The organism is Pectobacterium atrosepticum (assembly GCF_000740965.1).
GTDB classification, from domain to species: domain Bacteria; phylum Pseudomonadota; class Gammaproteobacteria; order Enterobacterales; family Enterobacteriaceae; genus Pectobacterium; species Pectobacterium atrosepticum.
Window position 1 is genome coordinate 4,265,535 of sequence record NZ_CP009125.1, and the last position, 726,272, is coordinate 4,991,806.

656 protein-coding genes, 12 tRNA genes, 6 rRNA genes, 9 pseudogenes and 2 riboswitches (1 of these 685 only partly in view) are annotated in these 726,272 nt (G+C 52.0%); of the genes and pseudogenes, 244 read left to right on the forward strand and 439 right to left on the reverse strand.

The genetic code is table 11. The features are described 5' to 3' along the window. A protein-coding gene (gene mpl / locus GZ59_RS18825; protein ID WP_011095424.1) for a UDP-N-acetylmuramate:L-alanyl-gamma-D-glutamyl-meso-diaminopimelate ligase crosses the window boundary here: on the forward strand, window positions 1-818 show its 3' portion. 574 nt of this gene lie to the left of the window's left edge; 818 of the gene's 1,392 nt are visible here — the last part of the coding sequence; its start codon lies beyond the left edge, outside the window; the stop codon is at window positions 816-818. A gap of 99 nt (window positions 819-917) precedes the next feature. On the opposite strand, the gene GZ59_RS18830 is transcribed toward mpl, so the two are convergent. The 11 genes from GZ59_RS18830 to nnr form a co-directional block, all read right to left on the reverse strand. Next, complete coding sequence (locus GZ59_RS18830) at window positions 918-2,216, reverse strand: adenylosuccinate synthase (RefSeq protein WP_011095425.1); 1,299 nt, start codon at window positions 2,214-2,216, stop codon at window positions 918-920. Window positions 2,217-2,315: 99 nt separating this feature from the next. Next, window positions 2,316-2,516 (reverse strand): DUF2065 domain-containing protein, encoded by a 201-nt coding sequence (locus tag GZ59_RS18835; RefSeq protein WP_010285804.1) that lies wholly within the window; start codon window positions 2,514-2,516, stop codon window positions 2,316-2,318. Window positions 2,517-2,642: 126 nt separating this feature from the next. Then, window positions 2,643-3,638 carry a protease modulator HflC gene (hflC, locus tag GZ59_RS18840; RefSeq protein ID WP_011095426.1) on the reverse strand — a complete coding sequence of 332 codons (996 nt, stop codon included), beginning with the start codon at window positions 3,636-3,638 and terminating at the stop codon, window positions 2,643-2,645. Between the two features lie 3 nt (window positions 3,639-3,641). Then, window positions 3,642-4,895 (reverse strand): FtsH protease activity modulator HflK, encoded by a 1,254-nt coding sequence (gene hflK, locus GZ59_RS18845; protein ID WP_011095427.1) that lies wholly within the window; start codon window positions 4,893-4,895, stop codon window positions 3,642-3,644. A gap of 92 nt (window positions 4,896-4,987) precedes the next feature. Further along, window positions 4,988-6,268, reverse strand: coding sequence for a ribosome rescue GTPase HflX (gene hflX, locus GZ59_RS18850; protein WP_011095428.1), 1,281 nt, complete (start codon window positions 6,266-6,268; stop codon window positions 4,988-4,990). Between the two features lie 94 nt (window positions 6,269-6,362). After that, entirely contained in the window at window positions 6,363-6,662 is a 300-nt protein-coding gene (gene hfq, locus GZ59_RS18855) for an RNA chaperone Hfq (protein ID WP_005973057.1), read from the reverse strand. Window positions 6,663-6,774: 112 nt separating this feature from the next. Continuing rightward, window positions 6,775-7,716: a tRNA (adenosine(37)-N6)-dimethylallyltransferase MiaA gene (gene miaA, locus GZ59_RS18860; protein WP_011095429.1), complete on the reverse strand. Its 942-nt coding sequence runs from the start codon at window positions 7,714-7,716 to the stop codon at window positions 6,775-6,777. Next, complete coding sequence (gene mutL, locus GZ59_RS18865; RefSeq protein WP_011095430.1) at window positions 7,709-9,664, reverse strand: DNA mismatch repair endonuclease MutL; 1,956 nt, start codon at window positions 9,662-9,664, stop codon at window positions 7,709-7,711. The genes miaA and mutL overlap by 8 nt, the downstream gene beginning before the upstream one ends. 51 nt (window positions 9,665-9,715) lie before the next feature. Continuing rightward, window positions 9,716-11,401, reverse strand: a complete 1,686-nt coding sequence (gene amiB / locus GZ59_RS18870; protein ID WP_039293839.1) for an N-acetylmuramoyl-L-alanine amidase AmiB — start codon at window positions 11,399-11,401, stop codon at window positions 9,716-9,718. After that, window positions 11,398-11,880, reverse strand: a complete 483-nt coding sequence (tsaE, locus tag GZ59_RS18875; RefSeq protein ID WP_011095432.1) for a tRNA (adenosine(37)-N6)-threonylcarbamoyltransferase complex ATPase subunit type 1 TsaE — start codon at window positions 11,878-11,880, stop codon at window positions 11,398-11,400. The genes amiB and tsaE overlap by 4 nt, the downstream gene beginning before the upstream one ends. Window positions 11,881-11,899: 19 nt before the next feature. Then, window positions 11,900-13,456 (reverse strand): bifunctional ADP-dependent NAD(P)H-hydrate dehydratase/NAD(P)H-hydrate epimerase, encoded by a 1,557-nt coding sequence (gene nnr, locus GZ59_RS18880; protein ID WP_039293842.1) that lies wholly within the window; start codon window positions 13,454-13,456, stop codon window positions 11,900-11,902. A 142-nt stretch (window positions 13,457-13,598) separates the two neighbouring features. Between nnr and queG the strand changes: the two genes are divergently transcribed. Then, entirely contained in the window at window positions 13,599-14,738 is a 1,140-nt protein-coding gene (queG, locus tag GZ59_RS18885; protein ID WP_039293845.1) for a tRNA epoxyqueuosine(34) reductase QueG, read from the forward strand. Between the two features lie 524 nt (window positions 14,739-15,262). On the opposite strand, the gene ahpF is transcribed toward queG, so the two are convergent. From ahpF to GZ59_RS18900, 3 genes are all read right to left on the reverse strand, one after another. Beyond that, window positions 15,263-16,843, reverse strand: coding sequence for an alkyl hydroperoxide reductase subunit F (gene ahpF, locus GZ59_RS18890; protein ID WP_039293848.1), 1,581 nt, complete (start codon window positions 16,841-16,843; stop codon window positions 15,263-15,265). A gap of 130 nt (window positions 16,844-16,973) precedes the next feature. After that, on the reverse strand, window positions 16,974-17,537 hold the full coding sequence (gene ahpC, locus GZ59_RS18895) for an alkyl hydroperoxide reductase subunit C (protein WP_011095436.1): 564 nt from the start codon (window positions 17,535-17,537) through the stop codon (window positions 16,974-16,976). 110 nt (window positions 17,538-17,647) lie between these two features. Further along, window positions 17,648-19,297 carry a DUF4153 domain-containing protein gene (locus GZ59_RS18900; protein WP_039293852.1) on the reverse strand — a complete coding sequence of 550 codons (1,650 nt, stop codon included), beginning with the start codon at window positions 19,295-19,297 and terminating at the stop codon, window positions 17,648-17,650. A gap of 355 nt (window positions 19,298-19,652) precedes the next feature. Here GZ59_RS18900 and GZ59_RS23610 point away from each other — a divergent pair, with 355 nt between their 5' ends. Further along, a complete protein-coding gene (locus GZ59_RS23610) occupies window positions 19,653-20,162 on the forward strand; it encodes a hypothetical protein (RefSeq protein ID WP_144243129.1) in 510 nt (169 codons plus the stop codon). A 301-nt stretch (window positions 20,163-20,463) separates the two neighbouring features. Here GZ59_RS23610 and GZ59_RS18905 read toward each other — a convergent pair. From GZ59_RS18905 to GZ59_RS18930, 6 genes are all read right to left on the reverse strand, one after another. Then, a tRNA-Gly gene (locus GZ59_RS18905) sits at window positions 20,464-20,539 on the reverse strand. A gap of 301 nt (window positions 20,540-20,840) precedes the next feature. Next, entirely contained in the window at window positions 20,841-22,319 is a 1,479-nt protein-coding gene (locus GZ59_RS18910; RefSeq protein ID WP_039293855.1) for a hypothetical protein, read from the reverse strand. 222 nt (window positions 22,320-22,541) lie between these two features. After that, a complete protein-coding gene (locus GZ59_RS18915; protein WP_039293858.1) occupies window positions 22,542-23,468 on the reverse strand; it encodes a D-2-hydroxyacid dehydrogenase in 927 nt (308 codons plus the stop codon). A gap of 61 nt (window positions 23,469-23,529) precedes the next feature. Then, window positions 23,530-25,242 carry a DUF6138 family protein gene (locus tag GZ59_RS18920; protein WP_039293861.1) on the reverse strand — a complete coding sequence of 571 codons (1,713 nt, stop codon included), beginning with the start codon at window positions 25,240-25,242 and terminating at the stop codon, window positions 23,530-23,532. Window positions 25,243-25,627: 385 nt separating this feature from the next. Next, the gene (locus GZ59_RS18925; RefSeq protein ID WP_039293864.1) at window positions 25,628-26,677 is read right to left on the reverse strand and encodes an NAD(P)-dependent alcohol dehydrogenase; all 1,050 of its coding nucleotides are present in this window, start codon (window positions 26,675-26,677) and stop codon (window positions 25,628-25,630) included. 202 nt (window positions 26,678-26,879) lie between these two features. After that, window positions 26,880-27,497 (reverse strand): LysE family translocator, encoded by a 618-nt coding sequence (locus tag GZ59_RS18930; RefSeq protein WP_039293866.1) that lies wholly within the window; start codon window positions 27,495-27,497, stop codon window positions 26,880-26,882. 252 nt (window positions 27,498-27,749) lie between these two features. Here GZ59_RS18930 and GZ59_RS18935 point away from each other — a divergent pair, with 252 nt between their 5' ends. Both GZ59_RS18935 and GZ59_RS18940 read left to right on the forward strand, forming a co-directional pair. Next, a complete protein-coding gene (locus tag GZ59_RS18935; protein WP_039293869.1) occupies window positions 27,750-28,634 on the forward strand; it encodes a LysR substrate-binding domain-containing protein in 885 nt (294 codons plus the stop codon). Between the two features lie 19 nt (window positions 28,635-28,653). Beyond that, entirely contained in the window at window positions 28,654-29,820 is a 1,167-nt protein-coding gene (locus GZ59_RS18940) for an MFS transporter (protein ID WP_039293873.1), read from the forward strand. Between the two features lie 71 nt (window positions 29,821-29,891). On the opposite strand, the gene GZ59_RS18945 is transcribed toward GZ59_RS18940, so the two are convergent. The 6 genes from GZ59_RS18945 to GZ59_RS18970 form a co-directional block, all read right to left on the reverse strand. Beyond that, on the reverse strand, window positions 29,892-30,710 hold the full coding sequence (locus tag GZ59_RS18945; RefSeq protein ID WP_043878096.1) for an ABC transporter ATP-binding protein: 819 nt from the start codon (window positions 30,708-30,710) through the stop codon (window positions 29,892-29,894). Then, a complete protein-coding gene (locus GZ59_RS18950) occupies window positions 30,707-31,471 on the reverse strand; it encodes an ABC transporter permease (RefSeq protein WP_011095449.1) in 765 nt (254 codons plus the stop codon). The genes GZ59_RS18945 and GZ59_RS18950 overlap by 4 nt, the downstream gene beginning before the upstream one ends. Window positions 31,472-31,486: 15 nt before the next feature. Then, window positions 31,487-32,506 carry an ABC transporter substrate-binding protein gene (locus GZ59_RS18955; protein ID WP_011095450.1) on the reverse strand — a complete coding sequence of 340 codons (1,020 nt, stop codon included), beginning with the start codon at window positions 32,504-32,506 and terminating at the stop codon, window positions 31,487-31,489. A gap of 370 nt (window positions 32,507-32,876) precedes the next feature. Beyond that, entirely contained in the window at window positions 32,877-33,572 is a 696-nt protein-coding gene (locus tag GZ59_RS18960) for a YjjG family noncanonical pyrimidine nucleotidase (protein ID WP_039293878.1), read from the reverse strand. Continuing rightward, the gene (locus tag GZ59_RS18965; RefSeq protein ID WP_219818198.1) at window positions 33,569-34,765 is read right to left on the reverse strand and encodes an MFS transporter; all 1,197 of its coding nucleotides are present in this window, start codon (window positions 34,763-34,765) and stop codon (window positions 33,569-33,571) included. Before GZ59_RS18965 ends, GZ59_RS18960 begins: the two co-directional genes overlap by 4 nt. 223 nt (window positions 34,766-34,988) lie before the next feature. After that, entirely contained in the window at window positions 34,989-35,312 is a 324-nt protein-coding gene (locus GZ59_RS18970; protein WP_039293884.1) for an ArsR/SmtB family transcription factor, read from the reverse strand. 47 nt (window positions 35,313-35,359) lie between these two features. Between GZ59_RS18970 and GZ59_RS18975 the strand changes: the two genes are divergently transcribed. Further along, complete coding sequence (locus tag GZ59_RS18975) at window positions 35,360-36,199, forward strand: alpha/beta fold hydrolase (RefSeq protein ID WP_039293887.1); 840 nt, start codon at window positions 35,360-35,362, stop codon at window positions 36,197-36,199. A 10-nt stretch (window positions 36,200-36,209) separates the two neighbouring features. After that, window positions 36,210-36,845, forward strand: coding sequence for a dimethylsulfonioproprionate lyase family protein (locus tag GZ59_RS18980; protein WP_039293890.1), 636 nt, complete (start codon window positions 36,210-36,212; stop codon window positions 36,843-36,845). Window positions 36,846-36,896: 51 nt separating this feature from the next. Here the strand turns inward: GZ59_RS18980 and GZ59_RS18985 are convergent, their stop codons facing one another. The 4 genes from GZ59_RS18985 to orn form a co-directional block, all read right to left on the reverse strand. Beyond that, window positions 36,897-37,442 (reverse strand): hypothetical protein, encoded by a 546-nt coding sequence (locus GZ59_RS18985; RefSeq protein WP_039293893.1) that lies wholly within the window; start codon window positions 37,440-37,442, stop codon window positions 36,897-36,899. 544 nt (window positions 37,443-37,986) lie between these two features. Beyond that, window positions 37,987-38,062: transfer RNA gene (locus GZ59_RS18995), tRNA-Gly, on the reverse strand. A gap of 76 nt (window positions 38,063-38,138) precedes the next feature. Further along, window positions 38,139-38,214 (reverse strand) — tRNA-Gly (locus GZ59_RS19000). A 194-nt stretch (window positions 38,215-38,408) separates the two neighbouring features. Then, on the reverse strand, window positions 38,409-38,951 hold the full coding sequence (orn, locus tag GZ59_RS19005) for an oligoribonuclease (RefSeq protein ID WP_039293900.1): 543 nt from the start codon (window positions 38,949-38,951) through the stop codon (window positions 38,409-38,411). Window positions 38,952-39,258: 307 nt separating this feature from the next. On the opposite strand from orn, the gene rsgA reads away from it, so the two are divergent. From rsgA to mscM, 3 genes are all read left to right on the forward strand, one after another. Further along, window positions 39,259-40,308 carry a small ribosomal subunit biogenesis GTPase RsgA gene (rsgA, locus tag GZ59_RS19010; RefSeq protein WP_011095459.1) on the forward strand — a complete coding sequence of 350 codons (1,050 nt, stop codon included), beginning with the start codon at window positions 39,259-39,261 and terminating at the stop codon, window positions 40,306-40,308. A gap of 143 nt (window positions 40,309-40,451) precedes the next feature. After that, on the forward strand, window positions 40,452-41,477 hold the full coding sequence (asd, locus tag GZ59_RS19015) for an archaetidylserine decarboxylase (RefSeq protein ID WP_039293904.1): 1,026 nt from the start codon (window positions 40,452-40,454) through the stop codon (window positions 41,475-41,477). Window positions 41,478-41,531: 54 nt separating this feature from the next. Further along, on the forward strand, window positions 41,532-44,855 hold the full coding sequence (gene mscM, locus GZ59_RS19020) for a miniconductance mechanosensitive channel MscM (protein WP_039293907.1): 3,324 nt from the start codon (window positions 41,532-41,534) through the stop codon (window positions 44,853-44,855). Between the two features lie 83 nt (window positions 44,856-44,938). On the opposite strand, the gene epmA is transcribed toward mscM, so the two are convergent. Continuing rightward, a complete protein-coding gene (epmA, locus tag GZ59_RS19025) occupies window positions 44,939-45,916 on the reverse strand; it encodes an elongation factor P--(R)-beta-lysine ligase (RefSeq protein ID WP_011095462.1) in 978 nt (325 codons plus the stop codon). 472 nt (window positions 45,917-46,388) lie between these two features. Between epmA and frdA the strand changes: the two genes are divergently transcribed. The 5 genes from frdA (at window position 46,389) to GZ59_RS19050 (ending at window position 50,402) form a co-directional block, all read left to right on the forward strand. Next, window positions 46,389-48,185, forward strand: a complete 1,797-nt coding sequence (gene frdA / locus GZ59_RS19030) for a fumarate reductase (quinol) flavoprotein subunit (protein WP_011095463.1) — start codon at window positions 46,389-46,391, stop codon at window positions 48,183-48,185. Next, window positions 48,178-48,915, forward strand: coding sequence for a succinate dehydrogenase/fumarate reductase iron-sulfur subunit (locus GZ59_RS19035; protein ID WP_011095464.1), 738 nt, complete (start codon window positions 48,178-48,180; stop codon window positions 48,913-48,915). The genes frdA and GZ59_RS19035 overlap by 8 nt, the downstream gene beginning before the upstream one ends. A 13-nt stretch (window positions 48,916-48,928) precedes the next feature. Beyond that, the gene (gene frdC / locus GZ59_RS19040) at window positions 48,929-49,324 is read left to right on the forward strand and encodes a fumarate reductase subunit FrdC (protein WP_039295277.1); all 396 of its coding nucleotides are present in this window, start codon (window positions 48,929-48,931) and stop codon (window positions 49,322-49,324) included. 14 nt (window positions 49,325-49,338) lie between these two features. Continuing rightward, the gene (frdD, locus tag GZ59_RS19045) at window positions 49,339-49,695 is read left to right on the forward strand and encodes a fumarate reductase subunit FrdD (RefSeq protein WP_011095466.1); all 357 of its coding nucleotides are present in this window, start codon (window positions 49,339-49,341) and stop codon (window positions 49,693-49,695) included. A gap of 122 nt (window positions 49,696-49,817) precedes the next feature. Then, window positions 49,818-50,402 (forward strand): lipocalin family protein, encoded by a 585-nt coding sequence (locus tag GZ59_RS19050; RefSeq protein WP_039293911.1) that lies wholly within the window; start codon window positions 49,818-49,820, stop codon window positions 50,400-50,402. A gap of 118 nt (window positions 50,403-50,520) precedes the next feature. Here GZ59_RS19050 and GZ59_RS19055 read toward each other — a convergent pair whose 3' ends face one another. From GZ59_RS19055 to efp, 3 genes are all read right to left on the reverse strand, one after another. Next, window positions 50,521-50,874, reverse strand: a complete 354-nt coding sequence (locus GZ59_RS19055) for a DMT family protein (protein WP_011095468.1) — start codon at window positions 50,872-50,874, stop codon at window positions 50,521-50,523. A gap of 113 nt (window positions 50,875-50,987) precedes the next feature. Beyond that, entirely contained in the window at window positions 50,988-51,119 is a 132-nt protein-coding gene (locus tag GZ59_RS19060) for an entericidin A/B family lipoprotein (protein ID WP_011095469.1), read from the reverse strand. A gap of 183 nt (window positions 51,120-51,302) precedes the next feature. Next, window positions 51,303-51,869: an elongation factor P gene (gene efp, locus GZ59_RS19065; protein ID WP_011095470.1), complete on the reverse strand. Its 567-nt coding sequence runs from the start codon at window positions 51,867-51,869 to the stop codon at window positions 51,303-51,305. 41 nt (window positions 51,870-51,910) lie between these two features. Here efp and epmB point away from each other — a divergent pair, with 41 nt between their 5' ends. Next, window positions 51,911-52,954, forward strand: coding sequence for an EF-P beta-lysylation protein EpmB (gene epmB, locus GZ59_RS19070; RefSeq protein WP_011095471.1), 1,044 nt, complete (start codon window positions 51,911-51,913; stop codon window positions 52,952-52,954). A 64-nt stretch (window positions 52,955-53,018) separates the two neighbouring features. Here epmB and GZ59_RS19075 read toward each other — a convergent pair whose 3' ends face one another. Both GZ59_RS19075 and pgi read right to left on the reverse strand, forming a co-directional pair. After that, window positions 53,019-53,363 (reverse strand): DUF4156 domain-containing protein, encoded by a 345-nt coding sequence (locus tag GZ59_RS19075; RefSeq protein WP_011095472.1) that lies wholly within the window; start codon window positions 53,361-53,363, stop codon window positions 53,019-53,021. Window positions 53,364-53,406: 43 nt separating this feature from the next. Further along, the gene (gene pgi / locus GZ59_RS19080) at window positions 53,407-55,056 is read right to left on the reverse strand and encodes a glucose-6-phosphate isomerase (protein ID WP_039293916.1); all 1,650 of its coding nucleotides are present in this window, start codon (window positions 55,054-55,056) and stop codon (window positions 53,407-53,409) included. 183 nt (window positions 55,057-55,239) lie between these two features. Beyond that, window positions 55,240-55,432, forward strand: a riboswitch (Lysine riboswitch). Window positions 55,433-55,546: 114 nt separating this feature from the next. Between pgi and lysC (GZ59_RS19085) the strand changes: the two genes are divergently transcribed. Then, the gene (gene lysC / locus GZ59_RS19085) at window positions 55,547-56,923 is read left to right on the forward strand and encodes a lysine-sensitive aspartokinase 3 (RefSeq protein WP_039293920.1); all 1,377 of its coding nucleotides are present in this window, start codon (window positions 55,547-55,549) and stop codon (window positions 56,921-56,923) included. A 346-nt stretch (window positions 56,924-57,269) separates the two neighbouring features. On the opposite strand, the gene GZ59_RS19090 is transcribed toward lysC (GZ59_RS19085), so the two are convergent. Further along, window positions 57,270-58,916 (reverse strand): Na/Pi cotransporter family protein, encoded by a 1,647-nt coding sequence (locus GZ59_RS19090; RefSeq protein ID WP_011095477.1) that lies wholly within the window; start codon window positions 58,914-58,916, stop codon window positions 57,270-57,272. A gap of 307 nt (window positions 58,917-59,223) precedes the next feature. Between GZ59_RS19090 and GZ59_RS19095 the strand changes: the two genes are divergently transcribed. Beyond that, window positions 59,224-60,678, forward strand: coding sequence for a DASS family sodium-coupled anion symporter (locus tag GZ59_RS19095; RefSeq protein ID WP_011095478.1), 1,455 nt, complete (start codon window positions 59,224-59,226; stop codon window positions 60,676-60,678). Window positions 60,679-60,749: 71 nt separating this feature from the next. Here GZ59_RS19095 and foxA read toward each other — a convergent pair whose 3' ends face one another. The 16 genes from foxA to GZ59_RS19175 all read right to left on the reverse strand — a co-directional run bounded on the left by foxA (window position 60,750) and on the right by GZ59_RS19175 (window position 75,864). After that, a complete protein-coding gene (gene foxA / locus GZ59_RS19100) occupies window positions 60,750-62,855 on the reverse strand; it encodes a ferrioxamine B receptor FoxA (protein WP_011095479.1) in 2,106 nt (701 codons plus the stop codon). 192 nt (window positions 62,856-63,047) lie between these two features. After that, on the reverse strand, window positions 63,048-64,004 hold the full coding sequence (locus tag GZ59_RS19105; RefSeq protein WP_011095480.1) for a helix-turn-helix transcriptional regulator: 957 nt from the start codon (window positions 64,002-64,004) through the stop codon (window positions 63,048-63,050). Between the two features lie 517 nt (window positions 64,005-64,521). After that, a complete protein-coding gene (gene metH / locus GZ59_RS19110) occupies window positions 64,522-68,205 on the reverse strand; it encodes a methionine synthase (RefSeq protein ID WP_011095481.1) in 3,684 nt (1,227 codons plus the stop codon). A gap of 249 nt (window positions 68,206-68,454) precedes the next feature. After that, entirely contained in the window at window positions 68,455-68,847 is a 393-nt protein-coding gene (locus GZ59_RS19115; protein ID WP_011095195.1) for a Mor transcription activator family protein, read from the reverse strand. Continuing rightward, window positions 68,844-69,266: a gp16 family protein gene (locus tag GZ59_RS19120; protein WP_011095196.1), complete on the reverse strand. Its 423-nt coding sequence runs from the start codon at window positions 69,264-69,266 to the stop codon at window positions 68,844-68,846. Before GZ59_RS19120 ends, GZ59_RS19115 begins: the two co-directional genes overlap by 4 nt. After that, window positions 69,244-69,444: a hypothetical protein gene (locus tag GZ59_RS19125; RefSeq protein WP_011095197.1), complete on the reverse strand. Its 201-nt coding sequence runs from the start codon at window positions 69,442-69,444 to the stop codon at window positions 69,244-69,246. The genes GZ59_RS19120 and GZ59_RS19125 overlap by 23 nt, the downstream gene beginning before the upstream one ends. After that, entirely contained in the window at window positions 69,441-69,881 is a 441-nt protein-coding gene (locus GZ59_RS19130) for a hypothetical protein (protein WP_011095198.1), read from the reverse strand. Before GZ59_RS19130 ends, GZ59_RS19125 begins: the two co-directional genes overlap by 4 nt. A 10-nt stretch (window positions 69,882-69,891) precedes the next feature. Then, complete coding sequence (locus GZ59_RS19135) at window positions 69,892-70,191, reverse strand: nucleoside triphosphate pyrophosphohydrolase family protein (protein ID WP_011095199.1); 300 nt, start codon at window positions 70,189-70,191, stop codon at window positions 69,892-69,894. Window positions 70,192-70,281: 90 nt separating this feature from the next. Then, the gene (locus tag GZ59_RS19140) at window positions 70,282-70,866 is read right to left on the reverse strand and encodes a DUF3164 family protein (protein ID WP_039295283.1); all 585 of its coding nucleotides are present in this window, start codon (window positions 70,864-70,866) and stop codon (window positions 70,282-70,284) included. Between the two features lie 36 nt (window positions 70,867-70,902). Further along, the gene (locus tag GZ59_RS19145) at window positions 70,903-71,172 is read right to left on the reverse strand and encodes a hypothetical protein (protein ID WP_011095201.1); all 270 of its coding nucleotides are present in this window, start codon (window positions 71,170-71,172) and stop codon (window positions 70,903-70,905) included. Between the two features lie 27 nt (window positions 71,173-71,199). Beyond that, entirely contained in the window at window positions 71,200-71,457 is a 258-nt protein-coding gene (locus tag GZ59_RS19150; RefSeq protein WP_011095202.1) for a phage-like protein, read from the reverse strand. Between the two features lie 2 nt (window positions 71,458-71,459). Beyond that, window positions 71,460-72,611, reverse strand: a complete 1,152-nt coding sequence (locus GZ59_RS19155) for an ExeA family protein (RefSeq protein ID WP_011095203.1) — start codon at window positions 72,609-72,611, stop codon at window positions 71,460-71,462. Window positions 72,612-72,620: 9 nt separating this feature from the next. Next, window positions 72,621-74,390, reverse strand: coding sequence for a DDE-type integrase/transposase/recombinase (locus GZ59_RS19160; protein WP_011095204.1), 1,770 nt, complete (start codon window positions 74,388-74,390; stop codon window positions 72,621-72,623). 9 nt (window positions 74,391-74,399) lie between these two features. Further along, a complete protein-coding gene (locus GZ59_RS19165; RefSeq protein ID WP_011095205.1) occupies window positions 74,400-75,308 on the reverse strand; it encodes a DUF3102 domain-containing protein in 909 nt (302 codons plus the stop codon). A gap of 9 nt (window positions 75,309-75,317) precedes the next feature. Beyond that, window positions 75,318-75,623: a helix-turn-helix domain-containing protein gene (locus GZ59_RS19170; RefSeq protein ID WP_011095206.1), complete on the reverse strand. Its 306-nt coding sequence runs from the start codon at window positions 75,621-75,623 to the stop codon at window positions 75,318-75,320. Window positions 75,624-75,675: 52 nt separating this feature from the next. Next, window positions 75,676-75,864 (reverse strand): DNA-binding protein, encoded by a 189-nt coding sequence (locus GZ59_RS19175; RefSeq protein ID WP_011095207.1) that lies wholly within the window; start codon window positions 75,862-75,864, stop codon window positions 75,676-75,678. Window positions 75,865-75,955: 91 nt separating this feature from the next. Here GZ59_RS19175 and GZ59_RS23325 point away from each other — a divergent pair, with 91 nt between their 5' ends. The 25 genes from GZ59_RS23325 (at window position 75,956) to GZ59_RS19300 (ending at window position 93,824) form a co-directional block, all read left to right on the forward strand. After that, entirely contained in the window at window positions 75,956-76,372 is a 417-nt protein-coding gene (locus GZ59_RS23325) for a helix-turn-helix domain-containing protein (protein WP_011095208.1), read from the forward strand. Window positions 76,373-76,390: 18 nt separating this feature from the next. Beyond that, window positions 76,391-76,927: a hypothetical protein gene (locus GZ59_RS19185; protein ID WP_011095209.1), complete on the forward strand. Its 537-nt coding sequence runs from the start codon at window positions 76,391-76,393 to the stop codon at window positions 76,925-76,927. Window positions 76,928-76,961: 34 nt separating this feature from the next. Beyond that, the gene (locus tag GZ59_RS19190) at window positions 76,962-77,906 is read left to right on the forward strand and encodes a hypothetical protein (RefSeq protein WP_011095210.1); all 945 of its coding nucleotides are present in this window, start codon (window positions 76,962-76,964) and stop codon (window positions 77,904-77,906) included. Window positions 77,907-78,025: 119 nt separating this feature from the next. Further along, complete coding sequence (locus GZ59_RS19195) at window positions 78,026-79,033, forward strand: nucleoid-associated protein (protein ID WP_011095211.1); 1,008 nt, start codon at window positions 78,026-78,028, stop codon at window positions 79,031-79,033. A gap of 2 nt (window positions 79,034-79,035) precedes the next feature. After that, entirely contained in the window at window positions 79,036-80,217 is a 1,182-nt protein-coding gene (locus GZ59_RS19200) for a membrane protein (protein WP_011095212.1), read from the forward strand. Between the two features lie 147 nt (window positions 80,218-80,364). Beyond that, window positions 80,365-80,709: a putative holin gene (locus GZ59_RS19205; RefSeq protein WP_011095213.1), complete on the forward strand. Its 345-nt coding sequence runs from the start codon at window positions 80,365-80,367 to the stop codon at window positions 80,707-80,709. A gap of 2 nt (window positions 80,710-80,711) precedes the next feature. Beyond that, on the forward strand, window positions 80,712-81,359 hold the full coding sequence (locus tag GZ59_RS19210) for a transglycosylase SLT domain-containing protein (protein WP_011095214.1): 648 nt from the start codon (window positions 80,712-80,714) through the stop codon (window positions 81,357-81,359). Next, on the forward strand, window positions 81,343-82,014 hold the full coding sequence (locus GZ59_RS19215) for a hypothetical protein (RefSeq protein WP_011095215.1): 672 nt from the start codon (window positions 81,343-81,345) through the stop codon (window positions 82,012-82,014). The genes GZ59_RS19210 and GZ59_RS19215 overlap by 17 nt, the downstream gene beginning before the upstream one ends. After that, window positions 82,014-82,346, forward strand: coding sequence for a hypothetical protein (locus GZ59_RS19220; RefSeq protein WP_011095216.1), 333 nt, complete (start codon window positions 82,014-82,016; stop codon window positions 82,344-82,346). The genes GZ59_RS19215 and GZ59_RS19220 overlap by 1 nt, the downstream gene beginning before the upstream one ends. Then, complete coding sequence (locus GZ59_RS19225; protein WP_011095217.1) at window positions 82,339-82,650, forward strand: hypothetical protein; 312 nt, start codon at window positions 82,339-82,341, stop codon at window positions 82,648-82,650. Before GZ59_RS19220 ends, GZ59_RS19225 begins: the two co-directional genes overlap by 8 nt. Window position 82,651: 1 nt before the next feature. Beyond that, window positions 82,652-83,197, forward strand: a complete 546-nt coding sequence (locus GZ59_RS19230; RefSeq protein WP_011095218.1) for a DUF3486 family protein — start codon at window positions 82,652-82,654, stop codon at window positions 83,195-83,197. Further along, a complete protein-coding gene (locus GZ59_RS19235) occupies window positions 83,194-84,729 on the forward strand; it encodes a hypothetical protein (protein WP_011095219.1) in 1,536 nt (511 codons plus the stop codon). Before GZ59_RS19230 ends, GZ59_RS19235 begins: the two co-directional genes overlap by 4 nt. Further along, the gene (locus GZ59_RS19240) at window positions 84,729-86,222 is read left to right on the forward strand and encodes a DUF935 domain-containing protein (RefSeq protein ID WP_011095220.1); all 1,494 of its coding nucleotides are present in this window, start codon (window positions 84,729-84,731) and stop codon (window positions 86,220-86,222) included. The genes GZ59_RS19235 and GZ59_RS19240 overlap by 1 nt, the downstream gene beginning before the upstream one ends. Further along, entirely contained in the window at window positions 86,203-87,024 is an 822-nt protein-coding gene (locus GZ59_RS19245) for a phage head morphogenesis protein (protein WP_011095221.1), read from the forward strand. The genes GZ59_RS19240 and GZ59_RS19245 overlap by 20 nt, the downstream gene beginning before the upstream one ends. Further along, window positions 87,021-87,470 carry a phage virion morphogenesis protein gene (locus tag GZ59_RS19250; RefSeq protein WP_011095222.1) on the forward strand — a complete coding sequence of 150 codons (450 nt, stop codon included), beginning with the start codon at window positions 87,021-87,023 and terminating at the stop codon, window positions 87,468-87,470. The genes GZ59_RS19245 and GZ59_RS19250 overlap by 4 nt, the downstream gene beginning before the upstream one ends. A gap of 195 nt (window positions 87,471-87,665) precedes the next feature. Next, window positions 87,666-88,775: a peptidase gene (locus tag GZ59_RS19255; RefSeq protein ID WP_011095223.1), complete on the forward strand. Its 1,110-nt coding sequence runs from the start codon at window positions 87,666-87,668 to the stop codon at window positions 88,773-88,775. Window positions 88,776-88,811: 36 nt separating this feature from the next. Continuing rightward, window positions 88,812-89,747, forward strand: a complete 936-nt coding sequence (locus tag GZ59_RS19260; protein ID WP_011095224.1) for a hypothetical protein — start codon at window positions 88,812-88,814, stop codon at window positions 89,745-89,747. A gap of 10 nt (window positions 89,748-89,757) precedes the next feature. Continuing rightward, window positions 89,758-90,096 (forward strand): capsid cement protein, encoded by a 339-nt coding sequence (locus GZ59_RS19265; RefSeq protein WP_011095225.1) that lies wholly within the window; start codon window positions 89,758-89,760, stop codon window positions 90,094-90,096. 2 nt (window positions 90,097-90,098) lie between these two features. Then, entirely contained in the window at window positions 90,099-90,545 is a 447-nt protein-coding gene (locus tag GZ59_RS19270) for a gp436 family protein (protein WP_011095226.1), read from the forward strand. Then, window positions 90,545-91,012 carry a Gp37 family protein gene (locus tag GZ59_RS19275; protein ID WP_011095227.1) on the forward strand — a complete coding sequence of 156 codons (468 nt, stop codon included), beginning with the start codon at window positions 90,545-90,547 and terminating at the stop codon, window positions 91,010-91,012. The genes GZ59_RS19270 and GZ59_RS19275 overlap by 1 nt, the downstream gene beginning before the upstream one ends. After that, complete coding sequence (locus tag GZ59_RS19280; protein WP_173361635.1) at window positions 91,006-91,233, forward strand: hypothetical protein; 228 nt, start codon at window positions 91,006-91,008, stop codon at window positions 91,231-91,233. Before GZ59_RS19275 ends, GZ59_RS19280 begins: the two co-directional genes overlap by 7 nt. Then, window positions 91,223-92,650: a phage tail sheath subtilisin-like domain-containing protein gene (locus GZ59_RS19285; RefSeq protein ID WP_011095229.1), complete on the forward strand. Its 1,428-nt coding sequence runs from the start codon at window positions 91,223-91,225 to the stop codon at window positions 92,648-92,650. Before GZ59_RS19280 ends, GZ59_RS19285 begins: the two co-directional genes overlap by 11 nt. Further along, window positions 92,650-93,174 (forward strand): phage major tail tube protein, encoded by a 525-nt coding sequence (locus tag GZ59_RS19290; protein WP_011095230.1) that lies wholly within the window; start codon window positions 92,650-92,652, stop codon window positions 93,172-93,174. The genes GZ59_RS19285 and GZ59_RS19290 overlap by 1 nt, the downstream gene beginning before the upstream one ends. Window positions 93,175-93,180: 6 nt before the next feature. Beyond that, window positions 93,181-93,381: a hypothetical protein gene (locus tag GZ59_RS19295; protein WP_011095231.1), complete on the forward strand. Its 201-nt coding sequence runs from the start codon at window positions 93,181-93,183 to the stop codon at window positions 93,379-93,381. A gap of 140 nt (window positions 93,382-93,521) precedes the next feature. Continuing rightward, a complete protein-coding gene (locus GZ59_RS19300) occupies window positions 93,522-93,824 on the forward strand; it encodes a phage tail assembly protein (protein ID WP_011095232.1) in 303 nt (100 codons plus the stop codon). A gap of 74 nt (window positions 93,825-93,898) precedes the next feature. Here the strand turns inward: GZ59_RS19300 and GZ59_RS19305 are convergent, their stop codons facing one another. Further along, a complete protein-coding gene (locus GZ59_RS19305; RefSeq protein WP_039293937.1) occupies window positions 93,899-94,168 on the reverse strand; it encodes a hypothetical protein in 270 nt (89 codons plus the stop codon). A 42-nt stretch (window positions 94,169-94,210) separates the two neighbouring features. Here GZ59_RS19305 and GZ59_RS19310 point away from each other — a divergent pair, with 42 nt between their 5' ends. The 12 genes from GZ59_RS19310 to iclR all read left to right on the forward strand — a co-directional run bounded on the left by GZ59_RS19310 (window position 94,211) and on the right by iclR (window position 105,669). After that, the gene (locus GZ59_RS19310) at window positions 94,211-96,682 is read left to right on the forward strand and encodes a phage tail tape measure protein (RefSeq protein WP_011095233.1); all 2,472 of its coding nucleotides are present in this window, start codon (window positions 94,211-94,213) and stop codon (window positions 96,680-96,682) included. Further along, the gene (locus GZ59_RS19315) at window positions 96,682-97,566 is read left to right on the forward strand and encodes a phage tail protein (RefSeq protein ID WP_011095234.1); all 885 of its coding nucleotides are present in this window, start codon (window positions 96,682-96,684) and stop codon (window positions 97,564-97,566) included. The genes GZ59_RS19310 and GZ59_RS19315 overlap by 1 nt, the downstream gene beginning before the upstream one ends. Next, window positions 97,566-97,778: a tail protein X gene (locus GZ59_RS19320; protein ID WP_103791629.1), complete on the forward strand. Its 213-nt coding sequence runs from the start codon at window positions 97,566-97,568 to the stop codon at window positions 97,776-97,778. Before GZ59_RS19315 ends, GZ59_RS19320 begins: the two co-directional genes overlap by 1 nt. Next, window positions 97,766-98,911, forward strand: a complete 1,146-nt coding sequence (locus tag GZ59_RS19325; protein ID WP_011095236.1) for a phage late control D family protein — start codon at window positions 97,766-97,768, stop codon at window positions 98,909-98,911. Before GZ59_RS19320 ends, GZ59_RS19325 begins: the two co-directional genes overlap by 13 nt. Then, a complete protein-coding gene (locus GZ59_RS19330; RefSeq protein ID WP_011095237.1) occupies window positions 98,908-99,501 on the forward strand; it encodes a phage baseplate assembly protein V in 594 nt (197 codons plus the stop codon). Before GZ59_RS19325 ends, GZ59_RS19330 begins: the two co-directional genes overlap by 4 nt. Window positions 99,502-99,527: 26 nt before the next feature. Continuing rightward, complete coding sequence (locus tag GZ59_RS19335) at window positions 99,528-100,376, forward strand: AbiJ-NTD4 domain-containing protein (RefSeq protein WP_011095238.1); 849 nt, start codon at window positions 99,528-99,530, stop codon at window positions 100,374-100,376. Window positions 100,377-100,441: 65 nt separating this feature from the next. Then, the gene (locus GZ59_RS19340) at window positions 100,442-100,789 is read left to right on the forward strand and encodes a GPW/gp25 family protein (RefSeq protein WP_011095239.1); all 348 of its coding nucleotides are present in this window, start codon (window positions 100,442-100,444) and stop codon (window positions 100,787-100,789) included. Beyond that, the gene (locus GZ59_RS19345) at window positions 100,780-101,886 is read left to right on the forward strand and encodes a baseplate assembly protein (RefSeq protein ID WP_011095240.1); all 1,107 of its coding nucleotides are present in this window, start codon (window positions 100,780-100,782) and stop codon (window positions 101,884-101,886) included. Before GZ59_RS19340 ends, GZ59_RS19345 begins: the two co-directional genes overlap by 10 nt. Then, window positions 101,879-102,454: a phage tail protein gene (locus tag GZ59_RS19350; RefSeq protein ID WP_011095241.1), complete on the forward strand. Its 576-nt coding sequence runs from the start codon at window positions 101,879-101,881 to the stop codon at window positions 102,452-102,454. Before GZ59_RS19345 ends, GZ59_RS19350 begins: the two co-directional genes overlap by 8 nt. Continuing rightward, window positions 102,455-104,017, forward strand: a complete 1,563-nt coding sequence (locus GZ59_RS19355) for a phage tail protein (RefSeq protein WP_011095242.1) — start codon at window positions 102,455-102,457, stop codon at window positions 104,015-104,017. After that, window positions 104,017-104,634, forward strand: a complete 618-nt coding sequence (locus GZ59_RS19360; RefSeq protein WP_011095243.1) for a tail fiber assembly protein — start codon at window positions 104,017-104,019, stop codon at window positions 104,632-104,634. The genes GZ59_RS19355 and GZ59_RS19360 overlap by 1 nt, the downstream gene beginning before the upstream one ends. A 204-nt stretch (window positions 104,635-104,838) precedes the next feature. Further along, a complete protein-coding gene (gene iclR / locus GZ59_RS19365; protein WP_011095482.1) occupies window positions 104,839-105,669 on the forward strand; it encodes a glyoxylate bypass operon transcriptional repressor IclR in 831 nt (276 codons plus the stop codon). A 295-nt stretch (window positions 105,670-105,964) separates the two neighbouring features. On the opposite strand, the gene aceK is transcribed toward iclR, so the two are convergent. The 9 genes from aceK to GZ59_RS19410 all read right to left on the reverse strand — a co-directional run bounded on the left by aceK (window position 105,965) and on the right by GZ59_RS19410 (window position 117,601). Continuing rightward, window positions 105,965-107,740 (reverse strand): bifunctional isocitrate dehydrogenase kinase/phosphatase, encoded by a 1,776-nt coding sequence (gene aceK / locus GZ59_RS19370; protein WP_039293944.1) that lies wholly within the window; start codon window positions 107,738-107,740, stop codon window positions 105,965-105,967. A gap of 49 nt (window positions 107,741-107,789) precedes the next feature. Next, window positions 107,790-109,097, reverse strand: coding sequence for an isocitrate lyase (aceA, locus tag GZ59_RS19375; RefSeq protein ID WP_011095484.1), 1,308 nt, complete (start codon window positions 109,095-109,097; stop codon window positions 107,790-107,792). 31 nt (window positions 109,098-109,128) lie between these two features. Continuing rightward, entirely contained in the window at window positions 109,129-110,727 is a 1,599-nt protein-coding gene (aceB, locus tag GZ59_RS19380) for a malate synthase A (protein ID WP_011095485.1), read from the reverse strand. A gap of 284 nt (window positions 110,728-111,011) precedes the next feature. Continuing rightward, the gene (metA, locus tag GZ59_RS19385) at window positions 111,012-111,941 is read right to left on the reverse strand and encodes a homoserine O-acetyltransferase MetA (protein ID WP_039293947.1); all 930 of its coding nucleotides are present in this window, start codon (window positions 111,939-111,941) and stop codon (window positions 111,012-111,014) included. Between the two features lie 493 nt (window positions 111,942-112,434). Next, window positions 112,435-112,550, reverse strand: a 5S ribosomal RNA gene (rrf, locus tag GZ59_RS19390). Between the two features lie 125 nt (window positions 112,551-112,675). Continuing rightward, window positions 112,676-115,584, reverse strand: a 23S ribosomal RNA gene (locus GZ59_RS19395). Window positions 115,585-115,789: 205 nt separating this feature from the next. Beyond that, window positions 115,790-115,865, reverse strand: a tRNA-Ala gene (locus tag GZ59_RS19400). A gap of 42 nt (window positions 115,866-115,907) precedes the next feature. Then, a tRNA-Ile gene (locus GZ59_RS19405) sits at window positions 115,908-115,984 on the reverse strand. A 74-nt stretch (window positions 115,985-116,058) separates the two neighbouring features. After that, window positions 116,059-117,601, reverse strand: a 16S ribosomal RNA gene (locus tag GZ59_RS19410). Together the 16S, 23S and 5S rRNA genes with 2 tRNA genes alongside form the textbook arrangement of a ribosomal RNA operon. Window positions 117,602-118,092: 491 nt before the next feature. Between GZ59_RS19410 and GZ59_RS19415 the strand changes: the two genes are divergently transcribed. Beyond that, window positions 118,093-118,641, forward strand: a complete 549-nt coding sequence (locus GZ59_RS19415) for a gamma carbonic anhydrase family protein (RefSeq protein WP_011095487.1) — start codon at window positions 118,093-118,095, stop codon at window positions 118,639-118,641. Here GZ59_RS19415 and GZ59_RS19420 read toward each other — a convergent pair. From GZ59_RS19420 to dprA, 6 genes and pseudogenes are all read right to left on the reverse strand, one after another. Continuing rightward, window positions 118,626-118,883, reverse strand: a complete 258-nt coding sequence (locus GZ59_RS19420; RefSeq protein ID WP_011095488.1) for a DUF1488 family protein — start codon at window positions 118,881-118,883, stop codon at window positions 118,626-118,628. The genes GZ59_RS19415 and GZ59_RS19420 overlap by 16 nt on opposite strands. Beyond that, window positions 118,880-119,707, reverse strand: a complete 828-nt coding sequence (aroE, locus tag GZ59_RS19425; protein ID WP_011095489.1) for a shikimate dehydrogenase — start codon at window positions 119,705-119,707, stop codon at window positions 118,880-118,882. The genes GZ59_RS19420 and aroE overlap by 4 nt, the downstream gene beginning before the upstream one ends. Window positions 119,708-119,726: 19 nt before the next feature. Next, window positions 119,727-120,272 (reverse strand): L-threonylcarbamoyladenylate synthase type 1 TsaC, encoded by a 546-nt coding sequence (gene tsaC / locus GZ59_RS23760; RefSeq protein WP_039295288.1) that lies wholly within the window; start codon window positions 120,270-120,272, stop codon window positions 119,727-119,729. A gap of 39 nt (window positions 120,273-120,311) precedes the next feature. Beyond that, window positions 120,312-120,845: pseudogene (locus GZ59_RS23765) on the reverse strand (DNA topoisomerase family protein); the annotation flags it as partial. 20 nt (window positions 120,846-120,865) lie between these two features. After that, on the reverse strand, window positions 120,866-121,339 hold the full coding sequence (locus GZ59_RS19440) for a DUF494 family protein (protein WP_011095491.1): 474 nt from the start codon (window positions 121,337-121,339) through the stop codon (window positions 120,866-120,868). Beyond that, window positions 121,311-122,432, reverse strand: coding sequence for a DNA-protecting protein DprA (dprA, locus tag GZ59_RS19445; protein WP_011095492.1), 1,122 nt, complete (start codon window positions 122,430-122,432; stop codon window positions 121,311-121,313). Before dprA ends, GZ59_RS19440 begins: the two co-directional genes overlap by 29 nt. Before the next feature lie 128 nt (window positions 122,433-122,560). Here dprA and def point away from each other — a divergent pair, with 128 nt between their 5' ends. The 5 genes from def to mscL all read left to right on the forward strand — a co-directional run bounded on the left by def (window position 122,561) and on the right by mscL (window position 127,336). Further along, window positions 122,561-123,070, forward strand: a complete 510-nt coding sequence (def, locus tag GZ59_RS19450; protein ID WP_011095493.1) for a peptide deformylase — start codon at window positions 122,561-122,563, stop codon at window positions 123,068-123,070. A 26-nt stretch (window positions 123,071-123,096) separates the two neighbouring features. Next, window positions 123,097-124,044 (forward strand): methionyl-tRNA formyltransferase, encoded by a 948-nt coding sequence (fmt, locus tag GZ59_RS19455; protein ID WP_011095494.1) that lies wholly within the window; start codon window positions 123,097-123,099, stop codon window positions 124,042-124,044. Window positions 124,045-124,111: 67 nt separating this feature from the next. Then, window positions 124,112-125,401: a 16S rRNA (cytosine(967)-C(5))-methyltransferase RsmB gene (rsmB, locus tag GZ59_RS19460; RefSeq protein WP_011095495.1), complete on the forward strand. Its 1,290-nt coding sequence runs from the start codon at window positions 124,112-124,114 to the stop codon at window positions 125,399-125,401. Window positions 125,402-125,457: 56 nt separating this feature from the next. After that, window positions 125,458-126,834 carry a Trk system potassium transporter TrkA gene (trkA, locus tag GZ59_RS19465; RefSeq protein ID WP_011095496.1) on the forward strand — a complete coding sequence of 459 codons (1,377 nt, stop codon included), beginning with the start codon at window positions 125,458-125,460 and terminating at the stop codon, window positions 126,832-126,834. 91 nt (window positions 126,835-126,925) lie between these two features. Then, the gene (gene mscL / locus GZ59_RS19470) at window positions 126,926-127,336 is read left to right on the forward strand and encodes a large-conductance mechanosensitive channel protein MscL (protein ID WP_011095497.1); all 411 of its coding nucleotides are present in this window, start codon (window positions 126,926-126,928) and stop codon (window positions 127,334-127,336) included. A gap of 30 nt (window positions 127,337-127,366) precedes the next feature. Here mscL and GZ59_RS19475 read toward each other — a convergent pair whose 3' ends face one another. The 39 genes from GZ59_RS19475 to GZ59_RS19665 all read right to left on the reverse strand — a co-directional run bounded on the left by GZ59_RS19475 (window position 127,367) and on the right by GZ59_RS19665 (window position 149,023). Beyond that, on the reverse strand, window positions 127,367-127,579 hold the full coding sequence (locus GZ59_RS19475; protein WP_011095498.1) for an alternative ribosome-rescue factor A: 213 nt from the start codon (window positions 127,577-127,579) through the stop codon (window positions 127,367-127,369). A 207-nt stretch (window positions 127,580-127,786) separates the two neighbouring features. Then, entirely contained in the window at window positions 127,787-128,179 is a 393-nt protein-coding gene (gene rplQ, locus GZ59_RS19480) for a 50S ribosomal protein L17 (protein WP_005970246.1), read from the reverse strand. Between the two features lie 40 nt (window positions 128,180-128,219). Further along, window positions 128,220-129,209: a DNA-directed RNA polymerase subunit alpha gene (locus GZ59_RS19485; RefSeq protein WP_005970247.1), complete on the reverse strand. Its 990-nt coding sequence runs from the start codon at window positions 129,207-129,209 to the stop codon at window positions 128,220-128,222. A gap of 25 nt (window positions 129,210-129,234) precedes the next feature. Next, window positions 129,235-129,855 carry a 30S ribosomal protein S4 gene (rpsD, locus tag GZ59_RS19490; protein ID WP_010286047.1) on the reverse strand — a complete coding sequence of 207 codons (621 nt, stop codon included), beginning with the start codon at window positions 129,853-129,855 and terminating at the stop codon, window positions 129,235-129,237. A 30-nt stretch (window positions 129,856-129,885) separates the two neighbouring features. Then, window positions 129,886-130,275 (reverse strand): 30S ribosomal protein S11, encoded by a 390-nt coding sequence (rpsK, locus tag GZ59_RS19495; RefSeq protein WP_002919257.1) that lies wholly within the window; start codon window positions 130,273-130,275, stop codon window positions 129,886-129,888. 16 nt (window positions 130,276-130,291) lie between these two features. Next, window positions 130,292-130,648: a 30S ribosomal protein S13 gene (rpsM, locus tag GZ59_RS19500; RefSeq protein WP_011095499.1), complete on the reverse strand. Its 357-nt coding sequence runs from the start codon at window positions 130,646-130,648 to the stop codon at window positions 130,292-130,294. Between the two features lie 146 nt (window positions 130,649-130,794). Further along, entirely contained in the window at window positions 130,795-130,911 is a 117-nt protein-coding gene (gene rpmJ / locus GZ59_RS19505) for a 50S ribosomal protein L36 (protein ID WP_002227352.1), read from the reverse strand. 33 nt (window positions 130,912-130,944) lie between these two features. Beyond that, on the reverse strand, window positions 130,945-132,276 hold the full coding sequence (gene secY, locus GZ59_RS19510; protein WP_011095500.1) for a preprotein translocase subunit SecY: 1,332 nt from the start codon (window positions 132,274-132,276) through the stop codon (window positions 130,945-130,947). A gap of 7 nt (window positions 132,277-132,283) precedes the next feature. Then, window positions 132,284-132,718, reverse strand: a complete 435-nt coding sequence (gene rplO, locus GZ59_RS19515; protein ID WP_011095501.1) for a 50S ribosomal protein L15 — start codon at window positions 132,716-132,718, stop codon at window positions 132,284-132,286. A 3-nt stretch (window positions 132,719-132,721) separates the two neighbouring features. After that, window positions 132,722-132,901, reverse strand: coding sequence for a 50S ribosomal protein L30 (rpmD, locus tag GZ59_RS19520; RefSeq protein WP_004846568.1), 180 nt, complete (start codon window positions 132,899-132,901; stop codon window positions 132,722-132,724). 6 nt (window positions 132,902-132,907) lie between these two features. Then, window positions 132,908-133,408 carry a 30S ribosomal protein S5 gene (gene rpsE / locus GZ59_RS19525; RefSeq protein ID WP_005970257.1) on the reverse strand — a complete coding sequence of 167 codons (501 nt, stop codon included), beginning with the start codon at window positions 133,406-133,408 and terminating at the stop codon, window positions 132,908-132,910. Window positions 133,409-133,422: 14 nt separating this feature from the next. Beyond that, a complete protein-coding gene (rplR, locus tag GZ59_RS19530; RefSeq protein ID WP_005970258.1) occupies window positions 133,423-133,776 on the reverse strand; it encodes a 50S ribosomal protein L18 in 354 nt (117 codons plus the stop codon). Between the two features lie 9 nt (window positions 133,777-133,785). Beyond that, on the reverse strand, window positions 133,786-134,319 hold the full coding sequence (gene rplF / locus GZ59_RS19535; protein ID WP_011095502.1) for a 50S ribosomal protein L6: 534 nt from the start codon (window positions 134,317-134,319) through the stop codon (window positions 133,786-133,788). 13 nt (window positions 134,320-134,332) lie between these two features. Further along, a complete protein-coding gene (rpsH, locus tag GZ59_RS19540; protein ID WP_011095503.1) occupies window positions 134,333-134,725 on the reverse strand; it encodes a 30S ribosomal protein S8 in 393 nt (130 codons plus the stop codon). Window positions 134,726-134,758: 33 nt separating this feature from the next. After that, window positions 134,759-135,064, reverse strand: coding sequence for a 30S ribosomal protein S14 (rpsN, locus tag GZ59_RS19545; RefSeq protein ID WP_010286114.1), 306 nt, complete (start codon window positions 135,062-135,064; stop codon window positions 134,759-134,761). A 13-nt stretch (window positions 135,065-135,077) separates the two neighbouring features. Beyond that, window positions 135,078-135,617 carry a 50S ribosomal protein L5 gene (rplE, locus tag GZ59_RS19550; protein WP_011095504.1) on the reverse strand — a complete coding sequence of 180 codons (540 nt, stop codon included), beginning with the start codon at window positions 135,615-135,617 and terminating at the stop codon, window positions 135,078-135,080. 14 nt (window positions 135,618-135,631) lie between these two features. Continuing rightward, the gene (gene rplX, locus GZ59_RS19555; RefSeq protein ID WP_005970267.1) at window positions 135,632-135,946 is read right to left on the reverse strand and encodes a 50S ribosomal protein L24; all 315 of its coding nucleotides are present in this window, start codon (window positions 135,944-135,946) and stop codon (window positions 135,632-135,634) included. A 10-nt stretch (window positions 135,947-135,956) separates the two neighbouring features. Further along, window positions 135,957-136,328 carry a 50S ribosomal protein L14 gene (gene rplN, locus GZ59_RS19560; RefSeq protein WP_000613954.1) on the reverse strand — a complete coding sequence of 124 codons (372 nt, stop codon included), beginning with the start codon at window positions 136,326-136,328 and terminating at the stop codon, window positions 135,957-135,959. A 163-nt stretch (window positions 136,329-136,491) separates the two neighbouring features. Then, complete coding sequence (gene rpsQ / locus GZ59_RS19565) at window positions 136,492-136,746, reverse strand: 30S ribosomal protein S17 (RefSeq protein ID WP_039293955.1); 255 nt, start codon at window positions 136,744-136,746, stop codon at window positions 136,492-136,494. Then, a complete protein-coding gene (gene rpmC, locus GZ59_RS19570) occupies window positions 136,746-136,937 on the reverse strand; it encodes a 50S ribosomal protein L29 (protein WP_011095506.1) in 192 nt (63 codons plus the stop codon). The genes rpsQ and rpmC overlap by 1 nt, the downstream gene beginning before the upstream one ends. Beyond that, on the reverse strand, window positions 136,937-137,347 hold the full coding sequence (gene rplP, locus GZ59_RS19575) for a 50S ribosomal protein L16 (RefSeq protein WP_005970273.1): 411 nt from the start codon (window positions 137,345-137,347) through the stop codon (window positions 136,937-136,939). Before rplP ends, rpmC begins: the two co-directional genes overlap by 1 nt. Window positions 137,348-137,359: 12 nt before the next feature. Continuing rightward, complete coding sequence (rpsC, locus tag GZ59_RS19580; RefSeq protein ID WP_011095507.1) at window positions 137,360-138,061, reverse strand: 30S ribosomal protein S3; 702 nt, start codon at window positions 138,059-138,061, stop codon at window positions 137,360-137,362. A 17-nt stretch (window positions 138,062-138,078) separates the two neighbouring features. Further along, window positions 138,079-138,411: a 50S ribosomal protein L22 gene (gene rplV, locus GZ59_RS19585; RefSeq protein ID WP_005970275.1), complete on the reverse strand. Its 333-nt coding sequence runs from the start codon at window positions 138,409-138,411 to the stop codon at window positions 138,079-138,081. 14 nt (window positions 138,412-138,425) lie between these two features. Beyond that, complete coding sequence (gene rpsS / locus GZ59_RS19590) at window positions 138,426-138,704, reverse strand: 30S ribosomal protein S19 (RefSeq protein ID WP_004929772.1); 279 nt, start codon at window positions 138,702-138,704, stop codon at window positions 138,426-138,428. A 16-nt stretch (window positions 138,705-138,720) separates the two neighbouring features. Next, on the reverse strand, window positions 138,721-139,542 hold the full coding sequence (gene rplB, locus GZ59_RS19595; RefSeq protein WP_011095508.1) for a 50S ribosomal protein L2: 822 nt from the start codon (window positions 139,540-139,542) through the stop codon (window positions 138,721-138,723). A 17-nt stretch (window positions 139,543-139,559) separates the two neighbouring features. Further along, window positions 139,560-139,862, reverse strand: coding sequence for a 50S ribosomal protein L23 (gene rplW / locus GZ59_RS19600; RefSeq protein WP_011095509.1), 303 nt, complete (start codon window positions 139,860-139,862; stop codon window positions 139,560-139,562). Next, window positions 139,859-140,464 (reverse strand): 50S ribosomal protein L4, encoded by a 606-nt coding sequence (gene rplD, locus GZ59_RS19605; protein ID WP_011095510.1) that lies wholly within the window; start codon window positions 140,462-140,464, stop codon window positions 139,859-139,861. The genes rplW and rplD overlap by 4 nt, the downstream gene beginning before the upstream one ends. Before the next feature lie 10 nt (window positions 140,465-140,474). Further along, the gene (gene rplC / locus GZ59_RS19610) at window positions 140,475-141,104 is read right to left on the reverse strand and encodes a 50S ribosomal protein L3 (protein ID WP_011095511.1); all 630 of its coding nucleotides are present in this window, start codon (window positions 141,102-141,104) and stop codon (window positions 140,475-140,477) included. 32 nt (window positions 141,105-141,136) lie between these two features. Continuing rightward, window positions 141,137-141,448, reverse strand: a complete 312-nt coding sequence (gene rpsJ / locus GZ59_RS19615; protein WP_009639175.1) for a 30S ribosomal protein S10 — start codon at window positions 141,446-141,448, stop codon at window positions 141,137-141,139. A gap of 306 nt (window positions 141,449-141,754) precedes the next feature. Then, complete coding sequence (bfr, locus tag GZ59_RS19620) at window positions 141,755-142,228, reverse strand: bacterioferritin (RefSeq protein ID WP_011095512.1); 474 nt, start codon at window positions 142,226-142,228, stop codon at window positions 141,755-141,757. A 72-nt stretch (window positions 142,229-142,300) separates the two neighbouring features. Beyond that, on the reverse strand, window positions 142,301-142,495 hold the full coding sequence (gene bfd, locus GZ59_RS19625; protein ID WP_011095513.1) for a bacterioferritin-associated ferredoxin: 195 nt from the start codon (window positions 142,493-142,495) through the stop codon (window positions 142,301-142,303). A 203-nt stretch (window positions 142,496-142,698) separates the two neighbouring features. Continuing rightward, window positions 142,699-143,883, reverse strand: a complete 1,185-nt coding sequence (tuf, locus tag GZ59_RS19630) for an elongation factor Tu (protein ID WP_011091854.1) — start codon at window positions 143,881-143,883, stop codon at window positions 142,699-142,701. Between the two features lie 69 nt (window positions 143,884-143,952). Further along, window positions 143,953-146,067, reverse strand: a complete 2,115-nt coding sequence (gene fusA / locus GZ59_RS19635) for an elongation factor G (RefSeq protein WP_011095514.1) — start codon at window positions 146,065-146,067, stop codon at window positions 143,953-143,955. A 96-nt stretch (window positions 146,068-146,163) separates the two neighbouring features. After that, window positions 146,164-146,634 (reverse strand): 30S ribosomal protein S7, encoded by a 471-nt coding sequence (gene rpsG / locus GZ59_RS19640; RefSeq protein ID WP_005969574.1) that lies wholly within the window; start codon window positions 146,632-146,634, stop codon window positions 146,164-146,166. Window positions 146,635-146,730: 96 nt separating this feature from the next. Then, window positions 146,731-147,105 (reverse strand): 30S ribosomal protein S12, encoded by a 375-nt coding sequence (gene rpsL / locus GZ59_RS19645; RefSeq protein WP_005969567.1) that lies wholly within the window; start codon window positions 147,103-147,105, stop codon window positions 146,731-146,733. A gap of 131 nt (window positions 147,106-147,236) precedes the next feature. Then, window positions 147,237-147,524 (reverse strand): sulfurtransferase complex subunit TusB, encoded by a 288-nt coding sequence (gene tusB / locus GZ59_RS19650; RefSeq protein ID WP_011095515.1) that lies wholly within the window; start codon window positions 147,522-147,524, stop codon window positions 147,237-147,239. 18 nt (window positions 147,525-147,542) lie between these two features. After that, on the reverse strand, window positions 147,543-147,902 hold the full coding sequence (tusC, locus tag GZ59_RS19655; RefSeq protein WP_011095516.1) for a sulfurtransferase complex subunit TusC: 360 nt from the start codon (window positions 147,900-147,902) through the stop codon (window positions 147,543-147,545). A 9-nt stretch (window positions 147,903-147,911) separates the two neighbouring features. Beyond that, window positions 147,912-148,301, reverse strand: a complete 390-nt coding sequence (tusD, locus tag GZ59_RS19660; protein ID WP_039293967.1) for a sulfurtransferase complex subunit TusD — start codon at window positions 148,299-148,301, stop codon at window positions 147,912-147,914. Beyond that, a complete protein-coding gene (locus tag GZ59_RS19665; protein WP_011095518.1) occupies window positions 148,301-149,023 on the reverse strand; it encodes a helix-turn-helix transcriptional regulator in 723 nt (240 codons plus the stop codon). Before GZ59_RS19665 ends, tusD begins: the two co-directional genes overlap by 1 nt. 372 nt (window positions 149,024-149,395) lie before the next feature. Here GZ59_RS19665 and eptA point away from each other — a divergent pair, with 372 nt between their 5' ends. From eptA to pmrB, 3 genes are read left to right on the forward strand one after another with little or no spacing between them, the layout of a single operon-like run. Further along, window positions 149,396-151,042 (forward strand): phosphoethanolamine transferase EptA, encoded by a 1,647-nt coding sequence (eptA, locus tag GZ59_RS19670; RefSeq protein ID WP_039293970.1) that lies wholly within the window; start codon window positions 149,396-149,398, stop codon window positions 151,040-151,042. Then, window positions 151,039-151,707: a two-component system response regulator PmrA gene (gene pmrA / locus GZ59_RS19675; RefSeq protein ID WP_011095520.1), complete on the forward strand. Its 669-nt coding sequence runs from the start codon at window positions 151,039-151,041 to the stop codon at window positions 151,705-151,707. Before eptA ends, pmrA begins: the two co-directional genes overlap by 4 nt. Beyond that, entirely contained in the window at window positions 151,704-152,798 is a 1,095-nt protein-coding gene (gene pmrB, locus GZ59_RS19680; RefSeq protein WP_039293973.1) for a two-component system sensor histidine kinase PmrB, read from the forward strand. Before pmrA ends, pmrB begins: the two co-directional genes overlap by 4 nt. Before the next feature lie 63 nt (window positions 152,799-152,861). Here the strand turns inward: pmrB and glyA are convergent, their stop codons facing one another. Both glyA and GZ59_RS19690 read right to left on the reverse strand, forming a co-directional pair. Beyond that, on the reverse strand, window positions 152,862-154,133 hold the full coding sequence (glyA, locus tag GZ59_RS19685) for a serine hydroxymethyltransferase (RefSeq protein ID WP_039293976.1): 1,272 nt from the start codon (window positions 154,131-154,133) through the stop codon (window positions 152,862-152,864). A gap of 32 nt (window positions 154,134-154,165) precedes the next feature. Further along, on the reverse strand, window positions 154,166-154,978 hold the full coding sequence (locus GZ59_RS19690) for a YggS family pyridoxal phosphate-dependent enzyme (RefSeq protein WP_011095523.1): 813 nt from the start codon (window positions 154,976-154,978) through the stop codon (window positions 154,166-154,168). Between the two features lie 103 nt (window positions 154,979-155,081). Here GZ59_RS19690 and pdxR point away from each other — a divergent pair, with 103 nt between their 5' ends. After that, the gene (gene pdxR / locus GZ59_RS19695; RefSeq protein ID WP_011095524.1) at window positions 155,082-156,578 is read left to right on the forward strand and encodes a MocR-like pyridoxine biosynthesis transcription factor PdxR; all 1,497 of its coding nucleotides are present in this window, start codon (window positions 155,082-155,084) and stop codon (window positions 156,576-156,578) included. Window positions 156,579-156,771: 193 nt separating this feature from the next. Here pdxR and fkpA read toward each other — a convergent pair whose 3' ends face one another. Next, a complete protein-coding gene (gene fkpA, locus GZ59_RS19700) occupies window positions 156,772-157,590 on the reverse strand; it encodes an FKBP-type peptidyl-prolyl cis-trans isomerase (protein WP_011095525.1) in 819 nt (272 codons plus the stop codon). 282 nt (window positions 157,591-157,872) lie between these two features. Between fkpA and GZ59_RS19705 the strand changes: the two genes are divergently transcribed. Next, window positions 157,873-158,091 carry a protein SlyX gene (locus GZ59_RS19705; protein ID WP_005969553.1) on the forward strand — a complete coding sequence of 73 codons (219 nt, stop codon included), beginning with the start codon at window positions 157,873-157,875 and terminating at the stop codon, window positions 158,089-158,091. A gap of 104 nt (window positions 158,092-158,195) precedes the next feature. Here GZ59_RS19705 and GZ59_RS19710 read toward each other — a convergent pair whose 3' ends face one another. Next, a complete protein-coding gene (locus GZ59_RS19710; RefSeq protein WP_039293979.1) occupies window positions 158,196-158,561 on the reverse strand; it encodes a winged helix-turn-helix transcriptional regulator in 366 nt (121 codons plus the stop codon). A 91-nt stretch (window positions 158,562-158,652) separates the two neighbouring features. On the opposite strand from GZ59_RS19710, the gene GZ59_RS19715 reads away from it, so the two are divergent. Together GZ59_RS19715 and GZ59_RS19720 are read left to right on the forward strand one after the other, a co-directional pair. Beyond that, the gene (locus GZ59_RS19715) at window positions 158,653-158,979 is read left to right on the forward strand and encodes a nuclear transport factor 2 family protein (RefSeq protein WP_039293983.1); all 327 of its coding nucleotides are present in this window, start codon (window positions 158,653-158,655) and stop codon (window positions 158,977-158,979) included. Beyond that, window positions 158,979-159,758 carry an SDR family oxidoreductase gene (locus GZ59_RS19720; protein ID WP_039293986.1) on the forward strand — a complete coding sequence of 260 codons (780 nt, stop codon included), beginning with the start codon at window positions 158,979-158,981 and terminating at the stop codon, window positions 159,756-159,758. The genes GZ59_RS19715 and GZ59_RS19720 overlap by 1 nt, the downstream gene beginning before the upstream one ends. Before the next feature lie 200 nt (window positions 159,759-159,958). Here the strand turns inward: GZ59_RS19720 and slyD are convergent, their stop codons facing one another. The 4 genes from slyD to kefG all read right to left on the reverse strand — a co-directional run bounded on the left by slyD (window position 159,959) and on the right by kefG (window position 163,299). After that, window positions 159,959-160,543 carry a peptidylprolyl isomerase gene (slyD, locus tag GZ59_RS19725; RefSeq protein WP_011095529.1) on the reverse strand — a complete coding sequence of 195 codons (585 nt, stop codon included), beginning with the start codon at window positions 160,541-160,543 and terminating at the stop codon, window positions 159,959-159,961. A gap of 120 nt (window positions 160,544-160,663) precedes the next feature. After that, window positions 160,664-160,858 (reverse strand): YheV family putative zinc ribbon protein, encoded by a 195-nt coding sequence (locus GZ59_RS19730; protein WP_039293988.1) that lies wholly within the window; start codon window positions 160,856-160,858, stop codon window positions 160,664-160,666. Window positions 160,859-160,934: 76 nt separating this feature from the next. Next, on the reverse strand, window positions 160,935-162,746 hold the full coding sequence (gene kefB / locus GZ59_RS19735; RefSeq protein WP_011095531.1) for a glutathione-regulated potassium-efflux system protein KefB: 1,812 nt from the start codon (window positions 162,744-162,746) through the stop codon (window positions 160,935-160,937). 1 nt (window position 162,747) lies between these two features. Continuing rightward, on the reverse strand, window positions 162,748-163,299 hold the full coding sequence (kefG, locus tag GZ59_RS19740) for a glutathione-regulated potassium-efflux system ancillary protein KefG (protein WP_011095532.1): 552 nt from the start codon (window positions 163,297-163,299) through the stop codon (window positions 162,748-162,750). A gap of 125 nt (window positions 163,300-163,424) precedes the next feature. On the opposite strand from kefG, the gene GZ59_RS19745 reads away from it, so the two are divergent. Beyond that, window positions 163,425-165,332: an ABC transporter ATP-binding protein gene (locus GZ59_RS19745; RefSeq protein ID WP_011095533.1), complete on the forward strand. Its 1,908-nt coding sequence runs from the start codon at window positions 163,425-163,427 to the stop codon at window positions 165,330-165,332. Between the two features lie 78 nt (window positions 165,333-165,410). Here GZ59_RS19745 and GZ59_RS19750 read toward each other — a convergent pair whose 3' ends face one another. After that, a complete protein-coding gene (locus GZ59_RS19750; RefSeq protein ID WP_011095534.1) occupies window positions 165,411-166,013 on the reverse strand; it encodes a LysE family translocator in 603 nt (200 codons plus the stop codon). Window positions 166,014-166,119: 106 nt separating this feature from the next. Here GZ59_RS19750 and GZ59_RS19755 point away from each other — a divergent pair, with 106 nt between their 5' ends. The 3 genes from GZ59_RS19755 (at window position 166,120) to GZ59_RS19765 (ending at window position 168,371) form a co-directional block, all read left to right on the forward strand. Next, window positions 166,120-167,139, forward strand: coding sequence for a hydrolase (locus GZ59_RS19755; protein ID WP_011095535.1), 1,020 nt, complete (start codon window positions 166,120-166,122; stop codon window positions 167,137-167,139). A gap of 1 nt (window position 167,140) precedes the next feature. Next, window positions 167,141-167,377, forward strand: a complete 237-nt coding sequence (locus GZ59_RS19760) for a YheU family protein (protein WP_011095536.1) — start codon at window positions 167,141-167,143, stop codon at window positions 167,375-167,377. Between the two features lie 124 nt (window positions 167,378-167,501). Next, on the forward strand, window positions 167,502-168,371 hold the full coding sequence (locus GZ59_RS19765) for a phosphoribulokinase (protein WP_011095537.1): 870 nt from the start codon (window positions 167,502-167,504) through the stop codon (window positions 168,369-168,371). Between the two features lie 103 nt (window positions 168,372-168,474). On the opposite strand, the gene GZ59_RS19770 is transcribed toward GZ59_RS19765, so the two are convergent. Next, window positions 168,475-168,882 carry an OsmC family protein gene (locus tag GZ59_RS19770; protein ID WP_011095538.1) on the reverse strand — a complete coding sequence of 136 codons (408 nt, stop codon included), beginning with the start codon at window positions 168,880-168,882 and terminating at the stop codon, window positions 168,475-168,477. A 374-nt stretch (window positions 168,883-169,256) separates the two neighbouring features. Here GZ59_RS19770 and crp point away from each other — a divergent pair, with 374 nt between their 5' ends. Continuing rightward, window positions 169,257-169,889 (forward strand): cAMP-activated global transcriptional regulator CRP, encoded by a 633-nt coding sequence (crp, locus tag GZ59_RS19775; RefSeq protein ID WP_004718520.1) that lies wholly within the window; start codon window positions 169,257-169,259, stop codon window positions 169,887-169,889. Window positions 169,890-170,016: 127 nt separating this feature from the next. Here crp and argD read toward each other — a convergent pair whose 3' ends face one another. Both argD and GZ59_RS19785 read right to left on the reverse strand, forming a co-directional pair. Then, window positions 170,017-171,243: a bifunctional acetylornithine/succinyldiaminopimelate transaminase gene (gene argD / locus GZ59_RS19780; protein ID WP_011095539.1), complete on the reverse strand. Its 1,227-nt coding sequence runs from the start codon at window positions 171,241-171,243 to the stop codon at window positions 170,017-170,019. Window positions 171,244-171,363: 120 nt separating this feature from the next. Then, window positions 171,364-171,939, reverse strand: a complete 576-nt coding sequence (locus GZ59_RS19785; protein ID WP_011095540.1) for an aminodeoxychorismate synthase component II — start codon at window positions 171,937-171,939, stop codon at window positions 171,364-171,366. A 691-nt stretch (window positions 171,940-172,630) separates the two neighbouring features. Between GZ59_RS19785 and pelA the strand changes: the two genes are divergently transcribed. The 4 genes from pelA (at window position 172,631) to pelZ (ending at window position 178,703) form a co-directional block, all read left to right on the forward strand. Continuing rightward, window positions 172,631-173,755 (forward strand): pectate lyase PelA, encoded by a 1,125-nt coding sequence (gene pelA, locus GZ59_RS19790; protein WP_011095541.1) that lies wholly within the window; start codon window positions 172,631-172,633, stop codon window positions 173,753-173,755. 667 nt (window positions 173,756-174,422) lie between these two features. Further along, on the forward strand, window positions 174,423-175,547 hold the full coding sequence (pelB, locus tag GZ59_RS19795) for a pectate lyase PelB (protein ID WP_011095542.1): 1,125 nt from the start codon (window positions 174,423-174,425) through the stop codon (window positions 175,545-175,547). 585 nt (window positions 175,548-176,132) lie between these two features. Then, complete coding sequence (gene pelC, locus GZ59_RS19800; protein WP_011095543.1) at window positions 176,133-177,257, forward strand: pectate lyase PelC; 1,125 nt, start codon at window positions 176,133-176,135, stop codon at window positions 177,255-177,257. 168 nt (window positions 177,258-177,425) lie between these two features. Next, window positions 177,426-178,703: a pectate lyase PelZ gene (pelZ, locus tag GZ59_RS19805; protein ID WP_039294001.1), complete on the forward strand. Its 1,278-nt coding sequence runs from the start codon at window positions 177,426-177,428 to the stop codon at window positions 178,701-178,703. Between the two features lie 85 nt (window positions 178,704-178,788). Here pelZ and ppiA read toward each other — a convergent pair whose 3' ends face one another. From ppiA to GZ59_RS19840, 7 genes are all read right to left on the reverse strand, one after another. Beyond that, window positions 178,789-179,358, reverse strand: coding sequence for a peptidylprolyl isomerase A (ppiA, locus tag GZ59_RS19810; protein WP_011095545.1), 570 nt, complete (start codon window positions 179,356-179,358; stop codon window positions 178,789-178,791). 302 nt (window positions 179,359-179,660) lie between these two features. Next, the gene (locus tag GZ59_RS19815) at window positions 179,661-180,437 is read right to left on the reverse strand and encodes an ABC transporter ATP-binding protein (protein ID WP_181023449.1); all 777 of its coding nucleotides are present in this window, start codon (window positions 180,435-180,437) and stop codon (window positions 179,661-179,663) included. Between the two features lie 44 nt (window positions 180,438-180,481). Next, window positions 180,482-181,369, reverse strand: a complete 888-nt coding sequence (locus GZ59_RS19820; protein WP_080641331.1) for an ABC transporter ATP-binding protein — start codon at window positions 181,367-181,369, stop codon at window positions 180,482-180,484. Beyond that, window positions 181,341-182,222 (reverse strand): ABC transporter permease, encoded by an 882-nt coding sequence (locus tag GZ59_RS19825; protein ID WP_100675302.1) that lies wholly within the window; start codon window positions 182,220-182,222, stop codon window positions 181,341-181,343. The genes GZ59_RS19820 and GZ59_RS19825 overlap by 29 nt, the downstream gene beginning before the upstream one ends. A gap of 38 nt (window positions 182,223-182,260) precedes the next feature. After that, on the reverse strand, window positions 182,261-183,301 hold the full coding sequence (locus tag GZ59_RS19830) for an ABC transporter permease (protein ID WP_011095549.1): 1,041 nt from the start codon (window positions 183,299-183,301) through the stop codon (window positions 182,261-182,263). A 130-nt stretch (window positions 183,302-183,431) separates the two neighbouring features. Then, a complete protein-coding gene (locus GZ59_RS19835; protein WP_039294011.1) occupies window positions 183,432-185,042 on the reverse strand; it encodes an ABC transporter substrate-binding protein in 1,611 nt (536 codons plus the stop codon). An 82-nt stretch (window positions 185,043-185,124) separates the two neighbouring features. Then, entirely contained in the window at window positions 185,125-186,279 is a 1,155-nt protein-coding gene (locus GZ59_RS19840) for a mandelate racemase family protein (RefSeq protein WP_039295293.1), read from the reverse strand. Window positions 186,280-186,662: 383 nt separating this feature from the next. Between GZ59_RS19840 and GZ59_RS19845 the strand changes: the two genes are divergently transcribed. The 9 genes from GZ59_RS19845 to GZ59_RS19885 all read left to right on the forward strand — a co-directional run bounded on the left by GZ59_RS19845 (window position 186,663) and on the right by GZ59_RS19885 (window position 196,660). Then, the gene (locus GZ59_RS19845) at window positions 186,663-186,860 is read left to right on the forward strand and encodes a hypothetical protein (protein WP_011095552.1); all 198 of its coding nucleotides are present in this window, start codon (window positions 186,663-186,665) and stop codon (window positions 186,858-186,860) included. A gap of 54 nt (window positions 186,861-186,914) precedes the next feature. After that, window positions 186,915-189,485 carry a nitrite reductase large subunit NirB gene (gene nirB / locus GZ59_RS19850; protein WP_039294014.1) on the forward strand — a complete coding sequence of 857 codons (2,571 nt, stop codon included), beginning with the start codon at window positions 186,915-186,917 and terminating at the stop codon, window positions 189,483-189,485. Further along, entirely contained in the window at window positions 189,482-189,850 is a 369-nt protein-coding gene (gene nirD, locus GZ59_RS19855; RefSeq protein WP_039294017.1) for a nitrite reductase small subunit NirD, read from the forward strand. The genes nirB and nirD overlap by 4 nt, the downstream gene beginning before the upstream one ends. 67 nt (window positions 189,851-189,917) lie before the next feature. Beyond that, the gene (cysG, locus tag GZ59_RS19860; RefSeq protein ID WP_039294020.1) at window positions 189,918-191,297 is read left to right on the forward strand and encodes a siroheme synthase CysG; all 1,380 of its coding nucleotides are present in this window, start codon (window positions 189,918-189,920) and stop codon (window positions 191,295-191,297) included. Window positions 191,298-191,801: 504 nt separating this feature from the next. Next, window positions 191,802-192,518 (forward strand): ABC transporter permease, encoded by a 717-nt coding sequence (locus GZ59_RS19865; protein ID WP_039294022.1) that lies wholly within the window; start codon window positions 191,802-191,804, stop codon window positions 192,516-192,518. Beyond that, entirely contained in the window at window positions 192,518-193,252 is a 735-nt protein-coding gene (locus GZ59_RS19870) for an ABC transporter permease (protein ID WP_011095557.1), read from the forward strand. Before GZ59_RS19865 ends, GZ59_RS19870 begins: the two co-directional genes overlap by 1 nt. Beyond that, on the forward strand, window positions 193,249-194,013 hold the full coding sequence (locus GZ59_RS19875; RefSeq protein WP_011095558.1) for an ABC transporter ATP-binding protein: 765 nt from the start codon (window positions 193,249-193,251) through the stop codon (window positions 194,011-194,013). The genes GZ59_RS19870 and GZ59_RS19875 overlap by 4 nt, the downstream gene beginning before the upstream one ends. Before the next feature lie 226 nt (window positions 194,014-194,239). Further along, on the forward strand, window positions 194,240-195,109 hold the full coding sequence (locus tag GZ59_RS19880) for a transporter substrate-binding domain-containing protein (protein ID WP_011095559.1): 870 nt from the start codon (window positions 194,240-194,242) through the stop codon (window positions 195,107-195,109). Window positions 195,110-195,202: 93 nt separating this feature from the next. Continuing rightward, a complete protein-coding gene (locus GZ59_RS19885; protein WP_039294026.1) occupies window positions 195,203-196,660 on the forward strand; it encodes a M20 family metallopeptidase in 1,458 nt (485 codons plus the stop codon). Between the two features lie 73 nt (window positions 196,661-196,733). On the opposite strand, the gene trpS is transcribed toward GZ59_RS19885, so the two are convergent. From trpS to pilM, 12 genes are all read right to left on the reverse strand, one after another. Continuing rightward, a complete protein-coding gene (trpS, locus tag GZ59_RS19890) occupies window positions 196,734-197,738 on the reverse strand; it encodes a tryptophan--tRNA ligase (protein ID WP_039294029.1) in 1,005 nt (334 codons plus the stop codon). After that, on the reverse strand, window positions 197,735-198,439 hold the full coding sequence (locus tag GZ59_RS19895) for a phosphoglycolate phosphatase (RefSeq protein ID WP_039294033.1): 705 nt from the start codon (window positions 198,437-198,439) through the stop codon (window positions 197,735-197,737). The genes trpS and GZ59_RS19895 overlap by 4 nt, the downstream gene beginning before the upstream one ends. After that, window positions 198,432-199,109: a ribulose-phosphate 3-epimerase gene (gene rpe, locus GZ59_RS19900; RefSeq protein ID WP_039294036.1), complete on the reverse strand. Its 678-nt coding sequence runs from the start codon at window positions 199,107-199,109 to the stop codon at window positions 198,432-198,434. Before rpe ends, GZ59_RS19895 begins: the two co-directional genes overlap by 8 nt. 123 nt (window positions 199,110-199,232) lie before the next feature. Beyond that, on the reverse strand, window positions 199,233-200,045 hold the full coding sequence (gene dam, locus GZ59_RS19905; protein WP_011095564.1) for an adenine-specific DNA-methyltransferase: 813 nt from the start codon (window positions 200,043-200,045) through the stop codon (window positions 199,233-199,235). Window positions 200,046-200,124: 79 nt separating this feature from the next. Then, the gene (locus tag GZ59_RS19910) at window positions 200,125-201,141 is read right to left on the reverse strand and encodes an SPOR domain-containing protein (RefSeq protein WP_039294039.1); all 1,017 of its coding nucleotides are present in this window, start codon (window positions 201,139-201,141) and stop codon (window positions 200,125-200,127) included. 149 nt (window positions 201,142-201,290) lie between these two features. Beyond that, complete coding sequence (gene aroB, locus GZ59_RS19915) at window positions 201,291-202,376, reverse strand: 3-dehydroquinate synthase (protein ID WP_039294044.1); 1,086 nt, start codon at window positions 202,374-202,376, stop codon at window positions 201,291-201,293. A 51-nt stretch (window positions 202,377-202,427) separates the two neighbouring features. Beyond that, a complete protein-coding gene (aroK, locus tag GZ59_RS19920) occupies window positions 202,428-202,949 on the reverse strand; it encodes a shikimate kinase AroK (RefSeq protein ID WP_005969451.1) in 522 nt (173 codons plus the stop codon). 336 nt (window positions 202,950-203,285) lie between these two features. After that, complete coding sequence (gene hofQ, locus GZ59_RS19925) at window positions 203,286-204,560, reverse strand: DNA uptake porin HofQ (RefSeq protein WP_080641330.1); 1,275 nt, start codon at window positions 204,558-204,560, stop codon at window positions 203,286-203,288. Window positions 204,561-204,648: 88 nt separating this feature from the next. After that, window positions 204,649-205,035 (reverse strand): HofP DNA utilization family protein, encoded by a 387-nt coding sequence (locus GZ59_RS19930; protein ID WP_039294049.1) that lies wholly within the window; start codon window positions 205,033-205,035, stop codon window positions 204,649-204,651. After that, window positions 205,032-205,619 carry a hypothetical protein gene (locus GZ59_RS19935; protein ID WP_039294052.1) on the reverse strand — a complete coding sequence of 196 codons (588 nt, stop codon included), beginning with the start codon at window positions 205,617-205,619 and terminating at the stop codon, window positions 205,032-205,034. The genes GZ59_RS19930 and GZ59_RS19935 overlap by 4 nt, the downstream gene beginning before the upstream one ends. Further along, window positions 205,612-206,181: a PilN domain-containing protein gene (locus GZ59_RS19940; RefSeq protein ID WP_039294055.1), complete on the reverse strand. Its 570-nt coding sequence runs from the start codon at window positions 206,179-206,181 to the stop codon at window positions 205,612-205,614. The genes GZ59_RS19935 and GZ59_RS19940 overlap by 8 nt, the downstream gene beginning before the upstream one ends. Window positions 206,182-206,183: 2 nt before the next feature. Further along, window positions 206,184-207,035, reverse strand: coding sequence for a type IV pilus biogenesis protein PilM (gene pilM / locus GZ59_RS19945; RefSeq protein ID WP_039294059.1), 852 nt, complete (start codon window positions 207,033-207,035; stop codon window positions 206,184-206,186). Window positions 207,036-207,146: 111 nt separating this feature from the next. On the opposite strand from pilM, the gene mrcA reads away from it, so the two are divergent. Further along, window positions 207,147-209,702, forward strand: a complete 2,556-nt coding sequence (gene mrcA / locus GZ59_RS19950) for a peptidoglycan glycosyltransferase/peptidoglycan DD-transpeptidase MrcA (RefSeq protein WP_039294062.1) — start codon at window positions 207,147-207,149, stop codon at window positions 209,700-209,702. A gap of 82 nt (window positions 209,703-209,784) precedes the next feature. Here the strand turns inward: mrcA and nudE are convergent, their stop codons facing one another. Continuing rightward, a complete protein-coding gene (nudE, locus tag GZ59_RS19955; RefSeq protein ID WP_011095573.1) occupies window positions 209,785-210,342 on the reverse strand; it encodes an ADP compounds hydrolase NudE in 558 nt (185 codons plus the stop codon). Between the two features lie 436 nt (window positions 210,343-210,778). Here nudE and GZ59_RS19960 point away from each other — a divergent pair, with 436 nt between their 5' ends. From GZ59_RS19960 to pckA, 5 genes are all read left to right on the forward strand, one after another. After that, window positions 210,779-212,926 carry an intracellular growth attenuator family protein gene (locus GZ59_RS19960; RefSeq protein WP_011095575.1) on the forward strand — a complete coding sequence of 716 codons (2,148 nt, stop codon included), beginning with the start codon at window positions 210,779-210,781 and terminating at the stop codon, window positions 212,924-212,926. A 128-nt stretch (window positions 212,927-213,054) separates the two neighbouring features. Then, window positions 213,055-213,741 carry a GMP/IMP nucleotidase gene (gene yrfG, locus GZ59_RS19965; RefSeq protein ID WP_011095576.1) on the forward strand — a complete coding sequence of 229 codons (687 nt, stop codon included), beginning with the start codon at window positions 213,055-213,057 and terminating at the stop codon, window positions 213,739-213,741. 117 nt (window positions 213,742-213,858) lie between these two features. Continuing rightward, window positions 213,859-214,269 carry a ribosome-associated heat shock protein Hsp15 gene (hslR, locus tag GZ59_RS19970; RefSeq protein ID WP_011095577.1) on the forward strand — a complete coding sequence of 137 codons (411 nt, stop codon included), beginning with the start codon at window positions 213,859-213,861 and terminating at the stop codon, window positions 214,267-214,269. Window positions 214,270-214,353: 84 nt separating this feature from the next. Continuing rightward, complete coding sequence (gene hslO, locus GZ59_RS19975) at window positions 214,354-215,223, forward strand: Hsp33 family molecular chaperone HslO (RefSeq protein ID WP_011095578.1); 870 nt, start codon at window positions 214,354-214,356, stop codon at window positions 215,221-215,223. Between the two features lie 197 nt (window positions 215,224-215,420). Beyond that, the gene (gene pckA / locus GZ59_RS19980; RefSeq protein ID WP_039294067.1) at window positions 215,421-217,040 is read left to right on the forward strand and encodes a phosphoenolpyruvate carboxykinase (ATP); all 1,620 of its coding nucleotides are present in this window, start codon (window positions 215,421-215,423) and stop codon (window positions 217,038-217,040) included. 272 nt (window positions 217,041-217,312) lie between these two features. Here pckA and envZ read toward each other — a convergent pair whose 3' ends face one another. The 10 genes from envZ to GZ59_RS20030 all read right to left on the reverse strand — a co-directional run bounded on the left by envZ (window position 217,313) and on the right by GZ59_RS20030 (window position 230,485). After that, entirely contained in the window at window positions 217,313-218,674 is a 1,362-nt protein-coding gene (gene envZ, locus GZ59_RS19985) for a two-component system sensor histidine kinase EnvZ (protein WP_039294070.1), read from the reverse strand. Further along, complete coding sequence (gene ompR / locus GZ59_RS19990) at window positions 218,671-219,390, reverse strand: osmolarity response regulator transcription factor OmpR (protein WP_005969424.1); 720 nt, start codon at window positions 219,388-219,390, stop codon at window positions 218,671-218,673. The genes envZ and ompR overlap by 4 nt, the downstream gene beginning before the upstream one ends. A gap of 331 nt (window positions 219,391-219,721) precedes the next feature. After that, a complete protein-coding gene (locus GZ59_RS19995; protein WP_011095581.1) occupies window positions 219,722-220,132 on the reverse strand; it encodes a ParB N-terminal domain-containing protein in 411 nt (136 codons plus the stop codon). A 62-nt stretch (window positions 220,133-220,194) separates the two neighbouring features. Further along, the gene (locus GZ59_RS20000) at window positions 220,195-221,346 is read right to left on the reverse strand and encodes an ABC transporter substrate-binding protein (RefSeq protein ID WP_011095582.1); all 1,152 of its coding nucleotides are present in this window, start codon (window positions 221,344-221,346) and stop codon (window positions 220,195-220,197) included. Then, window positions 221,339-222,589, reverse strand: coding sequence for an MFS transporter (locus GZ59_RS20005; protein ID WP_011095583.1), 1,251 nt, complete (start codon window positions 222,587-222,589; stop codon window positions 221,339-221,341). Before GZ59_RS20005 ends, GZ59_RS20000 begins: the two co-directional genes overlap by 8 nt. A 73-nt stretch (window positions 222,590-222,662) precedes the next feature. Continuing rightward, window positions 222,663-223,820, reverse strand: a complete 1,158-nt coding sequence (locus tag GZ59_RS20010) for an NAD/NADP octopine/nopaline dehydrogenase family protein (protein WP_011095584.1) — start codon at window positions 223,818-223,820, stop codon at window positions 222,663-222,665. Between the two features lie 10 nt (window positions 223,821-223,830). Further along, window positions 223,831-224,847: a PLP-dependent cysteine synthase family protein gene (locus tag GZ59_RS20015; RefSeq protein WP_011095585.1), complete on the reverse strand. Its 1,017-nt coding sequence runs from the start codon at window positions 224,845-224,847 to the stop codon at window positions 223,831-223,833. 13 nt (window positions 224,848-224,860) lie between these two features. Next, entirely contained in the window at window positions 224,861-226,264 is a 1,404-nt protein-coding gene (locus GZ59_RS20020) for a Y4yA family PLP-dependent enzyme (protein ID WP_011095586.1), read from the reverse strand. A gap of 41 nt (window positions 226,265-226,305) precedes the next feature. Continuing rightward, complete coding sequence (locus GZ59_RS20025; protein ID WP_011095587.1) at window positions 226,306-228,501, reverse strand: TonB-dependent receptor; 2,196 nt, start codon at window positions 228,499-228,501, stop codon at window positions 226,306-226,308. Between the two features lie 82 nt (window positions 228,502-228,583). Then, a complete protein-coding gene (locus GZ59_RS20030; protein WP_080708298.1) occupies window positions 228,584-230,485 on the reverse strand; it encodes an IucA/IucC family protein in 1,902 nt (633 codons plus the stop codon). A gap of 250 nt (window positions 230,486-230,735) precedes the next feature. Between GZ59_RS20030 and GZ59_RS20035 the strand changes: the two genes are divergently transcribed. Next, window positions 230,736-231,617 (forward strand): HpcH/HpaI aldolase/citrate lyase family protein, encoded by an 882-nt coding sequence (locus GZ59_RS20035; protein WP_039294076.1) that lies wholly within the window; start codon window positions 230,736-230,738, stop codon window positions 231,615-231,617. Window positions 231,618-231,685: 68 nt separating this feature from the next. Here GZ59_RS20035 and greB read toward each other — a convergent pair whose 3' ends face one another. After that, window positions 231,686-232,165 (reverse strand): transcription elongation factor GreB, encoded by a 480-nt coding sequence (gene greB / locus GZ59_RS20040; RefSeq protein WP_011095590.1) that lies wholly within the window; start codon window positions 232,163-232,165, stop codon window positions 231,686-231,688. 174 nt (window positions 232,166-232,339) lie between these two features. On the opposite strand from greB, the gene olsF reads away from it, so the two are divergent. Together olsF and GZ59_RS20050 are read left to right on the forward strand one after the other, a co-directional pair. Beyond that, window positions 232,340-234,055 carry a bifunctional ornithine lipid synthase OlsF gene (gene olsF, locus GZ59_RS20045; RefSeq protein WP_039294079.1) on the forward strand — a complete coding sequence of 572 codons (1,716 nt, stop codon included), beginning with the start codon at window positions 232,340-232,342 and terminating at the stop codon, window positions 234,053-234,055. A gap of 389 nt (window positions 234,056-234,444) precedes the next feature. Further along, on the forward strand, window positions 234,445-236,112 hold the full coding sequence (locus GZ59_RS20050; protein WP_039294083.1) for a methyl-accepting chemotaxis protein: 1,668 nt from the start codon (window positions 234,445-234,447) through the stop codon (window positions 236,110-236,112). A 94-nt stretch (window positions 236,113-236,206) separates the two neighbouring features. Here the strand turns inward: GZ59_RS20050 and GZ59_RS20055 are convergent, their stop codons facing one another. Further along, on the reverse strand, window positions 236,207-237,490 hold the full coding sequence (locus GZ59_RS20055; RefSeq protein WP_039294085.1) for a citrate synthase: 1,284 nt from the start codon (window positions 237,488-237,490) through the stop codon (window positions 236,207-236,209). Between the two features lie 350 nt (window positions 237,491-237,840). Between GZ59_RS20055 and GZ59_RS20060 the strand changes: the two genes are divergently transcribed. From GZ59_RS20060 to GZ59_RS20080, 5 genes are all read left to right on the forward strand, one after another. Then, window positions 237,841-240,174 (forward strand): Tex family protein, encoded by a 2,334-nt coding sequence (locus tag GZ59_RS20060; protein ID WP_039294089.1) that lies wholly within the window; start codon window positions 237,841-237,843, stop codon window positions 240,172-240,174. Window positions 240,175-240,402: 228 nt separating this feature from the next. After that, the gene (locus GZ59_RS20065; protein WP_011095595.1) at window positions 240,403-241,191 is read left to right on the forward strand and encodes an IclR family transcriptional regulator; all 789 of its coding nucleotides are present in this window, start codon (window positions 240,403-240,405) and stop codon (window positions 241,189-241,191) included. Window positions 241,192-241,678: 487 nt separating this feature from the next. Then, a complete protein-coding gene (kdgT, locus tag GZ59_RS20070) occupies window positions 241,679-242,635 on the forward strand; it encodes a 2-keto-3-deoxygluconate transporter (protein ID WP_011095596.1) in 957 nt (318 codons plus the stop codon). A gap of 11 nt (window positions 242,636-242,646) precedes the next feature. Beyond that, window positions 242,647-243,483, forward strand: coding sequence for a 5-dehydro-4-deoxy-D-glucuronate isomerase (kduI, locus tag GZ59_RS20075; protein WP_011095597.1), 837 nt, complete (start codon window positions 242,647-242,649; stop codon window positions 243,481-243,483). 323 nt (window positions 243,484-243,806) lie between these two features. Beyond that, a complete protein-coding gene (locus GZ59_RS20080; RefSeq protein ID WP_011095598.1) occupies window positions 243,807-244,856 on the forward strand; it encodes an asparaginase in 1,050 nt (349 codons plus the stop codon). A gap of 142 nt (window positions 244,857-244,998) precedes the next feature. Here the strand turns inward: GZ59_RS20080 and GZ59_RS20085 are convergent, their stop codons facing one another. The 6 genes from GZ59_RS20085 to bioH form a co-directional block, all read right to left on the reverse strand. Next, entirely contained in the window at window positions 244,999-246,282 is a 1,284-nt protein-coding gene (locus tag GZ59_RS20085) for an FtsX-like permease family protein (protein ID WP_011095599.1), read from the reverse strand. Then, entirely contained in the window at window positions 246,279-246,971 is a 693-nt protein-coding gene (locus GZ59_RS20090) for an ABC transporter ATP-binding protein (protein WP_011095600.1), read from the reverse strand. Before GZ59_RS20090 ends, GZ59_RS20085 begins: the two co-directional genes overlap by 4 nt. Before the next feature lie 8 nt (window positions 246,972-246,979). Then, window positions 246,980-247,459 (reverse strand): hypothetical protein, encoded by a 480-nt coding sequence (locus tag GZ59_RS20095; protein ID WP_011095601.1) that lies wholly within the window; start codon window positions 247,457-247,459, stop codon window positions 246,980-246,982. A gap of 12 nt (window positions 247,460-247,471) precedes the next feature. After that, window positions 247,472-249,217 (reverse strand): alkaline phosphatase, encoded by a 1,746-nt coding sequence (locus tag GZ59_RS20100; RefSeq protein ID WP_011095602.1) that lies wholly within the window; start codon window positions 249,215-249,217, stop codon window positions 247,472-247,474. Window positions 249,218-249,311: 94 nt separating this feature from the next. Beyond that, on the reverse strand, window positions 249,312-252,434 hold the full coding sequence (gene acrD, locus GZ59_RS20105; protein ID WP_011095603.1) for a multidrug efflux RND transporter permease AcrD: 3,123 nt from the start codon (window positions 252,432-252,434) through the stop codon (window positions 249,312-249,314). Between the two features lie 183 nt (window positions 252,435-252,617). Continuing rightward, complete coding sequence (gene bioH, locus GZ59_RS20110; protein ID WP_039294096.1) at window positions 252,618-253,385, reverse strand: pimeloyl-ACP methyl ester esterase BioH; 768 nt, start codon at window positions 253,383-253,385, stop codon at window positions 252,618-252,620. A 46-nt stretch (window positions 253,386-253,431) separates the two neighbouring features. Here bioH and gntX point away from each other — a divergent pair, with 46 nt between their 5' ends. Together gntX and nfuA are read left to right on the forward strand one after the other, a co-directional pair. Beyond that, entirely contained in the window at window positions 253,432-254,133 is a 702-nt protein-coding gene (gntX, locus tag GZ59_RS20115) for a DNA utilization protein GntX (RefSeq protein WP_039294099.1), read from the forward strand. 60 nt (window positions 254,134-254,193) lie between these two features. Continuing rightward, a complete protein-coding gene (gene nfuA / locus GZ59_RS20120; protein ID WP_039294102.1) occupies window positions 254,194-254,769 on the forward strand; it encodes a Fe-S biogenesis protein NfuA in 576 nt (191 codons plus the stop codon). 70 nt (window positions 254,770-254,839) lie between these two features. On the opposite strand, the gene malQ is transcribed toward nfuA, so the two are convergent. From malQ to glpE, 5 genes are all read right to left on the reverse strand, one after another. Then, window positions 254,840-256,915 carry a 4-alpha-glucanotransferase gene (malQ, locus tag GZ59_RS20125; RefSeq protein ID WP_039294103.1) on the reverse strand — a complete coding sequence of 692 codons (2,076 nt, stop codon included), beginning with the start codon at window positions 256,913-256,915 and terminating at the stop codon, window positions 254,840-254,842. Window positions 256,916-256,936: 21 nt separating this feature from the next. Further along, on the reverse strand, window positions 256,937-259,459 hold the full coding sequence (gene malP / locus GZ59_RS20130; protein WP_100675267.1) for a maltodextrin phosphorylase: 2,523 nt from the start codon (window positions 259,457-259,459) through the stop codon (window positions 256,937-256,939). A 42-nt stretch (window positions 259,460-259,501) separates the two neighbouring features. After that, a complete protein-coding gene (locus GZ59_RS20135) occupies window positions 259,502-260,260 on the reverse strand; it encodes a DeoR/GlpR family transcriptional regulator (RefSeq protein WP_005969330.1) in 759 nt (252 codons plus the stop codon). A gap of 24 nt (window positions 260,261-260,284) precedes the next feature. After that, window positions 260,285-261,118 (reverse strand): rhomboid family intramembrane serine protease GlpG, encoded by an 834-nt coding sequence (gene glpG / locus GZ59_RS20140; protein ID WP_039294106.1) that lies wholly within the window; start codon window positions 261,116-261,118, stop codon window positions 260,285-260,287. Window positions 261,119-261,186: 68 nt separating this feature from the next. Further along, on the reverse strand, window positions 261,187-261,510 hold the full coding sequence (glpE, locus tag GZ59_RS20145) for a thiosulfate sulfurtransferase GlpE (RefSeq protein WP_039294108.1): 324 nt from the start codon (window positions 261,508-261,510) through the stop codon (window positions 261,187-261,189). A gap of 181 nt (window positions 261,511-261,691) precedes the next feature. Between glpE and GZ59_RS20150 the strand changes: the two genes are divergently transcribed. From GZ59_RS20150 to GZ59_RS23155, 9 genes and pseudogenes are all read left to right on the forward strand, one after another. Continuing rightward, window positions 261,692-262,105 (forward strand): bleomycin resistance protein, encoded by a 414-nt coding sequence (locus GZ59_RS20150; RefSeq protein WP_011095611.1) that lies wholly within the window; start codon window positions 261,692-261,694, stop codon window positions 262,103-262,105. A gap of 192 nt (window positions 262,106-262,297) precedes the next feature. Beyond that, a complete protein-coding gene (gene glpD / locus GZ59_RS20155) occupies window positions 262,298-263,800 on the forward strand; it encodes a glycerol-3-phosphate dehydrogenase (RefSeq protein ID WP_011095612.1) in 1,503 nt (500 codons plus the stop codon). A 564-nt stretch (window positions 263,801-264,364) separates the two neighbouring features. Beyond that, window positions 264,365-266,392: a type VI secretion system Vgr family protein gene (locus tag GZ59_RS20160; protein WP_039294110.1), complete on the forward strand. Its 2,028-nt coding sequence runs from the start codon at window positions 264,365-264,367 to the stop codon at window positions 266,390-266,392. A 1-nt stretch (window position 266,393) separates the two neighbouring features. Then, window positions 266,394-267,119 carry a DUF4123 domain-containing protein gene (locus GZ59_RS20165; protein ID WP_011095614.1) on the forward strand — a complete coding sequence of 242 codons (726 nt, stop codon included), beginning with the start codon at window positions 266,394-266,396 and terminating at the stop codon, window positions 267,117-267,119. Then, on the forward strand, window positions 267,116-267,634 hold the full coding sequence (locus GZ59_RS20170) for a membrane protein (protein ID WP_011095615.1): 519 nt from the start codon (window positions 267,116-267,118) through the stop codon (window positions 267,632-267,634). The genes GZ59_RS20165 and GZ59_RS20170 overlap by 4 nt, the downstream gene beginning before the upstream one ends. Further along, window positions 267,634-267,759: a hypothetical protein gene (locus tag GZ59_RS23970; RefSeq protein ID WP_258042068.1), complete on the forward strand. Its 126-nt coding sequence runs from the start codon at window positions 267,634-267,636 to the stop codon at window positions 267,757-267,759. The genes GZ59_RS20170 and GZ59_RS23970 overlap by 1 nt, the downstream gene beginning before the upstream one ends. Continuing rightward, window positions 267,756-268,274 carry a DUF3304 domain-containing protein gene (locus GZ59_RS20175; protein WP_011095616.1) on the forward strand — a complete coding sequence of 173 codons (519 nt, stop codon included), beginning with the start codon at window positions 267,756-267,758 and terminating at the stop codon, window positions 268,272-268,274. The genes GZ59_RS23970 and GZ59_RS20175 overlap by 4 nt, the downstream gene beginning before the upstream one ends. Next, window positions 268,274-269,989 (forward strand): DUF2235 domain-containing protein, encoded by a 1,716-nt coding sequence (locus GZ59_RS20180; RefSeq protein WP_011095617.1) that lies wholly within the window; start codon window positions 268,274-268,276, stop codon window positions 269,987-269,989. Before GZ59_RS20175 ends, GZ59_RS20180 begins: the two co-directional genes overlap by 1 nt. A gap of 16 nt (window positions 269,990-270,005) precedes the next feature. Beyond that, a pseudogene (locus GZ59_RS23155) lies at window positions 270,006-270,152 on the forward strand (PAAR domain-containing protein); the annotation flags it as partial. 91 nt (window positions 270,153-270,243) lie between these two features. Here GZ59_RS23155 and glgP read toward each other — a convergent pair. The 5 genes from glgP to glgB form a co-directional block, all read right to left on the reverse strand. Next, the gene (gene glgP, locus GZ59_RS20185) at window positions 270,244-272,691 is read right to left on the reverse strand and encodes a glycogen phosphorylase (protein ID WP_011095618.1); all 2,448 of its coding nucleotides are present in this window, start codon (window positions 272,689-272,691) and stop codon (window positions 270,244-270,246) included. A gap of 75 nt (window positions 272,692-272,766) precedes the next feature. Next, window positions 272,767-274,206 carry a glycogen synthase GlgA gene (glgA, locus tag GZ59_RS20190; protein ID WP_011095619.1) on the reverse strand — a complete coding sequence of 480 codons (1,440 nt, stop codon included), beginning with the start codon at window positions 274,204-274,206 and terminating at the stop codon, window positions 272,767-272,769. 28 nt (window positions 274,207-274,234) lie between these two features. Continuing rightward, window positions 274,235-275,512, reverse strand: a complete 1,278-nt coding sequence (gene glgC / locus GZ59_RS20195; protein WP_011095620.1) for a glucose-1-phosphate adenylyltransferase — start codon at window positions 275,510-275,512, stop codon at window positions 274,235-274,237. Between the two features lie 36 nt (window positions 275,513-275,548). Beyond that, a complete protein-coding gene (gene glgX / locus GZ59_RS20200; RefSeq protein WP_011095621.1) occupies window positions 275,549-277,525 on the reverse strand; it encodes a glycogen debranching protein GlgX in 1,977 nt (658 codons plus the stop codon). After that, a complete protein-coding gene (gene glgB / locus GZ59_RS20205; protein WP_011095622.1) occupies window positions 277,526-279,703 on the reverse strand; it encodes a 1,4-alpha-glucan branching enzyme in 2,178 nt (725 codons plus the stop codon). A gap of 371 nt (window positions 279,704-280,074) precedes the next feature. Here glgB and GZ59_RS20210 point away from each other — a divergent pair, with 371 nt between their 5' ends. Next, the gene (locus GZ59_RS20210; RefSeq protein WP_011095623.1) at window positions 280,075-281,793 is read left to right on the forward strand and encodes a sensor histidine kinase; all 1,719 of its coding nucleotides are present in this window, start codon (window positions 280,075-280,077) and stop codon (window positions 281,791-281,793) included. A 72-nt stretch (window positions 281,794-281,865) separates the two neighbouring features. Here the strand turns inward: GZ59_RS20210 and GZ59_RS20215 are convergent, their stop codons facing one another. The 3 genes from GZ59_RS20215 to asd (GZ59_RS20225) form a co-directional block, all read right to left on the reverse strand. After that, the gene (locus tag GZ59_RS20215) at window positions 281,866-283,134 is read right to left on the reverse strand and encodes a type II toxin-antitoxin system HipA family toxin (protein WP_011095624.1); all 1,269 of its coding nucleotides are present in this window, start codon (window positions 283,132-283,134) and stop codon (window positions 281,866-281,868) included. Beyond that, a complete protein-coding gene (locus tag GZ59_RS20220) occupies window positions 283,124-283,444 on the reverse strand; it encodes a helix-turn-helix domain-containing protein (protein WP_011095625.1) in 321 nt (106 codons plus the stop codon). Before GZ59_RS20220 ends, GZ59_RS20215 begins: the two co-directional genes overlap by 11 nt. 245 nt (window positions 283,445-283,689) lie before the next feature. Next, window positions 283,690-284,793 (reverse strand): aspartate-semialdehyde dehydrogenase, encoded by a 1,104-nt coding sequence (gene asd / locus GZ59_RS20225; RefSeq protein WP_011095626.1) that lies wholly within the window; start codon window positions 284,791-284,793, stop codon window positions 283,690-283,692. 297 nt (window positions 284,794-285,090) lie between these two features. Here asd (GZ59_RS20225) and GZ59_RS20230 point away from each other — a divergent pair, with 297 nt between their 5' ends. Further along, window positions 285,091-285,684 (forward strand): YhgN family NAAT transporter, encoded by a 594-nt coding sequence (locus GZ59_RS20230; RefSeq protein WP_011095628.1) that lies wholly within the window; start codon window positions 285,091-285,093, stop codon window positions 285,682-285,684. 343 nt (window positions 285,685-286,027) lie between these two features. On the opposite strand, the gene GZ59_RS20235 is transcribed toward GZ59_RS20230, so the two are convergent. Next, entirely contained in the window at window positions 286,028-287,404 is a 1,377-nt protein-coding gene (locus GZ59_RS20235; RefSeq protein ID WP_011095629.1) for a GntP family permease, read from the reverse strand. A 157-nt stretch (window positions 287,405-287,561) separates the two neighbouring features. Here GZ59_RS20235 and GZ59_RS20240 point away from each other — a divergent pair. After that, window positions 287,562-287,771: pseudogene (locus tag GZ59_RS20240) on the forward strand (adenylyl-sulfate kinase); the annotation flags it as partial. On the opposite strand, the pseudogene GZ59_RS20245 reads toward GZ59_RS20240, so the two are convergent. Further along, window positions 287,768-288,280, reverse strand: a pseudogene (locus tag GZ59_RS20245) (LacI family DNA-binding transcriptional regulator); the annotation flags it as partial. The pseudogenes GZ59_RS20240 and GZ59_RS20245 overlap by 4 nt on opposite strands. Window positions 288,281-288,640: 360 nt before the next feature. On the opposite strand from GZ59_RS20245, the gene GZ59_RS20250 reads away from it, so the two are divergent. Then, the gene (locus GZ59_RS20250; RefSeq protein WP_039294114.1) at window positions 288,641-290,437 is read left to right on the forward strand and encodes a glycoside hydrolase family 3 N-terminal domain-containing protein; all 1,797 of its coding nucleotides are present in this window, start codon (window positions 288,641-288,643) and stop codon (window positions 290,435-290,437) included. A gap of 62 nt (window positions 290,438-290,499) precedes the next feature. Here the strand turns inward: GZ59_RS20250 and GZ59_RS20255 are convergent, their stop codons facing one another. The 4 genes from GZ59_RS20255 to glpA form a co-directional block, all read right to left on the reverse strand. Then, window positions 290,500-291,195, reverse strand: a complete 696-nt coding sequence (locus GZ59_RS20255; RefSeq protein ID WP_039294117.1) for a pirin family protein — start codon at window positions 291,193-291,195, stop codon at window positions 290,500-290,502. Window positions 291,196-291,603: 408 nt separating this feature from the next. Further along, window positions 291,604-292,815, reverse strand: coding sequence for an anaerobic glycerol-3-phosphate dehydrogenase subunit GlpC (glpC, locus tag GZ59_RS20260; RefSeq protein WP_011095634.1), 1,212 nt, complete (start codon window positions 292,813-292,815; stop codon window positions 291,604-291,606). Then, window positions 292,812-294,074, reverse strand: a complete 1,263-nt coding sequence (glpB, locus tag GZ59_RS20265) for a glycerol-3-phosphate dehydrogenase subunit GlpB (protein WP_039294119.1) — start codon at window positions 294,072-294,074, stop codon at window positions 292,812-292,814. The genes glpC and glpB overlap by 4 nt, the downstream gene beginning before the upstream one ends. Then, window positions 294,064-295,734: an anaerobic glycerol-3-phosphate dehydrogenase subunit A gene (gene glpA / locus GZ59_RS20270; RefSeq protein ID WP_011095636.1), complete on the reverse strand. Its 1,671-nt coding sequence runs from the start codon at window positions 295,732-295,734 to the stop codon at window positions 294,064-294,066. The genes glpB and glpA overlap by 11 nt, the downstream gene beginning before the upstream one ends. Before the next feature lie 319 nt (window positions 295,735-296,053). Here glpA and glpT point away from each other — a divergent pair, with 319 nt between their 5' ends. Together glpT and glpQ are read left to right on the forward strand one after the other, a co-directional pair. Continuing rightward, complete coding sequence (gene glpT, locus GZ59_RS20275) at window positions 296,054-297,403, forward strand: glycerol-3-phosphate transporter (protein ID WP_039294122.1); 1,350 nt, start codon at window positions 296,054-296,056, stop codon at window positions 297,401-297,403. 75 nt (window positions 297,404-297,478) lie between these two features. Further along, window positions 297,479-298,564, forward strand: a complete 1,086-nt coding sequence (gene glpQ, locus GZ59_RS20280) for a glycerophosphodiester phosphodiesterase (protein ID WP_039294124.1) — start codon at window positions 297,479-297,481, stop codon at window positions 298,562-298,564. A 179-nt stretch (window positions 298,565-298,743) separates the two neighbouring features. Here glpQ and yigL read toward each other — a convergent pair whose 3' ends face one another. Together yigL and pldB are read right to left on the reverse strand one after the other, a co-directional pair. Continuing rightward, window positions 298,744-299,544: a sugar/pyridoxal phosphate phosphatase YigL gene (gene yigL / locus GZ59_RS20285; protein ID WP_039294126.1), complete on the reverse strand. Its 801-nt coding sequence runs from the start codon at window positions 299,542-299,544 to the stop codon at window positions 298,744-298,746. Between the two features lie 100 nt (window positions 299,545-299,644). Continuing rightward, on the reverse strand, window positions 299,645-300,682 hold the full coding sequence (gene pldB, locus GZ59_RS20290) for a lysophospholipase L2 (RefSeq protein WP_011095640.1): 1,038 nt from the start codon (window positions 300,680-300,682) through the stop codon (window positions 299,645-299,647). Between the two features lie 132 nt (window positions 300,683-300,814). Between pldB and rhtB the strand changes: the two genes are divergently transcribed. Then, a complete protein-coding gene (gene rhtB / locus GZ59_RS20295) occupies window positions 300,815-301,435 on the forward strand; it encodes a homoserine/homoserine lactone efflux protein (protein ID WP_011095641.1) in 621 nt (206 codons plus the stop codon). Between the two features lie 70 nt (window positions 301,436-301,505). Here the strand turns inward: rhtB and rhtC are convergent, their stop codons facing one another. The 3 genes from rhtC to pldA all read right to left on the reverse strand — a co-directional run bounded on the left by rhtC (window position 301,506) and on the right by pldA (window position 304,965). After that, the gene (gene rhtC / locus GZ59_RS20300; RefSeq protein ID WP_011095642.1) at window positions 301,506-302,129 is read right to left on the reverse strand and encodes a threonine export protein RhtC; all 624 of its coding nucleotides are present in this window, start codon (window positions 302,127-302,129) and stop codon (window positions 301,506-301,508) included. Window positions 302,130-302,173: 44 nt separating this feature from the next. Continuing rightward, a complete protein-coding gene (gene recQ / locus GZ59_RS20305) occupies window positions 302,174-304,000 on the reverse strand; it encodes an ATP-dependent DNA helicase RecQ (protein ID WP_011095643.1) in 1,827 nt (608 codons plus the stop codon). A 98-nt stretch (window positions 304,001-304,098) separates the two neighbouring features. Beyond that, entirely contained in the window at window positions 304,099-304,965 is an 867-nt protein-coding gene (pldA, locus tag GZ59_RS20310; RefSeq protein ID WP_011095644.1) for a phospholipase A, read from the reverse strand. Window positions 304,966-305,216: 251 nt separating this feature from the next. Here pldA and GZ59_RS20320 point away from each other — a divergent pair, with 251 nt between their 5' ends. Both GZ59_RS20320 and rarD read left to right on the forward strand, forming a co-directional pair. Then, on the forward strand, window positions 305,217-305,705 hold the full coding sequence (locus tag GZ59_RS20320) for a thioesterase family protein (protein ID WP_011095645.1): 489 nt from the start codon (window positions 305,217-305,219) through the stop codon (window positions 305,703-305,705). Between the two features lie 99 nt (window positions 305,706-305,804). Next, window positions 305,805-306,734 carry an EamA family transporter RarD gene (gene rarD, locus GZ59_RS20325; RefSeq protein WP_011095646.1) on the forward strand — a complete coding sequence of 310 codons (930 nt, stop codon included), beginning with the start codon at window positions 305,805-305,807 and terminating at the stop codon, window positions 306,732-306,734. Here rarD and GZ59_RS20330 read toward each other — a convergent pair. The 10 genes from GZ59_RS20330 to lptM all read right to left on the reverse strand — a co-directional run bounded on the left by GZ59_RS20330 (window position 306,700) and on the right by lptM (window position 315,885). Continuing rightward, entirely contained in the window at window positions 306,700-307,758 is a 1,059-nt protein-coding gene (locus GZ59_RS20330) for an AbrB family transcriptional regulator (protein WP_039294131.1), read from the reverse strand. The two genes, rarD and GZ59_RS20330, sit on opposite strands and share 35 nt — an antisense overlap. 227 nt (window positions 307,759-307,985) lie before the next feature. Beyond that, window positions 307,986-308,936 carry a magnesium/cobalt transporter CorA gene (gene corA, locus GZ59_RS20335; protein WP_011095648.1) on the reverse strand — a complete coding sequence of 317 codons (951 nt, stop codon included), beginning with the start codon at window positions 308,934-308,936 and terminating at the stop codon, window positions 307,986-307,988. A 166-nt stretch (window positions 308,937-309,102) separates the two neighbouring features. After that, complete coding sequence (gene ysgD, locus GZ59_RS24100) at window positions 309,103-309,159, reverse strand: YsgD/CorL family protein (RefSeq protein WP_349814568.1); 57 nt, start codon at window positions 309,157-309,159, stop codon at window positions 309,103-309,105. A gap of 187 nt (window positions 309,160-309,346) precedes the next feature. Continuing rightward, window positions 309,347-310,093, reverse strand: a complete 747-nt coding sequence (locus tag GZ59_RS20340; protein WP_039294133.1) for a cyclase family protein — start codon at window positions 310,091-310,093, stop codon at window positions 309,347-309,349. Between the two features lie 128 nt (window positions 310,094-310,221). Beyond that, a complete protein-coding gene (gene uvrD, locus GZ59_RS20345; protein WP_011095650.1) occupies window positions 310,222-312,384 on the reverse strand; it encodes a DNA helicase II in 2,163 nt (720 codons plus the stop codon). 82 nt (window positions 312,385-312,466) lie between these two features. Then, window positions 312,467-313,183, reverse strand: coding sequence for a 5-amino-6-(5-phospho-D-ribitylamino)uracil phosphatase YigB (gene yigB / locus GZ59_RS20350; protein WP_011095651.1), 717 nt, complete (start codon window positions 313,181-313,183; stop codon window positions 312,467-312,469). Continuing rightward, complete coding sequence (gene xerC, locus GZ59_RS20355; protein WP_039294135.1) at window positions 313,183-314,118, reverse strand: tyrosine recombinase XerC; 936 nt, start codon at window positions 314,116-314,118, stop codon at window positions 313,183-313,185. The genes yigB and xerC overlap by 1 nt, the downstream gene beginning before the upstream one ends. After that, window positions 314,115-314,819: a DUF484 domain-containing protein gene (locus GZ59_RS20360; protein ID WP_011095653.1), complete on the reverse strand. Its 705-nt coding sequence runs from the start codon at window positions 314,817-314,819 to the stop codon at window positions 314,115-314,117. Before GZ59_RS20360 ends, xerC begins: the two co-directional genes overlap by 4 nt. Beyond that, on the reverse strand, window positions 314,816-315,640 hold the full coding sequence (gene dapF / locus GZ59_RS20365) for a diaminopimelate epimerase (RefSeq protein ID WP_039294137.1): 825 nt from the start codon (window positions 315,638-315,640) through the stop codon (window positions 314,816-314,818). The genes GZ59_RS20360 and dapF overlap by 4 nt, the downstream gene beginning before the upstream one ends. Window positions 315,641-315,717: 77 nt before the next feature. Further along, on the reverse strand, window positions 315,718-315,885 hold the full coding sequence (gene lptM / locus GZ59_RS20370) for an LPS translocon maturation chaperone LptM (protein ID WP_308460534.1): 168 nt from the start codon (window positions 315,883-315,885) through the stop codon (window positions 315,718-315,720). Window positions 315,886-315,962: 77 nt separating this feature from the next. Here lptM and cyaY point away from each other — a divergent pair, with 77 nt between their 5' ends. Continuing rightward, complete coding sequence (gene cyaY, locus GZ59_RS20375; RefSeq protein WP_039294142.1) at window positions 315,963-316,283, forward strand: iron donor protein CyaY; 321 nt, start codon at window positions 315,963-315,965, stop codon at window positions 316,281-316,283. A 52-nt stretch (window positions 316,284-316,335) separates the two neighbouring features. Here the strand turns inward: cyaY and GZ59_RS20380 are convergent, their stop codons facing one another. Both GZ59_RS20380 and GZ59_RS20385 read right to left on the reverse strand, forming a co-directional pair. Continuing rightward, complete coding sequence (locus GZ59_RS20380; RefSeq protein WP_039294144.1) at window positions 316,336-317,508, reverse strand: MFS transporter; 1,173 nt, start codon at window positions 317,506-317,508, stop codon at window positions 316,336-316,338. Window positions 317,509-317,556: 48 nt separating this feature from the next. Continuing rightward, window positions 317,557-320,115 (reverse strand): class I adenylate cyclase, encoded by a 2,559-nt coding sequence (locus GZ59_RS20385; protein WP_039294146.1) that lies wholly within the window; start codon window positions 320,113-320,115, stop codon window positions 317,557-317,559. 457 nt (window positions 320,116-320,572) lie between these two features. Between GZ59_RS20385 and hemC the strand changes: the two genes are divergently transcribed. Genes hemC through hemY form a run of 4 tightly spaced genes read left to right on the forward strand, consistent with a single transcriptional unit; the run spans window position 320,573 to window position 324,595 of the window. Further along, window positions 320,573-321,514 carry a hydroxymethylbilane synthase gene (gene hemC, locus GZ59_RS20390; protein WP_011095659.1) on the forward strand — a complete coding sequence of 314 codons (942 nt, stop codon included), beginning with the start codon at window positions 320,573-320,575 and terminating at the stop codon, window positions 321,512-321,514. Beyond that, window positions 321,511-322,251 carry a uroporphyrinogen-III synthase gene (hemD, locus tag GZ59_RS20395; RefSeq protein WP_011095660.1) on the forward strand — a complete coding sequence of 247 codons (741 nt, stop codon included), beginning with the start codon at window positions 321,511-321,513 and terminating at the stop codon, window positions 322,249-322,251. Before hemC ends, hemD begins: the two co-directional genes overlap by 4 nt. Before the next feature lie 23 nt (window positions 322,252-322,274). Further along, the gene (hemX, locus tag GZ59_RS20400) at window positions 322,275-323,399 is read left to right on the forward strand and encodes a uroporphyrinogen-III C-methyltransferase (protein WP_011095661.1); all 1,125 of its coding nucleotides are present in this window, start codon (window positions 322,275-322,277) and stop codon (window positions 323,397-323,399) included. Window positions 323,400-323,401: 2 nt separating this feature from the next. Next, window positions 323,402-324,595, forward strand: coding sequence for a protoheme IX biogenesis protein HemY (gene hemY, locus GZ59_RS20405; protein WP_011095662.1), 1,194 nt, complete (start codon window positions 323,402-323,404; stop codon window positions 324,593-324,595). A gap of 672 nt (window positions 324,596-325,267) precedes the next feature. On the opposite strand, the gene GZ59_RS20410 is transcribed toward hemY, so the two are convergent. The 6 genes from GZ59_RS20410 to purB form a co-directional block, all read right to left on the reverse strand. Continuing rightward, entirely contained in the window at window positions 325,268-326,425 is a 1,158-nt protein-coding gene (locus GZ59_RS20410; RefSeq protein ID WP_011095663.1) for a M20 peptidase aminoacylase family protein, read from the reverse strand. 77 nt (window positions 326,426-326,502) lie between these two features. Further along, on the reverse strand, window positions 326,503-327,264 hold the full coding sequence (locus GZ59_RS20415; RefSeq protein ID WP_011095664.1) for an amino acid ABC transporter ATP-binding protein: 762 nt from the start codon (window positions 327,262-327,264) through the stop codon (window positions 326,503-326,505). A 9-nt stretch (window positions 327,265-327,273) separates the two neighbouring features. Continuing rightward, the gene (locus tag GZ59_RS20420; protein ID WP_011095665.1) at window positions 327,274-327,945 is read right to left on the reverse strand and encodes an amino acid ABC transporter permease; all 672 of its coding nucleotides are present in this window, start codon (window positions 327,943-327,945) and stop codon (window positions 327,274-327,276) included. Between the two features lie 139 nt (window positions 327,946-328,084). Continuing rightward, a complete protein-coding gene (locus GZ59_RS20425; protein ID WP_011095666.1) occupies window positions 328,085-328,876 on the reverse strand; it encodes an amino acid ABC transporter substrate-binding protein in 792 nt (263 codons plus the stop codon). Next, window positions 328,873-329,415 carry a GNAT family N-acetyltransferase gene (locus GZ59_RS20430; RefSeq protein WP_011095667.1) on the reverse strand — a complete coding sequence of 181 codons (543 nt, stop codon included), beginning with the start codon at window positions 329,413-329,415 and terminating at the stop codon, window positions 328,873-328,875. The genes GZ59_RS20425 and GZ59_RS20430 overlap by 4 nt, the downstream gene beginning before the upstream one ends. A gap of 9 nt (window positions 329,416-329,424) precedes the next feature. After that, window positions 329,425-330,789, reverse strand: a complete 1,365-nt coding sequence (gene purB, locus GZ59_RS20435; protein WP_011095668.1) for an adenylosuccinate lyase — start codon at window positions 330,787-330,789, stop codon at window positions 329,425-329,427. A gap of 248 nt (window positions 330,790-331,037) precedes the next feature. Between purB and GZ59_RS20440 the strand changes: the two genes are divergently transcribed. Next, complete coding sequence (locus GZ59_RS20440; RefSeq protein ID WP_011095669.1) at window positions 331,038-332,345, forward strand: histidine-type phosphatase; 1,308 nt, start codon at window positions 331,038-331,040, stop codon at window positions 332,343-332,345. 120 nt (window positions 332,346-332,465) lie between these two features. On the opposite strand, the gene GZ59_RS20445 is transcribed toward GZ59_RS20440, so the two are convergent. The 18 genes from GZ59_RS20445 to trxA all read right to left on the reverse strand — a co-directional run bounded on the left by GZ59_RS20445 (window position 332,466) and on the right by trxA (window position 349,432). After that, window positions 332,466-332,542: transfer RNA gene (locus GZ59_RS20445), tRNA-Pro, on the reverse strand. A gap of 43 nt (window positions 332,543-332,585) precedes the next feature. Continuing rightward, a tRNA-Leu gene (locus GZ59_RS20450) sits at window positions 332,586-332,672 on the reverse strand. A gap of 49 nt (window positions 332,673-332,721) precedes the next feature. Then, window positions 332,722-332,797 (reverse strand) — tRNA-His (locus GZ59_RS20455). A gap of 116 nt (window positions 332,798-332,913) precedes the next feature. Further along, window positions 332,914-332,990: transfer RNA gene (locus tag GZ59_RS20460), tRNA-Arg, on the reverse strand. A gap of 142 nt (window positions 332,991-333,132) precedes the next feature. Further along, window positions 333,133-334,521 (reverse strand): bifunctional threonine/serine APC transporter ThrP, encoded by a 1,389-nt coding sequence (thrP, locus tag GZ59_RS20465; RefSeq protein WP_011095670.1) that lies wholly within the window; start codon window positions 334,519-334,521, stop codon window positions 333,133-333,135. 328 nt (window positions 334,522-334,849) lie between these two features. Further along, window positions 334,850-335,599, reverse strand: coding sequence for a lipopolysaccharide N-acetylmannosaminouronosyltransferase (gene wecG / locus GZ59_RS20470; protein ID WP_011095671.1), 750 nt, complete (start codon window positions 335,597-335,599; stop codon window positions 334,850-334,852). Then, a complete protein-coding gene (gene wzyE / locus GZ59_RS20475; protein WP_011095672.1) occupies window positions 335,596-336,987 on the reverse strand; it encodes an ECA oligosaccharide polymerase in 1,392 nt (463 codons plus the stop codon). Before wzyE ends, wecG begins: the two co-directional genes overlap by 4 nt. Continuing rightward, entirely contained in the window at window positions 336,984-338,069 is a 1,086-nt protein-coding gene (locus GZ59_RS20480) for a TDP-N-acetylfucosamine:lipid II N-acetylfucosaminyltransferase (protein ID WP_011095673.1), read from the reverse strand. Before GZ59_RS20480 ends, wzyE begins: the two co-directional genes overlap by 4 nt. Further along, entirely contained in the window at window positions 338,066-339,316 is a 1,251-nt protein-coding gene (gene wzxE / locus GZ59_RS20485; protein ID WP_011095674.1) for a lipid III flippase WzxE, read from the reverse strand. The genes GZ59_RS20480 and wzxE overlap by 4 nt, the downstream gene beginning before the upstream one ends. Before the next feature lies 1 nt (window position 339,317). Further along, window positions 339,318-340,448, reverse strand: a complete 1,131-nt coding sequence (rffA, locus tag GZ59_RS20490) for a dTDP-4-amino-4,6-dideoxygalactose transaminase (protein WP_011095675.1) — start codon at window positions 340,446-340,448, stop codon at window positions 339,318-339,320. 4 nt (window positions 340,449-340,452) lie between these two features. Beyond that, window positions 340,453-341,184, reverse strand: coding sequence for a dTDP-4-amino-4,6-dideoxy-D-galactose acyltransferase (gene wecD / locus GZ59_RS20495; protein WP_011095676.1), 732 nt, complete (start codon window positions 341,182-341,184; stop codon window positions 340,453-340,455). Between the two features lie 54 nt (window positions 341,185-341,238). After that, window positions 341,239-342,312, reverse strand: coding sequence for a dTDP-glucose 4,6-dehydratase (gene rffG, locus GZ59_RS20500; protein WP_173361613.1), 1,074 nt, complete (start codon window positions 342,310-342,312; stop codon window positions 341,239-341,241). Next, window positions 342,303-343,565 (reverse strand): UDP-N-acetyl-D-mannosamine dehydrogenase, encoded by a 1,263-nt coding sequence (gene wecC, locus GZ59_RS20505; RefSeq protein ID WP_011095678.1) that lies wholly within the window; start codon window positions 343,563-343,565, stop codon window positions 342,303-342,305. The genes rffG and wecC overlap by 10 nt, the downstream gene beginning before the upstream one ends. 125 nt (window positions 343,566-343,690) lie before the next feature. Beyond that, window positions 343,691-344,815, reverse strand: a complete 1,125-nt coding sequence (gene wecB, locus GZ59_RS20510; RefSeq protein WP_011095679.1) for a non-hydrolyzing UDP-N-acetylglucosamine 2-epimerase — start codon at window positions 344,813-344,815, stop codon at window positions 343,691-343,693. A gap of 67 nt (window positions 344,816-344,882) precedes the next feature. After that, window positions 344,883-345,929 carry an ECA polysaccharide chain length modulation protein gene (gene wzzE, locus GZ59_RS20515; protein WP_011095680.1) on the reverse strand — a complete coding sequence of 349 codons (1,047 nt, stop codon included), beginning with the start codon at window positions 345,927-345,929 and terminating at the stop codon, window positions 344,883-344,885. Window positions 345,930-345,950: 21 nt separating this feature from the next. Then, window positions 345,951-347,048: a UDP-N-acetylglucosamine--undecaprenyl-phosphate N-acetylglucosaminephosphotransferase gene (wecA, locus tag GZ59_RS20520; RefSeq protein WP_011095681.1), complete on the reverse strand. Its 1,098-nt coding sequence runs from the start codon at window positions 347,046-347,048 to the stop codon at window positions 345,951-345,953. Between the two features lie 303 nt (window positions 347,049-347,351). Then, window positions 347,352-348,611, reverse strand: a complete 1,260-nt coding sequence (gene rho / locus GZ59_RS20525; RefSeq protein ID WP_011095682.1) for a transcription termination factor Rho — start codon at window positions 348,609-348,611, stop codon at window positions 347,352-347,354. Window positions 348,612-349,105: 494 nt separating this feature from the next. Beyond that, complete coding sequence (gene trxA / locus GZ59_RS20530; protein WP_011095683.1) at window positions 349,106-349,432, reverse strand: thioredoxin TrxA; 327 nt, start codon at window positions 349,430-349,432, stop codon at window positions 349,106-349,108. Between the two features lie 118 nt (window positions 349,433-349,550). Between trxA and rhlB the strand changes: the two genes are divergently transcribed. Together rhlB and ppx are read left to right on the forward strand one after the other, a co-directional pair. Then, window positions 349,551-350,843 carry an ATP-dependent RNA helicase RhlB gene (rhlB, locus tag GZ59_RS20535; RefSeq protein WP_011095684.1) on the forward strand — a complete coding sequence of 431 codons (1,293 nt, stop codon included), beginning with the start codon at window positions 349,551-349,553 and terminating at the stop codon, window positions 350,841-350,843. A 6-nt stretch (window positions 350,844-350,849) separates the two neighbouring features. After that, window positions 350,850-352,346, forward strand: a complete 1,497-nt coding sequence (gene ppx / locus GZ59_RS20540; protein WP_011095685.1) for an exopolyphosphatase — start codon at window positions 350,850-350,852, stop codon at window positions 352,344-352,346. Window positions 352,347-352,363: 17 nt separating this feature from the next. Here the strand turns inward: ppx and rep are convergent, their stop codons facing one another. Further along, complete coding sequence (gene rep / locus GZ59_RS20545) at window positions 352,364-354,385, reverse strand: DNA helicase Rep (RefSeq protein WP_011095686.1); 2,022 nt, start codon at window positions 354,383-354,385, stop codon at window positions 352,364-352,366. Between the two features lie 159 nt (window positions 354,386-354,544). Between rep and ppiC the strand changes: the two genes are divergently transcribed. After that, on the forward strand, window positions 354,545-354,826 hold the full coding sequence (ppiC, locus tag GZ59_RS20550) for a peptidylprolyl isomerase PpiC (RefSeq protein WP_011095687.1): 282 nt from the start codon (window positions 354,545-354,547) through the stop codon (window positions 354,824-354,826). A 79-nt stretch (window positions 354,827-354,905) separates the two neighbouring features. Here the strand turns inward: ppiC and putA are convergent, their stop codons facing one another. Then, a complete protein-coding gene (gene putA, locus GZ59_RS20555; protein ID WP_011095688.1) occupies window positions 354,906-358,874 on the reverse strand; it encodes a trifunctional transcriptional regulator/proline dehydrogenase/L-glutamate gamma-semialdehyde dehydrogenase in 3,969 nt (1,322 codons plus the stop codon). A gap of 195 nt (window positions 358,875-359,069) precedes the next feature. Between putA and putP the strand changes: the two genes are divergently transcribed. Further along, complete coding sequence (putP, locus tag GZ59_RS20560) at window positions 359,070-360,554, forward strand: sodium/proline symporter PutP (RefSeq protein WP_011095689.1); 1,485 nt, start codon at window positions 359,070-359,072, stop codon at window positions 360,552-360,554. A 42-nt stretch (window positions 360,555-360,596) separates the two neighbouring features. On the opposite strand, the gene GZ59_RS20565 is transcribed toward putP, so the two are convergent. After that, window positions 360,597-361,484, reverse strand: coding sequence for a LysR family transcriptional regulator (locus tag GZ59_RS20565; protein WP_011095690.1), 888 nt, complete (start codon window positions 361,482-361,484; stop codon window positions 360,597-360,599). Window positions 361,485-361,585: 101 nt separating this feature from the next. On the opposite strand from GZ59_RS20565, the gene GZ59_RS20570 reads away from it, so the two are divergent. Then, on the forward strand, window positions 361,586-362,212 hold the full coding sequence (locus GZ59_RS20570) for an NADPH-dependent F420 reductase (RefSeq protein WP_011095691.1): 627 nt from the start codon (window positions 361,586-361,588) through the stop codon (window positions 362,210-362,212). A gap of 120 nt (window positions 362,213-362,332) precedes the next feature. On the opposite strand, the gene ilvC is transcribed toward GZ59_RS20570, so the two are convergent. Continuing rightward, the gene (ilvC, locus tag GZ59_RS20575) at window positions 362,333-363,811 is read right to left on the reverse strand and encodes a ketol-acid reductoisomerase (protein WP_011095692.1); all 1,479 of its coding nucleotides are present in this window, start codon (window positions 363,809-363,811) and stop codon (window positions 362,333-362,335) included. Window positions 363,812-363,978: 167 nt separating this feature from the next. Here ilvC and ilvY point away from each other — a divergent pair, with 167 nt between their 5' ends. Both ilvY and GZ59_RS20585 read left to right on the forward strand, forming a co-directional pair. Continuing rightward, window positions 363,979-364,869, forward strand: coding sequence for an HTH-type transcriptional activator IlvY (ilvY, locus tag GZ59_RS20580; RefSeq protein WP_011095693.1), 891 nt, complete (start codon window positions 363,979-363,981; stop codon window positions 364,867-364,869). Further along, complete coding sequence (locus GZ59_RS20585; protein ID WP_011095694.1) at window positions 364,866-365,666, forward strand: lysozyme inhibitor LprI family protein; 801 nt, start codon at window positions 364,866-364,868, stop codon at window positions 365,664-365,666. The genes ilvY and GZ59_RS20585 overlap by 4 nt, the downstream gene beginning before the upstream one ends. Window positions 365,667-365,684: 18 nt before the next feature. Here the strand turns inward: GZ59_RS20585 and GZ59_RS20590 are convergent, their stop codons facing one another. The 7 genes from GZ59_RS20590 to ilvL form a co-directional block, all read right to left on the reverse strand. After that, on the reverse strand, window positions 365,685-366,428 hold the full coding sequence (locus GZ59_RS20590) for a DUF2461 domain-containing protein (protein ID WP_011095695.1): 744 nt from the start codon (window positions 366,426-366,428) through the stop codon (window positions 365,685-365,687). A 93-nt stretch (window positions 366,429-366,521) separates the two neighbouring features. Then, entirely contained in the window at window positions 366,522-368,066 is a 1,545-nt protein-coding gene (ilvA, locus tag GZ59_RS20595) for a threonine ammonia-lyase, biosynthetic (RefSeq protein ID WP_039295308.1), read from the reverse strand. Window positions 368,067-368,071: 5 nt separating this feature from the next. Then, window positions 368,072-369,922 carry a dihydroxy-acid dehydratase gene (ilvD, locus tag GZ59_RS20600; RefSeq protein ID WP_011095697.1) on the reverse strand — a complete coding sequence of 617 codons (1,851 nt, stop codon included), beginning with the start codon at window positions 369,920-369,922 and terminating at the stop codon, window positions 368,072-368,074. Window positions 369,923-369,995: 73 nt separating this feature from the next. Then, complete coding sequence (locus GZ59_RS20605; protein WP_011095698.1) at window positions 369,996-370,922, reverse strand: branched-chain amino acid transaminase; 927 nt, start codon at window positions 370,920-370,922, stop codon at window positions 369,996-369,998. A gap of 24 nt (window positions 370,923-370,946) precedes the next feature. Next, window positions 370,947-371,207, reverse strand: a complete 261-nt coding sequence (gene ilvM / locus GZ59_RS20610) for an acetolactate synthase 2 small subunit (RefSeq protein ID WP_011095699.1) — start codon at window positions 371,205-371,207, stop codon at window positions 370,947-370,949. A gap of 77 nt (window positions 371,208-371,284) precedes the next feature. After that, window positions 371,285-372,931 carry an acetolactate synthase 2 catalytic subunit gene (gene ilvG / locus GZ59_RS20615; protein ID WP_011095700.1) on the reverse strand — a complete coding sequence of 549 codons (1,647 nt, stop codon included), beginning with the start codon at window positions 372,929-372,931 and terminating at the stop codon, window positions 371,285-371,287. Between the two features lie 140 nt (window positions 372,932-373,071). Beyond that, window positions 373,072-373,170: an ilv operon leader peptide gene (ilvL, locus tag GZ59_RS23160; protein ID WP_071531109.1), complete on the reverse strand. Its 99-nt coding sequence runs from the start codon at window positions 373,168-373,170 to the stop codon at window positions 373,072-373,074. A 395-nt stretch (window positions 373,171-373,565) separates the two neighbouring features. On the opposite strand from ilvL, the gene GZ59_RS20620 reads away from it, so the two are divergent. Beyond that, on the forward strand, window positions 373,566-375,092 hold the full coding sequence (locus tag GZ59_RS20620; RefSeq protein WP_011095701.1) for a YifB family Mg chelatase-like AAA ATPase: 1,527 nt from the start codon (window positions 373,566-373,568) through the stop codon (window positions 375,090-375,092). A gap of 57 nt (window positions 375,093-375,149) precedes the next feature. On the opposite strand, the gene GZ59_RS20625 is transcribed toward GZ59_RS20620, so the two are convergent. Further along, window positions 375,150-375,488, reverse strand: a complete 339-nt coding sequence (locus GZ59_RS20625; protein WP_011095702.1) for a MaoP family protein — start codon at window positions 375,486-375,488, stop codon at window positions 375,150-375,152. Window positions 375,489-375,608: 120 nt separating this feature from the next. Between GZ59_RS20625 and hdfR the strand changes: the two genes are divergently transcribed. After that, on the forward strand, window positions 375,609-376,436 hold the full coding sequence (gene hdfR, locus GZ59_RS20630) for an HTH-type transcriptional regulator HdfR (protein ID WP_011095703.1): 828 nt from the start codon (window positions 375,609-375,611) through the stop codon (window positions 376,434-376,436). 21 nt (window positions 376,437-376,457) lie between these two features. Here hdfR and yjfF read toward each other — a convergent pair whose 3' ends face one another. From yjfF to btuB, 12 genes are all read right to left on the reverse strand, one after another. Continuing rightward, complete coding sequence (gene yjfF / locus GZ59_RS20635; protein WP_011095704.1) at window positions 376,458-377,420, reverse strand: galactofuranose ABC transporter, permease protein YjfF; 963 nt, start codon at window positions 377,418-377,420, stop codon at window positions 376,458-376,460. Further along, the gene (gene ytfT, locus GZ59_RS20640) at window positions 377,420-378,430 is read right to left on the reverse strand and encodes a galactofuranose ABC transporter, ATP-binding protein YtfT (protein ID WP_011095705.1); all 1,011 of its coding nucleotides are present in this window, start codon (window positions 378,428-378,430) and stop codon (window positions 377,420-377,422) included. Before ytfT ends, yjfF begins: the two co-directional genes overlap by 1 nt. Beyond that, window positions 378,417-379,937, reverse strand: a complete 1,521-nt coding sequence (gene ytfR / locus GZ59_RS20645; protein ID WP_039295311.1) for a galactofuranose ABC transporter, ATP-binding protein YtfR — start codon at window positions 379,935-379,937, stop codon at window positions 378,417-378,419. Before ytfR ends, ytfT begins: the two co-directional genes overlap by 14 nt. A gap of 190 nt (window positions 379,938-380,127) precedes the next feature. Continuing rightward, a complete protein-coding gene (gene ytfQ, locus GZ59_RS20650) occupies window positions 380,128-381,084 on the reverse strand; it encodes a galactofuranose ABC transporter, galactofuranose-binding protein YtfQ (protein ID WP_011095707.1) in 957 nt (318 codons plus the stop codon). Window positions 381,085-381,523: 439 nt separating this feature from the next. Continuing rightward, window positions 381,524-381,599: transfer RNA gene (locus tag GZ59_RS20655), tRNA-Trp, on the reverse strand. 54 nt (window positions 381,600-381,653) lie between these two features. Beyond that, window positions 381,654-381,730 (reverse strand) — tRNA-Asp (locus GZ59_RS20660). A 52-nt stretch (window positions 381,731-381,782) separates the two neighbouring features. Next, window positions 381,783-381,898, reverse strand: a 5S ribosomal RNA gene (gene rrf, locus GZ59_RS20665). Between the two features lie 125 nt (window positions 381,899-382,023). Beyond that, window positions 382,024-384,932: ribosomal RNA gene (locus tag GZ59_RS20670) — 23S ribosomal RNA — on the reverse strand. A 228-nt stretch (window positions 384,933-385,160) separates the two neighbouring features. Further along, a tRNA-Glu gene (locus tag GZ59_RS20675) sits at window positions 385,161-385,236 on the reverse strand. A 141-nt stretch (window positions 385,237-385,377) separates the two neighbouring features. Next, window positions 385,378-386,920, reverse strand: a 16S ribosomal RNA gene (locus GZ59_RS20680). A 380-nt stretch (window positions 386,921-387,300) separates the two neighbouring features. Then, a complete protein-coding gene (gene murI, locus GZ59_RS20685; RefSeq protein ID WP_011095708.1) occupies window positions 387,301-388,158 on the reverse strand; it encodes a glutamate racemase in 858 nt (285 codons plus the stop codon). Next, window positions 388,103-389,950 carry a TonB-dependent vitamin B12 receptor BtuB gene (gene btuB, locus GZ59_RS20690; protein WP_011095709.1) on the reverse strand — a complete coding sequence of 616 codons (1,848 nt, stop codon included), beginning with the start codon at window positions 389,948-389,950 and terminating at the stop codon, window positions 388,103-388,105. Before btuB ends, murI begins: the two co-directional genes overlap by 56 nt. Window positions 389,951-390,016: 66 nt before the next feature. Continuing rightward, window positions 390,017-390,315, reverse strand: a riboswitch (cobalamin riboswitch). Between the two features lie 133 nt (window positions 390,316-390,448). On the opposite strand from btuB, the gene trmA reads away from it, so the two are divergent. Beyond that, window positions 390,449-391,552: a tRNA (uridine(54)-C5)-methyltransferase TrmA gene (gene trmA / locus GZ59_RS20695; protein WP_011095710.1), complete on the forward strand. Its 1,104-nt coding sequence runs from the start codon at window positions 390,449-390,451 to the stop codon at window positions 391,550-391,552. Window positions 391,553-391,592: 40 nt separating this feature from the next. On the opposite strand, the gene GZ59_RS20700 is transcribed toward trmA, so the two are convergent. After that, a complete protein-coding gene (locus GZ59_RS20700; RefSeq protein WP_039294163.1) occupies window positions 391,593-391,979 on the reverse strand; it encodes a YijD family membrane protein in 387 nt (128 codons plus the stop codon). A gap of 32 nt (window positions 391,980-392,011) precedes the next feature. Further along, window positions 392,012-392,641 (reverse strand): HTH-type transcriptional repressor FabR, encoded by a 630-nt coding sequence (gene fabR, locus GZ59_RS20705; protein ID WP_010308157.1) that lies wholly within the window; start codon window positions 392,639-392,641, stop codon window positions 392,012-392,014. A gap of 211 nt (window positions 392,642-392,852) precedes the next feature. Between fabR and sthA the strand changes: the two genes are divergently transcribed. Beyond that, window positions 392,853-394,259 (forward strand): Si-specific NAD(P)(+) transhydrogenase, encoded by a 1,407-nt coding sequence (gene sthA / locus GZ59_RS20710; RefSeq protein ID WP_039294164.1) that lies wholly within the window; start codon window positions 392,853-392,855, stop codon window positions 394,257-394,259. On the opposite strand, the gene oxyR is transcribed toward sthA, so the two are convergent. From oxyR to metB, 10 genes are all read right to left on the reverse strand, one after another. After that, complete coding sequence (gene oxyR, locus GZ59_RS20715; protein WP_011095714.1) at window positions 394,251-395,159, reverse strand: DNA-binding transcriptional regulator OxyR; 909 nt, start codon at window positions 395,157-395,159, stop codon at window positions 394,251-394,253. The two genes, sthA and oxyR, sit on opposite strands and share 9 nt — an antisense overlap. Window positions 395,160-395,765: 606 nt before the next feature. Further along, on the reverse strand, window positions 395,766-396,662 hold the full coding sequence (metF, locus tag GZ59_RS20720) for a methylenetetrahydrofolate reductase (protein WP_011095715.1): 897 nt from the start codon (window positions 396,660-396,662) through the stop codon (window positions 395,766-395,768). 529 nt (window positions 396,663-397,191) lie between these two features. Beyond that, the gene (locus GZ59_RS20725; protein ID WP_011095716.1) at window positions 397,192-397,953 is read right to left on the reverse strand and encodes a phosphodiesterase; all 762 of its coding nucleotides are present in this window, start codon (window positions 397,951-397,953) and stop codon (window positions 397,192-397,194) included. Window positions 397,954-398,000: 47 nt separating this feature from the next. Further along, on the reverse strand, window positions 398,001-399,005 hold the full coding sequence (locus tag GZ59_RS20730) for a LacI family DNA-binding transcriptional regulator (RefSeq protein WP_011095717.1): 1,005 nt from the start codon (window positions 399,003-399,005) through the stop codon (window positions 398,001-398,003). After that, a complete protein-coding gene (locus GZ59_RS20735) occupies window positions 399,002-399,808 on the reverse strand; it encodes an ABC transporter permease (RefSeq protein ID WP_011095718.1) in 807 nt (268 codons plus the stop codon). Before GZ59_RS20735 ends, GZ59_RS20730 begins: the two co-directional genes overlap by 4 nt. Next, window positions 399,805-400,644, reverse strand: coding sequence for an ABC transporter permease (locus GZ59_RS20740; RefSeq protein WP_011095719.1), 840 nt, complete (start codon window positions 400,642-400,644; stop codon window positions 399,805-399,807). The genes GZ59_RS20735 and GZ59_RS20740 overlap by 4 nt, the downstream gene beginning before the upstream one ends. A gap of 69 nt (window positions 400,645-400,713) precedes the next feature. Continuing rightward, on the reverse strand, window positions 400,714-401,847 hold the full coding sequence (locus GZ59_RS20745; RefSeq protein WP_011095720.1) for an extracellular solute-binding protein: 1,134 nt from the start codon (window positions 401,845-401,847) through the stop codon (window positions 400,714-400,716). Between the two features lie 22 nt (window positions 401,848-401,869). Continuing rightward, entirely contained in the window at window positions 401,870-403,036 is a 1,167-nt protein-coding gene (locus GZ59_RS20750) for an ABC transporter ATP-binding protein (RefSeq protein ID WP_011095721.1), read from the reverse strand. Between the two features lie 206 nt (window positions 403,037-403,242). Then, entirely contained in the window at window positions 403,243-405,678 is a 2,436-nt protein-coding gene (locus tag GZ59_RS20755) for a bifunctional aspartate kinase/homoserine dehydrogenase II (protein WP_039294169.1), read from the reverse strand. 2 nt (window positions 405,679-405,680) lie between these two features. Then, window positions 405,681-406,841 carry a cystathionine gamma-synthase gene (gene metB, locus GZ59_RS20760; RefSeq protein WP_005973357.1) on the reverse strand — a complete coding sequence of 387 codons (1,161 nt, stop codon included), beginning with the start codon at window positions 406,839-406,841 and terminating at the stop codon, window positions 405,681-405,683. Between the two features lie 186 nt (window positions 406,842-407,027). On the opposite strand from metB, the gene metJ reads away from it, so the two are divergent. From metJ to GZ59_RS20780, 4 genes are all read left to right on the forward strand, one after another. Further along, window positions 407,028-407,345, forward strand: a complete 318-nt coding sequence (gene metJ, locus GZ59_RS20765; RefSeq protein WP_005973355.1) for a met regulon transcriptional regulator MetJ — start codon at window positions 407,028-407,030, stop codon at window positions 407,343-407,345. Window positions 407,346-407,552: 207 nt separating this feature from the next. After that, a complete protein-coding gene (locus tag GZ59_RS20770) occupies window positions 407,553-408,350 on the forward strand; it encodes an ABC transporter ATP-binding protein (RefSeq protein WP_011095723.1) in 798 nt (265 codons plus the stop codon). A gap of 9 nt (window positions 408,351-408,359) precedes the next feature. Next, the gene (locus tag GZ59_RS20775; RefSeq protein WP_011095724.1) at window positions 408,360-409,322 is read left to right on the forward strand and encodes an ABC transporter substrate-binding protein; all 963 of its coding nucleotides are present in this window, start codon (window positions 408,360-408,362) and stop codon (window positions 409,320-409,322) included. Further along, complete coding sequence (locus tag GZ59_RS20780) at window positions 409,319-410,332, forward strand: FecCD family ABC transporter permease (protein WP_080641327.1); 1,014 nt, start codon at window positions 409,319-409,321, stop codon at window positions 410,330-410,332. Before GZ59_RS20775 ends, GZ59_RS20780 begins: the two co-directional genes overlap by 4 nt. Window positions 410,333-410,418: 86 nt before the next feature. Here the strand turns inward: GZ59_RS20780 and rpmE are convergent, their stop codons facing one another. Next, window positions 410,419-410,634 (reverse strand): 50S ribosomal protein L31, encoded by a 216-nt coding sequence (gene rpmE, locus GZ59_RS20785; protein WP_011095726.1) that lies wholly within the window; start codon window positions 410,632-410,634, stop codon window positions 410,419-410,421. Between the two features lie 313 nt (window positions 410,635-410,947). On the opposite strand from rpmE, the gene priA reads away from it, so the two are divergent. From priA to rraA, 7 genes are all read left to right on the forward strand, one after another. After that, a complete protein-coding gene (priA, locus tag GZ59_RS20790; RefSeq protein ID WP_011095727.1) occupies window positions 410,948-413,146 on the forward strand; it encodes a primosomal protein N' in 2,199 nt (732 codons plus the stop codon). A gap of 271 nt (window positions 413,147-413,417) precedes the next feature. Then, window positions 413,418-414,461, forward strand: a complete 1,044-nt coding sequence (cytR, locus tag GZ59_RS20795) for a DNA-binding transcriptional regulator CytR (RefSeq protein WP_011095728.1) — start codon at window positions 413,418-413,420, stop codon at window positions 414,459-414,461. A gap of 290 nt (window positions 414,462-414,751) precedes the next feature. Next, complete coding sequence (ftsN, locus tag GZ59_RS20800; RefSeq protein WP_071598477.1) at window positions 414,752-415,627, forward strand: cell division protein FtsN; 876 nt, start codon at window positions 414,752-414,754, stop codon at window positions 415,625-415,627. Between the two features lie 206 nt (window positions 415,628-415,833). Next, window positions 415,834-416,364: an ATP-dependent protease subunit HslV gene (hslV, locus tag GZ59_RS20805; protein ID WP_011095730.1), complete on the forward strand. Its 531-nt coding sequence runs from the start codon at window positions 415,834-415,836 to the stop codon at window positions 416,362-416,364. A 9-nt stretch (window positions 416,365-416,373) separates the two neighbouring features. Continuing rightward, a complete protein-coding gene (hslU, locus tag GZ59_RS20810; protein WP_011095731.1) occupies window positions 416,374-417,705 on the forward strand; it encodes an HslU--HslV peptidase ATPase subunit in 1,332 nt (443 codons plus the stop codon). A gap of 144 nt (window positions 417,706-417,849) precedes the next feature. Beyond that, window positions 417,850-418,767: a 1,4-dihydroxy-2-naphthoate polyprenyltransferase gene (locus GZ59_RS20815; RefSeq protein ID WP_011095732.1), complete on the forward strand. Its 918-nt coding sequence runs from the start codon at window positions 417,850-417,852 to the stop codon at window positions 418,765-418,767. A 134-nt stretch (window positions 418,768-418,901) separates the two neighbouring features. Next, window positions 418,902-419,387: a ribonuclease E activity regulator RraA gene (gene rraA / locus GZ59_RS20820; protein ID WP_011095733.1), complete on the forward strand. Its 486-nt coding sequence runs from the start codon at window positions 418,902-418,904 to the stop codon at window positions 419,385-419,387. Between the two features lie 117 nt (window positions 419,388-419,504). On the opposite strand, the gene zapB is transcribed toward rraA, so the two are convergent. Next, window positions 419,505-419,744, reverse strand: coding sequence for a septal ring assembly protein ZapB (gene zapB, locus GZ59_RS20825; RefSeq protein ID WP_011095734.1), 240 nt, complete (start codon window positions 419,742-419,744; stop codon window positions 419,505-419,507). Window positions 419,745-420,294: 550 nt separating this feature from the next. Between zapB and GZ59_RS20830 the strand changes: the two genes are divergently transcribed. The 4 genes from GZ59_RS20830 to fpr all read left to right on the forward strand — a co-directional run bounded on the left by GZ59_RS20830 (window position 420,295) and on the right by fpr (window position 424,888). Continuing rightward, window positions 420,295-421,134, forward strand: coding sequence for an MIP/aquaporin family protein (locus GZ59_RS20830; protein ID WP_011095735.1), 840 nt, complete (start codon window positions 420,295-420,297; stop codon window positions 421,132-421,134). 53 nt (window positions 421,135-421,187) lie between these two features. Continuing rightward, window positions 421,188-422,699, forward strand: coding sequence for a glycerol kinase GlpK (glpK, locus tag GZ59_RS20835; protein WP_039294177.1), 1,512 nt, complete (start codon window positions 421,188-421,190; stop codon window positions 422,697-422,699). 125 nt (window positions 422,700-422,824) lie between these two features. Beyond that, entirely contained in the window at window positions 422,825-423,835 is a 1,011-nt protein-coding gene (glpX, locus tag GZ59_RS20840) for a class II fructose-bisphosphatase (RefSeq protein ID WP_011095737.1), read from the forward strand. Window positions 423,836-424,141: 306 nt separating this feature from the next. Further along, window positions 424,142-424,888, forward strand: a complete 747-nt coding sequence (gene fpr, locus GZ59_RS20845; protein WP_011095738.1) for a ferredoxin--NADP(+) reductase — start codon at window positions 424,142-424,144, stop codon at window positions 424,886-424,888. Window positions 424,889-424,906: 18 nt separating this feature from the next. Here the strand turns inward: fpr and GZ59_RS20850 are convergent, their stop codons facing one another. After that, window positions 424,907-425,329 (reverse strand): DUF805 domain-containing protein, encoded by a 423-nt coding sequence (locus tag GZ59_RS20850; RefSeq protein ID WP_011095739.1) that lies wholly within the window; start codon window positions 425,327-425,329, stop codon window positions 424,907-424,909. Between the two features lie 197 nt (window positions 425,330-425,526). Here GZ59_RS20850 and GZ59_RS20855 point away from each other — a divergent pair, with 197 nt between their 5' ends. Next, window positions 425,527-426,126: a YiiQ family protein gene (locus tag GZ59_RS20855; RefSeq protein ID WP_039294181.1), complete on the forward strand. Its 600-nt coding sequence runs from the start codon at window positions 425,527-425,529 to the stop codon at window positions 426,124-426,126. Between the two features lie 149 nt (window positions 426,127-426,275). After that, window positions 426,276-427,043, forward strand: a complete 768-nt coding sequence (gene tpiA / locus GZ59_RS20860; RefSeq protein WP_011095741.1) for a triose-phosphate isomerase — start codon at window positions 426,276-426,278, stop codon at window positions 427,041-427,043. A 210-nt stretch (window positions 427,044-427,253) separates the two neighbouring features. Here tpiA and aguA read toward each other — a convergent pair whose 3' ends face one another. Both aguA and aguB read right to left on the reverse strand, forming a co-directional pair. Next, window positions 427,254-428,357: an agmatine deiminase gene (aguA, locus tag GZ59_RS20865; protein ID WP_039294184.1), complete on the reverse strand. Its 1,104-nt coding sequence runs from the start codon at window positions 428,355-428,357 to the stop codon at window positions 427,254-427,256. 3 nt (window positions 428,358-428,360) lie between these two features. Continuing rightward, window positions 428,361-429,245: an N-carbamoylputrescine amidase gene (aguB, locus tag GZ59_RS20870; protein ID WP_011095743.1), complete on the reverse strand. Its 885-nt coding sequence runs from the start codon at window positions 429,243-429,245 to the stop codon at window positions 428,361-428,363. A gap of 757 nt (window positions 429,246-430,002) precedes the next feature. Between aguB and GZ59_RS20875 the strand changes: the two genes are divergently transcribed. The 7 genes and pseudogenes from GZ59_RS20875 (at window position 430,003) to GZ59_RS20905 (ending at window position 439,131) form a co-directional block, all read left to right on the forward strand. After that, a complete protein-coding gene (locus GZ59_RS20875) occupies window positions 430,003-430,521 on the forward strand; it encodes an Hcp family type VI secretion system effector (RefSeq protein ID WP_011095744.1) in 519 nt (172 codons plus the stop codon). 121 nt (window positions 430,522-430,642) lie between these two features. Next, entirely contained in the window at window positions 430,643-432,472 is a 1,830-nt protein-coding gene (locus GZ59_RS20880) for a type VI secretion system Vgr family protein (protein WP_011095745.1), read from the forward strand. Between the two features lie 28 nt (window positions 432,473-432,500). After that, window positions 432,501-432,947: a DUF1795 domain-containing protein gene (locus GZ59_RS20885; protein WP_011095746.1), complete on the forward strand. Its 447-nt coding sequence runs from the start codon at window positions 432,501-432,503 to the stop codon at window positions 432,945-432,947. Further along, window positions 432,940-437,229 (forward strand): RHS repeat-associated core domain-containing protein, encoded by a 4,290-nt coding sequence (locus tag GZ59_RS20890; protein WP_039294189.1) that lies wholly within the window; start codon window positions 432,940-432,942, stop codon window positions 437,227-437,229. The genes GZ59_RS20885 and GZ59_RS20890 overlap by 8 nt, the downstream gene beginning before the upstream one ends. Before the next feature lie 9 nt (window positions 437,230-437,238). After that, window positions 437,239-437,646: an NTF2 fold immunity protein gene (locus tag GZ59_RS20895; RefSeq protein ID WP_048018334.1), complete on the forward strand. Its 408-nt coding sequence runs from the start codon at window positions 437,239-437,241 to the stop codon at window positions 437,644-437,646. Window positions 437,647-438,079: 433 nt separating this feature from the next. Further along, a pseudogene (locus tag GZ59_RS20900) lies at window positions 438,080-438,610 on the forward strand (AHH domain-containing protein); the annotation flags it as partial. Next, complete coding sequence (locus GZ59_RS20905; RefSeq protein ID WP_011095758.1) at window positions 438,610-439,131, forward strand: hypothetical protein; 522 nt, start codon at window positions 438,610-438,612, stop codon at window positions 439,129-439,131. The pseudogene GZ59_RS20900 and the gene GZ59_RS20905, both read left to right, overlap by 1 nt. Window positions 439,132-439,215: 84 nt before the next feature. Here GZ59_RS20905 and GZ59_RS23165 read toward each other — a convergent pair whose 3' ends face one another. The 6 genes from GZ59_RS23165 to GZ59_RS20930 all read right to left on the reverse strand — a co-directional run bounded on the left by GZ59_RS23165 (window position 439,216) and on the right by GZ59_RS20930 (window position 444,081). Then, entirely contained in the window at window positions 439,216-439,428 is a 213-nt protein-coding gene (locus tag GZ59_RS23165) for a SymE family type I addiction module toxin (protein WP_011095759.1), read from the reverse strand. Between the two features lie 267 nt (window positions 439,429-439,695). Then, entirely contained in the window at window positions 439,696-440,439 is a 744-nt protein-coding gene (locus GZ59_RS20910) for an ABC transporter ATP-binding protein (RefSeq protein ID WP_039295318.1), read from the reverse strand. A gap of 17 nt (window positions 440,440-440,456) precedes the next feature. Beyond that, window positions 440,457-442,067, reverse strand: coding sequence for an ABC transporter permease (locus GZ59_RS20915; RefSeq protein ID WP_039295321.1), 1,611 nt, complete (start codon window positions 442,065-442,067; stop codon window positions 440,457-440,459). Window positions 442,068-442,087: 20 nt separating this feature from the next. Then, a complete protein-coding gene (locus tag GZ59_RS20920) occupies window positions 442,088-442,489 on the reverse strand; it encodes an ExbD/TolR family protein (protein WP_011095762.1) in 402 nt (133 codons plus the stop codon). A 1-nt stretch (window position 442,490) separates the two neighbouring features. Beyond that, complete coding sequence (locus tag GZ59_RS20925; protein ID WP_039294192.1) at window positions 442,491-443,207, reverse strand: MotA/TolQ/ExbB proton channel family protein; 717 nt, start codon at window positions 443,205-443,207, stop codon at window positions 442,491-442,493. Window positions 443,208-443,217: 10 nt separating this feature from the next. Then, the gene (locus tag GZ59_RS20930) at window positions 443,218-444,081 is read right to left on the reverse strand and encodes an energy transducer TonB (protein ID WP_011095764.1); all 864 of its coding nucleotides are present in this window, start codon (window positions 444,079-444,081) and stop codon (window positions 443,218-443,220) included. A 438-nt stretch (window positions 444,082-444,519) separates the two neighbouring features. Between GZ59_RS20930 and GZ59_RS20935 the strand changes: the two genes are divergently transcribed. The 4 genes from GZ59_RS20935 to GZ59_RS20950 all read left to right on the forward strand — a co-directional run bounded on the left by GZ59_RS20935 (window position 444,520) and on the right by GZ59_RS20950 (window position 451,406). Then, complete coding sequence (locus tag GZ59_RS20935; protein ID WP_011095765.1) at window positions 444,520-445,527, forward strand: ABC transporter substrate-binding protein; 1,008 nt, start codon at window positions 444,520-444,522, stop codon at window positions 445,525-445,527. Window positions 445,528-445,613: 86 nt separating this feature from the next. Beyond that, window positions 445,614-447,899: a TonB-dependent receptor gene (locus tag GZ59_RS20940; RefSeq protein ID WP_011095766.1), complete on the forward strand. Its 2,286-nt coding sequence runs from the start codon at window positions 445,614-445,616 to the stop codon at window positions 447,897-447,899. A gap of 4 nt (window positions 447,900-447,903) precedes the next feature. Further along, a complete protein-coding gene (locus GZ59_RS20945) occupies window positions 447,904-450,678 on the forward strand; it encodes an exo-rhamnogalacturonan lyase family protein (protein WP_039294196.1) in 2,775 nt (924 codons plus the stop codon). A 35-nt stretch (window positions 450,679-450,713) separates the two neighbouring features. Continuing rightward, window positions 450,714-451,406 carry a DUF6250 domain-containing protein gene (locus tag GZ59_RS20950; protein WP_011095768.1) on the forward strand — a complete coding sequence of 231 codons (693 nt, stop codon included), beginning with the start codon at window positions 450,714-450,716 and terminating at the stop codon, window positions 451,404-451,406. Here GZ59_RS20950 and GZ59_RS20955 read toward each other — a convergent pair. The 7 genes from GZ59_RS20955 to GZ59_RS20985 form a co-directional block, all read right to left on the reverse strand. After that, window positions 451,393-452,322, reverse strand: coding sequence for a LysR family transcriptional regulator (locus tag GZ59_RS20955; RefSeq protein WP_011095769.1), 930 nt, complete (start codon window positions 452,320-452,322; stop codon window positions 451,393-451,395). The genes GZ59_RS20950 and GZ59_RS20955 overlap by 14 nt on opposite strands. A 520-nt stretch (window positions 452,323-452,842) precedes the next feature. Beyond that, complete coding sequence (gene pfkA, locus GZ59_RS20960; protein WP_011095771.1) at window positions 452,843-453,805, reverse strand: 6-phosphofructokinase; 963 nt, start codon at window positions 453,803-453,805, stop codon at window positions 452,843-452,845. A gap of 207 nt (window positions 453,806-454,012) precedes the next feature. Further along, window positions 454,013-454,915 (reverse strand): CDF family cation-efflux transporter FieF, encoded by a 903-nt coding sequence (gene fieF / locus GZ59_RS20965; RefSeq protein ID WP_011095772.1) that lies wholly within the window; start codon window positions 454,913-454,915, stop codon window positions 454,013-454,015. 43 nt (window positions 454,916-454,958) lie between these two features. Continuing rightward, window positions 454,959-456,146 (reverse strand): sugar transporter, encoded by a 1,188-nt coding sequence (locus GZ59_RS20970; protein ID WP_011095773.1) that lies wholly within the window; start codon window positions 456,144-456,146, stop codon window positions 454,959-454,961. Between the two features lie 455 nt (window positions 456,147-456,601). Next, window positions 456,602-457,462: a DUF2971 domain-containing protein gene (locus GZ59_RS20975; protein WP_039294203.1), complete on the reverse strand. Its 861-nt coding sequence runs from the start codon at window positions 457,460-457,462 to the stop codon at window positions 456,602-456,604. Between the two features lie 72 nt (window positions 457,463-457,534). After that, entirely contained in the window at window positions 457,535-457,777 is a 243-nt protein-coding gene (locus tag GZ59_RS20980) for an Ogr/Delta-like zinc finger protein (protein WP_039294206.1), read from the reverse strand. 50 nt (window positions 457,778-457,827) lie between these two features. Further along, entirely contained in the window at window positions 457,828-458,961 is a 1,134-nt protein-coding gene (locus GZ59_RS20985; protein WP_080718616.1) for a phage late control D family protein, read from the reverse strand. 156 nt (window positions 458,962-459,117) lie between these two features. Between GZ59_RS20985 and GZ59_RS20990 the strand changes: the two genes are divergently transcribed. From GZ59_RS20990 to GZ59_RS21010, 6 genes are all read left to right on the forward strand, one after another. Further along, window positions 459,118-460,311 carry a phage tail sheath protein gene (locus tag GZ59_RS20990; RefSeq protein WP_039294208.1) on the forward strand — a complete coding sequence of 398 codons (1,194 nt, stop codon included), beginning with the start codon at window positions 459,118-459,120 and terminating at the stop codon, window positions 460,309-460,311. A gap of 10 nt (window positions 460,312-460,321) precedes the next feature. Further along, window positions 460,322-460,837, forward strand: a complete 516-nt coding sequence (locus tag GZ59_RS20995; protein ID WP_039294210.1) for a phage major tail tube protein — start codon at window positions 460,322-460,324, stop codon at window positions 460,835-460,837. Window positions 460,838-460,852: 15 nt separating this feature from the next. Next, window positions 460,853-461,164, forward strand: coding sequence for a phage tail assembly protein (locus GZ59_RS21000; RefSeq protein WP_039294213.1), 312 nt, complete (start codon window positions 460,853-460,855; stop codon window positions 461,162-461,164). Window positions 461,165-461,247: 83 nt separating this feature from the next. Beyond that, window positions 461,248-461,313: a GpE family phage tail protein gene (locus tag GZ59_RS24105; RefSeq protein ID WP_228925434.1), complete on the forward strand. Its 66-nt coding sequence runs from the start codon at window positions 461,248-461,250 to the stop codon at window positions 461,311-461,313. Continuing rightward, entirely contained in the window at window positions 461,310-464,411 is a 3,102-nt protein-coding gene (locus GZ59_RS21005; RefSeq protein ID WP_051918071.1) for a phage tail tape measure protein, read from the forward strand. Before GZ59_RS24105 ends, GZ59_RS21005 begins: the two co-directional genes overlap by 4 nt. Before the next feature lie 10 nt (window positions 464,412-464,421). Further along, a complete protein-coding gene (locus GZ59_RS21010) occupies window positions 464,422-464,844 on the forward strand; it encodes a phage tail protein (protein ID WP_039294216.1) in 423 nt (140 codons plus the stop codon). Between the two features lie 155 nt (window positions 464,845-464,999). Here the strand turns inward: GZ59_RS21010 and GZ59_RS21015 are convergent, their stop codons facing one another. From GZ59_RS21015 to GZ59_RS21090, 17 genes are all read right to left on the reverse strand, one after another. Beyond that, window positions 465,000-465,641 carry a tail fiber assembly protein gene (locus tag GZ59_RS21015; protein ID WP_039294219.1) on the reverse strand — a complete coding sequence of 214 codons (642 nt, stop codon included), beginning with the start codon at window positions 465,639-465,641 and terminating at the stop codon, window positions 465,000-465,002. After that, window positions 465,641-467,536 carry a phage tail-collar fiber domain-containing protein gene (locus GZ59_RS23355; RefSeq protein WP_039294222.1) on the reverse strand — a complete coding sequence of 632 codons (1,896 nt, stop codon included), beginning with the start codon at window positions 467,534-467,536 and terminating at the stop codon, window positions 465,641-465,643. The genes GZ59_RS21015 and GZ59_RS23355 overlap by 1 nt, the downstream gene beginning before the upstream one ends. Further along, a complete protein-coding gene (locus tag GZ59_RS21025; protein ID WP_039294224.1) occupies window positions 467,533-468,141 on the reverse strand; it encodes a phage tail protein I in 609 nt (202 codons plus the stop codon). The genes GZ59_RS23355 and GZ59_RS21025 overlap by 4 nt, the downstream gene beginning before the upstream one ends. Beyond that, the gene (locus GZ59_RS21030; protein ID WP_039294227.1) at window positions 468,134-469,045 is read right to left on the reverse strand and encodes a baseplate assembly protein; all 912 of its coding nucleotides are present in this window, start codon (window positions 469,043-469,045) and stop codon (window positions 468,134-468,136) included. Before GZ59_RS21030 ends, GZ59_RS21025 begins: the two co-directional genes overlap by 8 nt. After that, window positions 469,045-469,401 carry a GPW/gp25 family protein gene (locus tag GZ59_RS21035; protein WP_039294230.1) on the reverse strand — a complete coding sequence of 119 codons (357 nt, stop codon included), beginning with the start codon at window positions 469,399-469,401 and terminating at the stop codon, window positions 469,045-469,047. Before GZ59_RS21035 ends, GZ59_RS21030 begins: the two co-directional genes overlap by 1 nt. Then, entirely contained in the window at window positions 469,398-469,982 is a 585-nt protein-coding gene (locus GZ59_RS21040) for a phage baseplate assembly protein V (RefSeq protein ID WP_039294233.1), read from the reverse strand. Before GZ59_RS21040 ends, GZ59_RS21035 begins: the two co-directional genes overlap by 4 nt. Before the next feature lie 90 nt (window positions 469,983-470,072). Beyond that, window positions 470,073-470,711 carry a phage virion morphogenesis protein gene (locus GZ59_RS21045; RefSeq protein ID WP_051918072.1) on the reverse strand — a complete coding sequence of 213 codons (639 nt, stop codon included), beginning with the start codon at window positions 470,709-470,711 and terminating at the stop codon, window positions 470,073-470,075. Continuing rightward, a complete protein-coding gene (locus GZ59_RS21050) occupies window positions 470,711-471,202 on the reverse strand; it encodes a phage tail protein (RefSeq protein WP_039294236.1) in 492 nt (163 codons plus the stop codon). The genes GZ59_RS21045 and GZ59_RS21050 overlap by 1 nt, the downstream gene beginning before the upstream one ends. A gap of 1 nt (window position 471,203) precedes the next feature. Beyond that, window positions 471,204-471,401: an Rz1-like lysis system protein LysC gene (gene lysC / locus GZ59_RS24110; RefSeq protein ID WP_420806815.1), complete on the reverse strand. Its 198-nt coding sequence runs from the start codon at window positions 471,399-471,401 to the stop codon at window positions 471,204-471,206. Next, window positions 471,319-471,744 (reverse strand): hypothetical protein, encoded by a 426-nt coding sequence (locus tag GZ59_RS23695; RefSeq protein ID WP_039294238.1) that lies wholly within the window; start codon window positions 471,742-471,744, stop codon window positions 471,319-471,321. The genes lysC (GZ59_RS24110) and GZ59_RS23695 overlap by 83 nt, the downstream gene beginning before the upstream one ends. Then, window positions 471,726-472,202, reverse strand: a complete 477-nt coding sequence (locus GZ59_RS21060; RefSeq protein ID WP_039294241.1) for a lysozyme — start codon at window positions 472,200-472,202, stop codon at window positions 471,726-471,728. Before GZ59_RS21060 ends, GZ59_RS23695 begins: the two co-directional genes overlap by 19 nt. After that, on the reverse strand, window positions 472,192-472,494 hold the full coding sequence (locus GZ59_RS21065; RefSeq protein WP_039294245.1) for an HP1 family phage holin: 303 nt from the start codon (window positions 472,492-472,494) through the stop codon (window positions 472,192-472,194). The genes GZ59_RS21060 and GZ59_RS21065 overlap by 11 nt, the downstream gene beginning before the upstream one ends. After that, window positions 472,485-472,688, reverse strand: coding sequence for a tail protein X (locus GZ59_RS21070; protein ID WP_015840847.1), 204 nt, complete (start codon window positions 472,686-472,688; stop codon window positions 472,485-472,487). The genes GZ59_RS21065 and GZ59_RS21070 overlap by 10 nt, the downstream gene beginning before the upstream one ends. After that, complete coding sequence (locus tag GZ59_RS21075; RefSeq protein WP_039294249.1) at window positions 472,688-473,194, reverse strand: head completion/stabilization protein; 507 nt, start codon at window positions 473,192-473,194, stop codon at window positions 472,688-472,690. Before GZ59_RS21075 ends, GZ59_RS21070 begins: the two co-directional genes overlap by 1 nt. Window positions 473,195-473,290: 96 nt before the next feature. Next, window positions 473,291-474,106: a phage terminase small subunit gene (gpM, locus tag GZ59_RS21080; protein ID WP_039294252.1), complete on the reverse strand. Its 816-nt coding sequence runs from the start codon at window positions 474,104-474,106 to the stop codon at window positions 473,291-473,293. A 50-nt stretch (window positions 474,107-474,156) separates the two neighbouring features. Further along, window positions 474,157-475,215, reverse strand: a complete 1,059-nt coding sequence (locus GZ59_RS21085; protein ID WP_039294256.1) for a phage major capsid protein, P2 family — start codon at window positions 475,213-475,215, stop codon at window positions 474,157-474,159. 34 nt (window positions 475,216-475,249) lie between these two features. Continuing rightward, window positions 475,250-476,095 (reverse strand): GPO family capsid scaffolding protein, encoded by an 846-nt coding sequence (locus GZ59_RS21090; RefSeq protein WP_039294259.1) that lies wholly within the window; start codon window positions 476,093-476,095, stop codon window positions 475,250-475,252. A 146-nt stretch (window positions 476,096-476,241) separates the two neighbouring features. On the opposite strand from GZ59_RS21090, the gene GZ59_RS21095 reads away from it, so the two are divergent. Further along, complete coding sequence (locus GZ59_RS21095; RefSeq protein WP_039294262.1) at window positions 476,242-477,954, forward strand: terminase large subunit domain-containing protein; 1,713 nt, start codon at window positions 476,242-476,244, stop codon at window positions 477,952-477,954. Between the two features lie 2 nt (window positions 477,955-477,956). Beyond that, the gene (locus GZ59_RS21100; RefSeq protein WP_039294264.1) at window positions 477,957-479,024 is read left to right on the forward strand and encodes a phage portal protein; all 1,068 of its coding nucleotides are present in this window, start codon (window positions 477,957-477,959) and stop codon (window positions 479,022-479,024) included. Window positions 479,025-479,485: 461 nt separating this feature from the next. Here GZ59_RS21100 and GZ59_RS21105 read toward each other — a convergent pair whose 3' ends face one another. From GZ59_RS21105 to GZ59_RS21150, 10 genes are all read right to left on the reverse strand, one after another. After that, entirely contained in the window at window positions 479,486-480,280 is a 795-nt protein-coding gene (locus GZ59_RS21105; protein WP_039294267.1) for a hypothetical protein, read from the reverse strand. Further along, window positions 480,277-480,492, reverse strand: a complete 216-nt coding sequence (locus tag GZ59_RS21110) for a hypothetical protein (RefSeq protein ID WP_144243130.1) — start codon at window positions 480,490-480,492, stop codon at window positions 480,277-480,279. The genes GZ59_RS21105 and GZ59_RS21110 overlap by 4 nt, the downstream gene beginning before the upstream one ends. Window positions 480,493-480,779: 287 nt before the next feature. After that, window positions 480,780-483,284: a replication endonuclease gene (locus GZ59_RS21115; RefSeq protein WP_039294276.1), complete on the reverse strand. Its 2,505-nt coding sequence runs from the start codon at window positions 483,282-483,284 to the stop codon at window positions 480,780-480,782. Continuing rightward, window positions 483,284-484,288 (reverse strand): phosphoadenosine phosphosulfate reductase domain-containing protein, encoded by a 1,005-nt coding sequence (locus GZ59_RS21120; RefSeq protein WP_039294277.1) that lies wholly within the window; start codon window positions 484,286-484,288, stop codon window positions 483,284-483,286. The genes GZ59_RS21115 and GZ59_RS21120 overlap by 1 nt, the downstream gene beginning before the upstream one ends. Window positions 484,289-484,299: 11 nt before the next feature. Beyond that, the gene (locus GZ59_RS21125; RefSeq protein WP_080718617.1) at window positions 484,300-485,202 is read right to left on the reverse strand and encodes a Dam family site-specific DNA-(adenine-N6)-methyltransferase; all 903 of its coding nucleotides are present in this window, start codon (window positions 485,200-485,202) and stop codon (window positions 484,300-484,302) included. Next, complete coding sequence (locus GZ59_RS21130; RefSeq protein ID WP_039294278.1) at window positions 485,199-485,432, reverse strand: DUF2732 family protein; 234 nt, start codon at window positions 485,430-485,432, stop codon at window positions 485,199-485,201. The genes GZ59_RS21125 and GZ59_RS21130 overlap by 4 nt, the downstream gene beginning before the upstream one ends. Window positions 485,433-485,502: 70 nt before the next feature. Next, entirely contained in the window at window positions 485,503-485,838 is a 336-nt protein-coding gene (locus GZ59_RS21135) for a DUF5347 domain-containing protein (protein WP_039294284.1), read from the reverse strand. A 5-nt stretch (window positions 485,839-485,843) separates the two neighbouring features. Continuing rightward, window positions 485,844-486,044, reverse strand: coding sequence for a phage filamentation protein Fil family protein (locus GZ59_RS21140; RefSeq protein WP_039294285.1), 201 nt, complete (start codon window positions 486,042-486,044; stop codon window positions 485,844-485,846). A gap of 2 nt (window positions 486,045-486,046) precedes the next feature. Next, a complete protein-coding gene (locus GZ59_RS21145; RefSeq protein ID WP_051918073.1) occupies window positions 486,047-486,277 on the reverse strand; it encodes a hypothetical protein in 231 nt (76 codons plus the stop codon). Window position 486,278: 1 nt separating this feature from the next. Then, a complete protein-coding gene (locus tag GZ59_RS21150; RefSeq protein ID WP_039294286.1) occupies window positions 486,279-486,551 on the reverse strand; it encodes a Cox family DNA-binding protein in 273 nt (90 codons plus the stop codon). A 238-nt stretch (window positions 486,552-486,789) separates the two neighbouring features. Here GZ59_RS21150 and GZ59_RS21155 point away from each other — a divergent pair, with 238 nt between their 5' ends. From GZ59_RS21155 to GZ59_RS21165, 3 genes are all read left to right on the forward strand, one after another. Beyond that, window positions 486,790-487,257 (forward strand): hypothetical protein, encoded by a 468-nt coding sequence (locus GZ59_RS21155; protein ID WP_039294287.1) that lies wholly within the window; start codon window positions 486,790-486,792, stop codon window positions 487,255-487,257. 257 nt (window positions 487,258-487,514) lie between these two features. Next, entirely contained in the window at window positions 487,515-487,808 is a 294-nt protein-coding gene (locus tag GZ59_RS21160; RefSeq protein ID WP_039294288.1) for a helix-turn-helix domain-containing protein, read from the forward strand. Window positions 487,809-487,877: 69 nt separating this feature from the next. Continuing rightward, window positions 487,878-488,861 (forward strand): phage integrase, encoded by a 984-nt coding sequence (locus GZ59_RS21165; RefSeq protein WP_039294289.1) that lies wholly within the window; start codon window positions 487,878-487,880, stop codon window positions 488,859-488,861. Between the two features lie 254 nt (window positions 488,862-489,115). Here the strand turns inward: GZ59_RS21165 and cpxP are convergent, their stop codons facing one another. Next, window positions 489,116-489,640, reverse strand: a complete 525-nt coding sequence (cpxP, locus tag GZ59_RS21170) for a cell-envelope stress modulator CpxP (RefSeq protein WP_011095774.1) — start codon at window positions 489,638-489,640, stop codon at window positions 489,116-489,118. A 153-nt stretch (window positions 489,641-489,793) separates the two neighbouring features. On the opposite strand from cpxP, the gene cpxR reads away from it, so the two are divergent. The 4 genes from cpxR (at window position 489,794) to GZ59_RS21190 (ending at window position 494,971) form a co-directional block, all read left to right on the forward strand. Then, window positions 489,794-490,492 (forward strand): envelope stress response regulator transcription factor CpxR, encoded by a 699-nt coding sequence (gene cpxR, locus GZ59_RS21175; protein WP_011095775.1) that lies wholly within the window; start codon window positions 489,794-489,796, stop codon window positions 490,490-490,492. Beyond that, complete coding sequence (gene cpxA / locus GZ59_RS21180) at window positions 490,489-491,859, forward strand: envelope stress sensor histidine kinase CpxA (RefSeq protein WP_011095776.1); 1,371 nt, start codon at window positions 490,489-490,491, stop codon at window positions 491,857-491,859. Before cpxR ends, cpxA begins: the two co-directional genes overlap by 4 nt. Window positions 491,860-492,023: 164 nt before the next feature. Further along, window positions 492,024-494,192 (forward strand): PA5441 family protein, encoded by a 2,169-nt coding sequence (locus GZ59_RS21185; RefSeq protein ID WP_039294291.1) that lies wholly within the window; start codon window positions 492,024-492,026, stop codon window positions 494,190-494,192. After that, window positions 494,162-494,971, forward strand: coding sequence for a DUF3142 domain-containing protein (locus GZ59_RS21190; RefSeq protein WP_039294292.1), 810 nt, complete (start codon window positions 494,162-494,164; stop codon window positions 494,969-494,971). The genes GZ59_RS21185 and GZ59_RS21190 overlap by 31 nt, the downstream gene beginning before the upstream one ends. A gap of 24 nt (window positions 494,972-494,995) precedes the next feature. Here GZ59_RS21190 and GZ59_RS21195 read toward each other — a convergent pair whose 3' ends face one another. Further along, a complete protein-coding gene (locus GZ59_RS21195; protein WP_011095779.1) occupies window positions 494,996-495,460 on the reverse strand; it encodes a tRNA (cytidine(34)-2'-O)-methyltransferase in 465 nt (154 codons plus the stop codon). A 321-nt stretch (window positions 495,461-495,781) separates the two neighbouring features. Here GZ59_RS21195 and GZ59_RS21200 point away from each other — a divergent pair, with 321 nt between their 5' ends. Next, window positions 495,782-496,078 (forward strand): hypothetical protein, encoded by a 297-nt coding sequence (locus tag GZ59_RS21200; RefSeq protein WP_011095780.1) that lies wholly within the window; start codon window positions 495,782-495,784, stop codon window positions 496,076-496,078. A gap of 12 nt (window positions 496,079-496,090) precedes the next feature. Here GZ59_RS21200 and GZ59_RS21205 read toward each other — a convergent pair whose 3' ends face one another. The 9 genes from GZ59_RS21205 to ygbI all read right to left on the reverse strand — a co-directional run bounded on the left by GZ59_RS21205 (window position 496,091) and on the right by ygbI (window position 504,513). Continuing rightward, on the reverse strand, window positions 496,091-497,047 hold the full coding sequence (locus tag GZ59_RS21205; RefSeq protein ID WP_011095781.1) for an AEC family transporter: 957 nt from the start codon (window positions 497,045-497,047) through the stop codon (window positions 496,091-496,093). Between the two features lie 204 nt (window positions 497,048-497,251). Continuing rightward, entirely contained in the window at window positions 497,252-498,001 is a 750-nt protein-coding gene (gene ugpQ / locus GZ59_RS21210; RefSeq protein ID WP_011095782.1) for a glycerophosphodiester phosphodiesterase, read from the reverse strand. Further along, window positions 498,001-499,074 carry a sn-glycerol-3-phosphate import ATP-binding protein UgpC gene (locus GZ59_RS21215; protein WP_011095783.1) on the reverse strand — a complete coding sequence of 358 codons (1,074 nt, stop codon included), beginning with the start codon at window positions 499,072-499,074 and terminating at the stop codon, window positions 498,001-498,003. The genes ugpQ and GZ59_RS21215 overlap by 1 nt, the downstream gene beginning before the upstream one ends. A gap of 25 nt (window positions 499,075-499,099) precedes the next feature. Further along, window positions 499,100-499,945: a sn-glycerol-3-phosphate ABC transporter permease UgpE gene (gene ugpE / locus GZ59_RS21220; protein WP_039295339.1), complete on the reverse strand. Its 846-nt coding sequence runs from the start codon at window positions 499,943-499,945 to the stop codon at window positions 499,100-499,102. A 26-nt stretch (window positions 499,946-499,971) separates the two neighbouring features. Then, entirely contained in the window at window positions 499,972-500,859 is an 888-nt protein-coding gene (gene ugpA, locus GZ59_RS21225; protein ID WP_011095785.1) for a sn-glycerol-3-phosphate ABC transporter permease UgpA, read from the reverse strand. Between the two features lie 72 nt (window positions 500,860-500,931). Beyond that, on the reverse strand, window positions 500,932-502,266 hold the full coding sequence (ugpB, locus tag GZ59_RS21230) for a sn-glycerol-3-phosphate ABC transporter substrate-binding protein UgpB (protein WP_011095786.1): 1,335 nt from the start codon (window positions 502,264-502,266) through the stop codon (window positions 500,932-500,934). Between the two features lie 255 nt (window positions 502,267-502,521). After that, the gene (locus GZ59_RS21235) at window positions 502,522-502,938 is read right to left on the reverse strand and encodes a hypothetical protein (RefSeq protein WP_011095787.1); all 417 of its coding nucleotides are present in this window, start codon (window positions 502,936-502,938) and stop codon (window positions 502,522-502,524) included. A gap of 1 nt (window position 502,939) precedes the next feature. Next, window positions 502,940-503,635 (reverse strand): hypothetical protein, encoded by a 696-nt coding sequence (locus tag GZ59_RS21240; protein WP_011095788.1) that lies wholly within the window; start codon window positions 503,633-503,635, stop codon window positions 502,940-502,942. Between the two features lie 116 nt (window positions 503,636-503,751). After that, window positions 503,752-504,513, reverse strand: coding sequence for a DNA-binding transcriptional repressor YgbI (gene ygbI / locus GZ59_RS21245; protein WP_011095789.1), 762 nt, complete (start codon window positions 504,511-504,513; stop codon window positions 503,752-503,754). A gap of 336 nt (window positions 504,514-504,849) precedes the next feature. Here ygbI and ltnD point away from each other — a divergent pair, with 336 nt between their 5' ends. The 9 genes from ltnD to GZ59_RS21295 all read left to right on the forward strand — a co-directional run bounded on the left by ltnD (window position 504,850) and on the right by GZ59_RS21295 (window position 518,598). Further along, window positions 504,850-505,764 (forward strand): L-threonate dehydrogenase, encoded by a 915-nt coding sequence (gene ltnD, locus GZ59_RS21255; protein ID WP_011095791.1) that lies wholly within the window; start codon window positions 504,850-504,852, stop codon window positions 505,762-505,764. Next, window positions 505,761-507,035 (forward strand): 3-oxo-tetronate kinase, encoded by a 1,275-nt coding sequence (gene otnK, locus GZ59_RS21260; RefSeq protein ID WP_039294307.1) that lies wholly within the window; start codon window positions 505,761-505,763, stop codon window positions 507,033-507,035. The genes ltnD and otnK overlap by 4 nt, the downstream gene beginning before the upstream one ends. Continuing rightward, window positions 507,032-507,688, forward strand: a complete 657-nt coding sequence (gene otnC / locus GZ59_RS21265; RefSeq protein ID WP_011095793.1) for a 3-oxo-tetronate 4-phosphate decarboxylase — start codon at window positions 507,032-507,034, stop codon at window positions 507,686-507,688. The genes otnK and otnC overlap by 4 nt, the downstream gene beginning before the upstream one ends. Before the next feature lie 17 nt (window positions 507,689-507,705). Next, window positions 507,706-508,494 carry a 2-oxo-tetronate isomerase gene (otnI, locus tag GZ59_RS21270; protein ID WP_011095794.1) on the forward strand — a complete coding sequence of 263 codons (789 nt, stop codon included), beginning with the start codon at window positions 507,706-507,708 and terminating at the stop codon, window positions 508,492-508,494. A 191-nt stretch (window positions 508,495-508,685) separates the two neighbouring features. Beyond that, the gene (locus GZ59_RS21275) at window positions 508,686-510,044 is read left to right on the forward strand and encodes a GntP family transporter (RefSeq protein WP_039294309.1); all 1,359 of its coding nucleotides are present in this window, start codon (window positions 508,686-508,688) and stop codon (window positions 510,042-510,044) included. A 300-nt stretch (window positions 510,045-510,344) separates the two neighbouring features. Next, on the forward strand, window positions 510,345-512,024 hold the full coding sequence (locus GZ59_RS21280; RefSeq protein ID WP_039294312.1) for a methyl-accepting chemotaxis protein: 1,680 nt from the start codon (window positions 510,345-510,347) through the stop codon (window positions 512,022-512,024). A gap of 281 nt (window positions 512,025-512,305) precedes the next feature. Further along, complete coding sequence (locus GZ59_RS21285; protein ID WP_039294315.1) at window positions 512,306-513,976, forward strand: methyl-accepting chemotaxis protein; 1,671 nt, start codon at window positions 512,306-512,308, stop codon at window positions 513,974-513,976. Window positions 513,977-514,685: 709 nt separating this feature from the next. Next, on the forward strand, window positions 514,686-516,356 hold the full coding sequence (locus GZ59_RS21290) for a methyl-accepting chemotaxis protein (RefSeq protein ID WP_039294317.1): 1,671 nt from the start codon (window positions 514,686-514,688) through the stop codon (window positions 516,354-516,356). Window positions 516,357-516,951: 595 nt separating this feature from the next. Further along, complete coding sequence (locus tag GZ59_RS21295; RefSeq protein WP_039294320.1) at window positions 516,952-518,598, forward strand: methyl-accepting chemotaxis protein; 1,647 nt, start codon at window positions 516,952-516,954, stop codon at window positions 518,596-518,598. Window positions 518,599-519,020: 422 nt separating this feature from the next. On the opposite strand, the gene GZ59_RS21300 is transcribed toward GZ59_RS21295, so the two are convergent. The 6 genes from GZ59_RS21300 to GZ59_RS21325 form a co-directional block, all read right to left on the reverse strand. Next, complete coding sequence (locus tag GZ59_RS21300) at window positions 519,021-520,211, reverse strand: aminotransferase-like domain-containing protein (protein ID WP_039294322.1); 1,191 nt, start codon at window positions 520,209-520,211, stop codon at window positions 519,021-519,023. A gap of 29 nt (window positions 520,212-520,240) precedes the next feature. Further along, window positions 520,241-520,942, reverse strand: coding sequence for a high-affinity branched-chain amino acid ABC transporter ATP-binding protein LivF (gene livF / locus GZ59_RS21305; protein ID WP_011095801.1), 702 nt, complete (start codon window positions 520,940-520,942; stop codon window positions 520,241-520,243). 5 nt (window positions 520,943-520,947) lie between these two features. Next, window positions 520,948-521,718 (reverse strand): high-affinity branched-chain amino acid ABC transporter ATP-binding protein LivG, encoded by a 771-nt coding sequence (gene livG, locus GZ59_RS21310; RefSeq protein ID WP_011095802.1) that lies wholly within the window; start codon window positions 521,716-521,718, stop codon window positions 520,948-520,950. Then, window positions 521,715-522,989: a high-affinity branched-chain amino acid ABC transporter permease LivM gene (locus GZ59_RS21315; protein ID WP_011095803.1), complete on the reverse strand. Its 1,275-nt coding sequence runs from the start codon at window positions 522,987-522,989 to the stop codon at window positions 521,715-521,717. The genes livG and GZ59_RS21315 overlap by 4 nt, the downstream gene beginning before the upstream one ends. Beyond that, window positions 522,986-523,912 carry a high-affinity branched-chain amino acid ABC transporter permease LivH gene (livH, locus tag GZ59_RS21320; protein WP_011095804.1) on the reverse strand — a complete coding sequence of 309 codons (927 nt, stop codon included), beginning with the start codon at window positions 523,910-523,912 and terminating at the stop codon, window positions 522,986-522,988. Before livH ends, GZ59_RS21315 begins: the two co-directional genes overlap by 4 nt. A gap of 156 nt (window positions 523,913-524,068) precedes the next feature. Next, window positions 524,069-525,181: a branched-chain amino acid ABC transporter substrate-binding protein gene (locus tag GZ59_RS21325; RefSeq protein WP_039294324.1), complete on the reverse strand. Its 1,113-nt coding sequence runs from the start codon at window positions 525,179-525,181 to the stop codon at window positions 524,069-524,071. 404 nt (window positions 525,182-525,585) lie between these two features. Between GZ59_RS21325 and panM the strand changes: the two genes are divergently transcribed. After that, window positions 525,586-526,032, forward strand: coding sequence for an aspartate 1-decarboxylase autocleavage activator PanM (gene panM / locus GZ59_RS21330; protein ID WP_011095806.1), 447 nt, complete (start codon window positions 525,586-525,588; stop codon window positions 526,030-526,032). A gap of 89 nt (window positions 526,033-526,121) precedes the next feature. On the opposite strand, the gene rpoH is transcribed toward panM, so the two are convergent. The 4 genes from rpoH to ftsY form a co-directional block, all read right to left on the reverse strand. Next, window positions 526,122-526,979 (reverse strand): RNA polymerase sigma factor RpoH, encoded by an 858-nt coding sequence (gene rpoH, locus GZ59_RS21335; RefSeq protein ID WP_011095807.1) that lies wholly within the window; start codon window positions 526,977-526,979, stop codon window positions 526,122-526,124. 331 nt (window positions 526,980-527,310) lie between these two features. After that, window positions 527,311-528,279, reverse strand: coding sequence for a permease-like cell division protein FtsX (ftsX, locus tag GZ59_RS21340; RefSeq protein WP_011095808.1), 969 nt, complete (start codon window positions 528,277-528,279; stop codon window positions 527,311-527,313). After that, on the reverse strand, window positions 528,269-528,940 hold the full coding sequence (gene ftsE / locus GZ59_RS21345; protein WP_039294328.1) for a cell division ATP-binding protein FtsE: 672 nt from the start codon (window positions 528,938-528,940) through the stop codon (window positions 528,269-528,271). Before ftsE ends, ftsX begins: the two co-directional genes overlap by 11 nt. Window positions 528,941-528,945: 5 nt before the next feature. Continuing rightward, entirely contained in the window at window positions 528,946-530,343 is a 1,398-nt protein-coding gene (gene ftsY / locus GZ59_RS21350) for a signal recognition particle-docking protein FtsY (protein ID WP_039294331.1), read from the reverse strand. A gap of 349 nt (window positions 530,344-530,692) precedes the next feature. Here ftsY and rsmD point away from each other — a divergent pair, with 349 nt between their 5' ends. Further along, the gene (rsmD, locus tag GZ59_RS21355) at window positions 530,693-531,268 is read left to right on the forward strand and encodes a 16S rRNA (guanine(966)-N(2))-methyltransferase (RefSeq protein WP_010306568.1); all 576 of its coding nucleotides are present in this window, start codon (window positions 530,693-530,695) and stop codon (window positions 531,266-531,268) included. A 29-nt stretch (window positions 531,269-531,297) separates the two neighbouring features. Beyond that, window positions 531,298-531,573: a DUF1145 family protein gene (locus GZ59_RS21360; RefSeq protein WP_162014384.1), complete on the forward strand. Its 276-nt coding sequence runs from the start codon at window positions 531,298-531,300 to the stop codon at window positions 531,571-531,573. 3 nt (window positions 531,574-531,576) lie between these two features. Here GZ59_RS21360 and GZ59_RS21365 read toward each other — a convergent pair whose 3' ends face one another. Next, window positions 531,577-531,936: a DUF2500 domain-containing protein gene (locus GZ59_RS21365; RefSeq protein WP_039294334.1), complete on the reverse strand. Its 360-nt coding sequence runs from the start codon at window positions 531,934-531,936 to the stop codon at window positions 531,577-531,579. After that, window positions 531,936-532,256 (reverse strand): DUF1820 family protein, encoded by a 321-nt coding sequence (locus GZ59_RS21370; protein WP_011095813.1) that lies wholly within the window; start codon window positions 532,254-532,256, stop codon window positions 531,936-531,938. Before GZ59_RS21370 ends, GZ59_RS21365 begins: the two co-directional genes overlap by 1 nt. Window positions 532,257-532,437: 181 nt before the next feature. On the opposite strand from GZ59_RS21370, the gene GZ59_RS21375 reads away from it, so the two are divergent. Both GZ59_RS21375 and GZ59_RS21380 read left to right on the forward strand, forming a co-directional pair. Further along, on the forward strand, window positions 532,438-533,067 hold the full coding sequence (locus tag GZ59_RS21375; protein WP_011095814.1) for a lysoplasmalogenase: 630 nt from the start codon (window positions 532,438-532,440) through the stop codon (window positions 533,065-533,067). 94 nt (window positions 533,068-533,161) lie between these two features. Next, window positions 533,162-535,525: a zinc/cadmium/mercury/lead-transporting ATPase gene (locus GZ59_RS21380; RefSeq protein ID WP_039294336.1), complete on the forward strand. Its 2,364-nt coding sequence runs from the start codon at window positions 533,162-533,164 to the stop codon at window positions 535,523-535,525. A 105-nt stretch (window positions 535,526-535,630) separates the two neighbouring features. On the opposite strand, the gene tusA is transcribed toward GZ59_RS21380, so the two are convergent. Then, window positions 535,631-535,876 (reverse strand): sulfurtransferase TusA, encoded by a 246-nt coding sequence (tusA, locus tag GZ59_RS21385; RefSeq protein WP_039294339.1) that lies wholly within the window; start codon window positions 535,874-535,876, stop codon window positions 535,631-535,633. A 216-nt stretch (window positions 535,877-536,092) separates the two neighbouring features. Between tusA and GZ59_RS21390 the strand changes: the two genes are divergently transcribed. The 4 genes from GZ59_RS21390 (at window position 536,093) to GZ59_RS21405 (ending at window position 540,688) form a co-directional block, all read left to right on the forward strand. Continuing rightward, entirely contained in the window at window positions 536,093-536,770 is a 678-nt protein-coding gene (locus tag GZ59_RS21390) for a 7-cyano-7-deazaguanine/7-aminomethyl-7-deazaguanine transporter (RefSeq protein ID WP_011095817.1), read from the forward strand. Between the two features lie 151 nt (window positions 536,771-536,921). After that, a complete protein-coding gene (locus GZ59_RS21395; RefSeq protein ID WP_011095818.1) occupies window positions 536,922-537,488 on the forward strand; it encodes a DcrB family lipoprotein in 567 nt (188 codons plus the stop codon). Between the two features lie 498 nt (window positions 537,489-537,986). Continuing rightward, window positions 537,987-539,981 (forward strand): T6SS phospholipase effector Tle1-like catalytic domain-containing protein, encoded by a 1,995-nt coding sequence (locus GZ59_RS21400; RefSeq protein WP_039294343.1) that lies wholly within the window; start codon window positions 537,987-537,989, stop codon window positions 539,979-539,981. Next, window positions 539,981-540,688 carry a DUF2931 family protein gene (locus GZ59_RS21405; protein ID WP_011095820.1) on the forward strand — a complete coding sequence of 236 codons (708 nt, stop codon included), beginning with the start codon at window positions 539,981-539,983 and terminating at the stop codon, window positions 540,686-540,688. Before GZ59_RS21400 ends, GZ59_RS21405 begins: the two co-directional genes overlap by 1 nt. 119 nt (window positions 540,689-540,807) lie before the next feature. Here GZ59_RS21405 and GZ59_RS21410 read toward each other — a convergent pair whose 3' ends face one another. Then, the gene (locus GZ59_RS21410) at window positions 540,808-542,016 is read right to left on the reverse strand and encodes an MFS transporter (protein ID WP_011095821.1); all 1,209 of its coding nucleotides are present in this window, start codon (window positions 542,014-542,016) and stop codon (window positions 540,808-540,810) included. A gap of 117 nt (window positions 542,017-542,133) precedes the next feature. Between GZ59_RS21410 and yhjD the strand changes: the two genes are divergently transcribed. Together yhjD and kdgK are read left to right on the forward strand one after the other, a co-directional pair. Beyond that, window positions 542,134-543,150 (forward strand): inner membrane protein YhjD, encoded by a 1,017-nt coding sequence (gene yhjD, locus GZ59_RS21415; protein ID WP_011095822.1) that lies wholly within the window; start codon window positions 542,134-542,136, stop codon window positions 543,148-543,150. Between the two features lie 167 nt (window positions 543,151-543,317). After that, entirely contained in the window at window positions 543,318-544,250 is a 933-nt protein-coding gene (gene kdgK / locus GZ59_RS21420) for a 2-dehydro-3-deoxygluconokinase (protein WP_039294345.1), read from the forward strand. Between the two features lie 78 nt (window positions 544,251-544,328). On the opposite strand, the gene GZ59_RS21425 is transcribed toward kdgK, so the two are convergent. The 6 genes from GZ59_RS21425 to bcsE form a co-directional block, all read right to left on the reverse strand. Further along, a complete protein-coding gene (locus GZ59_RS21425; RefSeq protein ID WP_039294347.1) occupies window positions 544,329-545,825 on the reverse strand; it encodes a M16 family metallopeptidase in 1,497 nt (498 codons plus the stop codon). Window positions 545,826-546,185: 360 nt separating this feature from the next. After that, window positions 546,186-547,478 carry a dicarboxylate/amino acid:cation symporter gene (locus tag GZ59_RS21430; RefSeq protein ID WP_011095825.1) on the reverse strand — a complete coding sequence of 431 codons (1,293 nt, stop codon included), beginning with the start codon at window positions 547,476-547,478 and terminating at the stop codon, window positions 546,186-546,188. A gap of 318 nt (window positions 547,479-547,796) precedes the next feature. After that, on the reverse strand, window positions 547,797-548,945 hold the full coding sequence (locus GZ59_RS21435; RefSeq protein ID WP_039294349.1) for a diguanylate cyclase domain-containing protein: 1,149 nt from the start codon (window positions 548,943-548,945) through the stop codon (window positions 547,797-547,799). 501 nt (window positions 548,946-549,446) lie between these two features. Next, window positions 549,447-551,093 (reverse strand): cellulose biosynthesis protein BcsG, encoded by a 1,647-nt coding sequence (gene bcsG / locus GZ59_RS21440; RefSeq protein WP_039294352.1) that lies wholly within the window; start codon window positions 551,091-551,093, stop codon window positions 549,447-549,449. Between the two features lies 1 nt (window position 551,094). Next, entirely contained in the window at window positions 551,095-551,313 is a 219-nt protein-coding gene (gene bcsF, locus GZ59_RS21445) for a cellulose biosynthesis protein BcsF (RefSeq protein WP_080641353.1), read from the reverse strand. Next, a complete protein-coding gene (gene bcsE, locus GZ59_RS21450) occupies window positions 551,313-552,872 on the reverse strand; it encodes a cellulose biosynthesis protein BcsE (protein WP_039295343.1) in 1,560 nt (519 codons plus the stop codon). The genes bcsF and bcsE overlap by 1 nt, the downstream gene beginning before the upstream one ends. A gap of 325 nt (window positions 552,873-553,197) precedes the next feature. Between bcsE and bcsR the strand changes: the two genes are divergently transcribed. The 6 genes and pseudogenes from bcsR to bcsC all read left to right on the forward strand — a co-directional run bounded on the left by bcsR (window position 553,198) and on the right by bcsC (window position 564,885). Beyond that, window positions 553,198-553,407, forward strand: a complete 210-nt coding sequence (bcsR, locus tag GZ59_RS21455) for a cellulose biosynthesis protein BcsR (protein ID WP_011095831.1) — start codon at window positions 553,198-553,200, stop codon at window positions 553,405-553,407. A 2-nt stretch (window positions 553,408-553,409) separates the two neighbouring features. Further along, a complete protein-coding gene (bcsQ, locus tag GZ59_RS21460) occupies window positions 553,410-554,147 on the forward strand; it encodes a cellulose biosynthesis protein BcsQ (RefSeq protein ID WP_011095832.1) in 738 nt (245 codons plus the stop codon). Then, window positions 554,144-556,842 (forward strand): annotated as a pseudogene (gene bcsA / locus GZ59_RS21465) (UDP-forming cellulose synthase catalytic subunit). The gene bcsQ and the pseudogene bcsA overlap by 4 nt, the downstream one beginning before the upstream one ends. A 74-nt stretch (window positions 556,843-556,916) precedes the next feature. Then, window positions 556,917-559,211 (forward strand): cellulose biosynthesis cyclic di-GMP-binding regulatory protein BcsB, encoded by a 2,295-nt coding sequence (gene bcsB / locus GZ59_RS21470; protein WP_011095833.1) that lies wholly within the window; start codon window positions 556,917-556,919, stop codon window positions 559,209-559,211. Between the two features lie 6 nt (window positions 559,212-559,217). Continuing rightward, a pseudogene (gene bcsZ / locus GZ59_RS21475) lies at window positions 559,218-560,323 on the forward strand (cellulose synthase complex periplasmic endoglucanase BcsZ). A 992-nt stretch (window positions 560,324-561,315) separates the two neighbouring features. Beyond that, on the forward strand, window positions 561,316-564,885 hold the full coding sequence (gene bcsC, locus GZ59_RS21480; protein WP_230587095.1) for a cellulose synthase complex outer membrane protein BcsC: 3,570 nt from the start codon (window positions 561,316-561,318) through the stop codon (window positions 564,883-564,885). A gap of 6 nt (window positions 564,886-564,891) precedes the next feature. Here bcsC and qhpR read toward each other — a convergent pair whose 3' ends face one another. Together qhpR and GZ59_RS21490 are read right to left on the reverse strand one after the other, a co-directional pair. After that, window positions 564,892-565,950 (reverse strand): AraC-like transcriptional regulator QhpR, encoded by a 1,059-nt coding sequence (qhpR, locus tag GZ59_RS21485; protein ID WP_011095836.1) that lies wholly within the window; start codon window positions 565,948-565,950, stop codon window positions 564,892-564,894. 172 nt (window positions 565,951-566,122) lie between these two features. Further along, on the reverse strand, window positions 566,123-567,130 hold the full coding sequence (locus tag GZ59_RS21490) for a phosphotransferase enzyme family protein (RefSeq protein ID WP_011095837.1): 1,008 nt from the start codon (window positions 567,128-567,130) through the stop codon (window positions 566,123-566,125). Window positions 567,131-567,388: 258 nt separating this feature from the next. Between GZ59_RS21490 and eat the strand changes: the two genes are divergently transcribed. After that, on the forward strand, window positions 567,389-568,750 hold the full coding sequence (eat, locus tag GZ59_RS21495) for an ethanolamine permease (protein WP_039294356.1): 1,362 nt from the start codon (window positions 567,389-567,391) through the stop codon (window positions 568,748-568,750). A 33-nt stretch (window positions 568,751-568,783) separates the two neighbouring features. Then, the gene (locus GZ59_RS21500; RefSeq protein ID WP_039294360.1) at window positions 568,784-570,127 is read left to right on the forward strand and encodes an aspartate aminotransferase family protein; all 1,344 of its coding nucleotides are present in this window, start codon (window positions 568,784-568,786) and stop codon (window positions 570,125-570,127) included. A 92-nt stretch (window positions 570,128-570,219) separates the two neighbouring features. Here GZ59_RS21500 and ggt read toward each other — a convergent pair whose 3' ends face one another. From ggt to GZ59_RS21515, 3 genes are all read right to left on the reverse strand, one after another. Then, on the reverse strand, window positions 570,220-571,998 hold the full coding sequence (ggt, locus tag GZ59_RS21505; RefSeq protein WP_039294363.1) for a gamma-glutamyltransferase: 1,779 nt from the start codon (window positions 571,996-571,998) through the stop codon (window positions 570,220-570,222). Between the two features lie 262 nt (window positions 571,999-572,260). Next, window positions 572,261-573,610: an MFS transporter gene (locus GZ59_RS21510; protein WP_039294366.1), complete on the reverse strand. Its 1,350-nt coding sequence runs from the start codon at window positions 573,608-573,610 to the stop codon at window positions 572,261-572,263. 213 nt (window positions 573,611-573,823) lie between these two features. Continuing rightward, window positions 573,824-574,738: a GntR family transcriptional regulator gene (locus GZ59_RS21515; protein ID WP_039294369.1), complete on the reverse strand. Its 915-nt coding sequence runs from the start codon at window positions 574,736-574,738 to the stop codon at window positions 573,824-573,826. Window positions 574,739-574,878: 140 nt separating this feature from the next. On the opposite strand from GZ59_RS21515, the gene GZ59_RS21520 reads away from it, so the two are divergent. Beyond that, the gene (locus GZ59_RS21520; RefSeq protein ID WP_039294372.1) at window positions 574,879-575,901 is read left to right on the forward strand and encodes a zinc-binding alcohol dehydrogenase family protein; all 1,023 of its coding nucleotides are present in this window, start codon (window positions 574,879-574,881) and stop codon (window positions 575,899-575,901) included. A gap of 13 nt (window positions 575,902-575,914) precedes the next feature. Further along, complete coding sequence (locus GZ59_RS21525; RefSeq protein ID WP_039294375.1) at window positions 575,915-577,363, forward strand: tagaturonate reductase; 1,449 nt, start codon at window positions 575,915-575,917, stop codon at window positions 577,361-577,363. Window positions 577,364-577,435: 72 nt separating this feature from the next. Here GZ59_RS21525 and GZ59_RS21530 read toward each other — a convergent pair whose 3' ends face one another. Continuing rightward, the gene (locus GZ59_RS21530; protein ID WP_039294378.1) at window positions 577,436-578,347 is read right to left on the reverse strand and encodes an EamA family transporter; all 912 of its coding nucleotides are present in this window, start codon (window positions 578,345-578,347) and stop codon (window positions 577,436-577,438) included. Between the two features lie 162 nt (window positions 578,348-578,509). Next, entirely contained in the window at window positions 578,510-579,718 is a 1,209-nt protein-coding gene (locus tag GZ59_RS21535; RefSeq protein ID WP_039294381.1) for an aldose 1-epimerase family protein, read from the reverse strand. A gap of 392 nt (window positions 579,719-580,110) precedes the next feature. Here GZ59_RS21535 and GZ59_RS21540 point away from each other — a divergent pair, with 392 nt between their 5' ends. Continuing rightward, window positions 580,111-581,361 (forward strand): valine--pyruvate transaminase, encoded by a 1,251-nt coding sequence (locus GZ59_RS21540; protein ID WP_039294384.1) that lies wholly within the window; start codon window positions 580,111-580,113, stop codon window positions 581,359-581,361. Between the two features lie 120 nt (window positions 581,362-581,481). On the opposite strand, the gene GZ59_RS21545 is transcribed toward GZ59_RS21540, so the two are convergent. The 8 genes from GZ59_RS21545 to dppA form a co-directional block, all read right to left on the reverse strand. Then, complete coding sequence (locus GZ59_RS21545; protein WP_011095848.1) at window positions 581,482-582,954, reverse strand: glycoside hydrolase family 1 protein; 1,473 nt, start codon at window positions 582,952-582,954, stop codon at window positions 581,482-581,484. 20 nt (window positions 582,955-582,974) lie between these two features. Beyond that, on the reverse strand, window positions 582,975-584,879 hold the full coding sequence (locus GZ59_RS21550) for a beta-glucoside-specific PTS transporter subunit IIABC (RefSeq protein ID WP_039294386.1): 1,905 nt from the start codon (window positions 584,877-584,879) through the stop codon (window positions 582,975-582,977). Between the two features lie 131 nt (window positions 584,880-585,010). Continuing rightward, window positions 585,011-585,838 carry a BglG family transcription antiterminator LicT gene (gene licT, locus GZ59_RS21555; protein ID WP_039294388.1) on the reverse strand — a complete coding sequence of 276 codons (828 nt, stop codon included), beginning with the start codon at window positions 585,836-585,838 and terminating at the stop codon, window positions 585,011-585,013. 425 nt (window positions 585,839-586,263) lie between these two features. Beyond that, window positions 586,264-587,274, reverse strand: coding sequence for a dipeptide ABC transporter ATP-binding subunit DppF (gene dppF / locus GZ59_RS21560; protein ID WP_039294389.1), 1,011 nt, complete (start codon window positions 587,272-587,274; stop codon window positions 586,264-586,266). Further along, window positions 587,271-588,251 (reverse strand): dipeptide ABC transporter ATP-binding protein, encoded by a 981-nt coding sequence (gene dppD / locus GZ59_RS21565; protein ID WP_039294391.1) that lies wholly within the window; start codon window positions 588,249-588,251, stop codon window positions 587,271-587,273. Before dppD ends, dppF begins: the two co-directional genes overlap by 4 nt. Window positions 588,252-588,264: 13 nt before the next feature. Further along, a complete protein-coding gene (gene dppC, locus GZ59_RS21570) occupies window positions 588,265-589,167 on the reverse strand; it encodes a dipeptide ABC transporter permease DppC (RefSeq protein WP_011095853.1) in 903 nt (300 codons plus the stop codon). 13 nt (window positions 589,168-589,180) lie between these two features. Further along, the gene (dppB, locus tag GZ59_RS21575) at window positions 589,181-590,200 is read right to left on the reverse strand and encodes a dipeptide ABC transporter permease DppB (RefSeq protein WP_039294394.1); all 1,020 of its coding nucleotides are present in this window, start codon (window positions 590,198-590,200) and stop codon (window positions 589,181-589,183) included. A gap of 234 nt (window positions 590,201-590,434) precedes the next feature. Continuing rightward, a complete protein-coding gene (gene dppA, locus GZ59_RS21580) occupies window positions 590,435-592,042 on the reverse strand; it encodes a dipeptide ABC transporter periplasmic-binding protein DppA (protein ID WP_011095855.1) in 1,608 nt (535 codons plus the stop codon). Window positions 592,043-593,475: 1,433 nt separating this feature from the next. On the opposite strand from dppA, the gene GZ59_RS21585 reads away from it, so the two are divergent. Continuing rightward, window positions 593,476-594,819, forward strand: a complete 1,344-nt coding sequence (locus GZ59_RS21585) for a 2-hydroxycarboxylate transporter family protein (protein ID WP_011095856.1) — start codon at window positions 593,476-593,478, stop codon at window positions 594,817-594,819. Window positions 594,820-595,158: 339 nt separating this feature from the next. On the opposite strand, the gene GZ59_RS21595 is transcribed toward GZ59_RS21585, so the two are convergent. The 7 genes from GZ59_RS21595 to ibpA all read right to left on the reverse strand — a co-directional run bounded on the left by GZ59_RS21595 (window position 595,159) and on the right by ibpA (window position 603,461). Beyond that, entirely contained in the window at window positions 595,159-596,052 is an 894-nt protein-coding gene (locus GZ59_RS21595; RefSeq protein ID WP_011095858.1) for a hypothetical protein, read from the reverse strand. Window positions 596,053-596,168: 116 nt separating this feature from the next. Further along, window positions 596,169-596,891, reverse strand: a complete 723-nt coding sequence (dcuR, locus tag GZ59_RS21600) for a two-component system response regulator DcuR (RefSeq protein ID WP_011095859.1) — start codon at window positions 596,889-596,891, stop codon at window positions 596,169-596,171. Beyond that, the gene (locus GZ59_RS21605; RefSeq protein WP_039294398.1) at window positions 596,884-598,512 is read right to left on the reverse strand and encodes a sensor histidine kinase; all 1,629 of its coding nucleotides are present in this window, start codon (window positions 598,510-598,512) and stop codon (window positions 596,884-596,886) included. Before GZ59_RS21605 ends, dcuR begins: the two co-directional genes overlap by 8 nt. A 167-nt stretch (window positions 598,513-598,679) precedes the next feature. Continuing rightward, window positions 598,680-600,092, reverse strand: coding sequence for an anion permease (locus tag GZ59_RS21610; RefSeq protein WP_011095861.1), 1,413 nt, complete (start codon window positions 600,090-600,092; stop codon window positions 598,680-598,682). Window positions 600,093-600,617: 525 nt separating this feature from the next. Continuing rightward, complete coding sequence (locus GZ59_RS21615; protein ID WP_039294403.1) at window positions 600,618-602,276, reverse strand: putative transporter; 1,659 nt, start codon at window positions 602,274-602,276, stop codon at window positions 600,618-600,620. 190 nt (window positions 602,277-602,466) lie between these two features. Further along, window positions 602,467-602,919 (reverse strand): small heat shock chaperone IbpB, encoded by a 453-nt coding sequence (gene ibpB / locus GZ59_RS21620; RefSeq protein ID WP_011095863.1) that lies wholly within the window; start codon window positions 602,917-602,919, stop codon window positions 602,467-602,469. Window positions 602,920-603,047: 128 nt separating this feature from the next. Continuing rightward, window positions 603,048-603,461: a small heat shock chaperone IbpA gene (ibpA, locus tag GZ59_RS21625; protein WP_005976748.1), complete on the reverse strand. Its 414-nt coding sequence runs from the start codon at window positions 603,459-603,461 to the stop codon at window positions 603,048-603,050. Window positions 603,462-603,849: 388 nt separating this feature from the next. On the opposite strand from ibpA, the gene GZ59_RS21630 reads away from it, so the two are divergent. Further along, the gene (locus tag GZ59_RS21630; protein ID WP_039294407.1) at window positions 603,850-604,242 is read left to right on the forward strand and encodes a YceK/YidQ family lipoprotein; all 393 of its coding nucleotides are present in this window, start codon (window positions 603,850-603,852) and stop codon (window positions 604,240-604,242) included. A 46-nt stretch (window positions 604,243-604,288) separates the two neighbouring features. On the opposite strand, the gene GZ59_RS21635 is transcribed toward GZ59_RS21630, so the two are convergent. After that, entirely contained in the window at window positions 604,289-605,596 is a 1,308-nt protein-coding gene (locus GZ59_RS21635) for a YidR family protein (protein ID WP_226302303.1), read from the reverse strand. Window positions 605,597-605,810: 214 nt separating this feature from the next. Between GZ59_RS21635 and bhsA (GZ59_RS21640) the strand changes: the two genes are divergently transcribed. Continuing rightward, window positions 605,811-606,068 carry a multiple stress resistance protein BhsA gene (gene bhsA, locus GZ59_RS21640; protein ID WP_011095866.1) on the forward strand — a complete coding sequence of 86 codons (258 nt, stop codon included), beginning with the start codon at window positions 605,811-605,813 and terminating at the stop codon, window positions 606,066-606,068. A 179-nt stretch (window positions 606,069-606,247) separates the two neighbouring features. Here the strand turns inward: bhsA (GZ59_RS21640) and GZ59_RS21645 are convergent, their stop codons facing one another. From GZ59_RS21645 to GZ59_RS21655, 3 genes are read right to left on the reverse strand one after another with little or no spacing between them, the layout of a single operon-like run. Continuing rightward, complete coding sequence (locus GZ59_RS21645) at window positions 606,248-607,645, reverse strand: glycoside hydrolase family 1 protein (protein ID WP_039294410.1); 1,398 nt, start codon at window positions 607,643-607,645, stop codon at window positions 606,248-606,250. Between the two features lie 25 nt (window positions 607,646-607,670). Beyond that, window positions 607,671-608,993, reverse strand: a complete 1,323-nt coding sequence (locus tag GZ59_RS21650; protein WP_011095868.1) for a PTS cellobiose transporter subunit IIC — start codon at window positions 608,991-608,993, stop codon at window positions 607,671-607,673. Then, window positions 608,990-609,313 (reverse strand): PTS sugar transporter subunit IIB, encoded by a 324-nt coding sequence (locus GZ59_RS21655; protein WP_071598528.1) that lies wholly within the window; start codon window positions 609,311-609,313, stop codon window positions 608,990-608,992. Before GZ59_RS21655 ends, GZ59_RS21650 begins: the two co-directional genes overlap by 4 nt. Before the next feature lie 413 nt (window positions 609,314-609,726). Between GZ59_RS21655 and GZ59_RS21660 the strand changes: the two genes are divergently transcribed. The 5 genes from GZ59_RS21660 (at window position 609,727) to bhsA (GZ59_RS21680) (ending at window position 613,982) form a co-directional block, all read left to right on the forward strand. Further along, window positions 609,727-610,749, forward strand: a complete 1,023-nt coding sequence (locus tag GZ59_RS21660) for a sulfonate ABC transporter substrate-binding protein (protein ID WP_039294417.1) — start codon at window positions 609,727-609,729, stop codon at window positions 610,747-610,749. A gap of 58 nt (window positions 610,750-610,807) precedes the next feature. Beyond that, window positions 610,808-611,950 (forward strand): FMNH2-dependent alkanesulfonate monooxygenase, encoded by a 1,143-nt coding sequence (gene ssuD, locus GZ59_RS21665; protein ID WP_039294419.1) that lies wholly within the window; start codon window positions 610,808-610,810, stop codon window positions 611,948-611,950. A gap of 10 nt (window positions 611,951-611,960) precedes the next feature. Continuing rightward, the gene (gene ssuC, locus GZ59_RS21670) at window positions 611,961-612,755 is read left to right on the forward strand and encodes an aliphatic sulfonate ABC transporter permease SsuC (RefSeq protein ID WP_039294421.1); all 795 of its coding nucleotides are present in this window, start codon (window positions 611,961-611,963) and stop codon (window positions 612,753-612,755) included. Next, entirely contained in the window at window positions 612,752-613,552 is an 801-nt protein-coding gene (ssuB, locus tag GZ59_RS21675; RefSeq protein WP_039294424.1) for an aliphatic sulfonates ABC transporter ATP-binding protein, read from the forward strand. The genes ssuC and ssuB overlap by 4 nt, the downstream gene beginning before the upstream one ends. A 172-nt stretch (window positions 613,553-613,724) precedes the next feature. Next, window positions 613,725-613,982, forward strand: a complete 258-nt coding sequence (gene bhsA, locus GZ59_RS21680; protein WP_039294427.1) for a multiple stress resistance protein BhsA — start codon at window positions 613,725-613,727, stop codon at window positions 613,980-613,982. A gap of 104 nt (window positions 613,983-614,086) precedes the next feature. Here bhsA (GZ59_RS21680) and GZ59_RS21685 read toward each other — a convergent pair whose 3' ends face one another. The 6 genes from GZ59_RS21685 to GZ59_RS21710 form a co-directional block, all read right to left on the reverse strand. After that, window positions 614,087-615,376, reverse strand: a complete 1,290-nt coding sequence (locus GZ59_RS21685) for an MFS transporter (protein WP_039294430.1) — start codon at window positions 615,374-615,376, stop codon at window positions 614,087-614,089. Window positions 615,377-615,850: 474 nt separating this feature from the next. Then, the gene (dgoD, locus tag GZ59_RS21690; RefSeq protein WP_039294433.1) at window positions 615,851-616,999 is read right to left on the reverse strand and encodes a galactonate dehydratase; all 1,149 of its coding nucleotides are present in this window, start codon (window positions 616,997-616,999) and stop codon (window positions 615,851-615,853) included. After that, the gene (locus GZ59_RS21695) at window positions 616,996-617,613 is read right to left on the reverse strand and encodes a 2-dehydro-3-deoxy-6-phosphogalactonate aldolase (protein ID WP_039294435.1); all 618 of its coding nucleotides are present in this window, start codon (window positions 617,611-617,613) and stop codon (window positions 616,996-616,998) included. Before GZ59_RS21695 ends, dgoD begins: the two co-directional genes overlap by 4 nt. Continuing rightward, the gene (locus GZ59_RS21700; protein ID WP_039294438.1) at window positions 617,597-618,493 is read right to left on the reverse strand and encodes a 2-dehydro-3-deoxygalactonokinase; all 897 of its coding nucleotides are present in this window, start codon (window positions 618,491-618,493) and stop codon (window positions 617,597-617,599) included. Before GZ59_RS21700 ends, GZ59_RS21695 begins: the two co-directional genes overlap by 17 nt. Then, window positions 618,490-619,188 carry a D-galactonate utilization transcriptional regulator DgoR gene (gene dgoR / locus GZ59_RS21705; RefSeq protein WP_039294441.1) on the reverse strand — a complete coding sequence of 233 codons (699 nt, stop codon included), beginning with the start codon at window positions 619,186-619,188 and terminating at the stop codon, window positions 618,490-618,492. Before dgoR ends, GZ59_RS21700 begins: the two co-directional genes overlap by 4 nt. Window positions 619,189-619,545: 357 nt before the next feature. Further along, window positions 619,546-620,577, reverse strand: coding sequence for an IS630-like element ISPeat1 family transposase (locus GZ59_RS21710; RefSeq protein WP_039289737.1), 1,032 nt, complete (start codon window positions 620,575-620,577; stop codon window positions 619,546-619,548). A gap of 171 nt (window positions 620,578-620,748) precedes the next feature. On the opposite strand from GZ59_RS21710, the gene GZ59_RS21715 reads away from it, so the two are divergent. Further along, window positions 620,749-621,120: a type II toxin-antitoxin system RelE/ParE family toxin gene (locus GZ59_RS21715; protein WP_039294444.1), complete on the forward strand. Its 372-nt coding sequence runs from the start codon at window positions 620,749-620,751 to the stop codon at window positions 621,118-621,120. Next, window positions 621,107-621,406 carry a helix-turn-helix domain-containing protein gene (locus tag GZ59_RS21720; protein ID WP_039294447.1) on the forward strand — a complete coding sequence of 100 codons (300 nt, stop codon included), beginning with the start codon at window positions 621,107-621,109 and terminating at the stop codon, window positions 621,404-621,406. The genes GZ59_RS21715 and GZ59_RS21720 overlap by 14 nt, the downstream gene beginning before the upstream one ends. Before the next feature lie 37 nt (window positions 621,407-621,443). On the opposite strand, the gene GZ59_RS21725 is transcribed toward GZ59_RS21720, so the two are convergent. From GZ59_RS21725 to GZ59_RS21755, 7 genes are all read right to left on the reverse strand, one after another. Next, window positions 621,444-623,243: an ABC transporter ATP-binding protein gene (locus GZ59_RS21725; RefSeq protein ID WP_039294450.1), complete on the reverse strand. Its 1,800-nt coding sequence runs from the start codon at window positions 623,241-623,243 to the stop codon at window positions 621,444-621,446. 39 nt (window positions 623,244-623,282) lie between these two features. Then, the gene (locus tag GZ59_RS21730) at window positions 623,283-624,191 is read right to left on the reverse strand and encodes an ABC transporter permease (RefSeq protein ID WP_039294453.1); all 909 of its coding nucleotides are present in this window, start codon (window positions 624,189-624,191) and stop codon (window positions 623,283-623,285) included. Next, entirely contained in the window at window positions 624,188-625,165 is a 978-nt protein-coding gene (locus tag GZ59_RS21735; RefSeq protein ID WP_039294455.1) for an ABC transporter permease, read from the reverse strand. The genes GZ59_RS21730 and GZ59_RS21735 overlap by 4 nt, the downstream gene beginning before the upstream one ends. Continuing rightward, entirely contained in the window at window positions 625,165-626,136 is a 972-nt protein-coding gene (locus GZ59_RS21740) for a nucleoside hydrolase (protein ID WP_039294457.1), read from the reverse strand. Before GZ59_RS21740 ends, GZ59_RS21735 begins: the two co-directional genes overlap by 1 nt. Window position 626,137: 1 nt before the next feature. After that, window positions 626,138-627,091 (reverse strand): nucleoside hydrolase, encoded by a 954-nt coding sequence (locus GZ59_RS21745; RefSeq protein WP_039294461.1) that lies wholly within the window; start codon window positions 627,089-627,091, stop codon window positions 626,138-626,140. A gap of 119 nt (window positions 627,092-627,210) precedes the next feature. Continuing rightward, on the reverse strand, window positions 627,211-628,095 hold the full coding sequence (locus tag GZ59_RS21750) for a dihydrodipicolinate synthase family protein (RefSeq protein WP_011095884.1): 885 nt from the start codon (window positions 628,093-628,095) through the stop codon (window positions 627,211-627,213). 68 nt (window positions 628,096-628,163) lie between these two features. Next, window positions 628,164-629,714, reverse strand: coding sequence for an ABC transporter substrate-binding protein (locus GZ59_RS21755; RefSeq protein WP_011095885.1), 1,551 nt, complete (start codon window positions 629,712-629,714; stop codon window positions 628,164-628,166). A 142-nt stretch (window positions 629,715-629,856) separates the two neighbouring features. Here GZ59_RS21755 and GZ59_RS21760 point away from each other — a divergent pair, with 142 nt between their 5' ends. Further along, window positions 629,857-630,753: a LysR family transcriptional regulator gene (locus GZ59_RS21760; RefSeq protein WP_011095886.1), complete on the forward strand. Its 897-nt coding sequence runs from the start codon at window positions 629,857-629,859 to the stop codon at window positions 630,751-630,753. A gap of 145 nt (window positions 630,754-630,898) precedes the next feature. Here the strand turns inward: GZ59_RS21760 and yidA are convergent, their stop codons facing one another. The 8 genes and pseudogenes from yidA to GZ59_RS21800 form a co-directional block, all read right to left on the reverse strand. Next, the gene (gene yidA, locus GZ59_RS21765; RefSeq protein WP_011095887.1) at window positions 630,899-631,714 is read right to left on the reverse strand and encodes a sugar-phosphatase; all 816 of its coding nucleotides are present in this window, start codon (window positions 631,712-631,714) and stop codon (window positions 630,899-630,901) included. Between the two features lie 399 nt (window positions 631,715-632,113). Then, window positions 632,114-632,302 (reverse strand): annotated as a pseudogene (locus tag GZ59_RS21770) (IS256 family transposase); the annotation flags it as partial. A gap of 37 nt (window positions 632,303-632,339) precedes the next feature. After that, entirely contained in the window at window positions 632,340-633,053 is a 714-nt protein-coding gene (locus GZ59_RS21775; RefSeq protein ID WP_226302304.1) for a DUF2931 family protein, read from the reverse strand. Further along, window positions 633,050-635,044 carry a T6SS phospholipase effector Tle1-like catalytic domain-containing protein gene (locus tag GZ59_RS21780; RefSeq protein ID WP_011095890.1) on the reverse strand — a complete coding sequence of 665 codons (1,995 nt, stop codon included), beginning with the start codon at window positions 635,042-635,044 and terminating at the stop codon, window positions 633,050-633,052. The genes GZ59_RS21775 and GZ59_RS21780 overlap by 4 nt, the downstream gene beginning before the upstream one ends. A 600-nt stretch (window positions 635,045-635,644) precedes the next feature. Further along, complete coding sequence (locus tag GZ59_RS21785; RefSeq protein WP_039294465.1) at window positions 635,645-637,087, reverse strand: 6-phospho-beta-glucosidase; 1,443 nt, start codon at window positions 637,085-637,087, stop codon at window positions 635,645-635,647. A gap of 12 nt (window positions 637,088-637,099) precedes the next feature. Then, the gene (locus GZ59_RS21790; RefSeq protein WP_011095892.1) at window positions 637,100-637,447 is read right to left on the reverse strand and encodes a PTS lactose/cellobiose transporter subunit IIA; all 348 of its coding nucleotides are present in this window, start codon (window positions 637,445-637,447) and stop codon (window positions 637,100-637,102) included. After that, window positions 637,437-638,750: a PTS cellobiose transporter subunit IIC gene (locus tag GZ59_RS21795; protein WP_011095893.1), complete on the reverse strand. Its 1,314-nt coding sequence runs from the start codon at window positions 638,748-638,750 to the stop codon at window positions 637,437-637,439. The genes GZ59_RS21790 and GZ59_RS21795 overlap by 11 nt, the downstream gene beginning before the upstream one ends. 16 nt (window positions 638,751-638,766) lie before the next feature. After that, on the reverse strand, window positions 638,767-639,072 hold the full coding sequence (locus tag GZ59_RS21800) for a PTS sugar transporter subunit IIB (protein WP_011095894.1): 306 nt from the start codon (window positions 639,070-639,072) through the stop codon (window positions 638,767-638,769). Between the two features lie 213 nt (window positions 639,073-639,285). On the opposite strand from GZ59_RS21800, the gene GZ59_RS21805 reads away from it, so the two are divergent. Then, window positions 639,286-640,323 carry a LacI family DNA-binding transcriptional regulator gene (locus tag GZ59_RS21805; protein WP_011095895.1) on the forward strand — a complete coding sequence of 346 codons (1,038 nt, stop codon included), beginning with the start codon at window positions 639,286-639,288 and terminating at the stop codon, window positions 640,321-640,323. A 72-nt stretch (window positions 640,324-640,395) separates the two neighbouring features. Then, the gene (locus GZ59_RS21810) at window positions 640,396-641,586 is read left to right on the forward strand and encodes an MFS transporter (RefSeq protein ID WP_039294469.1); all 1,191 of its coding nucleotides are present in this window, start codon (window positions 640,396-640,398) and stop codon (window positions 641,584-641,586) included. Between the two features lie 112 nt (window positions 641,587-641,698). Here GZ59_RS21810 and gyrB read toward each other — a convergent pair whose 3' ends face one another. From gyrB to dnaA, 4 genes are read right to left on the reverse strand one after another with little or no spacing between them, the layout of a single operon-like run. Beyond that, window positions 641,699-644,116, reverse strand: coding sequence for a DNA topoisomerase (ATP-hydrolyzing) subunit B (gene gyrB, locus GZ59_RS21815; protein ID WP_011095897.1), 2,418 nt, complete (start codon window positions 644,114-644,116; stop codon window positions 641,699-641,701). A gap of 18 nt (window positions 644,117-644,134) precedes the next feature. Next, complete coding sequence (gene recF, locus GZ59_RS21820) at window positions 644,135-645,220, reverse strand: DNA replication/repair protein RecF (RefSeq protein WP_039294471.1); 1,086 nt, start codon at window positions 645,218-645,220, stop codon at window positions 644,135-644,137. A 49-nt stretch (window positions 645,221-645,269) separates the two neighbouring features. Continuing rightward, window positions 645,270-646,370 carry a DNA polymerase III subunit beta gene (dnaN, locus tag GZ59_RS21825; protein ID WP_011095899.1) on the reverse strand — a complete coding sequence of 367 codons (1,101 nt, stop codon included), beginning with the start codon at window positions 646,368-646,370 and terminating at the stop codon, window positions 645,270-645,272. A gap of 4 nt (window positions 646,371-646,374) precedes the next feature. Then, entirely contained in the window at window positions 646,375-647,772 is a 1,398-nt protein-coding gene (gene dnaA, locus GZ59_RS21830) for a chromosomal replication initiator protein DnaA (protein ID WP_011095900.1), read from the reverse strand. Between the two features lie 673 nt (window positions 647,773-648,445). Here dnaA and rpmH point away from each other — a divergent pair. The 7 genes from rpmH to GZ59_RS22465 all read left to right on the forward strand — a co-directional run bounded on the left by rpmH (window position 648,446) and on the right by GZ59_RS22465 (window position 654,032). After that, complete coding sequence (rpmH, locus tag GZ59_RS23195) at window positions 648,446-648,586, forward strand: 50S ribosomal protein L34 (protein ID WP_005976668.1); 141 nt, start codon at window positions 648,446-648,448, stop codon at window positions 648,584-648,586. 18 nt (window positions 648,587-648,604) lie between these two features. Next, entirely contained in the window at window positions 648,605-648,964 is a 360-nt protein-coding gene (gene rnpA, locus GZ59_RS21835; protein ID WP_011095902.1) for a ribonuclease P protein component, read from the forward strand. Next, window positions 648,928-649,185 (forward strand): membrane protein insertion efficiency factor YidD, encoded by a 258-nt coding sequence (gene yidD / locus GZ59_RS23200; protein WP_010281237.1) that lies wholly within the window; start codon window positions 648,928-648,930, stop codon window positions 649,183-649,185. Before rnpA ends, yidD begins: the two co-directional genes overlap by 37 nt. 2 nt (window positions 649,186-649,187) lie before the next feature. Continuing rightward, the gene (gene yidC, locus GZ59_RS21840; protein WP_011095903.1) at window positions 649,188-650,822 is read left to right on the forward strand and encodes a membrane protein insertase YidC; all 1,635 of its coding nucleotides are present in this window, start codon (window positions 649,188-649,190) and stop codon (window positions 650,820-650,822) included. Between the two features lie 129 nt (window positions 650,823-650,951). Next, on the forward strand, window positions 650,952-652,316 hold the full coding sequence (gene mnmE, locus GZ59_RS21845; protein ID WP_011095904.1) for a tRNA uridine-5-carboxymethylaminomethyl(34) synthesis GTPase MnmE: 1,365 nt from the start codon (window positions 650,952-650,954) through the stop codon (window positions 652,314-652,316). 68 nt (window positions 652,317-652,384) lie between these two features. Continuing rightward, window positions 652,385-652,951, forward strand: a complete 567-nt coding sequence (locus GZ59_RS21850) for a DUF6933 domain-containing protein (protein WP_011095905.1) — start codon at window positions 652,385-652,387, stop codon at window positions 652,949-652,951. 184 nt (window positions 652,952-653,135) lie between these two features. Further along, window positions 653,136-654,032 carry an HNH endonuclease gene (locus GZ59_RS22465; RefSeq protein ID WP_011095906.1) on the forward strand — a complete coding sequence of 299 codons (897 nt, stop codon included), beginning with the start codon at window positions 653,136-653,138 and terminating at the stop codon, window positions 654,030-654,032. Window positions 654,033-654,096: 64 nt separating this feature from the next. Here GZ59_RS22465 and GZ59_RS21860 read toward each other — a convergent pair whose 3' ends face one another. Beyond that, complete coding sequence (locus tag GZ59_RS21860; RefSeq protein ID WP_011095907.1) at window positions 654,097-654,948, reverse strand: SDR family oxidoreductase; 852 nt, start codon at window positions 654,946-654,948, stop codon at window positions 654,097-654,099. Between the two features lie 100 nt (window positions 654,949-655,048). Here GZ59_RS21860 and GZ59_RS21865 point away from each other — a divergent pair, with 100 nt between their 5' ends. After that, window positions 655,049-655,468, forward strand: coding sequence for a winged helix-turn-helix transcriptional regulator (locus GZ59_RS21865; RefSeq protein ID WP_011095908.1), 420 nt, complete (start codon window positions 655,049-655,051; stop codon window positions 655,466-655,468). A gap of 116 nt (window positions 655,469-655,584) precedes the next feature. Here the strand turns inward: GZ59_RS21865 and pgaD are convergent, their stop codons facing one another. From pgaD to pgaA, 4 genes are read right to left on the reverse strand one after another with little or no spacing between them, the layout of a single operon-like run. Next, window positions 655,585-656,007, reverse strand: a complete 423-nt coding sequence (pgaD, locus tag GZ59_RS23205; protein WP_011095909.1) for a poly-beta-1,6-N-acetyl-D-glucosamine biosynthesis protein PgaD — start codon at window positions 656,005-656,007, stop codon at window positions 655,585-655,587. A 3-nt stretch (window positions 656,008-656,010) separates the two neighbouring features. Beyond that, entirely contained in the window at window positions 656,011-657,339 is a 1,329-nt protein-coding gene (gene pgaC / locus GZ59_RS21870) for a poly-beta-1,6-N-acetyl-D-glucosamine synthase (RefSeq protein ID WP_011095910.1), read from the reverse strand. Then, window positions 657,336-659,351 (reverse strand): poly-beta-1,6-N-acetyl-D-glucosamine N-deacetylase PgaB, encoded by a 2,016-nt coding sequence (gene pgaB / locus GZ59_RS21875; RefSeq protein ID WP_039294482.1) that lies wholly within the window; start codon window positions 659,349-659,351, stop codon window positions 657,336-657,338. Before pgaB ends, pgaC begins: the two co-directional genes overlap by 4 nt. A gap of 11 nt (window positions 659,352-659,362) precedes the next feature. Then, complete coding sequence (gene pgaA, locus GZ59_RS21880) at window positions 659,363-661,825, reverse strand: poly-beta-1,6 N-acetyl-D-glucosamine export porin PgaA (protein ID WP_039294485.1); 2,463 nt, start codon at window positions 661,823-661,825, stop codon at window positions 659,363-659,365. A gap of 203 nt (window positions 661,826-662,028) precedes the next feature. On the opposite strand from pgaA, the gene GZ59_RS21885 reads away from it, so the two are divergent. The 3 genes and pseudogenes from GZ59_RS21885 (at window position 662,029) to GZ59_RS21895 (ending at window position 666,179) form a co-directional block, all read left to right on the forward strand. Continuing rightward, window positions 662,029-662,913 carry a BrxR family helix-turn-helix transcriptional regulator gene (locus GZ59_RS21885; RefSeq protein WP_039294488.1) on the forward strand — a complete coding sequence of 295 codons (885 nt, stop codon included), beginning with the start codon at window positions 662,029-662,031 and terminating at the stop codon, window positions 662,911-662,913. A gap of 402 nt (window positions 662,914-663,315) precedes the next feature. Then, window positions 663,316-664,574, forward strand: a pseudogene (locus GZ59_RS21890) (GGDEF domain-containing protein). A gap of 102 nt (window positions 664,575-664,676) precedes the next feature. After that, window positions 664,677-666,179: an MFS transporter gene (locus tag GZ59_RS21895; protein ID WP_039294491.1), complete on the forward strand. Its 1,503-nt coding sequence runs from the start codon at window positions 664,677-664,679 to the stop codon at window positions 666,177-666,179. A 107-nt stretch (window positions 666,180-666,286) separates the two neighbouring features. Here GZ59_RS21895 and GZ59_RS21900 read toward each other — a convergent pair whose 3' ends face one another. Genes GZ59_RS21900 through GZ59_RS21910 form a run of 3 tightly spaced genes read right to left on the reverse strand, consistent with a single transcriptional unit; the run spans window position 666,287 to window position 667,992 of the window. Next, the gene (locus GZ59_RS21900; RefSeq protein WP_039294494.1) at window positions 666,287-666,946 is read right to left on the reverse strand and encodes a DUF799 domain-containing protein; all 660 of its coding nucleotides are present in this window, start codon (window positions 666,944-666,946) and stop codon (window positions 666,287-666,289) included. Next, a complete protein-coding gene (locus GZ59_RS21905; protein ID WP_011095916.1) occupies window positions 666,943-667,302 on the reverse strand; it encodes a DUF4810 domain-containing protein in 360 nt (119 codons plus the stop codon). Before GZ59_RS21905 ends, GZ59_RS21900 begins: the two co-directional genes overlap by 4 nt. 18 nt (window positions 667,303-667,320) lie before the next feature. Then, complete coding sequence (locus GZ59_RS21910) at window positions 667,321-667,992, reverse strand: CsgG/HfaB family protein (RefSeq protein WP_010302426.1); 672 nt, start codon at window positions 667,990-667,992, stop codon at window positions 667,321-667,323. 428 nt (window positions 667,993-668,420) lie between these two features. Between GZ59_RS21910 and aegA the strand changes: the two genes are divergently transcribed. The 3 genes from aegA to GZ59_RS21925 all read left to right on the forward strand — a co-directional run bounded on the left by aegA (window position 668,421) and on the right by GZ59_RS21925 (window position 671,896). After that, window positions 668,421-670,445: a formate-dependent uric acid utilization protein AegA gene (gene aegA / locus GZ59_RS21915; protein ID WP_039294498.1), complete on the forward strand. Its 2,025-nt coding sequence runs from the start codon at window positions 668,421-668,423 to the stop codon at window positions 670,443-670,445. After that, entirely contained in the window at window positions 670,442-670,963 is a 522-nt protein-coding gene (locus GZ59_RS21920) for a 4Fe-4S dicluster domain-containing protein (RefSeq protein ID WP_039294501.1), read from the forward strand. Before aegA ends, GZ59_RS21920 begins: the two co-directional genes overlap by 4 nt. Before the next feature lie 189 nt (window positions 670,964-671,152). Next, entirely contained in the window at window positions 671,153-671,896 is a 744-nt protein-coding gene (locus tag GZ59_RS21925; RefSeq protein WP_039294503.1) for a 4'-phosphopantetheinyl transferase family protein, read from the forward strand. Window positions 671,897-671,950: 54 nt separating this feature from the next. Here the strand turns inward: GZ59_RS21925 and GZ59_RS21930 are convergent, their stop codons facing one another. Beyond that, window positions 671,951-673,288, reverse strand: coding sequence for an NCS2 family permease (locus GZ59_RS21930; protein ID WP_039294506.1), 1,338 nt, complete (start codon window positions 673,286-673,288; stop codon window positions 671,951-671,953). 378 nt (window positions 673,289-673,666) lie between these two features. Between GZ59_RS21930 and yieH the strand changes: the two genes are divergently transcribed. Then, the gene (gene yieH / locus GZ59_RS21935; RefSeq protein ID WP_011095922.1) at window positions 673,667-674,332 is read left to right on the forward strand and encodes a 6-phosphogluconate phosphatase; all 666 of its coding nucleotides are present in this window, start codon (window positions 673,667-673,669) and stop codon (window positions 674,330-674,332) included. A gap of 79 nt (window positions 674,333-674,411) precedes the next feature. Here the strand turns inward: yieH and GZ59_RS21940 are convergent, their stop codons facing one another. The 4 genes from GZ59_RS21940 to GZ59_RS21955 all read right to left on the reverse strand — a co-directional run bounded on the left by GZ59_RS21940 (window position 674,412) and on the right by GZ59_RS21955 (window position 678,335). After that, window positions 674,412-675,140, reverse strand: coding sequence for an amino acid ABC transporter permease (locus tag GZ59_RS21940; protein WP_011095923.1), 729 nt, complete (start codon window positions 675,138-675,140; stop codon window positions 674,412-674,414). A gap of 1 nt (window position 675,141) precedes the next feature. Continuing rightward, a complete protein-coding gene (locus GZ59_RS21945) occupies window positions 675,142-675,885 on the reverse strand; it encodes an amino acid ABC transporter permease (protein ID WP_011095924.1) in 744 nt (247 codons plus the stop codon). 301 nt (window positions 675,886-676,186) lie between these two features. Continuing rightward, the gene (locus tag GZ59_RS21950) at window positions 676,187-677,023 is read right to left on the reverse strand and encodes an ABC transporter substrate-binding protein (RefSeq protein WP_011095925.1); all 837 of its coding nucleotides are present in this window, start codon (window positions 677,021-677,023) and stop codon (window positions 676,187-676,189) included. 127 nt (window positions 677,024-677,150) lie between these two features. Continuing rightward, window positions 677,151-678,335, reverse strand: coding sequence for a benzoate/H(+) symporter BenE family transporter (locus GZ59_RS21955; protein WP_039294509.1), 1,185 nt, complete (start codon window positions 678,333-678,335; stop codon window positions 677,151-677,153). Window positions 678,336-678,428: 93 nt separating this feature from the next. Between GZ59_RS21955 and GZ59_RS21960 the strand changes: the two genes are divergently transcribed. Continuing rightward, window positions 678,429-678,986, forward strand: a complete 558-nt coding sequence (locus GZ59_RS21960) for a helix-turn-helix domain-containing protein (protein ID WP_039294512.1) — start codon at window positions 678,429-678,431, stop codon at window positions 678,984-678,986. Window positions 678,987-679,292: 306 nt separating this feature from the next. Here GZ59_RS21960 and phoU read toward each other — a convergent pair whose 3' ends face one another. The 11 genes from phoU to nac all read right to left on the reverse strand — a co-directional run bounded on the left by phoU (window position 679,293) and on the right by nac (window position 688,842). Next, window positions 679,293-680,027 carry a phosphate signaling complex protein PhoU gene (gene phoU / locus GZ59_RS21965; RefSeq protein WP_011095928.1) on the reverse strand — a complete coding sequence of 245 codons (735 nt, stop codon included), beginning with the start codon at window positions 680,025-680,027 and terminating at the stop codon, window positions 679,293-679,295. A gap of 13 nt (window positions 680,028-680,040) precedes the next feature. Continuing rightward, on the reverse strand, window positions 680,041-680,817 hold the full coding sequence (gene pstB / locus GZ59_RS21970) for a phosphate ABC transporter ATP-binding protein PstB (RefSeq protein ID WP_011095929.1): 777 nt from the start codon (window positions 680,815-680,817) through the stop codon (window positions 680,041-680,043). A gap of 85 nt (window positions 680,818-680,902) precedes the next feature. Continuing rightward, window positions 680,903-681,790: a phosphate ABC transporter permease PstA gene (gene pstA / locus GZ59_RS21975; RefSeq protein WP_011095930.1), complete on the reverse strand. Its 888-nt coding sequence runs from the start codon at window positions 681,788-681,790 to the stop codon at window positions 680,903-680,905. Next, complete coding sequence (gene pstC / locus GZ59_RS21980; RefSeq protein ID WP_011095931.1) at window positions 681,790-682,749, reverse strand: phosphate ABC transporter permease PstC; 960 nt, start codon at window positions 682,747-682,749, stop codon at window positions 681,790-681,792. Before pstC ends, pstA begins: the two co-directional genes overlap by 1 nt. Before the next feature lie 162 nt (window positions 682,750-682,911). Beyond that, window positions 682,912-683,952 carry a phosphate ABC transporter substrate-binding protein PstS gene (gene pstS / locus GZ59_RS21985; protein WP_039294516.1) on the reverse strand — a complete coding sequence of 347 codons (1,041 nt, stop codon included), beginning with the start codon at window positions 683,950-683,952 and terminating at the stop codon, window positions 682,912-682,914. A 338-nt stretch (window positions 683,953-684,290) separates the two neighbouring features. Further along, window positions 684,291-685,025 carry an amino acid ABC transporter ATP-binding protein gene (locus tag GZ59_RS21990; RefSeq protein WP_011095933.1) on the reverse strand — a complete coding sequence of 245 codons (735 nt, stop codon included), beginning with the start codon at window positions 685,023-685,025 and terminating at the stop codon, window positions 684,291-684,293. Then, the gene (locus GZ59_RS21995) at window positions 685,022-685,792 is read right to left on the reverse strand and encodes an amino acid ABC transporter permease (RefSeq protein ID WP_039294519.1); all 771 of its coding nucleotides are present in this window, start codon (window positions 685,790-685,792) and stop codon (window positions 685,022-685,024) included. The genes GZ59_RS21990 and GZ59_RS21995 overlap by 4 nt, the downstream gene beginning before the upstream one ends. Before the next feature lie 5 nt (window positions 685,793-685,797). After that, window positions 685,798-686,493 carry an amino acid ABC transporter permease gene (locus tag GZ59_RS22000; RefSeq protein WP_011095935.1) on the reverse strand — a complete coding sequence of 232 codons (696 nt, stop codon included), beginning with the start codon at window positions 686,491-686,493 and terminating at the stop codon, window positions 685,798-685,800. Between the two features lie 20 nt (window positions 686,494-686,513). Further along, window positions 686,514-687,266 carry an SDR family oxidoreductase gene (locus GZ59_RS22005; protein ID WP_039294524.1) on the reverse strand — a complete coding sequence of 251 codons (753 nt, stop codon included), beginning with the start codon at window positions 687,264-687,266 and terminating at the stop codon, window positions 686,514-686,516. 102 nt (window positions 687,267-687,368) lie between these two features. Beyond that, window positions 687,369-687,821 (reverse strand): acetyl-CoA carboxylase biotin carboxyl carrier protein, encoded by a 453-nt coding sequence (locus GZ59_RS22010; protein WP_144243131.1) that lies wholly within the window; start codon window positions 687,819-687,821, stop codon window positions 687,369-687,371. 97 nt (window positions 687,822-687,918) lie between these two features. Beyond that, the gene (nac, locus tag GZ59_RS22015) at window positions 687,919-688,842 is read right to left on the reverse strand and encodes a nitrogen assimilation transcriptional regulator NAC (protein WP_011095938.1); all 924 of its coding nucleotides are present in this window, start codon (window positions 688,840-688,842) and stop codon (window positions 687,919-687,921) included. A gap of 346 nt (window positions 688,843-689,188) precedes the next feature. Here nac and GZ59_RS22020 point away from each other — a divergent pair, with 346 nt between their 5' ends. Next, window positions 689,189-690,391, forward strand: a complete 1,203-nt coding sequence (locus GZ59_RS22020) for a pyridoxal phosphate-dependent aminotransferase (RefSeq protein WP_039294527.1) — start codon at window positions 689,189-689,191, stop codon at window positions 690,389-690,391. A gap of 69 nt (window positions 690,392-690,460) precedes the next feature. Here the strand turns inward: GZ59_RS22020 and GZ59_RS22025 are convergent, their stop codons facing one another. The 4 genes from GZ59_RS22025 to GZ59_RS22040 are packed head-to-tail and all read right to left on the reverse strand — an operon-like array spanning window position 690,461 to window position 693,767. Further along, on the reverse strand, window positions 690,461-691,234 hold the full coding sequence (locus tag GZ59_RS22025; protein WP_039294530.1) for a 5-oxoprolinase subunit PxpA: 774 nt from the start codon (window positions 691,232-691,234) through the stop codon (window positions 690,461-690,463). After that, a complete protein-coding gene (locus GZ59_RS22030) occupies window positions 691,234-692,226 on the reverse strand; it encodes a 5-oxoprolinase subunit C family protein (RefSeq protein ID WP_039294533.1) in 993 nt (330 codons plus the stop codon). Before GZ59_RS22030 ends, GZ59_RS22025 begins: the two co-directional genes overlap by 1 nt. Further along, window positions 692,223-692,924, reverse strand: a complete 702-nt coding sequence (gene pxpB / locus GZ59_RS22035; protein ID WP_039294535.1) for a 5-oxoprolinase subunit PxpB — start codon at window positions 692,922-692,924, stop codon at window positions 692,223-692,225. The genes GZ59_RS22030 and pxpB overlap by 4 nt, the downstream gene beginning before the upstream one ends. 3 nt (window positions 692,925-692,927) lie before the next feature. Then, window positions 692,928-693,767, reverse strand: a complete 840-nt coding sequence (locus GZ59_RS22040; protein WP_011095944.1) for a transporter substrate-binding domain-containing protein — start codon at window positions 693,765-693,767, stop codon at window positions 692,928-692,930. Window positions 693,768-694,028: 261 nt separating this feature from the next. Here GZ59_RS22040 and GZ59_RS22045 point away from each other — a divergent pair, with 261 nt between their 5' ends. Beyond that, a complete protein-coding gene (locus tag GZ59_RS22045) occupies window positions 694,029-694,946 on the forward strand; it encodes a DMT family transporter (RefSeq protein WP_039294538.1) in 918 nt (305 codons plus the stop codon). Window positions 694,947-695,039: 93 nt separating this feature from the next. Here GZ59_RS22045 and GZ59_RS22050 read toward each other — a convergent pair whose 3' ends face one another. From GZ59_RS22050 to glmU, 19 genes are all read right to left on the reverse strand, one after another. Then, window positions 695,040-696,266, reverse strand: a complete 1,227-nt coding sequence (locus GZ59_RS22050) for a beta-ketoacyl-ACP synthase (protein ID WP_039294542.1) — start codon at window positions 696,264-696,266, stop codon at window positions 695,040-695,042. Continuing rightward, window positions 696,266-696,997: a 3-ketoacyl-ACP reductase FabG2 gene (locus GZ59_RS22055; RefSeq protein ID WP_039295361.1), complete on the reverse strand. Its 732-nt coding sequence runs from the start codon at window positions 696,995-696,997 to the stop codon at window positions 696,266-696,268. The genes GZ59_RS22050 and GZ59_RS22055 overlap by 1 nt, the downstream gene beginning before the upstream one ends. A 38-nt stretch (window positions 696,998-697,035) precedes the next feature. After that, window positions 697,036-697,518 carry a hotdog family protein gene (locus GZ59_RS22060; RefSeq protein WP_039294544.1) on the reverse strand — a complete coding sequence of 161 codons (483 nt, stop codon included), beginning with the start codon at window positions 697,516-697,518 and terminating at the stop codon, window positions 697,036-697,038. Further along, window positions 697,511-698,668, reverse strand: a complete 1,158-nt coding sequence (locus GZ59_RS22065; RefSeq protein ID WP_039294547.1) for a beta-ketoacyl-[acyl-carrier-protein] synthase family protein — start codon at window positions 698,666-698,668, stop codon at window positions 697,511-697,513. The genes GZ59_RS22060 and GZ59_RS22065 overlap by 8 nt, the downstream gene beginning before the upstream one ends. 1 nt (window position 698,669) lies before the next feature. Further along, window positions 698,670-699,245, reverse strand: a complete 576-nt coding sequence (locus tag GZ59_RS22070; protein WP_039294550.1) for a DUF3261 domain-containing protein — start codon at window positions 699,243-699,245, stop codon at window positions 698,670-698,672. Then, window positions 699,242-701,563, reverse strand: a complete 2,322-nt coding sequence (locus GZ59_RS22075; RefSeq protein WP_039294553.1) for an MMPL family transporter — start codon at window positions 701,561-701,563, stop codon at window positions 699,242-699,244. The genes GZ59_RS22070 and GZ59_RS22075 overlap by 4 nt, the downstream gene beginning before the upstream one ends. Continuing rightward, on the reverse strand, window positions 701,535-702,140 hold the full coding sequence (locus tag GZ59_RS22080; protein ID WP_039294556.1) for a LolA family protein: 606 nt from the start codon (window positions 702,138-702,140) through the stop codon (window positions 701,535-701,537). The genes GZ59_RS22075 and GZ59_RS22080 overlap by 29 nt, the downstream gene beginning before the upstream one ends. Then, on the reverse strand, window positions 702,137-702,559 hold the full coding sequence (locus tag GZ59_RS22085) for an acyl-CoA thioesterase (protein WP_011095953.1): 423 nt from the start codon (window positions 702,557-702,559) through the stop codon (window positions 702,137-702,139). Before GZ59_RS22085 ends, GZ59_RS22080 begins: the two co-directional genes overlap by 4 nt. Continuing rightward, a complete protein-coding gene (locus GZ59_RS22090; RefSeq protein WP_039294560.1) occupies window positions 702,559-704,274 on the reverse strand; it encodes a glycosyltransferase family 2 protein in 1,716 nt (571 codons plus the stop codon). Before GZ59_RS22090 ends, GZ59_RS22085 begins: the two co-directional genes overlap by 1 nt. Further along, window positions 704,265-704,654, reverse strand: coding sequence for a 3-hydroxyacyl-ACP dehydratase FabZ family protein (locus GZ59_RS22095; protein ID WP_039294563.1), 390 nt, complete (start codon window positions 704,652-704,654; stop codon window positions 704,265-704,267). Before GZ59_RS22095 ends, GZ59_RS22090 begins: the two co-directional genes overlap by 10 nt. Beyond that, a complete protein-coding gene (locus GZ59_RS22100; RefSeq protein ID WP_039294566.1) occupies window positions 704,641-705,996 on the reverse strand; it encodes an AMP-binding protein in 1,356 nt (451 codons plus the stop codon). The genes GZ59_RS22095 and GZ59_RS22100 overlap by 14 nt, the downstream gene beginning before the upstream one ends. Next, window positions 705,993-706,568 (reverse strand): COG4648 family protein, encoded by a 576-nt coding sequence (locus tag GZ59_RS22105; protein ID WP_181023464.1) that lies wholly within the window; start codon window positions 706,566-706,568, stop codon window positions 705,993-705,995. Before GZ59_RS22105 ends, GZ59_RS22100 begins: the two co-directional genes overlap by 4 nt. A 15-nt stretch (window positions 706,569-706,583) precedes the next feature. Next, window positions 706,584-706,832: an acyl carrier protein gene (locus tag GZ59_RS22110; RefSeq protein ID WP_039294572.1), complete on the reverse strand. Its 249-nt coding sequence runs from the start codon at window positions 706,830-706,832 to the stop codon at window positions 706,584-706,586. A gap of 20 nt (window positions 706,833-706,852) precedes the next feature. Then, a complete protein-coding gene (locus tag GZ59_RS22115) occupies window positions 706,853-707,131 on the reverse strand; it encodes a phosphopantetheine-binding protein (protein ID WP_308460546.1) in 279 nt (92 codons plus the stop codon). A gap of 7 nt (window positions 707,132-707,138) precedes the next feature. Beyond that, window positions 707,139-707,927 carry a lysophospholipid acyltransferase family protein gene (locus GZ59_RS22120; RefSeq protein ID WP_039294576.1) on the reverse strand — a complete coding sequence of 263 codons (789 nt, stop codon included), beginning with the start codon at window positions 707,925-707,927 and terminating at the stop codon, window positions 707,139-707,141. Next, window positions 707,920-708,648: a beta-ketoacyl synthase chain length factor gene (locus tag GZ59_RS22125; protein ID WP_039294579.1), complete on the reverse strand. Its 729-nt coding sequence runs from the start codon at window positions 708,646-708,648 to the stop codon at window positions 707,920-707,922. Before GZ59_RS22125 ends, GZ59_RS22120 begins: the two co-directional genes overlap by 8 nt. A 162-nt stretch (window positions 708,649-708,810) precedes the next feature. After that, complete coding sequence (locus GZ59_RS22130) at window positions 708,811-709,203, reverse strand: hypothetical protein (protein WP_011095962.1); 393 nt, start codon at window positions 709,201-709,203, stop codon at window positions 708,811-708,813. Between the two features lie 271 nt (window positions 709,204-709,474). Then, window positions 709,475-711,307 carry a glutamine--fructose-6-phosphate transaminase (isomerizing) gene (gene glmS / locus GZ59_RS22135; RefSeq protein WP_011095963.1) on the reverse strand — a complete coding sequence of 611 codons (1,833 nt, stop codon included), beginning with the start codon at window positions 711,305-711,307 and terminating at the stop codon, window positions 709,475-709,477. 185 nt (window positions 711,308-711,492) lie between these two features. Further along, window positions 711,493-712,863, reverse strand: coding sequence for a bifunctional UDP-N-acetylglucosamine diphosphorylase/glucosamine-1-phosphate N-acetyltransferase GlmU (gene glmU / locus GZ59_RS22140; protein WP_039294584.1), 1,371 nt, complete (start codon window positions 712,861-712,863; stop codon window positions 711,493-711,495). A 325-nt stretch (window positions 712,864-713,188) separates the two neighbouring features. Here glmU and pelX point away from each other — a divergent pair, with 325 nt between their 5' ends. Continuing rightward, entirely contained in the window at window positions 713,189-715,423 is a 2,235-nt protein-coding gene (gene pelX / locus GZ59_RS22145) for a pectate disaccharide-lyase PelX (protein ID WP_039294587.1), read from the forward strand. Window positions 715,424-715,779: 356 nt separating this feature from the next. On the opposite strand, the gene GZ59_RS22150 is transcribed toward pelX, so the two are convergent. From GZ59_RS22150 to mnmG, 11 genes are all read right to left on the reverse strand, one after another. Beyond that, window positions 715,780-716,199, reverse strand: a complete 420-nt coding sequence (locus GZ59_RS22150) for a F0F1 ATP synthase subunit epsilon (protein ID WP_005976558.1) — start codon at window positions 716,197-716,199, stop codon at window positions 715,780-715,782. Window positions 716,200-716,218: 19 nt separating this feature from the next. Continuing rightward, window positions 716,219-717,601 (reverse strand): F0F1 ATP synthase subunit beta, encoded by a 1,383-nt coding sequence (gene atpD / locus GZ59_RS22155; protein WP_011095966.1) that lies wholly within the window; start codon window positions 717,599-717,601, stop codon window positions 716,219-716,221. Window positions 717,602-717,648: 47 nt separating this feature from the next. Next, window positions 717,649-718,512 carry a F0F1 ATP synthase subunit gamma gene (gene atpG / locus GZ59_RS22160; protein ID WP_011095967.1) on the reverse strand — a complete coding sequence of 288 codons (864 nt, stop codon included), beginning with the start codon at window positions 718,510-718,512 and terminating at the stop codon, window positions 717,649-717,651. 52 nt (window positions 718,513-718,564) lie between these two features. Further along, window positions 718,565-720,106 carry a F0F1 ATP synthase subunit alpha gene (atpA, locus tag GZ59_RS22165; protein WP_011095968.1) on the reverse strand — a complete coding sequence of 514 codons (1,542 nt, stop codon included), beginning with the start codon at window positions 720,104-720,106 and terminating at the stop codon, window positions 718,565-718,567. Between the two features lie 12 nt (window positions 720,107-720,118). Continuing rightward, window positions 720,119-720,652 (reverse strand): F0F1 ATP synthase subunit delta, encoded by a 534-nt coding sequence (atpH, locus tag GZ59_RS22170; protein WP_011095969.1) that lies wholly within the window; start codon window positions 720,650-720,652, stop codon window positions 720,119-720,121. Between the two features lie 14 nt (window positions 720,653-720,666). Further along, window positions 720,667-721,137, reverse strand: a complete 471-nt coding sequence (gene atpF / locus GZ59_RS22175; protein ID WP_010681466.1) for a F0F1 ATP synthase subunit B — start codon at window positions 721,135-721,137, stop codon at window positions 720,667-720,669. Between the two features lie 63 nt (window positions 721,138-721,200). Further along, window positions 721,201-721,440, reverse strand: a complete 240-nt coding sequence (atpE, locus tag GZ59_RS22180; RefSeq protein WP_005976545.1) for a F0F1 ATP synthase subunit C — start codon at window positions 721,438-721,440, stop codon at window positions 721,201-721,203. 49 nt (window positions 721,441-721,489) lie between these two features. Continuing rightward, entirely contained in the window at window positions 721,490-722,290 is an 801-nt protein-coding gene (gene atpB, locus GZ59_RS22185; protein ID WP_011095970.1) for a F0F1 ATP synthase subunit A, read from the reverse strand. Window positions 722,291-722,311: 21 nt separating this feature from the next. Beyond that, window positions 722,312-722,695, reverse strand: a complete 384-nt coding sequence (atpI, locus tag GZ59_RS22190) for a F0F1 ATP synthase subunit I (protein ID WP_039294592.1) — start codon at window positions 722,693-722,695, stop codon at window positions 722,312-722,314. Between the two features lie 623 nt (window positions 722,696-723,318). Then, complete coding sequence (gene rsmG / locus GZ59_RS22195; RefSeq protein ID WP_039294596.1) at window positions 723,319-723,939, reverse strand: 16S rRNA (guanine(527)-N(7))-methyltransferase RsmG; 621 nt, start codon at window positions 723,937-723,939, stop codon at window positions 723,319-723,321. 83 nt (window positions 723,940-724,022) lie between these two features. Further along, window positions 724,023-725,912, reverse strand: a complete 1,890-nt coding sequence (mnmG, locus tag GZ59_RS22200; RefSeq protein ID WP_039294598.1) for a tRNA uridine-5-carboxymethylaminomethyl(34) synthesis enzyme MnmG — start codon at window positions 725,910-725,912, stop codon at window positions 724,023-724,025. Between the last annotated feature and the right edge of the window lie 360 nt (window positions 725,913-726,272).

Here is a 726,272-nt window from a genome sequence, read left to right on the forward strand (position 1 = left end):
ACATCTTTGACGATCTGAAAGCCATTCAGAAACAGTTCCACCATCTTGTTCGACTGGTGCCCGGCAGCGGGAAGATCATCCTGCCAACCAACGACATTACTCTCAAACAGGTGATGGCGATGGGATGCTGGAGTGAACAGGAACTGGTCGGCGAAGAAGGCGTTTGGCGGGCACAGAAAGTGGCCATCGATGCCAGCCAATATCAGGTTTACCTGAACAATGAACTCGTCGGTGAAGTCCACTGGAAACTGGTGGGCGAACACAACATGCACAACGGGCTGATGGCCATCGCTGCCGCACATCACGTCGGCGTACTACCCGCAGATGCCTGCCGCGCGCTGGGTGGATTTATCAACGCGCGCCGTCGCCTTGAGTTACGCGGTACGGAGCATGGCGTCACAGTTTATGACGATTTTGCACACCACCCTACCGCAATTCTGGCTACGCTGTCGGCACTACGCAGCAAAGTGGGTGGTACAGCCCGTATTTTGGCCGTACTGGAACCTCGTTCGAACACCATGAAATTGGGGATGTGCAAAAACGAACTGGCTCCATCATTAGGCCGTGCCGATGAAGTATTCCTCTTTCAGCCGACGCATATTCCGTGGCAGGTCGTAGAAGTTGCGGAAGCCTGTGTACAGCCCGCTCACTGGAGCGCGGATATTGATACGCTGGTAGAAAACATCGTCAAGACCGCACAACCAGGCGACCATATTCTGGTCATGAGCAACGGCGGGTTCAGTAACATTCACAATAAACTGCTGGAAGGCCTGAAGAAAAAAGAGCAGAAGGTGAAAGACGCTCAAGAATCACTGTAAGAAACCGTCACTGCTCTACGACGGCTAAACGGTAGATAGCAAAAAGGACGGGATTCCCGTCCTTTTTCATATGCGCATCACCAGTTAAAGGTGATGAAATCAAGCGTCGAACGGATCGCGCAACACCATCGTTTCGCTGCGATCTGGGCCAGTTGAAATAATATCAATCGGCACACCAGTAATTTCTTCGATACGTTTGATGTAATTCAGCGCAGCCTGCGGCAGCTTGCTGTGATCTTTCACGCCAAATGTGCTTTCAGACCAACCCGGCACAGTTTCGTAAATGGGTTCAAGACCTTCCCAACCTTCAGCAGCCAGCGGAGTAGTATCCACTTCAGTGCCATTCGGCAAACGATAGCCGACGCAGATCTTAATCTCTTTCAGACCATCCAGAACATCCAGCTTGGTCAGGCAAAAACCTGACAGCGAGTTGATCTGTACCGCACGACGCACAGCAACCGCATCCAGCCAGCCAGTACGACGACGACGACCCGTAGTCGCACCAAACTCGTTACCTTTCTGAGACAGATGCTCACCCACTTCTTCAAACAGCTCAGTCGGGAATGGACCTGCACCCACACGGGTAGAGTAGGCTTTAACGATACCCAGCACATAATCGACATAACGTGGACCCAAGCCAGAACCGGTGGCAACGCCGCCCGCAGTGGTATTTGAAGAGGTCACGTACGGATAGGTACCGTGGTCAATATCCAGCAGCGTACCCTGCGCGCCTTCAAACATGACGAAATCGCCACGCAGGTGCGCTTTGTACAGCAGATCGGAAACATCAACGACCATAGCCGTCAGGATGTCAGCGATCGCCAGCACATCGTCCAGAACTTTCTGGTAGTCGACAGCATCAACTTTGTAGTAGTTAACCAGTTGGAAGTTATGGTACTCGACGATTTCTTTCAGTTTGACGGCAAAGGTTTCTTTATCAAACAGATCGCCAACACGTAGGCCACGGCGAGCAACTTTATCTTCATACGCAGGACCGATACCGCGACCCGTCGTACCAATTGCTTTCGCGCCACGCGCTTTTTCACGCGCGTTATCCAATGCGACGTGATAAGGCAGGATTAACGGACAGGCTTCAGAAAGCAGCAGGCGTTCGCGTACCGGGACGCCACGCGCTTCAAGCTCCGTCATTTCTTTCATCAATGCGTCAGGCGCCAGCACAACACCGTTACCGATGATGCTGACAACATTTTCACGCAGAATGCCAGAAGGAATTAAATGAAGGACGGTTTTTTCACCGTTGATAACCAGCGTGTGGCCAGCGTTGTGACCACCCTGATAGCGCACAACATATTTAGCCCGTTCAGTCAGCAGGTCAACGACCTTGCCTTTACCTTCGTCACCCCATTGGGTGCCCAGTACGACGACGTTCTTACCCATTTCAAGAATCACCAGGTTGCTTAAAAAAGGATTCTACCATCTCATTTGGATGCTTTCAGTACTTTTAGCACACGGTTGCGCACATTTTTCAGCTTAATTTTAGCCACCCATCCGGCTACGCAACATGTAGTAGATCACGCACCCTGCAACGACTATTCCTCCGCCGAAACGGCGCAAAATCGTATCTGGTAACTGTGCTATTCCCAAAATCATACGCCGCCAGAGACGAGGAAACAGTAACGGCCCCAGCCCTTCAAGTACCAAAACCAGCCCGAGCGCCAGCCAAATCGTTGAATTCATAACAGCCCCTTTTCCTGCTTCGAGTACGAGCAGAACCAAACCCTTTGAGTGATCTCTGCCAGAAAATGACAAAAAAAAGCCCGGAGAAATAACCCGGGCTTGATGAAAGACGTCAGTTAATGACTATCAGCGGCGTGGTGCCATGCTGCTATCCGGTGACTTCATGTAGCGGAAGAAGTCGCTATCCGGGCTGAGAACCATCACGTCCTGATTATTACTGAAGCTACTTTCATACGCGCGCAGGCTACGAACGAAAGAATAGAAATCAGGATCTTCACTGAATGCGTTCGCAAACAGTTTAGCCGTTTCAGCATCCCCTTCACCACGGGTGATACGCCCTTGGCGCTCGGCCTCAGCCAGTGTACGGGTAACTTCATAGTCTGCCGTCGCTTTCAGCTTTTCTGCTTCTTCCTGGCCTTGTGAACGGTGGCGACGCGCTACCGCTTCACGTTCTGCACGCATACGTTGGTAAATTGCGTCAGACACTTCGGTTGGCAGGTTGATTTGCTTAATCCGCACATCGATAACCTCAATACCCAGCGCAGCCATGCTGTTAGGGTTGATGTGAGGTTCGTTGGTCGTCGTCTCTTTCTCAACACGCGCAGCGGCAGAAGCAATCGCATTATCGGCTTCGGTGGTTTCACCGGTACCGGTATTCAGCGCTTCACGCACGTCAGACATCAGTTGACCACGTGAGTCGGTCACAATGCCTTTCACATCCAGACGACCAATCTCAGAACGCAGACGGTCACTGAATTTACGTTTCAGCAGCACTTCAGCTTGAGAGATGTCACCACCGCCCGTTGCCAGATAGTAGCGGCTGAAATCGCTGATACGCCATTTGAGGTAAGAATCGACAATCAGGTCTTTCTGCTCTTTAGTGATAAAGCGGTCAGCCTGATTTTCCATAGTCTGGATACGTGCATCCAGCATTTTCACTGAGTCGATAAACGGAACCTTGAACTGCAATCCCGGTACATAAATCAGCGGCTTGTTTTCGTCATCACGCAATACTTTGCCAAAACGCATCACAATGCCGCGCTGGCCTTCCTGCACCACAAACAGTGACGCATAGACCACCATCAGTACCAGGATCAGGATAAATAGTAAGGGCTTACGCATCGATTATTCTCTCCCTACTCGAGTGAAGTCATCACGCTGCGCATTTGCTTTGCGCTGATCCATGATATTTCCATTGTTACTGCTGCGCGTTTGGGTGCTATTCGCTGCACCGGTGCTGTTACTAGGCAAACGCAGTGGGTTAGCGCTGCTGTTGCTTTGCGTATTTTCACCGCCTTGCCCGCGTAGCATCTGATCCAACGGCAGCACCATCAGGTTACTCCCCTTGTCATTGACCAGAACCTTACGAGTATGGCTCAGCACGCGTTCCATCGTTTCGATATACAAACGCTCGCGGGTAATTTCCGGTGCCGCTTTATATTCCGGTAATACTCTGGCAAAACGGGCGACTTCACCCTGAGCTTCCAGAACGGTACGGGTTTTATAAGCGCGAGACTCTTCCAGAATACGTTGGGCCTGACCGTTGGCACGCGGTTGTACTTCGTTCGCGTACGCTTCCGCTTCACGAATATATTGCTGTTCATTTTCACGCGCAGCAATCGCATCATCAAACGCGGCCTTCACTTCTTCCGGCGGACGTGCGGTCTGGAAGTTGACGTCCAGCAGCGTGATCCCCATGTTGTACGGACGAACGGTCTCTTCCAGTACACGTTGGGTATCCGTACGCACAATGGTACGGCCTTCCGTCAAAATTTTGTCCATCGTGTACTTACCAATAACGCCGCGCAGCGCACTGTCAGTTGCCTGACGCAGGCTGTCATCAGCATTGGTTACGCTGAACAGATATTGTTCAGGCTGTGTGACACGATACTGTACGTTCATTTCAACGCGTACGACGTTTTCATCCGATGTCAACATCACACCCGACGTCGCCAGTTCGCGTACCGACTCAACGTTCACCGCGCGAACAGAGTCGATAAAGGTTGGTTTCCAGTTAAGACCTGGCCCAACCAAATGGCTGAACTTACCAAAGCGTGTTACGACACCGCGTTCGGCTTCTTTAATGGTATAGAAACCAGTAGCGGCCCAGATGACAACCGCAGCGACGGCAGCGATACCGACGATCCGGCCACCCAGTGCTGGGCCGCCAGAATTTCCGCTATTGCTTGAGCCAGAACCTTTTCCACCACCCAGTTCGCTGAGTTTTTTGCTCAACTTACGGAAGATGTCGTCCAGATCCGGTGGCCCCTGATCTCGGCCACCTTTATTGTTATTTCCGCCAGAGTTGCCGCCATTATTGCTGCTGCTCCCCCACGGGTCGCGGTCTTGTCCGTTATTACCGGGCTGATTCCACGCCATGTTTTAGCTCCATTCTTTATGATAGGTGTTCTTCAGGTTCAATATCCCAGAGTCCGTCAAACTATTTCGCCGTTCAGACTGTTTTTTGCCAGTCAGGCAATATAGTCCATCAGTTCCTGCTCTTTTTTGCAGAGGCGGCGCCAGTCAGCAATCGGCATACGAATAACCAGACCAATTTGCCCATCCTCTTCAATCCATTCTTTTTCTATTGCCTGAAGCTGGTAAAAACGACTACGCAAGCGTCCTGCCTGCGGGGGAAGGTGCAAGGTATATTGTGCGATTTCCCCGGAAAGCCGCTCAGTCAATGCCTGAAATAGCAACGGAATACCGTCACCTGTCTGTGCTGAAAGCCAGACACGTATCGGTAGATTCTCTTCGTTGCGATCGATACGCGGAACGAAATCATCCAGCATATCAATCTTGTTCATTACCAACAGCGCAGGTATTTCATCCGCCTCGATTTCCGCCAGCACGTCATTAACCGCGTCGATATTCTCGTCAAGACGAGGATCGGCGGCATCAACAACGTGCAGTAGCAGTGAGGCCTGACGTGTTTCCTGTAATGTAGCCTTAAACGCAGCCACCAAATCGTGGGGTAACTGTCGGATAAAACCTACGGTATCCGCCAGCACTGTATCACCGACATCATCCACTTGAATGCGGCGCAATGTTGGATCCAGTGTGGCAAATAACTGATCGGCGACATAGACGCCCGCCGATGTAATCTTGTTAAACAGCGTGGATTTACCCGCGTTGGTATAGCCCACCAGCGAAACAGTGGGAACATCGGCGCGAACTCGTGACCGGCGCCCCTGTTCACGCTGTTTTTCTACCCGTTCGAGACGCAACAGTATCTGACTGATTCGATTACGCAATAAACGACGGTCGGTTTCAAGCTGGGTTTCACCTGGGCCACGCAAACCGATACCGCCTTTCTGGCGTTCAAGGTGCGTCCAACCGCGAACCAGTCGGGTTGCAAGGTGGCGCAACTGTGCAAGCTCTACCTGTAATTTCCCCTCGTGAGTACGCGCACGCTGGGCAAAAATATCTAAAATCAATCCGGTACGATCGATCACTCGGCACTCGCACAAACGCTCTAGATTACGTTCTTGAGCAGGCGTCAGCGCATGATTAAACAGCACGACAAACGCGCCAGTTTCTTTTACTGCCTGAGCAATTTCTTCGGCTTTGCCTTCCCCGACAAAATACTTGGGGTGAGGAGCCTTACGGCTACCAGTAACAACCTGCAAGGACTCAATACCGGCAGAAGAAACCAGAGATTCAAACTCCAGCAGATCGTCAGTATCTCTATCTTGCGAGAAAAAAACATGAACTAATATGGCCCGTTCACCTGATTCATAACGGTCAAACAAGCGAGTAACCTCTCAAACGAGCAAAAAACACCACAGCGAAGGAGCCGAGCGATGCGTCCAGCTCTCCCGCGCCGTGGTGAATTGACAATACGCCTTATTCGGCGTCATCAGCATCCTGCGACTGCTGCTGAGCAGTCGTGTTACTACCGTGATAGTTGTTGCTGCCGCCTGGATTATTGCTATGGTGAGAGACTGGGCGAGAGGGAACAACTGTAGAGATGGCGTGCTTATAAACCATCTGACTTACCGTGTTTTTCAACAAAATCACGAACTGATCAAAAGACTCGATCTGACCTTGCAACTTAATACCGTTCACCAAATAAATCGAAACCGGAACACGTTCACGACGCAAAGCGTTCAAGAACGGATCTTGCAAAGATTGCCCCTTAGCCATTCTATATTTTCCTTATTTGTATGTTGTTTGTAACAAAGAGCCCAACGGCTCTAAAATAACGGTGTAAAAAACTTGCACGCTGAGACTCACCGATTGTACACAATCACTCAACCTATGCACTAACAACCTGTATTACCTTGTCCAGTGCCTCAGTCGGGTTTTCGCTATCCAGCCAGCAGACATCATCCCAACCGCGCAGCCAGGTCATTTGCCGCTTCGCCAACTGACGCGTCGCACAAACTCCCCGATAAACCATCTCATCGTAATCAATTTCACCGGATAAATATGACCACATCTGGCGATAACCCACGCAACGAATAGAGGGCATATCCGTATGAAGGTCGTGCCGGGCAAACAATGCCCGGGCTTCTGTCTCAAAACCCGCCGCCAACATCTGGTGAAAACGCTGTTCAATTCGCTGATGCAACAATTCACGCATCGCCGGAGCGATAGCAAACTGATGAACCTGATAGGGCAGCGCGTCGCCAGACGTTTTTGTCAGTTCAGTTAAAGTGTTACCTGAAATGAAAAAAACTTCCAGTGCTCGCGAGAGTCTCTGCGGATCATTTGGATGAATCCGAATTGCCGCTGTCGGATCGATCTCACTAAGCTGCCGATGCATCGCTTCCCAACCGATTTCTTTTGCCTGCTCTTCAATGCGCTGGCGCACTGCGGCATCGGCTGGTGGCAGAGGAGAAAGCCCCTCTAGCAGCGCCTTGAAATACAGCATCGTCCCCCCCACCAAGAGGGGAATGCGCCCGGCAGCGGTAATGTCCGCCATTTCACGTAGCGCATCGCGGCGAAAATCGGCCGCAGAATAGGACTCCGTCGGATCGAGAATGTCGATTAGCCGATGCGGTGCCCGTGCCAGCTCATCCGCACTCGGTTTCGCCGTCCCAATATCCATATCTTTATAGATGAGGGCGGAATCTACGCTAATCAACTCTACCGGCAAATATTCTCGTAGCGTCATCGCCAATGCCGTTTTTCCTGACGCCGTCGGCCCCATGATAAAAATGGCGGGCGGCAACGACGCGTTTTCTACATCACTCATGCTTTAAAGCCTTGATGGCATCATGGATGTCCATCATATATAAAAGTTCAGACGGCGGCGTTTTCGCCAACTGCGGACAAAGCCGCTCGACATCCGCCAGTAATTGTATGGCCTGAGAATGGCTCCAGTTTTCCTGCTCGCTCTGCAATCGCGTTGCCATCCACGACGCCAACGCGTCAGGTTCCACTTGTTGTGTCTCAACCGTCTGATAGTCGGCCAGATAGCCTATCAGTTCAGAGATCAAGTTTTGTAAATTTTGTTGGCGTAATGGTAAAGGTACGGCACGCAATGTGGCTCGCTGTGACTCAACGAATACATCAATACCAAAACGCGTCAGCAAAGTGTGATGAGTAGACAAGACGTTCAGTTCAGATTTACTCAGCGTCAGGCGCTGCGGAATCAGTAACGGCTGTGCCCGCAGGCCCTCTTCGGATGGCGTCAACTGCACGACTTTTAGATAGCGTTCAGCAACGGGAAGCGACAGTATCGCTAACCCCTTATGGTACTCCAACAGCGCGTAGCACGGTGGATAAACCGTGAGTACTCGCCCAAACCCAGTCGATTGACTTTCCAGCGGTGACTCAACCAGCGCGCGTTGCTTATTATTGCTGGCTGCTGTGTTCGTCGCGGTTCGATTCGGGCACGAATCATGTAATACCGTGGATGGCGCAGCAATGCCAGACGGCGGTGTACTTGCTCCATTATCCGTCGGTTGCAGCAGTGCTTTATACAACTCATCCTGCTTTTTCTGATACGGATTCTCCGGCTGGTAGCCCGAATTCGCGGATTCTCGCGCCTGACCTGTGCGCGGTGCTTTCCCGCTATACGACGGCGAATTAGTGGTACGCGGCGGCTGGGCAAAATGGTTTTCGCCTGCGGCAGGACGATTTTCCTGCTGCCATTGCACGGGCTTTCCGGTCTCTGGTTCTGTCATATCAAGCCGTGGCGCAGAGGCCTGCTGTAGAACGGACATCACGGCCTGATAGATGAAATCATGCACCAATCGCGCCTGATGGAACCGCACCTCCTGCTTGGCAGGATGAACATTGACATCAACCTGATGCGGGTCAATTTCCAGATACAAAACATAGGCGGGCTGCTGCTCGTCGCTAAGCTGATCCTGATAAGCCTGCCGGATAGCATGATTAATGAGCCGATCGCGCATCATGCGCTGGTTCACGTAGCAATACTGCATATCAGGCAGCTGTTTCGCTCCAACCGGATCGGCAACCCAGCCATGAATGGTGAGATCGCCGTGTTGCCATGACACCGCGAGCGCATGCTGTAAGAAGGTCGCACCGCAGATACTGCCTAAACGGCGTTCATACTGATTTTTATCCGGTGCTGCACGATACTGCCGCATCAGCTTACCGTTATGATGCAGCGTGATGGCGACATCGAAACGTGCCAGTGCAATGCGGCGCACGACCTCATCAATATGGGTGAATTCGGTTTTTTCCGTGCGCATAAATTTACGGCGGGCGGGCGTGTTGTAAAACAGATCCAGCACTTCCAGCGTGGTGCCCACAGGATGAGCTGCTGGCTTGACCGTCACCGCCATATCGCGCCCTTCGGCGTAGGCCTGCCAGGCCTCGGATTGTTCGGCTGTACGTGATGTGAGGGTTAAACGGGAGACGGAACTGATACTCGCCAGCGCTTCGCCACGAAACCCCATGCTAACGATCGCTTCCAGATCGTCGAGCGTGGCAATTTTACTGGTCGCATGACGCGCCAGCGCTAGCGTTAATTCATCCTTTCCGATGCCCGAACCATTGTCACGAATGCGGATCAGTTTCGCACCGCCGCGTTCTATGTCGATATCAATTCGGGTCGCCCCTGCATCCAGACTGTTTTCCACCAGCTCCTTCACGACCGAAGCCGGACGCTCAACCACTTCTCCGGCGGCAATCTGGTTAGCCAACTGCGGTGGCAGCACCTGAATCGGCATGGCGTATCCCTCTTACTATCCTCAATCTATCGACATCGCCAGCATGAAGAATCAGGCGGACGGTATAATCAGCGTTTGCCCCAGTTGTACCGAACCGGAGCGCATATTATTCGCCTGCTGGATCTCTTTCATGCTGACACCGTAACGCGCAGCAATCGCACTCAGGCTATCACCCTTTATGACCTTATGCTTCACCGGTGCTGCCTTTTTGGGAACAGGCGTTGATGCCGTCTGCTTCGACCCTGTCGCCGGAATATTCAAACGCTGTCCAACCCAGACGATGTCTTTATTCAGCTTATTCACATCACGCATAGCCGCGAGACTGACGCTATAACGCCGGGCAATGGAAGAAAGTGTTTCGCCACGTGCGACGGTATGACGCGTGCTGCCCGCACTCGTTTTCGCCACCGTTACGCTGCTGTCCGATGCCGCTGTATCATTTGCCGCCGGCTGTAGAGGCCGGCTTTCCTGCTTTGGGAGAGCGTTTTTGGGAACAGATTGCATCGGATGCGTCTGGAAGTACCCCCTCAGCCCCTGATAAATCGCATTGGCGATTTTTTCCTGATAGTCGTTACTCCCCAACAGTCGCTCTTCCGAGACATTGGTGATAAACCCGGTTTCCACCAGCAGAGAAGGAATATCTGGCGAGCGCAATACGCCCAGACTGGCGTGCTCAGGGCGTCGTTTATGCAGCCCCCCGACGCGCTGGAGCTCACGCAGCACCTTGGTCGCGACGTCATATCCGACCCGCTGGGAGTGGCCAAATTGCAGATCCAGCACCGCCTGACTGAGATAAGGATCCGCGCTGCTGTTCGCTAGCAGATCGCCCGCCCCACCCAACAGTTCAGACTGTTTCTCATGTTGTTCCAGCCAGTTTGCCATTTCGCTGTTCGCCCGGCGGTTGGACAACACCCAAACAGACGCGCCTTTGGCATTACGGTTCGGCGCGGCATCCGCATGAATCGACACTAACAGGTTCGCACCCTGCTTACGCGCCACATCTGAACGCCCCATGACGGAGATAAAGTAGTCACCGTCGCGCGTTAATACGCCTTTAAAGGCAGGATCGTTATTCAGTAAAGTTTGTAACTTACGAGCGATAGAAATGGTGACATTTTTCTCCCGCAGCCCGTTCGTGCCAATCGCACCAGGATCTTGTCCCCCGTGGCCGGCATCAATCGCCACAACGATCCGTTCATTACTCTGTCGGGCTGGTACTCGGGTAGACGACGAACTGCTATTTACGACAACAGTCGGTTTGTTGATAAACGGGTTTTTTGCCGGTTCTGCTGGCGCGCTATTTTGCTGCCGTGTAGCAGGAGGCGCTGAAGCTTGTACCGTTTTCGCTTTATCACCGGCGATGGTGAAAACAACAACGTATCCAGCCCCTTCTTTTTGCGTAACCGCTCGTGTCTTGGCTGCCTGAGTCAAATCCAGTACCAGACGCAGGCTTTGTGCGTCCTGAGCATTACTGGTACGCACACGCTTAATCAGATTTTGCCCGCTGAAATCCAACGGCAACCCCTGAATAACGCCGGTCTGGCGAATATCGATGACCACTCTGGCCGGGTTGCTGAGCGGGAAAAAAGCATAAATAGGCTGCCCGCTAAAGCTCAGACGCACCGTGGCCTGACCTGACGCATTGTCCACCTTGATATCCGACAAATTGGCCGCCCACGCCGATCCTGCTAGCAACAGCCATATGCCGATGAACAGCTTAACCATACGACTCATCATGATTCTGTTGTTCCTGGCTGAAGAGAAAAACGTTGTAACATCGCGTCTCCCGTCGCGGAGACTGCAGACAGCTCAGCCTGTCGGCCCTCATCCTGATAGCGCAAATGCAGCTCGATATCCGCATCGGGCAGCACGCCTGCCCCCTGCTGCGGCCATTCAATCAGACAAATGGCATCTTGCGTCAGATAATCGCGAATCCCCATAAACTCCAACTCTTCCGGGTCAGCCAGTCGATAGAGATCGAAGTGATAGACGGTCAGTGGCGATAACGCATAAGGCTCTACCAGCGTATAAGTGGGGCTTTTGACATTGCCCTGATGACCGCGCGCCTGTAGGAATCCACGACTAAACGTCGTTTTCCCGGCACCGAGATCGCCATAAAGATGGATAACACAAGCACCATCGCAGGCTTTCGCCAGCGCAGTGCCTAATGAAATGGTTGCTGCCTCATCAGGCAGAAGTAAGACTATTTTTTTCATTCTATTGTTCTAAGAATATCTACTGTTCTAAAAATATCGGCTCTGGAAACATCAGCTCGGGATTCACATAGCGGAACAACACAGGCAGTAAATCGGTTGCCAGCATACCTCGGGTACCGCGCTGTGCAGCCAGCCAATCGGCCGCCGCACCGTGTACGACACACCCAGCACAAGCAGCATCATACAGCGAGAGCTTTTGCGCCAGCAAACCACCAACGATACCCGACAGCACATCACCCATGCCACCTGTCGCCATGCCGGGGTTTCCCACATCAGCAATAGCGACCTCTTCTTTTTCGCTGGCAATCACCGTTCCCGCACCTTTTAATACGACAACGCCACCATAGCGTTTTACCAGCTTTGTGGCCGCAAGTAAGCGATCACTTTCAATATCAGACACTCGGCAATTCAGTAAACGTGCCGCCTCGCCAGGGTGAGGTGTCAGCACGCGATTCTGCCGCTTATGCGGATTGATTGCCAGCAGGTTGAGTGCATCCGCATCCCATAACATGGGTTTGTTACAATTTTCTGCCAAACGTAGCGCGTTTTTAGCCCATTCATCCTGCCCTAAACCCGGCCCAATCACCACGACATCAGCCCATTCGAGTCCTTTCCGCAGCGTATCTGTCGTCAATTCTTGCACCATCAACTCGGGTCGCACCGTCAGAAACGCCGATTGGTACTGTTTGTGAGTAAGTACTCGCACTAAGCCTGCGCCGCTGTGTAGCGCCGCATCGGCAGCCATCAATACCGCACCACCTAAACCCGCATTTCCCCCCACCACCAGCAACCTGCCGTTATCCCCTTTATGTTGTCCGGCTGAACGCGGCGTCAGCCATTCGGGAAGCTGCGCCGCAGTTAGTCGCCGTATCGGCGCGGTTTGATCGTTCAGCCACGCTTGCAATCCCAGAGAGTGATAATTAAGTTTCCCAACCTGTTCACGGGCACGGCCAGTCAGTAGCCCCGGTTTCAGCGCGATAAACGTCACCGTCTGCGACGCACAGATCGCGATGCCAGCGCAGGCACCGGTTTCAGCATGTAAGCCAGAGGGAATATCCAGTGAAACAATGGGCGCAGGATAGGCATTCGCCTGAGAAATTAACGCCGCATAAAGTGCACGCGGTGCAGCAGAAAGGCCTGTTCCCAGTAAACCATCAATAATGAGCTCGATCCCTTCCGGCCACAGCGTATCAACATCATCCTGCGCACGAACTTCTTCAACACGGCCACCTTGATCCAACCAGCGCTGCCGAGCAAGATTGGCATCAGCAGGCAGCGGCTTATCGCTGGCGCAGGCAACAACATCCACGGCCATGCCCGCCGCCAGCGCCAAACTGGCAACCACATATCCATCGCCGCCGTTATTGCCGTGTCCAGCCAGCACCCGCCAACGTCGGGCCGAGGGGTAGCACTGGCGAGCCATCTCAAATGCAGCTTCTCCCGCACGCTGCATGAGTTCCCACAGCGAAATCCCTGATTCGCGGGCTGCCCTAGCCTCTTCACGGCGCACCCATTCGGCGTAAAACACCGAGTCAGGCAAATCACCCTCTCGCTTCCGATCGTGACCCTTCATCATTTGCTCTTAGTTTTCATGACAATGACTTAAAATTAGCAAGCAACCTAAACGACCGCCAGCATTCCGCGCATCTCAGCAAGCATCGGCTCTGCGGCGCGAATATGGTAACATCAGCGCGTCTTGTTTATTTCTGTGGCCCATCATGTCATACCCCTACGATCTCAATGAATTAGCGCAACACATCAAACAATGGGGACAGGCATTGGGATTCCAGCAGGTCGGCATCTGTGACACCGATTTGTCCGCAGAAGAGCCTCGGCTTCAGGCTTGGCTAGATAAGCAGTACCACGGAGAAATGGACTGGATGGCACGCCATGGCATGCTGCGGGCGCGTCCGCACGAACTGCTGCCCGGTACGCTACGCGTCATCAGCGTTCGTATGAATTATCTGCCCGCCAAAGCGGCATTTGCGAGTACCTTAAAGAACCCAGAACTCGGCTACGTTAGCCGTTATGCGCTGGGTCGCGATTACCACAAGCTATTACGTCAGCGCCTGAAAAAGCTCGGCGACCAGATTCAGGAATACTGCGGTGAATTGAATTTTCGCCCATTTGTCGATTCTGCTCCCATTATGGAGCGTCCTTTAGCCGCAAAAGCCGGGCTTGGCTGGGTTGGTAAACACTCACTAATTCTAAATAGAGAAGCAGGCTCCTGGTTCTTTCTCGGTGAACTGCTGATCGATTTACCTCTGCCCGTTGATCGGCCACAGGAAGAACAGTGCGGCCGATGTGTCGCCTGCATGACGACCTGCCCAACCGGCGCGATTGTCGCACCTTATACCGTTGATGCCCGCCGCTGCATTTCCTATCTGACCATCGAATTGGAAGGTCCGATTCCCGAAGAGTTCCGTCCGCTGATGGGCAACCGCATCTATGGTTGCGATGACTGTCAGCTTATTTGTCCGTGGAACCGATTTTCACAGCTCACCGACGAGGCCGACTTCAGCCCACGTGCCGTGCTGCATACGCCGGAGCTGCTGGCATTATTTGGCTGGAATGAAGAGAAATTTCTGCGAATTACGGAAGGATCGCCGATCCGGCGCATCGGACATCTCCGCTGGCTACGCAATATTGCCGTCGCACTGGGAAATGCACCCTATCAGGATAGTATCGTGCTGGCACTACAAACCCGTCTGGGTGAAAGCGAACTGTTGGATGAACATATCCACTGGGCGATTCACCAGCAGTTGGAACGCCGCGCGTCACTGGAAATTGACGTCCAATCCACGCAGAAAAAGCGACTTATTCGTGCAGTAGAGAAAGGATTACCGCGCGATGCGTGAGTGGCTCAAAGGGTTGTCATCAGTTTGTCGTACGCGCTGTGCATAAATAAAAAAAACCGTTGCCAATCAACTGTCACAAAAAGTACAAGTGATCGTTATAACGTTTTATAGGTAAAATTTATGGATAAATATCAATAAGATATTCTATAGCATTTTATCAATAATATAGCGTGATTAATAAATAACCAGCAAACAATCTGTGGATAAGTCTGTTAAGAAGAATATTATTTTTTGTATCAATTGATAAAAAATGATGTGAATTGAGGTAACGCTAGCGCTCGAAATACGGTGTTATGTAGAGAGTAAAAACGGACAACAACACAGAGCGGCCAGCATTATGAATTTCTTATTGTCCCTTGGCAAGGGCTGAGCTCTACTTTTTATGATCAAAAGAAAAATTCTACGATGAAAAGCAAAAAAAACGCGGCGATGTCTCTTTTATGAGACATCGCCGCGCGGAAAGTAAAGATCGTCGTCAGAGCAGCAGGAGAGAGGCGAATGTGCCCCTCACCCATAGGCCGATATTACGCACGAGTTCTGATGAGGTAATCAAATGCGCTCAAGGACGCTTTTGCTCCTTCACCCGTCGCGATGATGATCTGTTTATACGGCACCGTAGTACAGTCGCCAGCAGCAAAGACACCTTTCACACTGGTTTCACACTTGGCATCGATCTCAATTTCACCGATGCGGTTTCTGGCCACGGTACCTTCCAGCCAGTGGGTGTTAGGCAACAGGCCTATTTGCACGAAGATCCCTTCCAGCGGTAAATCGTGTACCGCATCGGTAATACGATCTTTGTAGCTCAGACCCGTCACTTTCTGTCCATCGCCTTTCACTTCTGTGGTTTGCGCATTCAGGATGATATCAACGTTCGGCAGGCTACGTACTTTCTCCTGCAATACCGAATCCGCTTTCAGTTCCGGTGCAAACTCAAGTAGCGTGACATGTTTCACCACGCCAGCCAGATCGATAGCCGCTTCTACACCGGAGTTTCCGCCACCAATCACCGCGACGTGCTTGCCTTTAAACAACGGTCCATCACAGTGTGGGCAGTACGTTACGCCACGCGTACGATACTGATCTTCGCCAGGGACATTCATGTTTCTCCAGCGCGCGCCAGTCGCAATGATCACGCTACGCGCTTTCAGCGTCGCGCCGGATACGGTGATCACCTGATGCGGTTTACCCGGTTCGCCGCCGGGAATTAAGGCTTCTGCACTCTGCGCGTCGATAACATCGACATCATAGTCGTCAACATGGCTCTTCAACGCGGTCGCCAGTTTGGCACCTTCCGTTTTCGGGACGGAAATATAGTTTTCGATATCAACGGTATCCAGCACCTGACCGCCAAAGCGTTCGCCGACTAACCCAGTGCGGATGCCTTTACGCGCCGAATAGACCGCCGCAGCCGCGCCTGCTGGGCCGCTACCGATGATTAACACATCATAGACATCACGCTGGTTCAGCTTATCAACCTGCTTAGCGCCCGCGCCGGTATCGATTTTAGTCACAATCTCTGCGAGGCTTGTCCGCCCCTGACTGAAGTGTTCGCCGTTCAGGAAAATGGTGGGGACGCCCATGACATTACGGCTTTGAATCTCATCCTGGAACACGCCACCGTCTATTGCGGTATGGGTGATATTTGGGTTCAAAACCGCCATTAAATTCAGCGCCTGCACCACGTCCGGGCAGTTGTGGCAGGACAGCGAGTAATACGTTTCAAAATGGAACGAACCGTCAAGATTACGGATTTGATCGAGTAATTCTTTCGCTTCTTTCGACGGATGTCCACCCACCTGCAATAACGCCAGAATCAGGGAGGTAAATTCGTGTCCCATCGGTGCACCGGCAAAACGCGGGCCGCTTTGGGAGCCTGGATTAGTAATCAAAAAAGAAGGCTTACGTGCTGGCTGGCCATTCTTTTCAACCACTGTATTATTTTCAATAAAGCTTACCTGATTAGACAACTCGGCGATCTCGGTCAGCAAGGTTCTGACTTCAGCAGATTGAGCGGAATCATCCAGAGTCGCAATTAACTCAACAGGTTTGGTTAATTTTTCCAGATAGGCTTTCAACTGGACTTTCATCGTATTGTCGAGCATCGGTCGTCCTTAATTAGGCAAATTGGTACAAAGGCAAAATCATGCAGGGTGCTGGCCCGAAAAGGAGCCGGGCCATAAAAGTCGGGTGCAATGCACCCGACAAAACAGCTATGTTTTCCGTGGTGTTAGCTTAGATTTTGCCAACCAGATCCAGAGAAGGAGCCAGCGTAGCCTCGCCCTCTTTCCACTTGGCTGGGCACACTTCGCCTGGGTGAGAAGCAACGTACTGAGCCGCTTTCACTTTGCGCAGCAGGTCAGAGGCATCGCGACCAATACCTTCAGCCGTGATTTCTACTGCCTGGATGATGCCCTGTGGGTCAACGATGAACGTACCGCGATCGGCCAGACCTTCTGCTTCGCGCATGTTTTCAAAGTTACGCGTCAGTTGACCCGTTGGGTCACCGATCATGGTGTATTTAATTTTACCAATGGTTTCAGAGGTGCTGTGCCACGCTTTGTGCGTGAAGTGGGTGTCGGTGGAAACAGAGTAAATTTCCACGCCACGCTGTTGGAATTCGTCGTAGTAGTCAGCGACATCACCCAGTTCGGTCGGACAGACAAACGTAAAGTCAGCCGGATAGAAGAAGAACACGCTCCATTTGCCTTCGATGTTCTTCTCAGTCACTTCGATGAATTGACCGTCTTTGAAAGACATATTTTTGAATGGTTTAACTTGGGTATTAATTACTGACATCACTTTATCCTCATGTGTTTTCGCATGTGACTAAAGTACAGAAATGTGATCGCTATCACCAATCCGTTGTCTTTATCGAATCAATAAGTAATACCTAACTTGACGCCGAATCAGGGATACGTGATCTCCATATTCTGGTCGCCGATTCTGACGGTTTTGAAGCGTGGCGTAACAACCTCAACCTCACCGTCCTTAATCAGCTCAATCAGCTGCTGCGTACCTATGGTGCCAAACAGGTTGGCTGCAATCTGCCACTGTCCTTTTTCATCGCGAGCAAGGATCTTGCCACCGCCTCCCCAGCCAGCCCGAGGAAAAATGAGCACTTCGTTATGGCCATCACCCGTCAAATCAATCGCAAAGAGCAGGCAAGCTTCCTCTCTGCATCGGTTACCCAGATTATTGCTCTGCAACATGCTTTCAACCCCGTCTTCCAACGGACCCACCCATTCAACCTGAACAGGACGAACTTTTGCTGCTCGCCCCTGCAACCGATCGCGCAGTGCCTGACGCCCTGTAGCATCCAGTATTCGGTCTTGCTCCAATTCTTTATTCAGCCAGATAAACTGCTTCCTGCCCGCAGTTCCCAGCTCATCGCGCAGCGCCCATAGATCGAACTCATCGACCGGCGTTTTTCCACTAAGCAGGCGCTGAACCTGATTTCTCGCGCTAAACGCCTCTGGGTTTAACAACGGCGTATGCAGCAATATCACCAGAACGCAGATGACGGCAGCGAGCAGCGGATTGCTCGTGCGCAAATGTCCCAACCAGACATCTGAGCGACGAATGACAGCCCACACCATCGCCAGACTGTAAAGCATCACGATTGCCACCACGAAGATCGACTGAAAGCGGAAAGGCGTCAGGCCATACTGTTCGATGCGCAGCCAGCTGGAATAGCCCGCCAACGCGACCAAAACAGGCAGACACAGCACGCTGACACTAACCAGCACGCGCAGCATCGTCGGATAAGTGCGCCCTTCGTTATCATCCTGAGACGTGCAGTTGATCAAAAAGAGGTTCACGCCCACCAAGCACAGCAGAATGACGGTGGAACGACCGGTATTCCATATCGGCTCCAATCCGCTAAAAGGCAGCGTCAAGGTAAAAACCACCGTGATCAACGCACTAAACGGCAACAAGAAACGGCACGCCGATAACAGGATTCCACGCAACAACCCAATCACCGCTTCCTTGCTCATTCCGATATACATGCCGATAGAAAACACCACCGGCAAGAGCAGCATATAGAATCGATAATGACCGAATACTTTATTAACCTGCGGGAAACCCAACATGTTAAACAGCATGCCGCACAGTACGAGCAGCAGCACGACTACCAGCACTAATAGCCAGGCCAATAGCACAGTAAAAATAGCGATCCAAGCGTGTTTACAGAGTGCTTCATAGGACGGCCATCGCCCTTCCTGGGTTGGCCAACAGCAAATAAACGTACAGGCGATATAACCGAGGAGAGTGCCACACAATATCCAAGAATCCAGCAGCCGGAATAATCCACTTTCAGAAAGAACCCAGCCGCTGATTGCAGTCATCAGCACGGTTAGCACGCTGGCCAATAGCCACGTCTTTTTCAAGAAGAGCGTACGCTCCAGCCATTGCAGACTGATTCCGCCAACCGTCGCCATCGTTATCAACATTGCCTGAAGAACGCCTTCTTTCATTTCGAGCGCGGCAACAAGCAAAAGTCCCTGAAGCAGGCCAATAACCAGATAAAACCTTAACGATGGGGAACGAACAGGCATGGCAAATCCTTTTATCGATGAACTCGTCATGTACCGAGCTATTGGTGTACTGCTTTTTTCACCGCTCGAATGATGCGAGGTAGAGAGATAAATACAATTCAAATAATAACCAAATTTTCTACACTTACCACATTAAACGGCACTGATAATTGAGAAAATGTTGAAGCTGGCATGTCGTTAATATATTATTTCCCACAAGAAAGGATATTTACAGTGCTCGTCAGAGATATGTATATACACATAAAAAAGCGATAATAATTAACAAATCACACTACGAATAGTAATGAGTATTTATCTTTTATCGGCATCTCCCATTAATATGGGAAACCATGTAATCACATAAAAAAGTGAACTTATGTCAAAAACAGAAATTGCTACATTTGTATCAGAACTTTTAGCAGCAGCAGCGATAGTTGTATCTGCAGGAGCTTATTGCTGGGATTATTTCTATGCCAGCAATAAGGTTTCGGTGTCATTATCTACCGTTTCTAGCACATCATCTGATATGTCATTGCTTATTTCTAATACAGGGCAGATCGATATTGCAATAAAAAGAATTTTTATAACCGTACCTGATTATAAAAACATCAACAATGAAGTAGTTATAGAAAAAGGGGGGATATTTCTTCCTAAACAATCATCCATTCTTCTCAAATCACAAAAATCTAACTTAAGTAGTTCAGTTCGTTATGAGAAAAAAAGTTCAGAACCATCGGTTTATAATATTCAAACGGCGACAACTGATTGTTTGGTTAACGTTGAAGTTGTAGCATCAAGTGAAAAATCAACCACTACTCCATCGACCAAGATGGAATGCATTGCGGCATCAGTCGTTGAGTGGGAACAAATGGTGTTGAGTAAATAACGACACTTTATATCGTGTATTCATAATCTACATAATTTTTCATGGTAATAGTTGTCGATTCTCTTTATTGACACTATGCCCGAATCGGGGCTCTAGAGGTCACGGACAGTGTAACGCGCACAGGGAAGGGGCTCAGCAAACACCCCAACCCATAACCGTCTGACTTTATTGTAGTAATTTTTTAGTACTTCGGCGTGCTAGACGGTGGTTTTAAGCGGACTTTGCTGGATGCTAAAGGAGCGATTATCTTGTTGAATCGGAGAGCTACAGACTTTCATTGACGTCTATAGTACAAAAACTTTGGAGCGGGAAACGAGACTCGAACTCGCGACCCCGACCTTGGCAAGGTCGTGCTCTACCAACTGAGCTATTCCCGCATAGAATCGGATTTATTATCTTTTACTTTCAGCAAAAAGCAAACCCTGCTGAAACCAAAACTAATTAACCCTGCTAAATCGCATGTAACCTAATGAATTACATCACTATTTACTGACATGGCGATTCGACGGTCAGCATTATGTACCAATCAACCTAACGTGGCAACCCCTTTTCACTGAAAAACATTGCCGTACACGTACAGCCTCAACCAACTCAGTGCTATGGAGGCAAAACCATAAGCCCGCCTCCACAACCAGACCGCCTAAAGTAAGGCGGCCCGATCTTTCATTTGCTTGCGTATCAAGATTTTACGCTTTTCAACAAAGTTTGCTTGCAGATATGCCCAAATGTGACGTGAGTTGAGTTATTGCCACCCACACCAACGCCACTCTGATCTGGGATTTCAATGCGCCATCCACCCACATCGTAGGTTGTTCTCCACGTATTGATGTAGCCCTGACTGTAGTCCTGGAACTGTGTAGTGTAATCGGCATAACAGTTATCCAATTTCACAGATCCCGAAGCACTCCCGTTTGCACCCGTTATTATCCCGTGGTCAGTGTTCGGGCCAAAGTCCAGAATTCCATTATTTTCTCGTTGATTGAGTCTAAGAATTACAACAATATTTGGAATACCAGCCCCGGTTGAATCAGCCAGTGTAACTTGCCAGGTAACATCCCGATAGGCTTGCGTGGTCATAAAACCATAAGCCGTTGGTGCTGCATTTGGAATACGCAGAACGGTGCTTTCCCCCGAAACAGAATGGCTAAACCTGGCAATTTTGGAGCCTAAAGTCAGCTTATATTTCTGAGAAACGGTCGGTAATCGTGATGGATTAGGCAATACTCTAACCAAAATCTTTTCATTCAGTTGAGATGGAGTGATGGTAATTTCCTGTCCGGTATTACGGGTTGTCCAGGTGTTCCCTCCATCAGCGGAAGACGCCAGTAACCAGTTGTTATTGGTTCCGCTCGTCAATCCATTCAAGCTAAGTAAAACTTGCTGGCCACGTATTGCAGTAAATACATAGTAATCCGCATCAGAATCGCTATCAGAATTAGCTTCAATTTTATTCAGGTTATCAGGCAGCGGGAAGGCCAGAGAGGGAATATCATTTAACTCATACGCATCGACATCTGTATTAACGATGGCACCAAAATTAAAACCAGAACCATCTGCTGTCTTGGCCTCCATGAACCAATAATAGTGTCCCGGTTGTGTTAAATCCAGCGTAGCCTCATCAGCATTCCCTTCTTGATCAGAATAATTAATTGCCGTCACATTATTCTGGCCATCGTCCCGCATCAAACTGAGCGCAATATCTGTTTCAGGACTCATTCCTACGACGAAAGCGGTTGTTTTAGAACGCTGGGTAATTTCAAAATGATAACAAGCGCTACCCCCACTTTGCAGCCCATCCAGCGTATAAATTGAGTTTACTGAAAGTGTCGGACACAGAGGAGTGAATGAACTGTCATTGGCCAGAGCCTGATTGCTTGATAATGACTTTTTTTGTGCGCTTTTGGCATCAGTCTGTGCACTTGATGCATTAGGGGTAATAACGACAACCCCCTCATTTTCGGCTTTGTGAAACTTATAATAACTTCCGGCATCCGCTTGCATACTATTTGGTGCATCAAAGAGAGAAACTGTGCCTTTTTTTTGCAGTTTCCCGATATCCTTCACTTCCACGGAAACGCTGGTTTCTGCAAACGCAGAACCCATGCAGAATACCAATCCGGCTGCCGCGAGGTATAAATTTAAACGATGATATTTCATCCCAATATTTCCTTATTTTTGAGTATTTTCAAATAAAAAGCAGACTTATTATTTATAAATTAACAAACATTGGATTTTAAGCGAGCATAGTATTGCATCGACATGAAAAATAATCTCAATGAATTTTTACAAAAATATTTAAAATGAAATTATTTTAAATGAGTGAATTACAATTATTATTAAGGTAATTAATTCACTCGTTTTAATTTTCCAGATAATCATTTAATACTCACGACTAAAATCTACCTCTCCACGCAGCGTATTATCAGCATGGAAGCGAGAGAAATTATCGAGAAATAACCTTCCCATCAGCCCCGGCACCATCGGTCCGGCAATGTGTGCCGTTAACGTCAGGTTCGGTGTTTTCCAGAACGGGTGGCTGTAAGGCAACGGCTCTTGCCTGAATACATCCAGTACCGCGCCTGCAATCTGCGCATCACGTAGCGCCGATCGCAAATCATCATCAACGACAGCACTACCGCGCCCGACATTGATAAACAGTGCCGAAGGCTTCATGGCCGCAAAAAAATTAGCATCATAGATATCGGTAGTCGCCGAGGTATCTGGCAGAAGGTTGATGACATAATCAGCCTCCGGCACCGCGGCGGGCAGTTCCGCAAGGCTCATGATCCGTTTAAAATCAGGCCGCAGTCTTGGCGTACTAACAATGCCGTATAGCTCGACGCCAAAAGGCCGTAGAAAACCTGCGACTTCACAGCCGATCTCCCCTGCACCAACAATCAGCACGTTTTTATCTGCCAGCGAGCCCGGCAAGCGATGATCCCAGCGCCGTTCTTCCTGACTGACTTGCCGTTCCCCCAGACGCAACTCATGTCTGAGCATATAGGCAATCACATATTCGGCTATCGGTTGCCCAAACACGCCAACAGCGCGGCTTAAACGATAATCTCGCGGTAGCCCATCAGCCAACAACGGCTTGAACCCTGCCCAGGTAGACTGTAGCCACTTCGGCTTGGCTCCCTGAGCCAGTAATGCTGCTGCGGTGTCAGGTTCCCCCAACCAAATCGGACAACTCGCGGCCTGCTCTGCCGTACCGTTTGACAGCACCAGCTCAAGCTCCGGTGCCCCATGATTTAAGATGGAGCCGATTTCATCAGCACGCGAGTCCAGCAGCAGAATAGCGGTCATAAGCACGTTCCTTTACGGGGTGAGGCACCTGCGCCGCCCCCCAATATTGTCATCATTACATTTAAGATTCGGCCGAAGCCTGAATGAGCGACGTCAATAACGCGCCGCGCTTCGATTCTGATTTCTTCACCAGTGCGGCGAGCTTTTTGGCATTGCCCCAGATGAGATATAAGATATGTTCTATCACAGCAGGTTCTCGCCTCCGCACCTCTTCGACCAGTTGTTCGAACAAAGCATCACCTTCTAGTGCGGGCAACATGTTCAACTTTAGGCTTTCCGTCGCGTGGCTCAGACAGGCAACCAGCGCCACCACGTTCTGTGCCATCACGCCATGCTTATCGAAAAACGCATGGATGAAGCCAACGTGTACCGATTGGTGCTCGTCATCCACGCTTTCCATATAATCTTTTACGAGCGGGAAATACCCTGCATCGGTCAGACCCAGTCCGAATACCGCATAGCTTCCCGGCATGCTGCACTTCTCGCCTTCCGAATCGGCATACCATTCAAATTTCTCAATCGCAGCACGCGCATAATCCTCAAGAGGCGGATGGATCGATGCATACTGCAACGCGTTAGCAAAAAAGCGATGGGTATCCGATTTTGCTAACCCTTTGATGGGAAGGTACTGTCGCGCCGACGATTTCAGGATAATCTTGTAACTCTTTGGAAAACCAAACATCAGTAAACGCGTGATGAAAAGCAGCGACTGCTCATACGCTTCAGTACTTTCCTTACGAACACGTATCGTGATGGTAGAAAACACATCATTCGCCACGCATTCCACCCATTCATTTTTCAGGTTGATCAGCGCTTGTTCAAATGTGCCGCTTCCCTCTTCCATCATGCTTACCGCACGCGGATGGCCCAACTGCTTCGCGATATCCAGATATTCCAGAGCCTGGGATTTACTGTAGGAAGGTTCATAACGCAGAATCATGACTGCCGCATAAAGCACTAATTCAACAGGGTGAAGCGTTTGTGGATCCTGCAAATCCAATGCGATACCGGGTTTGAGGGTATAGATTTCCGGTTCGGAAAAATATTCGGACTGAGACACGTCGCAATAGCGCAACAAAAACTGCTGATCGACCCATCCTTTTAACGCACCGACGATTCTGCGCCGATGTTCCAACAATTCTGCATGTCCTGCATTTCGCTGCTGAATTTTTTCAAACTGAGTCATGATCCAATGGATATCCTGCGAGGGGAAAAGCTGTACATCAAGCAGGTGGCGAGCCAGAAAGAAAGTTTGCAGCGTCTCAGTCGGCGCATTGCCATGAGTAAGATGCTGCTCGATATAGACGTAAATAGACTCAAGTAGCTGCTGTTTTTTCACCTCGTTGGTGAACGTAAATAGCGTAACCAGCAGACGACCTTCGATTGCCGGGAGTACGGCACGGAAGCAAAACCGATAGTCAATCACCGCAGTATCTGCCAGTTTCTGTACCCGCAGGGCAATAGCCTGAGTCAGCGCAGGAACCACATATTCCTCTATCTGCGCAACACTCAATTCCCCTTTTCGGCTACCGGGCGACAGCCCGTCTGCGTCACTTTTTGATTCAGAGGATATTGACGTCCGGCCCGGCGCATAATCCAGTACCACATCGTTATGGATACCCGCTTGCAGCGTTGTTCGCGATACGATCTTATCCACACCGACTCTTTTCTCCAACGCGTCAAACCATTCGCTGATAGCCTTAAGCGATTCATCCCGCAAAGGTAGTTCGTGCTGTGGTGATACCCCGGTTTCGTTTGAGTAACTATCCGCCATTTCTCTCTTTTTCCTTTTTATCGCAGATGAAACTTTACCCCAAAAAACAGTATTGATGGTGTTTACCAATCGCCGAAGGTAGCACGAAGCACGCTATTTTTTGCCTTTCCCGTTATCCCATAACAGTGAGGTGTAGCGAAGATAGCAGGAGAGCTAAACCAAGATAAACGTCCGTTTTAACTGATCCTTTTCGTTGCTATAGATAAGGAAAATCAACGTGTTGGTGTAAGGATGGATAGTACCGACGGATAGTAGCGCATCCACATTTCTTTAGTGACAGGAAATTACGATGGGTTGGTTTTTCTCAGATGTAGAGAAGGCGTGATCAATCATCCTGTGATAACCCCACAGCACCGAGAAGTGGGTGCTGTGGGACACAGGCTAATCAGGCACTCAGCGTGGCGTTATCAATGACAAAGCGATATTTCACATCACCTTTGAGCATCCGCTCGTAGGCCTCATTGATTTCGTCAGCCCGGATCAGCTCAATATCTGAAACAATCCCGTGCTCGGCACAAAAATCCAGCATCTCCTGCGTCTCAGGAATGCCACCAATCATCGATCCCGCCACCGTACGACGCTTCATGATCAGATTGAACACGTTGGGAGAAGGATGTGGCGACGCAGGCGCACCGACTAGCGTCAACGCACCATCTCGTTTCAGCAGGACCAGAAATGCATCCAGATCGTGCGGAGCGGCCACGGTATTCAGGATTAAATCGAAGCTGCCTGCATGCGCCGCCATTTCCTCGGCATTACGAGACACCACAACCTCGTTTGCCCCCAGCGCTTTTGCATCTTCACGTTTGGATTCAGACGTGGTGAACGCCACGACATAGGCCCCCATCGCATGCGCCAGTTTGATCCCCATGTGGCCAAGCCCGCCGATCCCCACAACACCAACCTTCTTACCCGGCCCTGCATTCCAGTGCCGCAGCGGTGAATAGGTGGTAATTCCGGCGCACAGCAGAGGCGCGACGGCAGCCAGCTCTGCCTCAGTATGGCGGACACGCAGCACATAGCGCTCATGCACGACGATTTGTTGGGAGTAGCCGCCAAGCGTCCATCCAGGTTCGTCTGCTGTCGGGCCGTTATACGTGCCGACCATCCCGTCACAGTAGTTCTCTAAACCCTCATCGCATTCTTCACAGTGCCGACAACTGTCCACGATGCAGCCGATCCCGGCCAGATCGCCAGCCTTAAAAGCGGAAACATGTGGCCCTACCGCAGACACCCTTCCGACAATTTCATGTCCAGGTACGCAGGGAAACTGCGTTCCAGCCCATTCAGCACGCACCTGATGCAGGTCCGAATGGCAAATACCGCAGTACGCAATCTCAATCTGAACATCATGAGCTCCCGGCGCACGTCGGACGATCTTCAACGGCTCAAGAGGTTTGTCGCCCGCATGGGCTCCATACGCGTGTACAAGCATGGCTATTTCCTTTTCTGTTGAGAAACCGATCAAGTTGAAAAACAGGTTATGTCGAGAAACACGCTATTTTCCTAAATCCTCTCTGCAAACAGGTATAGCATTCCGACTGTTTTCTTGCCCGATCCTCCATTTCTTTATGCGCAGGCTATCGCACTTAGAAGTCGCGTTTATTGCAGGCCGTTTTATTTCCCGCTGTTATCCCTCAGAGAGTCATTTTGGTAAACGCCAGAGAAGCACCTAAAGCAATCAGGGCAATACCAATACCTTTGTCGACCAGACGCTGGCGGTCGATCAGCCGACGACGCATAGCCGGTGCAGCAAAAAACAGCGCAACAATACTGAACCAGACCCAGTGCGCCACCGACATGAATAACCCGTAGCCAAAATTATGGCTCATTGGGCTGCCGGGCTGCACGACCTGGGTATAGGTGGCGACGACAAACAGCATCGTTTTCGGGTTAAGCGCATTGGTGAGAAAGCCCATACGAAACGCAGCCAGCGATGATGGTGCATGACCGGATGCCTCTTCTAATTTTATTTTTGTCGTATTGGTTAATGATTTATACCCCAGATAAATCAGATATGACGCCCCCAGAATTTTCATCGCCATAAATATCATCGGGGAGTTAACAATGAATACCGCGATGCCAAAAACGGTATACATCACATGAACTTGGACGCCGCAGGCAATGCCAAACGCGCTGAGTAACCCGGCACGCGAGCCAAACGCATAGCTATTTCGGGTGACCATAGCAAAATCTGGCCCAGGGCTGATAACCGCCAAAATAGTGATCGTCGCGACGGCAATTAACTCATTCATTCACGTTTTCCTTGTTCGGTAAACCATCATCTTTCACGATGATTTTGCACAGATGGGTAGCGGGTGGATTAGAAGAGACATACAGCGACTGTAGTTGCCATACGGCTATCAACCGCACTACTCCCACAATATCGCCTCACTATTTAAGCTATTACGCTTCTTCCTGCTTGAAGACAGTGTGATTATTCAGCGTTTGCATGTGTCAAAAAAGCGATTTATCTTGGTGTAAATCTGTCAAATTTCATCGTGTATATGAAACTTCCCTCATTAGCCTCTTTTCGCTTCTTTGAAGCAGCCGCACAAACAGGTAGCTTTGTTAAAGCCGCCGAGTCCCTGCATGTCACGCACGGTGCAGTCAGCAGACAAATTAGGTTGCTGGAAGACGCGCTAGGGGTTGAGCTGTTTGAACGACGCAATCGAGCGATCTTTTTGAACGCGGCAGGCCGTTCTTTGCACACGGTCACACAGTCCGTCTTTGAGCAGCTTGAAGGGGCGGTATATCGGCTACAGCAAGGTGCGCAGGATGATGTACTGACGCTGTCATGCGAACCCACCATTGCCATGAAATGGCTGATTCCGCGACTGCCTGCTTTTAATCAGGCGAATCCCGATATCAAACTTCATCTGGTCGCAGCGGGCGGGCCGATTGATTTCGTGCGTAGCCGCGTTGATCTCGCCCTGCGGCGTGACGATTTTCACTGGGAGCCGCACACGCATGGAATAAAAGTGTGTGACGAATGGATGGGGCCAGTAAGTCGCAATAAAGCCGAGCGTAAGGACAGTCTGGAGGGAGTGCGTTTGCTTTATACCGGAACGCGCCCAAGAGCGTGGGCAACGTGGCAGCGACAGACTCACATCTCCCTCAAAGGCAGCGTCAGAGCTGACTATGAGCATTTTTATCTGTGCATTCAGGCTGCGGTTTCAGGGTTAGGCATGGCAATGGCGTCTTTCCTGATGGTGCAAGACGAGATTGGGAGCGGACAATTGCATGCACCGTATGGATTTGCGCGGGATGGCTCTGCTTATTACTTGTTATCGCCCGTTCCCATTGAGCAAAATGAAAAATATGCACGATTTCACATGTGGCTGATGCAGGAGGTTTCCACCTGCCTTTCTGGAGTTGAAGACCCTTGTTAACACGCGTACTGGAAGCACAATGACTGCCCATTCCCGTGAATCTAATTTCACGACACTGAACATGATTATTGCCGCCTCCCTCGTGGGGTTAGTCACTGGATACACACTGCCGCTAATCAGTTTGAAGCTGGCCGAGCACGGGCACAGCACGACGACGCTGGGTATTCTGGCTGCACTCCCAGCGGCGGGAATGATGCTCTCATCCTTTGTTACGCCGTGGCTCAGCCGTCACCTGCACGCCAGATATCTGTTATCCGGCAGCCTGATGGTTCTGGCAGCAGCAACCGTAGCTTCATTCCTGCTATCGCATCCTGTCTCGCTCATTTTGCCCCGCCTGTTAACCGGTCTTGCCGCGGGGATCCTTGTGGTACTGGGAGAAACTTGGGTCACCAGCCGAGCGTCAGACAAACATAAAGCGACACTGACGGGGCTGTATGCCTCCGTTTTCACGGGGTGTCAGCTGATAGGGCCGCTGCTTATTGCCGCTGGTGAGACTATTCAAACCTATGCGCTATGGCTGATTTGCGGCATATGTGGCGCCTGTGCGCTTATGCTGAGGAATTGCGCCAGCATGGTTCGAGCCGATGATCCGTCCTCGGCGTCTTATCGGGACTTTATCCCTTTTCTACCCGCGATGGCTTCTGGCGTACTCTGCTTCTCCTTCTTTGACGCCAGCATATTGTCGCTCTTTCCGCTCTACGGCATGGCGCAGGGGCTGGACGAAAAATCCGCGATCTTATTAGTCACACTCATCTTTCTCGGTGATGCCTTGTTTCAAATGCCGATTGGCTGGCTGGCGGACAAATGCGGCATCATAAAAACCCACATCTGCTGCGGCGTCCTTTTCTGTGTGATGCTGATAAGTACCGCCTTCTCGTTTTCCTCGCCCTCACTGTTGGCGTCAGCCTGCATCGCGCTGGGTGCGGCAGCGGGCGGGCTTTACACGTTATCTCTGGTTCGGGCCGGTCAACGATTTGCCGGTCAGCGGCTGATTATGATGAATGCTCTTCTGGGGCTGGTGTGGTCTGCGGGCAGTATCTCCGGGCCGCTGTTCTCCGGCGCAGCGATGACGTTTTACGGTTACGACGGCCTCATCGTCCTATTGCTACTCATCGGCGTGTTGTTTGTCGGCATACAGAGCGTATTAAGAAAAGAACACATACCGCGTTCGCTGAGTGAAGAGTGAGGAGTGAATGTTCGCGGTCTGTCTCCCAAACCCATTGCAGTTTGGGAGGCAGAAGGCCAGATCGGTGTTCCCTATGCGGCCATTTCGCGTTTGAATACTTCCAGCGTGTGCGCCTTGACGCGAATAAACTCTGGATCGCTCATCACCTCCGCGCCGCGCGGACGCACTAAATCGAAAGGAACAATCTCCGACACTGTCGTTGGCCGACGCGTCAGCAGCAGAATTTCGTCCGCCAGAAACACTGCATCCTCCAAATCATGTGACACGATGACCATCGTCACGCCGGTTGCCAACTGAACCTCTTGCAGCTTGTCGCGGATGAACAGCGTCATTTCAAAATCCAGCGCCGAGAACGGCTCATCCAGAAACATGACCTCCGGCCCCGTCGCTAGCGCCCGCATAATACACACCGTCTGCTGCTGTCCGCCCGACAGTTCATACGGGTAGCGCTGAAGGTCGAAACGAATATCAAACATCGCAATCAGTTCATCCATGCGCGTCTGAACATCCTGTTTGCGCATTCCACTGCGCACCAGAGGGTAAGCAATGTTTTTCCAGGCACTCATCCAGGGAAAAAGCGCATCACGATAGTTTTGAAACACATACCCAATTCTGGTTTCCGCCAGCGTTTTGCCGTCAAACAAGATATCGCCACTATCGACGGGAATCAGCCCGGCAATCATGTTCATCAGCGTCGATTTACCACAGCCGTTCGGCCCGAAAATAGACACGATCTTGCCGCGCGGCAAATCCAGATTAAGGTCGGTATAAAGCGGCTGACCCGCAAACGACTTGTTCAAGCCGCGGATGGTAACGTGAGTGTTCGGTGCCGGGTAAGGCGGCAACGGCGTATCCAATTTTTCCACTTGCGCAGTACGAGGTGTCATCATGCTTTGCCACTCCAGTGAACAATTCGTTTTTCTGCTATTAAAAACAGCACGTTAAGCAGATATCCCAGTGCGCCGGTAATCAGAATAGAAGCGTACATATCCCGAATATTGAATACCTGCTGAGCATCAATGATGCGGTGCCCCAACCCCGTTTCGGAACCGATAAACATCTCCGCGACAATCACGATCACCAACGCCATCGACACGCCGGTACGCAGGCCGACAAAGGTTTGTGCCAGGCTTTCGAGCAGCATGATGTCTTTAAAAATATGCCAGCGGGAGATCCCCATCACCTGTGCCGCCATCAGACGGGTTTTCTTTGCATTCATCACGCCATAAGCGCTGTTGAACAGAATCACCAGCACGGCGGCAAAAGCTGAAATGGCAATTTTATTCGCGTCGGTTATCCCAAAAATCAGCAAAAATAGCGGAATCAGCGCTGACGATGGCGTTGAGCGGAAGAAATCGATCAGAAACTCCAGACTGCGGTAAATCTTTTCATTACTGCCCAGAATAACGCCTAGCGGCACGCCAATCAGTGCAGCAAAACCAAATGCGGCGAGCGTACGGTATAGCGTCGCGCCGATATCCGTACGCATGCTGACATCCGCGAAGGACTGGAACATATAGCTCAACGTGTCGACCGGCGAAGGTAATAAAATGGGGTTCAACCATTTCGCACTGACCGCCAATTGCCAAAAGAGAAACAGCAGAATCGGGCCGACAGCGGGTAGTAATTTAGACGTCCAATGCTCACGCATAATCGCGCACCTCCCTTAAGGCTGATAAATCAGGCTGCTAACATCCACCGGCTGCCGGAAGATTTTTCTTTCAGTGAACACGTCATAAAACTTCTGGAACCACGCTAGATTGTCGCCTTTTAGTTCGTCGTACATAACGAACCCCGGCAAAGGCACCTCTTTACTCAGTTCGGCTTCAATACTGGTGTAACCGGTAATGTTTTCGCGAGCCGCATCAGGGTTCTGCTGAATAAACTGCACCGATTTGGCATAGGCTTGTGTGAAGGTCTTCGCCTCAGCAGCACGACTTTCGATAAAACCACTATTTAACGCCGCCGCACCACCAAACCACGGCGCATCTGGGTTACCGAGCACATAGCGTGAGATCACTCCCGTTTCCAGCGTACGCGACAGCCCCTTCAGCCGCCCGACCGTCCCAGTAGGTTCCAGAGTATAAACACCGTCAATTTGTCCAGCGGCCAGCGCCGCTACATGTTGTCCGACGGGCAATTCCGTCACCCGCAGTTCATCCGCCGTAAAACCATTCTTCTCCAGAATGATTTTGGTCATGACCACATTCTGAATACCCGGCCCACAGGCGATACGCTTGCCCCTCAGCTCTGCGATACTTTTTACGTCGCTGTTTAGCGGCACCAGAAATTCATCCAACACCATCCGATGGTTAGAAGGGTTTGAGCAAATGATCTTGAACAGACCGGGGGAAGTAATCTCCCCTAATCCCAACGCGCCAGTAGCCGTACCGTTGGCGCAGCCGTGTATGCGCCCCGTGATCATCCCTTCGACAATCTGTTGCGGGCTGGCGAATTTCACGGCGCGAACATTCAATCCCGCCTCTTTGAAAAAGCCGCGTTCAACGCCCACATATAAAGGCAAGCCGCCAACAATCGGCCAGTAACCAATGCGGATCTCCTCACCCTCTGCGGCTAAAGCGATGCCCGGCAGCAAGCTGCTTAGCGTCAGCGCCCCTGCGCTAACGGCTGACCACTTCATTAACTGCCTGCGTTTACGATCGATCTTGTCATTGTTATTTTTCATTGTGTTCCCCTTCAACGGTGAGCTAACAACAGCTGATAATCACCAGCCTGAAAAAACCGATCAGGTCGATTGCCTGAGTCGCGCCATCTTGTACACAAGATGGTATATAAGACTAAGCACAGGCCGTGCCATGATTCCCGACACCGTGAAAACGCAGTAAACACGCCGTTCTGACAGGATCGCGCGCACCAAAAAAAGGCAAAACGTTACAAAAATGCATTACGAGTGATGCAGTGAATGGAGGGAGCAGTGAGACGAGCAGGCCAGAGAGAAGCGAGGTAATGTTGATCAGCAAGCTGGGTTCGTGGAGGAGAGCGACGACAAACCAATGCAAATTAATTGATTGCCGTCGATGGTACTTTGTATCGGCTTAAGACTTGGCGCTGAGCTGCGTGAATACCTCCCGTAGCGTTGCAGCCTCATAGGTTGGCGCGATATCCGAATCGTTGGCGGCTCCGTTTGCATTGAACCAGCAGCTGTCTATGCCGTACAGGTTCGCTCCCAGGATATCGGCATCAAGCCTGTCTCCCACGATGATCGCCTTGGTTTTCTCAAACGCGCTGAACTTGCTGACTGAGAACTCAAAGAAGCGCGCGTCCGGCTTCGCGAATCCGCAAGCCTCAGAGGTAGCAACAAACGTGAGCCAATCTGCCAGCCCCGAGTTCGCTACCCGCTTCGCCTGCACATACTCAATGCCGTTGGTAATAATGCCAACCTCACCGATCTCGGCAAGCGCTTCGCATATCTGGACAGCGCCATCGACCAACACCACGGTTTCAGGCAAGCACTCCAAATAGAGGCTGCTCGCTTTATGGGGATCGATATCAATGCCATGAAGGCAGAACGTGCGACGGAATCGCTCTACTTTCAGTAAATCTTTGGTGATTTCCCCTTTCTCAAACTTGCTCCATAGCTGGGAATTCTCACGCTGATAGTCTGCAAACAGGGTCGTGTTTTCAATATCGATACCAAGGTTTGTCAGCGTGCGTGCGAACGAAAGACGCTCAGAGGCTTTGAAGTCTAACAGCGTGTCGTCAAGGTCAAACAGGAAGTGGCGGTATTTCATAAATGTTGGTTACTCGAAATCAAGGAATCGCTTTTGGTGGAGACGGACTGCGCGGGCTTAGCGGCTATCAGCGCGCGGTTAACGCCCAGAATCACAACGATGAATGATAGCGTCAATAGCCCGATCATCACCCACGGAAACGCGCCCGGGCCTGCGTTGCTGAGGAGCAATCCGCCGATGACGCCTCCAGAAGCGACGGCGGTGTTCCACGATGTAGTAGACATCGACTGTGCGACGTCCACGGCATCAGACGAAAGATGGGTCATCGCCGTTTGCGTGACAACAGAGAATCCCCCGAAAGACATTCCCCACATAAAGACTGCTAGAACCAGAATGATCGGTACATCGGACCAAAGGCCCAGAAGGAGGGTCGCGGCAGCGAATAACAGCACTTCGGCAGGGCCGAGACGCTTGAGGTTCCCATCGACTATGATGCCTGACAGCACAAGGCCAAAAACCGCACCAGCCCCGAAAATAAACAGTACCCCGTTGAGCCAGTCCCCCATGGCAGAAGCTACGAGGAAAGGTTCGATGTAAATATAAAGAATGTTGTGCGTGACGATATAAGTGAGGATCAATGCAAGCGTCGCCCCTACGCCGCGCTTGGAGGCAACCTGAGGCAGCGATAGCCGCTGATCAGCCGATTCACCCGGAAAATCGGGAGCAAAAAGCGCGATCCAAACGACGAGGAACACCGCGATAATCGACACTAATCCAAACGCCCCCTGCCAGCCGATCGCTGACCCGAGAAGGCCGCCAATCGGTACGCCGAGAACCAACGCAGCCGTAGAGCCCGCACCGACAATAGCGATTGCACGCCCGAGTAACCAACGGGGAACCATACGGGATGCGTACCCGGCAAGCATCGACCAGACCACGCCGCCAAACAGACCAGCAACAAAGCGGGCGGCCAGTGATAAAACGTAGTTGTCCGAAAATGCGGTCACCGCATTAACGACGGCAAATCCGCTAATTGCTACAAGCAACAGAGGCTTACGCCGCATTCCCCGCGTCAGTGCCGTAGCGGGAATCGCGGATAAAAGCGCCCCCAGAGCAAACGCGGTGATGAACTGACCAGCCAGACTTTCGGAAACGTCCAGGCCCGTAGCGATCGAACTAAGGAGCCCTGCTGGCATAATCTCGGTCAGTAAGGTCAGAAACGCGGCTGTCGCAAGAGCGAGGAGCTTTGACACGGGGAGAGACGGAGTTTGGATTCGATTTGCACTCAAAATTATTATTTACCTGTAACGCAGGCCTGTCGTGGCACACTAATTTTTTTCCACCTGAATAGCGATGATAGCATCACATCCTTATACAAACAGATAACATGATGATCGACACGGGCTGGCATTGTCGCGAGGAAACGCCCTATGACGTGTTGAACGCCATCCAGCCAAGCCTTAAGTCAGGCAGCGATCAACCTTCTGTTTTCCCGCACAGTTCTTCAGCCAGCCACTGAATGTAATCCGCCAAAGCCGCTTCATTTCTCTGGCAGTACGTCCATTTCTGATAGCGTTTTACCGTAATGAAACCTGCCTGCCGCAACAGATCGACATGTCGGCTGGCTGTCGGTTGGGCGATATGCAACGCATCGGCGATCAACGTAATACACACACCAAATTCCTGCGGATCGGCTGACGTCTGCCCACTAAAATATTGTTGCGGATGCTTAAGCAGCCGGAGGATTTCCAATCGTGGTTCACTGGCTAATGCTTTGACTTGGGTTGATCTCTCGCTCATCTTTTGTATCATATAGTCACATAGCTAACATTGAATATGATGATAACATGCTTGAACTGAAACATAACTTTATTTTCGAAGATCAGCCTGTTGCCTGGGGATGCATGGGTCAAGGACCCGCGCTGGTGCTGATTCACGGTACACCCTTTTCTTCTCAGGTATGGCGACGTATCGCTCCCCTGATCTCCTCCCATTGGACCGTTTATTACTACGACATGGTGGGCTACGGGCAATCACATAAATCTGCCGGACAGCAGGTATCGCTTGGCGTGCAGGACCGACTACTGGCCGCACTCCTGAAAGAATGGAAGCTGACGCGACCCGACATACTTTGCCATGATTTCGGCGGAGCGACGGCGCTACGTGGCTATTTCCTGCAAGGTCTCCGTTATGCCTCGCTGACGCTGTTTGATGCGGTCGCGATTTCCCCGTGGGGCTCGCCCTTTGTGACACATGTCAGAAAACATCAGGATGCCTTCACCGGCCTGCCGAAATACGCTCACGATGCGTTACTCAGCGCTTATTTGCAGGGCGCGGCTTATCAGCCGTTATCGGAAGAAGCGCTGAACATTTACATGTCACCGTGGCAGGGAGAAGTCGGGCAAGCCGCTTTTTATCGGCAAATAGCGCAGATGGATCAATGCTATACCAACGACATTGAACCCTTGCTCACCGAGCTTGATTGTCCAGTGAATATGTTATGGGGCGAGCAGGATGAGTGGATACCACTTGAGGTCGGCAAACGTCTAGCACATCGACTTGGCGATTCGCCTTTACAGATCGTCAAAAACGCAGGGCACCTTGTACAGGAAGATGCCCCCGAAGCCATTGTTCAATCTATGTATTCCTTGCTGCTAAAACGGGCGGGAACGTCATCCTCACGATAAGGCGGCATTAATGAGCAGCAGTGACAACATTCTCGAACGCTTACTCTTCACGATACATAAGCGGTTAGTCTCGATACTCATAGATCCGCATTTACGTAAGGATGTCGCCCCAACCGTCAACGGCTGGCCTTCCCGACCAGAAAAAAATATGCGACCGAGTACCGCTGTGCATCTGCCTGCGGTTGATTATCTTGAACAAACGTTGAAAATCGGGGAAACATTGGGAGACAGAGAAATATGCTCAATGATCAGGTTATTAGCCCCAGAATTAAGCTGGAACTTTGATTACACCCCGCATCCCGAGTTTCCGTATCTGGACGAAAAAGTCGCCTTTACGCAATTCGTCGGACCTGACGATCTCTGGGTATCTTCTCATTTAGCGATAGGGTTGACGCTCATTGCGCCAGAAACGCATTATCCAGCGCACTGCCACCCCGCAACGGAGATTTACCTTCCTCTGGCTGGCACGGGTTTATGGTCGATGGGGAATGAGGATTATTTTCCGCGCCAACCCGGTGAGTTAATTTTTCACCCTAGCGGTATTACACATGCGACTCAGGCACAAGAAGAGCCGATGCTCGCGTTATACATTTGGCACGGTGATATCTGTTCGCCCTCTGAATGGCTGCCTGAGGCGTGTGAATAGACGTAAATTGCAGGTTATCGCCTGCAATTTACGGTAGAAAATAAAGAGTTATTATTTCTTCATCTCAATGCTTTTCATTTCATCTTTACTTAACCCATTCATTGAGCTGCTAATAACACAATTGTAAGTTTCATTCTTATTAATAATCATGAAAGTACTCACTGGGTTTTTCATTTTTTTATCAAGAGAGAAAAGAATATAAGAGTCGGGTAAAACACTGGGGCTAAATGCGCCAAATGAATAGCTATCAGATAGACCCAAGGCTGATAAATCCGCCGTTAATTCCATTGGCTGTGTACTGTGAGGTGAAGGGAACATAGACTTCGCTGACATCATCATTGATTGGGTATTAATGTTATATTCTGTTGTCACTTTCATGCCCATATATTTTGATTCAGGCATATTCAGCTGTTTCTCACACATTACATCGTGCTGCGGGCTGGACGTTCCATTTTGCAGGACGGCATGGATATGTTTTAATTCAAGTTGTTCTTTTCCGGTATGTGCTTTTGCCATATCATCAGCCTGAGCAAACCCGCTCATCACCAAAGCCGCGGTTGCTACAACGTGTAAAATAGAGCGATTCATTGCATTCATTTTTCTATCCTCTTTTATCTACAGGGAAACCCTATGATCCATGATAACAATCTGTTAGTTATTAAATAAATCCGTTAGTTATTAAATAAACAACTGGAATGCTTCATGAAATTTAAATGATATTTCCCAGGAAAAATAGAATAGAAAAAACAAATAACAAAAAAAAGATGATAACAGCCAGTTTAATTTTGAATGATGTGTTTTTTACAAATGCATTCTGGTTATAAACATAGTCAAATTTAAATATTACGTCAAAATCAAATCGACGCAAAAATAAAATAAAAACGAATATCAGAATAAATATAATCAAGCTAAGCATTTGATGAAATTATTTATCTATAATATCAACGTTCAAGGCGCAACTCGAATGTAAAGCCAAGAATGCTCATCGAGTAGAAGATTGGGGATACCACAAGGTCGGTATGCGACGTAGCGTACGATCTGTATTTTTACACAACGAAAAATGCATGACAAAAAAGAGTTGAACAGGTTTTATACACGGCAAGGAGAGTGATGATGTAATCAAAAAGAGAGACTAAAAGATTGGAGCGGGAAACGAGACTCGAACTCGCGACCCCGACCTTGGCAAGGTCGTGCTCTACCAACTGAGCTATTCCCGCATATCGGACAGACAATAACAGGCGTTATGTCTGATTACTGCACACAGCTTGTATGGTGACAAGCAGTGAGAAAACTTGGAGCGGGAAACGAGACTCGAACTCGCGACCCCGACCTTGGCAAGGTCGTGCTCTACCAACTGAGCTATTCCCGCTCGGGAAATCTACATACGATGTTGAAGTTCTTTAATTGAAATTCTTCATCGGTATGGGGTGCGCATTATACGAGAAATCCGTTTAACCGCAAGCCCCCGAAAATGAAAAATCGTCTGACTGCTGATAAAACCGACATCATGGCGTAAATAGCAGCAAAATTGCGGCATATCACGCCCTGCCCGTCTTGCTTAACCTACAGCCGCAGAAAATTCTCACGGTAATAGGCCAGTTCCGCCAGTGATTCACGAATGTCGTCCATTGCCTGATGCGTGCCTTGCTTCTTAAAACCCGCCATGATTTCCGGCTTCCAGCGTCGTGCCAGCTCTTTGAGCGTGCTGACATCCAGATAGCGGTAATGGAAGTAGGCTTCCAGCTCTGGCATATAGCGGAATAGGAAACGGCGATCCTGACCGATGCTGTTACCGCAGATCGGTGATTTACCCGCAGGCACCCACTTTTGTAGAAACGCCAGCGTTTCCAGCTCGGCGGCGCGTTCATCTGCGGTGCTGACTTTGACGCGATCCGTCAAGCCGCTGGCACCGTGCGTGCGCACATTCCAGTCATCCATCAGCGCCAGTTGGCTATCCGACTGATGCACCGCCAGTACCGGTCCTTCGGCCAACACGTTCAGATTTGCATCCGTAACCAATGTTGCGATCTCAATGATGCGATCGTGATCCGGGTTCAGGCCGGTCATCTCAAGATCGATCCAGATCAGGTTATTTTCATCTACCATCGTGGGAGTTCCTGTTGCATTGTGCCTTGTCGTCGATACAAGGATACCAGTATCAATCTCAATGCTGATACCGACAAGGTGGTATCAGTTAATTAAAATCAAATAGGGTGTATTATACACCCTAAATAATTCGAGTTGCAGGAAGGCGGCGACACAGTAAATCCTCAGGAGCTTACACCAGTAAGTGACTGGGGGGAGCGAGGAAGCCAACGCACATGCAGCTTGAAGTATGACGGGTATAGTCTGTTAAAACGCAGCGGGCGATAACGCACTGCCGCGAACGATAAATCGTCTTAAGTGAGGCTCAGTGAGCAAAAAGAAACTGTCGAAAGGTCAGCAGCGTCGGGTTAGCGCCAACCACCAGCGTCGCCTGAAAAAAACGGAAAGCAAAGTTGAATGGGAAGATAGCCAACTGGGCGATGCGCAGGAAGGCATTATCATCAGCCGATTCGGCATGCATGCCGATGTAGAAGCCACCGATGGCGTGGTGCGCCGCTGCAACATTCGTCGGACCATTTCATCGCTGGTAACGGGCGACCGCGTCGTCTGGCGCCCCGGCCATGAATCGCTCGCTGGCATCAGCGGGATCGTGGAAGCCGTTCACCCTCGTCATTCCGTACTGACACGCCCTGACTATTACGATGGCATTAAACCGATCGCCGCCAATATCGATCAGATCGTGATCGTCTCAGCGATCTTGCCCGAACTGTCGCTGAACATCATCGATCGCTACCTGGTCGCCTGCGAAACGCTGGAGGTCGAACCGCTTATCGTGCTGAACAAAATTGACCTACTGGATGAAAAATCCCGCCAGTTAGTTGATAAATCGATGGATATTTACCGCGCGCTCAAGTATCGCGTGTTAATGGTTTCCAGCCATACCCAACAGGGTATTCCCGAACTGGAGCAGGCCTTAACCGACCGTATCAGTATTTTCGCCGGACAATCAGGCGTAGGGAAATCCAGCCTGCTTAACGCGCTGCTCGCGCTGGGTGAAAAACGCATTCTGGTCAATGAGGTTTCTGATAACTCAGGATTGGGACAACACACCACCACCGCTTCCCGACTTTATCACTTCCCGCACGGCGGCGACGTGATCGACTCACCGGGCGTGCGTGAATTTGGTTTGTGGCATCTGGAACCCGAACAGGTTACCAGTGGTTTCATTGAGTTACGTGAATACATCGGCTCATGTAAGTTCCGCGATTGTAAACATGAAAACGATCCGGGCTGCGCGATTAATGCCGCACGTGAGCGCGGAGATATTGCTAGAGAGCGCTTTGATAACTATCACCGGATTCTGGAAAGTATGACGCAAGTAAAAATGCGTAAAGGCTTTTCGGATACAGATAACTGACATTTATCATGACCATCGGTACAATGCGCCCCCTTTGAGGGTAAGTGAATCCGCTTACTCCCTTTCTGGGTTACCGCTGGCAGTGTCAAGCGTGTTCCCCAGACAGCTTTTTTATGGCGCACTATTAATCCAAGAGGCTCACTGTGCTGGATAATATCAAAATCAAATTACAGTATTGGCTTCCCAAGATCTGGCTGACCCGCTTAGCGGGCTGGGGAGCAAATAAGCGTGCAGGAAAACTCACCAAGCTGGTGATCGACCTGTTTGTCCGCCAATACCACGTCAACATGCAGGAAGCGTTGCAACCGGATACCGCCTCCTATCGCACGTTTAACGAATTTTTCGTTCGCCCACTGCGTCCTGGCATTCGCCCTGTCGATCCACATGCGCATCGTCTGGTGCAGCCCGCAGACGGCGTGCTGTCGCAGTTTGGCCCGATTACCAACGGCAAGCTGATTCAGGCGAAGAATCACGACTACACCTTAGAAGCGCTGCTGGCTGGCAACTATATGATGGCCGATCTGTTCCGCGACGGCCTATTTGCTACCATTTATCTTTCGCCTCGAGATTATCACCGCCTCCACATGCCGTGTGACGGCGTGCTGCGCGAAATGATTTACGTCCCGGGTGACCTGTTCTCTGTCAACCTGCTGACGGCAGATAATGTGCCGAATCTGTTCGCTCGTAACGAACGTGTCATTTGCCTGTTTGATACTGAATTTGGCCCACTGGCACAAATTCTGGTCGGTGCAACCATTGTCGGCAGCATCGAAACCGTATGGGCAGGCGTGGTGACGCCACCGCGCGAAGGCATCATCAAGCGTTGGACTTACCCGCAGGCGGGCGAAGAAGGCGCGGTCGTACTGGCGAAAGGCGAAGAAATGGGTCGCTTCAAACTGGGCTCAACCGTGATTAACCTGTTTACCGCAGGCGACCTTCAGTTTGCCGCACATCTTAATACCATGAGCGTGACCCGTATGGGTGAACCGTTTGCCGAAGTCCGTCAGGATGAGCAAACGCCTGTTGTCTTCCCAGAAGGAACCGAGCTGGAAGAAAACGATGCAGCACAACCGCCTGTCGCTGCAACGTCTGAGCCTGTTCAGGCCGATGGGCAAAATCCTGCGGCAGAAGTATCCGGTCAGACGGGCCACAAGCCCGATGCACCGTAAATAATGTCCGACTTTAGTCGCTTGTAAAAGTGTTGTTTGTAAAAGGTAGCTAACGTGCGTTTGATTCTGACTTTTCTTCTGGGATGTTTATTATCAACCGCCGCGTTGGCTGCCTCTGTGCCCAATGAGGCTCAGTTACGCCAGCAGCTACAGCAGGCGGAAGCCAATAAAGGCGCGGCCGATCAGGCGAAAATCGTCGAGGAATATCAGTCTGCACTGAATACCTTACAGGATCGCAAAGAGGCGCAGGAACGCGCCACACAGTATCAGCGCGTCATTGATGATTTCCCCAAGCTGGTTCAAGAGCTACGTCGCCAGCTTAATGCAGAAGATGGCAAATCGTCGTCGATTTCAGAGAATCTCTCCAGCAACGATCTCGAACAGCAGTTGCTGCAAACAAGCAGCCAGTTGTTGGAACAGGCCCGCCAGCTCCAGCAGGAACAGGATCGGCTGCGTGAAATTGGCGATTCACTGAGCCAGCTTCCGCAGCAGCAAACTGAAGCTAGCCGAATGCAAAGCGATGCGGAACGCCGTATTCAGTCTCTCGGTACGCCCGCTGCCCCGCTGGGGCAAGCGCAGCTCGTCGCACTTCAGGCCGAATCCGCACTGCGCAAAAGCCGGGTGGATGAACTGGAGCTGGCGCAGCTTTCAGCCAGTAACCGTCAGGAGCTGTCTCGTTTACGCGTCGAGCTGTATAAAAAGCGTCACGACAGGCTGGATCTGCTGCAACAGGATCTACGCAGCCGACTCAACAACCTGCGCCAGCGTGAAGCCGAGCAGGCATTAGAACGCACAGAGCTCCTCGCTGAACAAAGTGGTGATTTACCCGCCGTCATCAGCAAGCAGTTACAGATTAACCGTGAGCTCTCCGTCGCACTGAATCAACAGGCGCAGCGGATGGACCTTATCGCCTCTCAGCAACGTCAGGCAGCGACGCATACAATTCAGGTTCGTCAGGCGCTGAGTACCATTCGCGAACAGGCACAGTGGCTCGGTGTTTCACCGATATTGGGAGAAACATTACGCGCCCAGATCGCTCGCCTGCCGGAAATGCCTAAACCTCAGTTGCTGGATAGCGACATGGCGCAGCTGCGCGTACAGCGCCTGCACTTCGAAGACCTGATCAATAAACCGCAAGATATTGATAACGTCAAACAAGATAACGGCGATCCGTTGACCAGTGCACAGCAGCGTATTCTGACCGATCAGATGCGCACCCAGCGCGATCTGCTGACTTCGCTGATCTCCGGCTGTGACACACAGATACTCGAATTGACCAAACTTAAAGTCGCCAATAACCAGTTGGCGGATGCATTGACCGAAACACGCGAAGCGGCCCACCGCGATCTGTTCTGGGTCGCTGATGTTGAGCCCGTGACGTTCGCCTATCCGCTCAACCTGGTGCAGGATCTGACGCGTCTGCTGTCACTGGATACGTTGACGCAACTGGGTAGCGCACTCGTGATGATGGTGACCAGTCAGGAAACCGTGTTGCCGCTGATGGGCGCATTGCTGCTGGTGGGCTTCAGCATAAGCTCCCGCCGTCATTATCATGCCTTTATGGAACGCGCCAGCAGCCGTGTCGGCAAGGTCACGCTCGATCACTTTATGCTGACGCTGCGTACCGTATTCTGGTCCCTCCTTACTGCCCTGCCGCTGCCGGTGCTCTGGGCGGCGTTAGGATACGGGCTGCAAAACGCCTGGCCTTACCCGATTGCTGTTGCCATCGGCGACAGCGTGACCGCCACCGTGCCGTTAATGTGGCTGGTGATGATCAGCGCCTCGTTCTCGCACCCACAGGGGCTGTTTATTGTCCACTTCCGCTGGTCGCCAGAGCACGTAGCCAGAGCGATGCGCTATTATCGCCTCTCCATCGCCTTTATCGTGCCGCTGATTATGGCGCTGATTACCTTCGATAAACTCAACGATCGCGAATTCTCCAGCACGCTGGGGCGGCTCTGCTTCATCCTTCTCTGTATGGCGTTGAGTCTGGTCACCGCCGGATTAAAACGCGCCGGTATCCCGCTATATCTGGATAAAGAAGGCTCGGGAGAAAATTCCGTTAACCGCGCGATGTGGAACATCCTCATTGGTGTGCCACTGGTTGCCGCGCTGGCCTCCTGCATCGGCTATCTGGCGACCGCACAGGCGCTGTTAGCGCGACTGGAAACCTCCGTCTCCATCTGGTTCTTCCTGCTGGTGGTTTACCACATTATTCGCCGTTGGATGCTGATTCAGCGACGTCGCATCGCCTTCGACCGCGCCAAGCAACGGCGTTCGGAAATTCTGGCGCAGCGTGCCAAAGGTGAAGAAGATACGCAGTCTGCATCATCCCATGAAAGCAGCTCGGAAGCCGTGGAAGAACCTGTTGTCGATCTGGATGCTATCAGCGCCAAATCCTTGCAGTTAGTACGATCCATTCTGACGCTGATCGCGCTGGTTTCTGTGATCGCGCTGTGGTCAGAAATCCATTCGGCCTTCGCATTCCTGGAAAATATCAGCCTGTGGGATGTCTCTAGCACGGTCAAAGGCGTGGAGAGCGTGCAGGCGATTACGCTGGGGTCCGTGCTCATCGCCATTCTGATTTTCATTGTTACCGCGCAGCTGGTGCGTAACCTGCCCGCCCTGCTGGAGCTGGCGATCCTGCAACATCTGGATCTGTCGCCGGGCAGCGGCTATGCCATTACCACTATCAGCAAATATATTCTGATGCTGATCGGCTGCCTGATGGGGTTCTCACTCATTGGGATCGAATGGTCGAAACTGCAATGGCTCGTTGCTGCGCTGGGTGTAGGGCTTGGGTTTGGTTTGCAGGAAATCTTCGCCAACTTTATCTCCGGCCTGATCATTCTGTTCGAGAAACCGATCCGCATCGGCGATACGGTTACGATTCGCGATCTCACGGGTAGCGTCATGCGCATTAATACCCGCGCCACTACGATTTCCGACTGGGATCGCAAAGAGATCATTGTTCCGAACAAGGCGTTTATCACCGAGCAGTTTATCAACTGGTCGCTGTCGGATTCGGTTACGCGTGTTGTGATGACGGTGCCTGCTCCGGCGAATGCGAACAGTCAGGAAGTCACAGAGCTGCTCATGGACGCAGTGAAGCGTTGTTCACTAATCCTCGATACACCAGAACCCGAAGCTTTCCTGGTTGACCTGCAACAGGGAATTCAGATTTTCGAGCTGCGTGTTTTCGCCGCCGAAATGGGGCACCGTATGCCGCTGCGCCACGAACTTCATCAGCTGATTCTGGAAAACTACCGCAAGCATAATCTGGAACTTCCTTTCCCACCGTTCCAGGTGAAAATGGACAATCTGTCGCGCAGTGGAAAAACGCTGACACCACGGCAGCGGACGCCGGGCAGCTTATAAGAGAGGAAAACGGGCGGCGGCCAGATGTGGCACCGCCCTGCATCAGGATTGTGATTACATACAGATTGATTACATAACGATTGCTACGCGCGCTCTACGGAGAACGCAATCACGTCACTCAGCTTCTCAGCCTTCAGCGCCAGCATGATCAAACGATCCACACCCAGCGCCACACCGGAACACTCTGGCAGACCATTTTTCAGCGCCGCCAGCAGGTTTTCATCAATCGGCTGTTGCGATAAACCACGCGCAGCACGTTTGCGGTTATCCTGCTCGAAGCGCTGACGCTGCTCATCGGCATCGGTCAATTCGCGGAAGCCATTCGCCAGCTCAATCCCTTTGAAATAGACTTCAAAACGCTCAGCAACGCGATGGTCTTCCGAGCTGATCTCTGCCAGCGAGGCTTGCGTGGCCGGGAAATGGTAGACAAACGCTGGCTTGTCGCGCCCGATGTTCGGTTCAACGCCGAAGGTGAACAACATCTGCACCAGCGAATCGCGATCGTCTTCACGACAGGCGATATCGCCCAGCCCGAGTTTTTCTGCCGCTTCGCGCAGTTGCGCTTTATCAACAGACAGAGGATCGATCTCCAGATGGCGTAAAAATGCCTGCTGATAGGAGAGCATTTCCGCGCTTTCACAATCCAACACCTGCTGTAACAGGTCATCGACCTCATTCATCAGGCGGTACATATCATAATGAGGGCGATACCATTCCAGCATGGTGAATTCTGGATTGTGGTGTCGGCCCGATTCTTCGTTGCGGAAACTGCGACACAGCTGAAAGATCGGCCCGCTGCCAGCAGCCAGCAGACGCTTCATATGGTATTCCGGGCTGGTCATCAAATACAGTGTCATGCCATCCGCAGCCCCAGGACCAACGAAGCGGGTTTGGAACGGGTATAAGAAAACATCCGTCACCGTCGCCTGGCTCATCGCTGGCGTTTCGACTTCCAACACTCCACGATCGGTGAAGAAACGTCGAACAGCAGCAACTATCGACGCTCGTTTCAACAAATTAGCGACAGAAGCACTAGGTTGCCAACTTGTCGTCTCGCTCATGGTTCTTACTCCAAAGTCAAACAGGGGGTGCAGTCTACCCGCATCAGCCCAAATTTCCAGCGGGAAAAAGCCAGATGCGCTTTTCAACAAGGCATGTCCTACCCTTTCTGGGGCAGCAGAAAGATAGCATCCGTAAATTATATCCAGTGAATCATTTTTTTATATCCCTCTCAAAAGGGTTATTAAAGAAATAAAAGCATCGTTTCCCCGTAAATAAGCCTTTCGATCACGTTTTTATCAATAAATACGGTACTCGCTGAAAAAACCACAAAATGCAGGATCACATCAAATTTCACCTACCTATAATTCGGTATAATCATTCCCACACAAAAATTATAGGTTTATCTATTCTTTATACGTCTATCACACAATTTTAAGTGGGTTTGATATTAAGCTCAGATATAAAGACAGAAACGAATAGATATTATTTTTTTATTTTAACTTAATTAACTTAAATAACTGGAGGAATGCATTGCAAACCTTTAATGCTGATTTGGCCATTATCGGGGCCGGGGGTGCTGGCCTACGAGCAGCAATAGCTGCCGCGGAAGCCAACCCCCAACTGAAAATCGCGCTGATCTCAAAAGTTTACCCAATGCGTAGCCATACCGTGGCTGCAGAAGGTGGCTCAGCCGCAGTGACTCAGGAACACGATAGCTTCGACTATCACTTCAACGACACCGTATCCGGTGGCGACTGGCTGTGTGAACAGGACGTTGTTGAGCACTTCGTCAAACACTGCCCAGAAGAGATGATTCAAATGGAACAGTGGGGCTGCCCCTGGAGCCGTAAACCGGATGGTTCTGTCAATGTTCGCCGCTTTGGCGGAATGAAGATTGAACGCACCTGGTTTGCCGCCGATAAAACCGGCTTCCACATGCTGCATACGCTGTTCCAAACTTCCCTCAAATACCCACAAATCCAACGTTTCGACGAGCACTTTGTCCTCGACGTTCTGGTCGATGACGGCCAGGCGCGCGGTATCGTTGCCATCAATATGATGGAAGGTTCACTGATTCAGATCCGTGCTAACGCCGTGGTACTGGCAACAGGCGGCGCAGGTCGCGTGTACCGTTACAACACCAATGGCGGCATCGTCACGGGCGACGGCATGGGCATGGCGTTCCGCCACGGCGTACCGTTGCGTGATATGGAGTTCGTGCAGTATCACCCAACCGGTTTGCCCGGTTCCGGTATCCTGATGACCGAAGGCTGCCGCGGCGAAGGCGGCATCATGGTCAACAAAGACGGCTACCGCTATCTGCAAGACTACGGCATGGGCCCGGAAACGCCGCTGGGCGAACCGAAAAACAAATATATGGAGCTAGGGCCGCGCGATAAAGTGTCGCAGGCGTTCTGGCACGAATGGCGCGCAGGCCGTACCGTCTCAACCCCGCTGGGCGATGTGGTTTACCTCGATCTGCGCCACCTCGGCGAGAAAAAACTCAAGGAACGTCTGCCGTTCATCTGCGAACTGGCAAAAGCCTATGTTGGCGTCGATCCGGTGAAAGAGCCGATTCCTATCCGTCCTACCGCGCACTATACGATGGGCGGCATTGAAACCGATCAGAACTGCGAGACCCGCATCAAAGGTCTGTTCGCCGTCGGCGAATGTTCTTCTGTTGGTCTGCATGGGGCGAACCGTCTGGGCTCCAACTCGCTGGCCGAACTGGTGGTCTTCGGGCGCGTTGCTGGTGAGCAAGCCGTACAACGCGCACAGGCAACTGCACCAGCCAACGGTACAGCGTTGGACGCACAAACGCGCGACATCGAACAGCGTCTGCATGACCTGATGAATCAGGAAGGCACCGAAAGCTGGGCGAAAATCCGCGACGAAATGGGCATGTCGATGGAAGAAGGCTGTGGTATTTACCGCACCACTGATCTGATGCAAAAAACCGTCGATAAGATGGCGGAGCTGAAAGAACGCTTTAAACGCGTGAAAATCACCGACCGCTCCAGCGTGTTCAACACCGATCTGTTGTACACCGTTGAACTGGGTCACAGCCTGGATGTTGCGGAATGTATGGCGCACTCGGCAATCAACCGTAAAGAATCTCGCGGCGCGCATCAGCGTCTGGATGACGGCTGCACCGAGCGTGATGACGTTAACTTCCTGAAGCATACGCTGGCGTTCTATAACCCGGAAGGGGCACCTCGTCTGGAGTACAGCGATGTGAAGATTACCAAACTGCCACCGGCCAAACGCGTATACGGTGCAGAAGGCGATGTGCAGGAAGCTGGCAAGAAGGAGCAGGCGAATGGCTGAGATGATCAAAACCCTGAAAATGGAAGTCATGCGCTATAACCCTGAACAGGACAGCGAACCGTATTTTGAGACATTCGACGTCCCGTACAACACGCAGACTTCCCTGCTAGATGCCCTGGGTTATATCAAAGATAACCTGGCACCGGACCTCTCTTACCGCTGGTCCTGTCGTATGGCGATCTGTGGCTCTTGCGGCATGATGGTGAATAAGGTCCCAAAATTGGCCTGTAAAACCTTCCTGCGTGAATACACAAACGGTCTGAAGGTCGAAGCGCTGGGCAACTTCCCTATCGAGCGCGATCTGGTGGTCGATATGACCCACTTCATCGAGAGTCTGGAAGCCATCAAGCCATATATTATCGGCAACGATCGTAAACCCGCTGACGGCCCGAATAACCAGACCCCAGCGCAAATGGCGAAGTATCACCAGTTCTCCGGCTGTATTAACTGCGGTCTGTGCTATGCGGCGTGTCCGCAGTTCGGCCTGAACCCTGAGTTCATCGGTCCGGCTGCGATTACGCTGGCGCACCGTTATAACCTGGACAATCGCGATCACGGCAAGAAAGAGCGTATGGCGCAGCTGAACGGCAATAACGGCGTCTGGTCCTGTACGTTTGTGGGCTACTGCTCAGAAGTGTGTCCGAAGCACGTCGACCCTGCTGCTGCCATCCAGCAAGGCAAAGTCGAAAGCGCTAAAGACTTCATGATCGCCATGCTGAAACCACAATAAGGGAGGGACAATGATGACATCTAAACGTAAAGCGTATGTTCGCGGCATGTCGCCGACCTGGTGGAAAAATCTGGGGTTTTACCGCTTTTATATGTTGCGTGAAGGGACTGCCGTTCCTGCCGTCTGGTTCAGCATCATACTGATGTGCGGGATCTTCGCACTGAAAAATGGGCCAGAAGGCTGGGCAAACTTCGTCAGCTTCCTGCAAAACCCGCTGGTACTGCTGATCAATATCGTTGCCCTGCTGGCTGCTGCGCTGCACACCAAAACCTGGTTTGAGCTGGCACCGAAGGCGAGCATTATCGTCATTAAAGACGAAAAAATGGGGCCGGAGCCAATTATTAAAGGGCTTTGGGCTGTCACCGTGGTGGTAACCGTAGCCGTTCTGGCGATCGCCTTACTATTCTGAGCAGGAGAAATAACGTGATTAACCCAACGCCAAAACGTTCTGACGAACCTCCTTTCTGGGGCCTGTTCGGCGCTGGTGGGATGTGGAGCGCATTCTTCGCTCCGGTAATCATCCTGCTGGTCGGTGTGATGCTACCTCTGGGGATGTTCCCGGACGCGTTAACCTATGAGCGCATCGCTGCATTCAGCCAGAGCTTTATCGGCCGCGTATTTTTGCTGCTGATGATTGTGTTACCGCTCTGGTGTGGCTTGCACCGTATCCACCACGCGATGCACGACCTGAAAATCCACGTTCCTGCTGGGAAATGGGTGTTCTATGGTCTGGCAGCAATCTTGACCGTGGTTACCGTCATCGGTGTCGTCACGCTGTAGGTATAACGCTGCAAATGTAACACCGTACTTAACGGCCTGCGCAATGCAGGCCGTATTATTTCCCCGCCTGACCACGTCCATCGTCTACACTGGAACAAAGATGAAAATGATGAGACGTCAATATGATTCCCTTTAACACTATTCGCTTTAACACCACTTTCCTCAAGCTTCTTACCCTTAAAATCAGACGATGCGGGAAAGCATGCATTGCTGTGCTAGTGGCACTCTTTTCCGTCGCCTGTAGCGTGACGCCCCCCGATAACGTCACCGTCGTGGAAAATTTTGATGTTAATCGTTACCTCGGTACCTGGCATGAAATCGCCCGCCTCGATCACCGCTTTGAGCGCAATCTGGAACGTGTGACGGCAACCTACAGCCCACGGGATGACGGCGGTATCAAGGTGATTAATCGTGGCTTTAACATCGAAAAACAGGAATGGAAAGAAAGTATCGGGAAAGCGTATTTCACGGGGTCACCTCAGCGTGGCGCGCTAAAAGTGTCGTTCTTCGGGCCGTTCTATGGCGGTTACAACATTATTGAACTGGATGACGACTACCGCTACGCCCTGATTTGTGGGCCAAACCGTGACTACCTATGGATTCTCTCACGCACGCCAACGTTGGATGCGGCGACGCGCGACAAACTGGTCGCCACAGCCAAACGCTACGGCTTCCCGACAGAGGCACTGATCTGGGTCAATCAGTAATCTGAGCATATTGACTGTAGATGAAACGGTTATACCCTAAATAATTCGCGTTACGAGGCTCAGAGATGAGCCGAGTATTGCTAACGCACAAGCAGCTTGAAGTATGACGGGTATAGCGTTATCCCATAATCTTATCGCGGAACATAAAGAAAACCGCGCCAAGCAGGCACAAGCCCGCCCAGATATAATCGGTTCGGAACGGCTCTTTTAAAATGTATATGGAGAAAGGGATAAATACGGAAAGGCTGATCACTTCCTGCAATATTTTCAATTGCCCCGCGGAGGCTACCTGATAACCAATCCTATTTGCCGGTACCTGCAAGAGGTATTCAAATAATGCGATCCCCCAGCTGATCAACGCAGCAATTATCCAGGTTCGGCCGCTGAAATAGCGCAAATGCCCGTACCAAGCGAACGTCATAAATATATTGCTCAACGTCAGCATGCCGACAGTAATGAAAAGAGGCGACATTATTACTTCTCCGAGTGATCCACCCTTGCATTATCTCGCCGCAGGGAAGAAAACACCATCACGGCATTTTCTTCCACTCGGAAAAGTTATTACGACTTATTTCCCACGTAGGGCTATTGGGTACTGCGCTGGATGGCCTTCCCACCCGCTTCAACATCTTCCCCAACACCTCGGGTGGTATTACACCCAACCACTGCGGAGAGAATAACCAGAGAGAAAATGGCAACAAATGCTTTCTTCAACATACTCGGTTCCTTCTTTATGAGAATAGGATTTCAACGGTACGAAAGGACTGCTTTTTAAGCGTAGCCAATTTTGATTCTTGTGGAGGTTTTTTCGGATGAAGAGCAAAGCAACGGGGAACTTTAGAGAGGAAAATATGAATTAAAAAAGCCGCCTTCACTGAAGGCCGGCTTTTTTCGCATTAATTACTTAACGCGTGAAACGTATTCGCCAGAACGCGTATCAACTCTGACAACTTCGCCGATCTGTACGAACAATGGCACTTTAACCACGGCGCCGGTGCTCAGCGTCGCTGGCTTACCACCCGTCCCTGCGGTATCGCCTTTCAGACCCGGATCGGTATCGGTGATTTCAGCTTCGATGAAATTCGGCGGCAGAACGGTGATCGGGCGGCCATCCCACAGCGTAACGATACATTCTGCGTTGTCTTGTAGCCATTTTGCAGAATCACCAACGGTCTTCTCTTCAACCTGATGCTGTTCAAACGTCTCAGGGTGCATGAAGTGGTAGAACTCACCGTCGTTATATAGGTAGTTCATGTTGGTATCTACTACGTCTGCACCTTCTAGTGAGTCGGTAGACTTGAAGGTTTTTTCAACGCGAGAGCCCGTCAACAGACGACGCATTTTTACACGAGCAAAAGCCTGGCCTTTACCCGGCTTCACAAATTCACTGGATTCGATGGCATACGGCTCGCTTTCGAATATGATTTTAAGACCGGAACGGAAATCGTTGCTAGAATAAGTCGCCATAAAGGCCCTCTATAATTTTAATACTGGTACGAAGCCAAAAAATGGCACACATTGTAACCCTAAATATACCTTCCAGAGAAGATTGGTTGCAGCAACTTGCAGACGTAATTACCGATCCTGATGAATTACTGCAACTTTTGGCACTGAACGATCACGCTAAACTCCGGCAAGGCAATGATGCACGTAGGCTTTTTGCTCTGCGAGTACCACGCGCATTCGCCGCCCGGATGCAAAAAGGTAATCCTGACGATCCGTTATTGCTACAGGTTCTGACCGCGCGTGCGGAATTTATTGTCACCCCGGGCTTCACTCATGACCCACTTGATGAGCAACACAGCGTCGTCCCAGGGCTATTGCACAAATATCACAACCGCGCCCTGCTGCTAGTTAAAGGCGGCTGCGCGGTAAATTGCCGCTACTGCTTCCGCCGCCATTTCCCGTATCAGGATAATCAGGGTAACAAGGCAAACTGGCTTCAGGCGCTGGATTATATCCGCCAACACCCTGAACTGGATGAAATCATTTTTTCCGGTGGCGACCCGCTGATGGCCAAAGACCACGAACTGGACTGGCTGATCACCGAACTGGAACACATCCCGCATCTGAAACGCCTGCGCATTCACAGTCGCTTGCCTGTGGTGATCCCCGCACGCATTACCGATGCACTGTGCGATCGTTTGTCCCGCAGTTCACTTCAGGTGCTGCTGGTGACGCATATTAACCACCCGCAGGAAATTGATCCTGATTTAACACAAAGTATGGCGCGTTTGCGCCGCTCAGGCGTGACGTTGCTCAATCAAAGCGTGCTACTGCGCGGAGTGAATGACAGCGCAGAGACGTTGGCTCGACTCAGCAATGCATTATTTGACGCAGGAATTTTGCCTTATTACCTGCACGTACTGGATAAGGTACAGGGTGCTGCTCATTTTCTGGTGGATGACAACGAAGCTCGCGTCTTAGTCAAAGCGCTAATGAAGAAGGTATCCGGCTATCTCGTGCCCCGTCTAGCGCGGGAAATCGGTGGCGAAGCCAGTAAAACACCGCTTGATTTAGGGATGAAACAGCATCAGGACGACGCTGAGTGATCGAGTGGGTAAAAACGAGGCGAGAGCAGGTTGTTTCCCCACCCTCACCCGGTTTCTCTTTAGCTTAAGGACACTTGTAAACGCTGCCGTTCATCTTGCTGTCTAGCGGTGCAAAGCTTGACCAGAAGGTTTCACTCGAGCTGGTGGCACCATAGATGGTATTGCCGCCCATCGCCGCCGCTTTATTACGTAGATCGTTTGCCGCACCGCGCATAGAACTACCGTCGCTATGGTTGCCCGCCAGCCAGTTAGACTGACTACCGCTAACTTGCCCCAACAGCTGACATTCGCTTCCTGGTTTGGTATCCGTGAACGTCACGGCCTGCCCAGCGGTACTGAGTTGACTGTTGCTACTACATCCAGCCAGTAAAACTGCCGCTGATAGACCCAACAAAATACGAACCTGCATGTCTTCCTCCTTGCGATTGAAAAAACAAAGGGCACAGGCCCGATTAGTTACGCCACGCTTTGAAGCGGTTGATCAGCCCGTTGGTGGAACTGTCATGGCTGTCGATCGTACTGTCACTTTCCAGCTCTGGCAGAATACGGTTTGCCAGTTGCTTACCTAACTCCACGCCCCACTGATCGAACGTGAAGATGTTCAGGATCGCGCCCTGAGTAAAGATCTTGTGCTCATACAGTGCGATCAACGCGCCTAGGCTGTATGGCGTAATGTCGCGCAGCAGGATGGAGTTGGTCGGACGGTTGCCTTCAAAAACTTTAAACGGCGCAACGTGTTCCACCTCTTTTGCACTTTTGCCTGCCGCCGTAAATTCCGCTTCAACAACCTCACGGCTCTTACCAAACGCCAGCGCTTCCGTCTGCGCAAAGAAGTTCGACAGCAGTTTGCTGTGGTGATCGCTCAATGGGTTATGGCTGGTCGCTGGCGCAATGAAATCACACGGAACCAGCTTGGTGCCCTGATGAATCAACTGGTAGAAAGCATGCTGGCCGTTCGTACCCGGTTCACCCCAGATAATCGGCCCAGTCTGGTAATCCACCGGATTACCGTTGCGATCGGTAGATTTCCCGTTGGATTCCATATTTCCCTGTTGGAAATAGGCAGCAAAGCGGTGCATGTATTGGTCATACGGCAAAATCGCTTCGGTTTCTGCACCGAAGAAATTGTTGTACCAAATGCCGATCAGCGCCAGCAACACGGGCAGGTTTTTCTCCGCAGGGGTGGAAGCAAAGTGCTTGTCCATCGCATGCGCGCCGCTAAGCAGCTTTTCAAAATTATCAAAGCCCAGAGAAAGAATGATCGACAACCCAATCGCCGACCACAGGGAGTAGCGTCCGCCGACCCAATCCCAGAATTCGAACATGTTGTTGGTATCGATACCAAATTCGCCGACGGCTTTCGCATTGGTAGACAACGCGGCAAAGTGCTTGGCAACGTGTTTCTCATCCTGCGCCGTTTTCAGGAACCAGTCGCGCGCGCTATGCGCGTTGGTCATGGTTTCCTGCGTGGTGAAGGTTTTAGAGGCAACAAGGAACAGCGTGGTTTCTGGGTTCAGCGGCTTCAACGTTTCAGCAATATGCGTGCCGTCAACGTTGGAGACAAAGTGCATGTTGAGGTGGTTTTTATAAGGCTTCAGCGCTTCCGTTACCATGAACGGCCCCAGATCGGAACCGCCGATACCAATGTTAACCACATCGGTAATCGTTTTTCCGGTATAGCCTTTCCACTCACCGCCGATCACGCGTTCGCTGAAATCTTTCATCTTCGCCAGCACCGCGTTGACTTCCGGCATCACATCCTTGCCATCCACCAGAATCGGCGTGTTGCTACGGTTACGCAGGGCAACGTGCAGAACGGCGCGATCTTCCGTGCGGTTGATTTTCTCTCCCGCAAACATGGCGTGAATCGCCGCAGGCAGGTCAGTTTCCCGTGCCAGCGCGTGCAGTTTTTCCATGGTTTCCGCCGTGATGCGGTTTTTGGAGTAATCCACCAGCATCTGATCGTCGAACGTCGCGGAAAAATGCGCGAAACGGTCGCTATCCTGCGCAAACAGCTCGCTGATTTTCACGTCTTTCATCGCGTCAAAATGGGTTTGTAATGCCTGCCAGGCAGCAGTTTGGCTTGGATTGATATTTTTCATAATGCGACTTTCTCTCTAAGCATGAGTTCAAAGTGACTGAATCGATTGTATCCCTTAAAATCCCAATTGAGATCCCTTTTCTTGCTAAATGCGGTTCATGACCTGTAGTTTACTGACAGATTGTTTATTGACAGAAACCGCATAACCCGTTATTTCTAACACCGTACTTGCACACTCGGTGTGCAAGCCAGAAGAGGCGCGTCGCCCAGGTAAGATATCGGAGGAACCGTAATCCGCTGATGATATCCGAGGGGGAGCGACGCCGAGATGCGGTGAAATACGGCTTTCACCCTATCGACTACAGAGGCTGAATCCTCTGGGTTGTCACCGGATTCGTCCTGATGGACGTCCAGCAAGGTGGAGCGCTTCTGGGTGTATCGTAGTCATTTTCTACGCCTGCCCCCTACTTCTGCTCTCCCCCTGTGCCAAGGCTGATTAATGGAATGCTGTTTACTGAAAACAGCCTACCCCTGACACGAGGTTTTTTGACATGTCTGCAACTGAAGTATCCGCAAACGCGAACGCTACCGTTATTGCCAAATTTGGCGGCACCAGCGTCGCGGACTTTGACGCCATGAACCGCAGCGCTGATGTGGTGTTATCTAATCCAAATGTACGCGTTGTGGTGCTGTCGGCATCGGCTGGCATTACCAATTTATTGGTCGCGCTCGCAGAAGGTCAAACTCCAGAAACGCGCGCTGAACATCTGGCGAAGATCCGCCAGATTCAATACGCCATCATCGACAGGCTGACCAATCAAAGCGTTATTCGCGATGAGATTGACCGCATGCTAGACAGCGTCACCACGCTGTCTGAAGCAGCAGCGCTGGCTACTTCCAATGCGCTAACCGATGAACTGGTCAGCCATGGCGAGCTGATGTCCACCTTGCTGTTTGTCGAAATTTTACGCCAGCGTGATGTCATTGCAGAGTGGTTTGATGTGCGCAAAATCATGCGTACAGACGATCACTTTGGCCGTGCGCAGCCGGATTGCGACGTGCTGGGTGAGCTGACTCGTAGCCTGTTGCAGCCGCGCCTTGAACAAGGTCTGGTGATTACTCAGGGCTTTATCGGCAGCGAAGCGAAAGGCCGCACGACCACACTGGGCCGTGGTGGTAGCGATTATACTGCGGCGCTGCTAGGCGAAGCGCTCAACGTCAACCGGATTGATATCTGGACCGACGTTCCCGGCATTTATACCACCGACCCACGCGTGGTGCCGACGGCGAAACGCATCGATCAAATCATGTTTGAAGAAGCCGCTGAAATGGCAACATTTGGCGCGAAAGTCCTGCATCCAGCCACGCTGTTACCTGCGGTTCGCAGCGACATTCCGGTGTTCGTCGGCTCCAGCAAAGATCCGGCTGCTGGCGGTACGCTGGTGTGCAATAAAACCGAAAATCCACCGCTGTTCCGCGCGCTGGCGCTACGTCGTAAGCAAACGCTGCTCACGCTGCACAGTCTCAACATGCTGCACACACGCGGTTTTCTGGCCGAAGTGTTCAGTATTTTGGCACGCCACAACATCTCCGTTGACCTGATCACAACGTCAGAAGTCAACGTCGCGCTCACGCTCGATACGACCGGCTCCACCTCAACGGGCGGCAGTCTGCTGTCCAGCGCCTTGCTGACCGAGCTGTCATCGCTATGTCGAGTCGAGGTTGAAGAGAATCTGTCGCTGGTCGCGCTGATCGGCAACAAGCTGTCTCAGGCCTGTGGCGTAGGGAAAGAAGTGTTTGGCGTGCTGGAGCCTTTCCGCATTCGCCTGATCTGCTACGGCGCCAGCAGCAACAACCTGTGCTTCCTGGTACCTGGTGACGACGCCGAGCGGGTGGTGCAGACGCTGCACCGCAGCCTGTTCGAGTAAATTATCTGTCTCTTAGTCACGTTTTATGTGAGCGCGAATTTTGCCCCTATCCGGCGTCAAAAATTATGCTGAGGAGATAGCAGGCTTAGGATGAGCCGCATGGACGCGGCGAAAGCTTGCGCCACGTCGGGAACGTGACGCAAGTGGTCCATTAAGCCTGATATCGACGAAGGCACCGCGTCAGCGGCATAATTTCCGCCGAAAGCCTAGGGGTCACAGGGCGAGCGGCGATTGAGCCGCCCCGTGTCGGGCGTGTGCTACGAAGTAGCATGGAATGGCAATATTGTGGCGCACGAAACCGTCTCTTAGTCTGCATAAAGATGACTGTCACCTTCCCCCGAAGGGATCACAATGTCAGCGGTGATTCTTCGCGATCTTCGTCCCCATCCTGCTGCACAATCAAGACGTTGTACGCCACCGCGCAGAACAGGGAGTTCAGTCGATTCATGTCCCCAAGCAAGCTCAAATGGAGCGAACTGGTTTCCAGACTCTGTACGTTGTGCTGATGTAAGCGGTCGACATGCGCATGGGCATAACGGCGGTTCATAATGCGGAAGCGGTGTTTAGCACGGCGCAGGCGTTTCGCACTGGCGACGTCCTCCGACAGGAAAACCGACAGCCCCAGACGAAGATTCGCCAGCAGCTGTTCATGCAATTGGTTCAACTCTTCCAGCCCCTGTGCGGAAAACGCCATACGTACACCAGATGAATGATTGGCGATGTCATCAGCCATGCGTTCGATAATATCCCCCGCTTGTTCCAGATTCAGCGCCACTTCAATCACCTCAGCCCAGCGTCGGGAATCTCGTTCATCCAACCCGTCCTTCTGAATCTGCGCCAGATAGAGCTTAATCGCGGTATAAAGGATATCGACATCATCATCAAGCCGACGAATCTCCCGCCGCTGCATATGGTCGCCCTGCAAGACTTCGCGGTACAAACGCAGCATCTGCTCCAGCACATCGCCAATTCGCAGCGTTTCTCGCGCGGCATTGGTTAGCGCCAACGCCGGTGTATCCAGTGAGCTGGTATCCAGATGACGAGGCTTCATCTGGAGGTCGACCTGTGGCGAGTCAGCAATCATCGCGCAGGACAGGCGTGCGACCACGCCGGTAAGCGGAATCAGCAGCAGGCAACGAATCAGGTTGTAGAACAGGTGGAAGTAGATCACCAACTCTTCAGCGCTTAACGGAATGCGCGTCAGCCAGCGCGAAAGCGGCTCAACCAGCGGCAGCACGACCAAACAGCCTATCAGCTTGAACAGCATGCTGCCGAGCGCCACGCGTCGACCTGCCGCATTCTGCGTCGAGGTGTTCATCATCGTCAGTAATCCGCTACCCAGATTGGCGCCGATGACCAGACACATCGCCACTTCCAGCGAAATCACGCCGCTTGCCGTCAAGGTTGCCGTCAACAACACCGCCGCCAGGCTGGAATAGGTAATCACCGCGAATAGCGCGCCAGCCAAAGCATCCAGCATGACGTCGCCCGTCAATGACGAAAACAGTACCTTCACGCCCGATGTTTGCGTGATCGGGGCCGCGGCAACGACAATCATTTCCAGCGCCAGCAAAATCAGCCCAAGCCCAATCGCCACGCGACCAATCTGGCCGACTCGCATCTGTTTACGGCTGAGGAAAAATACCACGCCAAAAAAAATCAGCAGCGGAGAAAGCCAGGACAGATCGAATGTCAGAATTCGCACCATCAGTGCCGTACCGACATCCGCCCCGAGAATAATCACCAGCGCAGGCGTTAATGCCACCAAGCCCTGTGAGACAAAAGAGGTGGTCAGCAAAGCGGTCGCATTGCTGCTCTGCACCAACGCGGTTACGCCAATGCCGGCCATAAAAGCCAATGGTTTTTTCTCAACGCTATCGCTGAGAACCCGCCGTAATTGAGTGCCATAAACCCGCATGATACCGGTACGCACAATGTGAGTGCCCCACACCAGTAACGCAATTGCAGAGAGGAGATTCAACAGTGTTAACAAAAAGTCCGCGCCTCCAGTTAAACCATGATTTGATGAAATACAGTGTATTGATGAGGTAATGAACAACCATCTTACCAGATGTTGGCTGGCGGTACTGCGAGTCAGCCCGCGTCAGAGAAAAATCACGTAACATCAATTAATGATTAAAGTTAATTAACTGACAATATTTAAAAAACAGAATCCAAATCAATAAGCCGACAATTTCACCTCATGCCTTTCCCCGTTAACGCTATGCTCTTTTTTATCGCTATAACCATTATGGGTTAGATATCCGTACAACCCTGCTGATCCCGATTAAGGAAAATGGATGAAGACCAAAACCTCGTATGGACTGAACTGGCTCGCGATGATCGTTATCCTTGTCATCGCCGCTTTTTTTTGGCAAATGGAACCCCCAGCAGGCCTAAACCCCGCAGCCTGGCATTCCGCCGTCATTTTTGTGGCAACAATCGTTTGCATTGTCGCTAACGTTCTCCCGATTGGGGCTATCGGTATTATCAGTATCACGCTCTTTGCCCTGACGTACGCAGCGGGTGATAAAACGGCCAGCGGCGCGATACAAACTGCACTCAGCGATCTGAACAGCTCGTTAATCTGGCTAATTGTTGTGGCCTTCATGATCGCACGCGGCTTTATCAAAACGGGGCTGGGCCGCCGCATCGCCTTGCAGATGATTCGCCTACTTGGGAAGCGCACGCTCGGACTGGCTTACGGTCTGGCCTTTGCCGATCTGGTGCTTTCTCCCGCGATGCCGAGCAACACTGCACGCTGTGGCGGGATTATTTATCCCATTGCCGATTCGCTGTCGCGCAGCTTCGATTCCAAGCCGGAAGACGCGTCGCGCAGTAAAATTGGGACCTTCCTAATCACCTGTATCGGTAACGTTAACGACGTGACGGCGGCAATGTTTATGACCGCCTACACCGGCAACCTGCTAGCAGTAAAACTGGCAGCCAACGCAGGCGTTACCATTACCTGGGGAAGCTGGTTTCTGGCGGCGCTCGTCCCCTGTTTGATCTCTTTAGCGATTGTCCCGCTGCTCGTTTACTGGCTGACCAAGCCAGAAATTCGCCATACGCCGGATGCGCCAAAATTGGCCGTCGCTGAGTTGGCAAAGATGGGTAGTATAAGTCGTGGCGAATGGCTCATGGCATTCACCGTTATCCTGCTGCTGGTGCTGTGGATTTTTGGCGACCGCTTAGGTGTGGATGCCACGACCGCTTCATTCGTCGGGCTTTCCTTCCTGCTGCTAACCGGCGTACTAAGCTGGGAAGACGTGAAGAACGAGAAAGGTGCCTGGGATACGCTGATTTGGTTTGCCGCCCTGCTGATGATGGCGAATCAGTTGAAAAAGCTCGGCTTCACTAACTGGTTCGGCGATCTCATCGGCAGCAATATTGGCCATTTGATGCAGGGAACAAGCTGGGTATTGGTGCTGCTACTGCTGAACGCCGCCTATTTCTACACCCACTATTTCTTCGCCAGCGGCAATGCGCAGATCGCCGCGCTTTTTGCAGTGTTCCTCGGTGTCGGGATCAATCTGAACATTCCAGCCGTACCGATGGCGTTCATGCTGGCGTTTACCAGCAGCCTGTACTGCTCGCTGACGCAATATACTCACGCTCGCGGCCCAATCCTATTCGGCGCTGGCTACGTGCCCACCGCCGTCTGGTGGCGCACTGGCTTTGTCGTCAGTCTGGTGAATCAGGCGATCTTTATGGGAGCGGGTTTATTGTGGTGGAAAGCCATCGACCTGTATTGATCGCTAGCTAATAGATGATGTGAAAAAGCCGAGTTTCCTCGGCTTTTCATTTTATCGCCACAAGCACACTATCAGAATGAATAAGAAACGCTGCCGACCACACTGCGCTCTGCACCGAAGTAACAGAACTCCAGCGAGTTACAGGCCGCTACGTAGCGTTTATCGGTCAGGTTGTTGACGTTAAGCTGTGCACTCAGTCCTTTCAGACCCACCTTCGAGAGGTCGTATCCCACCGCCATATCCACCAGCGTATAAGAAGGCAACGTATGGGTATTGGCACGATCGGAGGTCACACCGTTCACGTAACGCACGCCGGAGCCAATGGTCAGGCCATCCAGAGGACCGCTTTTCACATCATAGCTGGCCCAAGCGCTGGCCTGATTGCGTGGCGCATACACCGCACGTTTTCCTTGCTCAGCTGCACTGCTTTTCTTGTAGCGAATATCCGTATAGGTATAAGCCGCTTGCAGACGCAAGTTATCAGTAATATGGCTCACTGCCTCCAGCTCTACCCCTTCCGATTCGATTTCACCAATGGAACGGTAAGGGTCGTTAGGCTGAACTTTTGTCGCCACATTTTTCTGATTAATACGGAACACCGACAGGCTGTACTGATCCTGAGAACCTTCAGGTTGATACTTCATCCCTGCTTCCCACTGCTTGCCTTTCATTGGATCCAGCACGTTACCGTTATCATCGGCGAAACTGGTCGGCGTAAAGGCAGTGGAATAGCTGACATACGGCGCAAAGCCGTTATCAAACAGATAGAGTAAGGCGGCACGAGAGCTAAAATTGTTTTTATCCAACTCGCTGCGTGTCCCTTTGGTCTGGTCAATGTGGGTCACTTTCACCTGATCGTGGCGACCACCCAACGTTAAGCGCCAGCGCTCCCAGCTCATTTGATCCTGTACATAAATGCCCGTTTGTTGCAGCTTGTGTTTTTCCAACGTGCCAGACATTGCTGTTGGTCCAGAACCGTAAACGGGGCTAAAAGCATCAATTGCCGGGAATGAGCCAGAAGGCCAGTCCACGTCATTGTGGCGTTGCTGATAATCAATCCCCACCAGCAGACGGTGGTTGACCGCGCCAGTATCCACGCTGCCATCGAGCTGATTATCTAACGTTAATGCGGACAGCGATTCACGGGAACCCGAGTAGTAGCGAGTCAGCGTATCGGCGCTCGGCTGCGTCCAACCATAGGCGTACACCTGATCCAAATGGACTTTGGTACGCAGGTAACGCAGCTTTTGACGCACTGCCCAGCCGCTATCGAAACCATGCTCAAAGTTGTATCCCACCATGTTTTGCTTACGGTCGTATTTCTCATAATTCTCTTCCCCTTCATAGAAGGTATTAGAGATTTTCCGCCCGTTATGCGCCACCACAGTGCCTTCATACGGTAAACCTGAGTGGCTACCGCCTTCAGGATCGCGTTGCAGGTAAGCCATCAATTCCAGACGCGTCTTGTCGGAAATCCGCCACAGTAGGCTAGGCGCGATCGCATAGCGCTCTTCTTTGGTTTTTTTGAACTGCGTATCGGCTTCGCGCACGATCCCGCCCAGACGGAACGCAAACCGCTCGTCATCGTCCAGCGGACCGGTAACGTCAAATGCCGCACCGCGCTGCGCATTATTGCCCGCAAACAGTTTAATCTGGCCGCTGCGTTCGAACGATGGTTGACGTGAATTCAGCGCCACAATCCCGCCCGGTGAAGAACGCCCATAGAGTACGGACGCTGGGCCTCTGACCACTTCGATACTGTCAAGAAACCACGGATCGATAACCAGCGAGCTATGGGAGTTGGTATCCCCCATCATCTTCAGGCCGTCGAGATAGACGTTATCCAGACTGCCGTCAGAAAAGCCGCGCAGTACCATGTAATCAAAGCGGTTGGAGGCACCAATCTGGTTGTTGAACACGCCCGGCGTATAGCCAACTGCCTGACGAACGCTGGTCGCCCCTTGCTCCTGAATCTGATCGCGCGTAATGATAGAAACGGCCTGAGGAGTCTCAATATCGGGCGTTTCCAGCTTGGTCGCACCGCGTTGCATTTGAGACGTCACGACTAACGTATCGCCCTGAGAAGGGGAGGATGGCGTATCCTGCGCGAGTGCCGACACAGTGAATCCACTGGTGAAACAGCCAACCACCAGCGCCAGCCGCGTTTTTCTAAACATGGGAATCTCCACAGACCTTATTATTGTAAATAAGAATTATTACTGTTTTTGGTCTAACGATAGCTATGCGCAGTGACGGCTTACGTATGCGCAATGACAAAATGGGAACTCAGCGGGAAGACGCGCGGCGGGCAGCAAAGTGGCAATGCCTGGCGTAAACAAGGGTCAATGCATTGATTAAGAAAGGGAGTGTTAGCTGGCGATGCGCGCATCGCTCGGTGCAATGCCGTAACGTCGCCGGAAAGCCGTAGCAAAGTTGGTCGCATGCTGGTAACCCGACATCCAGGCGGCCTGCTGAACGCTATATCCCTGCGCCAGATAGCGTCGGGATAGCTCCAACCGGCAGTCACGCAGATAGTCAAAGACAGAATGACCATATACCTGACGAAACTTGGTACGCAGGCTACTGGTGCTCATCGCAGCCAGTTGCGCCAGTTCATTGAGGGTGTACTCTTTTTCAGGCTGTTGCGCCAGAAGTCGCCGAACATTCTCCAGCCGATCCTGTTCGCCGGGCGGGGGCAATATGCGTCGCTCTCCCCCACGTTGCCCAAATGACAAACCATGCCCCAGCAGTTGTAGCATCACCCCTTCCAGCATAAGCTGGCGCGATAATCCCGGCGTGGTGTTTTCAAGCGCATGTTGTAACCCAGATAACAAATAGCCGGGAACCTGCCATAAAAAGGCCGGATTACCGCTCTGCTCCCATTCGTTCAACAACAAGCCCAACAGCGGTTCCAAAGCAAAAGTCGCGGGGAAAATTCCCAGAGACACGGTACGGAGATGGTGATCTGCAAGGTGGCTGGCGTTCATGACGAGCGGCTCGCCCAACCGGGTGCTGAATGCCATACCAGACCGCACGACAAACTCTTTACCATTCAGGCGCAGCGCGACGCACCCTTCCAGCACCACCAGCGTATAAAATGGGCAGCAGTGTAAAGACGTTGATTCGTAAGGCTGCAACACGCGCACGTTAGAGTTCGTCAGGCAAATACCGGAGGATAACGTCATCTCTTCGACATCGCCCTGCACAACGATACGCTTTTCTTTCGTACGATCGCGGCAAGATGACAGCTGCGGGAAATGGTAGTCAATCCCGTAACGTTCACCGATTTCGAAGAAATCCTCAATGGAAAAGAGTCGTTTTAACATGAGCCTGGAAGATACCCTCATCCTGTTTAACGCCCAGAATCAGGCCTGCGGTTATCGGGAATAGCGTGGAATAAAAACAGAAAAGCACTTTCTGCTTAATTGATACTCACCTTACCATTACCATGAAATCGCATCAATAAGACTGATAAGTATTCTCATTGATGTGTATTCTAAATCCTGAACACCTTCGCTCGCGTAGGTAAGGTTCTCTGACTGGCATCAGAAATCATGCTGAGGTATCAGTGAACGCCGAGTGAGCGACAGGACGTCGCGAAAGCCAGTGCCGCGTAGGGAACGCGTCACTGGCGACTCGATAAGCGTTCAATGATTCCGAAGGCACCGCGTAGCGGCAGGATTTCAGCCAATAGCCTGGGTACATAGGGCAAGCGGCGTTTGAGCTGCCCTATGTCGGGCGTGGCGTATTCGTCACAAAATATAACCTTTGCCCTCACGCCCGAAACGCCACCAGTCATGCATAACTCAGACAACAATATCTGTAAGCACCTTACTCAATCACTTAATCCGCATCATAGCCAAGATTCGGCGCCAGCCAGCGTTCAACCTCACCCACGTTCATACCTTTACGCACCGCGTAATCCTCTACCTGATCGCGTTGGATTTGCGCGACGGCAAAATATTTACTGTCGGGGTGGCTGAAATACCAGCCAGATACCGATGCGCCCGGCCACATGGCATAGGATTCGGTTAGCTTCATGCCGGTATGCTTTTCCACATCCAACAGTTGCCAGATTTGTACTTTCTCCGTGTGGTCTGGACAAGCCGGATAGCCTGGCGCAGGGCGAACACCCTGATAATTCTCACGAATCAGCAGCTCATTACTGAGGTTCTCATTCGGCGCATAGCCCCAGTAAACCTTTCGCACACGCTCATGCAGGTATTCCGCAAAGGCTTCCGCCAGACGGTCAGAGATCGCCTTCACCATGATCTTGTTGTAATCATCGTGCTGCGCTTCCCACAGATCGGCCAATGCATCCTCCTCCAGCCCGCCGGTCACCGCAAAGGCGCCCAGATAATCCGGCTTGCCACTGGATTTCGGCGCAACAAAATCGGACAGACAGTAGTTAGGGAAGTCGGGTTTTTCCGTCTGTTGACGCAGATGATGGCTGACTGACAGCACCGTTTCACGCCGTTCATCGGTATAAATCACCACGTCATCCCCAACACGGTTCGCCGGGAATAAGCCAACCACGCCACGAGGATTCAGCGCACCGCGCGCGGACAAATCGTCCAGCATCGCGTTAGCATCAGCAAAAAGGCGCTTGGCTTCTTCCCCCACCACGTCATCTTCCAGAATGCGGGGATACTTTCCAGCCAGCGACCAGGTCATAAAGAATGGCGTCCAGTCGATGTAGTTGCGCAGCGTTTCGATGTTAGCCGTTACCGCCTGCACACCCGGCCGATGTGCAATCGGCGGCGTGTAGTTTTCCCAATCCAGATCTGAGGCATTAGCGCGAGCCGCCTCTAACGTCACGGGCGGCGTTCTCGGCTTTTTACGCGCGTGCTGAATACGCACGGTTTCGTATTCTTTACGGGTACGCGCAACAAAGTCGCCATACTGCGTACTAGACAACAGAGCCGACACCACACCAACAGAGCGTGAGGCATTCTGCACGTAGACGGTCGGGCCGCTGTAGTTCTGCTCAATCTTCACAGCGGTATGCGCTTTAGAGGTCGTCGCGCCGCCAATCAATAGCGGCAGCGTAAAGCCCTGACGCTCCATCTCTTTCGCCACGTTGACCATTTCATCCAACGACGGTGTAATTAGCCCAGACAGCCCGATGATATCGACCTTCTCTTCACGCGCGGTCTTCAGGATTTTATCCGTCGGCACCATCACGCCCAGATCGATAATTTCGTAGTTGTTACATTGCAACACCACGCCGACAATATTCTTACCGATATCGTGAACGTCACCTTTTACCGTCGCCAGCAGGATTTTCCCAGCAGATGAACCTTTGTCTTTACTGGCATCAATGTAGGGTTCGAGGTAAGCCACCGCTTGCTTCATCACACGGGCAGATTTCACTACCTGCGGTAAAAACATTTTGCCTGCACCGAATAGGTCACCGACGACGTTCATACCATCCATCAGCGGACCTTCGATAACCTCGATCGGTCGTGACGCCTGCTGACGTGCTTCTTCTGTATCCAGCTCGATAAACTCGGTAATGCCTTTAACCAGCGAGTACTCCAGACGCTTCTTCACATCCCAGCCGCGCCACTCCGCCTGCGTTTTACTACCTTCATCTTCCGTTTTGCTACCGCGATATTTTTCCGCCAGTTCGAGCATGCGCTCGGTAGCATCGCTGCGACGGTTAAGGATCACATCCTCAACCGCATCACGCAGCTCAGCAGGAAGATCGTCATAGATCGCCAACTGACTGGCGTTCACGATCCCCATGTCCATACCATTGCGGATCGCGTAATACAGGAAGACGGCGTGGATCGCCTCACGCACCAGATCGTTGCCACGGAACGAGAACGACACGTTAGACACGCCGCCGGAGATCATCGCATGCGGCAGTTGCGCCTTAATATCTGCACAGGCTTCGATGAAATCCACCGCGTAGTTGTTGTGCTCGTCGATCCCCGTTGCCACGGCGAAAATGTTCGGGTCGAAAATAATGTCTTCCGGCGGGAAACCGACCTCTTCCGTCAGGATGCGATACGCCCGGCGACAAATTTCAATTTTACGCGCTCGGGTATCAGCCTGTCCGACTTCATCGAAAGCCATTACCACCACGGCTGCGCCATAGCGCCGCACCAGCTTAGCGTGATGGATAAAGGCCTCAACGCCTTCCTTCATAGAGATCGAGTTAACAATGCCTTTGCCCTGAATGCATTTGAGCCCTTTCTCAACCACATCCCATTTTGAGGAGTCGATCATAATCGGCACACGGGCGATATCAGGCTCACCGGCAATAAGATTCAGGAAGCGGGTCATCGCCGCTTCCGCATCCAGCATACCTTCATCCATGTTGATATCGATGATCTGCGCGCCACTTTCCACCTGCTGACGGGCGACATCCAGCGCTTCGTTGTATTTCTCTTCTTTGATCAGACGCTTAAAACGTGCAGAACCGGTAACGTTCGTCCGTTCCCCCACGTTAACAAACAGGGTGTTGGCATCGATAGTCAGCGGTTCAAGACCGGATAAACGACAAGCCACCGGGATCTCCGGCAGCTTACGCGGCGGCACGCCTTCCACTACTTTCGCCATCGCGGCAATGTGTGCAGGCGTCGATCCACAGCAACCGCCGACGATATTCAGGAAGCCCGATCGCGCCCATTCTCCGATATGTTTCGCCATATCAGCAGGATCCAGATCGTATTCCCCGAAGGCGTTAGGCAGCCCCGCATTTGGATGTGCGCTCACATAGCATTCTGAAATACGGGATAGTTCGGCGACATACTGGCGCAGCTCATCCGGCCCCAATGCACAGTTCAGACCGAAGGAAAGCGGGCGGGAATGACGCAGGGAGTTATAAAAGGCTTCTGTGGTTTGGCCAGATAACGTACGTCCTGATGCATCCGTGATCGTGCCAGAAATCATCACGGGCAATACGATCCCTAACGCCTCAAACTCACTTTCGACGGCAAAACTCGCCGCTTTAGCATTCAACGTGTCGAAAATGGTTTCGATCATGATCAGATCGACACCACCGGCGATCAGTGCGCGAGTGGATTCACGATACGCTTCGACCAACTGATCAAAACTGACGTTACGAAACGCAGGATCGTTAACATCGGGGGAGATCGATGCGGTGCGGTTCGTCGGGCCAAGCACACCGGCTACATAGCGCGGCTTATCCGGCGTTAATGCTGTCCATTTGTCTGCGCTGGCACGCGCCAGCTGGGCGGCGACGGTATTGATTTCCGCCGACAGCGATGCCATATCATAATCCGCCATCGCGATGGTGGTGGAGTTGAAGGTGTTGGTTTCGAGAATATCGGCACCGGCTTCCAGATAGGCGTTGTGAATTTCACTAATCACCTGCGGCCTGGTCAGCACCAGCAGATCGTTATTTCCCTTCACATCGCTCGGCCAGTCAGCAAAGCGCTCGCCACGATAATCTGCTTCCTGCAGGCGATAACCCTGGATCATGGTACCCATACCACCATCCAGCACCATAATGCGTTGCGCCAACTGACGCCGCAATTCATCTACCCGATTACTCACGCGAACCCCATTCCCAGCCAATAAATACGATATATATTGCGTCTATCCTAGCATAAGTTATGAACACCCTAACGAGAGGCAGCATGATGATTAGAAGTGAGATAAATAATACAGAGTCTGCGAGATAATTGTGGGACTACGTGGGGTGAACAGGGAAGAGATTGGATGGTAATTGTAATTCTCTTACAGTATGTGAAAAAACAGGCCGGACGAAAAATTTAGTAATCCTTCTGTTCGGCCTGTGAAATTTTACTCCCCTTGCTGTGGTTCGTCATCAAATTCACCATCATCAAACAGGCGTCTCTGCAGCCTGTCTGTCTCAGACTTTCTGACGCGTTTAATCACGCTGTAAACCCACTGTAGGGAAACGCCATACTTACGTGCCAGGTCATGATGATTACGGCCATTAAAGTCGTTGAAGATGTCGTGGTCGCGCTGAGAGATACGCCATAACGTTCCCATAGGAAAGTAGACGCTTTGCCCACCCCACACCTGCATCATGCGGCTGGCCACTGCCTCTCCGATTTGTTCAGCGATAGCAGTGTCGATCTCGACAACCTCCTTTATTGTGCTTGTAGTATGCTGCGCCAGTTCCACCAATAGCTCAGGCCCTTTGCTGCGGAAATTATTGCCGTTGTTCATTCTGGCTTCCTTACGCGGCGTTGCCACTGCTTCAGCTTCTCAATAATGATGCTGGCCTGTTCTGAATTCAGCCATTGCAGGCTATCAACGCCTGTTTCACGTTTTACCCAACGCGCCAGCGCTGCTTCAGAACGGTCACGAATGATGCCTGCATCAGCCATTTCTAACCATAATGAGCGGATTTTTCGGGACTGGGGAGAATCATCCAATGGACGAGAGCTGTTAGCCTTTTTTGCCGCTTTGATCTTAAACCCGCGTTTCTTCATGGCACTCAGCACATTATCTAACTGCGGGACTGTCATGTCCCGCGTAGATGTTTTGCCTGTAACGGTGATTAGCAACTGGCGATAGGTATCATCGTCCAGTTGCAGATCGCGTTTGGCTATATGGATCAACTTAATCAGTTGATTCTTTGTCATCGCTTTCCTCCCGCCAGACTTCGCCGCACAGCAATATGGCTTCAGGGCGGCGTTCATGGATAGCATCCAACACTAACTGGCATGACTCTTGGTTCAGATAGATGTCATCTGACACAGGCATTGCATCGCAGAAATCAGTACCGCAAGCCGATACCAGTAATACGAAACCAATAATCATGCGTCACCTCCGCAGGCAACAGTAATACCATCGCGCTTATTCGCTTTTGGCTTGCACCACTTTAACCATGCCTCTAATGCCTCCAGTGCAGCATCACCATCCGGCTCTTCGGGTACGCCGGGAACTAGCAGTTTGCCAGTACTTTCCCCCTTACCGTGGCGGGCAACAACTTCCAGCCAGCCTTTTAATGCGTGTTTTGGCCCTGTAGCTATCTGAATAACGCCTGAGCCATCTGCCTTATCTGTAGGCAACATATCGCCTATCTCAATAAGACCGCTGGCCCAGCACCATGCAACCTGTGGCGTGAGATCGTAATAGTTTTTGCCATCACAACGCGGGCAGACCACATCATAAATTGGGAAAGATCTATTTTTGAAATTGCGCTTTTCTAACCGTTCTGATGTCAGATGTTTATGACGGCAACGAGTGCATTTCACCGGTATATCTTTATTTGTCGCCGACATATTTCACCTCAAGCCTCTCAGCCAGTCGTTTTAATTTATTGTGCTTTGCCAGTTCGATTAACTTATCCATGCCATTCAGCCGGAACTGTTCGATCATGATCTCAACGTCGGCCATTTCCTCCGCTAAAGCGACCTCGTTACCGAGGCCGTTCAGGTTACGTGATGCGGCAGCACCTAACTCTGCTGCTTCTTCGATAAGTTTTAGCGTCTGAGACTCAGGGCCAAAGTGCTTTAACGCCATGCTATACAGCGTTGATCTATTGTGTGCAATACCTTTAATCATGTGCTCTCCGAATAGTGGTTATGCTGAATTACGCGTGCAGGATTCCCCGGCGTTGACGCCGAAATAAAAGCAAATTTCATTTTTTAATAATTAAATGGCAGCGATATCTAACGGGATATTAACCAGTTTCCCTGACTCGTCTTTCTTTCTAAAATTGATATACGTTTTCGATACAGCGACCAGTAACGATTCTGAAATTGCTTCCATCGCTTTTTTCCAGCGCTCGTCGTCAATTTTTACCCTGCGCAGAGACAAAATACGGGTGGTACTGAGATTGCCTTCTTTATCAACCTGAAAGGCATCAGAAATCAGCGCCAGCAGCTTTTCGTCGGCTCCTTGTGACCACTCCTTAACACATTCATCAATCAGTTCTTTTGCAATGTGTAACTCTGGCCCGAATGTCAGTGATTCCTGCACCTTGATAGTGATCTGCTTGTTGCCGTCAAAGCTGGAGAACGTCACGTTGCCTTTTACACCACCGCGAGTACGGCCATACTTCTCTGCTACCAAGTCCATGAATGCGTAGCACTCATCAAATGAGTGTTTTTTGAAATCACCCAAATCGGCGCTTTTGATCTCTGCTGACGCAACGCCGTCATTTACAAATGCGTCCATTGCCAGATCGTAATCAGAGACGTGGCTAATTGGAACTAACCGACCTTTGCGATCGGTCATGTATTCAGTTTTATTAATTTCCACGTTTATTTCCCCTCAATGTAATGACTCAGACCAGATAATACGGCACCCATGCTGCTCAAATTCCCCTTGTCGGAATCGACCATTGTTATTCACACCATTCAGCACATAACGCGCCACGCCGTTTTCAATCAATTTTGCACAGTGGCCATTTCTGGCAATACGGATAACCGGTTGACTACCCTTGAGCATTACACTGTGAACCGTCGCATTCATGGCACGTAATGCCGTCATAACGGCTTGCACGTTGGATAATTGCTCGTCAATATTCAAAACAGACGTCATATTTCAGCCCTCCAGAATATAAGGTGATCAGTGCAGTTCCCGATGAGTACGCATCATTTTGCTATAGATTTTCATCCCTGATGAATTGAGCTGCTTCACCAGTTTTGTATTTGCCACACTAATTGCGTTGGCAATCTCAGATTTAATCATTGTCGCCAGTAGCTGTGTCACGACGAGATCGTCCTTATCATTCTCAAACGAAATACTAATAGACTGACTGAGTTCTTGATTTTCTTTCACCTGTGCAGCAGGCAGCGGTTGTACAGAAATAATGATTTTGGCCACCGTTAAACCCCCTTAACCACATCAGCATTAACCACTGGCACACCAATCTCAGCGGCCAGATTCATTGCCGCAATCACCAGATTGGAAACGGCCAGCGGGTACAATAGGCTGACGTTCTTTCTGCCGCCGAGATTGCTGCTGAGACGTCCGCGAATAGCTTCAATCGCGCTGCCGTCCATAATGTCGGTTAGCTTCTTGCCTGTGCGCTCGACTTTAAACGTCAGAAACGCTTCCAGACTGTTATCCAGCGGCAGCAGCTCGACCACTTCACAGCGCTGGACAACCTCGCGCACCTCCATATTACGTTCGCTCAACTTGACGGCTAACTCCGGCTGACCAATCAGCACGATAGACAGCAGCTTCTTAAACCCACTTTCCAACTCGTAAAATCGCTTCAAATGCTTCAGCGTAGGGATCGGCAGGCTATGCGCTTCTTCAATCACCAGAACGTGACTGTAGCCCGCATTGCTGCTGTCTTTTAGTACGCGGTGCAGTTGGCGATAGCGTGCTTCTTGCGACCGTTTCACGCCTTCCAGCGGGGCGATAGTGTTGATGATCGCCTCGGCAATCGCTGCGGCTTTCAGCGTCTTACCTTTCACATCATTGTCCTCCATAGCAATCACATACGGCTCAATGACGATAACGGGCGCGTTCTCGCGATTGATGCGTTCGATAAGGTCGCGTCGCAGCGTCGATTTACCCGCACCAGACTCGCCGATAACCGCCATCAGCCCGCCATGTTTCGCGGTCTGATACAGTGACTCACGCACATAGCGGCTATCCGGCGTAGTAAAAACGTCTTCCGCGCCCTGAATGGCATCATCGGAAAATGGGTCACGGAACAGCCCGAATGCCTTTTTTGTTGCTGGAAATAACACCTGTTTTTTGAGTAACATGTTTTCCTCCGTTGTGAGGTCTGTTGTATCTGCTGTGCGGGATGTGCCGTCCTGCACAGCATCAAAACTACGTTGTGTTTCAATACCATTAGCCGACAGAAAGGCTGTCAGACGCTGGCGAATTTCCCCGGTGTTGGTGCGTGGCCACTGGTCGTGATTAACAATCTGTGCCAGCGTGGCCTCTGACACAGCGATATGTCTGGCGACAACGGCCTGCGAGAGCCGTGCCTGTTTTAACTGTTGTTTCAGTACCAGCATGTTCCCCCCTTAATTCCCGTTGACGATATTGATGACATTGCCGGAAACCGGCGTCAGCAGCGCATCGACAGCCTCATCCAGTTGTTCTTCCAGCACGCCAGCGGGATAAAGCTGAACCAACTGGTGAAAGTGTCCGGCTGTCCATGTCTGGTTACGGGCTGCAAACCGCTCACGCAGCGCCTTAGCTGCTTCAACTTGCGTCAGTGGTCGCTGTTCGATACGCGGGCTACGTACATCAGACTCCGTGCCACGGCGTGGCATAAACGCAGGTAACGTGGTGTCATCAATGTGTTTGTATGGGTCAAGTTTGCCGCCGAACGGCAACGCCTTCGCTTTACGTTCCGCTGCCGCATCCGTAGCGTTATCCGTTCCCGTCACTAACTGTTCAATTTCTTTCGCTGCGGTTTGGGCTGGCGTATCGGCGTGTGATTTGTAGCTTTCGCCTATCACTGCGGCAGAATCGGCAAAGCCAAATTCATTTTTGGTGACTTCATCGATCAGGAAGAAGGTGTCGTGGCCATCTTCACCAGTCAGCACCACTTGTGCGGCATCTGTACGCCACGGATTTCGGGTGATCAGCAACTTCTCGCCGACCATCACGCCGGGTACGGTAGACACATCGTATTCAATGCCACGGAACGATACGCGCAGCTTCGGTTTGACCTTGCGCTCTTCCGGTGTAGCGACGGCCAGTTCGCGGCAAACCTCAATAGACGGTGCTTTCACTAGCTGTTCGGCGTTGATTTTCAGCCAGATATCGGTGCGGGTCTGTCCGTGGCGGCTATGAACGGCGGTAGCGTTGAAATGAGAACGCCATTTCACGGCCAGTGCATTCAGCTCTTCCAGGCTATGAACCGGTTGGAACTTAAGGCCCGGCTCCAGTTTGCGTTCGATGATGTCGCGGGCCTTCTCAACGCTGCCTGTTGAGCGTGCCGCATGGGCTTTATGCGCCTTCAGATCGATACCCAATGCACGGCACAGGTTTTTTGTCATGCTTGCGGTGTTGGCAGAACCGGGATCGAGATACAGCAGCTTAGGCACGCCGTGCAGCACGTCCGCGCCTCCGCGCTCTTGCAAGGCGTTGATGAGCACAGAGCACAGGTTTTCGCCAGATTCAGCGCCCATCACATACTCGACATAGATCCAGCCGCTGGTGTGGTCAGTGATTTCATAGCTCCAGACGCGGTCACTGGCGATACGTGCCACATTGGCCGGTTTGTTCTTGTAGAACTTCGCGCTGTCCATCACCTGTAAGCCCTTATGCCCGTTGCTCAGGTAATAAAGGGTGCAAAGTGAGGCGTCGATTTCCCACACATGATTAGGATGCAGACTGGCCAACTCGGTAACGGGCGCTGGCTGGCTTAACTGATCGGGATGCAGGCCATAATTGCGCAGAGCGCGGCTGATAGCGGTCTCTGACAGGGCATAAAATTCGCCCGTGGTTTCATCAATACGCCCGGCAGCGATCATGTCGTTTGCCCGTAGTGTTTCGACTGCGTCAGCGATGGAATACAGACGTTTGCCGTTTTTACGGGTTGCTTCCATCAACGTAGCGGAAATCATGGCGGCTTCATCCCGCGTCAAGGCACTTTGCCCGGCATCGGCACGTTTTTTGCGTTTGTCAGTCACGGCAACCTCCTTTAACTTGCGTAGCAACGTGGCGCGAGATAGCCCTAGTTCAATACAGGCGGCGTCATAGATAGCGCCGCGTTCGCCATGCCCGGCCTGCCGTGCGGCGCGGGCTACAGCCACTAATCGTTCTGTCAGGGCGGCACTCATGGCGTCCCCTTATGCGTCTGTGCGCGGAATCGCAGGTTCCGGCGCATCCAGCCATGTCGGACGCTCGCTGCCGGTAGGCGCTGCCTCCAGGTCGAAAACGTCGCGGATATGGTGTAACGCCCGCTCTATCTGGCACACCAAACCCGCCATAAAGTCATACGGTGGCTCTACATTGTTATCGGATGTGAAGGCGGTTAATGTTGAAAAGGCAGTGTGGAGACGAACGGTGATAGCCGCTTCTGCTTCATACGCAATGGCGCTAACCTCTTTGCGCAGTTTCTCGGCTTCCTGATCGGGTGGTGGTGGCTGGATACGGGATTTCTTATCCAGCTTAGTGGTAAGGTCATCTATCTTTTGGTTTTTGTCGGTCAGAACACGCTGCTGGGCGGTATTGGTTTCGCGGGCTTCGCGCAGTGCGGCCTTCAACTCGCGGCAGGTCATGCGGCCAATGTCATCCAGCGTCATGCCAGCAACTGTGCCGCCATCAGCCAGTTCAGCGAGATCTTCATCATCTTCCAGCATCAACTCATAGAGTTTTGTTTTCCCTAAATGCGAAAGCGCTTTCGCATTTGAAGCAAGAGTTGGGGAGAGGAATTTCAATGAGGCTTGCATCATCTTTTGTGCGATACGTGTGGCAATACCTAGGCTATTCTCAACGATCTCAATAAATTCACCATGTGGTTCGTTTTCTTTCAGAATAACCAAACGCTTACCCGCCTCCAGCATAGCCTCAGCACTTTGGACCATATAAAACCGTGCTTCGTGAACTATGCGATCACGTTCATACGGCAGGCTGTCACCGAACTGAGCCATTACCTGTATACGGTGCTCGGTCAGTGCATTGAGTTTCACATTTAGATCGCCCGCTAACGGGGCATCTTCTACTAATTCAACCGTTTGTGATTTGGTGCGTGCCATTTCTTATCCTTAGCGACTGCCAGCCAGCAGGCGTTGATTCATTTCGTTAATACGGTCTTGCGCACGGGAGATTTCGTTCGCATGTGCCTGTGCGATTTGTAGTGCCTGCATCGAGAGAGCGAATCTGCCGTTATCCAGTTTCTGCGCCAACCCTTCCTCAATAAGGGTGTTCAAGGCGCGGTTAACGTTGGCCGGAGAATCATCCAGAGCCGCTGCCAGTTCACCGTTTGATACCCCGTTCAGGGTATGGCCGCGCAGGGCTTTGAGAACGCGCAAGATCCGAGCGCCTGCGCTGGAAACATTTGCCTTAGTCATGTCATTCCCCTTTTTGCGATATGTGATAATCTGTTACACAGGCTGATAGGTATCAGGCGGCACGGGCGGTGGTTTTAAGACCAAGTTTGACGGCAATTTCATGTGCCTGGCCGTATCTGGCTTTGGTGATGCCGTTCAGTACGCGATAGACCGCTTCACGAGAGTAACCATTCTCCTGCGCCCATTGGGTGATGGTGATACCGCGCTGCTGGAAGCGACTTTTAACTTGTTCAGGTGTCATGCTACGGCCTCCGGTTATGCAATGATGTTTGTAGTATTCGTGATAGATTATTGTCCCAAAAATGGGACTTGTAAAGGTTTTGGTGACAAAAATGTCCCTTGGCGAAAGATTAAGAGAAGAGCGTGAACGACTAGGATTCAGCCAAGCTGATTTTGCTGAGTTAGTTGGTGCATCAAGGAAATCGCAAATAAGGTGGGAAAAAGCTGAATCAGCTCCTAGCGCTGATTCAATAAGTCTGTGGGCCAATGTTGGCTTAGACGTGTTGTATCTGATCACTGGGCAAGCTCAGAAATCGTCATCAAAGACACAAAAAAGTAGTGAAATAGATGAAATTCTACTGGGTAAGATTGTTCATAAACTGGACTTATTAGCGAAACATGCCAATCGCAGATGGACACCTAGCGAACTCGTTTTACAGTCATCGAAAATATATAACTTTTTAATCAACGAGTCGGTAGTTGATGACGATAGGATCGATAACGTGCTTAAACTGGTTGTTAATAATTAAAAAAATATAGGATTCGCCATGGATAGAAGAGAACAAGAACTACATTCTTTAGCTGAACAAGTTATGGATAGCCTTAAACACCTTCCCCAAGATGGTCAAGAGCGGCAGATAACAATTAGTGTTGGAGGCAATAACCCTGGTTCTATTCATGTCGGATCTGTCGTCAATATTAATCCCGCACCAACTCGCTCTCGAGAACTTCATGAGAGAGATAGTCACGAATTACTTACTATAAAACGAAAGTTACTTACAAAAAACAAAGATGCCAAATGGCGTTGTTATTTCAATATTCCTTGTTTGTTATTGCTAAGCCTTGTTCTTATAGCATTCGCATTTGCCCTATGGAACGCTTATATGATGCTATTCGGCGGTGGGCTTACTAACTTACTGGTACTTAATGAAAAAACAATGGTGATTTTTGTTTCTTGGGGTGTGATTGTTATGTTTTGTGGGAAAGCGATGGATAAACATAGAAAAATCGAAAACAGAATAATAGATGAAAATCAGAATGTTATCGATACCATTGATGTAATTTTACGACGAAGGAATTCTTGAAAAATATAATTACTTTCATATAAGGATATGGACTATGCACAAATTAAAATTTGCTATCCCTATGGTGCTGATACTAGCTGGGTGCGGCGATGAACCAGAAAACAGTGTTAAACCTGAACCAAAACAGGCCCCAGCCCCTACATTCTCAATAACAACCGATGATCACGTTATTAATCAATTGTTACCCGCAATCCGTCATTTGCTTCCTGGCCTGGATAAATACTCCGAACAATTTCAGGAAAAGGCTATTGAGCATAACCGGTTTTTAACCATCAAGTTCCACATCCCTGATAACGCCACTATTCCTGCTGAATATATTGCTACCGGGCATAATTGCTTCATTGAAATCAATGATGATCGGACAGGCATGAAAATCCCCAAAAGTGCCTGTCAGTCCACCTTATTTGATCGCCAGGATGTTCAGATCAACAGCGATTACTGGGTATATTTCTACCCAGATGATTTGACCTATACGCCGCATGATTTCGCTAAAATGTCGAATGCAGAACGTATTGATATAGCGAAAAACTATCTCAATAAGGTGGCTAAAACTATTGAGAGTGTTCAACAAAAAGATAGTTGGATTGGTTACGACTTCCCAAATTATGGGCGGCAATTCCGGCATATTGTGTATGAAGGAAAACGCTTTCTAACTCAGGATATCATCCAACCCTATAGCTCCTGCCAAATGGTAGGGTTTAACGCACAAAGTTGGTGGTCTGAACAAGTAAGTTTTGCTCAAGACCCTGACTCTAATGATCCACAAAAGATGGCATCCGCCATGCAACGAATTAAAAAGATCTATGACGATTACAAAATAAGTGCGGCGGAATGTTCAAAGGACATCAAATCAGTACCAGAAAAACCTAAACCAACAGAGAGATTGCCACCCACCCCGGACAACAAACCACCCCGTCCAGGGTGTCTTATGGTGTTTACGCCAGATAATACGACGGAGTGGAGTTGTCCAATTAAATAAGAGTTAGAAACTACAGATCACCAGTTCCCGTCGCGGAATAGGTCTTCCCAATATAAGTGTTTTTCATGTGCAGTTGGTTGCAAGATTACAAACAGCAAATAAAACAAGGTGGATAACGAATGTCTGAGCAGGCCATTGAAGTCAAACACGTCGTAGTTCATATTCTGGATAAACAACAGAATGGTGATGCATCGGAGCGCTTGAGTCCTGAAGAGGGTATGGTCACTGAAGCCTCCCAGCGCTTGATCAACGATATCTGTGCCAAATACGCAGGCCGGACAGGCAAAGGTTACGGCTATTTTGAAGGGGATACGGATAATTACCCGATGGAACGAATGGCCGGTGATTATCTGGACGACACTGATGATTTTTACCGAAGTTCCTGTCGAATGATGCATCACCTAACAGAACGCTCACAACGAGAAAATATGGCTACCGGTGGGTACGTTCTGTTCGCACACATTGAGATAGGAAACAACGAACATCTGTTGATCGCAATCGTTAGTGCCACCATCGGGTCAACCGTCACTGACGATTTTAACATTCAGGACAGTACCTATCTGGACATCGCTAAGTTGCGTATGGCTGGGCGTATTGATTTAACCGCGTGGGAAAGTGGTGCGGAGCGTTACATCAGTTTCCTTAAAGGTCAGGGAAATGTTTCAAACTACTTTAAGCAGTTCCTCGGCTGTAATGATGTTCTAATCGCCAAACGTGAGTCTGAAAAATTACGCGATACTTTGACAGCGTTTGCGGCAGAGAAAAATCTTGAAGGTGCAGAAAAAGACGCGTTTCTTAAGGGAGCATTTGAGCATTTACAGGCATTAAGCAAAGCCGGTGAGCCACTTAGTCTTGAAACCTTTGTTAATGCTGTCTGGCCCCATGCGCCTGAGGAATTATCAAGTAAACTTGCTGCTGAAGAACTCGGTCTGTCAGATGGTTTTGTGCCTGACGGGCGCGTTATCCGGGCGTTAGTGTCTTTCAAAGGCAAATCCAAATATTGGGAACTCAAGTTTGATCGGGAAGGGACAACTTCCGGTGACATTGACTATGACCCAGAAACAAATATCATCACCCTGCGCAATGTGCCTGATGAATTCAGGGATATGTGGCTAAATGAGGTTTAATCGTGACGATTTCGTTTGAGACGCTAACAGAGTTGTACCGTCGCATGGAATTCCAGGAGGAGTTCCGTGTCGGTTCGCTGTTGCTCTCTGACCAGTCCGATTGCGACCTGATTAACACATTGCTGGAAGATCCACGTGAGTACGGAGTTTCTGTTGATACCGGAACGGTCGAGCCAGGTTGTGCCATCACCCTTCGCGTAACACCACCACGGAGCGGGCTTGGAGTTGTGTTTGCCACGCACAGCATATTGCTGAGCGCACCAAAGCATCAGTGCCAGGAACCCGCTAATTACTTCATTCTTGAGACAAAATTTTGCAACGATGATACAGAGGTTCCGGCCTTCATCAAGAACTACCGGGCGATCCTAAAGTTTGTTGAACTGCTGAAAGGGGCTGCGGCTTATTTTGACAATACTGCCTGTCAGTTGGTTTTTTTGAAAAAAGAAGTTATTAAGCTATTGCCGCGCTTTACAGCAGAGACCGTGCAAAATCTGAAACGTGAACATCTGGATAACTTGATGGCTTGTTTCAACGACGATACGCACAAGGATCAGAAGCTGGACATTTTGATTGAAAGTATCCAGGCGGTCAGCGAAGACGTTGATTCGCAGGACATGTTTGCATTTTGTCTGGACAATATTCAGCGCCTACATGAACAATTCCTTAAAGGGTATCGGATCTACTCTTCTGGCTTCTCCTATGACAAGGTGATGGATCAGCTGCGTGCCGCAAAAGTTGAAGAAATGGGTAAAATCCACAAGACGTTTTCAGATATTCAGAACCATATCCTTGGTATTCCTGTGGCATCGGTCGTTGTGGCCACCCAATTCAAAGAAGTCGCAGGTTGGTCAGGCCAGGGGATAACAAACACAATAATCCTGCTGGGGTGTATTTTTGCTGCGACACTAATCTGGCTGGCATTGTCGAATCAAATGCAATCCATGAAGGCACTGGGCGAAGAAATCGAATATAAAAAAAAGCAGATAAATAAGGAATTCTCTTTCATCAAAGATGATGTGGAGGGGGTGTTTAACAGTATTACTGCGCGATTGAAAACGCAGAAACGCACCTTTAGGATCATTCGCGGTGTGCTGGTTATTGGTATCGTTACAGCAATTACGATTTATTGCTGGTACACAAAACCCGTTTTTAACTGGGTACTGTCCTTCTTTGAGTGCATGTAGTTTATCTGTTTTTTACTGTCAAAAACTCCAAATAACAAGCTCCCGTCGCCGAGCAGCGTTCACCGTCTACTGCCACTTCTAACGCCGTTTAAAATCGCCACATGACGTAATGCGCCATGCTGTCTTCACTTACATAAGGAGACAGCAATGAAACTCAACCTCTTTCGACTCACACGCCTGAAGCGCCTTTTAGGCTGGCAACTGACTGCCGTGTTACTGCTGGCTGTTATCGCGTTGGTATCACCGCAGCAACTCCCCGTCGTCATCTACAAAATCTCACTAATCACGCTCGCTGCGGTGCTGGGCTACTGGCTTGACCGTTCATTGTTCCCCAAAGCAGCGCTAGGCCAGTACCTGGTGCATGACCCGGAACTGATGAAGTGCGGTGAATACCCGGTCAAAAATGGCTATCAACGGGTATTTGCTGCGGCCTTGATCCGTCGCGCCATTATCGTGGCGGCGGTCTGTCTGGCCGTGGCGATGGGGCTATAAAAATGGCTAACCGGATTCGTAATAACGATCCAGGAACAGGGCTGTTGTTACTCCTATTCATCCTGTTGCTAGTCGGTGCGTTGGATAGTGATGCCGCTCAACCGCCTGCTGTCGCCCAGCAGTACCGCAGCGACCTTATCCGTAATGCCCGGCTGGACTGGGGGTTGAATGCGCCGGTGGCCGATTTTGCAGCACAACTCCATCAGGAATCCGGCTGGAACCCCCGCGCGGTGTCGCCCGTTGGCGCTCAGGGACTGGCGCAGTTTATGCCAGCTACGGCTAAGTGGATTAGCGGCATCATGCCGGAACTCAAAGCCAACCAGCCGTTTAATCCCGCGTGGTCGATACGGGCATTGACAAAATATGACCGCTGGATCTGGCAGCGTGTTATTGCGGCTGATGATTGCCAACGGATGGCGATGACGCTCTCCGGCTATAACGGTGGGCTGGGTTGGGTACAGCGCGATCAGAAACTGGCGGCACAACGTGGGTTAGATCGTCAGCGCTGGTTTGGGCATGTCGCTACCGTCAACGCCGGACGTTCTGCGGCTAACTGGCGTGAGAACCGTCATTACCCACAGCGCATCGTGCAGGAGTTAGCGCCGCGCTATCTGACATGGGGAGGCCGTAGCTGTGCTGAACCTGCTTAAAACGCTGCCGTGGAAAACCTTGCTATGGGTTGCTGCCGTATTGCTGGCGCTGTGGCTGATTTACCAGAAAGGTTATGAGAGCGGATTCACCAGAGCGGAATCCGCGGGTAATACTGCACTGGAGAAACAGAAATCGGCATCCGATGCAACGCTCGCACGCCTTCAGGCAGATATCGCTCAGCAGCAACAGCAACGGGCGGAACAGGCCAACGCTGCCTTACAGGCATGGCAGCAGCGCTATCAGCAACTAGTCACATCCGCGAATACCGCCGAGCAGCATTACCTCGCTACCACGGCGTCATTGCGCCAGCAAAATGAAAACCTGAAGCGGAGAATTGATGATGTCACGCAACGCTGGATTGATGAACGCGGCCAGAGCCGTCCTATTGAGTGCGTGTTTACTGTTGGTTTCGTGCAGCAGTACAACGCCGCCTTTGATGCCGTTGCAGGAACAGCCGCTACCACCGCTGCCAGCAGGGCTGGCGATACGTCCGCAGACACTGCCACCCTTGACGCCAGGCTACGCGACTCCGGCGTTACCCAGCGAGACATCCTCGCCCACAGCACCGACGTCGGAGAACGTTACCAGCAGCTTGCCGCGCAGGTAAATGGCCTCTTGGATTACCTCGCTGCCTTACAGAACGGGAAGGAATAATGAAAATTGAAGTGGAGTTCTGGCAACTGGTGGGTTTGTTGCTGGGTTTTTTAGGGTTCGTCTTTGCTGCCGGGAAAATTCTGCTGGCGCAGATAGAGCAGCGCCTGAACGAACGTTTTGGCGCACTGGAGCAGGCACGCTCTCAAAGCGAAAAAGGCTGGCAGCGATTGGAGCGAGAGTTTCTGGAATTTCGAGCCGATCTTCCTGTGACCTATGTCCGGCGTGAGGACTACATCCGTGGGCAGACTGTGATCGAGGCTAAGCTGGATGCGGTTTACAACAAGCTGGAATTGGTGCAACAGCACCGAATTAACGGAGGACAACATGGTTGATATCACCCGCGTGCGCCGTGAGGGGCTGCGCTGGAGTTTGCTGGTCGCGCTCAATAAAACCCGCCCGTATACCGCCAGTGAGACGCTGTTACTGGATATCGCACGGGCTATTTACCCGGATACCACACCGCTGGAGCTGCGACGCGAACTGGACTATTTGTCTGACCGCAAGATGGTGGATCTGACCAAACGCCCCAGCGGTGACTGGTTTGCCGATTTGACGCGGCTGGGCGTTGACATTGTGGAGTACACGGTTGAGTGCGGCCCAGGGATCGCCCGGCCTGAAAAATACTGGAGCGAATGATATGGCCCGTCGCAGCACTATCGACAAACTGCCTGAAGAGGCTCGCCGCTGGCTGGAACGGGCGCTGACCGAATCCGGTTTCAGCGGTTATGCCGAACTGGAAAGCCTGCTGCGTGAGCAGGGTTACCTCATCAGTAAATCGGCGATCCACCGTTATGGCCAGAAGATTGAAAAGCGTTTCGGTGCCATTCGTGCCGCAACAGACGCCGCCCGCATGTTGACCGAAGGGGCTGCGGACGATCAGGATGCACGTTCGGAGGCAGTCATCGCGCTGATCCAGACTGAACTGTTTGAGAGCATCGTCCAGTTGCAGGAAGCCGACGAAGGTGAAGTTGACCCACAGGAGCGCGTGGCGCTGTTGTCCAAAGTGGCCAAGAACGTCGCTACGCTGTCGCGGGCCAGTGTCAACCTGAAGAAGTTTCAGGCTGAAGTCAGAACCAAAGCGCAACAAGCGGCAAGCAATGCTGAGAAAATTGCCCGTAAAGGTGGCCTGTCAACTGACGCGGTGCAGGCGCTGCGCCGGGAGATTCTGGGGATCGCGTCATGACAACCTCATCTGGAAAGATTGCTCCGGTGTTACCCGATACCTCGCAGATGGACGCACCTGCCGTTCTGATGCCGTACCAGCAGCTCTGGGTGGCTGATATGTCCCCGCTCAAGGTGATTGAGAAGAGCCGCCGTACCGGTATTACCTGGGCAGAGGCGTCCGATAACGTGTTGACCGCAGCCTCTTCAGCCCCTGCTGGGGGTATGAACGTCTATTACATCGCCTATAACCAGGACATGACGGTTGAGTATATCCAGGCGTGTGCGATGTGGGCGCGGGCGTTTAACTATGCGGCCAGCGAGATTGAAGAAGGTTTCTGGGAAGAGGACGAAGACGACAAGTTCATCAAGACCTACACCATCAAGTTCCCCGACTCCGGTTTTCGCGTTGTCGCACTCTCCAGCCGCCCGTCTAACCTGCGTGGCCGTCAGGGCATCATTGTGATTGATGAGGCCGCATTCCATGAGCAACTGGATGAACTGCTGAAGGCCGCACTGGCGATGCTGATTTGGGGTGGTAAGGTGCGCGTTATTTCCACCCATGACGGTGATGACAACCCTTTCAATACGCTGATCGGGGATATCCGGGCGGAACGTCAGGGCGGCAGTGTCCAACGCATCACCTTTAAAGAGGCAGTAACGGAGGGGTTATTCAGCCGCGTATGCCTGCGTACCGGGCGTGAATGGTCTGCTGCTGCAGAAGCAGAATGGATGGCCTCGGTGTACAAGTTCTACGGCACCGGTGCATCTGAAGAGCTGGACTGCATCCCTGCTAATGGCGGTGGAGCCTGGCTGTCCCGCGCCCTGATTGAATCCCGCATGTCAGCCGATACCCCTGTTTTACGTCTGACCTGCCCGGAAGGCTATGAGCTGCAATCCGATGAAACGCGCTGGAGCGAAACACAGGACTGGCTGGACACCCATCTGAAACCGTTGCTGGATGCACTACCGAGAGGTGCCCGCTCGTTTCTGGGGCGTGATTTTGGCCGCAGTGGCGACCTGTCGGTAGATTATCCCCTGTTGCAACAGAAGAATTTGGTGCGGCAAGTGCCGTTCGGGCTGGAACTGCGTAACGTCCCTTTCAAACAGCAGGAGCAGATCACCTGGTATTTGATGGATGGCTTGCCGATGTTGCTGGGTGCGGCATTCGATGCTCGGGGCAACGGCGCATATCTGGCTGAGTACGCCATGCAGCGTTACGGTGCCAGCCGGGTGCAGCAGGTCATGCCTACGGAGGGCTGGTATCGGGACAATATGCCGCCTGTCAAAGCCGCGCTGGAAGACGGCAATTTGGTCGACCTGCCAAAGGATGAAGATACGCTGGATGATCTGCGGGCTGTTCAGGTGGTGAATGGCGTTCCGCGTGTGCCGGAGCAGCGTTCAAAAGCCAAATCAGATGGAGGTAAACGTCACGGTGACGCAGCCATTGCACTGGCGCTGGCCTACTACGCCAGCCGGGAAATTAACAAAGGGCCGGTGACGGCATCCTCCCGCAGACGCAGAACGTCTGCACGGTTACTGGAGAACTACTAATGGCACGCGGACTCTGGGTTTCCCCTACCGAATTTGTTTCCTTTTCCGAGCCTAAGAAATCACTCAGCGAACAGATCGCCTCACGTGACCGCAGCATGGATTTCTACGGATTGGGCATGTATCTGCCGAACCCCGACCCGATCCTGAAAGCGCAGGGAAAGGATATTCGTATTTATCGTGAGCTACGCACCGATCCGCTGGTTGGCGGCTGTATCCGTCGCCGTAAGGCTGCGGTGAAAACGCTGGAGCGCGGCGTCGATAGAGGGAGCGCCCCTGTCCGGGTGTTCAGCTTTATCCGCGATATGCTGACGGATATGGATATGTCGCGCATTATCGGGGAAATGACCGATGCGGTGCTATATGGCTACCAGCCCTGTGAAGTGATGTGGCAACGCTCCGGGACAAGCTGGCATGTTAGCGACATCGTCGGTAAACCCTCTGACTGGTTCCAGTTCGACACCGACAACCGGCTGCGCTTTCGCTCCCGTGACAGCGGGTTTGAGGGCGAAGCCGTGCCGGACTATAAGTTTCTGGTGCCGCGTCAGGATGCGACCTATGACAACCCGTATGGCTTCCCCGACCTGTCGATGTGCTTCTGGCCCGTCACCTTTAAAAAAGGCGGGATGAAATTCTGGGTACGGTTTGCCGAGAAATACGGCTCGCCGTGGGTGATCGGCAAACATCCTCGCGGCACGCCGCAGGGGGAAATTGACAACCTGCTGGATTCACTGGAAGCAATGATCGAGGATGCCGTTGCCGCGATTCCTGATGACTCGTCTGTTGATATCAAAGAAGCGGCAGGCAAAGCCGACAGCAGCGAGATTTACCAGAATCTGATCGCCGTATCGCGTGGCGAAATCGCTATCGCCTTGCTGGGGCAAAACCAGACCACCGAAGCGACAGCGAACAAAGCCTCTGCGCAAGCGGGTCTAGAGGTTACTGACGATATCCGGGATGGAGACAGCGATATTGTGACCAGCGCTATCAACCAACTCATCCGCTGGGTGGTTGACCTTAATTTCGGCAGCAACGTTGCCGCGCCGGTGTATAAGCTGTGGGAACAGGAATCCGTCGATAAAGTACAAGCTGAACGTGATGAACGGCTCAGTAGCGCGGGCGTGGTCTTCACCCCGCAATACTGGAAGCGTGAGTACCAGTTGCAGGACGGCGATATCGACGAAACGCCCAAAGAGACGCTCCCTGGTCAATCGCTGGCGTTCGCGGAAGCCGTCAATGCTGACGTTGACGCACAGGACGCGCTCGATGCCGCGCTGGATGTTGTGATGAATGGTGGACAGCTCGACGACACACTGGAGCCGTTGCTGGCTCCGCTGTTTGAACGCCTCCAGTCCGGCGTTCGTCCCGGCGAGCTGCTGGGTGAACTCGCGGAACTGTATCCGCAGATGAAGGCCGACGATCTGCAAGAGCGCCTGGCGCGTATCCTGTTCGTTGCCACTATTTGGGGGCGTCTGCATGAGCATCACCGCGACTGAATTAGCCTACTGCATGACGTTGCCGCCTAAACGAGCCATCAGTTACCTTCAGGCAAAGGGCTACGTTATAAGCTGGGACTGGGAAGAAGTCTGGCAAGAATCCCATACCCGCGCCTTTACCGTTGCTAAAGTGACTCGGCTGGATATCCTGGAGGACATCCGCCGTGCGTTGCAGCAGTCGTTGGACGAGGGGCTGACCGATCACTGGTTTCGTAAAGAGCTGGAGCCGGTGCTGCAGAAAAAGGGCTGGTGGGGGCCGCGCGATACCACTGACCCGGTGACGGGTGAACCGGTCACTATCCAGCAGGGTAGCCCGTGGCGGCTGGATACCATCTTCCGCACAAATATGTCAGTGCTCTATAGCGCGGGCCGTTGGGCGGCGCAGATGGAAAACGTCGATGACCGGCCTTACTGGATGTACAGCGCTATCCGTGACAAGCATACGCGGCAAAGCCATTTATCAATGCACGGGTTGGTTTTTCGTTTCGATGATCCCTTCTGGCAGGCATTCTACCCGCCGAACGGCTGGCGCTGCCGCTGCAGTGTGATCGCCCTGAGTCAGCACGATATCGAACGGCGCGGACTGAAGGTGGCCAACGCGATTAATTCGATGGGCTGGGAACTGAAACTGGTCTCGGAGAAAACCAGCGAGATGCAGCGCGTGGCCACGTTCAACACCGGCAGCACCAAGATCAGCACCGACCTGGGATGGTCGTATGCGCCGGGCGCGGCGTATCGCCCGGACTTGGCCCGTTATCAGGGCGGCCTCACGTCCCTGGCTAAACAGGAGTTATCGTCATGAGTACCGTCAGCATCACGATTAACGACAGCGATCTGCGTCGTGGACTGCGTGCGCTGGAGAGCGCAGCGGCGGATATGATCCCGGCGATGCGCAAGATTGCCGGCACGCTGCACGCGGAAACCGATATCAATTTTGATGAGAGCGGACGACCTGAATGGATTGTGTCTCAGGCAGCGGAAGACCGGTACGGCCAGACACTGCGCAAAACCGGACGGCTGCAGGGATCGGTATCAACCGAATATGATTCCAGCACGGCGATGATCGGCACCAACACCATTTATGGTGCTATCCACCAGTTTGGCGGCAAGACCGGGCGCAATGAATCCGTAGAACTACCCGCCCGTCCGTATCTGCCGATGGATGAAGACGGCAACCTGCAATCTGAGGCGGTCAACTCGGTATTGGACACCATTCAACGCCATCTTGAATCTGCGGCTCAGCGTTGATTTCACGCAGCACGGTTAAGCCAATGTGCCGCCTATCCTGAAAAATGGCTTAAATTCCTTTATAAAGGCTTTACAGCCGCACTATTCCCATCATACCAAACCGGCTTTGCTCCCCGTTTTTCTTAATGGGGGTTAACAGCCAACTTTAACGGTTCCGTTGACACTGTCCTGAGTTTTCCAAACCGGGACAGCACTATGCCACTCCACATTTTTAAATCCGGCACCCATACCGACATGCATGGCACGCAGTTGCCGTTTACGCTCGCTGATTTGGCAGCCTGTGCGGCGGCGTATGACCCTGCCGTGCATGAGGCCCCGATGGTGATCGGCCACCCGAAAGCGGATGCACCGGCTTATGGCTGGGTGGCCTCACTGTCAACCAGCGGCGGCGATCTGCTGGCTGAGCCTAAGCAGGTCGATCCGCAGTTCGCAGAACTGGTGGATGCCGGCCGTTACAAGAAAGTTTCCGCCTCGTTCTACTTGCCTGATTCACCCAATAATCCAAAGCCCGGCACGCTCTATCTGCGCCATGTAGGGTTCCTCGGCGCACAGCCGCCGTCGATTAAAGGGCTGCGACAGGTGGCCTTCAATGAACAGGAAGATGGCGTGGTCGAGTTTGCCGACTGGGGAATGATGACCAGCGCCAGCCTGTTCAGTCGCCTGCGTGAGTTCATCATCAGCAAATTCGGCATGGAAGACGCCGATAGCGTCCTGCCCTCATGGCAACTCGACACGCTGCGTGATGAAGCCGCACAGGAGGACAAAACCGTACAAACCGCTCCGGCATTTCAGGAACCCAACCCCGCTAATCCCACATCTACCCATGAGGACACCACTGTGACCAAAGAAGAAATTGAGGCCCTGCAGGCCGAGAACGCTCGCCTGAAGGCAGATGCTGCCACCCGACTGGCTGCTGATGTGAAGCAGCGGCAGGAAACGGTGCATACCGGCAACGTCGCCTTTGCTGAAAAACTGGTGACGGAAGGCCGTCTGGTTCCTGCGGCAAAGGCCGTTGTCATCGCGCTGCTGGATGAAGTATCCAAAGGCGAACAGCCGGTTGAATTCGCTGAAGGGGAAGTGAAAAAGCCGCTGGCTAGCGCGTTTAAGAAGCTGTTAGGCGGTGCGACACCTGTACTGGATTTCAGTGAGCACGCCACCAAGGATCGCGTCAACGTCGATCTCACCACGACGTCAGCGGAATTTGCTGAAGCCGATCCTGATCGCCTGGCACTGCACCAAAAAGCCACAGCGCTGGCGAAGAAAGAAGGCATTAGCTACGACGCCGCTGTCGCTCGCTGCCTGTAACCGCAGCAATCCGTAACCGTAAGAAAAGGAGACATCATGTCTGATTATTTAAGAGGTAAACGCGTCGTTGACCCTGTGCTGACCAGTGTGGCACGGGGTTACAAGAATGCCGCGTTTGTCGGCGAGAGCATCTTCCCCATCGTTCAGGTGGAAAAGGAAGGCATTGTGGTGCCGCTGTTCGGTAAAGGCGCATTCGTTGAATACGACACCGAACGTGCGGTCGGCGCAGAAAGTAACGTGCTGCTGCGTGAGAAGTCCAGTTCGATGGATTTAGTGCTCAATGAGCATGATTTGGCTGCACCAGTGGACTACAGGGAACAAGCTGAATCGCTGTTCAATGAAGAGGCAAAAGCCATTCGTCGTGCGACTAACGGCGTCAACCTGAAGCGAGAACTGTATGCCGCCCGACTGGCGCAAGACCCGAAGGTTTATCTGGCAGCGTCTAAAAAAACACTGGCTGCTGCGGAGCGCTGGGCAAATGGCAAGGGTGAACCCGTCACCGTGATTGAGGCGGGTATCGAAGCTGTTCGTAATGCAACGGGCTTACGCCCGAATCTGCTGACGATGGGTGCCAGCGTCATGTCGGTACTGCGTTATCACCCGGCGATTCAGGCACAAATTGGGGCTAACGAGCGTAAACGGATCACAGCGGAAATCCTGCAAGACATTTTCCAAATCAATAAGGTGCTGATCGGTGAACCGGTGTCTAGCCCGGACGGTAAGAAAGCCCCTATCGATGTCTGGGCTGACAACCTGATGCTGCATTACGTTTCACCGCCGCAGCCAGGTACGGAGAGTGCGGACGAAAACGAACCCTCGTTTGGCTATACGTTTCGGCGTAAAGGGATGCCTGTCTCTGACAAATATCCGGGCGTGGGCGGCAAAGTCTCCTACGCACGTTTCACTGATATCTACAAAGTCGCCGTGGTTGGTGGTGATGCCGGGTATCTCATCACCAATATCCTGAAATAACGGGGGCATTATGGGAGCCACACAACAGGTCATTCTGACCACCACGGTTCTGGCCACTGCTGCCCTGGCACAGCAGCGTTTTGTCGGCGCGGATAACGCCCCGTGTCAGGCGGGTGCTGCCGCATTGGGCGTTGCCGAGGTGGATGGTGCTACGGGTGACGCCGTACCGGTCAATGTGCTGGGTATTGTTGTCGTCGAAGCTGGGGCGGCTGTCGGGCGTGGTATGTCTGTCCAGTCGGACGAGTCCGCCCGCGCCGTTCTACTGACGGACGCGGGCGTATCGAATGGCATCGCACTGGATGCAGCCCTCACCGAAGGCGACGTCATCCGTATCCTGCGCGGGGTGTAACCATGTACTGCACGTTGGCGGATTTACTTGAACAGGTGCCGGAGTCCACGCTGATCCAGTTGACCAATGAAACGGTGGGATTTGATGCGCCACCTCCGGTTAACACCACGGTAGTGGACAGTTGCATTCGCTACGCCGATGAGCTGATCGACGCCCATCTGCGCGGGCGTTACAACTTGCCGCTGACTGAAATCCCCACCGTGCTACGCGACATTGCGGTCACGCTGACCCGCTACCGTTTATATGCCCGTCGCCCGGAAGGGACGATGCCGGATACGGTAAAAGACGACAACAAAGTGGCCACGCGTCAACTGGTGGATATTCGTGATGCGAAGCTGACGCTGGCCTTACCGTCAACCAGTCAGGATGTACCTGAATCCGGCGAGTTTCGGGTACGGGCGCGTCGGCCAACCTTTGGCGGCCACAAGGGCATGCTGGAGAAATACTGATGGATGTTAATCCGGTTATCGAAGCGGTTGTCGCTCGCCTGAAGGAAAAACTGCCTCAGCTACAGATTGAGTATTTCCCGGAAAAGCCTGCTGACTTTCGCCTCAATCATCCTGTTGGCGCGGTACTGGTGAGTTACGCCGGTTCCCGCTTTGGCAAACCGGAAGATATCGGTGCGGTGATGCAGTCCCACACCATTACGCTGAACACCACCGTGGTGTTTCGTCAACTGAATGGACGTCAGGGCGCGGTGGCGGTGCTCGATGTCGTGCGTCTGGTGCTGTGCGGTTACAAACCGCCGAACTGCCGCCGCAAAATTTGGCTGGTTCGTGATGTGTTCCTGGGCAATGTCGGTGGGCTGTGGCAGTACGCGCTGGATTTCTCCACTGAATCCGTCCAGTTGGAAGACACCGATTTACCCGATGGGCCGTTACTGTCCCTGGTCAATTATGAGGAAAGCGAATCATGAAATACCGTTATACCGGGCCATCCAGCGGCGTCACGCTGGCTGACGGCACCGAGGTGCTGTTGTGGCCAGACAGCGTGGTCTCCCTCCCGGAAGAGCACGATTACGTCAAAACGCTGGTTGCGCTGAAGCATTTACACGCCGAGCCGGATGCCACCGCTGTATCCGCTTCTCGCCGTAAAAATGCAGGCGAAGAGAAAGTGGAGGTGAACAGTGGCAGCTAACTATTTACACGGCGTCGAAACCACGGAAGTGGAAAACGGCGCACGCCCGGTGAAAACCGTTAAATCTGCTGTTATCGGCCTCATCGGCACCGCGCCAACGGGGCTGGTCAATACCGTCACGTTGTGCCTGTCGGAGAAAGATGCGGCACAGTTCGGCAGCCAGTACAGCGGTTTCACCATTCCGCAAGCGCTGGATGCTATCTATGACCACGGCGCGGGAACGGTGCTGGTCATCAACGTACTTGACCCAGAAGTGCATAAAACCCACGTCGATAATGTCAGTGTGACGGTGGTAGCCGCGACAGGAAAAGCCCAACTGGCACACCGTGCCATCGCTAATGTGGTGTTACGCCAGTCGCTGGAAACCACACCGTATATTAACGGCACCGACTACCAGCTCGATGCGCAAACCGGTGTGATTACCCGACTTAACAGCAACATCCCGACAGATGACGCGGTGCTGGCCAGCTACGATTACGCTGACCCGACTAAAGTGACGGCGGCGGAGATTATCGGGGCGGTCAATGCGGCGGGGAACCGTACCGGCATGAAGCTGCTGCACGATACCTATAACCAGTTCGGTTTCTTTGCCAAAATCCTCATTGCGCCGGTGTTCTGTACCCAGAACAGCGTCAGCGTGGAGCTGATTGCGCTGGCTGATAAACTGGATGCCATCACCTATATTGATGCACCGATTGGCACCACGTTTGCGCAGGTACTGGCGGGCCGTGGGCCGAGGGGCAGCATCAACTTCAATACCAGCTCTGACCGCGTGCGGCTGTGCTATCCGCATGTCAAAGTCTATGACGCACAGACCAACAGCGAACGGCTGGAGCCGCTGTCACAGCGTGCGGCGGGGTTGCGTGCCAAAGTCGACTTGGAGAGAGGTTTCTGGTGGTCGTCTTCCAATCAGGAACTGCTGGGCATCACCGGCGTGGAGCGTCAGCTCTCGGCGATGATCGACGACCCGAACAGTGAAGTGAACCTGCTGAACGAACAAGGCATTACCACCGTGTTCAACAGCTACGGCTCCGGGCTACGCCTGTGGGGCAATCGCTGTGCGGCGTGGCCAACCGTGACCCATATGCGCAACTTTGAGAACGTGCGACGCACCGGTGATGTGATCAACGAGTCTATCCGCTACTTCAGCCAGCAATACATCGATATGCCGATCACCCAGGCGTTGATCGACGCGCTGACCGAATCGGTTAACGGCTACGGCCGCAAGCTGATTGGTGACGGTGCGTTGCTGGGTTTTAAATGCTGGTACGACCCGGCACGCAATGAAGAAACGGAGCTGGCAGCGGGTCACCTGTTGTTGAGCTACAAATACACGCCGCCACCGCCGTTGGAGCGGTTGACGTTCGAGACGGAGATCACCTCCGAATATCTGGTCACGTTGGAGGGCAATAGCTGATGGCCGGGAAAATTGAAGTAAACCGCATCACCAACGCCAACATCTATCTGGATGGGGTGAACCTGCTGGGGCGTGCTGAAGAGGTGAAACTGCCGGATGTCAGTATGGTGATGCAGGAGCATAAGGCGCTGGGGATGGTGGGTAAGGTCGAGCTACCTGCCGGGTTTGACAAACTGGAGGGCGAGATCAAGTGGAACTCGTTCTACCGGGACGCGATGCTTGGCGCAGCAAACCCGTACAAGACGCTGGCGTTGCAGTGCCGCTCCAGCGTTGAACGTTACAGTTCTCAGGGACGTATTGATGAAATCCCGCTGGTGACGTACATGACCATCATGTTCAAGAAGAACCCGTTGGGTACGTTCAAGCAGCATGAGAACGCCGAGTTCTCCAGCTCCTTTACCTGTTCCTACCTGAAGCAGGTACTGGACGGCGAAGAGCTGCTGGAGCTGGATTATCTGGCCAATATCTTCCGCGTGGGTGGCATTGACCAACTGACGGACTATCGTATGAATATCGGGGGCTAAAATACTATGAGTGAGAAAATCGTATTACGCGCAGATCAGATCAAGGCGTTGGCTAATTTTGCAGAATCGGAAGGCCAGCCAGCGTATACCATCACCCATGGCACCATTCCCGCCTTTGAGGCCAATGATGGCACTTTCGTGCCGGAGTATTGCGGGCTGATTGCCTATTCCGAGTCTGAGCAGCATGGCGTGCTGCAACTAAACTAAGCAACTGCTGTATTTTTCTTATAAAGGAGGGATGGTTTTCTCTCCTTTTTTCGTTAACTGCCATTAATATTGATTCTCCCCGCCCCGCACCATACTGCCCCTGAACGCTAATTCACATTAATGTCATCAGGAGCATCAACATGTCTGAAACCTTTACGTTATCGATCCCGTACTCCACTGCCGCTGGCGTCAAACTGGAATCCCTTTCCCTGCGCCGCTTGCAGGTTAAAGACCTGAAAGCCGTACGCAAAATCAGTGATAAAGCCGAAGACTGGGATGACCTGCTGATTGCGCGTTCCAGCGGACTGCCGCCTGAAGATTTGGACGGGATGGATTTGGCTGACTATCTGGCGCTACAAAAACGATTTCAGCACCTTACAGGGGTGGTTACATCATCCGAAAACGCTGATTCAGGCGCAGGCACTGCTGGCGAGGTGGTTTAGGTTTCAGCCGAGTGAACTGAACGAGCTGGATCTGGATGAGTTTGAAAGCTGGCTGGAAACAGCCAGCGAACAGATTAAACGTGAGAACGGCGATAGCGACTAATCAGGGCACCAACGCCCGCCAATAGCGCGGCCAGTAAATAGACGGCGGGTTGCAGGAGAAACGCGGCAACTGCCATTGCCAGCGATAATAATGCCGCACCGCCGCCAATCATCAGCACCCAGACAAACGGCTCACTGCTGCTGTTAACGGTATAGATAGCCAGTTTTGCCAGCAGATAAAGATACACCCCACCAAATACCGTTATCAGCAGTCCCTTACATACCGTCAGTGCGTTTTCCATATCCGTATCCTTGTTTCGCATCGTTAAAAGGAATCATAAATCGTGGCCACAGAATTTTCCATAGGCGTGATTATTGGCGGGGCCATATCCGGTGCGTTCCGCAGCGCTGTAACGGGAACCCGCCGCACACTTGATGGGATGAGTGAAAGCACCCGCAGGCTGCAAGAACGGCAGGCCGCACTGACGCGGGCGATGGAGCGCTATGGCAATATCGGTTCACGCGCCAGTCAGCGCCTTAATGCAGATCTCCAGCGCGTCGGACGCACTCTAGAGCAGCTACAGCGACAGCAAAACCGTCTCGCTGCAGCATCGGCAACCAGCGATGCGGCACGCGCTAACAGAATGGCGCTCTATGCAAAAGGCGCAGAAACCTATGCGATAGCCAGGACAGTAGCGTCTCCGATTGTGAGTTCGGTAAAACAATATGCCAGCTTTGAATCGGGGCTACGGGATATTGCGGTGACGGGCGATCTGGATAAGACGCAAGAACAGGCGATTGGGACGGCGATTCGACAGGTGGCATTGAAAGTCAACCAGACACAGGAAGCCTTGCTGGGCGGTGTCGGGCAACTGGTTGCCGATGGGATGAACCCAGTGGAAGCGGCAAAATTTGCCGGAATGCTGGGTAAAACCGCCACGGCGACGAAGGGCGATATGACTGAACTGGCAAAAATGACGTATGCCTTCAGTTCAGCGCTGCAAATCACTGACCCCAAAGAAATGGAAGAGGCATTTTCAATCGCAGCGACGGGGGCAAAGCTGGGTTCGTTTGAGTTGAAGGATATGGCAAAAGCGCTACCTGGCCTGGCAAAATCTTTTGCGGCCAAAGGTATTGTTGGTAAAGACGCAATTACTCAGATTGTAGCCAGTCTGGAGGTAGCCAAAGGCTCTGGTTCAGCGGAAGAAGCCGTCACCAATATGACCAACTGGCTGGCAGCAATGAACCGCAGTGACACGATCCAGAAATATGAGAAAGCAGGGATTAACTATAAGGAGTCCATGCAGGATTACGTTGCAAAAGGGTTTTCACAATATGAAGCCTCGCTCATGATTGCCAACCGCTTTATTGATGGCAAGGGTAAAGCGTTTGCCGAACAATGGCAGAAAGCAGGGGCAGTCGGTGATAAGGATACGCAGCAAAAGTTATTTGAGTCATTCGGGATGGCAGAGATTTTTACTGATATTCAGACTGCCCAGCATTTGATTTCAATGCGTCAGGATTGGGGGAAATATCAGTCCAACAAAACGGAAATGAATAGCCCTGAATCCCAACAAACGCTAGATAAAGACGCAGCCAAGCAGAACGATACGTTAGAGGCACGCTGGCGACAAACCCAAATACGCATGAATGAAGCGGCTATCGGCATTGGCGAGTCATTAAAGCCCGCTCTAATTTCACTGGGCGAAACCATCATCCCGCTTATCGATCAGGCTGGGAAATGGATCGCCGCAAATCCTGAAATTGTGAAAGGCGTGGTGATGGCCGCTGCCGGACTGCTGGCCTTTAAAGCGGCGGCTATCGGCACCAAACCGGGCTTAAATCTGCTGCTGTCCCCTGTTGTTGACCTCTGGAAAGGAGCAGCACTACTGCGTTCCAAATGGCTATTGCTCCGGGCATCATTCGGGGACGGTGGTCGCGCACGTCAATGGCTGGGAATGTTTACCCGACTTGGCCGTGGTGCTCTATCGCTGGGACGAATTCTCGGCGGCGGCTTAATACGCGGTATTACGTTAGTGGGCCGTGCCGTGATGATTATGGGCCGCGCATTATTGATGAACCCTATAGGACTATTGGTGACGGGGATCGCCGTCGCAGCCTATTTGGTTTATCGCTACTGGGAGCCTATCAGTAATTGGTTCCGAGCACGCTGGAATGATATTACAACCGCATTTAGCGGTGGCATTGGCGGCGTAACAAAGTTGATTCTGAACTGGTCACCCATCGGTATTTTTTACACCGTATTTTCCGAAGTGATGAAATATTTAGGCATCGATATGCCAAGCAAGTTTACTGACTTTGGCGCAAATATTATCAGCGGTCTGGTGAACGGAATTAGAAATGCCTGGGAAGGTGCAAAAAAGGTCGTCGGTGAATTAGGCGATAATATTAAGGGCTGGTTTGCTGAGAAATTAGGTATTCATTCCCCTAGTCGGGTATTTGCGTCATTCGGCGATAATATATCGCAGGGGGCTGCGATAGGAATTAGCCGCACTACACCGCTGGCCGCAAAAGCCGGGCAGCGGTTAGCCGGTGCGTTGACGCCGGACGTTCCCGATATCCCTGTTCCGTTACTGAATGCTGATGGCTCGGTTCGCCGCGGCTCAGCCAATAGCAGTACACCCAATGGAGCCAGCAACGGTATCCATGTCACGTTCTCACCCAATATCTACCTCAATGGGCAGAAAACGCCAGCCACACCGGAAATTGCCAGCGCATTAAACCTGTCTCTGCACGAGTTGGAGAAGATGATGGAGCGTATTGTGGCGCAACAACAACGACGGGGGTATGCCTGATGTTTGCCGTATTGGGTGATATTGAGTTTGAGTTGATTACCTACTGGGACGGTTTTGAATCGACGTTCGGCGTTGATTATGCCGAACACAGCCGTATTGAGGGGAAGCCAGGACTGCAGTTCGTCGGCGAACAGCTCGATGAGTTCCGCATTAGCCTGGTATTCCACAGCTTGTATTGCATCCCAGATAACGAGCTGTCGCGTTTACGCCGTGCGATGCAGGCGCATCAGGCGCTGGCGCTGGTATTCGGCAATGGCGACTATCGCGGCTGGTTTGTGATTACTGCGGTGACGGCCAGCAGCCAGCAGACCGACTCGTCCGGGAACGTGATGGCCATGACGGCGGAAGTGACGTTGCGCGAGTACATCGGCGACCCGAAAAGCCCGCTCAAACCGCCCGCGATTAATAGCGCCATTCCTGGTACGGGCGTTGTCACCAGTGCCGTCACCAAACCCAGTGGCATGGCGCAATCGGTACGCGATGCTGTGAGTTATGCGAAGAAAGCACAATCGGCCCTCACCACTGCCGCCAGTACGGTACGGGCGGTGCAGAAGATGGCGACCAATCCGACGGTTGCACTAACCCGTATTCCCGGTCTGATGTCACAGATAGGCGGCGTGACTGCGCCACTAATGTCATCTATTCCTGCGCTGAATGCCGTCAAAGATACCTTTCCTGATGCGGTGCGGTTAGCCCGTGATACCAGTCAGGCCGCAACGTTTGTGGCATCGGCGCGACAATCGCTGGCAGGCGTTGACAGCCGCAATCTGGCCGCCGCATTGAATACCGTCTCCGGGCAGTTTGATGCCGCAGGCGTGCTGCTAAAAAATAACTCCACGACACTCAGTAAAATGACATCGACCATTGTGGCGAGGAAAGCATGATGTACATCGAGCATGTGACAAAAATGGGTGACCGCTGGGATTCGTTGTCACAACATTATTATGGCGATCCTATGGGCTATGACCGGATCATCATGGCAAACCCGCATGTGGCCGTTACGCCCTCGCTACCGTCCGGCATCGTTCTCTTGATCCCAATAATTGAACAAGATGAAGTAGAAAACGCCGAGGAGGTCGCACCGTGGCTACGTTAATTCAACAAACAGCGCCGCTGCCTGGCACCTCAGACGTCCTGCAGCCGGTATTTACCCTGTGGTATCTGAAGAAAGATATCACCAGCGATATCGCGCCTTACGTTACCCGCGTCAGCTATAGCGACAATATCAAGTCTGAGTCGGACACCATCGAGGTCGCACTGGATGACACTGACGGTCGCTGGCTGGACAAGTGGTATCCGGGTAAAGGCGATACGTTGACGCTGAAACTCGGTTACAACGGTGAGAAACTGCTGTCTTGTGGGTCATTTTCTATTGATGAGATTGAGGTCAGTGCGCCGCCGTCAACGGTATCCATTCGCGGTGTGGCCACGTCGGTTAACACCGCCCTGCGCACCAAATCCAGCAGGGGGTTTGAGAACACAACACTGGCTGCTATCGCGGGGCGTATCGCCAAAAAGCACAGCCTGAAGCTGGTTGGCGGTATTGAGTCAATAAAGGTCGATCGCGTCACGCAGTATGCGGAAACCGATGTCGGCTTCCTGAAACGGCTGGCCAGCGAGTACGGCTATGCCGTTAAAGTCGTCAGCGACCAGTTGATATTTTCCCATCTGGCCACCTTGCGACAGCTTGATCCCGTTAAGCAGTTATCACCCACCGACGTCGCCCGTTATTCTCTGCGTGACACCATCAACCAGGTCTATAAATCGGCAAAGCTGAAGCACCAGAAAGCCAGCGATAAGAAACTGGTGACGTATCATTCCGATGGGAGTGCGACGACAGCCACAGGAAAAGAAAGCGGCAAAGCCACCAGTGCGGACACACTCAAGGTCACCAGTCGTTCATCGGACAAGGACAGTGCGCAACTCAAAGCCGATGCTGCACTGGATTCACATAACGAATATCAGCAGACCGGTTCACTGACGGTGATGGGAACGCCGCAACTCACTGCCGGCAACAAAATAGAGTTGGTGAAATTTGGCCAGTTATCCGGGCAATGGCTTATCACCAGCGCCCGGCATTCATTTGATCGCAGCAGCGGTTATGTGACCGAACTGGAGGTGGCGCGTGGCGCGGTGACCAATGGCAAGAAAAAGAAGAAAACGCAGACGCTGACAGTTTACAAAGCGGATGGCACGACCTCAACGACCACGACGGAAAAGAAAAAATGAGCGTATCCCGACAGGTAGGCACCGTCAGCGCCGTTGACCCGCAGAACGTCCGCGCCCGCGTTCGTCTGCCTGAGTGCGATAATATGCGCACCAACTGGCTCGATGTGCTGCAACATAATACCCAGAACAATAAGGACTACTGGCTGCCCGACGTCGGTGAGCAGGTTGTCGTGCTGCTGGATGAAAATGGCGAGGACGGCGTTATCTTGGGCGCGGTCTATTCGAGCATCGATAAGCCACCGGTCAATAACCCGGACGCACGCGGCGTTACCTATTCCGACAGCGCCGCGTTTTACTACGACCGTAAGGCGCATACATTAACCATCAACGGTGGTATTGAGCATATCGTGATTAGTTGCGGCGCGGACGTGACGGTGAAAACACAGCGAGCCACCATTGAGGCACCTGAGACGGAAGTCACTGGAAATTTACTGGTTAAAGGAAAACTAACTTATCAGGGCGGCATGGCAGGGTCTGGCGGGGTTGGCTCAGCAGCAACCATTCAGGGCAATGTCAGCATTCAGGGTGATATTGATGCCGATGGTAAGGTCATGGACAAGAGCGGCAACTCAAATCATCATACTCACTGAATCTTGTCTACTTTTCAGGTGAGCATATGCCGTCATTTTCTCAGCGGATGGGAATCCGCCCTATGCAGAAAGTAATTCAGCGTGAGTTGATGGATAATGAGTTACGAACAGGGATTTGGAATGCACTACAAATTTATGTACTTGGTAAATGGAAAGGCAGTATAGCTCGTTTATCTACATTAGATTCGTTATCCGAAGAAATATGGGTTTCTTTCTTAAAAATGCCTGTAGATCGGTATCCAGGTTTTCTCTCTTACGATTCTAATAAGAAAAATGTTTACACTAATTTGCGAGAGATTATTTTTCAAGATGAATGGTATTACGTATATGATTTAGTTGAGTTTATGCTAAATGACCTTCCTGATGATTGGACTCAGGGGTTAATCAGTGCATTAAACATTGTGCTTGAAAGAGAAAATGCAGCTTACCGTATTATAGGAAAAGAATTTGTTGAAATTACTAATAATCAAGAAATCGAGGCTGTTGAAGGCGCAATAGTCAACGGTTCCCAATCAACGAAATTTCATCTTCAGCGGGCATTAGAGCTTCTTTCTGACCGTAAACAGCCTGATTATCGCAACTCAATCAAAGAGTCGATTTCTGCCGTTGAGTCAGCGTGTAACGCTATTTCCGGCGATGAGAAAGGTACGTTAGGCAAAAGCCTTAAACAAATTGACACCTCTATCGGCCTGCACCCCAGCCTGAAAAATGCGTTTTCTAACCTCTATGGCTATACCAGCGACAGTGGCGGCATCCGACATGCGCTAACCGATGAATCAGCGCATCCTTCTTTTGCCGATGCCAAATTTATGCTGGTTGCCTGCTGCGCATTCTGTAATTTTTTATGGACTAAGATGGCTGAAAAGGGTCAATAAACCGCTAAATCTATTTTTCATCCCCTTTAATAACCAACCATCCTGTCGGGGGCGATACTGCCCCCATGAATACTAATTCTGTTTACTGGCAACCGGCCCTGCAACACCCTGGCGAACTCGTCGAGGGGGTTGCCGATATCACACAGGCCATTCACATCATTCTGCGCACGCCACGCGGCAGCGATCCGCATCGTCCCGAATTCGGCAGCAACCTGCATCATTACATTGACTACCCGATTGACCGGGCAATTCCGCACGTCGTGCGGGAGACGGTCGAAGCGATCAAACGCTGGGAACCGCGCTGCAAGCTGCTGGCCGTGAAGCCGTTGATTGATGGCACACATATGACACTGCGCCTGAGTTGGGAAACAACCAGCGGCGTGCTACAGGCTACGGAGGTACTATGGCGGTAACGGCTGAACCGGTCTTCATTGAACGCGATGCGGCAAAGATTGCCGCTGAATTGATTGCAAAATATGAGGCAGACAGCGGTAAGACACTGTATCCCGCCCAGGCGGAACGTCTACTAATTGATTTGATGACCTATCGTGAAATGCTGGTACGCAGTGCGATTCAGGATGCGGCCAAACAGAATCTGGTGCGTTATGCCCGCGCGCCGATGTTGGATTACCTCGGCGAACTGGTGGGAACGTACCGTCTCGCTGCACTGGCCGGACAAACGACGTTGCAGTTTAGCGTCGAAAGCGCATTGTTGACCGATACGCTGATCCCTGCGGGAACCCGCGTCAGCGCATCTGACAGCGTCTTATTTGCAACCGACAGTGATGTGATAATGAAGGCTGGCACACTGAGCGCAACAGTGGCAGCGACCTGTACGCAGGCGGGGTTAATGGGCAACAACTGGCAACCGGCTCAAATCAGCACGTTGGTGGATGAGGTTGACGATATCGACTTCACGGTGAGGAATCTTACCGCCAGCGTCGGTGGTTCTGATGAGGAAACAGATGACCGGCTGCGCGAACGCATCCAGTTAGCCCCTGAGTCCTTCAGCACGGCAGGCTCAAAATTAGCGTACCGCTATCATGCGTTGAGCGCTCACCCCGATATTGTTGACGTTGCGGTAGTCAGAGCCGAGCCTGGCACCGTTCATTTATATCCGCTGTTGTCCACAGGCCTGCCTGATGACAGTGTGCTGGCGCAAGTGATCAGCGTTTGTTCTGATGAAAAAATCCGGCCACTCACGGACACCGTCGCGGCAAAATCCCCGGTTCCGATTGAATACTCACTGCATGCCAGATTGACGCTCAAACGCGATGTGCAGGCATTGCCAGTTAAACAGGCAGCACAACAGGCTGCGTTAGCCTGGACAGAACAACGTCGGGCAACATTGGGGCAGGACATCGTGCCCAGTCAGATTAATGCCGCCTTGTTGCTCGATGGGGTTTACAGCGTTGAGCTGCTGTCCCCTGCGTTGCTGGTTCTTGATGACTGGCAACTCGCTATCTGTACAGACATCGCAATAACCATTACAGGTACGGCTGATGAGTAAAGACCTTCTCCCGCCTTCGCTGGCGTCTGATCTGCGATTTAGTGTGTTGGCATCGTTACTGGATGGGTTCGACGCTCTGCAGGTTGAAGCCGTCATTGTCTATCTGGTCGATATCGTTGACAGCAGCGCACTGGATGCACTTGCTGAGCAATTCTCACTGAAGGAGGACGGTTGGCAACTGGCTGAATCTGAAGATGCCCGCCGCGCAATGATTAAGTCAGCGATAGAGCGGCATCGCTTCAAAGGAACGGAATGGGCTGTGCGTGATGTTATCCGTAGTCTCGGATTTGGCGATGTTGAGTTAATCGAACACATCGGACGCCTCAGTTACAACGGCATCCGCAGTTATAACGGTCACATGGTTTACGGCGATAGCAACAAATGGCCTGTTTATCGGGTCCTGCTGCAACAACCTATTACCAATGATCAGGCGCACATGCTGCGTAACACACTGGAAATGATCGCCCCCGCCCGCTGCCTATTAGCCAGCCTAGAATATCTGGGGGTGCCTATTCGCTACAACGAAACCGCGTCACATGACGGCAGCTACAATTACGGGAGTGCATAAATGGCTAACTTACCTGAACAAAAAACATGGATCGACGGCATCTACCAACTGGAAACATCTGACCCCGTTGTCGGCGGCCCCGGAGGTATTTCAAACCGACAGGCTGAACAGTTGGCCAGCCGCACGACTTATCTGAAGAGTGAGCAGGAAAAAACGGGGAATGATTTGGCCACTCATGTCGGTGCAGTTGATCCTCATACCCAATATGCGCCGAAAGCGAGTCCAGCACTCACCGGAACGCCAACCGCTCCCACTGCTGCTCAAACCGCTAACAGCAATCAAATTGCGACTACGGCATTCGTAAAAGCTGCGATTACTACGTTAATCAATGGTTCACCAGCCGCATTGGATACGCTGCAGGAGTTGGCGAACGCGCTGGGTAATGACCCAGACTTCAGAACCACTGTGCTTAATGCGATTGCTGATGCTAAAGCCGACGCGACCAATAAGCTCAATGCCCATGTGTCAACTCTTGATGCACATACCCAATATGCGCCGAAAGCGAGTCCGTCATTCACCGGAACGCCAACTGCCCCAACTGCAGCAACCGGTTCTAATGATACACAACTGGCCACCACAGCATTTGTAAAGGTGGCTATTGCTGCACTGGTAAACGGTTCACCAGCCGCACTGGATACGCTGCAAGAGCTGGCGTATGCGCTAGGCAATGATCCGAACTTCTCCACAACGATATTGAATGCACTGGCTGGGAAACTGGCAAAAGACCAGAATGGGGCGGATATCTCGAATAAGCCGCTATTTTTATCCAATATTAATGCAGTGAGTACGGACACGTTTCAGGTCATTACGGGGAAAAAACTGTTCTCAGCAGATAGCGACACGCTCACAATAAAACCCGCGGCTGATGGACAGCGTGCATATATACAATTTAACAACGCTGCAAGCACCGAAGCTATTGCATTCGTCGGTTTGCGGTACGGTGCGAGTGAGCAGGGGCTGACGCTGGAGCATCGATCCGGGGCATCAATACGTATTGATAACGGCGAAATTAATTTTTATGGCATTCCCAGCGCCGCAACAGCCCCAGCGGGTACAAAAACGACACAGCTTGCATCAACGGCGTTTGTACAAAACGAACTTGCTGCAACAACAGGTATACCGCAGCCATGGCCGCGTGCGACCGCTCCGACAGGCTGGCTTAAATGCAATGGACAGTTGTTTGATACATCCGCGTTCCCGCGTCTGGCCGCAGCATATCCAACTGGTGCTTTACCCGACTTGCGCGGTGAGTTTATGCGGGGTTGGGATGACGGGCGCGGCGTCGATTCTGGTCGTGCTCTGCTTAGCGCTCAAAGTGACGCTATCAGGAATATTGTCGGTGAAATATGGACTAGCGCAGCAAACCAGCAATTTCTGGGTGAGGCATTGTCGTCGAGTGGTGTATTTGAGTTGTTATATGAATTCGCGGTCGGTGCGATTCCAGATGCCCCCGGGACTTCATGCCCGACTAGCATGAGATTTGATGCGTCGCGAACAGTCCCAACAGCTAACGAAAACCGTCCCCGCAATATTGCATTTAACTACATCGTGAGAGCAGCATAATGAGCAACTATTCAACACAAATTAAAAACGCAGAACTGAATGAGCGTGGGTTAGCCATCAACACGGGCTGGATTACGGTTTATCACGTGAACCCGGCTACGCGGGAGTATCAAAGCGCCAGCTATGAATATGTTATGCAAGGTGTTGGCATTCCTGCCGACAGCTATGCCGACGAACCGCAATTGCCGCCTGTGGGCCAAGCCTTGCGCCGTTCCGCTGATGGCAGATCGTGGGAGCAAGTGCCGGATTACCGCGGCCAGACTGTTTACAGCACCGAGACGCGTCAATCTCAGGTAGTTACGCAGTTCGGCGAATTACCTGGCAATTTCACATTGCTGAAACCCGCAGCTACATTCGATGTGTGGAACGGTAAAGCGTGGGCGCTAGATAAAGATGCGCAGGCTGCCGCCGTGCTCAAAGCAGCACAGCAGGAACTGGCTGCACGCAAGGCCGCTGCAACGACACGCATCAATGAACTGACCTATGCCGTTAATCTTGATATTGCGACGGATGACGAGAAAGCAGCGTTGGTTGAGTGGCAGAAATACGTGGTATTGCTGAGCCGTGTTGATGTTAACGCTGCTGATGTCGTCCGGCCGCCAGTACCGAGTTCATAATGGGAAATTTGTAATTTTTTTACGATATGTGAAATAGTTAAAGCGATGCATTTATCGCGCAGGATGTGCCGCATTTATCGCGCGGCGCATCAGCATGAGACTTTTTCAGGTAATTTGCCGATAAAAAACACAGAGAAAGAAGAGTTGCATTCTGTGGTAAAAAAACGAAAATCAATTCCATTACCATAAAAAGGAATCGACGCTATGACGCCACCAGAGCCAGCCAAACGCGGGAAGAAACCTAGAGCCAGTACGGGCACCACCGTGCAGCCAACCGGGCAGGTTCAGTCGCTGACCCGTGGCCTGACGCTGCTTGAATATATCGCCAAGGCAAACGGCAGCGTGGCGCTAACCGATCTAGCTCAGCAGGCCGGTCTACCGAATTCCACGACCCACCGACTGCTTACCACCATGCAGCAACAGGGCTTTGTCCGTCAGGTGGGCGATCTGGGGCTGTGGACGATCGCATCGCATGCGTTTATCGTCGGTAGTAGCTTTCTGCAAAGCCGCAACCTGTTGGCGATTGTGCATCCGATACTACGCAAATTAATGGAAGACTCGGGCGAGACGGTCAATCTGGCCGTTCTCGATCAAACGGATAGTCAGGCGATCATCATCGATCAGGTGCAATGTACGGCGCTAATGCGTATGTCTGCACCGATCGGCGGTAAGTTGCCGATGCATGCTTCCGGTGCTGGGAAAGCGTTTCTAGCGCATTTACCTGATGCTCAGGTCACGCAGTTGCTGCACAAGAAAGGGCTGCATGGCTACACGCCACACACGTTCAGTTCGCCACAAGCGCTGAAGGAAAATCTCTCGCTGATTCGCAAGCAGGGGTATTCGTTCGATGACGAAGAGCACGCGCTGGGGCTACGCTGCATCGCGGCCTGTATTCTGGATGAACACCACGAAGCCTTCGCCGCCATCTCCATCTCTGGCCCGGTATCGCGCATCACGGACGACCGCGTCACAGAACTCGGCGCACTGGTGATCAAGGCAGCGAAGCAGGTCATGCAGGAATACAGCGGGCTATAAACAAGGTGTATTCCTCGTCAGGCCTTTTAGGCGCATGTCTATGCAGACTGTGGGAAGGTTTCGTGCGCAATAATACCGTTATTTTCATGCTACCTCGTAGCACGCGCCCGACACAGGGCGCTCAATCGCCGCCGCCCTGTGTACCCAGGCTTTCGGTGGGAATTATGCCGCTACGCGGTTCCATCGGTGTTCGTGACCGCTAGTCGAGCCGCCAGTGACGCGTTCCAGACGCGGCACTGGCTTTCGCGACGTCCTGTCGCTCACTCGGCGGTCAAGCCCACCGCTGCATAATTTTTCACGCCGGATAACGGCAAAGACCAGAATCATTCTCAGTAGTGATATATAGCGGCTCAGCACGTTGACTAAAACGCTTCCTACGCCGGTAGGCGTAAACATCTTCGATATGACCTTCCCTGATGCGTTGCTGTAATGCCCGCCAGTAGTCCGCACAAAACAGATCGCCATGCATTTCCTCAAACAGCGTGCGAATGTGGCGGTCGCTGCACAGGAAATGCGGAAATTCTTCGGGAAACACATCATTCGGCGCGACGCTGTACCACGGCTCTGCGGCCAGTTCGTCCTCCGGGTAACGCGGCGGCGGAATCTTGCGGAAATTCACCTCGGTCATGTAGCAGATCTCATCGTAATCATAAAATACGACTCGCCCATGACGCGTGACGCCAAAATTCTTAAACAACATATCACCGGGGAAAATATTCGCCGCCGCCAGCTGTTTGATGGCATTGCCATACTCTTCGATCACATCGTGCAACTGCTGTGCGTTTGCCTGTTCCAGATAGAGGTTAAGCGGCGTCATCCGGCGTTCCATATACAAATGTCGAATCACCAGTTGATCTCCCAAATCCTCTAGTTTTTCCGGCACCTCCCGCCAGAGTTCATCCAATAACTCCGGGCTGATGCGGTGCTTATCGATGACGAAGTTTTCATATTCCTGCGTGTCCGCCATACGCCCGACGCGATCGTGCTCTTTAACTAGTTGATAGCACGCTATTACTCGCTCCGCACTCACCTCTTTCTGCGGCGCAAAACGATCTTTGATGACCTTAAATACGCGATCGAACGAAGGCAGTGTAAACACCAGCATCACCATACCTTTCACCCCAGGAGCGATAATGAACTGCTCTTCTGACTCGGCAATGTAATGCAGATATTCGCGGTAATACTCGGTTTTACTGTGCTTCTGGCAGCCAATAGCCAGATAAAGCTCCGCCGTTGTCTTCCCCGGTAGAATGTCACGTAGCCAGGCCACCAGCGCGGATGGCTGCGGGGCATATACCATGAAGTAAGAACGGGCGAAACCAAACACCATGCTGGCGTCTGCCTGAGCGGTCAGGCAAGTATCAATAAATAGCGCACCACGTTCGTTGTGGTGAATCGGCAGCAGAAATGGAAAAACACCGTCAGGCAGCGACAGTTTCCCCACCAGCCAAGCCGCTTTGTTACGGTAAAAGAGCTCATTCGCTACCTGTAACGTCGCCTGATCAAGCTGCTCAGCAGAGAAGGTACTCTGTAAATACGTAACGATGTAATCAATATCACGCGGCAAATCTTCCCACGGTAAACGGAGCGGCACATCACCCAGCAATTTTTCCAACATACGCTGCCAGCCGTCAGTTGGCACAAACGTCTTGGCAATCGGCCGGGGAATTTCATGAAAGCGCTTTTCTGGCTGAGAACTGAAAACAAACAGTTTATCGGGAGCGAGTTCCCGATGATTAAACAGCCGACAATAGACGGAATTGAAAAAGCTCTCCGCAATCTCGAAACGCGGATAGTCCGGCAATAAGCCGGTGTAGATATGCTTCATCCGCGCCAAAAAATCCGCATCATCACAGCGGATGCCGGTAATACAGCGCAACTGTGCGACAACCAGACCAACATGGTGATCGTATAAGTGAATACGTTGTTTCATTGCCTGTTGCACAGCGGGCCAGTCAGCCTGTTCAAAACGCTGCTGTGCGCCCGCGGTGACTTCGAGAAAACGACCATATTGCGCATCAAATCCTTGCAGGATCGTCTGCGCCACCAGCTTTTCAAGGTCACGCGTCATCATGATCTCCAGATGAAACCCGGCCAGCCGAAAACTAGCCGGGTTAGGATCAGAACTGCTGTTCTTCCGTCGATCCCGTCAGCGCCGTCACTGAAGACTGGCCTCCCTGAATGATGTTCGTCACTTTATCGAAGTAGCCAGTACCGACCTCCTGCTGATGCGATGAGAAGGTATAACCGTCTTTAATCGCTTCAAATTCAGGCTGCTGCACTTTTTCTACGTAGTGCCTCATCCCCTCGCCCTGTGCATAGGCATGCGCCAGATCAAACATGTTGAACCACATGCTGTGGATGCCAGCCAGCGTAATAAACTGATACTTGTAGCCCATCGCCGACAGCTCATCCTGAAAACGCGCAATCGTGCTGTCATCCAGATTCTTCTTCCAGTTAAAGGAAGGTGAACAGTTGTACGCCAGCAGCTTACCGGGGAACTTAGCGTGGATGGCCTCAGCAAAACGACGCGCCAACGATAAATCCGGCGTTGAGGTTTCGCACCACACCAGGTCCGCATAAGGCGCATAGGCCAGACCACGGCTGATTGCCTGCTCGATCCCAGCGCGCGTACGATAGAAACCTTCCACCGTGCGTTCTCCAGTGATGAAATCACGGTCATATTCATCGCAGTCGGAGGTCATTAAATCCGCCGCATCCGCATCGGTTCGCGCAACCACTAAGGTGGGCACGCCCATTACGTCCGCCGCCAGACGTGCTGCGACCAGCTTCTGAACGGCTTCCTGAGTGGGAACCAGCACTTTGCCGCCCATGTGCCCACATTTCTTCGCCGATGCCAATTGATCCTCAAAGTGAACCGCCGCGGCGCCCGCTTCAATCATTGATTTCATGAGCTCGAACGCATTAAGCACGCCGCCAAATCCAGCCTCCGCATCCGCAACAATCGGCAGGAAGTAGTCGGTATGGCGTTTATCACCCGGCTCAATGTGGTTCGCCCACTGAATCTGATCGGCACGCCGAAAGGTGTTATTAATGCGTTCGATCACCGCAGGCACGGAATTCGCTGGGTAGAGCGACTGGTCGGGATACATGCTGGACGCCAGATTGGCATCCGCCGCCACCTGCCAACCGGAAAGGTAAATCGCCTCAATACCGGCTTTCGCCTGCTGTAAGGCTTGCCCACCCGTCAGTGCGCCCAGACAGTTAACATAACCTTTGCGGGCTTCACCATGCAGCAGGCTCCATAATCTCGCCGCGCCGAGCTGCGCGAGCGTGCATTCCGGGTTCACCGATCCACGTAGATTAATCACATCTTCTGCGCTGTAGGGGCGCGTAATACCTTCCCAGCGCGCGGTTTTCCACTCTTTTTCGATATGCTGGACTTGTTGGGTACGAGAGGTCGTCATAGCAGAGGTTCCTTTTTATTATTAGTCAGGATTAATCAAGCAATGCGTAGCCGGGTAACGTCAGGAAGTCGATCAGTTCATCTTGCGTGGTGATTTGTTCCATCAGCCGAGCGGCTTCATCGAAGCGCCCTCCGCTAAAACGGGCATCACCTAATTCCTCCTGAATCACAAACATCTCTTCGGCCAACATCTGGCGGAACAGCGCTTTGGTGATCACACGACCATCGCTCAACGTCTTGCCGTGACGAATCCACTGCCAGATAGAGGTTCGGGAAATTTCTGCCGTCGCAGCGTCTTCCATCAACCCATAAATCGGGACGCAGCCATTACCAGATATCCACGCTTCGATGTACTGCACGGCAACGCGGATATTCGCACGCATACCGACTTCCGTGCGCTCTCCCGGACAGGGTTCCAGTAATTCCTCAGCACGGATAAACGCATCGTGTTCACGGCTGATATCAAGCTGATTTTTGCGCTCACCCAACGCCCGATCGAACACCTCCATCACGGCATCTGCCAGCCCCGGATGAGCGACCCAAGTGCCATCGTGACCATTATTCGCTTCCAACTCCTTGTCTTTACAAACCTTATCCAATACCCAATTATTACGTTCAGCATCCTTACTCGGAATGAACGCCGCCATCCCGCCCATGGCAAACGCGCCACGGCGATGGCAGGTTTTGATCAACAGCCGCGAGTAAGCACTAAGGAAAGGTTTTTCCATCGTTACCGACTGACGATCGGGCAGAACGCGATCGCTGTGGTTCTTTAATGTTTTGATATAACTGAAAATATAATCCCAGCGCCCGCAGTTTAACCCAACAATATGATCGCGTAAGTGATAGAGGATTTCGTCCATCTGGAAAACAGCAGGCAGCGTTTCAATCAACACCGTTGCTTTGATCGTTCCACGCGGAAGGTCAAAGCGATCTTCTGTATAGCAGAAGACATCGTTCCACCAAGCTGCTTCCTGCCATGACTGAGTCTTTGGCAAATAGAAATAAGGGCCGCTACCTTTCTTCAGCAGTTCCTGATAGTTGTGGAAAAAATACAGCGCGAAATCAAACAAGCTGCCGGGAATGGCTTCCCCCTGCCAGGACACGTGTTTTTCAGGTAAATGCAACCCGCGCACGCGGCAAACCAATACAGCAGGATTGGGTTTCAGCTGGTAGATTTTTCCTGTTTCGTTGATATAGGAAATCGTACCGCGTACGGCATCACGTAAATTGATTTGTCCATCAATCACCTTTTCCCATCCCGGTGACAGTGAATCCTCAAAGTCCGCCATGAAAACCTTCACATTGGCATTCAATGCGTTGATCACCATCTTGCGCTCAACTGGGCCGGTAATTTCAACACGGCGATCCTGAAGGTCATCGGGAATGCCGCGTATCGTCCATGCTTTATCTCGAATGGAAGCCGTTTCTGAAATAAAATCAGGCAACTTACCCTGATCGATATTGCGCTGCTGTACTTGTCGTTCAGCAAGTAATTGATTACGTGCGGGAGTGAAATGCGTGACTAATTCCGTTAGGTAATCAATCGCCTCCTCCGTAAGAATGTGCTTCTCACCTTCGCCAAAACGCTGACTAAACGCCAACTCTCCGTTTATCGTCTGCTGCATCATTCGTGGTTCCTTTTCAAGATTCCGCTTCATTCATCAACAACCGCCAGATCGGCAAACCAGTATGTATATTTCTTAGCCGACAGGATTAAGCGTAATACAAGAAAAAACAAAATCAAAAACAATTTCCATTTTAAAAAAATTATCAACATAACCACATAATAAAAATGAAGATTAAAATTAAAAAATAAGAGAAATAACTTTCACCAACTAACAGAAATGGAATCATTCAGCACAAAAAAAAGGCACCCTTAAAGGTGCCTCAGAGAAAAGGATTAAGATGAGAGTTAGTCCAGCGTAGGATTCATTTTGCGCAAATCGTAAGGCGTAATCTGATAAACATAGTAATTCAGCCAGTTAACAAAAAGCAGATGCCCATGGCTACGCCAGCTCGCTTTCGGTTCCAGTTCAGGATTGTCATCCGGGAAATAGTTAACCGGAACGGTCGGATCCAACCCAGCATCACAATCACGGAAAAACTCTCCTGCCAGCGTCAGAACGTCATATTCGGGATGCCCAGTAACGAACGCCAGACGTTTATCTTTACTGGCAAACAGGTAAGCACCGGCCTGCTCCGACGCAACCAGAATATCCAAATCCGTATGCTGCCGAATCACATCAGCCGGAAAATCTGCATAGCGAGAATGTGGAGCCAGGAACGTTTCATCAAAGCCGCGGGTCAGCAAAGCATGGGGTTGTAACGTTTGATGCAAGTAAACACCGGACAGCTTTTCCTTCCGAGTCATCTTGGGAATACCGTAGAGGATATTGAGAGCAGCCTGTACAGCCCAACACACGAATAATGTGGATGTAACATGCTCTTTTGCCCATTCGATAACACGCGCGATCTGCGGCCAATAAACAACATCACAGAAATCGACTAACCCCAGCGGGGCGCCAGTAACAATCAAGCCATCAAAGTTTTCGTCCTGGATATCGTCGAAATTACAGTAGAAATTATTCAAATGCTCGGTTGGTGTATTCTTTGATTCACGGCTGTCGATACGTAGCAGTTGGATATCGATCTGTAGGGGAGAATTGGACAACAGACGCAGAAACTGGTTTTCAGTCTCAATCTTCTTAGGCATCAGGTTCAGAACCAGCACTTTAAGTGGGCGAATTTCCTGCGTTTTAGCGCGCGAGGATGTCATAACAAAGACGTTCTCATTACGCAGAAAATTAACGGCTGGTAACTCATCAGGAACCCGAATTGGCATAACCTTATATCCTCAAAGCATACGTTTAAACGTTTAGACATCCAGATGCCTGAAGATAGCGAATTTTCGTACTAATGTCGAGTGCTCAACACATAAGGTGAAAATGTTTCACGAGACACGGATCCGCATCATCTGCAAAATACGTTTAAGTACGTCAGAATCACTCAGGGGAACAGCGCTAGAAATAACAATAAGCCTGGATTTACGACAGTTCATAGCTGTTATTTCCTGAAGTATCCGCTACATCACAGGAGCCCCACTTCATTCATTTCCAGAGCGTGGATAGTCAGCAACCAAGATTCTGTTATTGCTAAATGCACTCTGTGTAGTGGCTTCACGCAGTGTGGCAAAGCTACCTATTGTGATTTTATTTTTACGGATTTGGATATAGGGATTCATAATTCATCTTCCTAACAGTTCCATTTTCCTCCCCCCCAAATGCCCCACAGCAAAAAGCCCCCGTCTTTCGACAGGGGCTTTCCACATGTTTGATGCCTGGCAGTTCCCTACTCTCACATGGGGAGACCCCACACTACCATCGGCGCTACGGCGTTTCACTTCTGAGTTCGGCATGGGGTCAGGTGGGACCACCGCGCTATCGCCGCCAGGCAAATTCTGTTTCATTCCAACCGTTACACTTCACTTTTCTTGTGTCGTATAACCATCAGAACCAATCTTTGAACAAGCTGAATATCGTTTTATATGAGTCACCCACAAAACACCTTCGGTGTTGTAAGGTTAAGCCTCTCGAGTCATTAGTACTGGTTAGCTCAACGTATCGCTACGCTTACACACCCAGCCTATCTACGTCGTAGTCTTCAACGGCCCTTCAGGGGCATCTAGTGCCCAGGGAAGACTCATCTCGAGGCAAGTTTCCCGCTTAGATGCTTTCAGCGGTTATCTCTTCCGCACTTAGCTACCGGGCAATGCAATTGGCATCACAACCCGAACACCAGTGGTGCGTTCACTCCGGTCCTCTCGTACTAGGAGCAACCCCTCTCAATCTTCCAACGCCCACGGCAGATAGGGACCGAACTGTCTCACGACGTTCTAAACCCAGCTCGCGTACCACTTTAAATGGCGAACAGCCATACCCTTGGGACCTACTTCAGCCCCAGGATGTGATGAGCCGACATCGAGGTGCCAAACACCGCCGTCGATATGAACTCTTGGGCGGTATCAGCCTGTTATCCCCGGAGTACCTTTTATCCGTTGAGCGATGGCCCTTCCATTCAGAACCACCGGATCACTAAGACCTGCTTTCGCACCTGCTCGAGCTGTCACTCTCGCAGTCAAGCTAGCTTATGCCTTTGCACTAACCTCCTGATGTCCGACCAGGATTAGCTAACCTTCGTGCTCCTCCGTTACTCTTTGGGAGGAGACCGCCCCAGTCAAACTACCCACCAGACACTGTCCGCAACCCGGATCACGGGCCTACGTTAGAACATCAAACATTAAAGGGTGGTATTTCAAGGTTGGCTCCACAAGAACTGGCGTCCTCGCTTCAAAGCCTCCCACCTATCCTACACATCAAGGCTCAAGGTTCAGTGTCAAGCTATAGTAAAGGTTCACGGGGTCTTTCCGTCTTGCCGCGGGTACACTGCATCTTCACAGCGAGTTCAATTTCACTGAGTCTCGGGTGGAGACAGCCTGGCCATCATTACGCCATTCGTGCAGGTCGGAACTTACCCGACAAGGAATTTCGCTACCTTAGGACCGTTATAGTTACGGCCGCCGTTTACCGGGGCTTCGATCAAGAGCTTCGCCTTGCGGCTGACCCCATCAATTAACCTTCCGGCACCGGGCAGGCGTCACACCGTATACGTCCACTTTCGTGTTTGCACAGTGCTGTGTTTTTATTAAACAGTTGCAGCCAGCTGGTATCTGCGACTCCCGTCAGCTCCGTCCGCAAGGGACTTCACCGACAGGAGCGTGCCTTCTCCCGAAGTTACGGCACCATTTTGCCTAGTTCCTTCACCCGAGTTCTCTCAAGCGCCTGAGTATTCTCTACCTGACCACCTGTGTCGGTTTGGGGTACGATTTGATGTTACCTGGAGCTTAGAGGCTTTTCCTGGAAGCGTAGCATTGGTTACTTCATCACCGTAGTGACTCGTCATCACGCCTCAGTGTTAATAATGACCCGGATTTACCTAAGTCATCCACCTTCACGCTTAAACCGGGACAACCGTCGCCCGGATAACCTAGCTTTCTCCGTCCCCCCTTCGCAGTAACACCGAGTACAGGAATATTAACCTGTTTCCCATCGACTACGCTTTTCAGCCTCGCCTTAGGGGTCGACTCACCCTGCCCCGATTAACGTTGGACAGGAACCCTTGGTCTTCCGGCGTGCGGGTTTTTCACCCGCATTATCGTTACTTATGTCAGCATTCGCACTTCTGATACCTCCAGCAACCCTCACAGGTCACCTTCGACGGCTTACAGAACGCTCCCCTACCCAACAACACCTAAGTGTCGCTGCCGCAGCTTCGGTGCATGGTTTAGCCCCGTTACATCTTCCGCGCAGGCCGACTCGACCAGTGAGCTATTACGCTTTCTTTAAATGATGGCTGCTTCTAAGCCAACATCCTGGCTGTCTGTGCCTTCCCACATCGTTTCCCACTTAACCATGACTTTGGGACCTTAGCTGGCGGTCTGGGTTGTTTCCCTCTTCACGACGAACGTTAGCACCCGCCGTGTGTCTCCCGTGATAACATTCTTCGGTATTCGTAGTTTGCATCGGGTTGGTAAGTCGGGATGACCCCCTAGCCGAAACAGTGCTCTACCCCCGAAGATGAGTTCACGAGGCGCTACCTAAATAGCTTTCGGGGAGAACCAGCTATCTCCCGGTTTGATTGGCCTTTCACCCCCAGCCACAAGTCATCCGCTAATTTTTCAACATTAGTCGGTTCGGTCCTCCAGTTAGTGTTACCCAACCTTCAACCTGCCCATGGCTAGATCACCGGGTTTCGGGTCTATACCCTGCAACTTAACGCCCAGTTAAGACTCGGTTTCCCTGCGGCTCCCCTATTCGGTTAACCTTGCTACAGAATATAAGTCGCTGACCCATTATACAAAAGGTACGCAGTCACCCTGATTAATCAAGGCTCCCACTGCTTGTACGTACACGGTTTCAGGTTCTATTTCACTCCCCTCGCCGGGGTTCTTTTCGCCTTTCCCTCACGGTACTGGTTCACTATCGGTCAGTCAGGAGTATTTAGCCTTGGAGGATGGTCCCCCCATATTCAGACAGGATGTCACGTGTCCCGCCCTACTCATCGAACTCACAATCTGTGCATTTTTGTGTACGGGACTATCACCCTTTACTGTGCGACTTTCCAGACGCTTCCACTAACACACAAACTGATTCAGGTTCTGGGCTCCTCCCCGTTCGCTCGCCGCTACTAGGGGAATCTCGGTTGATTTCTTTTCCTCGGGGTACTGAGATGTTTCAGTTCCCCCGGTTCGCCTCATTACGCTATGTATTCACGTAATGATAATGTGTCGAAACACATTGGGTTTCCCCATTCGGGTATCGTCGGGTATAACGCTTCATATCAGCTTACCGACGCTTATCGCAGATTAGCACGCCCTTCATCGCCTCTGACTGCCTAGGCATCCACCGTGTACGCTTAGTCGCTTAACCTCACAACCCGAAGATGTTTCTTTCGATTCATCATCGCGCTGCGATTATTTGAGAGACTCATTGACATGCTGATTCATCACGACCCGCCCGAAGGCAGTCATGCATGTTCAGCTGTCATGTTTCAATTTTCAGCTTGTTCCAGATTGTTAAAGAGCAAAATACTTCGCAGCATACTGTTTCCAATACGCTCTGAAGTCTTTTTTAATGGTGGAGCTATGCGGGATCGAACCGCAGACCTCCTGCGTGCAAAGCAGGCGCTCTCCCAGCTGAGCTATAGCCCCATCTCTACTTACAGTTACCTTAGATACCACTCATGGAAGAGTTGGTAGGCCTGAGTGGACTTGAACCACCGACCTCACCCTTATCAGGGGTGCGCTCTAACCACCTGAGCTACAAGCCTATTAAGGTATTTCTGCTCGTTATTTTCATCAGACAATCTGTGTGAGCACTTCACTTAACACACATCTTTATTGGTAAGGAGGTGATCCAACCGCAGGTTCCCCTACGGTTACCTTGTTACGACTTCACCCCAGTCATGAATCACAAAGTGGTAAGCGCCCTCCCGAAGGTTAAGCTACCTACTTCTTTTGCAACCCACTCCCATGGTGTGACGGGCGGTGTGTACAAGGCCCGGGAACGTATTCACCGTAGCATTCTGATCTACGATTACTAGCGATTCCGACTTCATGGAGTCGAGTTGCAGACTCCAATCCGGACTACGACGTACTTTATGAGGTCCGCTGGCTCTCGCGAGTTCGCTTCTCTTTGTATACGCCATTGTAGCACGTGTGTAGCCCTACTCGTAAGGGCCATGATGACTTGACGTCATCCCCACCTTCCTCCGGTTTATCACCGGCAGTCTCCTTTGAGTTCCCGCCATTACGCGCTGGCAACAAAGGATAAGGGTTGCGCTCGTTGCGGGACTTAACCCAACATTTCACAACACGAGCTGACGACAGCCATGCAGCACCTGTCTCAGAGTTCCCGAAGGCACTAAGGCATCTCTGCCAAATTCTCTGGATGTCAAGAGTAGGTAAGGTTCTTCGCGTTGCATCGAATTAAACCACATGCTCCACCGCTTGTGCGGGCCCCCGTCAATTCATTTGAGTTTTAACCTTGCGGCCGTACTCCCCAGGCGGTCGACTTAACGCGTTAGCTCCGGAAGCCACGCCTCAAGGGCACAACCTCCAAGTCGACATCGTTTACAGCGTGGACTACCAGGGTATCTAATCCTGTTTGCTCCCCACGCTTTCGCACCTGAGCGTCAGTCTTTGTCCAGGGGGCCGCCTTCGCCACCGGTATTCCTCCAGATCTCTACGCATTTCACCGCTACACCTGGAATTCTACCCCCCTCTACAAGACTCTAGCCTGTCAGTTTTGAATGCAGTTCCCAGGTTAAGCCCGGGGATTTCACATCCAACTTAACAGACCGCCTGCGTGCGCTTTACGCCCAGTCATTCCGATTAACGCTTGCACCCTCCGTATTACCGCGGCTGCTGGCACGGAGTTAGCCGGTGCTTCTTCTGCGGGTAACGTCAATCAGCAAGGTTATTAACCTTACTGCCTTCCTCCCCGCTGAAAGTGCTTTACAACCCGAAGGCCTTCTTCACACACGCGGCATGGCTGCATCAGGCTTGCGCCCATTGTGCAATATTCCCCACTGCTGCCTCCCGTAGGAGTCTGGACCGTGTCTCAGTTCCAGTGTGGCTGGTCATCCTCTCAGACCAGCTAGGGATCGTCGCCTAGGTGGGCCATTACCCCGCCTACTAGCTAATCCCATCTGGGCACATCTGATGGCAAGAGGCCCGAAGGTCCCCCTCTTTGGTCCGAAGACGTTATGCGGTATTAGCTACCGTTTCCAGTAGTTATCCCCCTCCATCAGGCAGTTTCCCAGACATTACTCACCCGTCCGCCGCTCGTCACCCAAAGAGCAAGCTCTTCTGTGCTACCGCTCGACTTGCATGTGTTAGGCCTGCCGCCAGCGTTCAATCTGAGCCATGATCAAACTCTTCAATTTAAGATTTGTTTGATTTGCTGAACTCGTCAGCGATGCTCAAAGAATTAGTAACTGTTCATTCGTAATGAATTTTACTGTTGTTCACTCTTCAAGACTTTTTATATCGTTTAAGATACGGTCTTGTGAGTGCCCACACAGATTGTCTGATTATATTGTTAAAGAGCAGTGCGTTGCGGCCTTAACCGCTTCGCGAGGTGGCGTACTTTACGCTTATCACCTTCAGAGTCAACGTTTATTTTAAAGCGTTTTCTCTTTTTTTATCGACCCGGTTGTGAGTCACAGCGCCGTGTCGATGGAGGCGCATTATAGGGATCCGTTTTCGTTACACAACAACTTTCTTGATCTTTTTTTCTGTTCGCGTGTTTTTCAACCCTTTCGATGAGATCTTACTCGATCCGTGTCACTTTTCAGTTGCCGCAGCCGCATATCTGTCGATATTTTGTCTATTAATGCGAATAATCAGCATGTGGCAAATAACTGCGAGGTTGTCGATGAGTGCAAAAATATTCCGTCGTTATAAGGGTATCTCTCCCGTTTTAGGCGAAAGAGTCATGGTCGATCATTCCAGTGTGGTGATTGGCAAGGTAACACTAGGCGATGATGTCGGTATCTGGCCCCTTGTCGCCATACGCGGTGATGTTAACTACATCACTATTGGTGCCAGGAGTAATATCCAGGATGGATCAGTACTTCATATCACCCACTGTTCAGAGAAAAAACCTGAAGGTAACCCACTTATTATTGGGGAAGATGTCACTGTCGGGCATAAAGCAATGCTGCACGGTTGCCAAATAGGAAGTCGAGTTCTAGTCGGAATGGGGTCAATACTCCTCGATGGAGTCGTTGTTGAGGATGATGTGATGATTGGTGCTGGTAGCTTGGTCCCGCCAGGAAAACGCTTAGAGAAGGGACATCTATACGTTGGCAGCCCAGTGAAGAAAATTCGGCCACTGACACAAGAGGAAATAGAGGGGCTGATTTACTCAGCAAATAACTATGTTCGTTGGAAAGATGAATACCTTGCTCAGGATAATGAGTAATAGCCCTCATCATCCCATTCTTCAGCAAGAATCATTTTTTCCAATTCATCTTCAAGATCCCATCGATGTACCCTGAACAGCGCCAGCCACTGTTCGGGGCTATCACCGCCATAACGGCGCTGAAGACGTTCCGCAGTTATAAGGCACTCTTGCTGAAAACCATTTACCAAAACAGGAAATCGGATCGCCATGATCTTATCATCCCAACTTTCACGATCTGGGAACTGGATCGCCTGATTCATTTAGCGAGATCCTGCTTCAGTAGATCAATCACTGGCTCCACGTCTGGCATCACACCATGCCAAAGTTTAAACGCATGTGCCGCTTGCCCCACCAGCATTCCCAAACCATCTGCATAGTGGATAGCCCCCTGTTGTACGCACCATGACAAAAAGGGCGTTAGCTGCGGTAAGTAAAACATGTCATAACAGCTCGTTTCCGGCGAAATGAGTTCTGCCGGTAAGTTAGGAATGCTGTCGTACATCCCAGAAGATGTGGCGTTAATGATCAGATCGAAAGATTGACCATGCAGACCGTCAAGAGCAGTAGCTTGAATATCACCAATATCACAGAAGATTTTAGCTAATGCTTCAGCCTTGAAAAAGGTCCTATTGGTCAGCACAACAGTACAACCAGAGGCCAGCAGGGGTTGGATAACACCACGCGCCGCGCCACCCGCACCAACGAGCAAAACACGATCCAAAGGTTTTACCAACGCCAATCGTTGCAGATCGCTGAGCAAACCGATGCCATCAGTATTATCACCATACAGGCGACCGTCACTCAGCCTCTTCAATGTATTGACCGCCCCCGCAAGCGCAGCACATTCGCTGCGTTCATCGGCTTCAGCAAAAGCTCGCTCTTTAAAGGGCGCAGTTACATTCGCGCCACCAGCACCATCGTGAAAATACTGGCGCAGCATCTGCTCAAAATTATCCAAAGGCGCTAACACACGCTGGTACGTCAACGTTATCCCCGTTTGCGCCGCAAATAGCTCGTGTATGCGAGGTGATTTACTATGTGCAATCGGATTGCCAAAAACCGCAAAAGACGTTACTTCAGACACGTTTCCTTCCACCTTGCCGTTACCCCTGACGAATGAGCTCGCCTGTTAATACATCCCTGATTTCTGATGGATTCATTCTTCCACCGACGTCCCCAACTAGCACAGGGAAATCACCACCAAACTGCAGAGACACTTCCTGAGCAGTGCGGCAAGGAGGCTGACCGCTTAAATTGGCACTTGTCGACACCAACGGTTTACCGTAGTGCTGGCACAGTTCCTTAACTAATGGGTGATCACTAACGCGTACCGCAAGCGAAGAAAATTGCCCCGTTAACCACTGCGGTGTCGTAGGTTTTGCAGGTAATACCCAAGTAACCGGACCTGGCCATGTAGAAAACATCATCGCCTTCTGCTCATCGGATAACGCGCTGTCATTAATGTAAGGCACCAATTGGCTAAAATTTGCCGCAATAAGGATCAGCCCTTTTTGCCAAGGGCGTTGTTTTAACGCCAGCAGGCGATTAACTGCCACCTCACTATCAGGATCGCACCCCAATCCAAATACCGCTTCAGTCGGGTACGCAATAACCTGCTCATTATGTAATTCCCGCAAAACGGGAATCATTAGTTCATCAGACACGTCATCATTCTTATCAACTTCTGCCGCTATCGGTTTTCCACATAATTTACTCGCACAAAATAGCTTAGTGCCTTGTGCCGTATTTTTCTCAAACAATAAAGCGTAATGGCAAGAAGGGCATTCACCCGCTATCGGCTTATGGTTTAACGTAAACTGGCAATAAGGATAGCGATCGCAAGAATGAAATACCTTGCCGTAGCGAGATTTACGCTGTAACAGCGTGCCTTCATTGCACTGTGGGCATCGAATCGCCGTTTCATCAGGACGATCGATAGTCTCGGTATGGTGGCATTCAGGGTAATTGCCACAGCCGATGAACATTCCATAGCGGCCTTGCCGTAGTACCAATGTCGACTGACAAAGCGGACATTGCTGCCCATCTAACACCTTGACGATATGCCCATCCGCTTGCGCCTTCAGCGGGCGAATAAACTCACACTCTGGATACGCAGAACAGCCAAGGAATGGGCCATGCCGACCAGAACGGATAACCAGCTCTGACCCACAGTCTGGACATATTTCCAGTTTTTTTTCAGCAAACAGTGCAGGCTTAACCATTCGAACTGTTATTCCTCAGGCTATTGCACATAACCGTCATTGACCTCAAAGAGTAATTCTTCCATTTGCTGATAGGCATTCTCACAACCTGGCACATTGAAAAGCACCATGAGAATGACCCACTTTAGATCTTCCAGATCAAACTCCTGCGTTTCCAATGCCATAACGCGTTCAATAATCATTTCCCGCGTTTCAAGATTCAGAACCTGCATTTGCTCAAGAAACAATAAAAAACCACGACATTCCGCATCAAGACGTAACTCTTCATCCTGCGTATAGATCCGCATAGCCAGAGGATCGCTCGCCAAATAAAGCGGCGCAGTTTGCCCTTCCTGAATATCGGCTAATTTTTCCAGCCAACTCAACGCGCTATAGATATCGTTACGATGAAATCCAGCGCGGGTGAGGTCATCAGTTAACGTATCCTGATCGACACGCATTTCAGTTTCATTGTGGATGTAACTTTCAAACAAGTACATGAGTACGTCGAACATGGCCTGCCCTCCTTAATCGGACATAGCCGCCGGGTACTGCTGCGATCCATCCTGCTAACTCCAGCTCTAATAGCTTAATGACTATCTCTGGCACAGGTTGGCCGGCACGTTCAGCGACAACGTCAACAGGTGTAACCTCATCTCCTACGTTAGCCAACACGTCGGCAAATGGCAATTCGCCATCCTCTTCTTCGTTAGAAATAGTTTGCCCGCTTTCCGTTGGTAGCCACTGTAATTCACTCACCAACTGTTCAAGAATATCCTTCGGATGTGTAACCAGACTGGCCCCTTGCTGGATTAACCAGTGTGTCCCCTCCGTCATAGGGTTACCGATAGGCCCCGGCAGAGCAAAAACTTCCCGTCCTTGCTCTAGCGCATAACGCGCGGTAACCAACGACCCACTGCGGATAGATGCTTCAATGACCAGGACACCCAGCCCTAACCCGCTAATGATACGGTTTCTTCTAGGGAAGTTGGTTGGGAAAGGCGGCATAGCGAGGGGGAATTCTGAGACCAAAGCGCCACCGTCGCCACAAATACGCTCAGCAAGCTTGACGTGGCGCTTGGGGTAAATATTCCCCAATCCACTTCCCAGCACTGCAATTGTTCTCCCTCCCGAATCCAAAGCGGCACGATGAGCAATACCATCGATGCCAATTGCTAGCCCGCTTGTCACCGTGAGTTCATTCGCGGCAAGTTCCTGAGCGAAAAAACATCCCCAGCGTTCACCGTAAGCACTGCTACCCCGGCTACCAATAATCGATATTTGTGGCGATGCCAATAACTCAGGGGAACCAGAGACAAAGAGCAACAGAGGAAAATCACGAATGTTACTCAACAGAAAGGGATAAAGGGCATCTTCGCACGTCACGATATGATGATTGGGATGAGACAACCAGTTGAGCGTGTCTTCTAGGATCCTGCGGTCATAGGTACAAAATTGTGCTATTTGAGCATCAGACAGACCTAACGCCCCCAACGTCTCGTTATCGAACGTATTTAAACCAATAAGCTTTCTGACAATAGCTCGAAGGCGCCTGACACCCAAGTGCCGCACACCCGTCATGCGTAGCCAGATTTCCGTTGATAGCATCCGCGTCCCTTATGCTGCTCTGTTCTGATAAGTGGTGTAATTAAGTGCTGATGCTGTCAATCGGGGCAGGAAATGTCTAGAATGGGCACTAAAGCTATCTCACTATTCAGATACAGATCTAAACATATATGTCAGTTTTGCAGGTATTACATTTTCCAGACGAGCGGCTCCGCATCACTGCGCAACCCGTAAAAGAAGTCAATGCAGACATTCAACGTATCGTGGATGATATGTTCGATACCATGTACGAAGAAGAAGGTATTGGCCTAGCCGCGACACAAGTGGACATTCATCAGCGCATTATTGTTATTGACGTCTCTGAAGAGCGGGACCAACGACTGGTGCTAATCAATCCCGAGCTGATTGAAAAGAGCGGCGATACGGGCATCGAAGAAGGTTGTTTGTCGATCCCTGAAACCCGAGCGCTAGTTCCTCGAGCAGAGCATGTGAAAGTGCGCGCATTGGATCGTGAAGGTAAAGCGTTCGAACTTGAAGCAAGCGAACTGCTTGCCATTTGCATTCAGCATGAAATGGACCACCTGGTTGGGAAATTGTTTATCGATTACCTTTCCCCTCTGAAACGCCAGCGCATTCGTCAAAAACTGGAAAAGCTGGCTAAGCAAAATAGCCGGACCTGATAATTTTCATCCTGACAGGAAGCACCGTGTCTGACTCTTTACGTATCATCTTTGCCGGAACCCCTGATTTTGCAGCACGTCACCTTGACGTGCTTTTATCATCAGGGCATGAGGTCGTTGGCGTTTTCACACAGCCTGACCGACCAGCCGGAAGAGGTAACAAGCTCACGCCAAGCCCGGTAAAAGTACTGGCAGAGCAACATAGCATCCCCGTTTTCCAGCCTAAATCTCTGCGACCAGCAGAAAATCAGGCGATGGTTGAAGCGTTAGATGCCGATGTTATGGTTGTTGTCGCTTACGGATTAATTTTGCCGCAGCCCGTGCTATCCATGCCTCGCCTTGGCTGTATTAATGTACACGGTTCTCTACTGCCTCTCTGGCGTGGAGCTGCACCGATACAACGTGCATTGTGGGCTGGGGATAGTGAAACGGGCGTGACGATCATGCAAATGGACGTTGGACTCGATACTGGCGCTATGCTACACAAAATTGCGTGCCCCATCCTGCCACAGGATACTAGCGCAACGCTATACGACAAACTTGCTGCACTAGGGCCGCGTGGCTTATTGGAAACGCTGGAACGGCTTGCAGATAGCAGCGCTGTCGCTGAAGCGCAAAACGATGCCTTTGCCACCTATGCAGAAAAGCTCAGCAAAGAAGAAGCACGTCTAAACTGGCTGTTATCTGCCGAGCAGCTTGAGCGCTGTATTCGTGCTTTTAATCCTTGGCCAGTCAGCTATTTCATCGTGGATGAACAACCGGTGAAAGTCTGGAAAGCTGAGGTCATCGCCAAATCACATGGCTCACAGCCAGGCACAATCTTACAGGCAGATAAGCAGGGTATTCAGGTAGCAGCCGCCGATGGCATTTTGAATATTCAGGAATTACAGCCGGCAGGCAAAAAAGTAATGAGTGCGCAGGATCTGCTTAACTCGCGTCGTGAGTGGTTCGTTCCCGGTAATACACTGAACTAATCTATTTTTCATACCGGCGTCATGCCGGTATATCCTCTCCCTTTTACGTATACGTCATCGCTAACACATGAAAAGCTCATACAACCTACGCAGTATTGCCGCAAAAGTGGTGGGACAAGTTCTGGATCAGGGGCAATCGCTCAGCGCCTTATTGCCTATTCATCAGCGTGACGTTTCCGATAAAGATCGCGCGCTTTTACAAGAGCTTTGCTTCGGCGTATTACGCGTGTTACCGCAGTTGGAATGGTGTATCCAACAACTAATGGCTAAACCCCTGACGGGCAAACAACGCACGTTGCATTACCTCATCATGGTAGGTATCTACCAACTGCACTATACGCGGATCCCGCCACACGCTGCTCTGGCAGAAACAGTAGAAGGTGCCGTGGCGTTAAAAAGGCCACAACTCAAGGGACTGATTAACGGCGTATTACGCCAATTCCAGCGCCAGCAGGAAGAACTCCTTCAGCGTGAGGCAACTCACTCATCTCACTACCTGCACCCAAGCTGGCTGTTGGCACGCATTGAACATGCTTATCCAAATAACTGGCGAGGCATCGTTGAGGCAAATAATCAACGTCCTCCGATGTGGCTACGCGTGAATCGGTTACACCATACGCGAGAAGCGTACTTAAACTTGTTGATGCAAGGGGGAATTGAAGCATTTCCTCATACCGAATACAGCGATGCGATACGGCTTGCTTCTCCATGTGCCGTCGATCAATTGCCAGGATTTTCACAAGGGTGGGCAACCGTACAGGATGCTTCAGCCCAAGGCTGCGTCTATTGGCTTGATCCACAAGATGGTGAGCAGATCCTCGATCTCTGCGCCGCTCCCGGTGGAAAAACGACACACATTTTAGAGGCAGCACCAAAATCTCATGTGCTCGCTGTCGATGTTGATGAAACACGTTTAGGCCGAGTAAAAGAAAATTTACTTCGGCTACAAATGCATGCTGAAGTCAAACAAGGCGATGGACGTTACCCCGACTCATGGTGTGAAGCGCGTGTATTTGATCGCATTCTGTTGGACGCCCCTTGTTCCGCTACTGGCGTGATTCGTCGTCATCCTGATATTAAATGGCTACGCCGAGACAGAGACATCGAAGAATTAGTTGCACTGCAAAAAGAGATTCTTGATGCCATTTGGCCACACCTCAAAACAGGCGGCACGATGGTTTATGCTACCTGCTCAATTCTGCCGCAAGAAAATACTCAACAAGTTACGGGTTTCCTGTCTCGCCATGCCGATGCCGCGCTTGTTGATACCGGTACAAGTGAAATACCGGGTATACAAATTCTCCCCCATGCTGATAGTGGTGATGGTTTCTTTTATGCGAAGCTGGTAAAAAACTGATATTGAACCCAATATTGTCTGCAACAAGCAGCGATCAATAAACGGCATGGCTTATTATGAAAATTATCATTCTTGGCGCGGGTCAGGTCGGCGGAACACTAGCTGAAAACCTAGCGGGTGAAAACAATGACATCACTGTCGTTGATACTGATGCAAATCGGTTACGCCAGCTTCAGGATAAGTTTGATCTGCGTGTCGTTACGGGCTATGCCTCTCATCCGCGTGTATTGCGTGAAGCGGGGGCAGAAGATGCTGATATGCTGGTCGCTGTTACCAATTCGGACGAAACGAATATGGTAGCATGTCAGATCGCTTATTCCCTCTTCAAAACACCAAACCGGATTGCACGTATTCGCGCTGCCGAATACATCCGTGAATCAGAACAGCTATTTTTACCAGAAGCGGTTCCCATCGATCACCTGATCTCTCCAGAGCAGTTGGTGATCGATAATATTTATAAACTGATCGAATACCCTGGGGCACTTCAAGTCGTCAATTTCGCTGAAGGTAAAGTGAGCCTTGCAGCAGTTAATGCATACTATGGCGGCCCATTGGTGGGTAATGCCCTAACCTCTCTCCGTGAACATATTCCCCATGTGGATACCCGAGTTGCCGCTATTTTCCGCCACGACCGTCCAATTCGTCCACAGGGTTCTACCATAATCGAAGCTGGTGACGAGGTGTTTTTTGTCGCTGCTTCCCAGCATATTCGCGCAGTAATGAGCGAATTGCAGCGCCTTGAAAAACCGTATAAAAGGATCATGATCGTTGGTGGAGGGAACGTCGGCGCAGGATTGGCACAGCGATTAGAAAAAGATTACAGCATCAAACTGATAGAACGAAATGCGGACCGGGCGGCGGAGCTCGCTGAGCTTTTGCAAAATACGGTAGTGTTCCATGGCGATGCCTCAGATCAAGAGCTTCTCGCTGAAGAACATATCGAGCAGATCGATGTATTCATCGCTATTACCAACGATGACGAAGCAAATATTATGTCAGCAATGTTGGCTAAACGCATGGGTGCGAAAAAAGTAATCGTGCTCATCCAGCGTCGAGCTTATGTCGATCTGGTTCAGGGCAGCGTCATTGATGTCGCTATCTCGCCACAGCAGGCAACAATCTCTGCGTTACTCAGCCACGTACGCAAGGCAGATATCGTTAGCGTATCCTCTTTGCGGCGAGGTGTAGCCGAAGCGATCGAAGCGATCGCCCATGGTGACGAAGGCACATCGAAAGTCGTCGGCAGAATGATTGAAGACATTAAGCTTCCACCAGGTACCACCATCGGAGCAATTGTTCGCGGTGATGACGTCATTATTGCCAACGCAAATAGCAAAATTGAGCAAGGCGATCATGTCATCATGTTCTTGGCTGACAAAAAATTTGTGCCTGATGTTGAACGGTTATTTCAACCAAGCCCCTTCTTTTTGTAATGTAGGAACAAATTCACTGCCAACCAGATAATCTGGCAAAGTTACAGCTATTGGTTAGAATTAATTTATATTTTTGGCAAGGAGAACGGATATGAGCATCATCAAAGAATTCAGAGAGTTTGCCATGCGTGGTAATGTTGTCGATTTGGCCGTGGGTGTCATTATTGGTGCCGCTTTCGGCAAAATTGTTTCCTCTCTGGTATCAGATATTATTATGCCGCCACTTGGACTTTTGATTGGTGGTGTTGATTTTAAACAACTCAGCCTTATTCTTCGTGACGCTCAAGGCGAAATCCCTGCCGTTGTCATGAACTATGGTGCTTTCATCCAGAATATTTTTGACTTTGTCATCGTCGCTTTCGCGATTTTTATAGCCATCAAGCTTATGAATAAAATGCGGCGTAAACAGGAAGATACGCCTGCTGCTGCACCGAAACCTAGTGCTGAAGAGAAGCTATTAGCTGAAATTCGCGATTTGCTTAAAGAACAACACAAACAGTAAAAATTGAATTTTTCTTCAAATACAGCTGTATTACGCAGAAAATAGAAAGGCCAGTGGTAAATAATCATTTGATTGCTTACCACTGGCCTCCCAACTCCCTTTCTTCATATGCTTGTCTTTTCTACGATAACTTCCTTTCCCTTTTTCATTCACTTCAATTCGTTGACGAAACAGTGGGTCATGTAGCAACGCCTCAATAGCGTTGTTCTGAATTTTCCCACGCTTATGACGGTATGTGGTCATCATCACTCCTAATAAAGTCGATATGGTATGTGCATAAATAAAACGTGCAGAGTATATAGCCGAAATGGATGGATGAGAACAGATAGGTATGTGTTTTTCGACTGATTCAAATACAGGCAATTTCTTACCATGAATGTTCATGCGAAAAATAGTTTATTTCAGATATAAAAAAACCGGGTTTCCCCGGCTTTTTTACGCTCTTACAGATTACTCTGCAGTAGCTACTTCTTCTGTCTGAGAGACTGAGCGATCAACGAGCTCGATGTATGCCATCGGCGCATTGTCACCAGCACGGAAGCCACACTTCAGAATACGAGTGTAACCACCGGCACGGCTCGCGAAACGCGGGCCCAGTTCATTAAACAGTTTTGCCACGATCTCGTTATCACGAGTACGGGCGAATGCCAGACGACGATTAGCAACGCTGTCGGTCTTGGCAAGAGTAATCAGCGGTTCAACAACGCGACGCAGCTCTTTCGCTTTCGGCAGGGTCGTCTTGATGATTTCATGACGAACCAAAGAACTAGCCATGTTACGGAACATAGCCTGACGATGGCTGCTGTTACGGTTCAGTTGACGACCACTCTTACGATGGCGCATGACCTTATCCTTCTCAGTAAAACCTTAACCTGTGATCTGGTTACTCATCAGCAATACTTGCAGGTGGCCAGTTTTCTAGGCGCATGCCCAGAGACAGACCACGGGAAGCCAGTACGTCTTTAATCTCAGTAAGAGATTTTTTACCTAGGTTAGGCGTTTTGAGCAGCTCAACCTCGGTACGCTGTACCAGATCACCGATGTAGTGGATAGCTTCTGCCTTAAGGCAGTTAGCAGAGCGGACAGTCAATTCCAGATCGTCAACAGGGCGCAGCAGAATCGGATCGAATTCTGGTTTCTCTTCTTTAACTTCTGGCTGACGAACATCACGTAAGTCAACAAAAGCTTCAAGTTGTTCAGCCAGAATGGTTGCCGCACGGCGGATCGCCTCTTCAGGATCGATCGTGCCATTGGTTTCCATTTCGATGACTAGCTTGTCCAAGTCAGTACGCTGTTCTACGCGAGCCGCTTCAACATTGTAGGCAATACGCTCTACAGGGCTATAGCAAGCATCAACTAACAGACGACCAATCGGGCGCTCATCTTCTTCCGTATGAATACGGGCAGATGCCGGCACATAACCACGACCACGTTGAACTTTGATACGCATACTAATAGATGCGTTTTCATCGGTCAGATGGCAAATTAAGTGTTGCGGCTTGACGATTTCGACATCACCATCATGGATAATGTCGGCTGCAGTCACAGGGCCAATGCCAGATTTATTCAGGGTAAGAATAACTTCATCTTTACCTTGAACTCTCACCGCCAGCCCTTTCAGGTTGAGCAGGATTTCCAGGATATCTTCCTGTACGCCTTCTTTGGTGCTGTACTCATGCAGTACACCATCAATCTCAACCTCGGTCACCGCGCAACCTGGCATGGATGAAAGCAGAATACGGCGCAGTGCGTTGCCAAGAGTATGGCCGAAGCCTCGCTCTAATGGCTCAAGGGTCACCTTGGCGTGCGTCGAACTCACTTGCTCGATATCAACCAGGCGCGGTTTTAGAAACTCTGTCACAGAACCCTGCATTGTGTCCTCTCTTTGGTACTAAGCTTTACTTGGAGTAAAGCTCGACGATCAGGTGTTCATTAATGTCCGCAGACAGATCGGTACGTTCAGGAATACGTTTGAACACACCTTCCATCTTGGCAGCATCAACTTCCAGCCAAGTTGGCTTTTCACGCTGTTCAGCCAGCTCCAGAGCGGCTTTCACGCGAGATTGCTTTTTCGCTTTCTCACGGATGCTGACTACGTCATTCGGGGATACCTGATAAGAAGCGATGCTAACAACGCGACCGTTTACCATGATAGCTTTGTGGCTTACCATCTGACGTGCTTCAGCGCGAGTAGCACCAAAACCCATACGATAAACAACGTTATCCAGACGACCTTCCAGCAGTTGCAGCAGGTTTGCACCTGTGTTGCCTTTCAGACGTGCAGCTTCTTTATAATAGTTGCGGAACTGACGCTCCAGAACACCGTAGATACGGCGAACTTTTTGCTTTTCACGCAACTGTACACCATAGTCAGACAGACGCGGTTTACGCGCACCATGCTGGCCAGGAGCTTGTTCAATCTTACACTTGGAATCGATCGCACGAACACCAGATTTAAGGAACAAATCGGTGCCTTCACGACGGCTCAGCTTGAGCTTAGGACCCAAATATCTTGCCATTTTCTTTCTCCAACAATCCTAAAAGCGGCGTTATACGCGGCGCTTTTTCGGCGGACGACAACCGTTATGAGGGATCGGAGTCACATCAGTAATATTAGTGATGCGGAAACCAGCCGCGTTTAATGCGCGGATAGTAGACTCACGGCCCGGACCAGGTCCTTTAACCATAACTTCCAGGTTCTTAATACCGTATTCTTTCACGGCCTCTGCGCAACGTTCTGCAGCTACTTGAGCAGCGAACGGCGTAGATTTACGAGAACCACGGAAGCCGGAACCACCGGCAGTTGCCCAACCCAGCGCATTACCCTGACGATCAGTAATGGTTACGATGGTGTTGTTGAAAGAAGCATGGATATGAGCCACACCGTCAGAGACTTGCTTTCTTACACGCTTACGTGCACGAATAGGTGCCTTTGCCATTATTCAATCACCCCGATTATTTCTTGATCGGTTTGCGCGGACCCTTACGGGTACGGGCGTTAGTCTTGGTACGCTGACCGCGAACCGGCAGACCACGACGATGACGCAAACCACGATAAGTACCAAGGTCCATAAGACGCTTGATGCTCAGGGTAACTTCACGACGCAGATCACCTTCTACAACAAACTTGGCAACTTCGTCACGCAGCTTATCGATTTGCTCTTCAGACAGCTCACTGATCTTAACATTTTCGGCAATCTCCGTTGCAGCACAAATAGCCTGCGACCGAGTTTTACCGATACCGAAAATTGACGTTAACGCAATAACGGTATGTTTATGATCAGGAATGTTAATGCCTGCTATACGGGCCACTATGCACTCCTACAATTTTATACGGCAACACCATTCTGAAAAGCCCGTTTTCAGGATACTCAAATAATGTTGCAGCTACATACAAAAGATTGGCTGGCTAATCTAGCCAGCTCAATCCAACTTTGCAAGAAAAATATGCGAGATAATCAGCCTTGACGCTGTTTATGCTTCGGTTCGGCACTGCAGATCACACGAACGACACCGTTACGCTTAACAATCTTACAGTTACGACATAATTTCTTGACGGAAGCACGAACTTTCATTTTTACTCTCCGTAACTTCTCAAGCTCACCTAATTAACGGTTATAGCCTTTCAGGTTTGCTTTCTTCAATGCAGACTCATATTGACTCGACATCATCAGAGTTTGCACTTGAGCCATAAAGTCCATGATGACGACAACAACGATCAATAAAGATGTACCCCCAAAATAGAAAGGCACTTTCATTGCGTCACGCATAAACTCCGGGATCAGGCAGATAAAAGTAATATACATCGCACCAATCAGAGTCAGACGAGTCATTACTTTATCGATATATTTCGCCGTTTGCTCTCCCGGACGAATTCCTGGCACGAATGCACCGGACTTCTTCAGGTTATCTGCTGTTTCACGCGGATTGAAAACCAACGCAGTGTAGAAGAAACAGAAGAAGATGATTGCAGACGCATAGAGTAACACATAAAGCGGTTGTCCGGGCTGCAAATACAGCGAAATAGTTGTCAGCCAGTTCCAACCGGTACCGCCCCCAAACCAGGATGCAATCGTGGCAGGGAACAGAATAATACTGGAAGCGAAGATCGCTGGGATAACACCGGCCATATTCACTTTCAGCGGTAAATGCGTACTCTGTGCCGCATAAACACGACGACCTTGTTGACGTTTTGCATAATTAACGACAATACGACGTTGACCACGCTCAATGAAAACAACGAAGAAGGTTACTGCAAACACTAAAACTGCAACCAACAGCAACAGGAGGAAGTGCAGGTCGCCTTGCCGAGCTTGCTCGATGGTATGGCCAATGGCCGGCGGTAAACCCGCAACAATACCAGCAAAGATTATGATCGAGATACCGTTACCGATACCACGCTCCGTAATCTGTTCTCCCAGCCACATAAGGAACATTGTCCCAGTAACCAGACTTACAACAGCGGTAAAGTAGAAAGCAAAACCTGGATTTATTACCAATTCTTGCATCCCAGGCATATTCGGTAAACCGGTAGCAATACCGATAGATTGGAATATAGCCAATACCAAGGTGCCGTAGCGGGTATACTGGCTGATCTTACGACGGCCAGCTTCCCCTTCTTTCTTTATTTCAGCCAAGGCGGGATGAACCACCGTTAGCAACTGGATAATAATCGATGCCGAAATATAAGGCATAATACCCAGTGCAAAGATAGAAGCACGACTGAGAGCACCACCAGAGAACATGTTAAACATTTCAATGATGGTGCCTCGCTGCTGTTCAAGCAATTTGGCAAGCACAGTGGCATCAATACCAGGAATCGGGATAAAAGAGCCAATACGGAAAACAATTAGCGCACCGATAACAAACAAAAGTCTGCGCTTCAGTTCACCAACTCCGCCTTTAGCACTTTGAAAATCTAATCCTGGTTGCTTAGCCATCTGCTACTTATTCCTCAATTTTACCGCCAGCAGCTTCGATAGCAGCACGAGCACCTTTAGTGACACGCAGACCACGAATCGTTACCGGACGAGCAACTTCACCAGACAGAATCACTTTCGCGAATTCAATCTGAATGCCAATAACATTAGCGGCTTTCAGCGTATTCAGGTCAACTACGTCGCCTTCTACTTTAGCAAGATCAGACAGACGAACTTCTGACGTGATCATCGCTTTGCGAGAAGTAAAACCGAATTTCGGCAGACGACGATATAAAGGCATCTGACCACCTTCAAAACCACGACGTACGCCACCACCAGAACGAGAGTTCTGACCTTTGTGACCACGACCGCCAGTTTTGCCCAGGCCAGAACCGATACCACGACCTAAACGCTTCGGTGCATGTTTAGCACCTTCGGCCGGAGACAGAGTATTTAAACGCATCTGTTACTCCTCTACTTTAACCATGTAGGAAACCGCGTTGACCATACCACGAACCGCAGGAGTATCCTCACGTTCAACAGTATGACCAATACGACGCAGACCCAGGCCAAGCAGTGTCGCCTTATGTTTCGGCAGACGACCGATTGCACTACGGGTTTGAGTGATTTTAATAGTCTTTGCCACGGTCAATTACCCCAGAATTTCTTCAACGGATTTACCACGCTTGGCAGCGACCATTTCCGGGGACTTCATGTTGGCCAAGCCATCAATCGTTGCACGAACCACGTTAATCGGGTTAGTGGAACCATAGGCTTTAGCCAATACGTTGTGAACCCCTGCAACTTCCAAAACGGCGCGCATTGCGCCACCGGCAATAATACCGGTACCTTCGGAAGCTGGCTGCATGAACACACGAGAACCCGTGTGAGCACCTTTAACCGGGTGCTGCAGGGTGCCGTTGTTCAGCGCGACATTCATCATATTGCGACGGGCTTTTTCCATCGCTTTCTGGATCGCTGCTGGAACTTCGCGAGCTTTACCGTAACCAAAACCAACGCGGCCGTTGCCATCACCCACTACAGTCAGTGCGGTGAAGCTGAAAATACGACCACCTTTAACGGTTTTAGATACGCGATTTACCGCGATCAGCTTTTCCTGCAGTTCGCCAGCTTGTTTCTCGATGTGAGCCATCTTACACCTCTACCTTAGAACTGAAGGCCAGCTTCACGGGCAGCATCTGCCAGTGCTTGGACTCGACCATGATATTGGAAACCGGAACGGTCGAAAGAGACATTCTTGATGCCTTTTTCTAACGCGCGTTCTGCAATAGCTTTACCTATTGCGGTTGCTGCGTCTTTGTTACCAGTCGACTTCAGTTGTTCAGCGATAGCTTTTTCTACAGTAGAAGCGGCTACCAGGACTTCAGAACCGTTCGGTGCAATGACCTGCGCATAAATATGGCGTGGAGTACGATGTACCACCAGACGCGTCGCACCCAGTTCCTGGAGCTTGCGGCGTGCGCGGGTCGCACGACGGATACGAGCTGCTTTCTTATCCATAGTGTTACCTTACTTCTTCTTAGCCTCTTTGGTACGCACGACTTCGTCGGCGTAACGGACACCCTTGCCTTTGTAAGGCTCAGGACGACGGTAGGCGCGTAATTCCGCAGCAACCTGACCAATAACCTGCTTATCAGCACCTTTCAGTACGATTTCAGTTTGGCTTGGGCATTCTGCAGTAATACCTGCCGGCAGTGCATGTTCTACTGGGTGAGAAAACCCAAGAGACAGGTTAACCATATTGCCTTTAACAGCAGCACGGTAACCAACACCAACCAGTTGCAGCTTCTTAGTGAAGCCTTCGGTAACACCGATAACCATTGCGTTCAACAGAGCACGAGTGGTACCCGCTTGGGCCCATCCATCAACGAAACCTTCGCGCGGGGCGAAAGTCAGAGCGTTGTCAGCTTGTTTCACTTCAACAGCATTATGGATCTTACGACTCAGCTCGCCGTTTTTACCCTTAATCGAAATATCCTGACCGTTGAGTTTTACCTCTACGCCGGCAGGAATGACGACGGGTGCTTTTGCAACACGAGACATTCTTTCCTCCCGATTAAGCTACGTAGCAGATAATCTCGCCACCAAGACCAGCTTGGCGAGCTGCACGATCAGTCATAACACCTTTAGAGGTAGAAATAACAGCGATACCCAAACCGGCCATAACTTTTGGTAGCTCATCTTTTCTTTTATAGATGCGCAGACCTGGACGGCTTATTCGCTGAATGCTTTCTACCACAGCTTTACCCTGGAAATATTTAAGTTCTAATTCCAGAACTGGCTTGGTGTCGCCTTCGATTTTGAAATCTTCAATGTAACCTTCTTCCTTCAGCACGTTGGCAATTGCCACTTTCAGCTTGGAGGAAGGCATGGTGACCGCAACTTTGTTCGCGGCTTGACCGTTACGGATACGGGTCAGCATATCCGCGATCGGATCTTGCATGCTCATCTGTCTTTACTCCCGTGATTCAATTGGTGACAATTACCAGCTAGCCTTTTTAAGACCCGGAATTTCACCGCGCATAGCGGCTTCACGGACCTTGATACGGCTCAACCCGAACTTCCGCAGGAAAGCGTGCGGACGACCAGTTTGGCGGCAGCGGTTACGCTGACGAGACGGGCTGGAATCACGCGGCAGAGTCTGCAGCTTAAGAACTGCATCCCAACGATCTTCGTCGGATGAGTTCACACCAGAGATGATAGCTTTCAATTCCTCGCGTTTAGCGCGGTATTTTTCAGCCAGTTTCACACGAACAACTTCGCGTGCTTTCATGGATTGCTTAGCCATTAGTAACCCTACCTTACTTGCGGAATGGGAAGTTAAAGGCGGCCAACAGCGCGCGGCCTTCATCATCGGATTTCGCAGTAGTGGTAATGGTAATGTCCAAACCACGAACGCGATCGACTTTATCGTAGTCGATTTCCGGGAAGATGATCTGTTCACGCACACCCATGCTGTAGTTACCACGACCATCGAATGACTTGGCGGACAAGCCACGGAAGTCACGGATACGCGGTACAGCAATGGAAATCAGTCGCTCAAGGAACTCCCACATGCGTTCGCCACGCAGAGTTACTTTACAGCCGATCGGATAGCCCTGACGGATTTTGAAGCCCGCAACAGATTTGCGTGCTTTGGTGATCAACGGTTTTTGACCGGAGATTGCTGTCAGATCAGCTGCTGCGTTATCCAGCAGTTTCTTGTCAGCGATCGCTTCACCAACACCCATATTCAGGGTGATCTTCTCGACCCGAGGGACTTGCATGACAGAATTGTAGTTAAACTCAGTCATGAGTTTTTTAACTACTTCGTCTTTGTAGTAATCATGCAGTTTCGCCATCGTACTACTCCAAATTACTTGATAGTTTCGCTGTTAGATTTAAAGAAACGGACTTTTTTCCCGTCTTCGAATCTAAAGCCTACACGGTCAGCCTTACCAGTTGCCGCATTGAAGATTGCAAGGTTAGAAACTTGAATTGCAGCTTCTTTTTCAACGATGCCACCTGGTTGGTTCAGGGCCGGAACCGGCTTCTGATGTTTTTTAACCAGGTTAATACCTTCAACAATGACCTTACTAGCAGACAGGACATTTTTTACTTTACCGCGCTTACCTTTATCTTTGCCGGTTAGCACGATAACTTCGTCATCACGACGGATTTTCGCTGCCATGATTCGCTCCTTAAAGTACTTCTGGTGCCAGAGAGATAATTTTCATGAACTTCTCATTACGCAGTTCACGAGTTACCGGCCCAAAAATACGCGTACCGATAGGCTGTTCGCTGTTATTGTTTAAAATAACGCAAGCATTTCCATCGAAGCGAATGACAGAACCGTCCGGGCGACGAACACCCTTCTTGGTGCGCACCACTACCGCCTTCAGCACGTCGCCTTTTTTCACCTTACCGCGAGGAATTGCTTCCTTGATGGTAATTTTGATGATATCGCCAACGCCTGCGTAGCGACGGTGCGAGCCACCTAGAACCTTGATACACATTACGCGACGTGCACCGGAATTATCGGCCACGTTCAGCATAGTCTGTTCTTGGATCATTTTAGTGCTCCGCTAATGTCAACTACCACTTTAGGACCCTTTCGGGCCATTAAATACCCCATAATTGAGGGCGCAGCATTATAACACCGCTTCCTTATTATGGGTAGAAAAAATAAACGGCCCTTTGCAGAGCCGTTTATCATAAGAGAAGAGCGCTACTTTATTACAGAATCGCTTTCTCTACAACGCGAACAAGTGTCCAAGACTTAGTTTTAGACAGCGGACGGCATTCGCGGATTTCAACCACGTCACCGGTACCGCATTCATTGTTCTCGTCATGTACGTGCAGCTTAGTCGTACGTTTAATGAATTTACCGTAAAGCGGGTGTTTCACAAAACGCTCGATAGCAACAACCATGGATTTCTCCATTTTGTCGCTTACAACACGACCTTGCAGAGTACGGATTTTATCGGTCATTACGCACCCGCCTTCTGAGTCAGTAAAGTCTTAACTCGTGCAATATTGTGACGCACTTGTTTTACCATGTGAGTCTGTTGCAACTGACCACTGGCAGCCTGCATACGCAGGTTAAATTGCTCGCGCAGCAAGCCGAGCAGCTCAGTATTCAGCTCTTCAACGCTCTTTTCACGCAGCTCATTTGCTTTCATTACATCACCGTCTTAGTTACAAAGGTGGTTTTGATAGGCAGTTTCGCTGCTGCCAGTTGGAATGCCTCACGGGCTAACTCTTCCGGCACACCGTCCATTTCGTACAGGACTTTACCTGGCTGAATCAAGGCAACCCAATACTCCACGTTGCCTTTACCTTTACCCATACGAACTTCAAGCGGTTTCTCGGTGATCGGTTTGTCCGGGAATACACGGATCCAGATCTTACCTTGACGCTTAACAGCACGGGTCATGGCACGACGTGCAGCTTCGATTTGACGAGCAGTCAGGCGACCGCGGCCAACAGCTTTCAGACCGAAAGTGCCGAAGCTAACATCCGTACCCTGCGCCAGACCACGGTTGCGGCCTTTATGCACCTTACGGAATTTTGTACGCTTTGGTTGTAACATCAGCGACTCTCCTTACTTGCGGCCTTTACGCTGCTGCTTTTTAGGTTGAGCAGACGGTTTTTCCGGTTGTTCAACTGCAGCCATACCACCCAGAATCTCACCTTTGAAGATCCACACTTTCACACCGATAACACCATAAGTGGTGTGCGCTTCGGAGGTGTTGTAGTCGATATCCGCACGCAGTGTATGCAACGGAACACGACCTTCACGGTACCATTCGGTACGCGCGATTTCAGCGCCGCCAAGACGACCGCTTACTTCAACTTTAATACCTTTAGCGCCTAGACGCATGGCATTCTGTACCGCACGCTTCATAGCACGACGGAACATCACACGACGTTCCAGCTGCGAAGTGATGCTGTCAGCAACCAGTTTTGCGTCCAGTTCAGGTTTACGAACTTCTGCGATATTGATCTGTGCAGGTACGCCAGCGATATCCGCTACGACTTTGCGCAGTTTCTCAACATCTTCACCTTTTTTACCGATCACGATGCCTGGACGAGCAGTGTGAATAGTCACACGGATGCTTTTTGCAGGACGTTCGATAACGATACGGGAAACGGAAGCCTTCTCCAGTTCCTTCGTCAGGTATTTACGAACTTTAAAATCGCTGTCTAGGTTGTCAGCGAATTCTTTGGTATTCGCATACCAGGTAGAGTTCCAAGGTTTGACAATACCCAGGCGAATACCATTAGGATGTACTTTCTGACCCATTGCTAGTCTCCAGAGTCTCAGCGATCGGACACAACCACAGTGATGTGGCTGGTACGCTTCAGGATGCGATCCGCACGACCTTTAGCACGCGGCATAATGCGCTTCATGCTTGGGCCTTCGTCAACGAAAATTTTCGCGACTTTCAGATCATCAATGTCAGCGCCATCGTTGTGTTCTGCGTTAGCAATAGCAGACTCAAGCACTTTTTTAACCAGACCAGCAGCTTTCTTGTTGGTGTAGGTCAGAACTTCCAGAGCTTGCGACACTTTCTTACCGCGAATCAGGTCTGCCACTAGGCGAACCTTTTGAGCAGAAGAACGAGCGTGGCAATGTTTAGCGATAGTTTCCATCTCTTCCTCCTACCTTAGCGCTTTTTGGCCTTTTTGTCGGCCGCATGGCCGCGATAAGTACGAGTCGGCGCGAATTCACCCAGTTTGTGACCGACCATTTCATCGGAAACAAACACCGGAACGTGCTGACGACCATTATGGACAGCGATGGTCAAACCGATCATATTTGGAAAGATCGTTGAACGACGGGACCAAGTGCGCAAAGGCTTCTTGTCTCCGCTTTCCACCGCTTTCTCTACCTTCTTCAGCAAGTGCAGGTCAATAAATGGACCTTTCTTGAGAGAACGTGGCATGGTTTATCCTCTAAGATTATTTAGTACGGCGACGTACGATAAATTTATCAGTACGCTTGTTGCTGCGGGTCTTTTTACCTTTGGTCTGAAGGCCCCATGGACTAACTGGGTGCTTACCAAAGTTACGACCTTCACCACCACCGTGTGGGTGGTCGACTGGGTTCATTGCCGTACCGCGAACGGTAGGACGAATCCCGCGCCAGCGAGCAGCACCAGCTTTACCCAGAACGCGTAGCATGTGCTCAGCGTTGCCAACTTCGCCCAGCGTAGCGCGACAGTCAGATTCGACTTTACGCATTTCGCCAGAACGCAGACGCAGGGTAACGTAAGAACCGTCACGAGCAACGATCTGAACGTAAGTACCAGCAGAACGAGCCAATTGGCCGCCTTTACCTGGTTTCATTTCTACGTTGTGAACCGTTGAACCGACCGGAATGTTACGCATCGGCAGGGTGTTACCCGCTTTAATCGCAGCATCAACGCCAGATTGAATCTGGTCGCCGGCTTTCAGGCCTTTCGGCGCCAAAATGTAACGACGCTCGCCATCTTTGTACAGAACCAGCGCGATATTCGCAGAACGGTTCGGATCGTACTCAAGACGCTCAACAACAGCCGGGATACCATCTTTGTTGCGTTTAAAGTCAACAATACGATAAGCCTGCTTGTGACCACCACCAATATGACGGGTAGTGATACGACCATTGTTGTTACGGCCACCGGATTTACTATTTTTCTCTACCAGTGGGGCGAATGGTTTGCCCTTGTGCAGCTCTGGGTTCACCACTTTAACTACGTGACGACGACCCGGAGATGTCGGTTTACATTTAACAATTGCCATTGTTCTTCTCCTCCGACTTACTCAGCGCCGCCGACGAAGTCCAGATTCTGGCCTTCTTTCAGGGTGACGTAAGCTTTTTTCCAGTCGCTACGACGACCAATACGCTGTCCGTGACGTTTAGTTTTCCCTTTAACAACTAGGGTATTAACGACTTCGACTTCAACTTCGAAAAGTTTCTGAACAGCGGCTTTGATTTCTGCTTTGGTCGCGTCTTTAGCAACTTTGAGAACGATGGTGTTACTTTTCTCCATCGCAGCAGATGCTTTTTCAGATACGTGCGGCGCGCGCAGTACTTTCAGCAGACGTTCTTCACGGATCATGCCAGCATCTCCTCAACTTGCTTAACTGCATCAGCAGTCATAACGACTTTGTCGAAGGCGATTAGGCTAACTGGATCGATTGCTGCTGCATCACGCACATCAACCTTGTACAGGTTACGCGCAGCCAGGAACAGATTCTCATCCAGTTCACCAGTGATGATCAACACGTCTTCCAGTGCCATTTCTTTCAGTTTTTCTACCAGAAGCTTCGTTTTAGGCGCTTCCAGAGAGAACTGCTCGACAACGATCAGACGATCTTGACGTACCAGTTCGGACAGGATGCTTTTCAGCGCGCCGCGGTACATCTTTTTGTTAACTTTTTGACTGTGGTCCTGTGGCTTCGCAGCAAAGGTCACACCACCTGAACGCCAGATTGGGCTCTTTACAGAACCTGCACGAGCGCGGCCGGTACCTTTCTGGCGCCACGGCTTTTTGCCGGAACCAGTTACTTCAGCACGAGTCTTCTGAGCACGAGTACCCTGACGAGCACCTGCTGCATAAGCAACAACAACCTGGTGTACCAGCGCTTCGTTGAAATCACGACCGAAGGTAGTTTCGGAAACAGTCAGCGCGCTTTGCGCGTCTTTCAATACTAATTCCATTGCTATCCCCTTACGCCTTCACAGCTGGTTTAACGATCAGGTCGCTACCGGTAGCTCCCGGAACAGCACCTTTAACCAGCAGCAGGTTGCGCTCAGCGTCAACACGCACTACGTCCAGGCTCTGAACGGTTACACGTTCGTTACCCAGCTGGCCTGCCATTTTCTTGCCTTTGAACACTTTACCCGGGGTCTGGTTTTGACCGATAGAACCTGGGGCGCGGTGAGACAAGGAGTTACCATGCGTAGCATCCTGAGTACGGAAATTCCAGCGCTTAACTGTGCCAGCAAAACCTTTACCTTTAGATGTACCAGTAACGTCTACTTTTTTAATGTCTGCGAAAATTTCAACACTAATGCTCTGACCTACAGTGAACTCTTCGCCTTCAGACAGACGGAATTCACGCAGGGTACGGCCAGCTTCTACGCCAGCTTTAGCAAAGTGACCAGCTTCTGGTTTGGTAACACGGTTTGCTTTTTTAGCACCAGCAGTTACTTGCACAGCGCGGTAACCGTCGTTAGCCAGGTCTTTAACCTGAGTTACGCGGTTTGCTTCAATTTCGATAACAGTTACGGGGATAGATACGCCATCTTCAGTGAAGATACGGGTCATTCCCACTTTTTTACCGACTAAACCAATCATTGTTTCAACCTCTCAATCGCTCAATGACCTGATTAACCCAGGCTGATCTGCACGTCTACACCAGCAGCCAGATCCAGACGCATCAGAGCATCAACGGTTTTCTCGGTTGGCTCAACGATGTCAACCAGACGCTTGTGAGTGCGAATCTCATACTGATCGCGCGCATCTTTATTGACGTGCGGAGAAATCAGAATGGTAAAGCGCTCTTTGCGGGTCGGCAGCGGGATAGGACCACGTACTTGCGCACCAGTGCGCTTAGCAGTCTCGACGATTTCCGCAGTTGATTGATCAATCAGACGATGATCAAACGCTTTCAGACGGATACGGATTCTTTGGTTCTGCATGAGACCAGAGCTCCAATTATTTATAAACGTAAATAACTACTCCTCACACCCATTTCGATTGATGGGGGAGTGTAATCGTTGGCACATAACCCCCATATCGGGAGTATTGTTTTGGTCAATAAATGAATATTGACTCTCTGATTCGCATTGAATCAGGCTTACCTTGTTCAAGTAAGCTCGCGCATTATACGCAAATTGGAGGGGGAAGCAACAGGCAGGATGAAATGATTTTAAACGCGGCCGGAACGACGTCCATTAGTCCGGCCGAATTGAGGCACAAAGCACATAGTAGATTACGGTGCTATGTTACTCAGCTTTTAGCTGAGCCTGAAGATAGTTTTGTATACCAAGACGCGCAATCAAATCTAATTCAGTTTCCAACCAGTCAATGTGCCCTTCTTCATCGGCAAGAATCTCTATCATTAGATCCCTACTGACGTAGTCATGCACCGAATCAGAATAGGCAATCGCCTCACGCAGATTCTTTGCGCCATCTAACTCAAGTTGAAGATCAGAACGTAAGACTTCTTCGACATCTTCGCCAATATTTAATTTACCCAAATCCTGTAGATTCGGGATACCTTCGAGAAACAAGATTCGTTCGATGTAGCGATCAGCGTGCTTCATTTCGTCAATAGACTCATGATATTCGTGATCGTTAAGACGGGTTAAGCCCCAGTTTTTAAACATTCGGGCATGAAGAAAATATTGGTTAATAGCTACCAGCTCGTTGCCCAATAACTTATTCAGGTGTGTGATGACTTTTTTATCGCCTTTCATGACATGCTCCTCCGCTCCAGTTCTTAAAGTGTAGAACTGGTCAGCAGAGAGTCAAAAAAACGACCCTACATTTTATGCTACTTTATACATGTCAGGAATTTTAGCCTGCTCTTCCTCAAAAATAACACGCGCCTGACGAATGCACTTACCGCAATCTGTCCCGATAGGAACGAGTTTGCGTAATTGTTGCATAGATTGAGGCTGGTGCTGACGAACAGCATTACGAATGGCTTTGTCAGAAATTGCGTTGCATAAACAAACATACATACCAGAATGACTCATCGTTATTGCGGGTGTCTTTCGTACTGCCTTTCGAGACACTGCAAACGGTATTTTAAACCGCTCCTAGCGATTTTTTAACCAACCCAGTCATTGTAAATAAGAATTATTTTTATTTCAATTCCCACCTAATCATTGAGACGTAAAAAAAGGCACCGAAGTGCCTTTTTCATGCTTTAGTTTATCAGCGATTAAGCGATAACTTTAGCAACAACGCCCGCGCCTACAGTACGGCCGCCTTCACGGATTGCGAAACGCAAACCGTCGTCCATCGCGATTGGGTGGATCAGGGTTACAACCATTTTGATGTTGTCGCCCGGCATTACCATCTCTACGCCTTCTGGCAGTTCGATGGTACCCGTTACGTCAGTGGTACGGAAGTAGAACTGAGGGCGGTAGCCTTTGAAGAACGGAGTATGACGGCCGCCTTCATCTTTGCTCAGGATGTACACTTCTGATTCGAACTGGGTGTGCGGCTTGATTGAACCCGGTTTGGCCAGTACCTGACCACGCTCGATTTCTTCACGCTTGATACCACGCAGCAGAACACCAACGTTCTCGCCTGCACGACCTTCGTCCAGCAGTTTGCGGAACATTTCAACGCCGGTACAGGTTGATTTCACGGTATCTTTGATACCAACGATTTCAACTTCTTCACCGACTTTAACAATACCGCGCTCTACACGACCGGTAACAACGGTACCACGACCGGAGATGGAGAATACATCTTCGATTGGCAGCAGGAACGGCTTATCAATCGCACGCTCTGGTTCTGGAATATAAGAATCCAGGTAACCGGCCAGTTCGATGATTTTTGCTTCCCACTCAGCTTCGCCTTCCAGCGCTTTCAGTGCAGAACCACGAATAACCGGGATGTCGTCGCCTGGGAAATCGTACTGAGACAGCAGCTCACGCACTTCCATCTCAACCAGTTCCAGCAGCTCTTCGTCATCAACCATGTCGCATTTGTTCATGAATACGATCATGAACGGAACGCCAACCTGGCGACCCAGCAGGATGTGCTCACGGGTCTGAGGCATTGGGCCATCAGTCGCAGCAACAACCAGAATCGCGCCATCCATCTGAGCAGCACCGGTGATCATGTTTTTCACATAGTCGGCGTGTCCTGGGCAGTCAACGTGCGCATAGTGGCGAGCCGGGGTATCGTATTCAACGTGAGAAGTGTTGATGGTGATACCACGTGCTTTTTCTTCTGGTGCGTTATCGATCTGGTCGAATGCACGCGCGCTACCACCGTAGGTTTTAGCCAGAACGGTAGTGATTGCAGCGGTCAGCGTTGTTTTACCATGGTCAACGTGGCCGATAGTACCGACGTTAACGTGGGGTTTTGTACGTTCAAATTTTTCTTTAGACACGGCGATATTCCTTACTCAAATGCTCTCCCCCTATGGAGAGAGCACGGGATTTTGTTTTAACCCTGAGGCTTATTTACCACGGGCTTCAATTACGGCCTGAGCAACGTTGTTAGGCGCATCATCGTACTTCAGGAACTCCATGGAGTAAGAAGCACGGCCTTTGGTCAGAGAACGCAGTTGAGTTGCGTATCCGAACATTTCAGACAGCGGAACCTCAGCGTGAATCACAACGCCAGTAACGTTGGATTCCTGACCGCGCAGCATACCACGACGACGGCTAAGGTCACCGATGACGTCACCAGTGTTCTCTTCCGGCGTTTCAACTTCAACCTTCATGATCGGCTCAAGCAAAACAGGTTTTGCTTTCTTAAAGCCATCTTTAAAGGCGATAGAAGCAGCCAGTTTAAACGCCAATTCAGAGGAGTCAACGTCATGGTAAGAACCGAAGTGCAGACGCACACCGAGATCAACCACTGGGTAACCAGCCAGCGGACCCGCTTTCAGTTGTTCCTGGATGCCTTTATCAACGGCAGGGATGTATTCGCCAGGAATTACACCACCTTTGATGTCGTTGACGAACTCGTAACCTTTCGGATTTGAGCCCGGCTCCAGTGGGTACATGTCGATAACAACATGGCCATACTGACCACGACCACCAGACTGCTTGGCGTGTTTACCTTCAATATCGGTAACTTTCGAGCGAATTGCTTCACGATAAGCAACCTGTGGTTTACCCACGTTTGCTTCAACGTTGAATTCACGCTTCATACGGTCAACGATGATGTCGAGGTGCAGTTCACCCATACCAGCGATGATGGTCTGGTTAGATTCTTCATCAGTCCATACGCGGAAAGATGGGTCTTCTTTAGCCAGACGGCCCAATGCCAGACCCATTTTTTCTTGGTCAGCTTTGGTTTTCGGTTCTACCGCGATGGAAATTACCGGTTCTGGGAATTCCATACGTTCCAAAATGATAACATTGTTCGGATCACACAGCGTGTCACCCGTCGTTACATCTTTCAGACCGATAGCCGCAGCGATATCGCCCGCACGAACTTCTTTGATCTCTTCACGCTTGTTAGCGTGCATCTGAACGATACGACCAAAACGTTCACGTGCTGATTTAACTGGGTTCAGTACGGTATCTCCGGAGTTAACTACACCAGAGTACACACGGAAGAACGTCAGGTTACCCACGAATGGGTCAGTAGCGATTTTGAACGCCAGTGCAGAAAATGGCTCGTCATCATTAGCGTGACGCTCAGCCGGCGTATCTTTACCGTCATCCAAAAGACCGTTGATCGCAGGAACATCAGTCGGTGCTGGCAGGTAATCAATTACCGCATCCAACATCGCCTGAACACCTTTGTTCTTAAATGCAGAACCACAGGTTACCAAGATGACTTCGTTGTTCAGAACACGCTGACGCAGAGCTTTTTTGATCTCTTCTTCAGTCAGTTCTTCACCACCCAGGTATTTCTCCATCAGCTCTTCAGAAGCTTCAGCTGCGGATTCGATCAGGTTCTGGTGCCATTCGTCAGCCAGTTCCTGCATCTCAGCAGGGATATCTTCATAAGTGAAGGTAACGCCTTGATCGGCATCGTTCCAGTTGATGGCTTTCATTTTCACCAGGTCAACAACACCGGTGAAACCTTCTTCAGCACCAATAGCCAACTGTAGCGGAACAGGGTTCGCGCCCAGACGAGCTTTGATCTGACCAACAACTTTCAGGAAATTCGCACCCATGCGGTCCATTTTGTTAACGAACGCAATGCGTGGAACTTTATATTTGTTTGCCTGACGCCATACGGTTTCAGACTGCGGCTGAACACCACCAACTGCGCAGTAAACCATTACCGCACCATCCAGTACACGCATGGAACGTTCTACTTCGATAGTGAAGTCAACGTGTCCTGGGGTGTCGATGATGTTTACGCGATGCGGTTCATACTGCTTAGCCATACCAGACCAGAATGCAGTAGTCGCTGCGGAAGTGATAGTAATACCACGTTCCTGCTCCTGCTCCATCCAGTCCATGGTAGCTGCGCCGTCATGAACTTCACCGATTTTATGATTTACACCAGTGTAGAACAGAATACGTTCGGTAGTAGTGGTTTTACCGGCGTCGATGTGCGCACTGATACCGATGTTACGGTAGCGTGCGATGGGTGTTGTACGAGCCATTTGTATCCTCTATTTACTAGGGCGTTCAATTTAGTTAACCCAAGCGGGTTGGCTATTTTTAGCGCCCGCTTGGTTAGCATGACTACAGCGAAGGGATTACCAACGGTAGTGAGCGAACGCCTTGTTAGCTTCGGCCATACGGTGAACGTCTTCACGTTTCTTAACAGCAGTACCTTTGTTCTCTGCTGCATCAGAAAGTTCGTTCGCCAGGCGCAGAGCCATAGATTTATCACCGCGTTTACGAGCAGCTTCTACGATCCAACGCATTGCCAGCGCATTACGACGAACCGGACGGACTTCTACTGGTACCTGATAAGTAGAACCACCAACGCGGCGCGACTTAACTTCTACAGTCGGGCGAACGTTGTCCAGAGCTACTTCAAAAGCTTCCAGATGACCTTTACCAGAACGCTGAGCCAGGGTCTCCAGCGCGGTATAGACGATTGCTTCAGCAGTAGATTTTTTACCATCTACCATCAGGATGTTTACAAATTTAGCCAATAGTTCTGATCCGAACTTAGGATCTGGCAGAATTTTACGTTGACCAATGACGCGACGACGTGGCATGGAAATACTCCGTTGTTAATTCAGGATTGTCCAAAACTCTACGAGTTTAGTTTGACATTTAAGTTAAAACGTTTGGCCTTACTTAACGGAGAACCATTAAGCCTTTGGCTTCTTCACGCCGTATTTGGAACGGGATTGCTTACGGTCTTTAACACCTGAGCAGTCCAGCGCGCCACGAACGGTGTGGTAACGCACACCTGGCAGGTCTTTAACACGACCGCCACGGATCAGGATCACGGAGTGTTCCTGCAGGTTATGACCTTCACCGCCAATATAGGAGGTAACTTCAAAACCGTTAGTTAAACGAACACGACATACTTTACGCAGTGCGGAGTTCGGTTTTTTAGGGGTGGTAGTATATACACGGGTACATACGCCACGTTTCTGCGGGCAGGCTTCCAGCGCCGGAACGTTGCTTTTAGCAGCCTTCAGGGAGCGTGGTTTGCGTACCAGCTGGTTAATCGTTGCCATTCAAAAAGCTCCTGGGTTTTGCTTCGTAAACACGTAATAAATCGCCTCATGTTTGCGCAAGGCAAAGTATGAGGACGCAGAATTCTAGGGCTGGCAGTGGAAGGAGTCAAGAAATATACAAAAATTCGGCGTTACCACGCGAGTTGCTGCGGATGTTCCACTGTCAGTTGAACAAACTCATTATAGCCAATGAGCACGACACTGTTTGAAATTTGTTCAGTCATACCTCTTGCCTCAGTATCAGGCCGGAGCGCATAGAGAAGAACCGCTGAATCAAGAAGACGGTGAATAATGTCTCCACCAACCAGAGCAGCAATCACACCATCTTGTAGTAAGACTAAAGCATCACCCTGCTCCAAACTACGCAAAAGCGTATCCAGGTCAGCGTGATAAGGAGAACATGAGAGCGTATGCAACATAAATGGAAAGGCCCGTCGCTAGAATGAAAGGATGGAATGATAATCGGCCAGCTTGCTGCGCCATGCTTTTGGCGCTAACAACTCCACATCCAAAACCCAATTCGTATCTATACTCAACCCGCGCTGGCGCACGGAAGCCTCGCACAGATAGCAACATTCGATATCGTACAACGGCAGTACGCCAAACGTTGCAATATAATTACGCATCAGAATCTTTTCCGGCTGTTGATGCGGCAGCAGTTGAAGCACACCATCGCCAACAAAAAACACGCCAATCTCTTCCGTCAGTGCCGACATCGCCAATAGCGCATCCAGCCCTTCGCGCCCAGACGTACTCCCATGTGGAGAATGCGTAAAAACAAATGCGACTCGCTTCATAACGCTACCTTAAAACTGAATAACCCGATCGCAGGTCAGCACCGATTGAGCCAGCTCACCCAGTCCACTCAGAATAAAACCGGGTTGCAAATTCGCTCCCACAAGGTTGAGCTGGGTAGCTTGCTGAGAGTCGGCAATGCCTCGGCGTAGCGCGGCGGCAACGCAAACATTCAGCGCTACCTGATGCACGTCGCCCAACTGTTGCCAGCCACGCACAAGATCAAACTCATCGTTAGCCGGTGATGTCAGTTGGTTAGCATTCAGTACGCCTTCCCGATAAAAGAACACGCTTTCCAGCTTATGTCCCTCAGCCAACAGCGCCTGAGCAAACTGTAACGCGCTACTCGCTTGCTGTGTGCCGTAAGCAGGGCCAGTCACCAGCAAGCAGTAACTCAGCATCAACGTTCGTGCCCGCTGAAATCGCCGCTTTTGAATTGACGAATATAAAGATAAACAGTGTGTTTGGAGATATTAAGGCGTTCGGCGACCTGGTTAATGGCGTCTTTAATATCAAAGATGCCTTTCTCGTACAGGCTCAGTACGATTTGGCGATTTTTCGCATTATTGGAGACATTGCGATCCGCATTGACTTCCTCAATAGAGAATTCCAGCGTTTGTGCCACCAGATCGTCAACGGATGATGCGAAGTTAACAGAAGACGCAGCGTCATGCGTTTCAGGTGGAATAAAGGTCTGCACGATCTGGGAGAAAGGTACATCCAAATTCATGTTGATACACAACAACCCAACCACGCGCTGATCGCGATTACGGATCGCAATCGTCACTGATTTCATCAACACGCCGCTTTTTGCGCGGGTAAAATAGGCCTTCGACACGCTGCTATCTTCGCCTGCCATATCATGCAGCATGCGCAATGCAAGATCCGTAATCGGCGAGCCAATTTTCCTGCCGGTATGTTCTCCATTCGCAATACGCACGGCGGAACATTTAAGATCCTCAAGCGAATGCAATACAATCTCACAGTGCTCGCCAATCAACATGGCCAAGCCATCAACCACTGCTTCATACGATTTCAGGATCTCATAGTCCGTTTGACTGAACGGCCGTTCATCCAGCAAATCAAGCTCATAAGATTCGCCAGATACAAGCGAATTAGACATGGCAGACACCACCCTCAACGTCATTTATCCCGTAAATAATTCGAGTTGCGTGACAAAACGTTAGCGTTTTGAACAACGCTCTGCGTGGCCCTTTAGGACAAGGCCCATTTATGAGCCTTGTAACGCGGCAACCGCGCAAATCCTCAGGAGCTTACATCAGTAAGTGACTGGGGTCAGTGAGGACGGCCAACGCACAAGCAGCTTGAAGTATGACGGATATATTTATTTTGTATTGACAGGGGACATAGTCTAGCAAATGTCCACTCTCGCGTCCCTGAATTTCACGGGTTACCTCTTAAGGTTGTATTAATTTAATCCCGCTAGAATCTGCGTCTTCTTTCCTCTCCATAATGGAAATCACGAGAGACGTGTATGAAAAATCTAATACCAATGGGCAGACCACACCTAAGCAGCATCACGTTTGTGCTGATATTTTCTGCCTTTATTACTCTGGTCCAGAACATCGCCTACTACCGTCAGACGCTGCAACTGCTGGATATGACAGACTGGATCAATATCCCTTTCTTCCTCAGTATGCCGGTAGTGATTTTCGCAGTGCTGAATATCATTTTCACGCTTCTGGCCGCCCCTTATCTGCGTAAGGCCGCCATTGTTTTCTTCCTGCTGTCCGGCGCTGCAGTGCAATACTTTATGCTGAACTACGGCATTATCATTGACCGGACCATGATCCAGAATATCGTTGAGACGACGGCCAGCGAGTCCTTTTCGCTTCTTACGCCACAGCTTATCGTCTGGGTATTTTTCACTGGCGTCATTCCGGCTGCGCTCGCCATATGGATAAAAATAAAACCCGCCAAGCCAACAACGCTCTATATTGGCCTGCGCGTTCTCAGCGTCATTATCTCGTTATTCGCTATTTTATCTGTCGCAGCATTCTTTTATAAAGATTACGCCTCGTTCATGCGTAATAACAAAGAGTTGGTAAAAGCAATTACGCCCAGCAATATTGTGGCAGCCAGTTTGTCCTACCATAAGCATAGCGCGCTGGCTAATTTGCCTCTGGTGCAAATTGGTCTGGATGCCCACAAGGTGCCGCCGTCATCCCCTACTGCAAAAAAGAATCTGGTTATTCTGGTGGTCGGCGAAACATCTCGGGCGCAAAACTTTTCGCTGGGTGGCTATGGGAAGGAAACCAATCCGCTTCTGGCGAAGGACAACGTTATTTATTTTGAAAACACGTCATCGTGCGGCACATCAACAGGTGTTTCCGTTCCATGCATGTTTTCCAACATGCCGCGCCAAGGGTTTGATGGTGGCTTAGCCAGCCATCAGGAAGGGCTACTCGATATATTACAACGGGCAAAAGTTAACGTGCTCTGGCAGGAAAATGACGGTGGCTGCAAAGATGCCTGCACACGTGTGCCAACGGTTGATGTGACATCGCTGAAACTACCGGGGTTATGCACCACCGGCGAGTGCCACGATGAAGCGTTATTCCACGGCGTAGAGGACTATATTAACAAGCTCGATAATGATGGGATTATTGTATTACATACGATAGGCAGCCACGGCCCGAGCTATTACCAGCGCTATCCTGACTCATTTAAGAAATTTACCCCAACCTGTGATACCAATCAGATTCAAACCTGTACGCAGGAAGCACTGACTAACACGTATGACAATACCATTCTGTATGTCGATTTTTTTCTGGATAAAACGATCGGTTTACTGAAACAGCATCAGGATAAATTTAATACCTCACTGGTTTATCTATCCGACCACGGCGAATCGTTAGGCGAGAACGGCATCTACCTGCACAGCATGCCCTACTCTATTGCGCCGAAGCAGCAAACGCACGTACCGATGTTGATGTGGTTATCAACGGATTACCAGCAGCAACAGGCGATTCAAGACACCTGTCTGCGCCAGAACGCGAAGCAGCAGGATTACTCGCAAGATAATCTTTTCCATACCATACTGGGGATGTTTACTATCGCCACGAAAGAATATCAGCCTCAGCTCGATATCCTCCAGCCGTGCAGGGATAAGACAACATGAAATTATTGATTGTTGAAGACGATAAGCTGTTGCAGGAAGGATTATTATTGGCACTGAGTCATGAAGGTTATGCCTGCGATTGCGCAGGCACGGCCAAAGAAGCGGACGCGCTCATCAACAGCGCGCACTACAGTCTGGTGATTCTCGATCTTGGTTTACCGGACGACGACGGGCTCGCGTTGTTATCACGCTGGCGTAAGAATAATTACCAACATCCCGTACTCATCTTAACGGCGCGGGATAAGGTCAACGATCGCGTCAGCGGGTTGGATGTCGGTGCAGACGATTATCTCGCCAAGCCTTTTGCACTGACGGAATTACAGGCGCGCGTACGCGCGCTGATTCGCCGCAATCAGGGATCGAGCAACAGCAAGATACAGGTCGACAACATTACGCTGGATTTAAACAACCAGCAGGTATTGTTGGACGAAAAGCCGGTGGTACTGACGCCGAAAGAGTTCGCGATACTTTCCCGCTTGATGCTGAAAGCCGGTTCTCAGGTACACCGAGAGCTTCTGCATCAGGATATTTATGCCTGGAACGACGACCCGTCCTCGAATTCGCTTGAGGTACATATCCACAACCTGCGTCAAAAGATAGGCAAAGACCGTATCCGGACCCTGCGAGGCTTTGGCTACCTGCTGACCAAAGGGGAACAACCATGAAGGGCGACACCGACGCCGTCACCAGCATGCGTCGCCGTTTGGTGCTGGCACTGGGCGGCATCCTCCTCGTCTGCCAGATGATCAGCGTATTCTGGCTCTGGCACGAAAGCGAAGAACAGATCGGCCTGCTGGTTGATAAATCCCTGAGCGCCAGCGCCCAGAACATGCAGATCGATCAAGAGATTAATGAGGCTATAGCATCCCTCAGTATCCCAAGTCTGGTCATGGTCATCCTAACATTGCTCATGTGCTTTCAGGCTGTCACTTGGATCACCCGCCCGCTTTCCCGTCTACAGGAAGAATTGCAGGATCGCACGGCCGAAAATCTGGAACCGCTGCCACAGCAGAGTGATATTAAAGAAATCGCCGCTGTCACCCATACCATAAACCAGCTTTTTCAACGCCTTGACGAAACGTTGAAACGCGACAGGCAATTTACTGCCGATGTCGCCCATGAGTTACGAACTCCGCTAGCCGGTATTCGGTTGCATCTTGAATTACACCAGCAGCAACATCAGATTGACTGTAGCCCACTCATCAAACGTATTGATAAGATGGCGAAGACGGTGGAACAACTCTTACAGCTTGCGCGTGTCGGACAAGAGTTTTCGGCAGGCCACCACGAGAATGTCGCATTCCTGAAAGACGTTATTTTTCCCATGCAGGATGAACTGGATGAAATGTTGCAAAAGCGTCAGCAAACGCTGAAATGGGTATTACCGCAAGAAGATATAACTCTTCACGGTGATGCCACATTACTTCAATTGCTGTTACGCAATCTGGTAGAAAATGCCTATCGCTATAGCCCAGAAGCAAGCCAGATCACAGTTAGCCTGACCACACAGCAACACATTGAACTACAGATCGAAGATGAAGGGCTGGGTATCGATGAAAGTAAGGTTGGTGAATTAAGTAAGGCATTTGTTCGCATGGACAGCCGCTATGGTGGTATCGGCCTCGGGCTGAGTATCGTGACGCGCATTGCTCAGTTGCACGATGGACAGTTTTTCCTCAGCAACCGACCGCAAGGTTCTGGTGCACTCGCGCGGGTAGTATTAACCACTCCTAACGAATACCCAGATTCAGCCTGAATAACAACAATAGAAAATATACGTCAAAATAACACCACGACGGCACATCCCTGTGCGCATGCCTTATTGATACACAGGATAACGGTGGCACAGTGCTACTACCTGCTCGCGAACACGATCGCGTATCACCGTTAATTCTTCATTCCCGGCACCCAGCCCATCCAGCACATCACATAGCCACCCCGCCAGTTGCTCGCACTCTGTCACACCGAAACCACGTGTCGTCACGGCTGGTGTACCAATACGCAGGCCTGAGGTAACAAAAGGTGAACGCGGGTCGTTAGGCACTGAGTTCTTATTTGCCGTGATATAAGCATCACTCAGCGCGGCGTCGGCATCCTTGCCGGTATACGGCTTGGCGGACAGGTCGATCAGCAGCAAATGGTTGTCAGTGCCGTCGGAGACGATCTTGTAACCACGCTGCTGGATAATACGCGCCATTGTTCGAGCATTGGCCACCACCTGACGCTGATAAACCGTGAACTCAGGGCGTAGCGCTTCCTTGAAGGCCACCGCTTTGGCCGCAATAACGTGCATCAGCGGGCCGCCTTGAATACCGGGGAACACGGCGGCGTTGAGCTTTTTGTAAAAATCCTCACTCTGCCCCTTGGCCAAAATAATGCCACCGCGCGGGCCGCGCAGGGTCTTATGCGTTGTACTGGTCACAACATGAGCGTGAGGGAGCGGGTTCGGGTATTCACCCGCCGCCACTAAACCAGCAACATGAGCCATATCCACCCAGAAGATAGCTCCCACTTTGTCAGCAATAGTGCGCATACGCGCCCAGTCCTTATGGCGTGAATAGGCGGAAAATCCTCCTATTAACATTTTTGGCCGGTTTTCCAAGGCAATACGTTCCATTTCGTCGTAATCGATAAGCCCTGTTTTAGAATCAAGCCCATAAGGCACGATCTTGTAGTGGCGACCAGAGAAGTTGGAAGGGTTACCGTGGGTCAAATGCCCGCCCTGAGCCAAATTCATACCCATCACGGTGTCGCCTGGGTTAGTCAATGCCAGAAACACGGCCGCATTCGCCTGAGCACCGGCATGGGGCTGGACGTTAGCGTAATCGCAGTCAAACAGCACTTTGGCTCGCTCGATAGCAAGGCGTTCGGCTACGTCAACATACTCGCAGCCGCTGTAATAGCGCTTGCCGGGGTAACCTTCTGCATATTTGTTGGTGAACACAGAATTCTGGATCGCCATCACCAGCGGACTGGCATAATTCTCTGAAGCGATGAGTTCAACGTGGGTTTCCTGACGGTCTTCTTCATGCAGGATGGCATCGGCTAATTCGGGGTCGAAGTCGGTAAGAGTCAAAGAGGTGTCATACATGGGCATCATCCTATGCGTTAATCGTTGGTTTTTTAAAGGTGTACTTCTGTGGTGGTTTCATCAGGCCAGTAGTAACTATCCGGTAAAGGGCGCGCACCGAAGATCGCCTGACCGACGCGTACTACGGTGGCACCCTCCTCGATCGCGATCTCAAAATCGCCGGACATCCCCATGGATAATTCATCCAGCCGGATGTCGACAGGCGCGTTTTGCTGCAACCTATCGCGTAGGTTACGCAGTCGAATAAAACACTGTCGTACACGTTCGGCCTCGCTGGAGAACAATGCCAGCGTCATGAGTCCACGCACACGTAGCGCAGAAAATGCGGGAAGCGCCTGAATAAAAGCGGGTACGTCTTCAGGAGAAAGGCCGTACTTACTCGCCTCGCCGGAGGTGTTAACCTGCACGAAGACGTCCAATGAGCGTCCTTCAACATGTAAGCGGCGATCCAACGCTTCAGCCAGTCGCAGGCTATCCAATGCCTGAAATTCGCTAGCGAAGCGAGCCACCAGCTTAGCCTTGTTGGTTTGCAGGTGACCAATGACCGACCACTGTAAGTCGGCTAAGTCCTGCATGGCTTCCCATTTGCCGTACGCCTCCTGCACCTTGTTCTCACCCAATATCCGGCAACCTGCTGTATAGGCCATACGCAGGCGACTTTCTGGCTTGGTCTTGCTGACTGGCAGCAAGCGCACTGTTGCAGGATCGCGGCCGACGCGGTGACAGGCCGCCGCGATGCGCATCTGCACCGCTGCCAGATTAAATTGAAAATCCTCAACCGTGGCAGCGTCGGGATAGCGACCGTGGCTGTCGTGGCGGGTGGGTGTATCGGAAGATATCGGCATCAGCCTAACTCCTGATGAAGAGGATGAATGGGTTGTGAAACGTATTTATAGATTTAAAATAGCCGGATGTTCCCCACCATTTCCTTCACTAGAGGCAGACCAATTGTTCAAACACGCCCAGCTTGAATCTGTCAAAGCCTGGATTGGCGATCCCGCACACGGCGCTTTGCCCCTGCATGCTCGTATACAGCGGGCGATTCGCCAGCTCATTCTTGATGGCATTCTCGACGTGGGAAAATCCTTACCCGCATCGCGTGCGCTGGCTACATCACTGGGGGTTTCGCGTGATACGGTCGAATCAGCTTACAGCCAGCTGCATGCCGAAGGGTTCATTGAGCGTCGCGTTGGCAGCGGCAGTTTCGTGTCAGAGCGGGCAAAACGTCTGTCAGGACGAGGTAAAGCCAGGAAAACAGGAGATAGCAAAGCAGAGCTGCGTCTCAGCCAACGCGGTAGCGCCATGTTCCAGAATGGCGGTGTACGTGATTTCATCATACCGCGAGCCTTCGCGCCCGGCGTGCCGGAAACACGCAGCTTTCCTCTCCAGACGTGGGAACGGCTGGAACGGCAGGTGCTAAAAGAATATGGCACTCAGGCGCTGCTACACAGTCCACCACAGGGTATGGAAGTGTTGAGACGAGCCATCGCAGATTATGTCAATCTCGAACGAGGAGCCCGCGCTACGCCCGACCGCGTGTTAGTGTTGACCAGTTCCCAGCAAGCGCTAACCCTGTGCGCGAATGTGCTGATGGATGCTGGCGATAGGATCTTTCTTGAAGATCCTGTGTACCACGGCGCACGTAAAGCATTCGAGGCCGCCGGGCTCGCGTGCGTGCCGATATCGTTAGATGCCGATGGTTTGCAGGTCGATCACCTACTTGAAGCAAGCAGCGGACACAATGCACCTGCTAAAGCCGTATTCCTGACCCCTTCACACCAGTTTCCAACCGGCGCGACGCTGGTGTTGGATCGGCGGCTGGCAGTGATCGAATGGGCCTGGCAGAACCAAAGCTGGATTATTGAAGACGACTATGACAGTGAATTTCACTACGCAGGTAAACCCACCGCCTGCGTACAGGGACTCGACCCGCACGATCGCACGATCTATATCGGCACCTTCACCAAATCATTGTTTCCCGGTCTGCGCATCGGCTACATCATATTACCGCCACAGTTGGTTGCTCCTATGACCGTGGCCCGCACCCTTATGGATGGGCATAGCGCGCCGATTCCACAGCTTACGCTAGCACGCTTTATCGAAGGCGGCCACTTCGGTGCCCATGTACGCACGATGCGCACCATTTACGCGGAACGCCGCGATGTGCTGGCACAACTGGTGCGCCAGCATCTGGCTGATTTCGTAGAACCGCGGGTGCCGACCGGAGGCATGCAGATGCCCTGTATCTTCATCCGTGACATCTCAGAACACGATGCGGTGGAATACGCGCGCCGGGCCGGTATCGATCTGCTAGGGCTGACACCGCTGCATGCGTCGGGTCTCCATAAAGCAGGCTTTCTTATGGGATTTGCCGCCCACGCTCCGCATGAACTGGAAATTGCCGTCAAGACGTTGGCGAAGGTGTTACGTGCGCTGTGCCGCTAATCAGCGGTAAGCGGTAAGCGGTAAGTGATAGGTATGGAACCGTCACAGTCAGTTGGAAAATAGCTGTCAGACTGAAGATAAGCGTCATTGAAAGACGATGAGCGGGAAAAGGAATTCGATCGCAGGGAGTAGCTGTGAAACAAAAAAAAACCGCAGGGCAATGCCTGCGGTCATATCGCAATGATAGCGATGCTTATTTAGCGGTTTTCTCTGCGGCAGCTGGTTTTTCAGCTTTCGCATCATCCGCTGCTTTCAAGTCAGCTTCAGATTTAATGTCCAACAGTTCAACGTCAAACACCAGCGTAGAGTTAGCCGGGATACCAGGTACACCGTTTTCGCCATAGGCCTGTGCTGGCGGGATAGCCAACTTGATTTTGCCGCCTTTCTTAACGTGCTTCAGACCTTCAGTCCAGCCAGGGATCACACCGTCCAGACGGAAAGAAAGCGGCTCACCACGTTTGTAGGAGTTGTCGAACTCGCTACCGTCGACTAGCGTACCTTTGTAGTTAACCACTACAGTATCGCTGTCTTTCGGCGCGTTGCCGCTACCTTCTTTCTCAACCTGATACAGAAGGCCAGATTCAGTTTTCTTCACGCCTTTTTCTTTAGCAAAGGACTCAAGATACTTGGCGCCTTTATCAGCGTTATCTTTCGCATCTTGCTTCATCTTGGCTTCAGCAGCAGCTTTAACTTTACCTTCAAAGCCTTGCAGTGTTTTTTCGATTTCTTCGTCAGTCAGCTTGCTCTTATCAGCAAAGGCATCCTGAACACCAGCAATCAGCTGATCCTTATCCAGCTTGATACCTAATTTTTCCTGCTCTTTCAGAGAGTTATCCATGTAACGCCCTAAAGATGCACCTAACGCGTAAGCCGCTGCCTGCTCATCGTTTTTGAATTTGGCTGCCGTAGTACTCTCAGACGCCTGTGCCTTGTCTGCTGCCAGAGCCTGGCCCGCGTTCAGAGCCAGAGCCATCGTTGTTGCTAACAGCGTTACTTTAAACAGTGATTTCATCCATTTCTCCAGCATCTGGAGCGACACGCTCCAGCCATCATTAAAATAAATTCGCGCCTACTATAACTGTGCGGACGAAGACAACACAACGACGCACTCGACAATCCTTTGATAAAAAACGTCAGGAAGCTTTTCCGACATCATTTGTATCGTCCTAAGGCCATCTGGCAACGATATGCCCCATTCCGGATACTTCATTGCGCCTTACTGCGACCGTTTTTACTACCAGAAGTTTCCGCTTTCTGACAAACTCGCGGGTAACAAGAAGTAAGGGGAATACCGATGTCACCATCAGCACTCGAAGAACGACTTGAACAGTTGGAAAGCCGACAGGCCTTTCAGGAATTAACCATAGAAGACCTTAACCAAACGGTTATTCAACACGAGCGGGAAATTAGCCGCCTGCGTGAGCACGTCCGTCTACTCACCGACAGGCTGCGCAACCAGCAAACGTCGCTCGTCGCCCCACAGTCGGAAGAAACGCCACCGCCGCATTACTGAGACGCGTAGCGCGTTGTCTCACCCCGAGGCGATGCAGCGAGATCTGGCGCAACACTCGGAGCGTTCAGTCCTAATGGCAAAGCGGATCGTCGATCCGCCAAGCATCAGTCGATGACCTTCTCGTCCTCGGCTGCCTTCGAAAGGAAATCGTCGCGCTGTTCTGCCCATTTCAGCATTGCATCCAGTGCTGGGCACAAGGCTTGCCCCCATTCTGTGAGCCGATATTCAACCTTGGGCGGCACCTGAGGATACAGCTTCCTTGAAACGATGCCATCGGCCTCTAGTTGCCGCAGTTGCTGAGCCAGCATCTTCTGGGAAATACCCGGAATCAACCTTTCTAAATCCGAATAGCGTTGTACTTTTCCATCGAAAAGGTGGAAAAGAATGATGAGTTTCCAGCGGCCCTCAAGCAGTCGGAGAACTTCTTCCACGCCAAGTGCAGCGGTGTCTGGTGTGTATACTTTTCTCATAACTCAGTAACTTACTTTTTTGTGCGTTCTTGATAAATAGATAGTCTATGGTGAAAATACCTGTACGGCAAACTATAGCGAGAACACGCTCATGTCCCTTTCACTACCAAACGCTGTTTCTACCTATTTCGAAATCAGCAACGGATCAGACATTGCTCAAATAGTTCATTGCTTCACGCAGGATGCCGCCGTCGTTGACGAAGGCCAGATATACCGAGGTCACACTGCCATCCAGTCTTGGCAGCGTGAGACTCAGAAAAAATTTGAGTACACCGTTGAGCTTGTCAGCCTGACCCGAGACGGCGATCGTTTATCAATCACCGCCAATGTTGTTGGCAACTTCCCCGGTAGCCCTGTACAGCTTGACCATCTGTTTGATCTGGCAGGCGGCAAGATCACGTCACTGGAGATTGGCTGATGTCCATGCGCATGGAATTACAAGATAAACGCGTCCTTGTGACAGCAGGCACCAAGGGGGTCGGAAAAGCTGTCGTTGGTTTGTTTCGCGAACTCGGAGCAAAAGTGCTCACAACGGCACGGGAGCAGCCAACCGATGAATCAGCAGACATCTTTGTCGCTGCCGACCTGATGACGGCCGAAGGCTGCAATACGGTGGCAAATGCAGTCATTGCCAACTTTGGAAGCGTGGACATCATCATCCATGTCCTGGGTGGCTCAACAGCACCCGGGGGAGGCTTCGCAGCATTGGGAGAAGACGAATGGCAGCGCGAACTGAACCTCAATCTGTTGCCTGCCGTTCGCCTAGATCGCATATTGCTGCCTGGCATGCTGGCACAAGGCTCTGGCGTTATCATTCACGTCACATCGATCCAGCGTGAACTTCCCTTGCCTGAATCGACTACCGCTTATGCCGCCGCGAAGGCCGCGCTTTCGACATACAGTAAAAGCCTGTCGAAAGAAGTGTCACCTCAAGGTGTTCGCGTCGTTCGAGTTGCACCAGGGTGGATTGAAACCGAAGCATCTGTTGCTCTGGCAGAGCGGCTCGCCTTGCAGGCGGGAACTGACTATGAGGGTGGTAAGCAGATCATCATGAATTCGCTTGGAGGCATTCCATTGGGTCGGCCGTCTAGGCCGATTGAGGTAGCCAATCTCATTGCCTTCTTGGCATCGCCACGCGCCGCAACGATCACAGGTACAGAGTACGTGATTGATGGTGGCACGATTCCAACCGTATAGGCGGCACGAAAAATGACAGGCAATACGGGGCCAAAAACTCGTTACCCGATGTGCGTGGGCTGAAACCGACCCGCTGATGATCCTTAACTGCCGGTGCGGCATGAGTAGAAGCTTTGGCCGTGCTGGTGCTATCTTGAAATAAAAAAACCTCAGGTGATATTCATCAATCTGAGGTTTTTTTTTATGCGCTACAACTAAATTTAGTGGCAGCCGCATCCACCATTGCCGCCGCAGCCGCCTTTACCATGTTGGTGATCATGGTCGTGATCGTGGTCATGGCCGTGACCGCCACAGCAGCCGTCGCCGTGTTCATGATCGTGTTCGCCATGAACGTGACCGTGCGCCAATTCTTCTTCCGTCGCTTCGCGAATAGCAATCACTTCAACATGGAAGCTCAGATTCTGGCCTGCCAGCATGTGGTTGCCGTCGACAACAACGTGGTCGTCTTCAACTTCGGTGATTTCAACCGGAACTGGACCCTGATCGGTCTCAGCCAGAAAACGCATGCCAACCTGCAACTCGTCAACGCCCATAAAAACGTCTTTCGGTACGCGCTGAACCAGATTCTCATCATAGTTGCCGTAAGCGTCGCTGGAGCCAATGTTCACATCAAACGTTTCGCCAGCTTCACGGCCTTCCAACGCCGTTTCCAGACCTGAAATCAAGGAACCGTGACCATGCAGATAGTCCAACGGCGCGCTCACCGGAGACTCATCAACCAACACACCGTCTTCTGTACGTACCTGATAGGCCAGGCTGACCACCAGATCTTTTACTACTTTCATGATATCTCCTACCGTTGGAAATCAAATTGGCGCAAATTGTAGCTGAAAAATGTCCCTATGTACCGTCTGGAATCAAAAAACGTCAACGGTTGATGACAATGCCATCATGCTACCCCTCCATCATTCTGGCCGAAAAATCCCGATAATATCGCTGGCCTGTGGAGCAGCTACCGTCGCGGGCTCATCTGCCCGACTCTGGCGATATCCGCACTTCACGCACACTACCACCTCGACCTCATCCTCTCGTCCAACCGCTAGCGTGTCTTGAGCTTGACACGTCGGGCACACCGCCCCGGCAATAAAGCGTTTACGCATGATAGCTCCCACTCCTCTCCGTTCCAGCACCTGTAACCTAGAACCCAGAACCTATTCAGATAGGCGTTATTGGTTCTTACTCGTCGTCCTCATCCCACACACTTGGCCGACGGCGCTCCCGCAGCATTTCGCGCTGGAAAATATCCTCCAGCTCACGTCGGGCCTCTTTTACACGAGAAATCTGTGCGACATCCCCCGTCAGTTGCGGCATCAGTTCACGCAGCATGCGCATATCAAGACGGCGGAAATGCTGTTGCGCACGCATCGCCTGATGTGGGTGCATGCCCAGCGTTACCAGCGTTTTCCGCCCTAGCTCCAGCGCGCTGGAAAAGGTTTCACGCGAGAAGTGCCTTACGCCCGTCTGCAACAGCTCATGGGCTTCAACACGCCCACGCGCTCGTGCCAAAATTTCCAGATTCGGAAAATGCTGCTGACATAAATGTACGATCTCCATCGTGTCTTCCGGCGCATTACAGGTAATCACGATTGACCGTGCCTTGTCGGCTCCCGCCGAACGCAACAGTTCCAGCTCCGTGGCATCACCATAATAAACTTTATAACCATAGCTGCGCATCAGGCTGACGGCGCTGATATCGCGCTCAAGAACCGTAATCCGCATTTTATTCGCCATGAGCAAACGGCTGATCACTTGCCCGAAACGCCCGAAGCCCACCACAATCACCTGCGGTTCATCATCTTCGACGTACGGTTTTTCATCCGGCACATCCTGCACGTTATAACGACGCGCAAGGACGCGGTCGATGACCTGCATCAGCAGCGGTGTCGTCATCATCGATAGCGTCACCGTCACCAGCAACAACGGCAGTTGCTCACCTTTCAATACATTGAATGAAGCCGCAGCGGAAAACAGGACGAAAGCAAACTCGCCACCCTGACTCAGCACGCCGGCAAACTGCAAACGTTCGGAGCGGCGCATTCGGTTAATCCGCGCCAGAAAGTATAAAACCGCCCCTTTGACGGCCACCAGCACCAATACCGCAATCATAATCTTCACGATGTGGGTGTAGAGGATCCCAAGATTCAGCGCCATTCCTACAGAAATAAAGAACAGCCCAAGCAGCAAACCTTTGAACGGCTCAATCGCGATTTCCAGTTCATGCCGATACTCACTTTCCGCCAGCAGAATACCGGCGATAAAGGTGCCTAACGCCATAGAAAGACCTAATGCTTCCATAAACAGCGCAGAACCCAGCACCAGCAACAGCGCGGCGGCGGTGAACACTTCGCGCACGCCAGATGCCGCGATAAAACGGAACAGCGGGCGTACCAGATAGCGGCCACCGATTAGCATGCCGAGAAACGCAGCAACCTTCAGTCCAATCCGTTCCCAATCGCCGAAGTCACCCTGCACCCCAGCGAGAATAGGAATCAACGCCAACGCGGGAATCACCGCAAGATCTTGAAAAAGCAGCACAGAAAAGCCAAGCTGCCCCGATTCATTGCGGTTCATGCCTTTTTCGCGCATCAGTTGCAGCGCCATGGCCGTTGACGACATCGCCAGCCCCACACCACCAATCAGCGCGGACTGCCATGAAAAATCAGTCAGATATAAGGCACCGCCCAGAATCAGCGCACTAAGACCAACCTGAGCCGCCCCAACGCCGAAGATTGAACGACGTAGCGTCCAGAGCTTTCCGGGATTCAATTCCAGGCCGATGATGAACATCAGGAAAACCACGCCCAGTTCCGAGAAGTGCAGGATAGCTTCCACGTCACGGATAAAGCCGAGCCCCCAAGGGCCAATGGCGATCCCGGCGATCAAATAGCCCAATACGGCGCCAATCCCTAATCGGGCAGCGATCGGTACAGCTACTACCGCCACAAACAAAAACAAGACTCCGGCGGTCAGTAGCGCAGAACTCTCCATATCAGCGTTCCTCTTCAGGTAAAGGGGAGGATAGCCATTCACCGTAAGCTCTGGCTTGACTCGATAACACATCGGGCTGTAAACGGCGTGCCCAGTAAACAATCATGGGGCGCATCCAGTGCATCCGACACATGGCGGCCGTCAGTTCAAACGGGCGTAGCAAATCATCCATGGGGTAACGGTTGTTGCCATCAGCATGATAGGCATCTTCCGGTTCACCGGTCGTAATCACCGAACGCCAGTATTTACCCGCCAGCGCATTGCCGCCAATTCCATTGGCAAAACCGCGGGATAACACCCTATCAAGCCACTCTTTCAGCAACGCCGGGCAGCTATAGGTGTAAAACGGATGCTGGAAAACAATGATCTGATGCTCACGCAGCAGCTGTTGTTCATGATGGATATCGATAAAAAAATCAGGATAGTGCGCGTAAAGATCGTGCACAGTTACATTTGCCAACTGCTGCGCCGGTTGCAATAAGACTCGGTTTGCTACCGAGTCCTGTGGTTCCGGATGGGCATACAGCAGCAAAATTTTCGGTGGCTGCGACATCATTCCCCTCCAAAGCGTCGTCATGATAATCGTTTTCCGTTACCATGCAGCGCAACGACTAAAAACAGGACACCTCGTGTCCTGATATGTCCATAATTTAACATACTCTGAACATACGGCGCTTTATGATTGTTTTCTCTTCGCTGCAAATTCGACGTGGTGTACGCGTTCTGATCGACAACGCGACAGCAACGGTTAATCCCGGCCAGAAAGTGGGTCTGGTTGGCAAGAACGGCTGTGGTAAATCTACACTGCTGTCATTACTGAAAGGTGAAATCAGCGCCGACGGTGGTAGCGCGACATTCCCGCAAAACTGGTCACTGGCCTGGGTCAATCAGGAAACACCTGCATTGAACAAACCCGCGCTGGACTACGTGATTGACGGCGACCGTGAGTTTCGCCAACTGGAAGCCGCGTTGCAGACCGCCAACGAAGAGAACAACGGCAACGCCATTGCTACGTTGCACGGCAAGCTGGATGCCATTCAAGCCTGGACAATTCAGGCCAGAGCTTCAAGCCTGCTCAATGGGTTAGGGTTTTCTCAGCCACAGTTGCAACAGCCTGTCAGCGCCTTTTCCGGCGGCTGGCGGATGCGTCTAAACCTGGCACAGGCACTGATTTGCCGTTCAGACTTGCTGCTGCTGGATGAACCGACCAACCACCTCGATCTGGATGCCGTTATCTGGCTGGAAAAGTGGCTGAAAAACTACGCTGGTACGCTAGTCCTGATCTCGCACGACCGTGATTTCCTCGATCCGGTGGTGACCAAGATTCTGCATATCGAACAGCAGTCGCTCAACGAGTACACCGGCAACTACTCCTCATTTGAACGCCAGCGTGCCACCCGTCTCGCACAGCAGCAATCGCTCTATGAGCACCAGCAGGAGCGTGTCGCGCACCTGCAAAACTACATTGATCGGTTCCGCGCGCAAGCAACCAAAGCCAAGCAGGCCCAAAGCCGGATAAAAATGCTGGAACGTATGGAGATGATTGCGCCAGCGCACGTCGATAACCCTTTCCGCTTCAGCTTTCGCACCCCAGAATCGTTGCCCAATCCACTCATGAAGATGGAAAAGGTCAGCGCAGGCTACAACGACAATCTGATTCTCGAATCCATCAAACTCAATTTAGTGCCGGGTTCCCGCATCGGACTCCTCGGCCATAACGGCGCAGGTAAATCCACGCTGATCAAGCTGCTTGCTGGCACGCTTGCTCCGCTGAAAGGGGAAATCGGGCTGGCGAAAGGCGTTAAACTCGGTTATTTCGCCCAGCATCAATTGGAGTTCCTGCGTGCGGACGAGTCACCATTACAACATCTGGTGCGTCTGGCAGAGCGGGAAACGGAACAGCAGCTGCGCGACTACCTCGGCGGCTTCGGTTTTCAGGGCGACAAAGTCACAGAGATCACCGAGCGCTTCTCCGGCGGTGAAAAAGCCCGTCTGGTGCTGGCGCTAGTCGTCTGGCAGCGTCCGAATCTCCTGCTGCTCGACGAACCGACCAACCACCTCGATCTGGATATGCGTCAGGCGTTGACCGAAGCGTTAATCGATTTTGAAGGCGCGCTGGTTGTCGTCTCGCACGATCGACACCTGATCCGTTCAACCACGGACGATCTCTATCTGGTACACGACCAGAAAGTGGAGCCGTTCGATGGTGATTTGGAAGATTACCAACAGTGGCTGGTCGGCCTGCAACGTCAGGAAAATGCGGCCGATGAAACGCCAAAAGAGAATGTCGCCAACAGTGCGCAGGGTAGAAAAGATCAGAAACGCCGCGAAGCCGAGTTGAGAACACAAACTCAGCCGCTGCGTAAGCAGATAACCAAGCTTGAGCAGCAGATGGAAAAGCTGGGTGAAACGCTGGCAGCGCTTGAAGCCCGACTGGCGGACAGTGCAATTTACGATATCAGCCGCAAAGCCGAACTCACCGACTGCCTGCAACAACAAACCAAAGTTAAAATCGAGCTGGAAGATACAGAGATGTCCTGGCTGGACGCGCAGGAACAGCTAGAACAGATCATGCAGAGCGAATAAATTTGGTATGCCTGAAAAGAGTCGCGAGCGAAAAACCGCTCGCGACTTTATCAATGCAGCATCAACGCAAAATCAGCATTAATGCCAGATCAATAATACACAGGCAGCGGTCAGAAGCCCCATTGACACATTAAAGATAATCCACGCTTTCTTACTGCGCAGCAGTCGCCCAATCATCGTACCAAACCCGAGCCAGATGACACCGGAAACCAGATTCACCAGCACAATCCCGATGCTTATGGCGATGACAGAATGGTTATAGCCCTCACCTGCCAGACTAAAGCTGGCAACTGCACCCAGCGCCATTAGCCACGCTTTCGGATTCAGAAATTGCAGCAACCACCCTTGATAAAGCCGTATCGGCTGAGGCGGAGCGACGGACGTTTCCAGCCGTTCGTAAGCCGCCGTGGCGATTTTCCACGCCAACCAGAGCAGATAGGCACTACCGAGGACTTTCAGGATAACGTGCAGCGAAGGATAAATCAGAATCAAACCACCGACGCCGAATGCCACCAGCAGCAAAATGCTCTGCATCCCGAGCATGATGCCGACCATCAGCCACAGTGAACGCATAAAGCCAAAATTCGCGCCCGAGGTGGTCAGCAGCATATTATTCGGCCCCGGCGTGATGGCTGCTACCCACAAAAACCCCAACATCGAAAGAAATAAACTCAGTTCCATTATTTGTGGGCGCTCCTGACCCAAATGTCGTACCAACTGGCAGCATTGAAGCTAACAGTGTGATATTGATCGTACAAGAGCCGACAACAAGATTTTCATATCCTTTATGCATGACCATTTTCGTCCGCTGAGCGGCGCCCATAATCCGCATCTGCAAACGCTATTGCCGCGTCTGATTCGCCGTCACGCACAGTTCTCACCAGTCTGGCAAGCGCTCGAATTACCAGACGGTGATTTCGTCGATCTAGCGTGGAGCGAAGCGCCCGAGAAGGCTCGGCATAAACCGCGCGTAGTGCTGTTTCACGGATTAGAAGGCAGCTTTCATAGCCCCTACGCCCACGGCCTATTACACGCCTGCAAACAGCGCGGATGGCTGGCCGTCATCATGCATTTTCGCGGGTGTAGCGGTAAGCCCAACCGGATGAAGCGTATTTATCATTCAGGAGAAACCAGCGATGCCAGCTATTTTCTGCACTGGATGCAAGAGACGCTGGGCGAAGTTCCTACCGCCGCCATCGGCATTTCTCTCGGCGGCAACATGCTGGCCTATCTGCTCGGTGAGCAGGGCGAAGCCTGTTCTCTGTCCGCCGCCGTCATTGTTTCCGCCCCCTTGATGCTCGAACCCTGTAGCCGTCGAATGGAACAAGGCTTCTCGCGCGTCTATCAGCACTACCTGCTGCGCCTATTGAAACAAAACGCCGGTCGCAAGCTGGCGGCTTATCCAGATACGCTGCCAATTCAGTTGCCGCAGTTGAAGAGAATCCGCCAGCTACGGGAGTTTGATGACATCATCACCTCACGTATCCACGGCTTTCGTGATGCCGCTGACTACTATCGACGCTGTAGCGCCCTGCCGCTGTTACCTCACATACGCAAGCCGCTGCTGATCATCCATGCGAAGGACGATCCTTTCATGACACCGGAGGTCATTCCCGATCTGTCGCAGTTACCGTCTAATATTGAGTATCAGCTAACGGAACACGGCGGGCATGTCGGCTTCGTCGGTGGAACATTGCTGAAACCGGAAATGTGGCTGGAACAGCGCATTCCCAATTGGCTTAGTCCATTTTTGGACCACGCCACCGGTTCTTTTTATTCAGAAACAATTTTTACTCAGGAAACATAGCGTGATTATTCCCTGGCAACAGCTCGATCCAGAAACGCTGGATAGCATCATTGAATCTTTCGTCCTGCGGGAAGGCACTGATTACGGCGAACAGGAGCGCTCGCTGGCGCAGAAAGTAGAAGATATCCGCAGCCAACTCCAATCTGGCGAGGTCGTTTTGGTGTGGTCTGAGTTACATGAAACGCTAAACATTATGCCGCGCAGCCAGCTCAATGCCGGAGGACATGCCCCTTATTGAGCATGGCGAAAGGCGTGAAAGAGCGCGCCAAACATGCTAACAATGAGAGCAATTACGTCATTTTTGAGAATGCGCGCAGGCTTTCAGCCTATGCGGGCATCGCGATCACGGAGTCACGCACCTTATGTCACATCAGCATCCGATTATTGCAGTTACGGGTTCCAGTGGAGCGGGAACCACGACCACCAGTCTGGCTTTCCGTAAGATTTTCCAACAATTCGACCTGCGCGCAGCCCAGTTGGAAGGTGACAGCTTTCACCGCTATACCCGCCCAGAAATGGATATGGCGATTCGTAAAGCGCGTGATTTAGGACGACACATCAGCTATTTCGGCCCAGAAGCGAATGACTTCAGCCTGCTGGAACAATCGTTTATCGAATATGGCCTGCACGGACACGGCCAGACGCGTAAATACCTTCATACTTACGATGAAGCCATTCCTTATAATCAGGTTCCTGGGACATTTACGCCGTGGGAACCGATGCCGGAACCTACCGATATCCTGTTCTATGAGGGATTGCACGGTGGCATAGTCACCGATCAAAACGACGTGGCACAGCATGTCGATTTGCTCGTCGGCGTAGTACCGATCGTCAATTTGGAGTGGATTCAAAAGCTGATTCGTGACGTCAATGAGCGCGGCCACTCGCGTGAAGCGGTAATGGATTCCGTTGTCCGCTCCATGGAAGACTACATCACCTATATCACGCCGCAGTTCTCTCGCACCCATATCAACTTCCAGCGCGTACCAACCGTGGACACCTCCAACCCGTTCGCTGCCAAGTCGATTCCCTCACTGGATGAAAGTTTCGTCGTCATCCACTTTCAGGGATTAGATAATATTGATTACCCCTATCTGCTCGCCATGTTGCAGGGCTCGTTTATTTCTCACATCAATACGTTAGTCGTTCCCGGCGGGAAAATGGGGCTGGCAATGGAATTAATCATGGCACCGCTGGTGCAGCGGTTGATAGAAGGGAAAACGATCGAATAACCGACACTGAGCACGGCAAGACGTGCCAAGAGGATAATGCCAATCGTTTAAGCATCGAGATACACGGGCTTAAGCGACCAGCATTAATGCTCAGAGAAAGGAATTACGGCAGTATTCTAATTTCGTGACTGTGCGTCACTTCAACGGCTTTGCCCAGCATCAATGCCACAGAGCAGTATTTTTCCGCTGACAGCTCGACAGCCCGCTCGACAGCTTTATCGGTCAGCCCTTTCCCCGTCACGATAAAATGCAGATTGATATGGGTAAATAAGCGCGGCGCTTCAGACCGACGCTCTGAGGTTAATTTCACCTCACAATCCGCCACATCGTTACGGCCCTTTTGCAGAATCGACACCACATCAATCGCGCTGCATCCCCCTACGGACATCAACACCATTTCCATCGGACTGGGCGCTTTATCGCCAGAATTACCGTCCATCAATACCTGATGTCCTGATGCGGATTCGCCCAAAAACGTTAAGCCTTCAACCCATTTTACCCGAGCCTGCATGATGTCTCTCCACTAAAATTTTTTTGAAAATTTATACCGTTACTGTACAAAAACCAGCGTTAATCAGAGCTTTGTCATGCTGAAGCGAGACAACACAAGACACATCCTTAAAGCTGTGTTAAAACGAAAATAGAATAGACCTTTTCTGGACAAACCCAGAAACGAAGAAGATGATGACGTAGCCAGAAATACCCAGCCACGTTTACGGTGCGGCAAAGCAGCAACCGAAAAACCAAGGGTACAGTGGTTCCAGTATATTCCCTGACGTCATTCTGCCTAGACTGAATTTTATTTTTTTAGCAGTTAAACACGCCGTACAGGGAACTCTGACCCCTGTAATTTGCGCAGTGAATTACAACAGAGGATGATAGCGAATGGTTCTCGGCAAACCGCAGACAGACCCGACTCTCGAATGGTTCCTTTCCCATTGTCATATCCACAAGTATCCATCGAAGAGCACGCTGATTCACCAAGGTGAAAAAGCAGAAACGCTTTACTACATCGTGAAAGGCTCTGTCGCAGTGCTAATCAAAGATGAAGAAGGCAAGGAAATGATTCTTTCCTACCTCAATCAGGGCGATTTTATTGGTGAGCTCGGCCTGTTTGAAGAAGGTCAGGAACGCAGTGCTTGGGTTCGGGCAAAAACCGCCTGTGAAGTGGCTGAAATTTCTTATAAAAAATTCCGCCAGCTCATTCAAGTTAACCCAGATATCCTCATGCGTCTGTCTGCACAAATGGCAAACAGACTTCAGATTACCTCAGAAAAAGTCGGCAACCTCGCCTTCCTTGATGTAACTGGCCGTATCGCCCAAACATTACTCAACCTGGCAAAACAACCTGATGCCATGACGCATCCAGATGGCATGCAAATTAAAATTACCCGTCAGGAAATTGGGCAAATCGTTGGCTGCTCGCGTGAAACCGTGGGCCGCATTCTGAAAATGTTAGAAGACCAGAACCTGATCTCTGCGCACGGTAAAACGATTGTCGTTTACGGCACTCGCTAAACCCCTGTCGCGATACCCTACCAATAAAAAAGCGTGAAGCCTCGGCCTCACGCTTTTTTTTATCGCACAATGCTTATCACAAAAAAATGGTTTATCAAATAACGGTTTATCACAAAATAACGTGAACTCAGTTCGCCGTGTTAACCACTTGAGCGACAGCTTTAGCGAATTTCTCCATCCCCTGCGCAATATCATCTTCATCAATGATCAAAGACGGCACAAAGCGGATCACGTTCGGCCCAGCCATCAACACCATAAGCCCCTGAGCCGCTGCAGCAGCCAAGAACTCACCCGCGCGACCATGCCATTGCGGTTTCAGCTCAGCCCCCAGCAAAAGCCCCATACCGCGGACTTGATCAAATACGCCATACTGCTGGTTGATTTTATCAAGCTCACTGACAAAGCGATCGTGACGATCCGCTACGCCCGATAGCACTTCCGGCGTATTGATGATATCCAGCGCAGCTTCCGCCACTGCACAGGCCAGCGGGTTGCCGCCATAGGTGGTGCCGTGTACCCCAACCGTCATGACCGATGCGATCTCTTCCGTCGTCAGCATCGCACTAATCGGGAAACCACCGCCCAACGCTTTAGCCGTTGTAAGGATATCCGGCGTAATACCATAGTGCATATAGCTAAATAATTTACCGGTACGTCCCATTCCACTCTGCACTTCATCAAATACCAGCAGCGCTTTATGTTGATCGCACAAGTCACGGACGCCCTGCAAAAATTCAGGCGTAGCGGGTGTAATGCCGCCTTCGCCCTGAATCGGCTCCAGCACGACCGCGCAGGTGTGATCGTCCATCACCGCTTTAACGGCAGCTAGGTCGTTGAACGGAACATGCACGATATCAGCAGGTTTAGGCCCGAAACCATCGGCATATTTAGGCTGTCCGCCAACCGAAACGGTGAACAGCGTTCGGCCATGGAATGCATTGTAGAAAGCAATAATCTTGGTTTTATATGGACTATGGCGTTTAACCGCATAGTGACGCGCCAGCTTAAATGCGGCTTCGTTAGCCTCTGCACCGGAATTAACAAAGAACACACGGTCAGCAAAAGTGGCATCAATCAATTTGCTCGCGAGGCGTAGCGCAGGTTCGTTGGTGAAAATATTGCTGGTATGCCACAGCGTTTCACCCTGCTGCCGCAATGCGTTAACCAGCGCAGGATGGCAGTGACCGAGCGCCGTAACCGCAATGCCACCGGAGAAATCGATATACTCGCGGCCGTCCTGATCCCAGACGCGGCTCCCCTTACCTTTCACTGGTACAAACTTCGCGGGTGCATAAACCGGCAAAATCACCTTATCGTGAGTATCCCGTGTCACCGCTTTCTGCTCTGCTGCCATTTGCTGCCTCACTCTGCTGTCCATTACGTCAGAAATGAAAATATAGTCAATAAATATGCATAAAAAATCACTCTCAGGCAATATTAAATCAGCCAATGAGGAGAATAAGTTTCTATGCGATTAAATTTTAAGGAAATTATCCAAAAGCTGATGCCCTTGCTGACTGAGAATACTCTCTGGATGGAACTGCACGCCTTCCAGCGGCAATGAGCGATGGCGTATCCCCATAATCTCGTCACGCTGTCCTTCATATTCGCTCCAGGCTGTGACCTCAAAGCAATCAGGTAGCGAAGCGGAATCAATGATGAGTGAATGATAGCGGGTGACCGTCAAAGGCTGAGCCAGCCCAGTGAAAACCCCCGTATCGCTGTGCGCAATCGCTGAGGTCTTCCCGTGCATGACCTGTCGTGCCCGCACCACACGTGCGCCGAACGCCTGCCCCATAGTCTGATGGCCAAGGCACACACCCAAAATAGGCAATTTATCGGCAAAGTGACGAATAACAGCCAGTGAAATACCTGCCTCATCTGGCGTACAGGGGCCCGGAGAAATCACCAATCGCTCAGGCGCAAGCAGCTCAATCTCACGCAGTGTCAGTTCATCATTACGCTTCACCACAACCTGTGCGCCAAGCTCACAAAAATATTGGTAAAGGTTGTAGGTAAAGGAGTCGTAGTTATCGATAATTAGCAGCATAGTCATTGCACAGTTAGTCGGAAAAGCCGTACTAACATACATGAAATTCGCGTCAGGCACCCAGCCCTTGTCACCCGCAAAAACAAATAGCTCACCATTTCTACGCAATAAATTAGCACGATAATAATTATACAGATCACAAATGATTTATTTCTACAACAAACACCTTTATTAATAGGTAACCTTTATTATTTACCCCCTATAAAAACCGATTTTTCTGAAATCATTTTTAACAAAAAAAATAATAAATACAAATTCCTCATGAATTAATTACGTTTTTTAAATTTGCCTGGTTAGTTCACGGGATTTATCTTTTTAAGTGGTAGTTTTTTTAAATTTTGACGGCGATCACAATTGCTTCATAGCGAATAACCCTGACGTATAAAACGGATAATAAATAAAGAATCCAGATTGAAATAGCAAATTTTAAAAAACACAACCACATGAATTTAAAGGATTTAAATAGAAATCAGTTTCTATTTAAAAGAAATAAACACAAAACATCTCAGTTGTCCTCTGTTATTTCATTAATATATTTAATGCCCCATCTTGTATTGTTTATTTTTTCTGTTAACACTTAGCTCGGCTTTATAGACAAACCTTAATTTCATTTTTGTTGAAACAGCCATTTTATTACACAGGGTGTGTAGTGATAAATACCCAAAAAATTCTATGTCAAGGAGAGTACACAATGAAATACCTACTGCCTTCTGCAGCCGCTGGGCTGTTGCTGCTCGCAGCCCAACCGACAATGGCGGCAAACACGGGAGGTTATGCCACCACTGACGGCGGCGACGTTTCCGGCGCTGTGAAAAAAACCGCACGCTCTTTGCAAGAGATCGTCGATATCATTGAGGCAGCGAAAAAAGATTCAAGCGGTAAAGTCGTCAAAGGTGGAGCCTTCCCGCTCGTGATTACCTATAACGGTAATGAAGATGCGCTGATCAAAGCGGCTGAAGCCAATATCTGTGGCCAATGGAGCAAAGATCCACGCGGTGTAGAAATCAAAGAGTTTACCAAAGGGATCACCATCCTCGGTACCAATGGGTCTTCTGCTAACTTCGGCATCTGGGTGGTTAACTCTTCGAATGTTGTCGTGCGTAATATGCGCTTCGGCTATATGCCGGGTGGCGCAAAAGATGGCGATGCTATCCGTATTGATAACTCACCAAACGTCTGGATCGACCACAACGAGATCTTCGCTAAGAACTTCGAATGCGCCGGTACGCCAGACAACGACACCACTTTTGAATCGGCTGTCGATATCAAGAAAGCCTCAACCAACGTCACGGTATCGTACAACTTTATCCATGGCGTGAAAAAGGTGGGTTTGAGCGGTTCAAGCAACACGGATACGGGTCGTAACCTGACTTATCATCACAATATTTACAGCGATGTTAACTCACGTCTGCCGCTGCAACGTGGTGGTCAGGTGCATGCTTATAACAACCTGTATGACGGCATCAAAAGTTCAGGTTTTAACGTCCGTCAGAAAGGGATCGCGCTGATCGAAAGCAACTGGTTCGAAAATGCACTCAACCCAGTAACTGCACGTAATGACGACTCCAACTTCGGTACCTGGGAACTGCGTAACAACAACATCACCAGCCCGTCTGATTTTGCTAAATACAAAATCACCTGGGGTAAACCATCCACACCGCACATCAATGCGGATGACTGGAAGAGCACCGGCAAATTCCCTGCAGTCTCGTATAGCTACTCCCCAGTTTCCGCACAGTGCGTGAAGGATAAACTGGCGAACTATGCTGGCGTAGGTAAAAATCAGGCAGTACTGACAGCAGCCAACTGTAAATAAACGCGTAAATCCCGACGCATTCACTCTGCGCCGGGTTCTTCCTGAGCGAGCTGTTTAGGCTCGCTCATTTTTTACAGCACATAGAGATTAATAATAATTATTTCTTAACAAACTAAAATTCAATATAAAATTAACCCATAACCAAAATTTAATACGCCTGTGATATTATATTTTGGCTTAAGCTGAATTATTTACGTTAGTCTCAGCGCTCACAGCAAGAATAGTAGCCATTTAAAATCAAATAGATAAAGAAACCAGAATAAATCGACTATCCATTTAAATAATAACCTACTGATTTTCAATTACTTTAAAGGAATATCGTTTCCTATAAAGTCCAAATAATCCAATCATCAGCATTACAAAATGTTTCCACCGTAATACATTTAACATTTCACCCTTGAATTGAACTTATTTTTTGACCACACTCCCCTTGGTTTTTCATCAAAATTGATGATTCATTTTTGTTGAAAAATGTGTATGCCCTAAATAATTCGAATTTCAGGAAGGCGGCAAGAGAAGGAGTCCCGATGAGCTTACTCAAGTAAGTGATTCGGGTGACTGAACGCAGCCAACGCACATGCAATTTGAAGTATAACGGGTATATGTGACATCGGGCATATGGAGCGATAAATGCCCATGAAAATTCTATTCCAAGGAGACAGTCATAATGAAATACCTATTGCCTACGGCAGCCACTGGATTGTTATTACTCGCGGCTCAGCCAGCGGTGGCAGCAAATACGGGCGGCTATGCCACCACAGATGGTGGAGAAACTTCCGGCGCCGTGAAAAAAACCGCACGTTCTTTGCAAGAAATTGTGGATATTATTGAAGCTGCGAAAGTGGATTCAAAAGGCAAGAAAGTCAAAGGCGGTGCTTACCCGCTCATCATCACCTATAACGGTAATGAAGATTCATTAATCAAAGCAGCTGAAAAGAATATTTGCGGCCAGTGGAGTAAGGATGCTCGCGGCGTACAAATCAAAGAGTTCACCAAAGGGATTACCATCCTCGGTACCAATGGTTCATCGGCCAACTTCGGTGTCTGGATCGTGAACTCCTCTGACGTCGTCGTACGTAATATGCGCTTCGGCTATATGCCGGGCGGTGCGCAAGACGGTGACGCCATTCGTGTTGATAACTCTCCAAACGTCTGGATTGACCACAATGAGATCTTTGCCAAGAACTTTGAGTGTAAAGGCACGCCAGACAATGACACGACTTTTGAATCGGCCGTCGATATCAAGAAAGGCTCAACTAACGTCACGGTATCCTACAACTACATTCATGGCATCAAGAAAGTCGGCCTAAGCGGCGCAAGCAATACGGATACAGGACGCAATCTGACTTACCATCACAATATCTATCGCGATGTTAACTCACGTCTGCCGCTACAGCGTGGTGGTCTGGTTCATGCTTACAACAACCTGTATGACGGTATCACTGGCTCCGGCTTTAACGTCCGTCAGAAAGGGATAGCGTTGATCGAAAGCAACTGGTTCGAAAATGCGCTCAACCCGGTGACTGCACGTAACGACAGCTCCAACTTCGGTACCTGGGAGTTGCGTAACAACAACGTCACAAAACCGGCAGACTTCTCCAAATACAACATCACCTGGGGTCGTCCTTCCACGCCTCACGTCAATGCTGATGATTGGAAAAACACCGGCAAGTTCCCTTCCATTTCTTACAAATACTCCCCAGTTTCGGCACAGTGTGTGAAAGATAAGCTGGCGAACTACGCGGGTGTAAGTAAAAACCTAGCGGTACTGACAGCAGCTAACTGCAAATAAACACGGTCAGATTTACCCTCAAGCGAGCGCTAAGCGCTCGCTTATTTTTTATGAGGGCCGACATGTGAGCATGAATATTCATCTCAATAAAGAAGTAATAAATTAACTATCATGCTAATTATTTTAATGGTTAATTACTGATGTAATGGGAAACAATTCACAACACGGGATTAATTAATAATTTGATCGGAATCAATTATTTTTTGATACTTTCATCTCAATGAGAAATTTTACTTATTTCTTGATACCGCTCACAGTTATCACCTATATCAAAACGCTTCCAGTGCAGAATAATAAAACGAAATATAATTTTATTTTTCATAAAAACTATCAACCCACTGATTTTATAAAAAATGAAAAAAATATCATCATTTAAAATAGAGACTTATTAATCACACATATTTCTCTGTGTTATTCAGTCGATATATTTAATATCTAAATATTGAATTATTTTATTTTTATGATAACACTTAATCGGGGTTTCAATAAACCTTGATTTCATTTTTATTGAAACATCAAATAATATAATCTGGGTGATGTGGAACATTAATACCCAAAAAATTCTATTCCAAGGAGAGTACCCTAATGAAATACCTACTGCCTTCTACAGCCGCTGGGCTGTTATTACTTGCAGCCCAACCGACGATGGCGGCAAATACGGGGGGTTACGCTACCACTGACGGTGGTAACGTTGCCGGTGCCGTGAACAAAACTGCGCGCTCTATGCAAGATATCATTGATATTATCGAAGAGGCGAAGCTGGATTCTAAAGGTAAGAAAGTCAAAGGTGGGGCTTACCCACTCATCATCACCTATAACGGTAATGAAGACGCGCTGATCAAAGCTGCTGAAAACAATATCTGCGGCCAGTGGAGTAAAGACGCTCGCGGTGTGGAAATCAAAGAGTTTACCAAAGGGGTTACCATCATCGGTACCAACGGATCTTCCGCTAACTTCGGGATCTGGCTGACAAAATCATCTGATGTCATCATACGCAACATGCGCTTTGGTTACATGCCGGGTGGCGCGCAGGACGGTGATGCCATTCGTATCGATAACACGCCGAACGTTTGGATTGACCACAACGAGATCTTCGCTAAAAACTTTGAATGTCAGGGCACAAAAGACGGTGACACCACCTTCGAATCTGCGATTGATATCAAGAAAGCTTCTACCAACGTGACGGTGTCGTACAACTACATTCACGGCATCAAAAAGGTGGGACTGAGCGGCTTCAGCAGCAGCGATACGGGCCGTGATCTGACTTACCATCACAATATTTACGACGACGTTAACGCCCGTCTCCCACTGCAACGCGGCGGTCAGGTTCACGCTTACAACAACCTGTATACCGGCATCACCAGTTCTGGCCTGAACGTACGCCAGAAAGGGATTGCGCTGATCGAACGTAACTGGTTCGAGAATGCGAAAAACCCGGTGACCTCACGTTACGACGGTTCCAACTTCGGTACCTGGGAACTGCGTAATAACAACATCATGAGCCCAGCCGACTTCGCTAAATACAATATCACTTGGGATAAAGACACCAAAGCCTACGTGAATGCTGAAGACTGGAAAAGTACCGGCACGTTCGCTTCTGTTCCTTACAGCTACTCTCCAGTTTCACCACAGTGCGTGAAAGATAAACTGGCGAACTATGCTGGCGTGAACAAAAACCTGGCCGTGCTGACGGCAGCAAATTGCAACTAATCACGAAGTGTAAAGTGTAATAAGCGGACTTCAGGCTCCTACCCTCATTGTCCTGTGCTAGCAGGAGCCTGCAAGCGAGCTTAACGCCCGTTGATTTATCGTTCGGGCAGCACTTGAGCGAGTCCTAATGGCTCGCTCATTTTTATCGTTAATATTCAAGGAAATGAAATGAAACGTTCTCTTCTGTTCGCCGCACTGTTCAGTACCTGCACAGTATTCAGTGTCGGCATACCGATGGCTAGCGCCGCCACACCGGCAGCACCAGAGTTGAAAGGATTCGGAACGGATACCGTGGCAGGCAGTGGTGGACGCATTATTCGCGTCACAACGCTGGCTTCATCCGGGGCAGGTTCACTCAGAGAAGCACTGGCCGCTAAAGGGCCACGCATTATCGTTTTCGAGGTTGGCGGCATCATCGACCTGAATAAAAGTGACCTTCGATTAACGGAACCGTTTGTCACCATCGCTGGCCAAACCGCTCCCTCTCCCGGTATCACAATCATTCGCGGCGGGATGGGGATTAGCACGCATGATGTGCTCATGCAGCATCTGCGTTTTCGTATCGGCGATGCCGGTACGGGTAAAAAAAGTGGCTTTGAACGCGACGTTTCAATCAACGGCAAAGATGCCTATAACGTCGTGATAGACCACAGTAGCTTTGCCTGGGGGACGGACGAGAACCTGTCTATCTCCGGCCCTCGCTACGACGGGCCTCAGGGCACTGCGCACCGAATCACGCTCTCAAATAATATCGTTGCTGAAGGCTTATACGACTCGGCTCATACCAAAGGTATTCACTCGATGGGGACGCTGGTTCACGATAACGTGACTGACGTGTCGATCGTGGGCAGCCTGTATGCCCACAACAACGAACGCAACGCCTGGTTCAAAGCAGGCTCAACGGGCGTCATGGTCAATAACCTGATCTACAACCCCGGCATCTGGGGCGTTCGCGTTGGTGGCGTAAAAGGAGAATGGGAAGGGAAAACCATGCCCGCCAGCCCGCGCGTTTCCGTCGCGGGTAACGTGATGCACTACGGCGCAAATACCAAAGCGGGTTTAGGGCTGGTAGGGAGCAACAGCGCCGGCGATGTCTGGATGTCGGATAACCTCGCATACGATGCCAAGGGCAACGCCGCCCCGCAAACGTCAGGCACTGGGATTACGTTACTCAAGGTGTCCCCTATTTGGCCTGCGGGCTTAACGGCGGCATCAGCCAGCGCCGTCACCAATCAGGTACTGCAAAGTGCAGGCGCACGTCCTAAAGATCGTGACGCCGTCGATAAGCGTATCGTGGACAACGTCAAACAGCGGAAAGGTGGTTTCGTGAACAGCCAGGAAGACGTTGGCGGCTACCCCGTAGCAACGGCAACCTACCGTCAACTGAACGTACCGAGTACCGGCGTGGACACCTGGCTACAGCAGATGGCAAAAGCGCTGGAGTAACGTGCTAGCAGAGACGTTAAGATCGCAAAGGCCACTCTCGTGGCCTTTTTCATATTCTCAGTTTCTTACTTCTCTATCACGCTAATCAAGGCAACACTTTCACTGACTGAATCACGATCGGCGTAGTCGGTACGTTCTGATAAGGCCCGACGTTTTTCGTTGGTACCTGAGAGATCTTATCCACGACTTCCATACCCTTCACCACTTTACCGAACACGGCATAGCCAAAATCACGCTGCCCGTGATCGAGGAAAGCATTGTCCGCTATGTTGATAAAGAACTGGCTAGTCGCACTGTCTTTGTCGGACGTGCGCGCCATGGCAATCGTGCCGCGTTGGTTACGCAAACCGTTATCGGCTTCATTCTTGATCGGCGCATTCGGCGCTTTCTGGTTCATTTCGCCAGAAAAACCGCCACCCTGCACCATAAAGCCTGGGATCACACGGTGAAATGTCGTCCCGTTATAAAAGCCGTTGTTAACGTACTCGACGAAATTTTTTACCGAAATCGGTGCCTTTTGATTATCTAAAGACAGTTCGATATTGCCTGCGGACGTCGTCAACAGCACATGAGTAGTGCCGGAAGCCGCAAAGGCTGGGGAAAATGCCGTCAGTGAAATAAGGGCCGCCGCAGCAACCAGAGTACGTTTAAACATAAGAATTCCTTTTGGAAGAGGCTGACTACAGAAAGCGTAATGATTGTAAGTTTCCGCACTCTTCAACGCTACCCATTTACCTTTTTTTACGTATAAAAGTCTGTTCGTAACCAACTGTGATCGAAAACCTGCATGAAAGATAAAAAAAGGGCCGATTGCTCAGCCCTCAGACCGTACGGAACGAGAACGGGGGGAATGGGATAGAAGAGTAAAGCGTCCGCGCCAAGGATGGCGCGGCTCGAGCTTACATGGACGTACTTGCAGCGTCTTTACGATCTACCCATTATCACCGCTCAGCAAACTCAGCCCATACGCTCCGAACGTACCGCCAGATCGCGACTGTACTGACGGCTGGCCTCCACCAGCATCGAGGTGTAAGCATCCTTCGGCACATCGCTGGTCAAATCGTCGGTTTCCAGCGTTTCCAGTATCTTGCCGTATTGCATCACCGCCACTTTATGACACAGATGGGAGATTACGCCCAAATCATGCGTCACCATCAGGTAAGTCAGCTTTTCCTGCTGCTGCAAGTCAGTCAGTAGATTGAGAATTTCCGCCTGCACCGACACATCCAGCGCCGACGTTGGCTCATCCAGCAGCAGAACTCTCGGCTCCAGAATCAACGCTCGGGCAATCGCCACACGCTGGCGCTGTCCACCCGATAGCTGATGCGGATAGCGGCGACGGAAGTTCGTTCCCAGCCCGACCTTTTCCAGCAAGGTATCAATACGATCGTCACGATCGCCAAAGCGGTGGATCGACAGCGGTTCTTCCAGAATCGACTCCACTGTATGACGGGGGTGCAGCGATCCATACGGATCCTGAAACACCATCTGCACCCGACGACAGCGTGCCTGATCGATCCGGTGCGCCAGCTTCTTCCCGTCAATGTGCAGCGTGCCTTCCCAGTGATTAAACAGTCCGGCCAGACACTTCAGCACCGTGGTTTTGCCAGAACCCGATTCCCCTACCAGACCAAAAATATCGCCATCGTTGACTGTGAGATTCACATCGTACAACACCTGATTCTTTGCATTGCCATGCCCAAAAGAGAGATTCAGGTTATTCACTTCGATCATCGGCTTGCGCTGACTTATTGCTTCAGTTGCCATGATTATCCCCTTTATCCATTGATCCAGGCTGGATCGCGATTCATCACCGGCAAACGCGGGCGGCGGTGGTCGATATCCGGCAGCGAATTCAGCAACCCACGCGTATACGGATGCTGTGCGTTGTCCAGATCGGCGGCGGCAATCGACTCCACGACACGCCCGGCGTACATCACCAGCACCCGATCGCAGAAGCTACGCACCAGATTGATGTCGTGGCTGATAAAAATCAGCCCCAGACCGCGCTCACTCACCAGATCGTCCAACATCGCCAACACCTGCAAGCGCACGGATACATCCAGCGCGGAGGTCGGTTCATCGGCAATCACAATTTCGGGTTCGGTAATCAGCATCATCGCAATCATGATGCGCTGCCCCTGCCCGCCCGAAATCTCATGGGGATACAGATTGTAGACACGCTCTGGCTGACGAATACGCACCACATCCAGCATCGCCATGACCTTCTCCTTCGCCTCGCGGTGCGACACCCTATGGTGCGCCAGATAGGCTTCGGCAATCTGATCGCCGACGCAAACCACCGGGTTCAGCGAATATTTGGGGTCCTGCATAATCATGGATATGCGCTTGCCGCGAATCTGACGCATCCGCGCCTCATCCGCTTTCAGCAGATCGGTATCACCGAAGCGCAGTTTGTCTGCTGTAATCCGCGCGCTGTGCGGATGCAGTTGCAACAGCGCACGGCCAACCGTCGATTTACCGGAGCCGGATTCACCGACAATCGCCAGCTTTTCACAGCCCAGCGTAAAGGAGACACCGCGCACGGCATCCGTCACAGCACCACGGTTCACGAAACCTACCCGCAGATTTTCCACTTCCATCAGGGGCGAGCTTCCCGGCGCACGTTGAGAAAACTTATTCAGTTCTGGGATCGAGGATGTCACGTAGGCCGTCTCCAAGGAAGTTGAACGCCAGGCTGTTAATCAAAATCGCCAGCCCCGGAATAGTTACTAACCACCAGCACTCCATCATGTAACGACGACCCGCAGAGATCATCGCGCCCCATTCAGGATCGGGCGGCTGTGCCCCCAACCCCAGAAAACCCAGACCCGCTGCTGTCAGAATAATGCCCGCCATATTCATGGTGATACGAATAATCACCGACGGCAGACAGAGCGGCACAATGTGGTGCAGCAGAATGCGGACAGACGATGCTCCTTGCAGCTTCACTGCAGAAATAAAGTCCGCGTGACGCAGCGACAGCGTCTCCGCCCTTGCCAGACGAGCAATCGGCGGCCAAGCCGTCAGCGTAATCGCGATCACCACATGATCCAGACCGGGGCCGAGCGCCGCCACGAACGCCAGCGCCAATACCAGGCTGGGGAAAGAGATGAAAATATCGGTGATACGCATCAGGATGGTATCGACGATACCGCCGTAATACCCAGAAATCACACCCAGCGCCAGCCCGATCGGCCCAACGGTGACCGACACCAGCGCAACGATATACAGCGTGATGCGTGAACCGTAGACCAGACGACTAAACACATCACGACCAAACTCATCGGTGCCAAAGTAATGTGCCGCACTCGGTGCCTGTAATGCGTTGGCCAAATCCTGTACCAGTGGGTCGTGCGTGGCGATCCACGGTGCGAAGATGGCAACCAGCATCAGCATCAGCACAATCGCGGAACCAATCGCGGTCAGTGGATTGCGCAGCATCGTCAATAAAAACCCGCCGATTCGCGCCCCGCGTAGCCGCAGACGACTCACGCGTTTTTCCGGCGGCGTCCGCATTACCGACTCACGACTGACCGGCGGCTCAGAGGAAATATTCATGCGTTCGTCCTCGGATCAAAGATTTGATACAACATGTCCGACAGCAGGTTAAGCGTCACAAAGATCAACCCCACCAGCAGCACACACCCCATAACCGCATTCATATCGCCCAGCAGCAGGCTGCCCGTCAGATAGGAACCAAAGCCCGGCCATGAGAAGACCGTTTCGATAAGTACCGCCCCTTCAAGCAGAGAGCCATACGCCAGCGCCACCACCGTCAGAAGCTGAACCAGAATATTGCGAAACGCATGCGCCCAGACGACACGAAACTCAGACAGCCCTTTCACTCGCGCAGTAATGATGTATTCCTGCGAAAGCTGCGCCAGCATGAAGCTACGCGTCATACGGCTGATATAGGCCAGTGAATGGAAACCGAGAATCGTGGCTGGCAACACCAGATGGTTCAGCGCGCTGCGGAACACATCCCACTCGCCTGCCAGTAGCGAATCCACCAACAGCAGACCGGTACGGTTCTCCACCAGACCGTCGTAGGCCATATCAACCCGCCCAGCGCCGCCAACCCAGTTCAGCCAGGCATAGAACACCAGCAGCCCCATCATCCCGACCCAGAATATCGGCGTGGAATAACCGGCCAGACTGATAAAACGCACCACATAATCCGCCCACTTACCGCGCCGTGCCGCAGCCAGCACGCCTAGCGGTACGCCCAAGCCGGCCCCCACGATAATCGCCATGGTGGCCAGCTCGATGGTGGCGGGGAAAACCCGGATAATGTCATCCACGACCGGTCGCCCAGTCAGAAGCGCATTGCCCAAATCCCCATGCATCAGTGAATTGAAGTAAATAAAGAACTGGACATACAGTGGCTTATCCAACCCCAGCTGTTGGTAAACCTGTTGATAGGTACTTTGGTCAGCATCCTGCCCGACAATAGCCAGGACTGGATCGATTGGCATCACGCGGCCGATCACGAAGGTCAGGATTAATAACCCGAACAGCGTGATGACGACCTGAAACAGACGTTTTGCCAAACGACGCAGTACTCCACCCGGCTTGATCCAATCAGAGAAAACCATGTTCTTTCTCCTGATATCCCGGTTAACGACGACAGCAAATCGCCACTCACGCGGTCATCTCTTTTTAGCGTATCTGATCGGGATGATTAGCCGGGAACGCAGGCTAATCATCCGGTTTAACGTGTGGACACTAGCGCTGCTTATACACCTCGCGCAGATGCGTCGTGGAGGACGGATGCGGCACATAGCCTTTCACGTCCTTACGCAACACCACAGAATCGATCATCTGCGACACCGGAATAATGGCCGGGAACAGTTCTTCATAGCGATTCTGTATGTCGATATACATCTGCTTCTGTTTCTGAGGATCTTTCTCCAACAGCGCCTGATCGATCATGTCGTTCAAGGGTTTGTCGTAGAAAGACGTGCGCCAGCCTTGGAAGTTGGTCAGTTTGGCTTCGTCGCTGTTATCGGGGTTATAGACAACAGAACGCAGGCTGGAGTGAGGATGCGGATCGACGCCACCGCCGCCGCGGCCAACCAGCATATCGAAGTTACGATCGCGCATCGCGCCGTAAACCTGATTACCGGTGCCGGAGATGATTTTGGCTTTGATACCCGCCTGTGCCAGCGTGGACTGTACCGACGTCGCCAGATTCAGGAACGGCTGATCGGACAAGACACGCAGCGTGGTTTCAAATCCATTCGGGTAGCCCGCTTCGGCCAACAGCGCTTTGGCGCGCGGCACGTCTAGCTTGTAGCCAGGATCCGGCAACGTCGCATCCATCCCTTTTTGGATGGGGCGCTGATGATAGAAGCCATAGCCAAGCATCACCGTCTTATTGACGCCATCGTAATCAATCAGGTAACGAACCGCTTCGCGCACTTTCGGTTTAGCGAAGTATTCATTTTTCAGGCTCATTGCAACGTAGTACAGCGTGCCTTTTTTCACCTCATCAACCACAACGTCTTTGTCTTGTTTCAGCGCGTTGATATCTGGCACAGACATCCCAGAGGCAACATCAATATCGCCTTTTTCAATCATCAGACGCAGCGCCTGTGATTCGGTCATGTGGCGGAAAATCACGCGCCGCATTTTCGCGTCGCCCTGCCAGTTGTTCTCAACCTTGCTGATGCGCAGCACGTCTTTCGCCTGCCACACATCCAGCTTAAACGGGCCAGAACCGGCTTCGTTCGTGGTCAGCCAGCCGTTACCCCAGTCACCGTTTTTCTCATGTTGCATGACCGTTTTGCTGTCCAGCACTGAGCCGCTACCCAACGTTGCCAGCGAATAGATCACCAGTTTGGGGTCGTTCGGTTTAGGCAGTTCAATTTCAACGGTGTTAGCGTCTTTGGCGCGGATCATTTTCTCCACGTTTTCCGCGGTGAAGCCGTAGGATTTCCACGTCGTGGCCTGAGCCATATTGAGGCTAAGCAAACGTTTCATCGACCAGGCGAAATCTTGTGCCGTTACGGGGTTACCGGAATGGAATTTGGCGTTGTCTACCAGATTGAAGGTAATGACATTGCCCGCATCATTGACGCTCCAGCTTTTCGCCAGAGAAGGCAGGATGTTACTCAGGTTGGCCGGGTCGAGCACCACCAGCGAGTCATAGAGATTGACGATAATGCCCACCACTTCATTACCGGTCATGGCGGCCGGGTCGAGTGAGAGCATGTTGTTCATGTTCATCCCAACGATCAGCTGATCGTCAGGGGTTTTTGCCGATAGAATGGCTGGTGTAGCGGCCATACAGAGTGAACCTAACAGCAGGGTACGGAGTATTGCTCGTGCTTTCATCATTATTCTCCAGGTGTGGGAGCATGGAAGACGACAACTTTTTATTTTTTAGGTAAGGCTATCTTTCAGATCGAACAAAAAACTATTCTTTACTTAGGGTGTGCTCCTCAATCCAGTCAAAATTAATATCTTCTCCCAGCCCTGGACGTTGCGGCAGATGCACAAAGCCCTCGTCATCCATCGGATCGACAATCGAATTCAGATAAGCGGCAGGTTCGTCGTAATCGAGGAAAGGATGCAGCAATCCGCGTTCATACCAACGACAGTTTTTGATCGCTCCAACCACGTTGAGGTTTGGCGCACCGTTACCGTGAATTTCACAATCCATACCGAAGGATTCCGCCAGGCTCGCGACTTTCAGGCACGGCCAGAGACCACCTACGCCTTGCACGCCGGCGCGTAAAATGTCGCATGCGCCTTCTTTAACCCAGTCAGCACGGCTGAAATATTTACCTGACAGACTTTCCGGCCCGATCACATCGATATCCAGGCTCTTGGTCAGCCAGCTGTAGGATGCCATGCTCTGCTCTTCCATTGGCTCTTCAAACCAGGTGAAATCGAGCTTTTGCAGTTCACGACCGATGTATAGCGCATCGCTGCGGCTGTACCAATGGTAGCCATCCAGCATCAAGCAGACATCTGGGCCAACCGCTTCACGCACCGCCGCACAGGCTTTCACGTCGATCTTCGGGCTGGGTGCGAACGACACCGGAGGCATCCAGGTGTGCAACTTGATGGCTTTGTAGCCGCGCTGCACCAGCTTTTCTGCAAACTGGCCAAACTCCTCTGGCGTAGATAAACCGCCTTCCAACTCATCGCCACACATGGTACTGCCGTAAGCAGGGACTTTTTCACGATAGCCGCCGAGCAGTTTATGCACTGGCATGTTCAGCACGCGACCTTGCAGATCCCACAGTGCGGATTCCACAATCGACAGCGCGCGATCGGTCAGTTGGTTGGCGCTACCGCGTTGCCAGTGCACCAGATCCTGCCAGAGGCGCTCACGGTCGAACGGGTTCTGCCCAATCAGCACTTTGCGGAAGAAAGCGTTAACGATATGAGGACGAATCACTTCCGGCGGAGCGAAAGCGTAACCTTTTTGGCCGCCATCCGCCGTGATGGTCAACAGCGCCATCTTGGCCTGATTCTCGGCTCCCGGGTGTGAATGACCCGCACTGTCAGAAACTCGACGTGTGGGATAAGTGAAGACGGTGACATCAATTGATTCTATTTTCACGTTGTTACCTGCCTTGATGTTTAACACAACTCATGTACGCGATTGCGAATGTAAGCCACATAAATAATTAAAGAAGAACTCCACTGACTGTGTTGGGGCGGTAGATAAAAAACACCGATATCTTTCTGGTACGACCTTATAAGTCGATCGGCATCACAAAAAAGAAATGATGTGCTAATTAAAAAAAAATAGCGTTTTATTTTCAATTATTAAGGTTGTTACGCCGTTAGTCATTAGGCAATTTCTTTCATATGAAGAAATTATGCTGCGGATAATTGTGCAATTGCACACAAAGTTGTGAGCATTATCACCAGAAATATTCATATCCTTATTAAACAAATGGATAATCCCTTAGTTTTATTTTTAAGCATTCTGAAATGTGAATGATTGATGAAGGGGACGATTACTCTGATAGCGGATTGGCCGCTAATCAGTCGGCTTCTGACCAAAAGCGTGCTATAGATCTCACTTTTACCCGTCATGAAAAACCTAACAAAAACCAAGACTTAATAAAAAATAAGCAAAATCATCAAGATACCCACAAAGAAGTATATAAAAGACAACTTGATATACATCAATAAGCGGCCCTTGTAGCGCGATAAGGTAACCTCAGAAGAAGCAATTTTGAGGCAAAAATGAACAAAGTCAGACTCGCTGTTATCGGTAACGGGATGGTTGGCCACCGTTTTATCGAAGAGTTGCTGGATAAGGCCCCAACGTCCACCTACGATATTACCGTTTTTTGTGAAGAACCCCGCGTCGCCTACGATCGTGTCCACCTCTCTTCTTACTTCGCCCACCACACGGTAGAAGAGCTTTCTTTAGTACGCGAAGGCTATTACGAAAAGAATGGCGTTAAAATCCTGCTAGGTGAGCGCGCCATCACCATCAACCGCAGCGAAAAAGCCATTCACTCCAATTCCGGCCGTACCGTGTATTACGACAAGCTCATCATGGCAACCGGCTCCTATCCCTGGATCCCTTCAATCAAAGGATCAAACGGACAAGACTGTTTCGTATACCGCACCATTGAAGATCTAAACGCCATCGAAAACTGCGCCCGCCGCAGCAAACGCGGTGCGGTGATCGGCGGGGGGTTATTAGGTCTGGAAGCGGCTGGCGCACTGAAACACCTTGGCGTGGAAACTCACGTCATTGAGTTCGCCCCTGTGCTCATGGCTGAGCAGTTGGATGCACAGGGTGGTGCCCTGCTGCAACGCAAGATTGAAAACATGGGTGTGCGAGTGCATACCGGCAAGAATACGCAGGCCATTCAGCATTCTGGTCTGGAAAACCGTAAGACGATGGTGTTTGCCGATGGCAGCACGCTGGAAGTCGACTTTATCGTGTTCTCTACCGGTATCCGTGCGCAGGACAAACTGGCACGCCAGTGTGCGCTAGAGATCGGCCCACGTGGCGGTATCGCCATTAACGACTGGTGCCAAACTTCCGACCCTGACGTCTACGCCATCGGCGAATGTGCCGCCTGGCAGGGAAGACCCTTTGGTCTGGTTGCGCCCGGCTACAAAATGGCACAGGTTACTGTCGACCACCTGTTAGGGCATGAAAACCGATTCCAGGGTGCCGATATGAGCGCCAAGCTCAAGCTAATGGGTGTCGATGTCGGTGGGATTGGCGACGCACACGGCCATACGCCAGGCGCACGCAGCTATATGTGGCTGGATGAAAACAAAGAAACCTACAAACGTCTGATCGTCAGCGCTGATAACAAAACGTTACTCGGTGCCGTACTGGTCGGCGACACGCGGGATTACGGCAACCTGCTGCAATTCATGCTGAACAAGATCCCGCTGCCGGATTCCCCTGAAGCACTGATTCTTCCGGCTACGGCAGGCAGTGCGAAACCGACGCTGGGGGTCGATGCACTACCGGAAAGTGCGCAAATCTGCTCCTGCTTCGACGTGTCCAAAGGCGACATCATCAAAGCGATTAACGGCGGCTGTCATACCGTCGCGGCGCTTAAGGAAACCACCAAAGCCGGTACCGGCTGCGGCGGCTGTATTCCGCTGCTGACACAGGTATTGAATGCGGAACTCAGCAAGCAAGGGATTGAAGTCAATAATCACCTGTGCGAGCACTTTGCCTATTCACGCCAAGAGCTGTACCACCTGATCCAAATCGAAAAAATCAAAACGTTCGATCAACTGCTGGAAAAACACGGTTCAGGCTACGGCTGTGAGGTCTGTAAACCGACCGTCGCGTCTCTGCTGGCTTCCTGCTGGAACGAATACGTGCTCAAGCCGCAGCACACGCCGTTGCAGGATTCCAACGATAACTTCCTCGGTAATATACAGAAAGACGGCACCTATTCCGTCATCCCACGCTCCGCTGGCGGAGAGATCACACCAGACGGGCTGATCGCCATTGGTCGCATTGCGAAGCAATATAATCTGTACACCAAAATGACCGGTTCTCAGCGCATGGCGCTATTTGGCGTACAAAAAGACGACCTCCCTGACGTATGGGCTCAGCTCATCGAAGCCGGATTTGAAACAGGCCACGCCTACGCCAAGGCGCTACGTATGGCAAAAACCTGCGTCGGCAGCACCTGGTGCCGTTTTGGCGTCGGCGACAGCGTGGGCTTTGGCGTCGAGCTGGAAAACCGCTACAAAGGTATCCGCACTCCGCACAAAATGAAATTTGGCGTCTCCGGCTGCACGCGGGAATGTGCAGAAGCACAGGGTAAAGACGTGGGAATTATCGCCACCGAAAAAGGCTGGAACCTCTATGTATGCGGCAACGGCGGGATGAAACCGCGTCATGCCGACCTGCTGGAAGCCGATCTGGACCGCGAGACCTTAGTCCGCTATCTGGACCGCTTCATGATGTTCTACATCCGCACGGCCGATAAGCTCCAGCGTACGTCCGTGTGGCTGGATAATCTCGAAGGCGGCATCGACTATCTGCGTAATGTGATCGTGAAAGACAAACTGGGCATTAACGATCAGCTTGAAGCCGATATCGCACGGCTGCGAGAAGGCTACGTCTGCGAATGGCAAGCCACGTTGGAATCTCCGGAAGCACAAAAACGTTTTACCCACTTTATCAACAGCCCGGAACGTGACCCGAACGTACAAATGGTGAGTGAACGTCAACAACACCGTCCAGCGCGTCCTGCCGAGCGCATTCCGGTGAAACTCATTGATCAGATAAAAAATAGCGAGCTGGAGGGAGAAAACGCATGAACCAGTGGACTACCGTATGTAAGCTAGACGACATCCTGCCCGGTACTGGCGTTTGTGCACTGGTCGAGCAGCAACAGATCGCCGTGTTCCGGCCACGTAACGATGAGCAGGTTTACGCCCTCAGTAATATCGACCCCTTCGCACAGGCTAGCGTATTAAGTCGCGGGATAGTGGGCGAACATCATGAAGAGCTTTGGGTCGCAAGCCCATTGAAAAAACAGCATTTTCGCCTTTATGATGGTTTCTGTCTGGAGGATGGTGCCTATTCTGTTACAGCTTATGATACTCAGGTAACAAACGGTAATGTGCAAATATCCATCGCAGACAGTGACGTAGCGGTTGATAATAGCCAACCATTACCTTAGCCCTAATGGGCAGTGTCCTGTGTACACCGCAGGACACACCACAATCTGAGTTCTCAAGAGGCGTTACATGGATTACCTGCCAATATTCTGTCAGCTACACGATAAACCTTGTCTGCTGGTAGGGGGCGGTGAAATAGCCGAGCGCAAAGCTCGGCTATTGTTGGATGCTGGCGCAGTGCTTACCGTCAATGCGCTCGATTTTAACGATCAGTTTCGGGCGTGGGCGAAGGATGCTCAATTAACACTGGTACACAGCACCTTCGATCCCGCATTACTGAACGAGGTGTGGCTGGTGATTGCCGCTACAGACAATCAGGACGTCAACAATCACGTTTATGCCAGCGCCAGCGAGCGCCGAATTTTCTGCAATGTCGTCGACTCACCAGAACGCGCCAGCTTCATTATGCCGTCGATCATCGACCGTTCACCGCTAATGGTTGCCGTATCTTCTGGCGGCACCGCGCCGGTATTAGCTCGGCTACTGCGGGAAAAACTAGAAAGTATTCTGCCGCAAAATCTCGGTAAACTGGCAGCATTCGCAGGCGAATTGCGCAGTCGGGTAAAAATTCGTTTCTGTAAGATGAGCGCGCGCCGTCGCTTCTGGGAAAAACTCTTCGCACACGATCGACTGGCACAGGCGCTGGCCAGTGAAGACCGCGAGCGCGTTCAACAACTGACGGAACTACTTTTCTCCGCGCCGTTGGATGACAGAGGTGAAGTGACGCTGGTTGGCGCCGGGCCGGGCGACGCAGGGTTACTGACGTTGAAAGGTCTACAGCATCTACAGCAGGCCGACATCGTCGTTTACGACCGGCTGGTATCGAAAGAGATTCTCAACCTGTCACGCCGTGATGCCGAGCGTATCTTCGTCGGCAAAGCGTCTGGCTATCACAGCGTTCCTCAAGATCAAATCAATCAGCTGCTGGAAGAAAAGGCACGAGCGGGCCATCGGGTCGTCAGACTAAAAGGCGGCGATCCCTTTATCTTCGGTCGTGGTGCCGAGGAGCTAGAGTATCTGCAACAGGCGGGCGTGCCCTTCTCTGTCGTTCCCGGTATTACCGCCGCATCAGGCTGCTCCGCCTACAGCGGTATCCCGCTCACCCATCGCGATCACTCGCAGGGCGTCAGACTGATCACCGGGCACGTCAAGCATGACACCGATCTCGACTGGTCCAGTCTCGCAGCAGAAAAGCAAACGCTGGTGTTTTACATGGGGCTTCAGCAAGCTGAACACATTCAAAATAAGCTAATCGAACAGCAACTACCGGAAACCGTGCCGGTCGCCATTATCGAAAACGGCACCTCAACCAAACAACGCGTTCTGAGTGGACAGCTCTCACAACTGGGCGAATTAGCCCAACAAGCCAGCAGTCCGAGCTTGATCATTATCGGCAACGTCGTCGGACTACGGGAAAAATTGAGCTGGTTCTCTGACCAGACAGCATAATCCTCTCCCTATCCCCTTGCTCAACCGCTATCCGTCCTGCCGGATAGCGGTTATTGCACCATCATAATGCAATGCCCCATCAAATAGCATAACAATGCACTATTTTGAACATCCCCCCTTACAAAATGTCACTTTAATGCTTTACCACAAGCCATATCTGCCTTATTTTGACTAAAATAAAACTCATTAATAAGCAGACTATATGAATAAATAATCAATAATAGTTTACGTAAAACGTGGCCCGACTATTGCTTAGCTTTCTAATAGATTCGCGGCACGACCTCTGAATCGTTCATATCGAATCGATTTCATCGTCAAACCATCGTGTTTCATTAAAAGTGCTTCATCGAGTTAGTACATATCGAAGGGTGATACATCGCATTAGTACAGATACATCGCGTCATTACGTATTTCTACTCTCGTTTCTGAACGGAGTATGTAGTCCTCTCATCACAAAAACAGTTCTGTTCAGCAGAACAATAAGCAAGCAGTTTGGAGTCACTTGTGGAAGACGTTACTTTCTGGCAGCTCATCAGTTTTGGTGAGCACGGCTGGGGGAAATTATTACTGATTGGGGCAGGAATGACGCTCGCGCTGGCGATCTGCGGCTTCCTGCTGGGGGCAGCGATCGGCACGATCGGTGCCTGGTCCAAAATTTGCGGCAATCGCCCCGTGCGCTATCTGGCCGATGGCTACACCACTCTCATCCGTGGCGTCCCCGATCTGCTCATCATCTACCTGCTTTATTTCGGCGGCAGCTCTGCGTTAACCCTGCTCGCCAAACTGTTTGGCAGCAATGAGTTCTTTGGCTTTCCGGGCTTCCTCGCCGGGGTACTCGCCGTCGGTATTTCCTCCGGTGCGCAGCAGACGGAAGTCTACCGCGGTGCCTTCTACGCCGTGTCCAAAGGGGAAATTGAAGCCGCCAAAGCCTGTGGTATGCCAATGCTATTGCGCCTGCGCCGCATCATCGTCCCGCTCCTGCTGCGCCACGCGATCCCCCCACTCGGCAACGTGTGGCAGTTGGTGCTGAAAACCTCTGCGCTGGTTTCCGTTACAGGTGTCGCAGAGCTGATGACGCAGTCGCAAACCGGCGCCGGTTCTACCGGCAAACCGTTTGATTTTTTCATGGCGGCCGCGCTGCTGTATCTGCTGATCTCAATTTGTTCCGGCTGGATTATGCGCCGTGCTGAGTCTCATTATTCCCGGGGTGTGAAACGCTGATGGATTTTCCTTTTCTGTACGAAACGTTTCTGGAAATTATTCCCGGTATTCCGCTGACCCTGCAACTGGCGATCAGCTCTGTTTTTCTGGGCTTCTTTCTAGCGCTAGGCTTAGCACTGATGCAGTTGTCATCTTTTGCCGTACTGCGCTCAATTGCACGGACCTACGTGCTGTTTTTCCGCGGCACACCGCTGCTGGTGCAGCTGTTCCTGATTTACTACGGGCTGGGGCAATTCCCCTGGGTTCGGGAAAGCATACTTTGGCCGTTCCTGCGGGAGCCCCAGTGGTGCGCCCTGCTGTCGCTCAGCCTGTGTACCGGTGCCTATGCCAGTGAAATTATCCGTGGCGGATTGCAGTCCGTTCCCGTCGGCCAGATCGAATCTGCACGCGCCTGCGGCATGCCGTCATTCATGATTTTTAAGCGTATCGTTTTTCCGCTGGCAATCCGTCAGGCGCTCCCTGCTTACGGCAATGAGCTGATTTCAATGGTCAAATCGACCTCATTGGCTTCCATCATCACGCTGATGGAAATCACCGGTATCGCCGCACGCCTTATTGCAGAAACCTACCGGGCGCTCGAAGTCTTTCTGGTCGCCGGTGCTATTTATCTGTTTATTAACCTTATTCTGACACGTTTACTGATGTGGACAGAATTTACGCTTACACCTCATCTCCGTGCGCCGGGTGCGCAACCGGCAGCGAAAAAAATTAAGAAATTGGGAGATCTGCAATGACGACACCCGCCATTAGCCTGCGCAACATTCATAAAAGCTTCGGTTCTCTGGACGTCCTGAAAGGGATTTCGATTGAGGCCAACCAAGGGGAAGTCATTTCAATTTTGGGATCGTCCGGTTCAGGAAAATCGACGCTGCTGCGCTGTAGCAACCTGCTGGAGCTTCCCGATCAGGGCGAGATTATCGTCGGCGGAGAAGCGATTGAAATGAAGCCGAACCGTAAAGGGCAGAATCGTCCATCGAACCTCAAACAGATCGACAGAATTCGCAGCCAGTTAGGCATGGTATTCCAAAACTTTAACCTCTGGTCACACAAGACCGTGCTGGAAAACATCATCGAAGCACCCGTACACGTCTTAAAACGTCCGCAGGCGGAGTGTGTGGAGCACGCCGAGCAGTTGCTGGAGAAGGTCGGACTGGCGGATAAGCGTCACTACTATCCCGCTCACCTGTCCGGTGGTCAGCAACAGCGCGCAGCGATTGCCCGTGCGCTCGCGATGGAACCGAAAGTGATGCTGTTTGATGAGCCAACCTCTGCGCTCGACCCAGAGCTGGTTGGCGAAGTACTGCGCGTAATGCGCACACTGGCTGACGAAGGGATGACCATGCTGGTCGTGACTCACGAAATGGATTTTGCCCGCGAAGTCTCGAACCGCATCGTCTTCCTCCATCAGGGGGAAATTGAAGAACAGGGAACGCCGGAGCAGGTTTTCACCGCCAGCCAGTCGGCTCGCTTCCGGCAATTTATTGCCAGTTGGTAAACACAGCCCCGCAGATTTCGTGTTCAGACATCCACCTCTGCCACGAAATTCAGAGGGAATAAACAAAACATACCCTAAATAATTCGAGTTTCAGGAAGGCGGCAAGAGAAGGAGTCCCGATGAGCTTACTCAGGTAAGTGATTCGGGTGACTGAACGCGGCCAACGCACATGCAACTTGAAGTATGACGGGTATATAACGATATAAAACGCCGGGAGAACACCATCATGATCAAATCAAAACTCACTCTGCTCGCCTGTTCGCTGTGTATGGCAGGAACGCTGGCCGCCTCATTCACCGCATCAGCGGAAGAGAAAAAATGGACAACCGTCCGCATCGCGACCGAAGGCGCTTACCACCCGTATAACTTCACCAAGCCAGACGGTACGCTGGATGGCATGGAGATCGAACTGTATAAAGTACTGTGCAACAACATGCAGGTGAAATGCGAAATCATGGTTCAGCCCTTCGCCAGCGCCATTCCTGCGCTGAATGCCGGTAAATATGACGCGATCATTGCAGGTATGTCTGCCACAGCCAAACGCCGTGAGGTGATCGATTTCAGCCAGCCGTACACGCAGGCAGGGCAGACTTTCGCCGTACTGAAATCCAACTCACTCGCCAAAGATTTCCCAGATGCAGGCGTGCGTTTCTCCATTAACCCAGCGGATGAAGCCACTGCGCTGGCAGAAGTCGAGAAACTAAAACCTCTGTTGGAAGGCAAAACCATCGGCGTGCAGTCTGCTTCTATCGCCAGCGCCTTTTTAGATAAATATATGAAAGGCGTGATGAAAGTACGCGAATATAAAACCACACAGGAACACGATCTGGATCTGAAAGCAGGCCGAGTGGATCTGGTCATCGCTTCCGCACCCTACCTGAAAAGCACGACGGACAAGCCGGGCAATGACAACATCGTGATGCCAGGGCCACAGTTCATCGGCGGCATTCTGGGTAGCGGCTCCTCCGTTGGCCTGCGTAAAAGCGATCCTGAGCTGAAAGCCATGTTCGACAAGGCAATCGATCAGGCCAAGCAAGACGGCACCATCAGGAAACTGAGTGAAAAATGGTTCGGTATGGACACCACGCCACTCTGAGTGTGACCCTCTAGTTGAATCGCGTGTCATCGCCAGCGGGCTGTGACACGCTCCTCGCAAATGCATCTGAGAAATCAAACGAGCACACCACGCATGAATGCAACACACAATGAAGGAACGCTGCCAGCCGTCAATCATCAGACCGTGGAAGAAATCTGCAGCCTGATTGCAGCCAAGCGGCAACAATTCTGTACGTTGAGCGACGGGATCTGGGACACGCCAGAACTGAACTATGAAGAACATCGTTCAGCAGCACAGCACGAAGCCATCCTGAAGGCAGAAGGCTTCCGCCTGACGAAAGGCATCGCCGACATGCCAACCGCGCTACTGGGGGAATTCGGTGAAGGTCTGCCGATTGTCGCCATTCTGGGTGAATATGATGCGTTGCCGGGCCTGAGCCAGCAGGCAAATGTCGCAGAACCGAAGCCACTAGAAAATGGTGGCAATGGCCACGGCTGCGGGCACAACCTACTCGGCACCGCAGCGCTACAGGCAGCGACGGCAGTGAAAGATTATCTGCAAAAACACGCACTGGCCGGAACCGTACGTTTTTACGGCTGCCCTGCCGAAGAAGGCGGGTCGTCCAAAGGTTTTATGGTCAAGGAAGGCGTTTTTGATGACGTCGATATCGCTATCTGCTGGCATCCGGCGACCTTCACCGGCGTCAACAGCCCGGTATCTCTGGCCTGCAACGAACTGAATTTTTACTTCAAAGGCCGTGCCGCGCATGCTGCCAGCAGCCCACATTTAGGTCGCAGCGCGCTGGATGCCGTTGAATTAATGAATGTTGGCGTGAACTACATGCGCGAACACATGCCTTCCTCCGCGCGCGTTCACTACGCGATTACCGACAGCGGCGGTCAGGCACCAAACGTCGTACAGGCCAACGCGACCGTGCGTTACCTCGTACGAGCACGCCAGTTGCCAGAACTGCACCAGTTGGTCAAACGCGTGAAAAAAATTGCCGAAGGCGCGGCGCTGATGACAGAAACCGAAGTCAGCAGCGAAGTGATTAGCGGTGATGCCAATCTGCTGGCAAACCCACCGTTGGAAGCGCGTATGCACGAACATCTGCTGGCGCTCGGCCCGATAGCGTTCGATGATGAAGATCGCAAGGTCGCGGCAATGTTCCAGACGGCGCTAAGCGCCGAAGACATCGCCGAATCTTACGCACGTTTCGGCGTCAAACCTCAACCGGGTTTAACGCTACACGACGGAATTTATCCGCTGTATAGCCCGAATGAAGCCTTCATCGGTTCCACTGATGTAGGAACGGTCAGTTGGGTTGTGCCGACCGTGCAGATCCGCAGCGCCACCTACGCCATCGGTACACCAGCGCATTCGTGGCAGTTGGTTGCACAGGGGAAAACGGGTGCAGCGCATAAAGGCATGGAATATGCGGCAAAAGCTATGGCATCACTAGCCATCGATCTGCTGGCAACACCTGAACTGATTGCACAGGCAAAAGCCGACCATCAGGAAAGATTGCAGCACACACCGTTTGAGAACCCGATTCCAGACGACGTGTTCGCGCCTATCCCGCAGGGATAAGAAGCTGACTCGAAGGGATAAATAAACGTATCAGGAAACCGTCAGGAGAGAACCTCCTGACGGTGATTAAGACTTACGGGCGGGAAACAAAACCGACTGCGTCGTACACTTTCTTCAGCGTTTCCTGTGCGCGAGCGCTGGCTTTTTCAGCGCCTTCACGCATTATCTGTTGCAGGAAAGCCTCATCGTTGCGGAAACGGTGATAACGTTCTTGCAGCTCAGACAGCATGCCGGATACCGCATCTGCTACTGCACCTTTCAGGTGACCATACATCTGGCCATTAAACTCCTGCTCCAGCTCTGGGATGGTTTTTCCCGTCACGCCAGACAGAATATCTAACAGGTTCGATACCCCGGCTTTGTTCGCCACGTCATAGCGAACGACTGGCGGCTCATCAGAATCCGTCATAGCGCGTTTGATCTTCTTCACCACCGCTTTCGGATCTTCCAGCAGCCCGATAACGTTGTTGCGGTTATCGTCGGACTTGGACATCTTCTTGGTAGGTTCCAGCAGCGACATCACGCGCGCACCCGATTTCGGAATGAACGGCTCAGGCACTTTGAAAATATCGCCATAGAGGCTGTTGAAGCGCTGACCAACATCACGGCTCAATTCCAGATGCTGCTTCTGATCTTCACCCACCGGCACCTGATTCGTTTGATACAGCAAGATATCCGCCGCCATCAGCACCGGATAACTAAACAAACCAGCGTTGATGTTCTCTTCATAACGTGCAGATTTATCCTTGAACTGCGTCATGCGGCTTAGTTCGCCGAAATACGCGTAGCAGTTCAATATCCAGCTCAGTTGGCTATGTTCAGGCACGTGGGACTGAACAAAAATGGTGCTCTTTTTCGGATCGATGCCGCAGGCCAAATACAGTGCCAGCGTATCCAGCGTCGCTTTTCTCAGCGCCTGCGGATCCTGACGTACCGTGATGGCATGCAAATCCACGATGCAATAGATGCAGTCATAATCGTCCTGCATGTTGACCCACTGACGTAACGCCCCCATGTAGTTACCAATGGTCAATTCACCAGACGGCTGCGCACCGCTAAATACAATGGGCTTGCTCATACTAAGGGTTCCTGATTGTGTGAAGAAAAATGCCCGATCAGGGGCAAAATATCGGTAAAACGATCCAGAACGACATCCGGCTGACTCAGCTCGATCGCTTCACCATAGTTATAACCATACGTCATGCCAACACTGCGGCAACCCGCCGCCTGTGCCGCCTGAATATCATTGCGGGAATCGCCGACGAACAAAAGTTCGCTAGTGCGTAGCCCGAGTTTACCGAGTACCAGATAGAGTGGCGCGGGATGAGGCTTTTTCACAATGACGTCATCGCCACCGATGATCAGCGAAAAATAGTCGCCGATCCCTAATCCTGCCAGCAGCGGCGCAACAAACGGCGTGGGTTTATTAGTCACCACCGCCATCGGAACGCCTTGCTGTGCCAACTGCGCCAGCGTCTCTTTTACCTGCGGGAACAGCGTGCTGCCGCTATCCACCGTCTGCGCATAATAGCTGTCGAACCGCTCACGGGTTTCCTGCACGCGTGCGGCAGTCGGCTCAACGCCAGCCCAACGTAGCGCTCGTTCAACCATCACGTCCGCACCGTTACCAATCCAGGTTGAGACACGGGCTTCGCCCGCCGCAGGCAACGACTGTGCGACCAATGCCTGATCGATAGCCGCCGCCAGACCCGGTGCGCTGTGGATCAACGTACCGTCCAAATCAAAAGCCAACCCGCGAATCGCGGTTAATTCAGCCATGTTTCGTCCTTGAAATTTCATTACGCATTTGATCGATGACAGCTCGGTAATCTGGATGACCAAAAATAGCCGATCCCGCCACAAACATATCCGCGCCCGCTTCAGCAATCGCGCCAATATTCTCCACTTTGACGCCACCATCGACTTCCAGTCGAATGTCGTAACCGCTGTCGTCGATCAAGCGACGAACCTGACGCAGTTTATCCAACGTGCTGGGAATAAAGGACTGGCCGCCAAATCCAGGGTTAACCGACATCAGCAGAATGATGTCCAGCTTATCCATGACGTAATCGAGATAACTTAGCGGGGTCGCCGGGTTAAACACCAACCCGGCCTTGCAGCCGTGATCCTTGATCAGTTGCAGTGAACGATCGAGGTGATCCGTGGCTTCGGGATGAAAGGTAATGAAACTGGCCCCCGCGTTGGCGAAATCGGGGATGATACGATCAACGGGTTTCACCATCAGATGAACGTCAATCGGCGCGGTAATGCCGTAATCGCGCAGGGATTTCAGAACCAATGGGCCAATCGTCAAATTGGGCACATAGTGGTTATCCATGACATCAAAATGGACCACATCAGCTCCGGCAGCCAATACGTTAGCGGTATCTTCACCAAGACGGGCAAAATCAGCCGACAAAATGGACGGCGCAATTAAAAACGGTTTCATTCATTTCTCCAAACGGTAAAGTCTGAATGCCTGCGGGTAACCTATTCTCGACTAATGACGCCTCTCTGACGACATTAACCGATTCACTGCGCTCTGTTTACCCCACCTGTACACTAAATGGTATTACCGATATAGGGCGAGTAACTCGCTTACTTTACTACGTCCTAAAATATTACGACTAATCGTTCGGCGCGCTTTAACAACATACAGCACAGCCTCCTGATACCACTCACGGGTCAGCAACGTGTCATGATTGGAAATCAGCACGGGAATCTGGCTTTCCACCGACAAACGACGTGCCAATAGCGCCAAACTCTGCTGATCGGCACGGCTGAAATTATTGGTGTGATAGGCCGTAAAATTCGCGGTAGCAGACAGCGGCGCATAAGGTGGATCGCAATAAATAACCGACCCCTTCTCTGCTTTTTCCAGCGTGTCCTGATAATGCTCACAGATGAAAGTGGCATTTTGCGCTTTCAAGGCGAACCAGCGAATTTCTTCTTCAGGAAAATAGGGTTTTTTATAGCGCCCGAAAGGAACATTGAATTCACCGCGCATGTTGTAACGGCACAGGCCGTTATAGCAGTGGCGATTCAAATAGAGAAACAGCAGCGCGCGCCGATAGGCATCGCGACAAAGGTTAAATTCTTCACGCAGCAGATAGAACGTCTCAGAGGTGTTTACCTCATCCGTAAAAAGTTTACGGGCATCGGTAACAAACTCATCTGCATTCGATTTAACGATATTGTAGAGGTTAATTAGGTCGCTATTAATATCAGCCAGTATGTAGCGATCGTATTCCGTATTCAGAAATACGGAACCCGCGCCAACAAAGGGCTCAATAAGACAGTCTCCTGCGGGTAAATAGCGACGAATCTCTTCGACCAGCGGATATTTACCACCAGCCCATTTTAAAAAAGCGCGGTTCTTCTTCATGCCGTCGTTAGTTACTCATACGTTTCAGAGCCGCGGATTGTACTCTGTGTCAGACAGCACATCAGGGCTAAAATTGGTGTTACTTATTCAAGTCCTGCTTCACCTGGCGGATCGGCTTAACCCATGGTTTTTTCGCTTGTACTTCTGCGGGCAACGCAGCAATTGCCTGTTTCGCTTCCGCAGAAGAAGCATAGACTCCGGTCACTAACACATACCAGGATTTTCCGTCTCGTTTCGTTTCATACACCCACGAATGGGCGAGGTTATGTTGTTTCGCGTAGGCTTTCAGCGTGTCCGAGCGTGAAGCGCTGCTCAGTTGCAAAGTAAAGTGGCTGGCTGGCGCATTCTGTACGGAAACGTTCTGGCCGGCAGTCGCTGGACCAGCTTTTGCATTAGCTGCGGGCTTGCTTGCTACTGGCGATTTTGACGCATTGTTTGCAGCAGGCTTAGCGTTGCTAGCGTGTGCAGGCGCCGTATTATGTGTATTTTTAGCGGACGATGTCGCAGGCGTTTTCCCCGTTGGAGCAACCGTCGCAGGTGCCGTCGGCAGCGTCGAGTTTCCTGTCGCACCCTGAGAGAATTCGCTAACGCGCCCTTGCTGTTGCGACAACGCATCAGTGATATTACCCGGCAGCTCGATACGCTGCTGGCCTGTCACCGGCGGTTGAACCTGCGCATCCGTTGGTGTACCGGAAATCGGTGGGGCACTTAATGTTTGAGGCGACATCGGCGCTTGAGAAGACGTCTGCGCCGATGTTTGACCATGACTTGCATCGCCAGGAACCGCCGTAGGGCTCTCACCCAGCGAGGAAGGCTGCGCGCTTTGTGTCATGGGGGACGATGAAGAGAGATCGATATTGCGCTCTCCACCCGCTTGATTCTGCGTCTGTGACGTTTGTGGCTGAGAAGGTGCCTGCAAAGCAGATCCGATACCCACGATCAACAGCACCAGCACCACGATCCCGATGCCAATCATCAGGTGCTGTCTGGAAAGCGCGATTTTAGGTACCGCGAAGTTGCTGCTTTTTTGCTGACGAGTAGGTCGACGGTCACTGGTATCAGGCTTCAGCTCATCTTCCGGCTTGAACTCATCCATTTAACATCTCCCCACTAAAAAGCTCGAATCCGCCACGCGGTCGCCAAGGCGAATCATTGAATCGTAACGCATTGTATTTTATTAACCATAACCCATCAGGGCTTGTCTGTCGTTAATACTTCTGTTTCATAACCGGCTAGCATTACGTATCAGGCAAGACAATCTGCTATCGAGGCCAACACCATGTCATGCGCTACACCACCACGGACTTCTGACTGACCTATTGCCGTTGGCAGTACCAGACGTAACTCACCCGCGAGTACTTTCTTGTCACGCATCATGTGAGGAAGATAGGATTCAGGCGTCATTTGCGTCGGACCATTCACCGGCAGACCAGCACGAACCAGAAGAGACTTAACTCGCTCGACGTCCGAATCGGAGAACTGCCCGAGACGACGTGCCGTATGCGCAGCCATCACCATACCTGCCGCAACCGCTTCGCCATGAAGCCAGTTACCGTAGCCCATTTCAGCTTCAATGGCATGCCCGTAAGTATGGCCCAGATTGAGCAACGCACGCATGCCATTTTCACGTTCATCGGCTGCAACCACTGCCGCTTTGATTTCACAGCAGCGTCGAATGCAGTAAGCCAGCGCGTCATGCTGTAGCTCACGCACTGCCTCAATGTTTTCTTCGAGCCAAAGAAAGAAATCGCGATCCAGAATAATGCCGTACTTAATGACTTCCGCCAGCCCGGATGACAATTCCCGTGCCGGTAAAGATTTCAGACAGTCCAGATCGATCACAACCGATACGGGCTGGTAGAACGCCCCGATCATGTTTTTACCCAACGGGTGATTGACGGCGGTTTTACCGCCGACGGAAGAATCTACCTGCGATAACAGCGTTGTCGGCACCTGAAGGAATCGGACGCCACGCTGATAACTGGCTGCGGCAAAACCGGCTAGGTCGCCGATAACACCGCCACCCAAAGCAACAATCGTCGTATCACGACCATGCGGCTTCGCCAGCAACGCGGTAAAAACCTGATCCAAGACGGTCAACGATTTGTACTGCTCGCCATCAGGTAAAATAACCTGATCGACATGCACGCCATGGTTTTCCAACACACCACGAACACAGTCGAGATACAGAGGGGCCAACGTCTGGTTCGTCACCAGCATGGCCTGATCCCCCGCTTTCAACGGCATAAAAGAAGCCGGATCATCAAATAATCCTGCAGCTATCGTAATGGGGTAACTACGTTCCCCAAGTGTTACGGTAATTCTTTCCATGCTCGTTAAACAACCCGTTCAGGATCCGCTCAATGCGGATAAGGTATGCTCTTAGTTACTTTCCAGCATATTGATAATCTGGTTAGCAACGACCTTGGCACTTTGCTCGTCAGTCCGAATGGTAACATCAGCGATTTCTTCATAAAGCGGGTTCCGCTCTTTCGCCAACGCTTCCAATACTTCACGTGGAGGGGTTTCAACCTGAAGTAACGGACGTTTCTTGTCACGCTGCGTGCGGGCCAGTTGTTTCTCGATTGTCGTTTCCAAATAAACGACAACGCCGCGCGCTGAAAGACGATTGCGCGTCTCACGTGATTTGACTGAGCCACCGCCTGTCGCCAGTACGATGCCTTGCTTTTCCGTCAATTCATTAATGACTTTCTCTTCACGATCGCGGAAGCCTTCTTCGCCTTCCACATCGAATACCCAGCCCACATCAGCCCCAGTGCGTCGCTCAATTTCTTGATCGGAGTCGAAAAACTCCATATTGAGTTGCTGAGCTAATTGACGGCCAATAGTGCTTTTGCCGGCACCCATAGGCCCAACCAGAAAGATATTGCGTTTCTCTGCCATGTTTTTTGGTATTACTAAGACAATTCGTTAATGATAACCCGCCCCGCCAATCAACCCAGCGGCGGGACCTAAACTGAAACCTCATGAGCGATAGTGCGAGAATCAGACAAAAAATTATCTCAAGACTCAGGGTAGTTTGGCAACCGAATAAAATGTCACACCGACCACAGGTGGCCAATGTAGTATGTTTTATCGACATTTTCGGTGGAACAACACTTCAGTGCTCAATTCGCTAACCCTTGTAAGCTAAATCCGCCGCAGCGCCAAACGTGACAAAATATTGCCCCCTATGTGGGCCAAAAACACCCTATAACATCAGAGCTAGCCTGGGTTTGCTCATAATGATGCAGGGATCAGCGTCGGTGTAATGAAAATGACCAATTCTCGTCGCGTGTGCTGCTGAGTATGGTTTCTGAACAGATGACCAAATACGGGAATCTCACTCAATATTGGCACCTGTCTGTCGCTATTCTTTTTTTGTTGCTGGAAAATGCCGCCTAATACGATGGTTTCTCCATCAGCGACCGTCACCTGAGTTTGGATTTCCTGTTTATCGATCGCTAACGCTTCGCCATTATCACCTTGCTTAATCGTCTGCCCCGGCATGTTTTGACTAATTTTCAGGTTCAGCGTAATACGCCCAGCACGCAGAATATCAGGCGTGACTTCCATGCCTAATACCGCCTCTTTGAATTCGATAGACGTCGACCCGCTGGCACCGCTGGAGACCTGATACGGAATTTCCGTCCCTTGTTTAATGCTGGCGGTTTGCTGATGTGCGGTAAAAAGTCGAGGACTGGCGATAATTTCGACCTCACTTTCCTGCTCCAGCGCCATTAATTCCAGATCCAGTAAGCGACCGTTCAGCCGCGCCAGATGGAACCCGGCATTGATCGCTGGCGTATCCACCGGCAAGCCAACATTAAAATTATTCAGCCTGAGCGCTTTGTTCGCCGCGTCCCCCTCGCCCAACCCCCAGTTAACACCCAATGCCTGCAGGTGCTCACTGCTGATGGTGACAATATGCGCCGCCAGCTGTACCTGCGCTAACGGCAGATCGAGCTCTTTCGCCCACGGTTCAAGCTGTGACAGAGCCTCTTCCGTATCGCGAATCAATAAGGTATTCGTCCGTTTATCCACGGTTACGCTGCCACGCGTAGAAAGCAGCGTCCCACGTTGCGCCTGAACGCTGGCTGCAACCTCCGTGGCATCAGCGTACTGTAAGGCAACAGAAAGATTATGCAGCGGCAATTTCTGCGCCTGCTCCGCTATGCGCTCATCCCGTTCCTTCTGCAAAGACTCAAGATGATCAGCAGGGAAAACCAGCAGCACGTTACCGTTGCGCTCTACGCTAAGTTTCCCCATACGTAAAACAATATCCAGCGCTTGCTGCCAGGGAATATCTGCCAGTCTCAGGCTTAGATTCCCTGTCACACCCGGTGCGATCACCACATTGAGCTGCTGGTGATCGGCTAAGGCCTGTAACACGCGAGATATTGGTGAGTCCTCAAATGCCATCGATACCGAACTCTCCGCACTGGCCTGATACGGCACACTGAGAAGCAGCAACCAGCTCCACGCCACCACCCGGCATAACATCCTTATATTCATAACCTTCCTTGTTATTGAGATTCGTTGTTGTCAAAAAATCGTTGTCAAAAAACGGCTTTCAAAATATGTATCGCTAAGCAGGTTTCACCTATTCCGCTGGCTTATTGATAAATGGAGAAGCCAGCAACAGCTTATCTGGCAGGCCGTCACAACCTGCCTCTCGCGCCGTCGGAACCAGCTTGGCTCCTGATTTATCCAGTTGACTGACCAACCAGTTTCCTGGCGGGATCGTCTCGCCACTTGCCAGCCTGATCCACCCGACCTCTGGCTGCGCGAGCCAACCAATCCAACGCTCGCCAGAGCCAATCACGCCTTTTAGCTGCCACGGTGGCAATGTCGCCGAAGGCAAACAACGCGCAGCAGCCAAAGGATGAAAAGGGTCTATGCGTTCTGCGCGTTCTGCGAGCTTTTCTGCCTGCACGCTATGCGTTACGAAGAGCAGCATCAAAGCGGTACGAAACGTGATGTGACTCATGGCACCACCTCAGGCCTGATTAGCAAGAGTTCAACCTGTAACCGTGGTATTTCTGATGACGGCTCAGTTTGAGTGGCATCAGGCTTTACGGTCAGTTGCGCGATTCGCAGTACATAAGGCAGCCCCGTCAACTCGCGAAGCACCTGCAACACACCCGTGTAATCGGCGCTAAATGCCAACTGCCAACGGTCCTGATGAGGTTCACCTGCGTTATGCTGAGCCGGCTGCAAGGACAGCAGCGAAGCACCAGCCTGCGATAAAGGTTCGACGATAAGCTGTGCCAATCTGTCGGGCTGGAAGGGAACGGCTTGTGCAGTTTTCTCCGCTAATTGTTCACGTAGCAGCGACAACTGCGGCATCGCGTCTAGCTGTTGCTGCACCTCCTGTATATCCAGGCGTGCCTGAACGGTTTGCGCTTCTATGCCAATAGCAACTCTCCGTACTTCGCCGATGAGTAACCAACCTGATAGCAGTCCAGCAGTAGCAACCAACGCCAATTGAAGAGCGAGCTGCTGCCATAACGGTTTATTAATTAGCCTTGGCCAGTTCAGCATGACATCAATCACAATCGCTTGATTAATCATGAACTTGCCCCAGTGAGGAAGCGGTAGTGCCATGCCAGTCGACCTGAAAGGAAAAGCGCAGCCCGGTATTCACACCGCGCTCTCGGGACGTATGCAGCAGTTGTACACGTTCGACTGAAACATGACGCAATAATGTATGCTGTAACATAATGATATCGTGGTAATTTTCACTCACACCTGAAAGCAGCAGATGCGATCCGCGATCGGCTATTTCCGTCAACCACAGACGCGTGGGCATCATGCCGGCAAGCTGCTCTAATAAATGGAGGTTACGACGATTGTCATACAGGATTATTGCCTCGGTGCGTTCTTGCGCCTGATAGCGACGTAGTGTTTCCCGCGCCTGGTGGGTCTGCTGATACAACGTCGTCAGTTGCTGCTGCTGGGCCAGCGCCACATTGAGTACATCCTGCGCACGTTGCTGCCTGTGCTGCCAAAATAGATAAATCGCTGCGATAAGGCAGAACATCAACACCGTCTGGAGCCACAGCAGCCCTAACCAACGATGTGCCCGCTGATACATCTGAGTTTTACGCCAGGGTAAAAGATTAATCAGCAGCATAGTCAGACATCCTCTGGACGCAATGCCAGCCCACCCGCGATCGCAAAAGCCGAGGGGAAATTCGGTAGCGGCGGCTGCATGTGGTTAAACACCGTTAACGGCGACCACGGCTGTAGTACGTCTGTCAGTTGGCAGGGTAAATCGGGTGAGACGCTAGAGTAATAGGCTATGCTATCGACATCATGCTGATAGCGAGTGCTTACAAATGATAAGATATCGGCCTCGTCATTCAGCTCATCAAGGTGTATCACACCCGAGTGGAAAGCGTGGTTGAGCGGGGATACCCACAGCCAGCTATCCAACAGGCGATGCAGAAACAGACGGTTAGATTCAAGCCCTGCCCGCTGCGCCATCACTCGAAGCGCACACGTTGAAACCTCAAGAACATCAGGGTGCAATCCCGCGTGATTCAGGCATACCAGCCAATTATCAATCTCCTGTCGGCGCGCAGCCGTCACCAGCAACGAACCCTGCATCTGCGGGTCTTCCCGATAGTCTATAGCCAGTGACTCGCTGCCGATCGGCAGCTTACGAGCCGCTATAGTTTCAATATAGAGGCTACGCTCTGGCTCCTGTAAACGTTGGTCGGGCATCGATAAATGCTGTTGCAAAGTCAGTTGAGCAGGAAACCCCACCCGTAGCGAAATGTGCCTAGGCAGTAAACGACGCCATGTTCGTAAGGCCTCACAAAGCACCTCAGTATGGTGTAGACTACCCGAGCGCAACGTGTCATCTGGTAGCGGACATTGCCACCAGTGACGAAGCTGCCAGCCATAGCGGCGACGCTGAACCGCTAGCGCACGCATGAAGCCGTTTTGTATATCTAATCCAACCCGCCAGATGTGATAAGCCATGTTCAACCCGATTTCCTTATCCAATAAACATATCCACAGTGCTGGGTTATCTTTATACTAGCGCCCGATTGTTTATAAACTGTCCAAACGCTACTGAATGGAAAATCCCAGGTGAAGTTCGTAAAGTATCTATTCATCCTTGCAGTCTCTTGCATTCTGCTGGGAGCTGCCTCGATATATGGTTTGTACCGTTATATCGAACCCCAACTGCCCGATGTCGCCGCGCTGAAAGACGTTCGGCTGCAAACGCCTATGCAGGTCTACAGCGCCGATGGCGAGCTGATCGCTCAGTTTGGTGAAAAACGCCGTATCCCGCTCAAACTGGACCAAGTTCCACCTGAGTTGATACATGCCTTTATCGCGACCGAAGATAGCCGTTTCTATGATCACCACGGTGTCGATCCCGTCGGGATTATCCGCGCCGCGTCTATCGCGCTCACGTCTGGTCACGCCTCTCAAGGGGCGAGTACCATTACGCAACAGCTCGCCAGGAATTTCTTCCTGAGCCCGGAACGCACCCTGACTCGTAAGATTAAGGAAGTGTTTTTAGCTATCCGTATTGAGCAGTTGCTGACCAAGGATGAAATCCTTGAGCTTTATCTGAACAAGATTTACCTCGGCTATCGCGCCTATGGTGTTGGCGCGGCGGCACAGGTTTACTTTGGCCGCCCTGTTGACCAGTTAACGCTGAGCGAAATGGCGATGATCGCTGGTCTGCCAAAAGCTCCCTCGACGTTCAACCCGCTCTATTCCTACGATCGTGCCGTTGCCCGCCGCAACGTAGTACTTGCGCGTATGAAGGATGAAAACTACATCACGCAGTCGCAATACGATGCGGCACGTAACGAAAAGCTGGTCGCGAATTACCACGCCCCTGAAATTTCGTTCTCCGCGCCGTATGTTGCAGAAATGGCACGGCAGGAGATGGTCAAACGCTACGGCGAAGATGCTTATAACGACGGTTATAAGGTCCACACGACTGTCACCAAAAAATTGCAAACCGCCGCGCAGGATGCATTGCGTAATAACATCCTCGCCTATGACATGCGCCACGGTTACCGCGGCCCGAGCAAAGTGCTGTGGAAAGTGGGCGAAGGTGTATGGGATCAGGCGAAGATGATGGCTGCCCTGAAAGCGCTGCCAGTCTACGGTCCGCTTTATCCGGCCATCGTCACCAGCACAACGGCAGACAACGCGATTGCGATCCTGTCTGATGGCAGCAACATTGCCCTGCCGATGGCGGGCATGCGCTGGGCGCGCGCATACCGTTCTGATACGCAACAAGGGCCAATGCCGAAGCGCGTAACAGACGTTGTACAAGCAGGCCAACAGGTTTGGGTGCGCAAAGTGAACGATGACTGGTGGCTGGCACAAGTGCCGGACGTCAACTCGGCCATTGTCTCGCTCAATCCGAAAAATGGTGCCATAGAGGCGCTGGTTGGCGGCTTTGACTTTAACCAAAGCAAATTCAACCGCGCGACACAGGCACTGCGTCAGATTGGTTCCAACATCAAACCTTTCCTGTACACCGCGGCGATGGACAAAGGCTTAACACTGGCAACGATTCTGAACGACGTACCGATCACCCGTTGGGATGCTGGTGCAGGATCTGATTGGCGGCCGAAAAACTCCCCGGCAACCTATGACGGTCCGATCCGTTTGCGTCAGGGACTGGGTCAATCCAAAAACGTGGTGATGGTACGTGCCATGCGTGCGATGGGCGTCGATTATGCAGCGGAATACCTGCAACGCTTCGGTTTCCCGGCGCAGAATATCGTTCATACCGAATCGCTGGCGCTGGGTGCCGCCTCGTTCACGCCGCTACAGGTCGTACGTGGTTATGCCGTCATGGCAAACGGCGGCTATCTGGTCGATCCCTATCTGATTAGCAAGATAGAGAACGAAGTAAGTGGTACGGTCTTTACCGCGACGCCAAAAGTGGTCTGCGATACCTGTAATCTACCGCTGGTCTACGGTGATACGCCACGCTCACCAGTGTTGGCAACCACTAACGTTGAAGATGTTGCCACGTCAAACGAAGCACCGCCGCTAGGCCTGCCGCAGCCAGAGCTGGAGCCTGTTACACCAGAGGCCGCACAGCAAAGCGCAGCACAGCCTTATGCACCGCACGTGATCAACACGCCGCTGTCTTTCCTGATTAAAGATGCACTGAACAGTAACGTCTTTGGTGAACCAGGTTGGATGGGAACAGGCTGGCGTGCAGGTCGTGATTTGAAACGTCGTGACATCGGCGGTAAAACCGGTACAACGAACAGTTCTAAAGACGCCTGGTTCTCCGGCTATGGCCCGAATCTGGTGACTTCAGTCTGGATCGGCTTCGACGATCACCGCCGCGATCTCGGTGCTAGCAGTGCATCTGGCGCCATCAAAGATCAGATCTCCGGTTATGAAGGCGGTGCGAAATCGGCGCAGCCAGCGTGGGATGATTTCATGAAAGCCGCGCTGGATGGCGTGCCAGAGCAGCCGCTAACGCCGCCACCCGGCGTCGTCAGCGTGGTCATTGACCGTAGCAGCGGCAAGCTGTCCAACGGTGGCGGGAACAGCCGTTCCGAATACTTCATTGACGGTACCCAGCCGAAAGAATATGAAGTGCATGAAGTCGGCACCACGCTGATGGATAACGGACAAAGCGAAGAGCTATTTTAGCTAGCGTGCGATGACATCACGTATTACAAAGAAGGCGCCAAAACGGCGCCTTCTTCTTTTGACTATTCCGATGAACTAGAAATTAGCGGGGTGTGCGACGCAGCCAGTCGTGAACCAGAAACAGCGCACTGACATTACGTGCTTCACGGAAATCAGGCTCTTGCAGCAGCGACATCATGTTATCTACTGGCCAGCGGACTTGCGGCAGGGGCTCCGGCTCATCACCTTCTAGGCTCTGCGGGTACAGCCCGCGCGCTACAACAATATTCATCTGGCTGGAAAAATAGGAAGGCGCCATGGTTAACGTCGTTAGCAATTCCAGCTTTTCCGCGCCAAAACCGACCTCTTCCATCAGTTCGCGGTTAGCGGCTTCAAAGACCGTTTCACCGGGGTCGATCAGTCCTTTGGGAAACCCCAGTTCGTACTCTTCAATGCCGACGGCGTATTCGCGGATCAACAACAGTTCATCATCAATGATCGGGACGATCATCACCGCCTGCCGACCGCTTGAACGCATCCGCTCATAAACCCGGCGTACCCCATTGCTAAATTCAAGATCGACGGATTCCACGTTAAACAAGCGCGAGCGCGCTATCGTTTCCACCTTGAGGATTTTAGGTTTTTGCAGGTTATGACTCATTGATGCCCCCAGAGAGTTACGACCAGAACGGCATCTTAGTCCAACGCGCATGAAAGATTAATTTTACCGTAACCTGAATACGGCATGCTGTTGAATAAGAAGAGATCGTAAATATTCTTTTTTGATTCTGTTCACATTGTGCGTTAACAGTCACCTTCGCTGCAACTATCGTGACGATGAATTTACGTGTGAGCAACATGCAAGATACATCCTGTGCGAGAAACCGCCGCCAAAAGTCAATAACTTAAAAAAAATAGGATTATCCTCATTCAATAGACATTTTTTGCTTGTTACTATCGTCGCCTTATGCGATTAATTCTATTCACAATTACGTTATTAATCTAAGAAAACAATGCCATACGGGTTATCATCAATTGTATAATTTTGTTAAACTCCGGCGAGAACAAGGAGCATCGCGTTTTGGAATGGAGATGACATGAGCACAATATTTACCCTATTGGCGATATTGCTTGCCTGTCTGATCGTTATCGGAGGTCTTGTCGGCTACCGTATGCGACGCCGTTTCCTGTCCGCTCCCCCATTACCCGTTTCGCAATCGCTTCCCCGTCGGTTAACTGAAGATGAACGGATCGCCGTTGAACGTTATCTGGCTCAGGAAAACAGTCAGCAAACCACGCCGCTTGATACCCCCAATACACAACCAAAGCTGCCGCGTTCCCTGCAGAGTAATCGGGTTTATCCCATCACCCATACGATTACACGTTACGGCCTGAGCACCGATGTTCAGAATAAGTGGCGCTACTATATTGATACACAAGAAATCCATCTACCCCCTAGTTGGGAACAGTTCATTACCGAAAACAACACCGTCGAACTGATTAAGACACGCTCGATCCCGCTGGTTATTTCGCTGAACGGACACTCGCTAACCGAATGCATTGACGATCGCCCGCTGGCTCCGTTGCCAGCTGAAATCCCCGTGCCAAATGCCTCTATCCATCAGGAAGGCAGTGAACATGCGGAACTGGTCACCATTCGCAAAGAAACGCGTGAAGAGCACGCCATGCACCACTCCAGAGGGTTGAAAGAAACGGCCGTGCTCTGTCTGTCTTTTCTGCTCCTGTTCATCAGCCTGAATAGCCCTATCGCCCTGCTCCCCTGGCTGATCGGCACCGCATCATTGTTAGCAGGCTGGAGTCTGTGGCAGCTTTTCCGGTCACCATCGGCCCAGGAACTACGGGATGTACATTGCCTCCACGGCACGCCGCAAGGTTTGGGGCTGTTTGGCGAATCCAATCAGGGGCCGCTCGGCAATATCTCGCTCGGCAACATCGATCTGATTTACCCGCCCCACTGGCAACCCTATATCACGCAGGATCTGGGGCTAAAAACGGACGTAGATATCTATCTCAACCGTCAGGTGATCCGTCAGGGAGAACACCTTTCACTGCATGATGAAGTGAAAAATTTCCCGCTACAGCGCTGGGGCAGGAATCTGCTTCTGGCCGCGGGTTCGCTGCTCAGCCTGATTTTGTTAGTCACTAACGTGCAGCTTGAACTGCCGTTAAAACTCAGCTTAGCCTGGCTTCAAGGCGCACAGCGAATTGAGGTGACGCAGGTCAGCGATCTGGAAAAAGCCCAGCTCCGCATTGGTGACACGCTAGCGGTTCGCAGTAGTGGTATGTGCTATGTGCCCGCAGGGATTCATCCCGTCTCAGCACCGTCGTCCTATGCGTTCAGCCCTTTTGACTGCTCCGCCATTTACTGGAACAAAGCCGCGCCGTTGCCATTACCGGAATCTGAGACCATTGAAAAAGCCTCCGCTTTGCTTAAATCAGTCAACAGTCAGCTCCATCCGCAGGCGGACAAAGAAGGTCAGGTCAATTCTCAATTAGCGTCCACGATCCAGAAATCAGGGCTGATTTTGATGAAGAACTTCGCTGAAGTCGTTCTGAGAACGCAAGATTTGTGTAAACAGGAAAACGATTGCTCCCGCCTAAAAAATGCGCTGGTGAATCTGAGCGACGTCAAAAACTGGAGTACGCTGGTAAAAGATGCCGATTCCGGCAAACTAAAAGGCATGAATGTCGTGCTGCCTGCCGTCAGCGCAGAAACGCTGGAGTCATTGGTCAACAGTTCCACCGATCAATTCTTCTATCAGGAAATCAATAACGCGGCAGAGTCACTGAACAGCCCACCGCCCGGCGGGTTCCTGATTCGCAGCGACGAAGGTCGGCAGTTCGTTAACCATCCGCTCCCGCCGATACCGCTCAATGAATATCGTCCATCGGATCAGTGGCAGGAGCTCCAGCGGCTTTCAGCCATGCTGTTGCATACGCCGTTTAATGCTGCGGGCGTCATCACTCAGCTCAATACCGATGCTAACGGAACGCAGCACATCAGCCTGCACAGCGAACCCGATGTCATTACCGTCTGGCGCTACCTCGGCAGTTGCCTGCTGCTGCTGCTCTTTTCCGCGACGTTTATCATTAATGCGGTTCTGACTGGCATTAAAATGCGTAAAAGCCAGAAACGGGTTACCGACATTCAGCGTTATTACGCCTCACGTTTCAACATGATGACGAATTCGCTCCCGGATAATCGCCCTCTGCTTCCCCGCTAACGGCATCGTGCCCTCTCTGCGGTTATGCTAACCTAGCTGAATCGGTTTCTCGTCACTATTGCCACTATTGCATTACGCGTCTCCTGCTTCATCACCCTCTATGGCACGACGCGACATCTGGAGTCGTTATGAATCCCCACGTTAACTGGCACGACATCGATACCGTGATACTGGATATGGATGGCACGCTGCTCGATCTGGCGTTTGACAGCTATTTCTGGCTTCAACTGGTGCCGCAGTCGCTCAGTGAAAAACGCCATATTAGCCTTGAGCAGGCACATCAGCTTATCAAGCATGAGTATAAGGCCGTTCAACACACGCTAAATTGGTATTGCTTCGATTACTGGTCAGAACGTCTCGATCTGGATATCTATCAAATGACGACAGATATCGGCACGCGAGCCCGATTGCGCGATGACACTACGCCGTTTTTAGCGGCGCTGCGCGAGTACGGCAAGGAGACAATTCTGCTAACCAATGCCCATCCACACAGTCTGGCGGTGAAAATCGAGCACACGGGGCTGGATCAGCACCTTGATTTATTGCTTTCCACCCATACTTATGGGTATCCGAAAGAGAATCAGCGTCTGTGGCAGGCGGTACAGCAGCAAACAGGCTTCAACCCCGCCAGAACGCTCTTCGTGGATGACAGCGAGCCAATTCTGGATGCTGCGAAAACGTTCGGTATCCATTACTGTCTGGGCGTGCGTAATCCAGATTCCGGCCAACAGGAAAAGGCATTCCTGCAACATCCGTCAATGAACGACTATCTTGCATTGCTACCAGCCCTGCGTCACTCCGTTAACGTAGGGTAATGCAGGTGGCCTGAGGGGGAAACACGGTGATGAGATTCCCGCAGGGATGCCTCGCGCCGTGGTCGCCCCCAGTAACGCGATCCTTAAACGATTGGCATAGGGTAATCAGGGGGATTTATGGCGAAAGTTACCGAGCAGGCTGACGACGCCGTTCGTCTGGACAAATGGCTCTGGGCCGCCCGTTTCTATAAAACCCGAGCGATGGCCCGCGAGATGATCGACGGCGGCAAAGTGCACTATAACGGGCAACGCGGTAAACCGAGCAAACAGGTCGAACTGAATGCCGAGATTAAACTGCGTCAGGGAAATGACGAACGCACGGTGATCATTGTGGCTGTCAGCGGCCAGCGTAGAAGTGCGACAGAGGCGCAGGCGCTGTATCAGGAAACGGCTGCAAGCATTGAGAAACGAGAAAAGGTGGCGCAGGCGCGGAAAATGAATGCGCTGACGATGCCACACCCCGATCGCCGCCCAGATAAAAAAGAGCGACGCGATCTGATTAAATTTAAATACAGCGATCAAGACTAACGCGCTGCGCTTAAGAGAAGCTCCGGCGATCGCTGCACAACTCATCGCCGCACCACTCATTGCGCACTACAACGAGAAAATATTATGGCTCACGACCAACTACATCGTTATCTGTTTGAAAATTATGCCGTCCGTGGCGAATTGGTGACAGTTAACGAAACGTATCAACGTATTTTGACCAACCACGACTATCCGGCTGCGGTACAAACACTGCTGGGCGAAATGCTGGTTGCCACCAGTCTACTGACGGCAACGCTGAAATTCAGCGGCGATATTACCGTTCAACTTCAGGGTGATGGCCCGCTGAAGCTGGCAGTCATCAACGGCAACCACCTGCAGCAGATGCGCGGCGTTGCCCGTCTGCAAGGCGATATCGCACCGGGGAGTTCGCTGAAAGAAATGGTCGGCAATGGCTATCTGGTCATTACGATTACGCCGACCGACGGCGAACGTTATCAAGGCGTCGTTGGCTTAGAAGGTGAAACCGTTGCTGAATGTCTGGAAAGCTATTTCCAGCAATCCGAACAGTTGCCTACGCGGCTGTTTATCCGTACCGGACAGCACGAAGGCAATCCGGTCGCCGCTGGCATGCTGCTACAGGTACTGCCTGCGCAGGATGCCGAGCGTAACGATTTTGATCATCTGGCCCAGCTCACCGCGACGGTCAAAGCTGAGGAGTTGTTTACCCTGCCAGCCAACGAGGTGCTGTACCGCCTTTACCATCAGGAAGAGGTAACCGTGTATGAGCCGCAGGATGTCGAGTTCCAGTGTCACTGTTCGCGCGATCGCTGCGCTAATGCATTAATGACGCTGTCCGATCAGGAAATCAATGAGATGATCGAGCAGGACGGTGAAATCGATATGCACTGTGATTATTGTGGCACACACTACCTGTTTAACTCACTGGACATCCGTGCGATTCGGCACGATTCATCAGGAAACCTGTTGCATTAATCTTTTTAACGGGTACGGATGTACCCGTTTTATTTTGCTTATTCTCCCGCCTGCAAACCACCGTGGTTATTTTTCAAACACCATGAATAAGCAAAGTTATTAATGAATTTATTTAATTTTATGATTGCTATCGCGGTTAAAATAAGCTCACTCCCTACAATGTTTAGTAGTACGACTATAACTTGAGGAGTAGCAACATGCAGATCAACGGTATTACCCCGCAAGCCCTAGCTGCTTATGGAATCCATGATGTCCGCGATATTGTCTACAATCCCAGCTATGAACTGCTTTTTAAAGAAGAACGTTCCCCTACCCTACAAGGCTATGAACGCGGCATCGAAACCCAACTGGGTGCAGTAGCCGTCGATACTGGCATCTTTACCGGCCGTTCCCCGAAAGACAAATACATCGTGCGCGATGACGTTACCCGCGACACCGTGTGGTGGTCCGATCAAGGCAAAGGTAAGAATGATAACCACCCATTGAGTCAGGAAACCTGGACGCACCTGAAAGAACTCGTCACCACGCAACTGTCCGGCAAGCGGTTGTTCATCATCGATGCTTTCTGTGGCGCCAATCCAGACAGCCGCCTCAGCGTGCGTTTCGTGACGGAAGTAGCCTGGCAGGCGCATTTCGTCAAAAACATGTTTATCCGTCCGAGCGATGAAGAACTGGAAGGTTTTGAACCGGATTTCATCGTGATGAACGGTGCAAAATGCACTAATCCGAACTGGCAGGAACAGGGGCTAAACTCTGAGAACTTTGTCGCGTTCAACCTGACGGAACGCATCCAGCTGATTGGCGGCACCTGGTACGGTGGCGAAATGAAGAAAGGGATGTTCTCCATCATGAACTACCTGCTGCCGTTAAAAGGCATCGCCTCGATGCACTGCTCGGCAAACGTCGGCGAAAAAGGCGATGTGGCGGTCTTCTTCGGCCTGTCCGGTACGGGTAAAACCACGCTCTCTACCGATCCGAAACGCCAATTGATTGGCGATGACGAACACGGCTGGGACGACGATGGCGTCTTCAACTTTGAAGGCGGCTGCTACGCCAAAACCATCAAGCTGTCCAAAGAAGCAGAGCCGGATATCTTCGGTGCCATCAAACGCGATGCGCTGCTGGAAAACGTCACCGTGCTGGCAGACGGCGCAGTGGACTTCAACGACGGTTCCAAAACGGAGAATACCCGCGTCTCTTACCCGATCTACCATATCCACAATATTGTTAAACCGGTCTCCAAAGCAGGTCACGCGACCAAAGTGATCTTCCTGACGGCGGACGCGTTCGGCGTGTTGCCACCTGTTTCTCGCCTGACATCCGATCAGACGCAGTATCACTTCCTGTCCGGCTTTACCGCCAAACTGGCGGGAACTGAGCGCGGCGTGACGGAGCCGACACCAACCTTCTCCGCCTGCTTTGGCGCGGCATTCCTAATGCTGCACCCAACGCAGTACGCTGAAGTGCTGGTGAAACGAATGAAAGCATCAGGCGCGCAGGCCTATCTGGTGAATACCGGCTGGAACGGCAGCGGCAAACGTATCTCAATCAAGGATACGCGAGGGATTATTGACGCCATTCTGAATGGCAGCATTGATGATGCAGAAATGCAGACACTGCCGGTCTTCGATTTGGCGATCCCGACCTCGCTGCCCGGCGTCAATCCTGACATTCTCGATCCACGTGATACCTACGCGAGCATCGAACAGTGGCAGGAAAAAGCGGACGATCTGGCCCAACGCTTTATCACCAACTTCGATAAATACACCGATGCACCAGCAGGTGCCGCGCTGGTGAAAGCAGGACCGAAGCGGTAAACCGCTCGCCAGCAAATGTATGTAAAAAAGGCGCGGATTCCGCGCCTTTTTCGTATTGCTACAAGGGTTGTCGAGCGGTAGTAACGGATAGATCGTAAAGACGCTGTAAACACATCCCTGTGCGCTCGGCTTGCGCCATCCCTGGCGCAAACGCTTTACTCTTCTATTCCGTTACTCCCGTTTTCATTCAGCAAATAAGTTGTCAACGATCTGAACCCGCACCTTCTTTATTAATACCGGAACAGATTTAGTACCGGCACTGGCGAGAAGGCTTATGACTCTTTTACGGCACCGTTATCCGCTACCGAGGCTTCCGATAGCAGCGGCAAATACGCGCGGACACAGAGCCCACCGCGTTCGCTCGTACCGACATCCAACACACCATTATGTGCATCGATAATACGCTGCACAATCGCCAAACCCAGCCCTGTTCCGCTGGTGGTTCGTGCGCTGTCGCCGCGAACAAATGGCTGGAACAAGTGCTGTAATTGATCGGCTGCGATGCCTTCCCCGTCATCTTCTACCTGGAACCAGATGCGCTGTAGCTCACGTCCGGTACTGACTTTGATCCAGCCGTTACCGTAACGCGTCGCATTGACAACCAGATTTAGCGCCGCACGTTTTATCGAAAGTGAGCTGATGCGCACCAGCAGTTCACCGGTAGCAAACTCACTGTCAATCTGACGCTCATAGCCGCTCTCCGACGCCACTACTTCACCCATAATCGCGTTGAGGTCAGCCACTTCCGTCTGCATTTCCTGACCGGTACGCAGGTAGTCGAGGAACTGCTCAATAATCGCATTACACTCTTCAATGTCCTTATTGATCGACTCCGCAAGATAGTCATCTTCCTTGCCCATCATTTCGGTCGCCAGACGAATACGCGTCAGCGGCGTACGCAGGTCATGACTCACGCCCGCCATCAGCAGCGTACGGTCATCGGCCAGCAGTTTCACGCCAGAGGCCATCTGGTTAAAGGCGCGAGTCACGGAACGGACTTCAGAAGCGCCATATTCCCGCAGCGGCGGCGGAATAATGCCCTTACCGACCTGCAAAGCCGCATGCTCCAGCTCAACCAACGGCCGGTTTTGCACCCGAATAAATAGCCAAGCACCGCCGATCACCAGCAACATAATCGCTAGCGTATAACGGAAGAGCGGCGAGAAATCGCCCTGATGAATTTCAGTGAGAGGAACGCGCCCCCAGATATCGGGTGACAACCAGGTTTTCAGCCACACCACCGGCGTATTTTTGCTGACTTCAACCCGCACATCCGTTGGGCCGCCCAGCTGTTGCGCCATCTGGTCACTCAGAAACTTGTAGTGCTGCGCCCAACGTAGGCCGCTTTCCTCCGCCGCTGCATTGGTGTATAGCGATATACCCAATTCGCGGTAAATCTCACGCCGGAACGCAGGTGGCACCTCAAGCGTGGAGCCATCTTCCAGTTGCAGACTGTCCGTCATCAGCATTCTTACTTCGTATGCCAGCACTTTATTGAATTGCTGCAAACTCGGCAAAATAGCGAAGTTGAGCACCACCAGATAGGTGGTGACCAAACTGACAAACAATAACGTGACAATCAGCAGCAACGTCCGTGCAAATGAGCTGCGCGGAGAAAAGCGCCATTGCATCATGCCTTACTGCCGTCCGGGACAAATACGTAGCCAAGACCCCACACGGTTTGGATATAGCGCGGGTGCGCCGGATCCTCTTCCACCATGCGGCGCAGGCGAGAAATTTGTACGTCGATGGAGCGCTCCATCGCACTGTATTCACGACCTCGCGCCAGATTCATCAACTTATCGCGAGACAGCGGTTCACGCGGGTGGCTTACCAGCGCCTTAAGCACGGCAAATTCACCGCTGGTTAACGGCATCGGTTCATCATCGCGGAACATTTCGCGCGTGCCCAGATTCAGCTTGAATTTGCCAAACGCGATAATGGCTTCTTCCTGCGACGGCGCACCCGGCAGTTCATTCGCCTGACGACGCAGCACTGCACGGATACGAGCCAGCAGTTCACGCGGGTTGAAAGGTTTAGGAATATAATCATCCGCGCCGATTTCCAGCCCGACGATACGGTCTACTTCTTCCCCTTTCGCCGTCACCATAATGATCGGCATCGGGTTGCTCTGGCTGCGCAAACGACGGCAGATGGACAGCCCATCTTCGCCCGGCAGCATGAGGTCCAGTACCATGAGGTGAAAGGATTCACGGGTCAGTAAACGATCCATCTGTTCAGCATTGGCTACGCTACGTACCTGAAAACCCTGTTCGGTCAAATAACGTTCTAACAGCGCACGCAAACGCATGTCGTCATCTACAACCAGAATTTTATAGTTTTCTTGCATTCTCTTTCTCCAAAGGCGTAATAGCGCCGACGCTGCTATTGTTCAGAAACACACGAATTACTGACAGTCGTTTCTGGTATACATTCTAGGCAAAATTGTTACAAAGCATATTAAAATTCGTGTAATCAATCATTTCCTGTGCTGTCAGTCATAAAATCATCGGCGATTTATGCAGGTTGTGGTTAGCGAAGATTGTCGTTTACGAAGATTATAGTAACGCTGCCGCCAATAAAAAGGCACCGTGGCGGCAAAAGTAGGAGAAAAGAGAGGCGGGAGGGTATTGCCGCCCGGATTCAGGGCGACAGCGTGAAGCGCTTAACGCAAGAGGTGATTAGCGCATGAGTTCATCAAGCACAACACTCACCGACGGCAGTGCGGGCAGGAAAAGGTGACGCGTCGTTTTGTAGGGAAACAGGCTCTTTTCCGTCACAATCGTCTGCATGATCAGATTCTTGCAAAAAGGCTGCCCAGTCCTCCAGTGGTAAACGGACACGCGGGGATCGTCATAATCAAGCAGCGCACAAGGAATATGCTTTAATCCCAGCTCGGTGGCCGCACGTAACCGATGGTTGCCATCCATGATAATCCCCGTTTCTTTTTCTATCGGCACAGGCGTCGTCCAGCAACCACAGCGACAAATGTCCTCCATCAGACATTCCACGTTCGACATATCAACATTTTCCGAGGGCAACAGGAACTGCACGGGCGTAAGGGCAATATGGTAGGTCATACTTTCAAACATTCTCCACCTCCTGACGTAACGGTCACGCGCAGCACCGACATGACGCCGGCGCTGCCTCTCATTTACGGCGCAAGACTGACGAAGTAGCCCGGCTGGTAGTCAACCGGTAAAAACTGCTGATGAAGCTGGCGGAAGGTGTCATCCGCGTTGAGATCGCGAAATAAGTCTGGGTGAAACCACTCAGCCAGTTGCTGAATCGCGATAAAATCATACGGGCCGTTGTAAAATTGATGCCAGATGGCATGGAACTCACGTTTCTGTTTCGCAATAATGTTGGTATAAGCCGGACGCCCTAGAAACCATTCAAGCCGCTTTCGCCCTTCCGTCATATCCTGCCCCGGCCCTAACCCAATCCAACGTCCACCGGGCACAAAGGCTTCAAAGTTGCCGCTGGTGATCACCACGATCTCGGGGTTTTCCACAATCACCTGTTCAGGATGCATTTGCATGAAGGTATTCGGCGCGTTTTTCGCTGCCACGTTGTCGCCACCAGCCAACTGCACGAACTTACCGAAGTTATCTCGGCCAAACGTCAGGCAGCACTCATCGGTGTAGCCACCCAGTCGCTCAATGAACACGCGCGGAGAACGCGGGTGTTTCGCTGCCAACACGTCGGAAACACGTTTTAGCTGCGCCTCACGGAATGCGAGAAAGGCTTCGGCACGGGCCTCCTGATTAAACAACGTGCCGAGCAGGCGCATGGTCGGCGCGGTGTTTTCCAGCGGGTGATAGCGGAAATCAACGTAGACGATCGGGATACCGACGCTGTCCAGTATCCGGTCGTAGCCCGCATCGACAATCGCCCGCTGCGCCTCAATGTTCATAATGATGACGTCCGGCTTCAGCGACACCGCCTGCTCCACGTCAAACGTGCCTTTCTCCGTGCCATCAAACGTCGGAATCGTCGCCAGTTGAGGAAAACGATCGCGATACTGATGCCACGTTGCCGGATCGGACTGAATCAGATCGCGCCGCCAGGCAACAATCCTTTTCGCCGGATCTTCTTTGTCGAGCATGGCGACCAGATAAAGCTGACGCCCCTCGCCCAGCATCACACGCTGCACTGGCGTGTTGACTCTCACTTCACGCCCCAACACATCCTTGATGACGGTTGACGTTTGCTCAGCCTGTCCCGCCAGCGGCGACAGGAATGCCATCAGCAGCGCACTCAGGAATAACGGACGGCAACGCTGCCGCTTCCAACGATTAAACATTTTCGATATTTCCCTTCGTCGAGAGAGAGTCATGTTTTTCCGCCTGTATCCGCAGACGTCGTAGCAGCATCAGAGCGACCAGGAAGGTCACCAGATACGCGACGCCAACGCAGAAGAATAGCGAACGTAGTCCGGGGGAATAGAGAACTAATCCGCCCAAAGAAATGCCAAGAATCGAGGCAAATTGGCTGACGCTTTGCGCCACGCCGAGTATATAACCCTGCTGCCCGGCACCCGCTGCACGCGAAATCAGCGCCATCAGAACCGGCGTGGTAGCCCCAAGCAGCACACCCCACAGGAAATAAAGCGGGATGAAAATCGCAACATTCAGCATCGTGGCAGCGGTCAATGTCACGATGGCGCAGGCCAGCATGACCACACACAGGCGGCTCAGCGTCTGCGACAGCGAGAGGTTTTCAAAATAGCGCGCCCATAGTGACGCAGAGACGATCACGCCGGTCGCCTGCAAGCCATAGCACAGGCCGATCACCCACTTATCCACCTGAAAGAAGCCGTCCATGTAGAGGGAAAACGGCGTTTGCGGAATCATGCGGCTGGTCAGCAGAAGGCCAGAAATCAGCAACAGGCCGGGAATCGGCGACAGCGCCCAAAGCCGCTTGCGGGGAATGTCTTTTGCCTGCGCGTTCTCGTTCGGAACAGCAGAAATCACGGGTGTAACATGCGGCAAGAACAGCGCCACGGTAATACCACATAGCGCGCACAGGATCGCGGCACTCAGGTTGATCCAGAAGAAGTTCAGATAATCGAGAATCAGTCCACCGACAATCGCTCCCAGCAGCGATCCCACGTTGGTGGAAACCTGAAGCCAGGCAAACAGCCGCGTGCGCTGTAACGGACTAACTACTGCGACGCCATATGCCTGCGCGGGCGCAATATAACCCGCACAGGCACCCTGAATAAAACGCAGTGCGATTATCGTCCAGATGTCATTTGCCCACGCTAACCCAAGCTGGGTCAACGCCAGCCCGAACAGCGCGCGGATCATCATGGCCTTGTTGCCCAACCGATCGCCCATTCGTCCCCAGAAGGCGCTGGTCAGCATAATACCCAGCATCGGCCCGATGTAGACGGCAATCCCCGCGATACTCAGTTCAGCACCGGACGACATGCTTTCCAGATGCAGCGGCCAAAACGGCCCGCTCATCTCCATCGCCCCCATCGCCACCAGTTGTACAACAAACATAAAGTGGATGATGAACGCGACCTGTCCGGTCAAACGCATGCGTCAATTCCTTCTGGTTCCACGGTGTCACCCTGCCACATTTCAGCCACTGTCATCATTTCGCCCAATCCCATCATCTCAACCCATGCGGCGGAAAATAGTCGGGACGATCCTGCGTGGACACGCCCATGTAATCGCTGCACCACCGATAAACCTCTTCAATGTACGGAACGCTAACCGCCAAATTCTCCGCAAGGGTCACTAACAGGCTCAGGCCGTAGGCGATATCCTCCTGAAACACGCGGTGCTGCGTATCAAACACGTACCCGCCAGCGTTATGCTTTCGCAACGGCAGACCGATGCCGTGGTAGGCCTGATTGGTACGCAACACAGAGAGCATCGTGTGCGCATCAGCAATCTGATCGCCATAGGCATCGATAATCTCCTGCTTGAGCGGCAGTACCGAATTCAGCCGCACGCCGAGCCGCGTCTCCAGCGCCGTACACAGCCGCTGATTCTCTTCATCCATACGTTCCAGATAATATGCACCCAGCTCAGGGCAATCGTTCCACCAGCACAGCGATTGAGGAAATGATCGGGCATGCCACTGACCGTAGGGACCGATCAGGCCATAAATCACTGCACTGTGCATAATCGGGTTACCCGGTGTCAGTGTGATCTCCAGATAATCCGGCAACAGCACCACGGGCGCGGAATACAATCGTTGCAACAGCGCCATCAGCGCCTGTTGGCTCACAGCGGTTTCGCGCCGATGCGTGGCGACATACAGCGTGGCCTTTTCGCCGCCCATCTTGATCGACTGACCCGACAGCAAATCAAACGCAATGTGCGCGACGTCCTTCATTCCCCAGATCACCGCATTCGGCCGCGCAGCCAGCTCACGTTCGGCCAGCCAGTCAAAGCCACAAAAACCGGGGATAGCCCCAACGTAAACCGGCTTATCGGCGGGTAAATGGGAAACGATCCTCGCCAGAAGATCGGCACGGAAGTTGGCAGGAACGGTGATAATCACGACGTCGGCGTCGCGGCAGGCTTCCGCCGGGTCGCAGGTCACGCAGTCCGGTGTCGCAGTCAGCATTTCGCCATCCGGTAGCAGCGCGTGTAGCCGTTTACCGTGCTGCTGGTAGGCTTCCGACAGACGGGAATGGCTGCCCAGTAGCGTCACCTTGACGTCCGGCAGTTGCTTAAACAGTACCGTGGCGAGATGGCCGGTCTTGCCGGCCCCGCAAATCACCACGTTAAGCGGCTGCCCGCTTAGCGTTTCGCGCATCCTTGACTCCTTAGCTTGCCTGCTCCAGAGAAATCGCGTTGCCCAGCCAGCGATCCAGATCGTGCCACACACTGCTGTCCGTGAGATTACGCTCCGCCAGCCACTCTTCGTTAAACACCGTGTGCAGGTATTTTTCACCGCCGTCGGCGATCGCCAGTACGACGTTGCCGCCGATACGATCCTGATAGATCAACTCCAGCGCTTTATAGATCACCCCGCCCGTCGAACCGCCGACCAGCAGTCCGTAATTCCGTGCGACATAGCGTGCCGTTTCAAACGCTTGTGCATCTGAAACCTGTTCGCCGCAGTCGATGCAGCTGTAATCCAGCACTAACCCCACGGTGTCCCCTGCTGGCGTACCGGTGCCGGACTGATAATAAGGCTTACCGGGGTGGCCAAAGACGATAGAGCCAACCGGTTCAACGGCAATGGTCGCAATATCCGGGTTATGGACTTTCAGGCCGTGCGAGATACCAGTCATCGAGCCGCCCGTGCCCACGCAGCCGACAAACGCGTCAATCTTGCCAATCTGGCTGAACAGCTCACGGACAAAATCGGCATAGCCGCCCGCATTCGCCGCATTATCCGACTGGTTCATAAACACCGCGCCGGGAATTTCCTCCGCCAGCTGTGCCGCCATACGCTGGCGCTCCACCACCGCCACTTCATCTTCGCCGTAGTCGCCGGAGACATAGCGAATTTCCGCGCCGAGCGCGCGCATGATGGCAATCTTATCCTGTGCCGCATGATGATCGACCACGGCGATAAAGCGCAGACCGTATTCAATCGACGCCAGCGCCAGCCCGATACCGGTATTCCCCGATGACGACTCGACAATCGTGCCGCCGGGACGGATTTTTCCTGACTTCAGTCCGGCGACAATCATGTTTCTCGCCATGCGATCCTTCATGCTGCCGCCGGGGTTGTTCTTCTCCACTTTTAAAAACAAACGCGTATCCCCATAGGGGACGGGAATTTGTATAACGGGCGTATTACCAATCAAATCAGTTACTTTATTCAGGATCATGGTTCTGCTCCATTCAGTTATCACTGGAAAAAATCAGCTCACCTTTCTTACCTTTGAAAGCACACAGGCGCGCAGGCAGCGGATGCCGATGAAACGCGTTCTCCAGCAGGTCCATCTGGTATCCCGCCGTATTCGCGTAAATCAGTAAATCGCCTGGCTGCGGCACGGTTTGAAAATGAATCAATCGGTTCGTAATGACATCGTCGTCCAGACAGCTGTGTCCGGCGATCCAGGCTTTACCAGGCGTCGGACGTGTGTCTTTTTTGACGGAAAAAACATGCAGAGGATCAATCAAAAACTCAGAGTTAAACCAAGTCTCGCACGCGCTAAAGCTGCTACCTTCGACAAACACGACGTGGTTGCCATCCGGCTGACGGCGCGTTCGCGTGACGCGAAACACGGTAATCGCACTTTGGTCGGCCAGACTGCGCCCCGGCTCAATGGCCAGAATCAGGCCGTGCTGTTTTAGTATGTTCGCCACGCAATGCTGCCCGATTGAGGCTGACAAGAATGCCTCAAGATAGTCGGCTGCCGAGCGCTCGCCGCCATACGGGTAAAACGAGGTCGGCACCTGACCGTGGCGGTAATCCGCCTCATTCTGCTCCGCCAAATATGCCTGATAGCGAGAAGCGGAAAGATATTGAATCGGCAATCCACCGCCGATATCAATCATAGTGGGCTGCAAACCCCGTGACCGCGCCCGCTCCAGTAATGGCAGCACCTCAGCCAATGCGGCCACGCGTGTATCGGGAGCATAGCCGCCCAGATGGAAATGGAAGCCTTCAAGATGAAGCACATCCTGTCTGGTGCTTAACGTCTCCAGACAGCGTGCGACTTCATCGGCCAACATGCCAAAACGGCTGGCCTGTGCGAACGACGGGCGATAGCGCAGCAGTACCCGCACCGGTTTCGTCACGCGCAACAACGCCGCCAACGCCAGCACGTCGTCGAACTCTTCCGGTGAATCCAGCACGATAAGCGCACGATGATGAACCAGCTCAGTCAGAAACTCGCGCGTTTTTGCCGGGCCGGTGGCGCACAGCCGCGCGCCGTCGCAGCCTGCTCGCAGGGCATCTTTCAGTTCCTGCAAGCTGGAGACATCCACGCCGATGCCCGCGTTGACAGCCGCCTGTACCAGCCCCGGTGATTTGTTCACCTTCGCGCCGTAGTACAGGCGGCAGTCCACATCGTGACGCTGCAACACGGTTCGCAATGCCGCGATATTGTTGGTAACGGTGTGCGGCCAGACAATATTCAATGGCGACCCATACTGCTCAACCAGCCATGACAGCCTTTGCGGCGAGTTGAAAAGGAACTGCTCAATCTCACTATCCAGATAAGGCGTCAGTCTTTCAGGCCAGTGGGCCTGCGTGACAGCGGGGGAAGACACTGCGGCAAAGCTAAACAGGTTGCTCATCGCTATCTCCTTAACGTTCGGTTCCTGAAAAATACCTATCCTTAGAAATCAACCGCCACGGACAGCATCAGCGTCCGCGGCGTTCCTTGCGATACCGTGCTGAATGACGTCACGCCAGACCAGTAATTGCGGTCAAAAGCGTTAAGGACATCTGCACGGAACGTGGTAGGGGCGTTATAGATTCGCGTCTTGTAACGTGCGCCGAAATCAACGGTGGTCCAGGAAGGAATAGACTGGGTATTGATGGTGTTGACGTTCTGCTTCCCGTTATGGATGACGTTGGCGTTCAGCGTCAGATCGCGCAGGAACGGCAGGTCATATTCCACCCCAGCGTTAGCCTGAAAACGCGACGTGCCCGGCGCGCGCTTGCCCTGCGCACCCAGCGTCACGCTTTTGGTCAACTCAGCATCCAGCAGCATCACGCCGCCGGTCAGACGCAGATCCTCCAGCGGTGAACCGACCACATCCAGCTCGACACCCCGATTGCGCTGTTCGTTGGCTTCAACAAACGTGCCGTTAACCAGCGCACCGCTCGGCTTGGTGATCTGGAAAACGCTCAGCGTAGAGATCGTCCCCAACGCATCCACTTTCACCCCGGCTTCATACTGTTTGCTCTTATACGGAGCAAGTACCTGCCCCGGATTACTTGCATTCGCTGGCGCAATATCCCCTTTGCTCAGCCCCTCAATGTAGTTGGCATAGAGCGAGACGTGCTGCCAGGGCTTAACAACTACACCCACCATCGGCGTTATCGCATTTTTGTCGTAAGACGATGAAGGTGCGCTATTGCCGGGAACAAAGTTATCCGACTTGATCTGCTGATAACGCAGCCCACCTGTAATCTGCAGCGCATCGTTCCAGAAGCCGAGCGTATCCGCCAACGCGATACCTGAAAGCGCAGTAGAAGAGCGTTTATACGCGCTTGGCGGAGCAGCGACATTTTGTGCAGGTGAAGAAACCGGATTATAAATATTCGAGCTAATCGCTGTTCCGTTGCCAATGCCGGTCGCCTGACGATCGCGATAGTAGCTGGTCTGTGCCGACAGCTTGTGCGTCACCGAGCCAGTTTCCACATCCGCCCGAACACCAGTCGCCAGCGTATAGCGGCTGGTGGTAAAGCGATAATTCCCTACGGCGGAACTCACATCGCCGTTGTTATTCGTGACCTGCGGCACCTGCTCCGACAGTCGGCTCACGTGCGCGCTGGAACCGCCCAGATCGGTAAACCAGGTGACGTTATCCGCCAGATCGTATTCGGTATGCAGCAACACCGACTGATCTTTGGAATGCCAGAAGCCCCACGGCTGAGAAATGTTGGTGTTGCCATCTGGTGCATCAGGCACCGTCACCCCCGCCGCGAACGAATAAGGGCGAGACGGCGCACGCGTTTTCAGGTGCTGAGTGATGAGATCCAACGTGGCACGGAAACGTTCTGATGAGAAATCCAGCCCAAGTGCGCCGACCTGTGTGCGCTTGTCGCTGCCGTCCCACACCGTGTCGCCGTAGCCATAGTTGCCGTTAAAACGCACGCCGAGCAGATTGTTATTGTCCAACGCATAAACGCGGGAAATATCCGCATGCTGCGTGAACTGGGAATCAGACTGCCAACTGGTGGTGAGGCGAGTCAGGTTACCTACGGTGGTCGGGCGTTTAGTGACGGCGTTAATCACGCCACCCACGCTGCTGTTCGGGGACAGCCCATATAGCAGCGCCGACGGCCCTTTCAGCACCTCAACTCGTTCAATGTAGTCGGTCATCAACTGATAGTTGGGCGCGACACCGTAGACGCCGTTCATGGCGATATCGCTCAGGTTACCTTCGTTGAGAGGGAAACCGCGGATGTAGTAAGAATCCAGCAGCCCGCCCTGCGAACTGCTGACGCGCACCGAGGCGTCATGTGCGACCACCTGCCCCAGCGTCTGTGCTTGTTTGTTTTCAATAAACGATGAGGTCATGTTGCTGACGTTAAACGGCGTATCCATGACATCCTTTTTGCCCAGCAGCCCCGTACTGGACGATCGCGCCGACATGCCGCCCGCCACCAGCCCCTGTGCAGCCTCGGCGTCTTTGGCTTCCACCACGATAGTGGAATCATCGCGTTCTCCCGTTGCCGCCTGCACGGGTATCGCGATTCCGCTCAGCATAGCGATCGCCGCCGTTATGGCGACGCCCAACGTAGAAGGAATGGGAAAATGGCGCTTCCCGGTAGACGGCGTGAAGTTCTTCCTGGCGTTCATCAACAAAGTTATCCATCTCAAAATGAGGATTGAAAAAGATGCTCCCGTTTTTTAGCCTGTGAGGCAGGAGCATCGCCATACATCACGGCTCGATGCGAGTTTCTTCTCCTTCCGTGAGGAAGGGGTTGCTCAGGCCGTGCTGAATCCGGTAGTCGCGGTATTCCTGGATATGCATGCGCAATAGCGAGCGCGTATACCAAGGCTGGGTCAAAAACATGTCACGTTCGGTCTGCCACACATCGCCATCAACGCGCGATTTCACTGCGTCAAACGCCGCGGCGGTTTCCTCTTTCATCACCTGCCACAGCCGGGCATCGGCAAAGCCGTATTCCACGCTGAGCGCCAGCGCCAATTCGTGCAGGTGACTGACAAAACAGGCATCGACGACAAACATCCGCACCGGCTCGATATCGCCTTCAAACACCGTGGGCAGAATGCCGGGCCAGATGTAGGGTTGCAGGTGATAGCCGCGCTGACTCAGCAGCGGCGCGTAGGTGCGTCCGTCGCCGAAATCGCGGATTAATAGCCCCTGCGCGACGCCTTCAGGCGAAAAGAGGATCTGGCTGTTCTGCTGATGTGCTTCCAGCCCAATGCCATACAGCAGATAGATAGCGATGACAGGACGGGTCACAGCACGCACGTATTGACGGAACCACGCTTCTGCACCAAGCCCAGACAGCGTAACCAGCTCGGTGAATAATGGTTGGTCGCGGTGAGGCAGCGCCGTAAACAGCGTGGCGACGGTTACGGGCAGCGCGCCGTCGGAGCGTTCATAGACGCGCGCATCACGGAAGACGACGGAGAGGTGTTTGCCCAGTGCGTCATCCTGATGAACCGCATGTTTGTAGTGGAATGCGGCCTCTTCGCGGAAAAACGCCAGCCGCTGCTCGAACCCGCCCTCCTGCGCCAGAATCGCTTCGATAATGGTGCTAATGCGCGGTCCCATGTGGATCGATTTTGCCTGTAGGCTGCGCATTTCACTGGTCATCCAGATGGCGACAGGCAATTTGATGAAAGGTGAAGAAGGTGGCTCAACGGGCAAGACGGTACGGAACGACATCCCCGGCAGCGTGATGAGATCGGGACCATCGGTGAGCAAAATCCCTTCAGCGATCTCGTCCGCGTAATGGGATTTCACCCAGTTTTCCAGATGCCAACTGTGGATTGGCAGCGGAAGCCACTGCGTCTCATCCAGCCCTTGTTGATTCAAGCGCTGCTTCCAGTCCTGCCAGAGCGCGGGGAACGCCTGAGCAAACCACTGATGAAAATCATCGACGTGCGGCATGCATTCCACATACGCCATATCACGGCGCAGCGCGGTAATACGCAACGGCACACGAGCATTGAATTCTGGCGACAGCAGTTGGACGTCTTCGTCACTCAGGCCCGGACGGGATTTCCAGGTGGGGTAATAGGGATGCCCTTCCAGCGATCCCCACTGGTCGAGCAACATCGCGGCATCGCGAATACTTCGCTGCCGACGCAGCCACTGCGTGAAATATTCCTGCCCATCCTGCCGCATGGCATCAGCGACTTCAGCACGCCATTGGCACCGATAGCGCCGGGCGTTGGTATCATTACGGATACTGTTGCCAACATCTTTTTTCAGGCCATTAATGCCGCTTTCTTCAGGATGGAAATCAAAACTATCGCGGAGTAAATCAATCAACTGTTCGTGGTCAGTGACGGGAAAAGACGCCCCTTGGGAATTAATGTGATAAACATTTCCATTATTAATATAAGTATTTGCCGGCGCCGAATAAATATCATCAAACTTCAGTTCACCGTTGCTTCCGCGCAAAGAAAACGTTGCACGACCGGAATTAACCTCAGTAAAAATCAGGTTATATTTATTCAAAATACCCTCAGCAAAAAAGCAGCGAATCAATCGCCTTAACGCATTTTTATTTGAATAATCAGAGAAAAAGTCATCTGAAATTTTCCGTATATCCCTGTGTTCAACTGCGTCTGCCTTGATATTCATAACCACTCCCCATACCGATAAAACAAGTAAGAATTGATTGCCGTAACGTATAAAAGGGTGTCATTAGATCTCGGGTTAACACATCCCGAAACTTAATAAAAATGTCGCGATAGATAGATTGAAAAATAATGAAAGGAAAGCTAGCATACCACTAACCTCAATGTAAATAGGTATCATTCTTATTCGCAATTAATTGGTTACATTTTTATAAATTCATTTTTAATCAATGAAATAAGTAAAGGAGAACAGCATGGAACACGCTAAGACCTACCTCTTCGTGCCTGGAAATGCGCCTCATCGCTTTGAACATGCCATCCGCTGTGGAGCCGATGCTGTGATATTTGATCTGGAAGATGCTGTTCATCCTGATGAAAAAAACCAGGCCAGAGAAAATATTATCCAGTGGTATGAAAACGATACTCCCGTCTCTGAAGTAAATTGCAAAAAATATATACGTTTAAATAAACTTGGATCATCGGAATTCAATCAAGATGTCGAGCTTCTAAATAGACTGAGTAACAAAGCGAGATTAAGAAATAAAACCGCAGCCAGACATAAAATAGCCACACAGGAAATTGTCTTACCCAAAATAGAGTCAGCAGCAATGCTGAATGAAGCACGGGAAATGATAAATCGTAATAGATTGGAAAACGTGAATATTATTGCGATTATTGAGACTGCTCGGGGATTACATAATGCGGAAGAAATTTGTGCCGCAGGTGTAGAAAGAGTGGCATTTGGTTCATTGGATTTCTCACTCGATATCCATTGCGATCAATCCCTGCATGCATTGCTGTATGCCAGAAGCCGTATTGTACTGGCGTCCAGACTGGCCGATTTACCGCCGCCAATAGATTGCGTTAACCCCGATTTCACACATCATGACCGAGTGCTAGCTGACGCACTACATGCACGCTCGCTCGGCTTCTCGGCCAAACTCTGTATCCATCCCTCGCAGATCGAGGTCGTTCAGCAGGCTTTCACGGCAGATCGTAGCAAAATAGACTGGGCAAAACAGGTTTTGAAAGCGGCCGAACACAGCTACGCTTTCCAGATAAACGGCGAGATGGTGGACTTACCTGTCATTGAGCAGGCCAGACAGCTCTTACGAGCACAAAATTCGGATGGCTAAACCAGTTTCAGGCGACGTCGCGTTTTTCACATCAGCGATGAAACTGCCCGGTGTGAGCCGGGCTACGCTCATGATTTAACGTAATCAATCGCGTTGATGAACCACTCGCGCGGGCCGTCTGGCGTGTTCACGGTGAACTCCTCATCGACTGCTTTTTTCAGCATCGCGCGTGCCATCGGGGAATCGATCGAAATATAGTCTTTACTGTCACCGTAGATCTCGTCAGGACCGACAATCCGCAAGCGCTTCACATCACCTTGCTCATTTTCGATCTCTATCCAGGCACCAAAAAATACGCTGCCATCCTGCTGCGGTGAATAATCAACAATTTTCAATTCCGCCAGACACTTTCTCAGATAGCGCACACGGCGATCGATCTGACGTAATAAACGCTTATTGTAGGTGTAGTCCGCATTTTCTGAGCGATCCCCTAGGCTGGCAGCCCAGGAAACAATTTTGGTAATTTCCGGGCGCTTTATATTCCAGAGATGCTCATGTTCTGCCCGCAGTTTGTCATACCCCTCACGGGTAATCAGATTGGTTTTCAAGTCAGTAACCCCATTAGGCGCTTAGTGCATATGCCGTTCTTCAATATGTTCACGTTCAAAAAATCACGCGTTCATTACACAGATTTACAGTTTTGGCTAATAATCTATCAACAGACATAAATATGTCATTTCTATCCCGTACTTTTAGCCACGGAGAGCTACGGAGAACGATTTATGTTTAGCTTAGACGCCATTCTGCAAGATCTTGTCCCGCATCGCCATACGCCACCCTGGCAGAAAACAGTTTTGCGTTCTCTGCTATTTGAAAATGAAATGCAGCAATTTGCGCGGCGTTACCCGCACCTGAAAGGATTGGACCTGGTCGAACAGATTCTTGATTACTTCAACTTCAATTGTGAAATGGTCGAGGGGGATTTAGAAAATATCCCCAGCCAAGGGCCGGTGGTACTGGTTGCCAACCACCCAATTGGCTCGCTGGACGGTCTGGCGCTATTACGTACCGTCGCCAGTGTCAGGCCAGATGTCCGTATCGTCGCCAGCCAGCTCCTCTCTTATGTCGCCCCGCTCAAAAATCTGTTTTTTTCCGTCGATAACTTCAATAACCGCACCAAACGCCAGCAAATCAGCGCCATCCAGCAACATCTGGAAGGCGACGGCGCGATCATCGTATTTCCAGCAGGCGAGGTTTCGCGCGTGAGCCTGCAAGGTATTCGTGATGGTCATTGGCACAACGGATTTATCCGCATGGCAAGCAAAGCGCGTGCGCCCGTAGTGCCCATCCATATCGGCGGACGCAATAGTACGCTGTTCTATCTCTCCTCCATGGTTTATCGCCCGCTGTCCACCCTCCTTCTGGTGAGAGAAATGTTCGGCCAGCGTGGGCAAACGCTCAAGCTGCGTATCGGTGCCAGAATTCCTTATGCATCCTGGAGCCAGGGTGAATGGAATGCTAACGATCTGGCGGCCCGCTTCCGGCGTCACGTTTATCGATTGGGACAAGGAAAGCCCGGCTGCTTTGCCGGTGAAAAACCCATTGCGTTGGCCGAAGACCGCGTGCTGCTGAAACGTGCGCTGTCAGCGTGTGAAACGCTGGGTACCACGCCGGATGGCAAAGTGGTCTATCTGTACCGTCGCGGTGAAGAAGATTACGTGCCGCTGTTGCGTGAACTCGGACGCCTGCGAGAAATCGCTTTCCGGGCGGTGGGCGAAGGCTCTGGTCAGCGCCGCGATCTGGATAGCTACGATGATGACTACCTGCATCTGATCCTGTGGGACGATCGCGAGCTGGAGATTGTCGGTGCCTATCGCTTTGTCTCAACGGCAAATCTGATCGCCAAAAAAGGCAAGAACGGTCTCTACAGCCATAGTCTGTTCCAGTACGGCGACGAAATGGATCCGATCCTGGCGTCAGGCATTGAGCTAGGCCGCAGCTTTATTCAACCCAAATACTGGGGTAAGCGCGGGCTGGATTACCTCTGGTTGGGCATTGGTGCCTATCTGGCGCGTTATCCAGAACACCGCTATCTGTTCGGCCCCGTATCGCTTTCCGGCACGTTGCCACCGCATGCACGCGATTTGCTGGTCGCCTTTTATCGCCTGCACTTCACGCCTGAGCAGCCGCTGGCAACGTCGCGCCGCCCTTATCCGGCATCGCTGCCTGACGTGCTGAAACAGTTTGAAGGAACGGACTACCAGCAGGACCTCACTCGGTTGAAAAGCATGCTCAGCAATATGGGGTGCGCTATCCCGACGCTCTACAAGCAGTATTCGGAGCTGTGTGAACCCGGAGGCGTGCGATTTATCGATTTTGGTATCGATCCCGATTTCAATAACTGCATCGACGGTCTGGTACTTGTCGACCTGCAACAGCTGAAAACATCACGCTATCAGCGCTATATCGCGCCTTTTGTCGGCGATAAAGCCTCTTGATTGACCGGCGCGTTAGCCTCTGAAGCGCTAACGCGCTACTTCCCTTCGTGCCAATCGCTTCAGAACCGAGATACGCGGAGCGACCACGGGGCGAGGTTTCCCTACAGGAACCTCATCCCCGTTAACCAATGTCGTAACAATCCGCATTTTGTTTCTCAGATCACACATTTCATACGAAATCCCACTTGCCGTAATTTACGTGATCAACTGAACGCTTTTTCTGCCGATATTAAAGATATTCTTATCTATCAATTTTTAAATGCGGGAGTCGCTGATGTATCCCGAAAACGCGAAGGATAGCTATAATACCTTGTCATTACTTGCATCGATTACGATAGCAAGCTCCCTCCGTTATGCCTTCATAGCATGTCAAAAAATTAAGGATGTTTATGAATATGCTGAACAGAATCAAACTCGGCAAGATGCTGGGTATGGGATTTTCTCTGGTTATCATCATCAGTCTGATGGTGGCATTCTTCGGACGGCTCCAACTGGTTGGGCTGGGTAACGACATCGACCGGCTTTCCGGCACTACGTTAGCCAATATGTTATTGATTCAGGATGTTAAAGCCGGTTTTGACGCTAATGCCCGCCTGATCCGCAACATTGCGATCAGCACCGACCCTGCGCAAATCAAGCAGGAAAAGCAGTTCGTCGATGAGCAAATCGCTCGCAATACCGCCAACCTGAAAAAACTGGGGCAACAGCTGGATACCGAAGGAACCAGCGCGCTGTTGAAACAGTTTCAAGACACCCGCCCGCCGTACCTTACCGCCTTTTTGAAAGCCATGGAGCTGGTGCAATCCACCGATCCACAACTGCGTCTGCAGGGTAACGCCATTATTCTTAATGAGATGCAACCTGCGCAAAACGCACTGTTCAAAGTGCTGGACGCGATGATGGCCTCGCAACAGCAGGATACTAACGAGATTGTCAGCCACGCACAGCATGGCGCGCAATCCGGCAGCGTCATCATGCTGGTTCTCTCCCTTGCCGCCACCGCGATGGCCGCCGTCGTGGCATGGCTGATTACCCGCACGTTGAAAAATCAACTGGGTGGTGAACCACTTTATGCGACCCACATTGCCCGGCTGGTGGCCGATGGCGATCTGGCTGTCGACATCGACATCAAGCCAAACGACCACAGCAGTCTGTTAGCCACCATGCATCACATGAATAATAACCTGGGCGATATCGTCGAGCAGGTACGGCAGAGCAGCGAAGCTATTGCTTCAGGCTCTAGCCAAATCGAGGCAGGCAGCGAAAATCTCAGCCAACGCACGGAAGAGCAAGCCGCCAGCTTGCAGCAAACCGCCGCGTCTATGGAGCAGATGAGTCAGGCAATTCGTCAGAATGCAGATACGGTACGCAACGCCACCCGTCTCGCCAGCCAAACCAGCGAAACGGCAACGAAAGGCGGCGAGGCGCTCGGAGACATGGTCATTACGATGAAAGAGATCTCCACCAGTTCGCACAAAATCCGAGACATCATTAGCGTCATTGATGGCATCGCTTTTCAGACCAATATACTGGCGCTGAATGCGGCGGTCGAAGCCGCTCGCGCTGGCGAGCAGGGTCGCGGCTTCGCCGTGGTAGCAGGGGAAGTTCGTTCACTGGCACAGCGCTCCGCCTCCGCCGCCAAAGAGATCGCGGTCCTGATCAACACCAGCGTCGAGAAAGTAGAAGCAGGGAATCGCCTGGTCGAAGACACTGGCAGCACCATTGATGAGCTGGTACGTCAGGCGCGCAGCGTGGCGGATTTAATCAGCGAGATTGGGACGACAACGCAGGAGCAGGAATCCGGCATTTCGCAAATTCATGATGCAGTGAACCAGCTTGATCAGGTCACCCAGCAGAACGCGACGCTAGTGGAAGAGTCCGCCAATGCGGCAACCAGCCTGCGCGAACAGTCATCCCATCTGGTAACACTGATGAACCATTTCCACCTGCGTGGCACGCCAGCAGCCCGCCCAGCGCCGATGGCGAAGAAAGCGCAAACGGCCCGCTTAGCGCTTGCTCCAGTCGGCAACACGCAGGATAACTGGGAAAAATTCTAACGTATTTCCTCTGCCCCCTGATGCCACAGCATAGGCATCAGGGGGTAATCGTATTAGTCCTTCATTTGAGAAACATTATTCCTTCTGAGAAACGTTATCCCTTCTGAGAAACATAGTCCCGCTGCGGCTGCCCGGTATAAATTTGCCGTGGGCGATAGATGCTGATTTCCTGCTGTTTGTGCATTTCATCCCAATGCGCAATCCAGCCAATCGTCCTACCGACGGTAGAGATGACGGTAAACATTGATGACGGCAGCCCCATCGCTTTCAGAATGACGGAGGTATAGAAATCAACACTGGGATAGAGTTTATTCTCCAGAAAATAGGCATCGGTCATGGCGATATGTTCCAGCTCCATCGCCACTTGCAACAGGCTGTCCTCCATGCCTAATTCGTTGAGCACCTCGTAACAGGTTTTACGCAGAATCGCCGCGCGTGGATCGAAATGCTGGTAGACAGAGTTACCAAACCCCATCAGACGGAATGAATCACAGCGGTCTTTCGCACGCCGTACAAATTCAGGAACGCGGTCGACCGTTTTAATCTCTTCCAGCATGCGCATGCAGGCTTCATTCGCCCCACCGTGCAACGGCCCCCACATCGACGCCAGCCCAGCCGCAATACAGGCAAACGGGTTCGCGCCGGAAGAACCAGACGCTCTGACCGCCATGGTAGACGGGCATTGACCATGATCGGCATGCAGAATCAGGATGCGGTTCATCGCCCGTTCCAACACCGGATTAACTTCATACTTCTCTGCCGGAATCGAAAACAGCATGTGCAGGAAGTTGCCGGTATAGGAGAGAGAATTTCGGGGATACACAGACGGCTGTTCGACGGAGTATTTGTAGCACATCGCCGCCAGCGTCGGCATTTTCGACAGCAGCCGTACCGCCGCCAGCTCGCGGTGTTCCGCGTTATTGATATCCAAGACATCGTGATAGAACGCGGCCAGCGCCCCGACCACCGCGCACATCAGCGCCATTGGGTGGGAATCGCGACGAAAGCCGCTGAACATCCGGGTAATCTGCTCATGAACCAGCGTATGTCGGGTAATGTTGTCAGCAAATTTCGCATACGCCTCCGGTGAAGGCGCGTCGCTGTGCAGCAGAATGTAACAAACCTCAGTAAAGTCGCACTGCTCGGCAAGCTGTTCGACAGGGAAGCCCCGATGCAGCAACACGCTATTCGCTGCATCAATGTAGGTAATCGCCGACTCACACCCTGCCGTGTTAGCAAAACCGGGGTCATAGCTGCATAGCCCATGTTCGCCGAGTGGGCGAATATCCACAGCCGTTTTCCCCAGTACGCCGGAACGCATTTCCAGCGCAATACTCGCCTGCCCTTCTGCCGTCAACGTGGACGTTCTGACTGTCATGAACCTTTCTCCTGCCCGAATAATGATGTTGTCCCGTCAGCTCTCACAGGCTTTGGATAGGTAATCCCGTGCTACACGCCCAGATTAAAACGACACTCAATTTATAAAGAAACAAGCCAACGTATTTCATACGCTAAAATCGTGGGTGGGTTGCAAGAATCTGACGGAATATTGATTTAGATAAAGATTGTTGCGCAGAATAGCATCGTTATCGCACTCGCTTTCCAGACGGCAGCGGCTGGCATTTTGCACGCTCAATCCGTATAACTGTCCTCACTGGTTTACTCCACGACTTATTTATTCCACTACTTATTTACTCCACTAACTTGATGACGACTGATATCAGACCTATGAATGATTCATTAAGCCAACTTATCGCCCGCGAATTGCAGGCGCGCACGGAGCAGGTAGACGCCGCTGTTCGCCTGCTGGACGAAGGAAATACCGTCCCTTTTATCTCCCGTTACCGTAAAGAAGTGACCGGCGGGCTGGATGACACCCAATTGCGCCAGCTCGAAACACGTCTCGGTTACCTGCGTGAGCTGGAAGATCGGCGCCAGACTATTCTGAAATCCATCGACGAGCAGGGGAAGTTAACCGCACAGCTCGCCACCGCGATTAACGGCACGCTGAGCAAAACCGAGCTGGAAGATCTCTACCTGCCGTATAAACCTAAGCGCCGGACTCGCGGACAAATCGCGATTGAAGCTGGTCTGGAACCGCTGGCTAACGGCTTGTGGCAAGACCCAAGTCAGGAGCCGGAGCTGACGGCACAGGCTTATGTCGATGCCGAGAAAGGCGTGGCAGACGTGAAGGCCGCGCTGGACGGCGCACGTTACATCCTGATGGAACGCTTTGCCGAAGACGCAACACTACTGGCAAAAGTGCGTCATTATCTGTGGAAAAACGCGCATCTGGTTTCCCGCGTCGTAGAAGGGAAAGAAGAAGAAGGTGCAAAGTTCCGCGACTATTTCGATCATCACGAACCGATTACTCTGGTCCCTTCACACCGCGCTCTGGCGATGTTCCGTGGACGCAATGAAGGCGTGCTGCAACTGGTATTGAATGCCGATCCGCAGCACGAAGAAGCACCGCGTGAGAGCTACTGCGAACAGATTATTATCGACCATCTGAATCTGCGGCTAGGCAATGCGGCAGCAGATAGCTGGCGACGCGCCGTCATTAGCTGGACGTGGCGCATCAAGGTGTTGCTGCACCTTGAAACCGAACTGATGGGCAGCGTGCGTGAAAAGGCCGAGGACGAAGCGATCAACGTCTTCGCCCGCAATATGCACGACCTGCTGATGGCCGCCCCTGCGGGCATGCGCGCCACCATGGGTCTCGATCCGGGTCTGCGTACAGGTGTAAAAGTCGCGGTGGTCGATGCCACCGGCAAGCTGGTCGCGACCGATACCATTTATCCGCATACCGGTCAGGCAGCGAAAGCCGCTCCGATTGTGGCCGCACTGTGCCTCAAATATCAGGTTGAGCTGGTGGCGATTGGCAACGGGACTGCCTCGCGTGAAACCGAGCGTTTCTTCCTCGACACACAGAAACAGTTCCCAGATATCAACGCGCAGAAAGTGATCGTCAGTGAAGCGGGCGCATCGGTGTACTCTGCATCGGAACTGGCGGCGCTGGAATTCCCCGATCTGGATGTGTCACTGCGCGGCGCGGTATCTATCGCCCGTCGTTTGCAGGATCCGCTGGCGGAATTGGTGAAGATCGATCCGAAGTCCATCGGTGTTGGCCAGTACCAGCATGACGTGAGCCAGAGCCAGCTCGCGAAGAAACTGGATGCGGTGGTCGAGGACTGCGTAAACGCCGTCGGCGTTGACCTGAATACCGCGTCCGTAGCGCTGTTAACACGTGTTGCAGGGCTGACGCGCATGATGGCGCAGAATATCGTGACCTGGCGCGATGAGAATGGTCGTTTCCACAACCGCGAACAACTTCTGAAAGTCAGCCGTCTGGGGCCAAAAGCCTTTGAACAGTGCGCGGGATTCCTGCGTATCAATCACGGCAATAACCCACTGGATGCCTCTACCGTTCACCCAGAAGCCTATCCGATTGTGGAACGTATTCTGGCCGCGACCGAACAGGCGTTGCAGGAGCTAATGGGGAATCCAACTGCGCTGCGTAACCTGAAGCCATCGGATTTCACCGATGAACGTTTCGGCGTGCCGACGGTGACTGACATCATCAAAGAGCTGGAAAAACCGGGTCGCGATCCGCGTCCTGAATTCAAAACGGCTAGCTTCGCCGATGGCGTAGAAACCTTAAAAGATCTGCTACCGGGCATGGTTCTGGAAGGTGCGGTCACCAACGTCACCAACTTTGGTGCGTTTGTGGATATCGGCGTCCATCAGGACGGCTTGGTTCACATTTCATCACTGGCCGATCATTTCGTCGACGATCCACATAAAGTGGTGAAAGCTGGCGACATCGTAAAAGTGAAAGTGATGGAAGTCGATTTGCAACGTAAGCGCATCGCGCTGACTATGCGGCTTGATGAACAGCCGGGCGACACCGCATCACGCCGTGGCGGTGGTAATACACGTGCGGATAACACGACTTCGCTGCGTCAGCCAGCCGGTAAATCACGCCCACGTCCGGCCAGCGCACCAACCTCAGGCAATAGCGCAATGGGCGATGCTCTGGCCGCCGCCCTTAAAAAACGTTAATTACCGTTCTGTTATTATTTAAAAGATCCCTGACCTTGTGAAAACGAGATCAGGGATCTTTCCTGCCAAAATACCGCTATTTTGTTTCCCTAATAAAACTATGTTTCATTTATATTGAAATATTCAACCTATTTGCGATTAATTTGTGATCTGTATCTAGGTAAATAAATTACCGTTGCGTTATTATTGTTCTATATAGGAAACCCTAGTTTTACATATAGAACAATCATGAATATATTCCAACAACTCGAACACAGTAAAGCGCCAGCAGCAGTCCGTTTAGTGATGGTTATTGACTACATCGCCAAACGTGACGAAGCCAGCTTCACTGAGATTTGTACTGATTTGTCTATACCCAAAAGCAGCGTGCATCATCTATTGGAAGTGCTGGTGGTAACGCAACTGTTACGCCAGCGCGCTGATGGGCGTTATGTTTTGGGGCTGAGACTGTTTGAGTTGGGTGGTCTGGTAATAAAGAATATTGATCTGCGTAAAGACACCATTAACTTTATGCACGAGCTGGTCAAAGAGACGGAGTTAACCTGCCATCTGGGTATTATGGACGGCGATAACGGTTTCTTTCTGAGTAAAGTAGAATCTCCCAAGGCCATCGTAAAAACATCCTGGGAAGGTAAGAAAATTGTATTTAACCGTATGTCTCTGGGAAAAGTGCTTGTGGCTTGGCTACCGCAGGAAAGAATTGAATCACTGATTGCTGATTGCAGCTTTGAGTATTTGACACCCCGGACGATTACCAACAAAGACGATTTTCTACAGCACCTGAAAACCGTCAAGGAACAGGGCTGGGCAATAGACGATGGCGAAGATATAGAAGAAATCTGCTGCATGGCCGCGCCGATTTTTAACCAGAATGGTGACGTCATTGCTGCTATCGGCGTTAACGGTATGCAATCGCAATATGCTAACGGAAAAAAAGAGAAGCATCTGGCAAGCCTGATTAAAACCAGCAAAGCTATCACAGCTCATATTAACAGTCGGAATATTGATATTAGATAATAAATTTATCCTAAATAGCCATAGTGAACGCCAATTCATAATTAATTGAAATTCACTATAGCTATAGTCATGAAAATATCAGCGTGACGGATACGTCACGACATAATTACCTGTAAAAGCTAGCTAAGCATTACGGGAAGGCTTCCCATCACCTAAATATATTACAAAATGCATAAACATTACGGTGACGAAAAATATTAACGATCAACTTTATAATGAGGACGACCATCTTCAATAATTAATAAAACCGGGTAATAACACTTTGATTATTATCCCCCTCTATACCCCAAATAATTCGAGTTTCAGGAAGGCGGCAAGGGAAGGAATCCCGATGAGCTTACTCAGGTAAGTGATTCGGGTGAGTGAACGCAGCCAACGTACATGCAACTTGAAGTATTACCGGTATATTTATTTATTATACAAATAATCCACCTGTCTTTATTGACGGCGGGCTGAACATATTTCTATTTTTACAATGAGAACTGTTATGAAAATCAAACAAGCTATTGATAAAATCCCTGGGGGATTAATGCTGGTTCCGCTCTTTTTGGGCGCGTTCTGTAATACCTTTACGCCGGGGGCTGGGAAATTTTTAGGTTCTTTCAGTAACGGTCTTATTACTGGCACGATCCCTATTCTGGCAGTCTGGTTTTTCTGCATGGGCGCGTCCATTGAACTTAAAGCGACGGGTTCGATGCTGAAAAAATCAGGCGTTCTGGTGGTGACCAAACTCGCCACGGCATGGGTTGTTGCAATGATTGCGGGCGCATTCTTACCGGGAGACGGTATCCAAAACGGCTTGCTGGCTGGGATCTCCGTTCTTGCGCTGGTCGCGGCAATGGACATGACTAACGGTGGTTTGTACGCCGCATTGATGAACCAATACGGTTCGAAAGAAGAAGCGGGTGCCTTCGTGCTGATGTCTCTGGAATCCGGCCCGTTGATGACCATGGTCATTCTGGGTGCCAGCGGTATCGCCACCTTTGAACCTCAGTTATTTGTCGGTGCCGTACTGCCTTTCCTGATTGGTTTTACGCTGGGCAACCTTGACCCAGACTTGAGAAAGCTGTTCGGTAATTCAGTACAAACGCTGATCCCTTTCTTCGCCTTTGCATTGGGCAACACCATTAATTTATCGGTGATCCTCCAAACGGGCTTCGCAGGGATTTTCCTCGGCGTATTGGTCATTATTGTTACCGGTATTCCATTGATTCTCGCCGATAAGTTTATCGGCGGCGGTAATGGAACCGCGGGCATAGCCGCATCCAGCAGCGCGGGTGCCGCCGTTGCCACTCCCCTTCTGATCGCGAATATGGCGCCAGAGTTCGCTCCGGTTGCTCAACAGGCGACAGCGTTAGTCGCCACCAGCGTCATTGTGACGTCAGTATTGGTGCCCATCATTACGGCATTATGGGCAAAACGCTTTTCACCTAAACACGCATAAAAGGTAACAGAATGGACGTACGACAGAGTGTACACAGTGAGCATGCGAAAACGCTTGATACCACCGAGCTGAGAAAGAAATTTCTCATTGAGAAAATCTTCACGCCAAACCACTACACCATGACTTACAGCCACATCGACCGAATTGTTGTGGGTGGGATCATGCCGATAGATGGCGAGATAACGTTTGATGACGGCATCGGCAAACAATTTGGCGTGAACTATTTTCTTGAGCGGCGCGAACTGGGGCTGATCAATATCGGCGGCCCGGCAAAAATCGTTATCGACGGCACAAGCTATCAGGTTGGCAACGAGGAAGCGCTCTATATCGGGAAAGGAGCCAAGGCTTTAGCATTTAGTAGTCTGGACAAGGCAAAACCAGCAAAACTGTATTACAACAGCGCACCGGCTCATGCCGTTTACCCGACACGCATCATCACACAGGATGACGCCATCAAAGCACCGTTGGGAGACGTCACGACCTGCAACAAAAGGACGATTTGCAAATATCTGGTGCCGGAAGTGGTGGAAACCTGCCAGTTGAGCATGGGGTTAACGCGTCTGGAGGAAGGCAGCAACTGGAATTCAATGCCGACGCATACTCATGAACGCAGAATGGAAGTTTACTTCTATTTTGATATGGCGGAAGACACCATTGTTTTCCATATGATGGGCGAGCCGCATGAAACGCGTCATCTGGTGATGCATAACGAACAGGCTGTGATTTCCCCAAGCTGGTCGATTCACACCGGCGTCGGCACCAAAAACTACGCCTTCATTTGGGGCATGATCGGCGAAAACCTGACGTTTGACGATATGGATCATATCGCGATGTTGGATTTACGCTAATCCTCTCTAGCGCTACGCCAAGAGAGTAAGATGCAGCAGGGTGAACCACGTTCACCCTGCTTCTTTATGTTGCGCCAGCAATCTCGTGATGTAGTCATCCTGTTCTACCGGCACGGAGTCGTCCTGTCATTTGGCAGCACCGCTCATTCCACGTCGATGCCACAGCCCTCACCATTGCGGTGCAATATAGCCGCCAACGCCCCACGCCGTGCACCAAACCAAAGACTATCCGCAATTAATTAGCTGACTAACAGATAAGTTAACATTGGTATAGAAGTTGCTTTTGTTCTTGTATTCCCATACCAAAAAACAAGGACCTGCAAATGCAACTCTCATTTATCGCCCGCACCATCACCGCCGCTTGCCTGATGCTGTCGTCTCATGCGCTGCTAGCCGATGACGCCAAACCTGGCGTCACTATCTACGCTACCGGCGGCACCATTGCTGGAAAGGCAGAATCCAATACGGCCACGACAGGTTATAAGGCGGGCGCTATCGGCATCCAGGAACTGTTGAACGCCGTTCCGGCTATTGGCGATGTCGCTACGGTGACAGGCGAGCAAATCGCCAATACCGCCAGCGGAAATATCGATCAAGCGATTCTGTTAAAGCTATCCAAAGCGATTAACAAACAGCTAGGCGATTCAAATACGCACGGCGTCGTCATTACTCACGGCACCGATACGTTGGAAGAGACCGCGTTCTTTTTGGATCTGACGGTAAAAAGCGAGAAACCAGTGGTTGTCGTCGGCGCAATGCGTCCCGCCACCGCCATCAGCGCGGATGGTCCTATGAACCTGCTGGAAGCCGTCACGCTGGCAACCAGTAAGAACGCGGAAAAACGCGGCGCGCTGGTGTTGCTGAACGATCGCATCGGCTCCGCATTCTACACCACCAAAACCAATGCCACGGCGCTGGACACGTTCAAAGCCAATGAACAAGGCTATCTGGGCGCATTCTACGGCGGCGTTCCGCGCTTCTTTTATCAGCCTGCTGCCCCCGAAAACAAACCGTTCTTTGACGTAAGCAATAAGGACACGCTGGCGAAGGTCGACATTCTCTACGGCTATCAGGATCAAGACAGTGGTCTGCTGAATGCCGCCATTGAACAGGGCGCAAAAGGCATCATTATCGCGGGTAGCGGTAACGGTGCGACGCCCACGCGTATCAAAGAAGACATCAAGAAAGCGGTAGCCAAAGGCATTCCGGTGGTGATCAGTACGCGCACCGGCAGCGGCTATGTTACCGATAAGAAGAAAGACGGTGCGATCGGCAGCGGATTCTACAACCCACAAAAAGCACGCATTCTGCTTTCGCTAGCGCTGTCTAACGGCGACGACATCGAGAAAATCCGTACCTATTTCGAGCAGTAAGAGCGGGGTAAGCCGGAATAATAAGGTATCCCGCAGTGTCAGTCTGTCGAGATACCTTTCCAACGCAACGTATTATTTTCACTATGGATGCAAGCGTGCCCATCATTTCCGACGGCGCACGCCGTTATTCTCCGCTACGCACTTATTCCCCACGCAGTGCCGTTGCCGGAGACTGACGATAGGACAGCATGGCCGGAATCGTGAGGACGACAGCGGCCACCAGCAACAGGAGCAGAACGAAGTGGATGTCTTCCCATTCCAGCGTCACCGGCAGGACAAAGCCGCTTTTCTCGCTCATCACTACGGCAATAGCCTGTGCAGCAAGGTAGCCCAGACCGACACCCACTAGCACGCCGACACTCACCAGCGACATCAACCCACTCCAAATCAACGTGAAAATGCCGTAGCGCGGTGCGCCAAATGCACGGAGTGCGCCAATCTGTTTCTGCCGCTGCCGCAGATGGATAACCGCCACCATCGCGACGGCTACGCCCACTAATCCCTCCGTCCCCAGCGAGATATAGGTCAGCAGTTCGCGAATATCGCCCAGCATCGAGTACAGCTTCACCAACACTTCACCGGGGAACACTGCCAGCGTTGTGTTGCTGCGATATAGAGAACGCAGTTGATAAGCGCCAGCGATCGTTTTCGGTTTCACGACAATCGCAGGCAGTCCCGCCTGATGTTTGTGCTCATGTGCTTCCACATCACTATGATCGTCGTGATGCTCATCGTCGTGATCATGTGCTCCTTGCTCACTCGCATCATGGTCGTGTTCATCATGATGTGCATCTTCTGCATCATGCGGTGGATGGATCCCATGCACCCGCCACACGGCATTTACCGGCACCAGAATCGCTTTATCCCACGCGCTGCCGTCGGCAGGCAACACACCGACCACGGTGTAGATGACATCATCGTGCGCGTGCGCGCCTTCCGTTCCTATCTGACCATGAATAGGGCTAAATTTACTCCCCACAGTCAGCCCCGTTTGCGCGCCGACCACAGCCTCAAAGTCGTCGTTGAACATGCGTCCGGCAGTGAGTTGTCGCTTGCCGTTATCCGTGACCAGCGGCGGCGTGGTGCCGATAATCGGCATCCCCTGATAGAAATCACCAAATGCGACTGGTGCCGCCCATGCCACCAGCGGGTTTTTCTCTAAATCAGTCAGCACCTGCGCAGGAATCAAGGTCAACGCAGACGGTTGCAGGAACACGGACGACAGCACCAGTTGTGTTTCGCTTCCCGGCGCACCAATCACCAGATCGAAACGATCGGCCGCTTTGGCACTGCCCATGCGTAGCGCTCTTTCCTGCAAACTCACGGAAATACTTAATGCTGTCGCCATCGCGATCAGCAATACCACAACCAGCACACCCGGCCATAGCCGACGCCAGTCTACCCAGATAAGACGCCATGGAATCATGCAGGATCCTCCTGATACAGCGTGTCCGCCACGAGGCGTCCTTTTTCGAGTTGAATACAGCGCGACATCTGTGATGCCAAATGCGCATCGTGCGTAATGGCGATAAGCGTTGCACGGCTCTCTCGCGCCAGCGTCACCAGCAGGTCAGCGATCTGCTCACCGCTCTGCGCGTCCAAACTGGCTGTCGGTTCATCGGCAACGATGATGTCTGGATTGCTCAGCAAGGCTCTCGCGACAGCAACCCGCTGCTTCTCACCGCGTGATAACACCTCAACCGGGCGTTTTCCCGTATCCAGTCCGACCTGTGCCAGCAAATCTACCGCCCGCTGCCTGAGCGATGCAGGTATCCGCCAGTGGTGAAACTGCGCAGGCAGTAAGACGTTCTCTATTGCATTCAGACCGGGAAAAAGGTGGAAATCCTGCATCACCAGCCCAATGTGCTGCGCCCGCCAGCGGTCGCGTTCTGCTTCTTTCAACTGCCAGATATCCTGCTTTTCCCACTGCACTTGACCCGTTCCGCTGTGATCCATGCCAGTTATGGCATTCACCAGCGTGGTCTTACCGGAACCGGAAGGCCCCATCACAGCGACCCGTTCGCCAGAACGAATCGACAACGCGGGAATATCCAGCACGGCCTCTGACGTATCAGGAAAGGTCACACTCAGGTGTTGAATCAATAACTCAGCCATCAGCGCTCCTAAAGGGTATCGAACGTGGCTTCACGCAGTCGCAGCAGGCTGACGAAACCCGTTTCAGGATCGGTCCACGATCCATGCTCCAGCACACCTTCCACCTCAATCATGGTGTTGTTCTGTACGAAGGTCTGACGTTTGGCGAGATAGACGACGACAATATCTTCGGGCCAGTCCGCATCAGACGAGCAGAAGGGACATAGCGCCATCGGCATTTTAGTTAATACAAAGAATTGTGACTCCGCCTTGAGCGGCGGCGCCATAAAGCCGTGCATCTTTACCCGTTTACCGGAGAGCGCTTTGACGTCATTGGAGAATTCCAGACCCAGCACGCCGTAAGAGGCATACAGCTTATCGAAGGAGAGTTCAGACTGCGCAGCGTTCACCGGAGCGATACCACCGAGGAGCAGAAGCACCAGCACCGCACGCAGCCAAGAGAATAAAAGCGGGGTTGCCCCCGCTTTGCTACATTTCGCATTATTCATAGCGTCGTAGGGTTACTTTTTGTCTTGCGGTTTCACCGCCAGTGCATCAACAATCACGCGGAACAGATCGGTGTTTTCCATGTAACCACGAATGCGTTCTGCACCGGGGCCACTCGCCTGAATCACCATATCGTCAACGGCATGAACACCTGTATCGGAAGAGCGTGGCAGGATCCCTTCACGGAATACCGCACCCGGCACTTTCTCGTAGGCTTTGTTAGCAACGTATTCATCTTTTTCGTTCTTGATAGCAGGAACGAACTGACCATCCAGCTTCGGACGGAACGTTTCGTAATAGTCTGGGTAGTTGTTGAAGAACACCGCCAGACGCTTGGAGACGTTCAAATCATCCGGGTAGCCGTCTTTGTTGGCGTCTTTGTAGTTCGGATAGCCTGCGTCTTCATACACACCGACTTTCTCACGCATCTCGGTGCCCGGCTTGCTGTCATCTATCGTACCGATGATAGACAGACCGTGCGTATGGTCACCCGTGACGATAATCATCGTATCTGGGTTTTTCTCCACGAACTTTTTAGCGATCGCGACAGACTGATCCAGCATGATGGTGTTAGTAAACGCACGTTCCCAATCCAGCGGGTGAGATGCTTTGTCGATCAGCGCGGATTCCACCATCAGGAAGAAGCCGTCTTGGTTTTTGGACAGCACATCCAGCGCCGCCTGCGTCATTTCAGTCAGGTCAGGCTGGTTGGGGAATTTCTTGGCTACGTCGTTTTTCAGGAAACGACGATCCATCACACCATCCATATTGCCGGTGTGGAACAGCCCCAGCAGCTTGGTGGCCTGTGACGCGTTTTTCTTCAGTGAATCCGCATCGGTAACCAGTGAGTAACCCGCCTGCTGGAATTTCTCAACGTAGTTGGTTTCGTCTTTACGCTTTGAACCCGGCGTGCTTTTCGGCAGGAAGTAGGCAGAACCGCCGCCTAACATGACCGTAGGCTGCACGTTGTAGAACATCTCGACAATTTCGGCTTTATCCGCACGGCGGCGAGTGTGGGAAACCACAGCGGCTGGCGTCGCATCCTGAAGTTCAGCATCGCTGACGACACCGACAGACATCTTGGTAGAACGCGTTAGCAGCTCACCCAGCGTTTCCTGCTTCGGGTGATCCAGTGAGCTTTTGCTACGGCTGACGTACACACCCAGCGCATTCACACCGGATTTGTGACCGGTCATGTAAGCACTCATGGTGTTGGCGCTGTCGGCCGCGATGGAGTCAGTACTGGAAGTACCGCCAAACGCCATATATTGCAGGTCATCAATCGCCAGACGACCGTCAGCTTTCCCTTCCGTCACCCCTTTGGACAGGATGCGCGCGCCAGTACGGTGCGCAACGGACAGGCCATCGCCGATGAACAGAATGACGTTCTTGGCTTTACGCGTACCAGACGCTGAATAGACGTCCCAGTTCACCTGGGTCTTTTTGCCTTTGGCTTCCGCCTCTACCACGTACTTGCCTGCTTCTGGCAGGTTTACGTCTCGCAGCCAGACAGTGGAAGCGTTGCCGCCATCTTCACGCTCAACAAACGAGGCTGTTTTGCCCAGCACCTGCTGGTAATCTTTGCCGTTGATCAGAATGCGAATATCTTCCGGCTTGAGTACTTCATCAAACTCGACTTTAAAATCGAATTTCCCGCCCGCCAGCATGGTGGCGCGGTCAATGGGATAAATGGCCTGAGCCTGGACCATTCCCGGCAGCGCAGCAGAAATCAGTAAAGGCAGTAACCAGCGAGCTTTCATTGTTATGTCCTTGGTTGCGTAGTTTAGCAGGACATAACGTAGTTACCTTTTTTTACAGTTTGATGAATTTCACCATAAATTATTGCATCTGCACCTAATCCTGCTCCGTCACCTTCTCCTTTAGCGGAAAGCGACGGCGCACGACGACAAAGAACAGCGGTACAAAGAAGATGGCGAGGAAGGTGGCGGCTAGCATGCCGCCGATCACGCCCGTTCCCACCGCATGCTGGCTGGCAGAACCCGCACCGCTGCTGGTCGCCATCGGTAACACACCGAAGATAAACGCCAGTGACGTCATCAAGATAGGCCGCAACCGCTGGCGGGAAGCCTCCAGCGTGGCCTCAACCAGATCCTTTCCTTTCTGGTTCATCTCGTTGGCGAATTCCACAATCAGGATGGCGTTCTTCGCCGATAGCCCGACCACCGTCAGTAGCCCAACCTGAAAATAGACATCGTTTTCCAGACCGCGCGCCCAGGTCGCCACCAGCGCCCCGAGTACGCCCATCGGCACCACCAGCATGACGGAGAACGGCACAGTCCAGCTTTCATACAACGCAGCCAGACACAAGAACACCACCAGCAGCGAAATCGCATACAGCGCCGGAGCCTGCGCCCCGCTTAGGCGCTCCTGCAAAGACATCCCCGTCCACTCCACCCCAAAGCCTTCCGGCAGCTTCTCCACCAGCGATTCCATAATATTCATCGCCGTACCGGTACTGACGCCCGGCGTGGCCTCGCCGACAATTTCCAGCGACGAATAGCCGTTGTAGCGTTCAAGGCGCGGCGATCCCGTTTCCCAGACAGTCTGTGCAAACGCGCTGAACGGCACCATGCCGCCGCTGTTATTACGCACATACCATTTACTGATATCGTCCGGCAGCATGCGGAATTTCGCTGCCGCCTGCACGTAGACTTTCTTCACGCGGCCACGATCAAGGAAGTCATTCACATAGGTCGACCCCCAGCCCGTTTTCAGCGTGCTGTTAATGTCGTCTACCGATACGCCCAGCGCCTGTGCTTTGCGCTGATCGATATGAATCCGCAGTTGCGAACTGTCATCCAGACCGTTATGGCGCACACGCGTCAGTTCACGGTTACTGTCAGCCATATTCAGCAGTTGATCCCGCGCGGCCATCAGCGCATCGTGCCCCAACCCACCGCGATCCTGTAACCGCATAGCGAAGCCCGCAGCGCTGCCCAAACCGTTGATAGACGGTGGGCTGCTGGCGAACACGCGAGCTTCCTTGATCTTGCGAAATTCTTTAGTGGCGCGTTCGATGACGGCAAACGAACTGCTCTCCGGCGTGGTGCGTTCGTTCCAGTCTTTAAGGCTCACAAACAGCCGCGCCACGTTCTGCCCATTTCCGCCCGGCCCTGAGCCGATGGTGGAAAACACGGATGTCACCGTGTCTTTTTCCTGCGTAAGGTAATACTGCTCGATTTTGTTGACCACCTGTAAGGTCTGCTGTTGCGTCGCCCCAGGTGGAAGCTGTACCTGAGTCGTGAACACGCCCCGATCTTCCTGTGGCAAAAACGAGGTTGGCAGCCGGAAAAACAGGAAAGCCATAATCCCGATAATACCCATATAAAGCAGCAGCCAGCGTCCGCTGTTTACCAATATCTTGCCGACGCCACGCTCATAGCCCAGCGACGTGCGGGTAAAGCTCCGGTTAAACCAGCCGAAGAAACCTTTACGGCCGTGGTGCTGGCCTTTGGCGAGCGGCTTGAGCAGCGTCGCACACAGTGCAGGCGTCAGAATCATCGCCACCAGCACCGACAGAATCATTGACGTCACAATCGTGATGGAGAACTGACGATAAATCGCCCCCGTGGTGCCGCCAAAGAAAGCCATCGGCACAAACACAGCGGACAGCACCAGCGCAATCCCGACCAGCGCCCCCTGCACCTGCCCCATCGATTTTCGCGTCGCTTCACGTGGCGATAGCCCTTCTTCGCTCATTACCCGCTCTACGTTTTCAACCACCACGATGGCGTCGTCCACCAGCAGGCCAATCGCCAGCACCATCGCGAACATTGTCAGCGTGTTCAGGCTAAAGCCGAAGGCATACAGCACAGCAAACGTACCGAGCAACACCACCGGCACTGCAATCGTGGGAATCAGCGTGGCGCGGAAATTCTGCAAAAACAGGTACATCACCAGAAAGACCAGCAGCACCGCTTCAAATAGCGTTTTCACCACATCAGTAATGGAGGCTTTCACAAAAGGGGACGTTTCGAAGGCAATTTTGGCTTCCAGCCCGTGGGGGAAGTAATGTGACAGTTCTTCGATGCGTTCTCTGACGCGCTTATCAGTTTCCAGTTCGTTAGCGCCAGACGCTAACTTAACGCCCAGCCCAGATGCAGCCTGACCGTTAAAGCGGCTGAGAAAATCATAGCGTTCGGCACCGAGTTCCACTTCCGCAACATTGGCCAGCGTGACGGCAGACCCATCTTGATTGACGCGCAGCGTGATATCACGGAACTGTTGCGGCGTCTGTAGCAGAGATTGTGCGTTGATCGTGGCGTTAAGCGCCTGATTATCCACCGACGGTACACCGCCAACTTGCCCTACCGAAACCTGACTATTTTGCGATTCGATAGCCCGCACAACGTCGCTGGTCGTCAGCGAATAATCCATCAGTTTGGCTGGGTCCAACCAAATGCGCATCGCATACTGCGATCCATAGGAATCGACCTCGCCCACCCCGCTGATGCGGCTGATCGGCTCCTGAATATTCGTCGCGACATAATCGGAGATATCCTGTTTGTCCATGCTGCCATCAGTAGAGACAAACGCGACCATCAGGATATTGGTGTCGCCGGTTTTACTTACGGTGACGCCCTGCTGCTGCACGTCCTGCGGCAGCTTACGGGTAGCGGATTGAAGTTGATTTTGCACCTGCTGACGGGCTTCATCGGGGTCGGTGCCCGCTTCGAAGGTCAGCATGATTCGGGCCTGCCCGGTATTGCTGCTGTCCGAGGACATGTACATCAGGTTATCCAGCCCGGTCATGCTCTGCTCGATAACCTGTGTCACGGTATTTTCCAGCGTCTGTGCCGACGCACCGGGATAGCTAGCCGTGATCCTTACGCTAGGCGGAGCCAGATCGGGGTATTGTTCTAGCGGTAATGACTTGATCGCCAACATACCGCACAGGCTGAGAAGGATAGCCAGCACCCACGCAAAAATAGGACGGTCGACAAAAAAGTTCGCCATCTCTTCTACACTCCTCAGCCATATTTTAATGTGGCTGCTTCATGAGCAGCCTACTTATGTTCGATCAGAACTGGATTCACTAACCCCAGAGAAAAACCCTGTATATAGGGTGCTGAATTACCTTAACTGCCAGCGTCGGCTAAATCGTGGAGAAATTGAGGAGAAAATGTAAATTATCGTCGGCTACGCCTGAGCGAACGCGATGACCTGCTCGGTAAAAGCATCAGGATGCGAGATAAACGGCGCATGCGCGGCTTTTGGCATCACCACCGACGTCGAATTCGGCCACTCATCATCCAGCCGCCCTGCCACCTTGCGCGGCACTAATCCGTCTAACGCGCCATAGAGCCGCAGGAGCGGCACGGTCAAGTCGGCTAACGGCTGGCGTAAATCCGCTTCACGCAAAATTTCCAGTCCGCCGTTCAGCACGTCAACTGACGGCATCGGCTGTTCCAGTACCACACTTTTTAGCAGTCTTGCATCCTGCCGTGCGTTCTCCGTTCCCAGCGTTTGCAGCGCCAGAAACCGCTCGACCGTGCGCTGAAAATCTTCGCTGAGCTGCTGCTGAAAGCCCTGTAAGACGTCCGGTTTGATACCCGGCCAGTCATCCTGCGCGCTGAAGCAGGGCGACGACGCCACGGTAATCAGTTTTTCCACCCGCGAAGGTGCGCTCAGCGCAATTTGACTGGCAACCAATCCACCCAGTGACCACCCCAGCCAAACAGCACGTTCCGGTGCCTGCGTCAGCACAATGTTCGCCATGTCACTCAGAGGCATCGGCCCGAACCCCTGACTTCTGCCATAGCCCGGCAGATCGACCAGATGCAGACGAAAATGCGGAGCGAGTCGCACAACCATGCTCTGCCATACCTGCGCATTCAATCCCCATCCGTGCAGCAACACAAGATCCGTATTTCCTGCGCCTTCGGTCTGCCAATACAACGCTGCCATCCGTTATCTTCCTTTCTCAGGGAAAAACCGTATTTAGGGAAAGAATATGTTAACCATCGCAGCACGCTGCTGGCTATGTTTATTGCCGCTTCACCGCAGCCAGCAGGGAATTTGTTCGTACTGTCAGCGTCATTTTCCCCGTTTTCCCACCTGCTGTCCGCGTTGTGGTTTGCCCACAGGCGACATAACACGTCAGTGCGGGCGCTGTCTGCAAGACCCGCCGCCTTGGCAATCGATGACCTTTATCAGCGACTACGCGCCGCCGTTCAACACGCTGCTTAAGCATTTCAAGTTTCACGGTAAAACCGAACTGGCAGCAGTACTCGCGCGACAGCTGTTATTACGCTGGCAAATGACCTATCGCGAGCGAAAGCTCACTGGGCAGGTTCCCCTATTCCGCCCCGATCGTCTGTTCACCGTTCCCCTGCACCGAAATCGCCAGTGGCATCGCGGTTTCAATCAGACCGAACTGCTCGCTCGCCCTCTCGCGCACTGGCTGAACTGCGCTTACGACCCACGCGAGTTGCAGCGCACGCGACGCACGCCGTTACAGCAAACGCTCAGCGCCAGCGCGCGGCGAAGAAATCTGCGAGGTGCATTTTCCTGTGATGTTCCGCTGTCCGGGCAGCAGGTGGTTTTACTGGATGATGTGGTGACGACGGGCAGCACCGCAGCCGAAATCAGCAGGCTGTTGCTGGCTCAAGGCGCGGCGGGCGTTCAGGTCTGGTGTTTGTGCCGAACCTTGTAGTCAGGGGGAGGATGGGCGTATTATAACCGATAAGTGCAGTCAACTATCGAGCTTACTATTATGATCCGTATTACCGATGCTGCTCAGGAGCATTTCCTGAAACTGTTGGCAAAACAGGAAGAAGGCACACAGATTCGCGTATTTGTTATCAATCCAGGTACGCCAAACGCCGAGTGCGGAGTTTCTTACTGCCCACCGGATGCCGTAGAAGCCAGCGATACCGTAGTGAAGTTTGAAAAAATTTCCGCTTACGTGGACGAGCTTAGCTCCCCTTATCTGGAAGACGCTGACATCGACTTCGTGACCGACCAGTTAGGTTCTCAGCTCACGCTGAAAGCGCCAAACGCCAAAATGCGTAAAGTGGACGACAGCGCCCCGCTGATGGAACGCGTTGAGTATGTGCTGCAATCGCAGATCAACCCACAGCTGGCTGGCCACGGCGGCCGCGTGACGTTAATGGAAATTACCGATAACGGCTTGGCGATCCTGCAATTTGGCGGCGGTTGTAACGGCTGTTCTATGGTCGACTTCACGCTGAAAGAAGGGATCGAGAAAGAGCTGCTGGAGAAATTCCCCGAGCTGAAAGGCGTGAGAGATCTCACCGAACACCAGCGCGGCGAGCACTCTTACTATTAATCCTCTACCCTGCTAATTTATCTTTGCTTTTCCTCCCAGACTCAGGGGAGGAAAAGTGTTCGTTCTGTTGTTAGGCTTTTTGCGTTTTCATCGGCGCGCCGCGGCGTAAATCCACATCCCGAACCAGTCGTTCAAGGCAGCGGTCAGCAAAGATCGATTCCAACGGACGCGTCAGTTTGCGCCGCCAGTTGGGGTATTCACGATTGGTGCCCGGTACATTGACTGGTGTGGCCATATCTAGCCAATCTTCCAGCTGAAACCCAACCAGTGCACATGCACTATCCGCGACATAACGGTGAACACCACGGCTCAGCGGTGTGCCCATCGTCGTTAGCGCCGAGTTGCGGCCAACACGCTGCGGTAGTAATCCAAATTCGTGCAACGCATTGAGCAGCCCCTGTTTCGCTTTCTCACGTTGCTGCATCTGCTCCTGCAACAACGACTCCGCAGGGTAAAGCCCTAGCTCGCGCCCAAGCGATAAATCCACCGTTTGCCAGTAGCCGCGCAGCGTTGGAAGGTCGTGGGTGGTGATGGTTGCCATCGCCTGACGTGGATAATCTTCGGGTGCACGGAAGTGATTCTCTTCGTCCTTTTCAAAGAACAGCACCTTGTAGGAATAGATACCGTAGTCATGCAGTTTACTGACAATTTCCGGCGGCACGGTGCCTAAATCCTCACCGATAATCAGGCAGCGATGACGCTGGCTTTCCAGCGCCAGCACCGCCAGCAGATCGTCAACCGGATAATGCACATAAGCCCCGCTGCCCGCCGACTCCGCTTTGGGGATCCACCACAGGCGTAAAAGCGCCATCACATGATCGATGCGCAATGCACCGCAGTGCGCCATGTTGCTACGCAGTACGTCGATAAAAGGTTGATAGCCCCGAAGCTGCATCATGGTGGGGTTCATCGGTGCAAGCTGCCAATTTTGCCCCTGCGGCCCAAGCGGATCCGGCGGTGCCCCGATAGAAGCATCAAGACAATATAGCTGTCGTTCGTCCCACGTTTCCGCGCCGCCCTGTGCAACGCCAACGGCTAAATCGCGATACAGGCCTAACGGCAGGCCAAGCTGCTTACTGTGCGCATAACAGTCCGCTAATTGCTCATGCGCCATCCATTGTAGCCAGCTGTAGAACGTAATCTCATCGCTGTTTTCACGGCGGAATGACTTCACTGTCTCACTGTGCACATCATGATAGCTGGCGGGCCACTGGTGCCAGTCCGCATAATTCTCGCCCTGCTTTTTCAGGTAGGCCTGCAACGCATCAAACGTCGCCTGGAGTTGCAGGCTCTGCCCGCCGCTGACGACAAATTGACGAAAGGCGCTAATACGCGGATCCAGAGTACTACGGGTAGTAAAGTAACGAAACGCCAGCCGCAAGGCAGCCAGCTTAAGCTGCGTAACCGGTTCATAATCGACCCAGCGACCCGCCCGCAGCGATGTGATCGCACTTTGCGTCTCCTCACGGTGCCACCACGCCTGCGCTTCCGCGCTCTGCTGGAAATCATCAACTCGATTCACATCGATATAAATAATGTTCAGCCAGTGGCGGGATGAAGGACTGTAAGGACTTGCAGCCTCTGGCAGCGCGGGATACAGAGAATGCAGTGGGTTCAACCCCACGAAGGCACCGCCACGCCGGGCAATTTGTTCTACCAGTTGGCGCAGATCGCCGAAATCCCCCACGCCCCAGTTGTTCTGCGAGCGCAAGGTGTAAAGCTGGACGGTAACGCCCCACCAGCGTTTTCCCTGCTGTAAGGCTTCGGGTTCATAGCAACGGTGCGGCGCGACAATAATCCGGCAGCTCCAGCGCTGGTCGGCCTGCGTCAGCGTCAGGTAGTGGTAGCCCAGCGGCAGCACGCCCGGCAGAGCCAGCGTTGAGCCGCCCGTTATCTGCCCTTGAATTTGCCCGCCATTTTCATACATCAGCGTCCAGAAGTATTCACCATGACCAGCAAGCTTGATGACCGCATCCCGGCCTTGCAAAAAGACACGAACAGGCGGCAAGGGCGCATTGCCGCTATCAGAAACGTCCATCATTTCCTGAATCTGATTGATGATTGCGGCCGCAACAATGTGCTCTTTGCCATAGGCATCGGTATAGCTTTCCGCGATGCCTGTCTGTTGGCTTGCCAGTTTATCCACCTTGAATACCCTCTCCTTTTCCTAACGATGCGCCTGCCAAATGCGCGTCTGGTAATCATGAATCGCTCTGTCCGAACTGAACATCCCCATTCTGGCAGTATTCAGCACACAACGGCGCGTCCATTCATCCGGCTCACGGTAAAGCGCATCAACACGCTGCTGCACCTCACAATACGGTGCAAAATCGGCCATTAACATATAGGGATCGCCCAGTTTCAGCAGGCTATCCAGCAGCGGGGCAAACGCGTCTTTATCACCCTGACTGAACGCGCCGCTCGCCAACTCGTTCAGTATTTCACGCAGCAGCGGCGTCACAGCAAGGTAGTCAGACGGCTTGTAGCCCTGAGCCTGTAACGCTTTGACCTGTTCCACGGTGTGGCCGAAAATGAACAGATTGTCTTCGCCGACCTGCTGCGCCATTTCTACATTCGCCCCGTCCAACGTACCGACGGTCAACGCCCCGTTCAGCGCCAGCTTCATATTGCCAGTACCGGACGCTTCTTTACCTGCCGTCGAAATCTGCTCAGACACATCAGCAGCAGGAATCATCCGTTCAGCCAGCGATACACGATAGTCCGCCGGGAAGATGACCTTTAGGCGATCGTTAACGCGGCGATCTTGGTTAATGACTGCAGCGACCCGGTTAATGGCATAAATGATGTTTTTCGCTAATACATAGCCCGGTGCGGCTTTGGCACCGAACAAAAAGACGTGCGGCACTATATCCAGATGCGGATTGTCACGCAATTGACGATATAGCGCGAGAATATGAAGTAGATTCAAATGCTGACGCTTGTATTCATGCAATCGCTTGATTTGCACGTCAAACAGCGCCTGTGGATCGACCACGATGTCATACTGCTGGCGGAGATAGGTCGCCAGCTGCGTTTTATTATCGGCCTTAATTTGTCGATAACGCTCACGAAAGCCAGCATCGTCAGCATAGGGTTCCAGCCCTTGCAGCGCAGGCAAATCATTCACCCACGGCGTATACAGCGTGTCGTCGATCAACGCAGACAGCGCCGGATTACACTGCTTCAACCAGCGGCGTGGCGTAATACCGTTGGTGACGTTGTGGAATTTGGTCGGCCACAACTGGTGATATTCAGGGAACAGATCTGTTACCACCAGCGCCGAGTGCAGTGCCGCCACACCGTTGACGGCAAAGCAGCTCACGACGCACAGGTTCGCCATGCGAATCTGGCGCTGGTGGCGGATGGCCAGCTTCGCCCATACTAGCCGATCGCCGGGCCACTTGTCCTCGACCTGCGCCCTAAACTGCGTATCAATCTGTCGGATAATCGACAGGTGGCGAGGAAGCAGGCGGCTAAACAGCCGTTCATCCCAGCGCTCAAGCGCTTCCGGCATCAATGTATGGTTGGTATAGGCAAAAGTGCGTCCGGTTATCGACCAGGCTTCATCCCACGACATCTGATGCTCATCCAGCAGCAGACGCATCAATTCAGGGATCGCCAGCGTTGGGTGAGTATCATTAAGCTGGATGACTTCATAATCCGGCAACGCAGATAACGCACGCCCCGCGTTAAGGTGGCGGCGCAGGATGTCAGCTACCGAACAGGCACAGTGGAAATACTGCTGCATCAGGCGCAAGCGTTTGCCTGCCGTATGATTGTCATTCGGGTACAGCACGCTAGTCAGGCTGGCGGCGGAAATGCCCGCCTGCGCCGCACGCAGATAGTGACCTTCATTGAATAAGGTTAGATCAAACGGGTCACGATGCGTGGCACGCCACAGGCGCAGCGGCTGCGCGGCACCGTTGTGATAGCCAATCACCGGTAGGTCACAGGCCTCACCCCTGAAAACCGTATCAGGCAACCAGCGCAGGCTCCCGTCGGTTTGGGGTTGCAAACGCCCGCCAAACCCAACATCCACCGCCAGATCCGCTCGCGGTAAAAGCCACGGGTAGGTGTCACGTTGCCAGTCATCGGCCGTTTCCTGCTGCTGTTCTTGCGCAAAATGCTGACGAAACAGACCATACTGGTAATTGAGGCCGTAACCCGTTGCAGGCTGCCCCACCGTCGCCATTGAATCCAGAAAGCAAGATGCCAGCCGACCTAATCCACCGTTGCCTAAACCCGGATCGGTTTCCTGCTCCAGAATATCACTCAGGTTCAGCCCTTGCTCGGCCAGCGCGGTGGCTACCGCGTCATACCAGCCCAGATTCAGCAGATTGTTGCCCGTCAGGCGGCCGGGCAAAAACTCCATCGAGAGGTAGTTCACATGGCGCTGAGGTGTATTGGAAGCAGGAGGCGTTGGCGATGCGGTGTGCGTCAGCAACTGTTCTGCCAGCGCAAGGCTGACGGCACGCCAGCACTGCACCGGTGTCATCGCCTTCAGGGAAGCAACGCCACCGAGCCGCTGCTGACGAAGCAGCGAGGCGGCAAACTGTGGTGCATCAAAAGCGATGGCAGAATGAGTGGGGGAAACGGGTTGCGTCAAAGCATCTGACTTTTTTGCAGCCACTGAACGTTTTGACAATCCTGACTTTTCTGAAGAACCAGACTTGTTTGAAGAATCTGACATCGTGCCTCCTCCTTTGTCCATCATGGAAAAGGCACATCGGACTTAACACAACTCCAACTGTACCTTATGTTGTTCAATGATTTTCAGTACGCTGGGTGGTGGTGACTGGTCGGTAAAAAGATAGTCGATCAAATCCATGTTACCCAAATTCACCATCGCATTGCGGCCGAACTTGGAATGATCTGTCACCAGCATGACGCAGCGAGAATTTTCAATAATCGCCCGTTTTGTACGCACTTCATGGTAATCAAACTCCAGTAATGACCCATCCATGTCAATACCGCTGATGCCCAAAATGCCGAAATCCAGACGGAACTGAGAGATAAAATCGAGCGTCGCCTCCCCCATAATACCGCCATCGCGGGTCCGCACTTCGCCACCAGCCAAAATCAGGCGAAAATCCTCTTTTGCAGTCAGCAGTGTTGCCACATTCAGGTTATTGGTGACCACACGCAGATCCTTATGCTGCATCAGCGCATAGGCCACCGCTTCGGGCGTGGTGCCGATGTCGATAAACAAGGTAGCCCCGTCTGGAATCTGGCTCGCCACCCGACGGGCAATGCGCGCTTTTTCATCCGACCACATCATTTTACGGTCATGATAAGCCGTGTTAACTGAACTGGACGGCAAAGCCGCACCACCGTGGTGACGATGGATTTTATTCTGTTCAGCCAGATCGTTCAGATCGCGACGGATGGTCTGCGGGCTCACCGCAAAATGATCCACCAGTTCTTCAGTACTGACATACCCCTGCCGACGCACCAGTTCAATAATGGCGTCATGCCGTTGTGTCTGCTTCACATTTATCCCCTAAGACGCCCCGATTTACCGAGGGTTTGTTTTATTATACGTGTCCCAAAAGGCCATCAATAGCCCGACAATCAGCCCTGCCACATGCGCCGCATTCGCGATCGACATGCCTAAAATATCGAAATATCCGGCGACCAGCCACAGTAAAGCGAAGGCCATCAGACTGCGCGGCATGGATAAATAGCCGTCAGGCTCTCTTTCCCCTCGAAGCCAGACATACCCCATCAGGGCATAAACAACGCCGGACAGGCCACCAAAATAGGTGCCGCTACACCAGGATTGCGCCCAGCCGCTAACCAGCGCAGAAACCAGCGCGATGACCAACAGCTTGCCGGTTCCCAACACTTTTTCAACCGGCCCCCCCAGATACCACCACCACATCAGATTGAACAAAATATGCAGCAGAGAAAAGTGCAACAAAGCATGACTAAACCAGCGCCACAGCTGTAGTTGCTGTCCTTCTGCTGGGAACGCGAGCCACGTCATCACGCTCTCATAACCTGAAACTTGCATCAGGATGAACACCGCAATCGTCACGACCATCACGGATAACGTCAGCGGCCCTGCTTTTTGCTTCAGCGTTTGCAGGTAAGAATAACGCTGGTATTGAATACCAGTATCCATCGATCCCGTTTGCCAGCTCGCCGCCAGATAGCGCGGGTTTGTCGGGTCGCGCAGAAAAATCTCCAGCGCTTCCTGAACCTTGCCCAGTTGGGTTTCATCTTCCAGCCACAGTTCAGCCTCATGCCCTTGAGGCCGCATCTCCAGATAGACCTGCTGCGTACGCATGTAATCAACAAATGCCTGAGCCAGACGCGGGTTGGAGAGAGCAATAACGCGAATCATCATAGCGGAAAGCGCCAGTTGGTAGGTTGGGTTAGGAACATGATAATAATGATTATTTCATCGTCATGCGATCAGACTTGCGCCTGCGTGTCTTGCGGGTAGCGATGTTGCCAGGCTTCAAAGCCACCATCGATACTGTACACCGAATCGAACCCCTGACTAATCAGGTACTGTGCGGCATTGCGGCTGCTAATCCCGTGGTAGCAAATCACCATGACGGGTGCTTCGAAGTTAGCTCCACGCACAAAGTCAGGCAGCGTTTCGTTCGTCAGGTGCGTCGCGCCGGGAACATGGGCGACGGCAAAGCTCTGTGGATCGCGAATATCAACGACAACGCCCCCTTCCTGCCAGCGGGAATGGGCTTGCTCAATACTAATAGCTTCAAATTGTTCCATCGAAAGTGACAACCTTGTTAATAATGGACAGGGTGTTAGTAACAACTGGCGTCATTGTAACCCGCCTTCGGCGGCATAAAACCTATGTGATTATAAGGTTATTTATAAAAACAGGGGTTCATTAACGTGAGTCATGACGACAAAAAATGGTAACGATATGACACAGACCTACTGGAACCGCATGGTGCCTGAACTTACAGTGACAGACTTTTCCACCTCGCTGCATTTCTACGTGCACATACTCGGCTTCACCATAACGATCCGCCGTGAGAATCCAGATTTTGTCTATCTCAGTCTGGGCGAAGCACAGCTAATGCTGGAAGCGTTTCACGATGGAGGATGGAATACGGGAGATCTCGTCAAACCTTTGGGACGGGGTATCAATCTTCAGATAGAGGTGGACGACGTGATGCCGTTATTGGACAGTCTGGCGCATCATCACATTCCGCTTTACCGACCACTCAAAGATAACTATTACACAATAGAAACCAGCAAAGACGCGACAGGACCACGCGAAGCATGCCAGCGAGAGTTTTTAGTTCAGGATCCCGATGGTTATCTCTTACGCTTCAGCCAGTATATCGAGCAACCGTAGCTCCCTACCCGGCTATGCCGCCAAAAATAGCCCTAATAACCCTTACTTTAATGTGACAACTATCATCATATTGTTAGCTTCATCACGCATAAATGTTTTTATTTGGTTAACCATTAGCTGATTTGTTTGTTTTCGATTATTATAATGCTCGAAAACGAACATTTTGATTTATTCGAGGGTGGAGGAAGAAACGTGGAAACCAAAGATCTCATCGTTATCGGCGGCGGAATTAACGGTGCAGGCATCGCCGCAGATGCGGCTGGGCGAGGGCTATCAGTCCTGTTGTTGGAAGCGCAGGATCTTGCCTGTGCCACGTCCTCTGCCAGCTCTAAGCTGATTCACGGCGGCCTGCGCTACCTTGAGCACTATGAGTTTCGTTTGGTCAGCGAAGCACTGTCTGAACGCGAAACGCTGCTGAAAATGGCTCCGCACATTATTTTCCCAATGCGCTTTCGTTTGCCCCATCAGCCGCACCTGCGTCCAGCCTGGATGATTCGTATCGGCCTGTTCATGTATGACAACATTGGCAAACGCGTCAGCCTGCCTGCCAGTAAGGGACTGAAATTCGGTGCAGATTCCGTTCTTAAGCCTGAGTTGAAGCAAGGCTTTGAATATTCTGACTGCTGGGTGGACGATGCGCGTCTAGTGGTGTTAAACGCGCAGGAAGTGGCAAAACGCGGCGGAGAAGTCCGCACCCGCACCAAAGTTACCCGCGCTCGCCGTGAACAAGGCGTGTGGATTGTGGATGCCGTTGACTCACTGACCGGCGAAACCTTCACCTGGCGTGCCAAAGGCCTGGTGAATGCGACCGGCCCGTGGGTGAAAGAATTCTTTGATGACGGCTTACAGCTGAAATCGCCTTACGGCATCCGTTTGATCAAAGGCAGCCACATCGTGGTGCCAAGAGTCCATAACCAGCCGCAGGCGTATATTCTGCAAAACAAAGATCACCGTATTGTATTCGTGATCCCGTGGCAGGATGACTACTCGATCATCGGTACGACCGACGTAGAGTACAAAGGTAATCCGCACGATGTGAAGATCGATGACAACGAAGTCGGCTACCTGCTGGATGTGTATAACGACCATTTCAAACAGCAACTTACGCGTGACGATATCGTCTGGACTTACTCCGGCGTGCGCCCACTGTGCGATGACGAGTCCGATTCTCCACAGGCGATTACCCGTGATTACACGCTGTCGGTAGACGATGACAACGGTCAGGCTCCACTGCTTTCCGTGTTTGGCGGCAAGCTGACGACGTACCGTAAACTGGCAGAGCACGCGCTGGACAAGCTCCACAAATACTATCCTCAGGCGGGTAAAGCCTGGACGAAAGATGCGGTACTGCCGGGCGGTGATATCGCTGGCACGCGTGATGACTACGCCGCCGCGCTGCGTCGCCGCTTCAATCTGCCTGAATCACTGACGCGCCGTTACAGCCGTACCTACGGTTCAAACAGCGAACTGATTCTGGCAAACGTGAAAGGCCTCAGCGATCTGGGTGAAGATTTCGGTCATGACCTGTATGAAGCCGAACTGCGCTATTTGGTCGAGAAAGAATGGGCGGTCACGCTGGACGACGTCATCTGGCGCCGCACCAAACTGGGCATGCGCTTTGATGACGCGCAGAAACAACGCATCAGCGACTGGTTAGTCAGCTACCGCCAACAACAGATGGCAAAAGCGGGTTAATCGTTCCTATCTTTACTTCTCGATCAGGCACCCTGATCGAGAAGCCTCCCCACTATAAATAGCAGACGTCAAACATCCGCAACATACTCATATCGTACCCTGCCCTCAGATGATGATCAGGCCTTTTTATTCGCCGCCTAACTTATTTTTAATGATATTATTTCAATATTAATCAATAAGCTTGCTTATTTTTAGTCCTTTCTTTGTGCTATTGGTTCCATGAGCATCTTGCTATCCTTTTCCCGTACTTTCTTTCTCAAAGGGAATATCGTCAGGGATGTCACAGGGATCGTTTTTATTATTCTGCCTACCGCCTAAGACACGCGCTCTGCTTGCTTTCTACGGTGTGAAACACCGAATCGCTGTTCAACCTAAATTCTCTGCACTTTTCTCTGAAGCCGCGCTCTTTCTCGCGCGGTGTTTGGCCAACGTGAGCTGTCGTGTGAGCAGACCCAGACCAGAACTCAGATTTTCATATTAATCAGGATAGCGACGTGCCGCTCCGAGGGAACCTGAGGCGTGCAGTAGCCATGGTCACAACACAAAAACAACAAGGAGAGGCCGATGGCAAACAGTACAGGATTACAGTTCACCGTAAAGGTTGGCGCTCTGGAGGCTGGCACTTTTGCGGTGGTGGACTTCAGGCTGGATGAGGGGTTGAATTGCCCCTTCAGCCTGTCGCTGAGTCTGGCGAGCGCGTTGCCGGATGTGGATTTTGGTGCGGTGCTGGACCAGCCGTGCGAGCTGATGATTTGGTATGAGGGCGAGTTAAAACGCCGAGTCAGCGGGATTATTAGTGGATTCACGCAGGGTGACACCGGATTTCGGCGCACGCGCTATCAGGCGGAAGTCCGTCCGGCGCTGTGGCGACTGGGTCTGCGCACCAACGCCCGCATCTTTCAGGCGCAGAAGCCGGAAGCGATTATCGGTGCATTGCTGGAAGAAGCAGGCGTTACCGACTACGCCTTTGCGCTGCGCCATGAGCACGCGGTGCGGGAATACTGCGTACAGTATCGGGAAAGTGATTTAGCGTTTATCACCCGACTGGCGGCGGAGGAAGGTCTGTACTTCTTCCACGAGTTCGAGGAAGGCAAGCATCGGGTCGTGTTTGCCGATGATGCGGGGGCGCTGACCAAAGGGCCTAAGCTGTTCTTCAATCTGGCGACACAGGGGTTAAGTGAGGGCGAATATGTCCGGCGTTTCCACTACGCGGAGCGAGTGAGCACGGCCGAAGTGGAACTGAAGGACTACAACTTCAAGACGCCGGCTTACGGGCTGTCACACAAGAAGATGAGCGGTGAGCTGGCGCACCAACGTGAAAGTTATCAGCATTACGACTATCCGGGGCGCTATAAACAAGACCCGAGCGGCAAGGCGTTCAGCGGTTACCGGCTGGATGCGCTGCGGTCAGGGGCGGTGACAAGCGAAGGGGAATCCAACTGCGCGGGGCTGATGCCGGGCAATACCTTTACCCTGACGGAGCACCCGAATGCGACGCTGAACGCGGTGTGGCAGACGGCGAGCGTGACGCACGTCGGGCAGCAGCCGCAGGCGCTGGAAGAGGAAAGCGGCGGCGAACCGACAACCATAAGCAACAGTTTTGCGGTGGTGAAGGGCACAACGACGTGGCGCGCTGCGATGCCGTACAAACCGATGGTGGACGGCCCGCAAATCGCGACGGTGGTCGGTCCGGCGGGTGAAGAGATTTACTGCGACCCGTACGGTCGGGTAAAACTGCAATTCCCGTGGGATCGCTATGGCGCGAGCAACGACCAAAGCTCTTGCTGGGTGCGCGTCAGTCAGGGCTGGGCGGGTGGCCAATACGGCATGATCGCTATCCCACGCATCAGCCATGAAGTGATTGTCAGCTTCCTCGAAGGTGACCCAGACCAGCCGATTATCACCGGGCGTACGTTCCACGCGACCAACCGTCCTCCTTACGACCTGCCTGCGCACAAGACGCGTACCGTGCTACGCACGGAAACTCATCAGGGTGAAGGATTCAATGAGCTGCGCTTTGAAGATCAGGCCGGGCAGGAAGAAATTTATATTCACGGGCAGAAAGACCTGAACGGCCTGATTGAGAACGATGTTGTCTGGCACATCAAACATGATGCCCACACGGATATTGATAATGAGCGGGTAACGCGAATCAAAGCCAACGATCACCTGACGGTCGAGAACGAGAAACGTGATCATGTTAAAGGGGATTACTCACTGAGCGTCGATGCCTCGATGCACCAGAAACTGGGGCAGGCTTTGCTGGTTGAGGCCGGACAAGAGGTTCATCTTACATCTGGCAACAAGATAGTGCTGGAAGCCGGGGCTGAACTGACGCTCAAAGTGGGTGGCAGCTTCGTGAAGATTGATCCCAGTGGCGTGACGCTGGTTGGCCCCAGCATCAAGATGAATTCAGGCGGCAGCCCCGGTTTTGGTTCTGGCTGGGCAGGTCAAATGCCCACCTTTCCGGGGGCGGTTGAGGTGGTTAAAGCGCCCCAACCGCCACAGGTGCCACCTCTTGAAAAACCAGTCTGTATTCCCTGTCTGCTACGCGCCATGGCGCAGGGCGATGCGTTGGTTCAGGGAGAATAAGATGCTACCCAAAGCAATCTGGCACCAGAATGCCTGTGTCGTCCTGCTGGAAGGGGCTTACCTCACCCCAGAGCAGCGGGTACGGTTGAGTGAAAGGCCATTTTTACCGCTCTATTTTCATGATGACGTGTTTGAACTGATCAATCTTGGACCCTGGCTTTGGCATTGTCCGCAATCGGAAGAGAGATTACTGGCTACGCTCGTTCAGCAGGGGCATGTGGTTGGCCTGCTGGAGAGCGACCAACCCCTCAGTACCTTGCAAAAGCAACTGGCTTTGGGTGTGAGGGTGATTGAACCCGAAGGGCAATTTAGCCAACTGCTGCGATTCTACACACCGCAGGCGTTGCCTCTGCTTATCGAGCAATACGACGCCCCGTGGCTCGGTGGGCTTTTTGGGGGGATCGACCGCTGGTGGTTACGAGAGAATGACGGCAGTTGGCGCGAACTGAGTCTGTCGATCCCTCCCACTGAACCTGTTCTGGTTAAATTGACGCCTGAGTTATATCAAGCGTTGCAGGGCTCACCTGATGAACATCGCCTGCTGGCCCTGTGGCAAGAGGGGGAAAACATCAGGCATTTTCCCCCTTGTGAAAGAATGCGCATGGTCCGCAAGGCATTGGAGAAAGCCGAAAAAGCTGGCGCGACAGAGGCACAACGACGGCTGTGGGCATTAGCCTATCTGGAAGGTGGCCGTCAGGCGTTGGAAGAGCAAAAGGGACGAACATGAGCGCGACAACCGGTTTGATAAGAGCAATCTCGGGGCTGATAACGGCGATATGGCAGATATTACCGCGCTGGGGGCGGTGGCTGGCGAGTATTCTGCTGGTGCTCTGGCTGGGCTGGACGTTCCTGATTCAGGAGCGACATGGCGGGGCGTCATTGGTTGTTATGTCAGTAATGGATCGCCCGATTAGCTATGCCTATGTCAACGGTAATATGGGGGGAAATACAGATGCATTTGACGGACGAAATGCGGGGGGAAAAACCGCAGGCCCTTACCGGATAGGCGGAGATACGGCCAATATTAAATGGGAACTTGCGATGACTCGCAAACAATATAACGAGCTTGGATATCGTCCAGAGATCCATGCTGTAGTCTTACCGATGCCTAAACGAGAGAAAGGGCAGAATGATTTCTGTGTGCTGTTTTTGCCAGATAACAAGCCGATGATACGTTGGGCCTATCGTTGTCACCTTGATATGCAGGATGTAATAAATCCTTATCGGACAAGGAAGTTGTAATGGTGGATTGGGATGATCTGGAGTGTCGCGTTGCGCGTGAAGAGAGCCGTCATCAGGCAGGCGTGATGGCTACCCGGCGCGTAACAAAGGAATTGAATCAGCAAGAGCAAAAGGGACGAACATGAGTGCGGCAAACGGTTTGATAAGAGCAATTTCGGGGCTGATAACGGCGATATGGCAGATATTACCGCGCTGGGGGCGGTGGCTGGCGAGCATTCTGCTGGTGCTCTGGCTGGGCTGGACGTTCCTGATTCAGGAACGGCACGGTGGGGCGTCGATCGTGGTTCATTCAGTGATCGATCGTCCCATTAGCTATGTGTATGTCAACGGCAATATGGGAGGAAATACCGATGCGTTTGATGGGCTTAATACGGGAGGCAGTTCTGCGGGCCCCTATCGTATAGAGGGAGATACAGTAAAGATCAAATGGGAACTTGCGATGACCCGCCGACAATATGATGAGCTGGGCTATCGCCCTGAGATTCATACAGTTATTTTATCCATGCCTAAGAGGGAAAAAGGGCAAGATAATTTCTATGTGCTGTTTTTGCCGGATAACCAGGTGATGGTGCGCTGGGTTGGATGGGGTATCCCTGGTATGAAAGATGTAATTGATACTTATCGGACAAGGAAGTTGTAATGATCGATTGGGATGATCTGGAATGCCGCGTTGCGCGTGAAGAAAGCCGTCATCAGGCAGGGATAGGTACTTGTTCATTGGCGTTACAGATCGGTTTTTTCTTCGATGGCCTGAAACGCAATATCAATGTGGATGAAGAGAGCCAGCGTCTGACTAACGTAGGGCGCTTGTTTCGTGCTCACTCTTTTGAGATCAAAGCCAGCCTCACATCTGCATATTCATCTGCCAAAATCTATGTTCCCGGTTTAGGTACCCTCCTTGACGATACGCCGTCCGAAAGGTTGGACAGCATTCTGGACGCCAGACAGCAGGCGTTGCCTGAAGATTATGCCGATGCACTGGTTGAGCAGGGCAAAGAAACGGCGGTCGATACTGTTAAGGGCGTTTTCAAAGAGGACTGGAGTCAGGTGCTCTCCAATAAGCTGGGCGACCTGGTGACCATGAAGAGTGGCTTCGATGCCACGGTATCTGCGGCCAAAAAGGCGGCGACCCGCGCACTGCTCGAAGCAACCGAACCGATTCGGGATAACCCGATAGTGGCCGAGTTGCTAATGACCGGCGTCGATGCGCGGGTGGATTTGGCTAAAAACAAGTTCAAAGAAAGCATCGTACTGAGTAAAAAAGAGAATCAACTGCCCATCAAACTGGTCCAGATTTCGGTGTTCGGTGCCGATCTGGGTGCCGCGTTAGCCCGACGCTTTATCGATGAGCTGCTGGAGTCGGTCTGTACCAAAGTAGGAAACGAATACCGCTACGAAGACAGTAAGGTTGAAGTAATTTTTGCTGGCCTGTTCGACTGCACGCGCCGCAGTTCGATGGATATGGGTGATACCGTAGCTACCATCTCTGACGGGGCGGGATTAGTTGCCCGACACCCTGTTGTTGGGCTTATCACCACGGCCTTTGGCGCGAAAGTGATTACGTTCGATAAACCCCTTCATCCCGCCGTAAAAAAAGCGTTGCACCTGATCGCGGCACATGAACGGCGAGAATATCGTCCTCTGTTGCCTTTGGGACCGCTCCGGTCCGGCTGGCGTGAAGTGCTCTGCCCCGGCATCAGTGAAGATGTGACGGGCGGGCTGTTACCCGACGAACAGCGCCCCAGTGCCGAACTGTGTCGGGTACCACTACGACAGATGTATGAAACCGCACGTCGGGCTCAGGTGCCTTTTCCTAACTTCTCCATCCTTGATGCTAAAAACCCACGAGTAGCCCAGTATTTCATCATGCAGGATAGTCGGCTGGGTTACTCCGCGAAAAAATACAGTGAGTACTACAGCAAATGGGTGGGGAAAATGAACCCGACACCGGAAGCGTTCGAACTGCATATGATCCACTACTGCTTTTGGCTGGGGGAAAAATTGCATGACTATAAAATACTTCGCCAAAACGTGAGTGGAAGCGAGCGGGATAAACTCAACGCGCAGTGGGGATGGCTAATACAGGTCGGGCGCGATGCGGAAAACGTGTTGAGAAGCAGAGGGCTGAGTCGGCAGATGTATCGGGGGGCCGATTTGGTGAAGTTCTTTAATGGCATTAAGCGGGTGCCTCGTGAGGCGGATATCTTCTTCAATTATTTTATGCACGATTTTACGTCTGAGGAACTCAAGTTCGCTACGCTGAACGAGCAGGCGAATACGATGTTGAGGAACAATAATTTCTTCGTCCCGCGTGGAATAGAGATATTGGCTGTCGATGACGAAGCCGCAGCATGAGCGTTGCAACAAGCCTGACCCTCTGCCTTCTCACGGTCATACTCGGACCATCAGCAGTGGTTCATCCTGTGTGTTCATTGATAGCAAACCCGCTGCACGTTCTGGGGATGAAGTAAGTTGCGGTGGCGTATTGATTCGTGGGGGAAGTGTGAATATAGGCTGATATACCACATCCCCTCCTTAGTAAACAGGCGTTCATTGAACGCCTGTTGTCTTTTTAAGAACTAGCCATCAATAGCAGAACCCTTTTCTCATCACAGCCGTATCGGTTTGATATTCCAGATATCTTCTGCATATTCGCCGATAGTACGGTCAGACGAGAAATAGCCCATGCTGGCAATATTCTGGACAGCACAGCGCGCCCACTCGTCCTTATTCTGATACAGCTCATCAACCCGATCCTGCGTATCCACATAGCTGCGATAGTCTGCCAGTAGCTGGTAGTAATCACCAAAATTCACTAGTGAATCAAACAGATCGCTGTAGCGTCGGCTATCATCAGGGCTGAAGACACCCGTGGTGATTTGCGTCAGCACGCGGTGTAGCTCTTCGTCCTGATCGTAATATTGCCGTGGGTTATAACCGCTCTGGCGTAGCGCTTCGACCTGATCGGCCGTGTTGCCGAAGATAAACATATTCTCTTCGCCAATATGTTCCAGCATTTCGACATTCGCCCCATCCAGCGTGCCGATCGTCAGCGCACCGTTCAGTGCAAACTTCATGTTGCTGGTCCCGGACGCTTCCGTCCCCGCCAGCGAGATCTGTTCAGAAAGATCCGCAGCCGGAATGATCAGCTGTGCCAGGCTCACGCTGTAGTTTGGGATGAATACCACCTTCAACCGATCGTGCAGTGCCGGATCGTTATTGATCACCTTCGCGACGTCGTTGATCAAGTTAATGATGTGCTTCGCCATGTAATAGGCCGATGCGGCCTTGCCCGCAAAGATGGCGACGCGCGGAACACGTTCAACCTCGGGATCGTCCTTAATGCGGTTATAGAGCGTGATGATGTGCAACACATTCAACAACTGCCGTTTGTATTCGTGAATACGCTTAATCTGCACGTCAAACAAGGACTCAGGGTTAACCACAATATTCAGATTTTCCGCCATATAGGTCGCTAAACGCACTTTGTTCTTTAGCTTTACCTTACTGATTTTCTGCACAAACGCCGGATAATCGATGTGTTGTTTAAGTTCACTCAACTGGCTCAGATCGGTGCGCCAGGTCTGCCCTATTGTGTCGTCCAGTAGTTTGGATAGCGACGGGTTGGCCAGCGCCAGCCAGCGCCGCGGCGTCACGCCATTGGTTTTATTACAGAAGCGGTTGGGGAAGATTCGGGCGAAGTCGGCAAACAAGGACTGCACCATCAGATCCGAATGCAGCTCCGATACACCGTTCACTTTATGACTGGCGATCACCGCCAGCCACGCCATCCGTATTTTACGCCCGTTGTTTTCATCAATGATGGAAACCCGCGCCAGCAGCTCGTTGTCATCGGGGATTTCTTTCTGCACGTATTCCAGAAAATGCTCGTTGATTTCGAAAATCAATTGCAGATGGCGCGGCAGGATTTTACCCAGCATATCGACGGACCAGGTTTCCAACGCTTCCTGCATCAGCGTATGGTTGGTGTAGGAAAAGACCTTCTTCACTACGGCCCACGCTTCTATCCACTTGAATTTATGCTCATCGATCAGCAAACGCATCAGCTCAGGGATGGCCAGCACCGGGTGAGTATCGTTTAGGTGAATGGCAAATTTTTCCGCCAAATTGGCGTAAGTCTTATGCATCATCCAGTGGCGATTGAGAATGTCCTGCACCGTAGCGGAAACCAGGAAGTATTCCTGACGCAGGCGCAGCTCGCGACCAGAGTAGGTGGAATCATCGGGATACAGCACGCGCGACACGTTTTCCGAGTGGTTTTTATCTTCCACCGCCGCAAAATAGTCGCCCTGATTGAATTTACCCAGATTGATTTCGTTACTGGCCTGCGCACCCCACAGGCGCAGTGTGTTGGTGGCATCGGTATCGAAACCCGGAATGATTTGGTCGTAGGCGCACGCGATAACTTCTTCCGTTTCCAGCCAGCGTAACTTGCTGCCTTCCTGCTGGATACGCCCCCCAAAACGCACTTTATAGCGCGTGCTGTGGCGCGGGAATTCCCACGCATTACCGTATTCCAGCCAGTAGTCCGGTGACTCTGCCTGCTTGCCGTTAACAATGTTCTGTTTGAACATGCCGTATTCGTAGCGAATACCGTAGCCGCGCCCCGGCAGGGCCATCGTCGCCAGCGAATCGAGGAAGCAGGCAGCCAGACGCCCCAAACCGCCGTTCCCTAAGCCGGGGTCATTTTCTTCCTGTAGCAGATCGTCCAGTTCCAGCCCCATGCCATCCAGCGCCGCTTTCAGATCTTCATACAGCCCCATCGCCAGCAGCGCGTTCGACAGCGTCCGCCCCAGCAAAAATTCCATCGACAGGTAATACACCTGTCGCACATCTTGAGACAGCTGTGCCCGGTTCGAGCGTAGCCAGCGTTCCACCATGCGGTCGCGCACGGCCAGCAGCGTGGCATTCAACCAGTCATGTTTATTCGCAATCGAGGGATCTTTCCCCACGGTAAACATGAGTTTGTAAGCAATAGAGTGTTTCAGCGCTTCCACACTGATCGTTGGCGAAGTATAGATAAACGGCGAGTTCATAATATTCATTCCCAAGTGAGTGTTACCCTACCCTGTCGTTTTCAGATTGCACAAGGATGACGCGCAGTGCGAAAACTAGTGGGTATGCAAGCGTTGATATAGCGCACCATAAGCCTGAGCAGAAACCTGCCAACCAAAGTCCATTGCCATCGCCTGACGCTGCACATAGCGCCATAGCGTAGGTCGGGACCACAACACGAACACACGACGAATCGCGCGGGATAGCGATCCCACGCTGCAATCGTTAAAGACAAACCCGCTTGCCAGACCATCCGCCAAATTCTCCAGCGAACAGTCGGATACCGTATCCGCCAGCCCCCCAGTTCGGCGCACCAGCGGCAACGTGCCATACTTCAAGCCGTAGAGCTGCGTTAACCCGCAAGGCTCAAATCGGCTGGGAACCATGATGACATCCGCGCCGCCAATGATGCGGTGCGAGAAGGCTTCGTGATAGCCAATCTGTACGCCAACCTGACCGTGATATTCCGCAGCGGCAGCCAGAAAACCTTCCTGCAAATCGGCATCCCCTGCGCCCAACACTACCAGTTGGCCGCCCTGCTCCAACAGATCGGGTATCGCGCTTAACGCGATATCGAGTCCTTTCTGGCTGGTCAGGCGGCTGACGATAGCGAAAACCGGCGCCTTATCGTCCACTTTCAGGCCCATCGCCGTTTGCAGATGTCGCTTGTTTTCGGCTTTGTTCGCCAGCGCCTCGCGGCTGTAATGGTTAGTCAGTAAAGGATCGTGCGTCGGATTCCAAATCGTCTCGTCTACGCCATTGAGGATACCGGACAGGCGCCCTTCTTCTTCACGCGTCTTCAGCAAGCCTTCCATACCATAGCCATAGGCTGGCAGCGTGATCTCATGCGCGTAGGTCGGGCTCACGGTCGTAATATGATCCGCGTAGAACAACCCTGCCTTGAGGTAGGAAATCTGACCGTAGAACTCTAGCCCGTAGACCTGAAAGAAGTCGCTCGGCAAGTGAAGATTCGCCATATGTCCGGCAGCGAACAGTCCCTGATAGGCGAGATTGTGAACGGTAAAGACCGATTTCGCTGGGCGGTTGCGAGCCGCCAGATAAGCACAGGTCAGCCCCGCGTGCCAGTCATGGGCATGCACAATATCGGGCCGCCAATAGTGGTCCAGCCCGCACGCCATTTCGCATCCCATCCACCCCAGCAGCGCGAACCGCAGGTAGTTATCGGCATAAGCGTAAAGCGCCGGGTCGTGATAAGGGCTGCCCGCGCGTTCATATAGCTCGGGCACATCAATCAAATAAATACCGACGCCGTTAAAATGGCCGAACAGCAAGGTCACGTGTCCGGCGAAGGTATCCAGCTCACGCACAACCTGTAGGTTAGCAATGCCTTTTTTCAGATCGGGGAAGGCAGGCAAGATGACGCGAACATCCATCCCCGCCGCAATCTGCGCGCCGGGCAACGCACCAGCCACATCCGCCAGTCCGCCGGTTTTCAATAGTGGAAATAGCTCTGAACAAACATGTAAGACCCGCATTATTACTCCCGTTTTGTTCCGATGGTGTTTATAGCTTTTCCAACATCGATCGCGTAACCAGCACGATCCCCTCTTCCGAACGGTAAAAACGGCGGCTATCCTCTTCCGCGTTCTCACCAATCACCATGCCTTCCGGCAAGTGGCAGGCGCGATCGATCACACAACGGCGTAAACGGCAGGAGCGCCCCACGTTGACATCCGGCAGGATCACCGTCGAATCTATACTGCAAAACGAATTGACCCGCACGCGCGGGAACAGCACCGAATGCGTGACAACCGAGCCGGAAACAATGCAACCTCCCGATACCAGCGAGTTCATCGTCATGCCATGGCTGCCGGAACGGTCCTGAACAAATTTGGCTGGCGGCAACGATTCAATGGCAGAGCGAATCGGCCAGTGCCGATCGTACACATCCAGCTCCGGCGTCACTGACGCCAGATCGAGATTGGCGCGCCAGTAGGCTTCCAGCGTGCCGACATCCCGCCAATACTGGTGCTCATCTTCACCTGACGTAACGCACGACAGGGTAAAAGGGTGCGCCCAGGCCAAACGCTGCGAGACAATCTTCGGGATCAGGTCCTGGCCAAAGTCGTGGGCAGAATCCGACGCGTTACGATCTGTTTCCAGCAATTGATAAAGATAGTCCGCATTAAAAACATAGATCCCCATGCTCGCGAGCGCCATATCCGGGTTATCCGGCATCGGCGTCGGGTTATCCGGTTTTTCGGCAAAATCGAGGATGCGATGCTGTTTGTCCACGCTCATTACGCCAAAGGCGCTGGCTTCTTCCAGAGGCACGGGCAGGCAGGCGACCGTGCATTCTGCCCCCTTCTCCACGTGATCAATCAGCATACGTGAGTAGTCCATCTTGTAGATGTGATCGCCCGCGAGGATCACCATATACTCCGCACGGTAGCGCCGAATAATGTCGAGATTCTGGCAAACCGCATCCGCCGTTCCCCGATACCAGTGATCGGTAGAATAGCGTTGCTGCGCAGGAAGCAAATCCACAAATTCGTTCATTTCCGCATTCAAAAACGACCAGCCGCGCTGAATATGCTGCACCAGCGTATGCGACTGATATTGCGTAATCACGCCAATGCGGCGTATGCCGGAGTTCAGGCAGTTAGAGAGCGCGAAATCAATAATGCGAAACTTGCCGCCAAAGTGGACGGCGGGCTTGGCACGCAGCGCCGTCAACCCTTTCAGTCGCGTCCCACGGCCTCCGGCCAAAATTAATGCCACGGATTTTAAAGGGAGCTGTCTTGCCAACATCAGAGGGTCATGCTTGTCGTTGTTCACCATGGCTATCTCCTGATTATTCTTTTTAATGGCTTGCGCTTAGGCGGTCTGTTTTATCAAGACGCATACCGCCTGCGCTTGTCCGTGCCACATTCCGCCCTCAGGCGGGTTCGTCTCATCAAACGGCGGTGAAACCTGCCAGTGGCCTTCTGGCAACATGAACGCGCCGGCATGCAGGCTGGCGTTGACCAGCACAAGCCAACGACCGGAAAGTAAAATCTGTAGCTGATGCTCCCCCTGTTCCCACTGCGGCGGCGTCAAAGGCTGCCCTTCTCTGTTCAGCCACTGCACTGCACCGTCCCCTTCTTGCCACCACGTTTCCTGCTGTAACGCCGGGATCGTGCGACGAAGTTGGATCAATCCGGCGACAAATTCCCGTAAGCCACGATCCGCATGATCCCAATGCAGCCAAGTCAATTCATTGTCCTGACAGTAGGCGTTGTTGTTGCCCTGCTGGCTGTGCCCCAGTTCATCGCCCGCCAGTAGCATCGGTGTTCCCTGCGACAGTATCAGCGTCGTCAGCAGCGCCTTCTGGCTAGCCTGTCGGCGTTGATGGATGTCGTCATCGGCTTCCAGACCTTCCGTGCCGTGGTTATTGCTGAAGTTACTGTCTGTGCCGTCGCGGTTACCCTCGCCGTTGGCGTCGTTGTGCTTATGGTTGAAACTCACCAGATCGCGCAGCGTAAAGCCGTCATGGGCCGTCAGTTTGTTGATAGAGGCGTAAGGCAGGCGGTCGCGCTGCTGGAAGATGTCGCTGGAGGCGGCAAAACGGCGGGCAAATGCGCCGAGAGAAATATCACCATGCAGCCAAAAGCGGCGCATGTCGTCACGATAACGGTCGCTCCACTCGGCGAACGGCGTCGGAAATTGACCCAGCTGATAGCCGCCATGCCCGATATCCCACGGTTCGGCGATCAGCTTGCAGCCCTGTAAGCGGTTATCGTTTTTCATGGCAGACAGCAGCGGTGCAGCGGCGGTAAAATCGGGAGTACGACCCAACACCGTTGCCAGATCGAAACGGAAACCGTCAACGTGGCAAACCTCGCGCCAGAAGCGCAGGCAGTCCATCACCCAGTCCATCACCGCAGGGTGATTCAGGCGCAGCACATTGCCGCAGCCGGTCCAGTTGTGGTATTCACCGCTGTCGCCCAGCCAGTAATAACTGCGGTTGTCGATGCCGCGCTGGCAGAGCGTAGGGCCTTCAACGTCCAGTTCGGCGCTATGGTTGAACACCACATCCAGAATGACCTCAATACCCGCGTTATGCAGGGCCTTCACCGCATCCCGGAATTCATTCAGCGCGTCGTCGCCTGCGGCCAGACTGTTATCCACCGCAAACGGCAGCAGTACGTTATAGCCCCAGTAATTACGCAGCCCAATCTGTTGAAGCCGGGGTTCATCGGCATGCTGCTGCACCGGAAGCAGTTCCAGCGCGGTGATGCCCAGCGATGTCAGATAATCAATCATCACCGGATGACCCAAGGCGGCATAGCTGCCACGAATATCTTCGGGAATATCAGGGTGCAGTTGCGTCAGCCCGCGAACGTGCGCCTCATAAATTACCGTCTGGTTCCAAGGCGTTTGCGGATGTTGGTCATCCTGCCAGTCGTAATCCTCTGCCGTGACGACGCACTTCGCCATAATCTCAGCACTATCGCGTTCATCCCGCTGGTCAATTCCGCCTTGCAAGCTAGCATCATCCACCACCCAGCCATCAAGCTGACGGGCGCACGGGTCTAACAGCAGCTTATGCGGGTTGAAACGTAAACCCTGTGACGGCTCGAATGGCCCATCAACTCGGAAACCGTAGCGTAAGCCAGGCTGCGCATCGGGAAGATAGCCATGCCAGATATCGCCACTGCGCGCGGTTAGCACGATCCGCTGTTCCTGCTGGCGCTCATCAAACACACACAGTTCTACCCGCTCGGCATCCGCCGAAAACAGCGCGAAATTCACGCCATTGCCGTCAAAACTTGCCCCCAGCGGCGTCGGCTTGCCCGTCTGCAATTCCGCCATTTACGCCTCCTTCACCAGATACAGTGTGGCAAGCGGCGGAATAGTCAGAACAAGAGAATGCTGGCGCTGATGGCTGCCCCACTCCTCGCTATAAATCGTCCCGACATTGCCCTGATCGCTACCGTTGTAGTGAACAGAATCGGTGTTCATGACTTCACGCCAGCCACCGGGCTGGTTAATGCCAATCCGATAGCCGTAACGTGGCACAGGCGTAAAGTTGCTGACCACCAGCACTTCATTGCCTTGTTCATCGCGTCGGATAAAGGCGAAGACTGAGTTTTCCCGATCGTCCACCACCAGCCATTCAAAGCCCTGTGGCTGAAAATCCAGCTGATACAGCGACGGTTGCTGGCGATAATAATGGTTGAGATCGCGCACCAGCGCCTGCACGCCCCGATGCCACCCTTCTGGTTCATCCAGCAGATGCCAATCCAGACTGGCGTCGTGATTCCACTCACGCCCTTGCGCAAACTCACAGCCCATAAACAGCAGCTTCTTGCCGGGATAGGCCCACATAAAGCCGTAATAGGCACGTAAATTGGCAAATTTCTGCCATACATCACCGGGCATACGATCCAGCAGCGAACGCTTACCGTGCACCACTTCGTCGTGAGACAGCGGCAGCACAAAATTCTCGCTATAGGCGTACAACATGCCGAATGTCAGCAGATCGTGATGGTGTTTACGGTGAACCGGATCGAGCTGCATATAGGTCAGTGTGTCGTGCATCCAACCCATGTTCCACTTGTAGTGGAATCCTAAACCATTGCAGTCGGGTGGTAGCGTGACGCCCGGATAATCGGTGGACTCTTCGGCAAGCGTGATGGCCGCAGGCGCAGCATGGCCCAGCGTATGGTTGGTGTAGCGCAGAAACGCGATGGCTTCGAGGTTCTCTTTACCGCCGTAATGGTTCGGCACCCACTCGCCTTCACTGCGGCTGTAGTCGCGATAAATCATGGAAGCCACGGCGTCTACCCGTAGCCCATCAATGCCATAACGCTCCATCCAGAACAGCGCATTACCCGCCAGATAGTTACGTACCTCATGGCGGCCATAATTATAAATCAACGTATTCCAGTCCTGATGATAGCCTTCGCGCGGATCGGAGTATTCATACAGCGCGGTGCCGTCAAACTGTGCCAGACCGTATTCATCGCCGGGAAAGTGCCCCGGCACCCAGTCCAGCAAGACGTTGATGCCCGCACCATGGAGCGCGTCAACAAACGCTCTAAAATCTGATGCCGTACCGAAACGGCGCGTTGGCGCATACAGCCCTAGCGGCTGATAACCCCAACTGCCATCGAACGGGTGTTCGTTAATCGGCATTAACTCAACGTGCGTGAAGCCCATGTATTGCACATAATCAATCAGTTGATTCGCCAGCTCCTGATAGCTCAGCCAGAAATTGTTATCCGTATGCCGTCGCCAGGAACCGAGATGGACTTCATAAATGGAGATAGGGGAACGCAGGCTATTCGCCTCGCGACGCGCCTCATTAGTCGGGACTTTCTCGGGCAGCGGCGTAATCAGCGATGCCGTATCCGGGCGCATTTGCGCTTCAAACGCATACGGATCGGCCTTCAACCGGACGCTGCCGTGGCTGTCGATCATTTCATATTTGTAAAGCTGCCCCGCTTTCACGTCGGGTAGAAACAGCTCCCAAATGCCGTTTTCCTTGCGTAACCGCATCGGATGACGTCGGCCATCCCAGAAGTTGAACTGCCCCACCACCGAAACACGTTGAGCATTCGGCGCCCAGACGGCAAAACGCGTGCCCTCAACCCCGTCCAGCGTTTCCAGATGTGCGCCTAGCCGCTCGTAAGGTCGTAAGTGGGTGCCTTCAGCCAAAAGCCAAATGTCCATATCCTGCAACAGCGGGCCAAAACGGTAAGGATCTTCAATCACCCAGGTTTCTTCACGCCAGGTCACGGCTAATTGATAGTGAAAATCATGTTTCCGATTCGGCACTAGACCACAAAAAAAACCGCGTCCATCTACACGTTCCAGCTCAACAATTTTTCGTCCATTGCTAGCATCAACAACCCAAGCTGCGTCCGCATCCGGCAGCAATGCTCGAACTTCAAGGCCTTTGGAGGAATGATGCATACCTAACAGCGAAAACGGATCGGCATAATGCCCGGAAAAAAGTGAATTAATCGCCTCAGAAAACGCTGACATGGTATCCATCCTCTGATTAACCATTTGAATTAAATAAATAAACTATATAAAAAGTGTATTACGCTGCGTTTATATTCTTTCGTCACTTATCTTTAACAAAAAGCCAATAAAAATAATGAGTTATTAGCTTGCTAATGAATAACGGCGACGTGTAAAAATAATGAATACTATGAAAGAGTTCTTGAACCACACCGCCTAATTTAGCGTAGTCAAAGAACGGAGAAATATCTGAGAACTGATGAAGTTTTTCCGTTTATATTTATATGAATAAGTTATGACGCGGGATAATTAGCATCTTTTGTTTAAAGATCGATTCGTCCGCTAGCAAAAAGCAGTACAATTTGGCGATTGTGTATGTTGAGACCCCGCTCATGGTTAGCCAGGTTGATCTAATTCTTTCCCTGTTACAGCAGATGTGTGTTTATCTGGTCATCGCTTATCTGCTCAGTAAAACACCGCTGTTTATCCCGCTGATGCAGGTCACCATTCGCCTGCCGCACAAGCTGGTCTGCTATCTGGTTTTTTCCGTGTTTTGCATTATGGGAACCTACTTCGGCCTGCATATAGACGATTCGATTGCCAATACCCGCGCGACAGGCGCGGTGCTCGGGGGCATGCTGGGCGGCCCTTCTGTGGGCTTTCTCGTCGGGTTGACTGGCGGACTACACCGCTATTCGATGGGCGGTATGACTGCGCTGGCCTGTATGTTGTCGACCATTGCCGAAGGCCTGCTCGGCGGGTTGCTGCATCGCTATCTGGCACGTCGTAACCGTATCGATCTGCTCTTTAAACCACTCGTCGTCGGCCTGACCGCACTGGTTGCGGAGATACTACAAATGGCGATTATTCTGCTGGTCGCCCGACCGTTTGATAACGCCGCTGAGTTGGTGAGGGATATTGCGCTACCGATGATGATCACCAATACCATCGGTTCCGCTATGTTCATGCGCATCCTGCTCGACAGGCGCGCCATTTTTGAAAAATACACTTCTGCATTCTCCGCCAAGGCGCTGCAAATCGCGGCACGCGCCGAAGGGGCGCTGCGTCAGGGGTTCAATCCGCAAAACAGTATGCGCGTTGCCCGTATTTTGTATGAAGAACTGGGTGTCGGTGCCGTGGCGATTACCGATCGCGACAAACTGCTGGCCTTCATCGGGTTAGGCGACGATCACCACAACGTCGGTGCGCCCATCACGTCATCACACACGCGCCGGGCGATAGACAACAATCAGGTGGTGTACGCCGACGGCAACGAGGTGTCTTATACCTGTTCGGTTTCATCGCACTGCAAGCTCGGCTCCACGCTGGTGATCCCACTGCGGGGCGAAGATCAGCGTGTTGTCGGCACGATCAAGCTTTATGAACCCAAGAATAAGCTATTTTCCAGCATTAACCGTACGCTAGGAGAAGGGATCGCCCACCTGCTTTCCGCACAGATTCTGACAGGCCGTTTTGAACAACAGAAACAGCTGCTGGCGCAGTCGGAAATCAAGCTGCTGCACGCGCAGGTCAACCCGCATTTTCTGTTCAATGCACTGAATACGCTGTCCGCCGTGATACGACGCAACCCCGACCACGCCCGCCAGTTGGTGCTGTCTCTGTCGACGTTTTTCCGTAAAAATCTCAAGCGCAGTAACGATGAAGTGTCGCTCAATGATGAGCTGGAGCACGTTAACGCCTATCTGGAAATCGAAAAGGCGCGCTTTGCCGATCACCTGACGGTAGAAATCTCGCTACCGGAGTCGCTGCGCGAAGCGCGACTACCGGCGTTTTCTCTGCAACCGATTGTCGAAAATGCGATTAAGCACGGTACTTCGCAGATGATTGAACACGGACACATCCACATTAGCGGACGTCTGCACGCCAACACGCTGGAACTGTCAGTGGAAGATAATGCTGGCACCTATCAGCCCCGCAGCGGTGGCGATGGTCTAGGCATGAATCTGGTCGACCGCCGTATTAAAGCGCGCTACGGCAACCGCTATGGCATCACGGTAGTCAGCGAAACAGATAAATTCACTCGGGTCGAAGTACGCGTCCCGCTGATTTCAGCGCGCAAGGCATTGGAAAAACTGGATAGCGTGGCGTGACGGGGAGATAGAAGCGTTGCGGGTTGGGTATCGCAGATTAAACACAGCATGAATCTGCGACACGCCATAACGTCAACGTTTCTGCAAACAACGAATATTGTCGTTGATGCGATCCTGAATAGTACGGAGCGTATCCTGCGTGATGCATCCAGGGAACATACCTGCGGCTCTCTTCGCGAAACTGGCAGCGACCTCACCGTATTGCTCTATGATGATATCCACTTGTGATGAGGTCAGATCGGCTTCCTGCACGCCAAGCCTGTGGATCAGCTCACGCGAGATTTCTAATGCTTCGCCCATCACGTCCATTTGATGATATCCCCCTGGGCCTTCACAGTAGGTTACGTCGTATGCTGGTGCCAGTTTCCACTGCCCGGACGATGACATGATATAGGCGAAATTTTTTGTATGATCATCTCGATTATTGAAGATAACGTTAAAGACAACCCGTTCAAAAGCCAGCACTTTCTCTCGGACATCATTGGTACATATCTGAGTTGCGCGCAGAAAATTAGCGTAGTCCAGCGAGCCTGGGCTCTGATAGTTTGCCTCAGTGAAAGCAGCTAGGCTTTGCATCGGGATACGTAAACCGTTTTGTCGATCAAATCGCCTGCTGGCAAACGCTGCTTGCCCGTTGGGCAACTCAATATATTCGGTGTCCGGCGTGTGGATATGGCATTCTCGTAGACATTGCGCATAGACAGCTTCGATAGCACAAACTTCTGGATGTTCCTGTTTTGCTGGAAACTTAAACAGCCAGGCATCCAGACCTGATGCCGCAGATGTCGTCAATGTTTTGGTATCGGGGTCACAATACAACAGCGCTTTGGGCCTCGCCCCTTGAGGCGATCCCCCCATCTGCAATAGCCTTTGCAGGAATTCACCACCTTCTCCATCAAGCACTTCCTGAACTTCAGCAGACAATTGGGCAAGCGGAATATCCTCAGATACTGCGGAGGCTTCAGGCTGAGACGGTTCGAACGACATCGCCCCCATCGCATTGCTGCCGATATAGGTCAGCCGTTCCAAGGGACCAATACGCGCAGTATTGAGACCACGGAGCCTAAACAGACGATCCATCAGCAACATGCCCCAACCATCAGGAAGCGCATCATAGACAGGCCCCGGCAGACCCAGTTGATACGAGGGAAAGCCCCGGGATAGTCTGGGACCGTTCAGAGGCAGCCGAAGTGAAGATAATTCCAGTCCACGGCGAATTGCCTCCTCACTGTACTCAAACATGATCAGTGGACGGCCAGTCAGCGCGGTAGAAGAGGCCAGCCTTCCCCATTGCCAGCGTTCCCCCCACCCCTCGTAGTAAACATCAACGTTATTCACCATCGTTGGAGCTCCTTTTTATACGCCGGCGGGTGGCGTTTTTTTCGTAACGGAGCAAATCATCAAGGCTGTCTATTTTTGGCATAAACAGTGCCGCCAGCTCATTGCTGCGTCCAAGAACCATCGCTACTCTGACCAGATTTTCAAACCCAACATTACGCCCAGATTCCAGGTTGGATACGGTGTTGACGCCAATCCCTGAGCGGGCAGCCACATCTGACTGAGTCATCTGCTGTGACAGCCGTTCCTTGCGCAGTCGCTCACAGAGCAGTTTGACGATTTCGTCAGGTTTACTCATAGATAAATCCATCATATCGTGAGTTATCCTTTTAAAGTGGACTTAACACCCAATATTATAGATTTATTTATTAGTGTTCGACAGAGTTGTGGCGTTAATTTCACCGATAAACGCGATACCGAAGCAAGATAAAATAAACGAAAGTAAATTGCCAAAGAAGCGACTAATAGAGAGGATTTGATCTTATAAACTGGCGCAACACCAAACGATGTTGCGCCAGAAAGCAGGAGAGCTATAGCCAGATAACTACAGCAAGATAACTACAGCAGGATGCGCAGCATACGGCGCAGCGGTTCAGCGGCTCCCCACAGCAGCTGATCGCCGACCGTGAAGGCGGACAGGTATTCCGGCCCCATGTTCAGCTTACGCAGACGACCCACTGGCGTAGAGAGCGTGCCCGTTACCGCAGCAGGCGTCAGTTCACGCATGGTAATGTCGCGATCGTTCGGCACCACTTTCACCCAGTCGTTATGGGTTGCCAGCAGTTGTTCGATTTCCGGCAGCGCGACGTCTTTTTTCAGTTTGATGGTGAACGCCTGGCTGTGGCAGCGCAGTGCGCCGACGCGCACGCACAGGCCGTCAACAGGAATGACGCTGCTGGTGTTCAGAATCTTGTTCGTTTCTGCCTGACCTTTCCACTCTTCGCGGCTCTGGCCGTTATCCAGCTGTTTGTCGATCCAAGGAATCAGGCTGCCTGCCAATGGTACGCCGAAGTTATCGGTCGGCAGCGAACCGCTACGGGTCAGCGCCGTGACTTTACGTTCGATATCCAGAATCGCAGAGGCCGGATCCTGTAGCTCTTTCGCGACTTCGCCGTGCAGTGCGCCCATCTGAGCCAGCAGTTCACGCATGTGACGCGCACCGCCACCAGAAGCAGCCTGATACGTCGCAGCAGAAACCCACTCCACCAGATTGTTAGCAAACAGGCCGCCCAATGACATCAGCATTAGGCTGACGGTACAGTTACCGCCCGCAAAGGTTTTGATGCCTTTATCCAGACCCTGTTGAATCACCCCGTGGTTAACCGGGTCCAGAATAATAATCGCGTCATCTTTCATACGCAGTGAGGACGCGGCATCGATCCAATAACCCTGCCAGCCACTTTCACGCAGCGTTGGGTAGACTTCATTGGTATAATCGCCGCCCTGACAGGTAATGATGATGTCCAGCGCGCGCAGTGCTTCGATATTATAAGCATCCTGCAACACGCCTTGATGGCCGCCCAGCGCGGGTGCAGGTTCGCCATGCTGAGAAGTCGAAAAGAATACCGGGTGAATCACATCAAAGTCGCGTTCTTCGACCATGCGCTGCATGAGAACCGAGCCGACCATACCGCGCCAGCCAATAAAACCAACATTTTTCATGGTAACTGTCCTGCTTTGGGGGTAACAAAAAGAATTCTGGCTAACGTCGATAGCGCTTAGTTATTGCTGACTCAGTGATCTGCCGCAGAGGCTGCGCGTGTCGTGTCGTAAACCTGTAAATTATCGTGTCGTTCAACCTTACAAAATGTACATAAAGTCGCAAGTGAATTTATTCGATAGTACGGCATTTTTCAGCAGTCATTCTAATATCATCAACCTGGCACAGGATAATAACGTTGGTCAGTCCATGAAGATGGCCCCGGTCAGGAAACACTGTTTTGGGAGTAAAGAACCAACATGACAGAAATGATCTCTGCAACAGTACTGCTGTTGCTCATAATGGACCCACTCGGCAACCTGCCGATTTTCATGTCCGTACTCAAGCACCTCGACCCTAAACGCCGACGTGTGGTGCTGATCCGCGAAATGCTGATTGCGCTCGGGCTGATGCTGATTTTCCTGTTCGCCGGTGAACACATTCTGGCGTTCCTGAATCTGCGCACCGAAACGGTATCTATTTCCGGCGGTATCGTGCTGTTCCTCATTGCGATTCGGATGATTTTCCCCTCGCAGGAAGGCAATAGCAGCGGACTGCCAGCTGGAGAAGAACCGTTTCTGGTGCCAATGGCGATTCCATTGGTGGCGGGGCCGTCGATTCTGGCTGCGCTGATGCTGCTTTCCCACCAGTATCCCAATCAGTTATCCCATCTGACGCTGGCACTGTTTATCGCCTGGACGATCTCTTTCATCATCTTGCTGATGTCTGATTTGTTCTTGCGTTTGCTGGGTGAGAAAGGCGTGAGCGCGCTGGAGAAATTGATGGGCCTGATTCTGGTGATGCTATCGACGCAGATGTTCCTCGACGGCATACGTGCTTACATGAAGTTATAGACGCGTCGTTGTCCCCAATGTCTTAGTCACATTTTTTATGCCGACTAATAGACGGTTTCGTGCGCGATAATACCGTAATTTCCATGCTACTCCGTAGCACGCGCCCGACGCAGGGCGCTCAGTCGCCGCCGCCCTGCGAACCCAGGCTTCCGGCTAAATCATGCCGCTACGCGGTGCCATCGGCGTTCATGATCACCCTTCGAGCCACCAGTGACGCGTTCCATACGCGGCACTGGCTTTCGCGGCATCCATGCCGCTCACTCGGTGCTCATGATCACCGCTGCATAATTTTTACGCCGGATTAATGTCAAAACCTTCCCTTGTAAGAGGAGGGTTAAACACATCAGAGGAAAATGCTCCCCACTAACGCGATCAGGAACGCGATGGTGCCGAGCAGCGTTTCCATCACCGTCCAGGTTTTCAGGGTCGTTTTCTCATCCATTTCGAGGAAGCGGCCAACCAGCCAGAAGCCTGAGTCGTTCACATGCGACAACACGGTCGCACCACCCGCAATTGCCACCACGATAAAACAGAGATCGAACTGGCTCAGGCCGGGAGTCGCCGCAACCGCAGGCGCCATCAGCGCCGCCGTGGTCGTCAATGCCACCGTCGCCGAACCCTGCGCGACACGCAGCGCCGCAGACACTACAAACGCGGCCACAATCACTGGCATACCGGTATCAGCCAACACGCCAGACAATGCATCACCAATACCGCTAGAACGTAGAACACCACCGAACATACCGCCCGCACCGGTGACCAAAATAATTGAGCAAACCGGCCCCAGTGCGCCTTCACAAATCTTCTCAAGATGTCTACGGCTATGCTGGCCGCTAAACATAATCATGGCGAACAAGACGGTAATCAGCAGCGCAACCGGCGTTTTCCCAAGCATCCGCAGGAACTGCACCAGACTGCTATCACCACTGATGACGCCCATTACCGTCAGGGTATTCAATCCCGTATCGAGGAAAATCAGGATCAGTGGCAGCAACAGCACCCACATCACCACGCTGAACGGAGGCGGCGTATGCTGCTCATCCGCTTTGACTTCAGTCAGGAACGTTGACGGCAACGGCAAATGGAATTTTTTACCCGCCCACAGGCCGAACAGATAACCGCCAAAATACCAGGTGGGGAAAGCAATCACGGCACCCACCAGCACTAGCAGACCAATGTTGGCCCCCAGCAGTTCGCTAGCGGCAACCGGGCCGGGATGTGGCGGCAGCAAGGCGTGCATAACGGCAAAAGCGCCCGCAGCAGGGAATGCATAGGTTAGCGTTGAACCGCCAAAACGTTTCGCCACACTGAAAATAATCGGCAGCATCACGATCAGCCCAGCGTCGAAAAAGATCGGGAAGCCGAACAGCAGCGAGGCAAGACCCAGCGCGAAAGGCGCACGTTTCTCACCAAATTTATTGATTAGCGTATCCGCCAGCACATTCGCACCACCGGTAACTTCCAACAGGCGGCCAATCATTGCCCCCAAACCAACCAGCAGGGCAACGGATGCCAACGTGCTGCCGAAACCACTGAGCAGCGTAGGAACGAGTTTCTCGAAAGGTGTTTTTGTCGCCAGCGCCGTGATCAGGCTCACCAGCGTCAACGCCAGAAACGCGTGAACGCGGAAGCGCATAATCAGCACTAGTAACAGTGCGACCGAACCTGCGGCGATGGTTAATAGCACACTAGCACTATAAGCGGATGTTATTTCTGTCATCGTTAATAATCTCTTTAGGGCACCGGTCTGGATTGGCTGATTGTTTGTGAGGTGTATCGCGCCATCATTTGATACCGGCAATATGATACGGGTAACATGTTAAATTCCGGAACCATTAAGTATCATTTGATTTACAATTTGGGATAGAGATCAAATTATGTCAGGTCGAAGCATTATTCTGATGGGCGTATCAGGCAGTGGAAAATCCTCAGTTGGCACTGAACTTGGCCGCGCCATTGAGGCAAAATTTATTGATGGCGACGATCTGCACCCACGCGCCAATATCCAGAAAATGGCCAGCGGTACACCGTTGAATGATAACGACCGCGCACCGTGGTTGGAGCGGATCAGCGATGTCGCCTACAGCTGACGGGCGGCTTCGACGTTATCAAACCCGACAGCCATATCCAGACAGGGTGAAACGGAATCCATCAGTTCCACCACCGGAATGCCAGCAACATCCAGCATCTGACGCGTTCGCGGCGTGTGGGTGCGTTCAGCCAGAATAAGCCCGTCAATGTGATACGACAGCAGTGAAGTCAAACGCTGTTCTTCTCTGTCAGGATGATAGCCATAATGCGCCAGCATGGTCTGGTAACCGTGCGCTTCCGCCGTGCGTTCAATCCCACGCAATACCTCAGCGAAAACCTGATTGGTTAATGATTGCAACAATACGCCAATCGCCCGGCTGGTAGAGCTAGCGAGCATATTAGGTGCAAGATTAGGGATATAACCCAGCTCATCCAACGCGATGGCGATCTTTTCCTGCAAGGCGGCGGACACCTGAGCGGGGTTACGCAAATAGCGGCTTACCGTCATTTTGGTAATCCCAACGCGGTCAGCAACATCCTGGGGAACGGGTCTTTTCTTCTTCATCGTCGACTAAAAATTCCTGAAAAACAATAACCTAAGTCTAGCAAAAAAAAACGAAAAGAAAGTAAAGGTGGAGGGGATTAAAATAATTTAAGTGTGCCAGAAAATACGGAAGGTCCTTTAATTATCCACTTTAATAATAATGATTTAGCTTATTTTAGCGCTTCCTATCAATTACCCCAACGCCTAAATATTAAAAACATTACTAATGAAAATTAATATTTACTCTTTTTTATACCTTATTTAATAGATTTTCAGAATATGACTGTCTGATAAGTGCATGTAAAAAATGACAGGTGACGTTATAGCACTTAAATATTATGTCTCTGTCATTAAACCTTGGCCTGAATAAGGAAATATTTTATGAATATTAAACAGAAAATAAACGCAATGACGCTGGAAGAGAAAATAGGACAAAAGCTCATGCTGGACTTTCGCTACTGGGATCCAACGGGAAAAAGCAATCAGGACATGACAGTTCCCGATGAAACGGTAGGCAAATTAATCACGGATCACCATATTGGTGGCGTGATCCTGTTTGCAAACAATCTGAAAGATAAGCAGCAAATTGAAAAACTGACAGCTTGGTATGCCGCGATGGAAACCCGTGGCGGCGTCCGATTATTCATTAGCACAGATAACGAAGGGGGCAACGTTTTCCGCCTACCTCGCAGCGATTATGCATCATTTCCCGGTAATATGGCGCTATCTTCAGCGATTGAAGGGGGTTCCGATATACAGATTGCCAGTGAACAGGGCCGTCTGATGGCACAAGACATGATTTTTATGCATATCAATACCAACTTTGCACCGGTCGTTGATGTCAACACTAACCCTTTCAACCCAGTCATTAACGTGCGCGCTTTCAGCGACGATGCGGACACCGTTTATCGTTTGGCGGAAAAAATGACGGCAGGCATGAAACAGCAAGGATTGATTACCGCTTACAAGCATTTTCCGGGGCACGGTAGTACATCCACGGATTCTCATACTGGCCTGCCTCGTGTCGACCGCACACGAAAAGACGCCTTTGCCATTGATATCATGCCTTATAAGCGGGCTATTGATAACCAGGCAGCACCGGATATGGTCATGACGGCTCATATTCAGTATCCGTCACTGGATAACTCTCAGGTTACTACACGTAGTGGTGAGAAAATTACGGTGCCTGCGACCATGTCACATGCGATCCAGACTGATATCCTACGCGGTGAGTTGGGTTATGCTGGCGTGACGATTTCAGATGCACTGGATATGGGCGCAATTGCCGATCACTTCAGTCAGGAAGAAGCCGTTCGACAGGTGTTCACCGCTGGCGTAGATATAGCCCTGATGCCCATCAGTATTTCATCTCCGGATCAGATAAAACTCTTGCCAGACTTGATCCAGCACATTGTGGACATGGTGAAGAAAGGGAACATCGGAGAAGCCGAGATTGATGCATCGGTAGAGAGAATTTTAACCCTCAAAGCACGGTATCACCTTTTATGTGAGAAAAAACAAACCGTCGCTGACGCCTCTGCAACACAGGGATACGAGGTAGAAAAATACATTGCCGATCGTTCCATAACCGTGGTGATCAACCAGCAATCACTGCTGCCATTAAAAGACAAAACCCTGCGCTATTTTATCCTGACGCCCTGGGGAGAGCAGGCCAAAGGCATTGCAGCCGTGATGACACAGGAGGGATATCTGAATGTGGTTGCTGCAAAGGAAACGGAACTGACCGATGCCCAAGTCAGAGATCATATTTCCAACTGTGACATATTTCTTCTCGGGACGCTGTCAACCAGCTTTACGCCAGTTGAGCTGGATGGCATCGCCACCGCACAAGCAAAAGACGGTGTCGCTAATAATCCTTACCCTAGCTGGTTACGACATGCTACCGATTTGGGGAAAAAACGCGTTCACCTTTCTTTACGCGCACCGTATGACATTATCAACTACGCTGGCGACGTTAATGCTGCTGTCGCAACCTATTCCTATTACGGGTATGACAACGGTATCTGGCGTGGTCACTCGATGAGATCTTTGGCAGAGGTACTGACAGGTAAGCGCGCTCCACAGGGGAAACTCCCTGTCAATATCTGGCAAAACTACGATGTGGAAACGAATACCGGTACGGTGGCATTTCCCAGAGGGTTTGGACTGAGCTGGTAATGTGGCAGAAATAAGCCCGCGTCCTTTCCTACGCGGGCTTATCCGTTATTTCTTCGTCGTCGTTATACTGGCGGCAAATCAAACAGCAGAATTTCGCTGTCTTCGCTGGCGTGTACAGAAATAGCCGTTTCGTCCCAAACAGCGAACGCATCGCTGGTTTCCGCTTTCTGGCCGTTAATCTCTACACTGCCGCGCACCACTTGAACCCAAACGCGACGGTCAGCCTGAATCTGATACACCGATTGTTCCTGCGCTTTCAGCGCCCAGCGCCACAGCGTCATGTCCTGAAAGACTTTCAGCGAGCCTTCACGCGCATCCGGTGACAGCACCAGTTGACGCCCTTGAAGCACATCAAAACGCTTCTGCTCGTAGCGCGGTGTCAGCCCGGTTTTTTCCGGGATAATCCAGATTTGATACAGGTGCAGCTGTTCATCTTTGCTGGCATTGTACTCAGAGTGACGAATGCCCGTTCCCGCGCTCATAATCTGGAATTCGCCCGCAGGCACCTGCTCTTTATTTTCCATGCTGTCCTGATGCTCAACCGCACCAGACAAGACATAGGTCAAAATTTCCATATCTTTGTGCGGGTGCGTGCCGAAGCCCTGACCGCCGTCGATAAAGTCTTCGTTAATCACGCGCAGTGCTGAGAATCCCATGAAATCAGGATCGTAATAATCGGCGAATGAGAACGTGTGCCAACTGTCGAGCCAGCCGTGATTCGCATGTCCGCGATCCTGCGCTTGACGTAAATAGATCATGTTCTTTCCTCCTGAGTTTCTGATAAGGAAAGTGTAACGGGCGGCGGTAAATAAGATAGCGCAAAAAACTCACCGCTCTGTTCGAAAAATCAGAACGGGATGAAGGACTCTGGAGCGAGGAAATAGCAAAAAAAAAGCCAGCACCCGAGCTGGCTAAATAATACTGGAAGCAATGTGAGCAATGTCGTGCCTTCGCAGGGAAGCTGGATCGTCATAAACACCCTTAACAAATCATCGTTAAACAATTTATCGTTAAACAATTCATCATTAACACAGGTACATGACATCGTTCCCCGGAACGCACAGCAATAATAATCATTATCATTCGCACTTGTAAAGTGCTTTTTGCGATAAATTCTTATTCTCAATACGGACTGAAGAACGGCCCGCTTTGCTCCCCTTCTGCTCTTACTCTGGCTGCGCTAATGACCTCGCCAACAGCGTGATCGGGTGCTCACATAACTTGCTGGTCGACATCTCAATCTGCCATTTACAGGTTTCGCAATCCGTCACCACGATATCGACACCGCTTTCTTCAATCTGCTGGAACAGCGGAGCGCCAATGCCCTGCGACGTGGCATAATTCTCTTTCTTGAAACCGTAAGTACCCGCAATACCGCAGCACTGGGAATCCAGCATCACCAGTTCAAGACCGGGGATGCGTTGCAGCAGCGCTAAGGTATACGCCGTCCAGCCCATCCGTTCCAAGTGGCAAGGCGTGTGATACGCCACCCGCAGCGGTAACTTACGCAGCGGCAGCGTTCGCCCTTCTTCTTCCAACAGGCGATAGAGCTGACGCGTCACGAGTTCGATACCATCGCGCACATGGCCGTTGTCCACACCCAACAGATGTGGGTATTCGTCCCGCAGCGTGAACGTACAGCTAGATGACGTCGCGACCACTGGCAGGGATTTCTGATTGATCGCCTCATCCAGCGATTTGATATTCGCATGCGCCTGCTTTCTAGCCTTGTCGTGAAAACCATTCGCGATCAGCGGTACACCGCAGCACTTCTCTTTATTCAGCAACTGGACGCCAATGCCCATCGCGTTGAAGACCTGAACCAGATCTTTCCCCAGCTGTGGGTCGTTGTAGTTCACATAGCAGCCGTGGAAGTAAGCGACCTGCTCATCATAAGCCTGCTGCTTTGCAGCCTGCTGACGATACCAGCGCCGAAAGGTGCCGAACGAATATTTAGGCAATTGACGACGATGGTCGATTTTCAACGCCTTATCCAGCAGTTGGCGCACTGGTTTCAGGCTGGTAGCCGTATTGACCAACGGCGCAAACGGCGTGGCAATCGACCCCATGAAGTCGGTATGGCTCAGAATCGCGTCGCGCAACGTTGGCTTATGATTGCTGTGTGTCGCTTTCGCACGCTGAATAATGTCGCCAATTTTGACATCCGATGGGCACGCAACCTCACAGCGTTTGCAGTTGGTGCAGTATTTCAGCGCATCATCGTACAGCGCCGGATCTTTGCGGCGCAGGCGCTCGCCGTCCGGCCCAGCCTGTTTCGGGCCAGGATAAAGCGGATTCACACGCGAAACCGGGCAGTACGTAGTACAGACCGTACATTTGATGCAATCTTCAAAACTGTTATCGCTAAGCAGGCTCATGGATTGCCCTCCTTCAGGATCTGTTCGGCAACATGGAGCGCGCTGAGTAAGGAAACGCCAGCCCCACATCCCTGCACAATCGGGTCGAAGCCTTCCAGCACCGCGCCAATCGCGTACAGATTGTTGACTGTCTCACCCGCGATACGCGGGTGCAGGTGTTCATCGACAATCGCGCCAAATTGCATATAGGGCTGCGGCGCAAACACGTCCTGCTGGCTCCAGCCTTCGCGCTGGTCAGCAAACCGAACATCCAGCCCAAAGACCGGTTCAGTCACCCGATCGAACTGTGTCACTAGCCCGTTACTGAAGAAGCTACCGCTCGCCAGCACCGCGTGCTTCGCCCGCAGCGGAATATCACGGTGATGGTGGCTATGGACTGCGATCTCCTGCGGAGACAACGAGGCGCGCACCGCGCGATCGCCCGGCATCACCATGCCACCCAATTGGCGGAAACGCTGTGACAGCGCCTGATGCAAACGTAACCCGAGTACTGACGGCGGTAATGTCGGCAGCAGCAGCACCGGTTTACCTAACGCATCAGCGAGTTCACTCACGATCTCGGGGCTGTCCAATCCCAGACAGGCGGGCATGATGATGGCATCATTACCGTTAGCCAGAAGCGATAGCTCTTCCACCAGCGCCGAGCGGTTTTCAGGTCGATCCAGTAGACGAGCGATATTTACCGCACGGAATTCACTGGGATTTTGACGCAACCGATCCAGCACGGGCAGCTTGAGTTCATCACTACGTGCCGCGATCCCCTGCGTCTGAAGCGTGCCAGCCACGATTCGGGACTGAAAATCCAGAAAGCCTTCAATACCGGCAATGAGCGGATTGTCGCCAAAATGCGAATCCGCTAGGCCACGCGTGACACCGTCAACCGGGCTTAGCCAGCATGCACGAAACTTACCTAACGGCGTCATACGCCAGTGGTTCTGCTGATGATTGCCCAACAGGGAGATATTGCTGCGTTCCAACAACGCCTCGACCTGTGGTAACAGTGCGGCAACCGCCGCCGCACCCATACGAGAATAAGGGTGATGAGGGGCCTGACGCGCCAGCTCGTCCAGCGCATCGAGCGGCTGGCTAACGGGCTGTCCGTCAGGGAGATGAGAAAGCAAATCCAGCGCCCCGGAAGAAAAATGCAGTGCATTCTGCCCAGCACTGACAATCGCGCAGCGTTTTCCCTGCTCTGCCAAGCGGATACCACAGGTCAGCCCTGCCAGCCCGCCGCCGATAATCACAACGTCATAGCGCATGACGATCCTCCTGACTGTCGCTGGCCGTTAGGCCGCACAATCCCTGATAAATCCAACTGGTAAACTCGCTTTCGCGCAGCGCATTGCCCCACGCAACCGGGCGAATGCCTTTCCAGCGTTCGTTTAAAAACTGGCTAAGCTGCGTAAGCGACTGCTCTGGCGTCGCGGTGCCCAGACGGCACAACAGCCCTGCCGCGCGGCAGGCGCACAGCTCACCCTGACAGGTGCCCATGCCAACGCGAGTACGCCGGCGTAAATCAATCAGGTTATTCACCTGCAATGACTCCACGGCGTAGCGCACTTCACCCGCCGTCACGGCCTCACATTCGCACACCAAACTGCGGTCCAGACGTTCACCGGACAGCATTCGCCCAGCGCGTTCACCGTGGCGATAAATCGCCGAACCACGTAGCGGCGCAGAGAGCGGTTTTGCCGCGGGATACGCTGACAGGGCGTGGGGGACGGTTTTCACTTCATCCAGCGATTCAGAACCGGGCAGCGGCGTCTGTGCAGTCGAACAGGCAACATCATGACCCAGCTTTTTGCAGATAGCGTCCGTCACCCATTCCGCCATCAGGCGATAGGTCATCAGCTTGCCGCCGGTGATGGTAATAAATCCTTCCAGCCCGTCGCGGCTAGCATGGTCGAGCAGCACAATGCCGCGACTCACGCTACGCCCGCTGGGATCGCTATCGTTGGCAACCAAAGGTCGTACACCCGCATAGGCGCGTAGAATTCGCGTGCTTGCCAGCGCGGGAGCCAGCATCGAACCTTCCCGCATCAGCGTTTCCACTTCAGCAGGCGTCACCAGCATATTGTCGATCTGATCGTAGTCGATGTGGGTTGAGGTGGTGCCAATCAGCGAAATGGTATCGCCCGGCACCAGAATGTCGGCATCTGCCGGTTTGCGACAGCGGTTGATCACCATATTGTTGATGCGATGTCCAAGAATTAGCAGTGCGCCTTTTGCCGGGAACATGCGCACGCGCAGATCGGCATATTCCGCAATGTGTTGTCCCCAGATACCACCGGCATTGACCACCACCTGCGCGTATATTTCTGTTTCTACACCTTTTTTATGGTCGAAAACGCGCACACCGGTAATACGGTCACCCTGACGAATTAGCCCGATGACCTCATGATAGGTCAACACTTCCGCGCCGTGCTCACAGGCATCAATCATGTTGGCCGCCGTCAGGCGAAAAGGATCGACAGAGCCATCCGGCACGCGCACCGCGCCAATCAGCGTCGGGTTTGCTGCGGGTTCCAGCCGCAGCGCTTCCTGCGGATCCAGCGCCTGCGCGCCAATCCCCGCCTGCTGGCAAGCGGTAATGAACTGCGCCTGCCAGCCGAGATCGTCTTCCGGCAAGGTGATAAACAAACCGTCGGTAGGCTCAATACAGTGTCGGGCGATCCGCCGGAGAATCTGGTTCTCTTCAATGCATTCGCGGGCAGATTCACCATCCGTCACCGCATAGCGGGCACCGCTATGTAATAAGCCGTGATTACGCCCGGTAGCCCCAGTCGCAATATCATAACGTTCAAGCAACAAGCAGCGCAGTCCGCGCAGGGCACAGTCTCGTGCCGTACCCGCCCCTGTCGCACCACCACCGATGACAACCACGTCAGTTTCACGCCAGTTCCCAGTGTTTTGCTTCATGTTCTCGCTCCAGGCGGGGATATAGAGGATATGTATGTTGCTATTGGGACACAAAAAGAAGGGTTAATGTTTGATAAAGAGCAAAAACGAACACTAAACGAAAATAAAGGGGAGTTTAAAAACCATAAGTGTGATTTGTATCACTAAAACCACACTGTGAGATTTTCCGATTCTGTTAACATGAGCGCAAAAATCGTCACAGTTTCATAAAAGTGTAACATTAGCGTCATGAATCACACTCATTTGTACGCTAGCCCCTTACAATAACGTTCGTAATAGAACAAAAAAGCTATCGTTTTTTTTCGCATTGGAGATATCTATGCTGAGTATTTTTAGGCCCGCCGCCCACCAGCCACGCGTGTCGCAAGATCACGTCGATCCCGTCTATCGTCGCCTGCGTTGGCAGATTTTCATGGGGATCTTTTTTGGCTACGCCGCCTACTATCTGGTACGTAAAAACTTCACACTGGCGATGCCTTATCTGATTGAACAGGGCTTCTCACGTGGTGACCTTGGCTTTGCGCTGTCCGGTATCTCCATCGCCTACGGCTTTTCCAAATTCATCATGGGATCGATATCCGACCGTTCTAACCCGCGAGTGTTCCTGCCCGCCGGTCTGATTCTGTCAGCTGCGGTCATGCTGTTCATGGGCTTCGTACCGTGGGCAACGTCAAGCATTGCGATTATGTTCGTCCTACTGTTCCTGTGCGGATGGTTCCAGGGCATGGGCTGGCCGCCGTGCGGACGTACTATGGTTCACTGGTGGTCACAGAAAGAACGTGGCAGCATCGTATCTGTATGGAACTGTGCGCATAACGTCGGTGGTGGGCTTCCCCCTCTGCTGTTCCTGCTGGGTATGGCCTGGTTCAACGACTGGAAAGCGGCGCTCTATATGCCGGCATTCGCCGCCATTCTGGTTGCCATGATCGCTTTTGCACTGATGCGTGACACACCGCAATCTTGTGGTCTGCCACCGATTGAAGAGTACAAAAACGATTATCCGGTTGATTACAATGAAAAAGCAGAAGAAGAGCTGACCGCTAAGCAGATCTTCATGCAGTACGTTTTCCCGAACAAACTGCTGTGGTATATCGCTATCGCCAACGTGTTCGTTTACCTGCTGCGTTACGGCATCCTCGACTGGTCACCGACTTACCTGAAAGAAGTTAAACACTTCGCACTGGATAAATCGTCCTGGGCGTACTTCCTGTACGAATACGCGGGTATTCCGGGCACGCTGCTGTGCGGTTGGATGTCTGATAAGGTGTTCAAAGGTAACCGTGGTGCAACGGGCGTGTTCTTCATGGTACTTGTCACCATCGCCACCGTCGTTTACTGGATGAACCCAGCCGGTAATCCGGGTGTGGACATGGCCTGTATGATCATCATCGGCTTCCTGATTTACGGTCCGGTTATGCTTATTGGTCTACACGCGCTGGAACTGGCACCGAAGAAAGCGGCTGGTACTGCGGCGGGCTTCACCGGCCTGTTCGGCTACCTCGGTGGCTCCGTTGCCGCCAGCGCCATCGTCGGCTACACCGTTGACTTCTTCGGTTGGGACGGCGGTTTCATGGTGATGATCGGCGGCAGCATTATGGCTGTGCTTCTGCTGGTTGTTGTTATGCTGAATGAGAAAAAGCATAAAGCAGAGTTAGCCAATCGCGCCTAACCCGCTCTTGTAAGCATCCCTCTGGCGGCGTCCTGATGACGCCGCCTTTCTCTCGACAGAAAGAGGTTTGATCGCATGAACGTTACCGTAACATCTCTGATCTCCGCCCTTGCGCTCTCCGTTTCCTTTAGTGTTTCTAGTCACTCGAGTATTTCCACTTCATCAACTGACAAAATCGTCATTGCCCACCGCGGTGCCAGTGGCTATCTGCCCGAGCATACGCTTCCGGCGAAGGCGATGGCCTACGCTCAGGGTGTCGATTATCTGGAACAGGATCTGGTACTCACCAAAGACAACGCGCTTATTGTCCTGCACGATCACTATCTGGATCGCGTTACCGATGTGACAGAGCGTTTCCCTCAGCGTGCCCGTAAAGATGGACGCTTTTACGCCATCGACTTCACGCTAAAAGAGATCAAGTCGCTGAAATTCACCGAAGGGTTCGACATCAAAGACGGCAAGCAGGTACAGAGCTACCCAAACCGTTTCCCGATGTGGAAATCCGACTTCCGTATTCATACTTTTCAGGAAGAGATTGAATTTATTCAGGGTCTGAACCACTCAACCGGCAAGAACATTGGCCTCTATCCTGAAATCAAAGCACCGTGGTTTCACCATCAGGAAGGGAAAGATATCGCCCGCGAAACGCTGACGGTGCTGAAGCAGTATGGCTATACGGAGAAAAGCGATAGGGTCTTCCTGCAATCGTTTGATGTTGCAGAGTTAAAGCGTATCAAAACCGAATTGCAGCCGCAGATGAAAATGGATCTGAACCTGATTCAACTGATCGCCTATACCGACTGGAATGAAACCTACGAAAAACAGGCCGATGGGTCGTGGGTGAATTACAACTACGATTGGATGCAAAAGCCCGGTGCAATGAAACAGATTGCGACCTATGCAGACGGTATCGGCCCGGACTACCACATGCTCGTTCAGAAAGATTCGACGCCTGACAGCATCGCCTTTACCAATATGGTGAAGGAAGCGCATCAACATAAACTTCAGGTGCACCCGTTTACGGCAAGAGCCGACAGGCTACCGACGTACGCCAAAGATATCGATCAACTCTATGACATTCTCTACCATCAAGCGGACGTTGACGGCCTGTTCACCGATTTTCCCGACAAAGCAGTCGATTTTCTGAAAAAGCCGCGCTGAAGTTCTCATGCTAGTCATTTAAGCATGGATTGAGAGGGAAACACGATGATGAGGCTCCCGTAGGGATGCCTCGCACCGTGGTCACCCTCGGTATCTCGATCCTTAAACGATCGCTGAAGTTCAGCTTTCCCATCGGGTACAGACGTACCCGATAATACCTCAGTTCGATAATGCACTGCTTACTTCAGAAACAGTTCTCGCAGGTAATTCGGCACCGCGCTGTCTGCGTTAGAACCAATCACTTCACGATCCGGCAGTAAATCTTTTAGGCGCTGATGCGCGTTCTCCATGACGCAGCCTTTTCCGGCCATCGACAGCATTTCGTAGTCGTTCATGCCATCACCAAACGCCACGCACTCTTTGAGCGAGAAGCCGATAATCTTTGCCACTTGTTCCAGCGCATGGCCTTTAGACACGCCGCCCGCCATCACTTCCAGACAGGTCAGGGTCGAAAAGCTCACATTGACGCGGTCGCCCCAGCGCGCGTTGATCGCTTCTTCCAGCGGAAGCAGTTGTTCATGCGAATCGCAGGTAAAGAATACTTTGCTAACGCCATCGGTTTCGAGCAGTGCGGGCTCGAACAGCTTGTATTTAAAGATCGACTCTTTGAAGAAACGTTCTTCTTCCGCACGCGGACGGTTCATAAACCACTCGTCATCACGGTAAACGTGCGTCAGCATATCGGGGTTCGTGTGTACGACGCTGTAAAGGTCGCGGGCAATGTCCTGATCCAGATTGTGACTGAAAATCAGCTCACCCTGCGAGTTGTGCACACGCGCACCATTCGAGGTAATCATAAACGCGCTGATACCGAGATTATCGCGGATCTGCGCGACATCCATGTGGTGCCGTCCGGTAGCGAACACAAAGTGAATCCCTTTCTCCGTCAGCAGCCTGAGGGTTTCTTTCGCATACGGGGACAGCGAGTGGTCAGGTGACAGCAGTGTGCCATCTAAATCGGAAGCAACGACATGGTACATAACGATGAGATCTCACTTCTGGTGTATTGGCGGCACGTGCCGCAAAAAATTAACGAGGTTGATGGCAGTATCCGTTGAGCGATGTGCCAACAGTCTAAAATTAATGATAGCGCGCAAAGTGCGTAAAAATCAGCGCAAATGCCTGAGCGCGGAGACGATCCGTCTCAAAGAGAATTTCATGCCGCGCGCCGTGGATAACCTGCAAAACGCCGTTCGAATTGGCATCACCGCTCTGCGTCAGTGTCTGGCAAAACACATTCTGACTGCGATTATCCACCACGCGCTCCTCTTCCGCTTGTAGCAGCAGAAGCGGCGTTGTCACGGCGCTGGCCTGTGTCAGCAGGTACTTCCCCGCCAGTATCGCCTCACGCACCCAGTGGTAAGTAGGGCCGCCTACGCGCAAATCAGGCGAATCCGCGTAAAATCGAATACTACGCTGGTAGCGTTCGCGGCTGTGCGTCAGCACATTCATTCGATAAGGCAGAGGACGCCACTGTCCCGTGCCTATAGCGTAATAATCACGTATCGCTGGGTGACGCTCCGCCCAATCGACGATCCACTCGGCAACGCAATGAGGAAGCGGTAAACGAATGCCAAACATCGGCGCACACAGCGCCGCCGCATCAAACATCGCAGGTTGACGAACCAAAAGCTGTGCCAGAATCGCGCCGCCCATTGAATGCGCCAGCGCAAACCGACGGGTATATCGCGTAGGTTCAATGTGCTGCTGGCACAGTGTTTCAGCATCATCGACATAATCACTGAAGCGTTGCACGTGTCCGCGGTGGCCATCTTGCAGCACCCGCCCAGACCGCCCTTGCCCACGGTGATCCATGATGAGCACATCATAGCCGCGATGAAAGAGGTCATACGCCACTTCGCTATATTTGACGTAACTTTCGATGCGGCCAGAAAAAACCACGACAATCTTGTCGTGTTGCGGCGCGGTAAAGCGAACAAACCGGATCGGCACATCATCCACACCAGAGAATTCGCCCTCTTCGCGCTGACGCCAGAAATTCAGTAATTCTCCGGTAGCAAAAGCGGCAAACTGCGCTTCTCGCGTTAACAGATCTGCCGTTAACGATTCAGGTGTTAACCGTTCCGACGTAAACAACGTATTGTGGCGTTGAATCATCACACCTCTCCGGTGACACAGGGAAAACAAAGCTAGCGGAAGAACATGACAAGCGGTGGATCACGAGCGTATTGTGACATAAAAAACAGACAGACTCTCGTAATACAGAACGTGATTCAGGAGCAGGATTTCATGACATTGGATTGGTGGTTAACCTACTTACTCACAACACTTATTCTCAGCCTGTCGCCCGGTTCGGGTGCCATCAACACCATGAGTACGGGGATTAGTCACGGCTATCGCGGCGCGGCAGCGTCAATCTGTGGTTTACAAGTCGGGCTGGCTATTCATATCGTGCTGGTAGGCATTGGGTTGGGTGCGTTGCTTAACCAGTCTGTGCTGGCTTTCGATGTGCTGAAATGGCTGGGCGCGGCTTATCTTATTTGGCTAGGGATTCAGCAGTGGCGTGCCGCTGGCGCACTCAACCTTCAGGCACTCGCCAGCGTCATGCCGCGTCGTAAACTCTTTAAACGTGCGATACTGGTGAACCTGACCAACCCGAAAAGCATTGTGTTTCTGGCAGCGCTGTTCCCGCAGTTCATTATCCCTCACCAGCCGCAGGCCGCACAGTATCTGGTGTTGGGTATCACCACCGTTGTTGTCGATATTATCGTGATGATTGGTTACGCTACGCTAGCCACGCGTATCGCCGGGTGGCTGAAAGGCCCACGGCAGATGAAGACACTCAACCGGATATTTGGATCGCTGTTCGTGCTGGTCGGCGCGTTACTCGCCACAGCGAGAAAGGCCTGATGAAGACAGCGCGCCGTGTCGAATCACCGCGCGCTTTTGTTTCTCCATCGGAAACGTTCTGAGAGAAAGGTTAGCGAGAGAAGATCAGGTGCAAGCCGAAACCGGTAAACAATACGCCCGCCACGCCATCCACCCACTTCGCCAGACGCTGATAGCCACGACGCATGGTAGGTAGTGCGAACACTATCGCGACCAGACTGAACCACAACAGCGTTTCAATCGAGATCAGCGCAAACAAGCCCCAACGCGCACCGCTGCCGACGCTGTCGCCGACAAACAGTGAAAACACGCTGCCGAAGTAGATCAGCGCTTTTGGGTTCGCCAGATTCGTCAATAATCCACGCATAAAGGTTTTACCGCGCTGCGGCAATACCACAGCCGTTTCCTGCGTGGTTTCCAACTGTGCTTTACTCCGCGCAGAACGCAGCATCTGCCAGCCCATCCAGCACAGATACAGTCCGCCACCGACGGTAATTGCCGTATGCAGCCAGGCCATTTTTTGCAACAGCAGGTGCAGTCCCAGCAGTGCGATAGCCGCCCAGACCACTACGCCCAGAGAAATGCCCAGCACGCCCATCATCGCTTCACGGCGTGAACGGCTAGCCGCAGTTTGTGAAACAAAAAAGAAATCCGGCCCCGGGCTCATCAGCGCAATAAAATGCACCAGCGCCACCGTCAGAAATAGCATCAACATGTTGGTTTTCCTGTTTTTTTAAATGCAATCAGACAAGACGAGCATCACTCGTCGTCATTATCGACATGATCGCGAATCATGTTCATGAAAGGTGCACCGAAACGTTCGAGTTTGCGGTGTCCTACCCCGTTGATATTCAGCAGTTCGCCCGCGGTGATCGGCATCAGTTCCGCCATCTCCAGCAGCGTGGCATCACTGAACACCACGTAAGGCGGAATATTGTCTTCGTCCGCGATGGATTTACGCAGTTTACGCAATTTGGCAAACAGCTTGCGGTCGTAATTTCCGCCGTAAGATTTTTGATTAGCGCGGGGCTTCAGGTTAATCACACGCGGCACGGCCAGTTGCAGCGGCATTTCTCCCCGCAATACTGGGCGCGCAGGTTCGGTAAGCTGTACGGCAGAATGCATCGTAATATTCTGGTTCAACAACCCCAGATGAATCAGTTGGCGTAGCACGCTGACCCAATGTTCCTGCGATTTATCCTTACCAATGCCATAAACCGGCAATTTGTCATGGCCGAAGTCGCGAATACGTTGGTTATTCGCACCGCGCAACACCTCGACGATATATCCTATGCCAAAGCGCTGCCCGACCCGATACACGCAGGAGAGCGCCTTTTGCGCCTCAACCAGCCCATCGTAACGCTTCGGCGGATCGAGACAAATATCGCAGTTACCGCAGGCCTCTTGGCGCCCTTCACCGAAATAGTTCAGCAGCACCAGACGGCGGCAGGTCTGCGCCTCGGCAAACGCGCCCATCGCATTGAGCTTATGACGTTCAATATCCAACTGCGGCCCGGCGGGTTTTTCTTCCAGACAGCGACGCAGCCATGCCATATCCGCCGGATCGTAAAACAGCGCGGCTTCTGCGGCGAGGCCATCACGCCCGGCACGTCCCGTTTCCTGATAGTAGGATTCGATATTGCGCGGAATATCAAAATGCACTACGAACCGCACGTTAGGCTTGTTGATACCCATACCAAACGCGACAGTCGCTACCACCACCTGAAGATCGTCACGCAGGAACGCTTCCTGTACCTGTGCGCGTCGTTCATTGTCCAGCCCGGCGTGATAAGCCCCCGCACTCAGCCCACGGGCCTGCAAACGGGCGCTGATATCTTCCACGCGGGAACGGCTATTACAGTAAATGATGCCGCTTTTTCCGCGCTGCGCCTGCACGAACATCCAGAGCTGATCGAGCGGTTTGAACTTCTCCACCAGCGTGTAGCGAATATTCGGGCGGTCAAAACTGCTGATCTGGATCAGCGGCGACTGAAGATCCAACAGGCGAACGATATCGTTCCGCGTGGTCTCGTCGGCGGTGGCCGTCAGTGCAATGAAAGGAAGGTGAGGAAAACGCTGTTTAATCTGCCCCAGCGCTCGGTATTCAGGGCGGAAATCGTGGCCCCATTGGGAAATACAGTGCGCTTCATCCACCGCGATCAGTGAAATCTGCCAGTGGGCGAGATGATCGAGAAAGCTTTCTGTCGTCAGGCGTTCCGGCGCAATATAAAGCAACTTAATCTGACCAGTACGACAGCCCGCCATCACTTCAAACTGCTGTTCACGCGTCTGCGTCGAATTGAGGCAAGCGGCGGAGACACCATAGGCCTGAAGCTGATCAACCTGATCTTTCATCAGAGAAATCAGCGGGGATACCACCAGCGTCAGCCCGTCCATCACCAGAGCGGGGATTTGGTAGCACAGCGATTTACCGCCGCCTGTCGGCATGATAACCAGACAATCCTGCCCACTGAGCGTCGCGCTGATAATTTCCTGCTGACCCGGTCGGAATTGCTGGTAGCCGAACGTGTCCCGTAGAACCTGAACCGCCAGCGCTTCCTTATTCAATACTTCCGCCGTAGACACGCCTTCCCCAATTCAATGAAATCAAACAGGCGCTATTTTCAGCGCCGTCGGGTAAAACTGCAATGGTTAAAAACCGCAATCGCTAAAACACACGTTAGTTAGAACATATCGTTCAGCGTCACCCCAACACCGAAGCGGGTCTGACGATGATTGTAATCAATCAAGGATTCGCCGTAGCCACTAAAGACCTTGGTGTAGAAGCGGACATGACGCGTCAATGGATAGCTCCAGCCCAGTTCGCCACCGCCGTAACCGCTATTCCAGTTATAACGGCCTTCCGCGCTAAACACGCTGTCGCCCCACACATAACCGACGCGTAACCGGTAATGGCCCATGTATTTAATGATATCTGGGTTATCGTCCTGACTGTCGGAGAAACGCACCCACGGCTTCACATCAACCTGCCAGTTGCCGTTCTGCGCCATCAGACGCATATAAGCACGGTTCCAACTGCGTGACGTTGGATCAGAACGGCCGTTAGACTGGTGATTAAAGCCCATTTCCACATCTCGCAGCGTCCAGCCTGCTAATGTGTAGTTGGTTGCCCAGCCCAGGAAGACCTGTGGCTCATAGTTGGTTTCACGGAACGGAGAAGACTCGCTTTTATTAGACAGTTGCCACCAAGAACGCTGTGTATAGGACGCACCCAGCAGCGAGTTATCACCCAGAATGCCACGCCAGATCGGGAACCCGAGGCTCAACTGATAGTGAACTTCATCTTTACGCGCTTCGTCGCCCCAGTTATAGCTCTGTATCGCCGTTTTATTGATGTTGCTGGTATAGGTATACAGTAAGTAGTTGCTTTCGTAAGGATAGAGAATAAACGGGGTGTCGTGCTCTTGTAACAGGCTGTCGATAATGCTGCCACGTACCGCCGGTTGATTCGGCGCAGGCGCGTTTGTTATATCTTCAGCATGAGCCTGTGCCATCAGTAATGCTGCCAGTACGAGTACTATTTTACGCATTCATTTTCTCCGCCATTTTTTTATACGACGTTCGTTTTAACCGACGTTCGTTTAACCAGCTTGTGGTGAGTATTTCCCCATTCAAGCCCGCCATTCTACACAGTTCAACGACGTTTGAATTATCGTTCTCCCGTTTCTTAGTCTTTTCTGGAAAGAAACAAAAGCAGCGCATAAAATAAACACTTACATAACTTAAAAGAATCAACTTAACTACATTTAACGCGTATCTCTTATTTGGGCGGGAAACAACTATGGCTGACATACCATCATTTCAGGGAACCACACTAACCAGAGATACCGTGCGCCAGCTCGTTAGCGATATTTTCATTTACAAGATGCCATTCAACATCGAGCTAGGCCTTGAGTTACAGCAGTTTGAAGCCGACAAAGCAGTCTTGACGTTCGCTCGGCAAGATAAGCTCATCGGCAATGCGGCACAAAAGATTCTGCATGGCGGCGTGATTGCTGCGGGGTTGGACGTTGCCGCTGGATTAGTCTGCGTTGGCAACACACTGCTGCGCCATGAGACGATCAGCGATCAGGAATTTCATCACCGGCTCGCGCGCATGGGGACCATTGACATGCGGGTGGACTATCTACGTCCGGGCTATGGGGAGCGCTTCACCATTACCAGCACGCTGCTGCGCGGTGGTAATAAAATCGCCGTCGCACGCGCCGAATTGCATAACGAGCAGGGTTCGCATCTGGCCAGCGCCACCGCAACCTATATTGTCGGATAGCATTTATCGTTGGCAAACCGTGTCATGAACACTTTACGTGAAAGCGCTCACAGTTTTGGGTAGACTTAGCGTTTTCCCGCCGTCCTTATCGAGTTACCCATGAACGCGCAACAAACCCGTGAGGGGATTTTTTTCGCCCTCGCCGCGTATTTCATTTGGGGAATTGCTCCTGTTTATTTCAAGCTGCTTGAGCATGTTCCACCCAATGAAATACTGACGCATCGTATTATCTGGTCATTCTTCTTTATGCTGATTCTGCTGACGGTCGGTCGGAAATGGCGTCAGGTGAGTCTTGCCTGCCGTAACATCAAGCACCTGTTTCTGCTGGCGTTAACGGCGGTGCTGATTGGCGGGAACTGGCTGTTGTATATCTGGGCGGTCAACAACCATCACATGCTGGAAGCCAGTCTGGGGTATTTTATCAACCCGCTGGTCAACGTCATGCTGGGCATGATCTTTCTGGGTGAACGCTTTCGCCGCCTGCAATGGCTGGCCGTGCTACTTGCCGTGACTGGCGTACTGGTTCAGCTGTGGACATTCGGCTCGCTGCCAGTTGTCGCGCTCGGGCTGGCATTCAGCTTCGCGTTATACGGTCTGCTGCGCAAAAAGATTGGCATCGACGGCCAAACCGGCATGCTGATAGAAACACTGTGGTTGCTGCCAGTAGCCGTCATTTATCTGTTTTTTATTGCCGACACACCGAGCAGCCATCTGACAGCCAATCCATGGTCGCTGAATCTGCTGCTGCTCTCGGCAGGTATCGTCACCACAGTACCGCTGTTGTTCTTTACCTCGGCGGCCATGCGCCTGCGCCTGTCGACGCTCGGTTTTTTCCAGTATCTCGGCCCCACCATCATGTTTATGCTGGCAGTGGTGTTCTATGGTGAAACATTCAGCAGTGACAAGCTGGTGGCTTTTGCCTTCATCTGGGGTGCGCTGGGGCTGTTTATTCTGGATGCGCTTTATACGCAGCGTAAGCTACGGCGCACGCCAGCTACAGCGTCCCGGCCTCAACACGACGGGAAATAAAGCGCGATAAGATCGGGCTGAACAACAGTGTCGAAAACAGCCGCAGCGTCTGCATGGCAATAACAAACGCCATATCGACCCGACTGCCTGCGGCGATAATCGCAATCGAATCCAGCCCGCCGGGGCTGGTCGCCAGAAAGGCGGTCAGCATATCCACCGGCATCATTTTCGTCACCATCCATGCCATCCCGCCACACAGCAGCATCAATCCGATAATCGACGTCATCATGTAAGGCAACGTGCGTATCGCCAGCAAAAAGATTGGGCGGGTGAAACATAAACCCACGCTCCACCCAATCACGGCGTAGGCCAAAGCCAGCAGCCATTCCGGCGTTTGCAGCTGTAATGTGCCACTGGCATGCAGCATCGAACCGATAATCATCGGCCCCAGTAACGCCCCAGATGGAATACGTAAGCGCCTTGCTAACCATGCGCTACCGAATGCCACACCGAGCGTCGCGAGAAAACGCCAGTCCAACGAAGGAAACCACACTAGCATCGCACTGTTTTCCGCCGCGTCGTCACCCAAACTCAGGCGCGCCACGAACGCCGCCGAAGCAGTCACCATCAACACCCGCAAATATTGCATGAAGGCAACCAGCCGCACGTCCGCGCCGAACTCTCCAGACATGGCAACCATGGCAGACGCACCGCCCGGCGATGCTCCCCAGGTTCCAGTCGTTCCGGGCAGCTCACTAAATTTGACCAGTAGCCAGCCAGATAATCCGCTGGCGGCCAGCGTAGCCAACAAAATGAACAGCACCAGCGGCCATTCGTTCAGCAAAGGCGTCAGGATAGAAAATGACAGGCTTTGTGCAACCAGACAGCCCAGAACGGCATTACTGCCCGCAAAGCCGACAGGCGGGATACGGATCGTCGCACCGTTTAACCCCATGACGACGCCGACCATCATCGGCCCCAGTAACAGCGCAGCAGGAACGTGGTAAACCTGTAGCCCAAACCCCAGAATTAATGAGACCGACAGCAGGATTCCCCATTGCACCCACGGTGACATCCCTTTCATGTACACGACCTGTATTTAAGAATAAAAAGTAAGAATAAAAAGTAAGAACAAGAATAAAAAATAGAAAGTAAGGATAGAAAAGCGATTCACCATTCTAAACAGAATAGTTGGAGAATAAACAGGAATAGTAAGGTCGCAAACGATCAAGCAGGAAAGGGATTTTGTATCAAAGGGAGGAAACGTTATGCGCCTGATGGTTAATTTCCGTCAGGCGCATCGGTGAAAACTTAAAGCCAGTTTTTACGTTTGAAATAGAGGTAAGGCGCCAGTCCGGCGAGAATCATCAGTACGATCGCACCAGGATAGCCAAACGACCACCTCAGTTCCGGCATAAACTCGAAATTCATCCCGTAGCTCGATGCCACCAGCGTCGGTGGCAGGAACACCACGGATACCACCGAGAAGATCTTGATAATCCGGCTCTGCTCAATGTTGATGAAACCCATTGCCGCCTGCATCAGGAAGTTGACCTTCTGGAACAGAGATTCGTTGTGCGGCAGCAGAGATTCGATGTCGCGCAGAATTTCGCGCGCCTGCTCCAACTGACCGGATGGCAAACGAGCTTTACGCACCAGAAAGTTAAGCGCGCGCTGGGTATCCATCAGACACAGGCGGACCTTCCAGCCCACGTCTTCCTGTTCCGCTAGCGTAGACAGCGCATCGTCGTACTCGTCACCCTGACGCCCTTCCATAATGATGCGGCTCAGCGATTCCAAATCGCTGTAGATGTTTTCGATTTCGTCCGCCAGTTGCTCAATTTTAGTCTCAAAGAGATCGAGCAGCAGTTCGTAAGCATTGCCGTCCACCAGCGTTTGATTACGGGCGCGCATGCGATACAAGCGGAACGCAGGCAGTTCACGCTCGCGCAAGGTATACAAGCGACCATCGCGAATGGTAAACGCCACGGTAGAGTTACCGGCGTGATCGTCAGCGTCTTCAAAAAAGAAAAAGGAGTGAATATGCAGGCCGTCTTCATCTTCAAAAAAACGTGCCGACGCTTCAATGTCTTCTAGTTCCGGACGGGTTGCCAGGCTTTGTCCCAGTTCGGTTTGTACTTTCTCACGCTCATCGTCTTCCGGCTCGATCAGATCGACCCAAATTGACGCGGTAAGATCATCGGAGTCATCCAATTCCAGACGAGATAAACGGCAATTATCCAGTTTAAATGCGCTCAGCATGGGCCATAGCTCCCCTTTCAGTAGCAGAGATGGACAACGCGATTGAAGCACAGAAACAGAGGTGAGGTGTCACCAGCAGGTTTCAGTCCGTTCGACGGATCTGACTCATAGCGACAAAAACAGCATCGCTGACAACCACGAAGGGTATCAGCAGAGGAAGATAGCCTTAGAAGTTGTACCTAATGAACAGGTTCGTGAGCCAGTATCGACTGGGTGTGTCCAAGGCGTTAGTCCTCCAAGAATAATGATGCGCGCATGTTACGCTGAGATGAAAAAGACTTCAACTTTAAAACCGCGGCTGAAACACACTGTAAAATATTGGTCAAATGGATAAGCTTTATCCAATAAATCCGTCGCTGGAACCGATAAAAAACGCAGTCCCCAAAACAAAAAGGAACCGCGTATATGTACTAGGCGTTGTCCGGTAAATAAGCGATTGCACGGACGGGGAAACCGGGCGCACCGGCGAAATTAGGGTAGCTGACGTGAATATAAGCGCCGGTAGACGGCAGTTGATGCAGATTATTTAGCACCTCAACCTGCCAGGCATTCTGGTTCAGTACGAAAAACTCGCCAATAAGACCGTTGTTGCGACGGAAATCGGCGGCAGAATCCGTATCCAGCGTTTCATGCCCTACCGCGCTAATGCCGCGCTTTTCAAATAGGAACGTTAGCGCCTCAAGCGACCACCCCGGCGTATGGCTGTTTCCCTGTTCGTCTTTATTCGCAAAGGCGTCAATATCAGGCCAGCGCGTACTCCAGCCGCTGGCAAACGCGACAAAGCTTCCTGACGGAATGTCCCCGTGTTCACGTTCAAATGTCAGAATGTCTTCGACAGAAAGGCGATAATCGGGATCGAGCGCGACGGCGTCTTGTTTGTGGATCACAACCAGCGGTAGCAACAGTTCTTTATTATCAATACGATCCAGATAACGCTTACCCGCCACAAAATGCCCCGGCGCATCAATGTGCGTCCCCGTTTGCGTCGCAAACGTCACGGCCTGCGCATAAAACCCGTGATCTTCGACATTGAATAAGGTCTTGCGCTGCAACACGCCTTCAAACGCACCAAAAATAGGAATCGACTCCGTAATCGTATGCGTGAGATCGACCCATTTTTTATTCTGTAATTCCGCAATAATCTGGTCTAGCGTCATGGGCATGCTCCTTTTTTATTGTGATACCACACATCCATCGATACGCGGCAGGCCACCTAGCATTGTCGAAAATGACGAGAAAGATTAATACAGGATTTTTATAAGATATGCAGTCACACGCGTGACGATCACACCGTTTCCAATCTGGCGTAGGCGGCAACCAGCCATTTGATACCCTGCCCCTGAAACGCGACCTGAAGACGGGCGTGCTCACCGCTACCTTCCAGATTCACGATGGTGCCTTCGCCGAATTTCGCATGGCGAACCCGTTGTCCCAGCTTGTAGCCGCTGTCATTTTCCGTTATCGGCGTGCCAAGGCGCTGGTGATTGACCGGGCGGGAGACGCTGGCACGTAACCGCACCTCTTCAACACACTCTTCAGGCAGTTCACCGACGAATCGGGAAGGCCGATGATAGGCTTCCTTGCCGTATAAACGGCGGGATTCGGCGTAGGTTATCGTCAGCTTTTCCATTGCGCGCGTGACGCCAACATAAGCCAGACGACGTTCTTCTTCCAGACGCCCACCTTCATCCAGCGACATCTGGCTGGGGAACATGCCTTCTTCCATACCGACGATAAACACCTGCGGGAATTCCAGCCCTTTCGCAGAGTGCAGCGTCATAAGCTGCACCGCGTCCTGATTTGCATCCGCCTGACCTTCACCCGCTTCCAGCGCGGCATGTGACAGGAATGCCTGAAGCGGCATCAGATCCTGATCTTCTTCCTGATAGCTGAACTGGCGCGTAGCCGTCACCAGTTCCTCCAGGTTTTCTACTCGTGCCTGCCCTTTCTCGCCTTTTTCCTGTTCGTACATACTCCACAGGCCAGAATCTTTAATCGCTCGGTCGGTTTGCACATGCAGCGGCAGTTCAGACGTTTCATAGGCCAGCGCATCGATCAATTCGACAAAGCGTTGCAGCGATGCCGCCGCACGCCCAGCCAGCACTTTCTCTTGCAACAGCACCCGCGTGGATTGCCACAGCGTCAGTTGGCGATCGCGCGCCGTCTGACGCACCACGTCCAGCGTGCGATCGCCAATGCCGCGCGTCGGCGTATTCACCACACGCTCGAACGCCGCATCGTCATTACGATTGGAGATGAGACGCAGATAAGATAGCGAATCTCTAATTTCCTGACGTTCGAAGAAGCGCATCCCGCCGTAGATACGGTATGGCATACTCTGCTGCAACAGCGCCTCTTCCAATACGCGCGACTGGGCGTTGCTCCGATACAGAATGGCGTTATCTTTCAGCACACCACCCTTTTCCTGCCAGGCTTTAATTCGGTTAACGACGTAACGTGCCTCATCCAGTTCGTTGAATGCGCAGTAAAGCGAAATAGGTTCGCCCTCGACACCTTCCGTCCATAGGTTCTTGCCGAGCCGCCCGCCGTTGTGGGCAATCAGGGCATTCGCCGCTTTCAGAATATTGCTGGTCGAACGATAGTTCTGCTCCAGACGGATTGTTTCTGCTCCGGCGAAATCTTTCAGGAACAGCTGAATATTTTCGACCTGCGCCCCACGCCAGCCGTAAATCGACTGATCGTCATCTCCAACGATCATCACCTTGGCGCTATCGCCCGCCAGCATGTGGATCCAGGCGTATTGAATACGGTTGGTATCCTGAAATTCGTCCACCAGAATATTGGTAAAACGCTCACGATAGTGGTTCAGCACATGCGGTTTGTTCAGCCACAGTTCATGTGCGCGCAGCAGCAGTTCGGCGAAATCCACCAGTCCGGCGCGATCGCACGCTTCCTGATAAGCCTGATAGACACGCTGCCACGTTTGCTCGATAGGGTTGCCGTAGCTTTCAATGTGCTGCGGACGTAAACCTTCGTCTTTCTTACCGTTGATGAACCACATCGCCTGACGCGGAGGCCACTGCTTCTCATCCAGATTCAGCGCCCGAATCAGCCGCTTCAACAAGCGCAGCTGATCGTCGCTGTCCAGAATCTGGAAATCCTGCGGCAGATTGGCATCCATATGGTGCGCGCGCAGCAGACGGTGCGCCAATCCGTGGAAGGTGCCAATCCACATGCCACCCTGACTGGTGCCGATCAAGTGGTTGATACGATGACGCATCTCTGCCGCGGCTTTGTTGGTAAACGTCACCGCCATGATGGAGTACGGCGAACAGTTTTCGACGGACAATAACCAGGCAATACGATGAACCAGTACCCGAGTCTTGCCGCTGCCCGCCCCTGCCAGCACCAATAAATTGCTGCGCGGCGCGGCTACCGCGGCACGCTGTTTGTCGTTGAGGCCATCGAGCAGATCAGAAACGTCCATAGGTACGGGTTATCCGGTGACGGGAAACGCCGCGCATATCAGGGGCATTTCCACTGGTGATTTATACAGACTAATGCGGTGATTATAGCAATGCCGACAGCGATGCCAACCGCGAAATTTCAATATGCGGCAGCAGTCGGGCGTCGCCAATCTGCGTCAGGCTGCCTTCACGCAGGTTAATCCAGCAGGCTTGCATACCGCAGCGGATCGACCCCGCCACATCGGTTGTGAGATCGTCGCCGACATGCAGAATCTCATGCAAAGGCAGATTGAGTTTTTCCGCCGCCAGATGGTACATATCATCAAACGGCTTGGCACGACCGTGCGGGCCGGCACGCAGGATGAAAGAAAAATAGCGTTCGAGGCCGAACCGATGCGGCTCGGCGTTGCCGTTGGTGATCGCCGCCAGCGGCACTTTCTCAGCTAATGCTGCCAACGTCTGGTGCGTCTCTTCGGTAATCGCAATCTGACTACGCCAGTGGGCAAAGTTTTCCATTGCCGCTTTTGCGCCATCCTTAGACTCTGCGGCACTCAGGCCACGATCTAACATCGCCAGTTCAACTGCACGGCGCCGCCATTCAGTGACGTCGTGATAGATGTCCGGTTCGCGCTCCAGCAAGGTCTGGCGTAAGTTCTGGAAATCATCTGCCTGAAAATCACGAAGCGCAGGATGGTACTCTTGCAGGAAGCGGATTGACTCTTGCCCTGTGCGTCGAATGACGTCCGCGTTGTCGTATAGCGTGTCATCCAGATCGAACGTGATCGCACGGATCGGACCAAGAGATCGGTAAAAATGCATCAGGGTTTCCCTCGTTTGGCGCGTGGATGCGCTGCATCGTACACGGAGGCTAAATGTTGAAAATCAAGATGGGTATAAATCTGCGTCGTAGTCAGATTGGCATGGCCGAGCAGCTCTTGGACCGCACGTAAATCACCGCTGGATTCCAGCATGTGCGTCGCAAAGGAGTGGCGCAGCTTATGAGGGTGAACATGACTATTGATACCTTGCTTAACACCCCATTCGGCAAAACGCTTTTGCACATTACGCATCGAAATGCGTCGCCCCTGATTGGAGATAAACACGGCATCATCCTGTGGACCAAATAGTTCACGCAGCGCTAGCCAGCGCTCCAGCCAAGTTACCGCTGTTTTTCCTATCGGTAATTTGCGCTCCTTGCTGCCTTTCCCCATCACCCAGATTTCGCCGCTTGCCAGATCGATATGCTGATAGTCCATGCCGACCAGCTCTGCCAGACGCAGCCCCGCACCGTACATCACTTCCAGCATTGTACGGTCACGCACCGCAAGGGGATCGTCCAGATTGATCTCCAGCAGGCGATTCATCTCATCCACATCCATATTCTTTGGCAATGGACGTCCGGCCCGCGGCGTGGATACCCCTTTAGCTGGATTTGCCGTCAGTACACCGCGTGACACCATCCAGTCGAGAAAACTGCGCAATGCCGATAAACGGAGCGCCAGACTTCCTGAATGTAGCCCATCACGCTTACTGCGGGACACAACGGAGCGCACGCTAGAGGCATCCAGTGCGCGCCAGTCAGCGATACCCGCAGCGGAGAGTATCGTGATAACCGCAGATAATTGGCGCGAATAGCTGGTCAATGTCAACGGACTTAACTGGCGTTCTACTTTCAGATAGCGCAGGAACGCATCAACATCGGTTTGTAGAGGAGAAGAGGAAGCTGCCTCCGATGGCGCAGGCTGTCGGCTCATACCCGCTCAACCCAGCGCGCCAGCATCGCAGGCAACATCATAGCCATTTGCTGAAGCAGCACGGTTCCCATACCATTCTGATAATGGTGACTGTCACGGCTGCTGAAAATCAGCACCCCCAAATCATGATGATTTCCCATCAGCGACAGCGCGACCGAACCGACCTGTCTGGCCTGCGGTAGCAGCAGTAACAGTTCCGGCCCGTTCAGGCTGCCAAGATAGTGGTTATGTTGTCCGAAGCGCTGAATGCGCAACGGCTCAAACGAGGAGCGATTTAACCCAAGGTGGGTAAAATCGGAAGGCGCGCCAATGCGCCATTTGTCGCTAAACAGACGAACCGCTGCCCCCGCCAGGCCAAGCTGACGCGCCCAACGCTGCAAGCGATCCAACATATCTGTCAGGCTTTCCGCCGACGCCAATTCAGTTTGTAACCCAAGCAGGCGATTGAACAACACCTCGTTTGCACCCGCCTGCTCCATCAACAGCGTGATTTCTTCCTCAAGCTGAGTGATGTGATTACGCTGGCGTGCCAGTTGCCATTCCACCAGCGACACGGTTCCCCTAACGGGGTGAGGAACGCGCATCTGCTCGACGGGACGCGCATTGCGGATAAAAAAATCAGGATTTTGTTGCAGGAACTGCAAAACCATCTCGTCACTGAGTGCGATCTCGCGTTCTGCCTGTTCCTCGACATTCTTCATAAATGAATAAATCCATCGTAGACATGCGTTGCAGGCCCGGTCATGAATAACGGATGTCCAGGCCCATCCCACTGGATATCCAACTCCCCGCCCGGCAGCGATACGCGAACTTTCGCGGACAATAATCCCTGCTGGATCCCTACCGCCACGGCAGCACACGCGCCGCTACCACACGCCTGCGTTTCTCCCGCACCGCGCTCGTACACTCGCAAACGGACTGTCTGGCTATCGACGACCTGCATAAAACCGATATTGGCGCGATCGGGAAAACGCTCGTGGCTTTCCAGTAACGGCCCCAGTGTTTCCACTTTCGCCGTTTCCACATCCTCAACCTGAATCACACAATGCGGGTTGCCCATCGACACTACGCCACAAAGTACCGTGTGTTCGTCAGCACGCATGATGTAGGTTTTCTCCGCTTTGACCGCGCGAAAAGGCACCTGCTGCGGCTCGAAATTCGGTTCGCCCATGTTAACGCGCACCAATTCATCGTCCGTAACAGACAGCACCATCCGGCCAGTCTGCGTACTGACAGCGATATCACGCTTGTTGGTTAACCCTTTCAAGCGAACAAAGCGAGCAAAGCAGCGCGCGCCATTACCGCACTGCGCCACTTCACTACCATCCGCATTAAAAATACGGTAATGAAAATCCAGTTCAGGATCGTAAGGCGGTTCGACCACCAAAAGTTGGTCAAATCCCACACCACAGTGCCGATCCGCCAAACGGCGAATCAGTTCGGGTGAAAAATAAACGTTTTGCGTAACGGCATCAACAACCATGAAATCGTTGCCTAACCCGTGCATCTTAGCGAACTGCATTATCCTGACTCCCCCGCTTGCTTAACCGGGCGCGATAAACGTATACGTGACCTGTTATTTATTATTACCGTAACGCATTAAGGACGTATTGACGGTTTCTTTTGTGGCTGCTGGTTCTCATTTTGCTGAGTCGTTGACGCACCAGACTTACCATCGGCTGGCATATAAAGCGGACCTTTCAGACCACAGCCCAATAAGCTGACTACTGATAGCACCAGAAAAAATGGGCGAAATACGTTTTTCATCACGTGAAGACCTGTCATTAATACTTGTATGCTCTCTATAATCGCAGGTGGATCATGAAAATCAATAGGAATCGAAAATGAACGATAGCGAGTTCCACCAATTAGCCGACGAACTCATGCTTCAGTTGGAAGAAACGCTGGATCGATTTGAGGGTGATGCCGACATCGATTCCGAGATTAACGGCGGTGTGATGACGCTGAGTTTCGAGAACGGCAGCAAAATCGTGATTAATCGGCAGGAGCCACTGCACCAAATCTGGCTGGCAACCAAAACGGGCGGCTATCACTTTACCCTTCGGGAAGAACGCTGGGTATGCGATCGCAGCAGTGAAGATTTTATCGCACTGCTGTCATCAGCCTGTTCGGCACAGGCTGGGGAAACTGTTCACTTCGAGTAGCGTTCCCTGTCTTCATGGCACAGCAACTCATGGCATTTCGATGCCTCGTACATCAGCGCCGTCCCAGTAATATCAGCGCCAGTATCATCAGTAACAGTATACCGATGCCAAACATATTCACCAGCGGCCAGCCGCTGGTCAGCGCCATTAGACTACCGGCAGACAGCGAGGCCAACGCGTTAGGCACATAAACCACCAGTGAGTTAATGCCCTGCAAACGGGATTTATGCACCGAATGGGTAAAAGCGTTCAGCATAAATGTCCCACCGTTGAACATAAACGCCCACCCTACGCCAAACAGCACCAGCGCAAAGAGGAAGTGCCAGAACGTTAAACCGCTCAACGCCACCGCCACACCGACAACGTTACACACCATGCCGATCGCCACGACCTGAACCGGCGTCAACCGTTTCGCCAGCAGCACTAACAACAGCGCGGGGGCATACATGGCGACAAAATGCCATTGCAAAACCGTCGCGCTATGGCTGACGGAAAAATGGTGCTGATGCATCGCCAGCGGCGCTGAATTCATTAGTAGCGTCATCACCACAAATCCGACGGAACAGCTTGCCGTGCCTAACACAAATGCTCGATTTTTCAGGATCGCCGCCAGCGGTTCACTCCGCTGAGCGCTAGCCGTAACAATCGGCATCGGGGGTAATTTAAGGCCAAGCAGCAGCAGTGACGTGATAACGCAGATGAACCCCGCGGCGATAAAACTGCCGAGAAACGGGTATGACGCCCAAAGCTGAGAAGCCTGACTAGCCGCAAACGGGCCAAGGAAACCGCCCAGGACACCACCGCTGATCACCCATGATATCGCCCGGTTTTTTTGCTGATTATCGGTAAAAATTTCAGCAGCCGCGAAACGATAATATTGATTGAAGGCGCAGGACATCCCCAGAACAAACGTTGAAAACACAAAGAGTGGAAAGCTGTGTAGCACAATAGCCAACGCCGCCAAAAGCGCTCCCACCAGCCCCAACAGCGTGCCGATGATGAACGTATTGCGCCTGCCGTATTTCGTCATCAATGAAGAAACGGCGTAAATCATCAGCGCCGCGCCGCATACCGTCGCAGTAATCGGTAATGTGGTCAGCAGCGGAACGGGCGTCATCGATACGCCAACCAGCGTAGAACACAGCGTCATAAGGGAAATAATACTGCCAGTCAGCCCTTGTCCGAGCGCCAGCAGTATCAGATTTCGGCGTTGCAACGAATCCATCAATACATCCCTTTCTGAATGCGCTGAAAGCCAAGTGTCAGGAAGTGACTATAAGATTTGTAGCCGCTGTTCCATCGTCATCGCCTCATCATCCACCACGGGCGTAATGCACAGATGAGAAAGCGCGCTGCTGCGGAACGGAATCACCTGAGTGCGGCCGTCCAACTGTACGATTTGGTAGAACTGCGGCAGGTTAAAATTGATAAAGCTGGAACCATAGGTAAAGCGATCGTGCGAAGACGAATAGAAGCGACTGACATCGCGCACCAGCTCTTCTTTACTGCCTTCACAGTGGTGATACACCTCAACACGATTCGACTCATCCAGAATATAGATATTAAAGCCCTGATTTTCCGTCAGATCTTCAAAGAAAAATTGGATGATCCCTTCGCTGGCGACACCATCGACCACCGGCGGTAAATGCACATGGTTGGTTTCGACCTGAACCGGCTGGCCTTGCAGCTTGTTGTTGGAGATCGCGCCATAAAATTCGACCGCGTTCTCCAGCTTTTGCACTGACACACTCAGCCGCTCAAAGAACAGCCCCCAGGTTTGCCCTGCCACTTTCACCGCTTTGAAGCGACCTGGCTCCTGCTGGCGCGTACTGGTCAGACGCAGCTCAATACATTCGGAAACCAGCTGTTGCACGCGAGTACGAATCAGCCCGCGCAGGTGCTGGCTATAGCAGAACACTTCCAGTGATTCCGGCAGCGCGGCATCCTGATGCATTTTGCCCAGAATAGTTTTCAGCGCTTCCAACACCGCCTGCTCACCGCTGAAATGCAGCGTACGCACTTCGTTCCACGAGTTGCGATACAGCAGGTCGATACTGCCAACCAGACACTGCTGCTGCTGGCCGAAACTGAACACATCCAGATGACGGAAATCGAAATGCACCACCTGATTACGGAAAGCCGCTGTCGGATCGTGTTCCAGATTGACAATAATCGCCAGATGACGAATTTCACACGGGCTGTACAGCGCCTTCGGCGTCGGTGCAGGCACGCGAAGCGGGAAGTGGTTGGCTACATCGTCCACCAGCGCTTGCAAGCGCGTGATGTCACACAGCTCGTTACCTTTAATGTACAGACGCGTGCTCGGCGTCAGCAGACCATTAAAATACGCCCACGCCACCAGCTTGTTCAGATAGCGATTATATTCCAGCGGCTGATGGCTGATGATCGCATCCATCGACGGCGCCTGATTGTACAGATACCAGCCGGAACGGTTCGCACGACCAGGCGGAACATAAATAAAGGTTAAATTCGGCTCCGACAAATCGGGCGAAATTTGTGGGTTCAGCAGAGTGACTTTGCCCGGCAGCGCTTCAAACGCGGCATACAGTTTACGGGTCAACACACCGATATCCTGCGGGCTAGCGCTGACGCTGAGATTGTTGCGGCGGGCGAAGCGAATCAGGTTGCGATAAGTCTGCATCATCGCATCCAACAGCTCATTATGCGCTTCGCGTACCTGTTCGATTTTCCAGTTAGCACGGTTATCTAACATCGCCAGATGTTCGTCACTCCAGCCCCACTCTTGTACCAGTTGGCTCAGAATCTGGCGACGCCAGCCGACGCAGGCTTGTTCTCTGGAGAGCTTTTCACACACTTTTAAATAGAAACATCGACGCGCCAGATCGAGACGCGTTGGGTCGTTGATCGCCGTTAGGTAGTGCGTTACGCGATCCAACATCATGCAGTAAGGATCGAGACCAAAAGAGACGATCTCGCCGTCATGCAGGCGTTTTTTAATTTCGGTCGAAAGCAGGCTGGTATCTGGGTATTCCCAGGAATAGGCTTCCAACAGCAGCGTTTTCAGTACGGCTTTATAAGGGGAATCGATACTTTTATAGAGCTGCCAAAGGCTCGCGCCGAAATACTCTTCCGCCGACAGCGTACTTAAGCCACCTAAATCCATCCACTCGTTCGGTGCCAGCGCCCCCTGCGAGTACAGCGACAGCACAAAATCGTCGTAGTGGGATTCTTCTTCGACCGGCACCATGTTCCACAGAATGCGTTTACCGGCCATGCGCACGGCAGTACGGTAGAATTCGTCGAGTAACAGGATGTGCTGCATGGAGCCGCAGTCTTCACCGCCCAGACTGCCGCTTTCATTGTGGCGGAAACGGCTTTCATCCATCAGGAAGAAACTAACCTCAGCGCCCTGCGCTGCTGCCCACTGCTCCAGGAGCGTACATTTCTTCTGTAGGAGTTGGCGCTCTTCGCTATCCAGCCAGGATTGGTGGCACACCCAGATATCGAGATCGGAGCTACAGCTCTGCCCGATAGACGAGGTGCTCCCCATTGAATAGATGCCGGTGATCGGCAGCTCGCCCTGCGGATGAGAACCGTCAAACTGGCCCCAGCGCAGCGCGATGCTATCAAGGTATTGTTGTTGCTTTTCATCAGGCGTGTGAGTGCAGACACCGTGAGGCACTTTGCCTTCAAGGTAGCCGGGCATCAACGGGTGATGATGATGTAATAAAATGGGCAGAAGACTGTAAACCTGCTGAAAAGCGGGCTTCATTGCTCCCAGAGCACGCTCAACACGCAGTTGGTTGATCGCATCCAGTCTTTGCTTCAAAGTCTCGATGTAGAAGTACAAGACGTTTCGCCTGATTTATCCCAGTGCCTAGAAAAACCCCATGTTCCAAATTCGCCAATGATAAAATTAGAAGAATGTTTAGCGAATTATTGCTGGAAACGTGATCAATTTAACACCTTGCTGATTGGGCGTAAAGAAAGTAAAGAAAGTTAGACTTACCTATCTTGCTTTATTACGAATTTCTCTAACCGACGTCATCAGCACGGCTTCCTTACTCGTCATACTTCAAGTTGCATGTGCGTTGGCTGCGTTCACTCACCCGAATCACTTACTTGTGTAAGTTCATCGGGACTCCTTCCCTTGCCGCCTTCCTGAAACTCGAATTATTTAGAGTATATCTAGATTTGCGGCACCCAAATTTCAGTCCGTTTTAAAGGCGCACCGCTAATGCCCACAACCTGACACCAACGCACCATCAATGATACGATGGCGAAAAATGATAAAAACGGTATCAAGCATGTTAGCCAATATTATTAGAATTGCCACCCGACAAAGCCCGCTAGCCCTATGGCAAGCACGATATGTTCAGCAGTGTTTGAACCACTTCTACCCCGATTTACACGTAGAACTGGTGCCGATGGTGACCCGTGGCGACATCATCCTGGATACGCCGCTGGCAAAGGTCGGTGGTAAGGGATTGTTTGTTAAAGAGCTGGAATTGGCGCTGCTTGAAGGGCGCGCTGATATCGCAGTCCACTCCATGAAAGATGTACCTGTCGAATTTCCCGATGGCCTAGGCCTGACCACTATTTGCGAACGCGACGACCCGCGCGATGCTTTTGTTTCCAATCGCTACGACAGCCTCGAACAATTACCGGAAGGCAGCTGTGTCGGCACGTCCAGCCTGCGCCGCCAGTGCCAGCTACGCGCCCGACGTCCCGATCTGGTGATTCGTGATTTGCGCGGCAATGTCGGAACGCGTCTGGCAAAATTGGACAACGGCGAGTATGACGCCATTATTCTTGCTGTCGCTGGCCTGAAACGCCTCGGCCTTGAAGAACGTATCCGCTGCGCGTTAAGCCCGGAAGAATCGCTGCCTGCCGTCGGACAAGGCGCTATCGGCATCGAATGCCGTTTGGATGACGATCGCATTCGCCAACTGCTTGCCCCACTCAATCACACCGATACCGCCGCCCGCGTACTGGCTGAACGTGCTATGAATGTGCGCCTTGAAGGTGGCTGTCAGGTGCCGATTGGCAGCTACGCCGAACTGGAAGGTGATACGCTGTGGTTACGCGCGCTGGTTGGCGCACCGGATGGCAGCCAAATGATCGTCGGTGAGCGGAAAGGGAGCGTCTCAGACGCCGAAAAAATCGGGGTTGCACTGGCTGAAGAGCTGCTAGCAAAAGGGGCCAGCGCGATCCTTCAGGCCGTTTATCAAGGGCAAAGCTCATCATGACTATTCTGGTTACCCGTCCGTCACCAACTGGCGAACAACTGGTGACCCGTTTAAGAAAGCTCGGCTATCACGCCTGGCACAGCCCGCTGATCGAGTTTTCGCCTGGACGAGAACTTGCTGGCCTGCCTGCACAATTACACGCGCTGCACGCCGACGATCTGGTGTTTGCTCTCTCACAACACGCGATTCATTACGCCGATCCCATGCTGGCGCGCACAGGCACAAGCTGGCCTGCTCACCTCGCTTATTATGCCATTGGCCGTACCACGGCACTGGCGCTGCATAAAATCAGCGCGCACCCCGTTACCTATCCACCCGAGCGTGAAACCAGCGAAACACTTCTACAACTGCCTGAGCTGCAAGATGTTGCAGGGAAACGTGCACTATTATTGCGCGGCAACGGCGGAAGAGAATTACTGGGAGAAACGCTAATTGAACGGGGCGCTCAGGTAACCTATTGTGAATGCTATCAACGCAGAGACGTTCATTATGATGGGCCGGAGCAAAGCCGCCATTGGCAGCAAATAGGCATCGACAAACTGGTGATTACCAGCGGAGAAATGCTACAACGGATCTATACTTTAGTACCTGATTACTATCGGGCTTCCTGGCTACTCGGTTGCCAGTTGATCGTCGTCAGCGAACGACTGGCAGAACAGGCTCGTCAGCTCGGCTGGCGCGATATCCGAGTGGCTGATAACGCCGATAACGATGCGCTCGTGCGCGCACTACAATAAACCTGATCATGGGATGTACCATTATGACGGAACACAATACCCCCACAGCTCCATCCGATGAGGTTGCTGAACGGGTTGAACCCGCGCATCAGCAGCAAGATCCCGCACCGCAGCCCAAGCGCAGTGGTGCTGTGCTGGGAGCGATCGCCATCGTGATTGCGCTGGCAATAGGCGCGGGATTGTATTACCACGGCCACCAGCAGGCACAGCGAGAAACCGCCTCGCTTCAACGTCTGGAATCACAGCTAAACGCCTTGCAGCAACAGCATAAGCAGGAACAACAGCAATGGCTGGATGCTCAACAGCAGCAAAGCAAAATACAGGACACCGCGACACAGCGTCTTGAGGCGCTAACGCGTCAGTCAGACGAGCTACGCGATAAACTGGCGGCGCTTTCCAGCCATGACACCAATACCTGGCTGATCGCTCAGGCAGATTTTCTGGTAAAACTGGCAGGGCGTAAGCTGTGGAGCGACAAAGATGTCACCACCGCGGGCGCATTGTTGAAAAGCGCAGATGCCAGCCTCGCGGAAATGAACGACCCTAGCCTGATAGAAATTCGCCGCGCGTTGACCAACGATATCGGTGCACTGGCAGGCGTTAGCCAAGTCGATTTTGACGGCATCATCCTGAAAGTGAACCAGCTCACCGATCAACTTGACAACTTGCAGCTTGCCGACAACAACACCGATGAAGCGCCAATGGATGCCAACAGCACAGAGCTGTCCGCTTCGTTGAGCGAATGGCGACAAAATCTGAGCAAAAGCTGGCACAATTTCCTGGCTGACTTTATCACCATTCGTCGTCGCGACAGCGCTGCTGAGCCTTTGCTGGCACCGAATCAGGACGTGTATCTGCGTGAGAACATCCGCTCACGTCTGTTGGTTGCCGCACAGGCGATTCCTCGCCATCAGAATGAAGTGTACAAACAGTCGTTGGAAACGGCAGCAACCTGGGTTCGCGCCTACTTCGATACCACCGACTCCACGACGCAGGCCTTTTTGGATCAGCTTGATGCCTTAAGCCAGCAGTCGGTTTCACTGGATGTTCCAACGGAGCTACAAAGTCAGGCGCTGTTGGAAAAGCTGATGCAAACGCGCGTTCGTAACCTACTGGCTCAGCCGCCAGCCACACAGCAGGGAGAGTGAACATGCTGAAAGTCTTATTGCTGTTCCTGATCCTGATCGCAGGCGTTGTGATCGGCCCGATCGTCGCGGGCCACCAAGGCTACGTCCTGATCCAGACGGATAACTATGACATTCAAACCAGCGTGACGGGTTTGGTCATCATGCTGGTGCTGTTTTTCCTCGCCTTTTTGGCGGTGGAGTGGGTGCTACGCCGAATCCTTCGAACAGGATCACGCACACGCGGCTGGTTCCTCGGCCGCAAACGCAGCCGTGCCAGAAAACAGACCAAAGCCGCGCTGCTCAAGCTGGCCGAAGGTGATTATTTACAGGTAGAGAAACTGCTGACTCGCAATGCCGATCATGCCGAGCAGCCCGTAGTTAACTATCTTTTGGCAGCCGAAGCCGCCCAGCAGCGCGGTGACGAATTCCGCACCAAGCAATACCTGGAGCGTGCCGCCGAGGTTGCAGATACCGATCAGCTTCCGGTGGATATTACGCGCGTACGTATTCAGCTAGCACGTAATGAAGATCATGCCTCACGTCACGGCGTGGACAAATTGCTGGAAGTCGCACCTCGCCACCCTGAAGTGCTGCGTCTGGCTGAGCAGGCTTTCCTGCGTACCCATGCCTACGGTGCCTTGCTGGATATTCTGCCTGCGATGCGCAAGATTAATCTGTACCCTGAAGCGCGTTTGCTGGATCTGCAACAGCGGGCCTATATCGGTCTGATGAATCAGGCGATGGCGGATGGCGGCAGCGAAGGGCTGAAATCATGGTGGAATAATCAGAGCCGCAAAGTGCGTCATGAGATCCCACTTCAGATCGCAATGGCTGAGCATTTGATCGAGTGTGACGATCATGATACAGCACAGAAGATCATTCTTGATGGTCTCAAACGTCAGTATGACGAGCGTTTGATTCTGCTAATGCCCCGCCTAAAAGCTGGCAATCCGGAACAGCTGGAAAAAATGCTGCATCAGTACATCAAGCAACATGGCGCAACGCCGCTGTTAAGCAGCACGTTAGGTCAACTACTGATGAAACACGGCGAATGGCAACAGGCCAGCGATGCCTTCCGCACGGCGCTGGAGCTACGTCCAGATGCTTATGATTACGCCTGGCGCGCCGACGCACTAGAGCGGCTGCATCTGCCGGATGAAGCGGCGCAAATGCGGCGTGAGGGGCTGTTACTCACGCTACAGCAACCAGCCAACTAATCACTGCATCATCTCTTTCATAAGGCTCCTTCTTTGGAGCCTTATTTATTTTTTATGTTTCAATCGCAGGCTGTGACCCAGCATTTTCATCAGACGAAAAAAAACGCTTACCGATAAACGGTAAGCGTTGAAAATATCAGGTCTGTCAGACAACAGAATGGTGCCTCACTCAACGTTATGTCCGGAAAGCCCGATGGAGATTTGCATCTTCATCTGGAGTTGGACGATAGGCACCTCAAAATTGGCTCTGCGTCATTCCCAGGATTATGAAGCCGAAGCAAGCATAGAAGGTGGAATGAGCATCTACACGCTTATTTAAGCACAAATTATGCCAACATGCATAATTTTATTGCTACGACCTCATCAATTCAATTTAACTAGCTAATAGTAAATACTATTTTTATTTATCCGCTAGTGGGGAAGCAACAACACGCTGGGTGGTAAAAACGAGAGCGAACTCACAAAACCTGTCGCCATTCAGAGACGAATTTATCAGATAAAATATTAATCATTATTAATCAATAAATTAAATGTCTCTTTTTTGAGACAGCAGATCACCGCAGGTGTCGTTCTTTTCCGACAGTCCTGTCAAAGCTGTTGATTCAGCTTAAAAAATAAAAAAATATCCGCGCCGAGGAGTCGACGCGGATAGCATTAAGTAACAGGTGGGACTTAACGGGAGGACAGCTGTTCTAAACTCTGTTTAGCGACCTGATACAGATAGTGTGCGGTCGGGAACAGTGCACTGTCGTCAACGCGGAATTTCGGGTGGTGCAGCGCATAGGGTCCGCCGGAGCCAACCATCATAAAAGTACCCGGCAGTTTCTGCTGATAGAACGCAAAATCTTCACCAATCGGGCTGGCTTCGACGCGGCGTGCTTCAAAACCTTCATCACTTGCCACGTTCAGCGCAAACTCAACCCATTCTGGCGTATTGATCACTGATGGCGGCCCTGCGTGCCACAGGAACTCAATTTCCGCGCCAAAGCTGCTGGCAATACCCGAGACGATCTGACGGAAACGCTGTTCAATCAAATCACGCGTGTCCTGATTGAACGTTCGGACCGTGCCTTCAACGTAGGCCGTGTCGGGAATAACGTTCCAAGTGCTACCGCTATGGACCTGAGTAATCGACACCACTGCGTTATTGTCGGACGACACCGTGCGGCTGATGATGGTTTGCACCGCGGAAATCAGCTGACCCAGAATAATAATCGGATCGTTGCCTTCATGCGGCTTCGCCGCGTGACAGCCTTTCGCTGCAATCTTGATCTCAAAACGGTCAACGCCCGCCGTCAACGCACCGTCTTTCCCACCGATGACGCCAACGGGCAGCGTCGGATCGTTATGGATACCGAAAATCGCCACCGCATTGTCCAACGCGCCAACCGCAATCACTTCCGGTGCACCCAGCCCTGTCTCTTCGGCCGCCTGGAACAAAATTCGCACCGTGCCTTTCAGCTCCGGCTCGATTTTCTTCAGCAGAATCGCCGCGCCCAGCGCTGCGGAAGAGTGAAAATCATGACCGCAGGCATGCATCACCCCTTTGTTGAGCGACGTGAATTCTACGCCAGACTCTTCTTCAATTGGCAGGGCATCGATGTCCGAACGGACCACGACCAGTGGGCCATCCTGTAGGCCGCCGACTTCCGCGACCAGACCGGTTTTCAACGGCAGATCGAGGACGCGAATCCCTTCTTTTTCCAATACCGCACGAATCTTTTTCGTCGTTTCGAACTCCTGATTCGACAGTTCAGGATTGCGGTGTAAATCGTGGCGAAACGCCTGAATAAATTGAGCCAGAGGCTCGTGCTGAGGTGCTGTTCTCATCAATTCTTACTCCACATTATCGTGCCCTGTCTGACAGGACGGCCTTGTTCAGGCGTGCAGGTGTGTCTACGTGTGCGTTAAATATCGTACTCAAGCGGCTCAGGCAGTTTGGTCAACTGACGCAAGAAACGCTGGGTTTGCGGGTTGTCTGAGAAGCTAATCACCTGCTCCGCAGGGCCTTCCTCGACGATGTGACCGTCCGCCATGAAGATCACTCGGTCAGCCACTTCTTTCGCAAACTGCATTTCATGGGTGACGATCACCATCGTGGTGTCATTTTTCGCCAGCTTCTGAATCACCTGAAGCACCTCGTGTACCCTTTCTGGGTCAAGCGCCGAAGTTGGTTCATCAAACAAAAGAGCCTTCGGATCCACCGCCAGCGCACGTGCAATACTCACGCGCTGCTGCTGACCGCCGGATAACGTCACCGGATACTGTGCCGCCTGTGGCAGCAGGCCAACCTGCTCCAGCAAAGCCAGACCGACTTCAGTCGCCTGCTTCTTCGGCATTTTTTTCACGACAATCAGCGCTTCCGTTACATTCTCCAGCGCCGTCTTGTTCTTAAACAGGTTATAACTCTGGAACACCATCGCCGTCTGACGGCGCAGCGCGTAGGCCTCCTTGGAGGAGTAACGACGCGTATCCAGCGTTTGTTCACCAATTTCGATCGTACCTGACTCTGGCGTTTCCAGCAGGTTAAGGCAACGCAGCAGCGTGGATTTACCCGAACCCGATGGACCGATAATCGCCACGACTTCGCCTTTCGCGATATCCAGACTAATGTTGTCCAACACCACCTGATCGCCAAAGCGTTTAGAAAGATTCTTTACACTGATCATGTCAGCCCCTTATCGCTGTAGCGAGTGATTCAGTTTCTTCTCAAGCTGTTTTTGCAGCCAAGCGTAAACCACAATCACCATCCAGTAAATCAGACCCACAACCAAGAAGGTCTCAAAGAAACGCAGAGATTCAGCGGCAATCATCTTGCCTTCTGCGAACAGTTCGGAGACGCCCAGCGCAAAGGCCACTGAGGTATCTTTAATCAGAGAAATAAAGGTATTACCCGTCGCTGGCAGCGCATTCAGCATTGCTTGAGGCAACACGATGCGGCGATAGACCTGCGCTTTACTCATGCCAATGGACAGGCCCGCTTCCGTCTGGCCGAAATCCACCGAGGCCAAGCCCGCACGGAAAATCTCAGCCATATAGGCGGAGGTTTTCAAGCTAAAGCCAATAATTGCGGCCGTCATCGCATCCAGATTGGATAAGCCAGGGAATAGCTGTGGCAGGCCGAAGTAGATGATAAACAGCTGAACCAGCGATGGAATGCCGCGGAACAGCGAGATATACAGTTCGACGATTTTTACTACGACGACGATCTTGCTTTCACGGACTAACGCCAAGATAAGGCCGAGAACCATAGCAAAAAACATCGAAACCACGGCAAGAAACAGCGTGGTTGGCAAATACATTAATACCTGGGGAAAGACTTTTAACAGGTAGGCAAGATCGATATTCATGAGTAATACCATTAATGCTTCCACCGGCCATATTGCGCCGGTGGAACAGGGTTATGACTGTTGACTATATAACGAATCATCTGGCTACATAACGAGTCATCACGCTAAATGACGACTCTGCCAGAATGACGGCGTGAGGTTATTTAGCCGGTGATACCGTGATATCTTCGCCAAAATATTTTTCGGAGATAGATTTCAGACGTCCATCTTCACGCATTTTCGTCAATTGTGCATCGAACTGTTTACGCAAGGCATCGCCTTTCTCGTCCTTATGGAACGGGAAGCTGACTTCTTCAATCACCAGCGGTTCGCCAACCAGCTTGAACGGCAGGTTACGCTTATTGATTTCCGCCAACAGGATCGGACGTGAATTCACGTAGCCTTCGACGCGCTTAGACAGCGCATCGTTCATCGCACCATCACGTGTTTCATAGGTGCGAATAGTGACGCTGCCGTCGGCAAATGCTTTCTTCAGGTTGTTGACGTGGTTGGAACCCAGGACCCCGGCAACCGTCTTCCCTTTCAGGTCAGCCAACGTATTGATCGTGGTGTTGTCTTTGTGCGTCACAATCTGGCTGCCGTAGAAGCTGTACGGCTGGGCAAAATTGTATTTTTCCTGACGCGCGGGGGTAATTGCCACCACGTTCGCTACAGTATCCAGCTTTTTCGCTTCCAACTGCCCCATCAGGCCGCTGAAATCAGCGGTGACCCACTCAACTTTGTAGTTCAGATCTTTCGCGATAGCTTCCGTGACTTCAACGTCAAACCCAACCAGCTTGTTATCTTGCTTGAAACCACTTGGATAACTCTGGCCTGTTGAACCCACTTTCAATACTTTTTCCTGCTCGGTGCCACTCTTCCCAGAATCACAGCCAGCAACAAGAAAGGCGGTCGTCAGCGCCAGAACAGACAACGTTACTTTTTTCATCATTTTACTGCCTCTCTTTTTAAGTTTTTATCTTTCCACTGGTCATACAATTGGTTATCAAGAATTTTTTCCATCCAGATGGTCAGGTGTCCTTTTCCCAGATTCGTCTGCCCGACTTCCTTGAAACCATAATTTCTGTACATCTCAATCAGCCACGGGTGGTTTTGCGCTGTGCCAAGCGACACCGCAGGCGCTTTGAGCTGGTTAATCAGAATTTCTTCTTCCAACCAGCTCATCATTTGCTTACCCAATCCCTGTTTTTTATAGCCAGGGTGCGTCGCAAACCAACCCAGATGCGGTAGACCGAGCGGGCCCGGCTCAGGCCCCCACGGATAGCGGATGGTAAATGACGACACCATCTCCCCGCCTTTTTCCATCACATAAACGCCGTGTGAGGCAATGTGCGTGCGCACCATGCCAATATCTGCATGGGCGGCAGAAAAATTGATGCCCAACTGGCGAATCGGCTCAAACGCGGCCAATGCCAGCGCCAAAAAAGTCTCATCATCCGCAAGCGTAGCCTGACGAAATACGATACTCATGATTTCACCTTATGCTGGCAGCAGACCGGAGTTATCCGCATAGCGAATCACCTCATCGACTTTCTGCGGTGCACTGCCGACGTAGTTGGCTGGGTTCAGCCATTCGTCCAGATCGGCGGCAGTCACCTGCTCGGAAAGGACTGGATGCGCCAACAGTACCGATTTAAAAGGCTGATTCTGCTCGAATGCCTGCATAGAGCATTCGTAAACCAGATGGTGGGCGGTCTGCTTACCGAGACGTTTGCCAATCTCAAACATCACTTTCTCGGATAACAACAGGCCATTTTGCAGATCGAGGTTCGCCAGCATTTGCTTCTCGTTGACGGACATTCCACGCAGGATGCCAAGCGCATTCTGAAGCTGAGCAGACAGATAGATGTTGATTTCTGGCAGCGCGATCCACTCTGCACGCCAGCTCATCGCATCACGTTCATGCTCAACTTTCATGGATTCGTGAATCAGCGCGGCGCTCTTAAACAGCGGTGCAGTCAAGCTCGCCAGCCCTTCCAACGCGGCAGGGTTACGTTTGTGCGGCATCGTGGTAGAACCGATTTTCCCTTCAGAGAACGGCTCTTCGATTTCATTAATCTCGGTGCGCATCAGGTTGTACAGCTCGTTGCCAATCTTGCCCAGCGTACCGCTGATCAGAACCGTAACGGAGGCATATTCGGAGAAGCGATCGCGGGCAGACTGCCAGCCGATATTCGGTGTATTCAGCCCCAGTTTATCCAGCGTCAGGCGCTCAATTTCTGGCCCTTTCTCGCCAAAAGAGGCATAGGTACAAATGGCACCATTGATGTTGCCGACCAAAACACGCTCTTTGATTTCACCCAGGCGTTCGAGGTGACGGATAAATTCATCCAGCCAGACAGCCAGTTTGAAGCCAAACGTGGTGGGCAGCGCTTGCATGCCGTGGGTACGGCCAGCCATCAGCGTGTGTTGATGTTTCTTCGCCAAACGTTTCAGTTCAACGGCCAGCAGTTGTGTATCTCTGACGACAATATCAAAAGATTGTTTCAGTTGTAACACTGTCGCGGTATCAACGATGTCCTGCGTGGTCACGCCGTAATGAATAAATTCACCCGCCGCGCCACATTGTCTCTGAATCGCTGCAATCGTCGGCATCAGGGAGTGCTTCATGCGTGCCGCATCTTTTGCAATCTCTTCAACGTTAAGCGCGCTTGCGTCAGCGTTTTCTGCAATGGTTTTTGCCGCATCCAGCGGAATGACACCCAGTTCACCCTCGGCAAGCGCCAAGGCAACTTCTACCTCGACCTGCTTAGTCAGACGGTTATGCTCGGACCAGACGCCGCGCATTTCAGGCGTGCCAAAATTATTCCCTATAAGAAGAAAATCAATAAGATGTGATGCCATAATTAACTCGTTAGTGTTGGATTTATCAGGCGGGGGTTTATGTCGTCTTTTTAATTTTTAAAAATATAACATGCGGTAATTATGCGCTTTATACCTTTCGGATCTATCTTAGATCAAAAAGTTTGATTGCAAACTATGCATTTGGAAATGTTCGCTAACACTCTCTCCCGTATTGAAAAACCCGCTTGTCACTTTTTCCTTCCTACAATGAAACTCCTTATCCGTATGACTGCTGACGAAGGATTATCATGCTTTTCCACACGACATTACGCATGCCCCGTACCTTATTGATTACCATGATCATTATTTCAACATTCGCTGCTCAGGCACGAGCCCAGGATCGCTACCTGATGGAAAAGGTGGTTGAAGTTAGCCGTCATGGCGTTCGTCCCCCGACAGAATCCAACACAACCGCACTGGAGTCCGGCACGGCACGACAATGGCCGCAGTGGGTCACGCGAGAGGGTGAATTAACCGGACATGGCTATGCCGCCACCGTGATAAAAGGACACTATGAGGGCGAGTATTATCGCCAACAGCATCTGTTCGCTTCAGGTTGCCCAGCGGAACAGCAGATTTATGTACTTGCCAGCCCGTTACAGCGCACCCGCGCAACCGCGCAAGCTTATATGGACGGCATGTTTCCCGGCTGCGGCGTTACTACACATGCCGTTGAGGATGAAAAGCAAGATCCGCTGTTCCACGGCGATAAAATGGGGATTGGCACGCTTGATCCTGAACAGGCAAAAGCTGCTGTACTGAAAGCCATGGGAGGCGATCTGGATCTCGCTTATCAACGTCTGAAGCCCAGTATTGAGCAGCTAAAACAGATCGTATGTGGAGAAGATAAACCCTGTCCGGTGTTTGATAAACCGTGGGCGCTCAAACAGGATAAAGACGGTTCGACTTCTATCAGCGGCCTGAATACGCTGGCGAATATGAGTGAAGTTTTCCTGCTGGAGTACAGCGAAAATTTGCCACTGGCACAGGTTGCTTTTGGTCACGTCCGCAGCGCACAGGATCTTATTCCCCTGATGGCTCCGATGACCGCCAAATACGACTTCACCAATGATGTTCCCTACATTGCACAGCGTGGCGGTTCACTATTGATGCAGCAAATCGCACAGGCACTCGCGCAAGGGACGCAAGCAGAGCAGGACACCACACAAGGCGAGCCGCCGACAGCCCCTTACTTGCTGTATGTCGCGCATGACACCAACATTGCCTACCTGCGCACGCTGTTGCAGTTTCACTGGCAACTACCCGGCGATACCGCCGATAACATCCCACCCGCAGGCAGTCTGGTCTTTGAGCGCTGGCGCGATACCACGACTCAGCAGCGTTTTTTGCGTATTTATTTCCAGACACAGTCGCTGGATCAGATTCGTTCGCTGACGCCGCTGGGCGAGCAACAGCCGTTGCTGAAAGAGGAATTTACGTCTCAGAGCTGTCAGCAGACAGAAAAAGGCACGCTGTGTCCTTTTGATACGACGCTGGAATCCATGCGGAAAAGTATCGATAGCAGTGCGCTGGCAACGGTACATTACGCGCCGTAGCTCGATCTCCTGAGGAGAAGCAACGTCTTGTCGGGTTGATGAATCCGATAGGACGTTTGCAAGAGAAGGCAGATTTAAGACGAAAAAAAGCACATCTTTCGATGTGCTTTTTTCTGTAATTGGTCGGCGAGAGAGGATTCGAACCTCCGACCCACTGGTCCCAAACCAGTTGCGCTACCAAGCTGCGCTACTCGCCGAATGTACTGCTTTTTGAACATCACTGATGTTCTAGCTTGTGTGTGGTGCGAAGAGAGGGACTTGAACCCTCACGTCCGTAAGAACACTAACACCTGAAGCTAGCGCGTCTACCAATTCCGCCACCTTCGCATAACTCACAAACTTTTATTAACGAAAAACGTTAATGAACTGCTAAATCTGGGGTGGCTAATGGGACTCGAACCCACGACAACTGGAATCACAATCCAGGGCTCTACCAACTGAGCTATAGCCACCATCACCACATTTACATCTTATTACGCGGTACATCCTTTTTACGGGATACTTTCTTTACGAAGGTAAGTGTACCACCGCAGCTCTTGCACACAACATACTCGTTTACACAATATAATGGTGCGCCCGACAGGATTCGAACCTGAGACCTCTGCCTCCGGAGGGCAGCGCTCTATCCAGCTGAGCTACGGGCGCTTAGCGCCGTTGCGGGACGGGATATTACGGACTTAGCGACTGACTGTCTAGTGCTTTTTTATCGAAATGATGCGTTTGCTTATGCTTTGTCCATTTCAAGCTAAATAACGTACAAATCCGCTCTTCCCGCCCCCAAATACGACTATTTACCCCCTGCCAGCGACGTTTTTTTACCCAATCCCAGCGCGAAATAACACAGGCTGACCACGGCTAAAAAGGCGACACCGACCAATAAAGACATTCGCGTATCGATATTTATATACATTCCCACCAGTACACACAGCAAAAATGCCATCGTCAGGTAGTTTACCCACGGGAACAGTATCGATTTAAACGGATGTGAGGCCAACGCGACACGATGCTGCTCACGAAAACGTAGTTGACTGATCAACACCACAAACCACGGCACCATACCCGGCAACACGCTGGCGCTATAAACATAAACAAACACTTTTTCCGGGTTAGGGATGACGTAATTCAAAAGCGACCCAGCCACCAGACAAAGAATAGAAATCATGACGCCTGCTGCGGGTACACCGCTGGCCGTCACTTTACCTAGCCAGGCAGGAAGTTGACGGTTGTTAGCCAGCGAATACAGCATGCGACCACAGCTATACATGCCGCTGTTGCAGCCAGACAGCGCGGCCGTCAGCACCACAAAGTTGATGATGCCTGCCGCCGCCACAATACCGATTTTCGCAAACGTCAGCACAAACGGGCTGCCGGATGTACCGATTTCATTCCAGGGGAAAATCGTGACGATAACGAAGATAGCGCCCACATAGAAAATCAGGATGCGCCACAGAATGTTATTGATCGCGCGCTTCAGCGTCACCTGCGGATTTTTCGCCTCGCCTGCCGTAATCCCCACCAGCTCAACGCCCTGATAGGACGCCACCACCAGACACAGCGCGAACAGCAGACCTTTCCAGCCTCCCGCAAGGAAGCCGCCGTGCTCGGTCAGGTTACTGAATCCGGTCGCCTGACCGTGATTACCGAAGCCGAAGAAGATAATACCGACGCCGACTAATATCATCACGACGATGGTGGTGATTTTAATCATCGCAAACCAGAATTCGATTTCGCCATACAGCCTTACCGCAGCGAGATTTGCGCCCGCGACCAAAGCGACAGCGACAATCGCCGGTATCCACTGTGGCAGTTCAGGGAACCAATACTGAACATACACGCCAATGGCGGTAATTTCCGAAATCCCGACCGCCATCCACATAAACCAATAGCCCCATGCGGTGAGATAACCGAAAAAGGGATGCATGTATTTATGTGCGTAGACGGCAAACGATCCTGCGACCGGCTCTAGGTAGAGCATTTCGCCCATTGAACGCATGATGAAGAAAACGAAGATTCCAGCAACAATATAGGCCAGTAATACCGACGGTCCCGCCCACTTCAACGCACTCGCTGCGCCCATAAACAGCCCGACGCCGATCGTGCCACCTAGCGCAATCAGCTCAATATGTCGGGCTTCCAACCCTCGATGGAGTTTTTCCTGCTTTACATCTTCTGCCATATATCCCTCTGTCTTTATGTTGTGCTTATCCCGGCTGTTGCCGGTTATTGTTCTTATTTCAGAAATGCTATCTGTTAGAAAGACTGTGTCCTCGCCTCAAATTGGCGGTCATGAAAATACCGTAATGTCGGTTTGAATAACACATCAAGGATGACGAATCCGCCAAAGATAGAATTCTGTCTTTCCGATTGTTTGGCAAACAGACAATTGAAGTCGAATAGGAATGAAAAATCAGGGTTATCTACTGTAGAGAAAGGCGACGAGGGAAAGGCAGTGGGAAAAGACGACGAGAAAAGGTTGGCGCGTCCAACGCGCCAATTCAATGAAGCTATAGACGACCGCTGTAGTGATAAGCAACGTATTTCAACAACCTCAGCTGCCGAAAAATACGGCTCGGCTGGGACAGCAAGCGATACAGCCATTCCAACCCTAAGTTTTGCCACACGAGCGGAGCACGCTTAACATGTCCGGTAAAGACGTCATACGTTCCACCGATGCCCATATACAGCGCATCAGGATAGTGGTGGCGACAATCGCGCATCAGGATTTCCTGCCTTGGCGACCCCATCGCGACAGTGACGATTTGTGCGCCGCTGGCACGGATGCGCTCAAACAACGCATCACGCTGCTCTGGTGTAAAATAGCCATCCTGACTACCGACAATATTCACATCCCACTGCGCACGCAGTTTCGCTTCCGTTTGCGCCAGTACATCAGGTTTGCCCCCTACCAGAAACACCGGCGTTTCCTGTTTGCCAGCCCGTTCCATTAGCGCTTCCCACAGATCAGCCCCCGCAATACGTGTGACGTCAGCCTGTGGGTACTTGCGTCGAATGGAGCGCACAATGCTGATGCCGTCCGCATACTTATATTCTGCGCGATCGAGCAGCGTACGCAGCGCCACCTCTTTTTCCGCCGTTAGCACCTTCTCAGCGTTAATCGCGACAAGCGTCCCCGTTTCAACCCGCTCTCCCGCAAATAGGTAGTCAACAAACGTCCCCATATTGCGGAAACCGTGAATGGGCAAACCACGAATGGTATACAGAGGGATTGTCTCTGTGGTTTTTAACGCGGTCATATCTGCTCCTTTATCACCGGATCCTGTACGGTATTGGGTGTCGGCGCGAGCGGCGTGGCGCGCATGCGCCTCAGACGCTGCCGGATGAGTCCGGCGCTTTCCAGCAGCCAGTAAAGCAGTTTGGCAACGAGCAGGCACAGGCCAAATATCAGACAGAAAAACACCACACGTGAAACAAAGGAATCGACGCCTTCGCGCGTTAGCACAATAATATTGAACACCGCACCGAAGCAGAACGCCTGCAAAATGGCGGCCTTATAGCGATTGCTGTCGTTCTTCCCTAACTCGTACACCCAGTCGAACCACTTGATAACCAGCCCTACCGCAATCGCACCCAACGGGATAAATAGCACGCCGCCCATCACCACCAGCGAGCCTAACAGCGTAGGGGATATCGCCAGCCCAGAGTGGTTATTCAACACTTCCCAGGTGAAATAGTTCGCGCTGTTTAACACCAGATTCGGACGGTCAGGCCATAGCCAGGAGGGAATAAAGACGTAGAAATCACGAGCAATCGGTGCCAGCCCCTGAAACTCAATCTTGTCATAATTCTGCCACAGCAGCGCCAGATTCTCCCAGGGCGAGAAGGTGTCACGAGTTAAATAGAGGAAGGTATAAAATGCGTAATCACCGCTGACGTCCAGCCCATAGCGCTTCAGCGCCAGCCAGAACATCCCGACAATACCAAATATCCCAGCAGCGACCAACATCCAGAGCGTAATCCAACCACGCACAATGCCAATAAACAGAAATAGGGCGAAGGCAATGATCAGATTCGCGCGCGTCCCGCCGACAATCACATATGTCAGCATTCCAAATGCGACCGTTCCGATGAGGAACAGTAGCCACGCTCGCTGCGTCTGGCGCAGGAAATACACCACCAGCATTGCCGGAATGAAGAAGTAGAAAAAGCGTTTCAACGCCACACCGGACACATCGCTAGAGAATATCTGGCTGTAAGAGCGCAGCTTAAACAGCAGGAAGCCATTGTTGAGGAAGAAAATACCGACGGTGGCTACCGCAATCAACGCCAGCAGCAGCCAGGTCAGATTAGCTTCAACTCGGTTCACCGTCAGGAGTGGAGCACGCGGCACGGAGGTTTTCTGGCGTAGTCGCGTCTTGTAGCTGACGTAATAGACAGCATAGAACGCCGTTGCGGACAACATCGCCTGAAGCAGATACTGCACGGGGACGACTTCAACGCCAAACCGGAACACCAGCACGCAGGTAAAGGGAAAACCAAAATAGAACGTCAATAAATAGAGCAGCGAGAACAGCACGTTAAAGTTAAAACGTACGCGCCGAAACTCCATCCAGGTCAAGCTCAGGATGAAGATGACTGAAATCAGGTAGACGACAAACAGCCCTCCAAATTGCCCAAGCGTCATGTCGGTTCTCCCGTCGCCAACGCCAGCGCATCCCGCCAGCCTTGCAGATAATTGGGATTGAAGAACGCGATCTGGTGTTTATCTACCGATGCCAGTTGGCGCTGAGCCTCACGCACCAATGCTTCGTCCAGGTCGTCACCGTAAAACAGCACAGGAAGGCTTTGTTCTGTCAGATCCTGCCAGAACGGGTTTTTCCGGCTGATCACAAACGGCACACCAAACTGAATCAACAGGCATAGCGTCCCGATTCCCTGCTGGCGATCGAAAATAAAATAGCCCAAATCACAAGTGCGCAGCATGTTGAGATAATCATCAAACGCCAGTTGGTCTTTCAGCAGTTGGAAATTTTTCACACCAAACAGCGCCAGACCGTCCTTTTCCACCTGTGCGATGTAGGACGCATTATTCGCAGGGTAGCCCATTGGCACAATGACCCGCACATTGTTACCGAACTGCTTGTGGATCGCCCGCAGCGCTTCCTGATGACGATTCGTGCGATCGCCAGAATTGCCGACCAGAATCGTCATCGGCCCAGCCAGTGGTTTATCAACCTTCATGCTCGTCAGCGCCGGATCCATCCGCGTAGGGAAATACAGCAATGACGTCGGCACGCGAGGGGCACGCTGCTCATACCACGCCAGATCGCCACGCGTGGCAAAAACATGCCCGATACGCTTTTGCGCCATACGCCGAAGCCAATAGAACAGCCGATATTTCAGGCCATTGGCTTCTTCATACAAATCCGCACCCCAAACGTGCCAGCAAACCTGCTCAGGTTTAATTTTCCCACTCAGCAGCGCCAGCCACAGCGTGGGATTAAACTGCCCATGCAGGAAAAAGCGCATCTTGCGGTTCGATTTTGCTCTGGCGATGACCGCCTCAGCCAGCGTTTTTTTATCCACGCAGGTTTCGATACGCAATGCAGGAAAATCGGCCGGCGAAATACCGTCGTGGGAAGCCACGATGAAATGCCGAATTTGATGCTCGGGGAGTTCCGTCGCCAGTACGTCGTTAAAAAAACGTAAAACGGTCTGGTTATGATGCGGGATATCAGATCCCAATACATGAATCAGTGTCGTCATGCTCGCCTACGGTAAATAATGAATACGCAACAACAAAGCAAAAAATAGACCAGGTAGGTTGCCATATAGGCCTGCGCTGCGCCTTGTGCGCCATAAAGCGGAATCAACCAGTGAGAAAAACCGGTTAACAGGAGAAACTGGCTGACTTCCGTGAGCAGATAAAAGCGCAGCGCCGCTTTCGCAATGACCAGATAGCCAAAGACGTAAGCGCCCACTTTCATCACATCCCCTACCAACTGCCAAACGAAGAGATCTCTCATTGCCGTAAACTGGCTGGAGAACAGCAGCCAGATTGCAAAATCGCGCAGCAGCCACACACACAAGCTGACACACGCCACAACGGGCAGCACAAACTTCAGCGAGCGAACAATCTCCTGCGCTAGCGCAGCCTTGTCCGTCAGGCGCGAAAGCGTCGGCAACAGATAAACGGTAAAGGAGGCGGTAATAAATTGCAGATAAGCATCGGAAATACTGCTGACGCCCTGCCAAATGCCCACTTCATCCCAGCTGTAATGCGCTGCCAGCAGGTTACGCATCATGATGTACGCCACGGGTAGCGTCACGGCAGTCATCAGCGCCATCAGCGTAAACTTGCCCAACTGCCCAGCGATGGCGCGATCCCACGCTGGTTTTAGCGACGCCAGCGACAACGGAGTACGACGCAGTAGCATAATTCCTGCCGGAATCACCAGCAACGCAGGCACCAACGCCAGCCCCGCGAGCGCGCCAACATAGCCACCCAGACGCAGGCAGAGCCAAAAAGCCGCTAGCCCGATCAGGCTACCGCCGATCACGGCCAGCGCGTTGCCTATCGCATCCCGATAGCCTTTGAGGATCGCCAGAAATAGGTTGGCGTAGGCAATCCCCATCTGGATAAACGCCAGTGCGCGAACCACATCGTGATAATCGTCATGCCCAAACAGCAGATTAGCGATAGGCGTTGCGGCTGCCAGAAAGAGTACCGCCAGCAGCGTTGAGAACCCCAGCACCAGCGTGATGGACGTGCCAAGCAGCGGCTTCAGCCGGTCCGGCTGTTGCTGATACTCCGCGACATATTTGGTGACGCCGTTAAAAATCCCCGCCCCGGCTAATACGCCCAGCACCGTAATCAACTGGCGGAAATTCCCTGCCATCCCCACACCGCTAGGACCAAACGTGACCGCCAGCAGTTTGACGATAACCAGCCCCGCGCCAATTTTTATCAGCGTGGAGCCTGCCGTCCATATCGATGCTTTCGCCAACGACATATCAGGAGAAGAAGCTCAGAATGGTATTAATGACGGTGCGCTGATTGACGTCCGACAGGTTGTAGAACAGCGGTAAACGTACCAGCCGTTCGCTTTCCTGCGTGGTGTAGCGATCGTCACCGGAGAAACGACCGAAGTTCAGACCCGCCGGGCAGCTATGTAGCGGGATATAATGAAAGACTGTCATGATTTCGGCTTCTTTCATGTAATTGATAAACGCACTGCGGTCGTCCTGATCGCGCAGTTTGATATAAAACATGTGCGCGTTGTGGATCCCATTGGCAGGCACGGTCGGCAGTGTTATACGCCCCGCATCGGCCAGCGATTTGAATGCCGCATAGTAGTTCTGCCACAGTTTCAGGCGACGCTCGTTGATGGGTCGCGCGGCTTCCAGCTGTGCCCAGAGATAAGCAGCTTGAATATCCGCCATCAGATAGCTTGAGCCGATGTCACGCCAGGTGTATTTGTCCACCTGTCCACGGAAGAACTGGCTACGGTTGGTGCCTTTTTCACGGATGATTTCCGCTCGTTCCACCAGCCTCGCGTCATTAATCAACGTGGCCCCGCCCTCACCGCCCGAGGTGTAGTTTTTGGTTTCGTGAAAACTGAAGCAGCCGATGTGACCAATAGACCCCAGAACGCGGCCTTTGTAGCTGGACATCACGCCCTGTGCCGCATCTTCCACGACATATAAATCGTATTTTTTCGCCAGTGCCATAATCGCGTCCATCTCGCAGGCGACGCCCGCGTAGTGAACCGGCACGATAATGCGTGTTTTTTCCGTAATTGCCGCTTCGATTTTCGTCTCGTCAATATTCATCGTATCTGGGCGGATATCGACAAACACGATCTTCGCACCGCGCAGCACAAAGGCGTTGGCGGTAGAGACGAAGGTATAGCTCGGCATGATCACTTCATCGCCGGGCTTAATATCCAGTAGGATAGCGGCCATCTCCAGCGACGCTGTGCAGGAAGGCGTAAGCAGGACTTTCTTGCTACCGGAGTAATGTTCCAGCCACTGCTGACAGCGGCGAGTAAATCCGCCATCGCCGCACAATTTGCCGCTGCTCATGGCAGCCTGCATATAATCCAGTTCCGTACCGACAACCGGTGGCGCATTAAATGGAATCATGTATTCACCTGTATAACCAATACGCCGTGCTCTCAATCGTGGCACCACGGCGAAGATAAAGACGAAGAGCCGCCACGTTGCCAACCTGCGTCGCAACCCGGAGGCGTATCAACCCTTGCTGTCGGCACCACGCTTCCGCCAGCGCCATCAGTTGTGAACCAATACCGCGTATCGTAACGCCCGGCCAGACGCCCAGCAGCCCGATACGGGCATCCGAGTCATCCAGTCTGCGCAGCGTGACCCATCCTTGTGGATGACCCGCGGCATCTTCCATCATCAAGCAACTGTGGTCGAACGTACCGCATACCGCATTTTCAACCCACTGAGCGTAAAAACGCCCACTATCCTCCGGCTGATACCACGGCGTACGGAAACGGCTCAGCGCAAAAACACGTGATGCCGCGTCCCTCAGAGCAGGAATATCATCGAGCGTGGCTTCACGCCAGCGCGGTAGTGGCGTAACGACTGTCGTCGGATGCAGCGGCAAACTGAGATCGACCTCGCCTTCCACCAAGCGAAAACCGAGATCGGCCAGCGCATCCGCCAGTACCAGATTGTCCGCCGCGATTTTGGCCTGCGTCAGCGCAAATACGTTCAACACATCAGGCGTCAACACAGGCGAAGAAGGCGAAAAATTCAGCTTACCGCTGTCAATCTGGAAGAATTCACTCTCCCAGCCCAGCGGTTCAACCGTGGCGCGAATTTCTCCCTTTCCTGCTGATATGGAATTGGACATCGTTTCGCTCCTTTCTTTTCCGCCATCTGGCTTTTCTGTCATCTCAATACAGGTTTAGTCGTTCAGTCCTAAACGCTCGCCGGTATAGGAACCGTCCTGCACACTGCGCCACCACTTTTCGTTATTCAGATACCAGCTGACGGTTTTTTTCATGCCCGTCTCAAACGTTTCTTCTGGACGCCAGCCCAACTCACGTTCGATTTTCCCAGCATCGATCGCATAACGCATATCGTGGCCTGGCCGGTCTTTCACATAGGTGATGAGATCGCGATAATGCGCCACACCAGCAGGCTTATTCGGTGCCAGCTCTTCTAGCAGCGCGCAAATGGTCTGCACCACTTCAATATTTTTACGTTCGTTGTGGCCGCCAATGTTGTACGTCTCACCGACTTCGCCTTCCGTCACGACTTTGTAAAGTGCGCGGGCATGGTCTTCGACAAACAACCAATCACGAATTTGTGCGCCATCGCCGTAAACCGGCAACGGTTTGCCCGCGACCGCGTTCAGAATCACCAACGGAATCAGCTTCTCAGGGAAATGGTAAGGGCCGTAGTTATTCGAGCAGTTCGTGATAACGGTCGGGAACCCGTAGGTGCGCAACCAGGCGCGAACAAGGTGATCGCTGGAGGCTTTCGATGCCGAATAAGGGCTGCTCGGCGCATAAGGTGTAGTTTCTGTAAACAGATCGTCCGTCCCATGCAGATCGCCAAAGACTTCATCGGTAGAAATATGGTGAAAGCGGAACGCATTCTTGTCCGCATCAGCCAGGTTCTGCCAATAGTGGCGTGCTGCTTCCAGCATCGTATAGGTGCCGACAATATTGGTTTCGATAAACGCCGCAGGGCCGTCGATAGAGCGGTCAACATGGCTTTCTGCCGCTAAATGCATCACCAGCGCAGGCTGGTAAGCCGTAAAGACACGATCCAGTTCAGCACGATCGCAGATATCTACCTGCTCGAATGCGAAGCGTGAGCTATCGGCAACCGGTGCCAGTGAAGACAGGTTGCCCGCATAAGTCAGTTTATCGACAACCACGACGCTGTCCTGCGTCTCAGCCAAAATGTATCTGACTAACGCGGAACCAATAAACCCTGCACCACCGGTAATTAAAATACGTTTCAACGCCATACTCCTTTGGTATCAATAACCCACTGTTGTTTCACATCGTCTGGGTTAATCGCCTTAAACTGACGGTGGTCTACCAGCATCACTAGCACATCGGCTTCTTTTAATGCACTGCTGGTATCGACCAGTTTTACCTGCCCAGCCAAGACGGACGGCAGGTGTTTGACATTCGGTTCGACGACTAACGTCACACCCGTATTCCACTGCGCAATCATGGAGGTAATTCCCACGGCAGGACTTTCGCGCAAATCGTCAATATCCGGCTTGAACGCTAATCCAAAGCAGGCCACAGTGACCTCGCTGGCGCGTTTATCCGTTTGTGCCAGATAATCCGCCACGGCCGCTTTGACCCGATCCACCACCCAGAGTGGCTTGCCATCGTTCACCAATCTGGCGGTATGAATCAACCGAGCCTGCTGAGGATTCTGCGCCACGATAAACCAAGGGTCGACCGCGATACAGTGCCCACCTACGCCGGGACCGGGTTGCAGGATATTGACGCGAGGATGGCGGTTTGCCAATCGGATAAGTTCCCATACGTTAATGTTTTGTTCGGCACAAATCAGCGAAAGTTCATTGGCGAAAGCAATATTGACGTCGCGGAAGCTGTTTTCGGTCAGCTTACACATCTCGGCGGTGCGGGAGTTAGTGACCACACACTCACCCTCCAGGAAGATGTTATACAGTTCGCTGGCGCGAGCAGAGCACACTGGGGTCATACCACCAATAACGCGATCGTTTTTAATCAGCTCAACCACGACCTGACCGGGCAGCACCCGTTCAGGACAATAGGCAATATTGATATCCGCCGTTTCCCCAACCTGCTGCGGAAACGTCAAGTCCGCGCGCGCATCGGCTAGCCACTCGGCCATTTGCTCAGTCGCCCCCACGGGGGACGTCGACTCAAGGATCACTAGATCGCCTTTCTTCAGCACTGGCGCGATGGACGCTGCTGCAGCCTGAACGTAGGCCAGATCGGGTTCGTGATCGCCTTTGAAAGGGGTAGGAACTGCGATCAGGAAAGCATCGGCTGGCACAGGTTTTGTCATCGCCTGAAGGTAGCCATTTTCCACCGCGACCTTGACCAAGGTATCTAAGTCGGGCTCGACAATATGAATTTCACCGCGATTAATGGTCTCAACCGCCAGTTTGTTCACATCGACACCGATGACTTTTTTCTGACGCGACGCAAATGCCGCTGCGGTGGGTAAACCGATGTAGCCTAAACCGATTACTGAAATGGTAGTAAAGCTCATAGTGTCACCTGATATTTTTATGTCTGCCGCCGTAAGGCGACGTTTAAAATCGCTCCTGGCGATTTTTCATGTCGAGCTATCCCTGTCCGACACCCTTCGGGTCGCTGCAAAAGCAGCGCTAAAAATCATTTCCTATGATTTTTTAAAGCATCCACAATGCGTTGACAGGCTTGGCCATCGCCATAGGGGTTGTGGGCTCGGCTCATTGCCTGATACGCCCCTTCATCCGTCAGCAGCATAGATACCGCATCGACAATGCTCACCACTTCCGTGCCGACCAGTTTGACCGTACCCGCTTCTATCGCTTCCGGCCGTTCCGTCGTATCACGCATCACCAATACTGGCTTTCCTAACGACGGTGCTTCTTCCTGAATGCCACCCGAATCGGTCAAAATCATGTAAGAACGATTCATCAAATACACGAAAGGCAGATAATCCTGCGGCGCAATCAGCATCACATTATCAATATCGCTCAGGATACGATTCACCGGCTCACTGACGTTAGGGTTCAGATGGACTGGGTACACAATCTGCACTTCAGGGTGTCGACGAGCGATATCCGCCAGCGCGCCACAAATACGCTCAAAGCCGCTACCAAAACTCTCGCGTCGGTGTCCGGTAACCAGAATCAGCTTTTTACTGCTGTCCAAAAAGGCATATTTCTCGTCGAGGCTGCGGCGTAGTGAGGCATCTCCGAGGATACGGTCGCGCACCCAAAACAACGCATCAATCACCGTATTGCCAGTCACAACAATATGCCGATCGGACAAATGTTCACGCAGCAAATTTTGGCGGGAATGCTCCGTCGGAGCAAAATGGTACATCGCCAGATGCCCGGTCAGCTTACGGTTAGCCTCTTCCGGCCAGGGCGAATAGAGATTGCCAGTACGTAATCCCGCCTCCACGTGGCCGACAGGGATACGCTGATAAAAAGCCGCCAGACTGGTTGCCAACGTTGTGGTGGTATCACCGTGTACCAACACTAAATCTGGTTTAAACTCCGCCATGACGGGTTCAAGTCCCGATAAAATCCGGCAGGATATCTCACTGAGCCCCTGCCCCGGTCGCATAATATTTAGATCGTAATCCGGTGTAATATCGAACAAATGCAACACCTGATCCAGCATCTCCCGGTGCTGGGCTGTTACGCAAATTCTCGATTCAAAGGCTCCATCCTGAGCCAAGGCATGAACCAGCGGTGCCATTTTAATGGCTTCCGGCCGGGTGCCGAAAACAGTCAACACTTTCACATTGAATCTCTTTAATCAGGTTAGGCGCAGGCGCTCGCTGAGCATCAAACGCAAATCAGCAAGCTGGTTAACGCAGACGGCGAGCCAGGGCAACACCCGCTCCCACTAGCACACCAATCGCACCCCACATCACCATCAGGAATGCCCGGCGCGGGCTGTCGCGTTTCACCGGTTCTTCCGGTGTACGCAAATAACGATACGTCTGGAAACTGGCCTCAAGCGTTGGGCCAACGTTCAGCGTCGCCAACATCGCGCGATTTTGATCGTAATCCAGTTCATAATGCGGGCCGCTGGTCTGCAACGTTTCCAGTCGGGCTTGAAGCATCGGCCTGCCGAGCAGGAACATTTCCGATGCGGGGATTTCATCTGCTGGCGTATCCGTCTGGCTACGGCTAATACCTTGCTGTTGTGCGATTTTCAGCGCCAGTTCAACGCTGCGGACTTCACGATCGTAAATCGCTTTTGCTACCGCTTCCTGACGCTTAATCTGCGACTTCATGAAAATGGTTCTGGCAGCCCAGGCTCCCTTGATTTCTTCATTCAAGTGGTTGGCTGCACGCTGACTGGCAAAAACCACATACTGACGAAGCAACGTGTTGGAATCTGAGGAGGTTTCCGCCACCAGCTTCACGGAGTCATTGGTTTTTTTCCCGTCATCACGCGCCGTAAACTGAATGTTGTTGACCAGCTCATCCAGCAAGGCTGCATCAGCCTTTTCATCACCTTCCAGACGTTGCTTATAATAGTCAGTCTGCAACCAGAAATCGCGGCGGGTATCGTAAGCCGCTAACTGCATGATGAATTCATCATAAGCACCAGCCGAAATAGACGGTTGTTCTGGCTGAGGAGAGGAAAACGATCGAGCGTCGAGGTTACGTAGGAATTGCTGCTGCGAGTAATAGCCGCCCAACATATTAACCGTCGGCTTGTCGGTAATCGATGTTGCACCCCATTCCTGTTTAACAAGATAGGAATAGCCTAATGCCACGACGGCAAACAGCAGGCCGATTGCTATCGGCCACACCTTTCCACGCCACAGCAGGCGGAATAAACCACGGATATCCAGTTCGTTATCAATCAACGCATTCCCGGTAGACAAGTTCTCTGATTTCATTACTTCCCCAAAATTATTTGGTCAGGATGACTGCTTTTGCTCATCGGAATGCCGCATACGGCGTTTGATTCGCTTGATAAAACGGGCGACCCGCCATGCTCGTTTCAGGCAGTAGCCATACAGTAGAAATGCAAGCAAGAATAATGCCAACATGACCCATTCGGGTATGAAAAAGAAATATTCTCCCAACACACCGACCGCAGCCAATAAAGCAGCGGCGAGCGTAATCAGCAAAAATGCCTGACGAGAGGAAAAGCCCGCCCGCATCATTAAATGATGGATATGCTGCCGATCAGGCGAGAACGGACTCATCCCTTTGCGCAAGCGCCGATACATGATGGCGATCATATCAATCAGCGGGATAGCGATGATCCACAATGCCGTAACGGGATTAATCGGATGCTGCGGACCTTGCGTCGTCTGAATCAGAAGCCAGATAGCCGTGAAGCCAATCATCGTGCTACCCGCATCGCCCATGAAGACCTTATAGCGTCGTCCAAACATGCCGAGATTAAGCAGAATATAAGGCAACGTCGCCGCGATCATGGCGAAACACCACAATGCCAGATTCGTATGGCCGCTCAGATACAACAAAATTCCCATCGCCCCGAACGAGACGCTAGACAACCCGCCAAGCAGTCCATCGATCCCATCCACCATATTGAACGCATTGATAGCCGCCCAAACGGCAAACAGTGTCACCAGATAGCCAAATGGCCCCAGTCCCATCTGCCACGGGCCGAAAATATGCCCTAGGTTGTGTATCGTCAAGCCCGCAAGGGCCATCATCACCACAGCGACAAACGCCTGCACAACAGCGCGAATTTTCACACTGATATCAAAACGATCGTCCAGCATGCCGACAAAAACCAGCACACCCGCGCACATCAGGTAAAGACGGAAGTTGGGAATATATTGATCGGTAATGAAGTAGGTAAAGCAGATACCTGCATACACGGAGATACCGCCAACCAGAGGTACAAGACCCCGATGACGTTTACGGTAGTTGGGACGATCGACAAGTCCTATTTTACCCGCGATGCTGCGAGCAAAAAAAAGAAAGCCCAGAGAAAACAAGAAAATAAATAGTAATTCGGTACTCATAGTGAGTAAGTTCACCGTTAACAGCTTCGCTGTAGCTGTTCAGTATAGACTCGGTTTACGCCTTATATCCTATCGCCCACATTGATCGCCAGTAAAAATTGAAGTGATAACCGCGGCTTCCCAGCGGAAAACACGCATCACATCTGGTCAATTGGGGGATAAAAAAACGCCACGACCCAGCGTGGCGTTCCCCGAGTTATCCGTAATGTACCCGTCATACTTCAAGCCGCATATACGTTGGCTTCACGTTATTCAAAACGAACACGTTTTGTCCTGCAACTCGAATTATTTAGGGTATATATAGATGACCGCCCGGATTTATGAACGTTTCATCATATCGAAGAATTCATCGTTGGTTTTCGTCATCGCCAACTTATTGATGAGGAATTCCATCGCATCAATCTCGCCCATTGGGTGGATGATCTTACGTAGAATCCACATCTTCTGCAATTCTTCAGAGGTGGTAAGTAACTCTTCTTTACGCGTACCAGAACGATTGTAATCAATCGCTGGGAATACGCGTTTTTCTGCGATTTTACGAGCCAGGTGCAGTTCCATGTTACCTGTACCTTTAAACTCTTCGTAAATCACTTCATCCATCTTGGAACCGGTATCAACCAGCGCGGTGGCGATGATTGTCAGGCTACCGCCTTCCTCAACGTTACGTGCCGCACCGAAGAAACGCTTCGGACGATGCAGGGCGTTAGCATCCACACCACCGGTCAACACTTTGCCGGAGGCCGGAACAACGGTGTTATATGCACGCGCCAAACGGGTAATGGAGTCCAGCAGGATGATAACGTCTTTTTTATGCTCAACCAGACGCTTCGCTTTCTCGATCACCATTTCAGCAACCTGAACGTGACGGGAAGCTGGCTCGTCAAACGTTGACGCAATGACTTCGCCTTTCACCAGACGCTGCATCTCGGTAACTTCTTCCGGACGTTCGTCAATCAGCAGCACCATCAGCACACAGTCAGGATGGTTGTAAGCAATGCTCTGCGCGATGTTTTGCAGCAGCATGGTTTTACCCGCTTTCGGCGGCGCAACAATCAGGCCACGTTGACCACGGCCAATAGGCGAAGCCAGATCCAGCACGCGCGCCGTCAGATCCTCTGTCGAACCGTTACCACGTTCCATACGCAGACGAGAGTTTGCATGCAGCGGTGTTAAGTTTTCGAACAGGATCTTATTGCGGGCGTTTTCAGGTTTGTCGTAGTTGACTTCGTTAACTTTCAACAGCGCAAAGTAACGTTCACCTTCTTTTGGCGGACGAATCTTGCCAGAAATGGTGTCACCAGTGCGGAGGTTAAAGCGGCGGATTTGGCTAGGAGAAACGTAGATATCATCGGGGCCTGCGAGGTAGGAGCTGTCTCCGGAGCGAAGAAAGCCGAAGCCATCCTGCAATATCTCCAGCACACCGTCGCCGAAAATATCCTCGCCGCTTTTGGCATGCTGCTTCAGGATAGCGAAGATAATATCCTGTTTACGCATGCGGGCCTGATTTTCAAGCCCCATATTTTCGCCAAGAGTAATTAACTCAGAAACTGGCGTATTCTTTAATTCGGTAAGATTCATAGTGGTGGGTTCTTTAACTCGGGGTAAATCTCGAACTACTACGTGAATGGTATGGCAGGATCATCCGTGCCTCTATAACAGCCTTCGACCACCGGATTCCTGTCTGGTTTCACACCTGAAGCGCATTAAATCCGCGCAAAACAAGATCCACACAAATGATATCCGCATAAATCAACGGCAGGAGATCGAAGACACATAAAATCAATTATTGTAAAACTAGTAGACTGCCCAAATCGGATCACAAACGTGTTGTAAAACAACCACTTTGCAAAACAATCATTTTATAAAACAATGACTTTTTGATTTAGACACAGAATAATACTTTAGACTCTAACTTTCAGGCTCAAGCTTAAGGGCTTAAACATAGGCAAGTACGATATGCAGTGTTAAAGAATCTAGCACGCTTCCCGACGAGCAGCAAGCAGTCAATATGAGAATTGCATATTGCCCGATTGCGCCCGCCAGCAATACCCTTTTGAAGGGGATCAAGCTAATTACAGATTCGCCGTCAGGAACTCTTTCAGTTGCCCTTTGGACAGCGCGCCGACTTTCGTCGCAGCGACTTCGCCGTTTTTAAACAGCAACAGAGTAGGAATACCACGGATACCATATTTCGGTGCAGTAGCCGGATTTTCATCAATGTTCAGCTTGGTAACCGTCAGTTTACCTTCAAATTCTTCAGCAATTTCATCCAGAATAGGAGCGATCATTTTGCAAGGACCGCACCACTCAGCCCAGAAATCAACGAGGGTAGCGCCCTCAGCCTGCAATACTTTTGTACCGAAGCTGTCATCAGTCAGGTGAATTATTTTATCGCTCATATTTTACTCCACAGGATTATTTCTAGCTTGTTGGTGTAGCATTAACCAACAATGGCTTGACTTTATTTCACCGGATACGCTTTCGTAAAGCAATAGTTAGCTGATATTCTACCACACTATGAGCAAAACACACTTAACTGAACAGAAGTTTTCCGACTTCGCCCTGCACCCGCAGGTTATAGAAGCTCTTGAAAGTAAAGGGTTTCATTACTGCACGCCTATTCAGGCGTTAGCTCTGCCATTAACTTTGTCAGGGCGTGATGTTGCGGGTCAGGCGCAAACCGGTACCGGCAAGACGCTGGCTTTTCTCGCGTCTACTTTCCATTATCTGCTTTCACACCCTGCAAACGCAGAGCGTCAAACCAATCAACCGCGTGCCTTAATTATGGCACCAACCCGTGAACTGGCTGTCCAGATTCACTCTGATGCAGAAGCGCTGTCTCACCTGACTGGGTTAAAACTGGGTTTAGCCTACGGTGGCGATGGCTACGACAAACAGCTTAAAGTGCTGGAAAACGGCGTTGATATTTTGGTCGGCACCACCGGCCGCCTGATCGACTATGCCAAACAAAACCACATCAATCTGGGCGCGATTCAGGTCGTCGTACTGGACGAAGCGGATCGCATGTACGATCTCGGCTTCATCAAAGATATCCGCTGGCTGTTCCGCCGCATGCCGGCAACGTCACAGCGTCTGAATATGCTCTTTTCCGCTACGCTCTCCTACCGAGTGCGTGAACTCGCGTTTGAACAGATGAATAACGCAGAGTACGTGGAAGTCGAACCGGAACAGAAAACCGGCCACCGCATTACAGAAGAACTGTTTTATCCGTCCAACGAAGAGAAAATGCGTCTGCTCCAGACCTTGTTGGAAGAAGAGTGGCCGGATCGCTGCATTATTTTCGCCAATACCAAGCATCGCTGCGAAGACGTCTGGGGTCATCTGGCTGCCGATGGCCATCGCGTTGGGCTGCTGACGGGCGATGTAGCACAGAAAAAACGCCTGCGTATTCTGGAAGAGTTTACCCAGGGTAGTATTGATATTCTGGTAGCAACGGACGTTGCAGCACGCGGTTTACACATTCCTTCTGTAACTCACGTTTTCAACTACGATCTGCCGGATGACTGCGAAGACTACGTTCACCGTATTGGTCGTACTGGCCGTGCGGGACAAAGCGGATTTTCTATCAGTCTGGCCTGTGAAGAGTACGCGCTGAATCTCCCAGCTATCGAAACCTATATCGGTCACGGTATCCCACTCAGCAAATACAACAGCGACGCGCTGATGAATGATTTACCTGCGCCGAAGCGTTTAACGCGCCCACCGCGTTCCAATAATGGCCCGCGCCGACACAATAGTGCGCCACGCCGCAGCGGAGCGCCCCGTAATAACCGTAAACGAGCGGACTAACCGTCGATGCTGAGCTCTTCTTCACTTTACGCTGCCATCGATCTCGGCTCGAACAGCTTCCATATGCTGGTCACCCGGGAAACCGCAGGTAGCATTCAGACGCTGGCGAAAATAAAGCGTAAAGTCCGCCTTGCAGCAGGGCTGGATAAGCAGAATCGGCTCTCGCAGGAAGCGATGCAGCGTGGTTGGCAGTGTCTACAACTGTTCTCCGAACGGTTACAGGACATTCCGCAGGATCAGGTACGCGTCGTCGCGACCGCAACCCTACGGCTGGCAACGAACGCTGACGAATTTCTGCAACGGGCTCAGGAAATTCTGGGCTTGCCGATTCAGGTTATCAGCGGTGAAGAAGAAGCACGCTTGATTTATCAAGGCGTGGCACATACCACGGGCGGCCCAGATGCACGCTTAGTCGTGGATATCGGTGGTGGTAGTACCGAACTGGCAACGGGGATCGGCGCAAAAACGACCCAGTTGATCAGCCTCCCAATGGGATGTGTAACGTGGCTGGATCGCTATTTCAGCGACCGCAATCTGGAAGCGGGTAACTTTGAACGCGCTGAAAACGCAGCGCGTGAAATGCTGCGTCCCGTCGCCGCCTCCCTACGAGAACAGGGGTGGCAAATCTGCGTCGGAGCTTCCGGCACAGTACAAGCACTACAGGAAATTATGGTTGCGCAGGGCATGGATGAATACATTACCCTGCCGAAGCTTAGACAGCTTAAAGAGCATGCTATTCAGTGTGATAAGCTGGAAGAGTTGGAAATTGATGGTCTGACGCTGGAACGCGCGCTGGTCTTCCCCAGCGGGCTCGCCATTCTGTTGGCGATATTCCAAGAGCTCGACATTAAGACGATGACGCTGGCCGGAGGCGCGCTGCGTGAAGGACTGGTTTATGGCATGCTGCATCTGCCTGTCGATCAGGATATCCGCCACCGCACGCTGGCGACTCTGCAACGCCGTTATCTGCTGGATACCGAACAGGCTAAACGCGTCAGTACGTTGGCAGACAACTTCCTGCAACAGGTTGCCCGTGACTGGCAGTTAGATAGCCGATGTCGCGAGTTACTGCGAAGTGCCTGTATGGTGCACGAAATCGGTTTGAGCATTGATTTTCGTCAGTCACCCCAGCATGCAGCCTATTTGATTCGCCATAGCGATCTCCCCGGCTTTACGCCAGCCCAGAAAAAACTGTTAGCCACACTCCTGCAAAACCAGATTAACCCCATCGATTTAATGCCGCTCAGTCAGCAGAATGCGCTACCGGTGAATCAGGCACAGCACCTGTGCCGCCTGTTACGTCTGGCGATTATTTTTGCCAGCCGCCGCCGTGATGACACGCTGCCAGCAGTACGGTTACGTGTGGAAGGCGAAGCATTGCGTTTGATTCTGCCTGCTGGCTGGTTGGCTCAACACCCGTTACGAGCAGAAATGCTGGAACAGGAAAGCCGCTGGCAGAGCTACGTACACTGGCCGCTGATGCTGGAAGAGGCCCCAGCTTAACGGGACAAAAGGGATGGTTATTCCCCTTTTGCTTTCGCTAACATAGCCCGGATACTGGCGACGTTCGTCTGACCCTTCTGCATCCGCTCTTGCGCGCTAACGACTTTTCTTTCCGTTTCCCACACGACATCATCCTGCGGCAGTTCAAGCAGGAAGCGGCTCGGTTCAGGGCGTATCAATTCGCCATACTGCCGGCGTTCTTTGCACAACGTGAAGAACAGCTCACGCTGAGCACGCGTAATCCCCACGTATGCCAGACGCCGCTCTTCGTCGACGTTATCTTCATCAATACTGCTTTGGTGCGGCAACAGGCCTTCTTCCATCCCAACCAAAAAGACATATGGAAACTCCAGGCCTTTGGATGCATGCAGCGTCATCAGCTGTACCTGATCTTGATCCTCTTCACTCTCTCCACGTTCCATCATGTCCCGCAGCGTGAAGCGCGTCACCACCTGCGTCAGCGTCATAGGTTCATCCAGATCGGAGCCTTCCAGCATTTCCGTCATCCAGCTGAATAGCTGATTCACGTTCTTCATCCGCATTTCTGCAGCTTTTGGGCTGGGCGAGGTTTCATAAAGCCAGCTTTCGTAGTCCAACCCATGTATCAGGTCACGCACGGCGGCAACAGGCTCCCGCTCCGCCAGACGAGCAATTTCCTCCATCCACTGTGTAAACCGTTGTAGGGATTCCAATCCACGGCCGGTCAGCGACTGGCTCAACCCGAGATCAAAACTCGCGCTGAAAAGGCCTTTATTGCGTTGTCCTGCCCATTCGCCCAGCTTCTTCATCGTCGCTGGGCCAATCTCACGTTTGGGTGTGTTCACAATGCGTAAAAACGCGCTGTCATCATCCGGGTTGGTCAGTACGCGCAGGTAAGCCAGTAAATCTTTGATTTCAGGTCGGGAGAAAAAGGACGTGCCGCCGGAGATACGATACGGAATACGGTTCTGCATCAGCATCTTTTCAAACAGGCGTGACTGATGGTTGCCACGATACAAAATGGCATAGTCGCCGTACTGGGTTTTTTTAATAAAGTGATGGGCAATCAGCTCGCCCACAACCCGCTCCGCTTCGTGATCTTCGTTATTGGCGGTAATCACTTTAAGTTCATCACCGTAACCCAGCTCCGAGAACAACCGTTTTTCAAAGACGTGCGGATTATTGGCGATGAGAATATTGGCTGCTTTCAGAATACGCCCGGATGAGCGGTAGTTTTGTTCTAGTTTGATCACATCAAGCGCGGGGAAATCCTGCTGTAGCAACACCAGATTCTGTGGTCGAGCACCGCGCCAGGAATAAATCGACTGATCGTCATCCCCCACGACGGTAAAACGTGCACGGGGGCCGACCAGCAGCTTAACCAGCTCATACTGACTGGTGTTTGTGTCCTGATATTCATCCACCAGTAGGTAGCGCAAGCGGTTCTGCCAGCGTTCACGCACCTCGGTATTCCGCTTCAGCAACAGCGTAGGGAGCAGAATCAGATCGTCGAAATCCAGCACGTTACAAGCACGCAGATGTTCGTGATAAAGCGAGTAGCAATGTACAAACAGCTTGTCACGTTCGGATCGAGCGGTCGCCGCGGCTCCGGCCGGATCGATCAGATCGTTTTTCCAGTTTGAGATCGTCGAGATCAGCTGTTGCAGCAGAACCTTATCGTTTTCCAGCCACTGCTCAGTCAATTCTTTCAGCAGCGCCATCTGATCCTGATCGTCGAACAGGGAGAAATTAGATTTCATACCCAACGCGACATATTCACGTTTGATAATCTCCAAGCCCAGCGTGTGGAAAGTCGCAATCATCAGCCCACGTGTTTCTTTACGCCCCAGCGTTTGCGCCACACGTTCCTTCATCTCACGCGCCGCTTTGTTAGTAAACGTCACAGCAGCTATGTGCCGCGCCTGATAGCCACACTGACGGATAAGATGCGCAATTTTATTGGTGATAACGCGGGTCTTGCCTGAGCCTGCGCCCGCCAGAACCAGACAAGGTCCAGTGACGAATTCGACGGCATGTTGTTGGCTGGGGTTTAAGCGCATAACGATCTTGCTCACTCATAAAACGGAAGGCGATTGTAGCAGAAAGCGGTACCGATCTTGACCGAGGATTTGTTATTAAGGAAAGCACGTCACTGTCCACATCTTGCGTTGCAAATGTTACATTGCGCGCAGGAATCTCTTTTGCAAAAAGGTAACAACATGGCAAATACCGCAGCAGCCCTGCACATCCTGGTGGACACTGAACAGCTGGCTAACGACATTCTTGCTCAACTGGAAAAAGGTGCCGATTTCCAAAAATTGGCGCAGAAACACTCAACCTGCCCGTCAAAACGTAACGGCGGCGATTTAGGTGAGTTTCGTAAAGGCGACATGGTACCCGCTTTCGATAAGGCAGTGTTTTCCTGTGAATTGCTGAAACCGTTTGGCCCAGTGAAAACCCAGTTTGGTTACCATGTAATCAAAGTGCTATACCGCAACTAAGTCATCACCCGACAGATCTACACATAAAAAGCGCGCCCACCTTTCGGTTTGGCGCGTTTTTTATATTGAACACCCTACTCTAGCCTATCGTCATCAGGCTGGCATTACCGCCCGCGGCAGCAGTATTAATGCTCAGAGAGCGTTCAATCAACAGACGTTCCAGTTGAACATGGGTATCACCATTCGAATAGCCCAGCAGCAGAATAATCGGGCCATCGCGTTCTGCGAGCGCCTCGCTGATCTGACGTAACCGATCGGCATTCCCATGGAAGATAACGCCCTGAAAAGACACCTCGTGCCGTTGCCAGCCATGTGTGAACTGAATACGCGACTGCAACTCTTCCGGCAAGCGAGCATAGAGCGTTTTCTCCTGTTCACCTTCCGGCCACAGCAGTTTCCCACCCGTTGCCAGCACCGCAGCCGCCTGAATCAAGCGATCCTCATCATTGTCCGCCAGGCACAATATCCGCTCGCGCGGCAGCAGCGTGTAGGTATTACTCTCTCCTGTCGGACCGAGCAACCGTCGCGTTGTTCCGCTGACGCTATATTCTTTATAACGCTGACACAGGGTCGCCAGATCCTGATGCTCTCCGCTAATCGCCCAGTCTTCCAACGCCTGTAGTCCCGCCAACAGCAATGCTCGGGCAGAGGTATCTGGTGCCTGCTCACGGTTCTGCTTGGCGAATTCTGCCGCAAGCGCGTCGTCCGGTCGGTGTGCCAGCAGTCGATACAGGTAAAGCGGCCCTCCTGCTTTTGGCCCAGTTCCTGATAAGCCTTCCCCGCCAAAAGGCTGGACGCCGACAACGGCTCCCACCATATTGCGGTTCACGTACTGGTTACCCACTTTTGCCCTGTTCGTCACTCGTTGGATGGTTTCATCAATGCGTGTATGCACGCCTAGCGTCAGGCCGTAGCCCGCTGCGTTAATCTGTTCAATTAGCGTATCCAACTGCTGGCTTTGATAACGAACGATGTGTAAAACTGGACCAAAAACTTCTTTTTCCAGCTCACTAATGTCATTCAATTCAATCAGCGTCGGCTTCACAAACGTCCCCCGCAGCCACGCTGCGTCATCCTGCGGATACACCGCCTGATACACCGTATGACCTTTCGCCCGCATCGTTTGAATATGCCGCTCCACGTTTTCTTTCGCCTCGGCATCAATCAGCGGGCCGATATCGGTTGATAACCGCTCAGGATTCCCCATTCGGCACTCCGCCATCGCGCCACGCAGCATAGTCAGCGTGCGATCCGCGATATCCTCTTGCAGGCACAAAAGACGCAGTGCCGAACAACGCTGTCCGGCGCTGTCGAACGCTGAAGCAATCACATCATTCACCACCTGTTCCGTCAGCGCGGACGAATCGACAATCATGGCATTCAGGCCCCCCGTTTCGGCAATCAGCGGCGTCAAACGTCCCTGTGGATCTAACCGACCCGCAATGCTGCGTTGCAGAATTTTGGCCACGGCTGTCGAACCGGTAAACACCACGCCGCGTACCCGTTCGTCGTTCACCAACGCAGCACCGATCGTTTCCCCCTGTCCCGGCAGCAGTTGCAATACACCCGTGGGAACACCCGCTTCATGCAAAATACGCACGGCCTGTGTCGCAATCAACGGCGTTTGTTCAGCCGGTTTCGCCAATACGCTGTTTCCTGCCGCCAATGCGGCAGAAATTTGTCCGGTGAAGATCGCCAGCGGGAAATTCCACGGACTAATACAGACGACTGGCCCCAGCGGACGATAAGTATCATTGGCGAAGGTATCCCGAACCTGACCCGCGTAATAGCGTAAGAAATCTACCGCTTCACGCACTTCCGCAATCGCGTTACTGAAGGATTTACCCGCTTCCCGCACTAGCAACCCCAGCAGGCTTTGCAACTGCCCTTCCATCAGCGATGCGGCTCGATTCAATATTGCCGCACGCTCTGTGGCCGGTGTCGCAAACCAAATGGTACCGGCACGTACCGCCGCCGCTAGCGCCAATTCAACATCGGCGGTGGAGGCATCACGTACATAGCCCACCACATCATGAACATCGGCAGGATTCACCACAGGTTTTTGTTCGCTCGCCTCACTCTCACCCTCAATCATCGGCTCGGCATACCACGACTGCACCGCATGACTCAGCAACGCGCTGGAGAGCGAAGCCAATCGATGTTCATTCGAGAGATCCAGCCCGCTCGAATTTTTCCGCTCCTGGCCATATAGCTGACGCGGCAGAGGAATGCGAGGATGCGGTGCGCCCATGCTCCATTCCACTTTTGCCAACGCCTCTACGCCGCTAATCGGATCGGCAATGAGTGTTTCCAGCGCCATTGACGTATCCGCAATGCGATTAACAAATGAGGTATTCGCGCCGTTTTCCAACAGGCGTCGCACCAGGTAAGCCAGCAACGTTTCATGGGTTCCGACCGGGGCGTAGATGCGACATGGACGGTTTAACTTGCCATCCGCAACAGCGCCAACGACCTGATCATAGAGCGGTTCCCCCATGCCGTGCAGGCACTGGAATTCATACTGACCAGGATAATAATTGTTGCCCGCCATGTGGTAAATCGCGCTTAACGTCTGTGCATTATGCGTGGCGAACTGCGGGTAAATCAGATTGGGCACAGCCAATAGCTTGCGGGCGCAGGCCAGATAAGACACATCGGTATAAACCTTGCGCGTGTAGACCGGGTAGCCTTCCAGCCCGTCAACCTGCGCCCGTTTGATTTCACTGTCCCAGTACGCCCCTTTCACCAGACGAATCATCAGCCGCCGATGGCTACGCTGTGCCAGCTCAATCAGCTCATCGATAACATACGGGCAGCGTTTCTGATAAGCCTGAATCACAAATCCAATGCCATTCCACCCCACCAACTGAGGCTCCATACAGAGTTTTTCCAGTAGATCGAGTGAGATCTCCAGTCGATCTGCTTCCTCTGCATCAATATTGATCCCGATATCGTACTGCCGCGCCAGCAGCGTCAGTGATAACAACCGTGGGTACAACTCATCGATTACACGATCATACTGCGCACGGCTATAGCGCGTGTGCAGTGCCGACAACTTGATGGAGATACCTGGCCCTTCGTAAATTCCACGCCCGTTCGAGGCTTTGCCAATAGCATGAATCGCCTGCTGATAGGCCGTCAGATAGGCGGCAGCATCGTGCGCCGTCAGCGCCGCTTCGCCTAACATATCGTAAGAGTAGCGGAAGCCTTTATTTTCCCGTTCACGGGCGTTAGCCAACGCCTCACCGATAGTTTCCCCGGTGACAAACTGCTCCCCCATCAGCCGCATGGCCATATCGACACCCTTGCGGACGAGCGGCTCACCACGTTTACCGATGATGCGGTTCAGTGAATTAGATAGATTCGCTTCATTGTGTGTTGCCACCAGCTTTCCGGTGAACAGTAGCCCCCAGGTTGCAGCATTCACAAAAAGCGATGGGCTGTGGCCAAGATGCGCCTGCCAGTTCCCTCGGCTGATTTTGTCGCGGATCAGCGCATCGCGCGTGGATTTATCAGGAATACGCAGCAACGCTTCGGCCAAACACATCAGCGCCACGCCTTCCTGAGAAGAAAGTGAAAATTCCTGCAGCAGCCCTTGCACAATGCCAGCACGACCATTTCCGAGCTTCTGACTGCGTAATTTCTCTGCCAGTCGATAAGCCAGTTTCTGGGTTAACTGCGACATTTCGTCGGTAAGTCTTGCCTGTTCAAGCAATATCGGCACCAGTTCACTTTCAGGACGGCGATAAGCAGAAGTCATCGCGGCGCGGGTAACTGACTGGGGAAGAACCTGTTCGGCGAAATCAAGAAAGGGTTGGTGGGTTTCTTCTTCCCGAGATTGCGGCATAATCTCTTCCGCTTCAATGCGGCTGATGTTCGCCGATTGCGGTGTTTCAGGAGTGTCGAGGCCACTTTCGAGGCGTTCGAGGTAATGGAAAATAGCCTGTTTGATCAACCAGTGCGGTGTGCGATCAATACGCTGTGCAGCGACCTTGATACGCTCGCGCGTTTCCTCATCGAGTTTTACACCCATCGTGGTAGAGCCCATAGAGTCCACTCCTGTAATGAGAAGATGCACATCGGGATACCGTCAATATCAATCATGTTGCAACTTTGTGCAACCTTGTTAACAAATGGAATGGTTGCTGCCCATAATCATTTTCAGACCTCGTTCCGGCCTGAATGATTACTATAAAACACAGCGTCGCCGCGACGGCGGCACGAAAAAAATGTGGAGAGTTAAATGACAATAAGCACACCCATGTTGGTGACGTTTCTGGTGTACATTTTCGGGATGGTCCTCATCGGCCTGTTTGCCTACCGCGCTACCAATAACTTTGGCGATTACATTCTGGGCGGACGTCGGATGGGTAGCGTGGTGACGGCCCTGTCGGCTGGTGCTTCTGATATGAGCGGCTGGCTGCTGATGGGGTTACCGGGTGCCATTTTCATTTCCGGTATTTCTGAAAGCTGGATCGCGATTGGTCTGACGCTAGGCGCCTACCTGAACTGGAAATGGGTCGCTGGACGCCTGCGCGTACACACCGAAATAAACCACAACGCGCTCACCCTGCCTGACTATTTCACCCACCGTTTTGAAGATAACAGCAAATTGCTGCGTGTGATCTCCGCGTTAGTCATTCTGGTTTTCTTCACCATCTATTGCGCATCCGGCGTCGTCGCGGGGGCTCGTCTGTTTGAAAGCACCTTTGGGATGAGCTACGGCACCGCACTATGGGCAGGGGCCGCAGCGACCATCGCCTATACCTTTATCGGCGGCTTTCTGGCGGTAAGCTGGACGGACACGGTTCAGGCCAGCCTGATGATTTTCGCCCTGATCCTGACACCGGTTATGGTCGTCCTATCTCTTGGAGGAATCGATAGCTCGTTGATGGTAATTGAAGCGAAAAATCCGGCCAATCTGGATATGTTCAAAGGGCTGAATTTTGTCGCCATTATCTCGCTGATGGGCTGGGGCTTGGGCTATTTCGGCCAGCCGCATATTCTGGCGCGTTTTATGGCTGCTGACTCACACCACACCATTCACAGCGCGCGCCGCATCAGTATGACCTGGATGATTCTTTGTCTGGCCGGTGCGGTGACGGTGGGCTTCTTTGGCATCGCCTACTTCAACAATAACCCGGATCAGGCGGGTAACGTGGCGCAAAATAGCGAGCGCGTCTTTATCGAGCTATCTATGCTGCTGTTCAATCCGTGGATTGCCGGCATTCTGCTGTCTGCGATTTTAGCTGCTGTCATGAGTACGCTGAGCTGCCAATTGCTGGTGTGCTCCAGTGCCATCACCGAAGATTTGTACAAGCCATTCCTGCGCAAAAATGCCAGTCAGAAAGAATTGGTGTGGGTGGGCCGCACGATGGTGCTATTAGTCGCTATCATTGCTATTGCGCTGTCGCTGAACCCTGAAAACCGTGTACTGGGTCTGGTGAGCTATGCTTGGGCAGGTTTCGGTGCCGCCTTCGGACCGGTGATTTTGATTTCTCTGCTATGGCCGCGTATGACGCGCAACGGCGCACTGCTGGGTATGATCGTAGGTGCGGCAACCGTGCTGATCTGGAAACAGTACGCCTGGCTGGGACTGTATGAAATCATCCCTGGGTTCATCTTCAACAGCTTGACCATTTTCATCGTCAGTCTGCTGGGTAAAGCGCCATCAAAAACGATTACCGACCGCTTCAATCAGGCGGAAGCGGAATACCAGTCCGTTTAGTCATAACACTCGTGGCACAATCGCTGTGCCACGGGCTCATTTTTATCCGAAATTGGCTCTGACAGCGTCGACAAAGGTTTTAATTTTAACCGCCGATCGCCGTCCCATCGGCACCATAACATGCACCGGACGGGCAGGCCCATTATAGTCAGACAGCACCTGTACCAGACGCCCGCGGTCAATCTCCTTACGTAATACAGCCTCTGGCCCAAGCGTGATACCATAGCCCGCTATCGCAGCATGTAGCAGCGCATTCCAGTCATTAGCAAAAAGCCTACCTTCTGGCCTAACTTCTTCAGGCTTCCCATCCTTCTGAAATACCCACCGACAAGACGTGGCGACGGCGCGTGCACCATAAATAAGGCACGCGTGGCGTGAGAGACTCGATGGGGTATCCGGCGATCCTTCACGCGCCAGATAGTCAGGCGACGCGCAAGCGATCAACGAGTAAGGCTGAAGCGGCCAGGCTACCATTGAACTATCCGCCAATTCACCGATGCGAATGATGACTTCAAACCCCTCTTCAATGGGATCGACAATGCGATCATTCAGCGTCAGCGCAATTTGCGTGTCAGGATAACGCGCGAGATAGCGCGTGATAAACGGCGCGAGCAGATGTGAACCCCAGGTAACCGGTGCATTCACCTGAATAACGCCAGAAGGGGTCACCTGCATTTCACGGGCAATCGCATCGGCATCTTCCGCTTCAGCCAAGACAACCTTACAGCGCTCATAATAGCGCAGACCAATATCCGTCAGGCTCTGCCTACGCGTAGTGCGGTTCAGTAACCGGACCCCAAGCCTCGCTTCGAGCCATGCCACTTGCTTCGCCACCATCTGTGGTGAGATGCCCAGTACCTCTGCGGCAGCGACAAAAGACCCCAACTCCGACGCTTTGACAAAGATTTTCATACTGGTCAGTCGATCCATGATTCGCTCATATTTGTTGTTTGTTTTCTCTTAAAAGCACAATTTATCTTCAAATTGTAGGTAATTAAAATTCTCTTCTCAAAAGCATTAAGGAGAAAAAGATGAAAATTGGCATCATTGGCGCAGGCTTTGTCGCCCGGGCGATCGCTAAACTAGCGCTTCAGAACGGTCATCAGGTCATGCTCAGCAACTCACGGGATCCCCAGTCGCTTTTCAGCCTCCGTCCCATGATCGGCTGCGATATCGGCACCGCCACTCAGGCAGCGCTATTTGGCGACATTATCGTGATCGCTGTTCCCTTTACCGCCATCGATAAGCTCCCTGAACAGGCTTTACAGGGCAAATCCGTCATCGATGCCGTCAACTACTATACCGAGCGAGATGGCAAGGTAGCTGCACTGGATACGCGCAGCACTACCACCAGCGAACTACTGGCTGGTTATTTACCGGGCGCAAAGATTACCAAAGCGTTCAATGCTATCACCATGACGCAGCTTGAAAGGGATGGTTTGCCTGCGGGTTCTGCCCATCGCCGGGCGCTACCGCTTGCGGGTGATCATGAGCAGGAAAAAACCATTGTGGCCGAACTCTATGATGCCTTCGGGTTTGATGTCGTTGATGCGGGAAAACTGTCTGAAGGATGGCGTTTTGAAAGGAACATGCCGTCTTACTGTGTACGTATGACAAAAGCTGAATTAACCACTGCGCTGGCACTTTCCTCACGTTAAAGCCCCGCCGATACGTGACGTAGATAACGCAAGCTGAGAGATAATCGCAGATAAAAAAAATGCTGCTCCCAAAAGAGCAGCATAGCAATCATCGCGTTCCGCTAAACGTAAAAGCGAACATTAACCCGCGACAGCGATACGCTTCATGTCTTTCATGTAACCGCGCAGCGTGTGGCCTACGGTTTCGATCGGGTGGTTACGGATAGCTTCGTTAACATCACGCAGTTGCGCGTTGTCTACTTCGGTGCCAGCAACCGCTTTACCCAGATCGCCCGGCTGCAGAGATGCCATGAACGCACCTTTCAGCAACGGAACCGCTGCGTTAGCAAACAGGTAGTTACCGTATTCTGCGGTATCAGAGATAACCACGTTCATTTCATACAGACGCTTACGCGCGATGGTGTTGGCGATCAGCGGCAGCTCATGCAGTGATTCATAGTAAGCTGACTCTTCGATGATACCGGAGCTCACCATGGTTTCAAACGCCAGCTCAACGCCCGCTTTTACCATCGCAACCATCAGCACGCCGTTATCAAAGTATTCCTGCTCAGCGATTTTACCGTCGAACTGCGGGGCGTTTTCGAACGCGGTTTTACCGGTCTCTTCACGCCAGGTCAGCAGTTTCACGTCATCGTTCGCCCAGTCAGCCATCATGCCGCCGGAGAATTCACCGGAGATGATGTCATCCATGTGTTTCTGGAACAGCGGAGCCATAATGCCTTTCAGTTGCTCAGACAGTGCATAAGCGCGCAGTTTCGCCGGGTTAGACAGGCGATCCATCATCAGCGTAATACCGCCTTGCTTCAGCGCTTCGGTGATGGTTTCCCAGCCGAACTGAATCAGTTTTTCTGCGTAAGCAGGATCGGTACCTTCAGAAACCAGTTTGTCGAAGCCCAGCAGAGAACCGGCCTGCAACATACCACACAGGATAGTTTGCTCACCCATCAGGTCAGATTTCACTTCTGCAACGAAAGAGGATTGCAGAACGCCAGCACGGTGGCCGCCAGTGGCCGCAGCCCAGGCTTTGGCGATTGCCATGCCTTCGCCTTTTGGATCGTTTTCAGGGTGAACCGCGATCAGCGTCGGTACGCCGAAACCACGTTTGTATTCTTCACGCACTTCCGTACCTGGACACTTCGGTGCCACCATCACGACAGTGATGTCTTTACGGATTTGCTCACCGACTTCAACGATGTTGAAGCCGTGAGAGTAGCCCAGCGCTGCGCCCTGTTTCATCAGCGGCTGTACCGCCTGAACCACTGCGGAGTGCTGTTTGTCCGGCGTCAGGTTAACGATCAAATCAGCCTGCGGGATCAGATCTTCGTAAGTGCCAACGGTGAAGCCGTTTTCGGTCGCTTTGCGCCATGATGCACGTTTTTCTGCAATGGCTTCAGCACGCAGAGCATAAGCGATATCCAAACCAGAATCGCGCATGTTCAGACCCTGATTCAGACCCTGAGCACCACAACCGACGATCACCACTTTTTTCCCTTTCAGGTAGCTCGCCTCATCGGCAAATTCATCACGCCCCATAAAGCGGCACTTGCCCAATTGATCCAGCTGCTGACGCAGGTTTAATGTGTTGAAATAGTTAGCCATGTCGTGCTCCGTATACGGTTTTGTTTGTCTGTTATTCAGAAAAGGATTCCCGCCAGATGGGAATTCACTATGACCCCATCATATGACAGGAATTGCGTTGCTTAAATTGATATATTAACAACGTGACATTGCACTATCTGCAAGATAAAAAACGGGGCCTGCATCGCATGGATTTACGTGATCTCAAATTATTCCTGCACCTCGCGGAAAGCAGACACTTTGGCCGTACCGCCAAGGCGATGCACATCAGCCCATCCACGCTGTCGCGGCAAATTCAGCGGCTCGAAGAGGATTTAGGACAGATGCTGTTTCTGCGCGATAACCGTACCGTACAGCTCACCGATGCCGGAGAGCATCTGAAGCTGTTCGCGCAGCAAACGCTGCTGCAATACCAACAGCTACGCCACACGATAGACCAACACGGGCCGTCATTAAGCGGTGAACTGCGGATCTTCTGCTCCGTCACCGCCGCCTACAGCCATCTGCCGCCGATTCTGGATCGCTTTCGGGCGCTGCATCCTTTGGTTGAAATTAAACTGACAACCGGCGATGCCGCCGATGCCGTTGAGAAAATTCAGTCGAATGATGGGGATTTGGGGATTGCAGGACGCCCGGAAGCGCTGCCTGCGAGCGTTGATTTCATGCCGCTCGATAAACTGCCTCTGGCATTGATCATCCCAGCACTTCCCTGCCCGGTTCAGTCGCTGGTGCGACAACCCGAACCGGACTGGGCGCAGATTCCGTTCATCCTGCCGGAACACGGCCCGGTGCGTAAGCGCATCGATCAGTGGTTCCGCCGCAATCACATCATCAATCCACAGATTTACGCCACCATCTCCGGACATGAAGCGATGGTATCAATGGTCGCGCTGGGCTGTGGTATCGCGTTGATTCCCAACGTGGTACTAGAGAACAGCCCGGAGCCGGTACGCAACCGTGTCTCTGTCTTTGTCGAACAGGTGATGGAACCGCTGGAGCTGGGCGTCTGCGTACAGAAAAAACGGCTTAGCGAACCGCTGATTGCCGCCTTTTGGGACATATTACAGGACACGCCATGAAGATAGCCTTCACTGCCATCGCTGCCGCAGGGGTAACGCTCGCCTCCCTCTGCCACCCTGCGCAAGCCGCCAGCTTCCCCTGCGAAAAAGCCGCCTCTGTGCAGGAAAAGCTGATTTGCGCCAGCCCGTTGCTCGGGCAGCTAGATAAAGAACTGGCGCAGGCATGGAAGACATCCCGCACGTTCCTGACGGCGTACGACAACAGCGCGCCGTGGGAGAAAACGCTCAACCAGTTTCAGCGCAGCTGGCTTACCACACGCGACCAGTGCAAAGACGAGGACTGCCTGCGACAGCGTTATCAGCAGCAGTTAAACCGACTGCGTTACCTAAATGACATCGCGCAGCACGCATTCCCTTCGCCGATTACCCCGGTGAAAAGCACGTCTTGTTTCCACGGTTCGTTCAGCTATGAGTATGTGATGTCGGGGCTTTCCGCCGAGGAGTACCGCGATTTGGGGGATTATTTTCGAGAGATGTACGATCAGAAAGCGCCCTACCATGCCGTCAGCCTGACCATGACCAACCAACGTGGCAAGATTGAGGGCGGCGCGTCCATTGCATTCCGCTACGGTAACAAACTGGATGATTCTGACTTCACGGCCCGTCAGATGAGCGATATGCAAGCCATTGGCAAAGGTGAAAGCAGCTTCGGTCAGCAGGTGAAAATACTGCTCACCTGCATTGACGATGATCATCTGCAAATCGCCACCTTCGGCAGCAATCAGGAGGAAGGCTACCTGTTTAACTATCTGTTGGAGCGCGATCAAATCCCATTGAAGCAGGAACAAACACCGTAGCGTTAGCGATCTCTGGCTCTAGCGTTCAAACCACTTATCCGCCGAAAATACCCGCGTATCGGACTCTGCTTCCTGCGCGGCTTTCTTCATGGTTTCGATGTTCATCAGGTAATGATAGAGCGGTTCAAGCTGGGTAAATCCCTGAGACAGAACCGCCACCAAATCACCGGAAAACAGCGCTTCCATATCCTGTCGGGTGCATATCGCGGCAAACGATTTGCGGTTATACCAGTTAGCTAATTCCGGCTCTTGGTCTTTAATCAGCGGGCGTTTGTAGCTGTCGCCTTCCAGCGTGAAGGTATTCCCCAGACAGCTTACCACTTCAAGAAACTGCGGCGAATTACCGCGCAGCGTCTGACGAAACAGATCCATCGTATTACGCGTCGCACTGTAATAGCCCAGCCCGTAGCGCCAGGTATCCGGCGTGATTTCAAAGAAATACACCGGCGCGTCCGTCCAGTCTTTACGAGTGCGCTTGAAGGTCAGCCACATATGGCTGCGATAGCGTGATTTATCGTGAGAAAAGCGCGTATCGCGGTGAATACGGGAGAGGGTCTTGCCGATGGCGGGGCGTGTTTCAAAATGGTCGTCAATTTGCAACATGGTCAGACTGAGTTCATCCACCAGCGTGCGGAATGGCGCAACCAGTTGCTCATCATAAACCGCACGATGCTCGTCAAACCACGCTTTATCGTTGTACTGACGCACCTGCTGAAGAAACGTTAAACCCGCTTGAGAAAAACCCGTGAACTGCGTTGCCATAAAGAAATGCCATCCCTGTTGCTATCAGATGACATAAAGATAACGCCGCCGACGGTGAAACACCATCGGCGGCGTTAGGGGGACACCCAGCAATTAACCCGCTAGAAAGAAGCGGAATGCCGGGTTATTGGTTTCGTCATGGCATTCATAGCCCAGCGCCAGCAAGTGCTGCTCAAACTCCCGATCGCCCGCCTCCAGCTCGAACCCAGCCAGAACGCGGCCAAAATCCGTGCCGTGGCTGCGGTAATGGAATAGAGAAATATTCCAGTGCGCCCCCAGCGTATGCAGGAATTTCAGTAATGCACCCGGCGACTCTGGGAATTCAAAGCTGTACAGACGTTCCTGCAACGGTTTGGAAGGACGTCCGCCGACCATATAGCGAACGTGTAGCTTCGCCATTTCATCATCGGACAAATCCACTACTTCATAACCGTCTGCGGAAAGCTCAGCGATGATCTCCTGCCGTTCCGCATAGCCGCGCGTCAAGCGCACACCGACAAAAATGCAGGCGTCTTTGGCATCCGCGTAGCGATAGTTGAACTCCGTGACAGAACGACCACCCAACAGTTGGCAAAACTTCAGGAAGCTTCCCTGTTGCTCAGGGATCGTCACAGCCAGCAAGGCTTCGCGCTGTTCGCCCAGCTCGCAGCGTTCGGAAACGTAACGTAATCCGTGGAAGTTAACGTTCGCACCGGACAGAACATGCGCCAAGCGCTCACCCTGAATCTGATGCTGTTGGATGTACTTTTTCATCCCCGCCAACGCCAGCGCACCAGACGGTTCAGCAATCGCGCGGACATCTTCGAACAGATCTTTCACTGCCGCACAGATGGCATCGCTGTCGACGGTAATCACGTCATCCAGATATTCCCGACATAGGCGAAACGTTTCATCGCCGATGCGCTTCACCGCCACGCCTTCGGCAAACAGCCCGACACGCGGCAGATCGACTGGTTGCCCAGCATCCAGCGCCGCGCGCAGACAGGCGGAATCTTCCGCTTCCACGCCGATCACCTGAATCTGCGGCATCAGCTGTTTAATCAGTACGGCAACGCCTGCCGCCAAGCCACCACCACCAACTGGCACAAACACGCGATCCAGATGCGCATCCTGCTGTAACAACTCCATCGCCAGCGTGCCCTGCCCGGCAATCACCGCAGGGTGATCGAACGGCGGCAGAAAAGTCATATGTTGTTGCTCTGACAGCTCAATCGCCTTGGCTTTGGCTTCATCAAAGTTAGCGCCGTGTAGCAGCACTTCTCCGCCAAAACCACGCACCGCATCCACCTTGATGTCGGCTGTCGCCACCGGCATCACAATCAGCGATTTAATCCCCAGCTTGCTGGAGGAGAGTGCAACACCTTGCGCATGGTTACCGGCTGACGCCGTCACCACGCCGTGCGATTTCTGTTCATCGCTCAGACCCGCCATCATTGCGTACGCGCCACGCAGCTTAAAGCTGTGCACCGCGTGTCGGTCTTCACGTTTTACTAGAATGACATTACCCAGCCGCGAAGAGAGCTTATCCATCTTCTCCAGCGGCGTGACCTGCGTGATTTCATACACTGGCGAGCGCAAGATCGCGCGCAGGTACTCCGCGCCTCCCGGCGCGGCAGGAAGAGGTTGTGACACAGCCATCAGCATTAGCCTCCCAGCTTGCTTTTATCCCGCACAGCGCCTTTATCCGCACTGGTTGCCAGGATAGCGTACGCACGCAGCGCAAAAGATACCTGACGTTCACGATTATGTGGCGTCCAGGCGGCATCGCCTCGTGCCAATTCTGTTTCGCGACGGCTTGCCAATTCATTTTCCGCCACGTCCAATACAATACTGCGGCTCGGGATATCAATGGCAATCATGTCGCCGTCCTGCACCAAACCAATGATGCCACCGCTTGCTGCTTCTGGAGACGCGTGGCCGATGGACAGGCCCGAAGTCCCACCGGAGAAGCGGCCATCAGTGATCAGTGCACAGCTTTTACCCAAGCCCATCGATTTCAGGTAGGTGGTCGGATACAGCATTTCCTGCATGCCCGGGCCACCTTTCGGCCCTTCGTAGCGGATAACGACCACATCGCCCGCCACCACTTTACCGCCCAGAATCGCTTCTACCGCGTCATCCTGGCTTTCGTAGACTTTTGCCGGGCCGCGGAAAATCAGGCTCTCTTTATCAACACCAGCAGTTTTCACGATGCAACCATCTACCGCGATGTTGCCGTACAACACCGCCAACCCGCCATCCTGACTGTAAGCATACTCACGTGAGCGTATGCAGCCTTCCTGACGATCGGTATCCAGTGAATCCCAGCGGCAATCCTGAGAAAACGCTTTGGTCGTGCGAATACCTGCCGGGCCAGCAGAATACATACGCTTCACGCTTTCATCCTTCGTCAGCATGACGTCGTAGGCTTCCAGCGTTTCCGGCAGCGTTTTACCCAGCACGTTGTTGACTTCACGGTTCAACAGACCGGCTCTGTCCAACTCGCCTAGAATACCGATAACCCCACCGGCACGGTGCACGTCTTCCATATGGTATTTCTGACCGCTTGGCGCGACTTTACACAGGTGTGGCACCTTACGTGAGAGGCGGTCGATATCCGACATGGTGAAATCAATTTCACCTTCCTGTGCCGCAGCCAGCAGGTGCAATACAGTATTGGTGGAACCGCCCATCGCGATATCCAGAATCATGGCGTTTTCAAATGCGGCTTTATTGGCGATATTGCGCGGCAATACACTTGCGTCATCCTGCTCGTAATAACGTTTTGCCAGACCCACGATACGCGTACCTGCATTCAGGAACAGGTCTCTACGATCGGCATGCGTCGCGAGCAATGAGCCATTCGCTGGCTGAGAAAGCCCCAGCGCTTCAGTCAGGCAGTTCATGGAGTTTGCTGTGAACATCCCCGAGCAGGACCCGCAGGTCGGACAGGCGGAACGCTCAATTTGCTCACTATCGGCATCGCTGACGTTAGGGTTCGCCCCCTGGATCATGGCATCGATGAGATCGAGCTTGATAATTTGGTTAGAAAGCTTGGTTTTCCCTGCTTCCATCGGACCGCCGGACACGAAAATCACCGGAATATTCAGGCGCAGTGACGCCATCAACATCCCCGGGGTGATTTTGTCGCAGTTGGAAATACACACCATCGCATCCGCACAGTGGGCATTGACCATGTATTCCACGGAGTCGGCAATCAGTTCACGGGAAGGCAGAGAATAGAGCATACCGCCGTGGCCCATAGCGATACCGTCATCGACCGCAATGGTGTTAAATTCTTTCGCGACGCCGCCGGAGGCTTCGATCTGTTCGGCAACCAATTTACCCAGATCGCGCAAGTGCACATGGCCGGGCACGAATTGGGTGAAGGAGTTGACCACTGCGATAATCGGTTTACCAAAATCGTCGTCGGTCATCCCGGTGGCGCGCCACAAGGCTCGTGCACCAGCCATATTACGGCCGTGTGTGGTTGTGGCTGAACGGTACTTAGGCATGCTCTATTACTCCAAAAATTACGAATTGGGCGATGACGGAACGCGTCACCGCCTGACTGTCTGTCTTAACTAATTACTGATTTACCGGATCCAACCAGCCCCATTTATCTTCGGTTTCACCCGTAAAGAGGCCAAAGAACGCCTGCTGCAAGGCTTGGGTGACCGGACCGCGTTTGCCAATGCCGACCTGAATGCCGTCTACGCTACGCACTGGGGTAATTTCTGCTGCGGTACCGGACATGAAAACTTCATCCGCCAGATACAGTGACTCGCGGGACAGCACCTGCTCGCGCACTTCATACCCTGCATCCTTCGCCAGCTTGATGATAGCGTCACGCGTAATGCCCGGCAGCGCCGAAGAGGTAAACGGCGGCGTGAAGATAATCCCGTCCTTCACTTCGAACAAATTCTCGCCCGCCCCTTCAGAAACATAGCCGTGGACATCCAACGCGATCCCTTCCTGATAGCCGTGGCGGCGTGCTTCGCTACCCACCAGCAGGGAGGACAGATAGTTGCCACCCGCTTTAGCGGCGGTTGGAATAGTATTCGCTGCGACACGATTCCAGGATGACACCATCGCATCAATGCCTGCTTCCAGCGCCTCCTCACCCAAATATGCGCCCCACGGGAAAGCCGCAATAATAACGTCGGTTTGATAACCGTCTGGCGGGTTAACGCCCATACCCACATCACCAATGAACACCAATGGACGAATATAGGCACTAGTCAGGTTATTTTTGCGCAGCGTTTCACGGCAGGCTTCCATCAGCTCATCCACACTTTGCGCGACCGGCATACGGTAAATTTTTGCCGAATCACGCAGGCGCTGCATATGCTCACGGTGACGGAAAACCACCGGACCCTTATGTGAATTGTAGCAACGAACGCCTTCAAAGACGGAGGTGCCATAGTGCAGGGCATGTGACATGACGTGTACTTTGGCTTCAGCCCAAGGAACCATCTCGCCATTGAACCAAATATAATCCGCTTTTTTTGTCATTCTTTTTTCCCTTACTCTTCTGCGTTAGGCGCTGATCTGCTGTGATGTCGTCATCGGTTGAACGTCAACGCAGGCGATATCCAACAGCTTGCTCAATTGGGTTGACAATAAATCCACCGAACGATGGCTGGCAACGGTCAGTTCAATATTAATGTGATCGGTATTGGTCGTTTGCACCATATTCATAGCGCACACTTTGAAGCCGCGATGACGGGTAACACGCAATACACGCTCCAGGACCTCGGGACGAAAGCGTGCCTGAATCGAAAGTTGATGGTGTGTCATTCTGTTATCTCCAGCACTTATTCTGTGTAAATCAGCCATTAGTGGGTTTCGTCGAGCTTATTTGGTTTTATCGAGCCTTACTTGGTTTTATCAAGCATCGTTTCATTGCCCGCGCCCGGCGGAACCAGCGGCCAGACATTTTCATATTCGTCGATCGAGACGTGCAGTAAATAGGGTCCTTCGCTGTTAAACAGGGCATCCAGCGCGACATCAATTTGGTCTTTACGGGTGATGCGCTGGCCGGGGATATCAAACGCACTTGCCAGCGTCAGGAAGTCAGGGTTATCGGAGAGGTCGGTTTCACTGTAGCGCTCATCAAAGAATAACTGCTGCCACTGGCGTACCATGCCTAACCGTTGGTTATCCAGCAACACGATCTTCAACGGCAGCCGTTTTCGCTTGATGGTGCCCAATTCCTGAACGTTCATCATGAAAGAGCCGTCACCTGAAATACAGATAACCATGTCGTCTGGACGTGCTACCTGAGCACCTACCGCAGCCGGTACGCCAAAGCCCATCGTACCGAGACCACTGGAGGTGATGAAATTCTCAGGGCGGCTGAACGTCATATGCTGTGCAGCCCACATTTGGTGCTGGCCCACATCGGTCGTGACTACGGTATCCGCATCCATTCTTTCGGAGATCGTTTTCAACAGAGCAGGCGCATAAATCGCCTGGCCAGGGTGGTCATAACGCCACGGATATTCCGCCTTCATCATGGTGGACTGCTGACGCCACGCGCTGACGTTCAGTGGCTGTTGCAGCGCAGGTAATACCGCCTTCAGATCGCCTTGCAGTGCGACATTAGCATGGCGCAATTTACTCAGCTCTGCTGGGTCGATGTCCATGTGAATAACACTGGCATGAGGCGCGAAGGCATTCAGTTTGCCGGTCACGCGGTCATCAAAACGGGCCCCGACTGCGATTAACAGATCGCACTCCTGCACAATCAGGTTCGCCGCCTTCGTGCCGTGCATACCAATCATTCCGAGGTAATAGGGATGATTGGCATCCACGGCACCCAGCCCTTTCAGCGTAGAAACCGAAGGGATATCCGTCACATTCAGAAATTCACGCAGCGCCGGAACTGCATTCGCCATACCGACACCACCGCCAACGTACAGCACCGGTTTTTGTGCTTTCGCCAACAGAGCGTACGCCAGCGTAATATCTTGCTCAGGGAAATCGACATCGTTAGCAACGGGTGCAAAGTTCGGGATGAAATCGCCGACAGCCAGCTGAATATCTTTTGGGATATCAACCAGAACAGGGCCAGGGCGACCGCTGTTGGCAATCGCGAACGCTTCTGCCATCACTTCCGGCAATGATTCGAGAGACTCAACCAGAAAACTATGTTTCGTGCAGGCCAGTGACAATCCTAATACGTCGATCTCCTGAAAAGCGTCGGTGCCAATCAGCGCTGACCCCACCTGTCCGGTGATCGCCACCACAGGCACCGAATCCAGCAGTGCATCGGCCAAACCGGTGATCAGGTTGGTCGCACCGGGGCCAGATGTCGCGATACAAACGCCCACCTTACCCGTCGCGCGAGCATAACCAATCGCTGCCATTGCTGCGCCTTGCTCATGGCGACACAGCAGGTGTTTTACGCCACCGTCATAAAGTGCATCATAGACTGGCATTATCGCGCCGCCCGGATAACCAAAAACGGTTTCCACTCCCTGTGCTCGCAACGCTTGCACCACCCACTGTGCTCCATTCATAGTTATTTCCCCGACATCTTATGGGAATAACAGAATTTTATGCTGATGTTCATTTTCTGTTCCTTTCCGTTATAGATTACGCCCAACAAAAAACCCCCGACCTTTCGGTGCGGGGGTTTTCTTGAATCAGGCCTTGATTTCTAAGCCATTCTTCGTCCAAGTGCAGCCCCGCACGGTGGGATAATAATCACCACCACGCTAATCACGACTAGGCTAATCACTAGGGATAGGGCTTTCATAATAGGTTGTTCATTAATCTTCTGTCGAACGAATACCTACAGAGTTATCACAGTCAGTCATGGCATGACAACAATTTTTTTTCATTGCCACCTCTAAGGATTACCTATGATACGGGGAAAAATACAACGTAATCATAAGGTAGAAGTACGCTAAATTATTTTCTCTCGTTGACGTAAAAATGAGCGCTTCGCGGGAAACAACGAGCATTACCGATCGTCGGGCTATCTTAAAAGGGCCGCGTCCCCTGAATAATTGCGACCCATTACGCACAACTTTTATCCATTATTGAAACAGAGAATTATATTCTGACGTCGCCGCGCAGACTGGAGACAACGTCCTCTACTTATTCTCCCTTGCCAGACATGATGCAAATCATCAGCAAAGGGGAAATAGCATGTCATTGGCAGTTACCTACACTCGGGCAATGATTGGTGTACAAGCTCCGGATGTTTACATCGAAGTTCACATCAGCAGCGGGTTACCTGCATTAACGCTGGTGGGGTTACCAGAAACCACCGTCAAAGAAGCGCGCGATCGCGTGCGCAGCGCACTCATCAATTGCGGGTTTACGTTTCCAGCAAAGCGCATCACAGTCAACCTCGCACCGGCAGACTTGCCCAAAGAAGGGGGACGCTACGACTTGCCCATTGCTCTGGCGATTCTGGCAGCATCAGAACAAATCGATGGTGAAAAGCTAAACCGCTATGAGTTTCTCGGCGAACTCGGCCTCTCAGGCACGTTACGTGGCGTAAATGGCGCGATTCCAGCCGCATTAGAAGCCATAAAAGCAGGCCGTCAGCTTATCCTGCCAGATGACAACAAACGGGAGATGACGCTGATACCGCAGGGAGAAGCGCTAATGGCTGGGCATCTGTTGCAGGTGTGTGCTTTTCTCAGCGGAGAAGAGGAACTACTCAGTTGCTCCGATATGACGCCCGTTCCGCAGCCTGCGGAAGATACGCTCGACCTGAAGGATATTATCGGTCAGGAGCAAGCTAAACGCGCGCTAGAAATCGCGGCAGCAGGCGGCCACAATCTGCTGTTGCTAGGGCCACCTGGAACAGGGAAAACAATGCTGGCAAGTCGGCTAGGCAATCTGATGCCGCCATTGAGCGATGAAGAAGCGTTAGAAAGCGCCGCGATCAATAGCCTAATCAACATTGATGCCACAATGACGCGCTGGAGAGCAAGACCCTTCAGAGCGCCTCACCATAGCTCTTCCATGGCTGCACTCGTGGGTGGAGGGTCGCTGCCCAAACCCGGCGAAATTTCGCTCGCACACAACGGTGTACTGTTTCTAGATGAATTACCAGAGTTTGAGCGACGCGTTCTGGACTCACTACGAGAGCCTCTGGAATCTGGTGAAATTATCATTTCCCGCACTCGCGCCAAAGTGTGCTATCCGGCACGCGTACAACTCGTCGCCGCGATGAACCCCAGTCCGTCGGGCCATTATCAGGGCATTCATAACCGGTTACCTGCACAACAAATATTGCGCTATCTCAGCAAACTTTCTGGCCCCTTTTTGGATCGCTTTGACCTTTCTATCGAAGTCCCTTTGCTACCACCAGGGGTTTTATCTCAACAACATTATCAAGGCGAAAGCAGCGCGACGATTCGTGAGCGCGTGCTGATCGCAAGGCAGATACAGTTGAAGCGGGCAAATAAAATCAATGCGCTGCTAACTTCACGCGAAATAGAAAGACACTGCAAATTGGAGATGGCCGATGCGGCCTATCTGGAAGACGTGATGAATAAACTTGGCTTATCCGTACGCGCCTGGCATAGGATATTGAAAGTCGCTCGCACGATCGCTGACCTCGGCGATCGGGACAACATTGAGAAAAAGCATCTTGCCGAAGCACTGAGCTACCGTTGTATGGATCGATTGCTTATCCAGCTCCACAAAAGCCTTGAATAGCGGGAGCACGATACGTTTTCGCTACAAAAGAAAATGGGGCTAACGCCCCATTCTTAATTAATCATCGCTTTCAGTGTATTCTTCTACTGCATCCATCTGCGGCTTACCACCAGACAACGTATGGAAGCGTTTAGGACGACGGACACGTTCCAGATATTTGGACCAGATTTTTTCTAGTTCCGTTTCCGCTTTACGTTCGCCGCGACACATTGCAACAAACGATGTTTCTTCCCCAGTTACTGGTTCACGTTTACCCAAATCCAACTCGTTAAACGCGTAACCGTGGCGTTCCAACAGTTGTGCTTCTTTAATAGTAAAGTCGCCATGTCGGGAAAAACCACGCGGGTAGAACTTGTTATCAAAAAAACGATTAGTGGTAGAGAAGCTTTCTGCCATCTTACACGCTCCTAATTCTTCTATGGTCGTGTTGTTTATGGCGCGGAGTATTAGATAGGCTTGACATTGTGTAAAACAAAACATTTAAATCATTACGACAAAAATTTTTTGGAGATGAACGTGGATACCGAATTACTAAAAACCTTTCTGGAAGTCAGCAGGACAAGACACTTTGGCCGTGCCGCCGAATCCCTGTATCTGACGCAGTCAGCGGTGAGTTTTCGGATTCGCCAGTTAGAGACGCAGCTTGGTGCCAACCTGTTCACACGCCATCGGAACAATATACGCCTGACCCCCGCAGGCGAACGGCTTCTGCCCTATGCAGAAAGCCTTATCGGTACCTGGCAGATTGCTAAAAAAGAGGTCGCTCGCTCACAGCAACACAGCCTCCTTTCAGTGGGGGCAACCGCTTCATTATGGGAAGCGTACCTGACGCCTTGGCTACAATCGCTCTACCAGCAGCGCCCGTTGCTCCAGTTAGAAGCACGCATTGCCTTACGTCACTCTTTGGTAAAACAGCTCCATGAGCGCCAATTGGACCTGTTGATTACGACCGAACAACCCAAAATGGAAGAATTGGCGAGCCAGTTACTGGGTAATTTTTCCCTTTCGCTGTTTGCAGCGGAAGCACATCCACCTGGACAGGAACTACCCTATATAAAATTGGAATGGGGCGCAGATTTTCATCAGCAAGAAACACGCCTGTTGGCCAGCGATCAGCTTCCTATTTTGACAACAACATCGGCCCATTTGACACGCCAACTGCTTGAAACAACTGGCGGTTGCGCATTTTTACCCAGTCATTGGTTACAAACGTACTCCAATCTGCGGATAGTCGGCGACAGCCAGCCCGTCGTACGCCCGTTTTACGCCGTTTGGTTACAAAACAGCGATCAGCAGACGATGATTCGTCAATTGCTGAAAACGCCTATTGTGATTAATCCATGACCGATTATGCTCACACCCGACTTAAGCACGTCTGGCTAACCAGAATGTGCTTAACGCTTTCTGTAACCCAATGAAAGCAAACAGCAGGAAACCGATGACGATTTTTGTCCACCATGAGCTCAAGGTGCCGTCAAATGTGATATACGTTTGAATCAGGCCCTGAATCAGTACGCCAAACAGGGTTCCCAATACCGTTCCGACACCACCGGTCAGTAGCGTACCGCCGATCACGACAGCAGCGATGGCGTCCAACTCCACACCGCTTGCTGCCAGAGCATAACCCGCTGAGGTATAGAGCGAAAAAACAATGCCTGACAGCACCGCTAACATACTGGAAAGCATGTATATATGAATCGTCGTTCGCCTAACAGGCACTCCCATCAGCTCCGCAGAATAGCTGTTACCGCCTATAGCATAAACACGGTTACCGAAGCGGGTACGATGCGCCATTACAATCCCCAGTAGCACCACAACCAACATAACTAACGCCAGAAAGGTAAATCGTCCCCCATCAGGCATGCGCCATGCTAAACCCGCCAATTGGCTATAGACCGGATGATCGATGGGAATCGACTCCTGTGAAACGATAAAGCTCATCCCTCGGACAAAGAACATACCGGCAAGCGTGATAATAAATGCAGGCAATTTCAGCGTATCGATAATCCATCCCATCAACCCGCCAAACATGGCTCCCATTACCAGTGCAATTGCGAACGCAAAGAAAGGATCAATTCCATACGTACCGATCAATTTGGCCAATAGCACACCAGTAAATGCAATAACTGACCCAACGGAGAGATCGATCCCGCCAGACAGAATGACAAACGTCATCCCAACCGCCACGATCCCCAGAAAGGCGTTATCCGTCAGTAAATCAAAGAAAACTCGCGTCGAAGCAAAACCGGGAAATTGGCTGAGGCAAAACAGATAACCAGCAATAAATACCAGAATCGTCATCAACAGGGGGAAGTGGCGTTTCAACATTATGTTTTCCTCCTGAACAGGTGATGCAGCGAAATGCGTGGAGATTGCATAATCAAAACCAGCAGAACGACGAGTGCCTTCAGGACAAGGTTAAATTCCGGCCGATAACCAGATAGCAGGATTCCGGTATTCATACTTTGAATAATCAATGCGCCGACGACAGAGAGCAGCAAATTAAAGCGCCCCCCGAGTAGCGAACCGCCACCGATCACCACAGCCAGAATCGCATCTAATTCCAACCAGAGTCCCGCGTTGTTCGCATCCGCACCTCGGATATCCGCCGTTACGATCACGCCCGCCACGGCGGCACACACGCCGCATATGACATAAGTCGCGACTAATACCAGCTTCGTGCTCACGCCAGCATTGCGAGCTGAACGCAGATTAATGCCGACTGATTCGATAAATAGCCCAAGCGCCGTTTTACGAGTCAGCGCCCATAACACCAGCAGCATCACGCAGGCAATAATCACTGGCATCGGCAGATAGAACAGGGTTCCACTACCCAGCTTAGCCAACCCAGCGTTATCAAACGTGATAATTTGGCCTTCGGTAATCAGTTGAGCGATTCCCCGTCCGGCAACCATCAGCATTAACGTCGCAACAATCGGCTGAATCTGCAACACCGCAACCAGAAAGCCATTCCATAGCCCACACAGTGCACCAACCAATAATGAGGCAAGCAATACGGAAGGAAGTGGATAGCCAGCAGCAGTAAGCGTTGCAGCCGTCGCGCCGGCAATCGCCATCACCGCACCAACCGATAAATCGATGCCACCCGTTGCAATCACCAGCGTCATACCTAATGCCAACAGCGCAACAGGCGCACCGCGGTTAAGGATGTCGATAAGGCTCCCAAATAAGCGCCCATCCTGAATATGGAGGGAGAAAAAATTGGGTGCGACCATACTATCAATCAGCAAGATAGCAACGAGAGCCAGAAGTTGTGGCGCCCCTTTGGTGAACGTTAGACGTACTTTTCTGGCAGGTTTGATTTTATTGTCTGTCATCAGCCGCTCCCGTTTGTACTGCGATGGCCTGCATCACTGCGGCAACCGAGATCTCGCTATGTTCGAGATGCGCAACATGCTGCCTGTCACGCAGCACAATGATGCGGTCGGCATAACCGGTCAGCTCTTCCAGTTCAGAGGAGATCACCAATAACGCCATTCCCTGCTCACACAGTTTTTCGATCAGGCGAATGATTTCAGCATGCGCGCCGACATCAATACCTCTCGTTGGCTCATCTAGAATCAAGAAACGCGGTTCTGTTGCCAGCCAGCGTGATAACAGTACTTTTTGCTGATTCCCTCCCGATAGATACTGAATTTCCTGCTCAGCACTAGGCGTGCGAATCCCCAATAGGCTGATAAACTTTTCAGCTATACGGGTTTGCTCGCGTAAAGAAATAGGCTTCAGCCAGCCGCGCTGCGCCTGAAGGGCCAGAATAATGTTCTCTCGTACCGTTGCTGCACCGACGATGCCGTCAGTTTTGCGATCCTCTGGGCAATAGCCAAAACCCAGCTTTCCTGCTGCACGCGGCGTGCGAATGTTGATTTTTTTACCATCAACCCACGCTTCACCGGCGTCAGGCACGTTGATGCCAAATATCAGTTGCGCGGTTTCTGTCCTGCCCGATCCCAGCAGACCAGCCAGACCAACAATTTCTCCCGGACGCACGGAAAGCTCGAAGTCGTTAATCGAACCACGCCGACCATAATGTTTAAATTGCACAATGGGTTCACCCGAGACGTCACTGTGTTCACCACGTTTAAGTAACGTTTCATCAAAACTGTGCCCCAGCATCATTTGGACTAATTCAATACGCGGTAGCTCTGCAGTTGGTAATGTCCCGACTAACCGTCCATTGCGTAAAACGGTAATTCTGTCGCTAATGCGGTAAACCTGATCCAGAAAATGCGTGACAAATATCATGCCGATTCCACGATCGCGTAGCTTCCGCAATATATCCAGCAGCATATCGACTTCTTTTGCATCGAGGCTGGCGGTAGGTTCATCGAGAATCAAGACTTTAGCGGAAAGATCGACAGCTCTGGCAATCGCTACAATTTGCTGGACTGCAATGGAATAATTTCCAAGCGGATGACTAACATCAATAGCCAGCCCATAGTTCAATAACAGGGCCTCGGCCTGAAGCAGGATTTTGTGTTGATCAACAATGCCCCATCGTGTGGGTTCACGGCCAATAAATAAATTTGCCGCAACAGACAGATTCGGTAATAGATTAACCTCTTGATATACCGTACCGATGCCCAATGACTGAGCATGGGCCGTATTAACAGGATTAATCGCTATGCCATCGAGGATAATGTCACCCGATGAGCGATGGTAAACACCAGTCAGCGCCTTAATTAGCGTTGATTTCCCTGCACCATTTTCCCCCAGTAGAGCAACTATCTCGCCGCGATTAAGCGTAAAGTCCACCTGATCTAATGCTTTCACCCCTGGAAATTCAACGCTCATGCTCCGAATATCTAACAACCGTGTCGTTTCCATCAGCATCACCTATACGACAACTTAACAAGGCTACGTCATACCTGAGCAATATTATGGTAAGTAGGCTAACAATATTCTCTGCCCTTTTGTTTACAGGAGCAGAAAATAGGGTAAACCCACTTTTCCATATTCATATTTCTGCTAGGTATTTAGCAAAATTTATATAAATGATAAGTTCACAATATAAAGATCAATAACCAAGATCTTTTTTGGTTTCATACTCCTGTTTTGCCGTATCGGACAGCAATAAACGAGACTCTGTCTGAATAAATTTTTCTGGCTGTTTTCCGTCCTTCTTCATCGCTAATAAAGCATCAAAAGCAGGTCCAGCCATATTGGGTGTTAACTCAACGGTAGCATTGGCTTCACCATTCATCATGGCCTTGAAAATATCGGGAACACCATCAATAGAGACAACTTTTATTTGTGAGCCAGGTTTTAGGCCTGCCTCTTTAATTGCCTGAATAGCACCTATAGCCATATCATCATTATGTGCATAAACCGCGCAGATATTTTTTCCGTTCTGCTCAGCTTTAATAAAGCTTTCCATGACCTCTTTACCCTTACTGCGAGTAAAGTCTCCTGACTGTGATCGAATAATTTTTATCTGTGGATCTGAAGCTATACCTTCAGCAAACCCTTTCTTGCGGTTGATCGCAACGCTAGCCCCAACCGTTCCCTGCAATTCGACAACATTACACGGTTTACCTGCAGCCTCTTTCACAAGCCATTCCCCTGCCACTTTTCCTTCATAGACACTGTCAGAGGCAATAGCAGCGGTGTACAGCGATGGATCGCTAACCTCAATCGTTCTATCAAGCAGGAATACCGGGATTTTTGCTTCTTTAGCTTCCTGTAAGACTGGTGCCCAGCCTGTAGCAACGACCGGTGCGATAAATATGGCATCAACACTCTGAGCGATGAATGACCGTACAGCCTTAATCTGGTTCTCTTGTTTCTGCTGAGCATCAGCAATTTTTAGCGTTATTCCACGCTTCTCTGCTTCTTGCTTCGACACTTTAGTCTCTGCAGAGCGCCATCCTGATTCTGAACCAATCTGAGAAAACCCAACCGTCAAGGGTTTTGCCTGTACGGCACCACATAATGCCGTGCTTACAGCAACAGCTACCAGTAAACGTCTGTACATACTTAAACTCCTTCTGTGTAGTCTTACAGCTACTTAGTCAGATTTCAGGTACAGCGTAGCGCTACGAATTTATGCTATAGCGCTGCCGATGTAATGTTGGCAGGTATAACTAGCAAGTGAATGCAACCTGAAGGATCGCTGTGAAAAACGATTTACCCTCACTCAGGTTGTAGATAGTTTTAGTTCAAATATCGAACAAGGTAGATGAGCAAGTTCACAACCTGGTATTACGGTGATTTTGTGCATATTTACAGCTAAATAAGCACGATCGTTCAGAAGGACATCAAAGGTCTTTATCTATTAAATAACAATACCTTAGAGTTTATGGCTATTCAAAAAAGAGGAATAATGAAGAAATCGAGGGGAGGTATACAAGGCAGGATTTAGCATAGAGTACAAATCAAAAAAAACCCTTCACGATAACGTGAAGGGTTTTATTTGGCAGGGGCGGAGAGACTCGAACTCGCGACACCCGGTTTTGGAGACCGGTGCTCTACCAACTGAGCTACGCCCCTAAATTATTCTTAACATTATGCCTGCTAAAGTTAGCAGGCATAATTTTTAATAAGTGGCGGAACGGACGGGGCTCGAACCCGCGACCCCCTGCGTGACAGGCAGGTATTCTAACCAACTGAACTACCGCTCCACCGAATTTCTCTACAACCACCAGATTGCTCCGGCTTACTGCTTAATTTGATGCCTGGCAGTTCCCTACTCTCACATGGGGAGACCCCACACTACCATCGGCGCTACGGCGTTTCACTTCTGAGTTCGGCATGGGGTCAGGTGGGACCACCGCGCTATCGCCGCCAGGCAAATTCTGTTTCATTCCAACCGTTACACTTCACTTTTCTTGTGTCGTATAACCATCAGAACCAATCTTTGAACAAGCTGAATATCGTTTTATATGAGTCACCCACAAAACACCTTCGGTGTTGTAAGGTTAAGCCTCTCGGGTCATTAGTACTGGTTAGCTCAACGTATCGCTACGCTTACACACCCAGCCTATCTACGTCGTAGTCTTCAACGGCCCTTCAGGGGCATCTAGTGCCCAGGGAAGACTCATCTCGAGGCAAGTTTCCCGCTTAGATGCTTTCAGCGGTTATCTCTTCCGCACTTAGCTACCGGGCAATGCAATTGGCATCACAACCCGAACACCAGTGGTGCGTTCACTCCGGTCCTCTCGTACTAGGAGCAACCCCTCTCAATCTTCCAACGCCCACGGCAGATAGGGACCGAACTGTCTCACGACGTTCTAAACCCAGCTCGCGTACCACTTTAAATGGCGAACAGCCATACCCTTGGGACCTACTTCAGCCCCAGGATGTGATGAGCCGACATCGAGGTGCCAAACACCGCCGTCGATATGAACTCTTGGGCGGTATCAGCCTGTTATCCCCGGAGTACCTTTTATCCGTTGAGCGATGGCCCTTCCATTCAGAACCACCGGATCACTAAGACCTGCTTTCGCACCTGCTCGAGCTGTCACTCTCGCAGTCAAGCTAGCTTATGCCTTTGCACTAACCTCCTGATGTCCGACCAGGATTAGCTAACCTTCGTGCTCCTCCGTTACTCTTTGGGAGGAGACCGCCCCAGTCAAACTACCCACCAGACACTGTCCGCAACCCGGATCACGGGCCTACGTTAGAACATCAAACATTAAAGGGTGGTATTTCAAGGTTGGCTCCACAAGAACTGGCGTCCTCGCTTCAAAGCCTCCCACCTATCCTACACATCAAGGCTCAAGGTTCAGTGTCAAGCTATAGTAAAGGTTCACGGGGTCTTTCCGTCTTGCCGCGGGTACACTGCATCTTCACAGCGAGTTCAATTTCACTGAGTCTCGGGTGGAGACAGCCTGGCCATCATTACGCCATTCGTGCAGGTCGGAACTTACCCGACAAGGAATTTCGCTACCTTAGGACCGTTATAGTTACGGCCGCCGTTTACCGGGGCTTCGATCAAGAGCTTCGCCTTGCGGCTGACCCCATCAATTAACCTTCCGGCACCGGGCAGGCGTCACACCGTATACGTCCACTTTCGTGTTTGCACAGTGCTGTGTTTTTATTAAACAGTTGCAGCCAGCTGGTATCTGCGACTCCCGTCAGCTCCGTCCGCAAGGGACTTCACCGACAGGAGCGTGCCTTCTCCCGAAGTTACGGCACCATTTTGCCTAGTTCCTTCACCCGAGTTCTCTCAAGCGCCTGAGTATTCTCTACCTGACCACCTGTGTCGGTTTGGGGTACGATTTGATGTTACCTGGAGCTTAGAGGCTTTTCCTGGAAGCGTAGCATTGGTTACTTCATCACCGTAGTGACTCGTCATCACGCCTCAGTGTTAATAATGACCCGGATTTACCTAAGTCATCCACCTTCACGCTTAAACCGGGACAACCGTCGCCCGGATAACCTAGCTTTCTCCGTCCCCCCTTCGCAGTAACACCGAGTACAGGAATATTAACCTGTTTCCCATCGACTACGCTTTTCAGCCTCGCCTTAGGGGTCGACTCACCCTGCCCCGATTAACGTTGGACAGGAACCCTTGGTCTTCCGGCGTGCGGGTTTTTCACCCGCATTATCGTTACTTATGTCAGCATTCGCACTTCTGATACCTCCAGCAACCCTCACAGGTCACCTTCGACGGCTTACAGAACGCTCCCCTACCCAACAACACCTAAGTGTCGCTGCCGCAGCTTCGGTGCATGGTTTAGCCCCGTTACATCTTCCGCGCAGGCCGACTCGACCAGTGAGCTATTACGCTTTCTTTAAATGATGGCTGCTTCTAAGCCAACATCCTGGCTGTCTGTGCCTTCCCACATCGTTTCCCACTTAACCATGACTTTGGGACCTTAGCTGGCGGTCTGGGTTGTTTCCCTCTTCACGACGAACGTTAGCACCCGCCGTGTGTCTCCCGTGATAACATTCTTCGGTATTCGTAGTTTGCATCGGGTTGGTAAGTCGGGATGACCCCCTAGCCGAAACAGTGCTCTACCCCCGAAGATGAGTTCACGAGGCGCTACCTAAATAGCTTTCGGGGAGAACCAGCTATCTCCCGGTTTGATTGGCCTTTCACCCCCAGCCACAAGTCATCCGCTAATTTTTCAACATTAGTCGGTTCGGTCCTCCAGTTAGTGTTACCCAACCTTCAACCTGCCCATGGCTAGATCACCGGGTTTCGGGTCTATACCCTGCAACTTAACGCCCAGTTAAGACTCGGTTTCCCTGCGGCTCCCCTATTCGGTTAACCTTGCTACAGAATATAAGTCGCTGACCCATTATACAAAAGGTACGCAGTCACCCTGATTAATCAAGGCTCCCACTGCTTGTACGTACACGGTTTCAGGTTCTATTTCACTCCCCTCGCCGGGGTTCTTTTCGCCTTTCCCTCACGGTACTGGTTCACTATCGGTCAGTCAGGAGTATTTAGCCTTGGAGGATGGTCCCCCCATATTCAGACAGGATGTCACGTGTCCCGCCCTACTCATCGAACTCACAATCTGTGCATTTTTGTGTACGGGACTATCACCCTTTACTGTGCGACTTTCCAGACGCTTCCACTAACACACAAACTGATTCAGGTTCTGGGCTCCTCCCCGTTCGCTCGCCGCTACTAGGGGAATCTCGGTTGATTTCTTTTCCTCGGGGTACTGAGATGTTTCAGTTCCCCCGGTTCGCCTCATTACGCTATGTATTCACGTAATGATAATGTGTCGAAACACATTGGGTTTCCCCATTCGGGTATCGTCGGGTATAACGCTTCATATCAGCTTACCGACGCTTATCGCAGATTAGCACGCCCTTCATCGCCTCTGACTGCCTAGGCATCCACCGTGTACGCTTAGTCGCTTAACCTCACAACCCGAAGATGTTTCTTTCGATTCATCCTCGCGCTGCGATTATTTGAGAGACTCATTGACATGCTGATTCATCACGACCCGCCCGAAGGCAGTCATGCATGTTCAGCTGTCATGTTTCAATTTTCAGCTTGTTCCAGATTGTTAAAGAGCAATATCGTAAACATGACTCAAAAGAATCATCTTTAAGATATTCGGTGATAATGTCTTTCACTCATTATCGGATTGGCGTCCCCAAGGGGATTCGAACCCCTGTTACAGCCGTGAAAGGGCAGTGTCCTAGGCCTCTAGACGATGGGGACACGAAAAATCCGTACCGAATTAAAAATCCGGCACTATCGCGTCAGCATGAGTCTACACTCATGACATCAACAGGTGCGCTTGCTCAGTATTTTCATCAGACAATCTGTGTGAGCACTTCACTTAACACACATCTTTATTGGTAAGGAGGTGATCCAACCGCAGGTTCCCCTACGGTTACCTTGTTACGACTTCACCCCAGTCATGAATCACAAAGTGGTAAGCGCCCTCCCGAAGGTTAAGCTACCTACTTCTTTTGCAACCCACTCCCATGGTGTGACGGGCGGTGTGTACAAGGCCCGGGAACGTATTCACCGTAGCATTCTGATCTACGATTACTAGCGATTCCGACTTCATGGAGTCGAGTTGCAGACTCCAATCCGGACTACGACGTACTTTATGAGGTCCGCTGGCTCTCGCGAGTTCGCTTCTCTTTGTATACGCCATTGTAGCACGTGTGTAGCCCTACTCGTAAGGGCCATGATGACTTGACGTCATCCCCACCTTCCTCCGGTTTATCACCGGCAGTCTCCTTTGAGTTCCCGCCATTACGCGCTGGCAACAAAGGATAAGGGTTGCGCTCGTTGCGGGACTTAACCCAACATTTCACAACACGAGCTGACGACAGCCATGCAGCACCTGTCTCAGAGTTCCCGAAGGCACTAAGGCATCTCTGCCAAATTCTCTGGATGTCAAGAGTAGGTAAGGTTCTTCGCGTTGCATCGAATTAAACCACATGCTCCACCGCTTGTGCGGGCCCCCGTCAATTCATTTGAGTTTTAACCTTGCGGCCGTACTCCCCAGGCGGTCGACTTAACGCGTTAGCTCCGGAAGCCACGCCTCAAGGGCACAACCTCCAAGTCGACATCGTTTACAGCGTGGACTACCAGGGTATCTAATCCTGTTTGCTCCCCACGCTTTCGCACCTGAGCGTCAGTCTTTGTCCAGGGGGCCGCCTTCGCCACCGGTATTCCTCCAGATCTCTACGCATTTCACCGCTACACCTGGAATTCTACCCCCCTCTACAAGACTCTAGCCTGTCAGTTTTGAATGCAGTTCCCAGGTTAAGCCCGGGGATTTCACATCCAACTTAACAGACCGCCTGCGTGCGCTTTACGCCCAGTCATTCCGATTAACGCTTGCACCCTCCGTATTACCGCGGCTGCTGGCACGGAGTTAGCCGGTGCTTCTTCTGCGGGTAACGTCAATCAGCAAGGTTATTAACCTTACTGCCTTCCTCCCCGCTGAAAGTGCTTTACAACCCGAAGGCCTTCTTCACACACGCGGCATGGCTGCATCAGGCTTGCGCCCATTGTGCAATATTCCCCACTGCTGCCTCCCGTAGGAGTCTGGACCGTGTCTCAGTTCCAGTGTGGCTGGTCATCCTCTCAGACCAGCTAGGGATCGTCGCCTAGGTGGGCCATTACCCCGCCTACTAGCTAATCCCATCTGGGCACATCTGATGGCAAGAGGCCCGAAGGTCCCCCTCTTTGGTCCGAAGACGTTATGCGGTATTAGCTACCGTTTCCAGTAGTTATCCCCCTCCATCAGGCAGTTTCCCAGACATTACTCACCCGTCCGCCGCTCGTCACCCAAAGAGCAAGCTCTTCTGTGCTACCGCTCGACTTGCATGTGTTAGGCCTGCCGCCAGCGTTCAATCTGAGCCATGATCAAACTCTTCAATTTAAGATTTGTTTGATTTGCTGAACTCGTCAGCGATGCTCAAAGAATTAAAACTGTTTATTCGTAATGAATTTCACTGTTGTTCACTCTTCAAGACTTTTTATATCGTTTAAGATACGGTCTTGTGAGTGCCCACACAGATTGTCTGATTATATTGTTAAAGAGCAGTGCCACGTCTTCCGTGGCGCGGGCCGCATATATTATGCTTTTCCGCTGTGAAGTCAAGTCATTACTGACCGCCTTCGTTGAATCTTTTCTGTCACACCAACTTCGTAAGTCGCTGTTGCCGTGCCAGTGGATGCGCATTATAGGGACTTCTCGCCCGCTGACAAGCGCTAAATGCAAAATAATTATCGCTTGTCTACTATTCACCCACAATGCGATTAAAGTGGCAGTTTTTCCAGCGAATTGAAGCCATAACGCTGCAATATTGGCCACAGCGTGGCCACTTTAGGCGTAATCTTCAGGCAATAAACCAGATTCCTATCTGTAGAAAGCGGAGGATTATCCAGATTAGCAATCAGCCATGCCGTTCTTTTGGCTATAGCAGCGCCAGAATCCACAAGACGCGTCCCTTCAGGCAAAACCATCTTCAGCTCTTCTGCCAACAATGGGAAATGCGTACAGCCAAGCACAACCGTATCTGGTGGCTCTGTCAGACGTAGCCAAGGACGCAGAATTTTTTGCAGTTCAGAAATTGAGATCGCCTCCCCCTGCAATTTAGCCTCTGCCAACTCAACCAGTTCCGACGATCCCAGCGACAAAATCTGGCAATCCGTAGCAAAACGGGTAATCAGCTCGTGTGTATACGGGCGTTGAACGGTTGCCCGCGTCGCCAGTAGGCCAACAACGCCGTTGCGCGTCAGCTTAGCCGCAGGTTTAACCGCAGGGACGACGCCCACGACAGGGAAAGTAAAACGTTCACGTAAAGCAGGAAGGGAAATCGTACTTGCCGTATTGCAAGCAATCACAACCAATGCGAGCTGATGGCGTTGTTGAACTGCACTGACAATCTCAACCACACGCTCGATAATAAATTGCTGTGATTTCTCACCATAAGGAAACGCTTCATTATCGAATGCGTATATATAGTGAAGATCCGGCAGGAGTTGCCGGATTTCATCATAAACAGACAGCCCGCCTACGCCGGAATCAAACACCAGAATCGTAGGACGGGATGGCAGGTTAGAAGGTATAGCTTCCAGTGAGATAGTATTCTCGCCCTGCCGTGCGGTAGCCATATGCCGTCTCATAATCTTTATCAAACAGGTTGGCGATTCTACCACGAACCGTCAGATGAGAGGTGACTGGATATGATGCGGCGAGATCCCATAGGCTTACACCACCAAGCTTGACTGTCTGATAGTCATCAACCGCTGGGATATAATTGCCATAATCTTTGTCGTAACGGCTTCCCAGATATTGATACGTTACACTCCAATCAAGATCGTACACCTGCCAATCCAGTTGATATTTTACCTGCTGCTTTGCACGGCGAGCCAACGGCTCATCAGTGATGGCATTGCGCGAGTCAACATAATCATAGCTAATACGATGGCCGACAGGCCCAGTGTCAAAACTAGCGGTGGCTTCAATCCCTTTGATTTTGGCTTTACCGACATTTTCATAAACGTAACCAGTGCTGCCTGTTGCATCAATCAGGTTGTCGATGTCATTGCGGTATCCAGAAACCCTCCATATAACTGGCCCAGTAAGACCTTCAACTCCACTTTCCCACTGTTTGCTTTCTTCTGGCTGAAGGTCACGGTTGCTGCCAAACCTTCCATATAATTGCCCCATATTTGGCGCTTTAAATGCAGTGCCATAAGAAGCAATCAAGCTATAACCTTCAATAAACTCCCAGGACGCCCCTGTTCGCCAAGTATTATGCCAACCGAATTCAGATTGATCGTCACCACGAACAGATCCTTCAAGCACTATGGAGGCAAAGCGTTGCTGTCCAGTAAGGTAAATACCTGTATTATTTTGACTTTCTTCTCGGTTCACGCTGGTTGAATCCGGCTTAATGATCTGATCCTGCCAATCAACTCCAGCACTCACCGTACCCGCGCCCACTTGCAGCACATTGCCCCACTGTGCGTTGTATTGCTGGGAATCAACTAACGTCGAACCGCTGCTATGCAGACCTCTGAGCGGATCGTAGTCATAATCTTTGCTATGGCTATAGCTTCCAATTAACTGTGTGGAGTAAATACCACTCTGATAGCGCAGGCCGGTATCCCATGTTTGGCTATAAAGCTGACGAGTATCTACCGAAGAGAAGTTGTCGTAGTCAGTGCGGTTGTCATAACCATAGCCCCGAAGAAAACCGCTGAATTGATCACCAAATTTATGTTCAACCGTACCATACAACGATTTACTCATAAATCCGTCACGGTCAGGCTGCGCAGGCGAAGCAGTACCGTAAGCAACCACGTCAAATCCTTTGGTGTAAACGTAATTACCGGCCAATGTCGCTGTTGTGCTGTCGCCTAATGCTTGCTGCGTTGCAGCATCGTAGGATTGATAACCTTTTGATCCCACACCAGCGTTCAATGTGGTGCCGTTCTTCTCTCTGGTGGTGATAATATTTACCACACCACCAATAGCGTCAGACCCATAAACCGCAGAGCGTGAACCACGAATATATTCAACTTTCTGCACCAGTGAGAGAGGAATTTGGCTGAGGTCAGATGACCCACTAATACCTGCCTGATTCAGCCGAATACCATCGATCAGTACGAGCACGTGGCTAGAGTTAGTCCCACGAATAAACAACGAGCTTTTTTGCCCTAATCCACCATTTTGTCCGATATCCACACCAGGTAAACGACGCATAACATCAGTTAGGCTTTTTGCCTGCCAGCGGTCGATCTCTTCACGAGTAACCACGGTTGTCGGTGCCAAGACACTGTTTACTGGCTGTTGAAAACGGTTAGCAGTAACCACCATGGCATTGTTATCCGTTTCCTGCGCCCAGCCAGAAAATGCCGTGACGGAAAGCGCCGTCAGCAGCGAAATTTTTTTAATCATTGTTAATGCATCCGAGAGATAATAAGGATGCCGCAGATTCTGTTAATAGCACGCGATATGCAGAACCAATTGCGACGTATTCCGGCAGGTCTTCGGGCTTGGATGCCGTTGTTACCACAAACCGTCAACAACAGTAGGGGATACAACGAAAGCGATGACTTCCCATCGATACCCAGCATACTTCAAGTTGCATGTGCGCTGTTCAAAACGTTAACGTTTTGTCCTACAACTCGAAATATTTAGAGTACATAACAGTGTCTGCAATAATGCTATCGCTCGGGCATTCCTTACCGCTGCGCGTCAGCTCCAGATTTACACTGGATTCCCTTTTGACTTGTGATACAAGGCCGGACGCTCATCCTACAATCGCGAGTTACGGAAGTCTAGACTTCTACTTCACTACAGGATAATAACGTAACAAAACTGGACTTTCTGACCGGATTCCCTACAATTCCCGGCCAATAACGCCCTTTTAGACGCTATTCAGACGAGAAATCCATGACGCCAGAAATCCTGCCCATCGAAGACTATGACGACCAGCTTGCGGAGAAAACGGAGCGTCTACGTGGAATGATGGCACCTTTCAACGCACCGGAGCCTGCCGTCTTCCGTTCTCCCGTCAGTCACTATCGGATGCGCGCCGAATTCCGTATCTGGCACGATGGTGACGAGCTTTACCACATCATGTTTGACCAGCAGACCAAACAACGCATCCGAGTCGATCGATTCCCTGCAGCCAGCGAACTCATTAACCGCCTGATGCCGGAGATGCTTGCCGCAATTCAGCCTGACCCCGTACTGCGCCGTAAGCTATTCCAGATAGATTATCTGTCGACCCTAAGCGGCGAAGTGATTGTTTCTCTGTTGTATCACCGCGCTCTGAACGAAGAATGGCAGGAACATGCCCGCGCACTGCGCGATAGCCTGACGGCGCAAGGGTTCAACCTACAGTTGATTGGTCGCGCGACAAAAACCAAAATCTGCCTCGATCGCGATTATGTCGATGAATGCCTGCCGGTTGCAGGTCGGAATATGATTTACCGACAGGTAGAAAACAGCTTCACACAGCCGAATGCTGCAGTAAATATTCAGATGCTGGAATGGGCGTTGGATGCCACGGCGGGCTCGAAAGGAGATTTGCTGGAGCTGTATTGCGGTAATGGCAATTTTTCACTCGCGCTGGCAAGAAACTTCGAGCGCGTGCTGGCGACCGAAATCGCCAAGCCATCCGTCGCGGCTGCACAATATAATATTGCCGCGAATCAGATAGAGAACGTGCAGATTATCCGCATGGCGGCAGAAGAATTTACGCAAGCTATGCAGGGTGTGCGTCAGTTTAACCGCTTACAGGGTATCGATCTGACGAGCTACCAGTGCGAGACCATTTTTGTTGACCCGCCGCGCAGCGGACTGGATGACGAAACGGTGAAATTGGTGCAGGCGTATCCGCGTATTCTTTATATTTCCTGTAACCCGGAAACGTTGAGCAACAACCTGAAAACGCTATCGGAAACCCACGACATTCGCCGTCTGGCGCTGTTCGATCAATTCCCTTACACCCATCATATGGAGTGTGGCGTACTGTTGGAAAAACGTCAGTAACGCACACAAACTGGCGGGCCACCCCGCCAGCATTCACCCGCTACAGCGTTTCGCTCTCTTCTGTTGATACCGACTCCGTCGTTTTTCTGCGACGCAGTCTCAAACCAATCCAGAAAACCAATGCCACGCACAGGATTGAAGGAATAAAGTTCGATCCGATGGCGGGATATTCAACGCGCACGATGGCGCTGTAAATCAATAAACCCAGCAAAAAACTGGCCGCCGCCAGCATCGGAATACCTTCCGGCATACTGTGGTGCAAATAACGTTGATGCAGGCAGTTGATGGACAATACCAGCGCAATCAGAGGAAAAATAGAGAACGGAACAATACTGCTGAACAAGGCAGCGAACGCGCCGTTGACGGATAAGCCCGCAATCAGCGCCAAAACCAGCGTACCTTTTTCTTGGTGAGGCTTTTCTGTCATGGTTTCTCCCTTCTCATGTTGGTATAGAGGGTTTATGGCACAGTAAAGCTACTGTCGTGTTCTTTTCTGTACCAGTAATAGGCACCTTTGGCGATCATCCGCAGTTGCAGTACCAGTCGTTCTTCCAGCTGTTTACGCTGTTCCAGCGAAACATCTAAGGCTTCTGCTCCCGCACTGAAAACAATAGTCACCATCGCTTCCGACTGCGCTTCTGCGAAGCTGCGGGGAATATGGTTTTCCACCTCAAGATAATCCGCCAGTTCAGCGATAAAATGCTGAATCTCACGCGCGACCGCCGCACGGAAAGCCGCCGACGTCCCTGAACGTTCACGCAGTAATAGCCGGAACGCATTCGGATTATTGCCGATAAACTCCATGAAGGTGGAAACCGACGTCCTGATTACGCTACCCGTTTTGGCGATACGTTGCCGGGCCTGCCGCATTAGCTGGCGCAGCATTAATCCGCTTTCGTCAACCATTGTCAGCCCCAGCTCATCCACGTCTCGAAAATGACGATAGAAAGATGTCGGCGCAATACCCGCTTCACGGGCGACTTCACGCAGGCTCAAGCTGGCAAAGCTGCGCTCAGCGCTTAACTGGCTAAATGCAGCTTCAATAAGGGAACGACGAGTCCGTTCTTTTTGTTGTGCTCTGACACCCATTATGCTGCCCAAATGATCTCTCCCCTTTCCAGAGGGGCACTATAGCAAACTTTATTGTCCACAGAATGAGACAAAGTTTGCCATATTAAGAATGTGAGAATCTGTTTCCATAGTAAAGGCAGGGATGATTGGGTTCTGCCGCAGTCGATGCTACAATCGCACAATGTTACAGTTGCGTTATTAATTTGTATAAAAACAGGGTTAACCTACCATGACTCTAGAACACCAATTCGATTATGATGCCATCATTATTGGTTCCGGTCCCGGCGGTGAAGGTGCAGCAATGGGATTGGCCAAGCACGGTGCTAAAATTGCGGTGATTGAACGCCACTACAATGTCGGCGGCGGCTGTACCCACTGGGGTACAATTCCTTCCAAAGCCCTCCGCCACGCCGTCAGCCGTATTATCGAGTTCAATCAAAACCCCCTCTACAGTGACAACTCCCGCATTATTCGCTCTTCATTTTCCGACATCCTACGCCATGCCGACAGCGTCATTGGTCAGCAAACCCGTATGCGACAAGGATTTTATGAGCGTAATCAGTGCGAGTTATTCTCCGGTGAAGCCAGCTTTATCGACGCGCATACGATTGCCGTTCACTACCCAGACAATACCCATGAAACGCTGACTGCCGCGAATATCATTATCGCCACGGGGTCACGCCCGTACCATCCGGTAGAAGTCGACTTCAACCACCCGCGCATTTATGACAGCGACTCTATTCTGCAACTCGACCACGAGCCTCAGCACGTCATCATCTATGGCGCGGGCGTTATCGGCTGCGAGTATGCCTCTATCTTTCGCGGCCTGAGCGTTAAAGTCGATTTAATCAACACCCGCGATAGGCTGCTGGCCTTTCTCGATCAGGAAATGTCGGATGCGCTGTCCTACCATTTCTGGAACAACGGCGTAGTTATCCGCCACAACGAAGAATTCGACAGTATTGAAGGGCTGTCTGACGGCGTCATCGTCAATCTGAAATCAGGCAAAAAGATGAAGGCGGATTGTCTACTCTATGCCAACGGACGCACGGGGAACACGGAAACGCTGGGGCTGGAAAATATCGGCCTGAGCACCGACAGCCGCGGCCAACTCAAGGTCAACAGTATGTACCAGACCGCGCTGGCACATATTTATGCCATCGGTGATGTTATCGGTTATCCCAGTCTGGCATCAGCCGCTTACGATCAGGGTCGGCTCGCCGCGCAAGCAATCATTAAAGGCGACGCCAGCGCACATCTGATAGAAGATATTCCCACCGGCATTTATACCATCCCAGAAATCAGCTCTGTGGGGAAAACCGAGCAAGAGCTCACCGCGATGAAAGTGCCTTATGAAGTTGGTCGAGCACAGTTCAAACATCTGGCACGAGCGCAGATTGTTGGGATGAATGTGGGGAGCTTGAAGATTCTGTTTCACCGCGAAACGAAACAGATTTTGGGTATTCACTGCTTTGGAGAGCGCGCCGCTGAGATTATCCACATCGGGCAGGCCATCATGGAACAGAAAGGTGAAGGTAATACTATCGAATATTTCGTTAATACCACCTTCAACTATCCAACCATGGCAGAAGCTTACCGCGTGGCGGCGTTGAACGGACTTAACCGCTTATTTTGACAGGTTTTCCATATAGCCCTGCATATGCTCGCGGATGGTATCAGCAAGCTGCTCATAGCGTGCGCGCAGCGGTGAACCGGGGCGATACACCAGCGCGATAGTACGCTTAGGTTCCGGTTTATAGCACGGTAGATAGCAGACGCCATCGCGTTCACGCTCACGCGGAACCGATAACGCTGGTAACAGCGTAATACCACTTCCGGCAGCGACCATGTTACGCAGTGTCTCCAGACTGGTCGCCCGGAAATGCGTATCTTCATCAGCCCCAGCCTGAAAACAGAAGCCCATTGCCTGATCGCGCAGGCAGTGGCCGTCTTCCAGCATCAGCAGCTTTTCACCCGCCAGATCGGACATCGCCACGCGTTCGCGGTTCGCCCAAGGGTGGTCCTGATAAATCGCCAGTTTCATCGGCTCGTCAAACAGGGGAACTTCGATAAAGGCTTCGGACTCTTTCACCATCGCCAGAATGGCACAGTCCAGTTTTCCGCTGTCCAACTGGGCAAGCAGTTGGTGTGTTTGCGCTTCGTGCAGATACATTTCAAGCTTGGGAAATGTACGGTGCAGCATCGGAATGATTTGCGGCAGCAGATAAGGCCCCACCGTGGGGATAAGGCCAATGTGCAGTGGCCCAGACATGCTTTCACCCTGCTGGCTAGCCATCTCTTTTAATACCTTGACCTCGCGTAATACCGTCCGCGCCTGCTCGACCAACAGCAGCCCAGCCTGCGTAAATAGTACCTTGCGACTGGTGCGCTCCAGCAGCATCACGCCTAGCTCATCTTCCAACTTACGAATCTGTCCACTGAGTGTTGGCTGACTTACATGGCAGGAATCCGCCGCACGCCGAAAGTGGCGATGCTCCGCCAGCGCGACAAGATACTCTAAGTCCCGAATATTCATTATTATTCTCCTTATCATGATAGCTAACAGCGATAGATAGGATACCAATGAACGACAATCCCTATCAACATCCAAAATGAATAATATATCCCACCGAAGCGTATCTATTTATTTCTACAAGAATAAAACAATATTTTTACGGTTTCGGTACCATCAGGGCATACCTACCAGCCCTCAGCCACGCTATAACAAGCGGACTGATATCTTCAAGCGATTTGGCGTCGACAGCATTTTGTGTGCGTCGGTCAGCGATACCCTCACGACCGATGTCTGGAAAGCTGACCAGAAGACAAAGCAACTAACGATATGGAAAATAAGCGAGTAGAAAAAATAGGATTCGAATATTCAGAGGGAATGGCTAATAACGTCGCCGAGCGGCCATCATCGTGTTATTAGAAATAAAAACTATTAGCGATGAAAACAGGCTCGGGAGATAAACGGTGGTTCAGATCAGTGACTGTCAGCAGAACCTTACGAATTGGAATCTCATCCTTGAGACTCCTCCCTTTCAAGGCTCCCACAAGCCGTAGATTCAGGAATTCCAATACCTGAATCTACCGCAACTACGTGACAGCCATTTTTCTTCCTGAAATCTTGCGCGTCGCCTCAGCGTGCCACGTCAGGGCGGACACCCAGCGTGTGGCAAATAGCGTAGCTCAGCTCAGCTCGGTTCAACGTATAGAAGTGGAAATCTTTTACCCCTTCGCGACTCAGGATTTTCACCATGTCCATCGCGATAGACGCACCTACCATTTTGCGGGTTTCTGGGTCGTTATCCAGGCCGTCAAATACGCTGGTCATCCAGTTTGGCACACGTACGTTTGTCATTGTGGCAAATCGTTGCAACTGTTTGAAATTCGATACTGGCAGAATACCCGGCACAATTTCTACATCGATGCCCGTCGCTACACAGCGGTCGCGGAACCGCAGATAGCTTTCTACATCGAAAAAGAACTGCGTGATGGCACGATTCGCACCAGCATCAATCTTGTGCTTCAGATTAATCAGGTCAGCCTGCGCGCTTTTAGCTTCAGGGTGCACTTCAGGATAGGCGGCAACCGAAATATCGAAATCACCAACTTCTTTCAGCAGAGAAACCAGATCCGCCGCGTACATTTCCGGCTTGCCACCTTCTGGGGGTAAGTCGCCGCGCAGCGCGACAATATGGCGGATACCGCTCTGCCAGTAATCCTGCGCGATTTCACGTAGCTGTTCACGTGAAGCGTCAATACAGGTCAGGTGAGGTGCCGCTTCAAGACCGGTACGCTCTTTAATCGTTTTGATAATGCTGTGAGTACGGTCACGCTCGCCAGAATTCGCCCCGTAGGTCACGGAGACAAACTTGGGCTTCAGGCTGCTCAGTCGATCAATCGAGTTCCACAGGGTCTCTTCCATATCGCTGGTACGTGGCGGGAAAAATTCGAATGACACATTAATTCGTCCCTGCAATTCCGCCAGACTTTGATTCAGCGCTTCCCGCTGGTTTGCGTGAAAAAAGCTCATACCTGCTACCCCGTTGACCGTGACTGTTATCATCATTCGACACACGTCTATACGTTTAGACGTCTATATAGAAAATGACGTAATCCGCTTAAAGAGTCAACGATTTTCAGCACAACAGGAGGTGATGATTACTCACGGTAAATGAAAAAAGTTCATGATGGGTTTCTCGCAAAAGTGCTGTCTCTTCATCACATTGTTATGTCAACGCGGAGACAGTTTCGTGCGTTACAATATTGCTATTCCATGCTACCTCGTAGCACGCGCCCGACACGGGACGGCTCAAACGCCGCTCGCCCCGTGACCCCAGGCTTTCGGCGGGAATTATGCCGCTAAAGCGGTGCCTTCGTCGATATCTGGCTTAACGGACCGCTTGCGACACGTTCCTGACGTGGCGCAAGCTCTCGCCGCGTCCTGCGGCTCATCCTAAGCCAGCTATCTCCTCAGCATAATTTTTTACGCCGGATAACAGCAAAACCCACAGAGTTCTGCATTATTTGTGTGCAATCACGATAACCTAGGAAATACGCCGTCAGTAACAAGGGAAATCATGAAAATGTACGGTATGCCCGTCTTTCGTCGTCAGAAAAATAGCGTACTGCGGAGCTTCCAGACTGACTTCAAACCCCGGAGCGAAACGTAGGGCAGACTGATGATTGGTACCGCGTATCGTGCTGAACGATATTCCTCGCCAGCCACCGCTAGCAGGCCGATGCACGTGCCCCGCCGAAATATGCCGCACATTACCGACGCGGTGGCATATTTGAGACAGCGCATCTGCCGCCTCAGGTGCCAGCCGGACGTCATCAAGCGCTGGCAGTCCAATCGACATCGGTGGATGATGCAGGAACAAGAACACATTCTTTCCTTCAGCAGCCAGAAGCTGTTGCTCAAGCCATGCCAATCGCACGGAGCACAGCGTTCCGGCTACTTCGCCGCTGTGTAGCGAATCCAGCAGAATGACGTAATCATCTCCTACCGCCGTCACACTCTGCACAAATCCGTTTTCATCCGCCAACGTCGGGAACTGGGCCAAAAAACTCTCCCGATCGTCATGATTCCCCATCGTTACACGCCAGGGAGTCTGTAATTCAGCCAGCGCCGATGCCAGAAACGCATAGGATGCCGCACTGCCGTCATCAGACAGATCGCCAGAGATGACCACCAGATCGACATCGCGATGGTGTGCGTTGATATCGGCAATCGCCGCTTTCAGTTGCCGCTCGGGATCGCGACCGTGCAAAGTACCGTCTTCTGCGGTCAGATGGAGGTCGGAAAGTTGAATCAGTTTCATCGTTATCCTCGGTTTTGCTATCCACGCGCTATCGCCCATCAATGCCGTTACGCAGACTGGCGGCGGATTAACGGAGCGGCCACTTTCGCTCGGCACGCGGGTTCTTGTACCTGAGACTGGCGTCGATCGAGCAACGCCAACGCCTGTGCCGCCATCGTTGCAGGATCCTGACGAAACGTTGTCAACGCATAGGCATCCCATCCTGCGGCAGGAATATCATCAAACCCGATAACCATGAGATCCTGCGGCACGGTAAGCCCACACTGCTTTGCACGATCGATCACGCCAAACGCCACTAAATCGTTAACACAGAACACGGCATCCGGTCTGGCCGCTTCTGGGAACGAAAACAGCGTCTGTCCCACCGTCAGCCCGTCGTCATAATCCGTATCACCACCGCGCACCACGGTCACAGGCAGCCCTAGCCTCTGCGCCTCATCACAAAATGCCTGTTCACGCTCAATGATATTGGGCGTTGCCGAAGTTGCTCCGGCCAGAGCCAGACGCGTTCTGCCCGATGAGGCAAACAGCCGCGCTGCCATACGCGCGGCGGTGTCATTATCGATATGTACGCTGTCACATACCGGTTCATGCCGCCCGATGACAATCAGTGGCTGCCCGTTTAGCTGTGCCAGTTCGACAAACTCTTTAGGCGGCGAGCCGGAAAGCACAATCGTCGCTTCTGCCCGATGGCCGAATAGAATTGAACGCGCTGCAACCATCGCTTCTCGCACATGGCTGGTGTTGATAAGAACAGGAATAGAGCCACGCTGAATTAACGCCTGCGATAGCTCCGCGACCAAATTGGCCCGAAACCCGACCTCAGGATGCGTCACCACCAGCCCAACCAGACGACTGCTGTTCGCCAATAGACCACGCGCCAGATCGTTAACCTGATATCCCAGTTCCTGCGCTGCGGTCATCACTTTGGCATAGGTGGCAGCAGACACGCTTGCACCGGGGGTAAAACTACGGGACACCGCCGAGCGCGATACGCCAGCCCGACGCGCGACATCCTGTGCGCTAACGTAACCCGGTTTACTCACCGTCATTTCCCTATCCTTGCCATGACGTCAGCCTTCAAAAAACGCTCCACGACCAGCATGAACAAAACGGAAGGAATCAGCAGCACCAGCGCAGTAATGGAAGCGATTTGATAGTTACCGCCCGCGCCTGCGGTATAGAGCAGCAGTGGCATCATCTGTACATCCGGCGCACCCACGAAATAGCTGCCGGTAAATTCGTCCAGCGATTCGAGGAAGACGAAAATGGCGGACGCCATCAGACCCGGCATAGCCAGCGGCAGAGTAATATCGACAAAGGCGCGCCACGGTCCGGCACCGATCGAACGTGCTGCCTGTTCCATTTCACGTCCCACCGCAGAGAACGCCGCTGAAGCAATCCAGACGGCAAACACCAGTCCGTGCACCGTGTGAACCAGCACAACCCCCAGCAACGTGCCGTTCAGCCCCCATTGATAAAACAGGCGAGCGATATTGACGTACACCGTCAGATTCGGAAACGCCTGTGGGATCAGGAATACCAGCAGTATCAGCCCACGAGCGGGTAGCGCCAGACGCGCCAGTGCATATCCAGCCGGAATCGCCAGCGCGAGTGAAGCCAGCACCGTAAACACCGCGACCAGTACGCTATTTCCCAACGCTTCCCAGGCCACGCCGCGCGGTGAAAACACTCGTTTCCAGAAGGCAAAACCCCAGTCATTAGGCAACAGGTGGGGATAGAACCATTTTTCCGCTACCGACCACAGCAGGAGGTTAGCCAATGGCCCGAAGATCAAGAAGATCAGTGTCCCCAGAATCAGCATTCTCGGGATCCACCACAGTACGTTCTTCATACCCTCTCCCTCATGTTCAGGCGGAGATAAATCACAGCAAACAGGCCGGTCATCAGCAACGAAATCACCCCCAACGCATTCGCCACGCCATAATCGCCATAGGCGTTAATGCGGAAAGCAATATTGGCGGTTAGCATCGTCGGCGACTGGGCATTGATCATCATCGGTACGGACAGTACCGACATCATGGTGACGAAGGAGAGAATGAGTCCGGTGAGCAGCGTTTGTCCAACCTGCGGCACCACAATTTCACACAGAATACGCAGGCGCGATGCGCCTAAGTTACGGGCGGACTCTATCATCGTGCGATCCAGCGACGCCATCGCGCCCGCAACCAGCAGCGCCACAAACGGCGTCTGTTTCCAGACGAAGGCGAATACGATGCCGCGCCAATCCAGCCAATTGCTGGCGCTGGCAATATCAACGATGCCAAGCGCATCCAGCGCGCCATTCAGCCAGCCGTTTTTGGCCAGAAACGTGCGTAAAATTTGCCCTGTCACGATAAAAGGGATAAACAGCGGCCAGCGATATACCCAGCGCAACAGCGCGACCATATGCGGGTTTTCCCCCAGCGTCAGGTAACCGCCGATCAGAACGGACAGCACGCCGATTAGCAACGTAGCGAGGCCCACAATAATCAAGGTAAACAGGATATCGGGCAGATACAGCGTCAATGCCGTGACAAAATTATCCATGCCCACGCCATTCTGACTGACGAAAGCGCCCCCAACCGACAGCCCCAGCGGAGCAATAAAACAGACAGCCACCACCGCCAGCGCGGGTAACACAAGCGCGATCCCCGCCAGTCGGGAAGAGAATTGGGATACTTGCAACATGAAGGCCTCCGCGCTCTGGCTTCATCCCGCCAGAGCGCCTGTAGTACAAGTGTATATACCGCGAGTGAATTACTTCGCCATCGCCTGCTCATAGGCGTTCAAAATCGCGGTGTGATAAGGCGCGATAGGGAACGTCTTGCCTTTGCTTGCCAGCTCATCGGGCGTCACATCGGTAAACAGGCGTTGCCAAATTTCAGGTTTCAGCTCAGCCTGAACGTACTTGGCATCAATCCCCGGATACCAGTTAAAGCGCTCTACAATCCCTTCGGCCTGTACTTTGGCGCTGGTTGCCAGTTCGACAAACTGTTTAGCCAGTTCACGGTTCGGTGCCTGCGCGGGGATGACATAGTGCATCGGTTGTCCCGGCATACCCGGTGTAGGAAGCAGCAGTTTGAAATTGTCTGGCAGTTGTCCACTCGCTTTCCAGGAATAGAACATGTCGACCCACACTGGCCCCATGGCGATTTCACCACGGCTCAACATATCGAGCGTGCCCGCATTGCCCGGCGTCAGCGTCACGTTCTTGTTAAAGGCTTTCAGGCGTTCAAACGCTGGCTGCCATTTTTTCGCTTCCGCGTCATCAAACGGTCCGTTCATCAGCTTCTGTGCATCACCGCCGTAAGCGTAAATCCAGCCCATCACAAAACTGACGCCCGATGCGCCGCCCTTAATGCCGTTATAACCAAACATCTTCGGATTGGCGGCCGCCCACTGCTGGATTTCGTCATAGCTTTTAGGCGGATTAGCCACCATGCTAGGGTTATAAGCTAGTGCCGTCTGGCTACTGAACATCGGCATCACATAGCCTTTCACATCCGTCCCCATGGCTTTATCCGCTGCGGCCATGCTGACCAGCTTGCCGCTGGCGATATCATCGCGATACTTCAGCAGATCGCCCTTTTGCACCATCGGGCCGACAAATTTCTCATGCACAACCGCGACATCGGTGTCCCATACTTTGGCACCAGCAACCTGCTGCGCATTAAAGCGCTCAAGAATCTTCTGCGACCCGGCATCACCCGGACCAGTGCCAACAGCGCGCACTTTTACGCCGGGATGTTGCTTCTCAAACAGCGGCCCTAAGTATTCATTTACATAGTCGACCATATTCTGATCGCCCGCCGTCAACACGGTTAATTCCTGTGCCTGAACAGCAGCCAGCAGCGTACTCATCATCAGCGTTGCAGCAAAAATGCGTTTCATATCATTTGTCTCCAATTCAGTGTCAGGCCGTCAGGCCAGGAAGCGGGGAATAAAGTGAAGTCGTATTGGGTTCCGCCGTCAGCGACGTGGGCTCTTCTGCCAGCGGGAAAAGAAACAGTGCCTCGGCGGGGATCTGCACGGCAACCCGCTGTCCAATGGCATAAGGATGAGTGGCATGAACTTGTATCCGCCACGATCCACTGGCAATCGTATGCAGCCAGTATCCACCGGGATAACTTTGTGACAGCACCGTGCCGTAGCGCATCAACATGCCGGGCTGGATGAGAGGAACGTCTGCCGGATCGTAAAGCTGAGCAGCCTCCGCACGGAAGCGCGCCTCTATCGGGCCGGGCTGTAGCGACGTGTTCGCAGGCACCAGTGAGTGGCTTTCTGCATCCCCAGGAATCATCAGCGTATCGCCGTCATAGCGAGCGTCCAGCACAAGCCGATTTTCCGCGCCCATAAACGCCGCGACAAACGAGCTGGCTGGATGGTGATACACCTCTTGTGGGCTACCCGCCTGCATGATGCGACCCTGATTCAAAATCACGATGCGATCCGCCATCACCATCGCTTCTTCCCGATCGTGCGTAACGTGGATCGCGGTCAACCCCAGCCGCTGTTGCAGCGCACGGATTTCATCTCGCAGTTGTAGACGAATACGGGTATCCAGATTGGAGAGTGGTTCGTCCAGCAGCAGAATATCGGGCCGTACCGCCAGTGCGCGACCCAGGGCGACGCGCTGGCGCTGCCCACCGGACAGTTCCGCAGGCTTACGGGCGCTCAATCCCGTCAAACCCAGCATCGTTTCCAGTTCCGCTACGCGACTGGCTATTTCCGCACGCGGTACACGGCGCAAGCGCAGCCCGTACGCAATATGCTGCGCTACCGTCATATGCGGCCACAGCGCATAACTCTGAAACACCAGCGCCATTCCGCGTTTCTCTGGCGGCGCTTGTGTCATATCCTGCCCGTTAACGCGAATCGCTCCCGAACGCGGTGAAGAGAACCCAGCGACCGTGCGTAATAGCGTCGTTTTGCCGCATCCCGATGAACCGAGTAACGCAACGAATTCGCCCTGCGCAATCTCCAGATGGATATCGTTCAATACGTCTGTCGTGCCGTATCCAACATGTAGATGGTCAATGACAATGTGCGGGGCTACCGCAGAGGACGTTGTTTTTTGCACAGCTGTGCATTCCACGATAAACAAACAATGCGTAGATTGTGCGGTGAGATCGTGTCAGTGGCGTGTTGTCACCATGACATTTCAATGACACGACTGACGGAAAATAGCGGCAGAAAACTTTTGAAAGGTAGGGAAATGAAGGGGCGGATCTTTTTAGTATTGGCCGTCTCCCCAATGCGTGGAAACGGCCAACGATGATGTTGCGATTACAGTAACTGCACCAAACGGCTTAGATCAGATTGAAGCGCACCCGCCGTCACATCGCGCCCCGCACCCGGTCCACGGATAACCAACGGGTTATCCCGATACCAACGGCTTTCAATCGCAAATACATTATCACCCGGCAACAGCGAAGCCAGAGGATGATCGGGACGGACCGCCTCGACGCCGACGCGTGCTTTACCGTTACTGTCAAAGCGTGCGACATGGCGCAGAACCAAGCCCATTTCCTGTGCGGCTTCCAGACGTTGCAGCATCTGTTCGTTCAGCGAATCTCCGTTTTCAAAGAAGTAATCGACAGATCCCTGTTCACAGCTCGGTGGAACCAGCGACTCGACCCGAACCTGACTAGGTTCGATATCATATCCCGCCTCACGAGCCAGAATCACCAGCTTACGCATGACATCCTGACCGGAGAGGTCAACGCGCGGATCCGGTTCGGTCAACCCCTGCTGGCAAGCCTGATCGACCAGTTCGGTGAACGGTACGGTGCCGTCGAACTGTAAAAACAGCCAAGAGAGCGTGCCGGAAAAAATCCCGCTAATCGACAGAATACTGTCGCCACTTTCCCGTAAATCGCGTACGGCAAAGTTGACCGGCAAACCCGCACCAACGGTCGCGTTATACAGCCAGTGGCGATCGGTTTTGGCGAATGCATCGCGGATCTGGCGATAGTTATTGCCGCCGGATGCACCCGCCAGTTTGTTGGCGCTGATGACGTGAAAACCGTAGCTGGCGAAATCCAAATACAGATCGGCGACCGATTCACTGGCGGTAACGTCCAATACCACTAAATCATCAAAGGGATGCGCACGCATCCACAAGAACAGATCTTCGCCATCCCGCTCTTGCGCTTCACTTTCGAAGAAAGCCAATGCGCGGCTAGCATCCAACCCATCATAGTTCAACAGGCTGCGCGTACTGTCCACCACGCCAGCCAGTACAAATTCGAAGCCAGTACGTGCAGAAAGGTTGCTCTGCTCACGCGCAAACAGTTCCAGCCAGCGTGAACCAATATTTCCCTTACCGAACAACACCAGACCGATACGCTTTTCCGCGCGGAACAGGGAATGGTGCAAACCGCGAATCAAATGTTCCGTCGGGCCAACACGCAAAACCGCCACCAGACTGATGCCATCATCGGCCTGGCGGACAAATTCAATCGGCTGATCTTTCAACTGCTGGTAAAAACGGTGGCTATGTAGAGGGTTTTTACCCACGCCCGCACCGACCATGGCGACCATCGCCAGCCCATCACGCTCGCTGAGTTCAACGGGCAGCGCGGCCTGTGTCAGCAACTGTAATGCGCTTTCCACCACTTCGGAGGTGTAGCACAGTTGCAGCAGGCTACGATCCTGATGAACGCCAATCGCCAGCGGTTTCAATTGCGCACGGTTCAGAATCTGTTCGACTTCTTTTTGCAGTAGCACGAAATCATGTTCGGAAGGAACCTGAACTTCAATCAGGCACACATCATCGTGGCTGGTAACAATTTTGGCACCCGTACCCGAGGCCAGCACGCGTTCGATGCGCGTCGAACCCTGTTCAGGCTGATAGCTGCAACGCAGTTGCAAATCGATATCGCTGCCAGAAACGGGCTGCAAAGTACGCGTATGCAGCACCGGAGCGGCCAGACGTGCCAGTTCACTGGCTTCATCCAACCGCAACAGTGGCAGCAGGCAGGCATCTTTCACTTTGCGCGGGTCAGCGCTATAAACGCCGGCAACGTCACTCCAGATGGTCACGCGCTCAACACCCGCCAGCGCACCAATTTGCGTCGCGGAGTAGTCACTCCCGTTGCGCCCCAGTAATACCGTTTCACCCGCGTCATTACGGCTGATAAAACCAGTTACCACCAAACGCTGCCCTGAATGTTGCGTCAGATATTGCTGCAACAGCGGCCAGGAGCGCCCTTCATCAACCTGAGGCTGCGCGGCGCGTTCCGCACAGAGAAAATCACGCGCATCCAACCAGGCTGCATTCATATCCCGATGATTCAGCACGGCGCACATCAAACGAGCCGACCAAATTTCACCGTGCCCAACCACTTCGGCGTAGACAGCATCTGTAATCTTGCCATCCAGCAGCGCAGCCAAACGCTCCAGATCGCGAATAAACTGTGCTGTCAGCGCCTCTGCATCTTGCGCAGGCAAAAGCCCGGCAATCAATTCACTTTGATAACGGCGTAATGCCTGCTGAACCTGATGCGCCGACAGACGATCGCTCTGACTCAGTTTCAACCAGCTAATCAGCTGGTTCGTGGTACTGCCTGCGGCAGACACCACCATCAAATCACCGGGGTGGCTATACTCCGCCATAATACCGGCTACGCGCAGGTAACACTTCACATCAGCCAGACTGCTACCGCCAAACTTATGCAGCTGTCGGCCCGTTACCGATGGCGCTACTCCTAATGCACTCATTCTTACCTCTTGGCTGCGGCTTGAAACGCACGATCCAGATCGGCAACCAGATCATCGCCGTCTTCAATGCCGGTGGAAATACGCAGTAATGTTTCAGAGATACCCGCTGCGGCACGCGCCTCTGGCGCCATACCCGCATGCGTCATCGTTGCAGCATGAGAGATGAGGCTCTCAACCCCGCCCAGCGATTCCGCCAGCGTGAACAGCTCCAGCGAGGCCAGAAAACGTCGCAGGGTGTCTTCATCTCCATCCAACTCAAAACTTAGCATAGCGCCAAAACCAGATTGTTGACGACGGGCAATATCATGGCCGGGATTGTTCGGCAGTGAAGGATGATACAGAGCCTTCACTAGCGGCTGCGTCTGTAAGAATTCAACCACTTGTTGCGCATTACGCTGCGCGGCCGCCATGCGCGGCGATAAGGTACGCAGGCCACGTAGCAGCAGATAACTGTCAAACGCCGCCCCCGTCACACCAATATTGTTTGCCCACCAGGCTAGTTCAGTGATGGTATCAACATCCTTGGCGATCACAGCCCCAGCAACCACGTCAGAGTGACCATTCAGGTACTTGGTACACGAATGCACCACCAGATCGGCTCCCAGTTCCAGCGGCTTCTGCAACGCGGGGCTAAGGAAGGTGTTATCCACCACGCTGACCGCACCCGCTTCCCGCGCGGCCTGACAAATCGCAGCAATATCGACGACGCGCAGCAGCGGATTGCTCGGGCTTTCCACCAGCACGAGCTTCGGCTTTTCTGCCAACGCCGCGTTGAGCGCATGAGTATCACCTTGATCGACAAATTTGACGCGAAACGCGCCGCGCTTGCTCAGGCTGTCAAACAGACGATAGCTGCCACCGTAGCAGTCATGCGGAGCCACCAGCAGATCGCCGGGACGTAGGAACACCGTGCAAACCAGCATAATCGCCGACATCCCGCTGCTCGTCATTACCGCACCCGCACCGCCTTCCAGTTCGGCAAGCGCACGCTGTACCACATCACGTGTGGGATTACCGCGACGCGAATAGTCGTGTGCGCGTGGCTGGTTGAATCCGGTAAAGTTATACGTGCTGGAAAGGTGAATAGGGGGGACGACGCAGCCATACTGTTCATCATCATTTAACCCGCTGCGGACTGCGATCGTTGCCTGTTTACGCGTCATCGGCTCTTTTCCTGGCTGGAGGCTGAAAGATAGGAACTTAAGAGTAAACGCAGTTTTAATAGACGTCAACACATCTAGACATCTAAACTTCTTTGCGTATAGATTGAGCATAAGCATAATAACCGCTAGAATTGTGGCATTTCATGACAGATGCTGTCTTCATTAGATTAATTTTTAAGGTATCCCATGGCTGAGTGGAACGGCGAGTATGTCAGCCCTTACGCTGAACACGGTAAAAAAAGCGAGCAAGTCAAGAAGATAACAGTATCTATCCCGCTGAAAGTATTGAAGATACTGACCGACGAACGCACACGTCGTCAGGTGAACAACCTGCGCCACGCCACCAACAGCGAACTGCTGTGCGAAGCGTTTCTGCATGCGTTCACAGGTCAACCGTTACCGAATGATGAAGACCTGCGTAAAGAACGTAGCGATGAAATTCCTGAAGCAGCGAAAATCATCATGCGTGAAATGGGTATCGACCCGGATACGTGGGAATACTGATCGCTCGTTGCAATCTATCTTTCTAACAAAACCCCGCTTTTTCTGGCGGGGTTTTGTTATGCAAAAACACACCACCCCTTATTAACGCCAACCGCTCTCTCTTCTTCCGCTCGTTTCCTTTTCCGCTCACGTTATAAATCAGGATTGCATTTAATTTGGTATGTTATAACATACCATCATTGACCTATAACGGTGATATTCCGCCTCATGACAGCACCTCTCGCCAACAGCCCCGTGCTGCTACAACTTCACCATGTTTCCGTTACCGACGCCAATCGGGCTCCAAGACTCAGTGATATTTCGCTTTCTATGCACGCAGGTGAACGTTTAGCACTGGTTGGGCCCAATGGCAGCGGCAAATCCACACTGTTACGCGTGCTGACCAGCGAACTTAGCGCAACGGCAGGGTATGTCCATTTGAACGGCCAACCTCTGAACGCACTCAACCGTCATGAACGAGCAAAGCGCATCGCGATTCTGGCGCAAAGCGATACGCCAGATCTGCGCCTGCGGGTAGCGGAATATGTCGCTTTAGGACGAATTCCACACCATGGGTTCAGCACACCTGCGCACGATCGCCAACTCATTGACGAAGCGCTGGACGATACCGGATTACTACCGCTGCGCCATCGCCTGCTGGGTACGCTCTCCGGCGGGGAACGTCAGCGCGCCGCGCTGGCGCGTGCTTTTGCACAAACGCCGCAACTCCTGCTACTGGATGAGCCAACCAACCATCTCGATCCGCTAGCACGCACACAGCTACTGTCCCTCGTGCGGAAACGCGGTATTTCAACGCTGGCGGTGTTGCACGATCTGCCACTGATTACTCCCTTTGCCGATCGCGTTGCCGTTTTGCAGCAGGGAACGCTACTCCGCTGGGGAACGCCTGCACACGCGCTGAGCGCTGACTGTGTGAAATCAGTATTTGGGATGGAGAGCTTTACGGTGCCACATCCGCTAAACGGCTCACCCATTCGCATCTTTGAAGCCCCTGAACTGCACTAAGGAACCCTGATGAAAATAACGTTTCTGTCTGGACTGCTGGTATTGACGTCGTACGGGGCGCACGCCTCTGGTTTTCCGGTCACGGTCGACAGCTGTGGACAACCGCTAACCTTTACCCAGCCGCCGCAGCGAGCCGTTATTCATGACCTGAATATGACAGAAATGGCGTTTGCACTGGGCTTACAAAAAAATATCGTCGGGCTGACCGGAATCACTGGCTGGTATAAGGCGCCCCCAGACTTTATCCAGCGGCAGGGCACGATCCCTGAACTGGCAGCAAAATACCCGACGTTGGAAAACCTGCTGGCCGTACATCCAGATTTCTTCTTTGCCGGGTGGAACTACGGCATGAAAGTAGGCGGAGAAGTCACACCGCAGTCTCTGAAAAAATACGGTATTCAGACCCTCGTTCTTAGCGAAAGCTGTGTTTTCACCGAACAGCAACAGCAGCGACCTCAAGCCAGCATGGATCTCCTCTATGGCGACCTGCTGAAACTGGGGAAAATCTTCGGTAAGCAGGAACAAGCTCAGGAACAGGTCGATGACTGGAAACAGCACCTTGCCACCCTGCAAACACGTATCGGCAATCGGCCAAAGCAGAAGATTTTTCTGTATGACTCTGGCGACGATAAGCCTTTTACCAGCGGGAAATTCGCTATGCCAACCGCCATCATTGAGGCAGCGGGCGGCAAGAACGTGATGGACGATATGGAAACGAGCTGGGCCTCCACATCGTGGGAAAGCGTGGCGGCACGCGAGCCCGACGTTATCATTTTGCTGGATTACCAGACGGGCAACAGCGCAGAAGCGTTAAGACGCTTTTTGGAATCGCACCCGCTGATGAAATTTACCCCTGCCGTACAGCAACATCGTTATCTGAAGCTGCAATATGCAGAGCTAACGCCGGGGCCCGCCAACATGACAGCCATCGATAAACTGGCGCACGCCCTTTACCCGGATGCCTTTAAGTGAACCCAATGTCTTCACGTTATGCTGCAACCTTCGTTATCGCGCTGCTGATATTGGTTGGGCTGATGCTGTTAAATATTGCGACAGGCAGCACGACGATTCCCCTTACGCAGGTCGCCAGCGTATTGGGGTTATCGTCAGCAGACGTCTCGCCGATGACCTCACGCATCATTCTGGAGCTGCGCATTCCCCGCAGCCTGCTGGCAGCGTTGTGCGGTGCCGGTTTAGCGATGGTCGGTGCCTTTCTGCAAACGGCGACTCGCAACGATCTGGCTGACCCTTTTCTGTTCGGCCTGTCTGCTGGAGCCTCAGCAGGTGCCGTAGCCGTCATCACTCGTTTTGGTGAACAACTCGGTGACTGGGCATTGCCGGTAGCGGCCTTCAGTGGCGGAATCTTGTCCGCCGTCGCCGTAACCGTGCTGTTTCTGCTGCAACAGGCGCGTGGCGCAGAACGCCTGATCATCTGCGGATTGGCGATCTCTTTTCTGTTCGGTGCGCTGACGAATTATCTGGTGTTTTCCGGCGATCAACGCGCTGCCAGCTCAATTCTTTTCTGGTCACTGGGCGGGCTGGGCCTTGCCCGTTGGGATACCTTACCTTTCGCGGTGTTCAGCGTCCTGCTGCTATTTAGCCTCACCGCCCTGCGCTGGCGTGCGCTCGACGCGCTATTGGCAGGCGGGCAAACCGCAGCGTCAATGGGCGTTAATCTGGCTCGCGTACGAGTGGAAATCTTCATCTGCTGCGCGTTCGCCACCTCGCTGTTGGTCGCGCTGACCGGCGTGATCGGCTTTATAGGCCTGATGATTCCCCATCTGGCCCGCCCATTGAGCGGCGTACTGCACAAGAAGCTTCTGCCGCTGACAGCGGTGCTCGGTGCGATACTGCTGTGCGGTGGCGATTGGCTCAGCCGGCAGCTACTCGCGCCGCAGGAATTACCTATCGGGATTATTACGGCAGGATTAGGCGGCATCTTCGTTCTGGGGCTGCTGGTAAAACGTCAGCAGGGATATTGATACGCCAGAAACGACAAAGGCACCGATAGGTGCCTTTGTTGAAAGTTACTATGCCAAAAGGGACAATGCCAATTGGCCAGTAAAACTTATTTTTTAGCGCCTGGTACGGAGAAACGCTTGTTGAAGCGGTCAACACGGCCACCGCTTGCAACATCACGTTGTTTGCCGGTGTAGAACGGGTGGCATTCGCCACAAACGTCCAGGTTCAGGTCACGACCCACGGTAGAATGGGTTTTGATCACGTTACCGCAAGAGCAAGTTACAGTAACTTCAGAATAATTCGGGTGAATACCTTTTTTCATGGGAAACCTCTGTTAAGGCCGTGTCGCTATCCAGCCCTGTTCCGCCAGACACCACACGAAAGTTGAGTAAGTTAAGTTCATTATGCGAACGAAATCATCATTTGCGCGAACAACACGATCATTTCTTCTAACGACACAATGGCGGCGGATCATACAGAATCTGATACCCCGATGCAATCGCATCCACACATTATCCCTCGCAGCATGTACACTAGCGCCTTGCATTATTTTCACCCTGCGTCGCACATGATATAGACCGCTCGGTTATGTCATGGATCGCCGCGCAAATCACGTCCACTACCACGGAGAAGTTATGTCTGTCGCTCAGGTCGCTTTGCCCGTGCCACTGGCGCGTACATTCGATTATTTGCTACCAGTAGGAGGAGTGACTCCGCAGGTCGGCACACGCGTCAGCGTCTCTTTTGGTAACCGCAAAGCCATCGGCATTATTACCGCACTGAGCGACACCAGCGCACTTCCGCTTGAACAATTAAAACCCGTGCATGACGTGCTGGACGAACAGCCGCTGTTTCCACCCAGTCTGTGGCGCATTTTACTGTGGGCAGTCGAGTACTATCACTACCCAATTGGCGAAGTGCTGTTCCATGCGTTGCCGATATTACTGCGTCAGGGGAAACCCGCGCACCGCGCGCCGCTCTGGCAGTGGTTTGCCACCGAACAAGGCCGGGCGACACCGCTCAGCACGCTAAAACGCGCCGCTAAACAGCAGCAGGCGCTGGCGGCCTTACTTCAGTCGCCACTTTATCGCCATCAGGTGGGCGAAATCGGGCTGACGGAGACGGCGTTACAGGCGCTACGCAGCAAAGGATTGTGCGAGTTAAAAGCAGCAGAGCAAACGCCTCATGACTGGCGTCAAAGCTTTAGCATGGCCACTGACCGCCTGCGCCTGAACACTGAGCAGGCCACCGCCGTCGGTGCTATCCGCAGCGAAGACAACCACTTTGCCGCCTGGCTGCTCGCGGGTATCACTGGCTCAGGTAAAACTGAAGTCTATCTCAGCGTGTTGGAAAACGTGCTGGCACAGGGCAAACAGGCGCTGGTATTAGTGCCAGAAATTGGCCTGACGCCGCAAACCATTGCCCGCTTCCGCGAACGTTTTAACGTGCCGGTTGATGTACTGCACTCGGCACTCAACGACAGCGAACGCCTCGCCGTTTGGCTACGCGCCCGCAGCGGAGAAGCCGCGATCGTCATCGGGACACGGTCGGCATTATTTACCCCCTTTGCGCGTTTGGGGCTGATTGTGATCGATGAAGAACACGACAGCTCCTACAAACAGCAGGAGGGCTGGCGCTACCACGCCCGTGATTTAGCAGTCTTCCGTGCCAGAGAGGAAGATATTCCGATCGTCATGGGAACGGCGACGCCCGCACTGGAAACGCTGTATAACGTCCAAGTCGGCAAGTATCGCCGATTGAATCTGACCAAAAGAGCGGGTAATGCCGCACTGGCCAAACAGCATGTTATCGATCTGAAAAGCTTGCCGCTGACAGCAGGATTATCTCAGCCGCTGATTACCCGTATCCGTCACCATCTGACGAACGATAATCAGGTTATTTTGTTCCTTAATCGGCGCGGGTTCGCTCCCGTGGTGATGTGCCATGAGTGCGGCTGGATCGCCGAGTGTCAGCGCTGCGATCACTATTATACCTACCACCAGCATCAGAAGATGTTGCGTTGCCACCACTGCGACAGCCAGCGTCCGGTTCCACAACAGTGCCCCGGCTGCGGCTCGACCAATATGGTGCCCGTCGGTCTGGGCACCGAGCAGTTGGAGCAAAGTCTTGCCCCGATCTTTCCAGATGTCCCGATCACCCGCATCGACCGTGATACCACTAGCCGTAAAGGCGCGCTTGAGCAGCAGCTCTCACAGGTCAGGCTGGGAGGCGCACGCCTTCTTATCGGCACGCAGATGTTGGCGAAAGGCCACCATTTCCCTGACGTAACGCTGGTTGCCTTACTGGACGTTGACGGTTCGCTGTTCTCCGCCGACTTCCGCGCAGCCGAACGTTTTGCCCAGCTCTACACTCAGGTAGCAGGTCGCGCAGGGCGTGCAGGCAAGGCTGGCGAGGTGGCGCTGCAAACTCATCACCCGGAACACCCGCTATTACAAACGCTGCTGCGGCAAGGCTATGATGCCTTTGCCAGCCAGGCGCTTACCGAACGAAAAAGTGTTTTTCTGCCGCCGTTTACCAGCCATATCATCTTCCGCGCTGACGATCACGATAATCAGCAGGCCGCTTTATTCCTCCAGCAGCTGCGTAATTTGCTGGAGGCTAGCCCGTTGCGAGATGAATCACTCTGGCTGCTGGGTCCGGTGCCTGCTTTGCAGCCAAAACGTGCGGGGCGCTTCCGCTGGCAGCTTTTGCTACAGCACCCCTCCAGAGCGTTGTTACAGAAACTGGTCAGAACGTCGTTGGCGCTGATCGGTACGCTACCGCAAGCACGTAAAGTGAAATGGATGCTGGATGTCGACCCCACAGACGGTTAGCGTTTCCCGTTAGGTCATTTCGGTTTCTTGCCACGCATTTTTTGCGAGCGGCGTCGGGAACACGATATTCATCACACTTTCTGTGCAAATTAAGCAACAAAACCTGCGTTCAATCTGTTATCACTGTCTGCGCAGGCAGTATGCTGGGGTCCGGTGCCAGTCAGTCGGCATACTGCGCCGAAAAGCGTTACCCGTAATCATATAGCGTCAACAGACAGGAACGTTCTGCTGACAGTCAGCGCCAGTTAACGCTGACGCAAGGAGAAAAGCGTTGAAGCAGAAGAAAGGCGTCACCACGGCGACGATGAAAAACGTGGCGGATGAGGCGGGCGTTTCCACCGCCACCGTATCCCGAACGTTAATGAACCCAGAGAAAGTCTCTGCGACCACCCGCAGGAAGGTCGAGCAGGCTGTCATCGCCGTTGGCTATTCGCCTCACGCACTCAACAGAAATCTCAAGCGTAACGAATCACGTACGATCCTGACGATCGTGCCAGATATCTGTGATCCTTATTTCTCCGAAATATTTCGTGGGATCGAAGAAACAGCCGCCGAACACGGCTACCTCGTGTTGATTGGCGATTGCGCTCACCAGCATCAAAGGGAAAAAACCTTCGTCGATCTAATTATTACCAAACAGATCGACGGCATGGTGTTGCTCGGCTCGAATCTGCCGTTTGATGCAGGCCAGGAAGAGCAGCGTAATTTGCCACCGATGGTGATGGCGAATGAGTTCTCACCGGATCTGGCGCTACCAACCGTGCATATCGATAATCTGACCGCCGCCTTTGAAGCCGTACACTATTTACATCAGGCAGGTCATCAGCGCATCGCCTGCATTGCGGGCCCAGAGCACATGCATCTGAGTCAATATCGCCTACAGGGATATATTCAGGCCCTGCGACGCAATGGAATTCTCATCGATAATCAATACATCTTTCGGGGTGATTTCACTTACAAAACCGGGATCAACGGCCTGATTGCGCTGATGCAACATCCACAGCCGCCTAGCGCCATCTTCTGTCATAGCGATCTCATGGCGCTGGGCGTACTGACGCAGGCCAGAAAAATGGGGCTGGACATCCCGCGTGATCTCTCCATTATCGGTTTCGACGATATAGAACAAGCGCAATACTGCTGGCCTCCTCTGACTTCTGTCGCCCAACCACGTTATCAGATCGGACGCGAGGCAATGCTGCTACTCTTAGAGCAGTTGCAAGGTAACACGGTACAAAGCGGTTCCCGTCTGTTGTCCAGTGAACTGGTCATACGCGACAGTGTCGCCGCACCGAATTACGCCCGTAACAGGCTTTAAGACTTCAGGTGCTGGTCAAATATTTGAGGGTTCAGTAACATGGCCCCCTAATTATGTTATCCCCTAAATAATTCGAGTTTCAGGAAGGCGGCAAGGGAAGGAATCCCGATGAGCTTACTCAGGTAAGTGATTCGGGTGAGTGACAAATCTGCCGGAGGCAGATTTGAACGCTGCTTGCAGCGGCCCCAACGGGGCGAGGCACACGTAAGTGTGCCGAGTAGCCCAGCCAACGCACATGCAACTTGAAGTATGACGGGTACATTTACCTATCAATTCACAGCGAAACGACAGTGGCACAAAGAGACTACGTGAGCCGGGGACGTTCATCAGGAACGCGTCGGAAAACGACAAATAGCCGAAAAAAAGGCAACGCTTCAGGCGCGTCCAAAACCATGGTTGCGCTCGCTGTTGCCGTTTTGGTCACCTTCGCGGGCGGTCTGTACTTTATCGCCCATAATAAACCCGACGAGTCCCCCGTCCTTCCGCATCAAAACACGGGCAAAGGTAACGGGCTGCCACCCAAGCCGGAAGAGCGTTGGCGCTATATCAAAGAGCTGGAAAATCGTCAGTTGGGCGTCACGACACCGACTGAACCGTCCGCGGGTGGAGAGGTCCGCTCGCCGGTACAGTTGACGGATGAGCAGCGCCAGTTGCTGGAGCAGATGCAGTCTGATATGCGCCGTCAGCCCACACAGCTTTCCGAAGTGCCGTATAACGACCAGACGCAGGTTCCGCGCTCACAGGTGACCATTAAACCACCGACCCAATCAATGCAGCAGCCGCCTGTCGTGACGACACAACCTGCAACGCGTGCGCCAGCGGTCACCCAAACGACGCCTGTTGTTCCAAGACAAGACACTCCAAGACAAGAAATACCAAAGCAGGAAGCGCCGAAACAACAGCCAGTCAAACAGCCTGAAGCACCAAAAGTCGAAAAAACACAACGCTGGGCGATTCAGTGCGGCTCCTTCAAAACCATGGACCCTGCCGAATCCGTGAGAGCACAGTTGGCGTTTGCGGGTATCGAAAGCCGCATCACCTCTAACGGTGGTTGGAACCGCATCATGCTGGGGCCATACAACAACCGCGCTGCCGCAGACGGCATGCTCCAACGTCTTAAAGGCGCGGGCGCATCAAACTGTATTCCTCTTGCCAGCGGGGGTTGAAAAACCCCACGCTTTCCCCCATCTATAACATCAATGTGCCCCGAGTAATGTGGGCAATGCCGATCGGTTAAGGATCAAGAGACTGGGCTAGCACGGTGCGAGGTATCGTCTTCATTACCTCACACCGTATTTTCTCTGGCATCAAACTTAAACGAACAACATTGCGCGTGATGCGGGGGTCTTTTTCTTCAAACGGGGACTGACTCGTGACAACAATTGTAAGCGTACGCCGCAATGGCCAGGTGGTCATTGGCGGTGATGGACAGGCCACTTTGGGCAACACCGTGATGAAAGGCAATGTGCGTAAAGTACGTCGCCTCTACCATGATCGCGTCATCGCTGGTTTCGCAGGCGGCACCGCGGATGCATTCACCCTTTTTGAACTTTTCGAGCGCAAGCTGGAATTGCATCAGGGCCATCTGGTGAAAGCCGCTGTCGAGTTGGCGAAAGACTGGCGTACCGACCGTATGCTGCGTCGGCTGGAAGCTTTGCTAGCCGTCGCGGACGAAAATGCCTCACTGATCATTACCGGTAATGGCGATGTTGTGCAGCCTGAAAACGATCTGATCGCTATTGGCTCCGGCGGTCCTTATGCGCAGGCAGCAGCCCGTGCTTTACTGGAAAATACCGAACTGGGTGCACGCGATATCGTCGAGAAATCTCTGGGGATTGCTGGCGACATCTGCATCTACACCAACCAGTTCCACACGATAGAAGAATTAGCCTCCAAGGCGTAAGGATCAACGATGTCTGAAATGACCCCGCGCGAGATAGTCAGCGAACTCGACAGCTATATCATCGGCCAGCACAAAGCAAAACGCGCCGTTTCCATCGCGCTGCGTAACCGCTGGCGCCGTATGCAGTTAGACGAAGCACTCCGCCATGAAGTGACGCCTAAAAATATTCTCATGATCGGCCCGACCGGCGTAGGTAAAACCGAAATCGCTCGCCGTCTGGCGAAGCTCGCCAATGCGCCGTTCATCAAAGTGGAAGCGACCAAATTCACCGAAGTTGGCTACGTAGGTAAGGAAGTTGACTCCATCATTCGCGATCTGACGGATTCCGCGATCAAAATGGTACGTCACCAGTCCATCGAAAAAAATCGCTTCCGTGCGGAAGAGATGGCGGAAGACCGCATTCTGGACGTGCTGATTCCTCCGGCGAAAAACAATTGGGGACAGGCAGAAGGCACTCAGGAGCCATCAGCAACACGTCAGGCATTCCGCAAGAAACTGCGTGAAGGCCAGTTGGACGACAAAGAAATCGAGATCGATCTGGCTGCCTCTCCCGTTGGCGTAGAGATCATGGCACCGCCGGGCATGGAAGAGATGACCAATCAGCTACAGTCCATGTTCCAGAATCTGGCTGGTCAGAAGCAGAAAGCCCATAAGGTCAAAATTAAAGATGCTTTCAAGCTGCTGATAGAAGAAGAAGCGGCCAAGCTGGTGAACCCGGAAGAGTTGAAACAGCAGGCGATTGAAGCCGTTGAGCAGCACGGTATCGTGTTCATCGACGAGATCGACAAAATCTGTAAGCGTGGCGAAAGCTCTGGCCCAGATGTCTCTCGTGAAGGCGTTCAGCGCGACCTGCTGCCGCTGGTTGAAGGCTGCACCGTATCGACCAAGCATGGTATGGTCAAAACTGACCATATTCTGTTTATCGCGTCCGGCGCATTCCAGGTTGCCAGCCCGTCCGATCTGATTCCAGAGTTGCAGGGTCGTCTGCCGATTCGTGTGGAATTGCAGGCGCTGACGACGGAAGATTTCGAGCGCATCCTGACAGAACCGAGCGCCTCGCTGACCGAACAGTACAAAGCGCTGATGGCGACGGAAGGCGTGGATATTTCATTCACCGCCGATGGTATCCGTCGTATTGCCGAAGCCGCCTGGCAGGTGAACGAAAGCACCGAGAATATCGGCGCGCGTCGTCTGCATACCGTTATGGAGCGTCTGATCGAAGACGTTTCTTACGACGCCAGCGAAATGAATGGTCAAAGCGTTATCATTGACGCAGATTATGTACGTAGTCATCTGGATGAATTAGTAGCAGATGAAGATCTGAGTCGATTTATCTTATAATCCGTTTTCGCGGATCGCACTATTAACGATAAAGTGGGAGGCGTTGGCCTCCCACTTTTGTTTCTGACGCCGCCATCACTGACTTTTTTTGTTTATAAACGGATGATTCACGCAATTGAATCGTCAATAAAATTGAAGCACACCATGACATTATCGACCCATAGCAGCAAAACCAAAGCCTGGCTGGATAGTCTTCGTCCAAAAACGTTGCCATTAGCTTTTGCGTCCATCGTCACCGGCTCGGCGATTGCGAGCTGGCATAGCAGCTTTAAACCGGGGGTAGCATTACTGGCGTTGTTAACCGCCGGACTGCTGCAAATCCTCTCCAATCTGGCGAACGACTATGGGGATGCGATAAAAGGCAGCGATACCGAGGAACGCATCGGGCCGTTGCGTGGCATCCAAACGGGTGCCATTACGCTGTCGCAACTGCGCAATGCGCTAATCGTAACCGTGGTACTCACCATCATTTCTGGTGTGAGCCTGGTGATTCTCGCCTGTGAAAAACCAGCAGATATCTTCGGTTTCCTGATTATGGGGCTGCTGGCAATTTTCGCTGCGATCACCTATACCGTCGGCAACAAACCCTATGGCTACATCGGGCTTGGCGATATCTCGGTGCTGATCTTTTTCGGCTGGCTCAGCGTCGCAGGGTCGTATTACCTACAAACCGGTCATTTCGACAGCGTCGTAATGCTGCCTGCAACAGCCTGCGGCCTGCTGGCGACGGCCGTTTTGAACATCAACAATCTGCGCGATATCGACAACGATCGCATCAGCGGAAAAAATACGCTGGCGGTGCGTCTTGGCGCGGAAAAAGCACGCTTCTACCACACGATGTTGCTGCTGCTAGCACCGGTTTGTCTTGGCCTGTTCGCGACGTTTTATCTGCACAGTCTGGCGGGCTGGCTCTTTATTCTGGCGCTCCCTTTGCTGATTAAACAGGCGCGCTATGTACTGCGTGAAACCAGCGCATTCAGTATGCGTCCGATGTTGGAAAAAACGGTGAAAGGCGCGCTGCTGACTAACATTTTGTTCGCCGTTGGCGTGATACTGAGTTAGTGCGGGTAAATTGAGAACAGGCAAAAAGCGGCACTCATTTACTGATGCGAATCAAGTTAACATTTGATGATTTTGCCAACAGCGGCCAGAAAGGGATATACTCATGATTCCGGCGGCAACCTGACGTTAATCCTATGAAATACGATACTTCTGAACTGTGCGATATCTATCACGAAGAGGTGAATGTTGTTGAGCCTCTGTTCTCCAACTTTGGTGGGCGTACTTCATTTGGTGGCAAAATCACCACGGTGAAATGTTTTGAGGATAACGGCCTACTTTTCGATCTTTTTGAAGAAAACGGCCTCGGGCGCGTGCTTCTGATCGATGGCGGGGGCTCAGTGCGCCGCGCGTTGATCAACGCGGAGCTCGCTCGGCTGGCGACCCAAAACGAGTGGGAAGGTATTGTCGTGTACGGTGCCGTGCGTCAGGTTGACGATTTGGCGGAGCTGGATATCGGCATTCAAGCGATGGCAGCCATTCCGGTCGGCGCGGGTAGCGAAGGCATTGGCGAAAGCGATATTCGCGTCAACTTCGGCGGCGTAACCTTCTTTTCCGGTGACCATCTGTATGCCGACAACACGGGCATTATTCTGTCGGAAGATCCGCTGGATATTGAATAATATCGTTGAGTTTCTGCGTTTTTATTGCGGTAACATCACCAAAAAAAGGGCGATATACGCCCTTTTCTATTTGGCTCAATCGATAAGCCGTTCTTTCGCCTGAGCCAGCAAGCCCGATTAGACTTCTTCCATTTTGCCTAACAGCGCGCGCAAACGCTCTTGCCACACCACTTGCTCTTCTTTCAACTGTTCGTTCTCGCGCACCAGCGATTCACGTGAACCCGCTGCCGCCTGAACATCCTGCGACAACGTGTTGTTCTGCTCTTTCAGCTCTTCAATTTCCATTTGCAATAGCGTGATAGTATCAATCGCTTGCTGAACTTTCGCTTCCAGCTTTTCAAACACTTCAAATGACATTCTTCAAACCCCTTTTAATCGCAACAAGGCAAAGATCGGTTAACGCTGGCTTTCAGACTCTGTAACCAACACTCACGGTGTCGCGTCATCCGCCCGCAAACATAATCCTGACCGCGGGACGGCTGGCAAGACAGACCATAACGAAATTGTATGTAGCCAATGGCCCCCTGTCTAGCGCACGTCCCCCACTACGCGAGTGTCGCAGTTTTTCTTACTTAACACTATCAGTACAAACTGAAAAACGGGCAATACAAACCGAAAAACAAGCGACTCAAACTGCAAACGCCCCCGTTCGCTTCCCCGTTACGTCTATTGTGTTAATAAATTTAACCTGAGCGTTACTATCAACCCTGGACGAAAAACCACTACGAGTCATTTTATAAGCGAATGCGCTCATTTTTTTGACGCGCAACACACATTTCAATTTCGATATTTCTCGTTTTCGCTCATTAACGATAAATTCACATCATAAATACATTTAAAACAGGGGATGCCGCCAGACGGTATCCTTAGACCTACCACTCTGTACGTTACCCAGCAGGAAAAAAATATGAGCCAAGCAGAACGTTCAACGCTAAGAGGCCAGTGCATCGCCGAATTTCTCGGCACTGGCCTGCTGATTTTCTTCGGTGTCGGCTGCGTCGCCGCATTGAAACTGGCGGGAGCCAGCTTCGGACAGTGGGAGATCAGCATCATTTGGGGTCTGGGGGTTGCGATGGCAATCTATCTGACCGCAGCCATTTCCGGTGCTCACCTCAACCCAGCCGTCACTATCGCCCTGTGGCTGTTTGCCTGTTTCGATGGACGCAAGGTTCTGCCTTACATTGTGGCGCAGATTGCAGGGGCATTTTGTGCCGCCGCACTGGTCTACGGGCTGTATTACAATCTGTTCGTAGATTTTGAACAAACCAACAATATGGTGCGCGGCAGTACGGAAAGCCTGAGCTTAGCGAGCATTTTCTCGACGTATCCGAACCCGCACATTTCCGTTATGCAGGCGCTGCTGGTTGAGACCGTCATCACCGCGATTCTGATGTGCCTGATTCTGGCACTGACCGATGATGGCAATGGTATCCCACGCGGGCCACTTGCTCCCCTGCTGATCGGTATTTTGATTGCAGTCATCGGTGCGTCCATGGGGCCGCTGACTGGCTTCGCCCTCAACCCGGCGCGTGACTTTGGTCCTAAGCTATTCGCTTTTCTGGCGGGCTGGGGCAACGTCGCCTTTACTGGCGCACGCGAAATCCCTTACTTCCTGATTCCTATCTTTGGCCCCATCATCGGTGCCTGTCTGGGTGCCTTCGGTTATCGCGCACTGATTGGCCGTAATCTGCCATGCGATGTGTGCGAACCCGAGGCAGAAGCTACCACGCGTCGTGAAAGCCGTTAAACTTAACGCCACGACCATCCTATTTCACGGTTAATCATTACAGGATTGGATTTATGAACCCGGAAAAAAAATACATTGTCGCGATCGACCAAGGCACAACCAGCTCTCGCGCCGTCGTACTGGATCACGATGCAAATATCGTTAGCGTTTCACAGCGTGAATTCACCCAGATTTATCCAAAAGCGGGCTGGGTAGAGCACGACCCGATGGAAATTTGGGCAACACAAAGCTCAACGCTGGTCGAAGTACTAGCGAAAGCCGATATCAGTGCGGATGAAGTCGCGGGTATTGGTATCACCAACCAGCGTGAAACCACCGTCGTATGGGAAAAAGAGAGCGGCAAGCCGATTTATAACGCCATCGTCTGGCAGTGTCGTCGTACCGCTGAAATTTGCGAGAAACTGAAGAAAGACGGTCTGGAAGAGTACGTTCGCAACACCACCGGGCTGGTGGTCGATCCCTACTTCTCTGGCACCAAGGTGAAATGGATTCTGGATCACGTTGAAGGCTCCCGTGAGCGCGCTAAACGCGGCGAATTGCTATTTGGTACTATCGATACCTGGCTGATTTGGAAAATGACGCAAGGGCGTGTTCACGTAACGGATTACACCAACGCCTCCCGCACCATGCTGTTTAACATTCATACGCTAGAATGGGATACCCGCATGCTGGAAGCGCTGGATATCCCGCACGAGATGCTGCCGGAAGTACGCGGCTCTTCAGAGGTCTACGGCCAGACCAACATCGGCGGTAAAGGCGGCACGCGTATTCCTATCGCCGGTATCGCGGGTGACCAGCAGGCGGCGCTTTACGGCCAGCTCTGCGTCAACCCTGGGCAGGCGAAAAACACCTACGGCACTGGCTGTTTCCTACTAATGAATACCGGTAAAGAAGCCGTGCAGTCCAAACACGGTCTGCTGACCACTATCGCCTGTGGCCCGCGCGGTGAAGTGAACTACGCGCTGGAAGGCTCCGTGTTCGTTGGCGGCGCATCTATCCAATGGCTGCGTGACGAGCTGAAGCTGATCGGCGACTCCATGGACTCCGAATACTTCGCGACAAAAGTGAAGGACACCAACGGCGTCTATGTCGTCCCCGCTTTCACTGGTTTGGGAGCCCCCTACTGGGACCCGTATGCCCGTGGCGCGATCTTCGGTCTGACCCGTGGCGTGAACGCTAACCACATCATCCGTGCGACGCTGGAATCCATCGCCTTCCAGACCCGTGACGTGCTGGATGCCATGCAGGCAGACGCGGGGACGCGTCTGAAATCACTGCGTGTCGACGGTGGCGCAGTCGCCAACAACTTCCTGATGCAGTTCCAGTCCGATATCCTCGGCACGCGCGTGGAACGTCCGGAAGTACGTGAATCCACCGCATTGGGTGCCGCGTTCTTGGCTGGCCTTGCCACTGGCTTCTGGAACGATCTGGATGAAGTGAAGAGCAAAGCGACTATTGAGCGTGAATTCCGCCCCAGCATAGAAACGGTGGAGCGGAACGTTCGTTACAGCGGCTGGCAGAAAGCCGTTGCTCGTGCTCGTAACTGGGAAGATCACGACGCCTAATCCCCCCTATATCGGGCGCGCCTGTCGCGCCCGATTTTTCCGCATCACTTAACCGCCACCCTTCCCCGTTGTGATAAAATCCCACTCCATATCTCCCCCTTCCGATCGACAACAGACAGGTATTTATGAAACGTGAATTAGCCATAGAGTTCTCGCGCGTCACCGAAGCAGCCGCGTTAGCAGGCTATAAGTGGTTAGGCCGTGGCGATAAGAATGCCGCTGACAATGCCGCCGTACAGGCGATGCGGATTATGCTGAATCAAGTCAATATCAACGGTCAGATTGTCATCGGAGAAGGGGAAATCGACGAAGCGCCTATGCTGTTCATTGGTGAACAGGTTGGCACTGGTCAGGGCGATGCCGTGGACATCGCCGTCGATCCGATTGAAGGCACGCGGATGACAGCAATGGGTCAGGCGAACGCGCTAGCCGTGCTGGCCGTCGGCGAAAAAGGTGCATTTCTGCACGCGCCAGACATGTACATGGAAAAGCTGATCGTCGGGCCCGGAGCAAAGGGGGCAATTGACCTCAATCTGCCGCTGGCAGACAACCTGCGTAATGTCGCGCTGAAGCTGGGTAAACCGCTCAGCCAGTTAACCGTCACTACGCTGGCTAAACCACGCCACGATGCCTGCATCGCGGAAATGCAGCAACTGGGGGTGAAAGTGTTCGCGATTCCAGATGGAGACGTGGCTGCATCGATCCTCACCTGCATGCCGGACAGCGAAGTTGACGTACTGTACGGTATCGGCGGTGCGCCAGAAGGCGTGATCTCGGCAGCGGTTATCCGGGCGCTCGACGGCGACATGCAAGGACGTTTGCTGGCACGTCATGAAGTCAAAGGCGATAGCGCTGAAAACCGCAGCATCGGTGAGGACGAGCTGGCACGCTGCCGACAAATGGGCATCGAAGCCGGTGGGGTCCTCAAGCTCGATGACATGGCGCGCAACGACAACGTGATTTTCTCCGCAACAGGCATCACCAAAGGCGACTTGCTGGATGGGATCGCACGTAAAGGCAACATGGCTACCACAGAAACGCTGCTGATCCGCGGTAAGTCTCGTACGATCCGCCGTATTAAATCGACACACTATCTGGATCGTAAGGATCGTGCGTTGCACGAATTCCTGCTGTAGCAGACCACTCCACAGACTGACTGATTGTTTCACAGTTGTTAATAAATGGCGTATCTTAGACGCCCGACTTACATGCACAAATAGTGGCGTCGATACCCTAAATAATTCGAGTTGCAGGCAGGCGGCAATCGCGCGAGTCCCCAGGGGCTTACTCAAGTAAGTGACTGGGGTGAGTAAGAACAAATTGGCTTAGCCAATTTGAACGCCGTTTGCGGCGGCCCCTCAGGGCGAGGCTCAGAGATGAGCCGAGTATTGCCAACGCACATGCAGCTTGAAGTATGACGGGTACAACAGGAGCAGAAAATTATGGCTGAATGGGTGACAGGCAGAGTGATTCAGGTGGAAAACTGGACAGAAAGTCTGTTTAGCATTCGGGTTCAGGCGCCCGCTGATTCATTCACTGCTGGGCAGTATGGCAAGCTGGCGCTGGAGATTGATGGTGAAAAAGTGCAACGCGCGTATTCGTACGTGAATGCGCCCAGCGATCCTACGCTTGAGTTCTATCTGGTGACCGTGCCAGAAGGCAAACTTAGCCCTCATCTGCATGCCATGCAGCCTGGGTCGGAAGTCATGATTGTCAAAGAGGCCGCCGGATTTTTCGTGCTGGAAGAGATTCCTGATTGTGAAACACTGTGGATGCTGGCAACAGGCACGGGCATCGGCCCCTATTTGTCCATCCTTCAGGAAGGCAAAGATCTGGAACGCTTTAAGAACATCGTGCTGGTTCATGCCGCTAGGTTCTCACGCGATCTGAGTTATCTGCCGCTGATGCAGCAGTTACAGCAGCGCTACCACGGCAAACTGCATATTCAAACGGTGGTCAGCCGGGAAGAGGAAGCAGGCTCGCTGACAGGACGCATCCCGCAGCTTATTAGCAACGGTACGCTGGAATCCGCAGTAGGCTTACCGATGGATACGGCCACCAGCCATGTCATGCTGTGCGGTAACCCGCAGATGGTGCGCGATACCCAAGCATTGCTAAAAGAAGAGCGGCAAATGACCAAACACCTGCGCCGCAGGCCCGGTCATATGACTGCTGAGAACTATTGGTAAACAGCATATTATTCCCAATTAGCGGCGGAAGCGAAACGGCTCCGCCTCTGCTCCAAATCGGTTTTCCCCTTTTGTCCCTAGAAAAACGCCGCAGTCGAGCAACGTCATCACGACAATCAGGATCGGCAAGAAGCGGCCAATGCCCCACTGCCAAATGGCGGAAAACATGTACCAATTCCCCGAGGCCAATACCCACGCCACCACTAACAGCAGCGCCCACCAGCCACTTTTATTACGGTCGTGCAGCCGCTTCACCATCATCGCCGCCGTCGGCCACAGCAATGCCACCAAACCAAACGCCGTCAATTGCGTATCCAACCAGTTTTGACCTGAAAGCGTAAACAATACCGCCATCAGCGCCACCCAAATAGCCATCCAGAGCCAGAAATCACGACGGCCAATACGGCCTTTAAACGAGAAGCACCATTGCTGTAATGTCATTAACGATAACGCCCTGAATTAGTAGCCTGTCTGGCCGAATTAATCTGTATTTTTGTCTGAGCGATTTTACCTCAACCAAGATGTTTACCTGCAATCTTTACGCGATTTTTGACAACGACGTACAAATGCCGCTTTAATCAAACGTATTCTGCCGTTATCGGCCTGGACATCTTCTGAAGTGGCTGACCCGAACCCCTATGACACGAAAACGCATCGCTTCACTTTTGGTTTTATCATCGCTGGTGCTGTACCAGACTCACGCGGGAGCCGATCCAACGTTTCCGCCCAAAACCTCAGCCAATGCGCCGTATCTGCTGGCTGGTGCCCCAACCTTCGATCAAACCATCACGCAATTCCGTTCTCGCTACAACCTGAGCAACCCGACGCTGCCGATCGGTGAATTTCGGGTTGTCGATACCGGCACTATCATCAGCATGTTGACCCGTGCAGCCAGCCGGATCAACGACCACCTCTATGCTTCAACCGCGCTAGAGAAAGGCACAGGGAAAATCAAAACGCTGCAAATCACCTGGCTACCGCAGCCGCAGAACGAACAAGAAACCGCCGCGCGTCGTAAACAGGCCATCGACTATATGGCCGCACTGGCTCGCACGTTCGCACCGTCACTGACGGAGGAACAGAGTGTGAAAAAAGTCACCGAACTGCTGGGAAAAGGCAAAGGACAACGCGTTTACCAGCAAACGGAAGGTGCCCTGCGCTATGTGGTTGCAGATGACGGCGAAAAAGGGCTAACTTTTGCTGTTGAACCGATTAAGCTAACGCTATCTGAACCGTGATCGATACCGTAATTAATGACAAAAAACAGAGCCACGGTCACATTTCGTCTCTATACTGGTGGCAAGTTATATTGCCTAACGGGCAGTACGGTTTACTTCATTAACACAAACACATTGATTCATTCGCGATTCCGGCTGGAGGAAAAAAGATGCGACATCCATTAGTTATGGGTAACTGGAAGCTGAACGGCAGCACCAACTTGGTCAACGAATTGATCGCAGGCCTACGTAAAGAGCTCAGCACCGTTGACGGTTGTGGCGTAGCCATTGCCCCCCCAGCTATCTACCTCGATCAGGCTAATCACCAACTGGCGGGCAGCCGCATTGCACTGGGCGCGCAGAACGTTGACGTGAACCTTTCTGGTGCCTTCACCGGTGAAACGTCTGCCGAGATGCTGAAAGATATCGGTGCGAAATACATCATCATTGGCCACTCTGAGCGCCGCACCTACCATAAAGAAAGCGATGAATTCATTGCGAAGAAATTTGGCGTGCTGAAAGACGCGGGCTTGATTCCGGTGTTGTGCATTGGTGAAACTGAAGCTGAAAACGAAGCAGGCCAAACCGAAGCCGTGTGCGCACGTCAACTGGATGCCGTACTGAATACGCTGGGTGCGAAAGCGTTTGAAAACACCGTTGTGGCCTACGAACCCGTATGGGCTATCGGCACCGGTAAATCTGCAACTCCAGCACAGGCTCAGGCCGTTCACAAATTCATCCGTGACCACATCGCCAAGCAAGATGCTGCTGTTGCTGAACAAGTTATCATCCAGTACGGCGGTTCGGTTAATGCTGCGAATGCCGCAGAGCTGTTCACCCAGCCAGACATCGACGGCGCGCTGGTCGGTGGTGCATCACTGAAAGCCGACGCTTTTGCTGTCATCGTGAAAGCCGCAGCCGACGCTAAACGCGGCTAAGCTTTTATCGAAAACGGACGGACAACGGGTCGTCTAATAAAAAGCCGGTTCACGCTATTGCGCCAACCGGCTTTTTTTATGACGGACATCCTTTTCCGTCACCCTTCGGGCCATCGCTTACGCAACGTTGAAAAACGCTCCCGGCGTTTTTTTATGACGAGCAGGACACTCACTACCTTTCTTTCAAGTCGTCTGTTAACGGCTCAATACTTACTTCGCCGTAGGAATTTGCTGCGTAATGCAGTGGATATTTCCCCCGCCCAGCAGGATTTCCCGCGCAGGCACGCCGCTAATCAAATAGTCAGGGAACATCTGTTGCAGCAGATCGCGTGCAACATCATCCGTCTTCTCATCCAGCAGTGGGAAAATGATCTGCTGGTTGCTGATCAGGAAATTCACATAAGACCCTGCCAGACGAGAACCGGCAAGGCGCTCAACCGCATCGCCACTGTCCACACCCTGCGCTTCCTCTTTGGTCGCATGGAGCGGGCCGGGAGCAGGTAGTTTCCAGATTTTCAGCTCACGCCCTTGCGCATCCCGCGCTGCCGACAGAACCTCATAGGCCGCGACGGAACGTGCATACTGCGGATCGTTTTCATCATCAGTCCAGTGCAGCGCCACTTCACCGGGGCGCACGAAACAGCACATATTATCGATATGTCCATCGGTTTCGTCGTTGTACACGCCCTCTTCCAGCCAGATAATCGTCGAGATGCTGAGATAATCACGCATCAGTTGTTCGATTTCCGCTTTGCTCAGGTGCGGGTTACGGTTCGGATTGAGTAAGCATTCCGCCGTGGTCAGCAGCGTGCCTTCACCATCGACATGGATCGAGCCACCTTCCAGAATCAGCGGAGCGGCGTAGCCTGCGGCCTGATGATAATCCAGCACCTGCGCCGCGACTTTTTCATCCTGACGCCAGTCTTCATACAGACCACCCAGCTCGCCGCCCCAGGCGTTGAACTGCCAGTCGATACCCCGACGCTCACCGGCCTGATTCAGCACGATGGTTGGGCCAGTGTCGCGCATCCAGGCATCGTCACTTTCCATTTCCACCAGCGTGACATTTACCGGCATCACTTTTTGCGCATCCGCCATGTAGCGTGCAGGAACGCCCATGATAACGGGCGTATTCTGGGCGATAGCTTCCGCCACGCGCGCGAACGTTTTCTGCGCCGGAACGCCCTGCTCGCGCCAGTTATCAGTACGATACGGCCAAATCATCCACACGGCATCATGCGGTGCCCACTCAGCGGGCATCGCAAAACCATCCTGATGTGGCGTGGTGACATGAGGAGCTGCTAACTGTGACATCACTTATCTCCGAGTCTTGCCGTCTGAGCTGGCAATAGTGCCGTACATTTCCGGGCGGCGGTCGCGGAACAGGCCCCATGAGGCACGCTGGGCGGCAATCGCTTCTAAATCAAATTCATGCACCAGAATGGCTTCGTCCGTCTTATTGGCCTGAGCCAACAGCGCACCGGTTTGATCGGCGATAAAAGAAGAACCGTAGAACGTCATTTCCAGACCGTCGATATATTTGCTGGCTTCCGTACCGATACGGTTGGATGCAATAACCGGCACCAGATTGGCTGCAGCGTGCCCTTGCTGAACGCGGGTCCAGTGAGGCTGGCTGTCGATGTCCGGGTAGGCCGGTTCGGAACCAATGGCAGTCGGATAGAAAATCAGTTCTGCGCCCTGCAACGCCAGACTGCGTGCAGTTTCTGGGAACCACTGATCCCAGCAAATGCCCACGCCGATTTTCGCGTAGCGCGTCTGCCAGACTTTAAAGCCAGTGTCGCCAGGAATGAAGAACTGCTTTTCCTGATACGCCGGACCGTTCGGAATGTGGGTTTTGCGGTAAACGTCCAACACGGAACCATCCGCGTCAATCATCACCAGCGAGTTGTAATAGGCGTTATTAGCACGCTCAAAGAAGCTCAACGGCAGCACCACGTTCAGCTCCGCCGCCAGTGCAGAGAAATGCTTAATCAGCGGGCTGGTTTCCAGCTCCTGCGCCAGCGCATAGTGCTCTGGGCTTTGATCGATGCAGAAATACGGTGCGGCAAACAGTTCCTGAATCAGGATAACCTGCGCGCCTTTTGCATGCGCTTGTCGCACCAGTTTTTCAGCGTTTTCGATATTCTTGGGCAGATCCCAAGAACACGCCATTTGTGTTGCGGCAACGGTAACTTTTTTCATGCGAAAACCTCAATAATAACGATATATACCCGCCCTTTCTCACCGGCAAGTATCAGCAATAAGTGTTTCTCTCGGTCACGATTATCTATCGCCGCTAACCGGCGCAGCCTTAACGAGTGTAGGACAACACGCCAGCGCATGCCCAATAGGCGTATCCCGTTAAGATCCTGACCGAGAATGACATACGCATTATGCCAGTTAATGGCAGCACTTCACTATGCTGAAAAATGAATGATCTCGTGTGGCGGGCTCCATAGGGAAAATCGCCCATACTTAATGGCCTATCAAAATCATCGAGCCGCACTGACAAACCACTTACGTAAAATCATGCCAACGCTAGCTTTTACTTTTGTTACCCGAATGACGTCTTTTGCTATGCAAGATATGCATAGCAAATATAAGTAATTACTCACTTACATTTTTATAAACGCGAGCAAATTATCGCCAGATATAGCTTTTTACTATCGATAACCACCGTTTCGATTGGTTATTCATTTCAATAATTTAGTACTAACTCAAACTTTCAGAATAACTGCGCATTCTGCGCAACTTCTTGCTCACTTTCTGGTGGAAATCACTTTTTGCGCAATGGATGCCGTTTTTTCGCGAGGTCTGCGCAATTTTTTGCTCAAATTTTGCTTAGGGGGAATTTTAGTTAAGATATTTATCATTAAAAACAATCAGATATGAATTGGCATACGAATTGCTATACAGACGGTGAAGTTACTAAACCCGTTCAACAACAAGGAGCAACACTATGCCAACTCCATGCTATATCAGCATCGAAGGGAAAACTCAGGGCAACATCACCGCCGGTGCCTTCACGTCTGATTCTGTCGGCAACATCTATGTCGAAGGCCACGAAGACGAAATGCTGGTGCAGGAATTCAAACACGTGGTTACCGTGCCGACCGACCCGCAGTCTGGTCAGCCATCTGGCCAGCGCGTGCACAAGCCGTTCAAATTCACCGTCGCGCTGAACAAAGCCGTTCCACTGCTGTACAACGCACTGTCTACCGGTGAAATGCTGCCGACCACAACCCTGAAGTGGTATCGCACCTCGGTGGAAGGCAAGCAGGAGCACTTCTTCTCTACCATCCTGACCGATGCCACCATCGTGGATATCGACTGCAAAATGCCACACTGCCAGGATCCGTCCAAGCTGGATTACACCCAACTGATTGAAGTGTCGCTGGCTTACCGCAAAATCGACTGGGAACACACCGTGGCCGGCACGTCCGGCTCCGATGACTGGCGTGCGCCGGTCGAAGCGTAATCGTTCTGTCTCCAACCCGGGCTTGCCCCGGGTTTTTTGCATCACGCTGTTCTGAGGTCTGACTCCCCCAGACCTGAGCGCAGACAACACGATTTTCATCACGGGAAGCGAGGGAATAAACGTGGCAAACAGTACAGGATTACAGTTCACGGTAAAGGTCGGTGCATTGCCCGCCCCGACGTTTGCGGTGGTGGATTTTCAGCTCAGCGAGGCGCTTAACCGGCCATTTGCCTTGTCGCTGAATCTGGCAAGTGCCTTGCCGGATGTGGATTTCGGTGCGGTGCTCGACCAACCGTGTGAGTTGCTGGTGTGGTACGAAGGCGAACTAAAGCGCCGAGTGAGCGGGATTATCAGCGCCTTTGCGCAGGGGGACACGGGCTTTCGTCGCACGCGCTATCAGATGGAAGTCCGTCCGGCCTTGTGGCGACTGGGATTACGTACCAACGCCCGCATCTTTCAGGCGCAAAAGCCGGAAGCGATTATCGGCACACTGCTGGAAGAAGCAGGGATTACCGACTACGCCTTTGCGCTGCGTCATGAGCACGCGCCCCGGGAATACTGCGTGCAATATCGGGAAAGCGATTTGGCGTTTGTCACCCGACTGGCCGCAGAGGAAGGGTTGTACTTCTTTCACGAGTTTGAAGAAGGCAAACACCGAGTCATCTTTGCCGATGATGCAGGCGCATTGGCAAAAGGCCCAGAGCTGTTCTTCAACCTCGCCAACCAGGGGCTAAGCGAAGGCGACTATGTGCGTCGTTTCCGCTACGCCGAAACAGTCAGCACCGCAGAAGTGGCACTCAAAGACTATAGCTTCAAAACCCCCGCCTACAGCCTGCTGCACAGCAAGATAAGTGGCAAACTGGACCATCAGCGCGAAAGCTACCAGCACTATGACTACCCAGGGCGCTTCAAACAGGACCCGAGCGGCAAGGCGTTTACCGGCTACCGACTGGACGCGTTACGCGCGAATGCCATGGCGGGTTCAGGCGAATCCAATGCCGCGATGCTGATGCCAGGCAACAGCTTTACCCTCACCGAACACCCCAACCCCGTGCTCAATACCGGCTGGCAGTTGGTGGCCATTATCCACAGCGGGCAACAGCCACAAGCGCTGGAAGAAGAAAGCGGCGGCGAACCGACCACCTACAGCAACAGCTTTGAGGTTATCAGTGCCAAAAGCACCTGGCGTGCGGATTTGCCGTACAAACCGATGGTAGACGGCCCGCAGATCGCGACGGTCGTCGGCCCCGCAGGGGAAGAAATCTACTGCGACGAATACGGCAGAATCAAACTGCAATTCCCGTGGGACCGCTACGGCTCCAGTGATGACCAGAGTTCGTGCTGGGTGCGGGTGAGTCAGGGTTGGGCAGGCGGCCAGTACGGCTTGATTGCCATTCCACGCATCGGCCATGAAGTGATTGTCAGCTTCCTCGAAGGCGACCCAGACCAGCCAATTGTCACTGGCAGGACGTTCCATGCCACCAATCCGTCGCCGTACCCGCTGCCCGCCAATAAGACACGCACCTCGCTGCGTACCTCAACGCACAAAGGGGCCGGGTTCAACGAATTGCGCTTTGAAGATCAGGCCGGTCAGGAGGAGGTGTTTATTCATGCCCAGAAGGACATGAACACCGTTGTGTTGAATAACCGCACAACCAGTGTGGCAGCTGACCATACCGAAAGCGTCGGCGGAAATCAGGCAATGTCGGTGGTGAAAGACCAATCTACCGAGATTCAAGGGCATCAGAATATCGCCGTCACCAAAAACCGCAGCACCACCGTGGATGACAACGACTCCCTGCAGGTGAAAAACAACATCGCCATTCAATCACAGGAGGGCGACATCCTAATTGCCACCAAAGGCGGTTTTATTGGTATCAGCGCCGATGGCGTCATCAACATCAAGGGCAGCCACATTGTGGTAAATGGCCAGCAAATCGACCTGAACTGAATAACAAAAACAACAAGGATACGTGAACATGTACCAGATGAACGAAGGCACGCTGGTGGTTCCGGCACAATGGCGTGATGAATCCCTGCACGTTTTTGTGTTGCCTGATGAAACCACCAATCTGGTGGTCAACCGTACGCCCACCGAACCCGGTCAAACACCTGAATCGGTCTACCAAAAAACGCTGGAGCAGTTTTCCGCTCATCTGAATGGCTACAAAGAAGTGCAGGCTTGGGAACTGACGTTGGCAGGCGCCCCCGCACAAGCGCTGGAGTACACCTGGCGGTCACCTGAAGGCCTGATGCACCAGGTGGTCGTGATGCAGGTACGCGGTAGCTTGCTGCTGACCTTCACGATTACCGCAGCCGATGCATTGAGCGATGCCCACAAAGCGGAACTGCTGGCGGTGATTGCAACGTTCAACGCTGCGGAGCCTGCCGCCGCCCCGGAGGGTAAGGCAGGCAGCAATGCGTGATGAAATTCTGGCTCGTATTGCGCGGGTGGGTGCGATGCACGCCGGCAACCGCCCCACGCTGCCGCCCGATTTACCCGCACCCGGCAGTGGTTCTCCCCCCACTTCACCGGACAAGCCCATCAAACACAGCAGCTTTCTGGGGGCGTTGCTCGGTGCCGTTGCCGGGGCCCTAGTGGCGGCAGCAGTTGCCGCGGTCGCGGTCGCGTTGGTCGGGGTGACGGGCGGGCTGGCGATTGCACTGGTAGGCGGATTGGCGGTACTGGGGGCGGGTAGTCTGATATCTGCGGTAAGTGGCCGGGTATCCGCCATGGTAGACAGCGCCTCGCCGCCCGCCGGAGCGGTGGCTGACGGTTCACCTAACGTGTCTGTTGAAGGCAACCCTGTATCCCGGGCGGAAGTCGATGCAGTGGCGTGTACCAAACATAGCGGCCCGCAACTCATTGCACAGGGCAGCGAAACCGTCTTCGTTAACGGTCATCCGGCCGCGCGGATAGGCGATAAAACCGTGTGTGGTGCTACCATCAAGGAAGGAGCATCTACCGTATTCTTTGGCTCCGGACAGGCTACGGTACTGGAGATACAAGATGAGTTCAGCGGTTGGCAGAAAGCGCTGCTGATTGCGGTGGAATTTCTTGTGCCACCGACGCGTGGGTTATTTCGCGGGCTGGGGAAATTATTCTTTCGCGGCCCTAAAGCGGTCATGAAAGGGCTGGGTGCCGGAGCTCTCTGGGCGGGTAAACGCTTTAAGCAAAAGACACGCTGTGCCACCCGCGCATTTAAGGCGAACAAAGGCCGGGCGCGGGTGACCCAAGCGGCCAAAGCCTTCAAGAAAGACCCAGTGTATATCGCCAGCGGCGAGGTGATTGAAAACCGCACTGATATCGAACTGGGGCAGACTCTTCCACTGGTGTTCGAACGCACCTACCGTACCGCCTCTTCACATGTCGGATTATTAGGCCATGGCTGGCAGGATAGCTGGAGCGAAGTCGCTACCGTCAGCCGTGATGACGGCGACACCCATGTAGTCATTACACTGGCACAGGGCTACAACATCGATTTCACCTTCGGGGTGGGCACTACGGTGGTGTACTGCGCCGAATACCCGGAGTTCAAACTAGTTAGGCGGCATAACGGCTTTCACCTGTGGCACCGTGACAGCCAGACCTGGCGTGCGTTTACCGTCAGGCAGGATGACCAGCTATTGTTGTCGGCCATCACTGACAACCATTTCAACCGAATCGATTTTATCCGCGACCCCAAAGGCTACCTGCGCAAGGTGCAGCACAGCGACGGCATCGAGCTGCTGCTGGTATGGCAAGGGGAATTTCTCCGCCAGGTGCAACGTATCGACGGCGGGCAGAAAACCGTGCTGGCCGAATACCGGCAGGATGAACAAGGGAGACTGATCGAGGCCGATGCGGCGCATGCCTATCACCTGTTCTACGAGTACGATAACCACAACCGCTTGGCGCGCTGGCACGACAACGACCAGACCTGGGCACAGTATGAATATGACCATCAGGGGTGCTGCATTTACACCACCTGCGCCGACGGCTACCTGACCGCCAACTTCGAGTATCTGGCAGACCGCGTGGTGATGACAGACGGGCTGGGACAACGCCATGAATATGGCTTTAATGACCTGTACCTGATGACATGGGAGAAATCCCCGCTCGGCCATATCACCCGCTTTGAGTATGACGATGTCGGTAATCTGCTACGGGAAATCTCCCCTGCGGGCCGGATGGTGGAATTTGCCTATCTGGGCGACAGCGGGCTGGTCAGTACCTTCACCGATGGCAGTGGCCATCAATGGCATTACGACTATGACGACAGCGATCGCCTCACCAGTATCACCGACCCTCTCGGGCGCAACTGGGTCTGGCAGTACGACACGAAGGGCAATCCGCAAAGCCTGACCGGGCCGGACAACAGCGAAGTGCATTTTGCGTGGAACCGCTACGGCCTGCTGACCGAAGTCAGTGACCAAGGTGGACAGGTGCAGGCCAGTCTGTTTTACGACCATCGACAGCGCCTGCTCAGTGCCACGGATGCGGAGTCCCGCACTCAACAACTACGCTACGACCAACAGGACAGACTGACCACCTGGACACGCCCGGACGGTTCCACCTATCGCTTGGGTTATCGCCGTGCCAGTTGGAAACTGCCGGAACAACTGCTACGCCCAGACGACAAGCAAGAACAGCGTCAATACGACAAACACAACAACCTACTGAATTACACTGATGGCAACGGCGCGGTTTGGCGGCAAACCTATGGCCCATTCGATCTTCTGACGTCCCGTACCGATGCGGAAGGCCGCACCTGGCGTTACGAGTACGACAAAGAGAGCCAACAACTCGTCGCTGTTATCGCCCCAGATGGGAACCGCTGGCAATGGTGGTTGGATGCCGATGCACGGGTTATCCGCGAGCAGGATATGGCTGGCACCGAAACTCGCTACGGCTATGACGAGGATGGCCACTGCATTAGCATCCACAACGGCGAAGGCGAAACCCGCCACTTCCTGTACGACGGACGCGGGCTACTCATCAAAGAAACCGCACCGGACGATACGCTGCACTACCGCTACGATGGGGCAGGCCGACTTACTGAAGTGACGTCTGCGACCAGCTATATCCAGTTGTCGTATGACGTACGAGACCGAGTGGTGCAGGAACGGAACAGCGGAACAGAAATCCGACGCCACTATCAGGCAGAGTCTGACGCCGTTACCCGCAGCTTGTACTGGGAAGGCGAAGAGAGCAGCGCGGCACTCACCAGCACCTTCCGCTATAGTGCCACGGGTGAACTGCGGCAGGTGCAGTTGCCGGATGACGCAGAGCTAACGTTGGCTCACGACGCCGCAGGACGAGAAGCCGCCCGAAATAGCAACGGCGGCTTTATGCAGCAGCGCGAATACGACGCCATGGGCTGGCTGACGCGCGAGATGAGTGGGCAGCAGCGGGATGGTCGTTTACAGGCCGAACAGAGCCGTGAACATTTGTATGATGGCGCAGGCAACCTAACGGGCACCCGGCACAACCGCGAGGCCGAAGGCTACCGGTTGGATGCCAGCGGACGAGTGCTAACCGTCCTGAGCGGCGGCACAGGCCGTACCGTCAATACCGAAGAAGAATACCGCTACACCCGCACCGGCCTGCCGCAGGACGCCACAAGATTGACCGAGTGGCAAGCGAGCAGGCTTATTCAGCGTGACGATACCCACTATCAGTACGACAAAGCCGGACGGCTGATACGCAAACAGGTGGTACAGCCAGGCTACCGGCCGCAGGTTTGGCACTACCGCTGGGACAGTCGTAACCAGCTCAGAGTGGTGGACACGCCAACGGGTGAGCGCTGGTTCTACCGTTACGACCCATTCGGGCGACGCACCGGCAAACGCTGTGACCAGAAAGCAGAAGACATCCGTTACCTCTGGGACGGCGACCAGATAGCTGAAGTGCGGCATTACCGCGAAAACCAGCTTATCAGCCGCCGCCACTGGGTACACAATGGCTGGGAGTTGCTGGTGCAACAGCGCCAGAATACCGACGGGAATTGGGAGACGGATTTTGTCACCAGCAGCCATAACGGCGAGCCGCAGGCTATCTTTAATCAGGCTGGTGAGCTTCGCTGGCAGGCGCCGCGCACGAACTTATGGGGGCACCGGACTACAGATAATACTGAAAGTCTCGATCCGGGGCTGGCATTTGCTGGGCAATACCGTGACGAAGAAAGTGGCTTATGCTATAACCGATTTCGGTATTATGATCCAAGCGGTGGTTGCTATATCTCACCTGACCCAATAGGGATAGCGGGGGGTGAGAGTAACTATGGTTATGTCCAGAATCCAGTCTGCTGGATCGATCCGTTTGGGTTGGCGAAGTGTCCAACGTTAACTCATGGTGCTAACGGGGAAATATTATCGGCCAAGGCTACCGTATCAAAAGCTGAGCTTAGAACGGGTTCTGCAACGAATCAAAGCTCCAGAGACTACGCTCGTTCATTAGGTGATCAAACCGATGATGCTGGGCATATATTAGGCAACGTTCTTGGTGGGCAAGGCGGTAAAGGTAACGTGTTCCCACAATTACCTGGTATTAACCGTGGGCAATACAGAGATTTCGAGAAAGTTGTCAAAGATTATATAGGTCAGAATGGTTCGGTTGATATCGAGTGGGCCTTTAAATACGGTAATAGCGGAACCCGCCCTACAGAAATCTACTATGACGTCTATCAAAATGGGCAGAAGGTTTTTGGTAGAATATTTAATAACTAAGGTGTCTTTATGGCTGAATTATCTAAAGCAGAAGAGGTTCTAAAAGAATTTATCATCCAAATGAATAAATGGGAGTTGAAATATTACCCATTATTTAGAAATGAAGGAATGACTGTGCATAAAGATGCGGCAAGAAAATATCTTGATGATATATATGATATTTTCTGCACAAAGAAAGAGCGAAAACAAGGCAGACAAATATCACTATCATGTGGTGAACCACCGGAGTACTCACCAGATGAAGAAATATTAAACAGGGAAGTAAATAAAAACAAAGCGATATTTGTAACGCAGCAGTATACCGAAGCTAAAAGTAAATTTCGTTACACCCTTAATATTAAAGATGGCGAATGGCGTATTGATAAAAAAGAACGATTTAGCTCATTTGAAGATAAGTGGACAAAGTACAATTTGTAGTCAGATAAAATACCCAGAAGCGATCCCAACGATCCTTCCGGCTTTATGTTATCTGCTGTTCAGTGGCGGTAATTTACCGCCCGTGCTTAATCTCTTCCAGATTAAGCACGCCCAGAAAACGATTCAGCCACTGCGTGACGGCATACTCATCGAACAGCGCGATACTTAGGGCTTGCAGGTTGCCCCAGAGTTCGCGGATATCCTGCGTGGTGCGAGCCGTCCCACAATAAACCTCGGTTCAGCAACAAAACGAGTAATGGCAGCGGCTGACAGGGAAGTCAGAGCATGGCGGTAGCGTGTCTGGGAGTAAAAGTACGCGCCGGGGTGTTGGGCTACGGGCGCTTTAATGTGCCCGAAAGCACTTCCTTAAAAGGTTGTTTCTTCAATGGCTTAAGTGCGTTAAAAAGTACGACGCGCCTCGGATAATCCCTATGACCAGATAGGGATAGCGGGAGGAGAGAGTAACTATGGTTACGTCCAGAATCCAGTCTGCTGGATCGATCCGTTTGGGTTGGCTGGGTGCTCAGCCACTTTAGGCAAAAATATGATGGAAAAGATGGGACTTCCTCGGTCAACTACCTGGAAAGGGTATCAAGCACATCATGTTATTCCCAAAGAACTGGCAAATCATCCTGCATTGAAAAAAATTAACTATTATATTGATGATGCGTCAAACGGTATATTTTTAAGGACGAAAGATGATGCTATAAGCGCCATGGCAAGACATCAAGGCAACCATAGTGGATATACTGAATCAATTAGGAGTGCTCTTGGTAAAATAGATCTTAATCAATCTGCCAGTTCCATTTCAAAACAAGTTTCAGATATACAGAACATTGCAAGGGGTGGATTAAGAAATGGTATACCAATTAGACCTCTTGACATGGATAAAGCCGGTGGTGCATTAGGCAACTCTAAAGTTAATGCTCTTTGGAATAATGTGTTTGGTAAAGGTGGCTGGTAATGAATGACAAATTTATAGTTGAACCTATAGAGTTTGCATTTACAAAAGGACTCTTCAAGGGATTGTGTGATGTTTCATTTAATGATGTAGTAATCATTAAAAATATTGATGATGCTATCGAGTTTGCTTTCGAACAAAACCTGCCATCCAACTATAAAGTTTGGAATGATATAATTGAGAGTTATCGTGAAGAATTAAGAGAACACACTAACTTTCAGAATGCGTTAGATTTTATAAATAATAAGTTGGAATTTTTTCAGCATCAAAACTCATCCCTTCACCTTGAATACAGAAAGAAAAAAATAAAAAAATCAAATAGTAAGCATGATGACTTTATTTTCTCAGAGTCAAAAGAGGATGCATATTTTGTCTTGTCCACCATAGCAATTAACAGATATCTGAATAACTTTATTGATGATGGTTTTCTTGAGAGATTATTCAGTATTTATAAAAGTGGTGGATGGCCATGTGGTATGAAACGTGATTCTATTATTGTTTTCGATCCAGCAGTACTCATGTAACCGACAAAGTTATTAAAACAAAACCGAAAGCGATCCCAACGATCCTTCCGGCTATTTTTTATCTGCTGTTTATCGTGTGCGGCATCAGAGATTAATCTCCGTCTCAATCACCAGTCTCCTCCGCTCAACGGTAACGGTGATTGGTATCCCGGTCATAAAGCCCGACGATTCCAGCCAGCGGCACTTTAGGTCAATCGCTGGCGGCGGGTTGGGTTTACCGTTTTTCAAGGCATATCCCACCGTGTAGTAACGCGCTATTTTTTGATTTATTTGCCGTGATGTCTGTCTTGTAATCACCTCAGCACAGGTGTGGCACTACCGCTGGGACAGTCGTAACCAGCTCAGAGTGGTGGACACGCCAACGGGTGAGCGCTGGGCAGATGCCCCCGTAAAACGGTCACGTGAAGTGACAGATGTACCGGGAGCAGATTTGAACGATGTTCGCTACTGCCCTTAAATACTCGGCCCTCTCTGGTTACCAAACGCCTGCTGATGACAAAACGGCGACGTCATTAGATGAAGTGATTCCTTAGGACAACTCAATTTTCATTGATATATCAACTATCAAGCCTGATGCAGCGCCTGACTGACAGCTTGCCGTTGCTCCAGTAACGCTGGGCTGGTGCGATCTCGAGGATAAGTCAGATTTACCGGTAGAATTGCACTAATCCGGCCGGGCCGGGGTGACATGACTACCACTCTGTCAGCCAGAAAAACGGCCTCTTCCACATCATGCGTCACCAGCAAGATCGTCAGATCCGTTTGTCGGCGAATATCTGCCAGACGTTCCTGCAACTGCTGTTTGGTCAGCGCATCAAGCGCGCCAAAAGGTTCATCCAGCAAGAGAATACGTGGCGTCGACACCAGCCCACGGGCGATCGCCACACGCTGTGCCATCCCACCCGACAGCTGATGCGGCCATGCATCGGCAAAGCCTTCCAGCCCCATCATCTGGAGATAGTGTGCAATTCGCTGCGCAACTTCCGTAGGGGAAAGATTGAGATTGAGCATACCGAGGCGAATATTGTCCGTCACGGTGAGCCACGGAAACAGACGCGGCTCCTGAAACACCAGACTGACCTCGTCGGGAATGCCGTGAACAGGCCGATCGCCAATCAGAATACGTCCGCGTCGGGTAGTATCAATCCCAGCAGCCAAACGCAGCAGCGTCGATTTACCACAGCCGCTAGCACCGATGACCGCAACCAGCTCGCCAGCATGCAACGACAGGTCGATGTCCTGTAACACCGTCAGCGGTGCGCCGTTGACAGTAAAATACTTGGTAATATGCTGAAAATGCAGGGACATAGATTCTCCGTTATCCGTCATGCAAAGCGCCAGCGGGTCAGCCGCCGTTCAGACAAAGTAATCAACCGGGAAAATAGTGCGGCCACCACCGCAATCAGCACTACACCGGCCATGATGCGATCGGACTCAAGCAGCTGTTGTGCACGAATCATCATGCCACCCAGCCCCTCTCCCGACGGCATGAAATACTCTGCGCCAATCGCCCCCGTCCACGCATGCATCAACGCGAGTCGCAGGCCTGAAAACAGCGGCGGTAACACGCTGGGCAATATCAGCGTGCGGAGCGTCTGCATCGGCGTCAGTCGCAGAACCTGCGCAACCTCTAATAGCGCAGGAGGAAGCTGGGCGATTCCCTGACGGGTTGCCAACATCACAGGAAAGAATGCCGCCACAGCGATAAATACGATTTTGGCGCTCTCCCCTAAACCGAACCAGGCCGTGATCAGCGGCAGCCAGGCGAATAGTGCCACACAGCGCAGTGCGGACAACGCCGGATTAAACAACTTGTCAGCGATGCGCCAGCCGCCGAGCAACGCACCGACCAGCACACCGATTGCGCTTCCCAGCATAAAGCCCTGTAGCGCACGCAGCAGACTGGCATTGAGATCGGCCAGCAGCCCACCCTGAATCAACCCCGACCACAGTGCCTCAATCACATCACTCGGCGCGGGAAGAAAAGCCACGTTCACCCACTCGCGCGTGCTGCTAATCTGCCACAGTGCAATCAACATCAATGGCGCTAGCCAAGGTGTCAGCGACAGACTCGGCAGCGCATAGCTCAGGCTATCTCGCCCCAGCACCGGCGCAGGCCAGTGAATCCAGCGACGCTCCAGCTTCAGCAGCACGCGTTCCCCGGTAAACCCTAGTATTCCAATGATCAAAATGCAGACGAACACCAGATCCAACATGAACAGCTGGCGGCTTTGTACCAACAGATAACCCAGCCCTTCGCTGGAAGCCAACAGCTCAACCGCAATCAACGCCACCCATCCGGTGGAAAACGCCAGCCGAACGCCCGTCATCACATAAGGCAACATGGCAGGCAGAATCAGGTAACGCAGGAAGGCGACGGGCGGTAAACGCAGGCTACGCACCATTTCATGCAGCTTTTGTGGCGTCTGTTGAATACCGGCGCAGGTGTAAAGCGTCACTGGCACCGTTACCGATTTCACCAACACCACCAGCTTCAGCGCTTCCCCGATCCCCAGTGACAGCATCAAAAGCGGGATCCAAGCTAACGTAGGAATCTGCGCGATGACGGTAAATAGCGGCATAAACAGCGCATTCAAGCGTCTGTTCAGACCAAATAGACTGCCCAAAACCAGACCCAGCGCAATGCCGCCACTAAAACCAATCACAAGCCGCATCAGGCTGATGGGTAACTGGTGAATTAGCTCTTCGGGGATAAAAGCCCGTGCGCTGCCAATCACCGTCAGCGGCGAAGGCAGGATCTGTTCAGACATCCACCCGTATCGACTGGCAAGCCACCAACTGGCAAGTACCAGCAGCGGCACGACGAGCGATACGATCAGTGAAATGACCAGCGCAGAATATCCCGCCGACAGCGTGGCTGCGCTCAGATAAGTATCAGGGGCGGAGCGTATCCGCAGAGGATATTTGGGCATCATGATCGTCAGTATCCACAGCATTATTTTTGCGTCAGCAGGGATAGGCGGGTAATCCCTGCCTGCTCGACATCGGCCAGCAGCGCGGCGACATCACCGTAATTTGCCTCTTTATCCGCCTGCACCTGCACCACCAAATCTGCATTACCCGCTTTCGCCTGCTGCAAGCGCGGCACCAGTTGTTCCCGCGCCAGGTTTTCTTTATTGATGAAGACACGCCGCTCACTATCAATGCTAATAACAACCGGATCGGTGCGATCGACCGGGGACACCGCCGCCGTTTTTGGTAGCTGAATAGGAATGGCATTGGTCAGCATCGGCGCGGTCACGATAAACACCACCAGCAATACCAGCATGACATCCACGAGCGGCGTGATATTCATTTCACTCATCACGTCGTCGTCATTACGCGAGGTAAACGCCATCTCAGACCACCTCTCTCAGGTTCTTCACGGAGAAAGCGGCAGACGATGGCTCCACACTGGTATGAAGTGCGCTGACATGAAAATCGTGCGCCTGCATCACGCTGTAGACATCATGAGCGAAGTCATCCATATCCGCGACGGCCAGCTTGAGACGACGCAAAAAGTAGTTGTAGATCAGCACTGCAGGAACCGCGACAGCGATCCCGACGCCGGTAGCTATCAGCGCATTACCAATCGGCCCTGCGACAGTGTCGAGACTGGCAGAACCAGAAAGCCCGATCTCCTGCAACGCTGCCATAATGCCCCAAACAGTACCAAACAGGCCGATAAACGGCGACGTACTGCCAATGCTGGCCAACACCGCCAGTCCGCCTTCCAGCGAACGACGTTCGCGTTGAATCTGCTGTTGCAGCGCGCGCTCAACCCGATCGGGCAGATGAATATTAAGAGCAAGCTGCCCGCTAATCCGCTCCGGCGCTTTGACCGCAGCCAGCGCCAGATTGGCGAGTGAACCGGGCTGCTTTGCGCTGGTTTCTGGCGTCTGGCTGACGTCATCTTGCTGCCAGAAAGCCGCGCGAAAGTGTCGATCGCGCCGCTGCGCACGCCCATATTGGACGAGCTTCAGTAGCCCCAGCCCCCAAGTGACGAGAGAAAACAGCAACAGCAACAGAATCACAGCGCCTTCCGCAGAAAAGAGTTCAATGTGTCCAAGCGTCATAACCAATACCTCATGAGTTCAGCGAAAAATCGACAGGTACAACGACCCAGCCGCTAACCGGCTGACTGCCGCGACGCGCCGGAACAAAAGACCAGCGCAGCACTGTATCTCTGGCGGCCTCATCAAGTGACGGATAGCCGCTTGATTGATGAATACGAATGGTTTGCACCTTGCCGTCGGCACGTACCTGCACGTTCAACAGTACGGTGCCTTCATAACCACGGCTAATCGCTACGTCGGGATAAGACGGTGCGGGATTATGCAGGTAGTCAGCATTAGCGAGCGGCGGCGTCAACGGCGCATCAACGGGCAGTGCTACAGCCTTTTGTGCTACCGGAGCGGGCGTTATCGGTGCCGATGCCGATGCGGTTTCCTTCTGTGGTTGCGGCGTCGGTTTAGGCGCGGTAGTGCTCTTTTTCACCGGCGTCTTTTTCGGTACAGGCTCAGGCTTTTTCTCTGGCACTTTTTTTTCCGGCTCTGGCGGCAACAGCGCGTTGTCATCCACCGGCTTGTCCACAGGAGGTGGAGCGAGTTCCGGCGGAGGCGTCACCACTTCAGGCTCCAAAGGTTCAGCAGGCTGGGCTTGTTGCACTGGCTCTGCCACCATAGACACCAACTCAACGCTGACAGGTTGTGGCCGCGCAGGCACCGTCACCGGCGGTGTCGATGTACTGTTGAGTAACGCCAGCACCGCCGCATGCAATAGCAACGTCGCTATTACGGCCAGCCAGCGCTCCGGCCGGGATGAGCGCGTCGTATTCAGATGCGATAATCGCTGCTGCACCGAACCATTTACCCGGCTAGCATGCGGTGTTGGTTCCGGTGAATAAGGACGGGGTATCGGCGCGGCTCCCGCATAGAGTAATTCCGTCATGATGGGTTGCTCCTGACAATATATCTTTATCGCTCTATTTCGCGTTGCAGGTGTTTATGTCGCCTGAAATAGCGTTTTGATAATCGATTCTTCCCGACTATTTAATAAAGTCAACGTATGTATCTGCATATCGATATTCATTTCATTCTTTATTTCTTTAATAAGACGATAGCGTTAATAATCGACACTCAGACTAAAGGTAAAAATTGCCGTCAGGCTAATGCATAGTTGGAATAGTTTTTTTTCGTTCGTTGCATATCGATGAAATAGATGATGAATGCTGACTTAGCTATTTACTAAAAATAATAATGCTTTTTTTGTATTAGTCAGTTTATTGCCAAGCCTTTAAATGTGGTGCTGCACACGATATGACGCCGTTCGAAACAGGCGCAATAACATAATTTCTATTCATCGATTTCATTACTGGCGGGTAAAATAATGACGACATCAGGACGAAAATGGTTAGTGACTAGCTTATTGGCAATGGGGATGGCCTGGTCAGGTATCGCATCAGCAATCACTGAAATTCGTATTGCCGCGCCAGACATTGGTGCGGGCACAAAACCCAGCGGCGGCGGCCTGCTCGACGTCATCCACAGCCAGAAGCTGCTAGAGCGCGAATTTAGCAAAGATGGAATCAGCGTGCGTTGGACGTTCATCAAAGGCGCCGGCCCCGTCATTAACGAAGCGTTTGGCAACCATCAGGTTGACGTGGCCTATCTGGGCGATTTAGCCAGCATTATCGGCCGTTCACGCGGTCTGGATACCCGTGTGATCGCCGTGGCATCACGCGGCATCAATCACTATCTGGCGGTGGCGAAAGGCTCCGGCATTGAGAAAATTGCCGACCTGAAAGGTAAACGCATCGGGATCTTTCGTGGAACAGCGGGTGAACTTTCCTTCGTCAGCGCGCTTGATTCGCAAGGCCTGAAGCCCTCTGACGTTAAGCTGATCAATCTCGATTTCGCGGCGGCCAGCGCAGCGTTAGCTGCCGGACAGATTGATGCCACCTGGGGCGGCAGCAATACGCTTTCACTACGGGATAAAGGGCTGGCAGACATTCCACTATCCAGCCGCGATTTGAACGGTGCGGGTCAACTCAGCGGCTTCCTGTTAGTCGATGAGAAATTTGCCAAAGGCAACGAGGATATTCTGCGGCGCTTAGTCAAGGTTCAGCGAGAAGCGGCAAACTGGGCTAGCGACAATAAAAATAAAGATGAATTTATTCAACTCTTAGCTACCCAATCGGGCTACCCGGAAAATATATTACGCGTCGAATGGGATACATTACCGCCATTAACGGAGCGTCTTTCGCCCGAATTGGATCCTGCCTTCGTAGAAAAATTAAAACGTGCCGTCACGTTGGCCTATGAATCGCGTCTTATTCGACAACCTTTTGATGTCGATAAATGGCTGGATGATTCTTATCTAAAAGCAACGCAGTAATTTATTTCCCCAAAAAAATTATAACCCGCGTATTGCCGTGAAATTCACGGCAATTGGCAGCCTATTGACGACATTCGGAAGAAGCTATGTATTTTAAAAAACACCAGCAGTATTTAAAAAAACACCAACGCAAAATAACGTCGGGCATTTTAATGAGCTGCGTCTTAACGCTTCCCGCTATAGCGCGAGCAGCCGATCCGCAAATCACAACGAATAACTCATCACAGCGGATCCCCCCCGGCACCGAGGCAACAACCACCGCCCCCGTCCAGTTGAAACGCGTGAAAGTAAACGCTCAGCGTGCGACTGTTCAACCGCCAACCACACTGGCATCAGTGATCGACGGCAAAACGCTCGAAGAAGAGCGGATATACCGCTTTGAAGATCTGTCACAGCTCGTGACGGGGCTGGATGTCGATACCGTCGATGTGATGGATACCACAGTGACTATCCGTGGGATTGGCGACGGCGGTGAGAGCGGCACCAACATCGGTATGCCGGGCAGCGTGGGGCTGTTTGTCGATGGCGTCTACTTGTCCCGCCCCGGCGTTATCTCTAACGATTTGCTGGATATCGACAGCACCCGAGTGTTGAAAGGCCCGCAGGGTGCCGCCTACGGCTTTAATACCACCGGCGGCGCGATTGATATTCGCACCCGCAAACCGACCTTCACACCCGAATATTCATTGGAACAATCATTCGGACAGCGTGGCTATCTGCAATCCAAACTGATGGCATCCGGGCCACTCAGCGACCACTGGGCAGGCCGCATTAACCTGTCACGTACCGAACGCGGTGGAAACGTCACGAATATCGAAAACGGCCATAAGCTCGGGGGCAGCACCAATAACGGCGTGCGCGGCCAACTGCTTTATCAGCCGAATGACAGCTTTAGCCTCAGAATCACCGGCGACTACAGCGATGCCACCCAGCGTCCCGTTTCAGTTCTGGTGAGTGCAACCGACGCATTCCGCACCCGCGCACAACAGACTGGCCTCAAGGTCGTCGGCGGTCGTCAGGTCGCCATGGATGACGAGAACGTCATTCGTGTCGCACAAGGCGGCGGTTCGGTAGAGGCCAACTGGAGACTGCAGAGCGGTTATAGCGTCAACTCCCTCTCCTCACTGCGCTATTTCCGCGTATTGCCCAGCACGGCGGATAACTGGAATATCCCGCTCTATAACGATAGCGGTGCCAATGTACGCGATCGCGTCTGGTCGCAAAGCTTTTGGCTGGATTCGCCCAAAGGCAATAAGGTTGATTATTCACTGGGCGTCGATTACTGGGGAGAGAACCTCGATACCGAGGCAAACAGTCGCTACTACAACGACAATCGCGTGCGGACGTGGGTAGGGAATGGCTATCAGGGCATTAACGTTCAGCGCTTTGGTACGTTAGATGACACCGTCTATTCCGCGTATGGCCGCGGAACCTGGCACGCAGCCGATAAGCTGGACGTCATTGTAGGTCTGCGGCAGACCTACGAGAAAAAAGAGGGAACGTTTATCCGCAGGAACCGCGCGACCTTTGACTCTGGGCCACTCTCACAAACCAACCACCTGCCTTCGGGTTCCATCAGCCTGAACTGGTTTGCGGCACCCAACGTCACCCCTTACCTAACGCTGGGCTACGGGGAAAAATCCGGCGGCCTGAACGTGTCATCCGGGGCCGCAAGACAACTGGGGATCGACTCGCTGTACGTCGATCCAGAGAAAACCCGCTCGGCGGAGCTGGGGGTCAAAACCCACTGGCTACAGCGCAAAGTGGAATGGAATACCGCGCTGTTCTGGAGCGTCGTCGAAGATTTCCAGAATAACGCCTATGACGAAGAAACGGATACCAGCTACCTGATTAACGCAGGGAAATTCCGCTCACGCGGCGGGGAATCTCAGTTGACGCTGCGCCCGCTTGACGGCCTAAGCATCAGTCTGGCTGGTACGCTGTTGGATACCAGTTACCTGAACTTCCCCAACGCCCGCTGCCCGGCAGAAATCTCCGCCGTCTCGTGCGATATGTCAGGAAAACGCGTCTTCAAATCACCCACGCTGAGCTACAACACACGCGTGCGTTATCAATGGGATACGCCAAATAACCTACAAGCCTCGGTTTCCGGTCAATGGTCATGGCGGAGCTGGGCCTACGGTACGCTCGATGATTCCGAGAGCAACCGTATTCCGGCCTATGGCGTCCTGAACCTGTCTAGTGGCCTGAGCGGCAAACAAGGCGATAACCGCTGGAACGTGTCGCTGTGGGTAAAAAACGCGTTGGATAAAGACTACTACCGCTCCGTCAGAGGCTCCAGTGCAACAACGGGTGTGATTGGCGAACCGCGCATGGTCGGAATATCGGTCGGTTACGACTTCAAGGGCTAATGTCATGAACAAGATGGCTTACTCACGCCGACGCTTCCTGCGCGACAGCACGCTGCTGGCGCTGTCGGCACCGTTCTGGAAACCTGCGATCGCCGCACCTCTCGCTACGGCCTCCAACCGTGCAGGCGACACCGTACCGCAGGTGAGCCTGCGCTGGCTAGACGGACAGGTGCCTCGCGCCTTCAGTGGCGTCACCTGGGGCGTACCCTGGCCGCAGGGGACAGTGCGCAGCGATAGCGACTTCCAGTTACACGGCACCCAGCAGCAGGTTTACGACCTGCAAAGCTGGCCGTTGGCACGTTGGCCGGACGGCTCGATTAAATGGTCGGCACATGCTCTGAGCGGCGTCACGCCGCCGGCAGACAAACTCCTTCTGCGGCCGACAGCCAAAGCGGGCGTACCATCGGGTGTCGGAATGGTCAGCGAAAACGATCACGGCTGGACCGTCGATACCGGCCATATTCGCTGCGTAATTCCACGTTCGGGCTCCCGTCTGATCGAAGAAGTCTGGCGAGATGAGCGGCTGGCGTTAACCAACGGCAGACTGGTGTTGCGCATGCAGCGAGGGGCGGAGACGGGCAGTACGCTGACGCAGGACACGTATCAGGGCGTGATCGACACGGTCACGGTGGAGCAAAGCGGGCCACAACGTACGGTGATTGCGCTACGCGGCACGCATCACACACAGCAGCAGGGGGTTACGCGCATCCCCTTTGTTATCCGGCTGTATAACTATGCGAATACCGACTCGCTGCGCGTGGTACACACCCTGATCTATGACAACGATGACGATCGGCTCAGCCTGAAAGGACTTGGGCTGGCGTTCGACATTCCACTACAGGGGGAACTGCACGATCGGCACGTCCGCTTCGTCTCGGATCAGGGCGGGCTCTTTCGTGAAGCGGTACGCGGCCTAAGCGGGCTACGTCGCGATCCCGGTACAGCCGTTATCGCAGCACAGCTGGCCGGGCAAGCCACGCCGCCAATAGCAGATTTTTCACCGGAAGTCGGCAAACGGCTGGATTACATCCCTGCGTTTGGCAGCTACCGCCTGACTCAGCATCATCCCGATGGTTTTCAGATCCACAAACGCACTGCGGCCGGACAGGGTTGGCTACTCTCCGCCACGGGCGAGCGGGCGGCAGGCGTCGGCTATCTCGGCACGCCGAAAGGCGGCGTGGCGTTCGGCCTGCGCAATTTCTGGCAGAGTTACCCCGCCTGTCTGGAAATCGACAATGCCCACACCGACGTGGCGACCGTCACGCTGTGGCTGTGGTCACCGTGGGCAGAGCCGATGGATATGCGCTTTTATCATGACGGCTTGGGTCAGGATACCCATGACAAACAGCGCGAAGGACTGGCGATCACCTATGAAGATTACGAGCCGGGCTTCGGCTCGGCAGTCGGCGTAGCACGCACCAGCGAACTGTTTATCGATATTCTGCCCGCGACGCCCGACGCGGAAAATCTGGTGAATCGAGCACGACGTATGCAGCAACCGCCGCTGCTGGTGGCAGATGCACAGGATTTGTACCGCGCACAAGCGTTTGGATCGATGTGGGCCCCCGCCTCTGCCGCAACACCGGCCCGAGCCAGTCTGGAGAAGCAGTTGGGGGCGTACTTTGACGCCTACCAGCAGGAGGTCGAGCAGCGAAAATGGTATGGCTTCTGGGATTTCGGTGACGTCATGCATACCTATGACAGTGACCGTCACGTCTGGCGTTATGACGTGGGCGGCTATGCGTGGGATAACTCGGAGCTGAGTACCGATCTGTGGCTCTGGTATGACTTCCTGCACAGCGGACGCGCCGAGGTGTTTCGTATGGCGGAAGCCATGACACGCCACACCGGTGAGGTCGACGTGCACCATCTGGGACGCTTTAGTCCGTTAGGATCCCGGCACAATGTGCGCCACTGGGGCGACAGCGCCAAACAGTTGCGTATTTCTACCGTCGCCAATCGCCGTTTTCTCTACTACCTCACCGCCGATGAACGCATCGGTGAATTGATGGATGAACAAGTTGAGGCGCTGCGCACGCTAAGCGCGGTGCTGCCCGGCCGCAAAATCGGCCAGACGCATCCCGATAACCCAAACCATATCAGTCTGGGTTTCGGCACCGACTGGGGTGCTGTCGCTGCCGCGTGGCTCACCGCCTGGGAACGCCACGGCGATCCAACGATGCGCGAACGCTTGCTCAACAGTATGCAGACGCTGGCCGCTCAGCCGCACGGTTTTTTCACTGGCAACGCCGCCATCGATCCCGATACCGGCAGATTTCTTTCCGCGCCAGCGGATCAGGTGGAAATCTCACACCTCAGCGCCGTATTTGGTCTGACAGAAATCTGTAGCGAACTGATTGAAGTGCTGCCCGATCCCGCCTTTAGACGCGCGTGGCTCGACTACTGTCGGCTGTATAACGATCCGGTCGCGTTAAGCGCTGCCGTGGGTAAAACGGTGAAAAAGCTCAATCTGGCTCAAGGCCATGCCCGACTGACTGCCTTTGCCGCACGACAACTGAATGACCGCACGCTGGCGCAGCGCGCGTGGGCAGAATTTACCGCAGGCAGCGGCGGCATTGCCAACCCGACGCTCATGCAGCGACGCCTGACGCCACCTGAAGTGCTCTCCCCGATCAACGAGCCGGTGATTGACTCCACCATTGATAAACATTCCGGCAGCACTACGGCAACCAATCTAGCGACCAACGCCGTTGCCCAGTGGGGATTAACCGCCATCGCCCTACTGGCCTTGCTGGATGACATTTCTCCTTCTTCTTAATGCCGTCACCCGACGGTACGTTACAGGACACCATCATGATTGACCCTAGCTGTACTGAAAACACGCTCATCCTCTCGCCGCAGGTAAACGGAACACGTGACATTACAGATTCCCCGCACCGTTCGGCGCTAATCTGGTCCACGGATTCCACCGGTCAGCCGCTACAGTGGCAGGTGGAGCAGGAAGACCCTGACCGCGCGGCGATCCAGACCACGCCAGAGCGTCTGACGTTGGAGAGCGCCGCTGGGCTAACGCTCTGGCTGGATGCCCCGCTATCAGGCACCTATCGCATCGCCTTTACGCGGGAAATTCTGGTCGCGGATCGCCCCTATGACCGCGTGTCAGACCTGAATCAGTTCTGGGCTGCACGCGACCTGCACCACCCGAACCTATTTACCCGGCACGGTAAGCTCAACGAATATGACAGCCTGAACTTGTACTATGTCGGTATGGGCGGTAACTGGAACAGCACCACGCGCTTTCGTTATTACGATGGCCACGGCGAGCGTCTGCTGCTTGGCGAATACACTGACGCCGCACATCTGCTACGCCCTAATCATCGCTATCGCATCGTGATTGAAGTGGATCGGCGGGAAACACGTTTCTGGGTCGATGATGTGCTCTATTTCCACGCGAGCTACCCGAATACGCCTGCTCCGGGTTATTTCGGCTTTAGGACGGTATTTTCACGTCAGGAAATCAGCGAGTTCAGCATTACTCCGCTGTAAGCGACGCTGGCGCGCCGTGCAGGTCACCATCGACCTGCACGAAGGTGTCGATCAGCTTACGCGCCAGCAGAGACAGACGGGCGTCCGCCAGATAAATGATGCCGTAATGGGTATAAAATTCGTCGGTGTTGTCGTCCAAACCCGCAATCTTCAGCATATGAATACCGTGCCGATCGGGCTCGTTGAAATGATTGGTCGTCCCGATAGCATCCGAATGGCGCACTACATCCAGCAGACTGTAGCCATTTTCACACTCAATATTGGTGCGAATATCCAGCTTGCCGCTCAGTTGCACCAGTGCGCGATGCAGGTTGGGTGGGCGGATCGTTGCCGCCAGCGGATAGGAAAAGAATTGCTCAACGGTAATCTCTTCCTGCACCGCTAACGGGTGCCCGCTGCGGCAGCAGAATCCCCAACGATGCTGGCTCAGCGGCTGAACCCGATAGCGGGTATCGAATTCAAAGTTGCGCATATCCGCCACAATGAAATCAAGCTCTTCGGCCATGAGTCGATGCCCTAGCGCCTGCCAATTATCAACGCGAAAGACCATTCGCACCTTGGGATACAGTTGGGAGAAAGCCCCGATCACCTGCGGCATCAGCCAGGCGGCGGGGGCTGGGCCGCAGCCAAAATTCACTTCGCCCGCCTCTTTCTCATTGAACTGCTGAATATCGTTAAACAGATCGTGCGTCTGATTAATCAGGCGACGGGCGTGATCCAGTACTACCAGCCCTTTAGGCGTCGGCTCCAGTTGGTTCATACGGTCAATCAGGCGGGTGCCAACAGTCTGCTCCAGCGACTGAATACTGCGGCTGAAAGCGGATTGAGATAACTTCATCGCCTGTGCCGCCGACGTAAAATTGCGATGCTCAATCAGAGCAATAAAGTGGCGCAGTTGGCGAAGATCGATATTCATGGCAGCAATCAGCGTGTCATCAGGACGGAAGGAATTTGCAGGCTAGCAGGTCTGGTCGTGCAGAAAAAATAATAAAACCGCTGTTTATATTCTTGCTGGTTATATATCTAACACGGCTGACGTGATGGGGAAGCAACGAGGGGGAGAAATACATCTTCGACGCCTAGCGCAGTCTCTTATACGCCAATCCAGATGCATCGCGAATTTTGCCGTTATCCGGCGTAAAAAATTATGCTGAGGAGATAGCTGGCTTAGGATGAGCCGCAGGGACGCGGCGAGAGCTTGCGCCACGTCGGAACGTGTCGCAAGCGGTCCGTTAAGTCAGATACCGACGAAGGCACCGCGTAGCGGCATAATTCACGCCGAAAGCCTGGGGTCACGGGGCGAGCGGCGCTTGAGCCGTCCCGTGTCGGGCGCGTGCTACGAGGTAGCATGAAAATAACGACATTATCGCGCACGAAACCGTCTCAGCATCCGCATAAAAATGGACGAAGAGACAGAAAACATCAACGTTCCTAGGTCAGAACAATTTCTTCGCCGTCTCCAACCAGTCGCCTTTGAAAGGACGCTTCATATTCTCGATGGCGTCCACGATGTCGTGGTGCACCATTTTTTCATTCTGGATACCGACACAGCGACCACCGTAGCCTTGCTGTAGCAGCTCAATCGAATAGGCACCCATACGGGAGGCCAGAATACGATCGTACGCGACCGGCGAACCGCCGCGCTGAATGTGACCGAGTACGGTCGAACGGGTTTCACGTCCCGTCTCTTTCTCAATGTATTTCGCCAGCTCATCGACGTCGCACACCAGCTCGGTGATTGCCACAATCGCGTGCTTTTTACCTTTTTCGATACCCGCTTTAATTTCGCTAACCAGATCTTCCGGGCTAAACGGCACTTCCGGCAGGACGATAAATTCACAGCCGCCAGCAATTGCCGCCGCCAGCGTCAGGTCACCACAGTGGCGTCCCATGACTTCAACAATCGAAATACGCTGGTGGGAAGAGGAGGTATCGCGCAGGCGGTCAATCGCTTCCAGCACGGTTTCCAGCGCGGTAAAGTAGCCGATGGTGTAGTCTGTACCCGCCACGTCGTTATCGATCGTGCCCGGCAAGCCGATACAGGGAAAACCCATTTCCGTCAGACGTTTAGCACCCATGTAGGAACCGTCACCGCCGATAACCACCAACGCATCCAGACCGCGTCTCTGCATGTTTTCTACGCAGACCTGACGCACCGCTTCATCACGGAACTGTGGGAAGCGTGCGGAACCAAGGAACGTACCGCCGCGGTTAATTACATCCGATACGCTGTAGCGATCCAACTGCTCCATGCGATCTTCGTACAAGCCCTGATAGCCATCATAAATGCCGTAGATTTCCAGCCCTTCCGACAGTGCAGCACGAACCACACCTCGAATTGCCGCATTCATACCTGGTGCATCGCCACCGCTCGTCAACACTCCGATTCTTCTAATCATGACAACCTCTGGACTTGTAGATGTAATTTTGCAGGATTCTTCTATCGTAAATTCACCGCCGCCGTTACGCAGGCAGCAACGCCTTATTCTTTTATTAGCATATTATAACAAACACCCGAAGCTGAATTGATTCAGGTCAGGCTAAATTGTGCATAAATTTTCATGGCCTATCACGTTTTTAACATAAAATGCTGAAAATACCGTCAACTACGCCGTCAGCCTGCCACGTTGATTTTCCGGCACGGCGGAAACCGGATCCTGATGGATAATAATATCGGCACCCGGAAACTGTTTACGTAATGCCTGTTCCAGATCGTCGGCGATTTGATGCGCCTCAGCCAGCGGCAGGGCGTCATCCATTTCCAAATGCAGTTGGATAAAGCGCGTCGGCCCAGAACGTCGGGTGCGCAACGCATGTGCACCGCGAATACCCGGCCAGTTCACGATCACCTCAGCAATGGCGCGATGTTCTTCATCCGGCAGTGCGCGATCCAGCAGCGACTGCACGGCGTCGTAACCCATACGCAATGCGCTATATAAAATATAGACGCCAATACCCAACGCAAACAGGGAATCGGCGCGAGTAATGCCTTTCCAACTGAGTGCCAACGCCACCAGAATGGCACCGTTCATCAACAGGTCGGACTGATAATGCAGCATATCCGCCCGTACCGCCTGACTGTGTGTGTGCTTGACCACCCAGCGTTGGAACGACACCAGCAGCAGCGTAGCCACCAGCGCAATGAGCGTCACCCACATGCCGACTTCCGGCGCGTGCAGCGTCTGTGGCTCCAGCGAATGTTGTAGACCCGTCAGGATCAGGAACAGCGCCGAACCGGAAATAAACATGCTCTGCGCCAGCGCGGCCAGCGATTCCGCCTTACCGTGGCCGAACGCATGCTCAGTATCCGCCGGCTGCAACGAATAGCGCACCACCAGCAGGTTCACCAGCGATGCGGCGATATCCACCAGCGAATCAACCAGCGATGCCAGCAGGCTGACCGAACCGGTATGCCACCAGGCAAACACTTTCATCACAAACAGCACCAGCGCAACGGCCGTTGCGCTCACCGCCGCCAGCGTCACCAGACGCGCATAGTGTGGATTCATCATGCCCTCACAGAAAACAGATCGTCTGGGTCGCTGCCCGTACTCAGTTCGTTAATGATGTTTTTAGCACATGGGAATAGCGAACAAACGTAAAAATACAGCACACCGTCGCCAGTATCGCCATCGCTGCACCCATGTAGCCGATGTCGGGCAGGCCCAAATGGGTAATAACCTGATTACCGAGTAGCGCGCCGCCGCCGATCCCGATGTTATAGATCCCCGAATAGAGTGCCATCGCTACATCAGTTGCATCCGATGCCAACGTCAATACCTTGACCTGCATGCCCAGACTTAGCGCCATAATGGCGATACCCCAGACGATGCACAGCGTCGACAAGCTCCATCCGCTGAATGACAAAGGTAGCAATAGCAGCAAACACACCGCCAGAAACGCGAACGACACAATCAGGAAGCCGGCAGGATACTTGCTGCTGTAGCGGCTAAACAACATGCTGCCAATGATTCCGGCACCGCCAAAAATCAGTAACAGGATGGTCGTGAAGTTTTCACTCAACAACGCCACTTTCAGGATAAACGGCTCGATGTAACTGTAGGCGGTAAAATGCGCCGTCACGATCATGACCGTCAGGCCGTACACACACAGCAACGCCGGACGCTTAAGCAAGAGAGGTAAACTCTTCAACGAACCGGAATTGCTGCTCGGCAACACAGGCAGGAGCTTCATCAGGCCCACCATAATCACCGCAGCGATCAGGCCAATAAGGACAAACGTCACGCGCCAGCCCAGATACTGCCCGACCACACGCCCCAGCGGTAACCCTAGCACCAGCGCCAGCGCCGTTCCGGTCGCCAGCAGGCTCAACGCCTGTGCTTTTTTATCCGCAGGCGCCAGACGCACCACCAACGATGCCGTAATCGACCAGAACACCGCATGAGACAGCGCCACGCCGATACGGGCCATGATCAGCACCCAATAATTCCAGGCGAGGCCGGACAGCACATTACTGATGGCGAACAGGATAAAGATTTTGATCAGCAGGCTACGTCGTTCCATATCACTGGACAGCAGCATGCAGGGCAGCGACATCAGCCCAACTACCCAGGCATAAATCGTGATGATCAGCCCAACCTGCGCAGCGCTCATGGAAAAACTGGCAGCGATGTCTGACAGTAACGCAACAGGGGCAAATTCAGCGGTGTTAAAAATGAATGCCGCCAGAGAAAGGCTGACGACGCGTAACCAGGCGGTCGAACGGGGAGAACGGGTCATGGTATTGATATCAAAAGTTAAAATAAAAGAATGCGCCGCCCACTGTCATGGCAGAGGCTAACGCGGTGAAGCAATGGTACAGGGAAAGTATGTCATCGCCATGTAATGGCGAGCGGCCAACGGTGTTTCTGCGTGCTTTTATGAGGATGTCGCCAAAAGCCTGAAGACAGGTCAGGGAACATTCATGAGCATCATTTTTGATGCTCATATTCTACGCGTTACCACTCCCTTACGCTGTCTTTTTTCGTGCCGAATTTTAGATAAAAAAAAGCCCTCCATCATGGAGGGCGAAAAGACAGGGATGGTGTAGACATCATTTCCGTAACACATAGAAATAAAAGGATTTATTTCTCACAATGTCCACACATTGACCACATCGAAACAAAAACCCCGCGTTTGGTTGCGGGGTTTTTCATAAGCTAGTGACAGGGTAGACTTACATGCGTCTGTATATATTATTTTTTATTATAATAGGAGTGTTTTATATTTATTCCTGATCTGCAAACTTGCACATCTAAGGAAAATTTTTTGCATATTGAACGGACAAGGCCGAGAAACCAGTCAGGAGCCGTCGACGATACTCTGATCTCTTGTACTAATTCTTGAAGATTGACGCCAATACGTGTGCCTGACGCCTTTCGTTCTTCATAAATATTTGATGTTGGGTCATACCCTATGATTCTTACTTCATTCTCATAAGAGTAAAAATCTGTTTTATGCATATATTGAGCAAGCGGATGTTCTTGTTTAAAGTGTTCATCTTCATAAATAAGATATTTCACCTTAGCAATTAAAATTTTATACTCTTTATTTTTAATTATACTTCTTTTTATATTCCCAACATCAGTAATGACGCAAACAGCAAAATCATCCTCTCCATAAATTTTCCACATTGCCATGCTTTCTTTTTCATTACTATGCCAACAGCATACATCAATAAAATCTTTAATTCTTTCATGAAGTTCTTGATGACTAAAATCCTTTTTTTCAATATCTCCGAAAACAGTATGATACGGCTCTTCTTCAACATGCTTCATTACATCAGCACTGATTTTATTTCTTTCTTCTCTTTCTTCAAGCGTTTGCTTATTAACAGTAGGCAATAGATTGTTAACAACATTGTCAAGTATAGCGGCAGATCCATCACTCAACATTTCATCAATAACAGTAAATCCACCTTCCAGCTCATCCTCGAATAAAGATGTTTTACATAAAAAAATCTCTCGATTATCAAGCAGCGAAATAAATTTCGCAAAGTTCATATATCTTTGTAATCTTACCGAATCATCTAAATCACCAATAATATCAACATTCATGTTTTTATACCTTTTTTGATATAACTAAAAGCTCGCGATATATCACTATCGCGAGCTTTTCTTTCATCTGATTTAAACCCCCAGATCCAGCTGATTCTCCCCGCAGTGGCTGCGGGGAAACACGTTGGGCGGGACGCGGGCGCCTGGTGCAGGGCGGGTTTCGTTTAGTGGTTCGTCGATGTGCGTCATGCTGGTGAAGCAGTAACCGCACATCATGTTTTGGCACTGGTGATAGCTACGTCGAACCAATGGGCTGAGTTCTACGCTGGTACGTGTTTTTGCAGTTGCGCGGCACTTTGGACATTTGATCGCCATGACAACCCCTCAAACTGTTGGTGTTACTGGTATTATACACAGACGTTGCATTAATCATCATTATCGTCTGCTGCCCAGTTCGTTATTTTCACTTCAAATTCCAGCGAGGTAGTAAATCCCGATTGGTTGATATCATGTACACAGCGCGTAATTATCCAGTCGGCATTATCGATAACCGTTTTAAACCCAGACATACGGGCGTGTAATTCGGGATATAAATCGGCACGACCTCGCGCTAACGTCATACTGAATTCTGCTGCCCCGCGTTGTAACTTCGACCATTTAGCCGCGGCGGCGCGTTTTGCAGCTTGCTCGGTTTTAAATGTCGAGCGCATGACATAAACATTACCTTCCGTACCCTCCAGATAATTCCCCTCTTTACTGCTGGATGCAGGTGCTTTCTTTTTAGTGGGCGTACTGGTTTTACGTTTATTTTTTACCTTTGTGGTCTTGGTTTTACCAAAATTCAGATCCAGCCAGTACGCTGTAACACCGGTATAGGCGTCACGATCAGCAACACGGAAACTGTGGCTGTCTCCGCTGCTGCGGGTAATGGTGATGGCCGGTAACGGCTTGCCACTTTGTGATACCGCCTGCCCTGGAACAATGAACAGCAACATACCGTTTTTTATCGTGGCGATTGCCCCAACCATTTCTGCCATGCGAGTAAGGAAGCTGATATCTGATTCATTGGTCTGATCAGCATGGTCAAGTTCCAGCTTAGCCAGCCGTTCTGTCACGCCTGCTTTCAACCCGTAGCGGCTAGCGATGGCAGATACCAAAAATCCGACGGTAACATTGTGCCAACTGTATTCACGCTTAACGTTGAATGTCTCTCTGAAATCGGCACTGCGGGCGCTAATTGTTAGCTGATCCGGCGGGCCACGATGCGCAATTTCATCAACCGTAAATGTCCCCTTGCTGATTAGCGGCCCATTAGCCCAGCCTAGCGCCACTGTGACCTTTGCGCCACGCTCCGGCAGGGCTAATTTTCCGTCTGCATCATCCAGCACCAATTCCAGTGAATCCGCTTCAAAGCCTCGGTTATCTGTCAGCGATAACGACATCAGCCGATCATTCAGCTCCGTAACCTGCTTATCGCCGACCCTCACCATAAACGCCGGACGGGGTGAATACTCGTCCAACCGCCCAGAAATAACCCCTACCGTGTCCATGATTGACATTGTTACCCCCTGATCTCTGACTGAATACTCGCGTTACGCGCGCGTAGGAACAATCAGCGCTCGTTGTCACGTTTCTAAGACACAGCAAACGCCGTGCGCAGCCCACGAAATCCCGCAATCATGAAGCCGGACATTTGACGCATTGAGGCAACAAACATGGCGACTAATTATCATCACGGTGTGACCGTCCGAGAAACCACGGATCTCAGCACCATCATTAACGATATCGACTCGGCAGTGATCGGCGTGGTGTGCACTGCCGATGATGCCGACGCTGATACGTTCCCGTTAAACGAACCCGTATTGTTAACCCGCGTTGCCAGCGTGTTAGGCAAGGCAGGAAAAACCGGTACGTTACACACGACGCTGAAATGCATTTCCGATCAAGCCAGTCCTCAAACGGTGGTGATCCGCGTGGCAGATGCGGCGAATGCGCAGGCGGAAGGCAATGAACCTAAACCGACGCAAGATCAGTTAGTGATCGGCGGTTCCGATGCCAACGGGCGCTATACGGGGCTGTATGCGCTGCTGTCGGCAGAGGCACGAATTGGTGTTCGCCCGCGCGTACTGGCTGTACCGGAACTGGATACCCAAGCCGTTGCCGCGCAACTGGCCGTCATGGCTGAAAAGCTAAACGCGTTCGCTTATGTCAGCGCGCATGACTGCGCGACCATCGCGGCGGCAAAAACGTACCGTGAAAACTTCTCCCAGCGCGAACTTATGGTGATCTGGCCTGATTTTATCGCCTATGACACGGCCAAAGGGGAAAGCGTTACCGTACCCGCGCCAGCGTTTGCGGTTGGTCTACGTGCCAAAATTGATGCGGAAACCGGCTGGCACAAGGTGTTATCCAACGTTGCGGTAAACGGCGTGCTAGGTCTGAGCAAGGATGTGTATTTCACGCTACAGGGAACCGATACCGACGCCGACGAGCTGAACAGCAACGGTATCACTACGCTGATTAAGCAAAACGGCTTTCGCTTTTGGGGATCGCGCACTTGTGATCGTGAAACCTACCTTTTTGAAAGCTACACCCGTACGGCGCAAATCCTCGCAGACACCATCGCAGAAGCGCATTTCTTCTACATCGATAAGCCGCTTACGCCCTCACTGGCAAAGGATATTGTGGACGGCATCAACCGCAAGTTAACGGCGCTGGTCACCGCTGGCCGTCTGCTGGGTGCGAATTGTTGGTATGACAAAGAAACCAACACCGGCGAAACGCTACGCACTGGAAAATTAACCATCAAGTACAACTACACACCCGTTCCGCCATTAGAGCATTTGGATCTGGTGCAGGAGTTTACTGACGAATACTTCGCGACGTTTGCCAACACGTTCAGCGGGTAAGGGGTAAATCATGTCTCTGCCAAAAAAACTTAAATACTTCAATCTGTTTATCGACGGTGACAACTATTTCGGCCAGGTGCCGGAAGTGACACCGCCCAAACTCACGCGCAAGACAGAAGACTATCAGGCGGGCGGCATGCCTGGCTTTGTCGCGATTGACTTCGGTTTTGATGCGGGCGCGCTGGATATGGAAATCACGCTCGGCGGGCTGGATGCCAACTTGCTGAAAAAATGGGGTGTCGCCACAGCTGACGGTATGCAAACGCGCTTTGCAGGTTCGTATCAGGATGAAACCACAGGCGAAGCCGTGCCGTGTGAAATCCAGACGCGCGGCCGGTTTACCGATCTTGACCCAGGCTCTGCCAAAGTGGGTGAAGATACGGCACATAAATACACGCTGAAAAATACCTACTTCAAGCTGACGATCAGCGGTGAAGAGGTCATGGAAGTGGATGTGCTGAACATGATTTATAAAGTGGCCGGTGTCGATATGCTGGAAAAACACCGCGCTAACGTTGGGCTATAACAGGAAATTTTTATCATGACCGAGAAACAAAATAACATCGTCATTCTGCAAAACCCGATTACGCGTAAAGGCGGTGACGTGAAAAAAGTCACGATCACCGGTGCACTGAAACAGGCCGGATCGCTGCGTGGGTTGAAAGTCTACGATGTGATGACGTCCGATGTTGACAGCCTGCTGACGTTGCTCCCGCGCATCACCAGTCCGGCGCTGACGAAAGAAGAACTGACCACGATGGACACCTGGGACTTTTGCCAGCTATCCAACGCGGTGGCCACTTTTTTGCAACCCTCTTCCCCAGCGAACGAGACGGACGCGGTAACGGCGTAATTCAGTGCCCGTTTAACTGTGTTGAAGAGGTGATGGCCGACATCGCAGCAATTTTCCATTGGTTGCCGTCGGCGATGGATGCCATGCCAGTAGATGAATTACTGGCATGGCGCAGCCGAGCGGCCGTTAGAAGCGGAAACTCGGAATGACAGATCGCAATCTCAATATTCGCGTGGCGTTCAGCGCGATCAATAATATGGCTCGGCCCGTCAGTGCTGCACGCAGCGGCACGGCGGCGCTGGCCGATCAAATCAGAGCAACACAAAACACCCTCAACGGACTAGGACGGCAGGCCAGCAGCTTTGACCGACTGAGCGCCGCATCCGCTAAAACAACCCGCGAACTGGAACAAGCGAAAGCCAAAGCCGCTGCGATGCGCGCCGAATTTGGCGCAGCCAGTACACGAACGGATGAACAAAACGCGGCACTGAAGCGGCAGCGTGAGCTTATCCGGCAATTATCAACCGCTCAGACAAACGAAACCGAACAGCTAAAGCAATTACGGACAGAGCTGGCACGGCATGGCGTGATACTGGATCGCAGTCGCCGAGCGACAGACCAGATTAGCGATCAAACTGCGCGCTATAACCGCCAGTTAGCGGAACAGCAACGGCGACTGGCGGCAGTGACACAGGCGCGCACGCGCTACGATCGGATGCAGCAGACGGCAAGCAACCTGCGCAGCACAGGCACAATGGCGATCGGTGCGAGCGCTGCCGGTGCCTATGTCGGCGCTCGAATGATGGCACCCAGCCTGCAATCAGATAAAAGCGGCGCAGTGATTGCTGCGCAAAATGCTGAAGCCTCATCAATGGGTACGCAGTATTCACGCATGATTAAAGGCATCAATAGCGACGGGGTGAGTGATGACCTTGCCCATATCGCAAACACCCTGTCTGCGGTGCGTAGCTCACTGGGCGCATTGGGGGAAGTAGGCAGTGCTGAGTTAGACAGGATCACGCGCAAGGCGTTGGATATGCAATCCGTGCTCGGCGGTGATACGGCTGAGCATATCCAGATTGCTGCCATTATGATGAAAAATGGCCTTGCAGCCAGCAGCGACGAGGCATTTGATTTGATGGCAGCGGGAATGCAGCGCGTGTCATCACAAATGCGGGGCGAACTGCCCGAAATACTGCATGAGTATTCGACGCATTTCAGGAATATGGGCTACAGCGGATCAGAAGCTATGACGCTGCTGGTCAATATGGCGCAGCAGGGGAAATTTGCGCTGGATAAGACCGGCGATGCCGTCAAAGAGTTCTCAATCCGTGGCTCTGACCTGTCCAAGGCCAGCGTAGCGGCGTATGACACCATCGGCTTGAATGCGAAACGTGTCGCGTCGGCCATCGCCAGTGGCGGCGCACAGGCGCGTAACGCGATGCAGAAAACCGCGCAGGGGCTATTGAAGATTAAAGACCCCGCCGAGCGAGCAAATGCGGCTATTGCCTTATTTGGCACGCCAATAGAAGACCTGTCTATCGATCAGATCCCTAACTTTCTGTCAGCACTGGCAAATACCACAGACCAGTTTAGCAATGTCAGCGGAACAGCGGATCGCATGGGCAGCACGCTACGCGATAACCTGTCGGGGGATATCGACAAGCTGGGTGGCGCACTGAGTGGGTTACGTTTTGCCATCTTTGAAAATGACTCTGGCGTTTTGCGCAAACTGGCTCAGGGCGCGACGGCGTTAGTGAATAGCGTCCGCGAGTGGGTAACGGCTAACCCTGAGTTGGCTCAAACGCTGCTCGTTGTTGTTGGCGGTGCACTGGCGCTCACCGCAGCCATCGGCACCGTCTCTCTTGCGACTGGCATATTGATGGGGCCATTTTCCAAACTGCAACTTGGCCTATCCCTGTTAAGCGGTGGTAAGGGTATTGGCACCGTTACAAGTATGTTCAGCAGGCTTAGTGGCGTTATGACCGGTAGCCTGTCCAGCACCCGCGCGTGGGGTGGCATCCTTACCAGTATACGCAGTGGCATCGGTGGAATCGGTGGTATTGCCCAGAGCGCTGGCCGTTCCTTGCTGATGGCATTCACTCAGCCAGGCGCTGCGTTATCTGCGCTGGGGAATGGCGTGCGGATGCTGGCGACATCGGGATTTTCGGCACTGAGCGGATCAGGGATGGCGGTATTTAACATTCTACGTACTGGCCTCATGTTGTTGTTGAGTCCCATCGGGTTAATCGGCGTAGCAATCATTGCTGCTGGTGTGTTGATTTACAAATACTGGGAGCCGATCAAGGCGTTTTTCAGCGGCTACTTTAGCGGTCTGGTTGCTGGCCTTGAACCGGTTAAGCAATCCTTCTCAGCACTATCACCTATTTTTGACGGGATCGGGCGGGCGATTAGTGGCGTATGGGATTGGTTCACCAAACTGTTTGAACCGGTCAATGCCTCATCTGAATCACTGAAACAGTGCACGGACGCTGGGCGGGTATTCGGTGAAGTGGTCGGGGTGGCGATTGGCGGCGTAGTGACGGTTATTTTGAAAGTGGCCGAAGGGATTGGCTGGATACTGGAAAAGCTAGGTGTTATCCCTGAAGCCGCAAACGCCGCCGTCTCAGCATCAAATGCCATGAACGGGGCGATCCCACAAAAAGGTGATGAGCCTAAAAAGCCTGTTATGTATGTGTGGGATAAGAAACAAAAGAAAATGGTGGCGCAGGAGTGGAAGCCACAGCCCCCCAAAGAAGCCGATGCGGTTATTAAAACCGGTGAAGCAGCAAAACAGCCGGCGGGTGAAAGCAATACCCCTAAACCCAAAGGTGCATTGCAGGATTTGACTGGCAGCAACCCAACGACAGCAAAAACAGGCAGCAAGGCAACCACAGAAGAGAAAAAAGATCCCAACAAGCTGGGAGATATCGTTTTTAAAAATGTACCGCCCGCCGTCATGCTGGCGAACGGCTACCGTGAATCACAGGTTATGCCTGCACAGCCCAAAATCCCATTACTGGAACGCGTGAAGCAAACCGCCGGCCTGCTGGCCGCTTCCGTCCTGCCGTTCACTGTGCAACCCGTTGGGGCAGACGTTCCGGCCATCAATTCACCTGCAGCACAGATGAGAACGGCGATGTCTGCCGGTATGGCCAACACAGACAAATATGAAATCAATATCACGATTCAGGATGCACGCAGCCTGGATGAAGACAAACTCGTCGCCAGATTGCGACGGGAAATTGATGACATTGAACGCCGCAAGCAGAGTCGCCAGCGCTCACAACTGACCGATCACGTATAGGGTTTTTATCATGATGATGATTTTGGGTATGTTCGTTTTCATGCGGCAAACTACGCCGTATCAGTCGTTGAGCCATGACAGCACTTGGCGGCACGTTAAAAATGACCGAGTAGGTAAATCCCCGCATTATCAGTACATCGGGGCAGGCGAAGATAAGATCACGCTGTCCGGTGAGCTGTATCCAGAAATAACCGGCGGTGACGTGTCGTTAAACGTGCTGCAAACGATGGCTTACACAGGGAAAGCCTGGCCCTTGATCGAGGGGACGGGGAATATCTACGGTATGTACGTGATTACCAACATCAATGAAACCCGCTCTGAATTTTTCACGGACGGGAAAGCACGGCATATCTCATTCACGCTAAATCTTGAGCGTGTTAGCGAGGATTTACGGGAAATGCTGGGTGATATGGATATCGGATTATCCTTGTGACATCGACGCTTTTAACTGTGCTCGATGAAAAAAGCCCACTGCCTGGCAAACAGTGGGCTTCGCTTTCCCCGATGTATCATTATTGTTTTAAAACCATACACATAATGACATCGTGGTTGACTATTTTATAAACGTTTATACAGATCAATTTTTCGTTATTGATCGGCTGTAACGATCAATTCTTCATCCGGTACCATCGGCCATTCAATAGCCGTTGCGCTTACATCAACCCGACTTAGCAATACGGCGTATTTTTGCCACTCTGCCAGTGCCGCTTTCTCGTCATCTGTCGCAATGTCCAGATTGACCGCATACGTTAGTTCGTTGATGCGTGCCGTGGCAGCGGCTTTGCGTGCTGCCAGTTCCTGCTGTGCCGTCTTGAGCGCGGCTGCGGCTTTCGCGGCTTTGTCGATCACCCACTTTTTACCGTTCCACATGTCGAATTCGGTAACAGGTTTCAGCAGCGTGACACCTTCCGGCAGATCGCCGAACTGCGCCACGGTCTGCGCCTGTCGGGTTTCGGTGCTGTAGACCGTCTGGCCGCGATAGTCTTGTACGACTTCCCATGTCTTCCCGTCAACGGAACGGCGCAGGGCTTGACCAACGGGCGGTAACGCTGGCTCGTCTGCGTAGCTGTCAGCAGGCAGGCCAACGCCCTGCATGACATACTCATAACTTGCACTCTGATATTCGCGTGTAGCAGGATTAACGTGATAAACCGTAATCCAGCCCGTGTTGATTGCTAACCCGCGCTCATTCAGTTCTGCGTTTTTGATTTGTGTTGAATAGTTGCTCATTATGCTGCTCTCACGATGTAGTTAAATGCGATGTTACGCGGGCGGTTTTCATTTGCTGTCGGTACTGTGCGTCCTGCGTCAAATTTCATGCGAGTCGGGCATGAGTTACCAGCAGCATCAGGAATCGCGCCGACTGCGAATTCGTATAGCAGTTCAAATACACCACTCGACGACAATGTCTCACCAAGAAATTGCTGGCTTGCTGCGCTAGTCCAGATTTCGCCGACTATGTTCCTGATCGCGTCACTTTGAGCGCTAAGCAGAGCACGACCAGAATCGACGCCGCGCCCGTCATCCCAACCCCGCATAAATTCACCGCGCAAGTCTGGTAAAACACCTGCTGGATATGCTGCGGCCAGACGCGGAAATGCGGATATATCAAACGATTGACCGTTACATTTTAGCCAGCCGGTTGGTGCAGTGGCGCGCGGCCACGGCCGAGGCATTCCAGCTGTCGCCGCCAATTCGTTTTGCACAAACTCCGTTGATGCGAGCTGCGTTGTGTTTGTGCCAGTTGGTGCCGTTGCACCATGCGGCAATCCATAAAAGTTGATTGCGCCGTCGGCAATTCTAATTGACGCGCCTGACCGATGTTCGAGCGTCAGCCCTTGCTCATCTGCACCGTAGCGCAGACCAACGAACGCTATCGCTGTATCACTCGCAGCATTGTTGAATTGTATATATGCACGTTGTCCTTGCGCTTTTGGCTTTATTGTCAGCGCATCGTCATCAGCCGATAGTAATTTTTTCCCCGTAATGACCTGGAACGTGTCCGTACTCACTGCATTAATATTGGATAAAAATAATGGCTTATTCGGAATGTCTGCGCCGTTCTGGTCTTTTGCTAAAGCTCCAACTTCTGCGGCACTTAACGCAATATCAGCAGTCAGCGCTTTGCCGTTTACTGTTCGCCCTGACGGCACACGGCTATTGGCGTTTGTGTTGGCGTTGTTCGCTGCGGTGAGTACTTTGCCTACCTGAGTATCGGTTTCAGCTTTTGTGTAAGCCCCTATATCCACGGCATTTAATGCAATATCGGCGGTCAGCGCTTTGCCGTTTACTGTTCGCCCTGACGGCACACGTCCATTGGCGTTTGTGTTGGCGTTGTTCGCTGCGGTGAGTGCTGTGCCTACCTGATTATCGGTTTCAGCTTTTGTGTAAGCTCCTATATCTACGGCATTTAATGCAATATCGGCGGTCAGCGCTTTGCCGTTTACCGTTCTTCCTGACGGCACACGGCCATTGGCGTTCGTGTTGGCGTTATCTGCTGCGGTAGCGGCATTATTCGCAGTAGTAACGGCGGCTTTCACTGCCCGGGGGGTTGCGGCCAGAGCTTCACTGTCGCTGTTCGTTGCGTTACTTAGTTGTACAAAACCTTTTGCGTTTAGCGTGGCGTCTGGGTGTTTTCGGCCTCTCTCATGGGTGTCGATAGCGTTATCAACATAGCTACGCGTTGCCAGCACGACAGATGGGTCGATTTTCAGCGTCACGGCATCAGTGCTGCTGACAATCAGGATCATACGCACGGTCTGTATGCGTCCGCTGCCCTCCTGCAATTGGGGTTTGTACGTCTCAGGACAGTTGGCGATAGCAATCAGATTGCCGTCGTCATCAAAAAGACCGATTTCACGTATCCACCACCCGCCTTCATTTTCAGGAATGACCTGCTCGGCAATGATCTGGCTGGGGTTTTGTGGGTCAGTGCTCAAGGTATTGATTGCTGCGCGGCGTTTTTCATTAATTAACGTGAGTTGTGCTGGGCTCGGTGTCGGCAAGATGCCGCCACCATCACCAACGGCCATTTGTGTGATATTCAGGCGACTCCCTAACGCCGTAGCATTAGCCAGCTTTGCCGCGCCAATGTTCGTTAACAGGACAAGATATTTTGCACTCATGCGTTTACGCTCACGTTATCGATTAAATGTAATGCCGCGACTGTCACTTCCAGACCAGACACAGTGATAGTCTCAGGGAAATAGGGGTAAACGGTCAGCGTGTCGCCGCTGTAGCTAGTTGCCGCGACGTACGCTGCGCCTTGCGTGTCCAGGTTGATATTCAGCCCCAGCAGGTGACGTGATGCAGGCTTAGCGTCAGCAATCAGCCGCTCAAGCTCGTTGAAAACTTCTTCGGTAATACCACTGTCTTGCACGCCGATATCAAGCCGAAACGTGCCTGGCTCGCCACCGTACTGCCACCATTCGATAATTCTGATCAGATAGCCGAACGGCTCCACAACGCGACGCAGTGCGCCGATGGTGCCTTTGTGTCGATGGATGAAGTAGGCATCTTTTATCGCCTGACGCTTGATGATTTCAGGCCATTTTTCATCCCAGCGGTCAACAGAGAATGCCCATGCGAGGTAGGGCAGCAGGTTTGCCGGACACGAATCAGGGTTACATAACTGGCGCAGCGGGATTGGCGTGCGGGATAATTCCGCACAGGCTTTTGCTGCGGCAATCTCCAACTCGGATGAACCGACAGGTAACAGACTGTTATTCATCCGAGCCCCCGCTATTCAGTGTCCAGTTAGCGCAGTAGGAGGCCTGGCTTTTATCCAGCACGATATCTTCGGCAGGGCTTCCCAAATCAACGCGCTGCACTCCTTCGACATGAAGCGCAGCGAATATCGCAGAGCGGCGAATATCTCGGCCTAACCGATGCTGCGCGGTGATATAGGCCTGTAGGCGCGCTTCTGCTGTGATGCGAATCGGCTCGGCTTCCGGCCCTGGGTAGAAATACAGCGTGGCGGTAATGTCATAGGGGATGATGACAGCGGATTGAACGGTTACCCGATCGGCAACCGGCCGCACGTTCTCGGCGTTTAGTGCGGCATTAACGACCTGCAACAGCGCATTGCTGGCACTGCCATTACCGTCACGTGACAGCACGGTGACAGTGACGGTGGCAGGGCTGGGACTTACGGCGCTGGCGTCAGCGACTCGACCATCGGCGCTACGCGCATGAAATTCATAGGCCGCAGTCGGCCCCGCAACGCTCAACCCCTCAAATGCTTGCTGCGCGCGTGTACGCAGATCGGCGTCAGACTCCATGACCGCGTCAATGAGGGGGATCGCTTCAGTATCTGTTGCTGTGATAACCAAACGCTGCACATTGAAGTTAGCAGCAAGCTGTTCAAGGTCGCTTTCGGCAGCGTAGGCTAGCATGTTGGCGCTGGCCGCTTCGTTAACCCGCTGTCGCAATAACAACTCATGATAGACGGACAGTTGCAGCAACTTGGTTATCGGGTCGGATTCCAGCGCCAACGTGCGCGTGATGGCATCCCGTTTTTCTAACGGAAACAGGGCGATAAACATCGCTTTACGCTCCGCGTACAACGTTTCATAGTCCAGCGCTTCCACGACATCAGGCGCAGGCAATAGGGATAAATCAATCAATCCGCTCATCACGCCCCCTGTAGTGAAACCGTGGCGCTAAATGCCGCCATATTATCCGTACGCTTCGCCTGAAGTGTGACGGCAACGAGTCCGGCACCACGGGTTTCCAGCGTGATTTTTGTCGGTGTGATACGTGGCTCCCAGCGCATTAATGCACTGTAGATGGCTGACGTTATCTTTAGCTTTATTGCGAGTTCTTGAGGTTCGTCAATTAGAGAAAAAAGCTGCGAACCGTAGCTACGACGCATCACTCGGCTACCGACAGGGGTGATTAAAATATCGCGTACTGACTGGCTGATATGCTCATCATCAGCGATAGCGCGACCGGTACTGGCATTCATGCCGATGTATTTTTCATTACTCATTGCGGGCCGTCCGTTTTGCTACCGCCGCGCTGTACGCCGCCGTGTGTATGACTGTCTACAACCACGCCGTTTGATGATATTTGGCCGCCGGTGTGGGTGATATCACCCCGCATCGTGCCGCCTTTTTCTACGCTGAGCGTTTGCGTGCTGAGATGCTGGGTGCAAATCACTTTAGGAGTGTCCAGCGTGATAGATTCAGCCGCTTCAACGATCACATTTTTGACGCCTTTAACGGTCATCGTTGAGGTGTTTGCATCATATGTTTCGCTGGCTCCATCGGGATAAACGGTAGTGTGTACCTTTGGGGTGTTGCTGGGCGCACTGTGCTGATTGGAATACAAACTGAACACGATCACCGCTATTTCCAGATCGCCGCCTGGTGCGACCATAACAACCTGCTCACCAACCGACAGCGGCCACCACGTTTTTGCATCACCTGCGCGTGCCACACCCCAGCGTATCCAGTCAGTCGTATTCCCGCCGGTTTCTACGCGGGCTAAATGACGCGCATGATCGACATCGATAACCGTACCGATACGGATCAGGTTATGCAGCAGGCGGTCAAACTCATTGGTGGTCATGGCTGGCGCTCGGTAATTAATTCATAGCGCCAGTTTCAGATGTCGCGCGCGGGCGCACAACGAAAGGGGATTGTAGGGGGGCGGTAACAACTAATCGGGCTGAATGAAGTTCGTAATGATATCAGCTACCCAGTCGAGATCGGGGGGCGTAAGGCCCAGCAATTCACGGATGGGGTAACGCACGGACGAGCGTCCTATTTTGTCAGCCTCGCCGAACTGGTGAATACGCGCGATGATGCCTGCCTGACCGCTGAAACCAACGGCCGCGCTATTGGGTGATGTTTCGATGCGTAAAAAACGGACGGTACGCAACTTGCGGAACATCTTTTCTTTACGTGCCGGTGCGGCGGAGACGCTACTTACGTTAATACTGAGATAGCGATCGATGTCAGCACGCAGGAACGAGCGCAAACCGCCGCGACCAACATCAAAGCCGGTAATCATTCGCTCACCGCTGCGGCCTTTGCTGCTGTGCCAGTTACGCAGCTCTCGCGCCTCACCTTTCCACATAAATCGGACACCGCCTTGTGTGCGGCGCGTTTGCTTTTTACGCCCTTCGTACGACGAACTATCGGGATTCTTTTGCTGTGCAATCCGTTGCTGCTGGCGCTTACGTAGCCCCGTTGCAATCTGTCGTGATAAGCGACGTCGTTGATTAGCGGCCAGGTGTTCGACAACAGATTGCAGATACCCATCCAACTCCTGAAACAGTGCATCGTTCTGGCTCATCATTGACCTGCTGTCGAGTCATGAACAACCATGTTAGCCACATCGCCATTTGTCAGCAGTGACCATCCGTCCATACCTTCCATCGGGTCGGAAGGCGGGTCAGCACGATGACGAATGTTGATTTCGCCAGCGTCATTGCGAGTGACGATCACCGCCTCATCGGCCTGAATGCGGATCAGTAAATCGGCAGTGCTATTACTCAGTAAATCGGCCTCAAACGTAATACCCGTTTTACGCCGTTCTGGGTTAAGCAATAAATCCGGCTGATAGATTCGCGCCCACATTAGTATTGGCACCATCAGCGTATCGATAGAATGCGGGTAGTCCATTGCCAGCACTTCCAGCGTGTAGCGATATTCAAAGGAGGCGGAACGCGCACCGGTACTGATTGCATTACCTTTCTGAACATAGACGACCAGTTGATCAGGATTTTCGCGTAACCACGGCACCTGTTCGCTAATGGCTTTTCTCAGCAGCTCCGCTTTTAGCATGTTATTTCTCTCTCTGTTGTTCGGCCTGGCGAATTAGTGCCTTGTCGTGGTTGGCGCTCTCCAGCGCAGCCAGCAGCAGGCTATTCCAGTTAACAGACTGGCCGTAGGTCAGCCGATTATTGACTATCGCGCCCTGCGGCAGCGGTATTACTGTCGGTTCGGTTAGGTTCGCTGGCAGGGGAACGCACGCTATCGGCACGTAAACGGTTCGCGTAGTCGAGCAACGGCACAGCAGCGCCATCAGGCACAAACTCATCACTACAGACTTGACCGGCCAGTGCCTGATTAATGGTCTGGCTGCGTGTATCGGCATCTTGTTGTATCCGGCGTTTATCATGCTCAGCCTCACGGGACAGCGTGTTGAATATCTGGAAGGTACGTTGCTGATTACTGATAATGCGACTGGTACTGTCCCGCTCGTTGATTAAGGTTGCCACTTCACCGGAAAGGCGCTGTGATTCTTGTCGGTAGTGGTCAGCCAGTGCGATAGCAGTGATAAACAGCAGCGCGGCGGCTAATGTCGCTATAACTTTTCCAGACATAGCACTCTCTCGGCCTCGCGGCGGTTGGTTAACCCCTGCCAGACCTGACCAACGGCTTTATTCCAGCGGCGTAATTCATTACATGCGCCGGTGAGATCGCCACGGTTCAGCTTTTTAAGCAGGGTCGAACGCTCAAATGCTCCCGCCCCCACGTTGTAGATAAAACTGGCTAGTGCAGCGCGCTGTAACTCACTGAGTGGAACCGTAACCAACCGATCGATGGCATGAAACGCGGGCTTTAAATCCTGCTGTAACAATGCTTCGCATTCAGCGCTTGTCTTGTAGTCACCCGCCTTTACATCACCGGTATGGCCGTAGCAAATCGTCCAGACTCCCGCAATATCACGGTAAGCGGCGTTCTCTTTTCCCTCAAAAAAGCCAACGAACACAGTTGCTATCACCAATGCACACGCGGTAACGACGGGAATGATTTTCTGTTTCAGTGCTTCAGGTAACATCACGGCCTCTGCGTCCTGTGTCCTGCCCATTCATCACGCGCAAAGCGTCCAGCGTTTCAGGCAGGTTTTCATGATCAACTTTCCTGACCAACTCACGCATTAAATCTGTGCGTTGTACCTGGTCACGCTCTATGTTCTTTTTGTGGTTCCGGTTCACCCAAAACGTGAGCAGCCCGATAGCAATCCCTATTAGCGTTGCCCAGTCGCTCAACGTCATTCGTCCTGCGGTGGCGATCAGCGTGGCAAGCAGGTAGGTGATGGCTGACGCCACGCGATCCGTTGTCAGTCCCATAGCTGTATGATTTCCTGTTGTGTTGCTGCGGTAACGTCTGGCAGCGTGACCAGCAAGCCAGCCGGTAACAATGGCCCACGTTCACACAATCCTGGATTTGCCGCATAAACCCCTTCGGTTACACCGTCTGTTCTACCGTAATAGCGCCAGCACAGCAGATCGACGGTGTCATTTTGCTGCGCACGAACCTCCATCAGACCAACTCAGCCATGCCGCGATTAACGCCGAGGATGTCGCGAATAGCCCAGCGTCCGTCGCGCCACAGCGTGTCAATCTGTGAACTCAACGCTTCTGCGTGCTTTTCTCCCTCGCGCGTGGTGTCGATATCGCGATAACCCTCAATCAACAGCGCTTTGGTGATGGAATACACCGCACGGCGGTAGCGCCAGACCAGCACGGACTCGCCATTGATCTGGTCGATTTCGTCAGCGCCTTCTGACTTAACATCAGACAGGGAGGCAAAGCCGCGTTGCTCCTGACTGCCTCGCCAGTCGCTCAACTGGCCGTTAACATGCGCTACCGCTTCGATGGCTTTATCCATCAGGCGATCCGTTGTCACCTGACCATCGAGACGCATCGCACGGCGCAGGGCTGACAGAACAATCACCGGCCAAAATGCCTGGCTCGTCACTTTCGCATCCCCATCGTTGATGGTGTCCTGCGTGGCCGGCCTTACCGGCTCTGTTGCAATCAGGCTCATGGCGTTACCTCAAAAGACAGGCGGTGGACGACGTAACACGACACAATAAATTGCCCATATTACGCCGTGCCGCCTGGTGCGCGGGGGCACGTTGGGTTACGACGCGCTTTTTCGGGCGCGTGGTGTCGTAGTTCGTGATGCTTTCGCCGCCGTCGATTTACGCGGCGCTCTTGCTGCTTTGGCGACGGGGTTGTCGGCTGGATTATCCGCAGGCGGTGTCGGAGGCGCGTCCGTGTTTTCTGTTTCTGCCTCGGTTGCTTTCTTGAGCGCCCGCCCCAGTAACTCGATATCGCGTTTAACACCGATGCCATCAAACAAGGTAACCGCCCGTTGCAACCAGTCGCGCGCGGCGCTCAGTTCGTTAGCATCCAGACGCAAGGTGTAGCCCAGCGTTTTGTAAAGTTTGGCGCGCACCTGATCTGGCATGTCTTCGCCAGCGGTAAGCTGTTCCAGTTGCAACAGCAGCGCAGCGGGCAAAGGCGCACGGCTGGTATCAGCCTTGAAGACCGCCAGTGCCGGATCGCAAATCTCATCAACCAGCGTGGTGGCGACTGTGCGTTTGTACTGGTCGGGCATCGGCAGGCGATGGCGCAGGACATAATCAGCAATACGCAGCGCATCGCTAGTCAATCCGGCATCGATCGACCAGATCATGATGGTGGTCAGCACCTCATCAGCCTGGCCGCTATCTGCCGCCAAGACGCCATTAACCCAGCCCTGATAATCGGGTAGCAGTTCCCGCTTCAGTTCGGCCTTTGTCGCGGCAGATTGCACCTGGCTTAAACGGGATTTATCCATCCTCAGCCGATGCAGTTGCTGTTCGTAGGCGGTGTGCTCAACGTCACCGCCGTTTGATTTGCCGTGGCGCTGGGCCATGACAGTTTGAAAATGTCGCTGTGCAGGTGTCAGCATGATGCCCCCTTGACGCAGGCCGAACGTTATCCGGCCCGCTGTCGTTGAAATTAGCCTTCTACTGGTGCAACTGGTGCCGCTTCAGCAAACGTAATGCCTTCAATCAGGCACCCCGTGCCGTAGTCTTCAATGACATAGGCGTCATTGGATGACTCATAGGTCGCAATACGGTTGCGTTCAGGCTCATCACGCACGGCGCGGCGTTGCTTGTCTTCCTGCCAGTAGATCGACAGGTTGCTAAACGGGGTAATCAACATGCTGCCATCAGGGAAGAACGGCGCGATGAAGGTTGGCAGGTTACCGATAGCTTTACGCGATACCAGCAACTGACCAGCCAGCGCTTCCGAATTGGGGTTGTTGGTATTGATGGCGTTAATCAGCGGGAACTCTTTACTGACCAGAATCTGACGGCCGCAAATAACCACCAGGTCTTGTGATGTTTTAAACCATTCATCCAGCAGTGAATTGATGGCGTCATAGACCACGGCGTCGAGGTTGCCGTAATCGCCTTTCGCGATGACTTTATTTTCATCATCGCGGCTGGTGACTTTGATATTTTTCATTACGCGCTGTGCGGCATGGCGGCGATATTTTTCCAGCCAGCCGATATTCACGTCCTGCAACAGCGGGTTGGTTGCCAGATTGGATTTATCCGCACGCGAGGTGCCGTTAAAACCAATCATGATGCGATCGAGCGCTTTACGCTTGATGATCTGGTTGCTAATGCGCTGCTGGAAGTCGGGGAATTTGGCCCACATATCCAACTGCGGGTAGCTGATGAAGGTATCCGTATTGGTTTGCTCACAGCGGTATTTATCATCATCCATCGTGTGAACGGATTTCGGTTCACGCCGATCCGTGGTTGACGTATTCGAGCTGGATACGGGGCCGCTGATACCCAGCCCCAGTTTTTGACCTTCCTGATCGGATACGCCGGTGATATTGATCTTTTGCAGCAACTCGCTGGATTGCTGAACTTTATCTTCCAGTTTCTGCTGTACTGACGGTGAGATGCTGAACTGCTGGGTAACGTGCGCAGGCTGGACGCTGTTAAGATCAGCCTGGCGATTAATGTAAGCGTCGTACAACACGCGGGTTTCGTTCTTCATGTTAGGTTCCTGCGATATTCGGTTTAAAGGGTGATTAGCAGTCTGCTAACACAACGTTGGATTGCTGATTGCCACCAGAGGCAGGCGGGCGCTGGCTAAAGTTGCCATCCTGTCCGGCAAGCTGTGCTTTCAGCTCGGTTAATGATTGCGTCAGCGTTGACACGTTGCCTTTTAGTTCGGTGTTTTGCGTTTGCAACGCACTGAATGCTTCAGTTTTATCCAACAAATCACGCTGACTTTGTGCGATCAGTTCAACGGCTTGTTTCAGCTCACCGTTTTCTTTATTGAACCGCTGCTGACTGCCGGTTAGCAGTTCCGTGATGCGGGAAAAGAAGTTTCGCCCAGCGTCGCCGGTCGGCGCACCGTCTTCAAATTCCAGCGTGATCGGCGTATCAGCGGCCGTGAAGAAACATTCAGGGCTGGTTTTTCGCCCATCCAACGGGCCTTTTCCGCCGCACTTGGCGTTAAACTCCAGAATGCCAACGCCCAGACTGGCGGGATCGTCCGTCATTCCCAACCCCATCAGATAGGCTTCGCCGGTGTCAGCGAAAGAGGGGTGAATTTCAATACTGGGGTAAATCTTCTGGCGCTTTGTGTTCAATGCCACCATGTCATCAGTGGCATCAATCTTGATTTGTAACGCGAGTTTGCCTTTGAGCGGCCCATCCTGAATTTCAAACTCACTGACTTCTTCTACATCGCCATACGCCCGAAAATCGCTGGTTGGCGAGTAACCGCGAATGTGTTCAAGGTTCACGCGCGCACCGCGCACCTGCTTGTTGAAGTTTTTCGCCATTTGTGAAATATGCACGCGCTCGAGCATGCGGCCGTCGCAGGTCGCGCCCTCAACAGCGGCAAGAAACGGTTTTGAAATCGGCATGTTAATGCTCCGGTGATAACAGGGTGACTGTCTGATACCCCTATCATCACCATGCTTCACCGCAGGCGCTATCGGTGCCGTTTGTGGCGGAACCACGACAACGGGAGCCGATATTTTGCCGCGCGCGGGCGCGATAGCCTGTATGCATGAATCTACTTTCCGATATCCGCAACGAAGCCAAAAGCCTTTACTGGCAGGCTTATAGCATCCCTCAAATCGCTCAGCGGCTGGGGGTGAGTAACAACACGCTGTATTCATGGCGGAGGCGCGATAAGTGGGATGACAGCACGCCGATCCAGCGGGCGCAGGAGCGCACGGAAGTGCGCTATTTACGATTGATCGAGAAAGACGACCTCACGCCGCATGACTTTAAAACCATCGACTTGTTAGGGCGTCAGATGGCGCGTTTTTCACGCGATGAACGAAAGGATCAGGAAAAGGAGACACGGAAGAAAGCGCCGAAGAACCATTTTACCGACGAACAGATCGCACAGCTCCGCGCCCTGGTACTGGGATCACTCTACGAGCACCAAAAGCGCTGGTACAAAAAGCGCAAGCAGCGTAACCGCGCGATACTGAAAAGCCGCCAGATAGGCGCTAGCTGGTATTTTGCGCGTGAGGCGCTGTTAGATGCATTGGAAACCGGCACTAACCAAATCTTTCTGTCGGCCAGCCGCGCGCAGGCGTACCAGTTCAAGCGGTTTATTCAACTGCTGGCATCAAGCATCGGTGTGGAGCTGAAAGGCGGGGACGCTATTGTGCTGTCGAACGGCGCAACTCTGTACTTTCTCGGTACGTCAGCGGCAACCGCACAGAGTTACACCGGCAATCTGTACTTTGATGAATTCTTTTGGGTTAGCAACTTTCTTAACCTGCGTAAAGTCGCGGCGGGGATGGCGACGCAAAAAGGATTGCGCCGCACGTACTTCTCCACGCCATCCAGTGAAGAACATGAAGCCTATACGTTCTGGACAGGTGATTTCTTTAACAAAAGCCGCCCTAAAGCGGAACGGGTAGAGATCGACGTTACCCACAAGGTGCTGAAAAAAGGGCTACTGTGCGGCGACAATATCTGGCGGCAGATCGTCACCATTCATGACACGTTAGAGCAAGGTTTTGACCTGGTTGATCTGGATGAAATTAAGTCTGAAAACAGCCCTGACGATTTTGAAAACCTTTACGCCTGCCGTTTTGTCAGCGTCGGTGAGCGGGCTTTTGATTATACCGCGCTGATTAACTGTGGCGTGGATGGCTACAACGATGACGTATGGCCGGACTGGCGACCCTACACGCAGCGACCGTTAGGTAATCGCCCTGTCTGGATAGGCTACGATCCGAGCGGCGACAGCGGCACGGGTGACAGCGCTGGTCTGTCTATTGTCTCACCGCCTGCCGTTCCTGGCGGTAAGTTCCGCGTGATTGAGGTACGGCAGTTACGCGGCATGACCTTTGAAAAACAGGCTGAAGTCATCAAAGAGCTGACCCACCAATACAACGTGCAGTTTATCGGCATTGATAGCACCGGAAACGGTAGCGCGGTGCATCAACTTGTCGTCAAATTTTTCCCCGCCGCCGTGAAATATCAATACTCGCCCAGCGTTAAACGCGAACTGGTACTGAAAGCCCAAATGCTGATCCGTGCGGGGCGCTTTGAGTACGACGCGGGGATGATGGAACTGGCGCGGTCTTTCATGACGGTACGGAAATTTGTTACGCAGGGCGGCATGACGTCGTATGCATCAGACAGGACAAAAGGCAGCAGCCACGGCGACATAGCGTGGGCAACCATGCACGCCTTACACAATGAACCAATCGGCAGCGAGTCGGGCGGTAATGATGGATTTATTCAGGAGTTCTAACCATGTCACGCAAGAAACATTACTCGCACACAGCCAGCCAACGCAGCCCAGCGGCACAGACACCCGTAACAGGGGAACTGATCCAGCAGCCGATTGAGTCGCTACAGTCTTTCTCATTTGGCGATGCCCAACCCATCATGGACAGACGCGACTTGTTGGACTGCATGGAGTGCGCCAGAAATGGCCGTTGGTACGAGCCACCGATCAGTACCTACGGTCTGGCCCGTATGTTTGACGTTGCCGTGCATCATCAGTCACCGATACTGTTCAAGCGCAATGTCATCATGTCCTGCTACGAACCACATCCCCTGTTATCACGGCAGGATGCCAGCGCCTTTGTACTCGACTGGTTGGTATTCGGTAATGCGTATTTGGAACTGAGAAAGAACCGCATCGGCCAGCCACTGAAACTAAAGCATACCCATGCCAAGTACACCCGACGCGGGGAGAACCTGGATCAATACTGGTTTGTGACGTACTACGCCAACGATCACGAATTTGAGCCAGGCAGCGTGTTTCACGTTAAAAGCCCTAGCATTCACCAGGAAATATACGGTACACCGGAATACATGGCAGTGATCCAATCGGCGATGCTGAATGGTGAGGCCACGCTGTTCCGGCGTAATTACTACATCAACGGTAGCCATGCAGGGGTGATCGTCTATCTCACCGATCCCATCACCAACAATGCTGACGTTGAACAACTGAAGAAGTCGCTGAAAGATGCACGTGGCGGCGGGGCATTTAAAAACCTGTTTGTTTACGCGGCAGGCGGGAAGAAAGACGGCCTTCAAATCCTGCCATTCAGCCAGATTGCAGCCAAAGATGAGTTTACCGGCATCAAGGACGCGACCCGTGACGACATGTTAGCCGCGCACCGTGTCCCACCTAATTTAATGGGGATTATGCCGAACAATGCAGGGGGATTTGGTGACGTGGAGAAAGCGGCTAAGGTCTTCGCCATAAACGAGCTCATGCCGATAATGGAAAGCCTGAAAGAGCTTAACGACTGGCTAGGGATCGAGGTACTTCGGTTCAAGCCGTATGCTCTGGCCGACAGTGCAATGTAACCGCGAAAGTCATTCAAAACCATTCACCTAGCCATCAAACATCAAGCCGGACAGCCGCAAGGTTGCCCGGTTTTTTTACGTCTGCGTAAACGCACCTGAATGCGATTCTGAGCGACGCATCAGCCGAATGATGCCGTGATTGACTGAGATCGAGACAACACAATGACGACGTGATGAGGATGCAGCAGCATATGAACCAGCATACCCATCTTATCCCCCTCAGCGCGCGAGGGTTCCCCCGCCACGCCCGCGCGCTAAACTCGCCTCTTTTTGTGCAATATCTCAGGGTAGAGGAAGCCGCGCCTGGGCGGGCGCGGAATAGGGTTTACTGATGTGAAAAATTTGTGCAGAGTTTTGCGATTTTGTTCATTGTAAAAAACTGCGGTGGCTTTTTGAAAAAAAGGATTCCATAGCCTGTTAATTACTTCTTTTTTGCTCTTCTGATATGAAGGCTGTCTTCGCTAGGCAGATTGCGCCTTATCACTTTGCTCTTTCTCTTTAAGCTTCACGTAAGTTGCTGTATCAAAAAAAGAAATACCTTCAATTGTATCTTTTGGTACCAACACTCTGAAATCATCCAAAGACAGCCTGCCATCATCAAAACCGCCACCGATTCCATTATCAATATAGTGACGTCTATAATTTGTCGTCACTGTAATCGTTAAATCATCTTTATCACGATAGCCACTAAGCAAAGGAAGCAATTGCAGATATTCAGCCCGTCCATGCTCAAATTCGGGGCAGGAAACTATACCTACATAAAACTTTCTTGTGCTAAGTGTAATAATAACGGGGAATTTTCTTACGGCTGCTTCAATTAACATACTTTCATAGGGATCGCTGTGAACAGCTTTTATTAATGCCTCGATCCGCCGATTTGCATTTTTGCATGTATACCACCGCATCATTCGGCCAGAACCGAATGCAAGTAACATTGAGGAAATACAAAACAAAGCAAACTTGAAATCCGTAAACTTAAATTCAGTTGCTGGGGACAATGGGAAAACCTTATTTAATGAATCCTTATCAAAAAATTCATTAAATAAAAGCAAATTATAAAGCCATCGAAACGCCCCTAAGACGCTTAACGCAGAACAAAAAATCCAAGCACAAACTGTAAATACAACGCCCCAAGCCGCAACATAAAAATAAGCGCTCCAACCTTCGGAGCGCTTAAAAATGTATCTAGCTGAAACCGAGCTAACAACGTATAGATAACCACTAATCAACGCCAAAGCTAAAACGAGAGTATTCATCCAGCCTCACGCTCTCTTATGCAGGGATCGTTAGCTTCGACATCCGGCAGACTCTCAATCTGATGCCTTATAGCTTCTATAACTGCATCATTATTAAGGTTTAACTGCACATGCCCATTTTGACTTATGGTATAGCTACCTACGTTCTCTTGCAGAGCCTTTCTCAATCGATCTTTGGAACTGAAAATTAAGTCTGTTGTAATAATTGACATGTTGTCCTCCCACATGATTTTCGTTAACCACAGGAAACTTAACGAAAAAAACAATCCACAGCATTATCAACAAGTAAGTTATCCTAGTTCTATTATAGATCTTTTCTGTGGATAACTAATGTATTTTAGTGTTTATGTATAGTAAAGATGCCTCTATAGCAATAAATTTATCCATTTATAAATCAAAATTGGCTTTATCCACTACATGTAGTGCCTTAACTGAAAAATCGGCATATTCATATCATTACCCAGATCAAATGAATGAAGAAGCCATTCTATGGACATGGCTATGAAGCCTCACGCAATACGGCGATGCGTTGCAGCAGATCCGCCGCTTTATCCTGATATTCCACGTCTTTTTGCTTACTTGTAGGTGTTCGACATAGACAGCCGTCAGCGCTGGCAACGTAGGCATAACCTGCGAGCGTGATCGCGTTGCCTGTTTCCAACCGCCGCAGCTCACCGGCGCTGATATCCCAGCCCAGCGAACAGGCGAAATCGGCAATACTGGCGCGCCAGTCGTCCGACCGTTTACTAACAGTCTGTTTTTCAGTCGCTTTAATGGTCTGAGTTGTGGACGAGTGTTCTTTATGTCGCCGATCCGGTGGCTTTGATCGAAGACGGTTGAGCAATCCACGCCGTTCCGTGTCGGTAATGTGCTCAAAGTCCGTAATTTCTGGCTCTGACGCACTGCCAATCTCTCTATCGGCGGGTTCGGAAATGCTTATTTTTTCGTCGCCCGTAGAGTTATTGACAGAACTCCAAGCGTCGCCGGTTGGCGACGTAACGACCAACCCACGCCCAGCGCTATCATTAGTGCCTGCGTCTGCTACTTGTTTTTTGCGGATTTTCCACTTAACGAGACGGGTACAGATACGCGATAGCTCACCTAAGCGCGGCGAGAAAACACCAAAGATTTTTTCTGGCGTCTCGCCGTAGTCGTTTTGCTCGTCTGCATCCTCATACGCGATACGCACGGTGTATAGCTCACGCGGGATTAACACGCCGCCTTGCTTTTCGATGTAGGTAGCGAAACAGCCTGCGTCCGCAGAGGCTAGTACGGCATCCATTGCAGGATCACCAAGCTGCGCGGCACCACGCCTGAAGGTTCCGGCCTCTTTCTGCACTGCGGTAAGCTGGTTCGCCAGCTTACGTAGTTCGCGCCAGACAGTGACCGGCGGCAGGCCGAACGGCTGAAACTGCCGGATGTTATGTTGAGACGCCCAAGCCATCGCAAACCGTGCGGTTTCGCGCAGAGGCTTTCCGGTTTCGTTATCACGCTCACCGTCAAGTGCGTAGCCGTCGATGTTTTTACTGATATATTTGGCAACATAGGCCGTTGCACTGCCTTTCTTGGGATCGAGCCTTTTCGCTTTAAAGCGTGCGCCGGTATTACGGCCCAGCTCCGCGCGGTCTACAGCGATGAAATATTCACGAAGAATTTCAGTGATTTCTTTCCGGTCTTCTGGCGGCATGAATAGCAATACGTGCCAGTGCGGCGTAGCGTCGTGATGCGGCTCTGCGACGCGGAAGCCATACGGACGCAGGCCGCGCCGGTTCAGTTTCGACATGGCTTTAGCCCATGTCTTACATAAATAGCGCTGCCCCTGCCGAGGGGATGACGTATCCCACTTGGGATTCTGATGACCACTCTGAATAGTGGCGTGATAACGCGATGGGCAAGTGATAGTAAGAAAAACACCCTCGTCACTGCGCGATATTGCAACCATTTCGACACCCGCCATGCGCGTCATGAGTTCGTGACGGCGAATAACCGGATTGCTGACGCTTGCGTAAACCATATTTTCCAGCGATGCGACGTTACCGTCTTCATCAACCAGTTCATGCGCCTTAAAGAATTCGCGGTTTTTGCGGCGCTGCTCCTGCCACTGATTCAGTGCATCAATACTGACGTAAGGCATCCGTTTTTTATGGATCACGCCGATGGCGCGGAACTGGTTTTCTCGCCATTCGCAGCGCAAACGCCACAACTTACGCCCCCACCAGTCAGGGCTGATGATGCGCAGAATGGCGGAGCAAATACGTTTTTTTGATTCGTTATCGCAAATGATCACGCCCCAGCACGGCGGCGTTACCCGTAGCGCCAGCATTTCATAACCCAAATGCCAGAAAAGCGCCTGGATCTCATCATTGGTCATATCGGCGGGCAATGTGTTGCCGCATTCGGTTTCAAACATTTCCGTGATGCTGGCCGCAATAGCATGACCGGCGTTAATCGCCTCATGTTTCGTAAACTCTGCCAAATGCTGCCAGCGTGCGCGCCAGTAGCTGGCAAGCTCTGACGTAAAACCGTCACGCACACCTTGCTTGGCACGCACAGCATCAAGACGCAGCAGGGCTTTTTTCACGGTTCCCATGAAAAAGGCGCTGACGTGTCGCGGCTCGCGGTTGGCGCGCAGCCATTCTATTTTTTTCCGGTAGGTATCGCGGATAAAAAACGGTTGTTCGAGTAAGCGTGCTTCAACACCTTCCGGCGTTTCCATCCAGTTTTGTAATGCCGCTTGATGCTCGTCCCGTACAGCTTCTGCGAACTGGCGGCGCATTGTCAGTAACGTTGAATTAGGCTCGAAGTAGTCCAGCCGCGCGACGGCCTGCTCGAAATCCAGATCGGAGAAAGCGGCGCGTGATACCAGCCGCTTAAGATGCTGCTCGACGGCTGGATGCGGCTCAGGGGTATTTACGACAGAAGAAGTAAAAGATTCAGCGATCCCCTGATACGGCGAGATCGCTGGACGTGGTGCATTCCACGGGTAGGCCCACTGTTCGGACATTACTCACAAACCCCAGCGTAAACGCTGTTGCAGACCATCGGATCGACGACTTCGCCCAATAAATCGAACTGTCGCCCCCCCCTGGTTGTTAATGCCCAATCTCTGTAGGTGTGGATACCGTGAGACTCGACGCTAATACACTCAATGCGGCGCTCTGATTTTTTGGGATCGTTTGTTGAGGGGAAGAATGTTGAGTTCTGACGACGAGAACATGCCGCAACAAGGCGTTCCCAGCGCGCTACTCGCTCAACCTCTTCAGGCCAACGACGGAAGATTTCTGCAAGCTCTGACTTTCTGGCATGGATGCACGGCATACAGCCGACACGGCTACAGCCTTGCTCATAAAGTGGATTAGGCTTGACGCCATACCGCCTAGCTAATGCGAAAACATCGGCGTGTTTCCAGTGAAGAATGGGACGATAGATGCTCAGACGAGGGCCAAGATCAAAACCGTTTTCCCATTCTGACAAAAGGGCGCGCGACGCGGATTCTTCGGCACGAACACCTTGCCAAGAGACAACTTCAAACCCCGCATCAATGATCGGTTCAACAACTTGTAGCCGGATAGGTTCATGCTTTAACTCAGTTGAACAAAAACGGCGTTTCGTTGATGGAAAGCGACCCTTCCACATGCACAGATCAAGAAATGGGATGCCGGTGGGATGCAGGGTATCTAACGCAGTAGCGATAATGTTTGCGGCCTGTTCATCAGTAAAACCACATTCTGAAACAAGCGTGATAGGCCACTTTTCGGCAATGAATTTTCTTTTACCTGCGATTTGCCGAGAAAAATCGGCATGGACACGCCTGATTTTCCCTAGTTTGGATTCCAGATAATCCAAATATTCCATGGTCTGAGGATGTTCGTGACCAGTATCAGCAAAGGCGGGAATGTGGCTAACGCCGTTCTCCACGGCTAATAGCCATTGAGCAAGGCTATCTTTACCGCCTGAGACGCTAATAACATTGATTGTGTCATCATAAAAACAACGTGGATCAATCATCAGAATGCCTCTCACAGTGGAATCGGGTTTTCTTCGGATTCCCAATAGCCGGGGAGTACATCGCTATCGGATTCATCTCCGCAGCCGTCGCAGGTTTTCAGCACGCCGATCACTTCTTTTGCAGCACCACGCGTGATGCCGCTTGCACTGATAGAGCGCTGAACGGCGATTTCATGGAATTGATAGTGCTGATAAATCTCGCGCGTAGCGGGGGTGTCACTATTTGAGATAACAACCGGCACGCCGCGTGAAAGGTTTACGCTCAACAGCACCGCCGCTAAATCTCGATGATGGTCGTGGGTAAAAGAAGCATGGTGATATTGCGTAAAATTGGCCGTGTCGCTGGCTGGCAAATAGGGCGGGTCGCAATAGATAACGGTACTTTTGTTTATCCCTTTGATTGTCAGAGTCTTGCGGAAATCTGCCACGGAAAAAACGGTTTTAGTGTCGTTGGCTTTTTCAGCAAACAACCGTATTTCATGCTCAGGAAAGTATGGTTTACGGTACTTGCCAAATGGGATATTGAAATCCCCTGCATTGTTATAACGACATAGCCCGTTAAAGCCATGTCGATTCAGATATAAAAATAGCGCGGCTGTAACTGTGCTGGGGTTTGATTTTTGATAGTTAAAGCTCAGCCGATTACCGTTATACGCATCTGCATTATTGCCACTATTAAATAGCTCACGCGCAGTGGCTATTAACCGCTCTGTATCATAAGCGGCGCACTGATATAAATTAATCAGATCGGGGTTGATATCAGCCAGCACATAGCTGGGATAGTCGGTATTCAGGAACACAGACGCACCGCCAACGAACGGCTCTATAAGACAATCCCCTTTCGGTAGAAGCGGGAGTAAATCAGGCAGGACGCGGGTTTTACCCCCCGCCCATTTGATGAACGGGCGGATCATACAATTATCTCCTGCGACGAGTGCTCGAAGCGTTCTGCCTCTTTGTGCAGCAGTTCGATCACTTCTGCTGCTGAAAGCTCCTTTTGCTGCGCGTGAATGGCTAGCGCTGCCAGACGCTGAGCAAACGACCAGTGCTGGTCTTTTTTTTCTTCCAGACGTGCTTTTTTTAGCAGCTCGATAAGTGCTTCATTGAGATCTACTTTTATCTCTCTAACTTCTGCATTTCTCATCGTTATTTCCTTTTTTCAGGTAATAGAAATCCCGGCGGGTTTACGCCTTTAAAAACGGAATTTATTACGGTTAAAGAATTAAATGTTTGGGGAATAAACTCACAACTGCTTTAAGTTTATTCATCGCCTTAATCAGCTTTGCTTTTTCTTCAGTTATCAGTTCATTAAATTTCAGGTTACGCCGTTCCTTATCAATATCTGCTAATTCAAATATCGCTGACAGTACGCGCATATTTTGATGATAATCGCCGTCTATCTTATCTCGCATATCGTCAATAAAGCGGCACATGTCTTTTTCACTGTTTGTGTTGAAGTGTTTTCCCCTCAGCATAGCTATGTGATTCAGCCCGTCAGTTCTAGCCGCGATACTCAGTGGAACTGCGCGGACGGCTTCGGTGTTAGCCATGACAGTTACGCCGCAATACCCATCAAGCGGGCAAACCAGCGGCGCTTTTGCTTAGGCGCTGGCATATATGGCTTTTTGCTCCACGGCGCAAAATAAGCCTGCGCGGGAGTAGGCTGGAAACGCTGGCCGTTTGGTAATTCCAGCCAGCCTTTATTTTCTTGCGGGGATGGTGATTTTTCTTTTAATAAACGCGCGGTGCTAATCATGTTTAATCCCTCATGCCGTGCAGTTCGTTAATATAAGAAGTCGCTTGCCCTAGCGCATCAAACAAACCGAATGATTGATCGCCCTGACTTATGCGATAACGAGTAATCGGATTAGTTGCTGTTCTTGGGCAGCGAATAATAGAAAAGCCGCGATAAATGCTGGTATGTTCGCTTAATTTTATTAATGCATTATCAATACCTAAAAATACCAGACCTTTATTATCTTCCCCCATATTACAGCCCCAGCCACAGCAGCCAGGCATCACGCTGTTCTTTCGGTCGGTTCATATACGCGTCACGCATTGCGCGATTGAACTCCGGTATAAATACCCAATTTTCGGCACGGCGCGGGTTGGGGTTTTCTGGATTAACCCACGGAACCAGCGGCAACTTACCCGCATCAATCATCCCTTTCACTGCTGCGTCAGATTTGCCGATTAGCTCTGCAAATTTCTGATACGGCACAGCGTCAACCGGATAGCGAACCTCATAAACACCATCAGCCATTATTTCGACTCCCTATTGTTAATTAATGGAATTTGTGCCGGAGTTTTTAGCCACGTCCGGCGCGTGGTTTGTGGTAGGCTTAAAGTGCGAACAATCAGCCAACCACACAAGGAATTAATATGATCCCAAATAAAATAAATATCCGATCTCTGGTAACGCCTGATAAAGACACTGATGATTTTCATGTCTTGCATAAGCCTGCGCCGCCAGAGGAAAAAGACGACGAGGAATAATTACTATGAACAAGCAGCCAACTGAATATGAAATTAACTTCCGCATCTGGTACAGCTACTGGCTGGAGCGCATGACTGAAACACTTAATCGGCGAATTGATGTGTCTATTAATGCGATAACTCTCACGCTTGGTTCCGCAATATTTGCGACTAGTCATTTCAGTTGGCTGTTTGGCGGCATTATTGCCGTTCTTAGTGGTTTTCGTATCGCTTGGCAATATGGGCAAAAAGCCGAATCGGCCAAACAACAAGTAAAAAGATATTCCGCACTTATTGATGATCTCCCCGCCATTACGATCGATGAAGCTCGTGCAAGGCTGGCAATGCTTGAGGAGTTTGATAGTGCAGCCCTTAATAGCCTCTGCAACCCAGCAAGAAATGGGGCGTCTATTTCTCTCAAGCTCAAGCACAGGGAAACCCTTTCCTTTGCTGAAAAGGCTATTTCTCTTTTGGCTGGCAGTACACCCCGTTAATCCATCATCGTTCTGAGTAAATATGACAGGGCTGCTAATAACGGTGGCTTTGTCATTTCTTTCCATCCCTCCCCCCTATTAGCAATCTCAGTTACGTGCTTCGTTAATTGATCACACGTTCCGTGATACTCTCTTTCGATCGCCAACCGCTTACATTTGCTTATTAAGGCTTGTGTTTGCGGTTGGCTTTTCGCACTCCACTTGGTTCCGTATATGAACCAATGGCGTAAATTTAGTTCCGAAAGAGAACCATGTCAATGACATTTGATGAAAAGCTGAAAGCCATACGCAGCGCGGAGCATCTAAGCCAGAGCCAATTCGCTGTTATAACTGAGATTTCTGTTAGCACCTTAAAAAAGGTTGAAGCTGGATATCACGATCCTGGATGGACCATCCTTAGCAAAATCACTCAACACCCACGATTTCAAAAATACACACTGTGGCTTATGACGGATAAAACAGCACCGGAAGCTGGGCAAATCGCACCGGCCCTCGCACACATTGGGCCAGACTCAACACAATCAGGCCACTCAGAGAAACAGACTGGTTAACGCTTTATAAACATTACATTTTCACTATTTGTTACCAAGACAGTGAAATGACCGCCGGAGGGCTTTCTTATGGCAATTAAGAAGCTCGATGATGGTCGATTTGAAGTGGACATTCGCCCTATCGGACGTAACGGAAAACGTATCCGGCGGCGGTTTGATAAAAAGACGGAAGCGGTAGCCTTTGAGCGCTATACGCTGTCCAGGACGGACAAAAAAGAGTGGCAGCACGGTTACGGTGTTGAGCATCGCCAGTTAAGCGAACTGGTTGCGCTATGGTGGCTCTACCACGGCCAGAATGTGAAGAACGGACTGATTGAGCACCGCCATTTAAAACGAACGATTGCACAGATGAACGACCCGGAGATCTGCCGCATCAACAAGCGTTCGATACTGGAATTTCGCACGATGCGATTAACAGGTGGCATCAGCTCATCAACCATCAATCGTGATATGTATCGGCTCTCAGGTATGTTTTCAGCGCTCATAAAGCTGGAAATCTACGCGGGAGAAAACCCGTTAAAAGGATTGCCACCCCTGCCAGAAAAACAGCCTGCTGTTACGTTTCTGACGGAAGCAGAGATCGCCAGGCTTTTATCGGTGTTGGATGGCGATGCCTACAGGCTGGCCGTGTTATGCCTGAGCACAGGGGCAAGATGGGGCGAGGCCAGCACATTACGGGCTGAACAGGTAGTAAGCAGCAGGGTAACATTCATGGAAACGAAAAACGGCAAGAACCGAACGATCCCCATATCAGAGGAGGTTTCACAGATCATCAAAACTCGTGAAACCGGAAAGCTGTTTAAAGTGGATTATCCGGCGTTCTGTGAGCAAATCAGGGCAGTAAAGCCAGACATTCCAAAAGGCCAGGCATCACACATTTTGCGTCACACTTTTGCCAGCCATTTTGTGATGAACGGCGGGAATCTGGTCGCTTTGCAACAGATTTTAGGCCATGCGAGCATTCAGCAAACCATGACTTACGCGCACCTTGCGCCGGAGTACTTGCAAAATGCTATTACTCTCAACCCATTACGGGGGAAAAGTGGCATTTAAAAACGTCCACATGTTGTCCACACTAGCGGAAAATGTCCCATTTTTGACCACATTTTAACCGCTTGCAATTGCTTGTAATCGCTTAACATGCAATTGTTTTTAAAGGGTTTTCCTGAAAAACCCCAAAAAAAAGCCCTCCATCATGGAGGGCAAAAAGACAGGGATGGTGTCTATGGCAAGGAAAAACAGGGTGTGTACCTACTACACATTACTACTCGGACTGCACTACGTTACGACTTACTACACTCGCACTACTACTCGGGACTATCTGTCTCAGTATGGTTTGTCGTTCCTGATGACGGCGCAACCATCTGGTTAAACATGGATATCTGTTGCTGCATCTCTTTCATGCGTTGCTTATGCTTCAGCTCTAAGATCTCTTTCTGCGCTGGCGTCAGCAGGTTATACATTTGGTTGCGCACTCGGGTCATCTGAATCTGACGCTCAATCTGCACACTCATCATTCGGGTTATCTGCGCTCGCACCGCTGCTTCATCAAACGTTTCCGCCGTCACTAGCTTATGCATGGCTTTAACATCTTCGGTGTTAAACGCTGGCTTGTCCTGACGACTCTGGTGCATCAAATCGCGCATTTGCTGGCGCTGTTGCTCAGTCAGCCTCACGCCATCGAACATACCTTGCTGGCCTGATGCGCCCTTTGTGGCGGAATCATCGATATGCCAGCCGCTCGCTGGGGCGTCTCCATTTTCTGCTGCAAAGGCGGTAAAAGTGCCTAACATAAGCAGTGAAGCAAGAGATAAGGTTGCGAACTGTTGCATCAATAACTCTCCAGAGCGGTACGTCATTTTGTGAATCAATGAGCATGAGTCTACGCATCTTGCTGCAAACATGCGTCAGAGGATGTAAAACTACGTAAAGTCATGGAATAGCGCTAATCTATGTCGTATTTTGCCCTTGGAGGTAGAGAAAACATGAATAAAATTCTGCTGGTTGATGACGATAGAGAGCTGACATCTTTATTGAAAGAATTGCTCGAAATGGAAGGTTTTAACGTCGTTGTCGCCTACGACGGCGAGCAGGCGTTACAGATAGTAGATAACACCATTGACCTGTTATTACTGGATGTGATGATGCCGAAGAAAAACGGTATCGATACATTAAAAGAACTACGACAGCAGCATCAAACGCCGGTCATCATGTTGACCGCCCGCGGCAGTGAACTGGACCGCGTTCTTGGTCTGGAACTGGGTGCAGATGATTATCTGCCGAAGCCTTTTAACGACAGGGAGCTGGTGGCGCGGATTCGCGCGATTCTCCGCCGATCCAATTGGACCGATCAACAGCAGGCAGGTGATAACAGCGCGCCGACGCTGGAAGTCGATGGCCTGCGTCTGAACCCCGGACGGCAGGAAGCCAGCTTTGACGATATCGTGTTGGACCTGACAGGCACGGAGTTCACGCTGCTCTATCTGCTGGCACAGCGGCTGGGACAGGTGGTTTCGCGCGAACATTTAAGTCAGGAAGTACTGGGGAAACGACTGACGCCGTTTGACCGTGCGATTGACATGCATATCTCGAACCTGCGGCGTAAATTGCCAGAACGTAAGGATGGCTTACCCTGGTTTAAAACGCTGCGTGGACGAGGCTATTTGATGGTATCGGCTGCATGATCAATAGTTTGACTGCCCGTATCTTTGCCATTTTTTGGTTAACGCTGGCGCTGGTACTTATGCTGGTTCTGATGGTGCCCAAGCTGGACTCGCGCCAGCTTACCGCCTTGCTGGAAAACGAGCAGCGGCAGGGCATCATGCTGGAACAGCACATTGAAGCAGACCTCGCCAACACACCAGCTAACGATCTGCGCTGGTGGTTGCGGCTGTTCTGGGTGCTGGAAAAGTGGGCTCCTCCGGGGCAACGTCTTTTTCTGGTCACCAGCGAAGGTCGAATTTTCGGCGCAGAAAAGCATGAAACCCCGATTGTGCGTAATTTTATCGGGCTGTCGGATAACGCCGACCACCCGCAAAAGAAAAATTACGGCCGCATTGAGCTTCTCGGTCCTTTTGCAATCCGCGATGGTGATGACAACTACCAGCTTTACCTGATTCGTCCTGCCAGCAGTCCGCAGTCAGATTTCATTAGTCTGCTATTTGACCGTCCTTTACTGCTGCTGATCTTCACCATGCTGATCAGTTCACCGCTGTTGCTCTGGCTCGCCTGGAGCCTGGCGAAACCCGCACGTAAGCTCAAACACGCTGCCGACGAAGTCGCCAAAGGAAACTTACGCCAACACCCTGAGTTAGAGTCCGGCCCGCAGGAGTTTCTGGCTACGGGCGTCAGCTTTAACCAGATGGTCAGCGCGCTGGAACGGATGGTTACCGCACAGCAACGTCTGCTGTCGGATATCTCTCATGAGCTGCGCACGCCGCTGACGCGCTTGCAGCTGGCGACGGCACTGCTGCGTCGGCGTCAGGGTGAAGGCAATGAGCTGAACCGCATTGAGATGGAAACTCAGCGGCTCGACAGCATGATTAACGATCTGCTGGTGCTCTCACGTAATCAACACAAGAACGAGCTGACCCGTGAGTTCCTGCGTGCCGATGAACTGTGGGGCAATGTGCTGGATGATGCCGCCTTTGAAGCCGAGCAAATGGGCAAAACGCTGGAAGTACCTTATCCTCCGGGACCGTGGACACTCTTTGGCAACCCTGCCTCACTCGACAGTGCGTTGGAAAATATCGTGCGCAACGCGCTACGTTATTCCCACAACCACATCGAAGTGGCTTTCTCGGTGGATAATCAGGGCATCACCATCAAAGTGGATGACGATGGCCCCGGCGTTAGCCCGGAAGATCGTGAACAGATTTTCCGCCCCTTCTACCGTACGGATGAAGCACGTGACCGCGCATCCGGCGGAAGCGGTTTAGGGCTCGCCATCGTGGAAACCGCCATTATGCAGCACAAAGGCTGGGTAAAAGCGGAGGACAGTCCACTGGGCGGGTTACGCTTAATCATCTGGCTACCGTTACATCAGCGGTAAATCAGGCAAAATCGTTCCTACCGCAACATCCTCTCAGGTGCCCGCACGGGCACCTGTCACATAATGCTTATCTCCCCAGCATTGAGTTTTTTACGCGATTGCGTAGAGTGATCCCACTCATGCCGAAAACAGGCAAGACCCGTGTTGAATGAAGGATACTAACCATGAAAGGAGTAACGCTGCTGGCTGGCGTACTGACCGCGTTAATGAGCAGTCAGGCATTCAGTTCCAGCGATGGAGTTTGCGGCTTTTCCGACTCAGAATGTGGCGTATCCGCCTTGCCCTATTTGCAGCCGGGCAACGACACGCGTGCTAACCTGATGCTGCTGCAAAGCCGTCTCCACAGCATGTCGCTTCCGTTACCCCATCCTTTACCCGACCAAACGCGTTCACGTATCGACCCTTTCACAGCCTACCGGGTCATGGGGATTGCGGCCACGGAAGCGGTTTCGCCGTCGGGGGAAGATGTCACAGCAGATGCGCCTTACCTTTCAACGCTCAATAAAGCAAAGCGGCTCAATCTTCCTTTACCCGTTCAGGGCACTATTTCCACGTTTTCGCCTGACGATAACGAAGGACGGCATATTTCCAATGAGCTCTCCACGCTGGAAGCATTTTTCGACGTCCTGCTGGCTGACACACAGCTCACCGATGAGCAGCGCACGTTGCTGGCACATCAGCGTGTGAATCTCCTCAATGCGCTTTATGCGAAAGAGGCGCTGGTAGCGGGTCTCGCCAGTTTGCCGGATGAGGGGCATGCTGGTGCACTCAAGCAGTATCTGGTTACGGTTCTGGCGTTTTATCAAGGCCACTTCGATGAGGCGGAAAGCGGCTTTCAGGCGTTAACGGCGTCACCGCAGCCATGGGTCGCGGAAACCTCACGCTATATGTTGATTCGCGTGGCAATCAATAAAGCCATGGAAAACGCGCTAGATGAATACAACATGTTCGATGCCAGTAAAGCCGATAAAGCCGCGGCACAGCTGGCCATTCAGCATATTGGCGACTATCTGAAACAGTATCCAGACGGGCAATACATCGAATCCGCTAACGGGTTATACCGCCGCGCTTACTGGATCATGGACGATGTGAATGCCTTAGCGAAAACGTACCAACACGAGTTGGACAACACCTCCGACGTCGAAACCCTCCTTGAGTTGAGCGACGAGATCGACAACAAGCTGCTGGAAAATCGTCAGTTCACCAGCGCACCGGGCAGCGCGCCGTTGACGATGGTGCAAGATCTTAAGCGCTTGCGTTCAGATGAGGGATGGATGGCATTACCCGCATTATCCACTGATGAGCTGACCGCGCAGAAACCGCTGTTTGAGCAAGACAATATGCAGGAAGCGTTCAGCTACCTTCAGGCAGCACAGCTGTTTTATGATCAAAAAGATTACATCGCCGTGGTTAACCGCGTTCCCGCGATACAGGCAGGTGACCTAACAGATACCGTGCGTTTCAGCCTGCAAGTATTACGCGGTCGGGCGCTGGTGCGTCTGGAGCGTTGGGATGAGGCTGAAGCGCACTGGCGCCAGTTGTTAACGCATAATATGGGATATAGCCAAAATCAGTTCCTACAGTTGGCACTAGCGGAAACGCTGGCCAAAGCGGGACACCCAGAGCGCATCTTTGCCGCTGACAGTCCGGTGAAAAATCTGCGTTTTCGTTCTGCGGTGCTGAAAACCAGCGCCAACGCCGATCTGCTCCGTCAGCAAACGGGTCCACAACAAACCCATGAAGAACGGGCTATCGCGCTGCATACGCTGTTAACTAAATCGCTGACCCACGGTGATTACACCAGCTATCTCAAAGATGTTCAGTTGAGAAAAGACATCGCGCCGCTGGTCAGCAGCGAAAACCAGAGTTGGAATCAGGAAGATTTGACGGCATTTGACTGGGACGGTAGCGACACCGAAGAAGGCTACCAATGTCCAGCGCTGGAAAACGTGGTCACGACGCTGAGCCAACACCCCAATGATGCCCGTGCGATTAACTGCCTCGGCGAGTTTTTCCTACGCACCAATAACAGCGTGGGCTTCGACTGGGGTGAAAGCAACATGCTGAGTGGGTTAACCAATGCGCCAGCGCAATTCGTTGGCACCGAATATAACCGTTTGGATGGTTATGTACGAGTGATCGCCGATCCCAAAGCGCCACCGGAAGACAAAACCTATGCCCTGTATCGCGCGGTCTACTGCTATGCGCCAAGTGGCTATAACGACTGCGGACCACAGGAAATCAGCAAGGCAACCCGCAAAGCCTGGTTTACCCAATTGAAGACCAAATACAAAGGCAGCGAGTGGGCAGAAAAGCTCGATTATTACTGGTAACGCCGCTAATGGTGCTGGCCTGCCTGCTCTCGTTCTGTACGCAGGCCACTTCCGTTAACGCTGAACCTTCAACCGTCAACGCTGCACTCCCCATCGTCGATGCGACACGCTATCAGGATTTCTGGCTGTGGGCAGCGGTGCGGCCACAGCCAATTCTGCATCAGGCAAAAACTCTGTATCTGCATCAGGGAGAAATCGCCCGCCGTCAGGGCAAGGTCGTTTTCCTGCGTCAGGGGATTCCGCCCAGCCAGCTGCGCGTTAACCGCGTCTGGCTGGCTTTCCGCATGACCACGCTGGAGCTTTCCGATCGTCACCTGAACCGAATGCTAAAGTTACGGGAAAAGTGGCAACGCCACGGTAATCAGGTTGTCGGGATTCAGATCGATTTTGACGCGAAAAGCTACCAACTGGCAGGCTATGTCGCATTTCTGACGCAATTGCGCGAGCGTTTACCCGAAGAGTGTCAGCTCAGCATTACAGGGTTGCTCGACTGGTCTAAAACCGGTGATGTCTCCACGCTGAACCGCTTACAGGGCAAGCTGGATGAAGTGGTGGTGCAGACCTATCAGGGGCGCAGCACCATTACCAACTACGCCGAGTATCTACCCGCCTTGATGAAGCTAACGCTTCCTTTCCGATTAGGGCTGGTGCAAAACGGCAAGTGGGAAAAGCGGTGGCAGCAGCGCCTTGCCACTTCACCGTATTATCGTGGGGAAGTGGTGTTTTTGGTGAATCCGCCGTCAAAGAAATCACCATCGCGCAGCAGTAGAACAGAGTAGCTACATATAACTACATACAGCTAACTACAGGCAATCGCCGAAGCCATTTTGCCGCCAGGCTTCATAGCTGATGATTGCCACCGCATTGGACAGATTCAGGCTGCGGCTGTCGGACTGCATTGGAATGCGGATACGGAAATCTGACTCGAAGCCGTTGCGAATCTCGTCTGGCAGGCCGGATGTTTCCGATCCAAACAGCAACACATCGCCCGGCTGGTAGGTCGGCTGATCGTAGGGGCGGCTGCCTTTGGTGGTACAGGCGAAAATACGTTTTCCGGGAACCGCAGCCAGAAAATCCTGATAGTTTTTATGACGACTGACGTTCGCCAGATCGTGGTAATCCAACCCTGCGCGGCGCAGTTTCTTCTCTTCAAAATCAAACCCCAGCGGTTCAATCAAATGAAGCATACAGCCGTTGTTGGCAACCAGTCGGATAATATTGCCGGTGTTCGGTGCAATTTGAGGCTCATAGAGCGCGATATGGAACATGAGATAGCGTCAACCACGAAGAAAAATTCCGCCGCAGTATAACGCATTCCCAGCACGTGCCCAAAAGCAAGGCGCACAGGAATGCGGATGATTCTGCACTCATGTCGATCGTTTAAGAAACGAGATACACGGAGCGACCACGTGGCGAGGTATCCCTGCGGGAACCTCATCCCCGTGTTTCTCCTAAAAATGAGCTTAAGTAATCAACATCAGCTTACTTCGCACGACGTTTTCATTCGCAGCGATTACACTTAAGGAAACACGTCAGGGTAATGTACTGATGAAAACACGATGCAGGCATACAGCCTGTGTGGAGGTTTAATGAAACACCCTAAGACATTATTAGCCTGTGCTGCCCTGTTCTGCCTGCCGCTTCTGGCGAGCGCCAACGCAACGCAAGCGCCTACGCCTCAGCAGCAGTTTGAAAGCGGCATCAGCAGTCAGAAACAGTTGCAGCAGAATATGCAGCAGAGCCAGAAGTTGCAGCAACAACAGTTGAATCAGCAGCTCCAGCAGCGTAACCAGCAGTTGCAGCAACAACGTCAGCAGCAGCTACAGAAGGATTTACAGCGGTCGCAGAGAACTACCCCACCACCGCCAATTCAACAGAACCCTTGATGGGTGTGCGGCCTATAACCGCACCCCCATCAGTGTCAAAATCAACGGCGTGGTTAATGCCGCCATCGCCGTTGATAGCAGTAAACTAGACGCCACCGGGCCACCCAGTACGTCGAACTGGCGCGACATCAGATAGACGTTGACGCCCACCGCCATCGACCCCAGTAGCACGACCGCACGCGTCTCCATTTCCGGCAGGCCAAGCGCGATAGCAATCCCCCAGATCACCAGCGGCTGGACCAGCAGTTTGATGGTGCAAATCGCCGTGCTGATCTGCCAACCATCACGCACGCGGTATTCCGCCAGCCCCATCCCCAGCGCCACCAGCGACAGCGGTGCGGCAATCTGCCCCAGCATGGCAAGCGGCTGGTCAACATACGATGGTAGCGGCAGGCCCGTCAGGCTGAAGACGGTGCCGGACAAAATGCCGATAATCAGCGGGTTCTTCAGCACGCCCAACGCGGTTTTGGTAAAGCCCTGTAGCGACAACGCCCCGTTACGCGCCCATTCCACCGACACCGTTACCAGCGTCCACAGAATAAGCCCGTTAAACACCACGACCAGCGCGACGGACGGAATCGCCTCTTCACCCAGCATCAGCGTGGCAATCGGCAGCCCCAGCATCACGTTGTTGGAGAAGATACCGCTCAGCGCGAAAAGCGAGCCGGAGACACCATCGAGATGAAAGACTTTGCGCGCCACAATGCGGCCGAGAACAAACACCAGCAGGCAGCCGCCGAAAAAGGCGATCAGCAGCCGGGCATCCACCACTGGCCGTTTGGAGAAATCCGACATCAGGCGGAACAGCATCGCGGGCATTGCGACAGAGAAGACAAAGCGCGTCATGCCGTCAGTCACGGTGGTCGGCCATTTACCGTAGCGAATCAGGCTATAGCCGAGCGCGATAAGAACAAAGAGAGGTAACGACAGAAAAATCTGGTGCCAAAGCGAAACAATAAATGCAGGCATGAAGCCACTTCCTTATTACCGGCACCGAGTCAGAAAGAAGGTCCGCCGCAATAAAGATAATGCGGGGCATACCCTAAATAATTCGAGTTGCGTGAAGGCGGCAATCGCGTGAATCCCCAGGAGCTTACTCAGGTAAGTGACTGGGGTGAGCAAGAGAAGCCAACGCACAAGCAGCTTGAAGTATGACGGGTATAAAGGCAGACCTCAGCCGGTCGCGAAGTGTGCCCCGATTAAATCTATCCGGTCAGTACAGATGCAGTCAACGCCCCAATCCAGCAAAGTTTGCGCGCGATCAGGTTGATTAACGGTATAAACCAGAATGCGTAAACCCGCAGCTTTCAGTTCCGCAACGCGCTCTGCCGTCAGCAGTTTGTGATTCAGATGGATGGACACACAGCCCAGACGCTGCGTTAACGCCAGCCACTCCTCTTCCCACTCATCCAGCAACAGCCCACGCGGCAGTTCTGGTGCGGCCTGCTGTGCCGCTTCCAGAGCGTCGATAGAGAACGAGGATAGCAGCGGCGCGATCGGATGATCGGCCCATAGCTGACGCGCTGCCAGCGCAATCACGCGCCCGGTTTCCGTTTCATATCCAGTGGTGGGTTTAATCTCGATATTGGCCGCCATGCCGTACTGCACGCAGCGTTTTGCCACCTCCGATAGCAGCGGCAGACGTTCTCCGACAAATTTATGACCGTACCAGCCGCCGACATCCAACCCGACCAGTTTGTCCCACGGCAACGCTCCCGCGATACCCCAGCCGTTGCTGGTACGCTCAAGTGTGTCGTCGTGTAAGAGGAAAATCTGGCCGTCCTGCGACAGCTTGGCGTCAAACTCGATCATCTTGTGACCGAGGCTGGCGCCGACATCAATCGCCGCCAGCGTGTTTTCCGGTGCCAGTGAACCGCCGCCACGATGGGCGACAATGGTCGGGTAAGGCCAGATTATTTCCATTATTCCATCCGTAATCCGCTTTGCGAATCAAACAGGTGCCATGATGACGTCGGCAAATGCAGCCAGAGCGTCGAGCCAATGGCGGGACAGTGCTCATAAGATAGCCGCGCAATCACGTTTTGCCCGCCCCACTTACCGTGCGCTAAATTGTCCGCGCCCAGCAGTTCGAGTGTTGAGATCTGCAACGGTATACCGCCGGTTTCACGCGTCGCCAGCTGAATATGCTCCGGCCGCACCCCCAGCGTCAATGCTTTACCACGCCATTGCGGCTTCGGTTCAGGCAGCACCAACGCGATGTCTTCACCGATGTCAAAGCGGCAACCGTCATCGCTAATGCGCCCTGCCCACAGGTTCATCGCCGGTGAACCAATAAAACTGGCCACGAACAGTGACGCTGGACGGCGGTAAATATCAGACGGTGCGCCGATTTGTTCAGCGATACCTTTATTCATCACGATGACGCGCTGCGCCAACGTCATAGCTTCGACCTGATCGTGCGTGACGTACAGGCTGGTAGTTTTCAGACGCTGGTGCAGTTGCTGCAATTCCAGCCGCATCTGTACACGCAGTTTGGCATCCAGATTCGACAACGGTTCATCAAACAGGAACACCGCCGGTTCACGCACAATCGCCCGCCCCATCGCCACGCGCTGACGCTGGCCGCCCGATAACTCACGCGGTTTGCGTTGCAGCAGCGGCATCAGTTCCAGAATACGTGCCGCTTCTTCCACACGCTCACGAATCTGCGTCTTACCGAAGCCACGAATTTTCAGGCTGTAAGCCATATTGTCGAACACGTTCATGTGCGGATAAAGCGCGTAATTCTGGAACACCATCGCAATACCGCGATCTTTCGGTTCCAGATCGGTGACCCGCTGGTTATCAATATAGATATCGCCGCTGGTGGTACGTTCGAGGCCCGCCACCATGCGCAACAGCGTCGATTTACCGCAGCCCGACGGTCCCACCATCACGACGAATTCGCCATCCGCGACGTCCAGATCGATGGGTTGGATAATCTGTGTTTTGCCATCGTAAGACTTGGTGACAGCCTGAAGTTTTAAACATGCCATAAGCGTTTCCGAAATTAGTCTCGATTTATTTTTCGCTGTCGACCAGACCGCGAACGAACCAGCGCTGCATCAGTAGCACCACCAGCAGCGGCGGCAGCATGGTCAACAGCATCGCGGCCATCACCTGATTCCACTGGGTTGCACCATCACCGGAGGCAATCATGCTTTTAATCCCCGCAACCGCGGTGCCCAGATTGGCATCGCTAACTATCAGCAGCGGCCACAGATACTGGTTCCAGCCGTAAATGAACGTGATCACGAACAGCGCCGCCAGATTGGTCTTCGACAGCGGCAACACCATGTCGAAGAAGAAACGCATCGGGCTGGCACCGTCGATACGCGCCGCTTCCATCAGTTCATCCGGCAGCGTCATAAAGAACTGGCGAAACAGGAAAGTTGCGGTCGCCGACGCCATCAGCGGCAGCGTTAAACCGGTGTAGCTGTCCATCATGTCCAGCCGCGCGATCACTTCCACCGTCGGGAAAATACGCACTTCTACCGGCAGCATCAGCGTCAGGAAAATCATCCAGAAGAACAGGTTGCGCAGTGGAAAACGAAAATAAACGATGGCGTAAGCGGATAGGATCGATACGGTAATTTTGCCTACCGTGATCGCCAGCGCCATGACGAAGCTATTGAGCAGCATTAGCCCGAACGGCGTGGTGTTATTGCCCGCACCGTGCAACCAGATATCACGCAGGTTTCCCCACAGGTGCGAACCGGGGATGAGCGTCATCGGAGCCTGAAAGACTTCCTGATTATCCAGCGTGGCGGCGACAAACCCCACGTACAGAGGGAACAATACGGCGAGAATGCCGACGATCAGCATGACGTGGCTGAAAATATCTAACCCGCGACGATTCTCAATCATTGCCATTGACCTTCATAGATTCACCTTCATTGATAATTCACCTTCCGTTCCACAAAACGGAACTGAATAACGGTCAACCCGATCACCAACAGCATCAGTATCACCGACTGCGCCGCCGAACTGGACAGATCCAACCCTGCAAAGCCTTCGCGATAAATCTTGTAGATCAGCGTAGTTGTCGACTGCACCGGCCCGCCGGCCGTCGCGGCATCGATGATTGGGAAGGTATCGAAAAAGGCATACACCAGATTGACGACTAACAGGAAGAAGCTCACCGGCGAGATCATCGGCAGCACCAGATTGAAGAACCGCCGTACCGGCCCTGCCCCGTCGATCGCGCCCGCTTCCACCAGCGAACGGGGGATCGATTGCAGCGCAGCAAGGAAGAACAAAAAGTTATAGCTAATCTGTTTCCACACCGACGCCAGTACGACTAAAAACATCGCCTGCCCGCTGTCCTGCGCGTGGTTCCACGTATAGCCAAGCAGCCCAAGAAAATGGGTAATCAGCCCGAGTCCAGGGTTAAACAGAAACATCCACAGCACGGCGGCGACAGCGGGTGCCACGGCATAAGGTAGAATGATCAAGGTCTGATACAGACGGCTGGCACGGATGACATAGTCCACCAGCGCGGCCAGAAAGAGTGAAATCAGCATGCCAAACCCGGCCACCAGAAAGCTGAATATCAGCGTGGTGTAAAAAGAATCAAGGTAGTAGGGGTTATTGAACAGCTGCCGGAAGTTTTCCATGCCGACGAATTCACTGGATAGCCCAAACGGATCCAGATTCTGCACCGAATACCACAGCGCCTGACCGGCAGGCCAGATAAAGAAAATCACGGTAATCAGCAGTTGAGGTAACACCAGCACGTAGGGCAACCAGCTGCTGCGAAAAACGGGGCGGGATGATGTCATGCGGTAACTCATTGCAAACAGAAAAGAAACAGGCCGATTCCTTTCGGCCCGATATGACTCAACAGCAGCGTATTACTTCGTTGACTGCTCGAAGCGACGCAGCAGCGCGTTACCGCGTTCTACCGCGCTATCCAACGCCTGTTGTGGCGTCTTCTTACCTGTCCATACGCTTTCTAATTCTTCATCCACGACGGTACGAATTTGCGGCATATTGCCCAAACGCATACCTTTGGTGAACGGCAACGGTGGCTTGTTCAGCATCTGACGCGTAGCAATATCCGCACCGGGGTTTTTCTCATAGAAGCCCTGCTTCTGCGTCAGCTCATACGCCGCCGTGGTGATCGGCAGGTAACCGGTTTTCTGGTGCCATTCAGCGGCATTTTCTGGCTTCGCCAGGAATTGCATAAACTCAGCAACGCCTTTGTAGGTCGCCGCATCTTTACCGCCCATCACCCACAGGCTAGCTCCGCCAATAATGGCGTTCTGCGGCGCGCCTTTAGCATCGGCGTCATACGGCATCATACCGACGCCATAGTTGAACTTGGCATGCTCCCGAATGTTCGCCAGCGAGCCGGAAGACGCGGTCGTCATGGCACATTCGCCGTTATAGAACTTCTCGGTCGGCTCATCCTTGCGTCCGAAATAGGTGAAATCACCTTTCTTGTTCATGTCCTGCAACAGCTGAATGTGTTTGACCTGCGTAGGTTTGTTGAATTCCAGTACCGTATCGGTGCCGTCAAAGCCGTTATTCTTGGTCGCAACGGGCAGACCGTTCCAGGCGCTGAAGTTTTCAATCTGAATCCAGCCCTGCCAGCCGCTAGCGTAGCCGCACTTCATCCCGGCTGAGCGCAATTTGGCGGTGTAGTCAGCCATTTGCTGCCAGGTTTTCGGCGGCTGCTCTGGATCTAAACCGGCTTTCTTGAAAGCATCTTTGTTGTAATACAGCACGGGGGTCGAGCTGTTAAATGGCTGCGACAGCAGGTGACCACTCTTCGCATCGGTGTAATAACCGGAGACGGTCGGTACAAACACCGACTCATCGAAATTAATGCCAGCGTCTTTGAAGACTTCATAGACTGGCTTGATGGCTTTACTTGCCATCATGGTCGCAGTACCGACTTCATAGACCTGCAAAATAGCGGGCGCATTCCCAGCACGGTAGGCCGCAATCCCGGCAGCCAGGTTCTGTTCGTAGTTACCTTTATAGACCGGTACAATTTTTACGTCGGTGTGTTCTTTATTAAAACGGTCAGCCAGAGAATTCACTTCTTTCCCTAACTCGCCTTCCATGGAATGCCAGAAAGGAATATCTGTCGCGGCCTGCGCACCGGCGCTCATCAGCGCGAATGCCACACACGCCGCTGCGGTGCGAATAGCATGTGTTTTACGAATTGTGTTGTTGAACATGCCTGTCTCCTGCAATCAATTAAGTTCGCCATCATCACGGCGTTTTTTATGCGAAGGTAAACATGACACGGGCGCATGACAGAAAAATAACTGGGAGATGACGGAAAAATTACAAGGAAAGGAGAGGCATAAGTAAAAACTCACTTATCCTAGGTGAAGTAGATTTTACAGGTTTTCACTACACGTGGATGACGGCAGGTGTCACAAGTGGAGAGCTACGTATCTATTCAAACGCACTGGCTACCCCGAACAGGGCTATTTTCGAATAACATCAACGACAACGGTTTTAGGATCTCTGATGATTCCTATATGTATCGTTTTATCTGAATCTGTAGACTTCCAATACTCACCTGTCGTGTCTGTATAACTCAGGGTAAAACCAAGCGACTTCAAATAAGCGCGTATATTTGTCGCATCATTGGTATTTTGAAACGTAATATTGCTGACTTCCAACGCAGGGCCATCAACCGTGGCATAGCCAAAATCATAGACAGAAGAAATGCGCGGGCAATTTTTAATGATCTCGTCCGTCAGCATTTCATATCGTCGGGTGTCCTGTTCCGAATAACGAGAACTCCCCTCTGTCAGAATGACTATTGCAGGCCAATAATAGATAAGTGGCAAGGCAATTAGGAGTAATACGGCGAGTAATATAATTATCTTTTTTTTCATTTTATTCAAAGAAATGCGTTATAATTTCAGTGCCATCGTAGGATGCAATACCTACATTTCCTGACTTAAAATCATTATAGGGCTGTATTGTTTGCATAAAAGAGGGGAGATATCCCAATCGAGGTTGAGCATGCGGCATCTTCTCAGGGTCTGGAAATAAAATAGGGCGGAATCCTATATTTTTGAAATTTCCGATAGGGCCATAAAAATCCCATCGGTTTAATGCTTCTTCTTTACTCACTGGCCGTAATAAATAAAAAGGGTTAGGAGTAGAAACCACTCGGTAAAAACCTAATAAATCTGAAACAAGATCTTCCCCACTAAATCCACTATCTGTAACTAAATTGAATGGAAAAGAGGCCTGCATAGATTCAAACCGTTTCGCAACGGTGAGCATCATAGCAAGTGCAATACTCTGTCTTTCCTGAAGAGATCTTCCTTTTCTTATCCGCCATTTAATAAACCGGTTGATAGTGACACTTCTTCTGAGCCCAATCATGCCTTGTTTATAGGTCACATCGTAGTATGGCATTCCATCTTCAGTATTCTCTCCGACATACATTTGTTGAATAATATCCTTAATGTCGTCCCCTTTCGCATGGCCTAAATCAATCCAACCTAGCACCTCGGTATAAATCAAGCCATATGTCACACCAGAGGCTTGTCGGCCATCAATAATTTCACTACGCACGCTCATTATTTACATTCCTTTGTTTTTCATGAGTTTATTTAATTAACGACATCACGATAATACGTTTATTTCCACATTGGACTCAAGACGATAGTTAGGCCGTCCCAATTTGGCTATCCTCCTCACCCCGCCACCAGCACCTCCACACCCATTTTGCTCAGCGCCTCTTTGGCGGCGACGGGCAGGCCGTCATCGGTAATGATGCTGTCGAAGACGTCGAGCGGCGTGGCCAGATGGGTGGCGATGCGGCCGTATTTTGAGGTGTCGCACAGCAAGACGCGTTTTCTGCTGGCTTCCACCGCCGCACGTTTCACGACCACTTTGTCTTCGTTCGGCGTGGACAGCCCGCGCAGGCTCCATGAGGATGCAGAAATAAACGCAATATCGATAAACAGGTTGCGCAGCGCCTGTGCCACCGCTTCACCAATGCAGGATTGATTTTCCCGACACAGCGTGCCGCCCGTGTGGATCATACGGCACTGGCTGGACTCAATCAGAAAAGCGGCAATCGCAAAATCGTTGGTGACAATCAGGAGATCGTCACGCTCGGCCAGTTCGCGCGCTAGCGATAGCGTGGTGGTACCCGCATCCAGATAAATGCAGCTATTCAACGGAATGTGCTGCGCGGCCAGTTTACCCATCGCTGCTTTTTGCTGGCTGAACATCACGGATTTATCCTGATGCGACGGCTCAGTCGCCAGCCGTTCAGGTGAACGCACGCCGCCGGAGACGCTCAGCAGCAGGCCGTCTTGTTCCAGTTTTTGCACATCGCGCCGCACCGTCATGTGCGACACGCCCAGCCGCTCAGTCAGCTCGTTAATGCTTACCGCGCCGCGCTCGGCGATCAGCGCCAGAATCTGTTGATGACGTTCTACTGGTATCACGCTGTCCGTTCCCTGTTTGATAATGCTGGTCTGATAAAGTCAGTTTGGTAAAGATTGTGAGAAACACCCCGTTTAATGACGATAATTACCATAAATTCACGCCACAAACCACGCCAGACATGACCGTTCTCATCATCCCCCAGCGTCAAAATAGACATAATCATCTGATAAATAAAACTAATAACGAAAATCACGCAGTAAACGGTGTTCAACTACACTGAATCATCACGATTTAAATGTTAATTTATGTGATAAAAATCACCACAATTTGTTCTGATAGTCCTTATATTTAACACCAGAGCACAAAAAATCACTAATTTTAACAAGGCAACCACGATGAAAAAGACTTCTGATTATGCTGTCGCCGTTATCGGTCTGGGTTCCATGGGGTTTGGCGCTGCGGCGTCCTGCATCAATGCGGGCCTGACGACATACGGCGTCGATATCAATCCGCAGGCACTCGAAAAGTTACGTCAGGCGGGTGCGGCGCAGGCTGACACGCGCATTGATGCTTTCGCTGACAAGCTGGATGCCGTGGTACTGCTGGTGGTGAACGCTACACAGGTGAACGGGATTCTGTTCGGCGAGCCGCAGGTAGCAGCGAAGCTCAAGCCCGGCACCGTGGTCATGGTGTCCTCAACGATCTCCGCGCAGGATGCCAAAAATATCGAGCAGCGTCTGGCGGAACATCAGCTCGTCATGCTGGATGCGCCGGTATCCGGCGGTGCCGCGAAAGCCGCCGCAGGCGACATGACGGTAATGGCATCGGGTTCCGATCTGGCGTTTGAGAAACTGAAACCGGTACTCGACGCCGTCGCGGGCAAGGTCTACCGCATCGGTGAAGAAATTGGGCTGGGCGCAACGGTTAAAATTATTCACCAACTGTTGGCGGGCGTACACATCGCCGCGGGTGCAGAAGCGATGGCGCTGGCCGCCCGCGCCGATATCCCGTTGGATATCATGTACGACGTGGTAACCAACGCCGCCGGGAATTCCTGGATGTTTGAAAACCGTATGCGCCACGTTGTCGATGGCGATTACACGCCGAAATCGGCCGTTGATATCTTCGTCAAAGATCTGGGGTTGGTCACCGATACCGCCAAATCTCTTCATTTCCCGCTGCCGTTGGCCTCTACCGCGTTCAACATGTTCACCGCCGCCAGCAACGCTGGGTTCGGTAAAGAAGACGACAGCGCGGTCATCAAGATTTTTAACGGCATTACGCTGCCGGAAAAGAAGGAGGCACCATGATTAAGCTAGGTGTGATTGCCGACGATTTTACCGGTGCCACGGATATCGCCAGCTTTCTGGTGAACAACGGGCTGCCGACCGTGCAGCTCAACGGTGTGCCGCCGTCCGACTTTAAAGTCGACACACAGGCCGTCGTAATTAGCCTGAAATCACGTTCTTGCTCGGCGGAACAGGCTGTGGCGGATTCACTTAATGCACTGGCGTGGCTGCAACAACAGGGCTGCCAGCAGTTCTATTTTAAATATTGTTCCACCTTCGACAGCACCGCGAAAGGCAATATCGGCCCGGTGACCGACGCGCTGCTAGAGCAGTTGGGTGAAACGCAAACCATCATCTCTCCAGCACTACCGGTGAACGGCAGAACCGTCTATCAGGGCCACCTGTTCGTGATGGATCAGCTGCTGTCCGAATCTGGGATGCGCCACCATCCGGTTACGCCAATGACGGATAGCAACCTGATGCGCGTCATGGAACAGCAGGCGGCGGGACAATGCGGCCTGGTGCCGTATGCCGTGATGGATCAGGGTGCGGATGCCGTCAAACAGCGGTTGGTGCAGTTGAAAGAACAGGGTATCCGCTATGTGGTGCTGGATACGCTGAACGAACAGCACCTGCTGACACAGGGCGAGGCACTGCGCGACATGAAACTGGTCACTGGCGGTTCCGGCCTAGCGATTGGTCTGGCGCGCCAGCTGGCAGACTCAACAAAACAAACCGGTTACGCAACCGAGGCAGGTAAGCCGCAGTCCGGCGCAGGCGTTGTGCTATCCGGTTCCTGCTCAGTGATGACCAACAAGCAGGTCGCTCACTACCTGAAACAGGCGGCGGGTCGTGCCATTGATGTCGCTCGCTGCTTAGAAAGCGATGATGCTCAGCAATCCTACGCGCAGGAACTGGCCGACTGGGTGAAAGCACACCGTGACGATGCACTCGCACCGCTGCTGTACGCCACCTCTTCACCCGACGAACTGGCGCAGATTCAACAGCGCTGGGGTGCGGAAGCCAGTAGCCATGCAGTAGAGAAACTGTTTGCTGCCGTCGCCCGCCAGCTTCAAGAAGACGGCTTTAAGCGCTTCATCATCGCGGGCGGTGAAACGTCCAGCATCGTGGTGCAAACGCTGGGTATTCACGCGTTCCATATTGGGCCGTCCATTTCCCCCGGCGTGCCGTGGGTGCGTTCCACCACTCATCCACTCTCGCTGGCGTTGAAATCCGGTAACTTCGGCGATGAAGACTTTTTTGCCCGCGCCCAAAAGGAGTTTGCCGCATGAGTGAACATCACAACGGCACAGAGGCGTCGCTGAGCAGCGAGCAGCGAGCACGCGCGGAAATGGTCAAGCTGGGCGCATCCTTTTTCCAGCGCGGCTACGCCACCGGTTCTGCTGGCAATCTCTCCCTTCTACTGGACGACGGTACACTGCTGGCAACGCCGACCGGCTCTTGCCTCGGCGAACTGGATGCCGAGCGGCTGTCCAAAGTTAGCCTGAGCGGCGAGTGGATTTCCGGCGATAAACCATCGAAAGAGGTCAGTTTTCACCTGTCGATTTACCGTAACGATCCCGAATGCAAAGCGATCGTTCACCTGCACAGCACTTACCTGACGGCGCTCTCGTGTCTGGAAGGGTTGGATACGCAGGATGCCATCAAGCCGTTCACACCCTATGTGGTGATGCGCGTCGGTAAAGTACCCGTCGTGCCTTATTACCGCCCCGGCGATGCGCGGCTCGGTGAAGATCTGGCGAAGCTGGCCTCGCGTTATAAAGCCTTCTTGCTGGCTAACCACGGCCCGGTCGTCACCGGTAAGAATCTGCGGGCAGCGGCGGACAACATGGAAGAGCTGGAAGAAACCGCCAAGCTGATTTTTATTCTCGGTGACCGAAAAATTCGCTACCTCACCGCTGACGATATTGCCGAGCTCTCTTGATGAGCCAAGGAGTTACCATGCCTAAGTTTGCTGCCAATCTTTCTATGCTGTTTACAGACGTTCCGTTTCTCGATCGCTTTAAAGCCGCTGCCGATGCGGGTTTTACCTCGGTCGAGTACCTGTTTCCTTATGAATATCCGGCACCGCTGCTGGCGGAAAAGCTGAGGGAGAATGGCCTGAAGCAGGTGTTGTTCAATACTGCGCCCGGCAACATCGCCGCGGGTGAATGGGGCGTGTCTGCCCTGCCCGACCGTATTGAAGATGCCCGTCGGGACATCGATAACGCCTTGGAATATGCACTGGCGCTGAATTGTCCTTCAGTACTGGTGATGGGAGGCGTCGTTCCGCCCGGTGAAGACCGTGACGCCTATCAGCAAACCTTCATCGATAACCTGCGCTACGCGGCTGATAAATTCGCGCCGCATGGCATCAATATCATGATTGAAGCACTGAGTGCGAAGGTGAAACCGAATTACCTGTTCGCCAGTCAGTATCAGGCGCTGGAATTAGCCAATCTGATCGACCGGCCGAATATCTATATTCAGGTGGACTTCTTTCACGCACAAATTGTCGATGGCAACCTGACGCAAATTATTCACGATTTAGATGGCCGCATCGGACATATTCAAATTGCTTCGGTTCCGGCACGGCATGAACCCGATGAAGGAGAAATTAATTATCCATTCATCTTTGCCGAATTGGATCGCGTGAATTATTCCGGCTGGATTGGCTGTGAATATAACCCGCGTGGTAAAACCGAAGACGGATTGGGCTGGGCTGAACCCTGGCTGGAGAAAAAACACTAACTCACTAATTCCAAGAAATAATATTAACACCAGAGACATATTCGTTAGACGCGAATAAATAAAAAAGAAAAGATCAGATTCCCGCATTATTCAAATGCGGGAGTCAGGTCACCCTTTTCTTCAAATAAAACAATAACCCAATACCTTTTCAGCCTCTGAATTGAAAACAATGGGTCAATGAGGATAAGAATATGGCCACCTCGCTCTTACTCTGCATCGCTATCGCCGGGGTATTACTCCTGCTGCTGATGGTCATCAAATTTAAAATTCAGCCCTTTGTCGCCCTGCTGGTCGTTAGCTTACTCGTTGCCTTAGCTACGGGTATTCCGACTGGTGAGGTGATTAAGGTGATTACCTCCGGCATGGGCGGTATTCTTGGCTCGGTGGCAATTATTATCGGCCTCGGTGCCATGCTCGGCAGAATGATCGAAGTGTCCGGCGGCGCGGAATCCTTAGCGCACCGCTTTGCCCAATTAATGGGGCCGGGATTGATGGTGGCAGCATTAACCATCGCCGCCTTTATTCTGGGTATTCCGGTCTTTTTCGATGTCGGCTTTATTATCCTCGCTCCGATTATTTACGGCTTTGCAAAAGTCGCTAAAGTCTCTCCGATTAAATTCGGTTTGCCCGTCGCAGGCGTAATGCTGACGGTGCACGTCGCGCTGCCGCCCCACCCCGGCCCGGTTGCCGCTGCTGGCCTGTTGAATGCCGATATCGGCTGGCTGACCATCATTGGTCTGCTGGTGTCGATTCCTGTCGGCATCATCAGCTACTGGGCAGCCAAGGCTATGAACCGCCGTAAATATGCGCTTTCCGTCGAAGTGTTAGAGCAGTTACAGCTGGCGAAACCGGAAGACAGCACGCCGGACACGGCTCCCGCGTCTGCCCCTTCAGCTGGATTGATTGCCGCGCTGATCGCCATTCCTATCGCCATCATTATGCTTGGCACCGTGTCTGCGACCATTTTACCTGCCGGACATCCGGTGCGTAACGTCATGTCGCTGGTTGGATCTCCCGCCGTAGCGCTGCTGATCGCTCTGGCACTGGCATTCTGGCTGATTGCCCTGCGTCGCGGCTGGTCGCTGGAAAAAGCTAGCGGTGTGATGGGCGATGCGATGCCTGCTGCTGCGATGGTCATCATGGTGACCGGTGCGGGTGGCGTATTCGGCAAAGTACTGGTGGAATCGGGCATCGGTAAAGCGCTGGCGGATACGCTGACCAGCATTCATCTGCCGCTGGTGCCTGCCGCATTTATCCTGTCGCTAGCGCTACGTGCCTCACAAGGCTCTGCCACCGTCGCTATTCTCACCACCTGCGGCTTGCTAAGTGAAGCCGTCAGTGGCCTGAACCAAATGCAACTGGTGTTGGTGACGCTCTCTGCCTGTTTTGGCGGATTAGGCCTGTCGCACGTCAATGACTCCGGTTTCTGGATTGTCACCAAATATCTGGGGCTGTCCGTCGCCGATGGCCTGCGCACCTGGACGGTACTGACAACAATCCTCGGACTGGCTGGGTTCCTTTTCACTTGGGCGCTTTGGCTGGTCATGTAAGCGTCACCGCGTTCCGCCACGGAAAACCGCTGACACTCAGCGGTTTTCCTCCTTATGCCAGAAAATACGCCCGTTTTATTCTTATATTCCACATCTGAATATCCAAGCGCTGCCGTTATAATCCATACGGGGTAAGAAACCACGCGTTCCCTTATCACCACGACACAAGTTCGCATGCCAATACATGATGTAATCGGAAATACGCCTTATTCCTGACCTCTCGTGGAAGTAGAAGTAGAAGATGCCAAATCCATACGGCATGAGCCTGCATCAGCCGATGAAAAATAATAAAGGAACACTATGAATTTTTTAGCAAAAATGAAGCTTGGCACCATGCTGGGTTCTGGCTTCGCCTCTGTCATCATCATCGGTTTGATGGTCGCCGTTCTGGGACGTGTGCATCTGCTCGATCTGAGCGAAGATATTGAGTCGCTGTCCGAAAAAAACCTGACCAGCCTGATCCTGATACAGGATGCCAAAAGCGGTTTTGATGCCGTGGCCCGTTCAGTGCGTACTATCGGCCTGACAAGCGACAGCAGCCGCATTCAGGAAGAAAAACGCCTGATTGATCAGCAAATTGTCCGCAATACCGACATCCTGACCAAACTGTATTCTAACCTGTCTGAAGCAGAGTCTCGTGACTCGCTGGACCGCCTGACGCAGGCTCGCCCAGCCTATCGGGACGCAGTGAATAAAGCCGTAGAACTTGGCGTATCTGAAAACGCCGAAGAAAGAGCGCAAGCCGTGCAGCTCATGGTCAATGAAATGCAAATTACGCAGGCACCCGTTTTCGCCGCGCTGGACAGCATGACGGAATTGCAGAAGAAGCGGACGATGGAGATGACGGCAAGCGCCATGCAGGAAGCTCGCTCAGATGGTAACACTCTGATCTTCTACGCGGCGATTGCGGTTCTCGTTGGCATTCTGGTTTCCGTATTGATTACTCGTACGATCAAAGGCTTGTTGGGTGGCGAAGTGTCCTACGCCGCACAGATCGCCCAAGCGGCCGCACAAGGAAATCTGGCGGTAGCCGTCAACCTGCGTTCCGGTGATGACCGCAGTGTGCTGGCAGCCATGAACGGTATGCGCAAAAGCCTGAGTAGCATTGTTGAACAGGTGCGCGAAAGCAGTGAATCTATCGCGACCGGTGCCAGCCAGATCGCCGCAGGCAGCACCGATCTTAGCCAACGCACGGAAGAACAAGCGGCCAACCTGCAACAAACCGCAGCGTCTATGGAAGAAATGAGCCAAACCGTACGCCAGAACTCGGATACCGTACGTAACGCCGCTCAACTGGCACAAGCCGCCAGTCATACCGCCGCGAAAGGCGGAGAAGCCGTCAGCAATATCGTTGTCACCATGAAAGAAATTACCGACAGCTCGCAGAAAATTGGCGACATCATCAGCGTCATCGACGGTATCGCCTTCCAGACCAACATTCTGGCGCTCAACGCCGCGGTGGAAGCCGCTCGCGCAGGTGAGCAAGGTCGTGGCTTTGCAGTAGTCGCAGGTGAAGTTCGCTCGCTGGCACAGCGCTCCGCCACCGCCGCCAAAGAGATTAAAGAGCTGATCGGCCACAGCGTCGAGAAAGTCGAAGTGGGTTCTGCGCTGGTCAGCGATGCGGGAACGACGATCGAAGAATTGGTCCGTCAGGCGCGCAATGTTGCCGATCTGATCAACGAAATTGGCGTCACCACGCAGGAGCAAGAATCTGGCGTCTCGCAAATTCATGATGCCGTTAACCAACTCGATCAGGTCACACAGCAGAACGCCGCACTCGTTGAGCAATCCGCTTCCGCTGCCGATAGTCTGAGCGATCAGGCTGCCCATCTGGTAGAACTGATGAAGGTCTTCATCGTTGAAGGCGGGTCGTCACAGCGTATTGCACCACCGCTGAAAAGACCTTCCAGCGCAAAGTTCTCTCTCGCCAACCCTAAAGGCAGCGCGGGAAGCAATAACCAAAACTGGGAACAGTTCTGATTCCAGGCAGGGGGAGGGTCATGCCTCTCCCAGTTTACGTTCACATCTCTTCACCGCCAGCCCCCAACGCACGACGCTTTCTGTTTTTTTCATCATCGTGAGCCTGCCCGCAGCAGCAAGAATTAAAATCAATGTTTTCCCAAAAAATGCCGATATTCCAGTATGGACTGGTTAGTTATTCATCAAAGGGATCGGGGACCGCGCCAGCACATTGCTTTCTTAGCACAAAAGAAAAATCAGCTTAATAACAATAAATATTGTCAATAAGTCATGAGGATAACATGCAGCGTACAAAAAAAATGAAACTGGGTACCCAGGTTGGTTCAAGGTTTGCCATTGTTATTATTATCGGCCTATTGGTGGCCATCTTCGGTAGAACGCATCTGGTTGGCCTCGGGAATACGACTGACAACCTTGCCAAAAACCATCTTGCCAATCTTATCGTGCTGCAAGAATTGAAAGACAACCTGAACGTGACGATCAAAGCCACTTTGCGCATGCTTATCACAACGGAAAAAAAGGTTCTGGAGGACAATCAAAAACTGATTGAAACCACGAGCGCCAGAAACGCAAAGCTAGTCACTCAACTGGAAGAAAATTTACAAGCAAAAGAGGTTCGCAATATTCTGGGTGAACTTCAGCAAAATCGTACTGAATTTGCCACCGTGGGCCGTCAGTCCGTTGCCCTGTCGCTCAACAATAAACAGGCAGAATCCATCGAGTTAGTCAGAACCCAGCTTGAGCCGATACAAACCAAGCTTTTTAACAACCTGAACACGATGATTCAGTTGCAGAAAGACTACACCACGCAAACCGCAACCAATGCGATTGAAGAGTCCTACTATGATGGCAATTCACTGCTGATACTGGCTGGCATCGCCTCATTGATCGGTGTGTGCATCGCCTGGCTGATTACTCGTCACATCAAGAAGCAATTGGGTGGTGAACCCGCCTATGCCACGCAGGTAACGCAGGAAATCGCGCAGGGCAATCTCGCTATACCGATTGAACTGGCGGCAGGCGACACGAGCAGCCTGTTGTCTGCGATGAATCACATGCGCAAAAGTCTGGGTGGTATTGTTGAGCAGGTGCGTGAAAGCAGTGAATCTATCGCGACCGGTGCAGGCCAGATCGCCGCAGGCAGCACCGATCTCAGCCAGCGTACGGAAGAACAGGCGGCTAACCTGCAACAAACCGCAGCCTCCATGGAAGAAATGAGCCAAACCGTACGCCAGAACTCAGATACCGTACGTAACGCCGCTCAGCTGGCACAGGCCGCGAGCAATACCGCCGCTAAAAGCGGTGAAGCTGTCAGCAATATCGTTGTCACCATGAAAGAGATCAGCGATAGCTCGCACAAAATTGGCGACATCATCAGCGTTATCGACGGTATCGCCTTCCAGACCAACATTCTGGCGCTCAACGCCGCAGTAGAAGCCGCACGAGCAGGTGAGCAAGGCCGTGGTTTTGCCGTGGTAGCAGGTGAAGTTCGCTCGCTGGCACAGCGCTCCGCAACTGCCGCCAAAGAGATTAAAGAGCTGATCGGCCACAGCGTTGAGAAAGTCGAGGTGGGTTCCGTACTGGTCAGCGATGCGGGAACGACAATCGAAGAATTGGTACGTCAGGCGCGCCACGTTGCCGATCTGATCAACGAAATTGGCGTCACCACACAGGAGCAAGAATCCGGCGTTTCGCAGATTCATGATGCCATCACTCAGCTCGATCAGGTCACACAGCAGAATGCGGCACTTGTTGAGCAATCCACATCCGCCGCCGATAGTCTGAGCGATCAGGCTGCTCATCTGGTAGAACTGATGAAAGTCTTCATTGTTGAAAGCGGGTCGTCACAGCGCACCGCGCCAGAGTTGAAAAGACCCTCCAGTGCAAAGCTTTCTCTCGCAAGCCCTAAAGGCAGAACAAAAAGCGACAGCCAAAACTGGGAAACCTTTTAACGATTAGTAGTAAAAAGAAACGTAAAACCGCTGATCGCTCAGCGGTTTTTTTATTCATTTCTAACCTGAACTCTTCACATCAGCGTTCAGTACTTTTCCGCCACGCGTTGAAGAAACTGGCTACTATTTTCAATAGGAAGAGGCAATTAATAAAAATTAATAATTGGCTTTATATTAATAGAGATTGAATAAAATCAATAAAAAACCAAAACAATGTCAGTCTGCGATTATAAAACCATCAAATATATGATGGTAAAAACATCATCTTGTTCAAAAAAAGCAATGAATAAAAAACAAACACTTCTTTATGGTTGAATAAATAGGCAAAAAATCATAGCTGCAACGTTTATTAGCATGACTGTCAATTTAGCATTACAGCAGGGCATCAGTTTATTCCCTTCTTAATCCATAGAGATATTGCGGCTTTTACCGCCGCCTCTTATACTCCTGCGCCATCGTTTCTCTCTTATTACTCGATGCTCCTCCGCACCAGACACGGCCATCACTTAGCGAAGTGCATGACAGGTACCAGTAAACGCGGAATACGTTTATAGCCTAAAGGAAATGGGCAATGATTGAAGGAAAGGATTTACCTAAAATCGTAACGCCACGGTATTCGCAAAATAAATACGTTTTCGCAACGTCGATTTCACATAAATAGCATGCCAGTACTCACCATATTCGTTCTCAACGTATAATTAGGGACACAATGAATCTCATCAAAAATAGCAGCCTGGGTAAAATGCTAGGGACTGGCTTTACTCTGGTCATCGCCATCGGTTTTCTGGTAGCGATATTTGGTCGTATCCAGTTAGACAAGCTCGGGGAAAACATCCAGGTGCTGTCGCAGGTCCGTATTACCAACCTCCTGATGATGCAAGAGTTTAAAGACAACATAAACACCAACGCGATCGCCGTCAGAAACCTGACGATGCAGGAAGACGATCGGCTAGTGCAGGAAGAGAAAACGCGTATCGAGGAGATGATCTCCCGCAATAACGCGTTACTCTCGAAAATACATGACAGTACCGCCGAGAAACATGCTCAGGAATTGGTCGCCGAACTCCAGCGCGTACGCCCGGCCTATAGCAGCAGCATGGCAAACGCCATCACGCTGGCAATGGCGAACAAGAACAGTGAAGCTCAAAATCTGTTATTAACAGACGTGCGGGCTAAGCAAGATGCTGTTTTCAAGGCCCTGAATGATATGGTCAACTGGCAAGAGAAGCTCACCGTTGAAATCGCCGACCAGTCTTTAAAAAACGCCACTAACGCGGGCTCGCTGATGGTCATCATCGCCCTGCTTTCTGTGGCGCTGGGAGCGATGATCTCATGGTGGATCACCCGAACTATTAAACGTCAGCTCGGGGGAGAACCCGCCTACACGCTGGAAGTGACACGTCAGGTTGCACAGGGGAATCTGGCCGTTACGATTGAACTGCGCGACGGAGACACCACCAGCGTACTCGCAGCGATGGAAGATATGCGTCAAAACCTGAGTAACCTTGTCGGTCAGGTGCATCAGAGTAGCGAATCGATCGCCACAGGCGCGACACAGATTGCGATGGGCAACACCGATCTGAGCCAACGTACAGAAGAACAGGCCGCGAATCTTCAGGAAACCGCCGCCTCTATGGAACAAATGAATACCACGGTGAAGCAGAATGCGGCAACCGTGCGCACCGCAACGGAGTTAGCCCATTCCGCCAGCACCACGGCGCAGAAAGGCGGCGATGCGGTCAGTAACGTTGTGCGTACCATGGAAGATATCACCGCCAGTTCGCGTAAGATCGGCGATATTATCGGTGTCATTGACGGCATTGCCTTTCAGACTAACATTCTGGCGCTCAACGCCGCCGTTGAAGCGGCCAGAGCTGGCGAACAAGGTCGTGGCTTTGCCGTGGTCGCGGGCGAAGTACGCTCTCTGGCACAGCGCTCCGCCTCTGCCGCACGTGAAATCAAAGATCTGATTAGCGTGAGCGTCGCCAACGTGGAAATGGGTGAGAAGCAGGTTAACGACGCGGGTATCACCATCAAAGAAATCGTCGAGAAGTCTCAGCACGTTGCTAACCTGCTCAATGAGATCGGTTTGACCACGCACGAGCAAGAACAGGGCGTTGCTCAAGTCAATGATGCTGTGAATCAGCTCGATCAGGTGACCCAACAGAACGCCGCACTGGTTGAAGAATCCGCCTCCGCCGCCGATAGCCTGAGCCAACAGGCCAGAACGCTGCTGGAATTAATGGGTGTTTTCAAACTCAACGGTATCCAGACTAAAGCGCCACGGCTGACGTCACAAGTGAAGCAGCCGACAGCGCCAAGGCTGGCTCTGGCAGGCAAATCAGGCCGCACAAGCAGTGATAATTGGGAAACCTTTTAACGAGCGTGACCGATCGATAGCATCCTTCGGTCTCTTACCGTAAAAAAAGCCGCTGAATTCTCAGCGGCTTTTTTATGATATCGGGGTAGAAAAAAATAAATAACAAGGTTAAAAAATCGACATTAATTAATAAATGTCACAATTGAAAATAATAAATTACAAAAAAATAAACGATAAGAAAAGGATCTAATCCTTATTGGGTACTTCTCTATTGATTAATATTTATTACCCATCTTAGTTGCTATAAGAAAATAATATTAATCACCCGGGCAATGAATAAATTAAGGGATTTTGTTACGTTTATTCCGCCATCAATATACTACGTTATTGTCTACACTTCATTTGTCATTCCCTTGGCCTGTAAATATTCTCAACAGGTATTCCCGATAGGTATGAAAGCGACGACCATTCCCTTCGCCAAGGCAGCGATTGGAGCATAAACGTCGCCAGCATTCCTGTATCGGAGAAACACTGGGAGATAAGCGGAATGATGAAAGCAATGGAGTTCGTGGGGGAAATCGCGTCTGTACATCACCCCTAACATAAAATAACGACACCTGCCGTGTCAGACTTCAATAAATAAAAAAGGAATATCATGAAGAATATGAGTTTGGGAAAAATGTTAGGAACAGGCTTTACGCTAATTATCGTTATTGGATTCTTAGTCGCCATATTGGGCCGCGTTCAGTTAGAAAAACTTGGGGGAAACATTCAGATTCTGTCACAGATGCGTATTACCAATCTTCTGCTCATGCAGGAAGTTAAAGACAACGTCAACATAGCGGCACGCTCTATCAGAAATATTGCACTTCTGACCGACCAACAACAAATGAAGGTGGAAAAAGATCGCATTGAGCAAACCATCGCACGTAATAGCGATTTGCTCGTGCAAATACGTAAAAATGCAGTAAATGACGAGGCTAAAACGTTGCTCGCCACGCTGGATCAGGCTCGCCCGGCCTATACCAACAGCATGAAAAAAGCCATCGACCTGGCTATGTCCAACGAACACGACGCATTTCGCAATTTTCTGCTGACGGAAGTGCGTACCACGCAAGCAAGCGTATTCGACATTCTGGATAAAATGGTTGGAATGCAAAAACAACTGACCGTCACGCTCGCCAATGAATCCGAGAATAATGCGTTACACGCTGGCACCCTAATGTTGATCATCGCGTTGTGTTCTGCCCTGTTGGGAGGCGTTGTTGCCTGGTGGATCACCCGGAAAATCAAACGCCAACTGGGTGGAGAACCCGCTTATACGCTGGAGATTACCCGTCAAGTTGCACAAGGGAATCTTGCCATCGCCATTGAACGGCGCGATGGAGACACCACCAGCGTTCTCGCTGCAATGGAGGAAATGCGCCAAAGCCTGAGCAATATCGTCGGACAAGTCCATCAAAGCAGCGAATCTATCGCCACGGGAGCCAACCAGATTGCGATGGGCAACACCGATCTCAGTCAGCGCACGGAAGAACAGGCCGCCAACCTTCAGGAAACCGCTGCCTCTATGGAAGAGATGAACACCACGGTTAAGCAGAATGCCGATACCGTGCGCACCGCTGCACAGCTCGCCAACTCGGCCAGTGCCGCAGCCCGTAAAGGAGGCGATGTCGTCAGCAACGTTGTGCGGACCATGGAAGAGATCACCGCGAGTTCACGTAAAATCGGCGATATTATCGGCGTAATAGACGGTATTGCTTTCCAGACCAATATTCTGGCACTCAACGCCGCCGTCGAAGCCGCACGAGCAGGGGAACAGGGACGCGGGTTCGCGGTCGTTGCCGGAGAAGTTCGCTCACTCGCTCAACGTTCCGCTTCTGCTGCGCGTGAAATCAAAGACCTGATTGGCATCAGCGTAGGAAAAGTGGAAACGGGTGGTCTGTTGGTTAACGAAGCAGGGGTGACCATAGCAGAAGTCGTGGATCAGTCGCAGCGCGTCGCCAACCTTATCAATGAGATCGGCCTGACCACGCATGAGCAGGAACAGGGCGTTTCCCAGGTCAATGATGCGGTGAATCAGCTCGATCAGGTAACCCAACAAAATGCCGCACTGGTTGAAGAATCCGCCTCTGCCGCAGACAGCCTGAGCCAACAGGCCAGAAATCTGGTTGAGTTGATGGGCGTGTTCAAAATCGACGGTATCCAGACACAACGAGCCGCACCGCCAGTGGCTACGCTGTCTAGACCGAAATTAGCGTTAGCTGGTAATTCGAGTAACACAAACTGGGAAACCTTTTAACCCACGTCACTTTTCGGTACAACTGGTAAAAAGCCGCCCTCCAGGGCGGCTTTTGGCTAAACTTTTTTACCCAACGGCATCAATTGAATCGTCGCCATCAGTGCCGCGGTAAAAAACATGACTATTGATAACAAATCAGGGGCATAGAACCACGATGTGTACGCGATGTGTACCTCTGAGTTATTTAAAGCACATAAAACTGCATGAATTAAATGTATTCCCATTGAGAGCTCCTTTTAAAAAATGGAAGCGGTCGAATCTGTAGCCGCAAATTCATTTTACGCCCATGAGGAAGGGGGGGCGAAATCGCACACCTTTGCTCCCATACAACGTCTCAATGACCAAGAACCGTTGCCTACATACAAAAAAGCCGCTGAAATATCAGCGGCTTTTTACATCAACGGGTTGCTTGCTATCGGCGATTACAACGCACGGCGTAGGCGAGCGACTGCTTCATGCATTTGCTCATCCGTTGCGGTCGCAAAGGACAGACGCAGCGTTGAGTAGTCGATGTTGTCTGGGAAGAAGAATTCGCCCGGCACAAAGACAACGCCTTGTTCCAGCGTCTTTTTCAGCCATTCCGTCGTGTTGAAATCGTCCTGACGGAACTTCGCCCACAGGAACATCCCACCTTTCGGCTGGTTAAAGGTGATCACATCACCCAGTTCCTTCTCGACCAGCTGTGCCAGCAGTTCGCCTTTATGCTTATAAGCGTGGCGAATTTTCTCGATCTGCGTCTCCAAACGTCCCAGCCCCAGATAGCATTCTGCGACGGTCTGCGACAGTGCGCTAGCGTGCAGGTCAGCGGCCTGTTTGATAATCGCCACCTTGTGCAACAGCCAATCCGGCAGAATCGCCCAACCAAGACGCAGACCCGGAGCCAACACTTTCGAGAACGTGGAGGTATACAGCACGTATTCCGTGCTGCCCAGTTTATCCTGCGCCAGCTGGAACAGCGTCGGGTTACGCTCATCAGTGAAACGCAATTCGCCATAGGGATCGTCTTCGATAATGACAAAACCGTAGCGCTCCGCCAGTTGAACCAATTGCAGGCGACGTTCATAACTCAGCGTAACACCGCTCGGATTACCGAAATTCGGGACAATATAAACGCCCTTGATGCGCTGTTTCTTCAGCAGCTCTTCCAGCTCATCAACCACAATGCCGTTGGCATCGGACGATACAGACATCACATTCGCCTGCGCCAGTTCCAGCGTTTGCAGCGCTGCCAGATAAGTCGGGCGTTCAACGACGAACACATCACCGGGATCGATCATCGAGCGCATAATCAAGTCCAGCGCCTGCTGCGAACCTGCCGTCACGACAATGTCGTCGCCGCGTGTTTTTACGCCACGCACAGCACACAGCTCAGCAATGCGATCGCGCAACACGCCACTGCCTTCGGTTAAGCCATACTGGAATGCCGTTTTTGGCTGTTCGGTAATTGCTAACTGCGTGGCCTGACTTAAGCCTTCGAAATCAAACAATGCATCTGACGGAATCCCACCAGCCAGCGAGATAATATTTTCCATCTTGCTGTGTTTCAGCAGTTCACGGATGGCGGAACTTTTTAACTGAGCGATGCGGTGCGCTAACAACCCTTCAATGGCCATGTATTCTTAACCTTTCAACAAAACTTCAATTATCCGCCCAGATAGGCCGAACGTACCGCTTCATTAGCTAACAATGCCGCACCGGTATCTTCCAACACGATATGACCATTTTCAAGTACATAACCCCGGTCAGCCAGTTTCAGCGCCTGATTGGCATTTTGCTCTACCAGGAAGATGGTCATCCCCTCTTCGCGCAATTGCTGGATCGTATCAAAAATTTGCAGAATGATAATCGGTGCCAGCCCCAGCGACGGCTCGTCCAGCAGCAGCAAACGCGGCTGGCTCATCAGCGCACGGCCTATCGCCAGCATCTGCTGCTCACCGCCGGACATGGTGCCGGAACGCTGGGCGCGTCGCTCATGCAGACGAGGGAACAGATCGTAGACGCGCGCAATGCGCTCCTGATACTGATCGCGCTCGGCAAAGAACCCACCCATCGCCAAATTTTCTTCTACCGTCATACGGGAAAAGACGCGACGGCCTTCCGGCACAATCGCGATAGCTTCGCGCATAATCTGCGCCGTCTGCCAGTGAGTGATGTCCTTACCGTCAAACGTAATGGAACCTTCCGACGCGCGCGGATCGCCGCACAGCGTGCCCAGCAGCGTCGTTTTACCGGCACCGTTCGCACCGATCAACGTGACAATCTCGCCCTGATTAATATGCAGGCTAACCTGATGCAGCGCCTGAATTTTTCCGTAGTGGGCGGAAACCTGATGTAATGACAGCATAAACGTTATCCTTCACCCAGATATGCACGAATGACATCTGGGTTGTTACGAATTTCAGCTGGAGTGCCTTGTGCCAGCGGCGTTCCCTGATTGACGACATAAATCCGGTCAGAAATCCCCATTACCAGCTTCATATCATGTTCAATCAACAACACGGACACCTGATGGCTATCGCGCAGTTCCGCAATCAGCTGATTTAACTCGTCCGTTTCTTTCGGGTTCAAACCTGCCGCCGGCTCATCGAGCATCAACAGCTCAGGTCGCGTCACCATGCAGCGGGCAATTTCCAGACGGCGCTGCTGACCGTAAGCCAGATTCCCCGCCTGACGGTTCGCTAAATCCAGCAGGCCGATACGCTCCAGCCACACCGCGGCACGCGCTTGCGCATCCGCTTCCGCACGACGAAAGCCCGGCGTTTTCAACAGCCCGGCAAACACGCCGCTTTTCAGGTGTTGATGCTGCGCGACCAGCAGGTTCTCGATCACCGTCATTTCACGGAAGAGGCGAACGTGCTGGAACGTGCGCACCACGCCCATGCGGGCAATGGCCTGTCCGGGTAACCCTTCCAGATGACGATCGCGCAGCATGATGGTGCCACCACTCGGGCGATAAAAACCGGTCAGGCAGTTAAAGACCGTCGTTTTCCCCGCCCCATTCGGGCCGATCAGCGAGACAATTTCGCCAGCATGAATGTCCATTTCAACATTGTTGACCGCCAGCAGGCCGCCAAAACGCATCATCAGACCTCTGACTGATAATAGTGGCTGCGTGCTCATGCTTGATCTTCCTTCTTCGCGACTTTCAGCTTCATCTCAGGACGCTTCATCGGCAGCAGGCCTTGCGGACGCCAAATCATCATCAGAACCATCAATGCACCCAGCAACAGCATGCTGTATTCATTCAGGTCGCGCATCAGTTCGCGGGACACCACCAACAGGATCGCGGCGAGGATGACCGCAAACTGCGAGCCCATTCCGCCCAACACAACAATAGCCAACACAAAGGCAGACTCAGCAAACGTGAACGATTCCGGACTAACAAATCCCTGACGCGCGGCAAACAGCGTACCGGCAAACCCAGCAAACGCGGCGCTGATGGTAAAGGCGGTCAGCTTGATGCGCGTTGGGCTCAGGCCCAGAGAACGACAGGCGATTTCGTCATCACGCAGCGCTTCCCAGGCGCGTCCCAGCGGCATCCGCAGCAGGCGGTTAATCACAAACAGGGTTAATATGACCAACAGCAGCGCGACCAGATACAGGAAGATAATGCGGTCGCTGGGGTCGTATTGCAGACCGAAGAAATTATGGAACGTATCCCAACCGCCATCGCGGGCGTTGCGGCCAAACTCCAGACCAAAGAAGGTCGGTTTAGGGATCTGGCTGATGCCGTTCGGACCACCGGTAATTTCGGTATTATTCAACAGCAGGATACGGACAATTTCGCCGAACCCAAGCGTCACAATCGCCAGATAATCACCGCGCAAACGCAGCACAGGGAACCCTAGCAGGAAGCCAGACAGCGCCGCCGCCATGCCCGCCAGCGGCAAACTTTCCCAGAAGCCCAATCCGTAATAGTGATTCAGCAGTGCATAGGTATACGCGCCAATGGCGTAAAACCCGCCGTAGCCCAAGACCAGCAGACCAGACAGGCCAACCACAACGTTCAAACCCAAGCCCAGCATCACGTAAATCAGCGTGAGGGTGGCGATATCTACCGTACCGCGCGAGACCAGAAACGGCCAAGCGATAGCAGCGATAATCAACGCCGCCGCGACTATCTTCTGTCGTGCCGTACTGCCATCAAAACTCGGCAGCACCAGTGACGGTGCGGAAAATTTCTTGATGCTTTGTTGGAAAAAGGGGCGAATCAACTGGAAGAAGAACACCACGATGCAGCCCGCACCAATCCAATACCAGCGAACTTCACCGGCACCGTGCACTACCAGTTTGGTGCCATCCAGCGACAGTTGCATGCCCATTAAAAACGAGGCCAGCACCAGCAGCATGAACGCGGAAACCAACGCATTAAGCAGGTTGAGCTGTTTCATACTTTCTCAACCTCCGGGCGACCCAGAATGCCGGTTGGCATCACCAGCAGCACCACAATCAGCAGCGCAAATGACACCGCATCTTTGTATTCCGTGCTCAGGTAAGCGGACGTCAGCGCTTCGGCTACACCCAAGACCAGCCCGCCGATCATCGCGCCAGGAATACTGCCAATCCCGCCCAGAACGGCAGCCGTAAAGGCTTTCATCCCAGCCATGAAGCCGATATAGGGGTTGATTACGCCGTAAAATTGTCCCAACAGCACGCCTGCAACAGCAGCCATAAGCGCACCAATGACGAATGTCAGTGAGATAACGCGATCGGTGCTGATACCCAGCAGGCTTGCCATTTTCAGGTCTTCAGCACAGGCGCGGCAGGCGCGTCCCATACGGGAATAGCGAATAAATAGCGTCAGCGCCAGCATGGCAAGGAACGTAACAATCCAGATGGTCAACTGCATGGTGCTAATGGTGGCCGCAAAGCCATTGCTTTCGCCCAACACCCACTGGCCGGTCACCAGACTCGGCAGCGCAACATCACGCGAGCCCTGATTCAGGCTGACGTAGTTTTGCAGGAAAATCGACATCCCGATGGCAGAAATCAGTGCAATCAGACGTTTTGACGTTCGCACGGGGCGGTAGGCTACCCGTTCGATACTCCAGCCGTAGGCGCTGGAAATCACCACCGCAGCAACGAAGGCGACACTAATCAGGAGCCAGCCAGCATCGATGCCCATCATCATCAGGGCCGCAATAACAATAAAGGAGACATAGCTACCGATCATATAAACCTCGCCGTGCGCGAAGTTAATCATGCCGATAATGCCGTAAACCATGGTGTAGCCAATGGCGATCAGCGCATAGGTGCTGCCCAACGTTAGGCCGTTGAACATCTGCTGAAGAAAGTAGAGGAACTGCTCGGACATACCTTAACCTTAAATGCCGCCCCCGCGCCTTGCGGCAACGGGGGCTTCGGTATTGAGGGATAGTAGTGGTACACACTCAGAAAGCGGAAAATGTTCTCCACGCCGAAGGGGCAGGCAGCGGTACATTCACCCGCTTCTGCCTCCCCTGCATGATGATTATTTCACTGCGCTGGAAGTACCGTCTTTGTGCCACTCAAATACGCCAAATTCAAACCCTTTCAGGTCGCCTTTTGCATCCCAGCTTAATGGTCCCATTACGGTATCCACAGATTTCGCTTTCAGATCCGCGACCAGTTTTTCCGGCTCATCGCTACCAGTACGTGTCATCGCGGTGGTCAGTGATTGCAGCGCAGCGTAGGTCGTCCAGACGAACGGGCCTGTTGGGTCCAGTTTCTTGGCCTTCAGCGCATCTACAATCGGTTGGTTAGCAGGAACCTGATCGTAACGCTTAGGCAGCGTCACCAGCATGCCTTCAGAGGCATCGCCTGCGATGTTAGACAGCGAAGAGTTACCCACGCCTTCCGGGCCCATGAATTTGGTTGTCATACCAGCCTGACGAGCCTGACGCAGAATCTGTCCCATTTCTGGGTAGTAGCCGCCGAAATAAACGAAATCGACGTTCTCTTTCTTCAGACGCGCAACCAGCGTAGAGAAATCTTTATCACCCGCCGTCACACCTTCAAACAGCACAACATTCGCACCGGCTTTTTTCAGGCTATCCTGAACAGAGCGGGCCAGACCTTCACCATATTGCTGCTTGTCATGAACCACGGCGATACGCTGAGGTTTGATGGTTTCGACAATGTATTTTGCTGAGGTTGGCCCCTGATCGGAATCCAGCCCCGTCGTGCGCATCACCATTTTATAGCCGCGCGTGGTCAAATCGGCATTGGTTGCCGCAGGCGTAATCATGATCACGCCTTCTTCTTCATAGATATCAGACGCAGGCTGCGTGGAGGAGGAACACAGATGGCCAATCACATAACGGATACCGTCATTGATGACTTTGTTCGCTACGGCAACCGCCTGCTTAGGGTCGCACGCGTCATCATATTCAACGCCAACCAGTTTGTTGCCGTTTACGCCGCCTTTTGCGTTGATATCGGCAATAGCCTGACGCGCGCCAATGAACTCCATATCTCCATATTGCGCAACGGGCCCAGACATTGCGCCAACAACCGCAACCTTAATATCGGCAGCGTTGACCGCATGGCTGAACGCCGCAGCCATACAACCCATCAGCAATACTTTACCTTTACTGAATTTCATTTTTTTTACCCCATCTGTCATTATGGATATTGCCGAAAACCTGACCGCCTTCTGCCATAACCTGCTATTTTCTTATAAGTAAGAAAGGCTTAGGTTATTATTAGTAATGTTTTCTAATAAGGCTTTATTTTTCATATTATTAAACAGGAGTTTTATGCTGCAAATCAACTCACCTTGTCAGAAACAAGCGGAGCAAACAGCACAAAACACCAGATGTAAAAACCAGCATTCAATTTATATATAGTCAGATATTCTACTTTATGCATTAATTGTTGATGGATTACTCGAAAAACAAAGAATGAGAAAAACATTTGCTCTATTAACCATAACGCTCAAATTACACAACCGTTCCACTACAAGACAACTACATTATTCTTCACTCACATGATGGAGTGCCGATAAAAATGAAACTAACCATTGAATGCCTCACCCAGTTCAGCCCTCAGGATAAAATTGATCTGGCGAAAATTTGGCCGCATCAGAACATTGATTTACTCGAAGAAGGGCTCACGCTCGATCAGCGGCTATTCGCCGCCCGTTTTAACGATCGACTGTTAGGTGGTGTGCTGGTCGAAATTGAAGGGGAATATGCGGAACTGAGCGATCTGATGGTGCGAGAAGTCACGCGGCGACGTGGCGTAGGGCAACTTTTGATTGATGAAGCACGTCGTCAGCTTCCTGAGGTTAAAGAATGGTGGCTGGCAACGGCCGATCATGCTTCGATCAAAGAGGAAGTGCTGGCGCGATTTATGGTGTCTTGCGGCTTCTCACCCGTATCCGGCGGCTGGCGCTATATTCGCAGAAAAGAAACGCCGCTGATTCTTGACGAACTCAACCCAGAGAAACCATAAACACATCTCTACGGCCTGACATTCACGTTGGATAAAAACAAAACGACCGGGCATTACCCGGTCGCTACAGAAAGAGACGATGAGAGCGATTACGCTTCTATCGCCGCTCGCAGTTTTTTCATCGCATTCTTTTCTAACTGACGTACACGCTCTGCGGAAACACCGTATTGGTCGGCCAGTTCCTGCAAGGTGGATTTGTTGTCATCATCCAGCCAGCGGGCGCGAATAATGTGCTGGCTACGTTCATCCAGCCCTTCCAGCGCGTAGGTGAGCTTATCGGCCGCATGCGTATCCCAGTTGTCCTCTTCAATGCCATCGGCAAAGTCAGACGATTTATCCTGTAGGTAAAGCATTGGCGACATCGCTTTGCCGTCGTGCGAGTCCTCTTCCGGCGTCGGATCGAAGGTCATGTCCTGCGCCGCCATGCGGGATTCCATCTCGCGCACGTCTTTGGTGGTCACACCAAGTTCACGCGCTACCAGTTCGACTTCATCCTGGTTAAACCAGCCGAGGCGTGTTTTCGCCTTCCGCAGGTTAAAGAACAACTTACGCTGTGCTTTAGTGGTGGCTACCTTCACGATACGCCAGTTACGCAGCACGTATTCATGAATTTCTGCCTTGATCCAATGCACGGCGAAAGAAACCAGACGCACGCCAACTTCAGGGTTGAAGCGACGTACCGCTTTCATCAGGCCGATGTTCCCTTCCTGAATCAGGTCCGCCTGCGGCAGGCCGTAGCCGGAATAGTTACGGGCAACGTGAATAACAAAACGCAGGTGTGAAAGAATCAGGTGCTTAGCAGCCTCCAGATCGCCCTGATAATGCAGTCGTTCAGCCAGCGCCCGCTCTTCCTCCGCCGTCAGCATCGGATAGGCATTGGCGGCACGAATATACCCTTCCAGACTGCCCTGGGGAACTAAGGTGAAAGTTTGCATATCTTTGGTCATTCAACCCTCTCTGTTACTCTACTCGTCATATTGCAGTCAGCTATCTTAGCACTGCTTCGCCGCATCGTTTTGCGCGAAAATGGCAAAATGCGGCACCTTTAAGCGTATTTATTGAAACCTTAAAATCTGTTTATTCAGACTGTGATTTCGCTCGCAAGTTCCTATCATTTTATTCACCTGATGCCAGAGATCAAGCAGGAGACGAACAAGACGTTAACGCACAAGAAACCAAGGGAAAAACACAGCGGAAAGTGCAAATAAGAGATGTCGCTGAGGAGGTTTCCCCTGCAATACGGTCTGAATTACAGGGGATAATTATACCAGAAAACGCTTACTGTGGTGTAAAACGGCGTAAATGTTGCACTGTTGCCAGCCAGGCGGCCAGCCAGCCAATCATGCCAGCGATGAGCAGTAGCAGCAGGGACTCGTCCCAGCTCAACCCTTTGACGGCAAACGTCGTACCGAAAACAGCAGCAACCTGTGCCACCACCGCATCCAGCTTCCAAACCAGCGCCTGCGATAAAATCAGCGACAGCACCGCACCGCCCACGCCCATTGCCGCTCCGCCATTCAGGAACGGACGCAGAATAAAGCCGTCCGTCGCACCAATCAGCTTCATCACGTTGATGGTTTCACGGCGACTGAAAATACTCAGACGCACGCTGTTGCCGATCACCAAAAATACAGCAACGACCATCAGGACGCCAATCATCGCGGAAATTTGCCCAACCAGATTAGTTAGCGCCACCAGACGAGCAAACCAGCTGTCGTCCATTCGAACTTCATCCACGCCCTGCGTCGATGCCACGCGATCGCGCAACGTTGTCAGCGTGGTGGAATCCTGAAAACTCATTTTTGGCGTAATGATTGCCACCGCGGGTAACGGGTTTTCTTCCAGCATATCCAGCGCGCCGCCAAAACCGGACCAGTTGCGGAATTCGCCCATCGCTTCATTGCGCGACAGGTAATTAACTTTATCGACGCCATCTTCAGATTGAAGCTGCGTGATAACCGCCTGCGCCGCGTTGTCATCCAGCGATTTATCCAGATACACCGTCAGTTGAGGCGATGGATACCACTGTGTTGCAGCCTGACTGACGTTTTTCCACACCAGATAGCAGATGCTGGGCAGCGCCAGCGAGATAGCGATAACCATCACGGTCAGAAAGGTGGCCAGCGGCTGGCGCAGCATATCAGCCAGCGTATTTGTCCAGGCATAGCGCCATTGTTCCTGCCAACCGCCGCGCAGTGCTTTCGCTTTTGCGACAGGCTTTTTCGCATTACGGACGTTATTTGCCATCGTGGTTTCCCCCCACCATGCGGCCATCCGACAACGTCAGCACACGGTAATTACGGCGGGCGATCAGCCCGGTATCATGCGTCGCCATCAGGACAGTGACGCCGACGCGATTGAACTCTTCAAACAGGCGCAAAATGTCTTCTGACAACGCCTCGTCCAGATTGCCCGTCGGCTCATCCGCCAGCAACACGGCGGGTTTGTTAACCACAGCGCGTGCAATACCCACACGCTGTTGTTCACCACCGGACAGCTGGATAGGATAATTCTTCGCTTTATCCAGCAGGCCAACCTTGTCCAGCGCGGCCGATACCCGACGACGAATATCCTCACTGCTGGCGCCCGCGATAATGAGCGGCATCGCGACGTTGTCATAGACCGTGCGCTCCATCAACAGGTGGTGATCCTGAAAAATCATGCCGATCTGACGCCGTAAGAACGGGACTTCGCGTTTTTTCAGGCGGCTAATATTGTGACCGCCAAACAAAATCTGACCCGCGCTGGGACGTTCAATACCACAAATCAGTTTCAGCAGGGTGCTCTTCCCTGCGCCGGAATGGCCGGTCAGGAACGCCATTTCCGCTGGGCGCAGATGGAAATCCACCCCTTGCAATGCCTGACGCCCACCGAGGTAAGCTTTACTGACCTGTTCAAAACGAATCATCCGTTTTAATCCTCTCGGGCAAAAAGTGCCTCAATAAAATCGTCGGCCTTGAATGGCCGTAAATCTTCAATGCCTTCACCTACCCCAATATAGCGGATAGGAATAGCAAACTGGTCGGCAATGGCGAAAATCACCCCGCCTTTCGCGGTCCCGTCCAGCTTAGTCAAGGTAATGCCTGTCAGCCCGACTGCTTCATTAAACAGCTTGGCCTGACTCACTGCGTTCTGTCCGGTGCTCGCATCCAGCGTCAGCATCACTTCATGCGGCGCGTCTTCGTCCAGCTTCTTCATCACGCGCACAATCTTTTTCAGCTCTTCCATCAGGTACGCTTTGTTCTGCAAGCGACCGGCGGTATCCGCGATCAGGACATCCACGCCACGCGCTTTCGCTGCCTGAATTGCATCGAAAATCACCGATGCCGAATCCGCCCCTGTGTGCTGCGCTATCACCGGCACGTTATTGCGTTGTCCCCAGACCTGAAGCTGCTCGACTGCTGCTGCACGGAAGGTATCACCCGCCGCCAGCATTACAGATTTGCCCTGTGCCTGGAACTGGCGTGCCATTTTACCGATGGTGGTGGTTTTACCCACGCCATTAACACCAACCATCAGAATGACATACGGCGTTTTGCCTTCGATATTCAGCGGGGCGTCCACCTTAGCAAGAATCTCTGCCATTTCTTCTTTCAGCTTAACAAAAAGCGTATCAGCATCTTTCAGTTGGCGGCGACTGGCGTGCTCCGTCAGGCTGTCGATGATCTTACGGGTGGTCTCGACCCCGACATCCGCAATCAGCAGTTGCTCTTCCAGTTCATCAAACAGATCGTCGTCGATTTTCTTACCGCGAAACAATCCGATAAATCCGGAACCGAGATTCTCACGCGTTTTTACTAGACTGCGCTTCAAGCGAGCGAAGAAACCTTCTTTCATCGGGCGTTCTTGCTCTTGCACAACGACTGGAACGTCGTCCAGTTGCTCATTTTCCTGTTCTTCTTGCTGCGCGTCATCCAGCGCCTCGTCAACCACCGTCGCGTTCTCTGCGATCTCGACCTGCACGATCGGATCGGTGATATCCCGATCGAGTACGTCATGATCGATCGGGTCACGATCGTCTACCGCAACGGTAACCTCATGCTCGGCGACTGATGGAGCCAGTTCTTCCGCTTCAACCTTTATATTTTCTTCAGCTACTATCTTTTCTTCAACGACAGATTCTTCCGGCAGCGGTTGCGCTACGAGCTCCGGCGTAGGCTCAACGGTCTGGTGAGTCGATGCGGCGGCATCCGATTCAGCAGCGGGCGCATCGTCAACGACCGGCTTCTCCTGCGGCTGCTCTTGTTGTTTTTCTTCCTGTTTCCCAAGTCCCAGCCAGGAAAAAAAACCGCGCTTCTTTTCTTTTGACATGTGTAATCGCGCTCCACGCTGCTCACCGCAGCGAATCAATCAATGAAAATCATATTTAAACAACAAGTTTAACACTTTCCTGCCGACAGCAACACGCAGCCAACGGGAGCAATGACAGACAATTCTCCGTGCTAACGACAATCTTCGTAACGAAAGGCAATGTCCGTTACGAAGTGTGTCAAACGCCGCGCGTGATAGAAAGGCCGCAGACAGCACAAAATTTTGGCTTAAGCACTTTAACGTCCATCTTAACATTCCCTCTACACGCAACCGCCGCTAGAATAGCGCCAGAAATTTCCTGCCCGCATCCACACCATGATGATGCGGCACAACAATAACCCTGTGAGCTATGGCTAAAAAAAATGCATCGTCAGCCGCCGGACAAATCCGAATCATCGGTGGTCAATGGCGCGGCAGAAAACTTCCGGTTCCTGATAGCCCCGGTTTACGTCCCACTACCGATCGTGTACGTGAAACGTTATTTAACTGGCTCGCCCCCGTCATTCAGCAGGCTCGCTGTCTGGACTGCTTTGCTGGCAGCGGGGCGCTCGGTCTGGAAGCCTTATCTCGTTATGCTGCCCATGCCACATTATTGGAGATGGAGCGTGCAGTCGCCCAGCAATTAACGCAGAATTTGGCACTGCTTCGGGCGGAAAACGCCGAGGTGGTCAATACTGATGCCCTGAGTTGGCTGGCGAAGCCGGGCACGCCGTTTGACGTCGTGTTTCTCGATCCGCCGTTCCGCAAAGAGCTGCTGAATAACACGCTTGCTCTGCTGGAACAACAGGGCTGGCTGGCACCAGACGCGTGGATTTACGTGGAAACAGAAGCGGAAAATGCGCAGTTGACCATCCCGGAGAATTGGCAGTTGCACCGTGAAAAGATTGCGGGTCAGGTAGCCTACCGTTTGTACATCCGTCAGTGATCTTTGCAGCAACGTAAGGGTAAGAGATGATTTTGATTAACCTTGGCAGATTATTGATGCTGGGCGTGTGGGGATTTCTGTTGCTTAACCTGATTCAGCCGTTTCCCAAGCCGTTGAATATCTTCATGACCGTGGCGATGGTGTTTATGATCCTGATGCATGGTTTTCAACTGCTGCTGTTAAAATCCAGTCAGCCGAAGGACAGCCCACCGCTGGACCGGGCGCTTCAGGCGCGTATTTTCCTTTTTGGCGTGTTTGAACTACTGGCGTGGCAGAAAAAGCAACCGAAGCCACCGAAGCCGTAACCGCTACTTCTGCTGGGGCACAAAGCGAATAAAGCGCGTGCCCTTTAGCTGCAACGATCCCTGCATACCGGTATCAAGCTGGTGATAATCTGCGTTTTCGAGGCGTAGCGTGATAGTCGCGCTGCCAGCAATTGGCCTGAACGTGACTTCATACAGCATATCCTCCACGACCATCACCTGATGCTCACGCGCACGCCGACGAGTACGGGGAAATTCGCGTTTGTGTTTCACCTCTGCGGCCACAATACGCAGCGGAGCCGCATCATTCTGCGCTTCCCGATGACGTTGGCGTCGATACTGCCCCGCCGCCAGCACTAAAATAGCGCCAACGGCCAAAGCCAACAGCCAGGGAAAATCATGCATCAGGGTTTCTTGCCGGGAAGATAAGGGAACGCGGTAACGTTATCGCCTAAATCAGAAATACGGGCACTGCCTTTTTCCGTCACGGCATCAATACGAATAATCGCCTGTAGAGGGATAAAACTGCGGCTAACGCCGGAGAATTCCGTTTTCAGTTTCTCGGTTGACGGGTCAACCAATACCGTAGATTGGCTATCAAACACAAAATCGGCAATTTCAATAAAACCGAACAGATTACCCTGAACCAACTCACGCACGTAAAGCTGGTAATTCTTACCGTTATTTATAAATTGAATACGATAAAGTGCAGATTCATTACTCATTCAACACAATGCTCCCTTCAGAGACTTCACGGCGTGAAAACGGGCGATAACATAACATGAAGATCACGAAAGGCGCATCCGTCTCGCACCGTGTTGTTTAACTTCCTCACAATCCCCTACACTAAATAAAGAACGGTTTATTTTTATCCTGATACAAACAAAAACACAAAAAGGACACGCTATGCTTTGGTCATTTATTGCTGTGCTTTTTTCTGGTTGGTTGTACGTAGACGCCAGCTATCGTGGTCCAACGTGGCAGCGTTGGTTATTCAAACCGGTCACGATGCTACTGCTGCTAGCGCTAGCATGGCAGATGCCGCTGCTTGGCGTGCCAGGCTATCTGATTGTTCTGGGGTTACTGGCAACGCTGGTTGCAGACACGCTACTGTTGCTCCCGACTCAGCGCCTGCTTTACGCGTTCGGTGCCTATTTCATCTCCCATCTGCTGTACACCATTAGCTTTTTTACCGGACAAATCACGCTCACGTTCTTCTGGCCACTGGCACTAACGCTCGTCATTTTGGCCGCGATCCTGATCGCCATCATCTGGGGACGATTGGACGCACAGCGCTGGCCCGCCTGCGCGTTTATCATCATGACGACGCTGATGGTCTGGATTGCAGGTGAACGGTATTTTGCGCTGGGGACAAATGCGAACTTCTCCTTGCTGACGGGCACCGTACTGCTGTTTATCGCCCATGCAGCCTGGCTGATTCACCATTATCGTTTCCCGTTCCGCGCCCATCAGGCGATTGTGGCCGCGGGCTATTTTGGCGGTCATTTCCTGATCGTTCGCTCCCTGTATTTCTAACGCTCGCGACGCTCACGAAAGGCTGGCTAAGCATTGAGCGGCGGTGTAAAGTTTCTGATGAGAATGGCAATCACTAATAACACAGGAGGAAGATATGCACTCTCATCAGCACCACAGCACTGAGAAATCAGCATGCTGCAATAACGGCGTTCACAACGCGCCACGCAGTACCGCGCACAGCGCAAAAAGCTGCTGCAACGAGCACACGCAGCATTCGAACCACGCAGACCACAGCTGCTGTTCAACCAAGCACACATCCGATGCCGCCGTTCAGACCGCGTGTGGTACAGAGCAACATTCGTCAGACAGCGGCGGTAGCGCTGATTCAGACGACCCCGACGGCGGAGACAGCGACAGGCCCCGATCTCACCAGCGTTTCAGCTGGAAAATCAGCGGGATGGATTGTCCCAGCTGCGCACGTAAAATCGAAAATGCAGTAAAAAATATCACCGAAATTGAACAGGCCAAAGTGCTGTTCGCCACCGAAAAACTGGTTGTTGACGCCTACTCCGATATTCGCCCTCAGGTTCAACATGCCGTTCAGCAAGCTGGCTTCACCTTGCAGGACACCGCACTCCCCATCGCACCACCCGACACCTCTACCGTACGTCGTTTCGTGCATGAATATGGTTTCTTAATACTTTTCACTTTGCTGGCTGCTGCAAGCTGGGGACTTTCCCTCTTAAGCGAGCGCGGCGGGCAGATCGCATTTATCGCGACCACCATTGTCGGGCTGATTCCAATCCTGAAAAAAACAGTGCAGCTCATTCGTACGGGTACGCCCTTCGCGATTGAAACGCTGATGAGCGTGGCTTCCATCGGGGCGCTCCTGATTGGCGCCACCACGGAAGCCACGGTCATTTTGCTGCTGTTTATGTTGGGCGAACACCTTGAATCTTACGCGGCAAATCGCGCACGACGGGGCGTAACGGCACTGATGGCGCTGCTTCCTGAAGATGCTACGGTTATCGGCAACGGGCTGCGACGCCTCGTTCCCGTTGCAAGTCTGGTTCCCGGCGATGTTATTGAAGTCGCCCCTGGCGGACGACTCCCTGCCGATGCGGAGCTATTGAACAGCGACGCCAGCTTTGATGAAAGCGCCCTGACCGGCGAATCAGTTCCCGTTGAGCGCACACCCGGTGAAAAAATTGCCGCTGGCAGCCTGTGTGTCGATCGGGTCGTGCAGCTGCGAGTGGTTTCACAGCCGGGTAACAGCGCCATCGACCGCATTCTGCAACTGATAGAAGATGCAGAAGAGCGCCGCGCCCCAATAGAACGCTTCCTCGATAAGTTCAGCCGCTACTACACACCAGCTATCATGCTGCTGTCGCTGCTGGTGATTCTGGTGCCGCCGTTGCTGCTGGCACAGCCGTGGCAAGAGTGGGTTTATCGCGGTCTGACGCTGCTGTTAATCGGCTGTCCGTGTGCGCTGGTAATCTCAACGCCTGCGGCGATTACCTCAGGGCTGGCTGCGGCAACGCGTCGGGGTGCGCTGATTAAAGGCGGTGCAGCGCTGGAATCGCTGGGCAATATCAAGACTATTGCGTTTGATAAGACGGGTACGCTGACGGAAGGCAAGCCGCAGGTGACGAACGTGTTACCCGTAGCGGGCATTAGCGAAACAGCGCTGCTGACACGTACCGCCGCAGTAGAGTCGGGTTCGCACCATCCGCTCGCCAAGGCCATCATCCAACATGCGTTATCCAGCAGCACATTCCTCCCGATGGCGGAAAACCGCAAAGCGCTGGCGGGTGTCGGCGTTGAAGGCACGATAGGCGGCAAGCGGATTCAGGTTAGCGCACCGACTCGCGTCGCGCCCGGTTTGCTTGACGCCGACTGGCTGCAACAAATTGATGCGCTGGAAAACGAAGGGAAAACCGTCGTGGTAGTGCAAGAAGACGACACTCTGCTAGGCTTGTTGGCACTGAGCGATACGCTACGCCACGATGCGCGTGAAGCGCTGGATGCCTTGCAGCAGTTAGGGATTCGGTGCGTCATGCTCACGGGAGATAATCCCCGCGCAGCAGCGGCCATCGCAGCAACATTGGGGATCGATTACCGAGCCAGCCTGCTCCCTGCCGATAAGGTCGCGGCAGTCAGCGAATTGAGTAAGCAGCACCCCGTGGCGATGGTGGGCGACGGTATCAACGACGCGCCAGCGATGAAAGCCGCAACAATCGGGATTGCGATGGGAAGCGGTACGGATGTGGCGCTGGAAACCGCCGATGCGGCATTAACGCACAGCCGCCTGACCGGGCTGGCGGCCATGATCAGCCTGTCGCGGGCGACGCAGCGTAATATTCGTCAGAACATTACCATCGCGCTGGGGCTGAAAGCCGTATTTCTGGTCACCAGTATTCTTGGCATTACCGGACTGTGGCTGGCGGTGCTGGCGGATTCCGGCGCAACGGCATTAGTCACTGCCAACGCGCTGCGGCTGCTGAGAAAACAGGACTAATATTACCGTTGCTGGCTGTTGGATCGAGATACACGGAGCGACCACGGGGCGAGGCCTTCCTACGGGAACCTCATCCCCGTGTTTCTCCTAATAACGCACTGAGTATCAGCGACCCTTGCGCAGCAGATACCGATAGGGAACCTGTTCAGTCTCTTGCGCCAGAAGCTCATGCTCCATATACACGCAAAAACCGGGAATATCGCGAGTAGTGGCCGGATCGTCGGCAATAATCAGCAGCGTTTGCCCGGTTTCCATCTGGCGTACTGTCTTACGCACCATCATCACAGGCTCAGGGCAGCGCAGTCCCTGGGCATCAAGGGTTTTATCTGGGTTGGTAAAGGGATCGGTCATCAACGTTCTCAGTGCTGGAATCAAAAAACTGCCTTAGTTTACGCGGAGGATTCCCCTACGCAAGCGACGACAACGTTTGCGTATAAAACAACCATCCTTTCTCGGCAAAACACATTGCATTGGCGAAACAATTGCGTATTATGCCGCCGCGTTGCAGCATAAATCTGCACGTTATCCCTTGGGTTCCCTAACCCCAATAACCAAAAAGGTCACATTATGTATCGTTTTACTCCCCAGCAGCGGCTTACGGCGCTGCTCTGGCTATCGTTGTTCCATGTGCTGATCATTACGTCGAGTAATTATCTGGTTCAGCTCCCAGTATTGATTTTCGGTTTTCATACCACCTGGGGCGCGTTTACCTTTCCGTTTATTTTTCTGGCAACTGACCTGACAGTCCGAGTTTTCGGTGCGCCGCTGGCGCGTCGTATCATCCTGACCGTGATGGTACCTGCGCTGGTGATTTCCTATCTGGTTTCGTCACTGTTTTATCAGGGCGCATGGCAGTCGTTCGGGGCCTTAAGCCAGGTGAATATCGTCGTGGCGCGTATCGCCTGCGCCAGCTTCATGGCGTATGTTCTTGGCCAGATTCTGGATGTTCACGTCTTCAACCGGCTGCGTCAGAAACGCGCGTGGTGGGTGGCACCCGCCGTTTCAATCGTGTTTGGTAATTTTAGCGATACGCTGGCCTTTTTCTTCATCGCGTTTTACCGCAGCACCGATGCTTTCATGGCAGCAAACTGGGTTGAAATTGCGATGGTGGATTATGCATTCAAGTTGCTGATCAGCCTGGCCTTCTTCCTGCCGATGTACGGGGTCATGCTGAACATGGTGCTCAAACGTCTGAGCGAACAGAAAGGCACTGCCGACTATCACTCCGCCAGCAGCCACAATTAATGCTTATCGAATTATTTAGGGCATACACTCATCGTTTTGTAAAAAAATGCGGGCTCCAACAACGGCTTGCAACAACAAAATGCTTGTTTTTGCTATCTGAATAGGGTGCCATACTGTTATTACCTGTTAAAAAACGAGAGAAAGGGAACCTATGTCGAATGTAATCAAATACCTCGGTGTCGGCTTGCTTGTCGGCCTGCTTGCCGCCTGTGATGGCAAAACGGATGACGCCGCAAAAGCGGGCGCACAAGATAAACCTGCAGCAGAAGCTACCGCGAGCCAGAACATTGAATTAATGGATGGAAAGGTTGCGTTTACTCTACCAGCCGATATGCGTGACCAAAGCGGTAAAGTGGGTACGCAGGCAAACAACATGCACGTTTACGCCAATGACAACGGGCAGAAAGCGGTCATCGTGATTCTGGGCGACAACACCACAGAAGAGCTGACCGTGCTGGCACAGCGTCTGGAAGATCAGCAGCGCACACGTGACGCCAACCTTCAGGTCGTCACCAACAAAACCATCGACGTTGATGGCAAGAAGCTGCAACAGCTCGACAGCATTATCACCAGCAGCGGACAGCAAGCTTATTCCTCGGTGGTGTTGGGCAAAGTGGAAAACCAACTGCTGACCTTGCAGATCACCCTGCCAGCCAGCAATCAGCAACAGGCACAGAGCGAAGCGGAAGGCATCATCCACACGCTGAAGCTAAAATAATCGGCGATCCCCTTCCCTTTTAAGCCGTCCCTTAATACACAAATCCCCAGCCCACTGGGGATTTGTGCTGCTGGCAGCTATCACAATGATGTCAAATTAGATCAGCCATGTGAGAAAATACGGAATTAGCCTTCTGAGATATCTACATGGTTAGATAGCACATTGAATTAATTAAAATAATTATGTTGATAATCAATTGGTTTGCTTACTTTTAGCCCTTTCGTTGCGCCATTGGTTCTCAGCTCACCTTGCTATCCTTTACACGTACTTTCTTTCTCACAAGAAATTTCGTCAAGGATGCCACATGGAACGTTTTCATCATTCTGCCTACCCTCCCAGCTCTATGCCGCACCAACCGCTTGGCATGAACACATTACGGTTAACGTCTAACCCCTGACCAACCGATGTTTTCTACATTTTTATCAGCACGGCGTTTTAGCCAACATGGATTGTGGTGTGAGCAGACTCAGACCTAAACCTGAGTATAGGAGTAGATTAATGGCAGCAGATCCCTACTGTATCCCCTGTGAACACTACGATAATTGGATAGAGATTGAGGTTCGTGATGAAAATAATCGTTCGTTCAAGGGGCTGAAAGCGACACTGACCGACGATACCGGCAAATCCGAAACGGTTACTCTCAAAGAAGGGCCGGTGTTAGTACACGGTTTTGCCGTTGGCCCGATAGCCGTCAAGCTAGAGACGCTTCCTTGGCTTAAGGCGGCGCAATCGCGTGAAGTATTGAAGGACGGGCAGAGTGCCGTCCCTGCCTATGTAGCAGAAAAGGCTGGGAACGATGAAACCCCACGTGAACATATTAAGGCAACTACCGGCGACCTGTGCCTGACCGCACCTGAGCAACCGTTGCCAGAGGCGCATCAGGAAGGGAAAGCCGGTAACGTGCGTTTCTTTACCAAACATTCCTACGTTATCGAGGTAAAAGGCTACCAGCTCAACGTATTGCGCATCGGTGTATTCTTCGATGGCACGGGGAATAACACCTATAATGCCGAGTCTGGTCTTAAACAAGTGGAGCAATGGCTGGCTGAAACCTGCTCCGATCCGGCGCAGCGGGAGAAAGAGCTGCGTGGCTGCCAGATGGGGCGGCTCCCGGTTGGGGATAGTGCCGCGAATGATAAAACCAATATCTGGAAACTCTATGAGCAATTTAAAGTCGGTGGCGAAACGTTAAGTGCTCATGCTTATATCAGCGGAATTGGGACGCTCAATCCCGTCGCAGGGAAAGAGGGGCTGGAATACCGATCGGACAATATGCTGACAAAAGGGCTGGACCTCGATTTTGGTGGTGAGAATACCTCAATCGTTGGCAAGGTGAATCAGGCCTGTGAGCAGGAAATTGTCGCTGCGGTCAAACGTGATTTAAGGGAGGCATTACCTAACATCGACTGCATTCATCGCATTGTATTCGATGTGTTTGGCTTTAGCCGCGGGGCGGCGGCGGCACGCCATTTTGTCAATGTCATCGACCAGAAAGCCGATCACCCGTTGGTGCAGGCGATCGCCAATACGCCCACTATCCGTCTTAAGGCTGGGTTTGACTGGGCCAATAGGGACGATGTGCGTATCACGTTTGTCGGGATTTTTGACACGGTCGCTTCATCGTACCACCCCAGTCTCAATATCCGCTTGCAGGATGATTGTGCCGAACGAGTGCTACATCTGACGGCGCTGGATGAGGTGCGAAAACACTTCCCCTTAACGCGCATCACTCCTACAGTGATAGGCACCAGCATTCCGCCACACTTTACCGAGCTGGCGCTGCCGGGCGCGCATTCGGATCTTGGCGGCGGCTATTACAGCCGCTGGAGCCTGTCTAATCCGAACAGCGATCCGGCGCTGACTGAGTGCCTCGAACTGGAACGCTTTATGAGTGAAGACGCAGCCTCCACGCCGGATACAGAAAGCCGCGCCTATCGTCAGGCCCGCGCCTATGCCGAGGAAAAAATTGCGCAGGGCTGGGTCGGACGCCTTCACCCGCATTTGCTGCACGCTGCCACACCACCCGTGGGGGCGATCAGTTTGATCCCCTATTCGTTTATCCGACGGCGTGGCAAGGATGATTTGTGGCCGAAAAAGGCCGTGTATGTGGAGGTGGTGATGAGCCGCGTGGTGGAGGGAGAGTATTCGCGTATTCCGCTACATATGATGGTGGAAGCGGGTCGAGCTGCTGGAGTGCCGTTTAAGGTGTGGGATAAAACAATCAGTGCGCATAGGCTTGAATCTGGCGCAGTCAAACTGCCAGCGATCAATCTAACTAAATTAGATGAGATGTGGGCATTCGCGGCCAACGAACCGGGGGTGGTGAAAAATCTGAGCCAGCAGCTCTCTGCGGAGGTTTATCGGGCACTGCGCCGCGATTATGTGCACCGCAGCGCCAGCAATCAGGGTATCGCCAGCCCGGCGAATATCAGTAAACAGGAAACCACCGTGAGCAAGGAACGGCGGCATGTGATAGGCAATCAGGAGGTATGATGTTTAAACAATGTATTGTGTTGCTGGGGCTTTGTTTTTCATTGACTGCCTGTGCGACGGCCCCCACAAAATCGGCTTTTTCATGGCGATATGGCACTGGCAGCAATATCGATGAAACGTGGACCACCAACGTTGAATTTTATCGTGGCGGAGCATTTATTGGCGGCTACCCAGGGGGTGGAGTAGGACCCGGTGCCAGTGTAAAACGGATTACGGAGAAGCGTTACTATTGGGCCGGCGGTGGTGGTTTGCCTGTAGAGGGAATGGCCGTTCCCGATCGGGCAGTAATAGAGATGGTGTCCCTCTACGATCGCAAACGCTACCGTATCAAGGTCAATTTACCAGCAAATTTAGCCCAGCAAATGCAGCAGCGCTATCAGATTGGCAAGCGTATTGACCAACGCAACTGGATCTATTTTGGGCTGGCTCCCGGCGGTTATTATGAAGTGCTATTGCAGGGGGATTTACTTGGCGTCAGTCCAGATTTGTTACTTGCCCGTGGCATCGCCGAGGAAGTGACGGACAATTGGTATGATAAAAAATTCCCAATCGGCGTAAGCCAATACACCGTAACGATCCAAGATTTCGACAAAGAATACGGCGAACTGTTTAAGCAGCACCCCATCCCATTGGGAATGGACTGGGCACCGATCATGGATGCCTACCGCGCCAAACAGCCTAAAGCGGACCAGCAACCGGTGAAGTAATGTGATCGGGTTGTGAGTACATCGCCAGCCCGGCTAATACCAGCAAATTTGAAACCACCGTGAGTAAAGAGCGGCGGCACGTAATAGGCAATGAGAAAGCATGATGTTCAGGTATTTTATTATTGATGACTCCATCCTCCCGCAGGGCGCTGAGTCAGTCGCCACGTCAGCGCCAGACCGCATAGCCCCAGCAACGCCGCCGCCAGATAAATAGAGGCGATACCGGTATAGCCCATCAGTACGCCCGCCACTGGCCCGACTACGCCTAGCGACAGATCGAGAAATATCGTATAGGTTGCCAGTGCACTGCCCTGATTCTGTGGTGATACGGCCTTGACGGCAACAACACCCAATGCTGGGAATACCAGAGAGAAACCTGCCCCCGCGAGGAATGCGCCCACTTCCGCCATTAGCGGCTGCGTCGCGCCCCACACCAGCAGTAAACCCACGATCTCAACCACAAAGCACGCCATTGCTACGCGCAATCCGCCAAACCGCTGAATGCTGTTGGGGAAAACCAGCCTCGCACCAACAAAAGCACCGCTGAAAATGGTCAGCGTCAGCGCCGCACCTTCCCAGTTGTGATCGGCATAAAACAGCGTGATAAAGGTAGCGATCACACCAAAACCCGCAGAGGCGATCGCCAGAATAATGCCGTAAACCCAGACTTTACCCAGCACCTCGCGGAAAGGAATCTTTTTACCGGGTGCGACCTGCACTGCTGGACGCGGCAGCGCGAAGATAATCGCCACAGCTGCAATCAGAATAATGCACACGGAGAGCAGCTTTAGCCCACCGATATGGTTGAGCCAGACGCCGAGCGGAGCACCAATCGCCATCGCGCCGTATGTCGCAATACCATTCCACGAAATCACACGCCCGATATGTCGAGAGCCCACCACACCAACGCCCCAGAGCGTTGCACCTGTACCGGCAAAGCTCTGCCCCGCACCTAGCACGACACGCCCGATACACAGCAGCAGCAGCGTGATCGCGGGCGACGCATCGCTAAAGGCAGCCAGCAGGTAAAACACCCCGCTCAGCATGACGCCAGCCAGCCCCCAGACGACAATCTTCTTCGGCCCTTTTTCATCGGCGCTACGACCCGCATGCGGGCGGCTCAATAGCGTGGAGAAGTATTGCAGGCTGATCACCAGCCCAGCCCAGAATGCGCTATAGCCAAGATGATCATGTACATATCCCGGCAGCACCGCCAACGGCAGGCCAATATTCAGATAGCTGGCGAAATTGAACGCCACAACGGAAACGATGCGCAGGTTAAGGCGCAGGCCGCTCAGCGCCGGTTCGGATGGGGAAGGTGTTGGCATGGAAAATTCACTCGCTTAACGTCCGTGTATGACGTACGTTCAAAAAACATCGAAAAGTCACATTCTTATATTGTTGGTTATAATCAAACTTATAATCCCGAACACAGGAGAAAAGCAATGCCTGTACCGGCAGACCCGGATCGCCAGTCAACATCGTCAACCCCAGAAGGGGACGAATCACCGCAGACATCCCATTCGCTACTGGGCAAGAGCAAACGTCTGGTCGCCCGTATTCAGGCGATCCCCAGCATAGCGCACCTGATTCGCGCGGGTGAACGTTTCAACGATCGCATGGGCAACCAGTTTGGCGCGGCCATTACCTATTTTTCCTTTCTGTCGCTGATCCCCATTCTCATGGTGTCTTTTGCCGCCGTGGGTTTCGTGTTGGCCTCCAACCCCGACCTACTGACGGGGCTGATAAACCGTATCGTTAACAGTATCAGCGATCCTAATTTAGCCAATACGCTAAAAAGTACCGTCAACACCGCCGTACAGCAGCGTACCACCGTCGGGCTTACCGGGTTACTGATCGCACTCTATTCCGGCATCAGTTGGATGGGAAACCTGCGTGAAGCCATTCGCGCCCAATCACGCGACGTCTGGGAACGGAATCCAAAAGATGAAGAGAAGATTTACTTTCAGTACACGCGGGATTTCCTGTCGCTGACCGGCTTGGTTATTGCGCTAATCATCACGCTTTTCCTGACTTCCGTTGCCGGCACCGCGCAAAACATGATTGTGACCGCGCTGGGACTGGATGGCATCGAGTGGTTGCGCCCCGCGTTAACGCTGATTGCGCTGTCAATCTCCATCTTCGCCAACTATTTGTTATTCCTGTGGATATTTTTCGTGTTACCGCGGCACAAACCCAAACGCAAAGCGCTCTTTCGCGGTACGTTGATTGCCGCCGTCGGTTTTGAAGCGATCAAATTCGCCATGACTGTCGCGCTGCCTAAACTGGCCAGTTCCCCTTCCGGAGCCGCATTCGGCTCGGTCATTGGCCTGATGGCGTTCTTCTATTTCTTCGCTCGCCTGACGCTCTTTTGCGCCGCCTGGATCGCAACAGCGAACTACAAAGGCGACACCTCGACAGACAAGAATGAGCAGGAGAAAGAACCGTCCCCCGATCGCTAAAAGCAGAGGGAAAGCACTGGTTTTCCGATCTGCGTCATGAAAAAATAAAACATCGTTTCAAGACTATTGACTCAGTCTCACGTAATGTTGAGACTGACGTTAATATCCTCCTTTTTATTCCCTAATAATTCACGTGCTAGGGTACCTTTTCAAACAGGCCAAAAGTGATGACAACTACTAACATTGCCGTAATCGGCGAATGCATGATCGAACTGTCGCAGAAAGGCACGGATCTTAACCGTGGATTTGGTGGCGATACGCTGAACACCGCTGTTTACATTGCGCGTCAAGTGAATGCCGATAAGCTGGGCGTACATTATGTGACCGCACTCGGCACCGATAGCTTCAGTACCGAGATGGTTGCCGCCTGGCAAAAAGAAGGGGTGAAAACCGACCTGATCCAGCGACTGGACAATAAATTACCCGGTTTATACTTCATTGAAACCGACGATAGCGGCGAGCGTACGTTCTACTATTGGCGCAATGACGCGGCTGCCCGCTACTGGCTGGACAGCCCAGAAGCAGAAAAGATCGGTCAGGCGCTGGCACAGTTTGACTATCTCTACCTGAGCGGCATCAGCCTGGCAATTCTGAACGCCGAAAGCCGTCAGCGTCTTCTCGCGCTGCTGCGTGCCTGCCGCGCTAACGGCGGTAAAGTGATTTTTGATAATAACTACCGTCCACGTTTGTGGCAGAGCAAAGAAGAGACGCAGCAGTCCTACACCGACATCCTGTCCTGTACGGATATCGCTTTCCTGACGCTGGATGATGAAGACATGCTGTGGGGCACGAAGCCGCTGGAAGCGGTGCTCGAGCGGACGCACGGTTTGGGCGTTAACGAAGTGGTCATCAAACGCGGTGCCGATTCCTGCATCGTGTCAGAACGCGGGCAAGCGCTGGTCGATGTCCCTGCGATAAAATTGTCAAAAGAGAAAGTGGTCGATACCACCGCAGCGGGCGACTCTTTCAGCGCAGGCTACCTGGCAGTACGCCTGAATGGCGGCAGCACGCAGGAAGCCGCACAACGCGGTCACCTGACAGCCAGCACGGTCATTCAATACCGTGGCGCGATTATCCCGCTTGAGGCAATGCCTGCGTAAACGGTACGTAGCATGATAATAAGTTAAAGGCCGCAATCGCGGCCTTTTCTATTGCTGTTTCTATTACTGATAACGGATTTACTGTGCGGCGGGCGCGGTTTCCTGCGGTTTTGTTCCTTCAGGTGCCGCCGCGCTGGCAACAGGTTCGGCAGTTGGCGTCATAATCTGGTCGTAGGTTTCCTGTAACGCCTTCATATTCGCTTCTGGCTCTCCGGGCTGTTGGATCAGCATCAGCGTCGTATCCTGTACTAGCTGCTGGTGCAGTTCCTGATTCAGCATATCAAGCGTCAATGCGGACAGATAAGTCTGGCGCAGTTTCTGATACTGCTCGGGAGCAATGTCTACGACGCCATTTTGCTGGGATCGTAAACGCTGATCCATCAGGATGTCCGTGCTGGTTCGTGCATAGGTGGCGAACAGCTTATTCAGTTCGTCCGTCTTGCGCGCAATCAGCGCATCAAACTCTTGCTGTGTCAGCCCTTTTTCACGCAGCGTCGCCAGCTCACGCGCCATAAACGTCACGCCCGGTTCAACACTCTCGCTACCCGGAACATCCATATGAATCGCGCACTGAGAACGGGTATAAAACACATTGCAGTCGAAACGGAGATTGTTACCCTTCAGCGGGCTCTTCTCCAGCGCCTGCTGTAGATGCCAGAACATCGCTTCCCGCGTCATGTCGCCCAGCCAGTAGCGAACCAGTGCCTGCGATTCACGAATAGGATGCCATGGCGTATCCCACATCAGCGACAGCGTATCCTGCTGGACGTTGTTATTCATCAGGCTGATCGCCTGCGGCGGCAGCGGGCTTAATGTCGGTACCGGTGCTGGCGCTTCGCGTTTCCCTTCCAACGGGGAGAACACTTTACCGATCTGCTCGATCACGCTGCGATTATCCACATGACCGACGATGTAGAGCGTCATCGCATCTGGCGTATACCAGGTTTTATAAAATTGCTGGAGCTGCTCGCCATTCAGCGGCAATTTGACGTCCTGAGCAGGATCGTGTGCCAGCAGTGGCGACCCTTTCAGGCGATAGCGCCAGCTCGGATCCTGTGGGTTAACCGGAAAGGTGACAACCTGATCGGGAACCTTCAACGCGGCATGTAGGCTTTTTTCGTCGAATGTCATCTGCCCTGCACTTTCAGCCAGCCACGTCAGCGCTTCTTTCAGCAGTTCAGGGCGGTTATTCGGCAAGCTCAGGTTATACGACGTGAAGTCGTACGAAATAATTATCGGAGGCAGGACGCGCGAGCCGTTAGCATCCCGAATCCACATGGACGGTAACTGAGCTGCGGACAGCTTATCGCCAGGCGCTAAGGCCAGACGAGGAAGGAAATGCGCAAAGCCCACTTGCTGGGCGTTTTCCAACAACGATCCGGCATTAACAACCAGACGCAGCTCAACCCGATCGCCGGGGCGCTGTGGCGTTGTTAATAACTGCCAGGTAAAACCATTATCAAGTTTACCCTGCTGCCAGGCAGGATCGGGCTGTAGTGTTTCAGCCTGCACGCTGCTGCTGACCACGGCCAGCAACAAACCACCAACGAAAAGCGCCTTTTTGGTGCCCTGCATGTGAACCCCTGCTAATAGCTATCCAACATAATAATGTGGTTATAGTTGATCATTATGGTGGCCTTGCGTCTGCCACCGCACACTCTCGTGGATATATCACGGAAAAAATTGAAGACGCGAAGTGTACCATTCCATTGGACAGCGCGCTTTTATCTATGTCACTTCAAGAGGCGAAATAATCTGCAAAAAAGGTAAAAATAGTCATATTTAACAATATTTTTACGTTTCATTATCGGTAGGAAAAGAGGGGAAAACGATTTGGTTCGACGTGTTTACAGATAAAAAGCTTACAGACAAAAAAATTCCCCACGGAGCAGAACACCGCAGGGAATTATCTAGGATATAGACGCTATGCTGGAATTACGACTGCGCCGTCGGCGTGGCCGCGTTATCGTTCTTATTGTTACCAGACAGCTCAGCATCCAGTTTCTTCTCATCCAGCTCGCGGCAGTATTTTGCTACCACGATGGTCGCAACACCGTTACCAATCAGGTTGGTCAGCGCACGGGCTTCTGACATGAAGCGGTCAATACCCAGAATCAACGCAAGACCAGCAACAGGCAGGTGGCCCACCGCAGACAGCGTTGCTGCCAGCACGATAAACCCACTTCCTGTCACGCCAGCTGCACCTTTAGAGGACAGCAGCAGCACCACCAGCAGCGTAATTTGATGCCAGATATCCATGTGGCTGTTAGTCGCCTGAGCGATAAACACCGCCGCCATTGTCAGATAGATAGAGGTGCCATCAAGGTTGAACGAGTAGCCAGTAGGAATAACCAGACCAACGACCGATTTTTTACAACCGACCTTCTCCATCTTCTCCAGCATTCGTGGCAGCACGGATTCGGAAGAAGACGTGCCCAACACGATCAGCAATTCTTCACGGATGTAGCGGATGAATTTGAAGATACTGAAGCCCGTTGCTTTCGCAATACTGCCCAACACCAGGAATACAAACAGAATACAGGTGAGATAGAAGCAGAGAATCAGTTGCCCCAACTGCACCAACGTACCGACACCATATTTACCGATAGTGAAGGCCATAGCACCGAACGCACCCAGCGGAGCCAATTTCATGATCATGTTAATGACGCCGAAAATGACTTTGGAGAAGCTTTCGATCACATCAAAAATGACTTTGCCCTTTGGCCCCAAGCGGTGCAGTGCAAAGCCGAACATCACAGCAAACAGCAGAACCTGCAAGATATTACCGCTGGCAAACGCACCAACCACACTCGCCGGAATCACGTCCATCAGAAACGGAATCAGGCCTTGTTGCGAAGCCTGTTGGGTATAAACCGCCACCGCAGACGCATCAAGCGTACTCGGATCGATGTTCATACCTACGCCAGGTTGTACGACATTGACCACGACCAGGCCGATAATCAGCGCAATCGTACTCACAACTTCAAAATACAGCAGGGCGGCAGCACCAGTACGACCGACCGACTTCATACTTTCCATGCCTGCGATACCGGTTACTACTGTACAGAAGATAACCGGCGCAATAATCATTTTAATTAATTTAACAAACCCATCGCCCAGCGGCTTCATTTGCTCACCAAGCTGGGGGTAAAAATGCCCCAACAGTATCCCTATCGTAATGGCGGCAAGAACCTGAAAATAAAGACTTTTAAAAATTGATGTTTTCATACATACGTCCTATGGTGGGGAAAACACAGGAAGGGAATAGGGTACGAAAATGCCGCCTGTGATTGCGCCGAAAAATAACATTGCAATAACAAGCTGAGAATGTTTTATAAGTTTAGTTTGTGAACGATAGGTTAAAAACAAGAGCTGAATCACGTCAGCAGGAATAACAAAGAAACATCAGTGCAATTTATCTGTAACAGATGCACGTTTTTACAGCAGGCGATCCTCGTTCAAAAGCACTCAAACCCCCGCCATACGGGGAAGTAGCGTTCAGGAAACACATCTACGAAAAATAACATTTTCGTTACCTGTGAATGCTCAGGAGGACGTGGTGAGACGATGAATACCGCATTTTTTATCATGCCGCGCCTGTTGCATCGCAAAACGCGTCTGCGACAACAACAGCGCCGCCTCCTCGGGTCGAGGGGCGGTAATTGTCAGGATACCGGCGCTGATAGCCCGAGCAGGCTGGGAGCCCGCGGGTAAAAAGGGAGAGTTAATCGCCAGCATCACGTTTTGCGCCCAATCCTGCGCTTGTTCAGCAGATTCCAGCGTCTTCCCGATGATGGCGAATTCATCACAATCGAGGCGCGCCAAATAGATCAGTCCAGCCTCATTTTGTTCTGCTATCACGGCGTGAAGCTGCTTAGCCAACGTGGCCATATCGCTCTGACTAGCTGAAGAATCAAGCCCGAAAACCAGCAGGCTGAACGGAATGCCATCGGCCAAACGCTGTTCGAGGCGTCGTATAAAATGCGCTTTATCCGGCAGCCCCGCGCCTGCATTTCCTGCAGAAAGCGACTGCTCCAGCAGTTGTTGATTGCGGTTATAGCTGCGCACCAGCGCCCCCAACTCATCATCCTGATGCCAAGGCGGCAGCGTGAGCGGACGGTGAAGCATGGCATCCGGCGGTAGATTCTGTAACTCGACAATAATCCCACGCAGTGGGTGTATCAGCAGCCGATTAATGCACCAGGTAATGGCAATCGACATAATCAACGCCAGCAGCAGATACGTCGCCAACATGGTTGAAAACGTGCTGACGATAAATTGATACATCCGGTAGGAGTCCGCCTGCAAGACCAGATGTGCCAGCGGTGCCGAATATTGCGTCTGCGGCGGCGAATAGAGAGGAATAGAGATGCGGATCGGCAACTTAAAAACGCGGGCGATCCAGTCCGGCACCGGACGTTCTTCCGGGAAATTAGCGTGCAGCGTTTGGAAATCATCCGGCAGCAGTACATCTGCACGACTAAGAAAGGCAACTGGCAGCAAGCTATCCAGAATATTGCCAGCTCGCTGAACCTCCCCTTGTAACACCGCATCCGTCAGCGGTTGACGCACGGAATAGGCGATGCTCTCCAGTTGCTTGGCATAATCTTCACGGCGCTGATGAACGAAGTGAAAGAGCTGTATGACGATAAACAGGCTGATCGTCACCAGTGCCACGGCAGACACGGCTGTCATCTGTTTAATCGTTAATGAACGTCTGAGCCGCAAGCGCTTTCTCCGTCAACCTTTTATGCAGATCTGAATACCTGACCCACCGGATAAAAACAGGCAGGCAATACACAGCGCGAAAACCACGCCGCGACACGCGCAAGTTACACGCGGCGAATAGTATAAGGCAGCTTATCGTCGCCTCAACGCTGTTTTCTGCTGATGCTCTGGGGATTTCATCTTAATCCTAGACGACCCTTGGCGGCAGCCGTAACGCGGCCTCAGAATAGGATATATCCCCTGCATAAGCCAGCGAGGCTATTTAAGGGCTGAGCGAATATAACAAGCGATGAAGAAAGGCGGGCGGCAGCAACCTTGCTGCTACTCGATAGGACGTGTTTGTGACGGACTAATACTGCCCGTTTTTAGGGGAAACACTGGGGAGGTTCCCGCAAGATGCCTCACCCCTGTGGTCGCCCTGTGTATCTCGATGCTTAAGCGATTAGCATGATGTTATGGCGGTTGACGCTATTGCGGGTAAGGCACCCAGTCTCCACCATTCAAACGAATATAGGGTTTCCCCTGATATTGCATCACGATAGAGTTCTCATTTTCCGAGATCGCTTCCGTTTGCGGCAGTGCACTCGTCAGTGCTTGCCAGTCCACAGAAGGTGCGGTGAACACTTTACCGTCAACCATCCGCGCCACTAGCTCCGAAATCGCCATATGGCTGCTCGGTGATGTAATCTCCAGCGTGTCACCCTGATGCGGAGCCTGTAGACCAAACATTTTCACGCCCACGGGAACATGCGTGATGCTCGGACTGGGAATATCACGTAACCCGGACATTTGCATCTTATCCCCAGCCAGTGCCGCGCCGTGCTCCGGCACGACAATAACCATCACTTTACGACCAGATTTTTGCAGAACGTCAAAAAAGGCATCCAGTTGGTCAAACAAAATCTTCGCGCGTGGCGCATAGTCAGCCGACTGGTTGCTTCCCACAAAGCGGTTACCATCATGCAGCGGAAGCAGGTTAAAGAAGGTCGCGTTACGCGTCGTCGTCGCTTTATCCCGCTCGCCCAGCCAGCGATTTAACAGCTCCAGATCGTTATAAATCGGCTCACCGTCGAACGAGGTAATCTGGTGACTAATCCCCTCCTGCGACAACATCGGGATCTGAATGTTGCCCTCTTCACGCACCTCACGCAGGTAATTGCCAAAGATACCGGAATGATCGAGCATCAGTTGCTCTTCAAAGCCCAGCGTTACCAAATTACTGAACAAGTAACACTGTTCGTTCACCGGCTGGTACAAATCAGTATGAGACTGCTGACCGCAGCTTGCCCGTAGCAGGCGAATTGACGCAGGCCCACTGTAGGCAGCGGCAGAGTTAAATTGGCGGAACAGGATATCGAACTTCTTCCACAGCGGGTGGTTTTCTAACTGCGCCACCTCCAGATCCGACCACGACAGCGAACAGATATTGATAATCAGAAGATCAAAAGGCTGGGCATCCTGCGGCAGCGTAGCGGGGAACACCGTGGTTCGCGCCTTTTCTCGCGTATAAAACTGATTCAGGTAAGCGGTTAGATTCGCGTTCGTTGGCGGTAAGGTGGCCTCAGGTAGTGCAGCGCCGCCATCCTTCGGAGAAGCCGCAACAGAAGGTGCTGGCGTCGTCAATGCCGCAGGCATCAGCGATATGGCAGGACCCGCCAGATTGACGATGTTTAGCCACGCCAGCGCCGCCACGGTAAACACCGTAATACGAATCCACTGCGCGAAAAACAGGTAGGCCACGGTAATAACCACCGCTGCACCGATCATTTGCCAGTTAATGAAGCGATTTAACAGCTCCAACAAATAGGCTGAGCTAAAGCCAACAACCTGCGTTCCCTGACTGAGGATGCTGTTGATGCCCGGCAGCCAGGTATCGTGGTAAAAAAGCCCGATACCGAGCGGGATAGCAATAATATGACGCCAGCGGTGCAGCGTAACATTGGGGATAGGAAACAGCAGAAACGCCAGAAACACGAGATTAAGCAGCGGATGAAAATTCAGGTAGCCAAACCATAGCAGGGCAAATTTCAGCAAAAAATACAAATTCCAGGCACCGAGCCCACGCCAGTAACGCCATATATTCTGCTGTTGCTGCGTACGTGTTTTTTCGTCCATTTTATTTTTTAGTCTCTGCTGAAGTCGGCTTGGTTGAGACCGTCTTTGTTGAAGAAGGGTTACGCATCCAGACACTCGCGGGCTTCAGGTAACGCGGCGACAATAGCCTGTTTTTCCAGTACTGAATCCAGTGGGGAATCACACGGTGTGCTAGATAGCCGAGCGTAAAGAAGATGACCGCACTCAATAACACCAGTTGAACGATATCAATCAGGTTCATCATGATGGTTCTCCCGGTGCGCGGGCCAGTAAATCTATAGCAATAGGTTCACGCCGAGGCGTCTGGCTGCGTGGCGCAGATTCGGTCCGTTGCAATTGCACATAATCGTTAATCTGCTGTTCCTGCCCGGAAGTGTTCTCCTGCGCCAACGATTTGATCTCCGCCAGAATCTGTAAGTCTTGTGACCACACGATCCGATTGCTGAACACTTCATCCACCGGCAGACGGAAGATAGATTTCAACGCAATATCCAATTCATTCAGACGACAATTGGACAGGAATAAAAACAGACGACCCTGCGCGATCGTGACGACATCGCCAAAGCGTCTCAACGTGCACAACGTCAACGACTGCGCCGCTCGTACTCCCGGCACAGGACGCAATGCCACCAGCACGCCTTTGCTGCCTTCGGGCATCAACGTACTATCAATCAACATCTGCACAGACTGCCGAAATGTCTCAGGAGGCTGGTAGCCCTTAATCTGCAGCGGCCGCATGGTGGTCAGCAGAACCTCGACATCGACAGGAACATGTTTAGTAAAGCGCTGCCCTTGCACGCTTTCAATCCGCGTCAGGAAACGCGATAACGGCTCTGAATGGGAGACAATAAGATTTGCGCCACACGCCAATAACAGGCGCTCGTCGCTGGCACGCAGGCAGGGCTTCATTTCCCGCACCACTATCTTCAGCAGTTCGCCGCGTTGCCGACGCAGGCTATGAACCTGTTTGGCGAGCGTATCCACCTGAATAGTCTGATTGAGTGCGAAAACGAGGGTTGCCGCATGTGTCAGCATGCCGGTTTGTACCAAAATGGCGTTGTCGTCCATTAACTGCCAGTTTTCTGACAGCGCAGGCGCGCCTTCCAGCACGCTCCTTTCCATCAGAAAGAGCCCATCGTCATTCAGAGACGGCGTGAGGCCGGGTTGTTCTTCCGTCAGCATTTGCCATCCGTCATTATCGGATTGCAACATCTGTACCTGATTCGCCTGCACGCCTCTTTCCGTTGCCCACCACGACACCAGATACTGCGCGCGATCCTGCTGCCATTGCAGGCTAGCCAAACCGTAAAGCCCGCGATGTTGGGCGATCAGCATATTTCTCAGGCGGGTTACGCCGCTGCTATGACTGAGAACCACCAGCGTACACTGGCGCTGATGTAGCCATACCGACGTGTCATCTACCCAACGCTGTAGCCTCTCCGGCGAAATATCTCGCCACAGGCTAGCGGGGGCATAAAGCACTAAAAGACGATTTTTCGGGCGTAATGCTCGCATTAAATCATCGGTTAAATTCAGCAACGCGGCTTTATTTTCCGGTAATGCATAGCAAGTTAATTGTTTTATTTCGGTGTTAAATAATGTAGTCAGAAATGCATCAGATCGTTCCCCACAGCCTATTAACGCCACTCTTGCGTCGTTATTTTGGCTATGTATAACCTGCTGGCAAAATAATGCGGAATCAACCTGCCGATCAATATTCACCCAATAAAATCCAGCCTGCTGGAGCGTAGCCAGCTCATCCCAAAGGTGACGAATGCCTAATGAAAAGTTCTGCTTCATAGACTGATTTTCTTTTCCGTTAATGGCGGCAACTAACCAATCAAAATAAACTCTAGCAGCCCCTTGTAGGATCACAATGTCGCACCCTTAATTATTCCGTTCCCTTAATAAATTCCCTCTTTTACTATTTTTAGCGTTCAACATTACAAACACCAATTCATTGCTATAGTTAATTGGCCTGCCCACTATTTTATTAAAAACAGCAGAGGCGCAAGCCTTCATCTGCCAGACCGTCTGTCATGGGGCAAAAGAAGCACCACATCTGTTATTCAGATGTTTCCCTTTATCTATATCAATAACGGATAGCCTATTTCAGAGGCATGGAATGAATAACGAATCGACTCGTATAGATACCAGCGCACGCACCGATTTAACCGAGAATGCAAGATCTGATGACGACTTACGCGTTCTCAGTCAGGCTTTTTCTTTACCTGAAATAAACTATATCGATATCGCCCGTCAGACGCGTCTGAGCCAAATGATGGCTCGCTGGCCGCTGCTGGATGAATTAAAAGAACCGGCTGGGAGCGACTGACGATGCCCGTTATTGCCTTGCAGGGAATCCGTGGAGGCGTGGGAACAACCTCGATAGCCGCAGCATTGGGATGGGCCTTTCAACGACTGGGCGAATCCGCGCTGGTGATTGATTTCTCGCCGGACAATTTGCTACGCATTAACTTTAATATGCCGTTTGAGCAACGCCGCGGTTGGGCACGGGCGGAAGCCGACGGCGCACCGTGGCAAACCGGTGCCATGCAATATATCCCCGGATTGGATTTTCTGCCGTTTGGTCGCCTGAACACGCAGGAAGTCGCAACACTGCAACAGCATTACCAACAGCACCCCGCGATATGGCAAAACAATCTGACAAAACTCAGCGCTGCGGGCCGGCATCGCTGGGTATTGATCGATGTACCGGCGGGCAATAGCCCACTGACACGACAAGCGTTGGCCACCGCAAATACCGTTTTTCAGGTGGTGGTGGCGGATGCCAACTGCCATTCACGTCTACATCAACAGGCGTTACCGCGTCAGTGCCATTTTCTGGTCAATCAATTTTCTACCCTCAGTACGCTTCAGCAGGATTTACACCAGCTCTGGCTGCACACGCTGTCACACTTACTGCCGCTAGTGGTACATCGTGACGAAGCATTGTCAGAATCACTGATGCTGAAACAGCCGCTGGGCGAATGCCGCCCAGACAGCGTGGCAGCGGAAGAGATCATGACGCTGGCAAACTGGTGCCTGATTCACGTCAAGGAAAGCGGCGTATGAGTGGCATCCTGCGCGTAGTCCTCGTTCCGCCCGCCAGACAGGCGATACAGCAGCGCTACCGTGGCTATCGTCAGAAGGGTGCCTCCGCATTTGCCGCCTTTTTCGCCACGCTGTTTGCGATACTTGGCTGGATCTTCCTGCGGCTGGAATCTGACGGCTGGCAACAGATTCGAGCGCAACGAACCTATTGGTTCCCACACATTTCGCCTCAGCGCCCACGTCCAGCCGATGTCCTTCGCTATCTGACGCAGGGTATTTGGCTGCTGACCATCAAAAATGGCCAGTTGCCCACATCACGCCGTAACTACTTCTCTGCGTTACCGCGCTGGCGGCAACGCTATATGAACGCGCAGCAAGAGCTGTTTACCCGCTTTAGCCACGCGAATACCGACGATCGCGAAGGCAGTGAATCAGCCCCCCCCGGATGAGCCGCGTACAGACGCTGGTGACGGTGACGCTGAGCCTGCTGTGTGCGGCACTGGCGCTGCTGTGCATCACGCAGCCGTTTGATTTGCTGTCGCAATTTATTTTCATGACGCTGCTGTGGGGCATCGCCATGCTCGTGCGCAATATGCCGGGACGCATGCCGACGCTCATGATGATCGCGCTTTCTTTCACAGTCTCCTGCCGTTATCTGTGGTGGCGCTACACCGAAACGCTGAACTGGGACGATCCCGTCAGTTTGGTCTGCGGACTCTTGCTGCTGGCAGCGGAAACCTATGCCTGGGTCGTGTTGGTTCTGGGCTATTTCCAGACGATCTGGCCGCTCAACCGCTACCCTGTTTCGCTGCCGGAAGACAGCAAAACGTGGCCAACCGTCGATCTCATGATTCCAACCTACAATGAACCGTTGAGCGTCGTAAAACCGACGGTGTATGCGGCGCTGGGTATCGATTGGCCTAAAGACAAGATCAACATTTATATTCTGGATGACGGCGGTCGTGCCGAATTTAAAGCCTTCGCAGAGGAGGTCGGCGTCCATTACATCGCCCGCGTCACGCACGAGCACGCCAAAGCGGGGAACATCAACAACGCCCTGAAACAGGCAACAGGCGAGTTCGTCGCCATTTTCGACTGCGACCATGTCCCTACCCGCTCCTTTCTGCAATTAACCATGGGTTGGTTTTTCAAAGACAAAAAGCTGGCGATGTTACAAACGCCGCACCATTTCTTCTCGCCCGATCCGTTCGAGCGCAATCTGGGACGCTTCCGCCGCACGCCCAACGAAGGTACGTTGTTCTACGGTCTGGTTCAGGACGGTAACGACATGTGGGATGCCACATTCTTCTGCGGTTCCTGCGCCATCCTACGGCGTAAACCGCTGGATGAGATTAACGGCATTGCGGTCGAAACAGTGACGGAGGATGCCCACACCTCATTGCGTCTGCATCGCCGCGGGTACAGCTCGGCCTATATCCGCATTCCGCAGGCGGCGGGACTGGCAACCGAAAGTCTCTCAGCCCACATCGGGCAGCGTATTCGCTGGGCGCGCGGCATGGTGCAAATTTTCCGGTTGGATAATCCCTTATTCGGCAAAGGGCTGAAGCTAGGGCAGCGACTGTGTTATGCCAACGCCATGATGCACTTTCTGTCCGGGATTCCCCGGCTGATCTTCCTGACAGCGCCGCTGGCGTTTCTCCTGATGCACGCTTACATCATTTTCGCCCCCGCGTTAGCCATTGCGCTCTACGTGCTGCCGCACATGGTGCACGCCAGCCTGACCAACTCGCGCATTCAGGGTCGCTACCGCCACTCTTTCTGGAGTGAAATCTATGAAACCGTGCTGGCGTGGTATATCGCTCGTCCCACCACCGTAGCGCTGTTTAACCCGCACAAAGGGAAATTCAACGTGACGGCCAAGGGTGGGCTGGTTGAAGAACAGCATGTCGACTGGGTGATTACGCGGCCTTATCTGGTACTCGTGCTGCTGAATATTGCCGGGGTGCTGTATGGCATCTGGCGCCTGATTTACGGACCGTCGGAAGAGATCATGACGGTGTTCATCAGCCTGCTCTGGGTCGTGTATAACATGACGATTTTAGGCGGTGCCGTCGCGGTTGCGGTCGAAGCCAAGCAGGTACGTCAGGCACACCGGGTGGAGATGTCGATGTCCGCTGCCATCCTCCGCGCCGATGGTCATCTTTTCCCTTGTGTTCTGCGCGACTACTCTGATGGGGGCGTCGGCGTTGAGGCTCGCGAGTCAGGCATTCTTCAGGTCGGGGACAATGTCTCGCTGTTGCTAAAACGCGGCCAGCAGGAGTACGCCTTCCCTTTCAGCGTCACCCGCGCATTCGACAACAAGATTGGCCTGCGCATGATCAACCTGACCATCCGCCAGCATATTGATTTCATTCAATGTACCTTTGCCCGCGCCGATACCTGGGCGCTCTGGCAAGACAGCTTCCCGCAGGATAAACCAGTCGAAAGTCTGGTTGATGTACTGGCACTCGGCTTTCGCGGCTACCTGCGCTTGGCGGATTACGCACCGCCAGTCATACGCAATATTATTCTGGCCTTCCTCAACATCGTGGTGTGGGTCGTGTCATTCATCCCGCGCTATGTGGGGAGACGCGCCGCAACAGAACAGCCGGGCACTGCGCTGACGGAAAAAACCGGACATCAGGGCAAGACACCGTCTGTCCATGAAACGCGATTTGCACAAGAGAACCTGTTTACAGAAAAGACGGTGGCTTGATTGCCATTCACAGGCCGTGATCAACGGTCTTTTTCCCGACAAAGAAAAAGACCCTTAACATTGATGATGACACAATGACGAAAAAAATAATCTGGTTCACCGCATTGGCTTTAGGCGTCAGCTCATTATCTCAGGCTGTCACCGCACCGCCTGCGACGGCCACATCTGTGACTGACATGTCTACAACGAGCCTGCCCGCGATCCCACTGATGCAGCCGGCAACCAATGCCGCCGTGCGCAACATAGTCATGCCCTTTGCGAAAATCGCGCCAGCTCCGGGCAACTTTGCACTACGCGGCATCAATCCCGACGGGCAGATTGAGTTCGGCGTTCGCAGCGACGAAGTGGTGACGCAGGCTTCGCTCGATCTCGAATTTACCCCCTCACCGGCGCTAATCCCCACAGAGTCCCATATCAAGGTTTATCTGAACAATGAGCTAATGGGTGTCACCGCGATTGGCAAAGAGCAGATGGGTAAGTCGAATCGCGTCCGTATTCCTATCGATCCGCGCTACATCACGGACTTCAACCGCCTGCAATTGGTGTTCGTCGGCCATTATCAGAATATCTGTGAAAACCCAGCCAGCACCAGCCTGTGGCTGGATGTCAGCAAAGCCAGCGCGCTCAATCTGCAATTCCAGAAGCTGACGCTGAAGGATGATCTGTCGCCGTTCCCTGCACCATTTTTTGACAGCCGCGATACTCGCCCGCTGACGCTGCCCATCGTTTTTGCCGGCCAGCCGGATCTGCTACAACAGCGTGCCGCCGCCATGCTCGCTTCCTGGTTTGGCAGCAAAGCGCAATGGCGCGGGCAGTCCTTCCCTGCTCTCTTCAACCAGTTGCCGGATCGCCACGGCATTGTTTTCGCCACCAACGATAAGCGACCGGATTTCCTGCGCGATACTCCCGCAGTGAATGGGCCGACGGTGTCTATCATCAGCCACCCTGACGACCCTCACGTCAAACTGCTGTTGGTGCAGGGTCGTGATGACAATGAATTGCTCACCGCCGTGCAGGGCATCGCACAGGGGAACACGCTGTTCCGTGGGCAAACCGTTACCATCGATAAGGTCGAACAACTCGCCCCACGCCAGCCGTATGATGCGCCAAATTGGGTGCGCACCGACCGCCCGATGACCTTCGCCGAGCTTCAGCAATATAACGAACAGTTGCAAACCGACGGTATTATTCCCCGGCCGATTTCCCTGACCATGAATCTGCCGCCCGACCTGTTCCTGATCCGCAGTCAGGGCATCGATATGCGCCTGAAATATCGCTACACCGCGCCGCAGATTCAGGACGGTTCGCGTCTGAGCATCAATCTAAACAACCAGTTTGTACAAGCTTTCTCGCTGGCACCGGAGCACGACCAGAGCTCCCTGTTGATGCGCCTGCCGCTGACGCAGGGGTTATGGGATTCAGACAAGAGCCTGTCCATTCCGGCGCTGAAGCTGGGTACCACCAACCAACTGCGCTTTGACTTCAACTACACCACACTGCTTTCCAGCGGCACTGCTGACCGTTGCGAAACCTATACGCCGGTCGTGAATCACGCTGTCATCGACGGTAGTTCAACCATTAACTTCTCTGGCTATCGTCACTTTATGGCGATGCCGGATCTGCGTGCCTTTGCCAATGCAGGCTACCCGTTCAGCCGACTGGCTGATCTGTCACAAACGCTGGTGCTGGTGAGCAAACAGCCGCAGCCCGATCAGGTCAGTGCGCTACTGAACGCCATCGGCAACATTGGGGCACAAACCGGTTACCCTGCTTTAGCGATGCAACTCAGCGATGACTGGACGCAGGTGGACAAGCAGGACAGCGACATTCTGATGATCGGCGCTATCCCGCCTGAACTGCACGACGATGGCAAAATCAACCTGCTGGTCGAGCAAACGCAAAGCTGGATCAAGCAACCCACACGCCAAACCGTTATCCCAGACATGGGCTCGCCCGAATCTGATGCGAAGCCAGACAGCAAAACCACCGTCAGCGGTGACGGCGCGATGTCGGCGATTATCGGCTTCCAGTCTCCGTATCACGACCAGCGTAGCGTTGTCGCACTATTAGCCGATAGCCCGCAGGGCTATACGCTACTCAACAACGCGCTGATCGACAGCGAAAAAAGAGCCTCGCTGTTTGGTTCCGTTTCCGTCATCCGTGAATCGGGCATCAATAATCTGCGAGTCGGAGACGTTTATTACGTCGGCCACCTGCCGTGGTGGGAACGTATCTGGCATGCACTGGCGCAGCATCCTATCTGGCTGGCCATCATATCGACCCTTACCGTCATCATTATTGCCTGGCTGCTGTGGCGTGGACTGAAATTCTTCAGCCGCCGCCGTCTGTCGCCGGATGAAAGGGATTAGTGCGTCATGCCACGCGTGCTGCGCTACCTGATCCTCACGCTGCTGTGGCTATGGGCTTCCCTAGCCACCGCGGCCGTCTGTGACTGGCCCGCCTGGGAACAGTACAAACAGCATTACATCAGTGAGCAAGGGCGGGTGATTGATACCTCCACGCCCAATAAAATCACCACGTCCGAAGGGCAAAGCTACGCCATGTTCTTTGCACTGGTCGCCAACGATCGGGCGATGTTTGACAGGCTGCTGAAATGGACGGAAGACAACCTGTCCGCTGGCGATTTACGCGCTAACTTGCCGGCCTGGCTGTGGGGAGAAAGCAAAGATAAGCAGTGGGCGGTGCTGGATCCGAACTCCGCATCCGACGCCGATCTGTGGATTGCCTATAACCTGCTTGAAGCCGGCCGACTGTGGAAAGAAGCGCGTTATCAGACGCTAGGCACCACGCTGCTCGCGCGTATTGCCAAGGAAGAAGTCGTTAACATTCCAGGGTTAGGCGTGATGCTATTGCCCGGCAAAGTGGGCTTCGCAGAGAAAGAAAGCTGGCGCGTAACCTTCCGCCGCAGCTGTTGGCCCGTTTTGCTCCGCTGGGTGAGACGTGGAAATCCATGCAACGCACCACGCAGCGCCTGCTATTGGAAACTGCACCGAAAGGATTTTCGCCCGATTGGGTCATCTGGCAAAAAGGCAAAGGCTGGCAACCTGATACCACCAAACCCAATATCGGTAGCTATGACGCCATTCGCGTCTACCTGTGGGCAGGGATGATGGCTGACAGCAGCAGAGGGAAAGCCGACTTGCTCAAACAGTTTCAACCGATGATTCAACAGACGCTCCAACAGGGTTTACCGCCCGAAAAAGCGGACACCGCGACAGGCGTGGTCACCGGACAGGGGCCCGTCGGGTTTTCCGCTTCACTACTTCCGATACTATCCCGCCAGCCGGATGCGCTAGCCGCTCAGCGACAACGGCTCGCCGCGAATCCACCGGGTGACGATGCCTATTTCTCTGCTTCTCTGACGCTCTTTGGTCAGGGATGGGATGAAAAGCGCTACCGCTTCACGTCACAAGGCCAACTTTTACCATCGCGGGGCAGCCAATGCACAACAACACCTTAAACTGGCTGCGTCTCCTCCCATTATTGTTGATTGCTGCGCCGCAGGCCTACAGCGCAGAAACCGTGTCGCCAGAGCAGTTCCTGATGGAGCAGGTGCGCTTGGGAGAAGCCAGCAACAAAGACGACATCGTGCGTCAGTCGCTCTATCGACTGGAGCTGATCGACCCAGATAGCCCAGAAGTTATCGCCGCCAGATTCCGGCTGGTGCTGCGTCAAGGCGATCAGGCGCAGGCACGCCAGCAGTTGGAAAAGCTGAAAGCGGTGGCAGCGGACTCTGCCATCTACCGTCAGTCAGCAATAACGCTGGCGCTGACGCAAGAAGAGCCGCGTAAACAATTACAGCAGGCTCGCTTGTTATCTACCGCCGGACGCTATGCAGAAGCCAAAGCGCAGTACGACGCGCTCTTTCAAGGCGATCCGCCAACGCTCGATCTCGCCGTTGAATATTGGCGTCTGGTTTCTCACTTACCGAATCAGGAATTGGTCGCGATTAAGCAGTTGGTAGCGCTGGATCAGGTTTACCCTGACAACGTTCCTCTGCACCTTGCGCTCTCATACTTGCTCTTCCGTCAGGATAGTAACGAGCAAACCTATCCTTTGCTGAAGCAGTTGGCTAATGCCCCAGTCGGACGTAGTCAGGCAGCCTCGCTATGGCTGGCAATCATTCGGCGGATGCCTATCACACCGCAGAGCGTGGCGGAGTTAAATCGCTTTCTGACCCTATTTAATGAAGGAAAACGGGCAGAAACCGCGCGCAACGAGCTCAACCGCCAGCAGAAAATGTTATCCGATCCCACCTATCAGGCACACCTCCGTAGTCTGGTACAGGTTGAAAACGGTGGAAGCCACAGCACCACGCTCAATGAACTGAATAAAGCACTGGCTGCCACGCCAAACGCCCCTGAATTGATCGGCGCGATTGGTCTGGTTTACCTACGCGAAGGCGATCGGAAAAAAGCGTTGGAACAGTTTCAGAAGGCATTACAGGTGGATATGAGTCGTCTGCACAGCGGTAAATGGGAAGGACTCATCCAAAACACGCAAGATTGGACCACGATTGCGAAAGGTGACAACGCATTGAAAGCCAATAATCTGGCGCTGAACTGGCTGCGCCTCCTCCCGTTATTGCTGGTTACTGCACCGCAGGCATACAGTGCAGAAACCGCGTCGCCAGAGCAGTTCCTAATGGAGCAGGTGCGCTTGGGGGAAGCCAACAACAAAGACGATATCGTGCGTCAGTCGCTCTATCGACTGGAGCTGATCGCGCCAAATAATCCCGAAGTGATCGCCGCCAAAATACGGCTGGCGATGCGTTACGGCGATCAAACGCAGGCCCGTCAGCTATTGGAGAAACTGAAAACGCTGGCACCCGACTCCACCGCCTATCGCCACGCAAGCATGATACTGGCACTGACGCAGGAAGAGAGCCGCCAACAGCTACAGAAGGCTCGTTCGCTATCTACCGCCGGACGCTATGCGGAAGCCAAAGCGCAGTACGACGCGCTCTTTCACGGCGATCCGCCAACGCTCGATCTTGCCGTAGAGTATTGGCGCCTGGTTTCACGCTTGCCCGACCAGCAACCTCTTGCAATCAAGCAACTGGAGACGTTGGATCAAGCCTACCCTAATAATGTGCCGCTGCGCATGGCGCTGGCGCGCTTGTTGTTTAGCCAGAATCGTAGCGAACAAGCCTATCCTCTACTGAAACAGCTTTCTAACGACCCCGTCGGACGTAGTCAGGCGGCATCGCTATGGTTGGAAATTATTAGCCGGATGCTGGTCACGCCACAAAGTGTGGCTGAACTAAACCGTTTTCTGACCGTGTTTGATGAAGGTGAACAGGCAGAAACCGCACGTAAAGAACTCAGTCGTCAGCAGGGAATATTAGCCGATCCCGTTTATCAGGGGCGGCTGCGCGCGCTGGCACAGATTGAAGATGGCGGCGGCAATAGCGCCACGCTTGGCGAGTTGAATAAATCGCTGGCCGCCACGCCAAACGACCCCGAACTGATCGGCGCGATTGGTCTGGTTTACCTGCGTGCTGGCGATCGGGTAAAAGCGCTGGCGCAGTTCCAAAAAGCATTACAGGCGGATGTAAATCGCCTGAACAGCGGCAAATGGGAAGGACTCATCCAAAGCACCCAGTATTGGACCACCATTACGGAAGGTGACAACGCGCTAAAAGCTAACAACCTACCGCTAGCGCGGCAGAAATATCAGCAGGCACGCCAGATGGATAATACCAATGCCTATGCGCTGATTGGTCTGGGCGACGTGGCCGTTGCCAGCAAAAATGATGCTGCCGCACAGCCGCTCTATCAACAGGCCTTACAACTTGAACCCGGCAATGACAACGCCTTGCGCGGTCTGGTCGGTATTTATCAGCGGCAATCGCCGGAGAAAGCGCTGGCTTACCTCAACAGCCTGCCACGCAGCCAGCAGAATACGATGCGGGAAACGCTTGCCTTACTGCAACTCGATATCCTGAAACAGCAGGCAGACCAGTTGTTGGAACAGCAGCAGTGGGCACTGGCGGAGGAAAAATATCGTCAGGTAAACCAGCAGGATCCAAACGATATTTGGTTTGCCTATCGTTATGCCCAAGTACTGCGCCAACGGGGGAAACCGCAGTTGGCAGACAGCGTAGTGCAGCGCGCTACCGCCGTACCGCCCGCTAGCGCGGAGAAGAACTACGTTTACTCACTTTACCTGTCGTCCACCAATCGCGATGAGCAAGCACTCGCTCACCTGAACACGCTACCGGCGGCACAGTGGAACGACGACATGCGCGATTTATCGAAGCGTCTGACAAGTCAAACCACACTGGCGAAAGCAGAAGCGATGCGTGATGCGGGTGACGAAATCGCAGCGATGGCGTTCCTGCGTCAGCAACCGACCGACACGCGTATCGATCTGCTATTGGCAGACTGGGCGCTGGCTCAGGGTGAATACACAACGGCGCTGGCAGAGTATCAACGTATCCGCACGCGCGAACCGCAGAACCCCGATGCACAGTTGGGTGAGATCGATGCATTTATCGCGCAGGGGCAACAAGATGAGGCGCGCCAGCGCCTGAACAAACTCCCCGTGCAGGCGGTTGATACACTCAACGGCCAGCGGCGCGTCGCTAACGCCTGGCAAGCGGTAGGCAATCCGCAAAAATCGACCGCGCTTTTCCGTCAGCTAAAAATCGATGCGCAGAAAGAGCCCGTCGGTCAGGGCAAAGCATTGGTCTACCGCGATGCAGCACGCGTTGAACAACAGCAATCGCAGCCTGAGCAGGCGCAGCAGGACTATAAACAGGCAATGGTCGCCAGCAGCATCACCCCCGCGCTGCCACAAAGCGACGATGACTACACCCAACTAACGCGTAATAAAAGCAGCGATGACTGGCTGCAACGCAGCATCCGCGCTGATGCCGCAGACCTCTATCGCCAACAGGATATTACCGTCACCCTCGATCACGATTATGGGAGTTCAAGCGGGACAGGCGGGATTTCCGACCTCAGCGCTCACGACACCATGTTGCAGGTGGATATGCCGCTGTACGATGGCCGCGCCTTCTTCCGCACCGATACCGTGCAGATGAACGCCGGTTCCTTCTCTACGGACAGCAACGGCGCTTACCGGGAAACCTTCGGCACCTGTGCCACGCGGGACTGCTTCGACGGTAAATCGCAGAAAGCCACTGGCACCAGCGTTGCCGCAGGCTGGAAGAACGACCGCTGGTCAGCGGATGTCGGCACCACGCCGCTCGGCTTTGACGTGGTCGATGTCGTCGGTGGTGCAAGCTATCGCGGCGACTGGCGACAAATCGGCTGGACCGCGACGGCATCGCGCCGTCCGATCTCCAGCTCATTACTGGCATTCGGCGGCACCAAAGATCCAGGCACGGGCATTACCTGGGGTGGCGTGCGCGCGACGGGCGTCAGCCTTGGCCTAAGCTATGACCGAGGCGAAGCACACGGCGTCTGGAGTGATTTCAGCGTTCACCAGATTACGGGTAAAAACGTGGCCGATAACGATCGCGCCCGTGCGATGGCGGGCTACTATTACAAGCTGATTAACGAAGATAACCAACGCGTCACGATCGGTCTGAACAGCATGTGGTGGCGCCACCAGAAAGACTTAAGCGGCTACTCACTCGGTCAGGGCGGCTACTACAGCCCACAGCAATATTTCTCGCTGGGCGTGCCGGTGAACTATCGGCAGCGGACAGAAAACTGGTCATGGGAACTCGGCGGATCGCTATCGTGGTCACGCTCCTCCACCAAAAACCAGCGTCGCTACCCGCTTGTCGGCCTGCTCGGCAACGCCGCGCTCACTGACAGAGACGACATCGAACAGGGCAGCAGCAGTTCCGGATTCGGCTATACGGCGCGTGCCATCGTCGAACGCCGCCTCAGCTCACACTGGACGCTGGGTGTGGGTATCGACATTCAGCAAGCGAAGGACTACACCCCAAGCCACGGTCTCCTCTACCTGCGCTACTCCGTCTCCGGCTGGCAGGGCGATCTCGACAGCCCACCACAGCCGCTTACGCCGTATGCGGACTTTAAATAACGGACATCAGGAAAGATTGAGGGCTTCGCCTTTGCGCCACTGGCGCGGGCTAATGCCAAACCAGCGACGGAAGGCGCGGGAAAAGGCGCTCACCTCGGAATAGCCGAGCAACAGCGCCATCTCCGAAATCGGCAGTTGTTTTTGTTGAAGATAGTGCGTCGCCATTTCACAGCGCAGCTTGTCCACCAGCAGTGAGAAACTGAGCCCTTCTTCTCGCAGGCGGCGCTGGAGCGACCAACTGGACAAGCCGACCTTATCCGCCACCTCTTCCAGCGTCGGTTCTTTCTGCATCAATAACAGATGAACCTGCGTGCGCACCTGATCGACAATACTTTGCTGCGGCGACGTTTCATTCAGGCGGCGAATGGCATCCTGCATCACCAGCAGCAGCGTCATATCGCGATCCGGCATGGTGCGGGTCAGTTGGTGTTTGGGAATAAGCAGAGAATTATAGGGTTGATCGAAGTAAACCGGTGCATCGAACACCTTACAATGCTCATGCCACATTTCAGGACGTGGATGCTCAAAATGCACTTCGCGTGGTGCCCAGTGCTTGCCCAAGACATGGCGAATCAGGTTGAGCAACATGCCGAGCGTCAGTTCGGCATCCTGACGGCGGTGCAGAATGGCACCGTGCCGAACCTGATAATCCAGCCGCCAGCAGTCACCTTTATCGACCATGCGCGTCAGCGTGTCGTGCTGATGACAGGGAAACGCCTTCACCACATTGTGCAGCGCCTGCTCCAGCGTATCCGAACATAAACCGATATAGCCGATCAGGCCTAATGACTGCGGTTTAAACTGCTTGCCGTAGCGTAAACCGAAATTATCAACGCCCGAATTACGCGCCGCTTCCTCCATCACACGGCAATAATTCACCAGCCCCAGACTGAGTGTCGGGCTGGCGAGTTGCTCAGGATCGACGCCGCTGATGCCAAAGATACGGTCAGCATCGCCACCGCTATCATGAATAAACTCGCCGAGCCCGCTTGCCGCCGCCGCCAGCACACCACAGTTGCGGGAGAACGCCGCATTCAGCGCCGAAGAGTACGTCACGTTTTCCATTGCCTTTCACCTCGCCGTACCACACGGCCCGCCAACGGGCCATGAAACGATCAGCAAGCGTAATACCAGCAAGTTTCGTACCAGTCCGTAATGACATAAAATCAATGAATTACAAACAACGCACGAGGCGAACAGGCATTACCATAGCGCAAGTTGCCCGCCAGTGGTGCATTCAGGCCACCCCAAGCGGCAGGTCGCGGGTTTCCAAATAGCGCCGACACAGGCGAACGCTGTGGCTCGCCCAGTCGGGCCCAAGACTCTGCGCCATCTCCGTTTCCGCATGCGACCCCACCCACGCGGTAAGCTGGATACGCCGTTGAATCAGCAGCGTCGGCAGCAGCGCCAATTCTTCATCACTGACGTGGGCCACACGTTCGTAGCCACATAGCCAGTTTTCAACCCATTCGGCTGCGCGTGGATGATGCTCCACAAAGCTAATCGCCGCCGCCAGATCGTGCAGATACCACCCCATGCCGCAATCGTCAAAATCGATTACCCGCGTTTCACCGCGATGCAGAAGCAGATTGGTCAGGCGCAGATCGGCATGAATCAGCCCATAGCGGTGCGGCGCTTTACCAAATTCCGCCATTTCCGTCCCCATGCGCTCGATAGCCTCCTCGACAATACCGTGTTCGTCACGCGATAGGTTCGGCGCGTCACGCCAGCTTCCCCAGTGGCTCTGCGCACTCACCATCGTGTGATGATCCCAGACAATACGCTGGAAGCCGTCAGGTTTTTGCCACTGGCGGCTATGCTGGTGCAGGTGAGCGGTAATCTCGCCCAGTTGCTGAAACGTGCGCGGATCAATGCTGGTGGTCGGCATCTCGCCGTCAATCCAGTGGAACAACACGGCATAGCGACAGGAACCATCCGATAAACCCAGCGACTGCACCCGCTCCCCACTCGCATCGCGTACCGCTTCTGGTACCACAATTCCCGTCTCACGCAGCGCGTCCAACCACAGTAGCTCGCTTTCAATCTCTGCTTTCTGGTGATAGTGGCTGCGATGTAGCCGCAATGCATAGCGTTTACCCGCTGACGTAACAAGGAACGTCGCATTTTCCGAGCGGCACAGCAGCCGCACTTCCCCTTGCAGCGCCGCCGGATAGCAGGCAAGCGCCCGGTGCGCCAGCGAGGTAATTTCCGCATTATTTAAGGTGTCGTATTGCTTAGCACTCATGGTTTCCACTCCGACGCGAGTCAACGAGCGTTCAGCATGGCGTGTGTCGTACAGAGAAACTTGACGCACCAGAACCCATGTTTGACCCCAGATGGCGTGGGGGCGATACCCACCATAAAAGTTGACTTCAGCGCGCAGCATTCGATACGCCCGCGTCAAGTTTTCCACCGGAAAGCGTGGGCATTATCGCTACACAAGCCAACAGGGGTTGCCGTACTGGCCCCGAATAACCATGAGCAAACTGACGGGGATAATGTGATGACGAGCAAATTAAAGCCCACGCTGGGCGCCCTGCATTTGTGGGGTATCGCGGTAGGACTAGTAATTTCTGGTGAATATTTTGGCTGGAGCTACGGCTGGGGCGTCGCGGGCACGTTAGGATTTTTGGTCACGACGCTGTTCATCGCCGCCATGTATACCTGTTTTATTTTTAGCTTTACCGAACTCACGACGGCGATCCCACATGCCGGTGGCCCTTTTGCCTACAGCCGACTCGCGTTCGGCGATCTGGGTGGATTGATTGCCGGTATGGCCACGCTGATTGAATTTGTTTTCGCGCCGCCCGCTATTTCGATGGCGATTGGTGCGTACCTGAACGTGCAATATCCTGAGCTGAATCCCAAATTCGCCGCTGTTGGCGCATACCTTATCTTCATGAGCCTGAACATTCTTGGCGTGAAGCTGGCGGCGATGTTTGAGCTGGTGGTTACGCTGCTGGCCGTCATGGAGCTTTTGGTGTTCATGGGCGTAGTCGCACCGGGTTTCAGCCTGAGCAACTTCGTGGCACACGGCTGGGCGGGACAGAATGAGTTTTCGCCAAGTGCCATCTCCGGCATGTTTGCAGCAATACCATTCGCCATCTGGTTTTTCCTCGCTATCGAAGGCGCGGCAATGGCAGCCGAGGAGGCGAAGGATCCGAAACGCACGATCCCACGCGCCTATGTGAGCGGCATCCTTACGCTGGTGGTGCTGGCAATTGGCGTGATGGTGATGGCTGGTGGGGTAGGCGATTGGCGTCAGCTCTCCGACCTTAACGATCCCTTGCCACAGGCAATGAAGCTCATCGTTGGGGAAAACTCCAACTGGATGCACATGCTGGTGTGGATTGGCCTGTTCGGCCTGATCGCAAGCTTCCACGGCATTATTCTGGGCTACTCGCGCCAGTTCTTCGCCTTGGCGCGCGCGGGCTATCTCCCGCCGGGACTTGCCAAGCTGTCCCGCTTCCACACGCCACACCGCGCGATTCTGGCTGGTGGTGCGATCGGGATTGCCGCCATCTTCTGCGACGGGATTAACCTACAAGGCATGAACCTGACAGCAGCGATGATTACCATGGCGGTTTTTGGTGCCATCGTCATGTACATCATGAGCATGTTAAGCCTGTTTCGCCTGCGCCGCAGCGCACCCAATATGGCACGCAGCTATCGCGCGCCCGGTTACCCTATCATCCCCGCGTTCGCACTCATCTGCGCCATCATCTGCCTGATTGCGATGCTCTGGTTCAACCCGGTGATCGGTGGGCTGTTCTGCACCTTTATGCTGCTCGGCTACCTCTATTTCCTGACCACCAAAGCACGACGGGAACATCTGCTTGAGCCGCTTGTCGCCGATGCCAACTAACGCTGAGGCGCACATTTTATAACGGGAGAGATTATGGCAACACGTTCAACCATCATGGATACCAACAGTTTCCGCGCCGAGCATGCCGACGCGCTGAGCGCGGATATCCGCACGCTGACCGATAAACGCAGCAAGATATTGGGCGAATCCTATCGGCTGTTTTACCGCAAACCCGTTCATCTGGTACGCGGTGAAGGGCAATACCTGTGGGATGCCGACGGCAAAAAATACCTCGATGTGTATAACAATGTCGCCAGCATCGGCCACTGTCACCCTGCGGTGATAGAAGCCGTGCACCAGCAGATGACGATGCTCAATACCCACACGCGCTATCTGCACGAACGTATTCTGGACTATTCGGAGCAGCTCCTCGCCACCACACCGGCGGCGATTAACCGGGCCATGTATATGTGCACCGGTTCAGAAGCCAACGATCTGGCGATCCGCGTAGCGCGCGCCTGGAGCGGCGGCACGGGCGTGATCGTAACGCGCGAGGCCTACCACGGCACCAGCGAGTTGACCTCAGGTGTATCACCAGCATTAGGCAGCGGTCAGCCACTGGCAGCGACGACCCGACTGGTACCACCGCCGGACGCCTATCGTGTTAATACGCCGGACTTGGGCGTGTGGTTTGCCAATGAAATCCAGAAACAGATCGACGATATGGCGGCTCACGGCATCAAATTCGCCGCGTTTCTCGCAGATTCCATTTTCTCTTCTGACGGCGTCCATCCCAACCCACGCGGTTTTTTACGTCCCGTGGTTGATGTCGTGCACCGCAACGGCGGTATTTTCATTGCTGATGAAGTTCAGCCCGGCTTCGCACGCACCGGCGACGCCTTTTGGGGTTTCGCACGACATGACGTGGTGCCAGATATCATCACCACCGGAAAACCGATGGGCAACGGCATCCCGGTTTCCGGGCTGCTGGCAAAAAGCGACGTGCTCGCCGCCTTCAGCGACCAGATCCCCTACTTCAACACGTTCGGTGGAAATCCGGTGGCAATGGCCGCAGCACAGGCGGTGCTAAAAGTGATCCACGATGAGCAACTTCAGGAACACAGCCGCGTAGTCGGCGCACAGCTGCTGGCGGAACTGACCACTCTGCAAGACAAATACGCCAGTGTAGGCAACGTGCGCGGTGCCGGGTTATTCATCGGGTTTGAGTTGGTGAGCGACAGAGAAAGTAAAACGCCGGATAAAACGCTGGCGCTAAATCTGACGGAAGCGCTACGCGACCGTGGTGTTCTGACATCCGTCGCAGGCCCTTATGGCAACGTGCTTAAATTGCGCCCGCCGCTGGCGTTCCAAACTCAGGACATTGACTGGTTGGTCGGCGCGCTGGATGACTGTCTGGGGGCACTAACCCACGACTGATTTTGCTTTCATTCACATCAGATTGCTTTAACACCACCGCAATGAACGGGCAAACTCAGGAGCCTACCGAAATAAGCTCCTGAAGCCCCTTATCAATACCCTATCGCTGCCCCCGCTGGGCGGCGGATATCATTTGCACCGTACAGGTAACCTTCACGGACTTTGCCAGATACCGCCGAGTCATTGCCTGAATCCGCTGGCGTCACGCCCACCGCACCCGGTAAGCCAACAAGAATCAGCTCCGCTGCGCCCCAAGGAGTCTGCTCGACCATCTTGTAGCCGCGCTGCTTCAGCAGGTTCAGTGTATCGGCAGAGAGCCCGCGCTGTTCGTAATACACCTCATCCGGTAACCACTGGTGATGGATACGTGGCGCATCTACCGCTTCCTGCGGTGCCATGCCGTGGTCGATAATATTCAGCGCCGTTTGCAACGTGATGGTGATAATGCGTGAACCACCAGGCGAGCCGAGCACCATGAAGACTTTGCCGTCTTTCGTCACCAGTGACGGGCTCATGGACGAAAGTGGGCGCTTACCGGGGGCGATCGAATTCCGTTCCCCTTGCACCAATCCATACAGGTTTTTCTCGCCAACTTTAACGGTAAAGTCATCCATTTCGTTATTGAGGAAGAAACCCGTACCCGGCGCAATCACTACCGAACCAAAACGCCCGTTAACGGTATAAGTCGTGGACGCCGCGTTGCCCTGATTATCCACGATGGAATAGTGCGTCGTTTCTGGTCGCTCGTGCGGGCCAACTCCCGGCTGTACGTTTTTGGACGGCGTCGCGTTCTCCGGTTCGATTTGCTTGCGTATTTCGGCAGCGTAATCCTTACTCAACAGGCGCTCGACCGGATTACTGACAAACGCTGGATCGCCGAGGTACGTGTTGCGGTCCATGTAAGCGTGACGCATCGCTTCCGTCAGCACATGAATGGTGGCTGCCGAGTTAAAGCCCGTCGATTTAATGTCGTAACCTTCGACAATATTGAGAATTTCACACATCGTGACGCCCCCAGAGCTGGGCGGCGGTGAAGAGACAAACTGATAACCGCGATAGTTACAGGTTACCGGTGCCGTTTCGGTAATGCGATAATCGGCAAAATCAGCCGCGGTCAGAATGCCGCCGCCCTGCTTCGCCGCCTTCTCCACTGCCTGCGGGATCGTGCCTCTGTAAAAAGCGTCTGGCCCTTTAGCAGAAATCGCCGCCAACGTATTCGCCAGATCGGTTTGCACCAGCTTATCGCCGGGCTGCAACGGGCTGCCGTCAGGACGCAGGAAAATACGCGCCGCTTCAGGATCGGCTTTGAAGCGTTTGATGGTGGTGTCCAGAATATCGGTATCCGCACGCGTGAGTTCAAAACCTTCACGCGCCAGTTTAATCGCTGGCGCCATCACCTGTTCACGCGTCAATTTGCCATATTTTTGCAACGCAGTATCCAGCCCCAACACCGTTCCCGGTACGCCAGCGGCCAGATAGCCGTACAGGCTCGCGTCTTTTTTCACGCTCCCATCCGCGTTCAGATACATGTTGGCACTGGCTGCCGCGGGTGCGGTTTCACGGAAGTTAATAAAGGTGTCTTTCCCATCGGCCAGATGCAGCGTCATAAACCCGCCGCCGCCGATATTGCCACAACAGGGATTCACCACCGCCTGTGCATAACCCACGGCCACGGCGGCATCAATCGCATTGCCGCCCATTTTCATGATATCGACGCCAATCTGCGAAGCCAGATACTGCGAGCTGACCACCATGCCGTTTTTTGCTTCCACCGCAGGAGCAGACGCCGCCTGCACGGTTCCACTCACCAGCAGCGCCGTCACGCTCAGTGACAACAGCCATTTTCCCGATGTTGTGTTTTTTATTTTCATGAAGACCCCTTTATCCCGTTGATTTTACTGACTGCTTTATCTCTATCCTTTTGCAAAGCTAACTTGCAAAGTCCGCGCCAACAAACGGCAGCGGTTTAACAGACTCGCTAACGGCAGTAAAAAGCGTAGGAAAGGCATGAGAAATTGCGAGCATGTCGTGCCACCTTTGCGACACGGCACGATCAATACGCACCGTCATAAAGCAACGTGACAAAAAACCGCCCCGCAGAAGGAAGGGGTAAAGATGCGGGGCGGCGGAGAATCAATCCTTACGGGGATCGCTAATCGGTTGGCGAACCAGGAAGATGTAGGCCAGAGCACCCAATACCGTCACACAGCCACAGATGATCAGAGCCAGACGGAAAGAATTCGTGGTGTCCACAATAAAACCGGTCACGATCGGGGCAAACGATGCACAAATGAAGCTGGCAAAGTTTTGGATACTGCCAACCGATGCCGTCATACGCGACGCAACGGCAACATGGATCAGCCCCCAGCATGATGTTCCAGCAAAGTGAATGCAGAACAGCGCCATACTAATCAGTGACACCGCTTCTATTGAGGTTGTCGCCTGTGGTACCACAAAAGTAAAAGCCGCAGAGCACAACATACCGGCAATGATGCAGATTTTACGGCTCTTGATCGGTTCCATTCCCCTTTTCACCAGCCAGTCCGTGACATAGCCGTTCACCAGCATCCCCGCGGCACCAAACAGGAAAGGAATCGCGGCCATCAGACCCGTGCTTTTTAAATCCAGGTTATAAGCCGTTTGCAGATAACCGGGCAGCCAGGCTAGATACAACCATGCGGTATAGTTGATGCCGCTAAAGCCCAGCATCATGCCCCACATCGTGCGGTTACGGAACAGACTACGCCATTCAATAAAACTCAGCGGATCGCGACGAGCGTTTACACTGCCTGCGTTCAGGTAAGTCTGCTCATCAGCGGTGAGTTCGATCTGCTCACGGTTGCGGTACAACATATACCAGCCGATAGCGAGGAAAATGCCAAATAGGCCGATGGTAATGAACATACCGCGCCAGCCCATGACCAACATCATCGCAGCCAGAATGGGTGGGCTCATCGCAACACCAATAGTTGAAGCCGCATTAAAGAACCCCATCGGGCGGCCACGTTCTTTGATGTTAAACCAGTCGTTTATCACCTTCACACCACATGGGTTCATCGGTGCTTCGCCAATCCCCATGCCAATACGAACCAGTACAAATTGAGTAAAGCTGTGCACCATGCCAGACAGCGCCTGAAACAGTGACCAGAAAAACATCCCAAGGCCCAGCATAATGCGCGGGCCTTTACGATCCAGCAACGGGCCACAAGGGAGCTGTGCAATCCCATAGGCAAGAGAGAAAACGGAGAGCAATGCCCCGATTTCTGTCGCACTCAGCCCCAATTCCTGACGAATAGTTAAGTTAGCCACTGAAAGAGAACTGCGGTCGAGATAATTAATCACCGCAGCAAAAAATAGAAGAATCATTGCCGTGGTTTGAATACGTTTAATTCGACTACTGCGTTGAACTATTCCTTCTGGCGGTGCTGAAGAACGGGTATCAAACGAAGAACGCGGGTCTAGGGTTATATTATTTTTTTCCACGTCTGGCTCCTGGACATTATAATTTTATCTTTACTCGACGTAGGGTTGAGTAAAGTGGCTTTAAATGAAAAGCAATGAAATACGTAATCACTACTCACGAGTTTTTATTACTACAGTCGACTTCTCGTGAGCATAGATAAGAGATATTTCTCAGGCGTTTTTATTTTTATAAAACCGTGCTCCTGATAATGGTTTACGGTTTTTAATTGGTTTTTAATGGTCAGTCCGAACAGTCTGGTTAATTGAGCGAATCATCGATTGTTTAGCTGAATTCAAATGGTTACGAAGTGCCAGCGTGGCATCCAGATCGCTTCGGCAAATCAACGCACTGAGGATGGTCATGTGCTCGTCAATCGCGATGATGTTGCGCTGTTTGAGATCGCTTTCATCCCACTGGTAGTGAAAGTGAAATATCACGGAGATAATTTCAAGCGACTGATCAAAAAAGACATTTTCGGCAGCAGAAAGTAAAAGCGCATGAAAGTTACGGTCGAGCTGCGAGAACATACGAAAACTGTTACCAATGCTGTCACGTAACATGCGGTGGTGTTCCAGCAACGTTTTAGCCTGTAGCCAGCGGGGGTCATCATCCGGCAGATTGAGGAAGTGTTGCAGAGCATGCGTCTCCAACATTTCCCGCAATTCAAACAGCTGTTCGGCATAGGCCTGATCGAACTCTTTCATACTCCACTGCCCACGTTTTTCGTTCTGAATCAGGTTGTAACGCCCAAATTTCAAAAGATATTCACGCACTACCACTGGGCTAACACCGGCGTCACGCGCGAGTTGTAGCTCTGAGAATGTCTCACCCACGCGGAGCTGACGCTGGTTGATCATGGTGAAAAATGCCTGCTCGAAAATGCGGTTTTGCTCGTCCATCGGCGCGGTAATACAGGTGAACCCATCGTCGTGGTCGGGTTTTCGGGCGATCACATAATCGCTGCTAACCTGCGTAAGCACGCCGCAATCGCGCAGATGAGCCAGAATATGGCGTACCGTTGTGCGGCTGATGTTATACATCTCCGCCAGCGCATTTTGCGACGGCAGAGGTGACGGAATATGACCGCGGGCCATATCATCGATAATCTGATTAATGACATTGTGACGTAAATTTTGCGAACGGCTCATGAGAGATCTCCTTTTTGCACACATTAAAAACCGATTTAAAACATTTTTATGAGTCCGCATTCACAATTTACACCTCCTGTTTCTCATCAATATTTTTTTTCATCAATATCTGAAAAAACAAAAAACAGGAGAGAATAATCATGTCAACAATGAATACCTTGATTTGCCAGGAACCGAAAAAATTAGTCTGGAAAAAACGTGAAATACCTATTCCGGGTGAGGGTGAAGCATTAATTAAAATTAAGTCTGTGGGTATTTGCGGAACAGATATTCATGCCTGGGGAGGGAACCAACCTTTTTTCAGCTATCCACGCGTATTAGGTCACGAAATATGTGGTGAAGTTGTCGATACCGGAAAAAATGTAGATGTCTTTAAAAAAGGCCAGCAGGTTGCCGTCATTCCCTATGTCGCCTGTCAGCAATGTCCAGCCTGCAAGAGCGGTCGTACCAACTGCTGCGAGAAAATTTCAGTGATAGGTGTACATCAGGACGGCGGATTCAGCGAGTATCTGGCGGTTCCCGCCACAAACTTACTGCTCGCAGAAGGGATCGATCCACAAGCGGCAGCATTAATCGAACCATACGCCATTAGTGCGCACGCCGTCCGTCGGGCAAAGGTGTTACAGGGTGAACAGGTGCTGGTCGTCGGCGCCGGACCGATTGGCCTCGGCGCGGCAGCCATCGCCAAAGCAGAGGGCGCTCACGTGGTTGTCGCCGATACCAGCGCAGCCCGCCGCGAACACGTTATTGCCCACCTGGGTTTATCGGTAGTCGATCCCTCTGCCGAGGACTTTGAAGCCCAGCTACGCGCCGAATTTGGCGGTTCACTGGCAGAAAAAGTGATTGATGCCACGGGCAATCAGCATGCGATGAACAACACCATTAACCTGATCCGCCACGGCGGCAGCATCGTGTTTGTCGGTCTGTTTAAAGGCGATTTGCAGTTCTCCGACCCTGAGTTCCACAAGAAAGAAACTACGATGATGGGCAGCCGTAACGCCACACCGGAAGACTTCGCCAAAGTAGGACGTCTGATGTCTGAAGGTAAACTCACCGCAGAAATGATGCTGACGCACCGTTATCCCTTTTCCACACTGGCTGACATCTATGAAAGGGATGTCATTAACAACCGTGAGCTGATCAAAGGCGTCATCACATTCTGATGAGGGAATAATCATGAAGACATTGAATCGGAAAGACTTTCCCGGCGCATGTTATCCAACAAAAGTGATTCAGTTTGGTGAAGGTAACTTCCTACGCGCCTTTGTGGACTGGCAGTTGGATATTCTGAATGAGAAGACCGATCTCCAGGCGGGCGTAACCATTGTACGCCCCATTGATACGGATTTTCCGCCGTCACTCAATACGCAAGATGGGCTTTACACCACGGTCATTCGCGGACTTAACGAACAGAGTGAGGCCGTCAGCGATGCGCGCCTGATCCGCTCGGTCAATAACGAGATTAACCCGTATCAACATTTTGCCGATTACCTGGCACTGGCCCATAACGCCGCCATCCGTTTTGTTTTCTCAAACACCACAGAAGCGGGCATCAGCTATCACGCTGGCGACAGCGTCAACGATACGCCACCAGTCAGTTTTCCTGCCAAGCTGACACGCCTGTTGCTGGAACGCTTTACGCATTTTAACGGTGAGAACGATAAAGGCTGGGTCATTATTCCCTGTGAACTGATCGACTATAACGGAGAGGCGCTCAAAGCCTTGGTTCTGCGCTATGCTCAGGAATGGCAACTCTCACCGGCATTTATCGACTGGATTGAGACAGCAAATACCTTCTGTTCCACACTCGTGGACAGAATCGTAACGGGGTATCCGCGTGAAGAATCGTCAGCGCTGGAAGAGAAACTGGGCTATCACGATGCCTTTCTGGATACCGCCGAGCATTTTTACCTCTTTGTGATTCAAGGCCCCGACTGGCTGGCAGATGAGTTGAAACTTGCGGAATGCCCGCTGAATATCCGTATTGTTGACGACATCAGGCCGTATAAAGAACGTAAAGTGGCAATTCTGAACGGTGCGCACACCGCTCTGGTTCCGGTTGCCTGGCTCTGCGGGCTGGAAACGGTAGGTGAAGCCATGCAGGATGCCGATATGCGTCGCTTTGTAGAAAACACGCTACATCAAGAGATCATCCCGGTGCTGGATTTACCGGCCAATGAGTTGCGTGAATTTGCCGATGCCGTCACCGGACGTTTTCAGAACCCCTACATTCGCCATCAGTTGCTCTCCATCGCGCTCAATGGCATGACCAAATTCCGTACACGTATTCTGCCGCAATTGCTGGCAGGCCACTGCAACGGGCGCTTTCCGGCACGGTTGACGTTTGCTCTGGCCGCACTGATTGCCTTCTACCGCGGAGAACGAGCAGGTGAAACCTACCCTTTACAGGATGATGAGCAGTGGCTCATCCGCTACCGCCAGCTATGGCCACGCGTGGGGACCGATCTGACCGTGCATGAATTGGTCAAAGAGGTACTCGCAGATACCGCACACTGGGGGGAGGATCTCACTCAGCGGTCAGGTTTAGTGGAGCAGGTGGCCGCCAATCTGGACAATATTTTGGCGCAAGGTATGCGTCAGGCGGTGAAAGCACTTGAAAAATGATGATCGACAGCGCCCGACGGGCGCTGTTTTCCCTTGCCAGATAATGCAGACCCACATTGTTCGACTGCACCGCTACGACTGCCGCGCAGGTCGCCATGCACGCAGCCGTGCGCCAAACACATTCACCAGCAGACCGACCATAATCAGCAACGCACCGGCAATTTGTAATAGCGAGAGGGATTCACCGAGAAAAACGGCGGCGCTAACCAGCCCAACCACCGGCACCAGCAGTGACAAGGGGGCCACGCGCCAGGTTTCATAACGTGCCAGCAGGCTTCCCCAAATCCCATAGCCAATGATCGTTGCCGCAAACGCCAGATACATCAGAGATAGGATCGTCGGCAGTTGAATGGTGGTTAAACTATGGACAATCACGTCCTTGCCTTCAAACAGCCAAGAACTGATGAAAAACGGCACGACAGGCACCAGTGCGCCCCACACCACCAGCGACATAATGCGCACCCCGCTGTTTTTGCTCATGATAATCTTATTGGTGATGTTACCCACCGCCCATGACAACGCCGCCGCTAACGTCAGTAGCAGTGTCGTGGTCGTCATACCGGATGACGTTTGCAGCGCCGTACGCCCTTCTGCCAGCACCACCATCCCTATCACCGCCACCAGAATGCCAACGACATGATTCCAACGCAGCTTTTCCGACAGCAATACCGCGCCAACCAGCAGCGTAAAGAAAGCTTGAGCCTGCAACACCAATGATGCAATCCCGGCAGGCATGCCTAACTTGATGGCGAGAAACAAGAAGCCAAACTGACCAAAGCTGATCGTCATGCCATAGGCGATCAGCCATTTCAGAGGAATACGCGGGAAAGGAACAAATAAAATAGCTGGGAGCGCTACCAGCGAAAAACGTAGCCCTGCCAGTAAAAAAGGCGGCATGTCATTCAGCCCGACCTTGATCACGACAAAATTCACACCCCATAACACCACGACACAAAGCGCGAGCAGCGCATCTTTCAACGACATCCTCATCCCCTGATCAAATACGTAACAAATACCTTCCTCAAGGTACGCGTAAAATGAGAGAACGAATAAGAAAAGATAATTATGACGTTACGTGATGATAACTGAACGTGATCATGACGTGAAATGGCCGACCACCACATCAGTGGTCGGCATAGATGGCGATTACTCGACGGCGATCGGTTTTTCCGTCAGCGTGGTTTTGTTGTCGCCCTGAATGGCTTTCACTTTCTGTTCCGTTTTTTGTACCGCATCCGCACTACTCAACAGGCTGTATGTCAGCTCAAACGTGGTGCTCTGGCCGGGCTGTAGCTTTTTGACTCGCCCTTGCTCACGCTCAATCGTGACGGGATAGGCGTAGTTAGTGCCGGGTTCGATCCCCGTGACGTAGCCTTGTTTTTCCGTATCCGTATTTTTCCACAGCGTCAGCAGCGGCAGTTGGTGGGTATCAAAGGCAATCGACACCCCCTTATCTCCCGCTTTATTCACCAACGCAGCCAGCGTTTTGCCTTGTGCATCCGTATACGGCGTAATGTTGAACACCATCTCATCAAAGTCTTTTGTCGGCCCTTTGTAGGTTTGCCAGGTTGCCAGACCCGCTTTGGCGTGGTCATTAAACGGAGAAATCTCTTTTACGGGTGCGAGGAAACGCGCGCCGTCTTCCAGAATCGGCGTGCCGAAATTGCTGTGGTAGATAATTTGGTAGTCGCGCGGGTAGTCGGCTTTATTGGTCAGTACATCATGCACGGTAAACGACTCGCTGCCGGGGACGTAACGCAGCTCGGTCCAGGTTTCCAGATTCGACTTCTTAAAGCTGTTTTCCTTCAGCAAACCCCGTACCGTAATGGTATACGGCGCGTTATCGCTGACTTCAACCACCACTTTTGAGGCAGGTGTGTTACCCGCACGACCGTGCAGGGTGTAGATCATGCCATCGCTGACGACCGGATGCCCCGTCCATTCAAATCCACAGCGCACCATCATCTCATTGAAACCTTCCAGCCAGCCCAGTCCATTACGGCTTTCCAGATTGATAGTATTCGGATTGACGACCTCATCAACCGGCGAATCCCATCCCAAACGGATGTTTTTACCTGCTGCATGCAGTAAATTCATCCCTCGCGTCGGGCTGAGAGCAATTTTCAGTCCGTCCTGACTGGTAATCGTAATCACTTTACTGCCTTCCTGACGTCCGCCGTGCAGGACTTTTTGCTCAATGCTGAAGTGCTGATTCTTGATCTTCAGTGCATCACTGCTGATTTGCCAATTTCCCTTTTCCACACTGCTTTCAGCATCTGTCAGCACAAACGTCTGCGCCGATAGTTGCCATGATGTCAGCGCCAGTGTAATGCCCATTGCCAGTAATTTTTTCATGTTAACCATCCCTCGTTGCTGAATTGTTTTAGCTAATGCGAGCTAAAGACTACAAATCAGCGGATGGTCAGAATGTGATAGCTATCACCAGATGGAAAAATTCAGCATTGATGCGTTATTTATCTGACTAACTTCACTCATAACCTGTAAATAGAAACAATTCTTGCAGCATTATTGAGATATTGATCGGAAAAAGCTGACATCGTTTCAGCAAAATAAAGCATGCCACCTAAACGCATTTTCCCGACAACGAGTGCATCAGTAATTCATGCTGATTTTTCCGCACGCGACAGGACAAAAAGTTACCAGATTGTTTTTTGACCACATTGCACCCTTTTAGCGCAAGCGCTATGGTTGCCGCTAACCTGTGTACGGCCACTGATAAATAAACTATGAAATTTTCTCTTTTCGGCAAGAAATTCACGCGACACGCTGGCATCACTCAGTTAATGGACGACCTGAACGAAGGACTGCGCACGCCAGGCGCAATCATGCTGGGCGGTGGCAATCCGGCACATATTCCGGAGATGGACAGATACTTCCAACAGTTGTGTCAGGATATGCTGGAACAAGGGAAATTAACGGAAGCGCTATGCAACTACGACGGCCCGCAAGGCAAGGATACGCTGCTTAATGCGCTGGCCGAGCTACTGAGTAATGAATTAGGTTGGCAGATTGGACCACAGAACATTGCGCTAACAAATGGCAGCCAGAGTGCGTTTTTCTACTTATTTAACCTGTTTGCTGGTCGCCACAGCGATGGCAGCCTGAAAAAGGTACTGTTTCCGCTAGCACCGGAATATATCGGCTATTCAGACTCTGGACTGGACGAAGACATGTTCGTTTCCGTTCGTCCGCAAATCGAATTGTTGCCCGAAGGACAATTTAAATATCACGTCGATTTCGATCATCTGTCGATTACCGATGATATTGGGCTAGTCTGCGTATCACGCCCGACCAATCCGACCGGCAACGTGCTGACCGACGACGAGCTGATGCGTTTGGATATTCTGGCACAGCAGCACAATATCCCCCTGCTGATTGATAACGCCTATGGTGTGCCTTTCCCCGGCATCATCTTTAGCGATGCCACGCCGCTGTGGAACCCGAATATCATCCTGTGCATGAGCCTATCCAAACTGGGCCTGCCCGGCTCGCGCTGCGGTATCGTGATTGCGGATGAAAAGGTGATTTCGGCTATCGGCAACATGAACGGCATCATTAGCCTGTCTCCAGGCGCGGTTGGCCCAGCACTGGCGTATGAGATGATTCAACGCGGCGATCTGCTGCGCTTATCTAACGACGTCATACGCCCGTTCTATCAGCAGCGCGTGACGGAAACTATCGCGATTATTCGCCGCTATATTTCTCCCGAGCAGTGCTTGATTCATAAACCGGAGGGCGCGATCTTCCTGTGGCTGTGGTTTAAGGATCTGCCTATCACGACAGAAATCCTGTACCAGCGCCTGAAAAAACGCGGTGTCCTCATGGTGCCGGGTCACTATTTCTTCCCCGGTCTGGAGCAGGAATGGCAACACGCCCATCAGTGCATGCGCATGAACTATGTACCAGAGCCGGAAAAAATCGAACGCGGTATTGCGATTCTGGCGGAAGAAGTCGAAAAGGCGATACAGGAAGGCTAATTTCCCGTTCGTTAGACAGAGCCTGCAACCACTTTTTGTCCATAAATTAGCCTTCATTTGATGCTCGATTGAACCGATCAAAATAAGGCAATACAAGTATGTGCAGGCTCTTTTTACGTGTTAGAGCGTTTCACCATTGGTGGCGATAACATTCTGATACCAATAAAAACTCTTCTTACGGTAACGAGCCAGCGTGCCGTTGCCGTCGTTATCCTGATCGACATAGATAAAGCCGTAACGCTTGTTCATTTCCGATGTTGATGCACTGATAAGATCAATCGGTGCCCAGGAGGTGTAGCCCATCAGCTCTACCCCGTCTTTCACCGCTTCTTTCATCTCTTTCAAGTGCGACTGGAAGAACGCAATGCGGTAATCATCATTCACCTGATGATTTTCGTCGATCTGATCCACAGCCCCCATGCCATTTTCCACCACGAACAGGGGGATCTGATAACGATCGTACATGTCGTTCAGCGCAACCCGCAATCCAACCGGATCGATCTGCCAGTCCCATTCTGTCGTTTTCAGGTAGGGGTTCTTCACACCGCCCGCAATGTTGCCGCCCACTTTATCCATCTTGTCTGCATTGACGCTGGTGACCAGCGACATGTAATAACTGAACGAGAGGAAATCCACCGTGTGCTGTTGCAGGATCTCTTCATCGCCCGGCAACATCTCGATGTGAATCCCTTTCTCGGCAAAACGACGAGTCATATGGCGTGGATAGCGGCCCCGAATCTGGACATCACTAAAGAAGTAATTGAGCTGGTTCTCACGATAGGCCAGCAAAATATCCTCAGGCGCACAGCTTTCTGGGTAGGTCAGCAAGCGCGTCAGCATACAGCCAATTTTCGCCTCCGGGCAGAGACGACGGCAGTGTTTTACCGCCAGCGCACTGGCAACAAACTGGTGATGTAGCGCCTGATAAATCACGGTTTCGATTTCATCATCCGAGAAACGCTCCGGCACAATACCGCCAGTGGTAAACGGGTGGCGGATGATGCTGTCTATCTCATTGAACGTGAGCCAGTACTTCACTTTATCTTTGTAACGATCCAGAACGGTAACCGCGAATTTCTCAAAGCAATCCACCGTTTTTCTGCCATTCCAACCGGCAAAGTTATTGACCAGATAGATGGGCATTTCGTAGTGAGACAGCGTGACCAGCGGCTCGATGCCATTTTTGTGTAACTCATCAAACAGCGCGTCGTAAAAACGCAGTCCTTCTTCATTCGGTTGTTCTTCAATGCCGGTGGGGAAGATACGCGTCCAGGCAATAGAAACGCGCAGCACCTTGAAGTTCATCTCGGCAAACAGAGCAATATCTTCACGAAAGTGGTGATAGAAACCGATACCACGACGTTTAGGGTATGGGCTGGCATCAGTGGCCGCGATAGCCTCTTCTATCTGCTGATCGGTAATTTTATAGTGCTTTTCATATTCTTCACGCTTCAGGTTCTTTTTATGAATCGCCATGTCTGCCGTTGAGAGACCTTTCCCCCCCACGTCCCATCCACCTTCCACCTGGTTGGCCGCGAGTGCGCCCCCCCACAGAAATCCTTTTGGAAAACCGGTAATTGCTGAATCTTTCATTCTATCTCTCCCATTAATGGTTAAACCGTAGCGCTAAACAGGGTCATTAAGGTGTGATGGTTACTCACGCGGTGTTGTTCTGTAGCGGAAATCGTCTGATAGTCATCGGTATTGGCGATCACCACCGGTGTCGTGACATCAAAGCCTTTAGCAATCAGGGTTTCTAGCTCGAAAGTCAGGAGCAGTTGCCCCGTGGTCACGCGATCGCCTTCATTGACATGGCTGGCAAAACACTCGCCGTTAAGCCGTACCGTGTCGATTCCAACGTGCACCAGTATTTCCACGCCGTCATCGGAGGTAATACCGATGGCATGTTTGCTGTGGAACAGTTTTGATACCGTCCCGTTCACCGGAGAGGTCACTACGCCCTCAGAGGGATAAATCGCAATGCCTTTTCCCATGACCTCACTGGCAAATACCGCATCGTTAACGGAAGTCAACGGTACAATCGTGCCATTAAGTGGTGCCGCCAACATGATGCCGGATAACCCATTTTGGCTACTGGCGGTCGTCGTCTGCGGTGCAGAAGACGTTGCTGCTTTTGGCGTTGCTGCCGATGGTTCACTGAGTGACTCATCAAAGCCCAGCAGATAGGTCAATAGGGCAGAAAGTGTGAACGACATACCGATACCAATCAGGTAATAGGCAAAGGTCGTGGTCATAAAAGCAGGCAAGGTCGTCAACGCAGGGAACACATAGGCCATGACCGTGGTGCCCATTGAGCCGATAAAGCCGCCTGCCACCGTCCCGGCAATCAGCGAAGCCACCAGCGGACGCTTATATTTGATAGAGATACCGTAGACGATAGGTTCAGTGACACCGGCAAACAGCGCGGGCACCATGCTGGACAACGCAAAGGATTTCAGCTTTTTGTCTTTGGCTTTCAGGAACACGCCGAACGCCGCGCCCGCCTGAGCAAAAGTTGCTGCGGCCGTCGCCGGTTTGATGGTGTCAAAACCACGCAGCGCCAGGTTGTTGAGCATCACTGGCACCATTCCCCAGTGCAGACCAAAGATCACGAGCAGCGTCCAGCCGCCGCCCAGGATCGCTCCGGTCAGCATCCCGCTCACGCCATTCATGTAGGCGATACCTGCACCGATGCCATCTCCGAAGTACACGCCAATTGGCCCGACCGCGATAACAATCACCGGCACCATGATAAGCATCCCCAGCATCGGCACGGCCACCATCTCAATACTTTGGTGAATCACGCGTTTTAACAGCCGTTCCAGATAGGAATAGGCCCAGATAGCCAGTATCGCCGGGATCAATGTGGATGAATATTTCATCAACACAACGGGAATCCCCATAAACTGGACGATATCCCCCGGTTTCGCCATCAACCCAGTGAATGTCGGTTCCAGCAACGCCCCAACAATCGCCACGGAAACAAACGGGTGCGCATTGAACGCCTTCGCACAGGAAAACGCCAATAGCAACGGCAGGAAATAGAACACGCTGTTGCTCGCCGCCGCCAGGATTTTATAGGTGCTCCCTGCGGTATCGATAAAGTGGTAAGTAGACAGGATCACCAGAAACGCTTTCAGCATCCCGGCACCGGCCAGCGCAGGAACAATCGGAACAAGAATGGAGGACATTTTATTGAACACGCGTCCGACAACATTGCCCTTTTTCCCTGAAGACTCATCTTCGCTGTCCGAGAGGGCATCACCTTTAATACCGAATTCGTCCACCAAAATGCGATAAACAGCAGTGACATCATTGCCAATCACCACCTGATATTGGCTATTGCTTTCGACGGCCAGAATAACGCCATCCAGTTTATCCAATGCCGATTTATTAAATTTAGAGCTATCTTTCAGTGAAAATCTCAAGCGCGTAATACAGTGAGTTAAAGAAACTACATTCTTTTCCCCACCAATAAGCTCAATAATTTCCCTGGCAAGTAAACGGAAATCACTCATGGGCTGACCTCAATAATAGTCATATTGGCATCATTTATGTGGAACCATAAATGACATCATTTATTATGGAATAAATTGGTTATTACTTAAGTACGAATCCTAAAACCGTTGTGAAAATTTTCTTTAGCGAATTACTTCCTTACATGCTCAATATGTATAGAAAGAAACATCATTTCGTCATCACTTAATGAACGACCATAATCGCGGCTAATAAATTTGTTGACCCGTTTAGCACATTCGTAAGACGCAGAATATTTCAACATCACGGCGTCATGCAGAGAACTATCATCACTGGTAACATAAGTATTACTCAATAACCGATGAGCAAAAAATTTCAGGTGGGTAACAAAACGCTGAAAATTGATTGAGTCTTCCTCATATTCAATTTTGAAATGATATTTAACGATATTCAGAATGTCCTGAATAACTCTCGAAACAGCCTTAATATCTGGCATAGCGCCATCTTGCTGCGAATTCAACAGGTGCAGGGCAATAAACCCAGCTTCATCTTCAGGCAGCTTAACGTGAAGCTTCTCGCTAATTTCATTAATTGCCCATTGCCCAATAATAAATTCATTTCGGTAAAGGCGTTTGATATCCCAGAGCAACATATTCTCGATATAGGCTCCCTGTTTAGTTCTTTCGAGAGCGAAACTTAAGTGATCGAGTAAGGAAGCATAAACGCTTTTATGAATTTTTCTGTCGAGTTTGCTCGTTGCCTGTTTGACTATATCGAGGACGATATTAAACAACATTTCGGGAACATCATTAAACGCTTCGCTGGTTTTATCGAGGCTGTTTTCTTCATCGAGTCGGAATATTTTTTGAATACAGGATTCATCAACCAGGTCATTGGCTTTTTTGTTAAAACCGACGCCCTTTCCAATAACAACACATTCCTTGCCGCTCAATTCGCGAGCAACGATAACGTTGTTATTCAGAACCCGTTGTATTCTCATATTTCACCCATAAAAAAAGGCAAAACGTAAAAGAGTTTTATCTCTTCTCGGTTTTGCCTGTTATTAAAACAGTAACAATCCATATAAGGAAATACATCATAAACCAGTAAGACTTGCAAGCGCGATGTGTTTAACTTTTTTCTATTGTGACAACCATCACGCATTAATATTACCTTCACAACAATCCGCGATCGGCATGAAATGTGGTGGAAAAAAATATCTCGGCCCTCGGTTAAAACTCGGTAAGTGTCAAAATATACCGGTAATACTTCAAGTTACATGTACGTTGGCTGCGTTCACTCACCCGAATCACTTACCTGAGTAAGCTCATCGGGATTCCTTCCCTTGCCGCCTTCCTGAAACTCGAATTATTTGGGGTATAGTTAGCCCCCACGTTTCAGCGACGTGGGGGCATCGAAGGCAAGCTAGGCGACTGCGGTGCCCTGTTCGTCCTGATCGACGGCGAAGCAGGCAACCTGCTGTTCACCGTAGGTTTTCAACTGCGGCTGGAACTGCGTACAGGTGCTGAAGCAGCGCTGACAGCGAGCGTTAAACGCGCAGCCCGGCGGTGGATTCAGTGGGCTAGGCAGTTCACCGGTCAGCTTAATGCGCTCACGGCGTAAATCTGGATTCAAGCGCGGCGTCGCAGAAAGTAACGCCTGCGTATAAGGGTGGCGCGGGTTGTTGAAAATAGCCTCTTTACTGCCCTTTTCGACACAGCGCCCCAGATACATCACCATCACTTCATCAGCGATATGTTCGACCACGGACAGATCGTGCGAGATGAAAACGTAAGACAGCCCTAAATCCTGCTGTAAGTCCATCATCAGGTTCAGCACCTGCGCACGTACCGACACATCCAGTGCAGAAACAGGCTCATCAGCAATCACCACGTCCGGATCCAGCATCAGCCCACGGGCGATAGCGATACGCTGACGCTGACCGCCGGAGAACATATGCGGGTAGCGGTCGTAATGTTCCGTTTTCAGCCCCACTTTTGCCATCATCGCCAGCGCTTTTTCACGACGCTCAGCTTTCGACAGTTCGGTGTTGATCTGGAGCGGTTCTTCCAGGATCTGGCCGACTTTCTTACGCGGATTCAGCGATCCGTAAGGATTCTGGAAAACGATCTGGATCTTCTGTCGACGCAGTTTCTGCGCTACCGGATCCGGCTTCAGCAGATCCTGACCCTGATAGTACAACTCGCCTTCTGACGGAGTTTCGATCATCGTCAGCAGGCGGCCCAACGTGGATTTCCCACAGCCGGATTCCCCCACCACCGCCAGCGTTTTACCGCGTTCCAGCGTAAAGGACACACCATCCAGCGCTTTCACCATCCGCTCCGGCGCGAAAAACCCCTTTTTCACCGGATAGTGTTTTTTCAAATCGATCGCATGCAGCAAGTACGGTTGCGATGTTGCATTCAGTTCACTCATAGGGTCGGCCTCCCCGCATCATCTAGCGGTGTATGACATTTCACCTGACGACCAGGAATATCACGCAGTTCAGGTTCTTCCTGACGGCAACGATCATGCGCATAGGGGCAGCGCGGGTTTAACAGACAGCCGTTGGGGCGGTCATATTTACCCGGAACCACACCCGGCAGCGATGCCAGACGCGCTTTATCCACCGCAAACTCCGGTAGCGCACGCAGCAGTGCCTGAGTATACGGATGACGGGGCGCGCGGAAAATATCCGCTGCTTTGCCGGATTCCACCACCTGCCCGGCATACATCACGATAATGTGATGTGCCGCTTCAGCCACCAGCGCCAAATCGTGTGTAATCAGGATCAGCGCCATGTTCTCGCGCTGCTGCAATTCGAGCAGCAGTTCGATAATCTGTGCCTGAATGGTTACGTCCAGCGCCGTGGTGGGTTCATCGGCAATCAGCAGTTTCGGCCGACAGGCAATCGCCATCGCGATCATCACGCGCTGGCTCATCCCACCAGAAAGCTGGTGCGGATACACGTCAAGACGCGAGCCCGGATCGGGGATCCCGACCAACGTCAGCAGGTCAATCGCACGCTGACGACGGGTTTTGCGGTTGCCCCCCTGATGCACCTTGATGGCTTCCATGATCTGGTAGCCCACGGTGTAGCACGGGTTCAGGCTAGTCATCGGGTCCTGGAAAATCATCGCGACTTCCGAACCCACCAGATTACGCCGTTCTTTCTCAGAAATTTTCGTTAAATCGCGCTGGTTAAATTCCAGCTTGTCGGCCATCACTTTGCCGGGGTAATCAATCAGTCCCATAATCGCCAGCGAGCTGACGGATTTACCGGAGCCGGATTCCCCGACTATACCGACGACCTGACCTTGTTCGACCTGGTAACTAATACGGTCGACCGCACGGAACGGCAGATCCTCATCACCAAAGTGAACCGACAGTTTATCTACATTGAGCAACGCCATCTCTCTACCTCTATTACTGCTTGAGTTTGGGGTCGAGAGCGTCACGCAAGCCGTCCCCCATCAGGTTAAACGCCAATACCGTCAGTAAGATTGCCACACCAGGGAATGTCACCACCCACCAGGCGCTTTGCGCAAACTGCAAAACGTCCGCCAGCATAGTGCCCCACTCTGGCGTTGGCGGCTGTGCGCCCATACCGAGGAAACCCAAAGCAGCCATATCAAGAATGGCGTTAGAAAAACCGAGAGAAGCCTGCACAATCAGCGGTGCCAGGCAGTTAGGAAGAATGTTGACGAACATCTGGCGCGCCGAGCTGGCACCCGCCACGCGTGAAGCGGTGACGTAATCCCGGTTAACTTCCACCAGCACCGCCGCGCGAGTCAAACGGACATAGTGCGGCAACGCCACGAAGGTCAGCGCCAGCGACGCATTCACAATCGAAGGCCCGAAGACGGCCACCAGCACCAGCGCCAACAGTAGGCTTGGCAATGCCAGCATGATATCGACGATACGCATGATGAGCGCATCGACCACGCCGCCGAAATACCCGGCCAGCAGACCGAAGATCACCCCCAGCACCAGCGACAGCGCCACCACCAAACAGCCGACCAGCAGCGACAGGCGGGCGCCATACATCAGGCGGGACAGGACATCACGCCCGACATCATCCGTTCCCAGAATAAACTGCCAGCTTCCGCCCTCTTGCCAGACTGGCGGACGAAGCAGCGCATCGCGGAACTGCTCGGCGGGTGCATGCGGTGCCAACACGTTGGCGCCAATGGCAATAATCAGCATCAGTGCGACATACACCATGCCAACGACTGCCCCTTTGTTACGTTTAAAATAGTGCCAGAATTCCTGTAGCGGGGTCATCGGCTTAGGTGCGCTATTTACAACAGGTTCAGTGACGTGTGTCATCTTAGCCTTCCCCTTATTTCTTATGACGGATGCGTGGGTTAACCACACCGTAGAGCACATCCACCAGCAGGTTAACCACAATAATCATGGTCGCTACCAGCAGCACGCCGCCCTGAACCACCGGATAGTCACGACGCTGCAACGCATCGATCAACCAACGTCCCAGCCCCGGCCAGGAGAAAATGGTTTCCGTCAGGATCGCCCCAGCCAGCATGGTGCCAACCTGTAAACCAATCACTGTCACCACCGGTAGCATCGCATTACGCAACGCATGCACGACAATCACACGCAGACGACTCAGCCCTTTGGCGCGGGCGGTACGAATGTAATCCTCCCCCAGCACTTCCAGCATCGCGGAGCGCGTCATACGCACAATCACCGCCAGCGGAATGGTGCCCAGCACGATAGCAGGCAGGATCATGTGTTCAACCGCGTCGATAAAATCGCCTTTTTCGCCCCAGAGTAGGGTATCGAACAGCATAAAGCCGGTGAGCGGCATACTGTCATCGAGGAAAATCGTATCGCTAATGCGTCCCGAAACGGGCGTCAAGTCGAGCTGAACGGAAACCAGCATAATCAGCATCATGCCCCACCAGAAGATAGGCATGGAGTAGCCCGTCAGCGCCAGGCCAACAGAGGTATGATCGAAAATAGAACCGCGTTTGACCGCAGCCAACACGCCAACCGGAATCCCAACCGCGATAGCAAACAGCATCGCGCAGGTACCCAGTTCCAGCGTTGCTTTGAAGCGAGGTACAAATTCTTCCCACACGGGGATGCGGCTCTTGAGGGAGATTCCCAGATCGCCCTGCAACACACCGCCGATATAGTGGATGTATTGCTGCCAAAGTGGCTTATCCAGCCCCATTTCAGCCAGCAATTGCGCATGGCGCTCGGCGGAAATACCACGTTCCCCCGCCATGATCATCACCGGATCTCCCGGAATCATGTGCACGAAGGCGAAGGTCAACAGGGTGATACCAATAAACGTTGGGATAACGAGCCCCAAACGCCGGAGTATGAACTGCAACATATCCCGAACTCTCTATTCATGCCCGTTGGCTCATTGGCCATCAGGCTTATCATTGCTCACAGCTAAAAAATCGCCAGACGCGATTTTAAACGTCGTGTGCGACGGCCCGCAGGGTAGCGGGCGGGGAAGGCTGCCATAAAAATTTAACGGGCAAGAAACCCCGCCTCCACGGCTCCTCTAACGAGAAACCGCAAGGTCGGGGTTTTCAATGTCCATGAAAATCTAGTGGCTGACTTAATCCAACGTCACGTTGTTGAAGCTATGCACGCCGCGCGGCTGAACCACATAACCTTTCACGTTTTTACGCACGGGTTCGTACACGGTGGAGTGCGCGACAATCAGCGCCGGAGCCTGATCGTGCATCACAACCTGAGCCTGCTTGTACAGCTCAATACGTTTTTCGTGATCGGAAACGGCACGCGCCGGTTGGATCAGATCTTCGAACGGCTTGTAGCACCACTTGGAGTAGTTAGAGCCATTTTTAGCCGCATCGCAGCTGAACAGGGTTGCGAAGAAGTTATCTGGATCCCCATTATCGCCAGTCCAGCCCATCAGTACGGTCTGGTGCTCGCCGTCTTTCGCACGCTTCAGATACTCGCCCCACTCGTAGGTGACGATCTTGGCTTTCACGCCAACTTTCGCCCAGTCGGACTGAATCATTTCTGCCATACGACGCGCGTTCGGGTTGTACGGACGCTGTACCGGCATTGCCCACAGGTCGATAGCGAAGCCGTCAGCCATACCCGCTTCTTTCAGCAGGGCTTTCGCTTTCTCAGGATCGTAGCTGTAGTCTTTAACGTCGTTGTTGTAGCCCCACATGGTCGGTGGGATCAGGTTGGTAGCCGCTTGGCCCGCGCCCTGATAGACCGCCTCGATGATGGCAGACTTGTTAACCGCATAGTTCAGCGCCTGGCGAATCTTGACGTTATCCAGCGGTTTTTTCTCAACGTTGTAAGCCAGATAGCCAACGTTCAGGCCCGGCTGTTCCATCAACGTGATGTTTTTGTCTTCTTTCATGCGGGCAAGATCGGCCGGGTTTGGATACGGCATGATCTGGCATTCGTCTTTTTGCAGCTTGGCGTAACGAACAGAAGCATCAGGCGTAATGGAGAAGACCAGACGGTCAATGCCCGGCTTGGTGCCCCAGAAGCCTTCGAAAGCTTTGTACAGAATGCGGGAGTCTTTCTGGTACTGCTGTAGCTGGAATGGGCCTGTACCGATTGGGTTCAGGTCAATCTTCTCCGGCGTACCGGCTTTCAGCATCTTATCACCGTATTCCGCTGATAAGATGGAAGCGAAGTCCATCGCCAGATTTGCCAGGAACGGTGCTTCAGGACGGTTCAGTACAAAGCGGACGGTGTAATCGTCTACTTTTTCGATTTTGCTGACCAGTTCCGGCATGCCCATACCTTGATAGTATTCATAGCTGCCGCCAGACACTTTATGGTACGGATGGTTGGCATCCTGCTGACGCATGAAGGAGAAAATCACGTCATCGGCATTGAATTCACGGGAAGGTTTGAAATCCTTGCTGTCCTGCCATTTCACGCCTTTGCGCAGATGGAAGGTGTAGGTTTTGCCGTCTTCGCTAATATCCCATTTTTCAGCCAAACCCGGACCGGTGTCCGTGGTGCCGTCTTTAAATTCCACCAGACGGTTATAAATAGGAATAGAACTGGCATCAAACGTTGTACCGGAGGTGAACAGCTGTGGGTTAAAACCTTCTGGGGAGCCTTCTGAACAATAAACCAGTGTTTTTGCCTGAACGCCCGCGGCGATGGACATGGCGAGCAAGCCAAGGCCGAACTTCAACACCCTTGATTTAACCAGGGATTTTTCCATTACTTATGCTCCATTGTGGATGATGTTGTGTGCTATACCCGCCCTACTCCAAGCTGCATACGCGTTGTTAAAACACTGCGGTTAAAAATACAGTGATTAACAACGCCGATGTTCTGTCCTGCATCTCGAAATCAATTGGGTATGGTTGGCCAGACCTGTATTTTTATGTGCTGCGGTCTGTACCCTGTCGCCCGAAGGCAAAATCAAAATAATGGGGAGAGGAATGGTGGTTATCAGAACAAACAGCCGTCACGCTATTGAAGATAGTCATAATAACTACAACGTATACCTTGAAGCGCCACAACCCGCTCACGGATGCTGGATGAAGACGTAGAATCATTCAGACAAGCCGCTGCTTTCCTCCTTATATCCCTATGACGCCTTCAATTTCTCAACAGATGGCGGTGACGTCAATATAAGCTGTAAGGATTTACAAAATTTCCTTACATTTCCTTAAAAGATAAAATACAAGCCAACCGACCCACGAAAGATGGATTCCCCACTTTTTTATTAAAAAACAGCGATAAAACCCATCATAACGGCCACTTAAAGAAATTATCACCATTAAAAAAACTATAGTCATCTGGTCTTACGTGTCCAAGATCTGAGCACTATTTTTTGTTAAAAACGTTAACAACAGGTGAAAATCCTGACGGGTAATAAGAAATTCTGATATTTCCCATGACGCCATAAGCAGAGGAATGACTATCTACGCTACATAAAAAAACTTTTTTTTCCCCTCTCGACTGACCGAAAGCGTACTCCACTGCATTCTTTGTCTGTCTCTGTGAGATGCCCGTTGCTGGATACCATTAACTAGATAAAAGCACACATAAAAAGGCCGATGAAGCAGGATCGGGGACGCATTCTGCCCACGGTATCTTCGGCAAGGGCACTAGCTGCGAGAAAATGATATTGCTCAATAATTACTTAGCTATTTTAGTTAAATAAATATTTTCATTAAAATGAAAACACGCTATTTACTTATTCTCATAAAGTGGTATTTTTCATCCTGTGACTTACCTCTCCTTCTGCTTTAATTCCCCCTCACTGCAAAAATAAATTATTTTAATTACAAAAAAATAATATAAGTTATTTAAAATGGAGTTGCTGATAAGTTCACAAATACGTAATTAACGTATTATTTTTAACATTCCCTCATGCTAGATTACCTCCCAACGTGATTCATTGTTAAATAACACCTATCATTCTTTATATTTTTGTTACTAATTGATAAAAAAACAAAAAAACGTATTTTTCTGCTTTCTGATAATAAACATCCCGCCGCCACTGGCATTAATGACGCTCGATAAACACATAAATATCGATGCAAAAAACGTCAATAAGCCACGCCGATAATGATGCACCATCAATATCGTAACGGCAGGTATGTAATTTCTTTCTGTACCAACTGTCCTAGCAGGGTGAATATAATGAAAAAAATTGAAACTGATATTTTATGTGAGAACGATCTCGCTCTGGAAACACAGACATCGTTTATCGGAGGTTTTTTTAAAAAGAAAATCGGCTCCGTTCCCGTTGCACTTTTTATAGCAATTGCCGCCATTGTCGCTATATCTGCCTATGAGGGATATTTACCTAAGAATATGATTGGCGGTTTTGCCGTCATCATGACGATGGGGTTTTTACTGGCGCATATTGGCAGCAACATTCCCGTGTTCAAAGATATCGGTGGCCCGGCGATTCTGTGCCTGATGGTGCCTTCCGTTATGGTGTATTTTGAGTTATTCAATGACAACACCATGAAAACCGTACACCTGTTGATGAAAGAGGCGAACTTCCTGTACTTCGTCATCGCCTGTCTAGTGGTCGGCAGTATCCTGGGAATGAACCGCAAAATCCTGATTCAAGGGATGGTGCGCATGTTCGTCCCGCTGGTCATCGGCACCGCCACAGCGCTGGCAACCGGTTTACTGGTCGGTAAACTATGCGGCTACAGCGTCTATCACACCTTCTTCTTCATTATTGTGCCAATCATCGGCGGCGGTATTGGTGAAGGCATCCTGCCGTTATCATTAGCCTATTCTGCCATTCTGGGGCAAAGCCCAGATGTTTATGTGGCTCAGTTAGCGCCAGCTGCCGTCGTCGGCAACATCTTCGCTATCCTGTGTGCTGGTGTGCTGTCCCGTCTGGGTATGCGCCGTAAGGATCTGAACGGTGAAGGCCGTCTGGTTCGCAGCGATGAAGACAACGCGATGTTTGCCGTAAACGAAGCACCAAAGCCGGTCGATTTTCACTTGATGGGCGGCGGATTGTTGATGATTTGCGCCTTCTTCATCGTCGGTGGCCTGTTTGAGAAATTGGTACACATCCCTGGCCCAGTTCTGATGATTCTGATCGCCGTCTTCTGCAAATACGGACGTGTTATCCCTGCCGTCATGGAAACTGGGGCGCATAGCGTTTACAAGTTCGTATCCAGTTCTCTGGTGTGGCCGCTGATGATCGGGCTTGGCATGCTGTATATTCCGCTGGAGAGCGTTGTTGCCGTATTCTCCGTGGGTTACGTCATCGTCTGTGGTTCTGTGGTGCTATCCATGGCGCTGGTGAGCTTCCTGATTGCCCCTTATCTGAATATGTACCCTATTGAAGCTTCCATCGTGACCACGTGCCACAGCGGGCTGGGTGGTACGGGTGACGTAGCGATTCTGTCCGCCTCTAACCGTATGTCTCTGATGCCGTTCGCACAGATCGCCACCCGTATCGGCGGCGCGTCTACCGTCATCGCCGCAACGCTACTGTTGAGCTGGGCTGCCTAATCTCAGTATCACGGTTTCCCCCAATCAGGGGGAAACCTTATTGAATGCAGAACTACGCTAATCCCCCGTCAACCGCGTTCTTATCTAACCTTTTTGAAAATGATCAGAATCAGGCTCATACAGATGGGGAAACCAATTAATACGGCTGAATACATGGAATCCATAGATTCTCGCATATCAGCTAATATCGCAAAATGGTATTCAACTGGCACAGTTTTATCAGATAAAAAAACCATTCTTTCTTTATCTTGAACATGCCCAAAAGAAAAAAGAGCAATGCTTATCAAATAAAAAAAAGAAACAACGCAAATACTGAACCATCGAATAAACGTCTTGCACTTACTTGTTAACATCATGCATCCCTTCTAATAACCCACCGGCAGAACCACCAGAATAAGGTGAAATTTTACCTATACCAGAAACAACCTCGGACACGACTCTTAAAGAGGTATCTTCACTTATCGGTGTGTAGCTATCAGTATTCGGGTACTGCTTTCTAAACTCACTGGTCATATCAACAACAAGCATCGATGATTCAGCGCTTTTTTGTTCTAAATACCGCTGTAGCGATACCGGCACGGCAAAATCTTCTTCGTAATTAATCCGTATCTGAGAGTTAGTTGTATATTCTCCCTCAAATATCTGTGATCCCGCGATCTTCACGCCTTTTGTTGCATGGGTTGTACAGTTCACGCCTGTCACATCATATTGATCGACTGTACGACCGTTTCTTTTAGTGCTTTCTCCCATCTTGATTGTTTCTTTCACTTTGCCCCCTGAGCGCCATAGCTTTTCAAAGTACAATCGAGCAATCGTAGGATCTGCATCTGTAATGACGAATGCCTTCGCCTCCATCTTGTACAGTTCTTCTCGGTAATATGTTCTGGCATCTTCAAACTGCAAAAAATTTAAGATGCCATCACCGACAGCCCCGAGAACACCAAACCGTCTACCAAAGCGGCCATAGGTAAAAACAGATGCATTATTTCCCTCATGAGTGGAAACAAATGCGTGACCCGTCCCCTTAATTTCTGTCCAAATAAATACACCGTTTTCTAACAGGTTATTTTCTTTTTTGCACTCTTGAATTTGATTAACCCATTCCCCTTTTGAGGTCGTGAGGTAAATCGGGTCATCCCTGAAGTAATTTACTGGTTCGGGCTTAATATTTTCCCGAGGATTCCGCCACAGCCCTAATCCGCGGCCGTACTGCATAAATTTATCGTGTTCCACTCAACCAACTCCATCTGGTTTCATCATCACTGAATTGTATATAGCACGAGGCGGGATCTCTCCCGCCTCGTTTCCATTTCTGTCAGCTTTATTCGCCGCTAGCTATTCACTGCTCTTCACTCACAGTACTGACGCAGTGAGTCCTGCTTTTCCGGCAACAGACGATACAGGTAGACCGGTCGCCCCGTAGAACCGTACAGGATATTAGTAGTCAGAATTCCTGTTTCTGATAAATAAATCAGATACTTACGACATGATACGCGAGAGATACCAATCGCATTCGCCAGCATTTCGGTAGAGAACTCAATGCCCTGATTGCCTTCAACCCACTCGCAGACGGTACGCAGCGTCAGGCTGGTTAGCCCTTTCGGCAATTTCTTACGTTCACTAGCCGTGCTGCCGCTAGTACGGCGAATCAGGTTATCAATATCAGACTGCGCGACAAAATCGCGGTGCTTGAACAGATTAGCCTCTTCGCGATAGGCGGTAAGCGCCTGCTCGAAACGCGAGAACTGGAAAGGCTTAATCAGATAATCCACCACACCGTAGTGCAGCGCTTTTTTGATGGTATACACGTCACTAGCAGAGGATATGATGATAACGTCCGTCTTTTCACTGAATTCACGGATAGTCGGCAGCAGATCCAATCCATTATCCTGCTGCATGTAAATATCCAGCAGTACCAAATCAATTTCCGAGTCAGGTTGCATCAGCAGGTTTCGCGCCTGCTGTAACGTGGGGACGGTCGCATAGCAGCTAAATCCAGAAACCTGGTTCAGATAAGATTTGTTAAGCTCTGCAACCATGGCATCGTCATCAACAATCAGTACATTAATCATGGTCAAACAGCCTTGCTTGATAAGGAATAGTAACGAAAAACTGGGTGTACACCTCAGGTTCTGATTCAAACTCGATAGTGCCGCCAATCTTCTCCAGACTCTGTTTGGTCAGGTACAGGCCGATACCGCGCCCGCTGCCTTTGGTAGAGAATCCCTGTTCATAAATGCGCGACTGGCTCTCCGGCGAAATGCCGGGGCCGTCATCCCCCACGGTACAGTGAAGGCGGCTATTCTGATGATGGAAGCTCACGCTAATTTCGCAGTTTTCCTGCCCATCAATCGCGTCCATCGCATTCTCAATCAGATTACCCAATACGGTAATCAGTTCATTCGTGGCATCGACATCATCGGTATCCGGCAGCAGACTCTCCTCACTGATGGAGAGCGTAATGCCGAGATCGCGCGCGCGGTTGATTTTACCCAACAGGAAGCCGGCAATCACTGGCGATTTCACTTTACGAATAATCGAACCAATTTCCGCCTGATAATTATTGGCGGTCTTCAGGATATAGTCTTCCAGTTGCGAGTAATATTTTAAGTGCAACATCCCCAATATGACGTGCAGCTTGTTCATAAACTCGTGCGACTGCGCACGCAACGCATCGGCATAGTAGGACATCCCACTCAACCGTTGCAGCAACTGGCTGATCTCCGTTTTATCACGGAACGTCGCAATCGCGCCGATAATATCGCCTTTCACAAAAACCGGAACGGTGTTGGTCAGCAGCAGGTGGCCGTTAAAGCTAATCTCTTCATCGCGCCGTGGCGTACCGCTCTCCAATACCTGTTTCAGGTGCAGATGCTCAAGCCATTGCTCGCTAACGCGTTCGGCTGGCTTCGGGGCAGACGTTTCATTGCCCTGCGGTTTATTCTGCCGGAAAAGTCGTCGCGCCTCATCATTGATTACCGTAATCCGACCATGTTGATCGACCGCGATAACACCTTCTTTAATGTGTTTGAGCATCGCGTTACGCTGTTCAAACAAGTTCGAGATCTCAAACGGCTCGAACCCCAGCATAATGCGCTTGAGAACCTTCACCAAAATCAACGTACCGAGCCAGCCAACTAGCGCCCCCGCCAACAGCGTCCAGGGAATCATCCAGCGGTTATCGCTGATTACCTTCTGCACACTGGTTAAGGCAATCCCCAACGCGACGACGCCAACCTGTTTGTGGTTATTATCAAACACCGGAGTGAATACCCGCAGTGCGGGATCGAGCGTTCCCCGATTGATGGCGGTATTTTCCATCCCTAGCAGCGCCGGATAGATATCCCGACCGGCGAAATGCTCGCCAATTCTTTCCGGTTCAGGGTGGCTATGGCGCACCGTATCCATATCGGTGACAGTGACAAAGAGCAGTTGATTACGCTGGCGGATTGTCTCCGCAGCAATCTGCACATCCTCCGGTCGGCCAATTCCTTTAAGTTCATTAATAACAACGGGAGAAGCTGCAAATGTACGAGCAATGGCAAAGGCTTTTTCTCGCAGATGATCTTCTGAAAGCTGATTAATACGAAAAAACAGCAGGGAATAGACCACCAGCAGCACCGCGCCAAGCACAACCGACACCATCAGAAACACCGATGTCCCGAGCTTTAGCGGTGCCTTTTTCTTGCCCATGTCACTCTCCAAAACCACCATCATCACACCGTTATCTTATACTGTTTCGTTGCGTTTCGCGTGTCGTGATGCATACGCCCCGTCACAGGGACAGGGCGTAGGCTTGAAGAAAGGAAATCGGGCTTACATGTTTTTCGCATCATGAAAGCCAGCGGTTAGCCCACGTTTTACCAGAAACCGAGCAGTTTCCACCACATGCCACCAACACCCAGCCAGATAGGGATGATGACCAGACTGACCAAGAAGCCGATCTTCCACCAGGTTCCCAACGGTACGTAGCCTGTGCCGAACAAAATGGGTGCCGGGCCACTGGAGTAGTGAGTGGTGGACATAAACAGGTTACTGAAGATACCGAACACCAGTACGGTCAGCATCGGCGGTGCGCCGGCTGCCAGTGCGATAGAGACGAAAATCGCGTACATGGCGCTGATATGTGCAATCGCACTCGCCATCAGATAGTGGCTGTAGTAGTAAACCAGCAGCAGCAGACCCAACATCGGCAGCCAGTGCATCCCGCTGACCGCATTACCAGCCAACCCGCCCAGCCAGGCAATCAGACCCATTTTGTTGAGCTGGCCCGCCAGCGTCATCAGTACAGCAAACCACACCACGGTGTGCCAAGCTTCCTTCTCACTGACCACGTCGTCCCAGGTCAGCGCACGGCTGAGCAACAGCACGCTCAGACCCGCCAGCGCGGTCAAGGTCGCGTCGATATTCAGCGTAGAGCCCAATACCCAGAACGTCACCAGCCCCAGGAACACGCCCAGAACGACCCACTCATTGCGGGTCATTTTGCCCATCTCACGCAATCTTTCGACGGCGATCGCACGCATTTCTGAGGTTTTCTTCAGTTCAGGCGGATAGAAGCGGTAGATCAGGTAAGGAATCAGCGCCAGAGACAGGAAGCCCGGTAGCAGTGTCGCCAACGCCCAGTCCGTCCAGCTGATATGAATACCAAACTGAGAAGCCAGCTTCGCCACCATCGGGTTACCGGCCATGGAGGTCATGAACATCGCGGAGGTCACGGCGTTACACTGGAAAATGGACTGAACCAGAAACGCACCAATGCGACGCTGCGTGCCTTTTTCCGGCGTGGAGTCGTAGGCTTCGGCAATCGACCGGAACAGCGGAGTGATGATCCCGCCGCAGCGTGCAGACGTGGAAGGCATCGCCGGAGCGAACATCAGGTCGGTAAACACCAGACCATACGCCAGACCGAGAGAGCTATTCCCCAACTTGCTGATGAACAGCAGGCCAATACGTCTACCAAAGCCGGTTTTGATAAAGCCGCGAGAGATAAAGAAGGCACAGGCGATCATCCAAATAGTAGGATCGCTAAAACCCGCCAACACATCTTTAATGGATAATAACCCTAATATGGCAACCGTGGTCAGGCTGAACATCGCCATCGCGCCAAGCGGGTAAGGAGAGAGAATCAGACCGACAACCGTGGCAATAAAAATCGCCATCAGGTGCCAAGCATCGGGTTTAACGCCATCAGGAACCGGTAATAACCATAAGCCACCGGCAATACAAAGGATAACTAGAAGCTTTATCAACCTGCTGTTATTCGCAGACATAGAAACACCACTCTTCATTAAAACGGAATTCTGTATTCACGACGGATGTCCGAGCGAAGGAGTGGGTATTTCGTTATTCTTCCTTCGTCACCCTGCTGATACAACGCAACAGGAATCATCTGCGGAAAAAAAGACGAGAAAACAAGGGTTCAGGGTGCTTCTCTCGTCTGATCAATCAAGTGCTTAATGAAGAGATAGTATTATAATGCGCCTGCAAAATAGCGTTACTTTAGTTACTAAAGTGGTTTATTAATTTATTTAAGAAACTATCGTGGTTTTAATTTCCCGATAAAAAATCCTTATAATTCAATAATAATTGACATTTAGTGAACATAAAATTAACGAATTTAACGACAAATCAATGATAGAAAAACCATATACCCAATAGGGATAATATAACTCTTTCCCAGACAGTGAGTTATCTATTCCTTATTTATTCACTCAGGTATTTTTTTATTCAAAAATAAAAAAACAAATAACCATTATTCGGCGAAAAAATATTATTTTTTATCCAGCTGATAACATTTAGAGGGTCAGGAACAACACAGCTAAAAGCTGCGGAGACATAATTCGCAAAAACATCGCCAGCGGATAAACCGTCGCATAAGACAACGCCGCCGCACCGCTGGTCGGGTGTAGCCCATTGGCAAACGCCAACGCGGGTGGATCGGTCATGGAACCCGCCAGCATGCCGCAGAGCGTCAGGTAATTCATCTTGCCTAACGTGCGCGCCAGTATGCCGACAGCCAGCAGCGGCACAATGGTAATCAGCGCACCATAGCCAATCCACCACACCCCATCGCCGTTCAATAACGTATCAACGAAATCACCACCGGATTTCAGCCCCACCACCGATAAGAACAGCACGATGCCAAGCTCACGCAACGCCAGATTCGCACTGGGCGGCATAAACCAATGAAGTTTCCCGATACTGCCGATGCGCCCCAGCACCAACGCCACCACCAGCGGCCCACCTGCCAGCCCGAGCCGCAGCGCCACCGGAAACCCAGGAACCATCAGCGGCACAGAGCCCAGCAGTACGCCCAGCCCAATGCCGATAAAGACGGGCAGCATCTGTACCTGCTGGAGCTTCTGCTGCGCATTCCCCACGATATCCGCGACGGCATCGATCGCCGTTTTCCGTCCGACCAGATTCAGAATATCGCCAAATTGTAGGCTGGCCTGATTGCTGGCGACCAGCTCGACACCTGCACGGTTCAGGCGCGAAATCACGACATCATAATTTTGCTTCAGGTTAAGCTCGCGAATCTTGCGTCCCAGCACTTTCTCATTCGTCACCACCACACGTTCAACATGCAGATCGGTGCCCCGCGTCGAGAGCGACGTCTCAACTTCATTACCGATGACCAGACGCGCCTGCTCCAGATCGTTTTTCGCACCAACCAAATGCAGATAATCACCCAGTTGGATCAGCGTATGCGGCGACGGCACCATCAGTTCATCGCCGCGTTTCAGACGGGAGCAAACGATCGTGTCACGGTTCAGAATCGGCACGTCCTGAATCGCCAGCCCTTGCAGATTGGTATTCGTTACCGACACATTCATCGTGAGCAGCTGTTCATGGTGCTGACCGTTGCTGGTCTCAAACTGCTTTGCCTCGTTATCCACCGCGACACGAAACAGGACGCGCATCAGCCACATCACCAGCAAAATGCCGCAGATCCCCAGTGGATACGCCATCGCGTATCCCGTCCCCATTTGGTTCACTAAGGTTGTACTCGAACCCAGATCGGTCAGAATCTGCTGACCCGCGCCAAGCGAAGGCGTGTTAGTCACCGCACCGGAAAAAATACCGAGAATAATAGGCAGAGGAATATTGAGCAGTTTGTGCAGCATGACGGTCACCACACTGCCGAGAAATACCGTCAACAAGGCGAACGCATTGAGGCGCAGGCCAGATACACGCAGAGAGGAAAAGAAGCCCGGCCCAACCTGAATGCCAATGGTGTAGACAAACAGGATCAACCCGAACTCCTGAATGACGTGCAACATGTCATCATTCAGTTGGATCTGGTACTGATGGGCAACATGCCCGACGATGATCCCACCGAACAGGACCCCGCCAATCCCTAAACCGACGCCATAAATCCGCCAGTTGCCGATCCATAACCCCAGAACGGCAACCAGCGCCAGCATACTCACGGTAAGTGCGATATCACTCATACCCGTATCCTTTGCGGACGTTTTTATTGGGAAATGCCAATGACGCTATACTCTATGACGAGTATATTTTGATTCTGGCAGAATGCTGGGGAGAGAAACGTGGCGGGCAACACAAAACCGCACCCGTAACGATACGGGCGCGGCTAACGCTTAGTTTACTAACGCGCAGGTTAATGACGTGAATGTCGCGTTATGACGCATCTTCAGCAGACTGCTGGTTCAATGCCGGGCGGCCACCGCCGATGGCGATGCGCTGCGGCTGCAAGGCTTCCGGTACATCACGCACCAGATCGATGTGCAACAGGCCATTTTCAAAATGGGCATCGGACACATGCAGGTGCTCGGCCAGCGTAAAGCTCAGCGTGAAGGGTTTAAATACTAGCCCCTGATGCAGATATTCCACGGCTTTCTCGGACGGTGCCGGGCTACCTTTTACGGTCAGGCGCGGGCCTTCTACTTCGATATCCAGATCGCTTTGCCGGAAACCTGCTAGCGCGAGCGTAATGCGGTAGTGGTTGTCGTCTTTCTTCTCGATATTATACGGAGGAAAATCAATCGGTTCCTGGCTGCCCTGCATTGAGCTAGCTAATTTGTCAAAACCGATCCACTGACGCAGTAAAGGTGATAAATCGTAGTTACGCATAATATGACTCCTTCTAAGAAGCGAGAGTAATGTGCCCCTGTGGGCATAGTTTATTCCAGCCACGGTTCAATGGCTGGAGTCGTCCCCATTCGGCAGACGAAGTGTTCATTCATGGACTTAATGTTGATTTACTTGATTTCAATCCGACGCGGCTTCATCGCTTCCGGCACGATGCGTTCGAGATCGATATACAGCAGCCCGTTTTCCAGATTGGCGCCTTTTACCTGAATATGTTCGGCCAGCTGGAATTTACGCTCGAAATTGCGCTCGGCAATGCCCTGATACAGGTAGTTGCGGGCAACCTGCTCACCAGCGTGGGCACCTTTTACAATCAATAAGTTGTCGTGCGCGGTGATGTCCAGCTCCTGCTCGGCGAAACCAGCGACGGCAATCGCGATGCGGTATTGGTTCTCGTCAACCAGTTCGACGTTGTAGGGTGGATAGCCGCCGTTACTCTGGGTCTGACCGGTTTCTAATAGATTGAACAGGCGATCAAAACCAATAGCGGAACGATACAGTGGGGAAAAATCGGGGTTACGCATAAAACAGCCTCCTAAACATGCAGCGAGGATTTATTCTTTGCCTTCCTACAAGGACAGGCTCACAGCCGGGACAGATACCCTGACGGCGTATCGTTTTCCTCCGGCTTGTAATCAATATGGTGACCCCTCTCAGACTTTCAAGAGGCAAAAAAGAAAAATCACTATGTTTCATGCAATATTCACTCACACCGTGGGTGTTATCACATACACTCAAGATAGGCAGTTTTTGGTTAGTGCCGATCGTTTAAGCATCGAGATACACGGGGCGACCACAGGGGTGAGGCGTCCCTGCGGGAACCTCCCCCTATGTTTCCCCTAACAACGGACTTAAGTGACCAGTATTAGGCTTCGACCCGCTCTGACAGCAGGTTCTTAACGGACAGGTAATATGACCTTACTGAAAAGTGCATTGTTCTCTTTCATTATTACCGGTAGCGGCGCGGCAGCAACCAGCGGTTGCTCCAGCGTCATGACGCATACAGGAAGCGATCAGGGGTACTATTCCGGCACTCGCGCCAGTGTGGGTATGTTGGGTGACGACGAAACCAGCTGGGCTATGATGCCGCTGGTCGCTATCGATTTGCCGTTCTCAGCAGTTGCTGACACGTTGCTGTTGCCTTACGACTACTATCGCGCAGGCAGCGATAGGAAAAAGCTGTCGACACGCGAACGCATTTTACACAGCGAAGAACAAAACCAGACCGCCAGTTCACAGCTCGCCACTATGCCTAATAACAACACTATGCCTAATAACAACACCATGCCGCATAATCAGCTTTGATAGCACCGCATTCGCCGTGAACCCGCGTAAGCTCGCTACGCCGCAGTCATGATGACAAGCAGGCCACGACAAAAAGCTGATTAAAACCGTCAATCTCCCGCATATACGCAATGTGTTTCCCATCAGGGGAAAAGACCACGGCATCCGCACTGGGTGCGCTGTCCGTTCGCGCCGACAGTCGAACAAGTTCACCGCTTTTCGCATCACACAGCATAATGCTGTTGTCGCACACAAATGCCAGAGAACCGCCATCCGGATGCCAGTTAAAGGCAGACTGTATGCCGTGTTCCGTACGCGTTACCTGTCTTGGCTCACCGCCATTCGGAGAAATCGTCCACAGTTGCACCACACCTATCTCATCACGCATCAAAAACGCAATCTCGCTGCCATCGGGCGAAGCACGTAGCCAATGGCGCGGCTGATTGACCAATCCAGGATAACGACGCTGATGCGTAAAGGTTAACCGCCGCTGCTGCACACGCGCTGGCGGCGCAGGCATGGACGTTGCCGTGCCCGCTAATGGCGCATCACCCTCTTTGGCGTAATCTTCCAGCGCATCCGGCAAATCAACGATAAAGATCTCGGGGATGGTTGTTCCGTCCGCCGCACGCGTGTCGCCGATAAACGCCAGCGCCCAGCGCTGCCTCGAACCGTCCTGTCGGATATAGCCCGTGGTTCCCACCCAACCTTCTTCATAGGCGCGATTGATTTCATCACTGTCGGGCTGCGGCTGCGGCGTCGTTCTGCTGACCAGCACACAATAGTGGCTACCGTCATATTCACGCAGGTGGTGTTTCTCAACGGCAACGCCCTGTAGCGGGACGGCCACACCCACATTGCGCAAGTTTAATGCCGGATCGCGCTCATGCAGCACATGGTCGTTATAGGTAAAGCTCAGGCGACTCGCATCCGGGCTGAAGACGTGGACATGCGTACCGCCGCGCAGCGCACCAGCCTGATAAGGCGGCGTAATAGAGAAGGCATCGAGCGTGATCGCCTCATCGCGCTGGCGGTCTGCCACTATCGTTCCACGGCGATGGTGAAAATCATACCGCCACTCGCTGTCTGGATTTTCAGGCCCGTGAATAAAGACATAGCGCAGCGGTTCCTGCGGGCTACAGGTCACCACACCCACATGCGCACCCGCCGTCGCCCGATAAATCACCTCGGTTTTCAGGTTTTTCAGGTCTATGCGCTCAATGGTCAGCCCTGTGAATGAAGATCCATAGGGTCTTATGTCATAAACCAGCCAGTTTCCATCACATGACCAGCAATTAATATTGGTAAGTTGATGACCTATAGCATTAAACGTTAGTTGAACTTCAACAGACAATACATCACCCCAGTTATTCATTATCAGTCAATAGTTTGTAAATCAATTTCAGTTTTTTGTATAACTTATTGTTTTTAATTTAAAAAAAACAAACAACATCGATATATATCATTCAAAAAAATAGAAAGACTATCTCAATAACATCCGTTTTTTAATTCATTAGCATCGGCGTAACATTCTTCATATCGAAAGGGCAGCCCCCTTTCACCTATCAAATCAAAAAGGATAAGACATCATGAAAAACGTAAAAACCATCGCCGCTGCTGTTGTTCTCGCTACCATGACTTTCGGTGCTTCTGCTGCTGAATATGTATCTCCTTCACAGGCACAGAATCTGGAAAAAGCGGGCGTCGTTACCGCTACCGCTCAAGACCTGAGCTCACTGCAATCTCAGCTCGCAGCGAAAGCAGAAAAAGCAGGCGCTAAAGCTTATACCATCACGTCTGCGACCGGTAACGATCAGCTGCGTGGCTCTGCAGTAATCTTCAACTAAGCGTTGTTGACCCCGATAGCTACCCTAGTCCGATAGCCATCATAGATAGACCAGTAAGACATCACGTATTACCCTCTTTCCGGCTTGCCTCCTCATCAGGGCAAGCCGGTTTTTTTATGACGGGCCGTCGCAAGCGACGTTGAAAAACGTTCCCTACGTTTTTTTATGCGTGCTTTTGGCTAAAAGCCATTCTCGGCCGCCACGGTCGCAAACCATTCCCCGCTTTTCTTCACCGTGCGCGTCTGCGTCGCCAAATCCAGCTGCACAAAACCATAGCGATTCTTGTAGGCATTCGACCACGACCAGTTATCGATAAACGTCCACATATGGTAGCCGAGACAGTTGCTACCTTCCGCAATGCCTTTGTGTACATGCTTAAGGTGTTCGCGGACAAAATCGATGCGGTAATCATCCTGAATCTGGCCGTTGGCATCGAAACGCTGTTCGTTCTCTACACCCATGCCGTTTTCCGAAATAAAGCAGCGCGGATTGCCGTAATTCACCCGCAGGTTAGTCAGAATGTCATAGATGCCCGGTTCGTAAATTTCCCAACCGCGATACGGATTCATTTTCCGTCCCGGCATCTCATAGCTGGAAAAGAACCATTCAGGCATAAACAGACTATCGGGATTGACCAGACTGTCGCGGCACTGAATACGGCGCGGCTGGTAATAGTTAATGCCCAGCAGATCGACAACACCATCAGCCAGCAGCGCACGATCGTCAGGCTGACAGTTCGGTAGCTGGCCATATCGATGCAGCAGATCGACCAGTTCCTGCGGATATTCCCCCTTCAGGGCAGGATCGAGGAAACTGCGGTTAAACATCAGGTCGGCGATGTTGGCAGCGTTGACATCGGCTGGGTGTTGGGAGCGCGGATAGGAAGGCGTCAGGTTGAGGATGATGCCAATTTCCCCGCCCTGAGACTGTTCACGATAGGCTTTCACCGCCAGCGCGTGCGCCAGCATCGTGTGGTACGCCACCGTCGCGGCTCGTTTGAAATCCACCACGTTCGGGTAGTGGAAATCATACAGATACCCGCCTTCCACCGGCACCACCGGCTCATTGAACGTAAACCAATGTTTTACCCTGTCGCCAAACAGGCGGAAGCAGGTCGCCGCATAACCCGCGTAAGCCGCCACCACCGCCCGATTTTCCCAACCGCCTAGCCGTTGCATCACCATCGGCATATCAAAATGGAACAGATTGATAAACGGCGTGATGCCCTGCGCCAGCATTTCATCAATGATCTGATTATAAAATGCGACCGCCTGCGGATTAGGTTCACCGACGCCATCGGGAATCAGCCGCGCCCAAGAGATCGACGTTCGGAACGTGTTGTGATTCAGCGTTTTTAGCAGCGCGATATCTTCACGCCAGTGCTGATAAAACGTAGAGGTGTCCGCTGGCCCAACCTGCTGATGAAAGCGGCCAGGCTGCGTGGCAAACCACTCATCCCACACGGTAGCGCTTTTACCATAGCTAAGGCTTTCGCCTTCCGTTTGCGGTGCCGAGCTGGCGCTACCCCACCAAAAATTCGCTGGAAAGCGAAAATCGTTCTGAAGATGATCGTGCATACGTTCCTCTCTGCTTCACTCGTGTTTATGCGCTGGCGCTGGCTTCGCCCGCTGCCTGCTGTTGTTTCTCCTGCTCCTGTTTCAGCAACGTGCGCTCGTAGACTTTCAGGAACGGGTAGTACATCGCGGCCGACATCACCATGCACAGCAGACACATGATCACCGGGCTGAAAGCCCAGTTCGCCGCCCATGATGCACCAATCGGCGCAGGCGTCGTCCACGGCGTCAGGGAAACCACCTGCGCGATCCAGCCGAGTTTCGTCGCCGTATAGGCAATAACGGCATTGACCATCGGCACGCAAATAAACGGCAGGAACAGCAGTGGATTCATGATGATCGGGGCACCGAACAGAATCGGCTCGTTGATGTTGAAAAAGCTCGGCACGACGCCCATGCGGCCAATCGTCCGCAAATGAACCGCGCGACTACGCAGCAACAAGAAGGCCAGCGGCAGCGTGGAACCGACCCCACCGATCAGCAGGTAGTGATCCCAGAAGCCCTGCAAATAAATATGCGGCAGCGGCGCGCCTGCCGAGAGTGCGGCCTGATTCAGCGCCAGATTGGTCATCCAGAACGGATTCATAATTCCGGTGACGATCAGCGCACCGTGAATCCCAGCAAACCACAGAATCTGGCAGATAAATACCGAAATCAGGATCGCGGGCAGCGAATCCGATGCAGAAATCAGCGGTGCCAGCAGGTGCATGATGGCTTCCGGGATAATCATGCCGGTCGCGGACTGGATGAACAGGTTAAACGGGTGCAATGTCGCGACGATCACCAACACCGGGATAAGAATCTCAAACGAACGCGCTACGCCAGTCGGCACTTCTTTCGGCAAACGAATCGTGATGTTGCGTTTCTTCAGCCAGGCATACACTTCACCTGCATAAATTGCAGTCAGAATTGCGGTGAAAATTCCCTCACCGGAGAAGTACTGCGTGGAAATCTGCTTATCGTGATAAGGCGCAGCCACCAGCAAAAACGCCATCAGCGCCAGCAGTCCGGTCATGATCGGATCCAGTTTGTAATGCTTACCCAAGCTGGCACCAATCCCCACGGAGATAAAGAAGGTCATGACCCCCATACTGAGGTAGTACGGCAGCATCAGCTGTTCACGGTAGGCAACGGAGAAATCGAGCCACGCGCGGGCAAACCCCAACGTGGTATCCGGCGAGAACGGTGGGAAGATGAACACCAGCATAAATGAACCGATGATCATAAAAGGCAGCGCGGCGATGAAGCCATCACGAATCGCGATGATGTGGCGCTGTTGCCCTACCACACCTGCCAACGGGGTAATTTTTTGCTCGATGATATCGACCATCGACTGATAGAGACCACTCATAGCGGTTGTCCTGATTTTTCGATCAGTGAAAATGCAAAATCCAGCACGTTGTCACCGCGCTGCATACCGTAATCCATCATGTCTATCGCTGCCACGGGCACACCTTTTCCCTCAGCTTTCTCCTTGAATGATGCCAGCATATATTTCACCTGCGGCCCCAGCAGCACAACGTCATACTTCCCGACTTGTTCGTCAAATTCATGGGCGGCATAGGCGGCAATCTCAACGTCCAGACCACGTGCGCTGGCCACTTCCTTCATCTTTCTCACTAAAAGGCTGGTAGACATCCCAGCGGAACAACAAAGCATGATCCTTTTCATTTTCAACACCCCGTCGTACGTCATGAATAAAAAGCGTCGTGAATAAACACGTCCATTGGAAACATGTTCATGGAAACACCATCATTGGAAACATCATCATTGGAAACAAAACGGAAACCGTTTTCCATGAAAAAAATCCAGATATGAGAATAGGTTCACGAAATGGTAGACATTGACGGAAACAATGTGAGGTAGGTCATGTAAAACGTATTTCAGAGGTGAATGACGGGTAAAACGCACTATCGCCGCGCTTATTACGCTAAGTGTACTGATTTCAGGCATTTCTTCTTTTTGGCTATAAAAGCGACAAATTGAGATTTAAAAAGCCTTGCGCGCCCCTGCTATGTTTATCACCTGATGTTGAATTTTCTCGCTGCATTTTAATTTTTCGTTATAAGGGAGAGATCATAAACATGCCATTAATGATGAAACGATCGGTCAAGGAAGGACGTGGGAAACGCACGCCGTTATGGAGGAACGTGACGGCACAGCTACGCCGAATCCCGACGATTCTGGCTGCCAGCGCGGTGCTGTTCATGTCCACCGCTTACGCGCAGGACAGCGTACCCACGCAGCTTCGCGTCGGTTATCAGAAAGGCTCGGTCAGTCTGGTGCTGGCAAAATCACACCAACTGCTGGAAAAGCAGTTCCCCAATACCAAAATCAGCTGGATTGAATTCCCCGCCGGCCCGCAGATGCTGGAAGCGCTGAATGTTGGCAGCATCGATCTGGGCGGCACTGGCGATATCCCCCCTATTTTTGCTCAGGCCGCTGGAGCCGATCTGTTGTATGTCGGCGTGGAGCCACCTAAACCGCAGGCCGAAGTGATTCTGGTACGAGAAGACAGCCCGGTGAAAACCGTCGCCGACCTGAAAGGTCGCAAAGTCGCCTTCCAGAAAGGCTCCAGCGCGCACAACACGCTGCTGCGAGCGCTGCAACGCGACGGGCTGACATTCACCGATATCAAACCGACCTACCTAACCCCCGCTGACGCCCGCGCGGCATTCCAGCAAGGCAACGTCGATGCATGGGCTATCTGGGATCCCTACTATTCCGCCGCGTTGCTGGAAGGCGGCGTCCGCGTGCTGGTCGATAGCAGCGGGCTGGAGAAAACCGGTTCCTTCTATCTGGCGGGTCGCCCCTACGTCGAAGCGCACGGCACCTTTATTCGTCAGGTACTGGATGAACTGACCAAAGCCGATGCCTTAACGATCAGCGACCGGGCGCAAAGCGTCACGCTGTTGGCAAACGCGGTAGGACTGCCAGAAAAAGTGATTGAAACGGCACTCGACCATCGCCCGCCGACCACCATAGAACCGCTGGATGCAGCAACAATCAAGGCACAGCAATCCACAGCCGACCTGTTTTATGAAAACCGTCTGGTGCCGGTGAAGGTCAATATCGCGGAGCGCGTCTGGCATCCCCAAACGCCTTAACCCGCTAACCACACACATTTTGTTTACCCCAAACAAGACTGTTCAAGGAGTTAATACCATGAGTCTTAACGTATTCTGGTTTCTGCCCACCCACGGAGACGGTCGCTATCTTGGTAGCACCGAGGGCGCACGTCATGTTGACTACAGCTATCTACAACAGGTGGCGCAAGCCGCCGAACGACAAGGATTTGGCGGCGTGCTGCTGCCGACTGGCCGCTCCTGCGAAGATTCCTGGCTGGTCGCGGCATCGCTGATTCCGGTGACGCAGCGGCTAAAATTTCTCGTTGCCCTGCGCCCCGGTGTGATTTCCCCCACTATCGCCGCGCGTCAGGCCGCCACGCTGGACAGGCTGTCTAACGGTCGGGCCCTGTTCAATCTGGTGACCGGCGGTGACCCGGAAGAGCTGGCCGCCGAAGGGCTGTTCCTCAGCCATGAAGAACGCTACGAAGCCTCAGCGGAATTCACCCATATCTGGCGCAGGCTGCTGGAAGGCGAAACTGTCGATTTCGCGGGTAAACACATTCAGGTAAAAGACGCCAAACTGCTTTACCCGCCCGTGCAGCAGCCGCGTCCGCCGCTCTATTTTGGCGGTTCCTCTGAGGCAGCGCAGGATCTGGCGGCAGAACAGGTCGATCTCTACCTGACATGGGGTGAACCACCTGAGCAGGTTAAAGAAAAGCTGGCGGAAGTCCGCGCTAAAGCAGCAGCACAGGGGCGTGAGGTTCGCTTCGGTATTCGCCTGCACGTCATCGTGCGGGAAACGACCGAAGAGGCCTGGCAGGCTGCCGATCGGCTGATTTCCCATCTGGATGAAAAAACTATCGCCGATGCACAGGCGGCGTTGGCGCGTTTCGATTCTGTCGGACAACAGCGCATGGCCGCTCTGCACGGCGGCAAAAAGGACAATCTGGAGATTAGCCCGAACCTATGGGCAGGCATCGGTCTGGTACGCGGCGGTGCAGGTACAGCGCTAGTTGGCGATGGCCCGACGGTTGCAGAACGCATTCAGGAATACGCCGACCTCGGGATTGATACCTTTATCCTGTCTGGCTATCCGCATCTGGAAGAGGCATACCGCGTGGGTGAACTGCTGTTCCCGCACCTCGATCTGGCGCAACAGCCCACGCCGCTGCATGCCGTGAGCAATGCGGGTGAAGTGGTGGCAAACCGCTATGTGCCGCGCAAAGTCTCGCAAAGCTGAGGAACCGATCATGGCAAGAACGTTCTCTTCACTGGCACAGCGGTTGGCACCTTTTCTGCTCCCCGTGACGCTGCTGGTCGCGTGGCAGATCTCCGTCGAGTTCGGCTGGCTATCCAATCGGATTCTGCCTGCGCCCAGTTCGGTGATTACCGCAGGGTGGTCGCTCATCTATAGCGGTGAGCTTTGGCAGCATCTGGCTATCAGCGGCTGGCGCGCGCTGATCGGGTTTGCTATTGGCGGCAGTATCGGATTGGTGCTCGGCTTTATCACTGGGCTGTCACGCTGGGGAGAGCGCTTGCTGGACAGTTCAGTGCAGATGATTCGCAACGTTCCTCATCTGGCACTGATTCCGTTGGTGATTCTGTGGTTTGGCATTGATGAGGCGGCCAAAATCTTTCTGGTCGCGCTGGGTACGCTGTTCCCAGTTTATCTCAACACCTACCACGGCATTAAAAATATCGATCGCGGCCTGCTGGAAATGGCACGCAGTTACGGGCTGTCCGGCATTAGCCTGTTCTATCAGGTGGTACTGCCCGGCGCGCTGCCGTCCATCATGGTCGGCATCCGTTTTGCGCTGGGCTTTATGTGGCTGACGCTGATCGTCGCGGAAACCATTTCTGCCAACTCCGGCATTGGCTACCTCGCTATGAATGCCCGCGAGTTCCTGCAAACGGACGTGGTAGTGGTTGCCATCATCCTTTACGCCCTGCTCGGCAAGCTAGCCGATGTCAGCGCTCAGGGGCTGGAGCGCATTTGGCTGCGCTGGAATCCGGCTTATCAAACCTCATCGGGGGACGCATCATGACCGCTTTTACCGATTCTGCAACGCACACGCATTCGCCGTCACCGCTCACCAAAGGGGCGCCGCTGGCGTTGGATGCCATCACCAAGCACTACGGCCACCGTACCGTGCTGAATGACGTGCAGTTACGCATTCCTTCTGGGCAATTTGTGGCCATCGTCGGTCGCAGCGGCTGTGGCAAAAGCACGTTGCTGCGCCTGCTCGCCGGGCTGGAAGCGGCCAGCAGCGGCGAACTACTGACCGGCACCGCACCGCTCAGCAGCGCGAAAGACGACACGAGGCTGATGTTTCAGGAAGCGCGACTCCTGCCGTGGAAAAAGGTGATCGATAATGTCGGGCTGGGGCTGCGCGGCAACTGGCGTGAGAAAGCGCAGGATGCGCTGACCTCTGTCGGGCTGGCGGATCGCGCTAACGACTGGCCAGCAGCGTTGTCCGGTGGTCAGAAACAGCGCGTCGCGCTGGCACGTGCGCTCATTCACCATCCGCGCTTATTGTTACTGGATGAACCGCTGGGCGCGCTGGATGCCTTGACCCGCATCGAGATGCAAGGCCTGATCGAAAATATCTGGCTCCAGCACGGATTCACCGTACTGCTGGTCACGCACGATGTCTCCGAAGCCATTGCGCTGGCCGACAGGGTTATTCTGATCGAAGAAGGACGCGTGGGGCTGGATATCACGGTTGATTTGCCACGACCACGACGCCGTGGATCGGCGAAGCTAGCGGAACTGGAAGCCCGCGTGCTGGAGCGCGTACTGGCTCCGACCTCATCGCCCTTACCTCAGCAGGCGGCGATATAACCTTCATTCTGGCGAGCGAGACTGTGCATCTTATCGCCAGAATTAACATCAAAAATATTGACAAATATTCTCAAAACACTCCGTTTTATCTCCTCAAAGTATCAGCGTAGTATCCTCTTCATCGAAAGGGAATAACCTTTCACTCCAAACAACATTGAATAGGATACATCACATGAAAAACGTAAAATTCTTCGCCGCTGCTGTCGTACTTTCTACTCTGTCTTTCGGTGCCTTCGCAGCGGATCAAGTGTCTTCACAACAGGCACAGAGTTTGGAGAAAGTCGGCGTAATCACCGCGACTGCACACAGCTTGGATTCACTGCAAGCACAGTTAGCTCAGAAAGCAGAAAAAGCAGGTGCGGGTGCCTTCACCATCACGTCTGCAACAGGTGACAACCAACTGCGCGGCACCGCCGTTATCTACAAATAATGTCTGTCGATAGACAATCAAAAAATTAAACGGACTTTCCTCACCCAAGAGGAAAGTCCGTTTTTTTATGGCTTTTTACCTGAGCTCTAAAGCGCCCAGATGAATTACCCTACACGCTTCACTTCGCCCACCAGCAAGATGTAAGACAGTGCGCCGACCAGCGCCACGCCAGCAATGTAGGTCAGTGCGGGAGCAAAACCGTAATCCTGCGCCAGATAGCCAATGATCAATGGCACCGTGATACCGCCCAAGCCACCGACAAAGTTGAATACCCCGCCCGTCAGGCCAATCAGACGAATGGGAGCCAGTGACGACACCAGCGACCAGGTGATGGATGCAAAGCCATTGCCAAAGAACGCCACAGCCATCAGGGTCATAATCCATACCGGATCGTTCGTGTAGTTCGCTCCCATGATGCAGGTTGAAATCAACAGGCCACAGATAATCGGCGTTTTACGTGCCAGACCAATCGATTTTCCGCTACGCACCAGACGGTCCGCTACAAATCCAGACAGCAGTACGCCAACAAACGCCGCCAGGAAAGGTACCGTCGTCATAAAGCCAGCGGTCAGTGCGCTAATATGTTTTTCTTGCGTCAGGTAGTTAGGGAACCACGTCAGGAAGAACCACAGCGTAGAGGTCACGGCAAACTGCCCGATATATACGCCCACCAGTTTGCGGTTGAACACCAGTTTCCAGTCAGCCGCCGTCAATGGCGTGCGTGTTTTTTTGTCGCTCGGCGCATCACCATCGACAATACCGCCGCCCTCGGCAATGTAATCCAGCTCAGCCTGATTGATACCTTTACTTTTCTTCGGTGGCTGATAAACAAAATGCCAGATAGTTGCCCAAACAATACCGATACCACCAGTGACAATGAACACCCAGTGCCAACTCAAAATTTCCTGCAACCAGATGAGCAATGGCGTAAGGAATGCCAGACCAACAAACTGCCCTGACGTATAAAATCCAACGGCAGAAGCACGTTCTTGCTCAGGGAACCAGCTGGTCACCATACGGTTATTCGTCGGAAACGCAGGCGCTTCAAACAGCCCGGTCACGGCGCGTAAACCAATCAACGATGCCAGACCTGTAGCGAAACCTTGCAGTAACGTGGCAATTGACCATCCCATGATGGCAATAAAATAGGTGGCCTTTGAACCGACGCGGTCAAGGAACCAGCCACCGGGTATTTGGCATAACGTATAAGTCCAGGCAAACGCGGAAAAGATATAGCCCATTTGTGTTTTTGTAATGCCGAACTCTTCCTGAATATGTGCCGACGCCACAGCCAGGTTGGCCCGATCCACGTAGCAGATGACGACAGTAATAAAAATCATCAGCAAGGTGAAATAACGCCGTTTTGTAGGACGGGTAGTTAATGTCATATCCATCTTATGTTCCTGTTATTTATTAAACGGACAGTCATAACCGTCATACTTCAAGTTGCATGTGCGTTGGCTTCGCTTAGTCACCCGAATCACTTACTTGAGTAAGCTCATCGGGACTCCCTCACTTGCCGCCTTCCTGAAACTCGAATTATTTAGGGTATACATTTGTTGCCCGCTATTTTTAATGTTCAACAACACCAGCAGTTGGTATGCTTTATTTTTTCTAATGAAATAAATAACCGCGCACGCTCACTATATTTCCCTATTTATAATGGCGTTTTATTTTGAAATCCCGGTGGTGGCGTACTCATGATAAGTGGAAGATTACATTCCCCGACCCAGAAAAAATAAACAGTAATCCCTCACGAAATAATCGATTTCGTGATAATCCATGACTGTTCTATTCCATTGTGCCGGGGAAATGCGTTATGTATTACCGGTTATTAAACACCCATGCAGCTTGAGGTATGACGGGTCTTACCACTCGGCGACAGCACCGTCAGGATAACGCCACACCGGATTACGCCAGTCTGGCGCATTTTTACTACGTTCGATAACCAGCTCTTCATTAATTTCCACGCCGAGGCCCGGTTTATTTAATGGATAGAAATGGCCGTCAGTCATAGTAAAGTCTTCTTTATTAATGACGTAGTCCAACAGCTCGGCACCTTTATTATAATGAATGCCCATACTTTGCTCCTGCAATACGGCATTACGCGCAACAAAGTCGAGATGCAAACAGGAAGCCAGTGCAATTGGACCTAATGGACAGTGTGGTGCCAGCGCAACATCATAGGCTTCCGCCATTGCAGCAATTTTAAAGCACTCGGTAATACCGCCCGCGTGCGACAGGTCAGGCTGAATAATTGCCAGTCCGCCGTCAGCCAGTACGCGTTTGAAATCAAAGCGTGAGAACATGCGCTCGCCCGCTGCAATCGGCAGGTGAGTTTGTGCAGCCAGACGAGGATAGTATTCCGCCTGTTCAGCCAGCACCGGCTCTTCAATAAACAGCGGACGGTACGGCTCCAACTCTTTGATCAGGATTTTCGCCATCGGCGCATCGACACGACCGTGGAAATCCAGACCGAACTCGATGCTGTTACCAAAGGCTTCGCGGATTTCAGCAACCACGGCCACCGCCGCATCTACTTTGCGCGAGTTATCAATGATGCCCATCTCTTCACAGCCGTTCAGCTTGAAGGTATCAAAGCCAATTTCGGTCAGCTTCTTGATGCCCGCAATCACTTCGGAAGGACGATCGCCGCCAACCCAGCTGTAGGCCTTGATCTTATCGCGTACCAGCCCGCCCAATAACTGATAAACCGGTACACCCAGCGCCTTGCCTTTGATGTCCCACAATGCCTGATCAATACCGGCAATGGCGCTCATCAGGATCGGGCCGCCGCGGTAGAAGCCCGCGCGGTAAAGCACCTGCCAGATATCGTTGATACGTGCCGGGTCTTGCCCAATCAGATAGTCAGACAGCTCGTGAACGGCAGCTTCAACGGTGCGTGCGCGGCCTTCGATAACCGGTTCGCCCCAGCCGACAATCCCTTCATCGGTTTCAATCTTCAGAAACATCCAGCGTGGCGGCAGCCGATACGTGGTGATTTTGGTAATTTTCATTGAACAGCATCCTTATAGGCGTTAACAAATGCATGTGCTTTTTGTGCAGTAACCTCAACCGACTGACCGGCTCGATACAGATCGCTGCCTAACCCGGCACCGATGCAGCCCGCACTAAGATAATCCTTCAGGTTTTCTGGCGTGACGCCACCGACGGCAAAGACGGGAACGTCCTTTGGCAATACTGCTTTCAGCGCCTTGATGTAGTCCGGCCCAAACGCCGATGACGGGAAAATTTTCAGAGATTGCGCACCCGCATCCAGCGCCGTGAAGGCTTCCGTCGCGGTGGCACAGCCTGGGCACACCGTCATGCCGTAACCCACCGCTCGACGAATCACCTCGGGAGAGATATTAGGGGTGACCACTAACTTGCTGCCAATTTCCTGTAACTTGTCGACATATTCGGCTTTCAGCACCGTCCCTGCGCCAATCAGGGCGCGATCGCCAAAATGTTCCACGGCCAGTTGAATACTGTCATACGGGTTCGGCGAATTCAGCGGGATCTCTACCGCATCAAATCCGGCATCCAGTAGCGCTGCGATATGTTCCAGCACCTCATCCGGCGTGATACCGCGCAGAATCGCAATTAAGGGAAGATTAGTATTCCAACTCATTAACAATGCTCCTTATTCCTGCCTGAAAAGCCCGATCGCCGTCCAGCTGCTGCCAGCGCAATCCAGCTTGTTGTAATGCTTTTTCGTAGCGCGCCGTCAGCGCAGGGGAGCCGATTAATGTAATGGTGTCTCCCGCCGCCACCTGATAGTGGCGCTGCATTTGTGAGACTTCGTTGCCAATCAGCAACCCAGACAGCCAGTCGCTAACGGTGCTTTTATCCAGACGCCCCAGCACATGCGCCGCGCGGGTTTCAAACAGGCAGCGGATAATGTTGTCATCGGCAAAGCCCAGTTCCAGCCCTTGCAGGAAAGCATCGGGAGACGGCTGCTGTTCAGTCAGCCCCACGCCGATTAACGACTGCGTCATCAGCAGGTGGTGCAGTTCACCAGTCATCACCGTGCGGAAATCCAGCACGGTGCTGTCATCGGCCCGCACCCATTTCGAGTGGGTTCCCGGCATCAAATACAGAGAGGAAGGACATTCGCTATATGCGCCAATCAACTGGGTTTCTTCACCACGAATCACATTGCAGTTATCGTCCTGCGCAATGCTCAACCCCGGCACAATCCAGGCGGCTAGCGGCTGGGCTTCTTCCACGCGCGTCAGCCGATGGGCGACTTCAGTCAGACGGGTTGGACATGCCAGATAAGGCACGGAAAGCCAGCCCGCATTGCTGCCGATCATGCCCGCCATCACGACAGGCACATTGTGCTGCTGCCACGGCGCAACGATCTGCTGAAAAACCTGCTGCGGCGTCTGGTCGTTCAAACGCGTCACACCCGCTTCAGATTTCACGCTGTCGATACAAACGCCATCCAGATACAGCCACGCCCGTAGGTTGGTCGAACCCCAGTCAACGGCGATATAGCTTTCACTCATGTAATGTCCTTTAACCGTTTGGTCGAGCTGGCAATCATGGTCAACGCCGCCCGCTCTGCTGCTTCAATATCCTGATGCCGAATGGCATCGTAGAGATCCTGATGCTCACGCAATGTCCGTGGCATGTTGTCGTCGTCTGGCATATAGGTGCGTTCAAACACCGCACGCTGCAACGAACTGATCGCCACACTCAACTGCTGTAGCACCGGATTGTGCACCGCCGCCAACACCGCCTCATGAAAACGAATATCCGCTTCATTGAACGCATCACGATTCTGATGGTTGGAAATCATGTCGTTCAGCGCCGCTTCAATCACCGCCAGCTCGCTTGAAGTCGCGCGTTCTGCGGCCCAGCGAGCAATCGTCGGCTCCACCAGATTACGCACCTCGCTCATCGCACTGATCAGACGTGGGTCGTAGTCGCTTGCCAGAACCCATTGCAGAACGTCGGTATCCAGGTAATTCCACTGATTACGCGCAGCCACGAACGCGCCGCGATACCGTTTCACTTCCACCAGCCTTTTCGCCATCAGCGCTCTGAACACTTCACGAATGATGTTGCGCGAGGTCTGAAATTCTTCACACAGCTCAGCTTCTGCGGGTAACGGCGTGCCCGGAGCGTATTTTCCACCAACGATCTGTTGGCCAATATCCAGAATGATGCGGTCGGTTTTGCTTAATTCCTGCTTATTCATCATCACCTCAACGAGACAAAACGGATTGATATCACTGCACTTACTTTACCCGCCATGCCGCCTGACGTCGTCGAACTGTTGCACAATAACCGCATCATTCCCTCTTTTCTTGGCTTAATTGTAGTACCATTAATATATGTTGTACTACAATCTGGATCACAAAACGGACAATAAATACAATTTGGCAACATCATGTGTTACCGGACTTCAACATCCAGAGGAATTGAGCGTGCGAGGTGGGATTCAGGGTAATGCTGTTTACGTGATGTCATACGGCTAATGCTGATTTTATAATATGAGTCTACTCGCTTAGTCATATTTCCATTATTGCTAGCTAAATAGCTGATCCTAATATCGCTACACTTTTGCCTGACCGTGCTTCCTGCCAGGAAATGGGCTTACCGTTTTCATAAAATAGCGTACTTTGTTCAGTAATTGCCACATCGAACGACAGCTATGATTTCTAGTTATTGTGTCGTGTAATGCCTGCCATAACCGTTCTACGTGGTTCACCCACGGTGAGTAAATTGGTTGATAAATAACAATAAATTTTGGGTTATTCTTCAGCCAACGAAGCGTTTCACGACTTTTATGGATGATGTAGTTATCAACGATCAGCGTGATCGTTTTTGCTCGCCGGTACGTGCTTTTTAGATGTTTTAACAAGCTGATAAATAACCCCGAGTTTTTACTGCTGCTGCCGACGTAACTGACTTTTCCTGTGCCGCTGTGCAACGCGCCAGCCAGATAATATTTTTCGTTTTTCCCTGGCGTAACAACTCGCTTTTGTTGACCACGTAGCTGCCAGTCAGCACCTATTTTGGGGTTGAGATGGATATCGACCTCATCCTCGTAAAACACGGGATGTTCGACGCTACACTCGCTTAGCGCCTCTGCGATAGCGGCCATTTTCTCTTCTTTATACGGGTCGCGAATGCGCAGCGTGGGGGCCGCTCTTCGCCAGACAAGTCCAGCAGAGGGAAGCCAGCGGCGAACGGTTGAAGCATGCAAACGGCACCCGGTTATCTCGTTGATTTTTATTGCTAACAGTTCAGTACTCCAGCGAGAACGCTGATAACCAAAATCTTCCGGCGAATGCTTAATCAGTTGACGCAACAGCACACAAATGCGCTCAAACGGCCAGCGTCGGCCACGACCTGAGGGTAATGATTTCAGGCCTTCCAGCCCGTAAAGTGTGAACCAATTAATCCAGCGCCCCAGCGATGAACGTGCGCAGCAAAGCGTTTTGGCAACGTCACTTATCTTGTCCCCACGATGAAGCATCAACATCGCGGTGAGTCTGCGGGCATAGTTTTTATCACATGTTTTATGGATGGTTTTTTGCATCAGACACCTTTCGGCGTCGGGTATCGGTGCTATGATCGGCATGACTCAGTCCGGTTGGTGATTTGGGATATTCAGCGATTGATCAGATCGCTTAAATCGGACTGAGTTCCCTTCTGGTGATCTACTATTTGGAACAGCTATTTAGGAACGCTTGCCAATATAGCTTGTAGGTTATATTGTATTTATAGTGTGTAGGACAGGGAGGCTTACCGATTGGCATGGAAAATAGTAACACGGGATCTATTCGATACTTGGTTTGATGAGCAAACCGAAGCGGTACAGGAAGAGGTTTTGGCACACCTCGCAATACTCGAAGAGGATGGCCCACAGCTAGGACGACCACAGGTTGATCAGATTAAAGGTTCAAAATACAAAAATATGAAGGAGCTGCGGGTTCAGGTTGGAGGCCACCCATTCCGAACATTCTTCGCGTTTGACCGGACACGTAAAGCGATTGTTTTATGTGCAGGAGATAAGAAAGGCGAGGATGAAAAATTGTTCTACGAACGTATGATTAAGATCGCAGACGCTGAGTTTACATCGCATCTGATATCACCGGAGGTAAAAGAAGATGGCGACGCTTAAAGAAATGATGGCTAAACGTTCACCGGAGAGCCGTGCCCGTATTGAGGCGCGCACGGCTGAGATCCGCCAGGAAATCACTTTAGCGAAACTACGCGAAGAACTGAAAATGTCGCAGACGCAGCTTGCAGCAGCATTGGGGGTCAAGCAGCCATCTATTGTTAAGATGGAAAAGGTTGAAAATGACCCAAAACTGTCAACGCTGAAACGCTATGTAACTGCCCTAGGCGGTAAGCTTACGCTAGATGTGACCCTACCTAATGGTAAGCGTATCGCGCTTACGTTGTAATTAAGCCGAACTGGGTTTTCAGTAAACGCGATTCGTTTCACTCCAGTACAAAATGTCCCTCTCCGACCTGCTTATAGCGACGTACGGGAGGATGGAAATCAGGTGCGCGTACCGGGCTGCGCAGTTCATCATTGGTGATATTACGCACCGGACGGGTGTCCGGGTCAGGCACAGGCACCGCAGAAATCAGACGCCGGGTGTAGTCATGCTGCGGATTGTCGAAGATCGCCGAACGTGGGCCGATCTCCACAATTTCGCCGAGATACATCACCGCTACACGGTGGCTGATACGTTCGACAACCGCCATATCGTGCGAGATAAACAGGAATGACAGCCCGAGCTTCTGCTGGAGATCCAGCATCAGATTGATCACCTGCGCCTTGACGGACACATCCAACGCCGACACCGATTCATCGGCAATAATCACTTTCGGCTCCAGCGCCAGTGCGCGGGCAATACATACGCGCTGCCGCTGCCCACCAGAGAACTGATGCGGGAAACGCGTAGCCATATCGCCGGATAAACCCACCTGTTCCAACAGAGCACTGACTCTTGCATTCACATTCTGTCGGGTCGCCAGCCCGTGCAGCAACATGGGTTCGGCAATCGCTTCCCCTACCCGCATGCGCGGGTTCAGGCTTTCATACGGGTCCTGAAACACCATCTGAATCTGCCGCCGTGAATCGATCAGCTCACGCTTATCCGCCGTCAGGATATTTTTTCCCAGAAGCTGAATATCGCCGCTAACGGCGTCGTTGAGACGAATAATCGACCGACCGGTGGTGGATTTACCACAGCCCGATTCGCCAACCAGCGCGAGCGTTTCTCCCGGCCAAAGATCGAACGAAACATTCTCCACCGCATGAACCCGCCCAGACAGCCGACGGAAAAACCCTGATCGGATATCAAATCGGGTGACCAGATTTTTTACCGTCAGCACCGGTTCCTCGCCCGACACCGTATTCACCGCATCCGGCACTGGCTGGCGCTCGCCTGTCTTGAGATCCACTAGCGGAAAGCGCTGCGGCCATGCGCTGCCGGACATCGAGCCAAGCTTGGGCACGGCAGACAGCAGCATGCGGGTATAGGGCTGTTGCGGATGATGAAAGATTTCCCGCGTGACGGCATTTTCTACCATTTCGCCTTGATACATCACCAGCGTGCGGTCAGAGACTTCCGCCACCACGCCCATATCGTGGGTAATAAACAGCACCGACATCCCTTCTTCTTCCTGAAGGGTTTTTATCAGCGTCAGAATTTGTGCCTGAATGGTGACATCCAGCGCCGTTGTCGGTTCGTCGGCGATCAACAGCTTCGGGTGACAGGCCAGCGCAATCGCAATCACCACGCGCTGGCGCATCCCGCCGGAGAAACTTTGCGGATATTCGTTCAGCCGTGATTTGGCCGCCGGAATGCGTACTTTTTCCAGCAGTCGTATCGCTTCGGCGCGTGCTTCGGCTTTCCCCATGCCGCGATGACGGCGCAGCACTTCCGTAATCTGGTAGCCAATCGGCAAGACCGGATTCAGGCTGGTCATCGGCTCCTGAAAAATCATGCCAATGCGGTTGCCGCGCACATCCTGCATCGCTTTATTGGGAAGCGACAACAGTTCAGTGTCGCCGAAATAAATCTGCCCCTCAGTCCGACTTTGGCCGGGTGGCAGCAAGCGCATGATCGATTTCGCCATCACGCTTTTTCCTGAGCCGGATTCCCCCACCACGGCGACCGTTTCTTTCTCGCCAATCGTGAAGGATAAATCCCGCACCACATTCATCCACTCGCCGTTCACCTGAAAGGCAGTGGTCAGATGCGAAACGGACATAATCGGCGCTGTCATGTGTTCGTTACCCCTTATTTCCATGGGCGTTCCCACTGATTAATTCCGTGGGTTGAGGATGTCGCGTAGCGCATCCCCCACCAGATTGATCGCCACAATCAGCAGCAACAGCGTCAGCCCCGGAAAGAAGCTGATCCAATAATCGCCCGACATCAGGTACTCAAAACCGTTTGAGATCAGCAGCCCCAGCGACGGCTCCGTCACAGGCAGCCCAATCCCCAGAAACGAGAGCGTGGCTTCTAACATGATGGCGTAAGCGATGCGCATCGTCGCGACGACGATCAGAGGTGCCAGACAGTTCGGTAAAATATGGCGAAACAGAATGCGGCGGTTGGACAACGCCATGCTGCGCGCGGCGTCCACATAGCTGCGGCGACGTTCCACCAGCGCCGAGCCGCGAATCGTCCGCGCGTAGTAAGCCCACTGGGTTACCACCAGCGCCATAATGATTTTATCGACCCCTTGCCCCAACACTGCCAACAGGATCAGGGCAATCAGGATGGGAGGGAAACTGAGTTGGATATCAACGATGCGCATGATCGTGGCATCCGTTTTTCCACCGACGTAGGCGCTAATCAGGCCCAGTGAGGCACCAATCAGCAGCGCAAACACCGCACTAGAGAAGCCGACTATCAGGCTGATGCGAGTGCCGTAAAGAATGGCGCTGAACAGGTCGCGCCCCTGATCGTCCGTCCCCAGCCAGTACGTCATGCCCGCCATACTGGAGGAACCCGGCACAAGCCGACCATCCATGATGTCGAGTTGCATCAGATCGTAGGGATTCTGCGGCGACAGAAGTGGGGCAAGCAGCGCCAGCAGCACAAAAATCGCCAACATAATCAGCCCACACAGCGCCAACCGATCGTTGATCAGCGCCATCACCACGCGCATCACTGGATGTACGGTTTTTTGCACGACGGCGGGCTGGTGTATCGTATTGCCTGTCATCCCTTGTCTCCTTCCAGCCGCACACGCGGATCGACCATGACATACAGCAAATCGACCAGCAGGTTAATCACGCTGAACATCACGACGGTAATCATCAGGTAAGCAAGGATGACCGGACGGTCGAGCACAGCAATCGAGTCGATAATCAGCTTGCCCATACCCGGCCAGGCGTAAATGGTTTCCGTGACGACGGCGAACGCGATCAGCGATCCCAGCTCCAGGCCCAGCACGGTAATTAAGGGAATCAGCGTGTTGCGCAGCACATGCACCAGCACGATACGGGTTTCTGACAGCCCCTTCGCGCGCGCAAACTGCACATAATCTTGTTGCAGGCATTCCATCACCCCCGCACGCATCAGGCGGATGACCAGCGAGATTTTAAACAGCGCGAGGTTAAACGCAGGCAGGAGAAGATGTTCGAGACCGTCACGAGTCAGAAAGCTGAACGGGATACCCAATAGCTCATGCGTATCGCCCCTGCCCGACGAGGGCAGCCAGCCTAGCTTTACGCTGAACAGCATGATCATCACCAGCCCAATCCAGAACGTGGGCAGGCTAAAGCCCAGAATGGAGAAGGTCATGATGGATTTGGACACCGCGCTGTCCGGCTTCAGGCCAGCGTAAATCCCCAGCGGGATACCAACAACCAGCGCCATGACGAACGCCACCATCGCCAGTTCGAGCGTTGCGGGCATCCGCTGAAAAATCAGCGTCAGTGCGGGTTGGTTAAAGATAAAAGACTTGCCCATATCGCCCTGAAAGGCGTTCCAGACAAACAGCCCATACTGTTCCCAGACGGGCTTATCCAGACCAAAGGACTGCATAACCGCCAGCCGTTCCGCTGGCGTGGCCGTCGCGCCCAACAGCATATCGACCGGGTTACCGACCAGATAGACACCCACAAACACCAGCACCGACATAACAGCAAGCGTCAGCAGCGTTTGTCCGATTCGGCTCAGCAGGTAGGCTATCATCAGCGCCCCCCTGAACCGTTTAATGTATCAACATCGTAGTGGCGCAGGCGGTCAGCAATCAGCCCAAGAAATCCCTGTTCGTCGATTTCCCGCATGACCAGCGCATTCGCTGGCTCACCCAGTTTGTGATAAAAATCGGCAAACACGTAACCTGCGGTCTTACCGGAAACTTCAACCCCGATACGCGCATATTTTGACTTGAACAATTCTGGCTTCAACAGCCACGCGATGACAGTCGCATCATGAATCGGTCCACCTTCGCGACCAAAGCGTTCTACCTCGTTGCGGTCAAACATGAGCAGCAGTGCCGCCATCGCTTTACCCGGCGCACCGCCGCTGCGTTCGATGGCATCAACCTGTTCCGTCTGAATCAGCGCCTGAAAGGTCACATCCAACGGCATGATGACAACGGGAACACCGGAGGAAAATACGATTTCCGCTGCATGCGGGTCGGCATAGACGTTAAAGTCAGCCCACGGCACGCGATTCCCCATCGCGGTAAAGGCTCCGCTCATGGAAACAATCTGTTTGATACCGCGTGCAACATCAGGGTGGAAGCACAGCGCCAACGCCAGATTCGTCATCGGCCCGAGTGAACAAATGGTGATCGGGTTATTGTCGGCAGCGGCCTGACGCGTCATCCGCACCAGAAAATCGACGGCGTGTTCCTGTTCCGGCGATAGCGTGCTCTGCGGCACCCACTCAGAGGAAAATTTGCCGATATGGGCGTATTTACCGAAAACCTGATCGCGAATGAGCGGACGCGAGGCACCAGCAAAAATGGGCACATCGGTTCTGCCCGTCAGCCCAACAACGTTGCAAGCATTCGGCAACGTCGCTTCAAGCGGCACATTACCTGCCACAACGGTAATGCCGAGCACGTCCAGTTCGGGCGACGCCAATGCCAGCCAGATGGCGATTGCATCGTCAACGCCGGGATCGGTATCAATAATAATGCGCTCTCGAACCATGTCAGACCCCCTCTCTGTAGCGGCTCAATAGGTCAGCAAACAGCTCGACAACCTGTTTGGCATCAACCCCTGTCACCACATCCACATTCGGCTGACGATCGGTTTTTCCATACCAGTCGGCAACGGTTTGCCCCATGCACAGCTCACTTTCCTGCTCAATGTAAACGCTGGCTTTTTCCGTCGTGAAACAGTGCGGCGCCAGAACCCAGGCAATGACCAACGGATCGTGTAGCGGACCACCGCGTGAACCGTAGCGACGGATATCATTACGATCCCAAAACGCCATCATTTCACCCAGCGGCGCGGAAATTCGCCCGGATAGCACAACGAAACGTGCCACTAATTCCGGTGTTAAAATCACCTGATGCGTAACATCCAGCGGCAGCGCAACAAGGGCAATCGACGAGTCAAACACCACCTTCGCGGCCTGCGGATCGGCAATCATATTGAATTCAGATGTCAGGCTACGGTTGCCCGCTTCCCGATACGCGCCGCCCATCATCACAATGCGCGCAATACCGTCGGCAATCTCGGGTGCCATACGCAGCGCCGTCGCCACATTGGTTAATGGCCCCAACGTACACAGCGTGATCGTCGTGCCGTCAGCTATCGCCTGCCGACACTGCTCAATAATAAAACTCACCGCATGCTGCGCTTCGGCCTGTTTTTGCGGTGCAGGTAGCACCGTCTGGCCCAGTCCGCTTTCGCCGTGAAACTGGCCATGAATGGGTTCGCGCAACAGCGGCCGATGGCAGCCTGCGAAAACGGGGATATCCGTGCGCTGACCCAGCTCAACAATTTGCAGCGCATTACGCACCGTCTTTTCCAGCGCCTGGTTACCGCACACCGTACAGATGCCGCGAATATCCAACTCTGGTGCCACGAATGCACTTAATAACGCAATAGCGTCATCTATCCCCGGATCACAATCAATAATAATAGGTAACGCACTCATCCCCTGATGATTCCTTTTCTCTTTTTAATCGGTACTGCCAATTAATCGGTACTACCAAATTTCAAGGTGCAGAAAACCCCACACCTCTACAGCGTGAAAACTAACAAATCTGGTTTACATTAAAGGGAATCGACAGACGCCAAAACGTCAGCGATCTCCTTACGCGCCTTTTCATCCAACGGTTGCTGAGGCGGCAACGGGTCGCCAACGGCAAATCCCTGCAATTGCAGCGCCGCTTTAATACAGCCAGCAATGGAATAACGGGCAAAGATTTCATTGATACGCCACAGCGGACGCTGAAGCTCCATTGCTCTGTTCCAGTCACCCGCGCGGGCGGCTTCATACAAAGCAATACTCTGTTTGGGAACGATACACGCCGGGCCAGCCATCCAACCCACGCCGCCAATCAGCATCACACAGGCGGGAATATGAGCGGACGCGGAGAACACTTCCATCCGGCCACGGGTACGTTCAATGATGGACAGCAAACGCCCGGTATTCGTCGAGGCGTCTTTGATATAGCGGATATTACTGACATGACTCAGGCGTTCGATAACGGGCAAGCTCAAATCGGAGCGCTGGAACTGAGGATTGGTGTAGAGCACGACCGGTTTGCCCTGTGCAGCTTCGGCAATGGCGCGGAAATACTGTTCGACGCCTTCGTCTTTCAGTGGGAAATAGGCTTCGAGTACCGCAAGAATGCCATCCGCACCGAGTTCAACGTAGCGTTTCGTTTGCTCAACGGCATCCTGAATCGTTGTGGAAGCGACACCGGCGATCACTGGCACGCGACCCGCCGTCGTCTCAATCACGGTTTTGACCACATCCAGACGCTGAGTCGCAGAGAGATAGGCAAATTCACCGGTGCTACCTAACGGCACGACGCCATGCACACCACATTGAATCAAATGCTCAGTGAGTTGCGCCAGCACGGGCTTATCGACCTGACCATCGGGCCTGACGGGTGACACCAGATAGGGAAAAACACCGCTAAACGTATTCACACCGCTCTCCTTGTTATCGGTAATAAGGGGTGAAGCCTCACCCCTTTTGGATCATGACTGACAGGTAACTATTTCGCGGAACGGACGAAGTACGGCAGCGTGTAGGCATCGGAACGGCCCACATAGGTATACTGCTTTTTCATCGCCCAGGTGTTGGACAGGAACATCACCGGAATGACACCTAAATCGTTCATACCGATGTTCATCGCTTCTGCCAGCAACGCCTCACGCTTGGTTTCATCCAGCGTGACACGTGCCTCGTTCAGCGTTTTATCAAAGACAGGATTGGAATAGCGACCACGATTACCCTGTCCTGCATTGGGGCCAAAGGTTTCTAGCAATGGCCCCAATACTCCAGAAGCTTCCCCGGTTTCAATCGCGGCCCCGCCCATAATCAAACTGAATTCGAGACGGGACGCACGTGAGAAGTACACACTGCCGGGCATCGTAACCACTTCGGTTTTGATGCCGACGCGTGTGAACATTTGGCCAATGGCCTGAGCAATTTTAGAATCATTAGGATAACGATCGTTCGACGCGTGGAAGGTCAGCGTGAAGCCGTTGGGGTAACCCGCCGCCGCCAGTTCCTGTTTGGCTTTCTCCGGATTATAAACCGGCGCAGGAATGGAAGCGGAATACCCGAGATACCCCTTCGGTACAAGCTGAGAGGCGACAACAGCCTGCCCCTCCATCACACGGTCGACGATTGCCTGACGATTAAGAGCTAAAGACATCGCCTGGCGTACTTCTTTTTTTAGTAATGGGTTTTTACCATCAGGACCTTTAGCGAACGGTGATTCATCTCGCTGCTGGTCCATGTGAAGGTAAATAACACGATTCCCTGGTGTTGAAATCGTTTTTAACTGCTGATTTTTTTCAATATTACTGCTGTCGGCTGTTGGAACGTTTTCAATCATGTCCACATCACCGGACAATACTGCTGCTACACGTGCACTACTGTTTTTAAATACACGGACAGTAACGTTGTCCCACTCTGCTTTTCCTCCCCAGTAATCATCGTTACGACTAAGGACTACCCGGTCGTCCGGCACCCAGGAAACAAATTTGAATGGCCCTGTACCAATCACATCTTTTCCTGAATTCAACGTTTCCGTCGGGACGTTCTCAAGTCGGGCCGGTAAAATGGAAATCCGACTTAAATTATTCAGCAGCAGTGGCGAAGCCTCTTTTGTCTTTATCCGCACCGTTAGTGGATTAACTTCTATTACTTCAGCAATGTCGCTGACGTAAGGTGCGTAAGAACTAGGGCTGTTTTTTGATGCCAGCGCAACACGCTTAATGCTGGCAATCACATCTTTAGCCGTAAAATCACTGCCGTCGTGAAACTTAACGCCAGGACGCAATACAAACTCCCACGTCTTGTCGTCAATCACTTTCCAACTGGTTGCCAGGGCAGGTGCAATCTGCTGTTTTTCATCCTGTACAACCAAACCGTCAAAAATATTGCGCGCCATTGCGCTATTCGCCCCACTCACATAAAACTGCGGATCCATTGATGTGGTGGAGGAAGCCAAACCTATATTCAGGTCCGCGCTATAAACCAAAGGTGAAGATGAAAATAAAACCGTAAACAATAACGCTAGCGTTGATTTCTTCATTCACTAACCCTCTATTCCATGATTGAGTACTGATGAAGTGTATTAAATCTTATGATTGTGAGTCTATGCGCTAGATTGGATAATGAAAAATTGCATTTTGTGTTAAATTGATAACTAAATGTTATGTTTTAAGGTGGCTAGCATGCGTATCAATCCCCGTCAGGTTGAAGCCTTCCATAAAGTCATCCTTACCGGTGGCATCACTGCTGCTGCCAACATGATGTTCATCACCCAGCCTGCGGTCAGTCGCCTCATTAAGGACTTTGAAGACGCGCTGAATCTTAAGCTGTTTGATAGGGACGGGCGCGGCCTGGTTCCACGCGCCGAGGCAATGAAGCTATATCGGGAAGTGGAGCGCCTTTATTTAGGGTTAGATCATATCGGGCTGATTGCCGATGAAATTCGCCACGCCAAGGGCAGCGTACTGCGCATCGCCGCCGTTCAGGCGCTCTCGTTTCTTTGTTCAGATCAGGTTCTGCCTACCTTACTCAAGAAATACCCCGATCTTTCCCTGTTTTTAGACATCGAAAGCAGCAGCCGTATTACGGACGCGATTGCTGAAAATCACTATGACGTTGGTTTTATTTTTGGCCAGCCGGGCATCAAAGGGCTGGAAGCCGAACCACTGGCAGACGCCAGTGCTGTCGCGGTGTTAGCGATGGATCATCCCCTTGCAACGGCGGATGAAATTACACTCGCCGATCTGGCCAGCACTCGCGCTATTCTGCCCGGCAGAACCACACCGCTGCGGGCGCAGATCGATATTTCCACCAGAAAAGAGCAAATCTATCTGCACAACCCTATCGAAACCTCGATGGTTAACTGCTGTGTACTGGCTTCAAGAAACGTTGGCATTGGCGTGGTGGATTTTATTACTGCTCTGAACAGCCCTTCTCCGGTTATCGTTAAGCCTTTCAATCCTGATATAAAAATGGCGTATTGCGCGGTCTACCCACCTCAAATCCCCCGCAGCCAAGTGGTTAATCACATCACTCAGGTTATGAAAGAAAAAATAGCGGATAGTCTGGAATTAAAATAACTTCCAGCCGAAGCCTTTATTTTTATTAATATATTTATTGAATAATAAATGTCAGGAAATAGATTTATTTAAAATAAATAGCAAGGTTATTAATTTATATAAAAATAGCCATCGATGATGGCTATTCGGCTTTATCTATAAATAATCAGGCATTCAGCACGAATTTCTCGATCGCATAAGCGACGCCGTCTTCCATGTTGGTTTTGGTGACGAACTGGCTGGCTTCTTTCACTTCATCAATGGCGTTACCCATCGCGACGCCGATACCCGCATAGCGAATCATTGCCAGATCGTTCTGCTGGTCGCCCAGCGTCATGACGCTTTCGCGTGGAATGTTGAGGTGTTCCGCCAGCATTTTCACGCCTTCACCTTTGTTCACGCGTTTATCCAGAATTTCCAGATAGTATTCGGCGCTCTTCATGATGGTGTAGCGTTCAAAGGCTTCCGGTGGCAGTTGACTGATGGCGCGATCCAAGATCTCTGGCTCATCAATCATCATCACTTTCGGAAACGTCAGGCTGCGATCCATTTCTTCTACCGCACGATACTTCAACGGCATCCCGGTCAGGTGAGATTCATGAATGGTGTAAGGACTGATGTCTTTATTGGCGGTATAGACGAAATTGAAGTCCAGCGCGTGGAAATGGACGCCTAATTTGCAGGCCAGCGCTTCGAAATAGAGATAATCGTCGAAGCTCAGCGCGGTTTGCGCCACACAGTCACCGTTGACCGTACGCTGAACCAGCGCACCGTTGTTAGTGATGCAGTAACAGCCTTCCTGCTGCAAATCCAGTTCCATCAAGTAGCGTTCGACGCCGATGTAGGGCCGACCAGTTGCCAGCACGACCTGCACGCCTTTCTCTCTGGCAGCAGCAATCGCAGCCTTTACCGCAGGTGAAATTTGATTTTGGGGCGTCAGTAACGTCCCGTCCATATCAATAGCGATCAGTTTTACAGACATAGTTTTTCCAGCATCAAGTTATCTGTTTTCATGCTAACGCGATTCAGCGATGAAGTCGTTAGTGAAATACGGCAGGGTGACAGGCGTATGACATATATACCCTAAATAATTCGAGTTTCAGGAAGGCGGCGAATGAGAGAATCCCGATGAGCTTACTCAAGTAAGTGATTCGGGTGACCGAATGAAGCCAACGCACATGCAACTTGAAGTATGACGGGTATAACGTAAAAAGCCGTGCGGTTGAACACGGCTTAGACCATTAACAAATCTACTTATTGAGCGAAAACGGTGGTCATGGGATAGAAGAGTAAAGCGTCCGCGCCAGGGACAAAAGCGTCAGGAACGCTTTTGAACGTCGCTTGCAGGGAGCGTTCAGAATTCTGTGTCACGGTAAAATCATTACAGCGTAATCACGTTATTCAGTCGCCCGTCAAAGTAAATGGCTAACTGCAACAATGTTAAATTCCGGTTCTGAAGCGGCATTGTCCACTTCTCCTGCGCATCCATAAGCCCCAGATAAAGCAGTTTTAGCAGGCTGTTTTCGTTCGAGAAGGTTCCTTTGGTTTTCGTCAGCTTGCGGAACCGCCGGAGCCCATCACCCAATTTGTTACACCGCCAGAGCATATTATTTCATCGGCTGCTGGTCCGTTTTAGGCTGCTTGGCGCGGTAGGCATCCATGATCGGCGCCCAGTCCATTCCCAATGGGATAGGGTGTTGCTTAAACAACTCGCCGTATTTTTTGTCAAAGTCTTGGAGCGTCACAGTGTATTGGCTCACACCAATTGGGAATTTTTTATCATACCAATTGTCTGTGACTTCTTCGGCGATGCCACGGGCAAGCAACAGATCTGGGCTAACGCCAAGCCCCCGTCCCATCAAGACCACTTCATAATAGCCGCCTGGGGCCAGACCAAAATACAAACGTTCGCGGCGATCGTAGCGCCCCTGAACTTGATAAACTGCTCTCATTCTCCGTTCTAAATCCGCAGGTAAATCAACCTTGATTCGGTAACGCTTGCGATCGTAGAGGGACACCATCTCTATCGAAGCCCTATCAGGGACGGGAACACCATCGGTAGGTAACCCCCCGCCCCCTGCCCAGTAATAACGCCTGCCTGTGATTCTGTCACTCAGAAGTCCACCCGCCCCACCGCCCGCTTCACGATCGGCGTAAATGAGTTTCCCATCACGATAAAACTCCGTTTGCGTATTGTTAGTGATATCAATGTTGCTGCCCGTGCCATATCGCCATGAAAAAGCCGATTTTGTGGGTGACGTCGCACAGGCGGCTAATGAAACACAAAGTCCCAGTAACACCATTAGTTGTCTATACATCATGCTTCCTCATTGCCTATTACGTGCCGCCGCTCTTTACTCTCGGTAGTTTCAAATTTGCTGGTATTGGCCGGGCTGGCGATGCCCTGATTGCTGGCGCTGTGGTGCACATAGTCACGACGTAATGCCCGATGAACCTCCGCGGAGAGTTGCTGGCTCTGGTTTTTCACCACCCCCTGTTCGGTAGCCGCCAACACCCAGAGCTCATCCAATTTAGCCAGATTGACCACCGGCAATTTGACGGCTCCAGACTCAAGCCTATGCCCATTTATTGTTGGATCCCACACTTTAAACGGCACCCCGGCGGCTAGTCCCGCTTCTACCATCATGTGCAGCGGAATGCGCGAATATTCCCCCTCCACCACGCGGCTCATTACCACCTCCACATACACGGCCTTTTTCGGCCACGAATCATCTTTGCCACGCCGTCGGATAAACGAATAGGGGATCAAACTGATCGCCCCCACGGGTGGCGTGGCAGTGCGCAGCAAATGCGGATGAAGACGTCCGACCCAGCCCTGCGCAATTTTTTCCTCGGCATAGGCGCGGGCCTGACGATAAGCGCGGCTTTCTGTATCCGGCATGGAGCTCTCTTCTTCACTCATAAAGCGCTCCAGTTCGAGGCACTCGGTCAGCGCTGGGTCGCTATTGGGGTTGCGCAGGCTCCAGCGACTGTAATAGCCGCCGCCAAGATCCGAATGTGCACCTGGTAGAGCCAGTTCGGTGAAGTGTGGTGGGATGCTGGTGCCTATCGGAGTGGGAGTGACGCGCGTTAAGGGAAAGTGTTTCCGCACCTCATCCAGCGCTGTCAGATGCACCAGTCGCTCGACGCTATCCGCATGTAAACGGATGTTCACACTCGGATGGTAGGATGAGGCGACCGTATCAAAAATCCCGACAAACGTGATACGTACATCGTCCCGCCTGGCCCAGTCAAACCCAGCCTTAAGGCGAATAGTGGGAGTATTAGCCACAGCCTGCACCAGCGGATGATCGGCTTTTTGGTCGATGACATTCACAAAATGGCGTGCCGCCGCCGCCCCGCGGCTAAAGCCAAACACATCGAACATAATGCGGTGAATGCAGTCAATGTTGGGTAATACGTTCTTCAGGTCATCATCAATCGCTTGTGTGATCGCTTGTTCACAAGCCAGGTTAACCTTACCAACGATTGAGGAATCTTCACCACTAAAGTCGACATCCAGCGCTTTGGTTAACATATCGTCTGGTTGATATTCCAGCCCCTCTTTTCCTGCAACCGGATCTCGAGTGCCAATGCCGCTGATATAGCTATGGGCGACCAGCGGGCCAGCAGTCAGATCGTATTGGTTAAATAGTTTACCCACATTAGTAATATCGTTCGCCGCACTGTCACTCACCGGAAGCCGCCCCATCTGGCAGCCACGCAGCTCTTTCTCCCGCTGCGCCGGATCGGAGCAGGTTTCAGCCAGCCATTGCTCCACTTTTTTAAGACCAGATTCGGCATTATAAGTGTTATTTCCCGTGCCATCGAAGAATACACCGATGCGCAATACGTTGATCTGGTAGCCTTTTACCTCGATAACGTAGGAATGTTTGGTAAAGAAACGGACGCTACCGGCTTTTCCTTCCTGATGCGCCTCTGGCAACGGTTGCTCAGGTGCGGTCAGGCACAGGTCACCGGTGGTCGCCTTGATATGTTCACGTGGCGTTTCATCATACCCAACCTTTTCTGCTACATAGGCAGGGACGGCACTTTGCCCGTTCTTCAATACTTCACGCGATTGCGCCGCCTTAAGCCAGGGAAGCGTCTCTAGCTTGACGGCTATCGGGCCAACGGCAAAACCGTGTACTAACACAGGCCCTTCTTTGAGAGTGACCGTTTCGGATTTGCCGGTATCGTCGGTCAGTGTCGCTTTCAGCCCCTTGAACGAACGATTGTGTTCATCACGAACCTCAATCTCTATCCAATTATCGTAGTGTTCACAGGGAATACAGTAGGGATCTGCTGCCATTAATCTACTCCTATACTCAGGTTGAGGTCTGAGTCTGCTCACACCACAATCCATGTTGGCTAAAGCGCCGTGCTGATAAAAATGTAGAAAACACCGGCTGGTCAGGGGTTAGACGTTAACCGTAATGTGTTCATGCCAGGCGGTTGGTTGGGCATAGAGCTGGGAGGGTAGGCAGAATGATGAAAACGTTCCATGTGGCATCCTTGACGATATTTCTTGTGAGAAAGACAGTACGTGTAAAGGATAGCAAGGTAAGCTGAGAGCCAATGGCACAAAGAAAGGGCTAAAAGTAAGCAAACCAATTGATTATCATCATAATTATTTTAATTAATTCAATATGCTATCTAACCATGTGGATATCTCAGAAGGCTAATTCCGTCTTTGCTCACGTGGCGGGTTCGATGTGACGCCAGAGTGATAGCTGGCAACAGTACAAATCCCCAATGAACTGGGGATCTGAGTATTAAGAGGCAGGTTAAGGGGGATCGCCGATGTGCGCAAGCCGAGCGCACAGGGATGTTTACAGCGTCTTTACGATCTCCGCTCTACGGGCTTTGTCAGCAATCTCGGCTCTGTGAAAAATGTTTCCTACAATCGCAGTTATAGCTCGGCGCCGTTGCTGGAGATCACCTTCTTGTACCAGTCAAAGCTCTTTTTCTTCGAGCGATTGAACGTGCCGGTGCCGTCGTCGTGTTTATCCACGTAGATGAAACCGTAGCGTTTGCTGTACTGGCCGGTGGTAAACGACACGCAGTCGATGCAGCCCCACGGCGTGTAACCCATCAGTTCCACGCCATCTTCCACAACGGCTTTCTTCATCTGCTCAATGTGTGCTTTGAGATAGTCGATGCGGTAGTCGTCATTAATGCTGCCATCCGCTTCCACCTTATCCACCGCACCAAAGCCGTTTTCAACGATGAACATCGGTTTCTGATAGCGCTCGTAGAAGCTGTTCAGCGTATAGCGCAGGCCGACCGGGTCGATCTGCCAGCCCCATTCTGATGCCTTCACATGCGGGTTTTTCACGCCACCGTCAAACCCAGCGATGACATCTTCGGTTTTCCGGCCTTTTGCCGCGTACTGCACCGCATTGCTCATGTAGTAGCTGAAGCCCAGATAATCCGTACAGCCTTCACGCAGTGTCTGTTCATCTTCCGGCTGCATATCAATGTGGTAGCCCTTTCTCGCCCACTCGTTCAGGATGTAGGACGGATAATACCCCCGTAGTTGTACGTCACCGAACAGATGGTGTTGACGCATCCCTTCCTGTGCAAACATCACGTCATCTGGGTGGCATGACCACGGATAGAGCGGTACCAGCGCCAGCATGCAGCCAATTTTGAAATCTGGGTTAATGTCATGACCCAGCTTCACCACTTTCGCACTGGCGACAAACTGGTGGTGCAGCGTCTGGTACAGCGCCTGCTCCGGCTTGTCGTGATCGGTAAAAATCACGCCGGAACAGCAGTAGCCAAACAGAGGATACTGCCAGTTGCGCTGGTTGTTGATCTCATTGAAGGTCATCCAGTATTTCACTTTGGACTGATAACGCTTCATGACCACTTCGCTGTAGCGGACAAAGAAATCCACTACTTTGCGGTTGAACCAACCGCCGTACTGCTTAACCAAGTGATGTGGCATCTCAAAGTGAGACAGCGTAATCACTGGCTCAATGTTGTACTTCAGCAGCTCATCGAATAGGTCGTCATAGAATTGCAGACCTGCCTCATTCGGCTCCAGTTCATCACCATTGGGGAAAATACGCGTCCAGGCAATCGAGGTGCGGAAGCATTTGAAGCCCATTTCGGCGAACAGGGCGATATCCTGCTTATAGTGGGAATAGAACTCCACCGCCTGATGGTTTGGATAACTGACACCAGGCTGTACGCCATCGGTAATCACACGGTCAACGCCGTGTGCACCGCCAGACAGGACATCGCAAATGCTCGCGCCTTTGCCACCTTGATCCCAACCACCTTCAACTTGATGCGCCGCTACCGCGCCGCCCCACAGAAAGTCTTTCGGTAATTGTTCAATAGACATCTTATTTCCTTCTCATTTCAGGTTTACATGTTGTTTCAGGGAGGATATTTCCCGATGCAGTTGAATCAGTTCCTCAACCAGTTCACGGCATAACATCGCGTTCATCAGGTGATCTTGCGCGTGAACCAGAATCAAGTTGACCTGGATTTTTCCGCTACCCTCATCGGCACCGATCAAGGCCGTCTGAATTTGATGGGCTTTGCGCGCCGCCACAGAAGCCGCATTCAGCAGTTCCTCGGCCTTGTCCCAGTCGTATTTTCTGGCAGCGCTCAGTGCTTCCATCGAGCTTGAGCGCGCCTCTCCCGCATAAATAATTAGTTCCATCACTGTAGTTTCATCAAGAATGGTTTCATCGAGCATCACTTACTGCCTCCTCTGCTGTACCTACTTCCTGTGCAATCAGCTGACGTTCATACATTTTGAAGAAGGGATAATAGATTAAGGACGACACGATAATCAGTACCCCCACCAGCACCACCGCCCGCCAGTCCCATCCCGTAGACCAGGCTGCGCCAATCGGACCCGGCGTAGTCCAAGGCGCAAGAGAGATCACGCGGTGTACCAAATCGGTTTTTAACGCGATATAAGCAAGGGTGGCGTTCACCAATGGCGCGGTGATAAACGGGATAAACAACAGCGGGTTCATTACGATGGGTGAACCAAAAATCACCGGCTCGTTGATGTTGAACATGCTCGGCACCACGGCCAGCTTGCCGATGGAGCGCAAATGGGCAGAACGACTGCGCAGATAGAGAAAGACCAGCCCCATGGTCGCCCCCGATCCCCCGACCGTAATGAAGAATTGCCAGAAGGGTTCAATGAAGATTTTGGTGATCGGTGCGCCTGCGTTAAACGCTTCCTGATTGATCCCTAAGTTGGTCAGCCAGAACGCCTGCAAAATACCGCCGACAATAACCGCGCCGTGAATCCCGGCAAACCACAGCAGGTGACAGAGCAATACCGCGATCAGAATGGCAGGGAGCGAGTCAGATGCTGAGATAATCGGCGCAAACATCGCCATGATCGCCTGCGGTAACAGCATGCCGAACTGGCTCTGTATAAACAGGCTAAGCGGGAAAAGCGTCAGGAAGATGGCAAGAATCGGGATCAGTAAATCGAAAGACTGGCGAATTTTCGGCGGCACCTGTTCCGGCAGGCGGATACCAATATTACGCTTCTGCAAAAAATGCATCAGCTCCGTCGAATAGATGGCCACGATAATCGCGGTAAAAATCCCCTCACCGCCCAGCGCCCCGACTGGCAGGCTTTTGTCGATTTGTGGCGCGGCTACCACCATAAACGACATCAGCGCCAGACTGGCAGCCATAAAACCGTTCATTTTATAGCTCTGTGCCAGGTTATAAGCGATGGCGCTGGTGATATACACCGCCATAATGCCCATCGTCATATTGTAGGGCATCATGATCTGTTCGCCGTGGCGTTCCACCATTCCCAGCCACCACTGCGCGAAAGCCCATTCACTTTTCGGGCTAAAAGGCGGATGGGCGAATAACATCATAAAAGAACCGACAATTAAAAAGGGCATGGATGCAATGAACCCATCCTTAATTGCCACAACATGGCGCTGGCTGGAGAGCTTTGCCGCAATCGGGCTAATACGGTTTTCGATAACGCTGAATAATGACTCACTTAATTTACTCATTATTCCTCCCGTTACACTAATTGATCATCGCCAAGGCATCATTGAGGACTTTTTCCCCATTCATCATGCCGTAATCAACCATATTAATGACTGCAATCGGCTTCTTTTTTTCGTCGGCTATCACTTTGAATTCAGGCAGTTTATATTTGATTTGCGGCCCCAAAAGGCAGCAATCATACTCATCAATTAGTTCATTAAATTCTTCAAAACCCACGGCTTTTATCTCAACAGCGATCGCATTTTTCTCGGCGACCTTTTCCATTCGCTGTACCAGCATGCTGGTAGACATTCCTGCTGCGCAACAGAGTAAAATTTTATTCATACTGCACCTCACCGTCCGTTTTTTTATTATTCAAGCAAGACATAAAATAATATGCAACCGGTTTCATATTGTTTTTACTGTTTTTTGAAGGCGATCATAAATAGCGCAATCGAGGCATATTTTTATCCCTATACTCGCCATTGATGATAAAAACGGAGGGTTTTTCCCTATAATGACGACATAAAGCGGTGCAAAAGAAGAACGGGAAGTACGATGGCAACCATGCTCGATGTAGCGAAAAAAGCCGGTGTATCCAAGGCCACCGTATCACGCGTGCTGACAGGGAATAACTACGTCAGTAAAACCACGCGGGATCGGGTATTCCAAGCAATTGAAGAGATTGGCTACCGACCCAACCTCCTGGCGCGACAGCTCGCCACAAGCAAATCGCAAATTATTGGTTTGGTCGTGACTAACACGCTGTATAGCGGCCCCTATTTCAGCGAATTGCTGTTCCAAACGGCAACCATGACGGAAAAATACGGGCGGCAGCTCATCATGGCGGATGGTAAGCACAGCGCGGAAGAAGAGCGTGAAGCGATCCAGTTCCTGCTCGATTTACGCTGCGATGCCGTCATTATCTATCCGCGCTTTCTTTCTATCGAAGCGCTGGAAAGCATTATCGAACAGCATGAACAGCCGATCATGGTCGTGAACCGCACATTGCATCAGCACAGTGATAACGGTATCTGCGCCGATCACCAGCAACACTGCCATGATGCCGTCAATTACCTGATTACACAGGGCCATCGTGATATTGCGTTTATCTGCGGATCGTCAAACTCCCCCACGGGCACAAGCAGGCTGGCAGGTTATCGACAGGCGTTAGTGGACAACGGAATTCCCTGTGATGACAGGCTGATTGCACAAGGTGATTGGACCCATGACAGCGGTTATACGGCAGCAAAATCACTGCTTCAACGGACGCTCACCTTCAGCGCACTGGTTGCCAGCAATGACGATATGGCGATCGGCGCGGCAAAAGCGCTGCGTGAACACGGCCTCGCGATTCCGCAGGATGTCTCGCTACTGGGGTTCGACGATTTACCGATGGCCTCATGGTTCTACCCGCCCCTCACTACCGTACATGTGCCCGTCGCCGAGATGATCAACTATACCCTTGAGAAACTGCTGTGTCGGCTGGAGGGTGAAACCGTCATACCTGCACCCGCCTTCAAGGGTACATTAATCATCCGTGACTCTGTCAGCAAAGGTCCTCAGAGTGGCATTCTTTCACGCGATACGGTGTAATATTCACACCATGGTTCTCATCGCCATTTTCGCCACATGCAGCTTGAAGTATGACGGGTACGTAAAAACGATATGAAATTCATAAGATTACCGCTACTGGCGCAAATCTCATCAGCCCATCTGGTGAGCCACTTCCATATGATGGTGCTGCCCGCGCTTATTCCGCTGCTATCAGCCCAACGCGATATCAGCTTTGTTGAACTCGGGTTGGCGCTCAGCATATTCAACATTGTCTCCGCCTGCGTGCAGACGCCGATTGGCTTCATGGTGGATCGCATCGGCGCACGCCGCACGCTAACAGCGGGGATCACGCTCGGAAGCCTCTGTTTTCTCTCACTCGGCTTTTCAGACAGCTACGTCTGGTTGGTCGCCGCGATGGGGCTAGCTGGGGTGGCGAACGCAGTTTATCATCCGGCGGATTACGCTTTACTGTCGCGTGGGATTGATGAAAAACGCATGGGTCGCGCGTTCTCGGTGCATACGTTCTCCGGCTTTCTAGGCACCGCCATTGCACCCGGAATTTTGCTGTCCGTTGCCGCCTTTTCTGGCATCAGCAGCGCATTCATTGTTTCCGGTGTTATCGGCTTGCTGACGATCCCACTGCTTCTGACGGATCGTGATGAACCCAGCCGGGCGAAACCTGCGGCGGCAACGAGCACACAGGCAGGTAAATCACGCGCATCTGTTTTCACACTGCCGATTCTGGCGCTGCTGATTTTGTTCCTGTTGCTGAATTTAAGTACGGGTTCGATCCAGAACTTCTCGGTTACGGCGTTAGTAACAGGCTACGATTTGTCGCTTTCACAGGCTAACGTGGCACTTACCGCATTTCTGTTCGCCAGCGCCTTTGGCGTACTGGCTGGCGGTTCACTGGCGGATAAAACCAAACGCCACGGGCTAGTGGCGACGGCAGCGCTGGCCCTCACCGCCGTGCTGGTCAGTATCGTTGCCATGTACTCTTTACCTACCATCGTGCTAGTGCCGTTGCTGGCTGCCGCGGGCTTCCTTTCCGGTATGATCGCACCATCCCGGGATATGTTAGTGCGTGCCGCCTCACCACCGGGAGCCGAGGGTCGGGTGTTTGGCATTGTTTCCACTGGCTTTAACCTAGGTGGTGCTGCGGGACCGGTGCTGTTCGGCTGGCTGCTGGATAACGGCCATCCTCACGCCATTTTCTGGTCTGCCGTCATCTTTATGCTGATTACCGCTTTCATCACGCTGCTACAGGAAATGCGCAGCGCTAAACGCCGTGCACTGGCCTGATAAAAACGTAGGGAGCGTTTTCTACGCCGCGTCACCATAAAAAAAGCCAGCTCCGTAGGGAGCTGGCTCAGGCTGCTAATAAAACCGATCGAGCGGTCAGAATTTATCTGAATCAGATATCGATGTTCATCGCCTTCAGGGCGTTCTCTTCGATAAACGCACGACGCGGTTCAACTGCATCACCCATCAGGGTCGTAAACAGCTCATCGGCAGCAATGGCGTCTTTCACTGTCACACGCAGCATGCGGCGGCTGGTTGGATCCATCGTGGTTTCCCACAGCTGATCCGGGTTCATTTCACCCAGACCTTTATAACGCTGCACAGTAAGACCACGGCGGGACTCTTTCACCAACCATTCCAGCGCCTGTTCAAAGCTGGCCACTGGCTGACGACGCTCACCACGTTCGATGAATGCATCTTCTTCAATCAAGCCACGCAGTTTTTCGCCCAGCAGATTCAACTTGCGATATTCGCCACCCGCAACGAAGCCCGCGCCCAGCGGATAATCGGTATCCACACCGTGCGTACGCACGCGCAGTGCCGGTTCAAACACGCTACGCTCTTCATCGTGGTGAACCACAAAGCTGTACGTGCTGCCATGCACTTCGTTTGCGTTCAGGCCGCTAATCAGCGATTCCGCCCACGCCTGCACTTTTTCGCGCTCGCTCAAATCAGCTTCAGACAGCGTAGGCTGATAGATCAGACGATTTAGCAACGGACGCGGGAAGCGACGCTCCATACGGCCAATCAGCTTCTGCACGGCGTAATGTTCAGAAACCAGTTTCTCCAGCGGTTCACCCGCCAGCGCAGGTGCCTGTGCATTGGTGTGTAACGTCGCGCCGTCCAGTGCTAGCATAATCTGGTACTGATCCATCGCTTCGTCATCTTTGATGTACTGTTCCTGCTTGCCCTTTTTCACTTTGTACAGCGGCGGCTGCGCGATATAAACGTGGCCACGCTCAACAATTTCAGGCAATTGACGATAGAAGAAGGTCAACAGCAGGGTACGAATGTGCGAACCATCGACGTCGGCATCGGTCATGATAATGATGCTGTGATAGCGCAGTTTGTCCGGGTTGTATTCATCACGGCCAATGCCGCAGCCCAGCGCGGTGATCAGCGTCGCCACTTCCTGCGAGGAAAGCATCTTGTCAAAACGAGCCTTCTCAACGTTCAGGATTTTACCCTTCAGCGGCAGAATCGCCTGGTTCTTACGGTTACGTCCCTGCTTAGCAGAGCCGCCCGCTGAGTCCCCTTCCACCAGGTACAGTTCAGACAGAGCAGGGTCGCGTTCCTGACAGTCTGCCAGTTTGCCCGGCAGGCCAGCCAGATCGAGCGCGCCTTTACGACGTGTCATATCACGTGCTTTACGCGCCGCTTCACGGGCACGTGCGGCATCAATAATTTTACCGACCACGATTTTGGCGTCTGACGGGTTCTCCATCAGGTAATCCACCAGCTTTTCGTTCACCAGTGATTCGACCGCGGTTTTCACTTCGGAAGAAACCAGCTTGTCTTTGGTCTGCGAGGAGAACTTCGGATCCGGCACTTTCACAGACACCACAGCAATCAGCCCTTCACGCGCATCATCACCGGTCGCGCTGATTTTGGATTTCTTACTGTAGCCTTCTTTATCCATGTAAGTATTCAGCGTACGGGTCATCGCGGCACGAAAACCGGCCAAGTGTGTACCACCGTCACGCTGCGGAATATTGTTGGTAAAGCAGTAAATGTTTTCCTGGAAACCATCGTTCCACTGCAACGCCACTTCCACGCCGATGTCATCTTTCATCGTCGAGAAATAAAACACGTTCGGGTGGATTGGCGTCTTGTTACGGTTCAGGTAGTCAACGAATGCCTTGATACCGCCATCATAATGGTAATGATCGGCTTTATCTTTCTCACGATCGTCAATCAGGCGAATAGAGACGCCGGAGTTCAGGAACGATAGCTCACGCAGACGCTTGGCCAGGATCTCATACTCGAATTCCAGCACATTGCTGAACGTCTCGTGGCTCGGCCAGAAACGCACCGTCGTACCCGTTCTGTCGGTTTCACCCGTGACCGCCAGCGGTGCCTGCGCCACGCCGTGCTTATAGGTCTGCTCGTGAAGTTTCCCTTCACGGTGGATAACCAGCTTCAGTTTTTCCGACAGGGCGTTAACCACAGAAACCCCTACGCCGTGCAGGCCGCCGGAGACTTTATACGAGTTATCGTCGAACTTACCGCCCGCATGCAGCACAGTCATGATGACTTCAGCCGCAGAGATCCCTTCTTCTTCATGAATGCCGGTTGGAATACCACGGCCATCATCCTGCACCGATACCGAGTTATCGGCATGGATAGTGATGATAATGTCTTTACAATAGCCAGCGAGTGCTTCGTCGATAGCGTTGTCCACAACCTCAAATACCATGTGATGCAGGCCGGTACCATCGTCCGTATCGCCGATATACATACCTGGGCGTTTACGTACCGCATCCAGCCCTTTCAATACCTTGATACTTGAGGAGTCATAAGAATTCGACATCAACGTTTCTCGCTCATTTTAGTCCTGTGATTGAACCGTTATTTTACCCTGTTCCACGCGGAACATCTTGCCCTTTTCACCAATCATGTCCTCTATCTGCTCAGCGCTAACCGCACTGACAAAAACCTGTGCATGAGTGGCTTTTAACCGTTCAGCCAGCAAACGGCGGCGGGTACTATCCAGTTCGGAAGCAAAATCATCGATCAGATACAGACAGCGCAGTCCGTTCTGACGGGTGAGAAATTCACCTTGAGCCAGCCTCAGCGCACACATCAGCAGCTTTAGCTGGCCACGGGACAGCATATCCTCGACCGCCACGCCGCTGGCGCGGATGCGGAAGTCGGCTTTATGCGGCCCCAGCGCCGTATAACCTAACATACGGTCACGTTCGAACTGCCGTTCCAGCAGTTCTGCATACTCGCTTTCTTTATCCCAGCCGCGCTGGAAAGAGAAACTGAGAGAAAATTCAGGCAAAAATTGCGTACAGGTCGCGGCGATATCATTAGCAATCGCCGCGCTATATTGCGCACGCCACTCGCTGATACGTTCAGCCAGCGGCACCAGTTCCTGATCCCAGGCTCTGAGCTGCCCGTAATGGCTCACCTGACGCAGCGCCGCATTACGCTGGCGCAGCAGGCGTTTCATATTGCTCCAGGCCGCAAAAAAGCCCGGTTCATTATGGAAACAACCCCAGTCGAGAAAGGCGCGACGGTATTTCGGTCCGCCGTTGAGCAGGGTAAATCCTTCAGGGGTGATCAGCTGTATCGGCAGCAGTTGCGCCAGTTCGGCAACTTTATGGCCGTCACTGCCGTCAATCCGCACCTTGCTGTCACCCTGACGATTTTTGCTTAACCCGACGGCGCGTTCGGTTTCCGTGCCGTCAATCCGACCATGCAACACAAATTCAGGCTGATCGTGACGAATCACGCGCCCAGCCTGGATGCTACGAAACGCCCGCCCGTGCCCTAGCGTATAAATCGCTTCCAGCACGCTGGTTTTACCGCTGCCGTTGGCGCCGACCAAAAAATTAAAGCCGGGAACCAGCGCCAGATCGGCCGCTTCGATATTACGGAAATCTTTAATGAGAAGACGAGTGAGGGCCATGTTGCAGGTATCTTAATGATGAAAGGGCAAGTAAACTTGCCCAATAATTCTACAACCGCATTGGCATAACGACATAGGCCGCTGCTCGGCTGGCGCTATCTTCGATCTGCACGCTAGAAACGGAGTCGGTCAGCAGTAAACGCACACCTTCGCACTTCAGCGCGTTCAGCACATCCAATACGTAGCTGACGTTAAAGCCGATTTCCATCTCGGTGCCGTCATACTGCACATCCAGAATCTCTTCCGCTTCTTCCTGCTCTGGGTTGTTAGCCGTAATTTTGAGCTGATTCTGAATCAGATGCAGACGCACACCGCGGAATTTTTCATTCGACAAAATCGCCGCACGGGAGAAAGCCTGCTTAAGCAAATCGCAGCTGGCTTCCAGCGTTTTATCCGGGTTCTTCGGCAATACGCGGCGATAATCAGGGAAACGACCGTCTACCAGCTTCGACGTGAAGATAAAGTCGCCGACATGCGCACGAATATTGTTGCTGCCGATTTGCAGCTGTAGCGGCGTATCGCCACCATCCAGCAGACGCACCAGTTCCATGACGCCTTTACGCGGCACGATCACCGAATGTGATGGTAAAGATTGCCCAATCGGCATCGAACAGACCGCCAGACGGTGACCATCGGTCGCGACCGTGCGCAGATCTTCACCTTCGGTTTCAAACAGCATACCGTTGAGGTAGTAACGAACGTCCTGATGCGCCATCGAAAACTGCGTCGCTTCGATCAAACGCTTCATCGTCGCCTGCGGCAGAGAAAACTCAACGTCGCTCTGCCAGTCGTCGAGGTTCGGGAAATCCGCCGCGGGTAACGTGGACAGCGAAAAACGGCTGCGGCCAGAGCGCACCAGCATACGATCGCCATCCAACATGATAGTGATCTCTGCGCCTTCCGGCAGACCCCGGCAAATATCAAACAATTTACGGGCAGGAACGGTGGTGGCACCAGGCTCATGCGGCTGCGTCAGCGCCACTTTTGCCACCATCTCCATTTCCAGATCGGTACCGGTCAGCGACAATGCGCCTTCCGTTACCTGAATCAGCAGGTTGCCCAGAATCGGTAAAGTCGGTCGGCCACCCAGCGGGCTGCTGACCTGTTGTAATGGCTTTAACAGACGTTCGCGTTCAACAATAAATTTCATAATGTTATGACGATAGTGTTCTGATTAAATTGGAAAAATCTTCTTTGATGTCGTGGCTTTCTTCACGCAACTGCTCAATCTTGCGGCAGGCATGCAACACCGTCGTATGATCACGCCCGCCAAAGGCATCGCCAATTTCCGGCAGGCTGTGATTCGTCAGTTCTTTCGCCAACGCCATCGCCATCTGGCGCGGACGCGCCACCGAGCGGGAACGTCGTTTAGACAGCAGGTCGGCTATCTTGATTTTATAGTATTCCGCCACGGTCTTTTGAATATTGTCGATAGTAACCAGCTTTTCCTGCAACGCCAGCAGATCGCGCAGCGCCTCACGCACAAAATCAATGGTGATCGAACGGCCGGTAAAATTGGCGTTAGCAATAACGCGGTTCAATGCACCTTCCAACTCACGCACGTTAGAACGCAGGCGTTTAGCAATAAAGAATGCGACTTCACCAGGCAAGCGAATGTCATTTTCATCTGCCTTTTTCATCAGAATCGCCACGCGGGTTTCCAGCTCAGGCGGTTCAATCGCGACCGTTAACCCCCAACCAAAGCGGGATTTTAGACGATCTTCCACACCATTGATCTCTTTCGGGTAGCGGTCAGAAGTCAGAATGATTTGCTGGTTGCCTTCCAGCAGTGCATTAAAGGTATGAAAGAACTCTTCCTGCGAACGCTCTTTATTAGCGAAGAATTGAATATCATCGATCAGCAGTGCGTCAACAGAACGGTAGTAGCGTTTGAACTCTTCAATCGCATTGTTCTGCAACGCCTTCACCATATCCTGCACGAAACGCTCGGAGTGCATGTAGACCACCTTCGCGTTGGGTTTACGGGCGATAATACCATTCCCCACTGCATGCAACAGGTGCGTTTTACCCAAGCCAGTGCCGCCATAGAGAAACAGCGGGTTATACGCGCCGCCTGGGTTGTCAGCCACCTGACGTGCCGCTGCCCGTGCTAACTGGTTCGATTTACCCTCAACGAAGTTATCAAACGTATGTTTCGGGTTCACATTGGAACGGTAGGTATGCTCTGCCTGTACAGGCGAGTTATCCCAGCTTGGGCGTACCGGTGCCATGCGTACTGGCTGTTGCCGTGCAACGCTGACAGGGTTGTGGTGCGACTGCGCTGGCTGGCTTATGGTTTGAACCAGCGGTTTACTCCCCACTTCAAAACGCAGTAAGGGGGCATCCATCCCGCAAAAATCATTCAGCAGGACATTGATATTATTTAAGTATTTATCACGAACCCAATCCAGCACAAAGCGATTGGGGGCGTAGAGCGCCAGAGTGTTATCACTCAGTTCCGCCTGCAACGGGCGTATCCACATACTGAATTCTGTGGCAGGTAACTCATCCTGCAAACGGGCAAGACACTGCTGCCAAAGCGAAAGTGACACGGCGGACTCCACTCGAACAAGAACGATCAAAAAGAAAAGAATAAGACGTTATTTATGTGACTCATGATTTTTTGGCGCCTGCGTCATCCACGATTGTTTCATTCACAATTCAGACAGCAGACACACCACGTAGCGTGGCGGTTTACCCCGACGATCCCAGCAAAAGGATCGCTAACGGGACCGCAGATCATAACCTAATCCGCCAAAGAGATCTTCCCCTTCTGCACAGTTTCGATCCTTTTTATCCACAGGCTATTCTTATCGTGACTCCCCGCAACACGGCAGATAGGCGGCTAGCGCACATTTCACCCACCCTATATGGAGCGCATCCAAGCATACCTTCAGAGACACGATCGTTACGGTGACATCGATCATGATCTTGCAGGGCAGATCGTTGAAGGATCCTTGCGCTTTGCAATAGAGTCCGTATAATTCCCTGCCCGCGCGTCTACGCCTTTTCTGTGCTCTGGCAGGCAGGAATTCCAAAAATAATGGGAATGGCTGGCGTGTTAAGTGTGATGTTAATTGACTCAGGACTGTACAATTATTACAATCCTGCCTCTTTCCGTCATATAGCTGTGATATGCGATTGAGGCGTCGGTCATCTTCACGCCGAACAGCCAAACGCGTTTACTGTAAAGTTATAATTATCCAAGTTTAGGTAGAAATCGCCATGAAACGCACTTTCCAACCGTCCGTATTGAAGCGTAACCGTAGCCATGGTTTCCGTGCTCGTATGGCCACCAAAAATGGTCGTCAAGTTCTGGCCCGCCGTCGTGCGAAAGGCCGTACTCGTCTGTCTGTTTCTAAGTAATAAAAGCTAACCCACCGCGTGGTTAAGCTAGCATTTCCCAGGGAGTTACGTTTGTTAACTCCCAGTCATTTCACTTTCGTCTTCCAGCAACCACAACGTGCCGGCACGCCGCAAATCACCATTCTCGGCCGCATGAACTCGCTGGGGCATCCCCGCATCGGTCTTACCGTCGCCAAAAAGCATGTAAAACGTGCTCATGAACGCAATCGGATTAAACGCCTGACGCGCGAAAGCTTTCGCCTACACCAACATTCATTGCCTTCGATGGATTTTGTGGTGCTGGTGAAAAAAGGGGTGTCTGAACTGGATAACCGTACTCTGACGGAAGCATTGGAAAAACTATGGCGTCGGCACTGTCGTTTGGCTCCCGACTGCTGATCGGGTTGATACGCGGTTATCAACTCGTTATCAGCCCGTTACTCGGACCACATTGCCGGTTCCGGCCAACGTGTTCGCAATACGGTATTGAAGCAATACGCAGGTTCGGCATGATAAAAGGCTGTTGGTTGACGCTTAAACGCGTATTAAAATGCCATCCTTTGAACCCTGGTGGTGATGATCCCGTACCGCCAAAAACCGACAATAACAGAGAACATTAACGATGGATTCGCAACGCAATCTTCTTCTCATCGCTCTGCTATTCGTAACCTTTATGCTTTGGCAGGCTTGGGAAACGGATAAAAATCCGCCAGCAACCACGCAGACCATACAGCAGGCGACGAACGCAGTGACCGGTGATGCTACCAACCAGGGCGTACCGGCCAGCGGCCAAGGCAAACTGATCACGGTGAAAACCGATGTTCTGTCGCTGACAATCAACACGCGTGGCGGCGATGTCGAGCAAGCACACCTGCTGGCTTACCCGGATATATTGGGTTCAGATAAACCTTTCCATCTGCTGGAAACCACATCAGCGTTTGTTTATCAGGCTCAGAGCGGTTTGACTGGCAAAAACGGCCCAGACAACCCGGCTAACGGCTCACGTCCGCTGTTTGTTACCACACAAGATAGTTTCGAATTGGCTGATGGTCAGAGCGAACTGCGCATTCCGATGACGTACACCGCTGCGGACGGCGTGACCTATACCAAAACGTTTGTTCTGAAACGTGGCGACTATGCACTGAATGTTGACTACAGCGTCAACAACACCAGCGCTCAGCCTCTGGAACTCACGCTGTTCGGCCAGTTAAAACAGTCTATCGACTTGCCTAAACACCGCGATACTGGCAGCAACAACTTTGCACTGCACACTTATCGTGGCGCGGCGTTCTCTTCCAGTGAAGACAAGTACAAAAAGTACAGCTTCAGCGATATGGACGAAGGCCTGAACATCACCACTAACAGTGGCTGGGTGGCGATGCTGCAGCAATACTTCGCAACCGCGTGGATTCCGACTACGGCAGGCGCGAATACGTTCTATACCAGTAAGCTGGGTAACGGTCAGGCTGCGATTGGCTTCAAGGCTGCTCCCGTTATTATTGCCGCTGGCAGTCAGCAAAATCTGAACGCCACCCTGTGGGTCGGCCCAGAAATTCAGGACAAGATGGCTGCGGTTGCACCGCATCTGGATCTGACAGTAGATTACGGCTGGTTGTGGTTTATTTCTCAGCCGCTGTTTAAACTGCTGAAATTCCTGCACGGCTTTATCGGCAACTGGGGCTTCTCCATCATTGCCATTACCTTTATCGTACGCGGCGTGATGTATCCGCTGACGAAAGCGCAATACACCTCTATGGCGAAAATGCGCTTACTGCAACCTAAATTGCAGGCGATGCGTGAGCGTATTGGTGATGACAAACAGCGCATGAGTCAGGAAATGATGGCGCTGTATAAGTCAGAGAAAGTGAACCCGCTGGGCGGTTGCTTACCGCTGGTGATTCAGATGCCAATCTTCCTGGCGCTGTATTACATGCTGATGGGTTCCGTAGAACTGCGTCATGCGCCGTTCGCTCTGTGGATTCATGACCTGTCCGCACAAGACCCGTACTACATTCTGCCGATTCTGATGGGCGTGACGATGTTCTTCATCCAGAAGATGTCACCAACCACCGTGACCGACCCAATGCAGCAGAAGATCATGACTTACATGCCAGTCATCTTTACCGTCTTCTTCCTGTGGTTCCCGTCAGGTCTGGTTATGTACTACATCGTCAGCAACTTGGTTACCATTCTCCAGCAGCAATTGATCTATCGCGGTCTGGAAAAACGTGGCTTACATAGCCGCGAGAAAAAGTAATCCGGTTGATTGCTAACCGATAGAAAGAGTAAGGCGGTCATTGACCGCCTTATTTTTTTATAAGCTGTTTTATCCCCTAACGATACGTAAAATAGCCTGACAGACAGGCATCAACGCAGAGAGAACATCATGAGCAATACCGATACCATCGTCGCCCAAGCCACGCCACCGGGACGCGGAGGTGTGGGTATTTTACGTGTTTCAGGCCAGGCGGCTGCAGAGGTGGCACATGCTGTTCTGGGTAAGCTTCCCAAGCCTCGTCACGCCGATTATCTGCCGTTCCGTGATACTAACGGTACCACGCTCGATCAGGGCATCGCCCTCTGGTTTCCAGGCCCGAACTCCTTTACCGGTGAAGACGTGCTGGAGCTTCAAGGTCACGGCGGTCCGGTTATTCTTGATTTGCTCCTGCAACGCATTCTGACGCTGCCCAATGTGCGCATTGCGCGTCCCGGTGAATTCTCTGAACGCGCCTTCCTAAACGACAAACTCGATCTCGCGCAGGCGGAGGCCATCGCCGATCTGATTGACGCCAGCTCGGAACAGGCTGCTCGCTCAGCGCTGAACTCTCTGCAAGGCGTATTTTCTACCCGTATAAATCAGTTAGTGGAAGCACTTACTCACCTGCGAATCTACGTCGAGGCTGCCATCGACTTCCCGGATGAAGAGATCGACTTTCTCTCCGATGGCAAAATTGAAGCACAGTTAAATGGCGTGATGGCCGATCTGGATGCCGTCAGAACCGAAGCGCATCAGGGTAGCTTGTTGCGTGAAGGGATGAAGGTCGTGATTGCGGGTCGTCCTAATGCGGGTAAATCTAGTTTACTCAATGCGTTAGCAGGTCGTGAAGCCGCCATTGTCACCGCTATCGCGGGAACCACGCGCGACGTATTACGTGAACACATTCATATTGATGGCATGCCGCTGCATATCATCGACACCGCCGGACTGCGCGATGCTAGCGACGAAGTAGAGCGCATTGGTATTGAGCGTGCCTGGCAGGAAATCGAACAGGCCGATCGCGTGCTGTTCATGGTGGATGGCACCACGACGCAGGCGACCGAGCCTGAGCAGATCTGGCCCGAATTTATGGCACGCCTGCCAAAAACACTGCCGATTACCGTGGTACGTAACAAAGCTGACGTGACTGGCGAAACGCTTGGTATCGCAGATGTGAATACTCACTCACTTATCCGTCTTTCCGCTCGTACGGGTGAAGGTGTGGACACGCTGCGCGATCACCTCAAGCAAAGCATGGGGTTTACCAGCAACACAGAAGGCGGTTTTCTGGCACGACGCCGTCATCTGCAAGCACTGGAATTGGCAGCACAGCATCTGATTCAGGGTAAAGAGCAGTTGGTGAGCGCCTACGCAGGCGAACTGCTGGCGGAAGAACTGCGGCTGGCACAACAGTCCCTGAGTGAAATCACCGGCGAGTTCACCTCCGACGACCTGCTAGGCCGTATCTTTTCGAGTTTTTGTATTGGTAAGTGATCGATTAATTTAGCCTAATCCACTTACGCGTTACGTAACTGACTGAAACAGAAGAACGAGGCGATAAGATGATTCAACTTCACGCCACACACAAGTTGTTCAAAAAGTTGCCACTGAATGACAGTGGTCAACTTGACGCGACTCCTCGCAGTCAGTGGCTCTTTATGCGGCCAACAATAGATATCAATCCACTGAGCAACTGGCACGGAAATCTGATCACCTTACAGCGCCGAAATTGTGTGCTGCTGGTGCATGATGCAACACGTTTTCCACTGGTATTACCCGCGCTTATCAAGAAAAATTTCGCAGAGCTGAACAACCACTTTGTTGATGCATTCATAAATACGCTTCTCAAGTGTGGTGCGGATGAAATGCAGCTCAACGTCGCCCAAAATTATTTGCGCCCGCTACAGGTTGATACTCAGTGTAGTCGCTCTGTACAGGGTACATTGAACCAGATGAAGGGAGATATTGAACACATAGTGCGGTTTGATAATCTCAACATTTCTGAATTAACAGGCTACTCTCTCGGTCAGCAGTTAGCTGACAGGCCTTGCTCAGTTAAAAATCGCGGATATCTTTGGCCCCAGAAAGAAATGCTGGCGTTGCTATCGCAGTTAGCTGGTCATCTTTAGCATATACTAAGTAATTAAATAAATGATAAAAACCATGACTTAACAAATAAGTTAAATATAAATTACCTTTAATAAATTGAAAGTTATAATAAAAAAACCAAAACCACATTTAGCTAAAAACTCATAGGCACAGGTATGGGTAGAATATATACCATAGACAGGTTTATCATGGAGTAATAAAAGAATGGAAGAAATACGGCGCAGTGAACTTGTAAAAAAAAGAATGAGTATCTATTTCAATAAAAACAAATCAGATGAGATTTTTTTCATTGAAGCGATGGAGTTCTTAAATGAAAACTTCAGTTGGAAAAAGACGAGTTTAGTTAGTCAAGGAAATAAACCAAGATTCAGAATGATGCAAAATAATGGAATAAAAACAACCTTAATTCCATGCAGAAAAAAACTAGAAATACATGTACAAAAAAAAGAAATAAAAGGCATAAACAACCTTACTCACTTTGGTTTTAAAACAAAAACATACAAAAGCGCAACAGGTATTCCTTGTGATTACATGGTGCTTAATATAGATTCATTGGAAAAAATCCATAACCTAAAAAAAATAAAAACAAATGGAGTATTCTTACCAATTGGAAAAAAACATTCTAATAAAGAAAATACTTTCCCAACAGAAATTGAAAAAAAAGAATATTTGATTGATGTAAACAGTTTAACCGACACAGAAAAAGAAGCAATAATTAAAATAAGAGTTGGACAAGGAAAATTCAGAGACAGCTTGATAAAAAAATGGGGGGAATGTCAATTAACTGGATGCGCTCATCTGGCATTACTGAAAGCATCTCATATAAAGCCATGGAAAGATTCAGATAATATAGAGAGGCTGGATGTAAACAATGGCTTGCTGTTGACCCCACTGTATGATGAATTATTTGATAAAGGTTTTATCTCTTTTGATAAAGAAGGCGTAATGCAAGTCTCTGATGAGATAGAGCCACTTATGAAAATCCTCACAGGAATGTCAATTTCAAAAAATATAACTATATCAAGAGAACAAGAAAAGTATATGAAGCACCACCGAAATAAAGTGTATAAAGGAAATAATAAAAAAGCCATTACGAATTAATTATTGTGTTTACACGTAAATACAATAATTAGGCTCAGGGCCATACCTGAGCCTAACGTTAAACTTATTTCAGCGTCGCTTTCACTACGGCTGATAACGGCGTCGTTGGGCGACCAATCAGTTGGCTCAGATGTTTACCACCATCAAACAGACCGCCTTTGGATGCACCGACGTCTGAATCCGCGATAATTTGCGCGAAAACATCAGGTAGACCGGCAGAAACCAGCGCGGCAGTGAATTCGGCTCCAGACAGGTTTTGATAACCGATAGATTTACCAGACTGTTTGCTAATCTCAGCCGCCAACTCTACCAGCGTGTAAGGCTCGTCACCGGCCAGTTCATAAACCTTGCCAGCCTGTCCTTCCTGCGTCAGTACCGCTACTGCGGCAGCAGCGAAGTCTTCACGGGTGGCAGAAGTAATTTTTCCTTCACCTGCGCTACCGATAAACACACCGTGTTCCAACGCAGCAGGGATGCTGGCTGCATAGTTTTCGGTATACCAGCCGTTGCGCAGCAGGACATGTGGTAAACCAGAGTCTTTCAGCAACGCTTCCGTTTGGCGATGTTCTTCCGCCAGCGCCAAAGGTGATTTATCCGCGTGCAGCAAGCTGGTGTACGCTACCAGTTTAACTCCAGCTTTCACCGCGGCTTCAATCACATTACGGTGTTGTGCCGCACGTTGACCTACCTCACTTGAAGAGATCAACAGCACCTTATCCACACCTTGCAGAGCAAAAGCCAGCGCCTCAGGTTGATTGTAATCCGCCGCTTTAACCTGCACGCCTTTTGCAGACAGATCGGCAACTTTATTCACATCACGCACCAGCGCCACGATATCGCTCGCCGGAACCTTCTCTAACAGTTGTGCTATGACTAAACGGCCCAGTTGGCCAGATGCACCAGTAATCGCAATCATCTCAAGCTCCTTTTATTAACCGTCTTTTATTAACAGACACTGGCTGGCATAATATCGCCAAAGCTAACTTTAAGTAAGTACATACACAAAGGTAAGTATAGTGAGTCAACCCAAAACGCCCATAGATTTGTTACCGCCCATACTGCCAACCGGCGATGTCTTAGCCGAGAAATGCCCGTCTCGCCAGATACTTAACCACGTGACCAGCCGCTGGGGTGTACTGATCCTGATTGCATTACTTGATGATACACATCGCTTCAGTCAACTGCGTCGGCGGATTGGCGGCGTGAGCGAACGCATGCTGGCGCAGACCCTGCAATGGCTGGAAAGTGATGGTTTTGTCCTGCGAACAGCCTATCCGGTTGTCCCGCCGCATGTTGAATACAGCCTGACGCCATCAGGCAAAGAGGTTGGCGAGCGGGTGAAAGAGCTGGCGGTGTGGATTGAAGGGAATCTGGGTGACATTCTGGCGTCACAACAATCACGTGAAGAACAGTCAGCTAAACAACTCGCCTCCTGAGCCACGGTTCTTGCTCCGGAAGAGATGAATTTGGGAAACAGGCGGTGATATCAGAGAGAATGGCTTTCCAACTCTCGCCATCAACCGCCATAACACGACAATGCGCCTTCAGTCGATCACGACGATAAGTTGTCGATACCGATCATTCTTCCATGCTCATTATGCCAAACACGCTGGATCTTATTGCGATTCAATTCCTGAACGAACCCATCGGATAAAGAAAAACTTCTGGCAACGCGTTTGGCATCTAGCGCATCACCACGCGTCCTTTGTTCTTTTCTGGAACGATAGCGATATTGTTCCAGTTTTCCCCAGGCAATTAAGAGCGACGCGTTTACCAGGAATATGCATAAATGTATCGATATAGTCCAACCCTCTGATGTAGAGAAAGACCGATCGGAAACGTAGCTATCCAAAAACGTACCGATAAACACCTCGGAAAATAACCAAATAAATATTCCCCATCCACATAACGTCAGGAAAGAATCGATAAAGAGTGGAAACCAACGTCTTTCAGAAATGATTAAAGGTGAATGCATAATTTATCCTCTTTCAATACCACGATCTGGACTTTCCCAACGCGCTCGCTTTTTGCGGGAACGCAGCATGACCTTTGGAAAACTGACTAGGCTGGTAAAGAGGCTCAATGTCCAATACACCATGGGATACCAGATAACCCAGAACAGATATTTACCAATATCTTTCTCATAACGTCGTTCAATCAACATACTGACTGCAAACTGGATTAAACAGACAACCCCTATCATCATGCCGGTAAACGCGGGAGGAAAGAGCGTTTCCACCCGAATCTCCTCAGGCAGTTCTATTAAAAAACCTAATAAATACAGTAAGACGCTTACGGCATAGGTGAAGGCCCATAATATCGAAATAGAATATTCGAGGAACAAGGGCCACATTCGGCGATAGCGCCATGACCATAAATGACGGAAGTTTTTTAAAAAGACCTCAGCACCGCCTTGCGCCCAACGTAGCCGCTGCTTCCACAAGCCAGAGAGCTTTTCCGGCATCAAAATCCAACACAGTGCTCGTGGCTCAAAAAATATCGTCCAATGGCGCAATTGAAGCTTCCAGCTAATATCGATATCTTCCGTGATCATATCGGGGCTCCAGTAGCCAACCTCTGCTAGCGCACTGCGACGAAAAGCGGCAATGACGCCAGAAACCGTGAAAACTTTGCCATGAACCCGCTGTGTGCGTTTGATCAAACCAATAATTGAGGAGAATTCACCTACCTGAATGCGACCAATCAGCGTCGAGCGCGTTCTTATCCTTGGGTTTCCCGTTACTGCACCGACCCGCGGATTATTGATCAATGGATTGATCAAATAGGCGACAGCATCGGGATCGAGAAGCGCATCACCATCAATACACACCAGCAGATCGCTCTTGGCCGCCGCACATGCCGCTTGAAGCGCCAACGCTTTGCCCTGATTATGCGCAAGATGAATGACTCTAAGTTTGTCATATTGCTCCGCCAACCGATTGAGCTCGTCTCCCGTATCATCATTGGAACCATCATTCACAGCAATGACTTCAATATGGGTATAACGTTGTGCTAATGCCGCCTCAATGGTTTCGCGCACATTAGGCCCTTCGTTATAGCAAGGGATCAGGATTGACACTAACGGGCGTCCGGTTGGCTCATCGGGTATCACCCCGTCTCCCCAACGCCAATGCCGTTCGTAGTGAAACCAGAAATACAGTCCTCCCGTTATCCATAGCCCAGACATAAACAAAGGCCAGAAAAAGGTAAAGTTGAGAACGACATCCCCCGTAAAGGAGAACATCATGCCAAAAGGGATGCCGAGCATCAGACATAATATTAAGGACGCTAAAATTCTCTCGATCATGGCAGTGGGTACCATTCTGATGAAATCATGGGACGGATGCCTTCCAACTCAGGCGTATTGTTAAGAAAATCATCCGGATAATAACCGTAACTTTTTGCACCATTCAGTTGCAGCACCCTCATCCATTCAGCCAATTGCTCGGTGTCTAACCAGGGTTCTCCTGGAACACGCCAATCCCTTGCCTGAAGTTCAAACACGGTTTTATCCAACGCACCGGGACGACGAGCCACTTCTTGTACCAGCTTTTGCAACCACGCATTGCTGTCCTTAGACGCGACGTTTTCCATCAATGGCATCGCCATGGGGGCAACCCAATCATAAGCGGCAAGGAAATCATCCAGATTTTGGGAGAACCATGCTTCACTTTCCGGTTCAATAATCGGTAATGCGAAAATGTTGCGCGCGGTCTGAACTTGCGGACCACGGATCTCATGCACACGAGCGGCCAGTTCGAGCGTAAAGTCAGTTAACGCCTTACTTTTAAACCGCATCCAGCGTGCAGTCAGTTGGGGGTCGCGACGAATACTGGCGATCGCGTTGGGGAATCCGGCCTTTTGGTAGGCTTGCATCGCCAGATGGCCTGCATCTTCATCATCTGCAAGTACGGCATCGTCATGGAATAAGATGCCATTGAACATGGTGTAAGCAGAAAGATCCTCATAAATATCAGTAACTCGTCTTCTGGCTTCCGCATCCCATAGAGATAAACGTCTATATTGGCTACGGCTGACACTACGTTGACCGCTCTCACTGTCGATCCGCTCTACGAACGGTAATGTCTTATCATCCATATCAAAAGCCAGAACCGGCATCCATGCGTAAACACGGACTTTTGCCCGAGATGCCAACTGCCAGGCTACATGATTGAATAAATCCTCTCGAACAGGCATCCAGCGATTAGGGAAATACAATGACTCGATGTTGCCATCACCATTCGGATCGGAGAAAGCCTGAAGATAAACGGTGTTAATACGTAAGTCGGCAATACGTTGAATTAATACATCCATATTGCGGGACTGCTGGGTTTTATCGGCGTCATAAACATAATCCAGATCGATATGTGCGACCCGTATAGTCTCAGGTTCTCGGGCATGGCTGACCATCAGTGCGAACCGTTGCACATCTGGATTATTGTTAATCAGTATGCGAGGAACATTATACGGTGAGTCAGTTGACGCAGGCCCACTTCCAAGCGTTAGCGCTAGTTGATAGCCGCGCTGCTTAACAATGCTTAGCGCGTCCCCACCCACAGCACCATAGGGCCAGACCCAAACCCGAGGCTTTTTCCCTGTCGCGTCAACGATCCTTTTAGTAATGAGGTCCGTATCATGCGCAAAACGTTGACGATACTCATCCCGCGTTTCGTATCGCTTATCCTCTGGGAAATAAAGGCGAGTGGAAGCGGCCGGTTCCATATTCCCCTGAGGGTTTGCCAGAATCCCTTTATGTAAGTCATAGGTATGTGCCCCAATTTCTATCAGGCCAGATTGCGCCATTTCACTGACTTGCTGCCAGGTAAGGAAATGGTTGCGAGGTAATTGAACGCCACTAAAGTCCACCGGCTGGTTTTCTGGCGTATCCAGCCAGCGCCCAACGGGTGCCAATACAGCTGGCCAGCCATAGGCTTTCAGAAGAGGGTAAACGCGATGATAAAAACTGCTGTAACCATCATCAAATGTCAGTAACACCGCTCTGTCCGGTAGCGGTTTACCCCCAGAGCCAGCAGCCAGAATGTCATCAACGGATACCGGGTGGTAACCATTTTCCCTCAACCAGACAAAGTGTTCATTCAGTGCACTGGTTCGTACCGCCATAAAACGTTGATCGGCACCCTCATCCGCAACATCGTGATAGGCGATAACGATATATTGATTGGTTTTCCACGGCAGTTCCTTGACCAAAATAGGACGTTCTGCTGGCGAGCTATATTTCACGTCAACGGGATGCGCGCAGGCGGCGATCATTAACACCCCCAACACCATCACAAAGTTTCGTAATCGTATAAATAACATCACCTTTCCCCTCAAAACCGATAATTCAAATCGAAAGACAGCGACAAATTTTGTTCCCGCTTGCCGTCGTAAGGTCGCTTATCCCACTGAGTACTCACCCCCATATCCAGTACGTCATTCCACCGTACTCTTTGCCCGTATCCGAGCGTGGTGATAGCCCCTGCGGACTCGCCTTTTTGCCAGTAACGCCCGACACCCGCATTTATCTCTTGATGCCACTCAGTCTGGTAATGTCGATAAAGCAAGTGATCGATGGCTAAGGCAGGTAGCACAGCCACATAACTCTGCGGGTTGTAATACGAAGTGTTCTGTTTACTGTTTGATCCCAAACTTAGCGACGGGGTGAAATCTATGGCTAAAGTCGGTGATGAAAAGATTCGCTCTTGCCCACTCAGTCCGTACTCATGACGTCTGTTACCATCAGAAAACCACCCGTTCGATAGGTCTGCTTGCCATGAGCGCCGTTCACTTTGCCGCCAGCGGACATACCCCCCACCGCCATTCGCCGTTACGCCATTTTTAAGTGCCTGTAACGGTGTGCTGCGCATTAGCCGTTCGGCATTAAGGCCGACACGCCAAAAGTCATTAACATCATGTCGATAGGAGAAACGTCCGCCGATATCAGAGCCAAATCCAAAATTCCGGTGTGAAATCTCTGCCTCACCCCAATGATCACGGTCGGTAAACTCCACACCGCTGCGAATACCGCGATTAATGGCCCGTCCGTCACTGAAATCACTTTGATTAAAAGCGCCCCCAGAAAACACTCGCCAGTGGTCGGCAAAGGGTGGGCTATAGAGCACAGCATCAATATCCGTGTCGTTCATTCCCTTGGCTGGGCTATCAGACTTGAGGCCCTGAGCACCGGCAATACGTAGCTCCGCCATATGATGCACCTGGCGCAAACGCGCTAATCGTTTCACCGAGAAATCATCGGGATAACGAGCCACCGTATCGTCGGTCAACTGATCAAGCTGGCGCCACTCCTGCAATGCCAATGCGGCAAATCCTTGATGGGTTTCCAACCGGAATGATCTTGGTTCCAACAACTCAGCTCGCTTTAATAGTGCTTCGGCACGACGCGGCCACCCTCTATTTAGATAAATCTCGGCCAAACGTAGGTTTAGCTCTTGGTTTCCAGGCCCACTAAAAGCCAGCCTTTCCGCCAGTCGTTGCGCAGCCGGGAGGTCATTATGGGAAATCAGCGACTGTATACGCAGGTATTTGATGTCAACCCAATCGTCGTTAGGTATGAATGTTGGTAAACCATAAACACTTTTTTTATAAGGTGTTTTTTCTCCAGCCTGAACTGACAACCGCGTTGCCTGTTCAATTTTTTCATTCTCCAGAATGCTGTAGAAAAAATCGCCTTGCCGCACTATCTGAAAGCGTTGCGAAGGATCGTCTTGTATTACCACACTGAGAATCTGCTCTGTTTTCTCAGGCTGCTTCAAATAGAGATAGGCAGACGCTACCCAGCGCCGAGCATAACTGGGAATCTCCCCCTCTTTGAGAAGTGATTGATATTCTGAAATAATGTCTTCCATGCGATAGCGAACGAGCAATGCGCCTAGCCGATCAATTCGAGCCTGGCGATAGCTGATTTTTGCAGACGGGAGCTTCCGCCATTGCGTCATCAGGATGTCATAACGAGCCAACGCGCGATCCGCCACAACGAAGCGTTCGTTTTCAGTTGTCGACGTGATAAATGAAAGACGAACCAACTCAGCCGCCGCCCCCAGCTCTCGCTGGCGTTGCGTTTCATCAGTCAGGAAGCCCTGAGGTTTGCCATTTTCCAGGGCTGTTAATGCAGGTGCACTAATCTTATTGTTGGAGAGGATGTCGCTGTAGTCATAAAGCAGCGCTTTATCTTGTGGTGCATGGCGCATGGCTTGAATGATAGAAAAGAGGGAGTCAGTATGCTTTCCCGCAATGCGTTGCACCCACGCTAATTCACGCCAATGGTTTGCCGTTGGTTCATGCTTAACGCGAGACGCAGCGAGTTCCAGCGATCTTTTTGTCTGTCCGGCATCGGCGAGGGTGAGTATCAAACCACTACGTGCATCGTCATCCCGTGGAGAGCGTTGCAAAACCCGGCTCCATAATTCCACTGACGACTGCCACTGCCGGAGATTACGGTAGGATTTGGCCGCCGCTCTCAAGGCAGGATCGGGCAATGACATCGCTGGCGAGTAGGTTTCCCAAATTCGCCTCACTTCAGCATCCTTTCCCGCCCAACCGTTAATGAGCAGCCAGTCGGTCACCTCGGCAACGGTCAGTACACGATTTCTAGATTGCCCATCAAGCCATGACGTCGCAGCAGAGATATCGCCCTGCCGGGCGTTGATGATTAATGTGTCGTAACGAGATTCTGCCGCCACTACGCTGCCAGAAACGGAAAAATAAACTAATGATTTAAGTAAGTTAAACAATATTGGATTGAGTCTGCTTGAATGAGAATTAACAAAACTCATCGCTGAATCTCCCCACCAGTGATGACAGGATGACATTCAAATACATCGTTGAACGCTGGTTTCATGACTTAACACCTCTAAGCGAGTCTAAACGCGGCATGCAGCTATCCCTCTCGTGATTCGAAGTCAGAGATAGACGCTAAGGCCAGTTTGGCGCATAATAATGCATATAGTTTTTTTATCAATATAATTTTTATACGCATATGACTAAGACTTCAGTGACAGGTTCAGAGCAGGTAGTAAAAGGGCGCAGTTGGGGACTGGAACGTCGGCTTCAATTCATCGACTTTCGGTTACGGTGGAGTGGGCACATAAATCGTACAGATCTAACGTCTTTTTTTGGGTTATCGATCCCTCAGGCGTCGCTCGACATCGCTAAATACCTTGAGCTTGCCCCCGATAATCTGGTCTACGATCGACGCACCAAAACTTACACGGCTACGCCAACATTCTCTGCTGTCTACCCACAGAATTCAGCCCAGCGCTATTTAGCAGAATTGCTCGCCATGAAGACGGGCGTACTTGAAGCGGATGCCAGTTTCATTGAATCTGCTCCAGAAGTGTGCTGGGTTCATATCCCGCTCAACACCTACAATGAACAAGTTGTTGAAGTCATTGTCCGAGCGATTCGTGAAAAAAAGGCAGTGAGCATCTGCTATCAATCCTCATCGTCAATGGATCATTCGCCACGGCTCATTTCCCCACACGCTTTAGGCAATGATGGATTACGGTGGCGAGTACGTGCTTATTGCCACGTTAAGCAGCAGTTTAATGACTTCATTCTTACGCGAATCCTCAACATTGAAGGTAGCGAAGCCTCGACAGTCGATCCCGCTAGCGATTATTCATGGCATACCCATGTACAGTTAATGTTGAAGCCTAATGACGAACTACCTCAGGCACACCAACGTGCATTGGAACTGGAATATGGTATGACCAATGGCGAGTTGAATTTATCCTGCCGTCTGGCATGTTTACATGAAACCCTCGGACGATTTCACATCAGCCTGACAGATGAAAATAACAAACAGCATCAACCATTTATATTAATAAATAAGAAAGACGTTCAGGCATTTATGGGGGCATGACCCCCACACCATCACTTATATTAATATTTCTGTGGGATAAGACGGTGCAAGGTCATGACTAAGCGAATTGCATATTGATTTCACTTGTCTCCCTTGCATCAGAATTATCATAAAATGATGTAAGGCAAGAAGGTATTTAAGTGTATTTAAGTGTATTTATGATACAAGATTGATACAGGCCAAATAGGTTAACCGGGAAAAAAAATGAAAATTCGCGCGAATGAATTATTAATTATTTTCAGTTCAACCTTAATTATTAGTTACTTAGGTTTATCTTTTCGGTTACTTGACGACACATCCCTATTCTGGCCAGTAGATATTCTATTATTTTGCTTTCTCATCCGTTATCGCAGTCGAGATAAAAGCATAAAAAACAAATTATTGCATAGCGTTATTCTATGCATGGTTGGTTTATTGGGAATACTACTACCAGCTAGTTATCTTGAAAACAACCAATCATTTTTTGAAAAATTAATTCATAGTGTGATCAGTTTGGTTTTTTTCATTACAGCGTGGATTACATTCGTCGTACTTTTAAAAACAAAGGGAAACACATACAGTAAATTAAGTAGAAGTTACATTTTCTTTATATTTACCTCAATTTTTACAGGATCTTTTTTTTCAGCCATATCTTATGGATTATATTTATTTACCACAAACAGCGATGAAAATATTTTTATTCTTTCAAGAAAGTGGTTTAGCGAAGAGCTAAGTTCTGGTGTCATTTTCGTTTTCTTATTCCTAAAAGCAATAAAAAACATAAAGAATGTTTTTTCGGCATCAAAATCTTCAATCAAAAAACCCTCATTTGTATTTTATTACATCATAATTATTATTTGCATAGCGTCTTTAAATATCACATTAAGTGTATTAGCAATACTACCATTGATTTATCTTTCTTTGTCTTATTCATTTAACAAAATCATTCTCATTTGCTGTGTAACTGGCATCGCACTAAATTACATCTATATAAAAAGACTGATAGATGTTCATGAGGAGATAGAAAAATACTATCTTTTTGAATTATCTTATTTATTTCAAATCAACACTTCATTTATTATTATAAGCGTTATAATCGCATCTTCATTTATTAATAAATATAAAAAAAACATCAAAAGAATAGAGTTAATAAGCAATCATGATGCACTGACCGGTGTGTTAAATAGACGCTCACTCAACCAACACATGATGAATATAATTAACTCCATGCGGGGTGGAGAAAGTAGAGTAATGTCTTTATTTGTTCTTGATATTGACCACTTTAAAAAAGTTAATGATACCTATGGACATGCTGTAGGCGATAATGTCATCAAAGAATTTGCTGCAACCCTTAAGCAATATACTCGACCTCAGGATTTACTATGTCGATGGGGGGGGAGGAGTTTTTAATAGTAATCCAGGGTCTCTCTGTAACTGACTGCTTAGATATAGCTGAGAGAATTCGCTTTATTATAGAGAGCTCTTCACTAACGATTTCAGATGGCCGCACAGTTCGATATACGACCAGTATAGGGGTAAGTTTTTTTCATCTGGAAAGAATTGAAGATTTTCATAACGCGTTCAAAGAGGCGGATAAACTGTTGTACAACGCAAAAGAACAGGGTCGTAATCGTGTAAATTCAAGCTATGGTGTAAATTCGGTAAAAAAAACAATATCATGATATCTGCATCCATTTAAAATACCTTTTATTAAAAGGTAAATTCTATATCATCAAAATGCTATCCACAGATGAAAAATGAAAGTTCAAGGTAGAGATTCTGCTATGCAATCACCAAAGAAGTGGCTGATTCTGGCCATTGTTTCCAGCGCCCTGTTCCTGATTGTTATCGACATGACGGTGCTGTACACCGCGCTCCCAACACTGACTCACGATTTGAACGCCTCCGCATCGGAAAAGCTGTGGATCGTTAATATCTATGCGCTGGTCGCTTCTGGCTTGCTGCTGGGGATGGGGACCTTGGGTGATAAGCTAGGTCATAAACCTTTATTTATTTCCGGATTGGTGGTCTTTGGTGCAGCGTCATTGTTTGCCGCTTATTCGCCCACACCCAGCATTCTCATCGCCGCTCGTGCTCTGCTAGCGGTCGGTGCGGCGATGATGATGCCCGCGACGCTCTCTATTATTCGTCTGACCTTCACTGATGAACGGGAACGTGCGCTAGCGATTGGTATTTGGGCTGCGGTGGCATCCGGCGGCGCGGCGTTTGGCCCCGTCATGGGCGGGATACTGCTTGAGTACTTCTGGTGGGGATCGGTTTTCCTCATTAACGTACCGGTCGTGCTGCTTGCACTTATCATGGGAATCACCATGATCCCGCATCGGCCGGGTAACGCTTCACACCGCTGGGATTTCATCGGTTCTCTATTAATTATGGTAGGTTTGATTGGTATAACCTATTCCATAAAAGAGCTGGGCAAACGGGCACCATCCTATGAGGATGCATTGAACGCTCTGCTTATCGGCGTAGCGTTCATTACCCTGTTCGTTCAGCGGCAGCGTAACAGCAAGCATCCCTTAGTCGATTTCGCTCTCTTTCGCCTGCGGCCTTTCAGCGCCGCTGTGGCCGCGGCCATCGTGGCAGCCGCCGCATTGATCGGTATGGAGCTGGCTTTCACACAGCGGTTACAGCTAGTTGTCGGTCTGTCTCCGCTACAGGCAGGATTGTTCATTTTACCGCTGTCGCTGGCATCCTTTATCTCCGGGCCGTTGACCGGAAAGATATTGCCACGCGTAAATAGTGGGACAATGCTAGCCGCTGGCCTGTTGATTTCGGGTCTGGGGATGGGAAGCTATCTGCTGCTGCACAACGCCTCTATCATCATACAAGTTATCAGCTTGACGGTAATTGGCGCAGGCGTGGGCTCAACCATGACAGCCGCGTCGAGCACCATTATGCAGGTTGCCCCTGCTGAAAAAGCAGGTATGGCAGCGTCAATCGAAGAGGTGTCCTATGAACTGGGGGGCGCAACGGGTGTGACGCTGATGGGCAGCTTGTTGTCTTTCGCTTATTCCGCAACGTTTATGCTACCCGCTGGGTTTTCCGCACCGGACACCGCCTATGACAGTCTGGATGAAGCGTTGATTTTTGCTGAATCCTTGCCGGAAAATATGCAGCGCATTCTCACCGCACAGGCACATTCCGCCTTTGATTCTGGGTTTTCTGCTGTGCTGGCAACCGCAACGCTGATCCTGTTGCTGACCTCTGCCTTCGTCTGGACAACGCGTCATAATAAACAGCAGCGTAATCAGGCCGCTGATGCATAGCACCACTGACGTATCTGCTAAGGGCATAAAAAACGCCGTTCAATAGCGAACGGCGTTGATAATTTAGCGACGAACTGTAATTTAACTACGAACTACATCATCGCGACTCAGTAGGTTTCTTTACCGAATTGCAGTGAACGAGGCCCGTACAGCATACCGCGTGCATGACCCGCAGCCAGCAAGCGCGCACTAGTCACACCCGCAACATCATGGCCTTTGTCGGAGATCGTGTCCGCGATTTGACTCACCGCAGCCTGCACCAGAATACCGATGATGCCGCCGTTAGAGTTTGACTGCTGCTCGTTGCTGGAAGCCGTTGCACTTCCGCTCCACAGTAGTTTACCCGTACGCAGATCAACCAGACGCGCATCCGCAGAAACGCGCGTTTCACTATTAATCACGATGTACGACGTGCCGTACTCTTTCACGTCCAGATATAGTGCAGCATCCGCGCCAAAGATTTGGTGCAGCTTCGCTGTACTCAATGCATGGATATCCGACGCAGTAGACAGACCATTCTGTTTGAACGTTTCATCCACTACCGCAACAGGCAATACATAATAGCCTGATTCTGCCAGCGGGTAAGTGACCTGTGAAAGCAGGCTATAGCTTGCTTTCACATCAGGGGAATGGTTAACCGGTGGCAATACCAGAATGGACTTAGGCTTGCTCTGCTTAAATGACGTGTAGTCATAAGGTACGGGTTTAGCACAGCCAGTCAGCACAAGCGCAAAAACCAGACCACATAATCCTAAGAAACGATTCATTTAATATTCCCTTTATTTTTACTCAACAAGAAGTCCATAAAAGGTGCTGATTCAGGGAATTTCGCTTTTTCAGTTTCAAACTGTTGGCGAGCTTCACTATCACGGCCAGTGTTGGCGTACAGCAACCCAAGTTGAGCATAGAGTCCCGGTGGGACTGGTTTATTTGCGGCTTTCGCTTTTTCGATCGATGCATTCAGAGCAAGGATTTGTTGTTCTGGACCGACTTTATCTTGTTGATAGTAATCATAAATCGCAGGCTGGTAGTTGTCCCAGCTGTAAATCGTTTTCGGCGCGGACGCACAACCAGCCAGTACCGCTACTGCCAATAGCAGGGTAACTTTCTTATAAGATAACATTGTTATATTCCTATTCCATTAGTTCGCTGGGCGCCAGGCACCGCTTTCAATTCCTGCAACCAGATTATTGACGGCTTCACGAATAGCCAAATCCAGAACTTTACCGTTCAGCGTCGAGTCATAGCTGGCGGTGCCACCAAACCCGATAATTTCACGGTTGGACAACGTGTATTCGCCCGCACCTTGTACGGAATACACCACTTCAGACGTTTGTACGTTCACCACATTCAACGTGGTTTTTGCGTAAGCAACCTGTGTTTTACCGCGACCAAGGATGCCCCACAGCTGATGGTCACCCACTTCTTTGCGGCCAAACTCGGTCACATCGCCGGTAATAACATAGCTCGCGCCTTTCAACGTCTGCGTTTGTCCTTTAATACCCGCTTCCGCTTTCAGCTCTTCCATATTGGTGCGATCCAGCACATTAAAGCGGCCGCTCTGCTGGAGATGGCTAACAAGAATGGTCTTGGACTGATTACCTAAACGGTCAACACCATCAGAAAAAATACCGTTCATATAGTTAGAGCGGTTTTCAAATTTTCCGATGGAAATCGGGCTGCGAACACCCTGATAAGGCGTACTGTAAGAAGTAACTTTTTGTGCTTCTACGGTACGAGAAGACTCTGTAGCACATCCGCTCAATAACGCAGCTGACATGAATACAGAACAAAGAACGACTTTTTTATTCATAACACTATCCCTTAGTGACAATCCATTAACCCTGAGCAAAGCCCGGTTATTGATTCATAATGAAAATGCCGTGCAAACATCATTTAGTTGCAACACTGTTTTGCTGCATTTAAATGGCGTTCGATATTATGAGGGCCATAAGTAAAAGTAACGAGTTATTTCATGAAAAAATTAACAAAAACAGTTGAAAATCAGAATTTTTACCCGCGATAAAGCACGGTAAACCAGATAAAAAACAAGGCTATATGCAACCATGCCATTACTTTCACATAACATTATAACTAACTGAAACGATTCAATAATTTTATTAGCAACCTACGTGAGATTTAACATTAACCGACTTTTTACCTGCTCTATATCAAGGTCAATGTGTTATCCAGCTATTAGGATAAAGGCCACGATCGAGGGATCCAGAGTGGGAAAAGGTAATGAACCGATTTGTTATTGCCAGTACTCAAGACTGTATGGGGTGCCATGCATGTGAAATCGCCTGTGTGATTTCACACAATGACGAACAGTATCCAGATAGCGCCGCGGTGTTTCAGCCCAGAATCAAGGCGTTCAATACGCCAACACTGCGGGCTGCCGTGACATGCCGCCACTGTGAAGATGCACCCTGTGCCAGCGTGTGCCCAACGCAGGCCTTGATCAGAAAAGACAATAGCATTCAGCTCGTTCAGGAAAAGTGCATCGGCTGCAAAAGCTGTGTACTGGCTTGCCCATTCGGGGCAATGTCCATGGTGACAAACCCCACGGACAACAGCGCCATAGCCCATAAATGTGACCTCTGCGCCGATCGCCCTGAAGGGCAAGCGTGCGTGGAAGCGTGCCCAACTCAGGCATTGCAGCTCATCAGTGAACACACGTTAACAGCACGCCGTCAGGAGAAACAGCAGCTGATGGCGCTGCGTTCCGCCGCTCACTGGCAGCGTGAAACACCTGTCCTGAAAACGCTGACGACCCATCCGCTCAACAAAAGAAAAAACTGGCCGCGCCGGGATGCGGAGAAAAAACCGCTGACGCAGAGAACCTCCACCTTTGATGAAATCTACCATGGCTTCTCCGTACAGCAGACGGAAGATCAGGCTGATCGCTGCCTTTCCTGCGGCAAACGGGCAATCTGCGAGTGGACTTGCCCGTTGCATAACAATATTCCCGAGCTGCTGAGTCTGGCAAAACAGGGGCGCATTCTTGAAGCCGTAGAGCTATCACATCAAACCAGCAGCCTGCCAGAAATCTGTGGCCGTGTATGTCCGCAGGATCGGCTATGCGAAGGGGCTTGTACGCTGGGTAAAGAGTACGGTGCCATCACCATCGGCAACGTTGAGCGCTACATTACCGATACCGCGATGGCGATGGGGTGGTCACCCGATATGACGCGTGTCGTTCCCAGCGGCAAACGCGCCGCAATCGTCGGGGCTGGCCCAGCTGGGTTAGCCTGTGCCGATGTGCTGGCACGCAATGGCGTGCAGGCCGTCGTGTTCGATCGCCACCCGGAAATTGGTGGATTGCTCACGTTCGGAATTCCGTCGTTCAAGCTGGATAAAGACGTCCTGATTCATCGTCGTAAAGTATTCAGCACCATGGGAATCGAATTCCAGCTGAATACCGAAGTGGGGAAAGACATTTCTCTCGCTCAGCTTCTGGACGACTATGACACCGTTTTCCTCGGCGTGGGCACCTACCGCTCCATGAAGGCCAACATTGATAATGAAGATGCCCCCGGCGTCTTCGATGCACTTCCTTTCCTTATCGCCAATACCAAACACGTTATGGGGCTACCTGAATTAGACGATGAGCCCTATATCTCGATGGCAGGAAAACGCGTCGTAGTACTCGGCGGTGGGGATACCGCAATGGACTGCCTGCGCACGTCCGTCCGGCAAGGTGCGATATCCGTAACCTGCGCATATCGCCGCGATGAAGCCAACATGCCCGGCTCGAAAAAAGAGGTTAAAAACTCCCGCGAAGAGGGCGTGGAGTTCATGTTTAACGTTCAGCCACAAAAAATCTGTCTCAACGAACAGGGTGAAGTGTGTGGCATCAGCCTGGTTCGCACTGAACTGGGTGAACCAGATGCTAGCGGCCGTCGTCGCCCACGCCCCATCCCTGGTTCGGAATTCGTACAGCCCGCGGAAGCCGTAATAACCGCATTTGGCTTTCAGTCGCACAGTATGCCGTGGCTGGAAGATGCCGATATTGGTCTGGATAACTGGGGACATATCACCGCCCCCCTTGATAGTCAGACACCTTGCCAGACTAATCATCCGCGTATTTTTGCTGGTGGCGATGCCGTGCGCGGTGCCGATCTGGTGGTTACCGCGATTGCCGATGGGCGCAAAGCCGCATTGGGGATGATTGAGACGATGGGGCTGACCGCCGTCACAGGTGCCATTCCCGCACATCCGCAGCGTCCCGAAATGAATGCAACCCGCGAGGAGCTACGCTCATGAATCAATTTGTTATCGCCGAAGCAGAAAAATGTATCGGTTGCCGGACTTGTGAGATCGCCTGCGCGGTAGCCCATAGCGGTGGCCAAAGTGCACAGTTGAGGCCTTCTCACTTCTTTCCCCGCCTGAAGGTTGTCAAAAGCGCCAACGTCAGCGTCCCCGTTCTTTGCCGCCAGTGTGAGAACGCCCCCTGTGCCAGCGTATGCCCGAATGACGCGCTGGTGCGCGATCGGGATAGCATTCAGGTTATCCAATCACGCTGTATCGGCTGCAAAAGCTGCGTCGTCGCCTGTCCCTTCGGTGCCATCAATGTGGTGACAAAAGCCTCGAATGACGAGGGGGAAGCGCACCCTACGCAAAGTGAGGTTCACAAATGTGATTTGTGCGTAGATGTGGCACAGAGCCCTTCCTGCGTCAGCGTGTGCCCGACGTCAGCGCTACGATTAGTGACAGCAGATGAGTTACGCAAACAGACGCTGGAAAAACAGCGGCGCTCCGCACTGGGGTGGTCGAACCATTAAAGCAGACTGGAATGTGGCGGACAGGGAGGGATCGCCACAAAGAGCACGACGCAGGAAATTCGTTGCATCTAATTAATAATTATCGCCGATTTATCCATCGATTTTTCTTTAGATCACATATTAGTCTGATAATATGCATCGGTAATGCCTGATAGGTTCCCACCTTTTATTACGATCACGGAGTGAACAATGACCTGCCATTTTGTCAGGTGGACAAGCACGGAAGCGCTTCCTGACTTACAAAGACTGTCCGATAAGCTCATCTCATCAACACAGAATTTTTCAGCCAAACGCCGCGAACGTTATCTGAAAAGTCGAGTGCTGCTGGCCGAGATGATGTTCTATTTTTTCGGCTATCCACTATTGCCCACGCTGCTGGTATCCCCAGAAGGACGCCCTTATTTTGCCGATCCTAATCTACCCAATTTCAGCATCGGCTATGCTGGCAATACCATCGCCATCCTCCTGAGTGAAGAAGGAAGCGTGGGTATGGATATCGAAATCGTTCATGTCAGGCCAACGAATCAGGTCGTCCCACAGATGCAGGCACAGACGCAGGCCGAACAGGCGTGGATCGACGCTCAGCGCGATCCGTTGGAAGCAGCAACGCAACTCTGCACCATCCGCCAGTCACTGATGAAAATCCCTGGCGTAAACAGTCATCCACCCAATCAGCTGAAACTCCACCCCGCCTCTGGCAGGCTGCGTTCAACCTGCACTCCCGCCGTAGAAGTGATGAGCGATGTTGATGATTATCTTGCATGGGCCTGCGCCCACATCCCCACACTTAATCGATTGATCATGTGGAAATACACGTCGGCATCGGGAATGAGAAAGTCGGGGGAAATCCTACAGCAGCAGCGTCAGTCTGTACGCTATATGAAATTAACCAGCCATACGATAGAAAAAGTCACCTCTACGGCGTCACAGTAGCCAGCCGCCTCGGTGCAGGCTGAGGCTCCGGAAAAACCCGGAGCCTCGAACGAATTAATGTCCGTCGATAAACACGATTTTCAGCAGGAACAGCAGCGCAACCACGACCACGCAAGGGCTGATTTCACGCCAGCGGCCCGTCGCCAACTTCATCACACAGTAAGAAATAAAGCCCAGCGCGATCCCTTCAGTAATAGAGAAACTGAACGGCATCATCACGGCGGTAATAAAGGCCGGGACGGCTTCCGTCAAATCATCCCACTTTACACGCGCCAGACTGGACGTCATCAATACGCCCACGTAAATCAGTGCGCCAGCGGCCGCATAGGCAGGCACCATACCCGCCAGCGGTGACAGGAAGATCACCAGCAGGAACAGCAGACCGACCACTACGGCAGTCAGGCCGGTGCGTCCACCCACGGACACGCCAGAAGAACTTTCAATATACGCCGTAACCGATGATGTCCCGATAAACGCGCCAGCCACAGAGCTGATGCTATCGACATACAGCGCTTGCTTCATACGCGGGAACTTACCGCGAGCATCAACCAGACCCGCTTTGTCCGTCACACCGATCAGCGTACCGGAGGAGTCAAACAGGTTAACCAGCATGAAGGAGAAAATAATGCCGGACATCCCGAGGTTCAACGCTCCCGCCAGATCAACCTGACCCACCACGGACGTTACGCTCGGCGGCATAGAGAACACGCCGGAAAAGGTCACGTCACCCAACAGCAGGCCGATTGAGGTCGTCACGACGATGGAAATCAGTACTGCGGCGTGAATATTACGTGAAGCCAGCGCCACAATGATGAAAAAGCCCAAGGCACCCAACAGCACGCTGTGTGATGTCAGGTTACCAATCGTCACCAGTGTTTCAGGATTAGGAACGATAATACCGGCGTTTTTCAGACCCATCATGGCAATGAACAGTCCGATACCACTAGCGATACCCAGACGCAGGCTAAGCGGGATATTGGCGATCATCCAATAGCGAATCTGGAAGATAGTCAGCAACAGGAAACCGATTGCGCCCCAGAAAATAGCGCCCATCGCAACCTGCCATGGCAGCCCCATCGCCCCTACGACAACAAAAGCGAAAAATGCATTCAGCCCCATTGCTGGAGCCAGCGCGACAGGCAAGTTAGCCAGCAGCCCCATTAAAATACTGCCGAATGCCGCAATCAGACAGGTGGTCACAAAGACCGCTTTAGTATCCATCCCCGCCACACCCAGAATCTGCGGGTTAACAAACACGATGTAGACCATCGTCAAAAACGTCGTGAAACCGGCAATCGTTTCCGTACGTGCTGTCGTGCCGTGTTGTTTAAGTTTAAACACGCGCTCTAACAGGCCCTGCTCGGTAGCAAGACCGGGTTGTGATTTATTCATTAGTACCAATCCAAAGAAGGGAATAACTGTCGTCGGGTATCCTATAACAAAACTATGCTTTTTTACGTTGATCACACGTTTTTTTTCATCGAATAAGAAAAGCCTATTAACCTCATGGCTATTACGCCGAAATCCCTCGGTTGAAACCCCTTAATTTTCTGCAAGATCGCCGTGAAAATAGCTTTATGGGTCGCAATATTGGGCCAATTGGTTAAAGTAAGGGTAATCGCTTAATACTGATCACTTAAGTCCATTTTTAGGAGAAACACGGGGATGAGGTTCCCGCAGGGAGCCTCGCCACGTGGTCGCTCCGTGTATCTCGGTTCTTACATGGTCGGCATTAGGGTATTTGCTTTATTTCATCGATAAGGATTGGTCATGCCCCGTATTGAATGCGTCTTCTTCGACTGTGATGGCACGCTGGTGGATAGCGAAGTGCTGTGTTGCCAGGCTTATGTGAATATCTTCATCCCCTATGGGGTGAACTTATCGCTGGAGGAGGTGATAAAAACCTACAAGGGCGTGAAGCTGTACGAGATTATTGCCCGCATCAGCCAGCAGCATGGCTTAACCGTATCGGTGGAAGACGCGGAGCGTCATTTCCGGCAAGAGGTGAAGCATCTCTTCGATGAATTCCTGCAACCTATTGAAGGTGCGCGTGAGTTAGTGCAGTCCATCACTGTCCCGATGGCCGTGGTTTCCAACGGCCCGGTCAGTAAGATGCATCATTCGCTCGGCCTGACGCACATGCTCGATCTGTTTGGCGACCATCTCTACAGCGGCTACGATCTGAAGAAATGGAAGCCCGACCCAGCGGTGCTGTATCACGCCGCCGAGCAGTTACAGCTTCCTATTGAACACTGCATTCTGGTTGAAGATTCCGCCGCTGGCGTACAGGCAGGCATCGCGGCGGGCATTCCGGTGTTCTATTACTGCGCCGATCCCCACAATCAGCCGATCCATCACCCGCTGGTCACGATGTTCGACGATATGCGGGAATTACCGCAAATCTGGCGCGAAAAAGGCTGGAATATCACCGCGTAGTAGCAAAGGCTAACTTAAGGTTGCTGAAAAAGGTCGCCATTTTCGTTCTGCAAAATAGGTTTATGAACAATTAGCAGCCTCAGGCTGGCTTATTTCGCCACCATAGCAGACGGCGCTTCGGCTGTTTTTCCTGCTGGCTAAAACGTGCGTTAACCCCATTAGCCAGCAGCTCCAGTGACAGGCAAAACACAAAGTAGACCAGCGCGACAAACAGGAAAACTTCCATCGGGTAGACCATGCTGCGGTTATTGACCTGAGTCGCGAGAAACGTCAGCTCGCCAACCCCGACAATGTAGGCCAGTGAGGTATCTTTAATCAGGGAAATCCATTGGTTAATAAAGGAAGGCACCATCATCCGCAGCGCCTGCGGCAGCACGATCTGCCACAGCACCTGCCAGCGGCTTAGCCCCAACGATAGTCCAGCCTGCCACTGACCGCGCCCGATGGCGACAATGCCAGCCTTCACGCCATGCGCCAGATACGCCGAGGCGATCAGCGCCAGCGCACAAACCACGGTGGTAATTTCAGGGATATCAACGCCAAAAACGATCGGTAGCAGGAAGTACGTCCAGAAAATCAGCATGATGACGGGAATCGCTCGGAAGAACCCCAGCACCATCGCTAATAGTGCGCTCCACCCGCCCCGAGACATCGCCAGCGCCACGCCCAAAATCGTACCCAATACAGCAGACGCAACCCCCGCCAGCAGGCTCATCACCAGCGTTAGCGCTGCGCCACCCAGCGGGCCATCAGGGAACGTGCCCCACATCAAATAGTCGATGTTATCGGTGATAACGGTAAAATCCATCTCAATGCCTCTCCGCCAGACTGCGCTGCTGACGCCACATGCCCCAGCCTTCCATCACGGCAATAATCACGATGTACAACACCGTCGCCACGCCAAATGCCTGAAACGTACGCAAGGTTTCCGTCTCTACCTGGCGCGAAGCGTAAGACAATTCTGCGACGCCGATCGCCATCGTTAACGACGAGTTCTTGACGATATTCATGTACTGCCCAAGCAACGGCGGCAAGGCAATTTTTAGCGCCTGCGGCAGCACAACGTAGCGCATGGATTGCCAGCCCGTTAATCCCAAAGCCTGCGCGGCATACTTCTGCCCGCGCGCCACGCCACGGATACCAGAACGGATCTCTTCTGCAATAAACGCGCTGGAGTAAAGTGTCAGCCCTGCCAAGCCAGCCAAAAACTCAAAAGAAGGCCACGCTAACGTTGCCCCCCACAGTGAAATGGAATGAGGCGTATTCAGCCATTGCATCACCTCGGAGGAAAACAGTTGCCCAGCACCGAAATACCAGAAAAACAACTGTACCAGCAGCGGCGTATTACGAAATAGCGAGCTATACGCCACAACAACGCCACGCAGCACATGAATCTGACTGTCTCTGGCCGCCGCCAGCAGAAAACCCAACACCGTAGACAGAACGACCGTACCGAGAGAAATGCCCAGTGTGATCAGGAAACCGTGCCACAGCCAGATGAGATATTGAGGAGCCAACAGCCACGACTCAAGCGATTGCAGCGCCGTATCCATACGTTTTATCTCTCTTTGTCATATACCCATAATACTTCAAGCTGCATGTGCGTTGGCTGCGCTACTCGGCCCACTCACGTGGACCTCGCCCCGTTGGGGTCGCTGCAAGCAGCGTTCAAATATGCCCTCTGGCTGATTTGTCACTCACCCGAATCACTTACCTGAGTAAGTTCATCGGGATTCCCTCTCTTGCCGCCTTCCTGCAACTCGAATTATTTGGGGTATAAATAATATATACCCTAGATAAAAATGCCCTCTGCAATGCAGAGGGCTGGGATCATAGCACCGAAGGCGTCAGCTATCAGGATTTAGGTTGCTGATCCAACGGGGCAAAGGTGAAGTCACCGCGCGGCTGGGATGATTTCGTGCTCGGCCCAAACCAGCGATCGTAGATGGTCTTCGCTTCGCCCTGCTTTTCCAGGTTAATCAGCGTGTCGTTAATTTTCGCCGTCAGGCGCTCTTCACCTTTAGGAATACCAACACCCTGATATTCTTTGGTAATGCTGAACGGAGAAATTTCGAATTCAGCCTTCTGCGCATCAGGCACGTTAGCCAACAGACCAACCAGCTTGGCATCATCCTGCGTGATGGCCTGAACATTGCCGTTACGCAGCGCAACAAAAGCCAACGGCGTATCGTCGTAGGAAATCACTTTGGCGGTCGGGTAATGCTCGCGCAGAGTAATTTCCTGAACGGTGCCTTTATCCGCGCCGATACGCAGCGTTTTGATGTCGTCCGGCGTTTTCAGCACGCCTTTACGAGCGATGAATTTTTGTCCGGTCGCGAAATAAGGGAGACTAAAGTTAACCTGCTTGGCGCGCTCATCGGTAATGGTGAAGTTCGCGGCAATCAGATCGACCTTCTGAGAGCTTAACAACGGAATACGGTTAGCGGGGTTGGTCGCACGTAGTTCAACCTTCACACCCAGCGCCTTACCAATCGCCTCGGCGATATCAACATCATAACCCACCAGCTTTTTGCTCTGCGGATCGACATAGCCAAACGGCGGATTGCTGTCGAAGACGGCAATTTTCACCACGCCCGCCTTCTGAATATCATCCAGTTTATCTGCCTGTGCAGCACCAGAAACGGAAGCCAATCCAGCCAACAAAGTCACTGTCAAAATCTGCTTTTTCATTCCCTGCCCCTTAATTATTACTCTATTAACAGCAGGCTATCAGCAGGGTGAAAACGCGGGAAATAACATAAAAAGCTATAATATAACCTTATGTTACTTCGGTATTCTGGCAGATTATCCTGACGATTCAGCGAGCCTTATCAGCGTATGCTGACAGAATAAACCAGGTCATCATTCCCCCGATGAGTCCCCAAAACGCCGCACCAATGCCCCACAACGTCAGCCCAGAGGCGGTGATCAGGAAAGTCACGACCGCAGCATCACGCTGTTTTTCATCCAGCAACGCGCGATACAGGCTGCCTGAAATCGTGCTGAGCAGTGCTAAACCGGCGATAGCGTGAATCAGCGGCTGCGGCAGTGCGGTAAAAAGCTGCCCGATAGATCCACCAAAAATGCCTGCCAGCAGATAAAACCCACCCGCCGCGACGGCAGCAAGATAACGTTTTTTCGGATCGGGGTGCACATCCGACCCCATACAGATCGCGGCGGTAATCGCGGCGATACACACGGAAAAACCGCCGAACGGCGTCAATATCAACGCGATTAATGCCGTAACGGTAATCAGCGGAGACACGGGAACCTGATAGCCAGCCGCTTTTAGCGTGGCAACGCCCGGTGCGTTCTGCGACGCCATAGTGACAATGAAAAACGGAATACCAACGCCCAGCAGAGACGCCCACGAAAAATGCGGCGTAATAAACTCCGGTACGGCAAACACCAGCGGCGAATCAGAAACCACAATTTGCCCACGCAATAACGCCAGCAACAAGCCAGCGAGCAGCGTTAATACAATGGCAAAGCGAGGGATCAGCCGACGACTGAGCAAATAGGTCACGCACATCGCGAAAGCGAGCCAGAAATCCTGTTGCAGAGAGAGAAATGCATCCGCGCCAAAACGCAGCAGAATCCCCGCCAGCATCGCGGCAGAAATGGCCTGCGGAATCACATTCATTAAGCGGGCAAACAGACCCGTGATCCCACAGACAAAGATAAGTGCAGAGGCAAACAGGAACACGCCAATCGCTTCATTGAGCGACGTACCCGGCAGACTAGTGACCAACAGCGCCGCCCCCGGCGTTGACCAAGCCGCGAGTATCGGCGCACGGTAATACAGCGATAGGCTAATAGAAGCCAGTCCTTGAGCAATCCCCAGCATACTTAACCAGCCGCCGATTTGTACCGCACTGGCACCCGCCGCTTCCGCCGCCTGAAAAATGATGGCGGCCGAGCTGGTGTAGCCCACCAACACCGCAACAAAACCGGCGATGAGCGTCGAAAAGGTGACATCTTTTAGCGCAAATGACGCTGGCATGGTATAGCATCTCACTCTGATCGTGCGCTATAACGCACAGGAAGCGTTAACATAGCAGCGTGCGTTATAACGCACAAGCGGGAGCCAGCATTGATGTCTGATGAACTAACCAGCCGCATTGGCAATACATTGAAAACGTTAAGGCAAGGGAAAGGCTGGAGCCTCACGCGAGCAGCAGAAGAAACAGGGGTGAGCAAAGCGATGCTGGGTCAGATCGAGCGTAGCGAATCCAGCCCGACAGTTGCTACCCTATGGAAAATCGCGACCGGTATGAATGTCGCATTCTCTACCTTTATTGAACCGACGCTCGCGGGTGAAGACGTAACGTATCGCTCAGGGACGGGTTCTGCATTCAGGGAAAACGAGGCGGGAATGCACGTTGTGCCACTCTTCCCCTTCGATGAAAAGCTGCGTTTCGATATGTTAGTTATTGAACTGGCTGCCGGTGCCAGCAGCACCTCATCACCGCACGAAAACGGGGTGATCGAGCATATTATTGTGCTGGAAGGCCAGTTGGAGATTACCGTTGATAGGCAGACGCACTTATTGTCCGCGGGTGACGCCCTGCGCTTTGCTGCTGATAGAGAACACCGCTATCACAACCCTACCGACATCACCGTGCGCTTCCACGATCTAATTCACTATCCTTAAAAACTAAATCGCTATAAAAATTAACGCCCTGCAAGCAGGGCGTTAGGCCGTTGACAAACTTATTTGTCGAACGAAAACGGGAGTGACGGAATAGAAGAGTAAAGCGTTTGCGCCATGGACAAAAGCGTCAGGAACGCTTTTGAACGTCGCTTGCGACGGCCCGGCAGGGTAAATCTCAGGGATGAGATTCATATCTGCGCAATCCGAGCTTACATGGACGTACTTGCAGCGTCTTTACGATCTATCCGTTACTACCGCTCTACGAACTTTATCAGCAACCTCTAGTTGTGGTAAGCAGTCGCAGACTTACTCTTCTTCTTCTTTCTTCTCTTTCTGCGCCAGCAATTTCTCCAGCGCATCACCACCAAGGTGACGGAAATCCTGACCTTTGACGAAGTAGAAGATAAATTCGCAAATGTTCTGGCAACGATCGCCGATACGCTCGATAGAGCGGGCGCAGAACAACGCAGTCAGTACACTCGGGATAGTACGAGGATCTTCCATCATGTGAGTCATCAACTGACGCACAATCCCTTCGTACTCTTTATCCACTTTCTTATCTTCACGATAAATACGGATCGCTTCGTCCAGATCCATTCGGGCAAACGCATCCAACACGTCATGCAGCATCTGCACGGTGTGGCGGCCCAATGATTCCAGACTGACCAGCAGCGGCTGATGCTGATGGGAGAATTTCTCCAGTGCGGTGCGGCAGATTTTATCCGCCACGTCACCAATACGCTCCAGTTCGGAGATAGTTTTGATGATCGCCATCACCAGACGCAGATCGCTGGCGGTGGGCTGACGTTTCGCAATAATGCGCACGCAGGCTTCATCGATCGCCACTTCCATCATGTTAACTTTGGAGTCGCCTTCAATCACCTGCTGAGCCAGTTCCGCATCCTGATTATGCATTGCGGTAATCGCGTCACTCAGTTGCTGCTCCACCAGCCCGCCCATGGTCAGGACCTGCGTGCGGATGTGTTCCAGTTCGGCGTTAAACTGACCGGAAATGTGTTTGTTCAGATTCAGATTATCCATGATGCTTTCCTAATCAACCGTAACGGCCGGTGATGTAATCTTCAGTCTGTTTCTGCCGTGGAGCAGTAAACAGGGTATCAGTATCGCTGAACTCAATCAGTTCACCCAAATACATGAACGCCGTATGATCTGAACAACGCGCTGCCTGCTGCATGTTGTGAGTCACGATGACCACGGTGTAATCTTTTTTCAGCTCGGAGATCAGCTCTTCAATACGGCCGGTAGAAATCGGATCGAGTGCAGAGCAAGGTTCATCCAGCAGCAAGACATCTGGGCGAATCGCAATACCGCGTGCAATACATAAACGCTGCTGTTGACCACCGGACAGGCTATAGCCGCTCTGGTGCAGCTTATCTTTCGTTTCTTGCCACAGCGCCGCTTTGGTCAACGCCCACTGAACACGTTCATCCATATCAGCGCGGGACAGTTTCTCAAACAGGCGAACACCAAACGCGATGTTATCGTAAATGGACATAGGGAACGGCGTCGGTTTCTGGAAAACCATACCCACCTTGGCACGCAGCAGCGCGATGTCTTGCTTATCCGTCAGGATGTTATTGCCATCCAGCAGGATATCGCCTTCGGCGCGCTGCTCAGGGTAGAGCTGATACATTTTGTTCAGCGTACGCAGCAGCGTGGATTTACCACAGCCGGACGGGCCGATAAACGCAGTAACCTGATTCGCGGCAATATCCAGCGTAATGTTTTTCAACGCATGGAATTTTCCGTAGTAGAAATTCAGATCGCGTACCTGGATTTTATTGGTGGATGTCTCAGTAGTCATACTCATCAAGACTTCTCTCTTTTTCCTGGCGCCGCCGGGCAACGCCTTGAATTTATTTAATGTTTATCAGAAAACTAATGTTTTTAGCGAACTAATGTGTCTTCGGGGAGAAAATAACACGCGCCAGAATATTCAGTAGCAGAACGCACAGCGTAATCAGCAGTACACCCGCCCAGGCCAACTGTTGCCATTCCACAAATGGGCTCATCGCAAATTTGAAGATGGTAACGGGCAGGTTAGCAATCGGATGCATCATATCCGTGCTCCAGAACTGATTCGACAGCGACGTAAACAGCAACGGCGCCGTTTCCCCGGCAATACGCGCGATAGCCAGTAACACCCCGGTGATGATGCCCGATACCGATGCTTTCAGCGTAATCGCAGAAATCATTTTCCATTTCGGCGTACCCAGCGCATAAGCGGCTTCACGCAGGCTATCCGGCACGAGTTTGAGCATGTTCTCGGTGGTACGAATCACAATCGGCACCTGCAACAGCGCCAGCGCAATTACCCCAGCCCAACCGGAGAAGTGCTGCATCTTTGCCACCACGAGCGTGTAGACAAACAGGCCGACCACAATGGACGGCGCTGACAGCAGAATGTCATTGATGAAACGAATCACTTCAGCGATCCAGGATTTACGACCGTATTCCGCCAGATAGATACCCGCCATAATGCCCAGCGGCGTACCCAGCAGCGTCGACCACAGGATCAGCAATCCGCTCCCGACGATGGCATTCGCCAACCCACCACCCGCGGTATTTGGCGGTGGTGTCATTTCGGTAAATAACGCCAGAGACATGCCATCCACGCCTCGGGTAACGGTCGAGAACAGGATCCATACCAGCCAGAACAGGCCGAAGGCCATCGTAGACATGGATAAAAACAGTGCAATACGGTTTTTCTGGCGGCGCCAGGCCTGCATTTTACGCCGTGAGCGTTCCAGTGCGGCTTCTTGTTCTATGCCTAATGTAGCCATTAGCGCGCCCCCTCATTTTTTGCCAGACGCATAACCATCAGTTTTGAACACGCCAGAACAATAAAGGTAATCACAAACAGGATTAGCCCCAACTCCATCAGCGCCGCGGTATGCACGCCGGATTCGGCTTCGGCGAATTCATTCGCCAGCGCAGAGGTAATACTGTTTCCTGGCATATAGAGTGAAGCGCTGTCGAGCTGGTAGGTGTTGCCGATGATAAAGGTCACTGCCATGGTTTCCCCCAAAGCGCGCCCCAACCCCAACATCACCCCGCCGATGACACCGTTCTTGGTGTAAGGCAGCACAATGCGCCAGATCACTTCCCACGTCGTACAACCGATGCCGTAGGCAGACTCTTTCATCATCACTGGCGTTTGCTCAAACACATCACGCATGACCGCCGCAATGTACGGAATAATCATGATGGCCAGAATGACGCCAGCTGCCAGAATACCAATCCCGAACGCCGGGCCGGAGAACAGTGCGCCAACAATAGGAATGCCGGACAGGACGTTGCCTACCGGCTGCTGGAAATATTTGGCAAACAGCGGAGCAAAAATGAACAGCCCCCACATGCCGTAAACAATACTCGGAATGGCCGCCAGCAATTCAATCGCCACGCCAAGCGGACGTTTCAACCAGGTTGGTGCCAGTTCAGTCAGAAATAACGCAATCCCGAAGCTAATCGGAATCGCAATAATCAGTGCAATCAGTGAGGTCACGATGGTGCCGTAAATCGGAACCAGCGCACCAAACTGCTCTGCGGGCGCATCCCACTCTTTCGTCCACAAGAAGGAAAAACCGAACTTCTCGATGCTGGGCCAGGACGCCACAATCAGGGAAACAATAATGCCTCCCAATAGCAGTAGCGTGACCAGCGCCGCCAGTTTTACCAGCGCGCTGAAGAGGATATCGCCATATTTTCCCGGGGCTTTGATAGTTGGCTTGTACTCCGCCATACGTCTCTCTTCTCGTTTTAACTACATTTAATAAGCTATTGAAGGCAGAGAGGCTTATCACCTCTCCGCCCCGATACGACGTGTTATTCCACTACCGTATTCCCAGAACCTGACAACCTCATCACGATCTGGTTATCAACACGACGGTTGTCGATACAATAATCAGTACAGTGCTTTACCGCTGCTGTCTTTGACCTGAGTTTTCCAGGCAGCACGGATTTGCTCAGTCACTTCTTTTGGCAGTGTGGCGTAATCCAGTGCTTCTGCTTGCTCACCGCCTTTCTTGAACGCCCAGTCGAAGAATTTCAACACTTCAGCGCCCTGCTCAGGTTTTTCCTGTTTGGTGTGAACCAGGATAAACGTGGTTGACGTGATCGGCCATGCATCAGCGCCTTTCTGGTTAGTCAGATCCTGAGCGAAAGACTTGCTCCAGTCGATCTCTTTGGCCGCGTTGCTGAAACTTGCGCCAGTCGGGCTAACCGCTTTGCCATCGGCAGAAATCAGTTTGGTGTAAGCCAGGTTGTTCTGCTTGGCATACGCATATTCTACGTAACCGATAGAACCAGGCAGACGCTGTACGAACGCCGCGATACCATCGTTACCTTTACCGCCCAGACCGGTCGGCCAGTTCACAGTAGAACCAGCACCAATCTTCTCTTTCCACTCTGGGTTCACTTTCGCCAGATAGCTGGTGAACACGAAAGACGTACCAGAACCATCAGCGCGGCGAACCACAGCGATGTCCTGATCCGGCAGCTTGGCATTCGGGTTCAGCTTGGTGATCGCTGGGTCGTTCCATTTTTTGATGTTGCCCAGGTAGATATCACCCAGTGTTTTACCGTCCAGCGTTAATTCGCCAGATTTGATACCAGGAACGTTCACTGCCAGTACCACACCACCGATAACGGTTGGGAACTGGAATAAACCATCCTGTGCTAATTTGTCGTCAGCCAGCGGCGCATCAGAAGCCCCGAAGTCTACCGTTTTAGCGATAATCTGTTTTACACCGCCAGAAGAACCGATCCCTTGATAGTTAACTTTATTGCCGGTTTCTTTTTGATAGGAGTCAGCCCATTTAGCATAAACAGGCGCTGGGAATGTCGCACCGGCACCGGTGAGGTTAGCAGCAGCAAAAGCAGAAAATGCCGTCAAAGAAAAGGTTGCCGCAACAACACTGGCAAGAGTGGTACGCATCAGTTTCATAATCCCTCCTGTGGGATACTCGACGTGTCGACGTAGAGTCGTTATCAATCAGAGTTATCAAATCAGAGTGTAGTTCGCAGGAGGAAAAATAGGACAATTTGGTGACAGTAAAATGTACACAACATGACAGTTTTATGACAATAACAGCAAGCGGGAAAATTCAGGCCTTTTTAACCCTGAGGGGCTTTACTGCGGATGATTTGAATCCCCGTCATCAACTGATTTCTGAGACGAACGTCAGTAGGGCAAAGCCCATGCAAAACCGATGAACCCGAAAGGCTGACTTGTGGGTATTGACCTGCCGAAACCTGTACACCCTTCGATGTACAGGCTCTATTTTATACGACCAAATCGCTCAAAAATCGCTTCGCACGGGGATGCTCAGGCGCAGTGAAGAACCGCGCTGGCGTTGATTTCTCTAAAATTCGTCCCTGATCCATAAACCAAATAGTATCGGCAACGTCACGGGCAAAATTCATTTCATGCGTCACACACATCATGGTCATTCCCTCTTGTGCCAGACCGCGCATCACGTTCAGCACTTCGCCGACCATTTCAGGATCGAGCGCCGATGTCGGTTCGTCAAATAACATGACAGGTGGCTTCATCGCCAGTGCGCGCGCAATTGCCACTCGCTGCTGTTGCCCACCGGAAAGTTGCGCAGGATACGCTTGTGCTTTGTGTGACAACCCCACCCGCTCAAGCAATTCTCCCGCGTTCTTACGCGCTTCTGAACGTTTCATGCCCAGTACCTTGATCGGCGACATCATAATGTTATCAATGACCGATACGTGCGGGAACAGGTTGAAGTTCTGAAAGACAAAGCCAATGCGTGTACGAAGTTGATTCAGTCGCGTGCTGGTGCCATGAATATCAATGCCATCAAATAAGATCTGCCCTTGTTCAATAGGCTCTAAACGATTGACGGTACGAATTAGCGTGGATTTTCCAGAACCTGATGGGCCACAAACCACCACCACTTCACCGGGTTTAACTTCAGCACTCAAATTGGTCAGCGCCTGATATTCACCGTACCATTTATTGACCTGATTAAATAAAATCATCGGGATCATGGTGCCTCCTTCTTCAGATTAGGGTTGGCGAAAAATAATTGATGATGGTCATCATCACCCGACGGGGATTGCCCATTCAGCCGCTTGTTGGCAATCCAGCTTTCAAGTCGGTTCGCTAAAAAAGTCAAACTAAAACAGATGATGTAGTAACTCAGCGCGACAATGGCGAAGACCTGAAACGGTTTGGTAAGCAGTTGGTTACTCACCTGATTAGCCGCGTAGGTCAGCTCAGGAACGTTAATCACATAGCCCAATGTGCTGTCTTTGATAATCGACACCAGTTGGCTGATGAGGCTTGGCAACGAGTTAAATAGCGCCTGGGGTAAGATCACCAGCCGCAAGGCTTTCAGGTGGCTCATACCCAATGCACGCGAGGCTTCATATTGCCCTGACGGCAGCGCCTGAATCCCTCCGCGCACAATCTCGGCAATGTAGGCGCTCTCGTAAATCACGAGTGTGCATAGCATGGTCGAAAAACCGCTGATGTTATGGCCGATAAGCAGAGGCACACAGAAATAGGTCCAGAACACGACCATCATCAGTGGAATGCCACGCAGCGTATATACCCAGCACGTGGCGGGCCAGCTTAACCAGCGCCACGGAGATAGCCGTGCCAACCCAACCAAAACACCAAGTGGGAACGACAGCAACACCGCGAGCAATGAAATCAACAGGGTACAGAGTACACCGCCGAGTGGTCCGCTCGGGTATTGCCCTACCAAAAGCAACATTCCGTGGTCACGCAGGATCGTGAAAATATCAAACATCGTCGTTACCTCGCATACACACGTTGATAGTGACGCGATAGCAGCGCCCCCGCCCCCATCAGTAGCAGGGAAAATATCAAATACCCTAGCGTGCCAATCAAATAAGCTTCAAAGGTGCGGAACGTCTGGTTCTCTAGATCGCGAGTTATGTACGTCAGTTCCGCTACGCCAATCACCATTGCCAGACTGGTGTTTTTAAATAGCAGTACAGTGTGGTTGATCAGCGACGGCAGCGCGTTGCGAATGCCCTGCGGCAGGATCACAGAACGCATTGAGCGCATAAAACTCATACCCAGTGCGCGGGATGCCTCATTTTGCCCGTCTGGAATAGCGCGAAGACCACTGCGGATATCCTCCGAAAAATAGGCAGCCTGACACAAACCAAGCGCAAACATCGAGAACAGGAATTCAGCATTGAAGCTGTTGATCCACATTTGCAGCGATTCCGGCAACAGCGTGGGAATAGCGAAGTACCACATCATCAACTGAATGAGAGTGGGTACATTACGATGATAAGAGACGTAGGCGGCTACCAGCCATATTGCTACGCGGCGCTCTGTCAGCCTTATCACCAGCAGTATTAGTGCAATGAACATGGCCAGCAGCCAGGCCCCCACAGCCAGTTTCAGCGTAATCATTGCACCTTCAACAATCACGTCTGCATAACGGCCTGTCATAAAGGTTGTGAAATCGAGCGCCATATAATGTACCCCCTTGAAAATCAGGCGATACTGTCGCCAGGCCGCATGGTAGAAAGCCCGCCAGGTACTTGCAGCGTCGGAGTAATCTCGATATTACCGATGTTCACCGCTATCGGGGCACTAAGGGCAAACGCAACACAATCAGCGATATCTTGCGCCTGCGGCAGTTCAAATCCTTCGATAAAGCGTTTGCGCGCCTCTTCATAATCGCCAGACACATTGCCGAAAATATCCGTTGCGACACGGCCTGGGCAAATTTCGGTAACACGTACCCGCTTACCGTAACAGTCGACGCGCAGCTGGCGTGACAGGGCGTGCACCCCAGCTTTGGTGGCGTGATAAATGGAATTACCGTTGAAGTTATAAATCGCCGCAATCGAGGTGATGTTAATGATGTGACCACAATCCCGCGCCATCATTCCAGGCACCAGAAGCCGGCACAAGTGCAGCACCGCACGTAAATTGACATCCACCTGAGTGTCAATCACGTTTTCATCCGCGTTGAGGATAGATCCTGGGTGCGACACACCCGCATTATTGACCAGAATATCCACCTTAAGATCGCAACACAGTTCGGTCAGCGCAGGCAAATCTGCGACATCCACCGCATGCGGGATACACCCGGTGCGCTCAGCCAGTGCCGCCAATTGTTCACGGCGGCGGGCAACCGCGTGTACCGTGATGCCTTCCCGGCATAACCGTTCGACAATTGCCTCACCCATCCCAGCGGATGCTCCGGTTACCAGGGCAACGTTATAATCCGAAAATGGCATTGAACCTCTCCTATCATCATGCTGTTTTATTCTCTGTTTCGACTGTAAGCCGTTATTTCAGGTTGGTATAAGACATAAATGATGTGAGGCAATAAGGGGGTCTTATAATCCTGTCGAGGTTCGGATACGAAAAATTTCGCTTCCATATTCAACCTGTTGTTCATCTGTGAATTCGACAGCAACCACCGTGCCGCTGACCGTACTTCTTAGCGGTATGTACACCACACCGACTTTGATAAAACCCAGAACATCATTAACCTGCACATCTTTTTCTAGCGTCACGCAACACGCATCCAGCAAGGGATGACGCAATAAAAGCTTGCCGGGCAGAGGCGCACATACCGTAAAAATAACGTTTGGTGGCTCTGCCGGTTCGACAGAGGGAAGCGTAACTGGCACAGTCGGTACACGGGCCATACGCACCGACCAACCTTTCCCATTAATTTCGATGCGATTAATGGCTGTTTTTCGCAGTGTTTTTGCAAGCAGGCGAAGTTCGGCGAGTGTCATTGTCTTTGGTTTCATCTCTGGCCAATCACTGGCATAAGTCGTCATGCATCTGCACATAGGCAAGATGTCCTGACAACACTCTACCCTGACCGCTATGCGGGTCAGTAAGAGGGTTTCGCTTTACGGGGATAAGCGCGGCTTATTAACTCACCAAGGTCAAGGGTCGGTTGTCTGGTGTTCTATCCGCCATTAGCGACAGAAGAATATTTTTCACGACTTCCGCAGGTTCAGAGAGCGACAGATGATCGGACATACAGAATGAGAGTGACGCATAGATATCTGGATCGATGATTTTCGCCATCCACGCATTGGAGGCATTCAACATGCTACGCGCCGCCGAATCCGGCATGATCGTACAGCCCATACCCGCCGCCAGAACGGCATTGAGCGTGGTTTGCGATTCAATTTCGCATTTAACCTGATAGGTCAGCCCCTCTTTTATAAACGCCTCATCCACGATTTTGCGCATAATGTTGTAAATACGTGGTAAGAACAGATTGTGTTGTGCGACCTCCGCCAGCGTAATTTCTTTTTTCGGTTTCATCAGGCTATTTGGGCAAACAAAGCACAAAGGTTCTTTCATCAAGGGAATAAAACGCAGCCCGTGGATATTTCGGTTGTCATAAATCACCGCCATATCCATGCGACCATTCATGATCAACTCGCTCAACGTAGTGCCGAAATTTTCATTGAAATAGAGAACAATGCCGGGATACTGGCGCTGAACTTCAGCCATTAAAGGAAGCGCAAGCTGCTGAGCCGCCGTTCCCGGCGCGAGCCCTACCGACACACTGCCACTCAATTCTCCACCCGCTCGATCAATGGCACTCTGTGCCTGCGCGCACTGGCGTAAAATCGCCTGGGCGTGACTATAAAGGATCTTCCCCGCGTTAGTCGGCGTGACACCCCGCTTGGTGCGGATCAACAGTTTCTGGTTCACTTCACCTTCCAGCGTAGCAAGTTGCTGGCTCAACGCAGGTTGGGCGATATGCAGAATATCCGCAGCCTGGGTCAGGCTACCCACATCGACAATTTTGATGAAATACTTCAAGCGACGCAGATTCATTGATGGTGTCTCCCTCATATCACAACATCCATACAAGCAATGCATGTGCCAGTTATGATGCGCCTCAACGACAGTCGTGCCAGCAAAGGTGGGAACTGAAATACGCTACGTCCAACCTTCTGGTGGAACGCACCGTTGCAGAGCAGATCCACGACCCGTTGCATCACGAAGGGATAAACCGTTCGGTTAACTATCGCATTCAGTTATGTCCCCACAACAAAGCAGTATTAACGGCTCACACCATCGGTTCCCTATCCTCAACACACGTCACCTCGTTATTGATGACATTCACCTACTGCGCCCCTGCGTGGTCTCCCGCTGACTCATGACCTGGAACACCTGTGATATGCCAGATATTGCCGATCGACTTAATAACATTGCTATTTCCGCGTCCGTCGCGATGACGCAAAAAGCACGTGACCTTGCCGCTCAGGGTATTGATGTGGTTGGGCTTTCAACCGGTGAACCGGATTTCCCTACTCCGGTGCACGCGATTGAAGCGGCTTATGCTGCCGCACTCGCGGGTGATACGCGTTATCCGCCGACCGACGGTACACCCACGCTACGGGCGGCTATTCAGCGCAAATTCAAGCGCGATAACCATCTCAACTACGACATCAGCCAAATCATTACCTCTGGCGGTGCACGGCAGATTATTTTCAATGCCATGATGGCAACGATAAATCCGGGTGATGAAGTGGTCATCCCCACACCTTCGTGGATAAGCTACGCCGACATCGTGAAATTTGCTGGCGGTACGCCAGTGCCAGTCGCTTGCCGTGAAGAACACGGTTTTAAACCCTTGTCGCAAGATATTGCTCATGCGATCACGCCGAAAACCAAATGGCTATTGCTGAATTATCCGAGCAACCCTACGGGGTCTGTGGCAAGCCGCAGTGAGTTGCAGGCTATCGCCGATGTGATGTTGGATAATCCACACGTCTGGGTCATGACCGATGATATTTACGAGCACCTGACTTATGACGACTGCGAATTTTTGACTATGGCGCAGGTCGAGCCACGCCTGTTTGATCGCGTACTCACGGTAAACGGTGTATCAAAAGCATACTCGATGACAGGCTGGCGACTGGGCTTTTGTGGCGGCCCTGTCGCGTTAATCAAAGCAATGAGTAATGTGAACACGCAAAATGCGGGCGGCATCGCGACATTAGCGCAGGCAGCAGCAATTGCCGTATTAGATGGCCCACAGGATCTGCTTAAAGAACGCGCCGCGATTTATCGCCAGCGTCGGGATTTCGTACTGGAAAAACTGGCAGCCATTGACGGCCTGCGCTGCCACAAACCGCAGGGCGCTTTTTATCTGTTTGTGAATATCGCCCATTTTATTGGCAAGACGAGTGCTGGCGGGCGGCGCATTGAAAGCGATGCTGACTTTGTCATGGCACTGATTGAAGAGCAACACGTCGTGACGGTGCAAGGTGCCGCCTATGGCATGAGCCCGTATATTCGTCTTTCTTACGCCACAAGCATGGAACGCCTTGAGACGGGATGCGCACGCCTGGGTGCATTCTGCAACGGTTGTCATTAAACGATCCCTCTTCACTCAACACAGGGTGAAGAGGGTAAAAATGAGGTTCTCGCCAGTTAGCGGGGGAGCTTATGATGGGGCGATAACATCCGCTGCGGGCGCGACAGTTCCACCACAGGCTTCGATTTCACTACGAACAATGGCAGCCAGTTCGACCGACCCCGGCGTGTCGCTGTGTACCAAAATAGACTGAGCGCGAACAGAAATCATATCCCCTTCAATGGTCTTGACCGTGCCTTGTTCCAAAAATTGGCGTACACGGTCGCGCACCTGTGTTTCTTCACTAATCAACGCCCCAGCGGTGCCGCGCGGCACCAAATGCCCCTGTGCATCATAGGCGCGATCCGCTAAGAATAGCGTGAGGCTTCTCAATCCAGCCTCACGGGCGGCGCGTTCGATAATAGTATCCGGCTGAGAGAAAATAATCATTTCAGGATCAAGACGATGAATGGCCTGCATCACCTGAAGAGCCAATATGTCATCGCGGTTGATCATATTGCCCATCGCCGCATGAAAACTGACGTGCGAAACACGCATGCCTTCATTTTCTGCCAACGCGCATAGCGCACCAATTTGATACACCACCAGTTGGCACAGTTCGTCAGCGCTAAAGGCCATTTCTTTGCGCCCAAAACCTAATTTATCAGGCAAGCCTGGATGCGCGCCGATCCCCACACCGTGGGCTTTTGCCAGCCGCACCATCCGCGTCATGATCGCCGGATCGCCGGCATGAAAGCCACAGGCAATATTGGCGGACGAAACAATCCGCATCATGGCATCATCATCGCAGACACGCCAGACGCCAAAACCTTCGCCCATGTCAGAATTCACATCAATTTTCATTATGTCCTCTGCTCAATCATCGATGCCAGCGGCAGCGCGAACACTTTCAGACGTGCCAACCAGCGCTCAGTGGCTCGTCGTACCACAACGGCCTCTTTTGCGTCGCTTTGAATAAACTGAATCGACTTCCCAGCCTGTAGCTGACCAAGACGCCAGAGATCTTCTTCAATCACACAGGCCATTTTGGGATAGCCGCCCGCCGTATTAGCATCGCTCAACTGAATGATTGGCTCACCCGCTGGCGGGACTTGTACAATGCCGGGGATGAGCCCGTAAGAACGCATATCAATAACGCGGGAAGGCTGGATAGGTTCACCCGCCAATCGGTAACCTGTTCGGTTACTTTGCAACGACACTTGCCACGGTTGCTGCCAGAAACGTGCCGTGTCGTTAGCAAACAGGTGATACTCCCCCGAGGGAATTGCGCGGATGGGTAGGACGCCATTCTCGGCGACAGGGAAAACATCTCGCAGGGCGATATCCGGCGGTTCAACACCCATACCGCAAGCGGGCAGCGGCGGAGCGGTGGATTCGCCGACGGGCAAGATATCCCCTTTCTCTATCGGCCGACCGTGTAACCCGCCAAAACTACCGCGCAGCGCCGTACTACGCGACCCCATAACCAGCGGCACATCAATGCCCCCCGCGACACACAAATAACCGCGAGCACCGGAGCGTGGGAAACGCATTTCCAACACCTGATCTTTTTCCACGCGACAACCCCACCACGGCGGTAGCTCCACACCATCAAGTAGAGCACGGCAATCTGCCCCCGTGAGCGCAATAGACATCGCTTGATGAAAGCGCACACACAGTGGGAAAACCTGCACTTCAATAGCAGCGGCGTTATCGTCGTTGCCGAGAAGCGTATTCCCCACCCGTAATGCCAGCGGATCCATTACGCCGCTCACCGATACGCCAAGATGCCGAAAATGCGTACGCCCTAAATCCTGTACCGTATTCAGTGCGCCCGTTCGCTCAATTTCAATCACAGCTCAATCCTCTGCGGTATAAAGCGGATGGTATCGCCTGGCGCCATCAACGCAGGGCTATCCGCTAGGGGATCAAACATCGCCAGATCGGCAAAACCAATGGCATTCCAGCCGTTCGGCCCTGTCAGCACCGACACACCCGTTTGTGGCCCACCGATGGTGACCGTGCCTTTAAGCATATTGAGCGACGGCACTTTTTTACGTGGCGTAGCAAGTAACGGATCAAGACCGTGCAAATAGCCAAACCCCGGTGCACTACCAAGAGCAAATACCGTGTAGTTGCCCTGATAGTGACGGCGAATCACCTCTTTCGCAGAGAAGCCCGTATGGCGACAGACGTCATCCAGATCGCTCGCCAGCTCGCCGCCGTATGTCACAGGAATATCAATACGTTTGCCTTCAGGGTGAATCTCACTGGCCTGCTGCCAATAACATCGCAGCCGTTGCGGGAAATCATCAGGATCGTCCGGTGTCACACGCAACAAAACCAGCAGGTTAGTCACACCAGGAATTAATGACTCCACCTCATCACGCCCTGCGAGCATCTGTGCCAGCGACCAGATACGGCGCTGAACAGCCAAGCTGAACTCGCCCGGTGCTTCAACCAGCCAGGCACGGCTGCCCATCGTGGATAGCTTTACCGTATCGGCATTCTCGGCTTTATTCAGCATAGGCAGGTCATGTGCTAACAGCCCCATAACTTATTCCAGCGGTTCAAATTTCAGGTTAGCCAACGGCTGAACGCGTTCTTCGCGTACCATTTTGTATTCGGTATTAGGGCCAATCCAAGTATCCCAAATACCATCAATGGTGCCGTTATCATCCATGGTTTTCAGGCTGCTGTTGACCTTCGCCAGTAGCGCGGGTTCATCGCGTTTCATGCCCACACCAATCGGCTCCAGCGCCATTGGCTCTTTTATCATCGCCAGCTCAATGCCATCTTTTTTCGCCTGAGATATCATTTTGATACCCGTCATGGTGTTGGTCACAAAACCTACGGCTTTATTTTGCTGTAGCGCTAGGAAAGCAGAGGCCGAATCCTGGAAAGTTACCGCTTTGCCGCCTTTCAGGTGAATGGATTGCTCAGATGTGGTGCCTTTGGTTGCGCTAATACGTTGGCCTTTGAAATCCTCAATAGCCTTATCCGCATTGGCTTTTTTTACCAACAGCATCTCTTTAGCGACATAGTACGGGTCGCTAAACTGAATCTGATTACCACGGGTTTTGGTATAGGCGAGGTTGGCAATCAGCACGTCTGCACGCCCTGTCGCGATGACCGCGATACGAGCCTCCACGGAGGTTGGAACCAGCGTAACCTTCACCCCCATCTCTTTTGCCAGTGCATGACACAAATCCACGTCCATGCCTGCCAGTTGGCGAGTTTTCGGATCGGGGGAGGAAAACGGCGGCACATCGGAATAGACCGCACATTGCAGATCACCGCGAGCGGTAATGTCGGAGAGCAAATCCGCTTTCGCCGGTGAAAAAACCAAAACCAGTGGCAAAGCCAGCACCGAACAAGCGCTATATTTCAAAGTCATGATGTTTCTCCAAAGTGTGAATTCGTTGAATACACGCCGTTGACTGCTAGCTCAGCGCTATTTATGGACTAAAAACGACTATATCGGCATTGCACTGAAGGAGGTAAGACAGAAACCCTGTTGCGGGATATGTAATTTATATGACGTCGGACGGGTAACAATAAGTAAACGTTATTCTGGCAGAGCAAAATTATCTTATCGGACGCATGATGGCCGTAATAAGGTTGTGCGGTCTACGTACGTAACTAATAGGGTAATGCCATGAATGCCAGACTCGGGGTGTCGCTGAAAATCCTCTCAGCACTGTGCGCCACGCTAATGCTGGCCTGTGTTAAAGGACTAAACGGTGCGATCCCTACCGGTGAGGTCATTTTTTTCCGATCTTTTGTCGCATTATTTCCGCTTCTGATTTGGCTGAAAATTCAGGGCAACATCCGGCAACGGATAAAAACTAAAAATATTTTCGGTCACCTAATTCGCGGTTTTTCCGGCACTGGCGGTATGTATTTTAATTATCTGGCACTGGTCTATATTTCGCTGGCAGACGCGACAGCCATTAGTTATGCCGCACCGCTATTTACCGTATTAATGGCGGCTATTTTATTAAAAGAAAATGTTCACTTTTCCCGTTGGCTAGCAGTGATAGTTGGCTTCTGCGGCATTCTAATTATGCTTTCCGCTAAGTTAACCATTAGCAACGGGCTATTTTCATCTGGCTTTGCGCTGGATGGTACCGCACTCGGTGCCACATTTGCCCTACTTGCCGCCGCCTGCGCGGCCACGTCGAATATACAAATCCGTTTTTTAAATGGCGTGGAATCACCCGGAGCTATTGTCTTTTATTTTTCCCTGATGACGACGCTGATTGGGCTGTTTACGCTGGTATTTGGCTGGAAAATGCCACATGGCTGGCAGTGGCTGTTACTCATAGGCTGCGGCCTGTTTGGTGGGATAGCACAAATTTTAGTTACCCTCAGCCTGCGCTATGCAGATGCGTCGCTATTGGCACCGTTCGATTACACCACGCTGGTGTGGTCGATGGTGATCGGTTATTTATTCCTCGATAACCTACCGGGATATGCCACCCTGATGGGGGCATCCGTGGTAGCGCTAGCCGGAATTTTCACTATCTGGTGCAATCGACGCCAACGTAAAGGACATATTTTCCGTTCATCCTAACAGCTGAGCCTGTGGCCCCAGCCGTTGTTAATCAATCATATAATCCCGCCCCCTTAGCGATGCCAGAGAGCAAATGTGGGTACTCTCAATCCATTATTGCCAACGGCGGAAAATCAGCGACGTATTGATGCCGCCAAAGGCGAAGTTATTAGACTGAATGTAATCAGTCTCAATATGGCGTGGCTCACCCATGATGTAGTCCAATTCGCCGCAGTCTTCCGCAGGTTGCCGTAAATTAAGCGTCGGTGCAAACCAGCCTTCACGCATCATCTCGATACTCATCCACGCTTCAAGCGCACCACAGGCACCCAGCGTGTGACCGAAATAGCTTTTTAGCGACGAAATCGGTGTGGATTTACCGAACACAGCGGCGGTTGCCAGACTCTCCGCGACGTCACCCCGATCGGTTGCTGTACCATGGGCGCTGATATAACCCACATCACTGGGCTGCAACCCTGCACAGCGCAGCGATCCTTCAATACAAATCTGCATGGTTTCACGCTGGGGCTGCGTGATATGTGCCGCATCACAGTTGGTGTAAAACCCAACCAGTTCAGCATAGATCGTCGCCCCACGCGCCAATGCATGTTCAAGCTCTTCCAGCACTAACGTACCAGCCCCTTCGCCGATAACCAAACCGTCGCGGCTGGCGTCAAAAGGAGACGGCGTAGTCTCTGGCGCATCGTTGCGTTGGCTGGTGGCAAACAGCGTATCAAACACGGCTGCCTCCGATGGACACAGCTCTTCCGCACCGCCAGCAACCATTACCGTCTGATAGCCATGGCGTATTGCTTCCCAAGCATAGCCAATCGCCTGACTCCCCGATGTACAGGCACTGGACGTCGGAATCACACGGCCGCGCAGCCCAAAAAACAGACAGGCATTCACCGCCGTAGTATGCGGCATCATCTGCACATAGGTCGTACCGGTAATATTATTGGTGTGCTTTTCTGTCAGCATGGTGGCGAATTCGCTCACCGGCCCCGTGCTCCCCGTTGAAGAACCGTAAGCAATGCCGGTTTCTCCATTCGTCAGCACCGGATGACCAATCAACCCTGCCTTTTCCAGCGCCAATTCGGTGGCTCGAGTTGCCATCAGGGACACGCGCCCCATCGAGCGGATGCGTTTACGCGTGTAGTGCTCTGGCAGACTGAAGTTATCAATCGGCGAACCCAACTGCGTATTCAGGCCATCATAAACCTGCCATTCGGGCATCTTACGTATAGCATTGTGCCCTGCGCGCAAACCGTCAGAGACGTTTTCCCAAGATTCACCGAATGCGGTAACCCCGCCCATTCCCGTTACCACCACGCGACGCATCACAGCATCCCTCCATTAATAGAAATGACCTGACGCGTGACATAACTCGCGATATCGGACATAAGATAACTCGCCAGCCCTGCGACTTCTTCCGCCTGCCCCATGCGTTTCATCGGGATCATCTTCATTGCTTCTTCAACGGCGACCGGCTCCATTTGAATCATGCCAGTATCAATCAAGCCGGGTGCGATGCAGTTTACGGTGATTTTTCGCTTTGCCAATTCAATAGCCAACGCTTTCGTTGCGCCGATAATGCCCGCTTTCGCTGCGCTGTAGTTGACCTGCCCCCGATTCCCCATAATCCCGGAAACAGAAGACAACGTGATAATTCGTCCGCCTTTACGCAAGCCGATCATCGGCATCACACAGGGATGGATCACGTTATAAAAGCTATCGAGATTGGTGTGAATCACGCTATCCCAAGCCTGCTCGTCGAGGGCGGGAAAGGCGCCGTCACAGGTGATACCGGCATTACTGACCACGCCATAGTAGGCACCGTTCGCCTCAATATCCTGTTCAATAACGGTACGACACGTTTCTCGATCGGCAATATCGAAGCTCACAATACGACCGAAGCCGTTTTGATCCGAAATCTGGCGTAAGGTTTCCTTTGCCCCATTTTCATCCCGGTGATAATGCACAACCACGATAAAACCATCCGCCGCCAGACGCCGTGCAATCGCTCGACCGATCCCTTTGCTGGCACCGGTCACTAACACAGAACGCGTCATGCTTATTTTTCCGGTTTTAATAATAGTTTTTCCGGTTGTCATAATGGCTTTCCCTGTTCTAAAAGTATGTTTAACTCACGATCGTCGGGTTGATAGGTGTTCAACCGACCAGAGGCATACTTCTCTCCATCAATCGCTATTTCACCCTCAAAGCTACCAATTTTTTCGTCACGCATCACCAGCGTAACGGTCACATCAAGCAGGGATCCGGCAGGGAAAATAGCCTGTTGGCAGTGATAACCCCGCCCGCCGAGCAGCATGCCGGGACGCGGCTTCTCTTGCAACCCGAGGCTCTGACGCCCGTGCCAGCCAGACCAGACTCCGATCGTTTGAGCAATAATTTCGATACCAAACCAGGCTGGCAGATGTCCCTGTGCATTCAGAAACGGTGCCAAAATCCCCTCGCGGCTGACCGCCACACGACAGTGCGCGTGTTCATCATCAACATGGATCACCTCGTCCACCAGCACCATCGGGGCTGAATGGGGCAGATAATCTGCCGCAGCCAGATACTCACTCATGATTCTTCCCCAAAATCAGACACGTATTATTACCGCCAAACGCAAAGGAATTAGACAGAATCACCGAGCGGGCAAGCGGCGCAGACTCACGGAGCAAGCCGCATAATGGCAGTGACGCATCGGGGCGACTGTGTGAGAAATCCTGCGCTGGCAAAGGAAGATCACGCGTCAAAAGTAACCAGCAGAGCACGGCCTCACTAATACCGGCGGCACCCAGCGTATGGCCGGTGAGGTGTTTGGTTGAGCTACAGGGCACGCGATCGCCAAAAACGGCGTGAACCACATTAGCCTCAATCTGATCGTTCAGACGTGTGGCAGTACCGTGTAAATTGATATAACCCACATCCTCAGGCTGCAATCCGGCTTGTGACAATGCCATATTCATTGCGCGAATCGCCCCTTCACCTTCCGGGTGCGGCGCTGACATATGGTGAGCATCGGACGACTCACCTAAGCCCAAAACCGCCACACGATCGGGCTGTTTTCCGATCAACATCAGCGCAACGCCTTCACCGATCGTGATGCCATTACGTTCTTCACTAAACGGTTGGCAACGCGTTGAAGAGAGTGATTCAAGGCTATCGAAGCCATTCAGCGGCATACGACTCAGCGTATCTGCGCCGCCAACGATAGCCACATCCACCAGCCCGGCATCGATCAATCGTTTACCGCTGATCAGCGCTCTGGCGCTGGAAGAGCAGGCAGTTGATAGGGTGTAAGCTGGCCCATTTAACGCCAGATAGGCCGCCAAAAACTGGGAAGGATCGCCAAGTTCCTGCTGCGCATAGTGATAAGTGGAAAGATGTTCGCTGACATAGCGGTCGGCTTCATCCAACCCTGAAGTACTGGTTCCCAGAACCACCGCGACGCGGTCAGGGCCAAACTGCGCGATAGCCGCGTCCACTTGGGCCCGAATTTGCTCCAGTGCGGCCAGCAATAACTGGTTATTACGGCTGTTATGCGCAGCTAACTCCACCGGAATGGTCGGTAATTCCGCATCAACATTCCCGGTCCAACAGGGCTTATCATGCAATAACCATCCAGAGTCTGGACGCATGCCCGGCGCATGGCCGCTGGCAAGGTTGTCGGCAATCTCATCCAAATTATTGCCCAGCGCATTCAGCGCACCAACGGCGTTAATGTAAATCATGCTAGCTATCCAGATGTTGAATCACGATGTGATAACCAAAGACGAATTGCTGAACGCTGATCGGCACGCGCTGGTTATTCCGCGTCATATAGCGAATTTCAGTAATCAGCGTGCCGCGATTGTCACGCAACTGTCTCTTATCACCGCTATCTTTCAGCGACCAACCCGCTGGCAACTGCGTCTGCCACACCGCAATCGGCCAGTGGCTCAACATGATATCCGCCAGTACCTGACTGGCTGGCGGCAACTGAGGCAAGACAATGGACTGCTCAGAATGAATACCCTGAGCATCGTAGGTGACCTTAAACAGACGAATACCGATAGAGGAAAGCCCAACCAGCGACAGTTGCTTATCATCGGCATTCAACATCACCAACAGCGATTGCTGCTTACCGTCAAAGGTCCCCGTCAACAGCTGCTGTTCGTTGACCGACGGGGTAATCGCGGGTGCGGGTAGCGTCACTTTCACACCCGGTTTGAGCCACGCCTGTGGACGGTTGTCATCATGCTGCTTGCTGGCACAACCGCTCAATACCAGCACACCAATGAGCAGAAGCCCGCGTCGCAATAATGTCATTTCCGTTTCCCTTTTGAATCAGGCAACGCCAGAGGCGCTAGCAAAAAGGCGGTAAAAATACCGCTACAAAGCACAATCCCGAAGCTGCTGATGGCCTGAGTGCTGCTGAAAACCAACATACCCAGCGTCAACAGCGCGACGCACATCGCCAGCGTCACCGCCAGTAGCGAAGTCATCGGCGTACCACGCGGGTTGCTGAAAAATAGCGTGTAATTGATGCCAATACCCAGAACCAGAACCAACGCGAGTAATGAGAACAGGTTCAGCGAATGACCACTTAACGCCAGAACCGCCAAACCGCTGCCTAGCGACAACACCGACGGCACCACATTGACGACTCCACGACGTAGCCCAAGACGAATAACGTAACTCAGCGCAATCACTGCCAATGCTGCCGTCAGCAACCATCCCAGCATGGCGCGATAGAAACCGAACAGCGTGTCGAAGGTTGCTTTTCTGTCGATCCACTCCACGCCCGGCAGCGTTTTGGCCATCTGTCCCAGCGCAGCGCTATTGCTCACGCCGCTTACCGGAACCAGAACACCACTTTTCCCATTAGGTAACGTCAGCCACAGCAACCGCCATCCTTCACTTATTGGGCTATTCAGCCAGCGTTCTGGCGTTACTGGCATAGGCTGTATATCCGGCATGGCAACATCAACACCCGTGTCATTAAGACGCCCGATCACCGTTGCTGCTGCCGAAGCAATAAGCTGGCTATCACGCTGTTGCTGGGCCTGCGAAGAAAGCGGCAGTAACCGATACTGCTTTAACCACGCCTGTTGCTGCGCGTCACTCAGTTTCGGGGCGAGCTGTTCCAGACGCAGCAATGTCTCCTCCGCGCTGTCGCCGTAGACGACGAACCAGGTTTGATCGGCGCTCTGACCTGTTAGCGCCGTCAACTGCCGCTCTTGTTGCATCAAATCCTGCGGCAGCGCCTGTAGCTGGGAAATATCATCATTAACCTCCAGCCGCAGCAGCCCCACGATAGAAAGCACCAGTAGCGCCAGTGGAATCCCCACACGCACGACGCGCTGACGCCGCCATGCAGCCAGCCAGCGCCCCATCAACACCATCGCGGGAACCGGTCTAACGGGTAGCCCTTTAACCAGAAAAGGATACCAGCACACCACGGTCAGACAGGAGGCCGTCAGCCCGGTTGCAGCGAACACCGCCAACTGCTGTAAGCCGGGGAACGGTGCCAGTGCCATGATCAGGTAGGCTACCACAGCGGTGCCCAGCGCGAGCAAAAGGGCTGGAAGCACCTTTTTCAGGCTTTCCATTGCGGAAACATGACCGCCGTGAACCATCCTTTCGGTCAAATAATAGAGTGTATAATCCGCTGAAATACCGACGATGCTGAGGCTCATCACCAGCGTCATCAAATGCAGCTCACCGAATAGCAGCAGGGTGAAGACGGTACCTGCTAGCGCACCGATACCCACCGATAATCCACATAACAGCAGCGGTCGCGGTGAACGAAAGACAAAGAAGATCAGCAGCAGTACGCCAGCCACGGTGGCGACACCAAGGGTCGAAACATCCTTTTTAGCCTGTTGGCTGGCATAGTTACTGAACAATACCGTCCCGCGTGTTAATACCTCGGCGTCGGGGTATGCGGCCTTGAGATCGCGCTCAAGGATACCCAGCTTATCAACCAATTGTTGGTTACGCGCCATGTCGAAGGAACCACCGCTGAGCTCACCGTGCAGAAAATACCAGATACGACCTTGCGCATCTTTTGCCGTTAGCCAGCCTTGTGACAGCCCCAGTTGGCTGGCATTTTGCTGCAACGCCAGTTGTGATCCACGCACCAGCATTAAGGGATCGTGATTCAACTCCTTGCCGCTTACGCCAGCAAACGCGGAATAAAGCTGTGCCAGTACCCAATCAGCCTGCGCTACGCCGCCATTTTCCAGCCGCGCACGCGTGGTGGGATCGACCAGACCATTGCGATGTTCAAAAACGAATTTTCCCCACCGCTGCTGCTGCTCGGCATCAATCGGGCCGTTGACCTGTTGTAGATCGGGAAGCGCACGCAGGTGTTTCAGCCACCAGTCCGCTACAGCGGGTTCCGCCTGCTTGCCCGGCGTCACCAGCCACACCATCTGCCGATCGAGGCGCTGCATAAAGCCTTGCTGTAGCTCAGGGGGAAGTGCGCCCATCGATTGCTTGGGTAACAGTGCCAATACGCTACTGTTGATCTGCGACTTCGGCAGCAACAGCGCCAGCGCCGCGATCAACACGACACAGCAGCCAACCCAAACCAGCGCCGCGCGACGGATACCGTCAGAAAACGAAACGCTGTAGCTCATCATCGCTTAACATCTGGGGTTCGATCCGCTGATTGCTCAGCGTAATTCTGGTCATGTCGCCCTGGCGGTCATCCAGTTCAATGCCGTCAAGAAACGCACCGCCGTTCAGCGTAATCGTGTTGAACAATTTATCTAACGGCGACGTTTTTGGCGTCAGCACCAGCCGCCACTGCTGCTTACCGAGATCGGTAAAATTGATGGAAAAATTCTGCTCTAATACGTGGCGATCGGCCTGAAACAAAGCACGTAGCAGGTGGTTAAACTGAAACATCTGCGGGTTGCTTTCCGCCGTGACAATCTGCGGCGCTTGCCCGTTCATCACCTGAACCATACGCGTCTCGTCCAACACCATCGTCAGCGGAAACGGCGCAGCCTGATGCCACCACAGCCCTTTATCCTGCGCGATCAGCAGTTGCCCGCCAGATTTAAGCGGCTTCGCCATGCCTTTTATTTCACGCAGTTGGGTGAAATCGGCACGTACAACCGGCTGGCTACTGAATTGCTGTTGTAAATCATCAAGCGTAACGGCCTGCGCCACACTGCTCAACAACACAAAAACTCCGACAATCAGTCGTATCATGGCGTCACTCCAAGGCGCTCAAATAAAATAGAGGGAGAAACAAAACTCAGTTCACGACATCCTTCCTGTACCGCGACCTGAATCGTATAACCAGTCGTCGTGCGTTGGCCGCTTTCAGCATCGAAAATCAGGTAAGCGATGCGCAAACGGTTCTCGACTTCTTCGATAGTGGCGCGAATGCGTATACGTTGTTCGTAAGTCAGCGCCGCACGGTATTTCACCCGTGTATCCACCACAGGCCAGACATAGCCAGATGCCTGCATTTCGCGATAGCCATAGTTAAATTTGCTGAGCAACGCCTCGCGCGCGACTTCAAAAAAACGAAAATAGTTACCGTGCCACACCACGCCCATCGGATCGCAGTCATGGAAAGACACGGTGAGTTCAACTTCATGGCTTAAGCGGGGATCGTTTAGCACTATGACTCCTTTTTCCCAGCAGTTCGGCCGTCATCATCAGGCAGACTCCAGAAATCAAAAAAATTAAACCAGTCGAGTGGGGATTTCAGCGCATAGTGCGCCAGCCGTTCGGCATAGCGATCGACAACCTGCTGTAAGGCCTGCTGTCGGGTTGGACGCGGCAACGTAATGCTATCGGCAAAGGGTTCGCAGTAGACACGCAGCTTTTTCTGCTCGCGGATAACAAACATCAGTAATACGGGGCAACGTAGCGCCGCGGCCAGTACAAAAGGCCCTTGAGGAAAAGGCGCTTCTTTTCCCAAAAACGGGCTCCACACCACACGCCGAACACCGCCGCGCTGACGATGCACCGCCGTGCGATCGCCGACAATCGCGACCCATTCACCGGCATCCAGCTTTTGTTGCAGCATAATTGCGGTATCCGGCCCAATGTTGCTGACAGGGATAAGATTCACACCGGCCTGCGGCGCGATCTCTTCCAGCACCTGTTTAAAACGCTGGGAGTTTTCAGTAAACACCAGTGCGTTAATCACCAGCCCACTCACCTGTGGTGCCAGCGCCCGGCATACCTCGATATCGCCAAGGTGCGAGGCCAGAATCAACTGCCCTTTTTGCCTGCCGTGCTCAATGGCTTCTTGTGCACCGGGAGCAAAATCAATATCGCGGCCCCAGTGTAGATCGCCACGCCAGCTGGCGATTTTATCCAGCATCGCCTGACCAAAACGGAGAAAATGGTGATAGCTGTTGAGCGGTTTGGGCAGCAGGATATCTTGCTGATGCGCATACTCCCCAATTTGCCGCAGCCATGACTGAGACGCCTTGCGTGCAGTGCGGCCTGTCAGCCAGTAAAACGCGATAACAGGCCAGAGAAACAGCGTAAACACCCCGCGACCTAACCGTTGATAGACCGCCAGCATAAACCGCATACCGAGCAAACCCTTGCGTTCCGACACGCCAGCCCAGTGCTGCTGACGCTGCCGCATGAGTAACACGGGAATACGTGGAAGCATGCCGAAAAATAAGCGGGTATGCATCCAGGAAATCCGCAGATTGTCGTGTAACGCATCAAAATGAGACAGGCCGTTTTCTGGATACGTCACTGCCGTTTCAATAAAGCGACTGGACGTTCCCGCCCAGTACAATCGCACCATAATTTCCGTATCGAAATCCATACGGCGACCAAGAGACTTCCGAGAGAGAAGAGATACCGTGGCCGCAACCGGATAGACACGGAAACCGCACATGCTGTCCTTGATGGAGAGGGATAGCGTTTCAATCCAGACCCAAACGTGGGTGACATAACGCCCGTAAAGGCGTGATTTAGGCACCGAGTCATCGTAACGCGGTCGACCGGAAATCAGGCAATCTGGGTGCGTTTTTGCCTCATCCAACAAAAGCGGCGCATCTTCAATCTGATGCTGCCCGTCGGCATCAACCTGTAAGGCATGGCTAAACCCTGCCTGCGCGACGGCTTCAATACCGCGCATCACCGCGGCACCTTTCCCGCTGTTGTGCGCCAACCGAATCAACGTCACACCGTCATTTTCCGCTGCCAGCAGATTGAGAACATGCTGCGTTGCCGCATCACTGCCATCATCAACAATAAAAACAGGAAGCGCTAACGGTGCCAAGCGTGCCAGCACCGATGCCATCATGGCACCGTGGTTATAACAGGGGATCACCACGCAGGGCGAGAATACGCCATTTACTGACATGGACTGTCTTCCCTAATCGGCGTGAGCTTTATTTTTCCGCTGCTGGCTGTGCGCTCAGTATCGCCCTCCAGAATGCTGTAGCTAAACGTCAGCGATTGCCTTCCGGCGTGCCATGTCAGCACCAGACGCAGCGTTTTTCCGGGCAAAATCGGCTGCTGGAATTTAATGTTTTCAATAGACAAGAACGTCCACCCTTGCGCCAGCATCGTCGTCGCGTAATGCATGACCCAATCCAGCTGTGCCACACCGGGCAGCAGCGGCTGCCCCGCAAAGTGACCATTGAACCAGAACAGGTCAGGGTCAACCTGTAGCATCAATTCAACCTGAGACGTTTCATCCGTCTTTTTTACATCGTGCCGGACAAGCTCAACGGGCAACATGAAACAATTCCTGTATCTGCGGCCAGGCACGTTTACTCTGGCTATTGTGGGGAATAACGTCGACGACGCGCCAAAAACGCGGCATCGCTAACGGCTCCAGCCATTTTTGCAATTCATGCCGCCATTGGCGTTTCAAATTTGGTAAGTCAGCGAGCTTGTCAGGGGTGCGCAACACCAGCACCACGCCAATCCCGCTACGCTCTGGGCGCGTCACCTGAAGCGCGACCACATCGGCAATATCGGGCAGATCGAGTAAACGCCGTTCTATCTCGCTTAGCGAGATGCGCTTATCTTCGATCTTCACCACTCGGTCATGTCTGCCGCACAGTTGAAAATGGCCGCCGTCATCAAACACCAATCGGTCATCCAGCTTGTGTCCCTGAGCATTGGGAATCAGCGCCGACTGCGCCCACCAGTTATCTTGGTCATCACGCCGTAGTGACACACCGGGAAATAATTGCCACGGCACGGTATCGGTCTCGCGCGATCGCCATGCTAAAACGCCCGTTTCTGTACTGCCGTATATTTCATTGATAGGGTGCGTAAACCACTCCGCTGCCGCTTCGGCATGCACCCAAGGTAATGTTCCTCCCGCGGAGACGATCAACGAACATAAAGGAGCAGAAAGCGCACGATCGATGCGGCGTAAGAATGCCGGGCTACTAATAAACGCGTAACGCTGCTGGCGATTTTGTGAAGTAAGCTGTTCGGTATAAAGCAGTTGGCGGCTATCAAAGCGCAACCCCAGCGCCATCGGTAACCAAATGCGAAACGTCAGCCCATATAAATGCTGGTGGGTGACGGAAGCGATCACATCACAACCTTGCAAATGCACACCCCAACGATCCGCCAGCCAACGCGACTCTTCATCCAGACAGCGCACAGGTTTAACAATCTGACGTGGCTTCCCGGTAGATCCTGATGTGAACAAGACAACACAGGCATCATCCGGCATGGGAGGTAACTCGGCCTCAGAGACGTCCACCGTCTCAGCCGTTAGGGTAAATACCGGGCAATCCAGATGCAGCGACACATCCGTCAATAACCCATCAAACTCATCTGCCTGTTCTTCTAATACTGATTGGCGGCAATGACCAGGAATGACAGGCGTTTTTCCCGCATGCAAAGCAGCCAAAAGCCCGATCGTGAAGCGGTAGCTGTCTTCAAAACACAGCGCCCAACGCATCTCATGCCGCAGGCTTAGCTGCTGACAAAGCGCAATCACCTGCGCTTTCAGCATGCTCAACGTGAACGTACTGGAACCATTACTGGCAACAATGCGCTGAGGGGCATCATTCTCCGACAGCCAGTCATTGACGGCGCGGACAGTGAACCCGTTCATACGCGCTTCCTCAGACGCTGGCGTATCAACCACTCTCCCCCCATCAACAATCCCATAAGCACATAGCTGATCACGCCGTTCCATAACGTCCACCAATGAAGATTGCCGACAAGACAGGTCAGCACGGCGATACTGCCGTTAAAAATAAAAAACCAACACCAGACTTTCGTCACACGACGCGTATAGGAAATCGCCTGTTCGGGGAGTTCAGGTTCCCGAAGTCGGGCAAGACGCTCTACAAGCGGCATGCCGCTATAAAGCGAGCCACCAAAAAGCATCAACATGACGCTATTTACCGCAACGGGATACCACAGCAGCCAGCCACCATCGCGCAGTAATAAACTGGCAACGGAAAGTGCAATCCCCATCGCAGCCAGCCACAGCGCAGTCCCTTTAAATACATTGTTGGCAAATAAACGGTTCTCATCACGCAACGTAGCGAAACGCAGAACAAACATTAGCGCCAATACCGCAAGTAGCCAGCGATGCTCAGGGTGCGTGATGCTAAACCAGGCCAGAAAAGGCCAAGCGAGCGTCATTAAGATGTTCAGACTACTTATCAGCACACGCATCACTTGGCAGACTCATCAGCCTTCACGGAGCAGATTTTCTACTGCATCCGCCACATCCTGCACGGTACGCACGGATTTAAAAATTTCTGGCGATATTTTACGCCCGATGCGTTTTTGCAGGTGAACCACCATATCCACCGCATCAATGCTATCTAACTCAAGATCTTCATAGAGGCGGGATTCAGGTTTGATATCATCAGCATCCAGTTCAAATAACTTGACCAGTAAGCCTGTAATCTCCTGATAAATTTCGTTTTTATCCATCATCAACTCATTTTTTACTATCAGGCACTCACAGCGCGCTGAGTGTTAATAAAAGTAGCAAGGGTGGCAACAGAAAAAAAGTGTTGGCGCACCTCTTCACTTTCAGCAGAAAGTACGACGCCGTAACGGTTTTTAACCGCTAATCCCAGCTCAAGTGCATCGATAGAATCCAGACCAAGACCCTCGCCAAAAAGCGGAGCGTCCGTTTCTATTTCATCAACACTGATATCTTCAAGATTAAGAGAATCAATAATCATCTCTTTGATTTCAATAAATAGACTTTCCATATGTATTTCCAAATGGTGTTCAGCTTTCTGGTGTTAAAGATTGCTGCAAAAGGCGATTCAAACGGCGAGCCGCCAAGGATCGCGCCTCTCCAGGCGCCATAAAAATGTCGCGGCTGATACGTTCGCGCACAGTCACCGTAAAATACGGTTTTTCAGGCGGAATGTGATACCAACGACTTTGTTTTCCCAATGTTTTTTGGCTACAGCGAATATGCACGACCCGTAAATCACAGCCGCAACGCACGGCAATATTTGCAGCACCGCGTTGCAGAACAAGAGGTTCTCCATAACGCGTGCGTGTGCCTTCGGGGAAGATAATGATCGCATCACCGTTATCGATCCGTTGCTGACAATCCGGTAATAGCGCATCAGACTGGCTGTTGAGCAGATAATCTGCGGCCCGAATAACGCCGCGGAAAAACAGGTTTTTCTGTAAATCAGCCTTAATCAGACAGTCGGCATCTGGCATGACGGATGCCAGCAAAACATAGTCAATTAGTGTCGGATGATTGGCAACAATCAAACAGCCGCGATCGCGCTGTAAGGTTTCGATACCATCAATACGGTAATCCAGCACCCCGAGCCTGCGGGCACTGCATAAAAAAAATCGGAAGCTGGCGGAAATGCTGCGACGAGCCAACTGACGGCGGCGAGTGGTATCCCGCTGAATCAGCAACAGATTGAACCACACCAGAGAAAGCAGTAAACCGCCAACGCCAAACATAGCAAAACATGCGCCAGTCATCGTCAATCGCCATAAACGATTCAGACGAGTAGAAGGACGAAGAGCCAGCGATGACTCAGACATCACCTCTCTCCCATATCCAGTCAAGGCGTTCGCCTGATAAGGAAAAATTCGACTTTCTGGCAAGAAAAGCATGCAAAAACAACAGACTTTGTGGTGAATCACCGCGGTGAGAGGCCACCAGCGGTCGAGACTCACAAACCATGTCATCGCCATCCCCTAGCAATAGGGCGACGGCGTAAGGATAACGAGGCATGTCTGCCGGGACGTGTGGGTGGTAGAAATCAGGGATCGCACCATCAAAATCAACCAAGAGAATATTGCTGTATCCCGCAGCCTGTAATGCCTTCGCTTCGATAAGGCCTTGCTGGAAAGAGTCCATCCCTGCGGCAATCGATGTGGAAACCAGCGGCACTTTCGCCGTAATAGTCAGGCTTCCTACTGCCGCATTGTGTACTGACATCGCAAAATCAGTAGGTGAAACATTCTTATTTTCTGAAAGCGCTTTCAAGATACTCAGGTTGCGTTCCAGTTCGCCGTGGCGAGAAGTGAATACAATGGCATCAACCGATTGACGATGCAGTAACGCTAACCCACTATCGACAGCCAAACGGCTCCCTTGATTGAGGCGACGAGCCATCATCATGGGTAAATGTCGACATTTATCCAAAGGTTGCTCGGCATTGATAGCAGCAGGAACCCGCGACCAATTTAACCAATCGTCCGCGCTGCTGAGGCCCGGCGCGCTGGCCTGCCAATCAAGGATTGAAAATGCTAATCTCATACTGCCTTCTTCCCGGTGCCGTATAGCGCTGTGATATCAAAGCGATAATGGATATTTCGAGCATTCATTATTGCTTTTTAGAGATGAGCACACGGTGTTTTCCCTTAAAACGAACAAAGATAAAAATGACCGAATTACCTAGGGGTAATCGGGCCTAATAAATTATTTAATCTGCTGGCCCGCGAGTGTTAATTGAATTTCATGATCCAGTGTTTTTATCCAATTATTATAATTTCGGTGAATCTTCCCACCTCCCGCCAACAAATTCTCACTCCCAACATAACTGATGGAATAACTGGTTTGCGAATAGGTAATGCGGACATTTGCCACATGGCTGCGCTGAACTAAACGACCATCAATCACCCCCACATAGGCCTGAGACATGGCCCACTGACTTTTTTGCCCTGCTTTAATAATGGCATTTTTTACCTGTTCGGTTGTGTGTTGCCCAGCGATGGACTGTGTCACATTCGCTACCGGAACCGTACGCTCAGCACAACCAGTCATCAGCATAAGAACAGAGACTAAAGCGGCGAAAATAATCTGTTTTTTCATAAAATCCCTATCAAACAAAAACATCACTGCTAAAAAGAATTCGTTTCTGATGCAAGATGTAAAACTAATGCACCATTAAAACTATTTTACACAAAATAGATATAACTTGACAAAAAAACCATAAACCAAGGAATTGTGACTTATTACACAAAATACGTTTTTTCGAAGAAAACATATCAAGTTAAAAAACAAAAAAATCAAACACATAAAAAATCCGCCTTATGTTTATCGACATAAGGCGGATAATCATCACGAATAAAATACCGGAGAATTACTCTACGGTAACGGATTTCGCCAGATTACGCGGTTGGTCAACATCCGTGCCTTTAATCAGTGCGACGTGATAAGACAGCAGCTGCAACGGCACCGTATAGAAGATTGGCGCAATCACTTCTTCGATATGCGGCAGCGGAATAATCTTCATATTTTCGCTGCTGGTGAAACCGGCATCTTCATCAGCGAAGACATACAACTCACCACCGCGCGCCCGAACTTCTTCGATGTTGGATTTAAGCTTCTCCAACAGTTCGTTGTTCGGTGCCACTACGACAACCGGCATGTCTGCATCAATCAACGCAAGCGGGCCGTGTTTCAGCTCGCCCGCCGCATAAGCTTCAGCGTGAATATAAGAGATCTCTTTCAGCTTCAGCGCGCCTTCCATCGCGATCGGGTACTGATCGCCACGGCCGAGGAACAGCGCATGGTGCTTGTCAGAAAAACCTTCCGCCAGAGATTCGATGAGCTTGTCCTGAGACAACATCTGCTCAATACGTGCTGGCAGCGCCTGCAAGCCATGAACGATGTCATGCTCAATCTGCGCATCCATACCACGCAGACGACCAACACGCGCCACCAGCATCAGCAAAACGGTAAGCTGAGTGGTGAAGGCTTTGGTCGAGGCCACGCCAATCTCTACGCCTGCTTTGGTCATCAACGCCATATCGGATTCACGCACCAGCGAGGAGCCCGCAACGTTACAGATAGCCAGTGAACCCAGATAGCCCAGTTCTTTGGACAAACGCAGCGCCGCCAGCGTATCCGCCGTTTCACCGGACTGAGACAGGGTAATCATCAGGCTGTTCTTACGCACGGCAGGTTTGCGATAGCGGAATTCAGAAGCGATCTCCACGTCGCACGGGATACCGGCCAGTGCTTCAAACCAATAGCGGGAAACCATACCGGAATTGTAAGACGTACCGCAGGCGATAATCTGAACGTGCTCGACCTTCGCCAGCAGTTCATCCGCTTTCGGGCCTAATTCAGAAAGATTGATCTCGCCGTGGCTGAAACGCCCTTCAAGGGTGTTCTTGATCGCCATCGGCTGTTCGTAGATCTCTTTCTGCATGTAGTGACGATACGCACCTTTGTCGCCCGCATCGTAACTCACCTTTGATTCAATTTCTTCGCGTGTGGCAAGCTGACCAGATTTATCAAACACGCGCACGTCACGGCGGGTGATTTCCGCTACGTCGCCTTCTTCGAGGAACATGAAGCGACGAGTCACAGGCAGTAACGCCAGCTGATCGGAGGCAATGAAGTTTTCACCAACACCACGACCAATCACCAGCGGGCTACCAGAACGCGCAGCGACCAATACGCTTGAATCGCGGTTATCCAATACCACCATGCCATACGCACCGCGCAGCTGTGGAATCACGCGCTTAACGACTTCTACCAGCGTTCCGCCATTCTGCTTTTGTTCAAAATGAACCAAATGGGCAACCACTTCCGTATCGGTTTCAGAAACAAAACGATAACCGCGACCGATCATCAGTTCGCGCAACGGCTCGTGGTTTTCGATAATGCCGTTATGGACGATAGTAATATGTTCAGAAATATGCGGGTGTGCGTTCTCTTCAGAAGGTTCCCCGTGCGTTGCCCAACGGGTATGGGCGATGCCAGTACCGCCATGCAGTTCATGCTCTTCGGCTGCCTGAGACAGCACCTGCACTTTCCCCAGACGACGCAAACGAGCGACATGTCCTTCGCTGTCAACAACTGCCAGACCCGCAGAGTCATAGCCGCGATACTCAAGACGGCGTAAACCTTCCAACAAAATCTCAGCAACATCACGTTGCGCAACTGCGCCTACAATTCCACACATCGATGTGTATTCCTATAAAAGTGACATATTGTGTCACCTGGGATGTCTTAGACCTGATTGTTCCGGTTTTTCCGGGTTCCCCGAGCCTTGTAGAGAGTTGGGGATTATTATGTTTTGTTCTGTGCTCTGGAATAGGCCAAAGCGCAGGACAAAACCGCCTCCGCCGTATGCGAAGGCATAGAATGCTATTTCTTCTTCACCGGACGCTGCCAGCCGGAAATGTGCCGTTGTTTCACACGGCTGATCACCAGTTCGTTCTCTGCCACATCGCGCGTGACCGTCGTGCCTGCGCCGATAGTCGCGCCGCTGGCAACGTTAACGGGTGCGACAAGTTGCGTATCCGAACCGACAAACACATCGTCACCAATAACCGTTTTGTGTTTATTCGCGCCGTCATAGTTACAGGTGATCGTTCCCGCGCCAATATTAACACCGGAACCAATATCCGCATCACCCAAATAGCTAAGGTGACCCGCTTTTGATCCTTTACCCAGACGCGCCTTTTTCAGTTCGACAAAGTTACCAACATGCGCACCTTCAGCCAGTTCCGAGCCTGGTCGCAAACGGGCAAATGGCCCAACGGTACACTGTGCTTCCAATACAGAATCTTCCAGCACAGAATAAGGACTGATCTCACTGTCATCGCCAATAATGCAGTTTTTGATCACGCAGCCAGCACCAATTTTCACCCGGTTACCTAGCTTAACATTCCCTTCCACGACCACATTGACATCAATCACCACATCGCGACCATGAGTCAGCTCGCCACGCAGATCAAATCGAGCCGGGTCAAGCAGCATCACGCCAGCCAGCAGCAACTTATCCGCCTGTTCACGCTGATAAATTCGCTCAAGCGCCGACAGTTGCAGGCGATTATTGACGCCCTCAACTTCGCTCAGCCGCTTGGGATGGACCGCTTCAACACGCTGACCTTCTGCCGACGCCATCGCAATAATATCGGTGATGTAAAACTCACCCTGTGCGTTGTTGTTGTTCAACTGGCTTAACCAGCGCTTTAAATCCTTACCGTTGGCAATCAAAATGCCAGTATTGATCTCGTTAATCTGGCGCTGTGCTTCGCTGGCATCTTTGTGTTCAACGATCCCGACTACGGCACCCTTCTCACGGACAATTCGTCCATAGCCTGCTGGATCGTCCAGCTTCACCGTCAACAGGCCGATACCGCCCTGCGGCTTAGCCTCACGTAAATGTACTAGCGTCTGCGACGAAATCAGCGGTACATCGCCATACAACATCAATATATCTTCATCATCAGCAAAATGAGGTGCGGCTTGCTGCATCGCATGCCCAGTTCCCAACTGCTCCGCCTGAAGCACCCAATTCAACGCCGGATCGGTCAGTTCATGCTTTAGCAAATCGCCGCCGTGGCCGTATACCAGATGAACATGCTGCGCGCCTGTCGTCATTGCCGCATCAATGACGTGCTGAACCATCGGTTTACCCGCCAGTTTATGTAATACCTTGGGGAGGTCGGAATACATACGGGTTCCTTTACCTGCCGCGAGGATCACCACACTCATAGCACTATTTAACATAAGCATCCTGACTGTACGGAGCCACAACCCCGCAAGAATAAAAATGGGTAGCCTGTTACGGCATGAATGACCAGAGTTTACCGAAACTCATGCATAACGCGGATACTTTTTGGTGAGTTTTTTCTGAAAATCTCGCACAAAACCACGAATAATCATGAGAAGAGGAGGTGAGCGCTATACCATCGCCAACAACAGAAATGACACGGTGTTTCATAAAAAACAGACTTTATTTTTAAGTATTTCCATTTGTGACATACGCAAAAGAAACAGCGTTTCATTTATAGCAATATACGCGGGAAAATAATTCAATAACGAAGGAGATACAATGAAACGTTGTTCTTCACAAAAATGTGATTCTTTACAGAAACACCGTTCTTCACGCCTCGCTGCCGTCGCGTTGACGAATGCATTACTTTTCAGCTTCAGTGCACACGCCGCGACAGAATCAACACCCGTCTGGCACGGTATCGCTTTTGGTCAGTCAACAGACGTAAACTTTTCATCCAATGTCCTGCCAGAAAAAATTGGCGTAAACGACGTCACCATTAACGGCAAGAAACTAACCCCGGGGGATAACGCTGATTTGTCCGCACCAATCACGATTGAGAGTCGTGGCGGAAAAATTGCCAACACCCATGACGGGCTGACGTTCTTCTATACACAGTTGCCTGCCAATGTGAATTTTACGCTTCAATCTGATATTACCGTGGAACAGTTTGGACCGGAAAATGGCGCCAAACCTGCTGCTCAGGAAGGGGCGGGGATTCTGGTGCGCGATATTATTGGCATACCGCGTCAGGAACCGCTGAAAGAAGGATATGAAGAATTCCCTGCGGCATCCAACATGGTGATGAACGCCATCATGACGCAGGATAAAAAGTCTCATACCGAAATCAAACTACAGGCTATTTTGCGTAACGGCGTCACACAACCGTGGGGCAACGCGGGCGCGAAAATTACCAAAACCAGCTATCAGGAAAACGTCAATCTGGAGCAAACGCCTACGTTCCGTCTGAAATTGGAACGCACCAACGACGGCTTCATTACCTCTTATGCACCGAAAGGCACGGATAACTGGGTATCAAAAGAAATCAAAGGTGCAGATGTCGTCACCAAGTTGGATAAAGATCACTATTACGTTGGTTTCTTTTCCTCCCGTAACGCCAAAATCACCGTCAGCAATGCACAGTTGACGACGACACCGGCGCAAACCAAAGCTTCACCGGAATTTAAAGCCAAGGATTACGATCCTTTGATCCAGGTGATGTCATCGCCTAAAACCACCAGCGAACATTATCTCGTACAGGCTAAAGCTAACTACAACGGCACGATCGCGGTTTCACAAGAGGGTAAATCTCTGGGTGATGCCAAGCAGGTAAAAGCGGGGGAAACCTTCTCTCTGCCAGCAAAAATTGCCGGTAACAGTGCTGAATTCAAACTCGCTTACCAACCTGCGGAAGGGGATGATAAAGCAGTAAAAGAAAGCACGTTCAAGGTTGAAAAAGTGGCTTATGCAGACGCCAAAAATCTGTATGTTTCGCCACAAGGTTCAGCCAGCAACGACGGCAGTAAAAATGCACCGCTCGATTTAGCCAGCGCCGTCGCCGCTCTGCCAGCTGGTGGAACAATTTGGCTCAACGATGGTGATTACAGCGCGGCAGAAATCCCCGTTAGCGCTAGCGGTCAGCAAAAAACCGTCAAGAACCTGTTTGCTGTCGGCAATAAAGCCGTCATTCATGGCCTGCAACTGAAAGCGAGTCATTGGCATGTAAAAGGTATTGAAATCACAGAGAAACCATTCCGTATCGAGGGGAGCTACAACACCATCGAACGCGTGCTGGCGCACCATGCTGACGATACTGGTATTCAGGTAACCTCGACGGCCGATGTAGGCAGACCACTGTGGGCCAGTCATAACCTGATTCTGAACTCAGAATCTCACAGCAACCAGGACCCAGGCAAAATTAACGCCGACGGTTTTGCGGTGAAAATGCGTGTGGGTGAAGGCAACGTGATTCGCGGTGCATTCTCGCACAACAACATCGATGATGGCTTCGATCTGTTTAACAAAATTGAAGACGGCGCAAATGGCGTTGTGGTGATCGAGAATTCAATTGCCATGAACAACACCAGCAACGGCTTCAAAATGGGTGGTGAAGGCCAGCCAGTGGCGCATCAGGTCAAAAACAGCATTGCTGTAGGTAATAAACTTGATGGTTTCACTGACAACTTCAACCCTGGCGCACTGATCGTTGAAGACAACATCGCGTTAGATAACGAGCGCTTTAACTTCATTTTCCGTCCAAGCCCTTACTCTGGCCCGGAAAAACAAGGCGTCTTCAAGAACAACGTTTCGCTGAAAACCAAAGCGGGTAAATATGATGATGCGGTTGTCGGCAGCATCGATAACACCAACTATTTCATCAAAGGCGACCGTTCTGTTAACGCGCAGGGTAAAGAAATCACAGTAAACAACTTCATATCCGTTACCGTCCCAGAGACGTTTACGCGAGATGCCAAAGGCAATCTGGTACTTGGCGACTTCCTGAGGAAGAAATAAGATATTTTCAGGCTATTGAAAAAACGGGTTTGTAGAACGAAAACGGGGATAATGGAATAGAAGAGTAAAGCGTCCGCGCCATGGACAAAAACGTCAGGAACGTTTTTGAACGTCGCTTGCGACGACCCTGAAAGGGTGAATCTCAGGGATGAGATTCATATTGCGCGGCTCGAGCGTACAGGGAGGTATTCACAGCGTCTTTACGATCTATCCATTACCCCGCTCGGCTCCCTTTGCTAGCGACCTAAGATTCGTAGATTGTTTAGCATCGTTTCGACGCAGAATAACATCACCTTAAATGCAAAAAGGCCAGTCAGTGTGAACTGACTGGCCTTCAATTATTTCAAGCTTATCTGTTACATCGCTTTTCTGGTCAGCTCGATAACACGCAGCTTCGCAATCGCTTTAGTCAGCTCTGCGGAAGCCTGAGCATAATCCACATCGCCATGCGAATTACGGATATGGTCTTCGGCTTTGCGTTTCGCTTCCAACGCGCGAGCTTCATCCAAATCCTGTCCACGAATAGCGGTATCGGACAGTACGGTAACCATATTCGGTTGCACCTCAAGGACGCCACCAGAAAGGTAGATATACTCTTCTTCACCGTGCTGCTTAACGATACGAATCATACCCGGTTTAATGGCAGTGAGCAGAGGGGCATGTCCCGGATAAATACCCAGTTCGCCTTCGCTCCCCGTTACCTGGATCTTCTGCACCAGACCGGAGAACATTTGCTGTTCCGCACTCACGACATCCAGATGGTAAGTCATAGCCATGTCACCCTCCTACAAGGCGTTACAGTTTCTTGGCTTTTTCCACGACTTCGTCAATGGAACCAACCATGTAGAACGCCTGCTCTGGCAGGTGGTCGTATTCGCCTTCCATAATCCCTTTAAAGCCACGAATGGTGTCTTTCAGGGAGACGTATTTGCCCGGAGAACCGGTAAATACTTCTGCAACGAAGAACGGCTGTGACAGGAAGCGCTGAATCTTACGCGCACGGGATACCACCAGCTTGTCTTCTTCAGACAGCTCGTCCATACCCAGAATCGCGATGATGTCTTTCAGTTCCTGATAGCGTTGCAGAATAGACTGCACGCCACGGGCAACATCATAGTGTTCCTGACCAACAACCAGCGGATCCAACTGACGGCTTGTCGAATCCAGCGGGTCAACGGCCGGGTAGATACCCAGAGAAGCAATCTGACGGCTCAGTACCACGGTTGCATCCAAGTGAGCAAAGGTGGTGGCTGGTGACGGGTCAGTCAAGTCATCCGCAGGAACGTAAACGGCCTGAACAGAGGTGATAGAACCGGTTTTGGTTGAGGTGATACGTTCTTGCAGAACGCCCATCTCTTCCGCCAGCGTCGGCTGATAACCTACCGCAGAAGGCATTCGACCCAGCAGTGCGGATACTTCCGTACCGGCCAAGGTATAACGGTAAATGTTATCGACGAACAGCAGTACATCACGGCCTTCATCACGGAATTTTTCCGCCATGGTCAGACCGGTCAATGCTACGCGCAGACGGTTACCTGGTGGCTCATTCATCTGGCCATAAACCAGTGATACTTTATCGATTACGTTGGAATCGGTCATTTCGTGGTAGAAGTCGTTACCTTCACGGGTACGCTCACCAACGCCTGCAAACACAGAGTAACCGGAGTGCTCGATCGCGATGTTACGGATCAGCTCCATCATGTTTACGGTTTTACCTACGCCCGCACCACCGAACAGACCCACTTTACCGCCCTTGGCAAACGGACACATCAGGTCGATAACCTTGATGCCGGTTTCCAGCAGTTCCTGTGAGTTTGACAGCTCTTCATAGCTCGGAGCTGAACGGTGAATAGCCCAACGCTCTTCTTCGCCGATGTCGCCTTTCATGTCGATGGGATCACCCAATACGTTCATGATACGACCCAGCGTTGCTTTGCCTACCGGTACTTCGATCGGGTGGCCCAGGTTATTCACGTTCAACCCGCGACGCAGACCGTCAGAAGAACCCATTGCGATACAACGAACAATGCCGCCGCCCAACTGCTGCTGCACTTCCAGCACCAGTTTCTCAGCGCCGTTCTCTACCTCAAGCGCATCGTACACCTTCGGTACGGCATCTTGCGGGAACTCGACGTCCACCACGGCGCCGATTACCTGGATAATCTTTCCAGTAGCCATCTTGAATCCTCTACGTAATTCGACAATACGTAATTCGTAAACCTGCTTTAAACCGCGGAGGCTCCCCCGACGATTTCGGTGAGTTCCTGAGTAATGCTGGCCTGACGCGCCTTGTTGTATACCAACTGAAGCTCTTTGATCAGGCTACCGCCGTTATCGGTCGCGGCTTTCATCGCAACCATTCGCGCGGCCTGCTCACTAGCCAGATTTTCTACGACGCCCTGATAAACCTGAGATTCTACATAACGGCGCAGCAGGGTATCCAGCAGCGACTTAGGATCGGGTTCATACAGGTAATCCCAGGCTTTCTTCTTCAACTCACTGTCATCTGAAGGCGGTAACGGTAACACTTGAACAATAAGCGGTTCCTGAGACATGGTATTGATAAACTTGTTGCTTACGATATACAGCTTGTCCAGACGACCTTCGTCATAGGCTTGCAGCATAACTTTAACCGGGCCGATCAATTCTGATACGGAAGGGTTATCCCCCATACCGGTAACCTGAGCAACAATGTTTCCGCCTACCGAACCGAAGAAAGAAGCCGCTTTGGAACCAATCAGCGCTAAATCAGTTTCAACGCCTTTGTCGCTCCAGGATTTCATATCAGCCAGCAGTTTTTTGAACAGGTTAATGTTCAAACCACCACACAAGCCACGGTCAGTAGACACCACCAAATACCCAACGCGCTTAACGCCACGTTCTTCCAGGTACGGGTGTTTATATTCCAGATTCCCTAACGCAAGGTGACCAATCACATTGCGTATGGTTTCCGCATAAGGACGGCTGGCCGCCATACGCTCCTGCGATTTACGCATTTTAGAAGCGGCGACCATTTCCATTGCTTTGGTGATCTTCTGCGTATTTTGGACGCTTGCGATCTTACTACGTATCTCTTTTGCGCCGGCCATCTTTGCTTCTCCTCAAAGCCTTGCGGCCTGCTTTACAGCAGGCCACCGGGCGTTACCAGGACTGGGTTGCCTTAAAAGTATCGAGGATGCCTTTAAACTTGCCCTCGATCTCATCGTTATAAGCGCCAGTCTGGTCGATTTGTTGCAGAAGTTCGCCATGCTCACGGTCAGCGTAAGCCAGCAGAGCCGCTTCAAAGCTACCGACTTTTGACAGGTCAACATCTTCCAGATAACCACGTTCCGCCGCAAACAGAACCAGAGACTGCTGTGCGACAGACATCGGCGCATACTGTTTCTGTTTCAACAGCTCGGTCACTTTCTGACCGTGGCTCAACTGCTTGCGTGTTGCATCATCAAGATCGGAAGCGAACTGAGAAAATGCCGCCAACTCACGATACTGCGCCAGAGCGGTACGAATACCACCGGACAGTTTCTTCATGATCTTGGTCTGTGCTGCACCACCCACACGGGATACGGAGATCCCTGGGTTAACTGCAGGACGAATACCGGCGTTAAACAAGTTGGATTCCAGGAAGATCTGACCATCAGTAATCGAAATTACGTTAGTCGGAACGAACGCAGAAACGTCACCTGCTTGCGTTTCGATGATCGGCAGTGCCGTCAACGAACCGGTTTTCCCCTTCACTTCACCCTTGGTGAATGCTTCAACGTAATCCGCGTTAACACGCGATGCACGTTCCAACAAACGGGAGTGGAGATAGAAAACGTCACCAGGATAGGCTTCACGACCTGGCGGACGACGAAGCAGCAGAGAAATCTGACGATAAGCAACGGCCTGTTTGGACAGGTCATCATAAATAATCAGCGCATCTTCACCACGGTCACGGAAATACTCACCCATCGCACAACCGGCATACGGTGCCAGATATTGCAGAGCGGCAGATTCAGATGCAGTAGCGACGACGACAATAGTGTTTTCCAGTGCGCCATGCTCTTCCAGTTTACGCACCACGTTAGAAATCGTGGAGGCTTTCTGGCCGATAGCAACGTACACACATTTGATACCGGAATCACGCTGGTTGATGATGGCATCGATGGCCAGCGCGGTTTTACCCGTCTGACGGTCACCGATAATCAGCTCACGCTGACCACGGCCGATTGGAATCATGGCATCAACGGACTTATAGCCCGTTTGTACCGGCTCATCAACGGACTGACGTTCGATAACGCCAGGCGCAATCGCTTCAACCGCAGAGAAACCGTCGTGATCCAGTGCGCCTTTACCGTCAATCGGTGCGCCCAGCGTGTTGACCACGCGACCCAGCAGGCCTCGGCCAACCGGAACTTCAAGAATACGGCCGGTGCATTTTACTTTCATGCCTTCAGCCAGATCCGCATACGGCCCCATGACTACCGCACCAACGGAGTCTCGCTCCAGGTTCAGTGCGATCGCATAACGGTTACCCGGCAGAGAGATCATCTCCCCCTGCATCACGTCAGCCAGACCGTGGACGCGGATGATTCCGTCACTGACGGAAACAATAGTACCTTCATTGTGAGCTTCGCTCACCACATTGAACTGAGCAATGCGCTGCTTGATCAGTTCGCTGATTTCGGTGGAATTCAGTTGCATGCTCCAGTCCCCTTAAGACTGCAAGACGTCTGCCAAACGTTCCAGACGACTGCGAATGCTGCCATCTATCACCATATCGCCCGCGCGAATAACCACGCCGGCCATGACAGACTTATCAATTTTGCAATTCAGCTTCACTTTGCGTGACAGACGTTTTTCCATAGCGGCAGCGATTTTTGATAGCTGCTGCTCATTCAACGTGCTGGCAGAAATCACATCGACGTCAACCGTCGATTCTAGTGCTGCCCGCAGTTGAATAAATTGTTCCAGTACTTCAGGAAGCACCAGTAAACGTCCGTTTTCGGCCATCACCCTAATCAGGTTCTGACCGGCTTCATCAAGTTGATCACCACAAACGGCAATAAACGTTTTTGCCAGCTCAATCGGTGCAATCGCACCAGAAAGTAACTCGGCAATCTGCTCATTGCGCGCCACTTCGGCCGAAAACGCCAGCATGCTCTGCCAGCGATCCAAGGCCTGATTCTCAACCGCAAAGTCAAAAGCTGCTTTGGCGTAGGGGCGAGCTACCGTGACAAATTCAGACATCAGCCCCTCCCTCCTTACAGTTCAGCGACCAGTTTATCAACGATGTCGCTGTTAGCAGCTTCATCCACGGAACGTTCAATAATTTTTTCGGCACCGGCAATCGCCAATACGGCAACTTGCTTACGCAGCTCTTCACGAGCACGTTTACGTTCGGCTTCGATTTCAGCCTGCGCCTGCGCCACAATCTTGTTACGTTCAGCTTCTGCTTCGGCTTTCGCCTCATCCAGGATCTGAGCTCGGCGTTTGTTCGCCTGCTCGATGATAACCTGAGCATCCGCTTTAGCTTTCTTCAGTTGATCTGTCGCATTGGCCTGAGCCAAGTTCAAATCTTTTTTGGCCCGTTCAGCAGAAGCCAGACCGTCAGCAATTTCTTTCTGACGCTTCTCGATGGCTGCCATCATAGGCGGCCATACATACTTCATGCAGAACCAGACAAACAGGACGAACGCAATGGCCTGGCCGAGGATTGTTGCATTAATATTCACAGCACAATGCCTCTTTCAAAGTTAAATAAGTTGATGTTTTAACCTCAGCAGAAAACATTCTGCTTAGGCCACCGCAAACATCACATACAGCCCCAGACCAACAGCGATCATCGGGATGGCGTCAACCAGACCCATGACGATAAAGAACTGTGTACGCAGTAAAGGAATCAGGTCAGGCTGACGAGCAGCACCTTCCAAGAATTTACCACCCAGAATGCCGATACCGATCGCAGCACCGATAGCCGCCAAACCCATCATTAACGCGGCAGCCATGTACAGCAGATCCACACTCAGGTTTTCCATGACAGTCTCCAGTTTGTTTCAGTTAAAAACGTTATTTGTTGAAAGAAAATCAATGCTCTTCAGATGCCATCGAGAGATAAACAACCGTCAGAACCATGAAAATAAAAGCCTGAAGCGTAATAATCAAAATGTGGAAAATAGCCCAAGGCACATTTAACAGCCATTGTGACCACCACGGCAACAGACCGGCAATCAGGATGAAGATCAACTCACCCGCATACATATTGCCAAACAGTCGCAAGCCTAAGGAAATAGGTTTGGACAGCAGGCTGACACCTTCAAGAATCAGGTTGATAGGAATAAATACTGGATGGTTGAACGGCTGCATGGTCAGTTCTTTAACAAAACCACCGAGACCTTTCATTTTGATGCTGTAGAACAGAACCAGGATAAACACCCCAAGGGCCATCGACAGCGTGATGTTCACGTCAGCCGTCGGCACAGCACGCAGATAAGCATGCGCCGGATCGTATCCCAGCAGGCTGTAGACGCCAGCCCAGAGTTGTGGCAACAGATCGATAGGCAGCAGATCCATCATATTCATCAGGAAAACCCAGACGAAAATGGTCAGCGCCAGAGGAGCAATCAATTTGCTTTTGCCATGGAACATATCGCGTACGGTGCCATCAACGAAACCGATAAGCAGTTCGACGGCCGTTTGCAATTTACCTGGCACACCGCTGGTCGCACGTTTAGCTACGCGGTGAAAGATAACCAGAAAGAGGATCCCAAGAGCGATGGAAAAAAACATCGAATCGACGTTGATCGACCAAAAACCCGTCCCTACCTGCAAATGGTGCAAGTGGTGACTGATATACTCTTGCGGAGTAGAGATTTCTCCAGCAGCCATGATGTCCCTTACCCTTTGTTGTTAATTACGGTAACGATTAATTACGATCGGTGCCACGATCTGCATAACCAGCACCGATAAATAAGTCAGGCCTAGCGGAAAGAATGCCGCTTTAAATACGCCTAACGCCACCACTAACAGTGCAATGGTGATAAATACCTTAAGCGCCTCGCCAATCGCGAATGACCAGGCTACACGCCCATCAGCAGGCTTGTACGACTGATGACGCAAAGCAAACAGCACAAACAAGACATTCGGCAACCAGGCTGCCAATCCTCCGCCTAATGCAGAAGCGGCAGCGTTGACGCTATTGAGGCTGAAAACAGCACTCAACAAAGCAAAAGTCACTAACTGTAGCAACAGCAGCCTTAAGGCCACCTTTCCGCTGTAAAGGGATACAGGCATGACGTTTGCTCTCTCCGTACCTTTTCAGAGGTATACCGAATGACGTATAAAACTGCCTTTACACCACTGAGTCAAGCAGCAAAAAACGAGCAAATTATACGGGTCATACCTGCGAATTCAATCGATAAGTAGCGAAAAGGTGAACAATTATTTAAATTTCTTTCTGAAGCCCCGTTTTTGCTAACAATCATTCTTGTTCACGCCTAGTGTAATTAATGTCTAAAGCCCTCTAATCTGTGATGTGACTCACATAAAAGGCTTTACAGCTATTTATACCAGAACGTGTTTTTTTTTGTCTTTAGCAAAACAAGCTATTTATTTTATTTAACTTCAATAAGTTAGATAAATATTTATTCAAAAAACGCAATAAACGACGTTTCAACTATCTATTGACATTATTGATATCGTTTTTTTACTCATTTAACACAAAAATAACTAATTTTTGACGCCGATGATTTATTTTCGCTCGTTATTATTCAGTGCGAAAGTAAAAGAACGGCGCTGAAAAAACCAAGATGTAAAATTTCAGTGATCGCGATGCGTTCTGGAACGATGCCACCGATAAACGAAGCCGCAGCCTGACACGCAATATTTAGTTATAATTTTTTTGATAAAAAACAAAATTAGTTTGGTTTAAGCACGATCAAATGGCGTTCACCTTCCAGATCGGGAACAGATAAACGGACAACCTGATCCAATAAGACACCTTGTGGCAAGGATGACAATTCATCCTGTGGAAGTACGCCTTTGAGGGCATAAAACCGCCCTGTCGTCTTGGCTGGAAGATGATTGCACCAGCTAATCATATCCTGCAAAGAGGCGAATGCTCGGCTGATCACCCCATCAAAAGGCGGCTCTGCGGGAAAGTCTTCCACACGACTCTGCACTGGCGTGATGTTCTCAAGCTGTAGTTCATGCTGAACCTGACGCAGGAAGCGCACACGTTTACCCAGACTATCTAGCAAGGTGAAATGCGATTCAGGTCGAACAATCGCCAGCGGAATGCCCGGCAAGCCCGGCCCGGTTCCCACATCGATAAAACGCTGCCCGTGTAAATGCGGCTCAACCACGATACTGTCCATGATGTGACGGACAAGCATTTGCTGTGGATCGCGTACAGACGTCAGGTTGTAAGCTTTGTTCCACTTATTCAGCATGTCAACGTACTGTATCAGAAGATTTTTTTGCTTATCTGATATCACAATACCAGCCGCATTTAGCAGATTATCGAGTGTGTTGCGCACAATAAGATCCCGATGAAAAAGATGAGGTTAATAATAAAAATAGCCGGATAACCGGCTATTTAGAGGGATAATGTTACCTTAAATCAGGCGCTACGGCGCAGCAGACCCTGTTTTTTAAGCCAGATCAGCAGAATTGAGATCGCCGCAGGCGTAATGCCAGAAATACGCGAAGCCTGACCGATAGACGACGGTTTGTGATCGTTCAGCTTAGCAATCACCTCGTTGGACAACCCATTAACCTGCTTGTAATCCAGATCGGCAGGCAACAGCGCATTTTCATTGCGCAGCTGTTTCTCAATTTCATCCTGTTGACGGGCAATATACCCTTCGTATTTGACCTGAATTTCAACCTGTTCAGCAGCCTGCTCGTCGGTTAATCCCGGGGCAAACAGCGGTAGCGCAGTAAGCTGAGCGTAATCCACTTCAGGGCGACGTAGCAGCTCTTCACCATTAGCTTCACGCGACAGCGGTGTTTTCAGCAGTGAATTGACCTGATCTAACTGCTCAGATTGCGGGTGAACGTGAATGTCACGCAGGCGCTGACGCTCTTTCTCAATGTTCTCGAGCTTCTCGTTGAAACGTGCCCAGCGATGATCGTCGACCATCCCCAGCTCACGACCCATTTCTGTCAAACGCAGATCGGCGTTATCTTCGCGTAGCATCAGACGGTATTCAGCACGTGACGTAAACATGCGGTAGGGTTCTTTCGTACCCAACGTACAAAGATCGTCAACCAGCACGCCGAGATAGGCTTGATCGCGGCGCGGTGACCAGCCTTCCTTGTCGGCAGACAGGCGAGCTGCATTCAGGCCAGCTAGCATGCCCTGTGCCGCCGCTTCCTCATACCCCGTTGTGCCGTTGATTTGCCCGGCAAAGAACAGGCCATGAATAAATTTGTTTTCCAGCGTAGGTTTCAGATCGCGAGGATCGAAGAAATCGTACTCAATTGCATATCCAGGGCGAACGATACGCGCATTTTCCATTCCTGCCATTGAGCGAACAATTTGCCACTGGACGTCAAACGGCAAACTTGTCGAGATCCCGTTTGGATAAATTTCGTTACTGGTCAGCCCTTCAGGTTCGAGAAAGATCTGATGCGTGTTTCGATCGGCAAAACGCATGACTTTGTCTTCGATCGATGGGCAATAACGCGGCCCGATCCCTTCGATGATCCCGGCATACATCGGGCTACGATCCAGATTATTACGGATCACTTCATGCGTTTTCTCATTGGTATGCGTGATGTAGCACGGCATCTGTGCAGGATGCTGGCCTGCATTCCCCAGGAATGAGAAAACTGGCATTGGATTATCACCGTGCTGTTGTGGCAGCACGCTAAAATCAATCGTTCTGGCATCAATACGTGGTGGTGTACCCGTTTTCAGGCGGTTGACGCGTAGAGGCAGTTCACGCAGGCGACGGGCTAGCGGAATGGAAGGCGGATCGCCTGCACGCCCACCGCTGTAGTTATCCAGCCCGATGTGAATTTTTCCGTCAAGGAAAGTGCCTACCGTTAACACCACGGCTTTCGCACGAAATTTTAGTCCCATCTGGGTAACCGCGCCGACGACACGATCGTTTTCCACAATCAGATCGTCAACGGCCTGCTGGAAGATCGTTAAATTTGGCTGATTCTCCAGTGCGGTGCGAATAGCCTGACGATAGAGCACGCGATCTGCTTGTGCGCGTGTCGCTCTGACAGCTGGGCCTTTACTGCTGTTTAGTATCCTAAACTGTATACCTGCCTGATCGACGGCACGTGCCATCAACCCTCCCATGGCATCGATCTCTTTAACCAGATGGCCTTTTCCAATACCGCCGATCGCCGGGTTACAAGACATTTGTCCCAGCGTATCAATATTGTGCGTGAGTAAAAGCGTCTGTTGGCCCATTCGGGCAGAAGCCATCGCCGCTTCTGTTCCGGCATGACCGCCACCGATCACGATGACGTCAAATGGATCTGGATAAAACATGGTACTGCTCCTCGCATTATTGCGAATGATTAGTGGCGAACGATCGTTATTTGCCCTGGGGTGGGGGATTCTACTCAACTTTGAGCCAACGACCAAGTCCGTTGGATCCTCGTTAATTAAAGAAAGATCTTTTTATTTAAAGATCTCTTTATTAGATCTCTTATTAGGATCGTCATTTTGTGTGGATAAGTGATTATTCATATTAAAGATCAAGAGAATGGAGCTGATCCTTACCTGTGAATGATCGGTGATCCTAGCCAGTATAAGCTGGGATCATAATGCGGAGTTATGCACAGGACAAAAAACATACTTGGGTTGTTATTGGGATAACTACTGGTTTTACACCTGAATTAAGCATAG

Coding starts and splice junctions, on each gene's coding strand:
- glpX (WP_011095737.1), top strand. CDS start 422,825: ATGAAACGTGAATTAGCCATAGAGTTCTCGCGCGTCACCGAAGCAGCC.
- GZ59_RS21685 (WP_039294430.1), bottom strand. CDS start 615,376: ATGGATATGACATTAACTACCCGTCCTACAAAACGGCGTTATTTCACC.
- GZ59_RS19255 (WP_011095223.1), top strand. CDS start 87,666: ATGCCACTCCACATTTTTAAATCCGGCACCCATACCGACATGCATGGC.
- GZ59_RS18915 (WP_039293858.1), bottom strand. CDS start 23,468: ATGACCGCTATTCTGCTGCTGGACTCGCGTGCTGATGAAATCGGCTCC.
- GZ59_RS20165 (WP_011095614.1), top strand. CDS start 266,394: ATGCTACCCAAAGCAATCTGGCACCAGAATGCCTGTGTCGTCCTGCTG.
- rplW (WP_011095509.1), bottom strand. CDS start 139,862: ATGATCCGTGAAGAACGTCTGCTGAAAGTACTGCGCGCGCCGCACGTA.
- GZ59_RS21075 (WP_039294249.1), bottom strand. CDS start 473,194: ATGAGCCTGATTGCAACAGAGCCGGTAAGGCCGGCCACGCAGGACACC.
- aguB (WP_011095743.1), bottom strand. CDS start 429,245: ATGAAAAAAGTTACCGTTGCCGCAACACAAATGGCGTGTTCTTGGGAT.
- bhsA (WP_039294427.1), top strand. CDS start 613,725: ATGAAAAACGTAAAATTCTTCGCCGCTGCTGTCGTACTTTCTACTCTG.
- GZ59_RS20415 (WP_011095664.1), bottom strand. CDS start 327,264: ATGATCAGTGTAAAGAATCTTTCTAAACGCTTTGGCGATCAGGTGGTG.
- GZ59_RS20730 (WP_011095717.1), bottom strand. CDS start 399,005: ATGACGGTGAGTAAACCGGGTTACGTTAGCGCACAGGATGTCGCGCGT.
- yjfF (WP_011095704.1), bottom strand. CDS start 377,420: ATGTTGAAACGCCACTTCCCCCTGTTGATGACGATTCTGGTATTTATT.
- GZ59_RS19145 (WP_011095201.1), bottom strand. CDS start 71,172: ATGACGTCTGTTTTGAATATTGACGAGCAATTATCCAACGTGCAAGCC.
- GZ59_RS19875 (WP_011095558.1), top strand. CDS start 193,249: ATGACGACACCCGCCATTAGCCTGCGCAACATTCATAAAAGCTTCGGT.
- dapF (WP_039294137.1), bottom strand. CDS start 315,640: ATGCAGTTCGCTAAGATGCACGGGTTAGGCAACGATTTCATGGTTGTT.
- GZ59_RS22025 (WP_039294530.1), bottom strand. CDS start 691,234: ATGAAAATTGATGTGAATTCTGACATGGGCGAAGGTTTTGGCGTCTGG.
- hfq (WP_005973057.1), bottom strand. CDS start 6,662: ATGGCTAAGGGGCAATCTTTGCAAGATCCGTTCTTGAACGCTTTGCGT.
- GZ59_RS19765 (WP_011095537.1), top strand. CDS start 167,502: ATGTCACATCAGCATCCGATTATTGCAGTTACGGGTTCCAGTGGAGCG.
- GZ59_RS19815 (WP_181023449.1), bottom strand. CDS start 180,437: ATGATCGAAGTGAATAACCTGAATCTCTCTTTTGGGCATGGCAATGCA.
- glpC (WP_011095634.1), bottom strand. CDS start 292,815: ATGAGCCTGCTTAGCGATAACAGTTTTGAAGATTGCATCAAATGTACG.
- GZ59_RS20055 (WP_039294085.1), bottom strand. CDS start 237,490: ATGACAGTCAGAACGTCCACGTTGACGGCAGAAGGGCAGGCGAGTATT.
- GZ59_RS21085 (WP_039294256.1), bottom strand. CDS start 475,215: ATGAAGAACGAAACCCGCGTGTTGTACGACGCTTACATTAATCGCCAG.
- GZ59_RS18985 (WP_039293893.1), bottom strand. CDS start 37,442: ATGAATGCAATGAATCGCTCTATTTTACACGTTGTAGCAACCGCGGCT.
- pgaD (WP_011095909.1), bottom strand. CDS start 656,007: ATGCATTCACCTTTAATCATTTCTGAAAGACGTTGGTTTCCACTCTTT.
- atpG (WP_011095967.1), bottom strand. CDS start 718,512: ATGGCCGGCGCAAAAGAGATACGTAGTAAGATCGCAAGCGTCCAAAAT.
- def (WP_011095493.1), top strand. CDS start 122,561: ATGTCAGTTTTGCAGGTATTACATTTTCCAGACGAGCGGCTCCGCATC.
- GZ59_RS20330 (WP_039294131.1), bottom strand. CDS start 307,758: ATGAAAGGGATGTCACCGTGGGTGCAATGGGGAATCCTGCTGTCGGTC.
- GZ59_RS19895 (WP_039294033.1), bottom strand. CDS start 198,439: ATGGCTGAATTAACCGCGATTCGCGGGTTGGCTTTTGATTTGGACGGT.
- GZ59_RS20940 (WP_011095766.1), top strand. CDS start 445,614: ATGTATTTTAAAAAACACCAGCAGTATTTAAAAAAACACCAACGCAAA.
- glpA (WP_011095636.1), bottom strand. CDS start 295,734: ATGAAGCAAAACACTGGGAACTGGCGTGAAACTGACGTGGTTGTCATC.
- GZ59_RS21945 (WP_011095924.1), bottom strand. CDS start 675,885: ATGGATACGGCGCTGCAATCGCTTGAGTCGTGGCTGTTGGCTCCTCAA.
- GZ59_RS20935 (WP_011095765.1), top strand. CDS start 444,520: ATGACGACATCAGGACGAAAATGGTTAGTGACTAGCTTATTGGCAATG.
- eat (WP_039294356.1), top strand. CDS start 567,389: ATGACGAGCAAATTAAAGCCCACGCTGGGCGCCCTGCATTTGTGGGGT.
- GZ59_RS19995 (WP_011095581.1), bottom strand. CDS start 220,132: ATGTTTGAAAGTATGACCTACCATATTGCCCTTACGCCCGTGCAGTTC.
- GZ59_RS19185 (WP_011095209.1), top strand. CDS start 76,391: ATGGATAGAAGAGAACAAGAACTACATTCTTTAGCTGAACAAGTTATG.
- trmA (WP_011095710.1), top strand. CDS start 390,449: ATGACGCCAGAAATCCTGCCCATCGAAGACTATGACGACCAGCTTGCG.
- kduI (WP_011095597.1), top strand. CDS start 242,647: ATGGACGTACGACAGAGTGTACACAGTGAGCATGCGAAAACGCTTGAT.
- queG (WP_039293845.1), top strand. CDS start 13,599: ATGTCATACCCCTACGATCTCAATGAATTAGCGCAACACATCAAACAA.
- rpsC (WP_011095507.1), bottom strand. CDS start 138,061: ATGGGTCAGAAAGTACATCCTAATGGTATTCGCCTGGGTATTGTCAAA.
- GZ59_RS20320 (WP_011095645.1), top strand. CDS start 305,217: ATGGCTGACATACCATCATTTCAGGGAACCACACTAACCAGAGATACC.
- GZ59_RS19190 (WP_011095210.1), top strand. CDS start 76,962: ATGCACAAATTAAAATTTGCTATCCCTATGGTGCTGATACTAGCTGGG.
- GZ59_RS20210 (WP_011095623.1), top strand. CDS start 280,075: ATGGTTAGCCAGGTTGATCTAATTCTTTCCCTGTTACAGCAGATGTGT.
- nirD (WP_039294017.1), top strand. CDS start 189,482: ATGAACCAGTGGACTACCGTATGTAAGCTAGACGACATCCTGCCCGGT.
- nac (WP_011095938.1), bottom strand. CDS start 688,842: ATGAATCTGCGTCGCTTGAAGTATTTCATCAAAATTGTCGATGTGGGT.
- GZ59_RS18910 (WP_039293855.1), bottom strand. CDS start 22,319: ATGAAATATCATCGTTTAAATTTATACCTCGCGGCAGCCGGATTGGTA.
- livG (WP_011095802.1), bottom strand. CDS start 521,718: ATGAGCACGCAGCCACTATTATCAGTCAGAGGTCTGATGATGCGTTTT.
- GZ59_RS19035 (WP_011095464.1), top strand. CDS start 48,178: ATGGCTGAGATGATCAAAACCCTGAAAATGGAAGTCATGCGCTATAAC.
- hofQ (WP_080641330.1), bottom strand. CDS start 204,560: ATGAATATAAGGATGTTATGCCGGGTGGTGGCGTGGAGCTGGTTGCTG.
- GZ59_RS18830 (WP_011095425.1), bottom strand. CDS start 2,216: ATGGGTAAGAACGTCGTCGTACTGGGCACCCAATGGGGTGACGAAGGT.
- bcsG (WP_039294352.1), bottom strand. CDS start 551,093: ATGGACGAAAAAACACGTACGCAGCAACAGCAGAATATATGGCGTTAC.
- fpr (WP_011095738.1), top strand. CDS start 424,142: ATGGCTGAATGGGTGACAGGCAGAGTGATTCAGGTGGAAAACTGGACA.
- GZ59_RS19360 (WP_011095243.1), top strand. CDS start 104,017: ATGAGCAACTATTCAACACAAATTAAAAACGCAGAACTGAATGAGCGT.
- rpsE (WP_005970257.1), bottom strand. CDS start 133,408: ATGGCTCACATCGAGAAACAAGCTGGCGAACTGCAGGAAAAGCTGATC.
- GZ59_RS21195 (WP_011095779.1), bottom strand. CDS start 495,460: ATGTTCCATATCGCGCTCTATGAGCCTCAAATTGCACCGAACACCGGC.
- GZ59_RS20095 (WP_011095601.1), bottom strand. CDS start 247,459: ATGAATAATGCGAAATGTAGCAAAGCGGGGGCAACCCCGCTTTTATTC.
- yieH (WP_011095922.1), top strand. CDS start 673,667: ATGCCCCGTATTGAATGCGTCTTCTTCGACTGTGATGGCACGCTGGTG.
- btuB (WP_011095709.1), bottom strand. CDS start 389,950: ATGATTAAAAAAATTTCGCTGCTGACGGCGCTTTCCGTCACGGCATTT.
- rplO (WP_011095501.1), bottom strand. CDS start 132,718: ATGCGTTTAAATACTCTGTCTCCGGCCGAAGGTGCTAAACATGCACCG.
- GZ59_RS20030 (WP_080708298.1), bottom strand. CDS start 230,485: ATGAATATCAAGGCAGACGCAGTTGAACACAGGGATATACGGAAAATT.
- GZ59_RS19870 (WP_011095557.1), top strand. CDS start 192,518: ATGGATTTTCCTTTTCTGTACGAAACGTTTCTGGAAATTATTCCCGGT.
- eptA (WP_039293970.1), top strand. CDS start 149,396: ATGAAAAATCTAATACCAATGGGCAGACCACACCTAAGCAGCATCACG.
- GZ59_RS18960 (WP_039293878.1), bottom strand. CDS start 33,572: ATGAAATACCGCCACTTCCTGTTTGACCTTGACGACACGCTGTTAGAC.
- GZ59_RS21930 (WP_039294506.1), bottom strand. CDS start 673,288: ATGAATAAATCACAACCCGGTCTTGCTACCGAGCAGGGCCTGTTAGAG.
- GZ59_RS21130 (WP_039294278.1), bottom strand. CDS start 485,432: ATGAGAAATGCAGAAGTTAGAGAGATAAAAGTAGATCTCAATGAAGCA.
- GZ59_RS20745 (WP_011095720.1), bottom strand. CDS start 401,847: ATGAAACGCATTTTTGCTGCAACGCTGATGATGAGTACGCTGCTGGCT.
- GZ59_RS20160 (WP_039294110.1), top strand. CDS start 264,365: ATGGCAAACAGTACAGGATTACAGTTCACCGTAAAGGTTGGCGCTCTG.
- GZ59_RS19320 (WP_103791629.1), top strand. CDS start 97,566: ATGTACATCGAGCATGTGACAAAAATGGGTGACCGCTGGGATTCGTTG.
- tsaE (WP_011095432.1), bottom strand. CDS start 11,880: ATGAAAAAAATAGTCTTACTTCTGCCTGATGAGGCAGCAACCATTTCA.
- GZ59_RS20915 (WP_039295321.1), bottom strand. CDS start 442,067: ATGATGCCCAAATATCCTCTGCGGATACGCTCCGCCCCTGATACTTAT.
- GZ59_RS21425 (WP_039294347.1), bottom strand. CDS start 545,825: ATGCAGGGCACCAAAAAGGCGCTTTTCGTTGGTGGTTTGTTGCTGGCC.
- GZ59_RS21790 (WP_011095892.1), bottom strand. CDS start 637,447: ATGCTCGATGAAACCATTCTTGATGAAACTACAGTGATGGAACTAATT.
- GZ59_RS19930 (WP_039294049.1), bottom strand. CDS start 205,035: ATGAGTCACATCACGTTTCGTACCGCTTTGATGCTGCTCTTCGTAACG.
- GZ59_RS21275 (WP_039294309.1), top strand. CDS start 508,686: ATGGCCACCTCGCTCTTACTCTGCATCGCTATCGCCGGGGTATTACTC.
- GZ59_RS20755 (WP_039294169.1), bottom strand. CDS start 405,678: ATGAGTGCATTAGGAGTAGCGCCATCGGTAACGGGCCGACAGCTGCAT.
- ilvY (WP_011095693.1), top strand. CDS start 363,979: ATGGATTTACGTGATCTCAAATTATTCCTGCACCTCGCGGAAAGCAGA.
- GZ59_RS21530 (WP_039294378.1), bottom strand. CDS start 578,347: ATGTCGTTGAAAGATGCGCTGCTCGCGCTTTGTGTCGTGGTGTTATGG.
- GZ59_RS20850 (WP_011095739.1), bottom strand. CDS start 425,329: ATGACATTACAGCAATGGTGCTTCTCGTTTAAAGGCCGTATTGGCCGT.
- pelA (WP_011095541.1), top strand. CDS start 172,631: ATGAAATACCTACTGCCTTCTGCAGCCGCTGGGCTGTTGCTGCTCGCA.
- ftsY (WP_039294331.1), bottom strand. CDS start 530,343: ATGTCAAAAGAAAAGAAGCGCGGTTTTTTTTCCTGGCTGGGACTTGGG.
- GZ59_RS19210 (WP_011095214.1), top strand. CDS start 80,712: ATGGCTAACCGGATTCGTAATAACGATCCAGGAACAGGGCTGTTGTTA.
- GZ59_RS20360 (WP_011095653.1), bottom strand. CDS start 314,819: ATGAAGAATGTCGAGGAACAGGCAGAACGCGAGATCGCACTCAGTGAC.
- ugpQ (WP_011095782.1), bottom strand. CDS start 498,001: ATGGAAATAATCTGGCCTTACCCGACCATTGTCGCCCATCGTGGCGGC.
- GZ59_RS19175 (WP_011095207.1), bottom strand. CDS start 75,864: ATGACACCTGAACAAGTTAAAAGTCGCTTCCAGCAGCGCGGTATCACC.
- GZ59_RS22120 (WP_039294576.1), bottom strand. CDS start 707,927: ATGTCTGAGTCATCGCTGGCTCTTCGTCCTTCTACTCGTCTGAATCGT.
- rraA (WP_011095733.1), top strand. CDS start 418,902: ATGAAATACGATACTTCTGAACTGTGCGATATCTATCACGAAGAGGTG.
- rpsD (WP_010286047.1), bottom strand. CDS start 129,855: ATGGCAAGATATTTGGGTCCTAAGCTCAAGCTGAGCCGTCGTGAAGGC.
- ilvG (WP_011095700.1), bottom strand. CDS start 372,931: ATGAATGGAGCACAGTGGGTGGTGCAAGCGTTGCGAGCACAGGGAGTG.
- aceK (WP_039293944.1), bottom strand. CDS start 107,740: ATGACGCGTGACCTTGAAAAGCTGGTGGCGCAGACGATCCTGCAAGGA.
- GZ59_RS21645 (WP_039294410.1), bottom strand. CDS start 607,645: ATGCACGATCATCTTCAGAACGATTTTCGCTTTCCAGCGAATTTTTGG.
- GZ59_RS18935 (WP_039293869.1), top strand. CDS start 27,750: ATGAAACTTCCCTCATTAGCCTCTTTTCGCTTCTTTGAAGCAGCCGCA.
- tsaC (WP_039295288.1), bottom strand. CDS start 120,272: ATGATTCCCGTTTTGCGGGAATTACATAATGAGCAGGTTATTGCGTAC.
- dppF (WP_039294389.1), bottom strand. CDS start 587,274: ATGAGTGAACTGAATGCAACATCGCAACCGTACTTGCTGCATGCGATC.
- GZ59_RS21035 (WP_039294230.1), bottom strand. CDS start 469,401: ATGAGTAATGAAAAATACATCGGCATGAATGCCAGTACCGGTCGCGCT.
- GZ59_RS23970 (WP_258042068.1), top strand. CDS start 267,634: ATGGTGGATTGGGATGATCTGGAGTGTCGCGTTGCGCGTGAAGAGAGC.
- GZ59_RS19330 (WP_011095237.1), top strand. CDS start 98,908: ATGAGCGTATCCCGACAGGTAGGCACCGTCAGCGCCGTTGACCCGCAG.
- aegA (WP_039294498.1), top strand. CDS start 668,421: ATGAACCGATTTGTTATTGCCAGTACTCAAGACTGTATGGGGTGCCAT.
- yigL (WP_039294126.1), bottom strand. CDS start 299,544: ATGTACCATGTCGTTGCTTCCGATTTAGATGGCACACTGCTGTCACCT.
- ppiA (WP_011095545.1), bottom strand. CDS start 179,358: ATGTTTAAACGTACTCTGGTTGCTGCGGCGGCCCTTATTTCACTGACG.
- GZ59_RS21905 (WP_011095916.1), bottom strand. CDS start 667,302: ATGTTATCTTATAAGAAAGTTACCCTGCTATTGGCAGTAGCGGTACTG.
- glgB (WP_011095622.1), bottom strand. CDS start 279,703: ATGTCAGCGTTTTCTGAGGCGATTAATTCACTTTTTTCCGGGCATTAT.
- GZ59_RS19075 (WP_011095472.1), bottom strand. CDS start 53,363: ATGCAGGTTCGTATTTTGTTGGGTCTATCAGCGGCAGTTTTACTGGCT.
- atpH (WP_011095969.1), bottom strand. CDS start 720,652: ATGTCTGAATTTGTCACGGTAGCTCGCCCCTACGCCAAAGCAGCTTTT.
- GZ59_RS19730 (WP_039293988.1), bottom strand. CDS start 160,858: ATGCGTAAACGCTTTATTGCCGGGGCGGTGTGCCCGACGTGTCAAGCT.
- ppiC (WP_011095687.1), top strand. CDS start 354,545: ATGGCAAATACCGCAGCAGCCCTGCACATCCTGGTGGACACTGAACAG.
- GZ59_RS21630 (WP_039294407.1), top strand. CDS start 603,850: ATGACCTTACTGAAAAGTGCATTGTTCTCTTTCATTATTACCGGTAGC.
- GZ59_RS20585 (WP_011095694.1), top strand. CDS start 364,866: ATGAAGATAGCCTTCACTGCCATCGCTGCCGCAGGGGTAACGCTCGCC.
- GZ59_RS19225 (WP_011095217.1), top strand. CDS start 82,339: ATGGTTGATATCACCCGCGTGCGCCGTGAGGGGCTGCGCTGGAGTTTG.
- secY (WP_011095500.1), bottom strand. CDS start 132,276: ATGGCTAAGCAACCAGGATTAGATTTTCAAAGTGCTAAAGGCGGAGTT.
- GZ59_RS19290 (WP_011095230.1), top strand. CDS start 92,650: ATGGCCGGGAAAATTGAAGTAAACCGCATCACCAACGCCAACATCTAT.
- cyaY (WP_039294142.1), top strand. CDS start 315,963: ATGAACGATAGCGAGTTCCACCAATTAGCCGACGAACTCATGCTTCAG.
- GZ59_RS20015 (WP_011095585.1), bottom strand. CDS start 224,847: ATGATCCTGAATAAAGTAACTGATTTGATTGGTAATACGCCCGTTATA.
- GZ59_RS18950 (WP_011095449.1), bottom strand. CDS start 31,471: ATGCGTGAGCATTGGACGTCTAAATTACTACCCGCTGTCGGCCCGATT.
- GZ59_RS18920 (WP_039293861.1), bottom strand. CDS start 25,242: ATGGCGGATAGTTACTCAAACGAAACCGGGGTATCACCACAGCACGAA.
- GZ59_RS20590 (WP_011095695.1), bottom strand. CDS start 366,428: ATGGCAACGCAGTTCACGGGTTTTTCTCAAGCGGGTTTAACGTTTCTT.
- GZ59_RS20945 (WP_039294196.1), top strand. CDS start 447,904: ATGAACAAGATGGCTTACTCACGCCGACGCTTCCTGCGCGACAGCACG.
- GZ59_RS22010 (WP_144243131.1), bottom strand. CDS start 687,821: ATGACGACTTATGCCAGTGATTGGCCAGAGATGAAACCAAAGACAATG.
- ugpB (WP_011095786.1), bottom strand. CDS start 502,266: ATGTTCAACAACACAATTCGTAAAACACATGCTATTCGCACCGCAGCG.
- bcsR (WP_011095831.1), top strand. CDS start 553,198: ATGAATAACGAATCGACTCGTATAGATACCAGCGCACGCACCGATTTA.
- nirB (WP_039294014.1), top strand. CDS start 186,915: ATGAACAAAGTCAGACTCGCTGTTATCGGTAACGGGATGGTTGGCCAC.
- glgP (WP_011095618.1), bottom strand. CDS start 272,691: ATGAACTCGCCGTTTATCTATACTTCGCCAACGATCAGTGTGGAAGCG.
- mnmG (WP_039294598.1), bottom strand. CDS start 725,912: ATGTTTTATCCAGATCCATTTGACGTCATCGTGATCGGTGGCGGTCAT.
- GZ59_RS21025 (WP_039294224.1), bottom strand. CDS start 468,141: ATGAATAACAGTCTGTTACCTGTCGGTTCATCCGAGTTGGAGATTGCC.
- dppA (WP_011095855.1), bottom strand. CDS start 592,042: ATGGAAAAATCCCTGGTTAAATCAAGGGTGTTGAAGTTCGGCCTTGGC.
- GZ59_RS20255 (WP_039294117.1), bottom strand. CDS start 291,195: ATGATCTATTTACGTCAAGCGCAGGATCGCGGACATGCGAATCACGGC.
- GZ59_RS22095 (WP_039294563.1), bottom strand. CDS start 704,654: ATGTTGCCCGTTGAGCTTGTCCGGCACGATGTAAAAAAGACGGATGAA.
- GZ59_RS21390 (WP_011095817.1), top strand. CDS start 536,093: ATGTATCGTTTTACTCCCCAGCAGCGGCTTACGGCGCTGCTCTGGCTA.
- rplB (WP_011095508.1), bottom strand. CDS start 139,542: ATGGCAATTGTTAAATGTAAACCGACATCTCCGGGTCGTCGTCACGTA.
- GZ59_RS21740 (WP_039294457.1), bottom strand. CDS start 626,136: ATGGTTCGAGAGCGCATTATTATTGATACCGATCCCGGCGTTGACGAT.
- GZ59_RS21005 (WP_051918071.1), top strand. CDS start 461,310: ATGACAGATCGCAATCTCAATATTCGCGTGGCGTTCAGCGCGATCAAT.
- purB (WP_011095668.1), bottom strand. CDS start 330,789: ATGGCATCACATCTTATTGATTTTCTTCTTATAGGGAATAATTTTGGC.
- GZ59_RS19240 (WP_011095220.1), top strand. CDS start 84,729: ATGGCACGCGGACTCTGGGTTTCCCCTACCGAATTTGTTTCCTTTTCC.
- GZ59_RS21695 (WP_039294435.1), bottom strand. CDS start 617,613: ATGAGTTGGAATACTAATCTTCCCTTAATTGCGATTCTGCGCGGTATC.
- GZ59_RS21810 (WP_039294469.1), top strand. CDS start 640,396: ATGAAATTCATAAGATTACCGCTACTGGCGCAAATCTCATCAGCCCAT.
- GZ59_RS22020 (WP_039294527.1), top strand. CDS start 689,189: ATGCCAGATATTGCCGATCGACTTAATAACATTGCTATTTCCGCGTCC.
- GZ59_RS21370 (WP_011095813.1), bottom strand. CDS start 532,256: ATGAGTAATGAATCTGCACTTTATCGTATTCAATTTATAAATAACGGT.
- rpsK (WP_002919257.1), bottom strand. CDS start 130,275: ATGGCAAAGGCACCTATTCGTGCACGTAAGCGTGTAAGAAAGCAAGTC.
- GZ59_RS20970 (WP_011095773.1), bottom strand. CDS start 456,146: ATGACCCGTTCTCCCCGTTCGACCGCCTGGTTACGCGTCGTCAGCCTT.
- GZ59_RS21375 (WP_011095814.1), top strand. CDS start 532,438: ATGCTTTGGTCATTTATTGCTGTGCTTTTTTCTGGTTGGTTGTACGTA.
- rplQ (WP_005970246.1), bottom strand. CDS start 128,179: ATGCGCCATCGTAAGAGTGGTCGTCAACTGAACCGTAACAGCAGCCAT.
- pstS (WP_039294516.1), bottom strand. CDS start 683,952: ATGAAACTGATGCGTACCACTCTTGCCAGTGTTGTTGCGGCAACCTTT.
- glmU (WP_039294584.1), bottom strand. CDS start 712,863: ATGTTAAATAGTGCTATGAGTGTGGTGATCCTCGCGGCAGGTAAAGGA.
- GZ59_RS19275 (WP_011095227.1), top strand. CDS start 90,545: ATGGATGTTAATCCGGTTATCGAAGCGGTTGTCGCTCGCCTGAAGGAA.
- GZ59_RS19220 (WP_011095216.1), top strand. CDS start 82,014: ATGAAAATTGAAGTGGAGTTCTGGCAACTGGTGGGTTTGTTGCTGGGT.
- GZ59_RS21860 (WP_011095907.1), bottom strand. CDS start 654,948: ATGATTGCGATTACTGGTGCATCTGGCCAACTGGGCCGTTTAGTCATA.
- qhpR (WP_011095836.1), bottom strand. CDS start 565,950: ATGGAAAACGTGACGTACTCTTCGGCGCTGAATGCGGCGTTCTCCCGC.
- atpE (WP_005976545.1), bottom strand. CDS start 721,440: ATGGAAAACCTGAGTGTGGATCTGCTGTACATGGCTGCCGCGTTAATG.
- dprA (WP_011095492.1), bottom strand. CDS start 122,432: ATGCTATCAACGGAAATCTGGCTACGCATGACGGGTGTGCGGCACTTG.
- GZ59_RS21785 (WP_039294465.1), bottom strand. CDS start 637,087: ATGTCTATTGAACAATTACCGAAAGACTTTCTGTGGGGCGGCGCGGTA.
- GZ59_RS18835 (WP_010285804.1), bottom strand. CDS start 2,516: ATGAATTCAACGATTTGGCTGGCGCTCGGGCTGGTTTTGGTACTTGAA.
- olsF (WP_039294079.1), top strand. CDS start 232,340: ATGTTTAGCTTAGACGCCATTCTGCAAGATCTTGTCCCGCATCGCCAT.
- GZ59_RS19485 (WP_005970247.1), bottom strand. CDS start 129,209: ATGCAGGGTTCTGTGACAGAGTTTCTAAAACCGCGCCTGGTTGATATC.
- dam (WP_011095564.1), bottom strand. CDS start 200,045: ATGAAGAAGAACCGCGCTTTTTTAAAATGGGCTGGTGGTAAATATCCG.
- rpsJ (WP_009639175.1), bottom strand. CDS start 141,448: ATGCAGAACCAAAGAATCCGTATCCGTCTGAAAGCGTTTGATCATCGT.
- GZ59_RS21000 (WP_039294213.1), top strand. CDS start 460,853: ATGACCGAGAAACAAAATAACATCGTCATTCTGCAAAACCCGATTACG.
- GZ59_RS19120 (WP_011095196.1), bottom strand. CDS start 69,266: ATGACAAAGAATCAACTGATTAAGTTGATCCATATAGCCAAACGCGAT.
- GZ59_RS19885 (WP_039294026.1), top strand. CDS start 195,203: ATGAATGCAACACACAATGAAGGAACGCTGCCAGCCGTCAATCATCAG.
- GZ59_RS21050 (WP_039294236.1), bottom strand. CDS start 471,202: ATGCTAAAAGCGGAGCTGCTGAGAAAAGCCATTAGCGAACAGGTGCCG.
- GZ59_RS21850 (WP_011095905.1), top strand. CDS start 652,385: ATGATTCAACTTCACGCCACACACAAGTTGTTCAAAAAGTTGCCACTG.
- ibpA (WP_005976748.1), bottom strand. CDS start 603,461: ATGCGTAACCCCGATTTTTCCCCACTGTATCGTTCCGCTATTGGTTTT.
- GZ59_RS20340 (WP_039294133.1), bottom strand. CDS start 310,093: ATGACGCTAGACCAGATTATTGCGGAATTACAGAATAAAAAATGGGTC.
- glpT (WP_039294122.1), top strand. CDS start 296,054: ATGCTGAGTATTTTTAGGCCCGCCGCCCACCAGCCACGCGTGTCGCAA.
- pgaC (WP_011095910.1), bottom strand. CDS start 657,339: ATGATCGAGAGAATTTTAGCGTCCTTAATATTATGTCTGATGCTCGGC.
- glpQ (WP_039294124.1), top strand. CDS start 297,479: ATGAACGTTACCGTAACATCTCTGATCTCCGCCCTTGCGCTCTCCGTT.
- pgaB (WP_039294482.1), bottom strand. CDS start 659,351: ATGTTATTTATACGATTACGAAACTTTGTGATGGTGTTGGGGGTGTTA.
- GZ59_RS20625 (WP_011095702.1), bottom strand. CDS start 375,488: ATGGCAGAAAGCTTCTCTACCACTAATCGTTTTTTTGATAACAAGTTC.
- kdgK (WP_039294345.1), top strand. CDS start 543,318: ATGACAACTACTAACATTGCCGTAATCGGCGAATGCATGATCGAACTG.
- cpxP (WP_011095774.1), bottom strand. CDS start 489,640: ATGCAACAGTTCGCAACCTTATCTCTTGCTTCACTGCTTATGTTAGGC.
- bfr (WP_011095512.1), bottom strand. CDS start 142,228: ATGAAAGGCGATAAAAAAGTCATCACACACCTGAATAAGTTATTGGGC.
- GZ59_RS20890 (WP_039294189.1), top strand. CDS start 432,940: ATGCGTGATGAAATTCTGGCTCGTATTGCGCGGGTGGGTGCGATGCAC.
- GZ59_RS21235 (WP_011095787.1), bottom strand. CDS start 502,938: ATGAAAAAAAAGATAATTATATTACTCGCCGTATTACTCCTAATTGCC.
- GZ59_RS19245 (WP_011095221.1), top strand. CDS start 86,203: ATGAGCATCACCGCGACTGAATTAGCCTACTGCATGACGTTGCCGCCT.
- GZ59_RS21205 (WP_011095781.1), bottom strand. CDS start 497,047: ATGCCTGCATTTATTGTTTCGCTTTGGCACCAGATTTTTCTGTCGTTA.
- bfd (WP_011095513.1), bottom strand. CDS start 142,495: ATGTATGTTTGTTTATGCAACGCAATTTCTGACAAAGCCATTCGTAAT.
- GZ59_RS21155 (WP_039294287.1), top strand. CDS start 486,790: ATGAACAAGCAGCCAACTGAATATGAAATTAACTTCCGCATCTGGTAC.
- glpB (WP_039294119.1), bottom strand. CDS start 294,074: ATGCGCTATGACGTTGTGATTATCGGCGGCGGGCTGGCAGGGCTGACC.
- GZ59_RS21605 (WP_039294398.1), bottom strand. CDS start 598,512: ATGGGCAAGAAAAAGGCACCGCTAAAGCTCGGGACATCGGTGTTTCTG.
- epmA (WP_011095462.1), bottom strand. CDS start 45,916: ATGAGCGAGACGACAAGTTGGCAACCTAGTGCTTCTGTCGCTAATTTG.
- GZ59_RS21635 (WP_226302303.1), bottom strand. CDS start 605,596: ATGAATAACTGGGGTGATGTATTGTCTGTTGAAGTTCAACTAACGTTT.
- GZ59_RS20410 (WP_011095663.1), bottom strand. CDS start 326,425: ATGAGAACAGCACCTCAGCACGAGCCTCTGGCTCAATTTATTCAGGCG.
- rplE (WP_011095504.1), bottom strand. CDS start 135,617: ATGGCGAAACTGCATGATTACTACAAAGACGAAGTAGTTAAAAAACTC.
- putA (WP_011095688.1), bottom strand. CDS start 358,874: ATGGGCTCTACCACGATGGGTGTAAAACTCGATGAGGAAACGCGCGAG.
- GZ59_RS21540 (WP_039294384.1), top strand. CDS start 580,111: ATGAAATTTTCTCTTTTCGGCAAGAAATTCACGCGACACGCTGGCATC.
- ssuD (WP_039294419.1), top strand. CDS start 610,808: ATGAGTCTTAACGTATTCTGGTTTCTGCCCACCCACGGAGACGGTCGC.
- GZ59_RS20930 (WP_011095764.1), bottom strand. CDS start 444,081: ATGACGGAATTACTCTATGCGGGAGCCGCGCCGATACCCCGTCCTTAT.
- GZ59_RS20215 (WP_011095624.1), bottom strand. CDS start 283,134: ATGGTGAATAACGTTGATGTTTACTACGAGGGGTGGGGGGAACGCTGG.
- GZ59_RS19720 (WP_039293986.1), top strand. CDS start 158,979: ATGTCCATGCGCATGGAATTACAAGATAAACGCGTCCTTGTGACAGCA.
- glgC (WP_011095620.1), bottom strand. CDS start 275,512: ATGGTGAACAACGACAAGCATGACCCTCTGATGTTGGCAAGACAGCTC.
- GZ59_RS21960 (WP_039294512.1), top strand. CDS start 678,429: ATGTCTGATGAACTAACCAGCCGCATTGGCAATACATTGAAAACGTTA.
- GZ59_RS21700 (WP_039294438.1), bottom strand. CDS start 618,493: ATGAGTGAAAGCTATATCGCCGTTGACTGGGGTTCGACCAACCTACGG.
- GZ59_RS21285 (WP_039294315.1), top strand. CDS start 512,306: ATGCAGCGTACAAAAAAAATGAAACTGGGTACCCAGGTTGGTTCAAGG.
- hslU (WP_011095731.1), top strand. CDS start 416,374: ATGTCTGAAATGACCCCGCGCGAGATAGTCAGCGAACTCGACAGCTAT.
- GZ59_RS21725 (WP_039294450.1), bottom strand. CDS start 623,243: ATGACAGCGCCGATTATGTCCGTTTCGCATCTGACCACTGCCTTTCAG.
- dgoD (WP_039294433.1), bottom strand. CDS start 616,999: ATGAAAATTACCAAAATCACCACGTATCGGCTGCCGCCACGCTGGATG.
- GZ59_RS22060 (WP_039294544.1), bottom strand. CDS start 697,518: ATGAGTGAGTATCTGGCTGCGGCAGATTATCTGCCCCATTCAGCCCCG.
- GZ59_RS21435 (WP_039294349.1), bottom strand. CDS start 548,945: ATGACAGCCGTGTCTGCCGTGGCACTGGTGACGATCAGCCTGTTTATC.
- metB (WP_005973357.1), bottom strand. CDS start 406,841: ATGACGCGTAAACAGGCAACGATCGCAGTCCGCAGCGGGTTAAATGAT.
- GZ59_RS21430 (WP_011095825.1), bottom strand. CDS start 547,478: ATGAAAACATCAATTTTTAAAAGTCTTTATTTTCAGGTTCTTGCCGCC.
- GZ59_RS21090 (WP_039294259.1), bottom strand. CDS start 476,095: ATGCCGATTTCAAAACCGTTTCTTGCCGCTGTTGAGGGCGCGACCTGC.
- dppC (WP_011095853.1), bottom strand. CDS start 589,167: ATGACACACGTCACTGAACCTGTTGTAAATAGCGCACCTAAGCCGATG.
- GZ59_RS20955 (WP_011095769.1), bottom strand. CDS start 452,322: ATGAATATCGATCTTCGCCAACTGCGCCACTTTATTGCTCTGATTGAG.
- GZ59_RS20975 (WP_039294203.1), bottom strand. CDS start 457,462: ATGAATGTTGATATTATTGGTGATTTAGATGATTCGGTAAGATTACAA.
- GZ59_RS21060 (WP_039294241.1), bottom strand. CDS start 472,202: ATGTTACCTGAAGCACTGAAACAGAAAATCATTCCCGTCGTTACCGCG.
- rpoH (WP_011095807.1), bottom strand. CDS start 526,979: ATGACCAAAGATATGCAAACTTTCACCTTAGTTCCCCAGGGCAGTCTG.
- rhlB (WP_011095684.1), top strand. CDS start 349,551: ATGAGCAAAACACACTTAACTGAACAGAAGTTTTCCGACTTCGCCCTG.
- yhjD (WP_011095822.1), top strand. CDS start 542,134: ATGCCTGTACCGGCAGACCCGGATCGCCAGTCAACATCGTCAACCCCA.
- GZ59_RS20875 (WP_011095744.1), top strand. CDS start 430,003: ATGCCAACTCCATGCTATATCAGCATCGAAGGGAAAACTCAGGGCAAC.
- GZ59_RS19140 (WP_039295283.1), bottom strand. CDS start 70,866: ATGACCGATCGCAAAGGTCGGTTAGTTCCAATTAGCCACGTCTCTGAT.
- pstC (WP_011095931.1), bottom strand. CDS start 682,749: ATGGCGGAGTACAAGCCAACTATCAAAGCCCCGGGAAAATATGGCGAT.
- GZ59_RS21145 (WP_051918073.1), bottom strand. CDS start 486,277: ATGGGGGAAGATAATAAAGGTCTGGTATTTTTAGGTATTGATAATGCA.
- GZ59_RS20220 (WP_011095625.1), bottom strand. CDS start 283,444: ATGATGGATTTATCTATGAGTAAACCTGACGAAATCGTCAAACTGCTC.
- bcsE (WP_039295343.1), bottom strand. CDS start 552,872: ATGAAGCAGAACTTTTCATTAGGCATTCGTCACCTTTGGGATGAGCTG.
- GZ59_RS21615 (WP_039294403.1), bottom strand. CDS start 602,276: ATGAGTGATATCGCACTTACCGTGAGTATGCTGGCGCTGGTTGCCGTT.
- GZ59_RS21315 (WP_011095803.1), bottom strand. CDS start 522,989: ATGAAACAGCTCAACCTGCTTAATGCGTTGGTTTCCGCGTTCATGCTG.
- GZ59_RS20235 (WP_011095629.1), bottom strand. CDS start 287,404: ATGACAGAAATAACATCCGCTTATAGTGCTAGTGTGCTATTAACCATC.
- ltnD (WP_011095791.1), top strand. CDS start 504,850: ATGAAAAAGACTTCTGATTATGCTGTCGCCGTTATCGGTCTGGGTTCC.
- GZ59_RS21150 (WP_039294286.1), bottom strand. CDS start 486,551: ATGGCTGATGGTGTTTATGAGGTTCGCTATCCGGTTGACGCTGTGCCG.
- yidD (WP_010281237.1), top strand. CDS start 648,928: ATGGCGTCGGCACTGTCGTTTGGCTCCCGACTGCTGATCGGGTTGATA.
- otnI (WP_011095794.1), top strand. CDS start 507,706: ATGCCTAAGTTTGCTGCCAATCTTTCTATGCTGTTTACAGACGTTCCG.
- rpsG (WP_005969574.1), bottom strand. CDS start 146,634: ATGCCACGTCGTCGCGTCATTGGTCAACGTAAAATTCTGCCAGATCCT.
- GZ59_RS21955 (WP_039294509.1), bottom strand. CDS start 678,335: ATGCCAGCGTCATTTGCGCTAAAAGATGTCACCTTTTCGACGCTCATC.
- ftsX (WP_011095808.1), bottom strand. CDS start 528,279: ATGGCAAATAACGTCCGTAATGCGAAAAAGCCTGTCGCAAAAGCGAAA.
- GZ59_RS21775 (WP_226302304.1), bottom strand. CDS start 633,053: ATGATGTATAGACAACTAATGGTGTTACTGGGACTTTGTGTTTCATTA.
- GZ59_RS20170 (WP_011095615.1), top strand. CDS start 267,116: ATGAGCGCGACAACCGGTTTGATAAGAGCAATCTCGGGGCTGATAACG.
- cpxA (WP_011095776.1), top strand. CDS start 490,489: ATGATCAATAGTTTGACTGCCCGTATCTTTGCCATTTTTTGGTTAACG.
- GZ59_RS20050 (WP_039294083.1), top strand. CDS start 234,445: ATGAATATGCTGAACAGAATCAAACTCGGCAAGATGCTGGGTATGGGA.
- GZ59_RS19910 (WP_039294039.1), bottom strand. CDS start 201,141: ATGGATGAGTTCAAGCCGGAAGATGAGCTGAAGCCTGATACCAGTGAC.
- ilvC (WP_011095692.1), bottom strand. CDS start 363,811: ATGGCTAACTATTTCAACACATTAAACCTGCGTCAGCAGCTGGATCAA.
- slyD (WP_011095529.1), bottom strand. CDS start 160,543: ATGAAAGTAGTAAAAGATCTGGTGGTCAGCCTGGCCTATCAGGTACGT.
- tpiA (WP_011095741.1), top strand. CDS start 426,276: ATGCGACATCCATTAGTTATGGGTAACTGGAAGCTGAACGGCAGCACC.
- GZ59_RS19665 (WP_011095518.1), bottom strand. CDS start 149,023: ATGTCTAATTCGCTTGTATCTGGCGAATCTTATGAGCTTGATTTGCTG.
- bcsQ (WP_011095832.1), top strand. CDS start 553,410: ATGCCCGTTATTGCCTTGCAGGGAATCCGTGGAGGCGTGGGAACAACC.
- GZ59_RS20570 (WP_011095691.1), top strand. CDS start 361,586: ATGAAAATTGGCATCATTGGCGCAGGCTTTGTCGCCCGGGCGATCGCT.
- rpmJ (WP_002227352.1), bottom strand. CDS start 130,911: ATGAAAGTTCGTGCTTCCGTCAAGAAATTATGTCGTAACTGTAAGATT.
- GZ59_RS19960 (WP_011095575.1), top strand. CDS start 210,779: ATGAGCACAATATTTACCCTATTGGCGATATTGCTTGCCTGTCTGATC.
- GZ59_RS22090 (WP_039294560.1), bottom strand. CDS start 704,274: ATGTCAGTAAATGGCGTATTCTCGCCCTGCGTGGTGATCCCCTGTTAT.
- GZ59_RS21925 (WP_039294503.1), top strand. CDS start 671,153: ATGACCTGCCATTTTGTCAGGTGGACAAGCACGGAAGCGCTTCCTGAC.
- ilvA (WP_039295308.1), bottom strand. CDS start 368,066: ATGGCTGTGTCACAACCTCTTCCTGCCGCGCCGGGAGGCGCGGAGTAC.
- GZ59_RS20440 (WP_011095669.1), top strand. CDS start 331,038: ATGCTTTTCCACACGACATTACGCATGCCCCGTACCTTATTGATTACC.
- GZ59_RS19835 (WP_039294011.1), bottom strand. CDS start 185,042: ATGAAAGCACGAGCAATACTCCGTACCCTGCTGTTAGGTTCACTCTGT.
- GZ59_RS21295 (WP_039294320.1), top strand. CDS start 516,952: ATGAAGAATATGAGTTTGGGAAAAATGTTAGGAACAGGCTTTACGCTA.
- GZ59_RS21940 (WP_011095923.1), bottom strand. CDS start 675,140: ATGGATTTTACCGTTATCACCGATAACATCGACTATTTGATGTGGGGC.
- yidA (WP_011095887.1), bottom strand. CDS start 631,714: ATGTCTGTAAAACTGATCGCTATTGATATGGACGGGACGTTACTGACG.
- GZ59_RS20770 (WP_011095723.1), top strand. CDS start 407,553: ATGACAGCACCTCTCGCCAACAGCCCCGTGCTGCTACAACTTCACCAT.
- GZ59_RS20005 (WP_011095583.1), bottom strand. CDS start 222,589: ATGCGTTTGACCGGACAGGTCGCGTTCATCATCCACTTTATGTTTGTT.
- GZ59_RS22045 (WP_039294538.1), top strand. CDS start 694,029: ATGAATGCCAGACTCGGGGTGTCGCTGAAAATCCTCTCAGCACTGTGC.
- glpE (WP_039294108.1), bottom strand. CDS start 261,510: ATGGAACAATTTGAAGCTATTAGTATTGAGCAAGCCCATTCCCGCTGG.
- ssuB (WP_039294424.1), top strand. CDS start 612,752: ATGACCGCTTTTACCGATTCTGCAACGCACACGCATTCGCCGTCACCG.
- argD (WP_011095539.1), bottom strand. CDS start 171,243: ATGGCAGCAGAGCAGAAAGCGGTGACACGGGATACTCACGATAAGGTG.
- trxA (WP_011095683.1), bottom strand. CDS start 349,432: ATGAGCGATAAAATAATTCACCTGACTGATGACAGCTTCGGTACAAAA.
- wecG (WP_011095671.1), bottom strand. CDS start 335,599: ATGACCGCGTTAAAAACCACAGAGACAATCCCTCTGTATACCATTCGT.
- dnaN (WP_011095899.1), bottom strand. CDS start 646,370: ATGAAATTTATTGTTGAACGCGAACGTCTGTTAAAGCCATTACAACAG.
- GZ59_RS21920 (WP_039294501.1), top strand. CDS start 670,442: ATGAATCAATTTGTTATCGCCGAAGCAGAAAAATGTATCGGTTGCCGG.
- fusA (WP_011095514.1), bottom strand. CDS start 146,067: ATGGCTCGTACAACACCCATCGCACGCTACCGTAACATCGGTATCAGT.
- GZ59_RS18940 (WP_039293873.1), top strand. CDS start 28,654: ATGACTGCCCATTCCCGTGAATCTAATTTCACGACACTGAACATGATT.
- fkpA (WP_011095525.1), bottom strand. CDS start 157,590: ATGAAATCACTGTTTAAAGTAACGCTGTTAGCAACAACGATGGCTCTG.
- GZ59_RS18945 (WP_043878096.1), bottom strand. CDS start 30,710: ATGATGACACCTCGTACTGCGCAAGTGGAAAAATTGGATACGCCGTTG.
- GZ59_RS19115 (WP_011095195.1), bottom strand. CDS start 68,847: ATGAACAACGGCAATAATTTCCGCAGCAAAGGGCCTGAGCTATTGGTG.
- GZ59_RS19270 (WP_011095226.1), top strand. CDS start 90,099: ATGTACTGCACGTTGGCGGATTTACTTGAACAGGTGCCGGAGTCCACG.
- ahpF (WP_039293848.1), bottom strand. CDS start 16,843: ATGCTCGACAATACGATGAAAGTCCAGTTGAAAGCCTATCTGGAAAAA.
- GZ59_RS21900 (WP_039294494.1), bottom strand. CDS start 666,946: ATGAATCGTTTCTTAGGATTATGTGGTCTGGTTTTTGCGCTTGTGCTG.
- ssuC (WP_039294421.1), top strand. CDS start 611,961: ATGGCAAGAACGTTCTCTTCACTGGCACAGCGGTTGGCACCTTTTCTG.
- yidC (WP_011095903.1), top strand. CDS start 649,188: ATGGATTCGCAACGCAATCTTCTTCTCATCGCTCTGCTATTCGTAACC.
- GZ59_RS19940 (WP_039294055.1), bottom strand. CDS start 206,181: ATGCTGCTGATTAATCTTTTACCCTGGCGTAAAACTCAGATGTATCAG.
- GZ59_RS19265 (WP_011095225.1), top strand. CDS start 89,758: ATGGGAGCCACACAACAGGTCATTCTGACCACCACGGTTCTGGCCACT.
- mscL (WP_011095497.1), top strand. CDS start 126,926: ATGAGCATCATCAAAGAATTCAGAGAGTTTGCCATGCGTGGTAATGTT.
- GZ59_RS22075 (WP_039294553.1), bottom strand. CDS start 701,563: ATGATGAGCTACAGCGTTTCGTTTTCTGACGGTATCCGTCGCGCGGCG.
- GZ59_RS18980 (WP_039293890.1), top strand. CDS start 36,210: ATGAGCAGCAGTGACAACATTCTCGAACGCTTACTCTTCACGATACAT.
- aceB (WP_011095485.1), bottom strand. CDS start 110,727: ATGATGCAGCAGACGATAAACGGAGAGTTGGCGTTTAGTCAGCGTTTT.
- metA (WP_039293947.1), bottom strand. CDS start 111,941: ATGCCAATTCGGGTTCCTGATGAGTTACCAGCCGTTAATTTTCTGCGT.
- GZ59_RS22040 (WP_011095944.1), bottom strand. CDS start 693,767: ATGACTTTGAAATATAGCGCTTGTTCGGTGCTGGCTTTGCCACTGGTT.
- GZ59_RS20700 (WP_039294163.1), bottom strand. CDS start 391,979: ATGACAGAAAAGCCTCACCAAGAAAAAGGTACGCTGGTTTTGGCGCTG.
- rplC (WP_011095511.1), bottom strand. CDS start 141,104: ATGATTGGTTTAGTCGGTAAAAAAGTGGGAATGACCCGTATCTTCACT.
- dgoR (WP_039294441.1), bottom strand. CDS start 619,188: ATGAATAAGCAGGAATTAAGCAAAACCGACCGCATCATTCTGGATATT.
- pmrB (WP_039293973.1), top strand. CDS start 151,704: ATGAAGGGCGACACCGACGCCGTCACCAGCATGCGTCGCCGTTTGGTG.
- GZ59_RS19755 (WP_011095535.1), top strand. CDS start 166,120: ATGCATGACCATTTTCGTCCGCTGAGCGGCGCCCATAATCCGCATCTG.
- ggt (WP_039294363.1), bottom strand. CDS start 571,998: ATGAAAATAAAAAACACAACATCGGGAAAATGGCTGTTGTCACTGAGC.
- bcsF (WP_080641353.1), bottom strand. CDS start 551,313: ATGAACCTGATTGATATCGTTCAACTGGTGTTATTGAGTGCGGTCATC.
- GZ59_RS19230 (WP_011095218.1), top strand. CDS start 82,652: ATGGCCCGTCGCAGCACTATCGACAAACTGCCTGAAGAGGCTCGCCGC.
- wzxE (WP_011095674.1), bottom strand. CDS start 339,316: ATGTCGTTGGCGAAAGCATCGATATGGACGGCAGGCTCCACGCTGATA.
- GZ59_RS18975 (WP_039293887.1), top strand. CDS start 35,360: ATGCTTGAACTGAAACATAACTTTATTTTCGAAGATCAGCCTGTTGCC.
- GZ59_RS19315 (WP_011095234.1), top strand. CDS start 96,682: ATGTTTGCCGTATTGGGTGATATTGAGTTTGAGTTGATTACCTACTGG.
- pelX (WP_039294587.1), top strand. CDS start 713,189: ATGAAACGTTGTTCTTCACAAAAATGTGATTCTTTACAGAAACACCGT.
- GZ59_RS20980 (WP_039294206.1), bottom strand. CDS start 457,777: ATGGCGATCAAATGTCCAAAGTGCCGCGCAACTGCAAAAACACGTACC.
- murI (WP_011095708.1), bottom strand. CDS start 388,158: ATGGCTACCGCACGGCAGGGCGAGAATACTATCTCACTGGAAGCTATA.
- GZ59_RS21100 (WP_039294264.1), top strand. CDS start 477,957: ATGTCACGCAAGAAACATTACTCGCACACAGCCAGCCAACGCAGCCCA.
- GZ59_RS19770 (WP_011095538.1), bottom strand. CDS start 168,882: ATGCAGGCTCGGGTAAAATGGGTTGAAGGCTTAACGTTTTTGGGCGAA.
- GZ59_RS21030 (WP_039294227.1), bottom strand. CDS start 469,045: ATGAGCGGATTGATTGATTTATCCCTATTGCCTGCGCCTGATGTCGTG.
- hemX (WP_011095661.1), top strand. CDS start 322,275: ATGACGGAACACAATACCCCCACAGCTCCATCCGATGAGGTTGCTGAA.
- GZ59_RS18925 (WP_039293864.1), bottom strand. CDS start 26,677: ATGCTTGTACACGCGTATGGAGCCCATGCGGGCGACAAACCTCTTGAG.
- hslO (WP_011095578.1), top strand. CDS start 214,354: ATGGCTCACGACCAACTACATCGTTATCTGTTTGAAAATTATGCCGTC.
- GZ59_RS20000 (WP_011095582.1), bottom strand. CDS start 221,346: ATGTTTAATCGTTGGAAGCGGCAGCGTTGCCGTCCGTTATTCCTGAGT.
- rplN (WP_000613954.1), bottom strand. CDS start 136,328: ATGATCCAAGAACAGACTATGCTGAACGTGGCCGATAATTCCGGTGCA.
- GZ59_RS21410 (WP_011095821.1), bottom strand. CDS start 542,016: ATGCCAACACCTTCCCCATCCGAACCGGCGCTGAGCGGCCTGCGCCTT.
- pelB (WP_011095542.1), top strand. CDS start 174,423: ATGAAATACCTATTGCCTACGGCAGCCACTGGATTGTTATTACTCGCG.
- GZ59_RS21165 (WP_039294289.1), top strand. CDS start 487,878: ATGGCAATTAAGAAGCTCGATGATGGTCGATTTGAAGTGGACATTCGC.
- dppD (WP_039294391.1), bottom strand. CDS start 588,251: ATGGCGTTGCTCAATGTAGATAAACTGTCGGTTCACTTTGGTGATGAG.
- GZ59_RS22080 (WP_039294556.1), bottom strand. CDS start 702,140: ATGATACGACTGATTGTCGGAGTTTTTGTGTTGTTGAGCAGTGTGGCG.
- ppx (WP_011095685.1), top strand. CDS start 350,850: ATGCTGAGCTCTTCTTCACTTTACGCTGCCATCGATCTCGGCTCGAAC.
- GZ59_RS19125 (WP_011095197.1), bottom strand. CDS start 69,444: ATGATTATTGGTTTCGTATTACTGGTATCGGCTTGCGGTACTGATTTC.
- atpB (WP_011095970.1), bottom strand. CDS start 722,290: ATGGCTGCTGGAGAAATCTCTACTCCGCAAGAGTATATCAGTCACCAC.
- otnC (WP_011095793.1), top strand. CDS start 507,032: ATGAGTGAACATCACAACGGCACAGAGGCGTCGCTGAGCAGCGAGCAG.
- GZ59_RS20735 (WP_011095718.1), bottom strand. CDS start 399,808: ATGAAGAACGTACTGTGGTGGATCCCGAGAATGCTGATTCTGGGGACA.
- GZ59_RS19355 (WP_011095242.1), top strand. CDS start 102,455: ATGGCTAACTTACCTGAACAAAAAACATGGATCGACGGCATCTACCAA.
- epmB (WP_011095471.1), top strand. CDS start 51,911: ATGGCACACATTGTAACCCTAAATATACCTTCCAGAGAAGATTGGTTG.
- nudE (WP_011095573.1), bottom strand. CDS start 210,342: ATGAGTCATAACCTGCAAAAACCTAAAATCCTCAAGGTGGAAACGATA.
- priA (WP_011095727.1), top strand. CDS start 410,948: ATGTCTGTCGCTCAGGTCGCTTTGCCCGTGCCACTGGCGCGTACATTC.
- dcuR (WP_011095859.1), bottom strand. CDS start 596,891: ATGATTAATGTACTGATTGTTGATGACGATGCCATGGTTGCAGAGCTT.
- GZ59_RS19475 (WP_011095498.1), bottom strand. CDS start 127,579: ATGACCACATACCGTCATAAGCGTGGGAAAATTCAGAACAACGCTATT.
- GZ59_RS20620 (WP_011095701.1), top strand. CDS start 373,566: ATGTCATTGGCAGTTACCTACACTCGGGCAATGATTGGTGTACAAGCT.
- rpsH (WP_011095503.1), bottom strand. CDS start 134,725: ATGAGCATGCAAGATCCGATCGCGGATATGCTGACCCGTATCCGTAAC.
- GZ59_RS19195 (WP_011095211.1), top strand. CDS start 78,026: ATGTCTGAGCAGGCCATTGAAGTCAAACACGTCGTAGTTCATATTCTG.
- GZ59_RS20090 (WP_011095600.1), bottom strand. CDS start 246,971: ATGGCTGAGTTATTGATTCAACACCTGAGTGTGACCTTTCCTGATACG.
- GZ59_RS21535 (WP_039294381.1), bottom strand. CDS start 579,718: ATGAAAAAATTACTGGCAATGGGCATTACACTGGCGCTGACATCATGG.
- thrP (WP_011095670.1), bottom strand. CDS start 334,521: ATGGCAGAAGATGTAAAGCAGGAAAAACTCCATCGAGGGTTGGAAGCC.
- GZ59_RS21095 (WP_039294262.1), top strand. CDS start 476,242: ATGAATCTACTTTCCGATATCCGCAACGAAGCCAAAAGCCTTTACTGG.
- hemD (WP_011095660.1), top strand. CDS start 321,511: ATGACTATTCTGGTTACCCGTCCGTCACCAACTGGCGAACAACTGGTG.
- GZ59_RS19235 (WP_011095219.1), top strand. CDS start 83,194: ATGACAACCTCATCTGGAAAGATTGCTCCGGTGTTACCCGATACCTCG.
- rpmE (WP_011095726.1), bottom strand. CDS start 410,634: ATGAAAAAAGGTATTCACCCGAATTATTCTGAAGTTACTGTAACTTGC.
- rhtC (WP_011095642.1), bottom strand. CDS start 302,129: ATGTTGATGCTATTTCTGACGGTGGCGCTGGTGCATTTTATTGCGCTG.
- wzzE (WP_011095680.1), bottom strand. CDS start 345,929: ATGAAATCAGAGAACTTGTCTACCGGGAATGCGTTGATTGATAACGAA.
- kefG (WP_011095532.1), bottom strand. CDS start 163,299: ATGTCGCAGCCACCGAAAATTTTGCTGCTGTATGCCCATCCGGAACCA.
- pilM (WP_039294059.1), bottom strand. CDS start 207,035: ATGGCTTATCACATCTGGCGGGTTGGATTAGATATACAAAACGGCTTC.
- GZ59_RS20895 (WP_048018334.1), top strand. CDS start 437,239: ATGGCTGAATTATCTAAAGCAGAAGAGGTTCTAAAAGAATTTATCATC.
- rpsS (WP_004929772.1), bottom strand. CDS start 138,704: ATGCCACGTTCTCTCAAGAAAGGTCCATTTATTGACCTGCACTTGCTG.
- GZ59_RS21115 (WP_039294276.1), bottom strand. CDS start 483,284: ATGTCCGAACAGTGGGCCTACCCGTGGAATGCACCACGTCCAGCGATC.
- GZ59_RS22065 (WP_039294547.1), bottom strand. CDS start 698,668: ATGATTTACATTAACGCCGTTGGTGCGCTGAATGCGCTGGGCAATAAT.
- rep (WP_011095686.1), bottom strand. CDS start 354,385: ATGCGCTTAAACCCCAGCCAACAACATGCCGTCGAATTCGTCACTGGA.
- GZ59_RS22465 (WP_011095906.1), top strand. CDS start 653,136: ATGGAAGAAATACGGCGCAGTGAACTTGTAAAAAAAAGAATGAGTATC.
- GZ59_RS21710 (WP_039289737.1), bottom strand. CDS start 620,577: ATGCCGATCATAGCACCGATACCCGACGCCGAAAGGTGTCTGATGCAA.
- pgaA (WP_039294485.1), bottom strand. CDS start 661,825: ATGAGTTTTGTTAATTCTCATTCAAGCAGACTCAATCCAATATTGTTT.
- pxpB (WP_039294535.1), bottom strand. CDS start 692,924: ATGGGGCTGTTAGCACATGACCTGCCTATGCTGAATAAAGCCGAGAAT.
- yigB (WP_011095651.1), bottom strand. CDS start 313,183: ATGCATTTTTACCGATCTCTTGGTCCGATCCGTGCGATCACGTTCGAT.
- GZ59_RS20605 (WP_011095698.1), bottom strand. CDS start 370,922: ATGACAAAAAAAGCGGATTATATTTGGTTCAATGGCGAGATGGTTCCT.
- GZ59_RS22070 (WP_039294550.1), bottom strand. CDS start 699,245: ATGACATTATTGCGACGCGGGCTTCTGCTCATTGGTGTGCTGGTATTG.
- iclR (WP_011095482.1), top strand. CDS start 104,839: ATGACGCCACCAGAGCCAGCCAAACGCGGGAAGAAACCTAGAGCCAGT.
- rffA (WP_011095675.1), bottom strand. CDS start 340,448: ATGATTCCATTTAATGCGCCACCGGTTGTCGGTACGGAACTGGATTAT.
- GZ59_RS20180 (WP_011095617.1), top strand. CDS start 268,274: ATGATCGATTGGGATGATCTGGAATGCCGCGTTGCGCGTGAAGAAAGC.
- GZ59_RS20380 (WP_039294144.1), bottom strand. CDS start 317,508: ATGGATTCGTTGCAACGCCGAAATCTGATACTGCTGGCGCTCGGACAA.
- GZ59_RS19305 (WP_039293937.1), bottom strand. CDS start 94,168: ATGGAAAACGCACTGACGGTATGTAAGGGACTGCTGATAACGGTATTT.
- GZ59_RS21325 (WP_039294324.1), bottom strand. CDS start 525,181: ATGAAATTCAGTAAAGGTAAAGTATTGCTGATGGGTTGTATGGCTGCG.
- GZ59_RS21795 (WP_011095893.1), bottom strand. CDS start 638,750: ATGAGTAAATTAAGTGAGTCATTATTCAGCGTTATCGAAAACCGTATT.
- glyA (WP_039293976.1), bottom strand. CDS start 154,133: ATGTATGACACCTCTTTGACTCTTACCGACTTCGACCCCGAATTAGCC.
- cysG (WP_039294020.1), top strand. CDS start 189,918: ATGGATTACCTGCCAATATTCTGTCAGCTACACGATAAACCTTGTCTG.
- acrD (WP_011095603.1), bottom strand. CDS start 252,434: ATGGCGAACTTTTTTGTCGACCGTCCTATTTTTGCGTGGGTGCTGGCT.
- GZ59_RS20855 (WP_039294181.1), top strand. CDS start 425,527: ATGACACGAAAACGCATCGCTTCACTTTTGGTTTTATCATCGCTGGTG.
- GZ59_RS20775 (WP_011095724.1), top strand. CDS start 408,360: ATGAAAATAACGTTTCTGTCTGGACTGCTGGTATTGACGTCGTACGGG.
- GZ59_RS19825 (WP_100675302.1), bottom strand. CDS start 182,222: ATGCGGACGCCGCCGGAAAAACGCGTGAGTCGTCTGCGGCTACGCGGG.
- livH (WP_011095804.1), bottom strand. CDS start 523,912: ATGTCCGAGCAGTTCCTCTACTTTCTTCAGCAGATGTTCAACGGCCTA.
- GZ59_RS19845 (WP_011095552.1), top strand. CDS start 186,663: ATGATTGATGAAGGGGACGATTACTCTGATAGCGGATTGGCCGCTAAT.
- GZ59_RS21065 (WP_039294245.1), bottom strand. CDS start 472,494: ATGGGACTGACAACGGATCGCGTGGCGTCAGCCATCACCTACCTGCTT.
- GZ59_RS19785 (WP_011095540.1), bottom strand. CDS start 171,939: ATGCTGCTAATTATCGATAACTACGACTCCTTTACCTACAACCTTTAC.
- GZ59_RS20025 (WP_011095587.1), bottom strand. CDS start 228,501: ATGAACGCCAGGAAGAACTTCACGCCGTCTACCGGGAAGCGCCATTTT.
- tusC (WP_011095516.1), bottom strand. CDS start 147,902: ATGAAGCGAGTCGCATTTGTTTTTACGCATTCTCCACATGGGAGTACG.
- GZ59_RS19105 (WP_011095480.1), bottom strand. CDS start 64,004: ATGTTAAAACGACTCTTTTCCATTGAGGATTTCTTCGAAATCGGTGAA.
- mnmE (WP_011095904.1), top strand. CDS start 650,952: ATGAGCAATACCGATACCATCGTCGCCCAAGCCACGCCACCGGGACGC.
- GZ59_RS18900 (WP_039293852.1), bottom strand. CDS start 19,297: ATGCCTGTTCGTTCCCCATCGTTAAGGTTTTATCTGGTTATTGGCCTG.
- licT (WP_039294388.1), bottom strand. CDS start 585,838: ATGAGAATACAACGGGTTCTGAATAACAACGTTATCGTTGCTCGCGAA.
- GZ59_RS19050 (WP_039293911.1), top strand. CDS start 49,818: ATGATTCCCTTTAACACTATTCGCTTTAACACCACTTTCCTCAAGCTT.
- kdgT (WP_011095596.1), top strand. CDS start 241,679: ATGAAAATCAAACAAGCTATTGATAAAATCCCTGGGGGATTAATGCTG.
- bcsB (WP_011095833.1), top strand. CDS start 556,917: ATGACGAAAAAAATAATCTGGTTCACCGCATTGGCTTTAGGCGTCAGC.
- GZ59_RS21300 (WP_039294322.1), bottom strand. CDS start 520,211: ATGGCCATTGAAGGGTTGTTAGCGCACCGCATCGCTCAGTTAAAAAGT.
- rpmC (WP_011095506.1), bottom strand. CDS start 136,937: ATGAAAGCAAATGAGCTGCGTGAAAAGAGCGTTGAAGAGCTGAATACT.
- atpI (WP_039294592.1), bottom strand. CDS start 722,695: ATGCCTGTATCCCTTTACAGCGGAAAGGTGGCCTTAAGGCTGCTGTTG.
- GZ59_RS23695 (WP_039294238.1), bottom strand. CDS start 471,744: ATGTCTGGAAAAGTTATAGCGACATTAGCCGCCGCGCTGCTGTTTATC.
- GZ59_RS20420 (WP_011095665.1), bottom strand. CDS start 327,945: ATGAATATCGATCTTGCCTACCTGTTAAAAGTCTTTCCCCAGGTATTA.
- dppB (WP_039294394.1), bottom strand. CDS start 590,200: ATGTTGCAGTTCATACTCCGGCGTTTGGGGCTCGTTATCCCAACGTTT.
- uvrD (WP_011095650.1), bottom strand. CDS start 312,384: ATGGACGTTTCTGATCTGCTCGATGGCCTCAACGACAAACAGCGTGCC.
- ytfT (WP_011095705.1), bottom strand. CDS start 378,430: ATGACAGACAATAAAATCAAACCTGCCAGAAAAGTACGTCTAACGTTC.
- miaA (WP_011095429.1), bottom strand. CDS start 7,716: ATGAGTGATGTAGAAAACGCGTCGTTGCCGCCCGCCATTTTTATCATG.
- GZ59_RS19205 (WP_011095213.1), top strand. CDS start 80,365: ATGAAACTCAACCTCTTTCGACTCACACGCCTGAAGCGCCTTTTAGGC.
- GZ59_RS21730 (WP_039294453.1), bottom strand. CDS start 624,191: ATGACAGGCAATACGATACACCAGCCCGCCGTCGTGCAAAAAACCGTA.
- GZ59_RS20985 (WP_080718616.1), bottom strand. CDS start 458,961: ATGTCAATCATGGACACGGTAGGGGTTATTTCTGGGCGGTTGGACGAG.
- GZ59_RS21805 (WP_011095895.1), top strand. CDS start 639,286: ATGGCAACCATGCTCGATGTAGCGAAAAAAGCCGGTGTATCCAAGGCC.
- livF (WP_011095801.1), bottom strand. CDS start 520,942: ATGCTGTCATTACATCAGGTTTCCGCCCACTACGGAAAAATTCAGGCG.
- GZ59_RS21280 (WP_039294312.1), top strand. CDS start 510,345: ATGAATTTTTTAGCAAAAATGAAGCTTGGCACCATGCTGGGTTCTGGC.
- GZ59_RS19935 (WP_039294052.1), bottom strand. CDS start 205,619: ATGATTAATCAAGCGATTGTGATTGATGTCATGCTGAACTGGCCAAGG.
- GZ59_RS21160 (WP_039294288.1), top strand. CDS start 487,515: ATGACATTTGATGAAAAGCTGAAAGCCATACGCAGCGCGGAGCATCTA.
- rplV (WP_005970275.1), bottom strand. CDS start 138,411: ATGGAAACTATCGCTAAACATTGCCACGCTCGTTCTTCTGCTCAAAAG.
- GZ59_RS21525 (WP_039294375.1), top strand. CDS start 575,915: ATGAAGACATTGAATCGGAAAGACTTTCCCGGCGCATGTTATCCAACA.
- GZ59_RS21545 (WP_011095848.1), bottom strand. CDS start 582,954: ATGAAAGATTCAGCAATTACCGGTTTTCCAAAAGGATTTCTGTGGGGG.
- GZ59_RS22055 (WP_039295361.1), bottom strand. CDS start 696,997: ATGACGCGTTCTGTGTTAGTGACCGGTGCCAGCAAAGGGATCGGTCGA.
- wecC (WP_011095678.1), bottom strand. CDS start 343,565: ATGAGCTTTACTACCATTTCAGTAATCGGTTTAGGCTACATCGGTTTA.
- GZ59_RS20430 (WP_011095667.1), bottom strand. CDS start 329,415: ATGAGTATCGTATTTCGTCAGGCTACGCTTGCGGATGATGAGACTTTT.
- rho (WP_011095682.1), bottom strand. CDS start 348,611: ATGAATCTTACCGAATTAAAGAATACGCCAGTTTCTGAGTTAATTACT.
- atpD (WP_011095966.1), bottom strand. CDS start 717,601: ATGGCTACTGGAAAGATTATCCAGGTAATCGGCGCCGTGGTGGACGTC.
- GZ59_RS21110 (WP_144243130.1), bottom strand. CDS start 480,492: ATGTCAATTATTACAACAGACTTAATTTTCAGTTCCAAAGATCGATTG.
- rsmB (WP_011095495.1), top strand. CDS start 124,112: ATGAAAAGCTCATACAACCTACGCAGTATTGCCGCAAAAGTGGTGGGA.
- ytfQ (WP_011095707.1), bottom strand. CDS start 381,084: ATGTACAGACGTTTACTGGTAGCTGTTGCTGTAAGCACGGCATTATGT.
- glpG (WP_039294106.1), bottom strand. CDS start 261,118: ATGATGATTCGCGTTATTGCTCTCTCCAACCCGCGTCTGGCTCAGGCA.
- GZ59_RS21760 (WP_011095886.1), top strand. CDS start 629,857: ATGCGTATCAATCCCCGTCAGGTTGAAGCCTTCCATAAAGTCATCCTT.
- GZ59_RS20725 (WP_011095716.1), bottom strand. CDS start 397,953: ATGAAACTGATTCAACTTTCCGACCTCCATCTGACCGCAGAAGACGGT.
- GZ59_RS20910 (WP_039295318.1), bottom strand. CDS start 440,439: ATGTCCCTGCATTTTCAGCATATTACCAAGTATTTTACTGTCAACGGC.
- malP (WP_100675267.1), bottom strand. CDS start 259,459: ATGTCAGATTCTTCAAACAAGTCTGGTTCTTCAGAAAAGTCAGGATTG.
- GZ59_RS21660 (WP_039294417.1), top strand. CDS start 609,727: ATGCCATTAATGATGAAACGATCGGTCAAGGAAGGACGTGGGAAACGC.
- GZ59_RS21200 (WP_011095780.1), top strand. CDS start 495,782: ATGAAACACCCTAAGACATTATTAGCCTGTGCTGCCCTGTTCTGCCTG.
- GZ59_RS20080 (WP_011095598.1), top strand. CDS start 243,807: ATGCAACTCTCATTTATCGCCCGCACCATCACCGCCGCTTGCCTGATG.
- GZ59_RS20175 (WP_011095616.1), top strand. CDS start 267,756: ATGAGTGCGGCAAACGGTTTGATAAGAGCAATTTCGGGGCTGATAACG.
- GZ59_RS21215 (WP_011095783.1), bottom strand. CDS start 499,074: ATGGCATGTTTAAAACTTCAGGCTGTCACCAAGTCTTACGATGGCAAA.
- GZ59_RS20100 (WP_011095602.1), bottom strand. CDS start 249,217: ATGAAAGCTCGCTGGTTACTGCCTTTACTGATTTCTGCTGCGCTGCCG.
- cpxR (WP_011095775.1), top strand. CDS start 489,794: ATGAATAAAATTCTGCTGGTTGATGACGATAGAGAGCTGACATCTTTA.
- ugpE (WP_039295339.1), bottom strand. CDS start 499,945: ATGATTGAGAATCGTCGCGGGTTAGATATTTTCAGCCACGTCATGCTG.
- envZ (WP_039294070.1), bottom strand. CDS start 218,674: ATGATGCAATGGCGCTTTTCTCCGCGCAGCTCATTTGCACGGACGTTG.
- trpS (WP_039294029.1), bottom strand. CDS start 197,738: ATGAGCAAGCCCATTGTATTTAGCGGTGCGCAGCCGTCTGGTGAATTG.
- GZ59_RS20065 (WP_011095595.1), top strand. CDS start 240,403: ATGAATATATTCCAACAACTCGAACACAGTAAAGCGCCAGCAGCAGTC.
- kefB (WP_011095531.1), bottom strand. CDS start 162,746: ATGGAGAGTTCTGCGCTACTGACCGCCGGAGTCTTGTTTTTGTTTGTG.
- GZ59_RS23610 (WP_144243129.1), top strand. CDS start 19,653: ATGTCAAAAACAGAAATTGCTACATTTGTATCAGAACTTTTAGCAGCA.
- pmrA (WP_011095520.1), top strand. CDS start 151,039: ATGAAATTATTGATTGTTGAAGACGATAAGCTGTTGCAGGAAGGATTA.
- GZ59_RS20815 (WP_011095732.1), top strand. CDS start 417,850: ATGACATTATCGACCCATAGCAGCAAAACCAAAGCCTGGCTGGATAGT.
- GZ59_RS22000 (WP_011095935.1), bottom strand. CDS start 686,493: ATGGCGCTCGATTTCACAACCTTTATGACAGGCCGTTATGCAGACGTG.
- rffG (WP_173361613.1), bottom strand. CDS start 342,312: ATGGCGTTGAAACGTATTTTAATTACCGGTGGTGCAGGGTTTATTGGT.
- pstB (WP_011095929.1), bottom strand. CDS start 680,817: ATGAGTATGACTACTGAGACATCCACCAATAAAATCCAGGTACGCGAT.
- GZ59_RS22130 (WP_011095962.1), bottom strand. CDS start 709,203: ATGAAAAAACAGATTATTTTCGCCGCTTTAGTCTCTGTTCTTATGCTG.
- GZ59_RS21520 (WP_039294372.1), top strand. CDS start 574,879: ATGTCAACAATGAATACCTTGATTTGCCAGGAACCGAAAAAATTAGTC.
- GZ59_RS21105 (WP_039294267.1), bottom strand. CDS start 480,280: ATGAATACTCTCGTTTTAGCTTTGGCGTTGATTAGTGGTTATCTATAC.
- fieF (WP_011095772.1), bottom strand. CDS start 454,915: ATGAATCCACACTATGCGCGTCTGGTGACGCTGGCGGCGGTGAGCGCA.
- GZ59_RS21515 (WP_039294369.1), bottom strand. CDS start 574,738: ATGAGCCGTTCGCAAAATTTACGTCACAATGTCATTAATCAGATTATC.
- metF (WP_011095715.1), bottom strand. CDS start 396,662: ATGAGCTTTTTTCACGCAAACCAGCGGGAAGCGCTGAATCAAAGTCTG.
- GZ59_RS19415 (WP_011095487.1), top strand. CDS start 118,093: ATGAGTGCAAAAATATTCCGTCGTTATAAGGGTATCTCTCCCGTTTTA.
- GZ59_RS19260 (WP_011095224.1), top strand. CDS start 88,812: ATGTCTGATTATTTAAGAGGTAAACGCGTCGTTGACCCTGTGCTGACC.
- GZ59_RS19160 (WP_011095204.1), bottom strand. CDS start 74,390: ATGAGTGCCGCCCTGACAGAACGATTAGTGGCTGTAGCCCGCGCCGCA.
- zapB (WP_011095734.1), bottom strand. CDS start 419,744: ATGTCATTTGAAGTGTTTGAAAAGCTGGAAGCGAAAGTTCAGCAAGCG.
- ilvL (WP_071531109.1), bottom strand. CDS start 373,170: ATGAAAGCCCTATCCCTAGTGATTAGCCTAGTCGTGATTAGCGTGGTG.
- GZ59_RS23355 (WP_039294222.1), bottom strand. CDS start 467,536: ATGAGTGCAAAATATCTTGTCCTGTTAACGAACATTGGCGCGGCAAAG.
- nnr (WP_039293842.1), bottom strand. CDS start 13,456: ATGATGAAGGGTCACGATCGGAAGCGAGAGGGTGATTTGCCTGACTCG.
- GZ59_RS20010 (WP_011095584.1), bottom strand. CDS start 223,820: ATGCGCGAAACGCTAAGCGGGCAGCCGCTTAACGTGGTGATTTGCGGG.
- hslR (WP_011095577.1), top strand. CDS start 213,859: ATGGCGAAAGTTACCGAGCAGGCTGACGACGCCGTTCGTCTGGACAAA.
- recF (WP_039294471.1), bottom strand. CDS start 645,220: ATGGCCCTCACTCGTCTTCTCATTAAAGATTTCCGTAATATCGAAGCG.
- GZ59_RS19750 (WP_011095534.1), bottom strand. CDS start 166,013: ATGGAACTGAGTTTATTTCTTTCGATGTTGGGGTTTTTGTGGGTAGCA.
- hflK (WP_011095427.1), bottom strand. CDS start 4,895: ATGGCGTGGAATCAGCCCGGTAATAACGGACAAGACCGCGACCCGTGG.
- rpsN (WP_010286114.1), bottom strand. CDS start 135,064: ATGGCTAAGCAATCCATGAAAGCACGCGAAGTTGTTCGTGTGAAACTG.
- trkA (WP_011095496.1), top strand. CDS start 125,458: ATGAAAATTATCATTCTTGGCGCGGGTCAGGTCGGCGGAACACTAGCT.
- GZ59_RS19345 (WP_011095240.1), top strand. CDS start 100,780: ATGGCGGTAACGGCTGAACCGGTCTTCATTGAACGCGATGCGGCAAAG.
- GZ59_RS21735 (WP_039294455.1), bottom strand. CDS start 625,165: ATGATAGCCTACCTGCTGAGCCGAATCGGACAAACGCTGCTGACGCTT.
- rplR (WP_005970258.1), bottom strand. CDS start 133,776: ATGGATAAGAAAGCAGCTCGTATCCGTCGTGCGACCCGCGCACGCCGC.
- GZ59_RS22050 (WP_039294542.1), bottom strand. CDS start 696,266: ATGCGTCGCGTGGTGGTAACGGGAATGGGCGGGGTTACCGCATTCGGT.
- GZ59_RS20085 (WP_011095599.1), bottom strand. CDS start 246,282: ATGATTCCATGGCGTCTTATCTGGGTAGACTGGCGTCGGCTATGGCCG.
- GZ59_RS21185 (WP_039294291.1), top strand. CDS start 492,024: ATGAAAGGAGTAACGCTGCTGGCTGGCGTACTGACCGCGTTAATGAGC.
- GZ59_RS21745 (WP_039294461.1), bottom strand. CDS start 627,091: ATGAGTGCGTTACCTATTATTATTGATTGTGATCCGGGGATAGATGAC.
- rplP (WP_005970273.1), bottom strand. CDS start 137,347: ATGTTACAACCAAAGCGTACAAAATTCCGTAAGGTGCATAAAGGCCGC.
- GZ59_RS22150 (WP_005976558.1), bottom strand. CDS start 716,199: ATGGCTATGACTTACCATCTGGATGTCGTGAGTGCGGAACAGCAAATG.
- GZ59_RS20885 (WP_011095746.1), top strand. CDS start 432,501: ATGTACCAGATGAACGAAGGCACGCTGGTGGTTCCGGCACAATGGCGT.
- sthA (WP_039294164.1), top strand. CDS start 392,853: ATGACTCTAGAACACCAATTCGATTATGATGCCATCATTATTGGTTCC.
- wzyE (WP_011095672.1), bottom strand. CDS start 336,987: ATGACGCTTGGGCAATTTGGAGGGCTGTTTGTCGTCTACCTGATTTCA.
- pfkA (WP_011095771.1), bottom strand. CDS start 453,805: ATGATTAGAAGAATCGGAGTGTTGACGAGCGGTGGCGATGCACCAGGT.
- GZ59_RS20425 (WP_011095666.1), bottom strand. CDS start 328,876: ATGATGAAAAAAGTAACGTTGTCTGTTCTGGCGCTGACGACCGCCTTT.
- GZ59_RS22125 (WP_039294579.1), bottom strand. CDS start 708,648: ATGAGATTAGCATTTTCAATCCTTGATTGGCAGGCCAGCGCGCCGGGC.
- pstA (WP_011095930.1), bottom strand. CDS start 681,790: ATGGCTACATTAGGCATAGAACAAGAAGCCGCACTGGAACGCTCACGG.
- GZ59_RS20920 (WP_011095762.1), bottom strand. CDS start 442,489: ATGGCGTTTACCTCGCGTAATGACGACGACGTGATGAGTGAAATGAAT.
- GZ59_RS20990 (WP_039294208.1), top strand. CDS start 459,118: ATGGCGACTAATTATCATCACGGTGTGACCGTCCGAGAAACCACGGAT.
- amiB (WP_039293839.1), bottom strand. CDS start 11,401: ATGATGAGTCGTATGGTTAAGCTGTTCATCGGCATATGGCTGTTGCTA.
- asd (WP_011095626.1), bottom strand. CDS start 284,793: ATGAAAAATGTTGGTTTTATTGGCTGGCGCGGTATGGTCGGCTCGGTT.
- GZ59_RS22005 (WP_039294524.1), bottom strand. CDS start 687,266: ATGCCATTTTCGGATTATAACGTTGCCCTGGTAACCGGAGCATCCGCT.
- GZ59_RS21045 (WP_051918072.1), bottom strand. CDS start 470,711: ATGAGCCAGAACGATGCACTGTTTCAGGAGTTGGATGGGTATCTGCAA.
- rsmD (WP_010306568.1), top strand. CDS start 530,693: ATGGCTAAAAAAAATGCATCGTCAGCCGCCGGACAAATCCGAATCATC.
- GZ59_RS21990 (WP_011095933.1), bottom strand. CDS start 685,025: ATGATCCCGATGATTTTATTTAATCAGGTCAATAAATGGTACGGTGAA.
- GZ59_RS21380 (WP_039294336.1), top strand. CDS start 533,162: ATGCACTCTCATCAGCACCACAGCACTGAGAAATCAGCATGCTGCAAT.
- GZ59_RS21240 (WP_011095788.1), bottom strand. CDS start 503,635: ATGAGCGTGCGTAGTGAAATTATTGATGGCCGACAAGCCTCTGGTGTG.
- GZ59_RS21780 (WP_011095890.1), bottom strand. CDS start 635,044: ATGGCAGCAGATCCCTACTGTATTCCCTGTGAACACTACGATAATTGG.
- GZ59_RS19830 (WP_011095549.1), bottom strand. CDS start 183,301: ATGGTTTTCTCTGATTGGATCAAGCCGGGTGGAGTACTGCGTCGTTTG.
- GZ59_RS19880 (WP_011095559.1), top strand. CDS start 194,240: ATGATCAAATCAAAACTCACTCTGCTCGCCTGTTCGCTGTGTATGGCA.
- xerC (WP_039294135.1), bottom strand. CDS start 314,118: ATGAGCCGACAGCCTGCGCCATCGGAGGCAGCTTCCTCTTCTCCTCTA.
- pldB (WP_011095640.1), bottom strand. CDS start 300,682: ATGATTCAACGCCACAATACGTTGTTTACGTCGGAACGGTTAACACCT.
- GZ59_RS19250 (WP_011095222.1), top strand. CDS start 87,021: ATGAGTACCGTCAGCATCACGATTAACGACAGCGATCTGCGTCGTGGA.
- GZ59_RS22110 (WP_039294572.1), bottom strand. CDS start 706,832: ATGGATAAAAACGAAATTTATCAGGAGATTACAGGCTTACTGGTCAAG.
- glgX (WP_011095621.1), bottom strand. CDS start 277,525: ATGGCGGAATTGCAGACGGGCAAGCCGACGCCGCTGGGGGCAAGTTTT.
- pelZ (WP_039294001.1), top strand. CDS start 177,426: ATGAAACGTTCTCTTCTGTTCGCCGCACTGTTCAGTACCTGCACAGTA.
- lysC (WP_039293920.1), top strand. CDS start 55,547: ATGTCTGCAACTGAAGTATCCGCAAACGCGAACGCTACCGTTATTGCC.
- foxA (WP_011095479.1), bottom strand. CDS start 62,855: ATGTTTAGAAAAACGCGGCTGGCGCTGGTGGTTGGCTGTTTCACCAGT.
- GZ59_RS20230 (WP_011095628.1), top strand. CDS start 285,091: ATGACAGAAATGATCTCTGCAACAGTACTGCTGTTGCTCATAATGGAC.
- GZ59_RS19420 (WP_011095488.1), bottom strand. CDS start 118,883: ATGAATCAGGCGATCCAGTTCCCAGATCGTGAAAGTTGGGATGATAAG.
- GZ59_RS20035 (WP_039294076.1), top strand. CDS start 230,736: ATGGAACACGCTAAGACCTACCTCTTCGTGCCTGGAAATGCGCCTCAT.
- hflC (WP_011095426.1), bottom strand. CDS start 3,638: ATGCGTAAGCCCTTACTATTTATCCTGATCCTGGTACTGATGGTGGTC.
- rplD (WP_011095510.1), bottom strand. CDS start 140,464: ATGGAATTAGTATTGAAAGACGCGCAAAGCGCGCTGACTGTTTCCGAA.
- ahpC (WP_011095436.1), bottom strand. CDS start 17,537: ATGTCAGTAATTAATACCCAAGTTAAACCATTCAAAAATATGTCTTTC.
- putP (WP_011095689.1), top strand. CDS start 359,070: ATGACAATAAGCACACCCATGTTGGTGACGTTTCTGGTGTACATTTTC.
- pelC (WP_011095543.1), top strand. CDS start 176,133: ATGAAATACCTACTGCCTTCTACAGCCGCTGGGCTGTTATTACTTGCA.
- gyrB (WP_011095897.1), bottom strand. CDS start 644,116: ATGTCGAATTCTTATGACTCCTCAAGTATCAAGGTATTGAAAGGGCTG.
- gpM (WP_039294252.1), bottom strand. CDS start 474,106: ATGCTGACACCTGCACAGCGACATTTTCAAACTGTCATGGCCCAGCGC.
- metJ (WP_005973355.1), top strand. CDS start 407,028: ATGGCTGAGTGGAACGGCGAGTATGTCAGCCCTTACGCTGAACACGGT.
- GZ59_RS21135 (WP_039294284.1), bottom strand. CDS start 485,838: ATGGCTAACACCGAAGCCGTCCGCGCAGTTCCACTGAGTATCGCGGCT.
- GZ59_RS19745 (WP_011095533.1), top strand. CDS start 163,425: ATGATTGTTTTCTCTTCGCTGCAAATTCGACGTGGTGTACGCGTTCTG.
- hemY (WP_011095662.1), top strand. CDS start 323,402: ATGCTGAAAGTCTTATTGCTGTTCCTGATCCTGATCGCAGGCGTTGTG.
- phoU (WP_011095928.1), bottom strand. CDS start 680,027: ATGGATAATCTGAATCTGAACAAACACATTTCCGGTCAGTTTAACGCC.
- GZ59_RS20480 (WP_011095673.1), bottom strand. CDS start 338,069: ATGACGACACTGATTCATGTATTGGGATCTGATATCCCGCATCATAAC.
- aroK (WP_005969451.1), bottom strand. CDS start 202,949: ATGGCAGAGAAACGCAATATCTTTCTGGTTGGGCCTATGGGTGCCGGC.
- GZ59_RS21365 (WP_039294334.1), bottom strand. CDS start 531,936: ATGCATGATTTTCCCTGGCTGTTGGCTTTGGCCGTTGGCGCTATTTTA.
- ilvM (WP_011095699.1), bottom strand. CDS start 371,207: ATGACACACCATCAACTTTCGATTCAGGCACGCTTTCGTCCCGAGGTC.
- rpsL (WP_005969567.1), bottom strand. CDS start 147,105: ATGGCAACGATTAACCAGCTGGTACGCAAACCACGCTCCCTGAAGGCT.
- GZ59_RS21885 (WP_039294488.1), top strand. CDS start 662,029: ATGACTAAGACTTCAGTGACAGGTTCAGAGCAGGTAGTAAAAGGGCGC.
- GZ59_RS19440 (WP_011095491.1), bottom strand. CDS start 121,339: ATGTTCGACGTACTCATGTACTTGTTTGAAAGTTACATCCACAATGAA.
- GZ59_RS20905 (WP_011095758.1), top strand. CDS start 438,610: ATGAATGACAAATTTATAGTTGAACCTATAGAGTTTGCATTTACAAAA.
- GZ59_RS20060 (WP_039294089.1), top strand. CDS start 237,841: ATGAATGATTCATTAAGCCAACTTATCGCCCGCGAATTGCAGGCGCGC.
- bhsA (WP_011095866.1), top strand. CDS start 605,811: ATGAAAAACGTAAAAACCATCGCCGCTGCTGTTGTTCTCGCTACCATG.
- glpK (WP_039294177.1), top strand. CDS start 421,188: ATGAACCCGGAAAAAAAATACATTGTCGCGATCGACCAAGGCACAACC.
- GZ59_RS18970 (WP_039293884.1), bottom strand. CDS start 35,312: ATGAGCGAGAGATCAACCCAAGTCAAAGCATTAGCCAGTGAACCACGA.
- GZ59_RS23325 (WP_011095208.1), top strand. CDS start 75,956: ATGTCCCTTGGCGAAAGATTAAGAGAAGAGCGTGAACGACTAGGATTC.
- rpe (WP_039294036.1), bottom strand. CDS start 199,109: ATGAAACCGTTTTTAATTGCGCCGTCCATTTTGTCGGCTGATTTTGCC.
- GZ59_RS21550 (WP_039294386.1), bottom strand. CDS start 584,879: ATGAGTGATTTCCGTTTACTTGCCAGGGAAATTATTGAGCTTATTGGT.
- tusD (WP_039293967.1), bottom strand. CDS start 148,301: ATGCTGAGTTACTGCTTGCTGGTGACTGGCCCTGCTTACGGCACACAG.
- GZ59_RS19715 (WP_039293983.1), top strand. CDS start 158,653: ATGTCCCTTTCACTACCAAACGCTGTTTCTACCTATTTCGAAATCAGC.
- GZ59_RS20740 (WP_011095719.1), bottom strand. CDS start 400,644: ATGTTGCAAGTATCCCAATTCTCTTCCCGACTGGCGGGGATCGCGCTT.
- GZ59_RS21800 (WP_011095894.1), bottom strand. CDS start 639,072: ATGAATAAAATTTTACTCTGTTGCGCAGCAGGAATGTCTACCAGCATG.
- rpmH (WP_005976668.1), top strand. CDS start 648,446: ATGAAACGCACTTTCCAACCGTCCGTATTGAAGCGTAACCGTAGCCAT.
- aceA (WP_011095484.1), bottom strand. CDS start 109,097: ATGACGACCTCTCGTACCCAACAAGTCCAGCATATCGAAAAAGAGTGG.
- bioH (WP_039294096.1), bottom strand. CDS start 253,385: ATGGCAGCGTTGTATTGGCAGACCGAAGGCGCAGGAAATACGGATCTT.
- GZ59_RS20020 (WP_011095586.1), bottom strand. CDS start 226,264: ATGAGCAACCTGTTTAGCTTTGCCGCAGTGTCTTCCCCCGCTGTCACG.
- GZ59_RS20830 (WP_011095735.1), top strand. CDS start 420,295: ATGAGCCAAGCAGAACGTTCAACGCTAAGAGGCCAGTGCATCGCCGAA.
- GZ59_RS21400 (WP_039294343.1), top strand. CDS start 537,987: ATGGCAGCAGATCCCTACTGTATCCCCTGTGAACACTACGATAATTGG.
- GZ59_RS21010 (WP_039294216.1), top strand. CDS start 464,422: ATGATGATGATTTTGGGTATGTTCGTTTTCATGCGGCAAACTACGCCG.
- efp (WP_011095470.1), bottom strand. CDS start 51,869: ATGGCGACTTATTCTAGCAACGATTTCCGTTCCGGTCTTAAAATCATA.
- GZ59_RS21895 (WP_039294491.1), top strand. CDS start 664,677: ATGCAATCACCAAAGAAGTGGCTGATTCTGGCCATTGTTTCCAGCGCC.
- mutL (WP_011095430.1), bottom strand. CDS start 9,664: ATGCCGATTCAGGTGCTGCCACCGCAGTTGGCTAACCAGATTGCCGCC.
- GZ59_RS19705 (WP_005969553.1), top strand. CDS start 157,873: ATGTCACCATCAGCACTCGAAGAACGACTTGAACAGTTGGAAAGCCGA.
- GZ59_RS21125 (WP_080718617.1), bottom strand. CDS start 485,202: ATGATCCGCCCGTTCATCAAATGGGCGGGGGGTAAAACCCGCGTCCTG.
- GZ59_RS20250 (WP_039294114.1), top strand. CDS start 288,641: ATGAATATTAAACAGAAAATAAACGCAATGACGCTGGAAGAGAAAATA.
- GZ59_RS21585 (WP_011095856.1), top strand. CDS start 593,476: ATGAAAAAAATTGAAACTGATATTTTATGTGAGAACGATCTCGCTCTG.
- GZ59_RS22105 (WP_181023464.1), bottom strand. CDS start 706,568: ATGCGTGTGCTGATAAGTAGTCTGAACATCTTAATGACGCTCGCTTGG.
- frdC (WP_039295277.1), top strand. CDS start 48,929: ATGACATCTAAACGTAAAGCGTATGTTCGCGGCATGTCGCCGACCTGG.
- rhtB (WP_011095641.1), top strand. CDS start 300,815: ATGACATTGGATTGGTGGTTAACCTACTTACTCACAACACTTATTCTC.
- pgi (WP_039293916.1), bottom strand. CDS start 55,056: ATGAAAAATATCAATCCAAGCCAAACTGCTGCCTGGCAGGCATTACAA.
- GZ59_RS20925 (WP_039294192.1), bottom strand. CDS start 443,207: ATGACGCTTGGACACATTGAACTCTTTTCTGCGGAAGGCGCTGTGATT.
- otnK (WP_039294307.1), top strand. CDS start 505,761: ATGATTAAGCTAGGTGTGATTGCCGACGATTTTACCGGTGCCACGGAT.
- GZ59_RS19165 (WP_011095205.1), bottom strand. CDS start 75,308: ATGGCACGCACCAAATCACAAACGGTTGAATTAGTAGAAGATGCCCCG.
- GZ59_RS21395 (WP_011095818.1), top strand. CDS start 536,922: ATGTCGAATGTAATCAAATACCTCGGTGTCGGCTTGCTTGTCGGCCTG.
- ytfR (WP_039295311.1), bottom strand. CDS start 379,937: ATGGAAACGACACGGTTGTTAGATATTCGGAGCATGAGCGTTGAATTT.
- GZ59_RS21720 (WP_039294447.1), top strand. CDS start 621,107: ATGGCGACGCTTAAAGAAATGATGGCTAAACGTTCACCGGAGAGCCGT.
- GZ59_RS19095 (WP_011095478.1), top strand. CDS start 59,224: ATGAAGACCAAAACCTCGTATGGACTGAACTGGCTCGCGATGATCGTT.
- GZ59_RS22100 (WP_039294566.1), bottom strand. CDS start 705,996: ATGAACGGGTTCACTGTCCGCGCCGTCAATGACTGGCTGTCGGAGAAT.
- GZ59_RS21610 (WP_011095861.1), bottom strand. CDS start 600,092: ATGTCTGCGAATAACAGCAGGTTGATAAAGCTTCTAGTTATCCTTTGT.
- GZ59_RS19300 (WP_011095232.1), top strand. CDS start 93,522: ATGTCTGAAACCTTTACGTTATCGATCCCGTACTCCACTGCCGCTGGC.
- tusB (WP_011095515.1), bottom strand. CDS start 147,524: ATGTTGCATACGCTCTCATGTTCTCCTTATCACGCTGACCTGGATACG.
- GZ59_RS21500 (WP_039294360.1), top strand. CDS start 568,784: ATGGCAACACGTTCAACCATCATGGATACCAACAGTTTCCGCGCCGAG.
- GZ59_RS21490 (WP_011095837.1), bottom strand. CDS start 567,130: ATGAGTGCTAAGCAATACGACACCTTAAATAATGCGGAAATTACCTCG.
- glgA (WP_011095619.1), bottom strand. CDS start 274,206: ATGCGGGTCTTACATGTTTGTTCAGAGCTATTTCCACTATTGAAAACC.
- lptM (WP_308460534.1), bottom strand. CDS start 315,885: ATGAAAAACGTATTTCGCCCATTTTTTCTGGTGCTATCAGTAGTCAGC.
- bcsC (WP_230587095.1), top strand. CDS start 561,316: ATGAGTCGTCTGCACAGCGGTAAATGGGAAGGACTCATCCAAAACACG.
- GZ59_RS18930 (WP_039293866.1), bottom strand. CDS start 27,497: ATGAATGAGTTAATTGCCGTCGCGACGATCACTATTTTGGCGGTTATC.
- GZ59_RS21655 (WP_071598528.1), bottom strand. CDS start 609,313: ATGAAAAGGATCATGCTTTGTTGTTCCGCTGGGATGTCTACCAGCCTT.
- GZ59_RS21070 (WP_015840847.1), bottom strand. CDS start 472,688: ATGGAGGTTCGTGCGCAGCAAAATGACACCGTCGATCTGCTGTGCTGG.
- ugpA (WP_011095785.1), bottom strand. CDS start 500,859: ATGACATCATCCCGCCCCGTTTTTCGCAGCAGCTGGTTGCCCTACGTG.
- GZ59_RS21950 (WP_011095925.1), bottom strand. CDS start 677,023: ATGAAAAAGCAGATTTTGACAGTGACTTTGTTGGCTGGATTGGCTTCC.
- gntX (WP_039294099.1), top strand. CDS start 253,432: ATGTTAACCATCGCAGCACGCTGCTGGCTATGTTTATTGCCGCTTCAC.
- nfuA (WP_039294102.1), top strand. CDS start 254,194: ATGATCCGTATTACCGATGCTGCTCAGGAGCATTTCCTGAAACTGTTG.
- GZ59_RS21120 (WP_039294277.1), bottom strand. CDS start 484,288: ATGATTGATCCACGTTGTTTTTATGATGACACAATCAATGTTATTAGC.
- yrfG (WP_011095576.1), top strand. CDS start 213,055: ATGAATCCCCACGTTAACTGGCACGACATCGATACCGTGATACTGGAT.
- oxyR (WP_011095714.1), bottom strand. CDS start 395,159: ATGAATATTCGGGACTTAGAGTATCTTGTCGCGCTGGCGGAGCATCGC.
- GZ59_RS21910 (WP_010302426.1), bottom strand. CDS start 667,992: ATGAATAAAAAAGTCGTTCTTTGTTCTGTATTCATGTCAGCTGCGTTA.
- GZ59_RS19350 (WP_011095241.1), top strand. CDS start 101,879: ATGAGTAAAGACCTTCTCCCGCCTTCGCTGGCGTCTGATCTGCGATTT.
- ibpB (WP_011095863.1), bottom strand. CDS start 602,919: ATGCGTAACTACGATTTATCACCTTTACTGCGTCAGTGGATCGGTTTT.
- GZ59_RS21140 (WP_039294285.1), bottom strand. CDS start 486,044: ATGATTAGCACCGCGCGTTTATTAAAAGAAAAATCACCATCCCCGCAA.
- GZ59_RS21040 (WP_039294233.1), bottom strand. CDS start 469,982: ATGACCACCAATGAGTTTGACCGCCTGCTGCATAACCTGATCCGTATC.
- GZ59_RS20150 (WP_011095611.1), top strand. CDS start 261,692: ATGGTGCCTGAACTTACAGTGACAGACTTTTCCACCTCGCTGCATTTC.
- rarD (WP_011095646.1), top strand. CDS start 305,805: ATGAACGCGCAACAAACCCGTGAGGGGATTTTTTTCGCCCTCGCCGCG.
- ompR (WP_005969424.1), bottom strand. CDS start 219,390: ATGCAAGAAAACTATAAAATTCTGGTTGTAGATGACGACATGCGTTTG.
- GZ59_RS18955 (WP_011095450.1), bottom strand. CDS start 32,506: ATGAAAAATAACAATGACAAGATCGATCGTAAACGCAGGCAGTTAATG.
- GZ59_RS20950 (WP_011095768.1), top strand. CDS start 450,714: ATGATTGACCCTAGCTGTACTGAAAACACGCTCATCCTCTCGCCGCAG.
- GZ59_RS21405 (WP_011095820.1), top strand. CDS start 539,981: ATGTTTAAACAATGTATTGTGTTGCTGGGGCTTTGTTTTTCATTGACT.
- glmS (WP_011095963.1), bottom strand. CDS start 711,307: ATGTGTGGAATTGTAGGCGCAGTTGCGCAACGTGATGTTGCTGAGATT.
- atpA (WP_011095968.1), bottom strand. CDS start 720,106: ATGCAACTGAATTCCACCGAAATCAGCGAACTGATCAAGCAGCGCATT.
- GZ59_RS21755 (WP_011095885.1), bottom strand. CDS start 629,714: ATGAAGAAATCAACGCTAGCGTTATTGTTTACGGTTTTATTTTCATCT.
- tusA (WP_039294339.1), bottom strand. CDS start 535,876: ATGACCGATCCCTTTACCAACCCAGATAAAACCCTTGATGCCCAGGGA.
- GZ59_RS19155 (WP_011095203.1), bottom strand. CDS start 72,611: ATGCTGGTACTGAAACAACAGTTAAAACAGGCACGGCTCTCGCAGGCC.
- GZ59_RS19295 (WP_011095231.1), top strand. CDS start 93,181: ATGAGTGAGAAAATCGTATTACGCGCAGATCAGATCAAGGCGTTGGCT.
- rpsQ (WP_039293955.1), bottom strand. CDS start 136,746: ATGACCGATAAAATCCGTACTCTGCAAGGTCGTGTTGTAAGCGACAAA.
- aguA (WP_039294184.1), bottom strand. CDS start 428,357: ATGTCACAGTTAGCAGCTCCTCATGTCACCACGCCACATCAGGATGGT.
- GZ59_RS19690 (WP_011095523.1), bottom strand. CDS start 154,978: ATGCCGATATCTTCCGATACACCCACCCGCCACGACAGCCACGGTCGC.
- GZ59_RS21650 (WP_011095868.1), bottom strand. CDS start 608,993: ATGAGTGGTCTCTATCAGTCGATGGTCGATATCATCGAGCAAAAAATT.
- orn (WP_039293900.1), bottom strand. CDS start 38,951: ATGGTAGATGAAAATAACCTGATCTGGATCGATCTTGAGATGACCGGC.
- fabR (WP_010308157.1), bottom strand. CDS start 392,641: ATGGGTGTCAGAGCACAACAAAAAGAACGGACTCGTCGTTCCCTTATT.
- pckA (WP_039294067.1), top strand. CDS start 215,421: ATGCAGATCAACGGTATTACCCCGCAAGCCCTAGCTGCTTATGGAATC.
- GZ59_RS19060 (WP_011095469.1), bottom strand. CDS start 51,119: ATGTTGAAGAAAGCATTTGTTGCCATTTTCTCTCTGGTTATTCTCTCC.
- wecD (WP_011095676.1), bottom strand. CDS start 341,184: ATGTCCAATTCCATATCAGCAGGAAAGGGAGAAATTCGCGCCACGGTT.
- panM (WP_011095806.1), top strand. CDS start 525,586: ATGAAACTAACCATTGAATGCCTCACCCAGTTCAGCCCTCAGGATAAA.
- GZ59_RS21015 (WP_039294219.1), bottom strand. CDS start 465,641: ATGAGCAACTATTCAACACAAATCAAAAACGCAGAACTGAATGAGCGC.
- ftsE (WP_039294328.1), bottom strand. CDS start 528,940: ATGATTCGTTTTGAACAGGTCAGTAAAGCTTACCTCGGTGGGCGTCAG.
- GZ59_RS20565 (WP_011095690.1), bottom strand. CDS start 361,484: ATGGATCGACTGACCAGTATGAAAATCTTTGTCAAAGCGTCGGAGTTG.
- rplF (WP_011095502.1), bottom strand. CDS start 134,319: ATGTCTCGTGTTGCAAAAGCACCCGTCGTCATTCCTGCCGGCGTAGAG.
- pldA (WP_011095644.1), bottom strand. CDS start 304,965: ATGCGTAAAATAGTACTCGTACTGGCAGCATTACTGATGGCACAGGCT.
- aroB (WP_039294044.1), bottom strand. CDS start 202,376: ATGGAAAGAATTACCGTAACACTTGGGGAACGTAGTTACCCCATTACG.
- rplX (WP_005970267.1), bottom strand. CDS start 135,946: ATGGCAGCGAAAATCCGTCGTGATGACGAAGTTATCGTGCTAACCGGC.
- GZ59_RS19710 (WP_039293979.1), bottom strand. CDS start 158,561: ATGAGAAAAGTATACACACCAGACACCGCTGCACTTGGCGTGGAAGAA.
- ilvD (WP_011095697.1), bottom strand. CDS start 369,922: ATGCCTAAGTACCGTTCAGCCACAACCACACACGGCCGTAATATGGCT.
- GZ59_RS19335 (WP_011095238.1), top strand. CDS start 99,528: ATGCCGTCATTTTCTCAGCGGATGGGAATCCGCCCTATGCAGAAAGTA.
- GZ59_RS21995 (WP_039294519.1), bottom strand. CDS start 685,792: ATGTTTGATATTTTCACGATCCTGCGTGACCACGGAATGTTGCTTTTG.
- GZ59_RS19135 (WP_011095199.1), bottom strand. CDS start 70,191: ATGATTAAAGGTATTGCACACAATAGATCAACGCTGTATAGCATGGCG.
- GZ59_RS19055 (WP_011095468.1), bottom strand. CDS start 50,874: ATGTCGCCTCTTTTCATTACTGTCGGCATGCTGACGTTGAGCAATATA.
- crp (WP_004718520.1), top strand. CDS start 169,257: ATGGTTCTCGGCAAACCGCAGACAGACCCGACTCTCGAATGGTTCCTT.
- GZ59_RS20995 (WP_039294210.1), top strand. CDS start 460,322: ATGTCTCTGCCAAAAAAACTTAAATACTTCAATCTGTTTATCGACGGT.
- GZ59_RS19170 (WP_011095206.1), bottom strand. CDS start 75,623: ATGACTAAGGCAAATGTTTCCAGCGCAGGCGCTCGGATCTTGCGCGTT.
- hemC (WP_011095659.1), top strand. CDS start 320,573: ATGTTAGCCAATATTATTAGAATTGCCACCCGACAAAGCCCGCTAGCC.
- corA (WP_011095648.1), bottom strand. CDS start 308,936: ATGCTGAGCGCATTTAAACTGGATAATTGCCGTTTATCTCGTCTGGAA.
- GZ59_RS19340 (WP_011095239.1), top strand. CDS start 100,442: ATGAATACTAATTCTGTTTACTGGCAACCGGCCCTGCAACACCCTGGC.
- GZ59_RS21290 (WP_039294317.1), top strand. CDS start 514,686: ATGAATCTCATCAAAAATAGCAGCCTGGGTAAAATGCTAGGGACTGGC.